This is a genomic window from Streptomyces ambofaciens ATCC 23877, from assembly GCF_001267885.1.
GTDB lineage: Bacteria > Actinomycetota > Actinomycetes > Streptomycetales > Streptomycetaceae > Streptomyces > Streptomyces ambofaciens.
Genome location: NZ_CP012382.1, coordinates 4,764,191 through 5,681,095 on the forward strand (window position 1 = coordinate 4,764,191; position 916,905 = coordinate 5,681,095).

Below are 916,905 nucleotides of genomic sequence, written 5' to 3' on the forward strand. Positions count from 1 at the left end.
ATCCGCAAGTACAAGCCGACTACGCCGGGCCGCCGTGGCTCCAGCGTCGCCGACTTCGTCGAGGTCACGCGGTCCACGCCGGAGAAGTCGTTGGTCCGCCCCCTGCACAGCAAGGGTGGCCGTAACAACTCCGGTCGTGTGACCGTCCGCCACCAGGGCGGTGGCCACAAGCGCGCCTACCGCGTGATCGACTTCCGTCGTCACGACAAGGACGGCGTGCCGGCGAAGGTCGCGCACATCGAGTACGACCCCAACCGCACCGCGCGCATCGCGCTGCTGCACTACGCCGACGGCGAGAAGCGCTACATCCTCGCCCCGCGCAACCTGCAGCAGGGTGACCGCGTCGAGAACGGTCCCGGGGCCGACATCAAGCCGGGCAACAACCTGGCGCTCCGCAACATCCCGGTCGGTACCACGATCCACGCGATCGAGCTCCGTCCCGGTGGCGGTGCCAAGTTCGCCCGTTCCGCCGGTGCCTCCGTGCAGCTGCTCGCGAAGGAGGGCTCGATGGCCCACCTGCGCATGCCGTCCGGAGAGATCCGCCTGGTCGACGTGCGCTGCCGCGCCACCGTCGGCGAGGTCGGCAACGCCGAGCAGAGCAACATCAACTGGGGCAAGGCGGGCCGTAAGCGCTGGCTGGGCGTTCGCCCGACCGTGCGTGGTGTGGTCATGAACCCGGTGGACCACCCGCACGGTGGTGGCGAAGGCCGTACCTCGGGTGGTCGCCACCCGGTGTCCCCGTGGGGCAAGAAGGAAGGCCGTACTCGTTCGCCCAAGAAGGCGTCGAACAAGTACATCGTCCGCCGCCGCAAGACGAACAAGAAGCGCTAAGGACGGGTTGAGATGCCTCGTAGCTTGAAGAAGGGACCCTTCGTCGACGACCACCTGATCAAGAAGGTGGACACGCAGAACGAAGCCGGTACCAAGAACGTCATCAAGACCTGGTCCCGTCGCTCGATGATCGTCCCGGCGATGCTCGGCCACACGATCGCGGTGCACAACGGCAAGACCCACATCCCGGTGTTTGTCACCGAGTCCATGGTCGGCCACAAGCTCGGCGAGTTCTCGCCGACGCGCACCTTCCGGGGTCACGTCAAGGACGACCGGAAGTCGAAGCGCCGCTAGTCAGCGGGGTGTGAAAGATCATGACAAACACTGAAGGGACAACCATGGAAGCCAGGGCCCAGGCGCGGTACATCCGCGTCACGCCCATGAAGGCCCGCCGCGTGGTGGACCTCATCCGTGGCATGGATGCCACGGAGGCTCAGGCGGTCCTGCGTTTCGCCCCGCAGGCCGCGAGCGTGCCGGTCGGCAAGGTGCTGGACAGCGCCATCGCCAACGCCGCGCACAACTACGACCACACCGACGCCGACAGCCTCTTCATTTCCGAGGCCTACGTCGACGAGGGCCCGACCCTGAAGCGGTTCCGGCCGCGCGCCCAGGGCCGCGCCTACCGGATCCGCAAGCGGACCAGCCACATCACCGTGGTCGTCAGCAGCAAGGAAGGAACCCGGTAATGGGCCAGAAGGTAAACCCGCACGGGTTCCGGCTCGGCATCACCACCGACTTCAAGTCGCGCTGGTACGCCGACAAGCTGTACAAGGACTACGTCAAGGAAGACGTCGCCATCCGTCGGATGATGACGTCCGGCATGGAGCGCGCCGGCATCTCGAAGGTGGAGATCGAGCGCACCCGTGACCGCGTGCGTGTGGACATCCACACCGCTCGTCCCGGCATCGTCATCGGCCGCCGCGGCGCCGAGGCCGACCGCATCCGCGGTGACCTGGAGAAGCTGACCGGCAAGCAGGTCCAGCTGAACATCCTCGAGGTCAAGAGCCCGGAGACGGACGCTCAGCTGGTGGCCCAGGCCGTCGCCGAGCAGCTCTCCTCCCGCGTCTCCTTCCGTCGTGCCATGCGCAAGAGCATGCAGGGCACGATGAAGGCCGGCGCCAAGGGCATCAAGATCCAGTGCGGTGGCCGCCTCGGTGGCGCCGAGATGTCCCGCTCGGAGTTCTACCGCGAGGGCCGCGTGCCCCTGCACACGCTCCGCGCGAACGTGGACTACGGCTTCTTCGAGGCCAAGACGACCTTCGGCCGCATCGGTGTGAAGGTCTGGATCTACAAGGGCGACGTCAAGAACATCGCCGAGGTCCGCGCCGAGAACGCCGCTGCCCGCGCCGGCAACCGCCCGGCCCGTGGTGGCAACGACCGCCCGGCCCGTGGTGGCCGCGGTGGCGAGCGTGGCGGTCGCGGTCGCAAGCCGCAGCAGCAGTCCGCGCCGGCTGCCGAGGCCCCCAAGGCCGACGCTCCCGCCGCCGCTGCCGCTCCGGCTGAGAGCACCGGAACGGAGGCCTGACCGAAATGCTGATCCCCCGTAGGGTCAAGCACCGCAAGCAGCACCACCCGAAGCGCCGTGGTCAGGCCAAGGGCGGTACGACGGTTGCGTTCGGCGAGTACGGCATTCAGGCCCTCACGCCGGCGTACGTGACCAACCGCCAGATCGAGGCGGCCCGTATCGCGATGACCCGCCACATCAAGCGTGGCGGCAAGGTCTGGATCAACATCTACCCGGACCGCCCGCTCACGAAGAAGCCCGCCGAGACCCGCATGGGTTCCGGTAAGGGTTCCCCCGAGTGGTGGATCGCGAACGTGCACCCGGGCCGGGTCATGTTCGAGCTGTCCTACCCCAACGAGAAGATCGCCCGTGAGGCGCTGACTCGTGCGGCCCACAAGCTGCCGATGAAGTGCCGGATCGTCAAGCGCGAGGCAGGTGAAGCGTGATGTCGGCCGGTACCAAGGCGTCCGAGCTGCGCGAACTGGGTGACGAGGAGCTTCTGGCGAAGCTCCGCGAAGCCAAGGAAGAGCTGTTCAACCTCCGCTTCCAGGCGGCGACGGGTCAGCTCGAGAACCACGGTCGGCTCAAGGCCGTCCGTAAGGACATCGCGCGGATCTACACCCTGATGCGTGAGCGCGAGCTGGGCATCGAGACGGTGGAGAGCGCCTGATGAGCGAGAGCAACGTGACTGAGACCAACACCGAAGCACGCGGCTTCCGCAAGACCCGCGAGGGTCTTGTCGTCAGCGACAAGATGGACAAGACCGTCGTCGTCGCCGTCGAGGACCGCGTCAAGCACGCGCTGTACGGCAAGGTCATCCGCCGTACCAACAAGCTCAAGGCTCACGACGAGCAGAACGCCGCGGGCGTCGGCGACCGTGTCCTCCTGATGGAGACCCGGCCGCTGTCCGCGACGAAGCGCTGGCGCGTCGTCGAGGTCCTCGAGAAGGCCAAGTAATTTCCTGCGGCAACACCCCGCAGGTCAGTTCCGCCAGGCTCCGGGAGCCGCTCGCTGAGCGGCTCCCGGGGAACCGGCAGACAATCAGGAGATAGACGTGATCCAGCAGGAGTCGCGGCTTCGTGTCGCCGACAACACGGGTGCGAAGGAAGTCCTCTGCATCCGTGTGCTCGGTGGCTCGGGCCGCCGCTACGCGGGTATCGGTGACGTCATCGTCGCCACCGTCAAGGACGCGATCCCCGGTGGCAACGTGAAGAAGGGTGACGTCGTCAAGGCGGTCATCGTTCGCACCGTCAAGGAGCGCCGCCGTCCGGACGGCTCGTACATCCGCTTCGACGAGAACGCCGCCGTCATTCTGAAGAACGACGGCGACCCTCGCGGCACCCGTATCTTCGGCCCCGTGGGCCGTGAGCTGCGCGAGAAGAAGTTCATGAAGATCATCTCCCTCGCGCCGGAGGTGCTGTGAGCATGAAGATCAAGAAGGGCGACCTGGTCCAGGTCATCACCGGTAAGGACAAGGGCAAGCAGGGCAAGGTCATCGCGGCCTTCCCCCGCGAGGACCGCGTCCTGGTCGAGGGTGTCAACCGGGTCAAGAAGCACACCAAGGCCGGGCCGACCGCTCGCGGTTCGCAGGCCGGCGGCATCGTGACCACCGAGGCCCCGATCCACGTCTCCAACGTCCAGCTGGTCGTGGAGAAGGACGGCAACAAGGTCGTCACGCGCGTCGGTTACCGCTTCGACGACGAGGGCAACAAGGTTCGCGTTGCCAAGCGGACGGGTGAGGACATCTGATGGCTACCACCACCACTCCGCGTCTGAAGACGAAGTACCGCGAGGAGATCGCGGGCAAGCTGCGTGAGGAGTTCTCCTACGAGAACGTCATGCAGATCCCCGGTCTCGTCAAGATCGTGGTCAACATGGGTGTGGGCGACGCCGCCCGCGACTCCAAGCTGATCGAGGGCGCCATCCGCGACCTCACCACGATCACCGGTCAGAAGCCGGCCGTCACCAAGGCCCGCAAGTCCATCGCGCAGTTCAAGCTGCGTGAGGGCCAGCCGATCGGTGCCCACGTCACGCTTCGTGGCGACCGCATGTGGGAGTTCCTGGACCGCACCCTGTCGCTCGCGCTGCCGCGCATCCGCGACTTCCGCGGCCTGTCCCCCAAGCAGTTCGACGGCCGTGGCAACTACACCTTCGGTCTCACCGAGCAGGTCATGTTCCACGAGATCGACCAGGACAAGATCGACCGCACCCGGGGTATGGACATCACCGTGGTGACCACGGCGACCAACGACGCTGAGGGCCGCGCGCTCCTTCGTCACCTCGGCTTCCCCTTCAAGGAGGCGTGAGCGAGATGGCGAAGAAGGCTCTGATTGCCAAGGCTGCTCGCAAGCCCAAGTTCGGTGTACGCGGCTACACGCGCTGCCAGCGCTGCGGCCGTCCGCACTCCGTCTACCGCAAGTTCGGCCTCTGCCGCGTGTGCCTTCGTGAGATGGCTCACCGTGGCGAGCTGCCGGGCGTGACCAAGAGCTCCTGGTAATCCGGTAATTCCGGGTTATTCAGACTCTCGGTAAGCATCTGGGTCGGCAGGGGCCCGGCTCCGCATGCCTTAGGCTTGTGGGGTTGGGCGTCTGCCGCCCGTACGACTTACTACGCCGTAGGTCCACCGCGCCGCACCCGTCCCGTCTCGGATCGGGGAGAGGGATGGCGCACCAGGAAACCCCGGCGAGAGAGGCCGAAGGCCAATTCATGACCATGACTGATCCGATCGCAGACATGCTTACGCGTCTGCGGAACGCGAACTCGGCGTACCACGACTCCGTGACGATGCCGGCGTCCAAGATCAAGTCTCACATCGCGGAGATCCTCCAGCAGGAGGGCTTCATCACGGGCTGGAAGACCGAGGACGCCGAGGTCGGCAAGAACCTCGTTCTCGAGCTGAAGTTCGGCCCGAACCGTGAGCGCTCCATCGCGGGCATCAAGCGGATCTCCAAGCCCGGTCTCCGGGTTTACGCGAAGTCCACCAACCTGCCCAAGGTGCTGGGTGGCCTCGGCGTGGCGATCATCTCCACGTCGCACGGGCTCCTCACCGACAAGCAGGCCGGCAAGAAGGGCGTAGGCGGAGAAGTCCTCGCCTACGTCTGGTAGCGGAAGGGAACGGAGGAAACAGCTATGTCGCGCATCGGCAAGCTCCCCATCGCGGTTCCCGCCGGCGTGGACGTCACCATCGACGGCCGTACGGTCTCGGTCAAGGGCCCCAAGGGTTCGCTGACTCACACCGTCGTGGCGCCGATCGACATCGCCAAGGGTGAGGACGGCGTGCTGAGCGTCACCCGCCCCAACGACGAGCGTCAGAGCAAGGCCCTGCACGGCCTGTCCCGCACGCTGGTGGCGAACATGATCACCGGCGTGACCCAGGGTTACGTGAAGAAGCTCGAGATCAGCGGTGTCGGTTACCGCGTGCTCGCCAAGGGTTCGAACCTGGAGTTCTCCCTCGGTTACAGCCACCCGATCCTGGTCGAGGCCCCCGAGGGCATCACCTTCAAGGTGGAGTCCCCGACCCGTTTCTCGGTCGAGGGCATCGACAAGCAGAAGGTCGGCGAGGTTGCGGCCAACATCCGCAAGCTGCGCAAGCCCGACCCGTACAAGGCCAAGGGCGTCAAGTACGAGGGCGAAGTCATCCGCCGCAAGGTCGGAAAGGCGGGTAAGTAAGCCATGGCATACGGACAGAAGATCCTCAAGGGCGACGCCTACAAGCGCGCCGCGATCAAGCGCCGTCACATCCGGATTCGCAAGAATCTCTCGGGTACGGCGGAGCGTCCCCGTCTGGTCGTTACCCGCTCGAACCGCCACATCGTGGCCCAGGTGATCGACGACATCAAGGGTCACACCCTTGCGTCGGCGTCCACCCTGGACACCTCGATCCGTGGTGGCGAGGCGGACAAGTCGGCGCAGGCCAAGCAGGTCGGTGCCCTGGTCGCCGAGCGCGCCAAGGCCGCCGGTGTCGAGGCCGTCGTGTTCGACCGTGGTGGTAACCAGTACGCCGGGCGCATCGCCGCCCTGGCGGACGCCGCCCGCGAAGCCGGACTGAAGTTCTGAGCCGGTTCCGTATCGCTAGCGGAAACAGAGAGAGGTAATTCCAATGGCTGGACCCCAGCGCCGCGGTGGCGGTGCCGGTGGCGGCGAGCGGCGGGACCGGAAGGGCCGTGACGGCGGCGCAGCTGCCGCCGAGAAGACCGCTTACGTTGAGCGCGTCGTCGCGATCAACCGCGTTGCCAAGGTTGTGAAGGGTGGTCGTCGCTTCAGCTTCACCGCGCTGGTCGTGGTGGGCGACGGTGACGGCACCGTGGGTGTCGGATACGGCAAGGCCAAGGAGGTGCCGGCCGCCATCGCCAAGGGTGTTGAGGAGGCCAAGAAGCACTTCTTCAAGGTCCCCCGCATCCAGGGCACCATCCCGCACCCCATCCAGGGTGAGAAGGCTGCCGGCGTCGTGCTGCTCAAGCCCGCGTCCCCCGGTACCGGCGTGATCGCCGGTGGTCCGGTGCGCGCCGTGCTCGAGTGCGCCGGTATCCACGACGTGCTGTCGAAGTCGCTCGGCTCCGACAACCAGATCAACATCGTGCACGCGACCGTGGAGGCCCTCAAGGGCCTGCAGCGTCCCGAGGAGATCGCGGCCCGCCGTGGTCTGCCGCTCGAGGACGTCGCCCCCGCGGCTCTTCTCCGTGCGCGTGCCGGGGCGGGTGCGTAATCATGGCGCAGCTCAAGATTACGCAGGTCAAGTCCTACATCGGCAGCAAGCAGAACCACCGTGACACCCTGCGTTCCCTTGGTCTCAAGGGGATCAACACGCAGGTCGTCAAGGAGGACCGCCCCGAGTTCCGCGGAATGGTGCACACCGTCCGCCACCTCGTGACGGTCGAGGAGGTCGACTGATCATGGCGGAGAACAACCCGCTCAAGATCCACAACCTCCGTCCCGCCCCGGGCGCCAAGACCGCGAAGACCCGTGTGGGTCGTGGTGAGGCGTCGAAGGGTAAGACGGCCGGTCGTGGTACCAAGGGCACGAAGGCCCGTTACCAGGTTCCGGAGCGCTTCGAGGGTGGCCAGATGCCCCTCCACATGCGTCTCCCGAAGCTGAAGGGCTTCAAGAACCCGTTCAAGACCGAGTTCCAGGTCGTGAACCTCGACAAGCTGGCCGCGCTGTACCCCGAGGGTGGCGAGGTCACCGTCGAGGGCCTGGTGGCCAAGGGTGCGGTTCGCAAGAACAGCCTCGTCAAGGTCCTCGGCCAGGGCGAGATCTCCGTGGCGCTGCAGGTGACGGTCGACGCCGTCTCCGGCTCCGCCAAGGAGAAGATCACCGCCGCCGGCGGTACCGTCACCGAGCTCGTCTGAACCTTTCAGGCGTCTCGATGACTTGAGCGATCCCGACCGGGGATGCCCCACAAAAGGGGTATCCCCGGTTGGTCGTTCCAAGGAAAGTACTCCCGCCGGTAAGGTGGCCTGCGCTGCCCTCTTTCACGGGTGCGTCACATGGGGCACCCTGGGCGGCAGTTGACCGTTACTTACTTAGTCGTCAGTCGAATCCTCAAGACCGTCACCCTTGACGCAGTAGCGCGGGGGTCGCAGGAGGCACCGTGCTCACCGCGTTCGCCCGGGCGTTCAAGACGCCCGACCTGCGCAAGAAGCTGCTCTTCACGCTCGGCATCATCGTGGTCTACCGGCTCGGTACCCACATCCCCATCCCAGGCGTCGATTACAAGAACGTCCAGGAGTGTGTGGACCAGGCGTCCGGCAACCAGGGCCTCTTCGGTCTGGTGAACATGTTCAGCGGCGGCGCCCTGCTGCAGATCACGGTCTTCGCGCTCGGCATCATGCCGTACATCACGGCGAGCATCATTCTGCAGCTGCTGACCGTGGTCATCCCGCGCCTGGAAGCCCTGAAGAAGGAGGGCCAGGCGGGCACGGCGAAGATCACGCAGTACACCCGCTACCTGACCATCGCGCTCGCCATCCTGCAGGGCACCGGCCTCGTCGCCACCGCGCGCAGCGGCGCCCTCTTCTCCGGCTGCACCGTCGCCGGTCAGATCGTGCCGGACCAGGCGATCTTCACCACCATCGTCATGGTCGTCACCATGACCGCCGGTACGGCCGTCGTGATGTGGCTCGGTGAGCTGATCACCGACCGCGGCGTCGGCAACGGCATGTCGATCCTGATGTTCATCTCGATCGCCGCGACCTTCCCGTCCGCCCTGTGGGCCATCAAGAAGCAGGGCGAGCTGGCGGACGGCTGGATCGAGTTCGGCACCGTGATGCTCGTCGGATTCGTCATGGTCGGCCTGGTCGTCTTCGTGGAGCAGGCCCAGCGCCGCATCCCGGTGCAGTACGCGAAGCGCATGATCGGCCGTCGTTCCTACGGCGGTACCTCGACGTACATCCCGCTCAAGGTGAACCAGGCGGGTGTCATCCCCGTCATCTTCGCCTCGTCGCTGCTCTACATCCCGGCGCTGATCGTCCAGTTCTCCGGCTCGCAGGCGGGCTGGGCGACCTGGATCCAGAAGAACCTCGCCGACACGGCCGCGACGCCGCACATCATTCTGTACTTCCTCCTGATCGTGTTCTTCGCCTTCTTCTACGTGGCGATCTCGTTCAACCCCGAGGAAGTCGCGGACAACATGAAGAAGTATGGTGGGTTCATCCCGGGCATCCGGGCTGGCCGACCGACCGCTGAGTATCTGAGCTACGTACTCAACCGGATCACCTGGCCGGGTTCGCTGTATCTGGGCCTGATCTCTCTCGTACCGACAATGGCGTTGGCCGGTTTCGGGGCAAACCAGAACTTCCCGTTCGGCGGGACCAGCATCCTGATCATCGTGGGTGTGGGTCTTGAAACGGTGAAGCAGATCGAGAGCCAGCTCCAGCAGCGCAATTACGAAGGGTTCCTCCGCTGATGCGAATCGTCCTCGTCGGGCCGCCGGGTGCTGGAAAGGGAACGCAGGCCACCCGCCTTGCCGAGACGCTGCACATCCCGCACATCTCCACGGGTGACCTGTTCCGCGCGAACATCAGCCGGCAGACCGAGCTCGGCAAGCTGGCCAAGTCCTACATGGACGCCGGCAACCTCGTCCCGGACGAGGTCACCATCGCCATGGCGAAGGACCGGATGGAGCAGCCCGACGCCGAGGGCGGCTTCCTGCTGGACGGCTTCCCGCGCAACGTCTCCCAGGCCGAGGCGCTGGACGAGCTGCTCGAGACCGAGGACATGAAGCTCGACGCGGTGCTGGACCTGGAGGCCCCGGAGGACGAGGTCGTCAAGCGGATCGCCGGCCGGCGCGTCTGCCGCAACAACTCGGCGCACGTCTTCCACGTGACGTACACCCCGTCGAAGAAGGCGGGCGTCTGCGACGTCTGCGGCGGTGAGCTGTACCAGCGGGACGACGACTCCGAGGAGACGGTCCGCAAGCGGCTCGAGGTCTACCACACGCAGACCGAGCCGATCATCGACTACTACAAGGCGCAGGGTCTGGTCGTCACCATCTCGGCCATGGGCCCGGTCGACGAGGTCACCGGCCGTGCGCTGGAGGCGCTCAAGCGCGACAAGTAGTTCTTCGTCACGGCTACAGCCGCGGTCCCTCGCCCGAGGGCCGCGGCTGTGCTGTGGGACGGGGCGGTCGGCCGCCCCGTATCGTTGGAAGCGTTGCCCGCCCCTCCCCAGGTCCAGAAAGGCCGCAGCCCCCATGGTGCAGATCAAGAGCCCCGAGCAGATCGCCAAGATGCGTGAGGCGGGGCTGGTCGTCGCCGCCATCCACGCGGCCACGCGCGAGGCGGCGGTGCCCGGCGCCACCACCAAGGACCTGGACCAGGTCGCCCGCAAGGTGCTCGCCGAGCACGACGCCAAGCCGAACTTCCTCGGGTACGGCGGCTTCCCGGCGACCATCTGCACGTCCGTGAACGAGGTCGTCGTCCACGGCATCCCGTCCGACGACGTGGTCCTCAAGGACGGCGACGTCATCTCCATCGACTGCGGCGCGATCATCGACGGCTGGCACGGCGACGCCGCCTACACGGCCTTCGTCGGCTCCGGCCACTCCCCGGAGCTGGTCGAGCTCTCCCGGGTGACCGAGGAGTCGATGTGGGCGGGCATCGCGGCGATGAAGCAGGGCAACCGGCTCGTGGACGTCTCCCGGGCCATCGAGACGTACATCCGCCGCCAGCCCAAGCCCGGCGGCGGCAAGTACGGGATCATCGAGGACTACGGCGGCCACGGCATCGGCACCGAGATGCACATGGACCCGCACCTCCTGAACTACGTCGACCGCCGCCGCGGCAAGGGCCCCAAGCTGGTCCCCGGCTTCTGCCTGGCCATCGAGCCGATGGTCTCCCTCGGCACCCCGCGCACGGAGGTGCTGGAGGACGAGTGGACGGTCATCACGACCGACGGCACCTGGTCCTCCCACTGGGAGCACTCCGTGGCCCTGACGGAGCAGGGGCCGCTGGTCCTGACGTCGCCGGACGGCGGCAGGGCGAAGCTGGCCGAGCTGGGCGTCACGGCCGCGCCGGACCCGCTGGCCTGACGAACGGCCGGTCCGGACCCGCCGGCGCGAGGGGTCCGGGCCGGGGGGTGTTCCTCTGCATGACGATCACCCGGGTGGGGCAGACTTTCCCGTTTCGCCTTTCCGGGTGTACTGACGTAGACTGACGCGTCGGCTCTCGTGCACCCGCATGTCTCCATGCGCTCGTACGGCGTACGGGGGTCGATCAAGGTAGTCGATTCGAAGGGCGAAGCGTGGCCAAGAAGCAAGGTGCCATCGAGATCGAAGGCACTGTCGTCGAGTCTCTTCCGAACGCCATGTTCAAGGTGGAGCTCCAGAACGGCCACCAGGTCCTGGCACACATCAGCGGCAAGATGCGTATGCACTACATCCGCATCCTCCCTGACGACCGGGTCGTGGTGGAGCTGTCTCCGTACGACCTGACGCGTGGCCGGATCGTCTACCGGTACAAGTAGATCTTGCCCACGTCCCGCGCGGCTCTCGCGCGGGCCCGCCGGCAACTGACCCGGAGAACCTCACACCCATGAAGGTCAAGCCGAGCGTCAAGAAGATCTGCGACAAGTGCAGGGTGATCCGCCGTCACGGTCGGGTCATGGTCATCTGCGACAACCCGCGCCACAAGCAGCGCCAGGGCTGACGTTCGACCGACCGAACCCTCTGCATCTTCTTCGCAGGGATTCGCGCGACGCGAGCTGAATTTGTTCATACGCAGGACCCGGGCACGCGTGCCCGACACCCCCGGTTCGGAGGCCGGGGACCTTGTCCGTACCTAGTACGGCGGACGGGGAGCCGGTCCTGTGGAAGACCTCCGAAGATCACCAGGAGCCATTGAATGGCACGCGTTTCCGGTGTCGACATCCCGCGCGAAAAGCGCGTGGAGATCGCCCTCACCTACGTGTTCGGCATCGGCCGGACGCTTTCGCAGCAGACGCTGGCCGCGACCGGCGTCGACCCGAACACCCGCGTCCGCGACCTCTCCGAGGAGCAGCTCGTCGCGATCCGCGAGTACGTGGACAACAACATCAAGACCGAGGGTGACCTCCGCCGCGAGGTCCAGGCCGACATCCGCCGCAAGGTCGAGATCGGCACGTACCAGGGTCTGCGTCACCGTCGTGGCCTGCCCGTGCGCGGTCAGCGCACCAGCACGAACGCCCGTACCCGCAAGGGTCCGCGTCGCGCGATCGCCGGCAAGAAGAAGCCGGGCAAGAAGTAGTCCTCAGCGGACGCTCATCAGCGGTCTTCGCTGTAGGACCGACCACCTCCCGTAGGAGAACGACATGCCCCCCAAGGGACGTCAGGGCGCTGCCAAGAAGGTGCGCCGCAAGGAAAAGAAGAACGTCGCTCACGGCCACGCGCACATCAAGAGCACGTTCAACAACACGATCGTGTCCATCACGGACCCGACCGGCAACGTGATCTCCTGGGCCTCCGCCGGCCACGTCGGCTTCAAGGGCTCCCGGAAGTCCACGCCGTTCGCCGCGCAGATGGCCGCCGAGTCGGCTGCCCGTCGCGCGCAGGAGCACGGCATGCGCAAGGTCGACGTCTTCGTCAAGGGCCCGGGTTCCGGTCGTGAGACCGCCATCCGTTCGCTCCAGGCGACCGGCCTTGAGGTCGGCTCGATCCAGGACGTCACCCCGACGCCGCACAACGGCTGCCGTCCGCCGAAGCGTCGTCGCGTCTGATCCGTCGCGTCACTCCGGACGCGTCTGATCTCGCTTCACCAGGGTTTCCGGGCGGTACGGCTCTTTCGGGCCGTATCGCCCGTACCCTTGCAGTACTGGTCGGGCGTCAAATAGCGGGCGCCCCTGACTGAAGGATCACCACATGCTGATCGCTCAGCGTCCCTCGTTGACCGAAGAGGTCGTCGACGAGTTCCGCTCCCGGTTCGTCATCGAGCCGCTGGAGCCGGGCTTCGGCTACACCCTCGGCAACTCCCTCCGCCGCACCCTCCTCTCGTCGATCCCCGGCGCTGCTGTCACCAGCATCCGCATCGACGGTGTCCTGCACGAGTTCACCACCGTGCCGGGCGTCAAGGAGGACGTCACCGACCTGATCCTCAACATCAAGCAGCTGGTCGTCTCCTCGGAGCACGACGAGCCGGTCGTGATGTACCTGCGCAAGCAGGGCCCGGGTCTGGTCACCGCCGCCGACATCGCGCCCCCGGCCGGTGTCGAGGTGCACAACCCCGACCTCGTCCTCGCCACGCTCAACGGCAAGGGCAAGCTGGAGATGGAGCTGACCGTCGAGCGCGGTCGCGGCTACGTCTCCGCCGTCCAGAACAAGCAGGTCGGTCAGGAGATCGGGCGCATCCCGGTCGACTCGATCTACTCGCCGGTTCTGAAGGTCACGTACAAGGTCGAGGCCACGCGTGTCGAGCAGCGCACCGACTTCGACAAGCTGATCGTCGACGTCGAGACGAAGCAGGCCATGCGTCCGCGCGACGCCATGGCGTCGGCCGGCAAGACCCTGGTCGAGCTGTTCGGTCTCGCCCGCGAGCTGAACATCGACGCCGAGGGCATCGACATGGGCCCGTCCCCGACGGACGCCGCGCTCGCCGCCGATCTGGCCCTGCCGATCGAGGAGCTGGAGCTCACCGTTCGGTCGTACAACTGCCTCAAGCGCGAGGGCATCCACTCCGTGGGTGAGCTCGTGGCCCGTTCCGAGGCGGACCTGCTCGACATCCGCAACTTCGGTGCGAAGTCGATCGACGAGGTCAAGGCCAAGCTCGCGGGCATGGGCCTGGCGCTGAAGGACTCGCCTCCCGGATTCGACCCGACCGCCGCCGCGGACGCCTTCGGCGCCGACGACGACGCGGACGCCGGTTTCGTGGAGACCGAGCAGTACTGAGAGCTCGGGCCGTTCGGTCCGTACTCGGGTGCGGGTGGGCTGTGGCTGGTCGCGCAGTTCCCCGCGCCCCTTCCGGACGGGCCCCTTCGGGGCCCCGTCCGGATCTCCGACAGGCGACCGCCTGCTCGGATACTGACCTCGGTACCTGATACGGCCGGGGCAGACACCTAGGAGAAACACCATGCCGAAGCCCAGCAAGGGTGCCCGTATGGGCGGCAGCGCCGCGCACGAGAAGCTGCTCCTCGCGAACCTCGCGAAGTCGCTCTTCGAGCACGGCAAGATCAAGACCACCGAGGCGAAGGCGCGCAAGCTGCGTCCGTACGCCGAGCGTCTGGTCACCAAGGCGAAGAAGGGCGACCTTCACAACCGCCGTCAGGTGCTCCAGGTGATCACGGACAAGAGCATCGTGCACACGCTCTTCACCGAGATCGGCCCGCGCTACGAGAACCGTCCCGGTGGCTACACCCGGATCACCAAGGTCGGCAACCGCCGCGGTGACAACGCGCCGATGGCCGTCATCGAGCTGGTCGAGGCGCTGACCGTGGCGCAGCAGGCCACCGGCGAGGCCGAGGCCGCCACCAAGCGTGCCGCCAAGGACGCCGAGACCACCGAGGCCGCCGAGACCAAGGTCGACACGACCAAGGCCGACGACGCCGCCGAGGAGTCGAAGGACGCGTAAGCGTTCTGCCGCGGGCCCGTCCCTTTCGAGGGGCGGGCCCGCTTTCGCGTTGCTGAGAGGATGTCCGGGTGAGTGACGAAGTAGAGGCCGGCCACGTCCGGGTACGGCTGGACCTGTCCTACGACGGGGCCGGGTTCTCCGGGTGGGCCAAGCAGGCCGGCGGGCGGCGCACCGTACAGGGCGAGATCGAGGACGCGCTGCGGACCGTGACGCGGTCGGCCGTGACGTACGAGCTGACCGTGGCGGGCCGCACCGACGCGGGCGTGCACGCGCGGGGGCAGGTCGCGCACGTCGACCTGGAGCGCGAGGTGTGGGCCGAGCACCACGAGAAGCTGCTCAAGCGGCTCGCCGGGCGCCTGCCCAGGGACGTACGGGTGTGGGCCCTCAGGGAGGCCCCCAGCGGCTTCAACGCCCGTTTCTCCGCGGTCTGGCGGCGCTACGCCTACCGGGTCACCGACAACCCCGGCGGCGTGGACCCGCTGCTGCGCGGACACGTCCTGTGGCACGACTGGCCGCTCGACGTGGACGCGATGAACGAGGCCGCCCGCGGGCTGCTGGGCGAGCACGACTTCGCCGCCTACTGCAAGAAGCGGGAGGGGGCCACCACCATCCGGACCCTCCAGGAGCTGAGCCTGGTGCGCGGGGACGACGGCATCGTCACGGCCACCGTGCGGGCCGACGCCTTCTGCCACAACATGGTGCGCTCCCTCATCGGGGCGCTGCTCTTCGTCGGCGACGGCCACCGCACGCCCGACTGGCCGGCCAAGGTGCTCGCCGCCGGCGTACGGGACTCGGCCGTGCACGTCGTACGGCCGCACGGGCTGACGCTGGAGGAGGTCGGCTACCCGGCGGACGAGCTGCTGGCGGCCCGGAACAAGGAGGCGCGCAACCGCCGGTCCCTGCCGGGGGCCGGCTGCTGCTGACCGGGGCGGGGCGCCGTCGGGCACCCCGCGCGCCGGCGGAGGATCAGCCCTCCGCCGCCGCCGACGCCTGGGTCTCGCCGCGCCGGTGGATCTGGCGGAAGGTGAACTCGGCCAGGTCGTCGCCGGCGCGGAAGACCTCCGTGGTCTTCTCCGTCACGTCCTTGCCGTTGGTGAACCCGGCGATGGTGAAGTAGGCGTAGCGGCCGTAGGAGTTGGTGGTGGAGCGGCAGACGGCGCCGGTGCAGAAGGACTTCACCCCGCCGCCGGACAGGGAGCGGATGATGCTCTTCTTGTCGGCCTGCTGCTTGGCCCGGAGGGCCTTGGCCTCGGTGTCGAAGACGGCCACGCCAACCGTCACCGCGGTGTCGCCCTCGGTGTAGGTGACGCGCATCAGGCGGGTGCAGTCGTTGTCGGCGAGCACCTTCGGGAGCGTCTTCTGGGCCGCGGAGCCGCAGGTCCGGGTGTCGGCCGTCGGGCCCTTCTTGTAGACCGTCTCGCCCATGGTCAGCTGCGTGCCCGTGAAGAGCAGGTCAGGGCTGAGCGGGGCCTTGTCCTTCTTGGCGCTGGAGATGAAGTCCTTGGGGTCCAGCGGCGGCGGGGCGCTGGTCGGGGCGAACGACGGGGTCGCGTCGGTCGCGCTGGGTATGTCCGCCGTCGCGGGGAGCTGCGAGGAGGGGCCGTCCGAGGCCTGCCCGGTGCCGTTCGCCGAGACCACCGCCACGGCGACGGCACCGGCGATCGCCACCGTGGCCAGCGCACCACCGCCGACGAAGAGCAGGCGGCGCCGTTTGGCGCGGGCCTCGGAGGCCTCGGCGAGGGCCGCCCAGTCCGGGGAGTTGTCGCCCTCGCCACTGTTCCAGGGCTGCTGCTGCGGCTGCTGCGATTGCGGTTTCCAGGGATCCCACTGCGACTGAGGTCCCCCCTGCCCAAAGCTCATGGGCCGCATCTTAGACGGGCCCAGGGGCGTGCTGGTGCGGCTCCCGGCGCCGGGCAGCGCCTAGCGTTCCGTCCATGCGGACGGGCAAAAACGACATCTCCGGGTGGTTGGTGCGACCGGCGAGCGGGCATCTGTGGGCGGTGCTCGTGACGGTGCTGGCGGTCACCGTGGCGCACGCGGCGCGCGTGACCTCGGACGGCGGGATGGACAACGCGATCGTCGTGCGGGCCGCCCGCACCTGGCTGGCCGGCGGCTCCCCGTACGACGACCCCCACTTCCTGTACTTCCCGAGCGCGGTCCTCGCCGCCGCCCCGCAGGCCCTGCTGCCCCCGGACGTGCTGCGGGTGCTGGCGCCGTGCGCGGTGACGGTGCTGCTGGCGCTGGCCTGGGCCGGTGCGCTGCGGCTGCACCGCGTACCGCTGCGCAGCCGGCTCGCGGTCCTCGGGCTGACCGGGCTCGCGACGGGCTTCGCGCCGTTCGGGCACCTGGTGCGCCTCGGCAACTGGACGGTGACGGCGGCGGCGGCCCTGCCGCTGGCCCTGCTGCTGGCCGGGCGGGGGAGGTGGACCGCGGCGGGCGCGGTCATCGGTGCCGCCGTGGCGCTCAAGCCGCTGCTCGCGCCCGTGTGCCTGCTCCTGCTGTTCGCCGGGCGGTGGCGGGCGCTGGCGGCGGCGGTGGCGGTGCCGGCGCTCGCCTGCGGTGCCGCCGCGCTGCTGATGCCCGACCCGGCCGGCTTCCTCACCCGCACCCTGCCCTTCCTGCTCCACGGCGACGACGGCTTCGTACGGCTCTACGAGGCATCCCCGGCCGCCGTGCTGCCCCGCCTGGGCGTCCCCGGGGGGATCGCCCAGGGAGCCGCGGTGGTGGCCGCCGGTGCCGGGGTGCTGTGCGCGTACGTCCGCTGGCGCCGCGCCGACCCCGGCCCGCTGCGGCTCGCGGAGACCGCCGCGGGCCTGATGCTCTCGGCGTTCCTCGTCTCCCGGCCCTCCTACGACCACTACCTCCTGGTCGTCCTGCCGCTGCTGCTCGCCGGGCTGCCGTACGCCGGCGCGGTGGCCCGGGGGCCCTGGTTCTGGATCGCCCTGGTGCCCCAGGTACCGGGGCTGACCTGGCCCTGGCTGGAGTCGGGGCGGCGGCGGGCCTTCAAGGACGCGTTCACGCTGTGCGTGCTGGCGGTGGCGGTCGCCCGGCGGGCCGGGGCCGGTACGGTGGGAGACGACGATCACGTGGGCGCCGGACGGGCGCCGGAGCCCGCGCGGGCCCCGGCGGCTCCGTTTTGACCCGGCCGTGGGACCCCGGGTATTCTGCACAGTCGTATGTGTATTGGCTTGCTCATTCTCACGTGAGGGGCCCTTACACCGGTCCACCGGGACCGATGACCAGCGACCAGCACGCGGTATGCGTCACCGCAGTGCGGTCAGGGCTGTCGTGATCGTCTTCGGTGACCAATGTCAGGACCACTCACTGAAGAAGCGAAGGCTACGAACCGTGCGTACGTACAGCCCCAAGCCCGGCGATGTGACCCGCCAGTGGCACGTCATCGACGCTCAGGACGTCGTCCTGGGTCGTCTGGCCACCACTGCGGCCTCCATCCTGCGCGGCAAGCACAAGCCGATCTACGCGCCCCACGTCGACACCGGTGACTTCGTCATCATCATCAACGCCGACAAGGTGCACCTCTCCGGCAACAAGCGGACCCAGAAGATGGCGTACCGCCACTCCGGGTACCCGGGCGGCCTGCGCTCCGTGCGCTACGACGAGCTGCTCGACAAGAACCCGGAGAAGGCCGTCGAGAAGGCCATCAAGGGCATGCTCCCGAAGAACTCCCTGGGCCGTCAGATGCTCTCGAAGCTGAAGGTCTACAAGGGTGACCAGCACCCGCACGGCGCGCAGCAGCCGCAGCCGTTCGAGATCACCCAGGTCGCGCAGTAGTTCCGGCCACCCCCTAAGACTGAAGAGAATCTGAGGAGCATCGTGGCCGAGACCACTGCCGAGCAGCCGCTCGAAGAGATCGACATCGACAGCTACACCACCGAGTCCGAGGTGCCCGTCGAGGGCGAGTACACCTCGGAGTCCATGGCCTCCGCCTTCGGCGAGCCCCAGCCGGCCGCCGGCCTGGGCCGTCGCAAGAACGCCATCGCCCGTGTCCGGATCGTCCCGGGCACCGGCAAGTGGAAGATCAACGGCCGCACCCTCGAGGACTACTTCCCGAACAAGGTGCACCAGCAGGAAGTCAACGAGCCCTTCAAGGTGCTCGAGCTCGAGGGCCGTTACGACATCATCGCCCGCATCGCGGGTGGCGGCGTCTCCGGCCAGGCCGGTGCGCTCCGTCTCGGTGTCGCCCGCGCCCTGAACGAGGCCGACGTGGACAACAACCGCGGCGCCCTCAAGAAGGCCGGCTTCCTGCGCCGCGACGACCGCGCGGTCGAGCGGAAGAAGGCCGGTCTGAAGAAGGCCCGCAAGGCTCCGCAGTACAGCAAGCGCTAAGCTTCGCTGCCTGTACTCCGAACGCCCCGGCGGCACGCCACTGTGCTGCCGGGGCGTTCGTTTATCCCCGTCGTTGGGCGTATAACGGCACAAGACGTTCAGACGTTCAGACGTTCAGAAGCTCCAATGCTTGTGTGATCGGATGGTCGGGCGGTGCGTTGCGACGCGCGGCCGTGACCACGGGAGCCGACCGTGCGGGCCGCACTAGCGGCCGGTTCCCGGAATTGACGTTTCCTCAGGAGGACAAGTGGGACGACTCTTCGGCACGGACGGCGTGCGCGGTGTCGCCAACGCGGATCTGACGGCCGAGCTGGCGCTCGGGCTCTCCGTCGCCGCGGCGCATGTACTGGCCGAGGCGGGCACCTTCGCCGGACACCGGCCGACCGCCGTGGTCGGCCGGGACCCGCGCGCCTCCGGGGAGTTCCTGGAAGCCGCCGTGGTCGCCGGTCTGGCCAGCGCCGGTGTGGACGTGCTGCGGGTCGGCGTGCTGCCGACGCCCGCGGTGGCCCACCTCACCGGCGCGCTCGGCGCCGACCTCGGCGTGATGCTCTCCGCGAGCCACAACGCCATGCCCGACAACGGCATCAAGTTCTTCGCCCGCGGCGGCCACAAGCTCGCCGACGAGCTGGAGGACCGCATCGAGTCCGTCTACGCCGAGCACCGCACGGGCGCCCCCTGGGAGCGCCCGACCGGCGGCGGCGTGGGCCGGGTGCGGGACTACGACGAGGGGCTCGACCAGTACGTCGCCCACCTCGTCGGCGTCCTCCCGAACCGCCTCGACGGGCTGAAGATCGTCCTCGACGAGGCGCACGGCGCGGCCCACCGGGTCTCGCCCGAGGCCTTCGCGCGGGCCGGGGCCGAGGTCGTCACCATCGGTGCCGTGCCGGACGGCCTCAACATCAACGACGGCTGCGGCTCGACCCACCTCGACCTGCTCAAGGCCGCCGTCGTCGAGCACGGCGCCGACCTGGGCATCGCGCACGACGGCGACGCCGACCGCTGCCTGGCCGTGGACCACACCGGCGCGGAGGTGGACGGCGACCAGATCCTGGCCGTGCTCGCGCTGGCGATGCGCGAGCGCGAGGCGCTGCGGTCCGACACCGTGGTGGCGACCGTCATGTCCAACCTGGGCTTCAAGCTCGCCATGGAGCGCGAGGGCATCCAGTTCGTGCAGACCGGCGTCGGCGACCGGTACGTCCTGGAGGAGATGAAGGCCAAGGGCTACGCCCTCGGGGGCGAGCAGTCCGGGCACGTCATCATCCTCGACCACGCCACCACCGGCGACGGCACGCTGACCGGCCTGATGCTGGCGGCGCGGGTCGCGCAGACCGGCCGTACCCTCCAGGACCTCGCGTCCGTGATGGAGCGGCTGCCGCAGGTGCTGATCAACGTGCCGGACGTGGACAAGTCGCGGGTGACGACCTCCGCGGAGCTCGCGACCGCCGTCGCGGAGTCGGAGCGGGAGCTCGGCAGCACCGGCCGGGTGCTGCTGCGTCCGTCGGGGACCGAGCCGCTGGTGCGGGTCATGGTCGAGGCGGCGGACATCGAGCAGGCCCGGTCGGTGGCCGGGCGGCTGGCCGACGCGGTGAAGTCCGCGCTGGGCTAGCGGGAAGCGGACGTGACGCGAGGGGCGGCCTTCGGGCCGCCCCTTCGCGTTCCGCCGGGCGGGGCGCGGTGTCACAGCTTGCGCAGGCTGAGCCGCTGCACCTTGTGGTCGGGGCCCTTGCGCAGGATCAGGGTGGCCCGGCCGCGGGTCGGTGCCACGTTCTCCACCAGGTTGGGCTTGTTGATGGTGCGCCAGGTGGTGCGGGCGTAGTCGAGCGCCTCCTCCTCGGACACCTGGGTGTACCTGCGGAAGTACGAGGACGGGTTCTGGAAGGCGGTCGCGCGCAGCTTGCGGAAGCGGCTGAGGTACCAGCGCTCGATGTCCTCGGTGCGGGCGTCGACGTACACGCTGAAGTCGAAGTAGTCGGCGAGCCCGACCCGGGTGCGGCCGTCCTTGCCGGGCAGCGCGGGCTGGAGCACGTTGAGGCCCTCGACGATCAGGATGTCGGGACGGCGCACGACGAGCCTCTGGTCCGGGACGATGTCGTAGATGAGGTGGGAGTAGACCGGGGCGGTCACCTCGGCCTTGCCCGCCTTGATGTCGGCGACGAACCGGGTGAGGGCCCGGCGGTCGTACGACTCGGGGAAGCCCTTGCGGGACATCAGGCCGCGGTCCTGGAGCTCCCTGGTGGGCAGCAGGAAACCGTCGGTCGTGACCAGCTCCACGCGCGGATGCTCGGGCCAGCGCGACAGCAGCGCCTGGAGCAGCCGGGCGACGGTGGACTTGCCGACCGCGACCGAGCCGGCGACCCCTATGACGAAGGGGGTGCCCGACTGGGAGCCCTGTTCACCGAGGAAGGTGTTCAGCGCGCCGCGCAGGCCGTCGGTGGCGCCGACGTAGAGGTTGAGGAGCCGGGACAGCGGGAGGTAGATGTCCCGCACCTCGTCGAGGTCGATGACGTCGCCGAGGCCGCGCAGCTTCTCGACCTCCTCGGCGGTCAGCGGCAGCGGCGTCTTGTCGCGCAGCGCGCTCCACTCGGGGCGGGTGAGGTCGACGTAGGGAGTCGCCTCCGGCCGCTGCCGGTGGGCGCTCCGGGGCATCGAGGGGACCGGAGAGATCACAGTCCATTGTTAACGGAGTTCGAACGCGGCGGCGGGTGGGGTGTGTCACGCCCGGCCGCGCCGTGTCCGCGGATGATCACGCCGGTGTCACGGTTCGGGTACCGGGTGGTACAGCGGTGACCGGCTGTCAGTTCCCTGTGCGTACAGTGCTCGCACATACGTGCGGACCCTCCGCCGTCCGGAAGAGAGAAACCCAACGTGAGACTGACCGCCGTCCGCCGTACCGCCCTCGCGGCCTCCGCCGCCGCCCTGGCCCTGCTCGTCACCGCCTGCGGCGGCTCCTCCGACGACGACGGCACGTCCGACGAGGGCAAGAACGGCGACACCTCCTCGGCGGCCCCCGCGGCGGCCGAGGCGCTCAGCGCCGCGGAGCTGGAGAAGGCGGCCCTGGCGCAGGCGGACGTCAAGAACGGCAAGGTCACCGAGGCGTCGGCGACGGACGACATCGCGAAGGACAAGGTCAAGGCGGAGAAGGCGGAGTGCCAGGCGCTCGCCCTCGCCGAGACCGGCGTCCCCCTGGGCGAGCCGGCGGCGACCGTGAAGCGGTCCTGGACGGAGGGGCCGAAGAAGCCCTCCGCGGACGCGGCGACCGAGGAGGCCATCGGTGACGCCTTCGACCTGGACAAGGCGCTGGTGACGCTGGCCACCTACGAAGACGGCGGCGCCGAGACGGTCCTCGCGGACGTGAAGAAGGCCGCCGGCGCCTGCGCCGGGGGGTTCGCCTTCACCGCCATGGGTGAGCAGGCGAAGATCGCCAAGGTCGCCGAGGACAAGGCGCCCGGCGGTGCCGACGAGGCGGTCGCGATGACCATGACGATGACCGGCGACGACGGCGACGCGTTCCCGGTCAAGGTGGTCGTCACCCGTAAGGGCTCCACCGTCGTCTCCTTCACCGTCCTCAACCTCGCCTCCGCGGGCACCGGCAAGGACTTCCCGTTCCCCACGGAGATCAGCGACGCCCAGCTCGCCAAGCTCGGCTGAGGACACCGCCGAGCCGCCGCACGCGGTGCACCGAAGTTCCCACCGGGGCGTTCGTACCCCGGTGGGAATTTCCGATTTCGGGCATGGGAAGGCCGGTTCGGGACCCGAACTGATCGTAGGCTGCCGGTCATGTGTGGAATCGTGGGATACGTGGGGTCTCAGTCGGCGCTCGATGTCGTACTGGCCGGACTGAAGCGGCTCGAGTACCGGGGATACGACTCGGCGGGCATCGCCGTGCTCGCGGACGGCGGCCTCGCCACCGCCAAGCGCGCCGGGAAACTCGTCAACCTGGACAAGGAACTGTCCGAACGGCCCCTGCCGACCGCCGCGACCGGCATCGGCCACACACGCTGGGCCACGCACGGGGGCCCGACCGACGCCAACGCCCACCCGCACCTCGACAACGCGGGCCGGGTGGCCGTGGTCCACAACGGCATCATCGAGAACTTCGCGCCGCTGCGGGACGAGCTGGCGGAACGCGGCCACGAACTGGCCTCCGAGACCGACACCGAGGTCGTCGCCCACCTGCTCGCCGAGGAGTTCTCCGCCTGCGCCGACCTCGCCGAGGCGATGCGGCTGGTGTGCCGGCGGCTGGAGGGCGCGTTCACGCTGGTCGCGGTGCACGCGGACGCGCCGGACGTGGTCGTGGGCGCGCGCCGCAACTCGCCGCTCGTGGTGGGCGTCGGGGAGGGCGAGTCCTTCCTCGCCTCGGACGTCGCGGCCTTCATCGCGCACACCCGGGACGCCATCGAGCTGGGCCAGGACCAGGTGGTGGAGCTGCGCAGGGACGGCGTGACCGTCACCGGCTTCGACGGCACCCCGGCCGACGTCCGCTCCTACCACGTCGACTGGGACGCCTCGGCCGCCGAGAAGGGCGGCTACGACTACTTCATGCTCAAGGAGATCGCCGAGCAGCCGAAGGCCGTCGCCGACACGCTGCTGGGCCGCGTGGACGGTTCCGGCACGCTCAGCCTCGACGAGGTGCGCATCCCCGCGAGCGTGCTCCGGGAGGTCGACAAGGTCGTCATCGTCGCGTGCGGTACGGCCTTCCACGCCGGGCTGATCGCGAAGTACGCCATCGAGCACTGGACGCGGGTGCCCTGCGAGGTGGAGCTGGCCAGCGAGTTCCGCTACCGCGACCCGATCCTCGACCAGCAGACCCTGGTGGTCGCCATCTCCCAGTCCGGCGAGACCATGGACACCCTGATGGCCCTGCGCCACGCCCGCGAGCAGGGCGCCAAGGTGCTGGCCATCTGCAACACCAACGGCTCCACCATCCCGCGCGAGTCCGACGCCGTGCTCTACACGCACGCCGGCCCCGAGGTCGCCGTCGCCTCCACCAAGGCCTTCCTCACCCAGCTGGTGGCCTGCTACCTGGTCGCCCTCTACCTCGGACAGGTGCGCGGCACGAAGTACGGGGACGAGATCCGCGACGTCATCCGCGACCTCTCGCAGATCGCCGGCGCGGTGGAACGGGTCCTGGAGACCATGGAACCGGTACGGGAACTCGCCCGCTCCCTCGCCCACAAGAACACGGTGCTGTTCCTGGGCCGCCACGTCGGTCATCCCGTCGCTCTCGAAGGCGCCCTGAAGCTCAAGGAGCTGGCGTACATGCACGCCGAGGGCTTCGCGGCGGGGGAGCTGAAGCACGGGCCGATCGCGCTGATCGAGGAGGACCTGCCGGTCGTCGTGGTGGTCCCGTCGCCGCGCGGGCGCTCGGTCCTGCACGACAAGATCGTGTCCAACATCCAGGAGATCCGGGCCAGGGGCGCCCGCACCATCGTCATCGCCGAGGAGGGCGACGAGGCGGTCGTCCCCTACGCCGACCACCTGGTCCGCATCCCGGTCACGCCGACCCTGCTCCAGCCGCTGGTGGCGACGGTGCCGCTGCAGGTCTTCGCCTGCGAGCTGGCGACCGCCCGGGGCAACGAGGTGGACCAGCCGCGGAACCTGGCCAAGTCGGTGACGGTGGAGTAGGCCCGTCAGCCGTCAGCCGTCAGCCGTCAGTCGTCAGCCGTCAGCGGTCAGCGGTCAGCCGTCAGCGGTCAGCCGTCAGCCGTCGGCGGGGCGGAGATCCGCGACCAGGCGGAAGCGCTCCAGCACCGTGGGCGTGCCGTCGTCCACGGTGAACTCCGGGTCGTCCAGGGCCGCGCGCATCTCCTCGCCGTGCCAGAACCGCTCGTGACCGGCCCGCCACTCGGCCACGCCCGTGTACCCCTCGCCCTCGTCCCGCACGTGGGCGAGGTCGACCCGGGCCAGCGGTACGACCCGCACCTCGGTCACCTCGACGACGGCGACGGGCCGGTCGTACGAGTCGACGACCACGGAGCGGTCGCCCACCGCCGGCAGCGGCTCCCCCGTGTGCTCGTGGTCGACGAGGAGTCCGGTCGTGGAGGTCTTCGACCCGTCGAGGATCGCGGCGACGAGCCGGTCCCGCAGGGGCCCGGGGAAGGCGAACTCCGCCCGGGGCAGGGAGGCGACGTCCGCGGGGGAGGAGGTGGGGTCCGGCGTCATGCGGTCACCGTAGCGACCCCGCCCCCGCGGCACACCCCGCTCGCCCACTCCGCCCTACGCCCACCCCGCTCCGCTCACCCCGCCCGGGTCACCTCCCGCCAGGCGCGGGAGATCGCGCCGGCGACGTCGTGCGCCCCCACCGGCGCTCCCTCCGCCGCGAACCGCCCCGCCAACCCGTGCAGGTACGCCCCCGCGCTCCCCGCGTCCCGTGCCGAGAGCCCCGCCGCCAGCAGCGACCCGGCCAGCCCGGACAGCACGTCCCCGCTGCCCGCCGTGGCGAGCCACGACGTCCCCGTCGCGTTGACCCGCACCGGCCCTCCCTCCGCCCCGGCGACCACCGTCGTCGACCCCTTCAGCAGCACCGTCGCCCCGTAGTGACCCGCCAGCTCCCGCGCCGAGGCCAGCCGCGCCCCCTCGACCTCGGCCCGGCTCACACCGAGCAGCGCCGCCGCCTCCCCGGCGTGCGGCGTCATCAGCGTCGGGGCGCCGCGCCCGCGCACCGCCCGCGCGTCCGCCAGCCGCAGCCCGTCCGCGTCGATCAGCACCGGCACCTCGGCCGCCAGCACCTCCGCCACGGTCCCGGCGTCGTCACCGGCCCCCGGCCCGACGACCCACGCCTGCACCCGCCCCGCCCGCTTCGGCCCCTGGTCCGACACCAGCGTCTCCGGGTAACGGGCGATCACCGCGTCCCCGGCCGGACCGACGTACCGCACCGCCCCGGCCCCGCCCCGCAGCGCCCCGGCGACGGCGAGCACGGCCGCGCCCGGATAGCGGGCCGACCCGGCGGCGATGCCGACGACCCCGCGCCGGTACTTGTCGCTCTCGGTCCCCGGCACCGGCAGCAGCCGCGCCACGTCGGCGTGCTGCAACGCCTCCAGCCCGGCCCCGTCGGCCGGCAGCGGCAGACCGATGTCCACCAGCCGCACCGACCCGGCGTACTCCCGCGCGGGATCGATCAGCAGCCCCGGCTTGTGCGCCCCGAACGTCACCGTCAGGTCGGCCCGTACGGCCGCCCCGCGCACCTGCCCGGTGTCCGCGTCGACGCCGCTCGGCAGGTCCACGGCGACGACGGCGGCCCGGGACCGCGCGGCCGCGTCCGCGAGCGGCACCGCCTCCTCGCGCAGCCCGCCCCGGCCGCCGATCCCGACGATGCCGTCGACGACCAGGTCGGCCCGCGCGATCAGGTCGCCGGACGCCCCGCCACCGGCCTCCACGACCCGCCCGCCGGCCCGCCGCAGGGCCGCCAGCCCGCCGCCGTGCGCCCGCTCCGGCGTCAGCAGCACGGCCGTCACACCCGCCCCGCGCCGGGCCAGCCGAGCCCCGGCGTACAGGGCGTCGCCGCCGTTGTCCCCGCTGCCGACCAGCAGCACCACCCGGCTGCCGTAGACCCGGCCGGCCACCCGCCCGAGCACCTCCGCGCAGGCGGCGGCCAGACCGGCCGCCGCCCGGTGCATCAACGCCCCCTCCGGCAGCCGTGCCATCAGCTCACGTTCGGCCGTCCTGACCATCTCCACGCTGTACGCAGTCCGCATGCCGTCGAGTCTTCCCCGTACACCGCGAACGCTCACGAGTCCCGTGCGGGACAGTTGTCCCATGGGCGACGACGAGACGGCACAGGTGATGACCTCGCTCGGGACGCGCCTGCGCGCCATCCGCCAGGCCCGCGGCCTCACGCTCGCCCAGCTCGGCACCGCCACCGGCATCTCCGTGAGCACGCTGTCCCGGCTGGAGTCGGGGCAGCGCGAGCCGGGGCTGCGGCACCTCCTGCCGCTGGCCCGGGCGCACCGGCTGCCCCTGGACGACCTGGTCGGCTCCCGCACCGGCGACCCCCGGGTGCACCCGCGTCCCTTCACCCGACACGGCCAGACCTGGGTCCCGCTCACCCGGAACCCGGGCGACGGGCTGCACGCCTACAAGCAGATCCTCCCCGCGCCGGCCACCCCGCGGACCGCGTGGACCCCCCGCCCCGCACAGGGATCGCACGAGGGCCACGAATGGCTCCACGTGCTCTCCGGCCGCCTGCTCCTCGCCCTGGGCGACCACGACCTCGTCCTGACGGCCGGCGAGACGGCGGAGTTCGACACCCGCGTCCCGCACGGCCTCGCCAACGCCGGTGACCAGCCCGTCGAATGGCTCGCCCTGTACGGCGCCCAGGGCGAGCGCATGCACATCCGGGTCCGGCCGACCGGGGGCTGAGCGGGGGAGGGGCCGAGGGCGGAGGGGGTGCCTAGCCCTCCGCGATCACCACGGCGGACGCGATCCCCGCGTCGTGGCTCAGCGACACGTGCCACGACGCCACGCCCAGTTCCGCCGCCCGCGCCGCCACCGTCCCCAAGACCCGGAGCCGCGGCTGCCCGCTGTCCTCGACGTACACCTCGGCGTCCGTCCAGAGCAGCCCCGCCGGCGCGCCGAGCGCCTTGGCCAGCGCCTCCTTCGCCGCGAACCGGGCGGCGAGCGAGGCGATGCCCCGGCGTTCCCCGCTGGGCAGGAGCAACTCGCTCTCCAGGAAGAGCCGCCGGGCCATGGCCGGCGTACGTTCCAGCGACACCCCGAACCGCTCGACCTCGGCCACGTCGATCCCGACCCCGATGATGCTCATGCCGGGCACCCTAACGACCGGCGGGTGCCGTCGTCGCCGTCGGGCGCTGCGCCTCGAGGGGGGTCCGGCCGCTCTGAGAGACTGTGGGCACGATGAGTGAGACAGCTGCTCGGCGGGACGCGGTACTGCGGGCCCGGGCCGAGATCGACCTGGCCGCCCTGCGGGCCAACGTCCGCGCACTGCGCGAGCGGGCCCCCGGGGCGGCTCTCATGGCCGTCGTCAAGGCCGACGGCTACGGCCACGGTGCGATCCCGTGCGCCCGCGCGGCCGTCGAGGCGGGCGCGGCCTGGCTGGGCACCGCCACGCCGCAGGAGGCCCTCGCGCTGCGCGCGGAGGCCGGACTGCCCGACGACGTGCGGATCATGTGCTGGCTGTGGACGCCGGGCGGCCCCTGGCGGGAGGCCGTCGAGGCCCGTCTCGACGTGTCCGTCAGCGGCATGTGGGCGCTGGAGGAGGTCGCCCGGGCGGCACGGGCGGCCGGCACCGCCGCCCGCGTGCAGCTCAAGGCCGACACCGGCCTCGGCCGGGGCGGCTGCCAGCCGGGCGAGGACTGGACCGAGCTGGTCCGGGCGGCCCTGCGCGCGCAGGACGAGGGGCTGCTGCGCGTCACCGGGCTCTGGTCGCACTTCGCCCGCGCCGACGAGCCCGGGGACCCCTCCATCGCCGCCCAGCTCACCCGCTTCCGGGAGATGACGGCGTACGCCGAGGAGCAGGGGGTGCGCCCCGACGTGCGGCACATCGCCAACTCGCCGGCCACGCTCACCCTCCCGGAGACCCACTTCGACCTCGTCCGGCCGGGCATCGCCATGTACGGCGTCTCGCCCAGCCCCGAGATCGGCACCCCCGCCGACTTCGGACTGCGCCCCGTGATGACGCTGTCCGCCTCGCTGGCCCTGGTCAAGCAGGTCCCCGGCGGTCACGGCGTCAGCTACGGGCACCACTACGTCACCCCCGGCGAGACCACCCTCGGCCTCGTGCCCCTCGGCTACGCGGACGGCGTACCGCGCCACGCCTCCTCCACCGGGCCCGTCCTGGTCGACGGCAAGTGGCGCACGGTCGCGGGGCGGATCGCGATGGACCAGTTCGTCGTCGACCTGGGCGGGGACCGGCCGGAGCCGGGTGCCGAGGCGGTGCTGTTCGGGCCCGGGGACCGGGGCGAACCCACCGCCGAGGACTGGGCCCAGGCGGCGGGCACCATCGCGTACGAGATCGTCACCCGGATCGGAACGCGGGTTCCGCGCGTCTACGTCGACGAGTGACGCGCCTCGCCCCGCGGAGCGGCGGGCCCGGCGGACCCGACCGGTCCGGCGTGCATGACCGACGCGTTCGGGTGAATCAGGAACAAGAGGGGAATCCGCACAGCGGCCCGGCGAGGAGGAGCGGTACGTGAGCGAGAGCAGCGCGGAGGTCGTCGCCGACGTGGCCGCGGCGGCCGTCGCCTCCGCCACGGAGGCCGCCACCGAGGTCGCCGTCGGCGGCTGGCGCCGGGCGACCGGTGTCGCCGGTGTCGCGATAGGCGTGGTCGCGGCGGGCGCCGCGGCCGGAGTGGCGATAGAGCGGCTCACCGTCGGCCGCGGGATCCGGCAGAAGGCGCGGCTCGCCCTCGACTCGGCGGGACCGTACGGCGGACTGCGCGGCACCCCCGGCAGGGCGTACGCCGACGACGGCACCGAGCTGTACTACGAGGTCGACGACGTCGACCCGGAGACGGAGTCCGCGCTCACCCGGCGCCGCCGGCGGCTGTTCGGCCGCAAGGCACCCGCTCCCGTGACCGTCGTCTTCAGCCACGGCTACTGCCTCAACCAGGATTCCTGGCACTTCCAGCGGGCGGCCCTCAGGGGCGTCGTGCGCACCGTGCACTGGGACCAGCGCAGCCACGGCCGCTCCGGGCGGGGCGTGTCCCAGGTGCGGGACGGCCGGCCGGTCACCATCGAGGAACTGGGCCGCGACCTGAAGGCCGTCATCGACGCGGCCGTGCCCGAGGGCCCGGTCGTCCTGGTCGGGCACTCCATGGGCGGGATGACGGTGATGGCCCTGGCCGACGGCTTCCCCGACCTGGTCCGCGAGCGGGTCGTCGGCGTGGCCCTCGTCGGTACCTCGTCCGGACGGCTCGGCGAGGTCAACTTCGGGCTGCCGGTGGCCGGGGTCAACGCGGTCCGGCGGGTGCTGCCCGGTGTGCTGAAGGCGCTGGGGCAGCGGGCCGAGCTGGTGGAGAAGGGGCGGCGGGCGACGGCGGACCTCTTCGCCGGAATCATCAAGCGGTACTCGTTCGCGTCCCGGGAGGTCGACCCGGCCGTGGCCCGCTTCGCCGAGCGGATGATCGAGTCCACGCCGATCGACGTGGTCGCCGAGTACTACCCGGCCTTCAACGACCACGACAAGACCGCGGCCCTCGCCCACTTCGCCGGCCTGCCGGTCCTGGTCCTGGCCGGTGTGCGGGACCTGGTCACGCCGAGCGAGCACAGCGAGGCCATCGCCGACCTGCTGCCGGACGCGGAGCTGGTGCTCGTCCCCGACGCGGGGCACCTGGTGATGCTGGAGCATCCCGAGCTGGTCACCGACCGCCTCGCCGACCTGCTGGCCCGCGCGGGCGCGGTGCCCGCAGCGGCTACCGTTGACGGCTATGGAAGCACCAGCAGCACCGCAGGGCCCGGCTGAGCCCTCCGGCCCCTCCGCGCCCGCCCCCGACGTCGAGATCACCGTCACCTCCCCGGAGCAGATGCGGGAACTGGGCCGCAAGCTCGCCGCCCTGCTGCGCGCCGGTGACCTGCTGATGCTGAGCGGGGAGCTGGGCGCGGGCAAGACGACCCTGACCCGGGGACTCGGCGAGGGCATGGGAGTGCGCGGCGCCGTCACCTCCCCGACCTTCGTGATCGCCCGTGTGCACCCCTCCCTCGGTGACGGTCCGCCGCTCGTCCACGTCGACGCCTACCGGCTGTCGGGCGGCCTGGACGAGATGGAGGACCTCGACCTCGACGTCTCGCTGTCCGACTCGGTGATCGTGGTGGAGTGGGGCGAGGGCAAGGTCGAGGAGCTGACCGAGGACCGGTTGCAGCTGCGGATCGAGCGGGCGGTGGGCGACACCACCGACGAGGTGCGGCACGTGACGCTGACGGGCGTCGGCGAGCGCTGGGCGGCGGCCGGCCTGAGCGTGCTCGCCGGCTGAGCCGCGGCCGCCGCGGGCGGAGCGTTCCGACAAGGCGTCGGCAAGATATTGCGTTCGGGGTCTTGCGCGTGGTCACATGGTACCCAGCTCGTGGTTAGGGTTGCCTAACTGCGCCCGCCCCCGACCTTCAGGAGGCGTCCATGTCGAAGACCGAGCCGCAGGCCCGGCCGAGGCCGCAGTCGTCCGGGCTCGCCGGGGTGTCCATGCGGGACCTGCTCGCGTCCTGCGCCGCCGCGACGGCGGTCTCCACGCCGCCGCCCGCGCCCGAGCCGACGACGCGCCGGCCCGCCCGGGAGCACCGCGAGGCCGCCTGACCCTGTCGGGCGGCTCCGCCCCCGCTCCGGGCTCCGCACCCGCTCCGGGCTCCGCACCGCTCCCGGCCCCGCGCCCCGTCCGCGGTGCCCGCCCGGCGCGTCCGGCGCCTCAGGGGACGACGACGACCGGCTGCCCGATCGTCGCGAACCGCCACATCGCGTCGCCGTCCGCGCGGGTCTGCCGGATGCCGCCGGTGCGTTCGCCCGGGTCGGGCTTCGCCATGGAGCCGTCCACCGCCGCACTGAACCCGATGACCACGTCCTTGACGCCGGCGAACCGCACGACGTGCTCGACCGGGATGCCGTCGGACCCGGTGACCCGGTTCGAACGGGACGTGACCGCGTAGGTGCCGGGCGCCGGGTCGACCGTGCTGGGCGTGACCTTGAAGGTGCGCTGGACCTTGTCCCCCGCGTCCACCAGCCACACCCGGTCGTCGTCCACCGAGTACACCACCCGTTCGCCCCTCCCGGACCCCGTGGGCAGCGCCTCCGGATGCCGCCGGTCGCGGGGCGCCTTGGAGGCGCCGGGTGCCGGCGTGCTGCTCGCGTGGCTCCGCTCCAGGGCGGCCGGAGCGCCGGCCGACGCCTGGTGGGCGAGGACGCCGATCGTCGTGAGAGCCGCCGCGGTGAGGCCGGTGACGAAACCGGCGCTGCTGCTGACCACTGCCGACCACCTCGTCGTCGTATGGCGTGCGTCTGTTTCCCGGCGACGGTAGCAGTACGTGACCGGTTGAACGCGTGGAGCAACGCGGCGGCACCGGCGGCCGTGCCGGGCCGGCTCACCGGGCGTCCGCCGGGCGTCCCGTGGCGCCGTAGGCTGTTTGCGTGCTCTTGCTCGCTCTGGATACCGCCACGCCCGCCGTGACCGTCGCGCTGCACGACGGTACGGACGTCATCGCCTCGTCGAGCCAGGTGGACGCACGCCGGCACGGTGAGCTGCTGCTGCCCGCCGTCGACCGGGTGCTCGCCGAGGCCGGCCTGCGGCTCGACGCCGTCACCGGCATCGTCGCCGGGACCGGCCCCGGCCCGTACACCGGGCTGCGCGTCGGCCTGATGACCGCGGACACCTTCGGGCTCGCCCTCGGGGTCCCCGTGCACGGCGTGTGCACACTGGACGGCCTCGCCTACGCCACCGACCTGGAGGGCCCCTTCGTGGTGGCGACCGACGCCCGCCGCAAGGAGGTCTACTGGGCCCGGTACGCCGACTCCCGCACCCGCCTCACCGACCCGGCGGTCGACCGGCCCGCCGACATCGCCGAGCGGGTCGCCGGGCTCCCGGCCGTCGGCGCGGGCGCGCTGCTCTACCCGGACACCTTCCCGCAGGCGCACGAGCCGGAGCACGTGTCCGCCGCCGCCCTGGCGTCCCTGGCCGCCGAGCGGCTCGCGGCGGGCGAGGAGCTGCCCGCGCCCCGGCCGCTGTACCTGCGCCGGCCCGACGCCCAGGTCCCCAAGAACTACAAGGTGGTCACCCCCAAGTGACCGGAGCGACCGAGTCCGTGACCCCGCCCGCGCCCACCGGCCTGCGCGAGATGCGCTGGTGGGACATCGACCCCGTGCTCCGGATGGAGCGCGAGCTGTTCCCGGAGGACGCCTGGTCGCGGGGGATGTTCTGGTCAGAGCTGGCCCACGCGCGCGGCCCCGGGGCGACCCGGCGGTACCTGGTCGCCGAGGAGGACGGCCGGATCGTCGGCTACGCGGGCCTGGTGACCTCCGGGGAGCAGGCCGACGTGCAGACCATCGCCGTCGCCCGCGACCACTGGGGCACCGGTCTCGGCGCGCGGCTGCTGACCGAGCTGCTGCGGGCGGCGACCGCCTTCGAGTGCAGCGAGGTGCTGCTGGAGTGCCGGGTGGACAACACCCGCGCCCAGCGCCTCTACGAGCGCTTCGGCTTCGAGCCCATCGGCTTCAGACGCGGCTACTACCAGCCGGGCAACGTCGACGCCCTGGTCATGCGGCTGACCGACCCTTCCACCTCCGTACCGGGAACCGAGCGAGGAACCGACAACCATGGCTGACCCACGCGACGAGCCTCTCGTCCTCGGGATCGAGACCTCCTGCGACGAGACCGGCGTCGGCGTCGTCCGCGGCACCACCCTGCTGGCCGACGCCGTCGCCTCCAGCGTCGACGAGCACGCCCGCTTCGGCGGGGTCGTGCCGGAGGTGGCGAGCCGCGCCCACCTGGAGGCGATGGTCCCCACCATCGAGCGCGCCCTGAAGGAGGCGGGCGTCAGCGCCCGCGACCTCGACGGCATCGCCGTCACCGCGGGCCCCGGCCTCGCCGGCGCCCTGCTGGTCGGCGTCTCGGCGGCCAAGGCGTACGCCTACGCCCTCGGCAAGCCCCTCTACGGCGTCAACCACCTCGCCTCGCACATCTGCGTCGACCAGCTGGAGCACGGCCCGCTGCCCGAGCCGACGATGGCGCTGCTCGTCTCCGGCGGGCACTCCTCCCTGCTGCTGTCGACGGACATCACCTCCGACGTCCGCCCGATGGGCGCCACCATCGACGACGCGGCCGGCGAGGCCTTCGACAAGATCGCCCGGGTGCTGAACCTGGGCTTCCCCGGCGGTCCGGTCATCGACCGGTACGCGCGCGAGGGCGACCCGAACGCGATCGCCTTCCCGCGCGGGCTCACCGGTCCGCGCGACCCGGCCTACGACTTCTCCTTCTCCGGGCTGAAGACGGCCGTGGCCCGCTGGATCGAGGCGAAGCGGGCGGCGGGGGAGGAGGTGCCGGTGCGGGACGTGTCGGCGTCCTTCCAGGAGGCGGTCGTGGACGTGCTGACCCGCAAGGCGGTGCGGGCCTGCAAGGACCAGGGCGTCGACCACCTGATGATCGGCGGCGGCGTGGCCGCCAACTCCCGGCTGCGGGCCCTGGCCCAGGAGCGCTGCGAGGCGGCCGGAATCCGGCTGCGCGTGCCGCGGCCCAAGCTGTGCACGGACAACGGTGCGATGGTGGCCGCCCTCGGTGCGGAGATGGTCGCCCGGGGCCGGGCCGCGTCCGACTGGGACCTCTCGGCGGACTCTTCGCTGCCGGTGACGGACCCGCACGTGCCGGGCGCCGGTCACGCGCACGGGCACGGCGGTGCGCACGGGCACGACCACGTGCACGAGGTCAGCAAGGAGAACCTCTACTCGTGACCGTCGCGCTGATGTGGGAGGCGCGGGCCGTGCCCGGCCGGGGCGGGGACCTGCTGGCCTGGGTCCGCGCACAGCCGCTCGGCGGCGCCCCCCTGCGCCGGGAGGTCCTGCGCGCCCCGCAGGACCGGGTCCTCGTCATCACCTGGTGGGACGCCGCCTACGACGCCGAGCTGCCGGAGGTTCCCGAGCCGGACGGGGACCTGGTCACGCGGGCCGTGCACCGGTGGCGGTTCGAGTCGGTGGCCGAGGACTGACCCGCGAGGTCGCGAGCCCCGCGTCCCCTCGCGGACGTGAACGCCTCGGGATCGGGAGCCCCTTCCGTTCATGAGCGGCGTGCGGCTGTCCCGGATCGAATGTTTCGCTTCCTAGGGCGAATGATCGGAGGGCTCATGGACAACCGAAGACTGCGTCAGAGAGCCCCACAGGGTTACGATCGCCGCCATGACATCCCCGCAGCCCGCTGAAACCCGGACGCAACGGCGATCCGCGCAGACCGCGACCCTCGCCGAGATCGCGCGCGAAGCCGGTGTGTCGGCGCCGACTGTTTCGAAGGTCCTCAACGGCCGCGCCGACGTCGCCCCCGCGACCCGGGCCCGCGTGGAGGAGCTGCTGCGCGACCACGGCTACCGGCGCAGGCGCGCCGAGGCGACCCGCTCGCCCCTGATCGACCTGGTCTTCCACGAGCTGGAGAGCGCCTGGGCGATGGAGGTCATCCGCGGTGTGGAGAACGTGGCGCGGGACACGGGGCTCAGTGTCGTGCTCTCCGAGAGCGCGGGGCGCCTCACCCCCGGCCGGACCTGGGCCGACCAGGTGGCCGCCCGCCGTCCGCACGGTGTGATCCTCGTCCTGTCCGACCTCGACGAGTCCCAGCGGGCGCTGCTCACCAGCCGCTCCATCCCGTTCGTGGTGATGGACCCGGCCGGCGACCCGGGCGCCGACGTGCCGTCCATCGGCGCCACCAACTGGCAGGGCGGGCTCGCCGCCACCCGGCACCTGGTCGAGCAGGGGCACACCCGTATCGGCGCGATCAGCGGACCCACCCGGATGATGTGCAGCCGCGCCCGCGTGGACGGCTACCGGGCCGCGCTGGAGACGGCCGGGCTGCCGGTCGACCCGGACCTGATCGTGACCGGCGACTTCCACCACGAGGCCGGCTACCGGCAGGGCCTGGCCCTGCTGCGCCGCCCCGACCGGCCGACCGCCGTCTTCGCCGGCAACGACCTCCAGGCGCTCGGCCTGTACGAGGCCGCGCGCGAGCTGGGCCTGCGCATCCCGCAGGACCTGAGCGTGGTCGGGTTCGACGACCTGCCGGTGGCCCGCTGGGTGGGGCCGCCGCTGACGACCGTACGGCAGCCGCTGATGGAGATGGCCGAGGCGGCGGCCCGGCTGGTCCTGGACCTCGGGCGCGACGACGGCTCCGCGGCGGCGACCCGGGTGGAGCTGGCCACCAGCCTGGAGGTGCGCAGCAGCACGGCACCGCCCGCCGTCTGACCGAGACCGGATCGGCCCACCGGACGAAACGTTCGACACGCCGCGGCATCCTTCGGCGCTCCCGGGTGCCTCACGGCGGCCCTCGGCGTCTTTCGGTGGCTCTCGGCATCCTCAGAAGTCTGAGAATTTCCGCAGAATGTCGGCCCGTGTGTCCCCGCTCCCAACAATTCGGACTTATGTTCCTGGCGATGGGGCATTCGCGTGGGGACGCGAACGGGACCGGCACGGGCGGGGGCGGACGCATGGCTGCGCGGGACGCGCGGAGTGCGCGGGGCGGGCGGAGCGGGCTCCGTGGGCGTTCGAGAGGGCTGAAGGCGGCCGGGCTCGCCCTGGCCGGCGCGCTGCTGCTCGGGGTGGCCGCGGCGGGCTGGGCCTACTGGCACCTGAACGGCAACATCCGCAGCGTCGACATCAACGGGGCGCTGGGCGACGACCGCCCCGCGCGGCCCGTCGCCGCCCCCTCCGCCTCGCCCTCCGGGTCCCCGGTGCCCACCGGCGCCCTGAACATCCTGGTCCTCGGCTCGGACTCGCGCGGCGGTGAGGAGAACCAGGAGCTGGGCGGCGGCGACAGCGAGGGGGCCCGTTCGGACACGGCGATGGTCGTCCACCTCGACGCGGGCCGGACCGCCGCCACCGTCGTCAGCATCCCCCGGGACACGCTCGTCACCCGCCCGTCCTGCCCGCTGCCGTCCGGCGAGCAGACCCGGGAGGCGAGCGGTGCGATGTTCAACTCCGCCTACGCCCTGGGCGGGCCCGTCTGCGCCGTCAAGACCGTCGAGACGCTCACCGGGGTCCGCATGGACCACTACGTCGAGATCGACTTCTCCGGCTTCGCCGAGCTGGTCGACGCGCTCGGCGGGGTCACCGTCACCACCGACGTGGACATCGACGACGACAAGAGCCACCTCCGCCTGGAGGCCGGCACCCACCACCTCGACGGCACCGAGGCCCTCGGGCTGGCCCGCACCCGGTACGGACTGGAGGGCGGCAGCGACCTCGCCCGCATAGAGCTCCAGCAGAAGCTGGTCAAGGCGTTGCTGGAGCGGATCTCCGGCACCGACCTGCTCGGCGACCCCGCCCGGCTCTACCAGGTCGCCGACGCGGTCACCGGCAGCCTCACCACCGACACCGGCCTGGACTCGCTGGGTGAGCTGACGAGCCTCGGACGGAGCCTCGGGGGCCTGTCGGCGGACGACGTGCGCACCGTGACGATGCCGGTGGAGCCGGCCCCCTGGGACGCCAACCGGGTGGTGGCCCGGGAACCGGACGCCGGCGACCTGTGGGAATCGCTGCGCTGAGAATTCTCCCGGGAGATTCCCCGGTGACTGTCGATCCAGGGGTGTCCCGTTCGACGCAGGGGGTGAGAGGCCGGGAGGAACCCGGCCACCGAACCCGAGGAGTCACCATGCCCCGCTACCTGTCCCTGATCCGGATCGAGGAGAGCGACGCCCTGTCCGGCGGCCCCAGCCCCGAGCTGGTGCAGCGCATGGAGCAGCTGATGGAGGAGATGACGAAGGCCGGCGTCCTGCTCGACACCGCCGGGCTGACCCCGACCGCCGAGGGCACCCGCGTCCACTACGAGGGCGGCCGGCTGTCCGTCACCGACGGCCCCTTCACCGAGACCAAGGAGGTCGTCGGCGGCTACTCGCTCCTCCAGGCCAAGGACAAGGCCGAGGCGATCGAGTGGACCAAGCGCTTCCTCAAGGTGCACGAGGAGCACTGGACGGTGACCTGCGAGGTGCGGGAACTGATGGAGGGCTGATCGGAGTTCGCCCCCGCCCGCCCGAGGGTGTTGCATGGTGGGCTGTGGAACCACAGCCCACCGAGGCCCTCGAAACCGTCTTCCGGCTGGAGTCGCCCCGCGTCATCGCCGGCGTGGCCCGCCTGGTGCGGGACGTCGGCATCGCCGAGGAACTCACCCAGGACGCACTGGTCGCCGCCCTGGAACAGTGGCCCAGGGACGGTGTGCCCGACAACCCGGGCGCCTGGCTCATGGCCACCGCCCGGCGCCGCGCCGTCGACCTGATCCGGCGCCGGGAGACCTACGCCCGCAAACTCGCGGAGGTCGGCCGCGAACTGCCCGCCGCGGCGCCGCCGCCCGCCGAACCCGCCGATCCGGAGGACATCGACGACGACCTGCTGCGGCTGGTCTTCACCGCCTGCCACCCGGTGCTGTCCGCCGAGGCCCGCATCGCCCTCACGCTGCGTCTGCTCGGAGGCCTGACCACGCCCGAGATCGCCCGCGCCTTCCTGGTCCCCGAGCCGACCGTCGCGCAGCGCATCGTGCGCGCCAAACGCACCCTGGCCACGAGGAACATCGCCTTCGAGGTGCCCTACGGCCCCGACCGCGCGGCCCGTCTCGGCTCGGTCCTGGAGGTCATCTACCTGATCTTCAACGAGGGCTACGCCGCCACCGCCGGCGACGACTGGCTCCGCCCGGCCCTGTGCGAGGACGCCCTGCGGCTGGCCCGCGTGCTCTCGGCCCTGATGCCGAAGGAGCCCGAGGTGCACGGCCTGGCCGCCCTGCTGGAGCTGCAGGCGTCCCGCACGGCCGCCCGCACCGGCCCCGACGGGGCACCGGTGCTCCTCAGGGACCAGAACCGCCGCCGCTGGAACCGCATGCTGATCGCCCGCGGCATCACCGCCCTCGACCGCGCCCGCACCACCGGCTCCGGCGCCCCTGGCCCGTACGTCCTCCAGGCCGCCATCGCCGCCTGCCACGCGACCGCGGTCACGTACGAGGAGACCGACTGGCCGCGCATCGCCGCGCTCTACGGCCTGCTCGCGGCCCGCACCCCGTCCCCGGTGGTCGCCCTCAACCGCGCGGTCGCCGTGTCCATGGCCGAGGGACCGGCCCCCGCACTCGCCCTCGTCGACGCCCTCGCCGCCGAACCCGCCCTGCGCGACTACCACCTGCTCCCCAGCGTCCGCGGCGACCTGTTGCTGCGCCTCGGCCGCGGAGCGGAGGCGCGCACCGAGTTCGAGCGCGCCGCCTCGCTGGCCCGCAACGCGCGCGAACGCGAGCTGCTGGCCCGCCGGGCGCGGGAGTGCGGCTAGGGAGTGCGACCAGGGGGTCAGGATCTGCCCGCCGGGTGCCCGATCAGCATCGTCGGCGCCCCGGCGACCCGGGTCATGAACACCGTCGCCGCGTTCGGCCCCTGCGGCTTGACCTTGCGCCGCAGCTCCTCCGGCTCGACCGCCGAGCCGCGCTTCTTCACGGTCAGCGTGCCGACCCGGCGCTCCCGCAGCAGCGCCTTCAGCTTCTTGACGTTGAAGGGCATCAGGTCGGTGATCTCATAGGCGGTGGCGTACGGCGTCGGCCGCAGTTCGTCCGCGGTGACGTAGGCGATGGTCGGGTCGATCAGCCCGCCGTCCAGCTCCTGGGCGACCTCGGCGACCAAGTGGGCGCGGATGACGGCGCCGTCCGGTTCGTACAGGTACCGGCCGGGCGTGCGGACCTCCGGGTCGGGCAGGCCGGTGCCGAGCAGGGTGCGGGGCCCCGGCAGCAGCGTGGCGCGCACGGTCCTCGGCGCGGTGCCGAACCACAGCACCGCCTCCTTCACGTCCCCGCCGTCGGAGATCCACTCGGCCTCGGCGTCCGGCGGCACCACCTCGTGCGGAATCCCGGGCGCCACCTTCAGCGCGGCGGCGCGGGCGGCCGTACGGGCGGCCTGGACCGCCCAGGACAGGGGCGGCGAGTAGGCCTCGGGGTCGAAGACGCGGCCCCGCCCGCCCCGCCGGGCGGGATCGACGAACACGGCGTCGTACCCGGCGGTGTCCACCTCGGTGACATCCGCCTCGCGCACCTCGATCAGCTCACCCAGGCCCAGCGCCTCGGCGTTGGCGCGGGCCGCCGCGGCCGTCGCCGGGTCCCGGTCCACGGCCAGCACCCGGATGCCCTCGCGGGCCAGCGCGATCGCGTCGCCGCCGATCCCGCAGCACAGGTCGGCGACGGAGGTCACGCCGAGGGCCGCCATCCGCCCGGCCCGGTACGCGGCCACGCTCGCCCGGGTCGACTGCTCCACCCCGTGGGGCGTGAAGTACATCCGCCCGGCGTCCTCGTCCCCGAACTTCGCCACCGCCCGCTGCCGCAGCCGCGCCTGCCCGAGCGCCGCGGACACCAGCTCGGCCGGGTGCGTGCGCCGCAGCCGGGTGGCGACGGCAAGCTCCCGCGCCGGGTCGGTGCCGCGCACCTCGTCGAGGAGGGCGCGGCCCTCGGGGGTGAGCAGGGCGAGGAGGGCGTCGAGGTCGTTCACCGGGACATTGTGGGCCAGTCGGTGGACGGTGCGCTCCCGGCGCGGTGTCGGGCGGGGTTCCGCGGTCGCGGACTGCGAGGATCCGGCACCATGCGAGCAGTCGTACAAAATGACAAAAGCCGGACGTCCCGCGCCTTCCGGACGTCTTCCCCCGGACTCCGGTTGCGCGGCGGTGTCGCCGCGCTCGCCGTCGCCGCCCTCGCCTGCGGCTGTGCGCAGGACGCCTCCGAGGTCCACGGCGCCTCCGGCCAGCAGCCCCTCCAGGCGCCCCCCGCCCGCGCGCTCGACGCCTACGCGTCCAAGCTGCGCGCGGCCCAGGCCGCCCGGGTCGCCGCGGCCAAGCGCTGGAACCTGAAGAAGGTCCCGCTGACGGCCCCGCCGCCCCCGGCGAAGAAGCCGCAGATCAAGGCGCGCAAGGGGTTCGAGGTCACCGGCCAGGAGCACCTCCCGCCGGTCTTCACCACGATCCCCACCAAGGAGAAGATCGTCTTCCTCACCATCGACGACGGCGCCGAGAAGGACCGGGCGTTCCTGCGGATGATGAGCGAACTGCGGATCCCGTACACCGCCTTCCTCAGCGACTACCTGGTGAAGGAGGACTACGGCTACTTCAAGGAGATGCAGGACCGGGGCGTCACCCTCAACAACCACACCCTCCACCACCCCTACCTTCCCGGCCTGTCCTACGCCGAGCAGAAGCGCGAGATCTGCGGCATGCAGGACGTGATCGAGAAGCGCTACGGCAGCCGCCCGACCCTCTTCCGCCCGCCCTTCGGCAACTACAACCGCGACACCCTGCGGGCGGCCAAGGCGTGCGGCATCGAGTACGTCCCGATCTGGAACGAGGAGGTCTTCGCCGACCGCTGGGACTACCGCGAGTGGGACCGGGAGATCCACCCCGGCGACATCGTCCTCACCCACTTCCGGGGCGAGGACGACTGGGACGGCACCATGCGCGACATGGTCCGCGCGTTCCTCGACAAGGTCACCGCCGAGGGATACGCGGTGGCCCGGCTGGAGGACTACCTGTGAGGCGCGGGCGGTTCCGGACGGCCGGGGCCGCCCTGGCCGCCGCACTCCTCACCGGCTGCGCCCAGTTCGCCGGCCCCGCACAGCACCCGGCGGCCGGCGAGCCCGCCCAGGGCGGCGACCGGGGGCAGAACCTGCCGCCCGTCGTGGACCACGTCCGCACCACCGACCGGGTCGTCTTCCTCACCTTCGAGGACAGCGCCGAGCGTGACCCGCGCCTCGCCGCCCTGATCCGCGAACGGCGCCTGCCGGTCACCCTGTTCCTCACCGACACGGTCGCCGGACCCGCCTACGGCCACTTCGCCCGGCTGCGCTCGGTCGGCGCGAGCCTGCAGAACCACACCCTGGACCACCGCTCCCTGCGCGGGCTGCCGCACGCGGGCCAGCGCGCCGAGATCTGCGGCCAGCAGACCAAGCTCACGGCCCGCTTCGGCGTCCGCCCCCACCTCTTCCGCCCGCCCTACGGCACGTACGACACCACGACCCTGCGCGCCGCCGCCGGCTGCGGCATCACGGCGGTCGTCCTGTGGCGCGCGTCCCTGGAGGCCGACGGCGCCCTCACCTACACCCGCGGCGAGCACCGGCTCCACCCCGGCGACATCGTGACCGTCGCGCCGGACGACCCGTCGGGCCGGGACCTGAGCGACCGTACGGCGCGTCTGCTGGAGGCGATCGAGGAGCAGGGGCTGAGGGTGGGGCGCCTGGAGGACTACCTCTGACCCCGGCCGGCGTTTCCCTCCCGGCCGGCCGTTCCAGCCCGTCCGGCGTTTCGAGGACGAGGCCGTTCAGGCCGAAAGGGGGGCCGGGGGGCGCGGCCCCAGCGACCCAGGCGCCGACGCGGGGTGCCTCCATGGACCGGCGTTCGTACGAAAACCCGCCCGACGCGCCGCAGGCATTGGCACTCCGCTTGACCGAGTGCTAATCGCGGTCATAGTCTCGGCTCTGGCACTCACCACTGGAGAGTGCCAACACAGCGACGGGCAGGTCCGGCACCCGCGACGACGGATCGACCTGGTCGCCACCTCAGACAGTTAACCCCGTGAGATCTCCGAAGGGGGAGGTCGGATCGTGACGACCACCAGCTCCAAGGTTGCCATCAAGCCGCTCGAGGACCGCATTGTGGTCCAGCCGCTCGACGCCGAGCAGACCACGGCCTCGGGCCTGGTCATTCCGGACACCGCCAAGGAGAAGCCCCAGGAGGGCGTCGTCCTGGCCGTCGGTCCGGGCCGCTTCGAGGACGGCAACCGCCTTCCGCTCGACGTGAGCGTCGGCGACGTCGTGCTCTACAGCAAGTACGGCGGCACCGAGGTGAAGTACAACGGCGAGGAGTACCTCGTCCTCTCGGCCCGCGACGTGCTCGCGATCATCGAGAAGTAGTTCACCGAAGCACCTTGCTTTCCAGCTGCGCCCCTGGCTCCCGCTAACTTTCTCAAGCCGGGCGCCCGGGGCGCAGTGCCGTATAACCCCCAAGTTTTCCGGAAGAGGGCTCACGCTCCCATGGCGAAGATCCTGAAGTTCGACGAGGACGCCCGTCGCGCCCTCGAGCGCGGCGTCAACAAGCTTGCCGACACGGTCAAGGTGACGATCGGCCCCAAGGGCCGCAACGTCGTCATCGACAAGAAGTTCGGCGCCCCCACCATCACCAACGACGGTGTCACGATCGCCCGCGAGGTCGAGATCGAGGACCCGTACGAGAACCTCGGCGCGCAGCTGGTGAAGGAGGTGGCGACCAAGACCAACGACATCGCGGGTGACGGTACGACCACCGCCACCGTGCTGGCCCAGGCCCTGGTCCGCGAGGGCCTGCGCAACGTCGCCGCCGGTGCCTCCCCGGCGCTGCTGAAGAAGGGCATCGACGCGGCCGTCGCCGCCGTGTCCGAGGACCTCCTCGCGACCGCGCGCCCGATCGACGAGAAGTCCGACATCGCCGCCGTGGCCGCGCTGTCCGCCCAGGACCAGCAGGTCGGCGAGCTCATCGCCGAGGCCATGGACAAGGTCGGCAAGGACGGTGTCATCACCGTCGAGGAGTCCAACACCTTCGGTCTGGAGCTGGACTTCACCGAGGGCATGGCCTTCGACAAGGGCTACCTGTCGCCGTACTTCGTGACGGACCAGGAGCGCATGGAGGCCGTCCTCGACGACCCCTACATCCTCATCAACCAGGGCAAGATCTCCTCCATCGGGGACCTGCTGCCGCTGCTGGAGAAGGTCATCCAGGCGGGCGCCTCGAAGCCGCTGCTGATCATCGCCGAGGACCTGGAGGGCGAGGCCCTCTCCACCCTCGTCGTCAACAAGATCCGCGGCACCTTCAACGCGGTCGCCGTCAAGGCCCCCGGCTTCGGCGACCGCCGCAAGGCGATGCTGCAGGACATGGCCGTCCTCACCGGCGCCACCGTCATCTCCGAGGAGGTCGGCCTCAAGCTCGACCAGGTCGGCCTCGAGGTGCTCGGCACCGCCCGCCGCATCACCGTCACCAAGGACGACACCACGATCGTCGACGGTGCCGGCAAGCGTGACGAGGTCGAGGGCCGTATCGCCCAGATCAAGGCCGAGATCGAGTCCACGGACTCCGACTGGGACCGCGAGAAGCTCCAGGAGCGCCTCGCGAAGCTGGCCGGCGGCGTGTGCGTGATCAAGGTCGGCGCCGCCACCGAGGTGGAGCTCAAGGAGCGCAAGCACCGTCTGGAGGACGCCATCTCCGCGACCCGCGCCGCGGTCGAGGAGGGCATCGTCTCCGGTGGTGGCTCCGCGCTGGTCCACGCCGTCAAGGTCCTCGAGGGCAACCTCGGCAAGACCGGCGACGAGGCCACCGGTGTCGCGGTCGTCCGCCGCGCCGCCGTCGAGCCGCTGCGCTGGATCGCCGAGAACGCCGGCCTGGAGGGCTACGTCATCACCTCCAAGGTCGCCGAGCTCGACAAGGGCCAGGGCTTCAACGCCGCCACCGGCGAGTACGGCGACCTGGTCAAGGCCGGCGTCATCGACCCGGTGAAGGTCACCCGCTCCGCCCTGGAGAACGCCGCGTCGATCGCCTCCCTCCTCCTGACGACCGAGACCCTGGTCGTCGAGAAGAAGGAAGAGGAAGAGCCGGCCGCCGCGGGCCACGGCCACGGCCACGCCCACTGAGCGCTGCGCTGAGCTGAACGGTGCCCAGTCCCCTGCGGGGGGCTGGGCACCGTTTCTTCGGGGCGCCGGCGGCGGACCCGCGTCTGCCCCGACGGGTCTCGTGCCGGGTGCGGCACCGCCATGGTTGCTCGCGGAGTTCCCCGCGCCCCTTACGGGGCGATTCCCTTGACGAACCTCACCGGTCCCGCGAGAGCCGCCCGGGCCCCCTCCTCGTCCGTCAGGCGCGCCGCGAGGGTGGCCTCCGCCAGGCGCGGGGGGAGGGCTTCGGCGAACTTCAGGCCGCGGACCGCGCCGGGGTCCACCTCGGGCAGGGTGAGACCCGTCTCGGCGTCCGCAACCGCCGCTCGCCACGACGGCGCGGTCACGTCGTCGCGCAGTCGCACGAACCGGTCGTCGACGAGCCGGTGACGCAGAACGACCGACGGCAGGGACGCGGCGAGGGTGGCGTTCGCCCGATGGCCGGCAAAGGTCCACCAGCGCACGTCGTTGGCTCCGCGACGGGTGATGACCGTGCCCGCCGGATGCACCACGTCCGCGTGTTTCTCGCGTGCCTCCGCCAGTCCGGCCTCCGCCCGGCGGGTCAGGACCACGGGCGGGTCGTCGCCGAGCAGCACGTCCCGCACCGCGCGGGCCAGGGTGAAGGACCGGACGCGGTGTGCTCCCGAGCCGCTCCACTTGGCACGTCCGCCCTCGTCCACGGGTTCCACGAAGCAGCGTCTGCGCCGCCAGTCGATGTAGGTCACCAGCCAGCTGCGGCCGGCCAGCAGCAGCTTCCGCGGGCCGTCGGTCTCCTCGGTGAGCAGGTCGGGATCGGTACGCCCGATCTCCGTCCGCCCGCTGAGCACGGTGAACTCGGGGGGTGCCGTGAACGAGGCCGTCAGGTTCATGAAGTGCCGATGACCGAAGCGCCGTTCGGCTTCCGGCCCGATGAACAGCGTGCCCGAGTCCTGCTCCAGGTAGCCCTCTCTCACCAGATGCCGTACGACCGGTTCGGCGGCGGTGCCGAACGGGTCGAGGCCGCCCCACCACTCCTGCCACAGGTTCTCTCCGACCCGGTGCTCCTGAAGACAGAGCGCGAGAAGCTGCTGGGCCACGAGGTGTCGAGGCTCACCCGGTGGGGTCACCGGTTCGACCCAGCCACGCGACCACGCCAGGAGCAGTGCGGCGGCGGACAGGAGCCCCGCGTCGTCCAGGGCGAGGAAGAGGCAGTTGCGGCGGGTGCCGTGACGGCGCCCGGTGCGGCCGAGTCGTTGCAGGAAGGAAGCCACGGTGGCGGGCGCGTCGAGCTGGATGACGCGGTCCAGGTCACCGACGTCGATACCGAGTTCCAGGGTGCTCGTCGAGACGATCACGCAGTCCCGGGCCTCCCCGAAGGCCTGCTCGGCCCGCCGACGTTCGTCGGTGGAGAGCGAGGCGTGGGAGAGGAACGTGGTGACGCCCCGGAGGCGGAGTTGCTCGCCCAACTCCTCGACCGTTCGCCTGCTCTCGCAGAACACAAGGCGCTTTTCACCCCGGTGCAGAGCCGCGATCACCGTTGCCGCGTTGGCCACCGATCCGACGTAGTCCAGTTCCACATCGCCCGGCGGCGGGCCGGCCGGAGCCGAGTGCTCGGGGCCGGGCAGCGTCACTCCGGGGGCGACGATCCGTCCGGGCCGCTCGCCGCGCCCGGATCCCTGAAGCCAGGCGAGCAGCTCTCGCGGGTTGCCGACGGTGGCGGACAGGCCCACGCGCTGGACCGGCCGCCCCACGAGCCGCTGGAGTCGTTCCAGTACGGCGAGCAGGTGCCAGCCCCGGTCGTCACCCGCGAAGGCGTGCACCTCGTCGACCACGACGCTGTGCAGCCCGGAGAAGAACGACCGGTGGTCCACATGCGTGCTGACCAGCATTGCCTCCAGCGACTCCGGCGTGGTCAGCAGCAGGTCCGGGCGCTGTGCCAGGATGCGGCGGCGCCGGCTGCTCGCGACGTCGCCGTGCCACAGCTCCGCCGTTCGGCCCACCCAGCCCGTGTATGTCTCCAGTCTCGGGTGCAGGTTGTTCAGGAGTGCCTTGAGCGGCGTGACGTAGAGGATCCCGGTGCCCTTCCACCCCTGCCGCTGGGCGCGGGTCAGCAACGGGAAGGCGGCGGCCTCGGTCTTGCCGCCGGCCGTGGGGGCCAGCAGCACGGCGTCCTGACCGGCCAGCAGTGGTCCGATGGCCTCCTGCTGAAGGGGCCGCAGGGAGCGCCAGCCGAGCGTATTGACGATGTGGTGGGTGAGGATCGGGTCGAGCAGGTCCAGCGCGTCGGCGCTCACGGCAGCTCCAGCTCCACGTCCCCGGCGCTCGCGGCCGCGTTGCGCTCCACCTCGTCCAGCTCCGCGGCCCTGACCGTCAGCGTGTAGTGGGCGCGGGGGTCGAAGTCGCCGAACGTGTCGACCCGGTCGAGGACGTCGGCCACCAGCTTGCGGAGGTAGAGCCGGGGGGCGATACCGGCCTTTCCGCCCAGTGATCCGGTGACGGCCCGGGCCAGTTCGTCGAGGTACGCGTCGTCGGCGCGCTCGGCGACCCGCTCGGGGTGGTGGGCCGTGGCCTCGTACACCCGACGTACCTTGCGGCCCAGTTCGCCGAGGGAGGCGAGGTCGAAGCCGGGCAGGCGGAGCTGGACGGCGCGGGGGGAGTCGAAGCGGGGATCGGTGCTGAAATCCGTCGCCAGCCGCTGGGCGAGCGGCGCGAGGCGCTGTACGCCCTGCTGCCCGTCGTAGAAGGCCGGGGTGCCGGTGACGACGAGGAACAGTCCGGGGAAGCGGCCGGCGTCGATCTCGTCCAGGAGTTGGCGCAGCGCGTTCAGGGACTTCTCCCGCACGTCACCGCGCACCCGCTGCAGCGTCTCCACCTCGTCCAGGACGAGGAGGAGCCCGGGATGCCCGCAGTCCCGCAGCACCGTCAGCAGCCCCTGGAGGAATCCGAGCGCGGCGAAGTGGTCGAGGTCGCCGCGTACTCCGGCCGCCCGCTTGGCACCGGCGGCCACGGACTTCTGCCCGCCGAGCCAGGCGATCAGTGCTTCGGCGCGGGCACCGTCGCCGGCGGCGACCGCCGTACGGTAGCCGCGGAGCGCCGCCGAGAAGGCGGGAGTGGTGCGCGCCACCTCCGTCAGACGCAGCTCCAGCAGCTCGTCCACGGCACGGCCCAGCGCGGCTTCGTCGTCCCCGTCCACCTCGCCGGCGGCGAGGACCTCCTCCTCCAGCGCGTAGAACCAGGAGTCGATCACCGCCCGCAGGGCGGACGGGGGGTGGGTGGATGTCGTCAGCCGTTCCGTGAGCCGGCGGTAGACGGTCTCCAGGCGGTGCAGCGGCGTCTCGGTCTCGGAGATCTGCACCTCGCTGACGGCCAGCCCGCGCCGCTTGGCGCGCTCGGCGAGCCAGCGGGCGAAGAACGTCTTCCCCGAGCCGTACTCGCCCCGCAGGGCGTGGAACGCCGAGCCGCCGCGGGCGGCCGTGGCGAGGTCGTCGTCCAGCGCGTCGGCGAAGCGGTCGAGCCCGACCGCGAACAGCCCAAGCCCCTGCTGGGGCACGGTGCCCCGGCGTAGCGCGTCGACGACGTCCCGGGCGCGGGCGGCGCTGATGCCGGGGCCGTCGGACCGGGGAGGGGCGTTCACGGTGCGTCACCTTCCGGGAACTGTTGCCGCAGCAGCTCCCGGTCGAGTTGGACGGTGCGTCCGGACTCGATCAGCTGCAGTACGGGATAGCCGTCGATGTTGAGCAGTCGTTCGAGCATGGTGACGAACCGCTGCGGGTTGCGTTCCGACTTGCCGGTGGCGGACTGGGCGGCCGAGGCCACGGCGGCAGGGGAGAGTTTGCCGCCCGCGTCGAGCAGCGCGTCGAGCGCGGCGGCGACGGCCGTACCGCTCGGTGCGTTCCGTACGAACTCGCGCTGTACCTCGTACGGCTTGCTGCGCACGGTCCGCTCACCGGGCGTGCCGTGTCCCGGCTGCGGGAAGAGCCCGTCGGGCTGCGGCTGTCGTGCCCGCGTGTCCTTGGCGCGGGGCGCCGATGCGGGCTTGTGCGGCTGCGCCGTCTCGTGTCCTTCCCCCCACCAGTCAGGAGCGGTGTTCTCCGCGGGCAGGGCCGTCCAGCCGGCCGGGATCTCGCTGCCCGACGGAACGAACGCCAGGACCGGCACCGTGACCTCGGCGAGCGAGGCACCGCCGTGATAGCCGGCCTGACGGGCCGTGTACCGCACGTCCTCGCGCCAGGCGGCGGTGATGCGCCCGCCCGAAGCCAGTACACGTGGCCCGGACAGTTCTACCTCGCCGGGCCGGGACGGGCCGGTGCGCCACCGGGCTCCCTGCACGCCCTCGGCGGCGGTGGGGCCGGTGTCCCGGGGGCCGCGGTCGACGACGTGTCCGTGGTCGGAGACGACCAGCACGGGCCGGCCGGCGCCCAGGGCGGCGTCGAGCAGGTCGGTCAGCTTGGCGATGTCCGACGGGCGCCACCGGGCACGCCCGTTGTCGCGCCCGTCGGCGAGGGCGTCGTCGATCGTGTTGACGATCACGCCGACGACGGTGCGCTCGTCGGCGAGCGCACCGAGCAGTTCGGGCGCGAGCCGGTGTCCGGCCGTCCCTTCGTAGCCGCCCTTGTGGAAGAGGACCGCGTCACGGTGCCGCTTCTTCCAGAACGCGGTGAACCCGGAGCGTTCCGCGTCCTGACCGCCTTCGGCGGGGGCGCCGCACAGCAGTGAGGCCCGGCTGAGCCGGGTGACCGTGGGCAGCATGGCCACGGCGGCGAGCCGGCCGGGGCGGCGGCCCGTCGGCGCGGTCGGGACGATCTCGGTCCAGGCCCGCCGGTCCAGACCGGCGGCGAGTTCGACGGCTACGTCGGCGCTCATGCCGTCCAGGACGAGGACCAGCGGTCGGCCGCCGTCCCGGGCGAGCGGCGCGGCTGCTTCCGCCAGTACGTCCTCGATGAGGAGAGCCCCGTTCGGTGCCTGCTGACAGGCGCGTTCCGTCCAGGTGGCGAGCAGCGCGGCGAACTGCTCGTCGATGCGGCGCCGCCGCTCGCGCACCCGGACGATCAGCCGGTGATAGGCGTCCGAGACCTCACCGTCGCGGGAGATGTCCCCCTCGGCGAGTATCCCCACGGCCAGGTCGGTCCAGCCCACGGACTCGATGTGCCGGCGCACGCTCTGGCCGACCGACGTCAGCTCGGGCGCCGGGGTGTCGAGCCATCGCAGCAGGCGGATCGCTGTGCGGGCCCGCTCGGTGGAATCCGCGTGCAGCGCGGCGAGCTGGTGGTCGGCCAGCTCCCGCAGGGCGCTCTGGGCCGCGGCGGACCGGCCGTCGAGTGCGGCGGCGACGGCGCGCAGTCTGCTCCGGTAGCCGGAGGGCAGCAGCCTGTCCCCGGCCAGCAGAGCGGTGAGCCGTGCGCTGTCGGCGAGCTGGTCGGCCCGTTCCAGCACGGACAGCACCCTCGCGCGTGCGTCGGCACCGGCCGGACCGCCCGCTTCCGCCTGGGCGATCCAGCGTGTCAGTACTCCGCCGGCCGCCGCCGCGAACGGCGTCAGCGCCTCGAAGGAGGCCAGAGCCCTGCCGAAGAGGGTCCCGAGGGCGAACCCGGCGTCCGCCGCCGCGGGACAGGTCAGGGCCGCGGAGGCCAGGGCGCCGAGCGGCAGTGCGTCGGCGCCGCGCCCGTCGGCGGCGAGCGCGAGCAGGGTGGGCGCCGCGGGTCCGGCCACCTGCTCCAGCCAGCCGGTCAGTCCGGCGCGCTCCGACTCGTGCAGCTCGGCGAAGCGCCGCGGCCCGACGGGTGTGCGGCTCCACTCGAAGAGGGTGTCGGCGTCCAGGTCAAGTGTCTCGCCTGCGGTGTCACCGAGCCCCACCCGTGCGGCGAGCAGGGCGCGCAGGGCCCGGTCGAGGGTGAGGACGGAGCCGGCCTTGGGCCAGCCGCCCGGTGGCTCGGACTCCAGCAGGGCGTCCAGCAGCCAGGTCTCCCGCACCATGCGGGTGTCGAGGTCGCCGACGCCGAAGAGCTGCTTGACGATGTCCGTCCGTTCCACGGCCAGCGGCCGGCGGCGTACCGCGTGGCCCCGCAGGTCCCAGCCGAGCTGATCGGCGGGGACGCTGCCGGTGACGACGAGGACGCTGTCGCCGTCGGGGTCGGTCTCGGTGAGGTGGCGCCGCCAGGCATCGGCGATGCCGAGCGGTGAGTCCTGGTCGGTGACGTGGACCCGCCGCTGCCGGTCTCCGACCCGGACGCTGAACTCCCGTTCGTCGTCGGCGCCCGCCCACACGGCGTCCACGAGGACCAGCCGCCGGACGTCGGCGCGGGACAACTCCGCCTCCAGCAGCACCTCGACGGCGCGCCGCCCGGCGGCCGGCCGTGCCCCCATCAGCGCGGCTCCCCGGCGCCCTCGGCGGAGTCGGCTCCGTCGGCCTCCTCGGCGGCCTGTACCGGACGCCAGCTGATCTCGACGGCGGCGTCCGGGTGTGCGGCGAGGAAGGTCTGGATGTCGTCCCGTACCCCGGCCAGTTCGCCCGCCAGTAGCTCCTCCAGCGGGGTCGTCCCCGCGGAGGCGACGACCCGGCGCCCTGTGCCGGGCGTCCGTGCGGGCGTTGCGGTCGGGCTCGTCGGCCCGGCGGGGGCGGGGGTGGGTTCGGCGGGGGGCGGCACCTCACGGTTCGGCGCTCCCGGGTGGTGCGTGGCCACTTCCGGCTGGTCGATCCGTACGTCCTCGGGCCCCGGCGCGGGCTGCTGGCGCGGCGTGAAGACGTTCTCCACGGTCAGCGCCGCGTTGATGATGGCGTTGGCCTTCTCCCCGGACTCGGCGAGCACGGGCACCAGCGACCGTTCGAACTCGGAGGCACGCGCGGCCACGGCGATCTCGTCGAAGAGCCGCCGCGCGCGGTCGCCCACACCGTCCTCACGGCCGATCAGCCCCCGCACGTTGGTGAGGGCCGGCCAGGCCGCGTCGTCCAGCGCGCGCAACACCTCACCCGCGCTGCCCATGGCGGTGCTCAGGTCCCGTTCCGACGCGGTGAACGAGGCCGTGGCCAGCTCCCGTACGAGGGCGGTGGCGTCGCTGCCGTGGCGGGTCAGCCGGGCCAGCAGCGCGGCCGCCTCGCGCAGGATGGCCGGACGGGGCGCGGCCTCGCCGGGGGTGTCGAGGCCGAGTAGCGTGGCGTGCCGCTCCAGCGACGTCCGCACGCCCGCCACGTCCTTCTCCCAGGCCTCCGCCTTGGCCCTGACGTCCTCGGCCAGCCGGTTGACGGTGCGCGCGTACATCGCCGGCTTGGCGGAGACGCCGAACAGCCGCGCAGCGCGATCCCGTGCCGCCCCGTACTCCTCCTCGCTGGGCAGCGGCTGGGCCCGCAGCGACCAGCCGGGGCCGATCTCGTGCAGGGCGGGAGCCTGCCGCTCCGGACCGCCCTGATAGACCCAGGCCCGGTCGTCGAGCAGCGCGTACGCGGCGATGAGGAGGTTCCCGGTGAGCTTGTCGAGGCCGCCGTGTCCCAGATCCTTGGTGATCCAGCCGCGGATGTCCTCGACGGCGAGGTCGCCGCGCTGCTGGTGCGCGGAGGCGATCTGGTTGATGCGGGCGCGCCAGTCCCGTCGCATGACCAGGGGGCCGTCGTGGACGGTGCCCAGTTCCAGCGGCTCCACGATCCGCTTGACGGTCTTCAGGTGGTGGCTGTCGACGTTCTTCGCGCGGCCGCCCTCGTCCATGGCCCGGGTGATCCACTCAAGGGCGGTACGCAGCTCGCCCGCCGTCACCGCCTTGCGCTGCCCCCTGCCGTCGAGCCCGAAGTCGGGGTGCTTGGGGTAGAGGGCGGAGAACATGCCGTCGGCCAGGTGCTGCACGTTCGCCTCGAAGCCCTTGCCGCCCTCCTCGCGCGGCTGGGCGTACTCCGGCTGGAGCGACAGCACGTGCCGACCGTCGGGCACCTCGGGGCCGGGGTTGGCGTCGGTCCGCCCGGCCAGGCCGTACACCTCGGCGAGCGCGCCGGTCAGCTGGTCGGTGAGGGTGTCGCGGGCCACCTCCAGCTGTCGCCGGACCTTGGTCCGGTCGTCGGGCGGGAAGGTGCCGGTGTAGTCGGTGAGCCGGTCGCGTTCCAGCAGGAAGCCGATCCGCATCAGCCGGCCGAGCTGTGCCTTGCGCTGGTCGGAGAAGAAGTCGGTGAGCCAGACCAGGACGGGGGCGGTGATCCCGGCCTTCTTCAGCTCCTCCACCCGGTGGAAGTCGTCGCTGGGGTAGTGGTCGCCGTCGTCGAAGGGGTAGTCGACGACGAACCGCACGTTGCCCGCGGTCGCCGGGGCGAACTGCTCGTCCGGCAGGTCGGAGCGGTCCCGGACGTTGCCGAAGACGAACTCAGCGACGCGCCGGGTGCCCCGCCAGACGATCTCCTTCTCCGCGACGAACTGCCCGTCGCGGACCCCGATCGCCTCCCACAGCCGGTCGCGCAGCCACACCCGGCGAACGCCCGCCTTGTCCTCCTCGGCGACGGCGTCGAGCAGCGGCTCGATGTCGAGGTCGGACAGGTGCAGCGAGAACACGGGGTCGGCCTCGCCGTCGGACCGCACCTCGGAGGGGAACGTCGCCTGAAGGTCCCGCATCCGCCGTACGACGACGTCCCCGGCGGGCACGGTCCGTGAGCGCACCGAGCCGTGGTTGAGGGCCGCGAGCCGCGCTCCCGTCAGCCGGCGGAGCGCGGGCACGTCGGGAGCGAGCGCGCCCAGCAGCAGCGTCTTGACGAACCGGTCGTCGGCCAGGAAGTCGGCGTGGGTGTCGGAGCCGTACTTGCCGAGCAGGTGGGTGCGCGCCTTGCCGTAGAACTTCACGGCGGCCTCCGACTCGCGCTTGAGCCGGTCGGTGAAGGCGGCGCCCGTGCCGTCGACGAGCACGTCCCACAGGTCACCGAGGGGGATCAGCCGGCCCACGGCGGCGTCGGCGTTGCGCTGCAGGAGCTGCTGGACGAGCTTCAGGCCGGTGCGCTCGCGCTGCAGGGCGCCGGAGAGGGCGACGAGGACGTTGAGGAGCGCCGGGGAGAGCGGGTACACGGCCCGGAAGCCGTCCCAGTCGGCGTGCGTGGCACCACCGCCGTCCAGCAGGATGTCCTTGACCTGCTGGTTGGAGCGGTCGATGCCGGCGAAGGCGGTCTCCAGGACCGGCTCCTTGCCGGGCAGCGGCTTCAGCACCCGCTCCTTGATGATCTCCGGCAGGTTGCGGTCCTCCAGGTCGACGATCTCGAACCGCTCGTTCAGGTACTCCAGCGCCTGTTCCATCGCCTTGACGTCGGCGCCGAGCACGTCGGTGCCGACCAGCTGGGACAGGTCACGCTGCCGCGAGATGAAGGACACGATCGGCACCGGACGGTCCGCGTCCCCCGACTCGATCAGCTTCACCAGCTTCTGGATCTCGCTGTTGACGAAGGTGCGTTCCTTCATGTGCGCCTGGAGCCACAGCACCAGCTCGTCGAGGAACAGCACCACGCCGTCGAAGCCCAGCCCGCGCGCGTGCCGGCTGATGGCGGACAGTCCGTTCTCCAGGGGCACGTACTTGGCCGCGTCGCCGTGCGCGCTCTCGGCGTACGACCGCATCGGTCCGGTGAGCAGTGCGGACACGAGCCGCTCGCGCCGCTCGTCCCCGGCGGGTGCGGCGAAGGCGCCGTCCAGCTCCGCGGAGGTCCACGACCCGCCGGCGCCGATCACCTTGAGCTCGCCGTCCTCGTCGTCGCCGCCCGGGGTGTCGGCGGGCAGCAGCCCGACGAAGGCGTCGTCCCCGAGCCGCTCCCGCATGCCCCGCGCGTCCGCGAGCATCGCGTCGGAGCGGAACACGGTCGGCGTCGGCGCGTCCGGGTAGCGTTCGCGCACCACCCGCACGTACCCGCCGAGCAGCGCCTCGTCCAGGTTGGCGGCGCCCACCAGGTGGTACGGCACCATGAGGAACCGCTTGCCGCGCAGCCAGTCGTCGTGCTCGGCCACGATCTCCCGCAGTCGCGGCTTGGTGCGTACGGACGGGTCGCCGTTCAGCACCGCGTGCAGCACGGTCAGGAAGTGGCTCTTACCGGCGCCGAAGGAGCCGTGCAGATAGGCGGCGTACGACGCGTTCTTGCGCACGGCACCGCGCACCAGCTTCAGCGCCTTGCCGAACTGCTCCTGGAGCTGCGGCGTGACGACGTACTCCTCGACGCGCCCGGCGGCCTTCCCGGTGAAACCCTGGGACAGCTCGACCTTGAAATCGCCGGCGTACACGTCCTCCTTGATGTCGAGGACGTCCCTCAGCACGACGCTGTCGCCACCCCTGGCCATATCAGCCGCTCCCGCTCCCCGTAGCCCGCACAAGTCCCTCTTATCCTGCCAGGTTGCCCAGGGGTGCCGGGAGGGAGCGGGAAAGATCCCGGAGGAGAGCGGAGGGTACGGGCGGGGCCGCGGGAGGACGCCGGACGGGGCTCGGGGTCCGCAGGACGGCACGTCAGGGAACGCGGGGCGGAGGACCGTCCGCCACCACGGCCCAGACGGTCTTCCCCGGCGCGCCCGGCCGCCCGGCCACACCCCACGCCTCGGCCAGCGCCGCCACCAGCGTCAGCCCCCGCCCGTCCTCGGCGAGCCCTCGCCCGTCCTCCGCGAGCGCCGGCCGTCGCTCCCCGCGCACATCGCTCACCTCCAGCAGGAGGCGCCTCGCGGCATCGTGGGCCAGCCGCAGCTCGGCATCCCGCCCCGGCACCCGCCCGTGGGTGACGGCGTTGGCCGCCAGCTCGCCCACGACCAGTTCCACGGCGTCATGGACCGGAGTGCGATACGGCCACCCCCAGCGGTCCAACTGGTGCGAGGCAAGCCGTCGGGCCAGGCGGGCGCCGCGCGGGGTGGAGCTGAAACGGAAGGCGAAGGAGGCGACGGCCGTGAAGGAGGTGACGCCGGTGAAAGCGGTGGTCATGCCTCGAAGATTCCGCTTCTCCCGCTTTACTGACCAGGTGTTTCGGCCCTACGGCCGTCATCTGTAGCGGTCGGTCCACCGTCTGTCGGGGTGGTCGGTCACACCAGCCCGCTCAGCGGCAGGATCCGCTCACCGAGCCGCCCTCGCAGCCTGCCCCCGGCGGCGTCGGCCTCCGTGAGCCAGCCCGCGGCGACCAGCAACTCGGCGTGCTCGGTGACGTCCTCGGGCCGCAGTCCACAGAAGGAAGCGACCGCGTCCAGGCCGACACCATCGCCCTCGGCGCCCTCGGCGCCCTCGACCCGCTCACCGAGACGCCCGTCGGGACGGCTGTGGGCGGCGGTGTACACGGCGAGGAGCCGGGTGGCGGCGCCCGCCTTCTTCTTCCGCAGCTTCCGGTCGCCCACCACCTTCTGCGCCCACCCCGACAACCGCGCCCGAGTGACCTTGCCGAAAGGGAGCGGGCGCGGCCCGGCGGGCAGCAGCGAGGGGACGGTGACCTGGGTGGGCTCCTCGGGCCGGGAGTCCAGCGCGTCGGCGGCGTCGACCCCCTCCGGCAGACACAGCCAGCCGACGTCGACGAGATCCTGGAGCACCCGCTCGGCATCGCCCTGCAACCAGCCACTGAGATCCTGCCCGGTGACGTTCCCGGTGCCGGCGCGCGCGGCCCGCAGGGAGAGCATGAGCACCGCGAGCCGCGCCTCGGCCCCGGGGAGCGGGGCGTGGACCCGGACATACTCCAGCACGCCACGGGCGTGGGCGCCCTGCCCCCGGGTCAGCAGCCGCTGGACGACCGGCCCGCCCCCGTCCACCTCGATGCCGAGGCGGTTCGCGTTCATCTCGCGGGTGGTCCGCGCCGCCGCCTCCGCCCGTACGGCCTCCTCCCGCAGGGACGCGTCCTCGGTGACGTCGGCCCACAACGCGAACGCGCGGGCCTTGCGGTCGTGGAGGTCGGCGAGGACGGCGAGGTCCGGTTCGGGGCGCCGCTGGTACGCGCGGAACGCGTCCCCGAGTTCGGTCAGCTCCAGCCGCAGCACGTCGGGCTGGAGGTCGTCGGGCACGATCCGCTGGGCGATCTTCCCCCACCGCCCCGCGCCCAGGTGCCCGGCGGGGACACCGCCGGGCCGGGGACGGGGGGCGGGCCGAGCCCGCGGGACGGAAGCAGCCCCGCCACCGACCGCACCGGGGCGCCCCGCGGCGGGAGCCGCCGACGGTGCCCCACCGGCCCCGGGGGCGTCGGAGAACATCACCGCCCCTCCACCGGTCACCGCGCTCCGACCCGGCTTCCCCCTGCCCTGACGCCCGCCGTCGGCGCCCTCGACGAACCGTCCGCCCCGGTCACCCGTGCCCGCGCTCACCCGATGCCACCTTCTCCCTTGCCGGCCTGCGACCTCCCGCCCGCTGCGGGCGCAGCCACCTGACGCTACGTTTCCCACCGCACTCGCCGGGGAGGGACCGGAATGGACCACACGTTCGGGTGACGATCCCGTGCGTGCACCGGAGCTGGGCCATCCGAGTGACGTGAGCCCTAAGATCCGTGCCGTGCCGGTGAATTCAGAACAGCACCACTTCGCCCACGCAGCCACGCGCCACTACGAGGACGCCGTCTTCCTGATGGACGCGGCACGGCTGCCGAACGCCGACCACCACTTCGGCGTGGCGGTGGAATGCGCCCTCAAGAGCCTGCTGCTCCGCTTCACGGCCGTCACCATGGACCCCGTGAAGCCCGGCGGTGACCGGTCGAAGATGCCGTATCTCAGGGACCCGAAGACCGGCAAGCCCGCGCACAAGTACGGCCACCTGCCCTGGGTCGCCACCGACGTCGCCCTCCTGACGCACGGCAGGACGGCGTCCCCTCTGACCACGGCTCTCGGCGGCCTGTCCGCCTTCGCCGCATGGTCGGTCGAACACCGCTACCTCGACGGCAGTGAGGTCGTCGAGGGCGACGTGGGGCGACGGCGTACCGTGGCCGAGAAGCTCATCGCCCTGCACGAACAGGCCCTGATCACCGGAAGGCTGCCGTGACTGACGCCCCCGAACCGGCCGGCGGACCCGTCCGCTTCGCCGAGGCGCGCCCGCGCGCTCTCGCCCTCGCCCACGAGCTGGCGGCCGGCGGGACCGACGTGCTGGCCGTACGGGACGTGCTGGGCCGGTTCACGCTCCTCGTCGACGACCGTACGCAGCCGCTCCCACCGCCCCTGGAGAGCCTGGAGGACGACTACGGCCCCCGGCTCGCCCGCGACCTCGGCCCCTACGCCTCCGACCGCCCGCTCCTGCGGGCCTCCGGCCTCTTCTCGGCCGACACCCTGCTGGGCTCGGAGCGGGCTGTGCCCGACCCGCAGCGGCCCACCGGCCGGGTCCGCATCCTCGACAACACCGTGGTGGGCGAGGACTGGGCGCAGGTGTCCACGCCCGCACCCGAAGCGGACGGTTCCCGCACCCACCGCACCGCGCTCTACGGCTTCAAGGGCGGCGTGGGCCGCAGCACGGCGACCGCCGTCCTGGCCCGCCACCTGGCCGACCAGGGGCACGTGGTCCTCGTCGTCGACCTGGACCTGGAGTCCCCGGGCGTCGGCACACTGGTCGCCGCCGGGGCGGACCTCCCCCCGCACGGCGTGATCGACCACCTCGTCGAGTCCGCCGTGGGCAACGCCGAGGGCCTGGACCACGTGATCCGCTCCGGCTACACACCGCGAGGCGGCCGGGGCGAGCTGTGGGTGGCACCGGCCCGCGGCCGGGGGACGCCCGGCGTCCCCTACGCCTACGTCGACAAGCTCAACCGCACCTACGCCGACGTCCCCGGCGCCGACTTCGCCGACCGGCTGGAACAGGCCGTACGCGCCTGCGAGGACGCGGTCGCCCGGGACGGGGACAGCGGACGCCGCCCCGACATCGTCCTGCTGGACAGCCGCGCCGGCATCCACGACATCGCCGCGGTCGCCATCTCCCGCCTGTGCGACCTGGCCCTGCTCTTCGGCACGGACAACGCGCAGACCTGGGAGGGCTACGGCGACCTCTTCGCGGCCTGGCTCTCCTCCGGACAGGCGCCGGCCGTCCGCGAGAAGCTGCGTATGGTCGCCTCGATGGTCCCCGACTCGCCGGAGGGCGCCTACCTCCAGTCGTTCCGCGAGCACGCCTGGGAGTGCTTCGCCCAGCTCTACGACGACGTCCCCGCCGGGTCCGACGAGTACGGCTCCGACGCCTTCTCCCCTTCCCTGGAGGACGAGGCGGCCCCGCACCACCCCGTCCCGATCCTCTTCGAGCCGGGCCTGGTCGGCCTGGACCTGGTCACCGCCCCCGGGTGGCAGGACCGGGCCTTCGTGCAGGCGGCGTACCGGGACTTCCTCCCCACCGCTACGCTCCTGATCACCGCCGACCCGCAGACCAGCGAAGGACCGCGATGACCACCCCCCTGACCGTCGAGGAGTACCGCGAGCTTCTGGCCGGCGCCCTCCCGGAGGCGTCGGACGCCGACACGGTGGAGCCGAGGGTCGAGAGCCTGTTCACCCCGGACACGCACCGCGCGGCCCTGTACGTCGACAGCACGGTGGTCCGCGGCGGCCGGGGCGTCGGCAAGACGTTCTGGTACCGCTCGCTCCTCAACGAGTCGCTGCGCGAGGTCGCCGCCCAGGAGTACGGCATCGAGCGGTTGCGCCGGGTGACCGTGTCGCAGGGTTTCGGCGCCGCACTCCAGCACGACCTCTACCCCGGTCCGGGCACCCTCCGCCAACTGGTCGAGGAGAGCATCCGTCCGTACGACCTCTGGTACGCCGTCCTGCTGACCGCCTTCGGCCAGCCGGAGCTGCGCGAGCTGCCCGAGTGGCGGGACAAGGCCCGGTGGGTGCGCGCCAACCCCGGCGCGGCCGAGCGCACGGTGCAGAAGGTGGACGAGGAGGCACGGCAGCAGGGCGTCACCCACCTCATCCTCTTCGACGCCTTGGAGCACCTGCACCGGGTCCGTGCCCAGGCCGACCGTCTGGTGGGCGGCATCATGGAACTGGCGCTCGCCATGCGCCTCGGGACCCGCAGCATCCGCTTCAAGGTCTTCATCCGCCCCGACATGTACGACGGCGCACTGCTCCACTTCCCGGACGCCTCCAAGCTGACCTCCAACGCGGCGGCCCTGACGTGGTCCCGCGCCAACCTCTACGGCCTGCTCTTCCACACCCTGGGCAACCACGACAGCGAGCTGGCCGCCCGTTTCCGGCAGCTCACGGGCGGCTGGCAGAGCGAGGCGTCCGGCAGGCGCCACGTCCCGCCACCGCTGCTCAGCGGCGACGAGCAGTTCCAGTCGGAGCAGTTCACGCAGCTCGCCGGTCCCTACATGGGCTCGAACTTCCGCAAGGGCCACACCTTCACCTGGCTGCCCAACCACCTGATGGACGGCGTGGAGCAGGTCAGCCCGCGCAGCTTCCTCAGCGCCTTGCAGAAGGCGCTGTCGGAGACCCGAGGCCAGTACGCCGGGCACGAGTACGCGCTGCACCACGAGGGCATCCGGCGTGGGGTCCAGAAGGCGTCGGAGACCCGGGTGACGGAGGTCAGCGAGGACATGCCGTGGGTGGTGTCGGCCATCAGACCGCTGGCCGGGCACCAGGTACCCATCGAGCAGGCGAAGGTGGAGGCCCTCTGGCAGGAGTTCCACCTCGCGGACGAGTTGCGCAAGCTGGCCGAACGCTACGAGCCCCAGAATGACGACGACGAGATCAAGGTTCGGACCGGCCCCCGCTACCCGGAGGACCTGCAACTGCTGATCGAGGAACTGATCGCACTGGGCGTGATGCGCCGCCGCCGCGACGGCCGCATCGACCTGCCGGACGTCTACCGCATCGCCTTCGGCGTGGGCCGCAAGGGCGGCGTGCCCCGGGTCGCCGGCTGACCCCGCCGCCCTCAGCCGCAACGCGGGCGGTTCCCGCGCTGCCTCGTCTCCGCGGTGCTCTACTGCCGCGAGAGGTCAGCCGGATCGATCGCGAGCGGGAACGGGGCGTCCAGGTGGCTGGTCGTACCCGCGAGTGCCGTGGTTCGCTCTACGTAGCGACCGTCTTGCAGAACGTAGACGACAAGCATGGGGGCGGGGTCGAACTCCAGGCGCCAGAAGTGCGGGACGGCGGCCTCGGCGTACAGCATGGGCTTGACCTTGCGGTCCATGGTGCTGTTGCCGGGGGAGACGAGTTCGACGACGAGCTGGACCGCGTCCATGTCGACGGAGACGGGGTCGTCGGCGGTCGCGCCGATGTCGGCCACGACCAGATCGGGCACGACCAGTCCGGACGGCAGCACTACGTTGACGCCCTCCAGGATCTCCACCGGCGCGCCGACGGCTCGGGCGGCCGCGTCCAGGGCGACGTGGAGGCGGAACGAGGCCCGCTGGTGGCGGACACCGGGGGCGGGGGACATGACGAGGGATTCCCCCAGCAGCTCGTAGCGGGTGTTGCGGTCTTCGGGCAGGGCCAGGACGTCGGCGACGGTCCAGGGCCCGGTGTGGTCGATGGCAACGCTCATTCCCTTTTCACCTCCTCGTCCGACCGGCAGTCTCGGTGTGACCTCGGCAAGCGATACACGGCCAGCATACGGGCGCTCCCACCTGCTGGCACGAGGTCCCGTCGCCAGGATCGACACCTCGAACCGGTACGGGGCGGTTCACGGTCTCCGGGGGAAGCTCAGCGGCAACGCGGGCAGTGGGTCTCGTCTGCCACGGGCCTGAAGAGCAGCGGTTGCACGTGGTCGCCCGCGCACTCGCGGGTGCCTGCGAGGCGGCGGGAGAGGCGGGGGCCCGGGGATTGTTGCCGGGTGGGGCGGTCGTCGGGGTGCGTTGGCGCCGTGGTGGCGGGCCGGTCGGCCGGCGGGGGCGGTACGTCGCGGAGCAGGTGGCGCAGGAGGCCGCCGGGGCGGTGGACGGGGGTGCCGTCGTCGGGCAGGCCGCGCAGGATGTGCGTGCGGACGGCGGTGGGCGGGTGCCCGGCGGCCAGCCAGCGGGTGGTGAGGCGCGTCAGCTCGGGGCGCATGGCGCGGGGGATGTGGCGCAGGTCGGGGGAGAGGGCGGGGAAGGTGTCGACGAGGGTGCGGGCTGCGGCGAGGTGGGGCTCGGAGGGCGTGTTGTCGTCGTCCGGCTGCGGGGCTCGAGCTTCGGCCCCGGCCTCTGCGGGGGGCCTGGGGGGTTGGTTGGAGGTGTTCCCCTCAAGGTCTTGAGGTGGATAGCCGTCGGTGGGCGGGGTGGTCGGTTCACCGACGGCCGGTGAACGACGACCCGGTGCGAGCTGCGGCGGCGCCACGCGTTCGGTGGTGGTCGTCCCGGCCGGGCCCACGGGCATCTGCGCGAGCAGCTTGACGGCTTCGCCCTCGCTCAAGGGCACGCTGGAGACGAGCTGTTGGGTGACCCAGAGACCGCCGGGCCCCTGGAGCCGCCGCTCGTGCACGAATCCCTCGTCCTTGAGCTGACGCTTGGCCCGGGTGAAGGCGCATCCGCCGATGCGGGCGCGTTCAGCCGTACGGGACAGGGATTCTCGGGTGCCGGGAGGGAGCGAGAGCTGCCAGGTCAGGAGCCGAACGGCGTCGGAGGACAGCCGGGGATGCCGGATTAGGTCGTGGGAGAACTGGGTGAAGGCGCGCGGGGGCGCGATAAAGTGCCGGTAGATCACGGTGGAGGCCTACTTCCACTGATGGTTCAAGCCCTTGCCGACGGGCCCTAATCCGTCGGTGAGGGCTGCTTTGTATGGTGATGCTGAGATGGACGGTAGCTCACTGATCGTGGCTGCGTCGAAGCGTTGAGTGAAGAAAGCTTTCGCTGGGCGGCGTTCACTCACACGAGGCAACTTGCCCGCTCGTGACCCCTGTTGACGCACGCGCGTCCTAGCCTCCGGTTACGGAGAGTGGCTGGACGACGCCGAGGGAGCGAGGCAGGAATGGACGCGGGAGCGGATGCGGGCGGGGCTGAACCGGACTCCAGCGTGCAGTTCTTGCGCTGCTTCGGTCGCCAGATGAAGTTGCTGCGGGAGGTCGCGGGGCTGACGCAGGCGCAGTTGGGGGAGCGGGTCGGGTACGGGGAGGCGCAGATCGCGGCGGTGGAGCAGGGGCGGCGCATCCCGAAGCCGGAACTCGTCGACGCGGTGGACCGTGCGGTGGGCGCGCGCGGGGTGCTGGTGGCGATGAAGGAAGAGGTCGCGAAGGCTCGGTATCCGTCGTTCTTCCGGCGGTTTGTGAGCCTTGAGGGCGAGGCAGCGGAACTGCACGCCTATGACACCCAGCTGATCAATGGGCTCTTGCAGTGCGAGGAGTACATGCGAGCGGTCTTTGGCATGTGGCGCCCTCTTCTGGACGCCGAGACGGTAGAGCAGCGGGTGGCCGCACGTCGTGACCGCCAGAGGCTGTTGTGCCGCACGCCCATGCCGCTCATGAGCTTCGTCATCGACGAGCACGTGCTTCTCAGGCCCCTCGGGGGCAAGGACGTGCATCGTGCTCAGTTGGAACAACTGCTGGTCATCGGCCACGAACGGCACATCGAGATTCAGGTCATGCCGACCGATCGTGAGGAGCACGCCGGAGTAGCGGGACCATTCACGTTGATCCTCGCTTCCGGAGGGCGCAGGATGGCTTACACGGAGGTGCAAAGCAACAGTGCCCTCCATACGGAGCCCACGAAGGTCCAGGGGTTCGAGTCCACGTACGGGGTTCTTCGAGCGCAGGCCATGACCCCGCGTGAGTCGCTGACCTGGGTCGAGAAGCGCTTGGGAGAGTTGTGAAGGACACGTATCAGGTAGCCGGGCTGACCTGGGTGAAGAGCAGTTACAGCGCGGGTGACGGTGGTCAGTGCGTCGAGGTCGCCGATGTAGGTCCGGCCATTTTCGTCAGGGACTCCAAGCAGCCGGGCGAGGGCAGGCTTACCGTTGGCGCCCGCTCCTGGGCGGCGTTCGTGCAGATGGCCGCGCGCGGCTGATACGACGACGAGGGGCGGCCGTGCGTACCGGCCGCCCCTCACGCATGTCACTCGCTCTTCTTCCGCCCCCGCGTCTTCTTCTCGGGACGCCAGTTGGTCAGATCGGACTCGGACAGACCCCGTTCCGTGCGGCCGTTGTCCAGGGCGGCCTGGAACTCCTCGGCGGGGTTGCCGTCCCACTCCTCGTCGTGGCCGCCGTACCACTGGTGAACCCAGGGCATCACTTCCCGCAGCCCGGCGAGCAGCGGCACGAACCGCGGGTCTTCCTTCTCCCAGCCCCCGCTCTCGACGCGGTTGCGGATGAGTCCGACGAGGGCGTCGGCCTGGTCGCGGTGGTTCCAGCCGGCCCAGCCGAGGAGGAGGGAGGTGTCGGAGTCGGTGGAGGCGCCGGGATAGGAGATGAACCGCTCCTTCGGCACGTCGAGCTTGCCGCGATTCGACCAGTAGGAGTGCTTGAGGAAGTCCGCACCGGTGTACTTGGGCGGCACCTTGATATCGAGCCGCTTTCCGGTCCGATCCTCCTCCCGCTGCTGCTCCCAGACCTGCTCCCACTGGGCCCGCTTGCGCAGCCCGCTGTCCTTGTAGCGAAGGGCTGCGATGTACGGCACGTGCTCGGCCTCGATGACGGCGGCGAAAACGGTGGCAAGGGAAGCGTCCCGCTTACCGAGGTGATCAGCGGCGTACAGAGCGGCGACGGCCTGCACGTCCGCGTCATGCCGGAGGGCATCAGCGAGCTGGTTCACGGTAAGCGGACGCGGCACGGTGTACCCGTCCTGCTCCTCGAACCACAACTCCTCCCGCTCGGCGGCGTCCAGCAGCCAACCTCGCAGAGCAGCGGCCTCGCGCTTCTCCCACGGCTCGATGGACCAACGGCGCTTGTACTCGGGCCGCTCGATGAGCCGGATGTCCTTGTTGGCCTCGATGAGATCGAGGCGTGCCTGGACCACCTTGCGATAGGCCTCGGGCCAGTGAGCGGGAATTTGTGTGATTGGAACAGACCCGTGTCGCTCGAACCAGACGGTGTCGGCGCCGCTCTGGGCAAGCGCGATTTCGAAAGACCGCTCCCCAAGGGTGATTTCGGGTACCTCGGTGGTTGTGGTTCGCGCTACTTCTTCGGGGGTGAGTAGCCCATATGCGCCGTACACGGTCCAATCTAGCTCTTCCTGCAGCGCGATCATCTGCCGGCGGAGGCGCTCCTGCGCGCGACGCGCCTCGTCGAGGTATGCGCGGGCCGGGACCTTGTCATGGCTGAGGGCGGAAGGTTCGTGCTTGGCTGACTCCTGGGCGAAGGCGTCAAGATCGCGACTCTGGGTGAAGGGAAGCTGCTGAGGAAGCGGAAACTCCTGCAACTTGGTGCCGGTGTACTCGTAGAACCTCTCCCACTCGTCGTGCATGAAGCCGCCGGTTCCTGACTGACTTCCCTTGTCGTGAGACACTTGCTTTAGCCAGAAACAGCCAGCTGACGAATTCAGAGCGGCCAACAACTTTAGATGCTGCTCCCCGCTGGCCCCTTTCGGCAACTTGATGACCGGTGAGTGCCTGTTAAACACGTGAGGGCCGTGGTCCAGCACAAAATGATTATGGGTGGCTACGCACGCGAACGAAAGTGTTTGACCGCCGTAGCGCCCACGGAAGAACATCGAGTATTCATACCAAGTCAGCCCTCGCTCGCTCTGCGTTTTTCCGAACGCAACGCGCTCTCGCAAAATTACGCGGTTCGGCCACAGGAGTCGATCGATTTCGGGGCCACTCTTTGGTGCCAGATTGGCGTTTCGGTCATACGGCCACACCGCCTGTTCGGCATGGCTGATTACCCAGTCGCGAGTGGTCTCACCGTCGGCCACAGGGGCTGTCAGTTCCTTGGGAACGCCAGCGCGCCTTAGTGGCCCCCCTCCCAGCAGGTAGGCGTCGTCCGATCGTGTGACTGCGCCAAAACCAATGGAATCAGTTGCATCGACGAGACGCGAGGCAGCCGCTTCCTCCATACGCCTCTGCACGACTTCTGCGCCACCACCTGCGAGGGACCAAGGGTGACCATTGAAGCGACCTTGGCTAGCGTCCTCAACGGACACCCAGTCCGACTCGCTCCCCGGCACTCCCGCCTGTGTCGTAATCGCCCGCCACACTAGCCCATTCTCCGGGTCCTCCGGCTGGCTCGGCTCACCACGCACTCCCAACACGGCCCGCACGATCTCATGACGCCGAGCCACCTGATTCCGCCCCGCCAAAATAACAGTCGGCGTCCCATGCCCCGGAATATAAGCCCCGGATGTATCAATCACATGCGTAAGCTGAACCCTCGGAAAGAACTCCTCAATCAGCCTCTTCCCAAACTCCCGCTTCATAAAGGAGTTGGCAGTGATCTGCCCGGTGAACCCCCCATCCCGATGGTCACCCCCCGCCCGAACCGCCAACTCGAAGATCCGCTGAGCGAACGGCACCGACAGCGCATACTGCCGATAACACGCGTCGTACGCGGCCTTGTAATTCTTGTTCTCGTTGGCGTCCTTGACGGTGATGTACGGCGGATTCCCCACCACCACGTGATACGACCCCCGCCCGAGAAGATCCACTCCCCGCGCGTACTCCTCCACATCCTCCGTGCGGTAGTAGAACGGCTCGTTCTCCGCGAACAGCGTGTCCAGCGACTCCGTCACCGTCTCCGCCCCCCGCCCGTGCAGCAACGAGTCCGCCACCGCAACGCGAATCGGAAGCCCAGGGGCCGCCCCCAACTCCCGCACACCCCCCGCCTTCAACGCGGCCACCAGCAACCGGAACCGCGCAATGGCCACGGCGAACGGGTTCTTGTCAGACCCGTGCACGGACTCCAGCGCCCGCCGCACCAGCGCCCACGGCTCAGTCCCGGGCTCCACCTCCCGCCACTTCCCCAGCAGTCGCTCGAAGAGCCCCAGCAGGAAGTGCCCGGACCCGCACGCGGGGTCGATGCACCGCAGCCCCCGGACGACCTCCTCACCACCGGGACCGTCGTCCCACAGCTCCCCGTCCCAGGCCACCGGCCGGTGCTTCCACGCCGGCGTGAGTCCGAACTCCTCCACCGCCGGTTCCAGCGTCAGGTCGAGGATGAACTCCTCGACGAACACCGGCGTCTGGAGCAGTGCGTACGTCTTCCGGGCATGCTCGGACAGGTCCTGATACAGGTCACCGAGGAACCGCGTGTTCAGCTCGGGGTCGGTGAAGTCGTGGACGATCTCGCCGTCCGCGCCCCGCTCCCGCCAGAACGCCAGCAGCGCGGACGCGGCCTCGTACGACGGCGTCACCTCGTACAGCGGATTGTGGCCACGGTCGAAGAGCCCGGCAGCCGTCGGATGTGAGGAACCCAGCGCGTCGAAGGCGTCGAGGAGCCAGTCGCGGTCGTTCTTCTCCGGGTGGGCACGGAAGTACGCGTCGTGCCGGTCCACGGCCTCCGCCAGCCGCTCACCCGGCCCGGAGAGCCAGGCGTCCGGGATCAGCCCGTTGTCCTCGCTGAAGCGGACGAAGACACACGCCAGCACCCACGCGGCGGCGATCTGGACGACCCGGTCGTCCCGCCAGGTCTCGTACATGGCCGCCGTACGTTCCGCGAGGACCGCCCGCTCGTACTCGGCGCGCAGCGCGGTACGGAACTCCGGCTCGTCGTCGGTCCGCGCCCGCAGGTCGTCCTCCAGCAGGCGGGCCCGCACCTGGAGATCCTTCAGCAGCCGTACGCGGTCCAGCGAGGCCCCCGACCCCACCCCCGGCGTCCCCTCAGCAGTCACTCCCGGCTCACTCCCTCACCACTTGCGCACCGGGCCCCACGGCCCGCGTCCCATCCTGCCAGCCGGTCCCCGTGACTCTCGGAGAGATCACTGCATCGGCGGCCTGTTGCTCTCCGGGCCGAGCGGGACGCAATGTGTACCAAGTCGCTTGCTGTGGTGGCGGTTAACTCCATAGCATCGAGTTCACGATTGCGAATCAATGGTTGTTCCGGCGGGGGGCCTGGTGTGACGTTGATGATGGCGGTGGCGGCTGTATGGGGCGTGTTACAGCTGTACGCCGTTTCGTGGCCGACCCGGTCGGTGCGGCTGTCGACCGTGCTGCTCGCTCTCGCGGTGGGGGCGTACGCGTGTGGAGTGACCACAGCGCTGGTGCAGCTGGCATACACCCGTCTCTACGCGGACCAGTCGGGGCAGTCACTGATCACGGTGGTGAACACCACCAGCTACACGGTGGCGCCGTGGGTGGAGGAACTGATCAAGGTGACCCCGCTGCTGCTGGCGGGGTGCAGCCTCCGGATTCGCCGACAATGGGGGTTGACCGACTTCACCGTCCTGGGTGGGGCGCTGGGGGCCGGATTCGGGCTGCTGGAGGCGGTCCTCCGGTTCGGCCTGGACGCGGACCGGGCGATGGTGCGCGGCGAGGGCTGGATCATCCCCGACAGCCTGTCGCCACCCTACGTTCCGGGCCTTGGCCAGGTGCTCACGTCCTGGCTGCCCGCGCCGTTCAGCCAACTGGCCACGGCCGGTCCTCCGGCCACGGAGACCTTCGAGCACTTGGTGATGTCGACCCTGGCCGGCTTCGGGATCGGCGTGCTGTGGCGTGCACGCGGGTGGGCACGCCTGCTGTCGGTGGTCCCCGTCGCCGTGGCCGCCTTCCACCACACGGTGAACAACTACGCCGCGCGGGAACCGGGCAGCCAGGCCAAACAATGGCTCGACGACCTGGACGCGAAGGCATGGGCGGCACCACTGGTGTGCCTGGCCATCGCCCTGGTCGTCGACCTGCGCCGACTCCACCGGGGCAGGACGGCGGTGCCCGGCGTACTGCTCGCCTCCGAAAGCGCCGATGGGGACAGCGTGGCGGCCCTGCTGCGCTACACGGCCTGGCGACCGCCCTGGAGCCTGCTGATCGGGCTGCGCTACGTCAGGCTCCGACGCTCCCTGCTGTACGCCGCCACGTCGGCACCCGCCGACGACACCGAAGAACTCCGACGTGTGGTCGCCGTGATCACCGCTCGGATGGACGCGTCCGACAACCCGCGAGCCTGGCGAGAGGTCAACCTCAGGACGTGGTGGGAGGCAGCCCGAAGATCCCGTCGTCCCCGGGACCGGTGGCTCCTGCTCATCCCGTGCGTACTCGTGGTGCCCTCACTGCTGTACCTGGGCGTCGGCACGTTCAAGGCCACGGCCGGCCTCCAGGAGTTCTTCACCACCGGCCCGGGACCGAAGATCCTGATGGGCTTCGGCATCGCCGCCCTCGCCTGGATCGCCTACCAGCTCACCGTCCTGCTCCGCACATGGCGGGCCGTGACGGCGCAACCCGTGGCGGAACTGCTGGCCGCGCACCGCTTCCGCATCGGAACCGCACTGGGAGCGGCGGCCCTGGGCACCTTCCTGCTGTGGCACGGGTTCGGCGAGGCGGGGCCCGAAGGCAGGTCGATCCGGACGCTGCACCTGCTCGACGCGCTGGACACCTTCCTGGTCCATCTCGGCTTCGCACTCCTCCTGCTCTCCCTGCTGGCACTCTTTCCGCCCGGCGGGCTTGCGCTCGCGGGAGGTGGAGTGGCCGGCACCCTCACTGCCGAGGCCGCCCTCACCGCCGGTGTCCTGGGCTCGGCCGGTCTCGTCCTCATGGGTCTGGGGGCCACGAACGGCTCCGGCGGTGACTACAACGCGTGGCCCAGGAGCAAACGGAAGGGGCGCACGAAGCCCGAGCACCGTGCGGACGTCCGCGGCGACGAGGGCAAGAGCCTCGGAGGCAGGAGCAAGGCCCATACCATCGACAAACACGTCGACAAGACCATCGACGGCATGCGCAAGCGTCTGCGGAATGATGCCGACCTCGCCGCGGACTCACGCTACGTGGACGTCGACGCGGCACAGAAATTCACCGACAAGACTCTCACCCTCGCAAGCAATCAGCGGAAGATATCGGAGTGGCTGGCCAAGGGCGCCAAAGGGCCACTACGGCTGGAAGCGAAGTTCGACGAGTACACGGGGCTGCATCTCACCCGCTACGACTTCACTCACGGGCAGCCCACGCAATGGGTGAAGGGAGTCCGGGTGATCCTCAAGGCCGACCCGTCGGCACCGTCCGGCTACCGCGTCCTCACCTCGTTCCCCCAGCCGTAACACGCATCCTTGGAGCAGTTGATGAGTCAGGCACTTCCGCCAGGGCAACGATTCCACGAACTCAGCGACCTGCTGGCGGCCTACGCCCACGTGGATTTCACGTTCTCCGACACCGCAGAAGCTCCGGGACCCGCCCTGTCCGCCTACCTCAGGATGGCCGCACGCGACCCCGGGCGCGCCGCGACGGCGGTTCGGCAGATCGACGACCTGCTCTCCGTCGGTCTGTTCTCCGAGGAGATCGCGGACGAGGTGGAACACCTCCCGCACATCCGTCCACCGATGGGTACGAGCGTTGAGGACTGTCTTCGCGTGGTGAAGGCCCACCTTCACCGCTTCCTGCGCGACCCCTCACACACCCCGCAGGCGAACCCGCAGAGCTCCTGGGAATGGAACGAGCGCTTCCCGTCCTTGGGTCAGCTGCTCGGCGCCTACTTCCACCGGGACTTCTCCTACATCTACGAGTCCCGCGAAGAGGCCCTCGACGAGTACGTCGGCGAAGCCGATCCGCAGGACCGCGTACAGGCGGCCCAGGAGATCGGTGAGCTTCTGGAAATGGTGTCGTCGGACCAGGAACTCCGGACCGCGACCACGGCATTGGGGCTCGACCTCCTGCCGCCGCAAGGGATGTCCCTGCAAGGATGGCTCGAGTCGATTCGTCGCAGGATCACCGCAGCGTAGTCGCCCTCGTCGCCCAGCCTCGTCCCGTATCCGGCCACCGGGGACCGAGCGCTGCCTCGGGCGCGTGCGTCCCCCTGGCCTTCCCGCCGAGGAGCCTTTCACCGACGTTCATCGGACGTCAGTCGTTCCACGACTCGGGAGGCGGGCCGAAAGCGCGCCGACCGGCCCTCACCGCCAGGGTGGCGAGGGTGGCGTTGGCGCCGCCACCGATTACGGCGCCGATGCCGAACGGCGCCACTCGACCGAGGACGATGATCCCCTGCTTGGTTCCGTACTTGGTGATGAAGTGCGGGCCCAGCACCTTGTTGATCTGACGCAACGTCTCGACAGGCACCTTGGCGACGATCTGACGTCCCCAGTGCTTGCCCGTGGTCCCGGCGACCTTGGTGATGGTGGAGTTGCCGCTCCCACCGAGCATGATCCCCATCACGATCGTCCGGCGGCGTTCGACCTCGGCGAGGGGGACTCCGTGGACTTCGGCGACGGAGAGCGCGAAGAGGACGCTCAGTTCGAGAGAGGAGAGAGTCTCACCCGCAGACAGTGCCAGGGCGACTCCCGTGCCGACGCCCGGCGCGGCCGCGGCCCCTCCGACCGCGGCCCCCGACCCGGTCAGCGCGCTGACGTACATGCGCTCCAAGGTGCGGATCACGTCCGCGGGCGTCGCCTCATGGTTCCGCTGGCGGGCCCGGGTGATGTTCCTGCGCACCAACGGACTCTGGAGGTCGATCGCCTTGTCCAGGAGGTCGAGGACTCGCTGCCCGCGCGGGGTTTCGTCCGGAACCTGCCCATCGGGGGCATCTGCTGCCATGTCCGATCTCCTTACGATCTTCACATCGCAACTCAGGTTATATAGACCGGACTTGGGCCACCAGCCCTTCCGTGAAACGGGTGTGCCTTCCGTGTGGGGCCCAAAGGGCGGTGCTTCACGAGGGTGAACCGGCCACCCGCAGACTCTTCAGGAACAACCCGTCCAACACCTCCCACTCCGTCACCCGGTCCACCACCTCCACGGTCCGCCCGTCCAGCGTCGGCGTGGCCCGCGGGTCCTCCGCCGGCACCAGCAGCCACAGCCCGTGCGGCGTGTCGGCGGGGCGGCGCGCCGCCTGCTGGAGGGTGGCCATCAGTTCCCTGCCGCCCGCCTCCCAGTAGCGGGCGATCAGCCCCGCGTCATGGGCCAGCAGGACCGTCCGCGGACCGGAGCGCTCCGCCAGGTCGAGCAGCCGCCCGCGCAGGCGCTCCGACGCCAACCGGGTGTACGAGGAGAGCGCAGCGCCCAGCGTGCCGGTGGCCGTGTACTTGGTGTCCGCCTTCAGCAGGGCCTGCCAGCGCACCGACTGCTCCTCGGCCAGTTCCTTGAGTGCGCCCAGGAAGAGGCCGTTCAACGACACGGCGGTTGCCCCGTACCGCTCGGCCAGGGACGCGGCGATGCCCGGCAGCTCCGCGCCCTTCAGCGTCAGCGCGAGGAACCCCCCTCGGCGGCGGGCGTCGGTGAGGCGTGCCGCCAGCACCTCCCGCGGGTCCCGGCCCTCGGCGATGCTGCCCTGAGCGGCGGCGTACAGGGAACTGGTGCTGGTCAGGACTGATGAGGACAGCACCGGCCGACTGCCGGCGCCGTCCCGCGGCTGCGGTACGAACCGGCGCCGGTCCTGGTCGTAGAGGAGGGGGAACCCCGCCTCGGCCAAGGCCTCGCCCAGCTCCACGTACGTCGTCTCGGACAGCACGGCCAGACCGGGAAACCTCGCCCGGACACGGGACAGGAGATCCTCGGTGCCGATCCCGGTGTCGGGCCGCACACCCGCTGGAGCCTGTGAGACCCGCAGGGCACGCGCCAGGGTGAGCGAGAGCGGGAACAGCTCCAGCCGCGGGGAGACGGCGACGCCGCCCGCCATCGACGCGGCCAGTTCCACCAGCCGTGTGTCGGCGAGGGGGGACATCCCCTCCGGGGCAGGTACGCCCCGCAACTCCCTCAGCACCGTGGCACGTCCGGGCAGGGGGTCACGGCCGGCCAGGTCGACGGCGCACTCGCCCAGGGCAGCGGCGTAGTCCGCGAGTTCCGCCGGGGTCGGGTCGTCGGCGCCCGGCTGGTCCTCCAGCGCGATCACCACGCGGCCGGCCCGCCGTTGGACGGCCAAGCGGGCAGGTGCCTCCCCGTCGGTCCCCGGTTGTTCCTCGTCGCGTCTGCGGATCTCCGTCTCGACCGCGGCCCGCACCACGGCCAGGGCCCGTGCCTGGGTCGCGTCCGCGTCGTCGGCACCCGCGCCGTGCCGGGCACGCAGCTCGGATGCCAGCTCCTCAGCCGTCGACACGCGGTCCCGGTCGGCCAGGACCGCGACGAGTTCGTCGCGGACCCTGCCGAGCCAGGGCAGCTCCGCCCACTGCTCGACCGCCACCTGGAAGTTCTGCGAGACGGTCGGCTGGCTGATGCCCAGTGACTGGGCGATCGAACTCTGTGCGGGCCACGGCTCCAGCGACTCACCGTCCTCCAGCACCGCCGGAAGCTGCAAGGCCGCCCGGACGACGTCGGGACGGGGCCGGGTACGGCGCTTCCCCGGAGGCGGGGTCAGCCGGGCAGCCAGTGTGTCGACGGACTCCAGCACCTCTTCCGGAGCGTCTGCGGCAACGGCCGACGGTTTGGCGGCCGACGCACGCCGGCGGTGGGCCTGCGTCCACTGCCGATGCCGGCGGTTCAGCTCCTTGCGGATCGCGTTGCCCGCGCCGCGTGCCCGCGAGATGTGGTGCGGCGGAATGTTCAGCAACTGCTCCACCGTGTGCGCCTTGAGGCTCTCGGCGACCGAAACGGCACGGGGAGACAGCCCCGCGGCGGCGAGCGGAGTGTCGAGCGAGGCCGCTTCGGCCGCCTGCTCCCGCGCGTCCTCCAGGTCGTCCGCGCTCATGCCGATCGTCGCCGGAGTGGTGGCCGGGCGAGCCGCGTCCGCGGTCCGGAAAACCTGCCGCCACGCCTCCTGCAACTGCCGCAGGCTGTCGTAGCGCTGCTCGGCGTCACGGTGCAGTGCGCGCTCGAAGAACCGCCTCAGGCCCTCACTGAGCGCGGCGGGGAACAACTCCGCGGACACATGCAGCGCCGCGTCCGGAGCCATGCGCGGGTCCCCCTGGCCGTCTCCCCAGACCGGCCTCTCGCCTGCGGCCATCTCGTGGAGCGTGACGGCGGCGGCATACCACTCGGCGTGGTCGTCGTAGCGGGAACGGCCGGCACTGCCGAGGAACGGGTCCAGGTAGCCGCGCGTCCCCGCGTGCAGATCCTGGTCGGGAGCGTCGGCCAGCGAGAAGTCGAACAGCATCAGCTGCCACGAACCGTCGCTGCGCTTGAACAGGCCGAGATTGTCGGGCTTGATGTCCCGATGCCGCACCCCGCGGGCGGCGAGCGCGTCCAAGGCGTCGAACAAGTCGTTGCCGAAGCGCTCCAACTGGTCGTAACCCAAGGGACCTTGGTCGCGCAGCCGTGATCCCAGGCTCACCGGATCACGATCGTCCACCCCCCGGTACCCGCCTGCGTACTCGAGCTCCAGAACCGTGTGGCCCGCCAGTTCCTGTGGTTCGGCGAGCAGTTTCACGATGCGCCCGCCACCCACCTCCTTGAGGGCCTTGGCCTCCGCGAGCAGCCGAGCGTCCTTCTCCTGGTCCAGAGCGACCTTGAAGACCCGCAGGGAGTTCTCCGCCGGAGAACCCTCCGCCCCCTCATCAGCCGTGCCGCGCACCAGCAGGGCGCGGGCCGTCGCACCCGTACCGAGCACGCGCACCACCGACCAGGCGCGGTTCAGCCGCTGTCCGGGCTGGACCGTGAGGGGATCCGCCTCCGGCCCACCGGACACCTGCGGAGCCGCCGCGTCCACCTCGGCGGCGGCAAGGAGTTCGAGGAACTCGTCGACGGAGGCCAGACGGTCCTGCACGTCCGCCGCGGTGGCCCGGAACACGAGCGTGTCCAGGGCCGCAGAGACGGAGTCGGACACGGCGTAGGGACGCAGCCCCTTGTCGCTCTGCAGCCGTTCCAGCAACGCGCTGCGACGGTCCGCGGGCGGACGCCCCGTGAGCAGGAGGTACGTGAGAGCGCCGAGACCAAAGACGTCGAGGTCCACGGGATCGGCGAACTCCTGGTCCGTCTCCGGAGCCAGATACGTCTGCGCCGTGTCCGCGATCAGACCACCGTCCAGAGGCGTGTCACCCAGCGAGCGGTGCAGGGTGGTCTCGAAGTCGCGGGCCGCAGTCTGCCAGTCTGCGACCCGCAGAAGGGGATCGGAACCGTCCTCCCGCGCCGATACGTACACCGACCGCGCCGACAGCGCCCGGTGGTAGAGGGACCGGTGATGGGCGTAACGCACCGCCTCGGCGAGCTGGCGGACCAGATCAAGACGGACCACGGGCGAGAGGAGACCGCCGTACGCGTCGAGATAGGCGTCGAGCCGCAGATCCGACTCCCGGTGCCGGAAGAGGATCGCAGGCCCGCCCTGGTGCTCGCGGATCTGCACCGCCTGCACGATCCCGCGGTGGTTGATCCCCTGGAGCACCTGGTACTCGCGGCGGGCGGCGCGGTCCACCTTCGCCCGCTGCTCCTCCGACGCCGCGGCGCCGGCCAGGTATATACGGACACGGCCGCTCTCCTGGACGAGCCCGTCGTCCCGTACCGCCAGCCGGTCCTCCCAGTCGGGGCCCGCGTCGAGGGAACGGGGAGCGAGCTTCCAGTCGTCGCCGAAGCGCAGATGCGCCGTGGAGTGGCTGATGCCTATCCGCTGCATCAACTGCTCCAGCCGCTGGCTGACCAGCGGGGTGACCCGCCAGTTCTCCCGCTCCGGAGGACGGCTCAGCAGGTCGTCCCAGATCTTCGGCAGGCCGCTCGCCCCGTCGTTGCGGCCATAGACGGAGCTGCGCTGGAACTCGTCCAGTTCGCTCGCGAGCCCCGGGTCGTGGAGGAAGACGGCAGGCTTGACGAACGGCACCTGCCGCGGGTCCATGCCGAGAGCCCTCGCCGCCCGCTCGAGCTGGCTCTTCAGCTCCTTGGCCTTGAGATCGGTGAGATGGAGCGGGTTGCGGATGGTGCGGACCCGGTCCCCGTGGAACTGCCAGGTGTCACCGTGATTCACTACCCGGCCGGGATGCCCCTTCAGCTCCAACAGGTACAGGCCGCCCGGTACGGCGATCAACACATCGCACTCGTTGATACGGCCGGACGGCCCCGTGAACTGGAATGTGGCCCAGGCCCGGAAGGGCTCTGTCCTCGGCATCAGCGCCCGAAGATGATCGAGCCCTTCCTGCTCCCAGCGGAAACCGGACTTTCGCGGCTGGAACCAGCGTTCCCGGGTGACGGGAGCTGTTGGCTTGGGAGCGGCTGGCACCCAGCACCTCCGGGACGGCTGCAGCGAATGAGGAGAGCTCTGCGACAACTGCCCGAACCCTCTCAATGACAGGAGAGGAATCCTAGTCCGCACCTACGACAGCCGGTCCGGAGCCGGCTGCCCGGCCGACGATGAGGAGGGGGCGTCGCTCGTCCCCTCCTACTGCGGCCCGTACTTCCGCCCCGTCCGGGACGAGAGGCCGCCCAGCATGCCCCGGGGGACCAGCTTCGCCGCGCCCATCAGGGTCTTGTAGCGGGGGTCGGGGATCGACAGGGACTTGCCGCGGGAGAGGTCGGCGAGGGCTGCCGCGACGACCTTGTCCGCGTCGAGCCACATCCAGTTCGGGATGTTGTCCGTGCCCATCCCGGCCCGTTCGTGGAACTCCGTGCGCACGAAGCCGGGGCACAGGGCCATCAGGCGTACGCCGCTGCCGGCCAGGTCCTTCGCCACGCCCTGGGTGAACTGCACGACCCACGCCTTGGACGCGCCGTAGGTGCCGCGCGGTACGAAGGCGGCGACCGAGGCCACGTTGACCACGCCCCCGCGGCCCCGCTCCCGCATCGCCGCCACCGCGGCCGAGGTCAGCCTGAGCACCGCCTCGCAGTGCACCTTGAGCATGGTCAGCTCGTCGGCCATGGAGACGTCGAGGAAGCGGCCCTTGTTGCCGAAGCCGGCGTTGTTGATCAGCAGGTCGACGGGCTTCCTGGGCTCGCCGAGCCGGGCGGCCACCGCGTCGATGCCGGCGTCCGTCGCCAGGTCGGCCGTCAGCACCTCCGCCTCGATGCCGTGCCGGTCGTGCAGTTCGGTCGCCTGTTCGCGCAGCCGCTTGGTGTCGCGGGCGACCAGCACCAGGTCATGCCCGTCGGCCGCCAGCCGACGCGCGAACGCGGCGCCGATGCCCGCCGTCGAACCCGTAATCAATGCCGTTGTCATGGCGCAAGGTTAGGGGCCCCTGCCGCGCGGGTCCGCCTCGCTCACCAGGACCACCGCTCGTGAAGGAGCGGTGAGCACCTCCCGGTGAGGCCGGGTCAGGCCCCGTGGGTCTCCACGTACTTCCGGGCCGCCGCCAGCGACTCCGGGTGGAGCGCCTCGCCCGCCGCGAGCAGCCGCGGCAGCAGCTCCCGCCGGGTCGTCACCGCCCGGAACTGCAACGCCACCGTCACCTCGTGGTCGGGCCGGTGCACGATCGCGACCGGATCGCCGACCCGTATCTCCCCGGGCTCGATCACCCGCAGGTAGGCGCCCGGCGCCCCCTTCTCCGTGAAGCGCCTCACCCACCGCCGCTCACCCAGATGGCCCTGGAAGGTACGACACGGGATACGGCCGCAGGTGACCTCCAGCACCAGGTCGGGGCCGATCCGCCAGCGCTCGCCGATCCGCGCGCCCGAGACGTCCAGGCCCGTGGTGGTGAGGTTCTCGCCGAACGCGCCGTTGGGCAGCGTCCTGCCCAGCTCGCGCTCCCAGTCGTCCATGTCCTCCCGCGCCACCGCGTAGACCGCCTGCTCGTCGCCGCCGTGATGGCGCGTGTCGCACACCGCGTCCCCGGCCACCCCGCTCGCCCCGGCCCCCCTCGGGCCGGGCGCCGTCACCCGGACGGTCCCGTCGGTCGGCTGCTTGTCGATGCCGGTGACGCCGTCGGGGTGGTCGGTGTACGGCACGGCCTTCGGGCGGCCCAGGTTGACAGAGAGAAGCTTCATGGCGGAACGGTAGAACACGGCTCGTCAAAGCGTCGACGCACTATTCGGCGTCCGGTCAAAGCGTCGCTTATCCTCGGCGGTGTGATCGAGGCTCGTCATCTCCGCGTGCTGCGCGCCGTGGCATCCACCGGTTCCTTCTCCGCCGCGGGACGCGAACTGGGCTGCACCCAGCCCGCCGTCAGTCAGCAGATGAAGGCCCTGGAGGCCTCCGTCGGCACCCCCCTGCTCGTGCGCACCGGACGCGAGATGCGGCTGACCCAGGCCGGCGAGGCACTCGTGCGGCACGCCGCCGGGATCATCGCCGGGCTGACCGCGGCCGAGGAGGAGGTCGCCGCCATCGCCGGGCTGCGCGCCGGCCGGGTCCGCCTGGTCTCCTTCCCCAGCGGCAGCTCCACCCTCGTGCCGACCGCCCTGGCCGCGTTGCGCGCCGCGCACCCCGGCACCCGGGTCTCCCTGGAGGAGGCCGAGCCGCCGAAATCCGTCGAGCTGCTGCGCGAGGGCGACTGCGACGTGGCGCTCGCCTTCCGGTACGAGGGCGCCGCGGGCGCGGAGGAGTGGGACGACCTCGTCGTACGGCCGCTGCTGACCGACCGCCTGGTGGCGCTGGTGCCCGAGGACCACCGGCTGGCACGCACGGAAGCGGCCGGCGCCGTGGCCATCGGGGAACTCGCCCGGGAGTCCTGGATCGCGGGCTGTCCGCGCTGCCGGGGCCAGCTGGTCGAGGTCTGCGAGGGGGCCGGCTTCACGCCCCGCATCGACTTCGCGACCGACGACTACCCGGCGGTCGTCGGCCTGGTGGGGGCCGGCCTCGGCGTGGCCGTCCTGCCCCAGCTCGCCGTCGAGTCCGTACGGCCCCGGGGAGCGCGCACCGTGGCGCTGGAACCGGCGGTGCGGCGGGAGATCGTCGCGCTCACCCTCCCCGACCTGGCCCAGGTGCCGGCGGTGTCGGCGACGCTCGACGAGCTGGCCCGGGCAGGGGCACGCCAGCCGGCGGCGCGCTGAGCGCCGGCCCCGTCGCCGCGCGCAGGCTCGCCGCGCGCCGGGTCGCCGGGCCGCGCGGGGCCGCTTCGCCGGAGCTCTAGAGAAACGTTCCTTCAGTGATGCGCGGCCGCCTCCCCGCCGCTCGACGCGGACGCCGCCACCAGGCGGTTGCGGGCGCGTCCCATGAGCTCCTCGCGCTCGTCCTCGGTCAGGCCGCCCCACACGCCGTACGGCTCACGCACCGCCAGCGCGTGCGCCGCGCACTCGGCGCGGACCGGGCACCTCATGCAGACCTCCTTGGCCGAGTTCTCGCGAGCACTCCGCGCCGCACCGCGTTCGCCCTCCGGATGGAAGAAGAGCGAACTGTCCACCCCGCGGCACGCGGCCAGGAGCTGCCAGTCCCACAGATCCGCGTTCGGTCCGGGAAGGCGGGAGAAATCTGCCATTGCGTGACCCCTTGTTGCCGCTATGGGTGGATGTGGGAGATACGCCGACGCCGGCATCCACGACCGTACAACTACGATCTAAGGAGATGAAAATATGACTCATTGCGAATCTAGCCGCAGACACCAGCGAAGCGGAAGAAAAGCGGCTAAATGGGGCATCGGTTGTGATGAAACGGGGCGGGTCCGACGCGCATGTCTGCTGCGTGGCCGCCCCCTCACGTAGAGTGCCGAAGACGACACACAGCCCCGTAACTCTTTCGAGTGACCGTCGTTGAGAGTGCGGAGGCGGTTGAAGGAACAAGTGCTCGGGCGGGCGTCCGGGACGGTCGACCGCACAGGTGACGATTTCGTACCAGCCTGGAGGCTCAACGTGACGCGCATCAGCTGCGGAGGACGGCCATGACTTCCGTCCTCGTCTGCGACGACTCCCCGCTTGCCCGAGAGGCGCTCCGCCGCGCGGTCGCGACCGTGCCCGGCGTCGAGCGTGTGACGACGGCGGCCAACGGCGAGGAAGTCCTCCGCCGCTGGGGTGCCGACCGCTCGGACCTGATCCTGATGGACGTACGCATGCCCGGCCTGGGCGGCGTCGAGACGGTCCGGCGGCTGCTGTCCGCCGACCCCGGGGCGCGCATCATCATGCTCACCGTCGCCGAGGACCTGGACGGCGTGGCCCTCGCGGTCGCCGCCGGTGCCCGTGGCTACCTGCACAAGGACGCCTCGCGCGCCGAGCTGAGGGCCACCGTCACGCAGGCCCTCGCCGACCCGACCTGGCGGCTCGCCCCGCGCCGGCTGCGCTCGGCCGAGATGGGCGCCGCGCCCACGCTCACCGCGCGTGAGATCCAGGTCCTGGAGGGCATGAGCCACGGCCGCTCCAACGCGGAGATCGGCCGTGAGCTGTTCCTCTCCGAGGACACCGTCAAGACGCACGCCCGGCGGCTCTTCAAGAAGCTCGGCGCCTCGGACCGGGCACACGCGGTGGCGCTCGGGTTCCGGTGGGGCCTGGTCCGCTAGGGGCACCCCGTGCGGTGGAGGCGGAGAGGGCCCGTCGGGGATGCCGCGATCCCCGCTTATCGCGAGGTGAGCGGGGCTGACAAGGCGACCCGCCGGACGCCCGATGCTTGTTTCGCCGCCGATGACGCATCCTTGAGGTGTGGAGTTCCTCGGGGACGAGTCGGTCGAGCGGAAGGGGAGGGCGCAGGGGATGAGTTCCGGCGCACCTGCTCATAACGCTTCGGTGCACAACAACGGACGCGAAGCCACGGATCGGACGGCCGCAAGGCACCATGGACCGATGCGTGACGACGAGGCGGCCCCCGACCAAGGGACGGTCGGTGGGCTCGTCCACCGCGCCGTCGACGGGGACGAGCAGGCCACGCACGACCTGCTCGCCCATGTCCATCCCTTGGCGCTGCGCTACTGCCGCACCCGTCTGTCCCGGCTGCCCGGCGACGCCCGGCACTTCGTCGAGGACCTCGCCCAGGAGGTCTGTGTCGCGGTGCTGCTGGCCCTGCCCCGCTACAAGGACACCGGACGCCCCTTCGAGGCGTTCGTCTTCGCCATCGCCGCCCACAAGGTCGCCGACCTCCAGCGCGCGGCGATGCGGCACCCCGGCTCCACGGCCGTCCCGTCCGACGAGATGCCCGAGCGGCCGGACGACTCGCTGGGCCCCGAGGAGCGCGCGCTGCTCAACAGCGACGCCGCCTGGGCCAAGAAACTGCTGGCCAACCTGCCCGAGAACCAGCGCGAGCTGCTCCTGCTGCGGATCGCGGTGGGGCTCACGGCCGAGGAGACCGGCCAGATGTTGGGAATGTCACCCGGTGCCGTGCGCGTCGCCCAGCACCGGGCCCTGAGCCGTCTGCGGGCCCTGGCGGAGCAGTAGTGCCGGGCGTGAACGCGCGGCGACCGGTGTCCGTACGAAGCTACGAATGCCGCGGCCGCCCTTGATCGTGGAATGAGCCACCTCCGCTTCCCGTTAGCATGGACATCCGCACCGATCAAGGCCATTTTGGGGAAGGTGTCATGACTGCCAACGTCGACGGAGTGCCCGCCAAATTCGCGACACTCGGGCTGACCTACGACGACGTGCTGCTGCTGCCGGGCCCGTCGGACATGGCACCCGACGAGATCGACACCGCCTCGTACGTCTCCAGGAACGTGCGGGTCAACATCCCGCTGCTGTCCGCCGCCATGGACAAGGTCACCGAGTCGCGCATGGCGATCGCGATGGCCCGCCAGGGCGGTGTCGGCGTCCTGCACCGCAACCTGTCCATCGAGGACCAGGCCAACCAGGTCGACCTGGTCAAGCGCTCCGAGTCGGGCATGGTGGCCAACCCCATCACCATCCACCCGGACGCCCTGCTCGCCGAGGCCGACGCGCTGTGCGCCAAGTTCCGCATCAGCGGCGTCCCGGTCACCGACGGCGCCGGCAAGCTGCTCGGCATCGTCACCAACCGTGACATGGCCTTCGAGACCGACCGCTCCCGCCAGGTGCGCGAGGTCATGACGCCCATGCCGCTGGTCACCGGCAAGGTCGGCATCTCCGGTGTGGACGCCATGGAGCTGCTGCGCCGCCACAAGATCGAGAAGCTGCCCCTGGTCGACGACCACGGCGTGCTCAAGGGCCTGATCACGGTCAAGGACTTCGTCAAGGCGGAGAAGTACCCGCACGCCGCCAAGGACGGCAAGGGCCGGCTGCTGGTCGGCGCGGCGGTCGGAGTCGCCGGTGACGCCTTCGAGCGCGCCCAGGCGCTGATCGAGGCGGGCGTCGACTTCATCGTCGTCGACACCGCGCACGGCCACTCCCGCCTGGTCGGCGACATGGTCGCCAAGATCAAGTCGAACTCCTCCGGCGTCGACGTCATCGGTGGCAACATCGCCACCCGCGACGGCGCCCAGGCCCTCATCGACGCCGGCGTGGACGGCATCAAGGTCGGCGTCGGCCCCGGCTCCATCTGCACCACCCGCGTCGTCGCCGGCATCGGCGTCCCGCAGGTCACGGCGATCTACGAGGCCTCGCTCGCCGCCAAGGAGGCCGGCATCCCGGTCATCGGCGACGGTGGCCTCCAGTACTCCGGCGACATCGCCAAGGCCTTGGTCGCGGGTGCCGACACGGTGATGCTGGGCTCGCTGCTCGCGGGCTGCGAGGAGTCCCCGGGCGAGCTGCTCTTCATCAACGGCAAGCAGTTCAAGTCGTACCGGGGCATGGGCTCGCTCGGCGCCATGCAGACGCGCGGCGACCGCAAGTCGTTCTCCAAGGACCGCTACTTCCAGGAGGGCGTCGCCTCCGACGAGCAGCTGGTCCCCGAGGGCATCGAGGGCCAGGTGCCCTACCGCGGCCCCCTCTCCTCGGTCGTCCACCAGCTGGTCGGCGGTCTGCGCCAGTCGATGTTCTACGTCGGCGGCCGGACCGTGCCGGACCTCCAGGACAACGGGCGGTTCGTGCGGATCACCTCCGCCGGTCTCAAGGAGAGCCACCCGCACGACATCCAGATGACCGTCGAGGCACCGAACTACAGCCGCAGCAAGTAGGCAGCAGCCTCCTGAGGGCGGCCCCGGACCATCCGGGGCCGCCCTCAGCAGTGCCCCGCCGGGTCCGTCGGGGATACTGGAAGGCGCTGCAACGCATCAGGGAAAGGCCACAGACGTGACTGAGATCGAGATCGGGCGCGGCAAGCGCGGCCGGCGGGCGTACGCCTTCGACGACATCGCCGTCGTCCCCAGCCGCCGTACGCGGGACCCGAAGGAGGTCTCGATCGCCTGGCAGATCGACGCCTACCGCTTCGAGCTGCCGTTCCTGGCCGCTCCCATGGACTCGGTCGTCTCCCCGGCCACCGCCATCCGCATCGGCGAGCTGGGCGGCCTCGGCGTCCTCAACCTGGAAGGGCTGTGGACGCGGTACGAGGACCCGCAGCCGCTGCTCGACGAGATCGCCGAGCTGGACACGGACAACGCGACCCGCCGCCTCCAGGAGATCTACGCGGCTCCGATCAAGGAGGAGCTGATCGGGCAGCGCATCAAGGAGGTGCGCGACTCGGGCGTGGTCACCGCCGCCGCGCTCTCCCCGCAGCGCACCGCCCAGTTCTCCAAGGCCGTCGTGGACGCGGGCGTCGACATCTTCGTCATCCGCGGCACCACGGTCTCGGCGGAGCACGTCTCCGGCTCGCACGAGCCGCTGAACCTGAAGCAGTTCATCTACGAGCTGGACGTCCCGGTGATCGTCGGCGGCTGCGCCACCTACACCGCCGCCCTGCACCTGATGCGCACCGGCGCGGCGGGCGTCCTCGTCGGCTTCGGCGGCGGCGCCGCCCACACCACGCGCAACGTGCTGGGCATCCAGGTCCCCATGGCGACCGCGGTCGCCGACGTGGCCGCCGCCCGCCGCGACTACATGGACGAGTCCGGCGGCCGGTACGTGCACGTCATCGCCGACGGCGGTGTCGGCTGGTCCGGCGACCTGCCCAAGGCCATCGCCTGCGGCGCCGACTCCGTGATGATGGGTTCGCCGCTGGCCCGCGCGACCGACGCGCCGGGCCGGGGCAACCACTGGGGCATGGAGGCCGTCAACGAGGAGCTGCCCCGTGGCAAGAAGGTGGACCTCGGCACGGTCGGCACCATCGAGGAGATCCTCACCGGCCCGGCCCGCAACCCCGACGGCTCGATGAACTTCTTCGGCGCGCTGCGCCGGGCGATGTCGACGACCGGCTACAGCGAGCTGAAGGAGTTCCAGCGCGTGGAGGTCACGGTCGGGGACTCGCAGCACCGGCGGTAGTCGCCCGCACGCCGTACCGAAGGGCCCGCAGCGATCGCTGCGGGCCCTTCGGCGTGTCTGCGGGTCAGAGCCGGTGGGCCGCCCCCGTGGGCGTGGCCCCCCGCGTGTCCAGCAGCAGCTGGGCCTTCACCGACAGGCCCTGGAGGTCGTACGTGCGGTGCTGCTGGAGGAGGATCGTCAGGTCGGCGTCGGCGGCGGCCTCGTAGAGGGAGTCGGCGCGGGGGACGGGGCGGTCGGCGACCTTCCAGGACGGGATGTGCGGGTCGTGGTAGCTGACGGCCGCGCCCAGCGACATCAGACGGGTCGCGATCTCCTCGGCCGGGGTGGCCTGCTGGTCGGCGAGGTCGGCCTTGTAGGTGACGCCGAGGAGCAGGACGCGGGCGCCGCGCGCGGACTTGCCGTGCTCGTTGAGGAGGGCGGCGGCGCGCTGGACGACGTAGCGGGGCATCTGGGCGTTGACCTGCTGGGCCAGCTCCACCATGCGCAGGCTGTGGGGGGCCTGTCCGGTCAGGTCCTGGGGGACGGAGTGGCCGCCGACGCCGGGTCCCGGGCGGAAGGCCTGGAAGCCGAACGGCTTGGTCTCCGCGCAGCGCAGCACGTCCCACAGGTCGACGCCGAGGTCGTCGCACAGGACGGCCATCTCGTTGACGAGGGCGATGTTGACGTGCCGGAAGTTGGTCTCCAGCAGCTGGACCGTCTCCGCCTCGCGGGGGCCGCGCGCGCGGACCACCTTGTCGGTGAGGCGGCTGTAGAAGGCGGCGGCCGACTCGGTGCAGGCGGGGGTGACGCCGCCGATGACCTTCGGGGTGTTGGCCGGGGTGAAGTCGCGGTTGCCGGGGTCGGCGCGGCTGGGGGAGTAGGCGAGGTGGAAGTCGCGGCCGGCGCGCAGTCCGGAGCCCTGTTCCAGCAGCGGGCGCAGGAACTCCTCGGTCGTCCCCGGGCGCACGGGCGACTCCAGGATCACGGTGGTGTGCGGGCGCATGTGCGCGGCCAGGGTGCGGGCCGCGGCCTCCACCTGGGTGAGGTCCAGGCCGCCGTCCGCGCCCGGTGGGGTCGGGGTGCAGATGACGGCGGTGCGGACGCGCCCCAGCTCGGCCGGTCCCGCGGGGGTGCGGAAGCCCGTGGCGAGCATCCGGCGCACCTCGGCGGGGGTGAGCGGATCGGCCTCGGGGCCGGTGCGGTAGCCGAGGGTGGGGATGCCGGCGGCGACGGCGGCCTGGGCCAGGGGCAGGCCGTACGGGCCGAGTCCGATGACGGCGAGATCTGCGGGCATGGCGTGGGCCGTCCTTCCCAGTAGCCGAAGCGGGACAGGTGCGCAAGCCCGGTGGACAGGATGGGCGAGCACAACGTCAGACTAGGAGTAAATATGACCGATATGCGGGATTGGTCCGGCGCGTTTCGGTGAGTGTCGGGTGGCGGCCGTGAGCTGCGGGGGCGCGGCGGGACGGCGGCGGAGAAGTTGTCCACAGGCTGGGGGCCGTGAGGCGGCCGATGTCGGGCAGGCCGGTCAGAATCTGGGCATGGTGGGTACCAGGAACCGGGCCTCTCCCTGACGGGTGCGGCCGACGCGACCGACAGCGGGAGGCAGCAGTGAGGACAGCGACACTGGGGCCGGCACAGCGCGCCGAGGCGCTCGCGGCCATGGCCGAGCGCGAGCTGGACGTACTGGTGGTGGGCGCGGGCGTGGTCGGTGCGGGCACCGCGCTCGACGCGGTGACGCGGGGCCTGTCCACCGGCCTGGTCGAGGCGCGGGACTGGGCCTCGGGCACCTCCAGCAGGTCCAGCAAACTGATCCACGGCGGCCTGCGCTATCTGGAGATGCTCGACTTCGGGCTCGTCCGGGAGGCGCTGAAGGAGCGCGGCCTGCTGCTGGAGCGGCTCGCGCCGCACCTGGTGAAGCCGGTGCCGTTCCTGTACCCGTTGCAGCACAAGGGCTGGGAGCGGCTCTACGCCGGCTCGGGCGTCGCGCTCTACGACGCCATGGCGATGGCCCGCGGCCACGGCCGGGGCCTGCCGGCGCACCGGCACCTGACCCGGCGTCACGCGCTGCGGGTGGCACCCGCCCTGAAGAAGGACGCGCTCGTCGGCGCGCTCCAGTACTACGACGCCCAGATGGACGACGCCCGGTTCGTGACGACGCTGGTGCGCACCGCGGCGGCGTACGGCGCCCAGGTCGCCAACCGCGCGCGGGTCACCTCCTTCCTGCGCGAGGGCGAGCGCGTGGTCGGCGCGCGCGTGCAGGACGTCGAGGCGGGCGGGGAGTACGAGATCCGCGCCAAGCAGGTCGTGAACGCGACCGGTGTGTGGACCGACGACACCCAGTCGATGGTGGGCGAGCGCGGCCGGTTCCACGTCCGGGCCTCCAAGGGCATCCACCTGGTCGTGCCGAAGGACCGCATCCACTCCTCCACCGGTCTGATCCTGCGCACCGAGAAGTCCGTGCTGTTCGTCATCCCCTGGGGCCGGCACTGGATCATCGGCACCACGGACACCGACTGGGACCTGGACAAGGCCCACCCCGCCGCCTCCAGCGCGGACATCGACTACCTGCTGGAGCACATCAACTCGGTGCTCTCGGTGCCGCTCACGCGCGACGACGTCGAGGGCGTGTACGCCGGGCTGCGCCCGCTGCTGGCGGGGGAGTCGGACGCCACCAGCAAGCTGTCGCGCGAGCACACGGTCGCCCATCCGGTGCCCGGCCTGGTCGTCGTGGCGGGCGGCAAGTACACGACGTACCGGGTGATGGCCAAGGACGCCGTGGACGCCGCGGTGCACGGCCTCGACCTGCGCGTCGCCGACTGCGTCACCGAGATCACGCCGCTGCTCGGCGCCGAGGGATACCGGGCGCTGTGGAACGCGCGGGCGCGGGTCGCCGCGCGCACCGGCCTGCACGTCGTACGGGTGGAGCACCTGCTGAACCGGTACGGGGCGATGGCCGAGGAGGTGCTGGAGCTCGTCGCCGCCGACCCCTCCCTCGGCGAACCGCTGCACGCCGCCGACGACTACCTGCGCGCCGAGGTCGTCTACGCCGCCTCGCACGAGGGCGCCCGTCACCTCGACGACGTACTCACCCGGCGCACCCGCATCTCCATCGAGACCTTCGACCGGGGCACCCGCAGCGCCCGCGAGGCCGCCGAGCTGATGGCCCCGGTCCTGGGCTGGGACGAGGAACAGGTCGAACGGGAGGTCCAGCACTACGAGAAGCGGGTCGAGGCCGAGCGGGAGTCCCAGCGCCAGCCGGACGACCTGACGGCCGACGCGGCTCGCCTCGGGGCGCCGGACATCGTGCCCCGGTAGCGCGGCGAGCGGACCGGCGCAAGGGGCCGGTGGGGCACGGGTGACGTGCGGTCAGCCGGTCACGGCGCCCGCCTCGGCGCCCGGCCGGCCCGTGAGGCACCCTGGGCGTCGAGCACTTGTCGGGTGAGAGACAATGAAGGCTCTGTCAGGGCGGGTTGCATGAGGGGACGCATGTCGGAGGCGGAGCGGGCGGGGACATCCCGTACGGACAAGAGCGCACGTCTCCTCGCCGGGCGGTACCGGCTGGGAGACGTGCTCGGCCGCGGCGGCATGGGGACGGTGTGGCGGGCCGAGGACGAGACCCTCGGACGCACGGTCGCCGTCAAGGAGCTGCGGTTTCCCGGGAACATCGACGAGGAGGAGAAGCGGCGCCTGATCACGCGCACGCTGCGCGAGGCCAAGGCGATCGCGCGGATCCGCAACAACAGCGCCGTGACGGTCTACGACGTGGTCGAGGAGGACGACCGGCCGTGGATCGTGATGGAACTCGTCGAGGGCAAGTCGCTCGCCGAGGCCATCCGTGAGGACGGCCTGCTGGAGCCGAGGCGCGCGGCGGAGGTCGGCCTCGCGGTCCTCGACGTCCTGCGCTCCGCACACCGCGAGGGCATCCTGCACCGCGACGTGAAGCCGTCGAACGTGCTGATCTCCGAGGACGGCCGGGTCGTGCTCACCGACTTCGGCATCGCCCAGGTGGAGGGCGACCCGTCCATCACCTCCACCGGCATGCTCGTCGGCGCCCCCTCCTACATCTCGCCCGAGCGCGCCCGCGGCCACAAGCCGGGCCCCGCGGCCGACCTGTGGTCGCTCGGCGGCCTGCTGTACGCGGCCGTGGAGGGCACCCCGCCCTACGACAAGGGCTCCGCGATCGCGACGCTCACCGCGGTGATGACCGAGAACCTGGAGGAGCCCAAGAACGCCGGGCCCCTGCGGGACGTCATCTACGGTCTGCTCACCAAGGACCCCGCGCAGCGGCTCGACGACGCGGGTGCCCGCGCGATGCTCAACAAGATCATCCACGCACCGGCCGGCCCGGCCGACACCGAGCCGGCCGACGCCACCAAGGTCGTGCCGCTGCCCGCGCAGCCGGACGAGCGGACCCGCCGGGGCGGCTCGGCGGGTGCCGGGGGCAAGCGGGCCGAGGAGGCCGGGGAGCGGTTGCGCGGCGCGCTGCGTTCCGTGCGCAAGGCCGCCGTCGGCGCCGGTGCGGCCGGTGCGGCGGCCGGTTCCCGGGCCAAGCCGGGCGGCGCCGACCGGGACACCCGGGGAGCCGCCGCAGCGGCCTCCGCCGCGGGTGCCGCCGGGACGGCCGCCGACGCGTCGCGCGGCCCGCGGGCGGCTACGGACCCGGGAGCCGGCTCGGCCCCCGGGGCGCCGAACGCCGCCGCGGGCAACCGCAGTTCCGGCTGGCCCGTCGTACCGCCGCCGGACCTGCCCGCGCGCTCCGCGCCCCGGGCGCCGCTCACCGACGTGGTGCCGCGCCGGACGCTGGTGATCATCGCGGTGATCGTGGCGCTCGCCGTGCTCGGCACCGTGCTGGCCCTGACCCTCGGCGGCGGCGACGAAGGCGCCGCGGGCGGCAGCGGTGACAAGCCGGCCGTCTCCACCGGCGCGAGCGACGACACGAAGCAGGACGACGGGGGCGGGACCCGCACCGACGGCTCCGCCTCGGACGGGGCGTCGCAGGGCCCCTCGGACGGGGCGTCGGAGGGCGGCGCACCGGGCTCCGGCGCGTCCGGCGACGCCGGGACCGGGTCGGACGGTGCCGGGAAGTCCGGCGAGGACAAGGGCGCGGCGAGCACCCACAAGGGCGGCCAGGGCTACTCCATCGGACTGCCCAAGGGCTGGAAGCACCGTTCGCAGGACGCCGCGGGGGACCGGTTCACCGGTCCGCAGGGCCAGAAGCTGCTCGTCGCCTGGACGTCCACGCCCAAGGGCGACCCGGTCGCCGACTGGAAGGACCAGGAGCGGTACATGGTCCGCTCCCAGTACAAGAAGATCCGCATAGAGAAGGTGGACTACCGCGGCTGGAACACGGCCGACTGGGAGTTCACCTACGCGGACGGCGGCACCCAGTACCGCACCGTGGACCGGGGCTTCGTCGTCAACGACCACCAGGGCTACGCGCTCATGTACACCGCGAAGGCCGCCGACTGGGACAGTGACCTGCGCCGTGACACCTGGCGCACGCTCACGAAGACCTTCGAGCCCAAGTCCTGAACCGACGCGGCCCGGGTTTGAGCGGCCCGATATCTGGCATCCCCTCTTTGTGGGTTGCCTCCGGCACGTATCGTGAGTGCTTGCGGACCGTACGCAGCCGGAACGGCCCGCCGGGCGAACGGAATTGACCGACGGGCTGCCGGGGGTGGCGACGTGGACGACTATGCGGGACGGGTACTCGCCGACCGCTACCGCCTGCCCCTGCCGCCCTCCGACGAGTACGAACTCACCGAGACCCGGGCCTTCGACACCTACAGCGGCCAGGAGGTCCTGGTCCGACAGGTGCCGTTGCCGGAGGTCGTCGAGGCGGAGGTGCTCGACGCCGACGGCCTGCCCGACGGCTTCACGGCCCGTGACGGCGTCCGGCGCCCCGGCCGGCGTGCGCCGTCCGCGCACGGCGGCACCCGGCGCCCCGCAGACCCGGTGGTACGCCGTGCCGTCGAGGCCGCGCAGGCCGCCGCCGCCGTCCCCGACCACCCGCGCCTGGACCAGGTCTTCGACGTCTTCGCGGAGGGCGGTTCGCTCTGGATCGTCAGCGAGCTGGTGGCCGCGCGACCGCTGGCCGCCCTCCTCGCCGAGGAGCCGCTGACGCCGTACCGGGCGGCCGAGGTGGCCGCCGACATCCTCTTGGCGCTGCGGGTGCTGCACGCCTACGGCTGGGTGCACCGCAACATCACCGCGCGCACCGTGCTCGTCTGCGACGACGGACGCGTGATGCTGACCGGCCTGGCGGTCGGGGCGGCGGAGGAGGCGCTGTGCGGGTACGACCCGGTGCCGGCCCCCGAGGGCGAGGACGACGGGGGCTCCCCGGTCGCCCCCGACGGGACCTTCGGCCGGGGCGGGGACGCGGCGGCCGGCGCCTTCGGGCCCGGCGGTGCCGGCCCGGGCTTCTCCGGCGCGGGGACGGCTCCCCCCGGCTCCGTCGGTGCCGGCCCCCGGAACGCCGGTGCCGCAGGGGTGCGGGCGGGGATGCCCGGTCCCGGTGGCCACGACCCCGAGGCCGCCCGGCGCGCCGCCATCGAGGCCAGGAGCGCCGGCGGGCTGCCGGGGCCCGGCGCGGTGCCGGGCGGAGCCGCCGGGCTCACCCCCGCCGCGCTCGACGCCGGCGGTGACGTCCGCGCCGCGCGCGCCGGGGCCATCGCCGCGTACCGCGCGGGAGCCCGGGCCGCGGCCCGCCTCCAGGAGGCGCAGAACGGCCGCGCCGCCCTGCCCGGCGCCCGCCCCGCCCCCGACTACGACACCGGCCCGCCTCCGCACGCGGCGGGCTCCGCACCCGGCCCGGGGCGGCTCCCGTACCCCGCCGGTACGCAGGAGTCCGCGCACGCCCCCGGCCCCGGCACGCCCTCCGCCGCCGACCGGCCCGCCGAGGCGAGCCGTCACGGCGGCCCGCCCGGCGCCTTCCCGCCCGGGCAGATCGCCGACCCCTACGGCGTACGCACGACCTCGTGGCACGGCGCCGCACCCCGCACCGCGGGCGACCCGGCCCCCGCAGGCCCGACCCCCGCAGGTCCGACCCCCGCAGGCCCGGGCCGCTCCGAGGCGGCCTCCCCTCCGGCGGCCGGACGCGCCCTGCCCGCCGGTCCGCGGCAGGAGGGCGGCTCCGCGCCCGGCGGCCACTGGGACGACCCGGCCGCACGGACTTCGGCGCCGCGCGGCCCGGCCACCGCACTCGCCGCCGAACGGGCACGGCAGACCCGGATGGCCGTGGTCGGGCCGGTGACCGAGCGCTGGGCTCCGGAACAGGCCGGGCCGGTGCACGAGAACTGGCAGCTGGCCGCGCCCATCGGCCCCGCCACCGACCTGTGGGCGCTGGGCGCGCTGCTCTTCCGCGCCGTACAGGGGCACGCGCCCTACCCGGAGGACTCCACCGCCGAGCTGGTCCAGATCGTGTGCGCGGAGCCGCCGGCCTTCGCCGAGGAGTGCGGGCCGCTGCGGCCGGTCGTGGAGTCGCTGCTGCGTCAGGACCCCACCGAGCGCATCGACTTCGAGGAGCTGAGCGGCTGGCTGCGCTCGCTGGTGCGCTCGGCCCCCGAGCCGGAGGCAGGCCTGCACGTCGTCTCGGCCCCGCCCGCCGAGACCAGCAGGCTGCCCATCGTGCGCCGCCGGGGCGAGCTGGTGCGCAGGCGGCGGGCCGGGCTGCCCGCACATCACGGACGGCACAAGCGGGACCGGCGGGAGACGGACCGTTCCCCGCGCAGCCTCGGCCGGACACTGCTCCTGCTGATACTGCTCGCCCTGGCCGGAGCGGTCGCCTACGCCGTGTTCCTCATGCCGAAGGACGACCCGGACGGCACCGGCGCCACCGACCGCACGGGCGCCGCCGGCGAGGCGAGCCAGGCGCCGCCCGAGCGGTCCCCCGACGCCGGCGGCGAGCCCCGGCCGGAGCGGACGTCCCCGGAGGCCGGGCCCAGCGCCTCGGAGACGGGGGCCGGTTCCGCCGAGACGCAGACCACCGACCCCGCCGAGGGGTTCACCCTGCGCAAGGACCCCGAGGGCTTCCGCGTCGCCGTCGCCGAGGGCTGGACCCGCACACCGCGCAACGGGAGCGGCCAGGTCGTCTACGGCAAGGGCGGCTTCGAGCTCATCGTCGTGCCGGGCCGGGACCGCGCCAGCGAGTTCGGCGACGACCCGATGACGTACCAGCGCGACAGCGAGCCCGAGTTGGCGTCCTACCGCGCCTCCAGCTGGGCGACCTCCAGTGGCCTGAAGACCATCGAGGTGGGCGGACGGACCATGGCGGAGGGGCAGTTCACCTGGACCGGCGCCGGTGGAGAGCTGTACGTGCGCAACGTCGCGATCCTCATGGACGGCCGCTACCACGTGGTGCAGGTCCGCGGCCCGGTGGCGGAGCGGGACGAGGTGAGCCGCCTGTTCGAACAGGCGTCGACGACCTACCAGTACACGCGCTGACGGCAGTTCGGCCCGATGGTTGCCTCCCGTGACGGAAAGCGACAACCGTCACAGAGCGGTTTCCGTACCACCCCACCCGTTCCCCGGACCGGGCCCGGTCCCTAGTCTGACCCTGACAAGACCATTGCGGGGCAACGTGAATCAGATGCAGGGCCGGCTCGTGGCGGGCCGTTACCGGCTCGGAGACACCATCGGCAGCGGCGGCATGGGCCGGGTGTGGCGCGCGCACGACGAGGTGCTGCACCGGACCGTCGCCATCAAGGAGTTGACCGCCGCGCTCTACGTCTCGGAGAGCGACCAGGCGATCCTCCTGGCGCGCACCCGGGGCGAGGCGCGCGCGGCGGCGAGGATCAACCACTCGGCCGTCGTCACCGTGCACGACGTACTCGAACACGACGGCCGGCCGTGGATCGTGATGGAGATGGTCGAGGGCCGATCCCTGGCCGACGCCGTCAAGGACGAGGAGCGGGTCGACCCGCGCGAGGCGGCCCGCGTCGGCCTGTGGGTGCTCCGGGCCCTGCGCGCAGCGCACACCGCGGGCGTGCTGCACCGCGACGTCAAGCCCGGCAACGTCCTGCTCGCGGACGACGGACGGGTGCTGCTCACCGACTTCGGCATCGCGCAGATCGAGGGCGACAGCACGATCACCCGGACCGGAGAGGTCGTCGGTTCCGTCGACTACCTCGCGCCCGAGCGCGTCCGGGGCCACGACCCCGGCCCGTCCTCCGACCTGTGGGCGCTCGGCGCGACGCTGTACACGGCGGTGGAGGGCAGGTCGCCGTTCCGCCGGACCTCGCCGCTCACCACCATGCAGGCGGTCGTCGAGGAGGAGGCCACCGAGCCGCGGCACGCCGGTCCGCTCGCGCCCGTCATCAGCGCGCTGCTCCGCAAGAACCCGGACGAGCGGCCCGACGTCACCGAGACCGAGCACATGCTCGCCCAGGCGGCGGAGGGACGGCGGCCGGACGCGGCCCAGGCGTACGTGCCGACCCGCTACGCGGGCTCGGCGCGGCAGGGCGACACGCTCCACCAGGGGGCCACCGGGACGCCGGGGACGGCCGCGACGCCGTATCCGCCGGCGACCGGCCCGACGGCGTTCGGCCACCCGGCCGTCGGCCCCACGGCGAGCGGCCGTCAGGCGCCGGGGCACGCGCCGGGCGCCCTGCCGGCGGGGGCCGTGCCCACGGGCCCCACGGCGGCCGGGTACACGCCGCCCGGACCGGCGGGTGCGACCGGGGACCGAGGTCCCCGGCGCCGCCGGCTGCGCACGCTCGCCCTGGTCGTCGCCGTCGCCGCGCTCATCGGCGCGGGCACCGCCGTGGTGCTGCAACAACGCGACGGAGACGGCTCGCAGGCCGGGCCGGGGCCCACCCACTCGGCGTCCTCCTCGCCCTCCGCGTCCGCCACCACCGGGAAGGGCCCCGGCGGGTCCGTCCCGGCCGACTGGGTGCGGCGCGACGACCCGTTGGGTTTCAGCCTCTACCTGCCCGAGGACTGGCAGCGCGAGTCCTTCGACGACGAGGGCGAACTCCGGCAGGCCGACTACACCCCCGACGGCGGCGAGCACTTCATCCGCATATCCGTCGACACCGCCCCCGACTACAACGACCCCTACGCACACCAGCTCGACCTGGAGGCGCAGCTCCAGCGGCTGGTCGACTACCGGCGCGTCACCCTGGAGCGCACCACCTACCGGGACCGCGACAGCGCGCGGTGGGAGTACACCTGGACCGCGCTGGCGAAGGACACCCCCTTCCCCGGACCGCGCCGCGGCGTCGTCCACACGTACCTGTCCCGGGACGGCGTCGAGTACGCCCTCAACATGTCGGGGCCCGCGAGCGACTGGCCGGCCACCCGGCAGCAGTTCGCGGCGGTGCTGCAGAGCTGGCAGGAGCGGACCGGCTGAGGACCCGCCCGGACGCCCGTGGGGGCCGACGCAACGACCCCCGGCCGCCCGTCGGTTGTCGGCCACCCGCGGGACGGCGGCACGGAGCCGCCGCGTCCGGTCGGGCATGATGGGACGCATGATGACCGAGGGGGCGGGCGGGCGTGTCATCGCCGGCCGGTACCGGCTCCACGAGCGGCTCGGCCGCGGCGGCATGGGCATCGTGTGGCGGGCCACCGACCAACTGCTCGCCCGCGAGGTCGCCGTGAAGGTGCTCCCGCTCGACGAGACCCTCTCCGCGGCGGAGGCCAGGCGGCGCCGGGAGCGCACCCTGCGCGAGGCCCGCGCGGTCGCCCAACTGAGGCATCCGCACGTCATCGTCGTGCACGACGTCGTCGAGGACGACGAACGCGCGTACATGGTCATGGAACTGGTCGGCGGCGGCTCGCTCGCCGACCGCGTCCTCGGCCACGGCCCGGTCGACGCCGCCGAGGCCGCCCGGATCGGCGTCGCCCTGCTCGACGCCCTGGGCACCGCGCACGCCGCCGGCATCCTGCACCGGGACGTGAAGCCGTCCAACGTGCTGATCGCCGAGGACGGCCGGGTCGTCCTCACCGACTTCGGCGTCGCCCAGGTCGCGGGCGCCACCACGCTCACCGAGGGCGACTCCTTCGTCGGCTCCCCCGAGTACACCGCGCCGGAGCGGATGTCCGGTGCCGGGACCGGCCCGGAGTCCGACCTGTGGTCGCTCGGCGTGCTGCTCTGCGCGGTGCTCACCGGCGCCTCGCCCTTCCACCGGGACTCGCTGGGCGGCGTCCTGCACGCGGTGGTCACCGAGGAGATCCGGCCGCCCGCCCAGGCCGGGCCGATCCTGCCGGTCGTCCGGGGACTGCTGGAGCGCGACCCGCGACGGCGGCTGGACGCGGCCGAGGCGGAGCGGATGCTGCGCGCCTTCCTGGCCACGGGGCGCACGCCCGCGCCGCCCCGCCCCGGCGGGCCCCGGCAGGTGACGCGAGGGGTGCTCACGGCGGTGCTGCTGGTCGCCACGGCGGCGGGCGCGGGCGTCGCGGCGGCGGCTCTGCTGGCGGACGCCGACGGCGAGGGGGGCGGTGCGCCGACGAGTTCGGCGCCCGTGACGCCGACCGCGGAGCCGACGCGGCCCTCCGCGTCCCCCTCCGGCACCGGGTCCCCCGCACCGCACCCAAACAGGAGATAAGCGGCACGGCGCGTCACGGGTCTGTGACCGAGGCGCACGGGTGGTGGATGCGGACGCGTCCGGCGCGATAAGGATGGAGCCATGAGCAGCAACGGGGGACCGCGCAAGGGCTCGGACGAGCCGACGAGTTTTGGGCTGCAACCACCGAACCCGCCCGTCGCGGTACCGCATCCCGGCAATCCGTACGCGGCACCCACCCAGGTCGTGGCGCCGCGGGCCCCCGCCGGGCCCGCGGCGGCGGACGTACGGGAACCGGGCACCGGTCGGCTCATCGCGGGGCGCTACCGGCTGATCGCCAAGCTCGGACACGGCGGCATGGGCACGGTGTGGCGGGCGAAGGACGAGACGGTGGACCGTGAAGTCGCCGTCAAGGAGCCGCGCGTACCCGACCATCTTCCCGAGCGCGAACGGGACAACGCCTTCGAACGGATGCGCCGCGAGGCGCGTGCGGCGGCCCGGCTCGACCACCCCGCCGTGGTCAACGTGCACGACGTGGCGGTGGTGGACGACCAGCCGTGGATCGTGATGGAGCTGGTGCGGGGCCGTTCGCTGGGTGACGCGTTGCAGGAGGGCACGCTGGGCGCGCGCGAGGCGGCCAGGATCGGCCTGGAGGTGCTCGGCGCGCTGGAGGCCGCGCACGCGGCCGGCATCCTGCACCGGGACGTGAAGCCGGACAACGTGCTGCTCGGCCGGCACGACCGGGTCGTCCTCACCGACTTCGGCATCGCCCAGATCGAGGGCGAGACCAACCTGACCGACACCGGCGGCTTCGTCGGCTCGCCCGAGTACATCGCCCCGGAGCGGGTGCTCGGGCAGCGCCCCGGCCCGGCGAGCGACCTGTGGTCGCTGGGCGTGGTGCTGTACGCGGCGACGGAGGGCGTCTCGCCGTTCCGCCGCAGCAACACCCCCGCCACGCTCCAGTCGGTGCTCAACGCCGCGCCCGCGCCGCCGGCCTCCGCGCAGGGACCGCTGGCCGAGGTGATCACCGGCCTGCTGGACAAGGACCCCGCGCGCCGCCCGGACGCCTCCCGGGTCCGCGCCCTGCTGGACGCCGCCGCCAACCCGCCCGCCCCGGCACCGACCCAGGCCGTGCGGGTCGACGGGCCGGGCGCGGCGCCCGTGTCCAGGTGGGGCGTCCGGCTGGGCCGCAACGCGTGGATCACCCTCGGCGCCGCGGTCGTCGCGGCCGCGGTGGCGTCGTACCTGGTGATCGCGGAGCCCTTCGCCGGGCCCCTGCCGGAGGGCTGGAAGAAGCAGGAGCTCGGCGCGAAGCTCGGCATGGACGTGGGGGTGCCGTCCGCGTTCGTGAAGCTGAAGCACGCGGACGACTGGGACGGCACCACCGAGTCGTTCGCCGATCCCAGCGGCGCGGTCACCGTCCACGTGGACCGCGACATCAAGGCCGAGGACGAGGAGGGCGTGATCCCGGACTCCGCGATGGCCACCGCGTGGGCGGACTGGGAACTCCTCAAGGACGGCGAGTACTCCCGGGACGTCGCCGACACACCCGCCCCCAAGGGGGAACCGGTCGCGACCGAGTACAAGGGCGGCAAGGCCGCGGAGAACACCATCGCCTACACGTCCGCGGACCCGCAGAACCCCCGTGAGCGTGAGATCCGCTACGTGTACTACATGGCCCGCAACGGCGACCTGTACAAGGTCTCGATCGACTACCCCCGCACGGGCCACTTCGCCGACGAGGGACGGGACATCGCCCGGACCGTCGTCGCCAACTGGGAGGTCGACCAGCTCTGATGGAATCCGAGGGCCGCCTGGTCGGCGAACGGTACCGGCTGCTGCGGCGCGTCGGTTCGGGCGCCTCCGGCACCGTCTGGCGGGCGTTCGACGAGCACGCGGCGCACGAGGTCGCCGTCAAACGGCCGCGACTGCCCGGCGAACCGGCGGACGAGGCCTACCGCCGAGCCGCCCACCGCCTCTACCGCGAGGCACGTGCCGCCGCCCGCGTCGACCATCCCGCGGCCGTCCGCATCCAGGACGTGGTCGTGGAGGAGGCCGGACTCGACGGACTGCCCTGGATCGTCATGGAGTGGGTCCCCGGCGAGTCGCTGCACGAGGTGCTCCGGCGCGGTCCGGTGGCGGCGCCCGAGGCGGCCCGCGTGGGACTCGCGGTCCTCGGCGCGCTGCGGGCGGCGCACGCCGTCGGCATCGTGCACCGCGCGGTCAGGCCCGCGAAGGTCCTGCTCGGCCCGCGGGACCGCGTCGTGCTCACCGACTTCGGCACCGCCCGCGTGCCGGGCGAGGACTCCCTGCGGGGTGCCGGACCCGCGGCGGACCTGCGCTCACTGGGCGACCTGCTGCGCACCGCCGTCGGTGACCGGTCGCCGGGCGGACCGCTCGGCCCGCTGATCGAACGGCTCGGGGACGAGGACGCCACGCGGCGACCGGACGCCGAGGAGGTCGAACGGCACCTGCGGACGGTGGCCGGCGCCTCGTGGCCCGCGCCGGACCGGCCGGCGGCGATCAGGACCGGCCCTTCCGTATGACGCCGCACAACTCCCTGATCAGCGCGTTTGTTGCCAGCGATCACTGGCGGCGTGTGAGCACTCGGTGAATCCCTATTACCGACGGGTACACAAAGCGCGCGCGGCGGCATACCCTGCGGCTCATGACGGATGCGCAGGCCCCGGAAATCACCGGCACGAACCCTCTCGCCCCCGCCCCCGCGGGCGCCCGCACCGCTGCCGACGTGGTGACGCCCGAGCTGGTCGCCCAGCTCACCAAGGGCGTGGCCGGCTCCGGCCGCACCGCCAACCACTCGCCGTTCACCGGCGAGAAGCTGGCCGACCTGCCCGAGTCGACCCCCGAGGACGTGGCCCACGCCTTCGAGCTGGCCCGCGCCGCCCAGGCCGTCTGGGCACGCACCCCGGTACGGGAGCGCGCCGCGGTCCTGCTGCGCTTCCACGACCTGGTGCTGGAGCGCCAGGCCGAGGTGCTCGACCTCATCCAGCTGGAGACCGGCAAGGCCCGTCTGCACGCCCACGAGGAGGTCCAGGCCGTCGCGGTCGCCGCCCGGCACTACGGCCGCAAGGCCCCCGCCTACCTGCGGCCCAAGCGGCACACCGGCGCCGTACCGGCCCTGACCAAGGTCACGGAGCTGCGCCACCCGCGCGGTGTCGTCGGCCAGATCGTGCCGTGGAACTACCCCCTCGAGCTCTCCGTGGGCGACGCCCTGCCGGCCCTCGTCGCGGGCAACGCGGTCGTGATGAAGCCCGACACCGAGTCCTGCCTCACCGCGCTGTGGGCCCGTGACCTGCTGATCGAGGCCGGGCTGCCCGCCGACGTCCTCCAGGCCGTCATCGGGGTCGGCCCGGTCATCGGTCCCGAGGTCGTCAAGCACGGCGACTACGTCTCCTTCACCGGCTCCACCCGCACCGGCCGCGAGGTCGCCACCGTCGCCGCGGACCGCCTGGTCGGCGTCTCGCTGGAGCTGGGCGGCAAGAACGCCATGCTGGTCCTGGCGGACGCCGACATCGAGAAGGCGGCGGCGGGCGCCGTCCGCGCGTGCTTCTCCTCCGCCGGCCAGCTGTGCGTCTCCATCGAGCGGCTGTACGTCCACGAGTCGGTCGCCGACGCCTTCCTCGACCGCTTCGCCGCCCGCGCCCGCGCGATGCGGCTGGGCAGTTCCCTGGCGTACGGCGCGGACATGGGATCACTGGTCAGCGGACACCAGCTGGAGACCGTCAAGCGGCACGTGGAGGACGCCGTCGCCAAGGGCGCGCGCGTCGTCGCGGGCGGCGTGGCCCGCCCCGACATCGGCCCGTACTTCTACGAGCCGACCATCCTCGACGGCGTCACGGAGACCATGACCCTGTGCTGCGAGGAGACCTTCGGTCCGGTGGTCTCCGTGTACCGCTTCTCGGACGTGGACGAGGTCGTCGAGCGTGCCAACGCCACGCCGTACGGGCTGAACTCCTCGGTCTGGACGACCGACGCCCGTCTCGGCCGCGAGATCGCCGCCCGGCTGCGCACCGGCACCGTCAACATCAACGAGGGCTACGCCTCCGCGTACGGCAGCGTCCAGGCGCCCATGGGCGGCATGAAGGAGTCCGGCCTCGGCCGCCGGCACGGCTCCGAGGGCATCCTCAAGTACACCGAGTCGCAGACCGTGGCCCACCAGCGGCTGCTGCCGATGGCGCCCTCGCTGGGCATGGACGACGAGAAGTACGCGGCGTTCATGAGCCGGAGCCTGCGCCTGATGAAGGCGTTCCGCTTCCGCTAGGCCACCCGACCACGAGGCCCCCGGGCCACCCCAGTCCACCCCGTTCTCAACGAGGAGAGCACGTGTCGCAGGAGAAGACCGTCCAGACCCGGGACGAGAACGGGTACGACTACGACGTGGTCGTCGTGGGCTCGGGGTTCGGCGGCTCCGTGTCCGCCCTGCGTCTCACCGAGAAGGGCTACCGCGTCGGCGTCCTGGAAGCCGGCCGCCGCTTCACCCGCGAGTCGCTGCCGAAGAACTCCTGGGACCTGAAGAACTACCTCTGGGCCCCCAAGCTCGGCATGTTCGGCATCCAGCGCATCCACCTGCTCGGGAATGTCATGGTCCTGGCAGGCGCCGGGGTGGGGGGCGGTTCCCTGAACTACGCCAACACCCTCTACGTGCCGCCGAAGCCCTTCTTCGAGGACCCCCAGTGGCGCGACATCACCGACTGGCACGAGGAGCTGGCGCCGTACTACGACCAGGCCCGGCGCATGCTCGGGGTGCGGCTGAACCCGACGATGACCCCGTCCGACGTGCACCTGAAGGCGGCGGCCGAGCGGATGGGCGTGGGCGACACCTTCCACATGGCGCCGGTCGGCGTCTTCTTCGGCGACGGCGAGGACGCCGACGGCACGGCGAAGGCGGAGCCCGGCGAGAAGATACCCGACCCCTACTTCGGCGGCGCGGGACCCGAGCGCCAGGCCTGCACCGAGTGCGGCTCGTGCATGACCGGCTGCCGCCTCGGCGCCAAGAACACCCTCAACGAGAACTACCTGTACCTCGCCGAGCGGGCCGGAGCGGTCGTGCACCCGATGACGACGGTCCTCTCGGTCACCGAGGACTCACGCGGCGGGTTCGCCCTCGCCACCCTGCCCACCGACCGCCGGAAGAAGGGGGCGGGCCGCACCTTCACCGCCCGCCGGGTGGTCGTGGCCGCCGGCACCTACGGCACCCAGACGCTGCTGCACCGCATGAAGGCGGGCGGCCAGCTCCCCCACCTCTCCGACAAGCTCGGCGAGCTGACCCGCACCAACTCCGAGGCCCTGGTGGGCGCCCAGACCGACGACCGGCGCTACCGCAGGGCCACCGGCGAGGCACGGGCCGACTTCACCCGCGGCGTCGCCATCACGTCCTCCATCCACCCGGACCCCAACACCCACATCGAGCCGGTCCGTTACGGCAAGGGCTCCAACTCGATGGGCAGCCTGTCCATCCTCCAGGTCCCCTACGCCGGGCACACCGCGTCCGGCGCCTCCCGGGTCCTGGGCTTCCTGGGCCACGCGGCCAAGCACCCCCTGCTGGTGCTGCGCTCGCTGTCCAACCGCAAGTGGTCGGAGCGGACCATCATCGGTCTGGTCATGCAGTCCCTGGACAACTCGCTGACCACGCACCTGAAACCGAACGGCGTCGGCAAGGGCCTGCTCACCGCCCGCCAGGGGCACGGCTCGCCCAACCCGAAGCAGATCAAGGCGGCGACGGAGGGCGCCTCGGCGCTCGCCGCCGAGATCAACGGCTTCGCCGGCTCCAACGTCGGCGAACTGATGGGCACCCCGCTCACCGCCCACTTCCTGGGCGGCTGCCCGATCGGCGCCTCCCGCGAGACCGGGGTCATCGACCCGTACCACCGGCTCTACGGACACCCCGGGATCTCGGTCGTGGACGGCGCCGCGGTCTCCGCGAACCTGGGCGTCAACCCGTCGCTGACCATCACCGCGCAGGCCGAGCGGGCGATGTCCTACTGGCCGAACAAGGGCGAGAGCGACCCGCGGCCGGCCCAGGGCACGGCGTACGAGCGCCTGGCACCCGTCGAGCCCAAGGCCCCGGCGGTCCCGGCGGAGGCCTTCGGCGCGCTGCGGCTGCCGTTCCTGGGGATACCGGCGGTGCCGCCGAAGAAGTAGCGGCGCCGTCGAGGAAGCGGCGGTGCCACCGGGCAAGCAGCGGTGCCGCCGGAGAAGCAGCGGTGCCGCCGGAGAAGTGGCGGTGCCACCGGGGAAGCGGCCGCGCCACCGGAGAAGTGGCGGAGCGTCAGCAGGGGCCGAGCGGCGGCGGCAGGGGCGGAGCGGACATGCGAAAGGACCTGCGCCCCCCTCCGAGCGCAGGTCCTTCCCGTCCTGTGTGCCGGACCGCTGCCTTACGCCTCGGAGCCGGCCTTGCGGCGTCGCACCGCGAACACCGCTCCGCCGCCGACGACGAGGGCGAGTCCGCCGACGAGCCCGATCATCGGCAGCGCCGAGCCGGCGCCGGTCTCGGCGAGACTGCCGGTGACCTCGGGCGTGCCGGCGGCCGGCTTCTCGACGGCCACCGGCGCCTTGCCGCCTTCCTGCGGTTCGGTGCCCTCCGTGTCCGTGCCGGCGGCCACGATCTGGAACTTGTAGGCGACGTCACCGAAGCCGGTGCACTCGCCGTCCGTGTCCCCGTAGATCGTCGCGCCCAGCGTGAAGCCGGCGCCGACCGGGGCGTCGGCCCGCACGTTGATCCGCATCGCGATGTCGACCTCGTAGCCGGGCGCCAGCTCGTCGGTGTAACCGATGTAGCCGACCGCGTACCCGAACTCGTCGAGGTTCTCCCAGGCCTTGTCCTCGGGGTTCCAGGCCTGAAGGCCGACCTTCTTGCTCTCGAACAGCTCCTCGCCGTCCAGGTCGGCGGAGGCGCCGGCCAGGTACTCGAGGTCCCGCAGCGTGGAGTCGGAGTTGTTGGCCACGTTCAGCGAGAACTCGTGCCAGCCGCTGCCCGCCGCGATGCTGCCGGGCAGACCGCTCATGCCGACGTCGACCTTGGTGTCCTCGCACACGGACGGCTCGGGGTCGGGGGTCTCCGACTCCTCGGGCGCCGACGTGCTCGGGGAGGGCGAGGCGGGCGGCGTCGAGGTGCCGGGCGCCGTGGTCTCGGGGGCCGAGGTGCTCGGAGAGCCGCTCGGCGTGTCACTCGGGGTGTCGCTCGGCGTGGGAGCGGTCTCGCTCTGGGACGTGCCGGGGGACGGGGCGCCGGTCGTGGGCGTGCTCTCGGCACTGCTCGCGGGCGGGGACGACGGAGTGTCGCCGGTCGCGTGGGCGGCCGGGGCCGCGAGCAGCGCCACCGGGGCTATCACCGCGGTGACGGCCGCGGCTGCCACGGCGCGACGAAGCTTCATGAAGACCTCGGAGTGTCCGGCGTGCCGCGCGTGCGGCACGGGAGGGTCGGGAGGCCTCCGCGTGTGGGGCGCGGGTGTGGCCCTTGGTTCGGTCCGTGCGGCCTGTTTGATCTGTGAAAGCTGTGAATGGTTGTCCCGGAACTCACAGAACTTTTATGTAACGTGCGTCACCCGGACCGGAGGAGGGCATGGCGAAGGGCCCCGCTGGCTTGTGCCACGGGGCCCTTCCTCAGCCGGCACCGGCGTCAGGGCAGCGCCGGTACCCGGGGGCGGCGCCGGGGGGTTGCGCCGCCGGCCTCGGAGGCGGTGCGGTCGAGTGGGTCGCGCCGGGGGACTCGGGTGCGGACCTGTTCCGTCGGCCGGCCCCGGGCGTCCCCGGAGCCGGCCGTTCTCTGGGTGACCGGGCTGCTGTCCCCTGCCGTCCGGTCACTTCCCTGGAGCGAGGTCCCACGGCGTACGGCACGATCCGTACGCCTCATCGCTCCAGCGAGCCACGCGTGGTTCTTTCGGGCCCGCCCCTGGCTGACACGGACACCGGGACCAACGAAGCCGTCGGCGCCCGGTCACGCGCCGTACGGGTGAGTCGGTCTCCGAACGCGGATGCGACGCCCGGACGCGCGCGGGCCTCAGACGCGCCCGCGGCACAGCTCCAGCAGCGTCATCGCCAGCGACGTACCCGGCTTGCCCAGCGCCTCCCGGTAGTGGTCGAGGACCTCCATCTCGCGGGAGAGGTTCACGCGCCGGCCGCCGGAGGTGATCCGCGCCTCCTGGATGACGGCGGACACGGCCATCCGCTCCTGGATCAGCCCGATGATCCGGTCGTCCAGGGCGTCGATGCGCTCCCGGGCACCGGTGATCACGTCGGCGGCCTCTCTGGTGCGGGCGCCGGTCTTCTCGGCCGCGGTCATGTGTGCCGCGGTGACGTCTGCTGCGGTGACGGTCATGTCGGGGTCTCCTCGCCGAAGGGGCGGTGCCCCCGGCCGCCAGGACCCGGGAAACGCCAGACGCCCCGGGCCTTGTCGGCCCGGGGCGCCTGGGAAGTCGCTCGTCAGTTGCTCAAGCAGCACGACCATGGCAGCCGGTGGGCCGGTTGCCATAGGTAAACAGGAAGGTCTGGTGCGTGAGCATGGGCCCAGTATGCCCCGGCGACGGACGGTGTCCAAGCCGGTTCGGATGGTGAGACGCGGGGCCGCGGTCGCCCCCGGTGCCGTGGGCGGGACGGGCCGCCTGCCCGTCTCGGTAGAATCGGGAGCACAAGACCCCCGCCCGACCGCCGGAAGGCACCCCGTGTCATCAGCGACTCCCGCTGCCGCCGCCCCCGACACCGTCCTGGTCGTCGACTTCGGCGCGCAGTACGCCCAGCTCATCGCCCGTCGTGTCCGCGAGGCGCGGGTCTACAGCGAGATCGTGCCGAGCTCCACGCCGGTCGAGGAGATGCTCGCCAAGAACCCGGCGGCCATCATCCTCTCCGGCGGCCCCTCCTCGGTGTACGAGCCGGGTGCCCCGACCCTGGACCGGGCCCTGTTCGAGGCGGGCGTCCCCGTCTTCGGCATGTGCTACGGCTTCCAGCTGATGGCGCAGACCCTCGGCGGCACCGTCGACAACTCCGGCGCCCGCGAGTACGGCCGCACCGACCTCACGGTCTCCAAGCCCTCCTCCACCCTCTTCGAGGGCACCCCCGCCGAGCAGGCCGTGTGGATGTCGCACGGCGACGCCTGCTCCGCCGCCCCCGAGGGCTTCACCGTCACCGGCTCCACGAGCGTCGTCCCGGTCGCCGCCTTCGAGAACGACGAGAAGAAGCTCTACGGCGTCCAGTACCACCCCGAGGTGATGCACTCCACCCACGGGCAGCAGGTGCTGGAGCACTTCCTGTACCGGGGTGCGGGCCTGCGCCCGGACTGGACCACGGGGAACGTCATCGAGGAGCAGGTCGCGGCCATCCGCGAGCAGGTCGGCGACAAGCGCGCCATCTGCGGCCTGTCCGGCGGCGTGGACTCCGCGGTCGCCGCCGCCCTCGTCCAGAAGGCCATCGGCTCCCAGCTGACCTGTGTCTACGTCGACCACGGCCTGATGCGCCAGGGCGAGACCGAGCAGGTCGAGAAGGACTTCGTCGCCGCGACCGGCGTGCAGCTGAAGGTCGTGGACGCCCAGGAGCGGTTCCTCAAGGCGCTCGCCGGGGTCTCGGACCCCGAGGAGAAGCGGAAGATCATCGGCCGCGAGTTCATCCGGGTCTTCGAGCAGGCGCAGCTGGAGATCATGCAGGAGGACGGCCCCGAGGTCGCCTTCCTCGTGCAGGGCACGCTCTACCCGGACGTCGTCGAGTCCGGCGGCGGCACCGGCACCGCCAACATCAAGTCCCACCACAACGTGGGCGGCCTCCCCGACGACATCGAGTTCGAGCTGGTCGAGCCGCTGCGCAAGCTGTTCAAGGACGAGGTCCGGATGGTCGGCCAGGAGCTGGGCCTGCCCGACGAGATCGTCCAGCGCCAGCCCTTCCCGGGCCCGGGCCTGGGCATCCGCATCGTCGGCGAGGTCACCAAGGAGCGGCTCGACCTGCTCCGCGAGGCCGACGCCATCGCCCGCGAGGAGCTGACCGCGGCCGGCCTCGACCGCGAGATCTGGCAGTGCCCGGTGGTGCTGCTCGCCGACGTCCGCTCGGTCGGCGTCCAGGGCGACGGCCGCACCTACGGTCACCCGATCGTGCTGCGCCCGGTCTCCTCCGAGGACGCGATGACGGCCGACTGGTCCCGGCTGCCGTACGACGTGCTGTCCAAGATCTCGACCCGGATCACCAACGAGGTCAAGGACGTCAACCGGGTGGTCCTCGACGTGACGTCGAAGCCGCCGGGGACGATCGAGTGGGAGTGACCCCTAGTCGCGCCTGAGGGTGCGCAGGGGCTTCCCGGGCTGCCAGACCTGGACGACCAGATACGCGTCGTCCTCCACGCGGGTCCGCACGACCTCCGTCAGCTCGGTTCGGAAGAGGTGGAACGGCTCCGGCGGTTCCACCTCTTTCACGTACCCGGACCGGGCCACGGGGTCCTCGACCTCGACCGCCCGGCCACCGATCCGCACGTCACCGCCGCCCATGCCGGTGCCGTCCCCCGGGTTCGCCTGCAACGCGAACCGCGGGTCGCGCCGCAGGTCCAGCGCCTTCAGCGAGCCCGGCATCATGCCGAGCCACAGCTCGCCGTTCAGGAAACGCACCTCCAGGCCGGTGGTCCGGGGTGAGCCGTCCTTGCGCAGGGTGGCGAGGGTGTGGTGGGTGAACGCGCCGAAGCGCGCCTCAACGGTTGCGGCCAGCGCGGGTTCGGCGCCGGCGAAGTCGGCCCACCTCGCGGCGGGGGGTGCGGCGGTGCTCGATGTCATACGACGAGTGTGCGGCCGAAAACCGACACCCTGTGTCGGGTATTGCGCCGGGATCTGTCCTCCCGGCCGCACCGGCGGTAACTTCCGGCCCGTAAGGCACATCCGGTGCCGGATTCCGCGCAGTGTTCCGGCGCCGGTCTCCAGCGCGCGGAGATCGCGCACGCATGCCGAAGGACAGAGGACACATGGACGGGACGTCCGGGGCCGCTGGGCCCCCGCCGCTGCCCACCGGGAAACTGCGGTTCGCGATGCCGCCGATGCACGACTCGGTCGAGGCCGAACGCCGGCACCGCAAGGAACGTCTCGCGGGCGCGCTGCGGCTCTTCGGCCGGCACGGCTTCGAGGACGGGGTGTCGGGTCACATCACGGCCCGCGATCCCGAGTACAGCGACTGCTTCTGGGTCAACCCGTTCGGCATGCCGTTCGGGCACATCACGGTGAGCGACCTGGTGCTGGCCAACTCCGACGGGCAGGTGATCGAGGGCCGCCACCACGTGAACCAGGCCGCCTTCACCGTGCACTCCCGGGTCCACGCCGCCCGCCCGGACGTCGTGGCGGTCGCCCACTGCCACTCGGTGCACGGGCGTGCCCTGTCGGCCCTCGGCGAGCTGCTCGACCCCATCACCCAGGAGAGCTGCGCCTTCTACGAGGACCACGCCCTCTACGACACCTACTCCGGTGTCACCGTCGACGCCGAGGAGGGGCGGCGCATCGCCGAGGTGCTGGGCTCCGGCAAGGCGCTCGTGCTGCGCAACCACGGGCTGCTGACGGTCGGCGACTCGGTGGACGCGGCGGCCTGGTGGTTCCTGTCCCTGGAACGGTCCTGCCAGGTGCAGCTGACGGCCAGGGCGGCGGGCCGGCCGGTGCTGATCGGCCACCGGCAGGCGGTGGCGACCCGGGAGCAGCTCGGCGGCGACCTGGTGGCGTGGATCAACTACCAGCCGCTGTGGCAGGAGATCAGCCGGAGCGAGCCGGACCTGCTGGACTGAGCGCCGCCGGGCCGGGGCCGGTGACGGGCGGGTTCAGAAGCACCGCAGCACGGCGGCCTTCGTCCTCGCGAACTCCTCGTCCGTCAGGACGCCGCCGCGGTGCAGCTCGCCCAGTTCGCGCAGCCGGCGCAGCAGGACGTCGTGATGGCCGGCCGGCCGCCGTACGGCCGTCGGGAGCGGGCGCCGGGCCCCGGCCCGGGTGCGAGGTGCTTCCGCGGCGCCCGGCGTTTCCGTGGTGCCCGGTGCTTTCGCGGCGCTCGGTGCTTCCGGGTCGCCCGAACCGGCCGACGGGTGTGGCAGCCGGGCCGTGACCGCGGTGGCGATCAGCGCGGTGAGCAGATCGCGGCGGGCGCTGCCCCACAGGTCCAGGGCGTACGGGTCCTTCTCCGGAGGCGGCCCGCAGGACGGCGCCTCCCGGGTCACGAAGCGCAGGAAGCCGTCCCCGGAACCGGAGTTGGGCAGCCACTCGACCCGCGCCAGAGCGCCGAGGCCGACGATCCTCGGGCCGGTGGCGCGCTTGACCCGGTCGGAGGTGTCGGCCCAGTCGATCCGCACCTGGGCGCCGTCGAAGGAGACGGTGCCGTCCGAGGAGCGCACCGAGACCGGCACCGGCGGTCCGGGCAGCAGATAGGTCCGGGTGGGCTCCCGCGGGATCCGGTCGAGGAGGAGGGCCCGGCGGATCTCCTCGGCGACGTACTCGGCGACGCCGCAGCGGTCGGCCGCCACCGACAGCCGGTAGGGGTCCGCCGCGTCGGGCAGCCGCCCGCCGGTGGCGCGCAGGAGCGGGTCGGCGCCCTCGCGCAGGCGCAGACGCAGGCACCCGCGCCTGCGGTCCGGTGCCAGGGCGATGCCCGCGACGGCCTCCAGCGGCACGGAGACCTCTCCGTTCGTCTGCCGGAACAGTGACACCGAGCGGTGCCGACCCGGCGTGATCCGCAGCGTGCTGCCGTCGAACGCCCAGGTCCCGTCGCGCTGGATGATCTCGGCCATAAGGGAATTCTCGCAGCCGGGTCAACACGGCGGTCCGCGTGTCACTCGCCCTGAGCAGAGCGGACCGGGGCCGCCGGGCGCGCAGGGGGTCGGGTACGGCACAATTCGCGTGCGTCCCAAGGGACTTACGGGTACGGCCACGGGCGGACGGCGGTGCCGCCGCGGACGTGGTTGCTGGGTTTTCGCAGGAGTTCGGGAAGGCGGGCGTCGGACGTGGCGGTGCAGGAGGCGAGACGCGGGAGCGGCTCGGACAAGGGCGCGTACGAGGCGCCGCACGGGGGCGGCTGCACCTGCGGGGACTGCCCGCACGGCGCTCGCGAGGGCCACCGCAGGGCGGTGGCCGCGTTCCTGCTGCGGCGGGACGAGTTCGCGGCCGGACAGGGGCTGCCGGCCGCCGTGGCCCACTCGGCCTCCGCCTCCCGGCAGTGGGTCTCGGAGGAACTCACCCAGTCCGCGGAAGTCGTCGCCGAACGGGGGCGCGCCGAGGGCGAGGCGTGGCTGGGGGGCCTCGGGCGGCGCACGGCGGCCGTCGCGTGGGCCGCGGTCGTGCTGCTGCTCCTCGTGCAGGCGCTCACCGCGATCGGTGCCGGCTGGACGGCGGCGCGCACCGCCGGGCTCGCGGCGGCGCTGGTCGTGGCGGGCGCGCTGACCGCGGCGTCGTGGTTCCACCGGGCGCGGGGCGGGGCGCTGGCGCCGGTCATCGGCGAGGACAACCGCCTGTCCACGTCCCGGGCCGTGGCCGCGGTCTGGGTGCTGTTCGTCGCCTACGCGGTGCTCGTGCTGGCCGGGCAGCTGGCCGTGGCCTCGGACGGCGACCGGCGGGACGCGCTGATCTCCGGCCTGGAACTCGCCCGTGGCGCCGGTGCGGTGACGGTGCTCGCGGTGGTGTGCGGGATCGCGGTCCTGGTACGGCGGGTGGTCGGGCTGCGGGTGCTGGGGCAGCGGCTGCAGAAGGTACGGGCGGACCGGCCGCGCGCCGCCGACCTGCTGACCGACGACGCGGGACGCGGGACCTTCGCCGACATCCAGTACGTGGTCATCAGCACCGTCGCCCTGGTGTTCGCGGCGGTACGGCTGGCCCGGCGCCCGGAACAGCTGCCCGATCTGCCGTGGGGGCTGGCGGTCGTGGTGCTGGTGTCGGCGGCGACCTATGTGGCCGGCAAGTACGCGGAGGGCGGCCGGCCCGTGATCCTCTCCGTGGTCCGGGCACGGGAGGCCGGCGACCTGGACGCGCCGATCCGCACCGGTGACGACATCGAGATCCGCGGCGCCGGATTCGTGCCGCCGGGCGCCCAGCGCGCGGACCGCCTGTCCCGCATGGTCGTCCGCATCGGGGCGGTCAACGTCCACGTGCCCCTCGTCCCGGTCACCGGTGGCTTCAGCAACCCCGCGGACGACCTGCTGACCGTCCCGGTCCCCGCGGACGTCGAGCCGGGCCGGGTCGACGTCCAGGTGGTCACCGGCGCGGGCGTGGAGACCAACCGGTACGCGATCGACGTGACGGACTGAGCACCGCCCCGCCGCGCCGGCCGCCTGTCGAAACCGACAGGAAGAAGCCCGTCGGCGGAGGATTGAGCCGGGCTTGCGCGTCGTACGTATGAACTGTTGACGGAGTCTCGGCACGCGCGGGCGAGAGGCGGCTGGCAGTGATGGCTCACGGCATGCGGACGGACGCGTACCCCTCGTCCCCGGGCGGGGGCGGGGACTGGCGCGACCACGCCACCCGGTATGCCCTGCTGCCCCTGCGGATCTTCCTGGGTGTCACCTTCATCTACGCGGGCCTGGACAAACTCACCGACAGCGCCTTCATGAAGGACGCGGGGGCCGGCTCCGTCGGCGACATGATGCGTACGGTCCGCGACTCCTCGGCCCTCCCGTCCCTGGTCGACCTGGCCCTGAAGAGCCCCGCCGGCTTCGGCTACGCCATCGCCCTGGGCGAACTGGCCGTCGGCATCGGCACCCTGCTCGGCCTGCTGACCCGGCTGGCGGCCCTCGGCGGCGCGCTGATCTCGCTGAGCCTGTGGCTGACCGTCAGCTGGGCCTCCGACCCGTACTACTACGGCAACGACCTCGCCTACCTCATGGCCTGGACGCCGCTCGTCCTCGCGGGTGCCCCGCTGCTGTCCCTGGACGCCGCCCTGCGCTCCCGGCGACGGCAGAGGGCGGGCGCCGGGCACCGCGGCTAGCCGGAGAGGCCGGTCCGCGGCTCGTCGGCGTCCGTGCGGAGCGCCCCGCGGCGCCGGTGCGCGGACCGGGCCAGCACCCCGACCGCGCCCGCGACGCAGAGGCCGCCCACGACGAGGGGGATCACCACGAACCACGGCGTCTCCCAGAGGCCGCCCGCCTCACCGGCGTAGACGACGCCCGCCGCGGTCAGGAAGACTCCGGCGACCAGGCGCCCGGGCTGGAACCTATGACGCAGCACGGGACACCTCCGCCTGTCCGAGGCCGACCTGGAGGTCGAGGTCGAGCGTGCCGACGGCCTCGACGCCCGCGGTGGGGGCCAGGGTGATCTCCTTGTGCTTGCCGGGTGCCACGTCCACGTCCTTCTCGTCGTCGCCGGGCAGCTGGATGTCGCCCACGCCCACCTCGACGTTCAGCCGTACCGTCATGTCCCGCGGCACGACCACCCGTAGGCGGCCCAGGCCCACGTCGGCCCGCGTGGTCACCGTCTGCCCCGCGGCCAGGTCCAGCCCGGACAGGTCGAGGGTGCCGGTGCCGGCCCCGATGTCGTACTGCTCGCGCACACCGGCCGCCGTCGTGGGCTCCCAGGTGCGCCGGACCCAGTCGGTGCCGACGTCCTCGGGGACGGCCGCCGAACCGGCCAGCAGCGCGGCCGTCACGATCGCCAGGAAGATCGAACCGGCGCCCGTGCGCCCGAGGAAGGAGCTGACCGCGATACCGATGCCGAAGACGGCGAGCGCACCGGCGAGACCGGCCTGGAGACTCGTGCCGAGCGGGTGGTCGTCCCAGGTCAGCCGGGTGCCGAGGAAGCCGGCGAGCAGGGCGAGGAGGAAGACCCAGCCACCGATCCCGTGCGGGCCGCGCGGCTGCCGGGAGCGCGGGCGCCGGCCGCACCCGGTCGTGTGGCCGCCGCCCACGACGCCACGGCCGGGGCCGGCGTCCGCCGCGACGTCCGGGTCCCCGGAGCCCGGCGGGCCCCACAGGTACCCCGTCCCGCCGACGCGGGTGCCGTCCTTGACGATCGGGTCGCGCCACCAGGAGGGCCACGTGAACATGATCGGCGGCGCCTGGGCCTCCGGCGGGGCGTCGGCGACGGCCTGGGCGGCGAGGGGGTCGGGGTCGGGCGTCTTACGGTGCCGCGACCAGTAACCGGCGCCCGCGAGGACGAGGGAGAGAACGACGGCGAAGGTCAGCACCCCGCCGTTGTTCAGCATGGTCAGCAGGACCCCGCAGCCGACCAGGGCGAACAGCACGGCCGCCAGCGCCTGGCCGTCGACCCGGCCGGTGAGCAGCTTGCGCACCTCGTTCTCGTCCTCGTCGTCGTAGGGGACGAAGAGCCAGGCGAAGCCGTAGAAGATGAGGCCGAGGCCGCCGGTGGCGGAGAGCACCGCGAGCGTGATGCGGAAGATCACCGGATCCATGTCGCACTGCCGCCCGAGACCGGCGCACACTCCGGCGAACGTCTTGTGCCGCCGGTCGCGCCGGAACGAGGGGGGCGGCTCGGGGGCTCCCGGGCCCGCCGGGGAGCCCGAACCGGCCGCGGGACCCGCGGCCCCTCTGGCACCCGTGGCCCCTCCGGTACCCGCCGATCCCGCGGCACCTCCGGTACCCGCCGGTCCCGTGGCCCCTCCGGTACCCGTGCGACCACCGCCGGCACTCGCGGCATCCGCGGCGGGCGCGGCATCCTGCGGCCCGGCGCCCCGTGGAGGGCGCGGGCCGGAGCCGGGTCCCGGACCCGTCGCGGCGTGCTCGTGATCTGTCATGGGTCCATGGTGACGGGCGCGGCGCCGTGGCGGCAGCCGGTTCGACCCTGGTCGGACCCTGATATCGGCCCTGACACCTCGCCGGGGGAGGGCTCTGGACGGCCCCGGACCGAAGATCAGGGGAGTCTCGGGGACCGACCCTGATGCCGGTGCTCCCGGGGCCGTGTGACCATCGGTGTCATGCCGGAAGCCGCAACAGCACCAGTCGCCGAACCGCGGCCGCCGCGCAAGCTCTACCGCAGCGGCGACGGACGCTGGCTCGGTGGTGTGGCGCGGGGGCTCGCCGGGCACCTCGGCCTGCCCGTCATCTGGGTGCGGTTCGCCTTCGTGGGCCTGTTCATGGCCGACGGCCTCGGTGCGCTGCTGTACGCGGCCTTCTGGTTCTTCGTGCCGCTGGGCATCGGCGGTGTCGACGCCCAGCGGCCGCCGTCGCTCGTCACCTCCGAGACCTCGCCGGACGGCCGCCGCCGGCTCGTCGCCCGTAAGCCGGACAAGGGCCAGATCGTCGCCCTGCTCCTCATGGTCGTCGTGGCCCTCGTCTTCGTGGGCAACGTCGACCTCGGCGGCGGAGCCAAGGCCTACCTCTGGCCGACGGTGCTCGTCGGCGCGGGCGTCGCCCTGGTCTGGCGCCAGGCGGACAACGCCCGCCGGGCCCGCTGGGCCGAGGTGGGCCGCCACCGGCGCACCGTCACCCTGCTGCGTTCGGTGGCCGGTGTCCTGCTGGTGACGGCCGGTGTCACGGGCATCTTCGTGCTCCAGGGTTCCGCCGCGCACCTCGGCTCCGTTCTCCAGGCGGCCCTCGCCGTCCTCGTCGGGATCACGCTCCTGGCCGGCCCCTACCTGGTGCGGATGACCCAGGACCTCTCCGAGGAGCGGCTGATGCGCATCCGCGCGCAGGAGCGCGCCGAGGTCGCCGCCCACGTCCACGACTCGGTGCTGCACACCCTGACCCTGATCCAGCGCAACGCCGAGAGCCCGGGCGAGGTGCGCCGGCTGGCCCGAGCCCAGGAGCGCGACCTGCGCGCCTGGCTCTACAAGCCGGAGGGCAACGGCAAGGACGAGGACGACGAACCCACCACCCTCGCCGAGGCCGTCAAGCGCAACGCCGCGGAGGTCGAGGACAAGCACGGCGTCCCCATCGAGGTCGTGGTCGTCGGCGACTGCCCGCTCGACGAGAAGATCAGCGCACAGATGCAGGCCGGACGCGAGGCGATGGTGAACGCGGCCAAGTACGGTGGCGAGGGCGGCGCCGTTCAGGTCTTCGCCGAAGTCGAGGGCAGGACGGTCTTCGTGTCCGTCCGGGACCGGGGGCCCGGCTTCGACCTCGACTCGATCCCCGCGGACCGCATGGGCGTCAGAGAATCGATCATCGGCCGCATGGAGCGCAACGGCGGTACGGCGCGGCTGCGCGCGGTGCCGGACGGCGGCACGGAGGTCGAGCTGGAGATGGAGAGGGCGGAGAACACGTCATGAGCGACCCGACCGAAACGGACGGTACGGCGGGAGCGGGCGAGGCGGCCGAGTCCGCACAGCCGGCGAGCGGCGGCCCGGGGGAGCGGCACGTGCGCGTGGTGCTCGTCGACGACCACCGCATGTTCCGCACCGGCGTGCAGGCCGAGATCGGCCAGACCGCGCAGACGGGGGTCGAGGTCGTCGGCGAGGCCGCCGACGTCGACCAGGCCGTCACGGTGATCACCGCGACCCGGCCCGAAGTCGTCCTCCTGGACGTCCACCTCCCGGGCGGCGGCGGGGTCGAGGTGCTGCGCCGCTGCGCCCCGCTGATGAGCGACGCCGAACAGCCCGTCCGCTTCCTCGCCCTGTCCGTCTCGGACGCGGCGGAGGACGTGATCGGGGTGATCCGGGGCGGCGCCCGGGGCTACGTGACCAAGACGATCACGGGTACCGACCTGGTCGACTCCGTCTTCCGCGTCCAGGAGGGCGACGCCGTCTTCTCCCCGCGGCTGGCCGGGTTCGTCCTCGACGCGTTCGCCTCCACCGACGCCCCGCCGGTGGACGAGGACATGGACCGCCTCACCCAGCGCGAGCGCGAGGTGCTGCGCCTGATCGCCCGCGGCTACGCGTACAAGGAGATCGCCAAGCAGCTGTACATCTCGGTGAAGACGGTCGAGTCCCACGTCTCGGCGGTCCTGCGCAAGCTCCAGCTGTCCAACCGGCACGAGCTGACCCGCTGGGCGACGGCGCGCCGGCTGGTGTGACCGCGGGCGCGGGGCCTCACCTCACACCACCCGCGTCGCCCCCGCGAACGGCATCTGGTCCACGGGGGCGAGGCGGACCGGCGCCGCGGGGTTCGGGGCGTGGATCATCATGCCGTCGCCGACGTAGAGGCCGACGTGACTGATGCCGGAGTAGAAGAAGACCAGGTCGCCGGGGAGCAGTTGGGAGCGGGACACACGGCGGCCCGCGTCGATCTGGGCGTAGGTCGTGCGGGGCAGGGAGACGCCGGCGGCGCGGTAGGCGGCCTGGGTGAGGCCCGAGCAGTCGAAGGCGTTCGGGCCGGTCGCGCCCCACACGTAGGGGCTGCCGAGCTTCTGGTGGGCGTAGGCGACGGCCGCGGCGGAGCGGGAGTCGGGCGCCTGGGCCGCGGCGGCGAGGCCGGTCCGGGGGCCCGCCGAGGAGCGGCGGGAGGCGCGCTCGTCCGCGCCGTGTCCGACGCGGGCGCGCTCCTCGGCCGTCAGCCCGGACAGCAGGCGGCGGGCGGCCCCCAGCTTGCCGGTGACGGTCTCGCGGTGGCGTTTCAGCTCGGCCCGGCGCGAGGTCAGCGAGGCCACCTCGACGCGGGCGGCGCCGCGCAACTGCTCGATGTCCCGCAGCTCCTTGCGCACCCGGCTCACGGTGGCCGCCTGCCGGCTGCCCGCCCGTTCGACGAAGGCGGCTCCGTCGAGATACCCGTCGGGGTCGGCGGAGAGGGCGAGTTGCAGGGCCGGGGCGAGGCCGCCGCCGCGGTACTGGGCCGCGGCGGCCGAACCCAGCACCTCCCGCGCCGCGTTCAGCCGGTCCTCCTTGCGGGCGACCTCGTCCCGCAGCTCCTCCAGGCGCCGTTCGGCGGCCTCGGCCTTCTCCTTGGCGCCGTTGTACTTCTCGGTGGCGACCTCGGCCTGCTGGTACAGCTTGTCCACCTTGGCCCTGACCTGCGCCGGTGTCGGCTGCGGAGCGGCGTGTCCGGTCCCGCCGCCCAGGCCGGTCGCGGTGGCCGCGCCCGCGAGGGTGAGGGTGGCGGCGGTGCGGGCCGCCCCGCCGCTCGCCGGACGCCGCCGTGGCCTGCGGTGCGCTGCCACCTGGATCCACGTCCTTCCGTACTCGGAGCCTGCTCGTGCCGGTCGGTTCCGGTCACTCGGCAAGGACGCTAGGCGGGGACGCGACGCCCTGGTGACGGGTTGCGCGGAACTGGCGGTACCGGATCGCGGGGTGACCGCATGTGACCGTGGAGCCGTCGTACGGCCGCCCCCTTCACGGAGGGTGATGACCGAGATACCCATCCGGGGGGCGGGTGAGGGGCCTGAGGTGTTATGGGGCGCATATATGCACCCGCACCGGTCGGGCACCCTCCCGCATCCGCCGGGCCGGTGTCGGACGACGCCAAGGCCCCTGATTAGGCTCCAGCCCCATGGACGTACTCATCCACCTCTTCGTCGGTCTGCACATCATCGGTATCGCGGCGCTCCTCGGGGGCTTCCTCACCCAGATGAAGGCGATGGGCCAGGGCACGGCCCGTTTCACCCCCGCGATGCTGCACGGGGCGCTGACGATGCTGGTGACCGGAGTGGCCCTGGTCGGCCTCAACCAGGCCCAGGACTACTCCGTCGACAACATCAAGATCGGCGTGAAGCTCGCCGTGCTGATCGTGGTCCTCGGCCTGGTCTACGTGAAGCGCGACGACGAGACGGTGGAGAAGCCGCTGTTCGGCCTGGTGGGCCTGCTGACCGTCGTGAACGTCTTCATCGCGGTGCTGTGGACCTGAGTCCCTCCGCCCCCGCGTCCGCACCACCGGACCGCAGCCCGGCCCGGGCCTGGACGACCGCCCCGGCCGCGACCGCCAGCCAGGCGGCCACCGCGATCCACAGCAGCACCTGACCCGGAGCGTCCAGCCACGGGACGTCGACGACGGCGGCGACGGACAGCGTCGCCGCCGCCGTCATGCCGAGGGGGAAGACCGTCGACCAGCGGCGGACGTCGTAGCGGATCCGGGGCCACGCGATCTCCGCGGCCAGGAGCACGGCGTACCAGGCCAGGTCGAGGGCGAGCAGGAAGACGGTCAGATCGTGCAGGACGGCGCTGTCGTCCTCGTTCCACAGGTACATGCCCGTCCCGGCCGCCGCGAGCAGCTTGGCGCCGGCGAGGGCCGAGATGGCCAGGGCGCCGCCCGCCACCCAGTGGTCGCCGGACCCCCGGGCCACCTGCCGCAGATCGAAGCGGAACAGCGCGATCAGGTACAGCACGATCCCCAGGAGGAACGGCACCAGGGACGCGTGCGCCAGCCAGGGCGTCGAGGTGGCGGCGGACAGGGTGGCGCCCAGCACGGCGAGCCCCTCCGTGGCCACGCAGCCCAGGAACACCGCCCCCGGCATGCGGCGCCCCCAGTGCGTGACGACCAGGAACAGCAGCGCCGGCCACAGCAGCGCCGCCAGTGCCAGCAGCGCCGCGGCCAGCGTGGGCCGGCCGGACAGGGAGATCCGGGTGCCGAGCACCGTCGTCGCGGCGACCGCGGTCAGCGCGCCCGGCGTCCCCGCCCGCGTCACCCACTGCGCCCGCTCGACCAGCAGCAGATAGACGAAGTTCGCCGCCAGGGTCAGCCAGGCCGCGCAGGCCAGGACCAGGGCGATGCGGGAGAGGAACTCGTGGCCCGTCAGGTGCAGGCCGACCGACAGGATGCCGGTCGCCATCACCGCGGCCCCGGCCGCCGGCGGACGCTGCGCCCACCAGGCGCGCAGAGGGTAGGGGGAGGTGGCCGATGACATGCGCCCGATGCTAGAGAGCCGTGCGGCTCAGGCCGGGCGCACCACGCTGTGGATCGACGACTCGCCGTCGTAGAAGATCGACTCCTCACGGACGTACGCCCCCGGCTTCGGGGCGTGGATCATCATGCCGTTGCCGATGTAGAGGCCGACGTGGCTGAGGTCGTCGTAGAAGAAGACCAGGTCACCGGGTTGCGCCTGGGAGACCGGGACCGTCGTGCCGGCGTTCACCTGGTCGTAGGTGGTGCGCGGCAGCGTGAAGCTCGCGGCCTTCCAGGCGGCCTGGGTGAGGCCCGAGCAGTCGTAGGAGCCGGGGCCGGTGGCGCCCCACACGTACGGCTTGCCGATCTGCGCGCGGGCGAAGGCGAGCGCCTTCTCGGCCTTGGTGCCGTACGAGGCGTCGGGCGTGGTGGAACCCGAGGAGGCGCCGGTGCCGTCCGAGGGCTGCGAGGAACCGGCGGACGCGTCGCTCTCCTGCCGGGCGGCCCGCTCCTGCCGCTCCCGCTCCTCGGCCTGCCGCTTCGCGAGCTCCGCGGCCTTGCGGGCGGCCTCCTCCTGCTTCTTCCTCTCGATCGCGGCCAGCCGGGCCTTCTCCTCGGCGGTCAGCTCCGAGAGCAGCTCGCGCGCGGTGGAGAGCTTCCTCTGGACGGTGGCCTTGGCCGTCTTCAGGTCGCTCTGCGACTCGGTGAGCGTCGCGAGGCTCTCGGTGGCCTCGCGGCGCTTGTGCATGGTCTCGGACTGCTGGGTGACGTAGTCGTCGACCGCGTCCTTCTGGCGGCCGGTGAGCCGGCTCAGCAGGTGGTTCCGGTCGACGTAGTCCTGCGGCGAGTCCGCGAGCAGGAAGGTCGCGGTCTCCGGGATCGCGGAGCCGGTGCGGTACTGCGCGGAGGCGTAGGAGCCCAGCTCCTCGCGCGCCTCGTTGAGCCGCTGGGTGCGCTTGGCCACGTCGTCGAGGAGCGTGTCGACGCGCTTGCGCTGCTTGGTCGTCTTCTCCTTGGCCGCGTTGTACTTCTCCGTCGCCGACCCCGCCTGGCGGTAGAGGTCGTCGACCTTCTTCTCGACCTCTTCCAGGCTCGGCCGGTCGTCGTCCGACGGTGCGGCGGTGGCCGTCTGGGACAGCAGGGCCACGGAGGTGAGGGCCGCCGTGGCGAGGGCGGGGGTCCGTATGCCTGCTACGCGCGGACCGGTGGGACGCGACTTGCGGTGCGACGCCAAGGGAGGCGACTCCTTCCAACGCTCCGCCTACCGGGTCAGCGATGGGGGTACCCCCAGGCTTCAGCCCCTGGGGGAGGGTTCGGGCGGTGGTTGGAAGGGTTGCCCTACGGCGGATCCGCCCCGGTGGGCGCGGTGAGCCGATTCACCCCAGTGGTTCTCGGTGGGTCCCCGGCTCCGGGCGCCGTGCGGGCACACCGGACTCGGCGGAGGCCGCGCGGTCCGGCGACGTTCGCCGGTGGGGGTCGTGCGGCCTGCCCGCACCGTAGCCAACTCGTGTGGCCGCTGTGAAGGTTGGTGGGTGATATGCCCGATACATTTTCGTGACCTTCGGGGCGGACCCCTCAGGGCGTCACTCTTCGTGTCATGCCTGCCAGCAGGGTGTGCCCGGCCGCCGGGCGGGCGAGCCCGGCTCCGGAACGTCGGCCGTTTTCCGGGGCGGCACCGGGTTGTCGGTGGGGCACCCTAGACTCGGAGAGCGATGAGCAGCCTCTTTGACGACAGCTTCCTGGCGAGCCTCCAGCCCCCGCGCGGGCACGACGAGGAACCTCCGCCGCCGCCCGAGGACGAGCACGGACCGGAGTCGGTCCCGCACGATCTGTTCGGCGGGAAGTTCGACGCGCCCCCGGACCGGGACACCCACTACCGGGACGGCGCCCCGCGCCCCGCCCTGGACGCGGCCGCCCTCCTGGAGGGGCTGAACGAGAACCAGCGCGCCGCCGTCGTCCACTCCGGCACCCCGCTGCTCATCGTGGCCGGCGCCGGATCCGGCAAGACCCGCGTCCTCACCCACCGCATCGCCCATCTGCTGGCCGAGCGGAGCGTCCACCCCGGCCAGATCCTCGCGATCACCTTCACCAACAAGGCCGCCGGCGAGATGAAGGAGCGCGTCGAGCAGCTCGTCGGCCCGCGCGCGAACGCGATGTGGGTGATGACCTTCCACAGCGCCTGCGTCCGCATCCTGCGCCGCGAGTCGAAGCGGCTCGGCTTCACCTCGTCGTTCTCGATCTACGACGCCGCCGACTCCAAGCGCCTCATGGCGCTGGTCTGCCGCGACCTCGACCTGGACCCGAAGAAGTTCCCGCCGAAGTCCTTCAGCGCCAAGATCTCGAACCTGAAGAACGAGCTGGTCGACGAGGAGGACTTCGCCGCCCAGGCGAACGACGGCTTCGAGAAGACCCTGGCGCAGGCGTACGCCATGTACCAGTCGCGGCTGCGCGAGGCCAACGCCCTCGACTTCGACGACCTGATCATGACGACCGTCAACCTGCTCCGCGCCTTCCCGGACGTCGCCGAGCACTACCGCCGCCGCTTCCGGCACGTCCTGGTCGACGAGTACCAGGACACCAACCACGCCCAGTACGCCCTGGTGCGCGAGCTGGTCGGCACCAGCGAGCACCCCGTCGACGTACCGCCCGAGGCCGAGGTCCCGCCCGCCGAGCTGTGCGTGGTGGGCGACGCCGACCAGTCGATCTACGCGTTCCGCGGCGCCACCATCCGCAACATCCTCCAGTTCGAGGAGGACTACCCGGACGCCACGACGATCCTGCTGGAGCAGAACTACCGCTCCACCCAGACCATCCTCAGCGCCGCCAACGCGGTCATCGAGCGCAACGAGTCCCGCCGCCCCAAGAACCTGTGGACCAACCAGGGCGCGGGCTCGCAGATCACCGGGTACGTCGCCGACACCGAGCACGACGAGGCCCAGTTCGTCGCCGACGAGATAGACCGCCTCACGGACGCCGGCGAGGCCAAGGCCGGCGACGTCGCCGTCTTCTACCGCACCAACGCCCAGTCCCGCGTCTTCGAAGAGGTCTTCATCCGGGTCGGCCTGCCCTACAAGGTCGTCGGCGGCGTCCGCTTCTACGAGCGCAAGGAGGTCCGGGACGTCCTGGCCTACCTGCGGGTGCTGGCCAACCCCGAGGACTCGGTGCCGCTGCGCCGCATCCTCAACGTCCCCAAGCGGGGCATCGGCGACCGCGCCGAGGCCATGATCGACGCCCTCGCCCAGCGCGAGAAGATCAGCTTCCCGCAGGCGCTCAGGCGCGTCGACGAGGCGTACGGCATGGCCGCGCGCTCCAGCAACGCCGTGAAGCGCTTCAACACGCTGATGGAGGACCTCCGTACGATCGTCGAGTCCGGAGCCGGACCGGCGACCGTGCTGGAGGCGATCCTCGAACGCACCGGCTACCTCGCCGAGTTGCAGGCCTCCACCGACCCGCAGGACGAGACCCGCATCGAGAACCTCCAGGAACTCGCCGCCGTCGCCCTGGAGTTCGAGCAGGAGCGGGCCGAGGGCGAGGAGACCGGAACCCTGGCCGACTTCCTGGAGAAGGTGGCGCTGGTCGCGGACTCCGACCAGATCCCGGACGACGAGGACGGCGACGGTGTCGTCACCCTGATGACCCTGCACACCGCCAAGGGCCTGGAGTTCCCCGTCGTCTTCCTCACCGGCATGGAGGACGGCGTCTTCCCGCACATGCGCGCCCTCGGCCAGGCCAAGGAGCTGGAGGAGGAGCGGCGCCTGGCGTACGTCGGCATCACGCGCGCCCGGGAGCGGCTGTACCTGACCCGGTCGACGCTGCGCAGCGCCTGGGGCCAGCCGTCGTACAACCCGCCCTCCCGCTTCCTGGAGGAGATCCCGGCCCCCCACCTGGAGTGGAAGCGCACCGGGGCGACCGGGCCCGCCTCCTCCGCGCCCGTCTCGGCGGTGGCGGCCTCGCTGTCCTCCTCGCGCTCCCGCTCCTCGGCGTCGGGCGCCTCCGGCTTCGCCACGCGCCGCACCGCGGAGAAGCCGACGGTCTCGCTGTCCGTGGGCGACCGCGTCACGCACGACCAGTTCGGACTCGGCACGGTGGTCGCGGTCAAGGGCACGGGGGCGAACGCCGAGGCGACGGTCGACTTCGGGGAGCCCAAGCCCAAGCGGCTGCTCCTGCGGTACGCGCCGGTGGAGAAGCTCTGACGGCGCGTCCGGGGCACGCGACGGAGTGAGCCCCGTCGGTCGACGGGGCTCACCGCGGACTTGCTGAGACGTTACTCCGTCACTGCGGATCGAGGCCGTGGCTGCGCAGCCACGAGAGCGGGTCGATCGCCGAGCCGCCCGCGGGCCGCACCTCGAAGTGCAGATGCGGTCCGGTCGAGTTGCCCGAGTCGCCGGAGGACGCGATCGCGTCGCCGGCCTTGACCGTCGTGCCGGAGGGTACCTGGTAACCGGAGAGGTGGCAGTACCACGTCTCCGTGCCGTCCTTCGCGGTCAGGATCATCATGTTCCCGTACGCGGCGTTGTACTGCGTACGGACCGTGCCGTCGGTCGAGGCCATCACCGTCGTGCCGTAGGACACGGGGAAGTCGATGCCGCTGTGCACGGACATCCAGTTGATGCCGGCCTGCCCGTAGTACGCGCTGAGGCCGTGCTGCGCGACGGGGAGCGCGAACTTGGGGCGCAGCCGCTCCTTGCGGGCCGCCTCCTCCGCCGCCCGCCTCCTCTCGAGGGCCTGCTCGGCCTTGAGGTCGATGCGCTCCTGCGTACGGCTGGCCCGGTCGGCGAAGTCGTCGGCTCCGGCGGCGAGGCTGGTGAGCTGGGTGTCCAGCTTGTTGTTGGCGGTGGACGGCTTCACCGGCGCGGCGGCGGGATCGTCCGCGTCCGCCGCGGACGCCGTGGTCTCCGCGTCGCCTCCGGTCATGCCGACGGAGGCGGCGGCGATGCCGGCGACGCTCATCACGCAGGCCGACGGTACGGCGATGGTCATGAGCGCCGAGCGCTTGGCGGGCTGGCGGCGACGGGAGCGGGACCCGCTGCGGGAGGCGGCGCGTGCGGCCGGGATCCGGGGGGCGGGGGTGACCTCTTCCTGGCCCTCCAGGAGGGCGGGCACGGTGGGGAGTTCCCCGGTGGCCGCCGCGTCCTCGTACGGGCCGGGTTCCTCGGAAGCCGACCGGTCGTCCGCCGTGCCGTTCTCCGGAGACGGTGACGGGTCCTGCGGGGAGCCGTCCGAGTTCCACTGCGTGGCGTCGTAGGCCCCGGTGTCCAGGGTGCCGCCGTCGAAGGCTCCGGTGTGGAACGTGCCGGTCGCGAACGTGCCGGTGTCGAAGGTTTGGGTGCCCCAGTCCCACTGCTGGGTCCGGTCGGCCGGGTTCCCGGACTGGTCCGGCGGGGACCAGGCGCCGGTGTCCCACTGGCCGGTGGCCCCGGTGTCCGTCGCCCGCGGCGGCTCGGCCGGGGACTGCTCCTGGCCGGCCGCGGACCGCTGGTGGTCCGCCGTCCACGCGGTCGTGTCGTAGCCACCGGTGTCGTAGCTGCCGGTGCCGTAGGCGCCGGTGCCGTAGCCGGTGTGCTGCGGGGCCGCGTACGCGTCGTGGTCCACGATCGGACCGCCACCGGTGGACCACTGGGTGGTGTCGTAGGCGCCCGTGTCGTACGCGCCCGTGACGTCGTAGCCGCCGGTGTCCTGGCCCGGGAGGCTGCCGAAGAGGGGATCCGCGGCGAAGGTCGCCGTGGCGGTGCCGCCGGTCGGAAAACCGGTGGCGTCGTAGCCGCCGTACGTGGTGAGGTCGCCGTACTGGGCCTCCCCTGTGCCGTACGACGCGTAAGGCGCCGCAGCGGCTTCGGAAGCCGAGGCCGGGGTGGTCATGGCCCCCGACGGGTGACGGTCGTTCACCAACTTCTCTTTCGCCTCGACAACAGGGGCTGCCAGAGCAGTGCGGCGACTGTACCCGTCGGTATACGGGCGCGACAATCTTCCCCAGGTTTCGTGCCCGAAGGAAACGGGCAATCGGCCGTGTTTTGGGGGACGGCGGGCACGAGTTTGGCTTTGTGTTCGACGTTTGTTCGAAGCTGAACGGGTTGTGTCCGCCTGGTTCCGGACGCGTCAGGGCTTCGGGCGGCCGTCGGAAGGCGTCAGGCGACCGTCAGTCCGCCGGCCTGCCTGCCGGTTCCGGACTCCGGCTCCGCGGCGACGGCGTCGAGAGCCTGGCGAATGCCGGTGGCCACGGCGGGGTGCACGGGCAGGGCGAGGTGGCCGATGCCGCTCACCCGTACGTTCTGCACGGTCAGGTCGGGGTGGACGAGGCAGGCCGTCTCCAGCGGGTCCATCACGCGGTCCAGATCGCTCCAGAAGCTGACGAACTGTGTGCGGCAGCCCGGCGCGGGCAGGGTGAGCTCCTCCAGCACCGCCGATCCGGGGCGCATCTGGCGCACGATGGGGTGGGCGTTGGCCAGGGGGACCACCCGGGTGCCGGTGTGCGGGGTACCGAGCGTCACGAGCGTCCGGACGCGGAGGTCGCCGCCGAGGCGCTGCACGTAGTACCGCGCGATGAGGCCGCCCAGGCTGTGCCCGACGACGTCGACCCGTTCGCTGCCCGTCCGCTCGCAGATCTCCTCGATGTGCCGGCCGAGCAGCTCGGCCGCGGTACGGATGTCGCAGGTCAGGGGGGAGTAGTTGAGCGACTCGATCTGGTGCCTGCCGTGCTGGGTGAGGCTGCGGCGCAGAAGCAGGAAGACCGAACGGTTGTCGATGAAACCGTGCAGCAGGACGACGGGAGGGCTGGTGGGGGCCGGGAGGCGGCAGGTGGGCGGGGCGGGCCGCGGGTCCTGGGAGTCCTGCGTCGGCAGGGGGGAGACGGGCCGGCGCTCCTGGATGACCCCCGAGGGGTAGAGGAGCAGATGCCCGGCGAGGATCGCGGCCTCCAGGGCGCTCGCCTTGAGGAGGGTCAGGGAGAGCCCGGTCAACCGGCCCGGAAGGGCCGCCAGCTCCGACAGTCCCGGGAGCCCCGGCACCCCAGGAAGGGCGGGGAGGCCGGGCAGAAGACGCCGGCAGAGCGGGAGTAGGGGCAGTGCTGCCGTGGTGACCTTCATGGGCCGACCTCCTGTCGGCACGCGCAGGGAGCCTCTGTCCCCCGTGTGCCCTCGTGGAGAGTCGTAACACCAGTGTTTCGTGATGTTTACGAGGTTTGACCGGTCGGATGTGCCGCTGTGCCACGTCAGCGGCCTGTGAGCACGGTGTGCCTGGTGAGCTTGGTGTAACCCGGTCGGTCCTGCGGTGCGTCGTGCGGGGGCGAGGTGCGCCGCCGCCCCTGTCCGGCCCTCGCTGCGGCTCTCCGTACGCGTGATGGCGCCGCGCCCTGGAGCGGTGCGCGGCGAACGTGTCCCACCATGTGATTTCCCCCTCTGTATCGACCACGAAACTGCCGGTTGCGGGATGCTGGCGATAACGTTCGTTCACTTTCCCGGACGATGCGGTGCGGGGCTCCGTGCCCGGGTCGCGCCGGCGTGCGCTGGGCACTCGGCGCGCCGGGGACGATGTGCGGATCGGGCGTGTCGCTGCCCGTGCCCGTGTGTACGGCGTCGGCGAAGTGTGCGGTACTTGTCGGTACGGATGGATGTAGTCGCTTCATGGAGGCAGTGATGGGTGTGGCAGCCGGTCCGATCCGCGTGGTGGTGGCCAAGCCGGGGCTCGACGGCCACGATCGCGGGGCCAAGGTGATCGCGCGGGCGCTGCGTGACGCCGGTATGGAGGTCATCTACACCGGGCTCCACCAGACACCCGAGCAGATCGTGGACACCGCGATCCAGGAGGACGCCGACGCGATCGGGCTCTCCATCCTCTCCGGCGCGCACAACACGCTCTTCGCCGCCGTGATCGAGCTGCTCCGGGAGCGGGACGCGGCGGACATCCTGGTCTTCGGCGGGGGGATCATCCCCGAGGCGGACATCGCGCCGCTGAAGGAGAAGGGCGTCGCGGAGATCTTCACGCCCGGCGCGACGACGGCGTCGATCGTGGACTGGGTGCGGACGAACGTACGGGAGCCGGCTGGGGCGTAGGCGCCGGGCACGGTTCGGGGCTGCGGGCGGCCGGCACCGGGCTGCGCCGCGGGTCGCGGGCGCTGGTCTGCGGACGGCGGGCGCGGGTCAGGTCGCCGCGCCGCCCCGGACCGAGGCCGGCCCTGGGCGGCTGCCCGCCCACGGCGTGGAGGCGCGGGCCGTGGGTGCGGACCCCTCACCCCGCCCTCAGTTCCTCGGCCATCGCCGCGCGCAGCCGCAACGTCGTGACGAGCCGCTGGAAGGCCTCCGCCCAGTAGCCCCCGGCTCCCGGCGCCGCGTCCTCCGACTCGTCGGGTATCGCCAGCAGACCGTCGAGACGGCCCGCCTCCGAGGGGTCGAGGCAGCGTTCGGCCAGACCCATGACGCCGCTGAAGCTCCACGGATAACTCCCCGCGTCGCGGGCGATGTCGAGCGCGTCGACCACAGCACGTCCCAGCGGCGGTGCCCACGGCACCGTGCACATGCCGAGCAACTGGAACGCCTCCGACAGTCCGTGGGTCGCGATGAACCCGGCGACCCACGTGGCCCGTTCGTCCGGCCCCAGCGTGCCGAGCAGTTTCGCCCGCTCGGCCAGCGAGACCGCGCCCGGCCCTCCGGCCTCGGGTGCCGTGGGCGCGCCGAGCAGGGCCCTCGCCCACGTGCCGTCGCGCTGCCGCACCGCGGCCCGGCACCACGCCGCGTGCAGATCGCCCTGCCAGTCGTCCGTCACCGGAAGAGCGACGATCTCCTCGGCGGAACGGCCACCGAAACGGGAGGTCCAGGCAGCGAGCGGGGCCGCCTCCACCAACTGACCCAGCCACCACGACCGCGCGCCCCGGCCCGAGGGCGGTCTGGCCACGACGCCGTCCCGCTCCATGCCCGGGTCGCACTCGTGCGGCGCCTCGACCGCGATCGCCGGTGGCTCCAGGGTTCGGTCGAGGAAGACGCACGTCACGGCACGCGCCGCCATCCGCGCGGCCAGCGCCGAGTCCGGCAGCGCCGACAGCAGTTCCGCCGCCGTCGCCCGTACGTTGCGGCTGCGGTCGGCCAGCGCCGCCTCGAGGAACGGCTCGTCCGCCGGTTCCAGCCCCGACCGCAGTGAGTCGAGGAACATCAGCCGGTCCTCGGCCCGTTCCGTCGGCCAGGTGGAGGCCAGCAGCGCTCGGGCACCGGCGGGGTCGCGGGAGCGCAGGGCCGCCAGCAGAGCGACCCGCTCGGCGAACAGACCCTCCTCCCAGAGCCGCCGCACCTGCTCCGCCGCCTCGGGGCCGGGCAGGGCCGTGCCTCCGCCCGGCGTCGCGCGCAGGGCGAACCGCCAGTCCGGATTCAACCGGGCCAGCCACAGCCCGCGGGGCCCCGCGAACGCCAGCGCCGCCGGACGCAGATCCGTGCGCCCCCGGGCCGCGTCCAGCAGGGCCGGGAGCGCCTCGGGGGGTGGCGCGAAGCCGTGGGCGTTCGCCGCCGCCAGCCACTGGGGGAGCAGCTCCATGAGGTCGGGCGCGGTGCCCCGGCGGCCGCCCCCCGCCGTGCCGGGTCGGTCGGTGAGCAGCGTCGTGAGCCGTCGGGCGGCCGCGGCCGGGAGCGGCGGGCGGCGGTCCTCGGGAGCCGGTTCTGGGCGCCGGCCCGCGGGCGCGGGGCGCAGTCCGGCGCGCCGGCGAACGGTCTCCGCGGCAGCCGCGTCCAGCAGTGCCGTCGGTGCGTGTGCACCGGGCGCGCAGCCCGGAGGGGTGCGTCGGTCCGTACCGAGCAGCGCGGCCGTGACCAGTTCCTCCCAGGCGCCGGGCGGTGCGGTGACGGGGGTGGGCACGCGGGCGTCGGTGGGCGTGGGTGTCCTGGTCATGCGGTCCCTTCCGCTTCCATTCCGGTTCCGTTCCGTCTTCCTGCCGTGGGACGGGTCAGTACAGCGGCACCGCCGGGCCCGGTCCGGCCGGCCAGGCCGTCAGCGGAGTGAAGCCCCGGTGGCCGAACTCCCCGAAGACCCGCACGGGCGCACCGCCCGACAGGGCGACCAGGCGCCACAGGCCCGGACGGCTCCCGGCCGGCGCCGACAGCGGCAGTGCCGTGTCCCCTTCGGCGTCCGCCAGTTGCCAGTGGTCTCCGTCCGGCACCGGGACGACCCGCGCCAGGGTCACCGGCACCGCGTCCAGCCACGGGTCCGCGCGGAGGGCCTCGCCGTACCGCACCGCCGCTCGGGACGTCGTCACTCCCTCCGGGCGTATGTCCGCGGGCGCGGGCGGGGTGAACCGCTCGCCCAGGGCGACCCGCTGCCGCCCGGCGCCCGGATACGCCGACACCTCGGCCTCGAAGGCCGACCCGACGGGCAGCGCCAGCTCCGGTGCCCTGCCCGCGGCACCGTAGGACAGGAGCAGCGCGGTGCGCGCCGTGTCCGCGCCGTACAACCAGATGCGACGCGTCGTCAGCCGACTGTCCGCGGTGTCGTGCTGGGCGAGGACCAGCCACCGGTCCCGCACCGCAGGGCCGTCCGCGGACGCGGAGAGGCCGACGCGCGAACGGACCGTGGCGGCCAGGTCGTCCGGCAGCCGGTCCCGGCGAAGCCAGCCCTGGTCGAGCAGGTGGAGGAGAGCGCACTCCTCCAGCAGCCGTACCGGCCAGCCGGCGCCGGACGACGGTATGCCCCCCAGGTCCCGCACCCGCGAGGCCAGCCCCGACGCCTGGGCGTCGACCATGCGGGCCGCCGTCTCCTCCCACAGCTCGTACCCCGACTGCTCGGCGCCGGCCAGGCCGCCGCGCAGCAGGTCCGCCAGTCGCTGCTCCAGCTCCGTCGCGCCCGCCGTGATCCGCTCGGCACGCTGCTCCGCCCGGCGCCGTGCGGCCCGCTGATCACCGGGCCCGGCCGTGACCCCGGCCGAGCTCGCCGTCCTCTTCCCCGCCACGCGCCCGCGCCGTCCCGCGATCCACCGTTCCACCCAGTCCGGCGCCTCGGCCACCGGCACCGCGTCACCCCCGCCCGCCCAGAGCAGCAGCAGCCCGATCGCGTGCTTGCACGGGAACTCGTGGCTCGGGCAGCCGCACTCGTACGCGGGCCCGGACACCCCCACGACGTCCACGACCGTCCGATACGGCCTGCCGCCGCTCCCCTCGCACAGCCCCCACACCACCCCGTCCCCGGAACTTCCCGCCGCCGACCACGTCGCGGCCACGCCGAGTCTGCTCCCCGCTTCACGTGACGCGGCGTCAGGCGCCAGTGCCAGCACCTGGTCCGCGGTCCAGCGCACCCCCTGCTGAGTCATGTCATCGAAGGTAGATCCCGCCACTGACAATCGGTCGTGAGAGAGCGTCTTCGCAGGTCAGGGCGATTGTCAGTGGCGTGGTGCACCGTGGATGCGAGATCGAACCGGCCGAGCTGGAGGGGGACCAAGCCATGCCTGTGTCCGCAGAACCGACGTCCGTCGACCCGGGCCGGAACGGGTCCGCCGCGGAGGCGTTGCGGCCGCACGCCGAGGAAGCGTTCGCGGCCGAACTCGCCGCGCTGGCCGCGCGGGACGACCGTCCGCGTCCGGCCCGCTGGAAGCTGTCGCCGTGGGCCGTCGCCACCTACCTGCTCGGCGGCACCCTGCCCGACGGCACCGTGATCACACCGAAGTACGTGGGCCCGCGCCGCATCGTCGAGGTCGCCGTCACCACGCTCGCCACCGACCGTGCCCTGCTCCTGCTCGGCGTGCCCGGGACGGCGAAGACCTGGGTGTCCGAACACCTCGCCGCGGCCGTCAGCGGTGATTCGACCCTGCTGGTGCAGGGCACGGCCGGCACACCCGAGGAAGCCATCCGCTACGGCTGGAACTACGCGCGGCTGCTCGCCCACGGTCCGAGCCGCGACGCCCTCGTGCCCAGCCCGGTGATGCGTGCCATGGCCGAGGGAAGGACCGCCCGCGTGGAGGAACTGACCCGAATCCCGGCCGACGTGCAGGACACGCTCATCACGATCCTGTCGGAGAAGACCCTGCCGATACCGGAGCTGGGCCAGGAGGTGCAGGCGGTCCGCGGCTTCAACCTCATCGCCACCGCCAACGACCGTGACCGCGGGGTCAACGAACTCTCCAGCGCCCTGCGCCGTCGCTTCAACACCGTGGTGCTGCCGCTGCCGGAGACCGCCGAGGCGGAGGTCGAGATCGTCGCACGCCGCGTCGACCAGATCGGCCGCTCCCTCGATCTGCCCTCGGCGCCCGACGGCCTCGACGAGATCCGCCGCGTGGTCACCGTCTTCCGCGAGTTGCGCGACGGACTGACGGACGACGGACGCACGAAGGTGAAGTCGCCCAGCGGCACGCTGTCCCCGGCCGAGGCGATCTCCGTCGTCACCAACGGCCTCGCCCTGGCCGCCCACTTCGGTGACGGGGTGCTGCGGCCCGGCGACGTCGCCGCGGGCATCCTCGGCGCCGTCGTCCGCGACCCGGCCGCCGACCGCGTCGTCTGGCAGGAGTACCTGGAGACGGTCGTCCGCGAGCGCGACGGCTGGAAGGACTTCTACCGGGCGTGCCGGGAGGTGACCGGGTGACGGGGAAGCGGACGCGGGCCCGGTTCCGGAGGGGTGTTCCGGAGCTCGGCGCGACGGGGACCACGGAGGGCTCGCCCTGGTCCCGGAGGGGAGGTGGGCGGCGTGACGGGTGCTGACAGGACCGGAAGCGGCGGGCCGCGGGGTGGTGCCGGGACCGCCCGGGCCGGCGGTGAAGCGCTGCTCCTCGGCGTACGCCACCACGGGCCGGGGTCGGCGCGGGCGGTCCGGGCGGCGCTGGAGCAGGCCCGGCCCGGAGTCGTGCTGATCGAGGGGCCACCGGAGGCCGACCCCTTGGTCCCGTTGGCCGCCGACGAGGACATGCGCCCACCGGTCGCGCTCCTCGCCCACGCCGTGGACGAGCCCGGCCGCTCGGCCTTCTGGCCCCTGGCCGAGTTCTCCCCCGAGTGGGTGGCCCTCCGCTGGGCCCTGGAGCACGACGTCCCCGCCCGCTTCATCGACCTCCCGGCCACCCACACGCTGGCCCGGCAGGAACCGGAGGACGCCCCGCCCGGGACGGACCGGACGGGTCAGGGGGAGCCCGGCACGGACAAGGGGGCCGAGACCTCCGCGGCCCTCCCCGATGTCCGGGTCGATCCGCTCGCCGCCCTCGCCGAGGCCGCCGGCCATGACGACCCGGAGCGCTGGTGGGAGGACGTGGTCGAGCACCGGGGCGCGGAGCACGGGGACGCGCTGGCACCGTTCAGGGCGCTGGAGGAGGCCATGGGGGCGCTGCGGGAGACGGAGGAGGGCGGCGGGCGTGACCGGGACCTCGTCCGGGAGGCCTTCATGCGGTTGCAGGTCAGGGCCGCGCAGCGGGAGTCCACCCAGCAGGTCGCCGTGGTCTGCGGGGCCTGGCACGTGCCCGCGCTCCGGCGCAGGGTCACCGTCGCCGCCGACCGCGCACTGCTCAAGGGGTTGCCCCGGACCAAGGTCGACATGACCTGGGTGCCCTGGACCCACCGCAGGCTGTCCCGGTCCAGCGGGTACGGGGCGGGGATCGAGTCACCGGGCTGGTACGGGCATCTGTTCGGCGCGCCGGACCGGCCGGTCGAGCGCTGGCTGACCAGGGTGGCCGGGTTGCTGCGGGAGGAGGACCGGAGCGTCTCCTCGGCACACGTCATCGAGGCGGTGCGGCTGGCCGAGACCCTCGCGGTGATGCGCGGCCGTCCGCTGCCCGGGCTGAGCGAGACGACGGACGCCGTGCGGGCGGTGATGTGCGAGGGCTCGGACGTACCGCTGGCGCTGGTGCACGACCGGCTGGTCGTGGGGGACGTGCTGGGAGAGGTGCCCGCCGGGGCGCCCGCGGTGCCCCTGCAGCGGGACCTGGACCGGACCCAGCGGCGGTTGCGGCTCAAGCCGGAGGCGTCGGAGCGGGAGCTGGAGCTCGACCTGCGCAAGGAGACCGACGCGGGGCGCAGCCGACTCCTGCACCGGCTGCGGCTGCTCGGTGTCGGCTGGGGCGAGCCGGCCGCCGCACGGGGGAGCACGGGCACGTTCCGGGAGACGTGGCGGCTGCGGTGGGAGCCGGAGCTGTCGGTGCGGGTCGCCGAAGCCGGGGTGTGGGGCACGACCGTGCTCGGCGCGGCGACCGCCAGGGCGCAGGCGGACGCCGTCACCGCGCAGGGTCTCGCCGATGTCACCGCCCTCGCCGAGCGCTGCCTGCTGGCCGAACTGCCGGACGCGCTGTCACCGGTGATGCGGATCCTCGCGGACCGTGCGGCACTCGACATGGACGTCGGCCACCTCGCCCAGGCGCTGCCGGCCCTCGTCCGCTCACTGCGCTACGGCGACGTGCGCGGCACCGACACCGGAGCGCTGGCCGAGGTCGCCGCGGGTCTCGCCGAGCGGGTCTTCGTGGGCCTGCCCCCCGCCTGCGCCGGGCTGGACGCCGACGCGGCTCAGGAGATGCGCCGGCACGTGGACGCCGTGCACGGAGCGGTGGGACTGCTCGGTGACGCCCCCGCGCCGGGCCACGGCGCCCTGAGGTCCCGTTGGCAGGCCGTCCTGCGGACCCTCTCCGCGCGGGGCGGCGTGTCCGGGGTGATCCGGGGGCGGGCCGTGCGGCTCCTGCTGGACGACGGCGCGCTCGTGCCGCAGGAGGCTGCCCGGCTCATGGGGCAGGTGCTGTCCCGCGGGACGCCGCCGGCGGACGCGGCCGCCTGGATCGAGGGCTTCCTCGGCGGCGGCTCGGGAGGCGGCATGCTCCTCCTGCACGACGAGCGGCTGCTCGCACTGGTCGACGCCTGGCTGACCGGCGTACCGGCGGAGGCGTTCACGGACGTACTGCCGTTGCTGCGGCGCACCTTCTCGGCCTACGAGCCGGGAGTCCGCCGCAGCCTCGGCGAGTTGGTCCGGCGCGGGCCGGCGTCGCGGGGGAGCGTGACGACGACCGGTTCCGGCATACCCGGTTTCGGGGCCGGGCTCGCCACCGGACGTGCCGAAGCCGTGCTGCCGGTGGTCCGGCTGCTGCTGGGGCTGGACGAGGCGGAGGCGACGGGCGAGCGAACCGGAACCCCGGACGCCGGCCCTGGCCCTGGCCATGACGCCGATACGGGCGGCGGGTTGCCGGGTGGCGACGACAACGACCTCGTGGGGGTGGACGCATGACGACCGAGCCGGTGGATGCCGACCCGGCGCAGGAACGACTGCGGCGGTGGCGGCTGGTGCTCGGGGGCGACCCGGCCGACGGCACCGGCCGCACGCTCTCCGGGCGGGACGCCGCGATGGACGGCGCGCTCGCCGCGCTCTACGGGAAGGAGAGCAGGTCACGTCCCGGTCGGGACCGGTCGGCGGGTCTCGGGGCCTCCGCGCCGGCCGTGGCGCGCTGGCTGGGGGACATCCGCACCTACTTCCCCTCCTCCGTCGTGCAGGTGATGCAGCGGGACGCGATCGACCGTCTCGGTCTCGCCACCCTCCTGCTGGAGCCGGAGATGCTCGAGGCCGTGGAGGCCGACGTACACCTCGTCGGCACGCTGCTGTCCCTCCACAAAGCGATGCCGGAGACGACGAGGGAGACGGCGCGGGCCGTCGTCCGCAAGGTGGTCGCAGACCTGGAGAAGCGGCTCGCCACACGCACCCGGGCCACGCTCACCGGCGCCCTCGACCGCAGTGCCCGCGTCACCCGGCCCCGCCACCACGACATCGACTGGAACCGGACGATCGCGGCCAACCTCAAGCACTACCTGCCCGAGCACCGGACGATCGTGCCGGAGCGGCTCATCGGTCACGGGCGGGCGTCCCGCTCCGTGAAGAAGGAGGTCGTCCTCTGCGTCGACCAGTCGGGGTCGATGGCGGCGTCGGTGGTGTACGCGTCCGTGTTCGGAGCGGTGCTGGCGTCCATGCGGTCGATCGACACCCGGCTCGTCGTCTTCGACACGGCCGTCGTCGACCTCACCGATCAGCTCGACGACCCGGTCGACGTCCTGTTCGGCACGCGACTCGGCGGCGGCACGGACATCAACCGCGCGCTGGCGTACTGCCAGTCGCGGATCACCCGGCCCTCGAAGACGGTGGTCGTGCTGATCAGCGATCTGTACGAGGGGGGCATACGCCACGAGATGCTCAAGCGGGTCGCGGCGATGAAGGCGGCGGGGGTGGGGTTCGTGACGCTGCTGGCGCTGTCCGACGAGGGAGCGCCCGCCTACGACCGGGAGCACGCGGCGGCGCTCGCCGCTCTGGGCACGCCCGCCTTCGCCTGCACGCCCGATCTGTTTCCGGAGGTGATGGCGGCGGCGATCGAGAGGCGGCCGTTGCCGATGCCGGACGCCGGGTGACGACTTGTCGATCCGAGGCGTCCTGCTTCCTGGCCATAAAAGGGACATGACTGACCATCGGTGACGACGGGCTTGCGTACCTGCCGGAGTTCCGTGCGAGGATCGCGCGTCGTATCGACGCGTTGTTCGATGCCCGCGCTGTCCGGTGAGTTGTCCGGCGCGCGACCCGTTCCGCCGTACGGGAGGAATCTCCCCCTTGAGCTGGTCAGCAGTTCTGCCCGGTGCCGCCCTGCGCGTGATGCGCGCGGCGGCCGGGCGGCGTGCGCTGCACGTGGGACTGCTGGTGGCCGGACTGTTCGTGCTCGGGGTGCTGTACGGGGAACGGGCGCGGGCGGCCGGAGAGGCGCCGTCGGTGAGGGACACGGTCCACGAGGTGACCGGCGTCCCCCTGGACCAGGCTCGGGGTCGGGCCCGGGCCCTGGCGCAGGGTCGGAGTCAGGACCATGATCATGCCCAGGGTCGGGAGGCCGGCGCCCAGAAGTCCCGGACCGTCGTCGAGAACGCCGACGTGGTGCTTTCGGGGCTTCGTCCGCTGACGGAAGGCGTCGTCCGGCCCGTGGAGGAACGGGTTCTGGAGCCGGTCGGAAACGCGGTGGAGGCGGTGGGCCACGGGCTGGGTGCGGTCGTGCGGGCGCACGTGCCGCCGTCGGAGGCGCTGCCGCTTCCGTCCGTCCCCCCTCTGCCGTCCGCACCCTCGCTTCCAGGCCCGTCCGAGCTTCCGGGCCCGGCCGACCCGCCGGCCTCGCCCGGCCTGCCGGATCCGCCCGAGCTGACGGACCTGGTCGGCGCCGTGATGCCCGGCGCCCCGGCCCCGGAGCCCCCGCCGTCGGCCCCGCCGCCGGACGCCCCCGACGCTTCCGGTGCCTCCGAGGCCGCCGATGTCCGAGCCCCCGCCGAGGGAGCCGCAGGCCTCATGGCCGCCGCCCACGGGCCGGAGCACGTCGCCGAGGGGCCGTCCACCGCGGCCCGCGTCGACACGCGGCGCGCCCCGCTCGCGCCCGCCGGTCAGGCGCCCGTCCGCCGGGCACCCGCAGGCGACCCCGACGGCACGCTGGGCGCCGGGGCGGGTGCCGACCAGGGCACGCCGCGTCATGGCGACGCACACGCGGTCACCCCGCACCACCCGATCCCGTTCCGGCTCGTGCCCGGCGCCCTCGTGGGTGCCGACACGGCCGAGACCAGGGACCGCTACCGGGACATTCCCGTCTCTCCCGCCTAGGGCAGGACCTCTCCCCGTCGCGCACCCGCCGCAGCCCGCCGTACGGGGGCGCGGAGAGGTGAGCCCACCGCCCCCCTCCGACGGTTCCGTTGCCCGGACCCCGGACCCCGGACCCCGGACCCCGGACCCCGGACCCCGGACCCCGGATCCCGGACCCCGGACGACCGTCGCTTCTCCGAGCGGACGTCGCCGCCCTCCCGCGGAGCCGTCGGCCTCGATCCGCCGCCCTCGACGGCCGACCGCGCTGGTGCCTCGCCGGCCCGGCGGTCGGGAAGCGTCCCCGGGCCGACCGGCACCCTCCGGGACGCCCGCCGACCGGCCATGAGGTCACCGGCGTGCGGTACGTCGCCCGGTCGGTGGCCCCCGGCCCGCGCGACCGGTCTCCGGGACAGCGCGTACGGCGCGCCGGGCGACCCCGCAAGGGGTCTGACATCCGCCCACCTGGACATCAGGTGGGAGCACGAGCTTCGCGGGGCACAGGGCCTGGACGGTCCGGCCGAAAGCCGTCGGCCGCCGTCCGGCCGTAACCCCGCGGATCGGGCGGGGCGGTCCCCATTGGGGTGGGGACCGGCCGCCCGCACCTCCCGGGCCGCATCCCCGCGGCCCTACGGGGGCGTTCGACGGGCCTCACCGGGCCGACCCCAGCCCGGTGAGGCCCGCACCAGCCCGGTGAGGCCCGGACCAGCCCGTGGGCTCGCACCAGCCCGTGAGGCCCGCATCACCCCACTAGGCCGGCATCACCCCATCGAGGCCCGCACCACCCCACGAGGCCCACGTCAGGCCCGAGGCCCCCGTCGGCCGGCGCGGGTCCCGCAGTCCGGCCCGCTGCTCGGGCCCGCTCCTCGCGCCTCACATCCGGCACGCCGTGCCAGTGAGCGCGGCATCATGTGACAGGCATCACCGCTCAGGTGTGACCCACGATTTAGAGACCCTCCGCATGCGGCGATAACCTGCGAGACGGACATGCCGCGCGCTCGGTCACCGTGTGCGCCCCCCTTGTGACACAGCGGACGTCACGTTGCCCTTCGCGGCACGCCCACGCATCCAACGAACCGCGAGATCACTGATAGGGACGGAAGCGCGTGGACCTGTTCGAGTACCAGGCGAGGGACCTCTTCGCCAAGCACGATGTACCGGTGCTGGCCGGTGAAGTCATCGACACGCCTGAGGCGGCGCGCGAGATCACCGAGCGTCTGGGCGGCAAGTCCGTCGTCAAGGCGCAGGTGAAGGTCGGTGGTCGTGGCAAGGCCGGTGGCGTGAAGCTGGCCGCCTCCGCGGACGAGGCCGTCGCCCGGGCGACGGACATCCTCGGCATGGACATCAAGGGCCACACGGTCCACAAGGTGATGATCGCCGAGACCGCCCCCGAGATCGTCGAGGAGTACTACGTCTCCTTCCTCCTCGACCGTGCCAACCGCACCTTCCTCTCCATCGCCTCCGTCGAGGGCGGCATGGAGATCGAGGAGGTGGCGGCCACCCGTCCGGAGGCCGTCGCCAAGACCCCGATCGACGCGATCGACGGCGTGACGCCGGAGAAGGCGCGCGAGATCGTCGAGGCCGCGAAGTTCCCGGCCGAGGTCGCCGACAAGGTCGCCGACATCCTGGTCAAGCTGTGGGACACCTTCATCAAGGAGGACGCCCTCCTGGTCGAGGTCAACCCGCTGGCCAAGGTCGTCTCCGGCGACGTCATCGCCCTCGACGGCAAGGTGTCGCTCGACGACAACGCCGAGTTCCGACACCCCGACTTCGAGGCCCTCCACGACAAGGCCGCGGCCAACCCGCTCGAGGCCGCCGCCAAGGAGAAGAACCTCAACTACGTCAAGCTCGACGGCGAGGTCGGCATCATCGGCAACGGCGCGGGTCTCGTCATGAGCACCCTGGACGTCGTCGCGTACGCCGGTGAGAAGCACGGCAACGTGAAGCCCGCCAACTTCCTGGACATCGGTGGCGGTGCCTCCGCCCAGGTGATGGCGAACGGCCTGGAGATCATCCTCGGCGACCCGGACGTCCGCTCCGTGTTCGTCAACGTCTTCGGCGGCATCACCGCCTGCGACGAGGTCGCCAACGGCATCGTCCAGGCGCTGAAGCTCCTGGAGGACCGCGGCGAGAAGGTCGAGAAGCCGCTCGTCGTCCGCCTCGACGGCAACAACGCCGAGCTGGGCCGCAAGATCCTCACCGACGCCAACCACCCGCTGGTCCAGCGCGTCGACACCATGGACGGCGCGGCCGACAAGGCCGCCGAGCTGGCCCACGCCGCCAAGTAAGCACTCAGGACGAGGACACCAACACACCATGGCTATCTGGCTCAACAAGGACAGCAAGGTCATCGTCCAGGGCATGACCGGCGCCACCGGCATGAAGCACACCAAGCTCATGCTCGGTGACGGCACCGAGGTCGTGGGCGGCGTGAACCCGCGCAAGGCGGGCACCTCCGTGGACTTCGACGGCAACGAGGTACCGGTCTTCGGCACCGTCAAGGAGGCCATCGAGAAGACCGGCGCCAACGTCTCCGTCATCTTCGTGCCGGAGAAGTTCACCAAGGACGCCGTCGTCGAGGCCATCGACGCCGAGATCCCCCTGGCCGTCGTGATCACCGAGGGCATCGCCGTGCACGACTCGGCCGCCTTCTGGTCGTACGCCGGCAAGAAGGGCAACAAGACCCGGATCATCGGCCCGAACTGCCCCGGCATCATCACCCCGGGCCAGTCCAACGTCGGCATCATCCCGGGCGACATCACCAAGCCGGGCCGCATCGGCCTGGTCTCGAAGTCCGGCACGCTGACGTACCAGATGATGTACGAGCTGCGTGACATCGGCTTCTCGACCGCCGTCGGCATCGGTGGCGACCCGATCATCGGCACCACGCACATCGACGCGCTCGCCGCGTTCGAGGCCGACCCCGAGACCGACCTGATCGTCATGATCGGCGAGATCGGTGGCGACGCCGAGGAGCGGGCCGCCGAGTACATCTCGAAGAACGTGACCAAGCCGGTCGTCGGCTACGTCGCGGGCTTCACCGCGCCCGAGGGCAAGACCATGGGCCACGCCGGCGCCATCGTCTCCGGTTCCTCCGGCACCGCCCAGGCGAAGAAGGAGGCCCTGGAGGCCGCCGGCGTCAAGGTCGGCAAGACGCCGACCGAGACGGCGAAGCTCGCCCGGGCCATCCTCGCCGGCTGAGGACAGCCTGACCGGCCGAGCGCCTTCGCCGCGCCCGAGCCGAACGCACGCCGAGTGGCCCGCACCCGTGACACGGGGCGGGCCACTCGGCGTCGAAGGCGCCGCACGTCGTGCCCTACGACGGACACGCCGTACGACGCGCCGCGCAGGCACGTCGTGCCCTACGACGGACGTGCCCTACGACGGACGTGCCCTACGACGGACGCGCCCTACGACGCCCCGCGCAGGCCCTCGTGCGGGGGAGGGTCACTCCAGGCCGGGCGTCAGCCGTTGCGGCCCGTGCTGCAACTGGTCCCGCAGCTTCTGCCGCAGCTCCAGCTGCTCGTCCGACAGCGCGCCCGGCGCCACGGGGGGCGGCACTCCCCGCACCGTCTCGCCCGGGGACACGGGCGGCTCGTAGTGCGTGGGCGCGGTGCGCAGGGTCAGGGCCGTGGTGCCGATGAGGGCGACCGTGAACGCGATCGCGGCCCGGGTCAGGTACCGCGCCCGGCGTTCGCTGCCCCTGCGCACCGTCGGCGGCTCGGCCGCCCGCAGCCGCTCGGCCGACGCCACCTCCGCCAGCCTCCGGTGCAGCACCTGCGGGTCGGCCAGCTCGGGCAGCCGGTCGGCGACGGCCTCGCGGGCGCGCAGCAGCCGGTTCGCCGCCGTAGGGGTGCTCGCCTCCGTCTCCGCGGCCGTCTCGGGCAGACCGAGGCCCACACCGTCGTAGAGCACGAGCGTGCGGCGGCGCGGCGGGGGGAGGCGGAGCAGGGTGTTCAGCAGGGTGCGGTCGCCGGGGTCGACGGGCAGGGGCTCCGGGTGCCGGTGGCGCAGCCGGAACCGCTGCCACGGCGACAGCGCGTACTCGTACGCCGCGGCCCGGACCCAGCCCACCGGGTCGCGGTCGCGGGCCACCTCCGGCCATCGCTCCCAGGCGGACTGGAAGGCACGCTCCACCGACTCCCGCGCCAGTTCGCGACGACCGGTCAGCAGGTAGGCCTGCCGCACCAGGGCGGGGGCGCTGAACTCGTACAGCGCGTCGAAGGCCTGAGCAGGTGTCATGGAGACCGCTCCGGGGCGCGGCCCCGGCCCCGCCAACGCATCCGCACCCGCCCCCGGCTCCGGCCCGGAAACCGCGTCCGGACCCGTCTCCGTTCCCGCGCCCGAAACAGCCGGCGCGGGCCCCGCCTCTCGTGGCGTCCCCGGCTCGCGTGGCGCCCCCGGCTCTCCTCGCGCCCCCGTTCCCGGGGTCGCCCCGGAAGCCGGGGCCGAACCCGACTCCCGCCCGTCCAGCGGCTTCGCGGGGAGGACGAGGCTGTCGGCGGCCTCGTCCGTGGCGGCACCCGGCCCGGCGCCGACGGCCACGACGACGGGCACCGGCTTCGCCCGCCGGGACGCCGCCTCCTCGGCCAGGGTGTCGAGCAGCTTCGCGTACGCCTCCCGTTTCCGGCCGCGCGGAGTCGTGCGGCCGCTCTCCCACGCACGGACCGTCTCGTGGGTGACGCCCACCCGCGCCGCGAGCTGAGCCTGTGTCAGCGCGGCGTTCTCCCGCAGGCGTCGGCGTGCCTTGGGCGGAGGCAGCGGGGTCGCAGGGCTCCGTGTCACAGGACGCCCCTTCGTACGAAAAAGTACATAAACATATATTGAGCGACACAACGGTCGTTCGCCTGTTACGCCGGTAAAGCGCGTGTCGTTGGGAGCATGGCGGGCGTGACCCAGACGACCGCTCACCGAGCCCCGTTGTCCCTGCTGCACACCCGGTGGCGTGACCGTTCGCCCGGACTGGCCGCCGGCCTCCTGGGCGGCACGCTCGCCGCGGCCCTGGGACTGGTCTCGTGCGCCGCGCTCGTGACGCTGCTCTGGATCAGCTCGCCGTACCCCGACAGCGGGCCCGGCGGTGCCCTGCACGTCGCCGCGGCGCTGTGGCTGCTGGCGCACGGAGTCGACCTGGTCCGCCTCGACACGCTCTCCGGTGCCCCCGCGCCCATGGGCGTGACCCCGCTGCTGCTGCTCCTGCTGCCGCTGTGGCTGGTGCACCGGGCGGCCCGGGACGCCACGGACCCCGGGGACGGCGTGGGGGTGGCCGTGGGCGCGGGCCCGCGGGCGGGGGCCGGTGTGCGTCCGGGCGGGCTCCCGGACGCCGGACCGCCCCCCGTCTCCGCGCGGATCGCCTGGGCCGGGGTCGTCCTCGGGTACCTCGCCGTCGCCGCGCCCGTGGTGCTGTACGCGGCGGACGGTGTGCTGCGGCCCTCCTGGTGGTGGGCGGTGGTGTGCCTGCCGCTGGTCACCATGGGAGCGGCGGGCGCGGGCGTGTGGACGGCGTTCGGCCGGCCGGGCGGCCCGGTGGGGCGGGCGCTGCGCGTGCTGCCCCGGGAGCTGCGGGAGCTGATGGTGGAGCCGGACGCCCGCCTCGGCGCCGCGACGCGCGCCGCGGGGGCCGGCGCGGCCGTGCTGGTCGGGGGCGGGGCGCTGCTGCTCGCGGTCTCGCTGGTGTGGCACGGAGCCGCCGCCCAGGAGGCGTTCCTGCGGCTGACCGAGGGGTGGTCGGGCCGGCTCGCCGTGCTGCTCCTCTGTCTGACCCTGGTGCCGAACGCGGCGGTCTGGGGGGCGGCGTACGCCCTCGGCCCCGGGTTCGTGCTCGGCACCGGGCATGTCGTCGGCCCCCTCTCCTCCGCCCCCGCACCGCTGCTGCCGCCGTTCCCGCTGCTGGCGGCGGTGCCGGACGCGGGTCCGGGGACCCCGCTGCACTGGGCGGCCGGGGCGGTGCCGCTGGCGGCGGGGGTGGCGGTGGGCTGGTTCACGGCACGGGCCGCGACGCCGGTGGCGTCGGAGTACGAGGAGGGCGGCGGGGTGTGGTCGTGGCGGCGGACCGTCGCCGCGACCGTACTGGCCGCCGTCCTGTGCGCGACTCTCGTCGCCCTGCTGGCCGCGCTGGCGGGCGGTCCGCTCGGTGGGGCCGGCCTGGCCCGCTTCGGGCCGGTGTGGTGGCAGGCCAGTGGCGCGACGCTGGGCTGGATCGCGGTGGTGGCGGTGCCCGTGGCGTCGGGGGTGCGCGCGTGGCGGCGGCGTGGCGCCGCCGCCGGGGCGGCGGAGGAGCCGGAGCCCGAGAGCGGGGACCCGTGCGACGGAGGCGGGCGCCGGTGGGGCCTGGGACCGGTGTCCGAGGCGTGGCGCCGCCGGGGACGTCGGCGGGCGAGCGAGGACGGCGACGGCGAGGGGAAACGGCGACGGCGAGGGGGACGGCGCTGAGGGGGACGAGGGCGCCGTGCCCTTCGGGTTCTACGAAGGAAAAGGCGCCGACGCCGGCAAGGCGCCCTACGATCTCCTGTCGGCCGATCCCCCCGCGGAGCCGCCTCGGGCGCTCTGAGGGGTCACCCGCCGGCATCCCCCGGCGCCCCTTCTCCGGCGAACCGGGGAGCGGGCGGCGGGCGTCAGCCCTCCGTGCCCAGCAGGTCCCGGAGCTGTTCCGGGAGGTGGGTGTCGCAGGACTGCTTCGCCTCGTTGGTCAGGGCGTCGTTCCGGCAGGTGTAGTAGTCGTTGTAGACCAGCTGGGCACCGAAGGACGCGGCGACCAGCAGGATGCCCAGGGAAGCCGTGACCAGGCCGCTGATCGCGGCGGTCCGCTGCGGGCCGCCGGACTGGCCCGCGGGCGGGGCCGGGGTGTCCGGGTCGGAGGCGGCGCGGGGCTTGGCGCGCAGGGCGCTGATGCCCCAGTAGAGCGCCAGCGCGCCGAGCATCAGGGCCACGTACGGCCAGTTGAAGAGCGCGAAGAAGAGGGCCCACATGCCGCCCATCAGGGCATAGCGGGCACGCCGCTGCACGGGGTCCTTGGGGTCCCAGCGCGGGCCGGTGCCGCCGCCCGGACCCTCGGGACCGGAACCGGGACCGGGACCAGGGGCGCCGGGCCGCTCGCCGAAGCCGCCGGGCGAGCGGCCCGGCTGACGGTCGCTCCACTGCCGGCCCCACGGGGAGCGCCCGCCCTCGCCCCGGTCGCCGGACGAGCCCTGGGAGTCGTCGTCCCCCGACGGGTGCCGCGGCTGCCACGGGCGGTCCGGCGTGCCCTCCGGGGGCGGGGCGAACGGATTGTCCTGCTGGCCGGCGCCGTCCTGCCCGCCGCCGCTCCTCCGGTCCGAAGGGGTGTCGGGCGGCGAGGAGGGGCGCTCCCGCAGCAACACGGTGCTGCGCTCCCCTGGCTGCGCCGACTGCTGGGGGAGGGTGAGCAGTCGCAGGCTGCGGTCCGGCATCAAGTGAGCGTCTTCCCCTTGGCGATCGTGACGGTAAGGAACGGACGAACGGGTCGTACGACTGGTGAACGCGTGACGCGCGGGTCGCGTTCCCGGTCCGGCTCCACGCAGACGCTACCTTCCGGCCGCGCCCCCGTCCCGAGGGGGCCGTCCGGTGTGCCGGTATCGTTGCTGACGGTCGGCCGCTTCGTAGACTTCCCCGTATCCCGGGGCGCGAAGCATTCGTACGACTGTACAAACCGATGAACGTGCCCGACCGGCGGTCCCGTCCGACCGGCGGACGAGCACGGCCGACGGCCGTACGAGACCGACCGCACCGACCCGCTCCCCCGAGAAAGGCCCCCACCGTGGCCGCCAAGCCCGTGGCCCAGCGAGCCAAGCGCCTCGTCGTGCTGGTCTCCGGATCCGGCACCAACCTCCAGGCGCTCCTCGACGAGATCGCCGCCACCGGCGTCGAGGCCTACGGGGCCGAGATCGTGGCCGTCGGCGCGGACCGCGAGGGCATCGAGGGGCTGGCCCGCGCCGAGCGCGCCGGGCTGCCGACCTTCGTACGAAAGGTCAAGGACCACGGGAGCCGTGAGGAGTGGGACGCCGCGCTCGCCGAGGCCGTCGCCGCCCACGAGCCGGACCTCGTCGTCTCGGCCGGGTTCATGAAGATCGTGGGCAAGGAGTTCCTGGCCCGCTTCGGAGGGCGGTTCGTCAACACCCACCCCGCCCTCCTCCCCAGCTTCCCGGGAGCCCACGGTGTGCGGGACGCGCTCGCGTACGGCGCCAGGGTCACCGGCTGCACCGTCCACTTCGTCGACGACGGCGTCGACACCGGGCCGATCATCGCGCAGGGCGTGGTGGAGATCCGGGACGAGGACGACGAGAGCGCTCTGCACGAGCGCATCAAGGAAGTCGAGCGAAGGCTGCTCGTCGATGTCGTGGGGCGGCTCGCCCGCAACGGCTATCGCATCGAGGGACGAAAGGTAGTTATCCAGTGACCGCCGAGAGCAACAAGCGGGCCATCCGTCGCGCGCTGGTCAGCGTCTACGACAAGACCGGGCTGGAGGAGCTCGCCCGCGGGCTCCACGAGGCGGGCGTCGAACTCGTCTCCACCGGGTCCACGGCCGGCCGTATCGCCGCCGCCGGCGTCCCCGTCACCAAGGTCGAGGAGCTCACCGGCTTCCCCGAGTGCCTGGACGGCCGGGTCAAGACCCTGCACCCGAAGGTGCACGCCGGCATCCTCGCCGACCTGCGCCTGGACAGCCACCGGGAGCAGCTCGGCGAGCTGGGCGTGGAGCCCTTCGACCTGGTCGTGGTCAACCTCTACCCGTTCCGCGAGACCGTCGCCTCGGGGGCCACCCCCGACGAGTGCGTGGAGCAGATCGACATCGGCGGCCCCTCCATGGTCCGCGCCGCCGCCAAGAACCACCCCTCCGTCGCGGTCGTCACCAGCCCCGCCCGGTACGCCGACGTGCTCGCCGCGGTCAAGGGCGGCGGCTTCGACCTCGCCGCCCGCAAGCGGCTGGCCGCCGAGGCCTTCCAGCACACGGCCGCCTACGACGTGGCCGTCGCCTCCTGGTTCGCCTCCGCGTACGCCCCCGTCGACGAGACCCGGTTCCCGGACTTCCTCGGCGCCACGTACGACCGCGCCCACACCCTGCGCTACGGCGAGAACCCGCACCAGCCGGCGGCCCTGTACACGTCCCCCGAGGGCGGCGGCCTCGCCCGGGCCGAGCAGCTGCACGGCAAGGAGATGTCGTACAACAACTACACGGACACGGACGCCGCCCGCCGTGCCGCGTACGACCACGACGAGCCGTGCGTCGCGATCATCAAGCACGCCAACCCGTGCGGCATCGCGGTCGGCGCGGACGTCGCCGAGGCGCACCGCAAGGCGCACGCCTGCGACCCGCTGTCGGCGTTCGGCGGCGTGATCGCGGTCAACCGCCCGGTCTCCAAGGAGATGGCCGAGCAGGTCGCCGAGATCTTCACCGAGGTCATCGTGGCGCCCGACTACGAGGACGGCGCCCTCGAGGCCCTCACCAAGAAGAAGAACATCCGCGTGCTGCGGGCCCCCGAGGCGCCCGCCGCCCCGGTCGAGGTCAAGCCGATCGACGGCGGCGCCCTCCTCCAGGTCACCGACCGCCTCCAGGCCGAGGGCGACGACCCGGCCACCTGGACGCTGGCGACCGGCGAGGCGCTCTCCGAGGCGGAGCTGGCCGACCTGGCCTTCGCCTGGAAGGCCTGCCGCGCCGTCAAGTCCAACGCGATCCTCCTCGCCAAGGACGGCGCCTCCGTCGGCGTCGGCATGGGCCAGGTCAACCGCGTCGACTCCGCGAAGCTGGCGGTCGAGCGGGCGGGCGCCGAGCGCGCCGAGGGCGCGTACGCCGCCTCCGACGCCTTCTTCCCCTTCCCGGACGGCCTGGAGATCCTCACCGCGGCCGGCGTGAAGGCCGTGGTCCAGCCCGGCGGTTCGGTCCGTGACGAACTCGTCGTCGAGGCGGCCAGGAAGGCCGGCGTGACGATGTACTTCACGGGGACGCGGCACTTCTTCCACTGACGCGGTGCGTGAGGGCGCCCCGGTGCACCGGCACCGGGGCGCCCTCCGTCACGCGGGTGCCCCCGCCCGTGGCAACGCGGTCTCCGGTGGATACCGGCCCCTCGGCGCGGCCGGGACCGGCCGCGGTCCGACGGCCGCCCCGGCGGGTCGGTGGATCCCCGACGTCGAACGGCCCCCGTTCCCCTCCGCGGAGGGGAACGGGGGCCGCCGGTCGGCAGGCTCGCTCAGCGGGCCGTGCGGGTCAGCAGGGGCGCAGCGACCAGATCGGGTCCCAGGTCGCGGTGCCCGCCTGGTAGGCCGTCGAGGTCCAGCGGACGCTGCCGTCCCGGTTGAAGAACTTGGCGACCGTCCCCCGCGTCTGGTTGTTGGTGAACGGGCCGTCACCGGTCCAGTTGGTGACGTTCCACGTCTGGCACTTGTAGAAGTCGAACTTGGTGCCCTTGACGACCATGCACAGGTGGCCGTAGTCGCAGGCCAGGTCCTGGGCGCCCTTGGTCCTGGGCGCCTCGGTGACGGTCAGCCCCTCGTACCGCACCGCGTCCGCGGTCACCCGGAGAGGCTCGGGCCGGTCGGCCAGCACCCGGTCGGCCGCCTGCTGGAGCGCGGTGACCCGGGTGCCGGCCGGGTCGGCGGCGGTGGCCAGGGTCGTGGAGCCGGCGACCAGGGCGGCCGAGGCCGCGAGGAGCATCGCGGCGGGTTTGATGATGTTCACTGTGGTTCCCCCATGAACGTCGGTGTCGTACCGCCGAAGCGGTGTGCTCACACCGTGCCCGTGGCGCCCGCCGAGCGGTACCTGGCACCTCTCAGGGTCACTTCGCGCCCCGCGGCGTGTACTCCTTGAGGTGGTGAGCGACGCGGTCGGCGTAGTCGCGGTACTTCGGGGGAACCCCGCCCGCGTCGTTCACCTTGTCGTACGACGTCCGGTAGGCGACCGCGATCAGCACCCGGCGGTCGCCCGGCAGGCGGGCGTCGAGGCGCGGCGTGATCCAGCACAGGTAGCGGCCCATCGCCGGGATGGACTCGGCGGGCGGGAACGGCGGCTCGGGAACGGTCGCGCCGGGGGTGCCGTCCTCGTTCATCCACCAGCGCAGCACCTTCGGGGTCCAGCGGGCGATGCCGTACTCGTCCCGGGCCGGGTCGGAGAGGGCCGGGTCGAAATCGCTCTCCACCTTCAGCATGGCGGCGATCAGGGGCGAGCTGACGTCCTTGCGATCGCAATCGTGTGCGGTCTCGACGATCAGCAGGCGGTAGGCGGGCGGCACGCCCCGGTCGGTGCGCAGTTCGTCGGCGCCGTAGGAGGCGGCGGAGACGTTCGTCGCCGTGGCGCCGGTGCCCTGGGCCCCCGGACCGGGGCCGCCGCCCTCGCCGTCGCCGCGGACGGCGAGGCCGTACCCGAGCGCGGCGGCGGTCACGGCGGCGGTCGCGGCGAGGGTCACCCGCCGGACGCGGGTGAGGCGCGGCAGGACGGACCGCCCCGGACGGCCACCGGACGCGGCCGCCGCCACCCGTCGTGACAGGACGTCCGTGCCGATGCGTTCGGCGTGCGTACGGGTCAGACAGGCGCGCACGATCTCCCGCCACGCCTCGGGCAGTGCGGGCGACAGCCGCAGCTCCTCGGTGCCGCGGGCGTAGGCGGCGCCGGCGTCGCGGCGGGCCGTCGGGGTGCCGCCGGGCAGCGGGAAGGAGCCGCTGAGCACGAGGTGGGCGAGGACGCCGAAGGCCCAGACGTCGGCCGAGGGGCGGATGCGGCGGCCGCGTTCACCGATCTCGGACCAGAGCAGCTCGGGCGGCGTGTAGTCGGGGGTGGAGAAGGCGGGCGTGTAGGCGTGGGTGCCTTCCAGTTCGGCGGCCATGTTGAAGTCGGCGAGCCGGACCGAGCCGTCCTCCATCAGCAGCACGTTGGCCGGTTTCAGGTCGCCGTGCACCCACCCGGCGGCGTGCAGCTGGGCCAGGCCCTCGCACACCTGGGCGACCAGCGCGGCGCCGCCGGCGGGACACGGCCGCGCGGCCAGCAGGGCGGCCAGGGACCCTTCCGCCTTCTCCAGCACGAGGACGGTGGCGCCGTCGAGGGCGGGGCGGGCCGGGTCGTCGACGACCAGGGTCTCGTACATCCGCACCAGCCGGGGCCTGCGCAGCCTGCGGTGCAACTCGACCTCGCGTTCCACGAGTTCGCGCAGGTGTGTGAGCTGGCGCGGGGTGCCCGTCCCGGTGGGCAGGAACTTCAGGGCGGCCGTGCTCGGCAGTCCGCCGTCGGCGCCGTCGACGCGACGGGCCTCGTACACGCTGCCGAAGGCACCCGTCGCGATCGGTGCCCGCACCTCCCAGCCGCCGACCCGGTACCCCTTCGGGACGACGACGGCGTACGGCTCGGTCACCGGGGCACCCGTCGCGGGGGTGCCGCGAGGACCATGAGGTCGTCCTCCCGTACGAGGTCGAAGCGGAGCGCCATGGAGACCAGCGACTCCTTCTTGCCGTTGAGCCGCGCGCCCGCCTCCGCCGTCTCCGGCCCCGGCTTCAGGCGCAGCTTCACCGCCAGGTAGTCGATGTTCCACTGGACGGTCGTGCGCGAGGCGGCCGGCCAGCCGGGCCGCAGCCGCTCGACGACCTGTTCGACGGTCGGCAGCGGCGCGTGCGGCGCCCCGCGCAGCCGCGGCTCGCACAGGGCGGCCAGGACGGCGAAGTACCGCTTGGTGCGGTCGACGGAGAAGGCCGGGGCGGTCGGCTCGCCGTCGGTGCCGTCCTCGGCGCGCAGGTAGTCGTGGCGCGGCGCCCACACCTCGACCGGCAGCAGGTCGCCCGCGGCGGGCAGCACGATCCGGGAGAACTCGAAGGGCACCGGGGCGTCCAGCCGGCCCGGCGCGACCTTGATGTGCTCGCCGGCGCCCTCCGGGTTCTCCACCACGTACGTCTGGTGGGCCGAGAGGTTGCTCACGGTCCAGAAGGTGCCGTGCGCGGTGATCTCACCCGCTCTGCGGGACACCCCGTCGTGCGCGATCAGCAGGCCGCCCTCGGGCACGGCCCGCCCGAAGACGAGCCGTTCGCCGGGGGCGAGCCGGAGTTGGGTGCGGGTGCGTTCGTCCTCCGTGGTCGGCGGAGGTACCACGATGATGCTGTACAAGGTGCGTCTCCCCGTGCCTGACGGCTGCCCGGGCCAGACTATTGCGACGCACCAGGGCCGTGCCCCCCTCGTAAGGGTGAGACACGGCCCTGTGACGTGATTGGCGAGAAAGCGTTCCGCGGTGGGTCAGTAGCGCGGGCGCTTGAACCAGGCGGCGCCGTTCGCGTTGCCGGCGAACACCGCGATCAGGATGCCGAGCACCAGGTGGATGATGCCGAAGATGGTGAACGGGTAGACGGCGAGGACCGCGGTCAGGATGCCGAAGACCAGCGCGGTCACGCGCAGGCCGCTGCCCCCGGACGCGAACTTCACCGCCAGGACGGCCGCCCACACGCCCCAGGCCAGCGCCAGCACCGCGAAGCCCCACAGCGCGCCGGTCGGGTAGTCGGCCAGTCCCTCGAAGGCGGGGTCGTCCTTGGCCTGGTCGACGGCGACGGCCGAGAAGGCGAACAGGGCCGTGCCGATCACCTGGAAGCCGACGATCACCCAGAGCATGACCCGGGCGGCACCGACGGTTCCGGGCATCGTGGTGGGAGCGCCGCCGCCGTAGGGCTGCTGCACGGGCGGCGCCGACGGGTAGCCGTAGCCGGGCTGTCCCTGCTGCTGGGGATAGCCGTAACCGGGCTGGCCCTGGGGCGGCTGCTGCGGAGGGCCGTAGCCCGGCTGCTGGCCCTGCGGCGCACCGTAGGGGTTGTTCGGGTCGCCGAAACTCATGGCGGGACTTCCTCCGTCGCTGTCACGTGCGGGGACGACGCGCGGCCCGGCTCGGAGGAGGTACGTCGTTGCGGTTCGTCCCCCCGGTACGGCCCCGCGGCACTGTGCACCCCAATCGTTCTTGACCGGTCTCTCGCTTGTCCAGCCCGGCAACGAGGTGTTGTGCAAGTGCAACAACGTCGATCACGGGCGGAGACGCGGGGACGCGTTCCGCAATGTCGTTTTGGTGCTGCTTTGGTGGCGGGTGGGCGCCCGGGCGGTGCCCGCCCACCGTCCGGATCATGACCGGATTGGAACCCGGGGCCGGTCATCCGCGAGGATGGGGGTATGACCGCCCAGATTCTCGATGGCAAGGCCACCGCAGCCGCGATCAAGTCCGAACTGACCGCCCGCGTGGCGGCGCTGAAGGAGAAGGGCGTCACGCCCGGCCTCGGCACGATCCTCGTCGGGGAGGACCCCGGCAGCCAGAAGTACGTAGCCGGCAAGCACCGCGACTGCGCCCAGGTCGGCATCGCCTCCATCCAGCGCGAGCTGCCCGCCACGGCGACGCAGGAGGAGATCGAGGCGGTCGTCCGCGAGCTGAACGAGGACCCTGCCTGCACCGGCTACATCGTCCAGCTCCCGCTGCCCCGGGGCATCGACGAGAACCGCATCCTGGAGCTGATGGACCCGGACAAGGACGCCGACGGCCTGCACCCGATGAACCTCGGCCGTCTCGTCCTGAACGAGCCGGCCCCCCTGCCCTGCACCCCGAACGGCATCCTCACCCTGCTGCGCCGCCACGGTGTGGAGATCAAGGGCGCCGAGGTCGTGGTGGTCGGCCGCGGTGTCACCATCGGCCGCCCGATGCCGCTGCTGCTCACCCGGCGCAGCGAGAACGCCACCGTGACCCAGTGCCACACCGGCACCCGGGACCTGGCCGCCCACCTCAAGCGCGCGGACATCGTCGTCGCCGCCGCCGGCTCCCCGCACCTGGTCCGTCCCGAGGACGTCAAGCCGGGTGCCGCCGTCCTCGACGTCGGCGTCTCCCGCAACGCCGAGGGCAAGATCATGGGCGACGTCCACCCCGGTGTCGCCGAGGTGGCCGCGTGGATCTCCCCGAACCCGGGCGGTGTCGGCCCCATGACCCGTGCCCAGCTGCTCGTCAACGTGGTCGAGGCGGCGGAGCGCAGTGCCGGCTGACGACACGCGCGCCGGGAGCCGGGAGCGCGCCGAAGGCCGGGAGCGCGCCGAGGGCCGAGGGCGCGCGGAGGCCCCGGAGCAGGCGGAGGAACTCACCGTCCGGGACCCCGTCAGCGCGCCCGACGCCGAGGGCAGGCCGCGGCGGGCCACCCGCCGGTTCCCGCTCTTCACCCGTGACACCGCGCGCCCCGAGGGCGGCGGCCGGGCCGCCACCGCCGACGCGCCGGCGCCCGCCCGGCAGTGGCCGATCCTCCTCGTGGTCGGCCTGGTCGGGATCGGCCTGCTGCTGAGCGCGCTGGACGTGTTCCGCTGGGGTCTGGTGCTGATCGGCGCCGCGCTGCTGTGCGGCGCCGTGCTCCGCTGGCTGCTGCCCGACGTCGGCATGCTCGCCGTGCGCTCGCGCTTCACGGACATCGCCACCTACGGCGTCCTCGGCCTCTCCATCGCCCTGCTGGCGCTGATGGCCCAGCCGGACCCGCTGCTGGAGATCCCGTTCCTGAAGGACACCCTGCACTTCACGGTGAGCTAGGGACCGGGCACGGCGGCCCGTCCTCCACCCCCGTGGAAGGACGGGCCGCCGCCGCGACCAACCCTCCTGCACGCGGAACGCCCTGTTCAACGCCTGTCAGGCCGCTGTGGCACGGAAGTGACCGTTCCGCTACTCCGTCACGCGCGCTGTGAAAAACAGGGTTCGGTGCGGGGCACGGCAACGCCGGTGGGACACTGGACCGCGGGTCGACAGGCGTGCGACGGTGCATGCCCGCGGCCCCTGTGCTCCTGTGCGCCCCCACCCCGGGAACTGAGATCCTGACCGGGCGCATCCCTGTGGGTAGCCAGAACGAGGACTCCGCGCGGGACGCCGCGCGCGAGGACAACGGGGAACGAACAGCACGTCACCGGGGGGAAGAGGGGGGAAGCAATGCCTCGTTGGAAGGCCTTGCCGGATGAACTCGATCCGCAGATCAAAGAGTTCACCAGTCAGTTGCGCCGGCTCGTGGACCGCAGCGAGCTCAGCATCGCGTCGGTGGCCGACGCCACGGGTTACAGCAAGACGTCCTGGGAGCGCTATCTGAACGGCCGGCTGCTGGCGCCGAAGGGCGCCATCGTGGCCCTGGCCGAGGTGACGGGCACCAATCCCGTCCACCTGACCACCATGTGGGAGCTGGCGGAGCGTGCCTGGAGCCGCTCGGAGATGCGCCACGACATGACCATGGAGGCCATCCGGATCTCGCAGGCGCGGGCCGCGCTCGGCGAGCTGGGCACGCCCGCGGCCGCGTCGGGCACCGGCGGCAGGAGCGGCCGGGGAAGCCGCTCCGGCCGCCACGGCGGGGGAGCGACGGCCACGCCCGGGATCGCCGGGCCGGCCGGTGTCGCGCCCACCCTGCCGCCGGCGGTCCCCGTGCAGCCGACGGCCGCCGACAGCCCCGACTCCGCCGTCGGCACGGCACGGGGCGGCGGTGCGCCGAGCTCCTCCTCCCTCCCGTCCTCCGGCGGCACGACCGACGGCAACTCGTGGAACATGGCCGGGTACCGGGGGCCGGCGCCGACCGGTGACCGCACGGCGCGGCCCGGGCACCCGGCGGGCACCCGCGAAGCGGCGGGACCCGCGGCCCCGCCGGTCACCCCCGCACCGGGCCACCGGGGGCCTTCGGGAGCGCACGGCGAGCCCCCGCGCGGCGGCTCCCGCTCGCGGAACGGGTCCGCCGGGGGCGGCAGCAAGCGGATGATGACGTTCGTCGCGGGTGTCGTCGGCGTGCTGGTCGTGATCGCGGGCGCCTTCTTCCTGCTGGGCGACGGCGGCGACAAGAAGAACGAGGGCGCCGAGTCCTCCCCGTCGCCGACCGTGAGCTCCGACCCCGCGCTGCCGCCGGGCGTGAAGTGCAGCGGCGACGCCTGCACCGGCAAGGACCCGGAGATCATGGGCTGCGGCGGCGACCTGGTGACCACCGCCGCGACCGCCACCGTCGGCACGGCCGCCGTCGAGGTCCGCTACAGCAAGGCCTGCGGCACCGCGTGGGCCCGTGTCACCCAGGCCGCCCAGGGCGACGAGGTCCAGGTGAGCGCGGACGGCAGGAACGCCCAGACGGGCACGGTCACCGGGACCGGCGACACCGTCGCGTACACGCCGATGGTGGCGGTGAAGTCCCCGGCCGACGCCGAGGCGTGCGTGACGCTGGCGTCGGGCCGGAAGGGCTGCACGGAGTGACCGCCGGAGCGTGACCGGCAGCCGGTGAGCGTGCGGCCGCACACCGCGGGCAGGCCTCCTGCGGGCCGTGCCCTCGGTGGGGCCGCGGCGCGGGCCGGTAGCCGCACGGCAGCCCGGCCCCCTCCCGCGGTGGGTGCGCGGTGCCCCGGACGGCCCGGAAAATAAAATCCGCCCCCGGCAGGCATGGCTCGCGTCATGTCGGGCACGCGAGAAGTACCCCCACGGGAGTCCGGCAACGGCACCCCCGAACGGCGGTCGCCTTCGCCCCTCCTCTCCCGGACAGGCGGCCGCCTCATTCATGTCCCGGCCCGCACCTCGCCGGGACACCCGGGCGGCCCACCCCGTATCAGGGACACCCGGGCGGCCCACCCCGTATCCAGGGCACCCGGAGGACCCGGAGACGACCTGTGGGCCGGGCCACACCGGCCCGGACGTCCCGGGCACCGCGGGCGCGATAGCCTGACGGCTGCATGGATCTCTTGATACCAAGAGATCGATCAAACGCCCGGGGCAGGGACGCCCCACCGCCAGCTGTCATACGGAGAACGCCATGACCCGCACTCCCGTGAACGTCACCGTCACCGGCGCGGCCGGCCAGATCGGTTACGCCCTGCTCTTCCGCATCGCCTCCGGCCAGCTGCTCGGCGCGGACGTGCCGGTCAAGCTCCGCCTCCTGGAGATCACCCCGGCGCTCAACGCCGCCGCGGGCACCGCGATGGAGCTGGACGACTGCGCGTTCCCGCTGCTCCAGGGCATCGAGATCACCGACGACCCGAACGTCGCCTTCGACGGTGCCAACGTCGCCCTCCTCGTGGGCGCCCGCCCGCGCAGCAAGGGCATGGAGCGCGGTGACCTCCTGGAGGCCAACGGCGGCATCTTCAAGCCGCAGGGCAAGGCCATCAACGACCACGCCGCGGACGACATCAAGGTGCTCGTGGTCGGCAACCCGGCCAACACCAACGCCCTGATCGCCCAGGCCGCCGCCCCGGACGTACCGGCCGAGCGCTTCACCGCGATGACGCGCCTGGACCACAACCGCGCGCTGACCCAGCTCGCGAAGAAGACGGGCTCGTCGGTCACCGACATCAAGCGCCTGACCATCTGGGGCAACCACTCCGCCACCCAGTACCCGGACATCTTCAACGCCACCATCGCCGGCAAGAACGCCGCCGAGGTCGTCGACGACGAGAAGTGGCTGGCCGAGGACTTCATCCCGACCGTCGCCAAGCGCGGCGCCGCCATCATCGAGGCCCGCGGCGCCTCGTCGGCCGCCTCCGCCGCCAACGCCGCCATCGACCACGTCCACACCTGGGTCAACGGCACCGCCGACGGCGACTGGGCCTCCATGGGCATCCCGTCGGACGGCTCCTACGGCGTCCCGGAGGGCCTCATCTCCTCCTTCCCGGTCACCTGCAAGGACGGCAAGTACGAGATCGTCCAGGGCCTGGAGATCAACGACTTCTCCCGCGCCCGCATCGACGCCTCCGTCAAGGAGCTGTCGGAGGAGCGCGACGCGGTCCGCGGTCTCGGCCTCATCTGACCCACCCACGCCGCCGCCGGACCGCGTGTCCGGCCCGGCGCTCGCACCGGTCCCCGGCACCGCCACGGCGGTCCGGGGACCGGTGCGTTCCCCCTCGGCGCCCTGTTGACGTTCCGGTCTCGCGGGCCCCTCGCCTCCCCTATGCTGATGCCCCGTCACATCGTCCGTCGTCGACGGACTTCACGCGCATCGGGGGATCGGCGTGAGCACCGCCTACGTGCCGCAGCAACCACAGCAGGGCAACGCGGGGACACCGCCGGAACCCCCGCCCGTTCCGCCGTACGCCAGCGAGGCCACCCGGCTGCTGTGTGCGGGCGCCTATCTCGACCCCGCCTACCGGGACCGCGTCATCGAGGAGCTGTACCTCGACGAGCAGCGGATCGTGGCGCCGTCGCTCGGCTTCGACGCCGCCCGGGTCCTCGCCCACGCCCTGCGGGCCCGCCGGCAGGAGCTGCTGTGGTCCGCGGCCGTCATCGGCCTGTGGGTGGTGGGCCTGCCGCTCAGCGGCTGGCTGCTCGCCTTCTTCGTGTGGCCCAGCGTGCTGCTCGCCCTCGCCCCCTGGCTCAAGGGCCGCGCCGAGCGGCCGCCCCTGTACCGGCGGCTCGCGGCCTTCGTGGCGCGCTGGTGGGGCCGACTGCAGTTCGCGTTCTTCCTGTTCGCGCTGGTCGCCTTCGCGTTCGGCGGCGGCGAGGACGACGACTCCTCGTACGGCTCCTCGTCGTACGGCCTCTACGACTCGGGCGGCACCGACTGGCGGGAGGTCACCGACGTGGTGACCCCGTCCCTCGGCGACGGCACGGGCCTGATCGAGGTGTGGCAGGCCTGGTTCGGGATCGCCGTCCTGGTGCTCATCGGGCTCTGTGTGGCCGCGCAGCGCAACCAGTTCGCCCGCGCGCTCGCCGCCGAGCTGTCCCCGGGACGCTTCCCGGACGCGGCCGGGGACCCGGCGGAGAAGGCCGAGGGCGGACGGTTCCAGCGGCTGATGGGGCGCATCCGGCTGGAGCAGCACGCGCCGCTGATCATGTACAACGAGAAGCACCCGTTCTGCGGGGCGGGAGCGGCGTACGACACCTGGGTCCTGGCCGTCGAGCTGAAGCCGGACGACGAGAGGAAGCAGCAGCCGCTCAGCAACCGCGTGATCCTGGACCGCGTCCGGCCCCTGATCGAACAGCTGCGCCTGCCCTCCGAGTACGCGGGCGCCCAGGTGCGCGACCGGTTGCGCCGGCTGGAGATCGACGAGTGCGTGTTCCTCCCGGTGGAGGGCCTGCTCGACCGCGCGCAGGCCCCCTACGACTGGGAGCAGTTCGAGCAGCACCGGACGAGCGCCGTCGAGGAGGGCGCCGAGAAGCGGCGGCACTTCCTGCGGATCCGGGTCGGGGGCTGGGAGGAGGAGCTGGTCGTCACGGTCTTCGTACGCCTGCACACGCAGGGCCGGATGCTCATGCTGGAGATCGCCCCGCACGTGCTGACGCCGGTGCGCGCGGACTTCAAGGACGCCGACCGCGCCTCCCACCGGTTCCGCAACAACAACGTGCTGGGCAAGGCGGCCGGCGCCATCGTCCTGGTGCCCGGTTCCGTGGGCCGCTCCCTGGTCACCCTCGGCCGCGGCGCGGTGTACGGCTGGCGGCTGCTGACCGGCGGCCACACCGGCGCGCTCCCCGCTGGCCCCGCCGTCTCCGTACGGGAGCTGGCCTCGACGCCGACCGGGTCGACCTTCCAGGAGATGGACGTCAGCCGCTACCTCCGGAGCATCCAGGACCGGGTGGGGCACGGGGTGCGGCTGGCCCTGGCCGACGCCGGCTACGAGACCGGTGAGTTCGTGCAGAAGATCGTGAACCTCAGCAACGGCAGCACCTACATCGGCAACGCCGAAGGGGCGACCTTCGCCGTCGGCGACAAGGCCCACGTCTCGTCCAAGTCGGGCGGCCCCGCGCCGCAGAAGGGATCCGGAAACCATGGCAGCACATGAGCCGAACGTGCACATCGGCAACGCGCAGGGGGCCACGTTCGCCGTCGGCGACAACGCGAACGTGACGGGCAACTACGGCACCGCGGCGTCGCGCGACCAGGCCGCCGAGGAGCTGCTGCGGGCGGTGCGGGAGCTGCGCGCCGACCTGGCCCGCATCCGGCGGACCGAGCAGACCGCCGAGCTCGACACGGCCCTCGCGGACACCGAGGAGGAGATCACCCGCACCGGCACGGCCCCCGAGGGCCGCCTCCAGCGGCTGCGGACCCTGCTCGAGGACACGCAGACCGCCCTGTCGCTGTTCGCGTCCTTCGGGACGGTGGCCGGGCTGCTGGGGATGTGAACCGATGAGCGGGGGACAGCAGCGGTACTGGAACGAGTCCGCCCAGCGCTGGGAGGACACGGCGGACGGCGCGACGCCGGCCACCCCGCCCCCACCGCCCAGGCCGGGCTCCGTACCGGAAGCACCGCCCCGAACGTCCCAGGCACCCCAAGCGCCCCAGGCACCCCGACCGCCTCGGACACCCCCGCCTCCCCGGGCCCCGGACCCCGGCGGCCCACCCGGCGTCTCGGTGCCGGTGCCGGTGTCGCCGCCCGCCCCCGGTCCCTGGTCCACGCCCGAGCTGCCGTACCCGGACTCGCCGCCGCCCGGGCACCCGTCGGCCCCGGCCGCCCCCGCCGGCACCGGCGGGCCCAGCCGCCGGCTGGTGTGGTCCGTGCTGGGCGGAGCCGCCGCGGCCGGGGCCGTGGTGGCCCTCGTCCTGACCCTGGTGGTCCCGGGGGACGACGGCACGGACGACCGCGGCGGCCGGGGGACGGGGCCGGCGAGCGCGTCCGCGGATTCCCCGGCCTCCACGCCCTCGGCCCTGCGGACCGGGGAGACCGGGGAGACCGGGGCGCCCGCGCCCCCGGACGAGGCGTCGGAAGCGGTCACCGAGCCGCCCGACGGCTACGAGGTGCACGCCGACGAGGAGGGCTTCACCATCGCCCGGCCCGAGGGCTGGGTGCGCGAGGAGCTGCCCTCGGAGTACGGCATGGGCGTGGTCAACTACCGCAGCTCCGACGGCGGGCTGCGATTGCAGGTCTACCAGGTGGCGGAGGCCTCGCCCGACGCGTCCTTCGAGCTGTTCCTCTCCGACGCCACCCCCAAGGCGGACGGCTTCCGGCAGCTCTCCCTGGAGACGCTGGACGACGGCGACTTCACCGGCTCCCGGCTGGAGTACCTCGTCGACTCCATCAAGGGGGAGCCCGACATCGGGCCCTGGCACGTCGTGGACGAGCGTTTCCTGGCCGCCGACGGCGAGGTGTACGCGATCGCCGCCTACGGAGCCGACGCGGACGGCCGGGAGGACGAGCGCGAGCTCCTGCGGACGGCGCTCGGCCACTTCTGCCCGCCGTCCACCACCTGCGCGCCGGCGACCGGAGACCAGTAACCGGCAACATGCCACCCCTCCCTCGCGACGTGGGTGATTCCTTCCGTTCCGTCCGCTTGTTCCGTGACTCGGCACACTTCCGGACCGGGATCCGCATGCATGCGGAGCACAAGGGCATGTGCTCCCGGTCCCGTGGACGACACGCGTGTGACTCACGGGCGCTGAACAGGAACGGAAGGCATTCATCGATCATGGCGGACAGTACGGAACTTCAGGCGCGCGAGACGATCCACGCCGGCGGACGGTGGCGGGCGGCCGTCTCGGGCGGCACCCGCGAGATCGTCGACCCCGCGGACGGCCTGCCCTTCGCCGTGGTCGCGGAGGGTGACGAGCAGGACACCGACCTCGCCGTGGCCGCCGCCCGGCGCGCCTTCGACGAGGGGGAGTGGCCGCACACCCCGGTCGCCGGCCGCGCCGCCCTGCTGCGCCGTGTGGCCGACCTCCTCGTGCGCGACCGCGAGAAGCTCGGCCTGCTGGAGAGCCGCGACGCGGGCAAGACCGTGGAGGAGGGGCGGGTCGACATCGACTGCGTCGCCGACGCCTTCCGCTACTTCGCGGACCTGGTCGCCGGCGAGGCCCCCGGCCGGGTCGTGGACGCGGGCTCGCCCGACATCCACAGCGTCGTCGTGCACGAACCGGTCGGCGTCTGCGCGATGATCACGCCCTGGAACTACCCCCTGCTCCAGGCCAGCTGGAAGATCGCCCCGGCGCTCGCCGCCGGCAACACCTTCGTGATCAAGCCCAGTGAGATCACCCCGCTCACCACCGTCGCCCTGATCGACCTGCTGGTCGAGGCCGGCCTCCCCACCGGCGTCGCGAACATCGTCACCGGCCCCGGCCACACGGTCGGCGCCCGGCTCGCCGAGCACCCCGACGTCGACCTGGTCTCCTTCACCGGCGGCCTGATCAGCGGCACCAAGGTCGCCCAGGCCGCCGCCGTCACCATCAAGAAGGTCGCCCTCGAACTCGGCGGCAAGAACCCCAACGTCGTCTTCGCCGACGCCTGCGACACCGAGGAGGGCTTCGACACCGCCGTCGACCAGGCCCTCAACGCCGCCTTCATCCACAGCGGGCAGGTCTGCTCGGCGGGCGGCCGCCTGATCATCGAGGAGTCGGTCCGCGAACGCTTCGTCGCCGAACTCGCCCGCCGCGCCGAGAGGATCCGCCTCGGCCGCGGCACCGAGGAAGGCGTCGAGTGCGGCCCGCTCGTCTCCGAGCAGCAGCGCGCCAAGACCGAGAACCACGTCGCCTCCGCGCTGGCCGAGGGCGCCGAGCTGCGCTGCGGCGGCAAGCGCCCCGAGCCGTCCCCCCAGCGGCCGGAGAGCGGCTACTTCTACGAGCCGACCGTCCTCGACCGCTGCCACCGGGAGATGAAGGTCGTACGGGAGGAGGTCTTCGGACCGGTCCTCACCGTCGAGACCTTCCGCACCGAGGACGAGGCGGTGGCCCTCGCCAACGACACCGAGTACGGTCTGGCCGGTGCCGTCTGGACCGCCGACGCGGGACGGGCCCGCCGGGTCGCCGGCCGGCTGCGTCACGGCACCGTCTGGATCAACGACTTCCACCCCTACCTGCCGCAGGCCGAGTGGGGCGGCTTCGGCAAGAGCGGAGTCGGCCGCGAACTCGGCCCCGCGGGCCTCGCCGAGTACCGCGAGAGCAAGCACGTCTACCAGAACCTCGCACCCGAGCCCGTCCGCTGGTTCGCCGGCTGACCGGACCCGCCCGGCCGCACCACGTCCCCGCACCATCCGCTCGCCCCACTGGAGTACCTCCATGCCAGAGACCACCCACGTCTACGACTACGTCGTCATCGGCGGCGGCACGGCGGGATCGGTGATCGCCTCCCGCCTCACCGAGAACCCGGACGTCACCGTCGCCGTCATCGAGGGCGGCCCCAGCGACGTCGGCCGCGACGACGTGCTGACCCTGCGCCGCTGGATGGGGCTGCTCGGGGGCGAGCTGGACTACGACTACCCCACCACCGAACAGCCACGCGGCAACTCGCACATCCGGCACAGCCGGGCCCGGGTGCTCGGCGGCTGCTCCTCCCACAACACCCTCATCGCCTTCAAGCCGCTGCCGTCCGACTGGGACGAGTGGGAGGCCGCGGGCGCCGAGGGCTGGGGCGCGGTGCCGATGGAGGCGTACTACGCGCGGCTGAAGAACAACATCGTCCCGGTCGACGAGAAGGACCGCAACGCCATCGCCCGCGACTTCGTGGACGCGGCGCAGAAGGCGCTGGAGGTCCCCAGGATCGAGGGCTTCAACAAGAAGCCGTTCACCGAGGGCGTCGGCTTCTTCGACCTCGCCTACCACCCCGAGAACAACAAGCGGTCGTCGGCCTCGGTGGCGTACCTGCACCCGGTGATGGACGAGCGTCACAACCTCACCCTCATGCTGGAGACCTGGGCGTACCGGCTGGAGCTGGACGGCACCCGCGCCGAAGGCGTCCACGTCCGCACCAAGGACGGCGAGGAGCTCCTCGTCCGGGCCCGCAACGAGGTCGTGCTGTGCGCCGGCGCCGTCGACTCGCCGCGCCTGCTGCTGCACTCCGGCATCGGCCCGAAGGCCGACCTGGAGGCGCTCGGCATACCCGTGGCGCTCGACCTGCCCGGCGTCGGCGAGAACCTGCTCGACCACCCCGAGTCGGTGATCGTGTGGGAGACCCACGGCCCCATCCCGGAGAACTCCGCGATGGACTCCGACGCCGGCCTGTTCGTGCGCCGCGACCCCGAACACGCGGGCCCCGACCTGATGTTCCACTTCTACCAGATCCCGTTCACGGACAACCCGGAGCGCCTCGGCTACGAACGCCCCGCGCACGGCGTCTCCATGACCCCGAACATCCCGAAGCCCAAGAGCCGCGGCCGCCTGTACCTCACCAGCGCCGACCCCGAGGTCAAGCCGGCCCTGGACTTCCGTTACTTCACCGACGAGGACGACCACGACGGCCGCACCCTCGTCGACGGCATCCGCATCGCCCGTGAGGTCGCCAGGTCCGAGCCGCTGGCCGGCTGGCTCAAGCGCGAGGTCTGCCCCGGCCCGGACGTCACCGGCGACGAGGAGCTGAGCGAGTACGCCCGCAAGGTCGCCCACACCGTCTACCACCCGGCGGGCACCTGCCGGATGGGCGCCGCCACCGACGAGCTGGCCGTCGTCGACCCCGAGCTGCGCGTGCGCGGCCTGACGGGCCTGCGCGTCGCCGACGCCTCCGTCTTCCCGACCATGCCCGCCGTGAACCCCATGATCGGCGTGCTCATGGTCGGGGAGCGCGCCGTCGAGCTGATCGGTGGTGACAACCGATGACCACGACCGTCAACGACACCGCCGCCGAGCGTCCCCCGGTCTTCGCCGTCGACGGCCTGTGGAAGGTCTTCGGCCCCAAGGCCGCCCGCGTCCCCGCCGACCCGGAGCTCGCCGCCCTGAGCCCGGCCGAGCTGCGTTCCCGCACCGGCTGCACGGCCGCCGTGGCGGACGTCTCCTTCGACGTGCGCAAGGGCGAGGTCTTCGTCGTCATGGGCCTGTCCGGCTCCGGCAAGTCCACGCTCGTGCGCTGTCTGACCCGGCTGATCGAGCCGACCGCCGGCGGCATCGCCATCGACGGCGAGGACGTCCGCGCCATGGACCGGTCCCGGCTGCGCGAACTGCGCCGGCACCGCGCCGCGATGGTCTTCCAGCACTTCGGCCTGCTCCCGCACCGCACCGTCCTCGACAACGTGGCCTACGGCCTGGAGGTCCAGGGCATGGGCCGCGCCGAGCGCCGCGAACGCGCCGCCGCCGTCGTCGCCAAGGTCGGCCTGGAGGGCCTGGAGCACCGCCGCCCCGGCCAGCTCTCCGGCGGTCAGCGCCAGCGCGTCGGACTGGCCCGCGCCCTCGCCGTCGACCCCGAGGTGCTGCTCTTCGACGAGCCGTTCAGCGCGCTCGACCCGTTGATCCGGCGGGACATGCAGGAGGAGGTCGTCCGGCTGCACCGCGAGGAGGGCCGCACGATGGTCTTCATCACGCACGACCTCCAGGAAGCGCTCAAGCTGGGCGACCGCATCGCCCTGATGCGCGACGGCCGCGTCGTGCAGCTCGGCACCCCCGAGGAGATCGTCGGCTCACCCGCCGACGACTACGTCCGCGCGTTCGTCCGCGACGTCCCGCGCGAGCAGGTGCTCACCGTCCGGACGGCCATGCGCCCCGCCGCCTCCGCCGACGAGGCCGGCAGCGGTCCGGCGCTGCGGCCCGACGCCACCGTGTCGGAGGCCATCGAGGCCGTCGCCCGGGCCGGCTCCCCGGCCCGCGTGATGGACGCAGGACGCTGCCTCGGCGTGGTCGACGCGGACGCGCTGCTCGGCGTCGTGGCCGGCACGGACCAGCCCGGGGAGGCTGATGCCCCGGGCCCGGAACTCGCCGAGGAGGCGGATCAGCGCAAGGAGGCGGTCTGATGGCCACGGTCACCGCCCCCGCCGCCCGCCCCGCGCGCCCCGGCGTCCTGCGCCGGCCGGCCGCCCGCAAGCTGCTGGTCCTCGCGGTCGCCGCCGCCGTCCTCGTCCCCCTGGCCGTCTCCCGGTGGGGCGGCGCGACCTGGCCGGACGCCCTCACCGTCGACGTGTCCGGACCGCTCGGCAGGGCCAGCGACTGGATCATCGACAACCGCGACAGCCACCCGCTGTTCCTCTACTTCTTCGGCCACGTCAGCAACGTCGTCGTCCTCGCCGTACGCGCCGTGTACCTCGCCCTCCTCGCCGTCGGCTGGGCCGGGGTCACCGCGATCGGCGCCCTGGTCGCCTGGCGCGCGGCCGGCGTGCGGCTGGCGCTAAGCACGGCCGCCGCGTTCCTGGCCTGCGGCCTGCTCGGCATGTGGGTGCCGACCATGCAGACCCTGGCCCTGATGGTCGTCGCCGTCCTCGCGTCGGTCGCCGTGGGGGCCCTGCTGGGACTCGCCGCCGGCCTCTCCGACCGCATGGACCGCGTACTGCGCCCGGTGCTCGACACCATGCAGGTGCTGCCCGCCTTCGCCTACCTCCTGCCCGTCGTCCTGGTCTTCGGCATCGGCGTACCCGCCGCCGTCCTGGCCACCGTCGTCTACGCCGCCCCGCCCATGGCCCGGCTCACCTCGCTCGGCCTGCGCGGTGCCGACAAGGAGGTCCTCGAAGCCGTCGAGTCCCTCGGCACCACCGCCCGCCAGCGGCTGCTGACCGCCCGCATCCCGCTGGCCCGCAAGGAGCTCCTCCTCGGCGTCAACCAGACGATCATGATGGCGCTGTCCATGGCCGTCATCGCCTCCGTCATCGGCGCCGGCGGCCTCGGCGACCGCGTCTACCAGGCGCTGGCCTCGGTCGACGTCGGCGCGGCCCTCGCGGCCGGCATCCCGATCGTGCTGCTCGCCGTCGTCCTCGACCGGGTGACCGGCGCGGCGGGGGAGCGGCTCGGGGAGTCCGAGACCTCCCCGCTGACCTGGCTGTACCTCCTCGTCGCCGCCGCGGCCGTCGCGGTCGCCGGACGGCTCGCCGGGTTCCTGGACTGGCCCGAGGCCTGGGAGGCGGACATCGCCGAGCCCGTCAACCGGGCCGTCGACTGGATGACCGCCCACCTGTACTCCGGCGTCCCCGTCGTCGGTGGCACCGCCGACTGGGCCGCGCACTTCACCAGCTGGGTCCTCAACCCGCTCCGGGACGGCCTCCAGTGGCTGCCCTGGTGGTCCGTCCTCCTGGCCGTCGCCGCCCTGGCCTGGCTGATCGGCACCTGGCGCACCGCGCTCACCGCCGTCCTCGCCATGGCCGCGATCGGCGTGCTCGGCGTGTGGAACCCGTCCCTGGACACGCTCTCCCAGGTGCTGGCGGCCGTCGCCGTGACCCTGGTCATCGGCTTCGCCACCGGCATCGCCGCCGCCCGCAGCGACCGCTTCGAACGGCTGCTGCGGCCCGTGCTGGACGTCTTCCAGACCATGCCGCAGTTCGTCTACCTGATCCCGGTCGTCGCCCTCTTCGGCGTCGGACGCGCGCCCGCCGTGGCCGCCGCGGTCGTCTACGCCCTGCCGGCCGTCGTCCGCATCACCGCCCAGGGACTGCGCCAGGTCGACCCGGCGGCCCTGGAGTCGGCCCGTTCGCTCGGCGCCACCAGCGGACAGCAACTGCGCCAGGTGCAGCTCCCGCTGGCCCGCCGGTCGCTGCTGCTCGCCGTCAACCAGGGCGTCGTCCTGGTCCTGGCCGTCGTCATCATCGGCGGCCTGGTCGGCGGTGGGGCGCTCGGCTACCAGGTCGTCTTCGGCCTGGCCCAGGGCGACCTGGCGACCGGCCTGGTGGCCGGCGCGGCGATCGTCTGCCTCGGCCTCATGCTCGACCGGGTCACCCAGCCGTCCGAACGACGTACGAAGAAGGGAGCCTGAGATGTCGCGCAAGCGGATCACGGCCGCCGTCGCCGTGCTGGTCCTGGCCACCGGCTGCGGCGCCGCCGACATGACCGAGCAGGCGTCCCCGTTCGCGAACGCCCAGGGCGCCAGGACCGTCACCCTGTCCGTGCAGTCCTGGGTCGGCGCCCAGGCCAACGTGGCCGTCGCCCAGTACCTGCTGGAGCACGAGCTCGGCTACCGCGTCGACACCGTCCAGGTCGACGAGGTCCCCGCCTGGGACGCGCTCAGCCAGGGCCGGGTCGACGCCATCCTGGAGGACTGGGGCCACCCCGAGCAGGAGCAGCGCTACGTCCGGGACAAGGGGACCATCACCGCCGGCGGCGACCTCGGCGTCACCGGGCACATCGGCTGGTTCGTCCCGACGTACTTCGCGAAGAAGCACCCGGACGTCACGGACTGGAAGAACCTGAACAAGTACGCCGAACTGCTGCGCACCGCGGAGAGCGGCGGCAAGGGCCAGCTGATGGACGGCTCCCCGTCCTACGTCACCAACGACAAGGCCCTGGTGGACAACCTGAACCTGGACTACCAGGTCGTCTTCGCCGGCTCCGAGGCCGCCCAGATCACCCAGATCGAGCAGTTCGCCAAGGAGAAGAAGCCCTTCCTGACCTACTGGTACACCCCCCAGTGGCTGTTCGAGAAGGTGCCGATGACGGAGGTGAAGCTGCCGCCGTACAAGGAGGGTTGCGACGCCGACCCGGCGAAGGTCGACTGCGCCTACCCGGTCACCCCGCTGCAGAAGTACCTCAACGCCGGCTTCGCCGAGGACGGCGGCGAGGCGGCGGAGTTCCTGAAGAGGTTCAGGTGGACGACCGAGGACCAGAACGAGGTGTCCCTCATGATCGCCGAGCAGAAGATGCGGCCCGACGAGGCGGCGAAGAAGTGGGTGGGCAGCCACGAGTCCGTCTGGAGGAAGTGGCTGCCCTGACGCTCAGTCCACCAGGTCCGCCGCGATCTCCCGCAGCGCGCCCTGCGCGCGCCGCTGGAGGCCGGGCCCGAACGTGACCCGGGTGGCCCCGAGTCCGCCGAGCTGCGCGGGCGAGGGGCCCTCCCCGGGCAGCGCGTGCACGTTCACCGGCCCCTGGATCCCGGACCGCAGCACCGGCAGTACCCCGACGGGGGCGTCGATCGGATAGACGCAGTCGGCGCCCGCCGCGACGTACAGCGCGGCCCGCCCGATCGCCGCGTCCGGATCGTCGACGCCCCGGACGAACGTGTCGATCCGGGCGTTGAGGAAGAGCCGGTCCCCGGCCGCCGCCCGTACCTCGCCCAGCCACTCCGCGTGCTCGCGCGGGTCCTTGAGCACCCCGTCCGCGGAGTCCTCCAGGTTGCAGCCCACCGCCCCCGCCTCCAGCAGCCGTTCCACCAGCTCCTCGGGAGCCAGCCCGTACCCGTCCTCGACGTCCGCCGACACGGGCACGTCCACGGCCCGCGCGATCCGCGCGACGGCCGCGAACATCTCCTCGGCCGGGGTCGCCCCGTCCGCGTACCCCAGGGACGCGGCCACGCCCGCGCTGGGCGTGGCGAGCGCCGGGAACCCCGCGTCCGCGAAGACCCGGGCGCTCGCCGCGTCCCACGGGCCGGGCAGGACGAGGGGGTCGCCCGGTACCCGGCCGTGGTGCAGGGCCCGGAAACGGTCCGCCCCGCTCTTCGTGTCCGTCGTAGGGCCCGTCACCCGTGCTGGCCCGGCGTGTAGTGCCCCGGCGTCAGCCGGCAGGTCACGCCGAACCTGTTCCAGGCGTTGATCACCGTGATCGCGGCGATCAGGTGGGCCATCTCCGTCTCGTCGAAGAACTTCGCGGCCCTCTCGTACACCTCGTCCGGCACGAAGCCGTCCGTCAGCACGGTGACCGCCTCGGTCAGCTCGATCGCGGCGAGCTCCCGCTCCGTGTAGAAGTGCCGCGACTCCTCCCAGGCGGCGAGCTGCACGATCCGCTCCACGCTCTCACCGGCCGCCAGGGCGTCCTTGGCGTGCATGTCGAGGCAGAACGCGCAGTGGTTGAGCTGGGAGGCGCGGATCTTCACCAGTTCCTTGAGCTTGGGGTCCAGCCCCTGGCCCGCGGCCTTCTCCAGCCCCAGCATCGCCTTCCAGACCTCGGGGGCGTGCTTGGCCCACTCCAGCCGGGGGGCCTGCTCGGCGGCGAAGGAGTCGGGGGCGGCGGTGGCCGTGTCCGTCGGGTTCGTCGTGTTCGTCGTCATGCCTCGAGACTAGAAGCGAGGCAGCCCAGGAGTATGGTCCATTCCCATGGGGAAACCGTGGGCCACTTTCGGCGTCGACCTGCACCTGGACCGCTCCGGAAGACCCGGGCTGCGCCGCGGCCTCACCGACGCCCTGCGCGAGGCCGTCCGCGGCGGCCGGCTGGCTCCCGGCACCCGGCTGCCCTCCTCCCGCTCGCTCGCCGGCGACCTGGGCGTGGCACGCAACACCGTGGCCGAGGTCTACGCCGACCTGGTCGCCGAGGGCTGGCTCACCGCCCGCCAGGGTTCCGGCACCCGGGTCGCCGAGCGGACCCCCGCCACGCCCGGCCGCCGCCGCCCCGCCCCGTCCCGCCCGGCACCGCACCGGCGGGAGCCGGCACCGCCCGCCTACGACCTCGTCCCCGGCACCCCCGAACTCGCCTCCTTCCCCCGCACCCGGTGGTTGCGGGCGGCCCGCCGCGCCCTGACCGCCGCCCCCGACCGGGCCCTCGGCTACGGCGACCCCCGCGGCCACGTCGAACTGCGCACCGCGCTCGCCGGTTACCTCTCCCGCGCCCGGGGCGTGCACGCCGACCCCGACCGGATCGTCGTCTGCTCCGGCTTCCTCGGCGGGCTCGGTGTCCTCACCGACCTGCTGCACCGCCGGGGAGCGCGCTCCCTCGCGGTCGAGTCCTACGGCCTGCCCCACCACCGCCGGCTGATCCGGCGCACGGGCCTCGACATGCCACCGCTGCCCTTCGACGACCGCGGCACCCGCCTCCCGGACGACCCGATCGCCGCCCAGGCCGTCCTGCTGACGCCCTCCCACCAGTTCCCGCTGGGCCTGCCGCTGCTCCCGGAGCGGCGGACGGCACTGATCGACTGGGCCCGCGGCACCGGCGGCCTGGTCCTGGAGGACGACTACGACGGCGAGCTCCGCTACGACCGCCAGCCCGTCGGAGCCCTCCAGGGCCTGGACCCCGACCGCGTCGTCTACCTGGGCACCGCCAGCAAGTCCCTGGCCCCCGCCCTGCGCCTGGGCTGGCTGGTGCTGCCCGGGTCGCTCGTCGAGGAGGCCATGGACGCCATGGCCGGCCGCATCCCGGGCGTCCTCGACCAGCTGACCCTCGCGGAGTTCATCGGCTCCGGGGACTACGACCGGCACGTGCGGGCCGCCCGGCTGCGCTACCGGCGCCGCCGCGACGCCCTGGTCGCCGCCCTCGCCGAGCGCGCCCCCGAGGTGCGCGTCACCGGCATCGCCGCCGGAATGCACGCCGTCCTCCGGCTGCCGCCGGGTACCGAGCAGCAGTTCGTCCGGGCCGCCGCCTGGCACGGGCTCGCGGTCCAGGGCATGTCCATGTTCCGGCACCCCGAGGCGGCCGTCCCCCCGTTGGACGCCCTCGTGGTCGGCTACGGCACCCCGCCCGACCACGCCTGGACGGGGGCTCTGGACGCGCTGTGCCGGGCGCTGTCGTAGAGTCCCCGGCGGGCGGCGGCCGTGCACGCGGCCGGCCCGACGGTGGTACCTGGACGCGGAGCACGGGGGAGAGACGGACATGGCGGAGACCCGGCGACGGCTGCGGTCGAGCACGGTGGTGCTCGGCGGCATGGGAGTGCTCGCGGCGGCCCTGAGCGCGTGCGGTTCGGACCCCGACCGCCGGTGCGTGGACCGCGACAGCTACGACTGGATCAACGGCTACAAGGTCGTCGCCGACAAGAACTGCAGGCCGGGCTCGTCCGGCGGTGCGTACGGCAAGGGCGGCAAGAAGGGGTCCGGATCGTCGAAGGCGTCGGACGCCGACTGGTACTACGACGCCGACGTCAGCGGCGGCTGGGCCGCCGAGGGCACCTTCAGCCGCGACGAGGCCGTCGACCGGGGCGGCTTCGGCTGCTCCTCCGGCAGCGGCGGCGGCTGAGCGTCATGGAACGCCGCACCACCACGCCCCGCCCCGACTGGCAGCGGACCGTGGAGGAGCAGGGGTGCGTCTACCCCCTGACCCGCCACCCCGACGACTCCCTGCGCCCCTACTGGGACGAGAGCGCGTACTACGTCTTCTCCCTCCAGGAGGTCGAGGCGCTGGAGGAGGTCGTCGAGGAACTCCACCGCATGTGCCTGGCGGCGGCCGAGCACATCGTCACCACCGACCGCTTCGCCGACCTCGGCATCACCGACCCGCGCGTGGTCCGGGCGGTCACCGAGGCCTGGCACCGCCGCGCCGAACTCCCCTCGGTGTACGCCCGGTTCGACCTGCGCTACGACGGCACCGGGCCCGCCAAGCTGCTGGAGTACAACGCCGACACCCCGACCTCCCTCGTCGAGGCCGCCTCGCCCCAGTGGTTCTGGATGGAGGAGCGGTTCCCCGGTGCCGACCAGTGGAACTCCCTCCACGAGCGGCTCGTCGACGCCTGGAAGAAGCAGGCCTCGCTCCTGCCGCCGGGCAGCCCGCTGTACTTCGCGCACTCCGAGGCCGACGAGCTGGGCGAGGACCTGATGACGGTCGCCTACCTCAAGGAGACCGCCGAGCAGGCGGGCCTGGAGACCGAGTGGATCTCCATGGAGGAGATCGGCTGGGACCGCCTCTCCGGCCGCTTCGTCGACACCAGGCTGCGCTTCATCCGCAGCGTCTTCAAGCTCTACCCCTGGGAGTGGCTCACCACCGACCGCTTCGCCGACCACGTCCTGGACACCCTCGACAACGGCGGCGGCACCGGCACCACCCTGTGGATCGAGCCCGCCTGGAAGATGCTGCTCAGCAACAAGGCGCTGCTGGCCGTCCTCTGGGAGCTCCACCCCGGCCACCCCAACCTCCTCCCCGCCTACCTGGACGGCCCGAGGGACCTGGCCCGCACCACGGGTCACGTGGCCAAGCCCCTGCTGGGCCGGGAGGGGGCCGGCGTCACGATCCACCGCCCCGGCACGCAGGCGCCCCCGCGCACGGAGGCCTGCTGCTACCAGCAGCTGGCCCCCCTCCCGGACTTCGACGGCAACCACGTCGTGCTCGGCGCGTGGGTGGTGGAGAACGAGGCGGCCGGCCTGGGCATCAGGGAGTCGAGCGGCCTGGTCACGGACGAGTACGCCCGCTTCCTGCCGCACGTGATCCTCTGACCCGCCCCGCAGGGGAGCGGCGGGGAACCGCGCGGCCGGCCGCGACGCAGCCGCGGTCCGCCACGGACGGCGACCGGCGGAGGCCTTCCGGTAGCCTGGCCTCGGGCCGTGACTGGCGCGCTGGGATGGGACCAACCATCGGGGAGCGGCCCGCGAAGAACAAGTGCCGTGCGCCTGGGCCGTCCGTACCGTGAACGCTGAACGCAACGTCCGGAGGTCCCCATGTCCGCCGAGCAGTCGCTCACCCCCGAGTCCACCGCCTACCGCGCCGCCCTCGACGTCATCCGCGCGGTCGAGCCGCGCGTGGCCGACGCGATCGGCCAGGAGGTCGCCGACCAGCGCGAGATGCTCAAGCTGATCGCCTCCGAGAACTACGCCTCCCCGGCCACGCTCCTGACCATGGGCAACTGGTTCAGCGACAAGTACGCCGAGGGCACCGTCGGCCGCCGCTTCTACGCCGGCTGCCGCAACGTCGACACCGTCGAGTCGCTGGCCGCCGAGCACGCCCGCGAGCTCTTCGGCGCCCGGCACGCCTACGTCCAGCCGCACTCCGGCATCGACGCCAACCTCGTCGCCTTCTGGGCCGTCCTCGGCGCCCGCGTCGAGGTGCCCTTCCTGGAGAAGGCCGGCGCCCGCCAGGTCAACGACCTGACCGACGCCGACTGGGCCGAGCTGCGGAGCGCCTTCGGCAACCAGCGGATGCTCGGCATGTCCCTGGACGCCGGCGGCCACCTCACCCACGGCTTCCGCCCGAACATCTCCGGCAAGATGTTCGACCAGCGCTCCTACGGCACCGACCCGGCGACCGGCCTCATCGACTACGAGGCCCTGCGCGCCTCGGCCCGCGAGTTCAAGCCGCTGATCATCGTCGCGGGCTACTCCGCGTACCCCCGGCTGGTGAACTTCCGGATCATGCGCGAGATCGCCGACGAGGTCGGCGCGACCCTCATGGTCGACATGGCCCACTTCGCCGGCCTCGTCGCGGGCAAGGTCCTCACCGGCGACTTCGACCCGGTCCCGCACGCCCAGATCGTGACGACGACCACCCACAAGTCGCTGCGCGGCCCGCGCGGCGGCATGGTCCTGTGCGACGACTCCCTCAAGGACCAGGTCGACCGCGGCTGCCCGATGGTCCTCGGCGGTCCGCTCCCGCACGTCATGGCCGCCAAGGCCGTCGCCCTCGCCGAGGCCCGGCAACCCGCGTTCCAGGACTACGCCCAGCGCATCGTCGACAACGCCCGCGCCCTCGCCGAGGGCCTGATGAAGCGCGGCGCCACCCTGGTCACCGGCGGCACCGACAACCACCTGAACCTGATCGACGTGGCGTCCTCCTACGGCCTCACCGGCCGCCAGGCCGAGGCCGCCCTCCTCGACTCCGGCATCGTCACCAACCGCAACGCGATCCCGGCCGACCCGAACGGCGCCTGGTACACCTCCGGCATCCGCATCGGCACCCCGGCACTGACCACGCGCGGTCTGGGCACGGCGGAGATGGACGAGGTGGCCGGCCTCATCGACCGCGTCCTCACCACCACCGAGGCGGGCACCACCAAGTCGGGCGCCCCGTCCAAGGCCGCCCACGTCCTGGACGAGAAGGTGGCCCGGGAGATCGCCCAGCGCGCCACGGACCTGGTCCAGGGCTTCCCCCTGTACCCGGAGATCGACCTCGGCTGAGCCGGCCAGGGGCGCGGGGAACCGCGCGACCGGCCACCCACGGTCCGCGGTTCCCCACGCACAGAACCCCCCGAGCTCTCTGAGAGAATGGTGGGCATGGCGAATGACCGACCTCGTGTGCTCTCCGGAATCCAGCCCACCGCAGGCTCGTTCCACCTCGGCAACTACCTCGGTGCCGTCCGCCAGTGGGTGGCCCTGCAGGAGACCCACGACGCGTTCTACATGGTCGTCGACCTGCACGCGATCACGGTTCCGCAGGATCCGAAGGAGCTGCGCGCCAACACCCGGCTCGCCGCCGCGCAGCTGCTGGCCGCCGGGCTGGACCCGGACCGCTGCACGCTCTTCGTCCAGAGCCACGTGCCCGAGCACGCCCAGCTCGCCTGGGTCATGAACTGCCTCACCGGTTTCGGCGAGGCCGGCCGCATGACCCAGTTCAAGGACAAGTCCGCCAAGCAGGGCGCCGACCGCGCCACCGTCGGCCTGTTCACGTACCCGGTCCTCCAGGTCGCGGACATCCTGCTCTACCAGGCCAACGAGGTCCCGGTCGGCGAGGACCAGCGCCAGCACATCGAGCTGACCCGCGACCTGGCCGAGCGCTTCAACGGCCGCTTCGGCGAGGCCTTCACCGTCCCCTCCGCGTACATCCTCAAGGAGACGGCGAAGATCTTCGACCTCCAGGACCCGTCGATCAAGATGAGCAAGTCGGCGTCGACGCCGAAGGGCCTGATCAACCTCCTGGACGAGCCGAAGGCGACCGCGAAGAAGGTCAAGAGCGCCGTCACCGACACGGACACCGTGATCCGCTTCGACCCGGTGGACAAGCCGGGCGTCAGCAACCTGCTCTCCATCTACTCGGTGCTCACCGGTGCGGGCGTCGCCGAGCTGGAGGAGAAGTACGCCGGCAAGGGCTACGGCGCGCTCAAGACGGACCTCGCCGAGGTCATGGTCGAGTTCGTGACCCCCTTCCGGGAGCGCACCCAGCAGTACCTGGACGACCCGGAGACGCTCGACTCGATCCTGGCCAAGGGCGCGGAGAAGGCACGTGCCGTCGCCGCGGAGACCCTCGCCCGGACGTACGACATGGTGGGCTTCCTGCCCGCCAAGCACTGAGCGCGGCCTCGCACCTCAGTACTGATCCCCGGACACCCGTGCGCCCCGGTACGCCGTCGTAGCGCTGCACATCACTCCGGTTGCGCCTGCCCAGGGCACGGCCGTGGCCTTACAGTCGATAGCCGGGTGTCCTGCACCGCGACACACAACGAGCGACACGGAACGACAGGAGACGACGTGGGGACCGTAACGATCGGCGTGTCGATCGCGGTCCCGGAGCCTTACGGCAGCGAGCTCCAGCAGCTGCGCGCGGGCTTCGGCGACGCCGCTGCTCACGGTATCCCCACGCACGTCACCCTGCTGCCGCCGACCGAGGTCGACGGCGCCGTGCTGCCCGCGATCGAGGTCCACCTCGCGGAGGTCGCGGCGCGCGGCCGGCCCTTCCCGATGCGGCTGTCCGGGACCGGGACCTTCCGCCCGCTGTCGCCGGTGGTCTACGTCCAGGTGGTCGAGGGCGCCGCGGCCTGCTCCTGGCTGCAGAAGCGCGTCCGGGACGCCTCCGGGCCGGTCCCCCGGGAACTGCAGTTCCCGTACCACCCGCACGTCACCGTCGCGCACGGCATCGAGGAGGCGGCGATGGACCGCGCCTACGAGGAGCTGTCCGACTACGAGGCCCAGTGGCCCTGCACCGGGTTCGCGCTCTACGAGCAGGGCGCCGACGGGGTGTGGCGCAAGCTGCGGGAGTTCCCCTTCGGCAGCGCCACGGTGCCGCCGCAGACGGGACGCGTGGAGAGCGGCTCCCTGCCCGCCAGATAGCCCCGCTCAGACCGGCAGCCGCCGGAACACGGCCCGTGGCAGGTGCCGCAGCGCCGACATCACCACCCGCAGCGCGCCGGGCACCCACACCGTCTCCGAGCGCCGCCGCAGCCCCAGCTCGATCGCCGTGGCGACCGCCTCGGGCGTCGTGGCCAGCGGCGCCTCGTCCATCCCCGCGGTCATCCGCGACCGTACGAACCCGGGGCGCACGACCATGACGTGCACGCCCGTGCCGTACAGCGCGTCGCCGAGGCCCTGGGCGAAGGCGTCCAGGCCGGCCTTGCTGGAGCCGTAGATGAAGTTGGCGCGGCGGGCCCGCTCGCCGGCCACGGAGGAGAGCACCACCAGGGAGCCGTGGCCCTGGGCCTGGAGGGCGCGGGCGCTGACCAGCCCGGCCGAGACCGCGCCGGTGTAGTTGGTCTGCGCCACCCGCACGGCGTTCAGCGGCTCGCGCTCGTCGTGGGCCTGGTCGCCCAGGATGCCGAAGGCGAGCAGCACCAGATCGACGTCGCCCTCGGCGAAGACCTTGCCGAGCACCGCCTCGTGGGACTCGGGATCGAGCGCGTCGAAGGCGACGGTGCGCACCTCGGCGCCGAGGCCGCGCAGCTGCTCGGCCGCACCGTCCAGGGCGGGGGAGGGGCGGCCGGCCAGCCACACCGTGCGGGTGCGGCGGGCGACCAGACGGCGCGCGGTGGCGAGCGCGATCTCGGACGTGCCGCCGAGGACGAGAAGGGACTGGGGGATGCCGAAGGCGTCCTTCACTACAGCTCCTGATTGCCTAGAGGTGGAGGCGGCGGGCCAGGTCGGACACGAACACCCCGCGCGGGTCCAGCTCCGCCCGCAGTGCACGGAAGTCGTCCAGCCGCGGGTACATCGCGTCGAGCAGTTCGGGCCGCAGCCGGGAGTCCTTGGCGAGGTAGACCCGGCCGCCGGCCCGGGCGACCTCCTCGTCGAGGTCGTCGAGGAACGCGCCGAGGCCCGGCAGCCCCGCCGGGATGTCCAGGGCGAGGGTCCAGCCGGGCACCGGGAAGGACAGCCATCCCGGATCGGCGTCCCCGAACCGCTTGAGGACGGCCAGGAAGGACGGGCAGCGCTGCTCCGAGATGCGCCGCACGATCCGGCGCAGGGCGTCCTCGCGTCCGTGGCCGACGACGAACTGGTACTGCACGAAGCCGCCGCGGCCGTAGACCCGGTTCCAGTGCGGGACACCGTCCAGGGGGTGGAAGAACGTGGAGATCCGCTGGAGCTGGCCGGTGCGCCGGCGGGGGGCCCGGCGGTACCAGAGCTCGTTGAACAGGCCCACCGTCGTCCGGCTGAGCAGGCCGTCGGGGACGAGGTCGGGAGCGGCCGGCAGCCGGGAGGTGCGGAAGGCCAGTGGCGCCCGGCGCGCCCGCCCGCCCTCGGGCAGCGCGTCCAGCGGGGCGTGGTCGCCGCGGGTGAGCACCGCCCGACCGGTCGCCGCGCCGCGGGCGAGGAGGTCGATCCAGGCGACCGAGTAGCGGTAGCGGTGGTCCGTGGCGGTGAGGCGGGCCATCAGGTCGTCGAGGTCGGTGGCGCGCTCGGTGTCGACCGACATCAGCGAGGTCCGGACCGGCTGGAGCCGCACGGTCGCGGTGAGGATCACGCCGGTCAGGCCCATGCCGCCGGCGGTGGCGTCGAACAGGGGCGTGCCCTGCTCCACGGTGCGGACCCGGCCGTCGGCGGTGAGCAGCTCGAACGCCGGCACGTGCCGGGCGAAGGACCCCGACACGTGGTGGTTCTTGCCGTGGATGTCCGCGCCGATCGCCCCGCCGACCGTCACGTAGCGGGTGCCGGGCGTCACCGGCACGAACCAGCCGAGCGGCAGCAGGACCTCCATCAGCCGGTGCAGGGAGACGCCCGCGTCGCACAGCACGGTGCCGTTGTCGGCGTCGATGGCGTGGATGCGGTCCAGGCCCGTCATGTCGAGCACGGCGCCGCCCGCGTTCTGCGCGGCGTCCCCGTACGCCCGTCCCAGGCCCCTCGGGATGCCGCCGCGGGCTCCGCACTCCCGTACGGCGTCGGCGGCCTCCTGGTACGTCCGGGGGCGGATCAGCCGGGCGGCCGTGGGCGCGGTGCGGCCCCAGCCGGTGACCGGTCCCCAGGTGGTGTCGGGGCCCTCTTCGGCGGCGGGAACGGTGTCGGCAGACATGCCGGTGACCGTATCGCCCTCATGCGAACGATTAGTTCCAAAACATCCCGGTCGTACCCGAAACGGGTGATTAATGGTATGTCGCTCGATCATGCCGGACTTCGCACGGCGTCGGCGTGAACAGTGAGGACACATGGACGACCTCGACGACATGGACCACCGGATCGTGACGGCGCTCAGAGCCTGCGGCACGGACCCGCGCGTGGCCGGTGCCGCGCGCGCCCTGTCCTGGGCCGGGGAGCACGGAGCGCTGTGGCTCGCGGCGGGCCTCGCCGGAGCCGCCGTGGACGGCGCGCGACGCGGCGCCTGGCTGCGCGGTACGGCGCTCACCGCGGGCGCGCACCTCGTCAGCATGGGAGTCAAGCGGGTCGTGCGCCGCCCGCGCCCCGCCCACGTCGTGCCCCTGGTGCGCACCGCCGGCCGGCACTCCTTCCCCAGCTCCCACGCCGCCTCGGCGACGGCGGCCGCCGTCGCCTTCGGCGCGCTGGGCATCGGCGCCGTCCGGCCGCTCGCCGCCGCCGTGTGCGTCTCCCGGCTGGTCGTCGGCGTCCACTACCCCTCGGACGTGGCGGCGGGCGCGGCCCTGGGCGCGCTCACCGCCCGGCTCGGCGCCGACTGGATGCGCGGAGGCACCCGTGACTGAGACGGCGGTCCTGCGGCAGCGCGCACCCGAACGGCGGCGGGACCCCGCCCCGCCCCGCCGGAAAGGGCTGCTGCCCGGTCTGCTCAGGACCGCGCGCCCCCGCCAGTGGATCAAGAACGTCCTGGTCGTCGCCGCCCCGGCCGCCGCCGGCGAGCTGTTCCTCCGGCACACGCTGATCCAGCTCGCCCTGGTCTTCGTCCTGTTCACCGCCTGCGCGGCCGCCGTCTACCTCGTCAACGACGCCCGGGACGCCGAGGCCGACCGCGCCCACCCCGTCAAGCGGCACCGCCCGGTCGCCGCCGGCCAGGTCCCGGTGCCGGTCGCCTACGCCGTCGGGGGCGCCCTCGGCGTCCTCGCGCCCCTCGCCGCCGCCTGGCTGTGCACGCCGGCCGTCGCCGCCCTGCTGACCGCCTACCTCGCGATGCAGCTGGCGTACTGCGTCACCCTCAAGCACGTCCTCGTCGTCGACCTCGCCGTCGTCACCACCGGCTTCCTGATGCGGGCGATGATCGGCGGACTCGCGCTCGGCATCCCCCTGTCGCGCTGGTTCCTCATCACCACCGGCTTCGGCGCGCTGTTCATGGTCTCCGCCAAGCGCTACTCCGAAGCCGTCCAGATGGCCGGGAAGGCGGGCGCCACGCGCGCGCTGCTCACCGAGTACACCACCGGCTACCTCCGCTTCGTCTGGCAGCTCGCGGCCGGCGTCGCCGTCCTCGGCTACTGCCTGTGGGCCATGGAGGAGGGCGGCGTCCCGCACACCAGCGTGCTGCCCTGGCGCCAGCTGTCCATGGTCGCCTTCATCCTCGCCGTCCTGCGCTACGCCGTCTTCGCCGACCGCGGCACCGCCGGCGAACCCGAGGACGTCGTCCTGCGCGACCGGGCGCTCGCGCTGATCGGCGTCGCGTGGCTGGCGATGTACGGCCTGGCGGTGGCCAATTGGTAGCCGCCCGCACCCCGGGCACCCGACGCGAACTGGCCGGCTTCGCCGCCGCCGGGCTCCTCGCCTACGCCGTCGACCTCGGCCTCTTCACGGTCCTGCGCGGCCCGGCCGGACTCGACCCGCTCACCGCCAAGGCCCTGTCCTTCCTCGCCGGCTGCTCCGTGGCGTACGCGGGCAACGCGCTCGGCACCTACCGGCACAGCCGCCCGCGGGGCCTGCGCCCCTACGCCGTGTTCTTCGCGGTGAACGCCGCCGGCGCCGCCGTGCAACTGCTCTGCCTGGCCGTCAGCCACTACGGCCTCGGCCTCACCTCGCAGCGCGCCGACACCGTCTCCGGCGCGGTCGTCGGCATGTTCCTGGCCACGCTTCTGCGTTTCTGGGGCACAAGAACCCTGGTGTTCCGCACCGGCCCCGCGACCGGCGGCGGATCGGGATCATGGAACGAGGGAACCGGGGGCAGAGTCGGATCATGGACTGGCTGAAGAAGCTCCCCGTCGTGGGGCCGTGGCTGGCACGGCTGATGGCCACCCACGCCTGGCGCTCCTACGAGCGGCTGGACCGCGTGAAGTGGACGCGGCTGGCCGCCGCCATGACCTTCACCAGCTTCCTCGCGCTCTTCCCGCTGCTCAGCCTGGCCGCCGCCGTCGCCGCCGCCACGCTCGGCAAGGAGCAGCAGGACCGGCTCCAGGACAAGATCGCCGAACAGATCCCCGGCATCTCCGACCAGCTGAACATCCAGGGCCTGATCGACAACGCCGGCACCGTCGGCCTGATCTCCGGCGCCCTGCTGCTGTTCACCGGCATCGGCTGGGTCGACGCCACCCGGGGCTGTCTGCGCGCCGTCTGGGAGCTGCCCGACGAGGAGGAGAACCCGGTCATGCACCGGGTCAAGGACGGGGGCGTCCTCGTCGGACTCGGCGGCGCCCTCCTGGTCACCGTGGCCATCTCCACCGTCGCCTCGGCCCTGGTCGGCTGGATCATCCACCGGCTCGGCATCGCCGAGGGCGGCTTCGGCGGCGTCCTCCTCTACGTCGCCGCGTTCGCCGTCGCCGTGCTCGCCGACTTCCTCCTGCTGCTGTACGTCCTGACCCTGCTCCCCGGCGCCAAGCCGGAGCGCCGCCGCCTGGTGGTGGCCGCGCTGATCGGCGCGATCGGCTTCGAACTGCTGAAGCTGCTGCTCAGCGGCTACATGCAGGGCGTCGCCGGAAAGAGCATGTACGGCGCCTTCGGCGTCCCCGTCGCCCTGCTGCTGTGGATCAACTTCACCTGCAAGCTCGTGCTGTTCTGCGCCTCCTGGACGGCGACGGGCAGCAAGGAGCAGGAGCTCGGCGACCAGGAGGACGGGGAGCAGGACGTCACGGGCGGGTCCGGCGACGGACCAGGTCCGGCAGCGGCCATTTCCGGTTGATCAGGAACACGCCGCCCGCGAGCAGCACCAGCAGTCCGCCGGCGATGCCGGCCGCGATGCCGACCCCGCCGGAGCCGTCCGCGGTCGGGGCGCCCGCCACCGGCTTCGTGCCCGCCGCGCCCTTCCCGGTGCCGCCGGCCTCCCCGGCGGCGCCGTCGCCCGGCTCGGGGCTGGCCTGCGCGGCGCTCCTCGGCGGCACCAGCTCGCCGACCGGCTCCACCTTGCCGGCCGCCTTGAAGCCCCAGTCGAACAGGCGGGCGGTCTCCTTGTAGACCTCGTTGTGCTCGTCCTTCGCCGGGTTCATGACCGTGACCAGCAGCACCTTGCCGCCCTGCTCGGCGACGCCGGTGAAGGTGGAGCCCGCGTTGGTGGTGTTGCCGTTCTTCACGCCCGCGATGCCCGGGTAGACGTCCATGTCCGAGTCGCCGGACAGCAGCCTGTTGGTGTTCTGGATCTCGAAGGGCTTGCGGGAGGTCTTGCCCTTCTTGTCCTTCTTCGTCTCGCCCGGGAACTTGGCGCTGACCGTCGACGCGTACTCGCGGAAGTCCTTCTTCTGGAGCCCGGAGCGGGCGAACAACGTCAGGTCGTACGCGGAGGAGACCTGCTCCGGGGCGTCGTAGCCGTCGGGGCTGACGACGTTCGTGTCGAGGGCCTGGAGCTCCTCGGCGTGGTCGTTCATCTCCGCCACGGTGCTCTCGACGCCGCCGTTCATCGCGGACAGCACGTGCACGGCGTCGTTGCCGGACCGCAGGAAGACGCCGAGCCACAGGTCGTGGACGGTGTACGTCTCCTCCTCCTTGATGCCGACCATGCTCGACCCGGCACCGACGTCCGCCAGATCGGAGGGGACGACCTTGTGCTTGGTCGTCTTCGGCCACTTCGGCAGCAGTGTGTCAGCGAACAGCATCTTCAGCGTGCTCGCCGGGGCCAGCCGCCAGTGCGCGTTGTGCGCGGCGAGCACGTCGCCGGACTCGGCGTCGGCCACGATCCAGGAACGGGCGGTGAGGTCCTTCGGCAGCACGGGCGCCCCACCCGCCAGGGAGACCTGCGTGCCGGGCTTCCCGAGCCGTGCGCCGCCCACGGTCGACATCGACGCGGGCGGAGCGGCCGACGGGCTCGCCGAGGGACTCGGGGCGGCCGTCGCGCCGGGCGCGAGGGCGGCGAGAGCGGTCAGGGCGGCGGAGGTGACCGTCAGGGCGCGCCTGGCGGTCTTCTTGGGTGCGGGCACGAGCGAGAACGTACCTCCCGGGACCGGCGCGGTCCTACCCCCCTTCCCACCCCGCGCACGGATCCGGACACGGTGCGGCGATACTGAAACCATGAAGCTCAGCCGCCCCGTCTCCTGGTTCCTGCTCGCTTTCGGGGTGTGGAGCTGGATCATCTGGATCACTTTCGTCAAAAACCTGGTCAAGGACGGCAGCGGGCTCGCCTTCGAGGACGGCGACCCCACGGCGTACTTCTGGGTGCACCTGCTGCTCGCCGTCGTGTCCTTCGTATTGGGGACGGTCGTCGGGGTCATCGGGTTGCGTGGACTGCGCGCACTGCGCCGAACGTCATAGGCGTCGAGGACGTCACAACTGAGGGGAATCGACGGCATGGTGGTCGTCTTCGCGCTTGTCGCGCTGGCCGTGGTGAGCGTCCTCGTGACGGCGAACTGGTACGTGTGGCGGCGCCTGTTCCGCGACACGACCCGGGGCTCCGGCCCGGTGCGCCGTATCGGCGCGGTGGTGATCGCCGGCGGCTGGGTGCTGGCGGTGGCCGCGCTGGTCGCCGAGCGTGCGGGCGCGCCCTTCTGGCTCCAGCGCGTCCTGGCCTGGCCCGGCTTCCTGTGGATGGCCCTGTCGATCTACCTGCTGCTGGCGCTGCTGGTGGGCGAGGTCGTCCGTCCGCTGCTGCGGCGGTTCCTGGAGCGTCGGGCGGCCCGGCGGCCGGCCGCGGGGGAGGCGGGACCGGGGACGGCACAGGCGCCCGGTGCGGACACCGAGCGCATACCGGCGGGAACGGCCCCCCGCGCGGAGGCCGCGACCGAGGAGGCCGCGCGCGAGGGCGCCGCGCGCCATGAGGCCCCGCCCGAGGAGGCCGCGCCCACCTCGGCGCAGGGCCCCGCACCGGACACCGACCTGTCCGGCACCACGCCCGACGTCGGCTCCGGCGGCCGGCCCGAGAGCCCTCTGGCCCTCCCCTCCCGCCGTCTCTTCGTCTCCCGCGTCGTCGCCGGCGCCGCCGCCGCGGCGGCCGTGGGGACGGTCGGCTACGGCACGTACGGCGTCCTGAACGGCCCGACGGTGAAGCGGGTGACCGTGCCGCTGGCCAAGCTCCCGCGCGCGGCGCACGGCTACCGCATCGCCGTCGTCAGCGACATCCACCTCGGCCCGGTGCTCGGCCGGGGCTTCGCGCAGAAGGTCGTCGACACCATCAACTCCACGCAGCCCGACCTGATCGCCGTTGTCGGCGACCTGGTCGACGGCAGCGTGAAGGACCTCGGCCCGGCGGCGGCCCCGCTGGCCCAGCTGCGGGCGAGGCACGGCGCGTACTTCGTCACCGGCAACCACGAGTACTTCTCCGGCGCCGAACAGTGGGTCGCCGAGGTACGGCGGCTCGGCCTGCTGCCGCTGGAGAACGCCCGCACCGAGCTGCCCCACTTCGACCTGGCCGGCGTCAACGACGTGGCGGGCGAGGACGAGGGCCAGGGCCCCGACTACGACCGGGCCCTCGGCGACCGGGACCGGACCCGCGCGTGCGTGCTCCTCGCCCACCAGCCGGTGCAGATCCACGACGCCGTCGACCACGGCGTGGACCTCCAGCTCTCCGGCCACACCCACGGGGGCCAGCTCTGGCCCGGCAACCTCATCGCGGGCGCCGCCAACCCCACCCTGGCGGGCCTGGAGCACTACGGCGACACGCAGCTCTACGTCAGCCGCGGCGCGGGCGCCTGGGGCCCGCCCACGCGTGTGGGGGCGCCCTCGGACGTCACGGTGATCGAGCTGGCCTCACTGCGGGCCTGAGGGGTCCCCTGCGGCGGTGTCCCGCGAGGGTGCCGCCTTCTTCGCCGGGTCCGGCAGCGCCTTGGTCATCCCCGGCAGGAAGTCCGTGAACAGCTCGTGCACCTCGCGCACCAGCGGGCGCAGTACCCGGAAGCGGGCCAGGGCCACACCCCGCGCGGTCAGCCGGGCACCGCGCTCGGCGAGGCGGTAGCTGCGCTCGCGCCCCTCCGTCCGGTCGAAGATCCAGTACAGGACCAGACCCATCTGGGAGAGCCACAGCAGCTCGGGCAGGATGTCCCGCAGTTCCGCGGGCACCTTGGTCCTCGTCCCGGCCAGCACCGAGCGGTGGACGCTGATGGCCTCCACGCGCGCGTGCTCCGACTCGGGGGAGAAGGGGCTGAGCGGGCTGTCCGGATCGGCCGCGTTCTTGAAGAACTGCACCGCGAACTCGTGGTACGGCGTGGCGATGTCCAGCCAGACCTTCAGCACGCCCGCCAGCCGGGACTCCAGGTCGGTCTCCTTGGCCAGCACCTCCCGGACCGCCGCCTGGTGCTCGGCGGCGATCCGGTCGTAGAAGCCCTGGATCAGGTGCTCCTTGCCGGCGAAGTAGTAGTACGCGTTGCCGACGGAGACCCCGGCCTCCTGGGCGATGGCCCGCATGGTGGTCCGGTCGTAGCCGCGTTCCTGGAACAGCCGCATGGCCGTCTCCAGGATCAGCGCGCGGGTCTGCTCGGACTTGCTGAGGGGGGCACCGTCGTCGGGGCCGTCGTTCTTCGCAGGCACGGGACCAGAGCCTAACGAGTGGCGCAGGTGCCGTCGTCACAGCCGGGGCCCGTGTACATCCACCCGTGGCCCGGCTCGTAGACCCAGCCGTCGGCGCGACGGTAGCCGTTGCCGCCCCACCGGCCCGCCCGGCGCCACTTGGCGGCGGCCAGCACGGCGCCCCTGGCCAGCTTCGCCCCGGCGGGCGTGCCGAGCCGGTGGGCGAGCGGCCGGTGCTCGCGCAGCGCCCACAGGACGACGATCCAGGCGGCGGCGCCCCGGTACACCTGCCCGGCGTCGCCGACCACGGTGACCTCCTCCAGGGAGGTGCCGTGGTCGAGCCCCGGGAAGCGCCGGCGCGCCTCGTCCGACCCGGCCGGGACCAGCTCCAGCGGCACCAGCCGCGGCTGCCGCAGCAGCCAGTCCCGTACGTGGGTGCACAGGGAGCACTCGGCGTCGTAGAGGACGGTGAGCCGGCGCACGGGGGCGCCGGCCGTCCCGGGAGCGGGAGCCATCGGCTCAGGCCCCGGCCGTCGGGGCCACCCAGCCCTGCGGCGGGACCGGCGGCACCTGCTCCCGCTCCATCACCCCGCGCCGCCGGATGCGGTTGAGCACGTACACGTTGCCGAGGTGCATCACGCCGAGCACCAACAGCACCACGCCGAGCTTGGTCGACAGCGCCTCGAAGACGCCCCGGGTGTCGACGATGGTCTCGTCGTCGCTCAGGTAGAGGGCGACGAAGCCGAGGTTGACGAGGTAGAAGCCCACCACCAGGAGGTGGTTGACGGCGTCGGCGAGCTTCTCGTTGCCGTGCAGCACGTCGGAGAGGAAGACCCGGCCGTTGCGGCTGAGCGTGCGGGCCACCCAGATGGTCAGACCGATGCTGACCAGCAGGTAGATGACGTAGGCGATGACGGTGCGGTCCATGCCCCACCCCTTCTTGAACGCGTTCAAAACGCTGACGGGGATGACTCTAGACCCGTTTTTGAACACGTTCAAGCGAGAGGCGGGGAAGGCTGGGCGAACGGGCGGACGGGTGGACGGGTGGACGGGCCGAGTCGGGGGAGGAGGGGCCGCCTCAGAGGCGGCGGGCCAGCTCGGGCCGCTTGGAGTAGTCCGTGAGGCCGACGACGTTGCCCCAGGGGTCGGCGAACTCGACGGTCCAGCCGGTGGCGACGGAGAAGGGCTCGTCGAGCGGCTCCACCCCGGCGTCGCGCAGCGCCCGGGACGCGGTGCGGGCGTCCGACACCTCCAGCCACACCCGCGCGGAGGGCCACAGCGGCGGCCGCCGCCCGAACTCCTCCTCGGCCCGCAGCAGGAGGCCCGGCGTCTCGCCGCCGGCCTTCAGCAGGGCGATCCCGGCCTCGTCGAGCCGGAAGGCGACCGGGAAGCCGGCCCGCTCGTAGAAGTCGACGGCCGCACCGAGGTCCCCGACGGGCAGCAGGACGTTGTCGAACCCGAGCAGTTCGTACGACTCATGATCTGACATGACGTCACATTAGGTGTGCGGGGCGCGAACCGGGCGCAAGCGGCGGCGGGGCGGCGGCGCGGTCACTCGTTGGGGCGGACGGCCTTCCCGGGCCCCGACTTCTCTTTGTCCTTCCGGTCCTGCAATATGACCGGCAGTTTCCCGCGACGTCCAGGAGTGACACCACTGTGAGCGAGCAGCCGCAGCAGCCGTCCCAGCCGCCCGGTTACGGCTACCCGAACCAGGGCCCCGGCCCGGCCGATCAGGCCGGTCAGGCCGGCCCCTACGGCTACCCGCAGGGTGCCTACCAGCAGCCCGGTCACCAGCCGCCGCCCGGCGGCTACCAGGCGCCGGGCTACCAGCAGGCGCCCGGGTACTACGCCCCCGACCCCAACGTGCCCTTCGGCTACGACCCCTACGGTCGCCCGTACTCGGACAAGTCGAAGATCGTCGCCGGTATCCTCCAGCTCTTCCTCGGCACCTTCGGCATAGGCCGCTTCTACGTCGGCAACGTCGGCATGGGCATAGCCCAGTTGCTCACCTGCGGCGGCCTGGGCTTCTGGGCGCTGGTCGACGGCATCATCTACCTGGTCAGCAACGACCGTACGGACGCCCAGGGGCGGATCCTGCGTGGCTGAGGCGGCTCGTCCCGCACCACCCGGCCGGCGGCGCCTGCCGCGGCACCCGGCGGCGGCACCCCTCGCGGTGCTCGTCGCGGGCGCCGCGGGCGCCGGCTACCTCTGGGCCACCGACCCGCACGAGCCCGGACACCTGCTGCCGCAGTGCCCGTTCCGCTACGTCACCGGCCTGCTGTGCCCGGCCTGCGGCGGCACCCGCATGACGTACGACCTGATGCACGGTCACTTCGCGGCCGCCTGGCTGGACAACCGGGCCCTGCTGCTGGCCGCGCCGTTCGCGCTGGCGCTGTGGGGGCGCTGGACGGTGGAGGGGCTGCGCGGCCGTCCCTACCGGCCCCGGATCGCCCCGTGGGCCCAGGCGTCGATCCTGCTGGCGGCGGTGGCCTGGACGGTCACCCGCAACGTCGTATGAGCAACGCGGATCACGAAATGGGAACGTTGGATCATAATATTTCCCAACCGGCCCGCTCGTCTCCTACGCTTCCTCACGCACAGGGGGGGACGGCCACGTCACTGACGTGAGCCGCCGTGCGTCGAGCGTGCGATCAGCGGTGTTCCCTCCTGGGCCGCCGGGGCTCTCCGCCCCGGACCGTCCCACATCTCCCCAGGAGCACCACCATGACCGTCCCCCCGAACGCCGCCGCTCCCTACGGTGTCGACCCGCAGGGCCGTCCGTACTCGGACAAGTCGAAGATCGTCGCCGGTATCCTCCAGCTCTTCCTGGGCACCCTGGGCATCGGCCGCTTCTACGTGGGTTCCGTCGGCGTGGGCGTGGCTCAGCTGCTGACCTGCGGTGGCCTGGGCGTCTGGGCGCTGATCGACGGCATCATGTTCCTGGTCAGCAACGACCGCACGGACAAGGAAGGCCGCCCGCTGCGCGGCTGACGCCCCGTCACCCGGGCGGCGCCGCCGCCCGCGACGCGGAACGGCCGAGGGCCCCGATCGACGTGATCGGGGCCCTCGGCCGTGGCGGTGGAACGGCGGATCAGAAGCGGCGCGTGATGAGCGCCCGCTTCACCTCCGCGATCGCCTTGGTGACCTCGATACCGCGCGGGCAGGCGTCCGTGCAGTTGAAGGTCGTGCGGCAGCGCCAGACGCCGTCGCGGTCGTTCAGGATCTCCAGCCGCTGCTCGCCGGCCTCGTCGCGCGAGTCGAAGATGAAGCGGTGGGCGTTGACGATCGCCGCCGGGCCGAAGTACTGCCCGTCGTTCCAGAACACCGGGCACGAGGACGTGCAGGCGGCGCACAGGATGCACTTCGTCGTGTCGTCGAAGCGCTCGCGGTCCTCGGCGGACTGGAGACGCTCACGCGTCGGCTCGTTGGTGTCCTTCGTGATCAGGAAGGGCATCACGTCCCGGTACGCCTGGAAGAACGGCTCCATGTCGACGACCAGGTCCTTGAGGACCGTCAGGCCCTTGATGGCCTCGACCGTGATCGGCTTCTCGGGGTTGATGTCCTTGATCAGCGTCTTGCAGGCGAGCCTGTTCTTGCCGTTGATCCGCATGGCGTCCGAACCGCAGATGCCGTGCGCGCAGGAGCGGCGGAAGGTGAGGCTTCCGTCCAGGTCCCACTTGATCTTGTGCAGCGCGTCGAGGACGCGCTCCTTCGGGTCGATCTCCAGCTGGAAGTCTTCCCAGGCGGCCTCCGCCGAGACCTCCGGGTTGAACCGCCGGACGCGGAAGGTGACCGTGATGTACGGGGAGTCGGCGAAGCCGGGCTCGGGGGCCTTGTCGCTCTTCTCCATGACAGGGGTAGCCATCAGTACTTACGCTCCATCGGCTGGTAGCGGGTCTGGACGACCGGCTTGTAGTCGAGCCGGATGGACTCGGCGCCGTCGTCGCCCACCTCGCGGTACGCCATGGTGTGGCGCATGAAGTTGACGTCGTCGCGGTTGGGGAAGTCCTCGCGGTAGTGACCGCCGCGCGACTCCTTGCGGGCGAGCGCGGACACCGCCATGACCTCGGCCAGGTCGAGCAGGTTGCCCAGCTCGACGGCCTCCAGCAGGTCGGTGTTGAAGCGCCGGCCCTTGTCCTGGATCGACACGTTCTTGTAGCGGGCGCGCAGCTCGCCGATCTTCTCGACGGCCGTCTTGATCGTCTGCTCGGTGCGGAACACCATGACGTTGGCGTCCATGCACTCCTGCAGCTCGCGGCGGAGCTCGGCCACCCGCTCGGTGCCGGTGGAGGCGCGCAGCCGCTCGATCTGCCCGACGACCAGGGACGCCGGGTCCTCCGGCAGCTCGACGAAGTCCGCCTTCTGGGCGTACTCCGCGGCGGCGATGCCGGCCCGCTTGCCGAAGACGTTGATGTCCAGCAGCGAGTTGGTGCCCAGGCGGTTGGCGCCGTGCACGGACACGCAGGCCACCTCGCCGGCCGCGTACAGGCCGGGCACGACGGTCGTGTTGTCCGCCAGCACCTCGCCCTCGACGTTGGTCGGGATGCCGCCCATGGCGTAGTGCGCGGTGGGCTGGATCGGGATCGGGTCCGTGTAGGGCTCGATGCCGAGGTAGGTCCGCGCGAACTCCGTGATGTCGGGCAGCTTGGCGTCCAGCTGCTCCGGCGGGAGGTGCGTGAGGTCCAGGTAGACGTGGTCGCCCTCGGGACCGCAGCCGCGGCCCTCGCGGATCTCCGTGTAGATGGAGCGCGAGACGACGTCGCGCGAGGCGAGGTCCTTCATGACCGGCGCGTACTTCTCCATGAAGCGCTCGCCGTCCTTGTTGCGGAGGATGCCGCCCTCACCGCGGGCGCCCTCCGTCAGCAGGATGCCCATGCGCCAGATGCCGGTCGGGTGGAACTGGAAGAACTCCATGTCCTCCAGCGGCAGTCCGCGCCGGTACACGGCCGCCTGGCCGTCGCCGGTGAGCGTGTGCGCGTTGGACGTCACCTTGAAGAACTTGCCGGTGCCGCCGGACGCGTAGATCACGGACTTCGCCTGGAAGACGTGGATCTCGCCGGTCGCCAGTTCGTAGGCCACCACACCGGCGGACTTCTTGACGCCGTCGACCTCGGTGATCAGCTGGTCCAGGACGTAGAACTCGTTGAAGAACTCCACGCCCTCCTTGACGCAGTTCTGGTACAGCGTCTGGAGGATCATGTGGCCGGTGCGGTCGGCCGCGTAGCAGGAGCGGCGGACCGGGGCCTCGCCGTGGTTGCGGGAGTGACCGCCGAAGCGGCGCTGGTCGATCGTCCCGTTCGGCGTCCGGTTGAACGGCAGGCCCATCTTCTCCAGGTCGAGGACCGAGTCGATGGCCTCCTTCGCGAGGATCTCGGCGGCGTCCTGGTCGACCAGGTAGTCACCGCCCTTGACCGTGTCGAAGGTGTGCCACTCCCAGTTGTCCTCCTCCACGTTGGCCAGCGCCGCGGCCATGCCGCCCTGCGCGGCGCCCGTGTGGGAGCGGGTGGGGTAGAGCTTCGTCAGCACGGCGGTGCGGCTGCGCTTCGTCGACTCGATGGCCGCGCGCATGCCGGCGCCACCGGCGCCGACGATGACGGTGTCGTACTTGTGTACCTTCATGATTTTCGCAGCCCCGTGCCTAGCGGATGTTCGGGTCGAAGGTGAAGATCACCAGCGTGCCCAGCAGGATGGTGAACACCGTGGCGGTGTAGAGCAGGCCCTTGAGCCACAGGCGCGTGTTCGGGCGCTCCGCGTAGTCGTTGATGACCGTGCGCAGGCCGTTCGCGCCGTGCAGCATCGCGAGCCAGAGCATCAGGAGGTCCCAGACCTGCCAGAAGGGCGAGGCCCAGCGGCCCGCCACGAAGGCGAAGCCGATCTTCGAGACACCGCCGTCCAGCACCAGCTGGATGAGCAGGTGCCCGATGACCAGGACGACCAGCACCACGCCGGACAGGCGCATGAAGAGCCAGGCGGCCATCTCGAAGTTGCCGCGCGTGGACTTGGGGGACTTCTTGGTCCGCTTGCGGGGCGGCTCGATCAGCGGCGCCGGGTTGTCCACGGTGTAGACCGAGGCGCCCGCGCCCTCGACGGGGCCGATGCCGGAGGGGGTGGTTTCAGTGGTCGACATGTGCGTCAGCTCCCGAACAGTTCACGAGCGGCGTGGCCGAGGACGGGGTAGATCGCCCCGACCATGAGCACGACCCACAGGGCGACGACGGTCCAGAGCATCTGCTTCTGGTAGCGGGCGCCCTTGACCCAGAAGTCGACGGCGATGACACGCAGGCCGTTGAGCGCGTGGAAGAGGATGGCGGCCACGAGGCCGTACTCCAGCAGCGCGACGATCGGCGTCTTGTACGTGGCCACGACGGTGTCGTAGGCCTCGGGGGACACCCGCACGAGAGCGGTGTCCAGCACGTGAACGAACAGGAAGAAGAAAATGAGGACGCCGGTGACTCGATGAGCCACCCAGGACCACATTCCTTCCCGGCCGCGGTACAGCGTTCCAGCCGGCACGGAAGTTTCCTCCGGGAGCGGTGATTGGGGCCGCGCCGGCTTTCCTTGTCGGTCGGGCCCGGCCGGGTACGGTCCACCGGCCCCCAGCATCGTAGCGACGGTTACCTGCGGCGCTTACGGGGGGCCTGCTTGTGTGATCAAAGTTGCACTCAAAGGAGCAGTGGCCGACCGCGGGGCGGCTATCGCGGCGGGGGGCCCGGCGGGTTCGCCGGAAGCGGGTCACCCGTGCCGGGCCCGGCCTGCGCGGCGCGGCCGGCGGCGTCGCGTTCCCGCCCTCCGGCGATGCGGGTCAGCCGCCCCCTTGCCAGGAGGCGCAGCTCCTCGAGGGCGATCAGTCGTTCCTCGTCGGGATCGTTCGCCAATCGTGACCGGATACCGGCCAGCACGTGGTTCAGGGCCTCGTCCGACGCCATGCCGTCCAGGCAGATGGCGAACACGTGCCCGAAGCGCGCCTCGTAGGCCGCGTACGCCGCGCTCAGGGCCGTGTACGCCGCCGCGTACGTGTCCTCGGGGAGCGGCGGCAGCGTCTCCGCCGCCAGGGCCTGGGCCAGGTCGTCCGGGGACAGGTCGTACGCCGCCTCGTCCGCGGCCGCCAGCAGGGACGGCAGGTCGGGGTAGGGGCGGTGGGAGGTGAGGCGCTCGGCCCAGTGACCGCTGTTCAGGCAGGTCAGGAGCGTGGCGACGGCCTCCTCGGCCGGGGCGGTGTTGAAGCGCTCCAGCGAGGAGGGGGTTACCGGTGTGGCGCGGGTTTGCACCGGTACCGGTATGGCCACTCGGCCGGGGAGGTCTGGAAGACGGTGCGCAGGCAGCGTGGGTCCTCGTGGGCGTCACGTGTGTGTCGGCAGGGGATTGTGCGAGAGATGTGGCGTCACGTTATCGAGTGACGGCATGGCGTGTCCGTCTGATGCCCGAATTTCACCCGAACGGGAGAGTTTCAGAACATGTGGTGGACACATGGTGGAGCTCATGACCCTAGGTTGGCGATGTGAGCGAGCACCGACGCCGGTCACCGGCGCACAGAGTCAGGCAGCGGGCCGTGATCGCCGGCACGGTGGTCGCCGCCCTCGGCGTGGGAGTGGGCCTGTGGGCCACCGACGGTGACGGGGACGGCGGGTCCGGGGACCCGGCGGCCCGGTCCTCCGGCGAGGCGGCCGCGCCCGCCACCTCACCCAGCCCCAGCCGCTCCTACGCGCTGTCGAAGGAGCCGAGCACCATCCCCGCGGTGCGCGAGCACACCCCGGCCCGCGGCCCCGGGTGGCAGGCGGAGAAGGCGCACCGCGTCGTCGTCGCCGACCCCGGCCTCGCCGACGAGGGGCGCCAGACGGCCGCCGAGCTGGGACTCACGTACGCCGGCGAGCAGGACGACCAGCGCGCCGGTGACCTGCTGCTGGACGTCCGGCAGGACAAGGGCGCGAACCCGGAGTCGTACACCATGACCGTGCGCGACGGCCGCGTCACCGTCACCGGGCCGGCCGAGGACGGCGTCTACTACGGCACCCGGACCCTGAAGCAGGCCGTGGACGGCGGTGGCACCGCGCCGGAGGGCGTGGTGAAGGACGAGCCGGCCAAGCCCAAGCGCGGGTTCTCGCTCGACATCGCCCGCAAGCACTACGACGCCGACTGGATCAAGGACCGGATACGCGAGCTCGGCGACCTGAAGTTCAACGAGCTGGGCCTGCACTTCTCCGACGACCAGGCCTTCCGCATCGAGTCCGACTCGCACCCCGAGATCGTCTCGGACGACCACCTGACCAAGGCGGAGATGAAGGAGATCATCGATCTCGCCGCCTCGCGCCACATCACCGTGGTCCCCGAGATCGACTCGCCCGGTCACCTGGGCGCCGTGCTCGCCGCCCATCCCGACCTCCAGCTGCGCAACGTGCAGGGCACCCCCACGCGCGGCGCGATCGACATCTCCAAGCCCGAGGCCGCCGAGATCGTCGACGACCTGCTGAACGAGTACGCCGACCTCTTCCCCGGCTCCCAGTTCCACCTCGGCGCCGACGAGTACCAGGCCCTCGTCGTGCCGGACCCCGAGGCGTCCTACCCGACGCTGGCCGCCGCCGCCCGCGAGGCCTACGGCTCCGGCGGCACCGTCGCCGACCTCACCACCGCCTGGCTCAACGGCCGGGCCGAGACGGTGCGGGCCCACGACCGCGTCCCCCGCGCGTGGAACGACGGCTTCTTCAAGGACACCTCCGTCGAGCCCCTGAAGGACATCAAGGTCGCCTACTGGACCGGCAAGGAGATCGGCGCCCGTCCGCCCACCGAGTACCTGAGCGCGGGCCGCGAGGTCCTCAACTACAACGACGAGTTCCTCTACTACGTGCTCGGTGAGCCGCAGACGTTCGTCTACCCGACCGGCGAGCGCATCTACGAGCAGTGGACCCCGCGCGTCCTGCGCGGCACCACGGCCGTCGACGCCAAGTACGACGACCAGATACTCGGCGGCAGCTTCGCGGTCTGGGGCGACATCCCGAGCGCCCAGACGCAGGCGCAGGTCGCCGAGGGCATCCGGCTGCCGCTGGCGGCGACGGTCCAGAAGCTGTGGGACCCGGGCGCGCCCGAGCTGTCCTGGGCGGAGTTCAAGTCGCTGGCGAACCGGCTCGACTGACCCGGCCACCGCGGGCGTCGGGCGGCCCGCCGGCACGGAGTTGCCGGATACGGCTGCGCACTCCCGTACGCCTGTGGTGGTCTTTGGGCGAGGCGAACCGAGACGCCGGGGGGACCGGGACATGGGCTACTGGGGGTACTACGTCGTGGGCCGCGCCGAGCGGCCGCTCGCGGAGCTGGACGCGCTGTCGGGCGCCGCGGACCTGACCCTGCGTCTGACGGCCCCGGACGGCTGGCAGGTGTGGGAGTTCCCGGGCGGCGACGGAGACGTCGGGAACATGAACGACCTGGCCGGGCAGACCGGCGCGCCCGCGCTGTTCGGGTACGTCATGGACAGCGACTGCGTGGTCGTGGAGGCGGCGGCGCCGGAGAGCGGGGCGTGGACGACCTGCCTGGTGCGGTCCGCGATGGCCGGGTACCTGGGCGCCGAGAAGGAGGGGCTCACGCTGGAGGACTACTTCCTGGAGCCCCGTGACGCCGCCGAGCGGGCCGTCGCCTGGGCCGCCGAGGCCGGGCGCACCGCGGACGCGGGGGAGTTGGCGGAGGTGCTGTCGGCCGATCCGGGCTTCGGTGCCGGTGAGGATGCGGATGCCGCCGATGCCGGTGCGGGCGCCGGGGCCGACGCCCGTACCGCTCTCGGTCCGGTGGCCGAAAACCTCTTCTTCCGCTTTCTGGACCGGCTGGGCGTGGTCCCCCTGTGACACTCCCGGGCCGTCGCACGCAGTAAGGGGAAGTGCGGGCTCCGTGCTGGTGGGCGGGCCGGAGCGGGAGCGACAGGGAGGCACCGGATGAGCCTGGTGGAACTGATCACGCGGGCCGACGCACGCGGACTCGCCGGGAGCGGACTGGCTTGTTTGGATCGGTGCGTTCCCCTGCTGGACGGCGACGACGAGGTCCTGAGACCCCTGTGGGCGGCCCTCGCCGGCGACCGGGTCGACGCCGGGGGACAGGACGGGGAGGACGCCCGGGGCGGGGACGGGACCGACTGGGCACGGGAACTGACGCGGGTGCGTGAGCGGCTCGCCGGCCCCGACGCCGACGGTGAGGACGAGGCGGTGCTGCTGGCCCGCCGGATGCTGGCCACCGCACCGGACACGTGCTCCGGCGCGCGGATACGGGCGTGGGCCGACGCCTGCTCGGTCGCCTCGCTCCGCATCCACCGGCTCCTCGACCCCGCCGCGGACCCCGCGGGCGGCCTCGGCCGGGAGAACGCCGCGAACGGCCGCACGGAGAACCGTACCGAGGGCCTCTCCCCGCTCGTGGCCGCCGAACTGCGGCGCCAGATCATCGTCCTGGAAGTGCTCGCCGGGCACGGCCCCGCCGGGCTGCGCCGGGCCGTGGAGGTCTCCACGGAGGGCCGCCGGGTGCTGCGCGCGGTGGTGTCCCGGCGGGCCCGCGGGCGGGGCCGGCCACCCGGCCGCATGTGACCGTCGTGCGGGGACGGCGCGGCGGCGGTGCGGCCGACGTGGCGGACGTGGGGCGGTCCTGCGCCGGTTGCGGAACGGGCGGCGCATCCCTGTGACGAAACGCCGCCCCGCGGCGCTCTAGCCGATGTGACTACTGTGACCAGCGGATTGACGACCCAGCAGGAGAACCGGCCGTCGGCCGCCGCGAAGCCGGTGCGGTGGGCGGCGGACGCGGTGGCCACGATGCGCGAGGGCGCCCGGCTCCGCCTGGACTATTCGGCGCAGAGCCTGTGGCGCGTCGACCGGGTGATAGACGGCATCCGGCGCGAGGGAGCGCCGTACGCCGCGGTGGAGACGGCGCTGCGCGGACTCGGCGCCTACGCGGGCGAGGTGATCGTGCGCCGGAGCGGTGGAGAGTGGTGGGCCACGGGCGGGGACCACTGGGTCCGCACCCCCGACGGCCGCCTGTGGGACCCGATCGACGAGGCCCGCCGCTGCTTCGCCGGCGACGGGTCGCTGCGGCTGCTGTGCCGGGACGCGGCGGCGGACGGCTGACCCGGGTCCCGGTCCGGTCCTGTGACACCCGGGGCGTCCCGTCCGCCGGGCCGGCGGCGGGTGCCGGGCCGCGGGCGCCGGCCTCCCGTCGCCGAGCGAAGGGACGGGTGGTCCGGGGAGCAGCGGGGCGAGGTGGGCGGCCTACCGCGCGCCGGTCGGATGCGGGCCCACGCACGGCCGTTCGTCCAGCGGGCCACGGCCCGCAACCGGCTGCCGCTGGACTGCTCCCCGGCCGGTCCGCGGATCGTGGACCTCTGATCGACGGGTCGCGCAAGGGCGGCGCCGACCACGAGCGGGCGCGCGGCACGCTGCTGGGCCTGGGCGCCTGCGCGGGTGAGTGCTCGCGCCGGGCGGGAGCGGAGCGGGTCGACTTCGACACCGGCCGACGGGCCTGCTTCCGGCAGCGGCCGGGTGCGGATGCCGGACGGGCGGGTCCGGAACCCGCTCGGCAGGGTCCACCACCGCCCGGCGGCAGGCGGCGCCGAGGACTCGCCGCACGCCTTCTGCCCCACCCCGCACGGGCGGTCCCGGCGCGCGCGGCCCGCCCGGACGTGAGGGCCGTACGGCGCGCTTCCTGTGACACTTCCGTGCGCGCCGACGCTGATGACCGTGGGGGCGGGCTCACCCGAGCACGCGGAGGACTCGGTACGGACGAGGACGGTTCTTGGGCCAGCGAGGGGAAGCCCGCCGCGTACAGGCGTACGACGGGGAACTGGGCGCGGCCGTCGCGCGGGCCCAGGAAGGTGACGAGGCCGCCTTCGCGGTCGCCTACCGGATCGTGCAGCCCGGTCTGCTGGGCTATCTGCGCGGGCTCGTCGGCGACGACGCCGAGGACGTCGCCTCGGACGCCTGGCTGGAGATAGCCCGCGACCTGCGGCGCTTCCGGGGCGACGGGGCGGGCTTCCGGGGCTGGACGGCGACGATCGGCCGGCACCGGGCGCTGGACCATCTGCGGCGCCAGAAGGTGCGCCCCCGGCCGACCGCACTCGAACAGGACGTACTGGACCTGCCCGGCCCGCACTCCACGCCCGACCAGGCGCTGGAGACGCTGTCCACGGAGGCCGCCCTGGCGCTGGTCTCGGGGCTGCCGCGCGACCAGGCCGAGGCCGTGCTCCTGCGGGTCGTCGTCGGCCTCGACGGGCCGTCCGCCGCCCGGGTCCTCGGCAAGCGGCCGGGCGCGGTGCGTACGGCGACGTACCGGGGGCTCAAGCGGCTGGCGCGGCAGCTCGGAGCCGACGGTGTGACGGATGAAGCGCCCAGGGCGCTGGGGGAGTCGACATGACAGGCTCCCACGGCGGCGGCCCGGTGGACCGAGCGGGAACGGAGGCGGCCATGGGCGCACGGCACGGCGACGACGGCGGCGCCGACCGCGCCGTTCCCCGGACCGCCGGGCGCGCCACCCCGGGGGCGGAGGGACTGCTCGCCGCCGCCCTGCGGGACGAGCGCGTCGGCGCCGAGGGCGAGCGGCGCGCCGTGGCCGCCTTCCGGACGGCCCGCGACGCGCAGCCGGGGCGGGCCGCGCGCACCCGCCGGCGGGACGACTGGCGTCCCCGTGAGCGGTGCCGCGCACGGCGCTCGTCGAGGGCCGCGCTCTCGGTGCTGCTGGCGAGCCTCACCCTGGGCGGCGTCGCCTACGCGGCGATCGGCGGGAGCGGCTCCGCGCCGGACGCCACCGCCCCGGACCGCGCCCGCCCCACCGCCGGCCCGGACGCCACCGCGGACCGGCACACCGCCGACCCGCTCCCCGTCGTGCCGCCGCCCGCCCGCACGGCCCCCGGTACGTCCGCACCGCCCGGCCCCGGCGCGACCGCCCCGGACACCGAGGCGGGCTGCCGTGCCTACGAGCGGCTGGAGGGCCGCGGCAAGGCGCTGGACGCCGCGGTCTGGCAGCGGCTCGTCGCGGCCGCGGGCGGTGAGGAGGGCGTCGCGGCCCACTGCGCCGCACAGCGCGCCCGGCAGGCCTCGCCGAGCACCGCGAGCGACCCGGCCGAGCCGGGCCGTGCGGGCATCCCCGCCGGGCCGGGGCGGTCGAAAGGCGACGCCGACGGCGGTGGCAAGGGAACCGGGGCGGAGAAGAAGGCGCAGCGGGCGGACCGGGCACCGGGCGGGGACGCATAGCCTCGATCACGGCGGCGAGCGGGGCGGCGATCACGGTGGCCAAGGCAACGGCCGGGGCCGCCACCCCCCACAGGAGAGGCCCCGGCCGTCGCGCGGCACGGGCCGCGCGGCGGCCCGTACTCCTTACAGCGCCGCGACTGCGTTTTCTGTCACACCTCACCGCGTCACGGCTTAGTTGCATCTTGCACGGCAAGGCGATGGGGACATGGACGAGCGGTGGTTTCAAGACGTAACGTGCCATTCGCGCCGATGAGCGGGGGCCTGTCTCCCGCATCCGACCAGCGGTGACCACCGCAACCACTCCTTGAGGAACCACGACGGCGAGTACCCGGTCCGCGTAAGCGGTTCCGGCTTAGGCGCGAAGAGAGGCTCGGTGCTGGGGGACGACGCGGAGCTGACCGCCGCGGTACGTGCGGCACAGGTCGGGGACGAGACCGCGTTCCGGACCGTGTACCGCGCGGTGCATCCGCGCCTGCTGGGATACGTGCGGACACTGGTCGGCGATCCGGACGCCGAGGACGTGGCCTCCGAGGCCTGGCTCCAGATAGCCCGTGACCTGGAACGGTTCGACGGCGACGCCGACCGGTTCCGCGGCTGGGCCGCCCGCATCGCCCGCAACCGCGCGCTGGACCACATCCGGATGCGCGGGCGCCGGCCCGCGGTCGGCGGCGACGAGACGGAACTGACCGGCAGGCCCGCCGAGTCCGACACCGCGGGCGAGGCCATGGAGGCCCTGGCCACCGACAGCACCCTCTCCCTCATCGCCCGGCTGCCCCAGGACCAGGCCGAGGCCGTGGTGCTGCGCGTGGTGGTGGGTCTCGACGCCAAGAGCGCCGCCGAGACGCTGGGCAAGCGGCCGGGCGCCGTCCGCACCGCGGCGCACCGCGGACTGCGGCGCCTGGCCGAACTGCTCGGCGGCGATCCGGAATCGGGCGGCGGGCTCGACGCCCTGCCGCCCCAGCGAGAACCGCGCGGCCACGCGGTGACGTCCGCGAGTGTGACGCATACGCGTGCGCGGACGCAGAAGGACATGTGATGGCCGACGAGCAGGACAGGTGGCTGGACCGCGCCACGGCGGAGATCTTGCTGCGCGGAGAGTCGCTGGAGGCTGTCGACCCCGCGGTCCGCGACCGGGCCGAACGACTCGCCGGGACCCTCGGCGCCCTCTCCGTCCCACCCGTGCCGACCAGCGGTGAACTCCCCGGCGAGGCCGCGGCGCTGGCCGCCTTCCGCTCGGCGCGCGCCGAGCGGTCCGACGCGCCGGAGGCGACGCCGGTCCACCCGGGGCGGGACGCCTCGGCGCCGCCCTCCGACGCCGGGCTGGTCCGCATCGGTCCTCGCGGGGACGGCGCCGGGCGCCCCCGGTGGAGTCGCCCGCTGCGCCTCGGACTGGCCGCCGCGCTGACCGTCGGCATGGTCGGCGGGGTGGCGGTGGCGGCCGGAACCGGAGTCCTGACGACGCCCTTCGACGGCACCGAACCCGACCCCGCGGCGACCGTGTCGGCCGCCACGTCCTCCGACGGCCCGCCCGCCTCGCCCTCGCCGCTGGACGGGGTGCAGGGCGGGGCCGGGCCCGGCCGGGACGGTGCGGAGAGCGGCGCGGGCGGCGGCACGGCCGGGGACCGCGACCCGGGCTCCGACGACCGGGCGGCGGCAGGCTCCGGCGGCGGACGTCCGGACCTCGCCGCGTCCTGCCGTGAGGTGAGGACCGGCAAGCAGCTCGAGGACGCGCGCAGGCGCGCGCTGAAGGAGGCGGCCGGAGGCGCGTCGCGCGTCGGCACCTACTGCCGGAGTCTCCTGGCCGGGGCCGGCACCGCCGCCCAGGACCGCGACGGCGCGCGAGACGCCGGGGAGAACCGCGAGACCCGGGAGACGACCCGGGAGCAGGACCCGCCACGGAACGACAAGAGCGACAAGGGCGGCAAGAGCGGAAAGAGCGACAAGGGGAGCAAGGGCGGCAAGAGCGGCAAGGGGGACGAGAGGGGCGGCGACTCCAAGGGCGGCGGAGGGGGGAAAGGCGACAGAGAGGGCAAGGGGGGCAGGGGCTCCGGAGAGGGCAAGGGCGGCAAGGGCGATGACGACGACGGCCACCGCGTGACCCCGCACGCCGGTCACCGGCACGACCCGCACGCCGGTCACCGGCACGACCCGCACGCCCCCTCCGCCTTCGGGCCCTCGCCGCAGCAGCGGCCCGCCTTCCCGGCGCATGCCGCGCTCACTCTCGCGAAACCGGCCTGACCTGCGCTTTCTCCGGAGTGAGGGAGATTTCTCGCCGCGGGTGTGACACTTTCGGCCGCCATGGCGCAGTAATGAGTGAGCCGACTGGTCATCGGCTTCCGCACCGAGCCGGGGTTCCCCCCGTACCTACGGCTCGTGCACCTCGGCGCGGGCGGGACACGTTCCCCCGGTCCCGTCCGCGCCCCATCCCGCCCCGCGGCGCCCCGCCTCCCACCCCGCCTCAGCGGTGTACGACGACCTTGTCGCCGTTGCGCACCTGGGCGTAGAGGTCCGCGATCGCCGCCTCGTCCCGCACGTTGACGCAGCCGTGCGAGGCGCCCGCGTAGCCGTGGGCGGCGAAGTCCTCGGAGTAGTGGACGGCCTGTCCGCCGCTGAAGAACATCGCGTACGGCATGGCCGAGTCGTAGAGCGTCGAGACATGGTGGCGCGACTTCCAGTAGACGTGGAACACGCCCTCGCGGGTCGGGGTGTACTGCGAGCCGAACCGCACCGGCAGCGTCGAGAGGGTCCGTCCGTCGACCATCCAGCGCAGCGTCCGGCTCGACTTGCTGACGCACAGGACCCGGCCGGTCAGACAGCGCGGGTCGGGCGCTGCGGCCGGCTGCCCGCCCATCAGGTACAGCTCCCACTTGCCCGGTTCGCGCGTCATCCCGAGCAGCCGCTGCCAGGTGACGCTGTCGGTCCGCCCCGTCCTGGGGAGTCCGCGCTTGCCCTGGAAGCCGCTCACCGCGCGCTCGGTCAGGTCGTCGTACGTCCCGGTCGGGCCGTCCACGAGCCACTCCACCTGACGCAGCCGCGCCTGCAGTTCCCGCACGTCCCGGCCGGTGTCGCCCCGCGTCCACAGCACCCGGGACCCGGCACGGGCGGGCGGCGCACCGGACGGGCCGGACCCCCGCGTGTCCTTCGACGGCGCGCCGGTGACGTCTATGCGCACCGGCGAGTGCCCCTCGCCGTCGGCACCGGTGCCCTGCACGGTGCAGCCGACCACCGCCAGCACGGTCCCGACGGCGACGGCGGCCGCCCTCCCGGCACTCCCCGCGCTCCCCATGCCCGTCGTACGCATCACGGCCCCCCGTCTTCCCACGGCTCACCCGGACGTCGTCCCCTGAGATGTTCCCCGCGCGGGACGCGCGGTGAACGGCGCGGCATCGCCGGGTCCGTCGTTGTGACCGGGGCCGCACGGAGGTTGTGAGCAAGGTCCCAGCGTGTGGCCCTCCACCGGGTGCACGCGCGCCGATACAGTCCGTCGAAGGGCGGGACCGTACCGGCGGGTAGGCGGCGGGTGGTCCGAGCGGCCCGGACGTTCGACCAGCCCGGCCGGGTTCCGGGCATGTGCTCAGCGGGAGGCATCACACCATGGCGCGCGAGTCGGGCAGCGCCCGATCCACCGAGAGCGGACTGCCCATCGAACCCGTCTACGGGCCCGAGGCCCAGGCGGACTGGGACCCGGCCGAGAAGCTGGGCGAGCCGGGGAAGTACCCCTTCACCCGGGGTGTCTACCCGTCGATGTACACCGGCCGGCCGTGGACGATGCGCCAGTACGCCGGTTTCGGCACGGCGACGGAGTCCAACGCCCGCTACAAGCAGCTCATCGCCAACGGCACGATGGGTCTGTCGGTCGCCTTCGACCTGCCCACCCAGATGGGCCACGACTCCGACGCGCCGATCGCGAGCGGCGAGGTCGGCAAGGTGGGCGTGGCCATCGACTCGGTCGACGACATGCGGGTGCTGTTCGACGGCATCCCGCTGGACCAGGTCTCGACGTCGATGACCATCAACGCCCCCGCCTCCCTGCTGCTCCTGCTCTACCAACTGGTCGCCGAGGAGCAGGGCGTCAGCGCCGACCGGCTCACCGGCACGATCCAGAACGACGTGCTGAAGGAGTACATCGCGCGCGGGACGTACATCTTCCCGCCCAAGCCCTCGCTGCGGCTGATCGCGGACATCTTCAAGTACTGCCGGGCCGAGATCCCGAAGTGGAACACCATCTCGATCTCCGGCTACCACATGGCCGAGGCGGGTGCCTCGCCCGCGCAGGAGATCGCCTTCACCCTCGCGGACGGCATCGAGTACGTGCGCACGGCGGTCGCGGCCGGCATGGACGTCGACGACTTCGCGCCCCGCCTGTCCTTCTTCTTCGTGGCCCGCACGACGATCCTGGAGGAGGTCGCCAAGTTCCGCGCGGCCCGCCGGATCTGGGCGCGGGTGATGCGCGAGGAGTTCGGCGCGAAGAACCCCAAGTCGCTGATGCTGCGCTTCCACACGCAGACGGCCGGGGTGCAGCTGACCGCCCAGCAGCCCGAGGTCAACCTGGTCCGCGTCGCCGTGCAGGGTCTCGGCGCGGTGCTCGGCGGCACGCAGTCCCTGCACACCAACTCGTTCGACGAGGCCATCGCGCTGCCGACCGACAAGTCCGCGCGCCTCGCCCTGCGCACCCAGCAGGTGCTCGCCTACGAGACGGACGTGACGGCGACCGTCGACCCGTTCGCCGGGTCCTACGTCGTCGAGAAGATGACCGACGACGTCGAGGCGGCGGCGCTCGAGCTGATGCGGAAGGTCGAGGACCTCGGCGGTGCGGTCAACGCCATCGAGCACGGCTTCCAGAAGAGCGAGATCGAGCGCAGCGCCTACCGCATCGCCCAGGAGACCGACTCCGGCGAGCGGGTCGTGGTCGGCGTCAACCGCTTCCAGCTCGACGAGGAGGAACCGTACGAGCCGCTCCGCGTCGACCCCGCCATCGAGGCCCAGCAGGCCGCACGCCTCGCCGCCCTCCGCGCGGAGCGCGACCGGCGGGCGGTGGACACCGCGCTCGCGGCGCTGAAGAAGGCCGCCGAGGGCGAGGACAACGTCCTGTACCCGATGAAGGACGCGCTGCGGGCGCGGGCGACGGTGGGCGAGGTGTGCAACGCGCTGCGGGAGGTCTGGGGGACGTACGTGCCCTCGGACGCCTTCTGATCCGGGGCGCCGCGAACCTCCTTCTCGGCGGCTGGGACACCCGCGCGGAGTGTCGTACCGCCGTGCGACACTCCCTCCATGTTCGGCGTCATCGATCTCCCCACCTACCTCGCAGGCCTCGCTCTGATCATCCTGCTCCCCGGTCCCAACTCCCTCTACGTCCTCTCCGTGGCCGCCCGTCGCGGCGTGCGCGCCGGGTACACGGCCGCCGCCGGAGTCTGGTGCGGGGACACGGTGCTGATGACGCTGTCGGCCGCCGGGGTCGCCTCCCTGCTGCAGGCCAACGCCTTGCTGTTCGGGATCGTGAAGTACATCGGCGCCGGCTACCTGACCTGGCTGGCGATCGGGATGATGCGGGCCGCCTGGGCGATGTGGCGGACGCGGCGGGAAGAGGCCTCACAGGGCGCCGCCGCGCCCTCGGCCGAGGACGAACGGCCGTTCCGCCGGGCCCTGGTGGTCAGCCTCGTCAACCCGAAGGCGATCCTGTTCTTCGTCGCCTTCTTCGTGCAGTTCGTCGACCCGGGGTACGCCTACCCCGCCCTGTCCTTCGTCGTCCTCGGCGCCTTCGCCCAGCTGGCCAGCTTCCTCTACCTCAGCGCGCTGATCTTCAGCGGCACCCGGCTGGCCGCGGCCTTCCGCCGCCGCAAGCGGCTGTCGGCGGGGGCCACCTCGGCGGCGGGCGCGCTGTTCCTGGGCTTCGCGGTGAAGCTCTCGGTGGCGAGCGCCTGACCGGCGCCGGTCAGCGCTGCCCGACCCGGGCCAGGTACCGCGCGAGGCCGTCCGCGGCCTCGGCCGCCCAGCCGACGTAGCCGTCCGGCCGTACGAGGAACAGCCCGGAGCCGTACGCCCCGGGTGCCGCGCCGCGCACCACCCGCACCCGCTCCGGTACGTCCGGCGCCTCGGCGCCCAGCGCCAGCAGGGTCCAGTGCGGCCCCCGGAAGGCGTCGAAGAGCCGGACGCCGTCCACCGTCCCGTCGGGGGCGCGGTCGCCGGCCCGCACGGCGCCGTCCGGGACCGCGGTCCGGGCCTCCGTGGTCAGGGACGAGCCCCGGTAGTTCAGCCCCAGCTGCCGGGTCGCCCCGCCCCGCCGCACCTCGCCGCGGTGGACGGCGGTCGACAGGCCGAGCATCTCGGCGGCGACCGGGCGCCGTTCCTCCTCGTAGCTGTCCAGCAGCGCGGCCGGGGCGCCGCCCGTGAGCACCGCGCCCAGCTTCCAGCCGAGGTTGTAGGCGTCCTGGACGCTGGTGTTCAGCCCCTGCCCGCCCGCCGGTGAGTGCACGTGCGCGGCGTCCCCGGCGAGGAGGACGCGGCCCGCCCGGAACCGGTCGGCCAGGGCCGCGCGGGGCCGGAAGTCGGAGGCCCAGCGCACCTCGGTCACGTCCGCGGGGGCGAGGTGCGAGCGCTCCGCGACGACCTTCCGGACGCCGTCCGGGGTGAGGTCCACGGTGGTGCCCTCCGGGAACTGCGCGACCACCTGGAAGTCCTCGGTGCCGGCCAGCGGGCAGACGGCGAGGAAGGCGGGGCTGCCGTCGGCGGGCGGGAAGACGTGCCAGTGGTCGCGGTCCAGCCCGCTGATCCGGGCGTCCGCGACCAGCATCGGGCTCGGGTCCACGGTCTCGCCGGTCATGCCGACGCCCAGGGCCCGGCGCACCGCGGAGCGGCCGCCGTCGGCGGCGACCAGGTAGCGGGCGCGCACGGCGGCGCCGGTGGCGAGATGTGCGGTGACGCCGTCCGCGTCCTGCTCGACTCCGGTGACCTCCCGGCCGAAGCGGACCTCGCCGCCCAGCTCCGCCAGCCGCGCCGCGAGGATCTCCTGCGTCCGCCACTGCGGCACCATCCACGGCTCGTTGTACGGCGAGTCCTCGCTCGCCTCGGCCGGGTCGAACATCTGGTGCTCGCCGACCCGCTCCCCGTTCTGCCAGACCATGCCGACGGGGTAGGTCCCGCCCGCCGCGCGGATCGCCCCGAGCACGCCGAGGTCGTCGAAGACCTCCATCGTGCGGGGCTGGAGGCCCTTGCCCCGCGAGCCGGGGAACAACCCTCCGGCGCGCTCCACGACCAGCGCGTCCACCCCGCGCCGGGCCAGGTCGACACCGAGGGCGAGACCGGTGGGGCCCGCGCCGACGACCAGTACGTCCGTGTCCACGGCACTCTCCTTAACGTTGTTAAGTGCTGTTGGGGTCCGAGGATGGACTTAACGGCGTTAAGCTGTCAAGCGTGGGTACGGAACGACGCGCCCCCCTCGACCGCCGACGGGTCGCGGACACGGCGCTGAGACTGCTGAACGAGGTGGGCCTGGACGGCCTGACCCTGCGCACCATCGCCAGGGAGCTGGACGTCAAGGCGCCCGCGCTGTACTGGCATTTCAAGGACAAGCAGGCGCTGCTCGACGAGATGGCCACCGAGATGTACCGGCGGATGGTCGCCGGGACCCCCCTGGACCCGGCCGACACCTGGCGCGAGCGGCTGCTGAAGGTCAACCGCGGCCTGCGCGCGGCGCTGCTCGACTACCGCGACGGCGCCAAGGTGTTCAGCGGCTCGCGGTTCACCGGCGCGGTCCACGCCGAGCAGATGGAGGAGAACCTGCGCCTGTTCACCGCCGTCGGCCTCACCCTCGCCCAGGCGGTGCGGGCGACCACGACGGCGTACGTCTTCACCCTCGGCTTCGTCACCGAGGAACAGGGCGTCCAGCCTCTGCCCGGCGAGCGCCGGGAGGGCTACGACCTGGACGAACGCGCCCGCCTGCTGGCCGCCCACCCACTGACGGCCGCGGCGGGCGCGGAGATCTTCACGGACTACGACCGGCACTTCGAGGAGGGGCTGGCCCTGGTGATCGCGGGGGTCGGGGCGGCCTACGGCCTCGACTGAGCCGCCCCGCGCGCCTTCGCCCGCTGCGCCGCCCGGTACCGGCGCACCGCACGGGTGACGACCGGGGGCAGCAGGTCCAGCGCGAGCCGGCGGGTGCGGTCACGCGGGGTCGCCGGACGGACCGCCGGACGCGCCTGCGCGGCCTGCCCCGGCACGGCCTCCGGCCGTCGCGCCGGTGCACCGGAAGCGGGGTGCCGTGAGGCCGGCAGCGAGGGCGGCTGCATCCGCTTGCCCTTGGCGCGGGCCCGGACCAGCCGGTGCCCGGCGGCCTGCTCCACGGTGACGGCGACGTCGTCGCGTCCGCGCAGCGCGGCGAGCAGCTCCTCCTGGACGGTTTCCGGATCGCCCCAGGTGGCGTACAGCTTCTGGCTGCTCAGGCAGACCGGGCGCAGCCCCCGGTTGAGCACGGCCTCCCATGCGGCGACGGCGACGCCCGGGGTGTGCTCGCTGCGGAAGTCGTCCAGGACGACGATGCCGTCCGGCAGCAGCAGTTCCCGGGCCGCGCCGATGTCGCCGTGGACGTGCTCGTACAGGTGCGAGGCGTCGATGTGGGCGAAGCGGCAGGTGCCGGGCCCGACCTCGTCGGTGATCGTGGAGCTGACGTCCTGGACGATCCTGGGCAGGGCGTCGTGGAAGGAGAGGTAGTTCCGCTCGAAGGCCTGCCGGGTGAGCGTGGAGTACGACTTCGCCGCCTCCGCCCGGTTGGCCGCGTCCGGCGGCTCCGTCTCGAACAGGTCGCAGACCGTGAGCGTTTCGCCGTCCCGCAGATGGTGCCCCAGCAGGATCGCGCTCTTGCCCAGGTAGGCGCCCAGTTCGAGCAGGTCGCCGCGGGTGCCCTGCCGCTCCTGGCGCTCCAGGAACCAGGAGAACAGCACCTGGTCGAGCGGCCAGAACCAGCCGGGGACGTCGTTCAGGTCGCCGGGGTACTTGTGCGTCTCTTGCGCAGTGGCCATGCAGGGAGGATGCCTCCTCGCCGACCGAAAAGGGGTCGGCGCGCGCGATCTGGTGTGAGGAAAATCGCACGAATCGCTCAACGCGTCCGCCCGGGCACCTTCCGTGAGTGCGGCGCCCAGGTCGCCGGGGGCGCGCGATCCGCCGCGGGCGCCCCGGTGTACGGCGCCCGCGCCGGAGCGCCCGGACGGGTCGGCTCAGGCCGCCCGCAGGTACGCCGAGTGGGCCGCCTTGCCCAGGTAGGTGAGGCGGGTGGCGTCCTTCAGGTGGTCGTCCAGGGCCTCCTTGATGCCGGGCCAGCTGGGGTCGCCGTAGTCGTCGAGGACGACGACCGCGCCGGGCGCGGCGATCTCCTCGGCCCACTGGAGGTCCTGGCGGACGCCCTTGGCCGAGTGGTCGCCGTCGACGACGATGACGCCGTACGCGCGGTCGGAGACGGCCTCCCGGGTCTCGGGGTCCTCCGAGAAGCCCCGCCGGATGCGGGCCGCCGTGCCCGCCGGGCCGGCCAGGGCGAGGTTGGTGCGCACGGCGTGCTCGTCCACCGGGGTGCCCGTCGGGTCGGGGCGCGGGTTGGTGCCCGGCTGGAGCTGCACGCCGGCGAAGGGGTCGACGATGGTCAGGCTCGGGCTGCGGCCGTCGCGCTCCATCATCCGGACCAGCCCGGTGGAGAACATGCCGTACAGCGTGCCTATCTCCAGGATCTCGTCGTTCGGCGGATCGAGCAGCGGGATCGTGCCGAGCTTGCCGCAGATGTTCATGGTGCCGCCCGCGATCCGGCCCACGCCCAGCGACTCCAGTGCCACCAGCAGCCGGTAGGCGGTGGCGACGTTGCGCACCGCCGCGTCGCGGTCGCCGGCCAGGGCCGCGACCTCGGCGTGCAGACGCTTGAGCGGGCCCTCGGCCACCACGCGGGACAGGCCGCGTCCGTGGGAGCCGAGAAGCAGCTCGGAGGTGAGCCGGTGGGTGGTGGCCTCCCGCACCGCCTCCCGCACTCCCTCCCGCACCGCCGAGCGGACCTGCCGCTCGACGCGCTGGTCGATGAGGTCGGCCACGGGACGCAGCAGGCGCCGGGCGACCGGACTGCGGAGCAGGGAACGGCTGTTCATGGGCAACGACCTCAATCCGTCACGGAGGTGAACGTGTGGGTACGTGGAACGCCTGTGGGGTGGACGGGGCCAGACTAGGGACGTCCCCGGCCGGAAACCGAGCCGTCGAACGGGCCACCGGGGGAACTTCTGCGGAACGCCGGATGACGCGGCGATGGCGGCACCCGGAGTTCACCGGAAGGTCACGCACGCGTGGCCGATGTTCATCCCGGGCCGGTTCCCGGCGCTCGCCGGCCCCTCGTAGCCTGCACCGATGTGCGCCGCGCGGCGCCGCCGCCGGGGGTGCGCGCGGGCGGACACCCCAACCCCTCCCGGGCCCGGCCGGAAACCGGCGGGCCCGCGCGTCCTGTCCGGGAGTGAGCACCCATCGCCGCCGAGCCCATGACCGCCGCCGAGCCCCTGCGCGGCCCCGCACCCGAGGGGACGCCGGCCCCGCGTCCCCGGGGGGAGCACCGCTACGACATCGACCTCGTCCGGGTCCTCGCCTCGGTCGGGGTCATCGTCTGCCACGCCGCGGGTGAACTCATGAAGTCCGTGGACCGCGACCCCTCGGGGGGCGGCCCCGTGTACTGGACCGCCCTCGTCGGGGACGCGCTGAGCCGGTGCGCCGTGCCGCTGTTCTTCGCGATCGCCGGCTGGGTGGTGCTGAGCGGGGCACCGCCCCGGGACGGCGGGCAGGTCCGCAGACGGCTCACCCGCATCGTCGTCCCCATGGCCGTGTGGACCGCCGTCTACCTGCTGTGGGACCGGGTCCGGGACGCCAACGCGGAACCCACCCGGGACCTCGCGTGGGACGCGCTGTTCGGCTCCGTACGCCCCGCCTTCCACCTCTGGTACCTGTACGCCTACGTCCCGGTCGTTCTGCTGCTCTCGGTCGTCCTCCTGATCCGGGCCGGGAAGCGTCCCTGGGGCGCGGGCGCCGTCCTGCTCGGCCTGGCGCTCGCCCCGACCCTCCTCGGTGACCTCGCGCGCCTCCTCGACGTCGAACGCCCGCCCTTCGCCTGGCAGTTCGGCGTCTACCAGATCGTGTACGCGGTCGCCGGCGCCCTGCTGCTGTCCCTGCCGGGTGCCGCGGTCACCGGACGGGGCAGGCGCCTGCTGTGGCTGGCCGGCGGGCTGTGCGCCTGGGGCGCGGTGGCCGTGTACGAGCACCGGGTGCACTTCCCGGGCCCGTACGCCTCCGTCGTCGTGGCGCTGCTGGCGGGGACCCTGCTGATGGCCCTGAACCGGATCAGGGTGCCCGAGCGGTTCCGCCCGCTGCTGGGCCGGCTCGCCGGGGTCTCCTTCGGCGCCTACCTGGTCCACCTCCTGTTCCTGGAGGCCCTCGCCCCGCGCGTGGTGTCGGCGGACGCCGGCTGGCCGGGTGCCGTCGGCGGGCTCGTGGGGCTGACGGTGGCCACGGTCGTGCTGTCCTTCGCCGCGGCCCTGCTCTGGACGCGGCTGCGGCTGGGCCGCTGGCTGGGCTGAGCCCGGACGGCGAACGCCCGAGCCCCCTTCCGCCGGCCGGCGGAAGGGGGCTCGGGCGTGACCGGCCGCTCTCGGGCGTGACCGGCCGCTCTCGGGCGTGACCGGTCGCTCTCGGGCGTGACCGGTCGCTCTCGGGCGTGACCGGCCGCTCTCGGGCGTGACCGGTCGCTCTCGGGCGTGACCGGTCGCTCTCGGGCGTGACCGGCCGCCCTCAGGCGTCGCCGGTCGTGCTCGGCGGCCGGGTCACTTCCGGCCGGCGCCGCGCCGCACCGCCCTGCGCACCACGCGCCGGGCCCGCCGCACCTGGAGCTTCGCGCGCAGCTGCGGCCGGCTGCCGGGCAGGCCCAGCTCGGTCAGCCGCAGCTCGGGGAAGTAGTACCGGGGGACGCTCGCCAGGTTGGCCCGCAGCCAGGTCTCCGTCGGCTCGCGCAGCTCGGCGTAGGTCTTGGGCTGCATGCAGAACCCGATCGCCCGGACCAGCGGCGACAGCGTCGCGGGGGCCGCGTCGATCCGCGCCGGGCTCTCCCCGAGCTCCAGGTCGGGCACCAGGTGGTCGACGACGGCCAGCGGCACGCGGTTGCTGTTGGGGTACGGCTTGAGTCGCTCCGTCACCAGCGCGGTCCCCACCCGGGCGATGGGCACGTCGTAGTAGGCCGAGGCGGTCACCATCGCCGTGGAGAAGCAGCCGACGACGAGTTCCGGCGCGCAGTGGTGGTACAGCGTCTCCGCCAGCAGCGGCGCGTCCAGCACGGTGAGCCGTACGCCCGCGTCCGCCGCCGCCTTGCTCAGCGCCGCCGTGTAGCCCGCGGGAGCCGTCGGGTGCGGCTTGAAGACCACGGACCGGTGTCCGGCGCGCGCGGCCCCGGTGAGCATGCGGACGTGGAGGTCCTCCTCCTCCTGCGCGCTGAGGATGTTGATGGCCGCCAGGTACTGGCCCAGCAGCACGGCCGTCGGCCGCTCCGCCACCACGGGTGCCAGCCGGGGGTCGTCCGCCGCGTCCCGGGAGATCTCGTCGAGCACCGCGCGGAACGCCGCGTCCGGGACGACCTCGGGCTCCACGCCGGACTCGGAGAGCAGCAGCGGCGTCAGACCCGGGATCAGGTCGAGGTGGAGCAGCCGCTGGATGCGGCGCGCGAGGGTCAGCGGCAGCTTCTCGCGGGTCGGGCCGTAGCTCATCAGGCCGTCGGCGTACACGTGCAGGGCGGCCTCGGAGAAGATCGCCGCCAGTGCGCGGGCCGGGTTGACCTGGATGGACTCGACGGCGAGCTCGACCAGGTCCCGCTCGCCGATGCCCCAGGCGAGCCGGAACGCCCTCTGCCACAGCGGCAGGTCGTTGCCGCGCGGGCCCCAGGAATTCGGGTGGTGCGGGCGGATCGCCTCGTTCCAGCTGATCACCGAGTCGAACCGGCCGGATATTCGCTCGTAGCCGTGCATCTCGTCGAGCCGCAGCGCGGTCTCGGGTATCGCGGCGTTGTTGGACACCAGCAGGATGCGCCGGGCGCCCTCGCGCGGCCCGAACAGGCCCGCGTCCAGCGCCGCGGCGAGGGTGGCCGCTCCGTACAGGGTGGACACCTGGAAGATCTGGGTCTTGTGGGGCATGGGTCAGGCAGCCTTCCGCCCGTCACGCAGGCGGCTGAGCAACCTGCTCCGAGTGCTGTCGATGGTCCTGAGGGTCTCGTCCAGCACGTGCTGGGGCATGCGGTGCAGCGCGTCCCGCGCCTCGTGCCGCAGCCGCTGCGCCGCCGACGCCTCGTACTCGTCCACCTTGCCGAGGTGGAAGGCGATCATGGCGCAGTACGTCCGTACCGCCTTGGGGAGGAAGCGCTCGGCCTCCGGGTCCCGCAGGAGGTCCTGCAGGAGCATGTCGTAGGCCGGGATGAAGTCCAGCTGGCGGGAGTCCTTGATCTGGGTGAGCGAGGTCGCGACGCCCCGCCGGTAGAACACCCCGTGCAGACCGACGGAAGCGTACGACGCCGCCTTCAGGTGCAGCCGCCAGATCCACAGCCGGTCCTCGGCGGTGCGCAGTTCGGTGGCGAAGCGCATCCCGCCGTCGTCGAAGAGGTGCCGGCGGTAGATCCCCGCCCAGACGAAGGGATAGTCGACCATCGTCTCCATGTGGGGCGGCGCTATGCCGTCGCGCGGATCCATCACGGTGTTGCGCACGGGCGCCGGGGGCCGCCGGATCACCCGCTCGGTGCCGGTGGCCTGGACGTGGTCGGTACGGGCGAAGTCGCAGCCCAGCTCCTCGGCGTAGGAGACCAGTTCGGCGAGGTATCCCGGTCCGTACCAGTCGTCGCCGTCGAGGAACGTGACGTACTCGCCCCGGGCCGCGTCGATGCCGCTGTTGCGCGCCTGGGCGATGCCCATGTTCTTCTCGTGCCGGATCACCCGCGCGGTGGGACGTTTCTCCGCCCAGCGGTCGATCGCCCATGGCGTGGCGTCCGTGGAGCAGTCGTCGACGAGCAGGAACTCGAAGTCCGGGTCCGCGTTGTTGGCCAGACTTCTCAGAGTGCTCTCGGCGAAGGCTTCCACATTGTGCATGGGGACGACGACGGACAGTTTCGGCACGCGGGCCTCTCACGCTCGAAGGTTGGAGAGAAAATCGGAGATTGGAACAGGCTAACTACGCTCCCGAAGTCAGCGGTGTCGAGGAAGGCGCCCGGAGGCGAACTCCGTTCGCAGCGGAAGTGAATTCTTGGTGTCGCGAGACGTCAGGACGGACCGAAGGTCTTCCGCAGTTCCTCGATGTTCGACCGGGTGGTCTTCCACAGGATTTCCTGCGCGGCGTGCACGTCGGCCACGGCGGCCGCGTGGTCGTCGAGGATCGACGACGCCCGCTCCGTGAGCCGGGGCCCCAGCTCCCGGTCGTGCACGGACAGCCCCCACTCCGGGCGGCCGATGTCGGACAGGAAGTAGGCGAGCTTGGGGTGCGAGACGAGGCTGAGGATCGGGGTGCCGCAGCCGAACGGGATCATCCCGGCGTGCCCGCGCATCCCGATCACCAGCCGCGCGCTGCCGTACAGCGCGCGGACGGTGTCGTTCGACATGTCGTACAGCTGCTCCACGGGCAGCGCGATGCCGTGTTCCCGGCGCAGGTCGTGCACGAACTTCTCGTCGGCCGGCATGTGGGCCGCGTACCGTACGTCGGCCCGCTCCCGCAGGCTGCGCAACGCGGTGGCCGTCTGCGTGAGGAAGTGGCCGTAGTCGTGGCCGAACCGCAGGCCCGCGCGGTCGTACGCACAGTTGACCAGGACGGTGTCGGACCGCTCCACCGAGGCGAACCGCTCCGGGTCCAGGCGCCGGGCCACCGTGGTCGGACAGGGCTGGTAGCGCACCCGGTCGCGCAGCCCGGCGGGGAGCAGCTCGCGGACCCGGTCGATGGAGCCGTGGTTGCGCAGCCCGAAGAACGCCGACCGCTCGACCAGGACCCGCAGGCTCTCGGCGAACCGGCCCCGGCGGTAGAGCTGCCCGTCGAAGACGTTGTAGCCGACCGCGAACACCGCCAGGGGCGCGCTCACGCGGGCCAGCAGGTCGTCCGGGATGTTCCACTGCCAGTGGCTGTTGCCGTTGGGGGAGGTGTCCGGGAGGAAGAGCCCGCCGCCTCCGACGACGATCCCGCGCCGCGCGTTCAGCTGCTCCAGTGCCTCCTCGTCCACCAGCCGGTGCACCGGCTGCTGGTACCAGCGGCGCGGGCCGGTGTCGTCCTCGAAGCAGCTGCGCACCGCCTCGGGCAGGACCTTGTCCCCGGCGTTCTCCTGTCCCTCCGCGAACAGCGCCACGTGCGCCAGCTGCCGCGCGGGGGTGTCGCCCGGCCGCCGCGGCTCGGGTACGTCCGGACGGGTGCGGACGTACCAGCTGTGGCAGCCGCCGTCCGTCGGGTCGGCGTCCAGGCCCTCGCGGGCGTAGGCGTGCGCCTGCGCCTCCCGCCCGCGGAGCCAGGCCAGGCGGGCGAGCTGCGCGAAGGCGCGGGGCGCGACGTCGGGGGAGGCCGCCGCCAGCAGCAGATGCGCCTCGGCCTCGTCGTAGCGCGACAGCGCCATCAGGCAGACACCGAGCGTCTCGTGGCAGCGGGGCGCGTCCAGCCGGTCGCCCACGACCGGGGCGAGCACCGCGACGGCCTCGTCGTAGCGGCCCTGCTGACGGTGGACGTCGGCGACCGTGCGGGCGAGGTCGAGGGAGGGGCGGGCGGCGAGCAGGGGCGGCGCGCAGTGCGCCAGCAGGTCGGGGTGCTTGCGGCCGGGCAGGGCGCAGTAGGCGGCCCGGAACTCCTCGTCGCTCATCTCGAAGCGGCGCCACGCCTCGGTGGCCGGACCGTACCCGGGTGCGCCGGTGCCGACCGGTCCGGTGAAGCGCAGGACGGCGACGTGTCCGGGCACCGGGGTGTCGTCGTGCAGGCGGCGGGCGAGGAAGTCGTACCGGGCGTCGAGCGGGGCCAGCGCGCCGGCGAGCGCCGGGCCGAGGTCGTCGCCGGTGACATCGGCCGGCCGGTCCGTCAGGGCGTCGTCCACGTCGGCACGCTGGATGACCAGCAGGCCGTCCGGCAGCACGGCACGTCGCTCCCCGGCCTCCCCGGCGCACAGCAACTGCCGTACGGCACCGACGCCGTGGCGCATCCGCAGCAGCTCGTCGAGGGAGCCCAGGACGATCGTGGCGGGGGTGAGGGCGACGACGGTGTCGTACCCCTCCAGCCGGAAGACGTCCGTACGGTCCTTTGCCCTCCGCGTGACGAGGCGGGGGTGCAGCCGCCGTGCCGCGTCGAACGAGGCGTCGGGCAGGCCGGGGTGGAGGACCACGAAGTCCTCGCACACCCCCGGGTTGGTCAGCGCCAGGCTGCGGAGCAGTGTGGCCAGGCCGGGCAGGCCGTCCCGGTCGGTGTGGACGGCGAAGGCGATCCGGCGTCTGCCGGTGACGGCGCTGCGGTCGTCCGCGACGGAGACGGAGCGCCCGGAGACGGAGGACCCGGGGACGGAAGACCCGGAGACGTGGGCCCCGGAGACGGAGGACCCGGAGACGTGGGACCCGGGGGAGGAGGGCTCGGGGGAAGGGGTCATCGCAGGGCGATCCTCATCTTGCTGTCGTCGACGTGCGTGGCGCGGTCCATGACCCATTCGGCCTCCCTCGGCCGCAGCCGGCCGGGCAGGGTGAAGCCGATCAGGTCCAGGCGAGGACTCGCGTCCAGGAAGTCCAGGAGCCTGAGCACGGTGAAGGCGGTCGTCGGGGCCGGGCCCCAGCCGTCCTCGCCCAGCAGCGCCGGGTCGCTCAGGGGCCGGCGCAGGGAGGCGTCACCGACGTGTTCCTGCGCTCCGGGCACGAGCCGCTGCCGGGTGGCGCGGCGCCAGTCGGCGGCCGGGTCGCCGAACACGAGCCGGACACCGGCCCGCTGCGTCCAGGCAGGCCCCTCCCACGGGGCGTCGCCCCGCAGCGAGACGGCGTGCAGACCGGTGCGCTCGCCGGTGCCCCCGGCGCGGATGCGGAAGGCGTCGCAGCGCACCACCAGGTCGTAGCGGTCGATCTCGGTGCCCAGCGCACTCCCGGCCACGTCGCCGGCGTTCGCGACCAGGCACACCGTCCGCCCCGCGACGAGGCCCCGCAGACCGCCGACGCCGATCGGCGTGCTGCCGCCCAGCGTCGGGTCCGGCATCCCGGGGCGCTCGACGAGCCGCCGGTAGCCGCCGTACAGCTCAAGGAGGCGCCGCACCGCGGGGTCGCCGGGACCGTGCTCGGCCACCATCGCCCGCACGTACGCGGCCAACCGCGGCGCGACGACCGCGGTGGTCGTGTCGGGCTGCCCGAGCAGGTCGCGCAGCGGCGCGCCGGCCTCGGGGAAGAGCGCGAGGGCCGCGTCGAGGCACTCGCGCCGGCGCCGCAGGGTGTCCGTCCTGCGGGCGACCTCGGGCGCGGGGGTGCCGCCGTTCAGCAGCGTGGTGTAGCGCTCGTAGCACTCCAGCGCCTCATGACCGCGGCCCAGCCCGTCCAGGGCCAGGCCGCGCAGCCGCCACGCCCCCTTGGACCGCCGCCGGATCATGGCCGACGTCTCGGCGACGCCCAGCGCGAGACGCAGTTCGCGCTCCCCGCCGGCCTCCAGCGCGCGCTCGCCGACCTGGAGCAGGGCGTCGAAGGGGTCGGCCGACGGGCTGTCCAGGGAGGCCGCGAAGGCCCCGATGGCCTGGGTGAGCCGGGCCCGCGGGGGAGCGGACCCCGCGCCCTGCGCCGCGAGGTGCTCCCCGCACAGGCGCATGCCCCGCGCGTACAGCGCCGGTTCGGCGGCCTCTTTCTGCCGCACCTTGAACAGTCCCGCCAGGGGCTTCGTCATGCCTTCCACCGTTCTCCGACCGGAGGCCGAATGTGCCCCAGAGCGACGGGCCGCGGGTGGCTTCCCGGCACACGGCGGGTGAACACTGCCCCTCGCGGGGGCGACCGGACACCCCCGACCGCCCCGCCCCGCCGCCGGGCCCCCACCCGCCCCCGCCGGGCCCCCACCCGCGCCCCCCGGCCGGGCCCCGCCGCGCGCCCTACCTCACCGCGTCATCGCGTCACCGCGTCACCGGGGCACCGCCTCACCGCGTCACCGCCTCACCGCCCCATCGAGCGGCGCAGAGCCCGTGCCCGGCGGACCACCTTGCGGGCCGTCGAGTTGTGCGGCAGGAAGCCCAGGCGGGCCGGGATACCGCCCGGGAGGCCCAGCGAGGTGAGCCGGCGCTTCTTGAAGTAGCGCCAGGTGCGCGCGTCCAGACGCTCCCGCAGATACCTCTCGGCCGTCGGCCGCAGCTCCGGCAGCACCTTCGGCTGCATCGCGAACCCGACGGTCCGCACCAGCGCGGCGAGCCCTTCGGTGTCCGTGCCCCGTCGGCCCTCGGTGACGGCGGCCGCGTCGGCCAGGTCCGGGAGGAGCGCGTCGACGATGGTGGCGGGGACGCGGTTGCTGTTCTCGTACGGTGTCAGCCGGTCCAGCAGCGTCTCGGTGCCGACCCGGGCCACCGGCAGGCCGTACAGCGCGGACGCGGTGAGCAGGGCCGTGGAGAAACAGCCGACGACCAGCGCCGGACGCGTCCGCTGGAACAGCACCTCGGCGAGGACCGGCGTGTCCACCACCGTGAGGTCCACGCCGAGCCTGACGGCCTCCTCCTCCAGGGTCCGGGTGTAGCGGGCCGGCGCCGTGGGGTGCGGCTTGAACACCAGCCGCGTGTGCCCGAGCGCGGCGGCGCCGGTCAGCATCCGCACGTGCAGGTCCTCCTCCTCGTCGGCGGAGAGGATGCCGAGCGCCGACAGGTACTGGCCGAGCAGCACCGCGTGCCCCTCGGCCTCCGGCAGACCCGCACCGGTGCCCGCGAGTTCCGCCAGCACCTTGGTGAACGCCGGTGTCGGCACGATCTCGGGCTCGACGCCGAACTCGGTGAGCAGCAGCGGCGTGAGCCCCGGCACCAGGTCGAGGTGGAGCAGCCGCTCCACGCGCGTGCCGACCAGCGGGGCGAGTTTGGTGCGGGTGGGCCCGTAGCTCATCAGGCCGTCCGCGTAGACGGTCAGCGGCGCGTCGGTGAAGATCTGCGCCACCCCGAGCGCCGGGTGCACCTGGATCGACTCCACGGCCAGGGCCACGTCGTCCTCGCCCAGCCCCCAGGCCAGCCGCAGGTGCCGCTCCCACATCGGCACGTCCTCCGGCCGCGGCGACCAGCCGCCCGGGTGGAAGGGGGCGATCGTCTCGTTCCACGACAGCACGTCGTCGAACCGGCCCCGCACCTGCTCGAACCCGGGCATCGCGTCCACGGACGGCGTCGTCTCCGGCGTCGCCGCGTTGTTGGAGACCAGCAGGATCCGCCGGTCGGCCGGTGCGAAGCAGCCGTTGTCCAGCGCCGCGGCCAGCGTGGCCGTGCCGTACAGCGTCGACACCAGGAAGATCTGCGTGGTCACGCCGCCACCCCCTCGTCCGGCTGACCGGCCGTCGGACGGCGGCGCAGCCGCCGCAGCCGCGTGGCCCGCTCGGCGTCCATCGAGCCGAGCACCTCGTCCAGCGCGTCCTGCGGCATCCGCCGCAGCGCCGCCGCACTCCTCGCCTTCAGTATCCGGGCCACCGCGGGCTCGAACCGCTCGATGGAACCGAGGTGGTGGGAGATGATCGCGCAGTACGTGCGCACCGCCTTCGGCACCAGCCGGCCGGCGTCCTCGTCCCCGGCCGCCCCCGCCAGCACCTCGTCGAAGGCCCGGATGAAGTCGAGTTGGCGGACGTCACCGACCTGGGTGAGCGAGGACGCCACCCCGCGCCGGTAGAAGACACCGAGCAGCCCGGTCACCGCGAAGGAATCCGCCTCGCGGTGCAGCTTCCAGATCCAGGGCCGGTCCTCGGCCGTGCGCAGCCCGTCGGTGAAGTGCAGCAGACCGCGCTCGGCCAGCCGGCGGTGGTAGATCCCCGCCCACGCGTAGGCGTAGTCGACGGAGGTGGTGCGGTGCGCGGGGAGGATCGCGTCGCGCGGACGCAGCGCCACGTTGCGGCGGCCGTGCGGTACGCGGTGCAGCGTGCGGACCCGCCCCGTGCACTGCACGTGGTCGGTGCGCACGAAGTCGACGCCGAGCCGCTCGATCGCCTCCACCAGCCGGTCGTAGTGGCCGGGCGCCAGCCAGTCGTCGCCGTCCAGGAAGGTGAGGTACTCGCCGCGCGCCCGGTCGATGCCGGTGTTGCGGGCGGTCGCCAGGCCACCGTTGCGCTCGTGTATGACCAGCACCGCCCCCGGCAGCTCCCGTTCGGCCCGCGCGAGGAGGTCCGCGGTCCCGTCGGTCGAGCAGTCGTCGACGAGAATGAATTCGACGTCGTCCCGCGCGTTGGCGCGCAGACTCCGCAGGGTGTCTGGTGTGTATTGCCGGACGTTGTAGAACGGCACGATGACGGAGAGCTTGGGCACGTGAAAGACGTTAGGGGGCGGCCCGGCATTCGGCTTTACCTGAGCCTTGATACCGGGTGAACGCGGCGTGGCGAAGCGGTGAAGCGAACGTTTTTCCGGACGCCGGACGGCCCGATTCCCCATTCGGCGATGTGCTGTTCACCATTTGTTGGATTGCGGTTGGGCCCTTCCTAGAAATGGCTTCCTAGCGTCTACGACGTGCCAGCAAGTGCAACGAAGGCCCTGCGAGTCGCCGTCCTGGCGGACTCCGACACCCGGTGGAAATGGGGCGCGCTCACCGCGAGCCGCATCTCCCCCGGCGCCACGGAGATCCGCCTCGACGGCTACCTCCTGCGCGGCCGAGCCACCCCCACCCCCCGCCAGCTGCGGGAAGTCGGCGTCACCGCGGACACGCTCCGCGAGGTGACCGCCGTCGAGTTCCTGCGCGCCATGGGCGACGCGACCGGGGAGGAGTCCTACGACGTCCTCGTCCTCGCCCTGGTCGGCGGCGGCGTCCAGGCGATGCTGCACGGCCTCGGGCGCGTCTGGCAGGACCGCGCCGACCGCCCCGTGGTCGTCACCGGCTACGTCGGCGTCGTCTACGAGAAGCTCGCCGACGGCCTGCTGCTGCGGCACGGCGCCGACCTCGTCCTCGCCAACTCCCGTCAGGACGCGGACCGCTTCCGGGCCGTGTACGAGGGGGTCGGGGCGGACGCCTCCGCGGTGACCGAGGTCGCCCTGCCCTTCCTGGGCGGCGCCGACTACACCGGGGAACCGGACCGCGAGGGCGGGGAGCGCCCCTACACGGTGGTCTTCGCCGCCCAGCCCTCCGTGCCGGACAACCGCAGGGACCGCACGTACCTCCTCGAACGGCTCATCCGGCACGCCCGCCGGCACCCCGAGCGAGAGGTGCTGCTGAAGCTGCGCTCCAAGCCCGGCGAGCACACCACGCACATCGAGGAGCTGCCGTACCAGAAGCTCGTGCAGCGGGCCGACCCGCCGCCCAACTTCCGCCTGGTCTACGGGCACATGGGCGAGGTCCTCGACCGCACCGACCTGCTGGTGACCATCAGCTCCACGGCCGCCCTGGAGTCCCTGCACCGCCGCATCCCCACGGTCGTCCTGTCCGACCTGGGCGTGCGCGAGGCGCTGGGCAACCACCACTTCGTCGGCTCCGGCTGCCTCGCCTCCTGGGAGCAGCTCGACGAGGGGCACCGCCCGGTGCCCGACCCCGAGTGGGTCGCCCGGCAGGGAGTGGCGGCCGACGGCGGCTACGAGACCGCCTTCGACGAGGCCCGGGAACGCATCGCCGGGCTGCTCGGAAGCCCCGGCGGGCTGCCCCCGCTGGCCCCGTACTACACACCGGTCACCGCCCCCGGCTACCTCCCCGGCATCCTCGCCCGCCACCACCTCGGCCCGGACGGCGCACCCCTGCCCGGCGCGCCGGCCGCCGACAAGGAACCCGGCCCGGTCCGCCAGGTCGTACGCCGGGCCGCCCGCGGCGCCTACCGCCACGGCGTCCAGCGGGTCGCTCCGGTGATCCGGCGGATGGGGGAGCTGTGAGCGGGCCGATACCCGGGACCTCCGGGGTTCCCGAGCCGCCCGGGACTCCGCCGGTTCCGCCGACGTCCGGAGCCGCCACGGTTCCGCAGCCACCTGGGACTCCGCCGGTTCCGCCGCTGTCCGGAGCCGCCACGGTTCCCGAGCCACCTGGGACTCCGCCGGTTCCGCCGACGTCCGGAGCCGCCACGGTGCCTCAGCCACCCGGGACCTCGACGGTTCCGCAGCCGACCGGGGCCCCCGTGGTTCCGCCGGACCCCGGGACGCCCGGGGCCCCGCAGACACCCGGCATCCCGCAGACACCCGGCATCCCGACGTTTCCGCGGCCGTCCGCGGCACCGGCGACACCTGCGCAAGGAGCAGAACCCATGTCCAACCCGGAAGCGGGCCGGGGCGCTTCGATGCGCCGCGTGCTCGCGGTGATCCCCGCACGCGGCGGCTCCAAGGGAGTGCCCGCGAAGAACCTCGCCCCCGTGGGCGGCGTCCCGCTGGTGGCCCGCGCGGTGCGCGAGTGCCGGGCCACCCGCCTGGTGACGGACGTCGTGGTCTCCACGGACGACCAGACCATCGCCGCCGCGGCCCGCGAGGCCGGCGCCGAGGTCGTGCTGCGGCCCGCCGCCATCGCCGGCGACACGGCCACCTCGGAGGCCGCCGTCCTGCACGCGATGGACGCCCACGAGGCCCTGCACGGCGCGGCCGTGGACGTGGTGCTGCTCGTGCAGTGCACGAGTCCCTTCCTCGTCCGCGAGGACATCGACGGCGTGGCCGGCGCGGTCGCGGAGAACGGCGCCGACACCGCGGTGACGGTCGCCCCGTTCCACGGCTTCGTGTGGCGGGACGGCACCGACGAGGGCGACGGGGAGGAGGGCGGCCACGGCGTCAACCACGACAAGTCCTTCCGCCCCCGCCGCCAGGACCGCCCCCAGGACCTGCTGGAGACCGGAGCCGCCTACGCCATGGCCGCGCCCGGCTTCCGCAAGCACCGGCACCGCTTCTTCGGCCGCACCGAACTGGTCCGCACCGACCCGGCCCGCGTCCTGGAGATCGACGACCCGCACGACCTGGCCCGCGCCCGCGCCCTGGCGCCCCTCTTCGACGCGGCCCGGCCCGGCGCGCTTCCGACCGCGCGGGACATCGACGCGGTCGTCCTCGACTTCGACGGCACCCAGACCGACGACCGGGTGCTGATCGACTCCGAGGGACGGGAGTTCGTCTCCGTGCACCGCGGCGACGGACTCGGCATCGGGGCCCTGCGCCGCAGCGGCCTGACGATGCTGATCCTGTCCACGGAACAGAACCCGGTCGTCGCCGCCCGTGCCCGGAAGCTGAAGCTCCCGGTCCTGCACGGCATCGACCGCAAGGACCTCGCGCTCAAGCAGTGGTGCGAGGAGCAGGGCATCGCGCCCGAACGCGTGCTCTACGTCGGCAACGACGTCAACGACCTCCCGTGCTTCGCCCTCGTCGGCTGGCCCGTGGCGGTCGCGAGCGCCCACGACGCCGTCCGCGGCGCAGCCCGCGCGGTCACCACCGCCCCCGGTGGCGACGGCGCGATCCGGGAGATCGCCGGCTGGATCCTCGGCCCTTCGCTCGACTCCCTCGATTCCCCCACGATCACCCAGTCCAAGTAAGGAAACCCCCTGCCATGAGCACCGACTCCCGCATCCGCACCTTCGGCACCCGCGAGGCCGGCCCCGGCCGCCCCGTCTACATCACCGGCGAGATCGGCATCAACCACAACGGTGAGCTGGACAACGCCTTCAAGCTGATCGACGCCGCCGCCGAGGCCGGCTGCGACGCGGTCAAGTTCCAGAAGCGCACCCCCGAGATCTGCACCCCGCGCGACCAGTGGGACATCGAGCGGGACACCCCCTGGGGCCGGATGACGTACATCGACTACCGCCACCGCGTGGAGTTCGGCGAGGACGAGTACCGCCAGATCGACGAGTACTGCAAGACCAAGAACATCGACTGGTTCGCCTCCCCGTGGGACACCGAGGCCGTCGCCTTCCTGGAGAAGTTCGACGTCCCCGCCCACAAGGTCGCCTCCGCCTCCCTGACCGACGACGAGCTGCTGCGCGCCCTGCGCGCCACGGGCCGCACCGTCATCCTCTCCACCGGCATGTCCACCCCGAAGCAGATCCGCCACGCCGTCGAGGTCCTCGGCTCGGACAACATCCTCATGTGCCACGCCACGTCGACGTACCCGGCGCAGGCCGAGGAGCTGAACCTCCGCGTCATCAACACCCTCCAGCAGGAGTTCCCGAACGTCCCGATCGGCTACTCCGGCCACGAGACGGGCCTGCAGACCACCCTGGCCGCCGTCGCCCTCGGCGCCACCTTCGTCGAGCGCCACATCACCCTCGACCGCGCCATGTGGGGCTCCGACCAGGCCGCCTCCGTCGAGCCGCAGGGCCTGACCCGCCTGGTGCGCGACATCCGCACCATCGAGGCCTCCCTCGGCGACGGCGTCAAGAAGGTCTACGACTCGGAGCTCGGCCCGATGAAGAAGCTGCGCCGCGTCTCCGGTGTCGTCGCCGAGGCGGAGATCGCCGCCGCCGCGGGCGAGCCGGTCACGGTCTGACACCCCCACCACGCCCTCACCACGGGACGGTCGTACGTCGATGAGCCCCCGCGCCGGGAATGCCGGCCCCCGCACCCTCGCCTTCGTCGAGAGCCCGGTACAACTGCTGAACGTGCTGGAGTGGGCGCACACGCGCGCACCCGGCGCGGAGCTCACCCTCGTGGTCCTGTCCCCCGTGGATCCGATGACCCGGGGCCAGCTGCGCCGCATGGCGGAACTGGCCCGCAAGGAGGGCCACGAGATCCGGTGGGAGGAGGCCCGCGGCGGTGCCACGGCCCCCTTCCGCACGGTCGGCGGCCTCACGACCGCCCTCCGCCAGGCGGGCCGGGTCGTCATGGGCGACCCCTTCTCCCGCTACGTACAACTGCTGCTCACCATCACCCGCGCCCACGACCTGGTGGTCGTCGACGACGGCACGGCCACGATGGAGTTCGTCACCCAGCTGGCCCACGGCGAGCGCCTGGTCCGCTGGCACCGCAAGGGCAGCCGCCCCGGCCCGCGCGACCTGCTCTTCGCCCCCGTCTCCCGGTCCGCCCGGCACCGGCTGACCCCGGCGGGCGACCGCCAGGTCTCCGTCTTCTCCTCCATGCCGATCGACGACGTCCCGGACGGCGTCACGGTCACGGCGAACGACTTCGCCTGGACCCGCGCCCGCTTCGGCCCGCCCCGCATCACCAAGGGCGCCGACATGGTCGGCACGTCCCTGGTGGAGACCGGCGTCGTGGACGGCGACCGCTACGTGGACGCCGTACGCGCCCTGGCGAAGACGCACGGGGCGGCCCGCTACTTCGCCCACCGCCGCGAGAGCGCGGAGAAACTGCACCGGCTGGCGGTCGAGACCGGCCTGGAGATCGTCCGCCCCGACCTCCCCCTCGAACTGATCGCCCGCCGCGGCCCGATCGGCCGCACCGTCCTCAGCTTCCCGTCCACCGTCGTCCACACCCTGCCCCTGGCCCTGGCCGGCACCGAGGTGCGGGTCTCCGTCTGCGACATCGACCCCGCCTGGCTCACCCAGCACGCCTCCCCCCGCGCCCGCGGCTTCCTGTCCGGAGTGACGGGGTCGGCCCGGGACGTCCACCGGCTGTCGGCGGTGGCGGCCGCCGGATAGCCCCCGCGGGCCGGATGTGCGCGGGGCGCGGCGCCCGGAGCGACCACGTCGTGACCCGTATGGCGCTCCCGGTCGGCGTGCGGTGCGTCACCCGGGACGGCACGGGCACGGAGCCGGTGCCGGGCCGGGTGAACCCGGTGGTCCTCGGGGGACCGGCCCTCCTCGTCCTCGCCCTCGGGTACGGGACGCTCGCGGGGGTGCGGCCGCCGGGCGCCCGTCCGGCTGGTGAACACGGGGGCGTGGGGCGAACGTGACGTGGTATGCGTGAAGACAGCAAGGAAAGCAAGGAAGCAAGGAAGCAAGGAAGCGGAGAACGGGCGACGCCGACGAAAAAGGCAGCGAGTTTACCCGCCTCCGTCGGTACCCATGCGCCGTGCGGTCAACTTTTCTTCCCCTAACGGGCTGAACTTTTGTTGATCGTGGGACAGTTGACCGCCCCGGCGTCCTACCCTTCAGAGGGTGAAGCAACTGATGTCCCGAGAGACCGAGGCCGATCCGTCCGGAGAAGCGCTGCTCCCCGGCACCTTGCCGGACGCGCTGCGCGCGGAGCTCGTGGCCTTCCGCCGCGACCTGCACATGCACCCCGAGCTGGGCAACCAGGAGTTCCGCACCACCGCCGCGATCAAGGAACGGCTGGAGCGGGCCGGCCTGAAGCCGCGGGTGCTTCCCGTCGGGACCGGGCTCATCTGCGACATCGGCGTGAACACGGACTCGGGACAGTGGGCCGGCGGACCCCGCATGCTCGCCCTGCGGGCCGACATCGACGCCCTGCCCATCCCGGACACGAAGGGCGAGTGCCCGTACCGCTCGCGCGTGCCGGACCGCGCCCACGCCTGTGGACACGACGTGCACACCACCGTCGTCCTCGGCACCGGCCTCGTACTCGCCGCCCTGCACGAGCAGGGCATGCTGCCCCGGCCGGTGCGGCTGGTCTTCCAGCCGGCCGAGGAGGTCCTGCCGGGCGGCGCCGCCGACGCCATCGAGGGCGGCGCGCTCGACGGGGTGCGCCGCATCCTGGCGGTGCACTGCGACCCCCGGGTGGACGCGGGACGGATCGGTCTGCGGGTCGGTCCGATCACCTCCGCCTGCGACCGGCTGGAGATCGCCCTCGACGGACCCGGCGGACACACCGCCCGTCCGCACCTCACCACCGACCTGGTCACCGCCGCCGCACGCGTCGTCACCGACGTGCCCCCGCTCGTCGCCCGGCGCGTGGACAGCCGCAGCGGCCTCGCCCTGACCTGGGGGCGGATCGAGTCCGGCCACGCCCCGAACGTCATCCCGCAGCACGCCGAACTCGCGGGGACCGTCCGCTGCCTCGACCTCGACGCCTGGCGGCAGGCGCCCGACCTCGTGGTCGGCGCCATCGACGAGATCGCGAACCTGTACCGGGCGAAGTCCGAGATCACCTACGTGCGCGGCGTGCCCCCGGTCGTCAACGAGGTCACCAGCACCGAACTGCTCCAGGCCGCCATGGTCGCCCGGCGCGGCACGGACTCCGTCGAGTCCACCGAGCAGAGCCTCGGCGGCGAGGACTTCTCCTGGTACCTGGAGCACGTGCCCGGCGCGATGGCCCGGCTCGGTGTCCGCCCGCCCGGCGAGCGCGTGATCCGCGACCTGCACCAGGGGGACTTCGACGTCGACGAGCACGCCATCACCGTGGGAGTGGAGATGTTCACCGCGGCGGCACTGATCGACGCCGTGTAGCAGCGGCCCGGCGGTGCGGGGGCCCCGCGGGCCGCCCCACTCGCCACACCCGCCACCCCCACCCTCCCCTCCTCCGCCCGTCGGCTTGCGGGCCCGGCGGGCCGGGGGCAGCCTGATGCACAAGCGCACGAGGCCGCGCGGCATGCCCCGGGCACCCCATTCGTTCCCCTTCGAGCCGGTGGTTCACCAGGCCGTAACCGGCCAGCGGCACGAATGGGTAACGGCCCCGGGGAACCCCGTTCCCAGGAGTTTCTACGCGCGTTAATCTGCGCCGAACCGAGCGCCCGCTGCGGGGCTTTGGAGAATGGGGAACTTCAGATGCGTCGGATATCGAGACTGACCCGCGTCGCGGTGGGGGTCGCGTCGCTCGCACTCGCCGCCACGGCCTGCGGCGGCACCAGCAGCGAGAGCGACAGCGGCGACGGCGGCAAGGACGACAAGGGCCTCGCCATCGCGTACGACATCGGCGGCAAGGGCGACCAGTCCTTCAACGACGCCGCGTACGCGGGCCTGGAGCGGGCGAAGAAGGAGTTCGGCTACAAGACCGCCGACATCGAGCCCACCGAGGGCGAGACCGACGCCGACAAGGAGCAGCGCCTCGCCTCGCTCGCGAAGCAGGGCTACGACCCGGTCATCGGCGTCGGCTTCGCCTACGGCCCGGCGATGAAGGCCGTCGCCGCGAAGTACCCGGACACCACCTTCGGCATCGTGGACTCCGTGGTCGAGGGCAAGAACGTGGCCTCCCTCGTCTTCGCCGAGAACGAGGCCTCCTACCTCGCCGGCGTCGCGGCGGCCAAGGCCACCAAGACCAAGACGGTCGGTTTCGTGGGCGGTGTGGACATCCCGCTGATCCACAAGTTCGAGGCCGGCTACAAGCAGGGCGTGCAGGACACCGACCCCAAGGTCAAGGTCGTCTCGCAGTACCTCACGCAGACCGCGGAGGAGGGCGGCTTCTCCAGCCCCGACAAGGGCCGGGCCGCCGCCGAGGGGCAGATCGAGAAGAAGGCCGACGTCGTCTACCAGGCGGCCGGACTGTCCGGGCAGGGTGTGATCGAGGCCGCCGCGAAGGCGAAGGTCTGGGCGATCGGCGTCGACTCCGACCAGTACGAGCAGGAAGCCCTCGCGGCCTACAAGGACTCCATCCTCACCTCCGCCCTCAAGGACATCAACGGCGCGGTCTACGCCCTGGCCAAGTCCGTCGAGGACGGCAAGCCGCTGAACGGCACCCGGACCTTCGACCTGAAGTCCGACGGCGTGGGCCTGTCCGACGCCAATCCGAAGTACGCCGAGGTACCGGGCCTGACGGACGCCGTGGCCGAGGCGAAGGAGGGCATCATCGCCGGCTCCATCAAGGTCAAGACGGAGTAGCCCCACCGGCACGGCACAGGGCGGCGAAGCGGGCGGGCGCGCGAGAGCACCCGCCCGCTTCGGCATGCCCGCGCCCGGCGCCCTGCGTCACCCTCCGCCACCCTCCGTTTGCGTCCGGCAAGCCCCGGGCGCCCCCGCGCCCCGCCTTGCTCACGGGCGGATAACAAGGTGGACAGAAGGGGTTTTCAGGCAGGTCTACGCGCGTTAATCTGCGGCGAAGCCAGCGCCGTACCCGAACCGTCCCCGGCGCTTGTACGACAGGAGCACCAGACATGCGCCGGATTTCCCGGATCACGGTCGCAGGCGCAGCGACCGCCTCCCTGGCCCTCGCCCTCTCCGCCTGCGGTGGAACCTCGACCGACTCCGGTTCCTCGGAGTCCAAGGGCGACAAGGGTCTCGCCATCGCGTACGACGTCGGCGGCAAGGGCGACCAGTCCTTCAACGACGCCGCGTACGCGGGTCTGGAGCAGGCCAAGAAGGAGTTCGGCTACGAGACCGCCGACGTCGAGCCCACCGACGGTGAGACCGACGCCGACAAGGAGCAGCGCCTGGTCTCGCTGGCCAAGCAGGGCTACAACCCGGTCGTCGGCGTCGGCTACGCGTACGCCGCCGCGCTGAAGAGCGCCGCCGAGAAGTACCCGGACACCACCTTCGGCATCGTCGACGACGCCACCATCGAGGCGAAGAACGTCGCGGACCTGGTCTTCAACGAGGAGCAGGCCTCCTACCTCGCCGGTGTCGCCGCCGCCAAGACCACCAAGAGCAAGACGGTCGGCTTCGTGGGCGGTGTGGACATCCCGCTGATCCACAAGTTCCAGGCCGGCTTCGAGCAGGGCGTCAAGGACACCGACCCGAAGGTCAAGGTCGTCTCGCAGTACCTCACGCAGACCGCGGAGGAGGGCGGCTTCTCCAGCCCCGACAAGGGCAAGACCGCCGCCGAGGGCCAGATCGAGAAGAAGGCCGACGTCGTCTACGCGGCGGCCGGTCTCTCCGGTCAGGGCGTCATCGAGGCCGCCGCCGCCAACAAGGTGTGGGCGATCGGCGTCGACTCCGACCAGTACAAGCAGGAAGCCCTCGCGAAGTACAAGGACTCCATCCTGACTTCGGCCACCAAGGACGTCGCCAAGGCGGTCTACAACCTCTCCAAGTCGGTCGAGGACGGCAAGCCCGAGACCGGTATCGTTCGGGGCGATCTGAAGTCCGGTGAGGTCGGCCTTTCGGACTCCAACCCGAAGTTCGCGGACGACGCCGAGCTCCAGGCAGCCATCAAGACGGCCAAGGAGAAGATCGTCAGCGGCGAGATCAAGGTCAAGAGCAGCTGAGCTGAGCAACACCTCGAACAGCGTGTAACCGCGGTGGTCGCACCGCTCGACGGGGTACGGGGAGGGCGCCTCCGGGCCTCCTCCTCGTACCCCGTCGTGTCGATGTGCCGCCGCCGCTTTTAGATGCCGTAGGGGCGCTACGCGCGTAGACGGCCCCCGTCCCCAGGAGAGTGCGCCATCAACGCGTCCAGCAGCCCTCCGGCCGGAGCGGCGGTCAACGAATCGGTGACCGCCGTCGAGCTCGCCGGGATCACCAAGCGATTCCCCGGTGTCGTGGCCAACCACGACATCCACCTGACCGTCCGCAAGGGCACCGTCCACGCCCTCGTCGGCGAGAACGGCGCCGGCAAGTCGACCCTGATGAAGATCCTCTACGGCATGCAGAAGCCGGACGAGGGCACCATCGCGATCGACGGCGAGCAGGTCGCCTTCTCCTCGCCGGCCGACGCCATCGTCCGCGGCATCGGCATGGTCCACCAGCACTTCATGCTCGCCGACAACCTCACGGTCCTGGAGAACGTGGTCCTCGGCAGCGAGAAGCTGTACGGCATCGGCGCCAGGGCCCGCCGGAAGATCAAGGAGATCTCCGAGCGCTACGGCCTCGGCGTGGAGCCCGACCGCCTGGTCGAGGAGCTCGGCGTCGCCGCCCGCCAGCGCGTGGAGATCCTCAAGGTCCTCTACCGCGGCGCCCGCACGCTGATCCTGGACGAGCCGACCGCCGTGCTCGTGCCCCAGGAGGTGGACGCGCTCTTCGACAACCTCCGCGAGCTGAAGGCGGAGGGCCTGTCCGTCATCTTCATCTCCCACAAGCTGGGCGAGGTCCTCTCGGTCGCCGACGACATCACCGTCATCCGGCGCGGCACGACGGTCGGCACGGCCGTGCCCGCCGAGACCACCCCGCGCCAGCTCGCCGAGCTGATGGTCGGCAGCGAGCTGCCCACGCCCGAGACGGCCGAGTCCACGGTCACCGACCGCGCGGTCCTCACCGTCGACACGCTGCGCCTCGCCGCTCCCGGCGGCAAGGCCCTGCTGGACGACATCTCCTTCACCATCCACGCCGGCGAGGTGCTGGGCATCGCCGGCGTCGAGGGCAACGGCCAGACCGAACTGGTCGACGCCCTCATCGGCCTGCGGCACGCCGACTCCGGCACCATCCGCTTCCTCGACGAGGACATCACCGCGCTGCCCACCCGCAAGCGCCGCGAGCAGGGCGTCGGCTACATCCCCGAGGACCGCCACCGCCACGGCCTGCTCCTGGAGTCCCCGCTCTGGGAGAACCGCATCCTCGGCCACGTCACCGAGAAGCCCAACAGCAAGGGCGTCTGGCTGGACCCGAAGGGCTCCCAGGAGGACACCCGCCGCATCGTCGAGACGTACGACGTCCGCACCCCGGGCATCGACGTCACGGCCGCCTCGCTGTCCGGCGGCAACCAGCAGAAGCTGATCGTCGGCCGCGAGATGAGCCACAAGCCGCGCTTCCTCATCGCCGCCCACCCCACCCGCGGTGTGGACGTCGGCGCGCAGGCCGCGATCTGGGACCACATCCGCGAAGCACGCCGCGAGGGCCTCGCCGTCCTGCTGATCTCCGCCGACCTGGACGAGCTGATCGGCCTCTCCGACACCCTCCGGGTGATCTACGACGGCCGGCTGGTCGCGGACGCCGACCCGGCCACCATCACCCCCGAGGAGCTGGGCTCGGCCATGACCGGCGCCGCGACCGGCCACCTGGAACACGAAGAGACCCCCGAGATGCGCAAGTCTCCCGAGGCTCCGGAAGACGAGGCCCGCTGATGAAGAAGTTCGACAAGGAGCGCGTGCTCCTCGCGGTGGCCGGACCGGTCATCGCGCTCGCCGTGGCCTTCGTGCTGAGCGCGATCGTGCTGATCGCCTCGGGCAAGAACCCGGTCGAGCCCTTCGCCCTGATGTTCGAGCAGGCCGGTTTCTCCGACATCCAGGTCCTGATCATCAACCAGGCGTCGATGTACTACATCGCGGCGCTGGCGGTCGCCATCGGCTTCCGGATGAACCTGTTCAACATCGGCGTCGACGGCCAGTACCAGCTGGCCGCCATGATGGCCGCGATCGTCGGCGCGCACGCCGACCTGCCGGCCGCCCTCCAGGTGCCGCTGCTGCTGCTGACCGCCGTCCTCACCGGCGCCTTCTGGTCCGGCATCGCCGGTGTCCTCAAGGTGACCCGCGGGGTCAGCGAGGTCGTCGCGACGATCATGCTCAACGCCATCGCGACCTCCGTCATCGGCTACCTGTGGCTGCCGGACGTCTTCGGCGTCAAGATCGGCAACAACAACACCACCGGCGAGATGCACGAGTCCGGCTGGATCCCCGGCATCGACATGGGCGCGGCCGGCGAGGTCTACGGCCTGGTGATCCTGGCCGTGCTGCTCGGCATCGGCTACTGGGTCGTCCTCAACCGCACCCGCTTCGGCTTCGACCTGCGCGCCTCCGGCGCCTCCGAGTCCGCCGCCGCGGCCAGCGGCGTCGACCCCAAGCGCATGGTGCTCACCGCGATGCTCATCTCCGGCGGCCTCGCCGGTCTCGCGGGCCTGCCGATCCTGCTCGGCGACACCCACACCTACAGCCTCAACTTCCCCACCGGCATCGGCTTCCTCGGCATCGGCATCGCGCTGCTCGGCCGCAACAGCCCGGTCGGCATCGCCTTCGCCGCCCTGCTCTGGGCCTGGCTCGACAAGGCCAGCCCCGAGCTGGACTTCCACGGCTACGACAAGGAGATCGCGGTCATCATGCAGGGCCTGATCGTCCTCTCCGTCGTCGTCTCCTACGAGGCCGTCCGCGAGTGGGGCCTGCGCCGCCAGCAGCGCCGCGTCGGCGCGGAGCTGGCCGCCGGTCACGTCCTCGGCGCCACCGACAACAAGAAGGAGGTGGCCGGCCGATGACCACCGCGACCGACCTCAACCAGCCCACGCTGCAGCCCGCGGCGCCGACCGGCCGCCGCCTGTCCCTGCCCGTCCTGATGCTGGTCATCGCCGGAGCCCTGGCCCTGACCTCCCTGGTGCGCCTGATCACCGGCGCCGACGGCATCACCAACGTCAGCCAGATGTCCACCGCGCTCCAGCTCGCCGTGCCGATCGGCCTCGCCGGTCTCGGCGGCCTGTGGGCCGAGCGAGCGGGCGTCGTCAACATCGGCCTCGAAGGCATGATGATCCTGGGCACCTGGTTCGGCGCCTGGGCCGGCTTCCAGTGGGGCCCGTGGACGGGCGTCCTGGTGGGCATCGTCGGCGGCGCGATCGGCGGCCTGCTGCACGCCATCGTGACGATCACCTTCAACGTCAACCACATCGTCTCCGGCGTCGCCATCAACATCCTCGCCCTCGGCGCCACCCGCTACCTCGCCCCGCTCGCCTTCGAAGGACACCAGGGCGGCTCGGCCAAGCAGTCCCCGCCGGTGGACTCCCTCGGCCACTTCACGGTGCCGGGCCTCTCCGACGGGCTGGTCGACCTCAACGACAAGGGCTGGTTCCTGATCTCGGACCTCGCCGGCCTGCTCGGCGGCCTGGTCACCAACGTCTCCTGGCTCACCCTGATCGCCGTCGCGCTGATCCCCGCCACCTGGTACATCCTGTGGCGCACCCCGTTCGGCCTGCGGCTGCGCTCCTGCGGCGAGAACCCGGTCGCCGCGGAGTCGCTCGGCGTCAACGTCTACAAGTACAAGTACCTGGCCGTGATCATCTCCGGCGGCCTCGCCGGGCTCGGCGGCGTCTTCCTGTCCATCGTCGCCAACCCCTTCTACCTGGAGGGCCAGACCAGCGGCCGCGGCTACATCGGCCTCGCGGCGATGATCTTCGGCAACTGGATGCCCGGCGGCCTCGCCATCGGCGCCGGCCTCTTCGGCTACACCGACAGCCTCAACCTGCGCGGCGGCTCCGCCAACGTGCACGCCCTGCTGCTGCTCGGCGCGCTGCTGCTGGTCGCCGGCGCGATCTGGCTGGTGATCCGCAAGAAGTACGTCAAGGCCGCGATCACGCTGGTCGTCGGCGCGCTGGTCTTCGCCTGGTACGCGGGCACCGACGACGTCCCCAACCAGGTCGTCTCCGCCACGCCCTACGTCGTCACCCTCGTCGTCCTCGCGCTCTCCGCCCAGCGGCTGCGCATGCCGAGGGCGAACGGCATGCCGTACCGGAAGGGGCAGGGCAAGTGACCGGCGTCGACTGGGGCGCGCTGCGCACCGCGGCCCGGGAGGCGATGGCCCGGGCCTACGCCCCCTACTCCGGGTACGCGGTCGGCGCCGCCGCCCTGGTCGACGACGGCCGCACGGTCTCCGGCTGCAACGTGGAGAACGCCAGCTACGGCATCGGCCTGTGCGCCGAGTGCGGGCTGGTCTCCCAGCTCCAGCTGACCGGCGGCGGCCGGCTGACGCACTTCGTCTGCGTCGACGGCCACGGCGAGATCCTCGTACCGTGCGGCCGCTGCCGGCAGCTGCTGTTCGAGTTCGGCGGGCCCGGGATGCTCCTGGAGACCCCCGCCGGGGTGCTCCCGCTGTCGGAGATGCTCCCGCAGGCCTTCGGCCCCGACCACCTCACGAAGTAACCCCCGCACTCCCGTCATCCGTTAGGAAGAGCCAGACATGGCCATGGACGTCATCTCCGTCATCCGCACCAAGCGGGACCGCGGCGAACTCAGTCACGAGCAGATCGACTGGGTCATCGACGCGTACACGCGCGGCGAGGTGGCCGACGAGCAGATGTCGTCGCTCGCGATGGCGATCCTGCTCAACGGCATGAACCGCGGCGAGATCGCCCGCTGGACCGCCGCGATGATCGCCTCCGGCGAGCGCATGGACTTCTCGTCCCTGTCCCGCCCCACCGCCGACAAGCACTCCACGGGCGGCGTCGGCGACAAGATCACCCTGCCGCTCGCCCCGCTGGTGGCCGCCTGCGGGGCGGCCGTCCCGCAGCTCTCCGGCCGGGGCCTCGGCCACACCGGCGGCACCCTGGACAAGCTGGAGTCCATCCCGGGCTGGCGCGCGCTCCTGTCCAACGAGGAGATGCTGAACGTCCTGGACGGGGTCGGCGCGGTGATCTGCGCGGCCGGCGACGGCCTCGCGCCCGCGGACAAGAAGCTGTACGCCCTCCGCGACGTCACCGGCACCGTCGAGGCCATCCCGCTGATCGCCTCCTCCATCATGTCCAAGAAGATCGCCGAGGGCACCGGCTCGCTGGTCCTGGACGTGAAGGTGGGCAGCGGCGCCTTCATGAAGACCATCGAGGACGCCCGCGAGCTGGCCTCCACGATGGTCGGCCTCGGCACCGACCACGGCGTGAAGACGGTCGCGCTCCTCACGGACATGGCGACGCCCCTCGGTCTCACCGCGGGCAACGCCCTGGAGGTCCGCGAGTCGGTCGAGGTCCTGGCGGGCGGCGGCCCCTCCGACGTCGTCGAGCTGACCCTCGCCCTGGCCCGCGAGATGCTCGACGCGGCCGGTCTGAAGGACGCCGACCCGGCGAAGGCCCTCGCCGACGGCTCCGCCATGGACGTCTGGCGCCGCATGATCAGCGCCCAGGGCGGCGACCCGGACGCGGCCCTGCCCACGGCGAAGGAGCAGCACGTGGTGAAGGCGGGTGCCTCCGGCGTCCTGACCCGCCTCGACGCCTACGACATCGGCGTCGCCGCCTGGCGCCTGGGCGCCGGCCGCGCCCGCAAGGAGGACCCGGTGCAGGCGGGGGCGGGCGTCGAGATCCACGCCAAGCCCGGCGACACGGTCACTGAGGGCCAGCCCCTGCTGACCCTGCACACCGACACCCCGGACCGCTTCGCGTACGCCCTCGCGGCGGTGGAGGGCTCCTACGACGTGGCCCCCGCGGGCACGGCCTTCACCGCCTCGCCGGTGGTGCGGGAACGTATCGCCTGACCTGCGCTTTCCTCATTCGGGTGAACGGGACCGGTGGACCTCCACCGGTCCCGTTCTGCATGCTGGGATCGGTGACGCACCGATAGGAGAACCGCCAGTGCGACACGAAGTCGCTCCACCCAAGTAGATGGTCTGTGTGAGGAAAGAAGGTCATGAGCAGGCCATCTCGGACCAGTGTCCAAGGTCCGTCCCCACTTCCGCATGCGTCGCTGGTAACGGCGGGGTGTGAAGCCGGAAGCGCAAGCCCAAGAGCGGCACGGCCATCGGACCGCAACAGGCGAGGGGAAGGCCGGACGGGCTAATGAAAATGAACCCTTGACGACATCTCGTAACTCCTGTGCCGCGTCGATGGTGAGCTGTCGGCGGCAGACAGGCCCTGGCGCGGAAGAGCGCACGACGACCCCAGAGGATTGGCGCCGAAGGGGGAGGACACCGTCGGGCCCGGGATTAAGAGGGAGCCCACCCCGGTCGCATCTTGTGGGAGCGGAACGTGGAAACCCCGTTGGAGTCCGGGAGTGATCCCGGTAAGCCGGAGGCAACGAAGGACCAAGCCTCCAGCGGGACAGGATGATCCGAGAAGCGAACGCCGACAGGGCGAAAGCCCAGAGGAAAAGGACGTGGAGACCTCAGCCGCGTCCCATAACTCGTCGGACACGAGGCGATGCCTCGGCCCGAAAGGGAGCCCACGCGGATCAGATAGGCCCGTGAAGAAGAACTGCGAAGAGACCCGAACCGAAGGGCAAGTTGGATGCCGAAGGAAGGTGTGGCAGTGACCGCCGTGGCGGCGATGCCTCCCACGACGGCGAACGGACCGGAGGACCACGCCCAGACCTGGCACAGCATCGACTGGGCCAAGGCAGAGGCGTCGGTACGGCGACTGAGGCAGCGCATCTTCACAGCCGCGCAGGAAGGGGACCTGAAGAAGGTCCGAAACTTGCAGAAGCTCATGCTGCGCTCCCACTCGAACACGCTCGTAAGCGTGAAGCGGGTGACGCAGCAGAGCACAGGCCGTCGGACGGCCGGGATCGACCAGGAACGTGCGCTCACTCCGAACGCGCGAGGACGGCTGGCCGCTGAGATCACAGCGGAACGCTCGCCTGGAAAGCCCCTGCCCGTCCGGCGTGTGTACATTCCCAAAGCCAACGGAAAGCAGCGCCCCTTGGGCATTCCAGTCATCCGTGACCGGGTCCGCCAGGCCCGCGTCAAGAACGCACTGGAACCCGAGTGGGAAGCCCGGTTCGAACAGCGAAGTTACGGCTTCCGCCCCGGCCGGGGCTGTCATGACGCGATCGGTGCCATCTTCAATATCGCAGGCCAGAAACGGGCCAAGCGGTTATGGGTGATCGACGCTGATCTGACAGCGGCGTTCGACCGTATTTCGCACGACCACCTGATGAGTCTCATCGGTACCTTCCCAGCGCGGGAAGCGATCCGGGGGTGGCTCAAGGCGGGAGTGATGGACTGCGGACGGTTTTCACCTACCGATGAGGGAACCCCTCAGGGTGGTGTGATCAGCCCACTGCTGCTCAACGTGGCCTTGCACGGCATGGAAACGGCGGCCGGGCACCTCACAGAGGGACGTTCCCACAAGTCCCGAAGAGATGCTCCGGTCCTGGTCCGGTACGCAGATGACTTCGCGGTGTTCTGCCACAGCGAAGACGAAGCGCACCGGGTCAAGGAGCAGCTGGCTGTCTGGATGGCCCCGCGCGGGGTCGCCTTCAACGAGGAGAAGACATCGGTCCTCCACCTTGAAGAAGGCTTCGACTTCCTCGGGTTCAACATCCGGCGGTACAGCGGGACTCTGCTGATCAAGCCGAGCAAGGCGGCTGTGAAGAGGGTCCGGGAACGGCTCCGCAGTGAAGTGATCGGCCTGCGAGGGGCGAACGCTGGAGCCGTGGTGAGGAGGCTCAACCCGATCATCAAGGGGTGGGCCACCTACTACCGGACGGTGGTGTCCAAGGAGACCTTCAAGTCCCTGGACTTCTACGTGTGGACGCTCACGCAGAAGTGGGTCAAGCACTCCCACCCGAACAAGCCGAAGAGCTGGCGACTGGCCAAGCACTACGGCGTCTTCAACTCGACCCGGAAGGACCAGTGGGTCTTCGGTGACCGGGACACCGGCACCTATCTCTACAAGTTCAACTGGACCAGAATCGTCCGGCACGTGATCGTCAAAGAGGGCAACTCCCCTGACGACCCCTCGCTGGCCGACTACTGGGCGAGCCGCCGACGCAAAAGGGTGCCCGGGACCGCCGACAGGTGGACCATCACTCTCGCATCCCGCCAGAAGGGGATCTGCCCGTTGTGCAAACAGCCGCTGATCCCTGATGCCGAGTACACACCGGACAACCCCCGCGAGTGGGCCGCGTGGTTCTCGGCATCGATGAAGCCGCTGCACAAGCACCACTTCATCTACCGGCGCGACGGCGGCTCGGACGAGCGGACGAATCTTCGCCTCGTACACGCCGACTGCCATCGCCAGCACCACGCCGGCGACCACAGAAGGGCCAAGCAAGATGACCGACCCGCGTGACTCCAGGGGCCCGCTTGAGCCGGATGCGGTGAACAGCCGCACGTCCGGTTCTGAGGGGGCCGGAGGGCGGCAACGCCCTCCGGCTACCCGACTGAGCGCACTCACCGTGAGCCAGGAGCCCGACCAGAGCTGGGACGACCTCGTCCGGTTCTGGGAGGAGATGGAATGGCCCGAGGGCAGCAAGGTGGAGATCATCGAGGGGATCATCACCGTGTCACCTGCTCCGGGACTGCCTCACAACGTCACCGCCTCGCGCATCCACCGCCGTTTGGTCTCCGCGATCCCCGAGGAATGGGAGGTTTTCCAGACCCTGGCGATCGCCGTACCGTCCCGTCTGGGGATGCTGATCCCGGACATCGTGGTGGCGCAACTGCCCGACCACGCCGAGTCCGACACCCACATCCCCGCCGCCCTGGCGCAGCTCGTCGTCGAGGTCACCTCCAGGTCCAACGCCCGCCACGACCGCGTGAGCAAGCCCGCCGCCTACGCCACCGCCGGCATCCCGCTCTACCTCCTCGTCGACCGCTGGGCCCCCGGCGGACCCACCGCGACGCTCTACGGCGAACCGAAGGGTGACGTCTACCGGGTGCTGGGCGCCGCCAAGTTCGGCGATCCCCTCAGGCTCCCCGCTCCCTTCGACCTGACGCTCGACACCGGCGAGTTCCCCGAGACCTGACTCACCCCAGCACCGTCGCCACCGCCACCAGCACCGGCACCGAGACCACCGTCGACACCAGGATCGCGTCCCGGGCCAGCCGCTCGCCCACCCGGTAGGTGGACGCGTACGTGTAGAGGTTCTGGGCGGCCGGCAGCGCCGACGTCACCACCACGTCCAGCAGCTGCGCGCCCCGCAGTCCGAAGACCCCGGACGCCAGCGCCCAGGCCACCGCGGGCTGACCGAGCGTCTTCAGTGCCACCGCCAGCAGCACCGGCCGCCGTTCCACGCCCCGCAGCGGCATCGTGGACCCGCACAGCCCGATGCCGAAGGCCAGCAGGACCGCCGGCACGGACATGTTGCCGATCAGGGTCAGCGGGTCCATCACCGCGTCCGGCACCCGCAGTCCGCTCGCCGCGACCGCGACCCCGGCGAGCGAGCCCAGGGCTATCGGATTGCGCAGCGGCGTCAGCAGCCGCCGCCACAACGGCGCCTGACCGTCCCCGCCCGCCAGGTCCAGGATCGTCACCGCCACCGGCGTCACCAGCACCAGCTGGAACAGCAGCACCGGCGCCACCAGTGAGGCGTCGCCCAGGACGTACACGGCGATCGGGATGCCGAGGTTGCCGGAGTTGACGTAACCGGAGCACAGCGCGCCGATCGTGGTCCGGCCCACGCCCCAGCCGCGTGCGACACCCACCGCGACGAAGACACCGGCCACCGCGACCGTGGACAGCGCCGTGACCAGCAGGCGGCTGGAGAAGACCACCGACAGGTCGGCCGTCGCGAGCGTGGTGAAGAGCAGGGCCGGTGAGGCCACGTGGAAGGCGAGCTTGGTGAGGACCTCACGCCCCTGGGGGCCGAGGTGGCCGCGCACACCGAGTACGTACCCGACGGCGATGACGACCGCGATGACCGCGAACCCGGTCAGCACCCCCTGCACGGCCACGCCTCCTCGGCGGGCACGGAGACGTTCGGCGGCACGGCGGAGGGAGGGGATGCGTGGGGCATACAGCAAACCCTCGGGGTGAGGGTGTGCGCACGTCAATGTGATCTCTGATGGCGGGCACCGATGAGTTCCCGGCCCGTGCCCGGTCTACCGCACGTGGACGCCGTGACACCCGCCGTACTCGTGCTGCCGGGGCCCGTCTCCCGAGGGGAGACGCCCCGGCTCTGCGACGAGGTGCGCGCGCTGCTGGAAGCCACCCGGGCCGGGGTGATCGTCTGCGACGTCGGCGGGCTGGGACCGCCGGGGCTCGCCGTGGTCGACCTGCTGGCCCGTCTGGAGCTCACCGCCCGACGGGCCGGGGGCCGGATCCGGCTGCGCGACCCCGATCCCGCCCTACACGCCCTCCTGGACCTCGTCGGGCTCCGCTTCGAGACGGAGCGGCAGGTCGAAGAGCGGGAACCACCGCTTGGTGTCGAGGAAGCAGTGGAACCCGGTGATGCGCCCGTCTGAGATCTCCAGCACCTGGACCGCCCACGGCGCGTACCCGCCCGCCTCCGGGTCCGGCTTGTAGTGCGCGAAGCCCGGCAGCCCGTTGGCGTTGACCGGCAGCAGCCGGGAGTTCGCACACGCGGCGCCGAGGGTCGTCATGAAACCGGTGATGTCCGCCGGACCGGCCAGCCACAGGTCGAACGGCGGCATCGTCATGACCGCGTCCTCGTGCAGCAGCGCCGTCAGCGCCGTCATGTCGTAGCCCTCGAAGGCCGCGACATAGCGGTCCAGGAGCTTCCGCTGCTCCTCGTCCAGCGGGTCGGACACCGCGCCGGCGTCGCCCCGCTCCTCCCGCTCGGCGAGGGTCGCGCGGGCGCGCTGGAGGGCGCTGTTGACGGACGCCACCGTCGTGCCCAGCAGCTCGGCGACCTCCGAGGCCTTCCACGCCAGCACCTCGCGCAGGATCAGCACCGCCCGCTGCTTGGGCGGCAGCTGCTGGAGCGCGGCCATGAAGGCCAGCCGCACCGACTCCTTGGCGACGGCGGCCTCGGCGGGGTCGGCGGTCGAGGGCAGCACGCGGGCGTCCGGCATCGGCTCCAGCCAGGTGTGGTCCGGGCGGGGGGACAGCGCGGCCTGCGCGAGGGGGGTGGAATCGGTGAGGTCCATCGGGCGGGCGCGCTTGTTGCCCGCGGTCAGCATGTCCAGGCAGACGTTGGTCGCGATCCGGTAGAGCCAGGAACGGAGGCTGGAGCGGCCCTCGAACTTGTCGTAGCTCCGCCAGGCGCGGACCAGGGTGTCCTGGACCGCGTCCTCCGCCTCGAAGGAGGAGCCGAGCATCCGGTAGCAGTACCCCGTCAGCTCGGTCCGGTGCTTCTCCAGCGCGGCATCCAGCTCCGTCGTCATGGTGCCGTTGCTCATCGTCCACCCACCCCTGTGGCCGTCACCTCGTGCGCGTCTTCGCGCCTCGCACTTCGGAAGCTACCGCAGGGGACTGACAATGGCCTGTGCAGTCAGGGAAAGCGCAGGTCAGCAAGGTGGCTCGGATCGGTCCCGAGCCCGCTCAGGCGGGCACCGGCGCGGCCTCGGCCGTGCGCCGGGCGGCCAGCGAACCGACGACCGTGATCGCCACCACGCCCGCCACCGCCAGCAGCCCGACCCCGACCGTCCCGGCCCAGCCGCCGGAGTGGAAGGCGAGCGCGCCCACCGTGCTGCCCGCGCTGGAGCCGATGTAGTAGGCGGACTGGTACAGCGCCGAGGCCTGGGCGCGGCCGTGGGTGGCCGTCCTGCTCACCGCCGAGGACGCCACCGCGTGCCCGGCGAAGAAGCCCGCCGTGATCAGCACCAGCCCCAACAGCACCAGGGGCAGGGACGGAGCGAGGGACAGCAGCAGACCCGCCGCCGTCGTGCCCCCGCCCAGGTACAGGGCCCCGCGGCGGCCGAGGCGGCCCACCAGGCGGCCCGCCGTCGACGCCGAGACCGTGCCGACCAGGTAGACCAGGAAGACCGAGCCGATGACGCCCTGCGGAAGGGAGAACGGCGCCTCCGTCAGGCGGTAGCCGATCACCGTGTAGACGCCGCCGAACACCGTCATGAACAGCGCGCCGATCGCGTACAGGCGGCGCAGCAGCGGGTCGGCGAGGTGGTCGCGGACCGTGCGGACCAGGACCCGCGGGCGCAGCGAGCCCGGGGTGAAGTGCTTCGGCGCCGGGAGCAGCATCCGGAAGGCGACCGCGCAGGCCACCGCCACGGCGCCGATCACCCCGACGGCGATCCGCCAGCCCCACTCCTGGGCGACCCAGCCGGTGATGACCCGGCCGCTCATCCCGCCCACGCTGTTGCCCGCCACGAACAGGCCGATCGCGGTGATCAGCGCCCTCGGCGTGACCTCCTCCGCGAGGTACGCCGTCGCCGAGGCCGGCAGGCCGGCCAGCGCCGCGCCCTGCACCGCGCGCAGCGCGACCAGCGCCGGCAGCGAGGGGGCGAAGGGGACCAGCAGGCCGACGGTCACCGCGACCGCCAGCGACGCCGTCATGACCGTCCGCCGGCCGAAACGTTCCGACAGGGCGCTCATCGGCAGCACGAACAGCGCGAGTCCGCCCGTCGCCGCGGCCACCGTCCAGCTCGCGTCGCTCGCCGTGACGCCCATGTCGCCGGAGATCAGCGGCAGCAGGGCCTGGGTGGAGTACAGGAGCGCGAAGGTCGCGACGCCCGCGAGGAAGAGGGCGAGACTCATCCGGCGGTAACCGGGGCCGCCCGGGGCCATGCGCGGGTCGCGGGCGCCGGTCGCGGCGGAGGCGCCGGCCGGGCCGGGGACGTCGGGAGCGGAGACGGATGCAGCGGCGCCCACGGTCGTGGACGCCCCGGTATCGGCGGGAGTCATGCCTGCGACCGTACGGAGACCGCGACTCATCCGTCCAATGCACGGAATGGCGATAATCGTTCCCATGGTGCATCAGCAGAGCTCACAGCCCCGCCTGTCACCGCACGGTGACACAGAAGACATCGTCGCGCTGCTCGCCCCCCGCCTCGCGCACTTCGCCGGCGTGGCCCGTACCGAGCACGTCACCCGGGCCGCCCAGGAGATGAACGTCCCCCAGTCCACCCTCTCCCGCGCCCTCGTCCGCCTCGAAGCCGACCTGGGCGTCGACCTGTTCGTGCGCCGGGGCCGCACCCTCGCGCTGACCGTCGCCGGACGCACCTTCCTCGGTTCCGTCGAACGCGCCCTCGCCGAGGTGGAACGCGCCGCGGAGGAGGTCCGCGCGGACGCCGACCCGGCCACCGGAAAGGTCGCCTTCGGGTTCCTGCACACCATGGGCGCCGAAACCGTCCCCGGCCTGCTGCACGCCTTCCGCGCCGACCATCCCCGCGTCCGCTTCAGCCTCGTCCAGAACTACGGCGAGGCCATGCTGGAGCGGCTGCGCGCCGGTGAACTCGACCTCTGCCTGACCTCCCCCGTCCCGGACGCCCCCGACCTGGTCGCCCGCCGCCTCGACGAGCAGAAGCTGCGCCTGGTCGTCCCGGCCGACCATCCCCTGGCCGGCCGCAGGCGCATCCGCCTCGCCGAGGCCGCCGACGAGACCTTCGTGACCCTGGAGCCCGGCTACGGCCTGCGCCGCATCACCGACGCCCTGTGCAAGGAGGCCGGCTTCCGGCCCCGGGTGGCCTTCGAGGGGGAAGAGGCGGAGACTCTGCGCGGCCTGGTCGCGGCCGGCCTCGGCGTCGCCCTGCTGCCGCCGCCCGCCGTCCCCCGCCCCGGTGTGGTCGAACTGACGGTCACGGCACCGCGGGCGGCCCGCGAGATCGGCGTGGCCTGGCTGGCGGGGCGCACCGACACGCCCCCGGTGGCGGCCTTCAAGAAGTTCCTGCTGTCCAGGCGGGGCCACCTGCTGCCGTCCTGACCCCGGCCCGCCCCGGCGGCGGAACACCCGGTCGCCGGGGCGGTACGGGCGAGTGCCGGCGGTACGGGCGGCGGAGCCTACCGCCGCAGCGACTGCCCGAACCCCACCGCCAGCGGCATCCGCAGCCCCAGCGGCGGCGGAGCGGCCAGGGCGTCCTCCACCGGCCGGGAGAACGACTGCCCGAACAGCACGCCCATCACGAAGTCCTCGGCCAGCGCCGCTACTTCGTCCCGGTAGTGCCGCAGCCCGTGACCGTCGGAGTGCACCTCGAAACGGCACACCGCGCGATTGGCCTTCTTCGCGCGCGCGGCCAGCCGGAACGACAACTCCGGGTCGCTGCGCTCGTCGTTGGTGCCGTGCACGATGAGCACCTGGCGCCCGGCGAGCTGCTTCACCGGTTCGGGTGGCGCGGCCATGTCCTCGTCCGGCAGCCAAGGGGCGATGGCCAGCGCCGAGTTGACGGCCTCGTGCCCGGCCGCGCGCAGGGCGGCCCGTCCGCCCATACCGATGCCGAGCAGGCAGACGGGGACGTCGCCGTAGCGCCGTACGGCCTCGCCGGCGGCCCAGTCGGCGTCGCGGGCCAGGTGGGCCTCGGCGCCGTTCCAGCCGCGGCACCGGTAGTGCACGACGTGGGTGGCCAGGCCCTCGTCCCGCCCCGCGCGGGCGAGTCGGCGCCCCAACGCCCGTACGGACGCGGTCGCCAGCAGCGGGGACGGCCTGCGGCTGGACACCTCGTCGCCCGCGGGGAGCAGCAGCACCACCCCGCTGACCGCCGTCCCCTCCGGACCGAGCGTTCGCCCCAGCCGGGCCTGACGGACCGGCGTCGCTTGCTGTGCCATGACAGAACATTCTCAGAAGACCGGGTGTACGCCACCCGTCTTCGCAGTCACCGTTACATATCGACGGATCCGTACACCCGGCCGCCTTTCCCGTGCGCGCGTCCTCGTCCGGCCGTCCTTCTACGCGCGTAGGAGTTAGAGTGCGGAAATGACGAGCCAGAGCACCGCGAAGACCACCGCGAGGACTCCGACGCCGGAACAGATCCGCCGGGCGCCGAAGGTTCTGCTGCACGACCATCTCGACGGCGGGCTGCGCCCCGCCACGGTCGTCGAACTCGCCCGGGCGACCGGTTACTCCGCCCTCCCCGAGACCGACGCCGACCGGCTCGGCGCCTGGTTCCGGCAGGCCGCCGACTCCGGATCGCTGGAGCGGTACCTGGAGACCTTCTCCCACACCGTCGGCGTCATGCAGACCCGCGACGCCCTCGTCCGGGTCGCCGCCGAGTGCGCCGAGGACCTCGCCGAGGACGGCGTCGTCTACGCCGAGGTGCGGTACGCCCCCGAGCAGCACCTGGAGGGCGGGCTCGGGCTCGAAGAGGTGGTCGAGGCCGTGAACGAGGGCTTCCGGGAAGGCGAGCGGCGCGCACGGGACAACGGCCACCGCATCCGCGTCGGCGCTCTGCTCACCGCCATGCGGCACGCCGCCCGCGCCCTGGAGATCGCCGAGCTCGCCAACCGCTACCGCGATCTCGGAGTCGTGGGCTTCGACATCGCGGGTGCCGAGGCCGGTTACCCGCCCACCCGGCACCTGGACGCCTTCGAGTACCTGAAGCGGGAGAACAACCACTTCACCATCCACGCCGGCGAGGCCTTCGGTCTGCCGTCCATCTGGCAGGCCCTGCAGTGGTGCGGCGCCGACCGGCTCGGGCACGGCGTGCGCATCATCGACGACATCCAGGTCCACGAGGACGGCACGGTCGAGCTCGGGCGCCTCGCCTCGTACGTCCGGGACAAGCGCATCCCCCTGGAACTGTGCCCCAGTTCCAACCTCCAGACCGGCGCGGCCGACTCCTACGCGGACCACCCGATCGGGCTGCTGCGCCGGCTGCACTTCCGTGCCACCGTCAACACGGACAACCGGCTGATGTCCCACACCAGCATGAGCCGGGAATTCGAGCACCTTGTCGACGCGTTCGGTTACACGCTCGACGACATGCAGTGGTTCTCCGTCAATGCGATGAAATCAGCGTTCATTCCTTTCGATGAACGACTGGCCATGATCAATGACGTCATCAAGCCCGGATATGCGGAGCTGAAATCCGAATGGCTGTTCCAGCAGACGGCCTCCACCAGCGCTTTTTCGGAGAATGAGGGCTGAGCGGCGGCCGACGGTAATACAAGAATGCGGACGGGCTTTCACCATCCGTCCGCATTTCGATGTTTGCCGCGAGGGGTGTCGCGTGTTTACGGTCGAGGACCGCTCACATCCCCGTCATCCCATTTCGAGGACGCATTTCATGAAGCAGTCTGCTGCCAAGACCCTCGGTGTCGCCGCCCTCGGTGCCGCCTTCGCCGTCGCCGGTGCCGGTGCGGCCACCGCGGCCCCCGAGCTCCCGGACACCGCCCAGACGGTGGACTCCGTCGCCGCGACGCTCCCCGCGGAGACCCTCTCCCAGGTGGTGCCCGGCGCGGGCAACGCGCTGGAGCAGGGCCGCCACGTCTCCGGTACGGGTCTGACCGCCGCGCAGCCGGTCGTCGAGCAGGTCCTCAACGAGCAGCTCTCCAACGGTCCGACCAAGCCGGTGGCCGGCCTGCTCGGTGGTCTGCCGACGAAGGGCCTGCCCACCAAGGGCCTGCCGGTCAACGGCCTCCCGCTCGGCGGCTGAGTCCCGCCGCCGCGCACCTCCCCATGCGCCGACGGGGCGCACCCGGTGTCCTCGGGTGCGCCCCGTCGGCGTACCCGGAGGGGAGGTGCGTCCACCGGGCCGGCCTCACCGCCTCCGCGGGGCCGTCCGGATCGTCACCAGGCGGTACGGGCGGCCTTCTCCTCGGACGGCAGCAGGAGCCACAGGGCGAGGTAGAGCAGGAACTGCGGGCCGGGCAGCAGGCAGGAGACCAGGAAGATCACCCGCATCGTGGTCGTGGAGGTGCCGAAGCGCCTGGCCAGCGCGGCGCACACTCCGCCGATCATGCGGCCATGGGTGGGGCGGGCGAGGCGGGACATCGCGGCTCCTTCGTGAGCGGGTGGCGGGGTCTGCCGGTCGGCTTCCCCCTCGTCTGCCCTCCACGCTACGGAGACGAACGGAACAAAGCGTCGCTCTACGGGGCGATACCGACCCTGGGAATCGTCGGGGTCCGACCCTGAGCGGGCTCGTCCCTGGGGACGTCCTCCCACCGCCCCTCCTCGGACCTGCGGCGGAGCCGGGCCCGGCCCACGGGGACCAGGGCCAGATGGGCGCAGGCAGCGCCCGCCGTGTTCAGCAGCAGCGAGTCCACGTCGACGACCTGCCCGGGCACCCCCGTCTGCAACAACTCGATCCCCAGTGACAGCAGGGCCGCCGCGGCCATGGTGCGCAGCAGGGAGGCCAGCGGCGAGACGGTCAGCCGGCCGCCGGCCATCGGCAGCAGGACGCCCAGCGGCGCCAGCAGGGCGAGCGACCCGCCGAGCGACCGGGCCGCCGCGGGCCAGCCGAGCGCCAGGTCGGCGCGGATCGAGGTGAACGGTTGCAGATTGGGCGGCAGGACCCACGGGACGTCGAGCGGCCGCAGGGTGTACCAGGCGACGAACGCGAGATGTGCGACGAGGAGGACACTTCCTGTCACACGGATGCGGAGCGCGGCGCTGCCGCCGGGAAACCCAAGACGCTGCACGCACCCCAAGACGCGGGGGCCGCCGCGCGCGGTTCCGGTGTCTCCCGCACGAGGGTGAGGCTTGCGCCACATGGCCCCCGCGGGGCGGCCACCGCACCTCTTCGGCACCCCCCGCGCCGTCAGCCGTCGGTGACCTCGGTGGAGGGCGGTTCGTTGCTGCCCGGGCGGGCGCGGACCTCGTCCGTGCAGGTGTAGCGGCGCGCGGACGCGTCGGTGGGGCCGGCCAGGATCACGGAGCCGTCGCCCTCGGTGGCGGCCGAGTCGGAGAAGGTGCACACGACCTGGGCGAGGGCGTACGAGGTGAGGTCGCCGGGGGCGGTGCCCAGCCGCAGGGTGTCCTCGGGGTCGCCGGGACGCGGGCCGGTGACGGTCGTCCCGCGGCGTACGTCGGTGCTGTACCCCGCCTCCTTCTCCGCGGCCGACGGCGGCGCCGTGAGCTGGTCGAGCAGCCCCTGGGCCACCAGCACCCGCCGTCCGGAGTCCGCCGCGCCGTCCGGTACCGGGACCGTCCGGTCCACGGCCACCAGCGACGAGCCGCACAGCAGGAACACCTGCACCGGAAGACCGGGTGCCGCCCGCGTCGACCCGTCCGGCTCGGCGAGCGAGCACCGCACCCGCGACGGCGCGGGACCGTAGTCCGTGGGCACCTCCGTGGCGCGGATGCCGCAGCCGGCGAGCAGCACGGCCAGCACGGCCAGCCCGGGGAGTGCCGACAGGCGGCGTACGGTCATCAGACCTGTCCCTTCGCGTCCTTGCCCCTGCTCCCGTCACCCGCGCCGTCCTCGGCGTCCTCGTCCGCCGGCGGGTCCTGCGGCAGCCGCAGCGTGAACACCGCGCCGCCCTCGGAGGAGTTCTCGGCGGTGATCCCACCGCCGTGGATGTGCGCGTTCTCCAGGGCGATGGACAGGCCGAGCCCGCTGCCCTCGGAGCGCGGCCGGGAGGCGCTCGCCTTGTAGAAGCGGTCGAAGACGTGCGGCAGGACGTCCTCGGGGATGCCGGGCCCGTGGTCCCGCACCCGGATGACCACCTCGTCGTCCGCCCGCGCCACCGTCACCCGCACCGGAGAACCGCCGTGCTTGAGCGCGTTCCCGATCAGGTTGGCCAGGATGACGTCCAGGCGGCGCGGGTCCAGCCGGGCGTGGATGCCGCGTTCGGCGTCCAGGTCGACGGCGTCCAGCCACGCGCGGGCGTCGATGCAGGCGGTGATCTGGTCGGCGACGTCGACGTCGTCGAGGACCAGCCGGGCGGTGCCCGCGTCGAAGCGGGTGACCTCCATCAGGTTCTCCACCAGGTCGTTCAGCCGCCGCGTCTCGCTGACCACCAGCCGTACGGCGGGCTCGATCATCGGGTCGAAGCCGCCGCCCTCGAACTCCAGCTCCTCCTCCAGCACCTCGGTGACGGCGGTGATCGCCGTCAGCGGGGTACGCAGCTCATGGCTCATGTCCGCCACGAAACGCCGGGAGGCCTGCTCCCGGCCGGCCATGTCCGCGACCCGTTTCTCCAGCGCCTCGGCGGCGCTGTTGAACGTCCGGGACAGGTCGGCCAGTTCGTCGGTGCCGGACACGCGCAGGCGGGTGTCCAGCTTCCCCTCGCCGAGGCGCCGCGCCGCGACCCCGAGCCGGTGCACCGGCTTCAGCACGGTCGTCGCCAGGGCCTGCGCCAGCAGCGCCGATCCCAGCAGGGCGAGCGCGGTGGCGATACCCAGCGACCAGGCCAGGGAGTTCAGGTCCTTGGCCTCCGGCTCCAGCGACTTGAGCATGTAGCCGGTCGGTCCGCCCCCGATCACCTTCGTGCCGGCCACCAGATACGGGGTGTCGCCGTCGGTGATCCGCTGCCAGTACAGGTGGTAGGGATGCTTGTTGGCCGAGGTGACCTTCTGCTCCTTGTTCACCGCCGTGCGCAGCGACTCGGGCACGTCGGAGAGCGCGAAGCCGCCCAGTCCGCCGGAACTGCCGTACACGGTCCGGCCGGTGGCGTCCTCGGCGACCAGCAGCACGCTGAACCGCTGGCTGCTGTTGGCCATCTGCCCCGCGGTGTGCTGCAACTCGTCCTGCGCGGGGTGCTCGGGCAGCGCGCCCGCCCGGTTCTGCATCTCCTGCTCGAAGCCGCGCAGCACGGCGTCCTGGGTGCGGGTGAGCACCGCCTCCCGGTTCAGCCAGTACGCGATGCCGGACGCCGACACGGCGGCGGTGAGGGCGACCAGCCCGAAGACGAGGACCAGTCTCAGGCGCAGACTGGTGAAGCGCAGCCAGGACCAGACTCCCTTGCGAGTCGCGGTCCAGCCGCGTGAACCCCCCTGGTGCTCCTGGGTCACTGAGGCGGGTCCAGCCGGTAGCCGACACCCCGTACGGTGCGGATCAGCGTCGGGGACGACGGCACGTCCTCGACCTTGGCGCGCAGCCGCTGCACACAGGCGTCCACCAGCCGGGAGTCGCCGAGGTAGTCGTGCTCCCACACCAGCCGCAGCAGCTGCTGCCGGGACAGCGCCTGCCCCGGCCGCCGGCTCAGCTCCAGGAGCAGCCGCAGCTCGGTCGGCGTGAGCTGGAGGTCCTCGCCGTTCTTGGTCACGGTCATCGCGGACCGGTCGATGACCAGGCCGCCGAAGCTCGCCGAATCGCTGGACTCCCGCTCCCCGCGCCGCAGCACGGCCCGGATACGGGCGTCCAGCACCCGGCCCTGGACGGGTTTGACGACGTAGTCGTCGGCGCCCGACTCGAGACCGACGACCACGTCGATGTCGTCGTTGCGCGCGGTCAGCAGGATGATCGGCAGCTGGTCGGTGCGCCGGATGCGCCGGCACACCTCGAAACCGTCGATGCCGGGCAGCATCACGTCCAGCACGATCAGGTCCGGCCGCTGCTCGCGCAGCAGCTTCAGACCGTCCTCACCGCTGGCAGCGGTGGCCACCCGGTGGCCCTGGCGGGTCAGGGAGAGCTCCAGGGCCGTACGGATGGCGTCGTCGTCCTCGATCAGCAACAGGGAAGGCACGGGCTCATTCTGGCCCATGGAGGGGGTGGGGTACGACCCGTGGGTCCCGAAGAGGGCGGAGCGCGCCGCCGGACCCTGTGAAGGAACGGTGCGGCAGCGGTGACGGACCCCTGTGACAGGTCTGTGACAGTCGACGGACACGGCCATGAAGTCACCGCGGCAGGCTTCTCGTCACAGGCAACACAGCGAGGGGCCACGGAGCAGGAACGCGGTACGGCACCTCGCGGTACGGCAGACCGAACACCGGAAGTCCACGACGGGGGGCGCGAGATGAACACGCTGCACGCCACCAGCACCAGCGCAGTGGTCACGCGTCTGCACGACGTGCACACACACCGGGGTTCCGAGAAGTCCGGTGCTCTGAGCGGACGGGGGTGCGCTCGCGGCACCGGGCGTCAGCACACCGCGTACATGGCGGTGGTCGACGCGCGCCAGGGGGAGGCGCACGGGGGGACGGCGCACGGGGAGGCAGAGGGGGAGCGCCGCTCCCTGTCGGAGGCGGAGTTCACCGCCTACGTCCAGGAGCGTCGCGCCTCCCTGTACGCCACCGCCTACCACCTCACCGGTGACCGTTTCGAGGCCGAGGACCTGCTCCAGAGCGCGCTGTTCTCGACCTACCGGGCGTGGGAGCGGATCAGCGACAAGGCCGCGGTCGGCGGATACCTCCGCCGCACCATGACCAACCTGCACATCAGCGCCTGGCGGCGCCGCAAGCTCAACGAGTACCCGACCGAGGAACTGCCGGAGACGCCCGGCGACACGGACGCGATGCGCGGCACCGAACTGCGCACGGTCCTGTGGCAGGCGCTGGCCCGGCTGCCCGAACTCCAGCGCACGATGCTGGTCCTCCGCTACTACGAGGGCCGCACGGATCCGGAGATCGCGGACATCCTCGGCATCAGCGTCGGCACGGTGAAGTCCAGCATCTGGCGGTCGCTCCGTCGGCTGCGCGAGGACGAGGTCCTCAGCTTCGGCCGTGACCGGGAGGACGCCTTCGGCGAACTGGTCGCCTGAAGGTCCGGGGGGACCCGGGGGGAACCCGCGAAAAAAAGTACGAGCCAGGGTGTATCAGGGGGAGAGGCCCGGGCTCTTACTCACGGGGAAGCACCACGGGGGAACAACGGGGGGACACGGGGGAACGGGTAACACGGGGGAGCGAAAGGGAGCGGGGCTGGAGGGCCGGGGGGTCCGTCCAGCCCCGCTCTCGCGTGCGCGGGGGTGAGCGACGCCCGCTACGCCGCCGTACGCACCGTCGGGCACCGGCCCGCCGCCGCGGCCGTCAGCCGGCCCATCGCCTCGTCCCGGTCGCAGGCGTGGGCGCCCAGCGCCGTCTGCCGGGCGATGACCGACCGCTCCTGCCGCATCAGCCGCCAGCCGCGACGCAGCAGGAAGGGCACGGACTTGCGGCTCTCCCTCAGGTCCCGCAGGAAGCGGCGGCGGAAGGTGGTCAGCGGCCCGCGGCTCAGGCAGAGGGCGTCGGCCAGGACGCCCAGCTCCCGGCAGCGCGAGACGAGTTCGGCGGCGAAGATGCCCTCCGCGAGGAAGAGCGGGGCCCGCCCGATGTCGATCGCCGACTCACCGGTGCGGGCACTGAGCGAGAGGTCGTAGACGGGCACGTGCGTACGGCCCGCGCGGCACAGTTCCGTGATGGCCGCGACGGCGGCGTCCGCGTCCCACGAGCCGGGGTGGTCCCAGTCGATGTCGGAACTCTGCGGCACCAGTGGCAGCGTCGGGTCGGTGCCCTCCTTGTAGAAGTCGTCGAGGCGCAGCACCGGAAGGCCGGCGCGGGCGGCGAGGAGGGACTTGCCGGAGCCGGAGGGGCCGCAGAGCAGCACGACTCGCGTCGGTATGGGCGGATGGGAGCTCACGGGACACCAGTCTGAGGCATCGGTCACCCTCCGTACGACCCCGCGGGTCGACTTTGCAGCGCGCGTCACACGTCGGCCACGGTCCGCGGTGACCTGATCACCCTCCGCACTGTTATCCCGGTAGTCCGTAGCAACCCACACCAAGAGGTGGCAGCAGCGATGGTCCGACACGCGTCCCCCCGCACCCCGCACGCCCAGCGCGCCCTGATCGCCCTCGCGACCGCCGGGGCGGCCCTGGCCGCGGGTGCCGCGACGGCCTCCGCGGACGGCGGTGAGGCGGTCGGCGGCCTGGCGCACACCCGCCCGACCTCACTGGGGAACATCGACCCGCAGGCGGGCCTCCAGGCGGTGACCGGCACGGTCGGCTTCGTCACCGGCCCGGTCGCGGACCTCAAGCCCAACCCGCTGGCCGGCACCGGCGTCGACCCGCTGGACAACGGCGTCGGCACGAAGGTCGCCGACTTCCAGCCGCTCACCTCGACGGCGCTGACCGGTCCGGTCGCGCAGGCGCAGTCGCTGGGCGGTGTGCCGGTGGTGGGGGAGGTGACGCGGCTGCTGCGCTGACGGCCGCCCCTCACCCGGCGAGCGAAGAGCCGCGCCTTCCCCGGACGGAGGGAAGACGCGGCTCGCTGGTGGGTGCGCCGTGGTGCGGCGCGGCCTCCGGTGCCTCAGTACGACGAGCCGGACGCGCCGAGCGCGCCCGTCGGGTGCCAGACCGTCTTGGTCTCCAGGAACGCCGTCATGCGGTCGGTGCCCGGCGTCGCGGACCAGCCGGCTCCGTCCACAGGCTGTGGACGGAGTACGCGCTTCAGGTTGTCCGCCGCCGCGATCTCCAGTTCCTTCGCCAGCGTCTCGTCGGCGCCCGCGAGGTCGATCGCGTTGACGTCCTGGTGCGAGGCGAGGGGGGCCGCGATCTCCGCCGTACGGCCGGACAGGACGTTGACCACGCCGCCGGGGAGGTCGGAGGTGGCCAGCACCTCGCCCAGGGAGAGGGCGGGCAGCGGGGCCTTCTCCGACGCCACGACGACCGCGGTGTTGCCCGTCGCGATCACCGGGGCGACGACCGAGACCAGGCCCAGGAAGGACGACTCCTGCGGGGCGAGGACGGCGACGACGCCCGTCGGTTCCGGGGAGGACAGGTTGAAGAAGGGGCCCGCGACCGGGTTGCCGCCGCCGACCACCTGGGCGATCTTGTCGGTCCAGCCCGCGTACCAGACCCAGCGGTCGATCGCCGCGTCGACCTGGGCGGCGGCCTTGGACTTCGACAGGCCCTCGGCGTCGGCCACCTCCGCCACGTACTGGTCGCGGCGGCCCTCCAGCATCTCGGCGACGCGGTAGAGGATCTGGCCGCGGTTGTAGGCCGTCGCGCCGGACCAGCCGCCGAACGCCTTGCGCGCGGCGACCACCGCGTCGCGGGCGTCCTTGCGGGAGGAGAGCGGGGCGTTCGCCAGCCACTTGCCCTTCGCGTCTGTCACCTCGTACACCCGGCCGCTCTCGGAACGCGGGAACTTGCCGCCCACGTACAGCTTGTAGGTCTTGAAGACCGAGAGTCGCGGTTCGGTCTTTTCGGTCTTCTCAGACATCGAGGTACGCCTCCAGGCCGTGGCGGCCGCCCTCGCGGCCGAAGCCCGACTCCTTGTAGCCGCCGAACGGCGAGGTCGGATCGAACTTGTTGAACGTGTTGGACCAGATCACGCCCGCGCGGAGCTTGTTGGCGACCGCCAGGATGCGCGAGCCCTTCTCCGTCCAGATGCCCGCGGACAGGCCGTACGGGGTGTTGTTGGCCTTGGCGACGGCCTCGTCGGGCGTGCGGAAGGTGAGGACGGACAGGACGGGACCGAAGATCTCGTCCCGGGCCACCGTGTGCGCCTGGGTGACGTTCGTGAACAGCGTCGGCGCGAACCAGTAGCCGGAGCTCGGCAGTTCGCAGGCCGGGGACCAGCGCTCGGCGCCCTCCGCCTCGCCCTGGTCGGCCAGCGCGGTGATCCGGGCCAGCTGCTCGGCCGAGTTGATCGCGCCGATGTCGGTGTTCTTGTCCAGCGGGTCGCCCAGGCGCAGGGTGGTCAGCCGGCGCTTGAGGGAGTCCAGCAGCTCGTCGTGGATCGACTCCTGGACCAGCAGGCGCGAGCCCGCGCAGCAGACCTGGCCCTGGTTGAAGAAGATGCCGCTGACGATGCCCTCGACGGCCTGGTCGATCGGGGCGTCGTCGAAGACGATGTTGGCGCCCTTGCCGCCCAGCTCCAGGGTGAGCTTCTTGCGGGTGCCCGCGACCGTGCGCGCGATCTGCTTGCCGACGGCCGTCGAGCCGGTGAAGGCGACCTTGTTCACGTCGGGGTGGGCGATCAGCGCGGCACCGGTGCGGCCGTCGCCGGTGAGGATGTTGACGACACCCCTGGGCAGGCCGGCCTGACGGCAGATGTCCGCGAAGAACAGGGCGGACAGCGGGGTCGTCTCGGCGGGCTTCAGCACCACCGTGTTGCCGGTCGCGAGCGCCGGGGCGATCTTCCACGCCAGCATCAGGAGCGGGAAGTTCCACGGGATGACCTGGCCCGCGACGCCCAGGGGGCGCGGGTTCGCGCCGTAGCCGGCGTGGTCGAGCTTGTCGGCCCAGCCCGCGTAGTAGAAGAAGTGCGCGGCGACCAGGGGGAGGTCCGCGTCGCGGGTCTCCTTGATCGGCTTGCCGTTGTCGAGGGTCTCCAGGACGGCGAGCTCGCGGCTGCGCTCCTGGATGATGCGGGCGATGCGGAAGAGGTACTTCGCGCGCTCGGAGCCGGGGAGTGCCGACCACTTCTCGAAGGCCTTGCGGGCGGCCCTGACGGCGCGGTCGACGTCCGCCTCGCCGGCCTCGGCGACCTCGGAGAGGACCTCCTCGGTGGACGGCGAGAGCGTCTTGAAGACCTTGCCCTCGGCGGCCTCCGTGAACTCGCCGTCGATGAACAGGCCGTAGGAGGCGGCGATGTCGACGACCGAACGGGACTCGGGCGCCGGTGCGTACTCGAATGCGGATGCGGGTGCCATGGTGATCAGTCCACCGTCACGTAGTCAGGGCCGGAGTAGCGGCCGGTGGCCAGCTTCTGACGCTGCATCAGCAGGTCGTTCAGGAGCGAGGAGGCGCCGAAGCGGAACCAGTGGTTGTCCAGCCAGTCCCCGCCCGCGGTCTCGTTGACCAGCACCAGGAACTTGATCGCGTCCTTGGCCGTGCGGATGCCGCCGGCCGGCTTCACGCCGACCTGGACGCCGGTCTGCGCGCGGAAGTCGCGCACCGCCTCCAGCATGAGGAGGGTGTTGGCCGGGGTCGCGTTGACCGCGACCTTGCCGGTGGACGTCTTGATGAAGTCGGCGCCCGCCAGCATGCCGAGCCAGCTCGCACGGCGGATGTTGTCGTACGTCGACAGCTCGCCGGTCTCGAAGATGACCTTCAGGCGGGCGGACGTGCCGCAGGCTTCCCGTACGGCGGTGATCTCGTCGTACACCTTCATGTAGTGCCCCGCGAGGAACGCCCCGCGGTCGATGACCATGTCGACCTCGTCCGCGCCCGCCGCCACGGCCTCGCGCACGTCGGCCAGCTTGACCGCGAGCGAGGCGCGGCCCGCCGGGAACGCGGTGGCGACCGAGGCGACCTTGACGCCCGAACCGGCGACGGCCTCCTTGGCGGCGGGCACCATGTCGGGATAGACGCAGACGGCCGCCGTCGACGGGGCCGTGCGGTCGGTCGGGTCGGGACGGACCGCCTTCGCGCCGAGCGCCCGGACCTTGCCCGGGGTGTCCGCGCCTTCCAGCGTCGTCAGGTCGACCATCGAGATGGCGAGGTCGAGGGCGTACGCCTTCGCGGTGGTCTTGATCGAACGGGTGCCGAGCGAGGCGGCGCGCGCCTCCAGGCCGACCGTGTCGACGCCGGGCAGCCCGTGGAGGAAGCGGCGCAGCGTGCTGTCGGACGCGGTGACGTCGGCGAGTCCGTGTGCGGGTGCAGCGGATGCAGTGGTGGGCATGGTCACCAGCCGAGCATATCTACGCGCGTAGCGGCTGTACAGTCCCGTGCGCCCGTTCCACGCGGCGGCACCGCCCATGAGCGCCGCCCGGGCCGTCGGGCACAATCGGCACCATGACGACCCCGGAGCCCCAGTCACCACCGCCGCAGCCGCCGGTACCCGTGTCCAAGGACCGGATCTACCGCTCGCCCGCGGGCCTCGCCGGCGGCGTCCTGCTGCTCGCCCTCGCCCTGTGGCTCGGTATCGACGCCGTGGTCGCGGGCGAGGGGCGCACCCCCTGGACGGCGCTCGCGGCGCTGCTCTTCCTCGTGCCGCTCATCGCCGCCTACACCGTGCGGCCCGCGGTCTTCGCCAACGACGACCGGCTGCGCGTGCGCAACCCGTTCCGCGTGATCGTGCTGCCCTGGGGGCAGGTCGCGTCCTTCCGGTCGGGGTACTCCAACGAGGTCTTCACCGAGGCCGGCGACAAGTACCAGCTGTGGTCCATCCCCGTCTCCCTGCGCGGCCGCAAGAAGGCCGCACGGCAGGAGGCGCGGCGGGCCTCCGGGGGCGGCCGCGGGCGCGGTGGCCTGCTCGGGGGCCTCGGCGGGGGCGGGGCGCGGACCGACGTCGCCGGTGCCGGGGCCGTGGTGGACGGGCCGGTGCGGGCGGAGACCGACAAGGTCATGGACGAACTGAAGGAGCTGGCGGAGGCGCGGAAGCCGGCCAACACCTCGCAGGGCGAGGTGACGGTGCGGTGGGCCTACGAGGTCCTCGCGCCGGTGGCCGCGGGGGCGGTGCTGCTCGCGGTGCTGCTGGGGACGGGCTGACCGGACGCGGGCCGGGTTGGCTCCGACGGTGCGGACGCGGGCGTCATGAGGCGTCACGGGGCCGCTGACCAGGCCACCAGCATGTACCCGCCGCAGTACGCCGAGCCCAGCACCGCCGTCGACAGGGCCAGCGCGCGGTGGCGCCGTGAGGCGCGGGACAGGTGCACGGCCAGCGGCAGCAGCAGCGGGAAGGCCGGGAGCAGGAAGCGCGCCCGCGGGAAGTACACGCCTCCGCTGCCCAGGACGATCGCCAGCATGACCCCCGTGAAGACCAGCAGCGCGGCGGGCTGGCGGTCCCACGCGGACAGGCCGAACAGCACCACCGAACCGAGCAGCGTGAGCGTCACCATCACCAGGAACAGATGCGGGGTCGGGTCGCGCCACAGCAGCCACCGGATCTGGTGCAGCGTCCGCAGACCGCCGTCCAGCTCGTTGTACCAGAGCCGCTGTACGGCGAAGTAGCCGTCCCAGCGGTCCAGGCGCAGGCCCACCCAGGCGAGGTACGCGCACCAGCCGAGCGGCGCCAGGGCCGCCGCCGCCAGGACGCGGGGGAGGAGCGCGCGGTGACGGGCGAGGTGCAGCAGCGCCGTCACCGTGACCGCCGCCGCCACCGCGATGCCGGTCGGACGGGTCAGCCCCGCCAAGGAGGCGCAGCCGGCCGCCCACAGCCAGCGTCCCGTCAGCACCGCGTACAGCGACCAGGCCGCGCAGGCCGTGAACAGGGACTCCGTGTACCCCATCCACTGCACCGCGCCCACCGGGAAAGCCGCCCACAACGTGGTGAGCAGCACGCCGACGCGGCGGCCGTGCAGCCGGTCGCCCACCGCGAAGACACCCCACGCGGCGACGAGCGAGGCGGCGACCGCGAGGCCGAGGCCCGTGGAGGCGCGGCTGCCGGGGGTGAGGACCGCGACAGCCTTGACCAGGACCGGGTAGAGCGGGAAGAACGCCAGGTTGTTGGCGTTGGGAGTGGTGCCGAGCTCGCGCGCGTAGCCGTGCTCGGCGATGCCGAGGTACCAGTCGGAGTCCCACTGGGCGGCCAGGTTCACCCAGAGATCCTGGTGGCGGCGGGGCGCCCAGACGGCGAGCACCAGCAGGCCCGTGAGGCGCACGGCCAGGTAGGCGCCGAGGGCGGGGGCGGCGTGGTGTGCGGCGCGCAGGAGGCGCCGGGCGTGGGCGCGGGCGCGGTCGCGGGCGTCGCCCGGCGGGGACGGCGCGGTGGTGGTGGCCGGCCGGGGGCGCCGGGTGCCGGGGATGTGTCCGCTGGAGGTGGTCTTGGGCGCGGTCGAGGACACGGCGGCGGCTCCCTGGTGGCTCGCGGTGGTGCGTTTCCGGTCCACCGTTGCCCGGAGGGAGGCCGGGTATCGGGAGGGTGGGTCGACAGGATGCGGGAAATCACCCGATGGGGTGCCCCCGGGCGGGGGCACCCCCTCCTCGGTCCCGGGGCGGACGCCTCCCGGGGGTGTCCGCCCCGGGGCGGTCCGGTGACGGCCGGGTCCGCCTTCCGATGGCGACCCGCATCAGATGCCCGCCGCGGCCGAGAGGTCCCGCTTGAGGGCGGTCAGCAGTTCGTCCGCCTTCGCCCGCGCCTCGGGGAGGCCGGAGGGCCCCGCGACCGGGACGACGACCTCCAGGTAGCACTTCAGCTTGGGCTCCGTACCGCTCGGGCGGACGATCACCCGGGCGCCGTCCAGGGTGTAACGCAGGCCGTCCGTGGGCGGAAGCGTGTCCGTGCCGCGGGTGAGGTCCTCCGCGTCGGTGACGGGCAGGCCCGCGAGACGGGTCGGGGGCTGCTCGCGCAGGCGGTGCATCGCGGCCGCGATGACGGAGAGGTCCTCCACGCGGACCGAGAGCTGGTCGGTGGCGTGCAGACCGTGCTCGACGGCCAGGTCGTCGAGGAGGTCCAGGAGCGTGCGGCCCTCCTCCTTGAGGGCCGAGGCCAGCTCCGTGATCAGGAGGGCCGCGGTGATGCCGTCCTTGTCGCGGACGCCCTCCGGGTCGACGCAGTAGCCGAGGGCCTCCTCGTAGCCGTAGCGCAGGCCCTCGACGCGGGCGATCCACTTGAAGCCGGTGAGGGTCTCCTCGTACGGGAGCCCCGCCTTCCCGGCGATGCGGCCGAGGAGGGAGGAGGAGACGATCGACTCGGCGAACGTGCCCCGCGCTCCGCGGGTGACCAGGTGCGCGGCGAGGAGCGCGCCGACCTCGTCGCCGCGGAGCATGCGCCAGTCGCCGCCGGCGGGGACGGCCACCGCGCAGCGGTCGGCGTCCGGGTCGTTGGCGATGACCAGGTCGGGCTCGGTCCCGCGGGCCTTCGCGAAGGCCAGGTCCATGGCGCCGGGCTCTTCCGGGTTGGGGAAGGCGACGGTGGGGAAGTCCGGGTCGGGCTCCGCCTGCTCCGTGACCAGGACGGGCTCCGGGAAGCCGGCCCGTGCGAAGGCGGCCAGGAGGGTGTCCCTGCCGACGCCGTGCATCGCGGTGTACACGGTGCGGGCGGTACGGGGGGAGTCCGCGGAGAGGACGGCGTCCGTGCGGGCGAGGTAGGCGTCCAGGACGGAGTCGTCCAGGGTCTGCCAGCCGGTGGTGGGGCGGGGCACGTCGTCCAGTGAGCGGACGGCGGCGATCTCCGCGGCGATCCCGGCGTCGGCGGGGGGCACGATCTGGGAACCGTCGCCCAGGTACACCTTGTAGCCGTTGTCGCGGGGCGGGTTGTGGCTGGCGGTGACCTCCACGCCCGCCACGGCGCCGAGGTGCCGGATGGCGAAGGCGAGGACGGGGGTGGGCAGGGGGCGGGGGAGGACGGCCGCGCGGAGGCCGGCGCCGGTCATCACCGCGGCGGTGTCGCGGGCGAAGTCCTCGGACTTGTGGCGGGCGTCGTAGCCGATGACGACGAGACCGTCGGGGTGGCCCTGGGCCTTCAGGTACGCGGCGAGGCCGGCGGCGGCGCGGATGACGACCGAGCGGTTCATGCGCAGGGGGCCGGCGCCGAGTTCGCCGCGGAGGCCCGCGGTGCCGAACTGGAGGGTGCCGGAGAAGCGCGCGGTGAGTTCGGCGTGGTCCTCGGCGTCGATGAGCGCGGCGAGTTCCGCGCGGGTGTCCGCGTCGGGGTCCTCGGCCAGCCATGCCTTGGCGCGTGCGAGGAGGTCGTCGTGCACGTCGGTCAGCCTCTCGTGTCTGCGGGGGCCTGCGGCGCCTTTGCGGGGTGCCTGCGGCGGCCTGTGCGGGTTCGGGGGTGGTGCGGGTGTCTTGCCTGCGGCGCCTGTGCGGGTTCGGTGGGGGTGCGCGTTGCGCGGGCGGTGGTCTGTGGGTCGGGGCCGTGCCGGGGGGTGTCCGTCCTCGGAACGGCGCGGAATCGGTCGGGGAACAGGGTTCCGTCCGTTGACGCGCCAACCGCTGCGGGCGGACACCCCCCGACCCGGCCCCTTCTCGCCGTACGCGGTTGCGGCTCCGTTTCCCGGTCGTGCCTTCTCGCCGTACGCGGGTGCGGGTCCGTGTCCCGGTCGTGCCTTCCCGCCGTGTGCGGGTGCGGGTCGGCGGAGTCCCCGGCACGCCGTGTGCGGGGGCGGCCCCTCCGTCCTCTGCGTGCTGGCCGGCCCGCGCCGGGCGCGGGCCGGGTGGCCCGGGTCAGAGGCGGCCGAGGACCTGGGTCAGGAGGGAGCCCATCCGGGCGGCGGAGTCGCGGCCGGCCTGGAGGACCTCCTCGTGGTTGAGGGGCTCTCCCGTCATGCCGGCCGCGAGGTTGGTCACCAGGGAGATGCCCAGGACCTCCGCGCCGGCCTCGCGGGCCGCGATCGCCTCCAGGACCGTCGACATGCCGACCAGGTCGGCGCCGATCACGCGGGCCATGCGGATCTCGGCGGGCGTCTCGTAGTGCGGGCCGGGGAACTGGGCGTAGACGCCCTCCTCCAGCGTGGGGTCGACCTCCTTGCACAGGGCGCGCAGGCGCGGGGAGTAGAGGTCGGTGAGGTCGACGAAGTTGGCGCCGACGATGGGGGAGGTGGCGGTGAGGTTGATGTGGTCGCTGATCAGGACCGGCTGGCCGGGGCGCATGCCCTCGCGCAGGCCGCCGCAGCCGTTGGTCAGGATGATCGTCTTGGCGCCGGCGGCCACCGCCGTGCGGACGCCGTGGGAGACGGCGGCCACGCCGTGGCCCTCGTAGTAGTGGGTGCGGCCCAGGAAGACCAGCGCACGCTTGTCGCCGATGGAGTACGAGCGGACCTTGCCGCCGTGGCCCTCCACTGCGGGCTTGGGGAAGCCCGGCAGGTCGGTGACCTGGAGATCGGTCTCGGGGGCGCCCAGGGCGTCCACGGCCGGTGCCCAGCCGGAGCCCATCACGAGGGCGACGTCGTGGGTCTCGGCGCCGGTGAGTTCGCGCAGGCGGGCCGCGGCGGCGTCGGCGGCGGCGTACGGGTCGCCCTGGATGTCGTCCGGAAGAAGAGATGCGTTCACGCCGAAGAGGGTAGCCGGTTTACGCCTACGCGCGTAGATGACAGAGCTCACGGGATCGTGATTGTTGTTTTGTTGTTTTCGACGAAGGCGGCTCAGCAGGGGCGTTTGCGGAGTTCCATGACGTAGTCGTGGGGTGCGCCGGCGGACTCGGCCGCGTCCGCCACCTCGCCCAGGTAGCGGGCGGAGGGCAGGCCGCCCTCGTAGGCGTTCAGCACGTACGTCCACGCGCCCTGCTCGCCCTCCAGGGTCTGGATGCGGACGCGGGTGCGGCGGTATATGTCCATGCCCACGCCCTCCCAGCGGTCGAGCGAGTCCTCGTCCATCGGGGCGATGTCGTAGAGGGACACGAAGACCTGCGAGATCGGGTCCTCGACGAGCGTCGCCAGCGCGCCCTCCCAGCCCATGTGCTCGCCCCCGAAGGTCAGCCGCCACCCGTTCAGCCAGCCGGTGGCGCGCAGCGGCGAGTGCGGGGCGCGGCGGGTCATCAACCGCGCGTCGAGGTTGCCGGCGTAAGCGGCGTAGAGCGACATGCACAGAGCGTACGGCAGCGGTGCGGCGTCACTCGTGTAACAGGTGTGCCCCCGGGCGGCCGCCCGTTGAAGGGTGCGGGACAATGGAGTACGTGACTCGGATCGTGATCATTGGTGGCGGACCCGGCGGATACGAAGCGGCGCTGGTGGCCGCCCAGCTCGGCGCGGAGGTGACCGTCGTCGACTGCGACGGTCTGGGCGGGGCGTCGGTGCTGACCGACTGCGTGCCGTCCAAGACTCTGATCGCCACGGCCGAGGTGATGACCACCTTCGACTCGTCGTACGAGGAACTGGGGATCATCGTCGCCGACGACACCCCGCCCATGGAGCAGGCCGCGCGGGTGGTCGGGGTGGACCTGGGCAAGGTCAACCGGCGGGTGAAGCGGCTGGCCCTCGCGCAGTCGCACGACATCACCGCCTCCGTGACCCGGGCGGGTGCGCGGGTGGTGCGCGGGCGCGGGCGGCTGGAGGGCATGCAGGCCCTGGACGGCTCGCGCAAGGTCGTGGTGCGCGCCGCCGACGGGAGCGAGGAGACGCTGACCGCGGACGCGGTGCTGATCGCCACCGGCGGGCACCCGCGGGAGCTGCCGGACGCCCGGCCCGACGGCGAGCGGATCCTGAACTGGACCCAGGTCTACGACCTCGACGAGCTGCCCGAGGAACTCATCGTCGTCGGATCCGGTGTGACCGGTGCCGAGTTCGCCGGCGCCTACCAGGCCCTCGGCTCCAAGGTGACGCTCGTGTCGTCCCGGGACCGGGTGCTGCCCGGTGAGGACCCCGACGCCGCCGCCGTCCTGGAGGACGTGTTCCGGCGGCGCGGCATGAACGTCATGGCGCGGTCGCGGGCCCAGTCCGCCAAGCGGGTCGGGGACCGGGTGGAGGTGACCCTCTCCGACGGGCGGGTCATCACCGGGTCGCACTGTCTGATGGCCGTCGGCGCCATCCCCAACACCGAGGGGATGGGGCTGGAGGAGGCCGGGGTCCACCTCAAGGACTCCGGGCACATCCGCACCGACCGGGTCTCGCGCACCTCGGCCCCCGGCGTGTACGCCGCCGGTGACGTGACGGGTGTCTTCGCCCTCGCCTCGGTGGCCGCCATGCAGGGGCGCATCGCCATGTACCACTTCCTGGGCGACGCCGTGACCCCGCTGGACCTGAAAACTGTCTCGTCCAACGTCTTCACCGACCCCGAGATCGCCACGGTCGGCTACTCGCAGGCCGACGTCGACGCCGGCAAGATCGACGCCCGGGTGGTGAAGCTGCCGCTGCTGCGCAACCCGCGCGCCAAGATGCAGGGCATCCGGGACGGCTTCGTCAAGATCTTCTGCCGGCCCGGCACCGAGATCGTGGTGGGCGGTGTCGTGGTGGCGCCGCGGGCCTCGGAGCTCATCCACCCGATCTCGATCGCGGTCGACAACAACCTGACGGTCGAGCAGATCGCGAACGCCTTCACCGTGTACCCCTCCCTCTCGGGGTCCATCGCCGAGGTGGCTCGGCAGCTGCACACCCGCAAGGCCGCCGGGGACGCGTAGCGTGTCCGGTGGGCCAAGTGGCGCGTGCGGCAGGCGGGTTGAGGTCGGCGGCCGGAAGTCGACCCGCCGTGGTCACGGTGCGTCGCGGAGTGTGCGGGCGGCATAGTCGGCCGGAGTAGGCGCGTATACCACCTCGTGGTCCCCCATGCGAACAACTTCTGTTATTCGGCGCATACTGCTGAAAGCAGACGGTCGTTGGGGTTACTGTCAGTTTCGTGTTCGCTGCAGAACGTCGCCAATTGATCCTCGAAATGGTGCGAGCGAACGGAGCCGTGTCGCTCCGTGAGCTCGCCCGCGTCGTCCAGACCTCCGAAGTGACCGTACGGCGGGACGTGCGCGCACTGGAGGCAGAAGGACTCCTCGACCGTCGGCACGGCGGTGCGGTACTGCCGGGCGGATTCACGCGAGAATCCGGCTTCCCGCAGAAGTCCCATCTCGCGACCGCCGAGAAGACGGCCATCGCCGACCTCGCCGCGGGCTTCGTCGAAGAGGGCGAGGCCATCGTGGTCGGGGCCGGGACCACGACGCAGGAGCTGGCGCGCCGGCTCGCGCGGGTGCCCGGGCTGACCGTCGTCACCAACTCGCTGCTGGTGGCCCAGGCCCTCGCCCACGCCAACCGGGTCGAGGTCGTGATGACCGGTGGCACCCTCCGCGGGTCCAACTACGCGCTCGTCGGGTCGGGAGCCGAACAGTCCCTCCAGGGGCTGCGGGTCTCCAAGGCCTTCCTGTCCGGGAGCGGGCTGACGGCGGAGCGGGGCCTGTCCACGTCCAACATGCTGTCGGCGTCGGTCGACCGCGCGCTGGTGCAGGCGGCCGCCGAGGTCGTCGTCCTCGCGGACCACTCCAAACTGGGCACCGACACCATGTTCCAGACCGTGCCCACGGACGTCATCACCCGCCTGGTCACGGACGAGCCGCCCGCCCACGACGACCGGGCCGGCACGGAGCTCCAGGCGCTGGCCGACCAGGGCGTGCAGATCGCGGTGGCGGGGTCGTCAGGGGGTGCCACGGGGAACCCGGGAGCGCCGGGGGCCCAGGTGGCGGGCGGTGACTCCGGCCCGGCGCGTCAGCAGCGCCGGGACGTGCCGGTTCCGGGGCCACGCCGACAGGTCCCGGGCGCCGCGGCGGGGCTGCGGTCGGCCACCGCCCTGGGGGAGCAGAACCCCGGAGCGGAACGGGCGCGGGTCGCGGATCTGCGCCGGCGCTGAGCTCTTCACGGTCCGTCGCGCCCCGGCACCGACAGCGGGGCGCCCGGCGGACCGGATGATCGGTTCGCCGGGCGCCCCGGTCGTGTCGTACGGGTCCTCAGTCCTTGATCTCGCAGATCGCGGCGCCGGAGGTGACGGACGCGCCGACCTCGGCGCCCAGGCCCTTGATGGTGCCGGACTTGTGGGCGTTGAGGGGCTGTTCCATCTTCATGGCCTCCAGGACGACGATCAGGTCGCCTTCCTGGACCTCCTGGCCCTCTTCCACCGCGATCTTGACGATGGTGCCCTGCATGGGCGAGGCGAGGGTGTCGCCGGAGGCGGCGGGGCCGGACTTCTTGGCCGCGCGGCGCTTGGGCTTGGCGCCGGCCGCGAGGCCGGTACGGGCCAGGGACATGCCCAGCGACGACGGGAGGGAGACCTCCAGGCGCTTGCCGCCGACCTCCACGACGACCGTCTCCCGGCCCGCGTCCTCGTCCGCCTCGGCGTCCGCGGGGGCGGTGAAGGGCTTGATCTCGTTGACGAACTCGGTCTCGATCCAGCGGGTGTGGACCGTGAACGGGTCGCTGGAGCCGGTCAGCTCGGGGGCGAAGGCGGGGTCGCGGACGACCGCGCGGTGGAAGGGGATGGCGGTGGCCATGCCCTCGACCTGGAACTCCTCCAGGGCGCGGGCGGCGCGCTGGAGGGCTTCCTTGCGGGTGCGGCCGGTGACGATGAGCTTCGCGAGGAGGGAGTCCCAGGCGGGGCCGATGACGCTGCCGGATTCGACGCCGGCGTCGAGGCGGACGCCGGGGCCGGTGGGCGGGGCGAAGGTGGTGACGGTGCCGGGGGCGGGCAGGAAGCCCCGGCCGGGGTCCTCGCCGTTGATGCGGAACTCGAAGGAGTGGCCGCGCAGGTCAGGGTCGTCGTAGCCGAGTTCCTCGCCGTCGGCGATGCGGAACATCTCGCGGACCAGGTCGATGCCGGCGACCTCTTCGGTGACCGGGTGTTCGACCTGGAGGCGGGTGTTGACCTCCAGGAAGGAGATGGTGCCGTCGAGGCCGACGAGGAACTCCACGGTGCCGGCGCCGACGTAGCCGGCTTCCTTGAGGATCGCCTTGGAGGACGAGTACAGCTCCTCCATCTGGGCGTCGGAGAGGAAGGGCGCGGGGGCTTCCTCGACCAGTTTCTGGTGGCGGCGCTGCAGGGAGCAGTCGCGGGTGGAGACGACGACCACGTTGCCGTGGGTGTCGGCCAGGCACTGGGTCTCCACGTGGCGGGGCTTGTCGAGGTAGCGCTCGACGAAGCACTCGCCGCGGCCGAAGGCGGCCACCGCCTCGCGGACGGCGGAGTCGTACAGCTCGGGGACCTCTTCGAGGGTGCGGGCGACCTTCAGGCCGCGTCCGCCGCCGCCGAAGGCGGCCTTGATGGCGATGGGCAGGCCGTGTTCCTTGGCGAAGGCGACGACCTCCTCGGCGCCCGAGACGGGGTCGGGGGTGCCGGCGACCAGGGGGGCGCCGGCGCGTTGGGCGATGTGGCGGGCGGCGACCTTGTCGCCCAGGTCACGGATGGCCTGCGGGGGCGGGCCGATCCAGGTCAGACCCGCGTCCAGGACCGCCTGTGCGAACTCGGCGTTCTCGGAGAGGAATCCGTACCCGGGGTGGATGGCGTCCGCGCCGGACTCGCTCGCGGCTTTGAGGACCTTGGTGATGTCCAGATAGCTGGCGGCGGGGGTGTCACCACCCAGGGCGAACGCCTCATCAGCGGCGCGGACATGCAGAGCGTCCCGGTCCGGGTCCGCGTAGACGGCCACGCTCGCGATCCCGGCGTCCCGGCAGGCCCGGGCCACGCGGACAGCGATTTCGCCACGGTTGGCGATGAGCACCTTGCGCACGATTGAGGCTCCCTCCTTGAAACAAGCCGAGTTTAGGGACTGCCGACACGGCACTTCGACCCGTCCCCAATGGTGACCTTGCCCACACGGAGCGTGATTCGAGGCTCACTCGACCCGCGAAATCCCTTGCAGTGCCGAGAAACACGGTGCTCCTCGGGCAAACCCTAGCCCTCCGGTGTGGGCAAGGTCTCTGTAAGAGGGTGCTGCGGGCCACTCCGTTTCTTTGTGGAGTCCCTACGAATGGCCCAATGATTCTTTGCCCGCGGCAGACCCCTTGTCGCGAGGTTTACTCGTTAGTAACGTGCCGGATGTCTCGAACGTACTTGGGGTAACAGCTGTCCTGTGCGGCAGCGGTCGAAAGTGGGTGGGGACCGGTGTCAGTGCGCAGGCCGGTGGCGTGGACCGTGGCGGTCGTGCTCTTCGCGGAGGCGGTCGGCGTCGCGGCGCTGAACTGGTTCCTCGGGATCGTCGTCGACCGCCAGGACATGTCCCTGGCCGGTCTCGACCCGGACATGATGTCCGTGTCCTCGAAGATCGGCGGGGTCGTCTTCGGGCTCTACTTCGCGCTGTGCGGGCTGGTCGCCCTGCTCGTGGCGGTGCGCGACCGCCCGCCCGCCGGCCTCGGCCGGGTCCTGCTGGTCAGCGCGGCTGTGGTGCACGGGCTGCTCGGCGCCTTCGGCTGGGGACTGGTGGGCTGGCACGCCTTCCTGTTCATGATCGTCGTGCTCGCCCTCGTCGTGCTGCTGCTGATGACGTACGACGCCCAGGCGCGGCCCGTGGCCGGCGTGCCCGCGGCCGGCGAGGGCAAGGGCGACGACGGCTCCCCGGTCAGCCCTCCGCCGGCGCCCACAACTCCGTGATGCCCACCCCGAGGTCGGCGAGGAGACGGCGGAGCAGGGGCAGGCTGAGGCCGATCACGTTCCCGTGGTCGCCCTCGATGCCGTCGATGAACGGGGCCGAGCGTCCGTCCAGGGTGAAGGCCCCGGCGACGTACAGGGGCTCTCCGGAGGCCACGTAGGCGGCGATCTCCGCGTCGGTCGGCTCGCCGAAGCGGACGACGGTGGAGGCGGTCGCCGAGACGTGGCGGCCGGAGGCGGTGTCCCAGACGCAGTGGCCGGTCTGCAGGGTGCCCGCCCGGCCGCGCATCGCCTTCCAGCGGGCGGTGGCCTCCTCGGCGTCCGCCGGCTTGCCGAGGGCCTGTCCGTCCAGGTCGAGCACCGAGTCGCAGCCGATCACCAGGGCGCCGCGCACCTCGGGCTTCGCGGCCACGACGGAGGCCTTGGCCTCGGCGAGGGCGAGGGCCAGCTCGGCGGGGGTCGGCGCGGTGACCGCGTCCTCGTCGACGCCGCTCACCAGCACCTCCGGGACGAGCCCGGCCTGGCGCAGCAGGCCGAGCCGGGCCGGGGACTGGGAGGCGAGGACGAGGCGGCGGCGCGGCTGCTGAACTGTCATGGGATCAAGCGTATCGGCGGCGCCGGGCGGACCGCTCGCGCTACCCGAGGCCGATGACGATCATCGCGAGAACCATCGCCAGCGCCAGGAAGACGCTCAGCCGCCGCAGCCTGTCCTGCATGTCGCGCAGTTCCTCGGGCGGCTCGTTCTCGGGATCGGACCACAGCATTCCACCAGCGTGGGGCTTGGCGGAGGGCCGGCGCGTGAGTACGGGTACTCATTCCAGGGGCGCGGAGTCTCCTCCCGCGTGCGCTCACGCCGCGGAGCCGCACAGCGGCAGGGCCCCGCGCCCCCGGGTGGGCTAGCCCGGCCAGTAGGTGCGGCCCCATGCCGCGGGGCCCGGCTGCGGCAGGTGGGTCGACGCGATGCGCGACGGGTCGGACCACGCGTCGCGCGGTCCCCGGGCGCCGGACGGCTCCTCCTCCGCCGCCACGGCGCGGGCCCTGACCACCGCCAGGGCGGCGGCCAGCTCCTCGGGGGTCGGGTTGCCCCGTACGACCTTGATGGTCACAGCGGCTCCTTACAGGGGGATGTTGCCGTGCTTCTTCGGGGGGAGGGATTCCCGCTTGGTACGCAGCTGACGCAGGCCGCGGACGATGTGGCGGCGGGTGTCGGAGGGCATGATCACGGCGTCGACGTAGCCGCGCTCGGCCGCCGTGTAGGGGTTGAGGAGGGTGTCCTCGTACTCCTGGATCAGGCGGGCGCGGGTGGCCTCGGCGTCGTCACCGGCATCGGCGATGGTGCGCCGGTGCAGGATGTTGACCGCGCCCTGGGCGCCCATGACGGCGATCTGGGCGGTGGGCCAGGCCAGGTTGAGGTCGGCGCCCAGGTGCTTGGAGCCCATGACGTCGTAGGCGCCGCCGAAGGCCTTGCGGGTGATGACCGTGATCAGCGGGACGGTGGCCTCGGCGTAGGCGAAGATCAGCTTGGCGCCGCGGCGGATGATGCCGTCGTGCTCCTGGTCGACGCCGGGCAGGAAGCCGGGGACGTCCACGAAGGTGATCACGGGGACGTTGAAGGCGTCGCAGGTGCGCACGAAGCGGGCCGCCTTCTCGGAGGCCGTGATGTCCAGGCAGCCGGCGAACTGCATCGGCTGGTTGGCCACGATGCCGACCGGGCGGCCCTCGACGCGGCCGAAGCCGGTGAGGATGTTCGGCGCGAACAGCGGCTGCGTCTCGAAGAACTCCGCGTCGTCGAGGACGTGCTCGATGACGGTGTGCATGTCGTAGGGCTGGTTCGCCGAGTCCGGGACGATCGCGTCCAGCTCCGCGTCCTCGTCGGTGAGGGCGAGGTCGGCCTCCTCGGGGAAGACGGGGGGCTCGGAGAGGTTGTTGGACGGCAGGTACGACAGCAGCTGCTTGACGTACTCGACGGCGTCCTTCTCGTCGCCCGCCATGTGGTGCGCCACGCCGGAGGTGGAGTTATGGGTGCGGGCGCCGCCCAGCTCCTCGAAGCCGACGTCCTCGCCGGTGACGGTCTTGATCACGTCGGGACCGGTGATGAACATGTGGCTGGTCTGGTCCACCATCACCGTGAAGTCGGTGATCGCGGGGGAGTAGACCGCGCCGCCCGCGCACGGACCGACGACCAGGCTGATCTGCGGGATCACGCCCGAGGCATGGGTGTTGCGGCGGAAGATCTCACCGTACGCCCCCAGGGAGGCCACGCCCTCCTGGATGCGGGCGCCGCCCGAGTCGTTGATGCCGATGACCGGGCAGCCGGTCTTCAGCGCGAAGTCCATGACCTTGACGATCTTCTGGCCGTAGACCTCGCCCAGCGCCCCGCCGAAGACGGTGAAGTCCTGCGAGAAGACGGCGACCGGACGGCCGTCGACCGTGCCGTAGCCGGTGACGACGCCGTCGCCGTAGGGGCGGTTGGCGTCCAGGCCGAAGTTGGTGGAGCGGTGCCGGGCGAACTCGTCGAGCTCGACGAAGGAATCCTCGTCGAGCAGGAGGTCGATGCGCTCACGGGCCGTCAGCTTGCCCTTGGCGTGCTGCTTCTCGACGGCGCGTTCCGAACCGGCGTGCGTCGCTTCCTCGATACGGCGCCTCAGGTCCGCGAGCTTGCCCGCGGTCGTGTGGATGTCGGGCTGCTGCTCTTCCGGCTCGGACATCGGGATGCGGCTCCCTGCCTGCTCAAAAGGGGGGACGGTTACTCGTTCGTAGAGTAGTAGGGGGCCTTCCGATCGGCAGTGCGGTGTTTCCCACACCTAGGGTGGGTTGCATGACGCCCCGAGATGCCTCCGACTCCCCGCGCGACCGCTGGTCCGACCTGGGCCGGCCGCCCCTCAGCAGCACGGCCCTGCGCCGGGGGCTGGTGCGGGCGGACGGGCTGTGGCGGCAGGTGGACGTGGTGCAGCGCACCGGCTCCACCAACTCCGACCTCGTGGCCCGTGCCGCCGCGGGTGAGGCGGGCGAGGGCGCGGTGCTGGTCGCCGAGGAGCAGACGGCCGCCCGGGGACGCCTGGACCGGCAGTGGACGGCACCGGCCCGCTCCGGGCTCTTCTTCTCCGTGCTGCTGAACCCCGCCGACGTCCCGGTCACCTGCTGGGGCTGGCTGCCGCTGCTCACCGGCGTGGCGGTGGCCACCGGGCTGTCCCGGGCCGCGGGCGTCGACACGGCCCTGAAGTGGCCCAACGACCTGCTCGTCACGGTCGGCGACGAGGAGCGCAAGGCGGGCGGCATCCTGGCCGAGCGGGCCGGGAACGACGGGATCGTCGTCGGCGTCGGCATCAACGTCACCCTCCGGGCGGACGAGCTGCCGGTCCCGAGGGCCGGGTCGCTGGCGCTGGCCGGCGCCGTCAGCACCGACCGGGACCCGCTGCTGCGGAGCGTGCTGCGGTCGCTGGAGGACTGGTACGGGCGGTGGCGGGCGGCCGGGGGCGACCCGGCGGCCAGCGGGCTCCAGGAGACGTACGCGGCGGGCTGCGCGACGCTGGGACGGATGGTGCGGGCGGAGCTTCCGGGAGACCGGTCGCTCGTGGGGGAGGCGGTGGCCGTGGACGGGGAGGGGCGGCTGGTGCTGGCCACGGAGGCCGGCGTGCAGGAGCCGGTGGGGGCGGGGGACATCGTGCATCTGCGACCGGCGTGAGCGCGCCCGCCCCGGCGGTGCCGGGGTGCCACCGCGGGCTCCGCGTGACGGAGTGAGCTGGGGCACACCTGACGTAAAGTTGGGGCCGGTCGAACCTGACCGCGGCAGATCGGAAGGGCAGCAGGCGTGACCGTCGACGACACGGGCTCCGGCGCGGACGGGGACGGCCGGGTGGACCCCGAGCCCGACCCGGACTCCGCCGACTCCGGCGAGGACCCGCTCGCGCTGCGCCTGGAAGGGCTCATCCTGGGCGCCGAGCGCCGCTACACCCCCTTCCAGGCCGCACGCAGCGCGGGCGTCTCCATGGAGCTGGCGTCCCGTTTCTGGCGGGCCATGGGCTTCGCCGACATCGGCCAGGCCAAGGCGCTCACCGAGGCGGATGTCCTCGCGCTGCGGCGGCTGGCCGGTCTGGTGGAGGCGGGGCTGCTCAGCGAGGCCATGGCGGTGCAGGTGGCCCGGTCCACGGGACAGACCACCGCCCGGTTGGCCGAGTGGCAGATCGACTCCTTCCTGGAAGGGCTGACCGAGCCGCCGGAGCCGGGGATGACGCGCACCGAGGTGACGTACCCCATCGTCGAGCTGCTCCTGCCCGAGCTCCAGGAGTTCCTCGTCTACGTGTGGCGGCGCCAGCTCGCCGCCTCGGCCGGCCGGGTCGTGCAGGCCGGTGACGACGAGGAGATGGTCGACCGGCGTCTCGCGGTGGGCTTCGCGGACCTGGTCGGCTTCACCCGGCTGACCCGCCGGATGGAGGAGGAGGAACTCGGCGAGCTGGTCGAGGCCTTCGAGACCACCGCCGCCGACCTGGTCGCCGCACGCGGCGGACGGCTGATCAAGACCCTCGGCGACGAGGTGCTCTACGCGGCCGACGACGCCGGTACGGCCGCCGAGATCGCGCTGCTCCTCGTCGAGACGATGGCCAACGACGAGACCATGCCGGAGCTGCGCGTGGGCATCGCCTTCGGCACGGTGACCACCCGGATGGGCGATGTCTTCGGTACGACCGTCAACCTCGCCTCCCGGCTCACGTCGATAGCTCCCCGGGACGCCGTCCTCGTCGACTCGGCCCTCGCGGAGGAGCTGATCCGTACGCGGGACGCCCCGGAGTCGGAGGCCGTGGCGGCCGAGGAGGCCGCCGCCGCCGAGAAGGAGGGCGAGGCGCCGCCGACGTACCGCTTCGCGCTCCAGCCGATGTGGCAGCGACCGGTCCGCGGCCTCGGCGTGGTCGAGCCGTGGCTGCTCACCCGGCGGGGCGACGACGGGGAGTCCTGACGGCGGGGAGGGGCGGCCTGTGCTCGGGCCCGTCAGCCGTTGCTGTCCAGCAGGTCCACGCACAGGCCGATGACCGGCACGCACAGACCGTCCGGGCCGTCGTGCTCCGGTGCGGGCGCCGACGGCGTACCGCGGCCGGGCGGCGGGACCGGCGTGGGGCGCGGGGCGGGCGTCCCGGGCCGCGGTGGCGGCGAGGACCGCGGGGGCGGCGCCTGCGGGGGCGGGCCCGCTTCGTTCGCACCCGAGGTGCCCGAGGTGCCTGGGACGTCCGCGGTGCCCGGTGGGGCCGGGGCGTCCGTGGCGGTCGTCGGGGAGGGGAGCGCGGCGGAGGGCGTGCCCCCGGCCGGGCCCGGTATGAGCCCCGGCCCCGGGGAGGCGCCGAGGCCGCCCATGGCCGAGGTCGCCGACGGGCTCACCCGGGGCGGACCGGCGGTGCTCGCGGCGGGAGCCGTCCGGCCCGCCGCGGTGGCCCGGCCGCGGTCCGCCTCCGCGTGAGGCCCGGCCTGGGCACCGGACCCGTGCACGTCGTCCCCGCCGGGCTCGGCCAGCAGGCGTACGAGGCCCAGGGTGCCGGCCGCGAGGGCCAGGCCGCCGGCCGCGACCACCGCCCCGCGCGGGCGGGGCCGGCGGTGCCTGCCGCGGCGGCTTCGTCGGTACCGCTGATCCGTCGCCGTGCCGGTCGTCGTCATGTTCCCTCCCCGGTGCGCACGCGCCCCCGTCGCGTCGTGGCGGGGCGACGCTACGTGCTGCCGTCGGCGGGGGCGGGCCGGTCGGCCTGATGTCACTCGAACGGGTAAGCGGGGTGCCGTGGGAAGCGGGCGCGCCCGGCCTTTCGCCGTGCCGGTCCGCCTGCGATGATCGGGCGGTCCAGTTGTTAACCCGCGTTAACCGGAGGGTGTCATGAGCGAGGAGCGGTTCGGAGAGTTCGTCCTGGTGCGGCGGCACGGGGACGGACATGTCGCGGAGCTCGCGCTCGACCGGCCGAAGGCCATGAACGCCGTCTCGACCGCCATGGCCCGGTCCATCGGCGCGGCGTGTGCGGCGCTGGGCGAGGACCGGGGCGTGCGGGTGGTGGTGCTGACCTCGACGCACGAACGGGCGTTCTGCGTCGGGGCCGACCTCAAGGAGCGCAACTCCTTCTCCGACGCCGACCTGCTGCGCCAGCGGCCGGTGACGCGCGGTGCCTACACCGCGGTGCTGGAACTCCCGGTGCCGACGGTCGCGGCCGTGCACGGGTTCGCGCTGGGCGGCGGGTTCGAGCTGGCGCTGTCCTGCGACGTGATCGTGGCCGACCCCACGGCGGTGGTCGGGCTGCCCGAGGTGTCGGTCGGGGTGATTCCGGGCGGCGGCGGTACGCAGCTGCTACCGCGCCGGGTGGGTGCGGCGCGGGCGGCCGAGCTGGTGTTCACGGCGCGGCGGGTGGAGGCCGCGGAGGCGCGTGAGCTGGGACTGGTGGACCAGCTGGTGGACGAGGGGCGCGACCGGGAGGAGGCGCTGGAGCTCGCCGCCCGGATGGCCGCCAACTCGCCGGTGGGGCTGCGGGCGGCCAAGCGGGCGCTGCGGCTCGGGCACGGGCTGGACCTGCGGGCCGGCCTCGAGGTCGAGGACGCGGCGTGGCGGTCGGTGGCGTTCTCGGGGGACCGGGCCGAGGGGGTCGCGGCGTTCAACGAGAAGCGGGCCCCGCGGTGGCCCGGGGAGTGACGCGGGAGTGACGCGGGAGCCGCCGGGAGTGGCGCGGGAAGGGTCGGGAGTCGCCGGGAGTGAAGCGGGAAGGGCCCGCGGGCGGCGCTGGAGCGGCCGGGAGTGATCCGGGAGGGACCGTGAGGGGTCCCGGAACCTCCGGCCCCGCGTTCCTCGCCGGGGCGCCGGACGAGGGACCCGGTCCGGCGACCCTTTCGCCCTGCTTGAGTGACGTTTCTCCCTGAATCTCCCTAGCCTGGAGTGATGGGTGAGGACAGGCGGCTCGCGGCCGTCGTGGCGCTGGCGCAGGGGATGGCCGCCGCGCAGGGCTCGCGCGAGGCGTGGCGGGCGGCTGCCCTCGGCGCGTGCCTGGCGCTGGGCGGCAGCTTCGCCGCGCTGTCCGTGTGGGAGCGCGAGCTGGGCCGGCTCCGGGTCCTGGTGAACGTCGGCCGGCGGGCCGAGGGCGAGGAGGAGTTCCCGGAGGACGAGTCCTATCCGGTGCACCAGTTCGCGGAGATCACCGAGTTCCTGCACGAGCGCTGGGCCGGCGGCGGGGAGCCCGACGCCTGGGTCGAGACGGCCGAGGGGCCCGCCGCCGGGCGTCCGGGCTACGTCCATCAGCGCGTCGCCGCCCTGCGCCGCCGGGGGCGCGGCTGCTGCGTGGTCGCGCCCATCGTGCTGCACGGCCGGGCCTGGGGTGAGCTGTACGTCGCCCGCCCGGTCGGTGAGCGGGTCTTCGAGCGGGCCGACGCCGACTTCGCCACCGTGCTGGCCTCGGTCGTCGCCGCCGGGATAGCCCAGACCGAACGGCTGGAGGAGGTCCGGCGGCTGGCCTACACCGACGCGCTCACCGGTCTGGCCAATCGCCGCGCCGTCGACTCCGCACTGGACGAGGCCGTCGAGCGGCACCGCAGGGACGACGTGGTCGTCAGTCTCGTCGTGTGCGACCTGAACGGTCTCAAGCAGGTGAACGACACGCACGGACACGCCGCCGGCGACCGGCTCCTGGAGCGCTTCGGGTCGGTCCTGTCGCTGTGCGGGGCGATGCTGCCGGGCGCGCTCGCCGCGCGGCTCGGCGGGGACGAGTTCTGCCTGCTCGCGGTCGGACCGGCCGCCGACGCCGTGGTCAAGGCGGCCGAGGAGCTGTGCCGCCGGGCGGGCGAGCTGGAGCTCGGCGAGGGCGTGGCCTGCGGGGTCGCGTCCACGGAGGACCCCGTGGGGCCCGTGCGTTCCGCCCGTCGGCTGTTCCGGCTCGCGGACGCCGCCCAGTACCGCGCCAAGGCCGAACGGTCGGCGGGACCGGTCGTCGCCGGCCGCGAGGGGCCCGACGACCCCGTGGTCCGGCTTGCGGACGAGCCGTCCCGGGAGGAGGACGGCGAGCGCAGACGGTTCCGCGGCCGGCACTCGCCGTGAGGCGGGCACGGTAAGGGGTGCAACCGGTGCCCGCTGGTGACGTACCCCCTCGTGACATCATCGAATTCAGTGCGTACGCTCCTGAATATGGATATGCACAGTGTGATGGTGGGGACCTCCGGAGTCACCGCGTCCGACGTCCTCGCCGTGGCGCGCGCCGGCGCCCGGGTCGAGCTCTCCGACGAGGCGGTGGCCGCCCTGGCGGCGGCCCGCGGGATCGTGGACGCGCTGGCCGCCAAGCCGGACCCCGTGTACGGCGTGAGCACCGGTTTCGGCGCCCTGGCGACCCGGCACATCAGCCCGGACCTGCGGGCCCGGCTACAGCGCAACATCGTGCGCTCGCACGCCGCCGGAATGGGTCCGCGCGTCGAGCGCGAGGTGGTCCGCGCGCTGATGTTCCTGCGGCTGAAGACCGTCTGCTCCGGGCACACCGGCGTCCGGCCCGAGGTGGCGCAGACCATGGCCGACGTGCTCAACGCCGGGATCACCCCCGTCGTGCACGAGTACGGCTCCCTCGGCTGCTCCGGCGACCTCGCCCCGCTGTCGCACTGCGCGCTCGCCCTCATGGGGGAGGGGGACGCCGAGGGCCCCGACGGCACCGTGCGGCCGGCCGGTGAGCTGCTCGCCGAGCACGGCATCGCCCCCGTCGAGCTGCGCGAGAAGGAGGGCCTCGCCCTGCTCAACGGCACCGACGGCATGCTCGGCATGCTGGTCATGGCCCTCGCCGACCTCGACACCCTCTACAAGTCCGCCGACATCACCGCCGCCCTGACCTTGGAGGCCCTGCTCGGCACCGACCGCGTGCTCGCCCCCGAGCTGCACGCCATCCGCCCGCACCCCGGGCAGGCCGCCAGCGCCGCCAACATGCTCGCCGTGCTCAGGGGGTCCGGCCTGACCGGGCACCACCAGGACGACGCCCCGCGCGTCCAGGACGCCTACTCGGTGCGCTGCGCCCCGCAGGTCGCCGGTGCCGGACGCGACACGATGGCCCACGCGGGCCTGGTCGCCGAGCGTGAGCTGGCGGCGGCCGTGGACAACCCGGTGGTTCTGCCTGGGGGTACCTCCCAGGCTTTCGGCACTGGGGGAGGGCGCGTGGAGTCCAACGGCAACTTCCACGGTGCCCCGGTCGCCTACGTCCTCGACTTCCTCGCCGTCGCCGTCGCCGACCTCGGCTCCATCGCGGAGCGGCGCACCGACCGGCTGCTGGACAAGAACCGCAGCCACGGCCTGCCGCCGTTCCTCGCCGACGACGCCGGCGTCGACTCCGGCCTGATGATCGCCCAGTACACGCAGGCCGCCCTGGTCAGCGAGTTGAAGCGGCTGGCCGTACCGGCCTCGGCGGACTCGATCCCCTCCTCCGCGATGCAGGAGGACCACGTGTCGATGGGCTGGTCGGCGGCGCGCAAGCTGCGTACGGCCGTCGACAACCTGACCCGGGTGATCGCCGTCGAGCTGTACGCCGCCACCCGCGCGATCCAGCTCCGCGAGGGCCTCACCCCGGCGCCCGCCTCGCAGGCCGTGATCGACGCCGTACGGGCGGCCGGCGTCGAGGGCCCCGGGCCGGACCGGTACCTGGCCCCGGATCTCGCCGCGGCGGACGCCTTCGTGCGTGGCGGACACCTGGTCAGGGCGGCGGAGACGGTCACCGGGCCGCTGCGCTAGCGGAGCCGGACGCCGGAGGGGCCCCGTCGGGAGGACGGGGCCCCTCCGCGTGTCCTTCCGGCGGACTCACCGCCTCCGAACGGTCAAGATTGCCAAAAGAACGTCAAGTTCTCTCAAAAATCGAGGCGTTCCCGGCGTACCGAGTAGCCGACGAAGCCGGCCCCGAGACCGAGGCAGAGGGCGCCGCCGACGACGTACGGAGTGCTGTCGAAGCTGCCGGTGTCGGCCAGGCGGGTGGTGCCCTCGCCGGAGGCCGCCGTACCCGTGGATACGGCTCTGGCCTGCTCGGTGACCTGCGGAGACGGGGTCGCGGCGGCGGACTGGAGCACCCGTGTGTCGGGTGTCGCGTTCGCGGACGGGACGAACCACAGGGCACACAGCAGGCCGCCCGCGGCGGCGGCGGTCAGCAACGGACGGCGAGCGGATGACACGGAATATCGATCCCCTTGTGGCGCTGGCGAATTGGCCGTGTGGGCAGATGTTAGTGAAAGGCGCGGGTCACGGGAAAGTCACGGGAGGGGCCGGCCTTACGCTCCGGACATGAGCACTCCAGAGACATCACGTTTTGTACGGATTCGCGTCGACCTCGTCCTCGCGGTCGACGACGACGAGGCCGTCACGGGGGCCGCGCTCCAGGCACTCACCGACGACGCCGACCTGCCCGACGCGGAGCGCGCGCAGGCGGAGCGCGCCGTGGCGGAGGACGCCGCCGAGGCCCTGGCCCACATCGTCGACCCGTTCGACCTGGTCAGCGCGGTGCCCGGGGTGGAGCTCCAGCAGGCCTCCTGGAGCAGTGAACTGATCGACTACGACCCCGATTCGTCCGAGTGGGACCTCGGCGAGGATGATGGCGACGAGAACGACCCGGAAGACGAGGAAATGACGGTCGGCTGACGCGGTGTGGGGAAACTCGTGACCCCGGGCGGCAACCACCGCCCGGGGTTTCGTCGTCTCAGGGGGCGCGCACCGGCCCGCCTCCCGTCGCACGTCAGCGTCCGCCTCCGCGGAAACGTGGCATGCCCCACACCGGGCAGCGATGTGGAACGGGACGAACCGGTCGTAGCGTTGGAAGTTCTGACGGGGAATCTCGGGGTTTCCGGAATCGGCAACGATGGAGAAGCGTGTGATGACGGACGGTAAGCGGCGCAAGGGCCTGGCGGCCGCGTCCGCACTGCTCGGCGGTGTGTTGGTGCTCTCGGCATGTTCCGGTAGCGACGCCGAGACCTCCGGTGGTGGGGACAGGACCTCGCAGGCGGAGGCCGACGCGGCCGCGGCCAAGGAGTCGTCCGAGGCACAGATCAAGATCACCCCCGACGACGGCTCGGACAACGCCTCCATCAACAACTCGGCCGGCGTCACCGTGAGCAAGGGAACGCTCACCGAGGTGAAGATGACCGCCACCGACGGCACCGAGGTCAGCGGCCAGATATCGTCGGACAAGACCAGCTGGAAGCCCACCGGCCAGCTGGAGCGGGCCACCACCTACAAGCTGACGGCGACCGCGCAGGACTCCGAGGGCCGCGCCGCCCACGAGAACGCGTCGTTCACCACGGTCTCCCCGAAGAACAGCTTCATCGGCACCTTCACCCCGGACGACGGCAAGACCGTCGGTGTCGGCATGCCCGTGTCGATCAACTTCGACAAGGAGATCACCGACAAGGCCGCCGTCCAGAAGGGCATCACGGTCAACACCACCAGCGGCCAGGAAGTCGCCTGCCACTGGTTCAGCACCCAGCGCATGGACTGCCGCCCCGAGGACTACTGGCAGGAGGGCGCGACCGTCACCCTCAAGCTGGCGCTCGACGGTGTCGAGGGCGCCGAGGGCGTCTACGGCGTCCAGCAGAAGACGGTCAGCTTCAAGATCGGCCGCAACCAGGTCTCGTACGTCGACGCGAAGACCAAGCAGATGAAGGTCACGCAGGACGGCAAGACCGTCAAGACGATCCCGATCTCCGCGGGCTCGCCGGAGAACAAGACCTACGAAGGTCAGATGGTGATCTCCGAGAAGTACAAGGAGACCCGGATGGACGGATCGACGGTCGGCTTCACCGACGACGACGGCAAGGGCGAGTACGACATCAAGGACGTGCCCCACGCCATGCGCCTGAGCACCTCCGGCACCTTCATCCACGGCAACTACTGGGGCAAGGGCATCTTCGGCAGCGCCAACACCAGCCACGGCTGCGTGGGCCTGGCCGACGCCAAGGGTGCCGACGACCCGAACACGCCGGGCGCCTGGTTCTACGACAACTCCATCGTCGGTGACGTGGTCGTCGTCCAGAACACCGGCGACAAGACCATCGCCCCGGACAACGGCCTCAACGGCTGGAACATGGACTGGGCCCAGTGGAAGGCGGGTTCGGCGGTCTGACGGACGGAGGTCCGGCAGTGTGACGCCGAACGACCCGCGGTCATCCGCGACTTCGGCCGGGCGCCCGTCGCCCCCCTCACCGGGGGCGGCGGGCGTCCGGCGTCTCCGGCTTCTCACCCTCCCCTCGCCACCGGCGGCGGCAGGTCCACGCTCCCGCAGACGCTGGGCGCGCCGGACCGGCCCGGCTCCGGCGCGGCCGTCCTCGACGGCACGTGGAGACCGCGCTCGTCCCGCTCGGCGTGCAGGGACCTCACGGTGACGCAGAGGGCGAGGGCGTAGTCCCCGCCCCGCGCCAACCCGTAGGTCTGGTAACGGACTTCGCGCGGCCCCGTTACGACGGCCCGACGGTTTGCGCACCTTCCGTGGAACCGTTGAGCGGATGATCTCCCCTCGGCATACTCCGAGTTCCGGGGGAGCACGCGCGTGCGAGACCGCCCCCGGCCGGGTGAACGGGGAATTCTCCCGGTACTTCCGCAAGGGGGAACGTTGCGCAGACATGTGAAAAGGGCCGGCGCGGCCACCGTCGCCACGGCGGCGGCCGTCGCTCTCACGGCGGGCCTGACCAGCCCGGCCGGGGCGGCCGGGGAACGGACGGCGGCCTCCGAGGACGGGACGCGGACGGCGGCCCCGGCGCGGGCCGGTGCCGCACCGGCCGCCTCCGGCGCGGCCAGGCACCGCGTCACGCTGATCACCGGCGACCGGGTCGTCGTCGACGCCAAGGGCCGCGTCGTCGGTCTGGAACGGGCCGAGGGCCGGGAGCACATACCCGTCCAGATCCGCAGGGCCGGCGGGCACACCCTCGTCGTCCCGGCCGACGCGGCCCGCCTGGTCGCCGACGGCAAGCTGGACCGGCGCCTCTTCGACGTCACCGAACTGAGCAGGGCCGCCACCCGCAAGGCCCAGCGGAACGGCCTGAAGGTCATCGTCGGCTACCGGGGCACCGCCGGGGCCACCAAGGCCGACGTCCGCGACGCGGGCACCCTGCGCCGCACGCTGACGTCCCTGAACGCCGACGCCGTGCAGACCCCGCACGAGGACGCGCCCGAGCTGTGGGAGGCGGTGACCGACGGCGAGAAGACGGCCGCCGGCATCGCGCACGTGTGGCTCGACGGCGTCCGCAGGGCCAGCCTCGACAAGTCCGTCCCGCAGATCGGCGCCCCGAAGGCCTGGGCGTCCGGCTACGACGGCAAGGGCGTGCGGATCGCCGTCCTGGACACCGGCGTCGACACCACCCACCCCGACCTGAAGAAGCAGGTCGTCGCGTCGAAGAACTTCTCCGTCTCGCCCGACGCCACCGACAAGTACGGCCACGGCACCCACGTCGCCTCCATCGCCGCCGGCACCGGAGCCAAGGCGGGCGCGAAGTACAAGGGCGTGGCCCCGGGAGCCGAGCTGCTCAACGGCAAGGTGCTCAGCGACGACGGCTTCGGCGACGACTCCGGCATCCTCGCCGGCATGGAGTGGGCCGCCGACCAGGGCGCCGACATCGTCAACCTCAGCCTCGGCGGCGGCGACACCCCGGAGATCGACCCGCTGGAAGCGCAGGTCAACAGGCTCTCCGAGGAGAAGGGCATCCTCTTCGCCATCGCCGCCGGCAACGAGGGCGAGTTCGGCGACCGGACCGTCGGCTCCCCGGGCAGCGCCGCGGCGGCCCTCACCGTCGGCGCGGTCGACGACAAGGACCGGCTCGCCTCTTTCTCCAGCACCGGCCCCGGCCTGGACGGCGCGGTCAAGCCCGACGTGACGGCCCCCGGCGTCGACATCACCGCCGCCTCCGCCAAGGGCAGCCTCATCGCCCGGGAGGAGGGCGAGAAGCCCGCCGGATACGTCACCATCTCCGGTACGTCGATGGCGACCCCGCACGTCGCGGGCGCCGCGGCCCTCCTGAAGCAGCAGCACCCCGACTGGACGTACGCCGAGCTGAAGGGCGCGCTGACGGGGTCGGCGAAGGGCGGCACGTACACGCCCTTCCAGCAGGGCTCGGGCCGCATCCAGGTCGACAAGGCGGCCACGCAGACCGTGATCGCCGACCCGGTGTCGCTCACCTTCGGCACCCAGCAGTGGCCGCACACCGACGACAAGCCGGTCACCAAGCGGCTGACCTACCGCAACCTCGGCACCGAGGCCGTCACGCTGAAGCTGACGTCGACCGCCACCGGCCCCCAGGGCAAGGCGGCTCCCGCCGGCTTCTTCAAGCTGGGCGCCGGCTCGGTCACCGTCCCGGCGGGCGGTAAGGCCTCGGTGGACCTCACCGCCGACACGAAGCTGGGCGGCACGGTCGACGGCGCCTACTCGGCGTACGTCACGGCGACCGGCGGCGGGCAGACCGTCCGCTCCGCCGCCACCGTGGAACGCGAGGTGGAGTCGTACGACGTCACCCTGAAGGCGCTCGGCCGCGACGGCCGGCCCACCGCGCACTACGAGACCGACCTGACCGGGGTCTCGGGCCTCGCCACGGACACCTGGTTCACGCCGTACGAGGCCGACGGCACCGTCACCGTCCGGGTGCCCAAGGGCGGTTACATCCTCAACTCCTCGATCCGCGTGAGCGGTGACCCGGAGGTGTGGAAGGGCGCCGACTGGATCGCCCAGCCGAAGCTGAACGTCGCGAAGAACACCACCGTCACCCTGGACGCCCGCACCGCCCGGCCCGTGAAGATCACCGCGCCGGACAAGGCGGCGAAGTCCGCGTCCGTGTCGGCGGACTACACCGTGGAGGCGGCCGGCAACACGTACAGCTACGGATGGTGGCTGGACTCCTACGAGGGTCTGCGCACCAAGCACCTCGGCCCGCGCACCACCGACGGCACGCTCAGCCAGCAGTGGGACGCGCACTGGACCAAGGGCGCCAAGGAGCAGTACGACACCGTCACCGGCGGCAAGGTCCAGCAGCTCGCCACCGGTTACACCCGGCACTACAAGAGCGGCGAGCTGGCCACCCTCAAGGCCGGCCTCGGCGCCTCCGCGAGCGGCAAGAAGGGAGCCGTCTCCGCGACCGGCTGGCTGCCCGGCGGCACGGGCGGCTCCTCGCTCGGCATCGAGCAGACCCTGCCCGGCACCCGCACCCTGCACCTGTCCACCGGCAGCGGCGTGACCTGGGACCTCGGCTTCGAGCAGTACGGAGGCCGGGACGCCGACGGATTCCCGGTCGTGGAGGCCGGCTACCTGTCCGACGGCGCCCAGCGCTACAAGGCGGGCAAGAGCTACGCGACGACCTTCAACACCGCCGTGTTCGCTCCGCGCCTCACCACGGACGCGGGCCTGTTCCGCGACGGCAACGCCATCACCGGGATGCTCCCGCTCTTCGCCGACGGCAAGGGCCACGCGGGCTCCTCGGTCTTCACGTCGGTCGCCACCACCCTCTACCGCAACGGCACCAAGGTCGGCTCCCACCAGGACCCGCTGTTCGGCGAGGGCGAGTTCAAGGTCCCCTCGGGTGACGCCCGGTACCGGCTGACGACGTCCGTCAAGCGCTCCGCCAAGGTCGCCGCGGCCTCCAGCCGCATCGACGCGAGCTGGACGTTCCGCTCCAAGAAGACCTCCCGCCTCACCGAGCTGCCCGCGTCCACCGCCCGCTTCGCCGCGGCCACCGGCCTCGACAGCAAGGTCGCGGCTGGCAAGCAGGCCACCGTCCCGGTCACCGTCGAGGGCGCGGCCGCCGGCCGCAACCTCAAGTCCCTGACGGTCCACGTGTCGTACGACCACGGCAAGACCTGGAAGAAGGTCACCGTGAAGAAGGGGAAGATCAGCGTCAAGAACCCGTCGAAGGGGAAGTCCCTCTCCTTCCGCGCCAAGATCGTCGACAAGAAGTCCAACGAGTCGGTGATCTCGGTCTACGACGCGTATTACGGCAAGTAGACCGCACATGTGAACAGCCTGCCCGGAGCCCGATGGCGCCGGGCAGGCTACTGTGTCGGATCGGCTTATGCGAGGGTTCCGTGCTCACCTGGCCTGGCCGACCCCTCCACACCTCGAACGGCCATCCCGTCATGGCGGGCTTCGTGTACGGCTCCGAGGCGCCGACGACCACGACATCCAGTCCATCAGGCACGTACCCGGCCTCTGGACCCGTCTGCGTGGAAGAATGGATCACCGTACCGTCGGCTCAGTCGCATGGCCGTCGTCGAGGGGAGAGGCGTGTCGGGGAGTTCCGCGTCCTGGCTTTCCGCCAAGAAGTGCGAACGGGCTTGGTTGGAGGCGATGGCATGTCTCCAGCGGGGTCGCAAGGACCAGGCTGCACATTTGTTCGACATGGCTGTGCGGCACGACCGGTCGGCCGCCGACGCATGGCTGGGACTGCACGCCATGGGCTACCGCCAATCCGAGGCGGTCGACATGATGGCCCGCAACATGGCGACGTTCGGAGCCTTGCGCGGGAAACTGGGCCGCCCGCTGGAGTCTCGCTTCGATCTGGGCTTCCATGTCACCTTCCGGCTCCGGACGCAGCGTGACCTCTGGCTCGCCGTAATGGCCCGGCTTTTGACCGAGAGGCGGCTGGACGAGGCATGGCTGTCACTCGAACGCGCCTACCTGGACTGTGACGAAACCCGGTTCATCTGTGCCAGGTACGCCTTCCTGAGAAGGGACTGGCCGCTTGTCCTCACCTTTTCCCAGTCGATCACTGACGGCTTCCTGCGCGACGAGTCGCAGCTCTATGTGGCGCGGGCGCTGGTGGAGCAGGGCGTCCACCACGAAGCACTGAACGTGCTCGCCCCGCTGCCTCAACGCTTTGAAGCCGAGGGCAGGTTCGACGGAGAGGTGGCCTTCGTGCGGGGCCTCGCCGCGGAGGGGCTGGGCCGGTCCGAAGAGGCGTTGCGCCACTTCCAGTACGCGTATCGATGCTCCCCGGGTCTGCTCGACGTGGCCAACAGGGCGGGAGTCGCGACATCCGCCCCCGAAGCGATCGCCGTACCCGCCCCACCCTCGCGGCCACCGGCCGAAGCTTCTCCTGCCCCCACCACGCCGAATCGTGAATCAGACGGCTCGCCGACGAGAGAAGACACTCTGGCCGACGCCCTGTCCCTGCTGGACGACATGGTGGGACTCGACCCGGTCAAGCGCCAAGTACGCGCTCTGACCGCTCAACTGCGCATGTCCACCCTCCGCGCGGAGCAGGGACTCCCGTCCACCGCGGCCCCGCAGCACCTTGTGTTCGCGGGTCCGCCGGGTACCGGCAAGACGACCGTCGCTCGCATCATCGGGAAGGTCTTCGCCGGTCTCGGCCTCCTGGAGAAGGGACAGGTCGTCGAGGCACAGCGTCCGGACCTGGTCGGCCAGCACCTCGGCGAGACGGCGCTCAAGACAAGCAAGATGATCGACGCGGCCCTCGATGGAGTGCTGTTCATCGACGAGGCCTACGCACTGTGCAACAGCGGGTACAGCGGGGGCGACGCCTTCGGCACGGAGGCGCTGCAGGTCTTGCTCAAGCGGGCGGAGGACGATCGGGACAGGCTCGTCATCGTCCTGGCCGGCTACCCGGACGAGATCGCCGAACTACTGGCCACCAACCCCGGTCTCGCCTCCCGCTTCACCGGCAGGGTCGACTTCCCCGCGTACTCCGCGGCCGAGTTGGGGCTCATCGCCCGGCGCATCGTGGAGACGCATGGCGATGTGCTGGACGAGGAGGCTATGTACGCGCTGGACGCCGTCTGCGGCAGCGTCGTCGACGACGGGCTGGCCGACCGGCTGGGCAACGGCCGCTTCGCCCGCGAGCTGTGCCGGAAGGCAGCCGCGCTGCGCGACCTACGCGTGTTCGAGGTCCACGGTGGTTCCGGCACGCCTTCCCGGGAGGACATCACCACGCTGCGCCTGGCAGACATCACGGCCGCCTATCGTGAGCTCCGGGCCGGAGTCACGGGCCCCTGAACAGCGCTGAGCGGCGGCTCTCCTTCCAGCTCGCACCAGACCGTCTTGCTGTTCGCACGCTGCTCCACGCCCCACCGCAGCGCCAGCGCGTCCAGAAGGGCGAGACCGCGTCCGCACTCGTCCGTTGCAGTGGCCGCCCGGACCAGTACGGGAAGGGCGCGCGGATCGGGGTCGGTGACCTCCACGCGGGTGTGGCCCGTTCCGGTGCCGGTCACGCGGATGGTCACGGGAGTGCCCTCGCCGAGGTGGTCGATGACATTCGTCAGCAACTCGCTCACGCAGAGGTGGATGTCGTGGCCGTGGCGGCGCAGAAGGTGCCGCACTTCGGGAACGGCCTTCGGCGTGGCGAGCACGCTGATCTCGACGGTCACAGGGCAGCCGCCTCACGGAGTACGGCGGCCAGGGCCCGTGCGGTAGTGGAGTTGCAGTTCCCGAGCGCCACAAGCCCAGCGGTCGGCCCGTACGTCCCAGCGAAGGTCGGCAGGTCCACGCGGAGTGAGGGCAGGGTGATGCCGTGCAGGGTGAGCGCTGCGCGGAGTTCCTCCACGCAACGGGTCATGTCATCGTCCGGTCGGGAGGGCTGGGGCATGTACGGGCACCTTTCCGTGTGCTCTCTGTGATGGAGTCCTCACAGAGTGAGTCGTGGCGCCCTAACGTGGAAGGGATCTCGCGTCGGCAGCCCGAAGTGCGGAAGAGGCAACGCCATGGCACAGCGCAAGGACATCGACGGCTCGGTGAGCGTCCCGACGTTCTACGGCAAGGAGCTGAGATGGCAGCGGGAGCGGGCCGGTCTGTCCCTGGAGGCGCTGGTCGAGGGCAGCTTCTACGGCAAGTCGCACCTGAGCGACATCGAACGCGGGGAGCGGCGCATGCCGTTGGACCTGGCCCGGCACGTGGATCGGTCGTTGGCGACGGACGGGTTCTTCGAGCGGCGGTGCGAGGATGTGCGGAAGGCACGGCGGGGGCCCCATGCCGCGTACTTCGAGAAGGCACTGGAGGCGGAGCGGTACGCCGAGTCCATCGAGTTGTGGTCACCCAGTACCTTCCCCGGGTTGCTCCAGACCGCCCCGTACGCGCGGACCCTCGTACGAGCAGCGCACCCGCAGGCCTCCGACGAGCACGTGGAGGAGAAGGTGCAGGCCCGGCTGGCCCGCGCCCTTCTCTTCGAGGATGACCACGGCAGCCCGGAGTACTGGACGATTCTGCACGAGTCGTTGCTGCTCGACCCGATCGTGCCGCCGGTGGAAATGGCTCGCCAGCTCGACCGGATCGTGGAGCTGTCCGAGCGGCGCCGGATCACTCCGCAGATCGTTCCGCGGAAGTGCGGAGCGTATCCTCTGATGGCTGCCTCCATCATGGTCATGGCCTTTTCTGACGCGCCGCCGCTTGTCTACACCGAGGCGTCGTACAGCGGGGACACCATCGACGATCCGGCCCTCGTGAAGCAGTACCGCAAGGCATACGATCGGCTCAGGGCCGTCGCACTCTCACCGGAGACGTCCCTGGCCAGGATCAAGTCGGCGGCAGAGGATTACCGAAATGGTCAGCAACCGGATCGACTTGAGTGACGCGCTCTGGAAGAAGAGCAGCCACAGCAACGGCGACGGCGGGGAGTGCGTCGAGGTCGCCGACGGCCTACCCGGCATTGTCCCCGTCCGTGACTCCAAGGTTCGTGGCGACGGTCCCGTCCTCCTCCTCACCGCCCGCTCCTGGGCGCCCTTTGTCGCGGCGCTGAAGGACGCGGGGCCGATCGACTGAGCGAGGCCGGCCACGTCACATCGGCAGCGAAGCCGCCGCGTCCGAGCCCCAGCTCGCCAGCAGGCGCAGCGCCTCCGCCGACGGGGAGCCCGGCTCGGCGTGGTACGTCACGAACGCCTGCTCGTCGTCGTCGACCAGGCGGAACGTCTCGAACGACAGCGTCAGGTCGCCGACCAGCGGGTGCCGCATCCGCTTGACGCCGTAGCTCTTCTCCTTCACGTCGTGCGTGGCCCACCGCCGCCGGAACTCCTCGCTCTTCACGGACAACTCGCCGACCAGCGCGGACAGCCTCGGGTCGTCCGGGTGCCGGCCCGCGTCCATGCGCAGGAAGCTGACCATGTCGGACGCCTTCTGGTCCCAGTCCACGAAGAGGTCGCGGTAGTCGGGGTTGAGGAACACCAGCCGGGCCCAGTTCCGCTCCTCGGCCGGCAGCGCGCCCCAGTCACCGAAGAGGGCCGCCGCCATCCGGTTCCAGGCGAGGATCTCCGACCGACGGCCCGTCACGTACGCCGGCACCGTCTCGATCGACTCCAGCAGCTGGAGCAGCGCCACCCGCACCGGCTGCTGCGCCCGCGCGCCCGCCGCCCGCCTGCGCTGCTGCTGGGGCTTCGCGAGGTGCGTCAGGTGCGCCTGCTCGGCGTCGGACAGCCTGAGCGCGCGGGCGATCGCGTCGAGGACCTCCGCCGACACGTTCCGCCCGTTGCCCTGCTCCAGGCGCGTGTAGTAGGCCACCGACACCCCGGCCAGCTGCGCCAGCTCCTCCCGCCGCAGGCCCGGCACCCGGCGGTGCCGCCCGAACGACGGCAGCCCCACGTCCTCCGGCTTCAGCCGGGCCCGCCGGGTGCGCAGGAACTCGCTCAGTTCGGCACGCCGGTCCAGCTGTCCATCCATGCCCTCCAGTATCGCCGCCCGTATTCCCGGTCGTACGCCCCTGAGCCTGTCCCCGCCAGTGGTACGCACGCCGGTCGTACGCAAAGGCGTGGCCTGTGTGAACGTCCCGATCCGAGGCACGCTGGAAGCATCACCCTGACCGCTGTCACGAGACCTCGTCTCGGGAATTCCGGAGAACCCGGCATGACCACTGTCGCCGCATACGCCGCACCCGCCGCCAAGGCTCCGCTGGAGCGGACCACCATCGAGCGGCGCGAGGTGCGCGAGCACGACGTCCTGATCGACATCAAGTTCGCCGGCATCTGCCACTCCGACATCCACCAGGTGCAGGAGGGCTGGGGCGAGGCCATCTTCCCGATGGTCCCCGGCCACGAGATCGCCGGCATCGTCTCCGAGGTCGGCCCCGGCGTCACCAAGTTCGCCGTCGGCGACCGGGTGGGCGTCGGCTGCATGGTCGACTCCTGCCGCGAGTGCGAGAACTGCAAGGCCGGCCGCGAGCAGTACTGCACGGGCGGCAACGTGATGACGTACAACGGCATCGGCAAGGACGGCGAGCCGACCTACGGCGGCTACTCGGAGAAGGTCGTCGTCGACGAGAACTTCGTCCTCGGCATCCCCGAGGGCATCTCCCTGGACGAGGCAGCGCCCCTGCTGTGCGCCGGTATCACCACGTACTCGCCGCTCAGGCGCTGGAACGCGGGCCCCGGCAAGAAGGTCGCCGTCGTCGGCCTGGGCGGTCTCGGCCACATGGCCGTCAAGCTCGCGCACGCCCTGGGCGCCGAGGTGACCGTGCTGTCGCAGTCGCTGCGCAAGAAGGACGACGGCCTGAAGCTGGGCGCCGACCACTTCTACGCCACCAGCGACCCGGCCACCTTCGAGGAACTGGCGGGCAGCTTCGACCTGATCGTCTCCACGGTCTCCGCCCCGCTCGACCTCGGCGCCTACCTGGGACTGCTGAAGACGGAGGGCACGCTGGCCAACGTCGGCGCGCCCGAGGAGCCGGTCTCCCTCAACCTGTTCGCGCTGCTCGGCGGCGGAAAGTCCCTCTCCGGGTCCATGATCGGCGGCATCGCCGAGACCCAGGAGATGCTGGACTTCTGCGCCGAGCACGGCATCGGCGCGGAGATCGAGCTGATCGCCGCGTCCGAGGTCAACGAGGCGTACGAGCGGGTCCAGGCGAGCGACGTGCGGTACCGCTTCGTGATCGACACGGCGACGATCTGACGGGAGGACCGGCCCGGGAGAAATCTTTTTCCCGTTCCTGTCACACGGCCGCGACGCCGCGGGTCACACCGCCGTAGACACAACGGCGGACGCCTCGGGCGGGCAGGTCACGCACCTGACCGCCCGGGCGCCAGACCCCGGGAGCAGCCATGACGTACCCCTCGTCCTCCACCACCCCCCTCCTGGTCACCGGCGGCACGGGCACCCTGGGCGGCCACGTCGTCCCGCTGCTGCGGGCGGCCGGCCACGAGGTGCGGGTCCTCACCCGGCGCCCCCGCCCCGCCGCGGACGGCGTCACGTACGTCACCGGCGACCTCCTCACCGGAGCGGGCGTCGACGCCGCCGTCGACGGCGTGCACACCGTCCTGCACCTGGCGGGCGGCCCCAAGGGCGACGACGAGGCGACCCGCACCCTGGTGCGTGCCGCGTCCGGCGCGGACGTGCGGCACCTCGTGTACATCTCGGTCGTGGGCGCGGACGGCGTGCCGCTGAAGTGGCTGCGCACCAAGCTCGACTCGGAGCGGGCGATCGCGGACTCCGGCATCCCGTGGACGGTGCTGCGGGCGGCCCAGTTCCACGAGCTGACCCTGACGATGATCGAGAAGATGACGAAGCTGCCGGTGCTGCCCGTCCCGGGCGGCATGCGCCTCCAGCCGGTCGACTCCCGTGAGGTCGCCGCCCGCCTCGCCGAGCTGGCCCTCGCGGCCCCCTCCGGCCGGGTCCCCGACCTGACCGGCCCCGAGGTCCTGGACCTGGCCGCCCTGACCCGCTCGTACCGTGCGGTCCACGGCGGGCGCCGGCGTCCGCACCTGCCGGTCCGCATCCCCGGCAAGGCCGGCCGCGCCTACCGGGCGGGGGCCAACCTCGCACTGGAGGGGGCCCTGGTGGGGCGGCTGACGTGGGAGGAGTTCCTGGCGGAGCGTGCGGGACGCGGGCCGCGGACGGCTGCCGCGCACCGCTCCTGAACCTGGCCCCGGCGTCGCCGGCGTCGCCGGGGGCGGCCGGGTGGCGCGGGGGTGGCCGGGTGGCGCGGGGGTGGCCGGGCGGCGATGCCTGGCCCCGCTGTCGCCTGGCCCCGCTGTCGCCTGGCCCCGTTGGCGCCGGGCCCCAGGGCCCAGGGCCCTTACGTGGCCGGGGCCGACGTGTCTGAGCCCTCTTGCCCCTGCGCCGGCAGCGCGCCCGGGGCCTCACGTGGCTAAGCCGCATGCCCCAGGGCTTCCACGTGCCCGGGGCCCGCACCTGTCCAGGGCCCGCACTTGTCCAGGGCCCACCTGTCCAGGGCCCGCAATGTCCGGGGCCCCACGTGCCCGGGGGCCCGTGCGGCAGAGCGCCCCCCGGCAGGCGCACACCGACGCGGCACCCGATGGTGACGGTCTCCGCGCTCTGGCATCATGGCCAAGTGGAACCCTGTCCCGCTTGACGGTACGGAACAGTGTCCCGTTCGGCAGGCCCGGGAAGCGGAGGGAACGGCGTGGTGAAGGACGGCGACGAGGCCGCGGAGCACGCGGCCCGGCCCAAGCGGGCGGACGCCCGGCGCAACCAGGAGACCCTGCTCGACGCGGCCGCCGCGGTCTTCGTCGAGTCGGGTGTGGAGGCTCCGGTGCGCGACATCGCGGCCAGGGCCGGCGTGGGGACGGCCACGATCTACCGCCACTTCCCGACACGGGCCGACCTCATCATCGGCGTCTACCGGCACCAGGTGGAGGCGTGCGCCGAGGCCGGCCCGGCGCTCCTGGCGAGCAGCCCGACCCCGTACGCCGCGCTGGCCCGGTGGATCGACCTCTTCGTGGACTTCCTCGTCACCAAGCACGGCCTCGCCGCCGTGCTGCAGTCCGACAACGCCGGCTTCGAGACGCTGCACGCGTACTTCCTCGACCGCCTCGTGCCCGTGTGCACCCGGCTCCTCGACGCCGCGACCGCCTCCGGCGAGATCCGTACCGACCTGGAGGCCATCGCCTTCATGCGCGGCGTAGGCAACCTCTGCATCGGCGCGGAGAACGACCCCCGGTACGACGCCCGGAGGCTGGTCGGACTCCTGGTGGCGGGGCTGCGCCTCCCCGGCTGACCGCGCAGGCGCCTCGGCGGCCGTCCGGCCGTCCGGCTGTCAGTGGGCGGGGATCCGCGCCGCGGGCGGGTGCTCGCGTGCCGTGGGCCGCCCTGCGGCCGGTGCGCCGGCGGCGGGCCGTCGGGGGAGGCGCGGGCCGCCTTCCCGCCGGGTCACCGCGCGCCGCGCAGCCGGACGAGGTAGGTCGCGGTCACCGCGACGGCACGGTCCCCGTCGTGCACGAGTTCCGCGAGGGCACGTGAAGCCGTCGGGCCCGGGATGTCCGCCAGCGCCTGGGTCACCCGTACGCGTCCGGGCGCGTCGGTGGTGCCGTCGGCGAGGTGCTCGACGAGCCCGCCCGCGATCCGCTCCGCCGTCGAGCCGTCACCGGCCAGCATGCTCAGCGCGTCGGCCGCGTCCGTGTCGTTCTGACCCCTGACGACCATCTCGGTGAGCGTCGGGACGGCGTCGGCGACTCCGCGTGTCCCGAGCGCCAGAGCCGCGTGGCCGCGGACCACGACGTCGGGATGGGCGAGCGCCTCCCGCAGCCGGGCGGTGGCGTCCTCACCGGACAGCTCGGCGAGGCACTGGACGGCGCGTTCCCGCACCGCGGCCACCGGGGAGGCGAGGCCCTCGGCCAGCAGCGCCGTGCCGGTGCCGCCCGACCGGGCCAGCGCCCACCGCAGGGCGCCGGCGACGTTCGTGTCCGTCTCGCTCAGCACCGCCTCGACCAGGGCCTCAACCGGCACCGGCACCTCGTCGACCGAGGAGAGGGCCGCACGCTGGCGGGCGGCGGCGCTCTTCGACCCCAGGGCCTGGAGGACCGAGACGGCCTGGAGGACGTCCTCCCAGCCCGCGGGCTCCACGGCACCGATCCGGCTCAGCCGCGTCAGCAGCTCGGTCTCGGCCGCGATGCGTTCGCGGGTCTGGCGGATGAGGTCGTCGACGAGCGCCGAGGGCGTGAAACCCGGATCGTCGAGCGCTCGCCCGATCTCGCGCAGCGACAGCCCCAGCGACCGCAGGCTCTCGATGTGGAAGATCCGCCGGATGTCCTCGACGGCGTACTCCCGGTAGCCGGAGCCGGTACGGCCCGACGGCCTGATCAGGCCCAGCGACTCGTAGTGCCTGAGCATGCGGGCACTGACCCCGGACCGCCGCGCCACCTCACCGATCAACACCTCCTATCGTCCCTCCGGGCCGGAACCGCCGAGGGCCACGACGCGCTTCGCCTCCTCGATGGCGGCCTCGAACCCGGTGTCCGGGTCGCGCAGCAGCCGTTCCGTGGCGAGGGCGTGCGCGCGGACGCCCTCGTCCCGCGCCGTCGCCGCGGCCCGCAGAGCCGACGGCACGACCTCGCCCAGCGCGACCAGTGCCCGGCTGAGACTCCGCTGCGTGTCCCGATCGCCGCGCCCGAGCTGCGTCGCCAGCGCCGAGGCCAGGGCGGCCTCCTCGCCCTCCGGCACGAGCACGACGGCCGCCCGCCAGGCGCTGCGGGCCACCTCGTCGTCGGCGTCGGACAGGAGGGCGCCGGTGATCGCCGGCCACGCCCGCCGGTCCCCGATCTTGGACAGGGTGTGCAGCGCCTGGCTCCGGGCCTGCGCCCGCTCGGATCCGACCTCCCGGAGCAGCACGGGGAGCGTCGAGGACACCGGATGGCGGGTGAGCGCCCAGGTCAGCATGTCGCGGACGAAGAACTCGGGTTCGACGGCGCAGCGCTCGACGAGCGTGCCGACGAAACGTGGGTCCGGGGCCGTGCCGACGGCCAGAGCCGCCCGCAGCCGCACGGACGGACTGTCGTCCTCCAGGGCCCGCAGCGCTCGCGACGCGTCCGGGCCCAGTGTCGTGGTCATGGGGAAACCACCTCCTGGCAGACAGTGAAGGCCTTGTCACCGTGTCAAGGTCAACCCCGGCGAACGCCTCGCCGGCCGGGCGGGCGCGGAATCACCGGGAGGTCCGACGCGTTGACGAAGGTCGGACGGGGTGCGGGCGTGTGCTGGGCAACCCGAGTGACCCGGCTGACAGGAATAGGAGGGCCGCAATGGCTGCGCAGACACAGAGGGCCGTGCTGGCGGGCGGATGCTTCTGGGGGATGGAAGAGCTGATCCGCCGGCTTCCGGGCGTGACGGCGACGCGGGTCGGTTACACCGGCGGAGACGTGCCGAACGCGACGTACCGCGACCACGGCACGCACGCGGAGGCCATCGAGATCCTCTTCGACCCCGAGCGGACCGACTACCGCACGCTCCTGGAGTTCTTCTTCCAGATCCACGACCCGAGCACCAAGAACCGCCAGGGCAACGACATCGGCCTCAGCTACCGCTCGGCGATCTACTACGTGGACGACGAGCAGAAGCGGATCGCCGAGGACACGATCGCGGACGTGGACGCCTCCGGTCTGTGGCCCGGCAAGGTCGTCACCGAGGTGGAGCCGGTCGGTCCCTTCTGGGAGGCCGAGCCCGAGCACCAGGACTACCTGCAGCGCTACCCCGAGGGGTACACCTGCCACTTCCCGCGCCCGGGATGGCGGCTGCCCGCCCGGACCGAGGGCTGACACCGGGGGCGGCCCGGCGGGCGTTCCTCCGGGCCGCCCGCCGGGGCACCGTCAGTGGGGGAGCGTCGCCGGGCTGCCGCCGTTCGCCTCGTAGCCCGCGACCGCCAGGGCGCGGTAGACCGCGAACTCCGCGGCCGGATCGGTGGACAGGGTCCAGGGGAGGGCGCCGACGTGGCCGTCGATGACGACGATCTGGTTCATGGCTTCGGCCCAGCGCTCGCCGCGGACCAGGAAGAAGACCAGCAGATGGCGGACGTGTGCCTGCATCGGGTCCTCGGGACGGGCCGAGTGGACCGCGTGCAGCGCGCCGTGGACCGCCTTGGTGACGACCTCGCTCTGGTAGAAGCCGCTGACCAGATTGACCTCGGGCAGGTGCTCGAAGACCGCGAACAGGGGCATCGCCGCGAGGAGTGAGCCCTGCGGCGCGCGGGCCGCGGCGGCCTCCGCGAAGGAGTACGCCAGGTCCCGGGAGCCGTGCCACTTCTCGCACCAGTAGTGCAGGGCGGCCAGGTGCGCCCCCATGTGGTTCGGAGCGCGGTCGAGGATCTTCAGCCAGAGCTGCTCGAACTCCTCGCGCGGATAGCCGAGACCGCGGGCCACCGACAGCTCGACGATGTACGGGATCGGGTCGCCGGGAGCGAGCAGCGCCGCCTCCGAGCAGGCCGCCCTGGCCTCCTCCATGATGATCCGGAAGTCGTCCGTGCCGGGCGTCGCCGTCCGCCACGCCTGCTGCACCAGGAACTCCGCGTGCACGGCCGCGCCGCCCGCGTCCTTCGGGGCCTCCGCCCGCCACACCCGCAGCCACTGGCCGCCCGGCGTCTCGCCGGCACCGCCCGGCCGCCGCGTCAGCTCCAGGGAGGCGGCACCCGCGAAGGCCTGCACGCGCTGCCAGCGCCGCTCGCCCTCCGCCTCCGTGCCGGCGAGGAGCTGCTGCGCTCCCCGGTAGTCCTGCGTGCGCTGGACCAGGTCCAGGACGTCCAGGAGGTCGTGGTCGGGGCCGGGCATGCGGATGTCCAGCTCCTCCTCGCGGGCGAAGCCGTAGTTCGCGGGGTCCGCCGCGTCCGGGTGGCCGGGAGGCACCAGGCCGACCGCGCTCCGTCGGCGCCGCGAGATTTGGAGCAGCACGAAGCCCAGCATGACCAGCGCTATCAGCACCCAGAGAATCTCCATGTCTCCAGCGAACCAGACGGTGCCGACAATTGGCCAACCTGCGCCCCGACCCTGTGGAAAACGCGCGGAGGCGTCCGCGCCGCTACCCTCGGTGCCCATGAGCGACAGGCACATCAGTCAGCACTTCGAGACGCTCGCGATCCACGCGGGCAACACCGCCGATCCCCAGACCGGCGCGGTGGTCCCGCCGATCTACCAGGTGTCGACGTACAAGCAGGACGGCGTCGGCGGTCTGCGCGGCGGCTACGAGTACAGCCGCAGCGCCAACCCGACCCGCACGGCCCTGGAGGAGAACCTCGCCGCCCTGGAGGGCGGCCGTCGCGGCCTCGCCTTCGCGTCCGGACTGGCGGCCGAGGACTGCCTGTTGCGTACGCTGCTGCGCCCCGGTGACCACGTGGTGATCCCGAACGACGCGTACGGCGGCACCTTCCGGCTCTTCGCCAAGGTCGCCACCCGGTGGGGCGTGGAGTGGTCGGTGGCCGACACGAGCGACCCCGCCGCCGTGCGGGCCGCGCTCACCCCGAAGACCAAGGCCGTGTGGGTGGAGACGCCCTCCAACCCGCTGCTCGGCATCACCGACATCGCCGCCGTCGCCCAGGTCGCCCGGGACGCCGGGGCCCGGCTGGTCGTCGACAACACCTTCGCCACGCCGTATCTGCAGCAGCCGCTGGCGCTCGGCGCGGACGTCGTCGTGCACTCCCTGACCAAGTACATGGGCGGACACTCCGACGTCGTCGGCGGTGCGCTGATCGTGGGCGACCAGGAGCTGGGGGAGGAGCTGGCGTTCCACCAGAACGCGATGGGCGCCGTCGCCGGGCCCTTCGACTCCTGGCTGGTCCTGCGCGGCACCAAGACGCTCGCGGTCCGCATGGACCGGCACAGCGAGAACGCCGGCAAGATCGCCGACATGCTCACCCGGCATGCGCGCGTGACGAGCGTGCTGTACCCGGGGCTGCCGGAGCACCCGGGCCACGAGGTCGCCGCCAAGCAGATGAAGGCCTTCGGCGGCATGGTGTCCTTCCGCGTCGAGGGCGGCGAGGAGGCGGCCGTCGAGGTGTGCAACCGCGCGCGGGTGTTCACGCTGGGCGAGTCCCTGGGCGGCGTCGAGTCGCTGATCGAGCACCCGGGCCGGATGACGCACGCCTCCGCGGCCGGCTCGGCCCTCGAGGTGCCCGGCGACCTGGTGCGCCTGTCGGTCGGCATCGAGAACGCCGACGACCTGCTCGCCGACCTCCAGCAGGCGCTCGGCTAGGCCGTCCCCCCCCGGGGGCTCACCAGCCCTCCCAGCCCGTCACGGGTGGGGTCGTCTCCGACGGCGGCTCCACCCAGGGCTGGACGGTCAGCGCCCACACCGCGAAGGCCACGGCGGCCGCGCACAGCACCAGCCACATCAGCCGGCGGGCGGCGGTCCTGCGCCGCAGGATCCGGCCGCCCCGGCGCACGGCGTCCGCGTACAGCCCGGGCGGCACCCGCGGGGGCGACTGCTCCATGATCCGCCGCGCCGCGGCCTCACGCTGTGGGCGGTTCACGGGTGCCTCCCGGTCTCCCACCGCCCCGCGCGCGTGCCCGTCACGGCGCTCTCCCTCCGCGCCGCGCGCGTGCCCGTCACGGCGTCGTCGCCTTCGCTTCCGCCGGCACCGGGTGGGCCGGTCCGGCGGGCGGGTGCAGCAGGGTGGCCGTCGCGCGGTCGCAGATCGTCCGGACGCGTTCCACCGGCAGGCCCAGCAGCGCGGCCGCCTGTTCCTCCGCGACGCCCTCGTAGAGCCTGAGCACCAGGATCAGGCGCTCCTGCGGGGCGAGGCCGCTCAGCGGGCCGGCGGGACGCCTGCGCGCCCGGCCGAGGCCGCCGCCGTACCGGTGCCAGGCCTCGCGCGCGAAGCGGGTGGCGAGGTACTGGCGGGCCCGGTCGTACGGGTCCTCGCCGTGCAGCCGGTCCCAGTACGCGTACGTGTGGGCGAGGGACAGCGCCAGCAGGCGCCGCGCGCGCGGGTTGTCGGCCGGCGGCTCGGCCGTGAGCAGGGTGGCGGCATGCGACAGCCGCCCTGCCGCGCCCGCGACGAACGCCTCGAACTCCCGGGCCCGGCGGGCCCCCTGCGAGGCCTGCCGTTCTCGCACCGCGCCTCCCGCCCGGGGGGCGACGACCGCGAGTCTCGTACGACGACCCCCTGGGTCTCATATCAGGCCAGGGGCGGCACGCCGGTCAAGAGTTCGGTACGAACCGCTTCCGAGAGGCGGTGAGAGGCGGTGAGAGGCGGGGAAGCCGGTGGGAGGCGCCTCAGGAGGCCGTCGGCGCCTCCTGGCCCGCCGGACCCGACGGGGCCATACGGGCGGACAGGGCGCCGTTGAAGCGCGACAGGAGCGTGCAGAACGCCTCGCGCTCCTCGGGCGCCCAGTCGTGGGTCAGTTCGGCCATGAGCCGGCGCCGGGAGGACCGGACCTCCTCCAGCCGCGACTCGCCGCGCGGGGAGAGCTGGAGCACCACCGCGCGGCCGTCCTCGGGGTGCGAGGTCCGCTTGACGAGTCCGGTGTCGACGAGCGGGGCCACCTGCCGGGTGACCGTCGAGGAGTCGATCCCCATGCTCGCGGCGAGCGCCTTCACGCCCATCGGGCCCTCTTTGTCGAGGCGGTTGAGCAGCAGATAGGCGGCGCGGTCCATGGAGTTGCGCACCTGGCCGACCCCGCCGAGCCGGGTCTGTTCGGCGCGGCGGGCGAAGAGCGCCACCTCGTGCTGGAGCGTCTCGAGAAGACCGGTGTCACCGGCGGTCGTCATGTCCATCGACATTTCAGGTGTTGTGGGCATGGCCGGGGGCTCACTTCGTGGAGGGCTGCTAATTGGGGGACAGGGTACGCGGCCGGGCGGCGAGGCGTACCGGCGCTGGGCAAAGCGGGTCTCGGAGGTTGGTCACAACGGTCTCCGGCGCCCGTGAACTGCGATGCTGGAGGCATGAGCTACAGCACGGCCGCCCTCGTCGGACCCGTCACCCTCGACGACGTGCGCGGAGCGCAGAAGATGCTCTCGGGCGTGGCGCGGGTGACGGCGATGGAGGGCAGCAGGCACCTGTCCCAGCTGGTCGGCGCGCCCGTCCACCTCAAGTGCGAGAACCTCCAGCGGACGGGTTCGTTCAAGCTGCGCGGCGCCTACGTCAGGATCGCCGGGCTGCTGCCCGAGCAGCGGGCCGCCGGTGTCGTCGCGGCGAGCGCGGGCAACCACGCGCAGGGCGTGGCGCTGGCCTCGTCGCTGCTCGGCGTGCACGCCACGGTATTCATGCCGAAGGGCGCCCCGCTGCCGAAGATCAGCGCGACCCGGGAGTACGGCGCCGAGGTGCGGCTGCACGGTCAGGTGGTCGACGAGACGCTGGCCGCCGCGCAGGAGTACGCGGAGCGGACCGGCGCGATGTTCATCCACCCCTTCGACCATCCGGACGTCATCGCGGGCCAGGGCACGGTCGGGCTGGAGGTGCTGGAACAGTGCCCGGAGGTGCGGACCGTCGTGGTCGGCATCGGCGGGGGAGGCCTGGCGGCCGGGATCGCGGTCGCGGTGAAGGCGCTGCGGCCGGACGTGCGGATCGTGGGCGTGCAGGCCGAGGGCGCGGCGGCGTATCCGCCGTCACTGGCGGCCGGGCGGCCGGTGGCCGTCGAGCATCCGGCGACGATGGCCGACGGCATCAAGGTGGGGCGGCCCGGCGACGTGCCGTTCCGGATCGTCGGCGACCTGGTGGACGAGGTCCGTACGGTCTCCGAGGACGAGCTGTCCACCGCCCTGCTGCTCTGCCTGGAGCGGGCCAAACTGGTCGTGGAGCCGGCCGGGGCGAGTCCGGTGGCGGCCCTGCTGAGCGACCCGGGTGCCTTCGAGGGGCCCGTGGTGGCGGTGCTGTCCGGGGGCAACGTGGACCCGGTGCTGATGCAGGGCGTGCTGCGGCACGGCATGGCCGCGCAGGGCCGCTACCTGGCGGTCCGGCTGCGCCTGACGGACCGGCCGGGGGCGCTCGCCACGCTGCTCGGCGTGCTGTCCGTGGTCGACGCCAACGTCCTCGACGTGAGCCACGTGCGGACCGATCCGCGGCTCGGGCTCACGGAGGCGGAGGTCGAGCTGCACCTGGAGACGAAGGGGCCGGAGCACTGCGCCGAGGTCGGCCGGGCGCTGCACGAGGCGGGTTACCCCGTCATCGGCTGACGGCCCGAGGACCGCCGGCGGTTCGGCGTTCACTCGTTCGGGGAAGTTCGGTCCCACGTCTGGGCGGACGCGATACATCGCGTTATGGTGTGTCGTAATTCGCTCGCTGAGCGCGGCGAAACGTACAAACCTAGGCTGTGCGAAGAATCCCCGACGACGTGGAGACTCATATGCCGGGCGCCATCTATGCCGAAGGCCTGGTGAAGTCCTTCGGTGACGTAAGGGCTCTGGACGGCGTCGACCTGGACGTTCCCGAGGGGACGGTCCTCGGTCTGCTCGGGCCGAACGGCGCGGGCAAGACCACGGCCGTGCGCTGCCTGACGACCCTGCTCCGCCCCGACAGCGGCAGGGCGGTCGTCGCGGGCATCGACGTGCTCAGGCAGCCCAACGAGGTGCGGCGCTCGATCGGCCTCTCCGGCCAGTTCGCCGCGGTCGACGAGTACCTGACCGGCCGGGAGAACCTGCAGATGGTGGGCCAGCTCTACCAGATGCGCGCCAAGGCCGCGAAGGTCCGGGCCCGCGAGCTGCTCGACCAGTTCCACCTCACGGATGCGGCCGACCGCCCCACGAAGACCTACTCGGGAGGCATGCGCCGCCGGCTCGACCTGGCGGCCGCCCTGGTCGTCTCGCCACCCGTCATGTTCATGGACGAACCGACGACCGGCCTCGACCCGCGCAACCGGCAGGAGCTGTGGGAGGTCATCAAGCAGCTCGTCTCCGGCGGGACCACCCTGCTGCTGACGACGCAGTACCTGGAGGAGGCCGACCACCTCGCGCACGACATCGCGGTCGTCGACCACGGCCGCGTCATCGCCCGCGGCACCTCCGACCAGCTCAAGGCCCGTACCGGTGGCGAGCGCGTCGAGGTCGTGGTCCACGAGCGGGGGCACATGCCGACAGCGGCCGAGGTGCTCGCCGGTTTCGGCAAGGGCCCCACCACCGTCGAGGAGCACACCCGCAAGCTCACCGTCCCCGTCACCGGCGGCGCCAAGCTGCTCGCCGAGGTCATCCGCGAACTCGACGTCCGCGGCATCGAGATCGACGACATCGGTCTGCGCCGCCCCACCCTCGACGACGTCTTCCTCTCCCTCACCGGCCATGTGGCGGAGAGCGAGAACCCCGGGAACGGAGAGCAGGACCCGGCGGCCGACGCCGGCCGCACGGACCGCGAGGAGGCCGCCAAGTGAGCACCGTCAGCACCGACACCGAGCAGGTCACGGCGACCACCCACCCCATCGGACAGTCCGTCCGGGACTCCCTGGTCATCGCCCGCCGGAACCTGATCCGCATGACCAGGATTCCCGAGATGGTGCTGTTCGGGGTCGTCCAGCCGGTGATGTTCGTGATCCTGTTCACGTACGTCTTCGGCGGTTCGATGCAGATCGGGAACACCACCGACCCGGACGTCTACAAGGACTTCCTGATGGCGGGCATCTTCGCGCAGACCGTCACCTTCGCCACCGCCGGATCGGCGGCCGGCATCGCCGACGACATGCAGAAGGGTCTCGTCGACCGCTTCCGCTCCCTGCCGATGGCCCGTGGCGCGGTGCTGACCGGACGCACCGTCGCCGACCTCGTGCAGACGGCCATCACGCTGCTCGTACTCGCGATCGTCGCGCTGATCGTGGGCTGGCGCACCGGCTCCGCCGAGCCGACCAACGCGGTGCGGATCCTGGTCGGCTTCGCCCTGCTGCTCCTCCTGGGCTACGCCTTCACCTGGATCGGAGCGCTCATCGGCCTGTCCGTGCGCACCCCGGAGGCGGCGACCTCGGGAGGGATCATCTGGCTGTTCCCGGTGACGTTCGTCTCGAACGCCTTCGTGGACTCCAGCCAGATGACCCCCTGGCTCCGGCACATCGCCGAGTGGAACCCCTTCAGCGCCACGGTGCAGGCCTGCCGCGAGCTGTTCGGCAACCCGGGCGTCGTGCAGTCCGACGCCTGGCCCATGCAGTATCCCGTCTGGGCCTCGGTGATCTGGTCGGTCCTGATCGTCGTGGTCTTCCGGACCCTGGCGGTACGCAAGTACCGGTCGGCCTCCGCATGACGAAGCCCCCGGCGTCACCAGGACGCCGGGGGCCGTCGGGGACGGTCGGCCGGGGTGCCGGCCGGGCCGCCGGTCAGCCGTTGTAGGGCTCGGCCTTCAGGATCTTCACGGAGGCCGGCTTGCCGTTGGGCAGCTCGTACTGCGCGTCCTCGCCGACCTTGTGGCCGATGACGCCCGAGCCCAGCGGGGACTGCGGCGAGTAGGTCTCGATGTCCGAGCTCGCGTACTCGCGCGAGGCGAGCAGGAAGGTCAGCGTGTCGTCCTCGTCACCGTCGAAGGCGATCGTGACGACCATGCCGGGGGCCACCGAGCCGTTCGCGGCCGGAGCCTCACCCACCTTGGCGCTCTCGAGCAGCTGGGTCAGCTGGCGCACTCGGAGCTCCTGCTTGCCCTGCTCCTCCTTCGCCGCGTGGTACCCGCCGTTCTCGCGCAGGTCCCCCTCCTCGCGCGCCGCGGCGATCTTGGCAGAGATCTCGGTGCGCGCGGGACCAGTAAGGTATTCAAGCTCCTCCTTGAGCTTGTTGTACGCCTCCTGGGTCAGCCAGGTGACGTTCTCGCTGGTCTGGGTCACGGGTGCTCCTCGTTGGTACAGGGAATACAAATCAACGCCCTACCCAGAAGGATGTTCCTTCACGGAAGGGCGAAACCACGAGCCTAACAATTCAGTGGCCAAAGGGGGAGGACATAAGCCACCAGATTCCTGTCACAGCAGGTCAGCGATGGTGGATTCGCGCGGGCGGGCCTCGCGGAGTCAGCCCGCGTGGCAGCCGAGCAGCTCGGCCGACGTGCCCGGGGCCTTCGTCCGCAGGGTGACGACCCGGTCGATGCGCGTGTCGTCCCCGTCGAAGCGGAAGTCGGCGCGGCCCACCTCGTCGCCGTCCTCCGCCTGGGAGCGGACGGTGCAGTAGCCGGTCACACCGGCGTCCTTGCGGACCTCCAGGTGCACCTGCACCGAGTCCTCGGCGAGCTCGAAACCGATCAGCTCACCGCTGATCTTGTTCTGGCCGACGTAGTGGTAGCCGAACCAGCCGATCACCGCGAGCAGAACGGCACCGAGCACGGCGCCGACGATCTTGAGGGTGCGGTCGGCCCGTTCGTCCGAGGAGCGGCCGTAGCGGCTCTCGGGCGTTCGTGTGCTCGCCGTACTCATGATCGTCCTCTCGGCGGGAGCCGGACCTGCCGGGCTCCGGAATTATTCCGCCCCCGATTCGGTCACTATAGAAGCCGCCCGACCGCCCCCGACCGCCGCCCCTCGACGACGCCCCTGCGGGACGGCACCTATTGGAATGCGCCGATGTACACGGGCGCCGACTGACCGAGGATTGAGTCTTGACTGACCAGCTGCGACTGATGGCCGTCCACGCACACCCCGACGACGAGTCGAGCAAGGGCGCGGCCACCATGGCGAAGTACGTGTCCGAGGGGGTGGACGTGCTGGTGGTGACCTGCACGGGCGGCGAGCGCGGCTCCATCCTCAACCCCAAGCTCCAGGGCGACGCCTACATCGAGGAGCACATCCACGAGGTGCGCAAGAAGGAGATGGACGAGGCCCGGGAGATCCTGGGCGTCAAGCAGGAGTGGCTCGGCTTCGTCGACTCCGGGCTGCCCGAGGGCGACCCGCTGCCGCCGCTGCCGGAGGGCTGCTTCGCCCTGGAGGACGTCGACAAGGCGGCCGGTGAGCTGGTGCGCAAGATCCGCTCCTTCCGGCCCCAGGTGATCACCACCTACGACGAGAACGGCGGCTACCCGCACCCGGACCACATCATGACCCACAAGATCACGATGGTGGCCTTCGAGGGCGCGGCCGACACCGAGAAGTACCCGGAGGCGGAGTACGGAACGGCGTACCAGCCGGTGAAGGTGTACTACAACCAGGGCTTCAACCGCCCCCGCACCGAGGCGCTGCACAACGCGCTGCTGGAGCGCGGCCTGGAGTCCCCCTACGGGGACTGGCTCAAGCGCTGGTCGGAGTTCGAGCGCAAGGAGCGCACGCTCACCACGCACGTGCCGTGCGCCGACTTCTTCGAGATCCGCGACAAGGCGCTGATCGCGCACGCGACGCAGATCGACCCCGACGGGGGCTGGTTCCGGGTGCCGATGGAGCTCCAGAAGGAGGTCTGGCCCACCGAGGAGTACGAGCTCGCCAAGTCGCTCGTGGATACCTCCCTCCCCGAGGACGACCTCTTCGCGGGCATCCGGGACAATGCCTGACATGAGTGCAAGCGCAAGCCTGGCAATGACGCACCTCGTCACTCTCGCCGAACTCGACGAGGACAAGGTCACCCCCGGTGTCCTCGGCTTCGTCGTCTTCGCGGTGATGGCCCTGGCGGTGTGGGGCCTGATGCGGTCCATGAGCCGGCACATGGGCAAGGTGGACTTCAAGGAGGCACCGGACCCGGAGGCCGAGAAGGCCTCCGGCCGGGTGGAGCCCCAGAAGGGCTGACGCGCGCCTGGCGCCCGGCGCGGGCCGGGCGCCAGGCGCTGACGTGAGTCTTCGTGTCCGGCACGGCCGGGCGCCCCCGGCGTCGGCGTGAGGCCGGCTGCCTGGTGTCGGCGTGGGCCCGGGTGCCAGGCGCCGTCCGGGCGTCCGGCGCGGGCGCGGGCCGGGGTCGCCTGGTGCCGCCGTAGTTCGCCGTGCCCGCGGCCCGGTGTCGTCCTGGCTGGAGCCCGGAGCCCGGAGCCCGGAGCCCGGAGCCCGGAGCCCGGAGCCCGGAGCCCGGAGCCCGGAGCCGGACCGCCCCCGCCTACGTCGTGACCGTCACCCCCATCACCTCGCGGGCCTGGCGGTTCGGCACCATGCCCAGGCGCCAGCCCTGCCAGCCGTCCTCCAGCTGCACGCCCCGCTCCAGGAGGAGCCGGTACGCCTCCACGTAGTCGTCCAGCTTCCCGTCCCGGGCCGGGTGGCGGTCCCGTGCCACCTGGGCCAGCTCCTCCTGCGCCACCGCCGTGCCCACCTCCACGCCACCCGCAGCGGCGTACGGCAGCAGCGTGCAGCGCAGGAAGCGGGCCCAGTCGCCGCCCCGCCGGTCGCCGTACGCCGCGAACAGCGCCGCGGCCTCGTCGCACAGCGCCAGTGCCTGCGGGGTACGGGCGTTGCCCGCGTCCACCACCGCCAGCTCCAGACAGGTCCACGCCTCCCCGTGGCCGACGCCGATGCGCTGGAAGTCGGCGCGCGCGTCGACCAGGAGCTGGCGGGCGAAGCCCGAGTTGCGCAGCGACCCCGTCCGGGCGGCACGCTGGTCCCGGGTCACCCGCGCCGAGTGGTGCCGGGCGCAGGCCAGCCCGTACACGTCCCGCATCCGGGAGAACATCGTGCGGGAGCGTTCCAGCTCGCGGACCGACTGGTCCAGGGCGCCCGTCTCCTCCAGCGCCTGGCCCACGTAGTAGACCGTCCACGCCTCGCCGCGCGCGTCCTCGTTCTCCCGGTGCCGGGCCGCGGCGCGCCGCAGTTCGTCCAGCGCCTCGGCGGCGTCGCCGTCCATCAGCCGCGCCCGCGCCAGCTGGGTCAGGGCCCAGGCCTCGCCGCGGGCGTCCTGGGTGCGGCCGTACAGCTCCAGCGCCGCGCGCAGGTCCGTCTCCGCGCCCAGCACGTCGCCCATGCGCAGGCGGAGCTGACCGAGCTGGAAGTGGGCCCAGGCCTGGCCGTGCACCGACTCGCCCGCCCGGTGCAGGACCAGCGACTCGGTCAGCAGCTCCAGCGCCTCGGCGAGCCGGGCCCGGTCCCGCTGCACCGCCGCCAGCGCGTGCAGCGTCCACGCCCGGTCCGCGTCCAGCTCGGGCGGGGCCTGGAGGTCCAGCGCCTCCCGCAGCTTCGCCGCCGCCTCGGTCAGGTTGCCCTGGTGGTGCAGCGTGATGCCCAGCGAGCACAGGGCGCGCGCCGCCCCCGCGTCGTGGTGCGCCTCCCGGTACAGGTCGACCACGGAGGTCAGCGTCGTCCGCGCCTTGTCCAGCTCGCCGAGCTGCCGGGCCGCGATACCGGTGCGCCACTGCACCGAGCGCACCAGCAGCCCCTGGTCCACGGACTGCGCCAGCTCGCTGATCTCGCCCAGCCGGTACAGGTCGCCGCGCAGCAGGCAGTAGTCGCACAACGCGCCCAGCAGGTTCAGCACCGCGCGCTGGTCGACCCCCTCCGCGTGTCTGAGCGCGGCCGTGATGAAGCTGGACTCGTCGTCCAGCCAGCGCAGCGCCTCGTCCAGGGACGTGAAGCCGTACTGCCCGAACCGGTCGGAGCGGGTCGACACGTTGCCGTCGATCAGGCGCAGCACCGAGTCGGCCAGTTCGGCGTAGTTCGCGATCAGCCGCTCCTGCGCCGCCGCCCGCTCGCCCGGCTCCTCCTCGTCGGCGAGCCGGGCCCGCGCGAAGGCGCGCACCGAGTCGTGCAGCCGGAAGCGGCTGCCGCGGACGCGGTCGATCAGGCCCGCCCGGGCCAGCGCCTCCAACTGCCGGGCCGCCTCCGTCTCGTCCGTGGCCAGCAGCGCGGCCGCCGCCGGGTTGCCCAGCGAGGTGCGCCCCGCCAGCGCCAGCCGGCGCAGCAGCCGCCGGGCCGGCTCCGACTGGTCGGTGTAGCGCAGCCACAGCACCCGCTCGACCGGTTCCACCGGCCCGTACGCGCCCAGGTCGGTCGCCAGGGCGCGCGGCGAGCGCGGTCCCAGGGACGACCCCGCGATGCGCAGCGCCAGCGGCAGTCCGCCGCACAACTGCCGGACCAGATCGGCGGACTCGGCGTCGTAGGGGCCCGAGGCGTCCTGCGCGGCGGCTCCCAGCAACTCCTCCGCGCCCGCCGCGTCCAGCGCCTCCACCGGCAGGTGATACGTCCGGGCGGGCAGGTCGGCCGGCAGCTCCAGCGCCTCGCGCGCGGTGACCAGCACCAGGCTGTCCGACCGCTCCGGCACCAGCGTGCGCACCTGCTCGGCGTCCGAGGCGTCGTCCAGCACGACGGTCACCGGCACGCCCGTCAGATGCTGGTGGTACAGCTCACTGAGCCGCTTGACCTGCTGGTCCGCCGAGGAACGCTCACGGAAGAGCAGTTGCTCACGGGGCGCCCCCAGCCGGTTCAGCAGGTGCAGCAGGGCGTCCCGGGTGCTCAGCGGCGACTCGCCGTCCGACCCCGGACCGTCCCCGCGCAGGTCGACCACGCAGGCCCCGCGGAAGTGGTCCCGCAGCTCGTGGGCGGCGCGCACGGCGAGCGTCGTGCGGCCGCTGCCGGGCGCCCCGTGGAGCACCACGACCGTCGGCTTCGTCTCCGTACTCGCCCGGGCCGCCTGCACCCACTGCCGCAGCCGCGCCATCTCCTGCCGCCGGCCGGCGAAGCTGCCCTGCGGTTCCGGGAGTTGCGCGAACGACTGCTCCAGCGCGCTGCGTCCCCGGGCCGCGGCGCTCTTGTCGGCACCCCGCAGCTTAGGCCCCGCCTTCTTCGGCGCGGTGGACGCGGCCAGCATGCGCTGCTGGTCCAGGAACGGCCGGATGCCGCGCACCTCCAGCGCCGTCAGCCACTGCAACCGCAACTGCTCGGGCCCGCCAGGCTGACTGACGGCCCCGGCGCGGTGATGGGCGGCCGGCACATGGGAGCCGACCACCTTGACGACGGTCGTCGCGGCCCCGACGACGCCGACGGCCACGCCCGCGCCCACCGCCGTGCCCGTCCCGGTGCCGAGCGCCATGTCGGCCACCACCGCGGCGACCGCCGCCACGCCCGCCACCAGCAGGGGGGTGCCGGCGCCCTCCCGGGCGTAGCGCTGCCGGAAGGTGAGGTGTCCCGCCTCGGCCTCGTCGACGGCGTGCGTGTAGGCCGCGTACTCCTCGGCGGCGGCGCCCGCCATCGCGTCGAGCGCCCCGCGCGCCCGGGACAGCAGCACGTTCCCGTCCGTGCGGCCACCCGAACGCCGCACCTCCTCCTCCACGGCCTGCCGCAGCAGCCGCTCGGCCTCCGCCCGATGTCCGTCCCGCATGTCGCGTCCCCTCCGGCGGCAGCCCTGTCGGCAACTCCCTGGTCCACAAGTGTCCTTCGGACCGGGGGGTCGGCGCGAGGGGGCGACGATCACCGGATGCCGCCGGCGGTCCCCCGTGGCGTACGGGCGGGGCCCGGACGGGTGCGCCAAGATGGAGGTATGCCCAATCGACTCGCGCAGGCCACGTCCCCGTACCTCCTCCAGCACGCGGACAACCCCGTCGACTGGTGGCCGTGGGAGCCCCAGGCGTTCGAGGAGGCCCGGCGGCGCGACGTCCCGGTCCTCCTGAGCGTCGGCTACAGCGCCTGTCACTGGTGTCACGTCATGGCCCACGAGTCCTTCGAGGACGAGGCCACCGCCGCCTACCTGAACGAGCACTTCGTGTCCGTCAAGGTCGACCGCGAGGAGCGGCCCGACGTGGACGCCGTCTACATGGAGGCCGTGCAGGCGGCGACCGGACAGGGCGGCTGGCCCATGACCGTGTTCCTCACCCCGGACGCCGAGCCCTTCTACTTCGGCACCTACTACCCGCCCGAGCCCCGGCACGGCATGCCGTCCTTCCGGCAGGTGCTCCAGGGCGTCCACCAGGCCTGGGCCGAGCGCCGGGACGAGGTGACCGACGTCGCCGGGAAGATCGTGCGGGACCTCGCCGGGCGGGAGATCTCCTACGGCGACGCGCAGGCGCCCGGCGAGGCCGAGCTCGGGCAGGCGCTGCTCGGGCTCACCCGGGAGTACGACCCGCAGCGCGGCGGGTTCGGCGGGGCGCCGAAGTTCCCGCCGTCCATGGTGGTCGAGTTCCTGCTGCGCCACCACGCCCGCACCGGCGCGGAGGGCGCGCTCCAGATGGCGCGGGACACCTGCGAGCGGATGGCGCGCGGCGGGATCTACGACCAGCTCGGCGGCGGTTTCGCGCGCTACTCCGTGGACCGCGAGTGGGTCGTGCCCCACTTCGAGAAGATGCTGTACGACAACGCCCTGCTGTGCCGGGTCTACGCCCACCTGTGGCGTGCCACCGGCTCGGAGCTCGCCCGCCGGGTCGCGCTGGAGACCGCCGACTTCATGGTGCGGGAACTGCGCACCGCCGAGGGCGGCTTCGCCTCCGCGCTGGACGCGGACAGCGACGACGGGACGGGCCGGCACGTCGAGGGCGCCTACTACGTGTGGACGCCCGCGCGGCTCACCGAGGTGCTCGGCGCCGACGACGCCGCGCTCGCCGCCCAGTACTTCGGCGTGACCGAGGAGGGCACCTTCGAGCACGGCTCCTCGGTGCTGCAACTGCCGCAGCAGGAGGGTGTGTTCGAGGCGGAGCGGATCGCCTCGATCCGGGAGCGGCTGCTGGCCGCCCGGGACGGACGCCCCGCCCCGGGCCGGGACGACAAGGTGGTCGCGGCCTGGAACGGCCTGGCGGTCGCCGCGCTCGCCGAGACGGGCGCCTACTTCGAGCGCCCCGACCTGGTGGAGGCCGCCGTCGCCGCCGCGGACCTGCTGGTGCGGCTGCACCTCGACGACCACGGGCGGCTCTTCCGTACCAGCAAGGACGGCCGGGCCGGCGCCCACGCCGGGGTGCTGGAGGACTACGCCGACGTGGCGGAGGGCTTCCTCGCGCTGGCGTCGGTGACCGGGGAGGGCGTCTGGCTGGACTTCGCCGGGCTGCTGCTCGACCACGTCCTCACCCGCTTCGCCGACGACTCCGGTTCCCTGTACGACACCGCGGCCGACGCCGAGCAGCTGATCCGCCGCCCGCAGGACCCCACCGACAACGCCACCCCGTCCGGCTGGAGCGCCGCCGCCGGCGCCCTCCTGTCCTACGCCGCCCACACCGGCTCCGAGCCCCACCGCACCGCCGCCGAGCGCGCCCTGGGGGTCGTGAAGGCGCTCGGTCCGCGGGTGCCGCGGTTCATCGGCTGGGGACTGGCCGCCGCCGAGGCGCTGCTCGACGGGCCGCGCGAAGTGGCCGTCGTCGGACCGTCGCCGGACGACGGCGCGACCAGGGGCCTGCACCGCACGGCACTTCTGGGGACGGCCCCGGGCGCCGTCGTCGCCGTGGGCACGGAGGGGAGCGACGAATTCCCCCTGCTGGCCGACCGGCCGCTGGTGAACGGCGCCCCGGCCGCGTACGTCTGCCGTAACTTCACCTGCGACGCGCCGACGACCGATCCGGAACGGCTGCGCGCCAGCCTGAACAGCTGAAACGACATAAAGAGAAACAATGGGAACGGGACCGATGGGTGAAATGTTCAGACCCGGTCCGCGTTGTGAGGAAACACGCTCTTCACCCAACCACCTTATGTGTTTCACGGATTACCCCTAGCCTCTTCACCGTGACGCGGAGTGGCCGCCCGGTTTCGGGCGCGCCCCCGCGGCAGGGGGAGTTCAAGATCTGGGGGGATCTTTTTGCTGACGTCCGTCTTCATCGCTGCCGTTTCCCTGGCGCTCTTCTGGATGGCGGCGTTCACGCTGTGGTGGCAGATGCACGCCTGGCGTACGCCGGAGGTTCTCGCCTCCACCCGCTTCAGCAGCCCGGACGGGGACGAGCACGTGTCGTTCTCGCTGCTGCTGCCCGCGCGGCACGAACAGGCCGTGCTCGACCACACCATCCAGCGGCTGCTGACCTCGTCCCACACCGACTTCGAGATCATCGTGATCGTCGGGCACGACGATCCGGAGACCACCGCCGTCGCCGAACGGGCCGCGGCTCGTGATCCGCGGGTGCGGGTCGTCGTCGACACCCACGAGAAGAAGAACAAGCCGAAGGCCATGAACACGGCGCTGCCGCACTGCCGCGGTGACGTCGTCGGAGTCTTCGACGCCGAGGACCAGGTCCATCCCGAGCTGCTCGCCCACGTCGACCACGCCTTCCGCACCACGGGCGCCGACGTGGTGCAGGGCGGGGTCCAGCTGATCAACTTCCATTCCAGCTGGTACAGCCTGCGCAACTGCCTGGAGTACTTCTTCTGGTTCCGCTCCCGGCTGCACCTGCACGCGCAGAAGGGGTTCATCCCGCTCGGCGGCAACACCGTCTTCGTGCGCACGGACGTGCTCCGGGCGGCCGACGGCTGGGACCCGGACTGCCTGGCCGAGGACTGCGACCTCGGGGTCCGGCTCTCCAGCACCGGCAAGAAGGTCGTCGTCGCCTACGACTCCGACATGGTCACCCGCGAGGAGACCCCGGGCACGCTGGTCTCCCTGCTGAAACAGCGCACCCGCTGGAACCAGGGCTTCCTCCAGGTGTACCGGAAGAAGGACTGGCGGCAACTGCCGACCTTCACCCAGCGGTTGCTGGCCCGCTACACCCTGATGACGCCGTTCCTGCAGGCCTTCACCGGCGTGATCATCCCGCTCAACGCGGCCGTCGCGCTCTTCCTGGACGTGCCCGTCGGCATCGCCTTCGTCACCTTCCTGCCGGCCGTCACCGCCCTGGTCACCTTCGTCTTCGAGGTCGTCGGCCTGCACGACTTCGGCAAGCAGTACGGCCTGCGGATCCGCTTCACGCACTACCTCAAGCTGATCGTCGGCGGCCCCTTCTACCAGGTCCTGCTGGCCGGGGCCGCCGTCCGCGCCGTCTGGCGTGAGCAGCGCGGCCGCAACGACTGGGAGCTGACCAGCCATGTCGGCGCACACCTCGCGCCCGTGGACCGAGAGGACGTTCTCGCGTGACCTCCACCCTCCCCGCGGCGACCGGTACCAAGGTCCCCGCGCAGCGCAGGCCTGCCCACGACACCGTTCCGGCCACCACACCGGGGACGCCACCGGGCCGTCTGCGGCCGGCCCGCCCGGACCTGCTGCTGTGCGGCACGCTCCTCGTGGCGATCATGCTCGTGCAGGGCTGGAACATCTCCGACTACCCGACCCTCAGTGACGACGAGGGCACCTACCTCGCCCAGGCCTGGGCGGTCCAGCAGGGCGAGGGCCTGGCCCACTACACCTACTGGTACGACCACCCGCCGCTCGGCTGGATCCAGATAGCCGTGCTGACCTGGATCCCCGCGCTGATCAGTCCCGAGTCGATGACCGTCGGCGCCATGCGCGGCGTGATGCTGCTGATCGGCGCCGTCTCCGCCGCCCTCGTCTACGTGATCGCCCGCCGCCTCTCCCTGCCCCGCTGGGCGGCCGGGCTCGCCATGGCCCTCTTCGGCCTCTCCCCGCTCTCGGTGGTCCTCCAGCGGGAGATCTTCCTCGACAACCTCGCGGTGATGTGGACGCTGCTGGCCTTCGCGCTCGCCGCCTCCCCGAGCCGCCACCTGTGGCACCACTTCGGCGCGGGCATCGCCGCCGCGACGGCCGTGCTCACCAAGGAGACGATGCTCGTCGTCCTGCCCGCCCTGTTCGTCACCGCCTGGCGGCACAGCCACCGGGACACCCGCAAGTTCGCGCTGACCGGCGCCGTCACGGCCTGCACGCTCATCGGGTTCGCGTACCCGCTGTTCGCCCTGCTCAAGGGCGAGCTGCTGCCGGGCAGCGGGCACGTCTCGCTGTGGGAGGGTGTCGAGTACCAGCTCACCCGCCCCGGCTCCGGATTCATCCTCGACGAGGGCTCCGGCTCGTGGGGCGTCCTCCAGTCCTGGCTGTACTACGACCGCGTCCTGCCGCTCGGCGGCCTCGCCGGAGCGCTGCTCCTGCTGGCGACCTGGCGCTGGTCGGTCACCGCACGGGCCCTGGCCGGACCCGCCCTGACGGTGGGCATCCTCGCCGCCCTGGCCCTGCGCCCGAGCGGCTACCTGCCCGCGATGTACGTCATCCAGGCGCTGCCCTTCCTCGCCCTGGTGCTGGCCGGCGGCACGGCGAGCATCGCCCACGCCGTGCTGCGCAGACGACGTACGGAGGCCGAGAAACGGGGCCTGACGTACGGCCGGTACGCCGTCGCCGGCGCCCTGGCGCTGGCCGCCTGCGCCTACGTCGTCCCCCGCTGGTACGACGGGGACCGCACCGCCGTCACCGCCGACGCCAACGCCCCCTACGAGGCCGCCGCGGACTGGATGGCCAGTGAGGTGGAGGACCCCGCCCGCACCCGCGTCCTCGTCGACGACGCCCTCTGGCTGGACCTCGTGCACGCCGGGTACGAGCCGGGGCTCGGGGTCATCTGGTTCTACAAGGCCGACCTCGACCCGGCCGTGACGAAGACGATGCCGGGCGGCTGGCGCGACATCGACTACGTGGTCGCCTCCCCGACGGTGCGGCGCGACGCGGTCGACCTGCCCAATGTCCGGGCCGCCATGAACCATTCGAGGCCGGTCGCCGTCTTCGGCACCGGCGCGGACCGCATCGAGATCCGCCGCGTCCAGTCCTCCGGAGCCGCCCGATGAGCCACGAGTCCACCGTCCCCGGCGAGCTGGGCCATCCGGCCGTCGGCGCCTCGGAGGTGCCCGAGCCGGGCGCCGTCACCATCGTCGTGCCGACCTTCAACGAGTCCGGGAACGTGCGGCGGTTGCTGCACCTGATCACCGAGTCCGTGCCCGCCCGGCTGCCCTGCGAGGTCGTCTTCGTGGACGACTCCACCGACGACACCCCGGACGTGATCCGCGCGGCGGCGCTCGACTGCCCCTTCCCGGTCACCGTCCTGCACCGCGAGGAGCCGTCCGGCGGGCTCGGCGGCGCGGTCGTCGAGGGCATGAAGGCGGCCGGGTCGGACTGGATCGTCGTCATGGACGGCGACTGCCAGCACCCGCCCTCCCTGGTGCCGGAGCTGGTCGCCACCGGCGAGCGGGCGAACGCCGGACTCGTCGTCGCCTCCCGCTACATCAAGGGCGGCAGCCGCGCCGGGCTGGCGGGCAGCTACCGGATCGCCGTGTCCCGCGCGGCGACCTGGCTGACCAAGGCGCTCTTCCCGCGCCGGCTGCACGGCGTCAGCGACCCGATGAGCGGCTTCTTCGCCATCCGCCGCAGCGCGGTCACCGCCGAGGTGCTCAAGCCCCTCGGGTACAAGATCCTGCTCGAACTGGCGGTCCGCAGCCGCCCCCAGACGGTCACCGAGGTGCCGTTCGTCTTCGAGGAGCGGTTCGCCGGCGAGTCCAAGTCCACGGCGCAGGAAGGCCTGCGCTTCCTGCGCCACCTGGCCGGGCTGCGCACCACCTCGCCCCTGGCCCGCATGGTCGTCTTCGGGCTGATCGGCCTGAGCGGTTTCGTGCCCAACCTCGCGGCTCTGTGGGCGCTGACCGAGGCCGGGCTGCACTACCTGCCCGCGGAGATCCTCGCCAACCAGTTCGGCGTGGCCTGGAACTTCCTGCTCCTGGAGCGGCTGCTCTTCCGCGACCGGCGCCGGCACCGGCACTGGGCCGACCGCACCCTGCGGTTCACGCTGATCGCCAACGCCGACCTGGTGCTGCGCATACCGCTGATCGCCCTGCTCGTCGGGCAGTTCGGGCTGACCGTGCTGCCGGCCACCGCCCTCGCCCTCGTCATCACCTTCGTCCTGCGCTTCGCCGGGACGGAGGCGCTCGTGTACCTCCCGCGCAGGCGTCGTACGTCAAGGAGTGACGCATGAGAAGACCCCGACGGAGAACCTCCGCCCTCCTGGCGGTGTCCGCCCTCACCGGCGGCCTCCTGCTCACCGCCCCGCAGCCCGCCTCCGCCGCCAACCTGATCACGAATCCGGGGTTCGAGACCGCGGGCACCGGCGGCATGCCGTACTGCTGGTCGAAGTCCGGCTGGGGCGACAACGACTTCACCTTCGAGACCGTCGGCGACGCCCACACCGGTACGAAGGCCATGAAGGTCGAGCTGACCCGCCGGACCGACGGCGACCGCAAGGCCCTGATCACCGAGTCCAACGCGTGCGCCCCGGTGGTGACGGTGGGCAAGCAGTACGACCTGTCGCTCTGGTACAAGACGACGACCCCGGACGCCTCCCTCACCCTCTTCCGGCACGACGCCACCGCCGGCTGGCAGTACTGGACCGACCTGAAGACCCTGGACCTGGCGGCCGGCTGGACCGAGGCGAGCGTCCGCACCCCCGAGGTCCCGGCCGGCACCGACCGCATCAGCTGGGGCGTCTCGGTCTACGGCACCGGCTCGGCGACCACCGACGACTACACGATGGAGCAGGTCGCCGACCCCGTCCCGGACCCGGAGTGCACGGGGACCGCCGAGGAGTGCGCGAACGGCCGCTGGGACGTGCTGCCCACGCGCAACCCGGTGCGTTCCATGCACTCCGTCGTCCTGCACAACGGCAAGGTCCTGCTGATCGCGGGCTCCGGCAACGACCCGGAGATGTTCGAGGCGGGGACCTTCACCTCGGCCGTCTACGACCCGCAGACCGGCACGTACGAGACGATCCCGACGCCCAAGGACATGTTCTGCGCCGGGCACGTGCAGCTCAAGGACGGCCGGGTCCTCGTCATGAGCGGCAACAAGGGCTACCCGTCGGCGGACGGCACGGTCGGCTACCAGGGCTACAAGGACTCGTACGTCTTCGACCCGGAGACCGAGACCTACACGAAGACCGGCGACATGAACGACGGCCACTGGTACCCGTCGGCGACGATCCTCGGCAACGGCGACGTCATCTCCTTCGGCGGCCTGCGTGAGGACTCCACCGGCTCGGTGACGGCCGAACGGTGGTCGGACGAGCAGCAGAAGTGGCTGCCGACCTGGCAGGTCAACCAGACCTGGTCGTACTGGGGTCTGTACCCGTCGATGATCCTGATGCAGGACGGCCGGCTCTTCTACTCGGGCAGCCACGTCTTCGGCAACAACATCCCGGGCACCGGCTCGGCGATCTACGACTACGAGGGCAACACCATCACGCAGGTCCCCGGGCTCCAGGACAAGGACGTGCGGGACCAGTCCGCCAGCGTGCTGCTGCCCCCGGCGCAGGACCAGAAGGTGCTGACGATCGGCGGCGGCAACATCGACTCCAACCCGGACGCCAACCGCCTCACCGACATCATCGACCTCAAGCAGCCCAACCCGACGTACGTCGCCGGGCCGCCGCTCCCGCAGGGCACCGTCGATCTCGGCAACGGCCCGGTCCCGCAGACCGGCGGCCAGGGCAAGATGTACCCCTCCACCGTCCTGCTCCCCGACGGCAAGGTCCTGGAGACCGGCGGCGCCCTGCACAACCGGGCGGACCCCGTCTACGAGACGTCGATCTTCGACCCGCGGACGGAGACCTTCGACCCGGTCGCCCCCGACCCGGAGGCCCGCGGCTACCACTCCTCGGCGTTCCTGCTGCCCGACGGGCGGGTCATGACCACCGGCGACAACCCGGGCAACGGCTCGTGGAACCACGACGTCTCGATCTACACCCCGCCCTACCTGCTGAAGGGCGAGCGTCCGGCGATCACCTCGGTCATCGACACCGAGTGGACCTACGGCGACACCCAGCGGATCACCGTCGACCGGCCGATCGCCAAGGCCGAGCTGATCCGCCCGGCCGCCGTCACCCACTCCTCGGACCCGAACCAGCGGTTCGTGGACCTGCCGCTGTCGGTGGACGGCGACAACGTCGACCTCAACGTCACCAGCAACCCCGACCTCGCGCCGCCCGGCTGGTACATGCTCTTCGCGGTCGACGCGGGCGGCGTCCCGTCCGTGGCGAAGTGGGTGCACCTCGACGGTCCGCGGGCGCTCAGCACCAAGGACGCCTCCGCGCACGTCCACTCCTTCGCGGACGCCCCGCGGGGCAAGGTGTCCAAGCCCGGCAAGAAGCGCACCTCGCAGCCGGTCGCCCCCACCGTCTCCGGCTGCGACCGGCACTACGGCTCCGCCAACGTCTGCGTGCCGACCGCCTTCCCGGCCGAGGTGAAGCGGACGACCGCCGCCCGCTGCGACTGGCTGGCGCGCAACGAGTACGGCCGCCTCGAGGTCAACGGCAAGGACGACCCGCTGCGCCTGGACCCGGACGGGGACGGCGTCGCCTGCGGCAAGGGGGACGTGCGGAAGAAGCGCTGAGGCGCCGACGCGCTAGCGCTCCGGCGCGAACTCCGTGAGGGCGCGCTCCACGATGGCCTCCAGCTGCTCGTGGTGCGCGCCCTTCCAGTACGCCCGCCCGCACGCCCGGCACCGCGCGAACACGTCGTACGACCGCTGGGTACCGCCCTTGAGCTGGTCCGCCACGTCCTCCTTGGAGGCTTCCTCCAGCAGTCCGTTGCAGGCGGTGCACCGCGTCCAGGGGCGCAGCCGCGGCCGGAACCGGTCCAGGACCTCGCGGAGCTGTTCCTCCGGGCGGGTGTCGTAGACGTAGCCGCCGGCCCACAGCTCGCGGCGGCGCAGCAGGCCGCGGTCGCGGCTGAGCATGACCCGCTTCTCGGCCGCCGACAGCGCGGCGAGCGCCGGGTCGCCGAGGTCGGCCGACTCGTACGCCGTGTCCACGCCGAGCAGGCGCAGCCGGCGGGCCAGGGTCCCGAGGTGCACGTCGAGCAGGAAGCGCAGCGGGGCGCCCGGCACCTGCTGGGGGCGCTCGACGGCCCGTACGCGCACCGACTCGCCGCCCGCCGGGACGTGTCCTGGCGGCACTCGGCGGCCGTCCACCAGGAGGTCGCCGACCTCGGTCAGCGGGACGCCGAGGGACTCGACGAGGTGGCCGAGCGTGGAGACGCCGTCGGTGGCGGCGCGGGCGGTGCCGGTGGGCCGGGCCCGCGGGACGAACAGGCGCAGCTCGGGGGCGATTTCGACGTCGATCTCGGGTCCGTTCACCCAGCCAGGATGCCACGGCGCGAGGCCGTGGCCTCAGCCTTTTCCGGGCGCCGGCAGGCCGTGCTCCAGGACGTCCAGGGCGCGCTCCACCAGGACGGCCAGGTCCTCCTCGTGGCCGTGCTCGGCCCAGTACCGCGTGACCTCCATGAGACCGCCGGCCAGGGACATCGACAGGACCCGCACCTCCAGCCCCTGAGGGTCGAGACCGGTGCGGTCGGCGAGGGCGCGGCCGAGCAGCCGACCCGTGACCGACATGCGCTCCAGCATCCGCGAGCGCACCGCGGGGACTTCGGCCAGCAGCCGGGTCCGCAGCCGGGTCAGCTCGGCCTCCTCGCCGACGCCGAGTTCCATCGCCTTGCGCAGGGCGTGCCGCAGGGCGGCCGGCCACGGCTCGTCGCCGGGCCGGGCGGCGAGCTCCGCCGCCATCACCGGGTCGTACGCGTCCGTGAGGACGATGTCCTCCTTGACCGGGAAGTAGCGGAAGACGGTCGACGGAGACACCTCGGCCCGGTCGGCGATCTGCTCGATCGTCGTCGCCTCGTAGCCCCGCTCCCGGATCAGCCCGTAGGCCGCGGCGCGGATCGCCTGGCGGGTCCGGGTCTTCTTGCGCTCCCGCAGACCCGGCCGCGGGCCGTCGGCGCGGGAGCGGGGGGATGGTGCGGCCGTCATGGGGCCATTGTCGGCCACGCCCGCCGTGGTGCGCCCCGCCTAGTAGGCGATGAGCGAGATCCCCACGTAGTGCGCGATGAAGGCGGCCAGGGTGAAGGAGTGGAAGACCTCGTGGAAGCCGAACCAGCGCGGTGAGGGGTTGGGCCGCTGGAGCCCGTAGATCACGCCGCCCGCGCTGTAGAGGAGGCCGCCCACGACCACGAGGACCAGCACGGCGACGCCGCCGGCCCGCATGAACTCGGGGAGGTAGAAGACGGCGGCCCAGCCCATCGCGAGGTAGCAGGGCGTGTAGAGCCAGCGCGGGGCGCCGACCCAGAAGACGCGGAAGAGGATGCCCGCCGCCGCGGCGGCCCAGATGCCCCACAGCAGCCACTGGCCCTTGGCCTCCGGCAGCAGCAGCATCGTGAGCGGGGTGTAGGTGCCCGCGATGATCAGGAAGATGTTGGCGTGGTCGAGGCGGCGCAGCACGCCGTCCATGCGCGGGCTCCAGTTGCCCCGGTGGTAGAGCGCGCTGACACCGAACAGCAGACAGGCCGTCAGGACGTAGATCCCGCAGGCGACGCGTGCTTCGGACGACTCGGCGAGGGCGGTGAGGACCAGGCCGGCGACGAGAACGGCCGGAAACATGCCGAGATGCAGCCAGCCGCGCAGCTTCGGCTTGACGGGGTGCGGCAATGAGAGCGCCACCGGGCCGTGGCCAGCGGCCTGCGTGTCCCTGGGCGCGTCGGAGGCGGACGCAGTCATGGGGCCATCGTACCTACGGGACCGTAAGTTACGCATCAGTACGGGGGCTTGCCGCAGGGGAGTGGCCAGCATCTCACGGGGTGCCGTACCTCGCATCCCGGCCTCCGATACGTGGCGATCCTCACGCCGCTCAGGTGTGACGCCCTCTGGACAGATGGGCACTCACGTCGGATGATCAAATGAGTGCGGTCGACACCGGATGAGCGCCCACGAGGACGACGTCACGCATCCGGGTCGCAGCCCCCACGGGGCCTCCCAACAAAAAACCCCTCATTTAGGAGCAATCGTGGCGCGCGACATCGCTGCTCCCCCCGTCCCCACCAACCACCAGGAGCTGATCTCGTGGGTGAACGAGATCGCCGAACTGACCCAGCCGGACGAAGTGGTCTGGTGTGACGGATCCGAGGCCGAGTACGAGCGCCTGTGCGAGGAGCTCGTGGCGAAGGGCACCTTCCGCAAGCTCGACCCCATCAAGCGCCCCAACTCCTACTACGCGGCCTCCGACCCCTCCGACGTCGCGCGCGTCGAGGACCGGACCTTCATCTGCTCCGCCAAGGAGGAGGACGCCGGCCCGACCAACCACTGGAAGGACCCCGCCGAGATGCGGGAGATCTTCCGCGGCACGGGCGGCGAGGGCGGTCTGTTCCGCGGCTCGATGCGCGGCCGGACCATGTACGTCGTGCCCTTCTGCATGGGCCCGCTAGGCTCCCCGCTCGCCGCGCTCGGTGTCGAGATCACCGACTCCGCGTACGTCGCCGTCTCCATGCGCACGATGACCCGCATGGGACAGCCGGTCCTGGACGAGCTCGGCGACGAGGGCTTCTTCGTCAAGGCCGTGCACACCCTCGGCGCCCCTCTCGCGGAGGGTGAGGCGGACGTGCCGTGGCCGTGCAACAGCACCAAGTACATCTCGCACTTCCCCGAGGACCGCGAGATCTGGTCCTACGGCTCCGGCTACGGCGGCAACGCCCTGCTCGGCAAGAAGTGCTACGCCCTGCGCATCGCCTCCGTCATGGCCCGCGACGAGGGCTGGCTCGCCGAGCACATGCTCGTGCTGAAACTGACCCCGCCCACCGGGGAGCCCAAGTACGTGGCCGCCGCCTTCCCGTCGGCCTGCGGCAAGACCAACCTCGCCATGCTGGAGCCCACGATCTCCGGCTGGACCGTGGAGACCATCGGCGACGACATCGCCTGGATGCGCTTCGGTGAGGACGGCCGCCTGTACGCCATCAACCCCGAGGCCGGCTTCTTCGGCGTCGCGCCCGGCACCGGCGAGCACACCAACGCCAACGCCATGAAGACCCTGTGGGGCAACTCGGTCTTCACCAACGTCGCCCTCACCGACGACGGCGACGTGTGGTGGGAGGGCATGACCGAGGAGACGCCCGCCCACCTCACCGACTGGAAGGGCAACGACTGGACGCCCGAGTCCCAGACGCCCGCCGCGCACCCCAACGCCCGCTTCACCACCCCCGCCGCGCAGTGCCCGATCATCGCGCCGGAGTGGGAGGACCCCAAGGGCGTGCCGATCTCCGCGATCCTCTTCGGCGGGCGCCGCGCCACCGCCGTACCGCTGGTCACCGAGTCCTTCGACTGGAACCACGGCGTCTTCCTCGGCGCCAACGTGGCCTCCGAGAAGACCGCCGCCGCCGAGGGCAAGGTCGGCGAGCTGCGCCGCGACCCCTTCGCCATGCTGCCGTTCTGCGGCTACAACATGGGCGACTACATGGGCCACTGGGTCGACGTGGCCAAGGACAAGGACCAGTCCAAGCTGCCCAAGATCTACTACGTCAACTGGTTCCGCAAGGACGACGAGGGCAGGTTCGTCTGGCCGGGCTTCGGTGAGAACGGCCGCGTCCTGAAGTGGATCGTGGAGCGCCTGGAGGGCAGGGCGGACGGCGTCGAGACCCCGATCGGCGTGCTGCCGACCAAGGAGTCCCTCGACACCGACGGCCTCGACCTGGCCGACGCCGACCTGGACTTCCTGCTCAGCGTCGACAAGGAGGTGTGGCGCGAGGAGGCGGCACTCGTCCCCGAGCACCTCAACACCTTCGGCGACCACACGCCCACCGAGCTGTGGGACCAGTACCGGGCGCTGGTGCAGCGCCTGGGCTGAGCAGCGTCGCCGCGAAGCTCCGCGGCCGGTCCGACTAGCCCTGACCCGCGAAGTCGTCACGAAGGCCGGTCGCGAGGGGGGCTCCCCGCGCTCCAGTAGCTCGCAGTACCCCGGAGCACGGGGAGTTCCCGGTCGGGCCGGGTCACCGCACAACGGCGTGCGGAGGACCCGGCCCTTCGGCATGTCCGCCCCCTGACCAGAACGCGCCGTTCCCCTTCGCCACGCCGTCGGAACTCCGCGGTGACGAGGTGTGACGCGGTGTACGCTCCCGATCTTGCGCGACCCGAACGGCTGTTCCCCGCCCCGCGGGGAGGGGGTGCCGTGACCGGAGGGGTCGCCGACACAGCCTGTGGGGGGCACAGTTGAACACCGTCCGAGGTACCAGACACACCGCACGTCTCGCGGCCACGCTGCTCGCCGCCGTGCTCGCCGCCGGCGGCCTGACCGTCGTCGCCGCGCCCGCCGCGCACGCGGCGGCCTCCGACCTCGTGGCCAAGCTGCCGATCTCCTCGTTCTCGGCGCTGACGGTCGACTCCGCGCACCAGCGCGTGTACGTCGCCGACAGCAACCTGGGCCACTACGACAACAAGGGTCTCGTCGCCGTCTACGACTTCTCCGGCGAGCGCGTCACCACCATCACCACCACGCGCCACGTCTCCGGCCTCGCGCTGAACTCCGACGGCAGCGTGCTGCACGTCGGCGGCCGGGACGGAATCCTGCGGTACGACACCACCACGTACCTGCCGCTCAGTGCCGCGGTGGCGGGCACCGACACCTGCGGCCGCAGCATGGCCTTCGCGGGCGGCAGGGCGTACCACACCGCGCCGTACGCCAACAGCATGTCGGACTGCGACACGACGCTCACGTACCTGGACTACAGCCAGACCGACAACACGTGGCAGCGCAGCGGCTGGCAGGACCACGGCAGGCTCCAGCTGGAGGCGGGCCCCGGCGACCGGCTGATGATGGGCCAGCCGGCGAACGCCAAGGCCGCCGACCCGTTCCTCGCGGTGTTCGACGCCGGCGGGACGACCCTGGTGCGTACGGCCGACCGCCGCTTCGCCGACGCCGAGGGCAAGGGCGCCGCGAACCTCAAGGACATGGCCTTCTCCGCGGACGGCACCAAGGTCGCCGTCGCCGACGCGGCCGCCGGCACCCGGCTGCTCGACAGCGGCGACCTGTCCGACGCCGCGACCGGCTACCCGGCGCTGCCGTCCGGGGCCTCGGCCTCCGCCGTCGCCTTCAGCGGTGACGGCAAGTACCTCGCGCGCGGCGCCTCGGCCACCGGTGCGACGCCCGACCTGCTGCTCTCGCCGGCCGACCCGTCCGACGCGACCCCCGCGCTGGAGTTCGCCTTCGAGGGCAGCCTCGACGGCGACCGGGTGGCACCGCGCGGACTGGAGTGGTCCGCCGACGGCTCCCGGCTGTTCGCGGTCACCACCAACACCGCCGGCAGCCAGTACTGGCTGCACGTCGTCCAGCCGCCGGCCGTGCAGTACGACACCCGCTTCGCCCAGGGGCCGACCCACAGCCCCGCCCGGGCGGTCGCGGGCGAGGCGCTGGCCGTGCGCGGCCGACTGGAACTGGACGGGCCGGCCCCGGCCGAGCCGCTGAAGGTCACGGCGACCCGCACCGACGCGGGCGGCACGCACGAGCTCGGCACGGCGACCGTCAAGGCGGACGGCACCTTCACCGTGCTCGACGAGCCGGAGCTGATCGGCGACGCCACGTACACCGTGTCGTTCCTCGGCGACCTCACCCACCGCCCGGCCACCGACCTCACCCACACGGTGTCCGTCGGCAGGGCGGCCAGTTCGATCGCGCTCAGCGCCCCGGCCGAGGTGCCGATGGACACCGGCGTCCACCTCACCGGCACCTTCGCCGCACAGGGGAAGGCGCTGCCCGAGCGGGCGGTGCTCAAGGTGGAGCGCACCGACCGGCTCGGCACGGGCACCCTCTCGTCGGTGACGGTCGCCGCCGACGGCACCTTCACCGTCGACGACCTGCCGCGCGCCCGCCGGAACACGACCTACACGGTCAGCTGGCCCGGCGACGACCTGCACGAGGGGTCCACCGCGTCGGCGACGGTCCGCGTCACCCGCTGATCACGCGAAACACACGGGCGGGGCACCGCGGGCAGGCTGCCCGCGGTGCCCCGCCCGCGGTACGGAGTGTGTGGCGCCCGGTCCGCGCGTCGCTGCGGGTGCACGCGGACCGGGGCCGTACGAGGGAGCCCGGAGGGCTCAGCGGGACGCGAGCTCGCGCGGCTCCAGGGCCGCGGCGTGCGCGTCCATGCGCTCGGCGGTCAGGATCGCGACCGCCGTGTCGGCGTTGGAGGCCGCCACCACCAGGGCGCGGCTCGCCAGGGTGTGCGCCCGTCGGTGCAGGGCCGCCAGGTGCGGCTCGGGGTGCGCGGCGGTCAGCGGCGCGCGGACCGCCGCCCGGCCTCCCCGCAGCCGGGCCACCTGCTCGGCGAGCCGGTCGGCGGCGGTGTCCAGGTCGGGGGAGGGGGCCAGGGCGCGCAGCTCGTCCGTGACGGTGAGCAGCGCCGCGAGATGGCCCGCGAGCTGGATGTCCAGCTCCTCCTCACGGGACCGGTGCGGGAAGTCCGAGGTACCGCCGGCCATCGTGCTGTGGACGGACCTGGTGCGGATCGGTTCGTACATGGGACGGCCTCCTCAGTGCTTCAGGAAACCATCCTACATTGGATTCAATCTAAAGTTGAGGGAGTTCGGAATCTGGCTCGGTTCGACTCAGGGCTGGCCGTAACCGTCCAGGAAGTTCCCGATCCGGCCGACCGCCTCGCGCAGGTCCCCGGCCGTCGGCAGGGTCACCACCCGGAAGTGGTCGGGCTCGGGCCAGTTGAAGCCGGTGCCCTGCACGACCATGATCTTCTCCTGGCGCAGCAGGTCCAGGACCATCCGCCGGTCGTCCTTGATCTTGAAGACCTTGGGGTCGAGCCGGGGGAAGAGGTACAGCGCGCCCTTGGGCTTCACGCAGGTCACGCCCGGGATGCTGGTCAGCGCCTCGTGGGCGGCGTCCCGCTGCTCCCGCAGCCGCCCGCCCGGGAGCACCAGCTCGTTGATGGTCTGCCGCCCGCTGAGCGCCGCGACCACGCCGTGCTGCCCCGGCATGTTGGCGCACAGCCGCATGTTCGCCAGGACCGTCAGGCCCTCGATGTAGGACTCGGCGTGCGCGCGCGGCCCCGAGATCGACATCCACCCGACCCGGTAGCCGGCCACCCGGTACGCCTTCGACATGCCGTTGAAGGTGAGCGTGAGCAGGTCCGGGGCGATCGCGGCGGTCGGGGTGTGCGTGGCCTCGTCGTACAGGATCTTGTCGTAGATCTCGTCGGAGCAGATCAGCAGGTTGTGCCGGCGGGCGATGTCGGTCAGCCCGCGCAGCATCGCCTCGTCGTAGACCGCGCCCGTCGGGTTGTTCGGGTTGATGATCACGAGCGCCTTGGTGCGGTCGGTGATCTTCCGTTCCACGTCGGCCAGGTCCGGCATCCAGTCGGACTGCTCGTCGCAGCGGTAGTGCACCGCCGTGCCGCCGGACAGGGAGACGGCGGCCGTCCACAGCGGGTAGTCGGGCGCGGGGACGAGGACCTCGTCCCCGTCGTCCAGCAGGCCCTGCATCGCCATCACGATCAGCTCGGAGACGCCGTTGCCGATGAAGACGTGCTCCACGTCCGTCTCGATGCCGAGGGTCTGGTTGTGCATGACGACGGCCCTGCGCGCCGCCAGCAGACCCTTCGCGTCGCCGTAGCCGTGGGCCGTCGACACGTTGCGGAGGATGTCCTCCAGGATCTCCGGCGGGCACTCGAAGCCGAAGGCGGCCGGGTTGCCGGTGTTCAGCTTGAGGATGCGGTGCCCGGCCGCTTCCAGCCGCATCGCCTCCTCGAGCACCGGCCCCCGGATCTCGTAACAGACGTTGGCGAGCTTGGTCGACTGGATCACCTGCATGTCCGTGAGCTTACGACCCGATGACGCCCGGTGTGCCGTGTCTTCCGCCACGTGAGACGTGTGGTTCGGGTGGATTTCCCCGGGCCGCCGGTGAGGCCGCCGGGAAACCACCCGGGAGGGCTAGCGCGGGCTCCGCCGCACCGAGCGTCCCGCCAGCACGTCCGTCCGGCGCCCGTCCCGCATCACGAACCGCCCGTCGACCAGCACGTACGGGATGCCCGTCGGAAGCCGGCGCGGGTCCTCGTAGGTGCTGCCGGCCGCGACCGTGGCCGGGTCGAAGAGGACCAGGTCGGCCCGGTAGCCCTCGCGGACCAGTCCGCGGTCGGGCAGCCGCAGCCGGGCCGCCGGGCGCGAGGTGAGATGGGCGACGCACTCCTGGAGCGACAGCACGCCCAGCTCGCGCACGTAGTGCCCGAGGTAGTGCGGGAAGGTGCCGTAGGCGCGCGGGTGCGGCTTGGTGCCCTGGAGGATGCCGTCCGAGCCCCCGGTGTGGACGCGGTGCCGCATGATCGCGCGGACGTTCTCCTCGTGGCCGACGTGCTGGAGGATGGTCGGCGCCAGCCGGTCGGCGAGCAGGAGGTTCCGGGCGACCGTCCACGGGGTCTCGCCGCGCCGCCGGGCCGACTCCAGGACCGTACGGCCGACGTACTCCCCGAACGCGGGGTCGCCCGTGCCGGAGATCTCGATCGTGTCCCACTCCATGGGCACGCCGTGGCAGCCGTCGGAGCCGATCTCCTCGATGTGGTGCCGGATGCGTTCGGCGGTGTCGTCGTCCGCCAGCCGCCGCATGATCTGCTCCGGGCCGCCCTCGCTCGCCCAGCTCGGGAGCATCGCCACGAGCGTGGTGCAGCCGGGGGTGTAGGGGTACGTGTCGAGCGTGATGTCGGCCCCGGCGGCCAGCGCGTCGTCGAGCAGCGTCAGCAGTTCGGGGGCCTTGCCCTTGTTGACGCCGAAGTTCATGGTGGCGTGCGCCAGGTGCAGCGGGCAGTCCGCCTCCCGGGTCAGCTCGACCATCTCCTCGTAGGCCCGGAGCGCCCCGGCGCCGTAGGAGCGGTGGTGCGGGCAGTAGTAGCCGCCGTACGACGCCACCACCCGGCACAGCTCGGTCAGCTCCGCGTCCTTGGCGTACATGCCCGGCGTGTACGTCAGCCCGGAGGACATGCCGACCGCGCCCTGCTCCATGCCCTCGGCGACCAGGCGCCGCATGTGCTCCAGCTCGGCCTCGGTCGCCTCCCGGTCGTCCCAGCCGACGGCGAGGGCGCGGACCGTGCCCTGCGGGATCAGGTAGGCGGCGTTGACCGCGATGCCCCCGTCGAGCCGGTCCAGGTACTCGCCGACCGAGCGCCAGTCGAAGTCGACGTCGTCCCCGGGACCGTTCCACCCGGCGATCGCGCGGCGCACCTCGCCGAGCGTGCGGTCGTCGACCGGGGCGTACGACAGTCCGTCCTGGCCGATGACCTCCAGGGTCACGCCCTGCGCGGCCTTGGCGCTGTGGTCGGGGTCCCGCAGCAGCGCCAGGTCGCTGTGGGCGTGCATGTCGATGAAACCGGGGGAGAGGACCAGGCCCTCGGCGTCCAGTTCCTGGCGGGCCTTCGGGCGCTGGCAGCCCGCTGCCGCCGCCTCCTTGACGATCGAGACGATCCGGCCGCCGTCGATCACGACGTCGGCGCGGTAGGAGTCGGCGCCGGAGCCGTCGACGACGTCCGCGTCCCGGATGACCAGCTCTTCCATGGGAGACCTCCTAGAAGAACGTACGGATGTAGTCGACGACCGTCCCGTCCGCTTCCGCGACCGGGATCAGCTGCCACTTGTCGAAGGACGTGCACGGGTGGGACAGGCCGAGCCCCACCCAGTCGCCCACCTCCAGCTCCGCCTCGGGGGCGGTGCGCAGCCAGGCGTGCTGGTCGGACAGGCCGGTCACCGTGATGCCGGTGGCCGGGCGCTCCGGCCCCCCGTCGACCGGGCGGACCACCTGCGGGAAGGGCAGGTCGAGGTCGTACGCCGCGTCCCGCTTGCCGGCGTTGGCGAAGGCCTGCTCGGCACAGGGACGGGAGACCACCTGGGTCCACAGCCGGAAGGCGGGCTGGAGCGCGCCCTCGGCGGGGACCCGGTTGAAGGGCGTCACCTCGCGGTAGTGACCGTCGTCGTGCGAGACGTACGCGCCCGAGCGCAGCAGCTTCAGCACGGGCAGGGAGAGGCCGGGGACCTCCGCGAACACGTCGGCGACCGCGTCGAACCAGGCGCTGCCGCCCGCGCTCAGCACGATCTCCTCCAGCCCGGCGAAGCGCCCGGCCGCGTCGAACTCCACGGTCAGCGCGACCAGCCGGCGCAGCCACGCGTGCACCTTCTCCGGGTCGGCGCCGGGCACCTCGCCCTCGTACCCGGCGACACCGGCCAGCCGCAGCGTCCGCGATCCGGCCACCGCGTCGGCGACGGCGGCGCACTCGGCCTCCGTGCGCACGCCCGTGCGGGCGCCCTCCCCGGCCGCCAGCTCGACCACGACGTCCACCGGGCGGGTCGCGCCCGCGGCGGAGAGCGCCGCGTCCATCAGCCCGACGCCGCGCACGGAGTCGACGTAGCAGACGAAGCGGAAGTCCGGGTCGGCGTCCAGCTCCGCGGCGAGCCGGCGCAGCGCGGCGGCGTCGACCAGCTCGTTGGCGAGGAAGATCCGCCGGATGCCGAAGGCGCGGGCCACCCACACCTGGTGCGGCACCGCCAGGGTGATGCCCCAGGCGCCGCGCTCGATCTGGCGGTGGAAGAGCTGGGGCGCCATGGAGGTCTTGCCGTGCGGCGCGAAGGCGAGGCCGTGCCGGGCCGCGTACGTCTCCATCAGCGCGAGGTTGTGCTCCAGGCGCTCCGCGGAGAGGGCCAGCACCGGCGTGCTGAAGCCGTCGGTGAAGAGGTTGCGGCGCTGACCGGCCAGCTCGGCGACGGTCAGGCCGGCGGCGTCCGGCGGCAGGCCCTTGAAACGGTGGTCGACGTGCTCCTCGACCAGACGGGCGAGGGCTTCGGTGCCGGTGTCGAGGGCCATGGAGCCTCCATGAGGTGCGGTGTCGCGTCGGGTGCCGCGGCAGGTGGAGCGTCGGGGTACGACCATGCGTTGCATTGTGTGCAACGGGCATTGCGTATGTCGCTTACTGCTGTCTAACATCTCGGCCAACGCGGGGTCAACGGATCCGCCGAGGCCCGCGAGAGCCGCAAGGAGTCCCCACCATCGTGACCGCCACCGGACCCACCAGCACCGCCCCCGACGTCGTGGACGTCGTCGCGCTCGGCGAGTCCATGGTCACCTTCCTCCCCTCCCGTCCCGGGCGGCTCGCCGACGTCCCCTCCTTCGACCGGGGCATCGGCGGTGCCGAGTCCAACGTGGCCTGTGTGCTGGCCGCCGCCGGGCACTCCGCGCGCTGGGTCAGCAGGGCCGGCGCCGACGGCTTCGGCGACCATCTCGTCGAGGCGATCGGCGCCTACGGTGTCGACGTCTCCGCCGTGCGCCGCGACCCGGACCGCCCGACCGGCGTGTACTTCCGCACCGCCGGGGACCGGGCCACCGACGCCCACGAGGTGGCCTACTACCGGGCGGGCTCGGCGGCCTCCGCGATGTCGGTGCGGAACATGGACCTCGACGTGATCCGCTCCGGACGCGTCCTGCACCTGTCCGGCATCACGCCCGCCCTCTCCGCCGACTGCCTGGACCTGATGCGCGAGCTGACCGCCCGCCGCCCCGGCCGGCCCCTGGTCTCCTTCGACGTCAACCACCGCCCCGGGCTGTGGCGCGGGCACACCGACGGCTCGCGGGTGCTGCTGGAGCTGGCCCGCGGCGCCGACCTCGTGTTCGTCGGCGAGGACGAGGCCTGGGGCCTGGGCGGACCCGAGGCCGTGCGCGCCGCCCTGCCCGAGCCCGAGCTGCTCGTCGTCAAGCAGGGCGCGACCGGCGCCACCGCCTTCCACGGCACCGAGGTCACCTCCGTCCCCGCCCTCACCGTCGACGTCGTCGCCGCCGTCGGCGCGGGCGACGCCTTCGCCGCCGGGTTCCTCTCCGCCACCCTGCGGGGGCTGCCGGTGCGCGAGCGCCTGCGCCACGGCCACCTGATGGCCGCCGCCGCCCTCACCGTCCCCGGCGACCTCGCCGTACCGCCCGCCCGTCGCCCGTCCGTCGCCCCGCACGGAGCCTCCCCGGGTGCCGAAGGCCTGGAGGGGCCCCCGCCGCGGCGCCCCTTCTGGATCGACCACGCCGACCGCCTCGCCGCCCTCGACGACGACGCGTGGGGGACACTGCGACTCGGCCCCGGCTGGACACAGGCCGGCGAAAGGGCCGAGGAGGAGGTACGCACACCATGAGCCAGACCGTCGACCGCGCGCTGAGCATCCTGCCGCTGCTCGCCGAGGGCCCCGCCGACCTGGGCCGGGTCGCCGACCGCCTCGGCGTCCACAAGTCCACGGCCCTGCGCCTGCTGCGCACCCTCCACGAACACGGCTTCGTCTACCGCCAGTCCGACCAGCGCTACCGCCTCGGCGCGCGGCTCATCGCCCTCGCCCAGGAGGCGATGGAGAACCTCGACGTCCGCGAGATCGCCCACCCCCACCTCGTACGCCTCAACGAGAGCTGCGGACACACCGTCCACCTCGCCGTCTACGAGGAGAACGAGGTCCTCTACATCGACAAGGTGGAGAGCCGCTACCCGGTCCGCATGTACTCGCGGATCGGCAAGCCCGTCGCCATCACCGTCGCCGCCGTGGCGAAGCTGCTGCTGGCCGACCTCCCCGAGAGCGAGCGCCGCGCCGTCGCGGAGAAGCTCGACTACCCCCTGTACACGGCCCGTTCGACGCCGAACGCCGACAGCTTCGTCAAGGAGCTGGCCAAGGTGCGCGAACAGGGCTGGGCCACCGACCTCGGTGGCCACGAGGAGTCCATCAACTGCGTCGCCGCCCCCATCCGGGGCGCCGACGGCCGGGTGGTCGCCGCGATGTCGGTCTCCGCGCCGAACGTCGTCGTCACCGCGGACGAACTCCTCACCCTGCTCCCGCTGGTGCGCCGTACGGCGGACGCGATCAGCGGCGAGTACTCCGGCAGGACCCCCGTGCAGCACCCCGAGCACCACCCCGAGAAGGACACGGTATGACCGACAAGACCGCCCTCACCCCCGCGACCCACACCGTCCCGCCGGCGAAGTTCTCGCACGGCGTGAAGAAGGGCAACATCCTCCAGGTCGCCGGCCAGGTCGGCTTCCTCCCCCACGAGGAGGGCAAGGCCCCCACCCCGGCCGGCCCGACCCTGCGCGAGCAGACCCTCCAGACCCTCGCCAACGTCAAGGCGATCCTGGAGGAGGGCGGCGCCTCCTGGGACGACGTGATGATGATCCGCGTCTACCTCACGGACGTGGACCACTTCGCCGAGATGAACGAGATCTACAACGCCTACTTCGAGGAGCAGGGCCTCACCCAGGCCCCCGCCGCGCGCACGACCGTCTACGTCGGGCTGCCCGCCGGCCTCCTCATCGAGATCGACGCGCTGGCCGTCCTCGGCTGACCCTCTCCCCGGTCTTCCCTCCCCGCCTGTCTGTCGCACGGCACGGTGCCCCCACCCCCTCCGGGGGCGCCGTGCCGCGCCCCGCCCTGCCCGAAAGCAGTATGTGCTTACCCAGAGGACCCCCGTATGTCCTACCCGTCCCTCCAGCTCGCCGCCTCCGCACCGGCGCAGACCCCGCCCCACACCGGTGGCCTGCTCCACCTGATCGACGGCACCGCGGGCCTGCTGACCGTCGCCGCGATCGGCATCGCGCTGCTGCTCTTCCTGATCATCAAGGTGCGGCTCCAGCCGTTCGTCGCGCTGCTCGCCGTCTCCATAGCCGTCGGCCTGCTCGCCGGCCTGTCGGTCACCGAACTCTTCGGCACCGTCCAGAAGTCCGACGCCGTCTCCACCATCGAGTCCGGCATGGGCGGCATCCTCGGCCACGTCGCCATCATCATCGGCCTGGGCACCATGCTCGGCGCCATCCTCGAGGTCAGCGGCGGCGCCCAGGTACTGGCCGGCCGCCTGCTCGGTCTCTTCGGCGAGAAGCGCGCCCCGCTCGCCATGGGCCTCACCGGCCTCATCTTCGGCATCCCGGTCTTCTTCGACGTCGGCATCTTCGTCCTCGCGCCGATCGTCTACGCCGCCGCCAAGCGCTCCGGCAAGTCGATCCTGCTCTACTGCCTGCCGCTGCTCGCCGGCCTGTCGATGACCCACGCCTTCCTGCCGCCGCACCCCGGTCCGGTGGCCGCCGCCGGACTGCTGCACGTGGACCTCGGCTGGGTGATCCTCATGGGTGTCGTCTGCGGCATCCCGGCCGTGCTCGCCGCCTGGGTGTTCTCCGCCTGGATCGGCCGCCGCATCTTCGTGCCCGTGCCGCAGGACATGGTCGAGGCGGCCGAGGAGGCCAAGCAGGCCGTCATCGACGAGCAGACCAAGGCCGGCGTCGCGCCGCACGAGAGCCCGGTCGCCCTCGGCACGGTCCTCGGCATCATCGGCACCCCGCTGGTCCTGATCCTCGCCGCGACCTTCTCCTCCATCGCCCTGGACCCGTCCACCCTCCGCTCGGTGATCGAGTTCTTCGGCAACCCGTTCGTCGCGCTGACCATCGCCCTGTTCCTCGCGTACTACCTGCTCGGCATCCGGCGCGGCTGGTCCCGCAAGTCCCTGGAGACCGTCTCGACCGCCTCGCTGAAGCCGGTCGGCAACATCCTGCTGGTGGTCGGCGCGGGCGGCATCTTCGGCGCCGTCCTCAAGGCCAGCGGCGTCGCCCAGGCACTCTCCGACACCTTCAACGACGTCGGCCTGCCGGTGATCGTCCTCGCCTACCTGATCTCGCTGGTCCTGCGGGTCGCCCAGGGCTCGGCGACGGTCGCCATCGTGACGACGGCGGGCATCGTGGCGCCGCTGCTCGCCGAGGGGGACCACTCGCAGGCGTTCGTCGCCCTGGTCATCATGGCCATCTCGGCGGGCTCCATCTTCGCCTCGCACGTCAACGACGGCGGCTTCTGGATGGTGGCCAAGTACTTCGGCATCAGCGAACGGGACACCCTCAAGACGTGGACCGTGCTGGAGAGCGTGCTGTCGGTCGCCGGGTTCGTGGTGGCGGCGGTCCTCAGCCTGTTCGTGTAGGCGTCCCGGTCGGGCGTTCCACGCGGGTGTCCCGTGTAGGCGTCTGATAACGAAGTTGGGGCTGGCTGTGTCCGGCACAGGATCGTCGACCATACTGCCCGCTGTGGAGCAGCGCAGAGGATCGACCAGCCAGCCCCTGGAAGGCGCCGGATTCGACCCGGCCTTCATCCCCGGGCTCACCGCGCCCGTGACCCGTGGGCCGCAGGACGCGAGAGCGGACGAACCGGCGGCGGAGTCCGGGACCGGGGCCGAGGAGGTCCGCGACGCGGAGGAGGCCCCCGTCGGGGACCCGTCCGTCGCGGAGCCCACCGGGGAGTCCGCCGAGCCGTCCGCCGAACCGGACGAGGAGGCCCCCGACGGCCCCGTCTTCGAGGCGTCCGACCGCCGAGCCAGGATCGTCGCCGACCACAAGGGCGTACGCCTGTCCCTCGACGACCAGAGCTGCGAGTTCCGCTGGGACGAGGTCGGGGCCGTGGAGACGGAGACGGGACGCTTCGGCAAGCGGTTCACGGTGACGGTGCACACGCCCGACCGCCGCTGGTACCCGATCGAGATCGAGGCGAAGTCCAGGAGCCGCTTCCCCGAGTGGGAGTCCGCCCTCGACGAGGTCCTGGACGCGTACTTCGAGGACGACGCCGGAAGTGACGCGAAGTCCGGTGCTCAGGACGAGGCCGGACCGGACGAGAAGCCCGGTGCGCGGGACGACGCCGCGAGCGAGGCGAAGTCCGATGCGCAGAAGGGCGCCGAGGGCAAGGCCGACGGCGACGAGTAAGCGCATCGGGTGAAGATCCGCGCACGCCCTCTTGTCCCACCGGCGGTCATGGGCTTGGTTGGCCCGCATGGCGGACACCACGGGCAACATCGCAGACACCGGCGGGCCACGCGGGGCCGACCCGGCTCCCCGTAAGTCCAGTTGGCGCTACATCGGTCCCGGCATCGTCGTGGCGGCGACCGGCGTGGGCGCCGGCGACCTCGTCGCCACCCTCATCGCGGGCAGCAACTTCGGCTACACCCTGCTGTGGGCCGCGGTCATCGGCTGCCTGGTGAAGATCTCGCTCGCGGAGGCGTGCGGCCGGTGGCACCTGGCCACCGGCCGCACGCTCTTCGACGGCTGGGCGAGCCTCGGCCGCTGGACCACCTGGTTCTTCGCGGTCTACACCGTGATCTGGGGCTTCGTCTACGGCGCGGCGGCGATGTCGTCCAGCGCCCTGCCCCTTCAGGCGCTGTTCCCGGACGTGATGGACCTGGAGTGGTGGGGCATCGCGTGCGGCCTGGTCGGCCTGGTCTTCGTCTGGTTCAACAAGTACGCGGTCTTCGAGAAGGTCATGACGGTCCTGGTGGGCGTCATGTTCGTGGTGACGGTGTACCTGGCGATCCGTGTGACGCCCAACCTGGGCGACGCCTTCGCCGGCCTCCTCCCGGTCCTGCCGGACGAGAAGGACTCGGTCCTCAACACCCTGGGCCTCATCGGCGGCGTGGGCGGCACCATCACGCTCGCCGCGTACGGCTACTGGGTCAACGCCAAGGGCTGGACCGACACCGGTTGGATGAAGGTCATGCGCCTGGACAACCGGGTCGCCTACGCCACCACCGGCATCTTCGTCGTCGCCATGCTGTTCGTCGGCGCGGAACTGCTCCACTCGGCGAACATCGCGATCGCGAGCGGGGACAAGGGCCTGATCCAGCTGGGCGACATCCTGGAGGACGAGTACGGGACGGCGACCGGCAAGCTCTTCCTGATCGGCTTCTTCGCCACGTCCTTCACCTCGCTGATCGGCGTCTGGCACGGAGTGAGCCTGATGTTCGCCGACTTCCTGTCCCGGCAGCGGGGGGAGCGCCAGGCGCGGGGCGAGGAGCTGGCCTCGGGGCGCCGTGAACGCTCCTGGGCCTTCCGCGCCTACCTGCTCTGGCTCACCTTCCCGCCCATCGTCCTGCTCTTCCAGGACGAGCCCTTCCGCCTGATCATCATCTACGGCGTCCTGGGCGCCGCCTTCATGCCCTTCCTGGCCCTCACCCTGCTGTGGCTCCTCAACTCCGGCCGCACACCGCGCGAGTGGCGCAACGGCTGGCTGAGCAACGGCATGCTCGCCGTCGCCGGGCTGCTCTTCCTGGTGCTGTGCGTGAAGCAGGTCTGGGACCAACCGTGGTCGGAGTTCTTCTAGGGGCTCCGACCGGAACCGCCCGCCACGCCGACGGCAGCAGCGTCGCCGGCGTGGCGGGCGCCGCACTCCGCCGCCGTTCAAAAATGTGAATGCCAATCACATGTCCAACCGTTGACGTGTCCGCAACACAGTCGTAGCTTGCGGGAAAGCGCTTTCTCGCCGCGGACCGCCCGCTCCTGTCGGTCCGCGGGCGGCAGCTCACCCGTGGCTCATCGACGATCCGGAGACCAACGATGCTTCGCAGACCCGTCATCGCCAGTGCCGGCCTTCTGGCCGGAACGCTCGTCGCACTGTCCGGCAACCCGGCGCAGGCCGCCACCACGCGGTACGAGGCCGAGACCGCCCCGGCGAGCTGCACGGGCACCATCGACTCCGACTGGTCCGGCTACTCCGGCGGCGGATTCTGCAACGGCACCAACAAGGCGGGCGCGCACGCCCAGTTCACGGTCGACGCCTCCGCGGCGGGCACCGCGACCCTCCGGATCCGCTTCGCCAACGGCGCAGGCACCCAGCGGCCCGCGGACATCGTCGTGAACGGCACGACGGTCGCCTCCGCACCCTTCGCGGGCACCGGCGCGTGGAGCACCTGGGCGACCCGGGAGATCGAGGTGCCCCTGCGGGCCGGCGGCAACACCGTCCGCCTCACCCCGACCACCTCGGCCGGCCTGCCCAACATCGACCACCTGGAGGTGGAGACGGACGGCGGCACCACCACCCCGCCCCCCACCGCCGGCACGCTCCACGTGTCCCCGAACGGCACCGACGGCGCCACCGGCACGGAGTCCGACCCGACCACGCTCACCTCGGCGCTCTCCCGGGTGGCCCCCGGAGGCACGATCTACCTGCGGGGCGGCACCTACCGCTACTCCCAGACGGTCACCATCCCCCAGGGCAACGACGGCACCTCCGCCGCCCGCAAGACGCTCGCCGCCTACCCGGGGGAGACCCCGGTGCTCGACTTCTCGGGCCAGAGCGAGGACCCGGCCAACCGCGGCCTCGCGGTGAACGGCTCGTACTGGCACGTCAAGGGCGTCGTCGTCCAGCGCGCCGGGGACAACGGCATCTTCGTCGGCGGCAGCAACAACGTCTTCGAGCGCACGGTGACCCGCTTCAACCGGGACACCGGCCTCCAGCTGTCCCGGATGCTCTCCAGCACGCCCAAGGCCCAGTGGCCGTCCAACAACCTCGTCCTGAGCGCGGTCTCGCACGACAACGCCGACTCCGACGGCGAGGACGCCGACGGCTTCGCCGCGAAGCTCACCTCCGGCCCCGGGAACGTCTTCCGCTACGCCGTGGCCCACAACAACATCGACGACGGCTGGGACCTGTACACCAAGTCCGACACCGGCGCGATCGGCGCGGTGACCGTCGAGGACTCCCTCGCGCTCGAGAACGGCACCCTCAGCGACGGCTCCCAGGCGGGCAACGGGGACCGCAACGGCTACAAGCTGGGCGGCGAGGACATCGAGGTCGACCACGTCGTCCGGCGGAGCATCGCCTACCAGAACGGCAAGCACGGGTTCACCTACAACAGCAACCCGGGCACGATGCAGGTGTCGGACAACATCAGCATCGGGAACGAGCAGCGCAACTTCAACTTCGACGCCGGCGACTCCGTGTTCCGGAACAACACCTCGTGCGACAGCGGGTCGAACGACCGGGTCATCGGCAACGCCGACGGATCGAACCAGTTCTGGTCGGGCTCCAACGGCTCCCGCTGTTCCTCGTACGCCGGAGCCCTGCGCTGGTCCTTCGCCGCGGACGGGCGCCTGGTGGTGACCTTCGGCGGGGCGGCCGTGGCCCGTTAGGGCCCCGTCCGCCGCGCCACAGCGGGCGGCGGACCGGGCCAGGGGATCGGCCCTTTACCGCAGCTCGTCCCACTCCGGGCTGAGCGCCATCTCCCGCAGCTGGTCGATGGTCAGCGCGGGAGTGGCGCGGGAGGGCTCGGCGTGCGCGGCCCCGTTGTTGAAGGCGCTGATCACCACGCGAAAGCCGTCCTCGCCGGGCCGCAGGGTGTCGGCGGTCCACATCAGGACCCCGGCGACCCGGTCGTCCCCGTTGCCCTGCCGGACGGCGACGCGAGTGCCGTCGGGCAGGGTCTCGCCGTTGGCGTAGAGCTGGCCGGCGACGTCGTTCATCCCGTACTGGACGTTGACCTGGACGAGGCTCTCACCCTGTCCGTCATCGACGACGACGTAGGTGAACTCGCTCTCCTGCCCGCCCTCCTTGACCACGTCCAGTCCTTCCGGGAGCAGCCCGACCAGCGTCTCGTTGGCGTCCTTGCCGGAGACGGGGGCAGGCGGCACGTCGGCGGACGGGGCGCCCTCGGTGGGCCGGGCGGACTTCGGGTCCTCGGGAATCGCGTCCACCACCCGACGCCACACCTCGGCCGTGACGACCTCCTTCAGCTGCCCGGCCGACAGCGGAGGCTCCGCACGGGAGACGGGCGCGCCCTTCTGCGCGGGTGCGTTCCACTCGCTCAGGCTGACGTGCTGCCCCTTGTCCGTGACCAGGTCGGCGGACCAGAGCTTGGTCTCGACGCGCTTGTCGGGATACTCGTAGCCCTTGAACAGCCGCAGCAGCGAACCATCGGGCAACCGGGTGGAGGAGCACGAGTCGTGCGGGACGAACGTCTCGTCGGGACACTCCATCAGCTGGCGGACCTGATCACTGCCCGGCTCCACCCGGTAGAGGCCCATGCTGATCGCGGCGGCTCCCTTCCCGTCGTCGTACACGAGATACGCGTACGGCGAAGGCTCGTCGGCCGACCCCCGGGCGTCCTCCTGGCTGAACTCGCCGTCGGGAAGCAGCTCCTTGAGCTGACCGAGGACGGTGTCGCCGGATACGGGGGGCGGGGCGGGCGTCGTGGCCGACGCGGACGGCGCGGAGGTGGCCCCGGTGGTCGCGGCGGAGACGTCCCGTCCGTCGGAGTCCCCCTGCGGCAGCAGCATCGCCCCGCCCACCCCGACCAGCGCGACCCCGGCCACCCCGCCGAGCACCCCGGCCCGGCGCCGCGTCAGCGCCCGCCGCCCGCGGGTCCGCCCGCCGGTGACGAGGGCAGAACGGTCGGCGTCGAAGCGCCCGCCGGTCTCGTGCAGCGCGGCGGACAGCCGCTCCTCGAAGAGTTCCTGGTCCTGGTTTTCGGGCATGGCGAACCACCCTTTCCGCATGGATGGGAGAAGTGAGAGCCGAAGTGGGGGAGTGGGATTGAGGAACGAGGTCGGTCGCGTCAGGATCTGGCGTACTCCGCGAGGTCCTCGCCGAGCAGTTCGCGCAGCCGGCCCAGCGCCCGCGAGCTGCGGGTCCGTACGGCGGCGGAGCTGACGTTCATGACGTCGGCGGTCTCCTCGACGGACCGGTCCTCCCAGTACCGCAGGACGACGACGGCCCGGTCCTTGGCGGGCAGCCGCGCGAGCGCGTCCAGCAGCGTCAGCCGCAGCGAGGCGTCCCCGTCCCCGGAGCCGGGCGCGTCCGGGAACACGTCCGTCGCCCGCTCCCGGCTGCTGCGCCGCCGCTGATGGGCGAGGAAGGTCCGGGTGAGCACGGTCTGCGCGTACCCGGCGGGGTTGCCCACCCGGGACACGCGTCCCCAGCGGACGTACAGCCGGCCGAAGGTCTCCTGGACGAGGTCCTCGGCCAGATGCGTGTCCCCGGCGGTGAGCAGACAGGCGGACCGGTACAGCTGACCGGCCCGCGCCACCGCGAACTCGGCGTACTCGTCCGCCCGTCCTTGCCTCATGTCCGTGCCCCCCGCGCCGACCGCCGCCGTGTACCGCCTTCACTTCATTGATGCGGTGGACCCCGGGAAATGTTTCACACGAGTCTCACAGCCGGTGGTCGCCCGTCCGCCACGACCACGGCCGGCGGGGACATGGGATCCGACCGGGAACCCCGGGGCACCTCGAACTCCCCGGCGGCCGGGGACACGTCGTCCTGCCACCTCACCGCGAGAAGGCCCCTGGCGTCTCGGACGCCAGGGGCCGGGAGGGAATCAGCCGCACCTACGGCAGCGCGTGCACGTGTGCGCCCACCGCGTTGGACCACGCGTTGCCCGCCGTGGCGTCCCAGTTCGTGGACCAGGTCATCGCGCCCCGCAGGTCGGGGTAGGTCCTGGACGGCTTGAAGGAGCCGCAGTTGCTGCCCTTGGTGAGGCAGTCCAGGGCGGCGTTCACCACCGACGGTGCGACGTAGCCGCCACCCGCCGCCCGGGTGGAGGCCGGGACACCGAGGCCCACCTGGGAGGCATCGAGGCCGTTCTCCAGCTGGATGCAGGCCAGCGCGGTGAGGAAGTCGACCGTCCCCTGGGAGTAGACCTTGCCGTCGCAGCCCAGCATGGAACCGCTGTTGTAGTACTGCATGTTGACGACCGTGAGGATGTCCTTCACGTTCAGCGCGGTGCGGAAGTACGAGCCCGACGTCGACTGCATGTCGATGGTCTGCGGCGCCATCGTCAGGATCATGTCCGGGCCCGCCTTCGCCGACAGGGCGCGCAGGGCCTGCGTCATGTAGGTCGGGTTGAGGCCGTTCTCCAGGTCGATGTCGACGCCGTCGAAGCCGTACTCCTGCATCACGGCGTACACCGAGTTGGCGAAGTTGGCCGCGGAGGCGGAGTCGTTCACCGAGACGGTGCCCTTCTCGCCGCCCACCGAGATGATGACCTTCTTCCCGGCGGCCTGCTTGGCCCGTACGTCGGCCTTGAACTGGTCGACGGTGTAGCCGCCGAGCCCGGCCGAGTCGAGGTTGAAGGTGACCGCGCCCGGAGTGGTCGTCGCGTCCGCGAAGGAGACCGCGATGATGTCGTACTGGGAGGAGACGTCGGAGATCCGCTGGACCGCCGCCCCGTTGTTGAAGTTCTGCCAGTAGCCGGTCACCGCGTGCCTCGGCAGGTCGCCGCCCCCGCCGCCGCCCTGCTCGGTGGTGCGGGCCGTCACGGCCGTCGACTTCACGGACTCGCCCGCCGCGTTCGTCGCCGTGACCTGGAAGGAGTACGAGGTGGCCGCCGCGAGGCCGGTCACCGTCGCCGAGGTGCCGGTCACCGCGGTCACCTTCGTGCCGTTGCGGTAGATGCTGTAGCCGGTGGCGCCGGAGACCGCGTTCCAGGCCAGGGACGCCGACGACGAGGTCGTACCGGTGACGTTCAGGCCCGCCGGGGCGCCCGGAACGGTGGGTCCGGGACCGTCGCCGCCCCCGCCGCCGTCCGGACCGAAGACCGACAGGTCGTCGACGTGGTAGGCCGCCTGTCCGTACCAGCCGTGGGTGTACACCGTCACCGAGGTCGTCGTGGAGCCCGTGGTGAACCTGGTCGACAGCTGCTTCCAGGAGGCCGAGTCGGGGGTCCAGGTGGACACGTCCGTCGTGCCCGTGCCCGTGACGCCCAGGTAGGAGTACCCGCCCTGCACCCAGGCGCTCAGCGTGTACGTCGAGCCGGGCTTGACCTTCACCGTCTGGGAGCAGCGGGCGTTGTCCTGGCCGTTCGGCGTTGCCTTGAGCGCGGCCGAGCCGCCGTGGACCGGGGAGGAGACCGTCGTGCCGCTGTTCGCGGAGCAGGACCAGTCGCTCAGTCCGGCCTCGAAGCCGGCGTTCTTCGCGTTGTTGACGTCGGCGGCGGACGCCTGGCCGACGGCCGTGACCGAGAGGGCGAGCGCGGCGGTGACGGCTCCCGCCCAGAACTGCGTGCGTCTGCCGGGCCGTCTGCGTACGGGCTCCATGGGGGCCTCCGCTGGGGGTGTGGGGGCGTTGCGGTGTGTCCGCCCAAGGTGGTCCAGACCAATTGAGGGTGTCAAGAGGTAGGTCCGGACCAAGTGGGCCGTCGAGCGGCGGACTTGGCGTGCGCCGGGAGGAAAAGGCCGGGGTGGGCGGGAACGCGACCGGGAAATGCTCAACCTGTCCTGATTTGGCGCACCTTGTACATCACAAGTTGTTCCACAGCTGTAGGAAACGCTGTTCTCCGGTCACAGACGCGTGGATACAGTGCTCAGGTAGTCACGCAGTGAAGTCATCCGGGTGTGCCGGAGTAACACCGGTGCACCGAAGGGCATGGGGAGACGGGGAGCCGCGCGTGCCAACTGCCATTGCCGTGACCAGTGCCGACATGGCGCTGCCGCCGCACGACGAGCGGACGCTGCCCGCGGTCGTGCTCCAGGACGTGGACCGGCGTCCGCTGGAGCAGGTGCTGGCCGAGCTGCAGGCGCTGGTCGACCAGCACGGCCACCTGATCGTGGTGTGCTCCCGGGCCGTCCCGACGAGCGTGGAACGACGGCTGCACACCGTCCGCGGCCTCCTGGAGACCGACCGGATCGCCCTGTTCCGGCCGCCGCTCCCGCCGCTCGGACTCGCCGTGCTGGCCCGTCAGCTGCGGCAGCTCGCCTCCTGCGACCTCAGCCCCGGCGTCCTCGCCTCGGCCGGCCGCCTGCTGACCCACTACCTCCACGCCGGTGCGCTCCTCGGCTCCGTCGCCCGGCTCGACCACGTCCCCGTCGGCCTCAAGTCGCACGCCAGGTCCTGGATGCCCGGCAGCCAGTTCGGGGTCGTCGCGCATCCCGTGCCCCAGCTGGTGAAGATCGGGCCCGAGGCCGCCCTGGAGGGACCCGAGTTCGGCACGTGGCTGCTCGTCGCCAAGGGACAGCTCCCCTCCGACTGGGTCACCGGCACCCTCGCCCCCTCCTGGCGGGCCCAGGGGCTGCGCGAGGCACCGCTGCCCGCCGAGTCCGCGAGCTGGTGGGGGACCGGGAAGCTGACCGAGTTCTGCGCCTACCTGCCCGACCTGTCCGTCCTCTACCAGCTGGTCACCTCGGTGCGGCAGAGCCGGTGCCACTGGTGCGGCATCGACGTCATCGGCGACCGCTGCGTCTTCTGCTCCGCGACGCCGCCCGAGTACGAACGGCGGCCCGAGGCAGGCCGCTCCCTCCAGCACCGGGAGAGACGCGCGCTCACGGGGTAGGCCCGTACCGCACCCGCCCGCTCCGCCATCCGATCCGGCTCGACCGATTCCCCCAATGAGGTTGCACGGCTCATGAACTCCCGTCAGCGCCGCGGCATCATCCTGCTGATCCTGTCGGTCCTGTGCGCCCTCGGCGCGTTCGCCGGCGTGCTGTCCGTCGTCAACGACGTGAAGTCCAAGGTCGGGCCCGAGGTCACCGCCTACCGGCTCAAGAACGAGGTGCAGCCCTACACGCCCCTCGACGCGGGGCAGTTCGAGAGGATCGAGATGCCCGAGCGCTGGCTGTCGGAGAACGCCGTCACCGACCTCGGCCAGGTCCGCGGGAAGATCGCGGTGACGACGCTGAAGGCGGGCTCGCTGCTCCAGAGCGACATGATCGTCGACCAGCCCGCCCTTCAGCCGGGGCAGCAGGAGGTCGCCATCATGATCGACGCGGCGACCGGCGTGGCCGGCAAGATCACGCCGGGCTCCACCGTCAACGTGTACGCGACCTTCGAGGGGGAGCGGGAGGGGGACCCCGCCCAGTCCAAGATCATCGTGACGAACGCCCGGGTCATCGACGTCGGCGACCTGACCGCGCTGAAGCCCGACGAGGACAGCCGCGACCGCGAACCCACCGACGCCGTCCCCATCACCTTCGCACTGTCCACCATCGACGCCCAGCGCATCACCTACGCCGAGTCGTTCGCCCAGCGGGTCCGGCTCGCGCTGGTGGCACCCGGCGGCGGCACCACGGTCCCGGACAAGGACCGGACGTACGAACTCGCGAAGGACAAGTGAGACCCGTATGCCCACGAGGATCCTCCCGGCAGTCGGCGACGCGGACGCCGCACGGTCCGTCACGACCCTGCTCAGCCAGCTCCCGGACGCCGAACCGGTGGCCCCGGTCGTCGACTCCACCCAACTCGTCGACACCCTCGCCCGGCTGGCCGCCGAGTCGGTCGACGAACTGCCCGAGGTCGTCGTCGTCCACGAGCGCATCGGCCCGGTACCGGCCCTGGAGCTGATCCGCGAGGTCGCCCTGCGCTTCCCCGCCGTCGGCGTCATCCTTGTCACCTCCGACCCCGGCCCCGGCCTCTTCCAGGCCGCCATGGACCACGGCGCCCGCGGTCTGGTCGCCCTGCCGCTCAACTACGAGGAACTCGCCAGCCGCGTCCACGCGGTCGCCCAGTGGTCCGTGGGCGTACGCCGGCATCTGGGCAGCGGCGGCGACGTGTTCACCGGGGCCGGCGGCACCGTCGTCACGGTCAGCGGCGCCAAGGGCGGGGTGGGGGCCTCCCTCACGGCGATCCAGCTGGCCCTCGCCGCCCAGGCGTCGGGCCGTCCCACCGCCCTGGTCGACATGGACCTCCAGACCGGCGACATCGCCTCCTACCTGGACGTCCAGTTCCGCCGGTCCGTGGCCGACCTCGCCACCATCACGGACATCTCCCCGCGGGTCCTGGCCGACGCCGTCTTCCGCCACGACACCGGCCTCGCCCTGCTGCTCGCCCCCGGCGAGGGGGAACGCGGCGAGGACGTCACCGACCGCGCCGCCCGCCAGATCGTCGGCGCCCTGCGCTCCCGCTACGAGGTCGTCGTCATCGACTGCGGCGCCCAGCTCGGGGGCGCCGGGGCGGCGGCGGTGGAGATGGCCGACACGGCGCTGCTGGTCACCACCCCGGACGTGGTCGCCGTGCGGGGCGCCAAGCGGGCGGTGCGGATGTGGGACCGGCTGCAGATCCGCAAGGCGGAGGAGACCACCGTGGTCGTCAACCGGCACACCCGCGCCACGGAGATCCAGCCCGCGCTGATCCAGAGGATCACCGGCACGCTGGTCGCCGCCACCGCCGTCCCCGCCAACTTCAAGGAGCTCCAGGGCGCCGTGGACGCCGGCCGCGTCCACGAACTGGACAGCAGGAGCACGGTGAAGCAGGCCCTGTGGGCCCTCGCGGGCGAACTGGGCCTGGTCAAGGCGGCCGCGGCCGACCGGAAGGGCGGCCGGTTCCGCGGCGACCGGGGGTCGGCGGGCATCCGGCGGCGGAAGGACGGTGGGGGATGAGCGCGTGGGGGACGAGCGCGTTACGGGTCTCAGCCGGAGCCGGAGCCGGAGCCGGAGCCGGAGCCGGAGCCGGGACCAGGGCACGGGGCCGGGGCCGGGTCCGGGGCCAAGTCCCGTCCCGGAGGGAGGCCCTCCGCCGTGACCGCCGGGACGACGGCCAGGTCACCGTCGAGTTCCTCGGCATGCTGCCGACCATCATCGTCACGCTGGTGGTGCTGTGGCAGCTCGTGCTCGTGGGATACACGTACACGCTCGCGGGTAATGCTGCGGACGAGGCGGTACGGGCGGCGACGGCCGCCGACCGGGGGGCGCGGCAGGGCGCCTGCCAGGAGGCGGGCCGGGACAAGCTGCCGGGCGCGTGGGAGGGGGGCGCCGGCGTGGACTGCGGCACCGGGGGCGGCTACGTCACCGCCGACGTGCGGATCGAGGTGCCCATCCTCTTCCCCGGCACGGTCAGCTTCCCCTACACCGTGCACGGGCACGCGGGGGCCGTCGAGGAGGAGGACGACTGAGATGCCGTACTCCGTGCGCGGCCGGGCGAGGGACCGGGGCCAGGTGGCCATCGAGTACCTCGGCTTCCTCCCGATCCTGATCATCGTCGGCATGGCCGTCGTACAGCTCGGCCTGATCGCCTACACCGCTCAGCAGGCCGGGACCGCCGCCCGGGCCGGCGCGCGCGGGGCCTCGCTCGACCAAAGCGCGCAGGCGGCGTGCGCGGCGGCCGTCAGCGGCTGGCTGGCCGACGGCACCGACTGCCCGGAGTCCCGGGGCGGCGACGAGGTGACGGTCACCGCCACCGTCGAGATCCCCTCGATCGTCCCGGGCTGGAACTTCGGCCCCGCCACCAGGACCGCCACCATGCCGCTGGACCACTGACCGAGGAGCCGGAGACGCATGAGCCTGCGCGCACGCATCCACTCCCCCGAGGAGCACGGCAGCCGGGGCGAGGACACGCACCTGGTGGCCTCCTACCGGGCCAAGCTGCTGGAGGAGATCGACCTCGCCGAGATGAGTTCGCTGGCGACGGCCGAGCGCCGGGCCCGCCTCGAACGGGTCCTCGGCCACATCATCAGCCGCGAGGGCCCGGTCCTCTCCACCGTCGAACGCGCCCAGCTGATCCGCCGGGTCGTGGACGAGGCCCTCGGCCTCGGCATCCTGGAACCGCTGCTGGAGGACGCCTCGATCACGGAGATCATGGTCAACGGCCCGGACGCGATCTTCGTGGAGCGCGGGGGCCGCGTCGAGCAGCTCCCGCTCCGCTTCGCCTCCAACGACCAGCTGATGCAGACCATCGAACGCATCGTCTCGACGGTCAACCGCCGCGTGGACGAGTCCAACCCGATGGTCGACGCCCGCCTCCCCTCCGGAGAGCGCGTCAACGTCATCATCCCGCCGCTGTCCCTGACCGGCGCCACCCTCACCATCCGCCGCTTCCCCCGCTCCTTCACCCTCCAGGAACTGATCGGCCTCGGCTCGCTCGACGAGCACATGCTGTACCTGCTCGCCGGCCTGGTGCGGGCCCGCTTCAACATCATCGTCTCCGGCGCGACCGGCACCGGGAAGACCACCCTCCTCAACGCCCTCTCCGGCCTGATCCCGGAGACCGAACGCATCATCACCATCGAGGACTCGGCGGAACTCCAGCTCCAGCAGGCCCACGTGATCCGGCTGGAGTCCCGTCCGCCCAACGTCGAGGGCCAGGGCCGGGTCACGATCCGCGACCTGGTCCGCAACTCGCTGCGCATGCGCCCCGACCGCATCGTCGTCGGCGAGGTCCGCGGCGGCGAGTCGCTGGACATGCTCCAGGCCATGTCGACCGGCCACGACGGCTCCCTCGCCACCGTGCACGCCAACAGCGCCGAGGACGCCCTGATGCGGCTCCAGACCCTCGCCTCCATGTCGGACGTCGAGATCCCCTTCGTCGCCCTGCACGACCAGATCAACAGCTCCGTCGACGTCATCGTCCAGCTCACCCGGTTCGCCGACGGCGCCCGCCGCATCACGGAGATCGCCCTGCTGGCCAGCCACGGCGGCGAGCCGTACCGCCTGGCCACGGTCGCCCGCTTCAACGCCCGGCCGATGACCGGCGACGGCCGCGTCGACGGCGTCTTCGAGTACCACCCCCTGCCGCGCCGCACCGCCGAACGCCTCTACATGGCGAGCCAGCCCATCCCGCAGGCCTTCGGCGTGGCCCACACCGCGGACCAGCTCGCCACCCGAGAAGCCAGGTAGGAACCGAACCGATGGAAACCGAGTAGGTACCGCCCGATGGAACTGGACACGCTCGTCACGCTCACCACCGGCGTCACGCTGCTCACCTGCACCCTGGCGGTCGTGGGCCTGCACTCCTACGCCGCCGGCAAGGCCCAGCGCGACGCCCTGGTCGACCGCCTCTCCGCCACGGGCCGGCTCGCCCCCTCCGGCCGCCGGCGCCGCTTCCGCACCCTGGACCGCCGCCTGCGCCGCACGAGACTCGGCCGGCAGCTGGAGCTCCGCCTGGCGGCGACCGGCCTGGACATCACACCCGGCGAGTTCTTCGCCTACATGCTCGCGTCGGTCGCCGGCCTGTGGCTGATCGGCCAGGCCGCCCTGGCACCCTTCTTCGGCCCGCTCGCCGGCCTCCTCGGCATCGGGGTGGCGGTGCAGTTCCTGAACTGGCAGCGCCAGAAACGCATCGAGAAGTTCATCAACCAGCTCCCCGAACTCGCCCGCATCCTCGCCAACGCCACCCAGGCCGGCCTCGCCCTGCGCACCGCCATCGGCATGGCCGCGGAGGAGCTGGAGGCCCCGGCGGGCGAGGAGCTCGGCAAGGTGGCCGACCAACTGGCCCTCGGCGCCTCGATGGACGACGCCCTCGGTGAACTCGGCGAGCGCCTCCCCTCCCGCGAACTCGTCGTCCTGGTCACCACCCTCGTCCTGTCCAACCGCGCGGGCGGCCAGGTGGTCAGCGCCCTGCGCAACCTGACGGAGACGCTGGAGGAGCGCAAGGAGACCCGGCGCGAGGTCCGCACCCAGCTCTCCCAGGTGAGCATGACCTCGTACGCCGTCCCCGTCCTCGGTGTCGGCTCGTTGTTCCTCATGAACGGCGTGAAGGACGGCGCCCTGGAGCGCATGACGGGCTCCCCGGCCGGCCAGGCCGCGGTGATCATCGCCTTCGCGCTCTACGCCGTCGGCTTCGTCCTCATCCGCCGCCTGTCCCGCATCGACGTCTGAGGAGGTGACGACATGACACCGGGACTGCTCCTCGCCGCGCTCATGGCCGTGAGCGTCTGGGGCGTCTTCGCCGGCATCCGCATGTACCGGGCCGACGCCAAGCTCCCCGGCGACCTCGCCCTCGCCCTGGAGGTCGGCTCCACCCGCACCGGCGCCGTCGACTCCCTCATCGACCGCATGGGCATGCGGTACGCCCCCGCCGTCCTGCGCCTGATGGGCCCGGCCCTGGTCGCCCGGTACCGCCGCCGCATCGACCTGGCCGGCAACCCCGGCGGCCTGACCATCGACCGCTACGCCGCCCGCCGCGCGGTCTACGGCTTCCTGGGCGCCGTCGGGTTCCTCGTCTTCCTCCTCCGCGGCCAGTACGTGGTCGCCCTGCTCCTCCTCGCCTTCGGCGCGTTCTGGACGGAGGTCGGCATCTGGTCGGCGATCCGCATCCGCAAGGACGTGATCGAGCGCACCCTTCCCGACTTCCTGGACGTGCTGGCGGTCGTGGTCAGCGCCGGCCTCGGCTTCCGCCAGGCCCTGGACCGCGTGGCCACCCGTTACGAGGGCCCCTGGGCGGACGAACTCCGCATCACCCTGCGCCAGATGGACCTGGGCATGAGCCGCCGCGAGGCCTTCGCGGAGCTGCGCCGGCGCAACGACTCCGAACAGGTGGCGATGTTCGTGACCGCACTCCAGCAGGGCGAGGAACTGGGCGCCCCCATCGTCGACACCCTGGTCTCGCTGGCCAAGGACATGCGCCGCACCGACGCCCAGAACGCCCGCCGCAAGGCGGCCCGCGCGGTACCCAAGGCCACGATGATGATCACGACCTTCATGGTCCCGGCCACGATGATCCTCCTCGGCGCAGGTCTGATCCTGGGCTCGGGGACGGACTTCGGGTCCATCACGGGGGAGTAGGGGAGGTGGACCACATGCCGGCCACGCGACCGGGGACGAGGGGGGACGTCAACCAACAGAGTGCGACTGCACACGGAACAACGACATCAACATCCCGCAATTCGTGGCCCAGTAGGGCCACATCCAACCAAATCCTTTCGCAGCTGCAATCAACTGTGAGACAGTCGTTGACTGGTACGCCCGACAGGTCGAGGTTCCCACTGGAGGCGGGGGAGGTGGAGCTCGTGGACCACGTCGTGCCCGGCACGACCACCCCGGACCTCCGTCCCCGCCCGCCCCACGGCCACCGCCCGGCGGCGGGAACCGGCGGGACCTCGACGGACCGGCTCACAGCACCCGGCGCGGCCTGCGAAGGGGCCCTGCGGTCCTCGGACCCGAGGACCGTCCACCCTGGAGGGGAACACCATGACCAACTGGCTCCGCACCACCGCCACCCACCTGCACACCCGCGCCAACGCCCGCGACGACAGGGGCCAGACGGCGGTGGAGTACCTGGGGATCATCGCGGTGGTGGTCGCGATCGTGCTGGCGATCACGGGGACGGACATCGGGCAGACGATCTACAACGCGATCACCGACAAGATCACCGAGGTCACCGGTGTCTGATGCGTAGCCGTACGCACGGCGATGCAGGGCAGGCTTTCCCCATCTACATCACGGTGGTGGGAGGCCTGCTCTTTCTCGCGCTCGCGTACTTCGCGGTCGGCCAGGCCGCAGCGACTCGTAGCGAAGCCCAGACGGCGGCCGACGCCGCGGCGCTCGCAGCAGCCCTTGAGACCCGCGACTACCTCGCAGGTGAGTGGCTGACGAACGTGCTGGAACCCGATACCTGGCAGGACATCTTCACCGGTGATGTACCCCTACCTGACGCCTGCTGGCGTGCCCATGAGCTGGCCGCACGCAACGAGGCGAGCGTGGATTGCGCACTGGATGGAATCCTGCGCTACACCGTCGTTGCCGAGACCAACGACACCGTCGGGGACACGATCGTCCCGGGCACAGAGGATCAGAGGGCGACGGCGTCCGCGACCGCCGTGATCGAAGCCCGCTGCGACTTCAAGCCGCCCGCCGAGGACGCCGACGAGGATGTGCTGCCCAGGCTCTCCTGTGAAGGTACGGACTGGGAGTTGGATCCGGACGACCTGGGGGTCCTACCCGAACCCGAGGATCTCTTCGATGTCCACCTGGCCGACTGACAAGTGAACGATGAGAACGAAGGAAGCGGAGTCATGAGCAATCGGTTCACATCAAGGGTCAGTAGAGGATTGGTCGCATGGCCCGTTGCGATCGGGCTGGCTTTCGGCGTGGCGGCTTGTGGTGGTGGAGGCGACGACGACAAGCCGGACGCTTCGGCGACTTCCTCCAAGAGCAGTGGGTCCAAGCCGGATACTCAGGAGGGGGACGCGGCGGAGACCCTGGCGGAGTTGAAGGGGCCCAGTGGTCTCTTCCTCAAGGTGGCCTCCGCCCAGCGCGACGCGGGCGGATTCGTCACGGTGAACGGCGATCTCAAGAACGACGGCAGCAAGGCGATCAACATTCCGGCCCAACTGAGCGGCAACGAAACCGAGATCATCCGCAACGGCAAATCTCTCGGTGGTGCCACATTGGTGGATCCCAAAGGCAAGAAGCGCTACTACGTGCTGCGTGACACGGAGGGCCGCCCGCTCACGACAACGCAGTTCCAACCCTTGAAGGCAGGTGAGTCGCTGCCGGTCTTCATGCAGTTCCCCGCACCCCCCGCCGACACCACCGAGGTGACGCTCCAACTGCCCATGTTCACGCCCGGCGCCATCGAGATCTCCGGGTGAGCGCCACCATGTCCACCCCGCGCCTCGCTCTGGCGGTCACCACCTTGCTGCTCACCATGAGCCTCTCGGGCACCAGCACGACGGCCCACGCCGACGACCCCAACGACCCCCCCGGCACCGAACCCTCCGCCTCCGCCCCCGTGGAGGTGGACCCCAACGACCCGGATCTGAAGATCCCGGACGGGGCCACGCTCGCTCAGGCCAAGGTTCTGGACATCAAGTCGGTCGTGGAGGACCAGAGCGGTGACGAGCGCCGTGAGGACACCAACACCGACGTGACGTTCGCGCTGCAGGCGGAGGTGCTGTTCGGCAAGGACAGCGCGAAGCTCGGCGCCGAGGCCAAGTCCCGTATCGCGGGGATCGCGGAGGAGGTCAGGAACCAGAACGCCACCAGGGTCCGCGTCTTCGGCTTCACCGACAACCTCGGCTCCTCCGCCCACGGCGACGTGCTGTCCAAGAAGCGTGCGAACGCCGTGCACGACGTCCTGACCCAGTCCCTGAACGACGCCGACATCACCTACGAGGTCCGCGGCTACGGCGAGCAGTACCCCATCGCCGACAACTCGACGGAGGCCGGCCGCAAGAAGAACCGCCGGGTCGAGGTCTCCTTCCCCCGCACGGAGGCCTGACGGACCGACACCGCCACGCGGCGCCCCGCCCCCGCCTACTCCGCCACGACCTCCACCCGCGCCCCCACCCGCACGCCCCACCCGGCCATCGCCCCGGCCCCCGCCTCCAGTACGTGCCGGGAACGCAGGCGGGGCGCTCCCAGCCGGCCCGGCCGCATGGTGCGCACGGCGATGACGGTGAGCCGCCGGTCGAGGTAGGCGACGTCGATGGGCATCCGCATGCGGAAGGTGTGGACGTTGTTGGCGGGCGACAGCAGGAGCGCCCCCTCGACGGAGTCGCGCCCCAACAAGCCCTTCGTGCGGGCGCGGTAGGACCCGGCGATCTCCAGCGGAACGCGGACGCGCGCGTCATCGCCCTCCCCGTGCACGACCAGGACACCCGTCCCGTCCCGCCAGCGCCGCCCCATGCCGAAGCCCCTCCCGCCCGTCCGGTGTGCGTTATGCAACCGTAATGGCCCGAGAAGGCACACGTACGGCGGATGCGGAGCCCTGTGGCGCCCCGGGTTCGCGTTCTCCACCCTGGTGCCCCTCCACCCTGGTGGATAGCGTTGCCCCGCTCGACACAAGCCCCGCCCCACCCAGGAGCCACCGTGAATCGCCGCCGCCCCACCCTCCTCGCAGCGCTCACGCTGACCACAGCAGCGGCCCTGACACTGTCCGCGTGCGGCAGCGACGACGGCCCGTCCGGCGACAACGACAAGATCGCGGGCGCGGACACGGGCAGTTCCGCGCCGGCCGCGTCGCCGACCGCATCCGCCGCGTCGCAGCCCGACCGGCCGAAGATCGAGTTGCCCTCCGATCTCTCTCACACCTTCGAGTGGCCCAAGACGGGCGACCAACAGAAGGACGCCGTGATGGCGGACACCGAGGAGTCCATCAAGGCCGTCGACCTGGCGATCGTCAAGCAGGATGCGCTGGACAAGGCCTACCTCTACTACTACGAGGGCGAGGCCGCCGCGGGCACCCAGTCGTTCATCCAGAACTACGTCGATCAAAAGGCGAGCATCACCGGGAAGTACCGCTTCTACGCCCCCGAGGTCGCCATCGACAAGGACGGCACCGCTTCCTTCACCTATTGCGAGGACCAGGGCAAGGCCTTCGTGAAATACCTCAAGACCGGCAAAGTCCGGAAGACCGAGGTGACCGCCAAGAGCTACGTGATTTACCACGCCTCGCTGAAGAAGAACGGCGATGGGGTGTGGGAGGTCCGGAACATCGCGTCACAGAGTGGGAGCGCCAAGTGCCAGCCCTGACCCGCACGATGAGGGTGCTACCGATTGTCGTTCTGGCGAGCGTGTGTCTGTTCCCGGACACGGCGCGCGCTGACGACATCCTGGACGGAAATACTCAGAACTCAGGCACTGAGCAACACGCCGACACCGGTGCGGACGGCACCGTCTCCGTCACCGTGGGCGGCATCGTCTTCGACCGTTCGAGGAACGGCACCGGCGGTTCCACCGGGGCTCTGACGTCGCCCGTGTCGTGGACTCCGCCGGCCTGCTGGTACGCCCCGAAGTACACGCCCGAGGAGCTGCAGAAGTACCTGGAGCCCATCTGGGAAGCGGGCTCCACGGGCCACGAGTGGGATGCCGAGCAGCGGGAGCAGTACAACGCCGGCGACGAGAAGAAGGCCTTCAACAAGGACAAGTCCGGCAAGGGTTACTGGTGGGGCCCGTACGTCAACAAGAGCTACCCGCCGGGCTGGGACGACTGCGACGAGGACTACTTCTGGGTCGACACGGGGGACGCTCCGCCCGCGGACATCGAGAACGCCGTCACCCCCGAGATCCTCGCCGAACTCGCGTACGCGGAGATCCGCGTCCCGGGTACCGAGGTGACGCTGGCACCCGCGCAGGCCACCAAGGTCAACCTTCCGACGTGGGCGTGGCTGGACGGTGCCGAGTTCAAGCCGGTCTCGGTCACCGCGTCCATCGAGGAGATCGGTCTCGAAGCGACGGCCACGGCGGAGCCCGTCTCCATGCGGATCGAGCCGGGCACGGCGGACGCCGAGACCTATCCTGCCTCGGGTGTCTGCGAGATCGAGGGCGGCCGTATCGGGGCGCCGTACGAGAAGGGCAGGGCGAACGACACACCCCCGTGCGGAGTGCGGTACCTGCGTTCGTCGGGCGACGGGACGTTCCCGCTCCAGGCGACCGTCACCTGGAAGATCCACTGGACCGGCACCGGCGTGGACGGCGAGCAGCCGATGCCCGACGGGGAGTTCGGTGGGGAGCAGGACGTCGTCGTCCAGGAGATCCAGGCCGTCAACCGCTGACGTCGGCCGCCGGTGTCGGTCATATCCGGTTGTCCGGCGGCCCGCGCCGAGGGTAGGAAGAGTTCATGACCGGACTCGGCGCGGTATTCCGTCCCCAGCTCGCCCCCGAACGGCTGCGTGCCGTCGCGCAGGCGGCCGACGACGCCGGGCTCGAGGAGCTGTGGCTCTGGGAGGACTGCTTCCGTGAGGGCGGGATCTCCTCGGCCGCCGCGGCGCTCGCCTGGACCGAGCGGGTGCGGATCGGGGTGGGACTGCTGCCCGTGCCGTTGCGGAACGTGGCCCTCACCGCGATGGAGGCCGCCACGCTGCACCGCATGTTCCCCGGCCGCCCGATCCTCGCCCTCGGGCACGGCGTGCAGGACTGGATGGGGCAGGTCGGAGCGCGGGCCGAGTCGCCCGTCACCCTGTTGCGGGAGCACCTGCACGCGCTGCGGGCGTTGCTGCACGGGCGGCGCGTGACGACCGAGGGCCGCTACGTCCGGCTCGACGACGTGGGCCTCGACTGGCCGCCGGACCGGGAGGTCCGGGTCCTCGCCGGCGCCACCGGACCCCGTTCGCTGCGGCTGGCCGGTGAGGCCGCCGACGGGACCGTGCTCACCGCGTCCACCCCGCCCGACGGGGTACGGCAGGCCCGTCGGCTCATCGACGAAGGGCGCGCGGCGGCCGGGCGGACCGAACCGCACGAGGTGGTCGTGTACCTCCTCGCGGCGACCGGCCCCGGCGCCGGCGAGCGGCTGCGGGCCGACCTGGCCGCCGAGGGCGTCGGCTCGGTGCCGGACCTCGGGGTCGCGGGGGACGCGGCAGCCGTCGCCGAGGCCGTGCGGCGGCTGGCCGAGGCGGGAGCCGACACCGTGGTCCTCCAGCCGACCGGCGACGAGCCCGACCCGGAGGGCTTCGTACGGTTCGCCGCCGAACAGGTCAGGCCCCTGGTCGCCTAGACCGCGCCGCGCTCCAGGTATCTCCTCCCATGACGCTGAACGGATCCGCCTGCATGGCACACGCACCCGCCCCGCACCCCCGCACCTTTGACGAGTTGGTGGCCGAAGGCGCCTCCGTCCCCACCGAGGGGTGGGACTTCTCCTGGTTCGAGGGCCGGGCCACCGAGGAACGGCCCTCCTGGGGGTACGCGCGGTCCATGGCCGCGCGGCTGGCGGGGGCCGGCGCGGTGCTGGAGGTGCAGACCGGGGGAGGGGAGGTCCTGGACCACGCGCTCGGGGCCGCCGCACCCCACCGCCCGCCGCTCGTCGTCGCCACGGAAGGGTGGCCGCCCAACGTCGCCAAGGCCACCGCGCTGCTCCGTCCGCGGGGCGTCCCCGTGGTCGCCTCGCCCGACGACGCGCCGCTCCCCTTCGCGGACGGCGCCTTCGACCTGGTCGTGAGCCGCCACCCCGTCCGGCCGCACTGGGCGGAGATCGCCCGGGTGCTCGCGCCCGGCGGCACGTACTTCGCCCAGCACGTCGGCCCCGCCAGCGTCTTCGAGCTCGTCGAGTACTTCCTGGGGCCGCAGCCGGAGGAGACCCGCGGCCACCGCCACCCCGACCGTGAGCGCGCCGACGCCGAGCAGGCCGGTCTGGAGGTCGTCGACCTGCGCGCGGAACGGCTGCGGATGGAGTTCCACGACGTCGGCGCCGTCGTCCACTTCCTGCGCAAGGTCGTGTGGATGGTTCCCGGCTTCACCGTCGACGGGTACCGGGACCGGCTGCGCGACCTGCATGAACGCATCGAGACCGAAGGCCCCTTCGTCGCCCACAGCACGCGTCAACTCTTCGACGCCCGCAAGCCGCACGCCTAGGTCCCGTCGGGCAGGTCACGCGTGCGCGCCCACCCCCACCTCGCCCACCACCAGCTCCGCCCGCGCCTCCAGGACCTCCCCCACCCGCTCCACCCGCGCGGACAGCTCCCGCTCCTGCCGGGCCGTCAGCCGCCCCAGCGGTTCGACCGTGACGGTGGTGAGCCGCCCCCGGCGCCGCTGGTGCCATACGCCGGCCACGACGCCGTCCACCAGGAGCACCGGGAAGTTGCCCGCCTGGCCCCCCGCCAGCGCCCGCCGGTACGCGGCTCCGGGGAAGAGCAGCTCCCGCGGCTGCGCGGCGATGACGTAGGCGTCGAAGTACGGCAGCAGCCGCACCCCGCGCAGCAGGTCGTCCCGCCCGGCCCCGTCGGGGAAGACCGTGTCACCCGCCACCACCCAGGCGGGCGCCCCCTCGAAGCGGACCTCCTCGATCTCGCCCGCGGCGGCCAGGCCGTCGTACAGCGCCCTCGCCCAGCCGGTGGGGGCGGCCAGCCACCGGGCGAAGTGCTGCGGGGTGGCCGGGCCGTACGCGTGCAGGTAGCGGTGCACCAGGAGCCGCAACGCCTCCTCGGGCGGCAGCGGGGTGAAGTGCGGCGGGCGGGTGTACGTCACCTTGCGGCCGCGGTTCGGGCCGAAGGACAGCGCGCCGCACTGGCCCGCCCGGTGCAGCACCTGCCGCCAGCGCGGCCACATGGTCTGGAACGCCGGCATGACCAGGTCGCCGGCCCACGGGCCCGTACGGGCGACGACCTCCTCGCCCAGTTCGTCGACGGTCAGGAACGCGCCGTCCAGGGCCTCCGCGATCGCGGCCACGACCTGCTCGGCCCGCGCCTCGTCGAGCCGTACGCCGGGATCGGCGGAAGCGGCGCCGGAGGGGACCGCGGGCAGCGCCGCGCACCACATCGCCAGGTCGCGGGCCGGCAGGAGGTGCACCGTCCCGCGCGGACCGTGCGTCTTCACCAGCGAGGGCGGCGCGGCGGGTGCCCCGGCCGGCCACAGGGCGGCCCGAACGTCCGCCCGGGTCGCGCCGTCCGCCCGCAGTCCGAGCGACAACTCGGCCGCGGACAGCACCTGCGCGTGGGCGCCGAGCATCGCGCCGGCCACCTCGGCGACCGGCGTGCCCGTTCGGGCGGACTTGGCCAGGAACTGTCGTTCGAGCCGTCGGGCGCTCACCGCACCCCAAGTGGTCGCCACCGTCTTCGTCATGAGACGACGTTAGGGGAGCTGTAGGACAGAACCTGTCCCACTCGAGACGGGAGGGGAGGGATCTTCGGGACGTAAACGGCACACCTTCGCAAATATCCACGGGTTCGGCGACAGGTGCGGAATCACCCCCCGATCCTCACAGGGTTTCCACATCGTTATCCACCGCGGGCCTCCGCGGGTCGAACCGAGCCCGTCCGATCACGTAAGTTCAACGCCAGGCAATTCGCGTGAGCAAAGCTGCGCGTGTGGCACCGCGCGGCGGAGGGGGTCGCGCGGTGCCCGGTCAAGCGGGCGTTCGGTGGTGGTGTCACCCGGTCGGACGAGTCGAGGACGGCCCGCCGCGCGGGACCCGCGGTCCTCCGGGCCTACCGGAGTGCCGCCCGGACCGCCCTTCAGGAACCCCTCGGCGCCTCTCTGATCCCGCCTGCCACCCCGTTCACCGGCGCATCCGCCGCGTTTTGGCCACCGCTCGGGGCGGAACGGACGCTTCCATGGCCACTCCGGCGTTGTCGGGCGATTCCGGAGAGTAGTTGTGGCACGCCGATGCACGCGGCATCCCTCACAAAGGGTTATGGTGGAAACCCCCCCTCGGGCCGGTCCGTCTCCCCCCCACGGACCGGCCCGTTTTTTTCTGCCTCCCGCGCCCCGGCCCCTCGGGCCGCCCGGCCCGCTCCGGGCGGGACGCGCGTCATGAGGAGTTCACCGGTGCGTCGTCCTGTGTCGTGGCATGGCGGCGCTCGTTCCAGGGCATAAGCCAAGCAGGTCGACGCCCGAACCACGGGTGTCGGATCTCAGCGGACGGCACGGAGCCGTCCGCCCGGGAGGCCCTTTGCACCAGCCCCACCGTGCGGTCACGGCACGGAAGACGAGGCGGAGGGCCGGTCCGCGGCCCGCGCCGGTCAGGGGCGGTCGCAGATCGGCCGGCTCGTTGCAGCGTTCCCGGCCCAGCGTCCACTCCGTCGCTCCCCGACCTCTTCCGAGGGGGTACGTCCTTCCGTGGTGACCAGCACAAAGCGCCACAAGCCAGATAGGCGCACCTACGTTCTCGACACCAGCGTCCTGCTGGCCGACCCGAACGCCCTGAACCGCTTCGACGAGCACGAGGTCGTGCTCCCGATCGTCGTGGTGACGGAGCTGGAGGCGAAACGGCACCACCCCGAACTCGGCTACTTCGCCCGGCAGGCCCTGCGTCTGCTCGACGAGTTCCGGGTGCGGCACGGTCGTCTCGACGCCCCCATCCCGATCGGGGACCTCGGCGGCACCGTACGTGTCGAGCTCAACCACTCGGACCCCAGCGTGCTGCCCACCGGCTACCGCTTGGGGGACAACGACTCCCGCATCCTCGCGGTCGCCCGCAACCTGCAGGCGGAAGGGTTCGACGTCACCGTCGTCTCCAAGGACCTCCCGCTCAGGATCAAGGCGTCCTCCGTCGGCCTGCTCGCCGAGGAGTACCGCGCCGAGCTCGCCATCACGGACGCCTCCGGCTGGACCGGGATGTCCGAACTCACCCTGCCGGGTGAGCAGGTGGATGTGCTCTTCGAGGAGGGCCGGGTCCACGTCCCCGAGGCCGTCGACCTGCCCGTGCACACCGGTCTGACCATCCAGTCGGAGCGCGGCAAGGCCCTCGGCCGGGTCACGCCCGACGGCAGCGTCCGCCTGGTGCGCGGCGACCGGGAGGCGTTCGGCATCAAGGGCCGCAGCGCCGAGCAGCGGATCGCGCTCGACCTGCTCCTCGACCCGGACGTCGGCATCGTGTCGATGGGCGGCCGGGCCGGCACCGGCAAGTCGGCGCTGGCGCTGTGCGCGGGGCTGGAGGCCGTGCTGGAGCGACGGCAGCACCAGAAGGTGATGGTCTTCCGTCCGCTGTACGCGGTCGGCGGACAGGAGCTCGGCTACCTGCCCGGCTCCGAGGCCGAGAAGATGAGCCCCTGGGCCCAGGCGGTCTTCGACACCCTGTCGGCGGTCACCAGCCGGGAGGTCATCGAGGAGGTGACCGCGCGCGGGATGCTGGAGGTGCTGCCGCTCACCCACATCCGCGGCCGCTCGCTGCACGACGCGTTCGTCATCGTGGACGAGGCCCAGTCGCTGGAGCGGAACGTCCTGCTGACCGTGCTGTCCCGGATCGGGGCCAACTCGCGGGTCGTGCTGACCCATGACGTGGCGCAGCGCGACAACCTGCGGGTCGGGCGGTACGACGGAGTCGTCGCCGTCATCGAGAAGCTGAAGGGCCATCCGCTCTTCGCGCACGTCACTCTGACGCGGTCCGAGAGGTCGCAGATCGCGGCACTTGTGACCGAAATGCTGGAGGACGGCCACATCTGAGGAGGCTGGTCCCGAGAGGGCCGATGGTGAGACGGTCGACGCCGTCCGGAAGGCGAAGAGCCTAGCCGGGCGGCGTCGTCGCGTGTGGGGGTTTCCGGGAATCCCTTGGGCCAAACGGGATGTGAGCTTTCACACGCAACACAGAATTGCCTCACCCCGTCGGGTTACGGCAGAGTCTCCTTCCTGTCAGGCCCCGCATACGACTCAGCCGTACCCCCAGCGGTATGGCGCCACAGACGCACCAAAGCCAACTCCATAGCAGCGTCGTATGCCGCCCGAGCACCACACGGCGCTCCCCTCGGGGGAGTTGTCCACCGGGCCCGTGCCTCCCGTGACCCGTAGTTGGGGAGGCCAGTGCCAGGGGCACGATTGCGTCCGCGAGGGTCACCGAAGCGGGCGATGCTGGAAGGAAACCGTGTGAGCCGGATCTCGGTCCGGGGATTCGCAGTGGCCTCGGCCACGGCGGTCACCGCAGTCGGAAGCGTCGTCGGCGTTGCCTCGGGCAGCACCGCGCAGAACAACGACGCGGAGGCGACGGCAGCAGGCACGACGCTGCTCGCGGACATCCCCATGGGCGAGCAGGCGCAGGTGCAGACCGCGTCCCTGACGCAGCAGGCCGACGTACAGGCCATCGCCGCGGACGTGAGCGCCAAGAAGGACGCCGAGGAGGCCGCCCGCAAGGCCGCGGCCGAGACCGCCGTGGCCAAGCAGGAGAAGGCCAGGAAGGCGGCCGAGGAGGCCAAGGAGCGCGAGGCGGAGCAGAAAGCCGCCAGCCGCGACGCCAAGCGCGAGTCGACCACCTTCGCCGTCCAGAGCTCGTACAGCACCAGCCAGATCCAGGCGATGGCCCGTCAGATGGTGCCGAGCGGCCAGTGGCAGTGCTTCAGCAACATCGTGGACCACGAGTCCAGCTGGAACTACCAGGCGGTCAACCCCTCCTCCGGCGCCTACGGACTCTTCCAGGCGCTGCCCGCGGGCAAGTACTCCTCCGCGGGCGCCGACTGGCGGACCAACCCGGCGACCCAGATCAAGTGGGGCCTCAACTACATGGACAGCCGCTACGGCAGCCCGTGCGACGCCTGGGCGTTCTGGCAGAACAACCACTGGTACTGAGCCCCGCCCCGGCGCGGTCCGGACCCGCTCAACCTCGCGCAGCCCCTCACCGTCCTACGGTGAGGGGCTTTCGCGCTCCCGCCATGTACGGTCGTGCCGAAACGACTCCAGGGGGGAGTGGTGGGGAGAGACGGGGGAAGAGGACGGATCATGTCGCGAGTGCCAGGGTGGCTCGGTCGGCTCGGCGCCGGACTGACGCAGATGAGCAAGCGGTTGGACCAGCGTCGCGAGGAAGCGCGGCGTGAGGAGGCCGAGGACGGACCGGCGCCTGCCGCCGACCACGGACCGCCTCCCGCGCAGGACGTGCCGGTGGAGCATCTCGCCCCGCACCGGCAGCTCGTGGTCCAGAACCGCCCCGACCCGGCGCAGGCCGTGCCCTGGGGCGTACGGGTCGCCGCGGAGGCCGGATGGCGGCTGCTGGTCCTCGCGGGCACCGTATGGGTGCTGATGCGGGTCATCAGCGCCGTACAACTGGTGGTGCTGGCGTTCGTGGCCGCGCTGCTCATCACGGCGCTGCTCCAGCCGACCGTGGCGTGGCTGCGCCGGCACGGGGTGCCCCGAGGACCGGCCACCGCCCTGACCGCGATCCTCGGGTTCGTCGTGATGGGGCTGATCGGCTGGTTCGTCACCTGGCAGGTCATGGAGAACATCGACAACCTCTCCGACCAGGTCCAGGACGGCATCGACGAGCTGCGCAACTGGCTGCTGAACAGCCCCTTCCACGTCACCGACAAGCAGATCAACGAGATCGCCAGCAACCTGCGCGAGGCGGTCGGTGCCAACACCGACCAGATAACGTCGGCCGGCCTGGAGGGTGTCACGGTCGTCGTCGAGGCGCTGACGGGCATCCTGCTGGCGGCCTTCTCGACGCTCTTCCTGCTCTACGACGGCAAGCGCATCTGGCAGTGGACGCTGAAGCTGGTGCCGGCCGCGGCCCGGCCGGGCGTCGCCGGCGCCGGCCCGCGCGCGTGGCGGACGCTGACGGCGTACGTGCGCGGCACGGTGATCGTGGCGCTGATCGACGCCATCTTCATCGGCCTCGGCATCTACTTCCTGGACGTGCCGATGGCCGTCCCGCTGGCCGTGTTCATCTTCCTGTTCGCCTTCATCCCGCTCGTCGGAGCGGTGGTGTCCGGCGCGCTCGCGGTGGTCGTGGCGCTGGTGACGCAGGGCGTGTTCGCGGCCGTCATGACCCTCGTGGTGGTGCTGGCGGTGCAGCAGATCGAGGGGCACATCCTCCAGCCGTTCATCCTCGGGCGCGCGGTGCGGGTCCACCCGCTGGCCGTGGTGCTGTCCGTGGCGGCCGGCGGCATGATCGCCGGCATCGGCGGCGCGGTGGTCGCCGTTCCGCTGGTGGCGGTGACGAACACCGTCGTGGGCTATCTGCGGGCGTACTCGCGGGAGGCCGCCGTGCGGCAGGCCCCGAAACCGCGCGGGGCGACGTCGACCGACGCGTCCCCGGCGACGGACCATCCGCCGAAGCCCGCGGAGACCGAGCCGCCGCCGCCGGACGCCTCGCCGGCGTAGGGCTCCCGGCGGCGAGGAGGACACACGCGGCGGGCCCCGCTCACCGGGTCGGTGAGCGGGGCCCGTGTCGTGTGCCGCGGGGTTACTGCGCGGCCAGGACCGCCTCGGCGTCCAGCGTGACGCCGACGGCCTCGACCACGGCGGCGATCTTGAACGCCTCCTGGATCGTGTCGCGGTCCACACCGGCCTTGCGGAGTACCTGCTCGTGCGAGTCCAGGCACATGCCGCAGCCGTTGATGGCGGACACCGCGAAGGACCACAGCTCGAAGTCGACCTTGTCGACGCCCGGGTTGCCGATGACGTTCATCCGCAGGCCGGCGCGCAGGGTGCCGTACTCGTGGTCCGACAGCAGGTGCCGGGTGCGGTAGAAGACGTTGTTCATCGCCATGACGGCGGCGGCCGACTTGGCGGCCGAGTACGCCTCCGGCGACAGGTTCGCCTTCGCCTCCGGCTCCAGCTCACGCAGCACGATGGGGGAGCGCGAGGCGATGGCGGTCGCCAGCACGGTGCCCCACAGCTGCTGCGCCGGGAGGTCGGAGTTGCCGATGACCGAGCCCAGGTTGAGCTTCAGGTCCTTGGCGTAGTCAGGGACGGCGGACTTCAGGGAGTCGAGGGACATCTCGGATCACTCCCCGGCCAGCAGCGCGACCGGGTCGAGGGTCTCGTCGCCCTTGCTCCAGTTGCACGGGCAGAGCTCGTCGGTCTGCAGGGCGTCGAGGACCCGCAGGACCTCCTTGGGGTTACGGCCGACCGAGCCGGCGGTCACCATGGTGAACTGGATCTCGTTGTTCTGGTCCACGATGAACACGGCGCGCTTGGCGAAGCCGTCCTCGCCCTCGATGCCGAGGTCGCGCATCAGCTCGTGCTTGGAGTCCGCCATCATCGGGAACGGCAGGTCGGTCAGGTCCGGGTGGTCCTTGCGCCAGGCGTGGTGCACGAACTCGGAGTCGCCGGAGAAGCCGAGGACCTGGGCGTCACGGTCGGCGAACTCGTCGTTCAGCTTGCCGAAGGCGGCGATCTCGGTCGGGCACACGAAGGTGAAGTCCTTGGGCCACGCGAAGACGACCTTCCACTGACCCTCGTAGGTCTTGTGGTTGATCTGCTGGAACTCTTTGCCCTTCTCCAGCGAGACGCAGGCGGTCAGATCGAACTCGGGGAACTTGTCACCGACAGTGAGCACGCGCTCTCCTTGCAGCGAAGAAACACCCGGATTGCGGGTGTTTCCCATGGGTTGGACGTTCTTGATGTTGGCACAGGGTGCATTGATTAGTGAAATAGCTACACTCGGTCGAGTTGATCGGAGGTGGCTATTAGTGTCGGGTAAGAAGAGGCAGCCCAGCCTCGCCCAGCTGCGGGCCTTCGCCGCGGTCGCCGAGCATCTGCACTTCCGCGATGCCGCCGCCGCGATCGGAATGAGCCAGCCCGCGCTCTCGGGAGCGGTCTCCGCCCTGGAGGAGACACTGGGTGTCACCCTCCTGGAGCGTACGACGCGCAAGGTGCTGCTCTCGCCCGCGGGCGAGCGGCTCGCGGTGCGCACCAAGGCGGTACTGGCGGAGGTCGGCGCGCTGCTGGAGGAGGCGGAGGCGGTGCGGGCGCCGTTCACCGGGGCGCTGCGCCTCGGCGTCATCCCGACGGTGGCACCGTACCTGCTGCCCACGGTGCTGCGGCTGGTGCACGAGCGCTACCCGGACCTCGACCTCCAGGTGCACGAGGAGCAGACGGCGAGCCTGCTGGAGGGGCTCACGTCCGGCCGTCTCGACCTGCTGCTGCTCGCGGTGCCGCTCGGCGTCCCCGGCGTCACCGAACTCCCGCTCTTCGACGAGGACTTCGTGCTCGTCACTCCCCTCGACCACCCGCTGGGCGGGCGGGAGGGCATCGAGCGCTCGGTGCTGCGCGAACTGAACCTGCTGCTGCTCGACGAAGGACACTGTCTGCGGGACCAGGCGCTCGACATCTGCCGCGAGGCGGGTCGCGCGGGCGTCCCGGCGACGACCACGGCCGCCGGTCTGTCGACGCTCGTGCAGCTGGTGGCGGGCGGCCTCGGGGTGACGCTGCTGCCGCGCACGGCCGTCCGCGTGGAGACGTCCCGCTCCAGCCAGCTCCTCACCGGCGCCTTCACCGACCCGGCCCCCACCCGCCGCGTCGCCCTCGCCATGCGCACGGGCGCGGCCCGTTCCGCGGAGTACGGGGAACTGGCGGGGGCCCTGCGGGAGGCGATGCGAGAGCTGCCGGTGCGGATCGTCACCGGCTGACGCACGCGCCGGCGTCCGTCCCCGCGGCACGGTGAGTGCCGCCGGGACGGGCGCGCCGACCGGCACGGCGGGGACCGCCGGATCACTCCGTCCGCAGACCCTCCGGGCGCATCAGGCGCAGCAGCGGCGGGAGGCTGGCGAGGGTCACCAGCAGGACGACCGCGGCGCCGATGCCGGTCATGGCCAGGACGCCGGTCCAGTCGACGGAGACCGGGGTGCTCGTCATCTTCAGCAGCACCGTGCCCAGCGTCAGGCCGACCACCGAGGCCAGCACCAGGCCCAGCACGATGGGGATCGCGGTCTGCCACAGCACCGACAGGCTCAGCGTGCGGCGTCGGGTGCCGAAGGCGACCAGGGCCGACAGCAGCTTCCTGCGCTCACGCAGCTGCTCCAGCTGGGACACCAGCAGACTGGCGCCGATCAGCGCCAGCACGCACGCGGCGCCGACGAACAGACCGGTGCGGATGGCGTCGAAGCGGTCGCTGCGCTCCGTCGCGGCCCAGACCATCGGGTACGCCAGCGGGTCCACGGCCGCCGCGGTGTTCCGCACCCGCTCGTGGACGTCCGGCACCGACTCGTCGAGCCTGAGGTAGGCGTGCCCCTCCAGCCCCGGTGCGAGCGACTCCGGCAGCGCCTTCGGGGTGATCAGGAAGCCGCCCCGGTCCGTGCCGGCGAGCAGGCCGGTGCGCGGCGCCGCCTCCTTGACGCCCGACGGCACCTTCCAGGGGATCTCCAGGCCCTTCGGCCCGCCCTCGTAGGACGGGTCGAGGTACAGCGTCCGCCGGTCCCGCGCCATCGCCGTCACGTCGACCCCGGCGTCCCACTCGGCCCCGCGCACGGCGAACACGTCACCGTCGCGGCACGAGGACAGGGTCGCGATCTCGCGCAGCGAGGCGCAGTCGCCCACGGTCAGCGTCGTGGAGTCCTCCGCGTCCTTGCGCCGGTCGCCGGCGTAGCCCTCGGAGTAGGAGAAGACCGCTTCGACCCCCCGGGTGTCGCGGAACTTCGCGGCGGCCGCGGCGAGAGGCGCCTCGCTCGGCAGGGCCACCTCCATCTGCGCCAGCGAGACGTCCTTCCCGGTGCTTTTGGTGTAGTCGTCGTCCACGCCCGCGAACAGCATCTGGAGCGCGATCGCGCCGGCCACGGCCACCGCGATGCCGTTGACCATGCGGGCCGCGGTGCCGCTGCTCAGCTGGAGCCGGCGCACGGCCAGCTGCCAGGACACGGCGCCCGCGCCGAGCCGGGCGACGACCGTCTCCACGATCCAGGGCAGCAGCGCGGTGACACCGACGAGCAGCAGGACGACACCGCCGGTCACCAGGTACTGGTTGAAGTCCCCGTCGGAGCGGCCCTGGCCGACCATCGGGTACAGCATCGCGAGGCCGGCCACCGGCAGCAGCAGCCGCCACCACAGGCGCCGCCGCGCGGGCTTGGCCGTGCGCACCACGCCGAGCGGCTCGATGACCACCCCGCGCAGCGCGAACAGCGTCACCAGCACCGCCGCGGCCGGCACCGCCACCGCCACCAGCAGGGCCAGCAGCGGCGAGGGGTTGAGGTAACTCGGGAACACGCTGATGCGGAACACCTCGGCCGTGCCCGCCAGTTGCCGCCCGACCAGGAAGAAACCGGCGCCGAGGACGAGCCCGAGCACCGCCCCGGCCAAGGCCTCGCCGGCCGCGATCCGCCGGGTCATCCCGCTGTCCGACCCCACCAGCCGCAGCGCGGCGAGCCTGCGGTCGCGCCGCTCGCCGCCGAACCGCACGGCCGCGGCGATGAAGACCGCGACCGGCATCAGCAGCACCACGAGGACGACGAGGATCAGCAGCAGGAGGACCGGGTCGGACTGCTCGGGCCCCGGGTCGGGATCGCCGAAGTGGTCGATGCGGACGATCCGGCCGCCGTCGAGGTGCGGCGCGAGGCCGTCCGCGCCCCGGTAGAAGGCGAGTTCGTGCGAGCCGACCAGCCCGCTCTCCCCGATGGTGCCGGTGATCCGCTCCGGCAGCCGCTCCCGCAGCAGCTCGCCGGAGTCCGAGGCGAGCAGCCGCTCGAGCGCGGGGGAGACCACCATCTCGCCCGGGGCGGGGAACCTCTCGACCCCCGGCGGCAGCGGCGCCCGGGGCCCCTCGGCCTCCAGGGCGCGGCCCCGGACGTTGTCGTCGCGGAAGTCGGTGTCGACGTTGGCGACGATCAGGGTGTCGGCGCCCTTCGGGGGCCGGTCGTCGGTGAACGTGATGTCGCTGCGCGCGGCCTCCCTCTCGTGCCGGACGGTGAGTGCGTTCGGCAGGGCCGTCGTCAGCAGCAGCAGTGCGACGCCGAGCCCGACCCCCACGGCCGTCAGCAGGGCCCGGGTCCACCCCTCGCGCCCGCCGGTGACGGTGAAGCGGACACCCATGGCCAGGTCGCGGGCCCACCGGCGCACGCTCATACGACGCGCTCCATGTCCCGTGACTTCCCGTCCCGGACGACGACCTCGCGGTCGGAGTAGGCGGCCACCCGCGCCTCGTGCGTGACCAGCACGACGGCGGCGTTGGTGAGGCGGGCGGCGTCCGTGAGGAGTTCCATCACCCGCTCGCCGTTCAGGGAGTCCAGCGCGCCGGTCGGCTCGTCCGCGAAGAGCACGCGGGGGCCGGTCACCAGCGACCGGGCCACCGCGACCCGCTGCCCCTGGCCGCCGGATACCTCACCGGGCCGCTTCTTCCTCAGGTCGTCGACCTCCAGCCGCTCCATCCAGGTGAGCGCGGCCCGCTCGGCCTCCTTGCGGGAGGTGCCGTTCAGGCGCAGTGGGAGGGCGACGTTCTCGACGCAGGTCAGCTCCGGCACGAGCTGTCCGAACTGGAACACGAACCCGAACTCCGAGCGGCGCAGCGCACTGCGCTCGGCGTCGTTCATGGCGGACAGCTCACGCCCGTCGTACGTGATCGTCCCCGAGTCGGGGGTCACGATTCCGGCGAGGCAGTGCAGCAGCGTCGACTTGCCGGACCCGGAGGGGCCCATCACGGCGACGACCTCGCCGGGGTGGATGGAGAAGTCGGCGCCGTCGAGGGCGAGGGTCGGGCCGTAGGCCTTGCGCAGCTGCTCGGCCGAGAGCAGCGAACCCGCGGGGGGAGTCATCGGGCCACCGCCTCCCGGAGCTTGTCGAGGCGCGCCGCGGTGAGCTCGAGCCACCGCAGGTCGGCCTCCAGGTGGAACAGGGCGTGGTCGCAGATCAGCTGGTCGGCGAGGTCGCCCTTGCGCTTGCGGTCGGTCAGGATGCGCATGCTGCGCAGGTGCTCCGAGCGCTGCGTGTCGAGGACGTCCGCGGCGTCGCGGTGGGTGAGCAGCGCGAGGACGACCTTGGTGTAGAGCGTGGACTGCAGGTACGGCTCGGGCTTCTCCGGCGTGGCGAGCCACCGCTGGACGTCGGTGATCCCCGCGTCGGTGATCGCGTACCGCTTGCGCTCGGGGCCGCCGCCCGCCTCGATGCCGTCGACGACGACGAGGCCGTTCTTCAGCAGGCGGGACATCGTCGAGTAGACCTGGCCGTAGTGCAGCGGCCGGTCGTGACCGAACTTCTCGTCGAAAGCGCGCTTCAGGTCGTAGCCGTGGCGCGGCCCGGACTCCAGGAGTCCCAGGAGGGTGTGACCGATGGACATGCCGAGCACTCTACACACGGTGTATACGCACCATGTATACGCCGTGTGCAGAGACCATGGCGGGGTGTACGGGACCGCAGGTCGGGGGCGTGTGTCACGGTTCCGTGACGACGGAGACCGCGCCTTGGCATCCCGTGAGGCGGAGGCGCGGCCGACGCGGCCCGGTCACTGCGGCGGTGGGGTGCCGGGCCCGGGGCCCGACCCGCCCGGCGGCCGTCCCCGGCGCGGCAGCGGTCCCGCGTCGCCGGGCAGGCGGCCGGCCTCCGCCAGTGCCCTGCGGAGCAGGAACTCGATCTGGGCGTTGGCCGAGCGCAGCTCGTCGCCCGCCCAGCGGGCCAGCGCCTCGTACACCTGCGGGTCCAGCCGCAGCAGCACCTGCTTGCGCTGCTGCGGCCGACGCTTCGGGGCCGGGCCCCCGGACGGCCCGGGTCCGCCGGACGGCCCGGGTCCGCCGGACGGCCCGGGCCCCTCGGGGGGCCCGGCCCCCTCGGACGATGCGGGCCCTTCGGACGGGGTGGTCACTGGTAGAGCGTCCCCGTGTTCAGGACCGGCTGGGCGGCGCGGTCCCCGCAGAGCACGACCATCAGGTTGGACACCATCGCCGCCTTGCGTTCGTCGTCCAGCTCCACGATGCCCTGCTCGCTGATCCGGGCGAGCGCGGCCTCGACCATGCCGACGGCGCCGTCCACGATCTGTCGCCGCGCGGCGACCACCGCACCGGCCTGCTGCCGCTGGAGCATCGCCGAGGCGATCTCCGGCGCGTACGCGAGGTGCGTGAAGCGGGACTCGATGATCTGCACGCCGGCCGCCTCCACGCGCGCGTGCAGCTCCACCGCGAGCTTCTCGGTGATCTCCTCGGCGTTGCCGCGCAGCGAGAGGCCGTCCTCGTCGTGGGCGTCGTAGGGGTACTCGATGGCGATGTGCCGCACGGCCGCCTCGGTCTGGGTCGAGACGAACTCGACGTAGTCGTCCACCTCGAAGGTGGCCTGCGCGGTGTCCTCCACCCGCCACACCACGACCGCGGCCAGCTCGATGGGGTTGCCGTACGCGTCGTTCACCTTCAGCACGGCCGTCTCGTGGTTGCGCACCCGCGTCGAGATCTTGGTGCGCGAGGTGAGCGGGTTCACCCAGCGCAGCCCGTCCTGCCGGATCGTGCCCCGGTACCGCCCGAAGAGCTGCACCACGCGGGCCTCGCCCGGCGCCACCATGTTCAGCCCGCACATCGCGAGGAACGCGGCCAGCGCGATGACGATGCCGCCGATGATCAGCGCGGCCTTCCCGCCGGTCGAGGCGACCGCGGTCGCCCCGGCGATCAGACCGGCGCCGACGGCCAGCCCGACCAGCCCCAGCAGCAGCGCGAACCCGCCGCCGATGCTGTGCGCCTGCGTCTCGCGCACCCGTGGTGCCGGCATCTCCGGCACGTCCGCCGTGACCTGCGGCGCGTCCTGGGTGTCGTGTGTGGACATGGAGGGTCCCCCGTTCCCGCCGGGCGCGCTCGTGCCGCCCGGCTCCTATCGTCTGTCTAGCTAAGTGATATCACTTTACATCGGGTCGGCAACCCTGGACCCCTCTCGTACGTCGGTTCCTACGGAGCGGGTGCTGATTCTCACGTCCGTACAAGGGGGGATCGGCGGCCGTTTGTCACATCTCCCGGTGTTAGCTTTCTGAGCTGACCTGAGCGACGAACCTGTGTGACACGTGAGCGAGACGTGCACACGGACGACCGAAGCGGAGCGGATCGGACCCATGGGGCGAGCGGAAGAGAGAAGAGCGCGACAGCGCGGTGGCCGCCGCGCGGCGCCGAAACGCCGCCGTTCGTCGGGCGCGGGCGGGAAGAGCGGCATACGCCGGCTGTTCACCTGGAAGAAGATCCTCGGGACCTTCTTCGGCCTGTGCCTGCTCGGCATGGGCGCCTTCATCGTGCTGTACATGGTGATCGACATCCCCGAGGGGAACGCCGACGCCGAGTTGCAGAGCAACGTCTACAAGTACAGCGACGGCACCATCATGGCCCGTGACGGCGAGCGCAACCGCGAGATCGTCGACCTGGCCAGGATCCCCAAGGACGTCCAGCGCACCTTCGTCGCCGCCGAGAACAAGACCTTCTACAAGGACGCCGGAGTCGACCTCAAGGGCACCGCGCGCGGCGTCCTGAACACGCTCTCCGGCAAGGGCGCGCAGGGCGGTTCGACGATCACCCAGCAGTACGTCAAGAACTACTACCTGTCCCAGGAACAGACGGTCTCGCGCAAGCTGAAGGAACTGGTCATCTCCCTGAAGCTGGACCGGGAGAAGTCCAAGGACTACATCCTCGCCGGCTACATCAACACCAGTTACTACGGCCGCGGCGCCTACGGCATCCAGGCCGCCGCCCAGGCCTACTACCGCGTCGACGCCGAGGACCTGTCGGTCGAGCAGGGCGCGTACCTCGCCGCGCTGCTCCAGGCGCCCAACCAGTACGACTGGGCGATCGCCAGCGACACCGGCAAGAAGCTCGTCCAGCAGCGCTGGAACTACGTCCTGGACAACATGGTCGAGCAGAAGTGGCTGGACGGTGCCGCGCGCCGGGGCATGACCTTCCCGGAGCCCGAGGCGCCGAAGCCGGCCCCCGGGATGGAGGGCCAGACCGGGTACCTGGTGGAGGCGGCCAACTACGCGCTCAAGGAGCGGCTCGTCGCGCAGGGCGCGGCCGAGGACATGGAACAGGCCAAGGCCCTGGTCGACCTCGGCGGCTACACCATCACGCTCAACATCGACCGGAAGAAGCAGGCGGCGCTCGAGAAGTCCGTCAAGGCCGAGCTCACCAGCAAGCTCGACCCCGAGAAGCGCGACGTGGACGCCGACGTCCAGGCCGGCGCCGTCTCCGTCGACCCGAAGACGGGCGGGGTCCTGGCCATGTACGGCGGCGTGGACTACGTGAAGCACTTCACCAACAACGCCACCCGCGACGACTACCAGCCCGCCTCCACCTTCAAGCCGCTGATCCTCGCCGCGGCCGTGGACCAGGACGCCGAGACCCAGGACGGCGTGCCGATCACGGCGAACACGCTGTACGACGGCACGAGCAGGCGTCCCGTGATGGACGGCGACCAGAAGGTCGGCTTCGCGCCCCCGAACGAGGACGACGTCGACTACGGCGACATCACCGTCCAGGAGGCGATGAACAAGTCCGTCAACTCCGTCTTCGCGCAGATGGGCATCGACGTCGGCATGCCCCAGGTCGTGAAGGTGGCGGGCGACCTCGGCATGGAGACCGAGGGCATGGAGGCCGTGCCGGCCCAGACCCTGGGCAGCATGGGCGCCAGCCCGCTGGAGATGGCGGGGGTCTACGCCACCCTCGACAACCACGGCAAGAAGGTCACCCCGGCCGTCGTGAAGTCCGTCGAGCACAAGGACCGCACGGTCGAGTTCCCCGAAGCGATCGGCGAGCAGGTCATCAGTCGCGAGGCCGCCGACACCGTGACCTCGGTGCTCACCGGCGTGGTCGACGACGGCACCGCCAAGCGGTCCGTGCGGGACAACCCGCTGCGCGACGGCCAGCAGGTGGCCGGCAAGACGGGTACGTCCGACAACAACAAGTCGGCCTGGTTCACCGGCTTCACCCCCGGCCTGGTCACCTCGGTCGGCCTGTTCGGCGAGGACCCGAAGACCCACAAGCAGGTCCCGATGTACAAGGCGGGCGGCGTCGACCACCGCGTCAACGGCGGTGGCTTCCCCGCGGAGATCTGGGCCGCGTACACCTTCGGCGTCATGGACGAGGTCACCGAGTTCGACCTGGAGACCAAGCAGGGCGCCGCGGTGAAGCCGAGCACCTCTCCGACGGTCACCCAGTCGCCGACCCGGTCGCCGACGCCGGAGGAGACCACCGAGGAGTCGCCCAGCGACGAGCCGACGACCCAGGAGCCCACGTCGCAGGAGCCGACGACGGAGGAACCGTCCCAGTCGCCGTCCCAGTCACCCTCCGGCACCCCGTCCACCGAGCCGCCGACCGGCGGGACGTCCACGGAGCCGGAGGACCCGCTCTTCCCGGACGGGGACCGGCAGGAACGGTAGCCGACGGCACGCACACGAAAGGGCGCCCGCACGGGCGCCCTTTCCGCGTTCCGGGACCTCAGCCCCGGTTCAGCTCGAACCACACCACCTTGCCGGTGCTCAGCCGCGTCGCGCCCCAGCGCCGGGCCAGCCGGTTCACCAGGTACAGCCCGCGCCCGCCCTCGTCGGTGGCCCGCGCCTGCCGCAGCCGCGGCAGCTGCGGCACGTCGTCGCCGACCTCGCAGCGCAGCACGTCCGTGCGCAGCAGCCGCAGGGTGACCGGCCGGGAGGCGTACCGCACGGCGTTGGTGACGACCTCGCTGACCAGCAGCTCCACGGAGTCCGTGAGGTCCTCCATGCCCCAGCGGGCCAGCGCGCGCCGGGCCAGGCGCCGGGCCCGGCCGGGGGCCGAGTCCTCGGGCTCCAGGAACCAGTACGCCACGTCGCTGGGCGCGATGCCGTCGAAGCGGGCGGCGAGCAGGGCGATGTCGTCGTCCCGGTCGCCCGGCCCGAGCATGTCCAGCACCTCGTCGCACAGGGCTTCCAGGGGCGGCGGGTGGTCGGGCCCGGTGAGCTGCGCGGTCGCCGCGAGGCGCTCCCGGAGCTGCTCTATGCCGGTCCAGACGTCCCTGAGGCGGGACTCGACCAGCCCGTCGGTGTAGAGGAGCAGGGTCGCGCCCGCGGGGGCGTCCAGCTCCACCGCCTCGAAGTCCACGCCGCCCACGCCGATCGGGGCGCCCGCCGGCACCCGCAGCACCTCGGCCCGGCCGCCCAGGTGCAGCAGCACGGGCGGCGGGTGCCCGGCGTTGGCGATGGTGATGCGGTGCGACACCGGGTCGTACACGGCGTACAGGCAGGTCGCCATGCGGTCGGTGCCCAGGCGCTGGGCCTGCTCGTCGAGGTGGTGCAGCACCTCCTGCGGCGGCAGGTCGAGCCCGGCCAGGGTCTGCGCCGTGGTCCGCAGCTGGCCCATGATGGCCGCCGAGGTCATGGAGTGGCCCATGACGTCGCCGACGACCAGCGCGACGCGGCTGCCGGGCAGCGGGATGGCGTCGTACCAGTCGCCGCCGACCCGCGCCGTCTCCGCGGCCGGCAGGTAGCGGGAGGCCAGCCGCACGCCGGTGCAGCGCGGCAGGTTCTCCGGAAGCATCGTGCGCTGCAGCTCGTCGGCGATGTACGCCTCACGCCCGTACAGCACCGCCTTGTCGATGCCGAGCGCGCTGTGCGTGGCCAGCTGGGCGGCGACCAGCAGGTCGTCGGCCTCGAAGGCGACGCGCTCCGGGCCGCGCAGGAACAGGGCGGCCCCGATCACCCGGCGCCGGCCGCGCAGCGGCGCGAGGATGGCCCGCCGCCCGTCGGGCACGGCGAACTCCTCGCCCTCACCCAGAAGTTCCGGCAGGGCGGCGAGGGCGGCGGGGCCGTCCGTGAAGACCGGGCGCACCCCGCGCAGCACCTCGGCGAGCGCGCTGCCCGGCCGCACCTCGCACAGCTCGGAGCCGACCGACTCCAGCTCGGAGGGCTCCGGCTGGGCGGCGGGCGTGAACCCGCTCTCGGTGTCCCGCTCGGCCGGTATGCGGTCGGTGCGCCGCAACCGCAGCACCAGGGGGCCGGTGGGCCGCTCGTCGCCGACCGGGAGCGGCTCGCGCAGGTACACGAGGATCGCGTCCGCGAACGTAGGCACGGTGGCCCGGCACAGCCCCATCACGATCTCGTCCAGGTCCATGCCCCGGGCGATCCGCCGGGTCGCGGCCCCCACGAAGCGCAGCCGGTCCCCGTCCCGCCGCATGGGCGTGGGCTGCCCGGGCGCGGTGGGCTGCCCGGTACGGCGCTCGGGCTCCGGCAGCGGGCCACGGCGCTCCGGACCCGCCGGGGCCAGGGGCCCGGACGGCGTGCCGCCCGGCTGGAGGGGGACGCCCTCGGCGGCGGGCCGCGGACGGGAGGCCTCGGGCCCGACGGACGGCTCGGCGCCCGGCTGGGAGTGCTCGAAGGCGCCCGTGCCGGAGGCGGGCGGCGGCTCGCCGGTGCGCCCCTGTGCCGGTAACGCGGCCCCGGGGGCGCGCGGCGGCACGGGGGTACGCAGGAGCGCCCCGCGGGGATCCGCGGGGTCGGCGCCCCTCTGGGGGCGGTCGAAGGAGGTCGGGTGCTCCGTCACGCGTGTCGAATCCATCCGTCCGGGACTGCGCGCGGCGCGTGCAGTTCGTCCCGCAGAAATCCCGATACCCGGAATACGTGCCCCGGGAACGGGGTTGCCGCGTGGTCAGGGGCTGTTCCTGTGTCACCGGGGGGCCGTCGGCGGCCTGTACCCGTCTTGCCCTCGTACGCCTCGCTCACGTCCAGCCGCCCCTCGGTGACGATCGGTCAAGCACAGCGCACACTGCGCCGGTTGCCGCTGCCGCGCTCCCTTGCGGAGGACGATCCTACGTTTCCCGCCCGGGGGCGCAGCAAGGGTCTCACGAGGACACCCGGGCGGGCGTGCGGTCCCAGTCCCCGGGCAGTGACGGTACCGCCCAGGACGGATCGGGGCGCCAGTGTTCCCAGCCGTCCGCGTAGGGGGAGCCCCAGGCACGGATCCCCGCCACCGCGGCGCGTCCCGCCCTGCGCACCCGCTCGGCGAGCCCGGCGTCCACCAGCCGGTCCCGCTGGGCCTGCGCGAACTCGTCCTCGTCCCGCCAGTACCAGGTGCGGTCCGGGTGGACGGAGATGTCCAGGAAGTGGTCCTCGGAGTCGACGCCGCCCTCCCAACGGGTCAGCGGCTCCTCCAGGTTCACGTACCAGTTCTTGAACCGCCAGCCCGGGTCCCAGAACAGCCACACCGACCAGGGCTCGCCGGGGCGGGCCAGCTTCAGCACGCCCGTGCCGAACCACCGGTCGCGCTGCACCGTGCGCGGCTTGGTGTAGCGCGAGGCCAGCGGTTCCAGGTGCACGGGCGTACCGTCGGCGAGCACCGGCTTCACGCACTCGGTGCCGGGCGCCAGCCACACGGCGAGCAGCTCGGCGTCGTCCCGGACGACGGTGACGGGGCGGGCGATGTGCAGGCGCGGGCCGCCGTTCTCCCGGTAACGCCACAGGATCTGACTCCCCGGCGCCCAGAACTCCACCGGGGCCGCCGGCCCCTTCGCCTCCGCCGCCGCGCTCACCGCTTCACCGTCTGCCATGGACAGATATTAGGTGCCCCGACCACACGACGAGGGGTGATCGCGAAGGGCGTCCGCGCGCACGGGGAGCGGCCGGTCACGGCCGGGTCATCCGCAGCACGTCCAGGGCCTCGTCCACCTGCTCGTTCGTCAGGTCGCCGCGCTCGACGTACCCGCCCTCCAGCACGACCTGACGGATCGTCTTCCGCTCCGCGAGCGCCTTCTTGGCGACCTTGGCGGCCTCCTCGTACCCGATGTACTTGTTGAGCGGCGTGACCACCGACGGCGAGGACTCGGCGTACTCGCGCGCCCGTTCGCGGTGGGCGACGATGCCGTCCACGGTCCGGTCGGCGAGCAGCCGTGAGACGTTCGCGAGCAGCCGCACCGACTCCAGCACGTTCTTCGCGATGACCGGCAGCATGACGTTGAGTTCGAAGTTCCCGGCCGCTCCGGCGGCGGCCACGGTCGCGTCGTTGCCGGTGACCTGGGCGGCGACCATGAGGACCGCCTCGGGGATCACCGGGTTGACCTTGCCGGGCATGATGGACGAGCCCGGCTGGAGGTCGGGCAGGGAGATCTCCGCGAGCCCGGTCCGCGGCCCGGACGCCATCCACCGCAGGTCGTTGGCGATCTTCGTCAGGCCGACGGCGATGGTCCGCAGCTGCCCGCTGGTCTCCACGATGCCGTCCCGGGCGCCCTGCGCCTCGAAGTGGTCGCGCGCCTCGGTCAGCGGCAGCCCGGTCGCACGGGCCACCTCCTCGATGACGGCGGCGGAGAAGCCGGGCGGGGTGTTGATGCCGGTGCCGACGGCGGTGCCGCCCAGCGGCAGCTCGGCGAGCCGGGGGAGCGAGGCCTCGAGCCGCTCGACGCCGTACCGCACCTGGGCCGCGTAGCCGCCGAACTCCTGGCCCAGGGTGACGGGTGTGGCGTCCATCAGGTGCGTACGCCCGGACTTCACGACGTCGCCGAACTCCTGCGCCTTGCGCTCCAGGGCGCCGGCGAGGTGGTCGAGGGCCGGGATCAGGTCACGGGTGACCGCCGCGGTGGCCGCGATGTGGATCGACGAGGGGAAGACGTCGTTGGACGACTGGGAGGCGTTGACGTGGTCGTTGGGGTGCACGTCGCGGCCGAGGCGCTCGGTGGCCAGGGTGGCGAGGACCTCGTTGGTGTTCATGTTGGACGAGGTGCCGGACCCCGTCTGGAACACGTCCACGGGGAAGTGCTCGTCCCACCTGCCCTCGGCGACCTCGGCCGCCGCCTGTCGGATCGCCTCGGCGACGTCCTCGTCCAGGACGCCCAGCTCGGCGTTGACCTTGGCCGCGGCGCCCTTGATCCGCGCGAGCGCCTCGATGTGGGCGCGTTCGATGCGCTGCCCGGACACCGGGAAGTTCTCCACCGCCCGCTGCGTCTGGGCGCGCCACTTGGCGTGGGCGGGGACCCGCACCTCGCCCATGGAGTCGTGCTCGGTGCGGTACTCGGTCCTGTCCTGCTCGTCGGCCATCGACGATCACCTCCACGTGTCACAGCGTCCGCGCCGGGACCACTGTTCCCCGTGGAGGCGAATCGTCACCGACCTCGTCAGGCGAGTCCGGGGCCGCGTACCGGAATGGACGTGAACGTGGGCGCCGGCGCGGGGTCCTGGAAGAAGTCGTTGCCCTTGTCGTCCACCACGATGAACGCCGGGAAGTCCTCGACCTCGATCTTCCAGACCGCCTCCATGCCGAGCTCCTCGTACTCGACGACCTCGACCTTCTTGATGCAGTCCTGGGCGAGCCGGGCCGCCGGGCCGCCGATGGAGCCGAGGTAGAAGCCGCCGTGCGCGTCGCAGGCGTCGGTGACCTGCTTGCTCCGGTTGCCCTTCGCCAGCATCACCCGGGAGCCGCCCGCCGCCTGGAACTGCTCCACGTAGGAGTCCATCCGACCGGCGGTGGTCGGACCGAACGACCCGGAGGCGTACCCCTCGGGCGTCTTGGCCGGGCCGGCGTAGTACACCGGGTGGTCCTTCAGGTACTGCGGCATCTCCTCGCCCGCGTCCAGCCGCTCCTTGATCTTGGCGTGCGCGATGTCGCGGGCCACGACCAGCGGGCCGGTGAGGGAGAGCCGGGTCTTCACCGGGTACTTGGTCAGCTCGGCGAGGATGTCGTCCATCGGCTGGTTGAGGTCGATCTTCACGACGTCGCCGTCGGCGTCGAGCTGCTCGTCCGTGGTCTCCGGCAGGAAGCGCGCCGGGTCGGTCTCCAGCTGCTCCAGGAAGACGCCCTCGGCGGTGATCTTCGCGACGGCCTGGCGGTCGGCGGAGCAGGACACGGCGATCGCGACCGGGCAGGAGGCCCCGTGCCGCGGGAGGCGCACCACGCGCACGTCGTGGCAGAAGTACTTGCCGCCGAACTGCGCCCCGATGCCGATCTTCTGCGTCAGCTCGAAGACCTTCTCCTCCAGGTCCTTGTCCCGGAAGCCGTGCCCGAGCGCCGAGCCCTCGGCCGGGATCTCGTCCAGGTAGTGCGCGGAGGCGTACTTCGCGGTCTTCAGCGCGTACTCGGCCGACGTGCCGCCGACGACGATCGCCAGGTGGTACGGCGGGCAGGCGGCCGTGCCCAGCGAGCGGATCTTCTCCTCCAGGAACTTCATCATGGAGGACTCGTTCAGGACGGCCTTCGTCTCCTGGTAGAGGAAGCTCTTGTTGGCCGAGCCGCCGCCCTTGGCCATGAACAGGAACTTGTAGGCGCCGCCGTCGGTCGCGTACAGCTCGATCTGGGCGGGGAGGTTGGAGCCGGTGTTCTTCTCCTCCCACATGGTGAGCGGGGCCATCTGCGAGTAGCGCAGGTTCAGGTTCTGGTAGGCGTCGTAGATGCCCCGGCTCAGGGCCTGCTCGTCGCCGCCCGCCGTCAGCACGTTCTGGCCGCGCTTGCCCATGACGATCGCCGTACCGGTGTCCTGGCACATCGGCAGCACACCGGCCGCCGCGATGTTCGCGTTCTTGAGCAGGTCCAGCGCCACGAACTTGTCGTTCCCCGACGCCTCGGGGTCGTCGATGATGCGGCGCAGCTGCGCCAGGTGGGCCGGGCGCAGGTAGTGCTGGATGTCGTGGATCGCCTCTTCGGCCAGCTTGCGCAGCGCCTCGGGCTCCACCTTGAGGAAGGTCCGCCCGTCGGCCTCGAAGGTGGAGACGCCCTCGGAGGTCACCAGCCGGTACGGAGTGGTGTCCTCTCCCTGGGGGAGCAGATCGGTGTACGCGAACTCAGGCATCTCGCCCATTCCTCACTCGGCAGACACGCGGCTGGATTCCACAGCACGACGGCTGGCCTCCATCGGCAGCGTCCACCAGCGTAAAACCTGCCGTCGGCGGCGAGCTTGTGAGGTAAGGCTCAGTAGGCCCGCGAGCTCCCCGCCTGCTCCCCGCGCGCGAGCCCGAGCGGAGCGCGCGGGCCGTCGGGAACGCGCCGCGACAAGGTTGTCCACAGGTCTGGTCGCGATCTATCGCGTTTCGGTACGCTGCTGCCGTGGACCTTCAGAAGCACGACCGACCGCAGGCGGCGGCACCGCGCGACACGTCACCCCGCGACACGTCACCCCGAGACACCGCACCGCGCGTCTCCGAGCTGCGTGCCTCGGACGCCGACCGTGACCGCATCGCCGACATGCTGCGCGAGGCCCTCGCCGAGGGGCGGCTCGACGCCCATGAGCACGCCGAGCGCGTCGAGGGGGTGCTGGCCGCCAAGACGGTCGGCGAGCTGGACGTCTTCGTGCGGGACCTGCCCGCCGCGCACGCCGGGCGGCACACCGCCCCCGCCCCGGCCGCACCCCGCCGCCCGGCCGCCGGCTCCCTCCCGGCCGAACCCGACGAGAACGTGGTGGCGGTCTTCAGCAGCGCCGTCCGCAAGGGCCGCTGGCGGGCGAGCCGCCGTATCCACGCGTACGCGGTCTTCGGCAGTGTCGAGATCGACCTCAGCGAGGCCGTCTTCGAGCACCAGCAGGTCGTGATCAAGGCGTTCTCCGTCTTCGGCAGCGTCGAGGTGCGCGTCCCGGAGAACGTCTCGCTGCGCGGCGCGGGCGGCGGCGTGCTCGGCAGCTTCGAGGTGGACACCCTCGACGCGGACGACGCCGACGCTCCCGTCGTCCACGTGGACGGCTGGGCGGTGCTGGGCTCGATCGAGGCTCGACCGAGGCGTGGCAAGCTCGTCGCGGACCTCCTGGACCGGGTGCACCGCAAGGTCGACAAGGGTGTGCGCAAGCACGGGTAGCGCCGCGCCGCCCGCGGTGGGAAACCCAGTGCATAGGCGCGCGCACAGCGGGTAAGCCTGACGCATCGTCTCTCGCTCGCGAAGCCGTCGTCAGGAGTAGACCGTGCTGCAACCGCCGCATTCGTCCCTGCAGGTAGCTGCTGTTCCGGCCCAGCGGGTGCCCGTGCGGGACAGGGACCAAGACGCTCCCTGGCACACCGAGGCGGTGTGCCGGCGCGACGAGGCCGGACTGTTCTTCGCACCGTCCAAGGAACCCACCGCCGCCCGGCTCTCCCGTGAGGAGGCGGCCAAGCGCGTCTGCGCGCGCTGCCCGGTCATGGTCGAGTGCCGTGAGCACGCCCTCCTGCAGCCCGAGCCGTACGGCGTCTGGGGCGGTCTGACCGCCGCCGAACGCCGGGTGGTCCTGGCCAGGCGCCGTCGCCGCGACCTCGAACTGAAGAAGACGGCCCGCACCGCGGCGGACCGCATAGCCGCGGCGGGCTAGCGACCCACGTACGCGAGAAGGCACCCTCTCCGCACAGAGGGTGCCTTCTCACGTACGCCGGAACCGACCGGCCGGTCCAAGGGGCACGGGGAACTGCGCGCCCAGCCACGACGCACCCGCACCCGCCCTCCGACAGATACCCCCCGCCTCAGCAGGCGCCCCGCCCGACCCGCACGTCACGACGCCGAGCGCCGCTCCCGCCCTGGGGGTGCGGGGAACTGCGCGCCCAGCCACGACGCACCCGCACCCGCCAACACGGCACGCACCCCCACCTCAGCAGGCGCCCCGCCGGACCGACGGAGTCACTTCGCCCGGTCGAAGTCCACCGCGCTGTAGGCCCGCAGCTTGCTCAGCCGGTGCTCGGAGTCGATCCGGCGCACCGTGCCCGACTTGGACCGCATCACGATGGAGTCGGTCGTGGCCGTCTCGGACCGGTAGCGCACCCCGCGCAGCAGCTCGCCGTCGGTGATGCCGGTCGCGACGAAGAAGACGTTGTCCCCGGAGACCAGGTCGTCGGTGGTCAGCACCCGGTCCAGGTCGTGGCCGGCGTCGACCGCGCGCTGCCGCTCCTCGTCGTCCTTGGGCCACAGCTTGCCCTGGATGGTGCCGCCCAGGCACTTCACCGCACAGGCCGAGATGATGCCCTCCGGGGTGCCGCCGACCCCGAGCAGCAGATCGATGCCGGTGCCCTCGCGCAGCGCCAGGATGGAGCCGGCCACGTCGCCGTCGGAGATCAGCTTGATGCGGGCGCCGGTCTCCCGGACCTCCTTGATGAGCCCCTGGTGCCGGGGCCGGTCGAGGAGGACGACGGTGACGTCCTCGGGCGTGCGCCGCTTGGCCTTGGCGATCCGGCGGATGTTCACGGACACGGGGGCGTTGATGTCGACGAAGTCGGCGGCCTCCGGCCCGGTGACCAGCTTGTCCATGTAGAAGACGGCCGACGGGTCGAACATGGAATCCCGCTCGGCGGCGGCCAGCACCGCGATGGCGTTGGTCATGCCGTTGGCGGTCAGCGTGGTGCCGTCGATCGGGTCGACGGCGATGTCGACCTCGGCCCCGGTGCCGTCCCCGACCCGCTCTCCGTTGAAGAGCATCGGGGCCTCGTCCTTCTCGCCCTCACCGATGACGACGACGCCGTTCATCGAGACGGTGGAGACGAGGGTGCGCATGGCGCGCACCGCGGCACCGTCGGCGCCGTTCTTGTCACCGCGCCCGACCCAGCGGCCGGCGGCCATCGCCGCGGCCTCGGTGACCCGGACGAGCTCCAGGGCGAGGTTGCGGTCGGGGGCCTCTGAGGGGACGTCCAGTTCGGACGGCAGATGATGCTCGGTCATCGGAGCGCACCTTTCTGATACGACGACGGCCGGATGAGGGTATGGCCATGACTCTATCGTCAGTCCGACAAAATGAGCAGGGGACCCCACGTATGAGCAGTCCAGGCACCTGCGACGATAGGGGGCGTGGCAGGAATGAGTGGCAAGCAGAAGACGGCCCGGGACATGATCCTCTCCCTCGGGCTCATCGTGCTCGCGGCGGGCGTCATCTGGATCTTCATCCCGCACGAGGACGGCGAACCTCCGGTCAAGCGGGTCGACTACCGGGTCGAGCTGCTGACCGCGCAGCGCGCCGCGTCGTACCCGGTGGCCGCGCCGCAGGGCCTCTCCGAGGACTGGAAGGCGACCTCCGTGCGCTTCAAGGGTGACGACTTCGACGCCTGGCACCTGGGCTTCAGGGCCCCCGACGGCGAGTACGTGGCGATCGAGCAGTCCACGAAGAAGGCGGCCACCTTCATCGAGGACGCCAGTCAGGGCGCGCGGGCGACCGAGCGGACCGAGGAGATCGGCGGCCGGACCTGGACCCGGTACACGGGCGGCCGGTACGACGCGCTGGTGCTGCGGGGGGCGGACGACATGAAGGGCGCGACCACCGTCGTGGCCGGTACGGGGTCGTTCGACCAGCTCTCCAAGATGGCGGCGGCGCTGAAGCTGGCCTGAGCCGCCCCCCCCGTTCCAGAACGCACGACGAAGCCCCCCGGTGGTGCACCCGGGGGGCTTCGTGTGTCGCGGGGCCGGTCTCAGACCGTGGTGACGACCTGGTCGTACGCCAGGCGCGGCGAGCGCGGGAACCAGGCGTCCGGGCCCGGGCGGCCGATGTTCACGACCATCAGCGGGGTGTGGTCGTCGTCCAGGAACTCCTTGCGGACGCCCTCGAAGTCCAGGCCGGTCATCGGCCCGGCGGCCAGACCCGCGGCGCGCACGCCGACGATGAAGTACGCGGCCTGCAGGGCGGCGTTCAGCAGGGCGGCACCCTCACGCGCCGGGCGCTCGCTGAAGAAGGCGTCCTTGGCCTGCGGGAAGTGCGGGAAGAGCTGCGGCAGCTCCTCGTGGAACTCGTTGTCGGCCGAGAGGATCGCCACCAGCGGGGCGGCGGCCGTCTTGGGCCGGTTGCCCTCGGCCATGTGCTGGACGAGACGCTCGCGGGCCTCGGGGGAGCGGACCAGGGTGATGCGCAGCGGCGACTGGTTGAAGGCGGTCGGGCCGTACTTGACCAGGTCGTAGATCGCCTGGACCTGCTCGTCGGTCACCGGCTCGTCGGTGAAGGTGTTCGCGGTGCGGGCCTCGCGGAACAGCAGGTCCTGGGCGGCGGGGTCAAGAACGAGAGACATGGCTGATCTTCCTCGGGGTGTGCGTCGGCGCTCCCGCGCGGAGCGGTGGGGAGCCGTTGACGGGGACGACGCTACGGGAAAGAAGTTCAAGCTTCAACCAAAAGCGGCGTGTGGTGATCCGCTTCACACCGCCGCCGGGGTGAAGCGGGCGGGCGGTCCGCGCGGGGCGGACACCTTCCGGGCCCTGCTGCGCGACCACTACACGGCCACGCTCACCAACAGCGCCGACCGGCCGCTGCCCCCGGGCCCGCGTTCGGCCGCGGCCGGAAAGGTCCAGCGCCTGGAGGTCCTGCGGGACACCACCCCCGCGGCCCTGCTGCGCGAGATCGCCCGCTGGACCCCCGTGCGGCCCGCCGACGTCCGGCGTCCGCTGTCCGGTCCCGGGCACTGGCGCGTGTCGGACGGCCCGGTGCGTACCGGGCTGGGCGTGCTCACCGGCACGCACCGTCCCGCGGCGGACGTCCGCTACGTCTCCGCCGCCTACCGTCCGATCGCCACCGCCGACTGGACCACGTACCGCCTGAGCCTCACCGCCGCGCGCCTGGGAGCGAGCGCCGGCGTCGGCGTCACCGTGCGGGCCGACAGCGAGCACCCCGCGACCCTCTGGGTGGGCCGCAACATGGCCCATCTCACCGCGCGCGGGCCGGGGGGCAGCCGTACGGGCCCGGCCCGCCGGCTCGAACCGTCCGCCACCCACCGCGTGGAGGTGACCGTGACGCCGGAGGCGGTCCGTGTCGTCGTCGACGGCCGGCAGCGACTGACCCTGCCCGCGACCTGGCGCGATCCGGCCCGGGGCGCGGGCGGCTTCGCCCTCAGCACCGGCCTGCCCGAGAGCGCCGGGCCGGAGGTGCCCTGGCCCCGCTTCACCGCCCTGGAGGTGAGGTGACGCAGATCACGTGGGCGGACGGATGAGTTCTCCCGTCCCCGCGGGTCTCACAGGGCATCGGACCGCCTCGCACACTCGCACCCTGGGGAGCACATCGACATGACCGCCGCCGTGAAGGGCCCCGCCTCCTACTTCCCGTCGATCGAGAAGAAGTACGGACGCCCGATCGCGGAGTGGAAGGAACTGATCCGCTCCTCTCCGCTCGGCAAGCACGGGGAACTCGTCACCTGGCTCAAGACCGAGCACGGCCTCGGCCACGGGCACGCCAACGCGCTCGTGGCGCACACCCTGGCCGAGGACACGGCGAAGTAGGGACCGGCCGAGCAAGGACCCGGCGAGGCGGCGGCACCGGCACGTGGCCAGGCAGGGACACCGGTGAGCGGACACCGGTGAGCGGCCAGGCAGGGACACCGGCACGTGGCCAGGCAGGGACACCGGTGAGGGGCACGGCGCAACAGGCCGCGCGCCCTCGCCGGGGTCAGCGGTCGGCGTCCTCGTCGTCCGCCCCGGCCTCCTCGGCGAGCGCCGCGTCGAGGCGGGCCCGGGCGCCGTCCAGCCAGCGGCGGCAGACCTTCGCCAGCTCCTCGCCCCGCTCCCACAGGGCCAGGGACTCCTCCAGCGTCGTACCGCCGGCCTCCAGCCGCCGTACGACCTCGATCAGCTCGTCCCGCGCCTGCTCGTACCCGAGCGCCTCGGCCACGGCCGCCGGCTGCTCCACCTCGCTGGTCATCCACCCACCCTATGCGTCGACTCGTACGGAGAAATCGCCCTCGGAGACGCGGGCGCGCAGCGTCTCGCCCGGCTCCACCTCGCCGGGGTCACGGACGGCATGGCCGTCGGCCCGCTGCAGCACCGCATAGCCGCGCTTCAGGGTCGCGGCGGGGGAGAGGGCCACCACGCGGGCGTGCGTGTGCGTCAGCTCCGAGCGGGCCCGGTCGAGCTGGTGGCCGAGGGAGCGGCGGCCCCGCTCCAGCAGGGCCGTCACCTGGTCGGCCCGCTCGTCGATCATCCGGTGCGGGTCCTGTATCGACGGCCGGGCCAGGGCGTGGGCCAGGCCCCGCTCCTCACGGTCGACGTACGCCGCCACGCAGCGCCGGGCGCGGTCCCGGAGCTGGCGCACCCGCTCGTACTCCTCGCCGACGTCCGGCACGACCTTCTTCGCGGCGTCGGTCGGCGTGGAGGCGCGCAGGTCGGCGACGTGGTCCAGCAGCGGATTGTCCGGCTCGTGGCCGATCGCCGAGACGACCGGCGTACGGCAGGCGGCGACCGCCCGCACCAGCTGCTCGTCGGAGAACGGCAGCAGATCCTCCACGCTGCCGCCGCCCCGCGCGACGACGATCACATCGACGTCGTCCATCGCGTCCAGCTCCTTCACCGCCTGCGTCACCTGCGGCACGGCGTGCACGCCCTGCACGGGGACGTTGCGCACCTCGAAGCGGACGGCCGGCCAGCGGTGCCGGGCGTTCTCCAGGACGTCCCGCTCGGCCGCCGAGGCCCGACCGCAGACCAGGCCGATGAGCTGGGGCAGGAACGGCAGCGACTTCTTCCGCTCCGGCGCGAAGAGCCCCTCCCGCGCGAGGGCCTTCTTCAGCTGCTCCAGACGCGCCAGCAGCTCCCCGACGCCCACCGGCTTGATCTCGGCGGCCCGCAGCGACAGCTGCCCACGCGGCGCGTACCACTCCGGCTTCGCCTGTACGACGACCCGCGCGCCCTCACCGACCACGTCCGCCACGGCGTCGAACACCTGCCGGTAGCAGGTGACGCTCACGGAGACGTCGTACGACGGGTCGCGCAGCGTCAGGAACACGACCCCGGCGCCGGGCCGCCGCGACAACTGCGTGATCTGCCCCTCGACCCACACCGCGCCGAGCCGGTCGATCCAGCCCCCGATCAGCCGCGACACCTCGCCGACGGGCAGGGGGCTTTCGGGAGTCGAGTGAACAGCCATGCGCCCGAGCGTAGCGGCCGGGTCCGACAATCCGGCCCGGCGGCGGCGGCAGGGTTGCCGCCCGTCGGTGTGCGGGACGGTCGCCTTGCGGTTGCGGTTGCGGTTGCGGTTGCGGTTGCGGTTGCGGTTGCCGTTGGGGTTGCGGTCGCAGCCGCCGTCGCCCGGTGGACGGCCCCGGTGGCCGGCCGGGCGCGCGGTTACCCCCGCCCGCTCACGTCCCCGCCGGGTGCCTGCGCCGGGCCTGGGCCGCCAGCACCACCAGGCCCACCGCCAGCCAGACCGCCCCGACCACCTGCGCGGTGTGCGAGGCCTCCACGATCACCGCCACGGTGATCGCCGCGCCGAGCACCGGCACCAGCACATGGCGCCACCAGCTCACCGGCCCTCCGCGGCGCCGGACCGCGAACCAGCCCACCACGCTCGCGTGCAGCAGCGTGAACGCGGTCAGCGCGCCGACGTCGACCACCGAGACCAGGTGGTCGAGGCCGTCGTCCCGCCGGGCCGCCCACACCGCCGCCACCATCGTGATCACGGCGGAGACCAGCAGCGCCACGCGCGGCACGCCGGAATCCGTGCGGGACAACACCTTCGGCAGCCGCCGGTCGCGGCCCATCGCGAAGATCAGCCGCCCGGCCGCCGCCTGCCCGGCCAGCGCCGCGAAGGCCGCGCCGATCGCCTTGCTCACCGCCACCAGGTCGTGCAGCCACGTGCCGACCGAGGAGTCCACGGCGTCGTAGAAGGCCGACCCCTGCCGTTCCGGCTCCGCCGCCAGCTGCGCCGACGACACCGGTTCCAGCAGCGCCACCAGGTACGTCTGGCCCACGAACAGCACGCCCGCCAGCGCCAGGCAGAACAGCAGCGCCCGTGCGACCTTCGCCGACCCGCCGGTGACCTCCTCCGCGAAGGTCGCGATCGCGTCGAAGCCCAGGTACGACAGCACCGCCACCGACACCGCGCCGACCACCGCCGACAGCGCGAACGCCCCCTGCGTGCCGTCCCCGGACAGCGGCGACAGCCAGCCCCGCTCGGCACCGTCACGAGCCAGGACCACGATCGCCGCCGCCACGAACACCAGCAGGACCACGATCTCCATGGCGAGCACCAGGAAGCCCACCCGGGCCGCCGCGCGCACCCCCCACAGGTTCAGCGCCGTCGTGACGACCACCGCGATCGCCGTCCACACCCAGCGAGACACCTCCGGGACCAGCGCCTCCATCGCGATGCCGGAGAACAGGTACGCCACCGCCGGGATGAGGACGTAGTCCAGCATCGCCATCCAGCCCGCGACGAAACCGGCCCCGTTCCCGAGCCCCGCGCGCGCGTACGCGAACACCGACCCCGCCTGGGGGACGACCCGCACCATCTGGGCGTAGCTGAACGCGGTGAACGCCATCGCGACCGTGGCGACCACGTAGACGAGCGCCACCGCGCCGTGCGACTTGGCGTCCAGCGTTCCGAAGACCCCGACCGGCGCCATGGGCGCGATGAACAGCAGTCCGTAGACGACCAGGTCCCTGAAGCCCAGACTGCGCTTCAGCTGGTGCTCCTGGTGCTCCTGGTGTTCGCCACCGGCCCCGTGGGCCGCCGTACCGGTCTCCGACATCGTGCCTCCGCCAGCGCCTCGGAACCCTGCTTCGGAACGTCCCCCTCCACATTCCCGTCAGTCTCCCCGGCAACGCCGCACCCACGCGATCTCTGACCCGCCGAACGCGGCCTTACGATGGGTGCCATGACTGCTTCGCCTGGCCGCCGTGTCCTGCTCGCCGCCCCCCGTGGCTACTGCGCGGGTGTGGACCGCGCCGTGATCGCCGTCGAGAAAGCCCTGGAGCAGTACGGCGCTCCCGTCTACGTCCGGCACGAGATCGTCCACAACAAGTACGTCGTCCAGACCCTGGAGAAGAAGGGCGCCGTCTTCGTCGAGCGGACGGAGGAGGTCCCCCCGGGGAACATCGTCATGTTCTCCGCGCACGGCGTGGCCCCCGTCGTCCACGAGGAGGCCGAGCGCGGCCGTCTCGCCACCATCGACGCCACCTGTCCGCTCGTCACCAAGGTGCACAAGGAAGCCGTCCGCTTCGCGAACGACGACTACGACATCCTCCTGATCGGCCACGAGGGCCACGAGGAGGTCATCGGCACCTCCGGCGAGGCACCCGACCACATCCAGCTGGTCGACGGACCCGAGGACGTCGCCAAGGTCGAGGTCCGGGACCCGTCCAAGGTCGTCTGGCTCTCCCAGACCACCCTCTCCGTGGACGAGACCATGGAGACCGTCGACGCGCTCAAGGACAAGTTCCCGCAGCTCATCTCCCCGCCGAGCGACGACATCTGCTACGCCACGCAGAACCGCCAGCTCGCCGTGAAGCAGATGGGCGCCGAGGCCGACCTGGTGATCGTCGTCGGCTCCCGCAACTCGTCCAACTCCAAGCGGCTCGTCGAGGTCGCCAAGCAGGCGGGCGCGCGCGACGCGTACCTCGTGGACTTCGCCGACGAGATCGACGCGGCCTGGCTGGAGGGCGTCACCACGGTGGGCGTCACCTCCGGAGCGTCCGTTCCGGAGGTGCTGGTCGAGCAGGTCCTGGAGTGGCTGTCGCAGCGCGGTTTCGAGGACGTGGAGATCGTCAAGGCGGCCGAGGAGTCGATCATCTTCTCGCTGCCGAAGGAGCTCCGCCGCGACCTGCGCGAGGAGGCGGCGTCCCTGGTGGCGGAGCGAGGCGGCTCCGGTACGGCCGGGGCGTGACCGTCAGTCGTCCGTCGTAACGTGGAGCCATGCAGATCTTCGGCGTGGACATCGGCGGATCCGGGATCAAGGGCGCCCCTGTGGACCTCGACAGGGGCGACCTGGCCCAGGAGCGCCACAAGGTACTGACCCCGCACCCGGCGACCCCCGACGGCGTGGCCGACGGGGTCAAGCAGGTCGTCGAGCACTTCGGCTGGACCGGCCCGGTCGGGCTGACCTTCCCGGGGGTGGTCACGGGCGGCGCCACGGTCCGCACCGCGGCCAACGTGGACAGGAACTGGATCGACACGGACGCACGGGCCCTGTTCAGCGAGCGGCTGGGCGGGCTGGACGTGACCGTCGTCAACGACGCCGACGCGGCGGGCGTCGCCGAGATGCGCTTCGGCGCCGGCCGGGACCGCAAGGGCACGGTCATCCTCCTCACCTTCGGCACCGGCATCGGCAGCGCCGTCTTCACCGACGGCGTCCTCGTGCCCAACAGCGAGCTGGGTCACCTGGAGCTGGACGGCCACGACGCGGAGAAGCGCGCCTCCAGCAAGGCCAAGGAGGACCACGACATGTCGTGGGAGCACTGGGCCCACCGCGTGCAGAAGTACCTCGCCCACGTCGAGATGCTGTTCTCACCCGAGCTGTTCGTCATCGGCGGCGGCGTCAGCCGCAAGGCGCACAAGTTCCTGCCCCACATCGAGGGCATCAAGGCGGAGATCGTCCCCGCCCAGCTCCAGAACAACGCGGGCATCGTGGGGGCGGCGATGCACGCGGCCGACCGCGCGAGCGGGACCAGCCTCGGCTGACCGGCTGACCGGCTGACCGGCTGACCGGCTGACCGGCTGACCGGCTGACCGGCTGACCGGCTGGCCATGCAGGTGTGCCGGCCAGGTCGTGCCGGCCATGCAGTTCGTGCCGGTGGTGCAGGTCGTGCCGGCGGTGCTGCCCGTGCAGGCCGTGCCCGCCGTGCCGGCCGTGGCCGACCCGTCCGTCACACCGGCTGACGCTTCCGCGCGGCGGCCCGCCGACGCAGCAGCCGGATCCGGCGGACGATCACGGTCGCCCCCGCGACCAGCGTCCCGCCGTACAGCCAGCCCGCCTCCGTGGCCAGGGCGGTCACGAGCCCCATCAGCCGCCCGCCGAGCCCCTGGCCGCCCTCGGCGACGGTCACCAGGCCCACGGCGAAGGCGATCGGTACGACCACGGGGGCGGTCAGCAGGTCGCCCCGGCGCACCCACACCGCGGTGAGCAGGCACACCGGCAGGAACAGCACGCCGTACACCGTGAGGGACGCGCCGAACAGCAACCGGTCGAGGAAGCCGAGCACGAGCATCACCGCCGCGCAGAACAGGCCGCTGCCCAGCCCGGTCAGCCGGGGATCGGGCATCTGGCGCAGGGCACGCAGCGCCCGCGCCACCGGCGGACCGGACCGCGGCGCGGGGGCCGGCCGCACCGGCGCCGGCCGGGCCGTGGCCGGTCTGCGCGAGGCGCCGCCCGCATCCGGCCCGCCGCCGGGCCGGACGGCGGCCCGCCCGGCCGCGGCGCCGCCCGCTCCCCGCCCCTGCGGGGGCAGCGGCGCCCGACCCCGTCGCGGTCCGTACTGCGCAGGTCGCGTCCTGTGTTGCTCCACTGGACCAACTTAGGTCTGTTTATGTGCCGAATAGGCCGACAGACACGCCGTCGGGCAGAGCTGGCCGAGCGTTCGACGCCACGCGGGGGCGGCAGCGGCCACCCCGTAGACTGGTGGATCGGCCCTGCCTGGCCCACCCCACTCCTCCGCATCCTCACGTACGGGAAGTCGCAACGTGTCGCTCACGATCGGAATCGTCGGTCTGCCGAATGTCGGCAAGTCGACCCTGTTCAACGCCCTGACCAAGAACGACGTGCTCGCGGCCAACTACCCGTTCGCCACGATCGAGCCCAACGTCGGCGTCGTGGGCGTCCCCGACCCCCGCCTGACGAAGCTGGCCGAGATCTTCTCCTCGGAGAAGGTCCTCCCGGCCACCGTCGACTTCGTCGACATCGCGGGCATCGTGCGCGGCGCGAGCGAGGGCGAGGGCCTGGGCAACAAGTTCCTCGCCAACATCCGCGAGTCCGACGCGATCTGCCAGGTCATCCGCGCCTTCAAGGACGAGAACGTCGTCCACGTCGACGGCAAGGTCTCGCCCAAGGACGACATCGAGACGATCAACACCGAGCTGATCCTCGCGGACCTCCAGACGATCGAGAAGGTCCTCCCGCGCCTCCAGAAGGAGTCGCGCATCAAGAAGGACGTCGCGCCGAAGGTGAAGGCCGTCGAGGAGGCCAAGGAGCTCCTGGAGAAGGGCGACACTCTCTTCGCCCACGGCATCCTCCAGGGCAGCGACCGCGCGGAGCTCCTCCACGACCTCCACCTCCTCACCACCAAGCCCTTCCTCTACGTCTTCAACGTCGACGAGGACGAGCTGACCGACGAGGACTTCAAGAACGAGCAGCGCGCCCTGGTCGCCCCCGCCGAGGCGATCTTCCTCAACGCCAAGCTGGAGGCGGACCTCGCGGAGCTGGACGAGGACGAGGCGCTGGAGCTCCTCCAGTCCGTCGGCCAGGAGGAGCCCGGCCTCGCCACCCTCGCGCACGTCGGCTTCCGCACCCTCGGCCTGCAGACCTACCTGACGGCCGGCCCCAAGGAATCCCGCGCCTGGACCATCAAGAAGGGCGCCACCGCCCCCGAGGCCGCCGGTGTCATCCACACCGACTTCCAGAAGGGCTTCATCAAGGCCGAGGTCATCTCCTACGACGACCTCGTCACCACCGGCTCGGTCACCGAGGCCCGCGCCAAGGGCAAGGCCCGCATGGAGGGCAAGGACTACGTGATGCAGGACGGGGACGTGGTGGAGTTCCGGTTCAACGTGTAGCGGCTGACAGACCACCGCGTCGCTGGTCTGGCAAACATGCAGGTCAGAGAGGGTCCGACTCTTCGGAGTCGGGCCCTTGGTTTTTCCCGTGCTGAGATGGGATCGGGAGGCCCGTGCTGGGATGTGTGCGAGCGGGGCGTTGACCGAGCTGTGAAGGTAGTGCGGACGTGGCGCTTTTCCTACTCGTTTGACACAATCGGGGGCATGGCTGAGGCGACGTACAGCATCGGGGAGGGGCCAGCGACGCGGGTGAGCCTGTCGCTGCCGGAGGGGACCGCGGAGGCGATCCGGGCGCGGGTGGGCAAGCGGGAGTTCTCCGCGTTCATCGCCGAGGCGGTCGAGCGTGAGCTGCGCGGGCAGGTCCTGGACGAGTACCTGGCGGACTACGAGAGCCGCAAGGGGCCGGTCTCCGAGCAGGCTCGTCAGCGGGCGCGGCAGGTCTTCGACGGGGTGTTCGCCGAGGAGGCCGAGTGGCCCGCCGCAGGCTGAGTCACGAGGGGACGCTCGTCCTCGACAGCGAGGGACTCTCGCAGCTGCTCGCCGACGACGAGCAGGTGGTGGCTCTGATCGCTGAGGCGCGCTCGCGGGGCATGGAGGTCGTGATCAGTGCACTCGCCATCATCGAAGCCGTCCACGCCCGTACGAACAAGTCCCGCCTGAACTGGGTGCTTTCCGGGCTGCGGGTCGTTCCCGTCGGCGACGAGGAGGCAAGGGCTGCCTCGAAGCTGCTGATGAATGCCGGATTGCACGGACACAAGTACGCGATCGATGCGGCCATCGCCGAGGCCGCGCTGCGACAGCACCGCCCCGTGGTCATGCTGACTTCCGATATTGACGACATGGCCAAGCTGTGCGGTGGGCGGGTCCGGCTCGTGGCGGTGTGATTTCCCTTGGTCCGGCTCAGTAGGACCGGGGTCCGTAGGGGCTCCAGTGACCGAGGAAGGGCTTGAGGTCGTCGCCGCTGGGTTTCGGCGGCGTGGGTTTCCTGCATGGCGGCTTCCCAGCGCTTTTGCTGTACCTCTCTGGCTTGCTGGTTGTTCTTCCAGAGGCCGGTCGGGGAGATCTGCCCATTCGCTTGCACGGTGCGGGCTGCCGCACGCCCGCGCCTACGCGGCCGTCGACGAGCACCCCTTGGCCGCGCGCCCTGCTCGCCGCCGAAGACGCCCTCCTCCCGGAGGACGGTCCCCAGCCCAGCTACTCCCGTGTGAGCGGCCCGGCCGCCGGCACCGTGGCCAGCCACACCGCCCGCACCCTGACCGACCTCGCCGACCACATCGGCACCGAACAGCAGCACCGAGACGCCCTCACCCGCTGGGACCCCGGAAAGTACAAGCGCCGCAGTCGGGCGACTGCGGCTACGGCTGGGTCCAGCCGTGGGCGAAGCCGCACTGGAGGTCGGTCCAGCGGTGTCGTTCGGCGGGAATGTATTCGGGGGAGTCCTGGAGGTGCGCAAGGGCCTGGACCCACCCGTCCCAGAGGCCGTTGGGCTGGGTGAAGCGGTCGGCGTGGTGGGTGCCGAGGTGGGCGTCGAGGCGGAGGAGGGCACCGAGGGCTGCGGGCTGGTCGTAGCGGAGGTCGGTGCGGGGGAGGTAGCGGTCGAGGTAGGCGGTGAGGATCTCGGCGTCCGCGTGGGTGCCGAAGCGGGCCAGGGCGAAGCAGTAGGCGCCGCCGGAGAAGCAGAACTCGCTGGCGAGGAGCAGGTCGCCGATGCGTTTGCGGAACGTGGCGCGTCGGCCTACGCCGATCAACCAGCCGGCGGTGAGGCGTGAGCGCCACTCGTAGCCGAGGAGGGCCTCCAGCTCGGCGTCGGTGATCGTGGCCGCGTCGTCGATGAGGTGACGGGTGAAGCGTTCGGTGTGTGGCCACCCAGGCCGCAGGATGCGACCGCTCTTCAGGTCGAAGTAGCGCGCGCGGCCTGAGTCCTTCCTCGTCACGTAGCGCTCGATCACGTAGCCGTAGCCGATCTCCTCGGGGTGCTGGAACGGCATCGGTCACCTCTCCGGGTACAGGTCGGCACGGTCGATCCAGGTGGGGGCGACGAAGATGTTCCTGTCGGTGGGGGCTTCGGACGCTTCCAGTAGGGACCAGGTGCGGGACTCCTCGACCAGGTGCTCCCAGGGCGCGGTCCAGTCGAGTTCCCAGTCCAGGCCAGTGTCGGAGATGCCGTACATGCGGTCGGCGTCCACCCGCCAGAACTGGGAGTAGAGGATCACCTGGGCGTGGTCGGCCAAGTCGTTGATGATCTCCGCGAAGTGGGCCGAGGGCCAGCCCGGGGCGTCGTCCGCAGCGGTGGTTCGCAGGTGCGCGGTGAGCGGCGGGACAACGGGGGCGCGTGCGCCGAGTTCGGTCAGGGCCCAGCGGATGCCTTCCGGCTCGCTCCAGTCCGGTGGCGTCGCCCGTTCCAGGCAGGCGCGAAAGGCGCGGCGCACAGGCTCGACCGCGCCGTCGATCTCCAGGCTCGCCAGGGCCATCGCCGCCCATTCCCGGACGGTGGAGTCGTCGCTGCGCAGGAAGGCCACCAGAGCGGGGCCGCAGCGTGGGTCCGCCACCTCTTCGAAGACCTCGATGGCGGTCAGCTGCCCGAAGCCGCCGAGGGAGGGCAGTCCGTCGATGATGGCGGGGATGGCGTCGGAGCCGATGCCGATCAGTTCTGCGCGGGCGTCGTACGACGGGCCGGTCGAGTCGTCGAGCTGCTGGATGAGTCTCTCGATGCGGGTCGTCATGGGCGGTCCCGGCGCCAGAAAGCGGGCAGCCACCAGCAGAGCACCGAGCTGTCGTCGGGCCACGGGACGCGGTCCTCGGCCTCCCAGTCCTCGAAGGAGTCGCGTGTCAGATCGATGGGGCGCCAGGCGGGGTCGAGCGGCTCGTCCTCGGCAGGCGGGCGGACGAACCGCCGACCGTGCTCGTCGCAGGCGCCGAAGTCCTGGTAGTTCCGCTGGGCCTCGATCAGGGAGACCTTATTCGCCCCGCCTGCCATGGTTGGCCAGCGGAACTGGACCCCGTCATCCTCCCAGAAGCAGACGGGGCAGATCTCGTACGAGCCGGGCATCGCGTCCAGCACGCGGTGTCCGCAGCACGGGCAGGGGTAGGAGTCGCTCACCTGCGCAGTCTCCTTGGAGGTCCCGCCGGTGTGCCATGCATTTCTCTGCCTGGGGTGCCCGGCCAGTCCGCAGCCAGTCCGCAGGACACCAGTGAATGGCCGTTGGGAGCCAACGCGTGCCAACCAGGAAGGCCCAGGTCAGAGCTATAGATGGGGCTCCGCCGCAGGTCAGAACCAGTCCGCACACATCGGGCTTCAACGTGTAGCGGGTCACTTGGCACCGCTTCGCTGATCCGGCAAACGTGCAGTTCGGCGAGGGCCCGACTCTTCAGAGCCGGGCCTCCTGGCGGAGGCCCGCGCCCTGGTCGGCTCGGCCCTGCGGACCGGCGCGTCCGCCGACGCGCTGCGCCTGCGACCAGCGTCGCCGCCGGGTGCCGCCGCGCGGGCCGCAGCAGGGCGGCGAAGAACCGCCCGGTCTCGGCCCGTTCGGCGCGCGGCGCCTTCCCCTTCCGCGCCCGCCGCGCGGCCCGGCGCTCGGTGCGCCGGCCGAGCTTCACCAGCAGCGCCGGCAGCACGGTCAGCGAGCCCGCCACCGCCACGGCGACGACCAGGACGGTGCCCGTGGCGAGCGAGGAGAAGATCACGTCGGTGGCGAGATAGAGGGTGGCCGTGGACGCGATCACCGCGAGTCCGGAGATCACGATCGACCGCCCGGCCGTCGCCGCCGCCAGCTCCACGAGCGCCTCCGACGTGAGCCGCCCGCCCGCGCGTGCCCGCTCCTCCCGCTCCCGCTTGAGGTAGAAGAGCGTGTAGTCGACGCCGACCGCCAGGCCGATCAGGAGGATCAGGTTCGTGCCCACGCCCGCGTCCGGGATCAGGTGCGAGGCCAGCATGTTGAGACCCATCGCCGCGGCGATCGAGGTCAGCGCCAGCAGCAGCGGCACCCCGGCCATCACCGCCGAGCCGAAGACGACCAGCAGCGTGATCAGCGTGACCGGCAGCGAGATCCGCTCCGAGAGGGCGAGGTCCTCGTCGCGCTGGTCGTTGACGCCCTTGCTGATCGCGGGGGAGTCGGTCTCCTCGATCTTCAGACCAGGGTGGGCCCTCGCCACCTTCTCGGTCTCCGCCAGCAGCGGGACGACGTTCTTCTTGCCCTCCAGCTCGGGGCCCTTGAGGGTCACCGACACGCGGACGGTGTCGCCGTCGCGCGAGCGCACCGGATCGGCGACGCTCGCGACCTCCGGCAGTTTCGCCATCCGCGCGGCGACGTCCCGGGCCGCGGCCTCCGCGCCGTCGCCACCGCGGATCGTGACGTGCTCGACCGGCTTGCGCTGAAGCCCGGCCTCGGTCGCCAGCTGCTCGGCCCGGCCGGCCTCGCCGACCCAGAAGTCCTCGGTGGTCGCTTGGTGGCTTCCGGCCGTCATCCCTGCGCTGAGGCACAGCACTACGAAGACGAGCCAGCCGATGATCGCCCGCCAGGGGTGGAGGGCGCTCCAGCGCGCCATCCTTACGGAGATGTTGGTCATGACATCGATGCTGGCCGCGAGGCCCGGGGTGGCATCAGGACCGGCAGGTCGAACCTCGTGTCCACCGACCGGTGGACACGGGCCGGGGGTTTCCCCCACGCATGGCCCGCCGCGGCCACCGCCGGCGTGGCCTCACGGCCACCACAAGCGGCAGAGTCCCCGGGGTGCGGGGGGAGCGGAAGGGCCGCCGGTTTGCCGACACGAGGACACCTCGCCGCCTCGGAGCCCCCGGCCGGACCGCGGCCAGTCCGTCCGCCCCGGCCCGCGGCCTCCCGCTCGTCCGCGCCTCCCGCTCGTCCGCGCCTCCCGCTCGTCCGCGCCTCCCGCTCGTCCGCGGCCTCCCGCTCGTCCGCGCCTCCCGCTCGTCCGCGGCCTCCCGCTCGTCCGGGGCGTGCGTCCCGTCCGGCGTCCGCTACTTCGTGGCCCCCTGCGCGAACCCGTTGTAGATGTAGCGCTGGAGGAACAGGAAGATCACCAGGGTCGGCACGATCACGAGGATGGCTCCGGCGGAGATGTTCTCCCAGTGCGCCCCGAAGGGCCCCTTGAAGCGGAACAGGGCCGTCGACATCGTTCCGAGTTCCTCGGAGGGCATGTAGAGGAACGGGATGTAGAAGTCGTTGTACGTGGTGATGCCCTTGATGATGACCACGGTCGCGACCGCCGGCTTGAGCAGCGGAAAGATGATCTTCCGGTAGATCGTGAAGGAGTTGGCGCCGTCGAGCCGTGCCGCCTCGTCGAGGGATTTGGGGATGCCGCGGATGAACTGCAGGAAGATGTAGATCGACACGATGTCGGTGCCCATGTACAGCAGGATCGGCGCCCAGCGGGTGTCGAACAGGCCGAAGCTGTTGACGACCTGGAAGGTGGCGACCTGCGTGGTCACGCCGGGGACCAGGGTGGCGATCAGGAACAGGGCCATGACGAGGCCCTTGAAGCGGAAGTCGAAGCGGTCGATGGCGTACGCCGTCATGGAGCCGATGAGTACGGTGCCGGTGATGGAGAACAGCAGGATGAAGGCGGTGTTGCCGAAGGCCGTCAGCAGGTGGCCGTCGGTGAACGCCGTGGCGTAGTTGGAGAAGTTCAGCCAGTCGTCCGGCAGGGCCAGGGCGCCCTGTCCGTCGGAGATCTCGTCGTAGGACTTCAGCGAGGTCAGGAACACCACGAGGAGGGGGACGAGGACGACGAGGGAGGCGATGACCAGCGACAGATAGGTGAGCGCGGTGCCGACGCGGGGGCGTCGGCGGGAGGGGTCCCGGTCGGGGACGGCGACGGTCATACGAGGTCCACCCTCTCGTCGGGCACGATGCGGCGCTGGATCCAGGTGATCAGCAGGATGAGAGCCAGCAGCACCACCGCACAGGCGGAGGCCAGACCGGTCTTGTTGAACTGGAAGGCGAACTTCACCGTCTGGATGACGAACGTCGAGGTCTCGGTCGCGCCGCCGGTCATGATGTACGGGATCTCGAAGACGGACAGCGAGCCGGAGATCGCCAGGATGACGCTCAGGCTCAGCACGGGCCGGATGCCCGGCGCGATGATGTGCCGGAACTGCTGCCACCGACTGGCGCCGTCGAGCTGGGCGGCCTCGTAGAGCTCCCCGGGGATGGACTGGATCGCGCCGAGGAACAGGACGAAGTTGAGGCCGGTGAAGCGCCACACGGACACGCCGGCCAGTGAGGTGTTGGCGGACTCCGGGCTGCCGAGCCAGGCGTGGTCGCCGTCCGCGCCGAACCAGGACAGCACGGAGTCGAGGGTGCCGCCGTCCTGGAAGAAGTAGAGGAAGACGAAGCCGATCGCGACCCCGTTGATCAGGTACGGGAAGAACAGGATGCCCTTGAACAGGTTCCTGAAGCGCAGGTCGAAGCTGAGGACGGTGGCGAAGTACAGGGCGACGGTGATCTGCACGACGGACGCCGTGAGGTAGTAGAGGCTGACCGCGAAGACCTTGAAGAGTTCGGGCCGGGTGAACAGCTCGGTGTAGTTGTCGCCGCCGACGAAGTTCCGGTCGGGGCTGACGCCGTCCCAGTCGGTGAAGCTGTAGAAGATCATGTTGCCCACCGGCACGTAGGTGAACGTGACCAGCAGGGCGAGCGGGGCCAGGAGGAACAGCCACGGGGTGACACGGCGCAACGGCCGGTCGTGCCACGAGGCGCCGCCCGGTGCACGGTGGCGGGACCGCCGCCCGGCGGTCCCGTGCTTCTCGGCGGCCGTGCCGGCCGCGCCGGCCGCCACGGGCGGGGACGCGGTGGAGGGGGTACGGGTCATAGCGGGGCCAGGGCCTTTCGTCGTCCGCTGAGGGGAACGGGGCGCGGAGTCCCTCCCGTCCGGGGGAGGGACCCGGCTGGGCGACGGTTCAGGAGCCGACCGTCCGCCTGGCCTGCGACCAGCGCTCGTCCAGTTCGTCGAAGTAGCCGTCGAGCGTCCCGTCCACGGCGCCGCGCGCGATGTCGATCAGCTTCTGGCGGTAGTCGGGCTTGGCCAAGCCGATCTCGGAGGCGTTGTCGATGGCGTTGACCTCGGACGTCCGTGCCTCGGACCGCTCCACGATCTTGACATCGTTGTCTACGTATTCCTGAAGGGTGTCCGGCATCCCCTCGGACTTCAGGGCGGAGACCGCGCCCTCCTTCGCCGCGTAACCCGACTTCTCGGTGAACCAGTCGATCCAGGCCCGGGCCGCGCTCTTGTGGTCGGAGTGGACGTTCACGGCCTGCTGGTAGTCGGAGACCAGGGTGGCGCAGAACCTGCCGCCCTCCTGGGCCGGGACGGGCATGAAGCCGATGTCGTCGGGGTTCTCGCCGGCCTTCTCGGCCGCGTCCCGCATCTGGTTGATCGCCCAGGAGCCGAGCATCATGCTGCCCACCTCGCCCTTGGCCAGCAGGGTCTTCGAGCTCTCCCAGTTGGTGGTGGCCGGGTCCTTCTCCGAGAGCTTCTCGTGGACGATGTCGTGGAGCAGGGTGTCGAGCGCGTGGAGGTCCGTGCCCTCCTCCCAGGGCTTGTCCATCTCGGCCAGCTTGTCCGACGCCTGGCTGTCGCAGCTGACCGAGCCGACGCTGTTGGTCCAGGTGCCGCTGAGCGGCCAGCCGTCCTTGAAGTTGGTGTAGTACGGCGTGGCGCCGGTCTTCCGCTCGACGGCCCTGAGGTCGTCCAGGAACTGCCGCGTCGTGGTGGGCCACTCGGAGATACCGGCCTGCTTCCACAGCGCCTTGTTGTAGACGAAGCCGTTGGCGGTGCCGAAGGTGGCGATCCCGTAGGTCCTGCCGTCGACGTCGGTCTTGTCGGTGAAGCGGTACGTGCTCTTCATCGTCGAGGTGTCGCCGAGCGGCGCGAAGAACTTGGGGTAGTCGCCCTTGGCGATCACCCCGGGGATGAGCAGGACGTCGCCGTAGTCCTCGGTGTTCATGCGGATCTTCACCTCACCCTCGTAGTCGGTGAGGCCCTCGAAGCCGACCTTCACCTCGGGGTAGGTCTTGTTGAACTCGGCGGCGTACTTCTTCATCGTGCCGTCCTGGATCAGGTCGGTGCGATTGGTCAGGACGGTGATGTCCCCCGAGACGCCGTCCGGGTTGACCGGCGCGGCGGCTGTCTCGTCGGCGTTCGGGCTCCCGCCCCCGCTGCACCCCGCGACGGTCAGCATCGCGGTGGTGAGCAGAGCGACGCCCAGCGTCTTCTTCCCCATGTGCCCAGCTCCTTCCAGGGACTACGGCTCGGGCTCCGGTGGTTGTCGGCGACTATGGCAGGCAGGCGTGAACCGGTAAAGCTGAAGACTTGACCGCGATATCCAATCGTTACCTGTCCGAGGTGGTGGTGCGGGAAATCGGTTGTCGTAGCTGGGCGGTTACTGACGGACGAGCTGTCGGGAGAGGGCTAGACCGGTTCACTGGCGGAGGGTTAAGTTGAGCCGCACCGCACATGAATCCGGGCCCGTCCCGCCTAAGGAGCCGCACATGAAGGAAGTCGTCCAGCTCGCCGAGGGCTGGAGCCTCTGCCACAGCGACGGTCCGCTGCCCGCCCGGGTCCCCGGCTGTGTCCACACCGATCTGCTCGCCGCCGGTCTGATCCCGGACCCCTTCCTCGGCGCCAACGAGCCGGAGGTGGCCTGGGTCGGGCGGCGTTCCTGGAGCTACGTCCGGGATCTGGCCGCCTCCGACACCGCCGGGACGGGGCACGAGCGGACCGACCTCGTCTTCGACGGGCTGGACACGGCCGCGACCGTCACGCTGGACGGGCGGGAGCTCGGGCGCACCCGCAACATGCACCGCCGTCACCGCTTCGACGTCACCGGTCACCACGGGCGGCTGACGGTGGACTTCGCCTCCGCATACGACGAGGCCGCGTCGGTGCGAGCGCTGACGGGGGAGCGGCCCAACGTCTATCCCGAGCCGTTCCAGTACATCCGCAAGATGGCGTGCAGTTTCGGCTGGGACTGGGGCCCGACGCTGGTGACCGCCGGCATCTGGCGTCCGGTCCGGCTGGAGCGCTGGTCGACGGCGCGACTGGCCGGGGTGCGTCCGCTGGTGACCGTCCAGGACGGCACCGGGCGGGTCGAGGTGCGGGTCGAGGTCGAGCGCACCGCGCAGGGTGCGGCCCGTCGCCTCGCCGTGCGCGCCGCCGTCGCGGGCGCCGAGGCCCATGCCGCCGTCGACGGAACGCAGGCCGTGCTGACGCTCGACGTACCCGACGTCTCCCTGTGGTGGCCGCGCGGCTACGGCGCACAACCGCTCTACGAGCTGGAGGTCGAACTGACCGAGGGCGGTGCCGAGGGCGGGACCGCGGACGGGACCGCGAGCGGGGCCGGGAACGGGACGGGCTACGGGACCGCGAACGGCGCCGGGAACCGGACCACGGGCCGGCGGCTGGACTCCTGGCGCCGCCGGATCGGTTTCCGCAGCGTGGAACTCGACCGCTCCCCGGACGAGCACGGCACCGGGTTCACCCTGGTCGTCAACGGCGTACCCGTCTTCGCGCGCGGCGTGAACTGGATCCCCGACGACGTCTTCCCCTCCCGGATCACGCCCGAGCGCTACCGCACCCGGCTGCGTCAGACGGCCGACGCCGGAGTGGACCTGGTGCGGATCTGGGGCGGCGGCATCTACGAGGACGACGCCTTCTACGACGTCTGCGACGAGCTGGGCCTCATGGTCTGGCAGGACTTCCTCTTCGCCTGCGCCGCCTATCCCGAGGAGCAGCCGTTGCGCGGCGAGGTGGAGGCCGAGGCCCGGGACAACGTTGTCCGGCTGATGCCGCACCCGAGCCTCGTGCTGTGGAACGGCAACAACGAGAACCTGTGGGGCTTCAGGGACTGGGACTGGGAGCCCGCGCTCGCCGGTGACTCCTGGGGCGGCGGCTACTACCTGGACCTGCTGCCCCGCGTCGTCGCCGAGCTCGATCCGACCCGGCCCTACACCGCGGGCAGCCCCTGGTCCGGATCGTGGGACCACCACCCCAACGACCCGGCCCACGGGACGCACCACTCCTGGGAGGTCTGGAACCGCCGGGACTACGCCGAGTACCGCGACTCCGTCCCCCGCTTCGTGTCGGAGTTCGGCTGGCAGGCGCCGCCCGCCATGGCGACCCTGCGGCGCGCGCTGCCGGGGGAGCGGCTCGCCCCCGACTCGCCCGGCATGCTGCACCACCAGAAGGCCGAGGACGGCAACGGCAAACTGAACCGGGGCGTCGAACGCCACTTCGACCTGCCGACGGACGACTTCGACCGCTGGCACTACCTCACCCAGGTCGTCCAGGCCCGTGCCGTCGCCGCCGGCATCGAACACTGGCGTGCGCACTGGCCGGTCTGCGCGGGCACCGTCGTGTGGCAGATCAACGACTGCTGGCCGGTGAGCTCCTGGGCCGCCATCGACGGCGACGGCAGGCCCAAGCCCCTGTACCACGAGCTGCGCCGGGTCTACGCGGACCGGCTCCTCACGCTCCAGCCGGGCACCGACGGCCCGGTCCTCGCCGTCGTCAACCAGGCCGCGGAGCCGTGGCAGGCCCCGGTGACCCTGCGCAGGCTGCGGGCGGACGGTACCGAGGTGGCGCACCTGGTCGTCGACGTGACCGTCGCCCCCCGCTCGGTGCACCGGCAGGAGGTGCCGCGGGAACTGGCGCCGGACGAGCGGTCGGGCAAGGAACTCCTCGTCGCCGACTGCCGCGAGCTGCGGGCGCTGCATGTGCCGGTACCGGACAAGGACTTCGCGTATCCGGCCCCCCGCTACGACGTCGCCGTCGAGTCTCCGGTCGGTGGTGGTGCGGGTAGTGTCGAGGTCGTGGTGACAGCACACACTCTCGTACGTGACCTTCTCCTGCAGGCCGACCGGCTCGGCCCGGACGCGGTCTGCGACACCGGACTGCGCACCCTGCTTCCCGGAGAACGGGCCCGGCTGCGGGTCGTGGGCGCGACCGAGGCCGGCGCCAACGCCGTACGCGCCGCCCTGTACTGCGTGGCACCGGCGTGAGCGCACCCTCCGAGCGCGTCACCATCAAGGACGTGGCCGCCGCCGCGGGCGTGTCGAAGGGTGCCGTGTCGCTGGCGTTCAACCACAAGCCGGGCGTCTCGGAGGCCACCCGGGAGCGGATCTTCGCGGCGGCCCGGCAGCTGGGCTGGGCGCCCAACTCCTCGGCCCGCAGCCTGTCGCGCCAGTCGGTCGACACCGTCGGGCTGGCGATCTGCCGGCCGGCCCGGCTGCTCGGCCTGGAGCCGTTCTACATGGAGTTCGTCTCCGGCATCGAGAGCGTGCTGGCCGAGCGGGACTGCTCGCTGCTGCTACGGCTGGTCGACTCGCTGGAGGAGGAGATCGGTCTCCAGGAGCGCTGGTGGAGGGAGCGGCAGGTCGGGGGCTCGATCCTGGTCGACTTCCATCGGGAGGACCCGCGGGTCGAACCGCTGCGGCGACTCGGACTGCCCGCCGTCGCCGTCGGGCACCCTTCCCTGACCGGGGGTTTCCCCTCCGTATGGACCGACGACGCCGCCGCCGTCGCCGAGGCGGTGCGCTACCTGGCGGCGCTGGGCCACCGGCGCATCGCGCACGTGGGCGGCCCCCGCGGCCTGGGGCACAGCGCCATCCGGACGACCGCGTTCGAACAGACCATGGCCGAACTCGGCCTGCGGGGCGGCCTGCACGCGGAGACGGGTTTCTCGGGCGACGAGGGGGCACGCGCGACGCGCTCCCTGCTGCTCACCCCGGAACGGCCCACGGCGATCCTCTACGACAACGACATCATGGCGGTCGCCGGACTCGGTGTGGCGGCCGAGATGGGCATCTCGGTGCCGGACGACCTGTCGCTGCTGGCCTGGGACGACTCCCAGCTGTGCCGGCTGACCCATCCGACGCTGTCCGCGATGAGCCACGACGTGCACGGTTTCGGGGCGCAGGTCACGCGCGTGCTGTTCGAGGTGCTCGACGGCCGGCAGGTCGCCTCCCGGCCGGTGGCGACACCGTCCCTCGTACCGCGTGCCTCGACCGCGTCACCTCGTTCCTAGAGCGGGCACGCACGGGTGTGGAGCGGGGCGTCCGTCGCGCTCCACACCGGACATGTACCGGTTCACCGACCAGGAACGTAGAGCCGCGTTGGGCGGCTGTCAATGAGTCCCGCAGCGGCTTCATGGGCTGGTGAGCGCCCGTTCTGCGGCACGTGCACATGCTGGTCAGCGCGTTTAGCGGTTTAGTTCGGGAGGCCTCGGCGGGCCCGGTGAACGGATCGCGCCTCGACTATTGACATGAGCGGAACAGCCGGTGCCTCATGGTGGGGCGACGAGCCGTCCGCGGCCCGGCCCGGCCCGAGCCGTCGCGCACCGGAACCGGTTGCCCGGTGCTCACTCCGCTCCACCCCCGAGGCGCCCGCGAGGCGCACGTCAGGCGTGCCCGCGGTCGACCGACATCGTTGTCATCGGGCGCTCAGCGACATGAGGAGAGACATGCGAAAACCACGTAGAGCCCTGTTCTCGACGGCGGGGGCGGCGTTCGCCGCCGTCCTCGGCCTGGTGGTCTCGCTGGCCGGACCCACCACGGGCACGGCGGAGGCGGCACCCACCGGTATCCGCGTCAGCGGCGGCCGGGTGGTCGAGGCCGACGGGAGCGACTTCGTCATGCGCGGGGTCAACCACGCCCACGCGTGGTACCCCGACCGCACGGGTTCCCTCGCCGACATCGCGGCCGAGGGGGCCAACACCGTCCGCGTCGTGCTCAGCAGCGGCGACCGCTGGACCCGGACGAGTGCCGCCGAGGTCTCCTCCGTCATCGGCCGGTGCAAGGCAGCCAAGGTCATCTGCGTGCTGGAGGTGCACGACACCACCGGCTACGGGGAGGACGGCGCCGCGACCTCCCTGGACAGGGCGGCGAACTACTGGATCGGCGTGCGGAGCGCGTTGGAGGGCCAGGAGGACTACGTCGTCGTCAACATCGGCAACGAGCCGTTCGGCAACACCGGCTACAGCGCGTGGACCGGCGCGACGAAGGCGGCGATCGGCAAGCTGCGCGGTGCGGGCATCGACCACGCCCTGATGGTCGACGCCCCCAACTGGGGCCAGGACTGGTCCGGCACGATGAGGAACAACGCCGCGTCCGTCCTCGCCTCCGACCCCGACCGCAACACCATCTTCTCGATCCACATGTACGGGGTCTACGACACCGCCGCCGAGGTACGGGACTACCTGCACGCCTTCACCGACAACGGACTGCCCATCGTGGTGGGCGAGTTCGGTGACCGGCACAGCGACGGCAACCCCGACGAGGACGCCATCATGGCCACCGCGCGGACCCTGGGCGTCGGCTACATCGGCTGGTCGTGGAGCGGCAACGGCAGCGGCGTCGAGTACCTCGACATGGTCAACGGCTTCGACGCGAACTCACTGACCGGCTGGGGCAACCGCATCCTCAACGGCAGCGACGGCATCGCCGCCACGTCCAGGACCGCCCGCGTCTACGGCGGCGGGGGCGGCACGGGCGGCGGCACCGCGCCCAACGGATACCCGTACTGCGTGGACGGCGGCTCGTCCGACCCGGACGGGGACGGCTGGGGCTGGGAGAACAACCGCTCCTGCGTCGTCCGCGGCAGCGCCGCCGACCGCTGACGCCGCTCGCCCGTCCACGGGGCTGTCCGGCCGTCCTCCCGCCCACGGGGAGGCGGGAGGACGGCCCCCTGGCGCGTCGCCCGCCCGGTGTCACCGGCCCCTCGTGCCGTCGATCAGTTCCCGCAGGATGTTCGCGTGGCCGGCAGTTCGACACGTCGCTGCCGCACGGGCTGGGCGGCGCCGACGGAGGCGCGGTCGAACGTCTCGTACTCTTCGGCCTGCAAGGGGTGCGTGCGCACGTGCGCGGCGGCTGAGCGGCGGGGCCGGGGGGCCGGTTCCCGGCGGCCGGGAGGGAGTGCGGTACGGGATGGGGCGCGGTGAGCGGGAGGCGGTCGCGCGCGGGGCGCGGCTGCGGGAGGCGGCGCGGTCGCTGGCGGAGGACCACGAGCGGGCCGTCGCGGCGGTCCGGGCGGCGCTGAAGCCGCTCCACGACGCGGCGGTGGCGCAGGCCCTGGACACCATCCCGGTGGCCCGGTTGCAGGACGTCACCGGCGGGCGGCTGCGACTGGGGGCGGTCGAGAAGAGCGGTCTCGACACGGTCCGGGCCGTACTCGACGCCGGTCCCTACCGGCTGCGGCAGATCCCCGGCGTCGGGCAGCGGACCGTGGACCAGATCGTCGCCGCCGCACGGCAGCTGGCGGAGGCCGCCGAGGAGAGCGCCGCCGTGCACCTGGACGTGGACCGGCCCGAGCCGCGCACGACCGCGCTGGTCGGGGCGCTGCACGTGCTGGTCGGGGCGGGCCCGCAGGCGCGGCGCGCGGTCGACGCGGCGGCGGGGCTGACCCGGCGGCTCGACCCGCTGCTGGCCGACGCCCGGCCGGCCGCCGGACGGATCGGGTTGCTGCTGGCCGGACGGGAGAGGAAGAACCGCGCGCTGGAGGCCGTCGCGGCGATCCGGTCCCTCACCGAGGAGGCGGACCGGGAAGGCACTTACGAACTGCTCGCGCAGGCGTCGGTCGACCTGCTGCGCGGACCGCCGGGCGACCTCGCGGCCTGGACCGACTTCGAGCTCCGCTCCGCCGAGTACTACGGCCTGCTCGGCGAGATAGCCGGACGCGCTCCCGACACGGCCGCCGCCGAGGGCTTCCTGCCCGACGAGATCGCCGAGCGGGTGCGGGGCCTGCGGCTCGACGACTCCCACCGCCGGGTGTCGCTGCGCGGGTACCAGGCGTTCGGCGCGCGGTTCGCCCTGGCGCGGCGCCGGGTGATCCTCGGGGACGAGATGGGCCTCGGCAAGACCATCCAGGCCATCGCGGCGCTGGCCCACCTGGCCGCGGGCGGCCGGACCCACTTCATGGTCGTGTGCCCGGCGAGCGTCCTGGTCAACTGGACGCGGGAGATCGACTCCCGCAGCACGCTGCGCGCCCTGCCCCTGCACGGCCCGGACCGGCAGGACGCGTTCGCCGACTGGCGGGAGCGGGGCGGGGTCGCCGTGACCACCTTCGAAGCCCTGCGGGGTTTCCCGGCCTCGGCCGCGGACGAGCTCGGGATGCTGGTCGTCGACGAGGCGCACTCCGTGAAGAACCCGCAGGCCCTGCGGTCGCAGGCGGTCGACCGGTGGGCCGGGCGGTGCGAGCACGTCCTGCTCATGACGGGTACGCCGATGGAGAACCGGGTGGCCGAGTTCCGCAACCTGGTCAGGATGCTCGACGCCGATGTGGCGGACCGTCTGGAGGACGGCGCGGGGCTGGCCGGCTCGGTGGCCTTCCGCAAGGCGGTCGCACCCGTCTACCTGCGCCGCAACCAGGCGGACGTCCTGACCGAACTGCCCAGTCTCCAGCACACGGACGAGTGGGAGGAGCTGAGCGCGGCCGACCAGGACGCCTACCGGGAGGCCGTGCGGGACGGCAACTTCATGGCGATGCGCAGGGCGGCGTACGCGCGCCCGGAGAAGTCCGCCAAGCTCGGCCGGCTCCGGGAGATCGTCCGGGAGGCCGGGGAGAACGGGCTCAAGGTCATCGTCTTCTCCCACTTCCGCGACGTCCTGGACGCGGTGCGGGCGGCCCTCGCCGCCGAGGCTCCCGACTCCGCCGACGCCTCCGCTGCCGCATCGGCCACGGCCCCCGGCACCGGCACGGGCACCGCCCCCGATGCCGACACCGCCTCCGCCCCCGATACCGACGCCGAAGCCGTCACTGCCACTGTCCCCACCCCCACCCCCACCCCCGCCTCCGGCGAACCCGCCCCGTCCGCCCCTCCCGGCCCGCACGGGCCCGTGTTCGGTCCGCTCACCGGCTCCGTGCCGCCCGCCCGACGGCAACTGCTCGTCGACGAGTTCACCGCCGTGTCCGGCCCGGCGGTACTGCTGGCGCAGATCCAGGCGGCGGGGGTCGGGCTCAACCTCCAGGCCGCGTCCGTGGTGATCATCTGCGAGCCCCAGATCAAGCCCACCATCGAGCACCAGGCGGTCGCCCGGGCCCACCGCATGGGCCAGGTCAGGCCGGTCCGTGTGCACCGGCTCCTCGCCACCGGCGGGGTCGACGAACGGATGGTGCGGATGCTGGAGAGGAAGGCCCGACTCTTCGACGCCTATGCCCGGCGCAGCGAGGTGGCCGAGGCGACGCCGGACGCCGTGGACGTGTCGGACACGGATCTGGCGCGGCGGATCGTCGAGGAGGAGCAGGCCCGGCTCGGCGTGGGTGACGGGCAGCCGGCCCCGGCGCCCTGAGGGGCCGTCACCCCCGCTCGACGACCCGCCGGCACGCGTCCACGTACCCCCGCACCAGCGCCCGTCCCTCGTCCTCCCGGCGCCGGGCGAGGGCGTAGCGGCTGGGCGACAGCCCGCGGACGGGCCGGGTGGTCACACCGCCCAGGGTGATCAGCGGGGCGTTGCCCGCCGCCACGAGGCAGACGCCGAGGCCGGCGACGAGCGCCTCGTAGGTCTCCTCGGTGCCGGCGATCTCCGCGCCGACGCGCACTGGGCGGGCGGCGTCCCCGCCCAGTGCGCGCCGTTCCTCCAGCGCCAGCCAGAAGTCGCGCAGGACGCCCGCCTCCGGCGGCAGGGCGAGGAACGGTTCGCCGGTCAGCTCGGCGAAGTCGACCTCGGGACGGGCGGCGAGGGGGTGGGTGTCCGGGAGGGCGACCAGCCGGGGTTCCTCGGCGATCACGGTCCAGGCGTAGCGGTCGGCGTCGGGCAGCGGCAGCCACACGTAGGCGACGTCGGCCGTGCCGTCGGCCAGGCCGGCGGTCGGGTCCTCCCAGCTCATCTGCCGCAGCCGTACGTGCGCGTCCGGGTGGGCCGCCGTGAAGCGGGAGCGGATCGCCGGCAGCAGTCCGCCGCGACCGGGGCTGGTGCTCATGCCGACCACCAGGGTGCCGCGCCGCGCGGCCCGGGCCGCCTCCACCGCGGCCGCCCCCTCGGCCCAGCCGGCCAGCACCCGCCGGGCGTGCGGCAGCAGCGCGGTGCCCGCCTCGGTGAGCGTCACCCCCCGCGGCTCGCGCCGGAACAGCTCCGTCCGCAACTGCCGCTCCAGTGCGCGGATCTGCTTGCTGAGCGCGGGCTGGGACACGTAGAGGCGCTCGGCCGCCCGGGTGAAGTGCAGTTCCTCGGCCACGGTCACGAAGTAGCGCAGCTCCCGCACATGTACGTCCGTCGTCATGCCCGTTGGCTATCACCGCGGGTCTTGGACGGGCAACAGGCTTGTGGCGCACAGTGGTTGGCAGTTGCAGGGTACGAGTGACGAGGGAGTCGGCATGAACAAGGTGTGGCTGATCACCGGTGCGAGCAGCGGGTTCGGGCGGGCGATCGCCGAGGCGGCCCTGGCCGACGGCGACGTGGTCGTCGGCGCGGCCCGGCGGCCCGGCGGCCTCGACGACCTGGTGGCCGCCCACCCGGACCAGATGGAGGCGCTGCGCCTGGACGTCGCCGACACGGCCGCCGCCGGGGACGCCGTACGGGACGTGGTGGCGCGGCACGGACGGATCGACGTCCTGGTCAACAACGCGGGCCGCACGCACGTCGGTGCCTTCGAGGAGACGAGCGAGGAAGAGCTGCGCGCCCTCTTCGAGGTGCACGTCTTCGGGCCGGCCGCGCTGACGCGGGCGGTGCTGCCGCACATGAGGGAGCGTCGCTCGGGCGCGATCGTGCAGATGAGCAGCATGGGCGGGCAGATGTCCGTGGCGGGCTTCTCGGCGTACAGCGGCACGAAGTTCGCGCTGGAGGGGATGTCCGAGGGGCTCGCGGACGAGGTGCGCGAGTTCGGCATCAAGGTCCTGATCGTCGAGCCGGGCGCCTTCCGTACCGGCCTGTTCGCGGCCGGCAGCGCCGGCGTCAGCGCCGACAGCGGCCTGTACGCCAAGGTCGGCGAGACCCGCGGGTTCGTCTCCGGCGGCGACGGGAGCCAGCCCGGCGACCCCGCCAAGGCGGCGGCGCTGATCCTCGACGCCCTGGCGGCCGAGCGCACCCCGCTGCGCCTGCCGCTCGGCGACGACGGCGTCGGCGCCGTGCTCGGCCACCTCGACCAGGTCCGCGAGGACGTCGAGGCCTGGGAGAAGCGCGCCCGGGCCACCGCCTTCGACAGCTGACCGACCGGTCAGGAGGCGGAGTCCGGAAGCGGTCCGCTCAAACGGCATGGGGCCCCGCACATCCGTGCGGGGCTCTTGTGCAATTCCTCTGGAAGCCTCAATCTTTCGGCTGACGCACCAAAGCCGCCTCGCAATTGGCATGACCATGACCAATCGGTCGCCGGGGGCGGCCTGCTCGGCGTGCACGAACCCCACCACGCACCACCGACTGAGGAGGACCCCTCACATGGCAGTGCTGCGTCACCACCCCCACCGCACCACCCGGCGAAGACTGGCCGCCGCCGGCGCCGTGGCCACCGCGGCCCTCGCCGCGAGCCTCGTCACCGCGCTCCCCGCGGGCGCCGCCCCGGCCGCCGCGGAGGGCCGCATCCAGTACCAGGACGCGGCGAACGCGGTCGCCGGCAGCTACATCGTGACCCTGAAGGCGGACGAGGCCAGGTCCGGTTCCGCCGAGGGCCGCGCCCTGGCGAAGAAGTACGGCGCCGACATCGAGCGCACCTACACCAAGGCCCTCAACGGCTACGCGGTCGAGGCCTCCGAGGCGGAGGCCAAGCGACTCGCGGCCGACCCGGCCGTCGCCTCCGTCGTCCAGGACCGCACCTTCCACATCACGGGCACCCAGCCCAGCCCGCCCTCCTGGGGCCTGGACCGCATCGACCAGCGCAACCTCCCGCTGAACGGCTCGTACACCTACCCGGACAGCGCCGGGCAGGGCGTGACGGCCTACGTCATCGACACGGGCGTGCGCATCACCCACTCCGACTTCGGCGGCCGCGCCTCCAACGGCTACGACGCCATCGACAACGACAACACCGCCCAGGACGGCCACGGCCACGGCACCCACGTCGCCGGCACCGTCGCGGGCACCGCGTACGGCGTGGCCAAGAAGGCCAAGGTCGTCGGCGTCCGGGTGCTCGACAACTCCGGCTCCGGCACCACCGCCCAGGTCGTCGCCGGCATCGACTGGGTGGCCCGCAACGCCGTCAAGCCGGCCGTCGCCAACATGTCCCTGGGCGGCGGCGCGGACAGCGCCCTCGACACGGCCGTCCGCAACGCCGTCGCCTCCGGCGTCACCTTCGTCGTCGCGGCCGGCAACGAGTCCACCAACGCCTCCACCAAGTCCCCGGCCCGGGTGACGGAGGCGATCACGGTCGGCGCCACCACGTCGAGCGACGCCCGCGCGAGCTACTCCAACTACGGCGCGGTGCTGGACGTCTTCGCGCCCGGCTCGTCCATCACCTCGGCCTGGAACAGCGGCGACTCGGCCACCAACACCATATCCGGCACGTCCATGGCGAGCCCGCACGTCGCCGGGGCCGCCGCCCTCCACCTGGCGGACAACCCCGCGGCCACCCCCGTCCAGGTCGCCTCCGCACTGACGTCCGCCGCCACCACCGGCGTCGTCACCAACCCCGGCACCGGTTCGCCCAACCGGCTGCTGTACGTCGGCGACGGCGGCACCACGCCCCCGCCCACCGGCGACCGCTTCGAGAACACCGGTGACTACACCGTCCGGGACAACGCCACCGTCGAGTCCCCGGTGACCGTCTCCGGAGTCACGGGCAACGCGCCGTCGTCCCTGGCCGTCGAGGTGAAGATCGTCCACAGCTACATCGGCGACCTCCAGGTCCAGCTGGTCGCCCCGGACGGCACCGCGTACACCCTGAAGTCGTACGGCACCGGCGGCAGTGCCGACAACATCGACACCACGTACACCGTGAACGCCTCCTCCGAGACCGCGAACGGCACGTGGAAGCTGCGGGTCAGCGACAACGCGTCGTTCGACACCGGGCGCATCGACGCCTGGGCCCTGCAGTTCTGACGCCCCCTCAGTAGCACCCTCGTCCTCGCGGTACGGCTCCGGGTCGGTGACCCGGCCCGCCGCGAGGACGAGGCGCGTGTGCCGGTGCGCGGCGAGCGGGCCGAAGGGCCGGTCGACGGCGGCCCGGACGGTCGTCCGCGGCCGGCGCGGTGCGGGCACCCGTGCCCCCGACGGAGGCGGCCCGGCGTGCCGTGAGCCCGTTCACCGCTCCGACCGCCGCGCTCGTGACCCGCATGCCGTCCCCGTCCTCCGCGCGCTTACCATGCGCTCAGTGATCGGCCGGCCACCTCGCGGGCGGCCCGGCACGCCAGCCCCGCGGCGCCTTCGCGTCACCGCCCGAAACAGGAGCACGGCCCACGTGTCCATACCGCCGCCGCCCGGCCCCCAGGGGCCCTGGCCCCCGGGGCAGTACCCGCAGCCGCAGCAGTACCCCCAGGGACCCCACCCGCAGCCGCAGTACCCGGGCGGCGCCTGGGGGCAGCCCTACATGGCGTACCCCCGGCAGCCGCCCGTCAGCGGCCTCGCCGTCGCCGCGTTCGTGCTCGGCGTCCTGTGCTTCGTGCCCGGCGTGGGGCTCGTGCTGGGCCTGATCGCGCTGGGCCGGATCAGGAGGCGGGGCGAGCGGGGCAAGGGCTTCGCGGTGGCCGGTTCCGTACTGTCCTGCGTGGGTCTGGCCCTGTGGGCGGCGTCGCTCACCACGGGCGCCGCGGGCGACTTCTGGGACGGCTTCCGGGAGGCCGCGCGGGGCGAGGGCACCGCTTACGCGCTCGAGGAGGGACAGTGCTTCACCACGCCCAGCGGTTCCCTTCAGGGAGTCACGTACGACGTCGAGCGGGTGCCCTGCCAGGAGGAGCACGACGGCGAGGTGTTCGCCTCCTTCGACCTGCCGGGAGGTGCCTTCCCCGGTGACGAGGACCTCACCCGCACGGCCGACGAGCGGTGCTACACCCTCCAGGACACCTACGCCATGGACCGGTGGGCCCTGCCCGCCGACGTCGACGTCTACTACCTGACCCCGACCGCCGAGAGCTGGCGCACGGGCGACCGGGAGATCACCTGCCTGTTCGGCAACACCGACGAGCGGGGCACGCTGACCGGTTCGCTGCGCAACGACGGAACCGGCCTCGACCCGGACCAGCACACCTACCTGGTGGCCGAGGGCTTCCTCAACCGGGCCATGGACGGGATCCCCGCGGCGGAGGCCGTCGAGGACGACCTGGCGGGATACAGGTTCTGGGCCGGACGGGTGGCGGAGGCCCTCACCCAGGAGACCTCGACCCTCCGCGGGCACGGCTGGTCCGCCGGTGCCGAGGAGCCGGTCGCCGGCCTGGTCCGCGACCTGGAGGCGGCGCGGGAGGAATGGGTCCTGGCGTCCGAGGCCACCGACGCCGACACGTACTACGAGCACCTCGACAAGGCCTACGGGCTCATCGAGTCCGACACCACGGTCACCGCCCGCAAGGCTCTGGCCCTGGACGCCACGCCGCCCGTCTACGAGGAGGAGGGCGGCGGCGGGGGAGAGAGCCCCGGAAAGGAGGTGTGACGGCCGCCATAGCGGGGAGAAAGTGCCTGCGTGAAGCCCTCCGCACACACAAGTCATCACATCGAGTGATTCTCTGGCCTTTGCTTGCCTGGGCGAACCCACGGTTGCCACGCTGTTGCTGTCTGTACAACCTGATGGGAGCGGCCAGTGACATTCGGTGAGCAGCCGGCGTATCTGCGTGTCGCGGGTGATCTCCGCAAGAAGATCGCCGACGGCCTGCTGCCGCCCCACACCCGCCTCCCCTCCCAGGCCCGGATCCGCGAGGAGTACGGCGTCTCGGACACCGTCGCCCTGGAGGCGCGCAAGGTGCTGATGGCCGAAGGCCTGGTCGAGGGGCGTTCCGGTTCCGGGACGTACGTGCGCGAGGTGCCGGTGCCGCGGCGCGTCGCCCGCTCCGGGTTCCGCCCGGCCGGCGGTGCCACCCCCTTCCGGCAGGAGCAGGCCGACGGAGAGGCGCGCGGTACGTGGGAGTCGCGCAGCGAGCAGGCCGAGGCGAGCGGCGCCGTCGCCGAGCGGCTCGGGATCAAGCCCGGCGACCGGGTGATGTGCACGCGGTACGTCTTCCGGGAGGCGGGCGAGGCCATGATGCTCTCCACCTCCTGGGAGCCGCTGGACCTCACCGGCCGGACGCCGGTGATGCTGCCCGAGGAGGGGCCGCTGGGCGGTATGGGCGTCGTCGAGCGGATGGCCGCCATCGACGTCGTCGTGGACAACGTCACCGAGGAGGTCGGCGCCCGCCCCGGCCTCGCGGAGGAGCTGCTCGCCCTGGGCGGCGTCCCGGGGCACGTCGTCCTCGTCGTCCAGCGCACGTTCTACGCCTCCGGCCGCGCGGTGGAGACGGCCGACGTGGTCGTCCCGGCCGACCGGTACCGGGTGGCGTACCACCTGCCCGTCAAGTAGCGGCGCCGCCGGGGGAGTTCGCGCGCGTGCCGGGAGTGTGAGATGGCGCACGCCTCCCGTGCGCCTCCCGCGCCCCTTCTCCTGGTCCGCGCCGATCCCCGAGCCCCCGCGTCGCCCGTGCGTGGCGCCGGGATCCGGTCGTTCCCGCAGGTCGCCCCTGCCCTCTTCGGTATGCCTCCGACGGGGGCCGGCAGGCGCGGGGCGGCGCGTTCCGTATCGTGCGCCCCCTGCGTTCTGGCTGGTTGCGTACCTCTTTGTGCAAAGCCGTATTCGCTGCGTGAAGGTTAGGCGTAGGGTCGGGCATATGCGGAACGGGGTTTCGTTGGCGGGCGGGGCGCGGTGCGTGCCGTGGACGGGAAGTGGAGGGACGCGATGAACGACGGCACGGTCACTCTTCCCTGGCTGGTCTTCCGGCAGGACGGCAACGGCAACCGCTACCGGGTGGGCCGGTACGCGACCCGGGCCGAGGCCCAGAAGATCGCGGACACCCTCGACGACCGCGGACACGAACAGCTCTACTGGGTCGAGAAGCTCGGCGTGAACGGCGCGGGCGCGGCCGACTGACCGCGCCGGGGCACAGGCCGCCCGCGGGACGCGCCGTAGGCTCCGGCGTATGACGGAACGCACGGAACGGATCGTGGTGGGCGCCGCCCTCGTCGACGACGGACGTCTGCTGGCCGCACGCCGCAGCGCGCCGGCCGAGCTGGCCGGACGGTGGGAGCTGCCCGGTGGAAAGGTGGAGGCGGGCGAGACGCCGGAGGCGGCCCTCGTGCGCGAACTGCGTGAGGAACTGGGCGTGACGGCCGAGCCCGGTGAGCGGGTTCCGGGCCAGTGGCCCCTCCGTCCCCCTCTCGTCCTGCAGGTGTGGACGGCGCGGCTGCTTCCCGGTTCCGCCGCCCCGGAGCCCCTGGAGGACCACGACGACCTCCGCTGGCTCACCCCCGCCGAGGTCTGGGACGTGCCCTGGCTCGACCAGGACGTACCGGCCGTCGAGCGGGCGCTCGCGCACCTGGGGCTGGCGGCCACCGACGCGCGGGGTGCGTGAACGGGCCCGGTCGAGCGCCTCCCGCGCCGGCGGTGCCACAGCGCGCCCTCCTGAGCGGTACCGGGGCCCGAATACCGGGTATGTGCCCATTAACCCCGTGAAATCGGACATGGGTGCGGAGGCGGGTGCCGGCCGAGGAAGTGATCGGCGTGAGGGACAGCGACGGCGGATGTGCCGAATGGGTCTTCCCCGCGGCACCGGACGCCGTACGGACCGCTCGCGCCCTCGTCCGCCGCACGCTGCACGGCTGGGGTCTGGACAGCGCGGGCGACATCGCCGCCCTGCTGGTCAGCGAGCTGGTCACCAACGCGCTCCGGCACGCCACCGGACCCATCGGCGTCCGCCTGGAGCACCGTCCCGCCGGATCGGTCGGCGTCCTGCTGGTGGAGGTCTCCGACCCGCTTCCGGACCTGCCCCGCAAGCGCGTCGCCCACCCCGGGGACGAGGACGGCCGGGGCCTGCAACTGGTGGCCTCCTCCGCCCGGCGCTGGGGAACCCGGCCCGGCGAGGTGGGCAAGACGGTGTGGTTCGAACTCGCGGTTCCCGAGGAGCGGGGAACCGGGTGACGCGGCGTTTCCCGGACGGGCCGACGGCAGTTGTCGAACTGCGTGATTCGATGTCGTGTCCGCTGGTTAGAAGACTGGAAGTGTTGTCACGGTCCGGACCGAAAAGCATCGGGACCGTGCTGTGATCGTGAACACCGTGTCGTGCGGCGCCGTAGTGCTGGATACTGCGGGCAGCCGCCCCCGGTGACCGGTGCCGGACGCGGTGAGCTGGAGGGGACGGTTCGCGTGAGCGAGATACCAGCGAGGGCCACGGAGTCCGAGGGCCCGTCGGACGGTGCGCCGTTCGGTGACGCGGTGTGGCAGAGCAGCCCGCCCGGCTCCATCTACGACTACATCAAGGTCGCCTCCTTCTCCATCGGCCCCGACGGGCTCGTCGACCAGTGGAGCCTGCGCGCGGAGCAACTGCTCGGCATCCCGGCCGAGCACGCCGTGGGCACCGACCCCATCGAGGCCTTCATCGACCCCGACCTGCGGGAGCGGGGCCAGCGCAAGATGGCCGAGATCCTCGACGGGCGGGAGTGGACCGGCGTGGTCCCCTTCCGGGCGCCGGACACCGGTACCGAGGGCGAGCGACGGGGCCGGCGCGGCCTCGCCGAGGTGTACGTCATGCCGACGCGGACCGAGGACGGTGAGAAGGCGGCCGTCTGCATCGTCGTCGACGTCCGCGTCCTGCGCAGCATCGAGACCGACCTCGCCGCCTCGCAGGCCATATTCGGCCAGTCTCCGTTCGGCTTCCTGCTGATCGACCCCGACCTACGGGTGCGCCGTGCCAACCAGCGGTTCGCCTCCGTCTTCGGCGGAACGCCCGACGAGCACCGGGGCAAGGGCGTCCACGACTACCTGCCGCGCGCCGAGGCCGAGCGGGTCTCGGCGACGCTGCGCCGGGTGCTGGAGACGGGCGACTCCATCACCGACATGCACGTCACCGGCTTCTCGCCGGGGTCCGACGAACGGCGGCACTGGTCCGTCAACCTGTACCGCGTGCACAGCGGTTCCGGCCGGCCCATCGGCGTCGCCTGGCTGGGAACCGACATCACCGCCCGGCGCGAGGCCGCCCGCGAGGCCGCCGCGGCCCGGCGCAACCTCGCCCTCCTCAACGAGGCGGGCGCCCGCATCGGCAACTCCCTCGACCTGGAGACCACCGCCCGCGAACTGCTCGACGTCGTCGTCCCCGGCTTCTGCGACCTGGCCACCGTCGACCTCTACCAGGGCCTGCTGGCCGGTGACGAGACCCCGCCCGGCCTCGCCGACGGCGGCGGGGAGCTGCGCCGCGTGGCCTTCTCCAGCGCCGTCTCCGACGCCCCGTTCCAGGGCGCCGGCGAACGGGTCAGGCTCGGCGCCGTCCACCACTACCCCTTCACCTCGCCCTGCGCGGACGCGCTGCGCACGGCCCGCCCGCGCATCGTCCCCGCCGAGGACGGCAGCCTCGTGCAGTCCACGCTGGCCGTGCCGATGGTCGCCCACGACACCGTGGTGGGGCTGGCGCAGTTCGCCCGGACCAAGGGCAGCGAGCCCTTCGGGGACCGCGACCGCGACCTGGCCGTGGAACTGGCCGCGCGCGCCGCCGTCTGCATCGACAACGCCCGCCTCTACCGGCGCGAGCACGAGCGCGCGCTGATACTGCAACGCTCCCTGCTCCCGCCCGGCGACCCGGAGGCGTCCGGCCTCGACATCGCCTGCCGCTACCTGCCCGGCAACGCCGCGACCGGCCGGCCCAGCGAGGTGGGCGGCGACTGGTTCGACGTCATCGAACTCCCCGGGCACCGCACCGCGTTGGTCGTCGGCGACGTCATGGGCCGGGGACTGCGCGCCGCCGTCGCGATGGGTGAACTCCGCACCGCCGTCCGTACCCTGGCCCAGCTCGACCTCGAACCGGCCGAGGTGCTCTCCCAGCTCGACGAGATCGCGCGCGGCCTCGGCGCCCCGGGCGGCGTCCAGCAGGCGACCCGGGCCGCCCGCCGCCCCCGCGAGGCCGACCTCTCCGAGGTGTACCTGGCGACCTGCGTCTACGCCGTCTACGACTCGGTGACCCGGCGCTGCACCTTCGCCAACGCGGGCCACCTGCCGCCCGTCCTGGTCGAGCCCGGCGAGTCCGCGCTGATGCTCGACGTGCCGCCGGGCCTGCCGCTCGGCGTCGGCGGGGAGCCCTTCGAGGAGGTGGAGGTGGAACTGCCCGAGGGCGCCCTGCTCGCGCTCTACACGGACGGCCTGGTCGAAAGCCGCGACCACCCCCTCGACGAGGGCCTCCAGGCCTTCGTGGGGGCCCTCACCGACCCCACGCTCCCGCTGGAGGACGTCTGCGACCAGGTCCTCAACACCCTCGGCAGCCACCACGGCGAGGACGACATCGCCCTGCTCATGGCCCGCGTCCAGGGCCTGCCCAGCGAGTCCGTCGGCGACTGGACCCTGCCGCGCGAGCCGCGCAGCGTCGGCCGGGCCCGTGAGTACGCCCGGGCCCAGCTGCTCGCCTGGGACCTGGAGCCCCTGGTCGACACGACGGAACTGCTCGTCAGCGAGCTGGTCACCAACGCCCTGAGGTACGGGGAGGGCGAGATCAGACTCCGCCTGCTCCTCGACCGCACCCTGGTCTGCGAGGTCTGGGACTCCGGTCTGGTCCAGCCCCGCAGGCGCCGTGCCCGCGACACCGACGAGGGCGGCCGGGGCCTGCAACTGGTCGGTCTGCTCAGCGCGGCCTGGGGCTCCCGCCGTACGCCGCGCGGCAAGACGGTGTGGTTCGAACTGCCCCTGCCGGGCGGGGACACCCGGCTGACCGATCCGGCGGAGGCCTTGCTGAGCCTGTTCTGACCCGGCCGGGTGTCGTACGCGTCCGGGCCCGCCGGGTACGGCGCACGCGTCCGCAGCCGGCCAGGAGCAGGGCCGCCCCGGCCGTGACCAGGGGCGGCACGAGGTCGGCGGAGATCACCGCGGTACGCCCCCCACCGCAACCGGAACATCGGTTCGAGTCGTCCACGCTGGCAACACCAGCCACGACCGGTCGCACCTGACGAATGGCGTCACCTTCGGAGCGTACGAGGACGAACGGGCCGTCGCGACCGGGGGCGGGCGACAGGGAGGGGAAGCCCGTGGACCACACGGAGACGAGTACCGGGCAGAGCACCGCCGAACCGGAGGACGCGGGCGGCGAGGCCACCCGCACGAGAAGGGCGAGACGGCTCCGCCGCACGCGCCGGACCGTCCTCGCCGTGCTCGTGGTCCTGATCCTGCCGCTCCTCACCGCGGAGGCGGCCCTGCGCGTCAACTACCTGGGCGATCCCGCCGACGGCACCTACACCAGGAACCGCGACGCGATGTGGCTCGGCCACGCCTGGGTCGACGGCCGCAAGGACGACGCGGACCTCGCCGCGCTCGCCCGCCGCCTGAAGAGCACCGGCATCCGGGACCTGTACGTCCACACCGGACCGATGGAGCACGACGGCACCCTGCCCGAGGCGCGCTACCCGAGGGCCGCCTGGCTGATCGACGCCGTGCACCGGGAGCTGCCCGGCGTCCGCGTCCAGGCCTTCCTCGGTGACGTCCTCGCCACCGAGGGACCCGACGGCATGCGCCTGGCCGAGGCCGCCACCCGCGCCGCCGTCGTCGGCTCCGCCCGCCAGGTCCTGGACGCCGGGTACGACGGGGTCCACCTCGACCTGGAGCCACTGCACTCGGGGGACCGGGACTACCTCTCCCTCCTGGACGACGTCCGCGCCGTCACCCGGGCCCGGGACGCGCGGCTCTCCGTCGCCGCCCACCAGATCGATCCGCTCCCCGCCCTGCACACCGTCTTCGGCGTCTTCACCGAGCACCCCAAGTGGTGGTCGCAGGAGTTCTTCGGCCAGGTCGCCCGCCGCGTCGACCAGATCGCCGTGATGAGCTACGACACCGCCCAGCCGCTGGAGGGCACCTACGGCGGCTACGTCGCCCAGCAGACCTCGCTGGCCCTGGAGGTCACCCCGCCCACGACCCACCTGCTGATCGGCCTGCCCTTCTACCACGAGAGCAACTTCGACCACTGGGGTCACGCGGAGACGGTCGCCGCCGCCGTCCGGGGCGCCCGCCTCGGCCTGTCCCGGACGGACGCCGACCGCGAGCTCTTCGGCGTCGCCCCGTACATCGACTTCGCCGCGACGGAGACGAACTGGCAGGAGTACCGCGAGGGGTGGGTCCGCTAGGTCCGGCGCCTGATCTTCGCCCCCAGCCAGACGAGCGGGTCGTACTTGCGGTCCACGGCCCGCTCCTTCAACGGGATCAGCGCGTTGTCCGTGATCCTGATGCCCTCGGGGCAGACCTCCGTGCAGCACTTGGTGATGTTGCAGTAACCGAGGCCGTGCTCGTCCTGGGCCGTCCGCCCGCGGTCCAGGCCGGTGTCGTCGGCGGCGTCCAGCGGGTGCATGTCCAGCTCGGCGACGCGCATGAGGAAGCGCGGGCCCGCGAAGGCCGGCTTGTTCTCCTCGTGGTCGCGGACGACATGGCAGGTGTCCTGGCACAGGAAGCACTCGATGCACTTGCGGAACTCCTGCGAGCGGTCCACGTCCTCCTGCATCATCCGGTACTCGCCCGGCCCGAGGTCCGCGGGCGGGACGAAGGACGGGACCTCGCGGGCCTTGGTGTAGTTGAAGCCGACGTCCGTGACCAGGTCGCGGACGACGGGGAAGGCGCGCAGGGGCGTGACGGTGATCGTCTCCTCGCGGGTGAAGACGGACATGCGGGTCATGCAGAGCAGCCGCGGACGCCCGTTGATCTCCGCCGAGCAGGAACCGCACTTGCCCGCCTTGCAGTTCCAGCGCACGGCGAGGTCGGGGGCCTGGGTGGCCTGGAGGCGGTGGATGATGTCGAGGACCACCTCGCCGTCGTTCACCTCGACCCGGAAGTCCTCCAGTCCGCCGCCCTCGACGTCACCGCGCCACACCTTGAAGCGGGCCTCGTAGCCGCTCATTCGGACAGCTCCTCCTCGGCGAGGTACTTCACCAGCTCCTCCTTCTCGAAGAGGGCGAGCAGGTCGGGCCGGATCGGTTCGGTGGTCTGCCGTTCCAGACTGATCTGGCCGCGCTCCGGGTCCGTCGCCGCCAGACCGCCCGTCGGGTCGGCCGGCGCGCACAGCAGGTTGACCGGGCGCCACCTGGCGTCCATCGCGGGGTGGTCCTCCCGGGTGTGCCCGCCGCGCGACTCGGTGCGTTCCAGCGCGGCCCGCGCCACGCACTCGCTGACCAGCAGCATGTTGCGCAGGTCCAGGGCGAGGTGCCAGCCGGGATTGAACTGCCGGTGCCCCTCCACGCCGGCCCGGCGGGCCCGCACCCGCAGCTCGGCGAGCTTCTCCAGGGCCTGTTTCATCTCCGGCTCGCGGCGGATGATGCCGACCAGGTCGTTCATCGTCTGCTGGAGCTCCTGGTGGAGGGTGTACGGGTTCTCCGGCGGGCCGTCGCCCGGCTCACCCGTCTCGGCGGAGAACGGCCGCAGCGCCTCCGCGGCCGCTGCGTCGACCTGCCCGTCGTCCACCCGGGGCCGCGCCCCCTCCTCCCGCCCCGCCGCGTACTCGGCCGCGTGCCAGCCCGCCCGGCGCCCGAACACCAGCAGGTCGGAGAGGGAGTTGCCGCCGAGCCGGTTGGAGCCGTGCATGCCGCCGGCCACCTCACCGGCCGCGAACAGCCCCGGCACCCCGCGCGCGGCGGCCGTGTCGGAGTCGACGGCGATGCCGCCCATCACGTAGTGGCAGGTGGGGCCGACCTCCATCGCCTCGGCGGTGATGTCGACGTCGGCGAGCTCCTTGAACTGGTGGTACATGGAGGGCAGCCGGCGCCGGATCACCTCGGCCGGCATCCGGGTCGAGACGTCGAGGAAGACACCTCCGTGCGGGGAGCCCCGGCCCTCCTTCACCTCGGCGTTGATGGCCCGCGCGACCTCGTCGCGGGGGAGGAGTTCGGGCGGGCGCCGGTGGTGGTCCGGGTCGTCGTACCAGCGGTCGGCCTCCTCCTCCGTCACGGCGTACTTGTCCTTGAAGACGTCGGGGACGTAGTCGAACATGAACCGCTTGCCGTCCGAGTTCCTCAGCACCCCGCCGTCGCCGCGCACCGACTCGGTGACGAGGATGCCCTTGACGGACGGCGGCCAGACCATGCCCGTCGGGTGGAACTGCACGAACTCCATGTTCAGCAGGGGCGCCCCGGCCAGCAGCGCCAGGGCGTGACCGTCCCCGGTGTACTCCCACGAGTTCGACGTCACCTTGAAGGACTTGCCGATGCCGCCCGTGGCGAGCACCACCGAGGGCGCCTCCAGCACGAAGAAGCGGCCGGTCTCCCGCGCGTAGCCGAAGACACCGGAGACCTGGCCGCCGTCCTTGAGGACGCGGGTGACCGTGCACTCCTGGAAGACCTTGAGGCGGGACTCGTAGTCGCCGGTCTCGCGGTGGTCCTCCTGCTGGAGCGAGACGATCTTCTGCTGGAGGGTGCGGATCAGCTCCAGGCCGGTACGGTCGCCGACGTGGGCGAGGCGCGGGTACTCGTGGCCGCCGAAGTTGCGCTGCGAGATCCGGCCGTCCCGCGTGCGGTCGAACAGGGCGCCCCAGGTCTCCAGCTCCCACACCCGCTGCGGGGCCTCCTGGGCGTGCAGTTCGGCCATCCGCCACTGGTTGAGGAACTTGCCGCCGCGCAGGGTGTCGCGGAAGTGCACCTGCCAGTTGTCCCCGGCGTTGGCGTTGCCCATCGCCGCGGCGATGCCGCCCTCGGCCATCACCGTGTGCGCCTTGCCGAACAGGGACTTGCAGATCACGGCCGTACGGGCGCCCCGTTCGCGGGCCTCGATGGCGGCGCGCAGTCCCGCGCCGCCCGCCCCCACCACGACGACGTCCCACTCCTGCCGGTCGACCACGGACATCAGAACAACCTCGGATCGTCGAAGGCACCGGACGCGACGAGATACACGTAGAAGTCGGCGAGCGCCACGCTCACCAGCGACGCCCAGGCCAGCAGCATGTGGCGGGCGTTGAGCCGCCCGACCAGCCGCCAGGCGCGGTAGCGCACGGGGTGCCGGGAGAAGTGCTTGAGCTTTCCGCCGACGATGTGCCGGCAGGAGTGGCAGGAGAGGGTGTAGGCCCAGATCAGCACGATGTTGACGAGGAACACCAGGGTGCCCACGCCCATGTGGCCCCACGCGTAGTGCTCGTCGCGGAAGGCGAGCACCGTGTCGTAGGTGAGGATGCCCGCGACCGCGAGCGCCGCGTAGAAGAAGTACCGGTGGACGTTCTGCAGGATCAGCGGGAAGCGGGTCTCGCCGGTGTACTTCTTGTGCGGCTCGGCCACCGCGCAGGCCGGCGGGGACGCCCAGAAGCCCCGGTAGTAGGCCTTGCGGTAGTAGTAGCAGGTCAGGCGGAAGCCGAGCGGGAAGACCAGGATGAGGATCGCGGGGGAGAGGCCCCACCAGCTGCCGAAGATCTCCCAGTTGGGCCCGGAGCGCATCGGCTCGCAGTTCTCCGCCAGGCAGGGGGAGTAGAAGGGCGAGACGTACGGGGCCGCGTAGTAGTCCGTGCCCGCGAAGGCCCGCCAGGTCGAGTAGACGACGAAGGCCAGCAGTCCGGCGGCGGTGGCGGCCGGCGCCAGCCACCAGCGGTCGGTGCGCAGGTGCGGGGCGCGGATGGCGGCGCGCGTCGGGGTGTGGACGCCACCGCCCCGGGGATGCGGGTCGGTGTCGGGGGGTTCCGTACCAGTGGCCACGGGGCGACTCCGGTCGGTCGGGTCGGGTTCAGGGGGCGCGGCGGTCGCGGGCGCCGAGGCCCTCGTCGTCCGAGTCCGTCCACAGCGAACCGTCGTACGGCGTGTCGGGGATCGGGACGAGGTCCGGTCGCCTCGGCGCGTCGGGTGCGGCCGCCGCCGCGCGCAGCAGGGCGACGCTCTCGCGCAGGTGGTCGGCGTCGGTACGGACGCGGCGGACCTCGAGGCCGCCGGCGCCCAGCAGCTGTTCCAGCCGGGTCACCGAACGGGACAGGTCGTCGAGGCTGCGCTGTATGGATGACAGGTCGTCGTGCACGGACATGACGTGACCTCGCTTCCGCCCGACACTCGGCACGGGCCGGCCCTGGGTGGTGACGTTCACGCGCCTGAGAGTGTCGCGCGTCACACCGGCCGATGGGAAGGGACGTGCCGGGATTGGCCGGGGCGCGTCGGTGCGTCGGGGGTGGCGTTGCGCCGCACGGGTGGGCTTGCGCACCGTCGCCGCCGTGTCTCCCGGCGTCGCCGAACCGTTTCCTCTTCAGTGGCCGCATCCCCGTCCGGATACAAATGATCAACTCCAAATACCGCATATCGCGCCTGTAACGCATATGCCGTCTGGGCGATCACCGCGCCCGCGGCCTTCCGGAGGTAGCAGAGATGTCTCACGTCGGCGTCGGTCCGCGCGCGGTCACGCGCTCGGTCGCCTTCCTCACCGCGAGCGTGCTCGCGGTCCCCGCGCTGGCCGGCTGCAGCTCCGAGGACCCGTCGGGCAAGCCGCTCGCCGAACAGGACGTCGCCTCCGCGGCCCGCGCCCGGATCGCCGACGGCGGCACCCTGCGCTGGGCCGTGGACTCCGTGCCGGACACCCTCAACACCTTCCAGTCGGACGCCGACGCCACCACGGCCCGCGTCGCGCAGGCCGTGCTGCCCTCGATGTACCGGATGGACGAGACCGGCCGCCCGGTGCGCAACCCCGAGTACCTGGAGTCGGCGAAGGTCGTCGGGACCGAGCCCAAGCAGGTCGTCGTGTACAAGCTCAACCAGCAGGCCGTGTGGAGCGACGGCAGGGAGATCGGCGCCGCCGACTTCGTCGCCCAGTGGCGCGCGCTGTCCGGCAAGGACAGCGCCTACTGGACCGCCCGCAACGCCGGCTACGACCGCATCGAGAAGATTGAGCGCGGCGCCGGCGACCTGGAGGTCAAGGTCACCTTCAGCAGGCCCTACGCCGACTGGAAGTCGCTGTTCACGCCGCTGTACCCGAAGGACGTCATGGGCACCCCGGACGCCTTCAACGACGGCGCGCGTCGCAAGCTCAAGGTCACCGCGGGCCCCTTCGCCCTCAAGAAGGTCGACACCCAGGCCGACGAGGTCGTCCTCACCGGCAATCCGCGCTGGTGGGGGGAGCCGGCCAAGCTGGACGAGATCGTGCTGCGCGCCGTACCGCGCGACGAGCGGGTCTCCGAGCTGGTCGCCGGGAAGCTCGACCTGGCCGAGGTCGACCCGGACACCGCCGACCAGGTCGGCCTGGCCGCCGCCCCCGGGGACGCCGCCACCGGCACCCCCCTCATGGGCCCGGACGGCACGCCGGCCGCGGGCTCGGACGCGTCGCCGCACGCGGGGCCGCAGGGCAGGTCCGCCGCGGCCGCCCTGCGCTCGTGGGCGGTCGCCAACGGCTCCGACGAGGAGGCCGCCGAGGAGGAGGTCCTCGCCCGCGAGAAACGGCGCACGGCCCAGGCGAAGCGGGAGCGCCGGCGGCAGGCCCTGAGCGGCTTCGAGATCCGCAAGTCGCTGGAGCCCGCCTACACGCAGCTCGCCCTCAACGGCGCCGACGGCCCCCTCGCCGACGAACGCGTCCGCCGGGCCGTCGCCCGCGCCCTGGACCGCGGTGCGCTCGCCAAGGCGGTGCTGAAGCCGCTGGGCCTGCCCGCCGAGCCGGTCGGCAGCCACCTCGCCCTGTCCGGCCAGGCCGCCTACGCCGACGGCAGCGGCGCCCTCGGCGAGCAGAACGCCAAGGAGGCCCGGGCGCTCCTCGCGGACGCCGGATGGGAGCCCGGCGGGCCGGTGAAGGAGAGCGAGGCCGGCGAGAAGGCGGCCGGCGCCGAGAAGTCCGGGACCGGTGGTGACGGCGACGGCGACGGCGGCAAGAAGGGCGGCGGCGGGGGCGGCGAGACGTCCGACGGCGGCGACGACGGGACCTACATCGTCGGCGAGGACGGCAGGAACGGCGACGGCGGGAACGGCGACGGCGGGAACGGCGACGGCGGGAACGGCGACGGCGGTACCGACGACGGCGGGAACGACCAGGAGAGCGGCGAGAAGCACAGCAGCGGCAAGAACACCGCCCAGGGAGGCGCCCCCGGCGCCTACGCGCCCAAGGGCACCGCCGCCCCGGCCGGCTCCGCGGTGGCGCCGCTCGCCAAGGACGGCAAGGCGCTCACCCTGCGCTTCGTGCTGCCCTCCGGCCCCGGTTCCGAGGCGCTGCGCACCGTCGCCGACCGCATCTCGGACATGCTGGAGAAGATCGGCATCGGCGTCGAGATCACCAAGGTCCCGGACGAGAACTACTTCAAGGACCACGTCGCCTCCGGCGAGTACGACCTGGCGCTCTACTCCTGGCCTGCCTCGGCCTATCCCGCCACCGACGCCCGCCCCGTCTACGCCAAGCCCGTCCCGGCCGCCGACGGTTCGCTGAACGTCGCGCAGAACTACACCCGGGTCGGCACCGACCAGGTCGACCAGCTCTTCGACCAGGCCATGGCCACGCTGGACGAGAAGGAGGCCCGCGGCCTGCTCCGCAAGGCCGACTCCCGGATCTGGGCGGCGGCCGGCTCCATCCCCCTGTACCAGCGCCCCCAGCTGGTGGCGGCCCGCAAGAACCTCGCCAACGCGGGCGCCTTCGGCTTCGAGACCCCCGTCCACGAGGACATGGGTTTCCTGAAGAAGGGGACCGGTGGCGCCGAGGCCTCGGTGAGCCCGTCGTCGTGACCTGGCGCCCCGGGCCGGTGCGCCCCCGCCCCGGCAAGCCGCAGCCCTCGGGGCCCCGTACCATGGGGTGAGGCCGTGGCATGTACCGCCCGGCAGGCCCGCGTGACACGGACGTACGCAAGGGCCGTCCTCACATCTCCGGGAGTACGCCTCAATATGGCCACGCGCCACGACATCCGCAACGTCGCCATCGTCGCCCACGTCGACCACGGCAAGACCACCATCGTCGACGGAATGCTCAAGCAGGCCGGTGCCTTCGCCGCGCACCAGCTCGACTCCGTCGACGACCGCATGATGGACTCGAACGACCTGGAGCGTGAGAAGGGCATCACGATCCTGGCCAAGAACACGGCGGTGAAGTACCACCCGAAGGATGGCGGCGACGTCATCACCATCAACATCATCGACACCCCCGGCCACGCCGACTTCGGTGGCGAGGTCGAGCGCGGTCTGTCGATGGTCGACGGCGTCGTCCTGCTCGTGGACGCCTCCGAGGGCCCGCTGCCGCAGACCCGCTTCGTGCTGCGCAAGGCGCTCCAGCAGCGGCTGCCGATCATCCTGTGCATCAACAAGACGGACCGTCCGGACTCCCGGATCGACGAGGTCGTCAACGAGACCTACGACCTCTTCCTCGACCTGGACGCCGACGAGGAGCAGATCGAGTTCCCGATCGTCTACGCCTGCGGCCGGGACGGCGTCGCCTCCCTCACCAAGCCCGAGGACGGCACGGTCCCGTCGGACTCCACCAGCCTGGAGCCGTTCTTCTCGACGATCCTGGACTACATCCCCGCCCCGACCTACGACGAGGACGCCCCGCTCCAGGCGCACGTGACCAACCTGGACGCCGACAACTTCCTCGGCCGTATCGCCCTGCTGCGCGTCCACCAGGGCGAGCTGAAGAAGGGCCAGACGGTCGCCTGGATGAAGCGCGACGGGACCGTCAGCAACGTGCGCATCTCCGAGCTGATGATGACCGAGGCGCTCACCCGCAAGCCCGCCGAGAAGGCCGGCCCCGGTGACATCTGCGCGGTCGCCGGTATCCCGGACATCATGATCGGCGAGACGCTGGCCGACCAGGAGAACCCGGTCCCGCTGCCGCTGATCACGGTGGACGAGCCCGCGATCTCCATGACCATCGGCACCAACACCTCGCCGCTGGTCGGCCGCGGCGCCACCGGCAAGGGCGCGGACAACAAGGCGGTCGTCAAGGACCGCAAGGTCACCGCCCGCCAGGTCAAGGACCGCCTCGACCGCGAGCTCATCGGCAACGTCTCGCTCCGCGTCCTGGACACCGAGCGCCCCGACGCCTGGGAGGTGCAGGGCCGCGGTGAGCTGGCGCTGGCCATCCTGGTCGAGCAGATGCGCCGCGAGGGCTTCGAGCTGACCATCGGCAAGCCGCAGGTCGTCACCCGCGAGATCGACGGCAAGGTCCACGAGCCGGTCGAGCGCATGACGATCGACGTGCCCGAGGAGCACATGGGCGCGGTCACGCAGCTCATGGGCGTGCGCAAGGGCCGGATGGACAACATGTCCAACCACGGCTCGGGCTGGGTCCGCATGGAGTTCGTCGTGCCGTCCCGCGGTCTGATCGGTTTCCGTACCGAGTTCCTGACCCAGACCCGCGGCACCGGTATCGCCCACTCCATCCACGAGGGCCACGAGCCCTGGTTCGGCACCCTCACGACCCGTAACAACGGCTCGCTGGTCGCCGACCGCTCCGGTGCCGTCACCGCGTTCGCGATGACGAACCTCCAGGAGCGCGGCGTGCTCTTCACGGAGCCCGGCACCGAGGTGTACGAGGGCATGATCGTCGGCGAGAACTCCCGCTCCGACGACATGGACGTCAACATCACCAAGGAGAAGAAGCTCACGAACATGCGGTCGTCCTCGGCCGACTCGTTCGAGGCGATCGTCCCGCCGCGCAAGCTCTCGCTGGAGCAGTCGCTGGAGTTCTGCCGCGACGACGAGTGCGTCGAGGTGACCCCGGAGGCCGTTCGCATCCGCAAGGTGAACCTGGACGCCCGCGAGCGCGCCCGCGCCGCGAGCCGCGCCAAGCACGGCTGATCCACCCGCCGCCGGGCGCACGTTCGGCACCGCGGAAAGCCCGGGCACCCCCATCACGGGGGTGCCCGGGCTTTTTTCAAGCGGTTTTCCGGGGCCGGGACGCTTCCCGGAGGCCCTCTGAGCGCTCTCCGGTGTCCGAAACACGGAGATCGACGCCCGATAGCCATGTAACACGTCCGTTTCGCGGCCTTCTCGTCCCGAACAGTTTGTCCAGATTTTGGAAGATCTACCTGTCAGCTGTGACTGAATTGAGATTTAAAGACGGTGGTCGGTCCTTCTGCTCATGGCAGATAGTTAGCCGCGTAGCGCTCGGGTCAATGGGTCACGTGCTGTGGGGACAGCACTCGACTCACGAGCACCAGGGGGTGTCTGAACTTCCGTCAGGGGTGTCGGAAGACAGACGTGTGCCCCCTCCTGTCGGTGAACACGTGGAGTCATGAGGAGGAGCCCCATGCGCGGTGTCACGCACACCAGGTGGGTCACTTGGTCCGTCGCCCCCAACTTCGCCCCGTCGGACGGCGATCGACTCTGAGAAGCGGGCCGGCCGCTGACGTCCGGGCTTCCGGCTACGCGCGTCCGGCTGCGGGTTTCCCTCGTTCCCCGGGATCCCCCGACGCTTCTTCATGATCCGTTCCGCGATCGCGCACATCCCGCGCCGGTCGTCGGTCCGGCACACCCACACCTGTGAAATGGGCGAACTGTGACAAGTCCAATCGACATCGAGGGCGGCGGAACGCCGGCCGCCGTCGGCGGCGCACCGGAGCCGACGGAGAAGAAGGCCGAGGCCGAGCGCCTCGAAGGCCGCTCTCCCGGGCAGTTGATGTGGCTGCGCTTCAAGCGCGACCGGACCGGTGTCATCTGCGCCTGGGTCGTGATCGGCTACTTCCTGATCGCCGCGCTGGCACCGGTGATCGCCAAGCTGTACGGAAAGAACCCGTACACCCTGTACGGCCAGGACCCCGAGTACATGACCGACAACCCCGTCCTGGACGACTTCGGGCTGCCGCTCGGCTACTTCGGCGGCGTGTCCGGGGACCACTGGTTCGGCGTCGAGCCGCAGTTCGGCCGCGACGTCTTCACCATGCTCCTGTACGGCATGCGCACCTCGCTGTTCATGGCGCTGGGCGTGACGACGCTGCTCATGCTGACCGGTGTCCTCATCGGCCTGGTCGGCGGCTACTTCGGCGGCCGGACCGACTACTTCCTCGGCCGGTTCACCGACTTCTTCCTCTCCTTCCCGCAACAGCTCTTCTTCATCGCCTTCATGCCGGTGGTGACCTCGTTCTTCGTGGACCCGCGGGACGAGACGCCCACGTACTTCCGGGCGCTGGCCATCCTGATCGTGCTGTGGCTGCTGGGCTGGATGGGCATGTCCCGTCTGGTGCGGTCGACCGTGCTGTCCCTGCGGGAGCGGGAGTTCGTCGAGGCGGCGAAGGTCGCCGGCGCCTCGCCCTGGCGGATCATCAGCAAGGAGATCCTGCCCAACGTGGTCTCCCCGATCCTGATCCAGTTCACGTACCTGCTCCCCAGCACCATTCTCAGCATCGCGTTCCTGTCCTTCGCCGGCGTCGGCTTCGTCGAGCCGACGCCCGACTGGGGACGGATGTTCGCCACCGGTGCCAAGGTCGCCGAACAGGACCCGGCGTTCATGTTCTTCCCGGGCGTGGCGCTGGTGATCTTCGTCCTGTGTTTCAACCTCCTCGGCGATTCCGTTCGGGACGCCCTCGACCCCAAGTCAGGACGGTAAGAGGGGTCCATTGGTGGGGGGACTGCCGCCCCTGCGCAGGCCGTCGGCCGCGTCAGGCAGTGCACAGCAGTGCTCAGTGGATAACAAACCCGACAGGCAGGTGCATCACCACATGAAGTCGTTCAACTCTCGCACCGCGCGCGCCGCGATGGTCGCGCTCGCTGCAGGCTCGCTGGTCCTCACCGGATGCTCGGAGAACAAGGGCGGGGACTCCGGCAAGGACTCCAAGAAGGACCAGCAGGAGGCCGAGGTCCAGTCCAAGGCGGTCACCTACGGCGACACCGCGGCCTCGACCGGCCCGGCCAAGGAGGTCCCCGGTGCCAAGCCCGGCGGCACCATCAACGTCTACGAGGAGGCGGGCCTGTCCCACCTCGACCCGGGCCAGATCTACGTCTCCGACGCGGGCCAGGTCAGCAACCTGATCTTCCGGGGTCTGACCAACTTCCAGGAGGACGGTAAGGGCAACGTCTCCGTCGTCGGCGACCTCGCCACCGACTCGGGCAAGTCCTCGGACGGCGGCAAGACCTGGACGTTCACGCTCAAGGACGGCGTCAAGGACCAGAACGGCAACCCGATCACGTCCGCCGACATCCGGCACACCGTCGAGCGCCAGTACGCCAAGTTCATCTTCGACGGCCCGACCTACCTCCAGACCTGGCTGAGCGGCGCCAAGTACCGTGACGCCCTGCCCGACGGCGGCTTCGGCGACAAGCACCTGCCGGACTCCGTCCTGGAGACGCCGGACGACAAGACGGTCGTCTTCCACTTCGACACCGCGCGCCCCGACCTGCCGCAGACGCTGGCCATGCCGGGTTACTCGGTCGTGCCGGAGGAGACCGACACCAAGGAGAAGTACGACAAGGCCCCCGTCTCCACCGGCCCGTACAAGATCGCCGAGTACAAGGTCGGCAAGTCCCTCAAGCTCGTGAAGAACGAGAACTGGGACCCGAAGACCGACGCCGTGCGCCACCAGTACGTGGACGGCTTCAACTTCGACTTCGGCGTCACCGAGTCGACGCAGACCAAGCGTCTGATCGCCGACCAGGGCGACGCCAAGAACGCCATCCAGCTCACCCGGGCCGTGGAGGCGACCCAGATCCAGGACGTCGTCAGCGACCCGGCCGTCAACAAGCGCACCATCAAGGGCTACCAGCCCTACGTCATGACGCTGACGTTCAACCTCGACCGGGTGAAGAACAAGCAGGTCCGCGACGCCATCACCCACGCGGTGAACTCCAAGTCGCTCATCGCGGGCGAGGGCGGCGCGTACGGCGGTGACGTCGCACCGAACCTGTTCGCTCCGACCCTCCCGGGCTACGAGGCGGACTACGACCCGTACGGCCGACTGAAGGCGCCGTCCGGCAACATCGAGAAGGCCAAGGAACTCCTCAAGGACGTCCCGGCCGCCGAGAAGAAGCTCGTCTTCGCCTACCGCAACAACGAGGCCGGCCAGAAGCACAAGGTGGCCATCGAGGACGCCCTGAGCAAGGTCGGCATCGAGGTGGTCTCCAAGGAGATCGACGCGGCCAGCTTCTACGAGCAGATCGGCAAGCTGAAGAACCCGTACGACATGTACATCACGGGTTGGGGCCAGGACTGGCCGTCCCCGGGCACGGTCGTCACGCCGGTCTACGACGGCGACCAGATCGCCGACGGCTCGCCGAACTACTCGCACATCAACGACCCCAAGGTCCAGGAACTGATCAAGAAGGCGCTCACCCAGGAGCCGACCGAGGCCGCGGCGACCTGGAAGGAAGTGCACCGCTACATCCTGGAAGAGGTCAACCCGGCCGCCCCGCTCTGGTACACGAAGCAGTTCCAGCTCTACGGTTCGAACGTCGGCGGCGCGCGCTACAGCACCGAGTCCAGCTACATCGACGTGAACGGCCTGTTCCTGAAGTCGTGACGCTCTACGGCTGACCGCGGGGGTGCGCACCAGGCGGAGCGCACCCCCAGGGTTCCGGTGAAACTGTCCGACCGCCTCCGCAGAGAGCAGCCCACCCGCCATGCTTCAGTTCATCATCCGGCGCACGGTCGGTGCCGCCGTCACCCTGTTCCTGATCGGTGCCGCGACGTTCTTCCTCTTCGTCGCCGGCCCGTCCGACTACGCCTCGCTCGCCTGCGGCAAGGACTGCTCGGCCGCACGGCTCGAGGAGATCCGCGAGGTGCTCGGCCTCAACGAGCCCATCGCCCAGCAGTTCTGGGAATTCATGTCCGGCATCGTCATGGGGCGTGACTTCCCCACCGGGCACTGCTCCGCACCATGCCTCGGGCAGTCCTTCTACTCGGGTGATCTCGTCTGGGACACCATCATGGACCGCTTCCCGCTCACGGTGTCGCTGACCATCGGTGCCGCGCTCGTCTTCCTCGTCGTGGGCCTGGGCACGGGCATGATCGCCGCCTTCCGGCGCGGATCGAACGTGGACAAGGTGGCCACCGGCGCCTCCATGGTGCTCAGCTCCTTCCAGATCTACTTCCTCGGCCCGATCGCCCTGGCGGTCTTCGTCTACAGCACGGGCTGGATGGAGGACCCCAAGTACGTCCCCTTCACCGACGACCCGGTCGGCTGGCTCGTCGGCCTGTCCATCCCGATGGTCGTGATGGCCACGATCTTCACCGCCCAGTACACCCGTATGTCGCGCTCCTCGCTGATCGAGCAGTTGGCGGAGGACCATGTGCGCACCGCCCGCGCCAAGGGCATGTCGCAGAAGTACGTCTTCTTCCGCTACGCCTGGCGCGGCTCGCTGATCCCGATCGTCACCATCCTGGGCATCGACCTCTCCAGCCTGCTCGGCGGCGCCGTCGTCACCGAGCTGACCTTCTCGCTCCAGGGCATCGGCCGGCTCGCGGTGGACGGCGCGGTCAACAAGGACCTGCCGCTGACCATGGGCGTCATGCTGGTCGGGGCCTTCATGATCCTGATCCTGAACATCCTCGTCGACATCGCGTACGCCTGGATCGACCCACGCGTCCGGCTTTCCTAGGAAGAGGACCCCGTGACCACACTGACCAAGACCGAGGACGCGCCGCCCCCCACCGGGCCGGAGGGCTTCCTGTCGGTCCGGGACCTGAGCGTGCGGTTCGCCACGGAGGACGGTGTCGTCAAGGCGGTCGACGGGCTCTCCTTCGACGTGCAGCGGGGCCGGACCCTGGGCATCGTCGGCGAGTCCGGCTCGGGCAAGTCCGTGACCAACCTGACGATCCTGGGCCTGCACAACCCGCGGACCACCACCGTCGACGGCGAGATCGTCTTCGACGGCAAGGAACTCGTCACCGCCACCGAGCGGGAGCTGGAGCGGTTGCGCGGCAACCGGATCGCCATGATCTTCCAGGACCCGCTGACGGCGATGTCCCCGTACTACACCGTGGGCCGGCAGATCGCCGAGCCGTTCCGCAAGCACACCGGTTGCTCCAAGCAGGAGGCGTGGAACCGGGCGGTGGAGATGCTCGGCAAGGTCGGCATCCCCAACCCGGCCCAGCGCGCCAAGGACTACCCGCACCAGTTCTCCGGTGGTATGCGCCAGCGCGCGATGATCGCCATGGCGCTGGTCTGCGACCCCGACCTGCTGATCGCCGACGAGCCGACGACCGCGCTGGACGTGACGGTGCAGGCGCAGATCCTGGACCTGCTCAAGGACCTCCAGCAGGAGTTCGGCTCGGCGATCGTCTTCATCACCCACGACCTCGGTGTCATCGCCGACATCGCCGACGACATCATGGTGATGTACGCGGGCAGCGCGATCGAGCGGGGGAGCACCGAGGAGGTGCTCAGGGCGCCCCGGCACCCGTACACCTGGGGCCTGCTGAACTCGATGCCCCGACTGGACTCCGACCTCAGCGCCGCGCTCGAGCCGATCCCCGGCACGCCGCCGTCGCTGCTCGGCCCGCCCTCCGGTTGCCGCTTCCACCCCCGCTGCACGTTCCAGGACCGGGTCGGCGGCAACCGCTGCGTGACCGAACGACCGCTGCTGGGCGAGGACCGGTCGTCCGCGTGCCACCTGACGGCGGAGCAGAAGCGGACCATCTTCATCGAAGAGATCAAGCCCCGACTGGGCTAGGGCCCGACCGGCCCACGGGCCGTGACGCCCGCAAGGAGGAGCTGCCCGCCGCATGAAAGAGGAATCATGAAAGAAGACCTCGTCCTCCCCGCCCCGCGCGAGGCCGCGGCCGGCGGGCCGGGGGAGCCGCTGCTGGTGGCGGAGGGCCTGACCAAGCACTTCCCGGTCAAGGGCGGCTTCCCCATCCGGCGGACCGTGGGCCATGTCCAGGCCGTCGACGGCATCGACCTGACCGTGCACTCCGGCGAGAGCTTCGGCCTGGTCGGTGAGTCCGGCTGCGGCAAGTCGACCACGGGCCGGCTGATCACCCGCCTGATGGAGCCGACCGGCGGGCGGATCACGTACCGGGGCCAGGACATCTCCCACGCCAGTCGCAGGGGTCTCGCGCCGATCCGGTCCGAGATCCAGATGATCTTCCAGGACCCGTACTCCTCGCTGAACCCGCGGCAGACGGTCGGCAAGATCATCTCGGGTCCGATGGAGATCAACGGCATCGACCCGGCCGGCGGCCGGGAGAAGCGCGTCCGGGAGCTGCTGGAGACCGTCGGCCTCAACCCCGAGCACTACAACCGGTTCCCGCACGAGTTCTCCGGCGGCCAGCGCCAGCGCATCGGCGTCGCCCGCGCCCTGGCCCTGGAGCCGAAGCTGATCGTGGCCGACGAGCCGGTCTCCGCGCTCGACGTGTCCATCCAGGCCCAGGTGGTGAACCTGCTCCAGAAGGTGCAGAAGGAACTGGGCATCGCCTTCCTGTTCATCGCCCACGACCTGGCCGTCGTCCGGCACTTCTCCCAGCGCGTCGCCGTCATGTACCTGGGCAAGGTGATCGAGGTCGGGGACCGGGACTCCATCTACACCCGGCCGCGGCACCCCTACACCCACGCCCTGTTGTCCGCCGTGCCCGAGGTGAACCTCGCGGACGGCGAGACCGGCCGGCGCGAGCGCATCCGCCTGGCCGGCGACGTGCCGTCCCCGATCAACCCGCCCTCGGGCTGCCGCTTCCGCACCCGGTGCTGGAAGGCCCAGGACAAGTGCGCGAGCGAGGTGCCGCCGCTGGTGCGCATCGAGGGCAACCGCGAGGGTCACCTGACGGCCTGCCACTTCCCGGAGGAGCCGACGATCGCGGCCCGCGAGGAGGACATCGTCCTGGACCCGGCGCTGGCCGCGCTGGAGGAGGCGGACAAGGACCGGTCCGCCTGACCCGCCGGTGCCCGTGAACGGACCGAGGGCCCGCGCCTGGGGAGGCGCGGGCCCTCGGTTTCCCTGGAGCGGACGTTCCGGGCTCGGGTCAATGGGCCGAGGAGGTCCGTTCCGCGGGCGGTGCCGACAGAAAAGGGGTGTTGTCAGGCGGCCGCCCGGGGGCTCTTGGTGAGACGGGGCGAGGGTACGTCATCCGTCTCCGGGTAGTGGCACGCGGTCAGGTGTCCGGGCTTGTTGCCCTCCACCTGCACCAGCGGCGGCACCTCGGACGCGCACTTCTCCGTCGCCTTCCAGCACCGGGTGCGGAAGCGGCAGCCCGAGGGCGGGTTGATCGGGGACGGCACGTCACCCACGAGCCGGATGCGCTCGCGGGGCGTGTCGTCCACGGTGGCCTCGGGTACGGCGGACAGCAGGGCGCGCGTGTAGGGGTGCCGCGGGTTGTCGTACAGGTCGTCGCGGTCGGCTATCTCCATGATCTTACCGAGGTACATGACCGCGACGCGCTGGGAGAAGTGCCGCACGATGGCCAGGTCGTGGGCGATGAACACGAACGCGATGCCCAGTTCCTTCTGCACCTTCTGGAGCAGGTTCACCACCTGGGCCTGGATGGACACGTCGAGCGCGGAGACCGGCTCGTCGGCCACGATCAGCTTCGGTTCCAGGGCCAGGGCGCGGGCGACGCCGATGCGCTGGCGCTGGCCGCCGGAGAACTCGTGCGGGAACCGGTTGTAGTGCTCGGGGTTGAGACCGACGGTCTCCAGCAGCTCCCGGACGCGCTTCTCCCGACCGCCGGCCGGGTCGATGCCGTTGATCTCCATCGGACCCGAGATGATCTTGCCGACCGTCTGCCGCGGGTTGAGGGACGCGTACGGGTCCTGGAAGATCATCTGGATCTCGGACCGGATCGGCGCGAGTGCCCGGCGCCCGGCGTGCGTGATGTCCTGGCCCCGGTAGGTGACCTTGCCGCCCGTGGGCTCCATCAGGCGGGTGATCAGCCGGCCGGTCGTCGACTTGCCGCAGCCGGACTCACCGACCAGGCCGAGGCTCTCGCCCTCGCGCACCGTGAAGTCCAGGCCGTCCACCGCCCGGACCGCACCGACGGTCCGCGGGATCGGGAAGCCGCCCTTGATCGGGAAGTGCTTGGTCAGACCGCTGACGTCCAGGAGCGTTTCCGCGTTGCTCATGATGGTGAAGTCCTGTCTCTTGTACGTCAGTTGTGCCGGGTACCGGCGAAGTCGGCGAACAGCTCCTGGCGCTGTTCCGGGGGCAGGTGGCAGGCGGACCCCCGGCCCTTCTCCACCTGGAGCAGGGGCTGCTCCGAGGAGCACAGCCCGCCGGGGACCTTCTCGACGAAGGCGCAGCGCGGGTGGAACCGGCAGCCGGTGGGCGGGTTCAGCAGCGAGGGCGGCGAACCGGGGATCGGCTCCAGCGGCACGTCGACCGGACCGTCGAGGCTCGGCATGGAGCTCATCAGGCCCAGCGTGTACGGGTGCTGCGGGTCGCGCAGCACCTCGTGCTTGGTACCGCGCTCCACGCACCGGCCGCCGTACATCACCAGCACGTCGTCCGCGATGTCCGCGATGACACCGAGGTCGTGGGTGATGAAGATGATGGCCGTGCCGAACTCCTGCTGGAGGTCCTTGAGCAGGTCCATGATCTGCGCCTGGACCGTCACGTCCAGGGCCGTGGTCGGCTCGTCCGCGATGAGCAGCTCGGGGTCGCAGACCAGCGCCATGGCGATCATCGCGCGCTGGCGCATACCGCCGGAGAACTGGTGCGGGTAGTCGTCGACCCGGACCTCCGGCTGCGGGATGCCCACCCGGCGCAGCATCTCGATCGCCCGCTCCCGGGCCTCCTTCTTGGAGGCGCCGGTGTGCTTGCGGTAGGTCTCGCTGATCTGCTTGCCGATGGTGTGGTACGGCGACAGCGAGGCCAGCGCGTCCTGGAAGATCATCGCCATCTTGTTGCCGCGCAGCCGCTCCAGCTCGCGCTCGGTGGCGGTGAGCAGGTCCTTGCCGTCGAGGACGATCTCGCCGTCGATCGCGGTGCGGTCCCGGTCGTGCAGGCCCAGGATCGTCAGGTTGGTGACCGACTTGCCGGAGCCCGACTCGCCGACGATGCCGAGCGTCTTGCCCTTGGCGAGGTCGAAGGAGAGCCCGTCGACGGCCTTGACGATGCCGTCCTCGGTGGAGAAGTGGACCTTCAGGTCCCTGACGGAGAGGAAGGGCTGCTGTTCGGTGCTCGTCACGGGGACGCTCCAGGAGGTGATGCGGGGGGTAGCCGGGTGGGGCGGTGGGAGGGGCGACTACGGCGGCGGAGGTCAGGCGAGCCGGATCCGCGGGTCGATGAGGGCGTAGACCGCGTCGACGATGATGTTGAAGAACACGATCGCGCCGGCCGCGAGCACGGTGACACCGAGCTGCATGGGCAGGTCGCTCTGGTTCACGGCCTGCACCGCGAGCCGCCCGATGCCCGGGAGGGAGAACACCGACTCGGTGATGATGGCGCCGCCGATCAGAGTGCCCAGGTCGATGCCGAAGAGGGTGACGATCGGGCCCATCGCGCCGCGCCAGGCGAACCGGAAGAAGACGTTGGCCCGGGACAGGCCCTTGGCGCGGGCGGTGCGGACGTAGTCCTCGCTGAGCTGCTCCACCATCTGGGAGCGCGTCATACGGGTGTAGTTGGCGGTGAAGATGATCGACAGCACCAGCCAGGGCAGCAGCAGACCGGAGAGCCAGGCGGCCGGGTTCTCGGAGAACGGCGTCCACGAGGGCTGGCTGAAGATGCCGAGCTCCGAGACCAGGAAGAACATGGCGACGTAGCCGACGAAGTAGATCTGGAGCGAGGAGCCGAGCAGCGACACCGAACTGGCGAACTTGTCCAGGAACTTGCCCTGCTTGAGCGCGGCGAGCATGCCCGCGCCGACACCGATGATCAGGAAGAAGAACGCCGCGCCGAAGGCGAGTGAGAGGGTCATCGGCAGGCGGTCCATGATCGTGCCGAACACGGGCTCGTTGTTGGCGAACGAGTAACCGAGGCAGGGCGCGTCGCAGTAGCCGTACCCGCCGTAGTCGCGTCCGGAGAACACGCCCACGAGCCAGTGCCAGAACTGCATGACGATCGACTCGTCGATGCCCATGTTCTGCCGGATCTTCTCCAGGGCCTCCGGCGTGCAGTTCTTTCCGCAGGACATCATCGCGGGGTCACGCGGGATCGCGTAGAAGAGCCAGAAGGTGACGGCACTGATGATCAGCAGGATGACCATCGCACCGATGACTCGGCGGACTAGGAAGCGGAGCATGGGGCGTGACTTTCCGGACGGGGCGCCGTCGCCGGGGGCGTGGAGGGGGGTGGGCCCCAAGGGGCGGTCGCGTGGATGGTGACCGCCCCTCGGGGTTCGTTCGCGCTTACTTCTTGGCGTAGAGCTTGCAGAGCGCGATGCAGTTGTTGCCGCCGTCGTAGACGACGTTGCCGACCTTGGATCCGTACATCCAGTTGCGGATCTTGTGGTAGTCCGGGACGACCGGCGCGAGTTCCATGATCTGGCGGTCGATGGCGCCCCAGGCCTTGTTGGCCTCGTCCGGGTCGGTGATCTTCGCGGCGGCGTCGATCGCCTTGTTCACACCGGTGTCGTTCAGCTGGGCGTAGTTGTTGCGGCCGTCGCCGATGTTCTCGCCGTGCCAGCAGGGGTAGAAGACCGAGTAGCCGTTCGGCCAGTCGGGGCTCCAGCCGGCGCCGAACAGGTCGTACTCGTTGTCGATCTTGCCGATCTGGGTGTAGAAGGTCGACTTGTCGACCTGCTTGTTCACGACCTCGAAGCCGGCCGCCTCCAGGGCGTTCTTGACCGCGACGGCGACCTTCACCTGCGTGTCCGACTGCTGGTAGGCGATGACGAGCTTCTGGCCGAGCTTGCCGGCCTCCTTCAGCAGCGCCTTGGCCTTGGCCGGGTCGCCGCCGGGCTTCTTCGTCGTGCCGTAGAGGTCGAACTTCTGGTAGCCGGGGGTGACCGGGCTGAGGATGGTGGTGGCGATCTCGGTGCTGTAGGCACCGCCGCTGATGGTCTGGAGCTGCTGGTGCGGCCACGCCCAGTTGATCGCCTGGCGGACCTTGAGGTCCGTGATGCGGGTGGTGTTGATCGGCCAGTAGTAGGTGACCGTGTCGACCCGGGTGAGGACCCGCTTCTTGTACTCGGCGTTGGTGAGCACCTGCGCGATGCGCTCGGGGGCGATCTCATTGAAGATCGACATCGTGTACTGGTCGTTGCCCTTGTCCGCGATGTAGCGGTCGGTCGAGGCGACCAGCTCGAAGCCGAACTGGAAGTGGTAGCCGTCCGGGTAGGCGTTGCGGATCGGGTCCGTCTTCGGGTCCCAGTGCTCGTTGCGCACGAAGGTCATGGACTTGCCGACGCTACGGCTCTTGATCTTGTACGGGCCGCAGGAGACCGGCTTCTTGTCGTACTTCTCCTTGGTGTCGAGCTTCTTGGGCACCAGGGAGTAACCACGCATGGCGACCGTGAAGTTGAAGTCGCTGCGCGCCTCGTTGAGGCGGAAGGTGATGGTGTTGCCGTCGATCTCGATGGAGTCGAGGTGCTTGCCCTCGTAGGGGCCCTTGTACTTGTCGCCGCCCTCGAGCCAGCTCTGGACGAAGATCGGCCCCTCGGTGATGAACGGGGCGAAGATGCGCTCGAAGGTGTGGCGGACGTCCTCGACGGTGACGTCCGAGCCGTCCTCCCACTTCAGGCCGTCCTTCAGGGTGAAGGACCAGGTCCGGCCGCCGTCCTTCATGGTGCCGGCGTCCGTGGCGGCGTCGCCGACCAGGGTGGTGACGCCCTTGTCGTCGATCTTGTAGCCGGTCAGACCGCGCATGATCGGCACGGTGATGGCGGCCTCGGTCGAGACGTAGATCTGCGCCGGGTCCATGTGGTCCATGTCGAACTGGTCCAGCGAGTAGATCGTCCCGCCCTTGACCGCGCCCTTGACCTCGGGCGCCGGGCCGGCCGAGTCGGCCTTGGAGCCGACCGCGATCTCGATGGTCTCGCTGCCGCTGACCTTGGGGCCGTCGTGCTTCGCGGAGGAGCCACCGTCCCCGCCGCATGCGGTCAGCACCGTGGACGAAGCCGCGACCACACCGGTGGCTATGAGGAAGTTTCTACGGGAGAAAGACATGAGGCACCTGCCAGAGGAGGACGAACGGGACGGGACGGCCGGCCGGACGGCGTTGAACGAGCCGGGGCGGAACGGAGGGGTCAGCGCTTGGACTTCGGGTCGAGCGCGTCGCGCACCGAGTCGCCGAGGAGGTTGAAGGCGAGGACGAAGAGCACCATCGACACGCCCGGGAAGAGCATGAAGGTGAGGTCCTCGGTGTAGAACTGGGCGCCGCGCTGGATCATGACGCCCCAGTCCGGGGTCGGGTCGATGATGCCGACGCCGAGGAAGGCCAGCCCCGCCTCGGCGGTGACGAACGCCGGGAGCATGAGGGTGGACTGGATGATGATCGGCGTCCACAGGTTGGGCAGCAGTTCCTTGAAGACGATCCGGAACGGGGACGCGCCCGTGACCTTGGCCGCCTCGACGAACTCCCGCTCGCGCAGGCCGAGGACCTGGCCGCGCAGCAACCGGGCGAGGGACGCCCAGCCGAAGGCCGACAGCACGAGGATCAGCGAGACGGCGCGCAGTGAGGTCGGGATGTTCTCGTCGCTCGCGACGAACAGGCCGTAGACCACCGGCATGAAGGCGATGAAGAAGAGCGTGGACGGGAACGAGAGCAGGATGTCGATGACCCGGCTGACGAAGTAGTCGGTCTTGCCGCCGAGGTAGCCCGCTGTGATGCCCACGACCACGCCGACGATCGCGGTGAGCAGGGTGGCGGCCACCGCGATGCCCAGCGACGTGCGGATGCCGTAGAGCAGGAACGTGAACACGTCCCGGCCGAGCTGCGGCTCGATGCCGAACCAGAACTCACCGCTCATCCCGCCGTTGGGACCGGCCGGGTAGGAGAAGGGGTCCAGCAGTTCGGGGCGCTCACTGGCGTAGGTCGTGTACGGGTTCTTGCCGTAGAGCTTGGCTATGAGTGGAGCCGCGAGCGCGATCACGAAGAAGAAGATCACGATGCACGCGGATATGACGCCCGTCTTGTCGCGCTTGAAGCGGGTCCAGGCCAGGCGCCCGGGGGAACGGCTCTCGCTGCCCCGCGGGGAGGGCGTCGGCGACGTGACGACGCTGTCGTCGGTCACCTCGAGCGGGGCAGCCGCTGATGGAGTTGGGGGGGTCATGGTGCTCCTGGCCCAAGGGAGGGTCTGATGACTCCGCAGGGCGTCCCCCTACGGGCTACGCCGGACTTTTTCAACGCAATTCGTTCAAGGTCAATAAAATCTGGAGCGGCTTGGCTTTCTCTTTACCTTCTTTACCCTTTCTTGGGTGAACCGTAGCTACGCGTGTAGTGTGCCGTGATCGATCCGTGCCCTACATCGGGCCAACTGGACTAATCAGGCAAGGCGTTCGTTATGCGGACGCGAGATCGTCGAAATGTGTACACCGAGCGTTCTGAATCCAACGGTTCGGCATCGGATGGTGAAGATCCGTTGCGCTCCATGTTCAAGATCCTTTGCGGCGGGTTATAGCACTCCGCCCCGACGCACCGTCAGGCGGGGGCGGTGTGATGTTGGGTTCCTCCAAAGGGAGGTATGCGTGTGCGGTGTGCACCTTTTGCCCTGATGCTGGCCGGTAATGGACCAGAGGGCACGAGGAGGCACTCCATGCGCGGAGCGACGCACGCCAGATGGGCCGCATGCGCTGCGGCGGCAGCTCTCGCGGCGACGGCCTGCGGAGGCGGGGGCGGGAGTGGCGGGGACACCGGCGCGGTGCTCAGCTCCTCCTGGGGTGACCCGCAGAACCCGCTGGAGCCCGCCAACACCAACGAGGTGCAGGGCGGCAAGGTCCTCGACATGATCTTCCGGGGCCTGAAGAAGTACGACCCGAAGACCGGCGAGGCGCAGGACATGCTCGCCGAGAAGATCGAGACCTCCGACTCGCAGAACTTCACCGTCACCGTCAAGGACGGCTGGACCTTCAGCAACGGCGAGAAGGTCACCGCCCAGTCCTTCGTGGACGCCTGGAACTACGGCGCCAGCCTGAAGAACAACCAGCGCAACGCCTACTTCTTCAGCTACATCGACGGCTACGACAAGGCCCACCCCGAGGACGGGGGCGAGCAGAGCGCCGACACCCTGTCCGGGCTCAAGGTCACCGGGCCCCGCACCTTCACCGTCAGGCTCAGCCAGAAGTTCTCGACGTTCCCCGACACCCTCGGCTACCCGGCCTTCGCGCCGCTGCCCAGGGCGTTCTTCGACGACCACGACGCCTGGGTGAAGAAGCCGGTCGGCAACGGCCCGTACCAGGTCGACAACTACACCCGCGGCTCCCAGATGTCCCTGCGGAAGTGGGAGGAGTACCCGGGCGACGACAAGGCGCAGAACGGCGGCGTCGACCTGAAGGTCTACACCGACAACAACACGGCCTACACCGACCTGATGGCCGGCAACCTCGACCTGGTCGACGACGTCCCCGCCGCCCAGCTCAAGAACGTGAAGAACGACCTCGGCGACCGGTACATCAACACCCCGGCCGGCATCATCCAGACCCTCGCCTTCCCGTTCTACGACGAGGCCTGGAACAAGCCGGGCTCCGAGAAGGTCCGCAAGGGCCTCTCCATGGCGATCGACCGCAAGCAGATCACCGACACGATCTTCCAGCAGACCCGCACCCCGGCCACCGACTGGACCTCGCCCGTGCTCGGCGAGGACGGCGGTTTCAAGGAGGGCCTGTGCGGCGAGGCCTGCGAGTACAACCCCGACGAGGCCAAGAAGCTGGTCAAGGACGGCGGCGGACTGCCCGGCGGCCAGGTGAAGATCACCTACAACGCGGACACCGGCTCCCACGGACAGTGGGTCGACGCGGTCTGCAACTCCATCAACAACGCCCTGGACAACGACCGCGCCTGCGTCGGGAACCCCGTCGGCACCTTCGCCGACTTCCGCAACCAGATCACGGACCGCAAGATGAGCGGCCCCTTCCGGGCCGGCTGGCAGATGGACTACCCCCTCATCCAGAACTTCCTCCAGCCGCTGTACTACACCAACGCCTCCTCCAACGACGGCAAGTGGTCGAACGAGGAGTTCGACGACCTCGTCGACCGGGCCAACGCGGAGCCCGACACCGCCAAGGCCGTCGGCCTCTTCCAGCAGGCCGAGGAGGTCCTGCGGGACGAGATGGGGGCCATCCCGCTCTGGTACCAGAACGGCAGCGCCGGCTACTCCGACCGGCTGTCCGACGTGGAGCTCAACCCGTTCAGCGTCCCGGTCTACAACGAGATCAAGGTCGGCTGAGGGGGCGCCATGGGACGCTACGTCGTCCGGCGGCTGCTCCAGATGATCCCGGTCTTCATCGGGGCCACGCTGCTGATCTTCCTGATGGTCAACGTGATGGGCGACCCCGTCGCGGGACTCTGCGGCGACCGGGAGTGCGACCCGGCGACCGCCGCGCAGCTGCGGAAAGAGTTCGGCCTCGACAAGCCCGTGTGGCAGCAGTACCTGACCTACATGGGCAACGTCTTCACCGGGGACTTCGGCACCGCCTTCAACGGGCAGCCGGTCACCGAGCTGATGGGCACGGCCTTCCCGGTCACCATCCGGCTGACGATCGTGGCGATCCTCTTCGAGATCGTCGTCGGCATCGTCCTCGGTGTCGTCACCGGCCTGCGCCGCGGCCGGCCGGTGGACACCGGGGTCCTGCTGCTCACCCTGGTCGTCATCTCCGTGCCGACCTTCGTCACCGGCCTGCTGCTCCAGCTGCTGCTCGGCGTCGAGTGGGGGTGGATCGACCCGGCCGTCTCCTCCGAGGCGGCCTTCGGCGAGCTGATCGTCCCCGGCCTGGTCCTCGCCTCGGTCTCCCTGGCGTACGTCACCCGTCTGACCCGCACCTCCATCGCGGAGAACCGGCGCTCCGACTACGTACGCACCGCCGTCGCCAAGGGCCTGCCCCGCCACCGGGTCATCACCCGGCACCTGCTGCGCAACTCCCTCATCCCGGTCGTCACCTTCATCGGCACCGACATCGGCGCCCTGATGGGCGGCGCCATCGTCACCGAGCGGATCTTCAACATCCACGGCGTCGGCTACCAGCTCTACCAGGGCATCCTGCGGCAGAACACGCAGACCGTCGTCGGCTTCGTCACCGTCCTGGTCCTCGTCTTCCTCGTCGCCAACCTCCTCGTCGACCTCCTGTACGCCGTACTCGACCCGAGGATCCGCTATGCCTGACCAGCAGCCCTACGAGCCCGAGCGCGCCATCGCCGGAACCGGTATGGGCGGGACGATGGACCTCGGCGCGAGCGAGGCGATCACGCTGGAGCAGCCGCCCGGCCCCGACGGAGCGAACCCGCAGGACAAGCCGCGCAGCCTCTGGTCCGACGCCTGGCACGACCTGCGCCGCAACCCCGTCTTCATCGTCTCGGCGCTGGTGATCCTCTTCCTGGTCGTCATCTCGATCTGGCCCTCCCTGATCGCCTCCGGCAGCCCCCTCAAGTGCGACCTCGCCAAGGCCCAGGAGGGCTCCCAGGCCGGCCACCCCTTCGGCTTCAACGGCCAGGGCTGCGACGTCTACACCCGCACCGTCTACGGCGCCCGCACCTCGGTGGCGGTCGGCGTCCTCGCCACCCTCGGCGTCGCCGTCCTCGGCAGCGTGCTCGGCGGGCTCGCCGGGTTCTTCGGCGGCGCGGGGGACTCGGTCCTGTCCCGGATCACCGACGTGTTCTTCGCCATCCCGGTCGTCCTCGGCGGCCTGGTCCTGCTCTCCGTCATCACCAGCAACACCGTCTGGCCGGTCATCGGCTTCATCGTGCTGCTCGGCTGGCCGCAGATCTCCCGCATCGCCCGCGGCTCCGTCATCACCGCCAAGCAGAACGACTACGTCCAGGCCGCCCGGGCCCTCGGCGCCTCCAACTCCCGCCTCCTGCTGCGGCACATCGCGCCCAACGCGGTCGCGCCCGTGATCGTCGTGGCGACCATCGCGCTCGGCACCTACATCTCCCTGGAGGCGACCCTGTCCTTCCTCGGCGTCGGGCTCAAGCCGCCCAGCGTCTCCTGGGGCATCGACATCTCCGCCGCCGCCCCCTACGTCCGCAACGCCCCGCACGCCCTGCTGTGGCCGTCGGGGGCGCTGGCGATCACCGTCCTCGCGTTCATCATGCTCGGCGACGCGGTGCGCGACGCCCTCGACCCGAAGCTGAGGTGAGCCGCCGCATGCTGCTCGAAGTGCGCGACCTGCACGTGGAGTTCCGCACCCGGGACGGGGTCGCCAGGGCCGTCAACGGCGTCAGCTACGGCGTGGACGCGGGCGAGACCCTTGCCGTCCTCGGCGAGTCCGGCTCCGGCAAGTCCGTCACCGCCCAGACGGTCATGGGCATCCTCGACATGCCGCCGGGCCGGATCACCGCGGGGGAGGTCCTCTTCGAGGGCCGGGACCTGCTGAAGCTCAAGGAGGAGGAACGCCGCAAGGTCCGCGGCGCCGAGATGGCGATGATCTTCCAGGACGCGCTGTCGTCGTTGAACCCCGTCCTGACCGTCGGCGACCAGCTCGGCGAGATGTTCACCGTGCACCGGGGGATGTCCCGCAAGGACGCCCGCGCCAAGGCCGTCGAGCTGATGGACCGCGTGCGCATCCCGGCCGCCAAGGAGCGGGTCGGCCAGTACCCGCACCAGTTCTCCGGCGGCATGCGCCAGCGCATCATGATCGCCATGGCGATGGCCCTGGAGCCCAGACTGATCATCGCCGACGAGCCCACCACCGCCCTCGACGTCACCGTCCAGGCCCAGGTGATGGACCTCCTGGCGGAACTCCAGCGCGAGCTGCACATGGGCCTGATCCTCATCACCCACGACCTGGGCGTGGTCGCGGACGTCGCCGACCGGATCGCCGTGATGTACGCGGGCCGGATCGTGGAGACGGCACCGGTCCACGACATCTACAAGGCACCGGCCCACCCGTACACCCGCGGCCTGCTGGACTCCATCCCGCGCCTGGACCAGAAGGGCCAGGAGCTCTACGCCATCAAGGGCCTGCCGCCCAACCTCACCCGCATCCCGCCCGGCTGCGCCTTCCACCCCCGCTGCCCGATGGCCCAGGACGTCTGCCGCACCGACGTACCGCCGCTGTACGAGGTCACGGACTCGCCGGCGGAGCGGGGCAGCGCCTGCCACTTCTGGAGGGAGTGCCTGCATGGCTGAGCCGATCCTGGAGGTCCGGGGCCTCGTCAAGCACTACCCGCTCACCACCGGCATCCTCTTCAAGAAGCAGGTCGGGGCGGTCAAGGCGGTCGACGGCGTCGACTTCCACCTCGACCGCGGCGAGACCCTCGGCATCGTCGGCGAGTCCGGCTGCGGCAAGTCGACGGTCGCCAAGATGCTGGTCAGCCTGGAGAAGCCGACGGCCGGCGAGATCCGCTACAAGGGCGAGGACATCACCGGACTGTCGGGCAGGGCCCTGAAGGCCGTACGCCGCAACATCCAGATGGTCTTCCAGGACCCCTACACCTCCCTCAACCCCCGGATGACGGTGGGCGACATCATCGGGGAGGCGTACGACATCCATCCGGAGGTCGCCCCGAAGGGCGACCGGCGGCAACGCGTCCAGCACCTGCTGGACGTGGTCGGCCTGAACCCGGAGTACATCAACCGCTATCCCCACCAGTTCTCCGGTGGCCAGCGCCAGCGCATCGGCATCGCCCGCGGACTCGCCCTGCGCCCCGAGATCATCGTCGCCGACGAGCCGGTGTCGGCCCTCGACGTGTCCGTGCAGGCGCAGGTCATCAACCTGCTGGGCCGGCTCCAGGACGAGTTCGACCTGTCCTACATCTTCATCGCCCACGACCTGTCGATCGTCCGGCACATCTCGGACCGGGTCGGCGTGATGTACCTCGGCCGCATCGTGGAGACCGGCCGGGACGCCGAGATCTACGACCACCCCACGCACCCGTACACCCAGGCCCTGCTGTCCGCGGTGCCCGTGCCCGACCCGGAGGCCCGGGAGCGCCGCGAGCGGATCATCCTGGCCGGTGACGTCCCCTCGCCGACCGCCATCCCGTCCGGATGCCGCTTCCGCACCCGCTGCTGGAAGGCGCGGGAGCGCTGCGCCCTGGAGGTACCGGCGCTCGCGGTGCCCGCGGAGTTCCGGCACGCCACCGGTCCCGCGGCCCACGACTCGGCGTGCCACTTCGCGGAGGAGAAGCAGGTGGTGCCGCCGGAGACGGACGGCGACGGTAGCGGTAACGGCGAGCCGAAGGGCGGGCACGGCAGCGGGCCGGGGTGACATGGCGCTCCCCGGCCCGCTTACGGCACCCGCACGGCCGTACGCTGATCAGCGTGCCGCGTCCGTATATCGGTACCGCTTCGGTGAAGTTGCCCGCGTGTTAAAGCGTTCGGTGCGCCCGCGGCACGTCAGGACAGCGACCGCTTGAGGAAGTCCACCTGGAGCAGCAGCAGGTTCTCGGCGACCGACTCCTGCGGGGTCATGTGCGTGACGCCGGACAGCGGGAGCACCTCGTGCGGGCGGCCGGCGGCGAGCAGGGCCGAGGACAGGCGCAGGGAGTGGGCGACGACCACGTTGTCGTCCGCCAGCCCGTGAATGATCATCATCGGGCGGTGCGGCTCGGCCGCGTCCACCAGGCCCGCGTCGTCGATCACCGAGTTGCGGCGGTAGACCTCCGGCTGCTCGTCGGGGTGGCCGATGTACCGCTCCTGGTAGTGGGTGTCGTAGAGGCGCAGGTCGGTGACCGGGGCGCCCACGACCGCGGCGTGGAAGACGTCCGGCCGGCGCAGCGCCGCCAGCGCGGCCAGGTACCCGCCGAAGGACCAGCCGCGGATGGCGACGCGGTTCAGGTCGAGCGGGAAGTCGGCGGCGAGGGCCTGCAACGCGTCCACCTGGTCCTGGAGCACGACGGCGGCCACGTCGTCCTTGATGGCCTTCTCCCAGGCCGGCGACCGTCCGGGAGTGCCCCGGCCGTCGGCGACGACCACCGCGAACCCCTGGTCGGCGAACCACTGCGAGGTGAGGTGGGCGTTGTGCGCGGCGACCACGCGCTGGCCGTGGGGGCCACCGTACGGGTCCAGGAGGACGGGGAGGGGGGTGTCACCGTGGTAGTCCCTTGGCATAAGCACGGCGCACGGGACACGGCGTGCGCCCCCCTGGGTGAGCGTCACGCGCGGGGACAAACCGGGGTCTTCGGCATAGGAGGCCACGATCGCCGCGGGCTTCCCGTCCCGCAGCACCTGGGCCCGGGCACCGGGCCGGTCGAGCGTCGCGGAGACGAGAACGGTCACGCCCCCCGCGCGCACCGCCGAGTGCACGCCGGCCTCCTGCGAGACGCGCTCCACGCCGAGTTCGTTCACCCGGTACACATGCACCTCGCCGGTCTCCGGATCGGCCGCTTCCGCACCGGCCGACGCGGAAACCAGCACGTCGTCGCCGGAGACGTCCAGTACGGCCCGCAGGTGCAACGGTGCTCCGGTGAGCGGTCGTTCGCCGACCGCCAGCACCCGCGCGCCGCCCTCGTCGGTGATCCGCACGAGCTGCCCGGACGGGCTCCAGCAGGGCACGCCGGGGAAGAGTTCCAGCCAAGTTGGATCTTCGTCGGCGTGCACCATCCGGGTCGTGCCGGACTCGGTGTCCACCGCCAGGAACAACTGGCTGCGCTGGTCGCGCGCCTGTACGAGGAGGAGCGGTGCACCCGCCGCTGACCAGTGCACTCGCGCCAGATACGGATACCGCACCCGGTCCCAGAGGACCTCCGTGCGCCCCCCGTCGAGCTCCACCACGAACAGGCGTACGTCCGCGTTGGCGGTGCCCGCCGCCGGGTACGGCACGTGGTGTGGATCACGCTCGGGGTGGGCGGGGTCGGAGATCCACCACCGGCTGACCGGCGTGTCGTCCACGCGCGCCACCAGCAGCCGGTCCGACTCCGGGCCCCACCAGAAGCCCCGGCTGCGTGCCATCTCCTCGGCGGCGATGAACTCGGCCAGCCCGTAGGTGACGCCCTCCGCGTCGGCCTCCGCCAGCGCCCTGTCCCCGTCCCCCTCGGCTCCCACCACGCGCAGGGCGCCCCGGGCGACGTAGGCGATGTGCCGTCCGTCGGGGGAGGGGCGCGGGTCGATCACCGGTCCCGGGGCGGGCAGTTCGCGCGCCGTCCCGGCCCGCAGCTCGGCCGCGAAGAGCCTCCCCGACAAGGCGAAGGAGGCCAGCTCGACGGCCGCGTCGGTGGCGTAGCCGACGATGCCCGCGCCGCCCTCGCGGCTGCGCTCGCGCCGTGCCCGCTCCTCGGGCGACAGGCGCTCCTCGGTACCGCCGAGCAGGGCGCGCGGGTCGGCGGCGACGCGCTCCCCGCCCTCCTCGACGTCGAGGACCCACAGTGCGTTGGCCCGGTCCGCACCGGAACCGGAGCGCAGGAAGGCGACCCGTGAACCGTCGGGCGCCACGGTGAACGAACGCGGCGCGCCGAGCGTGAACCGCTGGGTGCGGGCGTGTCGTTTGGGGAAGGAATCGGGCTCGGTCGTCATGCCTTGACCATATTGGCCATGCGCCCCCTTGTGCGGCCGTGCGCCGAGAGATGCGCGCGCACGGATAGTTATGATCACTAGCGCATAGTGGGTACCAACCAGATGCCCGCTGCGTGGATTTATCTGCTCCGAGCTCTGACTGCGTCCGACCCCCCCCGTGTCCCTGGGCCCATTGGAGGTGAGCCGCCGTGGCACTCTCGATTTCGGCGGTTGTGCTGCTGGCGATCATCGTCTTCCTGCTGGTCAAGAAGTCAGGACTGAAGGCGGGGCATGCGGTCGTGTGCATGCTCCTCGGCTTCTACCTGGCCTCGTCGACCGTCGCGCCCACGATCAGTGAGCTGACGACGAACATCGCGGGGATGATCGGGAGCATCAACTTCTGACGGCGGTCGCGAAGTCGGCCCGGGCCCCCGCCGCCCCGCGAGCCGGGGGATGCGCCGGCTTCGACTGCCCACTCACGGCAGCGCCGCCGGCGGCCCGGACGGCGATGGACAAGCCCTGGGGGTCACGGACAGGGCGTCCGCGCGCACCGTCGCCCACCTGCCCCTGGTCCGGTCACCGCCCTCGTCCCGCTCCGCGCACCGTCGCGGAGCGGGCACTCTCCACGGACGGTCTCCCGCGGTACGAGGACGAGCGCGCCGCCTCATAGGGTGGACCCATGACGGAACAGCCCGCCCGGCGTCTGCTGCTGGTGCACGCGCACCCGGACGACGAGTCGATCAACAACGGCGTCACCATGGCCAGGTACGCGGCCGAGGGCGCCCACGTGACGCTGGTGACCTGCACGCTCGGCGAGCGGGGCGAGGTCATCCCGCCCGAGCTCGCGCACCTGACCGGAGCCGCCCTCGGCGGGCACCGCCGCGATGAGCTGGCGGCCGCGATGCGCGAGCTCGGCGTGGACGACGTCCGGCTGCTGGGCGGACCGGGACGCTTCGCCGACTCGGGCATGACGGGCCTGCCCGACAACGAGGACCCCGGCTGCCTGTGGCAGGCGGACGTCGACCGGGCCGCCGAGCTCCTCGTCGAGGTGATCCGCGAGGTACGCCCGCAGGTCCTCGTCACCTATGACCCCGACGGCGGCTACGGCCACCCCGACCACATCCAGGCCCACCGCATCGCCATGCGCGCCGTCGAGCTGGCGGACGAGGCCGGCTGCCCGGTCGCCAAGGTCTACTGGAACCGCGTGCCGCGCACCGTCGCCGAGGACGCCTTCGCCCGGCTGGGCGAGGCGCTGCCCGGGCTGCCGTTCGACGAGGCGGCCGGTGTCGAGGACGTACCGGGCGTCGTGGCGGACGAGCTGATCACCACCGAGATCCGCGGCGACGCCTCCGCCCGCGCCGCCAAGGCCGCCGCCATGCGCGCGCACGCCACACAGATCACCGTGGCCGAGCCGTACTTCGTCCTCTCCAACGCACTGGCCCAGCCGCTCTTCACCACCGAGTACTACGAACTGGTGCGCGGCGAGCGGGCCGGTGACGCGGACGCGCGTGAGAGCGACCTGTTCGCCGGGATCGAGATCGAGGAGGCGTCGTGAGCGGGCGCGACGAGCCGACGACCTCCGCCCTGGCCCAGCCCCTGCGGGCGCCGTCCCTGGGACGGGCCGCCCTCTACCTGGGCCTCTTCGTGCTCGGTGCCGTGGTCGGGGTGGCCGGGGCGCTGCTTCAGCCCGCGTGGTTCCCGGGCGGGCTGCTGCTCGCGCTGGCCGCCGAGGCGGGACTCTGCCTCGGCGCGGGCCGGGCCGCGGGGCGCCGGGGCGGGGCCGTCGCGCCCGCCGCGGGCTGGGCCCTCGCCGTGGTCCTGCTCACCACCAGCCGTCCGGAGGGCGATTTCCTCTTCGCCGCGGGCAGCGGCTCCTATCTCTTCCTGCTCGGCGGGATCGCCGTCGCTGTGATGTGCGCCACCCTCGCGCCGGTGCGGCAACCGGACGGCGACGCCGTCCGACTTCGCAAGTGACGTACTGCTTCGCCATGACGTCGGCGTGGGAGTCCCGTGTGGGTTTCCCCGGCGGTCACGGGATACGCGCGAGAAGTGGCCAGTATGGTGGTGCGCGCGCCGCCGGGCCGCCCGCTCTGAAGGGGTGACGGGCGGCGGAGCCAACCGGGAGAACCTGCCTTGAGTCGTGAAACTGACAGTTCGTCCTCCGGGCCCCACGGGCGCGGCGGAGCCGCATACCCGTCGGGCACCCCGCCCTACGGGACACCCACGGCTCCCGACGCCGGTGCGGAAGCGGGCCGTTCGGCCTCGCGGCCGGAGGAGCGCAAGACCGAGACGACGCTGACGACCCGCATCCGGATCAACATCCCCGGATCACGGCCCATCCCGCCGGTCGTCATGCGCAAGCCCGTCGCGGACGCCGAGGGCGACACCGCCGACGCGGAGACGGCCGAGCGGTCCGAGCCGGGCCCCGCCGCGCCCGCGAGCGCCGGCGAGACTCCCGCCGAACCCGCACAGCACGCCGGCCCGGCCGACGACAAGCCGACCAGCGACTGGTTCGCGCCGCGCAAGTCCGGCCCGGCCAAGGGCGCGCAGGGCGGCGGATCCGCCAACGGCGCCGGTCAGTCCGGCGGTTCGGCCGCGACGTCGGGCGGCCCAGGAGCGGGCGCTCCCGGCGCCGGCGCAGGTGCCGCGCGACCGGGCGGCGGGAGTGGCCGTCCCGGTGGCGTCGTCGGCTCCATGAACGTGCCGGGCGGCTCCCGGTCCGGGTCCACCAACGGGGCCGGCGCGACCGGCGGCCCGGTGGCGCCCGGCCACGGCGGCGGCACCGGCTCCTTCGACGTGACCGAGGCTCTGGCGGCGGGCCCGCTGGGCAACGGAAACGGCGGCGGCAACCTCAACGGCAACGGCAACGGCAACGGTCCGGGCGCCGACGGCGGACCGCGCCGCGACGACCTGCCGTACTTCTCGGGGAACGGCCAGGGCCACCAGGCCGCCGCGCCCCGCGACGAGCACCACGGCCCGAACGGGCAGTCGCCGTACGGCGGCGGTCCCGCGGGCCCGACGAGCGGCCCGGTCACCGGTGACAGCGCGCTGACGCCGCCCCCGGTCGGCGGCCCCGGCGTCCCGGGCACGCCCACGGGCCCCGGCGCCCCCGCGCCCGACGGCCTGCGGGGCCCCGGTGGCCCGGGCGGCCCCGACGGCCTGCGCGGTCCTGGTGGTCCTGCTGGCCCGGGCGGCCCCGACGGTCTGCGCGATCCTGGTGGCTCGAGTGGCCCCGGTGTCCCGGGTGGCCCCGGCGGTCCAGGTGGTCCCGGTGGTCTCGGAGGACCGGGCGGCCCGGGCATGCCCCAGGGCCCCGGTGCCGCCGCCGGTCCCGACGCCGCCCGGCGCGGCCCGGGTGGCGGGCTGAGCGACGACACCGCGATCCTCACCCCGCAGAAGCCGGTTCCCCCCGGCTACGGCAACCCGGACAACGTCTCCGGCAACACCGTCACCAGCGGCATCCCCGTCGTGCCGGCCGACCGGAGCACGCCGTTCCAGTCCGCCGCGCCCGCCGACGGACCGCTGCCGCACACGCCCCCGAAGCTCCCCGAGCCGGTCTCCACGCCCCCGGCGAGCTCCGCCAAGCCGGCCAAGAAGAAGAAGGGGCGCGGCAAGCTCCCGCTGCTCGTCGGCGGCCTGGTCGTCGTCGCCGGTGTCACCTACGGCGCCGGCCTGCTCATGAACCGTTCCGACGTGCCGAAGGGCACGAGCGTGCTCGGCGTCGACATCGGCGGCGGCACGCGCGACGACGCCGTCGAGAAGCTGGACGACGTCCTCTCCGCGCGCGCGAGCAAGCCGCTCAAGCTCACGGTGGGCGGCGAGACGGTCTCCCTGAAGCCGGACCAGGCGGGCCTGCAGATCGACACCCAGGCCACGGCGAGCTCCGCGGCGAAGAGCGACTACAACCCGGTCTCCGTGATCGGCTCGCTCTTCGGACAGCAGCGGGTCGTCGAGCCGGTCATGCCCGTCGACGAGGAGAAGCTGCACGCCGCCCTGGCGGACGCCGCCGGCGGCGCCGGGTCGGTGACCGAGGGCACGATCAGGTTCGAGTCCGGCAAGGCCGTGCCGGTGTACGGCAAGGCGGGCAAGGGCATCGACGTCGACAAGTCGACGGAGGCCGTCGAGGCGGCGTACCGCGCCCAGGTGGAGACGGGCACCGCCACCCCGGTGAACGTGCCGACCACCAGCCGGCAGCCCACGGTCTCCGACGCCGAGGTCGACCGGATGCTGAAGGAGTTCGCCGAGCCGGCGATGTCGGGCATCGTCACGGTCGAGGCGGGCGGGGTCGAGGTCAAGTTCAGCCCCCAGAACTCCCTGTGGAAGTTCCTCGCCGTCAAGCCGGTCGGCGGCAAGCTGGTCGAGCAGTACGACAAGGCCGCGCTGAAGGAACTGTACGGCGGCGCGTACGACGGCGTGCTGGTCACCCGGGGCAACGGCAAGAAGACCCCCGTGACCCCGGAGGACGTCATCAGCGCCATGCGCCCGGCCCTGAAGAGCAAGACCGACCGCGTGGCCGTCGTCGAGACGAACCCGAGCTGACACCGCACGACGACAGGGGGCGCCCGGCGACCGCCGGGCGCCCCCTGTCGTCGCACACCGGCGCGGGCGCGTCCTGTCGTCGCGCACCGGCGCGGGAGCCGGGCAGGGCGTCGGCGCCGGTCTAGTTGAGCATCGCGCGGGCCGCCCGTGCCTCCCCGCGCACCTGCTCCGCGACCGTCTCGTCCACCGCGGCCACCACCTCGGCGTACGCCTCCAACTCCCCGGCCCCCGTCGTGAACTCCCCGCGCTGCACCAGCAACCGGGCCCGCTCGTACCGCAGCCGCGCCGCGTGCGCCGGCAGCAGCAGGGCCAGCTCGATCGCCCACAAGCCGACGTCCGAGCGCTCAGGCCGGGCCGCCGCCCACGCCCGGATGTTGTTCAGGACGCGCGCCACCACGTCCAGCGGCGCCGCGGGCTCCAGCATCGACGCCCGCAGGCCGGCCCCCGTGGCGCCCGCCACCAGCACCTCCGCGTCGTTCCCGCTGAGCACCCGCCCGCCGTCGAACGGGTCGGCGAGCACCCGCCCCTCCTGCGACCCGGGCCCCGGACCGGTCTCCGGCCCGAAGCCGATCACGAAGTGCCCCGGCAGCGCGACCCCGTACACCGGGGCCCCCGCCCGCCGGGCCACCTCGAGCCACACCACGGACAGCATGATCGGCAGCCCGCGCCGGCGCCGCAGCACCTCGTGCAGCAATGACGACTCCAGCCGCTGGTAGTCCGCCGCGACCCCGTGGAACCCGTAGCGCTCGCCGAGCAGGTCCCGCACCGCCGCCGCCCAGGCCTCCGGCGAACCCGGCCGGAACGGCAGCTGCCCGGCCAGCAGGTCCAGTTCCATCTGCGCGGCGTCCAGGCCCGCGTCGTCCAGCGTCCCGTCCGCCTGCGCGCCCACCAGCAGGCAGAGCGCCGCCAGATCGGGCCGTTCGGACCGGGCTTCCTCGGCGAACCGCCGCCGCAGTTCGGCGGAGCGCTCCGGCGACGGGGGATGAGGATGACGCATGTCCGGCTCGTGCCCTTCCACGGCGATCGGTCACCGGTCCGTCCCGGCATCCGCCGGTTCCCGGTAGTGGTGGTACGCGTGGTGCGCGGCGAAGCCCATCCCGGTGTACAGCGCCCGCGCCCGAGCGTTGTCCGTCTCGACCTGGAGCCAGGCCGCCGACGCGCCCTCGTCGAGCGCCCGCCGGGCCAGCGCGGCCATCACGGCGGTCGCGAGCCCCCGGCGGCGCTGCGCGGGGTCGACCTCGACGGCCGCGAAGGAGGCCCACCGCCCGTCCACGACACACCGCCCGATCGCGGCCGGGGCCTCCCCCGCCGCACCCGGGACCGTCGCGAACCACACCGACGGCCCCCCGCCCAGCACCCGCAGGGCCACCTCGCTCACGCCCTTGCGCTGGTACCGCGCGAGCCACGCCTCGTCCGCCTCCCGGGCCAGGACCACACCGGTCCCCTCCGCCCGGTCGGCGACCGGTGCCAGGGCGCCGGTCCACACCTCCGCCGTCACCTCCCGCACCCAGTCCCGCCGCTCCAGCTCGCCGCAGAGCATCTCCTGCGTGCCCTCGGCGCCGGTGGCGGTCTGGACGTACGCGGGCAGACCGCGCTCGCCGTACCAGCGGCGTACGGCGGTCAGCGCCGCGTCGAGCGGCAGTCCCGGATCGCCGAGCGGCAGCACCGAGTTGGCCCGCCGCGTGAACCCGGCGGCGGCCCGCAGCTCCCAGCCGCCGAGCCACTCGCTCTCCACGGGCAGCCACGCCCGCGAGGCGGCCCGCGCCAGCTCCTCGTAGGTGGCGGCGGGACCGCGCCGACGCGCGGGCGCGGGCGGCACCACCTTGCCCGCGACCAGCGCCGATTCGTCGACGCGCACGCTCTCGCCGCTCTTCCGTGTGATCAGCAGCACACCCTTGTCCCATGATGTGAGAACACCGACCGTATCGGTGAACTTCTCACCCGGCGCACCAGCTTCGCTCAAGCGCCGCACGGAGACTCGTTTGCCCACGTCAGCAGCGGTGATACGGACCTCAAGCCGCCCAGCGGCAGAGATTTCCACGGGTCGGTCCACCCCTCCTGTTCGGATCATGCCCAAGAACGGAGATACTAGGGGCGGGCATCGACGACGCCGCGCTCCCGCGCGCCAGGCGGCGGAGCCTGAGGAGGCCCGCCAGCGCCCTATCGAGGAGGAACGACAGCGTGACCTACGTCATCGCGCAGCCTTGTGTCGACGTGAAGGACAAGGCGTGCATCGAGGAGTGCCCGGTCGACTGCATCTACGAGGGCCAGCGGTCCTTGTACATCCACCCGGACGAATGCGTCGACTGTGGTGCCTGTGAGCCGGTCTGCCCGGTCGAGGCGATCTTCTACGAGGACGACACTCCGGAGGAGTGGAAGGACTACTACAAGGCGAACGTCGAGTTCTTCGACGAGCTCGGCTCGCCCGGTGGTGCCAGCAAGCTGGGGCTGATCGAGCGTGACCACCCCTTCATCTCCGCGCTGCCGCCGCAGAACCAGTAGGAGCGGCCCGCACCGCGCCGCCTCGGTCCCGTACGGCTGATCGCCCCCGATCGGTGCCGTGCGGGACCGAGGCGTTTTGCCGCTCCAGCCGCACCGAGAAAGTGAGCCAGTAACCGTGTCCGCAGTCTCCGAGCGCCTGCCCACCTTCCCCTGGGACAGGCTGGAGCCGTACAAGAAGACGGCCGCCGCGCACCCCGACGGCATCGTCGACCTCTCCGTCGGCACCCCGGTCGACCCGGTTCCCGAGCTGATCCAGAAGGCCCTGACCGACGCGGCGGACTCCCCGGGCTACCCGACGGTCTGGGGCACCCCGGCGCTGCGCGACGCGATCACCGGCTGGATCGGGCGTCGCCTCGGCGCCCGCGACGCCACCCACCGCCACGTCCTGCCCATCGTCGGCTCCAAGGAACTCGTCGCCTGGCTCCCCACCCAGCTGGGCCTCGGCCCCGGCGACAAGGTGGCCTTCCCGCGCCTGGCCTACCCGACCTACGAGGTCGGCGCGCGCCTGGCCCGCGCGGAGTACGAGGCGTACGACGACCCGACCGAGCTGGACCCGGCGGGGCTGAGGCTGCTGTGGCTCAACTCCCCGTCGAACCCGACCGGCAAGGTCCTCTCCCAGGCCGAGCTGACCCGCATCGTGGCGTGGGCGCGCGAGCACGGCGTCCTCGTCGTCTCCGACGAGTGCTACCTGGAGCTGGGCTGGGAGGCCGACCCGGTCTCCGTCCTGCACCCGGACGTCAACGGCGGCTCCTACGACGGCCTGGTGGCCGTCCACTCGCTCTCCAAGCGCTCCAACCTCGCGGGCTACCGCGCGGCCTTCCTGGCGGGCGACCCGGCGGTCCTGGGCCCGCTCCTGGAGATCCGCAAGCACGGCGGCATGATGACGTCCGCGCCGACGCAGGCGGCCGTGGTGGCGGCCCTCGGCGACGACGAGCACGTCCGCGTCCAGCGCGAGCGCTACGCGGCCCGCCGCACGGCGCTGCGCGAGGCACTGGCCGGCCACGGCTTCCGCATCGAGCACAGCGAGGCCAGCCTCTACCTCTGGGCCACGCGCGAGGAGTCCTGCTGGGACACGGTGGCCCACCTCGCCGAGCGCGGCATCCTGGTGGCCCCCGGCGACTTCTACGGCCCGGCGGGCGAGAACTTCGTCCGGGTCGCCTTCACGGCGACGGACGAACGCGTCCACGCGGCCGTACGACGCCTGACCGCCTGACGGATTGACCGAGGGACGGACTGACCGAGGGACGGCCTGACGGCTTGACGGCCTGACCGGTGGACGGCTCGGGCGGCTGAGGGTCCGGCCCGCTCACGGCCGGGCGGCCGACGGCACACGCAAGGCGGCGGGGCCCGGGAAACCCGGGCCCCGCCGTCGCAACAGGTCGGCGACCGTCAGCCGAGCGGCAGCCCCTGCACCGGCAGCGAACCGGCGGCGGGCAGCCCGCCCTTGCCCAGCGCGTCCGTCGGCAGGCCGCCCTTGGTGGCGGTCCCCGCGGTGTCACCGACGATCTCCCCGGCGGAGCCGGCCGCGTCCCCGGCGGCCTTCTGCGCCACGGGCGTGGTCTTCTTGACGGCCGAGCCACCGGTCTTGCCCGCGGCCGGCACGGTCTTCTTGACGGCCTTGCCGCCGGTGTCACCCGCGGTCTGCGTGACGTTCTGGGCCGCGGAGTCGACGGTGCTGCCGACGTTCGCCCCGTCCAGGGCGGTCAGTCCCCCGAGGTTCGGGGTGGCCGGCAGTTCGGGAGCCGCGCTGGCGGAGCCGGCCGCACCGACCCCGGCAGCCGCTCCCGCAGCGACGAGCAGCGCGGCACGGGCGATCCGGCGGGTCAGGGGGAGGGACATGATGCTCCTTCGACGGAAGTCAATGATGGTGATCCGACCGTGCCCGGCGAGTGATCCACCGGGCTCGGACGCAGTGACTACCGCTCGAAGGCCGCGAAGGTTGCGGCGGCACAACGTAAAGAGTTGGCAACGCGTCGCATTATCGGGTGCACAGAAAAACGGGCAAAAGGGCGCCGGTCGGAAAGTCCGCCGAATGCCTACAGCCCTTGCTTCTTCTGGGCTCCGGCGTTCTCGGGGGTGACGGCGCGAACAAGCGCGCTCCACCCGGCCGGGCGCCGGCGCCGGTAACTCGCGGGGGTGACGGCTCGTACGGGCGAGCGCTACGGAGCGGAGGTGATCCGGACCGCGCCCGCGGCCCGCTCCGCGCCCTGGGCGCCGCCCCCGGCCGTCGGCCGCCACGTGCTGTCGGTGTGCCCCGCGGTCCACTCCCGGCCCGCGTAGGAGACCCGTTGGATGTGCAGCGAGGAGGCGTTGGCGACCGCCCAGTGCGCCAGCTGCCATCCGCGCCGCTCCGGGCTCGCCTCCGCGCCCGGGCCGGTGCCGGAGGCCACGGGCAGCGTCACGGTCCGCCCGTCGGTGCCGCCCGCGGACGCCGAGGGCGCGGGCTGCGCGGCCGGGGCGTCCGCCTCCGCGCCGGCCGGCTGGAGGACGTCCCGTCCGAAGTCCCGCACGAGCGCCGCGCGGACCGCGTCCGGCCCCTTGGCCCGGTTCGCACCGGGACGGCCCTCGCAGGTCAGCGTCGCGGCGGACCGTCCGGTCAGCGCGGCGGCGAGCAGTGTGGCGTCCGGTTCGTGCTTGGCGTACGCCTGGGGGAAGCCGCTGCGCTGCACCCGCTGCGCGGCGACGGTCAGCGGAAGGCGCGTGTAGCCGGGCACCTTCACCAGATGGTCGTAGAACAGGCCGGCCGAGTACGCCGGGTCCATGATCTCCTCCGGCGTGCCCCAGCCCTGCGAGGGGCGCTGCTGGAAGAGGCCGAGCGAGTCGCGGTCGCCGTGGTCGATGTTGCGCAGCGACGACTCCTGCAGCGCGGTCGCCAGCGCGATCGTCACCGCACGCTCCGGCAGGTCGCGCGCGGTGCCCACCGCGGTGATCGCCGCCGCGTTGACCGCCTGCTCCGGTGAGAACTCGTACGTCTCCCGCCCGTCCTCGCCCGAGACGACCCGGCAGCCCGGAGCGCCGGCGCCCCCGGTGACGTACTGCACGGCGAGGTAACCGGCGACCGCGAGCAGGACCAGGAGGGCCGCCCCCGAACGGAGGAGACGGCCATGGCGTTTGCGGGGTGGCGACGGCTGAAGCACGCGTACAAGGTACTGGAGGGTAGGCAGTGGTGTACCCCGGGTACGGACAGTGCCCGCAAGGGCAGGGGCGTTAGGGTCGGGGCCATGGCCGATACCCCGCTTGACCTCACGCTGGACGCCGCGGAGCTCACCGCGCGGCTCGTCGACTTCCCCTCCGAGAGCGGCACCGAGAAGCCGCTCGCGGACGCGATCGAGACCGCCCTGCGCGCGCTGGGGCACCTGTCGGTCGAGCGGTACGGCAACAACGTCGTGGCGCGCACGGACCTGGGCCGGGCGGAGCGCGTGATCCTGGCCGGCCACATCGACACCGTCCCGATCGCCGAGAACGTACCGTCCCGGCTCGACGAGGACGGCGTCCTGTGGGGCTGCGGCACCTGCGACATGAAGGCCGGCGTCGCCGTCCAGCTGCGCATCGCGGCGACCGTCCCGGCCCCCAACCGCGACCTGACCTTCGTCTTCTACGACAACGAGGAGGTCGCCGCCGACCTCAACGGCCTCAAGCACGTCGCCGAGGCACACCCCGAGTGGCTGCAGGGCGACTTCGCGGTGCTCCTCGAACCGTCGGACGGCCAGGTGGAGGGCGGTTGCCAGGGCACGCTGCGGGTGCTGCTGAGGACGACGGGGGAGAGGGCGCACTCCGCCCGCTCCTGGATGGGCTCCAACGCGATCCACGCCGCCGCCCCGATCCTCGCGCGCCTGGCGGCCTACGTGCCGCGCTACCCGGTGATCGACGGCCTGGAGTACCGCGAGGGCCTGAACGCGGTCGGCATCACGGGCGGGGTCGCGGGCAACGTCATCCCCGACGAGTGCGTGGTCACGGTCAACTTCCGCTATGCCCCGGACCGCAGCCCCGAGGAGGCCCTCGCCCACGTGCGCGAGGTCTTCGCGGACTGCGGGGTGGCGGAGTTCGTCGTCGACGACCACAGCGGCGCGGCCCTGCCGGGCCTGTCCCACCCGGCCGCGGCGGCCTTCATCGAGGCGGTGGGCGGCACCCCGCAGCCCAAGTACGGCTGGACGGACGTGTCGCGCTTCTCGGCGCTCGGCGTCCCGGCGGTCAACTACGGCCCGGGCAACCCGCACTTGGCGCACAAGCGGGACGAGCGGGTGGAGACGGCCAAGATCCTCGCCGGGGAGGAGCGGCTGCGGTCCTGGCTGACGGCGTGATCACTCCCGTGGTTTAGCGCGGCGCGTGGCGGACATGCTGAGGTCCCTCGTACGTAACCCGCGTAGATCTACGCTGAGGCGGAAGAACCTGCAACTGGAGGGAGCGCCCATGCCGACCGGCAACCCCGAGGGCAAGAAGCAGCCACCGGAGGAGCAGCGCCTGGGCCCTGTCCTGCGACGGCGGAGTCAGGTCCAGAAGAGCACCACGGACCAGCGCCTGCTGGACGAGCGTGCCCCGACGGACTGGGTCCACACCGACCCGTGGCGCGTCCTGCGCATCCAGTCCGAGTTCATCGAGGGCTTCGGCACCCTGGCCGAGCTCCCGCCCGCGATCAGCGTCTTCGGCTCCGCCCGCACGCCGGCCGACTCGCCGGAGTACGACGCCGGGGTGCGGCTGGGACGCGGCCTGGTCGAGGCGGGCTTCGCCGTCATCACCGGCGGTGGGCCCGGCGCCATGGAGGCGGCCAACAAGGGTGCCCTGGAGGCGAAGGGCACGTCGGTCGGACTCGGCATCGAGCTGCCCTTCGAGCAGGGCCTCAACCCGTACGTCGACATCGGCCTGAACTTCCGCTACTTCTTCGTCCGCAAGATGATGTTCGTGAAGTACGCGCAGGGTTTCGTGGTCCTGCCCGGCGGGCTCGGCACCCTCGACGAGCTCTTCGAGGCCCTCACCCTGGTGCAGACCCAGAAGGTCACCCGCTTCCCCATCGTCCTGTTCGGCTCCGAGTACTGGGGCGGCCTGGTCGACTGGCTCCGGGGCACCCTGGTCGCCCAGGGCAAGGCCGCGGAGAAGGACCTCCTCCTCTTCCACGTCACGGACGACGTGGAGGAGGCGGTGGCCCTGGTCTCCAAGGAGGCGGGCGTCTAGCGCACGGCCACCGGCGGGGGAGACGGAGACCGCCCGGATCGTCCCCCGCCCCGGTCGGCCCTCGCCCGGGTCGGCCCTCGCCCGGGTCGGCCCTCGCCCGGGTCAGCCCCTGCCTGGTACTGCCCCCGTCGGGTCGTCGCGGGCGCCCGGGTCGGCCCTCGCCCTGGGGCCCTCGCCCCGGACGTCCCCCGTCTGAGCCGGCTCCCGCCGGGCCATCGCGGGCGTCGGAGGTCGTCCCGCGGCCAGGCCGGCTCCCGCCCTGGGGGTCCTGGCCCAGGCCGTCCCCCGTCCAGGCGGGCCCCCGTCTAGGCCAGCCCCCGCCGGGCCACCGCGGGGGCCCGGTGTCCCGCGATCGTCGCCACCATGTCCAGCACCTGCCGCGTCTCCGCGACCTCGTGCACCCGGTACACCCGCGCACCCAGCCACGCCGACACCGCCGTCGTCGCCAGCGTCCCGAGCACCCGCTCCTTCACGGGCCGGTCCAGCGTCTCCCCGACGAAGTCCTTGTTGGACAGCGACACCAGCACCGGCCACCCCGTGTCCACCATCTCCCCGAGCCGCCGCGTCGCCTCCAGGCTGTGCCGCGTGTTCTTGCCGAAGTCGTGCCCCGGATCGATGAGCACCGACTCGCGCGGCACCCCCAGCGCCACCGCCCGCTCGACCAGACCCAGCGTCACCTTCAGGATGTCGGCCACGACGTCGTCGTACGTCACCCGGTGCGGCCGGGTCCGCGGCTCGGCGCCACCCGCGTGCGTGCACACCAGCCCCACCCCGTACCGCGCCGCGACCTCGGCGAGCTTCGGGTCGACGCCGCCCCACGCGTCGTTCAGGAGGTCGGCCCCCACCTCGCACACGGCCTCGCCGACCTCGTGCCGCCAGGTGTCCACGCTGATCACGACGTCCGGGAACCGCCGCCGCACCTCCGCGACGAACCCCACCGTCCGCCGGGCCTCCTCCGCCGCCGACACCTCGTCCCCCGGCCCCGCCTTCACCCCGCCGATGTCGATGATCGCGGCACCGTCGGCCACCGCCTGCTCCACGCGCGCGAGGGCGGGCTCGTCGTGGAAGGTCGCCCCCTGGTCGTAGAAGGAGTCCGGGGTCCGGTTCACGATCGCCATGATCACCGGCTCGTGCGCCGTGAATTCACGCCTGCCCAGCCTCAGCGTCCCCTGCGACATCTTCTCGTCCACACCGTTCTCTCGTCCCGGACCCGGCCCCGGGGACCGGCCTTCGGCCGCCTGCGGCCCCGACTGTCAGACTCGCATGGCACGATCGGACCCGACACAACCGACTCCCACTCCCGATCCGACTCCGATCCACCAGCGACGCGACCCGCCGAAGCACGCGGTCGCCGCGTCCCACCCGACCATGGGGGCCCCAGCGATGGTCATGTTCCTGTTCCTCGTCGTCGCGCTGGCCGTCGTGGTCGCCGCGGTGACGCTCGCCGTGGTGAGCGGCGGCGACAGCGGGCCGCTGCCCGACGCCGCCCCCGAGCGGCTGCGGGACTCCCTGCCCCCGGACCGCCCGGTCGGCCGCGCCGACGTGGAGCGGCTCCGCTTCCCCCTCGTCGCCCGCGGCTACCGCATGGCGGACGTCGACGACGCCCTCGGCCGCCTCGGCGCCGAGCTCGCCGAGCGCGACGCCCGCATCGCCGACCTGGAGTCCGCGCTGGCCGGTGCCCGGGCCGCCGTCGCCCACCGGCACGTCTCCATGGAGAAGCCGGCCCGGGAGGAGCAGCAGTGAGCGCCGGGGAGGCCGTGGCGGGCCCGGACGGCGCGCCGCGCTGCCCCTGGGCCCTGTCCACCGCGGACTACGTGACCTACCACGACGAGGAGTGGGGCCGCCCGGTCCACGGCGACGACGCCCTGTTCGAACGCCTCAGCCTGGAGGCCTTCCAGTCCGGCCTGTCGTGGATCACCATCCTGCGCCGCCGGCCCGGCTTCCGTGCCGCCTTCGCCGGCTTCCAGATCGCCGAGGTGGCGGCCTTCACCGACGAGGACCGCGAGCGCCTGCTCGCCGACGCGGGCATCATCCGCAACCGCGCGAAGATCGACGCGACCCTCGCCAACGCGCGCGAGCTGGCCGGCTGGGCCCCCGGCGAGCTGGACGAGCTGATCTGGTTGCACGCCCCCGACCCGGCCGCGCGCCCGGTCCCGAAGACCCTCGCCGACGTCCCGGCCGTCACCCCGGAGTCGACGGCTCTCTCCAAGGCGCTGAAGAAGCGGGGCCTGCGGTTCGTCGGCCCCACGACGGCGTACGCGCTGATGCAGGCGTGCGGACTGGTCGACGACCATCTGGCGGCGTGCGTGGCGCGGCGGGCCTGAGCCGTCCGGCCCGCCCGCCGCGCCGGGCTCAGCGCCCCAGGTACGTCGGCTTCTCCTTGTTCACGAACGCCCGCACCGCGATCGCGTGGTCCTCGGAGGACCCCGCCCGCGACTGCAGCTCGTCCTCCTTCTCCAGCGTCTCGGAGAGCGAGTGCGTCAGCCCGTACGCCATGGCCTCCTTCAGGGCCGCGTACGCCACCGTCGGACCCTCGGCGAGCGCACGCGCCGTCCGCTCGGCCTCGGCGCGCAGGTCGGCGGCGGGCACGACCCGGTTGGCGATGCCCAGCTCGTACGCCTCCCGGGCGCCGATGCTGCGCGGGAAGAGCAGCAGGTCGGCGGCGCGCCCGGGACCGACGACACGCGGCAGCGTCCAGGAGATGCCCGAGTCGGCGGTGAGCGCGACGCCCGCGAAGGACGTGTTGAAGGCCGCCGTGTCCGCGACGATCCGGTAGTCGGCCGCCAGCGCGAAACCGAAGCCCGCTCCGGCCGCCACGCCGTTCACGGCGGCGACCACCGGCTTCCCGGCCTCGGCGAGTGCCCGCACGATCGGGTTGTAGTGCTCGCGCACCGTGCTCATGGTCTGCCCGGAGCCGGTCTCCCGGTCCGCGGCCAGCAGCCCGATGTGCTCCTTGAGGTCCTGGCCGACGCAGAACGCCCGGTCGCCGGCGGCGGTCAGCAGCACCGCCCGCACGGCCCCGTCCGCCGCCGCGGAGCGCACCGCGTCCCGGAGCGCGACCTTGGTCTCGATGTTCAGCGCGTTCATCGCCTCGGGGCGGTTCAGCGTGATCGTCGCGAGCCCGTCGCTCACCTCGTAGAGCACGGTGTCGGCCATGGGTTCCCCTCCGCGTCGTGGGTCGGTCGTCGTCGTACGTGTGTGTCCGGGAGACAGCATGACGGAGATCACCGGCGCCGGACCGCTCCGGAGATGTGACCTGCGTCAAAGGAAACCGGTCCATTTTCCTTCTGCGGAACTGTTCGGGGGCGCGCAGTATCGCAGTCACATCGCCGAATTGAGTGGTTTTGCTCGCGCGCGTTGCCCAAGCGATGCCGACCGATGTTGGTCATCGGGTCCTGGGATGCGGGATAATGGCTGGGAAGCAATGTGTTCGATGCCGGTGTCGCGTGTCCGGGCCGGACTGCGCGTGCCCTCACGGGCCGTCGGCGGTGACGGTGAGCTGGTATCAGGAAGGGGAACGAGCATGGCGGCCATGAAGCCGCGGACGGGCGATGGCCCGCTCGAGGTGACCAAGGAGGGGCGGGGCATCGTCATGCGCGTTCCGCTCGAAGGCGGCGGTCGACTCGTCGTCGAGCTGACCCCCGACGAGGCCGACGCGCTCGGCGACGCCCTCAAGAAGGTCGTCGGCTGACGCGCGAGCGACCATACCCGATCAATCGCCCCGGTACCGCACATGGTGCCGGGGCGATTGTCCTGCTGATTTCCCCCGCTTTTCCCGAGCGGTGCCGGGCAGGCTTTCCGAGGCGCCCGCGGGGCGGTGGTTCGCCGTTCGGTTCACCGTTTGGCGGCGCACAGCAGTCCGTCGCCCACCGGTAGCAGTGACGGCACCAGTTCCTGGCTCTCCCTGACCGCGCGCAGCAGCTCCCGCAGCCGCAGCACCTCGGTGGGCTGCGGTCCCGAGTCGATCGTCCGGCCGGCGCCGAAGACGCCCTCGAAGGCCACGAGCCCGCCGGGCCGCAGCAGGCGCAACGATTCGGCGAGGTAGTCCAGGTACTCCAGACGGTCGCCGTCGCAGAAGACGAGGTCGTAACCGGAGTCCGCGAGCCGGGGAAGGACGTCCAGGGCGCGGCCCGGGATGAAGCGGGCCCGGTTGCTCGCGAACCCCGCGGCCCGGAAGGCCTGACGGGCGAACTGCTGGTGCTCCGGCTCCGGGTCGACCGTGGTCAGTACGCCGTCCGGCCGCATGCCGTGCAACAGATGGATCCCGGAGACCCCGCAGCCGGTGCCGATCTCCGCGACCGCCTTGGCGTCCACGGCGGCGGCGAGCAGTCCCAGCGCGGAGCCCGTCCCCGGGGTCACCGAGCGCAGACCCGCCTCGCGGGCCCGGTCGCGTGCCCAGAGCAGCGCGTCGTCCTCGGCGACATAGGCGTCGGCGAACGCCCAGCTCGTCTGCCGGTTGCCGGTAATGACCCTCTCCTGTCCCCGTCGTTGCCTCGGCGTGACTGTATCCGTTGGCGTCGGGAACCCGCAGATGGGACCGGTCGTTTGAAGGGGAGGACGAGGAGACGTCCGAAGACGGGCGAGCGGTCGGACCGCGACTGGGGGCAGCGAAGTGGGCCAAGGTGCCGAGCAAGTGCTGACGCAGCCGTACGAGCCGTGTCAGCCCAGATCAAATTCTCGTAAAACCGCTTATCCGGAGCTAACGGGCGAGGTGGCTATGGTAGGGGCTCCACTGGACACCACCAGAGCCGACAGGGGAGGTGCGGCCGTTCCCGCGGATCGGGGCGGAGTGCTGCGGCGCTTCCTCGGATCGGCAGGCAGGCCGAAATCCGTGAACGACACCGCTGCTGACCACAGCCACGCCAACCGCCCCTCGACGGGACACACCCAGACCGCGACCTTCTCCAGCGACGCGGACGGGCAGGCGTGGACTCCGCCCACCTGGGAGGAGATCGTCAGCACCCACAGCGGCCGGGTCTACCGCCTCGCCTACCGCCTCACCGGCAACCAGCACGACGCCGAGGACCTCACCCAGGAGGTCTTCGTCCGCGTCTTCCGGTCGCTGTCGACCTACACGCCGGGCACCTTCGAGGGCTGGCTCCACCGCATCACCACCAATCTCTTCCTCGACATGGTGCGCCGCAAGCAGCGCATCCGCTTCGACGCGCTCGGTGACGACGCGGCCGAGCGGCTTCCGAGCAGGGAGCCCAACCCGCAGCAGGTCTTCCACGACGCCCACTTCGACGCGGACGTCCAGCAGGCCCTCGACACCCTCGCGCCGGAGTTCCGCGCCGCCGTCGTCCTGTGCGACATCGAGGGGCTGTCGTACGAGGAGATCGCCGCGACCCTCGGCGTCAAGCTCGGCACGGTCCGCTCCCGGATCCACCGGGGCCGGTCCCAGCTGCGCAAGGCACTCGCGCACCGCGCTCCCAGGACACGTGCCGAGCGTCGTTCGTTCGCGGCCCGTGTTCCGGCACTGGGAGGAGGGGGCACGAGCGCGTGAGTGGGTCACGGCCTGAATCCGAGGGGCACCTCGCAGAGCAGCATCTGGGAGACCGACTCTCCGCCCTGGTGGACGGTGAGCTCGGTCATGACACGCGTGAGCGCGTTCTGGCGCACGTGGCCACCTGCCCGAAGTGCAAGGCGGAGGTCGACGCGCAGCGTCGGCTGAAGAACGTCTTCGCGGAAGCGGCTCCACCCGCCCCCTCCGAGAGCTTCCTGGCCCGCCTCCAGGGGCTGCCCGGTGGAGGCGACACGGACGGCGGTGGTTCACCGCTGAGCGGTAAGGGCTTCGGCACGGACTTCGGGGGCCTCGACGGGGTCTTCGGGACCGGGCGGGGCGAGCGTTTCGAGTTCGGCTACGCCCCCGCACGGACGCACTCCTCGGTCCTGACGCCCTCGGCGCCGGGACGCGGCTTCCGTATCCACGACGTGGGCCGGCAGGAATCGGAGCGGCCGTCCTCGCGGGGGATGCGGTTCGCTTTCGCGGCCGCCGGAGCGGTGTCGCTGGCCGCGATCGCCCTGGGCGGTGTCACCGTCGGCATGCCGGACCCCACCACGGAGGCACGCGGCTCGGGCAACGGCAGCAATGTGACTCCGACGCGCACCACCGGCGTCGGAGCGCTCACGAGCCACGAGAGCCAGCGCCGCCGAGCGGGCGGTCCGCTGCTCGGACAGGTCCAGGGCCAGCGGACGCTCGGCGACACCCCTGTCGCCCCCACCGCGATGTCGGCACCGCTGCTGCCCGGGCTGCCGACCCCCGCGGGCGCCGATCCGCGGCCGCGCACGCCGCGCGCGCCGACCACCGCGGAGACGGCCGGGGCCGCCGCGAGATCGCCGCTGATACGTCCGCTCGAAGCGGTCCCGCCCCTCGCCCTGACCGCGTGGTCGATGGTGTCCGACCTCCGGCCCCCGGAGCTGCTCGCCGCACCCGTCCCCGATCCGGTGCCGTCCCCGTACCCGGCGGCCGCCCCCGGCGCCTCCCACCGTCCGGCTCACTGACCGGGCTCTGCGCGCCGGCCCGGGAACCTGATTGAATCCGGGGTGGCGCCAGAGCCCTTGGGGCCGACGATCTGCGGCCGGCTGCGGGGGAGAACATGAACGAGGGGAAGCCCACGAAGGCGAAGTGGTGGTCTCGTCCCCGCTCGGCGGACGTGCCCGACGGTGACTTCGAACTGGAACGCCCTCGCGCGGACCGCACCACCGGCACCGGTGACGTCGAGGCCGGCGACGGAGACTTCGAGCTGGAGCGCCCGGCACCGCGCCACGCGTCCGGCACGGGGGACTACGAGCTGGAGCGCCCGGCGCCCGGACCGGGCGAGGACACGTCGGCGGGCCCGGACAACCGCGCCGACCCGGACGCCGCCCCGCACGCGGATGCGGACGCGGACGGCGGCTCTCACCCGGGCGCACCGGCCCGGACCGGCCAGGACGGCGAAGCCGCCGCCGGCGCACCGGCCGGCCCCGTCGCCGACGCACCGGCCGCCGCCGGGCCTCTCACCGACGTACCGGCCGCCGTACCCGCCGCTCCCGGGCCCGTCACCGACGTACCGGCCGCTGCCGCACCGACTGCGGCCGGGTCTGTCATTGACGTACCGGCCGCCGTACCCGCCGCCCCCGGCCCTGCCGCAGACGCGCCGGCCCCCGCCGGGCCCCTCCCCGCCGCCCCCGGCCCTGTCACGGATCCGCCCGTCACCGAGCGGCCCAAGCCGCTGCACGACCCCGACCCGTACAGCACCCCGCCGTACGGCGAGCCGGGCCCCTGGGCACCGGCTCCGCCCGTGCAGCACCCGGCGGCGGCGCCGGTGCCGGGAACCATGACCGAGGGACTCCCCGCAGGGGCGGTCCCCGGCCCGGCGTCGGCGGACGCCCCGTCGCCCGCTCCACCGGTGCACGGCCCGGCGGCGTCGGCGCCCGGCGGGCCCGTCGCGCACGCCGGGACAGCCCCGCCCGCGCCCGCGGGTGCGGCCCCCGATCCGGCGCCGGCGGACGCCCCGCCGCCGGCTCCGGTGACCGTCGCGGCGCCGTCCGCCGCGGTGACGGTGCCGGAGCAGGCGACGTACGCCGCTCCGGGAGCCGACACGCCGGCCGCCGACCCGTGGCGGCGTTACGACCCCTGGGCCGCCTCGGCCGCCACCGCGTCCTGGCAGCAGAGCGGCGCGGCCGTGCCGACGCGGGAACAGCGACGCAAGCGGACCAGGAAGGCGATCGTCGGCGCGGCACTGCTGATCGCCCTGGTCTCCGGCGGCATCGGCGGCGGCGTGGGCGCGTATCTGGAGCGCAACGGCGGTGTCGGGACCGTGGAGCTGCCCCAGGCCGGGAAGGAGGCCGCCGAGCGGGCGCCGGACAGCGTCGCGGGGATCGCCGCCCGGGCCCTGCCCAGCGTGGTGACCCTGCACGTGAGCGGCAGCGACGCGGCGGGCACCGGCACCGGGTTCGTACTCGACGACCGCGGTCACATCCTGACCAACAACCACGTCGTGGAGCCGGCCGGGCCGGGCGGCGGGATAACCGTCACCTTCGACAGCGGCGACACCGCCGAGGCCACGGTCGTCGGCCGCGACAGCGGATACGACCTCGCCGTGGTGAGGGTGAAGGGCGTCAGCGGCCTCACCCCCATGCCCCTCGGCAACTCCGACAACGTGCGGGTCGGCGACCCCGTCGTCGCGATCGGCGCCCCCTTCGACCTGGCCGGCACGGTCACCTCCGGCATCATCAGCGCCAGGGAGCGGCCCATCACGGCGGGCGGCGAGGAGGGCGACGGCAGTGACGTGTCGTACGTCGACGCCCTGCAGACCGACGCGCCCATCAACCCCGGCAACTCCGGCGGCCCCCTCCTGGACTCACGGGGCCGGGTGGTCGGTATCAACTCCGCCATCCGGTCCGCCGGCAGCGGCAGCGCGGAGTCGGACGGCGGTCAGGCCGGCTCCATAGGGCTGGGCTTCGCCATCCCCATCAACCAGGGCAAGCGCGTCGCCGAGGAACTGATCAACACCGGCAAGGCCACCCACCCGGTCATCGGCATCACCCTCGACATGGCCTACACGGGCGACGGCGCCCGCGTGGGCACCCGCGGCAGTGGCGGCGGGCCCGCGGTCACCGCGGGCGGCCCCGGTGCCGAGGCCGGCATCAAGGCGGGGGACGTGATCACCGCGGTCGACGGACAGCGCGTCCACTCCGGCGAGGAACTCATCGTCAAGACCCGCGCCCACCGCCCCGGCGACCGCCTCGAACTGACGCTGGAGCGCGACGGCAGGGAGACGAACGTCTCACTGGTGCTCGGCTCCTCCGGCGGGGACTGAACCGGCGCACAGGTCCGACAAGGGGCCAGGAAGGCAAACAATTCGGAAAGCGCCCGCATACAGGTACTCGGGGCTCGCGGGACGGTACCGGTCGGACGGGATCGACGGGTACCGTGGGGGCGGCCCGGACATCCCAAGGAGCTTCAGGTGTTCAATGACATAGGCGCACTCGAGCTGGTGACACTCGTCGTCCTCGCCGTGCTCGTGTTCGGCCCGGACAAGCTCCCCAAGGTCATCCAGGACGTGACGCGGACCATCCGCAAGATCCGGGAGTTCTCGGACAGCGCCAAGCAGGACATCCGCCAGGAGCTGGGTCCCGAGTTCAAGGACTTCGAGTTCGAGGACCTCAACCCCAAGACGTTCCTCCGCAAGCAGCTGGACAACGACGACCTGGGGCTCAAGGAGATCCGCAACGGCTTCGACCTGAAGAAGGAGATGGCCGAGGTCACCGACGCGGTCCACGGCCGCGAGTCGGAGTCGTCCTCGTCGTCCGGTCCGTCCTCCTCGTCCGGCGCCACCGGCGGCCGCGTCGACATGGCGAAGAAGCCCGAGGCCCCCGACGACCGCCCGCCCTTCGACGCGGACGCCACCTGAGGCCACCCGGCGCGCCGCAGGCCGCCACGTTGCCCGATCCCCTCACCGAATGTGACGCGTATCACGCTCCGTTCGTGGCGTCCGGGGGCTGAAGTCGACGCTCGCGCGCCCCACGCGCCGGGCGCTTTCCCGGCTGTCGCCGGTGGTGTGGCTATGCTGCCCGAGTTGTTGTGCGGACCGGACGAGTGCGCCCGAAGGGGGGCGGGCCGTTCCGTTCCGACGAGAGCGAGGAGGCGTCCGGGCACATGGAGACGACGAGTCAGGCGGTCGCGCAGACGCCGGGCACGGAGGATGGACAAGAGGTCCCCTCCGGCCGGCGGACGATCGACGGCTATCTGCGTGCGCCCTTCCCGTGGTACGGCCTCGACGAGGCCTTCACGGGTCGGCGCTGGCTGATGCAGGTCGGCGCGGCGGCCGACGGAACCGTGGAGCACGGCTCGATCGGGCACGGCGACGAACCGTCGGTGCGCAACGAGCACGTGTCCGGTGACGACCAGGACGCCAAGGAGAAGTTCGCGGTCGTCGTGACCGTGGCGGCCAACCCCGACCGGCGCAGCGCCGACGGCACGGGCCTGCTGGAGGCCACCTCGGTCTCCTCCGCGGCCTGGCTCGCCGGCGTGGGGCTGCTCTCCTTCACCTGGCCCGGCCAGATGGACCACTCGCTGCGCGACGACTGGCTGGAGCAGCAGACGGAGACCGCGTGGGTCCTCGCGGACGACCTGGAAGGGGCCGACTGGACGTCGCTGTCCCTCCCCGTGGACGGCGTGGCGACGCCCTTCCACTACCGGGAGTCCGAGTTCGGCTGGGTGCTGGCCGGTTCCACCGAGCAGGGCGTCCACCTGGGGGCGTACGGCAGGGGGATGAGCGCCTACGGGCTGGCCTTCTCCGTCGTCAAGGACGTCGCCGCGTACGCCTGACGGCGGCCGCACGGCATCGGGGGCGCCGTCCACCCGGACGGCGCCCCCGATGCCGTAGGAGAACGGCGCGGAACGTCAGAACTTGTTCTTCGGGGTGATCCCCAGCGACAGCCCCGACAGACCCCGCTGCCGTCCGCCGAGCTTCCCCGCGATCGCGCGCAGGGCCGCGCCCGCCGGGGAGTCCGGGTCGGACAGGACGACGGGCTTGCCCTCGTCGCCGCCCTCGCGCAGGCGGACGTCGATCGGGATGGAACCGAGGACCGGGACCGAGGCGCCGGTCGTGCGGGTCAGGCCGTCGGCGACCGACTGCCCGCCCCCGGTACCGAAGACGTCGACCATCTCGCCGCAGTGCGGACAGGGCAGTCCCGACATGTTCTCGACCACGCCGACGATCTTCTGGTGGGTCTGGACGGCGATGGCGCCCGCCCGCTCGGCCACCTCGGCAGCGGCCTGCTGAGGGGTCGTCACGACCAGGATCTCCGCGTTCGGCACGAGCTGCGCCACCGAGATCGCGATGTCGCCGGTGCCGGGCGGCAGGTCGAGCAGCAGGACGTCCAGGTCGCCCCAGTACACGTCCGCCAGGAACTGCTGGAGCGCGCGGTGCAGCATCGGGCCGCGCCAGACCACCGGCGCGTTGCCCGGGGTGAACATGCCGATCGAGATGACCTTCACCCCGTTGGCCGAAGGCGGCATGATCATGTTCTCGACCTGGGTGGGTCGCCCGTCGGCGCCCAGCATCCGCGGGACGGAGTGGCCGTAGATGTCGGCGTCGACGACGCCGACCTTCAGGCCGTCCGCCGCCATCGACGCCGCGAGGTTCACCGTCACCGAGGACTTGCCGACGCCGCCCTTGCCGGAGGCGACCGCGTACACCCGGGTGAGGCTGCCGGGCTTGGCGAACGGCACCTCGCGTTCCGTCTGGCCGCCGCGCAGGGCGGTGGCCAGCTCCTTGCGCTGTTCGTCGCTCATCACGTCGAGTTCGACGTCGACGCGCGTGACGCCCTCGACGCGCGAGACCGCGTCGGTCACGCGCTGCGTGATGGTGTCCCTCATGGGGCAGCCGGAGACCGTCAGGTACACGGCGACCGCGACCGCTCCGTCCGCGCCGATCTCCACCGACTTGACCATCCCGAGCTCGGTGATGGGCCGGTTGATCTCGGGGTCGTTCACCGTCGCCAGTGCTTCGCGCACCGCGTCTTCCGTAGCCATAGGACGATGGTACGGCGCCGCCCACGGGGCACGGAAAGCCCCGTCAACGGTCGTGTACGTCACGCCCCGCCGACCGGTCCGCCGGGAATACCCCGCGATCCGGGTGGTGGCCGTTCTGCCGTTCCTCCAGGTCCCTGAGGACGTCCTGCAGCTCGGAGCGGATCCAGTCCCTCGTCGCGACCTCGCCCAGGCCGATGCGCAGGGCGGCGATCTCGCGCGTCAGGTACTCGGTGTCGGCGATCGAGCGCTCGTTCTGCTTGCGGTCCTGCTCGAGATTGACCCGGTCCCGGTCGTCCTGCCGGTTCTGCGCGAGCAGGATCAAAGGGGCCGCATAGGAAGCCTGTAGCGAGAGCATCAGCGTCAGGAAGATGAACGGGTACTCGTCGAAGCGCAGCCCGCTCGGCGCGGACACGTTCCACACCACCCAGCAGATGATGACGACCGTCATCCAGACGATGAACCGCCCGGTGCCCAGGAAGCGCGCCACGCGCTCCGACAGCCGGCCGAAGGACTCCGGGTCCCACTCGGGCAGCAGCCGGCGGCGCGGCGGCCGCGGCTGGTCCAGGCGGGTCCGGGCACGGGAGGCCGCCGTGGCTCCCGACGCCGCCCGCTCCCGGGGCGCACTCTCCCGCTCAGGCACCATCGGCGCTCACCTCCCCCGCGGCGTCCTCCAGGTGGTACTCGGTCTCCCGCCAGTCGTCGGGCAGCATGTGGTCCAGTACGTCGTCCACGGTCACCGCGCCCAGCAGCGACCCGGAGTCGTCCACGACCGGCGCCGCGACCATGTCGTAGGCGGCGAAGAACCCGGCGACCACGGGCAGCACGGCGTCCGGCTCCAGGGGTTGCAGGTCGGCGTCGATGATCGAGCCGACCAGGGTGTACGGGGGATCGCGCAGCAGGCGCTGGAAGTGGACCGTGCCCAGGTACTTGCCGGTCGGGGTCTCCTCGGGCGGCCGGCAGACGTAGACCTGGGCCGCGTGCGCCGGGGAGAGGTCGGGATTGCGGATGCGGGCCAGGGCGTCCGCGACGGTCGCGTCGGGCCGCAGCACGATCGGCTCGGTCGTCATGAGACCGCCGGCCGTGTGCTCCTCGTACGCCATCAGGCGCCGCATGTCGGCCGCGTCGTCGGGCTCCATCAGGCTCAGCAGCCGCTCCTTGTCCGCCTCGGGCAGCTCGCCGAGCAGGTCGGCCGCGTCGTCGGGGTCCATCGCCTCCAGGACGTCCGCGGCGCGCTCCTCCTTCAGCTTGCCGAGGATCTCGATCTGGTCGTCCTCCGGCAGTTCCTCCAGCACGTCGGCCAGCCGGTCGTCGTCGAGGGCGGCGGCGACCTCGGCGCGGCGCTTGGCCGACAGGTGGTGCAGCACGTTGGCGAGGTCGGCGGGGCGGAGCTGCTCGAAGGTGGCGAGGAGGTTCTCGGCGCCCTGACCCTGCTCCTCCACGGAGAAGCCGGTGACGCCGGACCACTCGACGGTCAGCGTCTCGCCCTTGTTGCGCCGGAAGGCGCCGCTCTTCCTCCCCTTGCGGACGAAGACCTTGTCGATCTCCCAGTCCCGGCGGGCGGGCAGCTGCTGCACCGACAGGTCCAGGACGGTGACCTCCTCGCCGGTCTCCGTGAGGGTGACCCGCCGGTCGAGCAGCTCGCCGAAGACGAGGCGCTCGGTGGGCCGCTGCTCGAAGCGCCGGACGTTGAGGACCCCGGTGGTGATGACCTGACCGGACTCGATGCCGGTGACCCGGGTCATGGGCAGGAAGATGCGGCGGCGGGTGGTGAGTTCGACGACCAGCCCGAGCACCCGCGGGGGTTTGCGGCCGACGCGGAGCATGACGACCAGATCGCGGACGCGTCCCACCTGGTCACCGGCCGGGTCGAAGACGGCGATGCCGGAGAGGTGGGAGACGAAGATCCGGGGGGCGCCCGCTGCCATGGCCGCGGCTCCTTTTCGTAAGCGTGCGTCAGAGTGCGTGAGAGCTGATGCGTCAGGTGTCTCTTCCCGAATTGCCCGCTCGGACGGGCTTCAGGCTAGCCCGTCCCGAACGGCTCCGCCCTGGTGGGCGGTCCTAACGGACTGGCGCCGTCCGCCGTCCGCCGCCCCGGTACGCTGCGGTACGCCGCCCGGCCCTCCGGTCAGCTCCGTAGCCGCCCATGTCAGAAAGGCAGCCCCACCTGTGTCTGTGACTCCCCGGCGCCGAATCCGCAGAGTCGCTCTGATGGGCGCGGTGTGCGCCCTGGTGGTGACGGGCGGAGGGCTGACGGGATGCAGTAGTGGCGAGGACCCCGACGCGGGCACCAACGGCGTGGGCAAGCTCCCGGCCGACAAGATCCACGCCAAGACCCGCACGGTCGCCGGGACCGCCCGGGCGGTGCACCTGCACGGCTCCGTGGAGGCCGGCGGGAGCACGTACCGCCTCGACATGCGGCTGAAGCCCGAGGGCGGGACCGGATCGGTCGCCGCCGAGGGGACGACGTTCGGGCTGCTGCGCGTCGGCGAGCAGCTCTTCCTCAAGGCCGACGCCGGTTTCTGGAGCCATGACGGCGGCGACGCCAAGGCCGCCGAGAAGCTGGCCGGCAAGTACGTGAAGGTGCCGGAGAGCGACCCCGTCTTCAAGAAGTTCAGCGGCTTCACGGACAAGGACGTCCTCCTCGGCGGTCTGCTGACCCTGCACGGCACGGTGGAGACGGACGGCCGCCACGAGCAGGCGGGCGTGCGCACCGTCCGGATCACCGGCGACGAGGGCGCCGGCGGCACACTGGACGTCTCCCTGGAGGGCACGCCGTACCCGCTGCGCCTGGTGCGGGCGGGCAGCGCGGGCACGCTCAGCTTCTCGGACTGGAACCGGGACTTCGCGCTCGAGGAGCCGGGCAAGGACGAGACCCTGGACTACGGCGGCCAGCTGCCGACCTCCTAGCGGCCGCCGACCCGCGCCCGGGGCGGTGCTAACGCCTCTTGCGGCGCTTGAGCAACAGCCGCGGCAGCCCGGCCGGCGCCGGCTCCCGCGTCGTGGCCGGGCTCGGCAGCGGCGCCTCGGCCAGGGAGCCGTCCGGAAGGGGTGCCGTCGCCCCCGTCGGCTCCAGACGCAGCACCCGGCACTCGCGGGCCCAGCGGTCGGTCATCGCCTCGCCGTCCGGGGCGTTCAGGCGCTTGCCCTTGAGTTCGGCGACGGCCGCCTGCCAGGCCTCGGAGCCGGACGGCAGCTCCACGACCCGGGCCGCCCAGGAGACCAGCCGGCCGCCCTTGTCCTTGCTGCGCACCGTCACCTCGGCCGCGGCGCCGTCGGCCAGTCCCGGCAGCGGCTGCTCGCCGGGGCCGTCGCCGACGACGAGCGCGGCGCCCTCGTGCCAGACGTGCCACAGCGCGCGGGCGGGCGCCCCGGCCCCCCTGACCCAGATGAGGCCGGACTTCTTGGTGGCCTCCTCGACGAGGGCCTGGTCGAGCAGCTCGCTTGTCATGCGGTCAGCCTATCCAGGAGCCCCGCGGCGGGCTCAGAGCCAGCCGTTGCGCTTGAGCGTGCGGTGGATGCCCAGACAGAGGCCGACCGTGATGGACAGGACGAGGGGGTAGCCGAACTTCCAGTGGGTCTCCGGCATGTAGTCGAAGTTCATGCCGTACACCCCGCACACCATCGTCGGTACGGCGATGATCGCCGCCCACGAGGTGATCTTGCGCATGTCCTCGTTCTGCGCCACGGACGCCTGGGCGAGGTTGGCCTGGAGGATCGAGTTCAGCAGCTCGTCGAAGCCGACGACCTGTTCCTGCACCCGCGCCACGTGGTCGGCGACGTCCCGGAAGTACTTCTGGATCTCCGGGTCGATCAGCCGCATCGGCCGCTCGCTGAGCAGTTGCATGGGGCGCAGCAGCGGCGCCACCGCCCGCTTGAACTCCAGCACCTCGCGCTTGAGTTGATAGATCCGCCCGGCGTCCGTGCCGCGCGGCGCGCCCTTGCGGCCCGGCGAGAAGACCTCCGTCTCGACCTCGTCGATGTCGTCCTGCACCGCGTCGGCGACCGCGATGTACCCGTCGACGACGTGGTCGGCGATGGCGTGCAGCACCGCCGAGGGCCCCTTGAGCAGCAGCTCGGGGTCGTCCTGGAGCCGGTGGCGCAGCGCGCGCAGCGAGCCCTGCCCGCCGTGCCGGACGGTGATGAAGAAGTCCCGTCCGGTGAAGCACATGACCTCGCCGGACTCGACGACCTCGCTGTTGGCGGTGAGTTCGTCGTGGTCGACGTAGTGGATGGTCTTGAAGACCGTGAACAGGGAGTCGTCGTAGCGCTCGAGCTTGGGCCGCTGGTGAGCCTGGACGGCGTCCTCCACGGCCAGCGGGTGGAGGCCGAACTCCCGGGCGATGCCCGCGAATTCGTCCTCGGTGGGCTCGTGCAGGCCGATCCACACGAACCCGCCGTCACGGCGCACCTGGCGCATCGCCTGGTGCGGGCCGAGCGGCGTGTCCGTCTCGACGCGCGCGCCGTCGCGGTAGACGGCGCAGTCGACCACCGCGGAGGCGGTCGCCGGGTCGCGGGTGGTGTCGTAGACGCCACTGTCCTTGCGCAGGGAGACGCGGGACGGGCGGACCGCGGCGCGCAGGTCACGGATCATCGACATGGCAGGCTCCTTCGCGACGGGCAGCGAACGGCGCCGGTGACGGGTGGAACCACCCGGAATGAGGACGTCCTGACCGTACGTGCTCGGCACGTCCACAAAGCGGGGTGCACCGCACCGTCGCGGTGGCCGACTTCGCTGCTGATTCAGCTGCTGACCGGATCGATCGATCGGATCAGGCAAAACGAGACGAAGTGCTCTTCCGAACGACGGCGCGCGGGTGAGGGGGAGCGGCGGTGGCGAGGAGCCGGAGCAGCTGCATCAGCGGCCGGAAGAGCGGGTGGTACTGCACGGTCGACTTCGGTCCATGCCAGCCCCACCTCCTCCGGCCGGTCCCTCGTGAGGGACGATCGATTCCCTCTGTTTGGGAGGGTTCCCCGTAGGGGAGTCTTCAGGCGTCGGGGTCGTGATCGCGACGCTTCTGCGTGCTGCCCCGAACGCTGGCCAGAGTACCAGTCACGTGACGTGTCAAGGCGCCGCTTTGCCGCTTCCCTACGAGTTCTATGCTCGCCGCATGGCTGATGTTCTCCCTCTGGTCGAAGCCCGGTTGCTGAGCGCGCTGGGCGAGCCGGACGCACGCGCGGCGGTCACCTTCCTCGGCACCGACCGCATCGAGGTGCTCCGCTTCCCGGGCGGCGGCCAGGAGGGCGACGTCGTCCGCTACGCCACGCTAGGCATGTCGTCCCAGCCCATGGCGGACCCCACGGCGGTGCTCGCCGACCCGGTCCAGGGCCCCCGCGCCGAGCTGGTCCTCTCCGTCCGGGCCGGTCTCGCCGACACCGACAAGGTGCTCCGCCCGCTCGCCGTGCTGGCAGCGTCGCCGCAGGTCGAGGGCGTGGTCGTGGCGCCCGGCGCCTCGCTGGACGTCGGTGAGCCGCTGTGGCCCGGCGCCCCGTTCACCTCGGTCCTGGTGGCCGAGCCGGGCGGCCTGGTCGAGGACCTGGAACTGGACGCGCCGCTGGACGCCGTACGGTTCCTGCCGCTGCTGCCGATGACGCAGAACGAGGCCGCCTGGAAGCGCGTGCACGGCGCGCAGGCGCTCCAGGAGCGCTGGCTGACGCACGGGACGGACCTGCGCGATCCGTCCCGCAGGTCCGTCCCGCTGGAGTGACGGAACTCACCGCGTGCCGCCGGTCCCCGGCGGTCGGCGGTCGGCGGACGTCGGCGGTCAGTCGGCGAAGACCGTGACCTTGTCCTCGGTCGCGTGCCCGGGCTCCAGCACTTGGGGGAGGGTGAGCGCGCGACGCCGTACGACGACCACGACCGCGCCCAGGACGGCGGTGACCGCCGCGACCACGAACGGGATGTGGACGTCGGTCCACTCCTCGATCTTCGGCGCGAAGTAGGGCGCAGCGGCCGCGGCGAACCAGCGCACGAAGTTGTAGCCCGCGCTCGCCACCGGTCGCGGCGCGTCCGAGACGCCGAGGGCCAGCTCGGTGTAGACGGTGTTGTTCACGCCGATGAAGGCGCCGGACAGGATCGTGCAGACGATCGCCGTGGTGTGGTCGCCGTAGCCCAGCACCAGGACGTCGGCCGCGAGCAGCACCAGCGAGCCGCCGAGCACCTTCAGCGAGCCGAAGCGCTTCTGCATGCGCGGCGCCACGAGGACCGAGAAGACGGCGAGCAGGACGCCCCACGCGAAGAACACGGCGCCCGACTTGTACGGGGACATGTTCAGCACGAACGGCGTGAAGGCCAGCACGGTGAAGAACGTGTAGTTGTAGAAGAACGCCGAGATCGCCGCGGAGGCGAGGCCGCCGTGGCCCAGCGCCCTGAGGGGGTCCAGCAGGGAGGTCCTGCGGGCCGGCTTCGGCTGTTCCTTCAGGAACACCGTGATGCAAAGGAAGCCGATCGCCATCAGGAACGCGGTGCCGAAGAACGGGTAGCGCCAGCTGGCGTCGCCCAGCAGCGCGCCCAGGAGCGGCCCGCAGGCCATGCCGAGACCGAGGGCGGACTCGTAGAGCAGGATCGCCGCGGCGCTGCCGCCGGCTGCCGCGCCGACGATGACGGCGAGGGCCGTGGAGACGAACAGCGCGTTGCCGAGGCCCCAGCCGGCCCGGTATCCGACGAGCTGGCCGACCGTGTCGGAGGTGCCCGCCAGGCCCGCGAAGACGACGACGAAGGCCAGGCCGAGCAGCAGCGTCCTGCGTCCGCCGATGCGGCTGGAGACGAAGCCGGTGACCAGCATCGCCAGGGCGGTGATGAGGAAGTACGAGGTGAACAGGAGGGAGACCTGGCCGGCGCTCGCGTCCAGGCCCTTGGCGATGGACGGCAGGATCGGGTCGACGAGTCCGATGCCCATGAAGGCCACGACGGACGCCCCGGCGGTCGCCCACACCGCCTTGGGCTGCCGCAGGATGCCGTCGGCACTCGCGTCGAAGGGGTCCATGCTTGCTCCTCTACGAGACATGGTTGGTGTTTACACATAGTAAGTTAGCTCGGCTAATTGATGCAACATACATCTAATTCTTGCCGGTCGGCCCGGTCGACTTGGCCGACCCGACCCGGCGGCCCGGTACCGGCGCCCGGCCCGACGGGCCCTTCCGCCCGGATGGGTGATCGTCCTTGACGTGGGCGGGTGCGGGTAGGACCGTGGGGCTCTATGAGGGGCGAACCCAGTTGCCCGAAGTGTGGTGGCCGGGTCAGGGCTCCCGGCCTCTTCGCCGATTCCTGGCAGTGCGACCTGCATGGGACCGTGCATCCGCTGCAGCCCGTGCTTCCGCCCAGCGTCGAGGCGCTCGGCGTCGTGGTGCACCGCACGCAGGTGCCGGTCTGGATGCCGTGGCCGCTGCCGGTCGGCTGGCTGTTCACCGGTGTGACCTGCGCGGGCGACGACCGCAGCGGCGGCCGGGCGACGGCCGTGGCCTGTTCCGGACCCGGTCCCCTCGGGGGCATGGGCGAGCTGATCCTGATCGCCGAGGAGCTCGGCGTCGGTCTCGGGGCACGGTACGCGGGCATCGACGCCCCCGACCCCGGGCCGTACCTGAACGTCGAGAAACCGCCCCAGGCCAAGGTGCTGGCCGCGGGCCGTCCGACCCCCCTCTGGCACGTCTCCGGCGCGCCCGCCGACCGGGCCGTCTTCGCCGGCGAGGCCCTCGGCATGTGGCTGTGGGCCGTCGTGTGGCCGGAGCGGTCGGGGCTGCTGATGTACGAGGAGCTGGTGCTGACCGATCTGCGGGACGCGGGCGCCGAGGTGGACCTGGTGCCGTGCGGGGCGCTGTCGCCGCGCCTGCTCCAGCCGTAGGCGCCGGCTGCCGGGGCCGGATGCCGCGAGGCGGTGGATGCCGGACGGCTGGAGGCCGCGGACGCCGGGTGCGGGACGCGCCCGGAGGCGGGAGGTGCCCGAGGCCTGGCCGCCGGATGCCTGGCCGCCGGATGCCTGGCCGCCGGATGCCTGGCGGTCGCGGATGCCGGATGCCCGGAGGCGGTGGGTGCCGGGAGGTGTCGGATGGCGGCACGGTCGTGACCGGCGCGGTCGAGCGCGGCACCGTCCGCGTCGGCGAGCCGGGAGGCCGTGGGTGCGGGGAGGCGCCGGGTGGCGGGTGCCGGGGGTGCGCTGTGCGGCGGGGTCTCGGGGCGGGTGCGTGGAGGGACGTCGGGCGGCGGGTACGTAGGGGGCGCAGGGCCGCTTCGAGTGTGACGGCGGTGGTTCGAGTTCCGGTTATCCTTGAGCGTCCCTGTCCGTCCCGTCACCGCTTGGAGTCAGCGTCGTGCGCATCGATCTGCACACCCACTCCACCGCGTCCGACGGCACGGACACCCCGGCCCAGCTGGTGCGCAAGGCCGCCACGGCCGGTCTTGACGTCATCGCGCTGACCGACCACGACACCACCCGCGGCCACGCCGAGGCCGTCGCCGCGCTCCCCGAGGGGCTCACCCTCGTCACCGGCGCCGAACTCTCCTGCCGGGTCGACGGCGTCAGCATGCACATGCTGGCCTACCTCTTCGACCCCGAGGAGCCCGCCCTGCTCGCCGAGCGCGAGCTGGTCCGGGACGACCGGGTGCCGCGGGCCAAGGGCATGGTGGCCAAGCTGAACTCGCTGGGCGTGCCCGTCACCTGGGAACAGGTCGAGCGCATCGCCGGTGACGGCTCGGTCGGACGGCCGCACGTGGCCTCCGCCCTCGTCGAACTCGGTGTCGTACCCACCGTGAGCGACGCCTTCACCGCGGACTGGCTGGCCGACGGTGGCCGGGTCTTCGTACCGAAGCACGAGACCGACCCCTTCGAGGCACTCCGGCTGATCAAGGGCGCGGGCGGGGTCGCCGTGTTCGCGCACCCGGCCGCCGCCAAGCGGGGCCGCACGGTGCCGGAGGCCACGATCGCCGAGCTGGCCGCCGCCGGACTCGACGGCATCGAGGTCGATCACATGGACCACGACGCGGACACCCGGGCACGGCTGCGGGGCATGGCGAAGGAGCTGGGGCTCCTGGTCACCGGCTCCAGCGACTACCACGGCAGCCGGAAGACCTGCCTGCTCGGCGAGTACACCACGGACCCCGAGGTGTACGGGGAGATCACGCGACGGGCGTTCGGGGCCTTCCCCGTGCCGGGGGCCGGCGGAGCCTGAGCCCCCCCCGCACGCCCACCTTCCGCTCTCCCGCAAGGCCAACAGCTCACCCATGTTCGACGTCGCCGTCTTCGGCTCCCTCTTCCTGACCCTTTTCGTGATCATGGATCCCCCCGGGATCACGCCGATCTTCCTCGCGCTGACCTCCGGCCGGCCCGCCAAGGTGCAGAAGCGGATGGCCTTCCAGGCCGTCTGCGTCGCCGGTGGCGTGATCACCGTGTTCGGTCTGCTCGGACACCAGATCCTGGACTACCTGCACGTCTCCGTGCCCGCGCTGATGATCGCGGGCGGGCTGCTGCTCCTGCTGATCGCGCTGGACCTGCTGACCGGCAAGACGGACGAGCCGAAGCAGACCAAGGACGTCAACGTCGCGCTCGTACCGCTGGGCATGCCGCTGCTCGCCGGGCCCGGAGCGATCGTGTCGGTCATCCTGGCCGTGCAGAAGGCCGACAGCGCGACCACGCAGGTCTCGGTGTGGGCGGCGATCCTCGCGATCCACGTGGTGCTGTGGCTGGTGATGCGGTATTCGCTGCTGATCATCCGGGTCATCAAAGACGGCGGAGTGGTCCTGGTGACCCGACTCGCCGGCATGATGCTCTCCGCGATCGCCGTGCAGCAGATCATCAACGGTGTCACGCAGGTGATCCAGGGCGCGTGAGCGGTCGTCCCCGCGCGAGGTGCGCGGGGCCCGTAGGGGAGTATGCGCAAGGCCCCCGCACGGAGTTCCGTGCGGGGGCCGTGTGCTGTGTGCGGGCGGTCCGCGCTACAAGGCCGTGGTGTCGGCGGGGCGGATCCACAGGCGCTGCCCTATGGCGGCGGCCTGTTGAACGATGCGGTTCACAGAGGCGGCGTCCACGACGGTCGTGTCCACGGGGGTTCCGTCGACATCATCGAGTCGCATGACTTCAAAGCGCATGGCCTCTCCCTTGATCTGGTCATCCTCCTGCGGAGAACTACTGATGTGGCTCCTGGGTCGTCGGTGCCCGGGGCTTCCATGCATAGTCAACGGGTTGCGTGTTACAAACATTCCCTAGCTAAGGAAATTTTTCGAACGGCTAACTACTGACCGGTATGCGGTCCGGGTTCTTGCGCAAGAGACCCGGTACAAGACTGACGGGGACCGGTTGTGTTCGCAGCGTGACCGCCGGGACAATAGAGGCGATGAACGACGACCTCGCGTCCATGAACGCCCGCATCGATCGCACCAACGAGCTGCTGCAGCGCATGCTCGCCGAGGTGGCCAAGACACCCTCGACCCACGCGATCTTCGTCGACGCCGGATACCTCTACGCGGCGGCGGGACGTCTGGTGGCCGGCACCGAGGACCGCCGGGCCTTCGAGCTGGACGCCGAGGGACTGATCGAGGCCCTCATCGACACGGCCCGCACGATCTTCGCGGACAGCCGCCTGCTGCGCGTCTACTGGTACGACGGCGCCCGGCGCCGCATCCACACCGCCGAGCAGCAGTCCATCGCCGAGCTCCCGGACGTCAAGGTCCGCCTCGGCAACCTCAACGCCAACAACCAGCAGAAGGGCGTCGACTCCCTCATCCGCTCCGACCTGGAGTCCCTCGCCCGGCACCGCGCCATCAGCGACGCGGCACTGCTCGGCGGCGACGAGGACCTGGTCTCCGCGGTCGAGGCGGCCCAGGGCTACGGAGCCCGCGTCCACCTGTGGGGCATCGAGGCCCCCGAGGGCCGCAACCAGGCCGATCCGCTGCTGTGGGAGGTCGACAGCCAGCGCACCTTCGACCTCGACTTCTTCAAGCCGTACGTCTCCCGCCGCACGGCCCAGGTCCACGAGGTGACGGGCGGCTCCCGTCCGACCCGCGAGGACGTCCGGTTCGTCGGCGCGCAGATCGCCGCGAAGTGGCTGGCCGCCCGGGGCCGCGAGTCACTGGTCGACCTCCTTCCCGGTCACCCCTACCTCCCCGGGTCGGTGGACCAGGACCTCCTGGTGGAGGCCGAGGGGCTGCTGCAGTACTCGCTCCGCGGCCAGTCCGACCTGCGACGGACGCTGCGGGACGGCTTCTGGGAGCACCTGCAGGCGCAGTACTAGGCCGTCGCCCCGAGGTCGCGCCGGTCAGGCCCGGTCCGACCGCTGCCGGGAGCAGACGTCGTCCCAGAAGTCGGCCAGCGCGCGGGCGGTCGGCAGCGGCTGGTCGGTGTTGGGGGAGTGCTCGGCGCCGGTGATCACGGTCCGGCGAGCGCCCAGCCGTAGGGCCATCTCGTCCAGGAGGGGGACCGGCCAGGTGTCGTCGTAGGCGCCCGACACCACGTGGCAGGCGGGCGCCACGGCGGCGAGCTCGGCGACACGGTCCGGTTCGCTGCACAACTGGCGTCCGGTGGCGAGGAGTTGAGCGGGCCTGGTGCCCAGCCAGCGGCTGCGCAGCCGGTCCGGGTCCCCGGGGCCGACGGCGGGACCGCCGACCTCCTCGGGCGGGCCCATCGCCTGGATCACCTGCCAGACCTCGGCCATCGTCATCGTGTCGAGCGCGTCCCGCAGCAACTTCACCCGCTGCTGCTGGGAGACGGAGATCCGGGCCGGGCCCGAGGACATCAGGGTGAGGGAGACGAAGGGGTCGCGGTCGAGCAGCACGGCAGCGCGGGCGATCTGGCCGCCGAGGGAGTGTCCGACCAGATGCACCCGCACCCCGAGGGCGGCCACCTGGGCCAGCACGTCCCGGGCCAGCTCGGTCTGCGCGTAGGCGGCCTCGTCGTGTTCCGGCCCGTCGGACTCGTACTGCCCCCTGCCGTCCACGGCGACCGTGCGGTAACCGCGCGCGCCGAGCGGCTCGTGCAGTAGCGTGAAGTCCTCCTTGCTCCCCGTGAACCCGGGCAGCATCAGCACCACCCCCTTCGGCTCGGCCCCGTCGGCCACGGGCGAGTCGACGACGGCGAACTCACCGCGCGCGGTACGCAGTCGGTACGTGCGGGCGTCCGGGGGCGGGGCGAAGGCGGCGTTCCTGCTCACGGGCCGAGGTTATCCGGGGGCGGCGGACGCGGGGTGGGGCGGCTGGCGGGTGTCGGCACCCGACGAGGGGGTCCCACGCCGTCGGCCCGGCCCCGCCTGGGTGGCGGGACCGGGCCGACGGTCGGGTGGAACGGTGCCGGTCAGCTCTCGCCGGACTCCGCGGGCTGAGTGGCGGCCGCCGCCTTGCGGGAGCGGCGGGCCTTCGGCTTCGCCTCGGCGGCGTCGGGGGCCTCGGCGGGCGCCTCGACGGTCGTGGCGGCCTTACGGGTCCGACGCCGCGGTGCGGCCTCCGGCTCCTGCGAGGCCTGGGCCGGGATCCCGGCCGTGGCTTCGGCGGGTTCGGCCGCCTTGCGGGTGCGGCGGCGCGGCTTGGTCTCCGTGCCTTCGGCCGTGTCGACGGCGGTCTCCGCCTTGGCGGCGGCCGTCTTGCGGGTGCGCCGGGGCTTGGCCTCGGTCGCTTCCGGTTCCTGCGTCGCCGTCTCGATGGGTTCGGCGGTCTCGGCGGGTTCGGCCGTCTTGCGGGTGCGGCGGCGCGGCTTGGTCTCCGTGCCTTCGGCCGTGTCGACGGCGGTCTCCGCCTTGGCGGCGGCCGTCTTGCGGGTGCGTCGGGGCTTGGCCTCGGTCGCTTCCGGTTCCTGCGTCGCCGTCTCGATGGGTTCGGCGGTCTCGGCGGGTTCGGCCGTCTTGCGGGTGCGGCGGCGCGGCTTGGTCTCCGTGCCTTCGGCCGTGTCGACGGCGGTCTCCGCCTTGGCGGCGGCCGTCTTGCGGGTGCGCTGGGGCTTGGCCTCGGTCGCTTCCGGCTCCTGCGCGCTCTGAGCCGGGATGCCGGCCCTGGCGCCCGCGCTCTCGACGGGCTCGGCCGCCTTGCGGGTACGGCGGCGCGGCTTGGTCTCCACGGCCTCGGCGGTGCCTTCGGCGACCTCCGTGACGGCCTCGGACTTCGTCGCGGCCGTCTTGCGGGTGCGCCGGGGCTTGGTCTCCACGGCCTCGGCGGTGTCGACCGCGGCTTCCGCCTTGGCGGCGGCCGTCTTGCGGGTGCGGCGCGGCTTGGTCTCCGCCGGCTCGGAGGCGGCCTCGACCGTTCCCTCCGCCGTGGCGACCGTCGCCTCGGCGGTCGTGGGCGCGGCCTTGCGGGTGCGGCGACGCGGCTTCTCGGTCACCACGGCCTCGGTGACCAGAGCCTCGGTCGGGGCTCCGGCCGCCGGAGCGTCGGCCGTCACCGGCTCGACCACCGGGGTGGTCTCCGGCAGGGCGACCGGCGCCTCGGCCGGCTTACGGGTGCGACGGCGGCGCGAGCTCGACGGGGCGTCCGCGGCCTCCGCGGTCTCGGGGACCACGACCGCGGTGCCCTCCACCGTCTGGGCGGCGGGGATGTCGGTGTCGGTCGTGGGGGCCGTCGCCGGTCGGCGCGACGACTCCCCGCCACGCGTACGGCGTCGGCGGCGCAGGGTGCGGGGACCCTCGGCGGCGTCCGCGGACGCGTCGGCGGCGATGTCCGCACCGCCGGTCACGGCCTCGGGAGCGGTGGTCGTCGCGGAGGTGTCCGCGTCCACCGGCGCTCCACCGCGCATCCGGCGACGACGACGCGGCGTCGTCGTACCGGACGAACGCTCGCGCTCGGCGGAACGGGACTCGTCCCGGCCGCCTCGGCCACCCCGCTCGCTCCGGCCACCCCGGTCACCGCGGTCGCCGCGCGTGCGGCCACCGCGGCCACCCGGCTCGCCCAGGTCCTCCAGCTCCTCCGCGTCGAGCCCGGCGCGCGTGCGCTCGGAACGCGGGAGGACGCCCTTGGTGCCCGCCGGGATGCCCAGGTCGGTGTAGAAGTGGGGGGAGGTGGAGTACGTCTCCGGCGGGTCGTTGAAGCCCAGGTCCAGCGCCTTGTTGATCAGCTGCCAGCGCGGGATGTCGTCCCAGTCGACCAGCGTGATCGCCGTACCCTTGGCGCCCGCGCGGCCGGTGCGGCCGATGCGGTGCAGGTACGTCTTCTCCTCTTCCGGCGACTGGTAGTTGATGACGTGCGTCACGCCCTCGACGTCGATGCCGCGGGCGGCGACGTCGGTGCAGACGAGGACGTCCACCTTGCCGTTGCGGAAGGCGCGCAGGGCCTGCTCGCGGGCGCCCTGGCCGAGGTCGCCGTGGACCGCGCCGGAGGCGAAGCCGCGCTGCTTGAGCTGGTCGGCCAGGTCGGCGGCCGTGCGCTTGGTGCGGCAGAAGACCATGGCCAGTCCCCGGCCGTCGGCCTGCAGTATGCGCGACACCATCTCGGGCTTGTCCATGTTGTGCGCGCGGTAAACGAACTGCTTCGTGTTCGCGACCGTCGCGCCCGCGTCGTCCGGCGAGGTGGCGGAGATGTGCGTGGGCTGCGACATGTAACGGCGGGCCAGTCCGATGACGGCGCCCGGCATGGTGGCCGAGAACAGCATGGTCTGGCGCCGGGCCGGCAGCATGTTGATGATCTTCTCGACGTCGGGCAGGAAGCCCAGGTCGAGCATCTCGTCGGCCTCGTCGAGGACCAGGCTCTTGATGTGCTTCAGGCTCAGCTTCTTCTGGCCCGCGAGGTCCAGCAGGCGGCCCGGGGTGCCGACGATCACGTCGACGCCCTTCTTGAGGGCCTCCACCTGCGGCTCGTACGCCCGGCCGCCGTAGATCGCGAGGACGCGCACGTTGCGCACCTTGCCCGCGGTCAGGAGGTCGTTGGTGACCTGCTGGCACAGCTCGCGCGTCGGGACGACGACGAGGGCCTGCGGGGCGTCGGTGAGGGCCTCGGGAGCGGCGCGGCCGGCCTCGACGTCGGCGGGGACGGTCACCCGCTCGAGGAGCGGGAGGCCGAAGCCCAGCGTCTTGCCCGTGCCGGTCTTGGCCTGGCCGATGACGTCCTTGCCCGACAGGGCTACGGGGAGCGTCATCTCCTGGATGGGGAAGGGGGTGATGATGCCGACGGCCTCGAGGGCTTCGGCGGTCTCGGGAAGGATTCCGAGGGAACGAAACGTCGTAGTCAGGGTGCTGCCTCTTCTGTGTACGTGGTGCGAGGCGAGCGCGCGGGTCGTGCCGGACCGTGTGTCGGGGACGTCGGCTGCCCTGCGGGAGAGCCGTAGGACACGGGACCTCTGTCGACGCTCCAGCGCTCGTACCACTGAGGGTCCCCCTCCGGATTCCGTACACGGCGTGGCGTACGGCATGGAGGGCTGTCGGGTCGGAGCCGATCGGGCCACCGACCGGGCATCCTCATGCGTGCGGCCCGACGACGATGTCACGTACCCGTACGTCACATACTCGGCAGGCGCATTACCACCATACCCCGGATTCGCGCACACGCGATGGCCGATTCGGTCACGTAGTCGTCGTCACACGGACTGACCTGGTACGACCACGGGCGGATCGGAAACGGACGCAGGTCGACCGGGGGCCTTCCGGCCGACGGCGGGCGGGTTATTGTGCGCTGCATGACGAGCTCTGACAAGCCTGGCAACGCCGCAGCCGCCTCCGCCAAGACCACCGAACCCACCGGTGCCACCGGAGTAGCCGCCCAGGACTGGACGACGGCCGCCGCCGACCCGCAGTACCGTGCCGCGGTCGTGGACCTGCTCGGCGCCCTCGCGTACGGCGAGCTGGCGGCGTTCGAGCGGCTCGCCGACGACGCCAAGCTGGCGCCCACGCTGGCGGACAAGGCGGAGCTGGCGAAGATGGCGTCGGCGGAGTTCCACCACTTCGAGCGCCTGCGCGGCCGGCTCGCCGAGATCGGTGAGGAGCCGACCGAGGCGATGGAGCCGTTCGTGGCCGCCTACGACGGTTTCCACAAGCAGACGGACCCCTCCGACTGGCTGGAGGGACTCGTCAAGGCCTACGTCGGCGACTCCATCGCCAGCGACTTCTACCGCGAGGTCGCGGCCCGCCTCGACTCCGACACCCGTGAGCTGGTGCTGGCCGTGCTCGACGACACCGGTCACGCCGGTTTCGCCGTGGAGAAGGTCCGTGCGGCCATCGACGCGGACCCGCGGGTCGGCGGGCGGCTCGCGCTGTGGGCGCGGCGGCTGATGGGGGAGGCTCTCTCGCAGTCCCAGCGGGTGGTGGCCGACCGGGACGCGCTGTCCACGATGCTCGTGGGCGGGGTCGCGGACGGGTTCGACCTCGCCGAGGTCGGCCGGATGTTCTCCCGGATCACGGAGGCGCACACGAAGCGGATGGCGGCGCTGGGCCTGGCCGCCTGACAGCGGTCGGTGCCACCGGGCCCGGGACCGGCGTACGGGGGCGCCGGCCCCGACGGGTGGGCTGCCCGGACGGTGGACTGTCCGGACGGGTGGACTGTCAGGTCGTCGGCCGGGCAGCCGGTCGGGTCGCCGGTCAGGCGGTCGCCGATCGGCGGCGCAGCCTTCTGGCGGGGCGCAGCAGCAGTGAGAGCGAGGCCGCGGAGATGGCGGCCGAGCCGATGAGGACCGGCAGGAGACCACCCGCGCCCAGTGCCGTGTGCGTCACGAACGCCCCGAAGAGGGCTCCGGCGATCCCGGTCGGCAGGACCAGGACGCGGGCCGGGAGACGGTGCGGCAGACGGTGGGCGGCGGCCCACGCCAGGGCGAGGCCGAGGATTGTGGCGCTGAGCGCTTCCAAGAGCATGTCGGGGTCCCTCCCACGCAGCCGGCCCGCCCGAAACGGTCACAGTCTGGTTACCCCTGACCTGCGGAATGCAACCCTCCCCCTGTGGGTGAACTGTGCTCCGTCCGACGTACGGGAGGGGCCCGGCGGTGAGTCACCGCCGGGCCCCTCCCGTACCGCGTCCGCGGTTACAGCGCGCCGAAGCCCACCTTGCGCGGGGTCGACTCGCCGATCTCGACATAGGCGAGACGGTCGGCCGGTACCAGGACCTTGCGGCCGTGTTCGTCCACGAGGCTCAGGAGCTGCGACTTGCCGGCGAGCGCCTCGGCCACCACGCGCTCGACCTCCTCGGCAGTCTGACCGCTCTCCAGAACGATCTCGCGGGGCGCGTGCTGCACGCCGATCTTGACCTCCACGGCTATGTCCCTCCGACGGTCAGTGAAGTGCGCGATCTTCCGCGCCGTACCCGCACACATTAGCCCGGTGAGGGGACGTACACGCTGCGTCCGAGAACGCCAAGAGCGAACAGCCGACGGGAACAGAACCGGGTGCGCAACGTGCCGCGGGTCCGCCGGCCCGGACCGTCTCCTGCCGGAGCGGCCCGGACCGTGCCGGACCGCGCCCGACCTGGCAGGAGCGTGCCGAGCCGGGCCGAGCCGGTGCCCGTGCCGTGTGTGCGCCGTCAGTGCTGCTCGCTGCCGTGCAGCGGGAAACCGGCGATGCCGCGCCAGGCCAGCGAGGTCAGCAACTGCACCGACTGGTCGCGGGGCACGCTGCGGTCGCTGTGCAGCCAGGAGCGGGCCACCACCTGGGCGAGGCCGCCCAGCCCGGAGGCCAGCAGCATCGACTCGGCGCGCGAGAGGCCGGTGTCCTCGGCGATGACGTCGCAGATCGCCTCGGCGCACTCGTTCGTGACCTTGTCGACGCGCTCGCGCACGGCGGGCTCGTTGGTCAGGTCCGACTCGAAGACCAGGCGGAAGGCGCCGCCGTCGTCCTCGACGTACGCGAAATAGGCGTCCATCGTGGCCCGGACGCGCTGCTTGTTGTCGGTCGTCGACGCGAGCGCGCTCCGTACGGACTGGATCAAGGACTCGCAGTGCTGGTCCAGCAGGGCGAGGTAGAGGTCGAGCTTGCCCGGGAAGTGCTGGTAGAGCACCGGCTTGCTGACCCCGGCGCGTTCGGCGATGTCGTCCATCGCGGCCGCGTGGTAGCCCTGGGCCACGAAGACTTCCTGTGCGGCGCCCAGCAGCTGGTTGCGTCGGGCTCGGCGGGGAAGGCGTGTGCCCCGTGGGCGTACCGCCTCTGTCTGCTCGATGGCTGTCACGCCGCCTCCCATAGTCGTCCACGTGCGGTGTGCGCCGCCTCGTCATCGTACTTTTCGGTAACCGTGCTGTGCGCGGTGCGAGCGCAGAATTTCACGGACCGGACGGTGGCGATAGCCGCACAACAGGTTTCAAAAGATCCCAGTCCGGGCAGAAAGCGGCGCTCCTTCCTGGCGGATGAGTCGCTTCGTCACCACCTGGCGGCGTCGCGTCTCAGCGGTAGTCGTCCTCGTCGTGGGAGACCACCCGTGCCTGTTCGGCCAGGTCGGCCTCATTGGCGCGATCCGGGTCGATGCCGGTCAGCGGGTCGTCGCGCTCCGGGGCGACGTCCGTCTGCTGCTCGGCGGCGTCGGCGTCGGGTGCCTCGACGTCGATTTCCTCCGCGTCCTGCGTCTCGGTGTCGAAGGTCTCGGGGTCGGTCGGGTCGACGGTCATGCTGGGCTCCCTTCCTACGAACGTCCCTGGCGATTCAGGGGGTCACACGCGGGTGCCCACTTCATGAGCGTAGGAGACACCCGTTCCGGACGCCATGCGTCGTCCGTGGACGTGGGTGGCGATGGTGAGGACGGAGGCGGAGACGGCGTGGAGGACGGACACGCCGTTCCGGACACACCGTTCCGGCCTGTGACGGCGAACACATGAACCACTGCGTGATCGTCTCGTAACATTGCCGCATGCCTTCGCCCGAGCCGCCGTCCCTGTCGCCCGCGAACGTGCTGCCGAAGGTCGCGGCCGTCAGGGTCGCGGACGGCGAGCGCCTCAGGTCGGTCCAGTTGCCCGGCATCACGCTGACGGTGCGTTCGAGACCACCGGCCCGCGACGGGCTGCCACCGGCGCTGTACGTGCACGGTCTCGGCGGTTCCTCGCAGAACTGGTCGGCGCTGATGCCGCTGCTGGACGGTGTCGTCGACAGCGAGGCCGTCGACCTGCCGGGCTTCGGCGACTCCCCGCCGCCGGACGACGGGGACTACTCGATCACGGGCCACGCGCGCGCGGTCGTCCGGCTCCTCGACGCGGCCGGGCGCGGTCCCGTGCACCTCTTCGGCAACTCCCTCGGCGGCGCCGTCGTCACCCGTGTGGCCGCGGCCCGCCCGGACCTGGTGCGGACGCTGACCCTGGTGTCGCCCGCGCTGCCGGAGATCCGTGTGCAGCGCAGCGCCGTGCCGACGGGGCTGCTGGCGCTGCCGGGGGTGGTGGCGCTGTTCACCCGGCTCACCAGGGAGTGGACCGCCGAACAGCGGGTGCGCGGCGTCACGGGACTCTGCTACGGGGACCCGGAGAGGGTGTCCCCGGAGGGGTTCCGCAACGCCGTGGAGGAGATGGAGCGGCGACTGCGGCTGCCGTACTTCTGGGACGCGATGGCGCGTTCCGCGCGCGGGATCGTCAACGCGTACACCGTGGGCGGCCAGCACGGGCTGTGGCGACAGGCCGAGCGGGTTCTCGCGCCCACACTCCTGGTCTACGGTGGACGCGACCAACTCGTCGGCTACCGCATGGCCCAGCGCGCCGCCCGAGCCTTCCGCGACTCCCGGCTGCTGACCCTGCCGGACGCGGGGCACGTGGCGATGATGGAGTATCCGGAGGCCGTGGCCAGGGCGTTCCGTGAACTGCTCGCGGACACCGGACAGCAGCCGGCCGCCGGCGAGAGGACCACCAGGGCTCGGGAAGACGAGCCCGCCGACCAGAGCACAGGAGGCTGAGGCGCGACGTGGGACGCCACAGCCGCCGCGGGCCCGCACCCAAGGCCGACGACGCGGACGCCACCGCAGCAGCGCGGGAGGGCCGGCCCGGCCTGCTGGGCCGCCGCCGCGCGCCCGGGACTCAGGCCGGGGAGCAGACACCGCCACCGACGCCCGGGACACCCGGCGCGATGCCCCTTGGAGTACCGGGTGGCGCCGCCCGGGGCGATGCTCGTGGTGGCCCCGGGGAGCACACGGGTCCGGGGCGGCGACTACCCGAGGGCACGCCGGGACCGTCGGGCCGGTGGCTCCCGGAGGGCACGCCGGGGCATGGCCGTCCGACGGATCGGGGCGGTACGCCGGCGCATGGGTTTCCGCGGGTTCCGGACGGTACGCCCGCGCACGGTGTGCCGAGGTTCGTCGACGGTGCCCCGGCGCACGGTGGCCCGGGAGGTGCCGACGGGACGCCCGCGCGCGGTGTGCCGCGAGTGCGTGGTGGTCATCCCGAGCAGCGTGAGTCCGGCGGTGGCTGGGGCGAGCTGAGCGGTCGGGCCGGTTCCGGCGCCGGCTACGCGACCCCGGCCGGCCCGCCGCCCGGCGCTCCCGCGCACCCCGGGGCGTCCTTCCCACGGCAGCGGCAGGGGCCGCCGGGAGGTCCGCGGCAGGATTACCTGGACGCCTTCGGTGAGCGCGACGACGTCTTCGCGGCCCGCCCCCCGCGCCGTACCCCCGCCCCCGCGCGGCCCTCCGAACCGCAGCCCTCCGACCCGTACTCCTCCGTCACCGACTGGACCGCCGGCGACGGGAGCGGCAGCGGCGGCGGTGGCACCGCGGCCGACGCCGACGACGCGGCGCCCACGGGCGATCCCGCGCCGGTCAAGGGAGGCAAGGGCAGGACCTTCACCGGCATCGCCGCGGCAGCCGTCACCACCGTGCTGGCGGTCGTCGTGGCCGGCCAGGTCGCCGACGGCGCGGACGGCGGCGACGTGCGGTCGCAGGCCGCCACCGACCAGGCCCGTGACGTGCACGACCCCGCCTCGCGTGCGGACGGACGGCCGACGCCCTCCGCGTCGGAGACCACGGTGCCGCTGACGTACGAACAGAAGATGGGAAAGACGTATCCGCTCGGCGCCGCGCTCAAGGGCTCGGGCGAGTTCGACGCGATCCCCGGCATCGCCAAGGGGCCCGGGAAGGGGCAGAGGTACACCTATCGCGTGGATGTCGAGCGAGGGCTGGGCCTGGACGGGGAGCTCTTCGCCGAGGCCGTGCACAAGACGCTCAACGACGACCGGAGCTGGGCCCACGACGGCGCCCGCAGCTTCGAGCGGATCCACTCCGGGCAGCCCAACTTCGTGATCACACTGGCCAGTCCCGGCACGACCGCCGACTGGTGCGCCAAGTCCGGCCTGGACACCACCGAGGACAACGTCTCCTGCGACTCCGCCGCCACCGAGCGCGTGATGATCAACGCCTACCGCTGGGCCCAGGGCGCGGAGCCCTACGGTGGCGCGATCCACGCGTACCGGCAGATGCTGATCAACCACGAGGTCGGCCACCGCATCGGCTTCAACCACGTCAGCTGCGACAAGGACGGTGAGCTCGCCCCCGTCATGCAGCAGCAGACCAAGTTCGTCGACCACGACGGGATCGACTGCCGCCCGAACGCCTGGGCGTACCCCAACAGCTGAGCGACCGGACTCGGGTCGCAGGGGCCCGAGCGTCACGCACGGTGATTATTTGATCCCTTAGCGCGACGGAACGTCGTTCGTGCGGGAAAGTTACGACCGTTCACCCCTTTTGGTGGCGCGATGGACAACCGTCCATCGCGCCACCGCCTTGTCCGCATACGTTCGTCCCGCTGCGAGCCGCCGGGCCAACGGCGGCTCCCCAGACGGGAGATCGGGGGTGCGCGCGTGCGCATCGGACTGCTTACGGAGGGTGGCTATCCGTATGTGAGCGGTGAGGCCGGACTCTGGTGCGACCGGCTCGTGCGCGGGCTCGAGCAGCACGAGTTCGACGTCTACGCTCTCAGCCGCAGTGAGCGGCAGGAAGACGACGGGTGGGTACCGCTGCCACCGCACGTCAGCCGCGTACGCACCGCGTCGCTGTGGGAAGCCGAGGACGACGGGATCGGGTACGGACGGCGCGCGCGCCGGCGCTTCGCCGAGTGCTACGGCGAACTGGCCACGACGCTGTGCACGACCACCCCCGGAGAGCCGTCCGGCTCCCCCGAAGGGGCGTCGGCCCTTGAGGCGGACCGTTTCGCCAACGCGCTGTACGGGCTCGCCGAACTGGCCCGCGACGAGGGCGGGCTGCCCAGCGCACTGCGCTCGGAGACCGCCGTACGCGCCCTGGAACGTGCCTGTCGTGCGCCCGGCGCCCACCGTTCCGCGCGCGAGGCGCGCGTTCCCGATCTGCTCGCCGTCGCCGCGCGCCTCGAACGCGCACTGCGCCCCCTGTCGCTCGACTGGTACGAGGACGACGGCCTCGGCGCGGTCGACCTCTGCCACGCGGCCTCCGGCGGCACGGCGGCCCTGCCGGGCCTGCTCGCACGGCACTTCTCCGACGTACCCCTGCTGGTGACGGAGTACGGCGTGCGGCTGCGGACGCACTACCTCACGGAACCCGACTCCCCTCCCGCGATACGGTCCCTGCTGGCCGCCTTCCACGGACGGCTGGCCGCCGAGACGTACCGGCGGGCGGCCGTGATCACGCCCGGCAACACGCATGCCCGTCGCTGGCAGGAGCGCTGCGGGGCCGACCGTGCCAAACTCCGCACCGTCCATCCGGGCATGGACGCGGCGCCCTTCTCCGAGGTGGGGGAGGAGCCGGGGGGCGCCGACCCGCACACCCTGGTCTGGGTCGGCCGCGTCGAGCCCGCCAAGGACCTGGTCTCCCTGCTGCACGCCTTCGCGGAGGTCCGCAGAGCCGAACCCGCGGCGCGCCTCAGGATCGTCGGCGCCCCGGCCGGACCCGAAGGCCCGGCCTACCTCGCCCACTGCAGGGGCCTGGCCGCGCAGCTCTTCCCCGACGAGGCCGACGGCCCGCACGCCGTCGGCCGCAACCCGGTGACCTTCGAGGAGACCGGCGGGCCCGAACTGCCGTCCCGCGCCCACGCGTACGCCTCCGGCGCGCTGGTCGTGCTCTCCAGCGTCGTCGAGGGGTTCCCGGCCGGACTGGTCGAGGCCATGTTCTGCGGTCGCGCGACGGTCTCCACGGACGTCGGCGCGGTGGTCGAGGCCATCGGCGGCACCGGACTCGTCGTGCCCCCGCGCAATCCGCGCGCGCTCGCCGAGGCGTGCGTAGCGCTGTTGCGCGACCCCGAGCGCCGGGAGCGCTTGGGCGCCGCGGCGCGCGCCCGCGCACTGGAACTCTTCACCGTCGAGCAGAACGTCGCGGCATTTCACGGCATTTACCTGGAGATCCTCTCGCGCACACCGGTACGCCGCGTCGTCCTCGACGACACCGGCGAACCCCTTCCGTTCGCCGCCCCCGCCGAAGCGCACGTCCCCGGGCGCTGGACCGACCCCGCCTCCCGGGTGGTGGCCCGGGGCGGACCCGGCTGGGCGACGGACGCACCCGTGCGGGCCACGGCACCGGCCTCCGCGACCGAGGGGGCTCGATGAGCGGCCTCGGTGAACTGGACCGCCCCGAGACCCCGGGCAGCCCGGGCGCCTGGGGCGAACGCTCCCGGGAGTCCCTGACCGACGGGACGCCGCACGCGGGCAGCTCGCCCGCGGGTGGGCGCGATGGCCGGGGGCCAGGGGCCGCCGCCACGTCCCCGTCGGCGGGCGTTTCCGCGCGCGGCGGCATGGGCGACATGGCGACCACGGGGCGTGCAACTGCCACCGGCGGTGAGGCGAACGCCGGTGGTGCGGCGTTCGTCGGGGGTGAGTCGTTCGACGGCGGTGAGGTGGCCGCCGGGGGTGAGTCGTCCCCCGGCAGCGAAGTGGTCGCCAGCGGTGCGGCGTTCGACGGCATCCAAGGGGCTGCCAGCGGTGCGGCGTTCGCCGGCAGCGTGGTGGCCGCCGGGGATGGAGCGGCGGCCGGAGGCGGATCGGTGGCCGCCGGTGAGACGGGCGTCGGACGTGCAGCGGCCCAGGGCGGAGGGGCGCCCGGTGGCAGGCCGGCGCCGTCCGCTGCTCGCCGTGCCGCCGCGGACCCCGTGAAAGCCCTGATGCACCGGCACCGCGAACTGTGCGAACGCGCCGTGGACCCACTGGAGATCGCGGCCGGCCTGGAAGCGCACGGCCTCACCGACCGGACCGCCGCACGCTTCCGCCACCGGGACGTCTTCTCCCTGGCGGAGGAGATGTACGCACGCGTCCCGCGTGACACCGACCCGGCCCCGCACCCCGCGGACCCGCCGGCCCCCCGGGCGCGCGCCGCCTCCGTCGTCCTCGCCCTGCTGCCCGGCGCGCTGGGCGCCGCCGCCGTGGCAGGCCTGCGCCTCACCGACGGGCGAACGCGCCTGACCGTGGCCGCCGTGGGCGTCCTCGCGGTGACCCTGGCCCTGCGCGCGGCACTGCGCCGAGGCCCGCTGGCCGCCACCGCGCGCACCAGCGGCACGTGGACCTGCTGGCTCGTCGGCTACGCCCTCCTCGGCGACGGACTGCTCCACGCCGCTCTCGCCGGTGGCCCGGACGGACTGCCCGACGGCACCGCCGACGGCCCCTGGCCCGTCACCGTCGCCCCGGTCCTCGCCCTCGCCCTCGCCTGCGCGCCCGCCGCCGCGAGTGCCCGTCTCCTCGCCGTGCGAGCCCGCCGCAGACTCACGGCCAGCCGCGGCCTCGCCGACTTCTCCGCCTCCGTACGCCCCTTGCTGCTCGGCACGTTCGCCCTGTTCATGATCGCCCTGACGGCCCTTGCGGCACTGACCGGCGCGGTCCTCGACGAGCCCGCCGCCTACCCCCAGGCGCTCACCCTGGGCGCCCTGCTCCTGCTGGCCCGCCTGCTGACCGTGCACGGTCACGCCTACGCCCCCTCGCTCGTCCTCACCGCCGCGGCCACCGCCGAGGCAGCCGCCCTGGCCGCGCTCTTCGCCGGCCGCCTCCCCGGCTGCGGCTTCCTGGCCGCCCCCGTGGAGGCCCTGGTCGCCGCCTGGGGTCCGGCCGGTGTACCGACGGTCGCCTGCGGCACCGGCGCCCTGATCCTCCTGGCGCACGCGACCCGCCGTCTGACCCGAGCCTCGGCCCACGCGTCGACGGAGCAGCCGCGGTGAGCGAACCCAGCCGGACAGCCCCCACTCGTCCGCACCACCCCGCAGAAGGAGCCCCCAGATGACCACCTCCCGACCCGACGCCTCGGCACCGGGAGCCGCCCGATGAGAGTCCTGCTGATCGGAGCCAACGGCTACATCGGCCGTTTCGTCGCCGACCGTCTCCTCGCCGACCCGGCCGTCCAGCTCACCGCTCTCGGCCGCGGCGACGACGCCGACGTCCGTTTCGACCTCGCCACCGGCAGCCCCGGCGCCCTGACCCGCTTCCTCGACGCGGTCCACCCCGGCGTCGTCGTCAACTGCGCCGGAGCCACCCGGGGCGGCGCCCGGGAACTCACCCGGCACAACACCGTCGCCGTCGCCACCGTCTGCGAGGCACTGCGCCGCAGCGGCTGCGGCGCCCGCCTCGTGCAGGTCGGCTGCAGCGCGGAGTACGGCCCCAGCCAGCCCGGCTCCTCCACCGCGGAGGACGCCGTGCCCCGCCCCGGAGGCCCCTACGGGGTCAGCAAACTCGCCGCGACCGAACTGGTCCTCGGCTCCGGCCTCGACGCCGTCGTGCTCCGCGTCTTCTCACCCGCCGGCCCCGGCACCCCCGCCGGCTCCCCGCTGGGCCGGCTCGCCGAGGCCATGCGCCGCGCGATGCAGTCCGGTGACGGCGAGCTCCGCCTCGGCGGCCTCGGTGCCCAGCGGGACTTCATCGACGTCCGCGACGTCGCCCGTGCCGTCCACGCCGCCTCCCTCTCAGCGGCGCAGGGCGTGATCAACATCGGGTCGGGCCGTGCCGTGCGCCTGCGCGACGCCGCCGCCACCCTCGCCCGCGTGGCCGGCTACGGCGGTGCCCTGCACGAACTCGACACACCTCCCGGAGCGCTCCGCCCGACCATCGGGCACCCCCGCACCGAATCGGCCGGCCACCGCGTCGACGCCCTCGGCCACCACCGCGCCGACAGCCTCGGTCACCACCGCCCGGAACCCCTCGGGCACCGCGGGGACCGCGCCGAGGCGGAGCACACCTCCCCCGTCACCTACCCCTACCCGGACGGCTGCGGCAGCTGGCAGCAGGCCGACGTGCGCACCGCCCGCGACCGGCTCGGCTGGCGGCCGCGGATCGCCCTCGAAGAATCCCTCGCCGACATCTGGATGGAGGCGGCATGCCGTATCTGACCAGCACTCCAGCGGGCAGCGCGGGCACCGACGTCCGGACCGGCCTCGGTGTCCCGGGCCTTGCCCACCCCCTCGTCGCCGCCGGGGAGTGGGCCGACCTCACCTGCCCGGGGACGCCCCTCGACTGGGTCGTCCTCAACGTCGCGGACGGGCCCGGCGCCCATCCCGACCCGCACTGCCTGGAGGCGGCCGGACGTCTGCGCAACACCGGCATCCGCGTTCTCGGCCACCTCGACGCCGCCCATGGGGCCCGGAGCTTCGGCGAACTGATCTCCGACGCGCACCGGTACCTCGACTGGTACCGGGTCGACGGCTTCCTCCTCGACCGGTGCCCGTCCGATCGCGCCGCCCTCCCCGAGGTCCGCCGCACCGTCGACACCCTGCGGGTGATCCGTGACGACGCCCACATCGTCCTCGGGCACGGCACCCATCCCTGCCCCGGCTACGCCGAGAACGCCGACCAACTCGTCACCTTCTCCGGCGCCTGGAGCGACTACCGCTGGTCCCAGGCGGCCGAATGGAGCGCCGACTACCCGCCCGAGCGTTTCTGCCACTTCGTCCACGGCGTCCCGCGCGGGCACCTGGAGGAGGCCCTGCGCATCGCCCGCTGGCAGGGCGCGGCGACGATCTACTTCACCGACCGCACGGACCGGGGCGGACAGGTCGACCCCTGGGAGACCATGCCCGGCTACTGGGACGAAATCGTCTCGCGAGTCGGGACGGGTGTCTCGGAATGAAAAAGGCCGTGGCAGTGTTACGAGCAGAACAACCGTAATCACTGACCGACCAACGGAGTCCCCGTGTCGCTGCCACCCCTGGTCGAGCCGGCCCCCGAGCTCACCGTAGACGAGGTCCGCAGGTACTCCCGCCACCTGATCATCCCCGACGTGGGGATGGACGGGCAGAAGCGGCTGAAGAACGCCAAGGTGCTCGCCGTGGGCGCGGGCGGCCTCGGCTCGCCGACCCTCATGTACCTGGCGGCGGCCGGTGTCGGCACGCTCGGCATCGTGGAGTTCGACGAGGTCGACGAGTCGAACCTGCAGCGGCAGGTCATCCACAGCCAGGCCGACATCGGCCGGTCCAAGGCCGAATCCGCCCGCGACACCATCAAGGGCATCAACCCGTACGTGGACGTGGTCCTTCACGAGGAGCGGCTCGAAGCCGACAACGTGATGGACATCTTCAGCCAGTACGACCTGATCGTCGACGGCACGGACAACTTCGCGACCCGCTACCTGGTCAACGACGCCTGCGTGCTGCTGAACAAGCCCTATGTCTGGGGCTCGATCTACCGCTTCGACGGCCAGGCCTCCGTCTTCTGGTCCGAGCACGGCCCCTGCTACCGCTGCCTCTACCCGGAGCCCCCGCCCCCCGGCATGGTCCCCTCCTGCGCCGAGGGCGGCGTCCTGGGCGTGCTGTGCGCGTCCATCGGCTCCATCCAGACCAACGAGGCCATCAAGCTCCTCGCCGGCATCGGTGAGCCGCTGGTCGGCCGCCTGATGATCTACGACGCCCTGGAGATGCAGTACCGCCAGGTCAAGGTCCGCAAGGACCCCGACTGCGCGGTCTGCGGCGAGAACCCGACCGTCACCGAGCTCATCGACTACGAGGCCTTCTGCGGCGTCGTGTCCGAGGAGGCCCAGGCGGCGGCCGCCGACTCCACGATCACTCCCAAGCAGCTCAAGGAGTGGATGGACGACGGTGAGAACATCGAGCTCATCGATGTCCGCGAGCCGAACGAGTTCGAGATCGTCTCCATCCCCGGCGCCCGGCTGATCCCGAAGAACGAGTTCCTGATGGGCTCGGCCCTCGAGAGCCTCCCGCAGGACAAGAAGATCGTCTTGAACTGCAAGACGGGTGTCCGCAGTGCGGAAGTCCTGGCGGTCCTCAAGTCCGCGGGCTTTTCCGACGCCGTCCACGTCGGCGGCGGTGTGATCGGCTGGGTCAACCAGATCGAGCCGGCGAAGCCCGTCTACTGACCGGGCCCCGGTCCCGCTTCCAGGACGGCGGGGGTTTCGCGCACCGCGGGTGCGCGAAGCCCCCGCCGCCGTCATGAGCAGACCGTGCCGTCCTTCGGCACCGTCCCCTCCAGCAGATAGGCGTCCACCGCGGAGTCGACGCAGTCGCTCCCGCTCCCGTACGCACCGTGTCCCTCGCCCTTCCAGGTGAGCATCACGCCGACGTCCTCGCCCAGCTCGTCGGCCATCCTGCGGGCCCCCTCGTAGGGCGTGGCCGGGTCGCCCGTGTTGCCGACGACCAGGATCGGAGCGGCACCGGGCGCGCTCACCTCCGGGGTCTCGTGCTGCCCGGCCACCGGCCAGTCGTGGCACCAGCCGGCCGTGTCCCAGCCGAGGAAGGCCCCGAACACGGGCGAGACCTTCTCGAACGTCGGCAGCAGCTTCTTCGTCTCCGCCGGGGTCGGCCGCTGCTTGTCGTCCAGACACGATATGACCCGCTGCGAGTGGGTTGTCGTGCCGTAGCGGCCCGAGGGGTCGCGCTCGTTGTATCCGTCGGCGAGGGCCAGCAGTTCCGACCCGTCGCCCTCCTCGGCCGCCGCCAGTGCGCTGGTCAGGGTCGGCCAGCCGTCCTTGCTGTAGAGCGGCAGCACGATACCGGTGAAGGCCAGCGTCTGTGTCAGTCTCCGCCCCGGTGACGACGTCGGGAGTGGCTCGGCGTCGAGCCGGTCCAGCAGGTCGGCGATCTTCCGCGAGCCCTGCTTCGGGTCCTGCCCGGTGGACCTCAGATAGTCCTCGAGCGCTCGCTGGAAGCCCCTGGCCTGGTTCTCGGCGTGGCCCATCGTGTCGGCACCCGGGTCCACGACGGCGTCGAGTATCACGCGCCCCACGTTCTTCGGGAACAGGTGGGCGTATACGCCACCGAGCTCGGTGCCGTAGGAGATGCCGAAGTAGTGCATCTTCTCGTCGTCCAGGACATGGCGCATCAGGTCCATGTCGCGAGCGGTGTCCGTGGTCGAGACGTGGGCCATCAGCTTGCCGGCGGCCTTCTGGCAGCCCTTGCCGAAGTCGGCGGCGTCGGTCAGGTACCTCTGTTCCTCGGCGGCGGTGTCCGGTGTGGAGTCCACCGACTCGGCGTCCTCGATCGCCTCGTCGGCGCGGCAGCGGACGCCCTCGCTGGCGGCCACTCCGCGCGGGTCCCAGCTCACCAGGTCGTAGCGCTCGTGCAGCGAGGAGACGGTGTCGCCGTAGGACGGCATCGTGGAGACGCCCGAGGCGCCGGGGCCGCCGAAGTTGAACAGCAGTGAGCCGATGCGCTCGTCGCCCGTGGCCTTGGCGCGGATCAGCGCGAGGTCGATCGTGTCGCCGTCCGGCTCGCTCCAGTCCAGCGGCGCCTTGAGCGTGGCGCACTGCCAGTCCCCACCGGGCGCCGGCGCGTCCGCGGTGTCCTCGCAGCGGCCCCAGTCCAGGCTCTGGGAGGCCAGCGGATCGGGCACCCCGGACGGAGCCGCGGCCGAGCGCCGTCCCCCGCTCGTGCTCTCGTCGTCCTTGTCCTCGTCGGACGCGCCGCTGCCGCAGCCCGCCGTCAGCAGCGCGGCGGCGGCCGTCAGAGCCGTCCACCGAACGAGACGCGCCATGTGCTCTCCCCCCTCACAGGCCGTCCGCGCCGTGCGGCGGATGGCGGTCATGCCATGGTAGGCGGACCGCACCGCGCCTGTCGGAGCCTGTGGATAACGCTCTGACCTGCGCATTCGTGAGAGTGCGGGGTGCGGTGTGGGGTCAGGGGCAGACGGTGTCGGCCGCCGGTGCCCTGCCGTCCAGCAGATAGCCGTGCACGGCGTTCTGCACGCACTTGTCCTTGCTGTCGTAGGCACCGTGGCCCTGGCCCTTGTAGGTCAGTTTCACGCCCACGCCCTTCCCCAGCGCGTCCACCATCCGCCCCGCTCCCTCGTAGGGCGTGGCCGGGTCGCCGGTGTTCCCGATCACCAGGATGGGTGCGGCTCCGGGCGCGCTGACGTCCGGGTGCTCGGCGGCGCCGGCCACCGGCCAGTCGGTGCAACTGAGCATGGACCAGGCGAGGTAGTCGCCGAACAGCGGGGAGGCCCGGCGGAAATCGGGCAGCTTGCGCTCCACGTACTCCGGGTCGTACCGAGGCTTGTCGTCGGCGCAGTTGATGGCGACGTTGGCCGCGGTGATGTTGCTGTACTGGCCGTTCTCGTTGCGTCCGTTCAACGCGTCCGACAGCACCATGAGGACCCGGCCGTCACCGTCGTAGGCCTGTTGCAGGCCGTCCGTGAGGTACTCCCAGAAGTCCTTGGAGTAAAGGGCCTGCGCGATGCCGCTGGTGGCGGCGGTCTGCGTGAGTTCGCGGGGGAAGATGCCGGGGATCGGATCGCGGTCGAGATCCTTCAGCAGCCGGGCGATGCGGTCCTTGACGTCCTGGGCGTCGGTCCCGATCGGGCATTCCTCGACCTTCGACGTGCAGTCCTCGGCGAAGTTGTCCAGCGCGAGCTGGAAACCCTCGGCCTGCGCCAGCGAACCCTGTTCCGGGGTCTGTGTCGGGTCGACGACCGCGTCGAAGACGGCGCGCCCCACCTTCCCGGGGAACAGGTGGGCGTAGACACCGCCGAGCTCGGTGCCGTAGGAGATGCCGAAGTAGTACAGCTTGTCGTCGCCGAGGACCTGGCGCATCAGGTCCATGTCGCGGGCGGCGTCGGTGGTGGCCACGTGCGGCAGGGCCTTCTTCGAGCGCTTCTCGCAGGCCGCGTTGAACTTCTCGGTGTTGTCCAGCAACTCGGTGCGCTCGGCCGCGTCGTCGGGGGTCGCGTCCTGCTGGAAGTACGCGTCGAGCTGCTTGTCGTCCAGGCACTCCACCGGGTCGCTGCGCCCGACACCGCGAGGGTCGAAGCTGACCAGGTCGTAACGGGTGCGCAGGGTCGCGTAGTCCTGGCCGAAGGCGGGCAGCGTGGTGACGCCGGATCCGCCCGGGCCGCCGAAGTTGAAGACGAGCGAACCGATCCGCCGGTCCGCCTCACCACTGGCCTCGGCGCGGATCAGCGCGAGGCCGATCGTGTCCCCCTCGGGGTCGTCCCAGTCGAGCGGCGACTTCATGGTGGCGCACTGCCACTCGTCGCCGTCCGGCAGCGGGGAGGGGGCGGCGCCGCCGCCCTCGGCCTCGGACGGCGCCGGGCAGTCCTTCCAGTCGAGCTTCTGCGCGGTCAGGTCCTCGTCCCCGCCCGCGTCGCCCCCGGAGGTGTCACTGCAGCCCGTCAGCAGGGCGGACAGCACTACGGCGGTGGCGGTCAGGCCGGCGGTGCGTGACCAGGAGGCGTTCGGCATGCGTCCATCGTGCGGTCGGGCGCGCCCGCGTGCTCGGGGCGGGGGCCGTACGAGGTACGCGGGCCTCTCGCACGGCGCCCGCCACGAGGGCGCTACAGAGCCTCTTTCCGCGTCAGGTGGTTGAAGACCAGCCAGCCGGGGAGGACCGGCAGCCACAGCGTGAGCAGCCGGTACAGGAGCACCGCGGGTGCGGCGACCTCCTTGGGCAGACCGACGGCGATCAGGCCGACCGTCAGGGTCGCCTCCACCGCCCCCACACCGCCGGGCGTCGGCGCCGCGGAACCCAGCGCGTTGCCGGCGAGGAAGACGACCGCGACGCTCGCCAGGCTGATCGACGTCGACTCGTCGCCGAAGGCCCGGATCGAGGCGTCCAGGCACATCACGAAGCAGGCGGTGAGGAGCAGCATGCCGCCGATGCCCGTGATCAGCTTCTGCGGGCGCTGCAGCACGTCCAGCATGCGCGGCACGACGCCTGCGAAGAGCGACCGCACGCGGGTGACGACGAACTTCCTCAGGAACGGCACCGAGGTCACCACGAGCACCAGCACCGCGACGGTCAGCAGACCCGCGATCACCGTCCGGGACGGCGACAGCGACGGCGTCTTCTCGGTGCCGGTCAGATAGCCGAAGGCCAGCAGCATCAGGATGTGGCAGCCGAGTCCGAACAGCTGCGACGCGCCGACACTCGCCACCGCGAGCCCCGGACGCACACCGGCGCGCTGGAGGAAGCGGGTGTTCAGGGCGACACCGCCGACCGCGGCCGGGGCGACGATCTTCACGAACGACCCGGCGACCTGCGCGGCGACGGTCCGCATGAACGGGACCCGCTCCGGCACGAACCCCAGCAGGGCCATGGCCGCCGCCAGGTAGCTCGCCGCAGAGAACAGCACGGCCGCGGCGACCCACCCCCACTCGGCGTTCGAGATCAGCGGCCCGAACTCGATGTGGGTGAGCTGGGTCAGCAGGAAGTAGGCGCCGATGGCCCCGGCGATGAAGCTGATCAGTGTGCGCGGACGCACCCGTTCCAGACGGGCCGGCTCGACGGGCGCCTGCGGCCTGATCCGCAGCACCGCGTGCCGGATCAGGGTGAGCAGGTCCTCCTCGCGCGCCTCCTCCAGCGCCTCGTCCACGGCACGCTTCTCCGCCCGCTGCTCGGCGCGTGCGGCCTTCTTGTCGCTCTTCTCGGCCTTGTCGGCCCGCTCAGTCCTCGCGGCCTTCTCAGCCTTCTCGGCCTGCTCGGTCTCGCTGGTCTCCCCGGCCTTGTCGAGCCGCACGGGCGTGTGCGTCGTGCCCTCGCTGCCGGCGGCCTCCGCGCGGGCCAGCTTGGCCTGCCGGGACGACTCCAGGACCGCCTCCCGCTCGCGCTGGGCCCGCTCCCGGGCCAGCCTGCGCAGCGTCGCGCGCGTGGAGCGGCTCAGGGCGATGGGCTGGAGCATCGGCAGGCAGTCCGCCACGGCGTCGGGACCGAGCACGGCCACCGCGGAGGCGACCGCGCGTTCGGCGCCCACCCGCAGGCCGAGCGTGACGAGGAGCTGGGAGACGTCCATGCGCAGCAGCAGGTCCCCGGCGGCGATCTCGCCGATGCGCAGATCCGTGAGGATCACCGTGCCGGAACGATCCACCAGGATCGCGTCACCCACCAGCCTGCGGTGCGCGATGCGCCGGGACTGGAGGGCCCGCACCTGTTCCCAGGTGCCGCGCAACAGGTCGTCGGTGATCTCCTCGTCCGCCAGCGAGTCGAGGCTGCGCCCGCCGGTGTGCTCGTAGACGAGCATCACGGCGTCGGGTCCCAGCTCGGACGTCGCGATCAGCTTGGGTGCGTGGGCGCCGGCCGCGATGGCCGCGTAGGCGAGCAGTGCCTCCTGCTCCAGTGCCTGGCGCAGTGACGGGAGGCTGCTGCGGGTGGCGAAGCCGCGGAGCGTGAGGTTCCGCCACGCGCGGTAGAAGAACCCCTGCGCCTGCTGCTCCCGGTCCACCACCGTGACGTCCAGTGGCCGGCCGTCCTCCAGGGTGACGAAGTAGCGGCGGCCGCGGTCTCCGGTCTCCGCGGTGTCCGACGGCGCCTCCTCGCGCGCGGCGGTCACCGGGCGGAAGCCGACGTGCCGCAGGCCCGCCATCAGCGTCCGTCCGGTGGGGCGGACGTTGGGGGAGCCGACGGCGTACAGCGTTCCGTAGGCCACGGTCCAGCCGATGAGGACCGTCAGAATGATCGAGAACGGCGTCGTGTAGCCGGTGACGAGCATCGAGAAGGCGTCCAGGAGCAGCACGATCCACAGCACCGCGCGCCAGCGCGGTCTGCGGGACATGCCGACGGCCGTCATGTACGCGATGACCGGGGCCAGATAGCCGTGCACCGGGTCGGTCAGCGCGTGGACGTCGCCGGGCGACGGCTGGGTGAGCGCCTCCTGGATGGAACCGGGGGCGGCCTTGGCGACCCAGAGGTCGGTGGCGAGAGTCACCCCGTGCGCGAGGACCGCCGCGAGGACGCCGTCGGCGATCCGCAGCCCGTCCCGTTTGATCAGCCGCTCGATCGCGAAGGCGACCGGCACCAGGAGGATCGCGATGCTGGAGGCCAGTCCGGCGATCTTGATCAGCAGATCGGGTGCCTGCCCCGTGCCCTTGTTGATGTCCTGTTCGAGGCCCGAGGTGGTGCCGTGCGCGAAGGCGGCGACGGCCAGCAGCACGGCGACGGCGAGCACGCCCACCAGGAGGCGCATCAGGTCGGACGGACGGTGCACGCGCGCGGGGAGCAGCGGTTCGTCGCCCTCCACCTCGTCGATGTGGGCCACGTCGTCGGGGTCGGCGGCCGTCGCCGCGCTGCCCGCGGCGGCTCTCCGGCCCGACTTCCCGTCGCTTCGGTCCCCGGTGTCCGGGCGCGACGAAGAGTCAGAGGTGCCCTCGGCGTCCTCGGGGTGCACACCCTGCTGCTTCATCGCCTCTTCTTGCTCCCGTATCACTGGTCACCGCCCGCACGATGGTGGCATGTCGCGTCGGTCTCGGCAGGCATCAGGGTGCCTGTGCGGGCCGCACAGTCTGCCCGAAACGCCGCTTCCGGGCGAGGGACGCGCACCGTCGCGGGCGCGCGGCGTTGTCGGTGGGGTGGGGCAGGATGGGACGGATGAGCGAGCAGAACCTTCCGGACGACGTCGCCCCGGAGTACGCGGACGCGCTGCCCGAGTACGCCGAGCGTGTCCTCGAGGTGACCGAACTGATCCCGCCGGGCCGCGTCATGACGTACGGGGATGTCGCCGAGTACCTGGAGGACGGGGGGCCGCGCCAGGTCGGGCGGGTGATGTCCCTGTACGGGGGAGGCGTGCCGTGGTGGCGCGTCGTCCGCGCGGACGGGGCCCTGCTCGCGGGCCACGAACTGGAGGCGCTCGCCCGCTACCGGGAGGAGGGCACTCCCTTGAAGGAGGCGAGCAGAGCCGCGGAAGGCCACCTGCCGCGCCTCGACCTGAGGCGGGCGCGGTGGGACGGCGGCGAACGCGCGCAGGGTCACACCTGACAGCTTCCGCCATCGGGCGGACGGATGTGTGACCGGTGATCCATGTGAGGTAAATGGGGCACTTCGGGCACGCACGTGGCATGACGTACGTTCGTGGGGCGGGGGGCGCAGGCGCCGTGAGTGACCCGAGGGAAGAAGAGGAGGCTCTCCTTCCGTCTCGACCGTCGGCGTAGCGTCAGCCGCACGCGTCCCCCTCATCCCGGGGCCACCGCCGTACCCGCGGCGCGGACGGCCCACCAGCACACCCACCAGGACCGGCGAACCACGTGAGCTCCTCTTCCTCCACCGGACACCCGTCGCACCCCCAGGTGCGACGGGGGAGCCGTGGCGCTTACCGACTGGTGCGTACCCCGCCGGCGCGCATGGATCCCCCTCGTCTGGACGCCGCACAGCGCGCCGTGGTTGACCACAGGGGCGGACCACTGCTCGTCCTCGCCGGCCCGGGCACCGGCAAGACCACCACGCTGGTCGAGTCCGTGGCGGAGCGGATCGCCCGGGGCGGGGACCCCGAGCGGATCCTGGTGCTGACCTTCAGCCGCAAGGCGGCCGTCGAACTGCGGGACAGGATGGCGCTCCGCATGGGCGCGGCGCGTGCCCCGCGGGCGACGACCTTTCACTCCTTCGGTTACGCCCTGGTCCGCGCCCACCAGGACAGCGAGCTGTTCGTGGAGCCGCTGCGGCTGCTCTCCGGCCCCGAGCAGGACGTGGCGGTACGAGAGCTGCTCGCCGGCCAGGCCGACCTGGAGCGGCTCGGCCTGGCCCATGTGCGCTGGCCGGACGAACTGCGCGCCTGCCTGACCACCCGTGGCTTCGCCGACGAGGTCCGGGCGGTCCTCGCCCGCAGCCGCGAACTGGGGCTCGGCCCGGACGCCCTCGGGGCCTTCGCCCGGCGCATCGGCCGCCCGGACTGGCGGGCCGCCGCCGTCTTCCTCGCCGAGTACCTGGACGTGCTCGATCTCCAGGGCGTGCTCGACTACGCGGAACTCGTCCACCGCGCGGTGCTCCTCGCCCGGCGCCCCGAGGTCGCCGCGCGTCTGGCCGCGCAGTACGACGCGGTGTACGTCGACGAGTACCAGGACACCGATCCCGCCCAGGTCAGGCTGCTGCACACGCTGGCCGGCGGCGGGCGCACCCTCGTCGCCTTCGGCGACCCCGACCAGTCGATCTACGCCTTCCGGGGCGCGGACGTGAACGGCATCCTCGAGTTCCCGAGCTCCTTCCCGCGCGCGGACGGCCGGCCGGCTCCGGTCGAGGTGCTGCGGACCTCGCGCCGGTCCGGGAGCGCCCTGCTGGCCGCCACCCGGCTGCTGACCCAGCGCATGCCGCTGACCCGCCTCCCCGCCGACAAGGTGCGCGCCCACCGCGAGCTCGCTCCGGCGCGGGACGGGGGGCGCGTCGAGGCGTACACGTATCCGACGTCCGGCACCGAGCTGGACAACATCGCCGACATCCTGCGGCGGGCGCATCTGGAGGACGGCGTCCCCTGGGGCGAGATGGCCGTCCTCGTCCGCGCCGGTTCGCGCACGATACCGGCGGTCCGCCGCGCCCTCACCGCGGCCGGCGTCCCCCTGGACATCGACGGCGACGACCTCCCCCTGCGCCACGAGCCGGCGGTGGCGCCCTTGCTGACGGCTCTGCGGGCCGTGGCACAGGCGGAGGCGGGCGACCGCCCCGGGGCGGGCGCGGGTCACGCGGCTGAGGCCGGGGAGTACGCGGACACGCTGGGGGAGGGCGGGTCCGACACGGATGCGGGCGGGGAGCCCAGGTCCGGGGCGGGCGTGGATGCGGCCGGGGAGGCCGGGTCCGGGGCGGGCGCGGATGCGATCGGGGGTGCCGGGCCTGAGACGGGTGCCGGTACCGCTGGTGAGGTCGCGGACGCGGAGACGGGTGCCGGTACCGCTCGTGCGGTCGCGGACGCGGTGGGGGAGACCCGATCTGAGGTGGACGTCGATGCGCCGGCGACGTCCGCGTCCGGCACGGGTGCCCCTCGCGCGGAGGAGCCGTGCTGGCTTCCCACCGAGACCGCCCTGACCCTGCTCACCTCACCCCTCGCCGGCATGGACGCCGCCGACCTGCGCCGTCTCGGCCGCGCACTGCGCGAGGAGGAGCGTGCCGCCGGCAATCCGTTGCCGCCGCCCTCGGACCGGCTGCTCGCACGGGCGCTGGCCGAACCCGAGCGGCTGGCCGTGCACGACCCCGCATACGCGCGCGGCGCCCAGCGCTTGGGCGCCCTGCTCCGCAAGGCCCGCGAGCGCCTCGCGGGCGGCGGCAGCGCCGAAGAGGCGTTGTGGGACCTGTGGGAAGGCACGCCGTGGCCGACCCGCCTGGAACGCTCCGCCCGGCGCGGCGGCGCGGCCGGCCGCAACGCCGACCGCGACCTGGACGCCGTCTGCGCCCTCTTCGCGACGGCCGCCCGCGCGGAGGAGCGCACCGGCGGCCGGGGCGCCCTGAACTTCCTGGAGGAGATCGACGCCGAGGACATCGCCGCGGACACCCTCACGCGGCGTGCCGTACGCCCCGACGCCGTCCGCCTGATGACCGCGCACCGCTCGAAGGGACTCGAGTGGCGGCTGGTCGTCGTCGCGGGCGTCCAGGAGGGCCTGTGGCCGGACCTGCGCCGCCGAGGCTCCCTCCTCGAGGCCGACCGCATCGGCCGCGACGGACTCGCCGAACCGCTCACGCCCGGCGCGCTGCTCGCCGAGGAACGCCGCCTGTTCTACGTGGCCGCGACACGCGCGCGTGAACGGCTCGTCGTGACCGCGGTGAAGGCACCGGCCGACGACGGCGACCAGCCGTCCCGGTTCCTGACCGAACTCGGCGTCGAACCCGTCGACGTCACGGGCCGCCCCCGCAGGCCCCTCGCCGTCGCGGCACTCGTCGCCGAGCTGCGCGCCACCACGGTGGACCCCCGCGTCTCCGAACCGCTGAGGGAGGCGGCCGCCCGCCGGCTGGCCCGCCTGGCCGCCCTCACCGACGAGGACGGCCGCCCCTTGGTGCCGTCCGCCCACCCCTACCGCTGGTGGGGCATGTGGGACCCGACCGAGAGCAAGGTGCCGCTGCGCGACCGCGACCAGCCCGTCACGCTCTCGGGCAGCGCCCTCGACCAGCTGGCCAACACCTGCGCCCTGCAGTGGTTCCTCGGCCGCGAGGTGAAGGCGGACGCGCCCGCGACCGCCGCCCAGGGTTTCGGCAACGTGGTGCACGTCCTCGCCGACGAGGTGGCCTCGGGGCACACCCCGGCCGACCTCGCCGTCCTCATGGAGCGTCTGGACTCCGTGTGGAACGCGCTCGCCTTCGACGCGCCCTGGAAGTCGGCGCAGGAGAAGGCCAACGCGCGCGTGGCGCTCGAACGCTTCCTGAAGTGGCACGTCATGGACCGCGCCGGTCGCACGCCGGTGGCCAGCGAACACGACTTCGACGTGACGCTGGAGGCGGGCGACTACGAGGTGCGCATCCGCGGTCAGATGGACCGGGTAGAGGCCGACGGCGACGGCCGCGCCTACGTCGTCGACTTCAAGACCGGGAAGCAGGCGCCGACCTCCGCCGAGGTGGCACGCCACCCCCAGCTCGCCGTCTACCAGCTGGCCGTCCGCGAGGGGGCCGTCGACGAGGTGTTCGACGGCAACCGCCCCGAACCGGGTGGCGCCGAGCTGGTCCAGCTCCGCCAGGGCGCGCCCGTACGGGACGGTGGCGAGACCCTCCCCAAGGTGCAGGCACAGGAATCCGTGGAGGGGCCGGCGGGCGAGTGGGTCGGGGACCTCCTGGCCACGGCCGCCGGCAAGGTCCTCGACGAACGGTTCACCCCCACCGCGGGCCAGCACTGCACCCACTGCGCCTTCCGCGCGTCCTGCAGCGCACGGCCCGAGGGACGACACGTCGTGGAGTGAGCCGCCGGAGCGGACAGCCCGCGCGCAGGTGCCCGCGCGCCCCAGCGAATCCCTCCCCTCCGCGAGCCCCGCGTGCGAGCCCCCGCGTGCGAACGCCCGCTTGCGAGCCCCCGGGCGGGCGCCGGGACGGCATGGCGGGCCAGGGTCCGAGCGGGCCGGTGTGATGAGCGGCACCACAGGTGCTGACCTGCGGTTCTCGCCTCCGCGGCGACGATCCGGCACCCGCTGTCAGTGGCCGCCGCTAGCCTCTCTGACGTGCCCGCCCATCTCACGGATCCCGAACAGCTCAAGGAGCTCCTCGGCATCCCCTTCACCCCGGAGCAGACGGCCTGCATCATCGCGCCGCCCGCCCCGCAGGTGATCGTCGCCGGCGCCGGGTCGGGCAAGACGACGGTGATGGCGGCGCGCGTGGTGTGGCTGGTCGGCACCGGCCAGGTCGCCCCCGAACAGGTCCTCGGCCTCACCTTCACCAACAAGGCGGCCGGTGAACTCGCCGAACGCGTACGCAAGGCGCTGATCAAGGCCGGCGTCACCGATCCGGACGTGATCGACCCGGACAATCCGCCGGGCGAACCGGTGATCTCCACGTACCACGCCTTCGCGGGCCGTCTCCTGACCGACCACGGGCTGCGCCTCGGGCTGGAGCCGACCTCCAGGCTGCTCGCCGACGCCACCCGCTACCAGCTCGCCGCGCGGGTCCTGCGCGAGGCTCCCGGCCCCTACCCGGCCCTCACCCGCTCCTTCGCCGACCTGGTCAGCGACCTCCTCGCCCTCGACTCAGAGCTCGCCGAGCACCTCGTACGCCCGGAGGAGCTGCGCGCCTGGGACGCCGGACTCCTGGAGTCCCTGCGGAGCGTCAAGCTCAGCAACGCCGACCTGCGCAAGGTCCCCGAGGCCGCCGCCGCGCGCCGGGAACTGGCCGAGCTGGTGATCCGCTACCGGGCCGCCAAACGCGAACGGGACCTGCTCGACTTCGGCGACCAGATCGCCCTGTCCGCACAGCTCGCCGGGCTCCCGGAGGTGGGCCGCGTGCTGCGCGACGAGTTCCGTGTCGTACTGCTCGACGAGTACCAGGACACCTCGGTGGCCCAGCGCGTCCTCCTGGCGGGCCTGTTCGGGGCCGGCACCGGCCACCCCGTGACCGCCGTGGGCGACCCCTGCCAGGCGATCTACGGCTGGCGCGGTGCCTCCGTCGCCAACCTCGACGACTTCCCCGAGCATTTCGCCCACGGTGACGGCCGCCCCGCCACCCGCCAGGCGCTCAGCCAGAACCGCCGCAGCGGCGGCCGCCTCCTCGACCTCGCCAACGACCTCGCCGAGCCCCTGCGCGCCATGCACGCGGGCGTCGAGGCCCTGCGCCCCGCCCCCGGCGTCGAACGCGACGGGACGGTCCGCTGCGCCCTGCTGCGCACCCACGCCGAGGAGATCGACTGGCTCGCCGACTCCGTCGCCCACCTCGTGCGCACCGGCAAGGCGCCCGGCGAGATCGCCGTGCTGTGCCGTACGGCGACCGACTTCGCCGGGATCCAGGGCGCGCTGGTCGCCCGCGACGTCCCCGTCGAGGTCGTGGGCCTCTCCGGTCTGCTGCACCTGCCCGAGGTGGCCGACCTGGTCGCCGTCTGCGAAGTCCTCCAGGACCCCGGCGCCAACGCCTCCCTGGTCCGCCTGCTCACCGGTCCCCGCTGGCGGATCGGGCCGCGCGACCTCGCCCTCCTCGGACGACGGGCCCGGCTGCTCGTCGCCCACGCGCGCGTGGACGGCGGCGACGACCCCGACCGGAGGCTCGCCGCGGCCGTCGAGGGGGTCGACCCGTCCGAGGTGATATCGCTCGCGGACGCCCTCGACACCTTCCTGGAGACGCCCCTGGACGGCACCGGGGACGACGACGGGCTGCCCTTCTCGTCGGACGCGCGGGTGCGGTTCGCACGGCTGGCCACCGAACTGCGCGACCTGCGCCGGGCCCTGTCCGACCCCCTCATGGACGTGCTGCACCGCGTCCTCGCCGTCACCGGCCTGGAGGTCGAGCTGTCGGCGTCCCCGCACGCCCTGGCAGCCCGCCGCCGCGAGACCCTGTCGAACTTCCTGGACGTCGCCGCCTCCTTCGCCGCGAGCGACGGCGAGGCCACCCTCCTCGCCTTTCTCGGCTTCCTGCGCACCGCCGCCCAGTACGAGAAGGGCCTCGACAACGCCCTGCCCGGCGGCGAGAACACCGTCAAGGTGCTTACCGCGCACAAGTCGAAGGGGCTGGAGTGGGACGTCGTCGCCGTGCCCGGTCTGGTCACCGGCACCTTCCCCAGCGGCCAGGGCCGCGAGAAGTGGACCGCCCAGGGCAAGGTCCTGCCGCACGGCCTGCGCGGTGACGCCGACACCCTGCCCGACGTGGCCTCCTGGGACTCGCGCGGTCTCAAGGCCTTCCACGAGGCGATGAAGGAACACCAGCACACCGAGGAGCTCCGCCTCGGCTACGTCACCTTCACCCGCCCCCGGTCCCTGCTGCTGGGCTCCGGCCACTGGTGGGGTCCCAGCCAGAAGAAGCCCCGCGGACCGTCCGCTTTCCTCACGGCCCTGTACGAACACTGCGCCTCCGGACACGGTGAGATCGAGGCCTGGGCGGACGAACCCGCCGAGGACGAGGAGAACCCGGCCCTGCACCGGGCGACCGCCGACCAGGCCTGGCCCCTGCCCCTGGACGACGCGGCCCTCGTCCGCCGCCGGGCCGCCGCCGAGACGGTCCTCGCCCACCTGGACGCCCTCACCTCCCAGCAGGACGGCGCCCCCGCGGTCACGCACGACCCCGACACCTACGACGACCCGGACTGGCCGCCACCCCCCGGCGACGACGAAGCACTCCAGCACGCGGAGGAACCGGTCTGGGCCGAAGACCCCACGGACTGGGACTCCTGGACCACGGACCGCCCCGCCTCACCGCCGGACGAGCCCGCCTCACCGCCGGACGAGCCCGCCTCACCGCCGGGCCGTGCCACCGCGCCGGGCGGCCCCGCCACCGCGCCGGGCGGCCCCGCCACCCCGCCGGACGGCCCCGCCACCCCGTCGGACGGCGCCGCCGCGGCGCCCGGCGACCCCACTGCGGCGCCCGGCGACCCCACTGCGGCGCCCGACGACCCCACCGCGGCGCCCGACAGCACCCCCGGCACCGCGGCTCGCCCCACCGTGCCGCCGCCGTCCGGACGCCCCGCCATCCCGCACCAGGCGGCCCCTCCCGGCGAGGCAGGCCGCGCCGGAACGCCCGGCGCCCACCCCCGGGCGCCGGAGCCCTCCGCTCCCGCCCGCCTCACGCCGGAGGAAGCCCGCACCGTCGCCTCCTGGGACCGCGACCTCGACGCGCTCACCGGTGAGCTCCTGCGCGCTCGCGAGAGCGTCACCGAGGTGCGTCTCCCGGCGTCGCTGACCGCCTCCCAGCTGATGGACCTGGCCGCCGACCCGGACGGCTTCGCGCAGGAGCTGGCCCGCCCCATGCCCCGCCCGCCCCAGCCGGCCGCCCGCCGCGGCACCCGCTTCCACGCCTGGGTCGAGGCCCGCTTCGAACCGCTGGAGCTCCCCCTGCTGGAACCCGAGGAGCTGCCCGGAAGCGAGGCCGAGATCGCCGACGAACGCGACCTGGAGTTCCTCAAGGACGCCTTCGAACGCACCGAGTACGCCCGCCGGACCCCCTATCGCGTCGAGGCCCCGTTCCAGCTCACGCTCGCCGGCCGCATCGTGCGAGGCCGCATGGACGCCGTCTACAAGGAGGGCGAAGGGGCGACGGCGAGGTACGAGATCGTCGACTGGAAGACCGGCCGTGCCGGTACCGCGGACCCCCTCCAGCTCGCGCTGTACCGCCTCGCCTGGGCCGAGCAGCAGCACGTACCGCTGGAGTCGGTGACGGCCGCCTTCCTGTTCGTACGCACGGGCGAGGTCGTCCGGCCCGGCGACCTGCCCGACCGCGCCGCGCTGGAGAACCTGCTGCTGGCCGACCCGGTCGGTGACGAACCGCACGATCGGGGTGTCCGTGCGGGCCGATAGGCTCGTGAGCATGAGCGAGACCCCGGACAGCGCTGTCCGTACGTACATCGAGCACCACCGCGCCGTCTTCCTCGACGACCTCGTCGAGTGGCTGCGCATCCCGTCCGTGTCGGCACAGCCCGAGCACACACCCGATGTACAGCGCAGCGCCGACTGGCTCGCCGCCAAGCTCGAGGAGACCGGCTTCCCGACCGTCGAGGTGTGGCCGACCCCGGGCGCACCCGCCGTGTTCGCGGAGTGGCCCTCCCACGACCCGCAGGCCCCGACGATCCTCGTCTACGGCCACCACGACGTGCAGCCCGCCGCCCGCGAGGACGGCTGGGACAGTGAGCCCTTCGAGCCCCTCGTCAGGGACGGCCGCCTCTACGCGCGCGGGGCGGCCGACGACAAGGGCCAGGTGTTCTTCCACACACTGGGCGTCCGCGCACACCTCGCCGCGACCGGCCGCACCGCCCCGGCGGTGAACCTGAAGCTGCTGATCGAGGGCGAGGAGGAGTCCGGCTCCCCGCACTTCCGCGCCCTGGTCGAGGAGCGCGCCGAGCGGCTGACCGCCGACGCGGTGATCGTCTCGGACACCGGCATGTGGTCCGAGGACACCCCCACGGTCTGCACCGGCATGCGCGGCCTCGCCGAGTGCGAGATCCGGCTGCACGGCCCCGACCAGGACGTCCACTCCGGCTCCTTCGGCGGCGCGGTCCCCAACCCGGCCACCGCCGTCGCCCGCCTCGTCGCCGCCCTGCACGACGAGCACGGACGCGTGGCGGTCCCGGGCTTCTACGACGGTGTCGTCGAACTCACCGCACGCGAACGCGCACTCTTCGCCGAGCTGCCCTTCGACGAGCGGCAGTGGCTGCGCACGGCCAAGTCGTACGCCGCCCACGGTGAGGCCGGGTACACCACTCTGGAGCGCGTCTGGGCCCGCCCCACCGCCGAGGTCAACGGCATCGGCGGCGGCTACCAGGGCCCGGGCAGCAAGACGATCATCCCCTCGTCCGCCATGGTGAAGCTCTCCTTCCGGCTGGTCGCGGGCCAGGACCCCGACCAGGTGGAGAAAGCCGTCCGCCACTGGATCGCCGAGCAGGTGCCGCCCGGCGTCCGCTGCGAGATCGACTTCGGATCCGCCACCCGCCCGTGCCTGACCCCGCTGGACCACCCGGCGCTGCGGTCCGTGGTCCGCGCCATGGGCCGGGCCTTCGAGAAACCCGTCCGCTTCACCCGCGAGGGCGGCTCCGGACCGGCCGCCGACCTTCAGGACGTCCTCGGCGCGCCCGTGCTCTTCCTGGGCATCTCCGTACCGTCCGACGGCTGGCACGCCCCGAACGAGAAGGTCGAGCTCGACCTGCTCCTGAAGGGCGTCGAGGCCTCCGCCCACCTGTGGGGCGACCTGGCGGAACACTGGCGCCACGCGCCCTGAGCGTCCTGCACGGTCCGCGTCCGGACCGGTGTCGCGGGCGCGGCACACTGGTAAGGCCGCCCGCACCGCCGAGCCCTCCCGGCCCCGGTCGCCACCCGCCGTACGAACCGCTGAACCGCCTGCCGAACCGAACCGCTCACCGGGGGAGTTGGAAGCACCCGTGACCACCTGGACCGACCACACAGCCGACCGTCCCATCTCGCTCACCGCCCCGAGCGGCATCGACCGCGCCGCCCACCACCGCCTCGACGAGGCCTGGCTCGCGGCGGCGTGGAGCCATCCTTCGACGCGCTGCTTCGTGGTCTCCGGCGGTCAGGCCCTCATCGACGAGACGCCCGACGGGCGGACCGAACTCGTCATGACCCCCTCCTTCGAAGCCCCGCTCACCGAGGCGCACCGCTACTTCCTGGGCACCGACGAGGAAGGCGTCAGCTACTTCGCCCTCCAGAAGGACTCCCTGCCCGGCCGCATGGACCAGTCCGCCCGCGCGGCGGGCCTGCGCGAGGCCGGGCTGCTCCTGTCGCCCCGGGACGCGGGACTCATGGCCCACGCGGTCGCCCTGGAGAACTGGCAGCGCCTGCACCGGTTCTGCTCCCGCTGCGGGGAACGGACCGTCATCGCCGCCGCCGGCCACATCCGGCGCTGCCCCGCCTGCGGCGCCGAGCACTACCCGCGTACCGACCCCGCCGTGATCATGGCGGTCACGGACGGCGAGGACCGCATCCTGCTGGGCCGCCAGATGCACTGGCCCGAGGGCCGCTTCTCGACGCTCGCGGGCTTCGTGGAGCCGGGCGAGTCCATCGAGCAGTCGGTGCGCCGCGAGGTGCATGAGGAGGTCGGCGTCACCGTCGGCCCCGTCGAGTACGTCGCCAGCCAGCCCTGGCCCTTCCCGTCCAGCCTGATGCTGGGCTTCATGGCCCACGCCACCTCGACCGAGATCAATGTCGACGGCGAAGAGATCCACGAGGCCCGCTGGTTCTCCCGCGACGAGCTGGGCGCCGCCTTCGAGTCCGGTGAGGTGCTCCCGCCCTACGGCATCTCGATCGCGGCCCGCCTGATCGAACTCTGGTACGGCAAGCCGCTGCCGACGCGCGGCACCTTCTGAGACCGGACGTCGTAGAGGGGCTCTCCCCGGCCGGGGAGAGCCCCTCTACGACGTCACCGGGAGAGCCCCTCTACGACGTCACGACGGTCCTGGTGAAGCGCTCACGCGCCGATCTTCTGCTTCACCTGCGCGAGCGACGGGTTCGTCAGCGTCGAGCCGTCCGGGAAGAGCACGGTCGGCACCGTCTGGTTTCCGCCGTTCGCCTTCTCCACGAACGCGGCGGACTCCGGGTCCTGCTCGATGTTGATCTCGTTGTACGCGATGCCCTCGCGGTCCATCTGGCCCTTCAGCCGACGGCAGTAGCCGCACCATGTGGTGCTGTACATCGTCACAGTGCCCGGCATGTGTTTCGCGCTCCTTCGGCGGCTCGGAAATGAGGTCGCACGGAGGGAACGTCCGAGGCGGCGCCACCATTCCCGGCACGTGACGCCTGTCGCACCGGTACGACTATCGGTGCGTGCCTGTGGACAACCGACTCACCTGTCTCCCACCGACCTGGCAGCATGGCGGTGTGACAGCAGCAACGCACTCCACCCTTTTCCCGCAGGTACCGGACTCGGCCGACGCGGTGCTCGATGGGCTCGACCCCGAGCAGCGCGAGGTGGCGACCGCCCTGCGCGGTCCGGTGTGCGTGCTGGCGGGCGCCGGGACCGGCAAGACCCGGGCGATCACCCACCGCATCGCCTACGGAGTGCGCGCCGGAATCCTCCAGCCGTCCAGCGTGCTCGCCGTCACCTTCACCAACCGCGCCGCCGGTGAGATGCGCGGCCGGCTGCGCCAGCTCGGTGCCGCGGGCGTGCAGGCCCGCACCTTTCACTCGGCGGCGCTGCGCCAGCTCCAGTACTTCTGGCCGAAAGCGATCGGTGGCTCCCTGCCCCGGCTCGTCGACCGCAAGATCCAGCTCGTCGCCGACGCGGCCGCCGCCTGCCGCATCCGCCTCGAACGGGGTGAGCTGCGCGACGTCACCGCCGAGATCGAGTGGTCCAAGGTCACCCAGACCGTCCCCGCCGACTACGCCCTCGCGGCGGCCAAGGCCGGCCGCGAGGCACCCCGCGACCCCGCCGAGATCGCCCAGCTCTACGCCGCCTACGAGGACCTCAAGCGCGGGCGCTCCGTCATCGACTTCGAGGACGTGCTGCTGCTCACCGTGGCCGTCCTCCAGGACCGGCACGACGTCGCCGAGCAGGTGCGCGCCCAGTACCAGCACTTCGTGGTCGACGAGTACCAGGACGTCAGTCCCCTCCAGCAGCGACTGCTGGAGCTGTGGCTCGGAGACCGCGACGATGTGTGTGTGGTCGGTGACGCCAGCCAGACGATCTATTCGTTCACGGGAGCAACCCCCGACCATCTGCTCGACTTCCGGAGCCGTCACCCCGGTGCCACCGTCGTCAAGCTGGTCCGCGACTACCGCTCCACCCCGCAGGTCGTGCACCTCGCCAATGGCCTTCTCTCCCAGGCCAGCGGCCGAGCCGCCGACCACCGCCTGGAGCTGGTCTCCCAGCGGCCCGCGGGCCCCGAGCCCGTCTACACCGAGTACGCCGACGAGCCGGCCGAGGCCGAGGGCGCGGCCCGCCGCATCCGGGAGCTTGTCGACGCGGGAGTTCCGGCTGCCGAGATCGCGGTGCTGTTCCGCACCAACAGCCAGTCCGAGACCTACGAACAGGCTCTCGCCGACGCCGGAGTCCCCTACCAGCTGCGGGGCGCCGAGCGCTTCTTCGACCGCCCGGAGGTGCGCAAAGCCGTCAGTTCCCTGCGGGCCGCCGCGCGCTTCGGCGGCAACGACTCCCTCCTCGACGACGTCGTCGACCTGCCCTCCCAGGTGCGTGCCGTGCTGTCCGGGGAGGGGTGGACCACGCAACCCCCGGCCGGGTCGGGCGCGGTCCGCGAGCGGTGGGAGTCGCTGGCCGCCCTGGTCGGTCTCGCCCAGGACTTCGCCGCCGCCGCGGCGGGCGCCACACTGAGCGACCTCGTCACCGAGCTCGACGAGCGGGCCGGCGCCCAGCACGCTCCGACGGTGCAGGGGGTCACCCTGGCCTCCCTGCACTCGGCCAAGGGACTGGAGTGGGACGTCGTCTTCCTGGTGGGTGTCGCCGAGGGCATGATGCCGATCACCTACGCAAAGACCGACGAGCAGATCGAGGAGGAGCGCCGCCTCCTCTATGTCGGCGTCACCCGCGCGCGTGAGCGCCTGCACCTCTCCTGGGCACTCGCGCGCTCGCCCGGCGGCCGGGCGAGCCGCCGGCCCAGCCGTTTCCTGAAAGGGCTGCGGCCCGGCTCAGGCGCGGCGACCGGGCGTACGGCCGCGGGCGGCCCCGGAGGTGTGGAACGCGGCGTCGGAAGCGGGGGCGCCGTGGCCGCCGCCGTTCCGAGACGGACCCAGCGGACCCCTGCCCGCTGCCGGGTCTGCGGGCGCACCCTCACCGATGCGGGCGAGTTGAAGCTGATGCGCTGCGAGGACTGCCCGTCCGACATGGACGAGGGCGTCTACGAGCGGCTGCGTGAGTGGCGCGCGCTCCAGGCGGAACGCAGTGGGCAGCCCGCGTTCTGCGTCTTCACCGACAAGACACTGATGGCCATCGCCGAGTCCGTCCCCGAGGGCGAGCGCGAGCTGGCACGGATCCCGGGAGTCGGGGCGCGCAAGCTCAACCGCTACGGAGCCGACGTCCTGGCCATCTGCGCAGGCCAGGACGGAGTGGGGCTTGACGACGACGACTGATGCGAACTCGTCGGAAAAATAGTTTGCGCATGCCTGGGGAATCCCCATAGGTTCTTGGTCACGGGAGCAGCGGCCTTCCCGGAGGCCCTGAATCCGTGCTGTACTTGCATATCCGCGGACTGGTTCATCCCAGTCCCCCGAGACGCCGAGAGGAGGCGAGTCCTGTGATCAGCATCAACTTCAGCTCCATCGTCAGCTCCACCGCCAAAATGACCGATCGCTCGGCCGTCTCCCTGTGCTCGCTCGGCGCCTCGAACCCGGGCACCGGTCTGTCCGGCATTCGCGCCGTGCGTCCGGCCTCCGCCTCCGTTGCCGCCGCGGACCTTCCCGTCCGTGAGCGCAATGAGCGACCGACCAAGGCACTGGAAGCAGCAGTAGCGGCACAGGCACATGCCTATGCCTTTACCGCGACCGGTGCCGGATTCCGGAAGCAGACGACGCAGCACCACCTGATGTGGGCCTTCCGTGGGCCAGAACCCTGGAGTGATCCAGCCTGATCGTCGATCAGGCCGGCGCCTTCAGGGCCGCGGAACCCCACCCGGGATCCGCGGCCCTTCTGTTTGTCCCCGAACGGGGACGGCAGCACGAAGGAGCCTCGGGACAAGAAAAGAACCCGGTACCAAGCCGCCAACCGGCCGACCGGCCGGCACGACCAGACGAGGAAGACCACCCGTGCAACTCGAAGCGCACGCCCCGTCCGTACCGCCTTCCGACACGATCCCCAAGCCCGTCCCCACGGAGGACCCCGCCTTGACCCCGCTCACCGCGCTCACCGCGCTCGACGACGCCATCGAGAACCTGGGCGTGCCCGTCCCGTGCCGCTCCTACGACCCGGAGGTCTTCTTCGCCGAGTCGCCGGCCGACGTGGAGTACGCCAAGTCCCTCTGCCGCACCTGCCCGCTGATCGAGGCCTGCCTCGCCGGTGCCAAGGAGCGGCGTGAGCCCTGGGGCGTCTGGGGTGGCGAGCTGTTCGTCCAGGGTGTCGTCGTTGCCCGGAAGCGGCCCCGTGGTCGCCCGCGCAAGAACCCGGTCACCGCATGAACACCACAGGAACGATCGACCGTCCCCTCACGAACGACCCCAAGAAGCAGGCCCCGATGAAGCCGTCCACCCACGACATCGCAGGCACCACGCCTGAAGACTTCACCACCAGCGGCGCGAAGGACTCGCGTCAGAACAGGACCCGAGAGATGCAACTCATCCCAGAAGCCCTGGCTCGTGCGCATATGCACGACCGCCTGCAGCAGGCCGAGCAGGAACGCCGGGCGCTGCGCCTGGCGACCGCTCGCCGGATGCAGCGCCGGGCCGAGCGCGCCTCGATGCGCGCCCGGCGCGCACTCGCCATGGCGGTCATGCAGTAACCGACCACCCGTAGCGGTGGCCTCCCGGCTCGGGAGGCGAGCTCTTCCCCGTGGGGGCCGGTCCGTCCGAACGGACCGGCCCCCACGGCGCGCTCAGCGCCGGAGGCTCACGCCTCCGCTGCCGTCCCGTCCACGTCGTACACGCCCCCTGCGTCCTCGTCCTCGGGGCGGAACCCTACGAGCCACTCCTCCAGCTCATCGCGCAGCCGCACCGTCGCCCCCAGCTGGCACAGCACACCGATGGTGCTCAAGGTCACCCGGTGGATCAGGAGGTAGGCGGGCGGCAGATTGAGCTGCTTGGCCAACTGGTACGCGGGGGAGCGCGGGTCGCCGATCCGGGCCGCCTGGCTCCGCATCCAGCTGCGGGTGAACGTGAACTCGTCCACACGTGCCGGTTCGATGATCGGCAGAAGGTAGTCGAGGACCGCGTCGGGCTCCAGCTCTATCGACTCCTTGACGAAGCCCTCCGCGCAGAGCATCTCGTAGACGGCGTCGGCCTCGCCGTCCAGGGTCATCCGCAGGGCCGCCCCGATGGGTTCGGGCAGACCGCCCGGGAGGCGGTCGACCGTGCCGAAGTCGAGGACGCCGAGGCGCCAGTCGTCCTCGCCGTCCGGCCCGCCGGGGAGCAGCCGGAAGTTTCCGGGGTGCGGGTCGGCGTGCAGCAGCCCGGTGCGTGCCGGACCCGAGAAGAGGAAGTGGGCCAGCAACTGCCCGGCCCGGTCGCGCTGCTGCGGCGTACCTCCCGCGATGATCTCGGACAGGGGGATGCCGTCGATCCACTCGGTGACCAGTACCTGCTCGCACTGGTGGACGACGTCCGGGACGACGATGTCCGGGTCGTCCGCGAACTCCTCGGCGTGCGTCCGTTGGGCCTGTGCCTCCAGGTCGTAGTCCAGCTCCTCCGAGACGCGGTCCTTGAGCTCCGTGATCAGCGGCTTGATGTCCATGCCGGGGACCAGCGGGCCCAGCAGGCGGGCGAAGCGGCTGAGCTGGTTCAGGTCGGACAGCAGGGCCTCGCCGGCCCCCGGGTACTGCACCTTGACCGCCACCTCGCGGCCGTCGTGCCACACCGCCTTGTGCACCTGACCGATCGAGGCGGCCGCGGCCGGCTTGTCCTCGAACTCCAGGAACAGGTCGGGCCAGTCCTCGCCGAGCCGCTCCGCGAGCACACCGTGCACCGTGCGCGTCGGCATCGGCGGTGCCGCTTCCTGCAGCTTGGTCAGCGCCGCCCGGTAGGGGCCGGCGACCTCCTCGGGCAGCGCCGACTCGAAGACGGACAGGGCCTGCCCGAACTTCATCGCCCCGCCCTTGAGCTCGCCCAGCACCTTGAACAACTGCTCCGCGGTGCGCTGCTGCAACTGTTGGCCGACGATCTCCGCGGACTCGCCCACGATTCGCTTGCCGAGCCCCCAGGTGGCCCGCCCGGCGAAGCCGAGCGGGAGCGCGGCGAGCTTGGCGGTCCGGGTGACCGCCTTGCGCGGAAGATCAGACATGCGCCCTCCAAGTCACAGCCGGCCGCGCCGGTACTGCCTTACGGCGTACTCCCGCTGACGGCCCTTGCCCAGCCATTGTCGCGCGCCGCTCCCCGTACTCGGAGGTGTGTTCCTGCCCACCTTTTCCGGCGGCACCGCACGGACACGCCGGATGCGCCGGGACCGGGCGCGTGTGCCACCGCAGACCGGGCAGCGAGACCTCCCACCGCGCGCCCGCGCTGGAGGGCGTCCGGCCGTCCAGGAAGGCGAGCGCGTGGGCCGCGGCCAGCCCGGCGACCGTCGTGGCGAGGGTGAGGTCACAGGGCCGCACCCGGAGCCGGGTGCCGGAGCGCCACTGTGCGACCAGGCGGGGCCAGACCGGGTCCCGGTCGGTGCGGTCCGCGTGCAGGCAGCCCGCGCAGCCCGTCTCACCGGGCAGCACGAGGGGGCCGACGATGCCGGTCCCCTCCACGACTCCCGCGTACAGATGGGGCGTACCGGAGGCCATGAGGGACTCCGCCGTGGCGGGGTCGGGGGCGTGTACCGCGACATCGTCGCGCGGGGCGACGACCACCAGGGAGAATCCCGGAGCGGCCTCCCCGGACGGAGAGGCGGGACCGCCACGCGGCGGTCGGTCGGGGGCGGCGCGGCGGACCACACGGCGGGCCGTCTCGTCCCGGCGGTCGCCGACGGACTCGGCGGGAAGCCCGCCCGGGGTGACGTCCCACGGCTCCACGCATCCGCCGTCGAGCACGTCGACCCCGCCGACTCCGGCACCGGACAACAGGGCGGACAGCACCGCGCCCACCCGTCCCGCTCCCATGACCCGCACCCGGAGGGATCGCCGGGCCGCGAGGTGCCGGATCGCGTCACCCGGTTCGGAGGTGGTCAGGGACAGCGAGGCCAGGTCGGGGCGGAGCCGGTCGAGGACCTCCTTCTTCTCCCGCAGGGCGTCGGCGTCCGGCCCGCCGCCTCGGGAGTCGTCGAGGAGCCCGGCCCGGCCCAGCCGGTCCAGCACCCGGTCGACGTGCCCGTCCGGCAGGTCCATGCGGCGGCCCTCCTCGCGCAGGAGCTCTGGCCCGCGGGTGCCGTTGAGCAGTTCGAGGAAGCTGCCCGTCGCGGTGTCCACCGGGCCCAGCATCAGCGCGTGCGCCGGCGTCATCCCGAACTGCACGGTGTTCAGATCGCGCCAGCCGCGCCTGAGCGCGGGTTTCACCATCGGATGCATGCCAGCTCCTCCCCCGTGGATCGTCGTAGACGGTCGAGCTCACCGCTGACCCGGCGATGGCCGGACACGTACCGGTTTGTCGGATCAGCCGTGAATCCGTCGACGAGTGCCAGCATGCCCGGATCCGTGACCGGGCGTCGAAAGTTGTCCACAGCCAGTGGGTATTCGTCGTACAAACCCAGTCGTAGAAACCCAGTCGTACAAATCAGTCGTGCACCTCACGGGAGAGCCGCGGATCGGCGCCGTGCGCTCCCGGAGCCGGGACTTCCCCGTGTGCAGCGGGTAACGTCGTGGCGTGTCCGCCGACCCACTGCACCGCGCCGGGGCGTCCCAGCGCACACCGACGAATCCGCCGCCGGACGGCTCGGCGACGAGCGCGATCGAAGTCCGCAGGAGCACCCGGCGACGCCGGACGGTCTCCGCGTACCGCGAGGGCGACCGCACCGTCGTGCTGATCCCCGCCCGCATGTCCGAGGCGGAGGAGCGGCGCTGGGTGAGCGTCATGCTGGACAAGCTGGCCGCCCAGGAGAGCAAGCGCGTCCTCGGCGACACCGAGCTGGCCGAGCGCGCGGAGCGGCTGTCGGGCCAGTACTTCGAGGGGCGGGCCCGGCCCGCCTCGGTGCGCTGGGTCACCAACCAGAACACGCGCTGGGGCTCGTGCACGCCGTCCGAGGGAAGCATCCGGCTGTCGCACCGCCTGCAGGGCATGCCCGAGTACGTCGTCGACTACGTCCTTCTCCACGAGCTGGCGCATCTGCTCGTCCCCGGGCACGGGCCGCGTTTCTGGCGGCTGCTGGAGGCGTATCCGCGGACCGAACGGGCCCGGGGCTACCTCGAGGGCGTGGTCGCCGCCGACCGTCTGCCGCACGTGCCCGGCGCCCGCAACGAATAGCGCGCGTCCTCGAGGCGTGCCCCGCCGGGGTGTCCGACACGGTCCTGCACGGCTCGACACGGCCCGGCACGTGTTCTGTACCGGGTCTGTACCGACGCCTTCCGGTGTCCGGGACAGCCGTTAGCCTGGCGCGACGCACTTACATTCGGATGGGGGACGGTCGTAACGCATGGCCAGGGAATTCCAACGCGGCCACAAGGCCAGGATCAGTGACCTCACCGCGGGCACGGATCTGTACGTAGGCGTGCAGATCTCCGGCCCCGGGCTGAGCTTCGACATCAGCTGCTTCGGTCTCGACGCCGAGGAGCGGCTGTCGGACGACCGGTACTTCGTGTTCTTCAACCAGCCGAAGACCCCCGAGGAATCCATCCAGCTCCTGGGTGCGCAGGCGGGGGACACGGAGTCGTTCCGGGTCACCCTCGACCGGATCCCGCCGCAGATCCAGAAGCTGTCCTTCACGGCGACGATCGACGGCGCCGGGCAGATGTCCCAGGTCTCCTCCGGATACGTCCGGATCGTCGCGGGCGGCGAGGAGGTGGCCCGGTACCCGTTCAGCGGCTCGGAGTTCTCCACCGAGCGCGCCGTGATGCTGGGCGACTTCTACCTGAAGGACGTGTGGCGTTTCGCCGCCGTCGGCCAGGGCTTCGACGGCGGGCTGGACGCGCTGCTGAGGAACTTCGGCGGCGAGGTGGCCGAGGAGGAGGCACCCGCACCGCAGCAGGCGCAGCAGGCGCAGGCCGGCGCGGTCCCGGGCTTCGCCCCGCCCGCCCAGGCCGCGGCGCCTCCGGCGTTCGGTGCTCCCGCCGCACCTGCGGCCGTGTCCGCACCCGCGCCGTCCCCTGCCCCCGTACCGCAGTCGGCGCCGCAGCCCGCCGCGCAGGGCTTCGCCCCAACGCCGGGCGCCACCCCACCCCCGGCCCCCGCGTCCGGTCCGGACGTGCACGCCGCGCAGACCATCGTCGCCCCCATGAACACCCCGCCGGGCGGCTCCCCGGTGGCGGCCCCGGCTCCGCCGCCGGGTTACGGCCAGCCGGGCCTGCCCGGTCAGCAGCAGTCGCCGTACGGTCAGGTCCCCGGCCAGACCGCCCCGCCGCCTCCCGGCTACGGCCAGCCGCAGACCCCCCAGGCCCCACCCCCGCCGCCCGGGTACGGCCAGCCGACCCCGCCCCCTGGCTACGGCCAGCAGGCTCCCTACGGAGCCCCGCCCGGCATGCCGCAGGGCGCCCCGCACGGCGCCGTGCCCCAAGGCGCACCGCAGGGAATCCCGCAAGGCGCACCGCAGGGCGCCGGTGTGACGGCCGCGCTCCAGCAGTTCCGTGAGACGGCGACCGGGCAGCGCTGGACGCAGCAGAACAAGAAGCTGGTCCGCGTCGACCTCGGCGCCGAAGGCCAGCCCGTACTGGCCCGGCAGGGCAGCATGGTGCTCTACCAGGGCAAGGTCGACTTCAGTTACAAGGGCGCCGGATTCGCCGGCCGGGTCGTGGGCAACGCCACGGGCCAGGAGATGCAGCTGATGCGCTGCACCGGCAAGGGACAGGTGTTCCTCGCCGACAACTCCGCGATGCTGCACCCCATCGAGCTCCAGGGCGACGCCATCTGCGTCTCCGCGGAGAACGTCCTCGCCTTCGACGAGAGCCTCCAGTACGAGGTCCGCCGCATCGAGGGGCACGGCATTCCCGGGGGCGCGCTGTTCACGATGCAGTTCCAGGGGACCGGCACGATCGTGGTCAAGACGCACGGCGTGCCCGTGGTGCTGCCCGTCACGCCCACCACGTTCGCCGACTGCAACGCGGTCGTCGCCTGGTCCGCCGCGGCCCAGGTGGTCGTCTCCAGCCAGGTGCGGATGCGCCGCAACTCCTACGCGGGTGACACCGGCGAGAGCGTCAACCTGCAGTTCCGGGCGGCGCCCGGCAACTTCGTCGTCGTCCAGCCGTACGAGATCTGAGGGAGAGCCCGACATGAACCAGCCGCTCGCGGGCTACGCTCCCGCACCGGTCACCGCCCGTATGGAGAACCACGGCAACCACATGCTGAAGGTCGCCATGCAGACCGGACACGACCTCCTCGCGCGCGTGGGCTCGATGGTCGCGTACGAGGGCTTCGTCCAGTACGAGCCCAATCCGCCGGCCGTCCGCCAGATCGCCCGCGACTGGGCCACCGGTGAGGGCGCGCCCCTGATGAAGTGCTCCGGCGACGGCCTGCTCTACCTCGCCGACTACGGCGCGAACGTCGTCGTCATCAACCTCAACGGCGACGGGATCTCCGTCAACGCCACCAACCTGCTCGCCTTCGACGCCCACCTGACGTGGGGTGTCGAGCGGGTCAAGGGGCTGGCGAAGTTCGCCGGCCAGGGCCTGTGGAACACCAAGATCTCCGGCCAGGGCTGGGTGGCGCTCACCTCCCGGGGCAAGCCGATCGTGGTCGACTGCGGTGGCGGTGAGGACGAGACGTACGTCGACCCGGACGCGCTCGTCGCCTGGTCCCCGAACCTCAAGGTGAAGGGCAAGCGCAGTTTCAAGGCGCAGTCGCTGATCGGCCGCGGCAGCGGCGAGGCCTACCAGATGGCCTTCTCCGGTCAGGGGATCGTCGTCGTCCAGCCCAGCGAGGACAGCACCGACCGCCTCCGGGTCCGGGGCTGAGGGGGAGCGAGAAACACCATGCAGAGCCCGCTTTTCGCCTACAACGACCAGCAGACCCAGGAAGCCTGGAGCCTGCAGAACAAGCACATGCTCCGCGTCGCCCTGGAGGGCCACGACGACGTACTCGCCCGCAAGGGCACGATGGTCGCCTACCAGGGCCTCGTCGAGTTCGACGCCGAGTACCAGAGCAACAACCAGTCGCGCGCGCGTGCGCACACGGGTGAGGGCCTGGACCTGATGCGCTGCCACGGGCAGGGCACGGTCTTCTTCGCCAACCTCGCCCAGTGCATCCACGTGATGGACGTCGAGCAGGACGGGCTCACCGTCGACAGCAGCTACGTGCTGGCGATGGACTCGTCCCTGCACCACGAGGTCATCGCGGTCGACAGCCTGTACGGCATCTCCGGCTCGGGGAAGTACCAGCTCAACATCACCGGCCGGGGGAGGGTCGCCCTGATGACCTCGGGTGCCCCCCTGCTCATGCAGGTGACGCCCGACAAGTACGTCAACTGCGACGCGGACGCGATCGTCGCCTGGTCCACGGGTCTGCGTGTGCAGATGCAGGCCCAGACGCACTCGTCCGGGGTGTGGCGGCGCCGGGGCAGTACCGGTGAGGGCTGGGAGCTGAACTTCATGGGCAGCGGCTTCGCGCTCGTCCAGCCCAGCGAGCTGCTGCCGCCGCAGAACGCGCAGATCGGCTCGGGCCTGTCCGCGCAGTACGGCATGGGCCAGCAGGGAGCCCGCGGCCAGAACCAGGGCAACGTCTGGAGCTGAGCGCGGCGCGGACCGGTAGGCCGGCCGGTAAGGGGTGATCGTCTGGCGGTCACCCCTTACCCGTCAGAGCCGGGCCCGGGTCGCCTCCAGCAGGCGCACGACCGACTCGTCGGCCACGTCCGCGACCTCGGCGTACGGGAACCAGCGCAGGTCGAGGGACTCGTCACTGATCGCCTCCACGGCCCCGTCCGGAGCCACCGCCGCGTACTGGACGTCCAGGTGCCAGGCGCAGGGCGTGTGGTGCCGGTCGAGTCGCACGGGGCCGCCGGGGAGCAGGGTCAGACCGGCGATGCCGGACTCCTCCGCGCCCTCGCGCAGGGCCGCCCCGGCGAGGGTCTCGTCGACGGGCTCGCAGTGGCCGCCCATCTGCAGCCACATGCGCAGCTTCTTGTGCAGGGTCAGCAGGACCTGCCCGCGCGAGGGGTCGATCACCAGGGCGCTCGCCGTGATGTGCCCGTCCCCGCAGGCCTTCCACAGACCGTCGGGGTGCGTGGCGAGATGGTCCAGGTAGACCTGCCGCAGGTCGTCCTGGCCCTCGTACCCCTTGAGGACCAGGATCGCGTCGTCGTGGAGGCTCACTCGGCGTCGTCGCTCCCGCCGTCGGCCCCGGTCCCGGCCTGGCCCTCGCCGTCCCGCCCCTTCTCGTCCTTCTTGTGCAGGTCGGGCTTGCCGGCCGCCTCGCCGAGCATCTTGTCCAGCTCGGAGAAGTCGAGCTGCTCACGGTGCACGAAGCCGTCCGGGTCGTCCAGGTCGGTCGCGGTCGGCAGCATGTCCGGGTGGGCCCACAGGCCGTCCCGGCCGTCGACACCACGCGCGTCCGTCAGCGACGCCCACAGGCGGGAGGCGTCGCGCAGCCGGCGCGGGCGCAGCTCCAGACCGATCAGCGTGGCGAACGTCTGCTCCGCCGGGCCTCCCGAGGCGCGACGGCGCCGCAGTGTCTCGCGCAGCGCGTCCGCGGAGGACAGACGCGGCTTGGCGGCGGCGTGCACCACCGCGTCCACCCAGCCCTCGACCAGGGCCAGAGCCGTCTCCAGCCGGGCCAGCGCCGCCTTCTGCTCCGGCGTGTCCTCCGGCTGGAACATGCCCTGCTGAAGGGCCTCCTGCAGCTGCTCGGGGTTCTGCGGGTCGAACTGGCCGACCACGTCCTCCAGCTTGGCCGTGTCCACCTTGATCCCGCGGGCGTAGCCGTCGACCGCGCCGAACAGGTGCGAGCGCAGCCACGGCACATGGGCGAAGAGCCGCTGGTGGGCGGCCTCGCGCAGGGCGAGATACAGCCGCACCTCCTCCTGCGCCACGCCGAGGTCCTTGCCGAACGCCTCGATGTTCACCGGCAGCAGTGCGGCCTTGCCGGCCGGGCCGAGCGGGAGACCCACGTCGGTCGAGCCCACGACCTCGCCCGCGAGCACACCGACGGCCTGGCCGATCTGCGTGCCGAACATGGCGCCGCCCATGGATCGCATCATGCCGATCAGCGGGCCGGCCATGGCCTGCATCTCCTCCGGCAGCACGTCACCCATGGCGGTGCCGACGCGCTCGGCGACCGGATCGACGAGCTCCCGCCAGGCGGGCAGCGTCGCCTCGACCCACTCCGCGCGGCTCCAGGCCACGGCGGTGCCCGCGCCCGACGGCAGCGCGGTCGCGTCGTCCAGCCACAGGTCGGCCAGACGGACGGCTTCCTGGACGGCATTGCGCTCGGCGGGACCCACGCTGGCGTCCTTGGTGCCGTCCGGCGTGCCCTGGGAGACCGTCTGGCGGGCGATCTGCTTGGCCATGTCCCAGTTCACCGGGCCGCCCTCGTAGGAGAGCATCTGGCCGAGCTGCTGGAAGGCGGCGCCCAGATCGGTGGGGTTCATGGAACCGAACATGGCAGCGAACGGGTTGTCCGCACCGGGGCCGCCGAAGCCGCCGGCTCCGGGCGTCCCGAATCCGAACGGGTTGGCCGGTCCCTGACCACCGCCGCCCTGCTGGTCCTTCTTCTTGCCCTCGTCGCCGTCGTCCGGCTCCTCCGGCGGAAGGCCGAATCCGAATGGGGTGTCACTCACGGGGTTCCTCGGCTGGTAGGGCCGCCGGTTCTTTCCGGCGGCACGGCTGCCCGACTTTCACACCCAGCGTAGACACCTGGGGCGGTTCGGGCCTCGGTGCTTCGCCGACTGACGGCCTGCGGCAGGATGGATGCCACCTGGTACGTACGCGTCGAGCGCGCCCGTACTGAAGACAACCGCTGGAGACGCCCGGTGAGTTCCCCAGATCCGCAGGTTCGCGCAGCGCGAAACCAGTCAACCAGTTCCGCCCGCCCCGGCGCGCGCGGACCCGTCGTCGCGGTCACCGGTGCCGCCTCCGGGGTCGGAGCGCTGCTCACCGAGCGGCTCGCCGCGTCCGACGAGGTCAGACAGGTCGTGGCCATCGACGAACGGCGTGGGGAGTGCGCGGCGGCGCAGTGGCAGATCCTGGACGTACGGGACCCCGCCATCGCCGAGAAGCTGCGCGGCGTGGACGTCGTGGTGCACCTGGCGCTCGACCTCGATCTGGAGACGGACGCGGCCGCGCGGACGGCTTACAACGTCCGGGGGACACAGACCGTCCTGACCGCGGCCGCGGCGGCCGGTGTGCACCGGGTCGTGCTGTGCACCTCCGCGATGGTCTACGGCGCCCTCCCGGACAACGAGCTGCCGCTGTCGGAGGACGCCGAACTGCGCGCCACGGCCGAGGCGACGGGCGTCGGGGACCTGCTGGAGATCGAGCGGCTCGCGCGCCGGGCGCCGCGGGCGCACCCCGGGCTGAACGTGACCGTCGTCCGCCCGGCGGTACTGGTCGGGGGTGTCGACACCGCGCTGACCAGGTACTTCGAGTCGCCTCGGCTGCTGGTCGTGGCCGGGTCGCGGCCGGCCTGGCAGTTCTGCCACATCGACGATCTGTGCAGCGCCCTGGAGTACGCCGTCCTGGAGAAGGCCGACGGGGAACTGGCCGTCGGGTGCGACGGGTGGCTGGAGCAGGAGGAGGTCGAGGAGCTCAGCGGGGTCCGGCGGATGGAGCTGCCGTCGGCGGTCGCGCTCGGCGCCGCGGCCCGGCTGCACCGGATCGGGCTGACGCCCTCACCGGCCGGTGACCTGGCGTACACGATGTACCCCTGGGTGGTGAGCGGCAGCCGGCTGCACGACGCCGGATGGCGGCCGAAGTACACCAACGAGGAGGTCCTCGCCGAGCTGCTGGAGGAGGTCTCCGGGCGGCACACGGTCGCCGGGCGGCGCCTCGGCCGCAAGGACGCGACGGCGGCGGGAGCCGCGGGGGCCACGGTGGCGCTGCTGGGCGCGGCGGCGGTGGTGCGTCGGGCGCGCAAGGCGCGGCGCCGCATCTGACGGACCGCCTCTCGGGCCCTCCCACCCGCACCTGTCGGCCCGGGGCGCCCGCAGGGTTCGTCCGGGGCGCCCGCATCGGTCGACCATGGTTCGCCGCCGGGTTGGTCACAGGAGGACGCCCACGGCCTGTCATGGACCGCCCGCACCGGCCGGCCGGGGGAGTACGTCCCACCGGCCTGCCACGGCCCCCGCGCCCGCCGGTCACGGGCCGCCCTGTAGGAGGCTCCAAAGCGGTACGCGTGCGTGCCGGGTGATGACGCTATTCCGCGCCGTCCGTGCCGTGGGGCACGATGGACGCATGGCAACCACGAGCGATCACCCGGGCGAGCTGGCCGCCCCGGACCCCGTCAAGCTGATCGGCATCCGGGAGACGCCCCTCTCCGTGGACGAGGTCTTCCGGGCCGTCGGGGACGACGCGGCCGGCGGTACCGCGCTGTTCGTGGGGACGGTGCGCAACCACGACGGAGGCACCGACGTAGACCGTCTCGGGTACTCCTGCCACCCCAGCGCCGAGGCCGAGATGCGGCGGATCGCCGAGAAGGTCGTCGCGGCGTACCCCGTACGGGCGCTCGCCGCCGTCCACCGTGTGGGGGACCTGGAGGTGGGAGACCTCGCCGTGGTCGTCGCCGTGTCCTGCCCGCACCGGGGAGAGGCCTTCGACGCGTGCCGGAAGCTGATCGACGACCTGAAGCACGAGGTGCCCATCTGGAAGCACCAGACGTTCTCCGACGGGACCGAGGAGTGGGTGGGTGCCTGCTGACGGGACCACCGTCGCCTGCGTACCTCCGGTTGCGTAACCGCCCCCCCGGCGTGAGCGTTGTCACTGCGGATCGTTAATCTGCTGATCAGTCAGTCGCGGAGCTCACGGGGTTGGGAGGTCGTCATGGCAGCGCTCGCCTGGTTGCTGATTCCGCTGGTCGCCGCCGTCGGCGCGGGTCTGTGGGGCAGCTGGGCCAACCGCACCCGCAGGGTAAGGGGCGACGGCCCCGAACTGGACGGGTACGCCCGGTTCCGCGAGGCCATGGAGAGGCCCCGTACCGGCGCCTGACCGGGCACCGCCCTGACGGTGTTCCGACAGCCGCGTCCCGTACTGTCGTGCCATGCCACGCCGCACCGCGACGATGCTCGCCTCCACCCTGATGCTGATCGCGCTCCTGTGCGCGGGTGTGTTCATCCCCGTGCCGTACTCGGAGATGTCCCCGGGGCCGACGGTGAACACTCTTGGCGATCACGACGGCGAGCCGGTGCTGCAGATCTCCGGACGCGAGACCTACGAGGCCGGCGGTCATCTGAACATGACCACCGTCCGGGTCACCAGCGCCGAGTACAAGATGAACCTCGTGGAGGCGGTCTACGGCTGGCTGGCGCACGACAACCGCGTGGTGCCGCACGAGACCCTCTACCCGGAGGGCAAGACGGAGGAAGAGGCCACCCAGGAGAACGCCGAGGAGTTCAGCCAGTCCCAGGAGAGCGCCAAGGTCGCCGCGTTGAAGGCGCTCGACATCCCGGTGAAGTCCTGGGTGGTCGTCTCCACCGTGGTCAAGGACTCCCCGGCCGAGGGCAGGCTGCACGCCGGTGACGTGATCAAGGCCGTGGACGGGACGGCCGTCGAGAAGCCCGGGGACGTCGCCGATCTGGTGACCGAGCACAAGCCCGGACAGGACGTCGTCTTCACCATCGTGCCCGCCGCGGAGCAGGCGGCCGCGGAGAAGGCGAAGCGCACGCCCACGAAGACCGAGAAGGTCACGATCACCACCGAGGCCTCCGACGACGCCGGCGAGAAGCGCGCCGTCGTCGGGATCTCCGCGGGGACCGACCACACGTTCCCGTTCTCCATCGACATCAAGCTGGCCGACGTCGGCGGCCCGAGCGCCGGCCTGATGTTCGCCCTCGGCATCTACGACAAGCTCACCCCGGGCGACCTCACCGGCGGCAAGTTCGTCGCCGGCACCGGCACGATCGACGACACCGGCAAGGTCGGTCCGATCGGCGGCATCGGGATGAAGACCATCGGCGCGCGCGCCAAGGGGGCCAGGTACTTCCTGACGCCCGCCGACAACTGCGCGGCCGCCGCCGAGGACATCCCCGACGGGCTCACCCTCGTGAAGGTGGACACCATCGACGACGCCCTCGGCGCGCTCGGCGACATCCGCTCGGGGAAGACCGCCGACCTGCCGAAGTGCGCGGAGGGCTGACGGACCCCGGCGGTAGCCGGCTCCCGGCGGGGCGGGTCCCCGCTACTCCTCGAAGGTCGCCGTCAGAGCCTGGGCCAGTCCCGGCACCAGGTCGGAGCCCGTGAGCACCTCCGTGGCCGTGTCCTTCTCCCGCAGCCGCAGGGCCGAGTCGCGGCTGCCGTCGCGCAGGACCGCGACCGTCATGCGGACCTCCTGGCGGTCCGGGTGCTCCGCCACCCACTGCGCCAGCTTCGTCTCGTTCAGGCCCTGGGGGACCTGGGCCTCGGCGGAAGGCGGCAGCATCAGGCGCTCCACGGCGAGGGCGCAGCCGACCACCGCGTCGGGCCAGGCGATCGTGCCCAGGAACTCGTCGAGCGGCTGGTCCGTTGGAATCTCGTCCTGCTCGATCGGGGTCAGGCCGGAGCTCTCCGGCTCGGCCTGCAGACCGAGCCGGTCCGCGAGCGAGGGCTGGTCCGCCTTCAGGCGGGCGGTGTCGACAAGTGCAAAGAGGCGTGCGGGCTGGTCCCAGCCGAGGCCGGAGACGTACTCGTCGATCTCGAGTACGGCCCGGGTGAGGGGGCTCGCTGCCATGGGGGTGTTGGACATGGTCACAATCCTGCCTCGTTACTGGCCCGAATCGGGAACCGAGTAAACGATGAGTAAGTTGCATATGTGTGGGCCCACGATCACGGGGGCGCACGGGGGGCCCGCGAACCCGAGGGCCTGACGGATCAACAGCGAACTTCGAGGTGCGCACCTTGGCTTTCCAGATGCCGGACCGCGGCGGAGGCCCCCCGACGGGGCCGCGGATCAGAGTGGGCCGCCCGTCCCGGCGCGTCCGAACCCTGCTGATGACACTCGGTGTCCTGGCCGTGCTCGGCATGGCGTTCACCATGTTCGCGGGGTTCTGGACGGACTGGCTCTGGTACCGGTCGGTCCACTACTCGTCGGTGTTCACGACGACCCTGTGGACCAAGATCGGGCTGTTCTTCGTGTTCGGCCTGCTGATGGCACTGGCCGTCGGGTTCAACATCTGGCTGGCCCACCGGCTGCGGCCGCCGCTGAGCGCCATGTCGATGGAGCAGCAGAATCTCGACCGGTACCGGATGGGCATCGCCCCGTACAAGAAGTGGCTGCTCTTCGGCATCACCGCCCTGGTCGGCCTGATCGCCGGCGCCTCGGCGTCCGGTCAGTGGCGGACCTGGCTGATGTGGGTCAACGGCGTGTCCTTCGGGCAGAAGGACCCCCAGTTCAAGCTGGACGTCGCCTTCTACGCCTTCGACCTGCCCTGGTACCGGTTCCTGCTGGGCTTCGGCTTCGCCGCCGTGATCATCTCCGTGATCGCGGCCGCGCTCACCCACTACCTGTACGGCGGGCTGCGCGTCACCAGCCCCGGCGCGCGCGCCACGGCCGCGGCCACCGGGCACCTCTCGGTGCTCCTCGGCATCTTCGTCGCCCTCAAGGCCGTCGCCTACTGGCTCGACCGGTACGGGCTGGCGGTGAAGTCCAGCGACTTCAAGGCGACCGACAACTGGACCGGCCTGCGGTACGTCGACGCCAACGCCTACCTGCCGGCCAAGACGATCCTGTTCTGCATCGCGGTCATCTGCGCGCTGCTGTTCTTCGCGACCCTGTGGCGTCGCACCTGGCAGCTGCCGGTGATCGGCTTCGGCCTCATGGTGCTCTCCGCGATCCTCATCGGCGGTCTGTACCCGGCGCTCGTCCAGAAGTTCCAGGTCCAGCCGAACGAGCAGGCCAAGGAAGCGCCGTACGTCGAGAAGAACCTGACGGCGACGCGCGACGCCTACGGCATCGAGGGCACCCAGGTCGCCGAGTACCCGGGCAGGAGCGAGACCAAGGACAAGACCAAGCTCCGGGACGACGCGGACGCCGCGGCGTCCGTGCGGATCATGGACCCGAACATCGTCTCGCCCACGTTCCAGCAGCTCCAGCAGATGCGTAACTACTACGCGTTCCCGACCAACCTGGACGTCGACCGCTACGCCAAGGACGGCAAGGACCAGGACACGGTCATCGGTCTGCGTGAGCTGAACCTGGCCGGGATCCCGAAGAAGAACTGGATCAACAACCACTTCCGCTACACCCACGGCTACGGCGTCGTCGCGGCCAGGGGTACCGAGGTCGACCCCGAGGGCCGTCCGGTCTTCACCGAGTCCGACCTGCCGTCCGAGGGCGACCTCGGCACGTACGAGCAGCGGGTGTACTACGGCGAGAAGACCACCACGTACTCGATCGTCGGCGGTCCCCAGAAGGAGATCGACTACTCCGACGACACCGGGGAGAAGACGTTCAGCTACAAGGGCGACGGCGGGGTCGACCTGTCCAACCCGATCAACCGGGCGGCGTACGCGGCCGCGTTCAGCGAGCCGCAGATCCTCTACTCCGGCGCGATCGGCGAGGGCTCGCGGATCCTGTACAACCGCACGCCCAAGGAGCGCGTCGAGGCGGTCGCCCCGTGGCTGACCATCGACGGCGACGCCTACCCGGCGGTGGTGGACGGCCGGATCCAGTGGATCGTCGACGCCTACACGACGACGAACGGCTATCCGTACGCATCCCGTACGACGCTGGGCGACACCACGGCGGACTCGTTGACCGCCAACAACAACTCGCGCGCGGTGGTGGCCCAGCAGAACCAGGTCAACTACATCCGCAACTCCGTGAAGGCGACCGTCGACGCGTACAGCGGCGACGTCAAGCTCTACCAGTGGGACACCAAGGATCCGGTCCTGAAGACCTGGATGAAGGCGTTCCCGAACACGGTGAAGGACAAGAGCGAGATCTCGGGCGACCTGATGGCGCATCTGCGCTATCCGCAGGACCTGTTCAAGGTCCAGCGCGAGCTGCTCACGCGCTACCACGTGAAGGACGCCAACACGTTCCTCAGCGGCAGCGAGGTGTGGCAGGTGCCGGACGACCCGACCAACAAGTCGGGCGACGCGGTACCGCCGTACTACCTCAGCATGAAGATGCCCGATCAGCAGCAGCAGGCGTTCTCGCTCACGACGACCTTCACACCCAACGGACGTGACAACCTCAGCGCGTTCATGGCGGTCGACGCCGAAGCGGGGACGGAAGGCTACGGCAAGATCAGAATCCTGAAACTGCCGACGAGCACGACCGTCGACGGACCCAAACAGGTCCAGAGCCAGTTCAACTCCGAACAGGACATCGCCGAGTCCATCAGGCTGCTGAGAGGCGGCGACTCGGAGGTCGAGTACGGCAACCTGCTGACGGTGCCGCTCGACGGCGGACTGCTCTACGTGGAACCGGTCTACGTACGCGGCGGCGACCTCAAGTACCCGCTGCTGCGCAAGGTGCTGGTGAGCTACGGGGGCAACACCGCCTTCGAGAACACCCTCGACGAGGCCCTCAACAAGGTCTTCGGGGCACAGGCCGCCGATCCCGACCCACCGGCGGACGAGGGCGAGGACACGACCGAGCCACCGCCGACGTCCACCAACCCCACGGTCCGGGAAGCGCTGAGCGACGCCCAGAAGGCCTTCGACGCCGGCCAGACGGCCCTGGAGCAGAAGGACCTCGCCGCGTACGCCGAGGCGCAGAAGGATCTGGAGGAGGCGCTGCGGCGGGCCGAGGACGCACAGGCCAAGGCCGACGGGAGCGCCGGCGGCAAGAACGGGGACAAGGGCGAGGACGGCAAGGCGAGTCCGAGCGCCTCACCGACCGGCGACGCCGGCGGAGGCTCGGACAGCGGCTGACGGCGCTGCCGCGAGCCGGCCGCGCCCACCCGAGCCCGGTCGTTCGAGCTGGTCAGAGCCCACCCCGCGCCGTGATACGGTTGTGAACACAACGGCGCGGGGTGGAGCAGCTCGGTAGCTCGCTGGGCTCATAACCCAGAGGTCGCAGGTTCAAATCCTGTCCCCGCTACTGAAGTCGTGAGCTACGTGCGAGCGACCACGAAGGCCCGGATTCCACAAGGAATCCGGGCCTTCGTGATGTGCGAACGCATGTGCCGACGGGAGCGACGGCCGCGCCGCCAAGGGGAGTTGGGCCGATCTGTGTTTGACTTGTCTCCCTGTGGGCATGTCGACAAAACGCTGAAGTGACCTCACTGGCTGCGGTATACCGGATGTACCCAGGTTGCAGGTGGTGCGACGATGGACGTTATGGGGGACATGGCAAATCTGTTCGGCACAGGGCGTTTTGCCCAGCCGTCAGGTCAGGAGGAGACCGCGGACGAGGCTCAGGAAGTCGCCGACGAGGCCGCCGAGGAAGTGCGTCGGCGGATCGCCGCCGACGCAGGTGACGTCGAGGCGATGAGTGTCCTCGGCGCGATGCTGCTGCGCCGCGGCGACTTCGACGGCGCCGAGACCCACCTGCGTGCCGCCACCGCGGCCGGCGACCGAGCCGCCGCCAACAACCTGGGCGTCCTGTTGCACCAGCGCGGATACGCGGACGAGGCCGCCGGGTGGTGGCGGATCGCCGCCGTCGCCGGGTCCGCCGCGGCCGCGCACGCCCTGGGGCGGCACTTCCGCGAGCGCGGGGACGAGCCCGCCGCCGAGTACTGGTTGTGCCAGTCCGCCGAACAGGGGCACGTGCTGGGCGCCTACGCGCTCGCGGACCTGTTGGAGCACCGCGGCGACGCGGCAGGGTCCGAGCGGTGGATGCGGGCCGCGGCCGAGCGCGGACACCGTGAGGCCGCTTACCGGCTGGCCCGGACGCTGGACCGGGGTGCCGGACCGGACCGGGAGTCCGCGGACGCGCCGGCCGCCCCGGCGGCCGAGGAGGCCGAGCAGTGGTACCGGCAGGCCGCCGCGCGCGGCCACCGGCGGGCCGCCCTGCACCTCGGGACGATCCTGGAGAAGCGGGGCGAGCTGAAGGAGGCCGGCCGCTGGTACCTGACGTCCGCCAAGGACGGCGAGGCCCGCGCCGCCTGCGCGCTCGGCTTCCTGCTCCGGGACGCCGGGGACGTCGAGAGCGCCGCCGTGTGGTGGCTGCGGGCCGCCCAGGACGGCGACGGCAACGCCGCCAACGCGCTCGGCGCGCTGCACGCCGAGCGCGGCGAGACGCAGACCGCCGAGCGCTGGTACCGCGCCGCGATGGACGCCGGGGACGACAACGGGGCGTACAACCTCGGGCTGCTCTGCGCCGAACAGGGGCGCACCACGCAGGCCGAGCAGTGGTACCGCCGGGCCGCCTACGCCGGACACCGGGAGGCCTCCAACGCGCTGGCGATCCTGCTGCTGCGCGGCGGGGACGAGACCGGCGCCGAGCCGTGGTTCTCCAAGGCCGCCGAGGCGGGCAGTGTCGACGCCGCCTTCAACCTCGGCATCCTGCACGCCGGACGCGGTGAGGAGCGGGCGGCGCTGCGCTGGTACGAGCGGGCCGCCGCCGCCGGACACACGGAGGCGGCCCTGCAGGTCGGGATGGCGCGCCTGCGCGCGGGGGACGAACGCGAAGCCGAGCGGTTCCTGCGGTGCGCGGCGGGGGGCGGCAGCGCGGAGGCCGCCTACCGCCTGGCGACGGTGCTCGACGCCCGGCGGCCGCCCGCGCCCGCCCATGAGCTGGGCGAGCCCGCGCACGAGAAGTCCGAGTGTGAGGAGTGGTACGAGCGGGCGGCCTCCCAGGGTCACCGCCGTGCCCAGGTACGGGTCGGAATGCTGGCCGCGGCCCGGGGTGACGTGGTGGACGCGGCGCGGTGGTACCGGGAGGCGGCCGAGGCCGGGTCCCGCAACGGCGCGTTCAACCTCGGGCTGCTGCTGGCGCGGGAGGGGAGCGAGCCGGAGGCCGTCGTGTGGTGGCGCCGTGCGGCCGACGCGGGGCACGGACGGGCGGCGCTGCGGCTGGCACTGGTCTGCGCGCGGCGGGGGGAGCTGGCCGAGGGGCAGCGGTGGGCCGACCGGGCCGTCTCGCTCGGCCCGCGGGAGGTGGCAGAACGGGCGGCTCGGTTGCGGGACGCGCTGCGGCAGGAGCTGTCGGCGTGACGCCGTGCCCCTCCGCGCTGCCCGGCGGGGCGGGGGCGCGGCCCGAGCGGAAGCGATTTGCTTCTGGTCGAAGGGTTGACGTAATGTTCCATTCATCGCCGCGGGGTGGAGCAGCTCGGTAGCTCGCTGGGCTCATAACCCAGAGGTCGCAGGTTCAAATCCTGTCCCCGCTACTGAAGGCCGAGGGCCGGAATCCGAAAGGGTTCCGGCCCTCGGTGCGTTGGGCCGTGACAGCACTCGCAGCAAGCAGCGGTCGCGCACGAGTGGAGCCCCGGCATCGCAGGATGCCGGGGCTCCACTCGTACGAGGAAGGGACTACGCGGCCGCGCAGTTCGGGCAGGTGCCGCGGTAGGTCACCTCGACGTCCGAGACGGTGAAGCCGAAGCGCTCCGAGTCGGGGAGGTCGGCCATCGGGTTGCCGGTCGGGTGGACGTCGCGGATCGCGCCGCACTGGGCGCAGACCAGATGGTGGTGCGGCCGGTGCGCGTTCGGGTCGTACCGCTTCGCGCGCTTGTCCGTCGCGACCTCGAGCACCTCGCCGAGCGAGACCAGCTCGCCCAGGGTGTTGTAGACGGTCGCCCGGGAGATCTCGGGGAGCTTGTCCACGGCCCGCGCGTGCACCTCGTCGGCCGTCAGATGGACGTGTTCGCCCTCGAGGACCTCGGCCACCACGCGCCGCTGCGCGGTCATGCGCCATCCGCGCCCGCGCAGCCGTTCCAGTAGGTCACTCATGGAGGCCAGCCTAACAGCTAGGGGGACCAGGTCCCGAACGTGTGTGACTTTGGAGCCTTACTTGACTTAGACAATGTCCATTGTAGGATCGAGACCGGCATTAGCCAAGGGACAGGTTTTGCAGGATTGGCGCAGGAGGCGTACGTGACTCAGGGACCGCTCACTACGGAGGCCGGTGCTCCGGTAGCCGACAACCAGAACAGCGAGACCGCGGGTGCCGGCGGCCCCGTGCTCGTCCAGGACCAGCTCCTTCTCGAGAAGCTGGCCCACTTCAACCGCGAGCGCATCCCGGAGCGTGTCGTGCACGCCCGCGGCGCCGGCGCCTACGGCACCTTCACGGTCACCGCCGATGTCACCCGGTACACGCGTGCCGCGTTCCTCTCCGAGGTCGGCAAGGAGACGGAGACCTTCCTCCGCTTCTCGACCGTGGCCGGAAACCTGGGTGCGGCGGACGCCGTCCGTGACCCGCGTGGCTTCGCGCTGAAGTTCTACACCGAAGAGGGCAACTACGACCTCGTCGGCAACAACACCCCGGTGTTCTTCATCAAGGACGCCATCAAGTTCCCCGACTTCATCCACACCCAGAAGCGCGACCCGTACACGGGCAGCCAGGAGGCGGACAACGTCTGGGACTTCTGGAGCCTGTCGCCGGAGTCGACGCACCAGGTGACCTGGCTGCACGGCGACCGCGGCATCCCCGCCTCGTACCGGCACATGGACGGCTTCGGTTCGCACACCTACCAGTGGAACAACGAGGCCGGCGAGGCCTTCTGGGTGAAGTACCACTTCAAGACGGACCAGGGCATCAAGAACCTGACCGCCGAGGAGGCCGCCAAGCTCGCCGGTGAGGACCCCGACTCCCACCAGCGCGACCTGCGCGAGGCCATCGAGCGCGGCGACTTCCCGTCCTGGACGGTCGGCGTGCAGATCATGCCGGTGGCCGAGGCGGCGACCTACCGCTTCAACCCGTTCGACCTGACCAAGGTGTGGCCGCACGCGGACTACCCGATCGTCTGGTTCGGCAAGCTGGAGCTGAACCGCAACCCGCAGAACATCTTCGCCGAGGTCGAGCAGTCGATCTTCTCCCCGGCGCACTTCGTGCCCGGCATCGGCCCGTCCCCGGACAAGATGCTGCAGGGCCGACTCTTCGCCTACGGTGACGCCCACCGCTACCGCGTCGGCATCAACGCCGACCACCTGCCGGTGAACCGCCCGCACGCCACCGAGGCCCGCACCCACTCCCGTGACGGCTTCCTGTACGACGGCCGGCACGGCGCCGCGAAGAACTACGAGCCGAACAGCTTCGGCGGCCCGTTCCAGACGGACCGGGCGCTGTGGCAGCCGGTGGCGCTCACCGGTGTCACCGGCAACACCGAGGCTCCCGTGCACGCCGAGGACAACGACTTCGTCCAGGCGGGCAACCTCTACCGCCTGATGTCGGAGGAGGAGAAGGAGCGCCTGGTCGCCAACCTGGCGGGCGGCATCTCCCAGGTCTCGCGCGAGGACATCGTCGAGCGCGCGATCAACAACTTCCGTCAGGCCGACGGAGACTTCGGCAAGCGGCTGGAGGCCGCGGTCCAGGCCCTGCGCGGCTGACGTCCAGCACTGGACCGCTTGTCGTAGCGGCGGGCCGGATCCCCGGGAACGGGGGTCCGGCCCGTTCGTCGTGGGCGCGCGGTCCCGTCAGGCCGGCACCGCCGGTTCCTCGTGCCGCGGTCGCGCCGGCGCCCAGCAGCGGATGATGTCGCGGACCGAGACGATGCCCGCGGGCTCGCCGCGGTCCAGGACGATGAGGTGGCGGAAGCCGCCGTGCACCATCGCCCGGGCGGCCTCCTCCACGGTCCAGGACGGCGCGGCGAACACGACGTCGGTGGTCGTGTGGGCGTGGGCCCGTTCGGTGTCCGGGTCCTGGCCCAGGCCCACGGAGATGAGGACGTCGCGTTCCGTCAGGATGCCGATGCCGCCGGCGTCGGGGTCGTGCACCACGGCCGCGCCGACGCGGCGCGCGGACATCAGTGCGGCGGCCTGGCGGAGGGTGTGGTCGGGGCCGATGGTGAGGACGACCGTGCTCATGGCTTGGCGGACGAGCATGGGTGGAGCCACCTCCTGCCGGTGATCCATGAGTTGGTTCATGGATTCACAATTTCACAAGTGGGGGACTCTCAGAGTGGCAGGTAAAGCACAGGTCAACAAGAGGGCGTGAAGAGTGCGGAGCGGGGCGCTCACGGCGCGCCCGCGGCGCGCTCAGTAGCGCTGGTTGAGGTAACCGAGCAACTCGTCGTGGAGTCGGCCGTTCGACGCCGCCGCGTTGCCGCTGTGCGGGCCGGGACGGCCGTCGAGGCCGGTGAAGGTGCCGCCGGCCTCCGTGACGATGATCGCGTTCGCGGCCATGTCCCAGAGGGAGAGCTCGGGTTCGGCGCAGAGGTCGACCGAGCCCTCGGCGACCATCATGTACGGCCAGAAGTCGCCGTACGCGCGCGTGCGCCACACCTCGCGGGTCAGGTCCAGGAAGCCGTCCAGCCGGCCCTGCTCCTCCCAGCCGCTGAGCGAGGAGTACGCGAAGGAGGCGTCGGAGAGGGCGGAGACCTGGGAGACCCGGAGCCGGGAGGCCGAGGTCAGGCTGCGTCCGGTGAAGGCGCCGTGGTCCTTCACCGCCCACCAGCGACGACCCAGGGCCGGGGCGGAGACGAGGCCGACGACGGGCTGGTAACCGCCTTCGGCGGCTTCCGTGAGCGCGATGAGGGTGGCCCAGACGGGGACGCCGCGCACGTAGTTCTTCGTGCCGTCGATCGGGTCGATGATCCAGCGGCGGGAGCCGCTGCCCGCCACGCCGAACTCCTCCCCGTGGACCGAGTCGCGGGGGCGGGCGCGGGCGAGGTGACCGCGGATGAGCTCCTCGGCGGCCTTGTCCGCTTCGCTCACCGGGGTCATGTCCGGCTTCGTCTCGACCTTCAGGTCGAGGGCCTTGAAGCGGTCCATCGTCGCGGCGTCGGCGGCGTCCGCGAGGACGTGGGCGAGGCGGAGGTCGTCGAGGTAGTCGGCCATGCGGCCACGGTATCTGCCGGAAGCGGGGCGGGGCCACCAGGGGTTTCGCGGGGTGAGGGGGCCGGACCGTGGCGTCGGGCGCGCCTGTGGCTTCGGTGTCGGCGGGGCGCGGAGACGCGGAGGCGCGGGTGCCGGGCGGAGTCGGGCTCCGGGCCCGGAGTCGGGCTGCCCGGAGTCGGGCGTCCGGCCCGGTGTGGCGGAGTGCCTTCCCCTTGGTGCTTCCCCCTGGTGCTTCCCCCTTGGCCCTTTTCTCGGCGCCTTCCCCTGGCGGCCTCCCCTGAGCGCCTTCCCCCCGGCGGTCTCCCCAGCTCGCCTGCTCCCCGCGCCCTCCCCTGGCGGCCTCCCCGGCCCGCCTGCTCCCCACTTCTTCCCCGGTGGTCTCCCCGGCTCGCCCGCTCCCCGCGCCTGCCCCGGGCCTCCCTTCGTGCCCGCGCCGCCCGGCGCCTCTCCCGCGCGAGGACCCTTGACAGTGCCCCCATACCCGTCAAATCTGGGCACCAAGTCGCTCGGCCCGAGGGAGGCGATGGTGCCTGCAGCCCGGGAGTCCCTGCTCGACGCCGCCTACACGGCGCTGGCGCGTCGGCCGTGGGCCGCTGTGCGGATGGTGGACGTGGCGGCGGCCGCCGGAGTGTCCCGGCAGACGCTGTACAACGAGTTCGGCAGCAAGGACGGGCTCGCCAGAGCACTCGTCCGCAGGGAGGCGGACGGATATCTGGCCGGTGTGGACCGCGCGCTGTCCGACGGCCCGGGCGACCCCCGCGAACGGCTCGCCGCCACCGCCGAGTGGACCACGTCCGCCGCCCGCGAGAACGTCCTGGTGCGGGCCATGCTCACCGGCTGCTGGAACGAACGGCTGCCCGCCCCGGCCCTGACGGCGGTGCCGTCCACCTCCGCCGTACCGGCTCAGCGCCGCGCCGACGGCCCGCTGCCCTCGCCCGGTGACCTTCTCGCCCTCGTCCGCGACCGTGCCGTCGCCGCCCTGAACGGCGCGGGCCCGCCTCCGCCGCCGAGCTCCACCGCACTGGCCCGCTCCTGCGAACTGGCCGTACGGCTCGCGCTGTCCTGCGTCGCGGCGCCGCCCGGCGAGGGCGGGGCCGGGGAGCTCGTACGCACCGTGCTGCCGCGCGAGTTGACGGTGTAGCAGGGAAGGCTCAGTGCGCCGAGCCCGACAACTGCAGTCCGATCACGCCGATGATGACGAAGCTGATCGAGACGATCTTCAGGGTCGAGACCAGGTCGCCGAGAAAGATCATGCCGTAGATGGCGGTGCCGGCCGCGCCGATGCCGGTCCACACCGCGTACGCGGGGCCGACGTCGAGCTTCTTCAGGGACATGGTCAGCAGACCGAAGCTGCCCAGTGCGAACACGCAGAAGGCGATGGTGGGCCAGAGCCGGGTGAAGCCGTGCGACAGCTTCAGGCAGACGGCGAAGCCGGTTTCGAGCACCCCGGCCACTATGACCAGCAGCCACGCCATGTCGTGTCCTCCCGTAGTCCCGTACCGTGACCGCTGCGTCGCCTGCTCGTCTTCACTTGGTCGCTACGTCCGGCTTTGCTCAGGCTTGGATCCGGCTTGGTGCGATTATGCACTTACCGGTCCCACGGCACGGCAAACAACGCGGAGGTCAGTCGCCTTCCTTCCGTTCCCGCGTCGACAGCAGCCGGCGCAGCGAGTACAGCCGTGCCGGGTCGGCGTGCCCGTCGGCGACCCACGCGTCCAGGGCGCAGTCGGGTTCGTCGTGGCCGCACGCACGCGGGCAGCCCTCCGTGCCGGGCACGAGGTCGGGGAAGGCGTTGATCACCCGGGACGGGTCGATGTGCGCCAGCCCGAACGACCGTACGCCCGGGGTGTCGACCACCCAGCCGCCGTTCGCGGAGGACAGCGGCAGGGCGAGGGCCGAGGTCGTCGTGTGCCGGCCGCGTCCCGTCACCGCGTTGACGTGGCCCGTCACCCGACGGCGTTCCTCCGGCACCAGGGTGTTGACGAGGGTCGTCTTGCCGACGCCGGAGTGGCCGACGAAGGCCGTGATCTTGCCGTCCAGATGTTCCCGGACGAGATCGGCCGCGGCGCCGTTCTCCAGCCCCTCGCGGCTGGTGACGACGTAGGGGATGTCCAACGCGCCGTACAGCTCCAGGAGTTCGTCCGGCGGGGCGAGGTCCGACTTGGTCATCACCAGCAGCGGCGTGAGGCCCCCGTCGAACGCCGCGACCAGGCAGCGGTCGATCAGGCGGGGGCGCGGCTCGGGATCCGCGAGAGCGGTGACGATGGCGAGCTGGTCGGCGTTGGCGACGACGACACGCTCGTAGGGGTCGTCGTCGTCCGCCGTGCGGCGCAGGACGGAGGTGCGCTCCTCGATGCGGACGATGCGCGCGAGCGTGTCTTTCTTGCCGGACATGTCGCCGACCAGCGCCACCCGGTCGCCGACGATCGCGGCCTTGCGACCCAGTTCGCGGGCCTTCATCGCCATGACGACCCGGTCCTCGACGAGGCAGGTCAGGCGTCCGCGGTCCACGGTGAGGACCAGGCCCTCGGCCGCGTCCTCGTGTTTGGGCCGGGTGTGGGTGCGCGGCCGGTTGCCCTTGCGGTTGGGGCGGGAACGGATGTCGTCCTCGTCGGTGTGCTTGCCGTAGCGGCGCATGGCGATCCGTCCCCTACGCCCCGAGCATCCCGGTCCACAGGTCGGGGAACTCGGGCAAGGTCTTGGCCGTCGTCGCCACGTTCTCGATCTCCACACCCTCCACGCCGAGGCCGATGATCGCGCCGGCCGTGGCCATGCGGTGGTCCTCGTAGGTGTGGAAGACGCCGCCGTGCAGCCGGCGCGGGCGGATGTGCAGGCCGTCGGCGGTCTCGGTGACGTCACCGCCCAGTTCGTTGATCTCCTTGGTGAGCGCGGCCAGGCGGTCCGTCTCGTGCAGACGCAGGTGCGCCACCCCGCGCAGCGTCGAGGGGGAGTCCGCGAGGGCGGCGACGGCCGCGATGCCCGGGGTGAGTTCGCCGACCTCGCCGAGGTCGACGTCGATGCCGTGCACAGCACCCGATCCGGTGAAGACGAGCCCGTAGTCCGTCAGTTCGCAGTCACCGCCCATCTCGGTGAAGATCTCGCGGAGCCGGTCACCCGGCTGGGTGGTGCGGGACGGCCAGTCCGGGATCACGACCTTGCCGCCGGTCACCAGCGCCGCCGCCAGGAAGGGCTGGGCGTTGGAGAGGTCCGGCTCGATCGTCAGGTCGCGGCCGAGCAGCGCGCCCGGCGTGACCCGCCAGACGTCGGGCTCGCCGCCGGACTCCGGGGTGTCGACCTGGGCGCCGACCGCGCGCAGCATGTCGACGGTCATGCGGATGTGCGGCATGGACGGCAGCGCGGAGCCGGTGTGGCGGACCTCGACGCCCTGGTTGAAGCGCGGTCCGGACAGCAGCAGGGCGCTCACGAACTGCGAGGACGACGACGCGTCGATCTCGACCGGGCCGCCCTCCAGCGCCCCGCCCCCGTGCACGGTCAACGGAAGCGCACCCCGCGCGTCGTCGTCGATACGGGCGCCGAGGGCGCGCAGCGCGTCGATCACGCCGTGCAGGGGGCGCTCGTACGAACGCGGGTCGCCGTCGAAGCGGATGGCACCGTCGGCCAGCGTGGCGACCGGCGGCAGGAAGCGCATGACCGTGCCGGCGTTGCCGACGTCGACCGTGGCCGGCCCGCGCAGGCCCGCCGGGATGACCCGCCAGAACTCGCCGGTGCCGTCCGGGCCGACGCCCTCCTCGATCTCGACGCCCATCGCGCGCAGGGCACCGGCCATCAGCAGCGTGTCCCGGGAGCGCAGCGGACGGCGCAGCCAGCCGGGCTCGGAGGCCAGGGCGGCCAGCACCAGGGCGCGGTTGGTGACCGACTTGGACCCGGGCACGTGGACGGTCGCGTCGACGGCCCCGCTCGCGTGCGGGGCGGGCCAGAGGGCGGTGTGCGCGGGGTTCACGGTCATGCGCCCCACTTTAATGGCTGAGGACGACCGGAGATCTTGATCAAAAGCGGCGAAACCTGACCGAAAGTGCGTGAGGGCACTTGCCGTGCATATATGCGTGGGCATGCGGAGCAGGCGGGGAACGCAGGGACGCCGGAGAAACAACGCACCCCGTTCACAGCTCCAGCAGCCAGCGCCCTCCGCCCACCAGTGAGCACAGCGACACCGCGTGGAACAGGAAGAACCACACCCCCGCCGGCGCGTGCGTCAGCCGGGCCAGCTGGTCCGCGTCCGAATCGCCGGCGCCGCCGCGCGCACGCTTCGCCTGGAGCTCGAAGGCCGGCCGCACCCCGCCGAGGAGCAGGAACCACACCGCCGCGTACGCGAACGCCGCCTGCACCTGCGGACCGGCCAGCCAGGACACCAGGAGGAAGGTGGCGCCGGTGAGCACCACCGTCAGCACCCCGTAGGCGTTGCGGACCATCACCAGCAGGGCGACGAGCAGCGCCGTCGCCACCCAGAGCAGAAGGGTGATCCGTCCCGAGGCCAGCAGAGCGGCACCGCCGAGTCCGAGCAGCGGGGGAGCGGTGTAGCCGGCGACCGCGGTGAGGATCATCCCGAGCCCGTGCGGCTTGCCCCGGCTGACGGTCAGGCCGCTGGTGTCCGAGTGCAGGGTGATGCCGGTGAGCGTGCGCCCGGTCAGCAGGGCAACGAGCCCGTGGCCGCCCTCGTGGGCGATGGTGACGGCGTTGCGGGCTATCCGCCACAACCCGTGCGGCACGACGACCGCGAGCGCGGCGACCAGGGTCGCGATCACCACCCACAGGTCGGGATCGGGCTGGGTGCCGGAGACCTCGTCCCAGAGGGAGGCGAGCGAGGCCGATGCGAGGTGGTCCATGTCCGGTGGGGGCTCCTCGTGCGATCGGTCGAGCGGGTGGCGCGCAGCGCCTCGTCGACGGGTGGTGGCCGGAAGACGGGCGGGCCTGGCAGTGTGGCACGTATGTGCGGACGGTATGCGGCGAGTCGTCGACCCGAGGATCTCGCGGGAATCTTCGAGATCGAGAAGTGGGAGCCCGAGGAGACCTTGGAGCCCGACTACAACGTGGCCCCGACCAAGGAGGTCTACGCAGTCCTCGACCGCCCCCTGAAAGACGTCGAGGACCCGAAGCCGGTTCGCCAGCTGCGGAAGCTGAAGTGGGGCCTCGTCCCCTCCTGGGCCAAGACGCCCGAGGGCGGCGCCCGGATGATCAACGCGCGCGCGGAGACCGTCCACGAGAAGCCGTCCTACCGTCGTGCCTTCGCCACCCGGCGCTGCATCCTGCCCGCCGACGGCTACTTCGAATGGGTCACCGGCAAGCAGGAGCGCGACCTGGAGGTCGAGGGGCGCAAGAAGCGGCCCCGCAAGCAGCCGTACTTCGTGACCCCGGCCGACGGGTCCGTGTTCGCCATGGCCGGGCTCTACGAGTTCTGGCGGGACAAGACGCTGCCGGACGACCACCCGCAGGCCTGGTGGGTGACGTGCTCGGTGATCACCACGGAGGCCGAGACCACGCCGCTCGCGGTCGCCCCGGCCGACGGACCGCACGCCCTGGCCGACATCCACCCGCGGATGCCGTTGATGCTGACCCCGGACCGGTGGGACGACTGGCTCGACCCGGCGCGCACGGACCCCGACGAACTGACCTCGCTGCTGGCGCCGCCGCCCGCCGGGCTGATGCGGGCGTTCCCCGTCGGCACGGCCGTGAGCAACGTGCGCAACAACGGCCCGGAGCTGCTGAAGGAGCTGGAGGGACCGGAGGAGGGCACACTCTTCTGACGTGAGCAGCGAGAACACACAGACCGAGACCGTCGAGACCGACACCGGCCCCGCCCGCGTCACGTGGCACCCGGCGAAGAGGCCCCGCCTCGTGCTGGGCCTGAGTCACGGCGCCGGCGGCGGCATCGAGGCGCGCGACCTGAGGGCACTGGCGGCCGTACTGCCCACGCACGGCGTGACCGTCGCCCTCGTCGAGCAGCCCTGGCGGGTGGCCGGCCGGAAGCTCGCGCCCGCACCGAAGACCCTGGACGCCGGCTGGCGGGGCATCTGGCCCGCGCTGGCCGCGCCCGGGCTGCCGGTGATCTCGGGCGGCCGCAGCGCCGGCGCCCGCGTCGCCTGCCGCACCGCCGCCGAACTGGGCGCCCGTGCCGTCCTCGCCCTGAGCTTCCCGCTGCACCCGCCGGGCAAGCCGGAGAAGTCCCGCGCGGAGGAACTGCTCGGGGCCGGGGTGCCGACCCTCGTCGTCCAGGGCGGCAACGACCCGTTCGGCCGGCCGGAGGAGTTCCCCGGGGCCCCGGAGGGCACCTACGGCCTGATCGAGGTGGCGCACGGAGACCACGGCTTCGCCGTGCCCAAGCGAGCGGAGACCACCCAGGAACGGGCCCTGGAAGTGATCACCGACGGGGTAGTGGAGTGGGTCGGCTCACTCGGGTGACGGCCCGGGAATGACCGGCGGACGACCACTGTTGTGGCGGACATACCGTGCTGGGCACCAGCAACGACGCCGTACGAGAGGAAGTCCGCCGCATGGCATCAGCCTTCTGCCCGAGTCGCAGCAGCCGCGCCGACCTGGACTGGACAGTGCTGCACGCGGCGAAGACCGCTCCCGTCCGGGCGACGGGCGGACCCGACCGGCAGGCGTCACCTGCCGCGGGACAAGCGCCCTCGACCGTTGGACAAGCGTTCCCGACCGCAGGTCGTCTATCCTCCGATTCGAGCGGGGCCGCATTCGGCTCCGTGACGTCACTGGAGGAGGTGGGTCCGGTCACTGGGACCGACGCAGGGACCGAACACGGCCAGGCGGAGCAGCCCGAGGGCCGGGGCACGGGCGCGGAGTCGACCGCGGAGCGCAGCGCGCGCTTCGAGCGGGACGCGCTGGAGTTCCTCGACCAGATGTACTCGGCCGCGCTGCGCATGACGCGTAACCCGGCCGACGCCGAGGACCTGGTGCAGGAGACCTACGCCAAGGCGTACGCGTCCTTCCACCAGTTCCGCGAGGGCACCAACCTCAAGGCGTGGCTGTACCGCATCCTCACCAACACCTTCATCAACTCGTACCGCAAGAAGCAGCGCGAACCCCAGCGCAGCGCGGCCGAGGAGATCGAGGACTGGCAGCTCGCGCGCGCCGAGTCGCACATGTCGACGGGGCTGCGCTCCGCGGAGTCGCAGGCGCTGGACCACCTGCCCGACTCGGACGTGAAGCAGGCGCTGCAGGCGATCCCCGAGGAGTTCCGTATCGCCGTGTACCTGGCGGACGTCGAGGGCTTTGCCTACAAGGAGATCGCCGACATCATGGGGACACCCATCGGTACGGTGATGTCCCGGCTGCACCGTGGACGGCGTCAGCTGCGCGGCATGCTGGAGGACTACGCCCGCGACCGCGGCCTGGTCCCGGCCGGTGCCGGAGAGTCGAACGAAGCGAAAGGCTCGGGGTCATGAGCTGCGGAGAGCCGCACGAGACGGATTGCAGCGAAATCCTCGATCATCTCTACGAGTTCCTCGACAAAGAGATGCCGGACTCGGACTGCGTGAAGTTCGAGCACCACTTCGAGGAGTGCTCGCCGTGCCTGGAGAAGTACGGGCTGGAGCAGGCCGTGAAGAAGCTGGTCAAGCGGTGCTGCGGGCAGGACGACGTACCGGGTGACCTGCGGTCCAAGGTCATGGGCCGGATCGACCTGATCCGCTCCGGGCAGTCCGTGCCCGAACACGACGTCACCGCCGCGCCGCCGGCTCCGCAGGAGTCCTGAGGCGGTCCGGACCGGTCCCCGCCCGTGACGTGGCCCGTCACGGGCCACGTCACTCGTACGTGCTAATCCGCGGGTTATCTGCCCGCGTTCCCCCTGTCGCCGTCCTAGGCTCCGGAGCCTGACAGGCATGGCCGGGGGAGGGGCTCATGGACGCCGTACCGGCACGGGCGCGGGTGTACGTCGCCGGCGTGGTCCTCGCCGCTCTGGTCTGTCTGCGCCCGCTGCCGGAGGCGGACGCGCCCTGGTGGGCCGTGTCGCTGCTCGCCGGGCTGTGCGCGGGCGCGGAACTGGCCGCCCGTTCGGCCCGGTCCTGTTTCTTCGGCACCTGCTACCCCGTCCTGCTCGCCGGGGCCTTCCTGCTGCCACCGGCCGCCGCCGCGCTCGTGGCGCTGCCCGGGGCCCTGCTGTCGCCCGTGGCGCAGCGCCCCGTCGCGCTGCGGCGCGTCTGGCGGGCCGCGCAGCTGACGCTCGCCGTGTGGGCGGCCGCACGGGTGCACGGGGAGCTCGGCGGGCCGGACGCGGTCGTCGCGGCCGACTTCCCGTACGCGCTGGTGCCGGCGGGGGCCGCGGCGCTGGCGTTCTGCCTGGTGCTGACCCTGCTGGACGGCGGTATCTCGGTGCTGGCGGACCGGGTGCCCGCACGCCGGGCCTGGCGCGGGCTGTTCTCCCGGTCACCGGCGCCGATCGCCGTGCACGGTCTCGCCGGGCTGATGATGGCCGTCCTGTGGCGCAGCCCGTACGGGGCCGTCGCCGCGCTGCTCGTGCTGCTGCCCATGTGCGTGGCGTGGTGGGCGTTCGCCCAGTACCACCGGGAGCGGGCCGCCCACCAGGCGACCATCCGCGCCCTGGTGCAGGCCGTCGACATCAAGGACGGCTACACGCGCGGGCACAGCGAGCGCGTCGGACAGGCATCCATGATGATCGCCCGGGAGCTGGGCATGGACGACGAGCGCGTCGAGACGCTCCGCTTCGCCGGGATCCTGCACGACGTGGGCAAGCTCGGCGTGCCCACCCGGTTGCTGCGCAAGGACGGGCCGCTGACGCCCGAGGAGCGCCGGGTGATCGAGCTGCACCCCGAGTACGGGCACGAGATGGTGCGCGGCATCCGCTTCCTGGGGGAGGCCCGGGCCGCCGTCCTCCACCACCACGAACGACTGGACGGCAGCGGCTACCCCTACGGCCTCACCGGCGACCGCATCCCGGAATCGGCCCGGGTGGTGGCCGTCGCCGACGCCTTCGACGCGATGACGTCCACGCGCTCCTACCGCAGGGCCCGGCCCGTCGCGGCGGCCGTGGCGGAGCTCCAGCGGTGTGCCGGGGCCCAGTTCGACCCGCGGATGGTCGGGGCGCTGGTCCGGGCGCTGGGCCGCCACGGCTGGCGCCCGGCCGTGACGGCGGACGGCACGCCGGCCGGCCCCGCGGACGTGATCCCGGGCAGCCGGGGCGAAGGGGTGCGCGACGGCGTCGGACGGGGGGCGCGGTGACGGGGGAGTCGGGACGGGGCACCGGCGGCGGGGGCAGGGCGTGACGGCGTCACCGTACGGGCCCCTGTCCGCGTACCGGCCCCGGCCGCCGGCGGCGCACACCCTGGTCCCGGTGTGCGCCGGGCTTGTCGCGCTCGCCTCGCTCGCGTCCGTCCTGTGGTCGGGACCGGTGGACCGGCCCGTCGCGCTGGCCTTCGGCGTTCTCGTCGTCCTCGGTGAGCTGACCCGGGGGACCGGGGCCGGGGCCCGGGAGGCCGCGCCGCTCGGAGCCGCCGGAGCGATGGCGTACGCGCTGCTCGGAGAGGTCGCCGGGCGGCCCATGCAGCACGGCGCCGGCCAGACCGTCGCCGTCGTGCTCGCCGCCTCGCTGCTCGGCAGCGTCCCCCGCATCGCACGCGGCGGCGGACCCGTGCTGGACCCTCTGGCGCGACGCGTGCTCACCGTCGCCTTCGCCGCCGTGTGCTTCCGGCCGCTCCACAACCAGGGCGTCTTCCACGACTGGAGCGGTCCCGCCCACGTGCTGCTGCTCGTCGCGCTGCTGGCCCTGACCGCGCTGTGCGAGGCCCTGCTCGCCGCGGCCCCGGCGCACGCGCGGACCGGGTGGCCCTTCGGCCCGCTGCTGCGCGAGGAGCTGCGCGGCATGGTCGGCATCACGTCCGCGGTGTGCGCGACCGGGGCGGTGATGGCGCTCGCGGTGGCCGTCGCGGGACTGTGGGCGCTCCCCGTCCTCTGCGTTCCGCTGCTCCTCACCCACCTGTCCTATCGGCGGTACGCGGCCGTGCGGGCCACCTACCGGCAGACCATCGCCTCCCTGGCCCGGGCCACCGAGATCGCCGGGTACACCCCGGCCGGGCACGCCCGCCGCGTCGCCGAGCTCAGCGGCGCCGTCGGGCGCGACCTGGGGCTCTCCGGTGCCGATCTGACCGTGCTGGAGTACGCGGCCCTCATGCACGACATCGGCCAGCTGAGCCTCGTCGACCCGGTGCCGGCCGGAGCCACCGCCTGCCTGCCCCGCGCGGAGCAGCGGCGCATCGCCCTGCTCGGCGGGGCCGTCGTCCGCCAGACCGGGGTCGACGCGGCGGTGGCGGTGGTGGTGGAGCGCCAGGCCGACCCCTGCCGGGAGCAGCCGGTCGCCGCGCGGATCGTGCGGGCCGTCAACGCGTACGAGGAGAAGGCACGGGACGCCGGTCCCGGCGGCGGCCTCAAAGCGCTGGAGGAGCTGCGCCTGGCCGTCGCGGACGACTACGCTCCCGACGTCGTGGAGGCGCTGGCCCGGGTGCTCTCCCGGCAGGGAGGGACGACGCGTGAGCGGCTTCGTCGAGGGCAGGGACGGGACGAGGACGGGCAGTCTTACCGGGCCCGCTACTGGGTAACCCATGGGTAATGAGCGACCTCGTGGCCGTACGTGGTTGGATGCGAAGGAGAAGGTGTCCGGGGGCGCGGGAAGGCACAGCCAGCCCACAGAACGGAACTGGCAGGCGGGAATCGTGAGGATCTTCGGCAAGGGACGGCACCGGCCCTCCGCCTCCTGGCGGCAGGCCACCGACCGGGCGTTCACACTGATCGGCGACGGCCGGTACGAGGATGCCGGCGCGCTGCTCACGCGCGCCGCCGACCTGGAACCCTGGCTGTCGGAGTCCTGGTTCAACCTCGCCCTGCTGCACAAGTTCCGGCACGACTGGGAGCAGGCCAGGGCGGCCGGCCTGCGGGCCGTGGCGCTGCTCGACCGGGACATCGGCGCGCCCGACTGGTGGAACGTCGGCATCGCGGCGACCGCCCTGCAGGACTGGCCGCTGGCCCGCCGGGCCTGGCAGGCCTACGGGCTGCGCACCCCGGGGAACGCGACGGACGCGGGCGAGCCGCTCGGCATGGAGCTCGGCAGCGCTGCCGTACGGCTGTCCCCGGAGGGCGAGGCCGAGGTCGTCTGGGGACGGCGGCTGGACCCCGCCCGCATCGAGGTGCTGTCCATCCCGCTGCCCTCCTCCGGCCGGCGCTGGGGTGAGGTCGTCCTCCACGACGGGGTGCCGCACGGGGAACGCACCACCACCGCCGGGCACGCCTACCCGGTCTTCGACGAGATCGAGCTGTGGGCGCCGTCGCCCGTGCCGACCTGGGTCGTCCTCCTGGAGGCCGCCACCGAGGCAGACCGTGACGCCCTGGAGCAGCTCGCCGCCGACGCCGGGTTCGCCGCCGAGGACTGGTCGTCGTCGGTCCGGCTGCTGTGCCGGATGTGCTCGGAGTCGCGGATGCCGTCCGACGAGGGCGAGGGCGAGCACCTCGACCCGCACGACCACAGCGAACCGGGACATCCCGGGCCTCTCGGCCACCGCACCGACGGGCAGCTGTGGGTGCCCGAGCGGGAGTGCGGGGTCGCGGCGCCGGCCGCCCTGGTGAGGGGGCTGCTGGACGGGTGGGTCGCGGACAGCCCGGACTCGCGCGACTGGCGGGACCTGGAAGAGGTCTGCTGAGGGCGTCCCTTCGCCGTCCGTCCCGCGTGGCCGGCCGCGCCCACGCGGCGGAGCCGCACACCGACACGGTCCCGCGCCCCCGCGGAGCGCGATCCCCGTACCCTGTATCAGGCATCACCCCCGGTTTTATCCAGGAAGGCACACGTCGGTCATGGCGCAGCAGGACACCGATCAGCAGCACGCGGGCGTGCTCCCCGTGGACGACGACGGGTTCGTCGTCGACACCGAGGAGTGCGAGGAGCGCGAGACGGCCTGGCGGGAGCGCGGCACCTCGCGTCCGATCACGGTGGTCGGCAACCCGGTGCTGCACAAGGAGTGCGAGGACGTCACCGACTTCGGCGAGGAGTTCCAGCAGCTGGTCGCGGACATGTTCGCCAGCCAGCGCACCGCCGAGGGCGTCGGCCTCGCCGCCAACCAGATCGGCGTCGCCAAGAAGGTCTTCGTCTACGACTGCCCCGACGACGAGGGCGTGCGCCACGTCGGCGTGGTCTGCAACCCGCGGCTCGTCGAACTGCCCGCCGACCGGCGCCGGCTGGACGACAGCAACGAGGGCTGCCTGTCCGTGCCCACCGCCTACGCGCCGCTCGCCCGCCCCGACTACGCCGAGGTGACCGGGCAGGACGAGCAGGGCAACCCGGTCAAGGTGCGCGGCACCGGCTACTTCGCACGGTGTTTGCAGCACGAGACGGACCACCTGTACGGGTACCTCTACATCGACCGGCTCTCCAAGCGTGAACGCAAGGAAGCGCTGCGGCAGATGGCCGAGAACGAGCCGCGCTACCCCGTGGTCGCGAACGACTGACACCGCCCCACCGGTCATCCGTCTTCCGTACGTACGGCGCCTGTTCGGGACTCCCCGAGCGGGCGCCGTACGTCTGTCGGAACCTGCCACACAACAGGAGGATTCCGGCACCGGGGGGTAGTGAATGGAGCAAATCCGTTCCCATAGCGGTCAGTTGTGGTGCTGAATAGGAAGCGCGGGGATACGCAACGGCGCACGCCCCGCTCAGCGCGAGGGGTGCGCCACCGGCGGCTGAGAGGGGTTTGTTCGTGCATGCTTTCCCACACGGCACCACAGCGGCACCGACCGCGATCGCAGTACCGCCATCGCTCCGCCTTCCGGTGATCGAAGCGGCTTTTCCCCGGCGGCTGCACCCGTATTGGCCGAGGCTCCAGGAGAAGACCCGTACCTGGCTGCTCGAAAAACGGCTCATGCCGGCGGACAAGGTCGCGGAATATGCCGACGGTCTGTGCTACACGGACCTCATGGCCGGGTACTACCTGGGTGCGCCCGACGAGGTCCTGCAGGCGATAGCGGACTTCAGCGCCTGGTTCTTCGTCTGGGACGACCGGCACGACCGCGACATCGTCCACGACCGCCCCGGCGCCTGGCGGCGCCTGCGGAACCAGCTGCACGCGGCACTCGACTCTCCCGGCGACCACCTGCACCACGAGGACACCCTGGTCGCCGGATTCGCCGACAGTGTGCGGCGGTTGTACGCCTTCCTGCCGCCGCCGGCGCAGTGGAACGCCCGGTTCACCCGGCACTTCCACGCGGTGATCGAGGCGTACGACCGGGAATTCCACAACCGGACCCGCGGGATCGTGCCCGGTGTGGCGGAGTACCTCGAACTGCGCCGGCTCACCTTCGCCCACTGGATCTGGACCGATCTGCTGGAGCCGAGCGCGGGCTGCGAACTTCCGGACGCCGTTCGGAAACACCCGGCCTACAGTCGCGCGGCGTTGTTGAGTCAGGAATTCGCCGCCTGGTACAACGACCTCTGCTCACTGCCGAAGGAAATAGCGGGCGACGAGGTGCACAATCTCGGTATCAGCCTCATCACCCATCACGGACTGACCCTGGAGGAATCCATCGGAGAAGTCCGGCGACGCGTGGAGGAATGCATCACCGAATTCCTCGACGTGGAACAGGACGCAATGCGGTTCGCCGACGAACTCGACGACGGAACCGTGCGCGGGAAGGAACTGAGCGGTGCCGTGCGGGCCGGCGTCGGCAATATGCGGAACTGGTTCAGCTCCGTCTACTGGTTCCACCACGAGTCCGGTCGGTACATGGTCGACAACTGGGACGACCGGTCCACGCCCCCGTACGTCAACAACGAAGCGGCAGGTGAGAAATGACCGTCCAGTCCTCCCCCGAGTCCCCGGCTTCGGCCGGACAAAGCGCGACCGCGTCCCCCGCGGTCCGGGACGAAGCGACACCGGAGCTGCGCCGGCCGCCCGTTGCGGGCGGCGGCGTCCCCCTCCTCGGCCACGGCTGGAGGCTGGCCCGCGACCCGCTGGCCTTCATGTCCCAGCTGCGCGACCACGGCGACATCGTGCGGATCAAGCTCGGCCCGAAGACCGTCTACGCGGTCACCGCACCGGAACTCACGGGCGCCCTGGCCCTGAGCCCCGACTACCACATAGCCGGTCCGCTCTGGGAGTCCCTGGAGGGCCTGCTCGGCAAGGAGGGCGTGGCCACCGCCAACGGCCCGCTCCACCGCCGGCAGCGGCGCACCATGCAGCCGGCCTTCCGGCTCGACGCCATCCCCGCCTACGGGCCGATCATGGAGGAGGAGGCGCACGCCCTCGCCGAGCGCTGGCAGCCGGGGCGGACCGTCGACGCCACCTCCGAGTCCTTCCGCGTCGCCGTGCGCGTCGCGGCCCGCTGCCTGCTGCGCGGCCAGTACATGGACGAGCGGGCCGAGCGGCTGTGCGTCGCGCTCGCCACCGTCTTCCGGGGCATGTACCGGCGGATGGTCGTCCCGCTGGGCCCTCTCTACCGGCTGCCGCTTCCGGCCAATCGCGAATTCAACAACGCGCTGGCCGATTTGCACCTCCTGGTCGACGAGATCATCGCCGAGCGCCGCGCATCCGGTCAAAAGCCGGACGATTTGCTGACGGCGTTGCTGGAGGCGAAGGACGACAATGGGGACCCGATCGGGGAACAGGAGATCCACGACCAGGTGGTCGCGATACTCACCCCCGGCAGTGAAACCATCGCCTCCACGATCATGTGGTTGCTGCAGGCACTTGCCGACCACCCGGAACATGCCGACCGCATACACGACGAAGTCCGGGCGGTCACCGGAGGACGTCCCGTCGCATTCGAGGACGTCCGCAAGCTCACCCACACGAACAATGTCATCGTGGAAGCCATGCGTTTGCGTCCCGCCGTGTGGGTATTGACGCGTCGCACGGTGGTCGAGACCGAACTCGGTGGCTATCGCATTCCGGCCGGATCGGACATCATCTACAGTCCGTACGCAATCCAGCGCGATGCGAAGTCGTACGCCGACAACCTGCGGTTCGACCCGGACCGATGGATTCCGGAACGTGCGACGGATGTGCCGAAATACGCCATGAAGCCGTTCAGTGTCGGCAATCGGAAGTGCCCTAGCGACCACTTCTCGATGGCTCAGCTGACCCTGATCACGGCGGCCCTCGCCTCGAAGTACCGCTTCGAGCAGGTGGCCGGCTCCAACGACGCGGTCCGCGTGGGCATCACCCTCCGTCCGCACGATCTGCTGGTCAGGCCGGTGGCGCGGTGACGCTCAGGCCGCCGCCTCCGGGCCGCGGAAGGTACGCCGGTAGGCGTGCGGTGTGGTGTCCAGGGCCCTGACGAACTGGTGCCTGAGGGCCGCCGCCGTACCGAATCCGGTGCGCCACGCGATCGCGTCCATCGTCTCGTCCGTCGCCTCCAGCAGCCGCTGGGCCAGCAGCACGCGCTGGCGCAGTATCCAGCGGTAGGGAGTCGTCCCCGTCTCCTGCTGGAAGCGGCGGGCGAAGGTGCGCGGGGACATGCGCGCCCGCGCCGCCAGCTGGTCGACGGTCACCTCCTCGTCGAGGTGCTGCTCCATCCAGGACAGCACCTCGCCGACGGTGTCGCAGGAGGAGCGCGGCAGCGGCCGTTCGATGTACTGGGCCTGACCACCGTCCCGGTGCGGCGGCACGACCATGCGCCGGGCGATCTTGTTGGCGACCTCCGTCCCCTGTTCCTTGCGGACGATGTGCAGACAGGCGTCGATGCCTGCGGCGGTGCCGGCACTGGTGATCACCGGGTCCTCGTCCACGTAGAGCACGTCGGGAGCCACGGAGACCCGTGGGTACTGCCGGGCCAGCTCGGCCGCGTGGTGCCAGTGCACCGCGCACCGCCGCCCGTCCAGCAGGCCGGCGGCGCCCAGCACGAACACCCCGGAGCACACGCTCAGCACCCGCGCGCCCCGCTCCACCGCCCGCCGCAGGGCGTCCAGCAGCTCCGGCGGGTACTCCCGGCGGGCGAAGTCGCTCCCCGCCGGCACGGTGATCAGGTCGGCCTCCTCCAGCCGCTCCAGCCCGTACGGCGTGGAGACGGTCAGTCCGCCGACATGGGTGGTCAGCTCGGGACCCTCCGCGGAGACCACCGCGAAGTCGTACCGCGGCAGGCCCTCGTCGCTGCGGTCGACGCCGAAGACCTCGCAGACGACACCGAGTTCGAAAGGATGCGCACCGTCCAGCAGGACGGCCGCCACGTTCTGCAGCATGCCGACAGTGTGCCTCGGAAGTGGCAGGAAATCGAGGCCCTGCGGCAGTCCTGCCACTCCCGGTAAGGAGTCCGGAGCGCGACAGTAGTGTCATGACCGGAAACCAGATGGAAGCCCTGATCGGAATGCTCGTGACCTTCGGACTCCTGGTCCTCATGGTCCTCCCCTCGGCGATCGGCATCGTGCGCGAGAGGCGCATCGACCGTCAGCTCAGGGAGGCCCGGGAGAACCGGCGGGAGGGGGAGAGGCCTCGCCCGACTCAGAAGTCCTCGGACAGGTCGACGGTGCCCTCCACCGCGACCTGGTACGCCGAGGGCCGCCGCTCGAAGAAGTTGGTCAGCTCCTGAACCCCCTGCAGCTCCATGAAGGAGAAGGGGTTCTCGGAGCCGTACACCGGGGCGAAGCCGAGCCGCGTCAGACGCTGGTCGGCGACGCACTCCAGGTACTCCCGCATCGAGTCGGTGTTCATCCCCGGGAGGCCGTCACCGCACAGGTCGCGCGCGAACTGCAGCTCGGCCTCGACGGCCTCCCGCAGCATGTCGGTGACCTCCTGCCGGAGCTGGTCGTCGAACAGCTCCGGCTCCTCCTTGCGCACGGTGTCCACGACGTCGAAGGCGAAGGACATGTGCATGGTCTCGTCCCGGAACACCCAGTTGGTGCCGGTGGCCAGGCCGTGCAGCAGACCACGGCTGCGGAACCAGTAGACGTAGGCGAAGGCGCCGTAGAAGAACAGGCCCTCGATGCATGCGGCGAAGCAGATGAGGTTGAGCAGGAAACGGCGGCGGTCCGCCCGGGTCTCCAGCCGGTCGATCGACTCGACCGAGTCCATCCACCTGAAGCAGAACTCGGCCTTCTCGCGGATGGAGGGGATGTTCTCCACGGCCGCGAAGGCGGCGGCCCGGTCGTCCGGGTCGGGCAGGTAGGTGTCCAGGAGCGTCAGGTAGAACTGGACGTGCACGGCCTCCTCGAAGAGCTGGCGGGACAGGTACAGCCGCGCCTCGGGGGAGTTGATGTGCTTGTAGAGGGTGAGCACCAGGTTGTTCGCCACGATCGAGTCGCCGGTGGCGAAGAAGGCCACCAGCCGTCCGATCAGGTGCTGCTCCATGGGGCTGAGCTTCGCCAGGTCGGTGACGTCCGAGTGGAGGTCGACCTCCTCGACGTGCCAGGTGTTCTTGATGGCGTCCCGGTAGCGCTCGTAGAAGTCCGGGTAGCGCATGGGGCGCAGGGTCAGTTCGAAGCCCGGGTCGAGCAGGTTCTTGGTGTTCATCACTGGCAGGCCTCGCAGGACTCGGGGTTTTCCAGGGAGCAGGCGACCGCTTCGGGGTCGGGGGCCTGCTGTGCGGGGACGGTGGCCCGGGCGGCGGCGCGGGCGATGCGGGTCGCCGGGCGGGAGCGCAGGTAGTACGTGGTCTTCAGGCCCTGCTTCCAGGCGTACGCGTACATCGAGGAGAGCTTCCCGATGGTCGGCGTCTCCAGGAACAGGTTCAGCGACTGGGCCTGGTCGAGGTACGGGGTGCGGGCGGCGGCCATGTCGATCAGGCCGCGCTGCGGGATCTCCCAGGCGGTGCGGTACAGGGCGCGGACGTCCTCGGGGATCCAGGAGAAGCCCTGCACCGAGCCGTTGGCCTCGCGCAGCGCCTCGCGGGTGCGGGCGTCCCACACGCCGAGCCGCTTGAGGTCGTCCACCAGGTACGAGTTGACCTGGAGGAACTCGCCGGAGAGCGTCTCGCGCTTGAAGAGGTTGGACACCTGCGGCTCGATGCACTCGTAGGCGCCCACGATCGAGGCGATGGTGGCGGTCGGCGCGATCGCCAGGAGCAGGGAGTTGCGCAGTCCGGTGGTCGCCATGCGCTCGCGCAGTGCCGCCCAGCGCTCCGGCCAGGTGGTCTCGACCCCGTAGTGGTCGGGGTGCAGCACGCCCCGGGCCGTCCGGGTCTTCTCCCAGGCCGGCAGCGGGCCGTTGCGCTCGGCGAGGTCGGTGGAGGTCTCGTAGGCCGCGAGCATGATCCGCTCGGCGATGCGGGTGGAGAGCGCCTTCGCCTCGGGGGAGTCGAAGGGCAGGCGCAGCTGGAAGAAGACGTCCTGCAGGCCCATCGCGCCGAGGCCGACCGGTCGCCAGCGGGCGTTGGAGCGGCCCGCCTGCTCGGTCGGGTAGAAGTTGATGTCGACGACCCGGTCCAGGAAGGTGACGGCGGTGCGGACGGTGGCGTCCAGCCGCTCCCAGTCGAGGTCGCCCGCGGCGACGTCGACGAACGCGCCGAGGTTGACCGAGCCCAGGTTGCAGACCGCCGTCTCCCCGTCGTCGGTGACCTCCAGGATCTCCGTGCAGAGGTTGGAGGAGTGGACCACGTGGCCCGGCTCGGCGGTCTGGTTGGCGGTGCGGTTGGCGGTGTCCTTGAAGGTCATCCAGCCGTTGCCGGTCTGCGCGAGGGTGCGCATCATGCGTCCGTACAGCTCGCGGGCGGGGAGGGTCCTGCGGGCCAGTCCGGCCGCCTCCGCCTCGCGGTACGCGGCGTCGAACTCCGCGCCCCACAGGTCGACCAGCTCGGGCACGTCGGCGGGCGAGAACAGGGACCACTGCCCGTCGGCGTCCACCCGGCGCATGAACTCGTCCGGCACCCAGTGGGCGAGGTTCAGGTTGTGGGTGCGGCGGGCGTCCTCGCCGGTGTTGTCCCGCAGCTCCAGGAACTCCTCGATGTCGGCGTGCCAGGTCTCCAGGTAGACCGCCGCCGCACCCTTGCGCCGGCCGCCCTGGTTCACGGCGGCGACCGAGGCGTCCAGCGTCTTCAGGAACGGGACGATGCCGTTGGAGTGGCCGTTGGTGCCGCGGATCAGGGAGCCGCGGGAGCGGATGCGGGAGTAGGCGATGCCGATGCCGCCGGCGTGCTTGGAGAGGCGGGCCACCTGGTGGAGGCGGTCGTAGAGGGAGTCCAGCTCGTCCTTGGGGGAGTCGAGGAGGTAGCAGGACGACATCTGGGCGTGCCGGGTGCCGGAGTTGAAGAGGGTGGGGGAGGAGGGCAGGTAGTCGAGGCGGCTCATCAGCCCGTAGAGGGCGGCCACCTCGTCGGCCGCGCGGGCGGTGTCGTCCTCGGCGAGCCCGGCGGCGACACGCAGCATGAAGTACTGGGGCGTCTCGACCACCTTGCGGGTGATCGGGTGCCGGAGCAGGTAGCGGCTGTGCAGGGTGCGCAGCCCGAAGTAGCCGAAGCGGTCGTCGGCGGCCGGGTCGATCAGCGCGTCCAGGCGGTCCGCGTGCAGCCGTACGAACGCGGCCGTGCGGTCGGCGATCAGCCCCTCGCGGTGGCCGGTGGCGACCGACTCGGTGAAGGAGGCGACCCCCTGGGAGGCGGCCTCGGCGCGGATGCCGATGGTCAGCAGACGGGCGGCCAGCCTGGAGTAGACGGGGTCCTCCGAGATGAGCCCGGCCGCCGCCTCGGTGGCGAGCTCGCGCAGCTCCGCCTCGTCCGCGCGGGCGGACCGGCCGCGCAGCGCGGCGGCGGCGACCCGGCCGGGGTCGGCGCCCGGGAGGTCGGCGGTCAGCACGGTCAGGGTCCGCAGCAGCGCGGCACCGGGGCCGTCCGGTTCCCCGGTCGCCGTCACCGGGGTCGCTGAAGCCGGATCGGCTGGCGCGATGGTCACGTGGAGCACTCCCTCGCTCGGCACGGGGCCTGGCGGAGGGCAGGAGGAATCACGAGCGCACACGGCGTCGCGTCCACCGGCCCACTCCACGAGGCCCGGACGTCATGGCACCCGGGCCAAGGCGGCCGGGCGCACTGTCGGCAGGTCCTCGGACTCAAGCCCGTGCGCGGACACGTGGAGACGCGAACACGCACAAGTACACCGTTGCGGGACAGTTCCGGATTCGCACCGGATTCCCCTGCGGCGACAGCGAGCACGAGCATACATCTTGTGCCGGGCACCGCCAGCACCCCCAGATGTTGTGTCCGTGAGCGTGTCGGGAGGGTGTCAGAGCGTCAGTTCATAGGTGAGCAGGGTGAAGTCGTCCAGCTTCGGCAGGGGGTTCCAGTCGCGCTCCGGGGTGCGGGTGAAACCCAGGCGCGCGTAGAGGCGGTGGGCGCCGTGCATGGTGCGCTGGGTGGACAGCACGACCCGCGCGCAGCCCGGCACGGACCGGGCGCGGTCGACGCAGGCCCGCACCAGCGCCTCGCCGGCGCCGCGTCCGCGCGCCTCGCGGGCGACGGCGAGCATGCGTATCTCGGCCTCGCCGGGACGGGCGATGTCGGCCATCGGGCCACCGCGGGGCACGAAGGTGACGCCACCGAGCACACCGCCGTCCGATGCGGCGACCAGCACCTCGGCGGCGGCCGCCCGTCGGGCCACGGCGCGCAGCTCGTGGAGGTAGGCGTCGTCCTCCCCGAAGTCGAGGAGGCCGTCGCCCAGGTAGGCGCGCGCGGTGATCTCACCGAGGGTGTCGTACTCCTCGGCCGTGGCACGCCGGATCACGAAGTCCATGCCCCCGAGTGTGCCCGACGGGTACGACAGCGGGCCGCCGGATTTCTCCGACGGCCCGCCTGAGGGAGGGGGTCAGTGCGAGGTGCCCGCCGTGGCCGGCGGCAGCTCCACCTCGACGCCCGGGTCGCCCGCGTCCGCGGTGTAGTCGCCGGGCTTGGTCTCGTCGATGCCCTCGGGCGCCTTGAGCGCCCTCATGACGAAGGTCAGGACCACGGTGACCAGCACGTTCAGCACGAAGGCGGTGAGGCCGATGTAGCCGATCTCACCGATGCCGGGGATCTCGTCCGAGGAGCCGCCGAAGTGCTTCTGCGTCGGCGAGGCCACCCCGTACGCGGCGACCGTGCCGTAGACCATGCCGACCGCCCAGCCGCCGAGCAGGGCCCAGCGGTGGAACCAGCGGGTGAACAGGCCGCCCACCAGGGCCGGGAAGGTCTGCAGGATCCAGATGCCGCCGAGCAGCTGGAAGTTGATGGCGACCGTCTTGTCCATGCCGAGGACGAAGACCAGCGCGCCCACCTTCACCAGCAGGGACACCAGCTTGGAGACCTTCGTCTCCTGGGCCGGGGTGGCGTCCGGCTTGATGAAGTCCTTGTAGATGTTGCGGGTGAAGAGGTTGGCCGCCGCGATCGACATGATCGCCGCCGGAACCAGGGCGCCGATGCCGATCGCCGCGAAGGCCACACCGGCGAACCAGTCCGGGAACATGTTCTCGAAGAGCTGGGGGATCGCCAGCTGCCCGTTCTCCACCTTCACCCCGGCCGCGATCGCCATGAAGCCGAGCAGCGCGAGCAGGCCCAGCATCAGCGAGTACAGCGGCAGGATCGTGGTGTTGCGGCGGATCACCTCACGGCTGCGCGAGGACAGCGTCGCGGTGATCGAGTGCGGGTACATGAAGAGCGCGAGCGCCGAACCCAGCGCCAGCGTGGCGTACGTCCACTGGCCGCCGTGGTCCGGCGTCAGCGAGCCCTTGCCCGACTCGGTGAACTTGTCGCCCGCCGCCGCGAAGATGTCGTCGAAACCGCCGAGCTTGATCGGGATGTAGATGATCGCCACCGCGATGACGATGTAGATCAGCGTGTCCTTCACGAAGGCGATCAGCGCGGGCGCGCGCAGTCCCGACGAGTAGGTGTACGCCGCCAGCACGCCGAAGGCGATCAGCAGGGGCAGGTCCTTGACGAACCAGTTGGTGTCCTCGCCGCCGCCGAGGCCCATCACGTCCAGGACGGCCTGGATGCCGACCAGCTGGAGCGCGATGTACGGCATGGTGGCGAGGATGCCGGTCACGGCCACCGCCAGCGACAGCCCCTTCGAGCCGAACCGGCCGCGCACGAAGTCCGAGGTCGTCACGTAGCCGTGCTTGTGGGAGACCGACCACAGCCGGGGCAGGAAGGTGAAGATCAGCGGGTAGACCAGGATCGTGTACGGCACCGCGAAGAAGCCGGAGGCGCCGGCCGCGTAGATCGCCGCCGGGACGGCCACGAAGGTGTACGCCGTGTACAGGTCGCCGCCCAGCAGGAACCAGGTGACCCAGGTGCCGAACGAGCGGCCGCCGAGGCCCCACTCGTCGAGGCTGTGCTCGTTCTCGGCCCTGCGCCAGCGGGCGGCCAGGAAGCCCATGGCGGTGACGAGCAGGAAGAAGAAGATGAAGACGGCGAGTGCGACGCCGTTCACGCCGTCGTTCACTTGGCCCCGCCTTCCCGACGGGCGCGCTGGTCACGCTGCCACAGCTTGTAGGCGATCATCGTCAGCGCGGTGGAGATGAGCACCCACGCCATCTGGTACCAGTAGAAGAACGGGATGCCGATGAAGGCCGGGTCCGTCTTCGCGTAGGAACCGACCCAGAGCATGGCGACGAACGGTGCGACAAGGCAGAGGCCGATGACGACGCGCACCGGCGTCACCACCGGCCCTCTGCTCACTTCTGGGGCTTGTGACATACGGCGGCTCCGTCCCCTCGCTGATCACCTCGTGCAGTGCGCACGAAATGTAGGTGACGGCGTCGAGAGAGCGGAACCCCTCGTCCGTATATCGGTCCTGAACTGCAACTTCACGGTCCCGGGTGCCGGAATATGTCGGACACGCGCGCCGCGGGGCAGGCGGGAACGGCCGGACGGGCCCTAGTCCTGGGGCCGCTTCAGCCGGGCCACGAACTTGTAGCGGTCGCCCCGGTACACCGAGCGCACCCACTCCACGGGCTGGCCCGTGCGGTCCTGCGAGTGCCGGGAGAGCATCAGCATGGGCAGGCCGACGTCGGTGCCGAGCAGACCGGCCTCGCGCGGGGTGGCCAGCGAGGTCTCGATGGTCTCCTCGGCCTCGGCGAGATGGACGTCGTAGACCTCGGCGAGCGCCGTGTAGAGGGACGTGTACTTCACCAGGGACCTGCGCAGCGCCGGGAAGCGCTTGGCCGACAGGTGGGTGGTCTCGATCGCCATGGGCTCGCCGTTGGCCATGCGCAGCCGCTCGATGCGCAGTACCCGCCCGCCGGCCGTGATGTCCAGCAGCCCGGCGAGCCGGTCGTCGGCGGTGATGTAGCCGATGTCCAGCAGCTGCGAGGTGGGTTCGAGGCCCTGCGCCCGCATGTCCTCGGTGTACGAGGTGAGTTGCAGGGCCTGCGAGACCTTGGGCTTGGCGACGAAGGTGCCCTTGCCCTGGATGCGCTCCAGGCGCCCCTCGACGACCAGTTCCTGCAAGGCCTGGCGCACCGTCGTGCGCGAGGTGTCGAACTCCGCGGCCAGGGTGCGCTCAGGGGGGACCGGAGTGCCCGGTGCCTGCGTCCGGGTCATGTCGAGCAGGTGCTTCTTCAGTCGGTAGTACTTGGGCACGCGCGCGGTACGGACGGTCGCCCCACCCTCGTTCTCCGCACTGCTGACGTCGGTGCTCATGCTCTGCCTTCCCGGCTCCGGGTGCCGAAGCGACCGATATCCCTGTCGGCCACGGCCCACATCGTGGCACGGCTCCGGGCGGGATGGCCCCGCACGCTCCGTGATCCCTTCTGTATACCTCCGACACCCCTGTTGGTCTAGTCCACAGCGCCGTCGGACACCGCTGGTACGCGCGTTCGGAACCGTATCGAGACGCCTTTCGGCGGACGGTGGTACACCCCCTCCCGGTCCGCCCGATCTGCCGCTTGCGCAATGAAAGGTCCCTGCATATCTCGGTCGCATCACGGACGCATGGACCGTGCTTGCACACCCTTGACAGCCCTATTGGTCTGGGCCAAGCTCCCCCTACTGGTCTACACCATTGGTCCAGGTCCCGGCCCCATGGGCGGTCCGCGTCGACGAGCAACCGCGGGGAGGCAGGGGGGTTTTGTGGCATCCCTGAGGAGGGTGGCGTGAAGCGCAAGCTGATAGCCGCGATCGGTATCGCGGGCATGATGGTCTCGATCGCGGCGTGCGGGGGCGACGACGGCGACGACGGCAAGAAGGCCGGGGCGGACGGTTACGCCGGTGAGACGCTCACCGTGTGGGTGATGGACGGGTCCTCGCCGGACGACTGGCAGGCCGACCTCGCCAAGGAGTTCGAGGCGAAGACCAAGGCCAAGGTCAAGTTCGAGATCCAGAAGTGGAACGGTATCCAGCAGAAGCTGACCACCGCCCTCTCCGAGGAGAACCCGCCCGACGTCTTCGAGATCGGCAACACCCAGACGCCGGCCTACGCCAAGACCGGCGGCCTCGCCGACCTGGGCGACCTCAAGAGCGAGATCGGCGCCGACTGGTCCGAGTCCCTCAACAAGTCCGCCGTCTTCGAGGACAAGCAGTACGCCGCCCCGTGGTTCGTGGTGAACCGCGTGGTCATCTACAACAAGAAGATCTGGGCGGACGCGGGCATCAAGGGCACGCCCAAGACCCGCGACGAGTTCTACGACGCCCTCAAGACGATCGGCGAGAAGACCGACGCCGAGCCGATCTACCTGCCCGGCCAGAACTGGTACCACTTCGTGGGCCTGGCCATCGGCGAGGGCGCCGAGCTGGTCAAGAAGGACGGCGACAAGTACGTCTCCAACCTGGGCGACCCGAAGATCGCCGCCGCCACGGAGACCTACAAGAAGTTCCAGGCCCTCTCCAAGGCGCCCAAGGACAAGGACGAGGCCACCCCGCAGCAGGGTGAGATCTTCGCCAAGGGCAAGACCGGCGCCATCATCGGCATGGGCTGGGAGGGCGGCACGGCGATCGCCACCAACCCGGCGATCGAGAAGGACCTCGGCTACTTCACCATCCCGGGTCCCACGGCCGACAAGCCCGAGGGCGTCTTCCTCGGCGGCTCCAACCTGGCCGTCGCCGCGGGCAGCAAGAAGCAGGAGCTCGCCAAGGAGTTCCTGAAGATCGCGCTGTCCGACAAGTACGAGGGCGCGCTGGCCAAGGCCAACGGCGTCATCCCGAACAAGGACGCGCTGCAGAGCAACCTGCAGGGCAACGCCGCCGCCGAGGCGGCCGCGCCGGCCTCCGCGGGCGGTGACACCACGCCGCTGATCCCGGAGTGGGCCGCGGTCGAGAACGACCCGAACCCGATCAAGACCTACCTGACGGCCGTGCTGAAGGGGAAGTCCCCGGCCGAGGCCGCCGAGCAGGTCGAGGGCGAGTTCAACAAGCGCCTGGCGCAGCAGCAGTAACACCGGGTGAGCCGGGGTGGGGGCCGGCACGCGACGGCCCCCGCCCCGGCGTCGAGTTGAGCAGGTCGAGAAGAGAGAGACCGCGAGCATGACCGTGCAGACCGAACGGCCGCCCTCCGGCCCGTCGGACGTCCGCAAGACGGACGGCGAGGGCACCGGCAGGCCGAAACCGAGAGCCGCGTCGCGCACCGGCGCGCTCGTCCCGTACCTCTTGCTGCTGCCCGCCTGCGCGGCCACTGTGCTACTGCTCGGCTGGCCACTGGTGAAGGACGGCCTGCTGTCCTTCCAGAACCTCAACATGGCGCAGCTGATCCAGCACGTCACCGAGTGGACCGGCTTCGACAACTACAAGGAGGTCCTCACCGGCGAGGACTTCTGGCGGGTCACCGTCCGCTCGATCGCCTTCACCGCGGTCAACGTCGCCCTCACCATGGTGGTGGGCGGCCTGATCGGGCTGCTGCTCGCCCGCCTCGGCAGGGTGATGCGGCTCGTGCTGATGATCGGCCTGGTGCTGGCGTGGGCCATGCCGGTGGTCGCCGCGACCACCGTCTACCAGTGGCTCTTCGCCCAGCGCTTCGGCGTCGTCAACTGGGTCCTGGACAAGCTCGGCTGGCACTCCATGGCCGACTACAGCTGGACCGGCAGCCAGATGTCGACCTTCTTCGTCGTCACCGTGCTCATCGTCTGGATGTCCGTCCCGTTCGTCGCCATCAACCTGTACGCGGCGACCACCACCATCTCCGGCGAGCTGTACGAGGCCGCCGCCCTCGACGGGGCCGGCGCCTGGCGCAGCTTCACCACGGTCACCCTGCCGGTCCTGCGGCCGTTCCTCTACGCGACGACCTTCCTGGAGATCATCTGGATCTTCAAGGCCTTCGTCCAGGTCTACACGTTCAACGGCGGCGGCCCGGACCGTCTCACCGAGATCCTGCCCGTCTACGCCTACATCGAGGGCGTCGGCAACCAGCACTACGGCATGGGCGCGGCGATCGCCGTCCTGACCATCCTGATCCTGCTCGGCCTGACCGCCTACTACCTCAGGATCGTGCTCAAGCAAGAGGAGGACGAGCTGTGAAGCGCTCGCTCTTCGGCCGCCTGTGGCCCAACGTCACGGCCGTCGTCCTGTTCATCGGCCTCGTCTTCCCCGTCTACTGGATGTTCGCCACGGCCTTCAAGCCGACCGGCGACATCATCTCGGAGGACCCGGTCTGGTTCCCGACCGACGTCACCTTCGACCACTTCAGGACCGCGGTCGAGGCCGACCACTTCTGGACCTACGTCGGCAACTCGCTCATCGTCACCGTCTGCGCGGTCGTCTTCTCGCTCGTCATCGCGCTGGCCGGGGCGTTCGCCCTGGCGCGGATGCGGTTCAAGGGGCGGCGCGGCTTCATCGTCGGCTTCATGCTCGCCCAGATGGCGCCCTGGGAAGTGATGGTCATCGCCATCTACATGATCGTGCGCGACGCCTCGATGCTGAACAGCCTCGTGCCGCTCACCCTCTTCTACATGATGATGATCCTGCCCTTCACCATCTTGACGCTGCGCGGCTTCGTCGCCGCCGTGCCCCGGGAACTGGAGGAGTCCGCGCTGGTCGACGGCTGCACCCGGGCCCAGGCGTTCCGCCGGATCATCCTGCCGCTGCTCGCGCCGGGCCTGATGTCGACTTCGATGTTCGGCTTCATCACCGCGTGGAACGAGCTGCCTCTGGTGCTGGTCGTCAACAAGGAGGCGGAGGCCCAGACCCTGCCGCTGTGGCTGACCAGCTTCCAGACCGTCTTCGGCGACAACTGGGGTGCGACCATGGCAGCCTCGTCGCTCTTCGCCATCCCGATCCTGATCCTCTTCGTCTTCCTGCAGCGCAGGGCCGTCAGCGGCCTGACCGCCGGCGCCGTGAAGGGATAACGCCACCCGATGACGACAATCGCCAGCGGCACCGACACGCTCACGCGCGACGCGCTGACCGTCCTGCAGCCCGGCTTCACCGGCACCACCGCCCCCGACTGGCTGCTGCGCAGCCTCGGCGAGGGGCTGGCCTCCGTCGGTCTGTTCGGCCGCAACATCGCCTCGGCCGGGCAACTGGCCGCCCTGACCGCCCAGCTGCGCGCCGAACGCGGCGACGTGCTGGTCGCCATCGACGAGGAGGGCGGCGATGTCACCCGTCTGGAGGTCCGCACCGGCTCCTCCTTCCCCGGCAACCTCGCCCTCGGTGCGGTGGACGACGTCGAGCTCACCCGGGAGGTGGCCGCGGAACTGGGCCGCCGGCTCGCGGCCTGCGGGGTGAACCTCAACTGGGCCCCGTCCGCCGACGTCAACTCCAACCCGGACAACCCGGTCATCGGCGTGCGGTCCTTCGGCGCCGGCACCGACCTGGTCGCCCGGCACACCGCCGCCTACGTCACCGGCCTCCAGTCGGTGGGCGTGGCCGCCTGCACCAAGCACTTCCCCGGGCACGGCGACACCGCGGTCGACTCCCACCACGCGATGCCGCGCATCGACGTGGGCCCCGACGTGCTGGCCGAGCGCGACCTCGCCCCCTTCCGTGCGGCCATCGCCGCCGGCAGCCGCGCGGTGATGAGCGCCCACATCCTGGTCCCGGCCCTGGACCCGGACCGGCCGGCCACGCTGTCCCGCCGCATCCTGACCGACCTGCTCCGCGGCGAGCTGGGTTACGGCGGCTTGATCGTCACCGACGGCATGGAGATGCGGGCCATCTCGGGCACCTACGGCATCGAACGCGGCAGCGTCCTTGCCATCGCGGCGGGCGCCGACGCGATCTGCGTGGGTGGCGGGCTGGCCGACGAGGGGACCGTGCTGCGGCTGCGCGACGCCCTGGTCGAGGCCGTCCGCTCGGGCGAGCTGCCCGAGGACCGGCTCGCCGACGCGGCGGAACGGGTCCGCGCCCTGGCTCACTGGACCGGCACGCACCACGCCGACACCGCGGCCCGGACCGGGAGCGGCACCGACGGCGACGTGGGCCTGAGCGCCGCCCGCCGCGCCCTGCGGATCACCGGCGCCGACGGCTTCACCCCCCTCACGGAAGCGCCGTACGTCGCCGCGCTCACCCCCGTGGCGAACATCGCGGTCGGCGACGAGACCCCCTGGGGCGTCGCCGCCGAGCTCTTCCGTCTGCTCCCCGGCACGGAGACCGGCAGCTTCACCGGGCCGGACGCCGGGAAGGAGGTGCTGGCCGCGGCAGGCCCGCGCCGCATCGTGGCCGTCGTCCGCGACGAGCACCGGCACCCCTGGATGGCGGCCGCACTCGACACGCTGCTGGCGGACCGCCCCGACACGATCGTCGTCGAGATGGGCGTCCCCCGGGCGGAGCCACGCGGAGCCCTCCACCTGGCCACCCACGGCGCCGCCCGAGTCTGCGGCCGCGCAGCCGCGGAGGCCCTCACGGGGCTGTAGCGCACGCTCCGACCGGTACGACCGGGCGCCGGTCCTCCTGTGTGTGGGGGGCCGGCGCCTTCGCCGTCCTGGCGGGGGTGCAGGGCGTGCCCCGGGCGGCACTACGCGCTGTTCCCGCTCCCTGTGCGGGGGCAGCCGATGCCCTCGCCGTCCCGGTGGGGGTGTGGCGCGCACCCCGACCGGTGCAAGGCGGGCGCCGTGGCTCCTGTGCGGAGGGCCTGTGCCTTCGGCGTACGGCGGGGGACGGGCGTGCGGCGCGGTGGTTCGGGGTCCTGCCGGCTCGGGTGTCTGCCCGGTGGGGTGCCTGGGCGGTGGTGGCAGCGGGCCGGGCGCCGGTGGCTAGGCGTTCACGGGGCCGGCTGTTGGCCCATGCCTCCACCGGGCGGGGCGCTCGCCTGTACGGAGACGCACCCGGCGGGTTCGCGCAGGGCCGGCCCCGGCGTCCGCGCGGGGGACACGGCGAAGGGCGCCGCCCCCGGTGACCGGGGATCAGCGCCCTCCCTGTGCGTGCCCGCGTGCCCGCCTGCCCGCCTGCCCGCGCGGCCATGTGGGCCGCGGTGGCTCAGATGCCCTGCCAGTCGGGCTTGTGCGCGAACGTGTGCCGGAAGTACTCGGCGAGCTTCAGCTTGGAGGCGGCGGCCTCGTCGACGACGACGGTGGCGTGCGGGTGGAGCTGGAGCGCGGAGGCCGGGCACACCGCCGCCACCGGACCCTCGACACTCGCGGCGACCGCGTCCGCCTTGCCCTCTCCGGTGGCGAGCAGCACCACGTGCCGGGCCTCCAGGATGGTGCCGATGCCCTGCGTGATCACGTGGTGCGGGACCTGCTCGATGTCGCCGTCGAAGAAGCGCGCGTTGTCGACGCGGGTCTGTTCGGTGAGCGTCTTGATCCGGGTCCGCGACGCGAGCGAGGAACACGGCTCGTTGAAGCCGATGTGCCCGTCGGTCCCGATGCCCAGCAGCTGGAGGTCGACCCCGCCGGCTCCGCCCAGCGCCTTGTCGTACGCCTCGCACGCCCCCTGCACGTCGTCCGCCGTGCCGTCCGGGCCCATGAACGCGTCCATGCCGATCCCCAGTGGTTCGAGCACCTCGCGCCGCAGCACCGAGCGGTACGACTCGGGGTGCTCCGCGGGCAGGCCCACGTACTCGTCGAGCTGGGCGATCCGGGCCCGCGCGGTGTCCACGGTGCCCGAGCGCACCTTGGCCGCCAGCGCTTCGTACACGGGCAGCGGCGTCGAACCGGTGGCCACCCCGAGCAGGGCGTCGGGCTTGCGCCGGAGCAGCTGCGCCATGGCTTCGGCTATCAGCTCGCCGCCTGCCCTGGCGTCGGGAACGATGACAACTTCCACGCTTGCCTGCCGTTTCGAAGAGAGGACTCACCCGGGGTCCGGGACTGGCTGTGTGGGGCCCTGTGTGGTTTAGACCAATCTAACAGAGCCGGGCCCCGCGAGCGCGTCGAACCGGCCGCCGGAACGGCGGTGTCGGACCTCACGTCAGCGAACCTCCCGTGGCGTCCACCCAGCTCCCCGTGACCCACCGTCCCCCGTGCGAGGCGAGGAACGCCACCACGTCCGCCACCTCGGCCGGCGTGCCGACCCCGCCCAGCGCGGAGAGGGCCGCCGCCCGGTCCCAGCCGTCCGCGCTCCCGTGCAGCAGTTCGGCCGTGTTGTCGGTCTCGATGATGCCGGGGGCGACCGAGTTCACCGTGATGCCGCGGGCGCCCAGCACCTTGGAGAGGTCGCGTGAGAAGACGTCCAGCGCTCCCTTCGTCATCGCGTACGCCATGTTGTCCGGCATCACAGCGGTGCGGGCCAGCCCCGAGGAGATGTTGATGACCCGGCCGCCGTCGCGCAGCCGCCCCATGCCGTGCTTGAGGATGAAGAGCGGCGCCTTCACGTTGACCGCGAAGACCGCGTCGTACTCCGCCTCGCCTATCTCCCCTATCGGGCGCGTGTTCCCTATCCCGGCGTTGTTCACCAGGACGTCCAGTCCGTCGGCGTACCGGTCGAACTCGTCCCACAGCGCCTCGGCCGCTCCGGGGGCGCTCAGATCCGCCCGGATCGCGAACGCCGAACCGCCCGCCGCCTCGATGGCAGCGACCGTCTCCTTCGCCGCCGCCTCGTTCCTCCCGTAGTGCACGGCGACCCGTGCGCCGTCCTGCCCCAGCCGCTCGGCGATGCCGCGTCCGATGCCCCTGCTCGCCCCTGTGACGAGTGCCGTCCTGCCGGTGAGCACGCCCATGACGGCGCCCCCCTTCGTATTTCCCTAGTGGTCGCTACAGAAAAGACCGTACAGCACCCCGGCGACATTTCTCTAGTGCCCGCTATAAAATGCGTCCATGGTGAGCAGCGAGAAGAACGGGCAGGCGGGGGCGCCGGCCGGCAGGAGTGCGGCCAGGACCCGGGGCCGGCCTCGTTCCTTCGACCGGGCCACGGCCCTGGAGAAGGCGCTGATGGCCTTCTGGGAACACGGTTACGAGGCCACGTCCGTCTCCGACCTCACCCGGGTCATGGACATCGGTGCCCCGAGCCTCTACGCCGCCTTCGGCGACAAGCGCTCGCTCTTCGAGGAGGTCGTCCAGGAGTACGGCGTGCGCTATGGCTCCTTCGGCGCCCGCGCCCTTGACGAGGAGCCGACCGCGCGCGCGGGGACGGAGCGGATGCTGCGCGAGGCCGCCGCCGAGTACACGGCCCCGGGCCGGCCGCACGGCTGCCTCGTCATCCACGCGGCCGCCAACTGTTCGACGCCCGAGGTCGAGGAGTCCCTCCGGGAGCGGCGCAACGCCAACATCGCCGCGATCGAGAGCCGGATCGCCGCCGACGTGGACGCGGGCGTGCTCCCGCCGGCCACCGATGCCGCGACCCTGGCCCGCTACACCGGTGCGATGATCCAGGGCATGTCCCAGCTGGCGCGCGACGGCGCGACCCGGGCGGAACTGGAGGCACTCGTGGAAATTGCCCTGGCTGCCTGGCCCCGCGTGTGAGCCAACAGGGTTAGGCTTCTGCCGGGCACTCGGGTGACCGCGTGCCCGGCAGGGCACGACAACGACAAACGGCGTCCATCGCATGGACACGGTGAGTGGTCTAGTCCACAATGGCCACGGATGGCACTTGCCGTGACGCTCACGCAAGGTGATCGCCAGACTTCCGCCTTCCCCGCACAGGAGGGCGGACCGAGGAACCGGAGCTCTCTGCCCTGACTGCCCCGGCTCCTCATCCTTCGGCCGACCGGGACCGCACACCCCACGGCCGTTGTTGCTCCGGGCTGCGGTGCCGGGAGGGTTGAGGGTCCCTCCCAGGCGCCGCGGCCCGCGGGTGTCTCCGGGGGCTGGTCCCGGGCCCTCCGCCGGTGGGAACCGGCTGGTTCCGAGCACTGTCCGTACCGCCAGGTACGCTCAGCCACGTGCCCTCCATGAACGAACTCGTACGCCAGCACACAGCGCTCGACGACTCCGACCTCGAGTGGCTCCACCTGCTGGTCTCGGAGTGGCAGCTCCTCTCCGACCTCTCCTTCGCCGACCTCGTCCTGTGGGTCCCCACCCGCGACGGCACGCGCTACGTCTCGGTCGCCCAGATGCGCCCGAACACGGGCCCGACCTCGTACCAGGACGACATGGTCGGCCACCTCGTCCCGCGCGGCCGGCGCCCCATGCTGGACGCCGCCCTGGACGAGGGCCGGATCGTGCGCGAGGGCGACCCGGAGTGGCGCGAGGAGGTCCCGGTCCGCGTCGAGTCCATCCCCGTGCGACGCCAGGGGCGCGTCCTGGGTGTCATCGCCCGCAACACGAACCTGCTCACCGTGCGCACGCCGAGCCGTCTGGAACTCACGTACCTCCAGAGCGCCTCCGACCTCGCCCAGATGATCGCGGCCGGCGCCTTCCCGTTCGAGAACCAGCAGGTCGACATGGACGCCTCACCCCGCGTGGGTGACGGTCTGATCAGGGTCGACGGGGACGGCATCGTCCAGTACGCCTCGCCGAACGCGCTGTCGGCCTACCACCGCATGGGCCTCGCCGCCGACCTGGTCGGCCAGCACCTCGGCCGTACCACCGCCGACATCGCCCCCTCCCGCGGCCCCGTGGACGAGGCGCTCGCCAAGGTGGCCAGCGGCTGGGCGCCCCGCGAGTTCGAGATCGAGGCCCATGACGGGGTGATCCAGTTCCGTGCCATCCCCCTCAAACCCAAGGGCACGCGCATCGGTTCCCTGGTGCTCCTCCGCGACGTCACGGAACTGCGTCGCCGGGAACGTGAGTTGATCACGAAGGACGCCACCATCCGGGAGATCCACCACCGGGTGAAGAACAATCTGCAGACGGTGGCGGCCCTGCTGCGTCTCCAGGCCCGGCGTATCGAGTCCGACCGGGGACGCGAAGCGCTCGAGGAGGCCGTGCGCCGCGTCGGATCGATCGCGATCGTGCACGAGACGCTCTCCCAGAACCTGGACGAGCGCGTGGAGTTCGACGAGATCGCCGACCGCGTACTGGCGATGGTGGCGGAGATCTCGCCGGGCAAGGTCACCGGCCGGCGCACCGGACGCTTCGGCATCCTGGACGCCGAGGTGGCGACCCCGCTGTCGATGGTCCTGACCGAGGTGCTGCAGAACGCCCTGGAGCACGGCTTCCGCGAGGGCGACACCGGCACGGTCGAGGTCTCCGCGGTCCGTGGCGGCACGACGAAGGAGGCCCGGCTGCTGGTCACCGTCCAGGACGACGGGGTCGGCCTGCCCGAGGACTTCGACCCGCACCGCTCCGGCAACCTCGGCCTGCAGATCGTGCGCACCCTGGTGGAGGGTGAGCTGGGCGGCTCCTTCGACATGGTCCCGGCCCCGAGCCGCGGCACCCGGGTGATCCTCGACATCCCGGTGCCCGCGGCGAAGTAGCGGGGCCGGGGGAGAGGGCGAAGGGAAGGGGCCGCAGGAGGCAGGGCCGGCCCGCCGGGCGCGGGCTCGGCGCGGGTGCCCGGGACGCGGGAGCCGGGGGCGGACAGCAAAAAGCCCCGGACCGGTGAAGGTCCGAGGCCAGTGCTCGTGCGTTGCATCGTTCGATGCGCATCGGGGGTACTGCGCGCTGCGGCTCGGGAGCGGGGGTTGCGTACTCGCTGTACGCGCCGCCAAGCTCAGGCTGTCAGCAGGGGTGGATGGTCAGGCGGAGGCCTGACGAGCCCGGTTGCGGGCGGCACGGCGCTTCATTGCGCGGCGCTCGTCCTCGCTGAGACCACCCCAGACGCCGGAGTCCTGGCCGGACTCGAGCGCCCACTGCAGGCACTGCTCCATGACAGGGCAGCGACGGCAGACGGCCTTGGCTTCCTCGATCTGCAGCAGCGCGGGACCGGTGTTGCCGATGGGGAAGAAGAGCTCGGGGTCTTCCTCGCGGCAAACGGCGCGGTGACGCCAGTCCATGGCTGCTACCTCTCCTTGGTATTACATGCAGGTTGCTTGTGAATGTGAACGCTTTCACGAATCCCTCAACAAGGGAAGGGCCTACCGCCAGGTTGCCCGGCGTGGTCCTGTGATTTGAAGAGGGGTTCTGGTGATCTGTGGAGGCTGGTGTTGCGGGCCGTCCCGATCGCCAAGAAGAGACTCGCAAACCTCAGCGGCGGATACAACCCCTTCCGGAAAGTTTTTTTTGATTCTTCGGTGTCGACTAGGTCACAGCCGTACTTCCATGGGGTGGACCCTGGTCTAAACGTTCGAGTGAAAGGACTTTCGCCCCTTCTGCTCACACAATCACACGCAGTGCACGGCGTACGCCTGTGAACGTCACGCTGGTCCGCAGTCCCAGGTGGTCACCGTCCATCTGGAGGGGGAGCGGGACCTTCGAATGCAAGGTGAACCCGGTCAGATCGTGCAGGGAGACGGCGTGCCGGCCCTGGGGTCCGCGCTCGGGGGACGAAGTGAGCAACTGGGTGCCATACCGGGCAACCGCACCCGTGGACAGGCGGCTGAGACCGAAGAGGTCGAGCCCGGTATCGAACGAGGCCTTAGGTGACGCGTAGATCGGGCGATTGCCGAGAAACGTCCAGGGGCACGTGTTCGAGACTATGGAGAGCACGAGATCGTTGATCGGCTCCTCGCCCGCCCGCTCCAGGGTGATCGTCCCGCTGCGGCGGTGCGGCTCTCCCATGAGCGCCCGCATGACCTGGCGGAGGTAGAGGGCGTGGGTGGATCTCCTGCCGCGCTCGCGCTGCTGCTCCACACGGCCGACCACGCCGGCGTCGAAGCCCAGCCCTGCGTTGAAGGTGAACCAGCGGGCCGGCACCGACTCGTCCTCCGAGCCCGGCGTGCCCGAGGCGAGGCCCAGTCCGACGGTCCGCTCGCTGCCCTCGCGCAGGGCGTCCAGCAGGGCGCCGGTGGCCTCCACCGCGTGGTTGGGCAGGCCGAGGGCGCGGGCGAAGACGTTGGTGGAGCCGCCGGGGACCACCGCGAGGCGGGGCAGGTTCTCCGGGGCGGGGCCGGCGTGCAGCAGACCGTTGACGACCTCGTTCACCGTGCCGTCGCCGCCGAGGGCGACCACCAGCTCGATGTCGTCGCTCTGCGCCGCCTGCCGGCCGAGGTCGCGCGCGTGGCCGCGGTACTCGGTGGTGACCGCCTCCAGCTTCATCTCGCTCGCGAGCGCGTGGATGAGCACGTCGCGCGTGCGCGCGCTCGTGGTGGTTGCCGCCGGATTGACCACGAGAAGTGCACGCATGGTTTGCAGGGTACCTACTGGGTGGTACCCGGCCCAGACCGAGGGGGAGATCGGGACGGGCGCACGGGCGTGGACGGTGCGCCGGACGCGCCCGCCGGTTCCCGTGCGCCGGGGGCTACCCTGCAAGGGTGAGCAGTGAGCAGAACCCCACCACCCCCGAAACCGCCGAAGAGCGCGGTCCCCGTCCCGGCCGGCTGACCGCCGCGGCGGCGCTCGCCGCACTGGAGGGGCTGGCGCTCGTCGTGGGCGGCGCCTGGATGCTGGTGGGCGGTCTCACGGGCCATCCCGACGACCGGACCTCGGCCCTCACCGGCGGCGTCACCCTGATCGTCCTCGCCCTGCTGCCGCTGCTCGCCGCCCGCGGCCTGATCGCCCGGCGGGGCTGGAGCCGGGGTCCCGCCGTCATCACGCAGATCATGGCGCTGCCCGTGGCCTACAACCTGCTCCAGGCCGACAGCGTGGCCATCCCGGCGGGCATCGTGCTCGGTGTCGTCGCCGTCACGGCGCTGGTGCTGCTCGTGAACCCCACGACCACCCAGGCCCTCGGGATCCGGGGGCCCGGCGGCGCGGAGAAGTAGGCCGTCCCGCCCGGCGGGTGTCCGGGCGCATCCGGCGCCCGGTCATGTCCGGGTCCGGTGGTCCGCGGGCGCGGTCGACTACTCCTCGACCAGCAGCTTCTCCCGCAGCTGCGCCAGTGTGCGGGCCAGCAGCCGCGACACGTGCATCTGCGAGATACCGACCTCCTGCGCGATCTGCGACTGGGTCATGTTGCCGAAGAAACGCAGCAGCAGGATCCGCTTCTCCCGCGGCGGCAGGTCCTCCAGCAGCGGCTTGAGCGACTCCCGGTACTCGACGCCCTCCAGGGCCTCGTCCTCCGCTCCCAGGGTGTCCGCGACCGCCGGGGACTCGTCGTCGGTGTCCGGGACGTCCAGGGACAGCGTGGAGTACGCGTTGGCCGACTCCAGGCCTTCCAGGACCTCCTCCTCCGAGATCGACAGCCTCTCGGCGAGCTCGTGGACCGTGGGGGAGCGCCCATGCAGCTGCGAGAGCTCCGCCGTGGCCGTGGTCAGGGCCAGCCGCAGCTCCTGAAGCCGGCGCGGGACCCGCACCGCCCAGCCCTTGTCCCGGAAGTGCCGCTTGATCTCGCCGACGACCGTCGGGGTCGCGTACGTGGAGAACTCCACGCCGCGGTCCGGGTCGAAGCGGTCGACCGACTTGATCAGCCCGATGGTCGCGACCTGGGTGAGGTCGTCCAGCGGCTCGCCGCGGTTGCGGAAGCGGCGCGCGAGGTGCTCCACGAGCGGCAGGTGCATGCGGACCAGCCGGTTGCGCAGCTCCGCGTAGGCGGGGCTGTCCTTTTCCAGGGTGCGCAGCTCGGCGAACAGGAGGCGCGCCCCGCTGCGGTCCTGCGGGTCGTGCCGCGTGCCCTGCGGGCCCCGTGCGCCCGGCGCGCCGTCCTCGGAGTGTCGCTCGTGCTCGCTCATCGTCCCGCCCGTTGCCCTTTCCCGAGCCCTCGCCTCCGCTCGGACGGGCCGGCCGGGGGTGTCCCCGGTCCGTGGCCCGTCACCCGGGACGACGACCCCGGGGGAGGTCTCGTCCTCCGGATGCGGCCGGGCCTGCTCGGGGATGCCGTCGATGCCGTCCGCCACGCGTCGGGCCTCGTTCTCAGAACGTGCGCCCTCGGCCGGCAGCTCCCGTGTGCCGTTCTCGTCCCGCACCGGCCCGTCCCCGTCCCTCACGTCGGCCCGGGTCCCGCGCCGCGCTGTTTGTAGAGGCTGATCGAAACGGTTTTGTCCTCGTCCACGGCGGAGGAGACCTTGCCCGCCAGGGCGGACAGCACGGTCCACGCGAAGGTGTCGCGCGAGGGCGCGTGGCCGTCCGTGGTCGGCGCCGAGACGGTGACCTCGAGCGAGTCGTCGACGAGGCGGAAGACACAGCTGAGCACCGAGCCGGGCACGGCCTGCTGAAGCAGGATCGCGCAGGCCTCGTCGACTGCGATGCGCAGGTCCTCGATCTCGTCGAGGGTGAAGTCCAAACGGGCTGCGAGGCCGGCCGTCGCCGTACGCAGCACCGACAGGTAGGCACCCGCGGCCGGCAGCCGGACTTCGACGAAGTCCTGGGTCGCGGGCTCGCCTGCGATCTGGGACACCCTCACCTCCAAGGTGGTACAAGCGTTACAGGGCCGAGGATCGACCCCGGGGCAACGCGATACGTGGTTCAGCGGTGACGTTATCGCGCTCCGAACTTTCCTGTCCCCGAGACCCCAACCCCGCACTGTCACTCATAGTAAACACATGAACACGCACAGTGGCTAGAGGTTCGGCGGGCCCAAATCGGAAGAGCGCGCGCCGGGTTGACGTACCCAGGCCTCAGACGGTCGAACCGTCTCCGGCCGAGGTCACACGAGGACGTGGTCGACGAAGCACCAACGCCAGTTCTCGCCCGGTTCGAAGGTGCGCATCACCGGGTGACCGGTCTCGTTGTGATGTGCCGTGGCGTGCTGCCTCGGCGAGGAGTCGCAGCAGCCGACGTGCCCGCAGTAGAGGCACAGCCGGAGCTGTACCGGGTCCGTGCCCTCCGCCAGGCACTCCGGACAGGTCTGGCTGCGCGGCTCCGGTTCCGGGTGCGGCAGCGCGTCGGCGTGCGTGCACTGTTTCATGATTGCCAGGTTACGACGGGCGTGCGGATGGCCGCGCGGAAAAAGAGGGCGGGCGAGGACGATGGACGTGATGCCGCTGCTGTTGCTGGTCGCGGGCAGTGCCGCGATCGCGGCGGTGGGGCGGCGGGTGCCGGTGCCCGCGCCACTGCTGCTGGTCGCGGCGGGCCTGGCGGTGAGCTACGTCCCCGGAGTGCCCGACTACACCCTCGACCCGCACATCGTCCTGCCCCTGCTGCTGCCCCCGCTGCTCCACACGGCGGCCACCGACAGCTCCTACCTGGACCTGCGGGCGCAGGTGCGGCCCGTGGCGCTGCTCTCCGTGGGCTACGTGCTCTTCGCGACCTTCGTCGTCGGCTGCGCCGCGTACCTGATCGTGCCGGGCCTGCCGCTGACCGCGGCCCTGGTCCTCGGCGCGGTGGTGGCGCCGCCGGACGCCGTCGCGGCCACGGCGGTCGCCCGCCGGGTGGGTCTGCCGTCCCGGATCACGACGATCCTCCAGGGCGAGTCCCTGGTGAACGACGCCACCGCGATCACCGCCTTCAAGGTGGCGCTGGCGGCGGCCGTGGGCGAGGGGGCGACCTGGGCCGGCGGGATCGGGGAGTTCCTGATCGCGGCGGTGGGCGGCGTGGGCGTGGGCCTGGTGCTGATGGCGCCGATCCACTGGCTGCGCACGCATCTGAAGGAGGCGCTCCTGCAGAACACGCTCTCCCTGCTCGTCCCGTTCTTCGCCTACGCGGTGGCGGAGCAGGTGCACGCGTCCGGGGTGCTCGCGGTGGTGGTCGTCGCGCTCTTCCTCGGGCACCGCGCGTGGGAGGTCGATTTCGCCACCCGTCTCCAGGAGGAGGCGGTGTGGAAGATGGTGGCCTTCGTGCTGGAGTCGGCCGTGTTCGCCCTGATCGGACTCCAGCTTCCCGTCGTCCTCAAGGGACTCGGGGAGTACGAGGGTGCCGACGCCGCCTGGTACGCGGTCGCCGTCTTCCTGGTGGTCGCCGCCGCCCGCTTCGTCTGGGTCTACCCGGCGACCTTCCTGCCGAGGCTGTCGGCACGCGTCCGCGCGCGCGAGGGGGACCTGTCGTGGAAGGGGCCGTTCGTGATCAGCTGGGCGGGGATGCGCGGGGTCGTCTCCCTGGCGATCGCCTTCTCCATCCCGCTCACCGTGCACGGCGGCGAGCCCTTCCCCGGACGCAACCTCATCCTGTTCCTCACCTTCACCACGGTCATCGGCACGCTGGTCGTGCAGGGCGTGAGCCTGCCGCCGCTGATCCGCCTGCTGAAGTTCCCCGCGCGCGACGTACAGGCCGAGACGCTGGCCGAGGCGAACGCCCAGGCGCAGGCCTCCCGCGCCGCCGAGCAGCGCCTGGACGAGCTTCTCGCGGACGAGCGCAACGCCCTGCCCGCCCCGCTCGCGGACCGTCTCCGTACGGTCCTGGAACGCCGCCGCAACGCCGTCTGGGAACGGCTCGGACAGGCCAACCCCGTCACCGGGGAGAGCGTGGACGACACCTACCGGCGGCTGTCCCGGGAGATGATCGGTGCCGAGCGCGAGGTCTTCGTCCGGCTGCGCGACGGCCGCTACATCGACGACGAGATGCTCCGGACGCTGCTGCGCCGGCTGGACCTGGAGGAGGCGGCGGCGTACCGGGAGACGGCATAGACGGACCGGCCCGGCAGGGAGCGGCCCGGCATGGACCGTCGGCCGGGAGTGGGCCCGGACCGTCTCGGCCGGGAGAGGGCGCGGGCGGTGGCCGCCGCCGGTTCGTCGCGCCGCCCGGCTCAGGGGAAGGGGCGGCCGGTGATGACCGCCGCCAGGGTCGTCCCGCGGGGGAAGGCGCCCTCCTGGGTGAGGGCGAGCAGGGCGTGCAGCATCTTGGCGACGTAGATGCGCTCCACGGGCAGGCCGTGGCGGCGTTCGAAGTCCTCGGCGAAGGAGTCGAGCTCGGGGGTGGTGCGGGCGTAGCCGCCGCAGTGGAAGCGGTCGTCGAGGCTCCAGGCGCCCCGGACCCCGCCGAAGGCCCGGATCTGGAGGCGCCGTACCTCGTCGGTCAGGAAGCCGCCCTTGAGGACGGGTATGCCGAGCGCCCGTCTCCCCGGGGGGAGGCCGGCGGCCAGCCCCGCGAGCGTGCCGCCGGTGCCGCAGGCGAGCGCGGCCACGTCGGCGTGCTCGCCCAGTTCCCCGCCGAGGGCCCGGCAGCCGCGGACGGCCTCCGCGTTGCTGCCGCCCTCGGGGAGGACGACCGCGTCCTCGGCGTCCACCGCGCGCAGGAGGGCGCCCAGGGTCTCCGGATCGGATGTGCGGCGGTACGTCGTGCGGTCGACGAAGTGCAGTCGCATGCCGTCGGCCGCGCACCGCTCCAGCGACGGGTTGAGCGGCCGGCCGGCCAGCTCCTGGCCGCGCACCACGCCCACCGTGGACAGCCCGAGCAGGCGGCCGGCGGCGGCCGTCGCGCGCAGGTGGTTCGAGTAGGCGCCGCCGAACGTGACGACCGTGCGATCCGCAGCCATGGCGAGATTCGGTGCCAGTTTGCGCCATTTGTTGCCGACCACCTCGGGGTGGATCAGGTCGTCCCGCTTGAGGAGCAGCCGGACACCGAGACGCTCGAACCGCCCGTCGACGACCTCCTGCAAGGGGGAGGGCAGGCGGGGCCGCAGGGCGGTGAGGTCGTGGGGGTCGGTGCCGGTCACCCCGTCATTGTCGCGCCGCCGCGCGACGGCGGGCACGTCACCTCAGCCGGTCGCCGATCCGGTTCCGCATCGAGGTCATCGTGAACCCCCGCGGGTCCACCTTGCCCGGCTGCCATTCGAGGTGGCCGATGACGGACCGCTCGTTCCACCCGTGGTGACGGCAGACCGCGGCGGCGGCCCGTTCGATCGCCTCCAGCTGCGCCGCGGGCCAGGGGTCGTCGCCGTCGCCCAGGTTCTCGCACTCGAACCCGTAGAAGTGCCGGTTGCCGTCGGTGTTCGCCTCGTTGTCCCCCGGCAGCCCCCTCTCCGCGATCACCGCGCGCAGGACGTCGTCGTCGCCCAGCCCCGCGTGGTTGGCCCTGCCGTACCCGACCAGGTGGACTCTGCCGTCCTTGGTGATCACCCCGTGGCACAGCGGCCCCGGCAGGCCCGCGTAGCCCTTGCGGCAGATGTCCACCGTCCGTGCGCTGCCCTTGGTGACCGTGTGGTGGATCATCACGCCGTGCACGGGCCCCCAGGGGCCCTTGTGGTTGCGGTTGTGGTCCCGCCAGTCGCCGACCTCGACGACGGTGAGTCCCTCCGCCTTGAGCGCCTTGATGAAACTGCTCGCGGACATGGGTGAGGCCACGCTCGGCTCCTTCACTCTGCGCGACGACCGCCCGGCGCGTTCGCCTCCTACGGTGCTTGTACCGAAACGGAGCGCTCCCTAGTACTTGGTCGGTCCGCGAGCGAGCGGTTTCGGACAATCTCATCCCGGCCAACTGCCCTGAACGGGGCCGGACAAGACGCCGAGACGCCGAACAAGCACCCATACCTGCCCGGGTCTCCGGTGATCCATTCCCGCTCTTTCGGGTAATACCATCAGCACGCTCCGTGAGGAAGGCTGGTCCTCGCACATCGATGCCGGGCGCAGCCGTCCGGCATGACCGGGAGGGCAATTCCTTATGTCGGTAGGCGAAGAGGTCCGCACCGAGCAGACCAGGCCGCAGCAGAGCCTCGGCACGGCGGCCGCGCGGAACCTGGCCACCACGACCAAGTCCGTTCCTCAGATGCAGGAGATCAGCTCGCGCTGGCTGCTGCGCACCCTCCCCTGGGTGGACATCCAGGGCGGTACGTACCGGGTGAACCGGCGCATGACCTTCGCCGTGGGGGACGGCAGGGTGACGTTCGTGAAGACCGGCGACCGCGTCGAGGTCATCCCGGCGGAGCTGGGCGAGTTGCCGGCCCTGCGCTCGTACGAGGACGAAGAGGTCCTCTCGGAGCTCGCGCGCCGCTGCGAGCAGAGGGAGTTCGGCCCTGGTGAGGTGATCGCCTCCTTCGGCGGCCGGGCCGACGAGGTCTACCTGCTGGCGCACGGCAAGGTGGAGAAGGTCGGCAGCGGCCCCTACGGTGACGACGCGGTGCTCGGCGTCCTCGCCGACGGCGCCTACTTCGGCGACGAGGCGCTGCTCGACGGGGACGCCATCTGGGAGTACACCGCCCGGACGGTCACCGCCTGCACGGTGCTCGTCCTGCCGCGCCAGGACGTGGAGCAGGTCGCGGAGCGTTCGGACTCGCTGCGCACGCACCTGGAGGGGCGGCGCTCGATCCCCGACCAGCCCACCAACAGGCACGGCGAGAAGGCGATCGACCTCTCCGCCGGGCACAGCGGCGAGCCCGACATCCCGCACACCTTCGTCGACTACGAGGCCCGGCCCCGTGAGTACGAGCTGAGTGTCGCCCAGACCGTGCTGCGCATCCACTCGCGCGTGGCCGACCTCTACAACCAGCCGATGAACCAGACGGAGCAGCAGATCCGTCTGACCGTCGAGGCACTGAAGGAGCGCCAGGAGCACGAGCTCGTCAACAACCGCGAGTTCGGCCTCCTGCACAACTGCGAGTACGACCAGCGCATCCAGCCGCACGACGGGGTTCCCGGCCCGGACGACCTGGACGAGCTGCTGAGCCGCCGGCGCGGCACCAAGCTGCTGCTCGCCCACCCGCGCGCGATCGCCGCGATCGGCCGCGAGCTCAACAGGCGCGGGCTCGTCCCCGAGACGATCGACATCGCGGGCAACCGCATCCCGACCTGGCGCGGCGTGCCGATCTACCCGTGCAACAAGATCCCGGTCACCGAAGCCCGTACGACGTCGATCATCGCGATGCGTACCGGCGAGCAGGACCAGGGCGTCATCGGTCTGCGGGCCACCGGCATCCCGGACGAGATCGAGCCGAGTCTGTCGGTGCGCTTCATGGGCATCAACGAACAGGCCGTCATCAAGTACCTGGTCACGGCCTACTACTCGGCCGCGGTCCTCGTGCCGGACGCGCTCGGAATCCTGGAGAACGTCGAGATCGGCCGCTGGCAGTGACGCCAGTCTTCCGAACGCCGTGTCCCCGCCCTCGCGGGCGGGTACACCCCGGGGGTACGGAGGCGGACGTATGGGGGAGGTGAGTCCATGACGGAGGCTCCGCTCGGCGTCACCGACCCGCGTCGTCCCACCGGCACGCTGGAAAGGCACGGGGTCATCGGCACGCAGCGGGACAAGGAGCCGGAGACGCCCGCCGACGGGCAGGGGGAGGAGGCCTCGGCCGAGGGGCACGAGGCGGCGGCGCTCCTGCGGGAGTCACGGGCGTCGGTCGACCCCGAACTGCGGGCCGCCATGGCGACGTTGCCCCCCTCGATGCGCCGCACCGCGCTCTACCACTTCGGGTGGCAGCACGCGGACGGCAGCCCCGCGGCCGGTAACGCGGGCAAGGCGATCCGGCCCGCACTCGTCCTCACCTCGGCCGCCGCCCTCGGCGGACCCGCGGCCCGGGCGGCGGCGGTGCGGGCCGCGGCCGCGGTGGAACTGGCCCACAACTTCACCCTGCTCCACGACGACGTGATGGACCGGGACGTCACCCGCCGTCACCGGCCGACCGCGTGGACCGTCTACGGCGACGCCGACGCGATCCTCGCGGGGGACGCCCTCCACGCACTGGCCCTGCGGATGCTCGCGGCGGACCCGCACCCGGCGTCCGCCGCGGCGGCCGTCCGGCTCGCCGACTGCGTCATGGAGTTGTGCGAGGGCCAGCACACGGACACGGCCATGGAACGGCGCGCCCCGGGCGAGGTCACCCTGGACGAGACGCTCGCCATGGCCGAGGCCAAGACGGGCGCCCTGCTGGGCTGCGCCTGCGCCTTGGGCGCGCTGTACGCCGGCGCTCCGGACGAGGACGTCGAAGCCCTGGACCGCTTCGGCCGCGAGGCCGGGCTGGCCTTCCAGCTCATCGACGACGTGATCGGCATATGGGGCGATCCGCACCGCACCGGCAAGCCGGCCGGGGCGGATCTCGCCGCCCGCAAGAAGTCGCTGCCCGTCGTCGCCGCGCTCACCTCGGGCACCCCGGCGGCCGCCGAGCTCGCCGAGCTCTACGCGGCACCGTACGAGGAGGACAAGGAGGATCTGGAGCGCACCGCACTGGCCGTGGAGCGGGCGGGCGGCCGGGACTGGGCTCAGGCCCAGGCGGCCGACCACATGGCCAGGGCCATGCAGGAACTGGCCCGAGCCGTGCCCGACCCGCAGGCGGCGGGCGGACTGCTCGCGCTGGCCGAGTTCGTGACCCGGCGCAGCACCTGACCGTCGCGCCGGGCCGCTTCGATCGCCCCGGGCGGGTCATCGAGCAGCCCGGCGACCGCGCAGGACCCCGGAGCCCGTGCAGAGCCGTACGGCACCTGACCGACGTACGGCCGCACCGCCGAGGGCTCCGGTCCGGCGGGCCCCGCACTTCCCCACGGTGTGCGGGGCCCGCCCCTTCGTCGTACTCCCGGGTCGCTCCCTGCCGGCGGTCCTCCGCCGGCACCGGCCGATAGGCTCAACCGCCGTACGCACGAGCGAGGTTGAGACGAGAGGGCGGCGGGACATGGGCGTGGTGATCCGGAGGGCGGGGGAGGACGACCGGGAGCGGGTCGTCCGGCTGCTGGACGAGGCCTTCCAGGACGATCCCGTGAGCAGCTGGGTCTTTCCCGACGTGGAGCACCGTCGCCGGACCCACCACCGGCTCATGGCCGCCTTCACCGACGCCGTGCTCGCCGACGGGCGCATCGACCTCACCGAGGACGGCGCGGCCTGCGCCCTGTGGCTGCCCGTGCCCGCGGGTGAGCACGCCGGCGGCGGACCCGAGGGTGACGACGGCCCCGCCCAGGTGCGCGAGGCCGTCGATCCGGAGAACGAGCGCGTCGAGCTGATAGCCCGGCTGACCGAGGGCGTCCATCCGTCGGACCGGGCCCACGAGTACCTGTGGATGATCGGCGTGGTTCCGCGGCGGCAGGGTGAGGGCCTGGGTACCGCGCTCATCGAGTCGGTTCTGGACCGCTGCGACCGTGAGGGGCTGCCCGCCTATCTGGAGGCGAGCAGCGCCCGCGGCCGGGGCCTGTACGAACGTCTCGGCTTCGAGTTCACCGGTCGGGCCCTGGATCTGCCGGACGGCCCCCGGATGTGGCCGATGTGGCGTGAGCCGAGGACACCGGCGCAGACCTGACCTCGGCGTCGCCTCCGGTGGCCGGCGCTCGCCGAGCGGGCGCGGGGCGGCACGGCGTTCTCTCGTGGCCACCCACGAACCCGACCTGGTGGACGCGCGACGGCCGTGTGGAGGCGGGACGACGGCCCGGGGCACCGTGACATCGACATCGACACCGACATCGACACCGCTGCCGGCGCCGGTCCGCGCCGTGCGGCAGCGGTACGCGCGCCGCGGCGGCCGGGGCCATGGTGACCGGGTCGCGGTGACCGGGCCAGGGTGCGCGGGACACGGTGTGCGGCCACGCGTGCGCCGGCAGACAAGACCGCACCCGGGCCGTCATGGACGCCGTGCTCGGCGGCCTGCGGACCGGGTGCGGAAAGGGAGACACCGCGACCCACGCGAACGCGGGTCGAAAGGCGTGATCCGGGATCAGGCCTTCTTGGTCTCCCAGAAGATCTTGTCGATCTGGGCGATGTAGTCCAGGGCCTTCTGACCGGTCGCCGGGTCGGTCGAACCCTTGGCGGCCGAGAGGGCCTTCAGGGTGTCGTTGACCAGCTGGTGCAGCTCCGGGTACTTCTCGAAGTGCGGGGGCTTGAAGTAGTCGCTCCACAGCACGGAGACGTGGTGCTTCGCCAGCTCGGCGCGCTGCTCCTTGATGACCGTGGCACGCGTCTGGAAGTGCGGGTCGTCGTTACCGGCCATCTTCTCCTGCACGGCCTTCACCGACTCCGCCTCGATGCGGGCCTGGGCAGGGTCGTACACGCCGCAGGGCAGGTCGCAGTGGGCGCTGACCGTGACCTTGGGGGCAAACAGGCGGGAAAGCATGAAGCGTTCCTTCCTCGTGATCGTCTTCTCAGGGGGGACATTACTCCCTGCGAGACCCGTTTTCGCGGGTGCCCCCGTGGGCTTAGGACAAAAGTCCGGGGTGAGACTGAGACTGGTGGAGGAAAGACCGGGGAGGTGCCGGGTGATGCCGGAGTCGTCGCAGGAGCACGAGCGTCCGAGAGGGGCGTTGCCGTTCGGCCCCGCCGAGGTGACCGGGCCGTCGATGGTGCCCACGCTGCACCACGGGGACGTGCTGCTCGTGCACTGGGGATCGCGCGTCCGGCCGGGTGACGTGATCGTGCTGCGACACCCCTTCCAGCAGGACCTGCTCGTGGTCAAGCGGGCCGTCGAGCGGCGCGGAGCCGGCTGGTGGGTGCTCGGGGACAACGCCTTCGCCGGCGGGGACAGCACCGACTACGGGGTGGTCCCCGAGGAGCTCGTGCTCGGCAGGGTGCGCTTGCGCTACCGGCCGCTCAGGGCCGGTCAGCGCTCGCCCTTCGCCGTGGCCCGCTGGGCACTGGCCGCGCTCAGGCCGGTGCTCGGCGACCGGTCCGCCTCCAGGCGTTTGCGGGCCCGGTAGGCCGCGACGTTGGCGCGGGTGGCGCAGCGGTCGGAGCAGTACCGCCGGGAGCGGTTGGTGGAGGTGTCCAGGTAGGCGTTGCGGCAGGGGGCCGCCTCGCACAGGCCCAGGCGGTCCACGCCGTACTCGGTGAGGTGGAAGGCGAGGCCCATCGCCGCGATGGCGGCGAAGCCGGCGGTCGCGTTGGACGGGTGGTCCGCCAGGTGCATGTGCCACAGCGGGCTGCCGTCGTCGTCGCGGTGGTCGTGGCCGGAGATCTGCGGGCTCACCGGGAACTCCAGCAGGAGCGAGTTCAGGAGGTCCACGGCGAGGGTCTCGTCGCCGCCGTCGGCCGCCTCGAAGACCGCGCGCAGCCGCCCGCGCACCGAGCGGAACCGGGTCACGTCCGTGTCCGTGGCGCGGCGGGCCGCCGACTGGTTGGTGCCGAAGAGCTCCCGGACGGCCTCGACCGAGGTGAGGGAGTCCTGTCCCCGGGCCGGCTCCTCGGTGTTGACGAGACGGACGGCATAGTCCGAGTAATAGGCCAGTTCCACTTGTAGTCCTTACGGAGGGGCTCTAGGGTCGTGCCTGCGGTCGGGTAACAGCTGATCGTGCTTCCAGGGTATTACGTGACACGTGCGAGGGAGGGGCTCGATGACGGACGCGGACATCACCACCGCGACCACGCCCGCAGCCGACTGGCAGGCCTGGCAGAAGAGCTGGGACCGGCAGCAGGAGTGGTACATGCCCGACCGGGAGGACCGCTTCCGGATCATGCTGGACATGGTCGAGGCCCTGGTCGGCCCCGCGCCGCGCGTGCTCGACCTCGCCTGCGGCACCGGGACCATCACGGCCCGGCTGCTGGACCGGTTCCCGGAGGCCACCAGCACCGGTGTGGACCTCGATCCCGCCCTCCTCGCCATCGCCGAGGGCACCTTCGCGGGCGACGACCGGGTCCGTCTGGTCACCGCCGACCTCAAGGACCCCCGCTGGACGGCGGAGCTGCCGTACGACTCCTACGACGCCGTGCTCACCGCCACGGCCCTGCACTGGCTCCACGCCGAACCCCTCGCGGCCCTCTACGGTCGGATCGCGGAGGTCGTCCGCGACGGCGGTGTCTTCATGAACGCGGACCACATGATCGACGAGACGACGCCCCGGATCAACGCGGCCGAGCGCGCCCACCGGCACGCGCAGATGGACGCCGCCAAGGCGAGGGGCGCGCTCGACTGGGCCGAGTGGTGGCGGCTCGCCGCCGAGGACCCGGTCCTCGCCGGGCCCACCGCCCGCCGCTTCGAGATCTACGGCGAGCACGCCGACGGCGACATGCCCTCGGCGGCGTGGCACGCGCGCGTGCTGCGCGAGAAGGGCTTCGGCGAGGCACGGCCGGTGTGGTGCTCGCCGTCGGACACGCTGCTGCTGGCCCTCAAGTAACCGGTGGACAAGCCGAGGGGCGGTACGGAGATCCGTACCGCCCCTTCGTCGCGCCGTGGGTGCGGGCGTTCAGAGAACCTTGGACAGGAACGCCTTCGTCCGCTCGTGCTGCGGGTCCGTCAGGACATCGCGCGGGTTGCCCGACTCGACCACCACACCGTCGTCCATGAAGACCAGGCTGTCGCCGACCTCGCGGGCGAAGCCCATCTCGTGGGTGACGACGACCATCGTCATGCCGGACTCGGCGAGGTCGCGCATGACGTCGAGGACGTCACCGACCAGCTCCGGGTCGAGCGCCGAGGTGGGCTCGTCGAACAGCATCAGCTTCGGGTCCATGGCGAGGGCCCGCGCGATGGCGACGCGCTGCTGCTGGCCGCCGGAGAGCTGCGAGGGGTAGTTGCCGGCCTTGTCGCCCAGGCCCACCCGCTCCAGGAGCTGGCGTGCGCGGTCCCGGGCCTGGCTCCGGCTGACGCCCTTGACCTGGACCGGTGCCTCCATGACGTTCTCGACGGCCGTCATGTGGGGGAACAGGTTGAAGCGCTGGAAGACCATGCCGATGTCCCGGCGCTTGACGGCGACCTCGCTGTCCTTGAGCTCGTAGAGCTTGTCGCCCTTCTGGCGGTAGCCCACCAGCTCGCCGTCGACGTACAGCCGCCCGGAGTTGATCTTCTCCAGGTGGTTGATGCAGCGCAGGAAGGTGGACTTTCCCGAGCCGGAGGGGCCGATGAGGCAGAACACCTCGCCCTGCTCCACCTCCAGGTCGATGCCCTTGAGGACCTCGACCGCGCCGAAGGACTTGTGGACGCCCTCGGCCTTCACCATGGCGGTCATGCCGCGCCTCCCGTCGTCTTGGAGCGGTTCGACAGGGACAGCAGGTTCGCCCTGATCTTCTGCATCGGGGTGGCCGGCAGGCTGCGGCTGGAACCGCGCGCGTAGTAGCGCTCCAGGTAGTACTGGCCGACGCTGAAGACCGAGGTCAGCAGCAGGTACCAGGCCGCGGCCAGGAACAGCATCTCGGCCGGGGCGCCGGAGGTCTGGCCGATGTCCTGGGCGACCCGGAACAACTCGGCGTACTGGACGACCGACACCAGTGAGGTCGTCTTCAGCATGTTGATGACCTCGTTGCCGGTCGGCGGCACGATCACGCGCATCGCCTGCGGCACCACGATCCGGCGCAGTGTCTTGGTGTGGCTCATGCCGAGCGCGTGCGCCGCCTCGGTCTGGCCCTCGTCGACCGCGAGCAGACCGGCGCGGCAGATCTCCGCCATGTACGCGGCCTCGTTGAGGCCGAGGCCGAGCAGCGCCGTCAGGAACGGCGTCATGAAGTCCGACCACTCGTCGCGGTAGAACGGGCCGAGGTTGATGTACTCGAAGACCAGGCCCAGGTTGAACCAGACGACCAGCTGCACCAGGACCGGCGTGCCGCGGAAGAACCAGATGTAGAACCACGCGATGGACGAGGTCACCGGGTTCTTCGACAGCCGCATGACGGCGAGCATGATGCCGCCGACGACGCCGATCAGCATCGCCAGGACGGTGATCAGGAGCGTCTTGCCCATGCCGGTCAGGACGCGGTCGTCGAAGAAGTAGTCCGGGATCGCACCCCAGTTGATCTTGCCCTGGGAGAACGCGTACACGACGGCGGCCAGCAGCGCGATCGCGACGACCGCGGAGATGTACCGCCCGTAGTGCCGGACCGGAATGGCCTTGATGGCTTCCGGTCCGGCCGGCGGGGTGTCGGCCGGGCCGCCCGCCGTCTTGTCGATGTCAACAGTCACGGATGTTGCCTTTCAGTGCCCGCCGCGCGGTCACTTGCCGCCGTTGATGGTGGCCTCCGTGACGGCGCCTTCCGCCACGCCCCACTTGTCCATGATCTTCTTGTACTCGCCGTTGGCGATGACCGCGTCCAGCGCCGCCTTCAGGGCGTCCCGCAGCTGCGCGTTGTCCTTGGCGACCGCGATGCCGTACGGGGCGGCCTCGACCTGCTCGCCGACGAGCTGGAAGTCGTTGCCGCCGCCGGAGGTCTTCACCGCGTACGCCGCGACCGGGAAGTCGGAGGAGCCGGCGGCGGCGCCGCCCGCGCGCAGGCGGGTCTGGGCCTGCTGGTCGTTGTCGAAGGCCTCCATGGAGATCTTCTTGCCGGCCGGGCACTTCTCGTTCTCGGCCTTGGCGAGGTCCTCGGAGACCGTGCCGCGCTGGACCACGAGCTTCTTGCCGCACAGGTCGGACCAGGTCTTGATGCCCTGGTCGTCGCCCTTCTTGGTGTAGATCGAGACACCGGCGGTGAAGTAGTCCACGAAGTCGACGCCCTGGCCGACCTTCTTGCCGGTGTCGGAGTCGACGCCCTCCTGCCGGTCCTTGGTGTCGGTCATCGCGGACATGGCGATGTCGTAGCGCTTGGAGCGCAGACCGGTGATCAGCGTGTCGAAGGTGCCGTTCTCGAACTCGAACTTCACCCCGAGCTGCTTGCCCATCGCGTCCGCGAGGTCGGGGTCGATGCCGACCGTCTTGCCGGACTTGTCCTTGAACTCGACCGGGGCGTAGGCGATGTCCGAGCCGACCTTGACGACGCCCTTGTCGCGGATGGACTGGGGGAGCCTGTCGGCCAGCGGAGCGCCCGCGGCGGACTGGCTGTCGCTGCCGGAGTCGCTCTTCTCGGTCTGGTCGCCGCATCCGGTGAGCAGCAGGGCGCCTGCGACCGCGATCGCACCGACCGCTGCTAGCCGGGACTGCGCGGCGGTCGTACGACGGGTGGAGCGTGCGGTCATGGTGGTTCCTCCGGCGGATGAAAGGAGATGCCGATGGGGACGGTGGAATTCCGGTGGGGCTGGGCGCCGTCCGGGGGACCGGCAGGCGCCGTGGGTCGACGAGTGCACACGCCTTCGAGTGTCGCGACCTCGTGTGATTACGGCATCTTGCCATTCGGACTCGGCCATTCAGGGGGGACGGCATGTCAAAATCGGATAACGGGTCACCCCCCGAACCGCACCAGGTCGGTACATCCCGTCCGAACCCTTACGGGAATCGGGCCTTCCGGCCGGAAAATCTTCGGCATTCCGCTGAATGCGGGCACGGTTCGGCAGTGTGCGCGGCTGTTGAAAGCCGGTTCCGCGGGCCTGTCAAGGGCTCGAGGGAAGTTGTCCTGATCCCCGGCTATGAGCCATGTCACCGGCATGTGGCGTTCGAGGTCCGACATGTGAGCTTGCCCTTATCGGACTCGTCGAGGGGGGCGTCCGTCGGGTAAGAAGGTTCTTTACACCCCTCATCAGGGGCTCAGGGCGCGTGTGCGGCGCGCCCGTCGCGCAGGGCCCATGTGGCGCGGACAGCCATCTTCCTGCGCGGTGCCCGCCCATTCCTCACCAGGAGTGGACAAACCCTCAAACCATGAACTCTTAAGGGGTAAGACAAAGTGGCAGCGGAGATCGTCAATCCTCGCAGCGACAGCGAAGCCGGTACGGAACAGGAGGCGGGGGAGCCCCTCGACTCCTTCGACCCGGCGTTCGCTCTGCATCGCGGCGGCAAGATGGCCGTGCAGGCCACCGTGCCGATCCGTGACAAGGACGACCTGTCCCTGGCGTACACGCCCGGCGTCGCGAAAGTGTGCAGCGCGATCGCCGAGCAGCCCGACCTGGTGCACGACTACACCTGGAAGTCGTCGGTCGTGGCGGTCGTGACGGACGGTACGGCCGTCCTCGGGCTCGGGGACATCGGACCCGAGGCCTCCCTTCCGGTGATGGAGGGGAAGGCGATCCTCTTCAAGCAGTTCGGCGGTGTGGACGCGGTCCCGATCGCGCTGGACTGCACGGACGCCGACGAGATCGTCGAGACCGTGGTGCGGCTCGCTCCCTCCTTCGGCGGTGTGAACCTGGAGGACATCTCGGCGCCGCGGTGCTTCGAGATCGAGCGCAAGCTCCAGGAGCGCCTCGACATCCCGATCTTCCACGACGACCAGCACGGCACGGCGGTCGTGACACTGGCGGCGCTGCGCAACGCGGCGCGGCTGAGCGGGCGGACGCTGGGTGAGCTGCGGGCGGTGATCTCGGGCGCCGGCGCGGCCGGTGTCGCCATCGCCAAGATGCTGGTCGAGGCCGGCATCGGGGACGTGGCGGTCGCCGACCGCAAGGGCGTCGTGTCGGCCGACCGGGACGACCTCACCCCGGTCAAGCGGGAGCTGGCCTCCTTCACCAACAAGGCCGGGCTGTCCGGCACGCTGGAGGCGGCCCTGTCGGGCGCCGACGTCTTCATCGGCGTCTCCGGCGGTACGGTGCCGGAGCCGGCGGTGGCCTCGATGGCCGAGGGCGCGTTCGTCTTCGCGATGGCCAACCCGAACCCCGAGGTGCATCCGGAGGTCGCGCACAAGTACGCGGCGGTCGTCGCGACGGGGCGCTCGGACTTCCCGAACCAGATCAACAACGTGCTGGCGTTCCCGGGCATCTTCGCGGGCGCGCTGCAGGTGCGGGCTTCGCGGATCACCGAGGGCATGAAGCTCGCTGCGGCCGAGGCGCTGGCCTCCGTGGTGGGCGACGACCTCGCCGCGGACTACGTCATCCCCTCCCCGTTCGACGAGCGGGTCGCCCCGGCCGTCACGGCGGCGGTGGCGGCCGCCGCCCGCGCCGAGGGTGTCGCACGCCGATGACGGTGTGACGCACCGCGGTCCGACGGCCCCGCCCTCACGGGCGGGGCCGTTTCCGTGGCGGGGAGCGGAGCGGCCGGGCGGTGCGTCGCCGGTCGGCCGGGCGGGGCACCGCTGACAAGAGGGCGTGTGTCACAGGGCGCCACGGTTCCGGATGGCCGGTGCGGAACCTATCGTCAAGGTCATGTTCGCTGTCTACGCCGCCCGAATCGACCGCGACCAGCCGCTGACCGGCCTGGAGTTGGGGGAGCGTCCGGCTCCCGAGGCCCGCCCCGGCTGGAGCGTCGTCGATGTCAGGGCCGCTTCCCTCAACCACCACGACCTGTGGTCCCTGCGCGGTGTCGGCCTCCCCGAGGACCGGCTGCCGATGATCCTCGGCTGCGACGCCGCGGGTGTCGACGAGGACGGCAACGAGGTCGTCCTGCACTCCGTGATCGGGCAGACCGGCCACGGCGTCGGCCCCGAGGAGCCCCGCTCGATCCTCACCGAGCGCTACCCGGGGACGTTCGCCGAGCGGGTCGCCGTGCCCACCTGGAACATCCTGCCCAAGCCGAAGGAGCTCTCCTTCGAGGAGGCGGCCTGTCTGCCGACCGCCTGGCTGACGGCGTACCGGATGCTGTTCACCAACGCCGGGGTGCGTCCCGGTGACTCCGTGCTGGTGCAGGGCGCCGGCGGTGGGGTCGCCACGGCCGCGATCGTGCTCGGCAAGGCCGCGGGACTGCGGGTCTTCGCGACCAGCCGGGACGAGGCCAAGCGCAAGCGGGCCGTGGAGCTGGGAGCCGTGGAGGCCGTCGAGCCGGGCGCACGGCTGCCGCAGCGGGTCGATGCCGTGATCGAGACGGTGGGCGCCGCCACCTGGTCCCACTCGGTGAAGTCGCTGCGGCCGGGCGGCACGCTGGTCATCTCCGGCGCGACCAGCGGCGACCGGCCCTCGCACGCCGAGCTGACCCGGGTCTTCTTCCTGGAGCTCAGGATCGTCGGCTCGACGATGGGCACCAAGGACGAGCTGGAGGATCTGCTGTCCTTCTGCGCCGCCACCGGCGTGCGCCCCGTCATCGACGAGGTGCTCCCGCTGGACCGGGCCCGCGAGGGCTTCGAGCGGATGGCCTCCGGCGAACAGTTCGGCAAGATCGTGCTCAGCGGATCCTGAGCCTGCGGTTCTCCCCTTCCGCCACGGCGGGTCCGGTCTTCCGGGCCCGCCGTTCGTGTGCTTCGCCCGTCGCCCGGACCTTGTCAGGACGTCTGATGTCAATGTGGGTTGACAGTCGATGCCTGTCAATCTATGTTGACATCATGAGTGAAGCTACAGATCTCGCCGCACGTGCGGGTGATCGCGACCCCCGGGTCGGGCTGCGCGCCGTCGCGGCCCTGCGCAGGCTCCTGGAGCAGCTGGAGGCGGTGCAGGTGCGCGCCGCTCGCCATCAGGGCTGGTCGTGGCAGGAGATCGCCTCGGAGCTCGGGGTCAGCAGGCAGGCCGTGCACAAGAAGTACGGGAGGCATTGATGTTCGAGCGGTTCACGAAGGACGCGCGGGCCGTGGTGCAGGGAGCGGCCGAACATGCGGAGGAGGCGCGGGCGCAGACCGTCGAGGCCGAGCACCTGCTGCTCGCCCTGCTGGACCGCGAGGGCAGTCGTGCCTCCTTCGCGCTGGCGGCCCTCGGGGTCGGTGGGCGCCGGGAGGCGGTACGGCGGGACCTGGCCGAGGCGCGACGTCGTGCCGGGCTGACACGGGCGGAGACCGAGGCTCTCGCCGGGCTGGGGATCGACGTCTCCGAGATCGTCGCCCGGGTGGAGGAGACGCACGGCGTCGGTGCGATGTCCGGGCACCAAAGGGGCAGGCGGTGGTGGTCCGGGCACCGGGCCTTCGGCAAGGGCGCCAAGGGGGTGCTGGAACAGTCCTTGCGCGTCGCCCTCGCCCGGCAGGACCGGCACATCGGCGACGAACACATCCTCCTCGCCCTCACCGTCCGTCCCGGTGTGCCCGCCGAGGTGCTCGCCGACCACGGGGTGACCCACGAGTCGCTGAGCGCGGTGCTGGGTTCGGGGTCGGGTCGCGGTACGGGGGAGGCGTGCGCCTGAGCGTGTGCCGGTCGTGTGTGGCACGAGCGCCCGGACACCCGCAGGGGGTGCCGGGCGTCCGCTCGTTCCCGGGGTGACGCTCCGTACCGGTGCTCGGGACTCTCAGGGCTTCGGTGTCCGCAGTATCGCCCCGATGTGGGCCGCCGCCGTCGACAGGTGCCGGCGGGTGTCGCGGAGCTGGTCGGTCGTGACGCCATGGTCACGGGCCGCGTCGCGGATGTCGTCCCGGAAGCGGTCCAGCAGCCGGTCCAGGTCGCGGGCCGGGTCGCCGGTGGACTCCGAGGCGTCCTCGTGGGCCCAGGCCGGGGTGTAACCGGCCGGGAAGTCCTCGGGGGTGGCCGAGTACTCGGGAGCGGGCGCGTGTCCGGGAGCGGTGGGGCGCTCGGGCCGGTGGGTGGCCGTCCCGGTGTCGGTACGGCCGAAGCCCCAGTCCCTGCCGAGGTCCTTCCCGAAGTCCTTGCCGAAGTCGCCGACCTCCTTGGCCAGTTCGCTCAGGCCCTCGCGCAGTCCTGTCGGCCAGTCGCCGCGCGAGAAGTGGTCCTGCACCTGTTCCTGGACGCGCTGGGCGATGCGCTGCACCTCCTCCTGCGCCTGTGCCCGGGCCCGCTCCTGGGCCTCCTTGGCCTGGCGCCGGGCCCGCTGGGCCTCCTCGCGGGCGCGACGGCTCTCGTCCTTGGCGCGACGGGCCTGGTCCTTCCACTCCTGCTTGACGCGCCGCATCTCCTCCTTGGCCGCGCGCCAGGCCTCGTTCTCGTCGGCGTCCCGCGCATCGGTGGCGGAGCCGTCGCCCCCGTCGGAGGCCGCCGAGCCGGCACCCCGGCGGGCGGCGCCGGCCGCGGCCCGCATCTCCCGGCGCAGGTCACCCGCCGCCCCGCGGACGTCGGCCCGGATCTCGGCGGCGAGCTCGGCGACCGACTCGCGGATCTCCAGCTCCAGGTCGGCCAGTTCCCCACTGCGGTCGGACAGCTCGGCGCGGCCGGCGTCCGTGATGGCGTACACCTTGCGGCCGCCCTCGGTGGTGTGGGTGACCAGGCCCTCGGCCTCCAGCTTGGCCAGGCGCGGATAGACCGTGCCCGCCGACGGCGCGTACAGGCCCTGGAAACGCTCTTCGAGGAGGCGGATCACCTCGTAGCCGTGGCGCGGGGCCTCGTCCAGGAGCTTGAGGAGGTACAGGCGCAGGCGGCCGTGGGCGAAGACGGGGGGCATGTCAGAGCACCTTCTTGTCGGTCGTGCCGTCGGCCGGGGCACCGGAGGCGCCGTGGTCCCGGCCGGAAGCGGAATTGTCCCCCGGGTCGTCCTGCGGGTCGCCCACGGGGGCGGTGTCCTGGGGCTCCCCGTCCCACGGGGGGCCCTCCGTCGTCGGGCGGCGCAACAGGGCGATCGAGCCGGAGACGGTGGTGGCCTTCAGCCGGCCGGTGCCCGCGCCGAGTCGCCCGGTGATCCGCTTGGCGCCCCACTGTCCGCCCACCCGCAGGTCCTCGAAGGCGCTGGAGACCGATCCGCCGGCCGTGCTGGCCTCCACCCGGGCGTCGGCCGGCTGCGGCAGCCGGATGGCGATCTCGCCCGAGACGCTGGTCAGGTCGACGGCGGTGGGCGAGCCCGTCGTGGCCAGGTCGACGATCATCGAACCGCTGACCGAGTCGGCCCGGACGGAGGAACCCGCCTCGACCACCGTCAGATCGCCGGAGACCGAGTTGAAGCGCAGGTCGCCGGTGAGGGCCTGCGCCTCCACGTTCCCGGAGACGGTGTCGGCGCGGACCGGGCCGGCGAGGCTCACCAGCGTGGTGTCCCCGGAGACGCCCTTCACCTGGGCACGTCCGTCGAGCCCCGAGACGACGGCCGCCGCGCTGACCACGCCGACCTCCACGCGGGTGCCGGTCGGCACCGCGAGGGAGACCACCGCGCTGCGCTGCCAGCCCTTGCGGTCGAGCCACTTGAGGAAGCCCTTCCAGGGCAGATCCTCATAGGCCACCGTGAGCACGCCGTCCTGATGGGTCACGAGCAGGGGCGGCCCCTCGATCTCGGACACCTCCAGGCGGGCGGAACCCTCGTCCGTGCCCACGACGTTGACCGTTCCATGGACGATGCGTACGTGGAGTTCGCTCACGGACTCGTCGAAGGTGAGCTTCCTGGGTTCCGCGACGGACCACTCGGACATGCGGCAGACCTCCTCGACCGAACGCGCCATATCGCGTCCTCCCGATTTCACGATATATCGCGGACGGGGAAAGTCAAGGCGCCCGTTCCGGTGATCTCCGAACGGCCGGGAGGGGGGCATTGCCCTAACTTGTGACCATGTCGACGGAAGAGCCCGTGGCCGCTGCGGCCGCTGCCGGTGCCCTGCTGCTGTGCCGCGCCGAGCCGGACTCCGTGGCCGCCGTCGCCCCGCTGCTGGGCGAACGCATGCCGCTGGCCAGGGCCGGCGAGGAATGGAGCGTGCTCGTTCCCGAGGGCGGGCCCTGGCGGCACGGCGGCGAACCCGTCGACCGCGTGCTCAGCGGCTGGGCCGCCGCGCTCGCCGTGGGCGCCCCCTGGCCCGTACTCGCCCTGTGGTGGGACGCCGACCGGGCCGGCTATGCCCTCGCGTCCGGCTTTCGTCGCCCCGTCGGTTACGTGTGGCTCACGGACGGCACCCCGGTGGGCGAGGACGAGGCGATGCGCACCTTCGCCGCCCGTCTCGGCCTGGACCCCGTCCTGGACGTCCAGTCGCTGGACCGGCTGACCCGGCCCGATCCGGGGGCCGACGCACGGGCCAGGCTGCACGGACTGCTCGCGGTCCTCACGCGCGCGGGTGTCGACCTCCCCGACGGGCTCGACGCCGGTGAACCCGCCGACCGCCTCGGCGCGGTCGCCCGCGACCTGCCCGCCGCCCGGCGCACCGAGGCTCCCCGGAGGCGGCCCACCGCCGACGAGACCCGCCTCGCGCCGTGGATGCCCTGGGTGGGCGGCCCGGGGGCGCGCGCCCTGGCGCTGACACAGATGGCGGCGGGCCTGCCGCTCACCGCCTGGGGCCTACGGCGTCACAGCGGCGGCTGGACGGCGGCGGGGGCACTGCTCATGGCGCACGGCGCCGTGGGAACGGCGTACGGCCTCTCGCGGCGTCCCTGACAGGCGCGGGCCCGCCCCCCTGACCGGCCGCGCGGCGGCGTTCGGCGTGACGGCCCGGCGGCGGCCGGTGGGGTGGTCCTGCGACGGCGGCGCGAGGAGTGGGTCGACCACGGGGGGCGACCCCCATGGGGCGGCGACGTGGGGCGGCCCGGCGACGCGGGTCGGCGAGGGCGGGGCGGCCCGGCGACGGCGGCGCGGGGGTGGCCCGGCGTCGCCGGGCCGGGTGGTCACGCGTCCTCGTCGTCCTCGTCGTCCAGCCGCGCCAGCCACGTCGCCAGCCGCTCCACGGGCACCTCGAAGTCCGGGTTCAGGTCGACGAAGGTCCGCAGCTGCTCGGCGAGCCACTCGAAGGTGACCTCCTCCTCGCCGCGCCGCTTCGCCAGTTCCTCGATGCCGCGGTCTGTGAAGTACAACGTGTTCTCCGTCGGATGGGCCGGCCGGACCGGCCGGGTCGAACAGGGGCGGATCCGTCGGAACCGCTGGTCCCAGGATATGCGGTGCCCGGCACGCCGAAGGGCCCGGTCCGCGTTCCGAGGAACGCGGACCGGGCCCGAGGAACGCGGACCGGGCCCTTCGGGACCGCCGTCGGGGCACGTCAGGCCCGTACGAGGATCAGGCCTCGAACACCTCGCGCACCAGCTGCTCCTGCTCGGCCTGGTGCCGCTTCGCGGAACCCACGGCCGGGGACGAGCCGTGCGGCCGCGAGATGCGGCGCAGACGCTCGCCGTGCGGCACGTCGGCGCCGACCGCCAGGTCCAGGTGGTCGATCAGGTTGAGCGCGATGAACGGCCAGGCACCCTGGTTCGCCGGCTCCTCCTGGGCCCACAGGTACTTCTCGGCGTTCGGGTACTTGGCGATCTCCGCCTGGAGCTCGGTACCCGGCAGCGGGTACAGGCGCTCGATGCGGATGATGGCCGTGTCCGTGACGCCGCGCTTCTTCCGCTCGGCCTCGAGGTCGTAGTAGACCTTGCCCGCGCAGAAGACGACCTTCCTGACCGCGGCGGCGTCGACCGAGTCGTCGCCGATGACCGGGCGGAACTGGCCCGTCGTGAACTCCTCCGCCTTCGAGGCCGCGGCCTTCAGGCGCAGCATCGACTTCGGGGTGAAGACCACCAGCGGCTTGTGGTGCGGGTTGTGCACCTGCCACCGCAGGAGGTGGAAGTAGTTCGACGGCAGGGTCGGCATCGCGACCGTCATGTTGTTCTGCGCGCAGAGCTGGAGGAAGCGCTCCGGGCGGGCCGAGGAGTGGTCCGGGCCCTGGCCCTCGTAGCCGTGCGGGAGCAGGAGCGTGACGCCGCTCGTCTGGTTCCACTTCTGCTCGGCCGACGAGATGAACTCGTCCACGACCGTCTGCGCGCCGTTGACGAAGTCGCCGAACTGCGCCTCCCACATCACCAGCGCGTCCGGGCGGGCCAGCGAGTAGCCGTACTCGAAGCCCATCACCGCGTACTCGGAGAGCAGCGAGTTGTAGACGTTGTACCGGGCCTGGTCCTCGGACAGGTACAGCAGCGGCGTGAACTCGTCACCGGTCTCCCGGTCGATGACGACCGCGTGACGCTGGCCGAAGGTGCCGCGCTGGGAGTCCTGGCCCGTCAGACGGACCGGCACGCCCTCCAGGAGGAGGGAGCCGACGGCGAGGGTCTCGCCCATGCCCCAGTCGATCGTGCCGTCCTCGACCATCGCCGCGCGGCGCTGCAGCTGCGGCAGCAGACGCGGGTGGATGGTGACGTGGTCGGGGATGTTGACCTGGGACTCGGCGATCCGCTTGACGGTCTCGGCGCTGACCGCGGTGTTCACGGCGACCGGGAACTCGGCCTGCGGGTCCGAGGGCTCCGCGGCGGACGGCTGCGAGACGGCCTCGCGGACCTCGGTGAAGACCTTCTCCAGCTGGCCCTGGTAGTCCTGGAGCGCCTGCTCGGCCTCCTCCAGGGTGATGTCGCCGCGACCGATGAGGGACTCGGTGTACAGCTTGCGCACCGAGCGCTTCTTGTCGATCAGGTCGTACATCAGCGGCTGGGTGAAGGCCGGGTTGTCCGACTCGTTGTGACCGCGGCGGCGGTAGCAGATGAGGTCGATCACCACGTCCTTGTTGAACGCCTGGCGGAACTCGAAGGCGAGCCGCGCGACGCGGACCACGGCCTCCGGGTCGTCGCCGTTCACGTGGAAGATGGGGGCCTCGATCATGCGGGCCACGTCGGTGGCGTACATCGACGAGCGCGAGGACTCCGGCGCGGCGGTGAAGCCGACCTGGTTGTTGATGACGACGTGGACCGTGCCGCCGGTGCGGTAGCCGCGCAGCTGCGACATGTTCAGGGTCTCGGCCACCACGCCCTGGCCCGCGAAGGCCGCGTCGCCGTGGATCGCCACCGGCAGGACGGTGAAGTCCGTGCCGCCCTTGTTGATGATGTCCTGCTTGGCGCGCGCGACGCCCTCCAGGACCGGGTCCACCGCCTCCAGGTGCGAGGGGTTGGCGACCAGCGAGACGTTGATCTGCTCGCCGTCCAGCCCGGTGAAGGTGCCCTCGGCGCCCAGGTGGTACTTCACGTCACCGGAGCCGTGCATCGACTTCGGGTCGAGGTTGCCCTCGAACTCGCGGAAGATCTGCGCGTACGACTTGCCGACGACGTTGGCCAGCACGTTCAGCCGGCCGCGGTGGGCCATGCCGATGACGACCTCGTCCAGCCGGGACTCCGCCGCCGAGTCGATGACCGCGTCCAGCAGCGGGATGACGGACTCGCCGCCCTCCAGGGAGAAGCGCTTCTGGCCGACGTACTTGGTCTGCAGGAAGGTCTCGAAGGCCTCCGCCGCGTTCAGCCGGCGCAGGATGCGCAGCTGCTCCTCGCGCTCCGGCTTGGTGTGCGAGCGCTCGATGCGGTCCTGGATCCACTTGCGCTGCTTCGGGTCCTGGATGTGCATGAACTCGACGCCGGTGGTGCGGCAGTACGAGTCGCGCAGCACGCCGAGGATGTCGCGCAGCTTCATCAGGGACTTGCCGGCGAAACCGCCGACCGCGAACTCGCGCTCCAGGTCCCACAGGGTGAGCCCGTGCTCGGTGATGTCCAGGTCGGGGTGCTTGCGCTGCTGGTACTCCAGCGGGTCGGTGTCGGCCATGACGTGGCCGCGGACCCGGTAGGAGTGGATCAGCTCGAAGACGCGGGCGGCCTTGGTGACGTCGTCGTCGTGCGAGGCGTCGATGTCCTTGAGCCAGCGGACCGGCTCGTAGGGGATGCGCAGCGCCTCGAAGATCTCGTCGTAGAAGCCGTTCTCGCCGAGGAGGAGGTTGGCGACCTGGCGCAGGAACTCGCCGGAGGCGGCGCCCTGGATGACCCGGTGGTCGTAGGTCGACGTGAGCGTCATGACCTTCGAGATGCCGAGCTTGTTCAGGGTGTCCTGGGAGGTGCCCTGGAACTCCGCCGGGTAGTCCATCGAGCCGACGCCCATGATGACCGACTGGCCGGGCATCAGGCGCGGCACCGAGTGGACGGTGCCGAGGCCGCCGGGGTTGGTCAGGGAGACCGTGACGCCGGAGAAGTCGTCCATCGTCAGCTTGCCGTCGCGGGCGCGGCGGACGATGTCCTCGTAGGCCTGCCAGAACTCGAAGAAGTTCAGCGTCTCGGCCTTCTTGATCGCCGCGACGACGAGCTGGCGGTCGCCGTTGGGCTTGACCAGGTCGATGGCGAGACCGAGGTTGACGTGCGCCGGCTTGACGAGGGTCGGCTTGCCGTCCTTCTCGCCGAACGAGTAGTTCATCGCCGGCATGGCCTTGATGGCCTGCACCATCGCGTAGCCGATCAGGTGCGTGAAGGAGATCTTCCCGCCCCGGGCGCGCTTGAGGTGGTTGTTGATGACGATGCGGTTGTCGAACAGCAGCTTCACCGGGACCGCGCGCACGGACGTGGCCGTGGGCAGCTCCAGCGAGGCGTTCATGTTCTTCGCGACCGCGGCGGCCGGGCCGCGCAGCGTCACCGTCTCGGGGCCCTCGGAGGCCGCGGCGGCGTCCTTCGCGGGGGCGGCCGCCTTGGCCGCGGGCTTGGCGGCGGGCTGGGCCTGCGCGGGCTTGGCCGCCGGAGCGGCGGCGGGCTGCGCGGCCGGCTTCGCGGCGGGGGCCGGCTGGGGAGCCGCCGGGGCGGGAGCCGCCGGGGCGGGTGCCGCCTGGGCCTGGGCCGGGGCGGGAGCCTGCGCCGGGGGCGCGGGGGCGGCCTGGGGCGTGCCCGCGCTCTCGTTCGCGGTACCGGAAGCCGGCTGGGCCGCGGCCGCTCCGGGCTTGTAGTCGGCGAAGAAGTCCCACCAGGCTCGGTCCACGGAATTCGGATCCTGGAGGTACTGCTGATAAATCTCGTCGACGAGCCACTCATTGGCACCGAACGCGGCAGCGGGGTTCTTGCCCGCTTGGTCGGTGTCGGTCGAGATGCTCGAGTTACTGGGGGACTGTGGCGACACGGCGAGAACCGCCCTCTTCCGCTTCACAAGATGGTGGACAGCGGGAATCAAGGCTACGCCTCCCCGACCCGGAAGGTCAGACCGGGCCCGTTCATCGTCGCGTAAGTCACATTGCAGACCGCGTTTCGGCGCTGGAAATGGCGGGAAACAAGCGAGGTTCTGATGCGTGAGGGAACGGGAGACCGGGACCCGGCGCCGGTAAAACGCGGGCCTGTGCCTGATCACACGTGTCCGTCGGCGCGGATGCCCGTGGATCTTGGCGCTCCGCTTCGAACCCTACGTCAACTCGGTACCGAGGGCAGGCCCGGAAGAGTGATGAGAATCCGGCATCCCCGCTCGGATTCGGCCACACCGATCCGGCCGCCGTGCAGATCCACCGCCCAGCGGGCGATCGCCAGGCCGAGCCCGGTGCCGCCGTCGCTGCCCGGACCGTGCGGCCGGGACACCGAACCCCGGTTGAACCGCTCGAAGACCCGGCGCCACTCCGAGCGCGGGATGCCGGGGCCCTCGTCGAGGACCTCCAGCTCCAGCGACTCCGGGAGATCGCCGCGCCGCGCCTTGACCGTCACCCGGCCGTGCGGCGGACTGTGCTTGACCGCGTTGTCGATGAGGTTGGCGACGACCTGGTGGATGCGCTCGGGGTCGGCGTGCGCGGTCAGGTCCGGCGGGAAGACGTCGAGCGCCAGATGGACGTCGGTGCGGGTGTGGCTGCCGGAGCCGGAGGCGATGCCCGCGCGCGCGGAGGCGACCATGTTGGCCTCCTTCAGCACGCCGGACAGGTAGGGCCACACCTCGAAACGCCGCTTGCGCAGCGGTATGACGCCGTTGTCCAGGCGGGAGAGGTCCAGCAGCGTCTCCACCAGCCGGCCGAGCCGCTCCGTCTGCCCGAGGGCCGTCCGCATGGTCTCCGGATCGGCCTCGGTGACCCCGTCGACGATGTTCTCCAGCACCGCCCGCAGGCCCGCGATCGGGGTGCGCAGCTCGTGCGAGACGTTCGCCACCAGTTCCTTGCGCTGCCGGTCCTGGGCCTCCAGGTCGTCGGCCATGCGGTTGATGGTGACGGCCAGGTCGCCCAGCTCGTCGCGGCGGTTCTCGCGCACCCGGCGCGTGTAGTCGCCGTGCGAGATCGACCGGGCCACGGCGTTCATCTCGTCCAGCGGAGCGGTGAGCGAGTGGGCCACGAACTGCGTGATCAGCAGGGTGGCGATCATCGAGAAGACCGTGATGAAGCGCAGCTCCGTCTTGGTGTGCACCGCGATCACCGACAGGCCCGTGGTGATCAGCACCGACGTGACGACCAGCGCGCCCAGCTTGGTCTTGATCGAGAACGGGCGAACACCGCCCCAGGGATCCCCGGTTCTCCGGGGGCCGGGGCTCTTCCGTGCGGCCTCCCGTCCCCGGCTCATGGCGTCGGCGTCTCCAGCGCGTAGCCCACGCCGTGCACGGTGCGGATGCGCTCGGCGCCGATCTTGCGGCGCAGCGCCTTGATGTGGCTGTCCACGGTCCGGGTGCCGGAGGCGTCCGCCCAGTCCCACACCTCGGCCAGCAGCTGCTCGCGGGAGAGCACCGCGCGCGGGGTGTTCGCGAGGCACACCAGCAGGTCGAACTCGGTGGGGGTGAGGTGGACGTCCTCGCTGCGCACCCGTACCCGGCGCTGCGCGTGGTCGATCTCCAGTTCGCCGAGGCGCAGGATGCCGCTGCGCGGCGTGGAGGCGGCCACGACGGCCCGCTCCACCCGGCGCAGCAGGACGTGCACGCGCGCGGCGAGCTCACGCATCGAGAACGGCTTGGTCATGTAGTCGTCGGCGCCGACGCCGAGCCCGACCAGCATGTCCGTCTCGTCGTCGCGCGCGGTGAGCATGAGCACCGGTACCGGGCGGGAGGCCTGCACGCGGCGGCAGACCTCCAGGCCGTCGAAGCCGGGCAGCATGATGTCGAGGATCAGCAGGTCGGGCTGCCAGGCCTCGGCCGTGTCGACGGCGGCCGGACCGTCGCCCGCCGTTTGCACCAGGAACCCCTCGGCGCGCAGGCGGGTCGCGATGGCGTCCACGATCGTCTGGTCGTCCTCGACCACCAGCACCCGGCGCTGTGCGCCCTGGGTGGCCGTCGCCGTGCCGTTGTGGGAGGTCTGTGTCTGCTCCATCGCCCGCCCCTGAGGTGTGCTTACCGGAATCAGTGGGGTGATCCCTCGTCTGCGCATGACTGCGATTGACGCTTGAATGACCGCGTCAGGTCAGCAGCGTACGGGGAGTCACGGCGCCTTTGCTATCCAGGCCCGACGCCGAGGTGGACGACGTCCGGAACGCCCCGGGCAACGGGGATCTCTTCGGTACGCACCTGCTGGAACCCGGCAATACGCAAGGTTTCTTCGAATTCCGGAGAGGGCTGCGCAGACCATACGGCAAGCACCCCGCCGGGCCTCAACACCCGTGCGCACCCGGCCAGTCCGGCCCCCGAGTACAGCCCGCCGTTGCCGTCGGTGACGGTCCAGTCGGGGCCGTTGTCGATGTCCAGGCACAGGGCGTCGTACGTGGCGGAAGTCTCATTGACGTGATCGATCAGATCCGCCTCGACGATCTCCGTGCGCGGATCGGCCAGCGCCTCCGCGGACATCCCGGCCAGCGGTCCGCCGAGGTGCCAGTCGATGACGGCGCGCTCCCGCTCGACGACCGCGATCCGGCCCCAGCGCGGGTCGGCCGCCGCGTGCGCGAGCGAGAAGCCGACGCCGAGGCCGCCGATGAGCAGGTGCGGCGCGGGCCGCTCGCCGGAGGCGGTGAGCGCGTCGGCCGCCGCGTCGACCAGCCGCCGCTCCGAGCGTCCGTCGGAGGTGTCCATCAGGAAGCAGCCGTTCGCGATGATCTGGAGCAGTGCCCCGTGCCGGCGCAGGACCACCTCGCCGTACGGGCCCTCGCGACGGTCCAGCACTTCGGGGAGGTCGTGGGAGTCGTGGGAAGTGACGGGCATCGGCCCATCCTGGCAGGGGGAATGCCGAAGGGCCCGGCCTTGCTCCCACTTGGGCGGCTCTCGGGCAGCCGTCGGGGAGGCCCTCGGGCGGCTCTCCGGCGCCTGACCGTGCTCCGACGCGCTCCCGGCCAGGCGCACGACCGGCCCTCGGTCTTGATCGCTCACAGCGAACACGCCTTGGGGAACAATGCGGGACTCTCTTTCATTGAGTCGATGTAACTCAACTTGACTGCCGAAGGGGAGATCATGGCTGCTGAGTCCGCCGCCTTCACACCGCTCACCCTGCCCGTGCTGCCGCTCGACGACGAAGTGGTCCTGCCCGGCATGGTCGTCCCCCTGGACCTGAGCGACGCCGAGGTACGGGCCGCGGTGGAGGCCGCCCAGGCCGCCGCCAGGTCCGAGCCCGGCAAGCCCCGGGTCCTCCTCGTCCCGCGGGTCGACGGCACCTACGCGAAGACCGGCGTCCTGGGCACGGTCGAGCAGGTCGGCCGTCTCGCCGACGGCGACCCGGGCGCCCTGGTCCGCGGCCGGAGCCGGGTGCGGATCGGCGCCGGCACCACCGGGCCCGGCGCCGCGCTGTGGGTCGAGGGCACCCGCGTGGACGAGACCGTCCCGGAGCCGCTGCCGGGACAGGTCGCCGAACTGGCGAAGGAGTACAAGGCCCTCGCCACCGTCTGGCTGCGCAAGCGCGGCGCCTGGCAGGTCGTGGACCGCGTCCAGGCCATCGACGACGTCTCCGCGCTCGCCGACAACTCCGGCTACTCGCCCTTCCTCACCACCGAGCAGAAGGTCGAGCTGCTGGAGACCACCGACCCGGTCGCCCGCCTCAGGCTCGCCACCCAGCAGCTGCGCGATCACCTCGCCGAGCAGGACGTCGCCGAGACCATCGCCAAGGACGTCCAGGAGGGCGTCGACAAGCAGCAGCGGGAGTTCCTGCTGCGCCGCCAGCTCGAGGCCGTGCGCAAGGAGCTGCGGGAGCTGAACGGCGACGGCAAGGACTCCGTCGAGGAGTCCGACGACTACCGCGCCCGCGTCGAGGCCGCCGACCTGCCCGAGAAGGTCCGCGAGGCCGCGCTCAAGGAGGTCGACAAGCTGGAGCGGTCCTCCGACCAGTCCCCGGAGGGCTCCTGGATCCGCACCTGGCTCGACACGGTCCTGGAGATGCCGTGGAACGAGCGGACCGAGGACGCCTACGACATCCAGGGCGCCCGGGCCGTCCTGGACGCCGAGCACGCGGGGCTGGAGGACGTCAAGGAGCGCATCACCGAGTACCTGGCGGTGCGCAAGCGCCGCGGCGACCGGGGCCTCGGTGTCGTCGGCGGACGGCGCGGCGGTGCCGTGCTGGCCCTGGTGGGCCCGCCCGGCGTCGGCAAGACCTCGCTCGGCGAGTCCGTCGCCCACGCGATGGGCCGCGAGTTCGTCCGCGTCGCCCTCGGCGGCGTCCGCGACGAGGCCGAGATCCGCGGCCACCGGCGTACGTACGTCGGCGCGCTGCCCGGCCGGATCGTGCGGGCGATCAAGGAGGCGGGCTCCATGAACCCGGTCGTCCTGCTCGACGAGATCGACAAGGTGGGCTCGGACTTCCGGGGCGACCCGGCCGCCGCCCTGCTCGAAGTCCTCGACCCGGCGCAGAACCACACCTTCCGGGACCACTACCTGGAGGTCGAGCTCGACCTGTCCGACGTCGTGTTCCTCGCGACGGCCAACGTCCTGGAGGCCATCCCCGAGGCCCTGCTCGACCGCATGGAGCTGGTCCGCCTCGACGGCTACACCGAGGACGAGAAGGTCGTCATCGCCCGCGACCACCTGCTCCCGCGCCAGCTGGAGCGGGCCGGTCTCGACGGGGACGAGGTGAAGGTCGAGGAGGGCGCGCTGCGCAAGCTGGCCGGGGAGTACACCCGGGAGGCGGGCGTGCGCACCCTGGAGCGGTCGATCGCCCGGCTGCTGCGCAAGGTGGCGGCCCAGCACGAGCTGGGCGAGCGGGAGCTGCCGTTCACGATCACCGACGGTGACCTGCGCGACCTGATCGGCCGGCCGCACCACGTGCCCGAGTCCGCCCAGGACCCGGCCGAGCGCCGCACCTCGGTGCCGGGCGTCGCCACGGGCCTCGCGGTCACCGGCGCGGGCGGCGACGTCCTGTACGTCGAGGCGTCGCTGGCCGACCCGGAGACGGGCGCGTCAGGCCTGACCCTGACCGGCCAGCTGGGCGACGTGATGAAGGAGTCGGCACAGATCGCGCTGAGCTTCCTGCGCAGCCACGGCGCCGAACTGGAACTGCCGGTGGCCGACCTGAAGGACCGGGGCGTGCACATCCACTTCCCTGCGGGCGCGGTCCCCAAGGACGGCCCGAGCGCCGGCATCACGATGACCACGGCCCTGGCCTCGCTGCTCTCCGGGCGGCTGGTCCGCACGGACGTGGCGATGACCGGCGAGGTCTCGCTGACCGGCCGCGTGCTGCCGATCGGCGGGGTCAAGCAGAAGCTGCTCGCGGCGCACCGGGCGGGCGTCACCACCGTGGTCATCCCCAAGCGCAACGAGCCCGACCTGGACGACGTCCCGGCGGAGGTGCTGGACAAGCTGGACGTCCACGCCGTCACCGACGTGCGCCAGGTCCTGGAACTGGCCCTCGCACCGGCGACGAACGGTGCGCGGCCCGAGGTCCCGGTCGCGGCCTGACGGAACCGCGGCCGGAAGGGCGGGGCCCCGCTTCGGGGCCCCGCCCTCGCGCGGTCAGCCGTTGGCGAGCGCCTGGACACGGTCCAGGGCGCCGTTGAACCTGTTGTGGTCGCCGACCGTCGGCCCGGACGAGGTGTACTGCCACATCGTGTAGTAGCCCCAGCCGGCCGGCAGGGTGCCCACCGCCGTGGCGTACCGGGCGATCCACAGCGGGTTGTTCGCGGCGAAGCCGCCGTAGTCGCCGGTGCACTGGGTCCACCAGCTGGTCGCCGTGTAGATCACGGCGTCGCGGCCGGTGCGGGCCTTGTAGGTGTTCAGGAAGTCGCGGATCCAGGTGACCATCTGGCTCTGCGTCTTGCCGTAGCAGGTGGCCCCGTACGGGTTCCACTCGATGTCCAGCGCGCCCGGCAGCGTCCGGCCGTCGCGGGACCAGCCGCCGCCGTGGTCGACGAAGTAGTTGGCCTGGGCGGCGCCGCTCGTCGTGTCCGGGGTGGCGAAGTGGTAGGCGCCGCGGATCATGCCGACGTTGTAGGAGCCGTTGTACTGCTGGGCGAAGTAGGGGTTGGTGTAGTACGTCCCCTCGGTGGCCTTGGCGTAGGCCCACCTGACCCCGCTGTTCCACAGGGTCGACCAGGCGACGTTGCCCTGGTGGCTGGAGACGTCGACGCCCTCCGTCTGGGTGGCGCCGCCGGGCACGGGGGTGCCGTGCCGCCCGTCGTGCTCCAGGACGCCCATGCCCAGGTGGGCGGAGCCGCGGGGCGGGACGTCGGCGGCCGACGCGGAGTGCGCCGGGAGGGTGAACAACAGGGAGAGGGCGGCGAGCAGGATTCCGGTGACGGCGGAGCGCCGCCGGAAGGCCGATCCGGATCTGTGCACGGGCATGACGTGCCTCCGCGGGCTCGGTGGTGCTCGGTGGGGGCTGCGCTGGGGAGGAGCGGGCGAGGGTGGCGGAGCATGAGGGTGGCGTGAGCATGCCACCCTTGTTCCGCGGTACGACGCTACGCACGTAGAACGGCGGGTGGAAGAGGGGCCGGGAGCCGCCGTTGGTCTAAGCCTGCGAAATACTTGCCGAGCTGCGGAGACGGCGCACCGTGGCGGAAACTTTCAGGAACGGGAAATTCTAGGCAGGGGCTGACGTGCACGAAGACGGGAACGACGGCGGTCGCGGGGCCGGCTCCGACGTGAACGGCAGTGGTGTGAACCAACCGGAGTTCCTGGCCCTGGAAAGGGAGTTGACCGTCCTGCTCCGGCGGGCCCGCGCCAACCAGGGCGAGATGGCCCGCGAGGTCCACCCCGACCTGGAATCGTCCGCGTACGGCCTCCTGGTGCGCCTCGGCGAGAGCGGCGGCCAGCGGGCCACGGAGCTGGCCGCCTACATCGGCGTCGGCAAGGCGACGATGTCCCGCCAGCTGCGCGCCCTGGAGGACCTCGGCCTCGTCGCCCGGGAGCCCGACCCCGCCGACGGCCGCGCCTGGCTGATCACGCTCACCCCGGAGGGCCAGGCCCGCGTCGGCCGGGTACGGGAGGCCCGCCGCGCCCGCTACGCCCGCCGGCTCGCCGGCTGGGACCCCCGCGAGGTGACGGAACTGGCCAGGCTGCTGCACGAACTGAACCGGGGAATGGAGAAGTAGCCCCGCCGCCCGCAGGCTTCAGAGCCCCGCCTCCCGGAGGCTTCAGTGCGCCGCCGCCCGGAGGCTCAGAGCTCCGCGTAGACCACCGTCGCGTCGTCGTGCGTCTTGCCCCGCCCCAGGAACTCCCGGGTCCCCGCCGCGTCCGCGCGCTCCAGCTCCCGGACCCGGTCCACCAGGGCCCGCGCGCCCTGCTTCCGCACCAGGGCGAGGCACTCCGCCCAGTCGCCCTCCCGGAACGTCTCCACCCACCGCGCGGCCCCGTCCGTCAGCGCCGCCAGTGTCCGCACCTCGCCGCGCGGCAGCACTCCCGTCACCGCCCGTTCCGCCACCGCCGGGTCGGCCGCGGCCGTGAAGAAGCCGCCCTCCCTGTTCCGGAGGTTCGCGTCCACCAGTGCCTCGGTGGCCAGGGCCGAGCGGGGCAACCGGGCCAGCCGGTCGTCCAGGAGGCCCGTGACGGTGCCGTCGGGGGACTCCACCAGCAGGGCCGAGTCGGACAGGACCAGGTACTCGACCGAGGCCGGGGACCAGCGGGCCAGCACCACGGTTGCCTGTGGGGTGCGTGGGTGAGAAAGGTCACAGGTTTTCACGTGCGCCGCCGCGGTATGCGCGATGGCGCGGGACAGGGCTTCGACGAGGGGAACATCCGGGAGTGAAACGGTCAGTTCGGTCAGTGCGCCGCCGAGGCGTGCGGTGAACCAGGGCACGGAATGCAGACACCCCGTCCCACTCCGCGGTGGTGTCACGCCGTCGAGGACGACGATCGAACCGCCCTGCCCCGAGGCCGGAAGTCCGACGCTCGCGAAGTCCTCGTTGGGGTGGTCGGCCTGACCGGGTTCCGAGACGAGTTCCGTGCGCATCCGGCCAGTCTGCACGACCCCTTCACAGGCTTCGCAAAAGACCGGCAAGTTGGCCGGGTGCGACGCGGTGGTGCAGGTCAGGCGCCCAATTTGGGAGGGAATTCGGCACTCCGGCAACGCGTGGCGGCACATAGTGCCACCGCCCGTCACGGACGTCCAACCGGCGCGCCGCGTGGGCGTGTCGCGCGCGCCGGGGGAACTTGCTCACCAACTCCCCTCCGGGGTTCACTCCTTCGGGTGGCGGGTCGGACGATGCACGCCCACCGCCCACCGGCACTGGGAGGGTCGGGATCCGGTGGGAGGCTTGTCCTGCACACGCGGTCCGCCCGCCCGACGCGCGGTCGGCGGCTGGGAGACAGCCCAGAGCGCGGCGGCGGGTGCACGCGCCGACCGGCCAGTTGACGGAGCGCCACCCGGACCCCCGGGTACACGAGTCAGGAATGCGAGCACCGGTGCAGAAGACGCGGCCTCGTCGCACAGACAAGCAGCCGACCCCCGCGGGGAGCGCGGAACGTACCCCCGGCACCTCCGCCCCGGCGCCACCGGCGGCCCCCGTCGGCAAGGGCCGCCCGACCCACGTGCGCAACCGCCTCATCGTCGCCGTGGCGGTCGTGGCCGCGGCCATCGCCGCAGCCGGCGCGCCGTCGGTCGTGGCCGCCTCCGGGGAACTGCACGACTCCCAGGAGCTGGTGACCCTCGCCGAGCAGACCCAGGGCGCGCTGACCCTCGCCCACTCCCTCGCCGACGAGCGCGACGAGGTCGTCCCCTACATCGCCGCCGGCCGCCCCAAGTCGAAGGCGCCCTCCGAGCAGCGCAGCGCCCGCGTCGACCGGCAGGTGGAGGAACTGCGCGCCGACACCGACGCGCCCGCCACCCTGCGCGAGGACCTCGACGCCGTCGGGGCGCTGCGCCGGGCGGCGCTCACCGGCAAGAGCACCGCACTTCAGGCGCACGACGCGTACTCCGAGGCGATCACCGAACTCCACGCCCTGGCCGAGGAACTGGCCGAGCGGATGCCGCCCCGCGCGGGCGCCGGCGCGTACGCCCTGGCCGAACTGGACACCGCCGTCCAGCAGGCCGCCGCCACCCGCGGCCTGCTGCTCGCCGCCCTGAACGTGCCGAGCAGCACGCAGACGGTCATCGACCCGGTCACGGGCCTGCCGACCGAGACGACCACGTCCTCGGACGCCGACGCCGAGCAGCGCGACGCGCTCGCCGCCGCCGCGCAGCAGGCCCGGGTGCGCTCCGACGCGGCCCTGGCCGACTTCCGCGAGGGCGCGCCCAAGGAGGCGCGGGACAGCTTCGACACCACGGTCGCCGGCCCCGAGGTCAACTCCGCCGAGAAGTACCTGGCCGGCCTCACGGACGAGCCGACGCTCTCCGACGGCGACCTCGCCACCAGCACCAAGCGGCTGGACGCCGCGCTCTCCGCCCGCGTCGACGCCATGCGCGGCGCCGAGTCCGCCCTGTACGAGAAGCGCACGACGGCCCTGGAGAAGCTGCGCGACGACGACGTCACCGCGCTGGAGATCCGCGTCGCCGCCCTCGGTGCCCTGATCCTGCTCGCCGTCGGCATCGCCACCGCCATGGCCCGCAGCCTCACCCGCCCCCTGTCGGTGCTGCGCCGCGGCTCGGCCCGGCTGGCCGGAGCCGAGAACCCGGCGGCCGAGGGGCCCGTGGCCTTCACCGGCCGCAACGACGAGTTCGCCCAGGTCGTCCGCTCCGTCAACGCCCTGCACGCGCACGCCGCGACCCTCGCCGAGCGCGTCAACACGCTGGAGGCCGACCGCAAGCACCTCGTCGGCCAGCGCCAGAAGATGGCCGACGCCCGCGAGGCGCTGCGGGCCGAACTCGCCGAGTCGGCCGCCCAGCTGGAGGTGGTCCGCAAGAGCATCGGCGGCACCTTCGTGAACCTCGCGCTGCGCACCCTCGGCCTGGTCGAGCGGCAACTCGCGGTCATCGAGAGCCTGGAGGAGCGCGAGCAGGACCCGGACCGCCTCGCCACCCTGTTCAAGCTCGACCACTTCGCCACGGTCATGCGCCGGCACAGCGAGAACCTCCTCGTCCTCGCCGGCACCGAGCACGTCCAGCACAGCGCGGGACCGGTGCCGCTGGTCGACGTGGTCCGGGCCGCGGTCAGCGAGATCGAGCGGTACGAGCGGGTCCGCATCGCCGCCCTGCCGCCGCACGCGCACGTGGCCGGGTTCGCGGCCGACGACCTCTCGCACCTGCTGGCCGAGCTGATGGAGAACGCCACCTCCTTCTCGCCGCCGGACCTGCCCGTCGAGGTCTCCGGCTGGCTGCTGGAGAACGGCGAGGTGATGCTCTCCGTCCAGGACGAGGGCATCGGCATGGCGACCGAGCGCCTCCAGCGGCTCAACGCCCGCCTCACCGACTTCGACCCGGAGGCGCCCTACGACCAGGAGGGCGAGGACGGTCTCGGCCTCGGCCTGTACGTGGTGGCCCGGCTCGCCCACCGGCACGGGGCGCGGGTGCGGCTGCGGGAGCAGAAGCAGGGCGGTGTCGCGGCCGTCGTGGTCCTGCCGAGCCCGCTGCTCGCACCGGCACCGCCGGCCGCGCTCGCCCCGACCGTGCCGATGACCGACGGCACGGGCTCCTTCTCCCTGCCGGGCGCCGACGCGGAGGCCAACTCCAACGTCCTGCACGGCCGCGCGGAGAAGAGCGCCCAGCACGGCGTGGACCCGCTGGTGGCCTCCGCCGAACAGGCCGTACGCCGCGCCGAGGCCGCCGGGTCCGACGAGGCCGCCGAACCGGCCGAACCGGCCGAACCCGACGAGGCGACCGAGGCACCCGGGGCCGTCGCACCGGGCGAGGCGCCCGAGGCCGCCGAGCGGGACTCGGCTCAGGCGCCGGAGGCGGCCTCCGACCCGGCCCCCGCTCCGGCTCCGCGGGAGCCCGGCCCGGCCGCGGGCCACGACCTCCCCGACGACGCCACGATGGCCCTCCTGCTCCCGCCGCAGGCACCGGAACAGGAGCCGACGCGCGAGCAGGCACCGGAACGGGATCAGGCGCCGACGCAGGAACAGGCACCGGCAGAGGCAGAGGCAGAGGCAGAGGCAGAGGCACCGCCAGAGGCAGAGGCACCGGCACAGCTCCAGGCGCCGGCGCCGGAGATGTCCACGCCGGACCCCGCCCCGCCGGCGCGTACCGCACCGGAGATCCCCGGCCCCCGTTCCGCCGACCCCTACGCCATCGGCCCCGACGCCCACGACCGCACCCCGGACGAGGGCACCGCGCGAGCGGCCGACGGCACCGGGAACGCCGAGGCCGCCGCGGGCGTCGAGCCCGTCACCGACAAGGGCCTGCCCAAGCGGACCCCGAAGCTCACCACACCCGCCGCGGCCCCACGGCCGCGCACGGCGGGCTCCGTGGACGCCGACGCGCTCCGCCGCCGTCTGGGAGGGTTCCGCCGGGGGGCCGAGGCCGGCCGCCGCGACGTCGAGGCGGAGATCGCCGACCGGACCGGTACGAACCCGGCGCCGGGCGCGGCAGCAGACACAACCGAAGAAGCCACGGGGGGCACTGTCGAGGAGGCAAGCAGTTGACCGCGCCCAGTACCTTCGGACTGAGCAGTGAAGCCCGCAATCTCCACTGGCTGTTGACCAACCTCGTCGAGGAGGTGCCCGGCATCCTCTCGGTCGCGGTCGTCTCCTCCGACGGCCTGCTGCTGCTCTCCTCCGACCAGGACCGCAACGACGCGGCCCGCGAGGCGCAGACCGTGCGCCGCGCCGGCCCGCGCGGCTCTGCCGCCGACCTGGCCACCGTCGTGTCCGGTGTCGGCAGCCTGACCATCGGCGCCGCCCGGCTGATGGACTTCGGGGGCGTCAAGCACACGATGGTCGCCATGGACGAGGGCAGCCTGTTCGTGATGTCGATCAGCGACGGCTCGCTGCTCGGCGTGCACGGCTCCGCGGACTGCGACATGAGCGTCATCGCGTACCACATGGCGCTCTTCGTCGGCCGCGCCGGCCACGTCCTGACTCCCGAACTCCGCAGCGAGCTGCGGAAATCCCTGGAGACCGAGTCGACCTCGACGGGGAGTACCCGATGAGCAGCAGCCCCAGGAAGTCCCCGAAACACCTCCCCGTACGCGGCGCCGACCGCAAGCCCGCCCGCGTACGCCCCTACTCGCTCACCGGCGGCCGTACCCGCTTCGGCCACGTCCTGCTCGTCGAGACGTTCGTCGGCGCCACGGCCGGCACCGCCGCGCTGGAGGCCGCCGAGGAGCGCAAGGAACTGACGAACGGCTCCCTCACCTCCCGCGTGATGCCGGAGATGCGGGCCATCGTCGAACTGTGCCGCCGTATGCGTACGGTGGCCGAGATCGCCGCGCTGCTGAAGATGCCGCTCGGCGTGGTCCGCGTGCTCCTCAGCGACCTGGCGGACCAGGGAAAGATCCGTGTGTACGGCACCGGAACCGGCCACGGCACGGGCCGCCCGGACCGCGCTCTGCTCGAAAGGGTGCTCAGTGGACTCCGTCGTCTCTGACGCCGCCGCATACGGCGTCTCCCCGCTCGTCGACCCGGACGAGCCCGTACTGCCCTGGCAGACGGACCGCACCCGCGCGCCCATCGCCACGAAGATCGTGGTGGCGGGCGGCTTCGGTGTCGGCAAGACCACGCTGGTCACCGCCGTCTCGGAGATCACGCCCCTGCAGACCGAGGCGCTGATGACCGAGGCGAGTGAGGAGACCGACGACCTCACCGCCACCCCGGGCAAGCTCACCACCACCGTGGCCATGGACTTCGGGCGCATCACGCTCGACGAGGACCTGGTGCTGTACCTGTTCGGCACGCCGGGCCAGCAGCGCTTCTGGTTCATGTGGGACGACCTGGTGCGCGGCGCGATCGGCGCCGTCGTGCTGGCCGACACGCGCCGCCTGAAGGACTGCTTCCCGGCGCTGGACTACTTCGAGAGCTGCGGACTGCCGTACGTCGTCGCCGTGAACCACTTCGACGGCAGCGAGCGGTTCGACGCGGAGGACGTACGGGAGGCGTTGACGATCCCCGCGCACATACCTGTAATGATCATGGATGCGCGCCGCCGGATCTCGGCCATCGAGACCCTCTTGTCCCTCGTGGGCCACGCGCTCGACGAAACCCCCGAGTAGTCCCACCGAGCAGTCCCCTTAGGAGCGTCCCCCGCATGCGGAAGATACTCGTCGTCGGAGCCGGCCAGTCCGGTCTCCAGCTCGCCCTCGGCCTCCAGTCGCACGGCTACGAGGTCACCCTGATGTCCAACCGGACCGCGGACGAGATCCGCACCGGCCGGGTCATGTCGACGCAGTGCATGTTCCACACGGCACTCCAGCACGAGCGTGATCTCCAGCTGAACTTCTGGGAGTCCCAGGCCCCGAGGATCGAGGGCCTCGGCGTCTCGGTCGCGGCCCCCGGCTCCTTCGACCCCGGCCCCTCCCAGCGGGCGATCGACTGGCTGGGCCGGCTCGACGGCATCGCGCAGTCGGTGGACCAGCGGGTGAAGATGGCGGGCTGGATGGAGACCTTCGCGCAGCGCGGCGGCCAGCTGGTCATCCACGGTGCCGCCGTCGGCGACCTGGACTACTTCTCCCGCGCCTACGACCTCGTCCTGGTCTCGGCGGGCAAGGGCGAGCTGGTCCAGATGTTCGGCCGCGACGCCTCCCGCTCCCCGTACAGCGAGCCGCAGCGGGCCCTCGCCGTCGCCTACGTCCACGGCCTCGGCCCGCGCCCGGAGCACCCGGAGACCGAGGCGGTCCGCTGCAACCTGGTCCCCGGCGTCGGCGAGATGTTCATCATGCCGACCTTCACCACCTCGGGCCGCGCCGACATCCTGTTCTGGGAGGGCATACCCGGCGGCCCGCTGGACGCCTTCAAGGACGTCAAGGACCCCGCGGAGCACCTCTCCCTGACCCTCGAACTCATGGAGAAGTTCCTCCCCTGGGAGTACGCGCGGGCCACCAAGGTCGAACTGACCGACGCCGGCGGCACCCTGGCGGGCCGCTACGCCCCCACCGTCCGCAACCCCATCGGCCGGCTTCCCGGCGGGGGACTGGTCCTCGGCGTGGCCGACGTGGTCGTCGCCAACGACCCGATCACGGGCCAGGGCTCCAACTCCGCCTCCAAGTGCGCCGCCTCCTACCTCGCCTCCATCCTGGAACAGGGCGACAAGGAGTTCGACGAGGCCTGGATGCAGCAGACCTTCGACCGCTACTGGCAGACGGCCCAGCACGTCACCAAGTGGACGAACGCCATGCTCGCCCCGCCGCCGGAGCACATCCTGAACCTGATCGGCGCGGCCGGACAGCTCCAGCCCGTCGCCGACCGCTTCGCCAACGGCTTCAACGACCCGGCCGACTTCGAGAACTTCTTCTACGACCCGGCGAAGACCGAGGGCTACCTCATGGAGGTCTCGGGCGCGGCCGGCGCGTAGCCGCCCGCGTACCCCTCGTCCGATCCGTCCGTCGCCCCCTCGGGGAGCCTCGGTGGCGTGTACCGCCGCACCGGCTCCCCGCCGGGATCGGGCCGTACGGCGCCCAGCACCGGGTTGGCCGCGATCGGCGACACCTTGACCTCGGCGCCCGGGCGCGGCGCCTGGACGACCGTCCCGTCGCCGAGGTACATCGCCACATGGGTGGCCTCGGGGAAGTACACGACCAGGTCACCGGGCCGCAGCTCGTCCAGCGGTACGCGCTCCAGCCGCGCCCACTGCTCCTGGCTGGTCCGGGGGATCGGCGTCCCGGCCCGCTCCCAGGCCACGGAGGTCAGGCCCGAGCAGTCGTAGGACGCCGGGCCCTCCGCGCCCCACTCGTACGGCTTGCCGACCTGGTCCACCGCGAAGCGCACCGCCCGGTCCCCCTCGGCGGAGGGCCTGGCGTCGTCGCCGAGCGCCCCGGACGCCATGAACGCCTCCTGCGCCCGGGTGGTCCCGCTCCGCTCGGCCTCGGCCAGCGCGGCGAGTTCCTCGGGGGTGAGCGAGGCGAGGAGTTCCTCGACGGCGCTCAGGCGTTCCCGTACGGCGTCCCGCGCCTCCTCCTGCCGCTTCGCCAGGGCGACCTGTTCGGCCAGGGCCTCGCGCGCCCGGCCGGCCAGCTCGTCGGCCTTCTTCTCGTGCCCGGTCAGCCGGCCCACCGTGTCGGCCCGGTCCCGGGCCAGCTGCCCGATCACGTGTCCCTGGTCGAGCGCGTGCTGCGGATCACGGGCCAGCAGCAGCCGCAGGTAGGGGGAGAGGTCGCTGCTGTTCCGGTACTGCTGCCGGGCCAGCCGGCCCGCCTCGCCGCGGCTGTCGCGCAGGGACAGCCGGGCCCGGGCCAGCTCGGCGTCCAGCCGCTTCACCACGGCACGCTGCGCCGTCAGGCGCTCCTCGGTGCCGTTGTAGGTCTCGGTGGCCTTCTCCGCGTCCCGGTACAGCCGCTGAAGGTCCGTCAGCAACTCGGCCACGGACCGGCCGGTGCCGGTGCCGGTGCCGGGTTCGTTGTCGGCCGCGGCGGACACGGGCGCGAGGGCGATCCCGGCCGCCATCGCCGTCGCGCACGCCAGACGCAGAAGCCTTCCTGACACGCCATCACCTCCGGTGCGGGGCGGCTCGTCCGCTCCGCACGGCGAGCATGTGGCGTGTTCCCGGGCTCCGCGCGCCGAGTGTGCGCGGTTCGGCGCAACGGGGTCACCCGTGGGCGTCGTCCGGCTTGCCGCCCGGCGTGGCGTCTGGATCGGTGCCCGCCCCGGCCTTCGGCCGGGACCACGGCCACCTCCGCCCGGAGCTCGCCGCGCCCTCGGGGTCGTACGCGTACTTCCAGCGGGCGAACCGCAGCCCGCCGCGGGCGTCCCGGGGCACCCGCCGGTACACGAGGACGGTGGGCGGTCCGCCGTGCGGGTCCGGTACGGGGATGCGGTACGTCTTCGGCGGGTGCCCGGTCACGCCGACCAGGACGGGCAGGACCCGCCCGTCCATGGGGCCGCCCTCGAAGGGGGTCTCTTCGCTCTTCACGGGACCAGTGTCAGTGATCCGCGCACCCGTGTCAGACGTCCGCCGCGAGGGCCTCGACCAGCGCCGCGGTCTGCGGGTCGCGGCGGGCGGTGACCGTCAGCACGGCCAGGAACTGCTCCACGAGCCAGTCCCGCAGCTCGTCCAGGGGCGGTTGCTTCTCCTCGTCCAGCCAGATCAGCGAGGCGGCCTCCACCGCCGTGATCCACATCCGGACGGTCATCCGCAGCCGGGGGCCGGGGTCGGCCGCGTCCAGGTGGCTCAGGATGTGCTCGGCGGCGGCCCGGCGCACGCCGTCCACGATGGAGGAGGTCCGCGAGGTCTCGGCCACGCTGCCGCCGCGCAGCAGGGCGCTGAAACCGGTGTCGTGCTGGTCGACGAAGGTGAGGTAGCGGTCCAGGGCCCGGGAGAGCCGGGCCAGCAGCGGGCCCTCGCGGGGTTCGTCGAAGCACAGCCGCAGCTCGTCGGCGGCCGACCTGAGCGCGGCCTCGTACAGCTGCTGCTTGCCGCCCGGGAAGTACCGGTACACCAGTGGCCGCGAGACCCCGGCCTGCTCCGCCACGTCGTCCAGGGACACCTCCTCCGGCGACCGGTGCGCGAAGAGGACGAGCGCCGCGTCGAGCAGCTGGACGCGGCGCTCCTCGACGCTGAGCCGGCGGTAGGCGGGGGTGGGGGCCTGCGGGGTCATGAACCGCAGCGTAACGCGCACACCCCGGTGCCCACCCGGGCGAGCGGAGCGTACCGGCGCGACTAGGCCAGCAGCCCGGACGACCTCCACAGCCGCCGGCCGACCCCGCGCAGCACCCCGATGTCGTCCAGGAAGTCGGTGAGGCGCTTCGCGCCGGTCTGCATGATCTCCCTGCGATGGCCGCTGGCCTTGACCTGGGCCAGGGCCTCGCGCTTGTCGAGACCGACGTTCGTGTACACCTCGGGGTTGATGAAGGCGATGGAGAAGACGCGGGCGAACTCGCCGGAGGTGACCCGGGTGAACTCCCGCGACCACTTCGGCGCCGTCACCATCTGGCGGCGCAGCTCCTCACGGGCGTAGCGCACGTGGCGGGCCTCCTCCACGACGTGGATGCGCGTGACCCCCCGGACCAGCGGCTGCACCCGCTCGTCGGGGAAGGTCAGCCGCTGCATCCAGTCCAGCACCTCCTCGCCGAGGAGCGTGGCGGTGAAGGAGCCGGGCGTGGTGGAGATCGTCTTGAACAGACGGCCCAGGTTCTGGTGGAGCGGGCTCACCGGGTACCACGGGGTCTCCCCGCGCGATATCAGCCGGGCGAACATCTTGGAGTGCCGGCACTCGTCCTCGATCTCGGTCAGCGCGTAGCGCACGTGCGCGCTCGTCGCGGCCTTGTCGTAGATGTGCCGCACCAGCAACTGCATGAGGATCAGCTCGAACCAGATGCCGAGCGAGGCGAGGGCCGCGGCCTCGTGCTGGGAGAGCACGATCCGCTGCTCCTCGCCCATCCGCTTCCATATCGGGGTGTCGTACAGCGACACCAGCTCCGGCGGCCAGAACCACTTCCCCTCCTCGAAGGGGGCGTCCCAGTCCAGCTCCTTGTCCGGGTCGAAGGAGTGCTTGGCGGAAGAGTCGAGCAGCCGTTCGGCCACCTGCTCCCGGTCCTTGAGCAGGCCGAGCGCGTCGCGCAGGCCCTCGAGCGCGTCGGCTTCCGTCAGGGTCGTCATGGCTGTCCCACCTCGTCGTGTCACCCGCGGTCACTCGGACTGGCTTCGTCTTATGAGACTGCGTGTCAGTAAGCCCGTCAATCCCCTGGGCGCAACTTGTTGACCGCGAGTAAAGAAGTGAGAGGCGCTCAGGTTCCTAGACCGAGCAGCCGAGCCCCTCCGGCACCTCGCCCACGACCGCTACGGACGCCCCCGCCGGGAACGAGGTCCGCAGCGTGAAGGCGTACGGCGTCGGTCCGTGCGTCCGCAGGTGCAGCAGCCGCGACTCCGCCTCCGCGACCGTCGGCCGGTGCCCCGCCGGCACCCACCACAGGGTGGTCACCGCCTCCGCGAGCCGCTCGAACCACTCCCGGCGCCGGGCCAGCATCTCCCGGTGCCGCCCCTGGTACATGAACGCGGTCAGGGCGTCCGCGTCCCGCCACACCGTCAGGTTGACGATGAGCCAGTCGTCCCCGAAGAACGGCACGTCCGTGGCGTTGCCCGACTCGCTCTGCAGGCGCCAGACGAAGCCCTCCGCCGCGTCGGCGGAGGCGTTCACCGGATCGAGCGCGTCGACGAAGTCCTTCAACTGCGGTGAGTCCAGAGGGGATTTGAGGCGGGAGATGTTGACCTGGGCGAGTTCGTACGCGGCGTCAGTCATGTACCGAACGTTAGGTCGGTGTCCCGTCCCGCGGTACCCCGCGTCTCACCCGGTGGGCGTCCTCACCCGAGCGCGGCCTCCATCACCGCCCGCGCGATCGGCGCCGCCAGCCCGCCGCCGCTGATGTCGTCCCGGTCCGCGGCCGAGCCCTCGACCACCACCGCGACCGCCACCTTCGGCTCCAGGTCCCGGTCGCCCTGCGCCCAGGAGACGAACCAGGCGTACGGGGTGCCCGAGTTGCCGACGCCGTGCTGGGCGGTGCCGGTCTTGCCGCCGACGGTGGCGCCGCGGATCGCGGCGTTCGCGCCGGTGCCCTTCTCGACCACGCCGGTCATCAGTTCCTTCAGCCGCGCCGCCGTGGCGGGGCGCATGACCTCCCGGGTGGGCCGCGACCCGGCCGTCGCCACCAGGCTGCCGCCCGCCCGCAGGGTCCGTTCCACCAGGTACGGCGACCGCACCCGCCCGCCGCCTGCCACGGCCGCCGCCACCATCGCCATCTGGAGCGGCGTCGCCCGGGTGTTGTACTGCCCGATCGACGACAGCCCGAGCTGGGCCCGGTCCACCGAGGTGTCGAAGGTGCTCCGCGAGACGGCGAAGGGAACGCGCAGCCCGGCGTCGTTGAAGCCGAAGGCCTCCGCCGTGGCCGCCATGCCGCGCACGCCCACGTCGACGCCGAGCTTGGCGAACACCGTGTTGCAGGACCGCTCGAACGCCTCCCGCAGCGAGGCGTTCCGGCACCCCTCGGCCTCGTTCGTCAGCCTGGTCCGCGTCCCGGGGAGCGTGTACGGGTCGGGGGAGCGGGTCGGCGCGTCGAGATCCCGGACCACGCCCGCGTCCAGCGCCGCCGCCGCGGTGACCACCTTGAAGGTCGACCCCGGGGGATAGGTGCGGCGCACGGCCCGGTTGAGCATCGGCTTGTCCGGGTCGCCGTTCAGCCGGTCCCAGGTCCGGGAGGCCGCCGCGCCGTTCCCGGACAGCGACTGGGGGTCGTACGACGGTGTGGAGACCAGTGCCAGGACGCGGCCGGTCGACGGCTCGATCGCGGCCACCGCCCCCTTGCGCCGGCCGAGCCCCTCGAACGCCGCCCGCTGCGCGGCCCCGTCGATCGTGGTCACGACGTCGCCGCCCGGGTTGTGGGCGCCCGTGACGTCGTTCCACAGGGGGAGCGGCGCGAGCAGCGGGTCGGCCCCGGACAGCAGGCCGTCCTCGGCGTGCTCCAACAGGGTCGTGCCGTAGGCCTGCGAGGCGAAGCCGGTGATCGGCGCGTACATCGGCCCGTCCGCGTACGTCCGCTCGAAGCGCAGATGCTCGCCGGTGTCCCGGGAACCGGTGACCGGCTCGCCGCCGACCAGGATGTCGCCGCGCGGCTGCTGGTAGCGGGCGATGTCGGGGCGGCGGTTGGCCGGGTTGTCGTCGTACTCCGGGGCCTGGACGATCTGCACCCGGGCGGCGTTCACCACCAGCGCGACCAGCAGCAGGGCGCAGAAGACGGCGGCGTGCCGGATGTGCCGGGTCACCGGAGTCGCTCCGTGCTCACGGGACCACCCGCCCGTCGGCCTGGCTGCGGGCCGCGTGGCTGACCCGGATGAGCAGCGCCACGATCGCCCAGTTGGTGACGACCGACGACCCGCCCTGGGCCAGGAACGGCATCGCCATGCCGGTCAGCGGGATCAGCCCGGTCACCCCGCCCGCGATGACGAAGACCTGGAGCGCCACGATCGAGGAGAGGCCGACCGCCAGCAGCCGGCCGAAGGGGTCGCGCGCGCCGAGCCCCGCCCGGTAGCCGCGCTCCACCAGCAGGGCGTACAGCAGGAAGATCGCGGTCAGGCCGAGGAAGCCCAGCTCCTCACCGGCGGTCGCGAGGATGAAGTCCGACTTGACGGCGAAGCCGATCAGCACGGAGTGCCCGAGGCCGAGGCCCGTCCCGGTCACGCCGCCCGCCGCGAAGGCGAACAGCGACTGGGCCAGCTGGTTGGGCCCGTCGCCCGCCTCGATGGACGCGAAGGGGCGCAGCCAGTCCTCCACCCGGCTGTGCACGTGCGGCTCCAGCCAGCCGACGGCGACCGCGCCCAGCGAGGCCAGCAGCAGACCGACGGCGATCCAGCCGGTGCGGCCGGTGGCGACGTAGAGCAGGACGACGAAGAGGCCGAAGAACAGCAGTGAGGTGCCGAGGTCGCGTTCCAGGACCAGGACGCCGACGCTGACCAGCCACACCGCGACGATCGGGCCGAGGACCCGGCCGGTGGGGAGCTGGAGCCGCCACACCCGGCGGCCCGCGTACGCCAGCGCGCTGCGGTTCGCGGCCAGGTAGGAGGCGAAGAACACCGCGAGGAGCACCTTGGCGAACTCGCCGGGCTGGATGGAGAAGCTGTCGATCCGGATCCAGATGCGGGCGCCGTTCACGGCCGGGAAGAAGATCGGCACGGTGAGCAGGACGAGCGCGGCGGCGACGCAGACGTAGGCGTAGCGCTGGAGTACGCGGTGGTCGCGCAGGAGCAGGACCACCACGATGAACAGCGCCACGCCCAGCGTCGACCACACCAGCTGGGCGGGGGCCGCCCGGTCGCCCGGGGTCTCCAGGTCGAGGCGGTAGATCAGCACCAGACCGAGGCCGTTGAGCAGCACGCCGATCGGCAGCAGCAGCGGGTCCGCCCAGGGGGCGCGCAGCCGTACCGCCAGGTGGGCGAGGAGGGCCAGGACGCCGAGCCCGGCGCCGTAGCCCGCGGCGCCGGGCGGGAGGGTGCCGTGCTGGGCGAGGCCGACGTTGCAGTAGCCGAACACCGAGAGCAGCACGGCCATGACGATGAGGGCGAGTTCGATGCCACGGCGCCGGGGGAGACGGGCGACGGGCGCGGGCGTGTCCGCCTGTGCCACGGTGATTCCGGTTCCGGTTCCGGCCTTGGTCATGTCCGGAACTTACCCAGATGAGGGGGTGTGGGAGGGGTCGGCGTCAGCACCAGCGCGGCGCGGGGCCGATGTTGTCGATGTAGCGGGCCGCGCCCCAGGCCCAGGTGCCGTCCGTGAGGAGGTACCAGAGGGGGTTGCCCTGCACCTTGTCGCCGGGGGTCTTGCAGTGGATGCGGACCGTCTCGCCCCGGCGGGCGTACCGGATGACCTGCCCGCCCCGGGTCGGCGAGGTGCGCAGCGGGAGCCGGTCGGCGGTGACCACGCCCCGGTAGCGGCCCTGCTCCTGGCGGCCGTCGCCCCCGCCCCACTCGTCGCCGCCGTTCCCGCCTCCGTCGCCCCCGGAGGGCTGGACGGAGGCGCTGCCGGTGCCGGAGTCACCGCCCCACTCGTCGAGCGCGACGGCGGGCGTGACGGCCGCGGCGGTGGCGAGCGCGCCGGCGGCGACGGCGGTGGCGACGCCCCGGACGACCGGTGAGCGCGAGGACAGTGCGGAGAGCAGGGACATGGGAGTACCTCCCGGGAGCGAACGGGTCTTCAGGTGACTAACCGACACATTAGGAGCGCCCGCGGGGCACCGCCCGCCACGCTGCGCCATCGGGGAACGGACGGGCCCACCCCCGGTCACCGGCGCTGAGGCAGCGTCAGGGTGGCCAGCGCCCCGCCGCCCGGCGGGTTGGCGAACTCCAGCCGGGCGCCGAGCACCTCCGCCTGCCCCAGGGCGATCGTCAGACCGAGCCCGTGCCCCTTCGCCCCGGCCTCGGTGCGGAAGCGCTGCGGCCCGTGGACCAGCAGGTACTCCGGAAAGCCGGCCCCGTGGTCCCGCACGGTGATCACCGGCCCGTCCACGGTCAGCGTCACCGGAGCCCGCCCGTGCCGGTGCGCGTTCACGACCAGATTGCCGAGCACCCGCTCCAGCCGCCGCCGGTCGGTCTCCACCCGCGCGTCCCGTACGACGTCCACACGGGTGTCGGTGCCCGCGTTCCCGACGACCCGCGCGGCCAGCGCGCCCAGCGCCTCCGGGTCCGCCTCCGGCCGCTCCCGCCCGCTGTCCAGCCGGGAGATCTCCAGCAGGTCCTCGGTGAGCGTGCGCAGGGCGTCCACCCGGTCCCGCACCAGCTCGGTCGGACGGCCCGGCGGCAGCAGTTCGGCCGCCGCGTGCAGGCCGGTGAGCGGGGTGCGCAGTTCGTGCGCCACGTCCGCGGTGAAGCGCTGCTCGGCGAGCAGCTTGCCCTGGAGCGACGAGGCCATGGAGTCCAGCGCGGCGGCGACCGACGCCACCTCGTCCTGCGGGCGCCTCGGATCACCCGCCCGGGGATCGTCGACCCGCGCGTCGAGGTCACCCGCGGTGATCCGCCGAGCCACCCGGGCCGTCGTGTGCAGCCGGCGCGTCACCCGCGTCACGGCGAACGCGCCCACCAGCAGCGTCGCCCCGATCGCCGTCGCGGACGACCACACGATCGCGCCGTCGAGGCCGTCGATGGTGCGCTCGCCCTGGGTGTGGTCGACCCGCACCGCGAGCGCCCGGCCGCCGGCGGCGGGGCCCGCCGCCCACATCGTGGGGCGCCCTTCATGCTCGGTGACCATCGTGCCCCGCCGGCCCGACACGGCCAGCTCCCGCAGCCGCGGCGGCAGACCCGGCGGATCCACGCCGGCGCTCCGCCGCAGGGGGTCTCCCGCCTCGTACGCCTCCGTCGCCTCCGCCAGCCGGGACAGGGCGGCCTTCCGGGCCTGGCCCACGGTCTGATCGGTCACCGACACGTGCACCAGCACGCCGAGCAGCGCGGCGAGCGCGCAGCACATCACGGTGATGAAGACGGCGGCCTTCACGGCGAGCGGTCCGGCCCACCGCGGGAGGCGGAGCCTCACCGGGCGCTCGCCGAGGGGGAGGCCGCACGCGACGGGGACGCCGACCGCGAAGGGGACGCCGAGGGCCGCCCGGTGTGCTGCCCGCCGTCCGTGCGCAGCATCTCGTCGCTCGTGAGCAGCATGGCCCGCTGGTCGGCGTCCCACGTCCACTGGAGCCGGTACTCGTAGCCCGCGACCTCCGAGGGCGAGCGGACGATCACCGCCCGGCCGGCCAGCTCGACCGCGCTCACTGCGTCGTCGTAGGACATGACCCGCACGAGCCGGTCCTTCTCGACGGTGTAGACGCGGACGGCGGTCAGCTTCTGGGGCAGCAGTGCGAAGCCCAGGGTCATCTCGGGGCGCCCGTCACCGGTCAGGTCGCGGTAGTACGGCCTGAGCACCGGGCACCGGCCGCGCTCACCGGCGACGCCGTCCGGACCGCAGTCCGCCATCCGGCGGGCCGTCTCGCGGTACGGCGCGCCGTCGCCCTCGTAGTCGTCCGGGTGCGCCGAGATCTCGGCCCGCACGACGGACACCGGGTCCACGTCGCGGATGTCGCCGCCGGGCACGGCGACGCCCTTGACGACCTCGTTGTCCACCTCGCCGATGTCGTAGGCCGGGCTCGACGCCGGCGTCAGGTCGGGCCAGAGCCGGGCCGGGCTCCGCGCGGCCGGCGTGGCGCCCGCGCTCCGCAGCCCGCCCGAGTCACCACAGGCGGCCAGAGCCCCGCCCGCCGCTGCCACCAGGAGCAGCGTCAGGGCGGCGGGGACGCGGGCGGGACGCTCGCGGCGGCTCGGGAGCACTGCACTCCTGGGGCTCGGTCGTCAGGCGGCCGGCGGCGGTGCTCCACCACGCCTGTTCGTACGGGAGTCCATTTTGCGTGTGCGGGCGCGGACCGGGCTACTCGGCCAGGTCCTCCAGCAGCCGCGCCGTGACCAGGCCGGCCCGCAGGTACTCCACGAACAGGTCGTTGTGCAGCGCCCACGGCGAGCGCCGGGCCCGGATCAGCCGGACCGCCTCCTCCGCGGTGCCGCCCCGGCGCATCAGGGTGTGCGCGACGACGAGACCGGAACGGTTGTACCCGTGGTGACAGCGCACGAGCACCCTGCGGCCCCCGTCCAGCGCCTCTCCCGCCGCCTCCGCCAGCCGGATCACCCCCGCGAGCTGCGTGCCGTCGAGGGGGCCGTCCGGGATCGGCCACACATGGTGCTCGACGTCCTCGTCCGGTCCGTGCCCGGGCCGCCGCAGCAGCGTCTGTACGAGATCGAACTCGTCCCGTACGACGGCGGACTCCAGCCCTCCGGCCTCGCGCCGGAACTCGTGCCCGCCCATCCACAGGCCCGGCACGATCTCGTCCCACGGCCTGTCCGGTGCGGGTACCTCGGATTCCTTCCCGCGCGTACGCAACGGTGCCTCCCCATCCCCGCCCAGGGCCCGTCGGGCAGGCCCGACTCCTCCCCAAGGTAGCCGGGTTCCCGCCCCCGCAGCACCCTGCCTGTTGCGATGGTCGTGGGGTGACGGCCCTTGAGCGGACCGCGCGTCGTGCCGGCACGGTCGGCGACGGCTGTACGTCTGCCTCCCGGACGGCGGGACGGCCGCCCGGTACGACCGTGCGGCGGGACTGGGCGGCACTGGGCGGGACGCTCGAGCCGGCCGACGTGGCGGCCCCGCACGCCACGGCCAGGACCGCGCCACCTGGAACCGCGTCCGGGACGCCTCCCGCGTCAGGGCAGTCGCGCCGCCCGCCGCCGTTCGAACAGTGGCGCCAGCAGGTCACCGAAGTCCCGCACCCGCGGCCCGATGTCGTCCGGGCGGAAGACGAGCTGTTCCGCCCGCCCGCACCCGGCCACCTCGTCCCACGTCACCGGAGTGGAGACCGCCGGAACCGAACGTGCCCGCACCGTGTAGGGGGCGGCCGTGGTCTTGCGCGCGGCGTTCTGGCTCCAGTCCACGAACACCTTGCCCGGCCGCAGGCTGCGCGTCATCCGGTGCACCACGAGGCGCGGAAGGGCCCGCTCCGCCTCCACCGCCAACGCCTTCGCGTACTCCGACACCCGCTCCGACGACGCCCCCCGCACCCCCGCCAGCAGGTGCAGCCCCTTGGCCCCGGACGTCTTGGCGTACGCCTCGATCCCGTCCGCCGCCAGCCGCTCCCGGAGCCACAGGGCGACCTCGCAGCAGTGCACGACGGTCGCGGGCGGCCCCGGGTCCAGGTCGAAGACCAGTCGGTCGGCCTCGGCGGGGGCGTCCGCGGTCCACTGGTGGGTGTGGAACTCGGTCACCAGGTTCGCCGCCCACATCAGGCTCGGCAGATCCTGCACCAGCACCATGCGCGCCGGTCCCTCCGACCGGGGCACCTCGGCGGTGGTGACCCAGTCGGGCGTACCCGGCGGCACGTTCTTGGTGAAGAACACCTGGCCGTCCGGACCGTCCGGGTAGCGCAGGAAGGAGACGGGGCGGTCCCGTAGGTGCGGCAGCAGTACCTCGGCGGTCGTCGCGTAGTGGTGCAGCAGCTCGCCCTTGGTGAGGCCGGCCGCGGGATACAGCACCTTGTCCAGGTTGCTGAGGGCGATCCGTCGCCCCTCCACCTCAGTGATAGGCGCCATACCATGAGAATCTCACGAAACACGGACAAACTGCCCGACGGCTGTCCGCGGCCGTCGCCCGGGTGACCGCCGGGGAACCACCGGTCGGCCGACGGGGCGGCCGACGGTGGGTTCGACCGGCGGTCGGCGGGCGGTTCGACCGGCGGCCGACCGACAGGAAAGGTGCTGCACGTGCGATCCATCTGGAACGGCGCCATCTCCTTCGGCCTGGTCAGCATCCCGATCAAGCTGATGAACGCGACCGAGAGCCACTCGGTCTCCTTCCGCCAGATCCACATGGAGGACGGCGGCCGGATCCGTTACCGGAAGGTCTGCGAGCTGGAGGACCGCGAGGTCACCCAGGACGAGATCGGCAAGGCCTACGAGGACGCCGACGGCTCCATGATCCCGATCACCGACGACGACCTGACCCAGCTGCCCATCCCGACCGCGCGGACGATCGAGATCGTGGCCTTCGTGCCGGAGGAGCGCATCGACCCGCTCCAGATGGGTTCCGCGTACTACCTCGCGGCGAGCGGCGCGCCCGCCGCCAAGCCGTACACGCTGCTGCGCGAGGCGCTCAAGCGCAGCAACCGGGTCGCCATCGCCAAGTTCGCGCTGCGGGGCCGTGAGCGCCTCGGCATGCTCCGGGTCGTGGGCGACGCCATCGCGATGCACGGTCTGCTGTGGCCGGACGAGGTCCGCGCCCCCGAGGGTGTCGCCCCCGACGCCGGCGTCACCGTCCGCGACCAGGAGCTGGACCTCGCGGACGCGTTGATGGACACGCTCGGCGAGATCGACCTGGACGACCTGCACGACGAGTACCGCGAGGCGCTCGAGGAGGTCATCGCCGCGAAGGCCGCCGGCGAGACGCCGCGGGAGTCTCCCGAGCCGGCGGCGCCCGGCAAGGTGCTGGACCTGATGGCCGCGCTGGAGGGCAGTGTGCGGGCGGCGCGGGAGTCCCGGGGCGGTGAGGGGGCGGGAGCCGCCGAGGGGGCCGAGGTCAGGTCCCTGCCGCGGCGCGCCGCCTCCGCCCGGCGGACACCCAAGGAGACCGGCGGCAAGAAGTCGACGTCGACGGCGGCGAAGAAGCCGGCGGCGAAGAAGGCGGAGGCGAAGAAGTCCACGGCCTCCGCCACCGGGAAGCCGGCCGCGAAGTCGGGCCGGGCCGCGAAGAAGACGGCGGACCCGGGCACCGCCAAGAAGGCGACGGGCAAGGGCGCGACGACCCGGAACACGGCCTCCAAGGGCACCGCCAAGAGGACGGCGCCCCGCAAGCGCAGCGCCTGACGCCCTCCGTCCGGGGCGTCACCCCCGTGCGCCGACAGCGGTCAGCCGGTCGTCCAGGCCGTGGCGGACGGGCGGGGGACCGCGGACGGGACGGGCTGGAAGACCGCGGGACCCGCCGATCCCGACGCCGCCGGCGCGAGGGAGGCGGCCGTGGGCGGCACCGGGCTCTCCGGACGCCGCCCGATCGTGTCGGCGGGCCCACCGCCCGGAGTGCCGGGCCCGGCGGAGAGCTGCGACCACGCGGTCAGGGCGAGAGCCACCGCGGCGGCCGTGCCGATCACCCGGCCGGTCCGCCGCAGCCGGGCGCGGGTGTCCAGTTCACGCCAGGCCGGTCCGGTCCGCGGGTCCTCCGGGTGCCATGGCTCACCGACCCCCGCGGGGGCCGGCCCGGGCCGCCATCCGGGGGTCCGCTCCCGCGCGGAGGGCTCCCTCGGGGCGGAGGCGCGGATGGCGCGCTCGTCGTCCTGGAGGAACCTCCGCCATACGTCCTCGGGCACGGGCGGTACGCCGTCCCGCTCGTCCGCCTCGTCCGGTGCGGCGCCGCTGTCGGAACCGGAAGCGGTCATGGTCCCGTTCTCCCTCTCCTCGACCGGTCCCGCCCCGCACGACCGCGGGCCGCCGGTACCGGACCCGGTGGTCATGTCCGGTCCGCGGGGACGCCCGGCACGGCCGGGCGCGCACCGCCTTCCGGTCCACTGCTGCACAGGGGGAGACGGACGGGCGGGGGCCGCCGTTCCCTCCGGGCCGGTCCGAACCGCCCGGCCCGTCCGGTTCGAACCGGCCCGGCCCGTCCCGGGCTCGAACCGGCCCGGCCCGTCCCGGGCTCGGACGGGTTCGGCCCGTCCCGGGCTCGTACCGGTTCGGTCGTTCCCGGGCCCGGACGGGTCCGGCCGATCCCGATCCCGATCCCGGCCGCGGTCCGGTCCGGCCGATCCCGGTCCCGGCCGCGCGGTCCGGTGTCCGGCCCGGCGTGAACCGCGGCCGCCGAGTGCGGCGCCCTCGGCACCGCCGACCGAGGACGCCCGGCGCACCGTCGGGAGCGTCAGCGTCCGGCGGTCACGGGGCCGCCGGTGAGGGGGTGGGCGTCGGGGCGGCCGTGTTCACGTCCAGGTCGGGCCGCGGCTTGAGCACCAGCACCCGCTCGCCCGGCTGCGGCGGGGGCGGGGTGACCCGCTCCCGCGGCAGTTTCGCCGGGCCGGTCTGCTGGAAGGTGACCTCGTCGTACTCGACGAGCCCGGTCTTCTCCAGCACCGTGATGTGGTCCAGCACCGTGTCGTTGGCCAGGTCGGCCAGTTGCCGCACGAGCGTGTTCTTGGTCGTCGCCCGGATCTTGGCGATCGCCGGGAAGATCTGACCGTGGGTCACCCGCATGATGTTGACCGCCGACGAGTCGAACTCCTTGCCGCTCTTGGCGTCCACCGTCGACACGAACTGCTCCTGCTGCGGCGAGGCCCGGTTGGGCAGGGTGATGCCCAGCTCGGGGGAGATCTCGCGGCACATCGCGTCCAGACCGGCGTGACCGACGACCAGGTGCTCGCCGGCCGTCTTCATCGCCTCGGTCGTCCCGCGCTCCATCACGATCTCACCCAGCGGGTACTCCCACAGCCCCGCCGCCCGGACCTTGACCACGAAGTCGCGGTCGGCCTCCGTGAGCGGCCCGAACTTCGTACTGGCGATGACCCGGTCCTGATTGCCGTCGGCCTTGTCCAGACCGAGCATGGCCGGGAAGGCCAGCGCGGTGAGGGTCAGGGTCATCGCACCGATCAGGACGACGACTCCGATCCTGCCGCGGGACAGGCGCATGATGCCTCCAGGGGCGACGCGAGAGACTCGCACGTGTACTCGTACGCCAGGAGGTACGGAAACGGCGGGCGGATCTTTCACCGCGCGCGCACAAATCTCGCGCGCCCGCTCACCCGATGTCGGCGCCGTACACGCGCTCGACCGTGAGGGTGAGGAGCACGCGGCGGTCGGACACCATCGTCGACCGGTACTCGTCCCAGTCCGGGTGCTCTCCGGCGGCGGCACGGTAGTACTCCACCAGCGCCTCCACCTCCGGTCCGTGCGGGTCGGTGCCCGGTCCGGTGAGGGTCGCGACGCCCTCGGCGGTGGCCCAGGACCGGCCGTCCGGGGCGGTCACCTCCAGCGCGGCCCGCGGGTCGCGGCGCAGGTTCGCCGTCTTGGCCAGCCCCTCGCGGGTGGAGACGCGGATGACGCCGGCCTGCGGATCGTAGGCGGGCATCACGGGGGAGAGCTGCGGGCGGCCGTCCGACTTGATCGTCGCGAGCACGCCGAGCCGGCTCTCGGCGAGCAGGGCGTGGGGGTCGAAACGCGGTGTGGTGGTCATGCGCCGATCATCACCCGCCACCCGGCCGGCTGTCCCGTGAACCGGCCACCGCGCCGGGCACCCTCCAGGACACCGCCCAGGACACCGGGGGCGGGGGGTACCCCGTCGCGGACACGGCTGCGCCCCGGAGCCGCCCGACGGAAGCCGGGCGACCCCGAGGCGGGGTGGGGGACGACGGGCCGTCAGCCGGTGGCCGGCCGCTCCCAGCGGTAGAAGCAGCGCGCCATCGCGTCCTTCGGACCGCGCCAGGTCGCCGGGTCGTACGCCGAGACGTACGGCTCCAGCCGCTCGCTGACCTGGCGGAACTCGGGGTGCCCGGTCAGTCTGCCGATGGTCGGGGCCGGGTCCTCGTCGCTCTCGATGAGGTGCAGGTACACGCCGTCACCGAACTCGAAGAGGCTGCGCCGGTTGACCCCCACCAGGTGGGGCAGCTCGCCGCTGTCGGACTCGGCGAACACCTTCGCGATGTCCGGTGCCGCGCCGGGTGCCATCCGGGCGACGATCAGGGTGTGGTGCATGGGGAGGGGCCCTTCGTCGGTGTGGTCGGTGTACTCGGCCGGGGGTGTCAGTCGGCCAGCACCGAGGCGGTCCGCCGCTCGCCCGCAGCCTGCTCGATCCGGTCCCGGATCAGGGCCATCTGCGTGCGGGAGTTGCGGTTGATGTTGTCCGTCATCCAGGCGTCGTCCACGGGCGCCTCCGGCTTCATGGCGAAGTCCTGGACCCAGCGCATCCGAGTGCCGTCGGCGGTCTCCGCGTACTCCCAGACGATGTTCATGTACTGGAAGGGGCCGGTCTCGACCCGGTGGGCGCGGACGGTACGGGTCGTGGGGTCGGCGACCCGCTCGGAGACCCAGCTCCACACCTTGCCGTCGGCGTCCGGGTGCATGGTGAGCCGGAACGTGACGCGGTCCCCGTCGCGCTCGAGCACGTCCACGGAGGCGTACTCGCTGAACAGGCGGGGCCAGTTGTCGACGTCGTTGGTCATGTCCCAGACCAGCTCCATCGGCGCCGCGATGGTGATGTCGTTCTCGGTGTGGCCTGCCATGTCACACTCCCGTCTTCAGTGCGCCGTTGATCAGCGCGAGGAAATCCGCGGGCGTCTTGCAGCGTTCCGCCTGCTCCGGCAGACCCAGCCCGTACCGCTTCTCCAGCTCGGCCACGATGCCCAGCAGGCCGAGGGAGTCCAGACCGAACGTGTCGAAACCGGCGTCGGCCTGCTGTTCGAGGGTGACCGGGTCGACGTGCACGCCGGCGGTGCGCTTCATCAGCGCCGACAGCTCTTCGACGGTCACCTGGTAGTCCACTTGGTCGGTCATGCGGGGTGCTCCTTCACTAGGTCGGCGCTCGCCAGGAAGCGGCGCCCGCTCGGGGTTCGCGTTGCTTGGCCGGTCCTCACCGGTCATCGGTCACGGTCACCGGTCGTCGGTCACCGCTCACGGGGCGGCCGTCCGGCCGTCCGGCCGTCCGGCCGTCGGTCACCGGTCCGTCGCCGGCACGTCGCCCTGCCGCAGGACGAGCGCCGAGTTGGAGCCCATGAGTCCGCGGCTGAGGATCAGGGCCGTGCGAGGCTCGGCGGGGCGTGCCCGGCCGGCCACCACGTCCAGGTCGTGACACACGTCGAGGACGTGCGGGGTGGGCGGGATCAGCCCGTGTTCCATGGCGAGCACCGCGGTCGCCACGTCCAGCACCGGTGCCGCGCAGTACGCCCGTCCGGTCCCGGTCTTGGGCGCCGTGACCGGCACGCGCCGCGCGTGCGGACCCAGCGCGTCGGCGAGGGCCTGGGCCTCGGCCCGGTCGGCCTCCGGGACGCCGAGGGCGTCCGCGAACACCACGTCGACCTCCTTGGGCCGGCAGCCGGCCTCGGCCAGCGCCCCCTCGATCGCACGCGCCAGCCCCTCCCGGGACTCGGCCCAGCGGGAGGGACCGGTGAAGGTGGCCGCGTGTCCGGCCACCGTCGCCCGGACCTCCGCGCCGCGCCTGTGGGCCGCCGCCGCCCCCTCCACCACCAGGACGGCACCGCCCTCCGCCGGCGCGAACCCGCAGGCCTCGCTCGTGAACGGACGGTAGGCGCGGTCCGGATCGGTGGCCCGGCTCAGTTCGGGGTAGCCCAGCTGGCACACGATCGAGTACGGAGCCAGCGGCGCCTCCGTCGCGCCGCAGACCACCGTGTCGGTGCCGTTGCGCACGGCCAGGGCCGCGTGTGCCAGGGCGTCCAGGCCGCCCGCCTCGTCGGCGGCCACCACACCGCAGGGCCCCTTGAAGTCGTTGCGGATGGAGACCTGTCCGGTGCTGGCCGCGTAGAACCAGGCGATCGACTGGTACGGGCCGACGTACCGCGAGCCCTGGCCCCACAGGTTCTGGAGCTCCCGCTGCCCGAACTCGCCGCCGCCCGAACCCGCGGCGGTGACCACCCCCACCGAGTACGGCGACTCGATGTCGGCCCGGCCGAACCGCGCGTCGTCCAGCGCCAGTTGGGCGGCCGACAGCGCGAAGTGGGTGAACCGGTCGGTCTGGACGAGATAGCGCTCCTCGACCGTCTCGGCCGCGTCGAAGCCGCGCACCTCGCCCGCGACCTTCAGCGGCATGTGGTCGCAGCCCTCACGGGTGACGGGGCCCAGGCTGCTGGCGCCGTCCGCGGTCGCCTTCCAGAAGGCCTCGACCCCGATACCGTGCGGGGACACCACTCCCAGTCCGGTGACGACGGCACGCCTGCTTCCCTCGTCGCTCCGGCGCCTTGTCCCTTGTGGTCCGCTCATCGCAGCCCTCCTTCGCAGCCGCTGAGCACGACCGCGGACTGGAAGCCACCGAAGCCGCTGCCCACCGACAGCACGTGCCGCAGCGTTCGCTCCCGTGCCTCGCGCGGCACGTAGTCCAGGTCGCACTCGGGGTCGGGGGTCGTGTAGTTGGCCGTGGGCGGCACCACCTGGTGGTGCATCGCCAGCACGCACGCGGCCAGTTCGATCGAGCCGATCGCGCCGAGCGAGTGACCCACCATGGACTTGATCGAGCTCATCGGCGTCGCGTAGGCGTGCTCACCCAGCGAGCGTTTGACGGCGGCGGTCTCGTGCCGGTCGTTCTGCTGGGTGCCGGAGCCGTGGGCGTTGACGTAGTCGATGGCGGAGCCGTCCAGCTCGGCCATGTCCAGCGCCGTGTCGATGGCCCGCGCCATCTCCAGGCCCTCCTTGGTGAGCCCGGTCATGTGGTAGGCGTTGCCGAAGGTCGCGTAACCCGAGACCTCGCAGTACACGTGCGCGCCACGGGCTCGGGCGTGCTCAAGGTCCTCCAGGACGAGCACGGCCGCGCCCTCGCCCATGACGAAGCCGTTGCGGTCGGCGTCGAAGGGCCGCGAGGCGTGCGCGGGATCGTCGTTGTTCGGCGAGGTCGCCTTGATGGCGTCGAAGCACGCCATGGTGATCGGGGATATCGGCGAGTCCGCCGCGCCCGCCAGGCACACGTCGACACGGCCCTCGGCGACGGCGTGGTACGCGTAGCCCACCGCGTCCAGGCCGGACGTGCAGCCGGTGGAGACGGTCTGCACCGGCCCGCGCACGCCGAACTCCTCGGCCACGGCCGACGACAGCGTCGCCGGGGTGAAGGCCCGCTCCAGGTGCGGCTGGGCCCGTCGCTCGTCCACGTCCCAGCGCGATCCGCGCTCGCTGACCAGGACGTAGTCGTGCTCCAGCCGGGTCGTGCCGCCGACCGCGGTGCCCAGGGTGGCGCCGGCCCGCCAGGGGTCCTCACGCGCCATGTCGAGGTGTGCGTCCCGCACCGCCTCGGCGGCGGCGACGAGCGCGAACTGCACGTACCGGTCGCTCCGTTGGACGGTGGCGATGTCCAGCCCGTGTTCGGACGGATCGAAGTCGCACTCGGCGGCGATCTGCGAACGCAGACCGGCCGGGTCGAAGAGGGAGATGCGGCGCGTCGCCGTACGGCCTTCGGACAGCGTGCCCCAGAACTGGGGCACCCCGATCCCGCCCGGGGCGACGACGCCTATGCCCGTGACGGCGACCCGACGCCGGTTCATGACACCGCCTCGGCGGCGGTGGCGGGACGCTCCTGCCCGGCGCACCCCGCGTGGTCGTCGTGCTGGAGGGGGTTGCCCGCCGCGTCCTCGGTGTCCACGTGGCCGAGCTCCGGCCGCGGGGCCAGCGGCCCCAGGTGGAAGACGAGGCGCGCCTCGGTGGCCCCCACGTTGCGGAAGCGGTGCCGCACGTCCTGCGGGATCAGCAGCCCCTGCCCGGTGGCCAGGGTGTGCGCCACACCGTTCAGGTCGACCTCGAGCGCACCCTCCGTGACGTACACGAACTCCTCGGAGTACGGGTGGTAGTGCTCGGCGATGCGGTCGCCGGGCTGCACGATGGCCACGCCCATGAAGCCGCTGGTCGCCCCGGCGGTGGTGGGCGTGAGAAGGGCGCGGAGGTCTCCACCGCGGCGGCGGTTCGGGGCGATGTCGCCGAGGGAGACGATGCGTACCTGCTGGTCTGTCATGTCGTTTCACTCCGGGGAGACGGGAAGCGGTGGTGGGTCGGTCGGATCCGCGCGGACCGGCGGGCGCGCCGTCGAGCCCGGTCCGCCCGCGCGGTCGGGTGCGCGGGACGCGTGAGGTGCGGGAGAGGGTCAGGGGCCGGACGAACGCCGGTCGGTCACGAGCGTCATGCGGGCCCGCGCCAGCAGCAGGGAGAGCGTGCGCTCCTCCGTCAGGGGCCCGTCCACGCCGACCGCGGCGGTGTCCAGCAGCCGTTCGGCCACGGCGATCCCGGCGGGCCCGGTGGTCCCGGAGCCGCCGGAGGCGTCCGCGGACCCGTGCAGGCCGAGGACGAACGCGGGCGCCTGCTCGGGCTCGCCGTCCACGTCGGCGAGCCGCACGACGAGGTCCTCGCGGTGGAAGACGGTGACGGAGCGGACCGGATTGTCCGGGGCGTGGACGGCGGCCGCGTCCTGGCGGGCCAGCAGCCGGGCCAGTTCCGGACCGGCGCCGGGGCGGACCGGATAGAGCAGCGCCACGCGCCGGGGACAGGCGTCGGCCCCGTCCGCGGACGTCGCGTGGTGCACGGCCGGCATGGCGGCCCGCGTGAAGAACCGCCGGGCGTCCTGGGGATCACCCAGGTGCCGGGCCTGCTCCAGGTACGGGTTGAGGGCCTCCTCGACGGCCCGCACCGCGGGCTGCCGGGCCACGTGGCGCAGTGCGGACTGCAGGTCGCCCTGCACCTCCACGGCGCGTACCACCCGGTTGCCGTGCAGGAAGACCGAGGTGCGCAGCAGCCGGCCGGAGTCGTCGACGCGGGCGTCCGGCGCCGCGTAGCCGGCCAGCACGCGTGCGACCTCCTCCTCGCTCCCGGAACGCACGGTGAAGGTCAGGGCGTGCCGCACGACGTTGCTCCCGATCCGGGGAGCGGCGTGCAGCGGCTCGCCGGCCGCGACGGACGGGGACCGCTCGCCGGTGGTCTCCCGCAGGACGCTGTAGCGCAGGGAGTGGGTGTCGCGGACGTAGTCCTGGAGGGGCTCGACGGTGTCCAGGTGCTCTTCGCTGTTGACCCAGGCCAGGAAGGGCTCCGCGCTCTCCCATTCGCTGGTCAGCAGCCATTGGGTGGGGTTGTCCACGGCTTGGCACAGCTGGTCGCTGACGTGTCCCTGGACGGCGGCGACCCGGTCGGAGATGGCGTCGTAGGCGTCCAGGAACTCCTGCTGCATGCCGTCGTGGATGTCCAGCATCAGGACGACCCGCACGCGTGATCCGTCGAACGCGGATACCGACACGCCGCCCGCGTCCGCGGCCACGGCGGGCGGTGCCGCCGCGGCGTCTGTGGTCTGGGCATCTGCCGACACGGTATCCGTCGCTACGACGGGATAGACCGTCATCCGGCCCACCTCTCCTCCGGGAACTTCCTCGTGGACTGGGGGGCGATCGTCGCGGCGTGCGCCATGGCTCCGGCGTGGTGCGGCGGTCGCAGTAAGCACGATCGTGGGCCGTGCCCGCGGGGACCGCGAACCAGACGGGTTAAGCGGGTGAAGCCTGAGCAGCCGCGGGCCTCATCGGGCCGCAGGGGGCATGCATGAGGACCCCGGCGCAAACCTGTCGCGGGGCGAGTCACGCGACGACGGTCCGACCCACGCGGCGCGAGCGTCCGTCCCCCTTGGGACGACACGCGTCACACGGCGAAGGACCCCGTCCGTCACGACGAAGGACGACGTCCGGCACGGCAGCCGGCGAGCGTCCGTCACGACGAAGGACGACGTCCGGCACGGCAGCGGACGAGCGTCCGTCACAACGGAGGACGAACGATGAACGAAAGAGCCGACCGGTCCGGTGGAGCCGCCTCCGCGGTCCACCGGGTCCCGGTCCTGATCGTCGGCGGGTCCCTGGTGGGCCTGTCGACCTCGGTCTTCCTGGGGAGGCTGGGCATCCGGCACACCCTGGTGGAACGCCACGCCGGCACCTCGATCCATCCCCGAGGACGCGGCAACAACGTCCGCACGATGGAGATCTTCCGCGTGTCCGGCACCGAGCCGGACATCAGGAAGGCCGCCGCCACCCTGGCCGACAACCACGGCATCTTCCAGACGCCGACCCTGGTCGGCGACGCGGGGGAGTGGCTCTTCAAGGAGATGGACGCGGGGGGCGGACTGGCCCGCTTCAGCCCCAGCTCCTGGTGCCTGTGCTCCCAGAACGACCTGGAGCCCGAGCTCCTCACCCACGCCACGAACCTCGGCGGCGACCTGCGCTTCGGCACGGAACTGCTGTCGTTCGAGCACGACGCCGAAGGCGTCACCGCGATCGTGAAGAGCCGGGAGACCGGCGAGCACACCACCATCCGGGCGGACTACCTGGTCGCCGCCGACGGTCCCCGCAGCCCGGTCCGCGAGCAGCTCGGCATCGGGCAGAGCGGCCCCGGCGACCTGTTCCACAACGTCAGCATCACCTTCCGCTCCCGCCGCCTCGCGGACGTCGTCGGTGACCGCCGCTTCATCGTCTGCTACCTGACGAGCGAGGAGGCCGACGGCGCCCTCCTCCCGGTGGACAACCGGGAGAACTGGGTCTTCCACGCGCCCTGGCACCCCGAACGGGGCGAGACCGTCGAGGACTTCACCGACGAGCGCTGCGCCGACCACATCCGCCGCGCGATCGGTGCCCCGGACCTCGACGTCGAGATCACCGGCAAGGCCCCCTGGCACGCCGCCCAGCGCGTCGCCCGCAGCTACCGCGCGGGCCGCGTCCTGCTCGCCGGCGACTCGGCGCACGAGATGTCCCCCACCGGCGCCTTCGGCTCCAACACCGGCATCCAGGACGCCCACAACCTCGCCTGGAAACTCGCCGCAGTCCTGGAGGGCTGGGCGGGCGAAGGCCTCCTGGACACCTACGACGCCGAGCGCCGCCCGGTCGCGGAGGCCACCAGCGCCCGAGCCGCCGGCCGCTCGGTGGAACACAGCCACCCCGGCTTCGAACCGCCCCCGGGTATGGGGGCCGGTGGCCCGGGCGGTCCGGGTGCCGCGGGCGGTCCGGGCGGTCCGGGCGGCCCGAGCGGGCGCCCCGCGGGTGCTCCGGGCGGAGCTCCGGCAGCTGGTCCTGGCGGTCCGGGTGGCCCCGGCGGCGCCCCGGGCGGCCCCGGCGGCGGCTTCGGCGGCCCCGGTGGGGCTCCCGGTGGTCCTGGTGGAGCCCCTGGCGGCGCCCCGGGTGGCCCCGGCGGAGCCCCGGGTGGTCCCGGTGGAGCCCCGGGTGGTCCCGGTGGCGGCCCCGGCGGCAGCCCTCAGCGCGGCATCCTCAATGTCGCCCTCGGCTACCGCTACCCCCAGGGCGCGGTGGTCGGCGCGGACCCCGCGACCCCGGTCGTCCCGGAGGGCCTCGACCTCACCGGCGCCCCCGGCAGCCGGGCCCCCCACCTCTGGCTCCGCCGGCGTGATGACGGCGCCCGCCTCTCCACCCTGGACCTCTACGAGGACTCCCTGGTCCTGCTCAGCGACGTGGCCCAGCCGACCGGCTGGCACGAGGCGGCGACCCACCTGGCGTCCGACCTGCGGGTACCGCTGAAGTCGTACCGCGTGGGCGGCACCCAGGAGGCCGACCTGAGCCCGGACGACGAGGACACGGACTGGGCGAGGGCCCACGGAGTCACGCGCGGCGGCGCGGTCCTGGTCCGCCCCGACAGCTTCGTCGCGTGGCGCTCCCCGGGCCCGGCCCCTGACCCGCAGTCGATGCTGCGCCAGGTCGTGAGGACGGTGCTGGCCCTCGGACAGAGCGCCTAGAGCACCGGAGGCCTCCCCGGCACCCAAACGTGGACCACTCCCCGCTTACCTGCTAGCGTCCCGCTCGGAGGTCAAACGGGGAGTGGTCCCCGTTATGAGGGCCGGTAGCGAGTCGGAGGGGTTGGACGTGGCGGATTCGGCGCTGGTGCTGGGCGGGGGCGGTCTGACGGCGTACGCGTGGCAGGTCGGCGTACTGGCGGGACTGGCCGACGCCGGCCTGGACCTCGGCGCCGCCGACGTCCTCGCCGGCACATCGGCCGGCTCCCTGCTGGCCCTGGACCTGGCCAAGGGCTCGGCCCCGGCCGACCTCTACAGGGAGCAGGTCCACCGCGAACGGGCCATGATGGACGTGGACTTCACGCTCACCATGACGGCCAGGTACCTGTGGGCGGCCCTGGTCTCGCGCGACCCCGACACGGTGGTCAGGCGGCTCGGCCGACTCGCGCTCTCGGTGCGCGGCGTCCCGGAGTCCGCGGTCCTCGCGGCCATCGGCCCCCACCTGCCGGTCGAGGACTGGCCGGAGCGCACCGTCCGCCTCTTCGCCGTCGACGCCCTCACCGGCGCACCGACCGCTTTCGACGCCGGCTCCGGCGTCGACCTGCTGCACGCCATGTCGGCCACCTGCGCGCTGCCGCCCCTGTTCCCGCCGATCACGATCGGCGAGGGCCGCTGGATGGACGGCGGCGTACGCTCCACGACCAACGCGGACCTGGTCGACGACTGCGCCCGGGTCGTCGTGCTCGCCCCCATCCCCAAGGCCGCCGGAGCGACCCCGAGCGCGGCGACCCAGGTCGCGTCCCTCACCGCGAAGGGCGCCCGAGCCACCCTGCTGACCCCCGACCGAGCGGCCCGCCGCGCCTTCGGCCGCAACCCCCTGGACGCCTCCCGCATCCCGGGCGCGGCCCGGGAGGGACGCCGACAGGGCACGGAACAGGCCGACCGCGTCCGCACGATCTGGCACGGCTGAACTGCACGGGCCTGCGGGGCTTGTGAGCTGTCGTGAAGCCCGCGACATCAACGAGCTATTACGGCGTAATAACCGACGAACAACCGCTCTCGGCCCCGTCCGCCGGCACGTACACGAAGACCCCGTCCTCAGCGAACTCGCTGACGGCGGGGTCTTTGGGCACTCCCTGCGAAGTGCCCCCGGCAGGATTCGAACCTGCGCACACGGCTCCGGAGGCCGTTGCTCTATCCCCTGAGCTACGGGGGCGTGTCCGTCGCGGTGGGTGTTGCTCGCGGCGACGGGTAGAACACTACCAGCTCCGCCGGGGTGTTCATGAACGGGTTTTCGCGGGTCGCGGCGCCTCCCGGGGTGGCGGGTGTGGGGGCGTCGTCCCCCGCACGGGGCGGAAGTGGGGAAAACCCGGACGCGGTGGCCGGTCCGGACCTACTCTCGAGTTGTGCCTAGGGCGTCCGGCCGGGTTCTTGTTGTGGACGACAACAAGGTCATCCGGCAGCTGATCAGGGTCAATCTCGAGCTGGAGGGCTTCGAGGTCGTGACCGCGGCCGATGGTGCCGAGTGTCTTGATGTCGTCCATCAGGTGCGGCCCGACGCCGTCACGCTGGACGTGGTCATGCCTCGGCTGGACGGGGTGAGAACCGCCGCCCGCCTGCGTGCCGATCCGCGCACGCGGGACCTTCCGATCGCCATCGTCAGCGCCTGCACCCAGTACGAGGCCGACGCCGGGTTCGATGCCGGGGTCGACGCCTTCCTGTCCAAGCCCTTCGAGCCCGCCGAACTCGTCTCGCTTGTAAGGCAGTTGGTGGAGGGGAGGCCGACTCGGGGGAGTGGGGCTGTGTTGCGGTCGGTGCTCGGCGTGGCCGGGGAGAGCGAGGCAGCCGCTCGGGCCGAGCCTGCCGGGTGACTCCACTCACCGCTCGCACCGCACCGCACCGCACCGTGCCGGACCGTCTCGCCTCGCGCTGCACCGTGCCCGACCGCACGGCATCACACCGCACCGTGTCCGACCGCACCGCACCGTGCCCGCCCCACCCCGCCCCATGCCGGACCGACGACCCGCACCCCGCACCCCGCGACCCCCACCCCGCCCCATGCCGGACCGACGACCGGCACCCCGTACCCCGCACCCCGCGACCCGCACCCCGCCCACGCGGCGGGCGTCGCACACGGTGTGATGCCAGTCGGGTGGGGTTTCCGTCCACATCCCGGGATCGGGCCCAAACCGGCTCGCATACCCACCCCCCTCCTCCCCTACGCTTGACCCGTGACCCCCGTAGAGCTCTCCCGCACCGTGCTGCACGCGGTGCGTCGCGCCGTCGACGCGGGTGAGCTGCACGTGAGTGTTCCGCCACGGGCCGTGGTCACCCCGCCGGGTCCCGGCGGATGCGGCGACTACGCCACCAACATCGCCCTCCAGCTGGCCCGGCCCGCCGGGCAGCCGCCGCTCCGGGTCGCCGAGGTGCTGCGGCCCTACCTCGTCGACGACGACGGCATCGCCGACGTCGTCCTCAGCGGGCCCGGGTTCCTCAACATCAGCCTGCACGGCGCCGCTCCCGCCGGTCTCGTGGAGGAGATCCTGCGGCGCAGGTCCCGGTACGGGCACGCCGACGGGCCCGACGGCCGCCTCGTTGAGCTGCACTGCCCCCGCGACCTGCGTGCCGTCGTCGTCGCCGAGGCCGCGGGCCGCGTCCTGCGGTCGCAGGGTGCGCTCGTGCGGGTCACCGCGGAGGCCCTCGACCCCGAGTGGACCGCCGCCCTGGGCGTACGCGTCGCGGTCGGCCCGGCGCCGGCCGAACCGCCCGTGAACGTCCGGCCCGTCCCCGCCCCGGCGGACCCCCTTCCCCTCGGCCGTGACGCCGCCCGCTGGGCCCTGCTGCACCCCGCCGCCCACGACCGGCCCAGGATCGGCGACGAGCACCTCGTCCAGCGCGAGAGCAACCCCCTCTTCCGCGTGCGGTACGCCCACGCCCGCTGCCGCGCCGCCGCCCGCAACGCCGCCGGTCTCGGCTTCACCGCCGCACCCGGACCGGTCGCCGGCGCCCGGGAACTCCTCGTCGTCCTCGCCGACCACCCCCGCGTCCTCGCCGCCACGGCCGCGCACCGCGCCCCCGACCGGCTCGCCCGGCACCTCGTCACCGTCGCCGACGCCGCGCTGCCCTTCCTGCCCACCGTGCTGCCCGTCGGTGAGGAGAAACCCTCGGCCGCCCACCGCGCCCGGCTGGCCCTCGCCCAAGCCGTCGGGGCGGTGCTGGCCGGCGGCCTGTCCCTCCTCGGCATCGACGCACCCGACCACCTCTGAGAGAGCACAGAAGACGCCATGAGCCGTTCCGCACACCCCGCCGGGCCCCGTCACGCCGATGTCCTTCCCGAGGGCCACTACTCCGCCCCGGCCGCCGACCTGAACGTCCTCGACCCCAAGGTCTGGGCCCAGACCGTCGAGCGGGACGCGGACGGTGTCGTCACCGTCGGCGGGATGACCGTCACGCAGCTCGCCGAGGAGTACGGCACCCCCGCCTACGTCCTCGACGAGGCCGACTTCCGGGCCCGGGCGCGGGCCTGGCGCACCGCCTTCGGGAACGACGCCGACGTGTTCTACGCCGGCAAGGCGTTCCTGTCGCGTGCCGTCGTGCGGTGGCTGGCGGAGGAGGGGCTGAACCTCGACGTGTGCTCGGGCGGCGAACTCGCCACCGCGCTCTCCGCGGGGATGCCCGCCGACCGCATCGCCTTCCACGGCAACAACAAGTCGCCGGAGGAGATCGAGCGGGCCGTCCGCGCCGACGTCGGGCGGATCGTGCTCGACTCCTTCCAGGAGATCGTCCGCGTCGCCCACATCGCCCAGTCGCTGGGCAAGCGGCAGCGCGTGCAGATCCGTATCACCGTCGGGGTCGAGGCGCACACGCACGAGTTCATCGCCACCGCCCACGAGGACCAGAAGTTCGGCATCCCGCTGGCCGGCGGGCAGGCGGCGGAGGCCGTGCGGCGGGCGTTGCAGCTCGACGGGCTGGAGGTCATCGGGATCCACTCGCACATCGGGTCGCAGATCTTCGACATGTCGGGCTTCGAGGTCGCCGCCCACCGGGTGGTGGGGCTGCTCAAGGACATCCGTGACGAGCACGGGGTCGAGCTGCCCGAGATCGACCTCGGTGGCGGGCTCGGGATCGCGTACACGAGCGACGACGACCCCCGCGAGCCGCACGAGATCGCCAAGGCGCTGACCGAGATCGTCACCCGGGAGTGCGAGGGCGCGCGGCTGCGCACCCCCCGCATCTCCGTCGAGCCGGGCCGTGCCATCGTCGGCCCCACCGCCTTCACCCTCTACGAGGTCGGCACCGTCAAGCCGCTCGACGGGCTGCGGACCTACGTCTCCGTCGACGGCGGCATGTCGGACAACATCCGCACGGCGCTGTACGACGCCGAGTACAGCGTCGCCCTCGTCTCCCGCACCTCCGACGCCCAGCCCATGCTCGTCCGGGTCGTCGGCAAGCACTGCGAGAGCGGGGACATCGTCGTGAAGGACGCCTTCCTGCCGGGCGACCTGGCCCCCGGCGACCTCATCGCCGTACCCGCGACGGGCGCGTACTGTCGGTCCATGGCCAGCAACTACAACCACGTGCTGCGCCCGCCCGTCGTCGCCGTGCGGGACGGCGAGGCGCGGGTCATCGTGCGCAGGGAGACCGAGGAGGACCTGCTGCGTCTCGACGTCGGATGAGTCCCGGCAGGTCAGGCGCGGGGGCGGAAGATCTTTCGTCATCCGCCCCTGCGAAAATGAAATAAACGTCTCACGATTCGGACGAAAGGCAGAAAATCCCGTCCGGTGCGTGAGACTGGTTCAACCGTAGACGGTATGAGGAAACGAGGTCGGATGATGCGTACGCGTCCGCTGAAGGTGGCGCTGCTGGGCTGTGGAGTGGTCGGCTCAGAGGTGGCGCGCATCATGACGACGCACGCCGACGACCTCGCCGCCCGGATCGGGGCCCCCGTGGAGCTCGCGGGCGTGGCCGTACGCCGGCCCGACCGGGTGCGGGAGGGCATCGACCCCGCCCTCGTCACCACCGACGCCACCGCCCTGGTCAAGCGCGGTGACATCGACGTGGTCGTCGAGGTCATCGGCGGCATCGAGCCCGCCCGGACCCTCATCACCACCGCCTTCGAGCACGGCGCCTCCGTCGTCTCCGCCAACAAGGCGCTCCTCGCCCAGGACGGCGCCGCCCTGCACGCCGCGGCGGGCGCGCACGGCAAGGACCTCTACTACGAGGCCGCCGTCGCCGGCGCCATCCCGCTGATCCGGCCGCTGCGCGAGTCCCTCGCCGGCGACAAGGTGAACCGGGTGCTCGGCATCGTCAACGGCACGACCAACTTCATCCTCGACGCCATGGACAGCACCGGCGCCGGGTACCAGGAGGCGCTGGACGAGGCCACGGCCCTCGGGTACGCCGAGGCCGACCCGACCGCCGACGTCGAGGGCTTCGACGCCGCCGCCAAGGCCGCCATCCTCGCCGGGATCGCCTTCCACACGCGCGTACGCCTCGACGACGTCTACCGCGAGGGCATGAGCGAGGTCACCGCCGCCGACTTCGCCTCCGCCAAGGAGATGGGCTGCACCATCAAGCTCCTCGCCATCTGCGAGCGGGCCGCGGACGGGGCGTCCGTCACCGCGCGCGTGCACCCGGCGATGATCCCGCTCAGCCATCCGCTGGCGAACGTGCGCGGCGCCTACAACGCCGTCTTCGTCGAGTCCGACGCCGCCGGTCAGCTCATGTTCTACGGGCCCGGTGCCGGCGGTTCGCCGACGGCGTCCGCCGTGCTCGGCGATCTTGTCGCCGTCTGCCGCAACCGGATCGGCGGCGCGACCGGACCCGGCGAGTCCGCGTACGCCGCGCTCCCCGTGTCGCCGATGGGCGACGTCGTCACGCGCTACCACATCAGCCTCGACGTGGCCGACAAACCGGGCGTGCTCGCCCAGGTCGCGACCGTGTTCGCGGAGCACGGTGTCTCCATCGACACCGTGCGGCAGTCCGGCAAGGACGGCGAGGCATCCCTCGTCGTCGTCACCCACCGCGCGTCCGACGCCGCCCTCGGCGGTACGGTCGAGGCGCTGCGCAAGCTCGACACCGTGCGGGGTGTCGCAAGCATCATGCGGGTTGAAGGAGAGTAACCAGCAATGACCCACCAGTGGCGCGGAATCATCGAGGAGTACCGGGACAGGCTGCCCGTCTCCGACAGCACGCCCGTCGTGACGCTCCGCGAGGGCGGCACCCCGCTCGTGCCCGCGCAGGTGCTCTCCGAGCGCACGGGCTGCGAGGTCCACCTCAAGGTCGAGGGGGCGAACCCGACCGGGTCCTTCAAGGACCGCGGTATGACCATGGCCATCAGCAAGGCCAAGGAGGAGGGCGCGCAGGCCGTCATCTGCGCGTCCACCGGCAACACCTCCGCCTCCGCCGCCGCGTACGGCGTGCGGGCCGGGATGGTCTCGGCCGTCCTGGTGCCGCAGGGCAAGATCGCCCTCGGCAAGATGGGCCAGGCCCTCGTGCACGGCGCGAAGATCCTCCAGGTCGACGGCAACTTCGACGACTGCCTCACGCTGGCCCGCGCGCTGAGCGACAACTACCCGGTGGCGCTGGTCAATTCGGTCAACCCGGTGCGCATCGAGGGACAGAAGACGGCCGCCTTCGAGATCGTCGACATGCTCGGGGACGCCCCCGACATCCACGTCCTGCCGGTCGGCAACGCGGGCAACATCACCGCGTACTGGAAGGGCTACCGGGAGTACGCCGCCGACAGGGTCAGCACGAAGGCGCCGCGCATGTGGGGGTTCCAGGCCTCCGGCAGCGCCCCGATCGTGCGCGGCGAGGTCGTCAAGGACCCGTCGACCATCGCGACCGCGATCCGTATCGGCAACCCCGCCTCATGGGACTTCGCGCTCGCCGCGCGGGACGAGTCCGGCGGTGCCATCGACGAGGTGACGGACCGTGAGATCCTGCGCGCCTACCGGCTGTTGGCCTCGCAGGAGGGCGTCTTCGTCGAGCCCGCGTCCGCCGCTTCGGTGGCCGGTCTGCTGAAGGCCGCCGAGCAGGGCAAGGTCGACCCGGGCCAGCGGATCGTGTGCACCGTCACCGGCAACGGACTCAAGGACCCGGACTGGGCCGTCGCCGGCGCCCCGCAGCCGGTCACCGTGCCGGTCGACGCGGCGACGGCGGCCGAGCGGCTCGGCCTGGTCTGAGGGCCGTGCCCGTCCCGCCGGCGTAAGAGGGCGTAAGCGACGTCCGAGCGGGAAAGTCACTCACGGGGGGTGCACAGGGGGCTTACGACACGCATCGTGCGCCTCCTGTGCGCCCTATGTCGCCACAGAACCTTCCTTCGATAGGCTGTACCGAACCCGCCCGCCGCATATGCCGCGGCGCCGCGCTGTCTCCGCGGTCGGGAGGCGGCCGGCCGGCGGTCGGCAGGGCTCGGCCGTTCGGCAGGCAGCGGCGACCCGGGTTCCGTACGTCATCGAATGTCATTCGACAGTCACGCAGCTCAAGGAGAGTCATCGAGCGATGGCCGGTCCAGCGTTCCGCGCCGCCGCCGTCAGGGTGCGCGTCCCCGCCACCAGCGCCAACCTCGGCCCGGGCTTCGACGCCCTCGGCCTCGCGCTGGGCTTGTACGACGACGTGGTCGTCCGGGTCGCCGACTCCGGGCTGCACATCGACATCGCGGGCGAGGGCAGCGAGACCCTCCCGCGCGACGAGAAACACCTGCTCGTACGGTCCCTGCGCACCGCCTTCGACCTCCTGGGCGGGCAGCCGCGGGGCCTGGAGATCGTCTGCGCCAACCGCATCCCGCACGGCCGCGGGCTCGGCTCCTCCTCCGCCGCCATCTGCGCCGGCATCGTCGCCGCCCGCGCCGTGACCATAGGCGGCGAGGCCCGGCTCGACGACGCCGCGCTGCTCGACCTCGCCACCGAGATCGAGGGCCACCCCGACAACGTCGCGGCCTGTCTGCTGGGCGGCTTCACCCTGTCCTGGATGGAGTCCGGCGCCGCCCGGGCGATCAGGATGGACCCCGCCGATTCCATCGTTCCGGTGGTTTTCGTGCCCGGGAAGCCGGTACTGACGGAGACCGCGCGCGGTCTGCTCCCGCGCTCCGTCCCGCACGTCGACGCCGCCGCCAACGCCGGACGCGCCGCGCTGCTCGTCGAGGCCCTGACCAGGCGCCCCGAGCTGCTGCTGCCGGCCACCGAGGACCGTCTGCACCAGGAGTACCGCGCCCCGGCCATGCCGGAGAGCGCGGCACTGGTGGAGCGGCTGCGCGGCGACGGCGTCCCCGCGGTGATCTCGGGCGCCGGCCCCACCGTGATGGCACTGGCCGACGCCGACACGGCCGACAAGGTCGAGGCGCTGGCCGGCACGGACTGGGCGGCCAACCGGCTCAGCCTGGACCAGCAGGGCGCGTGCGTCCTGCCGCTGGCGACCTCCAGCGACATTTAAAAGCGTGCGGTTGCCGGATTTCGAGAGGGGGAATGTTTGTTGGATCCGGTAGTGTTAATCTCAAGTCTGCACCCGACCCCACCATGGCGAGGTGCCTCGTGTCCCCGTCCGGGACAGACATTCTTCCGGGAGCCCCCCAAGCCGCATTGTGTGGTGGAAGCCGTACGTGATCAGTACGGCCGACACGGACACTGAGCGGCCCGCCGGGCACGCTTCGGAGCCGGTGCGACCACGCCGCGTGACACAGACACTGGGTGCCACGGCCAGGGGGCGCGCCATCACCAGATATCTCTTCCGCCGTTCAGGCGGACCACCGCCCCGGCACGGTTCACACAGCAAGAACCGAAGCCGGACAGCACAACCGGTCGCCGAGCCAGACAGGCCGACGTCCGCTCCAGGGAAGGACCCTTCGTGAGCGACACCACCGATCTGATGGGCGCACGTGTCGAGGAGACCGCTGCCGCGCCCTCCACGGACGCCTCCGCGCCTGCCACCGGTGCCGGCTCCCGGCGGCGCCGTGGTACCGGCCTCGAGGGCATGGTGCTGGCCGAGCTGCAGCAGGTCGCATCCGGCCTCGGCATCAGGGGCACCGCGCGTATGCGCAAGAGCCAGTTGATCGAGGTCATCAAGGAGGCGCAGGCCGCCGGGGGAGCCCCCGCCAAGGCCGCGCCCGCCGCCGCGGACGCCGCCGGCGAGACCAAGCCGAAGCGCCGCAGCACCTCCCGGTCCCGTACGGGTGACGAGGCCCCCGCCGAGAAGGCGGAGAAGGCCGGCAAGGCCGAGAAGAAGGCCGACAAGACGGCCGCCGACCAGGCCGCGCAGCAGCAGATCGACATCCCCGGCCAGCCGTCCCCCAAGGTCTCGCCCTCGGCCGAGCAGGCCGGCGCCCCCGCCGACGACGCCCCCTCCGAGCGCCGTCGTCGCCGGGCCACCGCCGACGCGGGCAGCCCGTCCGCGGCCGGCGACGCCGTGGCCGTCGAGACCCGGAGCGAGCCGAAGGGCGACTCGTCGGCCCAGCAGCAGTCTCAGGGCCACCAGCAGGGCCAGGGCGACGCCCGCTCCGACGGCGAGGGCGGCGAGGGCCGCCGTCGCGACCGCCGGGAGCGCGGGGACCGCGACCGTGACCGTGGCGACCGCGACCGCGGTGACCGCGGCCGCGACCGCGACCGCCGGGGCAAGGGCGACGACCAGCAGGGCCAGGGCGGTCAGCGCCAGCAGCAGGGTGGCGGCCGCCAGGACCGGCAGGACCGCCAGCAGCAGGACGACGACGACTTCGAGGGCGGCCGTCGCGGCCGTCGCGGGCGCTACCGCGACCGCCGAGGCCGCCGCGGGCGCGACGAGATCCAGCAGGAGCCGCAGATCAACGAGGACGACGTCCTCATCCCGGTCGCCGGCATCCTCGACATCCTCGACAACTACGCGTTCATCCGGACCTCCGGCTACCTGCCCGGCCCCAACGACGTGTACGTCTCCCTCGCCCAGGTCCGCAAGAACGGCCTGCGCAAGGGCGACCACATCACCGGTGCCGTGCGCCAGCCCAAGGACGGCGAGCGCCGCGAGAAGTTCAACGCGCTGGTGCGCCTGGACTCCGTCAACGGCATGGCGCCCGAACACGGCCGCGGGCGGCCGGAGTTCAACAAGCTGACGCCGCTGTACCCGCAGGACCGCCTGCGTCTGGAGACGGACCCCGGGGTCCTCACCACCCGCATCATCGACCTCGTCGCGCCCATCGGTAAGGGCCAGCGCGGTCTGATCGTGGCCCCGCCGAAGACCGGCAAGACCATGATCATGCAGGCGATCGCCAACGCGATCACGCACAACAACCCCGAGTGCCACCTGATGGTCGTCCTGGTCGACGAGCGTCCGGAAGAGGTCACCGACATGCAGCGGTCGGTGAAGGGCGAGGTCATCTCCTCGACCTTCGACCGCCCGGCCGAGGACCACACCACGGTCGCCGAGCTCGCCATCGAGCGCGCCAAGCGTCTGGTGGAGCTGGGTCACGACGTGGTCGTCCTGCTCGACTCGATCACCCGCCTGGGCCGTGCGTACAACCTCGCCGCCCCGGCCTCCGGCCGCATTCTGTCCGGTGGTGTCGACTCGACCGCCCTGTACCCGCCGAAGCGCTTCTTCGGTGCGGCCCGCAACATCGAGGACGGCGGCTCGCTGACCATCCTCGCCACCGCCCTGGTGGACACCGGGTCCCGCATGGACGAGGTCATCTTCGAGGAGTTCAAGGGCACCGGCAACGCCGAGCTCAAGCTCGACCGGAAGCTCGCCGACAAGCGCATCTTCCCGGCGGTGGACGTCGACGCGTCCGGCACCCGCAAGGAGGAGATCCTGCTCGGCAGCGACGAGCTCGCCATCACCTGGAAGCTGCGTCGCGTGCTGCACGCGCTCGACCAGCAGCAGGCGATCGAGCTGCTTCTCGACAAGATGAAGCAGACCAAGTCGAACGCCGAGTTCCTCATGCAGATCCAGAAGACGACGCCCACCCCGGGCAACGGCGACTGAGTCCGCCGCCGGACGTCTTCCGGCGCAGTCCGAAGTCCCGCTCCGTCACACAGGTGACGGAGCGGGACTTCTGGCTTGTAAGATCAGCGCACCGGACTGCGTCGCCTCGGGTGCCTACGGCGTGTATGCCAAGACCCGCACCTACGCCGGTGAGATCAACGCCCGCGTCGACGACAGCGACCTCGACTTCGACGGTCTCGCGGACCTCTTCGTCCGCACCCCCGGTGGTACGGCCTACGAGTACTACTCCCTGGGCGACCGGTCCCCCTACCTCGCCGACCGCCTCTCGCTCGGCGACTGGGGCGGACTGAGCCTGGTGCGCCAGGCGGACCTGGACCGGGACCACTACCAGGACTACGTGTACCGGACCCCGGACGGGGTGCTCCACAGGTTCGCCTTCAACGGGGACGACCGCTACGAGTCGACCCGCGTCGGCGGCGGCTGGAACGTGATGAACGACATCCGCGTCCCGGGCGACCTCTCCGGGGACGCCCTGCCCGACCTGGTCGCCAAGGACAAGGACGGCGTCCTGTGGCTCTACCCCGGCAAGGGCGACGGGCTGTTCGGCACCCGCGTCCGGATCGGCGGCGGCTGGGCCAAGTACACGATCACCGGCAAGGGCGACTACAACCGCGACGGCAGGGCCGACCTGCTGGCGCGGGACGGCTCGGGCGTCCTGTGGCTGTACCCGGGCACCGGCAAGGCCTCCCCGGCGCTCGGCTCCCGCGTCCGGGTCGGCGGCGGCTGGTCCGCGTACAACGCCTTCGCCACCGCCGGTGACCTCACCGGCGACGGCAGGCCCGACCTGCTGGCCAGGGACACCTCCGGTGTGCTGTGGCTGTACAAGGGCACCGGTGGCACGGGTACCGCGACGTTCAAGGCCCGCATCAGGGTCGGCGGCGGCTGGGGGGCGTTCAACCTCTTCGGCTGATCCGGCCGGGAACCGCCTGAAAGCAATCCGGCTGATCCCTCAGCGGACCGGCTGATCCCGCCGGCACCACTCGGCAGCGGACCACGGACCAGGGGCCGCCTCCTACGGGAGGCGGCCCTTCGCGCTGCGATCTTCGCCACACGGCGGGTTCCCGCGCCCGGCCCCGGGTACCCGGACGCGCTCCGGCGGCTTCCCAGGTCAGCGGAGCGAGCCGACGTACGGCGAGTACGCTGCGTGACCGTTTCCCCACCCGGTCGCCACAGACCGTTGTGCAACCCTGTCCCGAGTTCCGCCGTCTCCGTCACGGAGGGACGATGGTGAGGCACCGGCACAAAGCCGCCGGAACCGACCGACCCGACCCTGAGCGCAGGGGGTAACCGACCGGACGAACACCCGAGGAGCGCATGTCCGCCGAGAGCACGCCCGAGCACGCGATACCCGGCCCCGGTGATCCGGCCGGCCCCGGCTCCCGCCGCCGGGGCAAGGGCCGCCGCCGCAAGCCCCGCGCCAGACGGCGCAAGGCCCTGCTCGTCGCGGCCTGGAGCGCCGCGGGCGTCGTGGTCCTGGGCGGCACCGGTGCGGGCGTCCTCTACTTCAAGCTCAACGGCAACCTGACGAGCGTCGACATCGACCAGGCCCTCGGCACCGACCGTCCCGAGAAGGCCGACAACGGCTCCCAGAACATCCTGGTCCTCGGCTCGGACACCCGCTCCGGCGGCAACGACGAGCTCGGCGGCGGCACCGACGACGGCACCGCCCGCTCCGACACGGCGATGATCGTGCACGTCTACCAGGGCCACAAGAAGGCCAGCGTGGTCTCCATCCCGCGCGACACCCTCATCGACCGCCCCGAGTGCACCGGCACCGACGGCACCGAGCAGCCCGCCGCCCACGAGGTGATGTTCAACTCCGCCTACTCCACCGGCGGCGCCGCCTGTGCCGTGAAGACCGTCGAGTCGGTCAGCGGCCTGCGCATGGACCACTACCTCGAGGTCGACTTCAGCGGCTTCCAGAAGCTCATCGACGACCTCGGCGGCGTCGACGTCACCACCACCGAGGCCATCAAGGACCCCGACAGCCACCTCGACCTGGCCGCCGGCACCCACACGCTCGACGGCGAACAGGCCCTCGGCCTGGTCCGCACCCGGCACGGCGTCGGCGACGGCTCCGACCTCGGCCGCATCCAGCTCCAGCAGGCCTTCGTCAAGGCCCTGGTCGACCAGGTCAAGGACGTCGGCCTCCTCGGCAACCCCAAGAAGCTGTACGACGTCGCCGACACCGCCACCAGGACCGTCACCACCGACTCCGACCTGGGCTCGGTGAACTCCCTGATGTCCTTCGCGAGCGGGCTGAAGGGCATTGGCGCCTCGAACATGAACATGGTCACGATGCCGGTCCGGTACGACCCCGCGGACGCCAACCGCGTCCTCGTGGCCGGGGGCAAGGCACGCCAGGTGTGGGACGCCCTGAAGAACGACCGGCCGATCCCCGGGAGCGCCACCGAGGGAACGGCCACCGGCGGGGCCGAGGACGTCGTGACCACCTCCTGACCTTCGGGAGACCTCCGGGGAGCCTCGGGGGGACCTCCGGGAGGCCTCCGAGGGGCCTTCGGGGAATAGACGGCCCCCGCCCCCGGTTTTGGGGGATGGCCCCAGTCCTGGCAGACTGGTACGTCGGCTCCGGTTCACGCTCCCGCATCCCGCGGCGGCGACCCGGCGCCCTCCCGAACCTAGGAGACACCTTGAAGCGCGACATCCACCCCGAGTACGTCGAGACGCAGGTCAGCTGCACCTGTGGCGCGTCGTTCACCACCCGCAGCACCATCGACTCCGGCACCATCCGCGCCGAGGTCTGCTCCGAGTGCCACCCGTTCTACACGGGCAAGCAGAAGATCCTCGACACCGGTGGCCGTGTGGCCCGCTTCGAGGCCCGCTTCGGCAAGGCTGCCGCCGGCTCCAAGAAGTAGCGAGCCCCCAATCGCCGGTCCACGGCCGCGACCCCAGCCGGGGGAGCGCCGGGACCGGCGTTTTTGGTCGCCCGCCTTCCCCTTCCCAAGCAGTAGCAGGAGCCCAAGATGTTCGAGGCCGTCGAGGAACTCGTCGTTGAGCACGCCGACCTGGAGAAGAAGCTCGCCGACCCGTCGGTCCACGCCGACCAGGCCAACGCGCGCAAGCTGAACAAGCGTTACGCCGAGCTCACCCCGATCGTCGCCACGTTCCGCTCCTGGAAGCAGACCGGCGACGACATGGAGACCGCGCGCGAGTTCGCCGCCGACGACCCCGACTTCGCCGCCGAGGTCAAGGAGCTGGACAAGCAGCGCGACGAGCTCACCGAGAAGCTCCGCCTTCTGCTCGTCCCGCGCGACCCCAGCGACGACAAGGACGTCATCCTGGAGATCAAGGCGGGCGCGGGCGGCGACGAGTCGGCCCTCTTCGCCGGCGACCTGCTGCGCATGTACCTGCGGTACGCCGAGCGGGTCGGCTGGAAGACCGAGATCATCGACGCCACCGAGTCCGAGCTGGGCGGCTACAAGGACGTCCAGGTCGCCGTGAAGACCAAGGGCGGCCAGGGCGCCACCGAGCCCGGCCAGGGCGTCTGGGCGCGCCTCAAGTACGAGGGCGGCGTGCACCGCGTGCAGCGCGTGCCGGCCACCGAGTCCCAGGGCCGTATCCACACCTCCGCGGCCGGCGTGCTGGTCACGCCCGAGGCCGAGGAGATCGACGTCGAGATCAACCCCAACGACCTGCGCATCGACGTCTACCGTTCCTCCGGCCCCGGCGGCCAGTCCGTCAACACCACCGACTCCGCCGTGCGCATCACGCACATCCCGACCGGAGTCGTCGCCTCCTGCCAGAACGAGAAGAGCCAGCTGCAGAACAAGGAGCAGGCGATGCGTATCCTGCGCTCCAGGCTGCTCGCGGCGGCGCAGGAGGAGGCGGAGAAGGAGGCCGCGGACGCCCGGCGCAGCCAGGTCCGCACCGTCGACCGCTCCGAGAAGATCCGTACGTACAACTTCCCGGAGAACCGCATCTCGGACCACCGCGTCGGCTTCAAGGCGTACAACCTGGACCAGGTCCTGGACGGCGACCTCGACTCGGTGATCCAGGCCTGCGTCGACGCGGACTCGGCGGCCAAGCTCGCCGCCGCGTAGGCACCGTCGCACCACCCGCACCGGACCACAGCTCAGCCCCGGAGGACCAGCGTGAACCTGCTGCTCATGGAGGTGGCCCAGGCCACCCAGCGGCTGGCCGACGCCGGCGTGCCCTCGCCGCGCACCGACGCGGAGGAACTCGCCGCGTATCTGCACGGCGTCAAGCGGGGCGAGCTGCACACCGTGCCGGACGCGGACTTCGACGCCCGGTACTGGGAGGTCGTCGCCCGCCGGGAGGCGCGCGAGCCGCTCCAGCACATCACCGGCCGCGCCTACTTCCGCTACCTGGAACTCCAGGTCGGCCCCGGTGTCTTCGTGCCCCGCCCCGAGACCGAGTCCGTCGTCGGGTGGGCCATAGACGCCGTGCGCGCCATGGACGTCGTCGAGCCCTGCATCGTCGACCTGTGCACCGGCTCGGGCGCCATCGCGCTCGCCCTCGCCCAGGAGGTGCCGCGCTCGCGCGTGTACGCCGTGGAGCTGTCCGAGGACGCCCTCAAGTGGACGCGCAGGAACATGGAGGGGTCCAGGGTCGAACTGCGCCAGGGCGACGCCCTGACGGCCTTCCCGGACCTCGACGGCCAGGTCGACCTGGTCGTCTCCAACCCGCCGTACATCCCGCTCACCGAGTGGGAGTACGTCGCCCCCGAGGCCCGCGACCACGATCCGCAGATGGCCCTGTTCTCCGGCGAGGACGGCCTCGACCTGATCCGCGGCCTGGAACGCACCGCCCACCGCCTGCTGCGCCCCGGCGGGGTCGTCGTCGTGGAGCACGCCGACACCCAGGGCGGCCAGGTGCCGTGGATCTTCACCGAGGAGCGGGGCTGGGCCGACGCGGCCGACCACCCCGACCTCAACAAACGCCCCCGCTTCGCGACCGCCCGCAAGGCGCTTCCGTGAGCACCACCCTGACTTCGACCCCGCAGTACGTGTACGAGGAGGCCCGCTAAATGGCACGGCGATACGACACCAACGACGCGACCGACCGTGTGACCGGTCTGCGCGAGGCCGCGTCCGCCGTCCGCCGTGGCGAGCTCGTGGTGCTGCCGACGGACACGGTGTACGGCATCGGCGCCGACGCCTTCACCGGGGAGGCCGTCGCCGACCTGCTGGACGCCAAGGGCCGGGGCCGCAACATGCCCACGCCCGTCCTCATCGGCTCGCCGAACACCCTGCACGGCCTGGTCACCGACTTCTCCGAGCTGGCCTGGGAGCTGGTCGACGCCTTCTGGCCCGGCGCGCTGACGCTGGTCGCCAAGCACCAGCCGTCCCTCCAGTGGGACCTCGGCGACACCCGTGGCACGGTCGCCGTCCGCATGCCGCTGCACCCCGTCGCCATCGAGCTGCTCACCGAGGTCGGCCCCATGGCCGTCTCCTCCGCCAACCTCACCGGCCACCCGGCGCCCGAGGACTGCGACGCCGCCCAGCAGATGCTCGGCGACTCCGTCTCCGTCTACCTCGACGGCGGCCCCACCCCGGGCAACGTCCCGTCGTCCATCGTCGACGTCACCCGCGAGGTGCCCGTGCTGCTGCGCGCGGGCGCGTTGTCGGCCGAGGAACTGCGCAAGGTGGTACCCGACCTCGAGGTGGCGAATTGACGGCCCCTGGGACGGGGCGTGGCATAGGCAGCGCAGAACGCGCCGCGGAGATCACGACGACGTTCGTCGGGCTTCCGCGCGACAGCTTCCGCATCCTCCACGTCAGCACCGGAAACGTCTGCCGCTCGCCCATCACCGAGCGGCTGACCCGGCATTTCGTGACGGAGCGGCTCGGCGTGCTCGGCGGCGGCCTGATCGTGGAGAGCGCCGGCACCTGGGGCCACGAGGGCGCGCCCATGGAGGCGAACGCGGAGACGGTCCTCGCGGACTTCGGCGCGGACGCGGCCGGCTTCACCGGGCGGGAGCTGCTCGACGAGCACGTGATCCGCGCGGACCTCGTGCTCACCGCGACGCGGGACCACCGCGCCCAGGTCATCTCGATGGGGCACTCGGCGGGGCTGCGCACCTTCACCCTCAAGGAGTTCACCCGCCTGGTGAACGCCATCGACCCGGCCACCCTGCCCTCCCTGGACGAGGGCGTGGTCACCCGCGCCCGTGCGCTGGTGCGGGCCGCGGCGGCGCTGCGCGGGTGGCTGCTGGCGCCGACGGCGGAGGCCGACGAGGTCTACGACCCGTACGGGGCGCCGCTGCCGTTCTTCCGGTCGATCGGGGACGAGATACACCAGGCACTCGATCCCGTGGTGACGGCGCTGACCGGGGTCGCGGCGCGGACGTGACGGGCGCCGCCGGGGACGGCCGGCCCGGCGGGCGCCGCCCGGATGCGCGGCACCTCGGGCGGCTTCGGCGCCCCGGGCCTACATTGGTCGTACGTCACCGTCGACGCACGCCCGGAGCGCACCATGTCGGTCACCCACGACGTCCTCGAGGCCGATGACAGCGGGCTCGGTGTCCTGCTGCGCCAGGATCACGAGCTCGCCGAGATCCTCCTCGCCGAACGGCGCCGCCAGTCGACGACCCTCCAGCTGATCGCCGCCGAGAACTTCACGTCCCCCGCCGTGCTGGCCGCCCTGGGGTCCCCGCTGGCCAACAAGTACGCCGAGGGCTACCCCGGCGCCCGGCACCACGGCGGCTGTGAGATCGCCGACGTCGCCGAACGGCTCGCCGTGGAGCGCGCCCGGACCCTCTTCGGCGCCGAGCACGCCAACGTGCAGTCCCACTCCGGCTCCTCCGCCGTGCTGGCCGCCTACGCCGCGCTGCTGCGCCCCGGCGACACGGTCCTCGCGCTCGGCCTCCCCTACGGCGGCCACCTCACGCACGGCTCGCCCGCCAACTTCTCCGGCCGCTGGTTCGACTTCGTCGGCTACGGCGTGGACGCGGAGACCGGGCTGATCGACCACGACCAGGTGCGCACCCTGGCCCGCACGCACCGCCCCAAGGCGATCGTGTGCGGCTCCATCGCCTACCCCCGCCACCTCGACTACGCCGCCTTCCGCGAGGTCGCCGACGAGGTGGGCGCCTACCTCATCGCGGACGCCGCCCATCCCATCGGGCTGGTCGCCGGGGGAGCGGCGCCCAGTCCGGTGCCGTACGCCGACATCGTGTGCGCCACCACGCACAAGGTGCTGCGCGGTCCGCGCGGCGGAATGATCCTTTGCGGGAGCGACCTGGCCGAGCGGGTCGACCGGGCCGTGTTCCCGTTCACCCAGGGCGGCGCGCAGATGCACACCATCGCCGCCAAGGCCGTCGCGTTCGGCGAGGCGGCGACCCCGGCCTTCGCCGGGTACGCCCATCAGGTGGTCGCCAACGCCCGCGCCCTCGCGGCCCAGCTGGCCGCCGAGGGTCTGGTCGTCACCACCGGCGGCACCGACACCCACCTGCTCACCGTCGACCCGGCGCCGCTCGGTGTCGACGGCAGGACCGCGCGGGGGCGGCTCGCGGCCGCCGGCATCGTCCTGGACTGCTGCGCGCTGCCGCACGGCGACGCCCGCGGGCTGCGCCTGGGCACGGCGGCCCTGACCACGCAGGGCATGGGGGAGCGGGAGATGCGGGCGGTGGCCACCCTGCTCGCCGAGGTGTTGCGAGGCGGGACGGACGCGGTCACGGCGCGGGACGACGTACGGCATCTGGTCGCGGAATTCCCACCGTATCCGGAGTGAGGCAGGGTAGGGGACGCGCGTGCACCGCCACACGTGCAACCATCGTCGCTACCCGGAAGTCCTCAACCGTATGCGCTCATCGCTAGGGTGTGGGGCTGGGAATGGCCAGCGAGACCTGTGGGGAAGCCCGTGCGTGAATACCTGCTGACGCTCTGCGTGACGGCCGCGGTGACGTATCTGCTGACAGGGCCGGTACGGAAGTTCGCGATCGTGGCGGGAGCGATGCCGGAGATCCGGGCACGTGACGTGCACCGGGAGCCCACTCCGCGCCTCGGCGGGATCGCGATGTTCTTCGGGCTGTGCGCGGGCCTGCTGGTCGCCGACCACCTCACCAACCTGAGCGAGGTCTTCGAGAGCTCCAACGAGCCGCGTGCCCTGCTCTCCGGCGCGGCCCTGATCTGGCTGATCGGCGTCCTGGACGACAAGTTCGAGATCGACGCCCTGATCAAGCTCGGCGGGCAGATGATCGCCGCCGGCGTGATGGTGGTGCAGGGTCTGACGATCCTGTGGATCCCCGTCCCCGGCGTCGGCAACGTGGCGCTGACCCAGTGGCAGGGCACCCTGCTGACGGTCGCGCTGGTCGTCATCACCATCAACGCGGTCAACTTCGTCGACGGCCTCGACGGTCTCGCGGCGGGCACGGTGTGCATCGCGGCGGCGGCGTTCTTCATGTACGCCTACCGGATCTGGTACTCGTACGGCATCGAGGCGGCCGCCCCCGCGACGCTGTTCGCGGCCATCCTCATGGGCATGTGCCTGGGATTCCTCCCGCACAACATGCACCCCGCCCGGATCTTCATGGGCGACTCCGGCTCGATGCTGATCGGCCTGGTGCTGGCGGCGGGCGCGATCTCGGTGACGGGGCAGGTGGACCCGGACGCGATGCGGCTGTTCTCCGGCTCCGAGCGCAACACCGTGCACCAGATGGTGCCGGTCTACATCCCGCTGCTGATGCCGCTGACCATCATCGCCATCCCCGCCGCCGACCTGATCCTGGCGATCGTGCGGCGCACCTGGCGGGGCCAGTCGCCGTTCGCCGCGGACCGCGGACACCTGCACCACCGGCTGCTGGAGATCGGGCACTCGCACAGCCGCGCGGTGCTGATCATGTACTTCTTCTCGGCGCTGATCGCCTTCGGGGCCCTGGCCTTCTCGGTGAACGCCGCTTCGATGTGGATCGTGCTGGGAGTCGTCTTCCTGAGCGCGATCGGTCTGGTCCTGCTCCTGCTGCCGCGCTTCACACCGCGCGCCCCGCGCTGGGCCGAGCACTTCGTGCCGCCCCGCTACCGCCGCCGCAAGGCCGCCGTCGAGGCCGGGCCCGCGGTGGCCGCGGACGAGGTCGAGGACGAGCGCGTCCCGGTCGCCGCGGGTGTCTCGGGCGTCAACGGGGCGACCGCCGTCGGCCCCCGTTCGCGCGCAAGGTAAGAATCTGACTAGAGCATTGCCAAGTCGTGGGGGAACGAACTGCCCCATTACCAGACAAGTGGGCGCAGTGACTGCACAGACGCGCACTGTCACTCTCATGTGTGACAGCAAGCACACCCACAGGTAAAGACCTCATCAAATAGTTTGTGATACGGTTCACGAGAACCCCCGGGTAGAGCCTAAGGACCGTAGTGCGACGGTCTCTTGGCCGTCAGGACCTCGTTCGGCCCGGGACTACGCTCGTCCATGACGACACCCTGCCCCCTGTGAAAAGCGGAGTTGCCGCCATGCCGTCCAATGACGTCCGGACCTTGCTTCAGGCTGCCGTGCCCACGGCTGCCGTCGGCGCCGTAGCCGCCGTCGTCAGCGCCGTGGTCGCCGGCGGCAAGGGGGCGGTCGGTGCCGTCGTCGCGACCGTGCTGGCGATGCTCTTCATGGGGATCGGTCTCTACGTCCTCCAGCGCACCGCCAAGACGCTTCCGCACCTTTTCCAGGCGATGGGCCTGATGCTCTACGCGGCTCAGATCCTGCTGCTGTTCGTCTTCCTGGCCACGTTCAAGAACACGACGCTGTTCAACCCCCGGTCCTTCGCCATCACTCTGGTCGTCGCCACGCTCACGTGGATCGCCGCGCAGACGCGGGCGCACATGAAGGCCAAGATCCTCTACGTCGAACCCGACTCGTCGAGCGACAAGCCCGAGAAGACGGGCCACTCGTCGTGAGGGGTAGGGCCGGGATAAAGAGGCATGTGAAGTCCTGCTATCGTCCGGTGCCAACTGCGGCATCGCGGGCGCGGGCATCCGAGCTGACGCCTGCTCATTCGCGAGGCGAGATGCCCCACAGCCGCCCCCACATCCGTAACACCAGTCCCGTGCCGAACTGCGGTCACGCGCCGCGCCGACACAACGAGGTTGCCGTACCCATGCGCCACGATGAAGGAGCCCGCGGTGAGTGCTGACCCGACGCAGGTGCTCGCCTTCGAGACCGACTGCCACATCTTCGACGGATGTGGCTTCCCGGCTCCCGGCCTGCACTCGTTCCTCTTCGAGCCGCTCTGGGGCAACGCAGACGGCAACGGCCTGTACTTCAACAAGCCGATGCTCCTGGCGCTGCTCGGGTCGATCGTCATCGTGGGCTTCTTCTGGGCGGCGTTCGGCAAGCCGAAGGTCGTCCCGGGCAAGCTCCAGATGGTCGCCGAGGCCGGATACGACTTCATCCGCCGCGGCGTCGTCTACGAGACCCTCGGCAAGAAGGAAGGCGAGAAGTACGTCCCGCTCATCGTGACGCTCTTCTTCTTCATCTGGATGATGAACCTCTGGTCGATCATCCCGGTCGCCCAGTTCCCGGTGACGTCGATCATCGCCTACCCCGCCGCCATGGCCGCGATCGTCTACGTCCTGTGGGTGTCGCTCACCTTCAAGCGCCACGGCTTCGTCGGCTTCTTCAAGAACGTCACCGGCTACGACAAGTCACTCGGCGCGGTGCTGCCGCTCGCGATGACGATCGAGTTCTTCTCGAACCTGATCGTCCGCCCCTTCACGCACGCCGTCCGGCTCTTCGCGAACATGTTCGCGGGCCACACGCTGCTGCTGCTCTTCACCATCGCCAGCTGGTACCTGCTGAACGGCATCGGCATCGCCTACGCCGGCGTCTCGTTCGTCATGACGATCGTCATGACGGCCTTCGAGCTCTTCATCCAGGCCGTGCAGGCGTACGTGTTCGTGCTGCTGACCTGCACCTACATCCAGGGCGCGCTCGCCGAGCACCACTGAGTCCCGCCCGGCCTCACACCCCAGCCGTCCGGTGGCCAACCCCCACCGGTCCGTAAAGAAAAGGAAGAACTGGCATGTCCCAGACCCTTGCTGCCGTCGAAGGTTCGCTCAGCTCCGTCGGTTACGGCCTGGCCGCCATTGGCCCCGGCGTCGGCGTCGGCATCATCTTCGGTAACGGCACCCAGGCCCTCGCCCGTCAGCCCGAGGCTGCCGGCCTCATCCGCGCCAACCAGATCCTGGGCTTCGCCTTCTGTGAGGCGCTCGCCCTGATCGGTCTCGTCATGCCGTTCGTCTACTAAGACGAACCTGACGACCGTCCCTTTCGACGAAAGGCACTGATGTGACATCCGCCCTGGTTTTCCTGGCGGCTGAGGGGGAGAAGGAAAATCCCCTCATTCCGCCGTGGCCGGAAGTTGTCATCGGCCTCCTCGCTTTCGTCATCGTCTTCGGCTTCCTCGCCAAGAAGCTGCTCCCGAACATCAACAAGGTTCTGGAAGAGCGCCGCGAGGCCATCGAGGGCGGTATCGAGAAGGCCGAGGCCGCGCAGACCGAGGCCCAGAGCGTCCTGGAGCAGTACAAGGCCCAGCTCGCCGAGGCCCGGCACGAGGCCGCGCGCCTGCGCCAGGAGGCGCAGGAGCAGGGCGCCACGCTCATCGCCGAGATGCGCGCGGAAGGCCAGCGGCAGCGTGAGGAAATCATCGCCGCCGGTCACGCCCAGATCCAGGCCGACCGCAAGGCCGCCGCGTCCGCGCTGCGCCAGGACGTCGGACAGCTGGCCACTCAGCTGGCCGGCAAGCTCGTCGGCGAGTCCCTCGAGGACCACGCCCGGCAGAGCCGCGTCATCGACCGCTTCCTGGACGAGCTGGACGACAAGGCGACGAAGGCCGAGGCCACGCGATGAACGGAGCGAGCCGCGAGGCCCTTGCCGCCGCACGTGAGCGTCTCGACGCGCTGACGGACTCCACGTCCGTGGACGCCGGCTCGCTCGCCGACGAGCTGGCCGCCGTCACCGCGCTGCTCCACCGCGAGGTATCGCTGCGTCGGGTCCTCACCGACCCGGCGCAGGGCGGCGAGGCCAAGGCCGAGCTCGCCCAGCGACTCCTCGGCACCCAGGTCAGCGGCCCCGCCGTCGACCTGGTGTCCGGAATGGTGCGTTCCCGCTGGTCGCAGTCCCGCGACCTGGTGGACGCGCTGGAGGAGCTGGCGAACACCGCCGACCTCACCGCGGCCCAGAAGCGGGGCCGGCTCGACAACGTCGAGGACGAGCTGTTCCGGTTCGGCCGGATCGTCTCCTCGACCACCGAGCTGCGCGCCGCGCTGACCAACCGCTCGGCCACCACCGCGGCCAAGGGCGAGCTGCTGCGCAGCCTGCTCGGCGGTCGGGCGGAGGTGACGACCGAGCGTCTGGTGACGCGCCTTGTCACCGCGCCGCGGGGACGTAGCCTGGAGACGGGACTCGAGTCCCTGTCCAAGCTCGCCGCGGACCGGCGGGACCGCATGGTCGCCGTCGTCACCTCGGCGGTGCCGCTGAGCGACCCGCAGAAGCAGCGCCTCGGCGCGGCTCTCGCGAAGATCTACGGCCGCCCGATGCACCTCAACCTCGACGTGGACCCCGAGGTCCTCGGCGGGATCCGGGTGCAGGTCGGTGACGAGGTCATCAACGGCTCCATCGCGGACCGCCTGGAGGACGCCGGCCGCCGCATGGCGAGCTGACGCTCCGCGCCACAACAGCACAACAAGCAGTACGTACTTACGACGGCCCTGGTTGGGCCGTGCAGAGGATTCACCTCTCATTGGGGGGAGTCCCGACTCGTGGAATACCCCCCAAGTGAAACTTCGGGCCCAACAAGGAGAGCAGGGAACTCAGATGGCGGAGCTCACGATCCGGCCGGAGGAGATCCGGGACGCACTGGAGAACTTCGTCCAGTCGTACAAGCCGGACGCGGCCTCGCGCGAGGAGGTCGGTACGGTCACCCTTGCCGGCGACGGCATCGCGAAGGTCGAGGGCCTGCCCTCGGCCATGGCCAACGAACTGCTGAAGTTCGAGGACGGCACCCTCGGCCTCGCCCTCAACCTGGAGGAGCGCGAGATCGGTTGCGTCATCCTCGGTGAGTTCAGCGGTATCGAGGAGGGCCAGCCGGTCACCCGCACCGGCGAGGTCCTGTCGGTCGCCGTGGGCGAGGGCTACCTCGGCCGCGTGGTCGACCCCCTCGGCAACCCGATCGACGGCCTCGGCGAGATCGAGACCGAGGGCCGCCGCGCCCTCGAACTGCAGGCCCCCACGGTCATGCAGCGCAAGTCGGTGCACGAGCCGATGGAGACGGGTTACAAGGCCGTCGACGCCATGACCCCGATCGGCCGTGGTCAGCGTCAGCTGATCATCGGCGACCGCCAGACCGGCAAGACCGCCCTGGCCGTCGACACGATCATCAACCAGCGTGACAACTGGCGCACCGGCGACCCGAACAAGCAGGTCCGCTGCATCTACGTCGCCATCGGCCAGAAGGGCTCCACCATCGCGTCGGTCCGCCGCGCGCTGGAGGAGAACGGCGCGCTGGAGTACACGACCATCGTGGCCGCCCCCGCGTCCGACCCGGCCGGCTTCAAGTACCTGGCGCCGTACACCGGCTCGGCCATCGGCCAGCAGTGGATGTACGAGGGCAAGCACGTCCTGATCATCTTCGACGACCTGTCGAAGCAGGCCGACGCCTACCGCGCCGTGTCGCTGCTGCTGCGCCGCCCGCCGGGCCGCGAGGCCTACCCGGGTGACGTCTTCTACCTGCACTCCCGTCTGCTGGAGCGCTGTGCCAAGCTCTCCGACGCCGAGGGCGCCGGTTCGATGACGGGTCTGCCGATCGTCGAGACCAAGGCCAACGACGTGTCGGCGTTCATCCCGACCAACGTCATCTCCATCACCGACGGCCAGTGCTTCCTGGAGTCCGACCTGTTCAACGCCGGTCAGCGTCCGGCCCTGAACGTCGGTATCTCGGTCTCCCGCGTCGGTGGCTCCGCCCAGCACAAGGCCATGAAGCAGGTCTCCGGCCGACTGCGCGTGGACCTCGCCCAGTTCCGTGAGCTGGAGGCGTTCGCCGCCTTCGGTTCCGACCTGGACGCCGCGTCGAAGTCGCAGCTGGAGCGCGGTCAGCGCATGGTCGAGCTGCTGAAGCAGGACCAGTACCAGCCGATGTCCACCGAGGACCAGGTCGTCTCCGTCTGGGCCGGCACCACCGGCAAGATGGACGAGGTGCCGGTCGCCGACATCCGCCGCTTCGAGAAGGAGCTCCTGGAGTACCTGCACCGCAAGGAGCAGGGCCTCATGACCTCCATCCGCGAGGGCGGCAAGATGTCCGACGACACCCTGCAGGCCATCGCCGAGGCGATCACGGCGTTCAAGAAGCAGTTCGAGACATCGGACGGCAAGCTGCTCGGCGAGGACGCCCCGTCCGCCGCCAAGTGACGTAAGGAAGGGACCTGACTCATGGGAGCCCAGCTCCGGGTCTACAAGCGTCGCATCCGATCCGTCACCGCGACCAAGAAGATCACCAAGGCGATGGAGATGATCGCCGCCTCGCGCGTCGTCAAGGCGCAGCGCAAGGTGGCGGCCTCCACGCCGTACGCGCAGGAACTGACCCGCGCGGTCACGGCGGTCGGCACCGGGTCGAACACGAAGCACCCGCTGACCACGGAGGCGGACACCCCGACCCGTGCCGCGGTTCTGCTCCTCACGAGCGACCGCGGCCTGGCCGGCGCCTTCAACTCCAACGCCATCAAGGCGGCGGAGCAGCTGACCGAGCGCCTCGAGCGCGAGGGCAAGCAGGTCGACGCCTTCATCGTCGGCCGGCGCGGTCTCGCCCACTACAACTTCCGTGAGCGCAAGGTCGCGGAGTCGTTCACGGGCTTCACCGACGAGCCCTCGTACGCGGACGCCAAGAAGGTCGCGGCGCCGCTGATCGAGGCCATCGAGAAGGAGACGGCGGAGGGCGGCGTGGACGAGCTCCACATCGTCTACACCGAGTTCGTCTCGATGATGACGCAGACGGCGATCGACTCCCGGCTGCTTCCGCTGCGCCTCGAAGAGGTCGCGCAGGAGTCGACGGCGAAGGACGAGATCCTCCCGCTGTTCGACTTCGAGCCGTCGGCGGAGGACGTCCTCGACGCCCTGCTGCCGCGCTACGTCGAGAGCCGCATCTACAACGCGCTGCTGCAGTCGGCCGCTTCCAAGCACGCCGCCACGCGGCGCGCGATGAAGTCGGCCACCGACAACGCGGGTGAGCTGATCAACACGCTCTCCCGTCTTGCCAACGCGGCCCGCCAGGCCGAAATCACCCAGGAAATCAGCGAGATCGTCGGTGGCGCGAGCGCACTGGCCGACGCGACCGCGGGGAGTGACAAGTAATGACCACCACTGTTGAGCCGACCGCTGCGTCGGGCGTGGCCACCGGCCGCGTCGCGCGGGTCATCGGCCCGGTCGTCGACGTGGAGTTCCCCGTCGACGCGATGCCGGAGATCTACAACGCCCTGCACGTCGAGGTCGCGGACCCGGCGCAGGCGGGCGAGCTGAAGACGCTGACCCTGGAGGTCGCCCAGCACCTGGGTGACGGCCTGGTCCGCACCATCTCCATGCAGCCCACCGACGGCCTGGTCCGCCAGGCCCAGGTCACCGACACGGGCTCGGCCATCTCCGTGCCCGTCGGCGACTTCACCAAGGGCAAGGTGTTCAACACCCTCGGTGAGGTGCTGAACGTCGACGAGACCTACACCGGTGAGCGCTGGCCGATCCACCGCAAGGCGCCGAACTTCGACGAGCTCGAGTCGAAGACCGAGATGTTCGAGACCGGCGTCAAGGTCATCGACCTGCTGACCCCGTACGTCAAGGGCGGCAAGATCGGCCTGTTCGGCGGCGCCGGCGTGGGCAAGACGGTGCTCATCCAGGAGATGATCTACCGCGTCGCCAACAACCACGACGGTGTCTCCGTGTTCGCCGGTGTCGGTGAGCGCACCCGTGAGGGCAACGACCTCATCGACGAGATGAGCGAGTCCGGCGTCATCGACAAGACCGCGCTGGTCTTCGGTCAGATGGACGAGCCGCCGGGCACCCGTCTGCGCGTCGCGCTGGCCGGCCTGACCATGGCCGAGTACTTCCGCGACGTCCAGAAGCAGGACGTGCTGTTCTTCATCGACAACATCTTCCGCTTCACCCAGGCGGGCTCCGAGGTGTCGACCCTGCTCGGCCGCATGCCCTCCGCGGTGGGCTACCAGCCGAACCTGGCCGACGAGATGGGTCTCCTCCAGGAGCGCATCACCTCGACCCGTGGTCACTCGATCACCTCGATGCAGGCGATCTACGTCCCCGCGGACGACCTGACCGACCCGGCCCCGGCCACCACCTTCGCCCACCTCGACGCGACGACGGTGCTCTCCCGTCCGATCTCGGAGAAGGGCATCTACCCGGCCGTGGACCCGCTGGACTCGACGTCCCGCATCCTCGACCCGCGGTACATCGCGGCGGACCACTACCAGGCCGCGATGCGCGTGAAGAACATCCTGCAGAAGTACAAGGACCTGCAGGACATCATCGCGATCCTCGGTATCGACGAGCTCGGCGAGGAGGACAAGCTCGTCGTCCACCGTGCCCGTCGCGTGGAGCGCTTCCTGTCCCAGAACACCCACGTCGCCAAGCAGTTCACCGGCGTGGACGGTTCGGACGTGCCGCTGGACGAGTCGATCGCCGCGTTCAACTCGATCTGCGACGGTGAGTACGACCACTTCCCGGAGCAGGCGTTCTTCATGTGCGGTGGCATCGAGGACCTGAAGAAGAACGCGAAGGAGCTGGGCGTCTCCTGAGCCTCGTGCTCGACGTGGGCCTCACGGCTCACACCGGAGGGGGCGGGCACGTCCCGTCCCCTCCGTCACGCCCCTTAGACTTGTAACCAACACCCGGCTCTCCGGCCGGGTGGTGACCCGAGGAGCCACCTTGGCTGCTGAGCTGCACGTCGCGCTGGTCGCGGCCGACCGAGAGGTCTGGTCCGGCGAGGCCACCCTGGTCGTCGCGCGCACCACGTCCGGCGACATCGGCGTCATGCCCGGTCACCAGCCGCTGCTCGGTGTGCTGGAGTCGGGCCCGGTGACCATCCGTACGAGTGATGGTGGGACGGTCGTCGCCGCGGTGCACGGCGGTTTCATCTCGTTCGCGGACAACAAGCTGTCGCTGCTGGCCGAGATCGCCGAGCTGTCGGACGAGATTGACGTCCAGCGCGCGGAGCGGGAGCTCGAGCGCGCGAAGGCGGAGGGCGACGCCCACGCCGAGCGTCGCGCGGACGTCCGACTGCGCGCGGCGGCGGGACGCTGATCCACAGCACTGTGCGATAGCGTCGTGCTATGACGTCACTCAGCCGCGGCTGGGACCGGAGTGATCCGGACCCGGCCGCGGCTGAGGCAGATCCGGGTGTTTTTTCCGTTCCGTTACCTAGGAGACGAGGAGGTCGGTGTCGATGGTCCTCGCTCTGACTGTGTGCGGAATTGTCGTCGCCCTGGTGGTGATCGGACTCTTCGTCTTCGGGCTGCGCCGGCGGCTGATCCAGCGGTCGGGCGGCACCTTCGACTGTTCTCTGCGCTGGGACGCCCCCGAGGAGGGCGACGCCGCCGGCAAGGGCTGGTCCTACGGGGTGGCCCGCTACAACGGGGACCGGGTCGAGTGGTACCGCGTCTTCTCGTACTCCCCTCGCCCGCGCCGCGTCCTGGAACGTTCGGCGATCGAGGTGGCCGGCCGCCGTGTGCCGGACGGCGAGGAGGAGCTGGCGTTGCTCTCGGACGCGGTCGTGCTCGCCTGCGTCCATCGGGACACCCGACTCGAACTGGCGATGAGCGAGGACGCGCTGACCGGATTCCTGGCGTGGCTGGAGGCGGCCCCACCCGGACAGCGAGTGAACGTGGCGTAGCCACCTTCACTCGCTGGGTGGCCCTCCCCCGGACTCCGTCCGGGAGAGGGCCGACGTCGTTCGGGGACTCGGTTACTTCAGGCCGCTGCTGATGGCGCCCACCAGCTCGCCGTTGGCCGTGTCACCGCTGAACTCCCAGAAGAACGCACCGCCGAGGCCCTGGTTCTTGGCCCAGGTCATCTTGCCCGCGATGGTCGACGGGGTGTCGTACGACCACCACTGGTTGCCGCAGTGCGCGTACGCCGTGCCGGCGACCGTGCCGGTGACCGGACAGGCGTTCTTCAGGACCTTGTAGTCCTCGATACCGGCCTCGTAGGTGCCGGGTGCCGCGCCGGTCGCCGTGCCGCCGGGAGCGGACTGGGTGACGCCGGTCCAGCCGCGGCCGTAGAAGCCGATGCCGAGCAGGAGCTTGGCGGACGGCACGCCCTTGGCCTTGAGCTTGGCGATCGCGTCCGCGGAGTTGAAGCCCGCGGTCGGGATGCCGGAGTACGAGGTCAGCGGGGAGTGCGGGGCGGTCGGGCCGGTGGTCGCCCAGGCGCCGAAGTAGTCGTACGTCATCACGTTGTACCAGTCGAGGTACTGGGAGGCGCCGCCGTAGTCGGCCGCGTCGATCTTGCCGCCGGCGGAGCCGTCCGCGGTGATGGCGGCGGTGACGAGGTAGTTCGAGCCGAACTCGTTGCGCAGCGCCTGGGAGAGGTTCTTGAAGGCGGCGGGGCCGGAGGTGTCGCAGGTCAGGCCGCAGGCGTTCGGGTACTCCCAGTCGATGTCGATGCCGTCGAAGACGTCGGCCCAGCGCGGGTCCTCCACGACGGCCTTGCAGGACTTGGCGAACGCGGCCGGGTTCTGCGCCGCCTGGCCGAAGCCGCCGGAGTAGGTCCAGCCGCCGAAGGAGTACAGCACCTTGATGTGCGGGTACTTGGCCTTCAGCTGGCGCAGCTGGTTGAAGTTGCCGCGCAGCGGCTGGTCCCAGGTGTCGGCGGTGCCGCTGACGGACTGGTCGGCGGTGTAGGCCTTCTCGTACGCGGCGAAGGTGTCGTCGACGGTGCACTGACCGTTCTTGACGTTGCCGAACGCGTAGTTGATGTGGGTGATCTTGGAGGCGGAGCCCGAGGTCACCAGGTTCTTGACGTGGTAGTTGCGCCCGTAGACGCCCCACTCGGTGAAGTAGCCGAGGTTGACCTTGCCGCTCGGGCCGGGCTCGCCTCCGCCGCCGCCGGTGGTGCGGACCTTGACGGCGCCGCTGGCCGGACCGGTCTGGTCGGCGGTGTCGCGGGCCTGGACGGTGTACGAGTAGTCGGTGCCCTTGGTCAGGCCGGTGTTGGTGTAGGTGGTGCCGGTGACGGTGGCGACCTTCGTGCCGTCGCGCAGGACGTCGTAGTTCTTGACGCCCTTGTCGTCGGTCGCCGCCGACCAGGACAGCTTCACCGAGGTGTCGGTGACGTCCGAGGCGGTGGGCGTGCCGGGCGCGGAGGGGGCGGCGTCGCCGGGGACGGAGGTGCCGTCGCAGCTGCCGCCGTTGAGCTTGCAGTTCGAGGGGGAGCCGGGGCCGCTGCCGTTGAAGCCGAAGGAGACCGAGGCGCCGGGGGCGAGCGTCCCGTTCCAGCCGACGTTCTTGGCGGTCCAGTGGTCACCGGAGTTGGTGACCGTGGCGTCCCAGGCCGAGGTGACCTTGGTCCCGGAGGGGAAGTCCCACTCGACGGTCCAGGAGTTGATGGTGGTGGTGCCGGTGTTCTTCACCGTCCAGTTGCCGCCGAAGCCCGTGCCCCAGTCCGAGGTCTTGGCGAAGGTGGCCGTCGCGGTCGTGGCCGCCTGGGCCGGACTCGCGAGGCCCACCAGACCGGCCAGCGGGAGCGACAGGGTCGCGAGCAGTGCCGCGGCTCTGTGTCTGAAGCGCATGCTGCGCCTCCTTATGTGGGGTTGTCGGCGCGGGCCGACTGAGCCATCGGCCCGCAGTGCCGCGAGAATAGAAAGGTCTGGACCTTAGGTCAATAGGTCTGGACCAGTGTCCCGATGGCCCGTTAGATCCCCAACTCCTGCGCCAGCATCGCCGCTTGCACCCGGCTGCGCAGCCCCAGCTTGCCCAGCAGACGGCTGACGTGCGTCTTCACCGTGGCCTCGGCCATGTTCAGGCGGTCCGCGATCGCCGCGTTGGGCAGCCCTTCACCGAGACACGAGAGCACCTCGCGCTCGCGCCGGGTCAGCTCCTCCAGCACCGCCGGATCGGCGGTCGGCTCCCGGACCGGCTTGGCGGCGAACTCGGCGATCAGGCGCCGGGTGACGGCCGGGGCCACGATCCCCTCCCCGTTCGCCACCGTGCGCACGGCCGTGAGCAGGTCCTTGGCCTCCGTGTTCTTGAGCAGGAACCCGGCGGCTCCCGCCCGCAGCGCCCCGAAGACGTACTCGTCCAGGTCGAAGGTGGTCAGCACCAGGACGTCGGCGAGCCGCTCGTCGACCACCATCCGGGTCGCCGACACCCCGTCCAGCCGCGGCATCTGCACGTCCATCAGCACCAGGTCCGGCCGCAGCTCCCGGGCCAGGGCCACCGCCCGCTCGCCGTCCGCGGCCTCCCCGACCACCTCGATGTCCGGGGCACTGCCCAGGATCAGCACCAGTCCGGCCCGGACGGCCGACTGGTCCTCGGCGACGAGGACGCGGATCATGTCGGGTCTCCTTCGGTCAGGGGCAGCGCGGCGCGTACGTCCCAGATCTTGCCGCCCGCCGAGTCGGGGTCCGCCACCGGACCGGCCTCGAAGGTGCCGTGCAGCAGCGCGGTCCGCTCCCGCATACCGACCAGCCCGGCGCCCGACCCGGGGGCGCGCGGGGTGTCGCGGTCGCCGTACGGGCTGGTCACCCGGACGTGCAGGACGTCGTCGTGCCGGGTGAGCGCGACCCGTACCGTGCCCGGCGCCGCGTGCTTGAGCGCGTTGGTGAGGGACTCCTGGACGATCCGGTACGCGGCCAGCTCGACCGGCGCGGGCAGTCCCTCGCCGGGCGCCGCCTCCAGGGTGACGTCGAGCCCGTTGGCGCGGGCGCCGTCGACCAGGGCGCCGATGCCGTCCAGGGTGGGGGCCGCGGCGGGCTCGGTGTCCCCGCCGGTGTCCCGCAGGATGCCGATCAGCCGCCGCATCTCGGCCAGCCCCTCGACGCTGTTCTCGCGGATCACGCCGAGCGCCTGCCGGGTGGTCGCCGGGTCGTCCAGGGAGAGCGCGGCCGTGGAGTGGATGGCGATCGCGGAGAGGTGGTTGGCCACCATGTCGTGCAGCTCGCGTGCCATCCGGGAACGCTCCGCGGTCACCGCCTGCACGCGGTCCATCTCGGCCAGCAGCGCGGTCTGCTCGGCCCGCAGCCGGGCGGCGTCGGCGGCCTCCCGGTGACTGCGCACGATCAGCCCGGTCGAGGCGGGCGCGAACGACACGATTCCGACGGCCACCCCGATGAGCAGCGCCTCGGGCACCCGCCACAGCGCGAACGGCACGACCGTCCCGGCCACCGTGAGCAGCCCGGTGATCCACGGGATGCGGCGGGCCGAGGCGGGCGGGCCGTAGAGCACGGCGGCGTACATCACGTCGGTGTACATGATCACCGTGACCAGGTTGCCCTGCGTGAGCGTGTCCGCGACCAGCGCGGCCGTACCGATCAGCAGACCGGTCCGCGGCGCGGCCCTGCGCAGCAGCTCACAGCCCGCCATCACCACCAGCGGGAGCAGCAGCGGCCAGCGGCCGTCGAACAGCACGATCGGCTCGCCGGCCGGGCGGACCCCCAGCCCGATGCCCCACAGCAGCAGCCCGCCCAGCAGACCGGCCGACGCGGCGTACACGTCGAAGCGGCGCGGGCGGGGGAGTCGTGGGGCCATGCCACCATCCAACACGGCGCGCACCCCGCCCGCCTGATCCGGCGGGAGGGTCCCGCACTGCATCTTTCGATGTAGCGCAGGTTCGTCACCGGCGACGACGATCCGGGCCGCCGCGCACGGGAGCCTGGAAGGGCGATCGAGAGGAGCGAACCGTGATCGTCACGTTGATCATCGTCTGCGAGATCGGCTTCTGGGTCCTGCTGGCGGCCGGACTGGCCACCCGCTACCTGCTGCGGATGCCGCACACGGGCATGGCGCTGCTGCTGTGCGAACCGCTGCTGGAGGTCGTGCTGCTGATCGTCACCGCGCTGGACCTCGAGAACGGAGCCGACCCGAGCTGGAGGCACGGCCTGGCGGCCCTGTACATCGGCTACACCGTCGGCCACGGCCACCGCACCGTGAAGTGGCTCGACGGCCACGCCGCCCACCGGCTCGGCGGAGCCCCGAAACCGGCCGGGCCGCCGCGCCACGGCATGGCCCGCGCCCGGCACGAGGGCAGGGTGTGGCTCGGCACGCTGCTCGCCGCCGCCGTGGCGACCGGACTGCTCCAGCTCGCCATGTGGTACGTCGACGACCCGAGCCGCACCGGCTCCCTGGAGGCCTGGCAGTACACCGCCTGGCGCGCCGCCGGCATCCACGGCCTGATCGCGCTGACGTACCTGATCTGGCCGAAGAAGGCCCCGGCCGAGACGGCCCCGGTCACCTCCGGGCGCGAGGCGCGGAAGGAGGGCGTGGGCCGATGAGGTTCCTGTCCGAGCGGCACCTGTGGGAGGGCGGGGCCACGTTCCTGGTCGGCCTCGCCCTGTGGTGGTTCACCGGGGACGTGGACGTCCCCGTGGTCACCCCGACCAAGGTGGGGGTCGCGCTGATGTGCTTCGGCGGCGCGCAGACCGCGTGGGGCGTGTACCGGTCGGCGCGCCGGCCCGCCTAGCGCTCCCCGCCCGGCACCCACAGCACGTCGCCGACCTCCTTGTTGGCCACGCGGGCCAGGATGAAGAGCAGGTCGGAGAGCCGGTTGAGGTAGGTCGCGGCCAGCGGGTTCATCGTCTCGCCGTGGACCTCCAGCGCCGCCCAGGTGGAGCGCTCGGCCCGGCGGACCACCGTGCACGCCTGGTGCAGCAGGGCCGCGCCGGGCGTGCCGCCGGGCAGGATGAAGGAGCGGAGCTTCTCCACCTCGGCCAGGAAGCGGTCGCAGTCGGCCTCCAGCTTGTCGACGTAGAACTGCTCGACGCGCAGCGGCGGGAACTTCGGGTCCTGCACCACCGGCGTCGACAGGTCCGCGCCCACGTCGAAGAGGTCGTTCTGCACGCGGACTAGGACCTTGACGATCTCCTCGTGCAGGCCGCCGAGTGCGATCGCCGTGCCGATCACCGCGTTCGCCTCGTTGGCGTCGGCGTACGCGGAGATCCTGAGGTCTGTCTTGGGGGTCCGGCTCATGTCACCGAGGGCGGTGGTGCCCTGGTCGCCGGTCCGGGTGTAGATGCGCGTCAGGTTGACCATGAGGCCAGCGTAGTTACGCCCCGGCGGTACGGAAGACGCGTGTGCCCACCGTCACGGCCAGCGCGGTGAGGGCGACGGCGACCAGCGCGCCGTACAGCATGTGCGCGGTCGCGTAGCTGCCGACGTAGGCGTCGCGCATCGCGTCGACCAGGTAGCGGAACGGCATCAGGTGCGAGAGCACGTCCAGCCAGGCCGGGCCCAGGGTCATCGGGAGCATCAGGCCCGACAGCAGCATCGACGGCATGGTCAGCGCGTTGACGGTGGGCCCGAACTCCCCCGGCGTACGGACCTTCATCGCCAGCGCGTACGACAGCGACGCCAGCGAGACGGTCAGCAGGGCGACGAACACGAACCCGACGAGCACGCCGGCAAGGGGCGCGCGCAGCCCCATCACCAGCGCGGCCAGCACCAGCAGGACCGCCTGGAACGCGAAGACGGTGGCGTCCCGCAGCACCCTGCCCAGCAGCAGCGCCAGACGGCTGACCGGCGTGACACGCATGCGTTCGACCACCCCCTGGGTGTTCTCGACGATGATCGAGAAGCCCGCGAAGGAGGCGCCGAACAAGCCGAGTTGGAGCAGCAGGCCGGGGACGAGCACCTGCCACGAGCTGCCGTGTCCGCCGAGCGGCAGGTCGGTCAGCAGGGGGCCGAAGAAGAGCAGGTACAGCAGCGGCATCAGCACGCCGAAGAGCAGGGCGAGCCGGGAGCGCAGGGACTGGCGCAGATAGCGGCCGTAGATGATGGCGGTGTCGTGGAGCAGCATCGGGGTCCTCGGGTCCTGGGGCGGTACGGCCGCGGAGCGGCGGGGTCGTACGGCCGCGGGGTGGCGGGGCCGTACGGTCGGGGGGCCGGGGGAGGTCATACGGCCACGGGGGTGGCGTCGGCGGGTGCGGCGCTGCGGCCGGTGACGGCGAGGAAGGTGTCCTGGAGCGAGGCGTCGAGCGAGCCGCCGTACTCCAGCTTCAGCGCGCCGGGGGTGCCCTCGGCCGCCACCACGCCCCGGTCCACGACCACCAGGCGGTCGGCGAGGGCGTCGGCCTCGTCGAGGTAGTGCGTGGTGAGGAAGACCGTGGTGCCGTGGTCGTCGCGCAGCCGGCGGACCAGGTCCCACAGGTCGGCGCGGCTGCCGGGGTCGAGGCCGGTCGTCGGCTCGTCCAGGAAGAGCACCTCCGGGCGGTGCGTGAGCGCCATCGCGATGTCCAGCCGGCGCCGCTGGCCGCCGGAGAGCGCGCCGCACCTGCGGTCGAGGAACTCGGTGAGGTCCAGGTCGCGGGCGAGCTCCCCGGCGCGCTCGACGGCCCGCGCCTTGGACAGGCGGTACAGGCGGCCCTGGGTGACCAGCTCCTCCCGCACGGTGACCTGCGCGTCCACCCCGCCCGACTGCGCCACGTAACCGCAGGCCCGGCGGACCGCCGCCGGGTCGGTCACCAGGTCGTGGCCGGCGACGGTGGCCGCGCCGCCGGTGGGGGCCAGCAGCGTCGTGAGCATCCGGAGGGTGGTGGTCTTGCCGGCGCCGTTGGGGCCCAGGAAGCCGAGGATCTCGCCCGCGCGGACGGTCAGGTCGATGCCGCGCACCGCTTCGACCGGGCCGTGCTTCGTCTCGAAGGTGCGGGCGAGACCGGCCGTACTGATGATTGCCATGGCCCCAGAAAAACAGAGTCACTCAATTTTTGCAACGACTCCAAGTTTTCAGTGGGCCCAGCGAAGCTAGGATGACCCCATGGCCGAGGGACTGAGGGAACGGAAGAAGCGGCAGACCCGCCAGTACATCTCCGATGTCGCCACGGGCCTGTTCCTTCAGCGCGGATTCGAGGCCGTGACGGTGGCGGAGGTCGCGGACGCGGCGAACGTCTCCGTCAACACGGTCTACAACTACTTCCCGGCCAAGGAGGACCTCTTCCTCGACCGCTCCAAGGGCGTCGTCGACCGCCTCTCCCGCTGGGTCCGCGGGCGGCGCGTCGGGGAGTCGGCGGCGCGGGCCGTGCTGCGCGAACTGCGCGAGGAGGTCGAGTCGGTCTCGCCGCGGCTCGGCCTGATGGACGGCTACGCCGCGTTCATGAGGGTCATCCAGGACTCGCCCGCCCTGCGCTCGCGCATGTGGGCGATCGGCCAGGAGGTGCTCCTCGACCTGGAGCGGACCCTGCGCGAGGAGACCGGTGGCACGGAGGACGACGTCACACCCGCCCTGATGGCCGGTCAGGTCAACTGGCTGCACGGCACGGTCGTCGCGACCATCGGGCAGCGCATGCTCGCCGGCGGCAAACCCTCGCAGGTCTCCCGCGAGGTGCTCCTGCTGCTGGACGAGATGGAGGAGCTGTTGAGCGAGAAGGTGCTCAACTACGCCGTACGAGGCGCGGCCTGACACCCGGATGACGCACCCCGGTGTGATGTCCGTCATCTGAGACGTGACGCGCGTTACTAACCGGTCACACAGCCCCTCACGGCCGCTAATCTCCGGCCGAGAGAAGAGAAACAGCGCGTATCAGGGGAGTCGCACAGTGGCACGGAAGCTCGCCGTCATCGGAGCCGGTCTCATGGGATCCGGCATCGCCCAGGTCTCCGCCCAGGCGGGCTGGGACGTCGTCCTGCGCGACGTCACCGACGAGGCGCTGCGGCGCGGTACCGACGGCATCAGGGCCTCGTACGACAAGTTCGTCGCCAAGGGGAAGCTCTCCGCCGACGACGCCGAGGCCGCCCTCGCGCGCATCACCGCGACCACCGATCTGGACGCCGCCGCCGACGCGGACGTCGTCGTCGAGGCCGTCTTCGAGAAGCTCGAGGTCAAGCACGAGATCTTCCGCGCGCTCGACAAGCTGGTGAAGGACGGGGCGATCCTCGCGTCCAACACCTCCGCCATCCCGATCACCAAGATCGCGGCCGTGACGGAGCGCCCCGAGCGGGTCGTCGGCACCCACTTCTTCTCACCGGTCCCGATGATGCAGCTGTGCGAGCTGGTGCGCGGCTACAAGACCAGCGACGAAACGCTCGCCACCGCGCGGGAGTTCGCCGAGTCCACCGGCAAGACCTGCATCGTCGTCAACCGTGACGTCGCCGGCTTCGTGACCACCCGCCTCATCTCCGCCCTCGTCGTCGAGGCCGCGAAGCTGTACGAGTCGGGCGTCGCCACCGCCGAGGACATCGACCTCGCCTGCAAGCTGGGCTTCGGCCACGCCATGGGGCCGCTGGCCACCGCCGACCTGACGGGCGTCGACATCCTGCTGCACGCCACGGGCAACATCTACACCGAGTCGCAGGACGAGAAGTTCGCCCCGCCGGAGCTGATGCGCCGGATGGTGGACGCCGGTGACATCGGCCGCAAGAGCGGGCAGGGCTTCTACAAGCACTGAGGTCGCATCGGCCCCGGGAAACGTCACACGCCGGGGTGAATTCGGTATCGGTTCGCTTACAGGCGGCAACCTCCGATCGTTTCGGCCAGTCAGAGGTTGCAACACCTGATACCGCCGAGAGATCACACCGAGCATCGAAGAATCGCAGAGACGACGAAGACGCATCCCGGGGAGCGCATATGCACATCAGGGGCGACCACGTCGAGCTGGTCGTCGGGGGCCGCCTCGACGTCCGCAGCGCGGCGGACGCCCGTACGGTCCTGCACTCGGCCGTCGACGACGGAGTCGGCGACCTGGTGCTGGACCTGTCCGAACTGGACTCCTGGGACGCCACCGGACTCGGCGTGATCATGGGAGCCCACCGACGGGCCGGCCGCTGCGGCCGGCGGCTGGTGCTGCGCGGCGTGCCACCGCAGATGCAGCGCCTGCTGGTGGCCACCCGGCTGCACCGGATCCTGGCCATCGAGGGCGGCATCGGCGTGGAGACCCTGCCCAGGGTGTGACGCCGCGGGCCGGTGGGGCGCGGCGGAAGGGGGAGACCCGGACACCGCTCGGCGAATCGCCCGACGCACGCAATCCTCACGAGACCGTGACGTCTCGGACGGGTCGGCACCCCGGCCTGTCGGAGATACTGAGCGAAGGTTTAGGGTCTGGCTGCCCGCCACCTCGCGAACCCACTGGCGGGCCCGGACCAGAAGCGACAGCGCGGTGTGCGGCAAGGCCGGGAGGGGCGGTCCCGACCGGGACCCGGCACACGACGCTTTTGGGGGGCTTGAACCTATGGACCCGAACAACCGGGGACCCGAGGAGTACGGCCAAGACGGCGACCACCAGGCGCCGCGCCCGCGCCCGCCCAGGGACCCCCTCACGACCGACTTCGGACAGCACACGCCCGCGCTCGCCCGCACGGTGCAGCTCGTCTCCGGAGACTTCCTGCTCACCGTCAACCCGGTCGACGGCAGCGAGATCGAGGTCTGCCCGCCCGCCGAGCGGCCCGCCCGGCCCGAGAAGCTCACCGCGGCCGAACGCGCCGAGGCGGCCCGTGCCGCCCGGCCGCCCGTGCCGCCGGGGCCGACCCGCACCGTGCTGGGACTGCTGGCCCGCGACGACGAACGCGAACGCCTGGTGCGGCTGCTCGCCCGCGGCCGTTCCGTCCGCCTCACCGGCCCCGCCGGTTCCGGCCGCACCAGCCTCCTGGACATCGTCGCCGAGGACTGCGCGGGCCTCGCACCCGACGGCGTCGTCCGGCTCAGCGGATTCCGCCGCACCGCCGACGACCTCCTCCACGACCTCTTCCACGCCGTGCACCGCGCGCCCCTGCACCGCCCGGACCGGGAGGAACTGCTCAGGCACCTCGGGGAGGTCGGAGCGGTCGTCGTCCTGGACGACGTCGAGTTCGGCGGCACCGCCCTCGACGAGCTGCTGGACGCGACCCCCGAGTGCGCCTTCCTCATCGGCGCGACACCGGACGTGCCCGCCCCCTCGGCCGACTCGGCCGTGGAAGAGGTCTTCCTGACCGGCCTGGACCGCTCCGACGGCGTGGAGCTGCTCGAGCGCGCCGCCGGCCGGACCCTCACCGAGGACGAGGCCAACTGGGCCGGCGACCTCTGGTTCGAGTCCGAGGGCCTGCCGCTGCGCTTCGTCCAGGCCGGTGCCCTGCTGCGCCGTCGCGACCGGCAGCGGGCCGGCGCCGACGCCGTCGACGAGTTCGGTGTCTTCACCGACGCCCGCCCGGCCGACGACGCGCCCTACGACGCCGCCGAGAGCGACGACGTACCCCTGCCGTCCCTCGGCGAGGCCGCCGCGCCCGCACCGCTGCTCGCCTCCCGGCTGAGCGCCTCCGCCCGCACCACCCTGGAGTTCGCCGTCGCGCTCGGCGGCGAGGTGCCGCACCAGGCGCATCTGCCCGCGCTGGTCGGCGACACCCACGCGGACGCCGCCCTCGGCGAGCTGGCCGACTGCGGACTGGTCTCGCCGGTCGGCTCCCGCTACCGGCTCGCCGCCGGGGTGCTCACCCAGCTGGAGAGCGCCGGATACGCCGACGGCGCACGGGAGCGTGCGCTGGCCGCCGCCCAGCACTACGCCTGGTGGGCAGGGCACCCCTCGGTCACCCCGGAGCGGGTCTGCGCCGAGGCCGACGCGGTCCTGGCCGCCCTCGCCGTGCTGCTGCCGACGACCACCCCGCCCGCGGACGACGAGGAGAGCCCCGCCGTCCAGCTGGCCCGCACCTCCGCGCCCGCGTTCGCCGCCGGGCTGCACTGGAGCGCCTGGGAGCGGGCGCTGCGCTCCGGCACCGAGGCCTCCCGGCTCGCCGGTGACGTCGCCGAACAGGCCTACTTCCACCACGAACTCGGCGTCCTCGCCCTGTGCGGGGGCCAGCTCGACCGGGCCCGCGCCGAACTGGAGGCGTCCATCGGGCTGCGCGGCGCGCTGTCCGACAAGCGGGGCGCCGTCGCGGGCCGCCGGGCCCTGGCCCTGGTCGCCGACCGCACCGGGGACACGCCGGGGCTGGGCGGCGGCGCGGGCGTGTTCGGCGCCGCGGCGGCCGGTGCCGGACCCGGCGCCGCGGCCGCCGCGGGCCCGGGGTTCGGTCCGACGGCGGGGGAGGAGGTGCCCGACGCCCGGCACGAGGAGTCGGCGTCGCCGCCCGCCGGCGTGCCCGCGCCCTTCCCGCCGCTCCAGCCGCCTCCGCAGTCCCCGACCCTGGTCGCCAGGCGGGAGCCCGCCGGTGGGCCGTCCCGCAAGGCGGGCGGCGGCATCAAGGGCTTCGCGCGGCGCAACCTCGTGGCCGCCGGAGCGGGCGCGCTGCTCGTCGCCGTGCTCGGCACGGTGGTGACCCTCGGCGCCACGTCCGAGAACGACGCCGGCGACCCCTCCGACCAGGTCGGCGTCAACCCGTCCGCCAGCCAGGGCGTCGACGACGGCGGCCTGGGCGCGGACCGTCCCTCGGACGACGGGGCGAGCCCGGGCGACACCGGCCGGCCCGCCGACCCGGGCCCGGACGGGACCCCGGGCACGTCGGACGACCCGACGCCGAGCGAGTCGGCACGGCCCTCGGACGGCGCGAGCGGCTCCAGCGGCACCGGTGACCCGCAGGACAGCGAGAGCCCGGACGACTCCGGTTCCCCGGACGAGTCGAGCAGGCCGCCGACCTCACCCTCGACGAGGCCGACGTCGCCGAAGCCCACGGACACCGAGCCCACCGACCCCGGGACGCCCACCGAGACCGAGGAGCCCACGACGCCCGCGCCCACCGACACGGGCACGACCGCGCCGCCCACGGCCCCGGAGACGTCCAACAGCGCCAGCGGCCCCGGCACCCCGCCCGCCACCGCCAGTTCCCCCGTCGACACCCCCTCGACCGCCTCGCAGAGCGGCACCGCGACCGGCGGTCCGGGCACGCCGGGGGGTGCGAGCCCGGCGACGGAGCAGATCATCTGAGCCCCGGACACAGCACGGGAGGGCCGGGTCCGTCACACGGACCCGGCCCTCCCGCTCGTCGTGGGCGACGTCCGCTCAGAACAGCCGCAGCTTGTCGTCCTCGATGCCCCGCATCGCGTTGTAGTCCAGCACCTGGCAACCGATCCCGCGGTCCGTGGCGAGGACCCGGGCCTGCGGCTTGATCTCCTGCGCGGCGAAGACACCGCGCACCGGGGCGAGGTGCGGATCGCGGTTCAACAGCTCCAGGTAGCGCGTGAGTTGCTCGACGCCGTCGATCTCGCCGCGCCGCTTGATCTCGACCGCGACGGTCCTGCCCTCGGCGTCCCGGCACAGGATGTCGACCGGGCCGATGGCGGTCATGTACTCGCGGCGGATGAGGGTGTAGCCCTCGCCCAGCGTCTCGATGCGGTCGGCGAGCAGCTCCTGGAGGTGCGCTTCCACGCCGTCCTTGATCAGGCCGGGGTCGACCCCCAGTTCGTGCGAGGAGTCGTGGAGGATCTCCTCCATCGTGATGATGAGCTTCTCGCCCGCCTTGTTGACGACGGTCCAGACGCCCTCCTCCTCGCCCGTGCCCTCCTTCAGCGTGCAGGGCGGCGACATCCAGTTCAGGGGCTTGTAGGCCCGGTCGTCGGCGTGGATCGAGACGCTGCCGTCCGCCTTGACCAGGATCAGGCGGGGCGCCGAGGGGAGATGGGCGGTGAGCCGCCCGGCGTAGTCGACGGAGCAGCGGGCAATGACGAGACGCATGGTCGGCAACGCTACTCGACGCGCCCGGCCCGACGCGATTCGCCCGTCCCGTGGTGGCCTGGGCGACTGTCCCACTTCTCCCTTTGACCCCCTCTTGCGCACTGGCCGATTGTGCGCCCAACGGATGGTGCGCATCTAGGCATTCTCCTGGTGCCGTCAGGATCGGTTGCTTACGGTATTGAACGGGAGGTCGCGAAGTGTGTACTCAGCGTGTTCAATATCGCGCACTCCCTCAACTGTCCGGCAACCCCTGCCAGTCGGGGGTGCGAGAGGAGAACCCATGTCGCTCGACGTCTCACCGGCCCTACTCGAACAGGCCGAGCGAGGCGAGGTCGACGAAGCAGCCTTCGTCGACTGCGTCCGGACTTCCCTGCCCTACGCATGGGAGATGGTCAGCAGTCTGGTGGCACAGCTGAAGGTCGACGGCGGAGCGTTCGCCGACAACCAGACGCCCCCGCCGGACGAGCAGGCGCGTGGTCAGCTGCTGCGCGCGCTCGCGAGTGACGCCATACGCGGTGCGCTGCAACGGCACTTCGGGGTGCGGCTGGCCTTCCAGAACTGCCACCGGGTGGCGGTGTTCCCGTTGGACTCCTCCGTCGACGAGACGCTGACCCGATTCACCTCGGTGCGCAGCCAGGTGCTGAACCAGTCCCCCGAGTTCCGCGACTGCTGACGCGACGGTCGTCCGCTTGCCGCTCCGTACGAGGGAGGTGCGATGCGTACCGGAGTGGCAAGCCCGCCCCTCAGCGGAGCTGGGGGAGTACCTCGGCCCCGAGCCGGCGCACGTTCTCCTCGGTCGCCGCGAGGTCCCCGGAGCCCTCGACGAGGAGGGCGAAGCGGGTGATGCCGGTCCGCTCGCCGGTCGCCGCGAGCCGGTCGGCGCACAGCCGGGGCGGGCCCACCGGGTGCAGCCCGCAGAGCAGTTCGGTGTACGCGTGCGGGTCGCGCATCCGCCGGGCGCGGCCGTCCACCGTGACATGGGCGCCCAGACCCTGCCTGAGCCAGCCCGGCATGGCCTTGAGCAGGGTCTCCGCCGCGTCCGTGTGCCGGTCCGCGATCTGGCAGACGCCGGCCGAGACGTGGCCCGCGCCGTGGATCTCCGCCGACGGCCGGCCGGCCGCGCGCGCGTGCCGCTGCCACAGGGCGACCATCTCGGCCTTCTCCTCGTCCCCGACGTGCATGCCGAGCAGCATCGGCAGTCCCCGCTCGGCCGCCATGCGCACGCTCGCCGGGGACGTGCAGGCGACGACCACCTCGGGGCCGGGGCTCTCCGACAGCGCCTCCGAGGGGCGGGGGACGACGGGCACCTCACGGAACCGGAAGCGTTCCCCCGAGGCGCCGACGGCCGGCTCGCGCAGCCAGCGCAGCAGCAGGTCGAGCGATTCCGGAAAGCCCTGCTCGTACGCCTCCAGACCCGCGCCGAACACCTCCAGATCCACCCACGGGCCGCCCCGGCCCACGCCCAGCGAGAACCGGCCGCCGCTCGTGATGTGCAGCAGCGCGGCCTGCTCGCCGAGCGCGACGGGGTGGGTGGTGGGCAGCACGCTCACCGCGGTGCCGACCCGGAGCCGACGGGTGCGGCCCAGCAGCAGCGCGGCCAGCGTGACGGCCGACGGGCACGTGCCGTACGGCACGAAGTGGTGCTCGGCCAGCCAGACCGCGTCGAGCCCCGCCTCCTCGGCCACCTCGGCCGAGCGGACGGCGCGGTGCAGCGCCTCACCGTGGCCCTGGCCCGGGAACTGGGCGCCCAACACGAAACTTCCTACGCGCATCGCTCTTCCTGCTTCCTCGGCTCCGACCCGGAGCTCCCCCACAGGGCATAACCGCCTGACACGTGCCGAGGACACGGTCGGGCGGAGGGATTTGCGGATTGTCTGCAGAATCGGCCGTTGCGGAGGGGGTGGAACGGCCCTCGGAGAAGTCTGCGTGGGGGAGTTGTGGTGGTTGGTGCCGTACGCGTACCCCGCCTGGCGCCGCGTAGGCTGGACGCGGTCCCTGCTTCCTGTATAGCTCCGTGAGGTGTCCTGTGTCCCCGCGTCGCAACCGACCCAAGGGAGCCGGTTCGCCCGGCCGGAGCGCCGAGGACGACAGCTCCGGCCGCTACGGCGGCTGGCAGTCGGCGGAGAGCTGGCGGGGCGAGGACTGGAGCGTACGGCACGTGGCGGGCGCGAGCGCGCAGGGGAAGTCGTACCGGTGCCCCGGCTGCGACCAGCTGATCCCGGACGGGGTCCCGCACGTGGTGGCCTGGCCGGCCCACTCGGGCGTCGACGAACGGCGCCACTGGCACAAGGCCTGCTGGAACGCGAAGGACCGCCGCACCACACGGGTGCAGCGGTCCCGGAACGCGCCGAGGTTCTGAGCGCTCCTACACGTCCCGCTTCTCCAGCAGGGCGAAGGCGCCGGCGAACGCGACCGCGGTCACGCCGAGCATGATCCACAGCGGGTCCCAGCCGGACGGGCCGGAGTCGGTGAGGGCGTTGGCGTAGAAGATGCTGAGCTGGTTCGGGATCGAGTACTCGAACAGCGCCTGCTGCACGCTCTCCAGGGACGACGAGAACATGAAGAGCGCGACCACCAGGGGGGCGAGCACGGTCCCGATCATGATGGTGATGGCGCCCGCCGAGTGCCGGATGACCGAGCCCATGGCGAGCGAGAGCAGCCCGAGCAGCGCGATGTAGAGCGCCACGCCCACGGTGGCCTTCAGCCACTCCCCGCCGTCGGGCGCGCGGACGCCGCTGTCCTCCAGCAGCGCCACCTGCACGAGGGCCACGAGCGTGGCGGAGACCAGCGTCACGACGAAGGCCACCAGGAAGAAGACGATGGCCTTCGCGGCGAGCACCCGGCCGCGGTTGGGGCAGGCGACCATCGTGGTACGGACCATGCCGGTCCCGTACTCGGACGCGGTGGTCAGCACCCCGAGCGTGATGATGCACATGCTGCCCAGGAGCAGGCCGAAGAAGCCGAGGCTCAGCGCGTTGTCACCGGTCTGGTCCGGCGAGGAACCGGCGACCACGAAGCCGGTCAGCAGACCGATGCCGACGACCAGGAAGACGAACACACCCATCGTCCACAGCGTCGAGCGCACCGACCGCATCTTCGTCCACTCGCAGGCGACCGCGTGCGCCAGGTGCGTACGGACCACCGGGATCGGCGACGTGTAGGCGGGGTACGGCGAGCCGGACGCCGCCGCCTGCCAGTCGGGTGCGGCCTGCGGCATCGGGGGCTGGGGCGTGCTCATCGGGCGTCCTCGGGCTGGGTCGGGTCGGTGACGGGCGCGGGGGCGGGGGCGGGCGAGGGGGCGTCGCCCGGCGACGCGGGGGCGGGCGCCTGCGGGGCCGGCTGCGCCTGGGCGGCCTGATGTGCCTGCGGGGCGGGCGGGGTGTGCGAGGCCGGCTGTGCCTGCGGAGCCTGCGGGGCCGTGTACGGGTTGGCCGGCCGACCGGCCGGCGCCGCCCCCGGTGCGGCCGGTACCCCGTAGGGTCCCGCCGGGGCCTGCCCCGGCGCGCCCTGCGGCGCCGGGAAGGGCTGCACCCCCTGATGGGGCGGCGGCGGGGCGTACCAGCCGGGCTGGCCCTGTCCGGGCACCGGCATCGGCGGCTGCGCCCCGGGCGGCAGCGGCTGCTGGAGCCCGGCCCGCTGGTCGGCGGTCGACCGGTAGTCGACGGCGCCCTGCGTCATCCGCATGTAGGCCTCCTCCAGCGAGGCCTGGTGCGGCGACAGCTCCCACAGCCGTACGTCGCTGTCGTGCGCGATGTCGCTGATCCGCGGGAGGGCCAGGCCGGTCACCCGCAGCCCGCCGTCCTGCTCGGGCATCACGTGCCCGCCCGCCTCGGTCAGCGCGGAGGTCAGCTTCTCGCGCAGCTGCGGGTCGGTGTCCGGGGTGCGCACGCGCGCGAAGTCGGCGGAGTTGGCCGAGATGAAGTCCTTCACGCTCATGTCGGAGAGCAGCTGGCCGCGCCCGATGACGATCAGGTGGTCGGCGGTGAGCGCCATCTCGCTCATCAGGTGCGAGGAGACGAAGACGGTGCGGCCCTCCGCCGCGAGCGCCTTCATCAGGTTGCGCACCCAGTGGATGCCCTCGGGGTCGAGGCCGTTGACCGGCTCGTCGAACAGCAGCACCTGCGGGTCGCCGAGCAGGGCGGCGGCGATGCCGAGCCGCTGGCCCATACCGAGGGAGAAGCCCTTGGAGCGCCGCTTGGCCACGTCCTGGAGCCCCACCACGCCGAGCACCTCGTCCACGCGCCGGGCCGGGATGCCCGAGAGCTGGGCCAGGCTCAGCAGGTGGTTGCGGGCGGAGCGGCCGCCGTGCACCGCCTTGGCGTCGAGCAGCGCACCGACCTGGCGGGGGGCGTTGGGCAGCTTGCGGTACGGGTGGCCCCCGATCGTCACGTGACCCGCCGTGGGGTTGTCCAGGCCGAGGATCATGCGCATCGTCGTCGACTTGCCCGACCCGTTGGGGCCGAGGAAGCCGGTGACGGCTCCGGGCCGCACCTGGAAGGACAGGTTGTACACAGCGGTCTTGTCGCCGTAGCGCTTGGTCAGGCCGACAGCCTCGATCATGCTCCGCACCCATCGAAAGGTTCAGGACAGCAGGGCACACGCCCCCGTAAGGGTTAGGAGGATATCGAGGCACTGACGGTTCCGTTCAAGCCGGGGCAAAATCCGACCCCGTACGAAACCCCTCGACAGGCGTCCGCCGCCCCCTCTTCCTAGGCGTCGCGTCGCTTCAGCACCAGGTAGCCGCCGACGAGCGCGGCGATCACCCACAGCACCATGATCCCGAGGCCGCCCCACGGGCCGTACGGCACGTCGTCGTCGATCGGCGTCACCACCTGCATGATCTTGCTGCCGGCCTGGTCGGGCAGGAACCGGCCGACCTTCTCCGTGGCGGGGACGTTGCCCAGGATGTTGGAGATCAGGAAGAAGAACGGCATCAGGATGCCCAGCGACAGCATCGGCGAGCGCAGCATCGCGGCGACGCCCATCGAGAACAGGGCGATGAGCGTCATGTACAGCCCGCCGCCGATCACCGCGCGCAGCACACCCGGGTCGCCGATCGACGCCTTGAGATCACCGAGCATCATCTGCCCGAGGAAGAAGGTGGCGAAGCTGGTGATCATGCTGACGACCAGCGCCAGTGCGGTGGCCACCGCGATCTTGCTGAACAGGAAGAGACCGCGGCGCGGCACGGCGGCCAGCGAGGTGCGGATCATGCCCGAGCTGTACTCGTTCGCCACGACCAGCACGCCGAAGACGATCATCGCGAGCTGACCGAGGCTCGTCCCGGCGAAGCTGATGAAGGTGGGGTCGAAGGTGAGCTGGTCCTCCCGGCCCATGTTGTCGAACTCGCTCTTCGACAGCGCCGAGATCAGCATGCCGAGGGCGATGGTGACGACCACGGCGAGGCCCAGCGTCCACACGGTGGACGCGACCGACCGGATCTTGGTCCACTCGGACCGGACGACCTGTGTCGCCGCCATGCTCATCCCTTCCTCCAGTCGCTGCCCCACTGTTGCTGCGGCACCGGGCCGGGCGGCTGCCCGTCGTGCGCGTGGTACTCCACCGACTCCGCGGTCAGCTGCATGAACGCCTCCTCCAGCGAGGCCCGCTGCGGGCTCAGCTCGTGCAGCACCAGCTGGTGCCGCGCCGCCAGCTCACCGATGGCCTCCGCCTTGTCGCCGTCCACCTCCAGGACCTCGGCGCCGCTCTCGACGACGGCGATGCCCTCGCCGTGCAGTACGTCGAGCAGCCGCTCGCGCTGCGGCGTGCGGATCCGGACGTAGCTGCGCGAGTTCTCCGCGATGAACTCCGCCATCGAGGTGTCCGCCAGCAACCGGCCCTGACCGATGACCACCAGATGATCCGCCGTCAGCGCCATCTCACTCATCAGATGGGAGGAGACGAAGACCGTACGGCCCTGGGAGGCCAGGGTCTTCATCAGATTGCGGATCCAGTGGATGCCCTCGGGGTCGAGCCCGTTGACCGGCTCGTCGAACATCAGGATGCGCGGGTCGCCGAGCAGCGCGCCGGCGATGCCGAGCCGCTGGCCCATGCCCAGGGAGAAGCCCTTGGTCTTCTTCCGGGCGACCGCGGTGAGCCCGACCGTGTCCAGCACCTCGCGCACCCGGCGCTCCGGGATGCCGTTGCTCTGCGCGAGCCACAGCAGGTGGTTGTGGGCGCTGCGCCCGCCGTGCCAGGCCTTGGCCTCCAGGAGCGCGCCGATGTACGTCAACGGGTCCTGGAGCTGGTGGTAGTGCTTGCCGTCGATCCGGACGTCCCCCGCGGTGGGACGGTCGAGGCCCAGCACCATCCGCATGGTCGTCGACTTGCCCGCACCGTTGGGGCCGAGGAAGCCCGTGATGATGCCGGGTCTGACGGTGAAGGAGAGATTGTTGACCGCCACCTTCTCGCCGTACCGCTTGGTCAGCCCCTCGAGCTCGATCATGGCGCCCACGCTAGAACGTGACGAAGCCCTCTGCCACCCCAGTGACAGAAGGCCTCGTCCTTGTTACGCGGTTGTTCGGCCGGCGGACGTCCGGCGCGTCAGCGGGACTGCTGGGCCGGCACCCCGCGGGAGACCGACTCGTCCTCGGCCGGCGTACCGGCGGCGGCCACCGCGGCACCCGTGAGGGTCGCCAGCATCTCGCGCACGTTGGTGAGCTGCGCGTTGATGGAGTCGCGGCGGTTGGTGAGGGCGGCGAGCTCGCGCTCCGACTCCGAACGGATCCGGTCCGCCTTGGCGTTGGCGTCGGCCACGATGTCCTCGGCCTGGCGCTGGGCCGTCTCGACGGTCTGGCGGGCGCGGCGCTCGGCGTCCGTGCGCAGCTTCTCCGCCTCCAGACGCAGCTGCTCCGCGCGGTGCTCGATCTCCGCGAGACGCTTCTCGGCCTTGGCCTGACGGGAGGCCAGGTCGCGCTCGGACTGCTCGCGGCGCTTGGCGAGGTTCGTCTCGAAGTCGGCGGCGGCCTGCGCGGCCTTGGCGCGGGTCTCCTCGAAGAGGGCGTCCGCCTCCTCACGCTTGGACTGCGCGTCCTTCTGCGCCTCGGAACGCAGCTGCGAGGCGTCGCTCTTGGCCTTCTCGACGATCCGGACGCCCTCGTCCTCGGCCTTGGCCTTGCGCTCCGACGCGTACGACTCGGCGTCGTTGCGCACCTGCTGAGCGGCCGACTCGGCGAGCTCCCGGTGCTGCTCGGCCGCGCGCCGGGCCTCCTCGCGCAGGTCCTTCGCCTCTTCCTCGGCGAGCCGCAGGATCTTCTCGACCCGCGCACCGAGACCGGCGTACGACGGCTCGGCGTCGTTGACCTGGGCCTGGGCGTTCTGGGTTTCGAGGTGGAGCTCCTCGATGCGCTTTTCCAGAGCGGTGATGCGGGCGAGAGCGCTGTCACGGTCGGAGACGAGCTTGGAGATACGTTCGTCCACCTGAGCGCGGTCGTACCCACGCCGCACAAGCTCGAAGCCGTAGGGGGAAGTGTCGCTCATGGGGTTCCTGTCGAAAGAGACCGGGTGAGGTGATAGAGGGAATCCTAGGCGCCAATGCGGTGTGTCATCGAGCGGATGCGCGTTTGATACGGAGAATGACACCTCTTTTGAGTGGCTGACCCACGGAAGGCTTGCCAAAGTTCTGGTCAAGGGTTCGCGCGGTGTTCAGCCAAAGATCTCCAGCAGACACGCAATCCGCCGCGGACGCTAGCCGTCTGACGACTTGCCACCCGAACGGGGAGCGCCCACCGTCGCGCCGGCCTTCACCCCGCCGTCCTTGCCGCCGGCCGTCGGCGCCTCGAAGGACTCCAGGGCCTCCAGCACGTCCTGCACCCGTGAGATCTCGGCGTTGATGTCCTCGCGGCGCCGCACCAGGGTCTCCAGTTCGCGCTTGCCCTCCTCGACGGTGGCCCGGGCTTCCCGGACCGCCTCCGCCTTCAGCTCCTCGGCCTCCCGGACCAGCGTGGCCTTCTTCTGCTCGGCCTCCTTGAGCAGGCCCTCGGCCTTCTTGACGGCGGCGATGCGCACCTTGCCGGCCTCGGAGTTGGCCTCCGACACCAGCTCCTTGGCCTTCGCCTCCGCCTTGGCGAGCTGCTCCTCGGCGGCCTTGACGAGCGCGTCGCAGCGGTCGCCGGCCGACTTCATCGTCTCGGCGGCCTCGCGCCGGGCCCGCTGGTGCAGCTCCTCGATCTCGGAGGTGAGCCGCTCGCGCAGCTCCTCCGCGCGCTCCCTGATGGCCGTCGCGTCCCGGCGGGCGCCGACGAGCAGCTCGTCCGCGTCCGTGCGGGCCTTCTCCACCCGGGTGTTGCCCTCGACCGTCGCCTCCGAGACGATCCGCTCCGCTTCCGAACGGGCCGCGCCGACCATCGTGTCGGCCTGCGACTCGGCGTCCGCGGTGGTCTTCTGCGCCTGCTGCTGCGCCTCGGTGAGCAGCTTGTCGGCCTCAGCCGTGGTCTCCGTGATGAGCGTGTCGACCTGCTCCGCCGCCTCCGAGCGCCGCTTGTTCGCGTCCTGGCGGGCCTCGTCGAGGGTCCGCTCGGCCTCCTCGCGGGCGGCCGTGGTGACCCGCTCGGCCTCCGCCGCCGCCTCGGCCCTGACCCGCTCGGCCTCCGTGCGGATCCGCTCGGCGTGCTGCTGGGCGGAGCCGACCGTCTCGGCGGCCTCGGCCCGCAGCCGCTCCGCCTCCCCGGTGGCGTCCGAGAGCAGCTGCTCCGCGCGGGCACCCGCCTCGGCCCGTACCCGGTCGGCCTCGGCGACCGTCTCCGCGGTGAGCCGCTCCGCCTCCGAGAGCGCCTCGGCCCGTACCCGCTCGGCCTCGTTCGCCGCCTCGGTACGGACGCGCTCCGCCTCCGCGACCGTCTCCGTACGGATCCGGTCGGTCTCCGCCGCCGTCTCCGTGGTGAGCCGCTCCGCCTCGGAACGCGCCTCGGTGATGAGGGTGTCCGCCTGCGTCGCCGCGTCCGACCGGATGCGGTTGGCGTCCTCGCGGGCGTCCGCCCGGGTCCGGGACGCGGCCTGCTCCGCCTCGGCGATCGCGTCGGAGGCCTCCGTACGCACCCGCTGGGCGTGCTCGGAGACATCGGTGCGGATGCGGTCGGCCTCCGTGATGGCCTCGGACACCGTCCGCTCGGCCAGCGCCTTGGCGGCCTCCGCCTCGTCCCGCGCCTCGCGCCGCAGCCGACCGGCGTCCTCGCTCGCACGCTCCCGCTCCGCGTAGGCGTCGGAACGGACCCGGTCCGCCTCCTCCTCGGCCTCGCGCCGGGTGCGCTCCGCCGCGTGCTCGGCGGCGCTGCGCAGCCCGGTGATCTCCTCCTGCGCCTGCTCGTGCAGCCCGGCGACCGACTCCCGCACCTGCTGCGCGTGCTGTTCGGCGGCCGACACCATCTCGGTCGCGCGCCGGTCGGCCTCCTCGACCAGCCGGACCGCCTCGGCCTGGGCCTCCTCCACGCGCTTGCGCGCCGAGGCCAGCAGCTCCTCGCTCTGCTCGCGGGCCCGCTCGCGCTCCTGGTCGGCCTCCTGCCGGGCGGAACCCAGCGTCTCCTCGGCCTCACGGCGGCGCCGGGCGGCCTCCTCCTGCGCGGCGGCCAGCGTCTCCGACGCCTCGGCGGCGATGCGCTCGGCGGCGGTCTGCGCCTCCGCGCGTACCCGGTCGGCGCTCTCCTGGGCCTCCGACTTCAGCCGCTCGGCCTCGTTCGACGCCTCCGACCTGAGGCGTACGGCGACGGCCTCACCCTCCGCGCGGGAGGCGGAGGCGTCCGCGGCGGCCTCGGTGCGCAGCCGCTCGGCCTCCGTCTCGGCCTGCTGCTGGAGCGTACGGATGCGCTCCGCGGCCTCCGCGCGCAGCCGCTCGCTCTCCTCCGCGGCCTCGCGGCGGATCCGCTCGCCCTCCTCACGGGCCTCGGTCAGCGCCTGCTCGGCGGCACCGCGGCGCTCCTCGGCCTCGGTCTGGAGCCGCATCAGCTCCTCGGCGGCCTCCGCCTGCCGGGCCTCGACGGCGCGCTCGGTCTCCTCGCGCAGCTCGCGGGCGGCCCGCTCGGCCTCCGCCTGGAGCTCCTCCACGCGCTGGGCGGCCTCCGCGCGGTGCCGCTCGGCCTCCGCGCGGGTGCGCTCCAGGGTCTCCTCGGCCTGCCGGCGCAGGGTCGTCGCCCGCTCGATGGCCTCGGTGCGGACCTTCTCGCTGTCGGCCGTCGCGCTCTGCCGGAGCTCGTCCGCGTCCGCCTTGGCCTTGGCGAGCAGCTCCTCGGCGGTCTTCGCCGCCTCCTCGATCTGCGCCACGGCCTCCTTGCGGGCCTCGGCGCGGATCTTCTCGCCCTCGGCGACGGCGTCGGCGCGCAGCTGCTCGGCCTCGCCCCGCAGCCGGCGGGCCTCCTCCTGGAGCTCGACCGTCTTGGCGCGGTACTCCTTGGTGTCGTCCTTCGCCGCGCCCTTGAGCTGCTCGGCGATGTCGTGCGCCTCGGCGCGCAGCCGGTCCGCCTCGGCCTCGGCCTCGGTGCGGATCCGCTCGGCCTCCTCGGTGGCGGCCTTGGTGGTGCGCTTGGCGTCCTCCGACGCCTTGTTCAGCACGTCCTCGGCGGTCTTGGCGGCCTTGGACAGCTGGGTGGCCGATTCCTCGGCGGTGAGCGTGCGGGCCTTCTCCGCGGCCTCGGCGACGATCTTCTCGGCCTCGGCGCGGGCGTCCGCGACCAGCTGCTCGGCCTCGGACCGGGTCGACTCGGCGTCCTTGGTGGCCTCGCCGACCAGCCGGGCGACCTGCTCCTTGGCGGTGCGGGTGCGCTGCTCGTTGGTGGCCTCGGCGCTCGCCAGGGCCTTGGCCGCGGACTCCTTCGCCTCGGCGACCAGCTTCTCGGCCTCGGTCTGCGCCTTGCGCAGCGCCTCCTCGGCCTCGGACATGCGCTGCTCGGCGGCCCGGCTCAGCTCCTGGACCTGGCGGCGGGTGGACTCCGACTCGCTGGCGGTGGAACTGCGCAGCCGCTCGGCGTGGTCGGTGGCCTCCTGCGCCTGGGTGGAGGCGGCGTTCAGCAGGCGTTCGGCGTCCGTGCGGGCGCGGCGCAGGATCTGCTCGGCCTCGCCGCGCGCGCTCTCCGCGTCGCTCTGCAGCCGCTGCCTGGCCTCTGCCGTGAGCCGCTCGGCCTCCGCGCGGGCCGCGGCCAGGGCCTGCTCGGCCTCGGCCCGGGACTCGTCGAGCAGCCGGCGGGCCTGCTGCTCGGTGCGGGCCCGCAGCTGCTCGGCCCAGGCCACGTTCTCGTTGACGTGCGACTCGACGGTCTGCCGGCGCTCGGCCAGCTCCTGGTCGAGCTGCTGGCGCCGGGTCACCGCCTCCTGGTGCAGCTCCGCCTGGAGCCGCGCCGCCTGCTCGGCGTGCTCCTGGAGGATGCGCTGCGTCTGCGCCCGGGCCTGGCTCAGCTCCCGTTCGGCGTCCGCGCGCAACTGGTCGGCCTGCGTCTGCGCGTTGCGCAGCAACTGCTCGGCCTGGTACCCGATGTCACCGCCGTCGAAGGCGGGCCGGGACATGATGGTGCGCCGCGCCTCGTGCAACTTGGCGCGCAGCACCTCGACCTGGTAGCCGAGGTCCTCGGCGTGCTGGATCGCCTTTTCCCGCTCGGTCTTCAGCCGCTTCATCTCGGCCTCGAACCGAGAGAGGTGGTCGACGTCAGCCGCCGGCTCTCGCTCCTGGCTCTCGTAGCCCCGCACTGCGCGGTCCCATCCGTCCCCTGGTCGCAAATCTTCCCGAACGGGCTCCGTCCGTCCGCCGGACGGGGCCCCCGGGGAATGGTGTCAGATCAACGGCGGAGCAGACGCTTCTGCCCCGGCGCCCGCCCCCCGAAACACGACCCCGGCGGTCCCGCCACCACTGACGGCAGGACCGGGTCACCCTGGACTGAGCGGCGACCGCACCCAACCCTACCGGCCCATATGTACGAGGGTCAGTGCTCAGGTGTCTCAACGGCCGCCGATGTGACCAGTTCTGTCAGTACGCCATGGCAGTCCTTGGGGTGCAGGAAGGTGATCCGCGACCCCATGGAACCGCGCCGGGGCTCGTCGTACAGAACGCGTACGCCCTTCTCCCGGATGTCCGCGGCGTCCGCGTCCACGTCCGCCGTACCGAACGCGATGTGGTGGACGCCCTCGCCGTTCTTGGCGAGCCACTTGCCGACCGCGGAGTCCTCGCGGGTCGGCTCCAGGAGCTGGAGGTACGAGGCGCCGCCGTCCGACGTACCGTTGATCTTGAGCATGGCCTCACGGACGCCCTGCTCCTCGTTGACCTCGGTGTGGAACACCTCGAAGCCATAGGTGGCACGGTAGAACTCGACGGTCGTGTCGAGGTCGCGGCAGGCGATTCCGATGTGGTCGATTCGCGTCAGCATGGATTCAGTGCAGCGCTCCGGAGGTGGTTACGCAACGTGCGCGCGATCACACCGACGGCCGGGTGACGGGCGGCATACCGCTCAGTACATTCGAGTAAACCCTCGTTCACTCCTCGGCCTGTGCGGGCCGGAAAAGGGGATCGCAGCTCATGCCTTCTGGAACTTCTGACACCTCTGGAACGAACGGCACGACCTCCGTCATCGTCGCGGGTGCCCGCACCCCGATGGGGCGGCTGCTCGGCTCGCTGAAGTCCTTCTCCGGGGCGGACCTCGGCGGCTTCGCGATCAAGGCCGCCCTCGACCGGGCGGGGATCGGCGGCGACCAGGTCCAGTACGTGATCATGGGCCAGGTCCTGCAGGCCGGCGCCGGCCAGATCCCGGCCCGCCAGGCCGCCGTCAAGGCCGGCATCCCGATGAACGTCCCGGCCCTGACGATCAACAAGGTCTGCCTCTCCGGCCTCGACGCCATCGCCCTCGCCGACCAGCTCATTCGCGCCGGTGAATTCGACGTGATCGTCGCCGGCGGCCAGGAGTCCATGACCAACGCCCCGCACCTGCTGCCGAAGTCCCGCGAGGGCTACAAGTACGGCGCGGTGCAGATGCTCGACGCCATGGCGCACGACGGTCTGACCGACTCCTTCGAGGGCATCGCCATGGGCGAGTCCACCGAGAAGCACAACACCCGCCTCGGCATCGAGCGCGCGGCCCAGGACGAGATCGCCGCCCTGTCCCACCAGCGCGCCGCCGCCGCCCAGAAGAACGGCGTCTACGAGGCCGAGATCACCCCGGTCGAGATCCCGCAGCGCAAGGGCGACCCGGTGGTCTTCAGCAAGGACGAGGGCATCCGCGGCGACACCACCGCCGAGTCGCTCGGCAAGCTGCGCCCGGCCTTCTCCAAGGACGGCACGATCACCGCCGGCTCCTCCTCGCAGATCTCCGACGGCGCGGCGGCCGTGGTCGTCATGAGCAAGGCCAAGGCGCAGGAGCTGGGCCTGGAGTGGATCGCGGAGATCGGCGCGCACGGCAATGTCGCCGGGCCGGACAACTCTTTGCAGTCGCAGCCCTCCAACGCCATCCGGCACGCCCTGAAGAAGGAGGGCCTGGAGGTCGGGGACCTCGACCTGATCGAGATCAACGAGGCGTTCGCGGCCGTCGCCGTGCAGTCAATGAAGGACCTCGGCGTCTCCACCGAAAAGGTGAACGTCAACGGTGGCGCCATTGCCCTGGGACACCCGATCGGCATGTCCGGTGCCCGGCTCGTGCTGCACCTGGCCCTGGAGCTGAAGCGGCGCGGCGGCGGGATCGGCGCGGCGGCGCTGTGCGGCGGTGGCGGTCAGGGCGACGCGCTGATCGTCCGGGTGCCCGGGGCCTGAGCGCCGCGCGGCACGACTACTGACGGAACGTAGCTGAACGGAGCTGTGATGCAGGACGTCTCCTCGCTGGTGGCCCAGGCCAGGGAAGGCCGGCCGCGGGCCGTGGCCAGGCTGATCTCGCTGGTGGAGGGGGCGTCCCCGCAGCTCAGGGAGGTCATGGAAACGCTCGCGCCGCTGACCGGCGGGGCGTACGTGGTCGGACTGACCGGTTCGCCGGGCGTCGGCAAGTCCACCTCCACCTCGGCGCTGGTGACGGCGTACCGCAAGCAGGGCAGGCGGGTCGGCGTGCTCGCCGTCGACCCGTCGTCCCCCTTCTCCGGGGGCGCCCTGCTCGGCGACCGCGTCCGGATGTCGGAGCACGCCTCCGACCCGGGCGTCTACATCCGCTCGATGGCCACCCGCGGCCACCTCGGCGGCCTCGCGTGGGCCGCCCCGCAGGCCATCCGGGTCCTCGACGCGGCGGGCTGCGAGGTGATCCTGGTCGAGACGGTGGGCGTCGGCCAGTCGGAGGTCGAGATCGCCTCCCAGGCCGACACCTCCGTCGTCCTCCTCGCCCCGGGCATGGGCGACGGCATCCAGGCCGCCAAGGCCGGGATCCTGGAGATCGGCGACGTCTACGTGGTCAACAAGGCCGACCGCGACGGCGCGGACGCGACCGCCCGCGAGCTGAACCACATGCTGGGCCTCGGCGAGTCCCGCGGCCCCGGCGACTGGCGCCCGCCGATCGTCAAGACGGTCGCCGCGCGCGGCGAGGGCGTCGACGAGGTCGTCGAGGCCCTGGAGAAGCACCGCGCCTGGATGGAGGAGCGGGACGTCCTGGCCGAACGCCGCCGGGCCCGCGCCGCCCGCGAGGTCGAGACGATCGCCGTCACCACCCTGCGCGAACGCATCGGCGACCTGCACGGCGACCGCCGCCTCGGCGCTCTCGCGGATCGCATCGTGGCGGGTGAACTGGACCCCTACCGCGCGGCGGACGAACTGGTGGCGGGGCTCACGAGCGGCTGAGGCCGCCCCGGAAAAGCAGGCGCGGACGCGGAGCCGCGCTGGTACGTTGACCGCGTGTTCCTCCTCTTGGCCTAGGGCCCGCCCCGCACGCGACCGCCGCTGTCCGGCCGTCGCGTGCTTCGGCGTCCCCTTTCCGGCCTCGTCCTGAGGAACCTCTCGTATGTCCACGCACGCCGCGCGGCCCTCGTACGCCGCCGTCCTCCGCGTCCCCCACGCCTGCCGCACCTTCGTGGCCGCCCTCGTCGGCCGGCTCTCGTACGGCACGGTCTCCCTCGCGCTGATGCTCTCCGTGACCCGGTCCACCGGGTCGTACGCCGTGGCCGGCACGGTCATGGCCGTCTTCGGCGCCACCGGCGTCTTCCTGTCCCCCTACCGCGCGGCCCTCGTCGACCGGTACGGCCCGCGCCGGGCCCTGCTGCCCATGGCGCTGCTGTACGCCGCCCTGCTCTGCGCGCTGGCGGCGGCGTGCTGGCGGCCGGGCACGCCGGCCGCCGTCCTCGCGGTGACCGCCGCCCTCGCCGGCGCCTGTACGCCCCCGCTCGGTCCCACGATGCGGGCGGTGTGGGCCGAACTGCTCCCGGACCGGGCGATGGTGCAGCGCGCCTACAGCCTGGACGGGGTCGCCGAGGAACTGCTCTTCGTCTCCGGCCCGCTCCTGGTCGGTCTGGTGATCGGCTTCGCCCCGCCGGCCGCCGGCGTCCTGCTCAGCGCGCTGCTGGTGGCGGTGGGCACGCTGGCGTTCGTCACGTCACCGGCGGCGGGCGCGCTGCGTCCGGCGGGGCGGCCGAACGACGGCGTCCCGGCGGACGGACGAGGCCGCACGGGGCAGTGGCGGTCCCTGCTGCAACCCGTCGTCGTCGCGGCGGGCGTCGGCGTGGCGGTCAGCGCCGTCGACCTCCTCGTCGTCGCCTTCGCGGGGCAGCGCGGGCTCGGCGGCGGCACCGTCGCCTGGGTACTGGCGGCGCTGTCGGCGGGCAGCGCGGTCGGCGGGCTGCTGAACGGCGCCGTCGACTGGAGCTCGTCCGCCCGGGCCCGGCTTCCGTTCCTCACGGCCGGGCTCGGCCTGTGTCTGGCCGCGGCGGGACTGGCCCCCGGCGTCGGCGCGCTCGTCGTGGCCGTCGCCTGCGCGGGACTGTTCGTGGCCCCGGCGCTGACGACGGCCTACCTGATCGCCGACGAGGGCGCGGCGCCCGGCTTCCGGACCAGGGCCGGCGCCTGGTGCAACACGGCCGTGAACGGCGGCATGGCGGCCGGCGCCGCCGCGGTGGGCCTGCTGGTGGAACGGCTGCCGCTGCCGGTGTGCTTCGCGGTGTCCGGCGCGGTCGCCCTGGCGGCGGCGCTGGTCCCGGGGCGCCGCCGCCCTCGGCCGGCCGGTCGGCCGGCCGAGCGGCCGGGGCCGCTCAGTCGTCGTCCGAGCCCGAGTCGTCCGCGTCGTCGGAGTCGTCGGAGCGCGAGTCGTCGGAGTGCGAGTCGTGCGAGCGGTCGGCCGTGACCTCGCCGGTCCTCGGGTCGACGCGCCAGTCCTGCTCGGCCTTGCCCGAGGCACGGGTCTCGACCTCCCAGGCCGTCTCGCCGTCGCCGTGGTGACCGTCCTCGTCCAGCTCGACGGAGGTCACGGTGCCGTGGCCGGACGCCGCCCGCACGGCCTCGGCGGCGTCCACGGACGTGCCCTTCAGGGCGGCCCGCACCTCGTCGGTGTCGTCCTCGTCGTCCGTCTGAGAGCCGAGGACCTTGCCGGAGGCCGGGTCGATCCGGACGCTGTGCCACGTGCCGTCGCCGGAGAGGACGTCGACCTCCCAGGCGGCGCGCTCGCCGTCGTCTCCGCCGTCCAGGTCGGCGGAGACGGCGGTGCCCGGCGTCTTCTTCAGCGCGGCGGCGAGGGCGTCGGCCGCCGTCACCTTCGCGGAGGCGGCGCGGGCGGCGTCGTCGCGGTCGTCGGCGTCGGCGTCGTCGGCGGTGTCGTCCCCGTCGTCGGACGAGGAGCCCCTCACGTCCGCCTGACCCGACGCTTTCCCCGGGTCGTCCTCGCCCGAGGTGGCCAGGGCCGTCGCCGTACCGCCCCCGATCAGTGCGGCGGCGGTGACGGCGGCGATCACGATGTTGCGCTTCATGCGGTTCCTCCCGAGTCGTACAAGGCCGGTCGAGTCGCTGTGCTTTCGACACCCTCACTGTCCGGGACGGACGCTGAGGCCAAGCTGAAGCCGCCTGAAGGGATCTTCAGCTCGCCTTTGCCACTCTTGTCCCATGCACCCACCCGTCGCCCACCACCACCCCGCCGGAGGCGCTTCGCGCCGCCCCTCCCGACTGCTGATCGTGGAGGACGAGAAGCGCCTGGCCGTGTCGCTCGCCCGGGGCCTGACCGCCGAGGGCTACGCCGTGGACGTCGTCCACGACGGCCGGGAGGGCCTGCACCGGGCCGGCGAGGGTGCGTACGACCTCGTCATCCTCGACATCATGCTGCCGGGCCTCAACGGCTACCGCGTCTGCGCCGCCCTGCGCGCCGCCGGCCACGAGGTGCCGATCCTGATGCTCACCGCCAAGGACGGGGAGTACGACGAGGCGGAGGGCCTGGACACGGGCGCGGACGACTACCTCACCAAGCCCTTCTCCTACGTCGTCCTCGTCGCCCGCGTCAAAGCCCTCTTGCGGCGGCGGGCCCAGGCCGCCGGGGCGTCGCCCGTGCACGTCCACGGGGACCTGAAGGTCGACACCGCCGCCCGGCGGGTCTTCCTGGGCGAGCGGGAGGTCACCCTCACCGCGAAGGAGTTCGCCGTCCTGGAGCAGCTCGTGCTGCGGGCCGGACAGGTCGTGTCCAAGGCGGAGATCCTGGAGCACGTCTGGGACTTCGCCTACGACGGCGACCCCAACATCGTCGAGGTGTACGTCAGCGCCCTGCGGCGCAAGCTGAGCGCCGGCCTCATCCGGACCGTGCGCGGCGCCGGTTACCGGCTGGAGGACGAGCGATGAGCCGGCTCCTCGGCTCGGTGCGGGCCCGGGCCACGCTCGGCGCCACCCTCGTGGTCGCCGTCGCCCTCGTCGCGGCCGGCACCGCCGTCCTGCTCTCCCTGCGCTCCAACCTGCTCGGTGAGGCCGGCACCCAGGCGGAACGCTCCGCGCGGGAGGTCGCCACCGAGCTGGCCGTCGGGACGCCGTACGGCGAACTGTCGCTGGACGTCGACGACCGCCCGGTGCAGATCGTGGACGAGGACGGCACCCTGGTCGCCGCGAGCGAGGACCTGGAGCGGATCAGCGGCACCAGCGTCGGCGCCGTGCAGCCGCAGCCGGCCGCCACCGGTGACGGCGGCGACGGTGACGACGACGGCGGCGACACGGACGAGGACGACTCCGGCGAGTCACTGGAACCCGGTGAGATCGGTGAGCGGACCACCGTCAGCGACGGCTCCGCGACCATCGACGGCGACCCGGAGGACTACCGCTTCGCCGCCGTGCCCGTCGAGACCCGGGAGCAGGGCCGCCTCACCGTCTGGGCGGGTGCCCCGCTGTCGGCCGAACACGGCGCCGTGAACACCGCACTGACCGTCATGCTGATCGGCTTCCCGCTGCTGCTCGCGGTCGTCGGGTGGGTGACCTGGATGGTCACCGGACGCGCCCTGCGCCCGGTGGAGGGCATCCGCCGGGAGATGGCCGCGATCACCGCCAGCGAGGACCTGGCGCGCCGCGTGCCGGTGCCCGGGACGCACGACGAGGTCGCCCGGCTCGCGTCGACCACCAACGAGACGCTGTCCGCCCTGGAGGCCTCGGTGGACCGGCAGCGGCGTTTCGTCGCCGACGCCTCGCACGAGCTGCGCAGCCCGATCGCCTCGCTGCGCACCCAGCTGGAGGTGGCCGCCGCCCACCCGGAGCTGCTGGACCTCGACGGCGCCGTGGAGGACACGGTGCGGTTGCAGCGGCTCGCCGCCGACCTGTTGCTGCTGGCCAGGCTGGACGCGGGGGAGCGGCCCGCCGACGCCCGCGTCGACCTGGCGGCGCTCGCGCGGGAGGAGGCCGGGGCCCGGGTCGGCGTGCGGGTGCGGGCCGGGGAGGAGGGCGAGGGCGAGGTGACGGTGGCGGGGTCGCGGGGGCAGCTGGGACGGGTGCTGGCCAACCTGCTCGACAACGCCCAGCGGCACGCCCGCTCCGCGGTGGAGGTCTCCGTGCGGCGGGACGGCGAGCTGGCCGTGCTCGCGGTGGCCGACGACGGCGAGGGCGTGCCGGCGGCCGACCGGGAGCGGATCTTCGAGAGGTTCGTACGGCTCGACGCGGCCCGCAGCCGTGACGACGGCGGGGCCGGTCTGGGGCTGGCCATCGCCCGCGACGTCGCCGTGCGGCACGGCGGCACCCTCACGGTCCATGACGCGCCGGCAGGCGGCGCCCTGTTCGAGCTCCGCCTGCCGGGTACCGCCTAGGTCCGCACGGCCCTCGGGCGCGTGGTCGGGTGTGTGGTCAGGTGCGTCCTCGCTGCCCGCGCAGGTGCTCCGCGATGGGCCTGAGCGCCTTGTCGAGCTCCGTCAGCGCCTCGGGCGCCAGCAGGTCGATGAAGTGCCGGCGGACGGACGCCACATGGTGCGGAGCGACCCTGCGCATCGTCTCCAGGCCGTGCGGGGTGAGGACGGCGTAGAGCCCCCGGCGGTCGGACTCGCAGTTCTCCCGCCGGACCAGGTCCGCGTTCTCCATGCGGGTGATCTGGTGGGAGAGGCGGCTCTTGGACTGCATCGTGGCGGCGGCCAGGTCACTCATGCGCATCCTGTCGCCCTCCGACTCGGAGAGGTTCACCAGGATCTCGTAGTCGTTCATCGTCAGGCCGAACGGCTGCAGGTCCTTCTCGAGCTGGTGCGTCAACAGCCTGTTGACCTCCAGGTGGGTGCGCCAGGCACACTGCTCCGTATCGGTCAGCCAGCGGGTGGCCGTCTCGGTCTCCATGAATGAAGTCTACCTAAAATGTTGAAAGGCGAACTAGTGACGGGTTCTCCGTGACGGTGACGGTGCGCACGCGTTCGATGTCACACTCCGCAGATTACCGCTCACAGCCCGAAGCGGCGCTGGAGGTCCCCCAGCTGTCCGGGAAGCCCCGGTACCCCGGACCGGCCGCCCGGCGCGCCGGACGCCCCGCCTCCGGGTACCCCCGCCTGCTGCGGAGTGGCACCCGTGGCCTGCTCCGCCATCAGCGTCTCGCTCGACTGGAGCAGCACCGTCCCCGCCCCCACGAACTCGAACTGGTGCTCCTCCCCGGAGGCGCCGCCGAGGCCCGTCATCGCACGTAGACCGCCCATCAGGCCGGTCATGTACCCGTGGTCGTAGTGATGGCACGGCGACGGGCAGTCGGCCCAGCCGACCAGGGCCTGGGGGTCGACCCGGATCGGGGGTTCCATGAACACCACCGGACCGTTCGACGCCGCCACGAACTTTCCGGTTCCGATCAGTGTCAGAAAACCCGGCACGATCGACTGCTTGAGGGCGAGACTTGGCTGAAAAGCGAGCAAGTTGCCCGAGCGAATGGTCAGGTTGCCCTCTTCGAGGTCGAAGGAATTCACGTCGAAGGCCCGGTCGGCGAGGAGCATCTTGCCCGAGCCCTCGGCCACGACCCAGTCGCTCGCGTGCAGAGGCGAATGGAAGGAAGTGCGCACCAGACGGTCCAGCCGGCCGTGCCCGATCCCGTTGAAGTCGATCGTCCCGTAGTAGGCGATCATCTTCCCCTTCTGCAGGAACCACTGACCGCCCTTGAGCTCCACGCAGAAGGTGTAGGCGTTGACGTTGTCGTCGGCCGGCAGGGTCGCCGGATCGTGGTGGACGGTGCTCACAGCTTCTCCTCCGACGCCTGGACGTACACCGTGCCGCTGCCGCTGAGCTCCAGCTGGAAGGCCTCACCGGAGCCGCGCCCCACCATGTCCCGCCAGCCCATGGCCGTGGACAGCCTGTTGCGTACGTCACCGTGGTGGGCGACGTACGCCTGCGGGTCCACGCGCACCGGCCGCTGCGGGGTGACGGGGATCTCGAAGACGCCCCCGTGGGCCATCACCGCCACGGAGCCGTGGCCCCTGAGGCTGGTCGTGAACAGCCCCTGTCCGCTGACCTGCCCGCGCACCATGCCCATCACCCCGCCCTGCGCGCCCAGGAACACCGTGCCCTGCTCCAGGGTGCCCTCGAAGGCGAGGAGGCGGTCCGCCTCGACGTACAGCGTGTCCCCGGCCAGGCCGATCACCTGGACATGGTGGCCGCCGTGCCCGAAGAGCACCGTGCCGCTGCCCTCGACCGTCATCAGCGGCGTGTCCTCGTTCGCCACCCGGCGGCCGATCATCGACACGACCCCGCCCTGACCGCTTCGCAGGTTCGGGGTGAACGACACCTCGCCCTGGTAGGCGAGCATCGCGCCGCGCTGGCTGTAGAGCCGCTGCCCGGGCGCGACGGTCGCGCGCACCATCTTGGAATTGATCTCCTCGAAGGCCATGGTCAGACATCCCCCGCGATCGTGTTCCGCTCGCTCGGCTGCACGTAGACCAGCCCGTCGCCCTCGAAGCGGATCTGGAAGGCCTCCCCGCCGCCCTCCCCGAACAGCGTGCGGAACGTCACACCCGACTGGAAGGACTGCCGCAGGTTCCCCTGGTGCGCCACATAGGCCCCCGGGTCGACGGTCAGCGGGTACTGCGCGCTGACCCGCAGCACCACCGGCGTGCCGTCCGACATGATCGCGGCCTGTCCGTGCCCCTCCACGGTCGTGGTGAACAGCCCGTTGCCCTGCGAGGCGCCGCGCGCCCCGGTGAAACTGGTGCCGGTGCGCAGTCCCGCGTCGGCCGCCAGGAAGTTGCTCGACTCGACGTACAGCGTGTCGCCCTGGAGACCCACGAGAGTGATCTCCGACGCCCGGTCCGCGAACCAGCAGGTCCCGTGCCCCTTCACCTCCATCACCGTCATCTGCTCGCCGGTGATCCGCCGGGTCACCATCCCGCGGATGCCCTCACCGCCGCCGCTGAGTTTCTTGAAGGCCATCTCGCCGTCGTACGCGACCATCGAGCCGTTCTTCGCCTTCACGGCGTCTCCGGTCATGTCGACGGCGAGGACCTTGCTGCCTTGAAGTCGGAACATCGCCACAAATGTGAAGGTAGCCCGCCGGGTGGGCCCGCCGACAGGTCCCCGGGGTGGAGACGCCCCCAGGCCGTCCCCGCCGGCCCCGGGTCCGCCGCCGGCGGGGACCGCGCCCGCCCCCCTCACCCGGGCGCGTCTAGGGTTTGCCACAATGGACGCGCGCTTGTGCGTCCGTTCACAAGGCGCCCAGCTCAGCGACGTCCGATGTCTCTCCCACCGAAGGTGACCCGTGGACCTCAAGACCGCCTCCGCCCTCCGCCGCCTCCGCCTGGTCTCCGGCCCCGAGGCGATCTCGTTCCTGCTCCTGCTGGTCTGCTCCGTGCTGAAGCGGACCACCGAATTCAACGCGGTGCCGGTGATGGGCGCGGTCCACGGCTTCCTCTTCGTGCTGTACGTGATCTTCTGGGCGGACGCCTGGAACCGCGCCAAGTGGTCCCTCGGTACCGCCGCCTTCTACTTCGTCATGTCGGTCCTGCCGACCGGCGGCTTCTTCGCCGAGCGCAGGCTCAAGCGCGAGGCCGAGAGCGCGGTCATCGCCTCCCGCGCCCGCCAGGAAGGAATCGTGGGCGCATGATCGTCGCCTTCTCCGTGACGCCGCTCGGCGTCGGCGAGGACGTGGGGGAGTACGTCGCCGACGCCGTCCGGGTGGTCCGCGAGTCGGGCCTGCCGAACCGCACCGACGCGATGTTCACGTCCGTCGAGGGCGAGTGGGACGAGGTCATGGACGTCGTCCGGCGGGCCGTCGCCGCCGTCGAGGCACGGGCGCCGCGCGTGTCCCTGGTCCTCAAGGCGGACATCCGCCCCGGCGTGACGGACGGCCTCACGTCGAAGGTGGACACGGTGGAGCGCCACCTCGCCGGGTAGCCGTGGGGCGCGGGCGGTGGTATCGAAAGGCGAGACGAGGCTGACCGGCATGTGACCGGCCGGTAAGGTCTGATGCCGTGCCGAAGCCCCTGAGTCTCTCGTTCGACCCCATCGCCCGTGCCGACGAACACTGGAAGCAGCGCTGGGGCGGCGTGCCTTCGATGTCCGCCATCACGTCGATCATGCGGGCGCACCAGATCCTGCTGGCCGAGGTCGACGCCGTGGTCAAGCCGTACGAGCTGACCTTCGCGCGCTACGAGGCGCTGGTGCTGCTCACCTTCTCCAAGTCGGGCGAGCTGCCGATGTCCAAGATCGGCGAGCGCCTGATGGTGCACCCCACCTCCGTGACGAACACCGTCGACCGGCTGGTGAGGTCCGGGCTGGTCGCCCGCCGCCCCAACCCCAACGACGGCCGCGGCACGCTCGCCACCATCACCGACAAGGGCCGCGAGGTGGTCGAGGCGGCCACCCGCGACCTCATGGCGATGGACTTCGGCCTGAGCGCCTACGACGCCGAGGAGTGCGCCGAGATCTTCGCGATGCTGCGCCCCTTGCGGGTGGCGGCGGGGGATTTCGCGGACACGGACTGAGTGACGCCTTTACGATTGCCGTGGGTCAGTACGCTGCTCTCCGCCGAAGCGGAGATGTTCCGACGAGGTAGACCACGGACAGCCAGCCGTGAGCGTGCTCCCCGCCGCTGCGGGGATTTTGCGGCGGTTACGCTCGTATCCATGAAACGAAGCGTGCTGACCCGCTACCGCGCCATGGCGTACCTCACCGGTGTGCTGCTGATCCTTCTCTGTCTCGGCATGATCGCCAAGTATCTGCTGGACGTGAATGGTGCCGCCGACTTCACGCGCATCGTCAGCATCGCGCACGGCTGGCTCTACGTCGTCTATCTTGTCGTCGCCTTCGACCTGGGCGCCAAGGCGAAGTGGAAGGTCAGCAAGCAGCTGTGGGTGCTGCTGGCCGGGACCATCCCGACCGCCGCGTTCTTCGTCGAGCGCAGGGTCAGCCAGGAGCTGGACGCCAAGGTCGCGGCCGCCGAGGCGCCCGCGGCGGCCAAGGCGTAGCCGGGTCCGTCAAGACCTCCCACCGCCGTACGGACACCCGTACGGCGGTACCCCATCGACATTTACTTGGACGTCCTAGTAAATTCGGGGGTATGGACGCTGACGCCATAGAGGAGGGCCGCCGTCGCTGGCAGGCCCGGTACGACGCGGCGCGCAAGCGCGACGCGGACTTCACCACGCTCTCGGGTGATCCCGTGGAGCCCGTGTACGGGCCCCGGCCCGGGGACGCGTACGAGGGCTTCGAGCGGATCGGCTGGCCGGGGGAGTACCCCTTCACCCGTGGCCTGCATCCCACGGGCTACCGGGGGCGGACGTGGACCATCCGCCAGTTCGCCGGGTTCGGCAACGCCGAGCAGACCAACGAGCGCTACAAGATGATCCTCCGCAACGGCGGGGGCGGGCTCTCGGTCGCCTTCGACATGCCGACCCTGATGGGCCGCGACTCCGACGACCCGCGCTCGCTCGGCGAGGTCGGGCACTGCGGCGTGGCCATCGACTCGGCCGCCGACATGGAGGTGCTGTTCAAGGACATCCCGCTCGGGGACGTGACGACCTCCATGACGATCAGCGGGCCGGCCGTGCCCGTGTTCTGCATGTACCTGGTCGCCGCGGAGCGGCAGGGCGTGGACGCCTCCGTCCTCAACGGCACGCTCCAGACGGACATCTTCAAGGAGTACATCGCGCAGAAGGAGTGGCTCTTCCAGCCCGAGCCGCACCTGCGCCTGATCGGCGACCTGATGGAGTACTGCGCGGCCGGCATCCCCGCCTACAAGCCGCTCTCGGTCTCCGGCTACCACATCCGCGAGGCGGGCTCCACGGCCGCGCAGGAACTCGCGTACACGCTCGCGGACGGCTTCGGGTACGTGGAGCTGGGCCTCTCGCGCGGGCTGGACGTCGACGTCTTCGCCCCCGGCCTCTCCTTCTTCTTCGACGCGCACCTCGACTTCTTCGAGGAGATCGCCAAGTTCCGCGCGGCCCGGCGCATCTGGGCCCGCTGGATGCGGGACGTGTACGGCGCGCGGACCGACAAGGCGCAGTGGCTGCGCTTCCACACGCAGACGGCGGGCGTCTCGCTCACCGCCCAGCAGCCCTACAACAACGTGGTGCGCACGGCCGTGGAGGCGCTGGCGGCGGTGCTCGGCGGGACCAACTCCCTGCACACCAACGCACTCGACGAGACCCTCGCGCTGCCCAGCGAGCAGGCCGCGGAGATCGCCCTGCGCACCCAGCAGGTGCTGATGGAGGAGACCGGCGTCGCCAACGTCGCCGACCCGCTCGGTGGTTCCTGGTTCGTCGAGCAGCTGACGGACCGGATCGAGGCCGACGCGGAGAAGATCTTCGAGCAGATCAAGGAGCGGGGGCTGCGCGCCCACCCCGACGGGCGGCACCCGATCGGGCCGATCACCTCCGGCATCCTGCGCGGCATCGAGGACGGCTGGTTCACCGGCGAGATCGCCGAGTCCGCCTTCCGCTACCAGCAGTCCCTGGAGAAGGGCGACAAGAAGGTCGTCGGCGTCAACGTCCACACCGGTTCCGTCACCGGCGACCTGGAGATCCTGCGGGTCAGCCACGAGGTGGAGCGCGAGCAGGTCCGGGACCTGGGCGCACGCAAGGCGGCCCGCGACGACGCGGCCGTGCGCACCGCCCTCGACGGCATGCTGGCCGCGGCCCGCTCCGGCGGCAACATGATCGAACCGATGCTGGACGCGGTGCGCGCCGAGGCGACGCTCGGCGAGATCTGCGGAGTGCTGCGCGACGAGTGGGGCGTGTACACGGAACCGGCGGGGTTCTAGGCGCCGCGGGCCGGCCCGGGCACCTCCGGAGGCGGCGCCCCCGACCCCTCCGGCCTACGCCCGGGCCCCCTGCTCGGCCGGCGCGGAGGCGAGGCCCCACAGCAGGACCTGGGTGAAGCTCCGCACCCAGTCCCCGTCCGCGGCCTCCGCGCTGACCAGCGTGCGGTGCACCACCGCGCCCGCGACCACGTCGAAGATCAGGTCCACGGTGCGGGCCGCCTCGGCGGCGTCGGGCTCGGGCGGCAGCTCGCCCCTGGCCTGGGCGCGGGCCCTGCCCTCCAGCACGAGGCGCTTCTGCCGCTCGACGATCGACGTGCGGATGCGCTCGCGCAGCGCGTCGTCGCGGGTGGACTCGGCGACCACCGCCATCAGGCCGCTCTTGGCCTCCGGGCGGGCCAGGATGGCCGCGAACTGGAGCACCACTCCCTCGATGTCGGCGGCCAGGGAGCCGCGGTCGGGGAGCCGGAGCTCGTCGAAGAGCTCGGCGACCGCGTCGACCACCAGTTCGTTCTTGCCCGCCCAGCGGCGATAGAGGGTCGTCTTGGCAACCCCGGCCCGCGTCGCCACGTCTCCCAGGGTGAGCTTCGACCAGCCCAGATCGACCAGGGCCGCCCGCGTCGCGGCCAGGATCGCGGTGTCCGCCGCGGCGCTGCGCGGGCGCCCGGCACGGCCGGCGGGGGTGCTGCTTGGCATGCACCGACCTTAACCGGGGGGTAACCCCGGGCCGGCCGTGAGGGAGATCACGGAGGCGGGGTGTTCCGACGGACCGTCATGGCATTACGCTACGAGGCGTAGCGAAAGCACGGGTCCGCCCGTGCCCCAGCGACGACCACGGGCGTGGGGTGGGGACCCGGCGCCAACAGGACACATCGGGGCGGGCTTTCACGCCGCTTTTCACACACGCGCGAGTACGGGGGAGGATAGACCCATGCAGCCACGGAACATGTCCATGAGCGGGGTCGTCGACCTCGCCGCGGTGAAGGCGGCCCAGGAGGCCAAGGCGAAGGCGGAGCAGGCGCGCGCCGAGGCGGCCCGCCACGGCGGGACGGGGGCCGTCTCCCCGGCCGATCTCGTCATCGACGTCGACGAGGCCGGCTTCGAGAGTGAAGTACTGCAGCGGTCCACCGAGGTCCCGGTCGTCATCGACTTCTGGGCCGAGTGGTGCGAGCCCTGCAAGCAGTTGAGCCCGGTCCTGGAGCGGCTCGCCGTCGAGTACGGCGGACGCTTCCTCCTCGCCAAGATCGACGTCGACGCCAACCAGATGCTGATGCAGCAGTTCGGCGTCCAGGGCATCCCGGCCGTCTTCGCGGTCGTGGCCGGACAGGCGCTGCCGCTCTTCCAGGGCGCCGCCGGCGAGGCACAGATCCGCCAGACCCTGGACCAGCTGGTGCAGGTCGCCGAGGAGCGCTTCGGCCTGACCGGACTCGCCGTCGACCCGGAGGCGGAGCCGGGCGACCGCCCCGTCGCCGCCGAGCGGCCGGCCGGTCCGCACGACGCGGCCCTGGAGGCCGCCGTGCGTGCGCTGGACGCGGGCGATCTGGCCGGAGCCGTCCAGGCGTACAAGAACGTGCTCGGTGAGGACCCGGGCAACACGGAGGCGAAACTGGGCCTCGCCCAGGCCGAGTTGCTCCAGCGCGTGCAGGACGCCGACCCGCAGAAGGTCCGCCAGGAGGCCGCCGACAAGCCCGGCGACGCCCGTGCCCAGATCGCCGCCGCCGACCTGGACCTGGTCGGCGGCCACGTGGAGGACGCCTTCGGGCGCCTCATCGACACGGTGCGCGTCACGGCCGGCGACGACCGGGACGCCGTACGGGTGCGGCTGCTGGAGCTGTTCGAGGTGGTCGGGGCCGACGATCCGCGGGTCGCCGCGGCGCGCAGGGCGCTGGCCCGCGCCCTGTTCTGACGGGCGGTCCGGGCGTCGGTTCCAGGCCGGTCGCCGGGTGTTCGTCCGCGTGATAGCCGTGGGGAAGAGCTGTCGACGGGACGCCCATGCGGCCGCGTTTTGCCAAAACTTGGCAATCGCGGCCGCTGTTACTGCAAGTAAGTCAACGGCGTCGATCTGTCGGAATCTGTCCAGCGATCAATAGTTTTGTACCGCCCCTATGACGCACCCAGCGTCGCCGTTCGGGGCCGGTGCGTCGCCCCACGGTTATCCGCCCGTTACTAGCGAGTAACGAACCCCCTTGTGCCGACGGCGAGAATGCACCACGATCGGCGACGCTCGGTCCGTTCCCGTACCCCGAAAGCCAGTCGGGTCGCGGGGGTTCCTGGGTCCCCACCGAGCAGAGCCGGCAGCAGTGGTGCCGGCTCTTGGGCAGGGGGGTCTTCGTCCATCCGGCGAAGCCTGTCCAGCAGGGTTGTGCGTGATGCGTGTCAGGCGCGACCAGTGGTTGTCGCTCGGGGGTGATCGCCGGTGATTCGGGCGCGTTCGTACGTGCCGCCGAGCGCGGGCGCTCTCCTTCCCGAGGACGTAGCACTTCTCCCATCCCTGCCAGGCGAGTCTCCGCACCGGAGGCGGGCCGAGGCCAGGAGATGTACGTCCGAGAAGGAGGAAATATGGAGTCCCAGGTGCGTGGCGGGACCAGATGGAAGCGGTTCGCTGTGGTCATGGTGCCCAGCGTGGCCGCCACGGCTGCGATAGGCGTCGCGCTGGGGCAGGGCGCTCTCGCCGCGTCGTTCAGCGTTTCCGGCCAGTCGTTCAAGGTGACGGCGGACCAACTCGACGGCACGGGTTTCTCCCAGTACGGGGCGATCGACTCGGGGTACACGCTGAAGGGCGAGAAGACGGCTCACCCCGTCGCCGTCTCGGCGTTCAAGTCTGCGTCGATCAAGAACATGTGCCAGTCCGTGGTCACCCCGGACATCCCGTTGATCGGTTCTGTCAGCCTCATGCTGAAGGCCGGCGGCGGTGGGACGGCGGTCGAGGCTGAGAACCTGTACATCGACGTCGAGAACCTCGAGGCCGATGCCACCTTCCGCGGCATCGACATCGGTGTGGCAGCCAAGGACGCCGTCAAGGGTCCCGGCATCAAGAAGGGCGACACTGCGAACCCGAACGGATTCGCGCAGCAGGCCGACTCGGCCACGCTGAAGAACGTGAAGCAGACGGCGTGGGCGACCACCGCCGGAACGTTCAAGCTCAGCGGTCTGAAGATGTCGCTGTCCAAGGGTGTCAAGGAGTGCTACTGAGCACCCCTTGACGGGCGGGGGAGCCACACCGGCGCCCCCGCCCGTCCCCTCTCCGGCCGCGCCTTCACCCGCGGCCCACATCTCCACCACAGCAAAGCCGTACCAGGGAGCTGTTTTCCATGAGCGCCGAGACCCCTGCCGCCGAAGGCCAGTTCACCCGCCGAAGGCTGCAGTTCCGCGCCTGGCGAGGCGCGCGGCCGTTCTGGGCCGGCCTGTTCGTCGCGCTCGGCGGAATCCCCATCGCCTACTTCCCGTACGCGAACCTCCAGATCGGTCACCTGACGCTGGCGATGGCCACCACCGCGGGCGCCGGGTCCCTGATCATCGGCGTGCTGCTGGTCGTCCTGGGCGTCAGCCTGTGGTTCCAGAAGCACGTGCGGGTCTTCGCGGGCGTCGCGGCGATCCTGCTGGCGCTGGTGTCCATTCCCGTGTCCAACCTCGGCGGGTTCCTCATCGGCTTCCTGCTCGCGCTGATCGGCGGGGCCATGGCCGTCTCGTGGGTGCCGGGCGAACCGCCGCAGGCCGAGCCGCCGCTGGAGAGCAAGGGCACGGGTGTCGCGCCCGAGGGCGTGGTCCCCGGCACCGCGATGCCCGGCACGCAGGTGTCCGGCACGCCGGTGTCCGACGCCACGGTGCCGCAGCCGCGGGACGGAGTGGACGGCGGGAGCCCCACCCAGGCCTTCGCGCCGCTGAGGGCGAACGATCTGTCAGGAACGAGCCCGGCCAACGGGGCGAACGGGAGGCACAGTGCCGGCTGACGAGGTGACCCGCGGGACTGACGTGGAGTCGTCCCGCGTGAGAACCGGGCCGCGCCACGCGGCACCCAAGAAGCCGTTGTTCACCAGGTTCCACGTGCCGGCCGGCAAGGCCATCGCCCTCGCGGCGATGCCCACGGCCGTGCTCATGGGGATGGGATTCACGCCGACGCTGGCCCTCGCCGACGGCAACGACTCGGCGAAGCCGACCTCCAACAGCCTGACGGCCGACGAGTACAAGGACTGCGTGGCGGCCCTGGAGGACGCCGAGAAGGGCGCGTCCGAGTCGCCCACGCCGTCGCCCTCGGCGACGGACGGGGCGTCCGACGAGGACGACACGAAGGAGCCGTCCCCCTCGGGGTCCGAGGTCTCCGGCGAGGGCAGTGGCACGGAAGCGGGCACGGACCAGGGTGGGTCCTCTTCGCCGGATTCAGGTTCCGACGACGAGGCCGACCCCGCCCCGAGCCCCTCCGCGTCGCAGGAGGCGCAGGACGCGCAGGGCAAGGACCCGCAGAGCGGGGACGCGGCCGGCGGCGACGCCGCGCAGCCGTCCCCCTCGGAGTCCGCGTCCGACGGCGGTCTGCTGGGAGGCCTGGGCGACGCCATCGAGGGCATCTTCACCGGCGGCAAGAAGGCCGAGGAGAGCCCGAGTCCCACGCCGACCCCGTCGGCGTCGGCGTCTGAGGGCGCCGGAGAGGACGCGTCCGGTTCCGCCCAGGAGACGCCCGCCGAGGCCACCGACACGGCGAAGGACGCCGTGGAGGACACGACCGACGCGGCGTCGAAGGCGGCCGGGGACACCGAGGAGCCGGCCGACACGGCCGCCGAGGAGGCCAGGAAGGCCGCCGAGGAGGCGAAGGAGGCCGAGAAGAGGGCCGAGGCCGAGGCCACCGCCTCGCCCACCCCGAGCGCCTCGGAGAGCGCCGGCACGGACGTGGAGGACTGCCCGGTCGCCACGGACGAGGAGGGCGGCGTCGACAACCCGGTGCCGCTGCCCGACGACCCCTGGTACCTCAACGCCAGCTCACTGCTGCTGAAGGGTGCCTCCTACGAGGGGATCGTCGAGGTCAGGACGGCCAACGGCACCACCAAGAAGGTGCTGAAGTACGTCATATCCAACGGCACCGACATCGGGGACCTGCACCAGACGGTCAAGGACGAGCAGGCCGGCAAGACGTACCACGTGCAGGCGGCCAAGGGCTCCACGTCCACGATCCGCGACGGCGACACGGTGATGTACACCGAGAGCATCTCGGGCAACCTGCTCGGGCTGATCCCGATCACCTTCGACCCGGAGAACCCGCCGCCGCTGGACATCCCGCTCATCTACTTCACGAAGGTGACGGTCGTCCAGGCCGGTCAGTTCGGGGGCACGCTCCACATCCCGGGGCTGCACCAGTACACGACCGACTGAGCGCGCCCACGAGCCCGTCCGGGAGCCGCACAACGCCTGAGGGCGCCCCCTGCACGCAGGGGGCGCCCTCAGCGCCGTACGGAGGCCGTGCCGGGCGGCCGGGCCGGACCGTCAGTCGCGGCGGGTCTCGCCCAGGTGGAGCACGCGGACCATGTTCGTGGTGCCGGGCACGCCGGGGGGCGAACCGGCGGTGATCACGACGATGTCGCCGTCGTTGAACCGGCCGAGCCGGGCCGTCTCCTGGTCCACCAGGTCGACCATCTCGTCGGTGCTGTTCACGAACGGCACCACGTGCGGCTCCACGCCCCAGCTGAGCGCCAGCTGGTTGCGGGTCGACTCGTCGGTGGTGAAGGCGAGGATCGGCTGCGCGGCGCGGTAGCGGGACAGCCGGCGGGCGGTGTCGCCGGACTGGGTGAAGGCCACCAGCCCCTTGCCGCCCAGGAAGTCGGCGATCTCGGCGGCGGCACGGGCCACCGAACCGCCCTGCGTACGCGGCTTCTTGCCCGGCACGAGCGGCTGGAGGCCCTTGGAGAGCAGCTCCTGCTCGGCGGCGGAGACGATCTTCGACATGGTCTTGACGGTCTCGATCGGGTACGCGCCCACACTGGACTCGGCCGACAGCATCACCGCGTCGGCGCCGTCCAGGATCGCGTTGGCCACGTCGGAGGCCTCGGCGCGGGTCGGGCGCGAGTTGGTGATCATCGACTCCATCATCTGGGTCGCCACGATCACCGGCTTGGCGTTGCGGCGGCACAGCTCGATGAGGCGCTTCTGCACCATCGGGACCTTCTCGAGCGGGTACTCGACGGCCAGGTCGCCGCGGGCGACCATGACGGCGTCGAAGGCCGCGACGACGTCCTCCATGTTCTCCACCGCCTGCGGCTTCTCCACCTTGGCGATGACGGGGACCCGGCGGCCCTCCTCGTCCATCACGCGGTGGACGTCGGCCACGTCCTTGGCGTCCCGGACGAAGGAGAGGGCGACCAGGTCGCAGCCCATCCGCAGCGCGAAGCGCAGGTCCTCGACGTCCTTCTCGGACAGCGCGGGGACGTTGACCGCCGCGCCGGGCAGGTTGATGCCCTTGTGGTCGGAGATGACGCCGCCCTCGATGACGATCGTCTTCACCCGGGGGCCCTCGACCCCGGTGACCTTCAGCTCGACGTTGCCGTCGTTGATGAGCACCTGGTCGCCCTTGGTGACGTCACCGGGCAGGCCCTTGTACGTCGTGCCGCAGATCGTCCGGTCGCCCGGCACGTCCTCGGTGGTGATGGTGAACTCGTCACCGCGCACCAGCTCGACGGGGCCCTCGGCGAAGGTCTCCAGGCGGATCTTCGGGCCCTGGAGGTCGGCGAGGACACCGATGGCCCGGCCGGTCTCCTTGGCGGCGGCCCGGACACGGTCGTAACGGCCCTGGTGCTCGGCGTGGGTGCCGTGGCTGAAGTTGAAGCGGGCCACGTTCATGCCGGCTTCGATCAGCGCGACGAGCTGCTCGTGGGAGTCGACCGCGGGGCCGAGAGTACAGACGATTTTCGAACGGCGCATGGGGCGATCCTATCGGTTTGTTTCGCTGCGGAATATTCCGTCTGGCGGAAAATACAAAAGGGCGGGATGCCGCTCAGGTGAGATTCCCCGAAGCATTTACCAGCGCGTAGGTTTGTGTCGCGATCTCCATTTCCTCGTCGGTCGGCACCACGGCCACCGCCACCCGGGCGTCCGGGGGCGAGATCAGCCGCGCGCCGTCGCCGCGTACGGCGTTCAGCTCGTCGTCGACCGCCAGTCCGAGCCCCTCCAGGCCCGCCACGGCGGCCTCGCGCACCGGCGCCGCGTTCTCCCCGACCCCGGCCGTGAAAGCCACCGCGTCCACCCGCCCGAGAACGGCGTAATAGGCGCCGATGTACTTCTTCAGCCGGTGAATGTAGATGTCGAAGGCCAGTCGCGCCCGCTCGTCGCCGGCGTCCACTCGGCGGCGGATCTCCCGCATGTCGTTGTCGCCGCACAGCCCGATCAGACCGCTCCTCTTGTTCAGGAGAGTGTCGATCTCGTCGGCGGACATTTCACCGACGCGCATCAAATGGAAGATGACGGCCGGGTCCATGTCTCCCGAGCGCGTACCCATCACGAGCCCTTCCAAGGGCGTCAGTCCCATGGAGGTGTCCACGCAACGGCCCCCGCGCACGGCCGACGCGGACGCCCCGTTGCCCAGGTGGAGCACGATGACGTTCACGTCCTCGGGGGCCCTGCCCAGCAGCCGGGCGGTCTCCCGGGACACGTAGGCGTGCGAGGTGCCGTGGAACCCGTAGCGGCGGACGCGGTGCCGGTCGGCGGTCTCGACGTCGATCGCGTAGCGGGCCGCGGACTCCGGCATCGTCGTGTGGAAGGCGGTGTCGAAGACGGCGACCTGCGGCAGGTCCGGGCGCAGCGCCTGCGCGGTCCGGATGCCGGTGAGGTTGGCCGGGTTGTGCAGCGGGGCCACCGGGATGAGCCGCTCGATCTCGGCGAGCACGGCGTCGTCGATCACGGTCGGCTCGGTGAAGCGCTTACCGCCGTGCACCACCCGGTGCCCGATCGCGGCCAGCTCGGGGGCGTCCACGCCGAGGCCGTCCTTGGCCAGCTCCGCCGCCACCGCCTTCAGCGCGGCGTCGTGGTCGGGGACGGCCCCGGTCCGCTCACGGGCCTCGCCGCCCGCCGGCGTGTGCCGGAGCAGCGAGGTCTCCTCGCCGATCCGCTCGACGAGGCCCACCGCGAGCCGCTCGCCGCCGCGCATGTCGAGGAGCTGGTACTTCACCGACGAGGAGCCGGAGTTGAGGACGAGGACACGACTGGGACTCACTGGGCGGACGCCTTCTCGCTGGGGGACTGCTGGGCCTGGATCGCCGTGATGGCGACGGTGTTCACGATGTCCTGGACGAGCGCGCCCCGGGACAGGTCGTTGACCGGCTTGCGCAGGCCCTGGAGGACCGGGCCCACGGCGATGGCGCCGGCCGAGCGCTGCACGGCCTTGTACGTGTTGTTGCCGGTGTTCAGGTCGGGGAAGATCAGCACGCTGGCCTGTCCGGCGACCTCCGAGCCCGGCAGCTTGGTCGCGGCGACCGACGGCTCCACGGCGGCGTCGTACTGGATCGGTCCCTCGACGCGCAGGTCGGGCCGGCTCGCGCGGACGAGCTCCGTCGCCTCGCGCACCTTGTCGACGTCCGCGCCGGAACCGGACGTGCCGGTCGAGTACGACAGCATCGCGATCCGCGGGTCCACCCCGAACCGCGCCGCCGTGGCCGCCGACTGCGTGGCGATGTCGGCGAGCTGCTCGGCGTTCGGGTCCGGGTTGACCGCGCAGTCGCCGTAGACCAGGACCTTGTCGGCCAGGCACATGAAGAAGACGGACGAGACGATCGAGGCGTCCGGCTTGGTCTTGATGATCTCGAAGGCCGGACGGATGGTCGCCGCCGTCGAGTGCACCGATCCCGACACCATGCCGTCGGCGAAGCCCTCCTGCACCATCAGCGTGCCGAAGTAGTTCACGTCGGAGACCACGTCGTACGCCAGCTCCACGGTCACGCCCTTGTGGGCGCGCAGGGCGGCGTACTTCTCGGCGAAGGAGTCCCGCAGCTCCGAGACGGCGGGGTCGATCAGCTGGGCGCCCTCGAGGTCGATGCCCAGGTCGGCGGCCTTCTTGCGGATCTGCTCGACCGGGCCCAGCAGCGTCAGGTCGCACACGCCCCGGCGCAGCAGCACCTCCGCCGCGTGCAGCACCCGCTCCTCGGTGCCCTCGGGCAGGACGACCCGGCGCAGGTCGGAGCGGGCCTGTTCCAGCAGCTTGTGCTCGAACATCATCGGCGTGACGCGGTCGCTGCTGGGGGCGGAGACCCGCTTGCTCAGCTCGGCGGTGTCGACGTACCGCTCGAAGAGGCCGAGGGCGGTCTCCGCCTTGCGCGGGGTGGCCGCGTTGAGCTTGCCCTCCAGGGAGAAGAGCTGCTCGGCGGTGGGGAAGCTGTTGCCGGTCACCGAGAGGACCGGTGTGCCGGGAGCGAGGCGCGCGGCGAGGGTGAGGATGCCCTCGCCGGGGACCTCGTTCAGGGTCAGCAGGACAGCGGCTATCGGCGGGGTGCCGGCGCTGTGCGCGGCGAGCGTGCCGATCACCAGGTCGGCCCGGTCGCCCGGGGTGATGACCAGACAGCCCGGGGTGAGGGCGCTCAGCAGGTTGGGCAGCATGGCACCGCCGAACACGAAGTCCAGCGCGTCGCGGGCGAGCCCCGAGTCGTCGCCGAGGACCACCCTGGCGCCGAGGGCGTGGGCGATCTGCGAGACGGTGGGCGCGGACAGGGCGGGCTCGTCCGGCACCACCCAGCACGGCACCGGCAGCCGGCCCGCGAGCCGCTCGGCGATCTCGTCCCGCTCCTCGCGGGCCACCCGGTTGGTCACCATCGCCAGGACGTCGCAGCCCAGGCTGTCGTAGGCGCGGAAGGCGTTCACGGTCTCGGCGAGCACCGACTCGGCGGCCTGCTTGCGTCCGCCCACCACCGGGATCACCGAGGCGCCGAACTCGTTGGCGAGGCGGGCGTTGAGCGACAGCTCGTCCGGGAACTGGGTGTCGGCGTAGTCGGTGCCGAGGACGAGGACCACGTCGTAGTCGCGGGCGACCAGCAGGAACCGGTCGACCAGCGCGGACACCAGCTCGTCCGTGCCCTGCTCGGCCTGGAGCGCGGAGGCCTCCTGGTAGTCCATGCCGTAGACGGTCGAGGAGTCCTGCGTGAGCCGGTAACGGGAGCGCAGCAGCTCGAAGAGCCGGTCGGGCCCGTCGTGGACCAGGGGCCGGAAGACGCCGACCCGGTCGACCTGCCGGGTCAGGAGTTCCATGACCCCCAGTTCGACGACCTGGCGGCCGTCGCCGCGGTCGATACCGGTCACGTACACGCTGCGCGTCACGCGTGCTCTCCGTTTCGTCTGTGGCGGCTGGTTCGTCCGGTGGCGGCCGGTGCACAAAAATCGCCCGCCGGGGTGAGCGGACCCTCTTGACAATACCTCCGGCGATGGATAAGGCGCCCGTCAGTGTCCGGCGACGCCCGGCCGTGGGCCCGCCGGGGTTCGGCAGTGCCCGCCGGGGTTCGGCAGTGCCCGCCGGGGGTCCGGTCGTGAAACAATTGGATCGGCTCACCGGTGTCAACAGCGAGCAGGAGACACAGCACGATGCGTATCGGAGTTCTCACCGCAGGCGGCGACTGCCCCGGCCTGAACGCAGTGATCCGGTCGGTCGTGCACCGAGCGGTCGACAACTACGGCGACGAGGTCATCGGCTTCGAGGACGGCTACGCGGGCCTCCTGGACGGCCGCTACCGCAGCCTCGACCTGAACGCCGTCAGCGGCATCCTGGCCCGCGGCGGCACCATCCTGGGCTCCTCCCGGCTGGAGCGCGACCGGCTCCGCGAGGCCTGCGAGAACGCCGGTGACATGATCCAGAGCTTCGGCATCGACGCGCTGATCCCGATCGGCGGCGAGGGCACCCTGACGGCCGCCCGGATGCTGTCCGACGCGGGCCTGCCGGTGGTCGGTGTGCCGAAGACCATCGACAACGACATCTCCTCCACGGACCGCACCTTCGGCTTCGACACCGCCGTGGGGGTGGCCACGGAGGCGATGGACCGCCTGAAGACCACCGCCGAGTCCCACCAGCGCGTGATGGTCGTCGAGGTCATGGGCCGGCACGCCGGCTGGATCGCCCTGGAGTCCGGCATGGCCGCGGGCGCCCACGGGATCTGCCTGCCCGAGCGCCCCTTCGACCCCGCCGACCTGGTCAAGATGGTCGAGGAGCGGTTCGCCCGCGGCAAGAAGTTCGCCGTCGTGTGCGTCGCCGAGGGCGCCCACCCCGTCGACGGCTCCATGGACTACGGCAAGGGCGCGATCGACAAGTTCGGCCACGAGCGCTTCCAGGGCATCGGCACGGCGCTGGCGTACGAGCTGGAGCGCCGGCTCGGCAAGGAGGCCAAGCCGGTCATCCTCGGGCACGTCCAGCGCGGTGGCGTGCCGACCGCCTACGACCGGGTGCTCGCCACCCGCTTCGGCTGGCACGCGGTGGAGGCGGCGCACCAGGGCGAGTTCGGCCGCATGACCGCGCTGCGCGGCACGGACGTCGTCATGGTGCCCCTGGCGGAGGCCGTGACCGAGCTGAAGACGGTGCCGAAGGACCGGATGGACGAGGCGGAGTCGGTCTTCTAGACGCGGGCGTGGACGCACGGGCGGACACGGGGGCGGGCGCACGGGCGGACACGGGGGCGGGCGCACGGGCGGCCTACGGGTGCTTCTCGACGGCCGCCCAGAAGTGCTCCACGATCCGGTCGAGGAAGTCGCGTCCGGCCGCGCTGGAGTCACCGCTGCCGCCGCCCCAGCTGAGGGTGGCGGCCATGTGCCCCTGGTAGTCCTGGTGCAGTACCTGGAGGACGTTCTCCAGCACGCGCCGGTCCAGCGGCGCCACCTTGGCGACCGGCCGGACATAGGCCTGCCAGCGGGTCGACACGGCGCTCGACAGCAGCTCGGCGAGCTTCTCCTCGCGCCCCGTGACGGCCACGAAGTCGGGGAGCGCGAGGCCGAGCACGTCGGCGAGCGCGGCGGACTGCCGGTCGGAGCCGCGCCAGTCGTCCGTCTCCTCCATCCGCAGGTAGGCGGGGAGCGCGACACTCACCGCGCGCGCCACGTCCTCCGGCGCCACACCGCGGGCGATGCGGTGTTCCCGCAGGGTCTGCGGGCGGCCGATCAGATCGCCGGGCGAGCACCAGAGCACCCCCGCGAGGGCGGTGAGCTCGGGGGCCGCGGGGGCGGCGGCCCCCCGCTCCCAGGCGACGACGAGGTCCGGGGTGACGTACGGCAGCCCGTACGACACCCGCATGCCGTGGGCGACGTGCTCGGGCCCCATGTTGAGGGCGGCGCGGAGCCGGCGGGCGGCGAGGGCGTTGAACGGGGGACCCGACTGGTTCGGGTGAGGTGAGGGTCGGCGCACGGCCCACACCGTAGGGGGCCGGGGAGGGATTGACTACGGGCTGTTCGGCCAGCGATACGTATTGTAGGAACCTACGGGTGCAATCCGGGCGTAGTGCGGATGTTCGGGGTCCCCCAGAACCCGTCCGGCCTCCGCGGCCCCGACCCGCCCGGCTCACCCCTTGACCGCCCCGCCCAGCGCGAACCCCCCGCCCAGTCGCCGGGAGATCAGCACGTACAGCAGGACGACCGGCGTCGAGTAGACGATCGAGAACGCCGCCAGCTGCCCGTACGCCACCATGCCCCGGTTGCCGAAGAAGTCGTTGATGCTCACCGAGGCCGGCATCTGGTCCGGGGTGAGCAGCAGCATGAACGGGACGAAGAAGTTCCCCCACATCATCACGAACGAGAACACCGTGACCACCGCCACCCCCGGCCCCATCAGCGGCAGCACGATCCGCAGCAGCGACTGGAACGACGACGCCCCGTCCGTCCACGCGGCCTCCTCCAGTTCCTTCGGCACCCCGTCCATGAAGTTCTTCATGAGCCAGATCGCGAAGGGCAACTGTGAGGCGGCGAAGAAGAAGACCGTCCCCTGCATGGTGTCGATCAGGTTCACCCGCACGAACAGCGCATAGACCGGCACCATGATCGCCGTGATGGGGAGGCTGGTCGCGAACAGGACGGTGAGCAGGAACGGCCGGTTCAGCCGCGACCGGAAGCGGGACAGCGGGTACGCCGCCAGCGCCGCGCACACCACCGTCAGCAGCGTCGCGCCGCCGCACAGGATCAGGCTGTTGAGCAGCGGCGTGAAGGTGATCTCCGGGGTGAGGATCGCGTCGAAGTGCTCCAGCGTGACCCCGTCGGGGACCTTGACCCGCAGACTCGCGTGCGGGTCGAGGGCGGAGAGCACCACCCAGGCCAGCGGCAGCACGAAGGCCGCGGCGACCACCAGCAGCCCGGCGTCGGCGGCCGTACGGCGCCGGTCGCGCCGGGAGGCGGGCGAGGTTGCCATGTCAGACCTCCGTCCGCAGCAGGCGCAGGTACACGACCGAGAACAGGGAGCCGATCAGCAACAGCAGCAGCGCCACCGCCGTGCCGTACCCGATCAGGCTGTTCTGGAAGGCCTGCTCGTACATGAACAGCGGCAGCGTCTGGCTCTTGCCGCTCGGGCCCCCGCGGGTCATCACCCAGATCAGCCCGAACACGGAGAGGGTCTGGAGGGTGTTCAGCATCAGGTTGGTGCCGATGGAGCGGCGGATCATCGGCAGCGTGATGTGCCACATCCGGCGCCAGCCGCTCGCCCCGTCCACCTCGGCGGCCTCGGTGATCTCCTTGGGGATCTCGTTCAGCGCGGCCGAGTACACCAGCATCGAGAAGGCCGTGCCCCGCCACACGTTGGCGAACGACACCGCCAGGATCGGCAGCGTGAACAGCCAGTTCTGGGAGGGCAGATGGAGCCAGTCGAGCACGGCGTTGAGGGTGCCCTCGCGGCGGAAGAAGGCGTAGAGCAGGAAGCCCGCCACCACCTCCGGCAGCACCCAGGCCGTGACGACGATGCCGCCGGTGAGCGTGCGCACCGGCTTCGAGGCCCGCCGCATCAGCGCGGCCAGCGCCAGCCCCAGGGTGTTCTGCCCGATCAGCGACGACAGCACCGTGAACACCAGGGTCAGCCATACGGCGTTGAGGAACGCCTCGTCCCGGAAGGCCCGCCGGAAGTTCTCCAGGCCCACGAAGGACTCCTCGGCCTGCCCGGTGAGCTGGAGGTCGGTGAAGGCGATGACGACGCAGTACGCGATCGGACCGGCGAGGAAGAGCAGCAGCAGGACGACGGCGGGGGAGACGGGCAGCGCGCGCAGCAGGGAGCGGCGCACGGTGCCCGTCGCCGGCCGGGACGGGGGAGCGGCGGGCGGGGCCGACGGTGCCTTGCGGAGCTCCGGGCCCGTGTGCGGCGGCGTGGCCGCGGTCACTTGCGGACCACCTGGTTGTCGGTGGCCTCCTTGAGCGCCTCGTCGTAGCCGCGGGCCGCCTCCTCGACCGACAGGTCCCCCGTCGTCACGCCCTCCATCGCCTCCTGGATGGCGACGGAGACCTTCGGGTACGCCGGGTAGGCGGGCCGGTAGTGGGTGCTCTCGACGAGGTCGGTGAAGAACTCGATGCCGGGCTGGGCGTCGACGTAGGCCGGGTCCTGCGCCACGTCCTCGCGGACCGCGATGCCGGAGTTGGCGACGTACCACTTCTGGGCGTTGGCCTTGGTCTGCATCGTCTTGATGAACTCGAAGGCCAGGTCGGGGTTGCCCGCCTTGGCCGGGATCGACCAGGTCCAGCCGCCCGACATGCTCACCCGGCCGGGCGCCTGGCCGTTCTGGGTCGGCATCGCGGCCAGCCCCAGCTCCTTCGACCACTCGGGCCACTCGTGCCCGCTGCCCTCCAGCCAGTCCTGCGGCAGCCACGAACCGTCCAGGGCGATGCCGAGCTTGCCCTGCGGAAGCAGTTCACCGCGGACCTTGGTGCCGAAGTTGGGGTCGAGCGCGTCGGAGACCTCCGGGCCGAGCTTCTCCTCGTAGACCGTCTCGACGAAGGCGAGGGAGTCCTCGAAGCCCTGTCCCGCCGCGATCCACTTCTTGCTGCTCCTGTCGTACAGCGGGTCCGTGGAGCCGTCGTTCGTGCCGTACAGCAGCATCTGGAAGCCCTGCATGGTGGCGGCCTCGCCGGCCGGCTTGCCCGTGTACACGTTGAGCGGTGTGACGCCGGGGACCTTCTCCTTGATGGTGCGGGCCGCCGCCAGCACGTCGTCCCAGGTCTTCGGCTGCCAGTCGGCGGGCAGCCCGGCCTCGGCGAAGACGTCCTTGCTGAACCACAGGCCGCGCGTGTCGGTGCCGTCCGGGACGCCGTACGTCCTGCCGTCCTCGCCCTTGGCCGCCGCCTTCGCCGTGTCGATGAACCGGTCCCAGTCCTTCCACTCGGCCAGGTAGGGGTCGAGGGGCTTCAAGTACCCGCTGGTGATGTCGGAGTTGATGAGGAAGGTGTCCTCGTAGACCAGGTCCGGCGCGGTCTTGGGGGAGCGGAGCATCTGCTGGAGCTTGGTGTAGTACTCCGAGTCCGGGGCCTTGATGGGGACGAGTTCGACCTTCTTGCCCGGGTGGGCCTTCTCGAACTGCTTCTTGATGTCGCCGAGGTACGTGTCCATCACCTTGATGGAGTTGTCCGTGGACTGCTTGAAGGAGACCTTCACCGTGTCCGGATCGTCGCCGGATCCGCTGCCGCAGGCGGCGAGGGAGGTGGAGGCGAGGGCGGTGAGGGTGAAGAGGGCGGTGAACCGGACGGTGGGACGCACGGGCATGACCTCCTACGGGCGCACGACGCTGTGGCCGGGACGGCTGCTCGGCGAACGTAAGAGGAGTGGTCTAGTCAGGTCAATGCGTGTGCGGTGGACAACTCGTGTTCATCGGCCCCGTTCGGCCTCGCTGACCCACCGGTACACCAACTCCGGCCGGCCCACCTGCCCGTAGAGCGGGCTGCGCCCCGCCCGTCCCGCGTCCACCAGGTGCTCCAGGTAGCGCCGGGCGGTGATCCGCGAGATGCCCACGGACTCGGCGACCCCGGCGGCCGTGAGGCCCTCCGCCGCCGCCCGCAGCACACCGGTCACCCGCTCCAGCGTCGGCCCGCTCAGCCCTTTCGGCAGGGCCGCCGGGCCCGGAGCCCGCAGCGTGGCCAGCGCCCGGTCCACCTCGTCCTGGCCGCTGGCCTCCCCGGCGGCATTGCGGAACTCGGCGTACCGCACCAGCCGGTCCCGCAGCGTGGCGAAGGTGAACGGCTTCAGCACGTACTGGACGACGCCCAGCGACACGCCCTCCCGCACGACCGCCAGGTCCCGCGCCGACGTCACCGCTATCACGTCGGTGTGATGCCCCGCCGCCCGCAGCGAACGGGCCAGCTGCAACCCGTGCACGTCCGGCAGGTGCAGGTCGAGCAGGAGCAGGTCCACCGGAGTGCGGTCCAGCATGCGCCGTGCCTCGGCCCCCGTGTGGGCCCGGCCCACGGCCGTGAACCCCGGCACCCGGCCGACGTACAGCACGTGCGCGTCGGCGGCGACGGGGTCGTCCTCGACGACCAGGACGCGGATGGGCTCCGGGGCGCTCACCGGACCGCGCTCCGGAAGGGGTGCCCGGCGCGCGGGGACCGGCCGCGGATCATGCCGTGCCCCCCGCCGTCGGTCTGCCGGGGACGGCGTGCGCCGCCGGCGCGCCCGCGGGCCCGGTGCCGTCCAGGGGCAGCCTGGCCTCGAAGCGGGCGCCGCCGCCCTCGGCCCCCGCCACGGTCAGCGTGCCGCCGTGCCGCTGGACCGCCTGCCGCACCAGCGCCAGGCCCAGCCCGCGCCCGCCCTCGTCGGCGGGCTTCGTCGAGTAGCCCCGCTGGAAGACCAGGTCGGCGTGGGCGGGGTCGACCCCGGCGCCGGTGTCGGTCACCCGCATCACCAGTTCCGAGCCCGCGCCGCCGGCCACGTCGGTGTACGCCGCCACCGTGACCCTGGAGGGCGCTCGGCCCTGGGCCGCGTCCACCGCGTTGTCGACCAGGTTGCCCAGGATCGTCACCAGGTCCCGGGCGGGCAGGGACGGCGGCAGCAGCCCGTCGTCCAGTCGGCTGTCCTGCGACACCACCAGCTCCACTCCCCGCTCGTTCGCCTGCGCCGTCTTGCCCAGCAGCAGCGCGGCCAGCACCGGCTCGCTCACCGCGGCCACCACCTGGTCGGTCAGCGCCTGCGCCAGCTCCAGTTCGGCCGTCGCGAAGTCCACGGCCTCCTCCGCGCGCCCCAGCTCGATCAGCGAGACCACGGTGTGCAGCCGGTTGGCCGCCTCGTGCGCCTGCGAGCGCAGCGCCTGGGTGAAGCCGCGCTCGGAGTCCAGCTCGCCCGTCAGGGACTGCAGCTCGGTCACGTCCCGCAAGGTCACCACGGTTCCCCGGTGCTCGCCGCCGGAGACCGGCGAGGTGTTGACCACCAGCACCCGCTCGGCCGTCAGGTGCACCTCGTCCACCCGGGGCTCCGACGCCAGCAGCGCCCCCGTCAGCTGCGCGGGCAGTCCCAGGTCGGCGACCGAGGCGCCCACCACCTCACCCCTCACGCCGAGCAGCTCCCGTCCACCGTCGTTGATCAGCGCCACCCGGTGCTGTCCGTCCAGCATCAGCAGACCTTCGCGCACCGCGTGCAGTGCCGCCTGATGGTAGTCGTGCATCCGGCTCAGCTCGTCCGCGTTCATGCCGTGGGTGTGCCGGCGCAGCCGGGCGTTGATCACGTAGGTGCCGACCGCGCCGAGCAGCAGCGCGCCGGCCGCCACCGCGAGCAGGGCCGTCAGCTGCTCCTGCGCCCGCTTGCTGATCTCCTCGACCTTGATGCCGGCGCTGACCAGGCCGACGACCCGCCCGCCGTCGTCGACGGGGGTGACCGCCCGCACCGACGGCCCCAGGGTGCCGGTGTAGGTCTCGGTGAAGGTCTCACCCCGCTGGGCGCGCTCGATGTGCCCGCGGAAGAGACGCCCGATCTGCCGGGGGTCGGGATGGGTCCAGCGGATGCCCTCCGGATCCATGATCGTCACGAAGTCGACGCCCGCGTCCCGCATGACCCGCACCGCGTACGGCTGGAGCTGCGCCGTCGGGTCGGGGGTGCGGATCGCGTCCAGCACGGACGGCGAGTCGGCGATCGCCAGCGACACCGACCTGGCCTGCCGCCCGGCCGCGTCCTCGGCCTGCTGCCGGTCGCTGACGTAGGTGAACAGCGCGTACCCGGCCACCACGACCGCTATCAGCACCGCCTGCATGGCGAAGAGCTGACCGGCCAGGCTACGGGGTCCGGGAACGGGGAGGCGCATGCCGTCAGTCTCCCTCTTGGCTGATCGGTGAACTAAATGAACGCAAGGGTGACCGCGCTCACAGCCCGGGAGATAGTCACCGCGTCCCCGAAACAAACCCCCGGACGTGAGCCGCACGCCGGTGATGCCGACGACGTCGTCAAGGAGGGCCGCCGTGACCAGCGAAGCCGCTACGGCACCTGCCGCACCCAAAGCCAAGCGCGACCGCACGCACTATCTCTACATCGCCGTGATCATCGCGGTCGCCCTCGGTGTCGCCGTCGGTCTCGCCGCCCCCGACTTCGCGACCGAGCTGAAGCCGCTGGGCACCGGCTTCGTGAACCTGATCAAGATGATGATCTCACCGATCATCTTCTGCACGATCGTGCTGGGCATCGGCTCGGTCCGCAAGGCCGCCAAGGTCGGCGCGGTCGGCGGTATCGCGCTGGCCTACTTCCTGGTGATGTCGCTGGTGGCCCTCGCCATCGGCCTGGTCGTCGGCAACATCCTGGACCCGGGCACGGGCCTCGCGGTCACCGACGCCATCAAGGAGACCGGCCAGGCGCAGGTCGACGCGGAGGCCAAGGGGACCACCGAGTTCCTGCTGGGCGTCATCCCGACGACCATCGTCTCCGCGTTCACCTCCGGCGAGGTCCTGCAGACCCTGCTGATCGCGCTGCTCTGCGGCTTCGCCCTGCAGGCCATGGGATCGGCCGGGCAGCCCGTCCTACGCGGCATCGAGCACATCCAGCGGCTGGTCTTCCGCGTCCTGGCCATGATCATGTGGGCCGCGCCGATCGGTGCCTTCGGTGCCATCGCCGCCGTCACCGGCTCGGCCGGCGTCGACGCGCTCAAGAGCCTGGCCGTGCTGATGCTCGGCTTCTACGTCACCTGCTTCCTCTTCGTCTTCCTGGTCCTGGGCGCGCTGCTGCGGATCGTCGCCGGTGTCAATGTCTTCTCGCTCTTCAAGTACCTGGGCCGCGAGTTCCTGCTGATCCTGTCGACCTCCTCCTCGGAGTCGGCGCTGCCGCGCCTCATCGCCAAGATGGAGCACCTGGGCGTGAGCAAGCCGGTGGTCGGCATCACCGTCCCGACCGGCTACTCGTTCAACCTCGACGGCACCATGATCTACATGACCATGGCCTCGCTGTTCATCGCCGACGCCATGGGCACGCCGATGTCCGTCGGGGAGCAGATCCCGCTGCTGCTCTTCCTGCTGGTCGCCTCGAAGGGCGCGGCCGGCGTCTCCGGCGCCGGGCTCGCCACGCTGGCCGGCGGCCTCCAGTCCCACAAGCCCGCCCTGGTGGACGGCATCGGCCTCATCGTCGGCATCGACCGCTTCATGAGCGAGGCCCGCGCCCTCACCAACTTCGCGGGCAACGCCGTCGCCACCGTGCTGATCGGCACCTGGACCAAGGAGATCGACCGGGGACGGGTGGACGAGGTGCTCGCCGGACGGGCCCCGTTCGACGAGAAGACGCTGCTGGACGACCACGGCGCCGCCGACGACACCGAGGACGCCGCGGACCTGCCCGAGCAGGGCGGCGAGAAGGAGCTGGCCAAGGCCTGAGGCGGCTTTGCGAACGCCCGCACACTCCGGGCGGCTGAGGTGCTCCCCCCGTTGCTCAGCCGCCCGGTCCCGGGGCCCCGCGCCGTTCGGCGCGGGGCTTCCTCGTCCTCGTGCCCGGTGCCGGGGCTTCCTCGTCCTCGTGCCCGGTGCCGGGGCTTCCTCGCCCTCGTGCCCGGTGCGAGGCTTCCCGGCCCGCACGTCCGGCGCCGGGCTTCTTGCCTTGACGTCCGCGTCAGGGCTTACGTTCGTCCGCATGCGAATCGGCGAGCTGGCCGCACGGGCCGGGACCACGACGCGGACGCTGCGGTACTACGAGTCGCGCGGCCTGCTGCCCGCGCGGCGCGCCGGCAACGGCTACCGGACGTACGACGAGGACGACCTGAAGCTGCTGCGGCAGATCAGGACTCTCCAGGACTTCGGGTTCGACCTGGAGGAGACCCGCCCGTTCGTGGAGTGCCTGCGCGCAGGGCACCCCGAGGGCGACTCCTGCCCGGCCTCCCTCGTGGTCTACCGGCGCAAGCTGGCGGAGCTGGACGCCCTGATCGAGCAGTTGTCGTCGGTGCGGGCGCAGGTCGGTGCGCAGCTGGCGCGAGCCGAGGCGGCGGTTCCGGGGGGTCCGGAGCCGAAATGCGAGCTGGGAGGGCACACATGACAGGCGACGGGGTGGCCGAGGTGACGGACGCCGGGTTCGGTACGGAGGTACTGGGCAGCGAGCTGCCGGTGCTGGTGGAGTTCACCGCCGACTGGTGCCCGCCGTGCCGTCAGATGGCCCCGGTGCTCCGGGCCCTGGCCGCGGAGGAGGGTCACCGGCTCCGGGTGGTGCAGCTGGACGTCGACCGCAACCCGGCGACCACGAACGCGTACAAGGTGCTGTCGATGCCGACCTTCATGGTCTTCCGCGACGGTGAGCCGGTGAAGTCGATGGTGGGCTCGCGGCCCAAGCGACGGCTGCTGGAGGAGCTGTCCGACGTGATCTGACCCGCTCCCGATACGAAGAAATCCCCCGGCAATTGCGCCCGGGGGATTTCTTTGCGTATATTCGTTGATTCGTGACTTCAGGAGTATGAGGTCGCGAAGAAGTTCAGTGAGCACAGTATATCCGGGCGGGAGTGGAATTGTCAAACACCGAATTTCCGGACGATGAATTGCGACTCGAGCAGGAATTCATCGACGGACTCTACGCACGCGTGGACGCCCTGCGCGGCGACACCGAGGTCTCGGTCACGGACGCGCTCGCACGGGGCAACACCCCCATGCAGGCCCGGCTGGAGCGGGACATCCTGGTCGCCGAGCGCTCGGGGCTGCTCGCCGCGCTCAACGCGGTGGACGGCTCCCTCTGCTTCGGCCGGATCGACCTCGCCTCCGGCGCCGCCCACCGCATCGGCCGTATCGGGCTGCGCGCCGACGACGCCGAACGCACCCCGGTCCTGATCGACTGGCGGGCCGACGTCGCCCGCCCCTTCTACCTGGCCACCGGTCACACCCCGATGGGCCTGCGCCGGCGCCGGCACATCGCGAGCGAGGGCCGCCGGGTCACCGCCCTGCACGACGAGATCCTCGACCTCGGGGACGAGACGCGGACCGGCCACGAGGACCCGTCCGGCGACGCCGTGCTGCTCGCCGCGCTGAACTCCGCGCGCACCGGGCGCATGGGCGACATCGTGCAGACCATCCAGGCCGACCAGGACCGCATCATCCGCGCCCCGCACCGCGGTGTCCTGGTCGTCGAGGGCGGTCCCGGCACCGGAAAGACCGCCGTCGCCCTGCACCGCGCCGCCTACCTCCTCTACGAGCACCGCGAACTGCTGGCCAAGCGGGCCGTCCTGATCGTCGGCCCGAACCCGGCCTTCCTGGGGTACATCGGCGAGGTGCTGCCCTCCCTGGGCGAGACCGGCGTGCTCCTCGCCACCGTCGGCGAGCTCTTCCCCGGCGTGAAGGCCACCGCGACGGACCCCCCGCGGGCGGCGGCGGTGAAGGGCCGCGCCGACATGGCGGACGTCCTCGCCGAGGTGGTCCGCGACCGGCAGGCGCTGCCCGATCCGGTGATCGCGATCGAGCACGACCGCGAGATCCTCATGCTCGACGACGACCTGGTCAACGTCGCCCGCGAGCGCACCCGCGCGGCGAAGCTGCCGCACAACGCGGCCCGCGAGCACTTCGAGGGCCACATCCTCAACACCCTCACCGACATGGTCGCCGAACGCATCGGCACCGACCCCTACGACGGCAGCAACCTCCTCGACCCCAGCGACATCACCCAGATCCGCGACGAACTCGCCGAGAACCCCGAGGTCTGGTCGGCGATCGACCGGCTGTGGCCCCGGATCACCCCGCAGCGCCTCGTCGCCGACTTCCTCGCGGCGCCCGAGGGCTTCCTCTCCGCCGAGGACGCCGCCGCCGTCCGCCGCCCGGTCACCCGGCGCTGGACCGTGGCCGACGTGCCCCTGCTGGACGAGGCGGCCGAACTGCTCGGCGTGGACGACCGCCTCGCCCGCTCCCGCGCCGAACGCGAGCGGGAGCAGCAGATCGCCTACGCGCAGGGTGTGCTGGACGTGTCGTACGCGTCCCGGACCTACGAGTTCGAGGACAAGGACGAGGAGGACGCGGAGGTGCTGTCGGCGCACGACATCATCGACGCCGAGCGGTTCGCCGAACGCCAGGAGGAGGACGACCACCGCAGCGCCGCCGAGCGTGCCGCGGCCGACCGCACCTGGGCCTTCGGGCACATCATCGTGGACGAGGCGCAGGAGCTGTCCCCGATGGCCTGGCGGCTGCTGATGCGCCGCTGCCCGACCCGCTCCATGACCCTGGTCGGCGACCCGGCGCAGACCGCGGAGGCGGCCGGTGTCGGCTCCTGGTCCAAGATCCTCGCGCCGTACGTCGAGGACCGCTGGGAGCACACCCGGCTGGGCGTCAACTACCGCACCCCGGCCGAGATCATGGACGTGGCGGCGGCCGTCGTCCGCGCCGACGACCCCGCCTTCGCCCCGCCGAGCTCGGTGCGCTCGACGGGGGTACGGCCCTGGGTCCGCGCCACCGGCGACCTCCCGGCCGCCGTCGCCGAGGCCGCCCGGGAGCTGGCCCCCGAGGAGGGCCGCCTCGCCGTGATCGCCCCGCGCGAACTGCACGGGGCGCTCGCCGCCCGGCTGGACGGCGTGACGGCGGGCGCCGAGCCGGACCTCACCCACGGCGTCGTCCTCCTCGACCCGCGCCAGTCCAAGGGCCTGGAGTTCGACTCCGTCCTGGTGGTCGAGCCGGGCCGCTACGGCACGAGCGACCTGTACGTGGCCCTCACCCGCGCCACCCAGCGGCTGGGCGTGCTGCACACCGAGCCGCTGCCGAAGGGCCTGGTGGACGCGGCCGGCTAGGCGACGCGGCCGGCCGGGAGGCGGGCCGGCCGCGAGCCGCCGGCGGCAGGGGGAAGCGCGGGGCGGGGCGGCGCCGTCAGCTCCCCGCCGTCAGCGCGTCCCCCAGCCCGGTCCGTCCGTACAGGACCTGGCGGCCGTGCCGGCGGGCGGTGAGCAGTCCGGCCTCACGCAGCACACCGAGGTGCGCGGAGACGGCATGACCGCGCTCACCGCCGCCGTCGAGGGCGCGTCCGGCACCGTGGCCGCCGCCGACCGGGCCTACGGGCTCCCCACCGACGGGACGTTCGGCGACGAGCAGCTGTGGCACAAGATCCAGGGCGCCCTGCGGTACGAGGGCCGCTGGTACTTCCACCGGAGCAACGCCTACGACAACGGCCGCCCGCTCCAGGCCACGGCCGGCGGGGACGGTGTGCCGGCCGGCGACGCGAAGACCCTGCAGACCTCGTTCGGGCCCGAGGACCTCTACCTGACGCACGGCATGGGCGACGCCCGGGCGCCCCGCCTGTGGTCGCTCAGCGAACACGCCCCGAGCGCCTGCGGCGCCTGCGAGCGGGAGGCCTACAGCTACCCGATGAGCGAGGTGGTCAGCGGCTTCGGCTCCTGACCTGCCCGGGGCTCCGGGGGGAGGCCCCCGGGGCCCCGGGCCCGCGGGGAGGTCCCCGGCTGCCTGCTCGCGGCCGGGGACCCCGCCGTCAGGCCGGACGCAGCCAGACCGTCGCCAGGGGCGGCAGGGTCAGCCGGATGCTCGCCGGCCGGCCGTGCCACCCCTGCGGCTCCGGCTTGACCGGGTCCGGGTTGCCCACGTCGCCGCCGCCGTACCGCGCCGCGTCGGTGTTGAGCACCTCGTGCCAGGCGGGGACGTCGTCCGGGACGCCGAGGCGGTATTCGGGGCGGACCACCGGGGCGAAGTTCGAGACCGCGAGCAGCGGCGTGCCGTCGGCGTCCAGCCGCAGGAACGCGAGGACGTTGTCCTCGGCGGCGTCCCCGACGACCCACGCGAAGCCGGAGGGGTGGGTGTCGCGCTGCCACAGCGCGGGCGTGGCCCGGTAGACGGTGTTCAGGTCGCGGACCAGGTCCAGCACCCCCCGGTGGTCCGCCGCCGCCCCGTACCGCGGGTCGAGCAGCCACCAGTCGGGGCCGCGCGCCTCGGACCACTCCGCGCCCTGCGCGAACTCCTGCCCCATGAAGAGCAGCTGCTTGCCGGGGTGGGCCCACATGTAGCCCAGATAGGCCCGCTCGCTCGCGCGCTGCTGCCACCAGTCGCCCGGCATCTTCGACACCAGCGACTTCTTGCCGTGCACCACCTCGTCGTGGGATATCGGCAGGACGTAGTTCTCGCTGTACGCGTACACCATCGAGAAGGTCAGCTCGCCGTGGTGGTACTTGCGGTGCACCGGCTCGTGGCTCATGTACTCCAGCGAGTCGTGCATCCAGCCCATGTTCCACTTGAGCCCGAAACCCAGCCCGCCGAAACCGCTCGGTCCCTCGTGGTGCGTGGCCCGGGTGACCCCGTCCCAGGCCGTCGACTCCTCCGCGACGGTCACGACGCCGGGCACCCGCCGGTACACCGTCGCGTTCATCTCCTGGAGGAAGGCCACCGCGTCCAGGTTCTCCCGTCCGCCGTGCTCGTTCGGCGTCCACTGGCCCGGCTCGCGCGAGTAGTCCAGGTAGAGCATCGAGGCGACGGCGTCGACCCGCAGCCCGTCGATGTGGAACTCCTCGCACCAGTACACGGCGTTGGCGACCAGGAAGTTGCGCACCTCGCGGCGCCCGAAGTCGAACTCCAGCGTCCCCCAGTCGGGGTGGGCGGCCCGCAGCGGGTCGGAGTGCTCGTACAGGGGGCGCCCGTCGAACTCGGCCAGCGCCCAGTCGTCGCGCGGGAAGTGCGCGGGCACCCAGTCCATCAGGACGCCGATGCCGGCCTGGTGCAGCCGGTCGACCAGGTATTTGAAGTCGTCCGGGTCGCCGAGCCGGGCCGTGGGCGCGTAGAAGCCGGTGACCTGGTAGCCCCAGGAGCCGCCGAAGGGGTGCTCGGCGACCGGCATCAGCTCGACGTGGGTGAAGCCCAGGTCCGCGACGTACGCCGGCAGCTGCTCCGCCAGCTCGCGGTAGGTCAGGCCGGGGCGCCAGGAGGGCAGGTGGAGCTCGTACACCGACATCGGTGCCTCGTGCGCGGGGGCCTGCGCGCGGCGGGCCAGCCACGCGTCGTCGCCCCAGGTGTAGTCCGAGACGTGCACGACGGAGGAGGTGGCCGGGGGGACCTCCGTACGCCGGGCCATGGGGTCGGCGCGGAACGTGCGCGAGCCGTCGGGCCTGGTGATCTCGAACTTGTACAGCTCTCCCGCGCCGATCCCGGGCAGGAACAGCTCCCAGACACCGGTGCCGCCCAGCGACCGCATCGGGTGACCGGTGCCGTCCCAGAAGTTGAAGCCGCCGGCCACCCGGACGCCGCGCGCGTTCGGCGCCCACACCGTGAAGCGGGTGCCCGCGACGCCCTCGTGGGTCGCGGGATGCGCGCCGAGCGCCTGCCACAGCTGCTCGTGCCGCCCCTCGCCGATCAGGTGCAGGTCCAGGTCGCCCAGCGTGGGCAGGAAGCGGTAGGGGTCCTCGACCTCCTGGTCCGTCTCCCCGTACCGCACCAGGAGGCGGTAGGCCGGGACCTCGCCGAGCGGCAGCAGGCCCGAGAAGAAGCCGTCCCCGTCGTCGTGCAGCCCGGCCCTCAGCTCCCCGGACAGGACGGTCACCGCCCGCGCGTACGGCCGGAACACCCGGAAGGCGACACCGCCGGGCACCCGGTGGGCGCCGAGCACGGAGTGGGGGTCGTGGTGCGTGCCGGCGAGCAGCCGCTCCCGGTCGGCGGCGTCCAGGAGGGGGGAGACGGCGATCTCGGCGGGCACCGCCTCCTTCGCGCTCTTCCGGGCGGCCCTCCCCTCCGCGGGCGCCTTCTTCGCGACGCCCCTCTCGCCCCTCTTCCCGCCCGTCCCGCCGGCCGCCTTCCCGGCCGCCGTCCGCTTCGCGGCGGGCTGCTGCCCGGCCGCTTTCCTGGGCGTCGTCTTCTTGGCCGTCGCCTTGGTGGCCGTCGTCTTCTTGGCGGCGGCCTTCTTCGCGATCGCCTTCTCGGCTGTCGCCTTCTTCGGGGTCGTCTCCTTGGCCACCGCCTTCCGAGGCGGCGCCGCCTGCTGCGCGGCGCTCTTCTCCTCGGCCGTCTTCTTCGGGTCGGGACCGCTGGACGAGGGGCGGGGGGTCACGGGCGGGGCCTCCTGGGCGAAGTGGGATCAGGAAGGAAGGGCGGGGACCGGGTCAGGCCGGTTCGGGTGTGGACAGGCGGCGCACCGCGGACATCGGCACCGCCAGCCAGTCGGGGCGGTGCCGTGCCTCGTACAGCACCTCGTAGACCGCCTTGTCCGTCTCGTGGGCGCGCAGCATCACCGGGTCGGTGCGCGGATCGACGCCGGCGGCCTCCGCGTACCCGGTGCAGAACGCGGCCCGGCAGCTCTCGGCCCAGCCGGGCACGGGGGCGTCGGCCGCGTGCGCGGCGTAGTCGAAGGACCGCAGCATCCCGGCGATGTCCCGCACCGGCGGCTGCGGCATCCGCCGCTCGGCCAGGGGTTTCGCGGGCTCCCCCTCGAAGTCGATCAGCGACCACCGGCCGGAGGGCGAGCGCAGGCACTGACCGAGGTGCAGGTCGCCGTGGACGCGCTGGGCGGTCCAGGTGCGGCCCTCGGCGGCCAGGTCGTCCAGCGCGGTGAAGGCGGTGCGCAGCGCGGGAGCGTAGGGCCGCAGCAGGGGGACCGCGCGGGCGGCCTCCTCCAGCCGTCCGATCATGCCGTCGGCGAGCTGCCGCATCTGTGCGTGACCGAGGGTGACCGTCGGCAGTGCGCGGGCCAGTGCGAGGTGCACCTCGGCGGTGGCCCGGCCCAGCGCCCGCGCCTCGGCGGCGAAGTCCTCCCCCTTGGCCAGTTCGCGCAGGGCCAGCTCCCAGCCGTCGGTCGCCCCCTGCAGGTACGGCTGGAGGACCCCCAGCACCCACGGCCGGTCGGCCAGGTCGGCCACCATCCACCCGGCCGGCGCCGGCACCCGGGGGCAGCCCGCCCGGGCCAGCGCCAGCGGCAGCTCCAGGTCGGGGTTGACACCGGGCACGATGCGGCGGAGCAACTTGAGAATGAACGTATCTCCATAGACGACCGACGAGTTGGACTGCTCGGCGGTCATCAGCCGCGGTACCAGGCCCGTGCGGATCTCCTGGTCCCGGTCCCGCTCGAAGCGGAGCCCGCCGATGCGGGCCCGGGAGCGCAGCGCCTCCAGGAGCACCTCGGCGGGCCTGGTGTCGTACAGGGCGTCGTAGACGGTGCGGCCGGCCAGCGGGCCCTCGGTGACATGTCCGATGAGCGCGGGCGCCAGCCGGGGCGGCAGCGCCTCGCGCGCGCCTATGAGGAGCTGGTAGCAGTCTCCGGGCTCCTCCGGTGCGCCGGTGCCCGCGGAGAGCTGCTGATGGGCGCGCACCAGCACGTGGTGGAGACCGAGGCGGGCGTCGGCCGGCAGCAGCTCGGTGGCGGCGACCAGCGAGAACCCGGTGACCGGGCGCCCCTTGCCCGCGAACCAGCGCTGCCGTGGCAGCCAGTCCCGCAGGAGTGGATCGAGTGACGCAAGGAGGCCTGGCGGGCTCGTGCTCGTGACGGTGCGTGTGACGGCTTCCGACATGGCGTCGCGTCCTTTCCCCGGGTCGACGGGGTGTTACTGATGCGTGCCCCGGGCGGGGCGGCAGAAACCGCCCCGCGCCGGGGTGGAGGCCCATGAGGCCTAGACGGCGTCCTTGCGGAGCCGGAACCAGTAGAAGCCGTGCCCGCCGAGGGTCAGCAGGTACGGCAGTTCGCCGACCGCCGGGAAGCGGACCCCGCCGAAGAGTTCGACCGGGTGGCGTCCCTCGAAGGCGCTCAGGTCCAGCTCGGTGGGCTGCGCGAACCGGGAGAAGTTGTGGACGCACAGCACCAGGTCGTCCTCGTACTCCCGCAGGAAGGCCAGCACGGCGGGGTTGGACGAGGGCAGCTCCGTGTACGAGCCGAGACCGAAGGCCACGTTCTGCTTGCGGATCTCGATCATGCGCCGCGTCCAGTGCAGCAGGGACGAGGGCGAGGCCATGGAGGCCTCGACGTTGGTCACCTGGTAGCCGTAGACCGGGTCCATGATCGTGGGCAGGAAGAGGCGCCCGGGGTCGGACGAGGAGAACCCCGCGTTGCGGTCCGGTGTCCACTGCATCGGGGTGCGGACCGCGTCGCGGTCGCCGAGCCAGATGTTGTCGCCCATGCCGATCTCGTCGCCGTAGTAGAGGATCGGCGAGCCGGGCAGGGAGAGCAGCAGTGCGGTGAACAGCTCGATCTGGTCGCGGTCGTTGTCCAGGAGCGGGGCCAGGCGCCGGCGGATGCCGATGTTGGCGCGCATGCGCGGGTCCTTGGCGTACTCCGCGTACATGTAGTCGCGTTCCTCGTCGGTGACCATCTCCAGGGTCAGCTCGTCGTGGTTGCGCAGGAAGATGCCCCACTGGCAGCCGGACGGGATGGCCGGGGTCTTGGCGAGGATCTCGGAGACCGGGTAGCGGGACTCGCGGCGCACGGCCATGAAGATGCGGGGCATGACCGGGAAGTGGAAGGCCATGTGGCACTCGTCGCCGCCGGAGGCGAAGTCGCCGAAGTAGTCGACCACGTCCTCCGGCCACTGGTTGGCCTCCGCCAGTACGACCGTGTCCGGGTACTGCGCGTCGATCTCCTTGCGCACCCGCTTGAGGAAGGCGTGCGTCGCCGGAAGGTTTTCGCAGTTGGTGCCCTCCTCCTGGTACAGGTACGGCACCGCGTCCAGCCGGAACCCGTCGATGCCCAGGTCCAGCCAGAACTTCAGGGCGGAGATCATCTCCTCCTGGACGGCCGGGTTCTCGTAGTTCAGGTCCGGCTGGTGGGAGAAGAAGCGGTGCCAGAAGTACTGCTTGCGCACCGGGTCGTAGGTCCAGTTCGACGCCTCGGTGTCGACGAAGATGATCCGCGCGTCCTGGAACTGCTTGTCGTCGTCCGCCCAGACGTAGTAGTCGCCGTAGGGCCCGTCGGGGTTGTTGCGCGACTCCTGGAACCACGGGTGCTGGTCGCTGGTGTGGTTCATGACGAAGTCGATGATCACGCGCATGCCGCGCTGGTGGGCGGCGTCCACGAACTCGACGAAGTCGGCCAGGTCGCCGAACTCGGGCAGGACGGCGGTGTAGTCGGAGACGTCGTAGCCGCCGTCCCGCAGCGGTGACTTGAAGAAGGGCGGCAGCCACAGGCAGTCCACCCCGAGCCACTGCAGGTAGTCCAGCTTGGCGGTGAGGCCCTTGAGGTCGCCGACGCCGTCGCCGTTGCTGTCCTGGAAGGAGCGGACGAGGACCTCGTAGAAGACGGCTCGTTTGAACCAGTCCGGGTCCCGGTCCTTGGCGGGTGTGTCCTCGAAGGTGTCCGGCACGGGCTCGTTGACGATCATGTGGTGGGTGACCCTCCGATCTGCGGGTGGGACGGTCGCAGAACCGTGCAGACGTGCGCGGGCGTACGGCCCGGCTCAAGCCGCACATAGTTGGCCCTGCCCCAGTGGTAGGTCTCGCCGGTGAGCTCGTCGCGCACCGGCACGGACTCGTGCCAGTCCAGGCCGAGTTGCGGCATGTCCAACGAGACCGTCGCCTCCTGGGTGTGGTGGGGGTCGAGGTTGGCGACCACCAGAACCGTGTTCGACCCCTGCCGCTTCGAGTAGGCGATCACCTCCTCCTTGTCCGTGGCGTGGAAGTGCAGATCGCGCAGCTGCCGGAGGGCCGGGTTCTGGCGCCGGGCGGTGTTGAGCTTGGTGATGAGGGGGGCGATGGTGCGGCCCTCGCGTTCGGCGGCGGCCCAGTCGCGGGGGGTGAGCTGGTACTTCTCGCTGTCGAGGTATTCCTCGCCGCCCTCGCGCAGGGGGGTGTTCTCGCAGAGTTCGTAGCCGCTGTAGATGCCCCAGGTGGGGGAGAGGGTGGCGGCCAGGACGGCGCGGACCTCGAAGGCGGGGCGGCCGCCGTGCTGGAGGTAGGCGTGCAGGATGTCGGGGGTGTTGGCGAAGAAGTTGGGCCGCATGTAGGAGGCGGCCTCCCCCGTCAGTTCGGTGAGGTACTCCGTCAGTTCCTGCTTGGTGTTGCGCCAGGTGAAGTAGGTGTAGGACTGCTGGAAGCCGATCTGGGCCAGGGTGTGCATCATCGCGGGGCGGGTGAAGGCCTCGGCGAGGAAGATGACGTCGGGGTCGGCGGTGTTGATCTCGCCGATGACGCGCTCCCAGAAGACGACGGGTTTGGTGTGGGGGTTGTCGACGCGGAAGATCCGCACGCCGTGGTCCATCCAGTGGCGCAGGACGCGGACCGTCTCGGCGACGAGTCCCTCCAGGTCGGCGTCGAAGGCGATGGGGTAGATGTCCTGGTACTTCTTGGGCGGGTTCTCGGCGTGGGCGATGGTGCCGTCGGGGCGGTGGTGGAACCACTCGGGGTGTTTGTCGACCCAGGGGTGGTCGGGGGAGCACTGGAGGGCGAAGTCGAGGGCGATCTCCAGACCGTGGCGGGCGGCCTCGGTGACGAAGTGGTCGAAGTCGTCGAGGGTGCCCAGGTCGGGGTGGATCGCGTCGTGGCCGCCCTCGGGGGAGCCGATGGCCCAGGGGACGCCGACGTCGTCGGGGGTGGCGGAGAGGGTGTTGTTGCGGCCTTTGCGGTGGGTGGTGCCGATGGGGTGGACGGGTGGGAGGTAGACGACGTCGAAGCCCATCGCGGCGATGGCGGGCAGCCGGCGGGCGGCGGTGCGGAAGGTGCCGTGGGGCTGCTCGGGAGTGCCCTCGGAGCGGGGGAAGAACTCGTACCAGGCGCCGTAGAGGGCGCGTTCGCGTTCCACCAGCAGGGGCAGCGGGTCGGAGCTGGTGACCAGCTCCCGCAGCGGATGGCGGGCCAGCACCGCGTCCACCTGCGGCGTCAACGCCGCCGCCAGCCGCGACGCGGCCGGCCGGGTCTCGTCCCGCAGCGCGTCGACGGCGGCGAGCAGCTCACGCCGGTCCTCGCTGCCCGGCACGCCGGCGGCGGCGCGCTCGTACAGCCGGGCGCCCTCCTCCAGGACCAGGTCCGTGTCGATGCCCGCCGGGATCTTGATCCGCGCGTGGTGCCGCCAGGTGGTGACCGGGTCGCCCCAGGCCTCCACGGTGTACGACCAGAGTCCGGGCTCACCGGCGGTGACGGTGGCTCCCCAGCGGTCGGTGCCCGGGGCCAGCTCGCGCATCGGCGTCCACGGGCCCGGGCGGCCCCGCGGATCTCTCAGGACGACGTCGGCCGCGACCGCGTCGTGCCCCTCGCGGAACACGGTGGCCGATATCTCGAAGGACTCGCCGGTGACGGCCTTGGCGGGCCTGCGCCCCTGCCGGACCATCGGGCGGACGTCCAGGACGGGGATGCGTCCGACGACGGTGGCCCCGTCCGCGGACGGCGCCCCGTGGGACGGCTCCGGTGGCCCCGCGGGGGGCGCTGACGAGTGGTGCGTGGCGGGCATGACCGCTCCTGTCCGCGTCAACGTGGGTGGGCGGATGACTCTGGGGAGGTGGGTCCTGCGGCGGTGCATGTGGGGTGTACCGCAGGAGCCTTCCCACACTCTTCGGGTGGGCAATCCGGCACTTCGTTACCTACTCGCGCGTATGTCGACACACGCGACGACCCTGACCGGACACCTTCCCCGCCGGAAGATCGTCACGCCGGTGGTTATTAGCCCGTCCGGCGATCGGGAACGACGCCGTTCAGGCCGAATCGGAGGTCTGAGGGCGAAGCCCCCGGCACGGGACACATCGCCCCGGTAACGTCGTGGGGGTGAAGGCGATCCGTCGACTGACCGTCCGTCCCGTTCTCCCCGACCCCCTCCGGCCGCTCAGTGATCTGGCCCGCAATCTGCGCTGGTCCTGGCACCCGGAGACCCGCGACCTCTTCCAGTCCGTCGACCGCGAGTGCTGGGCCGCCTCAGGCTGCGACCCGGTGCGGCTGCTCGGCACCGTTCCGCCCGCGCGCCTGGCGGAGCTGGCCGAGGACCGGCGCTTCCTGCGCCGGCTGACCGCGGTGGCCGACGACCTCGATCACTACATGACCGGCGACCGCTGGTACCAGGCCCAGTCGGGCCGACTCCCCGCCGCCGTCGCCTACTTCTCGCCCGAGTTCGGCATCACCGCCGCCCTGCCCCAGTACTCGGGCGGCCTCGGCATCCTGGCCGGCGACCACCTGAAGGCCGCCAGCGACCTGGGCGTGCCGCTCATCGGCGTCGGCCTGCTCTACCGCCACGGCTACTTCCGCCAGTCCCTGTCCCGGGACGGCTGGCAGCAGGAGCACTACCCCGTCCTCGACCCCCACGAGCTGCCGCTCGCCCTCCTCAGGGAGGCCGACGGCACCGCCGCGCACGTCGCCCTCGCCCTGCCCGGTGGCCGGGAGCTGCGCGCCCGGATCTGGCTGGCCCAGGTCGGCCGGGTCCCCCTGCTGCTGCTGGACTCGGACGTCGAGGAGAACGACCTCGGCGAACGCGGTGTCACCGACCGGCTCTACGGCGGCGGCAGCGAACACCGGCTCCTCCAGGAGATGCTCCTCGGCATAGGAGGTGTCCGGGCGGTGCGGACGTACTGCCGCCTCACCGGGCACGCCGCACCCGAGGTGTTCCACACCAACGAGGGCCACGCCGGCTTCCTCGGTCTGGAGCGCATCAGCGAACTCTGCGACGAGGGCCTGGAGTTCGGCTCGGCGCTGGAGGCGGTGCGGGCCGGCACCGTCTTCACCACCCACACCCCCGTCCCGGCCGGCATCGACCGCTTCGACCGCGAGCTGGTCGCCCGCCACTTCGGCCCCGACGCGGAACTCCCGCGCATCGACGTCGAACGCGTCCTGCGGCTCGGCATGGAGACCTATCCCGGCGGTGAGCCGAACCTCTTCAACATGGCGGTGATGGGCCTGCGGCTGGCCCAGCGCGCCAACGGCGTCTCCCTGCTGCACGGCGGGGTGAGCCGGGAGATGTTCGCCGGACTGTGGCCCGGCTTCGACGCCGACGAGGTGCCGATCACCTCCGTCACCAACGGGGTGCACGCCCCGACCTGGGTCGCGCCGGAGGTGTTCCGGCTCGGCGCCCGGCAGATCGGTGTCCAGCGGGCCGAGGACGCGCTGACCCTCGGCGGCTCGGACCGCTGGGACTCGGTCGCCGACCTCCCCGACCAGGACGTCTGGGAGCTGCGCCGCACCCTGCGCGAGCAGCTCGTCGAGGAGGTCCGGGACCGGCTGCGCGCCTCCTGGCGGCAGCGCGGCGCGGGGACCGCCGAGCTGGGCTGGATCGACGACGTCCTCGACCCGGACGTGCTCACCATCGGGTTCGCGCGGCGCGTCCCGTCGTACAAGCGCCTGACGCTGATGCTGCGCGACCGGGACCGGCTGATGGACCTGCTGCTGCACCCCGAGCGGCCGATCCAGATCGTCGTCGCCGGCAAGGCGCACCCGGCGGACGACGGCGGCAAGCGGCTGGTGCAGGAGCTGGTGCGGTTCGCGGACGACCCGCGGGTGCGGCACCGGATCGTCTTCCTGCCGGACTACGGCATGGCGATGGCGCAGAAGCTCTATCCGGGCTGCGACATCTGGCTGAACAACCCGCTGCGGCCCCTGGAGGCGTGCGGCACGTCGGGCATGAAGGCGGCGCTCAACGGCTGTCTCAACCTCTCGGTGCTCGACGGCTGGTGGGACGAGTGGTTCCAGCCGGACTTCGGCTGGGCGATCCCCACCGCCGACGGCGCGGGCACCGACCCGGACCGGCGCGACGCCATAGAGGCCTCCGCCCTCTACGACCTGCTGGAGCAGCGGATCACCCCCCGCTTCTACGAGCGGGGCGCGAGCGGGCTGCCCGACCGGTGGATCGAGATGGTCCGCCGGACCCTGAGCCTGCTCGGGCCGAAGGTGCTGGCCGGCCGCATGGTCCGGGAATACGTCGAGCGGCTCTACGCCCCCGCGGCCGAGGCGCACCGCGCGATGGACCCGGACTCCGCCCGCGCGCTCGCCGAGTGGAAGGCCCGGGTGCGGGCGGCCTGGCCGGGGGTGAGCGTCGACCATGTGGAGACGTCCGCGGCCGGCGCCACGGCGGAGCTGGGCTCGACGCTCGGGCTGCGGGTGCGGGTGAACCTCGGCGACCTCGCCCCGGACGACGTCGAGGTGCAGGCGGTCTCCGGCCGGGTGGACTCCGAGGACCGGATCACGGACGCGGCGACCGTGCCGCTGAAGCCGGTGGGCGGCCCCGACCTGGACGGCCGCTGGGCGTACGAGGGCCCGCTCGCCCTGGACCGCACCGGTCCCTTCGGCTACACGGTCCGCATCCTGCCCGCGCACCGGCTGCTGGCCTCCGGGGCGGAGGCGGGGCTGGTCGCGGTGCCGTCGGACGACGTGCTCCAGGCGGCCGGGCTGCTGATGCGGTGAGCCCCGCGGGCGGCGGCGGCGCGGGGGGCGTCAGTCCTCCTCGTCGCCGCCGCTCAGCCGTCGCAGCACCGTGCCGCAGCGCCGGGCGTAGGCGTGCTGGAAGGCGCGGGCGGCCGGTCCGCCGGCCTTGGCGTACCACTTGGCGGGGCGGCTGAAGGCGGTCACGGTCAGCCAGACCGTGCCGTCGCCGGTGCGGTCGACCACGAAGGCCTCCTCGCCGGACTCGGGGTGACCGGGCAGCGTGCCGTAGGCCCATCCGGCCCGGCGGTGCTCCTCCAGGGTCCACACCACCCGGCAGGGCGCCTTGATCATGCCGGCGAGGGTGACGGTGACGTCGACGCCGGGCGCGGCGCGCTCCGCGCTCGCGTCGATGCCGACGCCCATCTCCCGGTGCATCTCCCAGGTGAGCACGGCCTCGGCCGCCCGCCGGAACACCGGTTCGCCCTCCCCGAGGCGCGTGCGTACGTGCATGGAGCGGAAGCCGGGCGGGCAGTGGCCCTGCTCGCGGGTGGCGCCGACGTCGTCGTACGTGAAGGACATGGGCACCAAGACTAGGGCGGCACCCGGGAACCGCTGGTTCCGGGTGCCGCCCGCCGTGTTGCGCCGTGCCGGTCAGCTCACGTTGACGGCGGTCCAGGCCGCGGCCACCGTCTTGTACTCGGTGCTGGTGGCGCCGTACAGGTCGGACGCCGCGCTCAGGGTCGCGGTGCGGGCGCCCTTGTAGTTCGTCGTGGACGTCATGTACGTGGTCAGCGCCTTGTACCAGATCTGCAGCGCCTTGGCGCGGCCGATGCCGGTGACGGTGGAGCCGTCGGCGGTGGGGGAGTCGTAGCTCACCCCGTTGACGGTCCGCGCCCCGCTGCCCTCGGCCAGCAGGAAGAAGAAGTGGTTGGCCGGGCCCGACGAGTAGTGGACGTCCACGCCGCCGAGACCCGAGGACCAGTAGTCCTTGGACGCGCCGTCCTTGCTGGGCTTGTCCATGTGGCGCAGCGGGCTGCCGTCGCCGTTGATGTCGATCTCCTCGCCGACGAGGTAGTCGCCCTTGTCGGCGGAGTTGTTCGCGTAGAACTCCACGCCGGTGCCGAAGATGTCGCTGGTCGCCTCGTTGAGGCCGCCGGACTCGCCGCTGTAGACGAGGCCCGCGGTGTGGGAGGTGACGCCGTGGCTCATCTCGTGCCCGGCCACGTCGAGCGAGGTCAGCGGGTGCGTGTTGCCCGAGCCGTCGCCGTACGTCATGCAGAAGCACGCGTCGGACCAGAAGGCGTTGACGTAGTTGCTGCCGTAGTGGACGCGGGAGTAGGCCGCCTTGCCGTCGTTCCTGATGCCGCTGCGGCCGAAGGCGCTCTTGTAGAAGTCCCAGGTGGTCTGGGCACCGTAGGCGGCGTCGACGGCGGCGGTCTGGTCGGTGGAGGAGCCGGAGGCTGCGCCGGTGCCCCAGACGTCGTCCGCGTCGGTGAACAGGGTGCCGGTGCCGGAGGTCTTGCGGGCCAGGTTGTACGTCTTGTGGCCGCCCCGGGCGGTGTCGTACAGCTGGTACGTGGAGCCGGACTTCGTGGTGCCGAGGGGGACCGTGCCCGAGTAGAGGCTCTTGCCGGAGCCGGTCTCGATGCCCTGGTACGCGTGCAGCTCGGCGCCGGTGGCCGCGTCGGTGATGACGTGCAGCTCGTTCGGGGTGCCGTCCTCCTGGAGGCCGCCGACGACGGTCTCGTAGGCCAGCACGGGCTTGCCGTCGGCCGCCCAGATCACCTTGCGGGGCGCGGAGTCGGCGGCGGTCCTCGACGAACCGGCCTCCTTCGCGGCGCTCAGCGCCTGCCGCTCGGCCCGGGCGGCGCCGACCTTCGGCGTCACGCTCGCGACCTCGACGGCGGCCTTCGTGGCTCTGGTCACGCCCTCGGTCGCGCCGGACGGCGCCCGGTGCACCACGAGGTCGCCACCGAGGACGGGCAGGCCCTGGTACGTGCGCTCGTAGCGGGTGTGCACGCTGCCGTCGCGGTCCTTGACGACGTCCTTGACGACCAGTTCCTCCTGGGCACCGAGGCCTATCTCCTCGGCCGTGCCGGCCGCGGTCCGCTGCTGCTCCCGGACGAGCGCGGTGCGGGCGGTGTCCGACAGCAGGACGGGGGCGCCCGGGAGGGGCGGCTCGGCGGTGGCGTCGGCGGTCGCGTTGCCGGCGGTCAGGCCGGTGGTGAGCAGCGCTCCGGCCGCGACCGCGGTGGCGAGGGCCAGGGTGCTGCGCTTGTGGCGCGCGAAGAGGGGGGACACACAAGCTCCTTCGGTGGGGGGACTCCGGTCGGCGTGGGTGTCCGGCCGGAGGTGACTGCGAAGTTGTGCGGCGGGTGACGGAAGACTGGCACCGAAGGCGCGTACATGTCAGGAGGGTCGGATGATGTTGGCCGAAAGTCGATGTCCGGTCGCCTGTTGCGGGCGTGTGAACGCGTGTGACCTCGGCAAAGCGGCAACCCTGGGTGCGTATGGGCTCGGCAAAAAAGGGCGGGCATGCGGAGGGCGCCGCCCCGGGGATGTGAACCACCGGGACGGCGCCCTGACCGTGAGGCCCTGCCCGCGACCTACGGGAAGGTCAGCTTGAAGGAGTTGATGTAGCCGGTGTCCTGGGCGGCCACGTCCTGGACCCGCAGCTTCCAGGTGCCGTTGGCGGTCTCCGAGGAGGCGTTCACCGTGTACGTCTGGTTCACGTTGTCCGCCGAGTCCGACGAGCTGCTGTTCTTCAGGCGGTACGCGGTCCCGTCCGGGGCCAGCAGGTCGACCACCAGGTCACCGCGCCAGGTGTGCACGATGTCCACCGCGGCCTGGAGGTTCGCGGGCGCGTTGCCGGCCCGCCCCGTCACGGTGACCGACGAGGTGACCGCCGCTCCGTTGTCCGGGATCGCCACGTCGGCGGCGTTCTCGAAGGAGGTGCCGCCGCCTCCGCCGCCGCCGGAGCGGGCGCCGACGTTGATGCCCGCCCACGCGTCCTGCACCCGCTTGTACTCGGTGCTGTCGGTGCCGTACAGCTCACCGGCCGCCGCGAGGGTGCCGGTGCGGGCCGCCGCGTAGTTGGTGGTCGAGGTGAACTTCGTGGTGAGCGCGCGGAACCAGATCTTCGCCGCCTTGTCGCGGCCGATGCCGGCGACCGGGAGCCCGTCCGAGGTGGGCGAGTCGTAGGTGACACCGTTGATCGTCTTGGTGCCGCTGCCCTCGCTCAGCAGGTAGAAGAAGTGGTTGGCCGGGCCCGACGAGTAGTGGACGTCGATCCCGCCGATGCCCGAGTACCAGGCGTCCTTGGAGGCGCCGTCCTTGCTGGGCTTGTCCATGTAGCGCAGCGGGGTGCCGTCGCCGTTGATGTCGATCTCCTCGCCGATGAGGTAGTCACCGACGTCGGAGGAGTTGGCGGCGTGGAACTCGACGGCCGCGCCGAAGATGTCGGAGGTGGCCTCGTTGAGCCCGCCGGACTCACCGCTGTAGACGAGGCCCGCGGTGTTGGAGGTGACGCCGTGGGTCATCTCGTGGGCGGCCACGTCGATCGAGGTCAGCGGGTTGGCGTTGCCCGAGCCGTCGCCGTACGTCATGCAGAAGCAGCCGTCCGACCAGAAGGCGTTGACGTAGTTGTTGCCGTAGTGGACGCGGGAGTACGCGCCCACCCCGTCGCCGCGGATGCCGGAGCGGCCCTGGACGTTCTTGTAGTAGTCCCAGGTCAGCGCGGCCCCGTAGTGGGCGTCGGCCCCCGCGGTCTCGGCGTTGGAGGCCTGGCCGTTGCCCCACACGTCGTCGGGTCCGGAGAAGAGCGTGCCGGTGCCGGAGGTGCCCCGGTTGAGGTTGTACGTCTTGTGGTTGCCGCGCGTCGTGTCGGTCAGCGTGTACGACGACCCGGACTGCGCGGTGCCCAGCGTCACCGTGCCGCTGTACATGGTGTTGCCGGTGCCGTTGTGGATCGCCTGGTACTCGAAGAGCTTGGCGCCGGTGGCCGCGTCGGTGACGACGTGCAGCTCGTTGGGGGTGCCGTCCTCCTGGAGGCCGCCCACCACCGTCTCGTACGCGAGGACCGGGGTGCCGTTCGCCGCCCAGACCACCTTGCGCGGGGCGCGGTCGGCCTCCGCCCCCTCGGTGCCGGCCGCCTTCGCCGCGGACACGGCCTGGGCCTCGGCCTTGCCGGCGGATATCTTCGGCGTCACGGTGGCCGGCCTGATCGCCTTGGACGTGGCCTTGACGACCCGCTCGGTCCTGCCGCCGTCGGTGGTGACGACCAGGTCGCCGCCGAGGACGGGCAGCCCGTCGTAGGTGCGCTCGTAGCGAGTGTGCACGGTGCCGTCGCGGTCCTTGAGCACGTCGCGGACGACCAGCTTCTCCTTGGCGCCCAGACCGAGTCCGTCGGCGGTCCGCGCCTTGGCGGCGTCGGCGTCGCGGATCAGTTCGGCGCGCTGGGCCGGAGTGAGCTCGACGGACTCGGCGCCCGGGGCGGGGGCCTGCCGGGGCGCCGCGGTGGCGGCCCCGGACTGGACCGCCGTGGCGATCAGCGCGGCGACGCCGGCCAGGGCGACGGCGGCGGCGCGGCGGTGGGTGGTGCGGTGGGACGTGGTGTGGGAGGTGCGTCTGTGGGGAGAACTGCTGCTCAACACTGACTCCTTCTGCGTGGCCGCGGGTCGCGCGGCCAGGGGAGACCGGTCGGCGGGTGGGCCGGCCGGGCGGTACTGGGCGGTACGCAGAAACCACGTGCTAGGAGCTGGCCACGGCACAGCGCGCTGGTGTGAGGAAGCTGTGGGGGCGCTGTGGAGCGGCCGTGGGAAGAGTGGCAGGAGAACGCGCATTCTGTCAGGAGCGCGTCAGAAAGTTGGCCGGAAGTGGTTCGTTGACCGGGCGTTCATGTTCGATATACGGCGCGGTTGCCCGGGCGGAATCCCGGCGGTCGCTCAGCCGGCCTCGGGCCCGCACGGCCGGCCCTCCGCGGGCGCGGGAGGCAGGCTCTCCACGGGCGCGGGAGGCAGGTCCTTCGCGGGCGCGGGAGGCGGGCCCTTCGCGGGCTCGGGAGGCTGACCCTCCCGGGGGGCAGACGGCTCCCCGTGCCAGGACCCCCACAGCGCCGCGTACGCCCCGCCGGCCGCCACCAGTTCGTCGTGCGTGCCCAGTTCGGTCAGCAGACCGTCCTCCATCACGGCCACCCGGTCGGCGTCGTGCGCGGTGTGCAGGCGGTGCGCGACGGCGATGACCGTACGGCCCTCCAGCACGGCGGCCAGCGCCCGCTCGGTGTGCCGGGCGGTCGTCGGGTCCAGCAGGGCGGTGGCCTCGTCGAGGATCAGCGTGTGCGGGTCGGCCAGCACCACGCGGGCCAGCGCGAGCTGCTGGGCCTGCGAGCCGTCCGTCCGCCGGCCGCCCGTACCCATCTCGGTGTCGAGGCCGTCGGGCAGCTCACGCACCCACTCCTCGGCGCCCACCGTGGCGAGCGCGGCCCACAACCGCTCGTCCGGGGCCGCCGGCTCGGCGATGAGGAGATTGTCGCGGACCGTGCCGAGGAACACGTGGTGCTCCTGGGTGACCAGCACGACCTGCCGGCGCAACCGCTCCGGCCCGAGGCCCACCACGGGCACCCCGCCCACCGTCACCGAGCCCTCGGTCGGCGCGTCGACGCCCGCCAGCAGCCGGCTCAGCGTGGTCTTGCCGGCCCCGGACGGGCCGACGACCGCCAGCCGCTCGCCCGGCCGCACGGTCAGGTCCACCCCGCGCAGCACCTCGCCGCCCCGGTCGTAGGCGTACCGCACGCCGGACACGTCGATCCGGTCGTCCGCCGGGACCGGCGAGTCGCCCGTCGCCGCCCGCGGGGCGCGCGCCAGCCCTTCCACCCGGGCGAAGGAGGCACCGCCCGCCTGGAGCTGCTCGATCCGCATCAGCACCTCGTCGAGCGGCCCGGCCAGCTGCTGGAGGTACACGGCACCCGCCACCACCGCCCCGAGGCTCACCGACCCGTGCGTGTGCAGGACCCCGCCGAGCAGCAGCACGCACGCCACCGGGACGACGTAGGAGACCTCCACGGCCGGGAAGAACACGCTGCGCAGGTAGAGCGTGTGGAAGCGGGTGCGCCGGGAGACCTCCAGCGCCTCCCGGTTGCTCCGCACGCGCCGGTCGGCCAGCCGGAACGCCTCCACCGTGCGCGCCCCGGCCACCGTGGCGGCGAGGCTCTCGGCGACCTCCGAGGTGGCCGCGCCCTCGGCCAGGTAGGCGGCCCGCGCCCGGCGCAGGTACCAGCGCAGCGCGCACCACACCGGCGTCAGGCCCAGCACGCCCACCACGCCGAGCAGCGGGTCGAGCACGAACACCGCACCGGCGAGGGACAGCGCCTGTACGGAGTTGATCAACAGCTCCGGTCCGGCGTCCCGCAGCGTCGTGCCGACGGCGGTCACGTCGGCGGTGCCGCGCGTCGTCAGGTCCCCGGTCCCCGCCCGCTCCACCACGGACGCCGGGAGGGCCAGCGCCCGGTCCACGAACCGCTCCCGCACCCGGGCGAGCGTCCGTTCCCCGAACCGGTGCCCCACGTACCGCGCCCAGCGGGCCAGCAGCAACTGCGCCAGCGAGCACAGCAGGATGGCGAACGCCATCCGGTCCACGGCGCCGACCCCGCTCCCCGCGCGCACCTCGTCGACGATCCGGCCCAGCAGCCACGGGCCCGCGAGCCCGGCCAGGGCGGCCAGCGCGTTCAGACCGAGGACGAGCGCGAAGGCCCGGCGGTCGGCGCCGACCAGCCCGGCCGCCGCCCGGCGGACGTCGGCGCGCCCGGCGACGGGGAGCTGTCCCGTGGACGTGGACGCGGGGGTGGACGCGGATGTGGATGTGGGTGTGGACGCGGAAGTGGAGGTGGGCGTGGTGGGATCGGACGTCATCCGTCCCCCTCGTCGTCCCTGGCGACCAGCGCCCGGTACCCCGGTTCGGCGTCGAGCAGTTCGCGGTGGGTGCCGGTGGCGACGACCTTGCCGTCGACCAGGTGGTGCACGACGTCCGCCCGGTCGAGCAGCAGGGGAGAGGTGCCGGCCACCACGGTCGTACGGCCCTCACGGGCGCCCCGCAGCCGGTCCGCCACCGTGGCCTCGGTGTGGGCGTCCAGCGCGGAGGTCGGCTCGACGGCGAGCAGCACCTCGGGATCGGCGAACAGGGCCCGGGCCAGTCGGACGCGCTGGCGCTGGCCACCGGAGAGACTGCGCCCCTGGGCCGCGACGGAGCTGTCCAGCCCCTCGGGGAGGGACTGGACCACGTCGTCGGCGGCGGCCGCGTGCAGGGCCCGGGCCAGGTCGCCCTTCGAGGGTGCCCCGGCACGCCGGCGGACGTCCGCGGACGCCTCGTGGCCGGCCGCGCCCCCGCGGCGGAGCCGCGCACCGGTACCGTCCGCGTCCCTCACGTCCGGCACCTCCTCGCCGATCACCTCGCGCAGGACGCCCGCGAAGAGGTCGGCCTCCGCGTCGGCGACCAGGATGCGGGACCGGACCTGTGCGAGCGGTACGTCGGCCAACGGGACGTCGCCCCACATGGCTTCGGAGGGCGCGTACCGGCCCAGGCGGTCGACGACCTCGGCGGCGTCCGCGGGACGGGCTCCGGCCAGCGCGGTCAGGCGGCCGGGGAGGACCCGCACCCCGGAGGCCGGGTCGTACAGCGCCGAGGGCTCGGCCGGGGCGTCCCGGGTGCCGGTGTCCGGATCGGGTTCCAGCCGCAGGAACGCGACGACCCGGCGGGCCGCCACCACACCCCGGCTGAGCTGGTGGGCCATCTCGATGAGGAACGCCACCGGCCAGCCCAGCGCCACCACGTAGCCGTACACCGACACCAGTTCGCCCACGCTGATCCGCCCCTGCGCGGCCAGCCGGGCGCCCAGCCAGGTCACCAGCGCCAGGAACAGCATCGGCAGGCCCACGCCGAGGGCCTGGATCCAGCTGGTCACCGCCCCCACCCGGTAGCCCTGCTCGCGCAGCCGCCCCGAGTCCCGGCGGAACGCGTCCGCGACCAGACCCTTGCCGCCCAGCCCGTTCAGCACCCGCAGCCCGCCCGCCAGGTCGCCGATCCGCGCGGTCAGCACGGACTGCCGCTCCCGGTACTCGGCCTCCCTGCCCTGCAACCGCCCCATGAGCGGACCCAGCAGCAGACCGAGGACCGGCACCCCGAGCAGCACCACCAGGGCGAGCCGGGTCGACACCGACAGCATCAGCGTCCCGACGGCCGCGTAGGCGACGACCGCTCCGACACCCGGCCCCACCGCCGTCAGGGAGGTGCTGATCGTCTGCACGTCACCCACCCCGATGGTGACGACCTCCCCGGCCCCGACCTGCCGGCGCAGCGCCGCACCGAGCCGTGTGGAGTGCCCGACGACCACCTTGACCGTCCGGAAGTTGGCGTCCATCCGCACCCGGGTCATCGTCCGGTGCCGCATGATGCCCAGCCACGCGTTGAACGCCCCCACGGCGACCAGCGCGCCCGTCCACAGCGCCAGCGCGCCCAGGTCACCGGGGACCAGGCCGTGGTCGACCGCCCGCGCCATCAGGTACGGCGTCGCCGCCAGCAGCACCATCCAGACACTGGCGAACCCGGCCCCCGCCAGGCAGCGCGGCCACTGCCGCCGGACCAGCCACCCCAGGTACCGCCAGCCGCCCCGGCGGTCCGGCGTGCCGGGGTCCTCGTACGCGTCGATCACCGATGGCTCCCCCGAATCCTCCGCGCACCGGCCCTCCGGCGTCCCGCCCTCACGCCAGGCTGTCCCGCCAGGCCCGGTGCAGATCCGCGAACCTGCCGCTGCCGGCGATCAGTTCGTCCGGCGCGCCGTCCTCCACGATCCGGCCGTGCTCCATCACCAGCACCCGGTCGGCGATCTCCACGGTGGACAGCCGGTGCGCGATCACGACCGCCGTACGGCCCTTCAGCACCGTCGCCATCGCCCGCTGCACCGCACGCTCACCGGGGACGTCCAGCGAACTGGTCGCCTCGTCCAGGATCAGCACCGCCGGGTCCGCGAGCAGCGCCCGGGCGAAGGCCACGAGCTGCCGTTGCCCGGCGGAGATCCGGCCGCCCCGCTTGCGCACGTCGGTGTCGTAGCCGTCGGGCAGGGCGGCAATGAAGTCGTGGGCGCCGATCGCCTTCGCGGCCCGCTCGATCTCCTCCCGCGTCGCCTCCGGACGGCCGATGGCGATGTTCTCGGCGACCGTGCCGGAGAACAGGAACGCCTCCTGCGTCACCATCACCACCCCGCGCCGCAGTTCCGGCACGGCCAGGTCGCGCAGATCGGTGCCGTCCAGCAGGACCCGCCCGTCGGAGGCGTCGTAGAACCGGGCGAGCAGCTTCGCCAGCGTGGACTTGCCGGCGCCGGTCGATCCGACGACGGCGACCGTCTGCCCGGCCGGGATCGTCAGGTCGAAGCGGGGCAGCACCTCGCCGCCGGTGCGGTAGGCGAAGCGGACCCCCTCGAAGACGACCTCGCGGCCGGGGTGCTCCGACGCCGGCGCAGGCAGCTCCTTCGGCGCGCTCGGCTCGGGCACGGACGGCGTCTGCGCCAGCAGCCCGGCGATCTTCTCCAGGGAGGCCGCCGCCGACTGGTAGGAGTTCAGGAACATGCCGAGGCGGTCGATCGGGTCGTACAGCCGCCGCAGGTACAGCACCGCCGCCGCCAGTACGCCGAGCGCCAGTGTGCGGTCCGCGACGCGGTACGCGCCCCACAGCACGATGCCCGCGACGGCGGTGTTGGCGACCAGCCGCGAGCCGACGACGTAGCGGGCCATCTCCAGGAGCGCGTCGCCGTTGGTCCGCTCGTGGCGCCGGTTCAGGGCCGCGAAGTCGGCGTCGTTGGCGGCCTCGCGGCGGAAGGCGCGCACCGGCCGGATGCCGTTCATCGTCTCCACGAACTTCACGATCACCGCCGCGATCGCCGTGGACCGCTGCCGGTACACCCGTCCCGCGCGTCGCTGGTACAGCCGTACCAGCGCGTACAGCGGCACGAACGAGGCCACCGCGACGCCGCCCAGCCCGGGATCCAGCCAGAGCAGCAGCGCCGCGATGTAGACGAAGGAGAGGACGACCGTCACGAGCTCCTGCAGGCCCTCGTCCAGCAGCTCGCGCAGCGACTCCACGTCCGTGGTGGAGCGGGAGATGAGCCGGCCCGAGGTGTAGCGCTCGTGGAAGTCGACGCTCAGCGCCTGCGCGTGCCGGAAGATCCGGCCCCTGAGGTCCAGCAGCACGTCCTGGCTGACCCGGGCCGCGGCGGCCACGAACGCGTACTGCAGCCCGCCCGCGGCCAGCGAGCACAGCAGGTACCCGGTGCCCACCGCGATCAGCGGACCGTGGTCGTCCGCCCGCAGCGCCGGCACGGCCCGGTCGATGGCGTACGCCACCAGCAGCGGGCCCGCCTGCACGGCCGCCTGCTGGAGGAGCAGGAGGAAGGTGGTGAGGGCGACGCGTGCCTTGCGGGGGGCCAGCAGGGAGCGCAGCAGGGCGGCGGTGGCGCCCGGCGGGCTGGGCAGGACGTCCCGGTCGAAGAGGTCGTCGGCCGCGCGGGTCTCCGCCTCGGCCGCCGGGTCCTCGTCCCGCGGTCGTCCCCTGTCCGGCGCGGTGGCCGTGGGCGCGGTCATCGGCCCTCTCCTTCCCGGTCTTCCCGGAGAACCGGACGGCTGTCGTGCCCGTCGTGCCCGTCGGTCCCGGACATCAGGTGGGCGTACTCGGCGCTGGTGCGCAGCAGTTCCTGGTGGGTGCCGACGGCGGTGACGCGGCCCCCCGAGAGCAGGGCGACGCGGTCGGCGAGCAGGACCGTGGAAGGGCGGTGCGCCACGATCAGCGCGGTGGTGTCCGCGAGGACCTGCCGCAGGGCGGCCTCCACGGCGGCCTCCGTGTGCACGTCCAGCGCGGAGAGCGGGTCGTCCAGGACGAGGAACCTCGGCCCGCCGACCACCGCCCGGGCGAGCGCGAGGCGTTGGCGCTGGCCGCCGGAGAGGCTGAGCCCCTGCTCCCCGACCTGGGTTCCGGTGCCCTGGGGGAGGTCGTGCGCGAAGCCGGCCTGCGCCACGGCCAGCGCCCGCCCCAGCTCCTTCTCGCCGGCGCCGTCACCCGCCCCCATCAGCACGTTCTCCCCGACGGTCGCCGAGAAGAGGGTGGGCTCCTCGAAGGCCACGGCGACCATGGAGCGCAGCTCCTCGCGGGACAGGGCGGTGATGTCCTCGCCGTCCAGCGTGATCCGCCCGGAGGTCACCTCGTGCAGCCGGGGGACGAGCGCGGTCAGCGTCGTCTTGCCGCTGCCGGTGGCCCCGACCAGGGCCATGGACTCGCCGGACCGGATGTGCAGGTCGACGCGGTCGAGGAGGGGCGGGGAGCCGGGCGGCGCGTCGGGGTAGCGGAAGCCGACGCCCTCGAACCGCAGGCCGTCCCCCCGCGCGGCGGCACGCGGTGACGCCGGTGCGGACGGCCCCGGCTCCTCGGCCGGCGCGTCCATCACCTCGAAGTACCGGTCCGTGGCCGTCGCCGCCTCCTGGCTCATCGCCAGCAGGAAGCCGATCGACTCGACGGGCCACCGCAGGGCCAGCGCCGTGGACAGGAACGCCACCAGCGTCCCCGCCGACAGCGACCCGTCCGCGACCTGCACCGCCCCGACCACCAGCGCCGCCCCGATCGCCACCTCCGGCAGCGCGACGATGACCGCCCAGATCGCCGCCAGCAGCCGCGCCTTGCGCAGCTCCGTCCCCCGCAGCGTGTGGGACAGCTCGTGGAAGGCCCGGGCCTGGCTGCGGTGCCGTCCGAAGCCCTTGATGATCCGGATGCCGAGGACGCTCTCCTCGACCACGGTCGTCAGATCCCCGACCTGGTCCTGCGCCCGCCGCGCGACCCGCGCGTACTTCTTCTCGAAGATCCCGCACACGATCATCAAGGGGATGGCCGGCCCGAGGATCACCAGGCCCAGCGTCCAGTCCTGGACCAGCATGATGCCCACGCCGACGAGGATCGTCACGCCGTTGACCAGCAGGAACGTCAGCGGAAAGGCGAGGAACATGCGCAGCAGCATCAGGTCCGTCGTCCCGCGCGACAGCAGCTGCCCCGAAGCCCACCGGTCGTGGAAGGCCACCGGGAGCCGCTGCAGGTGCCGGTACAGGTCCGCCCGCATCCCCGCCTCGACCGCCGACAGCGGCCGGGCCACCAGCCACCGCCGCAGCCCGAACAGCAGGGCCTCCGCGAGCCCGAGCAGCAGCAGGTACAGCGCCCCGAGCCACACACCGGCCGGGTCGCGGTCGGCCACCGGCCCGTCCACCATCCACTTCAGGACGAGCGGGATCACCAGCCCCAGACAGGAGGCGAGGATCGCCACGCACGCGGCGGTCACCAGCCGTGCCCGTACCGGCCGCACATAGGGCCACAACCGCAGCAGCGCGCGAACGGTGGACCGGTCCTCGGTGGGGGTCTCGGCGGAGGCGGGTGTCGTGGACATCAGCAGCGAGCCTACGGTTCACCACTGACACTGCCCACCGAGTTTCCCCACGCATCGGGGTCGTACGGAGGCATCGGCCGACCGGCCGGTGCGCCTTGCGGCACGACGGCCGACGAGCCGCACCCCCGCACGCCGGGAGGCCGCCGCCACCGGTTCCGGTGGGCGGCCGGCCTTCCCGGCCTCCCGGGCGGGCCCGCGCCGGGCTCAGGCCGCCGGGTAGGGCAGCAGGCCGCCGTCCACCTTCTCCCAGGCCGCCCGCAGTTCGGCCAGCAGCCGGGGCCGTTCGGCGGCCAGGTCGGCCTGCTCGCGGGCGTCGGCACCGAGGTCGTACAGGTGGTCCCTGCCGTCCGCGTCGCGGTAGTACTTCCAGTCACCCCGGCGCAGCGCCCGGTTGCCCCGAACCCGCCAGAACAGGTCGCGCTCGGGCACCTCTTCGCCGCGCAGGAGGTAGCCGGCCAGGCTGTGGCCGTCCAGCGGGTACGCCGGGTCCGGCCGGGCGCCGCCGAGCTCCAGCAGGGTCGCCGTCCAGTCCGGCGAGTACACGGGCTCGTGGCTGACCTGCCGGCCGTCGACGCGGGCCGGCCAGCGCAGGAGGGTCGGCACCCGGATGCCGCCCTCCAGCAGCTCGGACTTGCCGCCGCTGAGCGGCCACTGGTAGGAGAAGCGCTCGCCGCCGTTGTCGCTGGCGAAGACCACGATCGTGTTCTCCTCCTGGCCCGTGCGGCGCAGCGCGGCGAGGACCTCGCCGACCGAGGCGTCCAGGTTCTCGACCATCTCCTGGTACTTCTCCACCGAGCCGCCGTCGCGGTGCAGCAGCGCGCCCAGCACGTTCCCGGAGCGGATCTCCGCGGCGATCTCCGCGCCCTTGCCCGCGTCGTCCTCGGTGAGCCACGGCCAGTGCGGGGTGGTGTAGTTGAGGTTGAGCAGCCAGGGGCGGTCGTGGTCGCGGCCGACGTACTCGACGGCGCGCTCGGTGAGGACGGTGGTGTAGTAGCGCAGGTCCTGGTAGGTGGCGTCGCCCTCGTACAGGTCGTAGTCGCCCAGCTGGCCCAGCTTGGAGAAGTACTCCAGCGCACCGCCGAAGTTGCCGAAGAACTCGTCCCAGCCGGACCGGGTGGGGCTGTGGTCCGGCAGCCATCCGCAGTGCCACTTGCCGATCAGGGCGGTGGCGTAGCCCGCCCCCTTCAGCAGGGACGCCAGTGTGGGGTGGTCCGGGTCCAGGCCCTGGGAGCGGTCGCCGAGGGGCTCGGCCAGCCCGCCCTCCGTACGCCCCGGATAGCGGCCCGTGTACAGGCTGAACCGGGTCGGCGAGCAGGTCGCCGACCCCGCGTAGGCCTGCGTGAAGCGGACGCCCTGCGCGGCGAGCCGGTCCAGGTGGGGCGTGCGGATGTGCGGCGCGCCGTAGGAGGACAGGTCGGCCCAGCCGAGGTCGTCGCCCAGGATGAACAGGACGTTGGGGCGTCCGCGCCGCCCGGGGGCGCCGGGCCGGGCCCGGAAGGGGCGTTCGGCGGGAGCGGACGCGGCGGACGCGGACGTGCCGGCCACGGCCGTCACCGCGCCGCCGCCGAGCAGGCCGCCGAAGACACGACGGGACATCTCAGGCATGCGTGATCCCAGGGGAGGAGAAGCGGGAGGAGAAGAGAAAAAAGGCGGGCGAGGCGCGCGGGTCAGCGACAGACGGCGCTGGAGTGCCGGCACAGGTCGACGTGGCGTCGCGCCACGAGCGCGACGCCCACGCACCGGCGGGCAGCGGGAGACCTCATGTCCAGGGACGCTCCCAGTAGGCCGGGGCGCCGGTCAAGAAGATCACCGCGGAGTTCACGGAGCCGAAACGAGAGCTCAGCCGACGACCCGCAGCAGCAGCACCGACCGCGCCGGGACCGTGATCTCCGCGCCCGCCGGGTGCGTCCCGCCCGGCGCCTCGGCCTGCTCCTCCCCGCTGGTGTCGACGACCACCTCGTACCGCTCCGCCCACGGCGCGGCCGGCAGCACGAAGGCCGCGGGGCGCTCCCCGGCGTGCAGCAGGGCCAGGAAGCTGTCGTCGACGATCGGTGCACCCCGCTCGTCGCGGCCCGGGATGTCCCGCCCGGAGAGGTACATGCCGAGGGTGGCGGCGGGGGCGTACCAGTCCCGCTCCGTCATCTCCGTGCCCCGCGCGGTGAACCAGGCCAGGTCGCGCAGGCCGTCCGCGGAGTGCGCGCGGCCGGAGAAGAAGGCCCGGCGGCGCAGCACCGGATGCCGGTGGCGCAGCGCGATCAGCCGGGAGGTCAGCTCGAACAGGGGCCGCCACTGCGGGTCGTCCAGCAGGCTCCAGTCGACCCAGCTGATCTCGTTGTCCTGGCAGTAGGCGTTGTTGCTGCCGCCCTGGGTGCGGCCCAGCTCGTCGCCCGCGACCAGCATCGGCACCCCGGTCGACAGCAGCAGCGTGGTCAGCAGGTTCCGCAGCTGGCGCCGCCGGAGCGCCCGTACGGCCTCGTCGTCCGTCTCCCCCTCCGTGCCGCAGTTCCAGGACCGGTTGTCGTCCGTGCCGTCCCGGTTTCCCTCGCCGTTGGCCTCGTTGTGCTTGCGCTCGTAGGAGACCAGGTCCCGCAGCGTGAAACCGTCGTGCGCGGTGACGAAGTTGACCGACGCGTACGGCCGCCGCCCGCCCCACGCGTACAGGTCGCTGGAGCCCGACAGCCGGTAGCCCATCTCCCGCACGTCCGGCAGCGCGTGCCGCCAGAAGTCCCGCACGGCGTTGCGGTAGCGGTCGTTCCACTCCGTCCACAGCGGCGGGAAGGCCCCCACCTGGTAGCCGCCCGAACCGACGTCCCACGGCTCGGCGATCAGCTTCACCCGCCGCAGCACCGGGTCCTGCGCGATCACCGCGAGGAACGGGGAGAGCATGTCGACGTCGTGCATCGAGCGGGCCAGCGCCGCCGCGAGGTCGAAGCGGAAGCCGTCCACGCCCATCTCCGTCACCCAGTACCGCAGGGAGTCGGTGATCAGACGCAGCACGTGCGGCTGGACGACGTGCAGGGTGTTGCCGCAGCCCGTGTAGTCGGCGTACCGGCGGGCGTCGGGCTGGAGGCGGTAGTAACCGCGGTTGTCGACGCCCTTCAGGGAGAGCGTCGGACCCAGCTCACCCGCCTCGGCCGTGTGGTTGTACACCACGTCGAGAATGACCTCGATGCCCGCCGCGTGCAGCGCGCGCACCATCCGCTTGAACTCGCCGACCTGCTCGCCCCGGGTGCCGGAGGCGGCGTAGGCCGCGTGCGGGGCGAAGTAGCCGATCGAGTTGTAGCCCCAGTAGTTCCTCAGACCGCGCTTCAGCAGGTGGTCCTCGTGCGCGAACTGGTGCACCGGCAGCAGCTCCACCGCCGTCACGCCCAGCTTCACCAGATGCTCGACCGCCGCCGGATGCGCCAGACCGGCGTACGTCCCGCGCAGCTCCTCGGGGATGCCGGGGTGCAGCTTGGTGAAGCCCCGCACGTGCAGCTCGTAGATCACCGAGTCCGCCCACGGCGTCTTGGGCCGCCGGTCGTCCGACCAGTCGTCGTCGTCATGGACGACGACACCCTTCGGCACGTACGGCGCCGAGTCCCGGTCGTCGCGCACGGTGTCCGCCACGTGCTGCTCCGGCCAGTCCCGCACGTGCCCGTACACCTCCGGCGGCAGGGAGAAGTCGCCGTCCACCGCGCGGGCGTACGGGTCGAGCAGCAGCTTCGCCGGGTTCCAGCGGGCGCCGGTCCACGGGTCCCAGCGGCCGTGCACCCGGAAGCCGTAGCGCTGCCCGGGGCCCACGTCCGGCACGAAGCCGTGCCAGATCTCGTGCGTCAGCTCGGTCAGCCGCACCCGGCGCTCCCCGCCCCCGGAGCCCCGCTCGTCGAACAGGCACAGCTCCACCGCCTCCGCCCCGCCCGCCCACAGCGCGAAGTTCGTGCCCGGCACCTGGTCCGGGCCGGTCCGGAACCGGGCGCCCAGCGGCACCGGTGTGCCCGGCCAGGCCGGCACGGCGGGCGGCGGCGCGGCACGCCGCGAGCCGTTCACCACGACGGCGGGGCGCCCGTCCTCGGCGGCCTGCTTCCCGGCCACCGCCTCCTGCTCGGCTGCGCTGGACACCTGTCAGCCTCCTGCGGCTCGTGGAACGACGTGCCAGAGACGGGGAGAAGGGCGCGCGGTGTCCCGACCGCTGCTCCCCGTCGCGTCGTCCTCCCCACTGTTCTGCCCACCGCATGGCTCGCACTCACGTTTCCCCAGGGCGGACCGGTCGTTACGGGTGGATGTGAGGCACGTACATGGGCGCGCACGGCGCGCGGGGGCCGCTCTGGCCGCCGTACTGACATGGGCAGGACTGCTGGCCGGGGCCGCCGGATGCACCTCGGACGGCGGTGGGATCGGCGGGGTGTTCGGCAAACCCCCCGCCGCCGAGGACGTCATCCGGGTGACGCCGGACGACGGCAGCAAGGCCGTCCGGCCGGACGAGAAGCTGACGGTCCGGGTGCCCGGAGGGCGCCTGGAGTCGGTGAAGGTCGTCAGGTCGCAGGACGCGCGGGAGACACCGGTACCGGGCCGGATCTCCGACGACGGCCTGAGCTGGCGGCCCGACGACGACCGGCTGGCACTCGCCGCGAAGTACACCGTCGACGTCGTGGCCCTGGACGGCCACGCGCGCCGCTCGGCCCGGCACACCACCTTCACCACCTACGTCCCCGAGGAGCGCTTCATCGCGTACGCCGCCCCCGAGAACCGCTCGGTCGTCGGTACCGGCATGATCGTCTCGCTGTCGTTCAGCCGCGAGATCACCGACCGGGCCGCCGTCGAACGCGCCGTCTCGGTGACCGCGAAGCCCGCCACCGAGATCCGCCCCCACTGGTTCGGCAAGGACCGCCTCGACTTCCGCCCCGAGGACTACTGGAAACCCGGCACCAAGGTCACCGTCGACCTGAGACTGCGCGACGTCGAGGGCGCGCCGGGGGTCTACGGCCTCCAGCGCAAGTCCTTCTCCTTCACCGTCGGCCGCAGCCAGGTCTCGCTCGTCGACGCGGCCGAGCGGACCATGCAGGTGCGTCGCGACGGCACGCTGCTGACCACCGTGCCGATCACCGCCGGCGCGCCGTCCACCCCCACCTACAACGGCAAGATGGTGATCACCGAGATGCTCGACGTCACCCGCATGAACAGCCGCACCGTCGGCTTCGGCGGCGAGTACGACATCCCCGACGTCCCGCACGCCATCCGCCTGACCAGCTCCGGCACCTTCCTGCACGGCAACTACTGGGCGCCCGCCGACACCTTCGGCCGGGCCAACGTCAGCCACGGCTGCGTCGGACTGCGCGACGACAAGGGCGGCGGTTCCGACACCCCGGCCGGGTGGTTCTTCGACCGCAGTCTGATCGGCGACGTCGTCGAGGTGGTCCACAGCAAGGACAAGACCGTCGCCCCCGACAACGGGCTCGGTGGCTGGAACATGAACTGGAAGAAGTGGAAGGCGGGCACCGCGGTGAAGTGACCCTGAGGCGCGCCCCGGCAACTCGGTACGGAACAGTGACATTTGCACTGTCCCCGACGCCCCTGGCCTGCGGTTACGATGCGCCGGTGCGCGCGGGCGCACTGGGGTGCGGGCCTGACCGGGCCCGGCGAGGGGAGACGAGTTGAACGTGCGTCCGATATCGGGGGCGTCGCCGGCGGGCAGCCGGGGACGGGGCGGCAGGGGACGCGGCAGGACGCTGCCGGCGTTGGCACTGGGCGTACTGCTCACGGTCACCGCCTGCGGCGGGGGCGGATCGGGCTCGGGCACCGGGTCCGGGGACGGCGGCAAGAACGCCAAGGACTCCACCGCGGCCCAGGGCAAGCAGTCCGAGGCCGTCGTCACGATCGCCCCGAAGGACGGGGCGAAGGCCGTCGACACCAGCGGCGACCTGAGGATAGGCGCCGCGAAGGGCAAGCTGACCGAGGTCGTGGTCAAGGACGCCGACGGCGGGAAGGTCGACGGGAAGATAGCCGGCGACGGTGCCACCTGGACGCCCTCCACCCACCTGGCCGCCTCCACCACCTACACCGTGCACGCGGTCGCCAAGGACTCCGAGGGCCGCACGGCCGCCGAGGACTCCCGCTTCACCACCCTGACGCCGAAGAACACCTTCGTCGGCACCTTCACACCGGAGGACGGCTCGAAGGTCGGCGTCGGCATGCCGTTCTCGGTCCGCTTCTCCCGGGGCATCACCAACCCGGAGGACGTCGAGAAGGCCATCCGCATCACAACCGAGCCGGCCGTCGAGGTCGAGGGCCACTGGTTCGGCAACGACCGCCTCGACTTCCGCCCGGAGAAGTACTGGAAGCCCGGCACCAAGGTCACCGTCGACCTCGACCTCGACGGCGTCGAGGGCCGTGACGGCGTCTACGGCGAGCAGGCCAAGACCGTCTCCTTCACCGTCGGCCGCAGCCAGGTCTCCGTCGTCGACGCCAAGAAGCTCACGATGAAGGTCGTGCGCGACGGCAAGACGATCAAGACCATCCCGGTCACCACCGGCGCTCCCGGCTACGAGACCTGGAACGGCCAGATGGTCATCACCGAGCGGCTCCCCGTGACCCGCATGAACGGCGAGACGGTCGGCTACGGCGGCGAGTACGACATCAAGGACGTCCCGCACGCCATGCGCCTGTCCACCTCCGGCACCTTCATCCACGGCAACTACTGGGGCGGTGACGTCTTCGGCAACCGCAACGACAGCCACGGCTGCATCGGCCTGCGCGACGTGCGCGGCGGCTGGGACGAGAAGACGCCGGCCGCCTGGTTCTTCGAGAACTCGCTCATCGGCGACGTGGTCGTGGTGAAGAACTCCGACGACGCCACCATCGCCCCGGACAACGGCCTCAACGGCTGGAACATGTCCTGGGAGAAGTGGAAGGCCTGAGCCCTCGGCCGACGGTACGGCGAACGGCCCCGGTGCCCTCGATGTGAGGTACGGCACCGGGGCCGTTCCCGTTAGTCCCCGTTAACCTGCTGGGCATGACCGTACATCTGGAAGTCGCGGACGGCGTCGGCACGCTGCGCCTGGACCGCCCGCCCATGAACGCGCTGGACGTCGCCACCCAGGACCGGCTCAAGGAGCTCGCCGAGGAGGCCACCCGCCGCGAGGACGTACGCGCCGTCGTGATCCACGGCGGCGAGAAGGTGTTCGCGGCGGGCGCGGACATCAAGGAGATGCAGGCGATGGACCACGCGGCGATGATCGTGCGCGCCCGCGCCCTCCAGGACTCCTTCACGGCGGTCGCCCGCATCCCCAAGCCGGTGGTCGCGGCCGTCACCGGCTACGCCCTCGGCGGCGGCTGCGAACTCGCGCTCTGCGCCGACTTCCGCATCGCGGGGGAGAACGCCAAGCTCGGCCAGCCCGAGATCCTGCTCGGCCTGATCCCCGGCGCCGGCGGCACCCAGCGGCTCTCCCGGCTGATCGGCCCCTCCAAGGCCAAGGACCTCATCTTCACGGGCCGCCAGGTCAAGGCCGACGAGGCGCTCGCCCTCGGCCTGGTGGACCGGGTGGTACCGGCCGGCGAGGTGTACGAGCAGGCGCACGCCTGGGCCGCACGGCTCGCCAAGGGGCCCGCGATCGCGCTGCGCGCGGCGAAGGAGTCCATCGACACGGGTCTGGAGACGGACCTCGAGACCGGTCTGGCCGTGGAGCGGAACTGGTTCGCCGGCCTGTTCGCCACCGAGGACCGCGAGCGCGGGATGCGCAGCTTCGTGGAAGAGGGCCCGGGGAAGGCCAAGTTCCTCTGAAAGGCCTCCGTATACACCTCGTGAAGTCGCTCCTCACCCCTTGCAGTTGACGCGGTGTCTGGTCCGGGTCCCTCGATGGGGCGGTTTATGGCAGCCTTAACGCACCATTAAGCGCGTCGTGTCGAGGGAGCCCGCAGCTTGTCTCCGGCCGAGCCGTCCGCGCAGGTCAGTGGGGCGGTTCCGGTCCCCGAATCGCCTGTGGCATATGCCGAACGGCCGTCGTCGGGCCCGTCCCCCGCAGGTGCGTATTCCGCGGGAACGACCCCGGCACCCCCCGTGGGCGGCCATGATGGGGGCATGGCGGGGCTGGAGGGTACGGAACAGCCGCGGGGAGCCGGACGTGCGACCGCGGCGCGCTGGTCGCCGGCGGTGGAGGACGAACGCGCACTGAAGGCGCTCGAGTTGTTCGGCAACCCCACAGAGCACGAGGTTCCGTTGCCGTCCCGCCCGGAGTCCGCCGCCACCGCCCGTCGCCTGGCCCAGGTCGTCGCCCTGCGCCAGTGGAACCTGGGCCCCAGGATCACGGAGGACGCCGTCCTGCTCGTCTCCGAGCTGGTGGGCAACGCCGTACGCCACACCGGCGCCCGGATCTTCGGCCTGCGCATGCGGCGCCGCCCCGGCTGGATCCGCGTCGAGGTCCGCGACCCCTCCCGCGGCCTGCCCTGTCTGATGCCGGTCCAGGAGACGGACATCAGCGGGCGCGGCCTCTTCCTCGTCGACAAGCTGTCCGACCGATGGGGCGTCGACCTGCTGCCGCGCGGCAAGACGACCTGGTTCGAGATGCGGGTCCTGGACCGCTGAGGGCCCATCGCCGCCGCCCGCAACCCCGTTCGCCCAACACGCCGCCTACGGGTGACGATCCGCACCGCGGCGCCGGGCGGCCGGGATCGTACCCGCATGATCACCACTCGCCTGCGGCGACGGGCCGCCGCCGCCGTCCTCTCCCTCTCCGCCGTCCTCGCCACCTCGGCCGCCACCGTGCCCGAGGCGGCGCCCGCGGCGGCACCCGCGAAGGCCGCCCCCGCCTGCCCCCAGGTCGACGACCGCATCAAGGCCGCCACCGACCGCGAGGTCGACGTCGACCGCATCACCCCCGAGCCGGTCTGGCGCACCTCCTGCGGCACCCTCTACCGCAGCGACAGCCGCGGCCCGCAGGTCGTCTTCGAAGAGGGCTTCCACGCCAAGGACGTCAAGTACGGCCAGTACGACATCGAGAAGTACGTCCTCGTCAACCAGCCCTCGCCGTACGTCTCCACGACCTACGACCACGACCTGTACAAAACCTGGTACAAGTCCGGCTACAACTACTACGTCGACGCCCCCGGCGGCGTCGACGTCAACAAGACCATCGGCGACACCCACAAGTGGGCCGACCAGGTCGAGGTCGCCTTCCCCGGCGGCATCCAGCGGCAGTACATCATCGGCGTCTGTCCGGTCGACCGCCAGACCAGGACCGAGATCATGAGCGAGTGCGAGAGCAACCCGCACTACAAGCCCTGGCACTGACCTCCCCGGCCCGCTCAGGGCGGAGGAACAACGCCTCCGACCCCACCGGCGTGTAGCCCGCCGCCTGGAACGCCCGCAGGCTGCGGGCGTTCCCCGCCGACACCTGGGCCCACACCGGCTCACCCCCGGCCAACTGCCGCGCCGCCGTCACCAGGCGCCGCCCCAGCCCCCGGTGCCGGGCCCCCTCCGCCACCTCCACGGCGACCTCCAGCCGTCCGGCGACCCCGCGGCCCAGCACCAGCACCCCGCCGTCCGCCGCCCACACCCGCACCTCGTCGCGCCGCCTGCGGGCCGCCACCACCCGGGGATGCCCGGGATCGGCGACCTCGCGCAGCGCGGTCTCCGGCCCGCCCGGGAGCGGAGCGCCGGTCAGCAGCACGTCGATCGTGTCCGTCGTCCGCCCCGTGCGCTCCGCGAAGGCGGCCAGGAACCGGGCGTTCATCGTCGCGGCGAGGGGGGCGCAACCGAGCCCGTCCAGCGTCCTGCGCACCCACCCCGGGTCCTCGTCCGTGAAGACGACCGAGTGCGCCGTGAAGGCGATCACGCCCGCGTCGCGGGCCCCGTCCTGCGGCACCACGGTGGTCCCGCCGTCCGCCGCCGGGAAGACGCCCCGCGCCGCCGCTTCCAGAATGTCCCGCAGGCTCATCGCCACGCCGCGCTCCCCGAGTCTCCACCCGCTCACCGGACGGTCCAGACTCCCAGACGGGAGGCGTGGGCGGGGCGGCGGGCGCACGGGGTGGTCGCCGTGCCGGGGCCGCGGGCGGGCGGTTAATCTGACCTGCGTCAGACGCGTCCGCTGGGGTGACCGGCCGACGAGCAGAGCACGGAATGAGGGGCGGATCGGTGGCGGACATCGAGGAAGCACGCAAGCAGTTCGACCGGATCGACACGGACGGTGACGGATTCATCACCGCGGCGGAGTTCAAGACCGCGCTGGCGCAGGGCGGCGACTGGAACGTCACCGAGTCGGTGGCCGAGGCGATCATCGCCGGCCGTGACCTCGACGGGGACAAGCTGCTGTCGTTCGACGAGTTCCGGGCTCACCTGAACAAGTGACGAGGCCATGAACAGGGGCGCCCGTCCGGTCACCCGGAGGGCGCCCCTGCGGCATGCCCGGCGCCGGGCGGAACACCCGGTCGCGGACGCGTGTTGGCACCGAGTACCGGCGCGAGCCGCCGGACTCCGCACGACACGACCTCCGGAAGGCCAGGCGAGTCAGCATCATGAAGATCGGCATCATCGGCGCGGGCAACATCGGCGGCAACCTCACCCGGCGGCTGACCGCCCTCGGGCACGACGTCTCGGTGGCGAACTCCCGCGGTCCGCACACGCTCATCGCACTGGCCGAGGAGACCGGCGCGACCCCCGTACCGGTCGAGGAGGCGGCGCGCGGCGCGGAGATCGTGGTCGTCACCGTCCCCCTGAAGGCGGTCCCGGACCTGCCGTCCGGCGTCCTCGACGGGGCGGCCGACGGCGTGGCCGTCATCGACACCGGCAACTACTACCCGCGCCAGCGTGACGGCAGGATCGCCGCCATCGAGGACGAGGGCCTCACCGAGAGCCGCTGGACCGAGCGCCACCTCGGCCACCCCGTGATCAAGGCCTTCAACGGCACCTACGCCCAGGACATCCTGGACCGCCCGCGTCCGTCCGGCGACTCCGGCCGCATGGCCCTCCCGGTCGCCGGTGACGACGCGGCGGCCAAGGCCAAGGTCCGCTCCCTGATCGACGAACTCGGCTTCGACACCGTCGACGCGGGCGGCATCGACGAGTCCTGGCGCCAGCAGCCCGGCACCCCGGTGTACGGCCTGCGCGAGGGCGCCGAGGCCGTCTCCAAGGCGCTGACGGAGGCGTCCCCGGAGCGACAGGCCGACTTCCGCGGCTGACCCGCCCTCAGGCTCCCTGGGCCCACGTCTTCAGCGCGGCCTTGCTCGCGAAGTCCGCGACGTTCGTGTCGACCGGGTCGTCGGTGTACTGGTGGAAACGCCACTTCGCCTGGATGCGGGGCTTGCCGGCCGACACGTAGTCGGCGATCCAGAGGCCGTCGCCGGCGTACGAGGTGGTGTCGACGTTGAGCCAGAAGTTCCGGTTGCAGTAGAGCACGACCCGGTTGTCCGGCCGCAGCGCCTTCACCTTCCGGATGAAGCTGTCCTTCTCCGCGTTGCTCGCGTGGGTGCCCTCGCCCGTCGTCTCCCAGTCGACGGCGAGGATGTCGCCGGGCCGGTCGGGTGCCTTGGAGACGAAGTACTCGGCCTGGGCGGTCAGGTTGCCCGGCCACAGGAAGTGGTAGAAGCCGACGACGAGTCCGGCGTCGCGCGCCCGTTTGGTCTGGGCGGCGAGCTTGGGGTTGACGTACGAACGGCCCTCCGTCGCCTTGACGAAGACGAAGGAGAGGCCGTCCGTGTCGTAGGTGGAGGACTGGTACGCGCTCACGTCGATGCCGCGCAGCATGAGAACTCCCTCGTAGCCTGTGGGGCTGAAGTGCCTTGGGGACGGAGGTTGTTGTTATGCCCGGGATCGGCGGCCGTACGCCGGGCGCGGGGGCGCTCGGCGTACGGAAGGGGTGAACGCCGGTCGGATCAGGGGGCGGAGGAGGCGACCGCGGCCCGGGAGCCGTCGGCGCCGGTGTCGGCCTCGGCGTCGGGGGTGGCTGCCTCTCCGTCGTCCAGGGACACGTCCTTCGTCTCCTTGCCGAGCAGCAGCGCGATCAGCGTGAGCACCGCCATCGCCGAGAGGTAGAGGCCGACCAGCCACGGCGAGCCGTCACCGGCCTCCCACAGGGCGACCGCTATGAACGGGGCGACGGCCGCCCCGAGGATGGAGCTGACGTTGTACGCGATGCCGGAGCCGGTGTAGCGCACGCTGGTGGGGAACAGCTCGGGCAGCAGTGCGCCCATCGGGCCGAACGTCATGCCCATCAGCGTGAAGCCGAGCACGAGCCACAGCACCACGCCGAGCGTGCCCAGGCCGATCAGCGGCACCCAGACCAGACCGAAGACCACGATCGCCGCGGTGATCCAGATCAGGGTGGTGCGGCGTCCGTACTTGTCGGCGAGCGGGCCGGAGACGAGGGTGAACGCGGCGAAGAACAGCACCCCGAAGATCATCATCAGGACGAACGTCGTGTAGCTGTACCCCAGACCGGGCACGGCGGCGTCCTCGGCGGCCCGTCCGTAGCTCAGCGAGAACGTGGTCATCAGGTAGAAGAGCACGTACGTCGCCAGCATGATGAACGTGCCCAGGACCAGCTGCTTCCAGTGGCCCTGCACCACGGTGGCCAGCGGCAGTTTGCGCACCTTGCCGGTCTCCCGGGTCTTGGCGAAGACGGCCGACTCGACCAGCCGCGACCGCACCCACAGGCCGATCGCGACCATCACGGCCGAGAACAGGAAGGGGATGCGCCAGCCCCAGTCGACGAAGGCGTCGGACGGCTGCGTGGGGTCGGCGCCGGCCGTGGAGGGCAGCAGCGCCCCGATGACCAGGAACAGGCCGTTGCCGATGATGAAGCCGAGCGGCGCGCCCAGCTGCGGGAAGGTCCCGTACAGGGCGCGCTTGCCGCGGGGGGCGTTCTCGGTCGCGACCAGGGCCGCGCCGCTCCACTCGCCGCCGAGCGCGAAGCCCTGCGCGATGCGCATCAGCACCAGCAGGGCGGTGGCGACCCAGCCGGCCTGTGCGTAGGTGGGCAGGACGCCGATCAGGAACGTGGCGATGCCCATGGTGAGCAGCGAGATCACCAGCGTCTTCTTGCGGCCGAGCCGGTCGCCGAGGTGCCCGAAGAAGACGGCCCCGATCGGGCGGGCCACCATCGCGGCGCCGAAGACCGCGAAGGAGGACAGCAGCGCGGTGGTCGGGTCGCTGCTCGGGAAGAAGAGCTTCGGGAAGACCAGTACGGCTGCGGTCGCGTAGATGTAGAAGTCGTAGAACTCGATCGTCGTGCCCATGAGGCTGGCGACGAGGACGCGGGAGCGCGGGTTGACGGGCGCCGGGGACGGTCCTGAGGCTGGTGCGGGCATGTCTCGGTCTTTCACGTGCGAAAGGTGCTGGCACCGTCACGATCTCAGGCGTCTCATTTTTCAGTTGTCTCATGTCACGATGTGAGACGAGCGGTCGGTGCTCCCGCGCGTCGCTCAGCACTCGATGATGTTGACCGCCAGCCCGCCCCGCGCCGTCTCCTTGTACTTCACCGACATGTCGGCGCCGGTCTCCTTCATGGTCTTGATGACCTTGTCGAGGGACACCTTGTGCGAACCGTCGCCGCGCATCGCCATCCGCGCGGCCGTGACCGCCTTCACCGCGGCCATGCCGTTGCGCTCGATGCACGGGATCTGGACCAGGCCGCCGACCGGGTCGCAGGTCAGGCCGAGGTTGTGCTCCATGCCGATCTCGGCCGCGTTCTCCACCTGCTCGGGGCTGCCGCCCAGCACCTCGGCGAGCGCGCCGGCCGCCATGGAGCAGGCGGAGCCGACCTCGCCCTGGCAGCCGACCTCGGCGCCGGAGATGGAGGCGTTCTCCTTGAAGAGCATGCCGATCGCGCCGGCCGCGAGGAGGAAGCGGATAACGCCCTCCTCGTCGGCGCCGGGGACGAAGTTCATGTAGTAGTGCAGGACCGCCGGGATGATGCCCGCCGCGCCGTTCGTCGGGGCCGTGACGACCCGGCCGCCGGCCGCGTTCTCCTCGTTCACCGCCATGGCGTAGAGCGTGATCCACTCCATGGCCAGGGCCTGCGGGTCGCCCTCCGAGCGGAGCTTGCGCGCGGTGTTCGCGGCGCGGCGGCGGACCTTGAGGCCGCCGGGGAGTATGCCCTCGCGGGACATGCCGCGGTCCACGCAGGCCCGCATCGCGTGCCAGATCTCCAGCAGACCCTCGCGGATCTCGTCCTCGTCGCGCCAGGCCCGCTCGTTCTCCAGCATCAGGGCGGAGATGGACAGGCCCGTCTCGCGGGCCAGCCGCAGCAGCTCGTCGCCGGTGCGGAAGGGGTACTTCAGCACGGTGTCGTCGAGCACGATGCGGTCCGCGCCCACCGCGTCCTCGTCGACGACGAAGCCGCCGCCGACCGAGTAGTAGGTCTTGGTCAGCACCTCGGCACCCTGCGCGTCGTGCGCCCACAGCGTCATGCCGTTGGCGTGGTAGGGGAGCGCCTTGCGGCGGTGCAGCACCATGTCGTCGTCGTAGGAGAAGGCGATCTCGTGCTCGCCGAGGAGGCTGATGCGGCCGGAGGACCGGATCGTCTCCACGCGCTCGTCGGCCGTCTCCACGTCCACCGTGCGCGGCGAGTCGCCCTCCAGGCCGAGCAGCACCGCCTTGGGGGTGCCGTGGCCGTGGCCGGTGGCGCCGAGCGAGCCGTAGAGCTCGGCCCGGACCGAGGCGACGGAGCCCAGCAGTTCCTCGCTGCGCAGCCGGCGGGCGAACATGCGGGCCGCGCGCATCGGGCCGACCGTGTGGGAGCTCGACGGGCCGATGCCGATCGAGAACAGGTCGAAGACCGAGATGGCCACGGGGACTCCTCAATACGGGGGTGGTGCAGAGGTGGTGCTTCGGGGGTGGGGCGCCGGGCTCGCTTGTGGCGGGCACGGCGCCCCGGACACGCGGTGTCTACTTGTTCAGACCCGGGTACAGCGGGTGCTTGTCGGCCAGGGTCTTCACCCGGGCCTTGAGGGCCTGGGCGTCGTAGGACGGCTTCAGCGCCTCGGCGATCACGTCCGCGACCTCGGCGAAGTCCTCGGCCGTGAAGCCGCGGGTCGCCAGGGCCGGCGTACCGATGCGCAGACCGGAGGTCACCATCGGCGGACGCGGGTCGTTCGGGACGGCGTTGCGGTTGACCGTGATGCCGACCTCGTGGAGACGGTCCTCGGCCTGCTGGCCGTCCAGCTCGGAGTCGCGCAGGTCGACGAGGACCAGGTGGACGTCCGTGCCGCCGGTCAGGACCGACACGCCCGCCGCCTTGGCGTCGTCCTTCACCAGGCGCTCGGCCAGGATGCGGGCGCCTTCCAGCGTACGACGCTGGCGCTCCTTGAAGTCCTCGCTCGCGGCGACCTTGAAGGCGACGGCCTTGGCGGCCACCACGTGCTCCAGCGGGCCACCCTGCTGACCGGGGAAGACGGCGGAGTTGATCTTCTTGGCCAGCTCGGCCGTGGAGAGGATCACACCGCCGCGCGGGCCGCCCAGCGTCTTGTGGGTGGTGGTCGTCACGACGTGGGCGTGCGGGACCGGGTTCGGGTGCAGGCCCGCCGCGACCAGACCGGCGAAGTGCGCCATGTCGACCATCAGGTAGGCGCCGACCTCGTCCGCGACCTTGCGGAACGCGGCGAAGTCCAGCTGACGGGGGTAGGCCGACCAGCCGGCCACGATCAGCTTGGGCCGGTGCTCCTTGGCGAGGCGCTCCACCTCGGCCATGTCCACCTGGCCGTCGTCGCCGACGTGGTAGGGGACGACGTCGTAGAGCTTGCCGGAGAAGTTGATCTTCATGCCGTGGGTCAGGTGCCCGCCGTGGGCGAGGTTCAGACCCATGATCGTGTCGCCCGGCTTGAGCAGCGCGAACATCGCGGCCGCGTTGGCCTGGGCGCCCGAGTGCGGCTGCACGTTGGCGTGCTCGGCGCCGAAGAGCGCCTTGACCCGGTCGATGGCGATCTGCTCGACGACGTCGACGTGCTCGCAGCCGCCGTAGTAGCGGCGGCCGGGGTAGCCCTCGGCGTACTTGTTGGTGAGGACCGAGCCCTGGGCCTCCATGACCGCGACCGGAGCGAAGTTCTCCGAGGCGATCATCTCCAGGGTGGACTGCTGGCGGTCCAGCTCGGCGTCGACGGCGGCGGCGACGTCGGGGTCGAGCTCGTGCAGGGGTGTGTTCAGAAGCGACATGCGGTCCGTGACTCCTCAGCCGGCGGTGAAGGCGGTGTACTCGTCGGCGGAGAGCAGGTCGGCGGGCTCGTCCGTGATCCGTACCTTGAAGAGCCAGCCGCCCTCGAAGGGCGCGGAGTTCACCAGCGACGGGTCGTTGACGACGTCCTCGTTGACCTCGGTGACCTCGCCGGAGACGGGGGAGTACAGGTCGGAGACCGACTTGGTGGACTCCAGTTCACCGCAGGTCTCGCCCGCGGAGACGGAGTCGCCGACCTCGGGGAGCTGGACGAAGACCACGTCACCGAGCGCGTTGGCCGCGTGCTCCGTGATGCCGACCGTCGAGGCGCCGTCCTCGGCGCCCGACAGCCACTCGTGCTCCTTGCTGTAGCGCAGCTGCTGGGGGTTGCTCATGGCCTGAATTCTCCTGTACGCGGGGGAGTGCTGGTGAGGGGGGTGACGCGAGGGGGACTGCTGAAACCCCTGGTGGGCGGCGGGCGCCGGGAAGGGGCGCGCGCGGAGCGGCCGGGCCCCGCCGACCAGTGTCTACTTCTGGCGCTTGTAGAACGGCAGCGCCACGACCTCGTACGGCTCGTGGCTGCCCCGGATGTCCACGCCGACACCCGGGGTCCCCGGAGCCGCGTGCGCCGGGTCGACGTACGCCATGGCGATCGGCTTGCCCAGCGTCGGCGACGGGGCGCCGGAGGTGACCTCGCCGATGACCTCGCCGCCGGCGACGACCGGGTACCCGGCGCGCGGGACCCGGCGGCCCTCGGCGACCAGGCCGACCAGGACGCGGGGAGGCTTCGAGGCGGCGCGCTCGGCGGCCTCGGTCAGCGCCGCGCGGCCCACGAAGTCGCCCTCCTTCTCGAACTTCACCACGCGGCCCAGGCCGGCGTCGAAGGGCGTCAGCGCGGTCGTCAGCTCGTGCCCGTACAGCGGCATGCCGGCCTCCAGGCGGAGCGTGTCCCGGCAGGACAGGCCGCAGGGGACCAGCCCGGCGCCCTCGCCCGCCCGGGTCAGCGCCCGCCACAGCTCGACGGCGTGCTCCGGCTTCACGAAGAGCTCGAAGCCGTCCTCGCCGGTGTAGCCGGTGCGCGCGATGAGCGCGGGCACGCCGGCCACGGTGCCGGGCAGGCCGGCGTAGTACTTCAGGCCGTCCAGATCGGCGTCGGTGAGGCTCTTCAGGATGGCCGGGGACTCGGGGCCCTGTACGGCGAGCAGCGCGTAGGCGTCGCGGTCGTCGCGCACCTCGGCGTCGAAGCCGGCGGCCCGCTCGGTGAGCGCGTCCAGCACCACCTGGGCGTTGGAGGCGTTGGCGACGACCATGTAGTGGGGAGCGCCGGCCTCGGTGTCGGCGAGCCGGTAGACGATCAGGTCGTCCAGGATGCCGCCGTCCTCGCGGCAGATCATGGTGTAGCGGGCGCGGCCCGGCTTCACGCTGCCGATGTTGCCGACCAGCGCGAAGTTCAGCAGGTCGGCGGCGGCCGGTCCGGTGACCGTGATCTCGCCCATGTGCGAGAGGTCGAAGAGCCCGGCCCGGGTGCGCACCGCGACGTGCTCGTCGCGCTCGGAGCCGTAGCGCAGAGGCATGTCCCAGCCGGCGAAGTCGGTCATCGTCGCGCCCAGCGCGCGATGCGTGGCGTCGAGCGCGGTGCGGCGGAGTTCGGTACTGCTCATCGGTCGGTCGTCTCCCAGGACAGGACGTGGCGAGGTCGATCCTCCCCATCTGTCATCGGAACCTGAGAGGTTCGCCATGACCACCGGAGCGCGGCGGTCAGGACTTGCACCTTGGGTGGGGCAGCCGTCGCGCGGCGGCCCGCTTTTCAGATGTGCCTCGCCCACGCGGTAACGGTGCCTGAGAGATTCAAGGGAGGGACTTGCTCCTTCGGCGCCCCGGCGACGGCCGGGGACTCTCCCGCGCGGATTCAAACGGCCGGTATGCAGTTGGCGCCGCCATCATTGCACGACCGGCCGATCCGTGGCAGACCGTGATCTGTAACCGGCTTGTGGCAGTAAGCGAACGAAAACGCGAGACCTGCGCATTACCTTCTCTTTACACTCGACGGGGATGGGAACTCGTGAACCGCCCCAGGGGAGGACGATCACGGTGAACAGGACCACGGCGTACGCCACCACCACGGGTCTCGCGCTGCCCGAGCAGCCCGCCGCCCCGGCCCCGGAGAAGTGCGCCGAACTGCCCGCACCCGTCGTCCGCGACCTGCGGGACCGCGGCGGCCACAGCCCGCACGCCCTGCTCTTCGGACCCCGGGACCTGGTGGTGATCACCGGCCTGCCCGGAAGCGGCAAGTCCACGCTGATGGAGCGCACCGTGCGCGGCCCGCGCATCGACTCCCAGGACACCCGCGACGCCTGGGACCGCCGCATGCCGCGCTGGCTGCCGTACGCGCTCTACCGCCCCCTCGTCCGCCTCGCCCACTACGCGGGGCTGCGCCGCGCCCTGCGCTCCGGCGAGGGCGTGGTCGTGCACGACTGCGGCACCCAGGCCTGGGTGCGCGGCTGGCTGGCCCGCGAGGCGCGGCGCCGGGAGGGCACCCTGCACCTGCTGCTGATCGACGTCGACGCCGACGAGGCGCTGGCCGGCCAGCGCGAGCGCGGCCGGGGCGTCTCGCGGTACGCGTTCCTGCGGCACCGCTCGGCCAACACCCGCCTGCTGCGCGCGATCACCGAGGGCTCGCTGCCCGTCGGCTGCACCTCGGCGATCCTGCTGGACCGGGAGGCCGCGGGCGTGCTGCGCCGGATCGCCTTCACGGGGTGACACGCCGTAGGCCCCCGGTACCGAACGGGTTAGCCTTTTCAGCCACAGCAGCGGTACCAGGCAGGCGGTAGGCAGATGGACATCCCAGGGGGCCTCCCGGCGGACTTCTCCGCCGGCTTCCCGGCGCAGGCGCACCCCCACCCCCACGGCGGGTGGCCCGGCAACGAGCTGGAGGAGGTGCTGTCCGCCTCCCTCGGCGTACCGGGCGCCGGCGGCCGGATCGTGGAGGTCCTCGGCCGCAGCTTCCTGTGGATACCCCTGCCGAACGGCGGCGGCCCGGGCAGCGGCCCCCTCGACCTGCCCTCGCTGGAGATCGAGGGCCAGGCCTACGTGCCGGTGTTCAGCTCCGAGGAGCAGCTGCGCCAGGTCGCCGGCCCGCAGATGTCGTACACCGTCGCCCCCGCCGCGGAGTTCGCCCGCGGTCTGCCCCCGCAGATCGGCATCGCCGTGAACCCGGACGGCGTGGTCGGCATCCCGCTGCCGCCTCCGGCCGTGGCCGAGCTGTGCCGGGCCGGCCGCACCCCGCTCGACGGGCCCGCGTCCGGCGGCCGGGTCCGCCTCTTCGAGCCGGACTGGCAGGACGACCCGGTGGACTTCCTCGCCGCGGCCTCCGCCGAGTTCGCCGCCGTCGGCGTGGTGCGCACCGCCCGCCGCTGCATGGCCGCCGTCGAGACCGCCGACCCGGTCATGTTCGTCGGCGTCGAGCTCACCCACTGGGAGGGCGACGCCCGTGCCCTGCCCCTGGACGCCCTGGGCCGAGCCCTCGCCCAGGCCCCCCTGAAGACCCAGGTCAACCTGGTCCTCCTGGAGGCGGCCCAGGACCCGGTCTGCGACTGGATGCGCGCGCACGTCCGCCCGTTCTACGACCGGGGCCTGTGAGAAACGGTCCACGGGACTTGCGGACGCCGGCCGGGGCGGCCGGCCAGGGGCGCGGGACGGTGACACGTGCGGCTCCGCCGCGTGGGCGCGATGGGCCGCGACGGGCCCGCGCCCGCGAACGGACGAAGCACCCGAGCTCATAGGCGCCCCTCGCCCGGCGGAGCCTTAAGCTGGTTTCACAACCGGGGAACTTCTCGAAGGGGCGATACGCGTGAGCGCCAGCGGCACCACGACCGGGCAGGTCGAGCACATGCTCCGCCAGGTGACGCCCGGGCGCTACGACGCCTACGAGGCCCTGCTGCGCGCGCTCGCCACCCCCGCCTCCGGCCAGGTGTGGATGCTGCTCTGGCACGGTCAGGCCGGCTCCCCGGACGCGCAGTACGGAAACATGGAGGTCGAGGGCTTCGGCTACGCGCCCTGTGTCACCTCCGCCCAGGAGCTGTCGGCCAGCGGCTGGAACCGGTCGTACGAGGTGGTCGACGGGCTCGAAGTGGCCCGCGCCCTCTATCCGGACCACTACGGCCTCTGGCTGAACCCGCACGCCCCCGGCGGGGGCGTCGGCATCCCCTGGCTCGACCTGCGCCGGATCGCCTCCGGCCTCGACCGCCAGCCCGCCGGGCCCCTTCGCCTGTCCGAACCGGCCATCGAGGTCCCGCAGTTCTACGCCCTGCTCGCGCAGAACGCCCACCGCACCCCGGCGGTCCGCGCCCTGCGCCGCGCCTGGGTGCAGCCGGCCCTCGGGGCGCCGTACCTCGCCATCGGCCTCGACGTGTACGACACCTCCCCACCCGCCGTCGACGCGGTGCGCGCCATGATGCAGCAGTCCGTCGGCGCGGTGCCGGACGGGCTGCCGGTGTCGACGGTGGCGATGACCGACACCCACGACCCGGTCGCGATGTGGCTGCGGGTCAACGCCCGCCCCTTCTACGACCGCGAAGCCCACGCGGCCGCCCCCGCCCAGGCTCCGGCGGGCGGCTACGGATACCCTCCGGCCGGGGGCGGATACTGACCGTCGCGGGGACCGTCCCGTCGGCGGTGGACGGACATCTTCGCGCGTAGACGAGGGCGTATGACACCCCCGTGTCCCGGATGTCCCAACTCGTCCGTGTCCGGCCCTCGTTACCCAGCGTCCGGATAACGGAACACCTCAAACAGCATCACGGTTGCGCATCCATTCCCCGCCAACTCTGGCTACAGATCGCCAAAGCGTTGAAGACTCCCGCAACAGGGGGTGATGGTTCGCCCCTGTGTACGACGGACTGATCACGCCGCTACAGCGGCAAGTGCGGGCCGGCTACCGCCGGTTGAGAGGGGTCCCTGCCAGATGACGGCACCATTGCACGAGCCGACCGCGGAAGCGGCCCCGAGTGCGGCCGAGGAAGCGGCGGTTGCCGGCGCCGAAGCCAAGGCGGTACAGGGGCGTTCCCTGGGCCGGATCGCCTGGGAGCGCCTGAAACGGGACAAGCTGGCCCTCGGGGGCGGCGTGGTGGTGCTCCTCCTCATCCTGGTCGCGGTGCTCGCTCCCGTGATCACCTCCCTCTACGGGCAGGACCCCAACGCCTTCAACGAGGACCGGATCGACCCGCTCTTCGGCACCCCCGTGGGGTCCCTGGGCGGCATCAGCGGTGAGCACTGGCTGGGCGTCGAGCCGGTCAACGGCCGCGACATCTTCGCCCGCATCGTGCACGGCGCCCAGATCTCGCTGCTCGTCGGCTTCCTGTCCGCGCTGGTCGCGGTGGTCCTCGGCACCGTCCTGGGCATCCTGGCCGGCTTCTTCGGCGGCTGGGTCGACGCCCTCATCAGCCGGGTCATGGACGGTCTGCTCGCCTTCCCGCAGCTGCTGTTCATCATCGCGCTGGTCTCCGTCATGCCCGACAACATGCTGGGACTGAGCGGCACGGGCGTCCGTCTGCTCATGATGATCCTGGTCATCGGCTTCTTCGGCTGGCCCTACATCGGCCGCGTGGTACGCGGTCAGACACTCTCGATGCGTGAGCGCGAGTACGTCGAGGCGGCCCGGTCCCTGGGAGCCGGACGGTTCTACATCCTGTTCAAGGAACTGCTGCCCAACCTGGTGGCGCCGATCATCGTCTACACGACGATGATGATCCCCACGAACATCCTCACCGAGGCGGCGCTCAGCTTCCTGGGCGTGGGCGTCAAGCCGCCCACCTCGTCGTGGGGGCAGATGCTCTCGAGCGCGATCGACTACTACAAGTCGGACCCCATGTACATGGTGGTCCCCGGTGTGGCGATCTTCATCACCGTTCTTGCCTTCAACCTCTTCGGCGACGGCGTACGCGATGCGCTGGACCCGAAGGGCTCCCGCTGACCTGCCGTACCGGCAAGCGACCCGTGGTATTTGCACGGGGTCTCTCATCTAATCCGGAGGATCCGAGATCGTGACTACCCAACGCACCTCAGGGCGGCGCAAGCAGGCTTTGGCCGCTGCCGCAGTGGTCGCCGCGCTGCTGACCACAGCGGCGTGCGGCGGCGGCGGAGACGACAGCAGCGGCGGTTCGAAGAACGGCGCGCCCCAGTTCGACGCGGCCAACAACAAGGTCCTTCAGGCCGCCGAGGCCAAGAAGGGCGGCGAGCTGAAGTTCGCCAGCGCGCAGGACGCCGACTCGTGGGACACCACCCGCGGCTACTACGGCTTCATGTGGAACTTCTCGCGCTACTACAGCCGCCAGCTCGTCACGAACAAGACCGAGCCGGGCAAGGCGGGCGCCGAGGTCACCCCCGACCTCGCCACCGACGTCGCCAAGGTCTCGGACGACGGCAAGACGTACACGTACACCCTGCGTGACGGCGTCACCTGGGAGGACGGCAAGCCGATCACGTCCAAGGACGTCAAGTACGGCATCGAGCGCGTCTGGGCGCAGGACGTGCTGTCCGGCGGTCCGACGTACCTCAAGGAGGTGCTCGACCCGAAGGACGAGTACAAGGGCCCGTACAAGGACAAGTCCAAGGACAAGCTCGGCCTGAAGGCGATCGAGACGCCGGACGACAAGACCATCGTCTTCAAGCTCCCGCAGGCCAACTCGGACTTCGAGGAGATGCTCGCGCTGACCTCGGCGTCCCCGGTCCGTCAGGACAAGGACACCAAGGCGAAGTACGGGCTGCGTCCGTTCTCCTCAGGCCCGTACAAGTTCGAGTCCTACAGCCCCGGCAAGGACCTCAAGCTGGTCCGCAACACCGAGTGGAAGCAGGAGTCGGACCCGGTCCGCAAGGCGTACCCGGACAAGATCTCGATCAAGTTCTTCTCCAACGCCAACGACCTGGACGCCCGCCTGCTGGCCGGCGACTACGACGTGGACCTGGCCCAGACCGGCCTGTCCCCGCAGGGCCGCACCACCGCCCTGCAGGAGCACAAGGGCAACCTGGACAACCCGGTCTCGGGTTACATCCGGTACGCGTCCTTCCCGCAGAACGTGAAGCCGTTCGACAACATCCACTGCCGCAAGGCCGTGCTCTACGGGGCCGACCACGTGTCCCTGCAGACCGCGCGCGGCGGCCCGGTCGCCGGTGGCGACATCGGCACCAACATGCTGCCGCCGTCCGTCCCGGGCTCCGAGGGCCAGAAGTACGACCCGTACGGCATGGCGGGTGAGAACAAGAAGGGCAACGTCGCCAAGGCCAAGGAAGAGCTGAAGGCCTGCGGCAAGCCGAACGGCTTCAAGACCACCGTCGCGGTCCGCAACAACAAGCCGGTCGAGGTGGCCACCGCCGAGTCGCTCCAGGCGTCGCTGAAGAAGGTCGGCATCGACGTCGAGATCTACCAGTACGACGGCGCCCAGTACGCCAGCGTCATCGGCAGCCCGACGAACGTGGCCAAGAAGGGCTACGGCATCATCATCATGGGCTGGGGCCCGGACTTCCCGTCCGTGCAGGGCTACGGCCTGCCGCTGTGGCACAGCGACTACATCCTCGAGAGCGCGAACAACAACTTCGCGATGATCGACGACAAGGCGATCGACGGTCTGTTCGCCGACTACCTGACCGAGCTGGACGACTCCGGCAAGGCGAAGATCGCCACCGAGATCAACCACAAGGTCATGGAGGGCGCGTACTACCTGCCCTTCGTCTTCGAGAAGTTCATCAACTGGCGCTCCAGCCGACTGGCGAACGTGTACACCACCGACGGCTACAGCGGTATGTACGACTTCGTCAACCTCGGCCTGAAGAAGTAACCGGTACACCCGCCGTACGGCACGAAAGGCAGGTGAAGGCCGGCGCGGCGTGACCGTGGGCCGCCGGAAGACCTCCGGCGGCCCGTGGTCCGCAGCGGGCCGCAACCCGTGCTCGCTTATCTCATCAGGCGGCTGTTCGCCGCCGCAGTGATGCTGGTGGTCATCATTCTGGTGGTCTTCGGCATCTTCTTCCTCGTCCCCAAGTGGGCGGGCGTCGACGTCGCCCTGAGCTTCGTGGGCAAGCAGGCGGACCCCGCCGCCGTCGAGGGAGTGCGACAGAAGCTGGGTCTGTCCGACCCGGTCTTCGTCCAGGCCTGGGAGTTCTTCAAGGGCATCTTCGCGGGCCGCACCTACGCGGCCGGCGGTGACGTCACCCAGTGCTCCGCGCCGTGCTTCGGGTACTCCTTCCGTACCGAGCAGTCCGTCTGGCCCGTCCTGACCGAGCGTTTCCCGGTGACCCTGGCTCTCGCGCTCGGTGCGGCCGTCCTGTGGCTGATCTTCGGACTCGCCGCGGGCGTGCTCTCCGCGCTCAAGCGGGGCACCCTGTGGGACCGCGGCGCGATGGTCGTCGCGCTCGCGGGCGTCTCCCTCCCCATCTACTTCACCGGCCTGGTCAGCCTGGCCGTCTTCTCCTACGGACTGGGCTGGATCGACGGTCAGTTCGTGCCCCTGGAGGAGAGCTTCACCGGCTGGCTCGGCGGCATGATCCTGCCCTGGGTCACCCTGGCCTTCCTGTACGCCGCGATGTACGCCCGGATCACCCGGGCCACCATGATGGAGATCCTCGGCGAGGACTACATCCGCACCGCGCGCGCCAAGGGCCTCAAGGAGCAGGTCGTCATCCGCAAGCACGCCATGCGGTCGACCCTGACCCCCCTGCTCACCATGCTCGGCATGGACCTCGGCGCCCTGATGGGCGGCGCGATCCTGACCGAGACGACGTTCAGCCTTCCCGGCCTCGGCCAGAAGGTGCTGGACGCGATCCAGACCCAGGACCTGCCCTTCATCCTGGGCGTCGTCCTGATCACTTCCCTCGCGGTGCTGATCGCCAACCTCGTGGTGGACATCCTGTACGCCGTGATCGACCCCCGAGTGAGGCTCACATGACCGAACTGAGCAAGAGCGGAGCAGCCGTGGGCGAGCCCACCGGCACCTCGCCCGCGCCGAAGGCCTTCCTGGAAGTACGCGACCTGAAGGTGCACTTCCCGACCGACGACGGCCTGGTCAAGTCCGTCGACGGACTCAGCTTCCAGCTGGAGAAGGGCAAGACCCTCGGCATCGTCGGCGAGTCCGGCTCCGGCAAGTCGGTGACCTCGCTCGGCATCATGGGTCTGCACACCGCCGGCCAGTACGGCAAGCGCAAGGCGCAGATCTCGGGCGAGATCTGGCTGGACGGCACGGAGCTGCTCGCCGCCGACCCGGACCACGTGCGCAAGCTGCGCGGCCGGCAGATGGCGATGATCTTCCAGGACCCGCTGTCCGCGCTGCACCCGTACTACACGATCGGGCAGCAGATCGTGGAGGCGTACCGCATCCACCACGACGTGGACAAGAAGACCGCCAAGCGCCGTGCCGTGGAGATGCTCGACCGCGTCGGCATCCCCCAGCCGGACAAGCGCGTGGACAGCTACCCGCACGAGTTCTCCGGCGGTATGCGCCAGCGCGCGATGATCGCGATGTCGCTGGTCAACAACCCCGAGCTGCTCATCGCGGACGAGCCGACCACCGCACTGGACGTGACCGTCCAGGCGCAGATCCTCGACCTGATCCGCGACCTGCAGAAGGAGTTCGGCTCCGCGGTCATCGTCATCACCCACGACCTGGGCGTCGTCGCCGAACTGGCCGACGACCTCCTGGTGATGTACGGCGGCCGCTGCGTCGAGCGGGGTCCGGCGGAGAAGGTGTTCTACGAGCCCCGGCACCCCTACACCTGGGGCCTGCTCGGCTCGATGCCGCGGCTCGACCGCGACCAGCAGGAGCGCCTCATCCCGGTCAAGGGGTCCCCGCCCTCCCTCATCAACCTCCCGTCCGGCTGCGCCTTCAACCCGCGCTGTCCGTACGCCGACGTGCCCAAGGACGACGTCACCCGCACGGTCCGCCCCGAGCTGACCGAGGTCGGCAGCAAGCACTGGGCCGCCTGCCACATGTCGCAGGAGCAGCGGGAGCGTATCTGGACCGAAGAGATTGCGCCGAAGCTGTGAGCGACAAGGCAGAGGACAAAGCGGTGACGATCCCCGCACAGACCGGCAGCGCAGAGGGCGCCGCCACCCTCAGCAAGGACCCCGCCCCCGGCGAGACCCTGCTGAGGGTGACCGGGCTGCAGAAGCACTTCCCGATCAAGAAGGGCCTGCTGCAGCGCCAGGTCGGCGCGGTCCGCGCCGTCGACGGCATCGACTTCGAGGTGAAGTCCGGCGAGACCCTCGGCGTCGTGGGCGAGTCGGGCTGCGGCAAGTCGACCATGGGCCGGCTGATCACCCGGCTCCTCGAACCGACCGCGGGCAAGGTCGAGTTCGAGGGCAAGGACATCACCCACCTCGGGGTCGGCGGGATGCGTCCGCTGCGCCGCGACGTGCAGATGATCTTCCAGGACCCGTACTCCTCGCTGAACCCGCGCCACGATCATCAGCGCCCCCTTCAAGCTCCAGGGCGTCGAGCCCGAGGGCGGGGTCAAGAAGGAGGTGCAGCGGCTGCTGTCGGTGGTCGGTCTCAACCCCGAGCACTACAACCGCTACCCGCACGAGTTCTCCGGCGGTCAGCGCCAGCGCATCGGCATCGCCCGCGCGCTCGCGCTCAACCCGAAGCTGGTCGTGGCCGACGAGCCGGTCTCCGCGCTCGACGTGTCGATCCAGGCCCAGGTCGTCAACCTGCTCGACGACCTCCAGAGCGAGCTGGGCCTGACGTACGTGATCATCGCGCACGACCTGTCCGTCGTCCGGCACGTCTCGGACCGGATCGCGGTGATGTACCTCGGCAAGATCATGGAGCTGGCCGACCGCGACCAGCTCTACAAGTCGCCGATGCACCCGTACACCAAGGCCCTGCTGTCGGCGGTGCCGATCCCGGACCCGTCCCGCAAGTCGGCCAAGAGCGAGCGCATCCTGCTCAAGGGCGACGTGCCCTCGCCGATCTCGCCGCCGAGCGGGTGCCGCTTCCACACCAGGTGCTGGAAGGCGACGCAGATCTGCACGACGACCGAGCCGCCGCTCAAGGAGCTCCGGCCGGGCCAGCAGGTGGCCTGCCACCACCCGGAGAACTTCGAGGACCAGGCCCCGCAGGACGTCGTCCTGCTGACCGCCGCCAAGGAGGCGGCGGAGCTGGTCTCGGAGGAGGCGCTGGCGGAGTCGGCGGCGACCTCGGCGGCGGTGGCCGCGGAGGTCGAGGCCGCCACCGAGCGTGCCGGGGACGCGCCGGAGCCGGGCGACGCCGAGCCCACGGAGCCGGTGGCGAAGGACGTCGAGCCGGTGGCGAAGGACGTCGAGCCGGTGGCGAAGGACGCGGAGCCCGTGGCCGAGGACGTCGAGCCGGTGGCCAAGGACGCCGAGCCGGTCGCGAAGGACGCCGAGAGCGCCGAGAGCGCCGACGAGGAGACTCCCGCCAAGGAGAAGTGACAGCAGGAGTGACCTCGCCTCACCCGTGAGCCCCCGCCTTCGTTTGTAAGGCGGGGGCTCACCGGCAGGTGAGAATGGCAGGGTGTACGAGCAACTCTTCAGCCCCACCGTCCAGCACACGCTCGACCTGGTCGGCATCTTCGTCTTCGCCATCTCCGGCGCGCTGCTGGCCGTACGCAAGAACTTCGACGTGTTCGGCATCGCCGTCCTCGCCGAGGTCACCGCGCTGGGCGGCGGGCTGTTCCGGGACCTGGTCATCGGGGCCGTGCCGCCCGCGGCCTTCACGGACCTCGGGTACTTCGTCACGCCGCTGCTCGCCACCGCGCTGGTCTTCTTCCTCCACCCGCACGTGGAGCGCCTCCAGACCGGCGTGAACGTCTTCGACGCGGCCGGCCTCGGCCTGTTCTGCGTCGCCGGCACCACCAAGGCGTACGACTACGGCCTCGGCCTGACCGCCTCCGCGTGTCTGGGCCTGGCCACCGCGGTGGGCGGCGGCGTGCTGCGGGACGTCCTCGCCAACGAGGTGCCCTCGCTGCTGCGCTGGGACCGCGACCTGTACGCCGTCCCGGCCATCGTCGGCGCCACCATGGTCGCCCTGTGCATCCGCTACGAGACCCTCACCCCGTTCACCAGCGGCCTGGCCGTGGTCACGGCCTTCGTCCTGCGCCTGCTCGCCCTGCGTTTCCACTGGCGGGCGCCGCGCGCCTGGAACCGGCGGTCGACGGTGGTGGAGGGGGACTGAGGGCCCGGCACCGGCTCCTGAGGCGCCCTACCCGGCGTCCTTGACGAACACGAGCCCGTCGACGGCCTCCAGGTGGTCCGGGTCGAGCGGGGCGTAACCGACCCAGGGGGAGACACGGGGCGCGGGCCGCGGATCGCCCAGGGCGCCGGCCAGTCGCCGGGGGTCGACGAGGCAGCGGTCCTGCGGGAGCGCGTACAGGAGCCCTTCGAGGGTGTCCGGCGGTGGGGCGTCCACGCCCCGGTGCGGGAGCGTGCCGAGGGCGGTGGCCAGGAAGGCGTACTCCTCGCCGAGGCGGGTGCTCACCAGCGCACCGGCGCTCCACCACTCCACCGGTCCCTGCCACATCCGCATCGAGCTCCTCTCCCGCTGGAGATGGGAGTTGTGGGCGTGGACCAGCACCGGGCCGCGGGCGGCGAGCGCGAGGAGGTTGTCGGCCATCATCGCGTCCCGCACGCTCAGCAGCCTGTTCATACGGGCGGGCGAGCTGTCGGCCATCCAGTGGTGGTAGCGCAGCAGACCCGTCGCGGTGCGCCCGTGGAGGCGGGCCCGCTCCCAGCCGTCCCGCGGGAGGTGCGCGAGCAGGTGCGGTGTCTGCTCGTCGAGCAGCGACACCAGGTCGTCGGCGAGCAGCCGCAGCTCCGCGGCCTCGGCCGACCGCCCGACGGACCGGGCCGGGTCCGTCATCGCGGCGGGATCGGTCCACCGCTCGTCGGGGCCGAGCAGGCGGTCGAGCGTCTCCGCGGTGCAGGGGAGCAGGTGCGCGTCGACCCGGGCCGCGAGGCAGCCGTGGAGCGCGGTGAGGGCCTGCCGCGGGCTCGCGGCGCCGGTGATCTCCAGCGGAGCGTCGATCCCGGCGAAGCGGAGCCGGTCGGCGGCGGGCCGGCCGTCGTTGTACGCGCGGATCCAGCGCACCAGTTCCCAGTTGCCGGGGTACGCGCCCCACTCGTGGCTGAAGCCGCACTCCATGACCTCGTCGAGGGTGCCCGTGCCGGAAGTGACGTAGGCGTCCACCGCCAGGCCCCGGAGGCAGTCGCTCTCGATCGCGATCGTCCGGTAGCCCTCCTGCCCGACGAGTTGCCCGAAGAGGTCGTTGCGCAGGCCGAGCAGGGCGTCCTCGCCGTGGGTGGGCTCCCCCAGGGCGAGCACGCGGGGCCGCGCCGGGAGCAGTCCCATGAGGGCCGCGGCCTCGACGGCTCGAGCGGTGTCCTTGATGCCGGTAGCCATGCCCTCAACGGTATCGTTGAAGGTGCGGTTGAAACTTTCGCTGGAGACCATGGGCCTTCAGGATCGTAACCTTCAAAACGGGGGACGCATGAGGCCGATCGACCTGGCACGTCGGCACGGCCTGTCCGCACAGGCCGTCAGGAACTACGAGGAGGACGGCATCCTCCCGGCCGCCGGCCGCACGGCCCACGGCTACCGCACCTACACTCCGCTGCACGCGCAGGCGCTGGCGGCGTTCCTCGCCCTGGTGCCCGGACACGGTCACCGGCCTGCGGCGTCGATCATGCGGGCCGTGAACCGGGGCGCGACGGACGAGGTTTTCCGGCTCGTCGACGAGAGTCACGCCCTGCTCCTCGAGGACCGGCGGACCCTGCGAGCCGTGGAGAGCGCGCTGCGCGACCTGGCACCCGCCGAGGAGCCCGGCACGGCGCCCGCCCCCGCATCCGGCCCGGAGGCCGCCGGCGCGGGCCGCACCTTCGTCGGGCCGCTGGCCGAGGAGCTGGGCATCCGGCCCGCGACCCTGCGCACCTGGGAACGCGCCGGGCTGGTGCGCCCGCGCCGGGACCCGCTGACCGGATACCGCGTCTACGCCGAGGCCGACGTGCGGGACGCCCGCCTGGTCCACCAGCTCAGACGGGGCGGGTATCCGCTGCGGCGGATCGCGCCCGTGATCGACCGGGTGCGGACGGCCGGCGGCCTGGAGCCCCTGGAGGCCACCCTGTGCGACTGGCGCGAGCGCCTCTCCGCCCGCGGGCGGGCGATGCTGACGGGGGCCGCCGAACTGGCGGCGTACCTGCGGGAGCGGGAGGGAGACGACGTCCCTTCGCCGGACTCGTCAAAAGCTACCGCTTAGTAGCCCCTCTGTTGTACCGTGCAGCCATGCCAGAAGCAGCCTCCGCAGCGGCCACCCGTGCCACCATCGGCGACAGCGAGTTCGACCGGGACACCGCCGTCTCCCGGCGCGCCCCGGGCGTGTACGACATCGACCTGTCCGCCGGCTGGACGATCATCAACGCCGTCAACGGCGGGTACCTGCTGGCCGTCCTGGGCCGCGCCCTCGGGGACGCGCTCCCGCACCCCGACCCCTTCACCGTCTCGGCGCACTACCTCACCGCCTCGCAGCCGGGCCCGGCGGTCGTGCGCACCGAGACCGTCCGCGCGGGGCGCACCCTCTCGACGGGGCAGGCCTCGCTGTTCCAGTACGACGACGCGGGCAACGAGGTGGAGCGCATCCGCGTCCTCGCCTCCTACGGCGACCTCGGCACGCTGCCCGACGACGTCCGCACCTCGGCGAAGCCGCCCGCGATCCCGCCGATGGACCAGTGCTTCGGCCCCGAGGACGGCCCCGCCCCCGTCGACGGCAGCTCCGCCATCGCCGACCGGCTGATGCTCAAGCTGGATCCCGCCACGCTGGGCTGGGCCCTCGGGCAGCCCTCGGGCAGGGGGGAGATGCGCGCCTGGTTCGGGCTCGCCGACGGTCGCGACGCCGACCCGCTGTCGCTGCTCCTCGCGGTGGACGCGCTGCCCCCGACCGCCTTCGAGCTGGGGCTCAAGGGCTGGGTGCCGACGGTCGAGCTGACCGTGCACGTGCGGTGCCGTCCGGCGCCGGGTCCGCTGCGCGTCGCCATCACCACCCGCAACCTCGCCGGCGGCTTCCTGGAGGAGGACGCCGAGGTCTGGGACAGCGCCGACCGCCTGGTGGCCCAGTCCCGTCAGCTGGCCCGGGTCCGGCTCGGCTGACCTGCCGTCACCGGCCGCCGTGCGTCGCGGCGGTCGGCGCCCGCCGCCGCACGGCCGCCGGGGTGACCGTCAGTCCGGCCAGTGCCGCCGGCCGACGCTGATGAGCCGCATCTGGCGGGTCGCGGTGTCGGTGGCGCGCCGGTGCGCCTCCTCCGGGGCCTCCGAGGCCTCCCGTGCCTCCAGGAACAGCGACGCCGTGATCAGCATCTGATCGACGTACAGGCCGGCCAGCATCCGCAGGTCGGCCTCGCTCCACCGCGCCGAGACGGGGTCCTTGGCCAGCTCCGCCCGCACCTCCTCGGCGAACCGCGCCAGTTGCTCCCGTATGGCCTCCCGCACCGGCTGCACCCCGCCGTGCCGCTCGCGGGCGATGAAGCGGACGTGGGCCGGGTGCGCGGCCACATGACCGGCGATCAGCCCGACGGCGCGGGCGATGCGCTCGTCGCTGTCCTCGGCCGGTGACACCGTGGTCCGGATCATCGGGTGCAGGCTGCCCAGCGCCTCCTCCACCAGCGCCACGCCGAGGTCGGCCGTGGAGCGGAAGTGCCGGTAGAAGGCGGTCGGGGCGACGCCCACCGCGCGGGTGACCTCCCGCAGGCCGAGACTGCTCAGACTCTGCTCCTCCAGCAGTCCGAGAGCCGCGTCCAGGAGCGCCTGCCGGGTCTTCTGCTTCTGGGCCTGCCGGACGCCGGAGATGTGACTCATACCATGCAGTTAACAACTGTTCTCTGTAATTGGAAAGTCGTGAAGCGCGCTAGGCTGGGAAGTCAGTGAACAACTGTACCTACAATCGTTCACCGAAGGTTGGGGGATCCGCTCCATGCTGTTTCTCGTCGTCGCACTCCTGCTCCTCGGCGTGGTGCTGGGCACCGTCGCCCATGCGCCGCTCACCTTCTCCGTGGCCCTCGGCATCGTCATCGCCGTCTGGCTCGGCGTCTTCGCGTTCCGCGAGCGGCACGGCCGCCGACGGAGCAGCTCCGCCCACTGACGCACGGACCGCCGCACCGTAGGGAGAACACCATGCAGCTCACCGCACCGGCCACCCGTCGGACCGGAATCCGGGACACCGACGGCATGGCCGTCGCCGCCTTCGTCCTCGGCCTGCTCGGCCTGCTCGTCCTCAACGTCTTCCTCGGTCCGATCGCCATCGTGCTGGCGAGCGTCGCCCTGTGGCGCGGCACCGCCCGCCGCGGCCGGGCCCTCCTCGGCCTCGGCCTGGGCGTCGCCGACCTGCTGGTCCTGGTGGCCTTCATGTCCGCGGACAACACGATGTCCTGGAGCCTGTGAGGCGCCGCACGGCCCGGCGGCGGCTCGCGCAACCGACCGGCTCTGGTCTGAGGCCCGGGGGAGCCGCCCCGTAGAATCGGCGTCACCATGGCTTACCTCGACCACGCCGCGACCACCCCGATGCTTCCCGAGGCGGTCGAGGCGCTCACCGCGCACCTGAGCGTCACCGGCAACGCCTCCTCCCTCCACGCGTCCGGCCGCCGCGCACGGCGCACCGTCGAGGAGGCTCGCGAGGCCCTCGCCGAGGCGCTCGGTGCCCGGCCCAGCGAGGTGGTCCTCACCTCCGGCGGCACCGAGGCCGACAACCTCGCCGTCAAGGGCCTGTACTGGGCCCGCCGCGACGCCGACCCGGTCCGCACCCGGGTCCTGGCCAGCCCCGTCGAGCACCACGCGGTCCTCGACGCGGTCCACTGGCTCGGTGAGCACGAGGGCGCGACGGTCGAGTACCTGCCCGTGGACGCCCACGGCCGCGTCCACCCCGAGGCGCTGCGCGAGGCCATCGCCCGCGATCCCGCCGACGTGGCGCTCGCCACCGTCATGTGGGCCAACAACGAGATCGGCACGATCATGCCGGTCCGTGAACTCGCCGACGTGGCCGCCGAGTTCGACGTCCCGTTGCACTCCGACGCCGTCCAGGCCGTGGGCCAGCTCCCGGTCGACTTCGCGGCCTCGGGGCTCGCCGCGATGACGGTTTCCGGCCACAAGATCGGCGGGCCCTACGGCATCGGCGCACTGCTCCTCGGCCGTGAGCACAGCCCCGTCCCGGTCCTGCACGGCGGCGGCCAGGAACGCCATGTGCGCTCCGGCACCCTCGACGTCCCCGCCGTGGCCTCGTTCGCGGTCGCCGGCCGTCTCGCCGCCGAGCAGCGCGAGTGGTTCGCCCACGAGATCGGCACCCTGCGCGACGACCTGGTCGACGCCGTCCGCACGGCCGTCCCGGACGCGATCCTCGGCGGCGATCCCGCACCGGGGGGCCGCCTCCCCGCCAACGCCCACTTCACCTTCCCCGGCTGCGAGGGCGACTCCCTGCTGCTCCTGCTCGACGCGCAGGGCATCGAGTGCTCCACCGGCTCCGCCTGTACCGCCGGCGTCGCCCAGCCCAGCCACGTCCTGCTGGCCACCGGCACCGACCCGGACCTGGCCCGCGGCACCCTGCGCTTCTCCCTCGGCCACACCTCCACACAGGCCGACGTCGAGGCGCTGGCCAAGGCCATCGGCCCGGCGGTGGAACGGGCGCGGGCGGCCGGGCTGACGTAGGGCCGCCCCGGCGGGAGCCGGACGGTCAGGCGCTCTTGGAGGCGCTGGGGGAGGGGGTGCTCGTCGCCGCCCGCCGGACCAGCTTCATGTACCGGTCCCAGTCCCAGTGCGGCCCCGGATCGGTGTGGTCGGTGCCGGGCACCTCCACATGACCGAGGATGTGCTCGCGGTCCACGGGTATGTCGTACCGCGCGCAGATCCCCGCCGTGAGCCGCGCGGAGGCCGCGTACATCTCGTCGGTGAAGTCCTGCGGGCGGTCCACGAACCCCTCGTGCTCGATGCCGACACTGCGTTCGTTGTAGTCGCGGTTGCCCGCGTGGTAGGCCACGTCCAGCTCGCGGATCATCTGGGTGACGCGGCCGTCCTGACCGACGATGTAGTGCGTGGCCGCCTGGTGGGCCGGGTCCTGGAACGCCTTCACCGCGCTGGCGAAACTGCCCTGCGTGACGTGGACGATCACCATGTCGACGCCGAAGTCGTCGGGCCGGTCGGCACGCCGCCAGTTCGCGTCCGAGGCCGCCACCCAGCGGGCCGCCGCGTAGTCGACCGCGCCCTCCTCGCGGGGTTTCTCCACCCCCGGGGCGCGCCACCACAGGCGCGCCAGCTCGTCACGGGCCAGCACCGCCGTGCCCACGGCCGCCGCCGTGCCGCCGACGAGCAGCGCCCGCCGGCCGATGCGCCGGTCCCCGTCCTTGGACGCGCCGGAGGGCCCGCCGGCGGACCCACCCGCGGACGAGCTCCTGGATTCGTGCGTGGCGCCCATACGATCTTCAACGCATACTCGCGGGCTCCGGTTCCCGTCTCCCCGTACTCTGGAGGGGTTATGACTCACACCCCGCAGCGCACCCGTCCCCTCCGCGTCCTCGCCGCCATGTCGGGCGGAGTCGACTCCGCCGTCGCCGCCGCCCGCGCGGCCGAGGCGGGGCACGACGTGACCGGCGTCCATCTCGCGCTCTCCGCGAACCCGCAGTCCTTCCGCACGGGCGCCCGGGGCTGTTGCACCATCGAGGACTCGCGGGACGCCCGCCGCGCGGCGGACGTCATCGGCATCCCGTTCTACGTGTGGGACCTCGCCGACCGCTTCCGGGAGGACGTGGTCGAGGACTTCGTCGCGGAGTACGAGGCCGGCCGGACCCCGAACCCGTGCCTGCGCTGCAACGAGAAGATCAAGTTCGCCGCGCTGCTCGACAAGGCGCTCGCCCTCGGCTTCGACGCCGTGTGCACCGGCCACTACGCCAAGGTGATCCTGCGCGAGGACGGCACCCGCGAGCTGCACCGCGCCTCCGACATGGCCAAGGACCAGAGCTACGTCCTCGGCGTGCTCGACGACCGGCAGCTGGCGCACGCCATGTTCCCGCTCGGCGACACCCTCACCACCAAGGACGAGATCCGCGCGGAGGCAGAACGCAGGGGACTGGCGGTGGCCAAGAAGCCCGACTCGCACGACATCTGCTTCATCGCCGACGGCGACACCCAGGGCTTCCTCGCCGACCGGCTCGGCAAGGCCGAGGGCGACATCGTCGACGAGGCGGGCAACCGGCTCGGCACCCACGAGGGGGCGTACGGCTACACCATCGGCCAGCGCAAGGGCCTCAGGATCGGCACCCCGGCCCCCGACGGCAAGCCCCGCTACGTCCTGGACATCTCCCCGGTGACCAACACGGTGACGGTCGGCCCGGCCGACGCCCTGGACGTCAGCGGACTGCGGGCGATCAAGCCCCGCTGGTGCGGCGCCGCCCCGACCGGCCCCGGCACCTACACGGCCCAGCTCCGCGCCCACGGCGGCGAGACCGAGGTGCGGGCGGAACTGACCGACGGGACCCTGGAGGTCACGTTCGCGGAGCCGGTGCGCGGTGTCGCCCCCGGCCAGGCGATCGTGCTGTACGACGGCACGCGCGTGGTGGGCTCGGCGACGATCGCGTCCACGGCTCGCCGGGGCGCTGCCACGGTCTGATCACCGAGGGCTCGCAGGAGCTGGCACGGTCCGACCACCCCGGCATAGGCTGGCCGTCGCGGAAGGTCCGCGCAGTGTGAGCCGGCGGCGGGGCCTCCCCGCCCCTTCGGGAGGTGGACGGTGCTTCTGCGCTTTCGAGTGGCGAATCACCGCTCGATCCGGGACGAGGCCGAGCTGACACTCGTCGCCGCCGCAGACGGTGTCGACAGTTCCGACAGCATCGCGCGGGACAGCGGGATCGCTCAGGGCGATGGCGGGCGCGTGCCGGTGCTGCCCGTAGCGGGGATCTTTGGTGCGAACGCTTCCGGCAAGAGCAACATGCTCAGCGCGTTCCACGCTATGCGGGAGGCGGTACGTACCTCCTTCGCGGACTGGGCGAAGTATCCCGGGGTACCTCACCGGCAGCCCTTCAAGCTGGACGCCGCCGGCGCCGAGGAGACCACCCTCTTCGAGGTCGACCTGGTCCTCGGCGCCCGCACCCCCGTCCGTTACACGTACGGCTTCGAACTCTCCGACGACCGGGTGGAGGCCGAATGGCTGCACGCCTACCCGGGCGGCAACCGGGAGGTGTGGTTCGACAGGGAGGCGGACCGCCCGGCGGAGGACGGCGACGAGTACCTCTTCGAGAGCCCGGCATTCACCGGACGCCGCGACGACCTCGTCGCGCTCACCCGGCCGAACGCCCTTTTCCTGTCCACCGCGGCCACCCTCAACGACCCTCAGCTGTCCGCCCTGCATCGCTGGTTCCTGAACAACCTGTGGCTGATGACCCCGGGGGAGGACATCAGCCACCGCACCGACTGGACCAAGCGCCGCCTCACCGAGCTCCACGACAACACCGGCTACCGCGAGCGACTCGTCCAGCTGCTGGCCGCCGCCGACCTGGGCGTCACGGGCTTCGACCTCGATCCGGACACCGGTGCGGTCTCCCTTCGGCACCGGACGGAGGGGGCGGACGCGGTGCCGCTCGACTTCCTCACCGAGGAGAGCTTCGGCACACACGCCTGGTTCGCTTTCCTCGGCCCGATGCTCACCGTCCTCGACAACGGGACGACGCTGCTGGTCGACGAGCTCGACTCCAGTCTCCACCCCACGCTGGCCGCCGAGGTCGTCCGCCTCTTCCAGGACCGTAAGGCCAATGCCAAGGGTGCCCAGCTGATCTTCACCACTCATGACGCCACACTGCTCGGCAACGCCGTGCTGGACCGTCCGCTCGGCCGCGACCAGGTATGGCTCACCGCGAAGACGAAGTCCGGCGCGACCGAGCTGTACCCGCTGGTCGCCGCACACCCGGAGGCCGGCGAGGACCTGGAGCGCGGCTATCTGCGTGGCCGGTACGGAGGGGTGCCCAGGGTGACTCCGGGCGAGATCGCCCGTGAGGTGTCCTGGCTGGAGGAGAAGGCGGCAGCGACGGCGTGAGCGAGCGGGGTGGGGACGGAGCATGAGCAGCAGACGCAGGTCGAAGAAGGACGCGGCGAGCACGGTGATGCCGCCGCAGGCGCCTCCGTCGCAGTACTCACGTCGTGAGCGGGTGCTGTACGTGGGCTGCGAAGGCGAGGCGACCGAGTACGACTACCTGCGGTACCTCAACAAGGAGTACGGGAGTGGTGACAGCGAGACCGGCCGGCCGGCCTTCACCATCAAGCCGGTCCGCAAGGCCGACGGCCTGATCCCGTCCCGTGCCGTCAAGGCGGTCGTCGAAGCGGCCCGGGGGGAGGACGAGACCTGGGTGCTCTTCGACCGGGACAGCCACCACGACATCCCGGAGGCCTTCGACGCCGCAGCGGCCTCGGACACCGAGGTCTGCTTCTCCCACCCCTCCTTCGAACTGTGGCTGCTGCTGCACTTCCAGCCGTTCGGCGGCGCCCAGGGCGCGGCGAAGAACACGCACGTCCTGGAGAAGCTGCGCAAGGCCGACCCCGCTTACAAGCGGTTCGACAAGCCCGACAAGGGCCTTGACGCTGCCCGTACCAAGGCGCTGAAGGGCAAGGAGAAGGCGGCGGTGCAGCACGCGCGAGCCCTGGTCGGTCAGTGCGAGCACGATGCGTGCAAGCCCGCCAACGCCACGTTCGAGGCTCCGAAGTACGCTCGCTCGGCGAAGGAAAGGGCCGCCCGCTCCGGCCACGCCAAGAACTGCGAGGTCCTGGACCGCGACCCGTCCACGGACGTGTGGCGACTCCTGGTCAGCCTGGGCATCGTCAAGGTCTGAGCGACTGCCCAGCCGCCCGCGTGTACAGCGGCGCATGTCCGGGTTCCGCGCGGGTTACCTCGCGCACCGGTGAGCCGTCTAACCTTCCGTAGCACCTCCATTTCCGTACGAAGGATCAGCGCGTGGCCCGAATCACCCTGCCCGAGCTCGAGCGCCATCTCTTCTCGGCCGCCGACATCCTGCGCGGCCGGATGGACGCCTCCGAGTACCGCGACTTCATCTTCGGGATGCTCTTCCTGAAGCGGGCCTCGGACGAGTTCGAGCCGGAGTGGAAGCGGGTGTACGAGGAGCGGCTCGCGCAGACCGGCGGCGACGAGACGAGGGCACTGGCCAAGGCGAACAACCCGAGGGCCTACCCCCGCGTCTTCTACGTGCCGCCGCGGGCCCGCTGGTGGCGTGGACCACACCACGACCCGGAGAGGCCGCAGACCCCGGCGCCCGGCATCATGGCCCTGACCGAGAAGGTCGGCCAGGGCCTCGACGAGTCCCTGGTGGCGCTGCAGGAGGGCAACGACCTGCTCGCGGGCATCGCCTCGCACATCAGCTTCAACGAGGTGGTCGGCACCAAGCCGCGCTTCACCGACCCCGAGCTCCGTTCGCTGATCCGGCACTTCAGCCTCTACCGGCTGCGCAACGAGGACTTCGAGTTCCCCGACATGCTGGGCGCGGCCTACGAGTACCTCCTCGGCCGGTTCGCGGACTCGGCCGGCCAGCGCGGCGGCGAGTTCTACACGCCGCGTTCGGTGGTGCGGATGATGGTGCGCCTGGTCGACCCACAGGCCGGGGAGTCGGTGTACGACCCGTGCGCGGGCTCCGGCGGCATGCTGATCGCGGCCCGCGAGCACGTCGAGGAACACGGCGGCAACCCCGAGGAACTGTCGGTCAACGGGCAGGACAAGAACGGCCCGTCCTGGTCCATGGCCAGCATGAACATGGTCCTGCACGGTATCCACTCCTTCGACCTCCAGCACGGTGACACCCTCGCCGAGCCGCTCCACCTCGACGAGAACGGGCGGCTGCGCAAGTTCTCGGCGATCCTGTCGAACCCTCCGTTCTCGCTCCCGTACGACGAGGACACCGTCGCCAAGGCCGACGAGGACCACGGCAAGCGGATGCACTGGGGCTGGACGCCCGGGAGCGGCAAGAAGGCCGACCTGATGTTCGTCCAGCACATGGTGTCGGTTCTGGAGGAGGACGGCGGACGAGCGGCCGTCGTCATGCCGTACGGGGTGCTCTTCCGGGGCGGCAAGGAACGCGAGATCCGCGTCGGGATGCTCCGCGCGGACTGCGTGGAGGCTGTCATCGGCCTCGGCCCGAACCTGTTCTACGGCGCGGGCGTCCCGGCCTGCATCCTGATCCTGCGGCCCCCGCACGGGAAGACCGACCCGAAGCGCCGGGAAAAGGTCCTCTTCATCAACGCCGACCGGGACTTCACCCCCGGCCGCAACCAGAACGAACTCGGCCCCGAACACATCGAGAAGATCGTCACGGTCTTCCGCGAATGGCGCCTCATCGACGGCTACTCGCGCGAGGTCCACCGCGACGAACTCCTCGCCCCCGACGCGAAGGGCGTCCCCGAGGCGAACTTCAACATCCGCCGCTGGGTGGACAACTCGCCGCCCGCGGAGCCGCAGGACGTGCGGGCACATCTGTACGGGGGAGTGCCGGTCGCCGAGGTTGCGGCCAAGGAGGGGCTGTTCAAGGCGTACGGGGTCGATGCGGGTTCGCTGTTCGCGCGCAGGGAGGGCTCAGGCGAGTATTACGACTTCCTGCCGGAGGGCGCAGACGCCACGGCCGCCCGTATTCCGCGACTGACGTACGCGCGGGAGTCGGAGCTGCGCGAGACGTATGACGAGTGGTGGTCGAAGAGCTCCGGTCTCTTCGCACAGCTCGCGGCGGACCGGAAACTGATGGACCTGCGCAGCGGGCTTCTCGACGAGTTCACGGCCGCGGTCGGCGGCGCAGGGGTTCTCGACGAGTTCACTACCGCCGGCATCATCGCCGCCTGGTGGACGGAGAATCGCTACGACATGAAGGCCCTCGCGGCGGGCGGCTTCGAGCGGGTCCTGGAAGGCTGGGTCGACTCCGTCGAGGCGATCGTCGACCCGGCGGTCCCGGGCGGCGGCGCGGACGACGCGAAGCGCACCTCGGTTTCTCCGGCGGAGCGCCGCAGGGCCCTCGACCAGCCGGTCGTACGGGAGCTGATCCCGGAGTTCCTGGAGCTGGTCAAGGCGGCCGACAAGGCTGTCGCGGAGGCGGAGGCCGCGGCGAAGACGGCGGCTGAGGCGAGGGCGGAGGTGGCGGATGCGGGTACGGACACGGACGACGAGTCCGACTCCGAGTCCGGTGAACCGGCGGAGCCGGTCGCCCCGGAGGAGCTCGCCGCCCTGGACAAGGCGTTGACGGCGGCCAAGAAGGCCCTGACGGCGGCACGCAAGAAGCGCAAGGCGCTGGACGACAGCTTCCTGCCGGAGTTGAAGCAGGCGGCCAAGTGGAAGCTGTCCGAGCCGGGTGGCCCTGAGAGTGTCGTCCTCGCCGTCCTGCGCCGTGACCTGTCCGACCGCCTGAACGCGGCGCTGGCGGCGGGCCGCCGCGAGATCGTCGCTTCCTTCCGACGCTGGGCCAAGAAGTACGAGGTGTCGCTGACGGACCTGGAAAGCGAGAGCGGGGACGCGGCGAAGGGGCTGGCGGAGTGGCTGGGGGTGCTGGGTTATGGGCGTTGAGGTTCCGCTCCACGAGCTACTGATGGACGTCGGGGTCGGTGTGGCCAAGGGCGCGAAGGTTGAGCCACCGGCAGACGATGAGTGGGGCTTGCTTCGGCTGGGAGCCCTGACATCCGGAGAGTTCACGGCCTCGCAGGCCAAGCGGTTGGTGACGTGGGATCCGGCCTACCCGCGACTCGAAGTGCGTGCTCGCGATGTGCTTATGGTGCGCGTGAACGGAGCGCAGGCCCTTGTAGGGGCGTCATGCGTTGCAAAGCATGTTCGGCCTCGGCTTGTACTGTCCGACCTGATGTACCGGCTGGTGCCGGACCCGGAGCGGCTCAATGCCGAGTTCCTAGGTTTGATGCTGGCGAGCGACAGAGTGAGACGGCAGGTCCGGCGTGGAATGCGTGGGACGAGTGGCCAGTTCCAGATCCCTCAGGCCGAGGTGAAGAAGCTCCAGGTTCCTTTGTTCCCGCTGCCCGAACAGCGCGACATTGTCGCTGCGAACGAGGCGTTCGAGCGGCGGATCGGGGCGTTGGAGCGGGAGCTGGCGAAGCTGGCCACGCTTCGGAGAGGGATCGTTGACGAACGGGCCACAGGGCCTGATGCGCGACTTGGTGACCTACTCACTGAGAGCCCGAAGAACGGCTATTCGGCGTCCGAGGTCCATGAGTGGACCGGGATGCTCGTTCTGGGGCTCGGCTGCCTGACCAACGATGGGTTCGTCCCTCGCCAGTTGAAGCGGATCCCGAAGTCGCCGCTCGCTGAGCGCTCCCGTCTGGCTGACGGAGACTTGCTGATGAGCCGGGCCAACACCCGTGAACTCGTGGGTCTCGCCGCACGTTTCAGGGATGTCGGTCAGCCGTGCAGCTATCCGGACCTCATGATGCGATTGAGGCCGGACGAGGACCGATGCCTCACCGCGTACCTGGAGCTGGTACTTGGTTCTTCACGCGTCCGACGTGATGTGCAGGCAGGAGCGCGAGGAACCAGTGAGAGCATGGTCAAGATCAGTGCTGGCACAGTGGAATCGCTGAGAATCCCCCTGCCGACGATTACAGAGCAGCGGAAGGCGGTCGACGCAGTCATGTCGGTTGACCGGCGGTCCGCCACCGTACGAGTACTCCTCGACAAGCTTCGTGTCACGCAACGGGCCGTAGTAGAGGACCTGCTCAGTGGCCGGACCCGAGTGAACCGGACCTGAGGCTCTCGATCAGCGCATCGAATGACGCCCGGCCCGTGACGAACACGTTCGCCGGGCGTTTGCTGTCCCGCACGGCGATCCCGTCCCGTGACGTGGCGACCTCGACGCATGCGTTTCCGGCCGCCTCGGAGTAGGAGGACTTGGTCCATCTCAGTTCGGGCAGCACGGCACCTTCTAGAGTTCTCCGACGACTTCGAGGATCCGGTCCCTCGACTCCTCCGGATTCAACGCCACCTGTTCGACCAAGTCCAGCCGTCGCCGGAAGTTGGCCAGTTGGGTGGGGCTGTCGAAGAACACCGCGCCGGTGGGGGAGTCCACCTCGACGGTGTCGAGGTGGGAGTCGGAGGCCGACACGTACATCATGGTGTCCCCGGCCATCGGAAACCCTTCCGTGGCCAGCGGGATGACGAGCAGAGTTACGTTGGGGCGTTCACTTTCGGCCAGAAGCCAGTTGAGCTGGGCTTTGGCTGTTCGGCGTCCACCGACCTGGAACCGGAGCGCGGCTTCATGGATCAGTCCCGTGTAGGGGACGGCCCTCTCCTCGACCACTCGGTGGCGTGACAGGCGGTGTGCTACGCGCAGTTCCACCTCCAGACGTGGCAGCGCGGGAACGTACAAGTCGAACAGCGCACGCGCGTGCTCCTCGATCTGAAACACGCCAGGGATGTGCGCCATCTGGAGTGTGCGCAGGCCGGAGGCGTAGTGCTCCAGTTCGGACACGTCAAGAAAGTCCGGCGGGATCTTGCCGCGGTACTCGTCCCACCAGCCACGTGTCCGCCCGCCGGTCATAGCGGCGAGGGCGTTGACGAGGCTGGCGTTGTCGCATTCGTAGATGCTGGTCAGGCGGCGGAGTCGCGGCTCACTGATGCCGAATCGCCCTGATTCCACGTTGGAGATGGTGGTCCGATCTGTGCCAAGCAGTTCGGCCGCTCGCGGGGCGGACATTCCTGCGGCCTCGCGTAGCCGGCGCAGTTCTCGACCGAACCGGCGCTGCCGGACGGACGGCGTCGGTCGTGGTGCCATCTAGCCTCCCTGAGTTCGCGGTCAGTGTGCCGACGGAGGTTTAGCCCGTCTACCGATTCCAGCAATTCAACCCGTTGGAGTGGTAACGGTCTCACCCGTTGTACTTTCAGCGCCACTCTTGCTGAACTGTCGTCAGTTGAACCGCCGCCCCGCGGAAGCGCACCGGCCCCCCTGCCCTCCGGAAGGCAGGGTCCCGGCACTGCCACCGCCGTCCGGCAGTTCGCAAGCAGACGTCCCAAAGATCCCGTTCCGCACCACGGAGGTAGACCCTCGTGAGCAGCAACGAACAGAGCACTGAACCGAGCAACGAATCGACCCACCCCGTCAGTTACGACGTCGGCTACGGCGACCACCCCGCCCCGCTTCCCTTCAACGCCCCCTGGGTGTACGAGATCCACTTCCCCTGCGACCCACGCGGCCCCCGGATCGTCCGGGGCACCCTCCGTGCCGTACTCCACGCGCACGGGGTCGGTGAACTCGCCGACCGAGCCGAGCTGTTGACCTGCGAGCTTGCCACCAACTCGGTGCGGCACACCAAGGGCCCGGTCATCGTCCGGATGCAGTGGCTGTACCCCGCGCTGCGGGTGAGCGTGTGGGACGCGAGTCCGGACCTGCCTCCGTTCGCCCCGGGCGCGGCGATGCCCGATCCCACCGCTCCCTGTGGCCGTGGGTTGCCGATCATCGAGAGTCTCGCCGACCGGTGGGGCGGCTGCGGGTCCGTCGACGGGCCGAATGGCGGACCGGGTGGCAAGACCATCTGGTTCGAGCTTGCCCTTGGCGGTGATTTCCGGTCGCCGTCCCCGGCGCTCGCGGCCTGATCCGCGCACCCGGTGCCGTACCTCCCGCGGTCGACGCCGGCAGTGTTCATCACCCGTATGGGGAACACCGCCGGCATCCCGCTTCAGGACTCACAGCGCCCGTGGTACACCGATCAAGCCGTTCCGCGAGAGAAGGCGACGACGCCATGAGTACCCACCCGCAGCCCGACGACAGGTACGCGGACATCGATCACGAGCGTGCCCTGAAGCACGCCATCAGGTACATGGCCGGCAGCCGCGTACAGATCATCGAAGGGATCATCCAACCCGTGCCGCCGACCTGGGACCACGAACGCGTCACACGGGTCATTCGTCGGCAGATCGAGGACCGCGTCGACGAACTCGGCTGCGTCGAGGGCTCCGAGGACATCGACCTCCCTGGCTCGCCCAACTGGTACGTCCCGGACATCGCCGTCGTCCCCGAGGGACTCGCGCAGGGTGACAACATGGTTGTCCCCCCGGATCTGACGCTTCTGGCGGTCGAGGTCACCCCGAAGTCCAACGGCGACACGGACCGCGTCACCAAGCGCAAGCGCTACGCCGAGTACGGCGCTCCGCTGTACCTACTGGTCGACCGGCAGAACCGCGAAGTCACCCTCTTCTCCGAGCCGGGCGGACTCGGCTACACCAAGGCCGACGGCCCTCACCCCTTCGGTACCCCGGTCACCCTGCCCGAGCCCTTCGGGATCGTCCTGGACACCACGCGCCTCTGAGCAAGGCGCAGGTGATTTCCGGCCACCCTCACCGTGCTCGCCGCCTGATCCGCGCGCACCCTGCGCCACGCTCCCCGGCCGCCGATAGAGTTTCGATCTCCTGTCCCGTACCGGAGGGCGGGGATCGAGGCCGGTAGCCGGGGAGGGCAGGCGCGTGGCGGAGCAGCCGGAGTACGTCAGGACCGAGCGTCCGCTGATCGAGCAGCTGACGGCGATGGGCTGGACCCATCTCCGGGGCGGCCCGACCGCCGGACCCGCCACCGCGCCGCGCGCCTCGGACCGTACGAGCTTCGAGACCGTCGTGTACACGGACCGGTTCAAGGCCGCCGTGGCCAGGATCAACCCGAGGCCGTCTGACGGGAAACCCTGGCTGAGCGACGCGCAGCTCGACCATCTCCTCGCCCTGGTCCAGGGCACCGCGCCGGGGCAGGGCCCGAAGGAACGCGGTGTCGCCGGGAACCTGGAGGTGACCGACCTCCTGCGCAAGGGCCGCAACGCCCGCACCCTGCCGGGCTGGACGAAGGGCGACCCCGAACACATACGGCTCGTCGACTGGGACGGCGAGTTCGGGGAGCGTCCGGACACGCCCGGCGGCGGCAACGACCTGCTCGTCGTCTCCCAGTTCCGGGTCGAGCGGAAGGGCGCCGCTCCCGTCACGCCCGACCTCGTGCTGTTCGTGAACGGGCTGCCCTGGGTGGTGATCGAGTGCAAGGCGCCCCTGGTGTCCGGACCTCAGGGAGACGTGCGGGCCGCCCTGGACGACGCCGTCGACCAGGTGCTCCGGTACGCGGGTGTCAACTCCCCGGCCGCCGTACCCGAGTTCGTCCGCTTCGCGCAGGTCCTTGTCGCCACCGACCGCGACCACGCCGAGACCGGCACGGTCACCGCAGAACCCCGGCACTTCGCCCCCTGGCGCACGGTCGCACCCGCGAGTGAGGACCGCGTACGCGAGGAGGTACGCAAGCCCGCGTCGGCAGCCCTCACCGACCAGGAGATCCTCGTCGCCGGGATGCTGCGCCCTGCCCATCTCCTCGACCTGGTACGGGACTTCACCACCCGGCTCGGAAGCGGTCACCGTACGGTCAAACTGGTCGGCCGCCACCAGCAGTTCAAGGCGGTGAAGGCACTCACGCGGAAGCTGGAGGAGCGGGACCGGAAGGCGGCGGCCGGCCTGGCCGTCAGCCACCGGGGCGGTGTCGTCTGGCACACCCAGGGCTCCGGCAAGAGCCTGACCATGGCGTTCCTGGTCCGGCACCTGCGCAGCCGTCCCGCTCTGAAGTCGCACAAGGTGGTCGTGGTCACCGACCGCATCGACCTGGAGAAGCAGATCCGGGCGAGCCTCGCCGCCACCGAGGAGAAGGTGCACCGCGCGCCGAGCGTCAAGCGGGCCAGAAAGTACCTGGAGGTGGATGTCGGGGACGTCGTCCTCGTCACCTTGCAGAAGGCGCAGCGTGATGACACGGCGTACGACGGCCGCGAGGAGTCACTGCCCGACGCCGCTCCCGACGACGAAGAGGAGGGCGGCGGGGACGAGGGATACGTACAGAACCGGGTGGCCAATCCGCACCACCATGTCGTCGTCCTCGTCGACGAGGCCCACCGGGGCCAGGACAAGTGGCAGCACGCCCGCTGGCGGGCCATGCTGCCGCGCGCCGCGTTCGTGGGCTTCACCGGCACCCCGGTGATCAGCAGCAACCGCAAACGCAGCGAGGAGATCTTCGGGCCGTACGCCGACACGTACACCCTGCGCGACGCCGAACTCGACCGGTCCGTCGTACCCGTCCGCTACGAGGCGTACGCCGTACCGCTGGATGTCATCGAACAGGCCGCCCTCGACGCCCGGTTCGACGAGAAGGTGCCGTCCGATCCGGAGCTGCGGGCCAAGGTGCTGCACAAGTTCGGCCGCCGCAAGGAGATTCTGGAAGCCCCTTCGGTGATCGAGGCCAAGGCCGAGCACATGCTCGACCACTGGGCCCGCACCGCGTTGCCCGACCGCTTCGGGGCGCAGATCGCCACCGTCTCCCGGCTCGCCGCCGTCCGCTACCACACCGCGCTGCTCGCCGCCCGCGACCGGCTGGTCGCCCGCCTGGACGCGCTCGACCCGGCCCTGATCGCCGACCCCATGGCTGCGCGCTACGCCGACGACGAGGAGCGGGCGCTCCTCATGCTCCTGCCGGACCGCGAGGTACTGAGAACGCTCGAAGCGGCCGTCGTCATCTCCCCGGCGGGCCAGGGCGGCAGCGATCCGGAGTCGTGGCGGCCTTGGATCACCAAGAGCCACCAGGACGCGCACATCGAACGCTTCAAGAACGGGCTGCCTCCGCGAGACATCACGGCCGACCCGGCATGGAACGTCAGGACGCACGGGCTGCAGCCGTCCGGCGTCGGCACCCCGGCGAGCGGTGGCCAGGTGTGGAACGTTGATCTCGACCTGCCCGCGGACAGCGGACCGCCCGCGCCGCCGGACACGGAGGGCGGCGCGTCACCGGAGACCATGGCCTTCGTGGTGGTCCAGTCGATGCTGCTCACCGGCTTCGACGCACCTGTCGAGCAGGTCCTCTACCTGGACTGCAAGCTGTCCGGCGCAGGACTGCTGCAGGCCGTGGCCCGCACCAACCGGCCCTACCCGGCCAAGAAGTGGGGCCAGGTCGTCGACTACGTCGGCATCGGTCCCGAACTGGCCCGCTCGCTCGCCTCCTACGATCAGGAGCACCTGCGGCACGTCCTCGGCTACCGGAACGTATCCGTGGACCACCTCCAGCCGGACTACGAGGGACCGCAGCCGGACGGCCGCGGCCCGGACCGGGACGGACTGCTGCTGCGGTCGGATGCCGCCGCCAAGGCCCTCCTGGAAGACCTCGGGGCGAAGGTCACCCGCTTCCTGGCCGGGCAGGACGTCACCGACCCCGGCGACGAGTCCCAGTGGGAGGACTTCCTCGGCCAACGCCTCGACGATCCGCTGCTGCGGGGTGAGTTCGACGAACGCGTCCGTGACTTCCTGACGGCGCTCAACGCGGTCCTGCCGGACCCGGAAGCCCTGAAGTACCGGGAGCTGGCAGGCCAGCTGGGCACACTGCAGTACATGGCCAGACGCCGCTACCTCGACGGCCGTGAACAGTTCAGCCCGCGCCGCTACGGGGCCAAGGTGCGCCGGCTCATCTCGCAGCACATCGAGACCACTGGGATCCGGCAGCGGATCCCACCCGTCGAACTCACCGACCCGGAGTTCATGGAACGGGTCGACGCGAATGCCGACCCCCGGGCGCGGTGCTCGTACATGACGGGCTCGCTGAAGCTGCGCATCACCGCGAAGATCGGCGGCGACCGGGCGGGCTACCAGCGGTTCAGTCTCCGGCTCGAAGAGATCATCGCGCGGATGCGGGACGACTTCGAGCAGGCCGCGGCAGACCTGGCACGTCTGGTCGGGGACGTGGCCGAGGCGGAGCGGGAGCCGGAGAACGACGACGGCCTCGACTCCCGGACCGAACGGCTGGTCCTCGGACTGCTCCAGCAGCACGCCGAAGACGCCGTGCGGGAACCGTGGCCGCCGGGCACCGATCTGATCCGGGCGGCCCGCGGCCTCACCGTGGAGATGTCGGTGCTCGTCCGGCGGCCGCAGATACACACGCAGATCGCCGCCCGCAACCGCATGCGCAGCGAACTCTGTGAGCACCTGGAGACCTGGCTCGCCATGGACTGGGACGACATCGGTGATCTCGCGAGCCATCTGACGGAGCTGGCCGTGGAGAGGCACGAGTACTTCCTCGGATACCGGCCGCGCGACGAGGCGGACGGCGGGGACACCTGACTCGGTGAACGCCGAGGGCTGCCAGACAGGGTGATGTCGTTGCCGGATGGTAGGAAGAGCGGGTGAGCACCGTCGTCGAACAGGCCATCGCTGATCTCCCCGTGCCCAGGGGGTGGCGGTGGGATGTCGTCGTGCGGCCACGGCGCCGCACCCTCGGCATCGAGATCGCTGAGGACGGCCGGGTGCTCTTCGCGATTCCCGCCGACGCGGATCCCAAAGAGATCGCCGACGCGGTGCGTGGCCGCATCCCGCGTCTCGCCGCCGAGGTCCGCCGCCGTCAGGACCTGCGGGCGGCCGAACCGGTCAAGGACCTGATCGGTGGCGAAGGCTTCGCCTACCTGGGCCGCCGGTACCGGCTCAGGCTCACTCCCGACGGCGCCGGCACTCACGTACGACTGCGACAGGGATGGCTGGAGCTGCCCCGAACACGGTCGGCCGCCGCCGATGCCGGGCCCCTTGTCGAGTGGTACTGCAGTCGCGGGGAGCGCTGGCTCGCTGCCCGGCTGCCGCCGCTGGCCTCACTGGCGGGAGTGCGTGATCCGGACGGCATCGAGGTGCGGGACCTCGGCCGTCGCTGGGGTGCCTGTTCCCCGGAGGGCGCGATCACCGTGCACTGGGCGGTGATACAGCTGCCGGTCGCCCTGGTGGACCTCGTCCTGATCCATGAGCTCTGTCACCTCAAGCACCCCGGCCACGGAGCGGCTTTCCGAGGGGCCGTCCGGCTCGCGCTGCCCGACGCCGACGCGCGTGAACGGCAGTTCGCGCAGGAGGAGCCCCGACTGTGGCGCGGAGCTGTCTCCCTGCCAAGGCACTAGCCAGCGCTCAAGCTTCGATCGTGCTGTACGACGGCAGCGCGTGGTGGGCTCGGCGACGATCGCGTCCACCACGCGCGCGACGGCCGGCGTGGCCTGAGCCGGGGGCGGCGCCCCGCGCCGCTCACCGGGCGAAGAACTCCGCGAGGACCGGCGCCAGCACGCCCGGCTCCACCCTGTGCGACTGCCCCTCCAGAGTGCGGTACGTCCCCCGCGGAACCGTCTCGGCGACCGTCCTGGCGGCCGCGCGCATCCAGTCCGCGCTCGCGCCGCCCGCCAGGGACAGCAGGGGCGCGGTGACCGAGGCGAGCACGGACCGGGGGACCCGGTGGTCGCCCATCACCGCGTCGTCGTACGCCAGGCTCGGCGCGACGGACTCCATCCCCGCCCACAGGGGGGACTGGCGGGCGCTCCCGATCATCTCCTCACCGAGCCCCGTGAGCCGCAGGAACAGCTCGACCGCCTCCCCGCGCCGCCCCCGCGCGAGCGCCTCGGTCAGCCGCTCGGTGTACGCGGCGCCGGCCCGCGCGGCGTCGTCGTCCATGGCGTACGGCACCTCGTACACGGCGACCCGGCGCACCGGCAGCCCGCTCGCCGCCGCGCGGAGCACCAGCGCGCCGCCCGACGAGACGCCGTACAGCGACGCCTCGCCGCCCACCGCCTCGATCAGCGCCGCCAGATCCTCGACCTCGCGCTCCACCGCGTAGGGCTCCGTGTCACCGCTCTCCCCACGGCCCCGGCGGTCGTACACGGTGACGTCGAGACGGTCCGCCAGCGCGGCGGCCAGCGGCGCGACCGTGGCCCCCGTGGACATCGCGCCGCTGACCAGGACGGCCGCGAGCCCCTGCCCGGTGCGTTCGTAGGCGATGCGCGTGCCGTCGCGCGAAAGAGTGTGCTCCATGCCTGAGCAGACTGCCCTACGGCACGCGCTCCACCGCTCAGGACACGAGGCGGTCAGGACACCTCGACGTCGTAGAAGCAGAGGTGGTCCTTGATCTCCCGCACCTCCGGCTTCGGGTCCGGGTACGCCCAGACGACGTCCGCCGCGTCCGGGAGCGACCAGTAGGACGCGTCGCCCTTGAACGGGCAGTGGGTGCGGGTGGCGGACGGCGTCAGCAGGTCGAGCCGTACGTCCTCGGCCGGGATGTAGTACCGGTCGGGACAGCCCGTCTCGCGCAGGACCAGCGCCCCCTCGCTCTCCGCGAGTACCTGGTCGCCGTGGACCGCGCGTACGTGGTGGTCGCTCGGCTCGACGGTGATGCGGTGTCCCCTGGTCACGACGGTCCTCCTCGGTCGGCAACGGCCTCGGTCGCTACAGCGCGCCCGGAAGCCGGGTTCTTCCCCGTGGCGCGCCGAACGTACCGTGGCCCCATGAACATCTGCGTCTTCCTCTCCGCCGCCGACCTCGACGAGCGCTACACGCGTCCCGCGAAGGAGTTCGCCGAACTGCTCGGAAAGGGCGGTCACACCCTGGTGTGGGGTGGTTCGGACGTCGGCCTGATGAAGGTGGTCGCCGACGGCGTGCAGGAGGCCGGGGGGCGCCTGCTCGGCGTGTCGGTGGACTTCCTGGCGGCCACGGCGCGCCAGGGCGCCGACGAGATGGTGATCGCCAAGGACCTCGCCGAGCGCAAGCGGCTGCTGCTGGAGAAGGCGGACGCCGTGGTGATCATGGTGGGCGGCACCGGCACCCTGGACGAGGCGACGGAGATCCTGGAGCTGAAGAAGCACGGGCACACCGACAAGCCGGTCGTCCTGCTCAACACGGCGGGCTTCTACGACGGACTCCGGGAGCAGTTCCGCCGCATGGAGGACGAGGGCTTCCTGCCGCGTCCCCTCACCGAGCTGGTGTTCTTCGCCGAGGAGCCGGTCGGGGCGCTCGCCTACCTGGAGGAGAGCCAGGGCATCGAGTGAGTCCGCGGTGATGCGAGCATGGCGGGCATGGCTACACATGTGATCACCGGAGCGGGCTCCGGCATCGGCGCGGCCGTGACCCGCCGCCTGCACGAGCGCGGCGACGAGGTCGTGCTGCACGCGCGCGACGCGGGCCGTGCCAAGGAACTGGCCGCCGTGTTCCCCGGAGCGAAGACGCTGGTCGGCGACCTCGCGGACCCCGACAAGCTCTCCTGGGCCCTCTCGCACCAGACGCTGCCCGGGCGGGTGGACTCGTTGCTGCACATCGCCGGGGTGGTCGACCTCGCTCCGGTCGGCGACCTCACCCCGAAGACGTGGCGCCACCAGCTCAACGTCAACCTGGTCGCCCCCGCCGAGCTGACCCGCCTCCTCCTGCCGCAGCTGCGCGTCGCCCAGGGCCAGGTGGTCTTCGTCAACTCCGGCTCCGGCCTCAACGCCCACGTCGGCTGGTCCGCCTACGCCGCCTCCAAGCACGGCCTGAAGGCGCTGGCCGACTCCCTGCGCCAGGAGGAGCACGCGAACGGCGTGCGCGTCACCTCGGTCTACCCCGGGCGCACCGCCAGCCCCATGCAGGCCAAGGTGCACCAGCAGGAGGGCAAGGAGTACGACCCCTCGAAGTGGATCGACCCCGAGTCCGTGGCCACGACGATCCTGATGGCCCTGGACCTGCCGCGGGACGCGGAGGTCAACGACCTGACGGTGCGGCCGGGGCGGTGACGGCGCCGGGCCGTTCGGCAGGCTGCCGCGGTGACTCCGTAGGCTGCTGCGGTGACTGAAAACAGCCAGCCCGCCTTCGGCCCCGCCACCGGCATCGGTTCCCTGCCGGGTCAGGACGCCCGCGAGGCCGTGAAGACCGCCACCGGCACCTTCGAGGACTTCCCCCACCTCCCCGAACTGCCCGCCCGCGGGCCCGGTGCCGACATGATCGGCCGCACCGCCGGCATGCTCGTCGAGCTGTACGCGCGCGTGGAACCCAGCGGCTGGCGGCTCGGCGACCGGCCGGGACGGGACACCAAGCGGGCCCGTGCCTGGCTCCGCGAGGACCTCGACGCCCTGGAGGAGTTCACCCAGGGCTACGAGGGACCGGTGAAGGTCCAGGCCGTCGGCCCCTGGACGCTCGCCGCCGCGCTGGAGCTCAGGAACGGGGAGGCGGTCCTCTCCGACGCCGGCGCCTGCCGCGACCTCGCCGCCTCGCTCGCCGAGGGACTGCGCCTGCACCTCGCCGAGGTCCGGCGCCGGCTGCCCGGCGCCCGGCCCGTGCTCCAGCTCGACGAGCCGTCCCTCACCGCCGTCCTGCGCGGCCAGGTGCGCAGCGCCAGCGGCTACCGCACCCACCGGGCCGTCGACCGGCAGGTCGTCGAGGGCGCCCTGCGCGACACCGCCGCGGTGCACGGCGACGGCCCCGTCGTGGTCCACTCCTGCGCACCCGACGTGCCGTTCGCCCTGCTGCGCCGCGCGGGCGTCGCGGGCGTCTCCTTCGACTTCTCGCTCCTCACCGAGCGTGACGACGAGGCGATCGGCGAGGCGGTCGAGAGCGGCACCAGGCTGTTCGCCGGTGTCGTGCCCGGCACGGACACCGCATTGTCAGACCCTGCCGGTAGCGTCATGGGTGTCAGGACGCTGTGGCGCAGGCTGGGGCTGCATCCGGGGCTGCTCGCGGAGGCGGTGACGGTCACCCCGTCGTGCGGACTCGCGGGCGCGTCCCCCGAGTACGCCCGCCGGGCGCTCGCCCACTGCGCCCGGGCGGCGAGATCCCTCGCGGACAACCCAGAGTAACGGGAGGACCACACGGTGGCCGGCGACAAGCAAGCGGAGACGACGAGCGTGCCCGCCGAGGCGCGCGAGAAGCACGTGCAGCTCGCTGAGCAGATCGAGGAGCACCGCTTCCGGTACTACGTGAAGGACGCCCCGGTCGTCAGCGACGCGGACTTCGACCGGCTGCTGCGCTCCCTGGAGGAGCTGGAGGAGGAGTACCCGGAGCTGCGCACCCCGGACTCCCCGACCCAGAAGGTGGCCGGGTCCTACGAGACCGAGTTCACGGCCGTGGAGCACCGCTCCCGCATGCTCTCCCTCGACAACACCTTCAACGACGAGGAACTCGCCGCCTGGACCGAGCGCATCGCCAAGGAACTCGGCGAGCAGGAGTACCACTTCCTCTGCGAGCTGAAGGTCGACGGACTCGCCGTCAACCTCACCTACGAGCGCGGCCGCCTCGTGCGCGCGGCCACCCGCGGCGACGGCCGCACCGGCGAGGACATCACGCCCAACGTCCGGACCATCGCCGACATCCCCGAGCGCCTGCGGGGCGACGAGGTCCCCGACCTGGTGGAGATCCGCGGCGAGGTCTACTTCCCGATGGAGAAGTTCCAGGAGCTCAACGCCCGGTTGAACGAGGCGGGGGACAAGCCCTTCGCCAACCCGCGCAACGCGGCGGCCGGTTCACTGCGCCAGAAGGACCCGCGCGTCACCGCCACCCGCCCGCTGCACATGGTGGTCCACGGCATCGGCGTCCTGGAGGGCTTCAAGGGCATGACCCGCCTCTCCCAGGGCTACGACCTGCTCAAGTCCTGGGGCCTGCCCACCTCCCCGCACAACCGGGTGGTCGACGGCCTCGACGGCGTCCGCGAGTTCATCGCCCACTACGGCGAGAACCGCCACTCCGTGGCGCACGAGATCGACGGCGTCGTCGTCAAGCTCGACGAGATCCGCCTCCAGGGCCGGCTCGGCTCGACCGCGCGCGCACCGCGCTGGGCCATCGCCTACAAGTACGCGCCGGAGGAGGTCAACACCAAGCTCGTCGACATCAAGGTCGGCGTCGGCCGCACCGGCCGCGTCACGCCGTACGCGCAGGTCGAGCCGGTCACCGTGGCCGGCAGCGAGGTGGAGTTCGCCACGCTGCACAACCAGGAGGTCGTCAAGGCCAAGGGCGTCCTCATCGGCGACACCGTCGTGCTGCGCAAGGCCGGTGACGTGATCCCGGAGATCCTCGGACCGGTCGCCGACCTGAGGGACGGCAGCGAGCGGGAGTTCGTGATGCCGGCCGAGTGCCCCGAGTGCGGGACGCCGCTGAAGGCCATGAAGGAGGGCGACATCGACCTCCGCTGCCCCAACGCCCGCAAGTGCCCGGCCCAGTTGCGCGGCCGGCTCTCCTACCTCGCCGGCCGCGAGTGCCTGGACATCGAGCACTTCGGCGACGTGGTGGCCGCCGCGCTGACCGCGCCGCTGGAACCGGCCGAACCGCCGCTGGTGGACGAGGGGGACGTCTTCGACCTCACCGTCGAGAAGCTGCTGCCCATCAGGGCGTACGTCCTCGACCCGGACAGCGGGCTGCCCAAGCGCGACCCCAAGACGGGCGAGGAGAAGATCGCCACGGTCTTCGCCAACAAGGAGGGCGAGCCCAAGAAGAACACCCTCGCCCTGCTGAAGCACATCGAGGAAGCCAAGACCCGCCCGCTGGCCCGCTTCCTCAACGGCCTGTCCATCCGGTACGTGGGCCCCGTCGCCGCACAGGCGCTGGCGCGGGAGTTCCGCTCCATCGACCGCATCGAGCAGGCGACCGAACAGGAGCTGGCGACCGCGGAAGGCGTGGGCGACACCATCGCCGCCGCCGTCAAGGAGTGGTTCGCCGAGGAGTGGCACCGCGAGATCGTCCGCAAGTGGAAGGCGGCCGGAGTCCCGCTGGAGGACCGGTCGACCGGCGAGGACGAGGGCCCGCGCCCGCTCGAAGGGCTCACCGTCGTCGTCACCGGCACCCTGGAGAACTTCACCCGGGACGGAGCCAAGGACGCCCTGCAGAGCCGGGGCGCGAAGGTGACCGGATCGGTCTCCAAGAAGACGTCGTTCGTCGTGGTCGGCGACAACCCCGGGTCGAAGTACGACAAGGCGATGCAACTGAAGGTGCCGGTCCTGGACGAGGACGGTTTCACCGTCCTGCTCGAACAGGGACCCGAAGCGGCGGCCGGAGCGGCGCTTTCGGCCGAGGAATAGCGGTTGAAGGCCACCCGTTCGGCGCATACCAGATGCATACGGGTGGCCGGGTCGCATTCGGGCAACCGTCGGTGACCGGTGCCCCAGGAAGCCTTCCGCGGCCTACTGTTGAGATGTGCGCCTGCCGTGCCCAGCTGCGGTCGGGGCATTCTCCTGCCCCTGAGGGACAGGGGGAAAGGATGTCCGACGCGGAGCCGTTGATGGTGGTCGAGGCGGGGTCCGCGTGGCGTGGGCACCGCCGGCTGTGAGAGGGACGGGAATGGAACCGACCGAGAGCGCCGCCGCGGGCTCACGGCTGCGCGTGCGTCACATGGTGGGCGCGTGGTACGTGAGCCGGTGGCTCGGGCAGCGCGGTGGTGACGCACCGCATCCCGCGGCGGACGCCCGCGGCTCCGCGCCGTCGGCCGCCCGCCACCCCTCAGCCCTGTCCGACGCCGACGGCGAACGGCACCTGTCCTGGCCCGCGTTGCCCTCGGCGGTCGTCGCGGCCGCCGCCTTCGTACTGGGCGCCGGCTTCTACCGGGCGTTCACCGACGGCCACGCCCTCTTCCCGTCCGGCATCGCCGGCTGGTCCCTGGCCGTGCTGACCGGCATCGTCGTGGGCCACCTGGTCATGCTCGGCCGCTCCCGCTGGTGGGGCGGCACCGGCTCCGGCGCCGCCCTCACCCTCGCCGTGCTGCTGCTGTACGGCTGGGTTCCGGCCGGCATGGTCAGCCTCACGGTCGTGGTCCTGGTCGGCGTGGCCCGCCGGGGCCGCTGGCGGCACGGCGTCCTGCACGGCGCGGTGGACATCCTCGGCATCGCCGCCGGCGCCCTGGTGCTGGGTGTCTGCGGCTCCGTGCCGTCCGTGGAGAACCCCTGGGACCCGAACACGTGGGGCGTGTCCGCGGTGCCCAAGGTGGTGCTCGTGGCGGTCGCCTACCTCGCCGTCACCCGCGCCCTGCTGTGGTACCTGCAGACACCGCGCGCCGGCCTGCCCACCGTGGCGCGCAGCGCTCTGGTCAGACAGGGGCTGGTCGCCGTCGCGCTGCTCGGAATCGCGCCACTGATCTGCGTGGTCGCCGTCGCCAAGCCGCTGCTGCTGCCGCTGTTCTCGATCCCGCTGATCGCCCTCGACTCCACGCTGTGGATCGCCCGCGCCCGGGCCGAGGAGCAGCTGCGCGACCCGCTCACCGGGCTGCCCAACCGGCAGTGGCTGCTGGAGCGGACGTGGGCCGCGCTGGACGACGCCGAGCGCATCGGCGCCCGCTCCGCCCTGCTCTTGATCGACCTCGACCGGTTCCGGTCGGTCAACGACACGCTCGGACACCTGGCCGGCGACCGGCTGCTGCTGCAGACCGCCGACCGGCTGCGGCAGGCGCTGCCGCGCGGGGCGGAGGCCGCGCGGCTCGGTGGCGACGAGTTCGCCGTCTTACTGCCCGTCGCCGACTCCACCACGTCGGCGACCCGCATCACCCGGGGCCTCGTGGCCGCGCTCAGCTCCCCGATGGACCTGGACGGGCTCACCCTCGTCCTGGAGGCCAGCGCCGGGGTAGCCGTCTTCCCCGAGCACGCGCTGGACGCGGAGGGGCTGCTGCGCCGCGCGGACGTGGCGATGTACCAGGCGAAGCGGGACCGCACGGGCGTCGAGGTCTACGAGTCCAAGCGGGACTCCAACACCCCGGACCGGCTCGGACTCCTGGGCGACCTGCGCCGGGCGCTGGACGCGCACGAGGTCGAGCTGCACTACCAGCCCAAGGTCCGCTTCGACGGACAGGTCGCGGGGCTGGAGGCGCTGGTCCGCTGGGTGCACCCCGAGCGCGGCAAGGTGCCGCCGGACGAGTTCATAGCCATCGCCGAGTCCTCCGGGCTCATGCCGCACCTCACCGAGTACGTGCTGGAGACGGCGCTGGCCCAGGTCGCCCGCTGGCGCTCCCAGGGCCTGTTCGTGCCGGTCGCGGTGAACGTCTCCCCGCGCGACGTGCACACCCCCGGCTTCGCGGGCGCGGTGGCCGCCCGGCTGGCCCGGCACGGCGTCCCGGCGGGAGCGCTCCAGCTCGAGATCACGGAGCACGTCCTCCTGGAGGACCCGCAGCGCGCCGCCGACACCCTCAACGCGCTGACCGGGCACGGCGTCAAGATGTCCCTGGACGACTTCGGCACCGGCTACTCCTCCCTGGTCCACCTGCGCAGGCTCCCCGTCAGCGAGCTCAAGATCGACCGCTCGTTCGTGGCCAGGCTGGCCATCGACACCGAAGACGCCGAGATCGTGCGCTGCACCGTCGACCTCGCCCACTCCCTCGGCCTGCTCGTCGTCGCCGAGGGCGTGGAGGACGACGAGACCTGGGAACGCCTGCGCGACCTGGGCTGCGACGCCGTACAGGGCTGGCTGGTCGCGGCCGCGATGCCGCCGGAGGAGACGACGGCGTGGCTGCGCGCACGGGGCTCACGCGGCTGGGTGCGGCCGGCCGCCGCGCTGCCCGTGGCGGCGACCGACGAGTGACCGCCCGCCCGCCGGGAGCGCCCGCCCCTCGGTGAGGCGCCCGGGCGCCCACCCGCCCGCGGCCCCGCGACGAACCTCCGACCCGGCCGACCCCGGCCTGCGGCTCTCGCCCGGCCTGCGGCTCTCGCCCGGCCTGCGGCTCTCGCCCGGCCTGCGGCCCTCGCCCGGCCTGCGGCCCTCCGCCCCCTCCGCGGGCCCCGCCCGGCCCGGGAGGCGTGGTTCCGGGATGCACCCGGGGGAAACCGTTTAACGGCCACGGCGCCACGCCCCATAGGATTGGGCACGAGCCGATTGGCCCGAACCGCACACACTCACCCCAGAGGAACGCTGCATGCCTGGCATCACGCGCGAGGAGGTCGCCCACCTCGCCCGGCTGGCGCGTCTGGAGCTGAAGCCCGAAGAGCTCGAGCACTTCGCGGGACAGCTGGACGACATCATCGGCGCGGTCGCCCGCGTCAGCGAGGTCGCCGACCAAGACGTACCGCCGACCTCGCACCCGCTCCCGCTGACGAACGTCATGCGGCCGGACGAGGTCCGTCCGTCGCTCACGCCCGAGCAGGCGCTCTCCGGCGCCCCGGCCCAGGAGCAGCAGCGTTTCAAGGTGCCGCAGATCCTGGGGGAGGAGTAACCGCCATGAGCGACATCATCAAGCTCACCGCGGCCGAGATCGCCGCGAAGATCGCCTCCGGCGAGCTGACCGCCGTCGAGGTCACCGAGGCCCACCTGGCCCGCATCGAGGCCGTCGACGAGAAGGTGCACGCCTTCCTGCACGTCGACCGCGAGGGCGCGCTGGCCCAGGCCCGCGCCGTGGACGCCAAGCGCGAGCGCGGCGAGAAGCTCGGCCCGCTGGCCGGCGTCCCGCTCGCGCTCAAGGACATCTTCACCACCGAGGGCGTGCCCACGACCGTCGGTTCGAAGATCCTCGAGGGCTGGATCCCGCCGTACGACGCGACCGTCACCCAGCGCCTCAAGGCCGCCGACGTCGTCATCCTCGGCAAGACCAACATGGACGAGTTCGCCATGGGGTCCTCCACCGAGAACAGCGCCTACGGCCCGACCGGCAACCCCTGGGACCTCACCAGGATCCCCGGCGGCTCCGGCGGCGGTTCCTCCGCTGCCCTCGCCGCCTTCCAGGCGCCGCTCGCCATCGGCACCGACACCGGCGGTTCCATCCGCCAGCCCGCGGCCGTCACCGGCACGGTCGGCGTCAAGCCGACGTACGGCGGCGTCTCCCGCTACGGCATGGTGGCCTTCTCCTCCTCCCTCGACCAGGGCGGCCCCTGCGCCCGCACGGTTCTGGACGCGGCCCTGCTGCACGAGGTGATCGCCGGTCACGACCCGATGGACTCCACCTCCATCGACGCCCCGGTCCCCGCCGTCGTCGAGGCCGCCCGCAACGGCAGCGTCGCCGGGATGCGCGTCGGCGTCGTCAAGCAGTTCCGCGGCGAGGGCTACCAGGCCGGCGTCGTCCAGCGCTTCGACGAGTCCGTCGAGCTGCTGAAGGAGCTGGGCGCCGAGATCGTCGAGCTGGACTGCCCGTCCTTCGACCTCGCGCTCTCCGCGTACTACCTGATCGCGCCCTCGGAGTGCTCCTCCAACCTCGCCCGCTTCGACGGCCTGCGCTACGGCGCGCGCGTCGGCGACGACGGCACGCACTCCGCCGAGGAGGTCACCTCCCTGACCCGCGAGGCCGGCTTCGGTCCCGAGGTCAAGCGGCGCATCATGCTCGGCACGTACGCCCTCTCGAGCGGCTACTACGACGCGTACTACGGCAGCGCCCAGAAGGTCCGCACCCTCATCAAGCAGGAGTTCGAGCGGTCCTTCGAGCAGGTCGACGTGATCGTCTCCCCGACGACCCCGACCACCGCCTTCCCGATCGGTGAGCGCGCCGACGACCCGATGGCGATGTACCTCGCCGACCTGTGCACCATCCCCACCAACCTGGCGGGCAACGCGGCCATGTCGCTGCCCTGCGGCCTCGCCCCCGAGGACAACCTGCCGGTGGGCCTGCAGATCATCGCTCCCGCCATGAAGGACGACCGGCTCTACAAGGTCGGCGCCGCCGTCGAGGCCGCGTTCGTGGAAAAGTGGGGCCACCCGCTGATCGAGGAGGCACCGTCGCTGTGAGCAAGCTGTCGAAGGCCAAGGGCTTCAAGAAGTCCAAGAACGGCCTGTACCTGTCCATGGCCACCACCGCGTTCGGCGCGTTCAGCGTCGCCAAGCAGGCGAAGCTCGCCCGCACCGAGAGCGACACGCTCCGTCTGGTCGACGCCGCCGTGTCCGCCGCCGCCATCGCCACCGGCCTCGCCATCCTCTACCGCGAGCTGAAGCGGCTGGGCGACGACGACGTCCTGCTGGGCTGAGAGGGAAGTTTCACCGTGACCACCACGACCGACCTGGTGTCGTACGAGGACGCTCTGGCTTCGTACGACCCCGTCATGGGCCTCGAGGTCCATGTCGAACTCGGCACCAAGACCAAGATGTTCTGCGGCTGTTCGACCGCGCTCGGCGCCGACCCGAACACCCAGACCTGCCCGGTCTGCCTCGGCATGCCCGGCGCGCTCCCGGTCGTCAACGCGACCGGGGTCGAGTCGGCGATCCGGATCGGCCTCGCGCTGAACTGCGAGATCGCCGAGTGGTGCCGCTTCGCCCGGAAGAACTACTTCTATCCGGACATGCCGAAGAACTTCCAGACCTCCCAGTACGACGAGCCGATCGCCTTCGACGGCTACCTCGACGTGCAGCTGGAGGACGGCGAGACCTTCCGCGTGCAGATCGAGCGCGCCCACATGGAGGAGGACACCGGCAAGTCGCTGCACGTCGGCGGCGCCACCGGCCGTATCCACGGCGCTTCCCACTCCCTGCTGGACTACAACCGCGCCGGCATCCCGCTCATCGAGATCGTCACCAAGCCGATCGAGGGAGCGGGCGAGCGCGCCCCCGAGGTCGCGCGGGCGTACGTCCGTGAGCTGCGCGAACTCATCAAGGCGCTCGGTGTCTCCGAGGCCCGCATGGAGCAGGGCCAGATGCGCTGCGACGTGAACCTGTCGCTGCGCCCGCACGGCCGGGAGAAGTTCGGCACCCGCTCCGAGACGAAGAACGTGAACTCGCTGCGGTCCGTCGAGCGCGCGGCCCGCTTCGAGATCCAGCGGCACGCGGCCGTGCTGAACGGCGGCGGCACGATCGTCCAGGAGACCCGCCACTTCCACGAGGACACCGGGTCCACGACCGCGGGCCGCGTGAAGGAGGAGGCCGAGGACTACCGGTACTTCCCGGAGCCCGACCTGGTGCCGGTGGCGCCCTCGCGCGAGTGGGTCGAGGAGATCCGCTCCGCCCTGCCCGAACTGCCGCTGGTGCGCCGCAACCGGCTCCGCGAGGAGTGGGGCATCTCCGGCACCGACATGCAGTCGATCCTCAACGCCGGCGCGCTGGACCCGATCGTCGCCACGATCGACGCCGGCGCGGACGCGGCGTCCGCCCGCAAGTGGTGGATGGGGGAGCTGGCCCGCAGCGCCAACGAGTCCCAGAAGTCGCTGGACGAGCTGGCGATCACGCCGGAGCAGGTGGCCCGGGTCGCCGAGCTGGTCGACAAGGGCGACCTGAACGACAAGCTGGCCCGCCAGGTCATCCTGGGCGTCCTCGCCGGTGAGGGCACGCCGGACGAGGTCGTCGACCAGCGCGGCCTGAAGGTCGTCTCCGACGAGGGCGCGCTGACCGCCGCCGTCGACGAGGCCATCGCCGGCAACCCGGGCGTCGCCGACAAGATCCGCGGCGGCAAGGTGGCCGCGGCCGGTGCCCTGGTCGGCGCGGTCATGAAGGCGACCCGTGGTCAGGCGGACGCGGCCCGCGTCAAGGAACTGATCCTGCAGAAGCTGGGCGTCGAGGGCTGACACCCGCACTCTGAGGCGCTCCGAGGGGGATGCATCGGCAACGATGTATCCCCCTTCGGCATGCCCGCCATGTGAATAAGCCCACGAATTCCGCAAACGATCACTTCTGCCTGAAAGAGTGACGTCGCATTGCTCATGCGTTCTTTGCGGGCTGTTCACTCCATGAACGACTGTTCCCGGTCAAAGATCCACAATCAGACACCTGGGAGCACGATCGTGGCAGCCCTTGCACGCTGGTGTGTCCGACGCCGCCTCGTCGCCGTCCTGCTCTGGCTCGCCGCCTTCGGCGGCGCCGCCACCGCCGCCGTGCTCACGGGTTCCGCGTACTCCAACGACTACGGGGTCCCGGGCACCGACTCCGACCGCGCCTCCCGGCTGCTCGCCTCCGGTTTCCCCGGCCTGGGCGGCGAGAGCGACACGATCGTCTGGCACACGACGACCGGCACCGTGCGCGCCGCCGACGTCGAACAGACCATGACCCGCACCCTGGACCGCATCGCGCACCTGCCCGGGGTGGCCTCGGTCAGCAACCCGTACGACGACCCCGACTCGCCCCTGATCAGCGAGAACGACGACACCGCGTACGCCTCCGTCACGTTCCGGGACGCCTCCCAGGACGTCGACGCGGCCGAGGCCCGGGCCGTGGTCGACGCGGCCCGGGCGGCGGAGTCCGACGGCCTCCGGATCGAACTGGGCGGCGGCGCCGTAGCGCTCACCGAGGCGCCGGAAGGCCACCTCGCCGAGGCCGTCGGAGTGGCCGTCGCCGCGGTCGTGCTCTTCCTCGCCTTCGGCTCCCTGGCCGCGTCCGTGCTGCCCATCGCCACCGCGCTGGTCTCCGTCGGCACCGCCTACGCGGGGATCACCCTGCTCGGGCACTTCATGACCGTCGCCGACTTCGCCCCCATGCTGGGCACCCTCATCGGGCTCGGCGTCGGCATCGACTACGCGCTGTTCATCGTCACCCGGCACCGGCGCGGGCTGAAGCGGGGCCTGTCCGTGGCCGAGGCCGCCGAGAACGCCGTCGCGACCACGGGACGCGCGGTCGTCTTCGCGGGTGCCACCGTTTGCATCGCCCTGCTGGGCATGCTGATCCTGCGGCTCGGCTTCCTCAACGGTGTGGCCATCGCCGCCTCGCTGACCGTCCTCCTCACCGTCGCGGCCTCCGTCACCCTGCTACCGGCGCTGCTGTCGTACATCGGCCCGCGCGCCCTGAGCCGGCGCGAGCGGCGGCGCCTCGCGGAGCACGGGCCGGAACCCGAGCTGCCGACCGGTTTCGCCGCGCGCTGGTCGGCGCTGGTCGAACGCCGGCCCAAGCTCCTCGGCGCCGTCGCCCTCCTCGTCGTCACCGTCCTCGCGCTGCCCACCCTCGGCCTGCGCCTGGGCACCTCCGACCAGGGCAACGACCCCAAGGGCACCACCACCCGCCAGGCCTACGACCTCCTCGCCGAGGGCTTCGGGCCCGGCGTCAACGGCCCCCTCACGCTGGTCACCGAGGTGGGCGGAGCCGAGGACCGGCTCGCCCTGGACAACCTCGACGCCTCGCTGCGCACCACCGAGGGCGTCTCCTCGGTGACCCCGGTGGCGTACAACTCGGCCGGAGACACCGCGTTCCTCACCCTCGTACCCGAGTCGGCACCGCAGTCCCAGCGGACCAGCGACCTCGTCGAGCGGCTGCGCTCCGAGGTGCTGCCGCGCGCCGAGCGGGGCACCGCCCTGGACGTGCACGTGGGCGGGGTGACGGCCGGCTACGACGACTTCGCCGGCGTCATCGTCGGCAAGCTTCCGCTCTTCGTCGGTGTGGTCGTGGGCCTCGGCTGCCTGCTGCTCCTGCTGGCCTTCCGCTCCGTCGGCATCCCGCTCAAGGCCGCCGTGATGAACGTGGCCGCCGTCGCCGCCTCCTTCGGCGTCGTCGTCGCGATCTTCCAGTGGGGCTGGGGGAGCGAGCTGCTGGGCCTCGGCAGCGCCGGCCCCATCGAACCCTTCCTGCCCGTCATCATGGTGTCGGTGCTCTTCGGGCTCTCCATGGACTACCAGGTCTTCCTGGTCAGCCGGATGTACGAGGAGTGGCTGGAGACCGGCGACAACCGCCGGGCCGTCCGGGTCGGCCTCGCCGAGACCGGCCGGGTGATCAACTCGGCCGCGGTCATCATGATCTCGGTGTTCCTCGCCTTCGTGCTCAGCGGCGACCGGGTGATCGCCATGTTCGGCATCGCGCTCGCCGCCGCCGTCGCCCTGGACGCCTTCGTCCTGCGCACGCTCCTGGTGCCCGCCCTGATGCACCTGCTGGGCAGCGCCAACTGGTGGCTGCCGCGCAGGCTGGACAGGCTCCTGCCGCGCATCAGCATCGAGCCGCCCGAGGCCCGTACCGCCCATGAGAGGCTGGCCGCGGCGACGGACGCCGAAGTGGCGGACGTCCTTGCGGAGGAGGAACGACAGCGGGATGTACGCGATACCACTGGGTGACGACGGAGCCGAACTGCGCCCCCTGGAGACCTGGCACGCCGAGGAGTTCCTGGCGCACCTGGAGCGGGGCAGGGAGTTCATCACGGAGCACATCCCCTTCGGGGCGAAGGCCACCGACGTCGACTCCGCCCGGGAGATCCTCCAGTCCTACGCCGACCGGCACGCCGCCGACAGCGGCTTCCTGCACGGTCTGTGGCTGGACGGCGAACTCGTCGGAGGGCTGCTCTACCGGGTCTTCGACGCCGCCACCGGCGTCTGCGAGATCGGCTGCTGGCTGGAGCCCGCCGCAACGGGCCGGGGCCTCGTGACACGCGGCGCCCGTGTCCTGATCGACTGGGCCTTCGACGAGCGCGGCATGCACCGCGTCGAGTGGCACGCCTCCTCGGCCAACACCCCGAGTGTCAACGCCGCCCGGCGACTCGGCATGATGCGGGAGGGCGTGTTGCGCGAGAGCTTCCCCTACCGGGGTGCCCGCCAGGACATGGAGGTGTGGGCGGTGCTCGCGCCCGAGTGGCGTGCGGCACGTGAGGCACGCGCGCGTGCCGCTCACAAGGATCATTAAGGGACCTCTCAGACAGCGTCCGTACGGTGCGAGGCATGGGAACGAAGACAGTGGACGAGACCGGCGTGAAGACCGACAAGGACAAGACGGACGAGGCCACGGAGTCTCCCGAGAACACCGGATCCGGGACCGCCGGTTCCGAGACCGCCGGGTCCGAGACCGCCGGGGCGGGCACCGCGACCGGTGAAGACGCCGTCCCGCACGGCACCGCGGACGCCGCCGGCACCGGCGAGGACACCGACGACGCGGACACCGAGGGCGCCGGGACCGGTGCCGCGGGCGACCAGGGCGCCACCGGCGTCGGACAGGGCGCGGGCGCCGTCGTCTCCGCGGGGCTCGGCATCGTGTCGCTGACCGGCAGCTGGGTCGGCACCGTCGCGTCCGCCCGCGAGTCGGTCTTCGGGCAGCTGGAGACGACCTCGTCCTCGAACGTCCAGACCATGCTGGAGAAGGGTTACGGCGAGGCCTGGCAGGCCACCGCGCTCTGGGGCGGCGTCTTCGCGCTGATCGCGCTGATCGTCGGCGTCGTGGTGCTGGTCCGGCCCGCGTTCGGCGTGCCCGGCAAGCCGCAGGCGGCGTGGATCAAGTCGGTCTCCTGGGCCGGCGTCGCCCTGGGCGTGATCGGGCTGATCCTGGCCGTGCTCAAGTACACCGACGTCATGCTGAGCGTGCCGTCCGTGAGCTGACCCTCCGCGGCCCCGAGGGGTCTTAGGACACCGGCGTGCGCTCACGCCCGTCCTAAGACCCCTCACACACGTCTAAGGCCCCGCCCTCCGCCCGAAGATGCGGAACTTACCCGATGTGGCGGACCCCCCTGGGAGACGAAGGTTGAGGCATCGCAGCGAGCGAAGCAGAAACCACCTCTCACCAAGGGACACACCATGTTCGAGTTCGAGATCCAGCAGGCCCGTTCCGCCGAACTGATCCGCCGCGCCGACGAGGCCCGGCTGGTCCGCGAGGCCCTCCGCGCCCGCCGCGCCGCCCGCCGGGAAGCCCGCCGCGACGCCGCCCCGGCGGAGAGCCATACGTCGCGGTCGCGCCGGCACGGGTTCACCCGCGCCGCGTGAACGGGGGGACCGGGGAGGGCGGCCGTACGGCCGCCCTCCCCGCCGTCGTTCCGTCCGGCGCCCTCCTCCCGGAAAATTCCGCCGCGCTGTCGTACCCGCGTGCGATGCTCGGGTCCGTGGAGACCAGGTCCGTCAGTCCCGTGTTCGTCGGCCGCGTCGGTGAACTGGACACGCTGAACGACGCGCTCGTCCGCGCCGGCGGCGGGGGCACCGCCCCCGGGCCCGGCGCCGGGGGAGAGCCGCAGGCACTGCTGCTCGGCGGCGAGGCAGGGGTCGGCAAGACCCGCCTCGTCGAGGAGTTCGCCACCGCCGCCCGCCGGCAGGGCGCCGTGGTCGCGCTGGGCGGTTGCGTCGAGATAGGAGCCGACGGGCTCCCCTTCGCGCCCTTCTCCACCGCGCTGCGCGCCCTGCGCCGCGAACTGCCCGCGGAGATGGCCGCCGCGGCGGCCGGGCAGGAGGAGGAGCTGGCGCGGCTGCTGCCCGAACTGGGCGAGCACACCCCGGGCGCCGGCGGCGGCCGGCACGACGAGGAGAGCATGGCCCGGCTCTTCGAGCTCACCGCCCGCCTGCTGGAGCGTGTCGCCGCCCGGCACACCGTCGTCCTCGTCCTGGAGGACCTGCACTGGGCCGACGCCTCCACCCGCCACCTCATCGCCTACCTCTTCCGCACCCTGCGGACCGGCCGCCTCGTCGTCCTGGCCACCTACCGCTCCGACGACATCCACCGGCGCCACCCGCTGCGCCCCCTGCTCGCCGAACTCGACCGGCTGCGTACCGTCCGCCGCGTCGAACTCGGCCGCTTCACCCGGGAGGAGGTGGGCCGCCAGGTCGCCGGCATCCTCGCCCAGGAGCCCGATCCGCTCCAGGTCGACGAGATCTTCGAACGCTCCGACGGCAACGCCTTCTTCGTCGAGGAACTCGCCGTCGCCGCCCACGAGGGCTGCTGCGCCGGCCTCACCGACTCCCTGCGCGACCTGCTCCTGGTGCGGGTCGAGGCGCTCTCCGAGAGCGCGCAGCGGGTCGCCCGGATCGTCGCCGAGGGCGGTTCCACCGTCGAGTACCGGCTGCTCGCCGCCGTCGCCCGGCTCGCCGAGGACGACCTCATCGAGGCACTGCGCGCCGCCGTCAACGCCAACCTGCTGCTCCCGGCACCCGACGGCGACGGCTACCGGTTCCGCCACTCCCTGGTCCGCGAGGCCGTCGCCGACGACCTGCTGCCCGGCGAGCGCTCCCGGCTCAACCGCCGCTACGCCGAGGCCCTCGACGCCGACCCCACCCTGGTCCCCGCCGACGAACGCGTGATGCGCCTGGCCAGCTACTGGTACCACGCCCACGACCCCGCCAAGGCCCTGCCCGCCGTACTGGACGCCTCCGTCGAGGCCCGCCGCCGGCACGCCTACGCCGAACAACTGCGGCTGCTGGAACGCGCGATGGAGCTGTGGGACTCCGCCCCCGACGACGTACGCGCCACCCTGCGGCCCGTCGACTACACCGAGGTCTATCCGCCCTGCGGCTGTGATCCGGCCACCAAGCCGCTGCGCTACCTGGACCTGATGGCCGAGGCCGCCGTCGCCGGGCGGCTGTGCGGGGAGCGCGAGCGCGCCATGAAGATCGCCAAGCGGGCGCTCCGCCTGCTGGAGGAGGAGCAGGACGCGGGCGCCGGGGCGAGCGCGAGCAGCCGCGACCCGCAGCGCGCGGCCTGGTTCTGGACGCAGCGTTCCCTGCTGGTCCAGGCGCAGGGCCGCGGCGACGGATGGCGGGAGCTCGGCATCGCCCAGGAGCTGGTCCGTGGCCTGCCGCCGTCCGAGGTGCACGCCGAGGTGCTCTCCATGGCTGCCAGCTGGTCGATGCTGCACGACCCCGGCCCCGACGCCGTGACCGCCGCGGAGCGGGCCGTCGAGTACGCGCGCATGGTGGGCGCCGACGACATCGAGCTCAACGCCCGGCTCACCCTCGGCGGACTGATGGTCGACGCGGGGCACGTCGACGCGGGACTGGCCGAGATGTACCAGGTGAAAGACCTGGTGGTGGCGCAGGGCCGGGCCGCCGTGGTGGCCCGCAGCCACATCAACCTGCCCTCCGTCCTGGAGAGCATCGGCCGCTCCGAGGAGGCGCTCGGCATCCTGCGCGAGGGCATCGGACTGACCCGTCGGATGGGTCTGCTGGAGTCCGAGGCCTACGTGTGGGGCAATCTCGCCGAGACGCTCATCTCCCTGGGCCGCTGGGACGAGGCGGTCGAGGCCGCCGTGGTGTCCGGGGCCCCGGGCCGCAGTGCCGCACCACGCGCCGGTGCCGCCCTCAAGCGGGCCACCGTCGCGCTCGCCCGGGGCGAGACGGCCGAGGCGGCCCGGCAGCTCGCCGAGGCCCGGGCGGCCTACGGCACCCACGACACCATGCCGCAGTACCGGCTGCCGCTGGCCGCCCTCACCCTCGGCCTCGCCGCCGCCGAGGGCCGCATCCTCGACGCCCGGGCCGAACTCGACCGGGTCCTGGACTCCGGCTTCCCGCTCGGCACCCAGCGCTACGGCTGGCCCCTGCTGCTCTCCGCCGCCGAGGCCGAGGCCGACGCGCGCGGACTGCCGGCCGCCGAGGAGGGGCGTGCCGAGGTCCTCGACCGCATCGCCCTGGCCGCCAAATCGCTCACCACCGGCGCCCCCACCTGGCTCGCCCACGACAAGTGGGTCCGCGCCGAACTCCACCGCGCCGAGGGCCGGGACACCCCACAGACGTGGGCGGAGGCGGTCGCGGCCTTCGAAGTACTGGAGCGGCCCTACGAACTCGCCCGCGTCCGGCACCGGCTGGCCGTCGCCCTGCTGGACACCGGCGGCGAGGACGAGCGCGCCCGCGCCGTCGAACTGCTCCGCCTGGCCCGCGCCGTCGCCGACCACCTCGGCGCCCGCCCCCTGGCCGACGCGGTCGGCGTGCTCGCCCAGCGCGCCCGCCTCACCCTCGGCCGCGCGGCCGGTCCCGCGGCCCCCGCCGGCTCGGCCGACCCGGCCGAGGCCCTAGGACTCACCAGCCGGGAGCGCGACGTCCTGCGCCTGGTCGCCGAGGGGCGCACCAACCGCCAGATAGCGGAGACGCTGTTCATCTCCCCCAAGACGGCCAGCGTCCACGTCTCCAACATCCTGGCCAAACTCGGGGTCTCCGGCCGCGGCGAGGCGGCGGCGGTGGCCCACCGGCTGGCGCTGTTCCCGGCGCAGCGGCTCCCGTCCCGTTCCGCACGGTGACGGCTACGCTGGAGGGACGCCGACGGACGGAGGCTCCGTGTTCAACGCATTCGAGGAACTGTTCTCCCCCGGCCGCAAGCACACCCACGACGAGCAGAACCGTCTCGAACTGACCCGCGAGGACGTCGGCGACGGCGACCCCGCCCAGGGCCCGATAGACCTCACCTCGGGCAAGGTCGTCGTCCACCTGCCGCGCCCCGGGCGCGTCGAAGCGCACGAGGAGGCGCACGACGAGGACTGAGCGGCGCGGCCCGAGCGGCGCGGCCTACTTCACCTCCAGCTCCAGGATCCGGTCGTCGTCGCCCTTCGCGTCGCCCCGGCCGTCCGTGTTGCTGGTCACCAGCCACAGCTTGTCGCCGCCCGCCGGTGCCACGGTGCGCAGCCGGCCGTACTCGCCCTCCAGGAAGGCCTGCGGGTCGGCCGCGGCCTCCGTGCCCTTCAGCGGCACGCGCCACAACCGCTCGCCGCGCAGCCCGGCCGTCCAGAGGGACCCCCCGGCGTACGCGACGCCGCTGGGCGAGGCCTCGTCGGTGCTCCACTGGGCGAGCGGATCGTGGAAGCCGGAGCCGCCGCCCTTGCCCTCGGCCTCGGGCCAGCCGTAGTTGTCGCCCGGGCTGATCGCGTTCAGTTCGTCCCAGGTGTCCTGGCCGAACTCGGCGGCGAACAACCGCTGCTCGTCGTCCCAGGCCAGCCCCTGCACGTTGCGGTGGCCGTACGAGTACACCGTGGAGTCGGGGAAGGGGTTGCCGGGCGCCGGTTCGCCGTCCGGCGTCATCCGCAGGATCTTGCCGCCCAGGGACTCCTTGTCCTGGGACAGGCCCGTGTCGCCGCTCTCGCCCGTGCCGGCGTAGAGCATCTTGTCCGGGCCGAAGGCGATCCGGCCGCCGTTGTGGATGACGCCCTTGGGGATGCCCCGGAAGACCGTGTCCGGCGCGCCCAGCTGCTCACCGGGCGGCTTCTTCTCGTCGTACCGCATGCGCACGATGCGGTTGTCCGAGGCCGAGGTGAAGTACGCGTAGACCATCCGGTCCGAGGCGTAGTCCGGGGAGAGGGCGATGCCGAGGAGGCCCCCCTCGCCGGAGGCGGACACCCCGGGCACCTCGCCCAGCTCGGTCTTCTCGCCCGTCTTCTCGTCCACCCGCGTGAGCGTGGCCTCGTCACGGGAGGAGACCAGCAGCCCACCGCCCGGCAGCGGGGCCAGACCCCAGGGGCTCCGGAGCCCCGTGGCGACCGTACGGGTCACCGTCACGGAGCCCTTCGCGGGCGGGGTCTCCTCGGCGGCCGAGCCCGAGGGCGACGACTGCGCCGCCGTTCGGCTGGGGGAGGAACCGCCCTCGGCGCCCGACGCCTCCCCGTCGTCGGAGGAGCAACCGGCCGTCAACAGCAGGGCGGCGGTGGCCAACACGGTCGGCAAGGCTCGACGTGGCACGATCTTGGTCCCTTCGACGCGGCGGGGTTCTCCCTGTCATACACCGCACGCGCCCGTCGAGTTCCCGATCGAGGAACTCCGAACCCGCGAACCCGCTCCCGCCCGACCGTGCGCGTCACTCCCACGACCCCTGAGCCGCCGGCAGCCGGCCCACCTCGGCGAGATCCTGCTCGGTCAGCAGCAGCTCCGCGGCCCCCGCGTTCTCGGTCACCCAGCGATCGCGCTTGGTCCCCGGCACCGGCACCACGTGCCGCCCCTGCGCCAGCACCCAGGCCAGCGCCACCTGCGCCGGTGTCACCCCGTCGCCGTGCCGGGCGGCGATCCGGCGCAACCCGGCCACGATCGGCTGGTTGGCGGCCATCATCTCGGCGGTGAAGCGGGGGTGCCGGGCCCGCAGGTCCTCCGGTTCGAAGCCCTGGCCGGGGGTGAGCGTGCCGGTCAGGAAGCCGTTGCCGAGCGGCATCGCGGCGAGGAAGCCGACACCGCGCGAGACGCACCACGGCAGCAGCGTCCGCAGCGCCTCCGGCGACCACACCGACAGTTCGGCCTCGACCGCGCTCACCGGGAAGACCTGCTGCACCCGCTCCAGCTGCCGGACCGTCGCGTCGTGCAGCCGCGCCCCCGGGCGCCGGGCCGACCGCGCGCCGACCGCGCAGAGACCGAGCGCGCGTACCTTGCCGGCCCGCACCAGCTCCGCCATCGCGCCCCAGGTCTCCTCGACGGGTATCTCGGGGTCGGCGCGGTGCAGTTGGTAGAGGTCGATGACGTCCGTCTGCAGCCGGCGCAGCGAGGCGTCGCAGGCGCGCCGCACGTACCCGGGACGGCCGTTGGCCACGATGTGCTGGTCGCCCACCAGCAGACCGACCTTGGTCGACACGAAGGCGTCGGACCGCCGCTCCTTCAGCACCCGCCCGAGCAGCAGCTCATTGGTGAACGGGCCGTACATGTCCGCGGTGTCCAGCAGGGAGACGCCCAGGTCGAGGGCCCGGTGCACCGCCCTGATCGATTCGTCCCCCCGCTGCCGCGACGCGCTGTAGGCCCAGCTCATCGGCATGCACCCCAGTCCGACGGCCCCCACCGCGAGTGCCGTCGCGCCGATCGTCCTGCGCTCCACCTGGTCGTGACCCTCCCTCGTCAGGCCACCCAACCTAACCTCTGGCCTTCCGCGCCCCTGACATAGCCTCCTGACCATGACTGCTGACGTGTGGCTGCCCATCCCGCCGGACGAGATCGAGGACCTTCCCGAGGGCCCGGCCTACCGCTACTGGAACGGCGAGGAGGCCTTCCCCGCCGACCCGGCCGACTGCGCGTACTACGTCGTCCCCTACATGAAGCCCAGCGGGATCGGTGTGCGTCCGCTGCCCGAGATGCGCTCCGTCCAGGTCGTCCAGACCCTCTCCGCCGGCATCGACCACGTGGAGCCCGGCCTGAAGCACCTGCCCGCGGGCGTACGGCTGTGCAACGCGCGCGGAGTGCACGAGGCCAGCACCGCCGAACTCACCCTGACCCTGATACTGGCGTCGCTGCGGGGCGTCCCCGACTTCGTCCGGGCCCAGGACCGGGGCGAGTGGCTCGGCGGGTTCCGGCCCGCGCTCGCCGACCGGAAGGTGCTCATCGTCGGCTACGGCTCGATCGGCGCCGCGATCGAGGACCGGCTCGTACCGTTCGAGGTCGCGCCGGTGGTGCGCGTCGCGCGCTCCGCCCGCACCACGGCGCGCGGCCCGGTGCACCCGCTCACCGAACTCCCCGCCCTCCTCCCGGAGGCGGACGTCGTCATCCTCTCCACGCCGCTCACCGAGGCCACCCGGGGCCTGGCCGACGCGGACTTCCTGGCCCGGATGAAGGACGGCGCCCTGCTCGGCAACGTCGCCCGGGGCCCCGTCGTCGACACGAAGGCGTTGCTCACCGAACTGGAGAGCGGGCGTCTCACCGCCGCTCTCGACGTGACCGACCCCGAACCGCTGCCGCCGGGCCATCCCCTGTGGCAGGCTCCCGGCGTACTCGTCAGCCCGCACGCCGGAGGGCCGACCTCGGCGTTCCTGCCGCGCGCGAAGCGGTTGCTGGTGGACCAGTTGACCCGTTTCGTGAACCGGGAGCCGCTGCGCAACGTGATCCTTACGACAGGCGCTTAATCCGGTTTCGGTACCCTCCGCAACTCCTCGGGCGCGGTGGGTACCCGCATATTCCCTGGTCGTCACGGAGCGTAGAGAACCTATGTCCCTGAGTGACGATCCTGGTGTATCGTCCGACAGGGGATGCGCCGCGACCGTTCGGCGCCGGGGATGGACATCTCAACTGTGAGGGGGGCGACGGGCGATGCACGGCCTATGGACGAACGACCCGACGCGGCGGAGCCGCCGCCGGCGACCCTGGCGCACGACCACGACGGCGCACAGACAGGGCCGACCCGCCCACCCCGGCGGCCACGGCGGTCAACGCGGCCCTCACCGGCGCAGGCGCAGCGGCCGCAGGAGGCAGATCCAGCCGGTCCACCGCGGCCCGCGCCCCACCGGAGCGGCGCGGAACAGGGGCCTGCGGTGAGCCCGCCGCCGTCCCCCATGCCCACGCTGGACGGACGGCTGCGGACGCAGCCCCCGCCCGGCCTGCTGCCGCCCCGGCCGTCCGCCACCGTCGGCCGGCCGGCCCTCGTCCGCCAGCTCGTGCTGGCCCTGGTCTGCGCGGCCTACGCCGTCGGGTCCGCGCTCGGCTGGGGTTCGGACCACGTCGCCAAGATCATGGGGGATTTCGGGCTGAGCGCCGCGTCCGCTTCCGGCCCGCGTGGCTGCTGTTCGCCCTCTCCTCGGCGATGGCGGCCCTGGGCAATCTGGTGTGGGGGTGGTACGAGGTCGTCCTGCGTCAGCCCGTGCCCAGCCCCAGCTACGCCGACCTGTTCTTCCTGTGCTTCGCGCCGCCCGCCATCGTGGGGCTGCTGGTGCTGGCCAAGCGGCCGGTCACGAAGGCCGGCTGGATCTGCCTGGGCCTGGACGCCTGGCTGATCGGCGGCTCGCTGCTGACGCTGGCGTGGAGTCTGGCGCTCGCCCAGGCGGCGAAGGCCGGGGGCGGTACCAGCGTGGCGCACGGCGCGCTCTCGGTGGCGTACCCGCTGCTCGACATCGCCCTCGTCAGCATGGTGCTCGCCCTGCACTTCAGGCGGTCGCCCGTGGGCAGGTCGGCCATCAACACCGCCATCGGCGCGCTCGCCCTCACGGTGATGTGCGACGCCCTGTTCACCTCGCCGCTGATGCAGAGCAGCTACCGGTCCGGCCAGTTGCTCGACGCGGGCTGGTTTGCCGGGTCCCTGCTGCTCGCGTACGCCCCCTGGGCCGCGTCCAGGCGCGGCCGGACCGTGGGCGAGGAGGTGTCCGGCGGGCACACCCGCGTGGTGCGCGAGCACGTGCCCGGCCAGCGGGACACCGCCCACCACCCCCGCTCCGCCACCCACCAGCCGCCCGCGTCCGCCGCCGGTCCCGTGGCGGTGCCCGGGGCGACGTCCCCGCCCTCGCCGTCCGGCGGTGAGCGAGGCCGCTATCCGGCCGCCCGGCCCATCGCGGGCTCGCTGGCCGCACTCACGCCGTACCTCGCCGCCGCGGTCTGCACCCTGGGCATCCTCTACAACGTGCTCAACGGGCGCAGCGTCGACCGCGTGGTGCTGCTGACCGGCGGCACCGTGGTGCTCGCGCTCGTCGTGCGCCAGGGCATCATGCTGCTCGACAACATCACCCTCACCCAGGAACTGGCCCAGAAGGAGAACCACTTCCGCTCCCTGGTGCAGGGCTCCAGCGACGTCATCATGATCGCCGCGCCCAACGGCATCCTCCGCTACGTCTCGCCGGCCGCCGCCGGGGTCTACGGACGCCCCGCGGAAGAGCTCGTCGGCGGCGAACTGGCCGGGCTCATCCACCCGGAGGACCTCGGCTGCGTGGTGCACGAGGTGCGCCGCTTCCTCGCCGCCAACCCGGTCGAGGAACCCACCACGCGTATCGAGTGCCGCTTCCGCTCCGGTGACGGCGGCTGGCTCAACGTCGAGTCCACCGTCAACCGCCACCACGGCGGCCTCATCTTCAACAGCCGGGACGTGACGGAGAGAGTGCGCCTGCAGGCGCAGCTCCAGCACAACGCCGAACACGACCCGCTGACCGACCTGCCCAACCGCGCCCTGTTCACCCGGCGCGTCCAGCAGGCCCTCTCCGGCCGCCGCGCCTCGGACCGGGGTGCCGCCCTGCGCGGTACGGCGGTGCTCTTCATCGACCTCGACGGCTTCAAGGCCGTCAACGACACCATCGGGCACCAGGCCGGGGACGAGCTGCTCGTCCAGGCGGCCCGCAGACTCCACGAGGCCGTCCGCAAGGGGGACACCGCCTCCCGGCTCGGCGGCGACGAGTTCGCGGCCCTGATCGTCGGCGACGGCGCCCGGGACCGCACCGCACGCGAGGGCCACATCCTGGAACTCGCCGACCGGCTGAGGCTGACCCTCTCGCAGCCCTACCTCATCGACGGCAACGATGTCCGTGTCAACGCCTCCATCGGTGTCGCCTTCGCCGAGCCGGGCCTCGGCGCGGGGGAACTGCTGCGCAACGCCGACCTCGCGATGTACCGCGCCAAGGCGGGCGGCAAGGGGCGCGTCGAGCTCTACCGACCGCAGATGCAGCAGGACGTCGTGCGCAAGGCCGAGCTGGCCACCCGCCTGCGGGCCGCGCTGCACGACGGCGAGTTCGCGCTGCTGCACCAACCGGTGGTCTCCCTGACGGACGGCCGGATCACATCGGTCTGCGCCCAGGCCCGCTGGCGCTCCTCGCAGGGAGTGCTGTTCACCCCCGCCGAGTTCCTGCGCGTGGCCGACGAGGGCGACAAGACGGCCGAACTGGACCGCTGGGTGCTCCAGGAGGCCGTCGAGCAGGCCGCCGACCGCGCGGCGGCCGGACTTCCGGTGGCGGTGGCCATACGCATCGGCGCCCGCAGGCTCCTGGACCGCTCCATGCCGCTCGGCTCCGTGGAGGCCCTGCTGACCCGGCACGGACTGCCTCCGGGCTCTCTTGTGATCGAGCTGTCGGACATTGATCCACGGGTCGGCCTGGACGAGCTGGACCGCAGGCTGAACGCCCTGCGACGGGTGGGGGTGCGCATCGCCCTGGACGGCTTCGGTAGCGGCTACGCGGCGATCACCGCGCTCCGGCGCCTGCCCGTGGACATCCTCAAGCTCGACCGGGGCCTGGTCGAGGGTGTCGTCGAGTCGGCGCGGCTGCACAAGATCACCAGTGGTCTGCTGCGCATCGCCACCGACCTCGGGCTGAAGTCCGTGGCCGACGGGGTGGACCTGCCCGAGCAGATCGTCGCCCTGCGCGCGATGGGCTGCACGCACGGGCAGGGCATGGCGTTCTCCGGGCCGCTGGACGAGTACCGGCTGCGCAGAGCGCTCGGCACCGGCCACTACCCGATGCCGCACGGGCCGGCCGAACCGGCCTTCGCGGGCGGGGTCACGTCGGGCATGCCGGCCGTTCTGGGTGGTGGCACGACCCTCCGCTCACATAATGAGACTCCCGTCCCACCCACTTGACAGTGGGTGCGTGCCGGGGGGAGGGTCAGTGCCATGCGCACCCGAATTCTCGTACTTGGAAAGCGCGTCGGCTGAGCTGGTGATGTCCGGACCGATTCGGACTCCCAGCGACCCACACCCGGCGCGCTCCCCTCGCTTGCCTTATGGCACGAGGGGTTTTTTGTTGCACCAGCGCCGCCGGGCGACAGCCACGCACCGCCCGAAACCCCGCAGAACCTCAGCATCACCACCCTCAGCATCGAGAAGAGAATGCCGATGACCGAGCAGGCCACCGGGGCCCCTCACCCGCAGCCGCGGCCCCGTACCGGAGGACAGTCCGCCCCCGAGCACGTCACGGGTGCGCAGTCCCTCATCCGCTCTCTCGAGGAGGTCGGCGCCGACACGGTATTCGGCATTCCCGGCGGCTGCATCCTCCCGGCGTACGACCCGCTGATGGACTCCACCAAGGTCCGCCACGTCCTGGTCCGGCACGAGCAGGGCGCCGGCCACGCGGCCGAGGGCTACGCCCAGGCGACCGGCAAGGTCGGCGTCTGCATGGCGACCTCGGGTCCCGGCGCCACCAACCTGGTCACCCCGCTCGCCGACGCCCACATGGACTCGGTGCCGATGGTCGCCATCACCGGGCAGGTGGCCTCCTCGGCCATCGGCACGGACGCCTTCCAGGAGGCGGACATCGTCGGCATCAGCATGCCGATCACCAAGCACAACTTCCTGGTCACCAAGGCCGAGGACATCCCCCGGGTGATCGCGCAGGCGTTCCACATCGCCTCCACCGGCCGTCCCGGCCCGGTCCTCGTCGACATCGCCAAGGACGCCCTCCAGGCGAAGACGACGTTCTCCTGGCCGCCGGTCATGGACCTGCCCGGCTACCGCCCGGTGACCAAGCCGCACGCCAAGCAGATCCGCGAGGCCGCCAAGCTGATCACCGCCGCCAGGCGGCCGGTCCTCTACGTCGGCGGCGGCGTGCTCAAGGCCCGGGCCACCGCCGAGCTGAAGGTCCTCGCCGAACTCACCGGCGCGCCCGTCACCACCACCCTGATGGCGCTCGGCGCGTTCCCCGACAGCCACCCGCTGCACGTGGGGATGCCGGGCATGCACGGTGCGGTCACCGCCGTCACCGCGCTGCAGAAGGCCGACCTGATCGTCGCCCTCGGCGCCCGCTTCGACGACCGCGTCACCGGCAAGCTGGACAGCTTCGCCCCGCACGCCAAGATCGTCCACGCCGACATCGACCCGGCCGAGATCGGCAAGAACCGCGCCGCCGACGTGCCGATCGTCGGTGACGCCCGCGAGGTCATCGCCGACCTGATCCAGGCCGTGCAGAAGGAGCACGCCGAGGGCGGCCGCGGCGACTACAGCGCCTGGTGGAAGGACCTCAGCCGCTGGCGCGACACCTACCCCCTGGGCTACGACCAGCCCGAGGACGGTTCGCTCTCCCCGCAGCAGGTCATCGAGCGCATCGGGCAGCTCGCCCCCGAGGGCACCGTCTTCACGGCGGGCGTCGGCCAGCACCAGATGTGGGCCGCGCACTTCATCCAGTACGACAAGCCCGCCACCTGGCTGAACTCCGGCGGCGCCGGGACCATGGGCTACGCCGTCCCCGCCGCCATGGGCGCCAAGGCCGGCGCACCCGGGCGGACCGTCTGGGCGATCGACGGCGACGGCTGCTTCCAGATGACCAATCAGGAGCTGGCCACCTGCGCCCTGAACAACATCCCGATCAAGGTCGCCATCATCAACAACGGCGCCCTCGGGATGGTCCGCCAGTGGCAGACCCTGTTCTACAACCAGCGCTACTCCAACACGGTCCTGCACTCCGGACCCGAGGACGTCGACCCGGCGGCGCGCGGCACCCGCATCCCCGACTTCGTGAAGCTGTCGGAGGCCATGGGCTGCTACGCCATCCGCTGCGAGGACCCCGCCGACCTCGACAAGGTCATCGAGGAGGCGAACTCCGTCAACGACCGTCCCGTCGTCGTCGACTTCATCGTCCACGAGGACGCGATGGTCTGGCCGATGGTCGCCGCCGGCACCTCCAACGACGAGATCATGGCCGCCCGGGACGTCCGCCCCGACTTCGGCGACAACGAAGACGACTGAGAGCCGTAAAGGAAGCAGCCCATGTCCAAGCACACGCTCTCCGTCCTGGTGGAGAACAAGCCGGGCATCCTGGCCCGGATCGCCGCCCTCTTCTCCCGCCGCGGCTTCAACATCGACTCGCTCGCGGTCGGCGTCACCGAGCACCCCGACATCTCCCGCATCACCATCGTCGTGGGGGTGGAGGAGCTGCCGCTGGAGCAGGTGACCAAGCAGCTCAACAAGCTGGTCGAGGTCCTGAAGATCGTCGAGCTGGAGCCGGCCCACGCCGTCCAGCGCGAACTCGTCCTGGTGAAGGTGCGCTCCGACAACGAGACGCGCTCCCAGATCGTCGAGATCGTCCAGCTCTTCCGCGCCAAGACCGTCGACGTCTCCCCGGAGGCCGTCACCATCGAGGCCACCGGCAGCAGCGACAAGCTGTCCGCCATGCTCAGGATGCTGGAACCGTACGGCATCAAGGAGCTGGTCCAGTCCGGCACGATCGCCATCGGCCGCGGCGCCCGTTCGATCACGGACCGTTCGCTGCGCGCGCTCGACCGGTCCGCATAACGACGGAAACGGGCGGCCGGCCCGACCCGGCCGCCCGCATTCCGAGACCCCGAGACTTCCCTTCCCCCCACCGGCATACGGTGGGACGCGACACCTGCACACAAGGAGAGAACCCAGTGGCCGAGCTGTTCTACGACGCCGACGCCGACCTGTCCATCATCCAGGGCCGCAAGGTCGCGGTCATCGGGTACGGCAGCCAGGGCCACGCCCACGCCCTGTCGCTGCGCGACTCCGGCGTCGACGTGCGCGTCGGTCTGCACGAGGGCTCCAAGTCCAAGGCCAAGGCCGAGGAGCAGGGCCTGCGCGTGGTGAGCCCGTCCGAGGCCGCCGCCGAGGCCGACGTCATCATGATCCTCGTCCCGGACCCGATCCAGGCCCAGGTCTACGAGGAGCACATCAAGGACAACCTGAAGGACGGCGACGCGCTGTTCTTCGGCCACGGCCTCAACATCCGCTTCGGCTTCATCAAGCCCCCGGCCGGCGTGGACGTCTGCATGGTCGCCCCCAAGGGCCCGGGCCACCTGGTGCGCCGTCAGTACGAGGAGGGCCGCGGCGTTCCCTGTATCGCCGCCGTCGAGCAGGACGCCTCGGGCAACGCCTTCGCGCTGGCCCTGTCGTACGCGAAGGGCATCGGCGGCACCCGCGCCGGCGTCATCAAGACGACCTTCACCGAGGAGACCGAGACCGACCTCTTCGGCGAGCAGGCCGTGCTGTGCGGCGGCACCGCCGCGCTGGTCAAGGCGGGCTTCGAGACGCTGACCGAGGCCGGTTACCAGCCGGAGATCGCCTACTTCGAGTGCCTGCACGAGCTGAAGCTCATCGTGGACCTCATGTACGAGGGCGGCCTGGAGAAGATGCGCTGGTCGATCTCCGAGACCGCCGAGTGGGGCGACTACGTCACCGGCCCGCGGATCATCACCGACGCCACCAAGGCCGAGATGAAGAAGGTCCTCGCCGAGATCCAGGACGGCACCTTCGCCAAGAACTGGATGGACGAGTACCACGGCGGTCTGAAGAAGTACAACGAGTACAAGCAGCAGGACTCCGAGCACCTGCTGGAGACCACCGGCAAGCAGCTGCGCAAGCTGATGAGCTGGGTCGACGAGGAGGCGTAAGCCGCCCGCCCGAAGGGGCCGGAGCATCCCGCTCCGGCCCCTTCGGCGAACCCGGGGTAACGTCGTGCACGACGGCGTTGTCCACCCCGTCCAGCCACGGACGGGTGATCCTTCCGAAGAGGCGCAGGACGACCCCCGTCACGCCACTAGACTTCTGCCCAACATACGCGTCAGGCCCACAGCGTCGTGCGTCTTCCACGCGGTAGCCAACCTCCACCGCCTGCGGCCGTCGGGACGGCCGTCCGCATTGGACTTGTGAGGACTCACGTGAGCTCGAAACCCGTCGTACTCATCGCTGAAGAGCTGTCGCCCGCGACCGTGGACGCGCTTGGCCCCGACTTCGAGATCCGCCAGTGCAACGGCGCGGACCGGGCCGAACTGCTCCCCGCCATCGCCGACGTGGACGCGATCCTGGTCCGCTCCGCGACCAAGGTCGACGCCGAGGCCATCGCCGCCGCGAAGAAGCTCAAGGTCGTCGCCCGCGCCGGTGTCGGTCTGGACAACGTGGACGTCTCCGCCGCCACCAAGGCCGGCGTGATGGTGGTCAACGCCCCGACCTCCAACATCGTGACCGCCGCCGAGCTGGCCTGCGGTCTCCTCGTCGCCACCGCCCGCAACATCCCGCAGGCCAACGCCGCGCTGAAGAACGGCGAGTGGAAGCGCAGCAAGTACACCGGTGTCGAGCTGGCCGAGAAGACCCTCGGTGTCGTGGGCCTCGGCCGCATCGGCGCCCTCGTCGCGCAGCGCATGTCGGCCTTCGGCATGAAGGTCGTCGCCTACGACCCCTACGTGCAGCCCGCGCGGGCCGCGCAGATGGGCGTCAAGGTCCTGTCGCTGGACGAGCTGCTCGAGGTCTCCGACTTCATCACCGTCCACCTCCCCAAGACCCCCGAGACCCTCGGCCTGATCGGCGACGAGGCGCTGCGCAAGGTCAAGCCGAGCGTCCGCATCGTCAACGCCGCGCGCGGCGGCATCGTCGACGAGGAGGCGCTGTACTCGGCGCTCAAGGAGGGCCGCGTCGCCGGCGCGGGCCTGGACGTGTACGCCAAGGAGCCGTGCACCGACTCCCCGCTGTTCGAGTTCGACCAGGTCGTCTGCACCCCGCACCTCGGTGCCTCCACCGACGAGGCCCAGGAGAAGGCCGGCATCGCCGTCGCCAAGTCGGTGCGCCTCGCCCTCGCCGGTGAGCTGGTCCCCGACGCGGTGAACGTCCAGGGCGGCGTCATCGCCGAGGACGTCAAGCCCGGCCTGCCGCTCGCCGAGCGCCTCGGCCGCATCTTCACCGCGCTCGCCGGTGAGGTCGCCGTCCGCCTCGACGTCGAGGTCTACGGCGAGATCACCCAGCACGACGTGAAGGTGCTGGAGCTCTCCGCCCTCAAGGGCGTCTTCGAGGACGTCGTCGACGAGACCGTGTCCTACGTCAACGCCCCGCTCTTCGCCCAGGAGCGCGGTGTGGAGGTCCGGCTGACCACCAGCTCGGAGTCGCCGGAGCACCGCAACGTCGTCACGGTCCGCGGCACCCTCTCGGACGGCGAGGAGGTGTCGGTCTCCGGCACGCTGGCCGGCCCGAAGCACCTCCAGAAGATCGTCGCAGTCGGCGAGTACGACGTCGACCTCGCCCTCGCCGACCACATGCTGGTCCTGCGCTACGAGGACCGTCCCGGCGTCGTCGGCACCGTCGGCCGCGTCATCGGCGAGGCCGGTATCAACATCGCCGGCATGCAGGTCGCCCGCGCGACGGTGGGCGGCGAGGCGCTGGCCGTGCTGACCGTCGACGACACCGTGCCCGCCGGGGTGCTGGCCGAGGTCGCGGCGGAGATCGGGGCCACGTCGGCCCGGTCGGTGAACCTGGTCTGACGTGACCCGGGGGCTCGGGCCCCCGAACTCCCGTTCGCTCCGAACGGGTTCGTCCTCACACGCCGGACGGGCTGGGATGTCCAGCCTGTCCGGCGTTCTCCGTTTCCACGGCCGCGTCCTGGCGGACCCGGATGTGCCGCAGTCCGGCCGCCGCCACCCCGGCCGCCGCGACGAGCAGCAACGCCGCGGCGACCGCGGCGCCCCGCATGCCGTCGGTGAACGCCTCCCGGGCCGCCGCCGCCAGGGCGTCCCCCGCGCGCCCCGGCGACTCGGCCGCCACGGCCAGCGCGCCGCCCAGGGTCTCCTGCGCCGGAGCGGGGGCGTTCGACGGCATGCCGTGGCGGTAGAGGGCCGTGCCGATGGAACCGAGGGCGGCCATGCCCAGGGCGCCGCCGAACTCGGTGCCCGTCTCCAGCAGTGAGGACGCGGACCCGGCCTTCTCGACCGGGGCCGAACCCAGGGCCAGGTCGGTGAGCTGGGACATCACGATGACGATGCCGGCGGCCAGGACACCGCACGCCGCCAGCACCACCCACAGCGAGTCCGTGCCGGCCAGAGCCAGCAGCCCGTAGCCGGCCGCCGCGATGAGGAAGCCGGCCGTCACCACGTGCGCGCGCTCGACGCCCCGCTGGACCAACTGGGCGGCGACGGGCGCGGCGACGCCGATGAGCACCGACGGCAGCAGGCTCCACAGCGCGGCTTCCAGCGAGCTCTTGCCCAGGACCGACTGCAGGTACTGGGTGGTGAAGAACGCCGAGCCCATCATGCCGAGGGCCGACACGGTGTTGAGGACGAGCGCCGGGGTGAAGCCGTGCCCGCGGAAGAGGGCCGGGGAGATCATCGGCGAGGCCGAAGTGCGCTGACGCTGCACGAAGAGCGCGGCGAACAGCAGGCCGACGGTGATCGAGACGACGTAGCGGACGTTCCAGCCCTCGGCGGCCAGTTCCTTCAGGCCGTAGATCACGGGCAGGACCGCCACCAGCGACAGGGGGACGCTCAGCAGGTCGAAGCGGCCGGGGGAGGGGTTCTTCGACTCGGGGAGCAGCAGCGGGCCGAGGACCAGCAGCAGCGCCATCGCGGGCAGGTTGACCAGGAAGACGGAGCCCCACCAGAAGTGCTCGACGAGCACGCCGCTCATCACCGAGCCCAGGGCGATCCCGGCCGTCATCACCCCGGACCACAGCCCGATCGCCTTGGCCCGCTGGGCGGGGTCGGTGAACATCGTGCGGACGAGCGCCATCGTGGTCGGCATCAGCGTCGCACCGCCGATGCCGAGGAGCGCGCGGGCCGCGATCAGGGCCTCGGCGCTGTGCGCGTAGGCCGCGCCCAGCGAGGCGGTGCCGAAGGCCGCCGCACCGACGAGGAGCAGCCTGCGCCGGCCGATGCGGTCGCCCAGCGCACCCATCGTCATCAGCAGGCCGGCGAGGACGAAGCCGTAGATGTCGAAGATCCACAGCTGCTGGGTGCCGCTCGGTTCCAGGTCCGCGCTGATCTCCGGGATCGCGAAGTAGAGGACGGAGACGTCCATCGAGACCAGGAGGAGCGGAAGCATCAGGACGGTCAGCGCCGTCCACTCGCGGCGGCCTGCGCGAGCCGGGTTCGTTGTCATGGCGGTGACTGTACGCACGTCTTATACGGGTGTCTAGTACGCACGTATAGGACGGTTGTATGGATCGAGGGGTAGGGTGACGCCATGGGACACCGTGAGGATCTGCTCGACGGCGCGAAGCGCTGTCTGCTCGCCAAGGGGTTCGCGCGCACGACCGCCCGCGACATCGTCAGGGAGTCGGGGACCAACCTGGCGTCCATCGGGTACCACTACGGCTCCAAGGACGCGCTGCTCGCGCAGGCCTACGTGGCGCTGGTCGAGGGGATGGGCGACTCCTTCGAGGGGGACGGGACCGCGCGCAGCACCACCGCGCCCGGCTCGACCGAGCGGTTCCGGGAGGTGTGGGCCAACATCATCGGGACCATGCGGGAGCCGGGCTCGATCTGGCGGCTCAGCATGGAGGCCCTGGTCATGGGCGACCGGATGCCCGAGGTGCGCGACCATCTGGCGCGGGCCCAGCGGGAAGCGGGGCGCGGTCTCGTTCCCCTACTCATGGGCGGGCGCGAGGAGGACGTCTCCGACGAGACGGCGGACACGGTCGGCATGTTCTACGTGACCCTGATGACGGGCCTCATCGCGCAGTGGACCTTCGACCCGAAGAGCGCGCCGGAGGCCGGAGCCCTGGCCGAGGGCCTGCGCCGGGTGGTCGAGGCCGCTACAGGCGGTGCGCCTTGAGCGCCATGTGCAGCAGCAGCCGGTCCTCTCCGTCGTCCAGGTCGAGACCTGTGAGCTGCTCGACGCGGGAGAGGCGGTAGTACAGCGTCTGCCGGTGGATGCCGAGCTCCGCGGCGGTGCGGCCGGCCTGCCCCGCGCAGTCGAGGTAGACCACGGCGGTGCGGACCAGCTCGCGGTGGGCGGGGGCGAGCAGCACCCGCACGGCGGGGTCCTGCGCGGCGTGCTCGGGCAGTGCGGTCAGCAGGCGGAACGCCCCGATGGACGTCCACTCGGCGACCGGCCCGAACCGGCTCTCGGCGCGCGCCGCCCGGGCCGCGGCCGACGCCTCCCGCCAGGCGGCCCCCAGCTCGGCCAGCCCGGTCCGCGGAGCCGAGACCCCCGCCGCCGGGGCCGTGGCGCCGGCGCCCGCCCGCTCCAGCAGCCGTCCCGCCGCCGAGGTCGCCGGGCTCGTGACGTCCGCCGAGCGCAGCCGGACCAGCAGCGCCAGCGACTGGCCCGACGCCCCCCACGGCACGGTGCACAGCGCCGTCGCCCCCGGCACCGTGCGGACCGAGGGCGCGTCGTCGGGGTCGGCCGACGGCCAGGGGGCCACGCACACCACCGCGTGCGAGGTGTGCGCGCGCGAGCCGAGGGCGGTGCGCAGTTCGGCCACGGCCATGTCCCGCTGCCAGTCGCGGTCGGCGGTCAGTACCGCCCGCAGCTCCCGGCTGAGGTCCGCCCCGTGCTGCGCCTCGTCCGCGAGCAGCGCGCCGATCCGGACGGTGACCGCCATGGCGGCCGTCAGCTGCCGCTCGGTCGGACCCGGTTCGGTGTCCAGGAGCCACACGTACCCGAGAACGACGCCCCGGTGCCGTACCGGCAGGCAGGTGCGCCCCCGGTACACCCCCGCCTCCGGCGTCGGCGGGATCCGGACCGGCCCGGTCGCGCGGGTGATGCCGAAGCCCTCGAACCAGGCCCGGACGGCCGCGGTGGAGCGCCGGGTCAGGATCGAGCGGGTGCGCACCGGGTCCAGGGCGGACGGATCGAGGTCGCCCTCGCTGTCGTACGCGCCGAAGGCGATCAGTTCGAAGTCGCGGTTCTCCAGGGTCGCCGGCGCGCCCAGCAGCTCGGAGATCTCGTCGACCAGCTCCTGATAGTCACCACTGGTACCTCCCGAACCTCTGGAATCCGACGTCACCCGGGCATTCTGCCGCATTTGCGCGCGCCCTTCATACATCTGTCTGAGATCCGCGGCACGGATGCGTGACAGCTGTCGATGGCCGACGATCGGGGGGATCCTTAGATTTCACGGTGGTTCTCCGTGCCGTCCCCCGTTCGTCGGGCGGCGGCCTCGTGTTGGTCGGTAAGTGGAGGTGCCCCGTGCTGGGTCCCGTGATTCTCGCCGCGTCGCGCAGCGACCGGATGCGTCGTCTGGTCTCGGCCGCGCCCGTGACCAAGCCGGTCGTCGACCGGTTCATCCCCGGCGAGACGGTCGACGAGATCGTTCCGATCGTCCGGGACCTCACCGACCAGGGCCTGGAACTGACGATGGACGTCGTCGGCGAGGACATCACCAGCCCCGCGCAGGCCGAGGCCGCCCGCGACGCCTACCTGGAGCTGATCGACCGGCTGAAGCCGCTGGAGCTCGGCACCCGCGCCGAGATGTCGGTGAAGCTGTCCATGTTCGGCCAGGCGCTGGACGGCGGGCACGAGCTGGCCCAGAAGAACGTCCGCCCGGTCGTCGAGGCCGCCGCCGAGATCGGCACCACGGTCACCCTCGACGCCGAGGACCACACCACCCTCGACTCGATGTTCGCGATCCACGACGAGCTGCGCAAGGACTTCCCGCAGACCGGCTGCGTCATCCAGGCCTACCTCTTCCGCACCGAGGCCGACGCGCGCCGGCTCGCCGACAGCGGCTCTCGCGTACGGTTGGTGAAGGGCGCCTACAAGGAGCCCGCCGAAGTCGCCTACCAGCAGCGCCACGAGATCGACAAGGCCTACGTGCGCATCCTGCGGACCCTGATGGAGGGCGAGGGCTACCCGATGATCGGGTCCCACGACCCGCGTCTGATCTCCATCGCCCAGGAACTGGCCCGTACCGCCGGGCGCAAGCTCGACGAGTACGAGTTCCAGATGCTCTACGGCATCCGCGGCGACGAGCACCTGCGGCTCGCCGCCGAGGGGCACCGCATGCGCGTCTACACCGCCTACGGCACCGACTGGTACGGCTACTTCATGCGCCGTCTGGCGGAGAAGCCGGCCAACCTCCGGTTCTTCGCCCGCTCGATGGTCACCAAGGGCTGAGCCCGCACCCGCTCGCACAACCCGCTGAAGTCAAGGAGTTACGGAACCCATGGACGCTGTGACCCAGGTCCCCACCCCCGTCAACGAGCCGGTGCACGGCTACGCCCCCGGTTCGCCCGAGCGCGCCCGTCTGGAGGCCAAGCTCCGCGAGCTGGCCGACAACCCGATCGACCTGCCCTGCACCATCGGCGGCGTCAAGCGGATGGGCGGCGGCGACCGCTTCGACGTCGTGCAGCCGCACAACCACAAGGCCCGCCTGGGTACGTACGCGAACGCCACCCAGCAGGACGCCCAGGACGCGATCGACGCCGCCCTGGCCGCCGCCCCGGCGTGGCGCGCGATGTCCTTCGACGACCGCGCGGCGATCATCCTGCGCGCCGCCGAGCTGCTGTCCGGCCCGTGGCGCGAGACCATCGCCGCCTCCACCATGCTCGGCCAGTCCAAGACGGCCCAGCAGGCCGAGATCGACAGCCCCTGCGAGCTGGTCGACTTCTGGCGCTTCAACGTCCACTACGCCCGCCAGATCCTGGCCGAGCAGCCGCCGGCCAACTCGCCGGGCGTGTGGAACCGCATGGACCACCGCCCGCTGGAGGGCTTCGTCTACGCGATCACGCCCTTCAACTTCAGCGCGATCGCGGCCAACCTGCCCACCGCCCCGGCCCTGATGGGCAACGTCGTGGTGTGGAAGCCGTCCCCGACGCAGACCCACGCCGCCGTGCTGCTCATGCAGCTGCTGGAGGAGGCCGGGCTGCCCAAGGGCGTCATCAACCTCGTCACCGGCGACGGCATCGCGGTCTCCGAGGTGGCGCTGGAGCACCGCGACCTCGCGGGCATCCACTTCACCGGTTCGACCCCCACCTTCCAGCACCTGTGGAAGACGGTCGGCAACAACATCGAGAAGTACCGCACCTACCCGCGGCTGGTCGGCGAGACCGGCGGCAAGGACTTCCTGGTCGCCCACCCGTCGGCCGACCGCGCGGTGCTCAAGACCGCGCTGACCCGCGGCGCCTTCGAGTACCAGGGCCAGAAGTGCAGCGCCACCTCCCGCGCCTACATCCCGGCGTCCATCTGGAACGACGGCTTCAAGGAGGAGTTCGCCGCCGAGGTCGACTACCTCACCATGGGTGACGTCACCGACCTGTCGAACTTCATGGGCGCCGTCATCGACGAGCGGTCCTTCGCCAAGAACAAGGCCGCCATCGACCGCGCCAAGGCCGACGACACCTGCACGATCGTCGCGGGCGGCTCCTACGACGACTCGGTCGGCTACTTCGTGCGCCCGACCGTCGTCGAGTGCACCGACCCGGAGAACGAGGTGTTCCGCACCGAGTACTTCGGCCCGTTCCTCGCCGTGTACGTGTACGACGACAGCAAGGCCGACGCGTACGACGAGATGCTGACCCAGATGGAGTCGGTCTCCGACTACGCCCTCACCGGCTCGGTCATCTCGGGCGACCGCGCGGCGGCGGCGTACACGATGGAGAAGCTGCGCTACGCGGCCGGCAACTTCTACATCAACGACAAGTCGACCGGCGCCGTGGTCGGCCAGCAGCCCTTCGGCGGTGGCCGCGCCTCCGGCACCAACGACAAGGCCGGCGCCCCGCAGAACCTGATGCGCTGGACCCTGACCCGCGCCATCAAGGAGACGCTGGTCGCCCCGACCGACTACGCGTACCCGCACATGGGCTGACGCCCACCCCGCGCCGCACGGGCCAGGTCCTCCCCGGACCTGGCCCGTCCGCGTGTCCGGGCGCCGGATACTGAGCCCATGACCGTCCCCGGCCGAACGGCCACCCCCGGCCCCACCCTGCGCAGCGCCCACACCGCCGACCTCGCGCCCGGGGAACTGCGCGCCGCCCGTGCCCTCATGGACCTCGCCTTCGACGGCGACTTCGCCGAGGAGGACTGGGAGCACGCCCTCGGCGGCATGCACGCGCTCGTCCTCGACGACGCCGGGCTCGCCGCGCACGGCGCGGTCGTCATGCGCCGGGTACGGCACCGCGACCGCTGGCTGCGCGTCGGCTACGTGGAGGCCGTCGCCGTCCGCCCCGACGTCCGCCGCACCGGGCTCGGCGGGCGGGTGATGGCCGAGCTGGAGCGGATCGTCGACCGGGCGTACGACGCCGGGATGCTCTCCGCCAGCGACGAGGGGGCCCGCCTCTACACCGGCCGGGGCTGGCGGCAGTGGTCCGGCCGGGTCTCGGCCCTCGGCCCGGACGGTGCCGTGCACCTGCCGGAGGAGGAGGGCGGCACCTACGTCCGGCCTGCCCTGGCCGGCGTCCTGGACCCGGCGCACGGACTGCTCTTCGACTGGCGGGACGGGGATGTGCTGTAGGCATCACCGCAGGTCGCAGGGGTGTGACCCACTCCACCGTCTCAGATAGTAGGAAGTCCGAGTAATTGTGGAGACAGACGCTCCGCGCTCCCTTAGTTTTGTAGGAGCCGAACGTCCCGCTCGATCGAGCGGATGGCGGTCGTGAGCCGGGCCCCGTGCAGGCAACCCCTGCGGACCGTGCTCCCCGCCCCTTCCGGCCTCTCGCGATCCCCCCTTTTCTGTGCACCCGCGTGTGCTGTGCCGAAGGAGTCGATTCCCATGGCCGAGACCACCGTCCGCCGCCGAGTCCGCCACCTCTCCCGTACCGCCGACTCCGACCGCAAGAACGCCGCGGCCGCCCTCCAGCGCGCCCTCGACCGTCGGGACAACGGCGGCTCCACCGGTCACTGAGCCGGACGTGACACGGAGGTGACAGCCGGGGTGTCCGCATGCCGGACACCTCATGTCATCCCGTGGGACGGAGAGTAGGGTGCTGCGCATGTCGGCTAGCTCTCGCATCCTCAATCTCGCAGTGATTCCCGGTGACGGCATCGGCCAGGAGGTCGTGGCCGAGGGTCTCAAGGTCCTCTCCGCCGTCCTCCCGCAGGATGTGAAGCTGGAGACCAAGGAGTTCGACTTCGGCGCCCGGCGCTACCACGCCACCGGTGAGACCCTCACCGACGCCGACCTCGACGCCCTCAAGGCCCACGACGCGATCCTCCTCGGCGCCATCGGTGACCCCTCGGTGCCGTCGGGTGTGCTGGAGCGCGGCTTCCTGCTCAAGCTCCGCTTCGCCTTCGACCACCACGTGAACCTGCGGCCCTCCAAGCTCCTGCCGGGTGTCGCCACCCCGCTCGCCGGCCAGCCGGAGATCGACTTCGTCGTCGTCCGCGAGGGCACCGAGGGCCCGTACACGGGCAACGGCGGCACCATCCGCAAGGGCACCGAGCACGAGGTCGCCACCGAGGTCTCCGTCAACACGGCCTTCGGTGTCGAGCGCGTCGTCCGCGACGCCTTCGCCCGCGCCCAGGCCCGCCCCCGCAAGAAGCTCACGCTGGTCCACAAGAACAACGTGCTGACCTTCGCGGGCCACCTGTGGACGAACGTCTTCAACAAGGTGGCCGAGGAGTACCCCGAGGTCACCACCGACTACATCCACGTCGACGCCGCGACGATCTACCTCGTCACCGACCCCGGCCGCTTCGACGTGATCGTCACCGACAACCTCTTCGGCGACATCATCACCGACCTCGCCGCGGCCGTCTCCGGCGGCATCGGCGTCGCCGCGAGCGGGAACATCAACCCCTCGGGCGACTTCCCCTCGATGTTCGAGCCGGTCCACGGTTCCGCGCCCGACATCGCCGGCCAGGGCAAGGCCGACCCCACCGCCACGGTCCTGTCCGTCGCCCTGCTGCTGCGCCACCTCGGTCACGAGGCCGAGGCGACCCGCATCGAGGAAGCGGTCTCCGCCGACCTCGGCGAGCGCGGCGGCAAGCCCGCCCGCTCCACCTCGGAGATCGGTGACGCGCTCGCCGTACGAGTAGCCGGCTGACCCGCCGCGCCACTCGATCGAATCCCTTTCGAAGCCGCCGGGTCCGGAAACAAGGCACCCGGCGGCTTTCTCCTGCGTCCGCCAGGTGCGACCATCGAGCCCTGGGCCGCATTCACCCCGTTTCACCCGTCGCCACTCGCGCGCGATAATCGAACGCGAAGCCGTGACATGAGGGAATGCTCGGACGTCCTAGCACCGGCCACCGGCCGTACGGGCGTGACAGCGGCCCGTCACAATCAAACCGGTGAAGGACATCAACCCATGACGACGCCCACGATCGAGCTCAAGCCCTCCGCCACCCCGCTCTCCGACGCCGAGCGCGCGGCGATCCTGTCCGCCCCCGGGTTCGGCCGCCACTTCACCGACCACATGGTGACGATCAAGTGGACCGAGGGCCGCGGCTGGCACGACGGACAGCTCGTCCCGTACGGCCCGCTCGCCCTGGACCCGGCCACCATGGTCCTGCACTACGCGCAGGAGATCTTCGAGGGACTGAAGGCCTACCGCCGGCCCGACGGCTCCGTCGCCACCTTCCGGCCGGAGAAGAACGCCCAGCGCTTCCAGGCCTCCTCGCGCCGCCTGGGCATGCCGGAGCTGCCGGTGGAGACCTTCATCGAGGCGTGCGACGCGCTGGTGCGGCAGGACGAGAAGTGGGTCCCGGCGCACGGCGGTGAGGAGTCCCTCTACCTGCGCCCCTTCATGATCGCGACCGAGGTCGGCCTGGGCGTCAAGCCGGCCAACGAGTACCTGTTCCTGGTCATCGCCTCCCCGGCCGGCGCCTACTTCCCGGGCGGCGTCAAGCCCGTCTCCATCTGGGTCTCCGAGGACCGCGTCCGCGCCGTCCCCGGCGGCATGGGCGACGCCAAGACCGGCGGCAACTACGCCGCGTCCCTGCTCGCCCAGGCGGAGGCCGCCGCCAAGGGCTGCGACCAGGTCTGCTACCTGGACGCGGTCGAGCACCGGTGGGTCGAGGAACTCGGCGGCATGAACCTGTACTTCGTGTACGGGGACAAGATCGTCACCCCGTCCCTCACCGGCTCCATCCTGGAGGGCGTCACCCGTGACTCCCTGCTCACCGTCGCCCGCGACCTGGGCTACGAGGCCGAGGAGGGCCGCGTCTCGGTCGAGCAGTGGCAGCGCGACTCGGAGAACGGCTCCCTCACCGAGGTCTTCGCCTGCGGTACGGCGGCCGTGATCACGCCGGTCGGCACCGTCAAGCGCGCGGGTGCGCAGTGGCAGCAGAGCGGGGGCGAGACCGGGGAGGTCACGCAGCGCCTGCGGAACGCGCTGCTGGACATCCAGCGGGGCACCGCCGAGGACAAGCACGGCTGGATGCACCGCCTGGCCTGAGGCCACCGGACCGGCGCCGGCCCGCGCCGACGCCTCCGGAGTCCTTGAGCGGGTCCGCTGCGGCTTCCGGTTCCGGAGGGTCCGCTGCGGGTTCGGGCCCGGAGTCCGGAGCGGGTCTGCTGCGGGTTCCGGCCCCGGAGTTCCTGAGCGGGTCGGGTCCGGCGGCTTGCGGACCCGGAATCCTCAGGCGGGCCCGCTCCCCGTCTCGGCCGGACGGGAAGCGGGCCCCGCCACCTCCGCCGCGGGTGCCGTCGCCGCGGCGGTGCCCGGAACGGCGAGCAGGTACACCGCCCCGCCCACCAGCCCCGACAGCAGGAAGCTGCAGTCCACCCCGCCCGTCAGCGACAGCAGCGGGCCCTCGTACGACGGCAGCGACACCGCCAGCACGCCGACGAGCGCGCCCGCGGCCCAGGCCACCGTGGCCGGGACGTTCCAGCCCGCGCGGTACCAGTAGACGCCGCCCCGGGCCCGGCGGTTGAAGACCTGGAGCGCGTCGGTGTCGTACTCCCCGCCGCAGCGGACGAAGCCGATCATCGTGATCACCGCCCACGGGGTGCCGATCGCCGTCAGCAGCAGCACGAACGACGTCATCGCCGACCGCGCGTCCCACGCGTAGTGCCCGGCGAAGACGCACGCGGTGGCGACGACGGCGACGGCACAGGTAGCCCGGGCCCGGGAGGCGCGCGGCAGGATGGCGTCCAGGTCCAGGCCCATGGAGTACAGCATCAGGCCCGCGTTGCCGACCGACCCGGCGGAGGCGGCCAGCAGCAGCGGGACCAGGTACCAGGTGGGCGCGGCGTCGACCAGCGGCCCCGCGTAGTCCAGGGCGGCGCGGGCGGCGTACGAGGTGAAGGTGCCGAAGAGCTGCGGCACCAGCAGGCCCAGCATCAGCCCCAGCCAGGTCGCGTGCAGCACCCGGCGCGAGGTGAAGCGGGCCGGGGAGACGTAGCGGGTGTAGTCGCCGAGCAGCGTGATGAAGGCGATCGGCCCGGACAGCCCGGCGGCCACGACCGCGAGCAGCCACGTCGGCCAGAACCCGCCCAGCAGGTACCCGCCCGCCTCCGGCAGCGCCGCGGTGGTGAAGCCGGGGGCGTAGGCGATCACGCCCAGCACCAGCAGGGCGGTCATGCCGTACGCCAGCACCTTGGACATCGTGAGCAGCACCCGGTAGCCGTAGACCGCGCCCGCCACGGTGGCCGCGGCGAGCAGCCCGTAGACGACGGCGTACGCGCCCCCGCCCTGCGGCAGTCCGAAGAGCCGGCCGAGCACGCCCGTCATCACGTCGCCGCCGATCCACACGGTCAGCGCCGTGTAGCCGAGGGCGAGGAGCAGGCCGACCACCGAGCCGACCAGTCGTCCGCGCACCCCGAACTGGGCGCCCGACGACGTCGACAGGTTGGTGCCGGTGCGCAGGGAGACCAGGGCCAGCGGGGCGGTGAACACGGTGCCGACGACCGTGCCCGCCAGCACGGAGCTGACCGACGCCCACCAGCCCAGGCCGAAGGAGGGCGGGAGCCAGCCGAAGACGATCACGCCGAGGCACAGGTTGGAACCGAGCAGGATCGAGACGAGGTCCCGCGGCCCGCTGGTCCGTTCCTCCTCGGGGATGGTGTCGACTCCGCGCTGTTCTATCGGCATGGCTGGTCTCCTTCGACGGCCGCCTGAGTGTTAGAGCGACGTTCAATGTGACGCCCGACTCCGGTGTGCGTCAACGGTTCCGTTGCATGTACTGGGCGTTTAGAGTGTTGCTCTAACGAGTGAAAGGCAAGGAGGTGCCGCGTCGTGAGACTGACCCCCACGGAACGTGACCGGCTGCTGCTCTTCGGGGCGGCCGAGCTGGCCCGGTCCCGGCGGGCCCGCGGGCTCCGGCTGAACGTGCCGGAGGCGACCGCGCTGATCGCGGACACCGTGTGCGAGGCCGCCCGGGACGGCGCGCGCCTCGCCGAGGCCGTCGAGCGCGCCCGGTCCGTACTCGGCGCCGACGACGTGCTGCCCGGAGTCGCGGACGTGGTCACCGAGGTGCACGTGGAGGCCGTCTTCGACGACGGGTCCCGGCTCGCGGTGGTCTCCGACCCGATCGGGGGAGGGGCGCTCGGGCCGGCGGGCCCGGGAGCCCTGCTGCCGGGGCCCGACCACACCGAGCCCGAGGCCGCGGTGCGCATCCCGGTGACCAACACGGCGAGCGTGCCCGTCTCCGTCACCTCCCACTTCCACTTCTTCGAGGCCAACCCCCGCCTGGACTTCGACCGCGAGCGGGCCTACGGCATGCGCCTGGCCGTCCCCGCGGGCTCGTCGGTGCGCTTCGGTCCCGGGGAGAGCGCCGAGGTCGGTCTCGTGCCCATCGGCGGGCGGCGCGTCGCGATCGGCTTCGCCGGTCTGGTCGACGGCCCGCTGGACGCGCCGGGAGCGAAGGCGGAGGCCCTGCGCCGGGCAGCGGCCTGCGGATACCTGGGAGTCACCCGGGGGGCACCGGAAGGAGACGGGCGATGAGCCGCTCGAAGGGACGCGAGATCAGCGAGTCGATCCACATCGACCCCCACGCCTACGCGGCCACCCACGGCCCCCGTGCCGGCGACCGCCTCCGCCTCGGCGACTCGGGCCTGGTGATCCGCGTCGAGTCCGACGCCCAGCGCCACGGCGACGAGTTCCTCGCCGGCTTCGGCAAGACCGCCCGCGACGGACTGCACCTCAAGGCCGCCACCGTCCGGGAGACCTGTGACGTCGTCATCAGCAACGTCGTCGTGATCGACGCGGCCCAGGGCATCCGGAAGGTGTCGATCGGCATCCGCGAGGGGCGCATCCACGCCATCGGGCGGGCCGGTAACCCGGACACCCTGGACGACGTCGACGTCGTGGTCGGCACGGGCACGTCCATCGTCTCCGGCGAGGGGCTCATCGCCACCGCCGGCGCCGTCGACACCCACGTCCACCTGCTCTCCCCGCGCATCATGGAGGCGTCGCTGGCGTCCGGCGTGACGACGATCATCGGGCAGGAGTTCGGCCCGGTGTGGGGCGTCGGCGTCAACTCGCCCTGGGCGCTGAAGCACGCCTTCGGCGCGTTCGACGCCTGGCCGGTCAACATCGGCTTCCTCGGCCGGGGTTCGTCCTCCCACGAGGCCCCGCTGATCGAGGCGCTGGCCGAGGGCGGCGCGAGCGGCTTCAAGGTGCACGAGGACATGGGCGCCCACACCCGCGCCCTGGACACCGCCCTGCGCGTCGCCGAGGAACACGACGTCCAGGTCGCCCTGCACAGCGACGGCCTGAACGAGTGCCTCTCCGTGGAGGACACCCTCCGCGTCCTGGAGGGCCGCACCATCCACGCCTTCCACATCGAGGGCTGCGGCGGCGGACACGTCCCCAACGTGCTGAAGATGGCCGGCGTCCCCAACGTCATCGGCTCCTCCACCAACCCCACCCTGCCCTTCGGCCGGGACGCGGTCGCCGAGCACTACGGCATGATCGTCTCCGTCCACGACCTCAAGACCGACCTGCCGGGCGACGCCGCCATGGCCCGCGACCGCATCCGCGCCGGGACCATGGGCGCCGAGGACGTGCTGCACGACCTGGGCGCCATCGGCATCACCTCCTCGGACGCGCAGGGCATGGGCCGGGCCGGCGAGACGGTCCGCCGCACCTTCGCCATGGCCGGCAAGATGAAGGCCGAGTTCGGCGCCCCCGACGCCGGCCACGACAACGAACGCGTCCTGCGCTACATCGCCAAGCTCACCCTCAACCCGGCCATCGCGCACGGCCTGGCCCACGAGGTCGGCTCCATCGAGCCCGGCAAGCTCGCCGACATCGTCCTGTGGCGCCCGGAGTACTTCGGCGCCAAGCCGCAGCTCGTCCTCAAGTCGGGCTTCCCGGCGTACGGCGTGGTCGGCGACCCGAACGCGGCCACCGACACCTGCGAACCACTCGTCCTCGGCCCCCAGTTCGGCGCGCACGGCGCCACGCCGGCCGACATATCCGTGGCCTTCGTCGCGCAGGCCGCCCTCGACCAGGGCGGCGACACCATGCCGACCCGCCGCCGCCGGGTCGCCGTGCGCGGCACCCGCGGCATCGGACCGGCCGACCTGCGTCTGAACTCCCGTACCGGGCAGGTCGACGTCGACCAGCGCACCGGCCTGGTCACCCTCGACGGCGAGCCGCTGCGCTCCGAACCGGCCGAGTCGGTCTCCCTCAACCGCCTGTACTTCCTCTGACGGACCCGAAGGACCCCCACATGAACACGCCCGCCGCCGACGGCTTCCGCATGCCCCCCGAGTGGGCCCCGCACGAGCGCACCTGGATGGCGTGGCCCGGCCCCAACCCCACCTTCGACGACCCCGAGGACCTGGCCGCCGCGCGCGTCGCCTGGGCGTCCGTCGCCCGGGCGGTGCGCCGCTTCGAGCCGGTGACGGTGGTGTGCGGCCCGGGGCAGTCGGCCGGGGCGCGCGCCCTGCTGGGCGAGGGGATCGAGACGGTCGAACGCGACCTCGACGACGCCTGGATGCGCGACATCGGCCCCACCTTCGTCACCGACGGCAAGGAGCTGGGCGCCGTCGACTGGACCTTCAACGGCTGGGGCGCCCAGGACTGGGCCCGCTGGGAGCACGACGCGAAGATCGGCGCGCACGTCGCCGACCTCGCGGGCGCCCGGACGTACACCTCCCCGCTGGTCAACGAGGGCGGCGGCATCCACGTCGACGGCGAGGGCACCGTGCTGCTCACCGAGACCGTGCAGCTCGGCCCGGAGCGCAACCCCGGCTGGACGAGGGAGCGAGTCGAGGCGGAGATCCACGCCCGCCTCGGCACCAGCAAAGCCGTCTGGCTGCCGCGGGGACTCACCTCCGACTACCCTCCGTACGGCTTCGGCACCCTCGGCCACGTCGACATCGTCGCCGCCTTCGCGGCCCCCGGCGTCGTCGTCGCCCACCACCAGCCCGACCCGGCCCACCCCGACCACGAGGTGACCCGGGAGGCCATCGGCATCCTGCGCGCGGCCACCGACGCCCGGGGCCGCCGCCTGGAGGTCGTCGAGGTGCCGGCCCCGACCGTCCTGGAGGCCGACGGCCACTGGGCCGACTACTCCTACATCAACCACTACCTGTGCAACTCGGGCGTCGTGCTCTGCGGCTTCGACGACCCGCGCGACGAGATCGCGGCCGGCATCTTCCGCCGGCTCCACCCGCGACGGACGGTGACCCTGGTGGACGCGCGTACGATCTTCGCGGGTGGCGGAGGCATCCACTGCATCACGCAGCAGCAGCCGAGGGTCTAGGAGCAGCGACATGGCCGGTGGTGGGCGCAGGCAGGCCCCGCCGCGCGAGGACGTCCTCGCCGCCGCCATGGAGATGATCGCCGAGCGCGGCCTGGAGAAGCTCACCATGGCGGCGCTCGGCCGCGAGGTCGGCATGAGCAGCGGGCACCTCCTCTACTACTTCCACTCCAAGGACGAACTGCTGCTGCGCACCCTGGAGTGGAGCGAGGGCCGGCTCGGCGTCGAACGCGGCCGGCTGCTCACCCGCCCCGGGACGGTCCGCGAACGCCTCGACGCCTACGTCGACCTGTACGTTCCCGAGGGCCACCGCGACCCGCACTGGACGCTGTGGCTGGAGGTCTGGAACCGCTCGCAGAACGCGGACGGCGACGCCCGCGACCGGCAGGCCGCCATCGAGGGCGCCTGGCACCGCGACCTGGTCGCGCTGCTCGCCGAGGGCGTCTCGCGCGGCGAGTTCCGCCCCGTCGACGCCGACCGCTTCGCTTCCCGGCTGCGTGCCCTCCTCGACGGTTTCGCCATCCACGTGGCGATCGGGCTGCGCGGAACGGACCGGACGCAGGTCCTCGGCCATGTGCGGGAGTTCCTGGCGGACGCCCTCTTCGCGGACGTCTGACGTCCGGCCCCGGGCCGCTCGCCGGACAGGCGCCGCCCGCATCCTGAGACGGGCGGTGAACCGGGGGACGAACTGTGCCAGACTCCCTCCGTGCTCTCGTTCGCCATGATTATTGGCAGCAGGCGCGCCGGTCCGCAGTGACCACCGCGTACGACCAGGTACGGGTGGACACCGTCGTCCTCGACCCGCGCGCAGACCTCTCGCACCCGCGAGAGGTTTTTCGTTTTCCTGGCCCACCTCCAGCCGGGAAGAGAGCGCGAGGGATCATAGACGGACGGTGGAACCGGTCATTCCGGTAGACCGAGATCCCCAACAGGAGTCCTCAGATCATGACCGCAACCAGCGAACTCGACGATTCGTTCCACGTCTTCGACACCACCCTGCGCGACGGCGCGCAGCGCGAGGGCATCAACCTCACGGTCGCGGACAAGCTGGCCATCGCACGGCACCTGGACGACTTCGGCGTGGGCTTCATCGAGGGCGGCTGGCCCGGCGCGAACCCGCGGGACACCGAGTTCTTCGCCCGGGCCCAGCAGGAGATCGACTTCAGGCACGCCGAGCTGGTGGCCTTCGGCTCCACCCGCCGCGCCGGTACGACCGCCGCCCAGGACCACCAGGTCAAGGCACTCCTGGAGTCGGGCGCCCAGGTGATCACCCTGGTCGCCAAGTCCCACGACCGGCACGTCGAGCTGGCACTGCGCACCACGCTCGACGAGAACCTGGCGATGGTCGCCGACACCGTCTCCCACCTCAAGGAGCAGGGCCGCCGCGTCTTCGTCGACTGCGAGCACTTCTTCGACGGCTACCGCGCCAACCCCGAGTACGCCAAGGCCGTCGTCCGCGCCGCCTCGGAAGCGGGCGCCGACGTCGTCATCCTGTGCGACACCAACGGCGGCATGCTGCCGGCGCAGATCCACGCCGTGGTCTCCACGGTGCTGGCCGACACCGGCGCCCGGCTCGGCATCCACGCCCAGGACGACACCGGCTGCGCCGTCGCCAACACCCTCGCCGCGGTCGACGCGGGCGCCACCCACGTCCAGTGCACGGCGAACGGCTACGGCGAGCGGGTCGGCAACGCCAACCTGTTCCCGGTCGTGGCCGCCCTGGAGCTGAAGTACGGCAAGAAGGTGCTGCCCGAGGGCCGGCTCCGCGAGATGACGAGGATCTCCCACGCCATCGCCGAGGTCGTCAACCTCACCCCGTCCACCCACCAGCCCTACGTCGGGGTGTCCGCCTTCGCGCACAAGGCCGGCCTGCACGCCTCCGCGATCAAGGTCGACCCCGACCTGTACCAGCACATCGACCCCGAGCAGGTCGGCAACACCATGCGGATGCTGGTCTCCGACATGGCCGGCCGCGCCTCCATCGAGCTCAAGGGGAAGGAACTCGGCATCGACCTCGGCGGCGACCGTGAACTGGTCGGCCGGGTCGTCGAGCGGGTCAAGGAACGGGAGCTGGCCGGCTACACGTACGAGGCGGCGGACGCGAGCTTCGAGCTGCTGCTGCGCGCGGAGGCCGAGGGCAGCCCCCTGAAGTACTTCGAGGTCGAGTCCTGGCGCGCGATCACCGAGGACCGCCCCGACGGCACCCACGCCAACGAGGCCACGGTGAAGCTCTGGTCCAAGGGCGAGCGGATCGTCGCCACGGCGGAGGGCAACGGGCCGGTCAACGCCCTGGACCGCGCCCTGCGCGTCGCCCTGGAGCGGACCTATCCCGAGCTGGCCAAGCTCGACCTGGTCGACTACAAGGTCCGCATCCTGGAGGGCGTGCACGGCACCCAGTCCACGACCAGGGTGCTCATCTCCACGGGCGACGGGACGGGGGAGTGGTCCACGGTGGGCGTCGCGGAGAACGTCATCGCCGCGTCGTGGCAGGCGCTGGAGGACGCGTACACGTACGGGCTGCTGCGGGCGGGGGTCACGCCCGCCGGGTGAGCCGGGTTTTCCTCACCCGTACTGATGTCTTATTGAGGCCGATTCGGGTACTTTCGAACGTATGAAGGACCTTCGCGTTCGTGTCCTCATACGCCTGCTGCTCGCGCCGGTCATCGCCGCGCTGGCGGTGCTGATGGCCGGTGCGCCCGGCGCTCAGGCGGCCACCGACGTCTCCGAGATCGGCGCGGCCCTGCGCGAGAGTCCGGTCTACGTGGACCCGGCCGCGTCCGACCTGCTGTCCCGGTCGGACGCGGAGGCGCTCGCCGACAAGATCGAGGAAGCGAACGAACCCGTCTTCGTCGCGGTCCTGCCGGCCGACTACCCGACCGCGAACCTCTTCCAGAACCTCCGCACCGAGACCGGCATCACCGGGCTGTACGGCGTCCGGCTCGGCGACGAGTTCGACGCGCGCGCCGACAGCAGCGTGCTGAGCCGCCAGGGCGTGAACAACCTCGTCACGGCGGCGCAGGGCGCCGGCGACACCAAGGCCCAGCTGAACGACTTCGTCGACGACGCGCTGCGCAGCGTGCGCGGCTCGGCCCCGTCCTCCTGGGACTCCGGTGGCGGCTCCTTCCCCACCGGCGCCCTGATCACCGCGGGCGCCGTCGTGGCGGCCGGCGGCGCGGGCGCCTACGCGATCGCGCGGCGCAACCGGCGCCGCCGCGAGGAGGAGCAGCGCGAGTCCCTGGAGCGGCTGCGCGTCGTGGTCGACGAGGACATCACGGCGTTCGGCGAGGAACTGGACCGGCTGGACTTCCACCCGGGGGAGCCGGGCGCCGACGACCCGATGCGCGCGGACTACGAACGGTCACTGGACGCCTACGAGAAGGCCAAGACCTTCATGGCGGACGCCCGCCGACCGGAGGACGTACGCGGCGTCACCCAGGCCCTGGAGGACGGACGCTTCTCCCTCGCCCTGCTCGCCGCCCGCCGGGAGGGCAGGCCGCTGCCCGAGCGCCGCCCGCCGTGCTTCTTCGACCCGCGCCACGGTCCCTCCGTCGCCGACGTCACCTGGACCCCGCAGGGCGGCGCCACCCGCGAGGTCCCGGTCTGCGCGGCCGACCGGGCCCGGCTGTCCGACGGCCGGGACCCGATGATCCGCGAGGTGGACACCGAGTACGGCCGCCGGCCCTACTGGGACGCCGGACCGGCCTACGGGCCCTGGGCGGGCGGCTACTTCGGCGGCGGCATCCTGCCGGGCCTGCTCGTCGGGACCATGCTGGGCGGGATGATGGCGGGCCCCGCCTACGGGGCCGGCTACGGCGCCGGCTACGGCGACTTCGGCGGCCACGAGGGCGGTGACGTGTCCGGCGGCGACTTCGACTCGGGCGACTTCGGCGGCGGCTTCGGCGGCGGGGACTTCGGCGGGGGCGGCGGCTTCGGCGGCGGCGGGGACTTCGGCGGCGGCTTCTGAGCGGCCGGCCGTGAGGCCACCGCCCGCCCGTGGTCAGCCCCGTGCCGTCCGCCACGCCCGGGCGAACGGGGCGAGGGACACCGTGAGGGCGAGAACGAGGGCGCCCGTGACGAGCCCCGCGCTGACCCACACCGGCGACCGGTACCCGAACCCCGCGCCGATCGCCGCACCTCCGGCCCAGGGACCCAGCGCCGCACCCACGTTGAACGCCGCCGTCGCGAAGCCTCCGGCCAGGGTGGGGGCGTCCGGCGCCGCGTACAGCGCCTGGGTGATCAGGGTGGAACCGACCCCGAAGGACAGGGCGCCCAGCAGGAACACGAGCCCGAGCACCAGAGCGGGGCTCCCCGCGCCGAGTGCGAGCGCGCACCATCCGGCGCACAGCGCGGCGCCGCCCGCCGTCAGCACCCGCACCGGATGCCGGTCCGCGAACCGCCCGCCGACGTTCACCCCGAGGAACGACCCCGCTCCGAACAGCGCCAGCACCCCGGGCACCCACGCGCCGTCCAGCCCGCCGACCTCGGTGGCCAGCGGCGCGAGATAGGTGAACGTACAGAAGGTCGCCCCGTTCACCAGCGCGGCCAGCAGCAACATGAGCCGCAGCCGGGGAGCGCGCAGCGCCCGCAGCTCGCCCCGCAGCGGGGGAGGCGCGGCCTCGGCGGCACCGCCCGGTACCGACCGGGCCACCGCCACCACCGCGGGCACCGCCAGCAGCGCCACCGCCCAGAACGCGGAGCGCCAGCCCCACACCTGGCCGAGCAGCGCCCCGGCGGGCACCCCGATCACGCAGGCCAGGGTGACCCCGCCCAGCAGCGTGGACGTGGCCCGGCCCCCGGCCCCGGGCTCGGCCATGCCGACGGCGGTCACCAGGGCGACGGCCAGGAACCCGGCGTTGGCCAGGGCTCCGACCACCCGGGCGGCGAGCAGCACCTCGAAGCTGCCGGTGACGGCGCCGATGACATGGACGGCGAGGAAGACGCAGAGGAAGCCCAGCAGGGCGCCCCGCCGCGACCACCGTCGGCCGAGGACCGCCATCAGCGGCGCCCCGACGACCATCCCCACCGCGAAGGCCGAGGTCAGTGCCCCGGCCGCAGGCACGGTGACCTGTAGATCCCTTGCGATGTCCGGCACCAGCCCGGACAGCATGAACTCGGACGTTCCCTGGGCGAACACGGCAAGGCCCAGCAGAAGAAGAGCGAACGGCATGAGGAAACTCCGCACCCGGAAGTCGACGTCGGACACGACACGGCGGACGGCCGTCCGGTGGCGGTGCGACGACGAGGACCCACGGGTACGCGCGCGGCGCGTCCCTCAGCCCGGCATCACGGGCGGCCACCGGAGGACAGGTGGCCGGAGTCTGTCGGCTTCGGGGCTGTTCACGTCGGGCAGACTAGCGCCTCCCGGCGCGGGAGACGACCGGATAATCGGCGGCGGACCGGGTGACCCGGGTCCGGGAAGCAGGGCCCCCGCGGCGGACGACGACGACCGCCGCGAGGCCGACGGCCAGGCCCAGGGCGGTCTGCACGCCGAAGGGCTCGCCGAACATCAGGGCGCCCCACACGGCGGTGACCGGAGCCATGAGGAACATGAGCGTGTTGACCTCGGTGATGCCGGACCGGCGCAGGATCAGCCAGTACAGCCCGTAGCCGCCGAACGTGGGCAGCACCACGAGCCAGGCGGTCGCCACCCAGAACGAGGAGTCGGCGGGCGGGACGGCGGCGCCGACGCCGACCGCCAGCCCGGAGAAGAGGACGGCGCTGGTCACGCAGTGGATCGTCAGCGCCACCCGGGGCTCGGCCGGCGAAGGCGAGCGGCCCTCCAGGAAGGTGGCCGCCACCAGGGACAGCATGCCGAGAAAGGGCACCCCGTACGCCCACCAGGCCACCTCCGCTCCCGCCGCCGCGGCGTCGGCCACCGTCACCGTGGCCACTCCGGCCAGCCCCAGCCACAGCCCGAGCCACTGCCGGCGCGAGACGTACTGCCGCAGCAGGGGCCCGGCGAGCGCGCCGGCGACGAGCGGCTGGACGCCGTCGATCAGGGCGGTGGTGCCGCTGGAGACGCCGAGGCGGATGGCGTAGTAGACGCTGAGGAGGTAGCCGCTCTGCGACAGCGCCCCGATGACGACCTGCCGGCCGGCCTCCCGGCGCGTCAGCCCGCGCCACGCCGCCCGGGACAGGGCGGCGGCGGCCACCAGGACCACGGCCAGCGGCACGAAGCGCCACATCAGGAGCGTGGGCGCGTCCGCCGTCCCGGCGCCGAGCTTGGCGCCGATGAAGCCGGAACTCCAGGACAGTACGAAGGCGACCGAGAGCAGGACGTTCACGTCGACCACATCCAGTAGACAGATCGGTTTACTCGTTCGGAGTGTCCACTATACAGATCGGTATACTTGCGAGGTATGGAGCCTGTGGAGAAGCCGCGCCGCGTCCGGATGACGCCGGGCGCGCACCGTGTCCTGGAAGCCGCCGAGCGGCTGTTCTACGAGCGCGGCATCCATGCCGTGGGCGTGGACCTCATCGCCGCCGAGGCCGGGGTGACCAAGAAGACGCTGTACGACCGGTTCGGCTCCAAGGAGCAGATCGTCGTGGAGTACCTGGCCGGGCGGGACGAGCGCTGGCGCGGGCTCCTCGGCGGCCGCCTGGAGGCGGCGGGGGAGGAGCCGGCCGCCCGCGTCCTGGCCGTCTTCGAGGCCTCGCGCGCCTGGGCGGCGGAGTACGGGGAGAGGGGGTGCAGCATGGTCAACGCCCATGCGGAGATCAGTGACCCGGCCCATCCGGCGAACCCGGTCATCGCCGGGCAGAAGCGGTGGATGCTCGACCTGTTCACCCGTCTCGTCCGGGACCTCGACGCGGCCGGAGCGGACGGGCCGACGCCCGCGGACGGGCCGAGGGGCGCGGCGATGAGCGCGGACGCGGCGGTGGACGCGGACGGGTCGACGAGCGAGGATCGGCCGGCGGGCGAGGGCCGGGCGGCGGGCCAGGGTCGGGCGGCCGGCGCGGACCGGCTGGCGGGCACGCTGATGCTGCTGCACGAGGGGGCCCTGGTCGCGCACGGGCTGGGGGTCCTCCCCGACCCCTTCGGACACGCCCTCGACCAGGCGCGGGACCTGCTGCGGAATCGGGCGGCGGCGGGGCGGGGCGCGCCGCTACGGTGAGCCCGTGCCGTCCCGTGGCGCCCGTGTGGTCATCGACAGGCGCAACGCCCCGGTCGCCATGGCGTACCGGGGCGCCGGGACGGTCGCCGCGATCGCGGGGCCGAGCGAGCGGGCCCGGGCCGCGGGGGTGCCGGTGGTCACCGTCCGGCACCGGGTCCGGGCCGCCGTCGACGCGGAGTTCACGCCTGCTTGATCGCCGAGATGTCGAAGGTCAGCTTGATCTTGTCGGAGACCAGGACGCCGCCCGTCTCCAGTGCCGCGTTCCAGGTGAGCCCCCACTCCGAGCGCTTGATCTCCGCCTTGCCCTCGAAGCCGACGCGCTCGTTGCCGAACGGGTCCTTGGCGGCGCCGTTGAACTCCAGGTCGATGGTGAGGGGCTTGGTGGTGCCGAGGATCGTGAGATCGCCGGTGATGCGGTAGTCGTCGCCGCCGAGGGCCTGCGCCTCGGTGGAACGGAAGGTCATCGTCGGGAACTCGTCGGTCTTGAAGAAGTCCGCGCTCCTGAGGTGGCCGTCGCGGTCGGGGGAGCCGGTGTCGATGCTGTCCATCGTGATGTCGAGGGACGCCGTGGAGCGGGACGGGTCGGAGCCGTCCAGCCGCAGCGTGCCGCTGAAGTCGAGGAACTTGCCCTTCACGTTGGTGACCATGGCGTGGCGCGCCGTGAAGCCGATCGTCGTGTGCGCGGGGTCGATCGTGTACTCGCCGGTCAGGGTGGCGGGGTCCGGGGTCGTGGTCATGGTGTCCTCCTGGGGGTGGCCGGGCCGTGCGGCCGGAGCCTTATGTTGAATGTTCAACCAGTCCAACGGCCCCGACTCTAGACCTATTCCGTCCGGCCATCAACGGTTACGCGCGGGCGACACCCGGACGCCCGCCTGACGCGCCGCGCAGCGGGGAAAGGTCATGAGCATGACCCCCATATGGCCGTACGCCCGCCGGTCCGGCGCCGCCGGACCGTCCCGCCGCACCTTCCTGCTCGCGACAGCCGCGACCGCCGCCTTCACCCCTGCCCTCAGTGCCCCTGCCCTCGGTGCCCCCGCTCTCGGTGCGCCCGCCTCCGGTGCCGCCGACCCCTACGAGGCCCTCCGCCGGCGCTGGCTCGGCATCACCCTCGGCACCGGCTACGACCCGGGCGCCGAACCGTACGCCTCCCGGCTGGCGGAAACCGGCGAACACGCCCGCGCCCACCGGGCCGCCATGGCACCCACCCCCACCTCCCTGTGGCCCGGCCGGCCCTTCGACCCTCCCGCCGGGATCACCTTCGCCTACGGCCGCCTGTGGACCATGGCCCAGGCGTACCTCCAGCCGGGCACCGGCTCCACCGGAGACGCGAGCCTCCTCGCCGACGTCCTGCGGGGACTCGACCACCTCTCCGCCACCGTCTACCACCCCGGCACCACCCGCTACGGCAACTGGTGGGAATGGCAGATCGGCAGCCCCCGTCTGCTGATGGACATCACGGCCGCCCTCCACGACGAACTCGGCGCCGACCGCGTCGGCGCCGCCTGCGCCGCCGTCGACCACTTCGTCCCCGACGCGATGCTCGGCGACTACTCCGGCACCTCCACCGGCGCCAACCGGGTCGACCTCTGCCGCTCCGTCGCCCTGCGCGGCATCCTGGGCCGGGCCCCCGCGAAGATCGCCCTGGCCCGCGACGCCCTCTCCCCGGTCTTCCCGTACGTGACCGAGGGCGACGGCCTCTACGCCGACGGCTCGTTCGTCCAGCACACCTGGGTCGCCTACTCGGGGACGTACGGCCAGGTCATGCTGGACGGTCTCGGCCGGCTGTTCACCCTGCTCGCCGGCTCGGAGTGGGAGGTGACGGACCCCGGGAAGCAGATCGTCCTCGACAGCGTCGAACGCGCCTACGCCCCCCTGATCCACGACGGGCTCGTCATGGACAGCGTCAACGGACGCGCGATCAGCCGGGGGTACCTCCAAAGCGACGACCTGCACGTCATGCGCAGCGACCACTTCCACGGCCAGCAGCTCATCGCGGCCATGGCGGTCCTCGCGGGCGGTGCGAGCGACGCGGAGCGCGAGCGCTGGTACGCGCGGATCAAGGGCTGGATCGCACGGGACACCGTCACCCCCCTCCTCACGGCGCCCCAGTTCCCGGTGGCCGACCTGGCCCGCCTGCACGCGATCGCCGACGCGCCCGTGGAGGCCGCGCCCGAGCCCGCCGGACACCACCTCTTCGCGGCGATGGACCGCGCCGTCCACCGCCGGCCCGCCTTCACCGCGAGCCTCGCCATGGCGAGCGACCGCATCGCCCACTACGAATGCGGCAACGGCGAGAACCCCCGCGGCTGGCACACCGGCGCGGGGCAGCTCACCTGGTGGGCGAACGGAAGCAGGCCGGACCAGTACACGGACTGGTTCTGGCCGACCGTCGACTGGTACCGCCTGCCCGGCACCACCGTCTCCACCCGGCGCCTCCCCGACCGCGCGGGCGGCGAATGGGGAGCGCCCAGGCCCGGCGCACGCTGGGTCGGCGGCACGACCGACGGCGAGTACGCGGCCGTCGGCCAGCACCTCAAGGGCCTCGGCTCGACCCTCGAAGCGCGCAAGTCCTGGTTCTTCCTCGACGACGAGGTGGTCTGCCTCGGCGCCGGCATCACCTGCGCGGACGGCGTCCCGGTCGAGACGGTCGTCGACAACCGCAACCTGGGGGAGGGCGGCCCCCAGGCCCTCGTCCGCGGCCGCGACTGGGCGCACCTGGAGGGCCACGGCGGCTGGATCGTGCCCGAGGGCGAGCTGCGGACCCTGCGCGAGGAGCGCACCGGAGCCTGGTCCGACATCAACAGCACCAGCACCACCGAGCGCCGCACCCGCCGCTGGCAGACCCTCTGGCTGGACCACGGCACCGACCCCGCCGACGCCGGATACGTCTACGTCCTCATGCCGGGCGCCTCCCGCCGGACCGTCGCCCGACGGGCCGCCGACCGCCACCGGCTCCGGGTCCTCGCCAACGACGGCCGCTGCCAGGCGGTCGCCGTTCCCCCGCTCGGCCTCACGGCCGCCAACTTCTGGGAGGCCGGCACGGCCGGCCCGCTCACCGCGACGGCGGGCGCGAGCGTGCTCGTCCGGCGCCGGGGCCGTACCGCCACCCTCTGCGTGAGCGAACCGCCGCGCACGGGAGGGACCCTGGAGGTCGTGTGGGATCATCCGGCGGGAGCGGTGGTACGGGTCGACAGGACAGTCGAGATCCTGGCGACGGGCCGCCGAGTGCACCTCCGCGTCACTCCAGGGGTGGTATGCGACACCCATGAATGTGAGGTGACTCTCAGCTGACGACTTTGTGTGACCCCTACAAGCCTGAACCCCTCTGAGCAGTCGAAACGGCTGCATGTCGTAGGGGTTCTGTTCGGTGCTACCAGGAAAACGCGTCGGAGACTGTACGGAGTCGACGGCTCGCATTCCTTGGTCGGCTTCGTAGAGTCGCTACATGACCGTTTTGGATGAGGCGCCGGGTGAGCCGACGGACGCGCGCGGGCGAGTGGCCGAACTGCACGAGATCCGTGCGCAGGCACTGGCCGGACCGAGCGAGAAGGCGACGGCGGCGCAGCACGCCAAGGGCAAGCTGACCGCGCGGGAGCGGATCGAGCTCCTCCTGGACGCGGGTTCGTTCCAGGAGGTCGAGCAGCTGCGCCGGCACCGGGCGACCGGGTTCGGCCTGGAGGCGAAGAAGCCCTACACCGACGGTGTGATCACCGGCTGGGGCACGGTGGAAGGCCGCACCGTCTTCGTCTACGCGCACGACTTCCGGATCTTCGGCGGTGCGCTGGGCGAGGCCCACGCCACGAAGATCCACAAGATCATGGACATGGCCATCGCGGCCGGTGCGCCGCTGGTCTCCCTCAACGACGGCGCCGGCGCCCGTATCCAGGAGGGCGTGTCCGCCCTCGCCGGCTACGGCGGCATCTTCCAGCGCAACACCCGCGCCTCGGGCGTCATCCCGCAGATCAGCGTGATGCTCGGCCCGTGCGCGGGCGGCGCGGCCTACAGCCCGGCGCTGACCGACTTCGTGTTCATGGTCCGCGACACCTCGCAGATGTTCATCACCGGCCCGGACGTGGTCAAGGCCGTCACCGGCGAGGAGATCACCCAGAACGGCCTGGGCGGCGCCGACGTGCACGCCGAGACCAGCGGCGTGGCGCACTTCGCCTACGACGACGAGGAGACCTGCCTGGCGGAGGTCCGCTACCTCCTCTCCCTGCTGCCGCAGAACAACCGGGAGAACCCGCCCCGCGGCGAGGCCTCCGACCCCGTCGACCGGCGCGGCGACAGCCTCCTCGACCTGGTCCCCGCGGACGGCAACCGCCCCTACGACATGACCAAGGTCATCGAGGAGATCGTCGACGACGGCGAGTACCTCGAGGTCCACGAGCGCTGGGCCCGCAACATCATCTGCGCCCTGGCCCGCCTCGACGGACAGGTCGTCGGCATCGTCGCCAACCAGCCGCAGGCCCTGGCCGGCGTCCTGGACATCGAGGCGTCCGAGAAGGCCGCCCGCTTCGTGCAGATGTGCGACGCCTTCAACATCCCGATCGTCACCCTTCTGGACGTACCCGGCTTCCTGCCGGGCGTCGACCAGGAGCACGGCGGCATCATCCGCCACGGCGCCAAGCTGCTGTACGCGTACTGCAACGCGACCGTGCCCCGCATCTCCCTCATCCTGCGCAAGGCGTACGGGGGTGCTTACATCGTCATGGACAGCCAGTCGATCGGCGCCGACCTGACCTACGCCTGGCCGACCAACGAGATCGCGGTGATGGGTGCCGAGGGCGCGGCCAACGTCATCTTCCGCCGCCAGATCGCCGAGGCCGAGGACCCCGAGGCCATGCGGGCCCGCATGGTCAAGGAGTACAAGGCCGAGCTGATGCACCCCTACTACGCGGCCGAACGCGGCCTGGTCGACGACGTCATCGACCCCGCCGAGACCCGCGAGGTGCTCATCAGGTCCCTGGCGATGCTCCACACCAAGCACGCCGACCTGCCCTCCCGCAAGCACGGCAACCCGCCGCAGTGACCCGAGGAGCCACCCCCATGTCCACTCCCGACATCCGCGTCGAGAAGGGCCACGCCGAGCCCGAGGAAGTCGCCGCCATCACGGCCCTCCTCCTGGCCCGCGCCGCCGCCCGCCCCGCCGAGATCGCCCCGACCCACGGCGGCGGCCGCGTCCGCGCCGGCTGGCGCCGCCTGGAGCGCGAGCCGGGCTTCCGGGCCCCGCACAGCTGGCGCTGACCCCGAGACACACGCAGAGGCCCCCTCCACTCAGGAGGGGGCCTCTGCGTGTGCATTGAGGGCTGGACAGCGCACCAGGGGCGCGGGGACTGCGCGACCGGCCACGACGCACCCGCACCCGGCGACGAAACCGCCCCCCGGCAGCCCGGTGGCCGCGGGGGGCGTGTCGCACGGTGCGCGCTAGCGCAGACGAGCCATCAGCGCGTGCTCCACCAGCGTGATCAGCGCGCTCTTCGCGTCGGCGCGGTGCCGGGCGTCCGTCGTGATGATCGGGGTGTCCGGGCCGATCTGCAGCGCCTCACGCACCTCGTCCGGGTTGTACGGCTGCTGGCCGTCGAATCCGTTGAGGGCGATGACGAACGGCAGGCCGGAGTTCTCGAAGTAGTCGACGGCGGGGAAGCAGTCGGCGAGCCGCCTCGTGTCGACCAGCACGATCGCACCGATGGCGCCGCGCACCAGGTCGTCCCACATGAACCAGAAGCGGTCCTGGCCGGGTGTACCGAAGAGGTACAGGATCAGGTCCTGGTCGAGCGTGATGCGTCCGAAGTCCATGGCGACCGTCGTGGTCGTCTTGTCCCCCGTGTGGGTGAGGTCGTCGATGCCCGCCGAAGCGGATGTCATCACGGCCTCGGTGCGCAGCGGGTTGATCTCCGAGACAGCGCCGACGAACGTGGTCTTGCCCACGCCGAAGCCGCCCGCCACCACGATCTTCGCGGATGTGGTGGAGCGGGAAGGACCGCCGCTAGAGCTTGCGAAGTCCACTGAGCACCCTTTCGAGCAGTGTCACGTCTGGCTGGCCGCCGGCGTTCTCGTCGCCGCCGGGCTGATGGATGGCGACCAGTCCCGCCTCCGCCAAGTCGGCGACGAGGATCCTGGCCACGCCGAGAGGGATCGTCAGGAGGGCCGAGACCTCGGCCACCGACTTGATCTCCCGGCAGAGGTTGCAGATCCGCTGATGCTCGGGCAGTTGGCCCTGCATCTGGTGCGGCTGCGCGGTGGTGTGCACCAGTGCCTCGATGGCGAGCTGGTACCGGGGCCTGGTGCGGCCGCCCGTCATGGCGTACGGGCGCACCAGGGGGTTGTTCGACGCCCCGGCGGGCGCCGGCTCAGGGGTGCGGCGCTGCGGCTGCACGGGCTGGATGCGCGGAGCGTGCGGCTGGTCGTACGGCGAAGGGCCGGGGCCCTGCGGCGCGTACGGCTGCCGGTGGCTCGGCACGGAGGGGTAGCCGTATCCGTTTGCCGAGCCGTCGTTCTGGCCCTGGCCAGGGCCGTACGACCAGTTGCCCGATGACGGACCGCCTGGGGGTGTTGCCACTTTTTCCTCCTCCGACTGTGCCTGGCATCCATCACTGTGGAGCCGCGTCCCGAAACTTTACGGCCACGGGACGCCAAAACGCACCGTCTGTCCTTTAGTTGAGAAGGCTCCCTTGGAGCTCCGCCCGCAGATCAGGCGTCAGGACCGTACCGGCACGGTCCACCAGAAGGGCCATCTCGTACCCAATGAGACCGATGTCCGCCTCCGGGTGTGCGAGAACGGCGAGGGACGAACCATCGGAGATGGACATGATGAAGAGGAATCCCCGCTCCATCTCCACAACCGTCTGGTTCACGCTGCCGCCCTCGAAGATGCGCGAGGCACCGGCGGTCAGCGAGGTCAGACCGGAGGCGACGGCCGCGAGCTGGTCGGCGCGATCGCGCGGGAATCCCTCGGACATCGCCAGAAGGAGTCCGTCGGCGGAGACCACCACCGTGTGGGACACCCCCGGGGTGTTGTCCACGAAGTTGGTGATCAACCAGTTCAGGTTCTGTGCCGCCTGGCTCATCGGGCTCACACTAACGCTCCTGGTTGTAGGTGCTGTCAGGACCACGGTGTTCATTCCTTGTGTCCTGGCCGTTCGTTTCACTGCCTGCGCTGCGGCCCCGTTCGACGCCGCGCCGCAGGTTGCTCAGCCTGCCCCGGACGTCCTCCGGGGCGCGGGAGACCTGCGGGCCTCCCTGGGGAGTGGTTTCGGCGGCGCCCTCGACCAGGTTGGCCTTGGGTACCCGCCGTGGCAGACCCGAGGAGGTCACCCCGCCCGCCTTGGGCCTGCGCAGCGCCGAGGCCTGCTGCCAGCGGTCGTCGTTGGCCGACCGCCAGGTGTCCTCGCCGCCGGCCTCCGGCGCGGTGGCCGGCGCCTCGTGGTCCACGTGCCCCGCCTTGCCCGCGCCGCTCGCGGTGGATCCGCGGCGGGGGAGACCGGCGTCGGTCATGTCGTGAGCGGCGGAGGGAGCCGGGCCCGGACGGTCGAAGCCTACGCGGTCCGCCTCGTTCACGTCAGCGGCCTGCGCGGATTCCGCCTCCGGGGCACCCGTGGGGTACTGGTCCGGATAGCCGTTCTGATAGCCGTCCTGCTGGGGCCAGTCGTCCTGGTAGCGCCGCTGCTCGAAGGCCGAGTAGGTCTCCTGGGCGTCGGCGCCCGCCGGCTTGTGCCCGTTGCGCACCGGCTCCGCGTAGGAGGGGTCCGCGAAGCCGCCGTCGGCCGGGTAGCCCTCGCCCTGCGGCACGCCGCCGTTCGGCGCGTAGTACTGCTCGCCGTACGACTGCTGCTGCGGCTCCTGGTACGCCGCCTGCTGCTGGTCGGCGTAGGCCGACGGCTGGTCGTACGAGCCGGTCTGCTGCTCCTGGTAGCCGCCCTGGCCCTGGTCGTAACCCGGCTGCTGTCCGGTGAACCGGTCCTGGTAGCCGGCGGCGCCGTTCTCCTCACGGCCGCCGTGGTCCGCCGGACCGGGCAGCTCGGGGTGCGACTGGGCCTCCAGGGCGGCGCGGCGCTCCTCGCGCATCAGCGAGCGGCCGACCGGGTCGAGCTCGCGGATGTCGTCGGGGACCTCGGTGTACCGGCTGTCGTCGAAGCCCAGCTCGGCGGCGGTCCGCATGGGCTGGCCGACCTGCCCGAAGTTCTCGCCGTGGAAGTTCTGCTCCGGGATGATCTGGGAGACGGTGAACTCGTCGCGCGGCTGCTGCTCGCCGCCGCCACCGTGGGTGATGGCGTCCGGGAGCATGACCAGCGAGGTGGTGCCCGCCTGCTCGCCGGAGGGACGCAGCTGGACGCGGATGCCGTGCCGGTCGGACAGCCGGCCGACCACGAACAGGCCCATGCGCTGCGAGATCGCGACGTCCACGGTCGGCGGGTTGGCCAGCTTGTGGTTGATGTCCGCGAAGTCCTCGGCGGTCAGGCCGATGCCCTTGTCGTGGATCTCGACCATCACCCGGCCGTCGGGCAGCCGGGTCGCGGTGACGCGGACCTTGGTCTGCGGGGAGGAGAACGTGGTGGCGTTCTCCAGGAGCTCGGCGAGCAGGTGCACGAGGTCGGTCACCGCGCGGCCGTGGATCTCGGCCTCGGGGACGCCGGACAGCTCGATGCGCTCGTACTGCTCCACCTCGGAGGAGGCGGCGCGCAACACGTCGACCAGCGGGACCGGCTGGTCCCAGCGGCGGCCGGGCTCCTCGCCGGCGAGGACCAGGAGGTTCTCGCCGTTGCGGCGCATACGGGTGGCGAGGTGGTCCAGCCGGAAGAGGTTCTCCAGCTGGTCGGGGTCGGCCTCGTTGTTCTCCAGGTCGGTGATCAGGGTCAGCTGGCCCTCGATCAGCGACTGGTTGCGGCGCGAGAGGTTGGTGAAGATCGCGTTGATGTTGCCCCGCAGCAGGGCCTGCTCGGAGGCGAGCCGGACGGCCTCGCGGTGCACCTGGTCGAAGGCCCGGGCGACTTCGCCGATCTCGTCGGTCGACGTGATCGGGATCGCCGCGACCCGGGTGTCGACCCGGCCGGGGTCGGTGCGGGAGAGCTGGTCGACGAGCATCGGCAGGCGCTGCTCGGCGATGCCGAAGGCGGCGTTGCGCAGCTGACGCATCGCGCGGCTCATCTGGCGGGCCACCATGCCGGCCAGGACGAACGCGGCGAGCAGCGCGATGACGACCGCGGCACCCGTGATGTACGCGGCCTGCTCGGCGTCGTCGGCGATGGTGGAGGCCTCGGACACCGCCTTGTCGGCGAGGTCGGACTCGATCTTGCCGTAGGCGTCGAACTTGAGGGTGTTGACCGCCCACCAGTTTTCCGGCGTGATGCCCTGCTGGGCCAGCTCGGCCCGCGCGCCGGTGTCCGTGGAGTCCAGCTGGGCCAGTTCCGAGATCATCGTCGTCGGGTTGGCCGGCGGCGGCACGTAGTCCGGGTCCTTGGCCTTGGCCTCCTTGGCCAGGGCCGCGCCGTCCTCCTTCAGCCGCGCCTCGGCGTCCTCGAGCTTCTGCGCGTCCGCCTCGGTACCGCCGCCGATGTACTCCTCGATGGCGATGCGCTCCAGGTAGGCGTACGAGGAGAGGGCGACGCGCTGGCTGGCGAGGTGGCTCGGCTCCGGACCCGGCTTGACCAGCATGTGCATGCCGATGGAGCGCTCGAGGGAGAGCGCCGCCTTGGTCAGGGAGATCGCGTAGACGGTACGGCCGTAGGAGGTGATGTTGCCGGTGCCCAGACCGAGCTCGTTGGCGAACTCCATCAGGGGGTGGGCGATCCCGGTGTAGCCCTCCTCGGTCTCCACGCCCTTGAGCTTGGAGGTGTAGGCGGCCACGCGGAGCGTCTGGAGCTTGGGCTCCTGCTCGCGGAAGACCTTCAGCCGGCGCTCCAGACCCGCCTTGCCGGGCATGGCCTGGGCCGCCTCGTCGAAGGCGTCGGCCGCCTGGTCGGTCGCGCGGCGCGCCTGGGTGACGCCGGTGTCCTTCTCGCCCTTGCCCTGCAACAGGGGGGCCGCCGTGAGGTCACGCTCGTTGTAGAGGGCGTTGGCGTAGCTCAGCGATGCCCGGACCAGGCGCGCGGTGCTCTCCGCGTCCTCCGCGTCCTGCCAGGTGTCGATCGAGCTCTTCACCTGGAAGCCGCCCATGACGAGGCCGACCAGCACGGGTATGAGCAGGATCGCGTTCAGCCGGGTGGTCACCCGCCAGTTGCGCGGGGAGAAACGGCCACCGCTCGGGGCGGACTCGGCCTTGGTCTCCGAAGCGGGCACGGGGGCGGACGCCGCTGCGCGCGGCGGCGGGGTGAAGTTGCCCCGGGCCGATGGCTCGGGACTGTTCTTGCTTCGCCTCACTCGACCAACAACCTCTCGGCGGTCGGCACCTACGTCGTGCCGCTGTGTCTCAGAGCCCAGTCCGTCATCGAGTACGCGCTACTGCTGAGTACGTCTTTGACCAGTGGGCAGTTCTGGCATTCCAGCACGCGGACCTGCGCTCTTCCAAACAGTGGAACGCGGGGGTTACACGTGATGTAAGCCCCAGATAAAACGGTCATAAAGAGCGAGGGACGTCAAAAGGCGGGGTGTTCGTGAGCACAGCGAGACGGGATGTGCGCGACGCGTGGCGGTACCACCCGATTCCTCTGCCGAAACGTTATGAACGGCGGAGCCGACCGTGTCAAAGGACACAGTCGGCTCCGACCCGACTACGACAACTGCCGTAGATCATTGCCGACTTGGTTACGACCGTTGCCGGGCCTACCGCAGTCGTGCCATGAGTGCGTGCTCGACCAGCGTGATCAGCGCACTCTTCGCGTCGGCGCGGTGCCGGGCGTCCGTCGTGATGATCGGGGTGTCCGGGCCGATCTGCAGCGCCTCGCGGACCTCGTCCGGGGAGTACGGCTGCTGGCCGTCGAAGCCGTTGAGGGCGACGACGAACGGCAGACCGGAGTTCTCGAAGTAGTCCACCGCGGGGAAGCAGTCGGCCAGCCGGCGGGTGTCGCACAGCACGACCGCGCCGATGGCGCCGCGCACCAGGTCGTCCCACATGAACCAGAAACGGTCCTGGCCGGGCGTGCCGAACAGGTACAGGATCAGGTCCTGGTCGAGCGTGATGCGGCCGAAGTCCATGGCGACCGTGGTGGTCGTCTTGTCCCCGGCGTGCGTGAGGTCGTCGATCCCCGCGCTGGCCGAGGTCATCACTGCCTCGGTGCGCAGCGGGTTGATCTCGGAGACGGCGCCCACGAACGTGGTCTTGCCGACGCCGAAGCCGCCGGCCACCACGATCTTCGCGGAGGTGGTCGCCCGACCTCCGTCAGAGCTTTCGAAGTCCACTGAGCACCCTTTCGAGCAGTGTCACGTCCGGTGCACCGCCGTTGTTCTCGTCGCCGCCCGGCTGGTGGATGGCGACGAGCCCGGCCTCCGCGAGGTCCGCGACCAGGATCCGGGCCACCCCCAGCGGCATCGCCAGCAGGGCCGACACCTCCGCCACCGACTTCACCTCGCGGCACAGGTGGCAGATGCGCTGGTGCTCGGGAAGGAGCCCCATGAGCGCTGCCGGGTCGGCCGTCGTGCTGATCAGCGCCTCGATGGCGAGCTGGTAGCGCGGCCGTGTCCGGCCACCGGTCATCGCGTACGGACGTACCAGCGGCTGGTCGCCCTCGTCCTCGTACGGCTCCGCGTACGGATCATGAGAGGCGGTGGGCGGGGTCATGAATCCTCCGGGCGGGACAGCAGGTTGGTCAGTCGTGCCGTCTGAAGAGGCCGGTGGGGGGATTGTGGCGGCCGGACGGTGATTTGGTAACACGGGTGGTGCCGGGGCCGATCAGTGGAGCAGACTGCCTTGTAGTTCAGCGCGCAGATCGGGCGTGAGCACCGCCCCCGCGCGGTCGACCAGGAGTGCCATCTCGTAGCCGACGAGGCCGATGTCGCACTCCGGGTGAGCGAGAACGGCCAGGGACGAGCCGTCCGAGACGGACATGAGGAAGAGGAACCCGCGTTCCATCTCCACCACCGTCTGTGCCACGTTGCCGCCCTCGAAGATCCGGGACGCCCCGGCGGTCAGCGAGGTCAGCCCGGAGGCGACGGCCGCGAGCTGGTCGGCGCGGTCGCGCGGAAAGCCCTCCGACATCGCCAGGAGGAGTCCGTCGGCGGACACGACGACGGTGTGGGACACCCCCGGGGTGTTGTCCACGAAATTCGTGATCAACCAGTTGAGGTTCTGTGCCGCCTGGCTCATCGGGCTCAACTAACGCTCCTGCTGGTGAGTGGGCCGCGGGTAGCTGCCGGTCTGGTTGGTACCGGCCTGACGGCCCTGTGCGATTCCCCGACGGAGATTGGTCAGCCGGCCGCGTACCTCGTCGGGCGCACGCGATACCTGCGGACCGTTCTGGTGCGACTGCTGCTGAGCCGTGCCCGGGACCAGGTTGGCCCGGGGCACCCGGCGCGGCAGGCCGGAGGTGGTGATTCCGCCCGCGGCAGGCTGCCGGACGCGCTCGGCCTGCCGGACGAGGTCGTCGTTCGGCGAGCTGCGCCAGGCGGAGGTGGCGGGCCGCTGGGGGGCCGCCGGGGTCTGGGGCTGGGCGGCCTGCGGCTCCGGGGTCGCGGCCGGGGCGCCCTGCTGGGCCCTCGCCTCGCGGTCCCCGTGGAACCAGTTGGTCTCCAGCGTGTCGTACAGCGGGGTACGTCCGTCGCCGGGGCCGGAGGCCGGGGGCAGGGCCCAACCGTCACCGGGCCGCTGGGCGGCGGTCCCGTTGGCGTTGCCGCCCGCGGGCTCCTGGTGGGCGGGACGCTGCTGCGGGGCCGGCGGACGCGGGGCGCCGAAGTCGTTCCCGCCGCGCGCGCCGTTGACCTGCGGGCGGTCGAACTGGCCGGTGGGGGCCGGGTTCTGCCGCTCCGGCAGCCGGTGCTGCCCGGTCGGGCCGTCGTTCCCGTCGTTCAGGTTCTGGTTCTGGTGCTGGGCGCCGGTGAACCGGCCGGTCGAGGCCGGGTCGTTCGGGCCCGCCTGGCCGGGCTGTGTGCCGAAGACGTCCGAGCGGACGAACGCCCCGCCGTCGTGCTGCGGAGCGGCCGGCTCGGGCCGCGCGAACTGGTCGTCGCGCGGGGCGCTCGCGCCGCCCTGGCCGTACTGCTCCTGGGGGTACTGGTTCTGGGAGTACTGCTCCTGGCCGTACTGCTCCTGACCGCCGTACTGCTCCTGGGCGGGCCGGCCGAACGGGCCGTTGTTCTGCTGCTGCTCCTGTCGGCGCGGGGCCGGGGCGTCGAAGTCCGGGCGGGCGAACTCGGCCGTGGCCGCGGGGCCCTGTGCCTCACCGAGCGCGGGGACCGCGGGCATCTCGGTGGTCGAGCCCGGACCCTGCCGGTCGTCGAAGCGCGGAGTGCGGTCCGTACGGGAGCTGTCCGGCTCCTCGTGGCCGCGCGGGGCGTCCAGCGAGGCACGGGGCACGGACGGCTGGGCGTTCTCGTCGCTCCAGCTCGGCGTGCGGGGCTGCGGACTGCCGCCGGGCAGCTCGGCCCGGGGACCGCCGCGCGGCGGCAGCTGCGGACGACGACCCTGCTCGGCGTCACCGTTGCCCTTGCCGCGGCGCTTGCCGCGCTGCGGAGGCGCCGAGGGACCGCGTCCGCCGCCGAACGCGTCCTGACCCTGCGGGTTGCCCGGCACGGCCGCGCCCTGCGGCGCGTTGGTGCCGGCGGCCTGCAGGCCCTGCGGCGCACCGGGTGCCTGACCGGCACCGGCACCGGCCGGAGCCGGGCGGTTCTGCTGGTGGGGTCCCGCCGGGGACTGGGGTCCGCGCGGTCCGCCCTGTCCGCCCGGCGCACCCGGGCGACCGCCCGCGTCGCGTCCGGGCAGCGCGGCCCGCGGTCCCTGTCCGGTCCCGAGCCGGCCGCCGCCCGGCGCACCGGCGCCGAGGGCACCGCCACCACCGAAGGCGCCGCCACCGAGGGCGCCACCGCCCTGGCCACCACCGCGCCGGGCCGCCGCGACACCGGCCGCGGCCTGCGCGGCGGCCGGACCGCCGTTGCCCGGCGCTCCCTGACCCTGCTTGGGCTGCGGCTTGCGGCCGCCCTGGGCGACGTCGACGGGCAGCATGACCAGCGCGGTCGTGCCACCGGAGTCGGACGGACGCAGCTGGATGCGGATGCCGTGGCGCTGCGAGAGCCGGCCGACCACGAACAGACCCATGCGGCGGGAGACCGACACGTCCACGGTGGGCGGCGAGGCCAGCCGCTCGTTGATCGCGGCCAGGTCCTCCGGGGAGAGGCCGATGCCGGTGTCGTGGATCTCGATCAGCACGCGGCCGTCGGGCAGCGCGTGACCGGTGACCTTGACCTTGGTCTGCGGGGAGGAGAACGACGTCGCGTTCTCCAGCAGCTCGGCGAGCAGGTGCACGAGGTCGTTGACCACGCGGCCGGCGACCTCGGTGGTCGGCACGGAGGCCAGCTCGATGCGCTCGTACTGCTCCACCTCGGAGGCGGCGGCACGGAGCACGTCGACCAGCGGGACCGGGCGGGTCCAGCGGCGGCCGGGCTCCTCACCGGCGAGGACGAGGAGGTTCTCACCGTTACGGCGCATGCGCGTCGCGAGGTGGTCGAGCTTGAACAGCGAGGACAGCTGGTCCGGGTCGGCCTCGCGGGACTCCAGTTCGGAGATCAGCGAGAGCTGGCGCTGGATCAGGCCCTGGGAGCGGCGCGAGAGGTTGGTGAACATCGCGTTGACGTTGCCCCGCAGCAGGGCCTGCTCGGCGGCGAGGCGGACCGCCTCGCGGTGCACGTCGTCGAAGGCCGCGGCCACGCGGCCGATCTCGTCCCGGGAGTGCACGCCGACCGACTCCACCGAGGTGTCGACGTCCTGCGGGTCGGTCTCGGAGAGCTGCTTGACGAGCTCGGGCAGGCGGTCCTGGGCGACCCTGGTCGCGGTGTCCTCCAGGCGGCGCAGCGAGCGGATCATGGACCGCGCCACGACGAAGGCGCCGACCAGGGAGACGCCGAGCACGAGCAGGATGATCACACCGGAGATGATCGCCTCGCGCTCCGACTCGCTGCGCAGCTCGCGGGCCTGCTGCTCCATGTCCTCCAGCAGCTTGAGCTCGATGTTCTTCATCTGCTGGATCTTGGTGGAGCTGTCGTCCAGCCAGTCCTGGTACGACCGGACCTTCAGGTCGTCCAGTCCGTTCACCTGGCCGAGGGCGCGGCCGGCGTACTGGTCCGACGACTCGATCACCGGGTTGCCCTCGGAGATCGGCTTGAGGAGCTCCTCGGCGCCCTCGCCGTAGATGCTCGTGAAGCTGCGGACCTCGGAGGTCTGGCTCTGGAGTGCCGACTGCGCGTAGAGCCGGTCGTTCTCGGAGAGCTTGCCCTTGGTGGTGTTGTTCGCCGGCAGCGCGGCCGCGAGGACCGCGCGCTGGATGGACGCGTACTCCTTGGCCGAGGAGAAGGCCGACAGGGCGCGCGTGCGCTGGATCATGTCGGGGTTGCTGGTCGCCTCCGCCATGTCCTGCGAGAGGTCGAGCAGGTGGGTGATCAGGCGGTGGTAGGCCTCGACGGTCTGGGTCGAGTTGGCCTTGGCCTGATAGGCGGTGCTGCGGATCTTGTTCAGGCCGTTCAGGTCGCTCGCGAGGCCGACCAGGCTGTCGCGGACGCCGACGAGGTTGCCGTCCTTGCTGGCGGCGTCGATCTCCTCGGAGTTGTCGAGGAAGTTCTTCAGGGCCCGGTCGGTCTTCTCCCGGTCGCCCTTGACGGCGATCGCGCTGGAGGTCGAGCCGTGCGCCAGCGGACCGGCGGACTGGTCGCGCTCTTCCTGGAGAGCGGCGGCCAGCTCGGTGGCCTGCTTGGTCATCTCCGTCAGCAGCTTCATGTTGTCGAGCTGCTGGATGTCGTCCATCGACTGGCTGATGCGCATCGCGCCCAGCGAGGTGGCCGCGACCACCGGGAGCGCGAGCAGCGACACCAGACGGGTCGAGATCCGCCAGTTGCGCAGGGCTATTCGCGGGCCGGGGCCGGGCGAGGTCTTGGCCGGCTTCGCGGACGGCTGCTGACCGGACGCGGACGCGGCCGGCTGGCCGGGGCGACCGGCGCCGTCCCCGCCGTCGCCGGACTGGGCCTGGCCCGGGTTCTGGGCGTGCTGGGGCGAGGAGCTGACGGCCTTGGGGCCAGTCCCGCCGTGCGGCTCCGGCTCCGCCGAAGCGCTGCCATCCCTCTTGAAACGTCCCTGCACTAGCGTCGCAACCTCTGGACCAGGCGCCCGGCCGCGTGAACGGCTGGGCACGGTGTCGGCGTCATGGGGGCGCCCTGAATTACGCCCCCGTGGTGGTCGTGAGTGACCGGCGCTGGTTCCCCCTTCTCGCCGCCGCTCGGCGCTGGTGTGCGCCCCCTGTGCACCGGCTCGATTCCGCAGCGGTCCGTGGAATTCCAGCACAGTGCCGGATCTCCAACAAGGCCCGTGGGCCAGGCCGTGACCTAGGTGACAGCATGTGAGGGCCGAGTCACCGGACGTAGAAAGTGATCACCCGCAAATGGGGCGTATGCCCGCGAGTCGTCAGGGCTCGAAAGGTGTCCCAGTCGACATGATCAGGAGCGGAATGATGGCTTCAGGTGGGCAATGTCTGTTTCGTCGGGGTGGTGCGCAAGCCTGAATTGACCGGTTTGACCCTTGATAAGTGAGCAAACTCACACGCAGATCACGCACCCTGCTCGGGTCGACGGGGAATCGCATGTTTAGCCTGACGCTTTACAGAGAAGGCAAAACCGACAACCCGCGCCCTCGAAGGGGTTCTTGCAGCCCTCAGGCGCCCGGACACGACAGGGTCTCGTTCAACCGTGAAGACGACGATGATGTTCCACAAGATCGCCAACCCGCGGCGCACGACGCTGGCGCACCTCGCCGGCGCGGACGAGCTGCAGACGCCGGAGCTGCCGGAGCACGCCGTCGAGCTCCCCACCCAGACCGCCAACCCCCGGCGCACCGTCCTCATGGAGATCCCGGTCGCGGCCACCGCCGCACAGTAGTACGCGGGCCGGCCGCCCAGCGTTCGGCCGGCCCCCTGGAGCACCCGGGCGCCCGCGCGCCGGACCGCCACCCGCAGGGGCCACGGCAGGCGATGCGCGAGGCGCCCGCCCCGTGCCGCGTTAGCCTGGAGCGTCAGACTCCAGCCAGCTCAGCAAGGGGCCAAGCAACCCGTGCGCATCGCCAGGTTCTCCATCGACGGGAACGTCGCCTTCGGCGCGGTCGAGGGCGACCAGCCGGACCAGCTCGTCCTCGACATCATCAAGGGCATCCCGTTCGCGGACTTCGAGCTCTCCGGCACCAAGGTGCCCCTGAGCAAGGTGCGGCTCCTGCCGCCCGTCCTCCCCAACAAGGTCGTCGCCTTCGGCCGCAACTACGCCGAGCACGCCCGCGAACTCGGCAACGAGGTGCCCGACGCCCCGTTCGCCTTCTTCAAGCCGTCCACCTCGGTCATCGGGCACGGCGACGCCATCCAGTACCCCTCCTTCTCCGAGGAGCTGCACCACGAGGCCGAGCTCGCCGTCGTCATCGGCCGCATGTGCCGCGAGGTCCCGCGTGACCGCGTGAAGGACGTGATCTTCGGCTACACCTGCGCCAACGACGTCACCGCCCGCGACGTGCAGCGCCGCGAGAAGCAGTGGGCCAGGGCCAAGGGCTTCGACTCCTCCTGCCCGCTGGGGCCCTGGGTGGAGACGGACATCGACCTCGCCGCCGCGGCCGACCTGACCATCCAGCTCACGGTCAACGGCACCCAGCGCCAGCTCGGCCGCACCAGCGAGATGACCCACTCCATCGAGGACCTGGTCGTCAACATCTCCGAGGCCATGACGCTGCTGCCCGGCGACGTGATCCTCACGGGCACCCCGGCCGGAGTCGGGCCCCTGCACGTCGGCGACGAGGTCGCCGTCACCATCGAAGGCATCGGCACTCTCACCAACAAGGTTGTCAAGCGTGGCTAGCGCATCCGGCTCCCCCGTACGCGTCCGTTTCTGTCCCTCGCCGACCGGTAACCCCCATGTGGGCCTGGTCCGCACCGCCCTGTTCAACTGGGCTTTCGCCCGGCACCACCAGGGCACGCTGGTCTTCCGCATCGAGGACACCGACGCGGCCCGCGACTCCGAGGAGTCGTACCAGCAGCTCCTCGACTCGATGCGCTGGCTGGGCTTCGACTGGGACGAGGGCCCCGAGATCGGCGGCCCGCACGCGCCGTACCGCCAGTCGCAGCGCATGGACGTCTACCGGGACGTCGCCCAGAAGCTCCTGGACGCCGGCCACGCCTACCGCTGCTACTGCTCCCAGGAGGAGCTGGACACCCGCCGCGAGGCCGCCCGAGCCGCGGGCAGGCCCTCCGGCTACGACGGCCACTGCCGCGACCTGAGCGACGCCCAGGTCGAGGAGTACGTGGCGCAGGGCCGCGAGCCCATCGTCCGCTTCCGGATGCCCGACGAGACCATCACCTTCACGGACCTCGTCCGCGGCGAGCTGACCTTCACCCCGGAGAACGTCCCGGACTACGGCATCGTCCGCGCCAACGGCGCCCCCCTCTACACGCTGGTCAACCCGGTCGACGACGCGTTGATGGAGATCACCCACGTCCTGCGCGGCGAGGACCTGCTCTCCTCCACCCCGCGCCAGATCGCGCTGTACAAGGCGCTGACCGAGCTGGGGATCGCCAAGGAGACCCCGGCCTTCGGGCACCTGCCGTACGTCATGGGGGAGGGCAACAAGAAGCTCTCCAAGCGCGACCCGCAGTCGAGCCTGAACCTCTACCGGGAGCGCGGCTTCCTCCCCGAGGGCCTGCTCAACTACCTCTCCCTGCTCGGCTGGTCGCTCTCCGCCGACCAGGACATCTTCTCGATCGAGGAGATGGTCGCGGCCTTCGACATCGGCGACGTCAACCCCAACCCGGCCCGCTTCGACCTGAAGAAGTGCGAGGCGATCAACGCCGACCACATCCGCATGCTCGAGGTGAAGGACTTCACCGAGCGCTGCCGCCCGTGGCTGAAGGCCCCCGTGGCGCCCTGGGCGCCGGAGGACTTCGACGAGGCCAAGTGGCAGGCGGTCGCGCCGCACGCGCAGACCCGCCTGAAGGTGCTCTCCGAGATCACGGACAACGTCGACTTCCTCTTCCTGCCGGAGCCGGTCACCGACGAGGCGAGCTGGGCGAAGGCCATGAAGGAGGGCTCGGACGCCCTGCTGCGCACCGCCCGCGAGAAGCTCGACGCGGCGGACTGGACGTCCCCGGAGTCCCTCAAGGAGGCGGTCCTGGCCGCCGGCGAGGCCCACGGCCTCAAGCTCGGCAAGGCCCAGGCCCCCGTCCGCGTCGCCGTCACCGGACGCACCGTCGGTCTGCCGCTCTTCGAGTCCCTGGAGGTCCTGGGCAAGGAGAAGGCGCTGGTCCGCATCGACGCCGCGCTGGCGAGGCTCGCGGCCTGACCGCCCACCCGCGCCCCAGGGGCGGCTCCCGGACTCCCGGGGGCCGCCCCTTCGCCGTACGGCCGGACGCGGCGGGCCCGGCGGCGCTACCGTCGGATCATGAGCATCCGCGCCGTGGTCTGGGACGTCGACGACACCCTCTTCGACTACACCACCGCCGACCGTGAGGGCATGCGCGCCCACCTGGTGGCGGAGGGACTGCTCGCCGGCCACGGCTCGGCCGAGGAGGCCCTCGTGCGCTGGCGGGAGATCACCGAGCAGCAGTGGGGCCGGTTCGCGTCCGGAGAGGTCGACTTCGTCACACAGAGGCGCGACCGCACCCGCGTCTTCCTGGGCCGGCCCGAGCTGACGGACACCGAGGCCGACCTCTGGTTCCAGCGCTACGTCACGCACTACGAGGCCGCCTGGTCCCTCTTCCCGGACGTCCTGCCCGTCCTCGACGCCCTCGCCGAGAGCCACCGGCACGCCGTGCTCTCCAACTCCAGCCTCGTCGTCCAGGACCGCAAGCTGCGCGTCCTCGGCGTCCACCACCGCTTCGAGGCCATCCTGTGCGCCGCCGAGCTGGGCGTCTCCAAGCCCGAGCCCGGCGCCTTCCTGGCGGCGTGCGACGCCCTCGGCCTCCCGCCGCACGAGGTGGCCTACGTCGGCGACCACCCGGAGATCGACGGCCGCGGTGCCGCGGACGCCGGGCTGCTCTCGGTCTGGATCGACCGCGGCGGCGTGTACGCGGCCGTCGACCCGCCGGCCGGACCGCGCCGCATCGCCTCCCTCTCCGAACTCCCCGCGCTCCTCGGTGCCGATACTCGTTTTGGAGCCCCGTCCACCTTCGGGTAATGTTCTTCCTGCGCCGCCGGGGAGCGGGCCGAAAGGCCGGGAACCGGAAGCGCAAAGCTAGAACAGAGCCCCGCAAGGGCTTGCGTTCCAGTGGCCTATGGTGTAATTGGCAGCACGACTGATTCTGGTTCAGTTAGTCTTGGTTCGAGTCCAGGTAGGCCAGCTCGCAGAGCTCATCTGCACCGCGGAGATCATCCGCAAAGCCCCCGTTGTGTAGCGGCCTAGCACGCTGCCCTCTCAAGGCAGTAGCGCCGGTTCGAATCCGGTCGGGGGTACAGATCCTTCCCGCGGGGACGGTCAGGGTAGCTCCCGCCGACCCCGATGCAGGATCGCTAGGGCCCCCGTTGTGTAGCGGCCTAGCACGCCGCCCTCTCAAGGCGGTAGCGCCGGTTCGAATCCGGTCGGGGGTACAAACTGGTCTAAACCACATTGGTCTATGGTGTAATTGGCAGCACGACTGATTCTGGTTCAGTTAGTCTAGGTTCGAGTCCTGGTAGACCAGCTCGGATCTGCGGCGGTGTAGTACTCAACGCTTGCAAGATCCTCGCCCCCGTTGTGTAGCGGCCTAGCACGCCGCCCTCTCAAGGCGGTAGCGCCGGTTCGAATCCGGTCGGGGGTACGAGTCCCGAGGGGGCTCCCGTTCACACGGGAGCCCCCTTCGGCGTTCCGCGTGTCCTCGCCGTACGTCAACTGCCCCTGCGGCGACGATCGGTTCGGCGTGCGCGGGGCGGGCCTGCCGCGGCGTTGGGGCGGGCCCGCTCCCGGTCGCGTACGAGAAGGAGTCAGCCGGTGCGGCGCAGGGCCTCGGAGAGCCGGCCGGCGGCGTCGATGATCGCCTGGGCGTGCATACGGCCCGGGTGGCGCGTGAGGCGCTCGATGGGGCCGGAGACGGACACGGCGGCCACCACGCGGTTGGAGGGACCGCGCACGGGCGCGGAGACGGACGCCACGCCCGGCTCCCGCTCTCCGATGGACTGGGCCCAGCCGCGCCGCCGCACTCCGGACAGCGCCGTCGCCGTGAAGCGGGCGCCCTGCAGTCCGCGGTGGAGGCGCTCGGGCTCCTCCCAGGCCATCAGGATCTGCGCCGAGGAGCCGGCCTTCATCGTGAGCGTGGAGCCGACCGGGACCGTGTCCCTGAGGCCCGACAGGCGCTCGGCCGCGGCCACGCAGATGCGCATGTCGCCCTGGCGGCGGTAGAGCTGGGCGCTCTCGCCCGTGACGTCCCGGAGGTGGGTGAGCACCGGGCCCGCGGTGGCGAGCAGGCGGTCCTCGCCGGCCGCCGCGGCCAGTTCGGCCAGGCGCGGGCCGAGGATGAACCGGCCCTGCATGTCGCGCGCCACCATACGGTGGTGTTCCAGCGCCACGGCCAGGCGGTGGGCCGTGGGTCGTGCCAGTCCGGTCGCCGCGACCAACCCCGCGAGGGTGGCCGGACCGGACTCCAGAGCGCTCAGGACGAGGGCCGCCTTGTCCAGAACGCCGACGCCGCTACTGTTGTCCATGCAACGATACTCCCGTCTCACTCTGTGAAACGCAAGTTCAATTTTCCGCGGAACCCGCCACTCTTGATGGCACGAAGTCACAACGGCCCGTGACGAAAGGGCCTGGCGGCGGTTGCCCGGAAACAGGGGTGCGGGCGCTGCTTCCTCCAGATCTCTAGTTGGGTCGGCGCCTTGTCGTCGGCCGGAGGGAAAGCGATGGGTAGGACACTCGCGGAGAAGGTCTGGGACGACCACGTCGTCCGGCGCGCCGAGGGCGAGCCCGACCTCCTCTTCATCGATCTGCACCTGCTGCACGAGGTGACCAGCCCGCAGGCCTTCGACGGCCTCCGCAAGAGCGGCCGCCCGGTGCGCCGGCTCGACCTGACCATCGCCACCGAGGACCACAACACCCCGACGCTCGACATCGACAAGCCCATCGCGGACCCGGTCTCCCGGGTCCAGCTGGAGACGCTGCGCAAGAACTGCGCGGACTTCGGCGTCCGGCTGCACCCGCTGGGCGACGTCGAGCAGGGCGTCGTGCACGTCGTGGGCCCGCAGCTGGGCCTGACCCAGCCCGGCACCACCGTGGTCTGCGGCGACTCGCACACCTCCACGCACGGCGCGTTCGGCGCGCTGGCCTTCGGCATCGGCACCTCCCAGGTCGAGCACGTGCTGGCCACCCAGACGCTGCCCATGGTCCGCCCGAAGACCATGGCGATCACCGTCAACGGCGCGCTGCCCGACGGTGTCACGGCCAAGGACCTCATCCTGGCGATCATCGCCAAGATCGGCACCGGCGGCGGCCAGGGCTACGTCCTGGAATACCGGGGCGAGGCCATCGAGAAGCTCTCGATGGAGGCCCGCATGACCATCTGCAACATGTCGATCGAGGCCGGCGCCCGCGCGGGCATGATCGCCCCCGACGAGACCACCTTCGCCTACCTCCAGGGCCGCCCCCACGCCCCCGAGGGCGCCGACTGGGACGCGGCCGTCGAGTACTGGAAGACGCTGCGCACGGACGACGACGCCGAGTTCGACGCCGAGGTCGTCATCGAGGCCGCCGAGCTGTCGCCGTTCGTCACCTGGGGCACCAACCCGGGGCAGGGCGCACCGCTGTCGGCCGCCGTCCCCGACCCGGCTTCGTACGAGGACGCTTCGGAGCGCTTCGCCGCCGAAAAGGCCCTGGAGTACATGGGCTTGGAGGCCGGACAGCCGCTGCGCTCCATCAAGGTGGACACCGTCTTCGTAGGTTCCTGCACCAACGGCCGCATCGAGGACCTGCGCGCCGCCGCCGAGATCGTGCGGGACCGCAAAGTCGCCGACGGCGTACGGATGCTGGTCGTCCCCGGCTCCGCGCGGGTGGGCCTGCAGGCCGTCTCCGAGGGCCTGGACGTGGTCTTCAAGGAGGCCGGGGCCGAATGGCGGCACGCGGGCTGCTCGATGTGCCTGGGCATGAACCCGGACCAGCTCGCCCCCGGTGAGCGCTCCGCGTCCACCTCCAACCGCAACTTCGAGGGACGGCAGGGCAAGGGCGGCCGCACCCACCTGGTGTCGCCGCAGGTCGCGGCCGCGACGGCGGTCCTGGGCCACCTGGCCTCCCCGGCCGACCTGTCCGCCGCCGACGTCCCCACGCCCGCTGGAGTCTGAGAGTCATGGAAGCATTCACCACCCACACCGGCCGGGCCGTCCCGCTGCGCCGCAGCAACGTCGACACCGACCAGATCATCCCCGCCCACTGGCTCAAGAAGGTGACGCGGGACGGATTCGAGGACGGACTGTTCGAGGCCTGGCGCAAGGACGCGTCCTTCGTCCTCAACCAGCCCGAGCGGCAGGGCGCGACCGTGCTGGTCGCCGGCCCCGACTTCGGCACCGGGTCCTCCCGCGAGCACGCCGTCTGGGCGCTGCAGAACTACGGCTTCAAGACCGTGATCTCCTCCCGCTTCGCCGACATCTTCCGCGGCAACTCGCTGAAGAACGGCCTGCTCACGGTGGTCCTCGACCAGAACACCGTCGACGCCCTGTGGGAGCTCACGGAGCGGGACCCCCAGGCCGAGATCACCGTCGACCTGAAGGCCCGCGAGGTGCGCGCCGAGGGCGTCACCGCCTCCTTCGAGCTGGACGAGAACTCCCGCTGGCGGCTGCTGAACGGGCTGGACGACATCTCGATCACCCTCCAGAACGAGCCGGAGATCGCCGCGTACGAGGCCAAGCGGCCGTCGTACAAGCCGCAGACCCTCCAGGCGTGAGCCCGGGGCCTCCACGGAGGCCCCGCAAGGTCGAGTTTCGGCCACCCGACACCCCCGCCGTACCCCCGATCGGACCGATCGGGGGTACGGCTGTTTTCCGGCCCGGAACCGGTCGGGTGGGGCGGCTGCGTCCGCCAACGGCCCACGTTAGAGGCGTGGTTGCTGGGGTAGGCAGGGAATGGAGGAGCGGCTTCCGGGTGTGCCCGGGAGGCCGTTCGAGGTGGCAGTTGCCCCCTGCGCAGGCGACAACTCGCCCCAGATGGCACAATCTGTGCATGGACCACGACGGCCAACTCGAGCTCTATACGGCGGTCGCGGTCCGGCTCAAGGAAGCGCACACAAGAGTGCGCGCACTGCAAGTCCCGGAGGGCGTACGGATGGCGCTGACCCGGAAGCTGCTGGTCATTACGGCCGCGGCCAAACACGATCTCGCCGGTGCGGCAAGGCGCCTGGAGCGGTTCATCGCGGACCTCGACGAGGGGCGATTCCCCGAAGAGGAAGGCTGAACAGGCCGGGACCGCCCGAGTCCGTTGCGGCACAAGGGTGATTAGCCCGTTTCGTGTTTGATTTGCGGTATATATCTGCCTAACGTGCGAAAAAGCTTGAACAGATTCGTTCTGGCGATGTCTCCGAAGGGGAAGACGTGAACAAGGCGCAGCTCGTAGAAGCGATTGCCGACAAGCTGGGCGGCCGGCAGCAGGCCGCCGACGCTGTCGACGCGGTCCTGGACGCCCTCGTCCGTGCAGTGGTCGCGGGTGACCGGGTCTCGGTCACCGGCTTCGGTTCCTTCGAGAAGGTCGACCGTCCGGCCCGCTACGCCCGCAACCCGCAGACGGGCGAGCGGGTTCGGGTCAAGAAGACCTCCGTACCCCGCTTCCGTGCTGGTCAGGGCTTCAAGGACCTGGTGAGCGGCTCGAAGAAGCTCCCGAAGAACGACATCGCGGTCAAGAAGGCCCCCAAGGGCAGCCTGTCCGGTCCGCCGCCCACCATCTCCAAGGCCGCGGGCAAGAAGGCCGCCGCCAAGAAGGCCACGGGCGCCGCGAAGAAGGCCACGGGCGCGGCCAAGAAGACGACCGCGACGGCGAAGAAGGCCACCGCCAAGAAGACCACGGGTGCCGCGAAGACGGCGACGGCGAAGAAGGCCCCCGCCAAGAAGTCCACCGCCAAGACCACCACCGCGGCGGCCAAGAAGACCACGGCGCAGAAGGCCCCCGCCAAGAAGGCGACGGCCAAGAAGGCCCCCGCCAAGAAGTCGACCGCCCGCAAGACCACCGCCAAGAAGGCCACCGCCCGCAAGAAGTAGCAGCACGCGGCACGCGGCCGGCGGCGTCCGGCAGGCGAACGGGCACAGGGCACTCACGCGCCGGGCCGGACTCCCTCTCGGAGTCCGGCCCGCGGCGTGTCCGGGATCGGGCGCGCCTTCGCGGCGACCCGGCGCTCAGCCCGGTGACAGCCCGCCGGCGGTGGCCCCGGTGGGAGTCCACCGTCGTAAGGTTCAGAAGGTCTGGAGCGTCACCAGGGTGATCCGGCGGTCGGCCCCCGCGCCCTCGCTCTCGACGCGGACCCGCTGACCGGGCCGCAGCAGTCTCAGGCCCCCCGCGTCGAACGCCGCCGCGTCGAAGGGCACCGGCGTGCCGTCGTCCAGCAGCACCTGCCCGCTGCGGCTCTCGGGGTCGTACGTGTACGCGGTCGCCTGCATGCCCGCAGCCTACTGCCCGACGATCAGCAGCCGCGCCGCCACCGCGGCCGTACGGGGCCCGACCCCCAGCGCCAGCGCGGCGCGCAGATCGTCGCCGGTGTCGACGTCCTGCCGTACGGAATCCACCGAGTCGAGGCGCAGTTCCGCGGCGCCGGACGCGCGGTGACGGGCCCGGGAATCCGTACCGAAAGCGGGGGCCAATTCGCGGCCCGGTGCGGCGGCCAGCAGGGTCGTGCCGATTCCGGCCGCGTCCGGGAGAAAAGCGCGCGGGAATTGCGCGGCCGCCGTCAGTACCCGCGTCAATTCCGCCGGGCGAAGTGCGGGGAGATCGGCGTTGAGCGCGGCCACCGGGCTTCTGGGGTGTGCCGCACGGACGAACGCCGCCCCGTGCGCCAGGGCGGCGTTGAGACCGTCGCCCGGCTCGTCCGGAACGACCCCGGCGCCCAGTTCCGCCAGGGCCCGTCCCGCCTGCGCGTCGTCCGTGACTACTGCCACACCCGCCACCGCCGGGCAGGCGAGCGCGGCCGCCACCGTGTCCTGCGCGAAGGCGAGCGCGAGGCCGGGCCGAACCCCGTCGTGCGCGGTGTCCGACAGCCTGCTCTTGGCCCGGGCGAGGGGCTTCACGGGTACGACCAAGGTCCACTGCACGAGCGTTCCGTCCTTCTCTCGTCGCCGCCATTGTCACCTGGGAGACCCGGCGGTTCACTCGCCGGGGCGTACGGTGTTCTCGACAGACGGGCGGCCCGGGGCGACACTTGTCCGGCCCCAGGCCATGGAGGAAAGGTGTCAGCGTGCCCCGCCGCAGAATCGGCTTCTGGTACCGCTTCGCCGCGGTGATCTGCAAACCTCCGCTGGTGGTTCTGATCAAGCGGGACTGGCGGGGAATGGAGAACATGCCGGCCGACGGTGGATTTATCACCGCCGTGAACCACAATTCGCACGTCGACCCCTTCGCGTATGCGCACTATCAGTACAACACCGGCCGCGTCCCGCGATTCCTGGCGAAGAGCGGACTTTTCCGGAAGGGATTCGTCGGCGCCGCGATGCGGGGCACCGGACAGATCCCCGTCTACCGCGAGAGCACGGACGCGCTCAGCGCCTTCCGCGCCGCGATCGACGCCGTGGAGCGCGGCGAGTGCGTCGCCTTCTACCCCGAGGGCACGCTGACCCGCGACCCGGACGGCTGGCCGATGACCGCCAAGACCGGTGCCGCGCGCGTCGCCCTGCAGACCAAGTGCCCGGTGATCCCGGTCGCCCAGTGGGGCTGCAACGAACTGCTGCCGCCGTACGCCAGGAAGCCGAACCTCCTCCCGCGCAAGACCCATCGCGTGCTGGCGGGCCCGCCGGTCGACCTGTCGCGCTTCTACGACCAGGAGATGACCGCGGACGTGCTGAAGGAGGCGACCGAGGTCATCATGGCCGCCGTCACCCGCCAGCTGGAGGAGATCCGCGGCGAGAAGGCCCCCGACACGCCCTACGACCCGCGCCGTGAGCGGATCGAGCAGCGCCGCCGCACGCAGGCCCAGACGAGGGCGGTCCAGACACGGGCGGTACAGGCACCGACGCACGGGCAGCAGGCAGAAGGGCAGAGCACGTGAGCAACCCCGTCAAGGCGGCCGTCTTCGGTACCGGATCGTGGGGCACGGCCTTCGGCATGGTCCTCGCCGACGCGGGGTGCGACGTCACCCTGTGGGGCCGCCGCGCCGAACTCGCCGACGCCGTCAACTCCACCCGGACCAACCCGGACTACCTGCCCGGGGTGGAGCTCCCCGCCAACCTGCGGGCCACCACCGACGCCGCCGAGGCCGCGCGGAACGCCGACTTCACGGTCCTCGCGGTCCCGTCCCAGACGCTGCGCGCCAACCTCGCCGACTGGACGCCCCTGCTGGCGCCCGGCACGATCCTGGTGTCCCTGATGAAGGGCGTCGAACTCGGCTCCGCGATGCGGATGAGCGAGGTGATCGACGACGTGGCGAAGGTCGGCGCCGAACGCATCGCCGTGGTCACCGGACCCAACCTGGCCCGGGAGATCGCCGCCCGGATGCCGGCCGCGGCCGTGGTCGCCTGTCCCGACGACTCCGTCGCCCAGCGCCTCCAGACCGCCTGCCACACGCCGTACTTCCGCCCGTACACCAACACCGACGTCGTCGGCTGCGAGCTGGGCGGCGCCGTGAAGAACGTGATCGGGCTGGCCGTCGGCATCGCGGACGGCATGGGCCTGGGCGACAACGCCAAGGGCTCGCTCATCACGCGCGGTCTCGCCGAGACCACCCGCCTCGGTGTCGCCCTCGGCGCCGACCCGCTGACCTTCTCCGGACTGGCCGGGCTCGGCGACCTGGTGGCGACCTGTTCCTCGCCGCTGTCCCGCAACCACACCTTCGGCACCAACCTCGGCAAGGGCATGACCCTCCAGGAGACGATCGCGGTCACCAAGCAGACCGCCGAGGGTGTCAAGTCCTGCGAGTCCGTGCTGGATCTGGCCCGCAGGCACGGCGTCGACATGCCGCTCACCGAGACGGTCGTCGGCATCGTGCACGAGGGCAAGCCTCCGGTGGTCGCGCTCAAGGAGCTGATGTCGCGCAGCGCCAAGCCGGAACGGCGCTGAGCGCCATCGGAACGGCGGCTAGCGCCACCGGAACGGCGGCGAGCGGGCCGCGACGACGCTGAGCGATGCCGGAACGACGCTGAGCGACAGCACCGAGGCACCCGGGCGACGCCCGCGCCACGCGGCCCCGCCGACGCTGTCTCGCGGCCCTGGGGGCGGGTACTCTCAACGCGATATGAGCACCGAGAACCTCCCCCAGAGCCCCGAGCAGAGCCCGGAGCAGCCGCCTCGCAAGCCGCGTGTGGCCGTCGTGTTCGGCGGGCGCAGCTCCGAACACGGGATCTCCGTGGTCACCGCAGGCGCCGTCCTCGCGGCCATCGACCGGACGAAGTACGACGTCCTGCCGATCGGCATCACCCGCGACGGCCGGTGGGCCCTGACCGCCGACGAGCCGGAGCGCATGGCGATCACCGAACGCCGCACGCCCGACGTCGAGGAGCTGGCCGAGTCGACCGAGGGCGGCGTGCTGCTGCCCGTCGACCCCGCGAACCGCGAAGTCGTCTACAGCGAACCCGGCTCGGTGCCCAAGGCGCTGGGCGAGGTCGACGTCGTCTTCCCCGTCCTGCACGGCCCGTACGGCGAGGACGGCACGCTCCAGGGCCTGCTGGAGCTGTCCGGCGTGCCCTACGTCGGCTCGGGCGTGCTCGCCTCGGCCGTCGGCCAGGACAAGGAGTACATGAAGGCGGTGTTCGCCTCCTACGGGCTGAAGGTCGGTCCGTACGTGGTGATCCGTCCGCGGGAGTGGGAGCAGGACCGTTCCGGCGCCCGCGAGAAGATCGTGGACTTCGCCGGAGAGCACGGCTGGCCGCTGTTCGTGAAGCCCGCGCGCGCGGGTTCCTCGATCGGCATCACCAAGGTCGACGACCTCGCCGGACTCGACGAGGCGATCGAGGAGGCCCGGCGCCACGACCCGAAGATCCTGGTCGAGGCGGCGCTGCGCGGCCGGGAGATCGAGTGCGGGGTGCTGGAGTTCGAGGACGGTCCCCGGGCGTCCGCCCCCGCGGAGATCCCGCCGCCCTCGGAGCACGCGTACTACGACTTCGAGGCCAAGTACATCGACTCCACGCCCGGCGTCGTGCCCGCACCGCTCACGCCCGAGGAGACCGCCGAGATCCAGCGGCTCGCCGTGGCGGCGTTCGACGCGGCCTCCTGCGAAGGGCTGGTGCGCGCGGACTTCTTCCTCACCGAGGACGACGAGTTCGTGATCAACGAGATCAACACCATGCCCGGCTTCACGCCGATCTCCATGTACCCGCAGATGTGGCAGGCGAGCGGCGTGAGCTACCCGGAGCTGGTGGACCGGCTGGTCCAGGCGGCGCTGCGGCGGTCCACAGGGCTGCGCTGACCGCTCCCGGCCCGTGCACGACGAGAAGGCGACCCCCTCGGGGGTCGCCTTCTCGCAGTATGATCAGCGGGTTTCCCCAGCCGGCCGCCCGCTGTCCGCAGGTGGCAGTGTCTTGTCCGCGTTCCGCCACAACCGGCGACCGACGCGCCCGGGACGGGAACCGCCGCCGACTCGCTGTCGTCTGCTGAGGAGCAGCCGACGGCGGCGATCAGCGGTGCGGAGCGAGCGGGCGGAAGGGGGCTAGAGATGAACGACCGGACAGGTCAGAGTACGAGTGATGCCGTCCACTTGCTGGACCTTGGCGACCACCATGCGACCCAGGTCGTCGACGGTGTCGGACTGCGCGCGCACGATGACGTCGTAGGGTCCTGTCACGTCCTCGGCCTGGATCACCCCAGGGATCTTGCTGATCGTCTCGGCGACGGTCGACGCCTTGCCGACCTCCGTCTGGATCAGGATGTACGCCTGTACCACGGAACCTCCAGAGCGGCCACGAGGATCATGTGGGGAAAAGGAACGCCACGGTATCGCGTCGCCGCTCTCCGCGGGGAGACCCGCGGGGTGGCGGCCTCGCGTGCCGTGGTGCCGCAAGGACACGAGTTGACGAGCACGCCGACCGCGGTGACGGTCATTTCGACCGTAACGAGGACAGAGATGACGCGCGACCGGGCACGGACAGGGACAGAAGGGGAGCCAAGGCGATGAAGGGCACTGTTGGTGAGCTCGGGGAGTTCGGGCTCATCAGGGAGCTCACCTCCCGTCTCACCACCACCCCGGCGGTCCGGGTGGGCCCCGGCGACGACGCCGCGGTGGTGGCCGCGCCCGACCGCAGGGTGGTGGCCAGCACCGACATCCTCGTCGAGGGGCGGCACTTCCGCCGGGACTGGTCCACCGCGTACGACGTGGGCCGCAAGGCGGCGGCGCAGAACCTGGCCGACATCGCCGCCATGGGCGCCGTGCCGACCGCGCTGCTGCTCGGCCTGGTCGTGCCCGCCGAACTGCCGGTGACCTGGCCGACCGAGCTGATGGACGGACTGCGCGACGAGTGCCAGGTCGCGGGCGCCTCGGTGGTCGGCGGCGACGTGGTGCGCGGCGACACGATCACCGTCTCCATCACCGCGCTCGGCGACCTGCGCAACCAGGAGCCCGTCACCCGGGGCGGTGCCCAGCCCGGCGACCTCGTCGCGGTGACCGGCTGGCTCGGCTGGTCGGCGGCCGGTTTCGCCGTGCTGTCCCGCGGCTTCCGCTCGCCGCGCGCCTTCGTCGAGGCCCACCGGCGTCCCGAGCCGCCGTACCACGCGGGTCCGGCCGCCGCGGGGCTCGGCGCCACCGCGATGTGCGACGTGAGCGACGGACTCATCGCGGACCTCGGGCACATCGCGGAGGCCAGCAAGGTCAGGATCGACGTCCGCTCCGGCCAGATCGACATCCCGTCCCAGATGAACGACATCGGCCAGGCCGTCGGCGTCGACCCGATGCAGTGGGTGCTCACCGGGGGAGAGGACCACGCGATCGTGGCCACCTTCCCGCCGGACGTGAAACTGCCCGCCCGCTGGAAGGTCATCGGCGAGGTCCTCAACCCCTCCGCGCTGCCCCAGGTGACCGTCGACGGGGCGCCCTGGACCAGCAAGGGCGGCTGGGACCACTTCGGGGACGAGGTCGAGGCGTGAGGCCGCCCCTGGTCCTCACCGTGGCCGGCTCCGACTCGGGCGGCGGCGCCGGCATCCAGGCCGACCTCAAGACGATGCTCGCCCTCGGCACGCACGGCATGAGCGTGCTCACCGCGGTGACCGCGCAGAACTCCCTCGGTGTGCAGGGCGCCTGGGAGCTGCCCGTGGACGCCGTGCGGGCCCAGTACCGCAGTGTCGTGGACGACATCGGCGTCCAGGCGGTCAAGACCGGCATGCTCTCCTCCGCGGAACTGGTCGAGACGGTCGCCGAATTGATCGGCGGCACGGACGCCCCGGCGGTCGTCGACCCGGTCGGCGTCTCCAAGCACGGGGACGCGCTGCTCGCCGCCTCCGCCCTGGACTCCGTACGCACCAAGCTGCTGCCGGTCGCCACCGTCGCCACGCCGAACCTCGACGAGGTCGCCCAACTCACCGGCGTGCACGTCGAGTCGGACACCGATCTGCGCCGGGCCGCGGCGGCCGTCCTGGAGTACGGTCCGCGCTGGGCGCTGATCAAGGGCGGTCACCTGCACGGGGACGCCGTGGACCTGCTCACCGACGGCTCGCAGGAGCACTGGCTGCGCGCCCCGCGCCTCGACAACCGGCACACGCACGGCACCGGCTGCACCCTCGCGTCGGCCGTCGCCTGCGGGCTGGCCAAGGGGCAGCCGGTACCGGAGGCGGTCAAGGCGGCCAAGGCGTACGTCACCGGGGCCATCGAGGCCGGTTTCGCGCTCGGCGGCGGCATCGGACCGGTCGACCACGGGTGGGCACTCGGGCGGGACGCCTCCTCGGTGTGACGCCCGGTGCGGCCTGCCTCGCGACCCGGCCGAGGGGGCCGCGCCGGTCGACCGGAAGGCGGCCGCGGCTCAGCCGTCGCGGCGGGACCCCGGCCCGTCCGGGAACGGCAGAAAGCCGGCCCACACGAGGTGGACCGGCTTTGTGCAGCGGACCAGGCAGTGGCCGCGCGCTCAGCTGTGACGCGTCAGCGCGAGACCTTCCCGGCCTTGATGCACGAGGTGCAAGCGTTCACGCGCTTCGGCGTCCCGCCGACCACGGTACGCACGCGCTGGATGTTCGGGTTCCAGCGACGGGGCGTACGGCGGTGAGAGTGCGAGATGTTGTTGCCGAAGCCCGGCCCCTTGCCACAGACGTCGCAGTTGGCAGCCACGGGTCACTCCAAAGACTTCAGATGCACTTACGGTTGATCCCGGCATGCCGGGAACGAGAACTCGGAGTCGCGAACGATCCGGGATCTGAGTGGCGGTGCCAGGGGGATGGCCCGATCGGGATCGGGCAACCGGAGCAGCATACAACGGCTGCTCCCGTACAACGAAACTACCACGGCAGCTCAGGGGGCCACCCCCGGCCCTCTTCCGGCCGGACCCCCGCGAAGGTCTACGCTGCCTGCCACGTCCAGCAGCTCAGGGAGGCGCAGGTGGCGCAGGTGCCGCAGAGGTTCTTCGACGCTCTGGCGGTACGCACCTGGTGCGGTCTCTCGCTTCAGGCGCTGGGGCGGGCGCGCGAGGAGATCGACGCGATCAACGTCTACCCGGTCGCGGACGGGGACACCGGCACCAACCTGTACCTGACCGTGGAGTCGGCCGTCGCCGCGGTGGAGGCGGTCTTCGCCGCGCACGCGGTGGACGCCGGGGAGCCGGAGACGGGCGGCGGCCCCTCGTTGCCCGAGGCCGTGGGCGCCATGGCGCACGGCGCGCTCATCGGCGCCCGGGGCAACTCCGGGACGATCCTCGCGCAGCTGCTGCGCGGCATGGCCCAGGTGCTCACCGCCCGGGGTGAAGCCGCCCACACCGACGGCCAGGGCCTGCGGCTGGCCCTGCGGCACGCGGCCGAATCCGCCCGGCAGGCCGTGGCCCACCCGGTCGAGGGCACCGTCCTGACCGTCGCCTCGGCCGCCGCCGACGCCGCCGAAGGAGCGGAGGGCGACTGCGCGGAGGTGGCCCGCGCCGCCTACGAGGGCGCCGGCCGGGCCCTCGCCGAGACTCCGGGCCGGCTGCCCGTCCTCCGGCGCGCCGGAGTCGTCGACGCCGGCGGACGCGGCCTCGTGACACTCCTCGCGGCCCTGGTGGAGACCTTCACGGGCCGGGCGCCCGGGCCCGCGGCGACCGGCGCACCGCTCGCGCGCGCGAGGCACGGCGTCCAGGACCCCGCGGGCGGGCACACCGGAGAAGACCTCGCGGACGAGTGCGCCGCGGAGGAGGACGACGGGGACGGGCCCGCCTTCGAGGTGATCTACCTCCTGGAAGCGCAGGACGCGGCCGTGGCACGGCTGCGGCAGCGGCTGGACGCCCTCGGGGACTCACTCGTGGTCGTCGGCGGCGACGGCCTGTGGAACGTCCACGTGCACGTCGACGACGCGGGCGCCGCCGTGGAGGCGGGCGTCGAGGCCGGGCGGCCGTACCGCATCAGGATCACCCACTTCGGGCACGGGGACGTGCACACCGCCGGGAGCGGGCGCCCGCCCCGCGAGCGCGCCCAGCGCGCGGTGGTGGCCGTCGTGCCGGGGGAGGGGCTCGCCGGGCTGTACGCCGAGGCCGGCGCGACCACCGTGCTCGCGCGTCCGGGGGAGCCGCCCGCGAGCGGGGAGCTGGTCCAGGCCGTGCGGCGGGCGCACGCCCGCGAGGTCGTGCTGCTGCCCAACGACGTCGAACTGCGTCACACCGCCGCCGCGGCCGCCGAACAGGCCCGCACCGAAGGCGTCCGGGTGGCCCTGATCCCGACCCGCTCCGCCGTCCAGGGCATCGCCGCGCTCGCCGTGCACGAGCCCGGGCGGCGCTTCGACGAGGACGTGGTGGCGATGACCTCGGCGGCCGGCGCCACGCGCTACGCCGAGGTCGCCGTCGCCGAACGGCAGTCCTGGACCACGGCGGGCATCTGCCAGGCCGGTGACGTGCTCGGCCTCGTCGACGGTGACGTGGCCGTGATCGGGGCCGACGTGACGGCGGTCGCCGCGACCGTCCTGGACCGCATGCTCGCGGCCGGCGGCGAGCTGGTCACCCTCGTCCTCGGCGACGAGGCCCCCGAGACCGTCGCCGCCCACCTGGAGGCCCGCGTCCGCGAGGCGTACCTCGCCGTCGACACGGTGGTCTACCGGGGCGGCCGGCAGGGCGCGCCGCTGCTCATCGGCGTGGAGTAGCACGGCCGTCCCCGGCGTTCGCGGGGAGGTGCGAGGCCGTTGTCAGTGGCGTGGTGTGCAATGGATCTCGTGCCCGCACTGCGAGAACCCCTGAAGAAGGTGCTCGGCCCCGCCACCGCCAAGGTGATGGCCGAGCATCTCGGCCTGCACACCGTCGGTGACCTCCTGCACCACTACCCCCGCAGATACGAGGAGCGCGGCCAGCTCACCCACCTCGCCGACCTGCCCATGGACGAGCACGTCACGGTGGTGGCCCAGGTCGCCGACGCCCGCCTGCACACCTTCGCCTCGTCGAAGGCCCCGCGGGGCAAGGGGCAGCGCCTGGAGGTGACCATCACGGACGGCCACGGCCGCCTCCAGCTGGTCTTCTTCGGCAACGGCGTGCACAAGCCGCACAAGGAGCTCCTGCCGGGCACCCGGGCGATGTTCGCGGGCAAGGTCTCCGTCTTCAACCGCCGGCTCCAACTGGCCCATCCGGCGTACGAGTTGCTGCGCGGTGGTGAGGACGACGACCCGGCCGAGAGCGTCGAGTCATGGGCGGGTGCGCTCATCCCCCTCTACCCGGCCACCGCCAAGCTGGAGTCCTGGAAGATCGGCAAGGCGATCCAGACGGTGCTGCCCAGCGCGCAGGAGGCTCTCGACCCCCTCCCCGACTCGCTGCGCGAGGGCCGCGCCCTGGTCTCCCTCCCCGAGGCCCTCCTGAAGATCCACCGCCCGCACACCAAGGCCGACGTCGAGGACGCCCGCGCCCGCCTGAAATGGGACGAGGCCTTCGTCCTCCAGGTCGCCCTCGCCCGCCGCCGCCACGCCGAGACCCAACTCCCCGCCGTCCCCCGCAGACCCGGCCCGGACGGCCTGCTCACGGCCTTCGACGACCGCCTCCCCTTCACCCTGACCGACGGCCAGCAGAAGGTCTCCCGGGAGATCTTCGACGACCTGGCCACCGACCACCCGATGCACCGGCTGCTCCAGGGAGAGGTCGGCTCCGGGAAGACGATGGTGGCCCTGCGCGCCATGCTCGCCGTCGTCGACGCGGGCGGGCAGGCGGTGATGCTGGCGCCCACCGAGGTGCTCGCCCAGCAGCACCACCGGTCGATCGTCGAGATGATGGGCGAGCTGGCCGAGGGAGGCATGCTCGGCGGCGCGGAACACGCCACCAAGGTGGTGCTGCTCACCGGCTCGATGGGTGCCGCCGCCCGCCGCCACGCCCTGCTCGACCTGGCCACCGGCGAGGCCGGCATCGTCATCGGCACCCACGCGCTGATCGAGGACAAGGTGCAGTTCCACGACCTGGGGCTGGTCGTCGTCGACGAGCAGCACCGCTTCGGCGTCGAGCAGCGCGACGCCCTGCGCGGCAAGGGCAAGCAGCCGCCGCACCTGCTCGTCATGACCGCCACGCCGATCCCGCGCACCGTCGCGATGACGGTCTTCGGCGACCTGGAGACCTCCGTCCTGGACCAGCTCCCGGCCGGACGCTCGCCGATCGCCAGCCACGTCGTCCCGGCCGCCGACAAACCGCACTTCCTGGCCCGCGCCTGGGAGCGGGTCCGTGAGGAGGTGTCCAACGGGCACCAGGCGTACGTCGTCTGCCCGCGCATCGGCGACGAGGGCGACGCCCCGAAGAAGGGGTCCGAGCAGCCTGCCGAGGGCGACGCGGAGAAGCGGCCCCCGCTGGCCGTCCTCGACGTCGCCGAGCACCTGGCGAAGGGACCGCTCCAGGGTCTCGGCGTCGAGGTCCTGCACGGCCGCATGCAGCCCGACGACAAGGACGCGGTCATGCGCCGCTTCACCGCCGGGGAGACCGACGTCCTGGTCGCCACGACCGTGATCGAGGTCGGCGTCAACGTCCCCAACGCCACCGCGATGGTGATCATGGACGCCGACCGCTTCGGCGTCTCCCAGCTCCACCAGTTGCGCGGCCGGGTCGGCCGGGGCTCGGCCCCCGGACTGTGTCTGCTGGTCACCGAGATGCCCGAGGCGAGCGCGGCCCGACAGCGCCTGGCCGCCGTGGCCGGCACCCTCGACGGCTTCGAGCTCTCCCGCATCGACCTCGAACAGCGCCGCGAGGGCGACGTCCTCGGCCAGGCCCAGTCCGGCGCCCGCACCTCGCTGCGGGTCCTCGCCGTCATCGAGGACGAGGAGATCATCGCCGCGGCGAGGGAGGAAGCGGCAGCGGTGGTGGCCGCCGACCCGGAGCTGACCGGCCTGCCCGCCCTCCGGACGGCCCTGGACGCCCTGCTGGACGAGGAGAGGGAGCAGTACCTGGAGAAGGGCTGATGGCTCCCGCCCCCGGGGACGCGGGCACCGCACGACCGGCCGGGACGGGCCCGTGCTCGTCGGACAGCACGAGCCACCCGCCCCCGCGCCTGCCAGACTGAACGGAACACACCCCACGACCAAGGACCCAAGATGACCCGCGTGATCGCCGGCACGGCCGGCGGACGTCGCCTGGCCGTCCCGCCGGGGACCGGCACCCGGCCCACCTCCGACCGCGCGCGCGAGGGCCTCTTCTCCACCTGGCAGTCCCTGCTCGGCGGCCCGCTGGACGGCGAGCGGGTCATCGACCTGTACGCCGGTTCCGGCGCCGTCGGCCTGGAGGCGCTGTCCCGGGGCGCGGGGCACGTCCTGCTCGTCGAGGCCGACGCCCGCGCCGCCCGCACCGTCCGGGAGAACGTGAAGGCGATCGGCCTGCCCGGCGCCGAGGTACGGGCGGGCCGAGCGGAGCAGATCATCCGCACCCCGGCCCCCGCCGAGCCCTACGACATCGTCTTCCTGGACCCGCCGTACGCCGTCTCCGACGACGATCTTCGGGAGATCCTCCTCACACTCCGTACGGAGGGGTGGCTCACCGGGGATGCGCTCGTCACCGTGGAGCGCAGCACCAGGGGCGGCGATTTCCGGTGGCCGGACGGCTTCGAAGCGATCCGGGCCCGTCGCTACGGCGAGGGAACGTTTTGGTACGGTCGCGCCGCCTCTACGTGCGAAGACGCACGATGACCGGACCGGAGAGCGAGGGAACTCAAGTGCGCCGCGCCGTCTGTCCCGGGTCGTTCGACCCGATCACCAACGGACATCTCGACATCATCGCCCGTGCCTCCAGCCTCTACGACGAGGTCTACGTCGCGGTGATGATCAACCAGGCCAAGAAGGGCCTGTTCGAGATCGAGGAGCGGATCGACCTCATCCGCCAGGTCACCGCCGAGTACGGGAACGTGCGCGTGGAGTCCTTCCACGGCCTCCTCGTCGACTTCTGCAAGCAGCGCGAGATCCCGGCCATCGTCAAGGGCCTGCGCGCGGTCAGCGACTTCGACTACGAGCTGCAGATGGCCCAGATGAACAACGGCCTCTCGGGTGTGGAGACGCTGTTCATCCCCACCAACCCCACCTACAGCTTCCTGTCGTCCTCCTTGGTCAAGGAGGTCGCCACCTGGGGCGGCGACGTCTCCCACCTGGTCCCGCCGCTGGTCCTCGACGTCCTCGCCGAGCGCCTCAGGAAGGACTGAGAGCACCCCGCGCACGTCCCGGGCGCACCTCTCGCGCCCCCCGGAGACTGACAACCCGTCACCCGGTGTCCCCCGGACACCCCAGGGTCGTACAGTCGTCCCGTCCGTCTCCAACACAGCTGTAGAGAGTGGCGAGCACACGGTGGACGTGCAGAAGAAGCTCGACGAGATCACCGCGATGGTCTCCGGCGCCCGCGCCATGCCCATGTCGGCCTCGTGCGTGGTCAACCGCGCCGAACTGCTCGCCCTGCTGGAGGACCTGCGCGCCGAGCTGCCCGGCTCCCTCGCCCAGGCCCAGGAGCTGATCGGCGACCGGGAGCAGATGGTCGCCCAGGCCCGCCAGGAGGCCGACCGGATCATCGAGAGCGCGCACGCCGAACGCGGTTCGCTGATCTCCGACACCGAGGTCGCCCGCCGCTCGCAGGCCGAGGCCGACCGGATCCTCGCCGAGGCCCGCCAGGAGGCCGAGGAGGTCCGCGCCGAGGCCGACGACTACGTCGACTCCAAGCTCGCCAACTTCGAGGTCGTCCTCACCAAGACCCTCGGCTCCGTCGGCCGGGGCCGCGAGAAGCTGCTCGGCACCGGGCCCGGCCTCGACGAGAACGGCTACGCGGACGAGGACGCCCCCGAGCGCAGCCACGACCCCGAGACCCTGCGCCGCGACGCCGACGCCTACGTGGACACCAAGCTCGGCGCCTTCGAGGCGGTCCTGGCCAAGACCCTGGACGCCGTCGGCCGCGGCCGACAGAAGCTGCACGGCCGGATCGCCAGCGACGACCTCGGCGCCCTCGCCGACGACGCCACCACCGTCCAGCACTCCAGCGACGCCGACTACCTCGCCGGCCTCGCGGCCCTCTCGGACGCCCCGGCCGAGCAGCCCCGGCAGCGCGAGTACGGCGAGCAGCAGCCGGCGGCGGCCCAGCCGCCGGCCCAGGCCGTGCCGGAGATGCCGTCGCAGCAGCCCGCGTACGGCTACGCGCAGCAGCAGCAGCCCGACCCGTACGCGGACTACCAGCAGACCTACGGCGGTCAGCAGGACCCGTATGGCTACCAGCAGCAGACCGACGCCTACGCCTACCAGGGCTACGACGCCCACCAGCAGTCGTACGACGGACAGCAGGGCTACGCCCAGCCCCAGCAGCCGCAGCAGCCCCCGCAGCCTCCCCAGGCTCAGCCGCAGGCCCTCGACGAGACCAGCCTCTTCGACACCAGCATGATCAGCGCCGAGCAGCTGCGGGCCTACGAGCAAGGACGCGGCCTCTAGGGCCGTCGCCCGTGAGGGTCCGGATTGGGCCGTCAGCGAATGGTCCAGTATCCTGGCTCTTCGGTCGCGCGTACGTCCGCGATCGACGCTGCCCGGGAACACCTCAGGGCGGAAACCCCAAGCCAGGAAGACCGAAAGCAGGAATGGTTCTGAACGCGCGCCTCGACCACCGCGACCCCCTCGTGTTCGACACACACGAGCTGGGACGGCGGCCCGGTGCGCTGCAGCGCCTGACCCGCACGGTCGACGCTCCCCGGGACTTCGGCCTCCAGGGAGTCATCGGAGTGCCGGAAGGCGCTCCGGTGGAACTCGATCTCCGGCTCGAGTCGGTCATGGAGGGGGTGCTCGTCACAGGCACCGCCCGTGCCAAGGCCGAGGGGGAGTGCGTAAGGTGTCTGGAGCCGCTCGAGCAGCAGCTCGAAGCGGACTTCCAGGAGTTGTTCTCGTACCCTGACGCCGACGACCGGGGCCGCCCTGCGGCGGAACCGGGCGACGACGCCGAGGACGACGAGGACAGGCTCTTCATCGAGGACGGACTGATCGGCCTCGAACCCGTGCTGCGTGACGCGGTGGTGCTCGCACTGCCGATGCAGCCGGTGTGCCAGGAAGACTGCCAGGGTCTGTGCTCCGAGTGCGGAGTGCGCCTGTCGGACGACCCGGACCACCACCATGACGCCGTCGACATCCGTTGGGCGGCATTGCAGGGACTCGCCGGTTCACTCGAAGACGGCGAGAAGGACGAGATGAGCGGCGACGGGCCAGAATCCGCGGACGCCGCCGAGAAGCAGGAGAAGTAGCCGTGGCTGTTCCGAAGCGGAAGATGTCGCGCAGCAACACGCGCCACCGCCGGTCGCAGTGGAAGGCTGCGGTCCCCACCCTGGTTGCGTGCGAGCGCTGCCACGAGCCCAAGCAGCAGCACATCGCGTGCCCGTCTTGCGGCACTTACAACAAGCGCCAGGTCCTCGAGGTCTGAGCGGCTGGTGAGAGGCACTGTGTCAGTCCCCAAGAAGGCGGAAGACGCCAAGGCGGACCCAGCCGCCAAGAAGAAGGCGGACACCCAGGCCTCGTCCCACACGCTTCTGGAAGGGCGGCTCGGCTATCAGCTCGAGTCCGCCCTTCTGGTGCGTGCGCTGACCCACCGTTCCTACGCGTACGAGAACGGCGGTCTGCCGACGAACGAGCGGCTGGAGTTCCTCGGTGACTCCGTCCTCGGCCTCGTCGTCACGGACACGCTGTACCGCACCCACCCCGACCTGCCCGAAGGCCAGCTGGCCAAGTTGCGGGCCGCGGTGGTCAACTCACGTGCGCTGGCGGAGGTGGGCCGCGGGCTCGACCTGGGCTCCTTCATCCGGCTCGGCCGGGGCGAAGAGGGCACGGGGGGCCGGGACAAGGCATCCATCCTCGCCGACACCCTCGAAGCGGTGATCGGCGCGGTCTATCTCGATCAGGGCCTCGACGCGGCCTCCGAACTGGTGCACCGCCTGTTCGACCCGCTCATCGAGAAGTCCTCGAACCTCGGTGCCGGCCTGGACTGGAAGACCAGCCTCCAGGAACTCACCGCGACCGAAGGGCTCGGCGTCCCCGAGTACCTGGTCACGGAGACCGGCCCGGACCACGAGAAGACCTTCACTGCTGCCGCCCGCGTCGGAGGCGTCTCGTACGGCACCGGCACCGGCCGCAGCAAGAAGGAGGCGGAACAGCAGGCCGCGGAATCCGCGTGGCGGGCCATCCGGGCCGCGGCGGACGAGCGCGCCGAGGCGGCGGCAGCCCAGCCGCCCGCCGAAGCGGCGGACCTGCCGAGCGCCGACGCCCCGTCGGCCTCCGCCTGACCGTCAGTTCCACCTGATACACCGCACGTCCCGAACGCCCGCCCCTCACCCGGGGCGGGCGTTCGGTTCGTCCACCGGACCGTCCGAGGGGATGCCATGCCCGAGTTGCCCGAGGTCGAGGTCGTACGGCGCGGCCTGGAGCGCTGGATCGCCCACCGCACCGTCGCCGACGCCGAGGTACTGCACCCGCGCGCGGTACGCCGGCACCTCGCCGGCCCCGACGACTTCGCCCACCGCCTGGAGGGCCACCGCATCGGCACGCCGAGCCGCCGCGGCAAGTACCTGTGGCTGCCCCTGGAGGACACCGGGCAGGCGGTCCTCGCCCACCTCGGCATGAGCGGCCAGCTCCTGGTCCAGCCGCACGAGGCACCCGCCGAGAAGCACCTGCGCGTCCGCGTCCGCTTCACCGACACCCTCGGCACCGAACTCCGCTTCGTCGACCAGCGCACCTTCGGCGGCCTCTCCCTGCACGACACCACCCCCGACGGGCTGCCCGACGTCATCGCGCACATCGCCCGCGACCCCCTCGACCCGCTCTTCGACGACGAGGCCTTCCACCTGGCGCTGCGCCGCAAGCGGACCACGATCAAACGGGCCCTGCTCGACCAGTCACTGATCAGCGGCGTCGGCAACATCTACGCGGACGAGGCCCTGTGGCGCTCCCGCCTGCACTACGAACGCCCCACGGCGACCTTCACCCGCCCGCGCACCACCGAACTCCTCGGCCACGTCCGGGACGTGATGAACGCGGCCCTCGCCGTCGGCGGCACCAGCTTCGACAGCCTCTACGTCAACGTGAACGGCGAGTCCGGCTACTTCGACCGGTCGCTCGACGCGTACGGCCGGGAAGGGCTGCCCTGCCGTCGCTGCGCGACGCCGATGCGCCGCCGGCCGTGGATGAACCGCTCCAGCTACTTCTGCCCCAAGTGCCAGCGCCCGCCGAGGATCATCCTGTAGGAGTCCGCCGGGCGTCGTACCGCTCCCGAGACGCCAGCACCTCGTCCATCCGCCCCTCCAGGCACTGGATGAGCGCGATCAGCCGTTCGGCCACCGCACGTCCCAGGGCCGTGAGCTCGTAGTCCACGCGGGGCGGGTTGGTCGGCTGGGCCTCCCGGTGCACCAGACCGTCGCGCTCCAGGGCGTGCAGCGTCTGGGCCAGCATCTTCTCGCTGACGCCGTCGACGCGGCGCCGCAGCTCGTTGAAGCGCAGCGTGCCCTCGTACAGCGCGCCGAGCGTCAGCGCGCCCCAGCGCCCCGTGACGTGCTCCAGGGTGCCGCGCGAGGGGCAGGCCCTGGAGAACACGTCGAACGGCAGGTCCTGCTCCTCCGTGCGCTCCTGCGTGGTCGACATACGTCAAGCGTACGTGAGCACAGCGCTGCGCCGCAGGTTGCGCTGAGCGGCAGACAGGGCACCTCGACACCCCGTCGTCGGCCGGGGAGCGGGTCGGGCGCCCCACCGGCCGGCCCCGGCCGAGCGGCGCGGCGCCCGACGTCGCGGCTCGGAATGCCGGTGGAGCGCGGTCGTGCCACGCTGGAAGAGGCCGTCCCGCTCCGAGCGTTCAGCCGGCCGGCCCCGCCACCCGAGGAGTCCGCCATGTCACGTGACGCCGCCCCACCCAGAACGGCCGGAGCCGGACCGCGGCCGGGGCACGCACCCGTGTCGGGTACGACCGTCCTCGCGGCAGCGCTGATGATCTTCGGTGGCGCGATGGCGATCTTCGAAGGGATCGCCGCCATCGCGGAGGACGACCTGTTCGTCGTGACGCGCCACTACGTGTTCGAGTTCAGCCTGGCGGGCTGGGGCTGGGTGCACCTGATCCTGGGCATCGCCATCGTCGTCGCCGGATGTGCCGTGCTCGGCGGCGCGCTGTGGGCCCGCTTCCTCGGCGTGTTCGTGGCGGGGCTCGGCGCGATCGCCAACTTCCTGTGGGTCCCGTACTACCCGCTCTGGGCCCTGACGCTGGTCGCCGTCAACCTGTTCGTCGTCTGGGCCCTGTGCACGGGCATGCACAGGGAGGCCCACGCCTGACGGCAGGCATGCCGGGAGGCACCGGGGGACGGGACGCGCCGGGGGACCGGGCGGTGCGGGTCCGTGGGTGTCTCAGTAGCCGAAGTTCTGCGTCCACCAGGGGCCGCCGGAGCCGAAGTGGACGCCGACCCCCAGGGTCCGGAAGTCGCAGTTGAGGATGTTGGCCTTGTGGCCCGGGCTGTCCATCCAGGCGTCCATCACGGACTGGGCGTCGGCCTGTCCGCGGGCTATGTTCTCGCCGCCGAGGTCGCTTATCCCGGCCGCCTCGGCCCGGTCCCAGGGGGTCGCGCCGCTGGGGTCGGTGTGGTCGAAGAAGCCCTGTACGGCCATGGCCTCGCTGAAGTTCTCGGCCAGTTCGCGCAGCGCGCTGTTCGCGGCCACCGGGCTGCAGCCCACCTTGGCCCGCTCGTCGTTGACGAGCTTGAGCACCTGGGCCTGGGCGACGGCTTCGTCCGACGCGGTGGTCGGCGTACTGGGCTGCGCCGGCTTCACGTCCGCCGGGCGCGACGGGGTGGGCTTCGCCTCGGTGCCCGGAGTGGAGCGCTGCCTCTCCGACTTCGACGGCGTCTCGGCCGGAGCGGCGGGCTTGGACGCCGACGCGGAGGGCGAGGACGGCGCGGACGACGACGAGGACCCCGAGGGCGAGGAGGAGGACGCGGAACCGGAAGGGGACGACTCGGAGGGCGCCGAGGACCGGCCGGCGCCCCGGCTCGCGGCGTCCCCGCCCCGGCCGGTCTCGGCGCTGCCGGAGGTGCCGCCCTGCTCGGAGGGGGTGTTCGTCGGCGCGTCCTGGGCCTGTACCCGGCCGCCCCCGTCGCTGCTCGTCCCGCCGCCGATCCGGTAGTTGTCGAGGCCGGGCACCGCGCCCGTGGCCACCGCCACCGTGCCGAGGGCGACCGCGGCGGAGACGCCGAGCAGGCCCGTACGGACCGGGGTGACGCCCTTCCTCTTGCGGCGGCGGTGGTTTCCCGCGCGCTGCGGCCCCTCGTCGGGGGCGAAGCCGTCGCTCGGGAAGGGGACGGTACGGCCGGCCTGCGGGTGGCCGTCGCCTCCGTCGCCGTCCGGGCCCTCGGACGCGAACAGGTAGGCGTCACTCCTCGCCCGGACCTCGGCGTACGCCTCCGGGTTCAGGTAGGGCGCGATCCCCATCGTGGGGCGGTCGCCCGGGGCCGGCGGAGTGCCGCCGCTCCCCGCGGTGCCGTCCGTGCGGTGGCCCTCCGCGGCGCGGCCCGTGGCGGCGCGGCCGGCGGCGGAGCGTCGGTGGCGTCCCATGTTCTGGCCTTCCTCGTCCTCGCGCTGGACGTGTCTCGCGCGGACCTCTTGTCGCGGTCGGCTCCTCGCGGCCGACGCGTCCGCACGATCAACACGCAACTCACACGTTCGAGTGAGTTTCAGGTGCGATTCATTGGGTGGGGACGGTACCGCATGGCGCAAGGGGGTGAAGTGTCCGGCGAGACATTGACTGGCTAGCCTGCCCCCATGAGCGAGGATGTACGGCTGGTCGCGTGGGTGCGCGGACAGGTCCAGGGCGTGGGTTTCCGCTGGTTCACGCGGGCCAGGGCGCTGGAGCTCGGCGGGATGAGTGGTTTTGCTCTCAATCTGGCCGACGGGCGCGTCCAGGTCGTCGCGGAGGGCCCGCGCGAGCGGTGCGAGGGCCTGCTCGACTGGCTGCGCGGTGACGACACGCCCGGACGCGTGGACGGCGTCACCGAGATCTGGGACACACCGCGTGGCGGCTACGAGGGCTTCGCCATCCGCTGACGCCGGGCCGCACGGAGACCTCCAGGCGCCCGGCGGGACCGTCTCCGCGGGGGTCTCCGGGACGGAAAGGCCAGGTGGTTGCCAAGAACGGCGTCTCGTGGCAGGCTCCGGACGCAGGATGATCGCCACGCCCCCAGGGGCCCGCAGGAGTCGCCGCGTCGCCGTTGTCAGGCCGCGTGCCCCCGGGCGCCCGTCAATACGGGGCGTGATCGTGTTGACCGTCAAACTTTTTGGTGAGACGCTGAAAGCCCCGCGCACCTTAGCTGTTTGGCATGGTTGAACGGCAGGAAAAACTCCAAAGTGCCAAGCACCGCGGGTGCGATTCCCTCACGACCCACACCGCTTCGGTCGGTCACTCATTGTGGAGGACCATCCATCATGGCAAAGGCGCTTCTCGGTTACGTCGGCGGCTCCGACCCGCGACTCCTCGCCGAGATGCGACGGCTCCAGCAGCGCGTACAGGACCTGGAATCCGAGCTCGGACGGATCCAGGCGGAGAACGACGCGCTGGCGGCTGCCGCTTCTCACGACAGGATCATGGAGAGCATGGAGAGCGTTGACGCACACCAGGCGGAGCCTGCGCTCACCTGATCACTGCATCGCTCCACCGCGGCACAGCAGTGGTCGGGCCCGCCCCGTACAACCGCTCAGGTGTCAGAGTCTGCAAGGGACGCTTCGGCGTCCCTTCTTTCTTGCCCCCGTCCCGCCGTCCGGCCCGCCCTTTCCACCCCCGCGCATCCTTTCACCCTCTTCAACGTCTGATGTGCCCTGCACGTTCACTCGTGAAACCGCGGCGGTTCACCGGTTCATGGAGTGAGACACCCGCGAAAGGTAGAGTCCGGCGGCGTGCACCTGAAGGCCCTGACCCTCCGCGGATTCAAGTCGTTCGCCTCGGCGACCACGCTCCGGTTCGAACCCGGCATCACCTGCGTCGTCGGTCCGAACGGCTCGGGCAAGTCCAACGTCGTGGACGCGCTCAGCTGGGTCATGGGCGAACAGGGCGCCAAGTCGCTGCGCGGCGGCAAGATGGAGGACGTCATCTTCGCCGGCACCACGGGCCGCCCGCCGCTCGGCCGGGCCGAGGTGTCGCTGACCATCGACAACTCCGACGGGGCGCTGCCCATCGAGTACGCCGAGGTCACCATCACGCGGATCATGTTCCGCAACGGCGGCAGCGAGTACCAGATCAACGGCGACACCTGCCGCCTCCTCGACATCCAGGAGCTGCTCTCCGACTCCGGCATCGGCCGCGAGATGCACGTCATCGTCGGACAGGGCCAGCTCGACTCCGTCCTGCACGCCGACCCCATGGGCCGCCGGGCGTTCATCGAGGAGGCCGCCGGCGTCCTCAAGCACCGCAAGCGCAAGGAGAAGGCGCTCCGCAAGCTGGACGCGATGCGGGCCAACCTCGCCCGCGTGCAGGACCTCACCGACGAGCTCCGGCGCCAGCTCAAGCCGCTCGGCCGGCAGGCGGCGGTGGCCAGGCGCGCCGCCGTCATCCAGGCCGACCTGAGGGACGCGCGGCTCCGGCTCCTCGCCGACGACCTCGTACGGCTGCGCGAGGCGCTCCAGGCCGAGATCGCCGACGAGGCCGCCCTGAAGGAACGCAAGGAAGCCGCCGAGCAGGAGCTGGGCAGGGCGCTGCGCCGCGAGGCGGACCTGGAGGACGAGGTGCGTCGGCTCACCCCGCGCCTGCAGCGGGCCCAGCAGACCTGGTACGAGCTCTCCCAGCTCGCCGAGCGGGTCCGCGGCACGATCTCGCTCGCCGACGCGCGCGTGAAGAGCGCCACCTCCGCACCTCCCGAGGAGCGGCGCGGCCGGGACCCGGAGGAACTGGAACGCGAGGCCGCCCGGGTCCGCGAACAGGAGGCCGAACTCGAGGCGGCCCTGGAGGCCGCGGAGCGCGCTCTGGAGGACACGGTCGCCCACCGCGCCGACCTCGAACGCGAACTGGCCCTGGAGGAGCGCCGCCTCAAGGACGCCGCCCGGGCCATCGCCGACCGTCGTGAAGGACTGGCCCGGCTCAGCGGACAGGTGGGCGCGGCCCGTTCGCGTGCCGCCTCCGCCCAGGCCGAGATCGAGCGACTGGCACAGGCACGGGACGAGTCCCGGGAGAGGGCCGCCGCCGCCCAGGAAGAGTACGAGACACTCCAGGCCGAGGTCGACGGACTGGACGCCGACGACCAGGAACTCGCCGAGCGGTACGACGCCGCCAAGCGGGAGCTGGCCGAGGCGGAAGCGGCCCTGGGCGCCGCCCGGGAAGCGGCCACCGCGGCGGAACGGCAGCGCGCGGCGACGCGGGCCCGCCACGAGGCGCTCGCGCTCGGACTGCGCCGCAAGGACGGCACCGGGGCGCTGCTCGCCGCCAAGGACCGGCTCACCGGTCTGCTCGGTCCGGCCGCCGGACTCCTCACCGTGACGCCCGGCCACGAGGTCGCCCTGGCCACCGCGTTCGGCGCCGCTGCGGACGCCCTCGCGGTCACCTCGCCGAGGGCCGCCGCGGACGCCATCCGCCTGTTGCGCAAGCAGGACGCCGGGCGGGCCGCCCTGCTCCTCGCCGGCGCCCCCGACGGCGTACCGGAGGAACCTCGCAGCGGCAGGGCGCCGTACGCCGCGGATCTGGTGCGCGGGCCCTCCGACCTGATGCCCGCCGTACGGCGACTGCTGCGCGGGGTCGTCGTGGTCGCCACCCTGGAGGACGCCGAGGACCTCGTCCACGCCCGGCCCGAGCTGACCGCCGTCACCGCCGAGGGCGACCTGCTGGGCGCGCACTTCGCACAGGGCGGGTCCGCCGGGGCGCCCAGCCTTCTGGAGGTCCAGGCGTCCGTGGACCAGGCCGCCGCCGAGCTGGAGGAGCTGGGCGTGCGGTGCGGGGAACTGGCCGAGGCGCAGGACGCGGCCGTCGAACGGCGCCGGGAGTGCGCCGCGCTGGTCGAGGAGCTCGGGGAGCGGCGCCGGGCCGCCGACCGGGAGAAGTCGGCCGTCGCCCAGCAGCTCGGCCGGCTGGCGGGACAGGCGCGCGGAGCCGCCGGTGAGGCCGAACGGTCCGCCGCCGCCGCCGCCCGGGCGCAGGAGGCGCTGGACAAGGCGCTGACGGACGTCGAGGAACTGGCCGAGCGGCTCGCCGTCGCCGAGGAGATGCCGGTCGAGGAGGAGCCCGACACCTCCGTGCGCGACCGGCTCCCCGCCGACGGTGCCAACGCCCGCCAGACCGAGATGGAGGCCCGTCTCCAGGCCCGTACGCACGAGGAGCGGGTCAAGGGCCTCGCCGGGCGGGCCGACTCCCTGGACCGCGCCGCCCGCGCGGAGCGCGAGGCACGCGCGCGTGCCGAGCAGCGGCGGGCCCGGCTGCGGCACGAGGCGGCCGTCGCCGAGGCGGTCGCCGCCGGCGCCCGGCAGCTCCTCGCGCACGTCGAGGTCTCCCTGGTCCGGGCCGACGAGGAGCGCACCGCCGCCGAGGCCGCCAAGGCCCGGCGCGAGCAGGAACTGGCCGCCGCGCGCACCGCCGGACGCGACCTCAAGGCGGAGCTCGACAAGTTGACGGATTCAGTCCACCGGGGCGAGGTACTCGGCGCCGAGAAGCGGCTGCGCATCGAGCAGCTGGAGACGAAGGCGCTGGAGGAACTCGGTGTGGAACCGGCGGGGCTCGCGGCCGAGTACGGCCCCCATCAAGAGGTGCCGCCCTCGCCCCCCGCCGAGGGCGAGGAGCTGCCGGACGACCCGGAGCACCCGCGCAACCGCCCCCGGCCCTTCGTACGCTCCGAGCAGGAGAAGCGGCTGAAGGCCGCCGAGCGCGCCTACCAGCAGCTCGGCAAGGTCAATCCGCTGGCCCTGGAGGAGTTCGCCGCGCTGGAGGAACGGCACCAGTTCCTGAGCGAGCAGCTGGAGGACCTGAAGAAGACCCGTGCCGACCTGCTCCAGGTCGTCAAGGAGGTCGACGAGCGCGTCGAGCAGGTCTTCACCGAGGCCTTCCGGGACACCGCCCGGGAGTTCGAGGGCGTCTTCAGCCGGCTGTTCCCGGGCGGCGAGGGGCGGCTCCTCCTGACCGACCCGGACAACATGCTCACCACCGGTGTGGACGTCGAGGCCCGGCCTCCGGGCAAGAAGGTCAAGCGGCTCTCGCTGCTCTCGGGCGGTGAGCGCTCGCTGACCGCCGTGGCGATGCTGGTGTCGATCTTCAAGGCGCGGCCCAGCCCGTTCTACGTCATGGACGAGGTGGAGGCGGCGCTCGACGACACGAACCTCCAGCGGCTGATCCGGATCATGCAGGAGCTGCAGGAGGCCTCGCAGCTGATCGTGATCACGCACCAGAAGCGGACGATGGAGGTCGCCGACGCGCTGTACGGCGTGTCCATGCAAGGCGACGGTGTGTCGAAGGTCATCAGTCAGCGGCTGCGGTAGCCCTGAGCGGGATCGCTTCAACTCTTGAAGGCTTAAATCGGTTCGGCATCTCCAAACTCACAGGTCTCGACCTATTGACTTCGAAACTTGAAGGCATAGTCTCTGCAACGTTGCTTTTACCTTCAGGTCCCTTCAGTGGCATCTCGAAGGCGATCCACCCCGGCAGCGTTGCCGGTAGCCCGAGGAGTACACGTGGCCAGCACATCGCAGGCACCCCAATCAGGAGCCAGAGCGGCTCACCCCGAACATCTCGGGCACGTCATCTTCATCGCGGCGGCGGCCGCCATGGGCGGTTTCCTGTTCGGCTACGACAGTTCCGTGATCAACGGCGCCGTCGAGGCCATCCGGGACCGCTACGACGTCGGCTCCGCGGTGCTGGCCCAGGTCATCGCGATCGCGTTGATCGGCTGTGCCATCGGCGCCGCGACCGCCGGACGCATCGCCGACCGCATCGGCCGCATCCGCTGTATGCAGATCGCGGCGATCCTCTTCACCGTCAGCGCCATCGGCTCCGCACTGCCCTTCGCGCTGTGGGACCTCGCCATGTGGCGTGTCATCGGCGGTTTCGCCATCGGCATGGCCTCGGTGATCGGCCCCGCCTACATCGCCGAGGTTTCCCCGCCCGCCTACCGCGGCCGGCTCGGCTCCTTCCAGCAGGCCGCGATCGTCGTCGGCATCGCCGTGTCGCAGCTGGTCAACTGGGGTCTGCTCAACGCCGCCGGCGGCGACCAGCGCGGTGAGCTGATGGGCCTGGAGGCCTGGCAGGTCATGCTCGGCGTCATGGTCGTCCCGGCCGTCCTCTACGGCCTGCTGTCCTTCGCCATCCCCGAGTCGCCGCGCTTCCTGATCTCCGTGGGCAAGCACGAGCGCGCCCGGAAGATCCTCGAAGAGGTCGAGGGCAAGGACGTCGACTTCGACGCCCGCATCGCCGAGATCGAGCACGCGATGCACCGCGAGGAGAAGTCGTCCTTCAAGGACCTGCTCGGCGGCAGCTTCTTCTTCAAGCCGATCGTCTGGATCGGCATCGGCCTCTCGGTCTTCCAGCAGTTCGTCGGCATCAACGTCGCGTTCTACTACTCCTCGACGCTGTGGCAGTCGGTCGGCGTCGACCCGACGGACTCCTTCTTCTACTCGTTCACGACGTCGATCATCAACATCGTCGGCACCGTGATCGCGATGATCTTCGTGGACCGCGTCGGCCGCAAGCCACTGGCCCTCATCGGCTCGGTCGGCATGGTGATCGGCCTGGCGCTGGAGGCCTGGGCGTTCTCCTTCGACTTGGTCGACGGCAAGCTCCCGGCGACCCAGGGCTGGGTCGCACTGATCGCCGCGCACCTCTTCGTGCTCTTCTTCGCCCTGTCCTGGGGCGTGGTCGTCTGGGTCTTCCTCGGCGAGATGTTCCCGAACCGCATCCGCGCCGCCGCGCTGGGTGTGGCCGCCTCCGCGCAGTGGATCGCCAACTGGGCCATCACCGCGAGCTTCCCGTCGCTGGCCGAGTGGAACCTCTCCGGCACCTACGTGATCTACACGATCTTCGCCGCGCTCTCCATCCCCTTCGTGCTGAAGTTCGTGAAGGAGACGAAGGGCAAGGCCCTGGAGGAGATGGGCTGACCGCCCCCGCGCCCGGGGAGAAGGGCCAAGTCCCCGCTGCCCCTCTCCTCGCACTGTCCGCCGCCCCCGCTCCGGTCACCTCCGGACGGGGGCGGTGGTGTCGTACCCGCCGCGAGCCGCGGAGGCCGTCGGGCCCGCCCCGGCCCCTGCCGGTGCGCCCGCCGGCCGTCAGCGGGGCGGTGACTGGTCCGTGGGGGAGCCGCAGCAGGGCGGTGTCCGGTCCGTGGGGGAGTCGACGGCGGGGTCGTCGCCTGGACCGGAGGAGTCGACGGCGGGGTCGTCGCCTGGGCCGTGGGGGAGCCGATGGTGTGGTCGTCGCCGGGACGCGGAGGAGCCGGCGACGTGCCCGTCGCCCGAGGCGGAAGGAGCCGTCGACGCGTCGTTCGCCCGGTGTGGAGAGAGCCGTCGGTGCGTCCCGTCGCCCGGTGTGGACGGAGCCGTGGCGCGTTCGTCGTCGCCCGGGGCGCAGGGACGGCGCCCGGCGCGCACGTGACGCGGGGGACCTCGACGCGCTGGTCGTGCCCACCGGCCGGGGCGTACGCGACGTTCGGCCCGGGGGAACGGCGAGCGGCGCGCCGGGCTGAGCGCGACGCCGCTGACCACGCGCACTCCCGCCCGCCGGTGAGCCGCTCGCGCCGGCCCCGGACACGCCGACGCCCCCTGCACCGGGTGGTGGAGGGGGCGTCGGCGTGTCCGGGGCCGGGCGGTCGGGTCAGACGGTCACGGTCGCGGGCCGCTCGGCACGCTCCGCGGGCGCCGCCGGGGCGGGCACCGCCGGCTTCGGGAGCACCACGTAGAGCAGACCGGAGATGACCACCGTGGCGACCCAGCCGAGGCCGTACTCGCCGATGACGTTGTTCGAGGCGAGGGGGCCGGTGAACCAGTCGGACGTCGTGAACATCAGGCCCGCGAGCAGTCCGACGGCCCAGGCGGCGACGGCGGCGGGGGAGAAGCCGCCGCGGTACCAGTAGGCGCTGGTGCGCCCGGTGTCGGCCAGGGCCTCGCCGTCGTACTCCTTGCGACGCAGCATGTCCGCGCCGAAGACACCGACCCAGGCGGAGAAGGCGACGGCCAGCAGCGACAGGAAGGCGATGAAGGAACCCATGAAGCTGGTCGCCACCAGCATCAGCACGCCACCGAAGATCAGCGAGATGACGGCGTTGACCGAGACCGCCCAGTGCCGCGGGATCCTGAAGCCCAGGGTCTGCGCGGTGAAGCCGGCCGAGTACATCGACATCGAGTTGATCAGCAGCATGCCGATCAGCGCGATCAGCAGGTAGGGCACCGCGATCCAGGTCGGCAGGATCTCGCCGAGGAAGGAGACCGGGTCGGAGGCCGAGGCCAGGTCCGGAGTGGAGACGGCCATGACCATGCCCATCAGGACCATGGGCAGGACGACGATCCCGGCACCGCCGATCGTCACGCCCACGATCCCCTTCGAGGAGGCCGTGCGCGGCAGGTACCGGGTGAAGTCCGGGGCCGACGGGATCCAGCTCACACCGCCCGCCGCGATCAGGCCGACGCCCGTGATCATCGCGGCCACCGAGCCGGCGGACCGGTCGAAGACCGCCGACCAGTCGGTGTCGACGACCAGGTAGCCGAGCACCAGCACCGAGAAGGCCCCGAACAGGTACGCCGCGTACTTGTTGCACTTCTGCACGGCGTTGATGCCCAGCCCGGAGATCGCGAACGTCGCCACGACGAAGGCGAGCAGCGTCACCATGTCCAGTACGGCGTTGGCCCGTATGCCGAACACGATGTCCAGCACGGTGAGCAGGGCGTAGGCGCCGGTCACCGCGTTGATCGTCTCCCAGCCCCAGCGGGCGACCCAGATCAGCGAACCGGGCAGCAGATTGCCCCGCTGGCCGAACACGGCCCGGGACAGCGCCATACCCGGTGCCCCGCCGCGCTTGCCGGCGATGCCGATCAGCCCGACCAGGCCGTACGAGAGGACCGGTGCGGCGCCCGCGACCACGAGGGCCTGCCAGAAGTTGAGCCGGTAGGCCACGACGAGGCTGGCGCCCATCGTGAGCAGCAGCACGCTGATGTTGGCGCCGACCCAGGTCGGGAAAAGCTCGCGGGTCCGGGCGGTGCGCTCGTCGTCGGGCACCTGCTCGATGCCGCGGGTTTCCAGGGCGCCTTCGGTCTCGGCGGTCTTGCTCATGTGGGGGGTCCGTGCCTCGATCGTGGGAGAAGAGGGGGCGGTCGGGACTCTACGCGCGTTGACGTGGCCTCTTCCATCGTACTTTGCTCCGACTCCTTACCTCCAGGGGCCTTTGTCCCTCGGAGGAAGACACAAGGAGCGGCCTGAGGGGGTCCATGGCTGATACTGGACGGGTTATGGACATCGTCATCCTTGCTGTAGTCATCGCCGTGGTCGTGATCGGCGCGCTCGGCGGGCTGGTCGTGGGCAGTCGCCGTAAGAAGCAGCTGCCTCCGCCGCCGCCCGCCGCACCCGACATCACCGCCCCTCCGGCCGAGCCGCATGTCGGCGAAGAGGCCGAGACGCCGCGCGACGAAACGCGCCGGACGATAGAGGAGGTCGACCTCCCGGACGGCGGCACCGCCACCGTCGAGGAGCCGCCCGTCGTCGAAGAGCTCGAGATCCCGCAGATCGAGGTTCCCGAGCCCACCGCCGGCCGCCTGGTCCGGCTCCGTGCCCGCCTCTCCCGCTCGCAGAACGCCCTCGGCAAGGGCCTGCTCACCCTGCTCTCCCGGGAACACCTCGACGAGGACACCTGGGAGGAGATCGAGGACACGCTGCTCACCGCCGACGTCGGCGTGCAGCCCACCCAGGAACTGGTCGAACGGCTGCGCGAGCGGGTGAGGGTGCTCGGCACCCGCACGCCCGACGAGCTGCGCGGCCTGCTGCGCGAGGAGCTGATCGCCCTCCTCGGCCCGGACATGGACCGCGAGGTCAAGACCGAGCCGCCCGGCAGCAAGCCCGGCATCGTGATGGTCGTCGGGGTCAACGGCACCGGGAAGACCACCACCACCGGCAAGCTCGCCCGCGTCCTGGTCGCCGACGGCCGCAGCGTCGTCCTCGGCGCCGCCGACACCTTCCGTGCCGCCGCCGCCGACCAGCTCCAGACCTGGGGCGAGCGGGTCGGCGCGCACACCGTGCGCGGCCCCGAGGGCGGCGACCCGGCCTCCGTCGCCTTCGACGCGGTCAAGGAGGGCAAGGAGATCGGCTCCGACGTCGTCCTCATCGACACCGCCGGCCGCCTGCACACCAAGACCGGCCTCATGGACGAGCTCGGCAAGGTCAAGCGGGTCGTGGAGAAGCACGCGCCGCTGGACGAGGTGCTGCTCGTGCTCGACGCCACCACCGGCCAGAACGGGCTGATCCAGGCCCGGGTCTTCGCCGAGGTCGTCGACATCACCGGCATCGTGCTCACCAAGCTGGACGGCACGGCCAAGGGCGGCATCGTGGTCGCCGTGCAGCGCGAGCTGGGTGTGCCGGTCAAGCTGATCGGACTCGGCGAGGGCGCGGACGACCTGGCGCCGTTCGAGCCGGCGGCCTTCGTGGATGCCCTCATCGGCGAGTGACGCCACCCCTGCGTACCCGGTGCCCGCACCGGACCACGCGCACGAGGAAGCGCCCGCCCCCGTCACCGGGGGCGGGCGCTCTGTCGTGCGGATGTCCTGCGGGTGCGGGTGCAAGTGCGGGTGCGGGCACGGGGTGCGGGGAGGCGAGGGGCGCTCACCGGCCCGGCGACCTCGCCGAGGGGCCGTGCGGTCCGCACGGGGCGGGTGGGCCGTGCGAGGGGGGCGGGGGACCGTGCGGGAGGGGCGGCGCGGGCCGGGGCCCCGGAGCGCTAGGCCCGTGAACGGTGGGCCACGTACGCCAGGGTCCCCAGCAGCAGCCGTGCCGCCGGCGGCCTGGTCGCCGAGTCGAGGGCCGGGGGGCGGAGCCAGCGCACCGGGCCAAGGCCGGCGCGGTCGGAGGGTGGGGCGGTGACGTACGTGCCGCGGCCGAGGCCGCGCAGGTCCAGGGCGGACGGGTCGTCCCAGCCCATGCGGTAGAGCAGGCGGGGCAGCTCGGCGGCGGCGCCCGGCGCCACGAAGAAGAGTGCGCGGCCCTGCGGGGTCACCGCGACCGGCCCGAGCGGGAGGCCCATGCGCTCCAGCCGGGCCAGCGCCCGCACCCCGGCGGGCTCGGCCACTTCGATCACGTCGAACGTCCGTCCGACCGGCAGCATCACCGAGGCGCCCGGATACTGGGCCCAGGCCTCGCTCACCTCGTCCAGCGTCGCACCGGCGGGCACCTCCGGCGCGAAGTCCAGCGGGTGCGCGCCCGGTGTCGGGCAGTTGCCCCGGCCGCAGGAGCAGGCATCCGCGGCGGCCCTGGCCCCCGGCACCACGTCCCAGCCCCACAGCCCGGTGAACTCGGCGACGACCGTGCACTCCGACGCCCGGCCGCGGCGTCGCGCACCGGACCGGATGTCGCGCATGCCCCGGGTACTGCCGATGCCGATCGTGAAGCCCATGCCCCCTCCAACGGGTCCGACGCAGCGGCGGTTACGCAGCGGACGTGAAACGTGACTCTCTGTTTCCACCTCCCCATCGGGGCGCGGTTCAGACAGCGCCCGGAAGCACTGCGGGGGGCGTGCTCGACCGCGCGCGCCCCGGTGTGCACCGTTGCACCGACTCCCGATTGGCCCCTGTCAAGTGAATCGCGCCCAGGCCACCGGGAGTTCATTCGAAGGGGTGGCGAATGGTGGCGATTCCGCAATCACCGTGGCCGGGCGCGTGATCGTAGGATTACTTTGTGTGCATGACGCCGTGGGGCACATGCACTCATGGGTATGCCGGAGGCAACTCGACTTTCCGTTCGAAGGGTGGCAACCAGCGGACGGACGGCCTCGACCACCGGCATTCTGATAGGGCTTGGCGCACTCGGCGACAGGTGGTCTCAGGGATGGGGGCGTTCCAGTGAGCGGCAACGGCGGAAGCGGTACGAGCGCGGGAAGCGCGTCGCACGCTGACAAGCGCCCCAACGAGCTGCTCACCTCGTGGTTCGCCCGCAGCGGCTGGTCCAAGGGCGAGCTGGCCCGCCAGGTCAACCGCAGGGCACGCCAGTTGGGCGCCAACCACATCTCCACGGACACCTCGCGCGTCCGCCGCTGGCTCGACGGGGAGAATCCGCGCGAGCCGATCCCGCGCATCCTGTCCGAGCTCTTCTCCGAACGCTTCGGTGTCGTCGTCTCCGTCGAGGACCTGGGCCTGCGCTCCACCCGCCCCACGCCCTCCGCGACCGGCGTCGACCTGCCCTGGACGGGCCCGCAGACCGTGGCCCTGCTCAGCGAGTTCTCGCGCAGCGACCTGATGCTGGCGCGGCGCGGCTTCCTCGGGAGCTCGCTGGCCCTCTCCGCGGGCCCGTCCCTCATCGAGCCCATGCAGCGCTGGCTCGTCCCCGCGCCCCCGGCCGCCCCCTCCGGGCGCGAGTCCGGCTCGGCCTCGAGCGCGCGGGGGCGCCTGTCCAGGCCGGAGCTGGACCTGCTGGAGTCGACCGCCGTGATGTTCCGCCGCTGGGACGCCCAGTGCGGCGGCGGTCTGCGCCGCAAGGCGGTCGTCGGCCAGCTCCACGAAGTGACCGACCTGCTCCAGGAACCCCAGCCGGAGGCCACCCGGTCGACGCTGTTCAAGGTCGCCGCCGAGCTCGCCGAACTGGCCGGCTGGATGTCGTACGACGTGGGTCTCCAGCCCACCGCGCAGAAGTACTTCGTGCTCGCCCTGCACGCCGCGAAGGAGGCCGGGGACCGGCCGCTCGGCTCGTACATCCTCTCCAGCATGAGCCGCCAGATGATCCACCTCGGCCGGCCCGACGACGCGCTGGAGCTGATCCACCTCGCGCAGTACGGCAGCCGGGACTGCGCGAGCCCCCGCACCCAGTCGATGCTGTACGCGATGGAGGCCCGCGCCTACGCCAACATGGGGCAGCCCGGACGCTGCAAGCGGGCCGTGCGCATGGCCGAGGACACCTTCGCCGAGGCCGACGAGTGGGACGAGCCGGACCCCGACTGGATCCGCTTCTTCTCCGAGGCCGAGCTGTACGGGGAGAACAGCCACTCCTTCCGCGACCTCGCCTACGTCGCCGGCCGCAGCCCCGCCTACGCCTCCCTGGCCGAGCCGCTGATGCGCCGGGCCGTGGAGCTGTTCGCCGAGGACGAGGAGCACCAGCGTTCCTACGCGCTGAACCTCGTCGGCATGGCCACCGTGCACCTGCTGCACCGCGAACCCGAGGCGAGCACGGGCCTGGTCACCGAAGCCATGGGCATCGCCAGGAAGGTCCGCTCCGAACGCGTCAACACCCGCATCCGCAAGACCGTCGACACGGCCGTACGCGATTTCGGCGACCTCGGCGTGGTCGTCGACCTCACCGACCGGCTCGCCGTCGAGTTGCCGGAGACCGCCGAGGCGGTCTGAAACCCACCAGCCCCGGCCGCGGCCGGCCCTCCCGAACAGCCCGACTCGGCTCCCCCATGCCAGGTCACTCGGAGGCCCGCCGCGGTCGGCTCATGTCCCCGGTCGGGACGATGCGCCCCATGAGGATCGCCCGGACCCGCACCCGGCAGTTCACCGGCGCGTAACACGCACAGCGCCTTCGTCACGGCGGCGAAACAACGAGGGGCCTCCACCGAAACCGCGCTGCGTCAATCTCATGGCGCATAACCGGCCCACCCCTCATGCCGCTCAGGCTTCGCCCGCACGGGGCCGTACCAACGACGAGGAGACGCCGATGGCTCCAGCCATCACGCTCGCCGCAGAGACGGAGCTCTCTGCCGCCAACACGGGCTTCATGCTCATCTGCTCCGCCCTGGTGATGCTCATGACGCCGGCCCTGGCCTTCTTCTACGGAGGCATGGTCCGCGTCAAGAGCACCCTGAACATGCTGATGATGAGCTTCATCAGCCTCGGCATCGTCACCGTCCTGTGGGTGCTGTACGGCTTCTCCATGGCGTTCGGCACGGACACCGGCAGCATCGTCGGCTGGAACTCCGACTGGGTCGGTCTCAGCAACATCGGGCTGACCGAGCTGTGGGACGGCTACACCATCCCGGTCTTCGTCTTCCTGGTCTTCCAGCTCATGTTCGCGGTGCTCACGCCCGCCCTGATCAGCGGCGCCCTCGCGGACCGGGTGAAGTTCACGGCCTGGGCGCTGTTCATCGCCCTGTGGGCCACGATCGTCTACTTCCCGGTCGCCCACTGGGTCTGGGGCGCCGGCGGCTGGGCCTTCGAGCTCGGTGTGATCGACTTTGCCGGCGGTACCGCCGTGCACATCAACGCCGGTGCCGCGGCGCTCGGCGTGATCCTGGTCATCGGCAAGCGGGTCGGCTTCAAGAAGGACCCGATGCGCCCGCACAGCCTCCCGCTGGTCATGCTCGGCGCGGGCCTGCTGTGGTTCGGCTGGTTCGGCTTCAACGCCGGCTCGTGGCTGGGCAACGACGACGGCGTCGGCGCGCTGATGTTCGTCAACACGCAGGTCGCCACCGGCGCGGCCGTCCTCGGCTGGCTCGCCTACGAGAAGATCCGCCACGGCGCCTTCACGACGCTGGGCGCGGCCTCCGGCGCCGTCTCCGGCCTGGTGGCCATCACCCCGGCGGGCGGCGCGGTCTCCCCGCTCGGCGCGATCGCCGTCGGTGTCGTCGCCGGTGTCCTGTGCGCCATGGCCGTCGGCCTGAAGTACCGGTTCGGCTACGACGACTCCCTCGACGTGGTCGGCGTCCACCTCGTCGGCGGCATCCTCGGCTCCCTCCTCGTCGGCTTCTTCGCCACCGGCAAGGGCCAGTCCGACGTCGAGGGCCTCTTCTACGGCGGCGGCCTGGACCAGTTCTGGAAGCAGTGCGCCGGCGTCTTCGGGGTGCTCGCCTACTCTCTGATCGTCTCCGCCGCCCTCGCCTTCGTCCTGCACAAGACGATCGGCATGCGCGTGCCGGAGGACGACGAGGTGGCCGGCATCGACCAGGCCGAGCACGCCGAGACCGCATACGACTTCAGCGGCGCCGGGGGCGGTTCCGCCCGGACGACCGCCACGCCGGGCGCCTCCGCGGCCGCGCCGGCCGAGAGCAAGAAGGTGGACGCATGAAGCTCATCACCGCCGTCGTCAAGCCGCACCGGCTCGACGAGATCAAGGAGGCCCTCCAGGCCTTCGGAGTCCACGGCCTCACCGTCACCGAGGCCAGCGGCTACGGCCGCCAGCGCGGCCACACCGAGGTCTACCGCGGTGCCGAGTACACGGTGGACCTGGTGCCCAAGATCCGCATCGAGGTCCTCGTCGAGGACGACGACGCCGAGCAGCTGATCGAGGTCGTGGTCAAGGCGGCCCGCACCGGGAAGATCGGCGACGGCAAGGTCTGGTCGGTCCCGGTCGACACGGCCGTACGCGTCCGGACCGGTGAGCGCGGACCCGACGCGCTCTGACGCTGCTCGCAAACACGGGAACGGGACGGGAGAGTCGCCGGGTGACGGGTACGGACGTGACGAAAGAAGCAGAGGACTCGGGACCCAGCGGCTACGCGGCGGCCCGGCTGCGCCTCCTCACCGAGGGGGCGCGGCCCGGGCCGCCGCGCCGTTCCGCCCTCGCCGGACTGACGGACGACTGGCTGTCCGGCCTCGTCGCCGCGGCGGGCGGTCCGGCCCGGGGCGTCGCCCTGGTCGCCGTCGGCGGCTACGGCCGGGGCGAGCTGTCCCCGCGCAGCGACCTGGACCTGCTCCTGCTGCACGACGGCGGCGACGAGAAGGCGGTCGCCGCCCTGGCCGACCGTCTCTGGTACCCGGTCTGGGACCTCGGCCTCGCCCTGGACCACTCCGTGCGCACGCCGGCCCAGGCCCGGAAGACGGCGGGCGAGGACCTGAAGGTCCAGCTCGGTCTCCTCGACGCCCGCCACCTCGCCGGCGACGCGGGCCTGACCGCCGGACTGCGTACGGCCGTCCTCGCCGACTGGCGCAACCAGGCCCCCAGGCGCCTCCCCGAGCTCCGGGACCTGTGCGCGCAGCGCGCCGAACGCCAGGGCGAGCTGCAGTACCTGCTGGAGCCCGACCTCAAGGAGGCCCGGGGCGGTCTGCGCGACGCCACCGCCCTGCGCGCGGTCGCCGCCTCCTGGCTGGCCGACGCCCCGCGCGAGGGTCTCGCCGACGCCCGGCGCCGACTGCTCGACGTACGGGACGCGCTGCACCTGGCGACGGGGCGGGCGACCGACCGCCTGGCCCTCCAGGAGCAGGACCAGGTGGCCGCCGAGCTCGGCCTGCTGGACGCCGACGCCCTGCTCCGGCAGGTGTACGAGGCGGCGCGCGTCATCTCCTACGCCGGCGACGTCACCTGGCGCGAGGTGGGGCGTGTCCTGCGTGCGCGGTCCGGGCGGCCCAGGCTCCGCGCCATGCTGGGCGGAGGGAAGCCCGCGCCCGAGCGTTCCCCGCTCGCCGAGGGCGTCGTCGAGCAGGACGGCGAGGTGGTGCTCGCCCGCACCGCACGACCCGAACGCGATCCCGTGCTCCCGCTGCGGGCCGCGGCCGCCGCCGCGCAGGCCGGGCTCCCGCTCTCCCTGCACGCCGTGCGACGCCTCGCGGCCACCGCACGCCCGCTGCCCGCGCCCTGGCCCGCCGAGGCGCGCGAGCAGCTGGTGACCCTGCTCGGCTCGGGCCGGCCCACGGTGCAGGTCTGGGAGGCGCTGGAGGCCGAGGGGCTGATCACCCGGCTCCTGCCCGACTGGGAGCGGGTGCGCTGCCGTCCCCAGCGCAACGCCGTGCACCTGTGGACCGTCGACCGGCACCTGATCGAGACCGCGGTGCGCGCCGCCGGCTTCACCCGCCGTGTCCACCGGCCCGACCTGCTGCTGGTCGCCGCGCTGCTGCACGACATCGGCAAGGGCTGGCCCGGCGACCACTCCGTGGCCGGCGAGACCATCGCGCGGGACGTGGCCGCCCGCATCGGCTTCGACCGCGCGGACGCGGCCGTCCTCGCCACCCTCGTACGCCACCACCTGCTGCTCGTCGAGACCGCCACCCGGCGGGACCTGGACGACCCGGCGACCGTGCGGGCGGTCGCCGAGGCGGTCGGCACCGAGCACACCCTGGAGTTGCTGCACGCCCTGACGGAGGCGGACGCGCTGGCCACCGGGCCTGCCGCCTGGTCGTCCTGGCGCGGCTCCCTCGTCGCCGACCTGGTGAAGCGCGTCTCGGCGGTGCTGGCGGGGGACCCGCTGGAGGAGCCCGAGGCCGCCGCGCCCACCGCCGAGCAGGAGCGGCTCGCCGTCGAGGCCTTCCGCACCGGCGGACCGGTCCTGGCCCTGCGTGCCCAGACCGAGCCGCCCACCGCCCCAGGGCCGGGGGACGACCCGGAGCCGCTCGGCGTGGAGCTGCTGATCGCGGTACCCGACCAGACGGGCGTGCTCCCCGCGGTGGCCGGGGTCCTGGCCATGCACCGGCTGACCGTCCGCACCGCCGAGCTGCGGTCCCTCCCCCTGCCGGACGGCGTCGAGGGCTCCGTCCTGCTGCTGGACTGGCGCGTCGCCGCCGAGTACGGCTCCCTGCCCCAGGCCACCCGCCTGCGCGCCGACCTGGTCAGGGCCCTGGACGGCACCCTGGACATCGCCGGCCGGCTCGCCGAACGGGACGCCGCCTACCCCCGGCGCCGGGGCGTGGAGCCGCCCCCGCCCCGGGTGACGGTCGCCCCGGCCGCGTCCCGGCTGGCCACCGTGATCGAGGTCCGCGCCCAGGACGCGCCGGGGCTGCTGTTCCGGCTCGGGCGGGCGCTGGAGGCGGCGGGGGTGCGGGTGCGCAGCGCGCACGCCTCGACGCTGGGCTCCAACGCCGTGGACGCCTTCTACGTCACCGGCCCGGAGGGCGCGCGGCTGCCGGGGGAGGAGGCGGGGGACGTGGCGCGGGCGCTGGAGGAGGCGCTGCGGGCGTGACCTTGCGGTCATGGTGTGCGTTGATCGGACATGCTCCCCGCTCGTGCGGGGATGGTCCGCCGGCTCAGCAAGTGCTGAAGACGGTCAAGGCGTGCTCCCCGCACACGCGGGGTTCTGGTCCCTGTCCGCTCCCCGTAGCGGGCAGGGACACTTTGCTTGCCAGGCCGGATACCCTGGAGGGCGACCCACACCAACGCCGACGCGAGGACCTACGCCGCCGTGTTCGATACTCTCTCCGACCGCCTGTCAGCCACCTTCAAATCCCTCCGGGGCAAAGGACGGCTGACCGAGGCGGACATCGACGCCACGGCCCGCGAGATCCGCATCGCGCTCCTCGAAGCCGACGTCGCCCTGCCCGTCGTGCGTGCCTTCATCAAGAAGGTCAAGGAGCGCTCCCTGGGCGCCGAGGTCTCCAAGGCGCTGAATCCCGCGCAACAGATCGTCAAGATCGTCAACGAGGAACTGGTCGGCATCCTCGGCGGCGAGACCCGCCGCCTGCGCTTCGCCAAGCAGCCCCCGACCGTGATCATGCTGGCCGGTCTCCAGGGTGCCGGTAAGACCACCCTCGCGGGCAAGCTGGGCCGGTGGCTCAAGGAGCAGGGCCACTCGCCGCTCCTGGTCGCCTGTGACCTCCAGCGCCCGAACGCCGTCAACCAGCTCAGCGTCGTCGCCGAGCGCGCCGGCGTGGCGGTCTACGCGCCCGAGCCGGGCAACGGCGTGGGTGACCCGGTCAAGGTCGCCAAGGACTCCATCGAGTTCGCCAAGGCCAAGGTCCACGACCTGGTCATCGTCGACACCGCCGGCCGCCTGGGCATCGACCAGGAGCTGATGCAGCAGGCCGCGGACATCCGCGACGCGGTCAGCCCCGACGAGATCCTCTTCGTCGTCGACGCCATGATCGGTCAGGACGCGGTCAACACCGCCGAGTCCTTCCGCGACGGCGTCGGCTTCGACGGCGTGGTGCTCTCCAAGCTCGACGGTGACGCCCGCGGTGGTGCGGCCCTGTCGATCGCCTCGGTGACCGGCAAGCCGATCATGTTCGCGTCCAACGGCGAGAAGCTCGAGGACTTCGACGCCTTCCACCCTGACCGGATGGCCTCCCGCATCCTCGACATGGGTGACCTGCTCACCCTGATCGAGCAGGCGGAGAAGACGTTCAGCCAGGAAGAGGCCGAGAAGATGGCCTCCAAGCTGGCGTCCAAGAAGGGCCAGGACTTCACCCTGGACGACTTCCTGGCCCAGATGGAGCAGGTCCGGAAGATGGGCAGCATCAGCAAGCTGCTCGGCATGCTCCCGGGCATGGGCCAGATGAAGGACCAGATCAACAACCTCGACGAGCGCGACGTCGACCGCACGGCCGCCATCATCAAGTCGATGACCCCGGCCGAGCGCCAGGAGCCGACGATCATCAACGGCTCGCGCCGCGCCCGTATCGCCAAGGGCTCCGGCGTCGACGTCAGCGCGGTGAAGGGCCTGGTCGAACGGTTCTTCGAGGCCCGCAAGATGATGTCCCGCATGGCCCAGGGCGGCGGTATGCCCGGCATGCCGGGGATGCCGGGCATGGGCGGCGGCCCCGGCCGGCAGAAGAAGCAGCAGAAGAAGACCAAGGGCAAGCAGCGCTCCGGCAACCCGATGAAGCGCAAGCAGCAGGAGCAGGAGGAGGCCGCCCGCCGCGCCGCCGCCGCGCAGAACGGCGGCGCCTTCGGACTGCCCCAGCAGGGCGGCCAGGACTTCGAGCTGCCGGACGAGTTCAAGAAGTTCATGGGCTGACGCCTGGGCCCGTACGGCACCGGGGGCGTCCCGCGCGAAGAAGCGCGGGGCGCCCCCGGCGTCGTACGGCGCCGTACACCCACATGCCTGCGCGGCTTTCCTGTCGTAACGTCCGGATATGACCAACCCGTCCCCGCCGCGCAAGGCCCCCGAGCCGCCCTGGCGCACCGAGGGCACGCCCGACGAGCCGCCCAAGCCGCCGCCCGGCAGACGGATGCGCGGCGGCTGGTGGAACCTGGCCCTGGCCGCGCTGATCGTCTACCTCATCGCCAACCTCGTGCTCTCCTTCTTCAACGAGGGCGACGAGCCGACCATCTCCTACACGGAGTTCAGCAAGCAGGTCGACGAGGGCAACGTCAGCAAGATCTACGCCAAGGGCGACGCGATCCAGGGCCAGCTGAAGAAGGCC

The 916,905-nt window shown here is 72.1% G+C and carries 807 protein-coding genes, 8 tRNA genes, 5 pseudogenes and 4 riboswitches (2 of these 824 only partly in view); of the genes and pseudogenes, 500 read left to right on the top strand and 320 right to left on the bottom strand.

From position 1 onward, the window contains the following. The 27 genes from rplB to truA form a co-directional block, all read left to right on the top strand. A protein-coding gene (gene rplB, locus SAM23877_RS21345) for a 50S ribosomal protein L2 (RefSeq protein ID WP_053135624.1) crosses the window boundary here: on the top strand, window positions 1–831 show its 3' portion. It extends 6 nt beyond the left edge of the window; 831 of the gene's 837 nt are visible here — the last part of the coding sequence; its start codon lies beyond the left edge, outside the window; the stop codon is at window positions 829–831. Between the two features lie 12 nt (window positions 832–843). Further along, window positions 844–1,125 carry a 30S ribosomal protein S19 gene (gene rpsS / locus SAM23877_RS21350; RefSeq protein ID WP_003974263.1) on the top strand — a complete coding sequence of 94 codons (282 nt, stop codon included), beginning with the start codon at window positions 844–846 and terminating at the stop codon, window positions 1,123–1,125. A 44-nt stretch (window positions 1,126–1,169) separates the two neighbouring features. Next, window positions 1,170–1,517, top strand: coding sequence for a 50S ribosomal protein L22 (gene rplV, locus SAM23877_RS21355; protein WP_003974262.1), 348 nt, complete (start codon window positions 1,170–1,172; stop codon window positions 1,515–1,517). Further along, window positions 1,517–2,356 carry a 30S ribosomal protein S3 gene (gene rpsC, locus SAM23877_RS21360; RefSeq protein WP_053135626.1) on the top strand — a complete coding sequence of 280 codons (840 nt, stop codon included), beginning with the start codon at window positions 1,517–1,519 and terminating at the stop codon, window positions 2,354–2,356. The genes rplV and rpsC overlap by 1 nt, the downstream gene beginning before the upstream one ends. A gap of 5 nt (window positions 2,357–2,361) precedes the next feature. After that, window positions 2,362–2,781, top strand: a complete 420-nt coding sequence (rplP, locus tag SAM23877_RS21365; protein WP_004927269.1) for a 50S ribosomal protein L16 — start codon at window positions 2,362–2,364, stop codon at window positions 2,779–2,781. Then, window positions 2,781–3,005 carry a 50S ribosomal protein L29 gene (gene rpmC, locus SAM23877_RS21370; RefSeq protein WP_003998824.1) on the top strand — a complete coding sequence of 75 codons (225 nt, stop codon included), beginning with the start codon at window positions 2,781–2,783 and terminating at the stop codon, window positions 3,003–3,005. Before rplP ends, rpmC begins: the two co-directional genes overlap by 1 nt. After that, window positions 3,005–3,292 (top strand): 30S ribosomal protein S17, encoded by a 288-nt coding sequence (rpsQ, locus tag SAM23877_RS21375; RefSeq protein WP_053135629.1) that lies wholly within the window; start codon window positions 3,005–3,007, stop codon window positions 3,290–3,292. The genes rpmC and rpsQ overlap by 1 nt, the downstream gene beginning before the upstream one ends. A 97-nt stretch (window positions 3,293–3,389) precedes the next feature. Beyond that, window positions 3,390–3,758: a 50S ribosomal protein L14 gene (gene rplN, locus SAM23877_RS21380; protein WP_030831680.1), complete on the top strand. Its 369-nt coding sequence runs from the start codon at window positions 3,390–3,392 to the stop codon at window positions 3,756–3,758. Between the two features lie 2 nt (window positions 3,759–3,760). Then, complete coding sequence (rplX, locus tag SAM23877_RS21385) at window positions 3,761–4,084, top strand: 50S ribosomal protein L24 (protein ID WP_003974256.1); 324 nt, start codon at window positions 3,761–3,763, stop codon at window positions 4,082–4,084. Continuing rightward, on the top strand, window positions 4,084–4,641 hold the full coding sequence (rplE, locus tag SAM23877_RS21390; protein ID WP_003974255.1) for a 50S ribosomal protein L5: 558 nt from the start codon (window positions 4,084–4,086) through the stop codon (window positions 4,639–4,641). Before rplX ends, rplE begins: the two co-directional genes overlap by 1 nt. A 5-nt stretch (window positions 4,642–4,646) precedes the next feature. Beyond that, window positions 4,647–4,832, top strand: coding sequence for a type Z 30S ribosomal protein S14 (locus SAM23877_RS21395; RefSeq protein WP_003948630.1), 186 nt, complete (start codon window positions 4,647–4,649; stop codon window positions 4,830–4,832). Between the two features lie 209 nt (window positions 4,833–5,041). Further along, window positions 5,042–5,440 (top strand): 30S ribosomal protein S8, encoded by a 399-nt coding sequence (gene rpsH / locus SAM23877_RS21400; RefSeq protein WP_026248232.1) that lies wholly within the window; start codon window positions 5,042–5,044, stop codon window positions 5,438–5,440. Between the two features lie 24 nt (window positions 5,441–5,464). After that, window positions 5,465–6,004, top strand: a complete 540-nt coding sequence (rplF, locus tag SAM23877_RS21405) for a 50S ribosomal protein L6 (RefSeq protein ID WP_053135632.1) — start codon at window positions 5,465–5,467, stop codon at window positions 6,002–6,004. A gap of 3 nt (window positions 6,005–6,007) precedes the next feature. Beyond that, window positions 6,008–6,391, top strand: a complete 384-nt coding sequence (gene rplR, locus SAM23877_RS21410; protein ID WP_003974252.1) for a 50S ribosomal protein L18 — start codon at window positions 6,008–6,010, stop codon at window positions 6,389–6,391. A gap of 43 nt (window positions 6,392–6,434) precedes the next feature. Further along, window positions 6,435–7,040 (top strand): 30S ribosomal protein S5, encoded by a 606-nt coding sequence (gene rpsE, locus SAM23877_RS21415; protein WP_004927232.1) that lies wholly within the window; start codon window positions 6,435–6,437, stop codon window positions 7,038–7,040. Window positions 7,041–7,042: 2 nt separating this feature from the next. Further along, window positions 7,043–7,225: a 50S ribosomal protein L30 gene (gene rpmD, locus SAM23877_RS21420; protein ID WP_003974250.1), complete on the top strand. Its 183-nt coding sequence runs from the start codon at window positions 7,043–7,045 to the stop codon at window positions 7,223–7,225. A gap of 2 nt (window positions 7,226–7,227) precedes the next feature. Continuing rightward, window positions 7,228–7,683, top strand: a complete 456-nt coding sequence (gene rplO, locus SAM23877_RS21425; protein WP_003974249.1) for a 50S ribosomal protein L15 — start codon at window positions 7,228–7,230, stop codon at window positions 7,681–7,683. Between the two features lie 242 nt (window positions 7,684–7,925). Continuing rightward, window positions 7,926–9,239 (top strand): preprotein translocase subunit SecY, encoded by a 1,314-nt coding sequence (gene secY, locus SAM23877_RS21430; protein WP_053135634.1) that lies wholly within the window; start codon window positions 7,926–7,928, stop codon window positions 9,237–9,239. Then, window positions 9,239–9,892 carry an adenylate kinase gene (locus SAM23877_RS21435; RefSeq protein WP_053135639.1) on the top strand — a complete coding sequence of 218 codons (654 nt, stop codon included), beginning with the start codon at window positions 9,239–9,241 and terminating at the stop codon, window positions 9,890–9,892. Before secY ends, SAM23877_RS21435 begins: the two co-directional genes overlap by 1 nt. Before the next feature lie 133 nt (window positions 9,893–10,025). Continuing rightward, entirely contained in the window at window positions 10,026–10,862 is an 837-nt protein-coding gene (gene map, locus SAM23877_RS21440; RefSeq protein ID WP_053135642.1) for a type I methionyl aminopeptidase, read from the top strand. A 212-nt stretch (window positions 10,863–11,074) separates the two neighbouring features. Further along, window positions 11,075–11,296, top strand: coding sequence for a translation initiation factor IF-1 (infA, locus tag SAM23877_RS21445; RefSeq protein ID WP_003948620.1), 222 nt, complete (start codon window positions 11,075–11,077; stop codon window positions 11,294–11,296). A gap of 68 nt (window positions 11,297–11,364) precedes the next feature. Beyond that, entirely contained in the window at window positions 11,365–11,478 is a 114-nt protein-coding gene (gene rpmJ, locus SAM23877_RS21450; RefSeq protein WP_003974245.1) for a 50S ribosomal protein L36, read from the top strand. Window positions 11,479–11,673: 195 nt separating this feature from the next. Further along, the gene (gene rpsM / locus SAM23877_RS21455) at window positions 11,674–12,054 is read left to right on the top strand and encodes a 30S ribosomal protein S13 (RefSeq protein WP_003974244.1); all 381 of its coding nucleotides are present in this window, start codon (window positions 11,674–11,676) and stop codon (window positions 12,052–12,054) included. Window positions 12,055–12,118: 64 nt separating this feature from the next. Then, complete coding sequence (gene rpsK / locus SAM23877_RS21460; RefSeq protein ID WP_003948617.1) at window positions 12,119–12,523, top strand: 30S ribosomal protein S11; 405 nt, start codon at window positions 12,119–12,121, stop codon at window positions 12,521–12,523. Between the two features lie 142 nt (window positions 12,524–12,665). Next, entirely contained in the window at window positions 12,666–13,688 is a 1,023-nt protein-coding gene (locus SAM23877_RS21465; protein ID WP_003966937.1) for a DNA-directed RNA polymerase subunit alpha, read from the top strand. Between the two features lie 181 nt (window positions 13,689–13,869). Continuing rightward, window positions 13,870–14,367, top strand: a complete 498-nt coding sequence (gene rplQ, locus SAM23877_RS21470; protein ID WP_053135645.1) for a 50S ribosomal protein L17 — start codon at window positions 13,870–13,872, stop codon at window positions 14,365–14,367. 68 nt (window positions 14,368–14,435) lie between these two features. Then, window positions 14,436–15,290 carry a tRNA pseudouridine(38-40) synthase TruA gene (truA, locus tag SAM23877_RS21475; protein ID WP_053135647.1) on the top strand — a complete coding sequence of 285 codons (855 nt, stop codon included), beginning with the start codon at window positions 14,436–14,438 and terminating at the stop codon, window positions 15,288–15,290. Window positions 15,291–15,333: 43 nt separating this feature from the next. Here the strand turns inward: truA and SAM23877_RS21480 are convergent, their stop codons facing one another. Then, window positions 15,334–16,227, bottom strand: a complete 894-nt coding sequence (locus tag SAM23877_RS21480; RefSeq protein ID WP_053142718.1) for a hypothetical protein — start codon at window positions 16,225–16,227, stop codon at window positions 15,334–15,336. A gap of 74 nt (window positions 16,228–16,301) precedes the next feature. On the opposite strand from SAM23877_RS21480, the gene SAM23877_RS21485 reads away from it, so the two are divergent. From SAM23877_RS21485 to glmM, 4 genes are all read left to right on the top strand, one after another. Then, window positions 16,302–17,507 (top strand): glycosyltransferase 87 family protein, encoded by a 1,206-nt coding sequence (locus SAM23877_RS21485; RefSeq protein ID WP_053135650.1) that lies wholly within the window; start codon window positions 16,302–16,304, stop codon window positions 17,505–17,507. 208 nt (window positions 17,508–17,715) lie between these two features. Continuing rightward, a complete protein-coding gene (gene rplM / locus SAM23877_RS21490; protein ID WP_003974239.1) occupies window positions 17,716–18,159 on the top strand; it encodes a 50S ribosomal protein L13 in 444 nt (147 codons plus the stop codon). Between the two features lie 42 nt (window positions 18,160–18,201). After that, entirely contained in the window at window positions 18,202–18,714 is a 513-nt protein-coding gene (rpsI, locus tag SAM23877_RS21495; RefSeq protein ID WP_052839842.1) for a 30S ribosomal protein S9, read from the top strand. Window positions 18,715–18,961: 247 nt separating this feature from the next. Further along, complete coding sequence (gene glmM, locus SAM23877_RS21500; RefSeq protein WP_053135653.1) at window positions 18,962–20,320, top strand: phosphoglucosamine mutase; 1,359 nt, start codon at window positions 18,962–18,964, stop codon at window positions 20,318–20,320. 71 nt (window positions 20,321–20,391) lie between these two features. Here glmM and coaA read toward each other — a convergent pair whose 3' ends face one another. Beyond that, window positions 20,392–21,360 carry a type I pantothenate kinase gene (gene coaA / locus SAM23877_RS21505; protein ID WP_162492119.1) on the bottom strand — a complete coding sequence of 323 codons (969 nt, stop codon included), beginning with the start codon at window positions 21,358–21,360 and terminating at the stop codon, window positions 20,392–20,394. Between the two features lie 219 nt (window positions 21,361–21,579). Between coaA and SAM23877_RS21510 the strand changes: the two genes are divergently transcribed. Together SAM23877_RS21510 and glmS are read left to right on the top strand one after the other, a co-directional pair. Then, window positions 21,580–22,362: a hypothetical protein gene (locus SAM23877_RS21510; protein WP_053135659.1), complete on the top strand. Its 783-nt coding sequence runs from the start codon at window positions 21,580–21,582 to the stop codon at window positions 22,360–22,362. Between the two features lie 129 nt (window positions 22,363–22,491). Next, window positions 22,492–24,339, top strand: a complete 1,848-nt coding sequence (gene glmS / locus SAM23877_RS21515; protein ID WP_053135662.1) for a glutamine--fructose-6-phosphate transaminase (isomerizing) — start codon at window positions 22,492–22,494, stop codon at window positions 24,337–24,339. 75 nt (window positions 24,340–24,414) lie between these two features. Here glmS and SAM23877_RS21520 read toward each other — a convergent pair whose 3' ends face one another. Further along, window positions 24,415–24,876, bottom strand: coding sequence for an ASCH domain-containing protein (locus SAM23877_RS21520; RefSeq protein WP_053135667.1), 462 nt, complete (start codon window positions 24,874–24,876; stop codon window positions 24,415–24,417). A 74-nt stretch (window positions 24,877–24,950) separates the two neighbouring features. Beyond that, the gene (locus SAM23877_RS21525; RefSeq protein ID WP_079030345.1) at window positions 24,951–26,408 is read right to left on the bottom strand and encodes an NAD(P)H-hydrate dehydratase; all 1,458 of its coding nucleotides are present in this window, start codon (window positions 26,406–26,408) and stop codon (window positions 24,951–24,953) included. A gap of 61 nt (window positions 26,409–26,469) precedes the next feature. On the opposite strand from SAM23877_RS21525, the gene SAM23877_RS21530 reads away from it, so the two are divergent. Next, complete coding sequence (locus tag SAM23877_RS21530; protein WP_053135672.1) at window positions 26,470–27,072, top strand: helix-turn-helix domain-containing protein; 603 nt, start codon at window positions 26,470–26,472, stop codon at window positions 27,070–27,072. A 31-nt stretch (window positions 27,073–27,103) separates the two neighbouring features. Here SAM23877_RS21530 and SAM23877_RS21535 read toward each other — a convergent pair whose 3' ends face one another. Continuing rightward, entirely contained in the window at window positions 27,104–27,475 is a 372-nt protein-coding gene (locus SAM23877_RS21535; protein WP_053135674.1) for a holo-ACP synthase, read from the bottom strand. 92 nt (window positions 27,476–27,567) lie between these two features. Here SAM23877_RS21535 and alr point away from each other — a divergent pair, with 92 nt between their 5' ends. The 4 genes from alr to SAM23877_RS40280 all read left to right on the top strand — a co-directional run bounded on the left by alr (window position 27,568) and on the right by SAM23877_RS40280 (window position 30,955). Then, complete coding sequence (gene alr, locus SAM23877_RS21540; protein WP_053135677.1) at window positions 27,568–28,734, top strand: alanine racemase; 1,167 nt, start codon at window positions 27,568–27,570, stop codon at window positions 28,732–28,734. Window positions 28,735–28,861: 127 nt separating this feature from the next. Further along, entirely contained in the window at window positions 28,862–30,133 is a 1,272-nt protein-coding gene (locus SAM23877_RS21545; RefSeq protein WP_053135680.1) for an alpha/beta fold hydrolase, read from the top strand. Continuing rightward, window positions 30,099–30,641 (top strand): tRNA (adenosine(37)-N6)-threonylcarbamoyltransferase complex ATPase subunit type 1 TsaE, encoded by a 543-nt coding sequence (gene tsaE / locus SAM23877_RS21550; RefSeq protein WP_053135683.1) that lies wholly within the window; start codon window positions 30,099–30,101, stop codon window positions 30,639–30,641. The genes SAM23877_RS21545 and tsaE overlap by 35 nt, the downstream gene beginning before the upstream one ends. Window positions 30,642–30,781: 140 nt before the next feature. Then, on the top strand, window positions 30,782–30,955 hold the full coding sequence (locus SAM23877_RS40280; RefSeq protein WP_167355237.1) for a hypothetical protein: 174 nt from the start codon (window positions 30,782–30,784) through the stop codon (window positions 30,953–30,955). 109 nt (window positions 30,956–31,064) lie between these two features. On the opposite strand, the gene SAM23877_RS21555 is transcribed toward SAM23877_RS40280, so the two are convergent. Continuing rightward, window positions 31,065–31,619: a hypothetical protein gene (locus SAM23877_RS21555; RefSeq protein ID WP_053135686.1), complete on the bottom strand. Its 555-nt coding sequence runs from the start codon at window positions 31,617–31,619 to the stop codon at window positions 31,065–31,067. A 161-nt stretch (window positions 31,620–31,780) separates the two neighbouring features. Between SAM23877_RS21555 and tsaB the strand changes: the two genes are divergently transcribed. The 8 genes from tsaB to SAM23877_RS21595 all read left to right on the top strand — a co-directional run bounded on the left by tsaB (window position 31,781) and on the right by SAM23877_RS21595 (window position 38,641). Next, window positions 31,781–32,434, top strand: a complete 654-nt coding sequence (gene tsaB, locus SAM23877_RS21560; RefSeq protein WP_053135689.1) for a tRNA (adenosine(37)-N6)-threonylcarbamoyltransferase complex dimerization subunit type 1 TsaB — start codon at window positions 31,781–31,783, stop codon at window positions 32,432–32,434. Between the two features lie 50 nt (window positions 32,435–32,484). Then, window positions 32,485–32,970, top strand: coding sequence for a ribosomal protein S18-alanine N-acetyltransferase (gene rimI / locus SAM23877_RS21565; protein ID WP_053142720.1), 486 nt, complete (start codon window positions 32,485–32,487; stop codon window positions 32,968–32,970). Then, a complete protein-coding gene (tsaD, locus tag SAM23877_RS21570; RefSeq protein WP_053135693.1) occupies window positions 32,963–34,093 on the top strand; it encodes a tRNA (adenosine(37)-N6)-threonylcarbamoyltransferase complex transferase subunit TsaD in 1,131 nt (376 codons plus the stop codon). The genes rimI and tsaD overlap by 8 nt, the downstream gene beginning before the upstream one ends. Further along, window positions 34,090–34,347, top strand: a complete 258-nt coding sequence (locus SAM23877_RS21575) for a hypothetical protein (protein WP_053135696.1) — start codon at window positions 34,090–34,092, stop codon at window positions 34,345–34,347. Before tsaD ends, SAM23877_RS21575 begins: the two co-directional genes overlap by 4 nt. A 187-nt stretch (window positions 34,348–34,534) precedes the next feature. Beyond that, complete coding sequence (locus SAM23877_RS21580) at window positions 34,535–35,584, top strand: LacI family DNA-binding transcriptional regulator (protein WP_053135699.1); 1,050 nt, start codon at window positions 34,535–34,537, stop codon at window positions 35,582–35,584. Window positions 35,585–35,826: 242 nt separating this feature from the next. Continuing rightward, a complete protein-coding gene (locus tag SAM23877_RS21585; protein WP_162492158.1) occupies window positions 35,827–36,882 on the top strand; it encodes an LCP family protein in 1,056 nt (351 codons plus the stop codon). A 107-nt stretch (window positions 36,883–36,989) separates the two neighbouring features. Further along, entirely contained in the window at window positions 36,990–37,346 is a 357-nt protein-coding gene (locus SAM23877_RS21590; RefSeq protein ID WP_053135702.1) for a YciI family protein, read from the top strand. Between the two features lie 44 nt (window positions 37,347–37,390). Continuing rightward, window positions 37,391–38,641, top strand: a complete 1,251-nt coding sequence (locus SAM23877_RS21595; protein ID WP_053135705.1) for an RNA polymerase sigma factor — start codon at window positions 37,391–37,393, stop codon at window positions 38,639–38,641. A 17-nt stretch (window positions 38,642–38,658) separates the two neighbouring features. Here the strand turns inward: SAM23877_RS21595 and SAM23877_RS21600 are convergent, their stop codons facing one another. Then, entirely contained in the window at window positions 38,659–39,840 is a 1,182-nt protein-coding gene (locus SAM23877_RS21600; protein ID WP_053135708.1) for a class I SAM-dependent methyltransferase, read from the bottom strand. 162 nt (window positions 39,841–40,002) lie between these two features. Here SAM23877_RS21600 and SAM23877_RS21605 point away from each other — a divergent pair, with 162 nt between their 5' ends. The 4 genes from SAM23877_RS21605 (at window position 40,003) to groL (ending at window position 43,992) form a co-directional block, all read left to right on the top strand. After that, a complete protein-coding gene (locus tag SAM23877_RS21605) occupies window positions 40,003–40,872 on the top strand; it encodes a polysaccharide deacetylase family protein (RefSeq protein ID WP_053135712.1) in 870 nt (289 codons plus the stop codon). Further along, window positions 40,869–41,588, top strand: a complete 720-nt coding sequence (locus tag SAM23877_RS21610; RefSeq protein ID WP_053135715.1) for a polysaccharide deacetylase family protein — start codon at window positions 40,869–40,871, stop codon at window positions 41,586–41,588. The genes SAM23877_RS21605 and SAM23877_RS21610 overlap by 4 nt, the downstream gene beginning before the upstream one ends. A 349-nt stretch (window positions 41,589–41,937) precedes the next feature. Next, window positions 41,938–42,246 carry a co-chaperone GroES gene (gene groES / locus SAM23877_RS21615; RefSeq protein ID WP_053135717.1) on the top strand — a complete coding sequence of 103 codons (309 nt, stop codon included), beginning with the start codon at window positions 41,938–41,940 and terminating at the stop codon, window positions 42,244–42,246. 120 nt (window positions 42,247–42,366) lie between these two features. Further along, a complete protein-coding gene (gene groL, locus SAM23877_RS21620) occupies window positions 42,367–43,992 on the top strand; it encodes a chaperonin GroEL (protein WP_053135720.1) in 1,626 nt (541 codons plus the stop codon). A gap of 149 nt (window positions 43,993–44,141) precedes the next feature. Here groL and SAM23877_RS21625 read toward each other — a convergent pair whose 3' ends face one another. From SAM23877_RS21625 to SAM23877_RS21650, 6 genes are all read right to left on the bottom strand, one after another. Continuing rightward, entirely contained in the window at window positions 44,142–46,283 is a 2,142-nt protein-coding gene (locus tag SAM23877_RS21625) for a DEAD/DEAH box helicase (RefSeq protein ID WP_079030346.1), read from the bottom strand. Next, a complete protein-coding gene (gene brxD, locus SAM23877_RS21630; protein WP_053135723.1) occupies window positions 46,280–47,623 on the bottom strand; it encodes a BREX system ATP-binding protein BrxD in 1,344 nt (447 codons plus the stop codon). The genes SAM23877_RS21625 and brxD overlap by 4 nt, the downstream gene beginning before the upstream one ends. After that, on the bottom strand, window positions 47,620–50,352 hold the full coding sequence (gene pglZ, locus SAM23877_RS21635) for a BREX-2 system phosphatase PglZ (protein WP_053135726.1): 2,733 nt from the start codon (window positions 50,350–50,352) through the stop codon (window positions 47,620–47,622). The genes brxD and pglZ overlap by 4 nt, the downstream gene beginning before the upstream one ends. Continuing rightward, on the bottom strand, window positions 50,352–54,269 hold the full coding sequence (locus tag SAM23877_RS21640; RefSeq protein ID WP_053135729.1) for a BREX-2 system ATPase PglY family protein: 3,918 nt from the start codon (window positions 54,267–54,269) through the stop codon (window positions 50,352–50,354). Before SAM23877_RS21640 ends, pglZ begins: the two co-directional genes overlap by 1 nt. Window positions 54,270–54,432: 163 nt before the next feature. Then, window positions 54,433–54,894 carry an ATP-binding protein gene (locus tag SAM23877_RS21645; RefSeq protein WP_053135732.1) on the bottom strand — a complete coding sequence of 154 codons (462 nt, stop codon included), beginning with the start codon at window positions 54,892–54,894 and terminating at the stop codon, window positions 54,433–54,435. A 98-nt stretch (window positions 54,895–54,992) separates the two neighbouring features. Beyond that, window positions 54,993–56,249 (bottom strand): hypothetical protein, encoded by a 1,257-nt coding sequence (locus tag SAM23877_RS21650; RefSeq protein ID WP_053135735.1) that lies wholly within the window; start codon window positions 56,247–56,249, stop codon window positions 54,993–54,995. A 184-nt stretch (window positions 56,250–56,433) separates the two neighbouring features. Between SAM23877_RS21650 and SAM23877_RS21655 the strand changes: the two genes are divergently transcribed. From SAM23877_RS21655 to SAM23877_RS21665, 3 genes are read left to right on the top strand one after another with little or no spacing between them, the layout of a single operon-like run. Further along, on the top strand, window positions 56,434–56,916 hold the full coding sequence (locus SAM23877_RS21655; protein WP_053135738.1) for a hypothetical protein: 483 nt from the start codon (window positions 56,434–56,436) through the stop codon (window positions 56,914–56,916). After that, window positions 56,913–58,295 carry a KGGVGR-motif variant AAA ATPase gene (locus SAM23877_RS21660; RefSeq protein WP_053135741.1) on the top strand — a complete coding sequence of 461 codons (1,383 nt, stop codon included), beginning with the start codon at window positions 56,913–56,915 and terminating at the stop codon, window positions 58,293–58,295. Before SAM23877_RS21655 ends, SAM23877_RS21660 begins: the two co-directional genes overlap by 4 nt. Next, window positions 58,292–59,767, top strand: coding sequence for a hypothetical protein (locus tag SAM23877_RS21665; RefSeq protein ID WP_053135745.1), 1,476 nt, complete (start codon window positions 58,292–58,294; stop codon window positions 59,765–59,767). The genes SAM23877_RS21660 and SAM23877_RS21665 overlap by 4 nt, the downstream gene beginning before the upstream one ends. Before the next feature lie 59 nt (window positions 59,768–59,826). Here SAM23877_RS21665 and SAM23877_RS21670 read toward each other — a convergent pair whose 3' ends face one another. Together SAM23877_RS21670 and SAM23877_RS21675 are read right to left on the bottom strand one after the other, a co-directional pair. After that, a complete protein-coding gene (locus tag SAM23877_RS21670; RefSeq protein WP_053135748.1) occupies window positions 59,827–60,390 on the bottom strand; it encodes a Uma2 family endonuclease in 564 nt (187 codons plus the stop codon). Between the two features lie 158 nt (window positions 60,391–60,548). Continuing rightward, window positions 60,549–61,526, bottom strand: coding sequence for a hypothetical protein (locus SAM23877_RS21675; protein WP_053135751.1), 978 nt, complete (start codon window positions 61,524–61,526; stop codon window positions 60,549–60,551). Window positions 61,527–61,790: 264 nt separating this feature from the next. Between SAM23877_RS21675 and SAM23877_RS21680 the strand changes: the two genes are divergently transcribed. Together SAM23877_RS21680 and SAM23877_RS21685 are read left to right on the top strand one after the other, a co-directional pair. After that, window positions 61,791–62,627 carry a helix-turn-helix domain-containing protein gene (locus SAM23877_RS21680; RefSeq protein ID WP_079030347.1) on the top strand — a complete coding sequence of 279 codons (837 nt, stop codon included), beginning with the start codon at window positions 61,791–61,793 and terminating at the stop codon, window positions 62,625–62,627. After that, window positions 62,624–62,821, top strand: coding sequence for a DUF397 domain-containing protein (locus tag SAM23877_RS21685; RefSeq protein WP_053135753.1), 198 nt, complete (start codon window positions 62,624–62,626; stop codon window positions 62,819–62,821). Before SAM23877_RS21680 ends, SAM23877_RS21685 begins: the two co-directional genes overlap by 4 nt. A gap of 47 nt (window positions 62,822–62,868) precedes the next feature. Here SAM23877_RS21685 and pglX read toward each other — a convergent pair whose 3' ends face one another. After that, a complete protein-coding gene (pglX, locus tag SAM23877_RS21690; protein ID WP_107408668.1) occupies window positions 62,869–66,576 on the bottom strand; it encodes a BREX-2 system adenine-specific DNA-methyltransferase PglX in 3,708 nt (1,235 codons plus the stop codon). Between the two features lie 354 nt (window positions 66,577–66,930). Here pglX and SAM23877_RS21695 point away from each other — a divergent pair, with 354 nt between their 5' ends. Together SAM23877_RS21695 and SAM23877_RS21700 are read left to right on the top strand one after the other, a co-directional pair. Continuing rightward, window positions 66,931–68,928, top strand: a complete 1,998-nt coding sequence (locus SAM23877_RS21695; protein ID WP_244902986.1) for an RNase A-like domain-containing protein — start codon at window positions 66,931–66,933, stop codon at window positions 68,926–68,928. Window positions 68,929–68,949: 21 nt separating this feature from the next. Beyond that, on the top strand, window positions 68,950–69,606 hold the full coding sequence (locus tag SAM23877_RS21700) for a contact-dependent growth inhibition system immunity protein (protein WP_053135759.1): 657 nt from the start codon (window positions 68,950–68,952) through the stop codon (window positions 69,604–69,606). Window positions 69,607–69,724: 118 nt separating this feature from the next. Here SAM23877_RS21700 and SAM23877_RS21705 read toward each other — a convergent pair whose 3' ends face one another. From SAM23877_RS21705 to SAM23877_RS21720, 4 genes are all read right to left on the bottom strand, one after another. Continuing rightward, window positions 69,725–70,414, bottom strand: a complete 690-nt coding sequence (locus SAM23877_RS21705; RefSeq protein WP_053135762.1) for a hypothetical protein — start codon at window positions 70,412–70,414, stop codon at window positions 69,725–69,727. 115 nt (window positions 70,415–70,529) lie between these two features. After that, complete coding sequence (gene pglW / locus SAM23877_RS21710) at window positions 70,530–74,954, bottom strand: BREX system serine/threonine kinase PglW (protein ID WP_053135765.1); 4,425 nt, start codon at window positions 74,952–74,954, stop codon at window positions 70,530–70,532. Between the two features lie 159 nt (window positions 74,955–75,113). Further along, window positions 75,114–75,887 (bottom strand): SDR family NAD(P)-dependent oxidoreductase, encoded by a 774-nt coding sequence (locus SAM23877_RS21715; protein WP_053135768.1) that lies wholly within the window; start codon window positions 75,885–75,887, stop codon window positions 75,114–75,116. A gap of 95 nt (window positions 75,888–75,982) precedes the next feature. After that, window positions 75,983–76,651: an MOSC domain-containing protein gene (locus tag SAM23877_RS21720; protein ID WP_053142731.1), complete on the bottom strand. Its 669-nt coding sequence runs from the start codon at window positions 76,649–76,651 to the stop codon at window positions 75,983–75,985. An 81-nt stretch (window positions 76,652–76,732) separates the two neighbouring features. Here SAM23877_RS21720 and SAM23877_RS21725 point away from each other — a divergent pair, with 81 nt between their 5' ends. After that, window positions 76,733–77,653, top strand: a complete 921-nt coding sequence (locus SAM23877_RS21725; protein ID WP_053135771.1) for a LysR family transcriptional regulator — start codon at window positions 76,733–76,735, stop codon at window positions 77,651–77,653. A 92-nt stretch (window positions 77,654–77,745) separates the two neighbouring features. On the opposite strand, the gene SAM23877_RS21730 is transcribed toward SAM23877_RS21725, so the two are convergent. Then, window positions 77,746–78,078 carry a WhiB family transcriptional regulator gene (locus SAM23877_RS21730; RefSeq protein ID WP_053135775.1) on the bottom strand — a complete coding sequence of 111 codons (333 nt, stop codon included), beginning with the start codon at window positions 78,076–78,078 and terminating at the stop codon, window positions 77,746–77,748. A gap of 399 nt (window positions 78,079–78,477) precedes the next feature. Here SAM23877_RS21730 and SAM23877_RS21735 point away from each other — a divergent pair, with 399 nt between their 5' ends. The 4 genes from SAM23877_RS21735 (at window position 78,478) to SAM23877_RS21750 (ending at window position 82,846) form a co-directional block, all read left to right on the top strand. Further along, entirely contained in the window at window positions 78,478–79,089 is a 612-nt protein-coding gene (locus SAM23877_RS21735) for a response regulator transcription factor (protein ID WP_003948568.1), read from the top strand. A gap of 280 nt (window positions 79,090–79,369) precedes the next feature. Continuing rightward, window positions 79,370–79,957: a sigma-70 family RNA polymerase sigma factor gene (locus SAM23877_RS21740; protein ID WP_019329587.1), complete on the top strand. Its 588-nt coding sequence runs from the start codon at window positions 79,370–79,372 to the stop codon at window positions 79,955–79,957. Window positions 79,958–80,097: 140 nt separating this feature from the next. Then, a complete protein-coding gene (gene guaB, locus SAM23877_RS21745) occupies window positions 80,098–81,606 on the top strand; it encodes an IMP dehydrogenase (protein ID WP_053135778.1) in 1,509 nt (502 codons plus the stop codon). 115 nt (window positions 81,607–81,721) lie between these two features. Further along, a complete protein-coding gene (locus SAM23877_RS21750) occupies window positions 81,722–82,846 on the top strand; it encodes a GuaB3 family IMP dehydrogenase-related protein (protein WP_053135781.1) in 1,125 nt (374 codons plus the stop codon). Between the two features lie 64 nt (window positions 82,847–82,910). Here the strand turns inward: SAM23877_RS21750 and SAM23877_RS21755 are convergent, their stop codons facing one another. Then, window positions 82,911–84,119 (bottom strand): nucleotide sugar dehydrogenase, encoded by a 1,209-nt coding sequence (locus SAM23877_RS21755; RefSeq protein WP_053135784.1) that lies wholly within the window; start codon window positions 84,117–84,119, stop codon window positions 82,911–82,913. Window positions 84,120–84,436: 317 nt separating this feature from the next. Between SAM23877_RS21755 and SAM23877_RS21760 the strand changes: the two genes are divergently transcribed. The 9 genes from SAM23877_RS21760 (at window position 84,437) to SAM23877_RS21800 (ending at window position 100,491) form a co-directional block, all read left to right on the top strand. Continuing rightward, complete coding sequence (locus SAM23877_RS21760; protein ID WP_053135787.1) at window positions 84,437–86,143, top strand: glycerol-3-phosphate dehydrogenase/oxidase; 1,707 nt, start codon at window positions 84,437–84,439, stop codon at window positions 86,141–86,143. Between the two features lie 171 nt (window positions 86,144–86,314). After that, window positions 86,315–88,360 (top strand): serine/threonine-protein kinase, encoded by a 2,046-nt coding sequence (locus SAM23877_RS21765; protein WP_053135790.1) that lies wholly within the window; start codon window positions 86,315–86,317, stop codon window positions 88,358–88,360. A gap of 153 nt (window positions 88,361–88,513) precedes the next feature. Further along, window positions 88,514–91,270, top strand: a complete 2,757-nt coding sequence (locus SAM23877_RS21770; RefSeq protein ID WP_053135793.1) for a protein kinase — start codon at window positions 88,514–88,516, stop codon at window positions 91,268–91,270. Window positions 91,271–91,415: 145 nt separating this feature from the next. After that, complete coding sequence (locus tag SAM23877_RS21775; protein ID WP_053135796.1) at window positions 91,416–93,176, top strand: serine/threonine-protein kinase; 1,761 nt, start codon at window positions 91,416–91,418, stop codon at window positions 93,174–93,176. A gap of 109 nt (window positions 93,177–93,285) precedes the next feature. Next, window positions 93,286–94,371: a serine/threonine-protein kinase gene (locus SAM23877_RS21780; RefSeq protein ID WP_079030768.1), complete on the top strand. Its 1,086-nt coding sequence runs from the start codon at window positions 93,286–93,288 to the stop codon at window positions 94,369–94,371. A gap of 81 nt (window positions 94,372–94,452) precedes the next feature. Further along, window positions 94,453–96,126, top strand: coding sequence for a serine/threonine-protein kinase (locus SAM23877_RS21785; RefSeq protein WP_053135802.1), 1,674 nt, complete (start codon window positions 94,453–94,455; stop codon window positions 96,124–96,126). Then, window positions 96,126–96,875: a serine/threonine-protein kinase gene (locus SAM23877_RS21790; RefSeq protein ID WP_053135805.1), complete on the top strand. Its 750-nt coding sequence runs from the start codon at window positions 96,126–96,128 to the stop codon at window positions 96,873–96,875. The genes SAM23877_RS21785 and SAM23877_RS21790 overlap by 1 nt, the downstream gene beginning before the upstream one ends. Before the next feature lie 122 nt (window positions 96,876–96,997). Continuing rightward, on the top strand, window positions 96,998–98,611 hold the full coding sequence (locus SAM23877_RS21795; protein ID WP_053135806.1) for a succinic semialdehyde dehydrogenase: 1,614 nt from the start codon (window positions 96,998–97,000) through the stop codon (window positions 98,609–98,611). A 62-nt stretch (window positions 98,612–98,673) separates the two neighbouring features. After that, on the top strand, window positions 98,674–100,491 hold the full coding sequence (locus SAM23877_RS21800; RefSeq protein ID WP_053135809.1) for a GMC family oxidoreductase: 1,818 nt from the start codon (window positions 98,674–98,676) through the stop codon (window positions 100,489–100,491). Between the two features lie 233 nt (window positions 100,492–100,724). On the opposite strand, the gene SAM23877_RS21805 is transcribed toward SAM23877_RS21800, so the two are convergent. Both SAM23877_RS21805 and SAM23877_RS21810 read right to left on the bottom strand, forming a co-directional pair. After that, window positions 100,725–101,723, bottom strand: coding sequence for an LPXTG cell wall anchor domain-containing protein (locus tag SAM23877_RS21805; RefSeq protein ID WP_053142733.1), 999 nt, complete (start codon window positions 101,721–101,723; stop codon window positions 100,725–100,727). Window positions 101,724–102,349: 626 nt separating this feature from the next. After that, window positions 102,350–102,667 carry a chorismate mutase gene (locus SAM23877_RS21810; protein ID WP_053135812.1) on the bottom strand — a complete coding sequence of 106 codons (318 nt, stop codon included), beginning with the start codon at window positions 102,665–102,667 and terminating at the stop codon, window positions 102,350–102,352. Window positions 102,668–103,010: 343 nt separating this feature from the next. Here SAM23877_RS21810 and guaA point away from each other — a divergent pair, with 343 nt between their 5' ends. Continuing rightward, window positions 103,011–104,591, top strand: coding sequence for a glutamine-hydrolyzing GMP synthase (gene guaA / locus SAM23877_RS21815; protein WP_053135815.1), 1,581 nt, complete (start codon window positions 103,011–103,013; stop codon window positions 104,589–104,591). A 3-nt stretch (window positions 104,592–104,594) separates the two neighbouring features. Here the strand turns inward: guaA and SAM23877_RS21820 are convergent, their stop codons facing one another. After that, complete coding sequence (locus SAM23877_RS21820) at window positions 104,595–105,092, bottom strand: pyridoxamine 5'-phosphate oxidase family protein (protein ID WP_053135818.1); 498 nt, start codon at window positions 105,090–105,092, stop codon at window positions 104,595–104,597. A 185-nt stretch (window positions 105,093–105,277) separates the two neighbouring features. On the opposite strand from SAM23877_RS21820, the gene SAM23877_RS21825 reads away from it, so the two are divergent. Next, on the top strand, window positions 105,278–106,081 hold the full coding sequence (locus SAM23877_RS21825; protein ID WP_053135821.1) for a class II aldolase/adducin family protein: 804 nt from the start codon (window positions 105,278–105,280) through the stop codon (window positions 106,079–106,081). A gap of 33 nt (window positions 106,082–106,114) precedes the next feature. On the opposite strand, the gene SAM23877_RS21830 is transcribed toward SAM23877_RS21825, so the two are convergent. Beyond that, window positions 106,115–107,071: a DUF4429 domain-containing protein gene (locus SAM23877_RS21830; protein WP_053135825.1), complete on the bottom strand. Its 957-nt coding sequence runs from the start codon at window positions 107,069–107,071 to the stop codon at window positions 106,115–106,117. A 213-nt stretch (window positions 107,072–107,284) separates the two neighbouring features. Between SAM23877_RS21830 and SAM23877_RS21835 the strand changes: the two genes are divergently transcribed. Both SAM23877_RS21835 and SAM23877_RS21840 read left to right on the top strand, forming a co-directional pair. Then, a complete protein-coding gene (locus SAM23877_RS21835) occupies window positions 107,285–108,580 on the top strand; it encodes a hypothetical protein (RefSeq protein ID WP_053135828.1) in 1,296 nt (431 codons plus the stop codon). A 140-nt stretch (window positions 108,581–108,720) separates the two neighbouring features. Continuing rightward, complete coding sequence (locus SAM23877_RS21840) at window positions 108,721–109,257, top strand: DoxX family membrane protein (protein WP_244902987.1); 537 nt, start codon at window positions 108,721–108,723, stop codon at window positions 109,255–109,257. Here SAM23877_RS21840 and SAM23877_RS21845 read toward each other — a convergent pair. Continuing rightward, the gene (locus tag SAM23877_RS21845) at window positions 109,254–109,496 is read right to left on the bottom strand and encodes a hypothetical protein (RefSeq protein ID WP_053135832.1); all 243 of its coding nucleotides are present in this window, start codon (window positions 109,494–109,496) and stop codon (window positions 109,254–109,256) included. The two genes, SAM23877_RS21840 and SAM23877_RS21845, sit on opposite strands and share 4 nt — an antisense overlap. Then, a complete protein-coding gene (locus SAM23877_RS21850) occupies window positions 109,483–111,018 on the bottom strand; it encodes a PspC domain-containing protein (protein ID WP_053135835.1) in 1,536 nt (511 codons plus the stop codon). Before SAM23877_RS21850 ends, SAM23877_RS21845 begins: the two co-directional genes overlap by 14 nt. Window positions 111,019–111,198: 180 nt before the next feature. Between SAM23877_RS21850 and SAM23877_RS21855 the strand changes: the two genes are divergently transcribed. Together SAM23877_RS21855 and SAM23877_RS21860 are read left to right on the top strand one after the other, a co-directional pair. Continuing rightward, on the top strand, window positions 111,199–112,491 hold the full coding sequence (locus SAM23877_RS21855; protein ID WP_053142737.1) for an ATP-binding protein: 1,293 nt from the start codon (window positions 111,199–111,201) through the stop codon (window positions 112,489–112,491). Further along, complete coding sequence (locus SAM23877_RS21860; RefSeq protein ID WP_053135838.1) at window positions 112,488–113,234, top strand: LuxR C-terminal-related transcriptional regulator; 747 nt, start codon at window positions 112,488–112,490, stop codon at window positions 113,232–113,234. The genes SAM23877_RS21855 and SAM23877_RS21860 overlap by 4 nt, the downstream gene beginning before the upstream one ends. A gap of 21 nt (window positions 113,235–113,255) precedes the next feature. On the opposite strand, the gene SAM23877_RS21865 is transcribed toward SAM23877_RS21860, so the two are convergent. Then, on the bottom strand, window positions 113,256–114,314 hold the full coding sequence (locus SAM23877_RS21865) for a C40 family peptidase (RefSeq protein ID WP_053135841.1): 1,059 nt from the start codon (window positions 114,312–114,314) through the stop codon (window positions 113,256–113,258). Window positions 114,315–114,643: 329 nt separating this feature from the next. Between SAM23877_RS21865 and SAM23877_RS21870 the strand changes: the two genes are divergently transcribed. Next, window positions 114,644–114,997: a hypothetical protein gene (locus SAM23877_RS21870; RefSeq protein ID WP_053135843.1), complete on the top strand. Its 354-nt coding sequence runs from the start codon at window positions 114,644–114,646 to the stop codon at window positions 114,995–114,997. Here the strand turns inward: SAM23877_RS21870 and SAM23877_RS21875 are convergent. Together SAM23877_RS21875 and SAM23877_RS21880 are read right to left on the bottom strand one after the other, a co-directional pair. Further along, window positions 114,975–115,994 carry a tellurite resistance/C4-dicarboxylate transporter family protein gene (locus SAM23877_RS21875; RefSeq protein WP_053135846.1) on the bottom strand — a complete coding sequence of 340 codons (1,020 nt, stop codon included), beginning with the start codon at window positions 115,992–115,994 and terminating at the stop codon, window positions 114,975–114,977. The genes SAM23877_RS21870 and SAM23877_RS21875 overlap by 23 nt on opposite strands. 27 nt (window positions 115,995–116,021) lie before the next feature. Next, window positions 116,022–117,206 (bottom strand): C40 family peptidase, encoded by a 1,185-nt coding sequence (locus tag SAM23877_RS21880; protein WP_053135853.1) that lies wholly within the window; start codon window positions 117,204–117,206, stop codon window positions 116,022–116,024. 478 nt (window positions 117,207–117,684) lie between these two features. Here SAM23877_RS21880 and pcrA point away from each other — a divergent pair, with 478 nt between their 5' ends. Continuing rightward, window positions 117,685–120,165, top strand: a complete 2,481-nt coding sequence (gene pcrA, locus SAM23877_RS21885; protein WP_053135856.1) for a DNA helicase PcrA — start codon at window positions 117,685–117,687, stop codon at window positions 120,163–120,165. Window positions 120,166–120,244: 79 nt separating this feature from the next. Here the strand turns inward: pcrA and SAM23877_RS21890 are convergent, their stop codons facing one another. Further along, window positions 120,245–121,858, bottom strand: coding sequence for a M23 family metallopeptidase (locus SAM23877_RS21890; protein WP_053135860.1), 1,614 nt, complete (start codon window positions 121,856–121,858; stop codon window positions 120,245–120,247). 239 nt (window positions 121,859–122,097) lie between these two features. After that, the gene (locus SAM23877_RS21895; protein WP_053135863.1) at window positions 122,098–123,054 is read right to left on the bottom strand and encodes an esterase/lipase family protein; all 957 of its coding nucleotides are present in this window, start codon (window positions 123,052–123,054) and stop codon (window positions 122,098–122,100) included. Window positions 123,055–123,603: 549 nt separating this feature from the next. Here SAM23877_RS21895 and icmB point away from each other — a divergent pair. Then, window positions 123,604–124,020 (top strand): coenzyme B12-dependent isobutyryl CoA mutase small subunit, encoded by a 417-nt coding sequence (gene icmB, locus SAM23877_RS21900; protein ID WP_043380873.1) that lies wholly within the window; start codon window positions 123,604–123,606, stop codon window positions 124,018–124,020. A gap of 175 nt (window positions 124,021–124,195) precedes the next feature. Here icmB and SAM23877_RS21905 read toward each other — a convergent pair whose 3' ends face one another. Then, the gene (locus SAM23877_RS21905) at window positions 124,196–125,839 is read right to left on the bottom strand and encodes a DUF5691 domain-containing protein (RefSeq protein WP_053135866.1); all 1,644 of its coding nucleotides are present in this window, start codon (window positions 125,837–125,839) and stop codon (window positions 124,196–124,198) included. 55 nt (window positions 125,840–125,894) lie between these two features. Next, window positions 125,895–127,250, bottom strand: a complete 1,356-nt coding sequence (locus SAM23877_RS21910) for an SWIM zinc finger family protein (RefSeq protein ID WP_053135869.1) — start codon at window positions 127,248–127,250, stop codon at window positions 125,895–125,897. 131 nt (window positions 127,251–127,381) lie between these two features. Between SAM23877_RS21910 and SAM23877_RS21915 the strand changes: the two genes are divergently transcribed. The 6 genes from SAM23877_RS21915 (at window position 127,382) to sucD (ending at window position 136,684) form a co-directional block, all read left to right on the top strand. Continuing rightward, the gene (locus SAM23877_RS21915; RefSeq protein ID WP_053142740.1) at window positions 127,382–128,515 is read left to right on the top strand and encodes an ATP-binding protein; all 1,134 of its coding nucleotides are present in this window, start codon (window positions 127,382–127,384) and stop codon (window positions 128,513–128,515) included. Between the two features lie 102 nt (window positions 128,516–128,617). Then, complete coding sequence (locus tag SAM23877_RS21920) at window positions 128,618–131,122, top strand: DUF5682 family protein (RefSeq protein WP_079030769.1); 2,505 nt, start codon at window positions 128,618–128,620, stop codon at window positions 131,120–131,122. After that, complete coding sequence (locus SAM23877_RS21925; RefSeq protein WP_053135871.1) at window positions 131,119–132,288, top strand: vWA domain-containing protein; 1,170 nt, start codon at window positions 131,119–131,121, stop codon at window positions 132,286–132,288. Before SAM23877_RS21920 ends, SAM23877_RS21925 begins: the two co-directional genes overlap by 4 nt. 196 nt (window positions 132,289–132,484) lie before the next feature. Continuing rightward, complete coding sequence (locus SAM23877_RS39155; protein ID WP_063796787.1) at window positions 132,485–133,507, top strand: hypothetical protein; 1,023 nt, start codon at window positions 132,485–132,487, stop codon at window positions 133,505–133,507. 1,082 nt (window positions 133,508–134,589) lie between these two features. Then, window positions 134,590–135,771 carry an ADP-forming succinate--CoA ligase subunit beta gene (gene sucC / locus SAM23877_RS21935; RefSeq protein ID WP_053135877.1) on the top strand — a complete coding sequence of 394 codons (1,182 nt, stop codon included), beginning with the start codon at window positions 134,590–134,592 and terminating at the stop codon, window positions 135,769–135,771. Window positions 135,772–135,799: 28 nt separating this feature from the next. Beyond that, window positions 135,800–136,684, top strand: a complete 885-nt coding sequence (sucD, locus tag SAM23877_RS21940) for a succinate--CoA ligase subunit alpha (RefSeq protein WP_003974163.1) — start codon at window positions 135,800–135,802, stop codon at window positions 136,682–136,684. A 246-nt stretch (window positions 136,685–136,930) separates the two neighbouring features. On the opposite strand, the gene SAM23877_RS21945 is transcribed toward sucD, so the two are convergent. After that, the gene (locus SAM23877_RS21945) at window positions 136,931–138,268 is read right to left on the bottom strand and encodes a helix-turn-helix domain-containing protein (protein WP_053135880.1); all 1,338 of its coding nucleotides are present in this window, start codon (window positions 138,266–138,268) and stop codon (window positions 136,931–136,933) included. Window positions 138,269–138,364: 96 nt separating this feature from the next. On the opposite strand from SAM23877_RS21945, the gene SAM23877_RS21950 reads away from it, so the two are divergent. Further along, complete coding sequence (locus SAM23877_RS21950) at window positions 138,365–139,912, top strand: cell division protein PerM (protein WP_244902988.1); 1,548 nt, start codon at window positions 138,365–138,367, stop codon at window positions 139,910–139,912. 182 nt (window positions 139,913–140,094) lie between these two features. Here the strand turns inward: SAM23877_RS21950 and SAM23877_RS21955 are convergent, their stop codons facing one another. After that, window positions 140,095–140,907, bottom strand: coding sequence for a hypothetical protein (locus tag SAM23877_RS21955; RefSeq protein ID WP_053135883.1), 813 nt, complete (start codon window positions 140,905–140,907; stop codon window positions 140,095–140,097). Window positions 140,908–141,254: 347 nt separating this feature from the next. Here SAM23877_RS21955 and purN point away from each other — a divergent pair, with 347 nt between their 5' ends. Together purN and purH are read left to right on the top strand one after the other, a co-directional pair. Then, window positions 141,255–141,893 (top strand): phosphoribosylglycinamide formyltransferase, encoded by a 639-nt coding sequence (gene purN / locus SAM23877_RS21960; RefSeq protein ID WP_053135886.1) that lies wholly within the window; start codon window positions 141,255–141,257, stop codon window positions 141,891–141,893. After that, a complete protein-coding gene (gene purH, locus SAM23877_RS21965; RefSeq protein WP_053135889.1) occupies window positions 141,890–143,455 on the top strand; it encodes a bifunctional phosphoribosylaminoimidazolecarboxamide formyltransferase/IMP cyclohydrolase in 1,566 nt (521 codons plus the stop codon). The genes purN and purH overlap by 4 nt, the downstream gene beginning before the upstream one ends. A gap of 241 nt (window positions 143,456–143,696) precedes the next feature. Here purH and SAM23877_RS21970 read toward each other — a convergent pair whose 3' ends face one another. From SAM23877_RS21970 to SAM23877_RS21985, 4 genes are all read right to left on the bottom strand, one after another. Further along, the gene (locus SAM23877_RS21970; protein ID WP_053135892.1) at window positions 143,697–144,167 is read right to left on the bottom strand and encodes a hypothetical protein; all 471 of its coding nucleotides are present in this window, start codon (window positions 144,165–144,167) and stop codon (window positions 143,697–143,699) included. A gap of 97 nt (window positions 144,168–144,264) precedes the next feature. Continuing rightward, on the bottom strand, window positions 144,265–145,830 hold the full coding sequence (locus tag SAM23877_RS21975; RefSeq protein ID WP_053135894.1) for a protein kinase domain-containing protein: 1,566 nt from the start codon (window positions 145,828–145,830) through the stop codon (window positions 144,265–144,267). Beyond that, window positions 145,827–146,573, bottom strand: coding sequence for an FHA domain-containing protein (locus SAM23877_RS21980; protein ID WP_053135896.1), 747 nt, complete (start codon window positions 146,571–146,573; stop codon window positions 145,827–145,829). The genes SAM23877_RS21975 and SAM23877_RS21980 overlap by 4 nt, the downstream gene beginning before the upstream one ends. A 126-nt stretch (window positions 146,574–146,699) precedes the next feature. Further along, window positions 146,700–147,287 carry a hypothetical protein gene (locus tag SAM23877_RS21985; RefSeq protein WP_053135899.1) on the bottom strand — a complete coding sequence of 196 codons (588 nt, stop codon included), beginning with the start codon at window positions 147,285–147,287 and terminating at the stop codon, window positions 146,700–146,702. A gap of 327 nt (window positions 147,288–147,614) precedes the next feature. Here SAM23877_RS21985 and SAM23877_RS21990 point away from each other — a divergent pair, with 327 nt between their 5' ends. The 12 genes from SAM23877_RS21990 (at window position 147,615) to SAM23877_RS22045 (ending at window position 162,939) form a co-directional block, all read left to right on the top strand. Continuing rightward, complete coding sequence (locus SAM23877_RS21990; RefSeq protein WP_053135902.1) at window positions 147,615–148,469, top strand: bifunctional methylenetetrahydrofolate dehydrogenase/methenyltetrahydrofolate cyclohydrolase; 855 nt, start codon at window positions 147,615–147,617, stop codon at window positions 148,467–148,469. Then, window positions 148,459–148,998, top strand: a complete 540-nt coding sequence (locus SAM23877_RS21995) for a DUF3017 domain-containing protein (RefSeq protein WP_053135906.1) — start codon at window positions 148,459–148,461, stop codon at window positions 148,996–148,998. Before SAM23877_RS21990 ends, SAM23877_RS21995 begins: the two co-directional genes overlap by 11 nt. A gap of 390 nt (window positions 148,999–149,388) precedes the next feature. Beyond that, window positions 149,389–150,675 carry an XRE family transcriptional regulator gene (locus tag SAM23877_RS22000; RefSeq protein ID WP_053135908.1) on the top strand — a complete coding sequence of 429 codons (1,287 nt, stop codon included), beginning with the start codon at window positions 149,389–149,391 and terminating at the stop codon, window positions 150,673–150,675. A 550-nt stretch (window positions 150,676–151,225) separates the two neighbouring features. After that, on the top strand, window positions 151,226–152,215 hold the full coding sequence (locus SAM23877_RS22005) for a malate dehydrogenase (RefSeq protein ID WP_053135911.1): 990 nt from the start codon (window positions 151,226–151,228) through the stop codon (window positions 152,213–152,215). A 202-nt stretch (window positions 152,216–152,417) separates the two neighbouring features. Then, complete coding sequence (locus SAM23877_RS22010; protein ID WP_053135914.1) at window positions 152,418–154,184, top strand: hypothetical protein; 1,767 nt, start codon at window positions 152,418–152,420, stop codon at window positions 154,182–154,184. Beyond that, the gene (locus SAM23877_RS22015) at window positions 154,171–154,524 is read left to right on the top strand and encodes a hypothetical protein (RefSeq protein ID WP_053135918.1); all 354 of its coding nucleotides are present in this window, start codon (window positions 154,171–154,173) and stop codon (window positions 154,522–154,524) included. Before SAM23877_RS22010 ends, SAM23877_RS22015 begins: the two co-directional genes overlap by 14 nt. A gap of 241 nt (window positions 154,525–154,765) precedes the next feature. Next, entirely contained in the window at window positions 154,766–155,614 is an 849-nt protein-coding gene (locus SAM23877_RS39170) for a hypothetical protein (RefSeq protein ID WP_244902989.1), read from the top strand. A 191-nt stretch (window positions 155,615–155,805) separates the two neighbouring features. Then, on the top strand, window positions 155,806–157,326 hold the full coding sequence (locus SAM23877_RS22025; RefSeq protein WP_053135921.1) for an aldehyde dehydrogenase family protein: 1,521 nt from the start codon (window positions 155,806–155,808) through the stop codon (window positions 157,324–157,326). 61 nt (window positions 157,327–157,387) lie between these two features. After that, window positions 157,388–158,920: a GMC family oxidoreductase gene (locus SAM23877_RS22030; RefSeq protein ID WP_053135923.1), complete on the top strand. Its 1,533-nt coding sequence runs from the start codon at window positions 157,388–157,390 to the stop codon at window positions 158,918–158,920. Further along, a complete protein-coding gene (locus tag SAM23877_RS22035; protein WP_053135926.1) occupies window positions 158,917–160,044 on the top strand; it encodes a quaternary amine ABC transporter ATP-binding protein in 1,128 nt (375 codons plus the stop codon). The genes SAM23877_RS22030 and SAM23877_RS22035 overlap by 4 nt, the downstream gene beginning before the upstream one ends. After that, on the top strand, window positions 160,044–161,987 hold the full coding sequence (locus tag SAM23877_RS22040; protein WP_053135929.1) for an ABC transporter permease: 1,944 nt from the start codon (window positions 160,044–160,046) through the stop codon (window positions 161,985–161,987). The genes SAM23877_RS22035 and SAM23877_RS22040 overlap by 1 nt, the downstream gene beginning before the upstream one ends. 1 nt (window position 161,988) lies before the next feature. Beyond that, window positions 161,989–162,939: an ABC transporter substrate-binding protein gene (locus tag SAM23877_RS22045; RefSeq protein WP_053135932.1), complete on the top strand. Its 951-nt coding sequence runs from the start codon at window positions 161,989–161,991 to the stop codon at window positions 162,937–162,939. Between the two features lie 3 nt (window positions 162,940–162,942). Here SAM23877_RS22045 and SAM23877_RS22050 read toward each other — a convergent pair whose 3' ends face one another. Both SAM23877_RS22050 and SAM23877_RS22055 read right to left on the bottom strand, forming a co-directional pair. Continuing rightward, window positions 162,943–163,686 carry an isocitrate lyase/PEP mutase family protein gene (locus SAM23877_RS22050; protein ID WP_053135935.1) on the bottom strand — a complete coding sequence of 248 codons (744 nt, stop codon included), beginning with the start codon at window positions 163,684–163,686 and terminating at the stop codon, window positions 162,943–162,945. Next, entirely contained in the window at window positions 163,683–164,210 is a 528-nt protein-coding gene (locus tag SAM23877_RS22055; protein WP_053135937.1) for a carboxymuconolactone decarboxylase family protein, read from the bottom strand. Before SAM23877_RS22055 ends, SAM23877_RS22050 begins: the two co-directional genes overlap by 4 nt. A gap of 46 nt (window positions 164,211–164,256) precedes the next feature. Here SAM23877_RS22055 and pdxR point away from each other — a divergent pair, with 46 nt between their 5' ends. From pdxR to SAM23877_RS22085, 6 genes are all read left to right on the top strand, one after another. Further along, window positions 164,257–165,666: a MocR-like pyridoxine biosynthesis transcription factor PdxR gene (gene pdxR / locus SAM23877_RS22060; RefSeq protein WP_053135940.1), complete on the top strand. Its 1,410-nt coding sequence runs from the start codon at window positions 164,257–164,259 to the stop codon at window positions 165,664–165,666. Window positions 165,667–165,745: 79 nt separating this feature from the next. After that, the gene (locus tag SAM23877_RS22065; protein WP_053135943.1) at window positions 165,746–166,105 is read left to right on the top strand and encodes a hypothetical protein; all 360 of its coding nucleotides are present in this window, start codon (window positions 165,746–165,748) and stop codon (window positions 166,103–166,105) included. A 5-nt stretch (window positions 166,106–166,110) separates the two neighbouring features. Next, window positions 166,111–167,295 (top strand): glutathionylspermidine synthase family protein, encoded by a 1,185-nt coding sequence (locus tag SAM23877_RS22070; protein ID WP_053135947.1) that lies wholly within the window; start codon window positions 166,111–166,113, stop codon window positions 167,293–167,295. A gap of 98 nt (window positions 167,296–167,393) precedes the next feature. Continuing rightward, window positions 167,394–167,482, top strand: a riboswitch (ZMP/ZTP riboswitch). 35 nt (window positions 167,483–167,517) lie between these two features. Next, window positions 167,518–168,969 (top strand): glycine hydroxymethyltransferase, encoded by a 1,452-nt coding sequence (locus SAM23877_RS22075; protein ID WP_053135950.1) that lies wholly within the window; start codon window positions 167,518–167,520, stop codon window positions 168,967–168,969. A 96-nt stretch (window positions 168,970–169,065) separates the two neighbouring features. Beyond that, window positions 169,066–170,079 carry a tryptophan--tRNA ligase gene (gene trpS, locus SAM23877_RS22080; RefSeq protein WP_053142744.1) on the top strand — a complete coding sequence of 338 codons (1,014 nt, stop codon included), beginning with the start codon at window positions 169,066–169,068 and terminating at the stop codon, window positions 170,077–170,079. Window positions 170,080–170,256: 177 nt separating this feature from the next. Further along, window positions 170,257–170,835 carry a 2'-5' RNA ligase family protein gene (locus SAM23877_RS22085; protein ID WP_053135953.1) on the top strand — a complete coding sequence of 193 codons (579 nt, stop codon included), beginning with the start codon at window positions 170,257–170,259 and terminating at the stop codon, window positions 170,833–170,835. Window positions 170,836–170,841: 6 nt separating this feature from the next. Here SAM23877_RS22085 and dprE2 read toward each other — a convergent pair whose 3' ends face one another. Together dprE2 and dprE1 are read right to left on the bottom strand one after the other, a co-directional pair. After that, the gene (gene dprE2, locus SAM23877_RS22090; protein WP_053135957.1) at window positions 170,842–171,597 is read right to left on the bottom strand and encodes a decaprenylphospho-beta-D-erythro-pentofuranosid-2-ulose 2-reductase; all 756 of its coding nucleotides are present in this window, start codon (window positions 171,595–171,597) and stop codon (window positions 170,842–170,844) included. Between the two features lie 16 nt (window positions 171,598–171,613). Continuing rightward, window positions 171,614–173,005, bottom strand: a complete 1,392-nt coding sequence (dprE1, locus tag SAM23877_RS22095) for a decaprenylphosphoryl-beta-D-ribose oxidase (RefSeq protein WP_053135960.1) — start codon at window positions 173,003–173,005, stop codon at window positions 171,614–171,616. A gap of 133 nt (window positions 173,006–173,138) precedes the next feature. Here dprE1 and SAM23877_RS22100 point away from each other — a divergent pair, with 133 nt between their 5' ends. Genes SAM23877_RS22100 through SAM23877_RS22115 form a run of 4 tightly spaced genes read left to right on the top strand, consistent with a single transcriptional unit; the run spans window position 173,139 to window position 175,996 of the window. Continuing rightward, window positions 173,139–173,648 (top strand): phosphatase PAP2 family protein, encoded by a 510-nt coding sequence (locus SAM23877_RS22100; protein WP_053135962.1) that lies wholly within the window; start codon window positions 173,139–173,141, stop codon window positions 173,646–173,648. Continuing rightward, on the top strand, window positions 173,641–174,591 hold the full coding sequence (locus tag SAM23877_RS22105) for a decaprenyl-phosphate phosphoribosyltransferase (RefSeq protein ID WP_053135964.1): 951 nt from the start codon (window positions 173,641–173,643) through the stop codon (window positions 174,589–174,591). The genes SAM23877_RS22100 and SAM23877_RS22105 overlap by 8 nt, the downstream gene beginning before the upstream one ends. Further along, window positions 174,585–175,070, top strand: a complete 486-nt coding sequence (locus SAM23877_RS22110) for a GtrA family protein (protein WP_053135967.1) — start codon at window positions 174,585–174,587, stop codon at window positions 175,068–175,070. Before SAM23877_RS22105 ends, SAM23877_RS22110 begins: the two co-directional genes overlap by 7 nt. Next, a complete protein-coding gene (locus tag SAM23877_RS22115; protein WP_235614603.1) occupies window positions 175,058–175,996 on the top strand; it encodes a YihY/virulence factor BrkB family protein in 939 nt (312 codons plus the stop codon). Before SAM23877_RS22110 ends, SAM23877_RS22115 begins: the two co-directional genes overlap by 13 nt. On the opposite strand, the gene SAM23877_RS22120 is transcribed toward SAM23877_RS22115, so the two are convergent. Next, window positions 175,944–177,224 (bottom strand): D-alanyl-D-alanine carboxypeptidase family protein, encoded by a 1,281-nt coding sequence (locus tag SAM23877_RS22120; RefSeq protein WP_053135973.1) that lies wholly within the window; start codon window positions 177,222–177,224, stop codon window positions 175,944–175,946. The two genes, SAM23877_RS22115 and SAM23877_RS22120, sit on opposite strands and share 53 nt — an antisense overlap. A 91-nt stretch (window positions 177,225–177,315) precedes the next feature. Here SAM23877_RS22120 and SAM23877_RS22125 point away from each other — a divergent pair, with 91 nt between their 5' ends. Beyond that, complete coding sequence (locus tag SAM23877_RS22125) at window positions 177,316–177,555, top strand: SCO4848 family membrane protein (RefSeq protein ID WP_053135976.1); 240 nt, start codon at window positions 177,316–177,318, stop codon at window positions 177,553–177,555. A gap of 36 nt (window positions 177,556–177,591) precedes the next feature. After that, window positions 177,592–179,001: a metallophosphoesterase gene (locus SAM23877_RS22130; protein ID WP_053135982.1), complete on the top strand. Its 1,410-nt coding sequence runs from the start codon at window positions 177,592–177,594 to the stop codon at window positions 178,999–179,001. On the opposite strand, the gene SAM23877_RS22135 is transcribed toward SAM23877_RS22130, so the two are convergent. The 4 genes from SAM23877_RS22135 to SAM23877_RS22150 form a co-directional block, all read right to left on the bottom strand. Continuing rightward, window positions 178,987–179,763 (bottom strand): TetR/AcrR family transcriptional regulator, encoded by a 777-nt coding sequence (locus tag SAM23877_RS22135; RefSeq protein WP_053135985.1) that lies wholly within the window; start codon window positions 179,761–179,763, stop codon window positions 178,987–178,989. The genes SAM23877_RS22130 and SAM23877_RS22135 overlap by 15 nt on opposite strands. Window positions 179,764–179,774: 11 nt before the next feature. Then, window positions 179,775–180,257, bottom strand: a complete 483-nt coding sequence (locus SAM23877_RS22140) for a thiol-disulfide oxidoreductase DCC family protein (RefSeq protein ID WP_053135989.1) — start codon at window positions 180,255–180,257, stop codon at window positions 179,775–179,777. Window positions 180,258–180,261: 4 nt separating this feature from the next. Further along, window positions 180,262–180,669, bottom strand: coding sequence for a hypothetical protein (locus SAM23877_RS22145; RefSeq protein ID WP_053135992.1), 408 nt, complete (start codon window positions 180,667–180,669; stop codon window positions 180,262–180,264). A gap of 151 nt (window positions 180,670–180,820) precedes the next feature. Then, window positions 180,821–181,231 carry a VOC family protein gene (locus tag SAM23877_RS22150; protein WP_053135995.1) on the bottom strand — a complete coding sequence of 137 codons (411 nt, stop codon included), beginning with the start codon at window positions 181,229–181,231 and terminating at the stop codon, window positions 180,821–180,823. A gap of 167 nt (window positions 181,232–181,398) precedes the next feature. Here SAM23877_RS22150 and SAM23877_RS22155 point away from each other — a divergent pair, with 167 nt between their 5' ends. The 3 genes from SAM23877_RS22155 (at window position 181,399) to SAM23877_RS22165 (ending at window position 182,733) form a co-directional block, all read left to right on the top strand. Then, window positions 181,399–181,848, top strand: coding sequence for a TM2 domain-containing protein (locus SAM23877_RS22155; protein WP_053135999.1), 450 nt, complete (start codon window positions 181,399–181,401; stop codon window positions 181,846–181,848). Then, entirely contained in the window at window positions 181,841–182,260 is a 420-nt protein-coding gene (locus tag SAM23877_RS22160) for a DUF2752 domain-containing protein (protein WP_079030354.1), read from the top strand. Before SAM23877_RS22155 ends, SAM23877_RS22160 begins: the two co-directional genes overlap by 8 nt. Window positions 182,261–182,466: 206 nt before the next feature. Further along, window positions 182,467–182,733 (top strand): TM2 domain-containing protein, encoded by a 267-nt coding sequence (locus SAM23877_RS22165; RefSeq protein ID WP_053136002.1) that lies wholly within the window; start codon window positions 182,467–182,469, stop codon window positions 182,731–182,733. Between the two features lie 100 nt (window positions 182,734–182,833). On the opposite strand, the gene SAM23877_RS22170 is transcribed toward SAM23877_RS22165, so the two are convergent. The 5 genes from SAM23877_RS22170 to SAM23877_RS22190 form a co-directional block, all read right to left on the bottom strand. Further along, window positions 182,834–183,607 (bottom strand): succinate dehydrogenase iron-sulfur subunit, encoded by a 774-nt coding sequence (locus SAM23877_RS22170; RefSeq protein WP_053136005.1) that lies wholly within the window; start codon window positions 183,605–183,607, stop codon window positions 182,834–182,836. Beyond that, window positions 183,607–185,361 carry a succinate dehydrogenase flavoprotein subunit gene (sdhA, locus tag SAM23877_RS22175; protein WP_053136007.1) on the bottom strand — a complete coding sequence of 585 codons (1,755 nt, stop codon included), beginning with the start codon at window positions 185,359–185,361 and terminating at the stop codon, window positions 183,607–183,609. The genes SAM23877_RS22170 and sdhA overlap by 1 nt, the downstream gene beginning before the upstream one ends. A gap of 19 nt (window positions 185,362–185,380) precedes the next feature. Beyond that, a complete protein-coding gene (locus SAM23877_RS22180) occupies window positions 185,381–185,869 on the bottom strand; it encodes a succinate dehydrogenase hydrophobic membrane anchor subunit (protein WP_053136010.1) in 489 nt (162 codons plus the stop codon). Between the two features lie 5 nt (window positions 185,870–185,874). After that, window positions 185,875–186,255, bottom strand: a complete 381-nt coding sequence (gene sdhC / locus SAM23877_RS22185; protein ID WP_079030355.1) for a succinate dehydrogenase, cytochrome b556 subunit — start codon at window positions 186,253–186,255, stop codon at window positions 185,875–185,877. A 179-nt stretch (window positions 186,256–186,434) separates the two neighbouring features. Beyond that, window positions 186,435–187,010: a 2-oxo-4-hydroxy-4-carboxy-5-ureidoimidazoline decarboxylase gene (locus tag SAM23877_RS22190; RefSeq protein ID WP_053136016.1), complete on the bottom strand. Its 576-nt coding sequence runs from the start codon at window positions 187,008–187,010 to the stop codon at window positions 186,435–186,437. A gap of 281 nt (window positions 187,011–187,291) precedes the next feature. Here SAM23877_RS22190 and SAM23877_RS22195 point away from each other — a divergent pair, with 281 nt between their 5' ends. From SAM23877_RS22195 to SAM23877_RS22230, 8 genes are all read left to right on the top strand, one after another. After that, window positions 187,292–188,869 carry a beta-N-acetylhexosaminidase gene (locus SAM23877_RS22195; protein ID WP_053136019.1) on the top strand — a complete coding sequence of 526 codons (1,578 nt, stop codon included), beginning with the start codon at window positions 187,292–187,294 and terminating at the stop codon, window positions 188,867–188,869. A gap of 121 nt (window positions 188,870–188,990) precedes the next feature. Beyond that, window positions 188,991–189,569 (top strand): hypothetical protein, encoded by a 579-nt coding sequence (locus tag SAM23877_RS22200; protein WP_053136022.1) that lies wholly within the window; start codon window positions 188,991–188,993, stop codon window positions 189,567–189,569. Between the two features lie 87 nt (window positions 189,570–189,656). Next, the gene (locus SAM23877_RS22205; RefSeq protein ID WP_053136025.1) at window positions 189,657–190,295 is read left to right on the top strand and encodes a hypothetical protein; all 639 of its coding nucleotides are present in this window, start codon (window positions 189,657–189,659) and stop codon (window positions 190,293–190,295) included. Window positions 190,296–190,442: 147 nt separating this feature from the next. Then, on the top strand, window positions 190,443–190,829 hold the full coding sequence (locus SAM23877_RS22210) for a hypothetical protein (protein ID WP_053136028.1): 387 nt from the start codon (window positions 190,443–190,445) through the stop codon (window positions 190,827–190,829). A 664-nt stretch (window positions 190,830–191,493) separates the two neighbouring features. After that, window positions 191,494–192,111 (top strand): RNA polymerase sigma factor, encoded by a 618-nt coding sequence (locus SAM23877_RS22215; RefSeq protein ID WP_053136031.1) that lies wholly within the window; start codon window positions 191,494–191,496, stop codon window positions 192,109–192,111. Further along, a complete protein-coding gene (locus tag SAM23877_RS39175) occupies window positions 192,108–192,947 on the top strand; it encodes a hypothetical protein (protein WP_159041993.1) in 840 nt (279 codons plus the stop codon). Before SAM23877_RS22215 ends, SAM23877_RS39175 begins: the two co-directional genes overlap by 4 nt. Window positions 192,948–193,320: 373 nt before the next feature. Continuing rightward, window positions 193,321–193,983, top strand: a complete 663-nt coding sequence (locus SAM23877_RS22225) for an RNA polymerase sigma factor (protein WP_053136037.1) — start codon at window positions 193,321–193,323, stop codon at window positions 193,981–193,983. Beyond that, entirely contained in the window at window positions 193,983–195,185 is a 1,203-nt protein-coding gene (locus SAM23877_RS22230) for a hypothetical protein (protein ID WP_053136041.1), read from the top strand. The genes SAM23877_RS22225 and SAM23877_RS22230 overlap by 1 nt, the downstream gene beginning before the upstream one ends. 220 nt (window positions 195,186–195,405) lie before the next feature. Here SAM23877_RS22230 and SAM23877_RS22235 read toward each other — a convergent pair whose 3' ends face one another. Beyond that, entirely contained in the window at window positions 195,406–196,248 is an 843-nt protein-coding gene (locus tag SAM23877_RS22235) for a L,D-transpeptidase family protein (RefSeq protein ID WP_053136044.1), read from the bottom strand. A 293-nt stretch (window positions 196,249–196,541) separates the two neighbouring features. Between SAM23877_RS22235 and SAM23877_RS22240 the strand changes: the two genes are divergently transcribed. Then, window positions 196,542–198,140, top strand: coding sequence for an acyl-CoA mutase large subunit family protein (locus SAM23877_RS22240; protein ID WP_053136047.1), 1,599 nt, complete (start codon window positions 196,542–196,544; stop codon window positions 198,138–198,140). Window positions 198,141–198,218: 78 nt separating this feature from the next. Further along, a complete protein-coding gene (gene leuE, locus SAM23877_RS22245) occupies window positions 198,219–198,869 on the top strand; it encodes a leucine efflux protein LeuE (protein ID WP_053136050.1) in 651 nt (216 codons plus the stop codon). A gap of 10 nt (window positions 198,870–198,879) precedes the next feature. Here leuE and SAM23877_RS22250 read toward each other — a convergent pair whose 3' ends face one another. Next, window positions 198,880–200,286, bottom strand: coding sequence for an FAD-dependent oxidoreductase (locus tag SAM23877_RS22250; protein WP_053136053.1), 1,407 nt, complete (start codon window positions 200,284–200,286; stop codon window positions 198,880–198,882). A 71-nt stretch (window positions 200,287–200,357) separates the two neighbouring features. Between SAM23877_RS22250 and SAM23877_RS22255 the strand changes: the two genes are divergently transcribed. After that, window positions 200,358–201,008 carry a TetR/AcrR family transcriptional regulator gene (locus tag SAM23877_RS22255; RefSeq protein ID WP_053136056.1) on the top strand — a complete coding sequence of 217 codons (651 nt, stop codon included), beginning with the start codon at window positions 200,358–200,360 and terminating at the stop codon, window positions 201,006–201,008. On the opposite strand, the gene SAM23877_RS22260 is transcribed toward SAM23877_RS22255, so the two are convergent. Together SAM23877_RS22260 and SAM23877_RS22265 are read right to left on the bottom strand one after the other, a co-directional pair. Beyond that, the gene (locus tag SAM23877_RS22260) at window positions 200,993–201,961 is read right to left on the bottom strand and encodes a class I SAM-dependent methyltransferase (protein ID WP_053136059.1); all 969 of its coding nucleotides are present in this window, start codon (window positions 201,959–201,961) and stop codon (window positions 200,993–200,995) included. The genes SAM23877_RS22255 and SAM23877_RS22260 overlap by 16 nt on opposite strands. 195 nt (window positions 201,962–202,156) lie before the next feature. Then, on the bottom strand, window positions 202,157–203,065 hold the full coding sequence (locus SAM23877_RS22265; RefSeq protein ID WP_053136062.1) for a class I SAM-dependent methyltransferase: 909 nt from the start codon (window positions 203,063–203,065) through the stop codon (window positions 202,157–202,159). Between the two features lie 381 nt (window positions 203,066–203,446). Here SAM23877_RS22265 and SAM23877_RS22270 point away from each other — a divergent pair, with 381 nt between their 5' ends. Further along, window positions 203,447–204,532: an acyltransferase gene (locus tag SAM23877_RS22270; protein WP_053136065.1), complete on the top strand. Its 1,086-nt coding sequence runs from the start codon at window positions 203,447–203,449 to the stop codon at window positions 204,530–204,532. Window positions 204,533–204,775: 243 nt separating this feature from the next. On the opposite strand, the gene SAM23877_RS22275 is transcribed toward SAM23877_RS22270, so the two are convergent. The 6 genes from SAM23877_RS22275 to SAM23877_RS22300 form a co-directional block, all read right to left on the bottom strand. Continuing rightward, a complete protein-coding gene (locus SAM23877_RS22275; RefSeq protein WP_053136068.1) occupies window positions 204,776–206,131 on the bottom strand; it encodes a polysialyltransferase family glycosyltransferase in 1,356 nt (451 codons plus the stop codon). 3 nt (window positions 206,132–206,134) lie between these two features. After that, complete coding sequence (locus tag SAM23877_RS22280) at window positions 206,135–207,100, bottom strand: glycosyltransferase family 2 protein (RefSeq protein ID WP_053136071.1); 966 nt, start codon at window positions 207,098–207,100, stop codon at window positions 206,135–206,137. Window positions 207,101–207,243: 143 nt separating this feature from the next. Continuing rightward, window positions 207,244–209,583 carry a polysaccharide pyruvyl transferase family protein gene (locus SAM23877_RS22285; protein WP_107408672.1) on the bottom strand — a complete coding sequence of 780 codons (2,340 nt, stop codon included), beginning with the start codon at window positions 209,581–209,583 and terminating at the stop codon, window positions 207,244–207,246. Next, window positions 209,580–210,845 (bottom strand): hypothetical protein, encoded by a 1,266-nt coding sequence (locus SAM23877_RS22290; RefSeq protein ID WP_053136074.1) that lies wholly within the window; start codon window positions 210,843–210,845, stop codon window positions 209,580–209,582. Before SAM23877_RS22290 ends, SAM23877_RS22285 begins: the two co-directional genes overlap by 4 nt. A 260-nt stretch (window positions 210,846–211,105) precedes the next feature. Continuing rightward, window positions 211,106–212,440 carry a polysialyltransferase family glycosyltransferase gene (locus tag SAM23877_RS22295; protein ID WP_053136077.1) on the bottom strand — a complete coding sequence of 445 codons (1,335 nt, stop codon included), beginning with the start codon at window positions 212,438–212,440 and terminating at the stop codon, window positions 211,106–211,108. Then, window positions 212,437–213,426: a glycosyltransferase family 2 protein gene (locus SAM23877_RS22300; RefSeq protein WP_053136080.1), complete on the bottom strand. Its 990-nt coding sequence runs from the start codon at window positions 213,424–213,426 to the stop codon at window positions 212,437–212,439. Before SAM23877_RS22300 ends, SAM23877_RS22295 begins: the two co-directional genes overlap by 4 nt. Window positions 213,427–213,624: 198 nt before the next feature. On the opposite strand from SAM23877_RS22300, the gene SAM23877_RS22305 reads away from it, so the two are divergent. The 14 genes from SAM23877_RS22305 (at window position 213,625) to SAM23877_RS22375 (ending at window position 232,144) form a co-directional block, all read left to right on the top strand. Beyond that, window positions 213,625–214,968, top strand: a complete 1,344-nt coding sequence (locus SAM23877_RS22305; RefSeq protein WP_053136083.1) for a DUF6716 putative glycosyltransferase — start codon at window positions 213,625–213,627, stop codon at window positions 214,966–214,968. 365 nt (window positions 214,969–215,333) lie between these two features. After that, window positions 215,334–216,593 (top strand): N-acylneuraminate cytidylyltransferase, encoded by a 1,260-nt coding sequence (locus SAM23877_RS22310; protein WP_053136086.1) that lies wholly within the window; start codon window positions 215,334–215,336, stop codon window positions 216,591–216,593. 14 nt (window positions 216,594–216,607) lie between these two features. After that, window positions 216,608–217,546 (top strand): N-acetylneuraminate synthase family protein, encoded by a 939-nt coding sequence (locus SAM23877_RS22315; RefSeq protein WP_053136089.1) that lies wholly within the window; start codon window positions 216,608–216,610, stop codon window positions 217,544–217,546. A gap of 40 nt (window positions 217,547–217,586) precedes the next feature. After that, window positions 217,587–218,654 (top strand): hypothetical protein, encoded by a 1,068-nt coding sequence (locus SAM23877_RS22320; protein ID WP_053136092.1) that lies wholly within the window; start codon window positions 217,587–217,589, stop codon window positions 218,652–218,654. A 471-nt stretch (window positions 218,655–219,125) separates the two neighbouring features. Beyond that, a complete protein-coding gene (locus tag SAM23877_RS22330; protein ID WP_053136098.1) occupies window positions 219,126–220,361 on the top strand; it encodes a M20 family metallopeptidase in 1,236 nt (411 codons plus the stop codon). Window positions 220,362–220,679: 318 nt separating this feature from the next. Then, window positions 220,680–221,729 carry a BMP family lipoprotein gene (locus SAM23877_RS22335; RefSeq protein ID WP_053136100.1) on the top strand — a complete coding sequence of 350 codons (1,050 nt, stop codon included), beginning with the start codon at window positions 220,680–220,682 and terminating at the stop codon, window positions 221,727–221,729. Window positions 221,730–222,001: 272 nt separating this feature from the next. Next, window positions 222,002–223,051 carry a BMP family lipoprotein gene (locus SAM23877_RS22340; protein WP_053136103.1) on the top strand — a complete coding sequence of 350 codons (1,050 nt, stop codon included), beginning with the start codon at window positions 222,002–222,004 and terminating at the stop codon, window positions 223,049–223,051. Window positions 223,052–223,276: 225 nt separating this feature from the next. Continuing rightward, window positions 223,277–224,842 carry an ABC transporter ATP-binding protein gene (locus tag SAM23877_RS22345; protein WP_053136106.1) on the top strand — a complete coding sequence of 522 codons (1,566 nt, stop codon included), beginning with the start codon at window positions 223,277–223,279 and terminating at the stop codon, window positions 224,840–224,842. After that, entirely contained in the window at window positions 224,842–225,963 is a 1,122-nt protein-coding gene (locus SAM23877_RS22350) for an ABC transporter permease (protein ID WP_053136109.1), read from the top strand. Before SAM23877_RS22345 ends, SAM23877_RS22350 begins: the two co-directional genes overlap by 1 nt. Next, on the top strand, window positions 225,960–227,225 hold the full coding sequence (locus SAM23877_RS22355; RefSeq protein WP_053136111.1) for an ABC transporter permease: 1,266 nt from the start codon (window positions 225,960–225,962) through the stop codon (window positions 227,223–227,225). Before SAM23877_RS22350 ends, SAM23877_RS22355 begins: the two co-directional genes overlap by 4 nt. Continuing rightward, on the top strand, window positions 227,222–227,614 hold the full coding sequence (locus SAM23877_RS22360; RefSeq protein ID WP_053136115.1) for a cytidine deaminase: 393 nt from the start codon (window positions 227,222–227,224) through the stop codon (window positions 227,612–227,614). Before SAM23877_RS22355 ends, SAM23877_RS22360 begins: the two co-directional genes overlap by 4 nt. Before the next feature lie 43 nt (window positions 227,615–227,657). Next, window positions 227,658–228,935, top strand: a complete 1,278-nt coding sequence (locus SAM23877_RS22365; protein WP_174532299.1) for a thymidine phosphorylase — start codon at window positions 227,658–227,660, stop codon at window positions 228,933–228,935. A gap of 787 nt (window positions 228,936–229,722) precedes the next feature. After that, on the top strand, window positions 229,723–231,468 hold the full coding sequence (ltrA, locus tag SAM23877_RS22370) for a group II intron reverse transcriptase/maturase (RefSeq protein ID WP_053142750.1): 1,746 nt from the start codon (window positions 229,723–229,725) through the stop codon (window positions 231,466–231,468). A 91-nt stretch (window positions 231,469–231,559) separates the two neighbouring features. Further along, window positions 231,560–232,144 (top strand): Uma2 family endonuclease, encoded by a 585-nt coding sequence (locus SAM23877_RS22375; RefSeq protein WP_053142751.1) that lies wholly within the window; start codon window positions 231,560–231,562, stop codon window positions 232,142–232,144. Between the two features lies 1 nt (window position 232,145). Here the strand turns inward: SAM23877_RS22375 and SAM23877_RS22380 are convergent, their stop codons facing one another. Further along, on the bottom strand, window positions 232,146–233,066 hold the full coding sequence (locus SAM23877_RS22380; protein ID WP_053142753.1) for an AEC family transporter: 921 nt from the start codon (window positions 233,064–233,066) through the stop codon (window positions 232,146–232,148). A 129-nt stretch (window positions 233,067–233,195) separates the two neighbouring features. Between SAM23877_RS22380 and SAM23877_RS37720 the strand changes: the two genes are divergently transcribed. After that, window positions 233,196–233,582: an STAS domain-containing protein gene (locus SAM23877_RS37720; RefSeq protein WP_159041994.1), complete on the top strand. Its 387-nt coding sequence runs from the start codon at window positions 233,196–233,198 to the stop codon at window positions 233,580–233,582. Here the strand turns inward: SAM23877_RS37720 and SAM23877_RS22385 are convergent. Together SAM23877_RS22385 and SAM23877_RS22390 are read right to left on the bottom strand one after the other, a co-directional pair. Further along, window positions 233,466–234,479 carry a sigma-70 family RNA polymerase sigma factor gene (locus SAM23877_RS22385; protein WP_053136121.1) on the bottom strand — a complete coding sequence of 338 codons (1,014 nt, stop codon included), beginning with the start codon at window positions 234,477–234,479 and terminating at the stop codon, window positions 233,466–233,468. The genes SAM23877_RS37720 and SAM23877_RS22385 overlap by 117 nt on opposite strands. A gap of 142 nt (window positions 234,480–234,621) precedes the next feature. Further along, a complete protein-coding gene (locus tag SAM23877_RS22390; RefSeq protein WP_053136124.1) occupies window positions 234,622–235,941 on the bottom strand; it encodes an MFS transporter in 1,320 nt (439 codons plus the stop codon). Window positions 235,942–236,005: 64 nt separating this feature from the next. Here SAM23877_RS22390 and SAM23877_RS22395 point away from each other — a divergent pair, with 64 nt between their 5' ends. After that, window positions 236,006–236,959 carry a LysR family transcriptional regulator gene (locus SAM23877_RS22395; RefSeq protein ID WP_053136127.1) on the top strand — a complete coding sequence of 318 codons (954 nt, stop codon included), beginning with the start codon at window positions 236,006–236,008 and terminating at the stop codon, window positions 236,957–236,959. Window positions 236,960–237,036: 77 nt separating this feature from the next. Here SAM23877_RS22395 and SAM23877_RS22400 read toward each other — a convergent pair whose 3' ends face one another. After that, a complete protein-coding gene (locus SAM23877_RS22400) occupies window positions 237,037–237,798 on the bottom strand; it encodes an alpha/beta fold hydrolase (RefSeq protein WP_053136132.1) in 762 nt (253 codons plus the stop codon). 148 nt (window positions 237,799–237,946) lie between these two features. Between SAM23877_RS22400 and SAM23877_RS22405 the strand changes: the two genes are divergently transcribed. Both SAM23877_RS22405 and SAM23877_RS22410 read left to right on the top strand, forming a co-directional pair. Beyond that, complete coding sequence (locus SAM23877_RS22405) at window positions 237,947–239,116, top strand: adenosine deaminase (RefSeq protein ID WP_053136135.1); 1,170 nt, start codon at window positions 237,947–237,949, stop codon at window positions 239,114–239,116. Window positions 239,117–239,255: 139 nt separating this feature from the next. Continuing rightward, window positions 239,256–239,624, top strand: a complete 369-nt coding sequence (locus tag SAM23877_RS22410; RefSeq protein ID WP_053136138.1) for an ATP-binding protein — start codon at window positions 239,256–239,258, stop codon at window positions 239,622–239,624. A 134-nt stretch (window positions 239,625–239,758) separates the two neighbouring features. Here SAM23877_RS22410 and SAM23877_RS22415 read toward each other — a convergent pair whose 3' ends face one another. The 5 genes from SAM23877_RS22415 to afsQ1 form a co-directional block, all read right to left on the bottom strand. Next, entirely contained in the window at window positions 239,759–239,962 is a 204-nt protein-coding gene (locus SAM23877_RS22415; protein ID WP_053136142.1) for a PspC domain-containing protein, read from the bottom strand. A 95-nt stretch (window positions 239,963–240,057) separates the two neighbouring features. Beyond that, a complete protein-coding gene (locus SAM23877_RS22420) occupies window positions 240,058–240,609 on the bottom strand; it encodes a VanZ family protein (protein ID WP_053136145.1) in 552 nt (183 codons plus the stop codon). Between the two features lie 119 nt (window positions 240,610–240,728). Next, window positions 240,729–241,340: a hypothetical protein gene (locus SAM23877_RS22425; RefSeq protein ID WP_053136148.1), complete on the bottom strand. Its 612-nt coding sequence runs from the start codon at window positions 241,338–241,340 to the stop codon at window positions 240,729–240,731. After that, window positions 241,340–242,923 carry a sensor histidine kinase gene (locus tag SAM23877_RS22430; RefSeq protein ID WP_053136151.1) on the bottom strand — a complete coding sequence of 528 codons (1,584 nt, stop codon included), beginning with the start codon at window positions 242,921–242,923 and terminating at the stop codon, window positions 241,340–241,342. The genes SAM23877_RS22425 and SAM23877_RS22430 overlap by 1 nt, the downstream gene beginning before the upstream one ends. Further along, a complete protein-coding gene (gene afsQ1, locus SAM23877_RS22435) occupies window positions 242,920–243,597 on the bottom strand; it encodes a two-component system response regulator AfsQ1 (protein ID WP_053136154.1) in 678 nt (225 codons plus the stop codon). The genes SAM23877_RS22430 and afsQ1 overlap by 4 nt, the downstream gene beginning before the upstream one ends. A gap of 270 nt (window positions 243,598–243,867) precedes the next feature. Between afsQ1 and SAM23877_RS22440 the strand changes: the two genes are divergently transcribed. After that, complete coding sequence (locus SAM23877_RS22440) at window positions 243,868–244,611, top strand: SigE family RNA polymerase sigma factor (RefSeq protein WP_053136157.1); 744 nt, start codon at window positions 243,868–243,870, stop codon at window positions 244,609–244,611. A gap of 218 nt (window positions 244,612–244,829) precedes the next feature. On the opposite strand, the gene SAM23877_RS22445 is transcribed toward SAM23877_RS22440, so the two are convergent. Then, window positions 244,830–245,432, bottom strand: coding sequence for a nucleoside/nucleotide kinase family protein (locus SAM23877_RS22445; protein ID WP_053136159.1), 603 nt, complete (start codon window positions 245,430–245,432; stop codon window positions 244,830–244,832). A gap of 192 nt (window positions 245,433–245,624) precedes the next feature. Here SAM23877_RS22445 and SAM23877_RS22450 point away from each other — a divergent pair, with 192 nt between their 5' ends. Continuing rightward, complete coding sequence (locus SAM23877_RS22450; RefSeq protein ID WP_053136162.1) at window positions 245,625–246,029, top strand: hypothetical protein; 405 nt, start codon at window positions 245,625–245,627, stop codon at window positions 246,027–246,029. A 104-nt stretch (window positions 246,030–246,133) separates the two neighbouring features. Here SAM23877_RS22450 and SAM23877_RS22455 read toward each other — a convergent pair whose 3' ends face one another. From SAM23877_RS22455 to deoC, 3 genes are read right to left on the bottom strand one after another with little or no spacing between them, the layout of a single operon-like run. Beyond that, window positions 246,134–247,048 carry an aldehyde dehydrogenase family protein gene (locus SAM23877_RS22455; protein WP_053136165.1) on the bottom strand — a complete coding sequence of 305 codons (915 nt, stop codon included), beginning with the start codon at window positions 247,046–247,048 and terminating at the stop codon, window positions 246,134–246,136. Further along, window positions 247,041–248,483: an aldehyde dehydrogenase family protein gene (locus SAM23877_RS22460; protein WP_053136168.1), complete on the bottom strand. Its 1,443-nt coding sequence runs from the start codon at window positions 248,481–248,483 to the stop codon at window positions 247,041–247,043. Before SAM23877_RS22460 ends, SAM23877_RS22455 begins: the two co-directional genes overlap by 8 nt. Window positions 248,484–248,488: 5 nt before the next feature. Continuing rightward, window positions 248,489–249,454 (bottom strand): deoxyribose-phosphate aldolase, encoded by a 966-nt coding sequence (gene deoC, locus SAM23877_RS22465; RefSeq protein ID WP_053136171.1) that lies wholly within the window; start codon window positions 249,452–249,454, stop codon window positions 248,489–248,491. A gap of 113 nt (window positions 249,455–249,567) precedes the next feature. Between deoC and SAM23877_RS22470 the strand changes: the two genes are divergently transcribed. Then, the gene (locus SAM23877_RS22470; protein ID WP_079030360.1) at window positions 249,568–250,263 is read left to right on the top strand and encodes a PH domain-containing protein; all 696 of its coding nucleotides are present in this window, start codon (window positions 249,568–249,570) and stop codon (window positions 250,261–250,263) included. A 53-nt stretch (window positions 250,264–250,316) separates the two neighbouring features. On the opposite strand, the gene SAM23877_RS22475 is transcribed toward SAM23877_RS22470, so the two are convergent. The 4 genes from SAM23877_RS22475 to SAM23877_RS22490 form a co-directional block, all read right to left on the bottom strand. Beyond that, entirely contained in the window at window positions 250,317–251,558 is a 1,242-nt protein-coding gene (locus tag SAM23877_RS22475; RefSeq protein ID WP_079030361.1) for a hypothetical protein, read from the bottom strand. Between the two features lie 225 nt (window positions 251,559–251,783). Next, complete coding sequence (locus SAM23877_RS22480) at window positions 251,784–253,415, bottom strand: phospho-sugar mutase (RefSeq protein ID WP_053136179.1); 1,632 nt, start codon at window positions 253,413–253,415, stop codon at window positions 251,784–251,786. A 469-nt stretch (window positions 253,416–253,884) separates the two neighbouring features. After that, window positions 253,885–254,709 (bottom strand): purine-nucleoside phosphorylase, encoded by an 825-nt coding sequence (locus tag SAM23877_RS22485; RefSeq protein WP_053136182.1) that lies wholly within the window; start codon window positions 254,707–254,709, stop codon window positions 253,885–253,887. A 92-nt stretch (window positions 254,710–254,801) separates the two neighbouring features. Then, window positions 254,802–255,239 carry a gamma-glutamylcyclotransferase family protein gene (locus SAM23877_RS22490; RefSeq protein WP_053136185.1) on the bottom strand — a complete coding sequence of 146 codons (438 nt, stop codon included), beginning with the start codon at window positions 255,237–255,239 and terminating at the stop codon, window positions 254,802–254,804. 83 nt (window positions 255,240–255,322) lie between these two features. Between SAM23877_RS22490 and SAM23877_RS22495 the strand changes: the two genes are divergently transcribed. After that, window positions 255,323–256,771, top strand: a complete 1,449-nt coding sequence (locus SAM23877_RS22495; RefSeq protein ID WP_053136188.1) for an NAD(P)H-quinone dehydrogenase — start codon at window positions 255,323–255,325, stop codon at window positions 256,769–256,771. 215 nt (window positions 256,772–256,986) lie between these two features. Continuing rightward, on the top strand, window positions 256,987–257,979 hold the full coding sequence (locus SAM23877_RS22500; RefSeq protein ID WP_079030362.1) for a DeoR/GlpR family DNA-binding transcription regulator: 993 nt from the start codon (window positions 256,987–256,989) through the stop codon (window positions 257,977–257,979). A gap of 97 nt (window positions 257,980–258,076) precedes the next feature. Here the strand turns inward: SAM23877_RS22500 and SAM23877_RS22505 are convergent, their stop codons facing one another. Beyond that, entirely contained in the window at window positions 258,077–259,849 is a 1,773-nt protein-coding gene (locus SAM23877_RS22505; RefSeq protein WP_053136195.1) for an acetyl/propionyl/methylcrotonyl-CoA carboxylase subunit alpha, read from the bottom strand. A gap of 374 nt (window positions 259,850–260,223) precedes the next feature. On the opposite strand from SAM23877_RS22505, the gene SAM23877_RS22510 reads away from it, so the two are divergent. Beyond that, on the top strand, window positions 260,224–260,709 hold the full coding sequence (locus tag SAM23877_RS22510) for a hypothetical protein (protein WP_053136198.1): 486 nt from the start codon (window positions 260,224–260,226) through the stop codon (window positions 260,707–260,709). Here the strand turns inward: SAM23877_RS22510 and SAM23877_RS22515 are convergent. From SAM23877_RS22515 to SAM23877_RS22525, 4 genes are all read right to left on the bottom strand, one after another. Beyond that, a complete protein-coding gene (locus SAM23877_RS22515) occupies window positions 260,678–261,301 on the bottom strand; it encodes a nucleoside triphosphate pyrophosphatase (RefSeq protein WP_053136201.1) in 624 nt (207 codons plus the stop codon). The two genes, SAM23877_RS22510 and SAM23877_RS22515, sit on opposite strands and share 32 nt — an antisense overlap. A 40-nt stretch (window positions 261,302–261,341) precedes the next feature. After that, window positions 261,342–261,470: a morphogenic membrane protein MmpB gene (gene mmpB / locus SAM23877_RS41800; RefSeq protein ID WP_079030363.1), complete on the bottom strand. Its 129-nt coding sequence runs from the start codon at window positions 261,468–261,470 to the stop codon at window positions 261,342–261,344. Between the two features lie 132 nt (window positions 261,471–261,602). After that, entirely contained in the window at window positions 261,603–261,812 is a 210-nt protein-coding gene (locus SAM23877_RS22520) for an acyl-CoA carboxylase epsilon subunit (protein ID WP_053136203.1), read from the bottom strand. 9 nt (window positions 261,813–261,821) lie between these two features. Further along, entirely contained in the window at window positions 261,822–263,414 is a 1,593-nt protein-coding gene (locus SAM23877_RS22525; RefSeq protein WP_053136205.1) for an acyl-CoA carboxylase subunit beta, read from the bottom strand. A 110-nt stretch (window positions 263,415–263,524) separates the two neighbouring features. Here SAM23877_RS22525 and SAM23877_RS22530 point away from each other — a divergent pair, with 110 nt between their 5' ends. Both SAM23877_RS22530 and SAM23877_RS22535 read left to right on the top strand, forming a co-directional pair. Then, window positions 263,525–264,391, top strand: a complete 867-nt coding sequence (locus SAM23877_RS22530; RefSeq protein WP_053136209.1) for a biotin--[acetyl-CoA-carboxylase] ligase — start codon at window positions 263,525–263,527, stop codon at window positions 264,389–264,391. 126 nt (window positions 264,392–264,517) lie between these two features. Then, window positions 264,518–265,660, top strand: coding sequence for an adenylate/guanylate cyclase domain-containing protein (locus SAM23877_RS22535; protein WP_053136211.1), 1,143 nt, complete (start codon window positions 264,518–264,520; stop codon window positions 265,658–265,660). Window positions 265,661–265,692: 32 nt separating this feature from the next. On the opposite strand, the gene SAM23877_RS22540 is transcribed toward SAM23877_RS22535, so the two are convergent. Further along, window positions 265,693–266,349: a hypothetical protein gene (locus SAM23877_RS22540; protein WP_053136214.1), complete on the bottom strand. Its 657-nt coding sequence runs from the start codon at window positions 266,347–266,349 to the stop codon at window positions 265,693–265,695. Window positions 266,350–266,560: 211 nt separating this feature from the next. Here SAM23877_RS22540 and SAM23877_RS22545 point away from each other — a divergent pair, with 211 nt between their 5' ends. The 3 genes from SAM23877_RS22545 (at window position 266,561) to hutH (ending at window position 270,415) form a co-directional block, all read left to right on the top strand. Beyond that, window positions 266,561–267,361: an enoyl-CoA hydratase/isomerase family protein gene (locus SAM23877_RS22545; RefSeq protein ID WP_053136217.1), complete on the top strand. Its 801-nt coding sequence runs from the start codon at window positions 266,561–266,563 to the stop codon at window positions 267,359–267,361. Window positions 267,362–267,604: 243 nt separating this feature from the next. Further along, window positions 267,605–268,753: a GGDEF domain-containing protein gene (locus SAM23877_RS22550; RefSeq protein ID WP_053136220.1), complete on the top strand. Its 1,149-nt coding sequence runs from the start codon at window positions 267,605–267,607 to the stop codon at window positions 268,751–268,753. 93 nt (window positions 268,754–268,846) lie between these two features. Further along, window positions 268,847–270,415, top strand: a complete 1,569-nt coding sequence (hutH, locus tag SAM23877_RS22555; RefSeq protein WP_053136223.1) for a histidine ammonia-lyase — start codon at window positions 268,847–268,849, stop codon at window positions 270,413–270,415. A gap of 113 nt (window positions 270,416–270,528) precedes the next feature. On the opposite strand, the gene SAM23877_RS40065 is transcribed toward hutH, so the two are convergent. Continuing rightward, complete coding sequence (locus SAM23877_RS40065) at window positions 270,529–270,846, bottom strand: hypothetical protein (RefSeq protein ID WP_162492121.1); 318 nt, start codon at window positions 270,844–270,846, stop codon at window positions 270,529–270,531. 109 nt (window positions 270,847–270,955) lie between these two features. On the opposite strand from SAM23877_RS40065, the gene SAM23877_RS40070 reads away from it, so the two are divergent. The 4 genes from SAM23877_RS40070 to SAM23877_RS22580 all read left to right on the top strand — a co-directional run bounded on the left by SAM23877_RS40070 (window position 270,956) and on the right by SAM23877_RS22580 (window position 278,651). Then, window positions 270,956–271,309, top strand: a complete 354-nt coding sequence (locus SAM23877_RS40070) for a hypothetical protein (RefSeq protein WP_053136229.1) — start codon at window positions 270,956–270,958, stop codon at window positions 271,307–271,309. Between the two features lie 232 nt (window positions 271,310–271,541). Beyond that, window positions 271,542–272,786 (top strand): L,D-transpeptidase, encoded by a 1,245-nt coding sequence (locus tag SAM23877_RS22570; RefSeq protein WP_053142755.1) that lies wholly within the window; start codon window positions 271,542–271,544, stop codon window positions 272,784–272,786. Window positions 272,787–273,272: 486 nt separating this feature from the next. Next, window positions 273,273–276,644, top strand: coding sequence for a S8 family peptidase (locus tag SAM23877_RS22575; protein ID WP_053136233.1), 3,372 nt, complete (start codon window positions 273,273–273,275; stop codon window positions 276,642–276,644). Window positions 276,645–276,899: 255 nt separating this feature from the next. Beyond that, window positions 276,900–278,651: an AAA family ATPase gene (locus tag SAM23877_RS22580; RefSeq protein WP_244902990.1), complete on the top strand. Its 1,752-nt coding sequence runs from the start codon at window positions 276,900–276,902 to the stop codon at window positions 278,649–278,651. Here the strand turns inward: SAM23877_RS22580 and SAM23877_RS40565 are convergent. Continuing rightward, window positions 278,615–279,022: an ATP-binding protein gene (locus SAM23877_RS40565; RefSeq protein ID WP_053136237.1), complete on the bottom strand. Its 408-nt coding sequence runs from the start codon at window positions 279,020–279,022 to the stop codon at window positions 278,615–278,617. The genes SAM23877_RS22580 and SAM23877_RS40565 overlap by 37 nt on opposite strands. Continuing rightward, a complete protein-coding gene (locus SAM23877_RS40570) occupies window positions 279,019–279,240 on the bottom strand; it encodes a hypothetical protein (RefSeq protein ID WP_053136240.1) in 222 nt (73 codons plus the stop codon). The genes SAM23877_RS40565 and SAM23877_RS40570 overlap by 4 nt, the downstream gene beginning before the upstream one ends. A gap of 115 nt (window positions 279,241–279,355) precedes the next feature. Between SAM23877_RS40570 and SAM23877_RS22595 the strand changes: the two genes are divergently transcribed. Together SAM23877_RS22595 and SAM23877_RS22600 are read left to right on the top strand one after the other, a co-directional pair. Then, the gene (locus tag SAM23877_RS22595) at window positions 279,356–280,219 is read left to right on the top strand and encodes a helix-turn-helix domain-containing protein (protein ID WP_174532242.1); all 864 of its coding nucleotides are present in this window, start codon (window positions 279,356–279,358) and stop codon (window positions 280,217–280,219) included. Next, window positions 280,191–280,409, top strand: coding sequence for a DUF397 domain-containing protein (locus tag SAM23877_RS22600; protein ID WP_053136243.1), 219 nt, complete (start codon window positions 280,191–280,193; stop codon window positions 280,407–280,409). The genes SAM23877_RS22595 and SAM23877_RS22600 overlap by 29 nt, the downstream gene beginning before the upstream one ends. Window positions 280,410–280,424: 15 nt before the next feature. Here the strand turns inward: SAM23877_RS22600 and SAM23877_RS22605 are convergent, their stop codons facing one another. After that, the gene (locus SAM23877_RS22605) at window positions 280,425–281,300 is read right to left on the bottom strand and encodes a helix-turn-helix domain-containing protein (protein WP_053136246.1); all 876 of its coding nucleotides are present in this window, start codon (window positions 281,298–281,300) and stop codon (window positions 280,425–280,427) included. Between the two features lie 183 nt (window positions 281,301–281,483). Between SAM23877_RS22605 and SAM23877_RS22610 the strand changes: the two genes are divergently transcribed. The 3 genes from SAM23877_RS22610 (at window position 281,484) to SAM23877_RS22620 (ending at window position 284,589) form a co-directional block, all read left to right on the top strand. Beyond that, a complete protein-coding gene (locus tag SAM23877_RS22610; RefSeq protein WP_053136249.1) occupies window positions 281,484–282,524 on the top strand; it encodes an NAD(P)-dependent alcohol dehydrogenase in 1,041 nt (346 codons plus the stop codon). 149 nt (window positions 282,525–282,673) lie between these two features. Next, on the top strand, window positions 282,674–283,489 hold the full coding sequence (locus SAM23877_RS22615) for an SDR family oxidoreductase (RefSeq protein ID WP_053136252.1): 816 nt from the start codon (window positions 282,674–282,676) through the stop codon (window positions 283,487–283,489). A gap of 509 nt (window positions 283,490–283,998) precedes the next feature. Continuing rightward, a complete protein-coding gene (locus SAM23877_RS22620) occupies window positions 283,999–284,589 on the top strand; it encodes a TetR/AcrR family transcriptional regulator (protein ID WP_053142760.1) in 591 nt (196 codons plus the stop codon). Between the two features lie 152 nt (window positions 284,590–284,741). On the opposite strand, the gene SAM23877_RS22625 is transcribed toward SAM23877_RS22620, so the two are convergent. Together SAM23877_RS22625 and SAM23877_RS22630 are read right to left on the bottom strand one after the other, a co-directional pair. Beyond that, the gene (locus SAM23877_RS22625) at window positions 284,742–285,746 is read right to left on the bottom strand and encodes a MerR family transcriptional regulator (RefSeq protein ID WP_053136254.1); all 1,005 of its coding nucleotides are present in this window, start codon (window positions 285,744–285,746) and stop codon (window positions 284,742–284,744) included. Between the two features lie 3 nt (window positions 285,747–285,749). Further along, window positions 285,750–286,418, bottom strand: a complete 669-nt coding sequence (locus SAM23877_RS22630; protein WP_053136257.1) for a HEAT repeat domain-containing protein — start codon at window positions 286,416–286,418, stop codon at window positions 285,750–285,752. A 188-nt stretch (window positions 286,419–286,606) separates the two neighbouring features. Between SAM23877_RS22630 and msrA the strand changes: the two genes are divergently transcribed. Beyond that, window positions 286,607–287,119 (top strand): peptide-methionine (S)-S-oxide reductase MsrA, encoded by a 513-nt coding sequence (msrA, locus tag SAM23877_RS22635; RefSeq protein WP_053136260.1) that lies wholly within the window; start codon window positions 286,607–286,609, stop codon window positions 287,117–287,119. Window positions 287,120–287,170: 51 nt separating this feature from the next. On the opposite strand, the gene SAM23877_RS22640 is transcribed toward msrA, so the two are convergent. Next, window positions 287,171–288,289 carry a hypothetical protein gene (locus SAM23877_RS22640; protein ID WP_053136263.1) on the bottom strand — a complete coding sequence of 373 codons (1,119 nt, stop codon included), beginning with the start codon at window positions 288,287–288,289 and terminating at the stop codon, window positions 287,171–287,173. Window positions 288,290–288,386: 97 nt separating this feature from the next. Between SAM23877_RS22640 and SAM23877_RS22645 the strand changes: the two genes are divergently transcribed. Next, complete coding sequence (locus SAM23877_RS22645) at window positions 288,387–289,541, top strand: cystathionine gamma-synthase (protein ID WP_053136266.1); 1,155 nt, start codon at window positions 288,387–288,389, stop codon at window positions 289,539–289,541. Window positions 289,542–289,560: 19 nt separating this feature from the next. Here SAM23877_RS22645 and SAM23877_RS22650 read toward each other — a convergent pair whose 3' ends face one another. From SAM23877_RS22650 to SAM23877_RS22660, 3 genes are all read right to left on the bottom strand, one after another. Next, on the bottom strand, window positions 289,561–289,818 hold the full coding sequence (locus SAM23877_RS22650; RefSeq protein ID WP_053136269.1) for a hypothetical protein: 258 nt from the start codon (window positions 289,816–289,818) through the stop codon (window positions 289,561–289,563). Window positions 289,819–289,894: 76 nt separating this feature from the next. Beyond that, entirely contained in the window at window positions 289,895–290,404 is a 510-nt protein-coding gene (locus tag SAM23877_RS22655; RefSeq protein WP_053136272.1) for a sigma factor-like helix-turn-helix DNA-binding protein, read from the bottom strand. Window positions 290,405–290,564: 160 nt separating this feature from the next. Beyond that, window positions 290,565–291,071, bottom strand: coding sequence for a MarR family winged helix-turn-helix transcriptional regulator (locus tag SAM23877_RS22660; protein WP_162492122.1), 507 nt, complete (start codon window positions 291,069–291,071; stop codon window positions 290,565–290,567). Window positions 291,072–291,233: 162 nt separating this feature from the next. Here SAM23877_RS22660 and ilvA point away from each other — a divergent pair, with 162 nt between their 5' ends. The 3 genes from ilvA (at window position 291,234) to SAM23877_RS22675 (ending at window position 294,507) form a co-directional block, all read left to right on the top strand. Then, the gene (gene ilvA / locus SAM23877_RS22665) at window positions 291,234–292,463 is read left to right on the top strand and encodes a threonine ammonia-lyase (protein ID WP_053136280.1); all 1,230 of its coding nucleotides are present in this window, start codon (window positions 291,234–291,236) and stop codon (window positions 292,461–292,463) included. Between the two features lie 170 nt (window positions 292,464–292,633). Next, entirely contained in the window at window positions 292,634–293,650 is a 1,017-nt protein-coding gene (locus SAM23877_RS22670) for an ATP-binding cassette domain-containing protein (protein ID WP_053136283.1), read from the top strand. Beyond that, window positions 293,647–294,507 (top strand): ABC transporter permease, encoded by an 861-nt coding sequence (locus tag SAM23877_RS22675; protein WP_053136286.1) that lies wholly within the window; start codon window positions 293,647–293,649, stop codon window positions 294,505–294,507. Before SAM23877_RS22670 ends, SAM23877_RS22675 begins: the two co-directional genes overlap by 4 nt. A gap of 73 nt (window positions 294,508–294,580) precedes the next feature. On the opposite strand, the gene greA is transcribed toward SAM23877_RS22675, so the two are convergent. Together greA and SAM23877_RS22685 are read right to left on the bottom strand one after the other, a co-directional pair. Beyond that, window positions 294,581–295,078 (bottom strand): transcription elongation factor GreA, encoded by a 498-nt coding sequence (gene greA, locus SAM23877_RS22680; protein ID WP_053136288.1) that lies wholly within the window; start codon window positions 295,076–295,078, stop codon window positions 294,581–294,583. A gap of 180 nt (window positions 295,079–295,258) precedes the next feature. Next, a complete protein-coding gene (locus tag SAM23877_RS22685; RefSeq protein ID WP_053136291.1) occupies window positions 295,259–295,657 on the bottom strand; it encodes a DUF4307 domain-containing protein in 399 nt (132 codons plus the stop codon). Window positions 295,658–295,857: 200 nt separating this feature from the next. On the opposite strand from SAM23877_RS22685, the gene mca reads away from it, so the two are divergent. Then, window positions 295,858–296,718, top strand: a complete 861-nt coding sequence (gene mca / locus SAM23877_RS22690; protein ID WP_053136294.1) for a mycothiol conjugate amidase Mca — start codon at window positions 295,858–295,860, stop codon at window positions 296,716–296,718. Beyond that, entirely contained in the window at window positions 296,711–296,950 is a 240-nt protein-coding gene (locus SAM23877_RS22695) for a hypothetical protein (RefSeq protein ID WP_174532243.1), read from the top strand. Before mca ends, SAM23877_RS22695 begins: the two co-directional genes overlap by 8 nt. A gap of 301 nt (window positions 296,951–297,251) precedes the next feature. Here the strand turns inward: SAM23877_RS22695 and SAM23877_RS22700 are convergent, their stop codons facing one another. Continuing rightward, the gene (locus SAM23877_RS22700; RefSeq protein WP_053136301.1) at window positions 297,252–300,455 is read right to left on the bottom strand and encodes a tetratricopeptide repeat protein; all 3,204 of its coding nucleotides are present in this window, start codon (window positions 300,453–300,455) and stop codon (window positions 297,252–297,254) included. 159 nt (window positions 300,456–300,614) lie between these two features. On the opposite strand from SAM23877_RS22700, the gene SAM23877_RS22705 reads away from it, so the two are divergent. The 5 genes from SAM23877_RS22705 to SAM23877_RS22725 all read left to right on the top strand — a co-directional run bounded on the left by SAM23877_RS22705 (window position 300,615) and on the right by SAM23877_RS22725 (window position 309,344). Beyond that, window positions 300,615–302,645: a thioredoxin domain-containing protein gene (locus tag SAM23877_RS22705; RefSeq protein ID WP_053136304.1), complete on the top strand. Its 2,031-nt coding sequence runs from the start codon at window positions 300,615–300,617 to the stop codon at window positions 302,643–302,645. 204 nt (window positions 302,646–302,849) lie between these two features. Further along, entirely contained in the window at window positions 302,850–304,112 is a 1,263-nt protein-coding gene (locus SAM23877_RS22710) for a glycosyltransferase (protein ID WP_053136307.1), read from the top strand. Further along, entirely contained in the window at window positions 304,109–305,758 is a 1,650-nt protein-coding gene (locus tag SAM23877_RS22715) for an ArnT family glycosyltransferase (protein ID WP_053136311.1), read from the top strand. The genes SAM23877_RS22710 and SAM23877_RS22715 overlap by 4 nt, the downstream gene beginning before the upstream one ends. Further along, on the top strand, window positions 305,755–306,936 hold the full coding sequence (locus SAM23877_RS22720) for a glycosyltransferase (protein ID WP_053136314.1): 1,182 nt from the start codon (window positions 305,755–305,757) through the stop codon (window positions 306,934–306,936). Before SAM23877_RS22715 ends, SAM23877_RS22720 begins: the two co-directional genes overlap by 4 nt. Next, complete coding sequence (locus tag SAM23877_RS22725) at window positions 306,933–309,344, top strand: galactose oxidase family protein (protein ID WP_053136317.1); 2,412 nt, start codon at window positions 306,933–306,935, stop codon at window positions 309,342–309,344. Before SAM23877_RS22720 ends, SAM23877_RS22725 begins: the two co-directional genes overlap by 4 nt. 12 nt (window positions 309,345–309,356) lie before the next feature. Here SAM23877_RS22725 and SAM23877_RS22730 read toward each other — a convergent pair whose 3' ends face one another. The 3 genes from SAM23877_RS22730 to trhA are packed head-to-tail and all read right to left on the bottom strand — an operon-like array spanning window position 309,357 to window position 311,501. Continuing rightward, a complete protein-coding gene (locus tag SAM23877_RS22730) occupies window positions 309,357–310,088 on the bottom strand; it encodes a Mut7-C RNAse domain-containing protein (RefSeq protein ID WP_053136320.1) in 732 nt (243 codons plus the stop codon). A gap of 33 nt (window positions 310,089–310,121) precedes the next feature. Then, complete coding sequence (locus SAM23877_RS22735; RefSeq protein WP_053136323.1) at window positions 310,122–310,757, bottom strand: TetR/AcrR family transcriptional regulator; 636 nt, start codon at window positions 310,755–310,757, stop codon at window positions 310,122–310,124. Window positions 310,758–310,796: 39 nt separating this feature from the next. Further along, window positions 310,797–311,501, bottom strand: coding sequence for a PAQR family membrane homeostasis protein TrhA (gene trhA, locus SAM23877_RS22740; protein ID WP_053136327.1), 705 nt, complete (start codon window positions 311,499–311,501; stop codon window positions 310,797–310,799). 286 nt (window positions 311,502–311,787) lie between these two features. On the opposite strand from trhA, the gene SAM23877_RS22745 reads away from it, so the two are divergent. Together SAM23877_RS22745 and SAM23877_RS22750 are read left to right on the top strand one after the other, a co-directional pair. After that, window positions 311,788–313,617 carry a phosphoenolpyruvate carboxykinase (GTP) gene (locus SAM23877_RS22745; protein ID WP_053136330.1) on the top strand — a complete coding sequence of 610 codons (1,830 nt, stop codon included), beginning with the start codon at window positions 311,788–311,790 and terminating at the stop codon, window positions 313,615–313,617. A gap of 362 nt (window positions 313,618–313,979) precedes the next feature. Continuing rightward, window positions 313,980–315,722 (top strand): Ig-like domain repeat protein, encoded by a 1,743-nt coding sequence (locus SAM23877_RS22750; protein WP_174532244.1) that lies wholly within the window; start codon window positions 313,980–313,982, stop codon window positions 315,720–315,722. A gap of 138 nt (window positions 315,723–315,860) precedes the next feature. On the opposite strand, the gene SAM23877_RS22755 is transcribed toward SAM23877_RS22750, so the two are convergent. From SAM23877_RS22755 to SAM23877_RS22770, 4 genes are all read right to left on the bottom strand, one after another. Then, the gene (locus tag SAM23877_RS22755) at window positions 315,861–316,283 is read right to left on the bottom strand and encodes an SCO4983 family protein (protein ID WP_053136333.1); all 423 of its coding nucleotides are present in this window, start codon (window positions 316,281–316,283) and stop codon (window positions 315,861–315,863) included. A gap of 87 nt (window positions 316,284–316,370) precedes the next feature. Next, window positions 316,371–317,582 (bottom strand): pyridoxal phosphate-dependent aminotransferase, encoded by a 1,212-nt coding sequence (locus SAM23877_RS22760; protein WP_053136336.1) that lies wholly within the window; start codon window positions 317,580–317,582, stop codon window positions 316,371–316,373. Window positions 317,583–317,702: 120 nt separating this feature from the next. Continuing rightward, the gene (locus SAM23877_RS22765) at window positions 317,703–319,313 is read right to left on the bottom strand and encodes an N-acyl-D-amino-acid deacylase family protein (RefSeq protein WP_053136339.1); all 1,611 of its coding nucleotides are present in this window, start codon (window positions 319,311–319,313) and stop codon (window positions 317,703–317,705) included. Window positions 319,314–319,323: 10 nt separating this feature from the next. Continuing rightward, on the bottom strand, window positions 319,324–320,613 hold the full coding sequence (locus tag SAM23877_RS22770) for an amino acid deaminase (protein ID WP_053136342.1): 1,290 nt from the start codon (window positions 320,611–320,613) through the stop codon (window positions 319,324–319,326). Window positions 320,614–320,798: 185 nt separating this feature from the next. Here SAM23877_RS22770 and SAM23877_RS22775 point away from each other — a divergent pair, with 185 nt between their 5' ends. From SAM23877_RS22775 to SAM23877_RS22805, 7 genes are all read left to right on the top strand, one after another. Beyond that, entirely contained in the window at window positions 320,799–321,920 is a 1,122-nt protein-coding gene (locus SAM23877_RS22775; RefSeq protein ID WP_053136345.1) for a sugar kinase, read from the top strand. Further along, the gene (locus SAM23877_RS22780) at window positions 321,917–322,702 is read left to right on the top strand and encodes an IclR family transcriptional regulator (RefSeq protein ID WP_053136348.1); all 786 of its coding nucleotides are present in this window, start codon (window positions 321,917–321,919) and stop codon (window positions 322,700–322,702) included. Before SAM23877_RS22775 ends, SAM23877_RS22780 begins: the two co-directional genes overlap by 4 nt. Beyond that, window positions 322,699–323,109, top strand: coding sequence for a RidA family protein (locus SAM23877_RS22785; protein ID WP_053136351.1), 411 nt, complete (start codon window positions 322,699–322,701; stop codon window positions 323,107–323,109). The genes SAM23877_RS22780 and SAM23877_RS22785 overlap by 4 nt, the downstream gene beginning before the upstream one ends. A 126-nt stretch (window positions 323,110–323,235) precedes the next feature. Next, a complete protein-coding gene (locus SAM23877_RS22790) occupies window positions 323,236–324,723 on the top strand; it encodes a GntP family permease (RefSeq protein ID WP_053136352.1) in 1,488 nt (495 codons plus the stop codon). Between the two features lie 103 nt (window positions 324,724–324,826). Beyond that, entirely contained in the window at window positions 324,827–325,495 is a 669-nt protein-coding gene (locus SAM23877_RS22795; RefSeq protein ID WP_053136355.1) for a hypothetical protein, read from the top strand. A 67-nt stretch (window positions 325,496–325,562) separates the two neighbouring features. Then, on the top strand, window positions 325,563–326,885 hold the full coding sequence (locus tag SAM23877_RS22800) for an Nramp family divalent metal transporter (RefSeq protein WP_053136358.1): 1,323 nt from the start codon (window positions 325,563–325,565) through the stop codon (window positions 326,883–326,885). A gap of 233 nt (window positions 326,886–327,118) precedes the next feature. Beyond that, window positions 327,119–328,693, top strand: a complete 1,575-nt coding sequence (locus tag SAM23877_RS22805; RefSeq protein ID WP_053136368.1) for a carbohydrate-binding protein — start codon at window positions 327,119–327,121, stop codon at window positions 328,691–328,693. Window positions 328,694–328,747: 54 nt separating this feature from the next. Here the strand turns inward: SAM23877_RS22805 and SAM23877_RS22810 are convergent, their stop codons facing one another. From SAM23877_RS22810 to SAM23877_RS22820, 3 genes are all read right to left on the bottom strand, one after another. Then, on the bottom strand, window positions 328,748–330,034 hold the full coding sequence (locus SAM23877_RS22810; protein ID WP_053136373.1) for a hypothetical protein: 1,287 nt from the start codon (window positions 330,032–330,034) through the stop codon (window positions 328,748–328,750). A gap of 80 nt (window positions 330,035–330,114) precedes the next feature. Continuing rightward, window positions 330,115–330,624 carry a SigE family RNA polymerase sigma factor gene (locus SAM23877_RS22815; protein ID WP_053136376.1) on the bottom strand — a complete coding sequence of 170 codons (510 nt, stop codon included), beginning with the start codon at window positions 330,622–330,624 and terminating at the stop codon, window positions 330,115–330,117. A 262-nt stretch (window positions 330,625–330,886) separates the two neighbouring features. Further along, window positions 330,887–332,593, bottom strand: coding sequence for a chitinase (locus tag SAM23877_RS22820; protein WP_053136384.1), 1,707 nt, complete (start codon window positions 332,591–332,593; stop codon window positions 330,887–330,889). Between the two features lie 383 nt (window positions 332,594–332,976). On the opposite strand from SAM23877_RS22820, the gene SAM23877_RS40575 reads away from it, so the two are divergent. The 12 genes from SAM23877_RS40575 (at window position 332,977) to SAM23877_RS22880 (ending at window position 342,422) form a co-directional block, all read left to right on the top strand. Continuing rightward, window positions 332,977–333,825, top strand: coding sequence for a hypothetical protein (locus SAM23877_RS40575; protein WP_053142764.1), 849 nt, complete (start codon window positions 332,977–332,979; stop codon window positions 333,823–333,825). Between the two features lie 72 nt (window positions 333,826–333,897). After that, window positions 333,898–334,605 carry a Flp pilus assembly protein CpaB gene (gene cpaB / locus SAM23877_RS22830; RefSeq protein WP_053136387.1) on the top strand — a complete coding sequence of 236 codons (708 nt, stop codon included), beginning with the start codon at window positions 333,898–333,900 and terminating at the stop codon, window positions 334,603–334,605. A gap of 7 nt (window positions 334,606–334,612) precedes the next feature. After that, a complete protein-coding gene (locus SAM23877_RS22835) occupies window positions 334,613–335,866 on the top strand; it encodes a CpaE/TadZ family protein (protein WP_053136394.1) in 1,254 nt (417 codons plus the stop codon). Window positions 335,867–336,048: 182 nt separating this feature from the next. After that, on the top strand, window positions 336,049–336,378 hold the full coding sequence (locus SAM23877_RS22840; RefSeq protein WP_053136397.1) for a hypothetical protein: 330 nt from the start codon (window positions 336,049–336,051) through the stop codon (window positions 336,376–336,378). Window position 336,379: 1 nt separating this feature from the next. Continuing rightward, complete coding sequence (locus SAM23877_RS22845; protein WP_053136399.1) at window positions 336,380–336,742, top strand: TadE/TadG family type IV pilus assembly protein; 363 nt, start codon at window positions 336,380–336,382, stop codon at window positions 336,740–336,742. A gap of 18 nt (window positions 336,743–336,760) precedes the next feature. Further along, window positions 336,761–338,098, top strand: a complete 1,338-nt coding sequence (locus SAM23877_RS22850) for a TadA family conjugal transfer-associated ATPase (RefSeq protein WP_053136401.1) — start codon at window positions 336,761–336,763, stop codon at window positions 338,096–338,098. Window positions 338,099–338,134: 36 nt separating this feature from the next. Next, complete coding sequence (locus SAM23877_RS22855; RefSeq protein ID WP_053136404.1) at window positions 338,135–339,079, top strand: type II secretion system F family protein; 945 nt, start codon at window positions 338,135–338,137, stop codon at window positions 339,077–339,079. 12 nt (window positions 339,080–339,091) lie between these two features. Next, window positions 339,092–339,985 (top strand): DUF5936 domain-containing protein, encoded by an 894-nt coding sequence (locus tag SAM23877_RS22860; RefSeq protein WP_053136407.1) that lies wholly within the window; start codon window positions 339,092–339,094, stop codon window positions 339,983–339,985. A gap of 405 nt (window positions 339,986–340,390) precedes the next feature. Next, on the top strand, window positions 340,391–340,591 hold the full coding sequence (locus SAM23877_RS22865) for a Flp family type IVb pilin (RefSeq protein ID WP_053136412.1): 201 nt from the start codon (window positions 340,391–340,393) through the stop codon (window positions 340,589–340,591). Further along, entirely contained in the window at window positions 340,591–341,181 is a 591-nt protein-coding gene (locus SAM23877_RS22870; RefSeq protein WP_053136414.1) for a pilus assembly protein TadG-related protein, read from the top strand. The genes SAM23877_RS22865 and SAM23877_RS22870 overlap by 1 nt, the downstream gene beginning before the upstream one ends. Window positions 341,182–341,214: 33 nt before the next feature. Beyond that, a complete protein-coding gene (locus SAM23877_RS22875) occupies window positions 341,215–341,793 on the top strand; it encodes a hypothetical protein (RefSeq protein WP_053136420.1) in 579 nt (192 codons plus the stop codon). Window positions 341,794–341,801: 8 nt separating this feature from the next. After that, window positions 341,802–342,422 carry an OmpA family protein gene (locus tag SAM23877_RS22880; RefSeq protein WP_053142766.1) on the top strand — a complete coding sequence of 207 codons (621 nt, stop codon included), beginning with the start codon at window positions 341,802–341,804 and terminating at the stop codon, window positions 342,420–342,422. A gap of 35 nt (window positions 342,423–342,457) precedes the next feature. On the opposite strand, the gene SAM23877_RS22885 is transcribed toward SAM23877_RS22880, so the two are convergent. Beyond that, a complete protein-coding gene (locus SAM23877_RS22885; protein WP_053136423.1) occupies window positions 342,458–342,829 on the bottom strand; it encodes a DUF192 domain-containing protein in 372 nt (123 codons plus the stop codon). 183 nt (window positions 342,830–343,012) lie between these two features. On the opposite strand from SAM23877_RS22885, the gene SAM23877_RS22890 reads away from it, so the two are divergent. The 4 genes from SAM23877_RS22890 to SAM23877_RS22905 all read left to right on the top strand — a co-directional run bounded on the left by SAM23877_RS22890 (window position 343,013) and on the right by SAM23877_RS22905 (window position 346,489). Beyond that, window positions 343,013–343,675 carry a hypothetical protein gene (locus tag SAM23877_RS22890; protein WP_063796788.1) on the top strand — a complete coding sequence of 221 codons (663 nt, stop codon included), beginning with the start codon at window positions 343,013–343,015 and terminating at the stop codon, window positions 343,673–343,675. Beyond that, window positions 343,663–344,697 carry a hypothetical protein gene (locus SAM23877_RS22895; protein WP_425314764.1) on the top strand — a complete coding sequence of 345 codons (1,035 nt, stop codon included), beginning with the start codon at window positions 343,663–343,665 and terminating at the stop codon, window positions 344,695–344,697. The genes SAM23877_RS22890 and SAM23877_RS22895 overlap by 13 nt, the downstream gene beginning before the upstream one ends. 65 nt (window positions 344,698–344,762) lie before the next feature. Further along, window positions 344,763–345,635 (top strand): LLM class flavin-dependent oxidoreductase, encoded by an 873-nt coding sequence (locus tag SAM23877_RS22900; RefSeq protein WP_053136426.1) that lies wholly within the window; start codon window positions 344,763–344,765, stop codon window positions 345,633–345,635. Between the two features lie 53 nt (window positions 345,636–345,688). After that, complete coding sequence (locus SAM23877_RS22905) at window positions 345,689–346,489, top strand: class I SAM-dependent methyltransferase (RefSeq protein WP_053142771.1); 801 nt, start codon at window positions 345,689–345,691, stop codon at window positions 346,487–346,489. Window positions 346,490–346,504: 15 nt separating this feature from the next. Here SAM23877_RS22905 and SAM23877_RS22910 read toward each other — a convergent pair whose 3' ends face one another. Beyond that, window positions 346,505–347,695 carry a winged helix DNA-binding domain-containing protein gene (locus tag SAM23877_RS22910; protein ID WP_053136429.1) on the bottom strand — a complete coding sequence of 397 codons (1,191 nt, stop codon included), beginning with the start codon at window positions 347,693–347,695 and terminating at the stop codon, window positions 346,505–346,507. A 996-nt stretch (window positions 347,696–348,691) separates the two neighbouring features. Here SAM23877_RS22910 and phoH2 point away from each other — a divergent pair. The 3 genes from phoH2 (at window position 348,692) to SAM23877_RS22925 (ending at window position 352,657) form a co-directional block, all read left to right on the top strand. Continuing rightward, a complete protein-coding gene (phoH2, locus tag SAM23877_RS22915) occupies window positions 348,692–350,017 on the top strand; it encodes an RNA 5'-3' helicase PhoH2 (protein ID WP_053136432.1) in 1,326 nt (441 codons plus the stop codon). Window positions 350,018–350,434: 417 nt separating this feature from the next. After that, the gene (locus SAM23877_RS22920; protein ID WP_174532245.1) at window positions 350,435–351,130 is read left to right on the top strand and encodes an aggregation-promoting factor C-terminal-like domain-containing protein; all 696 of its coding nucleotides are present in this window, start codon (window positions 350,435–350,437) and stop codon (window positions 351,128–351,130) included. A 150-nt stretch (window positions 351,131–351,280) separates the two neighbouring features. Beyond that, window positions 351,281–352,657, top strand: a complete 1,377-nt coding sequence (locus SAM23877_RS22925; protein WP_053136442.1) for an AI-2E family transporter — start codon at window positions 351,281–351,283, stop codon at window positions 352,655–352,657. A gap of 82 nt (window positions 352,658–352,739) precedes the next feature. On the opposite strand, the gene SAM23877_RS22930 is transcribed toward SAM23877_RS22925, so the two are convergent. Together SAM23877_RS22930 and SAM23877_RS22935 are read right to left on the bottom strand one after the other, a co-directional pair. Further along, entirely contained in the window at window positions 352,740–353,276 is a 537-nt protein-coding gene (locus SAM23877_RS22930) for an alkyl hydroperoxide reductase (RefSeq protein WP_053136444.1), read from the bottom strand. Between the two features lie 6 nt (window positions 353,277–353,282). Then, window positions 353,283–353,837, bottom strand: coding sequence for a peroxiredoxin (locus SAM23877_RS22935; RefSeq protein WP_053136447.1), 555 nt, complete (start codon window positions 353,835–353,837; stop codon window positions 353,283–353,285). A 133-nt stretch (window positions 353,838–353,970) separates the two neighbouring features. Between SAM23877_RS22935 and SAM23877_RS22940 the strand changes: the two genes are divergently transcribed. Beyond that, window positions 353,971–354,909 carry a LysR substrate-binding domain-containing protein gene (locus SAM23877_RS22940; protein WP_053136450.1) on the top strand — a complete coding sequence of 313 codons (939 nt, stop codon included), beginning with the start codon at window positions 353,971–353,973 and terminating at the stop codon, window positions 354,907–354,909. A gap of 82 nt (window positions 354,910–354,991) precedes the next feature. Here the strand turns inward: SAM23877_RS22940 and SAM23877_RS22945 are convergent, their stop codons facing one another. The 5 genes from SAM23877_RS22945 to SAM23877_RS22965 all read right to left on the bottom strand — a co-directional run bounded on the left by SAM23877_RS22945 (window position 354,992) and on the right by SAM23877_RS22965 (window position 360,007). Next, window positions 354,992–357,334, bottom strand: a complete 2,343-nt coding sequence (locus SAM23877_RS22945) for an ABC transporter permease (protein WP_053136453.1) — start codon at window positions 357,332–357,334, stop codon at window positions 354,992–354,994. After that, a complete protein-coding gene (locus tag SAM23877_RS22950; protein WP_053136456.1) occupies window positions 357,331–358,020 on the bottom strand; it encodes an ABC transporter ATP-binding protein in 690 nt (229 codons plus the stop codon). The genes SAM23877_RS22945 and SAM23877_RS22950 overlap by 4 nt, the downstream gene beginning before the upstream one ends. After that, window positions 358,017–358,541 carry a PadR family transcriptional regulator gene (locus tag SAM23877_RS22955; protein ID WP_053142773.1) on the bottom strand — a complete coding sequence of 175 codons (525 nt, stop codon included), beginning with the start codon at window positions 358,539–358,541 and terminating at the stop codon, window positions 358,017–358,019. Before SAM23877_RS22955 ends, SAM23877_RS22950 begins: the two co-directional genes overlap by 4 nt. A gap of 165 nt (window positions 358,542–358,706) precedes the next feature. Next, complete coding sequence (locus SAM23877_RS42115) at window positions 358,707–359,114, bottom strand: type II toxin-antitoxin system antitoxin (RefSeq protein WP_174532301.1); 408 nt, start codon at window positions 359,112–359,114, stop codon at window positions 358,707–358,709. Further along, complete coding sequence (locus tag SAM23877_RS22965; RefSeq protein ID WP_053136461.1) at window positions 359,060–360,007, bottom strand: SPFH domain-containing protein; 948 nt, start codon at window positions 360,005–360,007, stop codon at window positions 359,060–359,062. Before SAM23877_RS22965 ends, SAM23877_RS42115 begins: the two co-directional genes overlap by 55 nt. Before the next feature lie 280 nt (window positions 360,008–360,287). On the opposite strand from SAM23877_RS22965, the gene SAM23877_RS22970 reads away from it, so the two are divergent. After that, a complete protein-coding gene (locus SAM23877_RS22970; protein WP_053136464.1) occupies window positions 360,288–362,594 on the top strand; it encodes a transglycosylase domain-containing protein in 2,307 nt (768 codons plus the stop codon). Between the two features lie 58 nt (window positions 362,595–362,652). Here SAM23877_RS22970 and SAM23877_RS22975 read toward each other — a convergent pair whose 3' ends face one another. The 4 genes from SAM23877_RS22975 to SAM23877_RS22990 form a co-directional block, all read right to left on the bottom strand. Continuing rightward, window positions 362,653–364,740: a SpoIIE family protein phosphatase gene (locus SAM23877_RS22975; RefSeq protein WP_053136467.1), complete on the bottom strand. Its 2,088-nt coding sequence runs from the start codon at window positions 364,738–364,740 to the stop codon at window positions 362,653–362,655. A 283-nt stretch (window positions 364,741–365,023) separates the two neighbouring features. Continuing rightward, entirely contained in the window at window positions 365,024–365,728 is a 705-nt protein-coding gene (fomD, locus tag SAM23877_RS22980) for a cytidylyl-2-hydroxypropylphosphonate hydrolase (protein ID WP_053136470.1), read from the bottom strand. A gap of 76 nt (window positions 365,729–365,804) precedes the next feature. Beyond that, window positions 365,805–367,208 carry a class II fumarate hydratase gene (locus SAM23877_RS22985; protein WP_053136476.1) on the bottom strand — a complete coding sequence of 468 codons (1,404 nt, stop codon included), beginning with the start codon at window positions 367,206–367,208 and terminating at the stop codon, window positions 365,805–365,807. Between the two features lie 77 nt (window positions 367,209–367,285). Then, window positions 367,286–368,953: a fumarate hydratase gene (locus tag SAM23877_RS22990; RefSeq protein ID WP_053142775.1), complete on the bottom strand. Its 1,668-nt coding sequence runs from the start codon at window positions 368,951–368,953 to the stop codon at window positions 367,286–367,288. A gap of 254 nt (window positions 368,954–369,207) precedes the next feature. Between SAM23877_RS22990 and SAM23877_RS22995 the strand changes: the two genes are divergently transcribed. Both SAM23877_RS22995 and SAM23877_RS23000 read left to right on the top strand, forming a co-directional pair. Beyond that, complete coding sequence (locus SAM23877_RS22995; protein ID WP_079030375.1) at window positions 369,208–369,948, top strand: DUF1707 SHOCT-like domain-containing protein; 741 nt, start codon at window positions 369,208–369,210, stop codon at window positions 369,946–369,948. Between the two features lie 103 nt (window positions 369,949–370,051). Beyond that, window positions 370,052–370,432: a WhiB family transcriptional regulator gene (locus SAM23877_RS23000; protein WP_053136479.1), complete on the top strand. Its 381-nt coding sequence runs from the start codon at window positions 370,052–370,054 to the stop codon at window positions 370,430–370,432. A gap of 302 nt (window positions 370,433–370,734) precedes the next feature. On the opposite strand, the gene glpX is transcribed toward SAM23877_RS23000, so the two are convergent. Continuing rightward, window positions 370,735–371,766 (bottom strand): class II fructose-bisphosphatase, encoded by a 1,032-nt coding sequence (gene glpX / locus SAM23877_RS23005; RefSeq protein ID WP_053136482.1) that lies wholly within the window; start codon window positions 371,764–371,766, stop codon window positions 370,735–370,737. Between the two features lie 126 nt (window positions 371,767–371,892). Between glpX and SAM23877_RS23010 the strand changes: the two genes are divergently transcribed. Further along, window positions 371,893–372,426: a DUF4245 domain-containing protein gene (locus SAM23877_RS23010; RefSeq protein ID WP_053136485.1), complete on the top strand. Its 534-nt coding sequence runs from the start codon at window positions 371,893–371,895 to the stop codon at window positions 372,424–372,426. An 80-nt stretch (window positions 372,427–372,506) separates the two neighbouring features. Here the strand turns inward: SAM23877_RS23010 and SAM23877_RS23015 are convergent, their stop codons facing one another. Next, complete coding sequence (locus SAM23877_RS23015; protein ID WP_053136488.1) at window positions 372,507–373,097, bottom strand: malonic semialdehyde reductase; 591 nt, start codon at window positions 373,095–373,097, stop codon at window positions 372,507–372,509. Window positions 373,098–373,236: 139 nt separating this feature from the next. On the opposite strand from SAM23877_RS23015, the gene SAM23877_RS23020 reads away from it, so the two are divergent. Together SAM23877_RS23020 and SAM23877_RS23025 are read left to right on the top strand one after the other, a co-directional pair. Then, on the top strand, window positions 373,237–373,983 hold the full coding sequence (locus SAM23877_RS23020) for a hypothetical protein (RefSeq protein ID WP_053136491.1): 747 nt from the start codon (window positions 373,237–373,239) through the stop codon (window positions 373,981–373,983). A 99-nt stretch (window positions 373,984–374,082) separates the two neighbouring features. Beyond that, window positions 374,083–374,295: a DUF4287 domain-containing protein gene (locus SAM23877_RS23025; protein WP_053136494.1), complete on the top strand. Its 213-nt coding sequence runs from the start codon at window positions 374,083–374,085 to the stop codon at window positions 374,293–374,295. Between the two features lie 166 nt (window positions 374,296–374,461). Here SAM23877_RS23025 and SAM23877_RS23030 read toward each other — a convergent pair whose 3' ends face one another. From SAM23877_RS23030 to SAM23877_RS23040, 3 genes are all read right to left on the bottom strand, one after another. Then, window positions 374,462–374,713 (bottom strand): exodeoxyribonuclease VII small subunit, encoded by a 252-nt coding sequence (locus SAM23877_RS23030; protein ID WP_053136496.1) that lies wholly within the window; start codon window positions 374,711–374,713, stop codon window positions 374,462–374,464. A 9-nt stretch (window positions 374,714–374,722) separates the two neighbouring features. After that, on the bottom strand, window positions 374,723–375,931 hold the full coding sequence (gene xseA / locus SAM23877_RS23035) for an exodeoxyribonuclease VII large subunit (RefSeq protein ID WP_053136499.1): 1,209 nt from the start codon (window positions 375,929–375,931) through the stop codon (window positions 374,723–374,725). A 211-nt stretch (window positions 375,932–376,142) separates the two neighbouring features. After that, window positions 376,143–377,534, bottom strand: a complete 1,392-nt coding sequence (locus tag SAM23877_RS23040) for an APC family permease (protein ID WP_053136502.1) — start codon at window positions 377,532–377,534, stop codon at window positions 376,143–376,145. A 117-nt stretch (window positions 377,535–377,651) separates the two neighbouring features. Between SAM23877_RS23040 and SAM23877_RS23045 the strand changes: the two genes are divergently transcribed. Both SAM23877_RS23045 and ppgK read left to right on the top strand, forming a co-directional pair. Continuing rightward, window positions 377,652–378,668: a 4-hydroxy-3-methylbut-2-enyl diphosphate reductase gene (locus SAM23877_RS23045; protein WP_053136505.1), complete on the top strand. Its 1,017-nt coding sequence runs from the start codon at window positions 377,652–377,654 to the stop codon at window positions 378,666–378,668. Between the two features lie 29 nt (window positions 378,669–378,697). After that, entirely contained in the window at window positions 378,698–379,462 is a 765-nt protein-coding gene (gene ppgK / locus SAM23877_RS23050; protein ID WP_053136507.1) for a polyphosphate--glucose phosphotransferase, read from the top strand. 185 nt (window positions 379,463–379,647) lie between these two features. Here the strand turns inward: ppgK and SAM23877_RS37745 are convergent, their stop codons facing one another. After that, window positions 379,648–380,286 (bottom strand): DUF6542 domain-containing protein, encoded by a 639-nt coding sequence (locus SAM23877_RS37745; protein ID WP_079030377.1) that lies wholly within the window; start codon window positions 380,284–380,286, stop codon window positions 379,648–379,650. Window positions 380,287–380,461: 175 nt separating this feature from the next. On the opposite strand from SAM23877_RS37745, the gene ychF reads away from it, so the two are divergent. The 4 genes and pseudogenes from ychF to SAM23877_RS37750 form a co-directional block, all read left to right on the top strand. Continuing rightward, window positions 380,462–381,550: a redox-regulated ATPase YchF gene (gene ychF, locus SAM23877_RS23060; RefSeq protein WP_053136510.1), complete on the top strand. Its 1,089-nt coding sequence runs from the start codon at window positions 380,462–380,464 to the stop codon at window positions 381,548–381,550. 204 nt (window positions 381,551–381,754) lie between these two features. Beyond that, window positions 381,755–382,039 carry a hypothetical protein gene (locus tag SAM23877_RS23065; protein ID WP_053142781.1) on the top strand — a complete coding sequence of 95 codons (285 nt, stop codon included), beginning with the start codon at window positions 381,755–381,757 and terminating at the stop codon, window positions 382,037–382,039. Then, a complete protein-coding gene (locus tag SAM23877_RS23070) occupies window positions 382,021–382,434 on the top strand; it encodes a PIN domain-containing protein (RefSeq protein WP_053136513.1) in 414 nt (137 codons plus the stop codon). Before SAM23877_RS23065 ends, SAM23877_RS23070 begins: the two co-directional genes overlap by 19 nt. Before the next feature lie 205 nt (window positions 382,435–382,639). Beyond that, window positions 382,640–382,922, top strand: a pseudogene (locus SAM23877_RS37750) (tetratricopeptide repeat protein); the annotation flags it as partial. Here SAM23877_RS37750 and SAM23877_RS23075 read toward each other — a convergent pair. From SAM23877_RS23075 to SAM23877_RS23105, 7 genes and pseudogenes are all read right to left on the bottom strand, one after another. Next, complete coding sequence (locus SAM23877_RS23075) at window positions 382,906–383,538, bottom strand: DUF6000 family protein (RefSeq protein WP_174532246.1); 633 nt, start codon at window positions 383,536–383,538, stop codon at window positions 382,906–382,908. The pseudogene SAM23877_RS37750 and the gene SAM23877_RS23075 overlap by 17 nt on opposite strands. Before the next feature lie 3 nt (window positions 383,539–383,541). Continuing rightward, window positions 383,542–384,273, bottom strand: coding sequence for a HEAT repeat domain-containing protein (locus SAM23877_RS23080; RefSeq protein ID WP_053136516.1), 732 nt, complete (start codon window positions 384,271–384,273; stop codon window positions 383,542–383,544). Continuing rightward, a complete protein-coding gene (locus tag SAM23877_RS23085; protein WP_053136519.1) occupies window positions 384,270–384,650 on the bottom strand; it encodes a CPCC family cysteine-rich protein in 381 nt (126 codons plus the stop codon). The genes SAM23877_RS23080 and SAM23877_RS23085 overlap by 4 nt, the downstream gene beginning before the upstream one ends. A 353-nt stretch (window positions 384,651–385,003) precedes the next feature. After that, window positions 385,004–386,116: pseudogene (locus SAM23877_RS23090) on the bottom strand (MMPL family transporter); the annotation flags it as partial. Window positions 386,117–386,528: 412 nt separating this feature from the next. Further along, a complete protein-coding gene (locus SAM23877_RS23095) occupies window positions 386,529–387,392 on the bottom strand; it encodes a carbohydrate ABC transporter permease (protein WP_053136522.1) in 864 nt (287 codons plus the stop codon). After that, entirely contained in the window at window positions 387,389–388,381 is a 993-nt protein-coding gene (locus SAM23877_RS23100) for a carbohydrate ABC transporter permease (protein WP_053136525.1), read from the bottom strand. Before SAM23877_RS23100 ends, SAM23877_RS23095 begins: the two co-directional genes overlap by 4 nt. Window positions 388,382–388,469: 88 nt before the next feature. Next, the gene (locus SAM23877_RS23105; RefSeq protein WP_053136528.1) at window positions 388,470–389,792 is read right to left on the bottom strand and encodes an ABC transporter substrate-binding protein; all 1,323 of its coding nucleotides are present in this window, start codon (window positions 389,790–389,792) and stop codon (window positions 388,470–388,472) included. A gap of 268 nt (window positions 389,793–390,060) precedes the next feature. Between SAM23877_RS23105 and SAM23877_RS23110 the strand changes: the two genes are divergently transcribed. From SAM23877_RS23110 to SAM23877_RS23125, 5 genes and pseudogenes are all read left to right on the top strand, one after another. Then, the gene (locus tag SAM23877_RS23110; RefSeq protein ID WP_053136531.1) at window positions 390,061–392,568 is read left to right on the top strand and encodes a glycoside hydrolase family 2 protein; all 2,508 of its coding nucleotides are present in this window, start codon (window positions 390,061–390,063) and stop codon (window positions 392,566–392,568) included. Beyond that, window positions 392,565–393,593, top strand: coding sequence for a LacI family DNA-binding transcriptional regulator (locus tag SAM23877_RS23115; RefSeq protein WP_053136533.1), 1,029 nt, complete (start codon window positions 392,565–392,567; stop codon window positions 393,591–393,593). The genes SAM23877_RS23110 and SAM23877_RS23115 overlap by 4 nt, the downstream gene beginning before the upstream one ends. 435 nt (window positions 393,594–394,028) lie before the next feature. Beyond that, the gene (locus tag SAM23877_RS23120; protein ID WP_053136536.1) at window positions 394,029–395,183 is read left to right on the top strand and encodes a cellulase family glycosylhydrolase; all 1,155 of its coding nucleotides are present in this window, start codon (window positions 394,029–394,031) and stop codon (window positions 395,181–395,183) included. Window positions 395,184–395,326: 143 nt separating this feature from the next. Continuing rightward, window positions 395,327–395,437 (top strand): annotated as a pseudogene (locus SAM23877_RS41370) (XRE family transcriptional regulator); the annotation flags it as partial. Window positions 395,438–395,490: 53 nt separating this feature from the next. Further along, window positions 395,491–397,851 carry a DEAD/DEAH box helicase gene (locus SAM23877_RS23125; protein WP_053136539.1) on the top strand — a complete coding sequence of 787 codons (2,361 nt, stop codon included), beginning with the start codon at window positions 395,491–395,493 and terminating at the stop codon, window positions 397,849–397,851. 7 nt (window positions 397,852–397,858) lie between these two features. Here SAM23877_RS23125 and SAM23877_RS23130 read toward each other — a convergent pair whose 3' ends face one another. After that, the gene (locus SAM23877_RS23130; protein WP_053136541.1) at window positions 397,859–398,782 is read right to left on the bottom strand and encodes a LysR family transcriptional regulator; all 924 of its coding nucleotides are present in this window, start codon (window positions 398,780–398,782) and stop codon (window positions 397,859–397,861) included. A gap of 94 nt (window positions 398,783–398,876) precedes the next feature. Here SAM23877_RS23130 and SAM23877_RS23135 point away from each other — a divergent pair, with 94 nt between their 5' ends. From SAM23877_RS23135 to SAM23877_RS23175, 9 genes are all read left to right on the top strand, one after another. After that, window positions 398,877–399,707 carry an oxidoreductase gene (locus SAM23877_RS23135; protein ID WP_053136544.1) on the top strand — a complete coding sequence of 277 codons (831 nt, stop codon included), beginning with the start codon at window positions 398,877–398,879 and terminating at the stop codon, window positions 399,705–399,707. Window positions 399,708–399,933: 226 nt separating this feature from the next. Continuing rightward, a complete protein-coding gene (locus SAM23877_RS23140; RefSeq protein WP_053136547.1) occupies window positions 399,934–401,529 on the top strand; it encodes a S8 family peptidase in 1,596 nt (531 codons plus the stop codon). A 358-nt stretch (window positions 401,530–401,887) separates the two neighbouring features. Further along, window positions 401,888–403,072, top strand: coding sequence for a DUF4190 domain-containing protein (locus tag SAM23877_RS23145; RefSeq protein WP_053136550.1), 1,185 nt, complete (start codon window positions 401,888–401,890; stop codon window positions 403,070–403,072). 147 nt (window positions 403,073–403,219) lie between these two features. Continuing rightward, window positions 403,220–403,972 (top strand): GntR family transcriptional regulator, encoded by a 753-nt coding sequence (locus SAM23877_RS23150; RefSeq protein ID WP_053136553.1) that lies wholly within the window; start codon window positions 403,220–403,222, stop codon window positions 403,970–403,972. A gap of 372 nt (window positions 403,973–404,344) precedes the next feature. After that, a complete protein-coding gene (locus SAM23877_RS23155; RefSeq protein WP_053136556.1) occupies window positions 404,345–404,536 on the top strand; it encodes an SPOR domain-containing protein in 192 nt (63 codons plus the stop codon). 49 nt (window positions 404,537–404,585) lie between these two features. Next, window positions 404,586–405,017 carry a (deoxy)nucleoside triphosphate pyrophosphohydrolase gene (locus SAM23877_RS23160; RefSeq protein ID WP_053136559.1) on the top strand — a complete coding sequence of 144 codons (432 nt, stop codon included), beginning with the start codon at window positions 404,586–404,588 and terminating at the stop codon, window positions 405,015–405,017. 140 nt (window positions 405,018–405,157) lie between these two features. After that, complete coding sequence (locus SAM23877_RS23165) at window positions 405,158–405,583, top strand: ATP-binding protein (protein ID WP_053142784.1); 426 nt, start codon at window positions 405,158–405,160, stop codon at window positions 405,581–405,583. Between the two features lie 225 nt (window positions 405,584–405,808). Continuing rightward, window positions 405,809–408,388, top strand: coding sequence for a SpoIIE family protein phosphatase (locus SAM23877_RS23170; RefSeq protein ID WP_053136562.1), 2,580 nt, complete (start codon window positions 405,809–405,811; stop codon window positions 408,386–408,388). A gap of 203 nt (window positions 408,389–408,591) precedes the next feature. Continuing rightward, entirely contained in the window at window positions 408,592–409,755 is a 1,164-nt protein-coding gene (locus SAM23877_RS23175; protein ID WP_425314765.1) for a glycoside hydrolase family 18 protein, read from the top strand. Here the strand turns inward: SAM23877_RS23175 and SAM23877_RS23180 are convergent. The 4 genes from SAM23877_RS23180 to SAM23877_RS23195 are packed head-to-tail and all read right to left on the bottom strand — an operon-like array spanning window position 409,752 to window position 413,608. After that, window positions 409,752–410,519, bottom strand: coding sequence for a succinate dehydrogenase/fumarate reductase iron-sulfur subunit (locus SAM23877_RS23180; protein ID WP_053136568.1), 768 nt, complete (start codon window positions 410,517–410,519; stop codon window positions 409,752–409,754). The two genes, SAM23877_RS23175 and SAM23877_RS23180, sit on opposite strands and share 4 nt — an antisense overlap. Further along, window positions 410,516–412,453: a fumarate reductase/succinate dehydrogenase flavoprotein subunit gene (locus SAM23877_RS23185; RefSeq protein ID WP_053136571.1), complete on the bottom strand. Its 1,938-nt coding sequence runs from the start codon at window positions 412,451–412,453 to the stop codon at window positions 410,516–410,518. The genes SAM23877_RS23180 and SAM23877_RS23185 overlap by 4 nt, the downstream gene beginning before the upstream one ends. Beyond that, a complete protein-coding gene (locus tag SAM23877_RS23190) occupies window positions 412,453–413,289 on the bottom strand; it encodes a hypothetical protein (protein WP_053136575.1) in 837 nt (278 codons plus the stop codon). The genes SAM23877_RS23185 and SAM23877_RS23190 overlap by 1 nt, the downstream gene beginning before the upstream one ends. Window positions 413,290–413,317: 28 nt before the next feature. After that, window positions 413,318–413,608 (bottom strand): hypothetical protein, encoded by a 291-nt coding sequence (locus SAM23877_RS23195; RefSeq protein ID WP_053136578.1) that lies wholly within the window; start codon window positions 413,606–413,608, stop codon window positions 413,318–413,320. A gap of 335 nt (window positions 413,609–413,943) precedes the next feature. Here SAM23877_RS23195 and SAM23877_RS23200 point away from each other — a divergent pair, with 335 nt between their 5' ends. The 7 genes from SAM23877_RS23200 to SAM23877_RS23230 all read left to right on the top strand — a co-directional run bounded on the left by SAM23877_RS23200 (window position 413,944) and on the right by SAM23877_RS23230 (window position 425,337). Then, window positions 413,944–416,271, top strand: coding sequence for an ABC transporter family substrate-binding protein (locus SAM23877_RS23200; protein WP_053136581.1), 2,328 nt, complete (start codon window positions 413,944–413,946; stop codon window positions 416,269–416,271). A gap of 156 nt (window positions 416,272–416,427) precedes the next feature. After that, window positions 416,428–418,335 carry a translational GTPase TypA gene (gene typA / locus SAM23877_RS23205; protein ID WP_053136584.1) on the top strand — a complete coding sequence of 636 codons (1,908 nt, stop codon included), beginning with the start codon at window positions 416,428–416,430 and terminating at the stop codon, window positions 418,333–418,335. Between the two features lie 700 nt (window positions 418,336–419,035). Continuing rightward, window positions 419,036–420,082, top strand: a complete 1,047-nt coding sequence (locus SAM23877_RS23210; RefSeq protein WP_053136587.1) for an ABC transporter permease — start codon at window positions 419,036–419,038, stop codon at window positions 420,080–420,082. A gap of 112 nt (window positions 420,083–420,194) precedes the next feature. After that, on the top strand, window positions 420,195–421,988 hold the full coding sequence (locus SAM23877_RS23215) for an ABC transporter substrate-binding protein (protein WP_174532247.1): 1,794 nt from the start codon (window positions 420,195–420,197) through the stop codon (window positions 421,986–421,988). 100 nt (window positions 421,989–422,088) lie between these two features. After that, window positions 422,089–423,066, top strand: coding sequence for an ABC transporter permease (locus SAM23877_RS23220; RefSeq protein ID WP_053136590.1), 978 nt, complete (start codon window positions 422,089–422,091; stop codon window positions 423,064–423,066). Window positions 423,067–423,078: 12 nt separating this feature from the next. Further along, the gene (locus SAM23877_RS23225) at window positions 423,079–424,140 is read left to right on the top strand and encodes an ABC transporter ATP-binding protein (RefSeq protein WP_053136594.1); all 1,062 of its coding nucleotides are present in this window, start codon (window positions 423,079–423,081) and stop codon (window positions 424,138–424,140) included. A gap of 66 nt (window positions 424,141–424,206) precedes the next feature. Then, window positions 424,207–425,337, top strand: a complete 1,131-nt coding sequence (locus SAM23877_RS23230; protein ID WP_053136597.1) for an ABC transporter ATP-binding protein — start codon at window positions 424,207–424,209, stop codon at window positions 425,335–425,337. A gap of 143 nt (window positions 425,338–425,480) precedes the next feature. Here SAM23877_RS23230 and SAM23877_RS23235 read toward each other — a convergent pair whose 3' ends face one another. The 5 genes from SAM23877_RS23235 to SAM23877_RS23255 form a co-directional block, all read right to left on the bottom strand. Then, window positions 425,481–426,521, bottom strand: coding sequence for an ABC transporter ATP-binding protein (locus tag SAM23877_RS23235; protein WP_053136600.1), 1,041 nt, complete (start codon window positions 426,519–426,521; stop codon window positions 425,481–425,483). Window positions 426,522–426,547: 26 nt separating this feature from the next. Continuing rightward, window positions 426,548–427,585, bottom strand: coding sequence for an ABC transporter ATP-binding protein (locus SAM23877_RS23240; RefSeq protein WP_053136604.1), 1,038 nt, complete (start codon window positions 427,583–427,585; stop codon window positions 426,548–426,550). A gap of 72 nt (window positions 427,586–427,657) precedes the next feature. Further along, window positions 427,658–428,638: an ABC transporter permease gene (locus tag SAM23877_RS23245; RefSeq protein ID WP_053136607.1), complete on the bottom strand. Its 981-nt coding sequence runs from the start codon at window positions 428,636–428,638 to the stop codon at window positions 427,658–427,660. A 106-nt stretch (window positions 428,639–428,744) separates the two neighbouring features. Next, window positions 428,745–430,502, bottom strand: coding sequence for an ABC transporter substrate-binding protein (locus tag SAM23877_RS23250; protein ID WP_053136609.1), 1,758 nt, complete (start codon window positions 430,500–430,502; stop codon window positions 428,745–428,747). An 80-nt stretch (window positions 430,503–430,582) separates the two neighbouring features. Then, on the bottom strand, window positions 430,583–431,608 hold the full coding sequence (locus SAM23877_RS23255) for an ABC transporter permease (protein ID WP_174532248.1): 1,026 nt from the start codon (window positions 431,606–431,608) through the stop codon (window positions 430,583–430,585). Between the two features lie 483 nt (window positions 431,609–432,091). On the opposite strand from SAM23877_RS23255, the gene SAM23877_RS23260 reads away from it, so the two are divergent. From SAM23877_RS23260 to SAM23877_RS23280, 5 genes are read left to right on the top strand one after another with little or no spacing between them, the layout of a single operon-like run. Further along, on the top strand, window positions 432,092–433,720 hold the full coding sequence (locus SAM23877_RS23260; RefSeq protein WP_053136615.1) for a peptide ABC transporter substrate-binding protein: 1,629 nt from the start codon (window positions 432,092–432,094) through the stop codon (window positions 433,718–433,720). 9 nt (window positions 433,721–433,729) lie between these two features. Then, on the top strand, window positions 433,730–434,653 hold the full coding sequence (locus SAM23877_RS23265; protein ID WP_053136618.1) for an ABC transporter permease: 924 nt from the start codon (window positions 433,730–433,732) through the stop codon (window positions 434,651–434,653). Further along, window positions 434,646–435,626, top strand: a complete 981-nt coding sequence (locus tag SAM23877_RS23270; RefSeq protein ID WP_053136621.1) for an ABC transporter permease — start codon at window positions 434,646–434,648, stop codon at window positions 435,624–435,626. Before SAM23877_RS23265 ends, SAM23877_RS23270 begins: the two co-directional genes overlap by 8 nt. Before the next feature lie 8 nt (window positions 435,627–435,634). Beyond that, window positions 435,635–436,618, top strand: a complete 984-nt coding sequence (locus SAM23877_RS23275) for an ABC transporter ATP-binding protein (RefSeq protein ID WP_053136624.1) — start codon at window positions 435,635–435,637, stop codon at window positions 436,616–436,618. After that, window positions 436,611–437,699 (top strand): ABC transporter ATP-binding protein, encoded by a 1,089-nt coding sequence (locus SAM23877_RS23280; protein WP_053136627.1) that lies wholly within the window; start codon window positions 436,611–436,613, stop codon window positions 437,697–437,699. Before SAM23877_RS23275 ends, SAM23877_RS23280 begins: the two co-directional genes overlap by 8 nt. 128 nt (window positions 437,700–437,827) lie before the next feature. Here the strand turns inward: SAM23877_RS23280 and SAM23877_RS23285 are convergent, their stop codons facing one another. Further along, window positions 437,828–439,942 carry a S9 family peptidase gene (locus SAM23877_RS23285; protein WP_053136630.1) on the bottom strand — a complete coding sequence of 705 codons (2,115 nt, stop codon included), beginning with the start codon at window positions 439,940–439,942 and terminating at the stop codon, window positions 437,828–437,830. Between the two features lie 188 nt (window positions 439,943–440,130). On the opposite strand from SAM23877_RS23285, the gene SAM23877_RS23290 reads away from it, so the two are divergent. The 4 genes from SAM23877_RS23290 (at window position 440,131) to SAM23877_RS23305 (ending at window position 444,460) form a co-directional block, all read left to right on the top strand. Continuing rightward, a complete protein-coding gene (locus SAM23877_RS23290; protein WP_029393692.1) occupies window positions 440,131–440,325 on the top strand; it encodes a hypothetical protein in 195 nt (64 codons plus the stop codon). 275 nt (window positions 440,326–440,600) lie between these two features. Continuing rightward, entirely contained in the window at window positions 440,601–441,476 is an 876-nt protein-coding gene (gene mshB, locus SAM23877_RS23295) for an N-acetyl-1-D-myo-inositol-2-amino-2-deoxy-alpha-D-glucopyranoside deacetylase (RefSeq protein WP_053136633.1), read from the top strand. Then, window positions 441,473–441,895, top strand: coding sequence for a DUF6113 family protein (locus SAM23877_RS23300; RefSeq protein ID WP_053136636.1), 423 nt, complete (start codon window positions 441,473–441,475; stop codon window positions 441,893–441,895). The genes mshB and SAM23877_RS23300 overlap by 4 nt, the downstream gene beginning before the upstream one ends. 159 nt (window positions 441,896–442,054) lie before the next feature. Next, window positions 442,055–444,460: a hypothetical protein gene (locus tag SAM23877_RS23305; protein ID WP_053136639.1), complete on the top strand. Its 2,406-nt coding sequence runs from the start codon at window positions 442,055–442,057 to the stop codon at window positions 444,458–444,460. 121 nt (window positions 444,461–444,581) lie between these two features. Here the strand turns inward: SAM23877_RS23305 and SAM23877_RS23310 are convergent, their stop codons facing one another. Together SAM23877_RS23310 and SAM23877_RS23315 are read right to left on the bottom strand one after the other, a co-directional pair. Then, the gene (locus SAM23877_RS23310) at window positions 444,582–445,457 is read right to left on the bottom strand and encodes a transglutaminase-like domain-containing protein (protein WP_053136642.1); all 876 of its coding nucleotides are present in this window, start codon (window positions 445,455–445,457) and stop codon (window positions 444,582–444,584) included. 30 nt (window positions 445,458–445,487) lie between these two features. After that, on the bottom strand, window positions 445,488–446,501 hold the full coding sequence (locus tag SAM23877_RS23315) for a GNAT family N-acetyltransferase (protein ID WP_079030381.1): 1,014 nt from the start codon (window positions 446,499–446,501) through the stop codon (window positions 445,488–445,490). Window positions 446,502–446,641: 140 nt separating this feature from the next. On the opposite strand from SAM23877_RS23315, the gene fdxA reads away from it, so the two are divergent. Continuing rightward, window positions 446,642–446,962, top strand: coding sequence for a ferredoxin (gene fdxA, locus SAM23877_RS23320; RefSeq protein ID WP_053136647.1), 321 nt, complete (start codon window positions 446,642–446,644; stop codon window positions 446,960–446,962). 115 nt (window positions 446,963–447,077) lie between these two features. After that, a complete protein-coding gene (locus tag SAM23877_RS23325) occupies window positions 447,078–448,175 on the top strand; it encodes a bifunctional succinyldiaminopimelate transaminase/glutamate-prephenate aminotransferase (protein ID WP_053136650.1) in 1,098 nt (365 codons plus the stop codon). Between the two features lie 176 nt (window positions 448,176–448,351). Here the strand turns inward: SAM23877_RS23325 and SAM23877_RS23330 are convergent, their stop codons facing one another. Both SAM23877_RS23330 and SAM23877_RS23335 read right to left on the bottom strand, forming a co-directional pair. Next, entirely contained in the window at window positions 448,352–448,801 is a 450-nt protein-coding gene (locus SAM23877_RS23330) for a hypothetical protein (RefSeq protein WP_053136652.1), read from the bottom strand. 320 nt (window positions 448,802–449,121) lie between these two features. After that, window positions 449,122–450,099, bottom strand: a complete 978-nt coding sequence (locus tag SAM23877_RS23335) for a VldE C-terminal domain-containing protein (RefSeq protein ID WP_079030382.1) — start codon at window positions 450,097–450,099, stop codon at window positions 449,122–449,124. A gap of 84 nt (window positions 450,100–450,183) precedes the next feature. Here SAM23877_RS23335 and dapE point away from each other — a divergent pair, with 84 nt between their 5' ends. Both dapE and SAM23877_RS23345 read left to right on the top strand, forming a co-directional pair. Continuing rightward, window positions 450,184–451,263, top strand: coding sequence for a succinyl-diaminopimelate desuccinylase (gene dapE / locus SAM23877_RS23340; protein WP_053136655.1), 1,080 nt, complete (start codon window positions 450,184–450,186; stop codon window positions 451,261–451,263). A gap of 109 nt (window positions 451,264–451,372) precedes the next feature. Next, entirely contained in the window at window positions 451,373–452,131 is a 759-nt protein-coding gene (locus tag SAM23877_RS23345) for an LOG family protein (RefSeq protein ID WP_053136658.1), read from the top strand. A gap of 305 nt (window positions 452,132–452,436) precedes the next feature. Here SAM23877_RS23345 and folP read toward each other — a convergent pair whose 3' ends face one another. Beyond that, window positions 452,437–453,309 carry a dihydropteroate synthase gene (gene folP, locus SAM23877_RS23350; RefSeq protein WP_053142790.1) on the bottom strand — a complete coding sequence of 291 codons (873 nt, stop codon included), beginning with the start codon at window positions 453,307–453,309 and terminating at the stop codon, window positions 452,437–452,439. Window positions 453,310–453,514: 205 nt separating this feature from the next. On the opposite strand from folP, the gene SAM23877_RS23355 reads away from it, so the two are divergent. Continuing rightward, complete coding sequence (locus SAM23877_RS23355; RefSeq protein WP_053136661.1) at window positions 453,515–453,874, top strand: DivIVA domain-containing protein; 360 nt, start codon at window positions 453,515–453,517, stop codon at window positions 453,872–453,874. After that, window positions 453,871–454,455 carry a DNA-3-methyladenine glycosylase I gene (locus SAM23877_RS23360; RefSeq protein ID WP_053136664.1) on the top strand — a complete coding sequence of 195 codons (585 nt, stop codon included), beginning with the start codon at window positions 453,871–453,873 and terminating at the stop codon, window positions 454,453–454,455. The genes SAM23877_RS23355 and SAM23877_RS23360 overlap by 4 nt, the downstream gene beginning before the upstream one ends. 28 nt (window positions 454,456–454,483) lie before the next feature. Here SAM23877_RS23360 and chcB read toward each other — a convergent pair whose 3' ends face one another. Continuing rightward, on the bottom strand, window positions 454,484–455,287 hold the full coding sequence (gene chcB, locus SAM23877_RS23365; protein WP_053136667.1) for a 2-cyclohexenylcarbonyl CoA isomerase: 804 nt from the start codon (window positions 455,285–455,287) through the stop codon (window positions 454,484–454,486). A 367-nt stretch (window positions 455,288–455,654) separates the two neighbouring features. On the opposite strand from chcB, the gene SAM23877_RS37765 reads away from it, so the two are divergent. Next, window positions 455,655–455,822 carry a DUF3117 domain-containing protein gene (locus SAM23877_RS37765; RefSeq protein WP_003966491.1) on the top strand — a complete coding sequence of 56 codons (168 nt, stop codon included), beginning with the start codon at window positions 455,655–455,657 and terminating at the stop codon, window positions 455,820–455,822. A gap of 143 nt (window positions 455,823–455,965) precedes the next feature. Here SAM23877_RS37765 and SAM23877_RS23370 read toward each other — a convergent pair whose 3' ends face one another. After that, window positions 455,966–456,664 carry an O-methyltransferase gene (locus SAM23877_RS23370; RefSeq protein WP_162492159.1) on the bottom strand — a complete coding sequence of 233 codons (699 nt, stop codon included), beginning with the start codon at window positions 456,662–456,664 and terminating at the stop codon, window positions 455,966–455,968. A gap of 298 nt (window positions 456,665–456,962) precedes the next feature. Here SAM23877_RS23370 and sigE point away from each other — a divergent pair, with 298 nt between their 5' ends. The 5 genes from sigE to SAM23877_RS23395 all read left to right on the top strand — a co-directional run bounded on the left by sigE (window position 456,963) and on the right by SAM23877_RS23395 (window position 462,443). Beyond that, the gene (gene sigE / locus SAM23877_RS23375) at window positions 456,963–457,634 is read left to right on the top strand and encodes an RNA polymerase sigma factor SigE (protein ID WP_053136673.1); all 672 of its coding nucleotides are present in this window, start codon (window positions 456,963–456,965) and stop codon (window positions 457,632–457,634) included. Continuing rightward, window positions 457,631–458,632, top strand: coding sequence for an anti-sigma factor family protein (locus SAM23877_RS23380; protein WP_053136676.1), 1,002 nt, complete (start codon window positions 457,631–457,633; stop codon window positions 458,630–458,632). Before sigE ends, SAM23877_RS23380 begins: the two co-directional genes overlap by 4 nt. 95 nt (window positions 458,633–458,727) lie before the next feature. After that, window positions 458,728–460,932 (top strand): S1C family serine protease, encoded by a 2,205-nt coding sequence (locus SAM23877_RS23385; RefSeq protein WP_053136679.1) that lies wholly within the window; start codon window positions 458,728–458,730, stop codon window positions 460,930–460,932. Window positions 460,933–461,079: 147 nt separating this feature from the next. Then, window positions 461,080–461,526, top strand: coding sequence for a sec-independent translocase (locus tag SAM23877_RS23390; protein ID WP_053136681.1), 447 nt, complete (start codon window positions 461,080–461,082; stop codon window positions 461,524–461,526). Between the two features lie 245 nt (window positions 461,527–461,771). After that, entirely contained in the window at window positions 461,772–462,443 is a 672-nt protein-coding gene (locus tag SAM23877_RS23395; protein ID WP_053142791.1) for a hypothetical protein, read from the top strand. A 75-nt stretch (window positions 462,444–462,518) separates the two neighbouring features. On the opposite strand, the gene SAM23877_RS23400 is transcribed toward SAM23877_RS23395, so the two are convergent. Genes SAM23877_RS23400 through SAM23877_RS23410 form a run of 3 tightly spaced genes read right to left on the bottom strand, consistent with a single transcriptional unit; the run spans window position 462,519 to window position 465,577 of the window. Next, window positions 462,519–463,652, bottom strand: coding sequence for an Mrp/NBP35 family ATP-binding protein (locus SAM23877_RS23400; protein WP_053136684.1), 1,134 nt, complete (start codon window positions 463,650–463,652; stop codon window positions 462,519–462,521). Between the two features lie 43 nt (window positions 463,653–463,695). Next, window positions 463,696–464,295, bottom strand: a complete 600-nt coding sequence (locus tag SAM23877_RS23405; protein WP_053136686.1) for a DUF1003 domain-containing protein — start codon at window positions 464,293–464,295, stop codon at window positions 463,696–463,698. Further along, window positions 464,285–465,577 carry a magnesium transporter MgtE N-terminal domain-containing protein gene (locus SAM23877_RS23410; protein ID WP_053136689.1) on the bottom strand — a complete coding sequence of 431 codons (1,293 nt, stop codon included), beginning with the start codon at window positions 465,575–465,577 and terminating at the stop codon, window positions 464,285–464,287. The genes SAM23877_RS23405 and SAM23877_RS23410 overlap by 11 nt, the downstream gene beginning before the upstream one ends. A gap of 283 nt (window positions 465,578–465,860) precedes the next feature. On the opposite strand from SAM23877_RS23410, the gene SAM23877_RS23415 reads away from it, so the two are divergent. Beyond that, the gene (locus SAM23877_RS23415; protein WP_174532249.1) at window positions 465,861–466,559 is read left to right on the top strand and encodes a hypothetical protein; all 699 of its coding nucleotides are present in this window, start codon (window positions 465,861–465,863) and stop codon (window positions 466,557–466,559) included. A gap of 28 nt (window positions 466,560–466,587) precedes the next feature. Here SAM23877_RS23415 and SAM23877_RS23420 read toward each other — a convergent pair whose 3' ends face one another. After that, window positions 466,588–467,100, bottom strand: coding sequence for a hypothetical protein (locus SAM23877_RS23420; RefSeq protein ID WP_053136695.1), 513 nt, complete (start codon window positions 467,098–467,100; stop codon window positions 466,588–466,590). Window positions 467,101–467,133: 33 nt separating this feature from the next. After that, window positions 467,134–468,249: a magnesium and cobalt transport protein CorA gene (locus SAM23877_RS23425; protein ID WP_053136698.1), complete on the bottom strand. Its 1,116-nt coding sequence runs from the start codon at window positions 468,247–468,249 to the stop codon at window positions 467,134–467,136. 511 nt (window positions 468,250–468,760) lie between these two features. On the opposite strand from SAM23877_RS23425, the gene SAM23877_RS23430 reads away from it, so the two are divergent. Beyond that, entirely contained in the window at window positions 468,761–469,357 is a 597-nt protein-coding gene (locus tag SAM23877_RS23430; RefSeq protein ID WP_053136701.1) for a suppressor of fused domain protein, read from the top strand. Between the two features lie 57 nt (window positions 469,358–469,414). Here the strand turns inward: SAM23877_RS23430 and SAM23877_RS23435 are convergent, their stop codons facing one another. Further along, a complete protein-coding gene (locus SAM23877_RS23435; protein ID WP_079030385.1) occupies window positions 469,415–470,635 on the bottom strand; it encodes an MFS transporter in 1,221 nt (406 codons plus the stop codon). Between the two features lie 213 nt (window positions 470,636–470,848). Between SAM23877_RS23435 and SAM23877_RS23440 the strand changes: the two genes are divergently transcribed. From SAM23877_RS23440 to SAM23877_RS23450, 3 genes are all read left to right on the top strand, one after another. Beyond that, window positions 470,849–471,490: a DUF6758 family protein gene (locus SAM23877_RS23440; protein ID WP_053136707.1), complete on the top strand. Its 642-nt coding sequence runs from the start codon at window positions 470,849–470,851 to the stop codon at window positions 471,488–471,490. Between the two features lie 466 nt (window positions 471,491–471,956). Beyond that, window positions 471,957–472,814: a PHP domain-containing protein gene (locus tag SAM23877_RS23445; RefSeq protein ID WP_053136710.1), complete on the top strand. Its 858-nt coding sequence runs from the start codon at window positions 471,957–471,959 to the stop codon at window positions 472,812–472,814. A gap of 52 nt (window positions 472,815–472,866) precedes the next feature. After that, window positions 472,867–473,472 carry a MarC family protein gene (locus SAM23877_RS23450; RefSeq protein ID WP_053136713.1) on the top strand — a complete coding sequence of 202 codons (606 nt, stop codon included), beginning with the start codon at window positions 472,867–472,869 and terminating at the stop codon, window positions 473,470–473,472. Between the two features lie 105 nt (window positions 473,473–473,577). Here SAM23877_RS23450 and SAM23877_RS40295 read toward each other — a convergent pair whose 3' ends face one another. Then, on the bottom strand, window positions 473,578–473,730 hold the full coding sequence (locus tag SAM23877_RS40295) for a hypothetical protein (RefSeq protein ID WP_079030386.1): 153 nt from the start codon (window positions 473,728–473,730) through the stop codon (window positions 473,578–473,580). A 245-nt stretch (window positions 473,731–473,975) separates the two neighbouring features. Between SAM23877_RS40295 and SAM23877_RS23455 the strand changes: the two genes are divergently transcribed. After that, on the top strand, window positions 473,976–474,872 hold the full coding sequence (locus SAM23877_RS23455; RefSeq protein ID WP_053136716.1) for an NYN domain-containing protein: 897 nt from the start codon (window positions 473,976–473,978) through the stop codon (window positions 474,870–474,872). 24 nt (window positions 474,873–474,896) lie between these two features. On the opposite strand, the gene SAM23877_RS23460 is transcribed toward SAM23877_RS23455, so the two are convergent. Next, a complete protein-coding gene (locus SAM23877_RS23460) occupies window positions 474,897–475,787 on the bottom strand; it encodes an alpha/beta fold hydrolase (protein ID WP_053136719.1) in 891 nt (296 codons plus the stop codon). A gap of 140 nt (window positions 475,788–475,927) precedes the next feature. Beyond that, window positions 475,928–478,693: a DEAD/DEAH box helicase gene (locus tag SAM23877_RS23465; protein ID WP_079030387.1), complete on the bottom strand. Its 2,766-nt coding sequence runs from the start codon at window positions 478,691–478,693 to the stop codon at window positions 475,928–475,930. Between the two features lie 537 nt (window positions 478,694–479,230). Here SAM23877_RS23465 and SAM23877_RS23470 point away from each other — a divergent pair. Beyond that, a complete protein-coding gene (locus tag SAM23877_RS23470) occupies window positions 479,231–479,995 on the top strand; it encodes a ferritin-like domain-containing protein (protein WP_053136723.1) in 765 nt (254 codons plus the stop codon). 133 nt (window positions 479,996–480,128) lie between these two features. Here the strand turns inward: SAM23877_RS23470 and SAM23877_RS23475 are convergent, their stop codons facing one another. From SAM23877_RS23475 to SAM23877_RS23490, 4 genes are all read right to left on the bottom strand, one after another. Continuing rightward, window positions 480,129–480,398, bottom strand: coding sequence for a hypothetical protein (locus SAM23877_RS23475; RefSeq protein ID WP_053136726.1), 270 nt, complete (start codon window positions 480,396–480,398; stop codon window positions 480,129–480,131). A 167-nt stretch (window positions 480,399–480,565) separates the two neighbouring features. After that, window positions 480,566–480,793, bottom strand: coding sequence for a DUF3107 domain-containing protein (locus tag SAM23877_RS23480; RefSeq protein WP_053136727.1), 228 nt, complete (start codon window positions 480,791–480,793; stop codon window positions 480,566–480,568). Window positions 480,794–481,059: 266 nt separating this feature from the next. Continuing rightward, window positions 481,060–481,701, bottom strand: a complete 642-nt coding sequence (locus tag SAM23877_RS23485) for a TetR/AcrR family transcriptional regulator (protein ID WP_053142796.1) — start codon at window positions 481,699–481,701, stop codon at window positions 481,060–481,062. Between the two features lie 211 nt (window positions 481,702–481,912). Beyond that, the gene (locus SAM23877_RS23490; RefSeq protein WP_053136731.1) at window positions 481,913–482,134 is read right to left on the bottom strand and encodes a hypothetical protein; all 222 of its coding nucleotides are present in this window, start codon (window positions 482,132–482,134) and stop codon (window positions 481,913–481,915) included. A gap of 239 nt (window positions 482,135–482,373) precedes the next feature. On the opposite strand from SAM23877_RS23490, the gene SAM23877_RS23495 reads away from it, so the two are divergent. From SAM23877_RS23495 to moeZ, 7 genes are all read left to right on the top strand, one after another. Next, complete coding sequence (locus tag SAM23877_RS23495) at window positions 482,374–483,399, top strand: alpha/beta fold hydrolase (RefSeq protein ID WP_053136734.1); 1,026 nt, start codon at window positions 482,374–482,376, stop codon at window positions 483,397–483,399. Between the two features lie 8 nt (window positions 483,400–483,407). Next, window positions 483,408–485,066 (top strand): DUF3152 domain-containing protein, encoded by a 1,659-nt coding sequence (locus SAM23877_RS23500; RefSeq protein ID WP_053136737.1) that lies wholly within the window; start codon window positions 483,408–483,410, stop codon window positions 485,064–485,066. 225 nt (window positions 485,067–485,291) lie between these two features. Further along, window positions 485,292–487,004, top strand: coding sequence for a DUF3492 domain-containing protein (locus tag SAM23877_RS23505; protein WP_053136740.1), 1,713 nt, complete (start codon window positions 485,292–485,294; stop codon window positions 487,002–487,004). 185 nt (window positions 487,005–487,189) lie between these two features. Beyond that, on the top strand, window positions 487,190–488,599 hold the full coding sequence (locus SAM23877_RS23510; RefSeq protein ID WP_425314786.1) for a hypothetical protein: 1,410 nt from the start codon (window positions 487,190–487,192) through the stop codon (window positions 488,597–488,599). Between the two features lie 102 nt (window positions 488,600–488,701). Further along, entirely contained in the window at window positions 488,702–489,760 is a 1,059-nt protein-coding gene (locus SAM23877_RS23515; RefSeq protein WP_053136744.1) for an SDR family oxidoreductase, read from the top strand. After that, complete coding sequence (locus tag SAM23877_RS23520) at window positions 489,748–490,497, top strand: spherulation-specific family 4 protein (RefSeq protein ID WP_053136747.1); 750 nt, start codon at window positions 489,748–489,750, stop codon at window positions 490,495–490,497. The genes SAM23877_RS23515 and SAM23877_RS23520 overlap by 13 nt, the downstream gene beginning before the upstream one ends. Window positions 490,498–490,560: 63 nt before the next feature. After that, a complete protein-coding gene (gene moeZ / locus SAM23877_RS23525; protein WP_053136750.1) occupies window positions 490,561–491,739 on the top strand; it encodes an adenylyltransferase/sulfurtransferase MoeZ in 1,179 nt (392 codons plus the stop codon). Between the two features lie 71 nt (window positions 491,740–491,810). On the opposite strand, the gene SAM23877_RS23530 is transcribed toward moeZ, so the two are convergent. The 3 genes from SAM23877_RS23530 to SAM23877_RS23540 form a co-directional block, all read right to left on the bottom strand. Beyond that, entirely contained in the window at window positions 491,811–493,352 is a 1,542-nt protein-coding gene (locus SAM23877_RS23530; RefSeq protein ID WP_053136753.1) for an alpha/beta hydrolase, read from the bottom strand. 142 nt (window positions 493,353–493,494) lie between these two features. After that, a complete protein-coding gene (locus SAM23877_RS23535) occupies window positions 493,495–495,054 on the bottom strand; it encodes an alpha/beta hydrolase (RefSeq protein WP_053136756.1) in 1,560 nt (519 codons plus the stop codon). Between the two features lie 92 nt (window positions 495,055–495,146). After that, the gene (locus tag SAM23877_RS23540; protein WP_053136759.1) at window positions 495,147–497,987 is read right to left on the bottom strand and encodes a lysylphosphatidylglycerol synthase domain-containing protein; all 2,841 of its coding nucleotides are present in this window, start codon (window positions 497,985–497,987) and stop codon (window positions 495,147–495,149) included. 185 nt (window positions 497,988–498,172) lie between these two features. On the opposite strand from SAM23877_RS23540, the gene SAM23877_RS23545 reads away from it, so the two are divergent. From SAM23877_RS23545 to nudC, 5 genes are all read left to right on the top strand, one after another. Next, entirely contained in the window at window positions 498,173–498,559 is a 387-nt protein-coding gene (locus SAM23877_RS23545) for an MGMT family protein (protein ID WP_053136762.1), read from the top strand. A gap of 362 nt (window positions 498,560–498,921) precedes the next feature. After that, a complete protein-coding gene (locus SAM23877_RS23550) occupies window positions 498,922–502,446 on the top strand; it encodes an ATP-dependent helicase (RefSeq protein WP_053136765.1) in 3,525 nt (1,174 codons plus the stop codon). Between the two features lie 255 nt (window positions 502,447–502,701). Continuing rightward, a complete protein-coding gene (locus SAM23877_RS23555; protein ID WP_053136768.1) occupies window positions 502,702–506,469 on the top strand; it encodes an ATP-dependent DNA helicase in 3,768 nt (1,255 codons plus the stop codon). Window positions 506,470–506,479: 10 nt separating this feature from the next. Beyond that, window positions 506,480–507,883 (top strand): dipeptidase, encoded by a 1,404-nt coding sequence (locus tag SAM23877_RS23560; protein WP_053142800.1) that lies wholly within the window; start codon window positions 506,480–506,482, stop codon window positions 507,881–507,883. A gap of 160 nt (window positions 507,884–508,043) precedes the next feature. After that, window positions 508,044–508,988 (top strand): NAD(+) diphosphatase, encoded by a 945-nt coding sequence (gene nudC / locus SAM23877_RS23565; RefSeq protein ID WP_053136771.1) that lies wholly within the window; start codon window positions 508,044–508,046, stop codon window positions 508,986–508,988. Between the two features lie 101 nt (window positions 508,989–509,089). Here nudC and SAM23877_RS23570 read toward each other — a convergent pair whose 3' ends face one another. Next, a complete protein-coding gene (locus SAM23877_RS23570; protein ID WP_053136774.1) occupies window positions 509,090–509,332 on the bottom strand; it encodes a mycoredoxin in 243 nt (80 codons plus the stop codon). A 167-nt stretch (window positions 509,333–509,499) separates the two neighbouring features. On the opposite strand from SAM23877_RS23570, the gene SAM23877_RS23575 reads away from it, so the two are divergent. The 4 genes from SAM23877_RS23575 (at window position 509,500) to SAM23877_RS23585 (ending at window position 513,065) form a co-directional block, all read left to right on the top strand. Further along, window positions 509,500–511,704, top strand: a complete 2,205-nt coding sequence (locus SAM23877_RS23575; RefSeq protein ID WP_079030390.1) for an ATP-dependent DNA helicase UvrD2 — start codon at window positions 509,500–509,502, stop codon at window positions 511,702–511,704. Between the two features lie 164 nt (window positions 511,705–511,868). Further along, window positions 511,869–512,201 carry a hypothetical protein gene (locus tag SAM23877_RS37785; protein ID WP_162492124.1) on the top strand — a complete coding sequence of 111 codons (333 nt, stop codon included), beginning with the start codon at window positions 511,869–511,871 and terminating at the stop codon, window positions 512,199–512,201. A gap of 175 nt (window positions 512,202–512,376) precedes the next feature. After that, window positions 512,377–512,745: a WhiB family transcriptional regulator gene (locus SAM23877_RS23580; protein ID WP_053136779.1), complete on the top strand. Its 369-nt coding sequence runs from the start codon at window positions 512,377–512,379 to the stop codon at window positions 512,743–512,745. Next, complete coding sequence (locus SAM23877_RS23585; protein WP_053136782.1) at window positions 512,742–513,065, top strand: hypothetical protein; 324 nt, start codon at window positions 512,742–512,744, stop codon at window positions 513,063–513,065. Before SAM23877_RS23580 ends, SAM23877_RS23585 begins: the two co-directional genes overlap by 4 nt. Window positions 513,066–513,172: 107 nt before the next feature. Here SAM23877_RS23585 and SAM23877_RS23590 read toward each other — a convergent pair whose 3' ends face one another. Both SAM23877_RS23590 and SAM23877_RS23595 read right to left on the bottom strand, forming a co-directional pair. Continuing rightward, the gene (locus tag SAM23877_RS23590) at window positions 513,173–514,558 is read right to left on the bottom strand and encodes an ABC1 kinase family protein (RefSeq protein ID WP_053136785.1); all 1,386 of its coding nucleotides are present in this window, start codon (window positions 514,556–514,558) and stop codon (window positions 513,173–513,175) included. Then, a complete protein-coding gene (locus tag SAM23877_RS23595; RefSeq protein ID WP_053136788.1) occupies window positions 514,551–515,765 on the bottom strand; it encodes a TOMM precursor leader peptide-binding protein in 1,215 nt (404 codons plus the stop codon). Before SAM23877_RS23595 ends, SAM23877_RS23590 begins: the two co-directional genes overlap by 8 nt. 295 nt (window positions 515,766–516,060) lie before the next feature. Between SAM23877_RS23595 and SAM23877_RS23600 the strand changes: the two genes are divergently transcribed. From SAM23877_RS23600 to SAM23877_RS23615, 4 genes are all read left to right on the top strand, one after another. Then, window positions 516,061–516,657 (top strand): M48 metallopeptidase family protein, encoded by a 597-nt coding sequence (locus SAM23877_RS23600; RefSeq protein WP_053136791.1) that lies wholly within the window; start codon window positions 516,061–516,063, stop codon window positions 516,655–516,657. 169 nt (window positions 516,658–516,826) lie between these two features. Continuing rightward, window positions 516,827–518,602 carry a TerD family protein gene (locus SAM23877_RS23605; RefSeq protein ID WP_053136794.1) on the top strand — a complete coding sequence of 592 codons (1,776 nt, stop codon included), beginning with the start codon at window positions 516,827–516,829 and terminating at the stop codon, window positions 518,600–518,602. Window positions 518,603–518,615: 13 nt separating this feature from the next. Next, entirely contained in the window at window positions 518,616–519,296 is a 681-nt protein-coding gene (locus tag SAM23877_RS23610; protein ID WP_053136797.1) for an AIM24 family protein, read from the top strand. Window positions 519,297–519,314: 18 nt separating this feature from the next. Then, window positions 519,315–520,070, top strand: a complete 756-nt coding sequence (locus SAM23877_RS23615) for an AIM24 family protein (RefSeq protein WP_053136800.1) — start codon at window positions 519,315–519,317, stop codon at window positions 520,068–520,070. Window positions 520,071–520,133: 63 nt separating this feature from the next. Here SAM23877_RS23615 and SAM23877_RS23620 read toward each other — a convergent pair whose 3' ends face one another. Both SAM23877_RS23620 and SAM23877_RS23625 read right to left on the bottom strand, forming a co-directional pair. Beyond that, complete coding sequence (locus SAM23877_RS23620; RefSeq protein WP_053136803.1) at window positions 520,134–520,649, bottom strand: NUDIX hydrolase; 516 nt, start codon at window positions 520,647–520,649, stop codon at window positions 520,134–520,136. Continuing rightward, complete coding sequence (locus SAM23877_RS23625; RefSeq protein ID WP_053136806.1) at window positions 520,646–522,112, bottom strand: zinc-dependent metalloprotease; 1,467 nt, start codon at window positions 522,110–522,112, stop codon at window positions 520,646–520,648. Before SAM23877_RS23625 ends, SAM23877_RS23620 begins: the two co-directional genes overlap by 4 nt. Window positions 522,113–522,304: 192 nt before the next feature. On the opposite strand from SAM23877_RS23625, the gene SAM23877_RS23630 reads away from it, so the two are divergent. From SAM23877_RS23630 to SAM23877_RS23640, 4 genes are all read left to right on the top strand, one after another. Beyond that, on the top strand, window positions 522,305–523,426 hold the full coding sequence (locus SAM23877_RS23630; protein ID WP_053136809.1) for an SDR family oxidoreductase: 1,122 nt from the start codon (window positions 522,305–522,307) through the stop codon (window positions 523,424–523,426). Between the two features lie 298 nt (window positions 523,427–523,724). Beyond that, window positions 523,725–524,186, top strand: coding sequence for a molybdenum cofactor biosynthesis protein MoaE (locus SAM23877_RS23635; protein WP_053136812.1), 462 nt, complete (start codon window positions 523,725–523,727; stop codon window positions 524,184–524,186). A gap of 123 nt (window positions 524,187–524,309) precedes the next feature. Then, entirely contained in the window at window positions 524,310–524,474 is a 165-nt protein-coding gene (locus tag SAM23877_RS40305) for a hypothetical protein (RefSeq protein ID WP_167355238.1), read from the top strand. A 52-nt stretch (window positions 524,475–524,526) separates the two neighbouring features. Further along, a complete protein-coding gene (locus SAM23877_RS23640; protein ID WP_053136815.1) occupies window positions 524,527–525,621 on the top strand; it encodes a YlbL family protein in 1,095 nt (364 codons plus the stop codon). A gap of 42 nt (window positions 525,622–525,663) precedes the next feature. Here the strand turns inward: SAM23877_RS23640 and SAM23877_RS23645 are convergent, their stop codons facing one another. Then, on the bottom strand, window positions 525,664–526,206 hold the full coding sequence (locus SAM23877_RS23645; RefSeq protein ID WP_053136818.1) for a PPA1309 family protein: 543 nt from the start codon (window positions 526,204–526,206) through the stop codon (window positions 525,664–525,666). A gap of 164 nt (window positions 526,207–526,370) precedes the next feature. Between SAM23877_RS23645 and SAM23877_RS23650 the strand changes: the two genes are divergently transcribed. The 4 genes from SAM23877_RS23650 to SAM23877_RS23665 all read left to right on the top strand — a co-directional run bounded on the left by SAM23877_RS23650 (window position 526,371) and on the right by SAM23877_RS23665 (window position 531,739). Further along, complete coding sequence (locus SAM23877_RS23650) at window positions 526,371–529,340, top strand: UPF0182 family membrane protein (RefSeq protein WP_053136821.1); 2,970 nt, start codon at window positions 526,371–526,373, stop codon at window positions 529,338–529,340. Between the two features lie 95 nt (window positions 529,341–529,435). Further along, window positions 529,436–529,509: transfer RNA gene (locus SAM23877_RS23655), tRNA-Met, on the top strand. 239 nt (window positions 529,510–529,748) lie between these two features. Beyond that, window positions 529,749–531,566, top strand: coding sequence for a tetratricopeptide repeat protein (locus SAM23877_RS23660; RefSeq protein ID WP_053136824.1), 1,818 nt, complete (start codon window positions 529,749–529,751; stop codon window positions 531,564–531,566). A 99-nt stretch (window positions 531,567–531,665) separates the two neighbouring features. Beyond that, window positions 531,666–531,739, top strand: a tRNA-Met gene (locus SAM23877_RS23665). Window positions 531,740–531,881: 142 nt separating this feature from the next. On the opposite strand, the gene SAM23877_RS23670 is transcribed toward SAM23877_RS23665, so the two are convergent. Beyond that, window positions 531,882–532,298: a Fur family transcriptional regulator gene (locus SAM23877_RS23670; RefSeq protein ID WP_053136827.1), complete on the bottom strand. Its 417-nt coding sequence runs from the start codon at window positions 532,296–532,298 to the stop codon at window positions 531,882–531,884. Window positions 532,299–532,442: 144 nt separating this feature from the next. Between SAM23877_RS23670 and SAM23877_RS23675 the strand changes: the two genes are divergently transcribed. After that, window positions 532,443–533,894, top strand: coding sequence for a catalase (locus SAM23877_RS23675; RefSeq protein ID WP_053136830.1), 1,452 nt, complete (start codon window positions 532,443–532,445; stop codon window positions 533,892–533,894). An 87-nt stretch (window positions 533,895–533,981) separates the two neighbouring features. On the opposite strand, the gene SAM23877_RS23680 is transcribed toward SAM23877_RS23675, so the two are convergent. Continuing rightward, complete coding sequence (locus SAM23877_RS23680) at window positions 533,982–534,389, bottom strand: CBS domain-containing protein (protein ID WP_053136833.1); 408 nt, start codon at window positions 534,387–534,389, stop codon at window positions 533,982–533,984. Between the two features lie 153 nt (window positions 534,390–534,542). Further along, window positions 534,543–535,343 (bottom strand): histidinol-phosphatase, encoded by an 801-nt coding sequence (hisN, locus tag SAM23877_RS23685; RefSeq protein ID WP_053136836.1) that lies wholly within the window; start codon window positions 535,341–535,343, stop codon window positions 534,543–534,545. A 523-nt stretch (window positions 535,344–535,866) separates the two neighbouring features. Here hisN and SAM23877_RS23690 point away from each other — a divergent pair. Next, window positions 535,867–536,484, top strand: a complete 618-nt coding sequence (locus SAM23877_RS23690) for a TetR/AcrR family transcriptional regulator (protein ID WP_053136839.1) — start codon at window positions 535,867–535,869, stop codon at window positions 536,482–536,484. Window positions 536,485–536,494: 10 nt separating this feature from the next. On the opposite strand, the gene SAM23877_RS23695 is transcribed toward SAM23877_RS23690, so the two are convergent. The 4 genes from SAM23877_RS23695 to SAM23877_RS23710 form a co-directional block, all read right to left on the bottom strand. Then, window positions 536,495–536,818, bottom strand: coding sequence for a DMT family transporter (locus SAM23877_RS23695; protein WP_053136842.1), 324 nt, complete (start codon window positions 536,816–536,818; stop codon window positions 536,495–536,497). Window positions 536,819–536,966: 148 nt separating this feature from the next. Continuing rightward, window positions 536,967–537,980 (bottom strand): ribosome small subunit-dependent GTPase A, encoded by a 1,014-nt coding sequence (gene rsgA / locus SAM23877_RS23700; RefSeq protein ID WP_053136845.1) that lies wholly within the window; start codon window positions 537,978–537,980, stop codon window positions 536,967–536,969. A gap of 13 nt (window positions 537,981–537,993) precedes the next feature. Next, on the bottom strand, window positions 537,994–539,310 hold the full coding sequence (gene aroA, locus SAM23877_RS23705; protein ID WP_053136848.1) for a 3-phosphoshikimate 1-carboxyvinyltransferase: 1,317 nt from the start codon (window positions 539,308–539,310) through the stop codon (window positions 537,994–537,996). Window positions 539,311–539,464: 154 nt separating this feature from the next. Continuing rightward, entirely contained in the window at window positions 539,465–540,187 is a 723-nt protein-coding gene (locus SAM23877_RS23710) for a M50 family metallopeptidase (protein ID WP_053136851.1), read from the bottom strand. A gap of 102 nt (window positions 540,188–540,289) precedes the next feature. Between SAM23877_RS23710 and SAM23877_RS23715 the strand changes: the two genes are divergently transcribed. The 10 genes from SAM23877_RS23715 (at window position 540,290) to SAM23877_RS23760 (ending at window position 550,578) form a co-directional block, all read left to right on the top strand. Then, on the top strand, window positions 540,290–541,105 hold the full coding sequence (locus SAM23877_RS23715) for an SOS response-associated peptidase (protein ID WP_053136853.1): 816 nt from the start codon (window positions 540,290–540,292) through the stop codon (window positions 541,103–541,105). Window position 541,106: 1 nt separating this feature from the next. Further along, entirely contained in the window at window positions 541,107–541,760 is a 654-nt protein-coding gene (locus SAM23877_RS23720; protein WP_053136857.1) for an alpha/beta hydrolase family protein, read from the top strand. 320 nt (window positions 541,761–542,080) lie between these two features. After that, window positions 542,081–542,764 carry an RNA polymerase sigma factor SigR gene (gene sigR, locus SAM23877_RS23725; RefSeq protein WP_003973756.1) on the top strand — a complete coding sequence of 228 codons (684 nt, stop codon included), beginning with the start codon at window positions 542,081–542,083 and terminating at the stop codon, window positions 542,762–542,764. Next, on the top strand, window positions 542,761–543,072 hold the full coding sequence (rsrA, locus tag SAM23877_RS23730; protein WP_053136860.1) for a mycothiol system anti-sigma-R factor: 312 nt from the start codon (window positions 542,761–542,763) through the stop codon (window positions 543,070–543,072). The genes sigR and rsrA overlap by 4 nt, the downstream gene beginning before the upstream one ends. 146 nt (window positions 543,073–543,218) lie before the next feature. After that, complete coding sequence (locus SAM23877_RS23735; RefSeq protein WP_053136863.1) at window positions 543,219–544,556, top strand: HD-GYP domain-containing protein; 1,338 nt, start codon at window positions 543,219–543,221, stop codon at window positions 544,554–544,556. A gap of 64 nt (window positions 544,557–544,620) precedes the next feature. Beyond that, on the top strand, window positions 544,621–545,940 hold the full coding sequence (locus tag SAM23877_RS23740) for an HD-GYP domain-containing protein (protein WP_079030787.1): 1,320 nt from the start codon (window positions 544,621–544,623) through the stop codon (window positions 545,938–545,940). 103 nt (window positions 545,941–546,043) lie between these two features. Then, window positions 546,044–547,024 carry a tetratricopeptide repeat protein gene (locus tag SAM23877_RS23745; protein WP_053136866.1) on the top strand — a complete coding sequence of 327 codons (981 nt, stop codon included), beginning with the start codon at window positions 546,044–546,046 and terminating at the stop codon, window positions 547,022–547,024. A 151-nt stretch (window positions 547,025–547,175) separates the two neighbouring features. Continuing rightward, window positions 547,176–547,826, top strand: a complete 651-nt coding sequence (gene def / locus SAM23877_RS23750) for a peptide deformylase (RefSeq protein ID WP_053136869.1) — start codon at window positions 547,176–547,178, stop codon at window positions 547,824–547,826. 248 nt (window positions 547,827–548,074) lie between these two features. Continuing rightward, window positions 548,075–549,166, top strand: a complete 1,092-nt coding sequence (cyc1, locus tag SAM23877_RS23755) for an epi-isozizaene synthase (protein WP_079030788.1) — start codon at window positions 548,075–548,077, stop codon at window positions 549,164–549,166. Then, window positions 549,163–550,578: a bifunctional albaflavenone monooxygenase/terpene synthase gene (locus SAM23877_RS23760; RefSeq protein WP_053136875.1), complete on the top strand. Its 1,416-nt coding sequence runs from the start codon at window positions 549,163–549,165 to the stop codon at window positions 550,576–550,578. The genes cyc1 and SAM23877_RS23760 overlap by 4 nt, the downstream gene beginning before the upstream one ends. A gap of 3 nt (window positions 550,579–550,581) precedes the next feature. Here SAM23877_RS23760 and SAM23877_RS23765 read toward each other — a convergent pair whose 3' ends face one another. Beyond that, entirely contained in the window at window positions 550,582–551,550 is a 969-nt protein-coding gene (locus tag SAM23877_RS23765) for a helix-turn-helix domain-containing protein (protein WP_053136878.1), read from the bottom strand. Between the two features lie 92 nt (window positions 551,551–551,642). On the opposite strand from SAM23877_RS23765, the gene SAM23877_RS23770 reads away from it, so the two are divergent. Next, window positions 551,643–551,897, top strand: coding sequence for a hypothetical protein (locus SAM23877_RS23770; RefSeq protein WP_053136881.1), 255 nt, complete (start codon window positions 551,643–551,645; stop codon window positions 551,895–551,897). Here SAM23877_RS23770 and SAM23877_RS23775 read toward each other — a convergent pair. The 6 genes from SAM23877_RS23775 to SAM23877_RS23800 all read right to left on the bottom strand — a co-directional run bounded on the left by SAM23877_RS23775 (window position 551,810) and on the right by SAM23877_RS23800 (window position 558,905). Continuing rightward, complete coding sequence (locus SAM23877_RS23775; RefSeq protein ID WP_053136884.1) at window positions 551,810–552,817, bottom strand: ribonucleotide-diphosphate reductase subunit beta; 1,008 nt, start codon at window positions 552,815–552,817, stop codon at window positions 551,810–551,812. The genes SAM23877_RS23770 and SAM23877_RS23775 overlap by 88 nt on opposite strands. After that, a complete protein-coding gene (locus SAM23877_RS23780; protein ID WP_053136888.1) occupies window positions 552,817–555,189 on the bottom strand; it encodes a ribonucleoside-diphosphate reductase subunit alpha in 2,373 nt (790 codons plus the stop codon). The genes SAM23877_RS23775 and SAM23877_RS23780 overlap by 1 nt, the downstream gene beginning before the upstream one ends. A gap of 122 nt (window positions 555,190–555,311) precedes the next feature. Next, window positions 555,312–555,489, bottom strand: a riboswitch (cobalamin riboswitch). A gap of 27 nt (window positions 555,490–555,516) precedes the next feature. Then, window positions 555,517–556,023: a GNAT family N-acetyltransferase gene (locus tag SAM23877_RS23785; protein ID WP_053136891.1), complete on the bottom strand. Its 507-nt coding sequence runs from the start codon at window positions 556,021–556,023 to the stop codon at window positions 555,517–555,519. Between the two features lie 72 nt (window positions 556,024–556,095). Beyond that, window positions 556,096–557,706 carry a monocarboxylate uptake permease MctP gene (gene mctP, locus SAM23877_RS23790; protein WP_053136894.1) on the bottom strand — a complete coding sequence of 537 codons (1,611 nt, stop codon included), beginning with the start codon at window positions 557,704–557,706 and terminating at the stop codon, window positions 556,096–556,098. Then, window positions 557,703–557,960, bottom strand: coding sequence for a DUF3311 domain-containing protein (locus SAM23877_RS23795; protein WP_079030392.1), 258 nt, complete (start codon window positions 557,958–557,960; stop codon window positions 557,703–557,705). Before SAM23877_RS23795 ends, mctP begins: the two co-directional genes overlap by 4 nt. Before the next feature lie 180 nt (window positions 557,961–558,140). Further along, window positions 558,141–558,905: a GntR family transcriptional regulator gene (locus SAM23877_RS23800; protein ID WP_053136900.1), complete on the bottom strand. Its 765-nt coding sequence runs from the start codon at window positions 558,903–558,905 to the stop codon at window positions 558,141–558,143. Between the two features lie 452 nt (window positions 558,906–559,357). On the opposite strand from SAM23877_RS23800, the gene SAM23877_RS23805 reads away from it, so the two are divergent. The 4 genes from SAM23877_RS23805 (at window position 559,358) to SAM23877_RS23820 (ending at window position 564,043) form a co-directional block, all read left to right on the top strand. Next, entirely contained in the window at window positions 559,358–560,635 is a 1,278-nt protein-coding gene (locus SAM23877_RS23805; protein WP_053136903.1) for an extracellular solute-binding protein, read from the top strand. Between the two features lie 88 nt (window positions 560,636–560,723). Further along, on the top strand, window positions 560,724–561,710 hold the full coding sequence (locus tag SAM23877_RS23810; RefSeq protein ID WP_053136906.1) for a carbohydrate ABC transporter permease: 987 nt from the start codon (window positions 560,724–560,726) through the stop codon (window positions 561,708–561,710). Continuing rightward, window positions 561,707–562,537: a carbohydrate ABC transporter permease gene (locus SAM23877_RS23815; protein ID WP_053136909.1), complete on the top strand. Its 831-nt coding sequence runs from the start codon at window positions 561,707–561,709 to the stop codon at window positions 562,535–562,537. Before SAM23877_RS23810 ends, SAM23877_RS23815 begins: the two co-directional genes overlap by 4 nt. 9 nt (window positions 562,538–562,546) lie before the next feature. Beyond that, window positions 562,547–564,043, top strand: coding sequence for a glycoside hydrolase family 3 protein (locus SAM23877_RS23820; protein ID WP_053136912.1), 1,497 nt, complete (start codon window positions 562,547–562,549; stop codon window positions 564,041–564,043). A gap of 562 nt (window positions 564,044–564,605) precedes the next feature. On the opposite strand, the gene nagB is transcribed toward SAM23877_RS23820, so the two are convergent. Together nagB and SAM23877_RS23830 are read right to left on the bottom strand one after the other, a co-directional pair. After that, window positions 564,606–565,391, bottom strand: coding sequence for a glucosamine-6-phosphate deaminase (nagB, locus tag SAM23877_RS23825; protein WP_053136915.1), 786 nt, complete (start codon window positions 565,389–565,391; stop codon window positions 564,606–564,608). Window positions 565,392–565,530: 139 nt separating this feature from the next. Beyond that, window positions 565,531–566,283: an SDR family oxidoreductase gene (locus SAM23877_RS23830; RefSeq protein WP_053136918.1), complete on the bottom strand. Its 753-nt coding sequence runs from the start codon at window positions 566,281–566,283 to the stop codon at window positions 565,531–565,533. 97 nt (window positions 566,284–566,380) lie between these two features. On the opposite strand from SAM23877_RS23830, the gene SAM23877_RS23835 reads away from it, so the two are divergent. Together SAM23877_RS23835 and SAM23877_RS23840 are read left to right on the top strand one after the other, a co-directional pair. Then, window positions 566,381–567,025, top strand: a complete 645-nt coding sequence (locus SAM23877_RS23835) for a TetR/AcrR family transcriptional regulator (protein WP_053136921.1) — start codon at window positions 566,381–566,383, stop codon at window positions 567,023–567,025. 419 nt (window positions 567,026–567,444) lie between these two features. Beyond that, window positions 567,445–568,920 carry a sensor histidine kinase gene (locus SAM23877_RS23840; protein WP_053136923.1) on the top strand — a complete coding sequence of 492 codons (1,476 nt, stop codon included), beginning with the start codon at window positions 567,445–567,447 and terminating at the stop codon, window positions 568,918–568,920. A gap of 261 nt (window positions 568,921–569,181) precedes the next feature. Here the strand turns inward: SAM23877_RS23840 and SAM23877_RS23845 are convergent, their stop codons facing one another. Further along, window positions 569,182–569,439: a WhiB family transcriptional regulator gene (locus SAM23877_RS23845; RefSeq protein ID WP_003973730.1), complete on the bottom strand. Its 258-nt coding sequence runs from the start codon at window positions 569,437–569,439 to the stop codon at window positions 569,182–569,184. A 319-nt stretch (window positions 569,440–569,758) separates the two neighbouring features. After that, complete coding sequence (locus SAM23877_RS23850; RefSeq protein WP_053136926.1) at window positions 569,759–570,727, bottom strand: diacylglycerol/lipid kinase family protein; 969 nt, start codon at window positions 570,725–570,727, stop codon at window positions 569,759–569,761. 128 nt (window positions 570,728–570,855) lie between these two features. On the opposite strand from SAM23877_RS23850, the gene SAM23877_RS23855 reads away from it, so the two are divergent. Then, entirely contained in the window at window positions 570,856–571,305 is a 450-nt protein-coding gene (locus SAM23877_RS23855) for a hypothetical protein (protein WP_053136929.1), read from the top strand. Window positions 571,306–571,383: 78 nt separating this feature from the next. On the opposite strand, the gene SAM23877_RS23860 is transcribed toward SAM23877_RS23855, so the two are convergent. The 3 genes from SAM23877_RS23860 to SAM23877_RS23870 form a co-directional block, all read right to left on the bottom strand. Further along, window positions 571,384–572,466 (bottom strand): RNA polymerase sigma factor SigF, encoded by a 1,083-nt coding sequence (locus SAM23877_RS23860; RefSeq protein WP_079030393.1) that lies wholly within the window; start codon window positions 572,464–572,466, stop codon window positions 571,384–571,386. Continuing rightward, the gene (locus SAM23877_RS23865; RefSeq protein WP_003973726.1) at window positions 572,463–572,876 is read right to left on the bottom strand and encodes an ATP-binding protein; all 414 of its coding nucleotides are present in this window, start codon (window positions 572,874–572,876) and stop codon (window positions 572,463–572,465) included. The genes SAM23877_RS23860 and SAM23877_RS23865 overlap by 4 nt, the downstream gene beginning before the upstream one ends. A gap of 249 nt (window positions 572,877–573,125) precedes the next feature. After that, window positions 573,126–573,386 carry a UBP-type zinc finger domain-containing protein gene (locus SAM23877_RS23870; protein WP_053136932.1) on the bottom strand — a complete coding sequence of 87 codons (261 nt, stop codon included), beginning with the start codon at window positions 573,384–573,386 and terminating at the stop codon, window positions 573,126–573,128. Window positions 573,387–573,447: 61 nt separating this feature from the next. Between SAM23877_RS23870 and SAM23877_RS23875 the strand changes: the two genes are divergently transcribed. After that, on the top strand, window positions 573,448–575,040 hold the full coding sequence (locus tag SAM23877_RS23875; RefSeq protein WP_053136935.1) for a Na+/H+ antiporter: 1,593 nt from the start codon (window positions 573,448–573,450) through the stop codon (window positions 575,038–575,040). 119 nt (window positions 575,041–575,159) lie between these two features. Here the strand turns inward: SAM23877_RS23875 and SAM23877_RS23880 are convergent, their stop codons facing one another. Then, complete coding sequence (locus SAM23877_RS23880) at window positions 575,160–576,068, bottom strand: 1-aminocyclopropane-1-carboxylate deaminase/D-cysteine desulfhydrase (RefSeq protein ID WP_053142808.1); 909 nt, start codon at window positions 576,066–576,068, stop codon at window positions 575,160–575,162. A 37-nt stretch (window positions 576,069–576,105) separates the two neighbouring features. Further along, window positions 576,106–576,684 carry an N-acetylmuramoyl-L-alanine amidase gene (locus SAM23877_RS23885; protein ID WP_053136937.1) on the bottom strand — a complete coding sequence of 193 codons (579 nt, stop codon included), beginning with the start codon at window positions 576,682–576,684 and terminating at the stop codon, window positions 576,106–576,108. A gap of 328 nt (window positions 576,685–577,012) precedes the next feature. On the opposite strand from SAM23877_RS23885, the gene SAM23877_RS23890 reads away from it, so the two are divergent. The 3 genes from SAM23877_RS23890 (at window position 577,013) to SAM23877_RS23900 (ending at window position 580,571) form a co-directional block, all read left to right on the top strand. Continuing rightward, the gene (locus tag SAM23877_RS23890) at window positions 577,013–578,419 is read left to right on the top strand and encodes a family 2B encapsulin nanocompartment shell protein (RefSeq protein WP_053136940.1); all 1,407 of its coding nucleotides are present in this window, start codon (window positions 577,013–577,015) and stop codon (window positions 578,417–578,419) included. Window positions 578,420–578,506: 87 nt separating this feature from the next. Continuing rightward, the gene (locus tag SAM23877_RS23895; protein WP_053136942.1) at window positions 578,507–579,670 is read left to right on the top strand and encodes a family 2 encapsulin nanocompartment cargo protein polyprenyl transferase; all 1,164 of its coding nucleotides are present in this window, start codon (window positions 578,507–578,509) and stop codon (window positions 579,668–579,670) included. 283 nt (window positions 579,671–579,953) lie between these two features. After that, window positions 579,954–580,571, top strand: coding sequence for a GNAT family N-acetyltransferase (locus tag SAM23877_RS23900; RefSeq protein ID WP_053136945.1), 618 nt, complete (start codon window positions 579,954–579,956; stop codon window positions 580,569–580,571). 411 nt (window positions 580,572–580,982) lie between these two features. On the opposite strand, the gene sodN is transcribed toward SAM23877_RS23900, so the two are convergent. Continuing rightward, window positions 580,983–581,378, bottom strand: a complete 396-nt coding sequence (gene sodN / locus SAM23877_RS23905; protein WP_053136948.1) for a superoxide dismutase, Ni — start codon at window positions 581,376–581,378, stop codon at window positions 580,983–580,985. Between the two features lie 145 nt (window positions 581,379–581,523). On the opposite strand from sodN, the gene sodX reads away from it, so the two are divergent. Beyond that, window positions 581,524–581,958 (top strand): nickel-type superoxide dismutase maturation protease, encoded by a 435-nt coding sequence (sodX, locus tag SAM23877_RS23910; protein WP_053136951.1) that lies wholly within the window; start codon window positions 581,524–581,526, stop codon window positions 581,956–581,958. Here the strand turns inward: sodX and SAM23877_RS23915 are convergent. Beyond that, window positions 581,862–582,491, bottom strand: coding sequence for a CGNR zinc finger domain-containing protein (locus tag SAM23877_RS23915; RefSeq protein WP_053136954.1), 630 nt, complete (start codon window positions 582,489–582,491; stop codon window positions 581,862–581,864). The two genes, sodX and SAM23877_RS23915, sit on opposite strands and share 97 nt — an antisense overlap. 100 nt (window positions 582,492–582,591) lie before the next feature. On the opposite strand from SAM23877_RS23915, the gene SAM23877_RS23920 reads away from it, so the two are divergent. Further along, window positions 582,592–583,371 carry a class I SAM-dependent methyltransferase gene (locus tag SAM23877_RS23920; protein WP_053136957.1) on the top strand — a complete coding sequence of 260 codons (780 nt, stop codon included), beginning with the start codon at window positions 582,592–582,594 and terminating at the stop codon, window positions 583,369–583,371. A 69-nt stretch (window positions 583,372–583,440) separates the two neighbouring features. On the opposite strand, the gene SAM23877_RS23925 is transcribed toward SAM23877_RS23920, so the two are convergent. From SAM23877_RS23925 to SAM23877_RS23935, 3 genes are read right to left on the bottom strand one after another with little or no spacing between them, the layout of a single operon-like run. Then, window positions 583,441–584,202, bottom strand: a complete 762-nt coding sequence (locus SAM23877_RS23925) for an amino acid ABC transporter ATP-binding protein (protein ID WP_053136960.1) — start codon at window positions 584,200–584,202, stop codon at window positions 583,441–583,443. Beyond that, window positions 584,199–585,149, bottom strand: a complete 951-nt coding sequence (locus SAM23877_RS23930) for an amino acid ABC transporter permease (RefSeq protein WP_053136963.1) — start codon at window positions 585,147–585,149, stop codon at window positions 584,199–584,201. The genes SAM23877_RS23925 and SAM23877_RS23930 overlap by 4 nt, the downstream gene beginning before the upstream one ends. Window positions 585,150–585,179: 30 nt before the next feature. Beyond that, complete coding sequence (locus tag SAM23877_RS23935; RefSeq protein ID WP_053136967.1) at window positions 585,180–586,139, bottom strand: ABC transporter substrate-binding protein; 960 nt, start codon at window positions 586,137–586,139, stop codon at window positions 585,180–585,182. Window positions 586,140–586,780: 641 nt separating this feature from the next. Here SAM23877_RS23935 and SAM23877_RS23940 point away from each other — a divergent pair. The 4 genes from SAM23877_RS23940 to SAM23877_RS23955 all read left to right on the top strand — a co-directional run bounded on the left by SAM23877_RS23940 (window position 586,781) and on the right by SAM23877_RS23955 (window position 590,082). Continuing rightward, a complete protein-coding gene (locus SAM23877_RS23940) occupies window positions 586,781–588,007 on the top strand; it encodes an NAD(P)-dependent malic enzyme (RefSeq protein ID WP_053136970.1) in 1,227 nt (408 codons plus the stop codon). 181 nt (window positions 588,008–588,188) lie between these two features. Next, the gene (locus SAM23877_RS23945) at window positions 588,189–589,154 is read left to right on the top strand and encodes a zinc-binding dehydrogenase (protein ID WP_053142810.1); all 966 of its coding nucleotides are present in this window, start codon (window positions 588,189–588,191) and stop codon (window positions 589,152–589,154) included. A gap of 143 nt (window positions 589,155–589,297) precedes the next feature. Further along, window positions 589,298–589,507 carry a helix-turn-helix domain-containing protein gene (locus SAM23877_RS23950; RefSeq protein ID WP_053142812.1) on the top strand — a complete coding sequence of 70 codons (210 nt, stop codon included), beginning with the start codon at window positions 589,298–589,300 and terminating at the stop codon, window positions 589,505–589,507. After that, entirely contained in the window at window positions 589,507–590,082 is a 576-nt protein-coding gene (locus SAM23877_RS23955) for a Clp protease N-terminal domain-containing protein (protein ID WP_053136973.1), read from the top strand. The genes SAM23877_RS23950 and SAM23877_RS23955 overlap by 1 nt, the downstream gene beginning before the upstream one ends. Window positions 590,083–590,184: 102 nt before the next feature. Here SAM23877_RS23955 and SAM23877_RS23960 read toward each other — a convergent pair whose 3' ends face one another. Then, window positions 590,185–591,288, bottom strand: coding sequence for a PadR family transcriptional regulator (locus tag SAM23877_RS23960; RefSeq protein ID WP_053136975.1), 1,104 nt, complete (start codon window positions 591,286–591,288; stop codon window positions 590,185–590,187). Window position 591,289: 1 nt separating this feature from the next. Further along, a complete protein-coding gene (locus SAM23877_RS23965; protein WP_158520031.1) occupies window positions 591,290–592,240 on the bottom strand; it encodes a DUF4097 family beta strand repeat-containing protein in 951 nt (316 codons plus the stop codon). A gap of 137 nt (window positions 592,241–592,377) precedes the next feature. Here SAM23877_RS23965 and SAM23877_RS23970 point away from each other — a divergent pair, with 137 nt between their 5' ends. Next, the gene (locus SAM23877_RS23970; protein ID WP_053142813.1) at window positions 592,378–593,190 is read left to right on the top strand and encodes a hypothetical protein; all 813 of its coding nucleotides are present in this window, start codon (window positions 592,378–592,380) and stop codon (window positions 593,188–593,190) included. A 227-nt stretch (window positions 593,191–593,417) separates the two neighbouring features. On the opposite strand, the gene SAM23877_RS23975 is transcribed toward SAM23877_RS23970, so the two are convergent. The 5 genes from SAM23877_RS23975 to SAM23877_RS23995 all read right to left on the bottom strand — a co-directional run bounded on the left by SAM23877_RS23975 (window position 593,418) and on the right by SAM23877_RS23995 (window position 600,594). Next, complete coding sequence (locus SAM23877_RS23975) at window positions 593,418–593,603, bottom strand: DUF6104 family protein (protein ID WP_053136981.1); 186 nt, start codon at window positions 593,601–593,603, stop codon at window positions 593,418–593,420. Between the two features lie 199 nt (window positions 593,604–593,802). Next, on the bottom strand, window positions 593,803–597,630 hold the full coding sequence (locus tag SAM23877_RS23980) for a multifunctional oxoglutarate decarboxylase/oxoglutarate dehydrogenase thiamine pyrophosphate-binding subunit/dihydrolipoyllysine-residue succinyltransferase subunit (RefSeq protein ID WP_053142815.1): 3,828 nt from the start codon (window positions 597,628–597,630) through the stop codon (window positions 593,803–593,805). Between the two features lie 281 nt (window positions 597,631–597,911). Beyond that, window positions 597,912–599,036, bottom strand: coding sequence for a sensor histidine kinase (locus SAM23877_RS23985; RefSeq protein ID WP_053136984.1), 1,125 nt, complete (start codon window positions 599,034–599,036; stop codon window positions 597,912–597,914). After that, the gene (locus tag SAM23877_RS23990) at window positions 599,033–599,773 is read right to left on the bottom strand and encodes a response regulator transcription factor (protein WP_053136987.1); all 741 of its coding nucleotides are present in this window, start codon (window positions 599,771–599,773) and stop codon (window positions 599,033–599,035) included. Before SAM23877_RS23990 ends, SAM23877_RS23985 begins: the two co-directional genes overlap by 4 nt. A gap of 122 nt (window positions 599,774–599,895) precedes the next feature. After that, window positions 599,896–600,594, bottom strand: coding sequence for a spermidine synthase family protein (locus SAM23877_RS23995; protein ID WP_053136989.1), 699 nt, complete (start codon window positions 600,592–600,594; stop codon window positions 599,896–599,898). A 246-nt stretch (window positions 600,595–600,840) separates the two neighbouring features. Between SAM23877_RS23995 and lon the strand changes: the two genes are divergently transcribed. Further along, on the top strand, window positions 600,841–603,270 hold the full coding sequence (gene lon, locus SAM23877_RS24000; protein WP_053136992.1) for an endopeptidase La: 2,430 nt from the start codon (window positions 600,841–600,843) through the stop codon (window positions 603,268–603,270). Between the two features lie 54 nt (window positions 603,271–603,324). Here the strand turns inward: lon and SAM23877_RS24005 are convergent, their stop codons facing one another. Beyond that, complete coding sequence (locus tag SAM23877_RS24005; RefSeq protein WP_053136995.1) at window positions 603,325–604,152, bottom strand: lysozyme; 828 nt, start codon at window positions 604,150–604,152, stop codon at window positions 603,325–603,327. 254 nt (window positions 604,153–604,406) lie between these two features. Here SAM23877_RS24005 and SAM23877_RS24010 point away from each other — a divergent pair, with 254 nt between their 5' ends. After that, the gene (locus tag SAM23877_RS24010; RefSeq protein WP_053136997.1) at window positions 604,407–604,901 is read left to right on the top strand and encodes a MarR family winged helix-turn-helix transcriptional regulator; all 495 of its coding nucleotides are present in this window, start codon (window positions 604,407–604,409) and stop codon (window positions 604,899–604,901) included. Window positions 604,902–604,966: 65 nt separating this feature from the next. Here SAM23877_RS24010 and SAM23877_RS24015 read toward each other — a convergent pair whose 3' ends face one another. Next, window positions 604,967–605,758: a protein phosphatase 2C domain-containing protein gene (locus SAM23877_RS24015; RefSeq protein ID WP_053136999.1), complete on the bottom strand. Its 792-nt coding sequence runs from the start codon at window positions 605,756–605,758 to the stop codon at window positions 604,967–604,969. A 440-nt stretch (window positions 605,759–606,198) separates the two neighbouring features. Between SAM23877_RS24015 and SAM23877_RS24020 the strand changes: the two genes are divergently transcribed. Genes SAM23877_RS24020 through SAM23877_RS24040 form a run of 5 tightly spaced genes read left to right on the top strand, consistent with a single transcriptional unit; the run spans window position 606,199 to window position 612,187 of the window. Then, a complete protein-coding gene (locus tag SAM23877_RS24020; RefSeq protein WP_053137001.1) occupies window positions 606,199–609,324 on the top strand; it encodes a sensor histidine kinase in 3,126 nt (1,041 codons plus the stop codon). Next, window positions 609,321–609,830, top strand: a complete 510-nt coding sequence (locus SAM23877_RS24025) for a roadblock/LC7 domain-containing protein (RefSeq protein WP_053137003.1) — start codon at window positions 609,321–609,323, stop codon at window positions 609,828–609,830. The genes SAM23877_RS24020 and SAM23877_RS24025 overlap by 4 nt, the downstream gene beginning before the upstream one ends. Continuing rightward, window positions 609,827–610,267, top strand: coding sequence for a DUF742 domain-containing protein (locus tag SAM23877_RS24030; protein WP_053137006.1), 441 nt, complete (start codon window positions 609,827–609,829; stop codon window positions 610,265–610,267). The genes SAM23877_RS24025 and SAM23877_RS24030 overlap by 4 nt, the downstream gene beginning before the upstream one ends. Next, window positions 610,248–610,889, top strand: a complete 642-nt coding sequence (locus tag SAM23877_RS24035) for a GTP-binding protein (protein WP_053137009.1) — start codon at window positions 610,248–610,250, stop codon at window positions 610,887–610,889. Before SAM23877_RS24030 ends, SAM23877_RS24035 begins: the two co-directional genes overlap by 20 nt. 35 nt (window positions 610,890–610,924) lie before the next feature. Then, a complete protein-coding gene (locus SAM23877_RS24040; protein ID WP_053137012.1) occupies window positions 610,925–612,187 on the top strand; it encodes a styrene monooxygenase/indole monooxygenase family protein in 1,263 nt (420 codons plus the stop codon). Here SAM23877_RS24040 and SAM23877_RS24045 read toward each other — a convergent pair. From SAM23877_RS24045 to ligD, 12 genes are all read right to left on the bottom strand, one after another. Further along, the gene (locus SAM23877_RS24045; RefSeq protein ID WP_053137015.1) at window positions 612,151–613,314 is read right to left on the bottom strand and encodes a C40 family peptidase; all 1,164 of its coding nucleotides are present in this window, start codon (window positions 613,312–613,314) and stop codon (window positions 612,151–612,153) included. The genes SAM23877_RS24040 and SAM23877_RS24045 overlap by 37 nt on opposite strands. 103 nt (window positions 613,315–613,417) lie before the next feature. After that, on the bottom strand, window positions 613,418–613,741 hold the full coding sequence (locus SAM23877_RS24050) for a hypothetical protein (RefSeq protein WP_053137018.1): 324 nt from the start codon (window positions 613,739–613,741) through the stop codon (window positions 613,418–613,420). Window positions 613,742–613,772: 31 nt separating this feature from the next. Next, window positions 613,773–614,426, bottom strand: a complete 654-nt coding sequence (locus SAM23877_RS24055) for a TetR/AcrR family transcriptional regulator (RefSeq protein ID WP_053137021.1) — start codon at window positions 614,424–614,426, stop codon at window positions 613,773–613,775. A 62-nt stretch (window positions 614,427–614,488) separates the two neighbouring features. Continuing rightward, window positions 614,489–615,427 carry an AurF N-oxygenase family protein gene (locus SAM23877_RS24060; RefSeq protein ID WP_053137024.1) on the bottom strand — a complete coding sequence of 313 codons (939 nt, stop codon included), beginning with the start codon at window positions 615,425–615,427 and terminating at the stop codon, window positions 614,489–614,491. Between the two features lie 136 nt (window positions 615,428–615,563). Continuing rightward, on the bottom strand, window positions 615,564–616,067 hold the full coding sequence (locus tag SAM23877_RS24065; protein ID WP_053137025.1) for a DUF3291 domain-containing protein: 504 nt from the start codon (window positions 616,065–616,067) through the stop codon (window positions 615,564–615,566). A 62-nt stretch (window positions 616,068–616,129) separates the two neighbouring features. After that, the gene (locus SAM23877_RS24070) at window positions 616,130–617,584 is read right to left on the bottom strand and encodes a penicillin-binding transpeptidase domain-containing protein (RefSeq protein WP_053137028.1); all 1,455 of its coding nucleotides are present in this window, start codon (window positions 617,582–617,584) and stop codon (window positions 616,130–616,132) included. 16 nt (window positions 617,585–617,600) lie between these two features. Next, entirely contained in the window at window positions 617,601–618,974 is a 1,374-nt protein-coding gene (locus SAM23877_RS24075; protein WP_053137031.1) for an FtsW/RodA/SpoVE family cell cycle protein, read from the bottom strand. Window positions 618,975–619,017: 43 nt separating this feature from the next. Continuing rightward, window positions 619,018–619,479: an SH3 domain-containing protein gene (locus SAM23877_RS24080; RefSeq protein ID WP_053137036.1), complete on the bottom strand. Its 462-nt coding sequence runs from the start codon at window positions 619,477–619,479 to the stop codon at window positions 619,018–619,020. 116 nt (window positions 619,480–619,595) lie between these two features. Beyond that, window positions 619,596–620,840, bottom strand: a complete 1,245-nt coding sequence (locus tag SAM23877_RS24085; protein ID WP_053137039.1) for a sensor histidine kinase — start codon at window positions 620,838–620,840, stop codon at window positions 619,596–619,598. Then, a complete protein-coding gene (locus SAM23877_RS24090) occupies window positions 620,837–621,622 on the bottom strand; it encodes a hypothetical protein (protein WP_053137042.1) in 786 nt (261 codons plus the stop codon). Before SAM23877_RS24090 ends, SAM23877_RS24085 begins: the two co-directional genes overlap by 4 nt. 97 nt (window positions 621,623–621,719) lie before the next feature. Further along, window positions 621,720–622,226, bottom strand: a complete 507-nt coding sequence (locus SAM23877_RS24095) for a protein-tyrosine phosphatase family protein (protein WP_053137045.1) — start codon at window positions 622,224–622,226, stop codon at window positions 621,720–621,722. Window positions 622,227–622,543: 317 nt separating this feature from the next. Then, window positions 622,544–623,425, bottom strand: coding sequence for a non-homologous end-joining DNA ligase (gene ligD, locus SAM23877_RS24100; protein ID WP_053137048.1), 882 nt, complete (start codon window positions 623,423–623,425; stop codon window positions 622,544–622,546). A 171-nt stretch (window positions 623,426–623,596) separates the two neighbouring features. Here ligD and ku point away from each other — a divergent pair, with 171 nt between their 5' ends. Further along, a complete protein-coding gene (gene ku, locus SAM23877_RS24105) occupies window positions 623,597–624,694 on the top strand; it encodes a non-homologous end joining protein Ku (RefSeq protein ID WP_053142817.1) in 1,098 nt (365 codons plus the stop codon). Between the two features lie 41 nt (window positions 624,695–624,735). Here the strand turns inward: ku and SAM23877_RS24110 are convergent, their stop codons facing one another. From SAM23877_RS24110 to SAM23877_RS24155, 10 genes are all read right to left on the bottom strand, one after another. After that, complete coding sequence (locus SAM23877_RS24110; RefSeq protein ID WP_053142819.1) at window positions 624,736–625,260, bottom strand: hypothetical protein; 525 nt, start codon at window positions 625,258–625,260, stop codon at window positions 624,736–624,738. 490 nt (window positions 625,261–625,750) lie between these two features. Beyond that, window positions 625,751–626,497, bottom strand: a complete 747-nt coding sequence (locus SAM23877_RS24115) for a DUF4142 domain-containing protein (protein WP_053137051.1) — start codon at window positions 626,495–626,497, stop codon at window positions 625,751–625,753. A 109-nt stretch (window positions 626,498–626,606) separates the two neighbouring features. Next, window positions 626,607–627,041, bottom strand: a complete 435-nt coding sequence (locus SAM23877_RS24120) for a PPOX class F420-dependent oxidoreductase (RefSeq protein ID WP_053137054.1) — start codon at window positions 627,039–627,041, stop codon at window positions 626,607–626,609. Window positions 627,042–627,223: 182 nt separating this feature from the next. Then, the gene (locus tag SAM23877_RS24125; RefSeq protein ID WP_053137057.1) at window positions 627,224–627,559 is read right to left on the bottom strand and encodes a TcmI family type II polyketide cyclase; all 336 of its coding nucleotides are present in this window, start codon (window positions 627,557–627,559) and stop codon (window positions 627,224–627,226) included. 47 nt (window positions 627,560–627,606) lie between these two features. Next, on the bottom strand, window positions 627,607–628,086 hold the full coding sequence (locus tag SAM23877_RS24130) for an SRPBCC family protein (RefSeq protein WP_053137060.1): 480 nt from the start codon (window positions 628,084–628,086) through the stop codon (window positions 627,607–627,609). A 1-nt stretch (window position 628,087) separates the two neighbouring features. Continuing rightward, the gene (locus tag SAM23877_RS24135) at window positions 628,088–628,357 is read right to left on the bottom strand and encodes an acyl carrier protein (RefSeq protein ID WP_053137062.1); all 270 of its coding nucleotides are present in this window, start codon (window positions 628,355–628,357) and stop codon (window positions 628,088–628,090) included. A gap of 159 nt (window positions 628,358–628,516) precedes the next feature. Continuing rightward, the gene (locus SAM23877_RS24140) at window positions 628,517–629,797 is read right to left on the bottom strand and encodes a ketosynthase chain-length factor (protein WP_053137066.1); all 1,281 of its coding nucleotides are present in this window, start codon (window positions 629,795–629,797) and stop codon (window positions 628,517–628,519) included. Beyond that, entirely contained in the window at window positions 629,794–631,065 is a 1,272-nt protein-coding gene (locus SAM23877_RS24145) for a beta-ketoacyl-[acyl-carrier-protein] synthase family protein (RefSeq protein WP_053137069.1), read from the bottom strand. Before SAM23877_RS24145 ends, SAM23877_RS24140 begins: the two co-directional genes overlap by 4 nt. Continuing rightward, the gene (locus SAM23877_RS24150; RefSeq protein ID WP_053137072.1) at window positions 631,062–631,529 is read right to left on the bottom strand and encodes a cupin domain-containing protein; all 468 of its coding nucleotides are present in this window, start codon (window positions 631,527–631,529) and stop codon (window positions 631,062–631,064) included. Before SAM23877_RS24150 ends, SAM23877_RS24145 begins: the two co-directional genes overlap by 4 nt. Window positions 631,530–631,658: 129 nt before the next feature. Next, window positions 631,659–632,900 (bottom strand): SchA/CurD-like domain-containing protein, encoded by a 1,242-nt coding sequence (locus SAM23877_RS24155; RefSeq protein ID WP_079030396.1) that lies wholly within the window; start codon window positions 632,898–632,900, stop codon window positions 631,659–631,661. Between the two features lie 423 nt (window positions 632,901–633,323). On the opposite strand from SAM23877_RS24155, the gene SAM23877_RS24160 reads away from it, so the two are divergent. After that, window positions 633,324–635,282, top strand: a complete 1,959-nt coding sequence (locus SAM23877_RS24160) for an FAD-dependent oxidoreductase (RefSeq protein WP_053137075.1) — start codon at window positions 633,324–633,326, stop codon at window positions 635,280–635,282. Between the two features lie 127 nt (window positions 635,283–635,409). Further along, the gene (locus SAM23877_RS24165) at window positions 635,410–636,249 is read left to right on the top strand and encodes a patatin-like phospholipase family protein (protein WP_244902991.1); all 840 of its coding nucleotides are present in this window, start codon (window positions 635,410–635,412) and stop codon (window positions 636,247–636,249) included. A gap of 174 nt (window positions 636,250–636,423) precedes the next feature. Here SAM23877_RS24165 and SAM23877_RS24170 read toward each other — a convergent pair. Next, a tRNA-Arg gene (locus SAM23877_RS24170) sits at window positions 636,424–636,495 on the bottom strand. 190 nt (window positions 636,496–636,685) lie between these two features. On the opposite strand from SAM23877_RS24170, the gene SAM23877_RS24175 reads away from it, so the two are divergent. The 26 genes from SAM23877_RS24175 (at window position 636,686) to SAM23877_RS24300 (ending at window position 664,095) form a co-directional block, all read left to right on the top strand. Next, window positions 636,686–637,150: a response regulator gene (locus SAM23877_RS24175; protein ID WP_053137081.1), complete on the top strand. Its 465-nt coding sequence runs from the start codon at window positions 636,686–636,688 to the stop codon at window positions 637,148–637,150. Between the two features lie 360 nt (window positions 637,151–637,510). Continuing rightward, a complete protein-coding gene (gene nrtL / locus SAM23877_RS24180; RefSeq protein WP_053137085.1) occupies window positions 637,511–638,545 on the top strand; it encodes an ArgS-related anticodon-binding protein NrtL in 1,035 nt (344 codons plus the stop codon). Between the two features lie 18 nt (window positions 638,546–638,563). Further along, window positions 638,564–639,955: a diaminopimelate decarboxylase gene (lysA, locus tag SAM23877_RS24185; RefSeq protein WP_053137088.1), complete on the top strand. Its 1,392-nt coding sequence runs from the start codon at window positions 638,564–638,566 to the stop codon at window positions 639,953–639,955. A 153-nt stretch (window positions 639,956–640,108) separates the two neighbouring features. Then, entirely contained in the window at window positions 640,109–641,401 is a 1,293-nt protein-coding gene (locus SAM23877_RS24190; RefSeq protein ID WP_053137091.1) for a homoserine dehydrogenase, read from the top strand. A gap of 6 nt (window positions 641,402–641,407) precedes the next feature. Continuing rightward, the gene (gene thrC / locus SAM23877_RS24195; protein WP_053137094.1) at window positions 641,408–642,466 is read left to right on the top strand and encodes a threonine synthase; all 1,059 of its coding nucleotides are present in this window, start codon (window positions 641,408–641,410) and stop codon (window positions 642,464–642,466) included. Window positions 642,467–642,785: 319 nt separating this feature from the next. Beyond that, window positions 642,786–643,715, top strand: a complete 930-nt coding sequence (thrB, locus tag SAM23877_RS24200; RefSeq protein ID WP_053137097.1) for a homoserine kinase — start codon at window positions 642,786–642,788, stop codon at window positions 643,713–643,715. Between the two features lie 411 nt (window positions 643,716–644,126). Next, window positions 644,127–646,226, top strand: coding sequence for a transcription termination factor Rho (rho, locus tag SAM23877_RS24205; RefSeq protein WP_053137099.1), 2,100 nt, complete (start codon window positions 644,127–644,129; stop codon window positions 646,224–646,226). A 121-nt stretch (window positions 646,227–646,347) separates the two neighbouring features. Continuing rightward, window positions 646,348–647,157 (top strand): FG-GAP repeat domain-containing protein, encoded by an 810-nt coding sequence (locus SAM23877_RS24210; protein WP_244902992.1) that lies wholly within the window; start codon window positions 646,348–646,350, stop codon window positions 647,155–647,157. Between the two features lie 404 nt (window positions 647,158–647,561). Continuing rightward, window positions 647,562–648,707, top strand: coding sequence for an LCP family protein (locus SAM23877_RS24215; protein ID WP_053137102.1), 1,146 nt, complete (start codon window positions 647,562–647,564; stop codon window positions 648,705–648,707). Between the two features lie 191 nt (window positions 648,708–648,898). Further along, window positions 648,899–649,123 (top strand): 50S ribosomal protein L31, encoded by a 225-nt coding sequence (rpmE, locus tag SAM23877_RS24220; protein WP_018571447.1) that lies wholly within the window; start codon window positions 648,899–648,901, stop codon window positions 649,121–649,123. A gap of 108 nt (window positions 649,124–649,231) precedes the next feature. Further along, window positions 649,232–650,308, top strand: coding sequence for a peptide chain release factor 1 (gene prfA / locus SAM23877_RS24225; RefSeq protein WP_053137105.1), 1,077 nt, complete (start codon window positions 649,232–649,234; stop codon window positions 650,306–650,308). Window positions 650,309–650,359: 51 nt separating this feature from the next. Then, complete coding sequence (gene prmC, locus SAM23877_RS24230; protein ID WP_053137108.1) at window positions 650,360–651,205, top strand: peptide chain release factor N(5)-glutamine methyltransferase; 846 nt, start codon at window positions 650,360–650,362, stop codon at window positions 651,203–651,205. A gap of 50 nt (window positions 651,206–651,255) precedes the next feature. After that, window positions 651,256–651,903, top strand: coding sequence for an L-threonylcarbamoyladenylate synthase (locus tag SAM23877_RS24235; RefSeq protein WP_053137111.1), 648 nt, complete (start codon window positions 651,256–651,258; stop codon window positions 651,901–651,903). Then, window positions 651,900–652,580: an arsenate reductase/protein-tyrosine-phosphatase family protein gene (locus SAM23877_RS24240; protein WP_053137114.1), complete on the top strand. Its 681-nt coding sequence runs from the start codon at window positions 651,900–651,902 to the stop codon at window positions 652,578–652,580. The genes SAM23877_RS24235 and SAM23877_RS24240 overlap by 4 nt, the downstream gene beginning before the upstream one ends. 123 nt (window positions 652,581–652,703) lie before the next feature. Next, window positions 652,704–653,960, top strand: a complete 1,257-nt coding sequence (locus tag SAM23877_RS24245) for a serine hydroxymethyltransferase (protein ID WP_053142823.1) — start codon at window positions 652,704–652,706, stop codon at window positions 653,958–653,960. A gap of 129 nt (window positions 653,961–654,089) precedes the next feature. Continuing rightward, complete coding sequence (locus SAM23877_RS24250) at window positions 654,090–655,385, top strand: MraY family glycosyltransferase (protein WP_053137117.1); 1,296 nt, start codon at window positions 654,090–654,092, stop codon at window positions 655,383–655,385. A 287-nt stretch (window positions 655,386–655,672) separates the two neighbouring features. Beyond that, window positions 655,673–656,107 carry a Cg1360 family ATP-synthase-associated protein gene (locus SAM23877_RS24255; protein WP_053137120.1) on the top strand — a complete coding sequence of 145 codons (435 nt, stop codon included), beginning with the start codon at window positions 655,673–655,675 and terminating at the stop codon, window positions 656,105–656,107. 210 nt (window positions 656,108–656,317) lie between these two features. Continuing rightward, the gene (atpB, locus tag SAM23877_RS24260) at window positions 656,318–657,157 is read left to right on the top strand and encodes a F0F1 ATP synthase subunit A (protein ID WP_053137123.1); all 840 of its coding nucleotides are present in this window, start codon (window positions 656,318–656,320) and stop codon (window positions 657,155–657,157) included. A 74-nt stretch (window positions 657,158–657,231) separates the two neighbouring features. Next, window positions 657,232–657,456 carry an ATP synthase F0 subunit C gene (gene atpE, locus SAM23877_RS24265; protein WP_030545783.1) on the top strand — a complete coding sequence of 75 codons (225 nt, stop codon included), beginning with the start codon at window positions 657,232–657,234 and terminating at the stop codon, window positions 657,454–657,456. A gap of 41 nt (window positions 657,457–657,497) precedes the next feature. Continuing rightward, window positions 657,498–658,058, top strand: a complete 561-nt coding sequence (locus SAM23877_RS24270) for a F0F1 ATP synthase subunit B (RefSeq protein WP_079030398.1) — start codon at window positions 657,498–657,500, stop codon at window positions 658,056–658,058. Further along, the gene (locus tag SAM23877_RS24275) at window positions 658,055–658,870 is read left to right on the top strand and encodes a F0F1 ATP synthase subunit delta (protein WP_053137126.1); all 816 of its coding nucleotides are present in this window, start codon (window positions 658,055–658,057) and stop codon (window positions 658,868–658,870) included. The genes SAM23877_RS24270 and SAM23877_RS24275 overlap by 4 nt, the downstream gene beginning before the upstream one ends. Window positions 658,871–659,024: 154 nt before the next feature. Further along, entirely contained in the window at window positions 659,025–660,614 is a 1,590-nt protein-coding gene (atpA, locus tag SAM23877_RS24280; protein WP_053137129.1) for a F0F1 ATP synthase subunit alpha, read from the top strand. A gap of 21 nt (window positions 660,615–660,635) precedes the next feature. After that, window positions 660,636–661,553: a F0F1 ATP synthase subunit gamma gene (locus SAM23877_RS24285; RefSeq protein ID WP_053137131.1), complete on the top strand. Its 918-nt coding sequence runs from the start codon at window positions 660,636–660,638 to the stop codon at window positions 661,551–661,553. Further along, window positions 661,553–663,001: a F0F1 ATP synthase subunit beta gene (gene atpD, locus SAM23877_RS24290; protein WP_053137134.1), complete on the top strand. Its 1,449-nt coding sequence runs from the start codon at window positions 661,553–661,555 to the stop codon at window positions 662,999–663,001. Before SAM23877_RS24285 ends, atpD begins: the two co-directional genes overlap by 1 nt. 130 nt (window positions 663,002–663,131) lie before the next feature. Further along, window positions 663,132–663,506: a F0F1 ATP synthase subunit epsilon gene (locus tag SAM23877_RS24295; protein ID WP_019326852.1), complete on the top strand. Its 375-nt coding sequence runs from the start codon at window positions 663,132–663,134 to the stop codon at window positions 663,504–663,506. A gap of 142 nt (window positions 663,507–663,648) precedes the next feature. After that, a complete protein-coding gene (locus SAM23877_RS24300) occupies window positions 663,649–664,095 on the top strand; it encodes a DUF2550 domain-containing protein (RefSeq protein WP_053137137.1) in 447 nt (148 codons plus the stop codon). A 72-nt stretch (window positions 664,096–664,167) separates the two neighbouring features. Here SAM23877_RS24300 and SAM23877_RS24305 read toward each other — a convergent pair whose 3' ends face one another. The 3 genes from SAM23877_RS24305 to SAM23877_RS24315 form a co-directional block, all read right to left on the bottom strand. Beyond that, window positions 664,168–665,991 carry a glycoside hydrolase family 18 chitinase gene (locus SAM23877_RS24305; protein ID WP_053137140.1) on the bottom strand — a complete coding sequence of 608 codons (1,824 nt, stop codon included), beginning with the start codon at window positions 665,989–665,991 and terminating at the stop codon, window positions 664,168–664,170. A 122-nt stretch (window positions 665,992–666,113) separates the two neighbouring features. Then, a complete protein-coding gene (locus SAM23877_RS24310) occupies window positions 666,114–666,755 on the bottom strand; it encodes a response regulator (RefSeq protein WP_053137143.1) in 642 nt (213 codons plus the stop codon). After that, a complete protein-coding gene (locus tag SAM23877_RS24315; RefSeq protein ID WP_053137146.1) occupies window positions 666,752–667,948 on the bottom strand; it encodes a sensor histidine kinase in 1,197 nt (398 codons plus the stop codon). Before SAM23877_RS24315 ends, SAM23877_RS24310 begins: the two co-directional genes overlap by 4 nt. Before the next feature lie 152 nt (window positions 667,949–668,100). Here SAM23877_RS24315 and SAM23877_RS24320 point away from each other — a divergent pair, with 152 nt between their 5' ends. Both SAM23877_RS24320 and SAM23877_RS24325 read left to right on the top strand, forming a co-directional pair. Continuing rightward, window positions 668,101–668,691 (top strand): hypothetical protein, encoded by a 591-nt coding sequence (locus tag SAM23877_RS24320; protein WP_053137149.1) that lies wholly within the window; start codon window positions 668,101–668,103, stop codon window positions 668,689–668,691. Beyond that, complete coding sequence (locus SAM23877_RS24325; RefSeq protein WP_053137151.1) at window positions 668,688–668,879, top strand: DUF5708 family protein; 192 nt, start codon at window positions 668,688–668,690, stop codon at window positions 668,877–668,879. The genes SAM23877_RS24320 and SAM23877_RS24325 overlap by 4 nt, the downstream gene beginning before the upstream one ends. On the opposite strand, the gene SAM23877_RS24330 is transcribed toward SAM23877_RS24325, so the two are convergent. From SAM23877_RS24330 to SAM23877_RS24340, 3 genes are all read right to left on the bottom strand, one after another. Continuing rightward, entirely contained in the window at window positions 668,876–669,448 is a 573-nt protein-coding gene (locus SAM23877_RS24330) for a cob(I)yrinic acid a,c-diamide adenosyltransferase (protein ID WP_053137154.1), read from the bottom strand. The genes SAM23877_RS24325 and SAM23877_RS24330 overlap by 4 nt on opposite strands. Window positions 669,449–669,461: 13 nt before the next feature. Beyond that, window positions 669,462–670,211 (bottom strand): ABC transporter permease, encoded by a 750-nt coding sequence (locus tag SAM23877_RS24335; RefSeq protein WP_053137158.1) that lies wholly within the window; start codon window positions 670,209–670,211, stop codon window positions 669,462–669,464. A gap of 95 nt (window positions 670,212–670,306) precedes the next feature. Further along, window positions 670,307–671,089: an ABC transporter ATP-binding protein gene (locus SAM23877_RS24340; RefSeq protein ID WP_053137161.1), complete on the bottom strand. Its 783-nt coding sequence runs from the start codon at window positions 671,087–671,089 to the stop codon at window positions 670,307–670,309. Window positions 671,090–671,168: 79 nt separating this feature from the next. Between SAM23877_RS24340 and SAM23877_RS24345 the strand changes: the two genes are divergently transcribed. The 4 genes from SAM23877_RS24345 (at window position 671,169) to SAM23877_RS24360 (ending at window position 676,236) form a co-directional block, all read left to right on the top strand. Next, the gene (locus SAM23877_RS24345) at window positions 671,169–671,810 is read left to right on the top strand and encodes a TetR/AcrR family transcriptional regulator (RefSeq protein ID WP_053137164.1); all 642 of its coding nucleotides are present in this window, start codon (window positions 671,169–671,171) and stop codon (window positions 671,808–671,810) included. A 136-nt stretch (window positions 671,811–671,946) separates the two neighbouring features. Next, a complete protein-coding gene (locus tag SAM23877_RS24350) occupies window positions 671,947–672,795 on the top strand; it encodes a 3-hydroxyacyl-CoA dehydrogenase family protein (protein ID WP_053137167.1) in 849 nt (282 codons plus the stop codon). A gap of 179 nt (window positions 672,796–672,974) precedes the next feature. Next, on the top strand, window positions 672,975–673,298 hold the full coding sequence (locus tag SAM23877_RS24355) for an STAS domain-containing protein (RefSeq protein ID WP_003973611.1): 324 nt from the start codon (window positions 672,975–672,977) through the stop codon (window positions 673,296–673,298). Between the two features lie 277 nt (window positions 673,299–673,575). After that, window positions 673,576–676,236, top strand: a complete 2,661-nt coding sequence (locus SAM23877_RS24360) for an ATP-binding protein (protein WP_053137170.1) — start codon at window positions 673,576–673,578, stop codon at window positions 676,234–676,236. 75 nt (window positions 676,237–676,311) lie between these two features. On the opposite strand, the gene nucS is transcribed toward SAM23877_RS24360, so the two are convergent. After that, window positions 676,312–676,983 carry an endonuclease NucS gene (gene nucS / locus SAM23877_RS24365; protein WP_053137172.1) on the bottom strand — a complete coding sequence of 224 codons (672 nt, stop codon included), beginning with the start codon at window positions 676,981–676,983 and terminating at the stop codon, window positions 676,312–676,314. Between the two features lie 280 nt (window positions 676,984–677,263). Here nucS and SAM23877_RS24370 point away from each other — a divergent pair, with 280 nt between their 5' ends. Continuing rightward, window positions 677,264–677,656, top strand: coding sequence for an SCO5389 family protein (locus SAM23877_RS24370; RefSeq protein ID WP_019326839.1), 393 nt, complete (start codon window positions 677,264–677,266; stop codon window positions 677,654–677,656). 70 nt (window positions 677,657–677,726) lie between these two features. Here SAM23877_RS24370 and SAM23877_RS24375 read toward each other — a convergent pair whose 3' ends face one another. Next, window positions 677,727–678,755 carry an LLM class flavin-dependent oxidoreductase gene (locus tag SAM23877_RS24375; protein ID WP_053137175.1) on the bottom strand — a complete coding sequence of 343 codons (1,029 nt, stop codon included), beginning with the start codon at window positions 678,753–678,755 and terminating at the stop codon, window positions 677,727–677,729. 254 nt (window positions 678,756–679,009) lie between these two features. Here SAM23877_RS24375 and SAM23877_RS24380 point away from each other — a divergent pair, with 254 nt between their 5' ends. Beyond that, window positions 679,010–679,342: a hypothetical protein gene (locus tag SAM23877_RS24380; protein ID WP_053137178.1), complete on the top strand. Its 333-nt coding sequence runs from the start codon at window positions 679,010–679,012 to the stop codon at window positions 679,340–679,342. Between the two features lie 6 nt (window positions 679,343–679,348). Here SAM23877_RS24380 and SAM23877_RS24385 read toward each other — a convergent pair whose 3' ends face one another. The 7 genes from SAM23877_RS24385 to mce form a co-directional block, all read right to left on the bottom strand. Then, the gene (locus SAM23877_RS24385; protein WP_053137180.1) at window positions 679,349–680,221 is read right to left on the bottom strand and encodes an ABC transporter permease; all 873 of its coding nucleotides are present in this window, start codon (window positions 680,219–680,221) and stop codon (window positions 679,349–679,351) included. Beyond that, window positions 680,218–681,543, bottom strand: coding sequence for an ABC transporter ATP-binding protein (locus SAM23877_RS24390; RefSeq protein WP_053137184.1), 1,326 nt, complete (start codon window positions 681,541–681,543; stop codon window positions 680,218–680,220). Before SAM23877_RS24390 ends, SAM23877_RS24385 begins: the two co-directional genes overlap by 4 nt. A gap of 149 nt (window positions 681,544–681,692) precedes the next feature. Continuing rightward, window positions 681,693–682,469, bottom strand: coding sequence for an ABC transporter permease (locus SAM23877_RS24395; RefSeq protein WP_079030399.1), 777 nt, complete (start codon window positions 682,467–682,469; stop codon window positions 681,693–681,695). After that, the gene (locus SAM23877_RS24400) at window positions 682,466–683,428 is read right to left on the bottom strand and encodes an ABC transporter ATP-binding protein (protein WP_053137190.1); all 963 of its coding nucleotides are present in this window, start codon (window positions 683,426–683,428) and stop codon (window positions 682,466–682,468) included. The genes SAM23877_RS24395 and SAM23877_RS24400 overlap by 4 nt, the downstream gene beginning before the upstream one ends. 98 nt (window positions 683,429–683,526) lie before the next feature. Continuing rightward, entirely contained in the window at window positions 683,527–684,462 is a 936-nt protein-coding gene (locus SAM23877_RS24405) for a coiled-coil domain-containing protein (protein ID WP_053137193.1), read from the bottom strand. Window positions 684,463–684,669: 207 nt separating this feature from the next. Then, on the bottom strand, window positions 684,670–688,653 hold the full coding sequence (gene scy, locus SAM23877_RS24410; RefSeq protein ID WP_053137195.1) for a polarized growth protein Scy: 3,984 nt from the start codon (window positions 688,651–688,653) through the stop codon (window positions 684,670–684,672). A gap of 233 nt (window positions 688,654–688,886) precedes the next feature. Beyond that, the gene (gene mce, locus SAM23877_RS24415; RefSeq protein WP_053137198.1) at window positions 688,887–689,327 is read right to left on the bottom strand and encodes a methylmalonyl-CoA epimerase; all 441 of its coding nucleotides are present in this window, start codon (window positions 689,325–689,327) and stop codon (window positions 688,887–688,889) included. 149 nt (window positions 689,328–689,476) lie between these two features. Here mce and SAM23877_RS24420 point away from each other — a divergent pair, with 149 nt between their 5' ends. The 3 genes from SAM23877_RS24420 (at window position 689,477) to SAM23877_RS24430 (ending at window position 693,197) form a co-directional block, all read left to right on the top strand. Continuing rightward, window positions 689,477–690,700: an acetyl-CoA C-acetyltransferase gene (locus SAM23877_RS24420; protein ID WP_079030401.1), complete on the top strand. Its 1,224-nt coding sequence runs from the start codon at window positions 689,477–689,479 to the stop codon at window positions 690,698–690,700. A 48-nt stretch (window positions 690,701–690,748) separates the two neighbouring features. Next, window positions 690,749–691,705: a methylmalonyl Co-A mutase-associated GTPase MeaB gene (meaB, locus tag SAM23877_RS24425; protein WP_053137204.1), complete on the top strand. Its 957-nt coding sequence runs from the start codon at window positions 690,749–690,751 to the stop codon at window positions 691,703–691,705. Between the two features lie 160 nt (window positions 691,706–691,865). Beyond that, window positions 691,866–693,197: an MFS transporter gene (locus SAM23877_RS24430; protein ID WP_107408674.1), complete on the top strand. Its 1,332-nt coding sequence runs from the start codon at window positions 691,866–691,868 to the stop codon at window positions 693,195–693,197. Here the strand turns inward: SAM23877_RS24430 and SAM23877_RS24435 are convergent. Then, window positions 693,106–693,816 carry a PepSY domain-containing protein gene (locus tag SAM23877_RS24435; protein ID WP_053137207.1) on the bottom strand — a complete coding sequence of 237 codons (711 nt, stop codon included), beginning with the start codon at window positions 693,814–693,816 and terminating at the stop codon, window positions 693,106–693,108. The two genes, SAM23877_RS24430 and SAM23877_RS24435, sit on opposite strands and share 92 nt — an antisense overlap. A 133-nt stretch (window positions 693,817–693,949) precedes the next feature. Between SAM23877_RS24435 and SAM23877_RS24440 the strand changes: the two genes are divergently transcribed. Both SAM23877_RS24440 and SAM23877_RS24445 read left to right on the top strand, forming a co-directional pair. Continuing rightward, entirely contained in the window at window positions 693,950–694,672 is a 723-nt protein-coding gene (locus tag SAM23877_RS24440; RefSeq protein WP_053137210.1) for a response regulator transcription factor, read from the top strand. After that, window positions 694,669–696,111 carry a sensor histidine kinase gene (locus SAM23877_RS24445; RefSeq protein ID WP_053137213.1) on the top strand — a complete coding sequence of 481 codons (1,443 nt, stop codon included), beginning with the start codon at window positions 694,669–694,671 and terminating at the stop codon, window positions 696,109–696,111. Before SAM23877_RS24440 ends, SAM23877_RS24445 begins: the two co-directional genes overlap by 4 nt. A 37-nt stretch (window positions 696,112–696,148) precedes the next feature. On the opposite strand, the gene SAM23877_RS24450 is transcribed toward SAM23877_RS24445, so the two are convergent. From SAM23877_RS24450 to SAM23877_RS24465, 4 genes are all read right to left on the bottom strand, one after another. Next, on the bottom strand, window positions 696,149–696,625 hold the full coding sequence (locus SAM23877_RS24450) for a MarR family winged helix-turn-helix transcriptional regulator (RefSeq protein WP_053137216.1): 477 nt from the start codon (window positions 696,623–696,625) through the stop codon (window positions 696,149–696,151). Window positions 696,626–696,726: 101 nt separating this feature from the next. Beyond that, window positions 696,727–697,503 (bottom strand): AIM24 family protein, encoded by a 777-nt coding sequence (locus SAM23877_RS24455; RefSeq protein WP_053137219.1) that lies wholly within the window; start codon window positions 697,501–697,503, stop codon window positions 696,727–696,729. Next, window positions 697,500–698,150 carry an AIM24 family protein gene (locus SAM23877_RS24460; protein WP_053137222.1) on the bottom strand — a complete coding sequence of 217 codons (651 nt, stop codon included), beginning with the start codon at window positions 698,148–698,150 and terminating at the stop codon, window positions 697,500–697,502. Before SAM23877_RS24460 ends, SAM23877_RS24455 begins: the two co-directional genes overlap by 4 nt. A gap of 2 nt (window positions 698,151–698,152) precedes the next feature. Next, a complete protein-coding gene (locus SAM23877_RS24465) occupies window positions 698,153–698,785 on the bottom strand; it encodes an AIM24 family protein (protein WP_053137225.1) in 633 nt (210 codons plus the stop codon). A 229-nt stretch (window positions 698,786–699,014) separates the two neighbouring features. Here SAM23877_RS24465 and SAM23877_RS24470 point away from each other — a divergent pair, with 229 nt between their 5' ends. The 5 genes from SAM23877_RS24470 (at window position 699,015) to icmA (ending at window position 702,515) form a co-directional block, all read left to right on the top strand. Next, a complete protein-coding gene (locus tag SAM23877_RS24470) occupies window positions 699,015–699,359 on the top strand; it encodes a DUF3817 domain-containing protein (RefSeq protein ID WP_053137228.1) in 345 nt (114 codons plus the stop codon). Continuing rightward, on the top strand, window positions 699,356–699,649 hold the full coding sequence (locus SAM23877_RS24475; RefSeq protein WP_053137231.1) for an MTH1187 family thiamine-binding protein: 294 nt from the start codon (window positions 699,356–699,358) through the stop codon (window positions 699,647–699,649). Before SAM23877_RS24470 ends, SAM23877_RS24475 begins: the two co-directional genes overlap by 4 nt. Window positions 699,650–699,726: 77 nt before the next feature. Next, complete coding sequence (locus tag SAM23877_RS24480; protein ID WP_053137234.1) at window positions 699,727–700,239, top strand: MarR family winged helix-turn-helix transcriptional regulator; 513 nt, start codon at window positions 699,727–699,729, stop codon at window positions 700,237–700,239. Between the two features lie 141 nt (window positions 700,240–700,380). Continuing rightward, complete coding sequence (locus SAM23877_RS24485; RefSeq protein ID WP_053137237.1) at window positions 700,381–700,722, top strand: DUF3817 domain-containing protein; 342 nt, start codon at window positions 700,381–700,383, stop codon at window positions 700,720–700,722. A gap of 92 nt (window positions 700,723–700,814) precedes the next feature. Beyond that, window positions 700,815–702,515 (top strand): coenzyme B12-dependent isobutyryl-CoA mutase large subunit, encoded by a 1,701-nt coding sequence (icmA, locus tag SAM23877_RS24490; protein WP_053137240.1) that lies wholly within the window; start codon window positions 700,815–700,817, stop codon window positions 702,513–702,515. Between the two features lie 54 nt (window positions 702,516–702,569). Here the strand turns inward: icmA and SAM23877_RS24495 are convergent, their stop codons facing one another. Then, complete coding sequence (locus SAM23877_RS24495; RefSeq protein ID WP_053137243.1) at window positions 702,570–703,208, bottom strand: TetR/AcrR family transcriptional regulator; 639 nt, start codon at window positions 703,206–703,208, stop codon at window positions 702,570–702,572. A gap of 235 nt (window positions 703,209–703,443) precedes the next feature. On the opposite strand from SAM23877_RS24495, the gene SAM23877_RS24500 reads away from it, so the two are divergent. From SAM23877_RS24500 to SAM23877_RS24515, 4 genes are all read left to right on the top strand, one after another. Further along, a complete protein-coding gene (locus SAM23877_RS24500) occupies window positions 703,444–704,418 on the top strand; it encodes a tetratricopeptide repeat protein (RefSeq protein ID WP_053137246.1) in 975 nt (324 codons plus the stop codon). Window positions 704,419–705,071: 653 nt separating this feature from the next. Next, window positions 705,072–705,704 (top strand): DUF6230 family protein, encoded by a 633-nt coding sequence (locus tag SAM23877_RS24505; RefSeq protein WP_053137249.1) that lies wholly within the window; start codon window positions 705,072–705,074, stop codon window positions 705,702–705,704. Window positions 705,705–705,823: 119 nt separating this feature from the next. Next, the gene (locus SAM23877_RS24510) at window positions 705,824–706,462 is read left to right on the top strand and encodes a DUF6114 domain-containing protein (protein WP_053137253.1); all 639 of its coding nucleotides are present in this window, start codon (window positions 705,824–705,826) and stop codon (window positions 706,460–706,462) included. Further along, on the top strand, window positions 706,452–707,873 hold the full coding sequence (locus tag SAM23877_RS24515) for a hypothetical protein (protein WP_053137256.1): 1,422 nt from the start codon (window positions 706,452–706,454) through the stop codon (window positions 707,871–707,873). The genes SAM23877_RS24510 and SAM23877_RS24515 overlap by 11 nt, the downstream gene beginning before the upstream one ends. Window positions 707,874–707,984: 111 nt before the next feature. Here the strand turns inward: SAM23877_RS24515 and pyk are convergent, their stop codons facing one another. From pyk to pta, 3 genes are all read right to left on the bottom strand, one after another. Continuing rightward, window positions 707,985–709,415, bottom strand: coding sequence for a pyruvate kinase (gene pyk / locus SAM23877_RS24520; RefSeq protein ID WP_053137259.1), 1,431 nt, complete (start codon window positions 709,413–709,415; stop codon window positions 707,985–707,987). 73 nt (window positions 709,416–709,488) lie between these two features. Further along, window positions 709,489–710,703, bottom strand: coding sequence for an acetate kinase (locus SAM23877_RS24525; protein ID WP_053137262.1), 1,215 nt, complete (start codon window positions 710,701–710,703; stop codon window positions 709,489–709,491). Further along, on the bottom strand, window positions 710,700–712,793 hold the full coding sequence (gene pta / locus SAM23877_RS24530; RefSeq protein ID WP_053137265.1) for a phosphate acetyltransferase: 2,094 nt from the start codon (window positions 712,791–712,793) through the stop codon (window positions 710,700–710,702). Before pta ends, SAM23877_RS24525 begins: the two co-directional genes overlap by 4 nt. Window positions 712,794–713,054: 261 nt before the next feature. On the opposite strand from pta, the gene SAM23877_RS24535 reads away from it, so the two are divergent. Then, window positions 713,055–714,080, top strand: coding sequence for an ATP-dependent 6-phosphofructokinase (locus SAM23877_RS24535; RefSeq protein WP_053137267.1), 1,026 nt, complete (start codon window positions 713,055–713,057; stop codon window positions 714,078–714,080). 73 nt (window positions 714,081–714,153) lie between these two features. Here the strand turns inward: SAM23877_RS24535 and SAM23877_RS24540 are convergent, their stop codons facing one another. The 6 genes from SAM23877_RS24540 to SAM23877_RS24565 all read right to left on the bottom strand — a co-directional run bounded on the left by SAM23877_RS24540 (window position 714,154) and on the right by SAM23877_RS24565 (window position 720,703). Beyond that, window positions 714,154–714,867 (bottom strand): helix-turn-helix domain-containing protein, encoded by a 714-nt coding sequence (locus tag SAM23877_RS24540; protein WP_053137270.1) that lies wholly within the window; start codon window positions 714,865–714,867, stop codon window positions 714,154–714,156. A 144-nt stretch (window positions 714,868–715,011) separates the two neighbouring features. Beyond that, window positions 715,012–715,851, bottom strand: a complete 840-nt coding sequence (locus SAM23877_RS24545; RefSeq protein ID WP_053137274.1) for a carbohydrate ABC transporter permease — start codon at window positions 715,849–715,851, stop codon at window positions 715,012–715,014. A 1-nt stretch (window position 715,852) separates the two neighbouring features. Then, window positions 715,853–716,806: a carbohydrate ABC transporter permease gene (locus SAM23877_RS24550; RefSeq protein WP_053137277.1), complete on the bottom strand. Its 954-nt coding sequence runs from the start codon at window positions 716,804–716,806 to the stop codon at window positions 715,853–715,855. After that, complete coding sequence (locus tag SAM23877_RS24555; protein ID WP_174532252.1) at window positions 716,803–718,179, bottom strand: extracellular solute-binding protein; 1,377 nt, start codon at window positions 718,177–718,179, stop codon at window positions 716,803–716,805. Before SAM23877_RS24555 ends, SAM23877_RS24550 begins: the two co-directional genes overlap by 4 nt. 102 nt (window positions 718,180–718,281) lie before the next feature. Then, window positions 718,282–718,980 (bottom strand): response regulator, encoded by a 699-nt coding sequence (locus SAM23877_RS24560; RefSeq protein ID WP_053137280.1) that lies wholly within the window; start codon window positions 718,978–718,980, stop codon window positions 718,282–718,284. 49 nt (window positions 718,981–719,029) lie between these two features. Further along, a complete protein-coding gene (locus tag SAM23877_RS24565) occupies window positions 719,030–720,703 on the bottom strand; it encodes a sensor histidine kinase (protein ID WP_053137283.1) in 1,674 nt (557 codons plus the stop codon). Window positions 720,704–720,857: 154 nt separating this feature from the next. Here SAM23877_RS24565 and SAM23877_RS24570 point away from each other — a divergent pair, with 154 nt between their 5' ends. The 5 genes from SAM23877_RS24570 (at window position 720,858) to SAM23877_RS41385 (ending at window position 726,224) form a co-directional block, all read left to right on the top strand. After that, the gene (locus SAM23877_RS24570) at window positions 720,858–722,252 is read left to right on the top strand and encodes a cation:dicarboxylate symporter family transporter (protein ID WP_053137286.1); all 1,395 of its coding nucleotides are present in this window, start codon (window positions 720,858–720,860) and stop codon (window positions 722,250–722,252) included. 253 nt (window positions 722,253–722,505) lie between these two features. Next, window positions 722,506–722,904: a MerR family transcriptional regulator gene (locus SAM23877_RS24575; RefSeq protein ID WP_053137289.1), complete on the top strand. Its 399-nt coding sequence runs from the start codon at window positions 722,506–722,508 to the stop codon at window positions 722,902–722,904. Window positions 722,905–722,915: 11 nt separating this feature from the next. After that, the gene (locus tag SAM23877_RS24580) at window positions 722,916–723,230 is read left to right on the top strand and encodes a thioredoxin family protein (RefSeq protein ID WP_053137292.1); all 315 of its coding nucleotides are present in this window, start codon (window positions 722,916–722,918) and stop codon (window positions 723,228–723,230) included. Between the two features lie 119 nt (window positions 723,231–723,349). Further along, the gene (locus tag SAM23877_RS24585; protein ID WP_053137295.1) at window positions 723,350–725,620 is read left to right on the top strand and encodes a HelD family protein; all 2,271 of its coding nucleotides are present in this window, start codon (window positions 723,350–723,352) and stop codon (window positions 725,618–725,620) included. A 196-nt stretch (window positions 725,621–725,816) separates the two neighbouring features. Next, complete coding sequence (locus tag SAM23877_RS41385; RefSeq protein ID WP_244903098.1) at window positions 725,817–726,224, top strand: hypothetical protein; 408 nt, start codon at window positions 725,817–725,819, stop codon at window positions 726,222–726,224. A gap of 88 nt (window positions 726,225–726,312) precedes the next feature. Here the strand turns inward: SAM23877_RS41385 and glgB are convergent, their stop codons facing one another. The 4 genes from glgB to SAM23877_RS24610 all read right to left on the bottom strand — a co-directional run bounded on the left by glgB (window position 726,313) and on the right by SAM23877_RS24610 (window position 734,181). Then, a complete protein-coding gene (gene glgB, locus SAM23877_RS24595) occupies window positions 726,313–728,868 on the bottom strand; it encodes a 1,4-alpha-glucan branching enzyme (RefSeq protein WP_162492126.1) in 2,556 nt (851 codons plus the stop codon). 52 nt (window positions 728,869–728,920) lie between these two features. Beyond that, a complete protein-coding gene (locus tag SAM23877_RS24600) occupies window positions 728,921–730,321 on the bottom strand; it encodes a maltokinase N-terminal cap-like domain-containing protein (RefSeq protein WP_053137300.1) in 1,401 nt (466 codons plus the stop codon). A 99-nt stretch (window positions 730,322–730,420) separates the two neighbouring features. Next, window positions 730,421–732,121 (bottom strand): maltose alpha-D-glucosyltransferase, encoded by a 1,701-nt coding sequence (gene treS / locus SAM23877_RS24605; RefSeq protein ID WP_053137303.1) that lies wholly within the window; start codon window positions 732,119–732,121, stop codon window positions 730,421–730,423. Then, window positions 732,118–734,181, bottom strand: coding sequence for an alpha-1,4-glucan--maltose-1-phosphate maltosyltransferase (locus SAM23877_RS24610; protein WP_079030405.1), 2,064 nt, complete (start codon window positions 734,179–734,181; stop codon window positions 732,118–732,120). Before SAM23877_RS24610 ends, treS begins: the two co-directional genes overlap by 4 nt. Before the next feature lie 311 nt (window positions 734,182–734,492). On the opposite strand from SAM23877_RS24610, the gene SAM23877_RS24615 reads away from it, so the two are divergent. Continuing rightward, window positions 734,493–737,111 (top strand): glycosyltransferase family 1 protein, encoded by a 2,619-nt coding sequence (locus SAM23877_RS24615; protein ID WP_053137309.1) that lies wholly within the window; start codon window positions 734,493–734,495, stop codon window positions 737,109–737,111. Window positions 737,112–737,141: 30 nt separating this feature from the next. On the opposite strand, the gene SAM23877_RS24620 is transcribed toward SAM23877_RS24615, so the two are convergent. From SAM23877_RS24620 to glgX, 10 genes are all read right to left on the bottom strand, one after another. Beyond that, complete coding sequence (locus tag SAM23877_RS24620; protein WP_053142831.1) at window positions 737,142–737,651, bottom strand: DUF1990 domain-containing protein; 510 nt, start codon at window positions 737,649–737,651, stop codon at window positions 737,142–737,144. A gap of 72 nt (window positions 737,652–737,723) precedes the next feature. After that, window positions 737,724–739,373 (bottom strand): M4 family metallopeptidase, encoded by a 1,650-nt coding sequence (locus SAM23877_RS24625; RefSeq protein WP_053137311.1) that lies wholly within the window; start codon window positions 739,371–739,373, stop codon window positions 737,724–737,726. Between the two features lie 305 nt (window positions 739,374–739,678). Continuing rightward, window positions 739,679–741,721, bottom strand: a complete 2,043-nt coding sequence (locus tag SAM23877_RS24630) for a M4 family metallopeptidase (protein WP_053137314.1) — start codon at window positions 741,719–741,721, stop codon at window positions 739,679–739,681. Window positions 741,722–742,015: 294 nt separating this feature from the next. Beyond that, window positions 742,016–743,977 carry an ABC transporter ATP-binding protein gene (locus SAM23877_RS24635; protein WP_079030408.1) on the bottom strand — a complete coding sequence of 654 codons (1,962 nt, stop codon included), beginning with the start codon at window positions 743,975–743,977 and terminating at the stop codon, window positions 742,016–742,018. Continuing rightward, complete coding sequence (locus SAM23877_RS24640; RefSeq protein WP_053137317.1) at window positions 743,974–745,773, bottom strand: ABC transporter transmembrane domain-containing protein; 1,800 nt, start codon at window positions 745,771–745,773, stop codon at window positions 743,974–743,976. The genes SAM23877_RS24635 and SAM23877_RS24640 overlap by 4 nt, the downstream gene beginning before the upstream one ends. A 49-nt stretch (window positions 745,774–745,822) precedes the next feature. Further along, entirely contained in the window at window positions 745,823–747,697 is a 1,875-nt protein-coding gene (locus SAM23877_RS24645; protein WP_053137320.1) for an ABC transporter ATP-binding protein, read from the bottom strand. Continuing rightward, window positions 747,694–749,538, bottom strand: coding sequence for an ABC transporter ATP-binding protein (locus SAM23877_RS24650; protein ID WP_053137323.1), 1,845 nt, complete (start codon window positions 749,536–749,538; stop codon window positions 747,694–747,696). The genes SAM23877_RS24645 and SAM23877_RS24650 overlap by 4 nt, the downstream gene beginning before the upstream one ends. A 204-nt stretch (window positions 749,539–749,742) precedes the next feature. Beyond that, on the bottom strand, window positions 749,743–751,143 hold the full coding sequence (locus tag SAM23877_RS24655) for a sulfatase family protein (protein ID WP_053137325.1): 1,401 nt from the start codon (window positions 751,141–751,143) through the stop codon (window positions 749,743–749,745). Window positions 751,144–751,205: 62 nt separating this feature from the next. Continuing rightward, window positions 751,206–751,301 (bottom strand): putative leader peptide, encoded by a 96-nt coding sequence (locus SAM23877_RS42120; RefSeq protein ID WP_418080509.1) that lies wholly within the window; start codon window positions 751,299–751,301, stop codon window positions 751,206–751,208. Between the two features lie 76 nt (window positions 751,302–751,377). After that, window positions 751,378–753,639: a glycogen debranching protein GlgX gene (gene glgX / locus SAM23877_RS24660; protein ID WP_053137328.1), complete on the bottom strand. Its 2,262-nt coding sequence runs from the start codon at window positions 753,637–753,639 to the stop codon at window positions 751,378–751,380. Between the two features lie 163 nt (window positions 753,640–753,802). Here glgX and SAM23877_RS24665 point away from each other — a divergent pair, with 163 nt between their 5' ends. The 5 genes from SAM23877_RS24665 (at window position 753,803) to SAM23877_RS24685 (ending at window position 758,803) form a co-directional block, all read left to right on the top strand. Then, complete coding sequence (locus SAM23877_RS24665) at window positions 753,803–755,029, top strand: L,D-transpeptidase (protein ID WP_079030409.1); 1,227 nt, start codon at window positions 753,803–753,805, stop codon at window positions 755,027–755,029. Between the two features lie 142 nt (window positions 755,030–755,171). Continuing rightward, a complete protein-coding gene (locus SAM23877_RS24670) occupies window positions 755,172–756,434 on the top strand; it encodes a L,D-transpeptidase (protein WP_174532253.1) in 1,263 nt (420 codons plus the stop codon). Window positions 756,435–756,529: 95 nt separating this feature from the next. Next, on the top strand, window positions 756,530–757,297 hold the full coding sequence (locus SAM23877_RS24675; protein ID WP_053137332.1) for an enoyl-CoA hydratase/isomerase family protein: 768 nt from the start codon (window positions 756,530–756,532) through the stop codon (window positions 757,295–757,297). Between the two features lie 297 nt (window positions 757,298–757,594). Next, a complete protein-coding gene (locus SAM23877_RS24680) occupies window positions 757,595–758,098 on the top strand; it encodes an ATP-binding protein (protein WP_053137334.1) in 504 nt (167 codons plus the stop codon). A 96-nt stretch (window positions 758,099–758,194) separates the two neighbouring features. Continuing rightward, window positions 758,195–758,803: an ADP-ribosyltransferase gene (locus SAM23877_RS24685; RefSeq protein WP_053137337.1), complete on the top strand. Its 609-nt coding sequence runs from the start codon at window positions 758,195–758,197 to the stop codon at window positions 758,801–758,803. Here SAM23877_RS24685 and SAM23877_RS24690 read toward each other — a convergent pair. Continuing rightward, the gene (locus SAM23877_RS24690; protein ID WP_053142838.1) at window positions 758,757–759,449 is read right to left on the bottom strand and encodes a GNAT family N-acetyltransferase; all 693 of its coding nucleotides are present in this window, start codon (window positions 759,447–759,449) and stop codon (window positions 758,757–758,759) included. The genes SAM23877_RS24685 and SAM23877_RS24690 overlap by 47 nt on opposite strands. A 197-nt stretch (window positions 759,450–759,646) precedes the next feature. Between SAM23877_RS24690 and SAM23877_RS24695 the strand changes: the two genes are divergently transcribed. Together SAM23877_RS24695 and SAM23877_RS24700 are read left to right on the top strand one after the other, a co-directional pair. Then, the gene (locus SAM23877_RS24695; protein ID WP_053137345.1) at window positions 759,647–759,859 is read left to right on the top strand and encodes an EF-hand domain-containing protein; all 213 of its coding nucleotides are present in this window, start codon (window positions 759,647–759,649) and stop codon (window positions 759,857–759,859) included. 53 nt (window positions 759,860–759,912) lie between these two features. Beyond that, window positions 759,913–760,689: an NADPH-dependent F420 reductase gene (locus SAM23877_RS24700; protein WP_079030410.1), complete on the top strand. Its 777-nt coding sequence runs from the start codon at window positions 759,913–759,915 to the stop codon at window positions 760,687–760,689. Window positions 760,690–760,696: 7 nt separating this feature from the next. Here SAM23877_RS24700 and SAM23877_RS24705 read toward each other — a convergent pair whose 3' ends face one another. The 6 genes from SAM23877_RS24705 to gcvT all read right to left on the bottom strand — a co-directional run bounded on the left by SAM23877_RS24705 (window position 760,697) and on the right by gcvT (window position 767,317). Beyond that, window positions 760,697–761,254, bottom strand: coding sequence for a glycoside hydrolase family 25 protein (locus SAM23877_RS24705; protein WP_053137350.1), 558 nt, complete (start codon window positions 761,252–761,254; stop codon window positions 760,697–760,699). 128 nt (window positions 761,255–761,382) lie between these two features. Continuing rightward, window positions 761,383–762,816, bottom strand: coding sequence for an MFS transporter (locus tag SAM23877_RS24710; RefSeq protein ID WP_053137354.1), 1,434 nt, complete (start codon window positions 762,814–762,816; stop codon window positions 761,383–761,385). 114 nt (window positions 762,817–762,930) lie between these two features. After that, a complete protein-coding gene (locus SAM23877_RS24715) occupies window positions 762,931–764,298 on the bottom strand; it encodes an L-serine ammonia-lyase (protein WP_053137356.1) in 1,368 nt (455 codons plus the stop codon). 97 nt (window positions 764,299–764,395) lie between these two features. After that, window positions 764,396–765,658 (bottom strand): serine hydroxymethyltransferase, encoded by a 1,263-nt coding sequence (gene glyA / locus SAM23877_RS24720; protein WP_053137360.1) that lies wholly within the window; start codon window positions 765,656–765,658, stop codon window positions 764,396–764,398. Between the two features lie 15 nt (window positions 765,659–765,673). After that, complete coding sequence (gene gcvH, locus SAM23877_RS24725; protein ID WP_053137363.1) at window positions 765,674–766,051, bottom strand: glycine cleavage system protein GcvH; 378 nt, start codon at window positions 766,049–766,051, stop codon at window positions 765,674–765,676. A 132-nt stretch (window positions 766,052–766,183) separates the two neighbouring features. Continuing rightward, window positions 766,184–767,317, bottom strand: a complete 1,134-nt coding sequence (gene gcvT / locus SAM23877_RS24730; protein ID WP_053137366.1) for a glycine cleavage system aminomethyltransferase GcvT — start codon at window positions 767,315–767,317, stop codon at window positions 766,184–766,186. Between the two features lie 39 nt (window positions 767,318–767,356). Further along, a riboswitch (glycine riboswitch) is annotated at window positions 767,357–767,473 on the bottom strand. Then, window positions 767,474–767,568: riboswitch (glycine riboswitch) on the bottom strand. It lies immediately after the preceding riboswitch. Window positions 767,569–767,747: 179 nt separating this feature from the next. Between gcvT and SAM23877_RS24735 the strand changes: the two genes are divergently transcribed. The 9 genes and pseudogenes from SAM23877_RS24735 to SAM23877_RS24775 all read left to right on the top strand — a co-directional run bounded on the left by SAM23877_RS24735 (window position 767,748) and on the right by SAM23877_RS24775 (window position 777,838). Beyond that, the gene (locus tag SAM23877_RS24735) at window positions 767,748–768,416 is read left to right on the top strand and encodes an AAA family ATPase (protein WP_053137367.1); all 669 of its coding nucleotides are present in this window, start codon (window positions 767,748–767,750) and stop codon (window positions 768,414–768,416) included. A 75-nt stretch (window positions 768,417–768,491) separates the two neighbouring features. After that, complete coding sequence (locus SAM23877_RS24740; protein ID WP_053137370.1) at window positions 768,492–769,295, top strand: enhanced serine sensitivity protein SseB; 804 nt, start codon at window positions 768,492–768,494, stop codon at window positions 769,293–769,295. Between the two features lie 211 nt (window positions 769,296–769,506). Further along, on the top strand, window positions 769,507–770,304 hold the full coding sequence (locus SAM23877_RS24745; protein ID WP_053137373.1) for an enhanced serine sensitivity protein SseB C-terminal domain-containing protein: 798 nt from the start codon (window positions 769,507–769,509) through the stop codon (window positions 770,302–770,304). 315 nt (window positions 770,305–770,619) lie between these two features. Next, window positions 770,620–771,627: an ABC transporter permease gene (locus tag SAM23877_RS24750; RefSeq protein WP_053137376.1), complete on the top strand. Its 1,008-nt coding sequence runs from the start codon at window positions 770,620–770,622 to the stop codon at window positions 771,625–771,627. Between the two features lie 70 nt (window positions 771,628–771,697). After that, window positions 771,698–773,488 carry an ABC transporter substrate-binding protein gene (locus tag SAM23877_RS24755; protein ID WP_053137379.1) on the top strand — a complete coding sequence of 597 codons (1,791 nt, stop codon included), beginning with the start codon at window positions 771,698–771,700 and terminating at the stop codon, window positions 773,486–773,488. A gap of 108 nt (window positions 773,489–773,596) precedes the next feature. Next, a complete protein-coding gene (locus SAM23877_RS24760; RefSeq protein WP_053142842.1) occupies window positions 773,597–774,595 on the top strand; it encodes an ABC transporter permease in 999 nt (332 codons plus the stop codon). Continuing rightward, window positions 774,592–775,689 carry an ABC transporter ATP-binding protein gene (locus SAM23877_RS24765; RefSeq protein WP_053137382.1) on the top strand — a complete coding sequence of 366 codons (1,098 nt, stop codon included), beginning with the start codon at window positions 774,592–774,594 and terminating at the stop codon, window positions 775,687–775,689. The genes SAM23877_RS24760 and SAM23877_RS24765 overlap by 4 nt, the downstream gene beginning before the upstream one ends. 23 nt (window positions 775,690–775,712) lie before the next feature. Further along, a pseudogene (locus tag SAM23877_RS41805) lies at window positions 775,713–777,096 on the top strand (ABC transporter ATP-binding protein). Between the two features lie 82 nt (window positions 777,097–777,178). Next, window positions 777,179–777,838, top strand: coding sequence for a trimeric intracellular cation channel family protein (locus tag SAM23877_RS24775; RefSeq protein WP_053137385.1), 660 nt, complete (start codon window positions 777,179–777,181; stop codon window positions 777,836–777,838). A gap of 27 nt (window positions 777,839–777,865) precedes the next feature. On the opposite strand, the gene SAM23877_RS24780 is transcribed toward SAM23877_RS24775, so the two are convergent. Next, window positions 777,866–779,062 carry an erythromycin esterase family protein gene (locus SAM23877_RS24780; RefSeq protein ID WP_053142844.1) on the bottom strand — a complete coding sequence of 399 codons (1,197 nt, stop codon included), beginning with the start codon at window positions 779,060–779,062 and terminating at the stop codon, window positions 777,866–777,868. Between the two features lie 49 nt (window positions 779,063–779,111). On the opposite strand from SAM23877_RS24780, the gene SAM23877_RS24785 reads away from it, so the two are divergent. Both SAM23877_RS24785 and SAM23877_RS24790 read left to right on the top strand, forming a co-directional pair. After that, entirely contained in the window at window positions 779,112–779,915 is an 804-nt protein-coding gene (locus SAM23877_RS24785) for a TioE family transcriptional regulator (protein WP_053137387.1), read from the top strand. A 26-nt stretch (window positions 779,916–779,941) separates the two neighbouring features. After that, window positions 779,942–780,802, top strand: coding sequence for a thioesterase family protein (locus SAM23877_RS24790; RefSeq protein ID WP_053137390.1), 861 nt, complete (start codon window positions 779,942–779,944; stop codon window positions 780,800–780,802). A 69-nt stretch (window positions 780,803–780,871) separates the two neighbouring features. On the opposite strand, the gene SAM23877_RS24795 is transcribed toward SAM23877_RS24790, so the two are convergent. Beyond that, window positions 780,872–781,507 (bottom strand): TetR family transcriptional regulator, encoded by a 636-nt coding sequence (locus SAM23877_RS24795; RefSeq protein WP_053137393.1) that lies wholly within the window; start codon window positions 781,505–781,507, stop codon window positions 780,872–780,874. Window positions 781,508–781,622: 115 nt separating this feature from the next. Here SAM23877_RS24795 and SAM23877_RS40315 point away from each other — a divergent pair, with 115 nt between their 5' ends. The 3 genes from SAM23877_RS40315 (at window position 781,623) to SAM23877_RS24805 (ending at window position 783,346) form a co-directional block, all read left to right on the top strand. Continuing rightward, on the top strand, window positions 781,623–781,790 hold the full coding sequence (locus tag SAM23877_RS40315; protein ID WP_079030411.1) for a hypothetical protein: 168 nt from the start codon (window positions 781,623–781,625) through the stop codon (window positions 781,788–781,790). 32 nt (window positions 781,791–781,822) lie between these two features. Then, window positions 781,823–782,089: a hypothetical protein gene (locus SAM23877_RS24800; RefSeq protein WP_053137396.1), complete on the top strand. Its 267-nt coding sequence runs from the start codon at window positions 781,823–781,825 to the stop codon at window positions 782,087–782,089. A gap of 87 nt (window positions 782,090–782,176) precedes the next feature. Continuing rightward, the gene (locus tag SAM23877_RS24805) at window positions 782,177–783,346 is read left to right on the top strand and encodes a cysteine desulfurase family protein (protein WP_053137399.1); all 1,170 of its coding nucleotides are present in this window, start codon (window positions 782,177–782,179) and stop codon (window positions 783,344–783,346) included. Between the two features lie 25 nt (window positions 783,347–783,371). Here SAM23877_RS24805 and SAM23877_RS24810 read toward each other — a convergent pair whose 3' ends face one another. Continuing rightward, the gene (locus SAM23877_RS24810; protein WP_053137401.1) at window positions 783,372–784,109 is read right to left on the bottom strand and encodes an N-acetylmuramoyl-L-alanine amidase; all 738 of its coding nucleotides are present in this window, start codon (window positions 784,107–784,109) and stop codon (window positions 783,372–783,374) included. A gap of 60 nt (window positions 784,110–784,169) precedes the next feature. Between SAM23877_RS24810 and mnmA the strand changes: the two genes are divergently transcribed. From mnmA to SAM23877_RS24835, 5 genes are all read left to right on the top strand, one after another. Next, entirely contained in the window at window positions 784,170–785,300 is a 1,131-nt protein-coding gene (gene mnmA / locus SAM23877_RS24815; protein ID WP_053137403.1) for a tRNA 2-thiouridine(34) synthase MnmA, read from the top strand. Window positions 785,301–785,438: 138 nt separating this feature from the next. Next, a complete protein-coding gene (locus SAM23877_RS24820) occupies window positions 785,439–786,719 on the top strand; it encodes an AAA family ATPase (RefSeq protein ID WP_244902995.1) in 1,281 nt (426 codons plus the stop codon). A gap of 22 nt (window positions 786,720–786,741) precedes the next feature. Continuing rightward, window positions 786,742–787,509, top strand: a complete 768-nt coding sequence (locus tag SAM23877_RS24825) for an RloB family protein (RefSeq protein WP_079030412.1) — start codon at window positions 786,742–786,744, stop codon at window positions 787,507–787,509. 122 nt (window positions 787,510–787,631) lie between these two features. Next, window positions 787,632–790,232 carry a type I restriction-modification system subunit M gene (locus tag SAM23877_RS24830; RefSeq protein WP_053137412.1) on the top strand — a complete coding sequence of 867 codons (2,601 nt, stop codon included), beginning with the start codon at window positions 787,632–787,634 and terminating at the stop codon, window positions 790,230–790,232. Beyond that, entirely contained in the window at window positions 790,222–791,418 is a 1,197-nt protein-coding gene (locus SAM23877_RS24835) for a restriction endonuclease subunit S (RefSeq protein ID WP_053137416.1), read from the top strand. Before SAM23877_RS24830 ends, SAM23877_RS24835 begins: the two co-directional genes overlap by 11 nt. Here SAM23877_RS24835 and SAM23877_RS24840 read toward each other — a convergent pair. Beyond that, window positions 791,387–791,584 carry a DUF397 domain-containing protein gene (locus tag SAM23877_RS24840; RefSeq protein WP_053137419.1) on the bottom strand — a complete coding sequence of 66 codons (198 nt, stop codon included), beginning with the start codon at window positions 791,582–791,584 and terminating at the stop codon, window positions 791,387–791,389. The genes SAM23877_RS24835 and SAM23877_RS24840 overlap by 32 nt on opposite strands. 8 nt (window positions 791,585–791,592) lie before the next feature. Further along, the gene (locus SAM23877_RS24845; protein WP_053137422.1) at window positions 791,593–792,441 is read right to left on the bottom strand and encodes a helix-turn-helix domain-containing protein; all 849 of its coding nucleotides are present in this window, start codon (window positions 792,439–792,441) and stop codon (window positions 791,593–791,595) included. 272 nt (window positions 792,442–792,713) lie between these two features. Here SAM23877_RS24845 and SAM23877_RS24850 point away from each other — a divergent pair, with 272 nt between their 5' ends. From SAM23877_RS24850 to SAM23877_RS24865, 4 genes are all read left to right on the top strand, one after another. Next, window positions 792,714–793,259 carry an ATP-binding protein gene (locus SAM23877_RS24850; protein WP_079030413.1) on the top strand — a complete coding sequence of 182 codons (546 nt, stop codon included), beginning with the start codon at window positions 792,714–792,716 and terminating at the stop codon, window positions 793,257–793,259. A 146-nt stretch (window positions 793,260–793,405) separates the two neighbouring features. Then, the gene (locus SAM23877_RS24855; protein WP_053137424.1) at window positions 793,406–793,972 is read left to right on the top strand and encodes a Uma2 family endonuclease; all 567 of its coding nucleotides are present in this window, start codon (window positions 793,406–793,408) and stop codon (window positions 793,970–793,972) included. Window positions 793,973–794,126: 154 nt separating this feature from the next. Then, complete coding sequence (locus tag SAM23877_RS24860) at window positions 794,127–797,780, top strand: type I restriction endonuclease subunit R (RefSeq protein ID WP_244902996.1); 3,654 nt, start codon at window positions 794,127–794,129, stop codon at window positions 797,778–797,780. 62 nt (window positions 797,781–797,842) lie between these two features. After that, entirely contained in the window at window positions 797,843–798,595 is a 753-nt protein-coding gene (locus tag SAM23877_RS24865) for a M48 family metallopeptidase (protein WP_053137427.1), read from the top strand. Window positions 798,596–798,716: 121 nt separating this feature from the next. On the opposite strand, the gene SAM23877_RS24870 is transcribed toward SAM23877_RS24865, so the two are convergent. Both SAM23877_RS24870 and SAM23877_RS24875 read right to left on the bottom strand, forming a co-directional pair. Further along, on the bottom strand, window positions 798,717–799,493 hold the full coding sequence (locus SAM23877_RS24870; RefSeq protein WP_053137430.1) for an alpha/beta fold hydrolase: 777 nt from the start codon (window positions 799,491–799,493) through the stop codon (window positions 798,717–798,719). 53 nt (window positions 799,494–799,546) lie between these two features. Then, entirely contained in the window at window positions 799,547–799,870 is a 324-nt protein-coding gene (locus tag SAM23877_RS24875; RefSeq protein WP_053137434.1) for a DUF427 domain-containing protein, read from the bottom strand. A gap of 93 nt (window positions 799,871–799,963) precedes the next feature. Here SAM23877_RS24875 and SAM23877_RS24880 point away from each other — a divergent pair, with 93 nt between their 5' ends. From SAM23877_RS24880 to SAM23877_RS24950, 15 genes are all read left to right on the top strand, one after another. Next, window positions 799,964–800,503 (top strand): LOG family protein, encoded by a 540-nt coding sequence (locus tag SAM23877_RS24880; RefSeq protein WP_053137437.1) that lies wholly within the window; start codon window positions 799,964–799,966, stop codon window positions 800,501–800,503. 18 nt (window positions 800,504–800,521) lie between these two features. Beyond that, entirely contained in the window at window positions 800,522–801,220 is a 699-nt protein-coding gene (locus tag SAM23877_RS24885) for an SDR family oxidoreductase (RefSeq protein ID WP_079030414.1), read from the top strand. A 51-nt stretch (window positions 801,221–801,271) separates the two neighbouring features. After that, window positions 801,272–802,279: a methionine synthase gene (locus SAM23877_RS24890; protein ID WP_053137440.1), complete on the top strand. Its 1,008-nt coding sequence runs from the start codon at window positions 801,272–801,274 to the stop codon at window positions 802,277–802,279. Between the two features lie 15 nt (window positions 802,280–802,294). After that, a complete protein-coding gene (gene ligA, locus SAM23877_RS24895; RefSeq protein WP_053137444.1) occupies window positions 802,295–804,490 on the top strand; it encodes an NAD-dependent DNA ligase LigA in 2,196 nt (731 codons plus the stop codon). Between the two features lie 259 nt (window positions 804,491–804,749). Then, window positions 804,750–806,972, top strand: coding sequence for a putative bifunctional diguanylate cyclase/phosphodiesterase (locus SAM23877_RS24900; RefSeq protein WP_053137447.1), 2,223 nt, complete (start codon window positions 804,750–804,752; stop codon window positions 806,970–806,972). Window positions 806,973–807,303: 331 nt separating this feature from the next. Next, window positions 807,304–807,600, top strand: coding sequence for an Asp-tRNA(Asn)/Glu-tRNA(Gln) amidotransferase subunit GatC (gatC, locus tag SAM23877_RS24905; protein WP_003973500.1), 297 nt, complete (start codon window positions 807,304–807,306; stop codon window positions 807,598–807,600). Window positions 807,601–807,605: 5 nt separating this feature from the next. Further along, entirely contained in the window at window positions 807,606–809,099 is a 1,494-nt protein-coding gene (gene gatA, locus SAM23877_RS24910) for an Asp-tRNA(Asn)/Glu-tRNA(Gln) amidotransferase subunit GatA (RefSeq protein WP_053137450.1), read from the top strand. Then, window positions 809,096–809,335, top strand: coding sequence for a hypothetical protein (locus tag SAM23877_RS24915; RefSeq protein ID WP_053137453.1), 240 nt, complete (start codon window positions 809,096–809,098; stop codon window positions 809,333–809,335). Before gatA ends, SAM23877_RS24915 begins: the two co-directional genes overlap by 4 nt. A 15-nt stretch (window positions 809,336–809,350) precedes the next feature. After that, entirely contained in the window at window positions 809,351–810,862 is a 1,512-nt protein-coding gene (gatB, locus tag SAM23877_RS24920) for an Asp-tRNA(Asn)/Glu-tRNA(Gln) amidotransferase subunit GatB (protein ID WP_053137456.1), read from the top strand. Window positions 810,863–811,078: 216 nt separating this feature from the next. Then, complete coding sequence (locus tag SAM23877_RS24925; RefSeq protein WP_053137459.1) at window positions 811,079–813,325, top strand: MMPL family transporter; 2,247 nt, start codon at window positions 811,079–811,081, stop codon at window positions 813,323–813,325. Continuing rightward, window positions 813,303–813,887, top strand: a complete 585-nt coding sequence (locus tag SAM23877_RS24930) for a GNAT family N-acetyltransferase (RefSeq protein WP_053137461.1) — start codon at window positions 813,303–813,305, stop codon at window positions 813,885–813,887. The genes SAM23877_RS24925 and SAM23877_RS24930 overlap by 23 nt, the downstream gene beginning before the upstream one ends. 35 nt (window positions 813,888–813,922) lie before the next feature. Continuing rightward, window positions 813,923–814,573 carry a hypothetical protein gene (locus tag SAM23877_RS24935; protein ID WP_053137465.1) on the top strand — a complete coding sequence of 217 codons (651 nt, stop codon included), beginning with the start codon at window positions 813,923–813,925 and terminating at the stop codon, window positions 814,571–814,573. A gap of 195 nt (window positions 814,574–814,768) precedes the next feature. After that, window positions 814,769–814,954, top strand: a complete 186-nt coding sequence (locus SAM23877_RS24940; RefSeq protein WP_053137467.1) for a hypothetical protein — start codon at window positions 814,769–814,771, stop codon at window positions 814,952–814,954. Window positions 814,955–815,058: 104 nt separating this feature from the next. Next, window positions 815,059–818,184 (top strand): helix-turn-helix transcriptional regulator, encoded by a 3,126-nt coding sequence (locus SAM23877_RS24945; protein ID WP_053137470.1) that lies wholly within the window; start codon window positions 815,059–815,061, stop codon window positions 818,182–818,184. Window positions 818,185–818,221: 37 nt separating this feature from the next. Next, on the top strand, window positions 818,222–818,425 hold the full coding sequence (locus tag SAM23877_RS24950) for a DUF6191 domain-containing protein (protein ID WP_053137472.1): 204 nt from the start codon (window positions 818,222–818,224) through the stop codon (window positions 818,423–818,425). 24 nt (window positions 818,426–818,449) lie between these two features. Here the strand turns inward: SAM23877_RS24950 and SAM23877_RS24955 are convergent, their stop codons facing one another. Beyond that, window positions 818,450–819,613, bottom strand: a complete 1,164-nt coding sequence (locus SAM23877_RS24955) for a PQQ-dependent sugar dehydrogenase (protein ID WP_053137475.1) — start codon at window positions 819,611–819,613, stop codon at window positions 818,450–818,452. A gap of 115 nt (window positions 819,614–819,728) precedes the next feature. Further along, the gene (locus SAM23877_RS24960; RefSeq protein WP_053142851.1) at window positions 819,729–820,727 is read right to left on the bottom strand and encodes an aldo/keto reductase; all 999 of its coding nucleotides are present in this window, start codon (window positions 820,725–820,727) and stop codon (window positions 819,729–819,731) included. A 76-nt stretch (window positions 820,728–820,803) separates the two neighbouring features. On the opposite strand from SAM23877_RS24960, the gene SAM23877_RS24965 reads away from it, so the two are divergent. From SAM23877_RS24965 to serA, 6 genes are all read left to right on the top strand, one after another. Then, window positions 820,804–821,745 (top strand): 2-hydroxyacid dehydrogenase, encoded by a 942-nt coding sequence (locus SAM23877_RS24965; RefSeq protein WP_079030416.1) that lies wholly within the window; start codon window positions 820,804–820,806, stop codon window positions 821,743–821,745. A 674-nt stretch (window positions 821,746–822,419) separates the two neighbouring features. Next, window positions 822,420–825,167 carry a putative bifunctional diguanylate cyclase/phosphodiesterase gene (locus SAM23877_RS24970; protein ID WP_425314766.1) on the top strand — a complete coding sequence of 916 codons (2,748 nt, stop codon included), beginning with the start codon at window positions 822,420–822,422 and terminating at the stop codon, window positions 825,165–825,167. A 249-nt stretch (window positions 825,168–825,416) separates the two neighbouring features. Beyond that, window positions 825,417–827,267, top strand: a complete 1,851-nt coding sequence (locus SAM23877_RS24975) for an acetolactate synthase large subunit (RefSeq protein WP_053137481.1) — start codon at window positions 825,417–825,419, stop codon at window positions 827,265–827,267. Window positions 827,268–827,288: 21 nt separating this feature from the next. Beyond that, window positions 827,289–827,813: an acetolactate synthase small subunit gene (gene ilvN, locus SAM23877_RS24980; RefSeq protein WP_053137484.1), complete on the top strand. Its 525-nt coding sequence runs from the start codon at window positions 827,289–827,291 to the stop codon at window positions 827,811–827,813. Window positions 827,814–827,929: 116 nt separating this feature from the next. Beyond that, complete coding sequence (ilvC, locus tag SAM23877_RS24985; protein WP_053137487.1) at window positions 827,930–828,928, top strand: ketol-acid reductoisomerase; 999 nt, start codon at window positions 827,930–827,932, stop codon at window positions 828,926–828,928. Window positions 828,929–829,195: 267 nt separating this feature from the next. Then, complete coding sequence (gene serA, locus SAM23877_RS24990; protein ID WP_053137490.1) at window positions 829,196–830,785, top strand: phosphoglycerate dehydrogenase; 1,590 nt, start codon at window positions 829,196–829,198, stop codon at window positions 830,783–830,785. Window positions 830,786–830,840: 55 nt separating this feature from the next. On the opposite strand, the gene SAM23877_RS24995 is transcribed toward serA, so the two are convergent. Continuing rightward, window positions 830,841–832,394, bottom strand: coding sequence for an MFS transporter (locus SAM23877_RS24995; RefSeq protein ID WP_174532254.1), 1,554 nt, complete (start codon window positions 832,392–832,394; stop codon window positions 830,841–830,843). An 84-nt stretch (window positions 832,395–832,478) separates the two neighbouring features. Here SAM23877_RS24995 and SAM23877_RS25000 point away from each other — a divergent pair, with 84 nt between their 5' ends. Then, on the top strand, window positions 832,479–833,069 hold the full coding sequence (locus SAM23877_RS25000) for a TetR/AcrR family transcriptional regulator (RefSeq protein WP_053137496.1): 591 nt from the start codon (window positions 832,479–832,481) through the stop codon (window positions 833,067–833,069). On the opposite strand, the gene SAM23877_RS25005 is transcribed toward SAM23877_RS25000, so the two are convergent. Continuing rightward, complete coding sequence (locus SAM23877_RS25005) at window positions 833,050–834,264, bottom strand: PucR family transcriptional regulator (protein ID WP_053137499.1); 1,215 nt, start codon at window positions 834,262–834,264, stop codon at window positions 833,050–833,052. The genes SAM23877_RS25000 and SAM23877_RS25005 overlap by 20 nt on opposite strands. Window positions 834,265–834,428: 164 nt before the next feature. Between SAM23877_RS25005 and SAM23877_RS25010 the strand changes: the two genes are divergently transcribed. From SAM23877_RS25010 to SAM23877_RS25030, 6 genes are all read left to right on the top strand, one after another. After that, window positions 834,429–835,355, top strand: a complete 927-nt coding sequence (locus SAM23877_RS25010) for a proline dehydrogenase family protein (RefSeq protein ID WP_053137503.1) — start codon at window positions 834,429–834,431, stop codon at window positions 835,353–835,355. Between the two features lie 49 nt (window positions 835,356–835,404). Then, complete coding sequence (gene pruA / locus SAM23877_RS25015; RefSeq protein ID WP_053137506.1) at window positions 835,405–837,045, top strand: L-glutamate gamma-semialdehyde dehydrogenase; 1,641 nt, start codon at window positions 835,405–835,407, stop codon at window positions 837,043–837,045. 78 nt (window positions 837,046–837,123) lie between these two features. Beyond that, window positions 837,124–837,690 carry a GNAT family N-acetyltransferase gene (locus SAM23877_RS25020; protein WP_053137509.1) on the top strand — a complete coding sequence of 189 codons (567 nt, stop codon included), beginning with the start codon at window positions 837,124–837,126 and terminating at the stop codon, window positions 837,688–837,690. 258 nt (window positions 837,691–837,948) lie between these two features. After that, window positions 837,949–838,080, top strand: a complete 132-nt coding sequence (locus SAM23877_RS41810) for a hypothetical protein (RefSeq protein WP_079030417.1) — start codon at window positions 837,949–837,951, stop codon at window positions 838,078–838,080. An 88-nt stretch (window positions 838,081–838,168) separates the two neighbouring features. Beyond that, complete coding sequence (locus SAM23877_RS25025) at window positions 838,169–839,221, top strand: 3-isopropylmalate dehydrogenase (protein ID WP_053142853.1); 1,053 nt, start codon at window positions 838,169–838,171, stop codon at window positions 839,219–839,221. A 261-nt stretch (window positions 839,222–839,482) separates the two neighbouring features. After that, complete coding sequence (locus tag SAM23877_RS25030; protein ID WP_053137513.1) at window positions 839,483–840,571, top strand: branched-chain amino acid aminotransferase; 1,089 nt, start codon at window positions 839,483–839,485, stop codon at window positions 840,569–840,571. Between the two features lie 183 nt (window positions 840,572–840,754). Here the strand turns inward: SAM23877_RS25030 and SAM23877_RS25035 are convergent, their stop codons facing one another. Next, window positions 840,755–842,209: a cytosine permease gene (locus tag SAM23877_RS25035; RefSeq protein WP_053137517.1), complete on the bottom strand. Its 1,455-nt coding sequence runs from the start codon at window positions 842,207–842,209 to the stop codon at window positions 840,755–840,757. Between the two features lie 144 nt (window positions 842,210–842,353). Here SAM23877_RS25035 and ureA point away from each other — a divergent pair, with 144 nt between their 5' ends. From ureA to SAM23877_RS25065, 6 genes are all read left to right on the top strand, one after another. Further along, window positions 842,354–843,061, top strand: coding sequence for an urease subunit gamma (gene ureA / locus SAM23877_RS25040; RefSeq protein WP_053137520.1), 708 nt, complete (start codon window positions 842,354–842,356; stop codon window positions 843,059–843,061). Next, window positions 843,058–844,773 carry an urease subunit alpha gene (locus SAM23877_RS25045; RefSeq protein WP_053137523.1) on the top strand — a complete coding sequence of 572 codons (1,716 nt, stop codon included), beginning with the start codon at window positions 843,058–843,060 and terminating at the stop codon, window positions 844,771–844,773. The genes ureA and SAM23877_RS25045 overlap by 4 nt, the downstream gene beginning before the upstream one ends. Before the next feature lie 20 nt (window positions 844,774–844,793). Then, complete coding sequence (locus SAM23877_RS25050; RefSeq protein ID WP_053137526.1) at window positions 844,794–845,831, top strand: agmatine deiminase family protein; 1,038 nt, start codon at window positions 844,794–844,796, stop codon at window positions 845,829–845,831. 10 nt (window positions 845,832–845,841) lie between these two features. Continuing rightward, window positions 845,842–846,444, top strand: coding sequence for a TetR/AcrR family transcriptional regulator (locus tag SAM23877_RS25055; protein ID WP_053137529.1), 603 nt, complete (start codon window positions 845,842–845,844; stop codon window positions 846,442–846,444). A 329-nt stretch (window positions 846,445–846,773) separates the two neighbouring features. Next, window positions 846,774–848,378 carry a citramalate synthase gene (gene cimA, locus SAM23877_RS25060; protein WP_053137532.1) on the top strand — a complete coding sequence of 535 codons (1,605 nt, stop codon included), beginning with the start codon at window positions 846,774–846,776 and terminating at the stop codon, window positions 848,376–848,378. Window positions 848,379–848,439: 61 nt separating this feature from the next. Beyond that, complete coding sequence (locus SAM23877_RS25065; RefSeq protein WP_053137535.1) at window positions 848,440–849,792, top strand: hypothetical protein; 1,353 nt, start codon at window positions 848,440–848,442, stop codon at window positions 849,790–849,792. A gap of 33 nt (window positions 849,793–849,825) precedes the next feature. Here the strand turns inward: SAM23877_RS25065 and SAM23877_RS25070 are convergent, their stop codons facing one another. Continuing rightward, window positions 849,826–850,995, bottom strand: a complete 1,170-nt coding sequence (locus SAM23877_RS25070) for a Cmx/CmrA family chloramphenicol efflux MFS transporter (RefSeq protein WP_053142855.1) — start codon at window positions 850,993–850,995, stop codon at window positions 849,826–849,828. A 184-nt stretch (window positions 850,996–851,179) separates the two neighbouring features. Then, window positions 851,180–852,112 (bottom strand): DMT family transporter, encoded by a 933-nt coding sequence (locus SAM23877_RS25075; protein WP_053142857.1) that lies wholly within the window; start codon window positions 852,110–852,112, stop codon window positions 851,180–851,182. Between the two features lie 75 nt (window positions 852,113–852,187). On the opposite strand from SAM23877_RS25075, the gene SAM23877_RS37820 reads away from it, so the two are divergent. Further along, the gene (locus SAM23877_RS37820; RefSeq protein ID WP_053137538.1) at window positions 852,188–852,943 is read left to right on the top strand and encodes a TetR/AcrR family transcriptional regulator; all 756 of its coding nucleotides are present in this window, start codon (window positions 852,188–852,190) and stop codon (window positions 852,941–852,943) included. A gap of 4 nt (window positions 852,944–852,947) precedes the next feature. After that, window positions 852,948–853,136, top strand: a complete 189-nt coding sequence (locus SAM23877_RS39225; RefSeq protein ID WP_174532255.1) for a hypothetical protein — start codon at window positions 852,948–852,950, stop codon at window positions 853,134–853,136. On the opposite strand, the gene SAM23877_RS25085 is transcribed toward SAM23877_RS39225, so the two are convergent. Continuing rightward, window positions 853,123–853,680, bottom strand: a complete 558-nt coding sequence (locus tag SAM23877_RS25085) for a YceI family protein (RefSeq protein WP_053137541.1) — start codon at window positions 853,678–853,680, stop codon at window positions 853,123–853,125. The two genes, SAM23877_RS39225 and SAM23877_RS25085, sit on opposite strands and share 14 nt — an antisense overlap. A 169-nt stretch (window positions 853,681–853,849) precedes the next feature. Between SAM23877_RS25085 and SAM23877_RS25090 the strand changes: the two genes are divergently transcribed. The 3 genes from SAM23877_RS25090 (at window position 853,850) to SAM23877_RS25100 (ending at window position 858,187) form a co-directional block, all read left to right on the top strand. Next, complete coding sequence (locus SAM23877_RS25090; RefSeq protein ID WP_053142859.1) at window positions 853,850–856,234, top strand: polysaccharide lyase 8 family protein; 2,385 nt, start codon at window positions 853,850–853,852, stop codon at window positions 856,232–856,234. A 154-nt stretch (window positions 856,235–856,388) separates the two neighbouring features. Beyond that, window positions 856,389–857,972, top strand: coding sequence for an acyl-CoA carboxylase subunit beta (locus SAM23877_RS25095; RefSeq protein ID WP_053137544.1), 1,584 nt, complete (start codon window positions 856,389–856,391; stop codon window positions 857,970–857,972). Between the two features lie 17 nt (window positions 857,973–857,989). Next, window positions 857,990–858,187: an acyl-CoA carboxylase epsilon subunit gene (locus SAM23877_RS25100; RefSeq protein ID WP_031034218.1), complete on the top strand. Its 198-nt coding sequence runs from the start codon at window positions 857,990–857,992 to the stop codon at window positions 858,185–858,187. A 180-nt stretch (window positions 858,188–858,367) separates the two neighbouring features. Here SAM23877_RS25100 and SAM23877_RS25105 read toward each other — a convergent pair whose 3' ends face one another. The 8 genes from SAM23877_RS25105 to SAM23877_RS25140 all read right to left on the bottom strand — a co-directional run bounded on the left by SAM23877_RS25105 (window position 858,368) and on the right by SAM23877_RS25140 (window position 869,156). Next, window positions 858,368–858,949, bottom strand: coding sequence for a GTP-binding protein (locus tag SAM23877_RS25105; protein WP_009314218.1), 582 nt, complete (start codon window positions 858,947–858,949; stop codon window positions 858,368–858,370). Continuing rightward, the gene (locus SAM23877_RS25110) at window positions 858,930–859,502 is read right to left on the bottom strand and encodes a DUF742 domain-containing protein (protein ID WP_053137547.1); all 573 of its coding nucleotides are present in this window, start codon (window positions 859,500–859,502) and stop codon (window positions 858,930–858,932) included. The genes SAM23877_RS25105 and SAM23877_RS25110 overlap by 20 nt, the downstream gene beginning before the upstream one ends. Before the next feature lie 94 nt (window positions 859,503–859,596). Then, complete coding sequence (locus SAM23877_RS25115) at window positions 859,597–860,010, bottom strand: roadblock/LC7 domain-containing protein (protein WP_004983065.1); 414 nt, start codon at window positions 860,008–860,010, stop codon at window positions 859,597–859,599. A 10-nt stretch (window positions 860,011–860,020) separates the two neighbouring features. Next, window positions 860,021–863,299 (bottom strand): nitrate- and nitrite sensing domain-containing protein, encoded by a 3,279-nt coding sequence (locus SAM23877_RS25120; protein ID WP_053137549.1) that lies wholly within the window; start codon window positions 863,297–863,299, stop codon window positions 860,021–860,023. 402 nt (window positions 863,300–863,701) lie between these two features. Next, window positions 863,702–864,277, bottom strand: coding sequence for a GTP-binding protein (locus tag SAM23877_RS25125; protein WP_003973455.1), 576 nt, complete (start codon window positions 864,275–864,277; stop codon window positions 863,702–863,704). Then, a complete protein-coding gene (locus SAM23877_RS25130) occupies window positions 864,258–864,656 on the bottom strand; it encodes a DUF742 domain-containing protein (protein ID WP_003973454.1) in 399 nt (132 codons plus the stop codon). Before SAM23877_RS25130 ends, SAM23877_RS25125 begins: the two co-directional genes overlap by 20 nt. Before the next feature lie 111 nt (window positions 864,657–864,767). Then, entirely contained in the window at window positions 864,768–865,181 is a 414-nt protein-coding gene (locus SAM23877_RS25135) for a roadblock/LC7 domain-containing protein (RefSeq protein WP_003973453.1), read from the bottom strand. Between the two features lie 9 nt (window positions 865,182–865,190). Next, complete coding sequence (locus SAM23877_RS25140; RefSeq protein WP_053137552.1) at window positions 865,191–869,156, bottom strand: sensor histidine kinase; 3,966 nt, start codon at window positions 869,154–869,156, stop codon at window positions 865,191–865,193. A gap of 602 nt (window positions 869,157–869,758) precedes the next feature. Here SAM23877_RS25140 and SAM23877_RS37825 point away from each other — a divergent pair. The 9 genes from SAM23877_RS37825 to SAM23877_RS25180 all read left to right on the top strand — a co-directional run bounded on the left by SAM23877_RS37825 (window position 869,759) and on the right by SAM23877_RS25180 (window position 873,834). Further along, window positions 869,759–869,947 carry a hypothetical protein gene (locus SAM23877_RS37825; protein ID WP_162492127.1) on the top strand — a complete coding sequence of 63 codons (189 nt, stop codon included), beginning with the start codon at window positions 869,759–869,761 and terminating at the stop codon, window positions 869,945–869,947. 171 nt (window positions 869,948–870,118) lie between these two features. Beyond that, window positions 870,119–870,904, top strand: a complete 786-nt coding sequence (locus SAM23877_RS25145; RefSeq protein WP_053137555.1) for a fumarylacetoacetate hydrolase family protein — start codon at window positions 870,119–870,121, stop codon at window positions 870,902–870,904. Next, window positions 870,897–872,381 carry a glutamate--tRNA ligase gene (gene gltX / locus SAM23877_RS25150; protein WP_079030420.1) on the top strand — a complete coding sequence of 495 codons (1,485 nt, stop codon included), beginning with the start codon at window positions 870,897–870,899 and terminating at the stop codon, window positions 872,379–872,381. The genes SAM23877_RS25145 and gltX overlap by 8 nt, the downstream gene beginning before the upstream one ends. 99 nt (window positions 872,382–872,480) lie before the next feature. Beyond that, entirely contained in the window at window positions 872,481–873,215 is a 735-nt protein-coding gene (locus tag SAM23877_RS25155; protein WP_053137569.1) for an HAD family hydrolase, read from the top strand. Between the two features lie 91 nt (window positions 873,216–873,306). Continuing rightward, a tRNA-Gln gene (locus SAM23877_RS25160) sits at window positions 873,307–873,378 on the top strand. A 39-nt stretch (window positions 873,379–873,417) separates the two neighbouring features. Then, a tRNA-Glu gene (locus SAM23877_RS25165) sits at window positions 873,418–873,490 on the top strand. A 62-nt stretch (window positions 873,491–873,552) separates the two neighbouring features. Continuing rightward, a tRNA-Glu gene (locus SAM23877_RS25170) sits at window positions 873,553–873,625 on the top strand. A 20-nt stretch (window positions 873,626–873,645) separates the two neighbouring features. After that, window positions 873,646–873,717 (top strand) — tRNA-Gln (locus tag SAM23877_RS25175). Window positions 873,718–873,761: 44 nt separating this feature from the next. Beyond that, a tRNA-Glu gene (locus SAM23877_RS25180) sits at window positions 873,762–873,834 on the top strand. 163 nt (window positions 873,835–873,997) lie between these two features. On the opposite strand, the gene ndgR is transcribed toward SAM23877_RS25180, so the two are convergent. After that, entirely contained in the window at window positions 873,998–874,714 is a 717-nt protein-coding gene (ndgR, locus tag SAM23877_RS25185; protein WP_053137572.1) for an IclR family transcriptional regulator NdgR, read from the bottom strand. A gap of 195 nt (window positions 874,715–874,909) precedes the next feature. On the opposite strand from ndgR, the gene leuC reads away from it, so the two are divergent. From leuC to SAM23877_RS25205, 4 genes are all read left to right on the top strand, one after another. After that, complete coding sequence (gene leuC / locus SAM23877_RS25190) at window positions 874,910–876,340, top strand: 3-isopropylmalate dehydratase large subunit (RefSeq protein WP_053137575.1); 1,431 nt, start codon at window positions 874,910–874,912, stop codon at window positions 876,338–876,340. 5 nt (window positions 876,341–876,345) lie between these two features. Next, window positions 876,346–876,939, top strand: coding sequence for a 3-isopropylmalate dehydratase small subunit (gene leuD / locus SAM23877_RS25195; protein ID WP_053137577.1), 594 nt, complete (start codon window positions 876,346–876,348; stop codon window positions 876,937–876,939). Window positions 876,940–877,214: 275 nt separating this feature from the next. Beyond that, window positions 877,215–877,445: an SCO5555 family protein gene (locus SAM23877_RS25200; protein WP_053137580.1), complete on the top strand. Its 231-nt coding sequence runs from the start codon at window positions 877,215–877,217 to the stop codon at window positions 877,443–877,445. Between the two features lie 137 nt (window positions 877,446–877,582). Further along, window positions 877,583–878,242, top strand: a complete 660-nt coding sequence (locus tag SAM23877_RS25205; protein ID WP_053137583.1) for an HU family DNA-binding protein — start codon at window positions 877,583–877,585, stop codon at window positions 878,240–878,242. Window positions 878,243–878,434: 192 nt separating this feature from the next. Here SAM23877_RS25205 and SAM23877_RS25210 read toward each other — a convergent pair whose 3' ends face one another. Both SAM23877_RS25210 and cofC read right to left on the bottom strand, forming a co-directional pair. Continuing rightward, a complete protein-coding gene (locus tag SAM23877_RS25210; protein ID WP_053137586.1) occupies window positions 878,435–878,638 on the bottom strand; it encodes a hypothetical protein in 204 nt (67 codons plus the stop codon). 9 nt (window positions 878,639–878,647) lie between these two features. Continuing rightward, entirely contained in the window at window positions 878,648–879,286 is a 639-nt protein-coding gene (gene cofC / locus SAM23877_RS25215; protein WP_053137589.1) for a 2-phospho-L-lactate guanylyltransferase, read from the bottom strand. 143 nt (window positions 879,287–879,429) lie between these two features. On the opposite strand from cofC, the gene SAM23877_RS25220 reads away from it, so the two are divergent. The 3 genes from SAM23877_RS25220 to SAM23877_RS25230 all read left to right on the top strand — a co-directional run bounded on the left by SAM23877_RS25220 (window position 879,430) and on the right by SAM23877_RS25230 (window position 882,588). Beyond that, window positions 879,430–880,236 (top strand): lysophospholipid acyltransferase family protein, encoded by an 807-nt coding sequence (locus SAM23877_RS25220; protein ID WP_053137596.1) that lies wholly within the window; start codon window positions 879,430–879,432, stop codon window positions 880,234–880,236. After that, complete coding sequence (locus SAM23877_RS25225) at window positions 880,233–881,243, top strand: NAD(P)H-dependent glycerol-3-phosphate dehydrogenase (RefSeq protein WP_053137599.1); 1,011 nt, start codon at window positions 880,233–880,235, stop codon at window positions 881,241–881,243. Before SAM23877_RS25220 ends, SAM23877_RS25225 begins: the two co-directional genes overlap by 4 nt. Window positions 881,244–881,418: 175 nt before the next feature. Next, complete coding sequence (locus SAM23877_RS25230) at window positions 881,419–882,588, top strand: D-alanine--D-alanine ligase family protein (protein WP_053137602.1); 1,170 nt, start codon at window positions 881,419–881,421, stop codon at window positions 882,586–882,588. Window positions 882,589–882,828: 240 nt separating this feature from the next. Here SAM23877_RS25230 and SAM23877_RS25235 read toward each other — a convergent pair whose 3' ends face one another. Beyond that, window positions 882,829–883,062, bottom strand: coding sequence for an Lrp/AsnC family transcriptional regulator (locus SAM23877_RS25235; RefSeq protein WP_053137604.1), 234 nt, complete (start codon window positions 883,060–883,062; stop codon window positions 882,829–882,831). Between the two features lie 227 nt (window positions 883,063–883,289). On the opposite strand from SAM23877_RS25235, the gene SAM23877_RS25240 reads away from it, so the two are divergent. After that, the gene (locus SAM23877_RS25240) at window positions 883,290–884,258 is read left to right on the top strand and encodes a thiamine-phosphate kinase (protein ID WP_053137607.1); all 969 of its coding nucleotides are present in this window, start codon (window positions 883,290–883,292) and stop codon (window positions 884,256–884,258) included. Then, window positions 884,255–885,058, top strand: a complete 804-nt coding sequence (gene thiD / locus SAM23877_RS25245) for a bifunctional hydroxymethylpyrimidine kinase/phosphomethylpyrimidine kinase (protein WP_053137610.1) — start codon at window positions 884,255–884,257, stop codon at window positions 885,056–885,058. Before SAM23877_RS25240 ends, thiD begins: the two co-directional genes overlap by 4 nt. Window positions 885,059–885,243: 185 nt before the next feature. Here thiD and rpmB read toward each other — a convergent pair whose 3' ends face one another. Further along, on the bottom strand, window positions 885,244–885,429 hold the full coding sequence (gene rpmB / locus SAM23877_RS37830) for a 50S ribosomal protein L28 (RefSeq protein ID WP_004924906.1): 186 nt from the start codon (window positions 885,427–885,429) through the stop codon (window positions 885,244–885,246). A gap of 267 nt (window positions 885,430–885,696) precedes the next feature. Between rpmB and SAM23877_RS25255 the strand changes: the two genes are divergently transcribed. From SAM23877_RS25255 to mutM, 9 genes and pseudogenes are all read left to right on the top strand, one after another. After that, on the top strand, window positions 885,697–887,415 hold the full coding sequence (locus SAM23877_RS25255; protein WP_053137612.1) for a DAK2 domain-containing protein: 1,719 nt from the start codon (window positions 885,697–885,699) through the stop codon (window positions 887,413–887,415). A 60-nt stretch (window positions 887,416–887,475) separates the two neighbouring features. Next, a complete protein-coding gene (gene recG, locus SAM23877_RS25260; RefSeq protein WP_053137615.1) occupies window positions 887,476–889,692 on the top strand; it encodes an ATP-dependent DNA helicase RecG in 2,217 nt (738 codons plus the stop codon). A gap of 123 nt (window positions 889,693–889,815) precedes the next feature. Continuing rightward, window positions 889,816–890,412: pseudogene (gene rsmD / locus SAM23877_RS25265) on the top strand (16S rRNA (guanine(966)-N(2))-methyltransferase RsmD); the annotation flags it as partial. Between the two features lie 26 nt (window positions 890,413–890,438). Further along, window positions 890,439–890,918 carry a pantetheine-phosphate adenylyltransferase gene (gene coaD, locus SAM23877_RS25270; RefSeq protein WP_053137621.1) on the top strand — a complete coding sequence of 160 codons (480 nt, stop codon included), beginning with the start codon at window positions 890,439–890,441 and terminating at the stop codon, window positions 890,916–890,918. Between the two features lie 142 nt (window positions 890,919–891,060). Then, window positions 891,061–892,182 (top strand): F0F1 ATP synthase subunit B family protein, encoded by a 1,122-nt coding sequence (locus SAM23877_RS25275; protein WP_053137624.1) that lies wholly within the window; start codon window positions 891,061–891,063, stop codon window positions 892,180–892,182. A gap of 143 nt (window positions 892,183–892,325) precedes the next feature. Next, on the top strand, window positions 892,326–892,979 hold the full coding sequence (locus SAM23877_RS25280) for a YceD family protein (protein ID WP_053137626.1): 654 nt from the start codon (window positions 892,326–892,328) through the stop codon (window positions 892,977–892,979). A 2-nt stretch (window positions 892,980–892,981) separates the two neighbouring features. Further along, window positions 892,982–893,155, top strand: coding sequence for a 50S ribosomal protein L32 (rpmF, locus tag SAM23877_RS25285; protein ID WP_003951102.1), 174 nt, complete (start codon window positions 892,982–892,984; stop codon window positions 893,153–893,155). A gap of 7 nt (window positions 893,156–893,162) precedes the next feature. Beyond that, window positions 893,163–894,011 carry a ribonuclease III gene (rnc, locus tag SAM23877_RS25290; RefSeq protein ID WP_174532256.1) on the top strand — a complete coding sequence of 283 codons (849 nt, stop codon included), beginning with the start codon at window positions 893,163–893,165 and terminating at the stop codon, window positions 894,009–894,011. 96 nt (window positions 894,012–894,107) lie between these two features. Then, complete coding sequence (gene mutM / locus SAM23877_RS25295) at window positions 894,108–894,968, top strand: bifunctional DNA-formamidopyrimidine glycosylase/DNA-(apurinic or apyrimidinic site) lyase (protein WP_053137634.1); 861 nt, start codon at window positions 894,108–894,110, stop codon at window positions 894,966–894,968. On the opposite strand, the gene SAM23877_RS25300 is transcribed toward mutM, so the two are convergent. Continuing rightward, window positions 894,958–895,362 carry a winged helix-turn-helix transcriptional regulator gene (locus SAM23877_RS25300; RefSeq protein WP_053137637.1) on the bottom strand — a complete coding sequence of 135 codons (405 nt, stop codon included), beginning with the start codon at window positions 895,360–895,362 and terminating at the stop codon, window positions 894,958–894,960. The two genes, mutM and SAM23877_RS25300, sit on opposite strands and share 11 nt — an antisense overlap. Window positions 895,363–895,605: 243 nt before the next feature. Between SAM23877_RS25300 and SAM23877_RS25305 the strand changes: the two genes are divergently transcribed. Beyond that, window positions 895,606–896,040: a DUF7144 family membrane protein gene (locus SAM23877_RS25305; RefSeq protein WP_053137641.1), complete on the top strand. Its 435-nt coding sequence runs from the start codon at window positions 895,606–895,608 to the stop codon at window positions 896,038–896,040. Between the two features lie 72 nt (window positions 896,041–896,112). On the opposite strand, the gene SAM23877_RS25310 is transcribed toward SAM23877_RS25305, so the two are convergent. Continuing rightward, window positions 896,113–897,312, bottom strand: a complete 1,200-nt coding sequence (locus SAM23877_RS25310; RefSeq protein WP_053137645.1) for a CAP domain-containing protein — start codon at window positions 897,310–897,312, stop codon at window positions 896,113–896,115. A 207-nt stretch (window positions 897,313–897,519) separates the two neighbouring features. Here SAM23877_RS25310 and SAM23877_RS25315 point away from each other — a divergent pair, with 207 nt between their 5' ends. The 4 genes from SAM23877_RS25315 (at window position 897,520) to SAM23877_RS25330 (ending at window position 903,813) form a co-directional block, all read left to right on the top strand. Beyond that, window positions 897,520–897,801, top strand: coding sequence for an acylphosphatase (locus SAM23877_RS25315; protein ID WP_053137648.1), 282 nt, complete (start codon window positions 897,520–897,522; stop codon window positions 897,799–897,801). A gap of 378 nt (window positions 897,802–898,179) precedes the next feature. Then, the gene (locus SAM23877_RS25320) at window positions 898,180–898,392 is read left to right on the top strand and encodes a hypothetical protein (RefSeq protein WP_003973418.1); all 213 of its coding nucleotides are present in this window, start codon (window positions 898,180–898,182) and stop codon (window positions 898,390–898,392) included. Window positions 898,393–898,647: 255 nt separating this feature from the next. After that, window positions 898,648–902,202, top strand: a complete 3,555-nt coding sequence (smc, locus tag SAM23877_RS25325) for a chromosome segregation protein SMC (RefSeq protein ID WP_053137651.1) — start codon at window positions 898,648–898,650, stop codon at window positions 902,200–902,202. Between the two features lie 192 nt (window positions 902,203–902,394). Continuing rightward, window positions 902,395–903,813, top strand: coding sequence for a sugar porter family MFS transporter (locus SAM23877_RS25330; RefSeq protein ID WP_053137654.1), 1,419 nt, complete (start codon window positions 902,395–902,397; stop codon window positions 903,811–903,813). A gap of 712 nt (window positions 903,814–904,525) precedes the next feature. On the opposite strand, the gene SAM23877_RS25335 is transcribed toward SAM23877_RS25330, so the two are convergent. After that, entirely contained in the window at window positions 904,526–905,977 is a 1,452-nt protein-coding gene (locus SAM23877_RS25335) for a cytosine permease (RefSeq protein WP_053137657.1), read from the bottom strand. A 176-nt stretch (window positions 905,978–906,153) separates the two neighbouring features. On the opposite strand from SAM23877_RS25335, the gene ftsY reads away from it, so the two are divergent. After that, complete coding sequence (gene ftsY / locus SAM23877_RS25340) at window positions 906,154–907,362, top strand: signal recognition particle-docking protein FtsY (RefSeq protein ID WP_053137660.1); 1,209 nt, start codon at window positions 906,154–906,156, stop codon at window positions 907,360–907,362. 269 nt (window positions 907,363–907,631) lie between these two features. Here the strand turns inward: ftsY and SAM23877_RS25345 are convergent, their stop codons facing one another. Further along, on the bottom strand, window positions 907,632–908,303 hold the full coding sequence (locus SAM23877_RS25345; protein ID WP_053137663.1) for a bifunctional DNA primase/polymerase: 672 nt from the start codon (window positions 908,301–908,303) through the stop codon (window positions 907,632–907,634). Between the two features lie 445 nt (window positions 908,304–908,748). Here SAM23877_RS25345 and nsdA point away from each other — a divergent pair, with 445 nt between their 5' ends. The 6 genes from nsdA to ftsH all read left to right on the top strand — a co-directional run. Further along, window positions 908,749–910,242 carry a transcriptional repressor NsdA gene (gene nsdA, locus SAM23877_RS25350; RefSeq protein ID WP_053137666.1) on the top strand — a complete coding sequence of 498 codons (1,494 nt, stop codon included), beginning with the start codon at window positions 908,749–908,751 and terminating at the stop codon, window positions 910,240–910,242. A gap of 313 nt (window positions 910,243–910,555) precedes the next feature. Beyond that, complete coding sequence (locus tag SAM23877_RS25355) at window positions 910,556–911,902, top strand: ammonium transporter (RefSeq protein ID WP_053137669.1); 1,347 nt, start codon at window positions 910,556–910,558, stop codon at window positions 911,900–911,902. Then, complete coding sequence (locus SAM23877_RS25360) at window positions 911,899–912,237, top strand: P-II family nitrogen regulator (RefSeq protein WP_019328769.1); 339 nt, start codon at window positions 911,899–911,901, stop codon at window positions 912,235–912,237. The genes SAM23877_RS25355 and SAM23877_RS25360 overlap by 4 nt, the downstream gene beginning before the upstream one ends. A 41-nt stretch (window positions 912,238–912,278) precedes the next feature. Next, window positions 912,279–914,726 (top strand): [protein-PII] uridylyltransferase, encoded by a 2,448-nt coding sequence (locus SAM23877_RS25365; RefSeq protein ID WP_053137673.1) that lies wholly within the window; start codon window positions 912,279–912,281, stop codon window positions 914,724–914,726. Between the two features lie 219 nt (window positions 914,727–914,945). Continuing rightward, complete coding sequence (gene ffh, locus SAM23877_RS25370; protein ID WP_053137677.1) at window positions 914,946–916,496, top strand: signal recognition particle protein; 1,551 nt, start codon at window positions 914,946–914,948, stop codon at window positions 916,494–916,496. Between the two features lie 118 nt (window positions 916,497–916,614). Further along, a protein-coding gene (ftsH, locus tag SAM23877_RS25375) for an ATP-dependent zinc metalloprotease FtsH (protein WP_053137680.1) crosses the window boundary here: on the top strand, window positions 916,615–916,905 show its 5' portion. The gene runs 1,653 nt beyond the window's last position; the window shows 291 of its 1,944 coding nt (coding positions 1–291); it begins with the start codon at window positions 916,615–916,617; the stop codon falls past the right edge of the window.

Coding starts and splice junctions, on each gene's coding strand:
- rpsS (WP_003974263.1), top strand. CDS start 844: ATGCCTCGTAGCTTGAAGAAGGGACCCTTCGTCGACGACCACCTGATC.
- rplV (WP_003974262.1), top strand. CDS start 1,170: ATGGAAGCCAGGGCCCAGGCGCGGTACATCCGCGTCACGCCCATGAAG.
- rpsC (WP_053135626.1), top strand. CDS start 1,517: ATGGGCCAGAAGGTAAACCCGCACGGGTTCCGGCTCGGCATCACCACC.
- rplP (WP_004927269.1), top strand. CDS start 2,362: ATGCTGATCCCCCGTAGGGTCAAGCACCGCAAGCAGCACCACCCGAAG.
- rpmC (WP_003998824.1), top strand. CDS start 2,781: ATGTCGGCCGGTACCAAGGCGTCCGAGCTGCGCGAACTGGGTGACGAG.
- rpsQ (WP_053135629.1), top strand. CDS start 3,005: ATGAGCGAGAGCAACGTGACTGAGACCAACACCGAAGCACGCGGCTTC.
- rplX (WP_003974256.1), top strand. CDS start 3,761: ATGAAGATCAAGAAGGGCGACCTGGTCCAGGTCATCACCGGTAAGGAC.
- rplE (WP_003974255.1), top strand. CDS start 4,084: ATGGCTACCACCACCACTCCGCGTCTGAAGACGAAGTACCGCGAGGAG.
- SAM23877_RS21395 (WP_003948630.1), top strand. CDS start 4,647: ATGGCGAAGAAGGCTCTGATTGCCAAGGCTGCTCGCAAGCCCAAGTTC.
- rpsH (WP_026248232.1), top strand. CDS start 5,042: ATGACCATGACTGATCCGATCGCAGACATGCTTACGCGTCTGCGGAAC.
- rplF (WP_053135632.1), top strand. CDS start 5,465: ATGTCGCGCATCGGCAAGCTCCCCATCGCGGTTCCCGCCGGCGTGGAC.
- rplR (WP_003974252.1), top strand. CDS start 6,008: ATGGCATACGGACAGAAGATCCTCAAGGGCGACGCCTACAAGCGCGCC.
- rpsE (WP_004927232.1), top strand. CDS start 6,435: ATGGCTGGACCCCAGCGCCGCGGTGGCGGTGCCGGTGGCGGCGAGCGG.
- rpmD (WP_003974250.1), top strand. CDS start 7,043: ATGGCGCAGCTCAAGATTACGCAGGTCAAGTCCTACATCGGCAGCAAG.
- rplO (WP_003974249.1), top strand. CDS start 7,228: ATGGCGGAGAACAACCCGCTCAAGATCCACAACCTCCGTCCCGCCCCG.
- SAM23877_RS21435 (WP_053135639.1), top strand. CDS start 9,239: ATGCGAATCGTCCTCGTCGGGCCGCCGGGTGCTGGAAAGGGAACGCAG.
- map (WP_053135642.1), top strand. CDS start 10,026: ATGGTGCAGATCAAGAGCCCCGAGCAGATCGCCAAGATGCGTGAGGCG.
- rpmJ (WP_003974245.1), top strand. CDS start 11,365: ATGAAGGTCAAGCCGAGCGTCAAGAAGATCTGCGACAAGTGCAGGGTG.
- rpsM (WP_003974244.1), top strand. CDS start 11,674: ATGGCACGCGTTTCCGGTGTCGACATCCCGCGCGAAAAGCGCGTGGAG.
- rpsK (WP_003948617.1), top strand. CDS start 12,119: ATGCCCCCCAAGGGACGTCAGGGCGCTGCCAAGAAGGTGCGCCGCAAG.
- SAM23877_RS21465 (WP_003966937.1), top strand. CDS start 12,666: ATGCTGATCGCTCAGCGTCCCTCGTTGACCGAAGAGGTCGTCGACGAG.
- rplQ (WP_053135645.1), top strand. CDS start 13,870: ATGCCGAAGCCCAGCAAGGGTGCCCGTATGGGCGGCAGCGCCGCGCAC.
- SAM23877_RS21480 (WP_053142718.1), bottom strand. CDS start 16,227: ATGAGCTTTGGGCAGGGGGGACCTCAGTCGCAGTGGGATCCCTGGAAA.
- SAM23877_RS21485 (WP_053135650.1), top strand. CDS start 16,302: ATGCGGACGGGCAAAAACGACATCTCCGGGTGGTTGGTGCGACCGGCG.
- coaA (WP_162492119.1), bottom strand. CDS start 21,360: ATGCCCCGGAGCGCCCACCGGCAGCGGCCGGAGGCGACTCCCTACGTC.
- glmS (WP_053135662.1), top strand. CDS start 22,492: ATGTGTGGAATCGTGGGATACGTGGGGTCTCAGTCGGCGCTCGATGTC.
- SAM23877_RS21520 (WP_053135667.1), bottom strand. CDS start 24,876: ATGACGCCGGACCCCACCTCCTCCCCCGCGGACGTCGCCTCCCTGCCC.
- SAM23877_RS21525 (WP_079030345.1), bottom strand. CDS start 26,408: ATGCGGACTGCGTACAGCGTGGAGATGGTCAGGACGGCCGAACGTGAG.
- SAM23877_RS21530 (WP_053135672.1), top strand. CDS start 26,470: ATGGGCGACGACGAGACGGCACAGGTGATGACCTCGCTCGGGACGCGC.
- SAM23877_RS21535 (WP_053135674.1), bottom strand. CDS start 27,475: ATGAGCATCATCGGGGTCGGGATCGACGTGGCCGAGGTCGAGCGGTTC.
- alr (WP_053135677.1), top strand. CDS start 27,568: ATGAGTGAGACAGCTGCTCGGCGGGACGCGGTACTGCGGGCCCGGGCC.
- tsaE (WP_053135683.1), top strand. CDS start 30,099: ATGGAAGCACCAGCAGCACCGCAGGGCCCGGCTGAGCCCTCCGGCCCC.
- SAM23877_RS40280 (WP_167355237.1), top strand. CDS start 30,782: ATGTCGAAGACCGAGCCGCAGGCCCGGCCGAGGCCGCAGTCGTCCGGG.
- rimI (WP_053142720.1), top strand. CDS start 32,485: ATGCGCTGGTGGGACATCGACCCCGTGCTCCGGATGGAGCGCGAGCTG.
- tsaD (WP_053135693.1), top strand. CDS start 32,963: ATGGCTGACCCACGCGACGAGCCTCTCGTCCTCGGGATCGAGACCTCC.
- SAM23877_RS21580 (WP_053135699.1), top strand. CDS start 34,535: ATGACATCCCCGCAGCCCGCTGAAACCCGGACGCAACGGCGATCCGCG.
- SAM23877_RS21585 (WP_162492158.1), top strand. CDS start 35,827: ATGGCTGCGCGGGACGCGCGGAGTGCGCGGGGCGGGCGGAGCGGGCTC.
- SAM23877_RS21590 (WP_053135702.1), top strand. CDS start 36,990: ATGCCCCGCTACCTGTCCCTGATCCGGATCGAGGAGAGCGACGCCCTG.
- groL (WP_053135720.1), top strand. CDS start 42,367: ATGGCGAAGATCCTGAAGTTCGACGAGGACGCCCGTCGCGCCCTCGAG.
- pglZ (WP_053135726.1), bottom strand. CDS start 50,352: ATGGGGGCACGGCCGGCCGCCGGGCGGCGCGCCGTCGAGGTGCTGCTG.
- SAM23877_RS21640 (WP_053135729.1), bottom strand. CDS start 54,269: ATGGCCAGGGGTGGCGACAGCGTCGTGCTGAGGGACGTCCTCGACATC.
- SAM23877_RS21645 (WP_053135732.1), bottom strand. CDS start 54,894: ATGACCACCGCTTTCACCGGCGTCACCTCCTTCACGGCCGTCGCCTCC.
- SAM23877_RS21665 (WP_053135745.1), top strand. CDS start 58,292: ATGACCACCCCCCTGACCGTCGAGGAGTACCGCGAGCTTCTGGCCGGC.
- SAM23877_RS21670 (WP_053135748.1), bottom strand. CDS start 60,390: ATGAGCGTTGCCATCGACCACACCGGGCCCTGGACCGTCGCCGACGTC.
- SAM23877_RS21680 (WP_079030347.1), top strand. CDS start 61,791: ATGGACGCGGGAGCGGATGCGGGCGGGGCTGAACCGGACTCCAGCGTG.
- SAM23877_RS21700 (WP_053135759.1), top strand. CDS start 68,950: ATGAGTCAGGCACTTCCGCCAGGGCAACGATTCCACGAACTCAGCGAC.
- SAM23877_RS21705 (WP_053135762.1), bottom strand. CDS start 70,414: ATGGCAGCAGATGCCCCCGATGGGCAGGTTCCGGACGAAACCCCGCGC.
- SAM23877_RS21715 (WP_053135768.1), bottom strand. CDS start 75,887: ATGACAACGGCATTGATTACGGGTTCGACGGCGGGCATCGGCGCCGCG.
- SAM23877_RS21720 (WP_053142731.1), bottom strand. CDS start 76,651: ATGAAGCTTCTCTCTGTCAACCTGGGCCGCCCGAAGGCCGTGCCGTAC.
- SAM23877_RS21730 (WP_053135775.1), bottom strand. CDS start 78,078: ATGGCAGATTTCTCCCGCCTTCCCGGACCGAACGCGGATCTGTGGGAC.
- SAM23877_RS21735 (WP_003948568.1), top strand. CDS start 78,478: ATGACTTCCGTCCTCGTCTGCGACGACTCCCCGCTTGCCCGAGAGGCG.
- SAM23877_RS21740 (WP_019329587.1), top strand. CDS start 79,370: ATGCGTGACGACGAGGCGGCCCCCGACCAAGGGACGGTCGGTGGGCTC.
- guaB (WP_053135778.1), top strand. CDS start 80,098: ATGACTGCCAACGTCGACGGAGTGCCCGCCAAATTCGCGACACTCGGG.
- SAM23877_RS21755 (WP_053135784.1), bottom strand. CDS start 84,119: ATGCCCGCAGATCTCGCCGTCATCGGACTCGGCCCGTACGGCCTGCCC.
- SAM23877_RS21765 (WP_053135790.1), top strand. CDS start 86,315: ATGTCGGAGGCGGAGCGGGCGGGGACATCCCGTACGGACAAGAGCGCA.
- SAM23877_RS21775 (WP_053135796.1), top strand. CDS start 91,416: ATGCAGGGCCGGCTCGTGGCGGGCCGTTACCGGCTCGGAGACACCATC.
- SAM23877_RS21780 (WP_079030768.1), top strand. CDS start 93,286: ATGGGACGCATGATGACCGAGGGGGCGGGCGGGCGTGTCATCGCCGGC.
- SAM23877_RS21785 (WP_053135802.1), top strand. CDS start 94,453: ATGAGCAGCAACGGGGGACCGCGCAAGGGCTCGGACGAGCCGACGAGT.
- SAM23877_RS21790 (WP_053135805.1), top strand. CDS start 96,126: ATGGAATCCGAGGGCCGCCTGGTCGGCGAACGGTACCGGCTGCTGCGG.
- SAM23877_RS21795 (WP_053135806.1), top strand. CDS start 96,998: ATGACGGATGCGCAGGCCCCGGAAATCACCGGCACGAACCCTCTCGCC.
- SAM23877_RS21805 (WP_053142733.1), bottom strand. CDS start 101,723: ATGAAGCTTCGTCGCGCCGTGGCAGCCGCGGCCGTCACCGCGGTGATA.
- SAM23877_RS21810 (WP_053135812.1), bottom strand. CDS start 102,667: ATGACCGTCACCGCAGCAGACGTCACCGCGGCACACATGACCGCGGCC.
- SAM23877_RS21820 (WP_053135818.1), bottom strand. CDS start 105,092: ATGACATCGAGCACCGCCGCACCCCCCGCCGCGAGGTGGGCCGACTTC.
- SAM23877_RS21825 (WP_053135821.1), top strand. CDS start 105,278: ATGGACGGGACGTCCGGGGCCGCTGGGCCCCCGCCGCTGCCCACCGGG.
- SAM23877_RS21830 (WP_053135825.1), bottom strand. CDS start 107,071: ATGGCCGAGATCATCCAGCGCGACGGGACCTGGGCGTTCGACGGCAGC.
- SAM23877_RS21840 (WP_244902987.1), top strand. CDS start 108,721: ATGGCTCACGGCATGCGGACGGACGCGTACCCCTCGTCCCCGGGCGGG.
- SAM23877_RS21850 (WP_053135835.1), bottom strand. CDS start 111,018: ATGACAGATCACGAGCACGCCGCGACGGGTCCGGGACCCGGCTCCGGC.
- SAM23877_RS21855 (WP_053142737.1), top strand. CDS start 111,199: ATGCCGGAAGCCGCAACAGCACCAGTCGCCGAACCGCGGCCGCCGCGC.
- SAM23877_RS21860 (WP_053135838.1), top strand. CDS start 112,488: ATGAGCGACCCGACCGAAACGGACGGTACGGCGGGAGCGGGCGAGGCG.
- SAM23877_RS21870 (WP_053135843.1), top strand. CDS start 114,644: ATGGACGTACTCATCCACCTCTTCGTCGGTCTGCACATCATCGGTATC.
- SAM23877_RS21875 (WP_053135846.1), bottom strand. CDS start 115,994: ATGTCATCGGCCACCTCCCCCTACCCTCTGCGCGCCTGGTGGGCGCAG.
- pcrA (WP_053135856.1), top strand. CDS start 117,685: ATGAGCAGCCTCTTTGACGACAGCTTCCTGGCGAGCCTCCAGCCCCCG.
- SAM23877_RS21895 (WP_053135863.1), bottom strand. CDS start 123,054: ATGAAGGTCACCACGGCAGCACTGCCCCTACTCCCGCTCTGCCGGCGT.
- icmB (WP_043380873.1), top strand. CDS start 123,604: ATGGGTGTGGCAGCCGGTCCGATCCGCGTGGTGGTGGCCAAGCCGGGG.
- SAM23877_RS21905 (WP_053135866.1), bottom strand. CDS start 125,839: ATGACCAGGACACCCACGCCCACCGACGCCCGCGTGCCCACCCCCGTC.
- SAM23877_RS21910 (WP_053135869.1), bottom strand. CDS start 127,250: ATGACTCAGCAGGGGGTGCGCTGGACCGCGGACCAGGTGCTGGCACTG.
- SAM23877_RS21915 (WP_053142740.1), top strand. CDS start 127,382: ATGCCTGTGTCCGCAGAACCGACGTCCGTCGACCCGGGCCGGAACGGG.
- SAM23877_RS21925 (WP_053135871.1), top strand. CDS start 131,119: ATGACGACCGAGCCGGTGGATGCCGACCCGGCGCAGGAACGACTGCGG.
- sucD (WP_003974163.1), top strand. CDS start 135,800: ATGGCTATCTGGCTCAACAAGGACAGCAAGGTCATCGTCCAGGGCATG.
- SAM23877_RS21950 (WP_244902988.1), top strand. CDS start 138,365: ATGGCGGGCGTGACCCAGACGACCGCTCACCGAGCCCCGTTGTCCCTG.
- SAM23877_RS21955 (WP_053135883.1), bottom strand. CDS start 140,907: ATGCCGGACCGCAGCCTGCGACTGCTCACCCTCCCCCAGCAGTCGGCG.
- SAM23877_RS21985 (WP_053135899.1), bottom strand. CDS start 147,287: ATGAGTTTCGGCGACCCGAACAACCCCTACGGTGCGCCGCAGGGCCAG.
- SAM23877_RS21990 (WP_053135902.1), top strand. CDS start 147,615: ATGACCGCCCAGATTCTCGATGGCAAGGCCACCGCAGCCGCGATCAAG.
- SAM23877_RS22000 (WP_053135908.1), top strand. CDS start 149,389: ATGCCTCGTTGGAAGGCCTTGCCGGATGAACTCGATCCGCAGATCAAA.
- SAM23877_RS22005 (WP_053135911.1), top strand. CDS start 151,226: ATGACCCGCACTCCCGTGAACGTCACCGTCACCGGCGCGGCCGGCCAG.
- SAM23877_RS22015 (WP_053135918.1), top strand. CDS start 154,171: ATGGCAGCACATGAGCCGAACGTGCACATCGGCAACGCGCAGGGGGCC.
- SAM23877_RS22025 (WP_053135921.1), top strand. CDS start 155,806: ATGGCGGACAGTACGGAACTTCAGGCGCGCGAGACGATCCACGCCGGC.
- SAM23877_RS22030 (WP_053135923.1), top strand. CDS start 157,388: ATGCCAGAGACCACCCACGTCTACGACTACGTCGTCATCGGCGGCGGC.
- SAM23877_RS22035 (WP_053135926.1), top strand. CDS start 158,917: ATGACCACGACCGTCAACGACACCGCCGCCGAGCGTCCCCCGGTCTTC.
- SAM23877_RS22040 (WP_053135929.1), top strand. CDS start 160,044: ATGGCCACGGTCACCGCCCCCGCCGCCCGCCCCGCGCGCCCCGGCGTC.
- SAM23877_RS22045 (WP_053135932.1), top strand. CDS start 161,989: ATGTCGCGCAAGCGGATCACGGCCGCCGTCGCCGTGCTGGTCCTGGCC.
- SAM23877_RS22055 (WP_053135937.1), bottom strand. CDS start 164,210: ATGACGACGAACACGACGAACCCGACGGACACGGCCACCGCCGCCCCC.
- pdxR (WP_053135940.1), top strand. CDS start 164,257: ATGGGGAAACCGTGGGCCACTTTCGGCGTCGACCTGCACCTGGACCGC.
- SAM23877_RS22065 (WP_053135943.1), top strand. CDS start 165,746: ATGGCGGAGACCCGGCGACGGCTGCGGTCGAGCACGGTGGTGCTCGGC.
- SAM23877_RS22070 (WP_053135947.1), top strand. CDS start 166,111: ATGGAACGCCGCACCACCACGCCCCGCCCCGACTGGCAGCGGACCGTG.
- SAM23877_RS22075 (WP_053135950.1), top strand. CDS start 167,518: ATGTCCGCCGAGCAGTCGCTCACCCCCGAGTCCACCGCCTACCGCGCC.
- trpS (WP_053142744.1), top strand. CDS start 169,066: ATGGCGAATGACCGACCTCGTGTGCTCTCCGGAATCCAGCCCACCGCA.
- dprE1 (WP_053135960.1), bottom strand. CDS start 173,005: ATGTCTGCCGACACCGTTCCCGCCGCCGAAGAGGGCCCCGACACCACC.
- SAM23877_RS22100 (WP_053135962.1), top strand. CDS start 173,139: ATGGACGACCTCGACGACATGGACCACCGGATCGTGACGGCGCTCAGA.
- SAM23877_RS22115 (WP_235614603.1), top strand. CDS start 175,058: ATGGACTGGCTGAAGAAGCTCCCCGTCGTGGGGCCGTGGCTGGCACGG.
- SAM23877_RS22125 (WP_053135976.1), top strand. CDS start 177,316: ATGAAGCTCAGCCGCCCCGTCTCCTGGTTCCTGCTCGCTTTCGGGGTG.
- SAM23877_RS22130 (WP_053135982.1), top strand. CDS start 177,592: ATGGTGGTCGTCTTCGCGCTTGTCGCGCTGGCCGTGGTGAGCGTCCTC.
- SAM23877_RS22140 (WP_053135989.1), bottom strand. CDS start 180,257: ATGGCTCCCGCTCCCGGGACGGCCGGCGCCCCCGTGCGCCGGCTCACC.
- SAM23877_RS22145 (WP_053135992.1), bottom strand. CDS start 180,669: ATGGACCGCACCGTCATCGCCTACGTCATCTACCTGCTGGTCAGCATC.
- SAM23877_RS22150 (WP_053135995.1), bottom strand. CDS start 181,231: ATGTCAGATCATGAGTCGTACGAACTGCTCGGGTTCGACAACGTCCTG.
- SAM23877_RS22165 (WP_053136002.1), top strand. CDS start 182,467: ATGACCGTCCCCCCGAACGCCGCCGCTCCCTACGGTGTCGACCCGCAG.
- SAM23877_RS22170 (WP_053136005.1), bottom strand. CDS start 183,607: ATGGCTACCCCTGTCATGGAGAAGAGCGACAAGGCCCCCGAGCCCGGC.
- sdhA (WP_053136007.1), bottom strand. CDS start 185,361: ATGAAGGTACACAAGTACGACACCGTCATCGTCGGCGCCGGTGGCGCC.
- SAM23877_RS22180 (WP_053136010.1), bottom strand. CDS start 185,869: ATGTCGACCACTGAAACCACCCCCTCCGGCATCGGCCCCGTCGAGGGC.
- SAM23877_RS22200 (WP_053136022.1), top strand. CDS start 188,991: ATGGGCTACTGGGGGTACTACGTCGTGGGCCGCGCCGAGCGGCCGCTC.
- SAM23877_RS22205 (WP_053136025.1), top strand. CDS start 189,657: ATGAGCCTGGTGGAACTGATCACGCGGGCCGACGCACGCGGACTCGCC.
- SAM23877_RS39175 (WP_159041993.1), top strand. CDS start 192,108: ATGACAGGCTCCCACGGCGGCGGCCCGGTGGACCGAGCGGGAACGGAG.
- SAM23877_RS22230 (WP_053136041.1), top strand. CDS start 193,983: ATGGCCGACGAGCAGGACAGGTGGCTGGACCGCGCCACGGCGGAGATC.
- SAM23877_RS22235 (WP_053136044.1), bottom strand. CDS start 196,248: ATGCGTACGACGGGCATGGGGAGCGCGGGGAGTGCCGGGAGGGCGGCC.
- SAM23877_RS22240 (WP_053136047.1), top strand. CDS start 196,542: ATGGCGCGCGAGTCGGGCAGCGCCCGATCCACCGAGAGCGGACTGCCC.
- leuE (WP_053136050.1), top strand. CDS start 198,219: ATGTTCGGCGTCATCGATCTCCCCACCTACCTCGCAGGCCTCGCTCTG.
- SAM23877_RS22260 (WP_053136059.1), bottom strand. CDS start 201,961: ATGGCCACTGCGCAAGAGACGCACAAGTACCCCGGCGACCTGAACGAC.
- SAM23877_RS22265 (WP_053136062.1), bottom strand. CDS start 203,065: ATGAACAGCCGTTCCCTGCTCCGCAGTCCGGTCGCCCGGCGCCTGCTG.
- SAM23877_RS22270 (WP_053136065.1), top strand. CDS start 203,447: ATGACCGCCGCCGAGCCCCTGCGCGGCCCCGCACCCGAGGGGACGCCG.
- SAM23877_RS22275 (WP_053136068.1), bottom strand. CDS start 206,131: ATGCCCCACAAGACCCAGATCTTCCAGGTGTCCACCCTGTACGGAGCG.
- SAM23877_RS22285 (WP_107408672.1), bottom strand. CDS start 209,583: ATGACCCCTTCCCCCGAGCCCTCCTCCCCCGGGTCCCACGTCTCCGGG.
- SAM23877_RS22290 (WP_053136074.1), bottom strand. CDS start 210,845: ATGACGAAGCCCCTGGCGGGACTGTTCAAGGTGCGGCAGAAAGAGGCC.
- SAM23877_RS22310 (WP_053136086.1), top strand. CDS start 215,334: ATGTCCAACCCGGAAGCGGGCCGGGGCGCTTCGATGCGCCGCGTGCTC.
- SAM23877_RS22315 (WP_053136089.1), top strand. CDS start 216,608: ATGAGCACCGACTCCCGCATCCGCACCTTCGGCACCCGCGAGGCCGGC.
- SAM23877_RS22320 (WP_053136092.1), top strand. CDS start 217,587: ATGAGCCCCCGCGCCGGGAATGCCGGCCCCCGCACCCTCGCCTTCGTC.
- SAM23877_RS22330 (WP_053136098.1), top strand. CDS start 219,126: ATGTCCCGAGAGACCGAGGCCGATCCGTCCGGAGAAGCGCTGCTCCCC.
- SAM23877_RS22335 (WP_053136100.1), top strand. CDS start 220,680: ATGCGTCGGATATCGAGACTGACCCGCGTCGCGGTGGGGGTCGCGTCG.
- SAM23877_RS22340 (WP_053136103.1), top strand. CDS start 222,002: ATGCGCCGGATTTCCCGGATCACGGTCGCAGGCGCAGCGACCGCCTCC.
- SAM23877_RS22350 (WP_053136109.1), top strand. CDS start 224,842: ATGAAGAAGTTCGACAAGGAGCGCGTGCTCCTCGCGGTGGCCGGACCG.
- SAM23877_RS22355 (WP_053136111.1), top strand. CDS start 225,960: ATGACCACCGCGACCGACCTCAACCAGCCCACGCTGCAGCCCGCGGCG.
- SAM23877_RS22365 (WP_174532299.1), top strand. CDS start 227,658: ATGGACGTCATCTCCGTCATCCGCACCAAGCGGGACCGCGGCGAACTC.
- ltrA (WP_053142750.1), top strand. CDS start 229,723: ATGCCTCCCACGACGGCGAACGGACCGGAGGACCACGCCCAGACCTGG.
- SAM23877_RS37720 (WP_159041994.1), top strand. CDS start 233,196: ATGAGTTCCCGGCCCGTGCCCGGTCTACCGCACGTGGACGCCGTGACA.
- SAM23877_RS22385 (WP_053136121.1), bottom strand. CDS start 234,479: ATGAGCAACGGCACCATGACGACGGAGCTGGATGCCGCGCTGGAGAAG.
- SAM23877_RS22390 (WP_053136124.1), bottom strand. CDS start 235,941: ATGACTCCCGCCGATACCGGGGCGTCCACGACCGTGGGCGCCGCTGCA.
- SAM23877_RS22395 (WP_053136127.1), top strand. CDS start 236,006: ATGGTGCATCAGCAGAGCTCACAGCCCCGCCTGTCACCGCACGGTGAC.
- SAM23877_RS22400 (WP_053136132.1), bottom strand. CDS start 237,798: ATGGCACAGCAAGCGACGCCGGTCCGTCAGGCCCGGCTGGGGCGAACG.
- SAM23877_RS22405 (WP_053136135.1), top strand. CDS start 237,947: ATGACGAGCCAGAGCACCGCGAAGACCACCGCGAGGACTCCGACGCCG.
- SAM23877_RS22410 (WP_053136138.1), top strand. CDS start 239,256: ATGAAGCAGTCTGCTGCCAAGACCCTCGGTGTCGCCGCCCTCGGTGCC.
- SAM23877_RS22415 (WP_053136142.1), bottom strand. CDS start 239,962: ATGTCCCGCCTCGCCCGCCCCACCCATGGCCGCATGATCGGCGGAGTG.
- SAM23877_RS22425 (WP_053136148.1), bottom strand. CDS start 241,340: ATGACCGTACGCCGCCTGTCGGCACTCCCCGGGCTGGCCGTGCTGGCC.
- SAM23877_RS22440 (WP_053136157.1), top strand. CDS start 243,868: ATGAACACGCTGCACGCCACCAGCACCAGCGCAGTGGTCACGCGTCTG.
- SAM23877_RS22450 (WP_053136162.1), top strand. CDS start 245,625: ATGGTCCGACACGCGTCCCCCCGCACCCCGCACGCCCAGCGCGCCCTG.
- SAM23877_RS22455 (WP_053136165.1), bottom strand. CDS start 247,048: ATGTCTGAGAAGACCGAAAAGACCGAACCGCGACTCTCGGTCTTCAAG.
- SAM23877_RS22460 (WP_053136168.1), bottom strand. CDS start 248,483: ATGGCACCCGCATCCGCATTCGAGTACGCACCGGCGCCCGAGTCCCGT.
- deoC (WP_053136171.1), bottom strand. CDS start 249,454: ATGCCCACCACTGCATCCGCTGCACCCGCACACGGACTCGCCGACGTC.
- SAM23877_RS22470 (WP_079030360.1), top strand. CDS start 249,568: ATGACGACCCCGGAGCCCCAGTCACCACCGCCGCAGCCGCCGGTACCC.
- SAM23877_RS22490 (WP_053136185.1), bottom strand. CDS start 255,239: ATGTCGCTCTACGCCGCTTACGCCGGCAACCTCGACGCGCGGTTGATG.
- SAM23877_RS22495 (WP_053136188.1), top strand. CDS start 255,323: ATGGAGTACGTGACTCGGATCGTGATCATTGGTGGCGGACCCGGCGGA.
- SAM23877_RS22515 (WP_053136201.1), bottom strand. CDS start 261,301: ATGACAGTTCAGCAGCCGCGCCGCCGCCTCGTCCTCGCCTCCCAGTCC.
- mmpB (WP_079030363.1), bottom strand. CDS start 261,470: ATGCTGTGGTCCGATCCCGAGAACGAGCCGCCCGAGGAACTGCGCGAC.
- SAM23877_RS22525 (WP_053136205.1), bottom strand. CDS start 263,414: ATGTCCGAGCCGGAAGAGCAGCAGCCCGACATCCACACGACCGCGGGC.
- SAM23877_RS22530 (WP_053136209.1), top strand. CDS start 263,525: ATGACGCCCCGAGATGCCTCCGACTCCCCGCGCGACCGCTGGTCCGAC.
- SAM23877_RS22540 (WP_053136214.1), bottom strand. CDS start 266,349: ATGACGACGACCGGCACGGCGACGGATCAGCGGTACCGACGAAGCCGC.
- SAM23877_RS22545 (WP_053136217.1), top strand. CDS start 266,561: ATGAGCGAGGAGCGGTTCGGAGAGTTCGTCCTGGTGCGGCGGCACGGG.
- SAM23877_RS22550 (WP_053136220.1), top strand. CDS start 267,605: ATGGGTGAGGACAGGCGGCTCGCGGCCGTCGTGGCGCTGGCGCAGGGG.
- hutH (WP_053136223.1), top strand. CDS start 268,847: ATGCACAGTGTGATGGTGGGGACCTCCGGAGTCACCGCGTCCGACGTC.
- SAM23877_RS40070 (WP_053136229.1), top strand. CDS start 270,956: ATGAGCACTCCAGAGACATCACGTTTTGTACGGATTCGCGTCGACCTC.
- SAM23877_RS22570 (WP_053142755.1), top strand. CDS start 271,542: ATGACGGACGGTAAGCGGCGCAAGGGCCTGGCGGCCGCGTCCGCACTG.
- SAM23877_RS22580 (WP_244902990.1), top strand. CDS start 276,900: ATGGCCGTCGTCGAGGGGAGAGGCGTGTCGGGGAGTTCCGCGTCCTGG.
- SAM23877_RS40570 (WP_053136240.1), bottom strand. CDS start 279,240: ATGCCCCAGCCCTCCCGACCGGACGATGACATGACCCGTTGCGTGGAG.
- SAM23877_RS22595 (WP_174532242.1), top strand. CDS start 279,356: ATGGCACAGCGCAAGGACATCGACGGCTCGGTGAGCGTCCCGACGTTC.
- SAM23877_RS22600 (WP_053136243.1), top strand. CDS start 280,191: ATGGTCAGCAACCGGATCGACTTGAGTGACGCGCTCTGGAAGAAGAGC.
- SAM23877_RS22605 (WP_053136246.1), bottom strand. CDS start 281,300: ATGGATGGACAGCTGGACCGGCGTGCCGAACTGAGCGAGTTCCTGCGC.
- SAM23877_RS22610 (WP_053136249.1), top strand. CDS start 281,484: ATGACCACTGTCGCCGCATACGCCGCACCCGCCGCCAAGGCTCCGCTG.
- SAM23877_RS22615 (WP_053136252.1), top strand. CDS start 282,674: ATGACGTACCCCTCGTCCTCCACCACCCCCCTCCTGGTCACCGGCGGC.
- SAM23877_RS22630 (WP_053136257.1), bottom strand. CDS start 286,418: ATGACCACGACACTGGGCCCGGACGCGTCGCGAGCGCTGCGGGCCCTG.
- msrA (WP_053136260.1), top strand. CDS start 286,607: ATGGCTGCGCAGACACAGAGGGCCGTGCTGGCGGGCGGATGCTTCTGG.
- SAM23877_RS22640 (WP_053136263.1), bottom strand. CDS start 288,289: ATGGAGATTCTCTGGGTGCTGATAGCGCTGGTCATGCTGGGCTTCGTG.
- SAM23877_RS22645 (WP_053136266.1), top strand. CDS start 288,387: ATGAGCGACAGGCACATCAGTCAGCACTTCGAGACGCTCGCGATCCAC.
- SAM23877_RS22660 (WP_162492122.1), bottom strand. CDS start 291,071: ATGTCGATGGACATGACGACCGCCGGTGACACCGGTCTTCTCGAGACG.
- ilvA (WP_053136280.1), top strand. CDS start 291,234: ATGAGCTACAGCACGGCCGCCCTCGTCGGACCCGTCACCCTCGACGAC.
- SAM23877_RS22670 (WP_053136283.1), top strand. CDS start 292,634: ATGCCGGGCGCCATCTATGCCGAAGGCCTGGTGAAGTCCTTCGGTGAC.
- SAM23877_RS22685 (WP_053136291.1), bottom strand. CDS start 295,657: ATGAGTACGGCGAGCACACGAACGCCCGAGAGCCGCTACGGCCGCTCC.
- mca (WP_053136294.1), top strand. CDS start 295,858: ATGGCCGTCCACGCACACCCCGACGACGAGTCGAGCAAGGGCGCGGCC.
- SAM23877_RS22695 (WP_174532243.1), top strand. CDS start 296,711: ATGCCTGACATGAGTGCAAGCGCAAGCCTGGCAATGACGCACCTCGTC.
- SAM23877_RS22700 (WP_053136301.1), bottom strand. CDS start 300,455: ATGCGGGACGGACATCGGGCGGAGGCCGAGCGGCTGCTGCGGCAGGCC.
- SAM23877_RS22705 (WP_053136304.1), top strand. CDS start 300,615: ATGCCCAATCGACTCGCGCAGGCCACGTCCCCGTACCTCCTCCAGCAC.
- SAM23877_RS22720 (WP_053136314.1), top strand. CDS start 305,755: ATGAGCCACGAGTCCACCGTCCCCGGCGAGCTGGGCCATCCGGCCGTC.
- SAM23877_RS22725 (WP_053136317.1), top strand. CDS start 306,933: ATGAGAAGACCCCGACGGAGAACCTCCGCCCTCCTGGCGGTGTCCGCC.
- SAM23877_RS22735 (WP_053136323.1), bottom strand. CDS start 310,757: ATGACGGCCGCACCATCCCCCCGCTCCCGCGCCGACGGCCCGCGGCCG.
- trhA (WP_053136327.1), bottom strand. CDS start 311,501: ATGACTGCGTCCGCCTCCGACGCGCCCAGGGACACGCAGGCCGCTGGC.
- SAM23877_RS22755 (WP_053136333.1), bottom strand. CDS start 316,283: ATGTACGAACCGATCCGCACCAGGTCCGTCCACAGCACGATGGCCGGC.
- SAM23877_RS22760 (WP_053136336.1), bottom strand. CDS start 317,582: ATGCAGGTGATCCAGTCGACCAAGCTCGCCAACGTCTGTTACGAGATC.
- SAM23877_RS22765 (WP_053136339.1), bottom strand. CDS start 319,313: ATGGAAGAGCTGGTCATCCGGGACGCGGACGTCGTCGACGGCTCCGGC.
- SAM23877_RS22770 (WP_053136342.1), bottom strand. CDS start 320,613: ATGGCCCTCGACACCGGCACCGAAGCCCTCGCCCGTCTGGTCGAGGAG.
- SAM23877_RS22780 (WP_053136348.1), top strand. CDS start 321,917: ATGAGCCAGACCGTCGACCGCGCGCTGAGCATCCTGCCGCTGCTCGCC.
- SAM23877_RS22785 (WP_053136351.1), top strand. CDS start 322,699: ATGACCGACAAGACCGCCCTCACCCCCGCGACCCACACCGTCCCGCCG.
- SAM23877_RS22790 (WP_053136352.1), top strand. CDS start 323,236: ATGTCCTACCCGTCCCTCCAGCTCGCCGCCTCCGCACCGGCGCAGACC.
- SAM23877_RS22800 (WP_053136358.1), top strand. CDS start 325,563: ATGGCGGACACCACGGGCAACATCGCAGACACCGGCGGGCCACGCGGG.
- SAM23877_RS22805 (WP_053136368.1), top strand. CDS start 327,119: ATGCTTCGCAGACCCGTCATCGCCAGTGCCGGCCTTCTGGCCGGAACG.
- SAM23877_RS22810 (WP_053136373.1), bottom strand. CDS start 330,034: ATGCCCGAAAACCAGGACCAGGAACTCTTCGAGGAGCGGCTGTCCGCC.
- SAM23877_RS22815 (WP_053136376.1), bottom strand. CDS start 330,624: ATGAGGCAAGGACGGGCGGACGAGTACGCCGAGTTCGCGGTGGCGCGG.
- SAM23877_RS22820 (WP_053136384.1), bottom strand. CDS start 332,593: ATGGAGCCCGTACGCAGACGGCCCGGCAGACGCACGCAGTTCTGGGCG.
- SAM23877_RS40575 (WP_053142764.1), top strand. CDS start 332,977: ATGGCGCTGCCGCCGCACGACGAGCGGACGCTGCCCGCGGTCGTGCTC.
- cpaB (WP_053136387.1), top strand. CDS start 333,898: ATGAACTCCCGTCAGCGCCGCGGCATCATCCTGCTGATCCTGTCGGTC.
- SAM23877_RS22835 (WP_053136394.1), top strand. CDS start 334,613: ATGCCCACGAGGATCCTCCCGGCAGTCGGCGACGCGGACGCCGCACGG.
- SAM23877_RS22840 (WP_053136397.1), top strand. CDS start 336,049: ATGCTGCCGACCATCATCGTCACGCTGGTGGTGCTGTGGCAGCTCGTG.
- SAM23877_RS22845 (WP_053136399.1), top strand. CDS start 336,380: ATGCCGTACTCCGTGCGCGGCCGGGCGAGGGACCGGGGCCAGGTGGCC.
- SAM23877_RS22850 (WP_053136401.1), top strand. CDS start 336,761: ATGAGCCTGCGCGCACGCATCCACTCCCCCGAGGAGCACGGCAGCCGG.
- SAM23877_RS22855 (WP_053136404.1), top strand. CDS start 338,135: ATGGAACTGGACACGCTCGTCACGCTCACCACCGGCGTCACGCTGCTC.
- SAM23877_RS22860 (WP_053136407.1), top strand. CDS start 339,092: ATGACACCGGGACTGCTCCTCGCCGCGCTCATGGCCGTGAGCGTCTGG.
- SAM23877_RS22865 (WP_053136412.1), top strand. CDS start 340,391: ATGACCAACTGGCTCCGCACCACCGCCACCCACCTGCACACCCGCGCC.
- SAM23877_RS22870 (WP_053136414.1), top strand. CDS start 340,591: ATGCGTAGCCGTACGCACGGCGATGCAGGGCAGGCTTTCCCCATCTAC.
- SAM23877_RS22875 (WP_053136420.1), top strand. CDS start 341,215: ATGAGCAATCGGTTCACATCAAGGGTCAGTAGAGGATTGGTCGCATGG.
- SAM23877_RS22880 (WP_053142766.1), top strand. CDS start 341,802: ATGTCCACCCCGCGCCTCGCTCTGGCGGTCACCACCTTGCTGCTCACC.
- SAM23877_RS22885 (WP_053136423.1), bottom strand. CDS start 342,829: ATGGGGCGGCGCTGGCGGGACGGGACGGGTGTCCTGGTCGTGCACGGG.
- SAM23877_RS22900 (WP_053136426.1), top strand. CDS start 344,763: ATGACCGGACTCGGCGCGGTATTCCGTCCCCAGCTCGCCCCCGAACGG.
- SAM23877_RS22905 (WP_053142771.1), top strand. CDS start 345,689: ATGGCACACGCACCCGCCCCGCACCCCCGCACCTTTGACGAGTTGGTG.
- SAM23877_RS22910 (WP_053136429.1), bottom strand. CDS start 347,695: ATGACGAAGACGGTGGCGACCACTTGGGGTGCGGTGAGCGCCCGACGG.
- SAM23877_RS22925 (WP_053136442.1), top strand. CDS start 351,281: ATGTCGCGAGTGCCAGGGTGGCTCGGTCGGCTCGGCGCCGGACTGACG.
- SAM23877_RS22930 (WP_053136444.1), bottom strand. CDS start 353,276: ATGTCCCTCGACTCCCTGAAGTCCGCCGTCCCTGACTACGCCAAGGAC.
- SAM23877_RS22945 (WP_053136453.1), bottom strand. CDS start 357,334: ATGAGCGTGCGCCGGTGGGCCCGCGACCTGGCCATGGGTGTCCGCTTC.
- SAM23877_RS22950 (WP_053136456.1), bottom strand. CDS start 358,020: ATGACTCCCCCCGCGGGTTCGCTGCTCTCGGCCGAGCAGCTGCGCAAG.
- SAM23877_RS22955 (WP_053142773.1), bottom strand. CDS start 358,541: ATGTCCATCGGTCACACCCTCCTGGGACTCCTGGAGTCCGGGCCGCGC.
- SAM23877_RS22965 (WP_053136461.1), bottom strand. CDS start 360,007: ATGTCCACACACGACACCCAGGACGCGCCGCAGGTCACGGCGGACGTG.
- SAM23877_RS22970 (WP_053136464.1), top strand. CDS start 360,288: ATGGGGCGAGCGGAAGAGAGAAGAGCGCGACAGCGCGGTGGCCGCCGC.
- SAM23877_RS22975 (WP_053136467.1), bottom strand. CDS start 364,740: ATGGATTCGACACGCGTGACGGAGCACCCGACCTCCTTCGACCGCCCC.
- fomD (WP_053136470.1), bottom strand. CDS start 365,728: ATGGCAGACGGTGAAGCGGTGAGCGCGGCGGCGGAGGCGAAGGGGCCG.
- SAM23877_RS22985 (WP_053136476.1), bottom strand. CDS start 367,208: ATGGCCGACGAGCAGGACAGGACCGAGTACCGCACCGAGCACGACTCC.
- SAM23877_RS22990 (WP_053142775.1), bottom strand. CDS start 368,953: ATGCCTGAGTTCGCGTACACCGATCTGCTCCCCCAGGGAGAGGACACC.
- glpX (WP_053136482.1), bottom strand. CDS start 371,766: ATGACCGAGCATCATCTGCCGTCCGAACTGGACGTCCCCTCAGAGGCC.
- SAM23877_RS23015 (WP_053136488.1), bottom strand. CDS start 373,097: ATGTCTCTCGTTCTTGACCCCGCCGCCCAGGACCTGCTGTTCCGCGAG.
- SAM23877_RS23025 (WP_053136494.1), top strand. CDS start 374,083: ATGACCGCCGCCGTGAAGGGCCCCGCCTCCTACTTCCCGTCGATCGAG.
- SAM23877_RS23030 (WP_053136496.1), bottom strand. CDS start 374,713: ATGACCAGCGAGGTGGAGCAGCCGGCGGCCGTGGCCGAGGCGCTCGGG.
- xseA (WP_053136499.1), bottom strand. CDS start 375,931: ATGGCTGTTCACTCGACTCCCGAAAGCCCCCTGCCCGTCGGCGAGGTG.
- SAM23877_RS23040 (WP_053136502.1), bottom strand. CDS start 377,534: ATGTCGGAGACCGGTACGGCGGCCCACGGGGCCGGTGGCGAACACCAG.
- SAM23877_RS23045 (WP_053136505.1), top strand. CDS start 377,652: ATGGGTGCCATGACTGCTTCGCCTGGCCGCCGTGTCCTGCTCGCCGCC.
- ppgK (WP_053136507.1), top strand. CDS start 378,698: ATGCAGATCTTCGGCGTGGACATCGGCGGATCCGGGATCAAGGGCGCC.
- SAM23877_RS23065 (WP_053142781.1), top strand. CDS start 381,755: ATGGCTGAGGCGACGTACAGCATCGGGGAGGGGCCAGCGACGCGGGTG.
- SAM23877_RS23075 (WP_174532246.1), bottom strand. CDS start 383,538: ATGCCGTTCCAGCACCCCGAGGAGATCGGCTACGGCTACGTGATCGAG.
- SAM23877_RS23080 (WP_053136516.1), bottom strand. CDS start 384,273: ATGACGACCCGCATCGAGAGACTCATCCAGCAGCTCGACGACTCGACC.
- SAM23877_RS23095 (WP_053136522.1), bottom strand. CDS start 387,392: ATGACCGTCGCCGTCCCCGACCGGGACCCCTCCCGCCGACGCCCCCGC.
- SAM23877_RS23100 (WP_053136525.1), bottom strand. CDS start 388,381: ATGACCCGTACCCCCTCCACCGCGTCCCCGCCCGTGGCGGCCGGCGCG.
- SAM23877_RS23105 (WP_053136528.1), bottom strand. CDS start 389,792: ATGGGGAAGAAGACGCTGGGCGTCGCTCTGCTCACCACCGCGATGCTG.
- SAM23877_RS23110 (WP_053136531.1), top strand. CDS start 390,061: ATGAAGGAAGTCGTCCAGCTCGCCGAGGGCTGGAGCCTCTGCCACAGC.
- SAM23877_RS23120 (WP_053136536.1), top strand. CDS start 394,029: ATGCGAAAACCACGTAGAGCCCTGTTCTCGACGGCGGGGGCGGCGTTC.
- SAM23877_RS23125 (WP_053136539.1), top strand. CDS start 395,491: ATGGGGCGCGGTGAGCGGGAGGCGGTCGCGCGCGGGGCGCGGCTGCGG.
- SAM23877_RS23130 (WP_053136541.1), bottom strand. CDS start 398,782: ATGACGACGGACGTACATGTGCGGGAGCTGCGCTACTTCGTGACCGTG.
- SAM23877_RS23135 (WP_053136544.1), top strand. CDS start 398,877: ATGAACAAGGTGTGGCTGATCACCGGTGCGAGCAGCGGGTTCGGGCGG.
- SAM23877_RS23140 (WP_053136547.1), top strand. CDS start 399,934: ATGGCAGTGCTGCGTCACCACCCCCACCGCACCACCCGGCGAAGACTG.
- SAM23877_RS23155 (WP_053136556.1), top strand. CDS start 404,345: ATGAACGACGGCACGGTCACTCTTCCCTGGCTGGTCTTCCGGCAGGAC.
- SAM23877_RS23160 (WP_053136559.1), top strand. CDS start 404,586: ATGACGGAACGCACGGAACGGATCGTGGTGGGCGCCGCCCTCGTCGAC.
- SAM23877_RS23175 (WP_425314765.1), top strand. CDS start 408,592: ATGGCGTCACCTTCGGAGCGTACGAGGACGAACGGGCCGTCGCGACCG.
- SAM23877_RS23180 (WP_053136568.1), bottom strand. CDS start 410,519: ATGAGCGGCTACGAGGCCCGCTTCAAGGTGTGGCGCGGTGACGTCGAG.
- SAM23877_RS23185 (WP_053136571.1), bottom strand. CDS start 412,453: ATGTCCGTGGTCGACCGGCAGGAGTGGGACGTCGTCGTGGTGGGGGCG.
- SAM23877_RS23195 (WP_053136578.1), bottom strand. CDS start 413,608: ATGTCCGTGCACGACGACCTGTCATCCATACAGCGCAGCCTCGACGAC.
- SAM23877_RS23200 (WP_053136581.1), top strand. CDS start 413,944: ATGTCTCACGTCGGCGTCGGTCCGCGCGCGGTCACGCGCTCGGTCGCC.
- typA (WP_053136584.1), top strand. CDS start 416,428: ATGGCCACGCGCCACGACATCCGCAACGTCGCCATCGTCGCCCACGTC.
- SAM23877_RS23215 (WP_174532247.1), top strand. CDS start 420,195: ATGAAGTCGTTCAACTCTCGCACCGCGCGCGCCGCGATGGTCGCGCTC.
- SAM23877_RS23220 (WP_053136590.1), top strand. CDS start 422,089: ATGCTTCAGTTCATCATCCGGCGCACGGTCGGTGCCGCCGTCACCCTG.
- SAM23877_RS23230 (WP_053136597.1), top strand. CDS start 424,207: ATGAAAGAAGACCTCGTCCTCCCCGCCCCGCGCGAGGCCGCGGCCGGC.
- SAM23877_RS23235 (WP_053136600.1), bottom strand. CDS start 426,521: ATGAGCAACGCGGAAACGCTCCTGGACGTCAGCGGTCTGACCAAGCAC.
- SAM23877_RS23245 (WP_053136607.1), bottom strand. CDS start 428,638: ATGCTCCGCTTCCTAGTCCGCCGAGTCATCGGTGCGATGGTCATCCTG.
- SAM23877_RS23250 (WP_053136609.1), bottom strand. CDS start 430,502: ATGTCTTTCTCCCGTAGAAACTTCCTCATAGCCACCGGTGTGGTCGCG.
- SAM23877_RS23255 (WP_174532248.1), bottom strand. CDS start 431,608: ATGACCCCCCCAACTCCATCAGCGGCTGCCCCGCTCGAGGTGACCGAC.
- SAM23877_RS23260 (WP_053136615.1), top strand. CDS start 432,092: ATGCGCGGAGCGACGCACGCCAGATGGGCCGCATGCGCTGCGGCGGCA.
- SAM23877_RS23265 (WP_053136618.1), top strand. CDS start 433,730: ATGGGACGCTACGTCGTCCGGCGGCTGCTCCAGATGATCCCGGTCTTC.
- SAM23877_RS23270 (WP_053136621.1), top strand. CDS start 434,646: ATGCCTGACCAGCAGCCCTACGAGCCCGAGCGCGCCATCGCCGGAACC.
- SAM23877_RS23275 (WP_053136624.1), top strand. CDS start 435,635: ATGCTGCTCGAAGTGCGCGACCTGCACGTGGAGTTCCGCACCCGGGAC.
- SAM23877_RS23280 (WP_053136627.1), top strand. CDS start 436,611: ATGGCTGAGCCGATCCTGGAGGTCCGGGGCCTCGTCAAGCACTACCCG.
- SAM23877_RS23285 (WP_053136630.1), bottom strand. CDS start 439,942: ATGACGACCGAGCCCGATTCCTTCCCCAAACGACACGCCCGCACCCAG.
- mshB (WP_053136633.1), top strand. CDS start 440,601: ATGACGGAACAGCCCGCCCGGCGTCTGCTGCTGGTGCACGCGCACCCG.
- SAM23877_RS23310 (WP_053136642.1), bottom strand. CDS start 445,457: ATGCGTCATCCTCATCCCCCGTCGCCGGAGCGCTCCGCCGAACTGCGG.
- SAM23877_RS23330 (WP_053136652.1), bottom strand. CDS start 448,801: ATGTCCCTCCCCCTGACCCGCCGGATCGCCCGTGCCGCGCTGCTCGTC.
- dapE (WP_053136655.1), top strand. CDS start 450,184: ATGGCCGATACCCCGCTTGACCTCACGCTGGACGCCGCGGAGCTCACC.
- SAM23877_RS23345 (WP_053136658.1), top strand. CDS start 451,373: ATGCCGACCGGCAACCCCGAGGGCAAGAAGCAGCCACCGGAGGAGCAG.
- folP (WP_053142790.1), bottom strand. CDS start 453,309: ATGTCGCAGGGGACGCTGAGGCTGGGCAGGCGTGAATTCACGGCGCAC.
- SAM23877_RS23355 (WP_053136661.1), top strand. CDS start 453,515: ATGGTCATGTTCCTGTTCCTCGTCGTCGCGCTGGCCGTCGTGGTCGCC.
- chcB (WP_053136667.1), bottom strand. CDS start 455,287: ATGGCCGACACCGTGCTCTACGAGGTGAGCGACGGGCTCGCGACGATC.
- SAM23877_RS37765 (WP_003966491.1), top strand. CDS start 455,655: ATGGCGGCCATGAAGCCGCGGACGGGCGATGGCCCGCTCGAGGTGACC.
- SAM23877_RS23385 (WP_053136679.1), top strand. CDS start 458,728: ATGAACGAGGGGAAGCCCACGAAGGCGAAGTGGTGGTCTCGTCCCCGC.
- SAM23877_RS23395 (WP_053142791.1), top strand. CDS start 461,772: ATGGAGACGACGAGTCAGGCGGTCGCGCAGACGCCGGGCACGGAGGAT.
- SAM23877_RS23400 (WP_053136684.1), bottom strand. CDS start 463,652: ATGGCTACGGAAGACGCGGTGCGCGAAGCACTGGCGACGGTGAACGAC.
- SAM23877_RS23405 (WP_053136686.1), bottom strand. CDS start 464,295: ATGGTGCCTGAGCGGGAGAGTGCGCCCCGGGAGCGGGCGGCGTCGGGA.
- SAM23877_RS23410 (WP_053136689.1), bottom strand. CDS start 465,577: ATGGCAGCGGGCGCCCCCCGGATCTTCGTCTCCCACCTCTCCGGCATC.
- SAM23877_RS23415 (WP_174532249.1), top strand. CDS start 465,861: ATGGGCGCGGTGTGCGCCCTGGTGGTGACGGGCGGAGGGCTGACGGGA.
- SAM23877_RS23420 (WP_053136695.1), bottom strand. CDS start 467,100: ATGACAAGCGAGCTGCTCGACCAGGCCCTCGTCGAGGAGGCCACCAAG.
- SAM23877_RS23425 (WP_053136698.1), bottom strand. CDS start 468,249: ATGTCGATGATCCGTGACCTGCGCGCCGCGGTCCGCCCGTCCCGCGTC.
- SAM23877_RS23430 (WP_053136701.1), top strand. CDS start 468,761: ATGGCTGATGTTCTCCCTCTGGTCGAAGCCCGGTTGCTGAGCGCGCTG.
- SAM23877_RS23435 (WP_079030385.1), bottom strand. CDS start 470,635: ATGGACCCCTTCGACGCGAGTGCCGACGGCATCCTGCGGCAGCCCAAG.
- SAM23877_RS23440 (WP_053136707.1), top strand. CDS start 470,849: ATGAGGGGCGAACCCAGTTGCCCGAAGTGTGGTGGCCGGGTCAGGGCT.
- SAM23877_RS23450 (WP_053136713.1), top strand. CDS start 472,867: ATGTTCGACGTCGCCGTCTTCGGCTCCCTCTTCCTGACCCTTTTCGTG.
- SAM23877_RS40295 (WP_079030386.1), bottom strand. CDS start 473,730: ATGCGCTTTGAAGTCATGCGACTCGATGATGTCGACGGAACCCCCGTG.
- SAM23877_RS23455 (WP_053136716.1), top strand. CDS start 473,976: ATGAACGACGACCTCGCGTCCATGAACGCCCGCATCGATCGCACCAAC.
- SAM23877_RS23465 (WP_079030387.1), bottom strand. CDS start 478,693: ATGACGCTCCCCGTAGCCCTGTCGGGCAAGGACGTCATCGGCCAGGCC.
- SAM23877_RS23470 (WP_053136723.1), top strand. CDS start 479,231: ATGACGAGCTCTGACAAGCCTGGCAACGCCGCAGCCGCCTCCGCCAAG.
- SAM23877_RS23475 (WP_053136726.1), bottom strand. CDS start 480,398: ATGCTCTTGGAAGCGCTCAGCGCCACAATCCTCGGCCTCGCCCTGGCG.
- SAM23877_RS23490 (WP_053136731.1), bottom strand. CDS start 482,134: ATGACCGTCGACCCGACCGACCCCGAGACCTTCGACACCGAGACGCAG.
- SAM23877_RS23495 (WP_053136734.1), top strand. CDS start 482,374: ATGCCTTCGCCCGAGCCGCCGTCCCTGTCGCCCGCGAACGTGCTGCCG.
- SAM23877_RS23510 (WP_425314786.1), top strand. CDS start 487,190: ATGGGCGACATGGCGACCACGGGGCGTGCAACTGCCACCGGCGGTGAG.
- SAM23877_RS23515 (WP_053136744.1), top strand. CDS start 488,702: ATGAGAGTCCTGCTGATCGGAGCCAACGGCTACATCGGCCGTTTCGTC.
- SAM23877_RS23520 (WP_053136747.1), top strand. CDS start 489,748: ATGCCGTATCTGACCAGCACTCCAGCGGGCAGCGCGGGCACCGACGTC.
- SAM23877_RS23530 (WP_053136753.1), bottom strand. CDS start 493,352: ATGGCGCGTCTCGTTCGGTGGACGGCTCTGACGGCCGCCGCCGCGCTG.
- SAM23877_RS23535 (WP_053136756.1), bottom strand. CDS start 495,054: ATGCCGAACGCCTCCTGGTCACGCACCGCCGGCCTGACCGCCACCGCC.
- SAM23877_RS23540 (WP_053136759.1), bottom strand. CDS start 497,987: ATGAAGCAGCAGGGTGTGCACCCCGAGGACGCCGAGGGCACCTCTGAC.
- SAM23877_RS23545 (WP_053136762.1), top strand. CDS start 498,173: ATGAGCGAGCAGAACCTTCCGGACGACGTCGCCCCGGAGTACGCGGAC.
- SAM23877_RS23550 (WP_053136765.1), top strand. CDS start 498,922: ATGGATCCCCCTCGTCTGGACGCCGCACAGCGCGCCGTGGTTGACCAC.
- SAM23877_RS23560 (WP_053142800.1), top strand. CDS start 506,480: ATGAGCGAGACCCCGGACAGCGCTGTCCGTACGTACATCGAGCACCAC.
- SAM23877_RS23570 (WP_053136774.1), bottom strand. CDS start 509,332: ATGCCGGGCACTGTGACGATGTACAGCACCACATGGTGCGGCTACTGC.
- SAM23877_RS23585 (WP_053136782.1), top strand. CDS start 512,742: ATGAACACCACAGGAACGATCGACCGTCCCCTCACGAACGACCCCAAG.
- SAM23877_RS23590 (WP_053136785.1), bottom strand. CDS start 514,558: ATGTCTGATCTTCCGCGCAAGGCGGTCACCCGGACCGCCAAGCTCGCC.
- SAM23877_RS23595 (WP_053136788.1), bottom strand. CDS start 515,765: ATGCATCCGATGGTGAAACCCGCGCTCAGGCGCGGCTGGCGCGATCTG.
- SAM23877_RS23605 (WP_053136794.1), top strand. CDS start 516,827: ATGGCCAGGGAATTCCAACGCGGCCACAAGGCCAGGATCAGTGACCTC.
- SAM23877_RS23610 (WP_053136797.1), top strand. CDS start 518,616: ATGAACCAGCCGCTCGCGGGCTACGCTCCCGCACCGGTCACCGCCCGT.
- SAM23877_RS23615 (WP_053136800.1), top strand. CDS start 519,315: ATGCAGAGCCCGCTTTTCGCCTACAACGACCAGCAGACCCAGGAAGCC.
- SAM23877_RS23635 (WP_053136812.1), top strand. CDS start 523,725: ATGGCAACCACGAGCGATCACCCGGGCGAGCTGGCCGCCCCGGACCCC.
- SAM23877_RS40305 (WP_167355238.1), top strand. CDS start 524,310: ATGGCAGCGCTCGCCTGGTTGCTGATTCCGCTGGTCGCCGCCGTCGGC.
- SAM23877_RS23640 (WP_053136815.1), top strand. CDS start 524,527: ATGCCACGCCGCACCGCGACGATGCTCGCCTCCACCCTGATGCTGATC.
- SAM23877_RS23645 (WP_053136818.1), bottom strand. CDS start 526,206: ATGTCCAACACCCCCATGGCAGCGAGCCCCCTCACCCGGGCCGTACTC.
- SAM23877_RS23650 (WP_053136821.1), top strand. CDS start 526,371: ATGCCGGACCGCGGCGGAGGCCCCCCGACGGGGCCGCGGATCAGAGTG.
- SAM23877_RS23660 (WP_053136824.1), top strand. CDS start 529,749: ATGGGGGACATGGCAAATCTGTTCGGCACAGGGCGTTTTGCCCAGCCG.
- SAM23877_RS23670 (WP_053136827.1), bottom strand. CDS start 532,298: ATGAGTGACCTACTGGAACGGCTGCGCGGGCGCGGATGGCGCATGACC.
- SAM23877_RS23680 (WP_053136833.1), bottom strand. CDS start 534,389: ATGCTCGTCCGCCAAGCCATGAGCACGGTCGTCCTCACCATCGGCCCC.
- hisN (WP_053136836.1), bottom strand. CDS start 535,343: ATGGCCGACTACCTCGACGACCTCCGCCTCGCCCACGTCCTCGCGGAC.
- SAM23877_RS23690 (WP_053136839.1), top strand. CDS start 535,867: ATGGTGCCTGCAGCCCGGGAGTCCCTGCTCGACGCCGCCTACACGGCG.
- SAM23877_RS23695 (WP_053136842.1), bottom strand. CDS start 536,818: ATGGCGTGGCTGCTGGTCATAGTGGCCGGGGTGCTCGAAACCGGCTTC.
- rsgA (WP_053136845.1), bottom strand. CDS start 537,980: ATGCGCCGCTACGGCAAGCACACCGACGAGGACGACATCCGTTCCCGC.
- aroA (WP_053136848.1), bottom strand. CDS start 539,310: ATGACCGTGAACCCCGCGCACACCGCCCTCTGGCCCGCCCCGCACGCG.
- SAM23877_RS23710 (WP_053136851.1), bottom strand. CDS start 540,187: ATGGACCACCTCGCATCGGCCTCGCTCGCCTCCCTCTGGGACGAGGTC.
- SAM23877_RS23715 (WP_053136853.1), top strand. CDS start 540,290: ATGTGCGGACGGTATGCGGCGAGTCGTCGACCCGAGGATCTCGCGGGA.
- rsrA (WP_053136860.1), top strand. CDS start 542,761: ATGAGCTGCGGAGAGCCGCACGAGACGGATTGCAGCGAAATCCTCGAT.
- SAM23877_RS23735 (WP_053136863.1), top strand. CDS start 543,219: ATGGACGCCGTACCGGCACGGGCGCGGGTGTACGTCGCCGGCGTGGTC.
- def (WP_053136869.1), top strand. CDS start 547,176: ATGGCGCAGCAGGACACCGATCAGCAGCACGCGGGCGTGCTCCCCGTG.
- SAM23877_RS23760 (WP_053136875.1), top strand. CDS start 549,163: ATGACCGTCCAGTCCTCCCCCGAGTCCCCGGCTTCGGCCGGACAAAGC.
- SAM23877_RS23765 (WP_053136878.1), bottom strand. CDS start 551,550: ATGCTGCAGAACGTGGCGGCCGTCCTGCTGGACGGTGCGCATCCTTTC.
- SAM23877_RS23770 (WP_053136881.1), top strand. CDS start 551,643: ATGACCGGAAACCAGATGGAAGCCCTGATCGGAATGCTCGTGACCTTC.
- SAM23877_RS23775 (WP_053136884.1), bottom strand. CDS start 552,817: ATGAACACCAAGAACCTGCTCGACCCGGGCTTCGAACTGACCCTGCGC.
- SAM23877_RS23785 (WP_053136891.1), bottom strand. CDS start 556,023: ATGGACTTCGTGATCCGGCGTGCCACGGCCGAGGAGTACGACACCCTC.
- SAM23877_RS23795 (WP_079030392.1), bottom strand. CDS start 557,960: ATGTCACAAGCCCCAGAAGTGAGCAGAGGGCCGGTGGTGACGCCGGTG.
- SAM23877_RS23800 (WP_053136900.1), bottom strand. CDS start 558,905: ATGAGCACCGACGTCAGCAGTGCGGAGAACGAGGGTGGGGCGACCGTC.
- SAM23877_RS23810 (WP_053136906.1), top strand. CDS start 560,724: ATGACCGTGCAGACCGAACGGCCGCCCTCCGGCCCGTCGGACGTCCGC.
- SAM23877_RS23820 (WP_053136912.1), top strand. CDS start 562,547: ATGACGACAATCGCCAGCGGCACCGACACGCTCACGCGCGACGCGCTG.
- SAM23877_RS23830 (WP_053136918.1), bottom strand. CDS start 566,283: ATGGGCGTGCTCACCGGCAGGACGGCACTCGTCACAGGGGCGAGCAGG.
- SAM23877_RS23835 (WP_053136921.1), top strand. CDS start 566,381: ATGGTGAGCAGCGAGAAGAACGGGCAGGCGGGGGCGCCGGCCGGCAGG.
- SAM23877_RS23845 (WP_003973730.1), bottom strand. CDS start 569,439: ATGGACTGGCGTCACCGCGCCGTTTGCCGCGAGGAAGACCCCGAGCTC.
- SAM23877_RS23850 (WP_053136926.1), bottom strand. CDS start 570,727: ATGCGTGCACTTCTCGTGGTCAATCCGGCGGCAACCACCACGAGCGCG.
- SAM23877_RS23870 (WP_053136932.1), bottom strand. CDS start 573,386: ATGAAACAGTGCACGCACGCCGACGCGCTGCCGCACCCGGAACCGGAG.
- SAM23877_RS23875 (WP_053136935.1), top strand. CDS start 573,448: ATGGACGTGATGCCGCTGCTGTTGCTGGTCGCGGGCAGTGCCGCGATC.
- SAM23877_RS23885 (WP_053136937.1), bottom strand. CDS start 576,684: ATGTCCGCGAGCAGTTTCATCAAGGCGCTCAAGGCGGAGGGACTCACC.
- SAM23877_RS23890 (WP_053136940.1), top strand. CDS start 577,013: ATGTCGGTAGGCGAAGAGGTCCGCACCGAGCAGACCAGGCCGCAGCAG.
- SAM23877_RS23895 (WP_053136942.1), top strand. CDS start 578,507: ATGACGGAGGCTCCGCTCGGCGTCACCGACCCGCGTCGTCCCACCGGC.
- SAM23877_RS23900 (WP_053136945.1), top strand. CDS start 579,954: ATGGGCGTGGTGATCCGGAGGGCGGGGGAGGACGACCGGGAGCGGGTC.
- sodN (WP_053136948.1), bottom strand. CDS start 581,378: ATGCTTTCCCGCCTGTTTGCCCCCAAGGTCACGGTCAGCGCCCACTGC.
- sodX (WP_053136951.1), top strand. CDS start 581,524: ATGCCGGAGTCGTCGCAGGAGCACGAGCGTCCGAGAGGGGCGTTGCCG.
- SAM23877_RS23920 (WP_053136957.1), top strand. CDS start 582,592: ATGACGGACGCGGACATCACCACCGCGACCACGCCCGCAGCCGACTGG.
- SAM23877_RS23925 (WP_053136960.1), bottom strand. CDS start 584,202: ATGACCGCCATGGTGAAGGCCGAGGGCGTCCACAAGTCCTTCGGCGCG.
- SAM23877_RS23935 (WP_053136967.1), bottom strand. CDS start 586,139: ATGACCGCACGCTCCACCCGTCGTACGACCGCCGCGCAGTCCCGGCTA.
- SAM23877_RS23945 (WP_053142810.1), top strand. CDS start 588,189: ATGTTCGCTGTCTACGCCGCCCGAATCGACCGCGACCAGCCGCTGACC.
- SAM23877_RS23950 (WP_053142812.1), top strand. CDS start 589,298: ATGAGTGAAGCTACAGATCTCGCCGCACGTGCGGGTGATCGCGACCCC.
- SAM23877_RS23955 (WP_053136973.1), top strand. CDS start 589,507: ATGTTCGAGCGGTTCACGAAGGACGCGCGGGCCGTGGTGCAGGGAGCG.
- SAM23877_RS23960 (WP_053136975.1), bottom strand. CDS start 591,288: ATGCCCCCCGTCTTCGCCCACGGCCGCCTGCGCCTGTACCTCCTCAAG.
- SAM23877_RS23965 (WP_158520031.1), bottom strand. CDS start 592,240: ATGTCCGAGTGGTCCGTCGCGGAACCCAGGAAGCTCACCTTCGACGAG.
- SAM23877_RS23970 (WP_053142813.1), top strand. CDS start 592,378: ATGTCGACGGAAGAGCCCGTGGCCGCTGCGGCCGCTGCCGGTGCCCTG.
- SAM23877_RS23985 (WP_053136984.1), bottom strand. CDS start 599,036: ATGAGCCGGGGACGGGAGGCCGCACGGAAGAGCCCCGGCCCCCGGAGA.
- SAM23877_RS23990 (WP_053136987.1), bottom strand. CDS start 599,773: ATGGAGCAGACACAGACCTCCCACAACGGCACGGCGACGGCCACCCAG.
- SAM23877_RS23995 (WP_053136989.1), bottom strand. CDS start 600,594: ATGCCCGTCACTTCCCACGACTCCCACGACCTCCCCGAAGTGCTGGAC.
- lon (WP_053136992.1), top strand. CDS start 600,841: ATGGCTGCTGAGTCCGCCGCCTTCACACCGCTCACCCTGCCCGTGCTG.
- SAM23877_RS24005 (WP_053136995.1), bottom strand. CDS start 604,152: ATGCCCGTGCACAGATCCGGATCGGCCTTCCGGCGGCGCTCCGCCGTC.
- SAM23877_RS24015 (WP_053136999.1), bottom strand. CDS start 605,758: ATGCGCACGGAACTCGTCTCGGAACCCGGTCAGGCCGACCACCCCAAC.
- SAM23877_RS24020 (WP_053137001.1), top strand. CDS start 606,199: ATGCGAGCACCGGTGCAGAAGACGCGGCCTCGTCGCACAGACAAGCAG.
- SAM23877_RS24030 (WP_053137006.1), top strand. CDS start 609,827: ATGAGCAGCAGCCCCAGGAAGTCCCCGAAACACCTCCCCGTACGCGGC.
- SAM23877_RS24040 (WP_053137012.1), top strand. CDS start 610,925: ATGCGGAAGATACTCGTCGTCGGAGCCGGCCAGTCCGGTCTCCAGCTC.
- SAM23877_RS24055 (WP_053137021.1), bottom strand. CDS start 614,426: ATGACCCCGCAGGCCCCCACCCCCGCCTACCGCCGGCTCAGCGTCGAG.
- SAM23877_RS24060 (WP_053137024.1), bottom strand. CDS start 615,427: ATGACGACCCTGACGGAAGCCGACGCGCTCGAGGGCCTGCGCGACGCG.
- SAM23877_RS24065 (WP_053137025.1), bottom strand. CDS start 616,067: ATGACTGACGCCGCGTACGAACTCGCCCAGGTCAACATCTCCCGCCTC.
- SAM23877_RS24075 (WP_053137031.1), bottom strand. CDS start 618,974: ATGACCAAGGCCGGAACCGGAACCGGAATCACCGTGGCACAGGCGGAC.
- SAM23877_RS24080 (WP_053137036.1), bottom strand. CDS start 619,479: ATGTCCCTGCTCTCCGCACTGTCCTCGCGCTCACCGGTCGTCCGGGGC.
- ligD (WP_053137048.1), bottom strand. CDS start 623,425: ATGGCGCCTATCACTGAGGTGGAGGGGCGACGGATCGCCCTCAGCAAC.
- SAM23877_RS24110 (WP_053142819.1), bottom strand. CDS start 625,260: ATGACCGCTTCCGGTTCCGACAGCGGCGCCGCACCGGACGAGGCGGAC.
- SAM23877_RS24115 (WP_053137051.1), bottom strand. CDS start 626,497: ATGCGCCTGTCCCGCGGCAGGATCGGAGTCGTCGTCCTGATCGGTGCG.
- SAM23877_RS24120 (WP_053137054.1), bottom strand. CDS start 627,041: ATGACCACCACACCGCGTTTCGACCCCCACGCCCTGCTCGCCGAGAGC.
- SAM23877_RS24125 (WP_053137057.1), bottom strand. CDS start 627,559: ATGCACCACACCCTGATCGTCGCCCGGATGGCACCCGGCGCGGCACCG.
- SAM23877_RS24130 (WP_053137060.1), bottom strand. CDS start 628,086: ATGGCAGGCCACACCGAGAACGACATCACCATCGCGGCGCCGATGGAG.
- SAM23877_RS24135 (WP_053137062.1), bottom strand. CDS start 628,357: ATGACCGACCAAGTGGACTACCAGGTGACCGTCGAAGAGCTGTCGGCG.
- SAM23877_RS24140 (WP_053137066.1), bottom strand. CDS start 629,797: ATGAGCGGACCACAAGGGACAAGGCGCCGGAGCGACGAGGGAAGCAGG.
- SAM23877_RS24145 (WP_053137069.1), bottom strand. CDS start 631,065: ATGAACCGGCGTCGGGTCGCCGTCACGGGCATAGGCGTCGTCGCCCCG.
- SAM23877_RS24150 (WP_053137072.1), bottom strand. CDS start 631,529: ATGACAGACCAGCAGGTACGCATCGTCTCCCTCGGCGACATCGCCCCG.
- SAM23877_RS24155 (WP_079030396.1), bottom strand. CDS start 632,900: ATGACGGTCTATCCCGTCGTAGCGACGGATACCGTGTCGGCAGATGCC.
- SAM23877_RS24160 (WP_053137075.1), top strand. CDS start 633,324: ATGAACGAAAGAGCCGACCGGTCCGGTGGAGCCGCCTCCGCGGTCCAC.
- lysA (WP_053137088.1), top strand. CDS start 638,564: ATGAGCCGTTCCGCACACCCCGCCGGGCCCCGTCACGCCGATGTCCTT.
- SAM23877_RS24190 (WP_053137091.1), top strand. CDS start 640,109: ATGATGCGTACGCGTCCGCTGAAGGTGGCGCTGCTGGGCTGTGGAGTG.
- thrC (WP_053137094.1), top strand. CDS start 641,408: ATGACCCACCAGTGGCGCGGAATCATCGAGGAGTACCGGGACAGGCTG.
- thrB (WP_053137097.1), top strand. CDS start 642,786: ATGGCCGGTCCAGCGTTCCGCGCCGCCGCCGTCAGGGTGCGCGTCCCC.
- SAM23877_RS24215 (WP_053137102.1), top strand. CDS start 647,562: ATGTCCGCCGAGAGCACGCCCGAGCACGCGATACCCGGCCCCGGTGAT.
- prfA (WP_053137105.1), top strand. CDS start 649,232: ATGTTCGAGGCCGTCGAGGAACTCGTCGTTGAGCACGCCGACCTGGAG.
- SAM23877_RS24235 (WP_053137111.1), top strand. CDS start 651,256: ATGGCACGGCGATACGACACCAACGACGCGACCGACCGTGTGACCGGT.
- SAM23877_RS24245 (WP_053142823.1), top strand. CDS start 652,704: ATGTCGGTCACCCACGACGTCCTCGAGGCCGATGACAGCGGGCTCGGT.
- SAM23877_RS24255 (WP_053137120.1), top strand. CDS start 655,673: ATGCCGTCCAATGACGTCCGGACCTTGCTTCAGGCTGCCGTGCCCACG.
- atpB (WP_053137123.1), top strand. CDS start 656,318: ATGAAGGAGCCCGCGGTGAGTGCTGACCCGACGCAGGTGCTCGCCTTC.
- atpE (WP_030545783.1), top strand. CDS start 657,232: ATGTCCCAGACCCTTGCTGCCGTCGAAGGTTCGCTCAGCTCCGTCGGT.
- SAM23877_RS24275 (WP_053137126.1), top strand. CDS start 658,055: ATGAACGGAGCGAGCCGCGAGGCCCTTGCCGCCGCACGTGAGCGTCTC.
- atpA (WP_053137129.1), top strand. CDS start 659,025: ATGGCGGAGCTCACGATCCGGCCGGAGGAGATCCGGGACGCACTGGAG.
- SAM23877_RS24285 (WP_053137131.1), top strand. CDS start 660,636: ATGGGAGCCCAGCTCCGGGTCTACAAGCGTCGCATCCGATCCGTCACC.
- atpD (WP_053137134.1), top strand. CDS start 661,553: ATGACCACCACTGTTGAGCCGACCGCTGCGTCGGGCGTGGCCACCGGC.
- SAM23877_RS24300 (WP_053137137.1), top strand. CDS start 663,649: ATGGTCCTCGCTCTGACTGTGTGCGGAATTGTCGTCGCCCTGGTGGTG.
- SAM23877_RS24305 (WP_053137140.1), bottom strand. CDS start 665,991: ATGCGCTTCAGACACAGAGCCGCGGCACTGCTCGCGACCCTGTCGCTC.
- SAM23877_RS24310 (WP_053137143.1), bottom strand. CDS start 666,755: ATGATCCGCGTCCTCGTCGCCGAGGACCAGTCGGCCGTCCGGGCCGGA.
- SAM23877_RS24315 (WP_053137146.1), bottom strand. CDS start 667,948: ATGGCCCCACGACTCCCCCGCCCGCGCCGCTTCGACGTGTACGCCGCG.
- SAM23877_RS24325 (WP_053137151.1), top strand. CDS start 668,688: ATGAGGTTCCTGTCCGAGCGGCACCTGTGGGAGGGCGGGGCCACGTTC.
- SAM23877_RS24330 (WP_053137154.1), bottom strand. CDS start 669,448: ATGGTCAACCTGACGCGCATCTACACCCGGACCGGCGACCAGGGCACC.
- SAM23877_RS24335 (WP_053137158.1), bottom strand. CDS start 670,211: ATGCTGCTCCACGACACCGCCATCATCTACGGCCGCTATCTGCGCCAG.
- SAM23877_RS24340 (WP_053137161.1), bottom strand. CDS start 671,089: ATGGCAATCATCAGTACGGCCGGTCTCGCCCGCACCTTCGAGACGAAG.
- SAM23877_RS24345 (WP_053137164.1), top strand. CDS start 671,169: ATGGCCGAGGGACTGAGGGAACGGAAGAAGCGGCAGACCCGCCAGTAC.
- SAM23877_RS24355 (WP_003973611.1), top strand. CDS start 672,975: ATGCACATCAGGGGCGACCACGTCGAGCTGGTCGTCGGGGGCCGCCTC.
- SAM23877_RS24360 (WP_053137170.1), top strand. CDS start 673,576: ATGGACCCGAACAACCGGGGACCCGAGGAGTACGGCCAAGACGGCGAC.
- nucS (WP_053137172.1), bottom strand. CDS start 676,983: ATGCGTCTCGTCATTGCCCGCTGCTCCGTCGACTACGCCGGGCGGCTC.
- SAM23877_RS24370 (WP_019326839.1), top strand. CDS start 677,264: ATGTCGCTCGACGTCTCACCGGCCCTACTCGAACAGGCCGAGCGAGGC.
- SAM23877_RS24375 (WP_053137175.1), bottom strand. CDS start 678,755: ATGCGCGTAGGAAGTTTCGTGTTGGGCGCCCAGTTCCCGGGCCAGGGC.
- SAM23877_RS24385 (WP_053137180.1), bottom strand. CDS start 680,221: ATGAGCACGCCCCAGCCCCCGATGCCGCAGGCCGCACCCGACTGGCAG.
- SAM23877_RS24390 (WP_053137184.1), bottom strand. CDS start 681,543: ATGATCGAGGCTGTCGGCCTGACCAAGCGCTACGGCGACAAGACCGCT.
- SAM23877_RS24395 (WP_079030399.1), bottom strand. CDS start 682,469: ATGAGCATGGCGGCGACACAGGTCGTCCGGTCCGAGTGGACCAAGATC.
- SAM23877_RS24400 (WP_053137190.1), bottom strand. CDS start 683,428: ATGATCGAGCTCGAGGGGCTGACCAAGCGGTACGGCGAGAAGGTGGCG.
- SAM23877_RS24405 (WP_053137193.1), bottom strand. CDS start 684,462: ATGAGCGACACTTCCCCCTACGGCTTCGAGCTTGTGCGGCGTGGGTAC.
- mce (WP_053137198.1), bottom strand. CDS start 689,327: ATGCTGACGCGAATCGACCACATCGGAATCGCCTGCCGCGACCTCGAC.
- SAM23877_RS24420 (WP_079030401.1), top strand. CDS start 689,477: ATGCCTTCTGGAACTTCTGACACCTCTGGAACGAACGGCACGACCTCC.
- meaB (WP_053137204.1), top strand. CDS start 690,749: ATGCAGGACGTCTCCTCGCTGGTGGCCCAGGCCAGGGAAGGCCGGCCG.
- SAM23877_RS24430 (WP_107408674.1), top strand. CDS start 691,866: ATGTCCACGCACGCCGCGCGGCCCTCGTACGCCGCCGTCCTCCGCGTC.
- SAM23877_RS24435 (WP_053137207.1), bottom strand. CDS start 693,816: ATGAAGCGCAACATCGTGATCGCCGCCGTCACCGCCGCCGCACTGATC.
- SAM23877_RS24440 (WP_053137210.1), top strand. CDS start 693,950: ATGCACCCACCCGTCGCCCACCACCACCCCGCCGGAGGCGCTTCGCGC.
- SAM23877_RS24445 (WP_053137213.1), top strand. CDS start 694,669: ATGAGCCGGCTCCTCGGCTCGGTGCGGGCCCGGGCCACGCTCGGCGCC.
- SAM23877_RS24450 (WP_053137216.1), bottom strand. CDS start 696,625: ATGGAGACCGAGACGGCCACCCGCTGGCTGACCGATACGGAGCAGTGT.
- SAM23877_RS24460 (WP_053137222.1), bottom strand. CDS start 698,150: ATGGCCTTCGAGGAGATCAATTCCAAGATGGTGCGCGCGACCGTCGCG.
- SAM23877_RS24465 (WP_053137225.1), bottom strand. CDS start 698,785: ATGTTCCGACTTCAAGGCAGCAAGGTCCTCGCCGTCGACATGACCGGA.
- SAM23877_RS24475 (WP_053137231.1), top strand. CDS start 699,356: ATGATCGTCGCCTTCTCCGTGACGCCGCTCGGCGTCGGCGAGGACGTG.
- SAM23877_RS24485 (WP_053137237.1), top strand. CDS start 700,381: ATGAAACGAAGCGTGCTGACCCGCTACCGCGCCATGGCGTACCTCACC.
- icmA (WP_053137240.1), top strand. CDS start 700,815: ATGGACGCTGACGCCATAGAGGAGGGCCGCCGTCGCTGGCAGGCCCGG.
- SAM23877_RS24495 (WP_053137243.1), bottom strand. CDS start 703,208: ATGCCAAGCAGCACCCCCGCCGGCCGTGCCGGGCGCCCGCGCAGCGCC.
- SAM23877_RS24500 (WP_053137246.1), top strand. CDS start 703,444: ATGCAGCCACGGAACATGTCCATGAGCGGGGTCGTCGACCTCGCCGCG.
- SAM23877_RS24505 (WP_053137249.1), top strand. CDS start 705,072: ATGGAGTCCCAGGTGCGTGGCGGGACCAGATGGAAGCGGTTCGCTGTG.
- SAM23877_RS24510 (WP_053137253.1), top strand. CDS start 705,824: ATGAGCGCCGAGACCCCTGCCGCCGAAGGCCAGTTCACCCGCCGAAGG.
- pyk (WP_053137259.1), bottom strand. CDS start 709,415: ATGCGCCGTTCGAAAATCGTCTGTACTCTCGGCCCCGCGGTCGACTCC.
- SAM23877_RS24535 (WP_053137267.1), top strand. CDS start 713,055: ATGCGTATCGGAGTTCTCACCGCAGGCGGCGACTGCCCCGGCCTGAAC.
- SAM23877_RS24545 (WP_053137274.1), bottom strand. CDS start 715,851: ATGGCAACCTCGCCCGCCTCCCGGCGCGACCGGCGCCGTACGGCCGCC.
- SAM23877_RS24555 (WP_174532252.1), bottom strand. CDS start 718,179: ATGCCCGTGCGTCCCACCGTCCGGTTCACCGCCCTCTTCACCCTCACC.
- SAM23877_RS24565 (WP_053137283.1), bottom strand. CDS start 720,703: ATGCGCCTCCCCGTTCCCGGACCCCGTAGCCTGGCCGGTCAGCTCTTC.
- SAM23877_RS24575 (WP_053137289.1), top strand. CDS start 722,506: ATGCGAATCGGCGAGCTGGCCGCACGGGCCGGGACCACGACGCGGACG.
- SAM23877_RS41385 (WP_244903098.1), top strand. CDS start 725,817: ATGACCGCGCTCACCGCCGCCGTCGAGGGCGCGTCCGGCACCGTGGCC.
- SAM23877_RS24600 (WP_053137300.1), bottom strand. CDS start 730,321: ATGTCGGAAGCCGTCACACGCACCGTCACGAGCACGAGCCCGCCAGGC.
- treS (WP_053137303.1), bottom strand. CDS start 732,121: ATGATCGTCAACGAGCCCGTGCCGGACACCTTCGAGGACACACCCGCC.
- SAM23877_RS24610 (WP_079030405.1), bottom strand. CDS start 734,181: ATGCCCGCCACGCACCACTCGTCAGCGCCCCCCGCGGGGCCACCGGAG.
- SAM23877_RS24620 (WP_053142831.1), bottom strand. CDS start 737,651: ATGTCCTTCACGTACGACGACGTCGGCGCCACCCGCGAGCAGGGCCAC.
- SAM23877_RS24635 (WP_079030408.1), bottom strand. CDS start 743,977: ATGACGTCCGATCCCACCACGCCCACCTCCACTTCCGCGTCCACACCC.
- SAM23877_RS24645 (WP_053137320.1), bottom strand. CDS start 747,697: ATGACCGCGCCCACGGCCACCGCGCCGGACAGGGGACGACCGCGGGAC.
- SAM23877_RS24650 (WP_053137323.1), bottom strand. CDS start 749,538: ATGTCCACGACACCCGCCTCCGCCGAGACCCCCACCGAGGACCGGTCC.
- SAM23877_RS24655 (WP_053137325.1), bottom strand. CDS start 751,143: ATGCCTGAGATGTCCCGTCGTGTCTTCGGCGGCCTGCTCGGCGGCGGC.
- SAM23877_RS42120 (WP_418080509.1), bottom strand. CDS start 751,301: ATGAGGTCTCCCGCTGCCCGCCGGTGCGTGGGCGTCGCGCTCGTGGCG.
- SAM23877_RS24675 (WP_053137332.1), top strand. CDS start 756,530: ATGACCGTACATCTGGAAGTCGCGGACGGCGTCGGCACGCTGCGCCTG.
- SAM23877_RS24680 (WP_053137334.1), top strand. CDS start 757,595: ATGGCGGGGCTGGAGGGTACGGAACAGCCGCGGGGAGCCGGACGTGCG.
- SAM23877_RS24685 (WP_053137337.1), top strand. CDS start 758,195: ATGATCACCACTCGCCTGCGGCGACGGGCCGCCGCCGCCGTCCTCTCC.
- SAM23877_RS24690 (WP_053142838.1), bottom strand. CDS start 759,449: ATGAGCCTGCGGGACATTCTGGAAGCGGCGGCGCGGGGCGTCTTCCCG.
- SAM23877_RS24700 (WP_079030410.1), top strand. CDS start 759,913: ATGCCCGGCGCCGGGCGGAACACCCGGTCGCGGACGCGTGTTGGCACC.
- SAM23877_RS24705 (WP_053137350.1), bottom strand. CDS start 761,254: ATGCTGCGCGGCATCGACGTGAGCGCGTACCAGTCCTCCACCTACGAC.
- SAM23877_RS24710 (WP_053137354.1), bottom strand. CDS start 762,816: ATGCCCGCACCAGCCTCAGGACCGTCCCCGGCGCCCGTCAACCCGCGC.
- glyA (WP_053137360.1), bottom strand. CDS start 765,658: ATGTCGCTTCTGAACACACCCCTGCACGAGCTCGACCCCGACGTCGCC.
- gcvH (WP_053137363.1), bottom strand. CDS start 766,051: ATGAGCAACCCCCAGCAGCTGCGCTACAGCAAGGAGCACGAGTGGCTG.
- gcvT (WP_053137366.1), bottom strand. CDS start 767,317: ATGAGCAGTACCGAACTCCGCCGCACCGCGCTCGACGCCACGCATCGC.
- SAM23877_RS24740 (WP_053137370.1), top strand. CDS start 768,492: ATGGACATCCCAGGGGGCCTCCCGGCGGACTTCTCCGCCGGCTTCCCG.
- SAM23877_RS24750 (WP_053137376.1), top strand. CDS start 770,620: ATGACGGCACCATTGCACGAGCCGACCGCGGAAGCGGCCCCGAGTGCG.
- SAM23877_RS24765 (WP_053137382.1), top strand. CDS start 774,592: ATGACCGAACTGAGCAAGAGCGGAGCAGCCGTGGGCGAGCCCACCGGC.
- SAM23877_RS24780 (WP_053142844.1), bottom strand. CDS start 779,062: ATGGCTACCGGCATCAAGGACACCGCTCGAGCCGTCGAGGCCGCGGCC.
- SAM23877_RS24785 (WP_053137387.1), top strand. CDS start 779,112: ATGGGCCTTCAGGATCGTAACCTTCAAAACGGGGGACGCATGAGGCCG.
- SAM23877_RS24790 (WP_053137390.1), top strand. CDS start 779,942: ATGCCAGAAGCAGCCTCCGCAGCGGCCACCCGTGCCACCATCGGCGAC.
- SAM23877_RS24795 (WP_053137393.1), bottom strand. CDS start 781,507: ATGAGTCACATCTCCGGCGTCCGGCAGGCCCAGAAGCAGAAGACCCGG.
- SAM23877_RS40315 (WP_079030411.1), top strand. CDS start 781,623: ATGCTGTTTCTCGTCGTCGCACTCCTGCTCCTCGGCGTGGTGCTGGGC.
- SAM23877_RS24800 (WP_053137396.1), top strand. CDS start 781,823: ATGCAGCTCACCGCACCGGCCACCCGTCGGACCGGAATCCGGGACACC.
- SAM23877_RS24805 (WP_053137399.1), top strand. CDS start 782,177: ATGGCTTACCTCGACCACGCCGCGACCACCCCGATGCTTCCCGAGGCG.
- SAM23877_RS24810 (WP_053137401.1), bottom strand. CDS start 784,109: ATGGGCGCCACGCACGAATCCAGGAGCTCGTCCGCGGGTGGGTCCGCC.
- mnmA (WP_053137403.1), top strand. CDS start 784,170: ATGACTCACACCCCGCAGCGCACCCGTCCCCTCCGCGTCCTCGCCGCC.
- SAM23877_RS24825 (WP_079030412.1), top strand. CDS start 786,742: ATGAGCAGCAGACGCAGGTCGAAGAAGGACGCGGCGAGCACGGTGATG.
- SAM23877_RS24835 (WP_053137416.1), top strand. CDS start 790,222: ATGGGCGTTGAGGTTCCGCTCCACGAGCTACTGATGGACGTCGGGGTC.
- SAM23877_RS24845 (WP_053137422.1), bottom strand. CDS start 792,441: ATGGCACCACGACCGACGCCGTCCGTCCGGCAGCGCCGGTTCGGTCGA.
- SAM23877_RS24855 (WP_053137424.1), top strand. CDS start 793,406: ATGAGTACCCACCCGCAGCCCGACGACAGGTACGCGGACATCGATCAC.
- SAM23877_RS24870 (WP_053137430.1), bottom strand. CDS start 799,493: ATGGAGCACACTCTTTCGCGCGACGGCACGCGCATCGCCTACGAACGC.
- SAM23877_RS24880 (WP_053137437.1), top strand. CDS start 799,964: ATGAACATCTGCGTCTTCCTCTCCGCCGCCGACCTCGACGAGCGCTAC.
- SAM23877_RS24885 (WP_079030414.1), top strand. CDS start 800,522: ATGGCGGGCATGGCTACACATGTGATCACCGGAGCGGGCTCCGGCATC.
- SAM23877_RS24900 (WP_053137447.1), top strand. CDS start 804,750: ATGGAACCGACCGAGAGCGCCGCCGCGGGCTCACGGCTGCGCGTGCGT.
- gatC (WP_003973500.1), top strand. CDS start 807,304: ATGCCTGGCATCACGCGCGAGGAGGTCGCCCACCTCGCCCGGCTGGCG.
- gatA (WP_053137450.1), top strand. CDS start 807,606: ATGAGCGACATCATCAAGCTCACCGCGGCCGAGATCGCCGCGAAGATC.
- SAM23877_RS24930 (WP_053137461.1), top strand. CDS start 813,303: ATGTACGCGATACCACTGGGTGACGACGGAGCCGAACTGCGCCCCCTG.
- SAM23877_RS24935 (WP_053137465.1), top strand. CDS start 813,923: ATGGGAACGAAGACAGTGGACGAGACCGGCGTGAAGACCGACAAGGAC.
- SAM23877_RS24940 (WP_053137467.1), top strand. CDS start 814,769: ATGTTCGAGTTCGAGATCCAGCAGGCCCGTTCCGCCGAACTGATCCGC.
- SAM23877_RS24945 (WP_053137470.1), top strand. CDS start 815,059: ATGCTCGGGTCCGTGGAGACCAGGTCCGTCAGTCCCGTGTTCGTCGGC.
- SAM23877_RS24965 (WP_079030416.1), top strand. CDS start 820,804: ATGACTGCTGACGTGTGGCTGCCCATCCCGCCGGACGAGATCGAGGAC.
- SAM23877_RS24970 (WP_425314766.1), top strand. CDS start 822,420: ATGGCGGCCCTGGGCAATCTGGTGTGGGGGTGGTACGAGGTCGTCCTG.
- SAM23877_RS24975 (WP_053137481.1), top strand. CDS start 825,417: ATGCCGATGACCGAGCAGGCCACCGGGGCCCCTCACCCGCAGCCGCGG.
- ilvN (WP_053137484.1), top strand. CDS start 827,289: ATGTCCAAGCACACGCTCTCCGTCCTGGTGGAGAACAAGCCGGGCATC.
- SAM23877_RS24995 (WP_174532254.1), bottom strand. CDS start 832,394: ATGACAACGAACCCGGCTCGCGCAGGCCGCCGCGAGTGGACGGCGCTG.
- SAM23877_RS25000 (WP_053137496.1), top strand. CDS start 832,479: ATGGGACACCGTGAGGATCTGCTCGACGGCGCGAAGCGCTGTCTGCTC.
- SAM23877_RS25005 (WP_053137499.1), bottom strand. CDS start 834,264: ATGCGGCAGAATGCCCGGGTGACGTCGGATTCCAGAGGTTCGGGAGGT.
- pruA (WP_053137506.1), top strand. CDS start 835,405: ATGGACGCTGTGACCCAGGTCCCCACCCCCGTCAACGAGCCGGTGCAC.
- SAM23877_RS25020 (WP_053137509.1), top strand. CDS start 837,124: ATGACCGTCCCCGGCCGAACGGCCACCCCCGGCCCCACCCTGCGCAGC.
- SAM23877_RS41810 (WP_079030417.1), top strand. CDS start 837,949: ATGGCCGAGACCACCGTCCGCCGCCGAGTCCGCCACCTCTCCCGTACC.
- SAM23877_RS25025 (WP_053142853.1), top strand. CDS start 838,169: ATGTCGGCTAGCTCTCGCATCCTCAATCTCGCAGTGATTCCCGGTGAC.
- SAM23877_RS25030 (WP_053137513.1), top strand. CDS start 839,483: ATGACGACGCCCACGATCGAGCTCAAGCCCTCCGCCACCCCGCTCTCC.
- SAM23877_RS25035 (WP_053137517.1), bottom strand. CDS start 842,209: ATGCCGATAGAACAGCGCGGAGTCGACACCATCCCCGAGGAGGAACGG.
- SAM23877_RS25045 (WP_053137523.1), top strand. CDS start 843,058: ATGAGCCGCTCGAAGGGACGCGAGATCAGCGAGTCGATCCACATCGAC.
- SAM23877_RS25050 (WP_053137526.1), top strand. CDS start 844,794: ATGAACACGCCCGCCGCCGACGGCTTCCGCATGCCCCCCGAGTGGGCC.
- SAM23877_RS25055 (WP_053137529.1), top strand. CDS start 845,842: ATGGCCGGTGGTGGGCGCAGGCAGGCCCCGCCGCGCGAGGACGTCCTC.
- cimA (WP_053137532.1), top strand. CDS start 846,774: ATGACCGCAACCAGCGAACTCGACGATTCGTTCCACGTCTTCGACACC.
- SAM23877_RS25065 (WP_053137535.1), top strand. CDS start 848,440: ATGAAGGACCTTCGCGTTCGTGTCCTCATACGCCTGCTGCTCGCGCCG.
- SAM23877_RS25070 (WP_053142855.1), bottom strand. CDS start 850,995: ATGCCGTTCGCTCTTCTTCTGCTGGGCCTTGCCGTGTTCGCCCAGGGA.
- SAM23877_RS37820 (WP_053137538.1), top strand. CDS start 852,188: ATGGAGCCTGTGGAGAAGCCGCGCCGCGTCCGGATGACGCCGGGCGCG.
- SAM23877_RS25085 (WP_053137541.1), bottom strand. CDS start 853,680: ATGACCACGACCCCGGACCCCGCCACCCTGACCGGCGAGTACACGATC.
- SAM23877_RS25090 (WP_053142859.1), top strand. CDS start 853,850: ATGACCCCCATATGGCCGTACGCCCGCCGGTCCGGCGCCGCCGGACCG.
- SAM23877_RS25095 (WP_053137544.1), top strand. CDS start 856,389: ATGACCGTTTTGGATGAGGCGCCGGGTGAGCCGACGGACGCGCGCGGG.
- SAM23877_RS25100 (WP_031034218.1), top strand. CDS start 857,990: ATGTCCACTCCCGACATCCGCGTCGAGAAGGGCCACGCCGAGCCCGAG.
- SAM23877_RS25115 (WP_004983065.1), bottom strand. CDS start 860,010: ATGAGCCAGGCGGCACAGAACCTGAACTGGTTGATCACCAACTTCGTG.
- SAM23877_RS25130 (WP_003973454.1), bottom strand. CDS start 864,656: ATGACCCCGCCCACCGCCTCTCATGATCCGTACGCGGAGCCGTACGAG.
- SAM23877_RS25135 (WP_003973453.1), bottom strand. CDS start 865,181: ATGAGCCAGGCGGCACAGAACCTCAACTGGTTGATCACGAATTTCGTG.
- SAM23877_RS25155 (WP_053137569.1), top strand. CDS start 872,481: ATGAGCATCCGCGCCGTGGTCTGGGACGTCGACGACACCCTCTTCGAC.
- ndgR (WP_053137572.1), bottom strand. CDS start 874,714: ATGGACAACAGTAGCGGCGTCGGCGTTCTGGACAAGGCGGCCCTCGTC.
- leuC (WP_053137575.1), top strand. CDS start 874,910: ATGGGTAGGACACTCGCGGAGAAGGTCTGGGACGACCACGTCGTCCGG.
- leuD (WP_053137577.1), top strand. CDS start 876,346: ATGGAAGCATTCACCACCCACACCGGCCGGGCCGTCCCGCTGCGCCGC.
- SAM23877_RS25200 (WP_053137580.1), top strand. CDS start 877,215: ATGGACCACGACGGCCAACTCGAGCTCTATACGGCGGTCGCGGTCCGG.
- SAM23877_RS25210 (WP_053137586.1), bottom strand. CDS start 878,638: ATGCAGGCGACCGCGTACACGTACGACCCCGAGAGCCGCAGCGGGCAG.
- SAM23877_RS25230 (WP_053137602.1), top strand. CDS start 881,419: ATGAGCACCGAGAACCTCCCCCAGAGCCCCGAGCAGAGCCCGGAGCAG.
- SAM23877_RS25240 (WP_053137607.1), top strand. CDS start 883,290: ATGAAGGGCACTGTTGGTGAGCTCGGGGAGTTCGGGCTCATCAGGGAG.
- recG (WP_053137615.1), top strand. CDS start 887,476: ATGGATCTCGTGCCCGCACTGCGAGAACCCCTGAAGAAGGTGCTCGGC.
- SAM23877_RS25280 (WP_053137626.1), top strand. CDS start 892,326: ATGGTTCTGAACGCGCGCCTCGACCACCGCGACCCCCTCGTGTTCGAC.
- mutM (WP_053137634.1), top strand. CDS start 894,108: ATGCCCGAGTTGCCCGAGGTCGAGGTCGTACGGCGCGGCCTGGAGCGC.
- SAM23877_RS25300 (WP_053137637.1), bottom strand. CDS start 895,362: ATGTCGACCACGCAGGAGCGCACGGAGGAGCAGGACCTGCCGTTCGAC.
- SAM23877_RS25305 (WP_053137641.1), top strand. CDS start 895,606: ATGTCACGTGACGCCGCCCCACCCAGAACGGCCGGAGCCGGACCGCGG.
- SAM23877_RS25310 (WP_053137645.1), bottom strand. CDS start 897,312: ATGGGACGCCACCGACGCTCCGCCGCCGGCCGCGCCGCCACGGGCCGC.
- SAM23877_RS25315 (WP_053137648.1), top strand. CDS start 897,520: ATGAGCGAGGATGTACGGCTGGTCGCGTGGGTGCGCGGACAGGTCCAG.
- SAM23877_RS25320 (WP_003973418.1), top strand. CDS start 898,180: ATGGCAAAGGCGCTTCTCGGTTACGTCGGCGGCTCCGACCCGCGACTC.
- SAM23877_RS25335 (WP_053137657.1), bottom strand. CDS start 905,977: ATGAGCAAGACCGCCGAGACCGAAGGCGCCCTGGAAACCCGCGGCATC.
- ftsY (WP_053137660.1), top strand. CDS start 906,154: ATGGACATCGTCATCCTTGCTGTAGTCATCGCCGTGGTCGTGATCGGC.
- SAM23877_RS25345 (WP_053137663.1), bottom strand. CDS start 908,303: ATGGGCTTCACGATCGGCATCGGCAGTACCCGGGGCATGCGCGACATC.
- SAM23877_RS25355 (WP_053137669.1), top strand. CDS start 910,556: ATGGCTCCAGCCATCACGCTCGCCGCAGAGACGGAGCTCTCTGCCGCC.
- SAM23877_RS25360 (WP_019328769.1), top strand. CDS start 911,899: ATGAAGCTCATCACCGCCGTCGTCAAGCCGCACCGGCTCGACGAGATC.